Raw genomic sequence first — 743,945 nt, 5'->3', positions numbered from 1 at the left:
GCTTCGCTGTCCAGCACCAAGCGAACCGCGCGATCGCGGACCTCAGGGGAGAACTTGTTCGTCGTCTTGCTCATGGGGCTCCATCCTACTCAGGAGTGGGAGCCTCCGGCAGACCCGGAGCGGTTCAGGGTCCGCTTCCGCTTGCTGGAAGCGATGCATCACGATACCTTCATGCGTCTATGGGACGGCATCGTCCACGTTGTATCGACCAAGGTCGAGGAACGGAGCGGAAGGTCGTCGCCATGCCCACGCCTGCTCGTCGTCCAACTCCAGCAGGCCCCCGGGCGCGAGCGACGCAGGACCATCCGCAAGCCGTCCGCGACCACGGGCGGAGTGCGGCGAGCAAGATCTGCCTTGCATCGGCTCTGGTGCTCGGCGCCCTGGCCATGTTCAACAAGGCGATCCTCGCGCCTCGCGCCTTCGAGGCGATGCCGATCGACACGCGGTATATCTGGCTCGCCGGCCAGATGTGGCGAGATGGCCTGAACCCCTACGATCATGACGCTCTGAGCACCTTCGGCATCGCCCAGATGCCGGGAACGCCGACCATATTCGTCTGGAGCTATAGTCCACATTTCTGGCCGGTCGCTCGATTCCTCGCTGAGTTCGACCATGGGACGGCGCCGGTCGTCTGGGGTTTGATCTCGATGATCGCCGGACTGGCAGGAATGTGGGTCTGCGCGAAGCTGATGTTGAGCGTCAAAGGCGCCTGGGGCGGCGCGCTGGCGCCCGCGGCGGCGTTCTGCTTCGCGACCTCGCACTCGGCGTCCAGTTGCCTGTACATGGGACAGTTCGCCATGCCGTTGGCCTTGGGCGCGGGCCTCTTCGCCCTCGCGCTCGTCAGCGGCGCGCGCTGGATGATGATCGCGGCGCTGGTCCTCCTCACGCTCAAGGCGAATTTCGCGCTGCCGTTCCTTGCCGTCGCAGTCGTCCTGCCTGAATGGCGCCGCTGCCTGATGGCGGCGGGAGCGCTCGCTTTCGCGCTCGCGGCCCCCGCCCTGATCGCCTCCGGCCCGATCGAGACCATCGAGGGATTCCTGGATGGCGCATCGCGATATGGCGAGCATGCGACGAACAACCCGCGAGACATGACCGGCGCGATTCATCTGGCCGCGCGCCTCGGCGTCGAGAACCCGCAGATGCAGTTGCTGTCGCTGCCGTTCGTGGCCATGGCGCTCGCCGCGATCTGCGCCTGGAGCATCCGTCAGGCCGATCAGGGCGGAGCCGATCGCACTGCCTCGGGGCAGGCGTTGGGGGCCGCCACGATCGCCATCGCGTTGGGCGTGACGCCGCTGCACGCATACGATCTGGTCGCCTGGCCGCTCGTCCTGGTCATCGCTGCGTCAGCCATGACGACTTGGAGATCCATCGGCGAGCGTCGCCAGTTTCAAGGCGCAGGGTCGATCTTGATTGCGTCCGGATTGTTGATCTCGGGCTTCGTGTTGATCAGACCGAACATCGTCGCCGACGTTCTCTTCGGCGACGGCGCCACAGTTCGGGGAGCGAACTTGCTGGCGTCGCTGGCCCTCGCCGCGATGCTGACCGCGGCACTCGCGCAGCTGGTTCGGCTCCATGGTCGCCAAGGGAATCGTAGCGCAGCGGCCGCCTGAGGCTGGTCTGCATCATGCAGCGGGGGCGGCGGCGAGACGGGCGAGCGCGAAGAGAGGCGGTCCGGCGCCGAAGGCCGGGCGCGCGCAAGAAGAAAGGGGCCGCCTTTCGGCGGCCCCTTCCGTTCGGGGATCGGGTCGATGCGGCGGGTCAGCCGTCGATGTCGACCTCGGGCATGGCCTCCAGCTCCTCCTTGGTGCTGGCCACGTAGACCCGCACGTCGTCGGCGTCGGCGTCGGCGCGCATGAACTTCAGGTCGCCCATGCTCACCGCCACGCGATGCTCGCCCAGGCCCAGGAAGCCGCCCACGTCGATGATCGCCTCCTCGACCTTGCCGTCGGCGCTCAGCACCAGGTCGACCACCTCGCCGATGTCGTCGTTGCCCATGTCATAGACCGTGGCGCCCTCGACGGACTCGGCGGTCAGAACGTCGGCCTCGACCTGCTGGTAGCCGGCGGCGTCCATCTTGGTCAGGCGGCCGGCGTCGCCCGCGGGGGCGGCGGCGGTCTCCTGCTTGACCTCGGTCTGGGCCTCGTCGACCTCGGCGGCCATCTCGTCGGTCGCCTCGTCCACGGCCTGCGCGGTCTCGGTGGCGGCCTCGTCGATCGCCTCGCCGGTCGCCTCGGCGGCGTTCTCGATCTTGTCGCCGGCGGTCTCGGCGGCCTGGGCGGCGTCGTTCTTCAGCTCCTCGGCGCCCTGGGCGGCGTCGTTCATCGCGGCCTTGGTCTCGGCGCGGGCCTCGGACATCTCGTCCTTCGCCTCGGCCTTCATCTCCTTGGCCTCGCCCTTCAGCTCGGCGGCCGGCGGGGTCGTGGCGGCCATCGTGCCGGTGGTCGCGGCGTCGGTCCGGCGCATGTCCTCGTCGGCGTCGGGGTTGCGCTGGAACTCAGGCGCGTTCTCGAGGGCGGCGCGGTCGGTCTTCAGCACCAGGAACGGCTCGTCGTCGCCTTCCTCGGTCTGCCAGGCCAGCTCTTCCATGGTGATGGCCACGGTCTTGGCGCCCAGGCCCAGGAAGCCGCCCACGTCGACCAGAACGGCCTTCACGTCGCCGTCGCGGGTCATGATCACGTCCGAGACCTCGCCGATCGAGTCCCACTCGGGCTCGTTGGCCTCGGCCATCTCCTCGGCGCGCTCCTGCTTCGCCTCGGCGACCTCCTCGGACGCCTCCTGCTTGGCGTCGGCGACCTCCTCGGAGCCTTCCTTCTTGGCCTCGGCCATCTCCTCGGCGCTCTCGTCCTTCGCGTCGGCGACCTCCTCCGAGGCCTCCTGCTTCGCGTCGGCGACTTCCTCGGCGCCCTCGGACTTGGCCTCGGCGACCTCCTCCTTCTCGTCGGCGGCCATCCCGGCGTCGGCCGACTTGGCCTCCTTCACGTAGATGTCCTTGCCGATGAAGTCGGTCCCGAAGACGTCGCCCTTCTCGGCCTTGGCGATGTACACGCCGGTCTTGGCGCCGGCCTCGGCCTTGGCGTCGGTCTTGGTCTCCTGGGCCAGCACGGCGTAACCGGGGGCGGTCAGGGCGAGGGCCAGGGCGGTGGTCGTGACGAGCCGCATCATAGTCGGTTCTCCTCCGTATAAGCCGACGGATCGCGCCCCAGTCTTCGCCCCATCCCAGGGCGGCGAGCGGCCGTCGTCGTCGTGTCGTGAAGGGGAGGTTGGAGCGGTCGGCGCGACGGTCCACGCCGTCCAACAAATGATAACCGTTTCGCCGCAATTGCCACGATCGGCGGGCGCGCCTGCCGAAACCGATTCCACCAGTCGGCACGCGGGTTTCCCTGACGGAGCCGAAGCGGGCCGCCGCAATCCCTGCCATTTTCGTTTCGCGCCACGGGAGGCGGCGGCGCCAAGTGGAACGCGGCAAGCCCCTGTCAGATCAGACATATTCGGATGCATGGAGCGGCGGCGGACCGGATCGCCGCCGCCGTCCCCGCCGTCTCGCCCGGCCTTCGCCCCGCCCCGGGGCGCCCGGTCAGATCCGCGCGGCGAGCGCTCCGGCGTCCGTCCCCTCGGGCAGGGTTCCGGCCGTGCGGCCCCAGTCGCCGGCGAGGCGGGTGGCCAGGAACGGCTCCGCCGCCGGATCGCCCGTGCGCATCAGCTCGGAGGCCTGGAGCAGCAGCGCCAGCCGCTCCACCAGCCACCGCGCCTGCCCCTCCGACGGCTTCTCGAGCCCCGCGGCCGCGGCGGCCAGCGCCGCGTCGTAGCGCGCATCCTCCCCCCGGCGGGCCGAGAGCTCCGCGGTCAGCGCCTGCGCCGCCTCCGGCGCCCGGCCCAGGGTGCGCAGGACGTCGAGGCAGATGACGTTGCCCGACCCCTCCCAGATCGAGTTCAGCGGCGCCTCGCGATAGAGCATCGCCAAGGGCGCCTCCTCGACGTAGCCGACGCCGCCCATCGCCTCCATCGCCTCGTAGACCACGCCCACGCAGCGCTTGTTGGTCCAGTACTTGGCGATGGCGACCGCGATGCGGGCGAAGGCGCGGTCCTGGGCCGAGGTCCCGTCGAAGGCCCGCGCCACCCGCATCACCAGCGCCAGAGACCCGATCCAGTCCAGCGCCAGGTCGCCCAGCACCGCCTCCATCAGCGGCTGGTCGGCGAGGCGGCGCTGGAAGGCGGTGCGCCCGCGCGCCCACCACGCGGCCTCGTCCAGCGCCCGGCGCATGAAGCCCACCGGGGCGGTCGCCGCGTCCAGCCGGGTGTGATGCACCATCTCGATGATCGCGTTCACGCCGCGCCCGGGCTCGCCCACGATCTGGGCCCAGGCGCCGTGATACTCGATCTCGGAGGAGGCGTTGGCGTGGTTGCCCAGCTTGTCCTTCAGGCGCTGGAGCTGGATCGGGTTGCGCTCCCCCTCCGGGGTCCAGCGCGGGACCAGGAAGCAGGTCAGGCCGCCGCCCGCGTCCTCGGGCAGGTAGGCGAGCGTCAGGAAGGCGTCGGACATCGGGGCGGAGCAGAACCACTTGTGTCCCCAGAGCCGGAACGCCTCCCCTTCAGGAACGGCTCGGGTGGTGTTCGCCCGCACGTCCGAGCCGCCCTGCTTCTCGGTCATCGCCATGCCGATGGTGACGGCCGCCTTGTCGAGCCCGGGCATCGAGCGCCCGTCGTAGGCCGCCACCTTCGCCCTCGCCCCCCAGGTCGCGGCGAGCGCGGGGGAGCCCGCCTCGAGCGCCGGCACGGCCGCGTAGGTCATGGTCAGGGGACAGCAGACGCCGGGCTCCACCTGGCTCAGCAGGTAGACCATGGCGGCGTGGGCGGCGTGGCCCCCCGGCCGCCCGTCCCAGGCGCGGGCGGCGTAGCCGGCCTCGGCGCCGCGGGTCATCATCGCGTGATAGCCGGGATGGAAGCGCACCTCGTCCAGGCGCCGGCCGCCGCGGTCGAAGATCGCGAGCTCCGGCTTCACCCGCTGGGCGCGCTCGGCGTCGTCCAGCGCCTCGGGCGAGCCGATCTCGGCCGCGAAGGCCGCCAGGGCCGCGGCGTCCTCCGGCGCGGCTTCGGCGACCGCGGCCCGCAGGGGGGCGTCGGCGCCCCACAGGTCCAGACGCTCGCGGGGGAGGGGCTGGTTGAACACCTCGTGGGTGGCCAGATGGGTGCGCGGGGCGATGCTCATCGGATCCTCCTTCCGGGGTCCTCCCCCCGGTTTCCCTTCAGGGAAGCATGGCGCCCCGCGACGCGCGAGTCCCTCCGCCGCGTCAGCGTCCGCCCCGGCCGCCCCCGCCGCATCGCCCTTGCGGTCGTCGTTGTGCGGCGCAATGGTCCCGCGACCGAAACGGGAGGCTTCGAATGTCGCTGATTCTCTACGGGCGGATGCTTTCGCCCTTCGCGCGCCGCGTGGCGATCTGGTGCCGGCTGCAGGGCCGCGCGTACGAGAGCCGCCCCCTGATGGTGAACGGCCCCGACTTCGAGGAGCTGAAGAAGGTCAACCCGCTGGGCCGCGTCCCCGCGCTGGTGATCGACGGCGGCGAGGTGCTGATCGAGACCTCGGCGATCACCGACTGGCTGGACGACACCGCGCCCGACGGCCTTCGCCTGGTCCCCGCCACCGGCCCCGCGCGGCGCGAGGTCCTGCAGGGCGTCGCCTACGCGAACTCGGCCGTCGAGAAGGGCGTGAGCCTCGTCTACGACAAGAACCGCCGCCCGAAGGAGCTGCACTGGGGAGAGTGGATCGAGCGTCTGGAAGGCCAGATCACCGCCGCCCTGGCGGTGCTGGAGTCGAAGGCCCCGGCCGAGGGCTGGCTGGGCGGCGAGCGGCCCAACGCCGCCGACGTGACCTTCGTCATCGCCCATGACTTCATCATGGCGACCAACCCCTACCTGGTGGAGGGCAAGTTCCCCCGCCTCGCGGCGCTCTCGGCCATGGCGGCGGACGTGGAGGCCTTCAAGGCCACCGCGCCGGCCGCCTGAGGGGCGGGACGGTGGCGGGCCTTCCGGCGCCGGGCGTCGGCCTGGTCGAGCGCGGGGCCGACTGGCGGGCGATCCGCGCGGCCTTCCGCTGGCCGGACGAGGCGGTGCGGCCGGAGGCCCGCTTCAACATCCACGCCGCCACCGTCGGCAAATGGGCGAAGGCCGCGCCGGACCGCGTCGGCCTTCGCATCCTGCGCGACGACGGCGACTGGCGGGAGTGGACCTATGCCGAGCTGGAGCGCGCCTCGGCGCGCCTGGCGAACGCCTTCGTCGCCCGCGGCCTGAAGCGCGGCGACCGCTGCGGCCTGCTGCTGCCCCAGACGCAGGAGGCGCTGCTCACGCATCTCGCCTGCTACCGGATCGGGGCGGTGGTGGTGCCGCTGTTCACGCTGTTCGGCGAGGACGGCCTGCGCTTCCGCCTGGCCGACTCGGGCGCGAGCCACATCGTCACCGACGCCGCCAACCTGCCCAAGATCCTGGCCATTCGCGACGATCTCGGGGACCTGCAGACGATCTGGACGGTGGACCGCCCCGCCCATGGCGCCTGGGGCTTCTGGCAGGAGCTGGCCAAGGGCCGCGACCAGTTCGCGGATGCCGAGACCACCACCGAGGATCCGGCGTTCCTCAGCTACACCTCCGGCACCACCGGGCCGCCCAAGGGCGCGCTGCACGCCCAGCGCGTGCTGCTGGGCCACCTGCCGGGGTTCGAGACGCATCACGACTTCCTCCCCCAGGCCGGCGACGCCTTCTGGACGCCCGCAGACTGGGCCTGGATGGGGGGCCTGTGCGACGCGATGCTGCCCTCGCTCTTCCACGGCGTGCCGGTGCTGGCCCACCGCATGCCCAAGTTCGACCCCGAGCGGGCCTTCGACCTGCTGGCCCGCCACAACGTGCGCAACGCCTTCTTCCCGCCCACGGCCCTGAAGCTGATGCGCCAGGTGGACCGGCCGCGGGAGCGCTGGGACTTCTCCCTGCGCTCCGTCGGCTCCGGCGGCGAGGCGCTGGGCGAGAGCCTCCTCGAATGGGGCCGCGAGAACCTCGGCCTGACGATCAACGAGTTCTACGGCCAGACCGAGTGCAACCTGGTGCTGGGCAACTGTTCCTCCGTCTTCCCCCCGCGCCCCGGCTCCACCGGCCAGGCGACGCCGGGCTACGACGTGGCGGTGATCGACGCCGAGGGCAACGTGCTCCCCGACGGCGAGGTCGGCGAGATCGCGGTGAAGGTCCCCAACCCGGTGACCTTCCTCGGCTACTGGAACCGCCCCGAGAAGACCGCGGAGAAGTTCGTGACCGGCCCGGACGGGACCCGCTGGCTGCGCACCGGCGACGAGGGGCGCCGCGAGCCCGACGGCTTCTTCTTCTTCGCCTCGCGCACCGACGACGTGATCACCTCCTCGGGCTACCGCATCGGCCCCTCGGAGATCGAGGACTGCCTCTCGGGCCACCCGCAGGTCGCCATGGCCGCCGTCATCGGCCTGCCCGACCCCGTGCGAACCGAGGCCGTCACCGCCTACGTGGTCCTCAAGCCCGGCGAGACCGCGGGCCCCGACCTCCTCGCCGACCTCACCCTGCGCGTGCGCGAGCGCATCAGCCCCCACGTCGCCCCCCGCGCGGTGCATGTGGTGGACGAGCTGCCGATGACCGCCACCGGCAAGATCATGCGCCGAGAGGTGAAGCGGAAGGCGCTGGAGGGCTGAGCCGGCGACGGGAGACCGCCATGACCGACGACCCCAGAATCGAAGCTTTCTTCTCCGCCGAAGGCCCCTGGCGGGCGGAGCTTCGGGCCCTGCGCCAGCTGCTCCTGGCCGAGCCGCTGGACGAGGTCTTCAAGTGGCGCGGCCCCGTCTACACGGCCCAGGGCCGCAACGTCGCCACGCTCTGGGGCCTGAAGGAGGCCTGCACCCTCTCCTTCTTCAAGGGCGTGCTGCTGGACGACCCGCAGGGCTTGCTGGAGGCGCCCGGAGAGGCCAGCCGCTCGGTCCGCGTGGTCAAGCTGCGCAGCCTCGCGGAGATCGAGGCGAAGGCCGACGCGCTCGCCGCCCTGATCCGCCAGGCTATCGACGACGAGCGCGCCGGCCGTCGCGTCGACCTCCCCCCCGACGACTTCGACCTGCCCGAGGAACTGGCCGAGCGCCTCGCCGCCGACCCCGACCTCGCGGCGGCATGGGAGGCGCTGACCCCCGGCCGCCGCCGCGGCTGGGCGTTGCAGATCGGGCGGGCGAAGGCGTCGGCCACGCGCCTGCGCCGGCTGGAGGCGGCCGCGCCGCGGATCCTCGCCGGCAAGGGGATGCACGATCGCTGAGCGCGAGCGGCGCTCCCGCCCGTCCCGCCAACGCGAAACGCCCCGCCGGTCTCCCGGCGGGGCGTTTTCAGTTCCGGGCGAGGCCGGAAGGTCAGGCGGCGCGGGCGACCAGCATCTGGTCGACGCGCATCGCGGCGGCGTCCTCGTCGATGCGCTCGACGGCGGCCAGCTCGCGGGTCAGACGCTCGAGCGCGGCCTCGTAGAGCTGACGCTCGGAATAGGACTGCTCGGGCTGGTCCTCGGCGCGGTGCAGGTCGCGGACCACCTCGGCGATCGAGATCAGATCGCCCGAGTTGATCTTCTGCTCATACTCCTGCGCGCGGCGGGACCACATGGCGCGCTTCACCCGCGCGCGGCCCTTCAGCGTCTTCAGCGCCTGCTCGACGATGTCCGGCGAGGACAGGGAGCGCATGCCGACCGAATTCGCCTTCGCGGTGGGAACCCGGAGCGTCATCTTGTCCTTTTCGAACGTGATGACGAACAGCTCCAGCTTCATGCCGGCGACTTCCTGCTCTTCGATGCGCAGGATTCGCCCGACGCCATGCGCGGGATAGACGACATAGTCGTTCGGCCGGAACTCCGATTTCTTCGCGCCGGTCTTGGTCATCAGCCTTGGCCATCCTTGTTCTTGGGCGTCGCGCAGGGCCCCCGCGGCGACGAAGACCCTGCGCTCCGTTCCTTGAGGAACGGCGCCTGGGGCCTATGTCACGCTGAAGCCTTGAGTGCCCGCAGCCCTGGGCGGCTGCGCACGCGCGGACGATCCCGTGTCGTTTGTGAACGTAATATAGCACGAGAAAGGCCCGATTCCCAGAGGCGCCGCCCACGATCACATCATGGGCGCCTGAGAATCGCGCAATCCCGCCTTGCGTTCCGACCTTGGCGGGCCCCCTTAGGGGGCCCGGGGCTCAGTCGCCCTCGCCGGGGGCTTCGGAGAAATATTTCTCCAGCTTGCCGCCCTCGCCGTCGAACTTCTCGGCGTCCTCCGGCGGATCCCGCCGGGTGGTGATGTTGGGCCAGGCCTCGGAGAATTTCCGGTTGAACTCGACCCAGGTCTCCATGTCCGGCTCGGTGTCCGGCTTGATGGCCTCGGCCGGGCATTCAGGCTCGCACACGCCGCAGTCGATGCACTCGTCCGGATGGATGACGAGCATGTTCTCGCCCTCGTAGAAGCAATCCACGGGGCAGACCTCCACGCAGTCCGTGTACTTGCAGCGGATGCAGTTGTCGGTCACGACGTAGGTCATCGGCGGTCTCTCTCCGGTCCGGTCCGCGCCCCTGTTAGACCGCGATTCCCGACGGTGCAAGGCGTCCCGGTGAAATGCCGGATTGAACGTTTCGGGGGTGTCGAACTCCCGCCCCGACAGGACCCGCGGGAAGCTTGTGCGGGGCGCTCAGCCCTCGCCGTCGCGCAGCCGGTCCAGCGCCCGCCGTTCGGCCTTGGTGGGCCGCCCTGCGCCGCGCTCGCGCTCCGCCGCGGGGGCGGGGACGTCGGGATCGGGCTCGGCCGCCCGCGCCGCCGGCGGATCGAGATCGTCGTAGAGCGCCTGCGCCTCCGGCGCGGGGCCGCGGCGGGTTCCCAGGTCGAGGATGCGGATCACGCGGACGTGACGGCCCAGCACGAAGGTCAGCACGTCGCCGGGGCGCACCGCGGCGGCGGGCTTGGACGCGCGGGTCCCGTTCACCCGCACCCCGGATTCGGAGACCAGCTTCGCCGCCAGGCTGCGCGACTTCACGAAGCGCGCATGCCACAGCCACTTGTCGAGCCGCAGGCCGGCCGAGCCGGCGCCGGACGGGGACGGCGCGCCGCCCCCGTCCGCATCGGAGACCTCCGCCGCGGCGGCCGTCATCCGTCCCGGTTCTTCAGCGCCATCAGCGCGGCGAACGGGTTGTCGGGATCGACCTCGTTGCGACGGCGGTCGCGCGGCGGGCTCGAGGAGAACTCGCGCGGACGCTCCTCGCGCGGGCCGCCCTTGCCCTTGCCCTTCGGACCCTTGCCGCGGGGCTTGTCGTCCCCGTCGCGGCCGCGTCCGCCGCCGCCGCCCTTGCCGCGGCCGCCGCCCTTGTGCTCGCCGTCGCCGCGCGCCTGGCGCGGGCCGCCGCCGTCGCCCTGGCGCTCGCCGCCGCCCTGACGGCGCGGGCCGCGCCCGCCGCCGCGCGGACGCGGGGCCCAGGTGAAGACGTAGTAGGTCTGCAGCTCCGCCTCGCCGTCGGCCGGGGCCTCGGCGGCGTCCGCCTCGCCCTCCGACGGCGCGTCCGCGGCGGCCGGTTCGGACGCGGCCGGCGCCTCCGCGGCGGCCGGCTCGGGCGCGGCCTCGGCGGTTTCGGCGGCGGGTTCGTCCGCAGGCGCCTCGGCGGCCGGAGCCGCCTCGGCGGGGGGCCCGGCCGGGGCGACCTCGGCGCTCGCCTCGGGCGCCTCCGCCGCGGTCTCGGGCGCGGCGTCGGCGGAGGCGGCGCCGGCCACGGGCGCGTCGCCGGGCTCGGCCGCGGGCGCGGCGTCGGCGGCAGGCGCGTCGGTCGGGGCGGCCGCTTCCTCGGCGGGCGCGGGCGCGGCGGCCGGCTTGGCCTCGGGCACGGCGGCGGGCTTGGGCCGCTCGCCCTTCTCGGCCTTGTAGCCCAGGCCCTGCATCAGGTCGGCGAACTGCTCCAGCGTGCAGCCGGTGATCGACAGCATGTCCGCCGTCGCCTCGAAGCCGCCGCGCTGATCCTGGTTGCGGATCATGTCCGCCAGCCGCTCCAGCATGTCGATGCGAATCGCCCGCTCGCCCGCCAGGCGGTAGCCCGCCCGCGGCCAGAAGCCCGCCGGCGCCGGCTGCGCGGGGATCGTCACCAGCCCCGGGGGCGGCGGCGAAGGGATGTCGTCCAGCTCGTCCCACAGGCCCCACAGCACCAGCCGCAGGCGGGTGGGCGCGGGCTTCAGCAGGGCGGGCATGAAGATCGTGTGCTGGCCGAAGCGCACGCCGTGCTTGCGCAGCAGGGCGCGGCCGTCCTGGTCCAGCTCCTTCACGTCCTTGGCGATCTGCGGGCGCGGGATCACGCCCAGCGACTCGACCAGCTGGAAGGCGACGCCGCGCGCCAGCCCCTGCATGGTCTCGTCGTCGCGCATCTTCACCAGCGGCTCGAACAGCGCGGCGACGCGGCGGTTGATCCAGTGGGTCAGCCGACGCTCGACCTTCTGGCGCGCGTCGTCGCCGGCCATCTCGTCCACGAAGGGCACCACCGAGGGGCTCAGGTGGTCGGCGCCCTTGGCCAGACGCCCGACCGCCAGGTCGCCCCACATCAGGCCGCCCTGCTCGGTCACGTCCATCTCGGTGTCGGGCGCGTTGTAGAAGCGGTCCGCCCGGCGCGAGAACTCGGCCTGCAGCGCCTGGGTGGAGGCTGCGCGCAGGGTCTTCAGCTCATCCCCCTCCGCCGAGGGGTCGGGCGTGAACCGGAAGCCGTCGAGACGGCCCAGCACATGGCCCTCCGCCGTCACCTCGCCCTGTTCGTTCACCTCGGCCACCAGCCTCTCCTTTTGCTTCAACCGCCGCATCAGCACGGACGTGCGGCGGTCGACGAATCGTTTTGTCAGCGCCGCGTGCAGCGCGTCGGACAACCGGTCCTCGACGTCCCGCGCGGCGGCGCGCCATTCCTCCGGCGCCTCGACCCAGTCGCGCCTCTGCGCCACATAGGTCCAGGTGCGGATGAACGCGAGCCGCTTCGACAGCGCGTCGATGTCCCCGTCGGTCCGGTCCACCATGCGGATCCGGCCCGCCATCCAGTCGGAGGGTATAACGCCGCGCTCGGACAGGAGGAACCGGTAAATCCGCGACACCAGCGCCGCGTGCTCCCGTTCCGACACCTTGCGGAAATCGGGGATCTGGCAGACCTCCCACAGCCGGCGCACCTGCGGGCCGCCGCGGGCCATGGCGCGGATCTCCTCGTCCTCGGCCAGCGCCTTGAGGGTCTGGAGGTCGTCGGCCTCCCGCGCCTTCATCAGGCCGGGCTCGTTCGGGGCCATCTCGAGGCTGCCGATCAGCGCGTCGACCGAGCCGAAGGCGAGGCGCGCGTTGCGCCACATCAGCCGACGCACGGGGGCGAAGCGATGCTCCTCGATCGCCTCGATGATCTCGGCGTCCAGCGCCTCGGCCTCGCCGGTCACGCCGAAGGCTCCGTCGGACTTGTAGCGCCCCGCCCGGCCGGCGATCTGGGCGAGTTCGTGGGGGCGCAGCTCGCGGAAGCCGCGGCCGTCGAACTTGCGGGTGGAGGAGAAGTAGACGTTGTTGACGTCGAGGTTCAGCCCCATGCCGATGGCGTCGGTCGCCACCAGGTGCTCGACGTCGCCGTTCTGGTAGAGCTCGACCTGCGCGTTGCGGGTGCGCGGAGACAGCGCGCCCATCACCACCGCCACGCCCCCCTTCTGGCGGCGCATCAGCTCGGCGATCGCATAGACCGAGTCGACCGAGAAGCTGACCACGGCCGAGCGCGAGGGCATCCGGCTCAGCTTCTTGCCGCCCGTGTAGGAGAGCTTCGAGAACCGCTCCCGCCGCAGGAACTTCGCCCGCGGGATCAGCGCCCCGATGGCGCCGCGCATGGAATCGGAGCCCAGGAACAGCGTCTCGTGCAGGCCGCGGGCGTTCAGCAGGCGGTCGGTGAAGACATGGCCCCGCTCCGGGTCGGCGCAGAGCTGGATCTCGTCCACGGCGAGGAAATCGGCGCCGATCTCGGTCGGCATCGCCTCGACCGTGCACACCCAGTACTGGGCGCGGGGCGGGGCGATCTTCTCCTCGCCCGTCACCAGCGCCACGACCGAGGGGCCGCGCAGGGCCACGATCTTGTCGTAGACCTCGCGCGCCAGCAGGCGCAGCGGCAGGCCCATCACGCCCGTGCGATGCGCCAGCATCCGCTCGATCGCGTAGTGGGTCTTGCCGGTGTTGGTGGGGCCGAGAACCGCGGTCACCGTCCCGTCGCGCGGGTGGGCGGTGCGTTGGGTCGGGGCGGAGGCGTCGAGCACGCGTCGGGTCTCCGGGGGCGCGTCGGCCCCCATGAAGCCGGGGCCGGCGACGGTTTCGCGATCAATCCGGGCCAGTTCGACGCGGCGGGGGCCGCGCGTCAAGCCGCGTGCATGACGCGGCGCCCGGACGGGAGGGCGGATCGGGGCCGGCGGGGGGCTGGGGCCGACGCCTCAGATATCGCGTCCGTCGACCCTGTGGGCAAGGCGTTCGATCGCTTCTTCGACGTTCTCGAGATGCGGATTGACGCGCTGCGCCTCCCGGAACGCGGCCAGCGCGTCGGCTTCGCGGCCGATCTGCTCGAGGATCACGCCCAGGCCGGACAGGGCGCCGTAGTGCCGCGGCTCCAGCGCCAGGACGCGTTCGATGTCCGAGAGCGCCATGCCCAGGTCGCCATGGATGAAGAACGCGGTCGCCCGCATGTTCCAGCCCTCGGCGAACTCCGGATCGTGATCGGTGACGGCGGTGAAATGGTGCAGGGCCTTCACCACCTCGTCCCGCTCCAGCGCGATGCGCCCGCGGGTCAGGATAAGGTCCATGGTGTCGGAGCCCGAGCGCGCCCACAGGCGCTGGATCTCGGCCTCCATCTTCTCGGCCTGCACGTCGTCCACCAGCGGCAGGTCGGCGAAGAGCTGGTCGAGCCGCGCGGCCCGCCCCGCTTCGGTCGAGAGATCGGGCGCCGGCGCCTCGGACGCCGAGGCGTCGGCGGGGGGCGATTCGGGCCGCTGTTCGGGCGCGGGCCGGGCGCCGGGCGCCGGCAGCACGTCCTGCATCGTCTGCGCGTGCGCGGGCGAGACGTCCGTCAGCGCCCACAGGCCTGCGGACGCGACGGCGCCCATCGCGAGGGCCGAGGCCATCGCGCGAGGGGCCGCAAGGGAACGGTTTGACCTTCGCGTCATGCATGACACTTTAGCGCTCTCCGTGCGAAATGCGAAGCGCGGGCGGGGCGCAGACGCTCCGAAACGAGCCATCCTCGCCGCGATGTGATCGCGCGGCGGTCGAAACACGACCTCAGCCACCACCCGAAGGGGGAAACCAGATGAGCGAAACCATCTCCGCCGCCGCCGAGGAGCTGAAGAGCCGCCTCAACGGCCAGTCCATCGACGGCTCGGTCAAGTTCGACATCGAGGGCGTGGGCGCCCTGCGGGTCGAGGGCGACGAGGTCACCCAGGACGACTCCGACGCCGACTGCGTGATCTCGGCCGACGAGGACACCTTCCGCGGCCTGGTCTCGGGCGACCTGAGCCCGACCTCGGCCTTCATGTCCGGCCGCCTGAAGGTGGACGGCGACATGTCGAAGGCGATGGCGCTCAGCTCGCTGCTGGCCTGAGCCATGGGCCGCAGCGCGCAGGACGGCGCGGGGACCACGCAGGTCGAGGGCGCGGCGCCCTGGTTCGCGGACGCCGCGGGCCCTCCCGCGCCCGACGCCTGCGTCTGGCTGCGCGCGCCGCGCGGCCCCGGCGGCGCGCCCCGGCTGCGCGCCGCGCTGTGGCGCGCGCCCGGCGACGACGGCGCGGACCGCGGCCTCGTCCTGCTGTTCCCGGGGCGCACCGAGTATCTCGAGAAATACGCGGGCGTGGTGGCGCGGCTGCGCGCCCGCGGCTTCGCCGTCGCCTCGCTGGACTGGCGCGGCCAGGGCCTGTCGGACCGCGCCGTGCCCCGGCTGGGCCATGTCGGGCGCTTCGCCGAGTTCCAGGCCGACGTCCGCGCCCTGCTGGGCTGGCCCGAGGTCGCGGCCCATCCCGGCCCGCGCGTGCTGCTGTGCCATTCGATGGGCGGCTGCATCGGCCTGCGCGCGATCCATGACGGGGCGCTGACGGGCGAGCACGCGCCCGCGGCGGCGATCTTCTCGGCGCCGATGTGGGGCCTCAGCCTCGGGGGCGCCGCGCTCTTCGCCCGCCCGCTCGCCCGGCTCGCGGCCCGGCTGGGCTTCGCCCGGCGCGCCGCCCGGCCCGGGCCCGCGGACTCGACCTACGTCCTCGACGAACCTTTCAGAAACAACGTCCTGACCACCGACGAGCGTCACTGGGACCGCTTCGTCGCCCAGGCGAAGGCGCACCGCGAGCTCACGCTCGCCTCGCCGACCTTCGGCTGGGTCGACGCCGCCTTCGCCGAGACCGCGGCCCTGTCGCGCGCCGACCCCGCCGGCGTGCCGCGCCTGCTGCTGCTGGGCTCGGACGAGGCGGTGGTCGACCCCGAACCGATCCGCGCCCATGCCGCCCGCTCGCGCGGCGAGGCGACGCTGGCCGAGATCCGGCAAGGTCGTCACGAGACGTTGATGGAGGATCCCGACGGTCCCGTCGGCGCCCCCGTCTGGCAGGCGATCGACGATTTCCTGCACGCGCGCGGCCTCTGACCGCCGGGCCTGCGCGCAACCCTGCAAGGCCGCCCGCACCGCGGGGCCCGTCTCCGACAGGCGGCGCCCGCCGGGGCTTGCGCGCGACGACGGGCGGCGGCGACGTCGCGGCCGCACGATGCGCCGCAGCGACGCCTTTGACCCCGCCCTCGAATCCGATCTAAAGGGGAGCGACCCGGACCCGTCCACCCCAACGGACCGGCCGGGCCGGAACGAGGCGGAGAGCATCGACATGGCGGCACAGCGGAGCACGACGGCGCGGCGCGGCGGACGGACCACGTCTGGACGTCCTGGCGACGCGGGACGGAGGCTCCGGGCCCCGGCGATCGCCGCCACGCTGGCGGCCGCGCTGCCGGTCGGCGCGCTGACCGCGACGGTCTCGACCGCGGCCCTCCTGTCCATGGCCGCCCCCGCCGCGGCCCAGGACGCCGCCGTGGTGCCCCGCGTGAACCAGATCCTGGTCGAGGGGGCGCAGCGCGTCGACGACGCGACCATCAAGGCCTACATGACCGTGCAGGAGGGCGAGCCCGCCACCGCCGCGCAGATCAACGAATCCCTGCGCCGCCTGCTCGACACCGGCCTGTTCCAGGACGTCACCATCTCGCCGCTGGCCGACGGCCTGCTCGTGCAGGTGCGCGAGGCGCCCTACATCAACCTCGTCACCTTCGAGGGCAACGACGAGCTCGAGGACGACGTGCTGATGGGCTCGGTCGTCTCGGCCTCGCGCGCGGCCTTCTCCAAGGCCACCGCCGACCGCGACGCGCAGACCCTGCTCGACCTCTACCGCCGCGCCGGGCGCTACGGCGCCACCGTCGAGCCGGTGATCATCGAGCGCGACAACAACCGCGTGGACCTGGTGTTCGAGATCGACGAGGGCGAGCCCACCGGCATCCGCTCGATCGACTTCGTGGGCAACCAGGCCTTCTCCGACAGCCGCCTGCGCGGCGCCATCCAGACCCGCGAGAACGGCCTGCTGGCGTGGATCTTCTCCACCGGCACCTACGATCCCGACCGGATGGAGTACGACAAGGAGCTGCTGCGCCGGTACTACCTCGATCACGGCTACGCGGACTTCGAGGTGCTCTCGGCCACCGCCGAGCTCGCGGCCGACCGCGAGGACTTCCTGATCACCTTCACCGTGTCTGAAGGCGAGCAGTACACCTTCGGCGACCTCGGCCTCGACGTCCGCATCCCCGGCGTCGACCCCGAGAGCTTCACCGAGATCTTCCCGATGGAGCCGGGGGAGACCTACTCGATCTCCGACGTCGACAAGGCGATCGACAACCTGATCTTCCAGCTCGGCCAGCAGGGCTACGCCTTCGTCGACGTGCGCCCGCGCGCGGACAAGGACGTCGAGAACCGGGTGATCGGCGTGACGCTCGAGGTGGCCGAGGGCCCGCGCGTCTACGTCGAGCGCATCGACATCGAGGGCAACACCCGCACCCTCGACCGCGTCATCCGGCGCGAGTTCAACATGGCCGAGGGCGACGCCTACAACGCGCAGGAGATCCAGCAGGCCCGCGCCCGCCTGCGCGACCTGGGCTTCTTCGAGACGGTGAACGTGCGCGCCGAGCGCGGCTCCGCCGACGACCGCGCCGTGATCAAGACCGAGGTCGAGGAGCGGCTGACCGGCTCGATCTCCTTCGGCGTGGGCTTCTCCTCGGCCGACGGCCCGATCGGCGACCTCACCGTCTCCGAGCGCAACTTCCTGGGCCGCGGGCAGTTCGTCTCCGCCTCGCTGTCGATCTCGGGCGACACCCAGCAGGCCCGCCTGCTGTTCGAGGAGCCGCGCCTGCTCGACCGCGACCTGACCGGCGGCTTCGACGTGGGCTGGCTGCGCGACGACCGCACCGACTATTCGTCGTACAAGGAGACGCGCCTCCAGTTCCTGCCCTACCTGGAGTTCCCGGTGGGCGAGGATCAGCGGCTGCAGACCCGCCTCCGCCTGTCGCAGGACGAGATCCGCGACGTGCTGCGCTACGCCTCCCCCGCGATCAAGGCGGACGAGGGCGACGAGTTCTACATGGGCGTCGGCGCCACCTGGACGCTGGACAAGCGCAACGACCCGGTGGAGCCGTCGTCGGGCTACGTGGTCGAGCTGAGCGAGGACGTGACCGCGATGGGCGGCTCGACCGTGTTCAGCCGCTCCGTCGCCCGGGCGAAGGCCTACACCGGCTTCTTCGACGACGAGGTCATCGCCTCGATCGAGGCCGAGGCCGGCGCGATCTTCTCGGCCAACGGCGACGTCCGCGTGACCGACCGCTTCTTCCTGGGCGGCGACCGCTTCCGCGGCTTCGGCACCGCCGGCATCGGCCCGCGGGACGACTCGACCACCTCCTTCGTGCGCATCGACCCGGCCACGGGCAAGCCGCAGAAGCCGATCAAGCGCTTCAACTACACCCGCGACGACGCGCTGGGCGGCAACTACTACGCGGTCGTGCGCTCGGACCTCAGCTTCCCGCTGGGCCTGCCGGAGGAGTTCGGGATGTACGGCGGCGTCTTCGCCGACGTCGGCACCCTGTGGGGTCTGGACCAGACCACCTACAAGGACCGCGGCTCCCGCCCGCCGGTGACCATCGACGACTCGCTGTCGCTGCGCGCGGCGGTGGGCGCGGCGCTCTACGTCGACAGCGCCTTCGGTCCGCTGCGCTTCAACTTCGCCTACCCGCTGGCCTACGAGGACAGCGACAACCGCGAGTTCTTCCGCTTCACGGTCGGCACGCGGTTCTGATCGTGTCCGCGCGCCCGGCATCGCGGCGCGCGGCCGCCGCCCTCGCCCGGGCGGGCGCGGCGCTCATGCTGGTCTGCGCCCCCGCCGGGGCGCAGCAGCCCGAAGACGGCGCCGCCCCCGCGCAGGGCGAGGCCCCGGCGCCGCCCGTCGCGCCCGCCCCCAGCTTCACGCCCGGGGCGCCCGCCCAGACGGCGCCCTCGCCGACCTCTCCCTCCCAGACGACGCCTGCGCCGGTCGCCCCGCCGGCCGCCGGGCCCCTGCGACAGGCGCGCCCGGCGGTTCCGCGCAGCCCGATCCTGATCGTCAACCGGCAGGCCGTGCTCGAGAACTCCGCCGCCGCCCGCGCCCTGCAGGAGACCGAGCGCGAGACGCTGGAGCGCGTCACCGCCGAGCTCGAGCGCGTGAAGACCGAGCTGCAGGTCGAGGAGCAGGAGCTCACCCGCCTGAAGCCCACGCTTCCGCCCGAGCAGTTCGACGCCCGCGCCCGCGAGTTCGACCGCAAGGTGAAGGCCGAGCGCGCCGCCGGGCAGGAGCGTCGCGCCCTGTTCCAGAAGTTCACGCAGGAGGCCCGCCAGGCCCTCGCCTCGGCCCTGCCCCGCGTGCTCGAGGCCCTGCGCCGGGAGACCGGCGCCCTGGTCCTGCTGGACGCCAGCGCGCTCGCCGCCGCCGACCCCTCGCTCGACGTCACCGCGCTGGCGATCGAGCGCTACGACGCCGAGATGGGCGACGTCCGCTTCGACCCGCCCGGGGAGCTGATGCCGCGCTGACGCGGCCTGCCCCGGCCCGCGCGCCGCATTTCCGCCCCACTAATGAATGCCCCCTGAACCGAAACGGGGCGCCGCCCGCGCAGGCGGCGTCCGAGACCGCGCCGTCGGCCCCCGCGACTTGACCTCACGCACACGTCCTGCAATCAGGAGCGCCGAACGACGCAGCCAGGGCCACGACATGACCGAGACCCCTTCCGCAGACGCGCCGGCGACCGAGACCGCCGAGTCCGCTCCCGCGCAGGCCGAATACGGGTCCGCCGACATCTCCCGCATCCAGCGGATGATCCCGCATCGCTACCCCTTCCTCCTGGTCGACAAGGTCGAGCGGATGGTGAAGGGCGACAGCTGCGTCGGGATCAAGATGGTCACGATGAACGAGCCCCAGTTCACCGGCCACTTCCCCGGCGAGCCGATCATGCCCGGCGTCCTGATCGTCGAGGCCATGGCCCAGACCGCCGCCGTTCTGGTGGTCGACACGCTCGGCATGGAAGGCCAGGACCTGCTGGTCTACTTCATGACGCTCGACAAGTGCCGCTTCCGCAACCGCGTGGTCCCCGGCGACCGCATGGAGCTGCGGGTGAAGATCCTGCGCGGCCGCGGCCGGATCTGGAAGTTCTGGGGCGAGGCCTGGGTCGACGACAAGATCTGCGCCGAGGCCGACTTCTCGGCCATGATCGTGATGCCCGACCACAAATCCCGGCAGGGCTGACCATGGCCGTAGACCCCTCGGCCCGCATCCACCCCACCGCGATCGTCGAGGACGGGGCCGAGATCGGCGCCGACGTCGTCGTCGGCCCGTTCTGCACCGTGGGGCCCCGCGTCTCGCTGGCCGCGGGGGTTGAGCTGCGCTCCCACGTCGTGGTCGAGGGTCGCACCTCCATCGGCGCCGGCACCCGCGTCTGGCCCTTCGCCGTCCTCGGCGCCCAGCCGCAGGACCTGAAGTACGCCGGCGAGGACAGCCGCCTCGAGATCGGCGCGCGGAACATGATCCGCGAGCACGTGACCATGAACCTCGGCACCGAGGGCGGCGGCTACCTGACCAAGATCGGCGACGGTTGCCTGTTCATGGCCTCGACCCATGTCGGCCACGACTGCATCGTCGGCAACGGCGTGATCATCGCCAACAACGCCCCGCTGGGCGGCCACGTGATCGTCGAGGATCGCGCGATCATCGGCGGCAACGCGGCCGTGCACCAGCACTCCCGCATCGGCCGGGGCGCCATCGTCGGCGGCCTGACCGGCGTCGAGCGCGACGTGATCCCCTACGGCTCGGTCACCGGCGACCGCGCGCGGCTGGCGGGCCTGAACCTCGTCGGCCTGCGCCGCGCCAAGGCGGACCGGGCGCATATCACGGACCTGCGGGCCTGCGTCGACTTCATCTTCGACGCCTCGGCCGAGGGCGGCGTCGCCGCCCGCGCGCAGGAGGCCGCGACGCGCTGGACCACCCCGCTCGCCGCCGACGTCTGCCGCTTCATGCTGGCCGAGAGCTCCCGCCACTTCGTCACCCCGAGGGACTGAGCGGATGGCCGAGCCCGCAGGCGGTCCCGCGCCCGCGGGCGCGCCGGCTCCTGTCGGCGCGCTGGCCCTCGTGGCCGGCACGGGCGCCCTGCCCCGCCTGATCGCCGAGGACCGCCGCCGCCGCGGCCTGCCCCTGCTGGTGGTCCGGTTCGAGGGCACGCAGGCCCCCTGGGCCGACGGCATGGACGTCCTCGACCTCCCCTTCGAGAAGCCCGGCCGCCTGTTCAAGGCGATGCGCGCCAAGGGCGTCACGCAGATCTGCTTCGCCGGGGCGATGACCCGGCCGAAGCTCGATCCCCTGCGCCTCGACCTCAAGGGCGTCGCCCTGATCGCCAAGGCCTTGACCCTGCTGCGCAAGGGCGACGACGGCATGCTGCGCGGCTTCGCCTCGATCTTCGAGGATGAAGGGTTTCGGATGGTCGGCGCCCACGAACTCCTCCAGGGCCTGCTGGCGCCCGAAGGCGTGCTGGGCGCCCGCCAGCCCTCCGAGATCGACCGCGAGGACGCCGCCCGCGCCGCCTCCGTGGTCGCCGCGCTCGGCGCGGTCGACGTCGGCCAGGCCGCCGTGGTCGCCTCGGGCGTCTGCCTCGGTGTCGAGGCCATCGCCGGCACCGATGCGCTGCTCTCCGAAGTCGCCCGCGTCCCCGCCCGCCTGCGGGTCGGCGAAGGCAAGGGCGTGCTCTTCAAGGCCCCCAAGCCCGGCCAGGACTGGCGCCTGGACCTGCCCGCCATCGGCCCCGACACCGTGACCCGCGCCGCCGAGGCCGGCCTCTCCGGCATCGCCCTCTCCGCCGGCGGGGTGCTGGTGCTGGGCCTCGACGAGACCATCGCCGCCGCCGACGCCGCCGGCCTGTTCCTCTGGGGCCGCCCCGCCGAGCCGGCCCCATGACCTCCCGCCCCCTGCGCGTCTACCTGGTGGCGGGCGAGGCCTCCGGCGACCGCCTCGGCGCCCCCCTGATCCGCGCCCTGCGCGAGGAGCTGGGCGAGGGCGGCCTGGAAATCCGCGGCGTCGGCGGCGAGTTGATGGAAGCCGAGGGCCTCGCCTCCCTGTTCCCCTCCGACGAGCTCGCGGTGATGGGCCTGTTCGAGGTGCTCCCCCGCCTGCGCGCCATCCTCGCCCGCATGGACCAGACCGTGCAGGACCTGCTGGCCTGGAAGCCCGACGTGCTGCTGACCATCGACAGCCCCGGCTTCGGCCTGCGCGTGGCCCGCAGGGCCAAGGCCGCGACCCCCGCGCTGACCACGGTCCACTACGTCGCCCCCTCCGTCTGGGCCTGGCGCCCCGGCCGCGCCCGCAAGATGGCGACCTTCATCGACCACGTCCTCGCCCTGCTGCCGTTCGAGCCACCCTACATGACGGCCGAGGGCATGACCTGCGATTTCGTGGGCCACCCCGCCTCCCGCCTGCCCCGCCCCTCGCCCGAGGCGCAGGCCGCGCTGCGCGCCTCCATCGGCGCCGCCGACCGCCCGCTGGTCTGCGTCATGCCCGGCTCGCGCCGCGGCGAGGTCTCGCGCCTGGCGGGCCCGTTCGGCGAAACCCTCGCCCTGCTGAAGGCCCGCCACCCCGACCTCGCCGTGGTCCTCCCCGCGGCCGCCGGCGTGGCGGAGCTCGCCCGCGAGCTCTCCGCCGCCTGGCCGCTCGAGGCCCATGTCCTCGATCCCCGCGGCATGGACCCGGCCGAAGCCGAGGCCCGCAAGTTCGCCGCCATGGCCGCCTCCGACGCCGCGCTCGCCGCCTCCGGCACCGTGACGCTGGAGCTGGCGGCGATGGCCGTTCCCCAGGTGATCGGCTACCGCCTGAACCCGCTGACCGCCGCCATCGCCCGGCGCCTGCTGAAGATCGACACCGCCAACCTGGTGAACCTGCTCCTGAAGGAGCGCGCGGTCCCCGAGTTCATCCAGCACTTCCTGGTCCCCGCCGACGTCGCCGACGCCCTCGAGGCGCTTCTCGCCCCCGGCCCCGCCCGCGAGGCGCAGATCGCCGCCGCCGACCGGGCGCTGGCCTTGCTGGGGCGGGACGGAGAGCCCCCCTCCACCCGCGCCGCCCGCTCGGTCGTCGCCGCCGCCGCCCGCGGCCCGCGCCGCCGCTGACCGCCCGCCGCTCCGCAAGGCGCCCCCGCCTTCCGCTGCGCGGATCGCCCCCTGAACGGATTGTTTCTGACGCAGGCGTGAGTTGCCGCCCCGGCCCATCACCTTAGGTCTCCCGGCGACAGCGACGAGACCTAAGACAGGAGGCCGAGATGAGCCGCACCGACGATCCCACCGTCGCGGAGACCCGCAGCGAGGACGTCCCCGAGATGGTGAAGCCCGAGCTGAACGACCCGCAGAACCCCGCCGAGGTGGGCGGCGCGAACGCCGAGGCCACCGGCGTCTGGCGCGTTCTGCGCAACTCGCTCGGCCTGGCCGTGGCCGTGATGGTCGTGATCGCCATCGGCTACGCCGTGATGAGCTGAGCGCTCCCGAGCGCCGCCGCCGACCCCAGGGGCCTCCGCACGGAGGCCCCTTTTCTCATGCCGCCCGCCCCCCGTCCTCTCCCCCGGCCCACCCCAGGCGCCCCTCCGCCGCCCGCGGGGAGCGCCTGTTCTCCGGAGCCGTCCATCGCTGATGCCGTGAAGAGCGACTCGTCCGCCGGGGTCCAGGATCGCGAAGCGACCCCCGAAGGGGGCTTGTCCTTGACCCCGGCGGGCGAGTCGCTCAGGCATCTTCGGCGATGGACGGCTGCGGAGGACAGGCGCGGGCCTGTTCTTGGGTGAGCTCCGGAAGCGCCCTCCCCGCTCCCCCCTCGGCGCCGCGCCCGCCCTTCCTCCCCCGTTCCCCCACGCGCCCCCGCCCGCATCGCGCCGCGGGCGCGCGCTCCCCGCCGGCGCGCCGCCCGCCGCGGCGCCTCCTCCGGCCGGCGAAACGAAAAAGGCCTCCCCGAAGGGAGGCCTCGTTCGTCTCGTCCGTCCCGGTCCGGGCCGGGATCGGCGCCCTCAGCGGGCGTCGACGTCGGCGTAGTCGCGCTGGGTCGGGCCGGTGTAGAGCTGGCGGGGCCGGCCGATGCGGCCGCTCTCCTCCATCATCTCCTTCCACTGCGAGATCCAGCCCACGGTCCGCGACAGCGCAAAGATCGGGGTGAACATCGAGGTGGGGAAGCCCATCGCCTCGAGAATGATGCCGGAGTAGAAGTCGACGTTCGGGTACAGCTTCTTCTCGACGAAGTACTCGTCCTCGAGCGCGATCCGCTCCAGCTCCTTGGCGACGGCCAGCGTCTCGTTGTTCTCGATCCCCAGAAGGCCCAGCACCTCGTCGGCGCTCTCCTTCATCACCTTCGCGCGGGGGTCGAAGTTCTTGTAGACGCGGTGACCGAAGCCCATCAGGCGGAACGGATCGTCCTTGTCCTTGGCCTTCTTGATGTAGGTCGGGATCTGGTCGACCGTCCCGATCTCGCGCAGCATCTCCAGGCAGGCCTGGTTCGCGCCGCCGTGGGCGGGACCCCACAGGCAGGCGACGCCGGCCGCGATGCAGGCGAAGGGGTTGGCGCCCGAGGAGCCCGCCAGGCGCACCGTCGAGGTCGAGGCGTTCTGCTCGTGATCCGCGTGCAGGGTGAAGATCCGGTCCATGGCCTTGGCCAGGATCGGGTTCACCTCGTAGGTCTCGGCCGGGACCGAGAAGCACATGTGCAGGAAGTTCTCGGCGTAGGTCAGGTCGTTGCGCGGGTACACGAACGGCTGGCCGGCGGCGTACTTGAACGCCCAGGCGACGATGGTGGGCAGCTTGGCGATCAGGCGGATGGTCGCCACTTCGCGCTGCCAGGGATCGTTGATGTCGGTCGAGTCGTGGTAGAAGGCCGACATCGCCCCGACCACGCCGCAGACCACCGCCATCGGATGCGCATCCCGGCGGAAGCCGGAGTAGAAGTTGCGCATCTGCTCATGGAGCATGGTGTGCTTGGTGACGCGGGTCTCGAAGTCGTCCATCTGCGCCTTGGTCGGCAGCTCTCCGTAGAGCAGCAGGTAGCAGACCTCGAGGTAGTGGGACTTCTCGGCCAGCTGCTCGATCGGGTAGCCGCGATACAGCAGCTCGCCCTTCTCGCCGTCGATGAAGGTGATCTTCGATTCGCAGGACCCGGTAGAGGTGTAGCCCGGGTCGAAGGTGAACACGTCGGCCTTGGCGTAGAGCTTGCCGATGTCCACCACGTCGGGGCCCAGGGTGCCCGAGTAGACGGGGAACTCGTGCGTGGCGCCGTCGATGGTGAACGTGGCGGTCTTTCCGGTGTCCTTGGGCAAGATGCTCTCCCTTCGCTGGCGCGCGCTCGGCATCCGGCGCGGCGCTTGGGCCATCGGCGGTGCGGAACGGTTCCGCCCGTCCGTATTGTCGGCGGACCCGAGCGGCCCGCCGGTGTCAAACCGTCTCCGGGCTCAGAACCCGGTCGCGGCGTCGTCCAGTCGCGCGAGGCATTCGTCGCGCCCGAGCGTCTCCATAACATCGAAAACGCTGGGGGAAACCGCCCGTCCGGTGAGGGCGGCCCTCAACGGCTGAGCCACCTTTCCGAGCTTCAGGCCCTCTGTCTCGGCGAAATTCCTTGCCACGTCCTGAAGGGCGTCGCTGGACCAAGAGGTATTGTTCCGCAGATGCGAAGTCAATCGCGCCAGCATGGCCCGGGCGTCGTCGGACAGGAGCTTCTCGGCCTTCTCATCGAACTCGAGCGGCCGGTCGGCGAAAATGTAATAGGCGAGGTCGATCAATTCGTTGATCGTCTTGGCCCGCTCCTTCAAGCCGGGCATGGCCTCAAGAAACGCCGCCGCCTTTTCTGGGCTGGGGCGGGGTTTATGCTGCGCCGCAAGAAGCTCGTCCGCCGCCTGGGCCAAGCGGGAATCGGAGGCGGCGCGGATGTGCAGGCCGTTGATGTGCTCCATCTTGGCGAAGTCGATGCGCGCCGCGGCCTTGTTGATCTGGGGCAGATCGAACCAGGCGATCGCCTGCTCGGAGGTGAAGAACTCGTCGTCGCCATGCGCCCAGCCGAGCCGCGCGAGGTAATTGCGCAGCGCCTCGGGCAGATAGCCCATGTCGCGATAGGCCTCGATCCCCAGCGCGCCGTGGCGCTTCGACAGCTTCGCGCCGTCGGGGCCGTGGATCAGCGAGATATGGGCGAAGACCGGCACGTCCCAGCCCAGGCCCTTGTAGATCAGGCTCTGCCGGGCGGCGTTGGTCAGGTGATCGTCGCCGCGGATCACGTGGGTGACGCCCATGTCGTGGTCGTCGACCACCACCGCCAGCATGTAGACGGGCGTGCCGTCCGAGCGCAGCAGGATCAGGTCGTCCATCTGGGACGCCTTCCAGGTCACCCGGCCCTGCACCGCGTCGTCGACCGAGACCTCGCCCTCGCGCGGGGACTTCAGGCGGATCACGTGGGGCTGCGAAAGGTCCCCGTCGTCCCGGTCGCGCCAGGGCGACTGGAACAGCGGCGGCCGGCCCTCGGCCTTGGCCTGCTCGCGCGCGGCGTCGATCTCCTCCTTCGAGGACCAGCAGCGATAGGCGGCGCCGGCCTCGAGCAGCTTCAGCGCGCATTCGCGGTGGCGCTCGGCGCGCTCGAACTGGCTGATCGGCTCTCCGTCCCAGTCCAGGCCCAGCCAGCGCAGGCCGTCGATGATCGCCTGGGTGGCCTCGGGGGTCGAGCGCTCGCGGTCGGTGTCTTCGATGCGCAGCAGGAACGTGCCGTCCCGGCCGCGGGCGTAGAGCCAGTTGAACAGCGCGGTGCGCGCGCCGCCGATGTGCAGGAAGCCGGTGGGCGAGGGCGCGAATCGCGTCACCACGCGGCGGGCGGTCGGGCGGTCGGTGGCGTCAGAGGTCATGAGCCTTCACGAGTCGGGAGATTTTCGGGTCCGGCGTCGGGAGTCCCGCTGGCGCGCGGTGCGAATTCGGCTAAAGTGCGGCGCTGTTATGGCAATGCCCGATGTCCCGCACAACCCGTCCGTCGCGCATGAGCGATGGAGCGCGTCGTTCGCCCCCCGCGCGGCCGACGCCTGGCGTGCGCTGGCGGAGCGGGAGCGGAGGCGCGCGCCGCTGTGGGCGCCGGTGCTGCTGGGCCTGGGCATCTGGATCTATTTCTCCCTGACGCGCGAGCCCGACGCCTGGGCGGTGGCGGCCTGCGTGGCGCTGCCCGCGGCGCTGCTCGCGGCGCTGACCATGGGGCGGCGGGTCGTGGCCTCGGTCACGCTTCCGCCGATGGCGGTGTCGGCGCTGGTCGCCGCCTCGCTGGTCGCGGCGGGCTTCGCCGCCGCCGCGCTGCGGGCCGAGCATGTCACGGCCCCCGTGCTGGCCGAGCGGATCGACGCCACCGTGCAGGGCCGGGTGGCGGAGATCACCCGCTCCCACACCGACCGGCGGCGGGTGGAGCTGCGCGACCTGGTGATCTACGGCCTGTCGCCCGAGCGGACGCCCGAGCGGGTGCGCGTCACGCTCCTCGAAGGCGCCTTCGCCCGCAAGGTCAGCCTGGGCGAGCGGATCGAGGTCTTCGCCCAGCTCGGCCCGCCCGAGGGCCCGGTCGAGCCCGGCGGCTTCGACTTCCGCCGCCACGCCTGGTTCGAGAAGCTGGGCGGCATCGGCTTCGCCCGCGGCCCCCTGGTCGCCGCCCATCCCGAGGTGGCCGAGGCCGCCGCGCCCGAGCCCTGGTCCCTGCATTCGCTGAGCCTGGCGGTCGAGCGCTTCCGCGGCCGGCTGACCGACGGCATCCTCGCCGCCCTGCCGGGACGCGAGGGCGCCTTCGCCGCCGCCATCCTCACCGGCAGCCGGGAGGAGGTGCGCGGCGAGGAGATGCAGGCGCTGCGCGATTCGAACCTGGCGCACCTGCTGGCGATCTCGGGCCTGCACATGGGCCTGCTGGCGTCGATCGTGTTCTGGACGGCGCGGCTGCTGCTGGCGGCCTCGCCCTGGCTGGCCGTGCGCCTGCCCACCAAGAAGACCGCCGCCGCGATCGCGCTGGCGGCGGCGGCGGGATACCTCGCGGTCTCCGGCGCCTCGGTCGCCACGCAGCGGGCCTTCGTGATGGCGGCCGCGGCGCTGATCGCGATCATGCTCGACCGTCCCGCGATCAGCCTGCGGGCGCTGGCGGCGGCGGCGCTGGCGATCCTGGCCCTGCGGCCCGAGAGCCTGATGGACGCGGGCTTCCAGATGTCCTTCGCCGCCACCGCCGCCCTCGTCGCCGCGTGGGAGCTGGCGCGCGACCGGCGCTGGCTGCGCCCGACGCACCAGACCGGGCGCGGGCGCCGGCTGCTGCTGTGGGCGGCGGGGCTGCTGCTGACCTCCTTCGTGGCGGGGGCCGCGACCGCGCCCTTCGCGGCGGCGCATTTCAACCGCCTGACCGGCTGGGGCCTGCCGGCGAACCTGCTGGCCGCCCCGGTGATGGCCTTCTGGGTGGCGCCGATGGGGGCGCTGTCGGCGGCGCTGGCGCCGCTGGGGCTGCACCAGTGGCCGCTGACCGCGATGGGCTGGGGCGTGGGCCTGATCCTCGACATCGCGCAGTTCTTCGCGGGCCTGCCGGGCGCGGTGCGCCCCGTCTCCTCGCCGCCGCCGCTGGCGCTGCCGCTGCTGGCGCTGGGGGGGCTGTGGCTGGTGATCTGGGCCTCGCGCCTGCGGCTGCTGGGGCTGGGGGCGATGCTGGCCGCCGCGATCCTGTGGCTTCCCGGCGGGGAGCGGCCCGAGCTGCTGATCGCGCCCCGCGCCTCGGCGATGGGCGTGCTCGGCCCCCAGGGCCGCGCGGTCGACCGGGCCCGCGGCGCGGGCTACCCGATCTCGACCTGGCTCGCCAACGACGGCGATCCGGTCGAGCAGGCCGTGGCCGCCGGCCGTCCCGGCATCGACCGCCAGCCCCGCCGGGCGGAGGCGGTGCTCGACAACGGCTGGCGGGTGGTGCTGCTGGGCGGGCTGGTCGACGCCTCGACCCTGCACGCCGAATGCGCGCCGCGCACCGTGCTGGTGGCCTATGCCGCGCGCCCCGGCGCCGCCGCCCCCGGCCCCTGCGTGACGCTGGACGGGGCGGCGCTGCGGGGCCTCGGCGCCGTCTCGGTCGTCCCCGACGATCCGGGCGAGGGCGGGCCGGACGACGGCGGCGTGCGCATCCGCGGCGCCCTGACCGACGCGCGCCTGCGCCTGTGGGGCCGCGCCGAGCCGCAGCGGGACCTCGCGGACTGAGGCCACGGCGGCCCGGAAACCCGGGCCCCTCTCGCCCTCGCGATCCGGCCCGCTCTTGCCGCTGCGCCGCCCGCCGCATAGGGTGCGGCGGCGAAATCACGGGGCAGAAAAGGCGTGCGCAGCATGGCGATCAAATCGGTCGGCGTCATCGGGGCGGGGCAGATGGGCAACGGCATCGCCCACGTGTTCGCGCTGGCGGGCTACGACGTCTTCCTCAACGACATCGACGAGGCGCGCATCGACAAGGCCCTGGCCCTGATCGAGAAGAACATGGACCGCCAGATCGGCCGCGGCGCGATCTCGGAGGCGGAGAAGGCCGATGCGCTGGGCCGCATCGCCAAGACCACCGACCTGGTCCCCGTCGCCCAGTCCGACCTGGTGATCGAGGCCGCGACCGAGAACGAGAAGGTCAAGAACGCGATCTTCGCCTCGCTCGCGCCGCACCTGGGCGAGCAGACGATCCTGACCTCGAACACCTCCTCGATCTCGATCACCCGCCTCGCCTCGCTGACCGACCGGCCCGAGCGGTTCATGGGCTTCCACTTCATGAACCCCGTGCCGGTGATGGAGCTGGTGGAGCTGATCCGCGGCATCGCCACCGACCAGGCCACGTTCGAGGCGCTGAAGCAGGTGGTCGCCAGCCTCGGCAAGACCGCCGCCACCGCCGAGGACTTCCCCGCCTTCATCGTCAACCGCATCCTGCTGCCGATGATCAACGAGGCGGTCTACACGCTCTACGAGGGCGTCGGCACGGTCGAGAGCATCGACAAGGCCATGCGCCTGGGCGCGAACCACCCGATGGGCCCGCTGCAGCTGGCGGACTTCATCGGGCTGGACGTGTGCCTCGCGATCATGAACGTGCTCCACGACGGGCTGGCGGACACCAAGTACCGCCCCTGCCCGCTGATGGTGAAGTACGTCGAGGCCGGCTGGCTGGGCCGCAAGACCGGCCGCGGCTTCTACGACTATCGCGGCGACGTCCCCGTCCCCACGCGCTGAGCCGTCGATTTCGCAGATGCGGAATCGCGCGACCTCCGACCGAAGGCCGCCGTGCGCACGGCGGCCTTCGCGTTTTCGGCGATCCGGTTCGGCCGCGACGGGGCAACGGATTGGCCCGAAATGGCTTTCGTCGCCTGATGCAACCGGCCCCACGAAAAGTTCAGAGCGAATTCCGGAAACAATTGGTGCGGAAACGGGCGTCTTCTCTCCGAACCGGAGCGATGCGAGATATGCCGCAACGCAACCGAACCCCGGAGACACGACCATGCGCCTCCCCCGCACCGCCCTGGCCTTCGCCCCGGCTCTCGGCCTGGCCGCCACGCTCGCCGCCGCCCTGCCCGCCGTCGCCGAGCCCTACGTGATGGACCGCTCCCACGCCGCGGTGACCTTCTCGGTCGACCACGTCGGCTTCTCGGTCATCCAGGGCCGCTTCAACGAGTTCTCGGCCGACATCGACTACGACCCCGAGAACCTGACCGCCTCGACCGTCAGCTTCACCCTGCAGGCCGGCTCGATCGACACCGGCTGGGAGGCGCGCGACAACCACATCAAGTCGGGCGACATGCTCGACGTCGAGGAATACCCCGAGATCACCTTCGTCTCGAAGTCGGTGCAGATGATCTCCGACTCCGAGGCCAAGGTCGTCGGCGACGTCACCATCAAGGGCGTCACCAACGAGGAGACCTTCGACGTCACGCTCAACAAGACCGGCCCCTCGCCGCTGGATCCGGACGTGACCGTGGTGGGCTTCACCATCACCGGCGTGCTGGACCGCACCGCCTACGGCGTGGACTACTTCGCCCCGGCGGTCGCCGCGACCATGCCGGTGCGCATCGACCTCGAGGCCTCGCCCGCGAAGTGATCCGCGGCGCGCGCGCCTGACGGGCCCCGCGCGGGCCCGTCCCTCCACCACCGACGCCGCCCGCGGCCTGCGCGGGCGGCGCGCCCCCCTCCCCCCCGGCGTCGAGGACCAGGACATGCCGCTTCGCAACGCGCCCCGCGCCTGGGGCTGGCCGGCCCGCCTGCTGCACTGGCTGACCGCGGGCGTGATCCTGTTCCTGCTGGGGCTGGGCTTCTGGATGACCCAGGTGGTCACCGACATGTACGCCCAGTTCGACCTGATCCAGATCCACAAGAGCTGGGGCTTCGTGGCCTTCGCGCTGGCGCTGCTGCGGCTGGTCTGGCGCGCGACGCATCCCGCGCCGCCGCCCGTCCCCGGCGCTCCCGCCTGGCAGACCCTGGCGGCCGAGGGCGCGCACTGGGCGCTCTACGCCCTGATGATCGCGATGCCGCTGTCGGGCTGGCTGATGGCCTCGGCCTCCTCGCTGCAGGACAGCTACGGGATCAAGAACATGGTCTTCGGCCTGTTCGCCCTGCCCGACCCGTTCCAGCCCGGCGACCGGGCGCTGGAGAAGGTCTTCGGCGCGATCCACTTCTACTGCGCCTGGGCGATGATCGCGCTGCTGGTGGCCCATGCCGGCGCGGCCCTGAAGCACCATTTCGTCGACCGCGACGAGGTCCTGCGGCGGATGACCTGGCCCCGCCGGGGCTGAGCCCGCCCTCTCGCCCCTTCACGTCCGCGCGCCCCGCGCCGGTCCCCGCGATTTGGGGGCTGGACGCGGGGCCCGCGGTTGCGGAACCTGAGCCCCGCCGCCGCGCCAAGAGGGAGGATGCGCGCATGAGCCGTCTTACGGATCGCCTCCGCCGCGCCGCGCCGGGCCGCGCGCTGGCGGTGACCGCGGCGCTGGCCGCAGGCCTGCTCTGGGCCGGGCCCGCCGCCGCCTATCGCTGGCAGATGGACCGCTCCCACAGCCAGGTGAAGTTCGCGGTCGACCACCTGGGCTATTCGCTGGTCCACGGCTGGTTCCGCGAGTTCGACGCCGACATCGACCTCGACCCCGACGCGGTGGAGCGCGCCAGCGTGACCTTCCGCATCCGGGCCGAGAGCGTGGATACGAACTGGGAGGGGCGCGACCGCTACCTGCGCGGCCCCGACTTCCTCGACGCCGAGGCGCACCCCGTGATCAGCTTCGTGTCGAGCCGGGTGCGCCTGGTCTCGGCCGACGTGGCCGACATCACCGGCGAGCTGACCATCAACGGCGTCACCCGGACCGAGACGCTGCGCGCCCAGCTCAACAAGTACGGCCCCTCGGCGCTGGCGGGGGGCGAGCTGGTCGCGGGCTTCACCGTCACCGGAGAGATCGACCGCACCGCCTACGGCGTCAGCTTCGCCGCCCCCCATGTCGGCAAGACGGTCGAGATCCGGGTGGACATCGAGGCGAGCCCGCGGAACTGACGCCGCGCCGCGAGCCGCGGGCATGGCGAGGCGTCGCCCGCGGCGCCGGGCCCCGCGCTCAGCGGGAAGCGTCGAGGAAGCCCGGCGGCAGGCGCTCCAGGAACAGCGTCCCCAGCCGGTCGTCCACCCGGCGGCGGAAATGCCCGTCCGAGACGAAGGCGGTGGGATCGCGCGGGTCCGCGACCTCGACCGAGGCGACGACCGCCACGCCGGTCTCCTCGAGGGTCGGCGCGACCATGTCCACGAGGTCCCGCCGCCCGCGCTGGTCCTGGATCAGAACGACCACCGGGGTCTGCCCATCCTCGCGAGCGACGCGCGCGAACTCGGCGATCATCCGGCGCAGGATCTCGGCCACCGGGAACTCGCCCCCCTCCTCCACCGCCGCGATCTTGCGCCGCTCGATCGCGCCCTGCGCGAGGGAACGGCGCACCAGCCGGAAGAACGGCGAGACGTCGAGCGCGGGCGCGACGAACGCCTCGCGCGAATACAGGCGGTCGACCTCCGCGACCTGCGCCCGCCAGGCCGCGCCCTCCGCAGGATCGGCGAGGATCGCGAGCTCCTCCTCCGGCGTCTCCACCACCGGCTCGATCCGCACCAGGCCGTCGGCGGAATCGGGCAGGAAGATCGGGTAGGTGAAGGGGGCCGGCTGCTCGAAGGACCAGAAGCGGTTCGAGAACGAGGCCATGCCGTGAAGGCTCGAGGCCAGCACGCCGAGCACCGCCACGTCGCCGGCGCGGCGGTTGGCGCGGTCGTCGAGGAAGGCGGCGAAGGTGAAGTTCGGCGGCGCCCCGGGACCGGAGTGCATTTCCACCCGCAGCGCCGGCGCTTGGCGAGCCGCGGCGGAGACCACGTTGCCCACGAAGGACATGCCATAGACGCGCACCACGGGGGCCGAGGGATCCTCGGCCGCGAAGCTCTCGGCCGAGCGCGCGATCATCGACGCGCGCCAGGCGACGTCGAACAAATTCCCCGGCGCGTCGGGATGCTCGACCCAGGCGCGCAGCTTGCCCGGCACGCTGCGGCCGTATTCGAAGAAGCGCAGGATCGAGCCGCCCTTGCCCGACGCCTCCAGCGCCGAGAGGGCGCCGGCCACGCCCAGGTCCATGACCGCCAGCATCGCGGCCGTCATCGCCAGCATCTTCAGGGCTCGCCGAACCATTCCGCAGCCCTCCTCAGAACTGGAAGTAGATGAAGGCGCCCGAGGGCGTCGCGCCGCCGAAGGCGAGCAGGTAGATCATGCCGGCCCACAAGCCCGCCCGCAGCCAGGCGGGCCAGGGTTCGTAGAAGCGCACGCGCCCGGTCCACTCGGTCGCCACGTCCCAGGCGAAGACGAAGAGGATGCCCGCCAGCGCCCCCATCGGCGGCCGCGGCATCGCGGTGGCGAGCAGCCCCGCGGGATCCAGCGTGGCGAGGCGGGCGGTGAAGTCGACGATCTGGTCGAGAGAGTCGGCGCGGAACAGCAGCCACCCGTAGCAGACCACCTGGAAGAACAGCAGCGCCAGCACGATCCGCTTGAGCGTCGCGCCGAGGCCCGCGCCGGGCGCGCGCTCGCTCCCTCGCCCCGCGACCGCGCGGTGGGCGGACAGCAGCCCTCCCTGGTAGCCCCCCCACAGCACGAAGTTCCACGCCGCCCCGTGCCACAGCCCCCCCAGCAGCATCGTCGCCATCAGGTTGCGATAGGTCTTGAAGCGGGAGCCGCGGTTCCCCCCCAGCGAGATGTAGAGGTAGTCGCGCAGCCAGGTGGAGAGGCTGATGTGCCAGCGCCGCCAGAACTCCTGCGGGTTGGTCGAGAAATAGGGCTGGGCGAAGTTCAGCATCAGATCGAAGCCCAGCATCTTCGCCACGCCCCGCGCGATGTCGGTGTAGCCCGAGAAGTCGCAGTAGATCTGCACCGCGAAGAGCCAGGTCGCCAGCAGCACGTCCGCGCCCGAGGGATCGGGCGCCGCATAGATCGCATCGACCGAGCCCGCCACCCCGTCGGCCACCACCACCTTCTTGATCATCCCGATCAGGCACAGAACCGCCCCGCGGGAGAACTTGTCCCAGGTGATGCGGCGCGGCGCGGCGATCTCGGGCAGCAGGTGGGCGGCGCGCTCGATCGGGCCGGCGACGAGCTGGGGGAAGAAGGCCACGAACAGCGCGAAGTCCAGGAAATCGCGCGTCGGCTCCAGCTTCCGGCGGTAGACGTCGATCGTGTAGCTCAGCGTCTGGAAGGTGAAGAACGAGATCCCGACGGGCAGAATGATGTTCAGCGTGGCGGGATGGGCCGGCAGCCCGAGGTCCGCCATCAGGATCGTGAAGCTCTCGACGAAGAAGCCGAGGTACTTGAAGATCCCCAGCATCCCGAGGTTCAGCGTCAGCGAGACCATCAGCAGCAGGCGGCGCGCCGGCTCCGACCGCTCCGCCTGCATCCGCAGGGCGACGAGATAGTCGATCGCGGTCGACAGCAGGATCAGCCCCAGGAACCGCCAGTCCCACGCGCCGTAGAACACGTAGCTCGCCACCAGCAGCAGCCGGTTCTGCACCCGGTGCGGCGCGGCGACGTAAAGCGTGAAGACGACCGCGAAGAAGACCCAGAAGTGAAGTTCGCTGAAAAGCACAGGGTCCCCCGACCATGCGGGGGCGGCGCGTCCCCATGCGCCCCCGTTCGGCCTCTTGATCGCCGTCGAAGCCTCGCTGCGTCAAGGGGTTCCCGCCGGAGGAGCCTGGCGTCCTGTCGCCGCGCCGATCGCCGGGCGCCGCCGTTGCTTATGGGGCCTCCCGTCCCTAGGTTGCTGCGGAGCCGACGCCTCGATGAGCGGCGCGGACCGGCTTCAGTCGTCCGACGCGCGGGGCCCTGCGCCCAGCGCCCGGCACCCAGAACGGAGGCGATCCATGATGTTCCGCGGCCCGACGCCCGCACGCGCGCCCTCGAGCCCGGGCCCCCTCCGGCGCCTGTCCCGGGCCCTGCGCGGCGGGCTGGCGGGCGCCTGCGCCGCCGGCCTGCTGACCGCCGCCCCCGCCGGCGCCGCCGAGACGGCCCGCTTCCGCGTCGACGACACGGTCGTCAACGCCGACCTGCCCGCCTTCTCGGTGGTGCTGCACGGCCGCGGCGTTCCCAACGGCAGCCGCTTCATCAGCGACAGCTTCGAGCCCGCGATCCGCCGCTACCAGTTCGAGGCGACCGCCGACGCGCCCGACCGGGTGATCGCCCGCGCCGCCGACATCTCGCGATGGGATACGATGCGCGAGGGCGCCTTCAACGGCGCCGAGGTCGAGGTGCTGCGCATCGTCGACGGTGCCTTCCAGCGGATCCGCCTCGACCGGGTCGCCGCCGGCGGCCATCTCGCGAGCGGCTGGCAACCCTACTTCATGGGGCCACGGGAGGCGCTGCCCGCCGGCGCCCGGTCGGTCGATCTTGCATGGGAACCCTGGTACCGCCCGGACGCGGAGACTTGGTTCACCGTGCGCGCCGTCGGAAAATCGGGAGCGATGTCCCCGCCGGCGTCGGCGGTCTCGGCAATCTCTCCCAGGGGCGGCAAGCGCCAGGGCTGGGAGCGGCCCGACGACGAGGTGATCAAGCTCGAAGCGCCCGCGGGTGACGCAAAAGGCGCTGCGCCCGGCGCGCCCACGGGATTGAAAATCGTGCGCTCGGGCCCCCGTCAAGTGCTCAGCTGGTCGCCACCCGCGGACGGGAGCCAGGTAGCGGGCTATGTCGTGTTCCGCTCCGAGACGCCGCCCGAGCGGATGAACGGCTACGCGCTGGTGCTCGAAGACGGGGCAGACGCGGCGTCGATTCGCGCCGGCGATCTGGTGATTCTCCGCGCGACTTTCCCAGACGTGCGGCGCGAGACCTTCTCGACCCACCGCACCTGGAACGCCCAGAACTCGGAGCGCTTGCGCCCCAACGGCCTGAGAGACTGGCCCGGCGACCGGCCCGGCGTCGACTGGCGCCTGCGGCCCCACGTGGCCGGTTCTCCGGTCGAGGCGGGGGGCAGGTCCTATCTCGAACTCGACGTCAACGGCGTGCAGCCTGGCGAGTTCTACGCCGGCGGTGCAGGGGAGATCGGGAACGACTGGTTCCAGGTGCTTCGCCCAGGCGAGACATACCGCGTCGAATTCTGGGCGCGCAGCGAGACGCCCGGCCGCGCGGTGGTGCGCTTCGGCGGCGGCGGGCCCTACACCCGGGCGATCCGTCCGCAGATCGTCGAGACGACCCCGGACTGGAGGCGACTGTCGGTCGAGTTCACGCCCCCCGTCCCCACAGGCGACAAGAACAACCGGCTGCTGATCGAGTTCAACGGGCCCAACGTGTTCTCGATCGACAACCTGCGGGTCTATCGCGCCGACGCGCCTTACCTGGCCCTGCTGCCCGAGGACGAGGCTCGGCTGCGCGACGCGCATCTGTCGGCGATCCGCCTGCAGGCGACGTCGACCACGCGCGAGATGACCTACGACCTCGAACTGGTCACCAACCCCGCCGGCGCGGGCGGGGGCACCCAGGGCGCCAACACGCTGCCCCAGATGCTCGCGCTGGTCGACGGGCTGGGGGTGGATCCCTGGCTGACCTTCGAGCCGCACCTGTCGCAGGACGAGTGGCTCGGCCTGGTCGAATACCTCGCCGCCCCCGCCGACGCCGGCCCCTGGGCGCGCAAGCGCGCCGACCAGGGCCGCGCCGCGCCCTGGACCGACGCGTTCGACCGCATCTACATCGAGCTGGGCAACGAGACCTGGAACCGCATCTACCGCCCCTGGGTCTACGAGACGATGACCGACGCCGCGACCGGAGAGGTCTACGAGCGGGGCGAGGTCTACGGCCTGTTCTTCCAGCACGTGATCGACGAGATGCGCGCCAGCCCCTGGTGGCAGGCGGCGGGACTGGACGACAAGGTCAGGTTCGTGATCGGCGGGTGGGACATCAACTCCTACGGCCCCGACGCCGCCCGGCGTGCGCCGTCGGCCGACCTGATGACGGTCGGCGCATACATCATGGGGCTCGACGGCCGACAGGACCTGCCGTCAAGGACACCCGAGACCTTTTTGAGCGTGCTGAACTGGGTCACCCAGGCCTCCCTGCGCCATACCAGGCGACAGATCGACCTGATTCACGAGGTGGAGCGGGAGACGGGCCGCAAGATCGAGCTGGGCACCTACGAGGCCGGCCCCGGCTACGTGATGCGCGTGAACAAGAAGCGTCTGTCGCCCGAGGCCTGGCGCATCCAGGAATCGGTGATGAAGAGCCAGGCCGCCGGCACGGCCACGCTCGACAACTTCCTGATGCGCGCCGCGGCCGGCTACCGGATGCAGACCTATTTCCACTACGACACAGGCGGGCTCTGGGCCTCGCACGCCAACTGGCCGGAGGGGGGGCACGACTATCCGGGCTGGCGGCTGCTGCGCCTCTTCAACACCGAGGCGACGGGCGACATGCTGCAGGTCGACACGCTCTCGGTTCCCAGCGCCGACCTTCCCAAGCTCCGCCATTTCGACGCCGTGCCCGACGCGCCCCTGGCGGGCGTCTACGCCACCCGCCGGGGCGACCGGCTGAGCGTGTTCGTGCTGTCGCGCCGGATCCCCGGCGTGCCGGAGGCCGGAGACTCGGGCTGCATGCCGGTCGAGATCGACCTGCCGATCCGCTCGGCGAAGTCGCTGACCCTGCACCGCATGGCCGCCCCCTACGACGCCGAGAACTCGCTCGAGGAGCAGGTGAAGCTGGAGACGCTGAGCCTGACGCCGCCCGCCGACGCCTCGAAGCTGGTGGTCGACGAGACCACCGGCGGGCAGGCCTGCGGCCTGCCGCCGGCGGCGAGCTACCTCTACGTCTTCGACGGGGCCGGCTGACCGCCGGCCCTCGCCTCGCGACGCGGACCGCGCCTCAGGACGGAAGCGTGCCGGCCGCGACCGCGCCCGTCCCCTCGGTCGTCACGGTCCAGCCGGCGTAGTCGTCGTAGACCGTCGCCGAGCCGCCGTCGCCGACGAACAGGTCGGTGACCGCGTCCGGGTGGTGGGTGATCCCCGCCAGGTGCATCGTCATCGCGTGCGTGGCGCCCGACAGCCCCGCCATGATGTTGGCGGCGTCGTCGATCTGGAAGCCGCCCACCGTGCAGCCGCCCATCACCCGCACGCCGGCGCCGATGTCGTTCACCGTGCGCGAGGCGCCCTCGTAGACGGAGTTGATCGACAGCACCGCGGAGCCGTGCCCGGTCGAGGCGTTGTTGGCCGAGTTCGACCCGCACAGCCCGACCACGCAGCCGATCTCGACCCCCACGCCGCCGCCGTAGTCGCAGGCGTCGCCGGTGAAGCCGCCGCCGATCAGGCAGCCGACGTAGATCGTCGCGCCCCCGGCGAAGTCGGTGTTGTCCGCCCCACCGCCCGAGCAGATCACGCAGTCCTCGGCGACGAACGCGCTCGCCGCATCGCCGCCGAGCGTGACGCCCGCGAAGATGACGCCCCGGACGTAGATGGCGCTCGAGGCCAGCGTCACCGTGTGCGGGGTCGAGGAGACGAGGACGATGGTCGCGTCCTCCTCCCCGCGGATGTCGCGGCGATCGGAGGCGGCGATGTAGGCGAGGCTCGACCCCGTCCAGATCGCCGGCACGCCCGCATCCAGCGCCGCCTGGAAGATCGCGTTGCCCTGCCGGCGCAGGGCGACCTGGGGCCGCCCCAGCCGGGTCAGCGTCAGGTCGATCATGTTGGAGACCGAGCCGCTGGCGGGCGTCGCCTTCCACGCCCCGGCCCCCGCCACGCCCGAGCCGTCGGTCCAGGTCACGTCGGCCGAGCCCAGGAACGCCCCCACGATCACCTCGCCCGTTCCGATCAGGGTCAGGGTCTTGCCGGAGATCACGCCCAGGTTCTCGGGATAGCGGCCGGCAGCGATCTCGATCCGGGTCTCGGCCGCGCCGGCCTCGAGGATCGCCTTGCCGATGGTCGCGTAGGGCGCGCCGGAGGAGCCGTCGCCGGTCCCGTCGTCCCCGGCCGAGGCGCTGACGTGCAGCACGTTCGGCCCGGCATACGCGTAGGCCGCGGCGTCGTAGTCGGTCGAAAACTCGCCCGTCGCGGGCGTGTAGTAGGCCTTCACCGGGAAGATGTCGCCCGCGGGCGACCACTCCACCGACGCCGGGGTCGCGACGACCTCGACCGCGAAGGCGATCTCGGCGGCGCCGGAGGAGTTGCCGGCGCGGACCCGCCAGGTCCCGGCCGCGCCCGGGGCGGCCGGAGCGCTCCAGGCGATCGCGCCCGTGTCCGGGTCGATCGAGGCCCAGCCCGGCGCATCCAGGAGCGCGAAGACCAGGTTGGCGCCCGTGAAGACCGCGCCCGCGTCGATGACGCCCGAGGTCCCGGCCTGCAGGTCCTGGGCGGCCAGCGCGCCGGCGGCGGGCGTCGTGTCGGCGACGATGCTGCGCGCCCGCGAGGGGCCGAGGCTGACGACCTCGACCTCGACGCCCGCGCCCGGCTGGAAGGATCCGCCGGGGGCCTCGGTCCAGGCGTCGTCGGCGGCGCCGACGGGGCGCCAGAAATAGGTGAGGGCAGGAAGGGTGGCCATCAGTCTCGCGCCTCCGCCGTGATCGATCCGTCCGCGTTCGAAAGCCGCGGAGCCGGGGCCTGTCGGCCCTCGGCCAGGACGACGCCGTCGTCGTTGGTCAGCCGCGGCCCGCCGGGGCCGCGCCGCATCATCGCGCCCAGGCGCGCGAACAGGCCGCGGAACATGCGCGCGGCCTCAGACGACGATCAGGGCGTGAAGGCCCGAGGCGGTGGTGCCGGTGGCCAGCACCTGGCGCATGCCGCACAGGATCCAGCCGTTGTCGGCGGCCTCGACGTCGCGGGTGAAGCCGGCCTCGGAGACGAAGCTCACCCGGCCGCCGACCTCGACGTAGAGCCCCACGGCCACCTGCGGCAGGGGATCGGCGTCGCTGGGCGTGACGGGAAGGTAGTCGCGGGCCGGCCCCGACAGGGCGAGGACGCGGTCGTCGAAAGGATTCTGCATGGCGGACTCCCGGCGCCGTCCCGGTCGCGCCGGGAGGGGCGCAGACATGGCTCGGAACAGGAAGACGCGCGGGCGGACCCCGGACGAGGGGTCGGCCGCGCGCTCCGCCATCATGGGGGCGGTATGGTTTAGATCTCGTTTACGCCGACGTCGCGCAGACCGCCCGGCCCGTTCAGGACGTGCCCAGCGCCATCTCGCGGAACGTGTCGGAGCGCTCGATCAGCTCGTCGTAGGTCCCCGCGGCCGAGACCGCCCCGCGCTCCAGCAGGAAGATCCGGTCGCAGTTGCGCACCGTCGACAGCCGGTGGGCGACCATCACGATGGTCTTGCTGCCGCCCAGCCGCGCGACCGCGTCGATCACCGCGCGCTCGGTGATGTTGTCGAGCGCCGAGGTCGCCTCGTCCATGATCAGCACGTCGGGATCGTGGTAGAGCGCCCGCGCGATCCCCACCCGCTGCCGCTGGCCGCCGGAGAGACGCGCGCCGCGATCCCCCACGCGGGTCTCGTAGCCCTGCGGCAGCTCGTTCACGACGAAGTCGTGCAGCTCGGCCATGCGGGCGGCCCGCTCGACGGCGGCGTCGTCGATGTCCTCGGACTTCAGACCGAAGGCGATGTTCTCGCGCACCGTGGCGTCGATCAGGAAGATGTGCTGCGGCACATAGCCGATCGAGCGGCGCCAGGCCCGCAGCATGTCCTCGCCCTCGACCTTGCGGCCGTCGACCGTCAGCGCGCCGCCCCGCGGCGGCAGCAGGCCCAGCAGGATGTCCATCGCGGTCGACTTGCCCGCCCCGGTGCCGCCGACGATGCCGACGGTAGCGTGGGCGGGGATCTCGATGGTCAGCGCCTCCAGCGCCGTGCGCTCGGCGTTGGGATAGCTGTAGTCGACCGCCTCCAGCGCCAGACGCTCGCGCAGATGCAGCGGCTCGGGCGCGGGGCCCGAGGGCAGGCTGCGCGTCTCGGCCGACTTGATGTCGTCGTAGACCGAGTTCAGCGCGCTGGCGTTGAAGCGGATCTGCGACATCGACCGATAGACCAGCTGCATCGCCGGCAGCATCCGCGCGCCGGCGAGCGCGTAGATGCCGATCACCGGCAGGATCTGCGACAGATTCCCGTTCTCGGACACCATCAGCAGCAGCAGCACCAGGATCATGCCGCCGAAAGCCACGCCCTCCAGCAAATGGCGCGGCACCTCGGCCAGGATCCGACTGCTGGCCTGGGCTTTGGCGTAGATCATCGCCGGACGATCGAACCGGTCGAGCGCGCCCTGCTCCAGCCCCAGCACCTTGAGCTCCTTCGCGCCCATCATCGCGTCCTGGGTGAAGCGATAGCGCAGACCCTGGGACTCGAAGCGCCGCTCGCCCATCAGCGCGACCCGCTTGCGCACGCGGGAGAAGATCAGGACGTAGGCCCCGCCCACTACCGCAGCCATCAGCAGCGCCGCGAACGGGTTCACCAAGATCATCAACACGACCATCGCGGTCACGATCGAAGTGTTGGCCATCAGGTCTAGCGAGGGGTAGAGCACGCCGTTGACCATCTGCCCCACCTCGTTCAGCACCGCCTTTGTCAGATCGGCGCTGTGGCGGCCCAGGAACCACTCGTGCGGCTGGGACATGTAGCTGCGCAGGAGCCGCGTGGTGATCGAGAACTCGCGGTAGGAGCCGAACCGATATAGCGCCCAGGCGGTGAAGGCGCGGATGGCGATCGCGCCGGTGAAGATCACGAAGACCGCCAGGCCCATGACCAGGATGAAGCTGCGCGGCTCCTCGAAGCCCAGCAGCGCGTTCGCGCGGGCCAGCCAGGGGTTGGTCTCGATCAGGCCGGGCTCGGCCATCACCCCGATCAGCGGGAAGATCGCCGCGACGCCGGCCATGTTCGCGACGCCCATCAGGATCACCAGCACGACCAGCAGGCGGAAGCGTCGCCGCTCCCGCGCGTCGAGCAGGTACATCAGCTTGCGGAACACAGCCAGCATTCGTCGTCCAATCCCTCGTCGCCCCACGCCGGGCCGCTCCCCGCAGCGTCATACCGCGGATCCTTCAGGAAAATGAAGACGACGACGCGCCGCGACCCCGTTGCATTGCGACGCGGCCCTCCCGCCCCGCCCGGGGATCAGCCCGAAGCCGCCGGCCGCGCGAAGGACCGGGGCCTTGCCGCCGACGACGACAGCCGCGCCCGCAGCCAAGCCTGGGCGGGCCGCTCGAACCCGCGGAACGCCAGCCAGGACAGGCCGAAGACGACGACGAGGTATCCCGCCGCGAAGGCCGGCGACAGCACCGCCTCGAGCGGAACCGCCCCCGTCGCGGCCGTGAGCAGGAACAGCATCTGCAAGGGCGAATGCAGCAAGTAGCTGGCGTAGGTCAGGTCGCCCGCGCGGCTCGCCCCCGCCAGCAGGCGGAGCGCCGCGCCCCCCGGCGCGCGGCGGCGCAGGAGGGATTCGGCGAAAGCCAGCGCCAGAAGCCCCAGGCCGAAGGCTGGAAGCACGAGCAGCGTCAGCGGGATCCGCGCCGCCATGCCGGGCGCCGCCGCCTCCAGCGCCGCCCAGCCCGCGCCCCAGGCGAGCCCCCCCGCGAGGGCGAAAGCCGCGGAGCGCTCCACGCTCCAGGCCGCGCCCAGCCGCCACGCCCGATGCGCCGCGCAGCCCGCGAAAAAGTACACCCCGCACAACGCCGGCATCAGCCCGGTCGCGGCGAACAGAACGCCGAACCCCAGCCCGAAGGCCCCGATGCGCGGCAGCGAGGGCGCGCCCATGCGCAGGAACCCCAGGAACGCCCCGTAGGCCACGATCTCGGCCGAGACCGACCAGATCGGCCCGTTGAAGGACTGCGCCTCGGTGAACCAGTTCGACGCGAACAGCAGCTGCATCGCGAAATGGGCGAGGTCGTTGTTCTGGTAGATCTGCCAGCCCCCCGTCAACCGCATCGAAACTGCCTGGATCGCCGCCACGGCGAGCAGGGTCGCGAGATGCAGCGGATAGAGCCGCGAGACCCGGTTCACCGCATAGGCCCGCCCCGAGATCCGCCCCGCCCGGGCGCCGTAGGCGTGCAGCAGCACGAAGCCCGAGATCATCCAGAACAGCATCACCGCCAGCGAGCCGTGGCGCGTCAGGAGGCCCAGCGCCTCGAACCACTGCAGGGCCTTCAGGTCCGCGAGCGTCGCCTGGCTCTCGATCCCGTAGCCCCGGAAGAAGTTCTTGTAGTGAAAGACCACGATCGCGACGGCGGCCAGCGCGCGCAGCAGGTCGATAGACAGGATCTGCCCCTCGCCGTCCTCCGTCGCCGCCCGCCTTCGCATGGCCGCCTCCTCCGTCGCGCCCGCACTTGGCGTCCAGTGGAGTCCCGTCAACCTTTCCAAAAAGTTAACAAGAATCGCGCCCCTCCCCCGCGACGTCTGGCCCGCCCCCTGCATGCGCCGCCCCCGCTTCCGCGAAGGCCCCCGCGCGGCTATGGTGCGCCCGGCGCGCGGGATGGGGCCCGGGCGCCGAACCTGTGGGGGGGCATGGACCAGACCGCATCATCCGGGCGGGTCGCCGCGGTCGCCATCGGGCGCAACGAGGGCGCACGCCTGCTCGCGTGCCTCGATTCGCTCGCCAGGCAGGTTTCCCGCGTCGTCTACGTCGATTCCGGATCCACCGACGGCAGCCGTGAGGCCGCTGCAATGCGCGGCGCGATCGTCGAGACGCTGGACATGAGCCGTCCGTTCACCGCGGCTCGCGCCCGCAACGCCGGCGTCGCCCGCTTGCTGTCCGAGTGCGACGCCGTCGGCGAGCCGGCGCCCGAGTTCATCCAGTTCATCGACGGCGACTGCATTATGGACCCCGACTGGATCGCGACCGCGCGGGCTTTCATGATCGACCGTCCCGTCGCCGCCGTCGCCTGCGGCCGCTTGCGCGAGCGCTTCCCGGAGGCGTCCATCTACAATCGCATGTGCAATCGAGAGTGGGATACGCCCGTAGGCCTCGCGAAGGCCTGTGGAGGCATCGCCATGATGAGGCTTTCCGCGTTCGAGGCCGCCGGCGGCTTCGATCCCCGCCTGATCGCCGGCGAGGAACCGGAACTCTGTCTCCGGATGCGCACCGTTGGGTGGGAGATCCATCGCATCGACGCCGAAATGGCTCTTCATGACGCCGACATGCATCATTTCGGCCAATGGTGGACCCGGATGCGCCGCGCTGGCTATGCGTGGGCGGAAGGCGCGGCGATTCACGGCGCAACCCCGGAACGCTACAACGTCTCAGGCCTCATGCGGGCGGTGGTCTGGGGCATCGCGTTGCCGACCTTCGTGCTTGCAATGGCTGCGCTCATTCACCCGGCGTTCTTGGCGCTGGGGCTGGCGTGGCCGCTGCAGGTGGTGCGCCTCGCGCGCCGCGGCGGCTGGGGGCGCGACGCGTGGGAGACGGCAATCTTCTTCACCCTGGGGAAGTTCGCGGAGGCGCAAGGCGTGCTGCGCTACGTTTTCGCTCGACTGCTGCGCCGGCCCGCAACGATCATCGAATACAGAGCATCCAAGAAAGCCGGCGATGGACTGGAGGTTGCGCGGAAATAGCGCTTTGCGCCTCGTTCATCTCTCGATCATACAACGGGGCGTCGTGCGTGCGCCGCGCCCCCCGGACCACTGAACGCGGATACATCTGAATGTCGAATTCCCCCGCCAGCGCCAGCGCCGAGTCCCTGCGCATCGGCGTCGTCGGCCTGGGCAAGATGGGCCTGTCCCACTTCGCGCTCGTCAACGCCCATCCGCGGACCGAGACGGTGATCTGCGACGCGACCGGCTACCTGGTCGACACGCTGGGGCGCTACGTCTCGAACACGATCTACAAGGACTTCGACAAGATGCTGGCCGAGGGCGGGCTGGACGCGGTGGTCATCGCCACCCCCTCCCGCCTGCACGCGCCGATGGTGCGCAAGGCGCTCGACCGCGGCCTGCATGTCTTCTGCGAGAAGCCCTTCTGCCTCGACCCGGCCGACTCGCTGTCGCTGGCCGAGGCGGGCGAGGCCGCCAGCCTCGTCACCCAGGTCGGCTACCACTACCGCTACGTCGGCGCCTTCCAGGAGATGAAGCGCATCCTCGCCTCGGGCGCGCTCGGCCGCCCGACGCACGCGCTGGCCGAGGCCTACGGGCCGGTGGTCCTGCGCCCCAAGCGCTCCACCTGGCGGACCACGAAGGAGGAGGGCGGCGGCTGCCTCTACGACTACGCCGCCCACCCGCTGAACCTGCTGAACTGGCTGTTCGGACGGCCGACCTCGGTGACGGGCTGCGTGCTGAACTCGATCTTCTCGGCCGACACCGACGACGAGGTCTATGCCACGCTCGGCTTCGCCGACGGGGTCAGCGCCCAGCTCTCGGTCAACTGGTCGGACGAGTCGCACCGCAAGATGTCGACCTCGGTCACCATCTCCGGCACCAACGGCAAGCTCTTCGCCGACCGGCAGGAGTGCCGCCTGTTCCTGCGCGAGAAGCACCCCGCCCTGCCCGACTACGACGAGGGCTGGAACGTGCGCTACACCACCGACCTGACCCGGCAGAGCTGGTTCTACCTCCGCGGCGAGGAATACTCGAACCAGATCGACGATTTCGTGACCGCCTCGCTGGCCGGCGACGGCGCGCTGCGCGAGGTCGAGAACGACTTTCGCTCGGCCGCGGTGACCGACGAGACCATCGCCCGCATCCTGGCGGGCGGCGACGACCTGGCGGCGATCGCCGCCGCGCGCCCGCGGCCGGCGGCGAAGCGCGGCTGGCTGGCGCGCATGGGCATGGGGGGCTGAGGCGATGGAACGGCTGCTGTTCGGCGACAACCAGTTCTTCGGCATCAACCACATGTCGGAGGAGAAGGCCCGCGCCCAGCTGATGCGCTTCTCGGACCTCGACGCGATCATGAAGGTGCTCGAGGCCGCCTACGACGAGGGGCTGCGCGTCTTCATGTGCACCACCCACGACCGGGTGGCCGAGATCTGCGACCGGGTCCGCGCCGATCCTTCGCGGTGGGACGGGTTCCAGTTCTACCCCTGCATGCCCTACGCCCATAAGTATGCGAACGCCGTCACCGACCACGGCATGTGGGGCGCGGCGATGCACTTCATGCCCGACGACGGGGTGCTGAAGACGGCGCTGCGCGGCGGCGCCTCGCTGGCGCGCAAGGACATCGAGGGGGTTATGAAGATCCTCGTCGACGCCGAGATGAAGATGTTCGCGGGCCTCCCGACCCCGGTGATCTTCCTGCAGAACGTGGTGACCGACCTGCTGATGGGCATGGGCATGGCCCAGGCCTTCCGCATCTTCCACGACCACGTGGTGGAGCGCTACGGGGCCGAGCCCGCCTACATCACCATGAACATGCCGATGCTGCTGGACATGCTGGAGTCGGTGGGGATCGAGAACCCGATCATCTGCTCGAACATCAACAAGATCGGCTTCCGCACCTGCGGCGGCCTCGACCTCTACGAGAAGACCCTGCGCGAGCGGAAGCTGCGCGCCATCGCCATGTCCGTCTACGCCTCGGGCGCGATCCCGCCCGAGGAGGCGCTGGACTGGGTCTGCAACCTGCCCAACCTCGAGGCCATCGTCTTCGGCGCCTCGAGCCGCGGCAACATCCGCAACACCCGCGAGCTGGTCGAGCGGCGCTGGGGCCCGTCGACCTCGGCCTCCGCCGCCGCGGCCGCCGCAGAGTGACCTCGCCTCCGGCCGAGAGCCGATCCCGAGAGGAGCGACCCTTGACCTCGACCGCCGACACCGGCGCCGCCGTTCCCGCCCCCGCCGCGCCTGCGGCGGGCCGGATGGGCGACCGCCACCGCGTCGTGAAGCTGCTGAACGCCTACGTCCACGACGTGACCATGGACGAGGTGGTGCGCGAGTTCGACCGCGGCCTGCTGCTGACGCTGCATGTCGACATGATCATGAAGCTGCAGTCGGACCGCGAGTTCCACGCGATCCTCGACGAGTTCGACGTGATCACCTGCGACAGCCAGATCCTGTATTTCGCGACCAAGTTCCTCGGCACGCCGGTGCGCGAGCGGGTGTCCGGCTCGGACTTCTTTCCGCGCTACTACATGCACCACAAGGACGACCCCGACGTCCGCATCTTCATCTGCGGCGGACAGCCCGGCGTGGCGGAGATCGCGCGCGACAAGATCAACGCCAAGGTGGGCCGCGAGATCATCGTGGGCGTCGACGCGCCCTCGTTCGACTTCGACCGCGACCCGGCCGAGAGCGAGCGGATCATCAAGGCGGTCGAGGACTCGGGCGCCACGGTGCTGCTGGTGGGCCTGGGCGGCGGCCGGCAGGAGAAGTTCATCGTCGCCAACCGCCACCGCTTCACGAACATCCACACCTTCCTGCCCCTGGGCGGGACCATCGACTACGAGGCCGGCTCCTTCGTGCGTCCGCCCGCGTGGATCACCGAGTGGGGGTTCGAGTGGCTCTACCGCCTGGTGAAGGAGCCGCGGCAGCGCTGGCATCGCTACGTGGTGCACCAGCCGCCGGTGCTGTGGCACCTGCTGCGCCAGAAGCTGGGCCTCTACCGCGACCCGTTCGCGACGTCGGACAAGCCGTGACCATGGCCGGGGGTCCCCGCCATGGCTGATCGCGCGGATCGCCCGGAGAAGATCTTCGTGCTCGGCATGGGCGCGGTGAAGGGCGGCACCACGTGGCTGGCCAAGTACCTGCAAAGCTACCCGGAATTCCACAAGGGCGTGATGAAGGAGCCCCGGATCTGGGAGACGCGGACCCGGCCGGAGTTCGACGAATACACCATCCCCCTGTGGCAGGTGCGGGACCTGGGCCATGCCTTCCGCTGGACCTTCCGCACCTTCCCCTTCACCTATTTCTGGTTCCTCGACCGGGTCTTCCGCCGCCACCAGGTGCGCATCACCGCGGACCTGAGCCCCACCTACACCTCGCTCGACGCCGAGACGCTGCGCCGGATCCGCGACGGGTTCGCGCGGCGCGGCGTGACGGTGAAGCCGGTCCTGCTGATGCGCGACCCTGTGGAGCGGATCTGGAGCCAGGTGCGCATGGTCATGCGCCGCGGCGTTCCTGAGCGCTACATCCGCATCGACCTCGACGTCGAGGGCAACCTCCGCCACTTCCACCCCAGCGTGCAGTGCCGCCGGCTGACTGCCCCCCTCGGCCTGCCCTCCAAGGCGGAGCTGGCAAAGACCGCGGAAGCGTGCCGCGACGCGCACGATTCTTCCGCCGAGCGTTTCTCTGAGGCGCGAAGGTGGTGGTCTGGTCACCGCCTGTCGGCCCCGCCGACCGCGGCCAAGGGCTCCGCCTCCGCTTGAGGGAGGCGCGGGCGCCCGCCGCTGGATCGAACCACGGGCATGGGATATCGAGGGCGGAGCGCGGAGACCGCGCAGCCGCGACGACGGGAAGAAACGGCGGATGCCAAACCTCATCGCATATGGCGTTCTGCTCGGCTGGCCGGTCGTGGCCTACCTGCTGTTCACGCGCACCTCCCGCGCGGCGGCGGTGATCTGGACCATCCTCGTCGCCCACATGGTGCTGCCCAGCAACATGGAGGTCGACTTCCCCCTCCTGCCGGCCTTCGACCGCGACACGGTTCCGGCGATGGCCGCGCTCGCGCTGTGTCTTCTCGGCTTCGGCCTCGTGCGCAAGGGCCGCGGCAAGGTGGAGGGCGCAGAGAGCGAACGGCCCGGCTGGCTGCCGCAGTCCTGGCTGCTCCGGTTGCTCCTGTTCGTCATGGTCCTCAGCCCGCTCGTGACGGGTTACCTGAACAGCGACCCCCTTGCCTATGGCAGCGCCGACTGGGGTTTCCGGCGCCTCAAGGGCATGGAACTCTACGACGGCCTGTCCCTGACGCTCAGCCAGGCGATGCTGCTGCTGCCGCTGCTGCTGGGCCGCCGCCTGCTGGGCGATCCCAAGGCGTTGCGCCTCCTGCTGTGGTGCATGGTGGTCATCGGCCTCGTCTACACCCTGCCGATTTTGTTCGAGCTGCGGATGTCCCCGCAGCTGCATACTTGGATCTACGGCTACTATCCGCACGAAAGCTGGCAAAACGCCCGCTTCGGCGGCTGGCGTCCGCAGGTGTTTTTCCAGCATGGGCTCCGCCTGGCGGTCACGATGTCGGTGATCGTCGTCGCCGCCATGATGATCCCGCGGCTGATGCCGGCGGCGCGCAAGATGGTCTGGCGGCTGGGCGCGGCCTGGCTGACGACGATCTTCGTGCTCAGCAAGTCGACCGGCGCGATCCTGTTCGCCGCTGCGGCGGCGCCCTTCGCGATGTTTGCGACCAAGAGGCTGCAGATCCTGGTGGCGGCCGCAGTCTCGCTGCTGGTCTTCATCTACCCTGCGGCGCGAGGAATCGACCTGGTCCCCACCGAACGGCTGGTGTCCTTCGCCGAGACCATCTCTGCCGCGCGCGCCGAGTCGCTCTCCTTCCGCTTCAAGAACGAGGACCTACTTCTGGAGAAGGCGGCCGACCGCTCCGTCTTCGGCTGGGGCAGCTTCGGCCGCGGCCGGGTGTATGACGATGCAACCGGCCGAGATCTCGCCATCACCGACGGCATGTGGATCATCATCTTCGGCAGCCGCGGCTGGGCTGGATACCTGGCGACTTTCGGCCTGCTGACCCTGCCCGCCCTGATGCTGATGCGCCGGTGGCGCAGCGAGCACCTGGCGCTTGAGGGAACGGCCGTCGCGCTCGCCCTCAGCCTCAACCTGCTCGACCTGCTGCTGAACTCCGGCCTCACGTCGATGACCTGGCTGCTCGCGGGGGCCCTGATCGGTCATGCCGAGTGGATCGCGGAGAAGGACGCCAAGGGGAAGAAGGGGATGCCCGAGCCGGGCGCGCAGCGGCGCAGGCGCGGCCGTCCCGAAAGGGTCGGCCCGGTCCAGACCCCGCCCGAAGCCGAACCCGAACCCGCGCCCGCCCCGGTCCCCGCCTACGCCCGCGCCCCCGCCGAGCCGCCCGGCCCGAGGCGGCGCCCGGCGCCCGAGCCGCTCTCCCGCCCCTCGCGGCCGCGACGAGGCGCGGAGGGCGCGCCTACCGCGGTCGAGACCGCCGCCTCGGCCCCCTCCCAGGAGGGGCCGACGCGCCCCGGCCTCGGCGGCCGGCCGCAGCGCAACGGCTCTCGGCAGTTCACGACCCCCGATCCCTTCGCCGAACCGAAGCCGCGCGGCAAACGGTAAGCCGCGCCGGCGCCTGACCCGCGCGCACGACGCCGGGCTCCGCCGTCGCCGGCCGGCCCTTTTCCTTCTCGCGTGCGAAGAAAGCGCCCAGGTCTCAGCGCCCGCCGCGCGTCCACTCCGTCCCGCCGCGCCCGCCCAGGCGCACGGCGAGCGAGACGGCGGTGTAGACGGCGTAGCTGACCGGCGCGGACGCCAGAAGGCGCAGGTGGTCGGCGGGCGAGACGCCGGCCTTGCCCTCGTTCGCCTCCAGCTCCGGACGGAAGCCGCGCAGCTCGCGCAGGCCCGCGTCCTGGCGCCGCCGCACCCGCACCAGCGCGCCGAAGCCCTCGACCAGCGGCCAGGCGTAGCCGGCTGCGACCTCGACCCGCTCCTCGGGCGCGAAGAGCCAGCGCACGAAGGTGTCGTCGGCGATGATCGGCGGGAACTCCGCCCAGCGCGCGCGCCCCGCGGCGTTCACCGCGAAGAAGCCCGCGCCGGGGGCCGAGCCCGGGCGCATGAAGGGCAGCCGCGTCCACAGGTCGGCGTAGCGCCGGGTGACCCAGCTCCGCCCCCGCGCCACCTTCAGCGCGCCGGTGACGTAGAGCGGCCCGGGCCGCGCCAGCGCCGAGAGCACCGCGGCCAGCAGCTCCGGCTCCATCACCACGTCGGCGTCGAGATAGGCGCGCGCCGGCGCGCTCGCGGCCGCGTCGCCCAGGTTCAGCGCGCCGGCCTTGCCGCCCTGGGGGATGTCCAGCACCTCCAGCCGCCAGCCCCGCTCGGCGAAACGGGGGGCGAGCGCGCGCGCCCGCTCCACCGTCGCGTCGCGGCAGCCGTTGGCGGCCACCACCACCTCGATCGCGCCCGCGGGCACGTCGCGCTGGGCCAGCACGGCCTCGAGGCAGCGCCCGATATGGGCCTCCTCGTCGTTGGCGGGGATGATCACGCCCAGCGCGGGCGCCGCTTTGGGTTCCGTCATGGGGTCCTGACCGGCGTCGCGGAGCTTCCGCCTGCCTAGCCCTGCGGGCCCCTGCGGGCAAGCCGCCCGCCGCGCGCGGCGCCCGCCGCGACCAATCGTCCATGGCGCCCGCCGCGCCCTTCGGGCGATGTTCCGCCGCCGACGCCCCGGGGAAAGGGGCGCCGCGAGGGGAGACGCCAGGCTTGCACCGCATCGCCATCATCGGGCTGGGATTCGTCGCCGACCTCTACATGGGGTCGTTCGAGGCGCACCCCGACGTGACCCTCGTCGCCGTCTGCGATCGCGATCCGGCGCGCCGGCAGGCCTTCGCCGATCACTGGCGCGCCGCCCTGCCCGGCTGCTTCACCGCCGAGACGGAGGCGACCGCGGACCTTCCCGCCCTGCTGCGCCGGCTGCTGCCGGGCGACCTGGTCCTGAACCTGACCAATCCCGGCGAGCATCACGCCGTGACCCGCGCCTGTCTCGAGGCCGGCATGCACGTGTGGTCCGAGAAGCCGCTGGACATGACCCTGCCCCAGGCCCGGATCCTGCATTCGCTGGCGCAGGAGAAACGGCTGGTCCTCGCCTCGGCCCCCAGCTCGGTGCTCGGCGCGGCCGCGCAGACCCTGTTCGCCGCCCTTCGCGACGATGTTGCCGGGACCCCGCGGCTGGTCTACGCCGAGCTCGACGACGGCTTCATCCCCCAGGCGCCGACCGACGCCTGGCTCAGCGTCTCCGGCGCGCCCTGGCCGCGCGAGGACGAGTTCCGCGTGGGCTGCACGCTGGAGCATGCCGGCTACTGGCTCGCCTGGCTGATCGCCGCCTTCGGCCCGATCCGCACCGTCGTCGCCGCCTCCGCCGAGACGATCCCCGGCAAGCTGCCGGGCGGCGAGGCCGCGGCCCCCGACTTCTCGACCGGGATCCTGTTCTTCGAGAGCGGGGTGGTCGCGCGGCTGACCTGCTCGATCGTGGCGCGCCACGATCACCGCCTGCGGGTGATCTGCGACGGCGGCTCGCTGGAGCTCGACGCCGCCTGGGACAACGCCGCCCCGGTGCGCTTCCGCCGCCGCTTCCGGGTGCGCCGCCGGCTGGTCGAGCACCCCTTGCCGCGCCGCCTGCGCCTCGCCGGGCCCAGCCACCCGATGGTCTCGCCCAAGGGCGGCGCGCCGATGAACTTCGCCCTCGGCCCGCTCGAGGTGCTGGACGCCGTCGCCCAGGGTCGGCCCTGCCGCCTCGCCGGCGACTACGCCCTGCACCTGACCGAGGCGACGCTGGCCCTGCAGAACGCCGGCGAGACCACCGGGGCCTACGCCATGACCACCCGCTGCGCGCCGATGGACCCCATGCCCTGGGCGCGGCTGAAGTGACCCCCGCCGCGCGCCGCCCCGAGGGAGACCGCCGATGACCGCCGCCACCCTCTCCGCTCCGGCGCCGATTTCGGTCGGCATCCTGGGCACGGGCGCGATGGCCGCGACCATGGGCGCGGCGCTGGGGCTGTCGCCGGCCTTCGCGATATCGGCCGTCGGCTCGGCCTCCAGCCCCGAGCGGGCGCAGGCCCTCGCCGCCCGCCTGCCCGGCGCGCCGCGCGCCCTGACGCGCGAGGCGCTTCTGGCCGACGAGCGCATCCGGCTGGTCTACGTCGTCTCGGCCACCGCCGACCACGAGGCCGACGCGCTGGCCGCGCTGGCCGCCGGCAAGGACGTGCTGGTCGAGAAGCCGCTGGCCCTGTCGGCCGAGGGCGCAGCCCGCGTCGCCGAGGCCGCCCGCGCCGCCGGCCGCTTCTGCATGGAGGCGATGTGGACCCCGTTCCTGCCCGCCTGGCAGGCGCTGGAGGCCTCCGCCGTCTCGGGCGAGCTGGGGCGGCCCCGCCACCTCGCCTTCTCCTTCGGCTACCCGGTCGACCCCGCGCAGGCCCCGCGCCTGTTCGCGCCCGGCCCCGGCCAGGGCGTGCTGCTCGACCGGGCGGTCTACGGCGTCGCCTGCGCCCTGCGCCTGCTGGGCCCGGCCGAAGGCGTCCACGCCGACCTGCGGCGCGACCCGGCCACGGGCCTCGACGTCGAGGCGTTCCTCCAGATCCGCCACGCAGGCGGCGCGACCTCGCAGGTCGCCGCCTCGATGACCGCGCTGCTCTCCAACGCAGCGACCCTGGGGTGCGAGCGGGGCTCCCTGACCCTCGACCCGCCGACGCTGGGCGGCGAGAGCGTCTCGCGCATCGCCATGGCGCCCGGCGGGATCGGCGGCGGCGGCGGGCTGAAGGCGCGCCTGCGCCGCTCGCCCCTGCTGCGCCGCCTCCAGTCCATGCGCGGCGGCCCGGAGCGCAGCCGTCATCCCTGGGGCGCCGACCAGTACCTGCCGATGCTGACCCACGTGGCCGAGCGCCTGGCCGCCGGCGCGACGGAGAGCGACCGCCAGCCCCTCTCCGCCACGCAGGCCGTTCTGGCCCTGCTGGACGAGGCCGCCCGAGGATGAGGATCGGCTACCTGATGGCCACCTACCCGATGGTCTCGACGACCTTCATCGGGCGGGAGATCGAGGCGCTGGAGCGGCTGGGCTTCGCCGTCGACCGCTTCGCCGTGCGCCATTGGGAGGGGACGCTGGTCGACCCGCTCGACCTCGCCGAAGCGCAGCGCACCGACTACCTGCTGGACGACGGCGGCCCCCGCCTGCTGCTGGCGACGCTGGCCGAGGCGGCGACCCACCCCCGCGGGTTCCTGCGCGCCCTGGGCCTGTGGCGCAGGCTGCTCTCGGCCTCGGGCTTCGGCCTGGGCGGGCTGGTGCGCCACGCCGCCTACCTGATGGAGGCCGCGGCCCTGCGCCGTCGCCTGCGGCGCACGCCCGTCGCCCACCTGCACGCGCATTTCTCGACCAACACCGCCGCGGTGGCGATGCTGTGCCGGGCGCTGGGGGGGCCGGGCTACAGCTTCACCGTCCACGGCCCGGACGAGCTGTTCGACCCCGTCGGCGCCTCGCTGGGCCTGAAGATCGAGCATGCGGCCTTCGTCGCCTGCATCAGTCATTTCTGCCGCTCGCAATGCATGATCTTCGCGCCCGTCTCCGCCTGGGACCGGCTGCGCATCATCCACTGCGGCGTGCGCCCCGCGGGCTACGCCCCCGCCGGCGGCCCGCCCGCGCGGGTGGGCGGCAAGCGCATCCTCTACGTCGGGCGCCTGTCGCTCCTGAAGGGCGGGCTGGTGCTGGTCGAGGCGCTCTCCCGCCTCGTTGCCCGCCATCCCGACGCCGAGCTGGTGGTGATCGGCGACGGCGAGGCCCGCGCCCCCATGCAGGCCCGCGCCGAGGCGCTGGGCGTCGCCGGCGCCATCCGCTTCGAGGGCTTCCGCCGCCAGGACGAGGTGCGCGCGGCGCTGGCCGAGGCCGACCTCCTCACCCTGCCCAGCTTCGCCGAGGGCGTGCCCGTGGTGCTGATGGAGGCGATGGCCGCCGGCCTGCCGGTGGTCGCCACCCAGGTCGCCGGCGTGTCGGAGCTGGTGGCCGACGGACGCTCCGGCCGCGTCGTGCCGCCGGGCGACGCCGAGGCGCTGGCCGAGGCGCTCGACGCCCTCCTCTCCGATCCCGCCCTGCGCGCCCGCATGGGGGCCGAGGGGATCGCGACGGTCGCGGCGGACTTCGACCTCGACGCCGAGGCCGCCCGCCTCGCCACGCTGATCGCCGCCGCCGCGGCGGGCGAACCGCTGCCGCCCGCCCTGCGCCCCGATCCCCTGCCGGCCGCGCCCTAGCGGAAATACATGCGGTGCAGCCGGAAGCCGGCGTAGCCCATGATCAGCAGGAACGCCCCCAGCGCGATCGGCAGCGGCGCCGGGACGCCCAGCGTCCACAGGATGTCGCGCACCGGGATCACCGAGCCGTGGAAGGCGTAGATCGGCAGCGCCAGCCCGCCGATCACCATCAGCGCCTGGAAGCCCCCCCGCACCGGACGCGACAGCGTCGGCCAGCCCTGCACGCTGGTCATGAACAGGCCCAGCAGGCCGGCCGCGACCGAGGCGCAGAACACGACCTGGAGGTAGCTGTCGAAGAAGGGCGCGCCCCGGGTCTGGAAGGCCTCCGGCCCCCACACGTCCCAGCCCACCAGCACGCTCGACGCAACGCCGCCCAGCCCCCCCAGCGTCAACCGGCGGGCGGTGGCGCCCATGTCCTCGCGCCGAGACAGCCAGATGCCCAGCGCCAGCCCCAGGAAGGCCGAGCTCGCTACCCGCGGATAGGCGTAGCCGCCCCCCGCCAGCATCATCCGCGGCCAGTCCAGCAGGCTGTCGAGGTGGGGACCGGTCGCCGCCTCGAAGGCGAAGCGCGAGACGACCCACAGCGCCGCCGAGATCCCGATCGCCGTCGCGATCGGCGCCCGGACCCGCGACATCCCCTCCAGCCACAGGCCTGCCGTGGCCAGCGCCAGCACGTAGAAGGCCAGCACGTTGTAGAAGGCGATCGATACCTGGAGCTGCCCGATGGGCTTGCCCTCGGCCGCAAGCCGCCCGAGATGCGCCGCGGCCAGCACCAGAAGCCCCGCCATCACGACCCAGAGCGCCGAGCGCAGCCGGCGGCGCACCGCGGTGCGGTTCTCGCGGTAGCCCGGCAGCATGAAGAACCCCAGCCCCAGGCCGAAGACCGCCGCGAAACCGGGCGTGCCCATGCGATAGATCAGCGCCAGCAGCGACCCGGCCTGCTCCTCCAGCCCGAGGCGGGCGAACAGGCCCGGCCCCCAGTGGGAGACGAGGACGGTCAGCACCATCACGCCGCGCACCGCGTTGATCGACCAGCTTTCGATGGTGCGCATCGGCAGCGCCTGGACGCGGGGCGGCACCACGCCCTCCGCCGCGCCGCGGTCGGCCAGCCGGGCCACCTCGCGCAGCGGCCGCCCCTCCAGCGTCGCGCGCACCGCGGCGCGGGGGAAGCCGGCCGACTCCATGGTCAGGCCGATCTGCACCGCGCTCAGCGAATCCCCGCCGACGTCGTAGAAGCCGCTTTCGGGCCCGATCTCGGCCGGGCCGACCACGCGCCGCCAGCTCTCGGCGACCCGCGTCTCGCTTTCCGAGCCCAGCGCCGCGGACGGCGCCGCGGCCGCCGCCTGCGGCGCGGCGCCGACGGATGCGGCGCCGCGCTCGATGTATCTCTCCCGCAGAGCCTTGCGGCGGACCTTGCCGGTGTCGGTGAGCGGCAGCGCCTCGACCGTCATCACGCGCAACAGACCGCCTTGGGCGAGGCCCCGATCGCTCAGCGCCACGCGGGCGGCGGCCTCGACCAGCTCGGCCTTCGCGCCCAGCCCCTCGGTCAGCGCCAGCAGCACGGCGTCGCCGCGCACCGGGTCGGGGACCGCGGCCACGGCGAAGCGGCCGGGAAGGCCGACGAGGGCGCCGATCTCCGCCTCCAGGCTCTCGGCCGCCAGCTTGATCCCGGCGACGTTGATCTGGTCGTCGAGCCGGCCGAGGTAGCGCAGCAGCCCGTCGGGCCCGATCTCGCCCCGGTCCTTGGTGGTCAGCCAGCCGTCGGCGTCCACCAGCGGACGCACCCGCCCGTCCTCGCCCAGGATGCCGGTCGCGACGTGATCGCCGCGGATGCGGATCGCGCCCTCGGCGCCGATCGCGACCTGGACCGAGCCGGTCGGGGCGCCGACGCTCTCCAGCGCCTCGGGCGCCACGTCGTTGAGGATGAGGAAGGTGGTTCGCGACGCCTCGGTCAGCCCGTAGTGCTGCACGATCCGGGCGTTGGGGAACAGGCGCAGCATGGCGGCCTTCTCCTCGCCGCTCATCTGCTGGCTGCCGATCTCGATCCAGCGCACCGCCTCGCCGGCGGCGCCGATGGCCTCGGGCGCGGCCAGCACCATGCGCCACAGGCTGGGCACGGCGGAGATCGCGTTGATCTCGCCCGCCTCCAGCATCGCCCGGATCTCCGACGGGTCGAACCGCTCGGGCAGGTAGAACGCGCCGCCCGCCGCGCTGACCGCCCGCGCCCGCCCCAGCCCGAAGGAATAGGTGACCGGCACGCCGATGTATTCGCGGATCTCGTCCGTCACGCCCATCGCCGCGTTCAGCCGCGCCACCACGTCGGCGAGGTTGCGATGGCTCAGCACGATCGGCTTGGGCGTCCCCTCGGTCCCCGAGGTGAACACGATCTGCGCCGGCGCGTCCGAGACCTGCGGGACATGCGCGATGCGCCCCCAGCCCGAGACCTGCGCCGCCGGAACCTCCCGCGCCACCCGCAGCTGCGGATAGGCGCCCAGGTCGATGCCCGGGCGGGTGATCGAGAAGACGGTCCCCGAATCGTAGAGCGCGAAGGCCGCCTCGACGAAGGCGACCGAGTTCAGCCCCTCCAGCGAGACGATCTCCATCGCCTCGCCCCGCGGCGCGGCGTTCGGGTCGATCCCGTCGCCCGCCGGGGTCATGCGCAGGCCCCGCGGACGGCGCCGGTCACGCAGTTGATTTCAAAGCCCATCCGCCTGGCATCCCCCTCGAAGCGTTCCCCGACGCGTCGTGGGAGGAGCATAGACCAGCGCCTTCGGCCGCGAAAGAGAACCCAATGGACGATGAACGACGGAGGCGCCGCCCTCAGCCTCCCGCCGCGGTCATCTCCGCCAGGCGGCGCAGCACCGCCTCGGCCTCGGGCGCGTCCCACTCGGCGTCGCCCTGCACGCGGCCGATCTCGCGGCCCTGCGGGTCGAGGATCAGGGTCGTCGGCAGGCCCAGGATGCCCACCTCGCGGGGCAGCGCGTTGCGCTCGTCCGCATAGCCGGGCAGGTCGTAGAGCATGTTCTCCTTGAGGAAATCCTTGGCCTTCGCGCGCCCGCCGGACTGCACCGCCACCGTCACCACCTGCGCGCCGGAGCCCTCCAGCGCCGCCTGCAGGCGGTTGAGCGAGGGCATCTCCTTGCGGCAGGGCGGGCACCAGGTGGCCCACAGGTTCAGCACCGTCACCTTGCCCGCGAAGTCGGCCACCGTAGCCGTCGCGCCGTTGCCGTTCACGAACTCCGCCTCGATCGGGTCGCCCGGCTCCTCGCGAAGGGCGAGCTTGGTCATCGCGCCCGTGCGCATCCCCTCGATCTCGGCCCGCTGCTCGGGCGTCAGCCCGCCGCCCGCGGCCGCGGGGTTTGCAAAGATCGCGGCGGCGCCTATGACGAGCGCGACGAGACCGGCCAGGCGCATGGTTCTCTCTCCACCTGTGACACGCGAGGACGAGGTCCCCGGATGAGCGACGACAAACCGACCCCCACCGCCGCAGCGACGGGCGCCAACGCGATGTGGGGCGGGCGCTTCGCCTCGGGCCCCGACGCGATCATGGAGGCGATCAACGCCTCCATCGGCTTCGACCAGCGGCTGGCCGCCCAGGACGTCGCGGGGTCGCGCGCCCATGCGGCCATGCTGGCAGCCCAAGGGATTATCACGGAAGCCGACCGGGACCAGATCGACCAGGGCCTTCTCACGGTCTTGTCAGAGATCGAGGCCGGGACCTTCCGGTTCTCGACCGCGCTCGAGGACATCCACATGAACGTGGAGAACCGCCTGCGCGAGTTGATCGGCCCGGCGGCCGGGCGCCTGCACACCGCCCGCTCGCGCAACGACCAGGTGGCGCTCGACTTCCGCATGTGGGTCCGCGACCAGGTCGATGCCGCGATCTCGGGCCTCACCGCCCTGATCGAGGCGCTGGTCGGCCAGGCCGAGGCCGGCGCCGACCTGCCGATGCCCGGCTTCACCCACCTGCAGACCGCGCAGCCCGTCACCTGGGGCCATCACATGATGGCTTACGTGGAGATGTTCGCCCGCGACCGCTCCCGCTTCGCCGACGCGCGCAGGCGGATGAACGAATGCCCGCTGGGCGCCGCCGCGCTCGCCGGCACCGGCTTTCCGCTCGACCGGCACATGACGGCGAAGGCGCTGGGCTTCGACCGGCCGACGGCGAACTCGCTCGACACCGTGGCCGACCGCGACTTCGCGCTCGAGTTCCTGGCCGCCGCCTCGATCACCGGCACGCACCTCAGCCGCTTCGCCGAGGAGCTGGTGATCTGGTCCTCGGCCCAGTTCCGCTTCGTGCGCCTGTCGGACCGGTTCTCCACCGGCTCCTCGATCATGCCGCAGAAGCGCAACCCGGACGCCGCCGAGCTGGTCCGCGCCAAGGTCGGCCGGATCACCGGGGCCTTCGTGGGGCTGTCGACGGTGATGAAAGGCCTCGCCATGGCCTATTCCAAGGACATGCAGGAGGACAAGGAGCAGGCCTTCGACGCGGCCGACAGCCTCATGCTGGCGCTCGCGGCGATGGAGGGGATGGTGCGCGACATGCTCCCCCAGGCCGCCAACCTGCGCGCGGCCGCGGCCTCGGGCTTCTCCACCGCCACCGACCTCGCCGACTGGCTGGTGCGCGAGGCGGGCCTGCCCTTCCGCGACGCCCACCACGTCGTCGGCGCGCTGGTGAAGCTCGCCGAGGACACCGACCGCGACCTCCCCGACCTGACGCTCGAGGAGATGCAGGCCGTGAACCCCGCGATCACCGCCGGCGTCTTCGACGTGCTGACGGTCGAGGCCTCGGTCGCCTCGCGCACCTCCTATGGCGGCACCGCGCCGGCCAACGTCCGCGCCCAGGCCAAGGCCTGGCGCGAGCGGCTTGCCGCGGAGTGACATCGTATAAAATCCGTGACCTCCGCCCCCGTCCGGGACACAATCGTCTCGGGTGGGGGGACATCGCTGGGGAGTGATGGGATGCCATCTGCTGTTCCGCGGACGACGCTCCGCGACGACGGGCCGGGCCGGAGCCGGCCGGTGCTGTCGACGGTCCTGCTGACCGCCGCCCTCCTGCTGGCAGCCGCCGGCTGCGCCCGCAAGGGCGACCCCGTCCCGCCCGCCGACGCCCTGCGCAGCGACGCGCCGACCGTCGCCGCCCCGGGGGAGGTGACCGACCCGATCAACGGACTGGAGGACTGAGATGGGACGTCTCGGCATCCTGTGGCTGCTCCTGGCCGGCGCCGGAGCGGTCTTTCCCTGGCTCTACTTCAAGCAGTGGATCGACGAGCGCGGCCCCTCGCTGGCCGGTTTCGTCGAGGGCTGGACGGCCAACGCCGCCGCCGAGGGCATGCTGTGGGACCTCGCCGTCGCCGCGGTCACCCTGTCGCTGGCGATCCTGGCCCACGCGCTGGCGCGCCGCGACTGGATCAGCCTGCTGTGCCTGCCCGTCACCTGGGTGATCGGCGTGGGCGCGGGCCTGCCGCTGTTCCTGTGGTTCCTGACCCGCAAGCCCCGCACCATCGTGAAGGCCCGCGACGAGAAGTGGTGAGACGGCGGCGCCGGGCCGCCGGGGGCCGTCCCCCTGGGGTCCGGTCCTCTCGGCGGCCGGCCCGGTCTCAGCCTCCGGCCGCAGCCGCGACGCGCCGCTCGATCCGGGCCAGAAGCTCGACCGAGCTGTGCGGCTCCTCCACCCCCTCGACCAGGATCACGTCGCCGGCCGCGTTGCGCAGGCGCAAGGGCAGGATCGCCCGGTAGGCGGGCGAGTCGTACCAGGCCTGCGCGGCCTCCCTGTCCGGGAAGACGATCACCACCACGTCGCCGGGCCAGGCGCCCTCCAGCGTCCGCGGGACCGCGCCATGAACCAGGAAGCGCCCGCCGAAGGGCGCGAGCGTGGCGTCGATGCCGCGCAGGTAGTCGGCGATCTCCGGCCCGAAGGCGATCTCGCGCAGGTGGGCGATGGCGTAGCAGGGGGTGGGAGCGGTCATCGGCGGGCCTCCGGCTCGACGCCGCCCGTTCGGCGGCGATCCGAAGGCTGGCCCTGGACCCGAGTCGGGTCGATTACCCGCCGGGTCAAGCAAACGGCGCGGCGATCGCTCGCCGCGCCGGGATCAGGCGCAGGGACGGCGTCGGGCGCCTCAGGCGCTCAGCCCGCCCCGCATCGTCGGCACGTCCAGCGCGGCGAAGCCGTAGTGGCGCAGCCAGCGCAGGTCGCTGTCGAAGAAGGCGCGCAGGTCGGGGATGCCGTATTTCAGCATCGCGATCCGGTCGATGCCCATGCCGAAGGCGAAGCCCTGCCACTGCGAGGGGTCGATCCCGCCGTATTCCAGCACCTTGGGGTGCACCATGCCCGAGCCCAGCACCTCCAGCCAGCCGTCGCCCTCGCCGACCTTCAGCTGGCCGTCGACCCAGGAGCAGCGGATGTCGACCTCGGCCGAGGGCTCGGTGAACGGGAAGTGGGAGGCGCGGAAGCGCGTCTCCACCCCGTCGACCTCGAAGAAGGCGGCGAAGAATTCCTCCAGCACCCACTTCAGGTTCGCCATCGAGATGTCGCGGTCGATCGCCAGCCCCTCGACCTGGTGGAACATCGGCGTGTGGGTCTGGTCGTAGTCCGAGCGATAGACCCGCCCCGGCGCGATGATGCGCAGGGGCGGGCCCTCGGCCTGCATGGTGCGGATCTGCACGGGGGAGGTGTGGGTGCGCAGCACGTGGGGGTCGCGGTCGTCGCCGTCCGCCCGCGCCATGTAGAACGTGTCCATCTCGGCGCGCGCCGGATGGTGGCCGGGGATGTTCAGCGCGTCGAAGTTGTACCAGGCGGTCTCGACCTGCGGGCCCTCGGCCACGCCGAAGCCCATGTCGGCGAAGATCGCGGCGACCTCCTCGGTCACCTGGCTGACGGGATGGATGGTGCCGCGGCGCTGCGGGCGGGCCGACAGCGTCACGTCCAGCCACTCGGCGCGCAGCCGCTCGGCCAGCGCCGCGTCGGCCAGCGAGGCGCGCCGCGCCAGCAGGGCCGAGTTCAGCTCGTCCTTCAGGGCGTTCAGCGCGGGGCCGGCGGTCTGGCGCTGCTCGGGCGTCATCTTGCCCAGCTCGCGCATCTTCAGGCTGACCTCGCCCTTCTTGCCCAGCGCGCCGACGCGCACCTGCTCGAGCGCGGATTCGTCCGCGGCCTCGGCGATGCGGGCGAACCACTGGGCGCGCAGTCCCTCGAGCCCGGTCGCGTCGTCCTGTCCGTCCATGCCGTCCTCCGAACCGCGGCGCGCCGGCATCCGCGCCGGGGCGCGGGAGGCGGGCCGCTTCGCCTGGATATCCGTTGGCCGGGCGATAGCCAGCGCAGCGTCCGAAGGCAAGCGCCGCGACCGCGCGCCGGGCCGCCGCCCCGCCTCAGGCCCGCGCCGCCGGTCCCTCGACCACGTGGGTTGCAATGCAACGACCATTCATGTATAGTTCACCTACATCAAGGGCGGCTTAATTGAGTCGGCCGCCAGGACCGCTTCCGGATGGGGATCCGGGGGCGTCCAAACGGGTTGAACACGAATCGAGTCTGAACAAGGCGCGGCTGGGGAGCTTTGCGCCGCATCTGGGGTCATACATGTCGGTACAGGGGAACCGCCTTCGGGCGGCGGCCGCGCTTCTTTGCGCGGCCGTGGGTACGGTCGCGGGGTCGACCGCCGCCCACGCAGCGGGGATGGACGCATTGGACGCCATCCGCGAGTTCAACGTCATCGTTTTCCATGACATGAGCACCAATTCGGAGGTGGAAGGCCGCGGCTACATCGGCGGCAACCTCAAAGGCGGCTCGTCGAACTGGTTCATCAAGGGCGGCTCCGCGCCGGCCTCGCGCTACGACGCGCTGATCGTCGGCGGGAACGTCGCCAACAACGGCCAGACCGTGCAGGTCAACAACGGCGGCGGCGTCTACGTCGGCGGCAACTCGTCGGGCGTGAACCTGAACGGCACCGACGGCGCCGGCCGCTCCGGCCGCGCGGTGGTCGGGGGCAACGTCACCGGCGGCTCCTACGAGGGCGGCGAGATGCACGTGGGCGGCAACGTCTCAGGCGGCAACTGGAACTGGAACAACGGCGCCTACGACCTGCACGTCGGCGGCCGGATCAACGCCCAGGGGATCAACCTGCGCAACACCGACAAGGTCTATGTCGAGAGCCGCGGGAACATCTACAACGGCGGCCAGAACTGGACGGTGGTCGAGCAGCCCTATTCCGCCCCGTCGGTGGAGCTGCCCGTGAACCTGCCCGACCTGCTGACCGCCACCAGCGAGGAGCTGAGCGACCTCGCCGTCGCCTCGGGCGCCGGCGGGCCGGTCACCAATCCCAAGTACGCGCACGAGAGCGGGCTGAAGCCCTATTTCGCCGCCGACGGGGACAAGAAGGTCACCTACTTCAACGTCGACGCCTCCGACATCAAGGACTGGCAGCGCGAGATCGTCTTCGCGGCGCTCGACCCGGACCAGACCCTGGTGATCAACGTGCTGGGCAAGGGCAAGCTCGACCTGAACCTGACCGCGAAGGGCGACGACGGCGTGTCGAACTCGATCGCCAGCCAGATCGTGTGGAACTTCGCCGAGATCACCCAGCTCAACGTGGGCGCCACGCTGCTGGGCCAGGTGATCGCGCCCAACGCCTCGGTCAGCCTCACCGGCTCCCCGCTGGAGGGCTCGATCGTGGCCAAGAGCCTGACGGCCACCACCGAGGTGCACCTGGCCACCTTCACCGGCTCCTTCGCCCAGGGCGACGTGGTGGCGACCCCGGTCCCCGCCGCGCTGCCGCTGATGGCCGCCGGCCTCGGCGCGCTGGCCTTCGTGGCCCGCCGCCGGCGCGCGGCCTGAGCGGGGCGGCGGGACGGGCGCGCGAAGGCCGGGCGCTGGGGCCTCAGCCTTCGCGCCGCCCGCTCGCCGCGCGCTCGATGCGGCGGCGCAGCTCGGCCTGCGCCGCCGCGTCGATCGGAAACTTCCACACCAGCGCCACCGCCAGCAGCTTCAGCGCCACCGGCGCGCCGGCGTAGAGCAGCGCGAGCGTGGTCAGCGCGGCGTCCGAATTCGCCTCCGCCGCCGCGTCGAAGCCCACCGCGTCCAGCGCCAGGAAGGCCGCGCCCCCGGCCAGCGCCTGGGCGGCCTTGGTGGCCACCGACCAGACCGCGAAATAGGCGCCGGCCCGGCTCTCCCCGCCATCGGCCGCGTCGGCGTCGACCACGTCGGCCTGGATCGCGGGCGGCAGCGCCAGGTCGGCGCCCAGCGCCACCCCCGACAGCACGCACACGACCGCGAACAGCCAAAGGTCGCCGGGCCCCAGCAGCAGGGCGCAGGCGAAGACCGCGCAGGCCCACAGCATCGCCCCGCTCCAGACCCGGTGCTTGGCGCGCGATCGCGACAGGCGCGACCACAGCGGCATCCCCGCCACCGCCGCCAGGAAATACACCGCCAGCAGCGCGCCCGCCGCCTCGGGCGCCTGCAGGCGATGGCCCACGAAGAACAGGAACAACGAGGCCGGCAGCGCGTTCGCCGCCCCGTTCGCCAGCCACGCCGCCAGCAGCCGCAGGAACGGCCCGTTGCGCGCGGCCCGGCCCAGCGCCTCGCGCCAGGGCAGCCGGCGGATCGAGGGGTCGGGCGCCTCGGGCGTGACCCACAGCGCCCAGGCGAAGGCCGGCGGCAGCAGCACCGCCAGCAGGATCATCACATTGCGCAGCCCCTCGGCCGGCCCGTCGGCGGCGGCGTAGGCGACGGCCGCGCCCAGCATCCCCGCCACGCCCGCCGCCTCCCGCCAGGAGGCGACGCGCACGCGCCCGGCATAGTCGGGCGAAAGCTCCGCCCCCCAGGCGAGATACGGCGTCAGCGCCAGCGTCCAGGCGAGGGTCAGCGCCGCCAGCCAGATCCCCGCCCGCGCCGCCGAGGGCTCGTCCGGCGGCAGCAGCAGGAAGGCGGCCGAGACCAGCACCAGCGGCCCCGCCAGCGCCATCCACGGCCGCCGCCGCCCCCAGCGCCGGGCGATCCCGGCGGGCGTGCGGTCGGACATCACCCCGACCACCGGGTCCGAGATCCCGTCCAGCAGCCGCGCGGCCAGCATGAACAGGCCCAGCGCGCCGAGATCCGCGCCCAGCGCCGCATAGGCCGGCAGAACGTAGACGTAGACGGGGAAGTGCAGCGCCCCCAGCGGCGCCATCGGCGCCGCGTAGGCCGCGAGGATCCGGGCGGGAGGCCAGCTCATGCCGTCGCCTCCCCGCGCCGGGCGCGTCCGCTCAGGTCGGCGCGATCACCACGCGGTCCCAGGCGCGCCGCGCCAGCTCTCCCAGCAGGCCCGCGACCACGGCGGCGATCAAGGCGGGGATCAGCGCGGGCGAGGCGATCAGCGCCTCCCCCGTCTCCACGGCCTTGGTCAGCAGGTGGGCCACCAGCGCCTCGGCGGTGGAAAAATGGGTGAACTCGTAGGCCTTCAGCACCGCCCGCACGCCGGCCAGCACGCTGAACAGCACGCCTGCGATCGCCGCCGAGGCCAGCGAGGCGACCAGCGTCACCCACAGGCCGCGCCCCAGGTTCGTGCCGATGCCCTTCCACGCCGCGATCGCCCCCGACGCGGCCGCGGCGATGTAGACCCCGCCCGGGTCGTTCAGATCCGGATTCGGCTGGATGTGGAAATGCAGCGCCGTCAGCCCGAAGGCCCCGGCTGCGAACAACACCGAGGTGACGATGCGCGAGGTCGCGTAGCGATCGCGCGCGGAGAACGCTCCGCCCCCGGCCGAACCCGGCCCGTCCAGTCTGCTCACGCGCCCGTCTCCCGAGCTGCAGGTTACGCACTACGGGGACGATCATGACGTCGAGGGGGACCGCACGCAAGGTTCAGGCCCCTCTCATCAGGATGAACGCGACATTGACGCCGCGGGGACGGGCCGAGAACGGCGTGCCCGAGCCCTCCCCCGCCCGCAGCCGCCGCCCGCTCAGGCGGGCCGGCGCAGGGTCACCTGGGTGACGTCCGTGGTGCCCGCCATGAAGCAGGCCGCGCAGGAGGCGAGGTAGAAGTTCCACATCCGCCGGAAGCGGTCGTCGAAGCCCATCGGCGCGATCTCGTGCCAGGCGTCCTCGAAGCGGTCGCGCCAGCGGCGCAGCGTCTCGGAGTAACTGTCCCCGAACTCGATCGAGCCCACGGCCTCCAGCCCCGCGCGGCGCACCTGGTCCGACAGGGCCGAGGGGCTGGGCAGCATCCCGCCGGGGAAGATGTACTTCTGCACGAAGTCCACGCCCTTGCGGTAGCCGTCGAACAGACGGTCGTGGATGGTGATGATCTGCAGGCTGGCCCGCGCGTCCGGCTTCAGCCGGTCGTGCAGGGCGCCGAAATAGACCGGCCAGAACTTCTCGCCCACCGCCTCGAACATCTCGATCGAGGCGACGCCGTCGTAGGTCCCCCGCTCGTCGCGGTAGTCGCGGATCACCACGTCCACCTTGTCCGCGAGCCCGGCCTTGAAGATCCGCTCCTTGGCGAAGTCGTGCTGCGCCTGGGAGATGGTCAGCGCGGTCACGTTCAGCCCCCGCGTGCCGGCCGCGTATTCCGCGAAGCCGCCCCAGCCGCAGCCGATCTCCAGCACATGCCCGCCCTCGGGCGCGCCGATGGCGTCGCAGATGGCGGCGTACTTGTTGCGCTGGGCGGCCTCCAGGCTTTCCTGCGTGCCCGAGAACAGGGCCGAGGAGTAGGTCATGCTCTCGTCCAGCCAGCGCGAGTAGAACGGGTTCCCCAGGTCGTAGTGGGCGGCGATGTTGCGCTTCGAGCCGGACTTGGTGTTGCGGTTCATCCAGTGGCGCAGGCGCGCGATCATCCGCACCAGGCCCGCGCCCGCGAAGGGCCGCGCGATGACCTCGTTGTTCATCAGCGCCACGTCCAGCACCGCCTGAAGGTCCGGGCTGTCCCAGGCGCCGTCCATGTAGGCCTCGGCGAAGCCCATCTCCCCGTCGCGGATCAGCCGCGAGAAGACCGTGGCGTCGCGCACCAGCACCACGCCCTCCGGCCCCGGCCGGGTCCCCTGCGCCTTGAAGCTGCGGCCGTCGGGCAGCACGAAGGTCAGGCTCCCGGTCTCGATCCGTTCCACGACGTCGAAGACCGAGGCGAACCAGCGGGGCAGCCCCTGCTGCCCCCGGGTGGTGCTGAGTAGTTCGGTCATGCGGCGGCCTCCCTCCGATCATCCTGCCCCTCACGGAAAACGCTAGCGGGCGAGTCGCGGTTCGGCCAGCGCTTCCGTCGCCGGATTCGGCGCGGAATCGCCTTTCGGACCCCGATATCGGCGGAACGGAGCGCCTTTCAGCCACAGACGCAGGGCCTGCCAGTGAATCGCGGCCATCACCTGCATCGGCAGGAACGGCGCCCGCAGCGCCAGCCGCGCCAGCGCCGCGTCGCTCAGCGCGCGCCGTTCGCCGTTCTGGGTGGCGATCAGCAGATCGCCCTCGGCGTCGCCCTGCTTGATGCGCACGGCCAGCCTCTCGCCCGGCTCGGCCAGGTGGAAGCGGTAGACCTGGTCCATGCCGATGAAGGGCGAGACGAACATCTCCTTCACCTGGTCGTGGCGGCGCGGCCCCTCGCCCTCGGCCGACAGCACGTAGGGGATCTGGTCGCCGAAGGTGTTCTTCACCTCGTAGATCACGCTCTCCAGCCGGCCCTCGGCGTCCTCGCAGTAATAGACGGACAGCGGGTTGAAGACCCAGCCCAGGAACCGCGGCATCGCCAGCAGGCGGATCCGCGCCGGCCGGGGGCGGCCCGCCTCCGCCAGCCGCGCCTCGACCCAGGGCCGCAGCGGAGAGCCGTCGCGCGGCCCGTGATCCGCATCACTATGAGACAGCAGGTTGAAGCGGTTGACCGAGAACAGGCGCAGCGCCCGGCTCGTCTCGGCCAGCCGGTCCACGTCCAGCAGCAGGGTCCACAGCGCATAGCGGAAGCGATGCGCCTTCGGGCGCAGGCGCATGTGCATCACGTGCCCCGCGTAGGCGCAGCCCTGCTCGGGCGGGAGGGGGGCCGCCCGGCTCATTCCGCTGCCGTGGCGGCGAACTGGCCGGGGATCGGGGCGCCGACCTCGCGCGCCCACTCCGGCCGCCCGCCCAGCGCCGCGGCGGCGCGCAACCCGCTGCGCAGCCCGTCCTCGTGGAAGCCCCAGCCCAGCCAGGCCCCCGCGTGCCAGATGCCGCCGCGCCCCTGGATCGCGTCCATCTCCGACTGCGCCTCGAAGGCGGGGCCGTCGAACAGCGGATGGGCGTAGGAGAACTCGCCATGCACCGTCTCGGGGTCCGGCTCCACCGCCGGGTTCAGCGAGACGAACAGCGGCGCCTGCGCCGGCAGCCCCTGCAGCCGGTTCATCCAGTAGGAGACCTCGGCCGGCCGCCGCGCGTCCGCCTCCGCCCCCTGGCTGAGGAAGTTCCAAGACGACCACACCTTGCGCCGCCGCGGCATCAGGCGCGGGTCGGAGTGCAGGACGGCGCGGTTGTCCGAATAGCGGATCGCGCCCAGCAGCGCCCGCTCCCGCCCATCCGCGTCCTGCATCAGGCGCAGGGAGAGGTCGGCGTGGGTCGCGAGGATCGCCTGGTCGAACCGCCCCTCGGAGCCGTCGGAGAAGCGGATGCGCACTCCGTCGGGGCCCCGCGTCACCGCCTGCGCCCCGACGCCCAGCGTCGCCCGCGGCCCCAGCGCCTGCACCAGCCGGCGCACGTACTCGCGCGAGCCGCCGTCCACCGTGCGCCAGCGCTGCGCGGGGTCGAGGCCGGTCATCAGGTCGTGGTTGCGGAAGAAGGCCACGAAGCTGGAGGCGGGGAATTCCAGCATCTTCGCCGTCGAGGTCGACCAGATCGCGCCGCCCATCGGGGTCACGAAGCGGTCGCGGAAGGCGGCCGAATAGCCCCGCAGCGTCAGCCAGTCGCCCAGCGACAGCCCCTCGAGGTCGCCGCTCTCCAGCTCCTCGGCCGCCGAGCGGTTGAAGCGCAGGATCTCCAGCAGCATGCGGATGTGGCGGGGGTTGGCGCAGTTCAGCGGCTGGGCGAACAGCCGGGCGAGGTCGTCGCAGGCGTATTCGTAGGCGCCCCCCTTCAGGGAGAAGCCGAAGCTCATGTCCGACCACTTGGTCGGCACGTCCAGATGCTCGAACAGGGCCGTCAGGTTGGGATAGTTGCGCCGGTTGTAGACGATGAAGCCGGTGTCCACGGCGATGGGGCCCGGCAGGCCGAACCGCTCGCCCGGGACCTCGACCGTGTTGGCGTGGCCGCCGAAGCGCGCATCCTTCTCGAACAGGTGGACGTCGTGGCGCTCCGAAAGGGCGAGCGCCGCGCCCAGGCCCGAGATGCCGGCGCCGATGACCGCGATCTTCATTCGTTTCTCCGTCTTGCCGGCCGGAACCGGCCTGTTGGGGTCTCGCCGGCCCGGGGCCGGTCTGCATCTTCTCGACGGCCCGGGGCCGGTCGTCCTTGCAGCCGGGCGACGCTCAGGCCGCGTCGCGCCGGCTCTTCCAGTCCTGATAGGCGTCCAGAGCTTTCTGTCGGCCTTCCTTCAGGCCGACGATGGGCTTCGGATAGGGATCGTCGGGCGAAAGGCCCCACGACCGCGGCGCGGCCTCGAAGAAGGCCAGCGCATCCTCGTGCGGGGTCTTGCGCCCCTCCGCCAGGTAGCGGTCGCGATAGCGGGCGTCAGGGTCGAACTTCTCGGCCTGCGTCTCGGGGTTGAACACCCGGAAGTAGGGCGCGGCGTCGGGGCCGGAGCCCGCGACCCACTGCCAGCCCAGCGCGTTCGAGGCCGGGTCCCAGTCCACCAGCGTGTCGCGGAACCAGGCCTCGCCCACCCGCCAGTCCACCAGCAGGTGCTTGGTCAGGTAGCTCGCCGCGATCATGCGGAAGCGGTTGTGCATCCGCCCGGTGACGAACAGCTCGCGCATCGCGGCGTCCACCGCCTCGATCCCGGTGCGCCCGCGCCGCCAGGCCTCGGCGTCCTTGCAGTCCTTTCGCCAGGGGAAGTCGTTCCATTCGGGCCGCCAGTTGGCGGCCGTCAGCTCGGGCGTGTGGTACATCAGGTGGTAGGCGAACTCCCGCCACACCAGTTCCTGCAGGAACTTCTCGGCGGGCCTGGCCACCGCGCCCTGCCGGCGCGGCTGGGTGGCGGACCAGATCTGGCGGGGCGAGATCTCGCCCACCGCCAGGTGCTGCGAGAGGCCCGAGGTGCTTTCGCGGTCCGGGCGGTCGCGCTCCTCGGCGTAGGCGCGCAGGTCCTCCTCCAGGAAGGCGGCGAGGCGCTGCTGCGCGGCGCGCTCGCCGATCTCCACCCGCGCGGCCAGCACCGGGGCGCCGCTGCGCATGTCGGCGGCCATCGCCCAGTCGGAGAGGGCGTCGGAGTCCGGCCAGCGGTCGGGCGAGGGCCAGCGGGACGGGGCCCCGATCGGCTCGTGCACCACCCGCTCGTGCACCGCGCGCCAGTAGGGGGTGTAGACCTTGTAGGGCCCGCCCTGCCCGGTCTCGACCGTCCAGGGCTCGTGCAGGAGGGCGCCGTTGAAGCTCTCGACCGCGAGCCCGTCGTCCTTGAGGGCGGACTTGACGGCCGCGTCCCGCTCCCGCGCCTCGGCGTCGTAGAGGCGGTTCCACAGGACGGCCTTCGCGCCGGTCGCTTCGACCAACTCCCTCAGAACCGTCAGCGCCTCGCCCCGGCGGAGGATCAGACGCGCGCCCAGCGCCTCGAGATCGGCGGCGAGGGCGCGCAGCGACCCCTCGAGCCGCCAGCGATGGGCCGAGCCGGTCGCCTCGGCCACGGGGTCGAGGATCCAGACCGGGATCACCGGCCCGCCGCGTTCGAGGGCGGCATGAAGCGCCGGGTTGTCGGCCAGCCGCAGGTCGCGGCGGAGCCACAGCAGGGCGGGGGGGATGTCGGGCGCGTCTGTCATGTCCTGCAAAGATACGAATGCCGCGCCGTTCGGGTTCACCGCCCCGTCGGTTTCTGAGGAAACGAATCGTGAAGTCGTCCGACTGGACGGGCCGCGCGACGGCGCCATGCAGCCCGCCCGACCCCGCAGGGAAGCCGCGCGTCGGCCGTCGCGCGCGCCGGAACGCTCCGCCCGCGCGGCGCGGCGGGCGGGGCGCCGGCGGCGACGGGCGCGGGACGGCGGCCGGCGCGCCCGGCCGCCCGGGGGGCGATCAGGCGAAGTAATCGCGGATGATGCGGGCGTAGACCGCCTTCAGCTTCTCGATCTCCGCGACCGGGGCGCATTCGTCGGTCTGGTGCATGGTCAGCCCGGTCAGCCCGAACTCGGCCACCGGGCAATGGTCCTTCACGAAGCGCGCGTCCGAGGTGCCGCCGGAGGTCGAGAGCTCCGGCGTGGCGCCGGTCTCGGCCCGGATCGCGCTCGAGATCAGGTCCGAAAGCACGCCCGGCGGGGTCAGGAAGCTTTCGCCCGTCAGGCGCGTGGCGACCTGGAAGGTCACGCCCGAGGCGGCTTGGGCCTCGGCCGCCTCCGCCTCCAGCCAGGCCTTCAGCGAGGCGCCGGTGTGCAGGTCGTTGAAGCGGATGTTGACCACCGCCTTGGCCTCGCCGGGGATCACGTTGGCGGCGGGGTTGCCCGTCTCGATCGCCACGAGCGCCAGGGTGGAGGGCTGGAAGTGCTCCGAGCCCTGGTCGAGCTCGTGCGCGGCCAGCTTCGCGGCCAGCGCGGCGAGCGGGGGCAGCGGGTTCAGCGCCTTGTGGGGATAGGCGCTGTGGCCCTGGCGGCCGGTCGCGGTGATCGTGGCGGTGATCGCCCCGCGCCGGCCGATCTTGACCATGTCGCCGAAGCTCTCGCGGCTGGTGGGCTCGCCGACGAGGCAATGGTCGACCTTTTCGCCTTCGCGCTCCATCCACTCCAGGATCGCGGTGGTGCCGTCGGTGGAGGGGCCCTCCTCGTCCCCGGTGATCATCAGGGCGAGGGAGCCGCGCACGCCCTGCCGCGCGGCGTCCACCGCCGCGGCGGCGAAGGCCGCGACGCCCGATTTCATGTCGCAGGCGCCCCGGCCCCAGACCATGCCGTCCGCGATCTCACCCGAGAAGGGCGGCCGGGTCCAGCGGGCGGGGTCGCCGGTGGGGACCACGTCGGTATGGCCGTTGAAGCCCAGGCACGGCCCCTGCTCGCCGAAGCGGGCGTAGAGGTTGGGGGTGCCGTTGCGGTCGATCCGGGTGCAGCGGAAGCCGGCCCCGGAGAGCAGCTCCTCCAGCAGCACCAGGGCGCCGCCCTCCTCGGGCGTCACCGAGGGGCATTTGACCAGGGCGGAGGTCAGGGCGACGGGATCGACGGGATCGGACATGCGCAGGGGCTCCTGGGGGCGGTCGTCCGGCAGGGGAGCGCAGGCGGACGAAGTTGGCAAGGGCGGGCGGCCGGCGCGCGGCCTCAGTCGAGCACGGCCGGCCCGCGGTCCGCGCGGGCGGGCCGGGCGGCGCGCCGCGGCGCCCGCGGCGGCTTCGGCGGGGGCGCGATGGCGTCGAAGGGCAGGCCCAGCCGTTCTTCGGCTTTCAGCACCACCTGGGCGGCGGCGCGGGCGTCCTCCTCGGCGTCGTGGTGCAGGAAGTCGAGGGCCAGCGCCTTCTTCAGGTGGCCCAGGCCGTGGCCGCCGTTCCCCTTGAACTCGGGCCAGGCGGCGCGGGCGATGCGCACGCTGTCGAGCCAGAGCCACGCCGGCGCCTCCCGCCCCGCCAGGGCGCAGGCGGCGGCGACGGTGCGGCTGTCGAAGCCGGAGTGCTGGATCAGCGGCTGGCGGCCCAGCAGCGGCGCCAGCAGGTCGAGCGCGTCGGGGAACGCCGGCGCGCCCGCGACATGGGCGCGGCCGATGCCGTGCAGCCAGGTGTTGGTGAAGGCGACCCCCGCGCCGGGGTCCACGAAGGTCGACCAGCTCTCGATCCCGCCGTCATGGCGCACGCAGGCGAGGCCGATCTGGCAGATCGAGGAGACGGGGCCGCAGGCGGTCTCGACGTCCAGCGCCACGAAGCGATAGGCCGCGGCGGGCACGGGGCGTCGGGGCGCCTCGCCGGGGGGCGGGCGGCCGAACCGGTCGCGCAGGCTCAATGCAGCAGGGTCCCGGAGCGGGGGGAGAGGTCGTCGGGATCCTCGTCCTCCTCCGCGTCCGCCTCGACCCCGTCCTCGCGCGAGAGGTCGATCTGCACGGCGCGGGCGCCGGCGGATTCGAGCAGCGTCACCAGCTCCACCAGCGCCTCGGGGGGCGCGGTGCCGAAGTCGACGGTGACCCGGCCCGGCGACAGCTCGGCCGAATGCAGGCGCCCGGCGGGGAACGGCAGCTCCGTCTCCTCGGCCAGGTCGGCGGCGGCGCCGGGGGCCGAGGCCGCGTCGAACCAGCGGTGGAACCAGGCGGTCAGCGCGTCCTGCGGCGGCTCGCTCAGGTCGTGGTGCAGGTCCACGTCGTCCCAGCGCAGGCGGAAGACGTGAAGCACCGCCTCGCCGATGCGCTCGACGAAGGCGGGCGGGTCCTGGCCGGGCGGGACCTCCATGGCGAAGTCGAGCGAGGTCAGCTCCCCGTCCGGCTCCTTCAGCACCAGGTCGAAGCGGTAGACGTCGTCGAGAAGGTCGGAGCCGTCCATGGCCACGCCGAACTCCGAGACGCCCTCGACGTCGGAGGAGGCGGCGGCCTCGAGCATGGCGGAGAAGAAGGCGAGATAGGCCTCCCGCGCGGCGGCGGCCCGGACGGCGAGGGATGCGGTGCGGCTCATGTCGGCATCCTCCTGCGGGAAAAGACGCGGGGCAAGGGGGCGGGGCGCGCGAGGCCGGCGCGCCGGACGCCGCCGCCGGCCCGTTCAGTCGTAGAAGGGCTGGACCTGGGCGACGATCACGGCGTTCTCGGCGAGCGCGCGGGCCATCAGCTCGCGGTCGGTCTCGTCGATCTCCTCGCCGCGCTCCTCGCGCTCCTCGATGGTGCCCCAGCCGGTGACCTCGATGGGGGAGAGGTCGGCGGTCTTGAGGACGGCGACCGTCTCGCGCACCGCCTCGGGCTCGTCGACGCCCGAGGCGTAGCACATCAGGGCGGCGCCGGTGGCGTCCTCGGGCAGGCCGTCGCCCTCGGCGCGGCCGACCTCGACCAGCAGGGTGTAGACCTGCTGGGGGCGAGGGGCCTTGGCGGCCCCCTCCTTCGTCGGCTTGGTCATGGCGGCGGTCCTCGCTCGGGTGCGCTGGGACCGGCCGTATAGTCGATGGGCGCGGCGAGTCGAGCCCCGCCGGGGCTCAGGCGCCCCTGCGCCGGCGGCCGAGCGCGACGAGGCCGGCCAGCCCCGCGCCCAGCATCAGGACCGGCGCCGGCAGCGGAACGGGCGTGCCGGACGGTCCGAAGACGAACGTCTCGAAGGCGACGCCGCCGGGTCCGACCGACCCGACGTTGTCGTTGGGCGAGGTGAAGGTGTAGGTCTCGCCCTCGAGGAAGGTCAGCCCCGCGCCCAGGCTGTAGGGCCCCTCCGTCAGGCCGGAGAGCAGCGCCGTCTCCGACACGCCCGGCCCGGTCACCGAGAAGCCGACGTTGTTGCTCGCGTAGCTCAACGTGCCGCCGGTCCAGACGACCTCGGCGTCGAAGACCACCGTCCAGCTCATCCCCAGACCGCCGCTGCCCAGCAGGAGGCCCGCGCCGGCGTTGAAGAAGTCGTTCGTGCCGGCCTCGACGATCGGGTCGGCGAAGACGGCGCCGACGCCGTCGTAGATCCCGCCGGACACGGTCCGCGCGCAGACCGTCTGGGCGTCGCAGGCCGAGCCGGCGAAATCGAGCGTCGAAGGCCCGACGGAAAGGGCGGACGCAGGCACGGCCGCCGTCAGGGCCAGCGCCAGGCCGGCGGACAGGATGCGGAGGGAGAACACCGGGACACCTCGAGCTTCACGCATATGAACGAAGCGACCCTGCGCCGGTTCCGTCGCAGGGTCAATTCAGTTTCAGTTCATGACGTTACGGCGCCGTCGCGCACGACCGGCCGGCGGGGGCGCGCCCCCCTTCCGGCCGCGGTCGCCGGGCGATCAGTCGCGGAGCAGCTCGTTGATAGAGGTCTTCTTGCGGGTGCCCGCATCGACCTGCTTCACGATCACCGCGCAGTAGAGGTTCGGCCCCGGCGACCCGTCGCCCATCGGCTTGGAGGGCATCGAGCCCGCCACCACCACCGAGTACGGCGGCACCTCGCCCATGGTGACCTCGCCGGTGGCGCGGTTCACGATCTTGGTGGACTGGCCCAGGAACACGCCCATGCCCAGCACCGAGCCCTCGCGCACGATCACGCCCTCGACCACCTCGGAGCGGGCGCCGATGAAGCAGTTGTCCTCGATGATCGTGGGGGCCGCCTGCATCGGCTCCAGCACGCCGCCGATGCCGACGCCGCCCGACAGGTGCACGCCCTTGCCGATCTGCGCGCAGGAGCCGACGGTCGCCCAGGTGTCGACCATCGTGCCCTCGTCGACATAGGCGCCGAGGTTCACGAAGGAGGGCATCAGCACCACGCCCGGCGCGATGTAGGCCGAGCGGCGCACGACGCAGTTGGGCACCGCGCGGAAGCCCGCGGCCTTCCACTCCGCCGCGTCCCAGCCGTCGAACTTGGAGGGGACCTTGTCCCACCAGCCCGAACCGCCGGGGCCGCCCGAGATCGGGGCCATGTCGGTCAGCCGGAACGACAGCAGCACCGCCTTCTTCAGCCACTGGTTCACGACCCAGGTCCCGTCCGCGCCCTTCTCGGCCACGCGCGCGGTCCCGCCGTCGAGCAGGTTCAGCGCGCTTTCGATGGCGTCGCGCGTCTCGCCCTTGGTGGCGGAGCTGATGCCGTCGCGCGCGTCCCACGCGGCTTCGACGGCTTTCTCGAGGGAGGCGAGATCGGGGGCGGTCATGGATGTCTCCTGCCGGGCGTCGCGTCTTTCACGGCCGCAGGCTATAGAGGCGGGGACGGCGGGGCGCAATCGCTCCGCGCCCCTCACGACGCCGGCCCGCCGCCCCGCGCGGGGCCGCCCAGACCCCGGAGACCCCCTCCCCCGATGACCACGCCCCCGACCAAGGACGACCGCCACTCGATCTTCCGCTCCGCGCAGGAGGACATCGCCTCGGCCGAGCGGCAGCCGCTGACCCCGCAGTCGGCCTCGCCCGCCTACCGGCTGTCGTTCCGCGACCTCGACTTCCTCAAGCGCGAGGACCTGCGCCCGGTCCGCCTGCAGCTGGAGCTGCTGAAGGCCGAGCTGCTGATGACCGAGGCGGGGGTGGACTCGACCGTGGTCTTCTTCGGCGGCGCGCGTATCCCCAGCCCGGAGAACGCCGGGACCGCCCGCACGCCGCTGCTGGGGGAGCTGTCGAAATACTACGACGAGGCCCGCCGCTTCGCCGCGCGCTGCACCGAGGCCTCGATGGCCGCGGGCGGCCGGCGGCACGTGATCGTGACCGGCGGCGGCCCGGGCGTGATGGAGGCGGGCAACCGCGGGGCGGAGGAGGCGGGCGGCCGCTCCATCGGGCTCGGGATCGTGCTGCCGCACGAGAGCGCGCCGAACGAGTACGTGACCCCGGAGCTGAGCTTCAACTTCCACTACTTCGCCATCCGCAAGATGCACTTCCTGATGCGCGCGGAGGCGATCGCGGTGTTCCCGGGCGGCTTCGGCACGCTGGACGAGCTGTTCGAGGCGCTGACCCTGATCCAGACCAAGCGCATGGCGCCGGTCCCGATCCTGCTGTTCGGCGAAAGCTTCTGGCGCTCGATCATCGACTTCGAGGCGCTGGCGGCCTCGGGCACCATCGCCGACGCCGACCTGGAGCTGTTCCGTTTCGTGGAGACGGCGGAGGAGGCGTGGGAGGTTCTCTCGGGTCCCGTCGCCGAGGCCGAGGCGGAGGCCGCCGACGAGCGCGCCGCCGCCGCGAAGGCCGCCGACGAGCGGCGCTGAGCGTTCGGGATCTCCCCGGCCCGGCCGGGCGTGCGCCGCGGCGAGCGCCTGGTCGCGCAACGGCCGAGTTGGGGAAGGACCGAAGCTGCGACGACCCGTCCGCGCGCATTGGGGAAAGCGCGTTCGGGTCCCGACGACCTCCGAGAGAAGGAGATCGCCGGCAGGCGTCGCCGAAGGCCCGCATCGCGGAACCTGTCGGCCGGCGCCGTCCGGTGAAATTCCGGCCGACGCCGAGCCGCCTGACTCCGTTGGGGAACGGAGACGGGCGACGGACCCTGCCGTCCGGGCGGACCGGTTCGGCTGGGCCACGCCGCGCCTCCTTGGGGATGAAGGCGCGGCGATCTCTGCGGATCCCGCTCGCGTTCGGTTCGTCCGTGCAACCGTTCTCACGATCGCACCCGAAACGCCGAGCCGCGAGGCTGGATCCGGGTCAGGCGGCGCTTATGACGACCTTCTCGCGCCTGCGCCAGACCGGGACGGCATGGCGGTATGCGACGGCCCGACGCATAACCTGCCGAAGGTCGAATGTCTGCATGGGTATCAACCTTCCGGACCCCGCGTCCGTAGGCGCTCCACCCTGAATAAGGTTTGAACAAACCGACCGAGGGGGGCGTGGCGACCGGTCTCTCCCCAGCGGTCGAATCGCCCTCGCGGGGGCGGAACGGCCGTCCGTCCTGGGGAAGACGGACGGCCTGCGGCGACGCACGCGACGCCCTGGGGATCGCCGCAGAAGCGACGCGACGCACGCCTTCGGGCCGCGCGGAGAGAGGGACAGGCGCGGCCGCGTCCGTGATACCGACAAGGGCGCACGGGAAGGACGAAGCGGACCCGCGCCCGCCCCCGCAGCCGCAAATGCGGGAGCCGTCAGGAGCGTGCGGGTGCCGGCCCGGTTCGTGACGCGGAGATAGTTTACGCGAGCGTCATTCACAACCTTAGGGAAGGTGGATTTGATCGTTTGGTAAAGAATACCGGGAATGAGCGCAGCGCATGACGGCCCGGCGCCTCGCCCTCGCCCCGCAGCGCGCCCGATCCCGTCCGCGCGAGTCGGCGCCTTGGGCGCATTGCGGGATCGCCCTGCGAGGCCTACGTTGCAGCCGACCGACATTCGCCCGCACACGGACCCGGCCCCTGCGCCGCGCCCCGCGGACCGCGCCCAGCGATGCGAAGGGAGACCACATGACCGACGCGCATGCCGCCGCGGCCGGCCGAAGCGACGCCCCGCTGATCGACCCGTTCGCGCGGCCGATCTCCTACCTGCGCGTCTCGGTGACGGATCGCTGCGATCTCCGCTGCGTCTACTGCATGGCCGAGAACATGACCTTCCTGCCCAAGAAGGACCTGCTCTCGCTGGAGGAGCTCGAACGTCTGTGCGGCGCCTTCGTCGATCTCGGCGTGCGCAAGCTGCGCATCACCGGGGGCGAGCCGCTGGTGCGCCGGGACATCATGAAGTTCTTCGAGGCGATGGGCCGGCGCATCGGCTCGGGCCTCGACGAGCTGACGCTGACCACCAACGCCACCCAGCTGCGCCGCTTCGCCAGGCCCCTGGTGGACGCGGGCGTGCGCCGGGTGAACGTCAGCCTCGACACGCTCGACGAGGGCAAGTTCCGCGAGATCACCCGCTGGGGCCGCTTCGCCCAGGTGCTCGACGGGCTCGACGCGGCGCAGGAGGCGGGGCTGCACGTGAAGATCAACGCCGTGGCCCTGAAGGGCGTGAACGACGGCGAGATCCGCTCGATGACCCGCTGGGCGCACGCGCGCGGCATGGACATCACCTTCATCGAGGTGATGCCGATGGGCGACATCGGCGGCGAGGAGCGGCTGGACCAGTACATGCCCCTGACCGAGGTCCGGGCGGAGCTGGCGAAGGAATTCACCCTCTCGGACATCCCGCTGTCGACCGGCGGGCCCGCGCGCTACGTCCGCGCCGAGGAGACGGGCGGGCGCATCGGCTTCATCACGCCGCTGACCCACAACTTCTGCGAGAGCTGCAACCGGGTGCGGCTGACCTGCACCGGGCAGCTCTACATGTGCCTGGGCCAGGACGACGACGCCGACCTGCGCGAGGTGCTGCGCGCCCATCCCGACGACGCGCCCCTGCACCAGGCGATCCGCAACGCCATCGCGCGCAAGCCCAAGGGGCATGACTTCGACTATTCGCGCCGCGAGATCCACGGCGAGATGGGCCGCCACATGAGCGTCACCGGCGGCTGATCCCGCCGCGCCGCGCGCCCCTCGCGGGGATGCGCGGAATTCGTCCGGACCAATCCAAAGAGAAAGGGGCGGCCGCATCGCGCGGCCGCCCCTTTTCGGTTCCGGTCCCGGCCGACGCCGGGGGCCGGCTCACTTGTAGCCGGCGGCCTCGCGGGCCACGCCGCGCAGGCTCGAGCGGTGCAGCGACATGTCGGCCAGGGTGCGGTCGTCCAGCGCCTGCAGCTCGGCCAGGGTGCGGTGATACTCGCGCCAGCGGGCCAGGCGGAAGGCGCCGAGCTTGACGAAGCCGCGCAGGACGTCGGCCAGCGACGGGGTGGAGGCGGACGCCGCGGAGGAGGCGGCGACGGGGGCGTCTGCGGTCAGAGCCATGAGTGTTTTCCTTCTCGGTAGAGAGCGGCCCGAGGCCGCCGTCTTTCGAGATTGGAAGTTATAGAGATGAAAGGTCAGGACAACGGACGTTTCCGCAAGGCCGCCTTGTGCAACGCACATACCGCAATGCAACGCAGACGCCGCAGCGCAGCATACTAAGGTTTCAAAAAAATCTCTGGACGAACGGTCGTCGCGGCGCCATCTCAGAGGCGTCATGCTCCCAGCGCCGTTCCGTCACCCCGCCTACCGCCGCTACATCGCCGCCAACTTCTTCGGAATGAACGGAAGCTGGATGCTGCGCGTGGCCATCGCGTGGCTGGCCTGGGAGTTGACCGGATCCGCGGCGGTGACCGGCGTGGTCTCGTTCCTGACCTTCGCGCCCATCGTCTTCTCCGGCCCGTTCTTCGGCGTGATGGCCGACCGCATCGACCCCCGCAAGGGCATCGTCGCGGCGCAGGCGACCCAGTGCCTGTTCGGCGCGATCCTGTTCGCGCTGGCGCTGGCCGACGCGCTGTCGGCGCCGGTGCTGCTGGCCTCGGCCCTGGGCATGGGGCTCGCGGCCTCGGCCTACCATCCGTTCCGCATGGCGCTGCTGCCCCGGCTGGTGCCCCAGGAGGTGCTGGGCCAGGCGCTGGCGATCGGGGCGCTCAACTTCAACATCACCCGCATGATGGGCCCGGCGCTGGGCGGCTGGCTGATCCACGAATACGGCGCCGCGGGCGCGGTGGGCGTGGCGGCCTTCCTGTTCCTGCCCCAGGTGCTCGCCATCGCCTCGCTGGGCGCCTACCCGCCCGCGCAGGCCGAGCCCGACCCCGACGCGCGCCACGGCGTGCGCGGCGTGCTCGACCAGCTGGCCGAGGGCGCGCGCTACGCCATGGCCCACCCGATGGTGCGCGAGGCGGTGCTGATGAACGCCCTCTTCGCCGTCGCCGCGCGCGGCAGCCTCGAGCTGCTGCCGGTGGCGGCCGACGGGCTCTACGACCGCGGCGCGGGGGGCTTCGGCATCCTGACCGCCACCGCCGGCGCGGGCGCGGTGGTGGCCGCCGTCTACATGGCGCGCGGCGGGCAGACGGCCGAATCGCTGCGCAACCGCGCCCGCTTCGCCACCGCGCTGGGCCTGCTGGGCACCGCCCTGCTGGGGCTGGTGGGAAGCTGGCCCGCGGCGGTCGCCTGCGTGGCGCTGATCGGCGCCTGCGGGACCATGGTGGGCGTCGCGAACCAGACCCTCGCCCAGCTCTCGACGCCCGAGGGCAAGCGCGGGCGGGTGATGTCGCTGTGGCTGATCTCGGGCATCGGCGGCGCCTCGATCGGCTCGATCGGCATCGGCGGGCTGGCGGACCTGGTGGGGCTTCAGCACGCGCTGGTGATCACCGCCATCGCCATGGCCGCCCTGGCCCCGTTCGTCGCCTGGAACCTGCGCGGGCGCGAGGCGCCGGCGGAGGCCGCGGCCCCCGCGCCCAAGCCGCGCGCGGCGGGCGTGGGCGGCGGCGCCTCGGCGGCCCCGGCCGCGCCGGGCTGCGTCAAGCGCTGCGCGAACGCACCCAGTCGCGCCAGGCGGTGAACAGGCCGGCGGCGATCACGATCGTCGCCCCCACCGCCATCGGCCACTCCAGCGCCTCGCCGAAGATCAGGATTCCGACCGAGGTCGACAGCACGATCTGCACGTATTGCACCGGCTGGGTGACGACGGCGTCCGCCGCCTCGAGCGCCTTGATGAAGAAGAAGTGCCCGGCCGCCCCGGTCACGCACAGGATCCCCATCCAGATCCAGTCCACGGGCTCGAGCCAGGTCCAGTGCCAGATGCCTGCCGCCGTCGCCACGATCACCCCGCCGACGCCGGTGTAGAAGAAGCTGACCATGGCCGCGTCCTTGCGGCTGGCGAGCCGGGTCATCACGCCGTAGACGGCGATCCCGATGCTGGCCACCACCGCCAGCCAGATGTCGGAATCGAGCAGCCCCGGCCCCGGGCGCACAATGATCAGCACCCCGATGAATCCCACGCCGATGGCGGTCCAGCGCCGCCAGCCCACCGCTTCGCCCAGCACCGGGACCGAGAGGGCGGCGAGGATCAGCGGGTTGGCCGCGAACAGCGACATGGTCGCCGCCAGCCCCACCTTGGCGAAGGCGGTGATCGCCACCACCACCTGCGCCGCCAGCAGCCCGCCGCGCGCGAGCTGGAGCCAGATGTTGGCCGAGCTCGCCGCGCGCCGGATCCCCCCCGGCGCGTTCAGCGCGCGCACCACCACGAAGGCGGCGAAGGCCCAGTAGCGGATCATCACCACGAAGACCGGCGGATACTGCTCCGCCAGGTGCTTCGAGACGCCGTCCTGGGCCGCGAAGATCGTGACCGCGAGCAGCGCGAAGGCGAGGCCCCGGCGGGCGCTTTGGGGAACCATGAGATGTCCGATGAGGAAGAGGCGGGGGGCGTCGAGACGGCCGCATCGCACGACCATACGACGCCCTTACAAACCGAAGCCCGCCCTCCGCGTCAAGCGTGGCCCGAGGGCGCGCGCGCATGACGGCCATGCGAGTCGCGCCCGGGCGACGCCCCGGCGCCGGCGCCGGGCCTCAGGCCTTGGCTTCGTCGAGCAGCTCGGGCGGCAGGAAGGTGCGGTTCCAGGTCGGCGAGATCAGGATCTCGTTGATGCACACGTGCGCCGGGCTCTCGGCCACGAACTGCACCGCGCGGCCCAGGTCCTCGGACTGCAGCATCCGGGCGCGGACGGCCTCGGACGGCGGCACGGGGCGCTTCTCCATGATCGGGGTGTTCACCTCGCCCGGCATGATCACGCAGGAGCGGATGCCGTTCGCCGCCTCCTCCATGTTGATCGAGTGGCTGAGCGCAACCACCCCGTGCTTGGAGGCGTTGTAGGCCGGCCCGGTGATCTTCGAGGCGTGCCGCCCCGCCCAGGAGCTGACCATGATGATCAGCCCGCCGCCGGCCTCGCGCATCTGCGCCATCACCGGGATCGCGCAGTTCATCACGCCGGTCAGGTTCACGTCGACGACCATGCGGAAGTCCTCGGCCGTGATCTCGGACGAATGGCGCTTCGGCACGTTCAACCCGGCGTTGGCGACCAGGATGTCCACCGGCCCGAACTCCGCCTCGATCGAGCGGGCGGCGGCCGCGCAGGCGGCGGCGTCGGAAACGTCGAGCGGCGCGACCTCGGCCAGCCCGCCCGCGGCCTCGATGTCGGCCGCCACGCGGTCGAGCTCGGCCTGCCGGCGCCCGGTCAGCACCACCCGCGCGCCCGACTGCGCCAGCGCCTTGGCCGAGGCCTCGCCGATGCCCCCGCCCGCGCCCGTCACCCAGGCCGTCTTTCCATCCAGCGCGCCCATGTCGTCCCTCCGTCGATCTCGTGGTTTCGGGGCAGCCTAGACCTCCGCCTCGCCGGGCGCGAGGGGGCAAGCGCGGCGGGGCGCTGCGTCAGGCCCGCCGCCCTGCGCCGGGCGCATGGCCGCCACCCGCCGTTACCCCGGAAACCTTGATCCGGATCAAAGTGTTGGGACCTGCGACGCGCGAAGGGGGCGGAGACGGCGCGGTCCTGCGCCGACCCTTGACGCCCGGAGCTTCGAAATGGCCCGCAAGAACACGATCGCCGCCGCCCTCCTGGGCACGGCCGCCGCCCTCGCCCTCGCCGCGCCCGTCGCGGCCGAGCCCCTGCTGAACCTCTCGGGCGACGGCGACTGGCTGATCCGCGTCCGCGGCCTGGCCGTGATCCCGAACGAGGACCTCTCCGCCCAGGGCATCCCCGGCGCCGACGCCGAGGTCGAGAACGCCTACGTCCCCGAGCTCGACATCTCCTACTTCTTCACGCCCAACATCGCCGCCGAGCTGATCCTGGCGACGACCAACCACGACGTCTCGGGCCGCGGCGCGCTGGCGGGCGCGAACATCGGCTCGGTCTGGCTGCTGCCCCCGACCCTGACCCTGCAGTACCACGTCACCCAGCTCGAGGACTGGACCGGCTCCGAGTCGCTGGGCCGGCTGAAGCCCTACGTGGGCGCGGGCGTGAACTACACGATGTTCTACGACGCCGACCCGGGCCAGTTCGCCTCGATCGACTACGACAACGCCTTCGGCTTCGCGCTGCAGGCGGGCCTCGACTACGAGATCGCCGAGGGCGTCTACCTGAACGCGGACGTCAAATACATCTTCCTGAACACCGACTGGACGATCAACAAGAACTCCCCCGCGCCGATCCGCGGCTCGGTGGACGTGAACCCGCTGATCGTGGGCCTCGGCCTCGGCGTCCGGTTCTGAGCGCGCGCCGGGTCCGCCCGGCCGCCTCGCTAACCCAGCCCCGCCGCCCGGTCCGCCTCGGCCCGGGCGGCCTGCGTTCCGGGGGGCACGAACAGCCGGTTCCAGGTCGGCGAGACCAGGATCTCGTTCACGCAGACATGGGCCGGCTGCTCCAGCGCGAAGCGAACCGCGCGCGCCACGTCCGCGGGCTGGAGCATCCGCGACCGCATCCCCGGCGTGGGCGCGTCGTCCTTGGCGGCGAGAAGCGGGGTCGAGACCTCGCCCGGCATGATCGCGCAGGCGCGCACGCCGTTCGCCCCCTCCTCCATGTTCACCGTGTGGCAGAACCCCGCCACCGCCTGCTTCGAGGCGTTGTAGGCCGCCCCCGTGAAGGGCTGCACGTGCCGCCCCGCCCAGGAGCAGATCAGCGCCAGCGCCCCGCCGCCCCGCGCCCGCATCCCCGGCAGGACCGCGAGCGTGGCGTTGACGACGCCGTCGACGTTCACGTCCATCACCCGCGCCGCCTCGAGCGGATCGAGCTCGGCGAGCGTCCGGCGGCGGAGGTTGATCCCGGCGGCCGCGACCATCGCCTCGACCGGGCCCAGCGCGCCCTCCGCCGCCTCGACCGCGGCGCGGCAGGCCAGCGCGTCGGTCACGTCGAGCGGCAGGGCCAGCGCCTCGGCCCCCTCCGCGCGCAGCGCGGCGGCCCGGGCGTCGAGCGCGCCCGCGTCGCGGTCGCTCAGCGCCAGGCGCGCGCCGGCCGCGGCCAGGGCCTGCGCGCAGGCCGCGCCGATGCCGCTGGCGGCCCCCGTGATCCAGACCGTGCGTCCTGCAAGCGTCATCGCGCGTCCCTCCCGAGCCTTCGCGCGCAGTCTAGGCCGCCCGCGCGCGCCGAAGGTCCGGACATTTCGCCGCCCAGGCGGATGCACGCCTCGGTGGAGCCCCGCGCCCTCCGCGCAATTCGATTGTTTTCGCCCGGCAACGCTCCGATGCTGGCGGCGGAACCGAAGGAGGGTCCGATATGGGTAGCAAGTGGTTGATCCTGGGCGCCGCGCTGGGCCTGCTGGCCGCGCCCGGTCTCGCGGCGGCGGCGGAGCCCGACGTCGAGGCGGCCTTCGCGGCGATGGACGCGAACGGCGACGGCCAGCTGGACATCGACGAGTACGTGGCCGCGGTCGTGGGCCGCTTCGCGGAGCTGGACGCCGACGGCGACCGGATGCTGACCCTGGCCGAGGCCGGCGAGGTCCCCGCCGCGGCCTTCGCCGCCGCCGACCGCGACGGCGACGGCGCGCTCTCGCTGGGCGAGGCGGTGGGGGACCGGGTGGTCCGCTTCTTCGACGCCGACGCCTCGCACGACGGTCTGCTGACGCAGGCCGAGATCCACGCCTATCTCGAGGAGCTGAAGTCATGATCCGACCGACCCCGATCCGCGCCGCGGCGGTGGCCGCGCTGGGGGCGCTCGCGCTTGCGGGCTGCTCGAACGTTCCGATCGACAAGAAGACCCAGGGCCAGGTGCTGGGCGGCGTCACCGGCGCCGCGGTCGGCTCGCTCTTCGGCGGCGGCAGCGGCCGGATCGTGGCCACCGGCGCCGGCGCCGTGATCGGCACCATCGCGGGCGGCGAGCTGGCCGACGACCTCTGAGGCCCCCGGCGCCTGGAACGCCCCCCCGAAACGACGCGAGGCCCCCGATCGCTCGGAGGCCTCGTGCGCCATTCCCCTGGGGGGAATTTGGTGGGTGATGTAGGGCTCGAACCTACGACCCGCTGATTAAGAGTTCGCACGATCCAGTTATGCTGAGGCATATTCAGGTAAATCGTGGTCCGCGCCCCCTTCTATTCTTGACAATATAGCGCTCATCGAGAGCAACCGAAGGCAGTCCAGAACTATGCCGGTTCGGTGCTCGGCGCTGTGTTTGTTCGAGGAGGCGGCAGGATGGCCGTGACTAAACTTACCGAGGCCAAGATACGGGCCTTGCCGCTAGGCAGCGGGATCTGGAGAGACACCGAAGTCAAAGGCTTGATGGTCATCTGCCACAAGACGACCAAGTCCTATGCCTGCCAGGGCGACGTGCGACGGAACGGGCGGCATGTGCGCACCGTGAGGGTCAAGATCGACAGGACCGACAGGATCGGCCTGGCCGAGGCCAAGCGCAGAGCGAAGGCCATTATGTCCACCATCCAGTCGGGGGTGGACCCTGCGGCCAAGCCTGAGGAGACCGGCATCACGCTGGAGAAGGCGCTTGAAGCCCATATCGCCGAGCGGGACCTCTCTCCTGCTACGGTCAAGGGATATGGCTACCACCTCGACCACTACCTCGCCCGCTTCAGGAAACGGGCGGTGGCCGACATCTCGAGGAGCGAGTGCCGAGAGCTCTTCGAAACCCTCGAGCGCAAGCATGGCCGCACCACCGCCGCCTCAGTGATGAGGACGGTTCGGGCATCCATCAATACGGCGATGCGGCTGGACGAGAGCATCCAGGGCAATCCGGTCGAGGCCTTGCGCCTGCCGACCACGCCGAAAAGGCAGGTGGACGAATTGGACCTGGCGGCGTTCTGGTCCAGCACCGATGCTCTTTCGCCCGTCATGCGCGATCTTCAGCGGGCGTTCCTTCTGACAGGGGCCAGGCGATCCTCCTTGCTGAAAGCGCGTCGGGCCGACTTCGACCCTAACCGCCGCATCCTGACCTTTACCCATATGAAGACGGGCGGGTCGCTCATGTTTCCGACTGGACGCTGGCTATCGCAGGCGCTCGAAAACAGAATGCGGGAAGATGAGCCGCTGGCTTCGCTTTGGATATGGCCAAGCCCGTCCAGCGCCAGCGGCCACATCGAGGAGCCCAAACGCAGCGGCATCCCATCGCCTCACAGGCTTCGCCACGTCGCCAGATCCATGATGATCGCCGCAGGCGTCGGATACGCCGAGTCCGCCCTTCTACTCGGTCAACGCCTGCCAGGGGCGACGGGCGGCTATGTGCATCCGCAGATGCTCGTCGAGAGCCTCCGCCCTCACGCCCAGGCCTTCGAGGACCTGGTCCTGAAGGGAGCGGCGGTCACGTCCGCCTAGAGGGCGAAAATATGCGAAGGGGGTTGCAAACGTTAGTATCTTCCCCCTCGCACGCTTCGGTATACCTCAACACACCTCTGCATGCCTCGACGAACATTGACGACAATCACATGAAACACCGCTCTCTCGATCTCGCCTTCGGCGGCGAGTGGGCGGCTTACGACACTGAACGCAGGGGAACATCGTATGAAACCCTTATGCGGGATACTTGCATGTCTGTCGGAAACGGCTCTCTTGAGGGTGCCGAAACCTTCACATCCCCCTGGATGGACACCAACGCCGCCGCCTCTTACTTGACGCTCCGCCCCGCGACGATGAGGGTGTGGCGGAGCCAGGGGAAGGGCCCCAACTACAAACTCGTCGGCGGGCGCCTCGTGCGCTACCACCGAGACGACCTCGACGCCTTCGCGCGTGGGGAGGTCCAGCGATGAGGACCTCGGAGAAACCGCCCGCGGGGTCGCTGAACGACTGGCCCATCGACGACTGGAACGCCTGCGTCTACCTCATGAATAGGTCGGCGGAAATCCTGTCGCGCCACCCGCCGTTCAAAGACGAAGGCGATGCGAGGTTCGCGGTTCGCCAGAGTCTGGAAGACGCCGCCGAAGATGCGGGCCTAGGCAAGTATCACTGGCTGGTCGACAATATCCTCGCCAGCGTGTGGGGCATCTTCTACGTGCGCTCGGGGGACTACTACTCCGACGCCAAGGGGCTCCTGAACTCGAACCGGCCTCTAGATCTTGAGCACCTCGGCCCAGAGGTCTTCGAGTGGGCGCGTCGCATCGAGAGCGGTCGGGCGGAGAGCTGATCGAAACTCCTGCAGGTGAGCGAACAGGCCTCAGGCAGCCAGCGTCTTGCGCTCCGCTGCGCTCCGCTGCGCTTCGCTGGTCACCCGCAAGAGTCGAACTCGACATTCTGAAGAACGTCGGCGCGGTGGTCCAGCAACACCACCGCGCCGAATGACAGTTTGGACAACTGACCGCCCAACCCCTGCGCCTTGGAGCTAGGCGCCCAGAACCTACAGGGTCGAACATGGACTATGATAACGCGCCCGCTCGCGCAGAAAAACCAGCGAAACACGCTTGGCTCGACGCGCGGGAAGCCGCCGAATTCTGCGGCCTGACCGTCGCTACGATGGCCCAGTATCGCAGCCTTCGAAAGAAGGACCTCGAGTATGGCCCCGCGTTCGAGCGCGTCGAGGGCGCCATCTTCTACGCCCAGGCCGAGTGCGAGGCTTGGCTCCAGCGGCGGAGGGCGGGCAAATGATGTCCGTCGATACGTCGCAAATGCGCCCGCTGGCCGACGCCGGCTTTCCCCTGATCCCGCTTCACCCTTGGAACCGAACCAGCCGCGACAAGCAGGGGCGGGACAGAAAAGACGGAAAGCGTCCACGTGACAAAGACTGGGTTCGACGCTCCTATGTCGCGGACCAGGTCATGGCCGAAGCGGCGAAGACGGGGATCAACGTGGGGGTTCGGCTGGGCTCCGAGCACCTGGTCATCGACTACGATCCTCGCAATGATCCCAGCGGGACGGCCTTCGACGAGTTGATCCTCTGGACCGGCGCCGATCCTCGGCTTTGGCCCGCCGTTCGAACCGGCGGCGGCGGTCTCCATATCTACCTGACCAAGCCCGTCGAGGTCCTGTTGATCGACAGCCTGGAAGCCTTTCCGGGCGTCGAGTTCAAGACCAGGGGCAGGCAGGTCGTGGCCCCCGGATCGATCCATCCGGAGCAGGGCAGGCCGTATGAGTGGCTGAGGGTCGAAGGCGTGTGGGAGGCCGATCCCGACGACATCTTCCTGGGCCTGCCCGAGGCGCCGGAGGCCATCCTCGACGTCGCCCGCAGGCCCGAGCGGTCCGTCGGCGCCCCCGTCGATCCTGGCCACCATACGGCCGAAGAGCTGGCGGAGATGCTCGGCGCGTTGGAGCCTGGGAACTTCCAGGACCATGCGGCCTGGTTCACCCTCATGCAGGCCTGCCATCATGCCACCGCCGGCGAAGGCAGGACGGAGTTCGTGGAGTGGTCCACCGGCGACCCCAGGTATGCGGAAGACGCCTGGATCATCGGCCGCAGGTGGGACAGCCTGGACGCCTCCAGGGCGGACGGCGTGACCTATCGCACGCTGCACAAGGCGCTGCGCGACGCCGGCCGCGAGGACGCTATCCCCGGCATGACGGGGGACGCCGCGGACGACTTCGACGACGACCTCGAGGTCGACCTAGGCGCCGAGGCGCCGAAATCGCCCAAGGACCACATGGCCGAATGGGTCTTCGTGGCGGACGCTATGCGCTTCGTCCGTCGCGAGGATCTCAAACAGTTCAAGCCGGACCAGTGGAACTCGCTCTACGCCAGCCTGGACCCAGAGCACAACCTGGTGTCGCGGGTGTATAAGGGGAAGACGCCGGTCAGGCGTTTCGAGGCTATGGCCTACGTTCCCGCAGCCAAGGAGGTTCTGGGGAAATCTACCTACAACCTGTGGCGACCGTCTGGCGTGGCGTCCAGGGAGGGCGACGTCTCCGTCATGGAGGGGCACCTGGAATACCTCTTTCCCGATCCGGTCGAACGGGGCCACGTGCTGGACTTCATGCACTTCGTCTGCTGCCGTCCGGAGTTGAAGGTGATGTTCGCCCCGCTCATCCAGGGGCAGCAGGGCACGGGCAAGACGGCGCTCGGCGTCTTGCTGAAACGGATCATCGGCGCGGCCAACGTAGCCGAACCCAGCCCTGACGAGCTCCGTGAGAGGTGGACCAAGTGGCAGGAGGGCGCGTCCCTAGCCATCGTCGAGGAGCTGATGACGAACGGCCGCCTTGAACTGGCAAACAAGCTGAAGCCCGTCATCACCAACGAAACCCTGCGCATCGAAGACAAGGGGGCGCCGCTCTACTCGATCCCCAACCACCTGAACATGATGTGCTTCACCAACCACAAGAACGCCATGCGGCTTGAGGAAGGGGACAGGCGATGGCTGGTGATCTTCTCGCCCGCCGAACCTCGCGAGGCCTCCTACTACGAGAGGCTGTGGTCCTTCATCGAGAGCAAGGACGGCCCCGCCGCCTGGAAGCATCGGCTCGAAAGGCACGCGCCCAAACTGAACCCGAAGGGCCGCGCGCCGATGACGACCGCCAAGGCGGAGATGCGGGAAGCCTCGATGAACGAGGTGGAAAGCACAGTCGCAGAGTGGATGGCCTCGAGGACCGGCCCATTGCGGCACGACCTGTTCCGCTTCGAGGATGCATGGGCGGCGCTTCCCGCTTCGACCCGTCCGCACAAGTCCGCCCTGAAGCTCGCGCTCCAGGCCGCCGGATGCGAACGCCATACCAGGCAAACCAATCCCAGCCTGCCCGCGGTTATGCTCTGGTCCGTCCAGGATCACGACAAATGGAAGGAGGCGGGGGCGGCCGACAGAACGCGCGCCTGGATGGACATGCAGGGCATCGCAACCAAGGAAGAATTCGACCTCCTCAATTGAGGCGGAAGGGCCAAGACACCTAGGGCAGACGTGTCTTGCTACATGTCTTGCCATGGGGTCTTGGCATTTTTCTATTCATTTCATGACCTTATGTTGAATAATGCACCAAGACACCTAGAAGTAGTAGTTATATATAAATTGATCGTAAGCGCGTTGCCCCCTCAGGCATTTCGGTGCACAGCGTGGTTTCGGTGCACGGCGTCCGTATATGACTTAGAGCTAGATGTCTTAGGCGCCTAGGTGTCTTATTCTGACTAAAGCAATGAAATAAAAAGATAAAAGGCAAGTCGCCTAGCTTTTCCCCTTGGTGCATTAGAGACGCTTTGGCGTATTGCCCCTCGCTGAATTTCCCGCCAGTGCGCGCCTAGTCTTCACCCCTGCCTCGCGTCCCATCGACCTTTTTTTTCGGCGAGGCGTTACAGGGGGCGCAGGGGTTGCAGGGGCTACAGGGGCTTAATTGCTGGCTTACTAGGCGCCCGCATGACGGCAATCTGCTTCGCGCACGCGCATGGTCGCCGCGTCCGCCCTCTCAGTCCCCGCCGAACCTGGAGGCCCAGGGATCAAGGATCAGAGGGCGTCGCGCCCAGAAGTCCTTCATGGGCAATGGGTTATGCGCCGCCAGGCCTCGCGAGCACAGAGTTGGACACCGAGCGGAGGGTCGAGAAGGATGGGCGATAGTCACAACAGGGCGGCGGATCGGATCATCCCGCTTCCGGGCGACAGTCCCGCCATCCTGGCCGTCCCTGAGCGCGCCGACGAATTTCTGGCGCTGGTCCTAGATACTGGAGGGAACCTTTCGGACGCGTGCCGCAGGGCGGGCATGAGCAGAGTGGCCCTGTATCGGCACAGGGAGCGGGACCCCGAGTTCGGCCGGCGCCTCCAGCAGGCGCTCGCCTTCGCCTCGCAGGATCGGGCGACCCGGCTTGGCTTCAAGGTGGACCAGCATATCGAGATGCATCTCGACGGCGGGTGGGAATACAAGCGCGATGGCGACGGCAACTATGTCCTCGACGACGGCTTCGAGAGGATCAAGGTCAGCACCATCCCCCTGCGGGACCTGAACGGGACCCGGCGGGAAATGCGATCCGCTCTCGAGCCCCCTTCTTCGCCGGTCACCAACGTCGTCTCCATCAATTCGACGCCCCACGTGACGGAGCGGACCCATAAGGTCGTTCTCGTCGACCCTGATGGGAACCGCATCGATGCAGGCGGGGCGGAAGACGCCGAATGCGAGGAGCTGGACCATGGCTGACGTCTATGTCCAGTTCGTCGGCGCCGACGGGTGTTACAGGATGGCAGGGGTTCGCGTCAGATGCGCCCCGGGGAACGGCGTCGGATCGCTCAGGGATGAGGCCGAACGGGGAGTGGTCACACCCTTGGCGGAGGAGGGTGACAGGGAGATCGTGGCGGGGCTTGCCGGCCGAGATCTTCGCCCCTTCGTCGAGAAGCTCCCCGTGGCGAAGGCCATTCCGCGTTCCTGAGCGCGTCGTCCCGAAAGGCGTCGCCCGGGGCGATAGGGTGGCCCCTGGGGCCCGAGGCGCTCGAAGTCTGAGGAAGGCGCTACTCGGGCGCTCGAGCGTTCTTGGACGATCCTGGGCGCTTCATTCGACGGTCTACGCGGGCCGCCGCGACGCAATATGAGGCAGGCATGACACCGTCGCTAGAGGATAAACGCCGGCTTGAAGAGGTGCTGGCGACCAGCGCCACGAAACGCGAGGCCGCGGAACGGTTGGGCGTGACTCCCTCCTACGCTCGGGACAGGGCCGAGAAGGCGGGTTTGCTGGAGACCTGGCGGGGTCTTCCCTCAGGGCTCGCCTTCGCGGGCCCCTCTTGCGGCGGCCTGCCGACTGCCACCAAACGGCAGGCGGAAGCGGACGCCCTTATCGCCGAAGCTCTTCAGGACGCTCCGCTGGACCCTCTAGCCAGCCAGGCCTCAAGCATCGTGGGGCTGCTTCTGGCCGCCTACGCGATTACCGGCAGCATAGCCTTTCCTCGGGGCTGGGTGAGAGGAGTCATGCTGGCGTTCGAGCGCGAGGGCCTGAGGGTCCCCAGCGCCCACAGCGTGCGATGGTATAGGTCCAAGTTGAACGCCGACCCGCTCTTCTTCGCCAGCATCCCCAATGTCGACCTGCAACTCCTGGAAGACCTCGTTTCGAGGTAAGAAACAGGCGGGGCGGCGCGACCCGAGAACTTTGGATCAAGAGCTCAAGGCCTCCGTGGCCCAACGAAACAAGGCCCTTTGACCTTCCCCCATCGACTGAGCACCGAACCAGGCACCGTTTTTTGGCGCCGAGGCGGCAAGCGCTGGCTTACGAGCCGATTTCGGCGACGACATGCTCGTCAGGTATCGCCCGCATGCATGCGGGCGCGATGTGAAGAACGAGCAGCCGAGAGCAGACATGCCCGAGACCGAACAATCGCTGGCCGCCCGCGCCAAAGTCCTTGACGACGAGGTCGCCCGGCTGGATGGCGAGATCGCCGAGCGCGTGGCCGACGGCGAGGGCCAGAGCGAGCAGGTCGCCGAGATGCGGGCGAAACGCCGGCGCCTCCTCGGCGAGCATTCGGACCTGGGCGAAGCGCTGGCCGTCCTTCGGCGCCGGCGAGCGGACGAGGCCGAGAAGGCGCAGGAGCAGAACCGCCAGGAGGCGCTCGTCAGGATGCACGCGCAGGTGGACGAGTTCCTCGACGCATCCTCGGCGATCGACGAGGCCCTCGAAGCCTTGGAGGATGCCCACAACAGGCTGCACCTCGCGTCGCTGGACCTCTCGCGCTCCGCGCGGATGGCGGGCGAGAGCGACGGCGGTCGGCTCTCGAACGCCATCGGCCCCGCGATGCGCTGGGCCGCTTGGCATAGCGCGCCCGGCGCCAGCAAGGACATGCAGGTTCCGCGGGCCACCGGCGCCCGTCAGCGCCCCCTTCGCAAGAGCCTTGAGAATGTGATCCCCACGGTCGCGAAACGATGAAAGGGCAAGCCGTCATGCAGGACAAGTGGACCCACGGGCAGGCGACCAAGGAGCGGCGGATCATCGACGCGCTGGTCGAGCAGGCCGAAGAGCACGAGCGGAAGGGCTCCGAGCTTCGACGGGACATCGAGGGGCGCGCGGCGCGCCTGGAGCAGCTCAAGCCGGAAGGATGGGTGCGATGAGCGCGGCGGAACACCTGGCGATCCTGGAGGCCTTGGAGGACTCCGTCGCGAAGTCCACCAATCGCCTCCGCGACCTGCGCAAGCGCGCGGACGACCTGTATCAGGAGCGGGTCCAGGAACTGATGCAGGAGCACGGCTGCGACATGCACAAGGCGAACTACCTCGCGGCCACCGATCCGACCGCGAGCCGCGCCTATCAGATGTCGCTCGAGATCGCCGAGGACGAGATCGCGGAGACGCGGGCCGGCCTGGCCGCGGCCGCCCCTCTGCGCTGATCGCTCCCAGCAGCGTATTCGGGATAGGAGAGGGACCCCTCTTCCTGCTCGTTAGTCTGGTCCCGCTCCTACGCGCCCGCGATCAAACTTGAAGGATCGCGGGCGCCATTCTCATTTTAGCGCCGAGGCCGCTTTGCGCCTGGCCTCGACCTGAGAGATCACAGACAGCCCCCTGCGCTTCATGTTGGACCGATACCAGGCCACCGAAGCTAGGGACGTCTTGGCGTCTGGAAGGCGCCGCCTCACCTCCGTCAGGACCGCTTCGTTGGTGAGACCCTGGGCCAGCAGGCTCTCAGCCAACTCGCCAACGTTGCGGACCTCTCCCACGGCGCCATCGCCTAACACCGAGGCTCTGAGGCGATCCCGAATGACATCCGCCAGCGAACGACCGGCTTCCTCCGCTTCGAGCGCGAGGGCCTCGTAGAGATCGTCATCCAACGAAACGCTGAGCCTGTGCGATCGCCCCATAGTGGCCTCCAACATTTTTTGTGAGAACTGCACCACATGAGGATTGCCGTCCAGTCCAGTTATCTGAGAAAACCGCACCGCTCGCACCACTCGGTGCGGCTACAGGTGATTCTGAGGAAGGATGAGCAAGATGGAAAACTCGATCCCGAGCGCCCCCGCACCCACGGGCGACGCGCTTCAGGCCTTTGCGACGCTGGTGCGAGGGTTGGAGAACGCGTGCGATCAGGCGCGCCGTTCACTTGAAGATGGTTGCTGCGGGAGCCCGCAAAGGGGGCTCGCGAAGCCCGCAGAGCACGACACGATCCATTCATCGGCTCCGATCCCCGGGGCCTTTGACGGGACTTCGATCATGGCCAAGACCACCTATCTCGCCGTCGCCCCCGACGGCTCCCAACACACGCGCACGACCGACAGGGATTACACTCACGCCGTCCTGGTCGAGGGCCCGGATGGCTGGGGCGTCCTCGGCTTCTGCGGCCGGCTGGACCTCGCGCAGAAGAAGCAGGCCGAGCGCTCGGGGGCGATCATCGTCGAGGCGGTCCCCGCGAACTCCCGGGCGCTCGGCGCTTCGGCGCCTGACGCTGACGAGTCCGAGGTCGCCGAAAAGACCGAGCCTGCCAACGAACCGGCCGAGGGCGCTTCCGAAGCCGAGCCGACCGAACCGAAGCGGACCATCGGCCGGTTGGTTGAGGCGCTCCTGATGGACGAGACGCTGGATTATGCCGCCATCGTGGAGAGGGTGGTCGCTGAGTTCCCCGACGCCAAGACGACCGCCCGCTCGGTCGCCTCCGTCGCCGCGGTCCAGCGCAAGAAGGGCGTGGACATTCCCAAGCGGCGGAAGGCCAAGTCTCCGAGCTGAGCCCGCCCGCCGGCCCTTGCACCCAACTTATCCGCTGTGTAATTGCCCACAACGGATAAGTTGGGTAAGGTGGCGTATGGCGACGATTGGAATCACCCTGAACGAGAGAGATGCGCGCGAGGCCAGGGCGCGGGTCGCCCGGCTGTCGGAGGCGCTCCAATCGGAGCATGCGCTGGCTCCGGTCGTGGCCGGCCTGCCGCCCGAGGTCGTCTCTCAGGTCGCCGGGATGATGAAGGCGGAACGCGAGCGCCTGGTCGAGATGATCACGGCCTACGAGGAGGCCAAGGAGACCCAGCGGCCGACTGCCTTGAAGGCGCTGGTGAACCATGACTTGGGCCTGATGCTGATCGTCGCGAGGATCGCCAACGGGTTCTCTCAGAAGGAACTCGCGTGGCGCCTCGGCGTGAAGGAGCAGCAGGTCCAGCGGTGGGAAGCGGATCGCTATGGGGCGATCAGCCTGAAGAATTACCACCGCGTCGCCGCCCTCCTCGGTGTTCGCCCCTGGGCCGATCTTCCGGACAAACGAGAATTCCGCGGCCTAGACAAGGTGATCGACGGCGTCTCCAAAGCCGAGATCAAGAAGATCCTCAAGCATGGTCGCGACGCCGGCTGGTTCGGCGAAGACTTCAGCGAAGCTGAGCTCCGGAGGTATGTGGCGGAGAACCGGATCGACTACGGGAGCCCCGGCCTTCTCCGCACAGGGCTGAACGTCGTCGACCATACGGAAGACATCCTGCTCCACGCCTGGCGCGCCCGCGTCTCTGTGCGGGCTCGGGAACAGTTCTCGAGCATCGCCGAGTCGCATGATCCCTTCGAGCTGACTTGGCTGCCCGACCTCGTGCGCTTGAGCAGGGAGGCGAAGGGGCCTTTGAACGCGTCTGCGATGCTGGCGGAGAAGGGCGTCGTGCTCGTCGTCGAGCCTCAAATCCCTGGCCTGAGGATCGACGGCGCCGCCTTCATCGTCGAGGGCCGACCGGTGATCGGGTTGACCTTGAGAACCGATACGGTGGACAATTTCTGGTTCACGCTTCTCCATGAGATGGCGCACGTCACGCTGCATTTCTCGACGGGATTGGCCACCGGGTTTTTCGATCAAACGGATAGGGAAGTTTCCGTCGACGAGCAGGAAGAAGAAGCGAACCGCTTCGCCTCCAATCTGCTCATTCCTGAAGAACGCTGGCGCCGTTCGGCCGCCCGCATCGCCAAGTCGGCCAAAATCATAGAACGCTTCGCCGACGAACTAGGAATCCATCCGGCAATCGTTTTCGGGCGGATAAGAAAGGAGCGGGGCGATTGGACCCTGTTCTCCGACAAAATTGGGAGGAACACCGTGAAGAAACTGTTCGTGGGCGAAGTCCAGAAAGGAAAACGCGATGCTCCCCTACTACCCGACCCTGAGAGCTAAACCCGGCGAATTCACCGCCTGCGGTCACACCGCGGCCCGCTATCGAGTCCACATCAAGCCCCGGTTCGTCATCCCTCCGGCGACCGAGGCCGATCCGGAGAAGGGGCGGCCCCCGACCCTGGACGAGATCGCCCATATGATGGGCGAGCGGCTCGGCAAGAACTGGCCTCGTCACGATGCGTTCCTGGACCCGCAGTTCGTGGCCGAGACGCTCGGGGACGATGGGACCGAAAGGCTCTTCCGGGTGGCGACCGCCGTGAATCCCCTGCTGGTTCCGGTGCTCCGCCTTCCCGAGCTCCACAACCCCGTCAAGCGGCGGCTGCTGCGTCCCGGCGAGGTCAGGGCCGCCATCTATCTCGGCTTCGAAGACGCCGCCGATCCCGACGAAGTGCTCGAAGGCGTCCGCTCGCTCGGCCTCCAGCCTCAGGAGTGCGTCCTGTTCGTGGACTTCACCGAGACGGCGCTGGGCGAGGACGCGGCCCCGAGCATCGCGGAGATTTTCGACCGTCTCGACGAAGTGGGCCCCTGGAGCAAGATCGTCTATCAGGCCTCGGCCTATCCCGCGAAGCTCCCGGTCGGTCCCAACGAAAAGACGCTGATCGCCAGGCTGGAGTGGACCACCTTCCTGGCCGTGCTCCGTGAAACTGGGATCCAGCCGAATCGGCTCGCCTACGGCGACTTCGGCGCTGATAGCGGGCGCATGGTCTTCAAGACCGGCAAGGGCGGACGGCCGCGACCCCACCTGCGTTACACGGGCAGGACCCACACCCTGGTCGTTAGGGGAAGCGACGCGGGGAAATTCACCCCCACCATGCGCAAGGTGTGCCGGCAGATCATCGATAGCGAGGAGTTCGGAGGTCGGGGTTTCTCCTACGCCGACGACCGGATTTGGCGGAACGCCAAGGACCTCACCGACACCTGCGGCGACGCCACGGGGTGGCGCGAGCTCAATACCGCGCACCATCTGGCCAGGGTCATCAGGGACCTGGGCGAACTGTCCGGCATCTCTTTCGAGGACGACGAGGTGGCCGAATTCGCCGAACAGGGCACGCTCCTGTAAGCCGAACGGCTCGATTTCGCGCCAGAGCGGTGCTTATTCGGTGCTTGGTTGTCCGCTGGACCTCGGCGGCAGCGCCTAAGGCGCTGTTACGCTTAAGGTTTTTTGGTGGGTGATGTAGGGCTCGAACCTACGACCCGCTGATTAAGAGTCAGCTGCTCTACCAACTGAGCTAATCACCCGTCGGCGGGCGAGATAGCCGGCTGGCGCGGGCGATGCAAGAGGGGCGGGGCGGAAAAAACCGCTCCCTCCCCGCACGTCATGCATAACGGCTTCCCGCCGGGCGCCGGGGGCTCAGGGCCGGGCGCACATTCCGCCGTCGAGCGTGACCACCACGCCGGACGTGTAGCCCGAGCGGTCGGAGGCCAGGAACGCCATCAGGTCGGCCACCTCGCGCGGGTGCGCGGCGCGGCCCTGGGGGAGGGCGTCCATCTGCTCGCGCCAGCGGCTTTCGTCGCCGTAGGCGTCGAGCGCCCGGCGCTTCATCAGCGCGACGATCCGGTCGGTCTGCACCGGGCCGGGGTTGATCCCCACCACCCGCACGCCGTGGTAGAGGCTGCGCCCCCCCAGCGCCCGGGTGAAGGCCATCAGCGCCGCGTTCCCGGTCGAGCCGGTGATGTAGCCCGCGTCGAACCGCTCCCCCGCCGCGCCGATGTCGTTGACGATCACGCCGGCGCCGCGGGCCTGCATCTTCGCGTAGATCAGCCGGGTGAGGTTGATGAAGCCGAAGACCTTCAGCTCCCACGCGTGGCGCCAGGTCTCCTCGTCGATGGCGTCGAGCGATCCGCCGGGGATGTCGCCGGCGTTGTTGATCAGGATGTCGCAGTCCCCCGCCGACTCGGCCAGCGCGGCGAGCTGCTCGCGGTCGCGCAGGTCCGTGGGGTGGGCGGTCGCCTCGATCCCGTGCTTGGCGCGAAGCGAAGCGCAGAGCGACTCGAGCGCCTCGGCGTTGCGCGCGGCGAGGGCGAGATGCGCGCCCTCCTCGGCGAAGACCTCGGCGGCGGCGGCGCCGATGCCCTTCGACGCGCCGGTGATCAGCACGCGCTTGCCGCGCAGGTTCAGGTCCATGGACGTCCTCCCGATGGTGCGCCGCGCTGCGGCGGCCTCGGCGCATGGTGGCGCGGGGCGCGCGGCGGCGCCAGAGTCGGCGCGGAGCGGCCGCGGCCGGGGACCAAGAAATTTTCGCGCCCCTGTCCGTCCGCCCCTCCGCCGGACGTCATGGACGCATCGACGCCATCCAAGGGAGCGACCCCGATGCAGTATCTTCTGATGATCCATTCCGACGAGATCGCCTACGCCGCCCAGCCGCCCGCGGCGCTGGCAGCCTCCCGCGCGGCCTACATGGCCTATACCGAGGCCCTGCGCGGCGCCGGCGCGCTGGTCGCGGGCGAGCGCCTGCAGCCCACCGCCACGGCCGCCACGGTGCGGGTGGGGGAGGCGGGGACGCAGGTCCTCGACGGGCCCTACGCCGAGATGAAGGAGCAGTTCGGCGGCTACTACCTGATCGAGGCGCCCGACCTCGACGCCGCCATCGCCTGGGCCGCGAAGTGCCCGGGCGCGAGCCACGGCGCGATCGAGGTGCGCCCGCTGTTCCCCATGGCCGCCTGAGCGCGCGCGGACGGAGAATCCCCCATGCAGTACATGCTGATGATCTACCACGAGGAGGGCGGCTGGGACCGCCTGACCCCCGCCCAGCAGGCCGAGGGCATGGCCGCCTACCGCGCCTACGCCGAGGCGCTGACCGCCGCCGGCGCCCTGGTCGGGTCGGAGCGGCTGCAGCCGACCGCCACCGCCACCACCGTGCGGGTGGCCGACGGCGAGACCCGGGTGCTCGACGGTCCCTACGCCGAGACCAAGGAGCAGTTCGGCGGCTACTACATCGTCGAGGCCGCGGACCTGGACGCGGCGCTGGACTGGGCCGCCCGCTGCCCCGGCGCGCGCCACGGCGTGGTCGAGGTGCGCCCGCTGTGGACGATGGGCTGAGGCCCCGATGAGCGACCGCCCCGCGCCCGGGCCGACCGACGCCGCCGCCGCCGCGGCGGCCGAGGCCGCGGCGCGGGGCGGATACGGCAAGCTGGTGGCCTTCCTCGCCGCCCGCTCCGGCGACCTGGCGGGGGCGGAGGACGCGCTGGCCGACGCCTTCGCCTCGGCGCTCGCCGCCTGGCCCCGGACCGGCGTGCCGGAGAACCCCGAGGCCTGGCTGCTGACCGCCGCCCGTCGCCGCCTGATCGACGCGGCCCGCGCCCGGGCCCGGAGGTCCGAGGCAGCAACCCGCCTGCGCCCCCTGCTCGAGGGGCTGGAGGCCGCGGGCGACGGCGAGGCCCTGCCCGACCGGCGGCTCGCGCTGATGCTCGCCTGCGCGCATCCCGCGCTCGACCCCGCGCTGCACGCGCCCTTGATGCTTCAGACGGTGCTGGGGCTGGACGCGGCGATGATCGGGGGCGTGTTCCTCGTCTCCCCCGCGGCGATGTCCAAGCGGCTGTCGCGGGCCAAGGCCAAGATCCGCGACGCGGGCGTGCCCTTCGCCGAGCCGGGGGCCGAGGAGCTGCCTGCGCGCCTCGCGCCCGTGCTCGACGCCGTCTACGCGGCCTATGCCCAGGGCTGGAGCGATCCCCAGGGCGCCGATCCCGCGCGGCGGGAGCTGGCGGGGGAGGCGCTGTTCCTCGCCCGCCTTGTCGCGGGCCTCGCCCCCGCCTCGGCCGAGGCGCAGGGGCTGCTGGCGCTGATCCTGCACACGCTGGCCCGGCGGGAGGCGCGGCGCGACCCGCAGGGCCGCTACGCCCCGCTCGACGCCCAGGACCCGGCCCGCTGGAACGGGGCGATGATCGCGGAGGCCGAGGCGGTGCTGCGCCGGGCCGCGGGCCTGGGCGTCCTCGGGCGCTACCAGCTCGAGGCGGCCTTGCAGTCCGCCCATGCCGACCGCCGCCGCTACGGGCGCGACACGCGCGCGGAGACGGTGGCGCTCTACGACGCGCTGCTGGCAATGACCGGCTCCCCGGTGGTCGCCGCGAACCGGGCGATGGCGGTGGCGGAGCTGCGCGGCGCGCAGGAGGGGCTCGCCCTGCTTGAGGCCGCGGCGCAGGACCCGCGCCTCGCGGCCTACCAGCCCGCCTGGGCGGCGCGGGCGGAGCTTCTGGCGCGCCTCGGCCGGCGGGCGGAGGCGGCGGAGGCCTGCCAGCGGGCCGCCGGCCTCGCCGCCGACCCCGCGGTGCGCGCCTACCTGATGGAGAAGCTGGCGGCGCTGGAGGCCGGGGGCTGAAACGAAACCGGCGCGACGGAGGGGACCGTCGCGCCGGAGATCAGCCCCGCGGGGGCGAGGGGATCACTCCCACTCGATGGTGCCCGGAGGCTTGGAGGTGACGTCGTAGACCACCCGGTTCACGCCCTTCACCTCGCCGATGATCCGCGTCGCGGTCTCGCCCAGGAACTCGTGCGGGAACGGGTAGTAGTCGGCGGTCATGCCGTCGACCGAGGTCACCGCGCGCAGCGCCAGCACCGATTCGTAGGTGCGCCCGTCGCCCATCACGCCCACGGTCTGGACGGGGAGCAGCACGGCGAAGGCCTGCCAGATCTCGTCGTAGAGCCCGTGCTTGCGGATCTGGTCGAGGTAGATCGCGTCGGCCTTGCGCAGGGTGTCGAGCTTCTCGCGCGTCACCTCGCCCGGGCAGCGGATCGCGAGACCCGGGCCCGGGAACGGGTGACGGCCGATGAAGCTCTCGGGCAGGCCCAGCTCGCGGCCCAGCGCCCGGACCTCGTCCTTGAAGAGCTCGCGCAGCGGCTCGACCAGCTGCATCTTCATACGCTCGGGCAGGCCGCCGACGTTGTGGTGGCTCTTGATCGTGACCGAGGGGCCGCCGGAGAAGCTCACCGACTCGATCACGTCCGGGTAGAGGGTGCCCTGGGCGAGGAAGTCCGCGCCCCCGGCCTCGGCCGCGTGCTTGTCGAAGACGTCGATGAACAGGCGCCCGATGATCTTGCGCTTCCGCTCGGGGTCGGTGACGCCCGCGAGCTCGCCCAGGAACAGCTCGCTCTCGTCCGCGTGGACCAGGGGGATGTTGTAGTGGTCGCGGAACAGGGTCACGACTTCCTGCGCCTCGTTCAGGCGCATCATCCCGGTGTCGACGAAGACGCAGGTCAGCTGGTCGCCGATGGCCTCGTGGATCAGGACCGCGGCGACGGAGGAGTCCACGCCGCCCGACAGGCCGCAGATCACGTGCTTGTCGCCCACCTGGGCGCGGATCTTGGCGATCGCCTCGTCGCGGTAGGCGGCCATGGTCCAGTCGCCGGTCAGCCCGCAGACGTTGTGGGTGAAGTTGCGCAGGATCAGCTTGCCGTTCGGGGTGTGGTGCACCTCGGGGTGGAACTGGACCGCGTAGAAGCGGCGCGCATCGTCGGCGATGGCCGCGAAGGGGGCGCCGGGCGAGGTGGCGATGATCGAGAAGCCCTCGGGGATCTCGGCCACCGAGTCGCCGTGGGACATCCACACCTGCTCGGACGCGCCGACCTCGGCCAGCCCGTCGAACAGCGGGTGCTTGGCGCCGACGTTCAGGTAGGCGCGGCCGAACTCCCGCACGTCGTGCGGGGCGACCTTGCCGCCCAGCTGCTCGACCATGGTCTGCTGGCCGTAGCAGATGCCCAGGACGGGGACGCCCAGGGACCAGAGGGCCTCGGGGGCCCTCGGGGAGCCCGCGTCGAGAACGGAGGCGGGGCCCCCGGAAAGGATCACGCCCTTGGGCGCCAGCGCGGCGAGCTTGTCGCCGTCGAGCTGGTTGAAGGGGTGGATCTCGCAGTAGACCCCGCTCTCCCGCAGGCGGCGCGCGATGAGCTGCGTCACCTGGGAGCCGAAGTCCACGATCAGGATGAGGTCGTGCCGCGTGGTCGTCATGGCGCCCGATACGCGCGTGCGCGGATTGTGGCAAGGGCGCGCGAGGGCGCAGGGGCGGCGGGCGCGGGAGGCGCATGTCGCAGATGCGCGGATGCGCTTCGCATTCGTGACGCGATCGAAAGGACGCGGCCGCTAGGTTCCGCCCGAGACGATGCGCCCGGTCCGGGCGCCCCAGCCTATCGCGGAGGTCCTGCCATGGCGGACGGCGACGACGTGTTCTCCAACGGCTCCGAGCCCGTCGCGGCCTCCTCCGACGGCGCCGCGCGCGCCGGGCGCCGCGCCCGCGGCGGCGGCGGCGCCGCCCGCCGGGCCGAGCGCACCGCCCGCCGGGTGATCACGGCGCCGCGCATCTCCCGCGGGATTCCCGACTTCGAGGTGCTGAACGCCGAGGCCATCGAGATCATCGAGCGCAACGCCGAGACCGTGCTCGAGGAGATCGGCGTCGGCTTCGTCGACAACCCCGCGGCGCTGGCCCGCTGGCGCGAGGCCGGGGCCGACGTGCAGGGCGACCGGGTGCGCATCCCCCGCGGGCTTGCGCGCAAGCTCTGCGCCACCGCCCCCGCCACCTTCGAGCAGATCGCCCGCAACCCCGAGCGGGGCGTGATGATCGGCGGGCGCGACCTGGTGCTGGCCCCTGTCTACGGCCCCCCCTTCGTGCGCGACAGCGAGGGCGGGCGGCGCTACGCGACCATCGAGGACTTCCGCAACTTCGTGAAGCTGACCTACAGCTCGAAGTGGCTCCAGCACTCCGGCGGTACCGTGTGCGAGCCGACGGACGTCGCCGTCAACAAGCGCCATCTCGACATGCTGCTGGCGCACATGACGCTGTCGGACAAGCCCTTCATGGGCTCGGTGACGGAACCCTCCCGCGCCCGCGATTCGGTGGCGATGTGCGAGCTTCTGTTCGCGGCCGACGGCGGCCTGAACGACCGCACGGCGATGACCTCGCTGATCAACATCAACTCGCCCCTGAACTTCGACGCGACCATGATGGGCGCGCTGGAGGTCTACGCGGCCGCCAACCAGGCCTGCATCGTCTCGCCCTTCATCGTGGGCGGCGCGATGGCGCCGGTCTCGGTCGCGGGCACGCTGACCCAGGTGCTGGCCGAGGTGATGGCGGGCATCGCCTACGCCCAGCTGGTGCGCCCCGGCTCCCCGCAGCTCTTCGGGGCCTTCGTGACCTCGATCGACATGAACTCCGGCGCGCCGACCTTCGGCACGCCCGAGGCCTCGATGATCCTGTGGGGCGCGGGGCAGCTGGCGCGGCGGCTCGGCGTTCCGTTCCGCTCGGGCGGGGGGCTCTGCGGCTCGAAGCTGCCCGACGCGCAGGCGGCCTACGAGACGGCGAACACGCTCAACGCCGCCCTGCTGGGGGGCGTGAACTTCATGCTCCACGCCGCCGGCTGGCTGGAGGGGGGGCTGGTGAGCTCCTACGAGAAGTTCGTGATGGACGACGACCAGCTGGGCGCGCTGCACCAGGTGGCGAAGGGCATCGACATCTCCGAGGAGGCGCAGGCCATGGACGCGATCCGCGAGGTCGGTCCCGGCGGGCACTACCTCGGCTGCCAGCACACCCAGCGCAACTTCAAGACCGCGTTCTGGCGCTCGGACCTGCTGGACTACAAGCCCTACGAGACCTGGTCCGAGGAAGGCGCCCGCGACACCCAGCGCCTGGCCGAGGCGCGGGTGAAGAAGCTGCTGGGCGAGTACGAGGCCCCCGCGATGGACGAGGGCGTGCGCGAGTCGCTCGAGGACTACGTGACCCGCCGCAAGGCCTCGGAGCCCGACAGCTTCACCTGATCCGGCCCGAACCTGACGCCCGGCGCAGCCTCGCGCCGGGTCGCGCGGCTCAGGCCGGCGCCGCCCGCTCGGCCAGCAGGGCCGACAGCAGCAGCACGTGGCGGCGCACCGAGTACTCGGGCGCATGGGCGCGTCGGCGCGCCTCGCAGGCCTGCTCCAGCTCCTCCAGCTTCGCGATCACCGCCTTCGGGCCGCGGCCGGCGTCGAACCCGGGCGCGGCGGCGCGCAGGTGCGTCTCCCGACGATAAAGCCGGGCGCCGGCGCGGGCCGCGCGCCACAGCAGGCGGGGCCGGCGGGGCGCCTCGGCGCCCTGCGCCGCGGGCGTGGCGAGGACGGGCTCGAAACCGGCGGGGTCGGGAAGAACGGCGTGCTTCATTTTCGCCTCCGTGGGTGAACGTCGAGGCCGATCTTCACCCCGTCCGGAGGGGCGTTGCGCGAAAGCGCGCCCCTGCGCGCGGACCATCCACACCCCGCCTGCGGGACAAACCCTTGCCGGCAAAGGCGGAAGCGGATCCGTCCACAGCCGCTTAACGCCTTGTTCAAGAATCAACCATAGCGTGAATTAACGTAAAATCGTTCACCTGACGGAATCACCCCATGCCCGCCGCAGATCCGTTGCACAGGTGCCGCGACCTCGCCGCGACCCGGTTGCCCGCCCGGGGCGCGGCCCTGCGGGCCGAGGACGCGGCCGTCTACCTCGCCCATGTCGCCTGCGGGGAGCCGCTGCGCCGCATCGCGGCGGCCTCGGGGCGTCACCCCTCCACGATCCTTCGCGCCGTCCGGCGCGTCGAGCAGCGGCGCGACGATCCCCTGTTCGACGATCTCCTGTCCGAGATCGAATCCGTCGCCCGCGCCCCCGGCGTCCCCGCGCCGCTTGCCAAGGAGACCGCGTTGCCACAGATCCACCATCCCCCCGCCGACGGGCTCGCCGCCGCCGCCGCGCCCGCGCTGGCCCGGGGCCGGAGCGGCCGAGACGCCCCCGAGCCCGCCTCCCGCATCGACGAGGAGGCCGTCGACAAGGAGGCCCGCCGCATCCTGCGCCGCCTGTGCGAGCCGCGCGCCTTCCTGGCGCTGGCCCGCGGGGCGCAGGTCGCCTGCGTATTCCGCAAGTCCGAGGACGCGCTGGTCACGCTCGCCCGCACGCCGCTGGAGATGGCCCGCGCCTTCGCCGCGCGCGACTGGATCGGCTGCGTGCACAGCGGCTCCTCGATGGCGCGCTACGAGATCACCTCGGCCGGCCGCTCCTGGCTGCGGCGCACCCTGGGCGAGGACGGCGACCAGCGCCGCCGCCGGGCCGAGCAGCCCTCCCCCCCGCCGGGCCTGGCCGAGGCGCCCTCGGTCTTCGCCCGCCAGCACCAGCTCCCCGGCAGCCGCCGGGTGGTCGAGGACGGGACCGCGCGCGACCTGGTGGTGAACCTCGGCGAGACGCCGCTGGGCTGGCTGGCCCGGCGCCGGGGCCCGGACGGCAAGGCCTTCCTCACCCCTTCCGAGATCGCCGCGGGCGAGCGCCTGCGCGAGGATTTCGAACGCGCCCAGATGGGCCCGCGCATCACCCAGGACTGGCGGCGCTTCCTCACCCCGGGCGAGCCCGGCCGCGGCGGCGGAAGCGAGCCCTCGGAGGGGCCCGCGACCGCCCGGCGCAAGGTGGCCGAGGCGCTGGCCGCGCTCGGCCCCGGGCTCAACGACGCCGTGCTGCGCGCCTGCTGCTTCCTCGAGGGGCTGGAGGCGACGGAGCGGCGGATGGGCTGGGCCGCGCGCTCGGGCAAGGTGGTGCTCAAGATCGCGCTGTCGCGCCTGGCCGAGCACTACGGATTCGCCCCCGCCGCCGCCGAGGCGCAGGCGGGCGGGACCGGCCGGAGCCGTCGCGGCGCCGCCTGAGGCGCGCCGCCGCCCCCGATCCGGCGGACGCCGCGCCCGCGGCGTCCGCCTTTTTGCGTGCACGCCCCGCCGCTTGGCCCGCAACCGAGGGGCGAGACGCTGCGCCGCACCGTCGCGATACGCGATCCGGGCGCGCCGATGTTGCATTGCACAATCGGCTGCCGTAGGATCACCCCGCAATGCAGCAAAGCAAAGGGACCGAGGTTTCGCGATGATGGCGGACTACAAGCTCGGCGTTTCGATCCTGAAGCGCGAGGACGAGAGCCTGAAGGACTACCTTCTCAGCTTCTCGCCCTTCGCGCCCTTCTTCGGCGTGCCCTATCGCTTCACGGCGGCGACCGGCTTCGACCCCTTCGCCTTCGTGCCCAAGCCCGCGACGGCGGAGCCGACCCCGGCGCCGGCCCCCAAGGCCCGCAAGCCCAAGGCGGCCCAGCCGGTCGAGGACGCGGTCGAGGCCGCGACGGCCCCCGCGAAGGCGGCGGCCGAGGTCGCGGCCACGGCGGCCGAGACCACGGCCGAGATCGTCGCCACGGCGGTGGATACCGCCGCCGAGACGGCGACGGAGATGACCGAGGCGGCCGCCGACGGCGCGCCCGCCCTGCTCTACGCGACCGCGCCGGCCGCGGCCGACGACCTCAAGCAGATCAAGGGGATCGGCCCGAAGCTCGAGCGCGAGCTGAACGGCATGGGCCTCTACACCTTCGCCCAGATGGCCTCGCTGACCGAGGCGAACCTGGAGTGGGTCGATCAGAACCTGACCGCCTTCCGCGGCCGCTCGGTCCGCGACGACTGGGTGGGCCAGGCCAGCGCCCTGCTGGGCAGCTGAACCGAACGCCAGCGAACGCTGGGGGTGCCTTGAGATCGAAACGGGCCGCGGGGATGGGACCCCGCGGCCCGTTTCCGTTCCGCCTCGGAGGATTGATCGTCCCGCGCCCCGGGCGCCTGGCCCGGAACGCGTGTTCGCGGGCGCCTCAGCCCGCGGCGGCGACGATCCCGGCGAAATCGGCGGCCTTCAGGCTCGCGCCCCCGACCAGCCCGCCGTCGACGTCGGCCAGCCCGAAGATCTCGGCCGCGTTGCCCGGCTTCACCGAGCCGCCGTAGAGCAGGCGCATCCCGTCGGCCTCGGCGCCGAACCGCTCTTTCAGGCGGGCGCGCATGTGGGAGTGCATCTCGGCGATGTCGTCGTTCGACGGGGTGCGGCCGGTGCCGATGGCCCAGACCGGCTCGTAGGCGATCACGGTGTTCGCCGCCGTCGCGCCGTCGGGCAGCGAGCCCGCGAGCTGGCCGCCCACCACCGACAGCGCCTCGCCGGCGTCGCGCTGGGCCTCGGTCTCGCCCACGCAGACGATGGCGACCAGGTCCGCGGCCCAGGCGGCCTCGGTCTTGGCGCGCACGTCCGCGTCGCTCTCGCCATGGTCGGCGCGCCGCTCGGAATGGCCGAGGATCACGTAGGCCGCGCCGGCGTCCTTGAGCATCGCGGCCGAAACGTCGCCGGTGTGCGCGCCGCTCTCCTTCGCGTGGCAGTCCTGGCCGCCCACGGCCACGGCCGAGCCCGCGGCCCGCTGGGCCATCGGGGCCAGCAGCGTGGCGGGCGGGCAGATCAGCACGTCGCAGCCCGGGGTCGGGCACGCGGCGACGAGCGCGTCGATCTCGGCGAGCTGGGCGGCGAGCCCGTTCATCTTCCAGTTCCCGGCGGCGAGCTTGCGGCGGCCCATGACCTCTCCCGTTCGTGATGGATCCCAGTGCTCAGGGACCTAGCGCAGCCGGGGCCCATGAGAAAGGCCGCGCGGCGCCGCGGGCGGCGATGCAGGAGGGGGAAACGGAGACGGGGACGCCCGGACGTCGGGCCCGGGCTCAGCCCCGCTGGGCCGCGCGCGCGATGTCGAGCGAGCGGGAGGCCCACATGCAGGCCTCCTCCGGATCGTCGAGACCGTCCTCGGGGATGCGCCAGTAGCCCATGGTCCGGGCGGCGCCGTCGCGCGTGTAGGTGAAGGGGGTCGAGCCGCCGGCCCGCAGCGCGCTGGCCAGCACGCCCTCGGCCTTGAGATAGATCTCGTCGTCGCGCCCGATCAGCGCGAACATCACCCCGTCGCAGTAGATGCCGGCGCCGCCGAACATCGCCTTGACCGAAATCTCGCCGAGCTGGCCGAACATGTCGCTCGCCCAGTCGGCGAGGTCCGGATTGACGGCCATGTTCAGGCGTTCCCGAATTTCACCGACTCGCCGCAGCCGCAGCTCTCGGTCACGTTGGGGTTGTTGAACACGAAGCCCGATTCGAGCAGCGAGGTCCGGTAGTCGATCTCGGTCCCGAACAGGAACATCTGCGCCATCGGGGCGATCATCACCCGGGCGCCGTCCTGCTCGACCACCTCGTCGTTGGGCTCGGGCGCGGCGGCGAAGTCCATGGTGTATTCCATGCCCGCGCAGCCGCCCTTGCGCACGCCGATGCGCAGGCCCGCCGCGCCGTCGGAGGCCTTGGACATCAGCTTGCGCACATGCGCCGCCGCCGCGGGGGTCAGCGTCACGGGGGATTTGCCGGGAATGCCGAACATGGACGTCTCCTCGAACAACGCTTGGAATCTACCGGTCGCGGGACGTCGCCGCAAGGCGACGCGCCGACGCGCCGGCGGCCGTCATCGAAGCGTCATTGGACGCTCCGCCCGCCCGATGCATGTATGCGCGGCACGCCGCCGATGAAAGGGCCCCCATGCCGAGCGCCGATCCGACGCCGCCGCCCCGCCCGGACGGGACCCGGCCGCCCCCCGCCGCGCCGGAGGCCGGGGCGCGCCCGGAGACGCCCGCCGCCCCCCGCCCGGCCGGCTCCGCCGCCGAGGTCTTCGCGGCGTTCCTGCGCCTGGGCCTGACCAGCTTCGGCGGCCCCGTCGCCCACCTGGGCTATTTCCGCGAGGCGCTGGTGCGCCGCCGCGGCTGGGTGGACGAGGCCGCCTATGCCGAGCTCGTGGCGCTGTGCCAGTTCCTGCCCGGCCCGGCGTCGAGCCAGGTGGGCCTCGCGCTGGGGATGCTGCGCGCGGGCCTGCCGGGGGCGCTGGCGGCCTGGGCGGCCTTCACCCTGCCCTCGGCCCTGGCGCTGGCGGCCTTCGCGGCGGGCGTCGGGGCGCTGGATGCGGCGGGCGCCGGCTGGCTGGCGGGCGTGAAGGCCGCGGCCGTGGCGGTGGTGGCCCAGGCCGCGCTGGGGATGGGGCGCACGCTCGCCCCCGACCGGGCGCGCCAGGCGCTGGCGGCGGCGGCCGCGGCGCTGGCGCTGCTGGCGCCGGGCGTGGCGGGGCAGCTCGGCGCCATCGCGGTGGGGGCGCTCGCCGGTCTCGCGGCGGGCCGGGGCTGGGCCGCCCCCCCGGCGGAACCGGAGGCGGGCGCCCTCCCCGCCCCCCTGTCGCGCGCCGCCGGCGCCGCCTGCCTCGTCCTCGCGGCGCTCCTGCTGGCGCTGCTGCCGCTGGCGGCGGGGCTGGGCCCGCTCGCCGCCCATGCCGACGCCTTCTACCGCGCCGGCGCGCTGGTCTTCGGAGGCGGGCACGTCGTGCTGCCGCTGCTGGAGGCGGAGACGGTCGGGCGCGGCTGGCTGGACGCCGAGACCTTCGTGGCCGGCTACGGCGCGGCGCAGGCCGTGCCGGGGCCGCTCTTCGCCTTCGCCGCCTTCCTGGGCCAGGCCTCGGGCGGCGCGGGCGCCGCGGCGGTCAGCCTGGTCGCGATCTTCCTGCCGGGCGCGGTGCTGGCGATCGGCGTCCTGCCGTTCTGGGCCGGCCTGCGCGCCCGTCCCGGCGCCCGGGCGGCGCTGGCGGGGGTGAACGCGGCGGTGGTGGGGCTGCTGCTCGCCGCCCTCTACGACCCGGTCTTCGCCCGCGGCGCGGCCGAGCCCGCGGGCTTCGTCATCGCCCTCGCCGCCTGGCTGGCGCTGGGGCCGTGGCGGATCTCCCCGCCGCTGGTGGTGCTGGGCGCGGCCGGGCTGGGCCAGGCCGCCGGCTGGGCGGGGCTGCTGGGCTGAACGCGGCGCAGGCCCCCGGACACGCAGGCCCCCGGACACGCAGGCCCCCGGACACGAAGCGGGGGGCCGCGGCCCCCCCGATCGTCACATGAAGCCCAACTCCAGCTTGGCCTCGTCCGAGAGCATGTCCATGCCCCAGGGCGGGTCCCAGACGAGCTGGACGTTCACCGTCTTCACGCCGGCGATCGGCTCGACCGCGTCGGCGACCCAGCCCGGCATCTCGCCCGCCACCGGGCAGCCCGGCGCGGTCAGGGTCATGTCGATCTCGACGTTGTTCTCGTCGTCCACGGCGATCCGGTAGACCAGCCCGAGGTCGTAGATGTTCACCGGAATCTCGGGGTCGTAGACGGTGCGGATCCCCTCGACGATGGAATCATAGAGGGGATGCTCGGTCGTCGAAGGGCCGACGAGCGGCTCGCCCTCGACCGGCGGATCGCTTTGAAGGGTCATTGTCGGCGGCTCCATGAGGCTTGGGCCGCAACATAGGAAATCGGTTGCGGTCGGTAAAGGAGGGCGCGCAAGCGCGTGGCGCCGCGCGCCGAGCCGTGCGATCTTACGCAGCGGAAGTTCTCTCCGGAGGGCGGCAGGCCGGGTGCGCGAGGTCCCGGTCGGCGCGTCCCTGCGCGGCGGAGGAGGGTCCAGGGGAGAGGTCCCATGGCGGTGATCAGAACGACCGACAGCGTCGGCGCCGGCGTGCGCGAAACGGTGGCGGCGTCCGACGAGTTTTTCCTGTCCGAGGGGGCGACCGTCGCCTCGACCAACGACAACGCGATCGAGGCGGGGGGCATCTACGCCTCGATCTTCGTGGCGGGCGAGGTCTTCGCCGACCAGTACGCCGTCAACTTCGGAACCTGGAACACCGGCTCGCTGGCGGTGATGGAGGGCGGGCGGCTGTCCGGGGGCTTCGGCGGCGTCCGCTCGCTGGGAACCTACATCTCGGTCGTCAACGCCGGCCATATCCACGGCGAGTCGACCGGCCTGACCCACCAGACCGGCCAGGGATTCCGGCTGACGAACACCGGCCAGATCACCTCGAACACCAACGACGGCGTCGCGATCGACTCGGCCAACGCCCGGATCGACAACTACGGGACCATCGCCACCAGCTCGGTCGGCAACGCCACCGGCGGCGTGGACCTCTACGACCAGAGCGATTCCTCCTCGCTGCTGCAGCTGCGCAACCATGGCTCCATCTCGGCCGGCAGCGGCTTCGGCGTGCAGATGAGCGGCAGCGCCGCGACGCTGGTGATGAACACCGGGCTGATCGTGGGCCTGGTGCGGATCTACGACTCGGACGACCGGCTGCTGAATTCGGGGACCATCGAGGGGACCATCGACCTGCGCGACGGGTTCGACCTGCTGCGCAACAACGGCGGGTCGATCTTCGGCGACGTCTTCACCGGCGAGTCGGCGGACACGGTGCGCAACCGCGGCGGCGCGATCTGGGGCGACCTGGACCTGGGCGCGGGCAACGACGTCTACCGCGGCCAGGCCGACGGCGTGGTCGACGGGCTCGTCTCCGGCAAGGAGGGCAACGACACCCTGGTCGGCGGCGAGGGCGCGGACGATTTCGTGGGCGGCGACGGCTTCGACACCCTGCGCGGCAAGGGCGGCGACGACATCCTGCGCGGCGGCGCCGGCAAGGACACCATCGTGGGCGGCGGCGGCGACGACGAGATGACCGGCGGCTCGCTGTCGGACCTGTTCGTGATCGGCAAGAAGAGCGGCGACGACACGGTCACCGACTTCGAGAACGAGATCGACGTGGTGGACCTGACCCGCCTGTCGATCACCGGCGCCGGCAAGGTCGCCCAGGTCCAGGCGGCGGCGCACGACGTCGCCGGCGGCTCGATCATCGACCTCGACGCGCTGGGGGGCTCCGGCTCGCTGGAGCTGCAGGGGCTGTTCGTGGCCCAGTACGGGGGCGCCGAATTCATCTTCTGAGGGGCCGCGCCGAGGAGCGCGCGATGGCCGGACGCAACGGCCGTCTGCACGCGCGTCTGCACGGATCGTGCACGTCGCCCGCGGCCCCCACGTCTGGCCAGAATCCCCCTCCGGCGCTAAGAGGCGCCCTTCCGACGCCCCGGAGGACCCCATGGCCAGCGGCATCCGCTTCGACATCCACGCCCGCGACGGCCGCGCCCGCCGCGGCACGCTGACGACCCCGCGGGGCGAGATCCGCACCCCCGCCTTCATGCCCGTCGGCACCGCCGCCACGGTGAAGGCGATGCTGCCGTCGTCCGTGCGCGAGACGGGCGCGGACATCCTGCTGGGCAACACCTACCACCTGATGTTGCGCCCGGGCGCCGAGCGCATCCACAACCTGGGCGGCCTGCACCGGTTCATGGACTGGGAGCGGCCGATCCTGACCGACTCGGGCGGGTTCCAGGTGATGAGCCTGTCGGAGCTGCGCAAGCTGACCGAGGAAGGCGTGCGCTTCCGCTCCCATGTCGACGGGTCGGAGCACATGCTGACGCCCGAGCGCTCGATGGAGATCCAGCGCCTGCTGGGCTCGGACATCGTGATGTGCTTCGACGAATGCCCCGCCCTGCCCGCCGACCGCCCCCGCATCGAGGACTCCATGCGCATGTCGATGCGCTGGGCCCAGCGCTCGCGCGACGCCTTCGGCGACCGGCCGGGCCATGCCCTCTTCGGCATCCAGCAGGGCGGCCTGGAAGAGGACCTGCGCGGCGAGAGCGCCGAGGCGCTGGCCGGCATCGGTTTCGACGGCTACGCCATCGGCGGCCTCGCGGTCGGCGAGGGGCAGGAGGCGATGTTCGCCTGCCTCGACTACGCGCCCGGCCAGCTGCCCGACGACAAGCCCCGCTACCTGATGGGCGTCGGCAAGCCCGACGACATCGTGGGCGCCGTGCAACGCGGCGTGGACATGTTCGACTGCGTGCTGCCCTCGCGCTCCGGCCGCACGGGGCAGGCGCTGACCCGCTTCGGGGCGGTGAACCTGAAGAACGCCCGCCACCGCGACGACCCTCGGCCGCTGGACCCGGAGTGCGCCTGCCCCTGCTGCACGCGCTACTCGCGCGCCTACCTGCACCACGTGATGCGGGCGGGGGAGATCATCTCCTCGATGCTGCTGACCTGGCACAACCTCCACTACTACCAGGAGCTGATGCAGGGGCTGCGCGCCGCGGTCGAGGCCGGCGAGCTGGACGCCTTCGCCGCCGCCTTCCATGCGCGGCGCGCGGAAGGGGACGTGCCGCCGCTCTGATCCGGGGCGGAGCGCAAGGGGGCGGTCTACAGGCGCCCTGCGGGCGGGCTTGGCTGGGTCCGCGTTTGTTGGAACGCCGGGAAGGATCGGCGACCGGGGGAGCCTCCGGCGGGCTCCTGACTCACCCAAGAACAAAGCGCCCGCGCCTGTTCTCCGGAGCCGTCTCTCGCTGATGGATGCCTGAGCGACTCGGCCCCCGGGGTCAAGGACGAGCCGGCTTCGCCGGTCGCCTGCGGCGATCCTTGACCCCGGGGGCCGAGTCGCTCTTTACGGCATCCGCGAGAGACGGCTCCGGAGAACAGGCGCTCCCGGGGCGCGTGGGGCCGGGGGCGCCTGGGGCGGGCGGAGGGCGTCAGGCGGCGTCGCGGCCTTTCTCGAGCTCGGCGGTCTCCCAGGCGAGCATGGCGCGCTTGACGCCGAGGCCCCAGTGATAGCCGCCCAGCGCCCCGCCCTTGCGGAGCGCCCGATGGCAGGGGATCAGCCAGCTGACGGGGTTCTTGCCGACCGCGGTGCCCACCGCGCGGACGGCCCCGGGGTTGCCGATGGCGCGGGCGAGGTCCGAGTAGGTGGTCACGTGGCCGGGGGGGACGGCCAGAAGCGCCTCCCAGACCTTCAGCTGGAAGGGGGCGCCGATGACCTGGAGAGGGGCCTCGCCGCGGCGGCGGAAGGCGGCCTCGATCCAGGAGGCGAGCGCGGCTGGGTCCTCGACCAGCGTCGCGTTGGGCCAGCGGGCGGCCATGTCGGCGAAGGCGACCTCGCGGCCGACCTCGGCCGAGAAGGCGAGGCCGGTCAGGCCGCGGTCGCCGCCGAAGGCCAGCGCCTCGCCGAAGGGGCCCTCGAACCAGCCCCAGCGCAGGGTCAGGCCTTCGCCCCCGCGGGCGTATTCGCCGGGCGTCATCGCCTCCCACCGCACGAAGAGGTCGTGGAGGCGGCCCGGGGAGCTGAGACCGGTCGCGTAGGTCGCATCCAGCACCGTGTGCCGCTCCCGCAGCAGCGCCCGCGCGTGATCCAGCGTCAGCCATTGCAGGTAGCGCTTGGGGCTGACGCCCACCCAGCGGGTGAACAGCTTCTGGAAATGCGCGGGCGAGAGGCCCATGCGGGCGGCCAGCGCCTCGAGCGAGGGGTGGTCGGCGGCCTGGTCCTCGATCAGCTCGATGGCGGCGGCCATCAGGTCGTAGGTGAAGCGATCGGCGGAGTCGGGGCGCTCGAAGCGCTCGGCGGCGGTCTCGGGAGGGGTCTGGAGCGCGGCGGTCATGGGTCTCTCCTCGTCTGGGACCCAATCTACGCCGCGGGGCGGGCGCGACCCACCCGAATCCTGCGCGGGTTCAGGCGACGCGGGCGACCGCCCGGCGAAGATCGTCGGCGAAGCGGGCGGTCTCGTCCTCGCGCTGCATGGCGTCGGGGAGGCGCAGGATCCAGCTGGGGTGGACGGTGACCAGCAGGGGCGCGCCGTCGGCGGTCTCCTCGAACCCGCCGCGGCGTTTGAGGAGGGCGCGGCGGTCGCCGGTCAGGCTCTCCAGCGCCGTGCCGCCCATGGCGACGATCAGCTTCGGCGAGACGATCTCGCGCTCCAGGTCCAGCCACCAGCGGCAGGGGTGGATCTCGGCGCGGTCGGGGTTCTGGTGCAGGCGGCGCTTGCCGCGGGGCGTGAACTTGAAGTGCTTGACCGCGTTGGTGATGTACGCCCGCGAGCGGTCGAGGCCCGCCGCCTGCGCCGCCCGGTCGAAGAGCTGGCCGGCGGGACCGACGAAGGGGCGGCCGGTGAGGTCCTCGCGGTCGCCGGGCTGCTCGCCGACCAGCATCAGGGGGGCGTCGGGCGGGCCCTCGCCGGGGACGGGCTGGGTGGCGCTCTCCCACAGGGGGCAGCGGCGGCAGGTCTCGAGCGCCTGCGCGAGGGCGGGAAGGGTCGCGGGGCGGTCGGGGCCGGGGACGGGGTCTTCCGGCAGCGCGAGCCGCTCGCGGATGCGGGCGGCGCGGGCGGGGGCGAGGGTGGGGGCGGCCTCGGCCATCTCGCGGGCGCGGGCCTGGGCGCCGGCGATCATCTCGGGGATCAGGGCGGCCTCGGGCAGGTTGCGCCAGTATTTCTTCGGCATCTCGGCCTGCATCGCCTTGGGCTTCAGGCGGGCGGGGTTGAAGATCGAGCGGAAGTAGGTGCGCCACAGGTCCTCGGCCGCGTCCTGCGGCAGGTCGGGGCGCGGGGGCGGGTCGGCGAGGCGCAGCTGGCCCCCCTCGAAATGGGCGGCGAGGTCGGGGGTGAAGATCGACCAGTCCATGTCGCCGAAGCGTTTGGCGAAGAAGGGGGCGGTGGGCTCCAGCGTGTAGTGCGAGGGTTCGAACCAGGCGGCGAAGCGGCGGCGGGGGGCGGCGGGGTCGCCGATCTCCCGGAAGCGGACGAAGGCGGTCATCTTGTGGCGGTCGCGGCGGACCTCCTTGGCCATCTTTTCCAGGCGCGCGACGGCGGGGTCGCCGCGGTCGGACATCAGGCCCTTGTCGGTGCGCAGGCGGTGAAGGAGGGCGTAGAGGCGGGCGAAACGCTCGGGGTCCGCATGCCAGACGACCCAGTCGGCCAGCGCCACGAAGGAGCGGGGGACGGTCATGGGAGAGGCGGGCGTCGAGGGCGCAGCGGCGGGAGACGCGGCGGCGGGCGAGCCCGCGAACAGGTCCGCCTCGGCTTCGCCCCGGCTCCAGGTCACGGCTTCGGGCGGCACGTTCTCGGCCAGCAGGGCCCGGGCCTGAACACGCCACGCGGCGGCCGTGCCGATGCGGGGCAACGCGACGTGTCGGGGGCCGGCGGAGGTCATAGCAGGGAAAGCTGCTCGGGCGGGGGCGCGAAGCGGGCGCGCAGGTCGGCGGCGTCCGACAGCGCCCGGGGGCGCCAGTCGAGCAGCGCGATGAAGGGGCGCGCGTGCTTGAGGTTCGCGCCCATGCGCTTGAGGTCGTCCCAGCGAAGCGTGCGGTGGCGGCGGGTGGCGAGGATCCGCCCCACCGTCTTGGTCCCCAGGCCGGGCACCCGCAGCAGCGTCTCGCGCTCCGCCCGGTTCACGTCCACCGGGAACAGGTGGCGGTTGGCCAGCGCCCAGGCGAGCTTGGGGTCGACCTCGAGGTCCAGGTTGCCGCCGGGCGCGGCCGAGGCGATCTCGTCCACGTCGAAGCCGTAGAAGCGCATCAGCCAGTCGGCCTGGTAGAGGCGATGCTCCCGCATCAGCGGCGGGCGGATCAGCGGCAGGGCCTTGGAGGCGTCGGGGATCGGCGAGAAGGCCGAGTAGTACACCCGCTTCAGCCCGTAGCTGGAATAGAGCCGGGTCGAGGTCGTCAGGATGGTGGCGTCGGTCGCCGCGTCCGCGCCCACGATCATCTGGGTGGACTGGCCGGCGGGGGCGAATTTCGGGCCGCGGCGGCCGGTGTGGGTCTTCTCGGACTTCTCCTCCTTCGTGGCGCGGACATGGGCCATGGCGCGGCGGATCCGCTGGGGCGATTTCTCCGGCGCGTAGGCCTTCACCGAGGGGTCGGTGGGGAGCTCGACGTTGATCGAGAGGCGGTCGGCGAAGAGGCCGGCCTGCTCGACCAGCCCCGGGTCGGCGTCGGGGATGGTCTTGAGGTGGATGTAGCCGCGGAAGCCATGTTCTTCGCGCAGGGATCGAGCGATGCGGACCATGTCGGACATGGTCTCGTCCGGGCTGCGGATGATGCCGGACGAGAGGAACAGCCCCTCGATGTAGTTGCGGCGGTAGAACTCGAGGGTCAACGAGACGACCTCCTCGGGCGTGAAGCGGGCGCGGGCGACGTTGGAGCTGACCCGGTTCACGCAATAGGCGCAGTCGTACATGCAGAAGTTGGTCATCAGGATCTTGAGCAGGCTGATGCACCGCCCGTCCGGCGCATAGGCGTGGCAGATCCCCGAGCCGGTGACCGACCCGATCCCCTTCCCGTCCCGGCTGTCGCGCTTCGCCCCCCTGCTGGAGGCGCAGGAGGCGTCGTATTTCGCGGCGTCCGAGAGGATCGCGAGCTTCTGGTCGAGGGTCAGGCGAGTCATGATGTTCACAATATGTTCCCGCCCTGCCCCGCTGCAACGGGGACCGCGGCGAGAATGTGAAAACGCCCTTCAAAACCGCGCCGAAACCGCCCGGCGCGGCGGTGGGGCGCGCTTGCCCCCGGGGGCCGTGCGGGGCAAGGTGCGCGCCATGACCGCCGCGCAGCTTCCCTACGCCTCCATGAAGGAGATCTTCCGCCGCTTCCACGAGGAATGCGCGGAACCCAAGGGCGAGCTCGAGCACGTCAACGCCTTCACCCTGCTGGTCGCCGTGGCGCTGTCCGCACAGGCGACCGACAAGGGGGTGAACAAGGCCACCCGCGCCCTGTTCCAGATCGCCGACACGCCGCAGAAGATGCTGGCGCTGGGCGAGGACGGCCTGATCGAGCACATCAAGACCATCGGCCTGTTCCGCAACAAGGCCAAGAACGTGATGAAGCTGAGCCGGCGCCTGATCGAGGAGTTCGGGGGCGAGGTCCCCTCCTCCCGCGCGGCGCTGGAATCCCTGCCGGGCGTGGGGCGCAAGACCGCCAACGTGGTGCTGAACATGTGGTTCGGCCAGCCGGCGCAGGCGGTGGACACGCATATCTTCCGGGTCGGCAACCGCTCGGGCATCGCGCCGGGCAAGGACGTGACGGTGGTGGAGCGCGCCATCGAGGACAACGTCCCCGCCGAATACCAGCGCCACGCCCATCACTGGCTGATCCTGCACGGCCGCTACGTCTGCACGGCGCGCAAGCCGAACTGCCCGACCTGCCTGATCCGGGACCTGTGCGCCTGGGACGAGAAGATCCCCGACGCCGCCCTGCCCGGCGCCCCCGCGCCGCAGGCCGCCGCGACGGTGGCGAAGGCGCCGAAGAAACCCCGCGCGACGCGCGCGAAACCCACGCCCCCCGAGGAGACCGCATGAGCGAGAAACGCTTCGACGTCGTCGGCATCGGCAACGCCATGGTCGACGTGCTGGGCCGCGTCACCGACGCCTTCCTGGAAGAGAACGGCGTGGGCAAGGGCGTGATGACCCTGATCGACGCGGACCGCGCCATCGAGCTCTATTCCAAGATGGGCCCGGCGCAGGAGATCTCGGGCGGCTCGGCGGCGAACACCATCGCGGGGCTGGGGATGCTGGGCGCGAAGGCCGCCTACGTGGGCAAGATCAAGGACGACCAGCTGGGCGCGATCTTCGCCCATGACATCCGCTCGCTCGGCGTCGCCTTCGACACGCCGATGACCCCGCGCGACCGGCTCGACGAGGAGACCGGGCGCTGCATGGTGCTGGTCTCGCCCGACGGCGAGCGGTCGATGAACACCTACCTCGGCGTCTCGGCCGACCTCGGCCCCGACGACATCGACGAAGCCCTGATGGCCGACGCCAAGTGGATCTACCTCGAGGGCTACCGCTTCGACGGGATGGAGAGCCAGGAGGCCTTCCGCAAGGCCATCGCGGCGACCAAGGCGGCGGGGGGCAAGGTCTCGATCACCCTCTCCGACCCGTTCTGCATCGAGCGTCACCGCGACGCCTTCCGCAAGATGGTGATCGAGGAGGTGGACCTGCTGTTCGCCAACGAGCACGAGCTGGTCAGCCTCTACCAGACCTCGACGCTCGAAGACGCGATGGACGAGGCCCGCAAGGAGGTCGAGATCGTGGCCTGCACCGTGGGCCCGGCCGGCGCCTACGTGCTGAAGGGCGAGCGCACGGTCCATGCGCCGGCCGCGCCGATGAAGCGGGTGGACGCGACCGGGGCGGGGGACCTGTTCGCGGCGGGCTTCCTCTATGGCCTGACGCGCGACCGCAACCTGCTGACCTGCGGGACCATGGGCTGCGTCTGCGCGGGGGAGGTGATCTCCCACATCGGCGCGCGGCCGGAGGAGAACCTCAAGGAGCTGTTCGCCCGCTTCGGCCTCGCCTGAGGCCCAGCGCGGCGCCCAGCGCCCCCAGCGCCCCCGCCATCAGCCACAGCGCGGCGGGGGCGGGGACGGGCTCCGGCAGGGCGGCGTATTCGGGGGTCGAGAACACGCAGCCCCCGGCGTTCCCGGTGCACAGGTCGGTCACCGCCAGCCGGCCGCCGTAGGCCGAGAAGTTCATCACCAGCCTCAGCGAGCCCACCGCGCCCAGGTCCGCGGGCGCGCCGCCCGTCCCCGCCGCGAGGTCCGCGAAGGGCAGGTCGAGACGCACCGCCTGCGGCGGGGTCGACGCGTCGAGCACCGGCCCGATCGACGCCTGCACGAAGCCGCCCGAGAAGGCGCTCCCCGCGCCGTGGACCTGGGCGGTGAACAGCAGGCCCGCGGGTCCGACCGGGTCGACGATCCCGCCCCAGAGCAGGGTTCCGAACAGGATGAAGCGGTCCGCGGCGCCCGCGTCGGTCAGGTCCACGTCCAGCCCGCCGGAGGGACCCGGCGCGCCGTAGTCGCCGTAGTCGTAGGTCAGCGCGGCGATGTTCTGCACCGCGCGCGTGGGCGGCAGCGCCGTGGTGGCCAGCGTCGCCATCTCCAGCGCGCCGCCGGTCCAGCTGTTGATCGCGATGCCGCCGAGCGCGTAGCTCTCCACCTCCCGCTCGTTCGCCAGCGCGGATGGGTCGGACCAGACCGAGACGCCGGGGGGATCCCCGTCGATCAGGCGCGAGAATTCCTGCGCCGGCGTGCCGTCGAACCCGTCGATCCACACCGCCTGCGCCGCCCCCGGCGCCAGCAGCGCCGCGGCCAGCGCGCCGGCGAGACCGCCCCGCAGGCGCCGTGCTCCGCTCGTGCCCATGGTCATCGCGCCGTCCCCGTCAGCCGCGCCGCCCGCCGGGCGCCGCCGTCCCCCCGGCGCTCCGCATGAGAATATGAGCATGAATACTTCCCTTACGGCAAGCGCGCGACGCTCCCGCGACAGTTGCATTCCGGAGACGGGCGCCCGCCGCGCGAACGCGCGGCTTCCCTAAACGCCCGACTGCGGCGAAACTGACGGGAAATTCCGCTCCCCGGAACGGCGTCCAGAAGGGACAGAGTCATGACCCACCCCGAAGATCCCGCGCGCCAGCGGGTGATCACGCTCTCGGTCGACGTCTTCGTGACCATCGGCATCCTCGCGCTGTTCATGGCGCTCAGCTTCACGCTGATCGCGCCCTTCGCCTCGATCCTGATCTGGTCGGTGATCCTGGCGGTGGCGCTGGCCCCGGCCTTCGACTGGCTGAACGGCAAGATGGGCGGCCGGCGCGGGCGCACCGCCACCCTGTTCGCGCTGCTGGGGCTGGTGATCATCATCGGACCGACGATCCTGATCGTGAACTCGCTGATCGACTCGGTCGGGGAGGCGGTGGCCCACCTGAGCGACGGCACCCTGAACCTGCCGACCCCGCCCGAATCCGTGCGCGACTGGCCGCTGGTCGGCGCCCGCCTCTACGAGCTGTGGCAGCAGGCGAGCGTCGACCTGCTGGCCCTCTCGGCCCAGTACGCGCCCAAGCTGCGCGAGATCGCGGCCACGATGGCCGGCGCCGGCGCCGGGCTGATCCTGGGCGTGCTGCAGTTCGCGCTGTCGGTGATCTTCGCGGCGGTGTTCCTCGCCTGGGCCGCGCCGCTGGCCGAGGCGACGGGGCGCGTGGCGGGCCGCATCTCGGGCCGCGGGCGGGCGATGACGGCGATGGCCTCGAAGACCATCCAGAACGTCTCGCGCGGGGTGATCGGCGTGGCGATCCTGCAGGGCGGCCTCGCGGCCGTGGGGATCATCGTCGCCGGCCTGCCGCTGGGCGGCTTCCTGGCGGCGGCCGCGGTGATGGCCTGCGTGATCCAGATGCCGCCGCTGGTGATCATTCCGCTGATCATCCTGGACTGGTCGATCAACCCCACGATGCACGCGGCGATCTTCACCGCCTACATGATCCCGGTGCTGTTCCTCGACAACGTGCTGAAGCCCATCCTGATGGCCCGCGGGCTGACCACGCCGATGGTCGTCATCATGATCGGCGTGATCGGGGGCACCCTCTCGATGGGGCTGCTGGGCCTGTTCATCGGCCCGGTCATCCTGGCCCTGTTCTACGAGATGGTGACCACCTGGATCGCCTTCGAGGCGAAGGGCCTGGACCCGGCCACCGGCGAGCCGACGACGCCCCAGCCGGCGGAGTGAGCGCGTGAAGGTCGGCCTCGCGCCCGCGGCCGAGCGCTGGCGCTACCGCTTCCTGCTGGGGCTGGCGGTGGCGCTGCTGCTGCTGCAGCCGGTCCTGCAGGGCGGGGCGCTGGGCGAGGCGGCGCTGGCCGCCCTGCTCGCGGCCACGGTGGCGGCGACGGGGCTGGTCACCCGCTCGGCCAGCGTGGCGCGGCCGCTGAAGCTCGCCACCCCGCTGCTGTGGCTGGCGCTGCACCTGCTCGCGAAGCTGACCGGCGCGCCGCTGGTCGGGGGGCTCGCCTTCGCGGCCTCGCTGTGGCTGGTCGCGCAGACCGTGTGGCTGACGGTCGAGGCGCTGGTGCGCGAGCGCAAGGCCGACGGCGACGCGCTGGCCGGGGCGATCTTCGGCTATTTCATGCTGGCGCTGACCTGGTCGCATCTCTACGCCGCGGCCCTGCTGCTGGACCCGGGCGCGATCTCGGTTCCCGGCGACGCGCCGCTGGGCTCGGACCTGGTCTATTTCAGCCTGGTGACCGTCACCACGCTGGGCTACGGCGACGTGCTGCCGGTCTCCCCCCTCGCGCGGATCCTGGCGGCGACCGAGGCGGTGATCGGCGCGCTCTACATCGCGGTGCTGATCGGGCGGATCGTCTCCGACCTCAAGCCCGGGACGCCGCCGCCCGGCGACGCGTGACGCGCAGCGCGACGGGCGCCAGCAGGCTGACCGCGCACAGCGTGTAGCCGGCGCCGACCGCGGTCTGCCACAGCCGCTCGACCGCCGCGACGTCGTCGCCGCCCAGCGTGGGCGAAAGCGTCATGCCGTAGAGCGCGAGGAAGGTGACGAAGCCCGGCATCCACACCTGCATGTGCCGCGGCCCTTTCGAGAGCTGCCAGGCGAAGAACATCGAGATCGTCGCGACCACCGCCACCGACAGCGCCGCCTGCGGGTGGAGCTGCGCGATCCCGTTCGCCGCCATCGCCGCCACGCCCCCTGCCGCGGTCCCCGCCAGACGGGTCAGCGAATCGCGCAGCGAGGCCGCCACCCCCGGCTGGCGCAGCATCGAGGAGCAGGTGAACAGCACCGGCATCGCCGCCACGCCCCCGTCCGCCGTCAGCCACATGTGCAGGGGCAGCATCACCATCGTGGCGAGCGCCGCGCGGAAGGCGGGCGCGACCACCGGGTCGCCCGCCGTCTCGGCCGCGGCCTGGGCGGGGGTCTCCTCCCCCTCCGCCGGCTCGACCGGGGCGGCGGCGGGCGGCGGCGGCGGGGCCGGAAAGACGGCGAAGGCCACGTAGACCGTCGCGGCGCCCGCCAGGATCGACATCAGCAGCGACAGCGCGATCCCCGCCGCCGCCTCGGTCGAGGCGGCCGAGAGCGCGCCCACCACGATGGTCATGGTCAGCGCCATCGCCCCCAGCGGCCCGGTCTTCGGATGCATCGCCAGCGCGAAGCACCACAGGTAGAGCACCCCCATCCCCAGCGGATAGGCGCCGGGGATCGAGACGGTGAAGGATGCGATCACCCAGGCCACCAGCGACGAGACGGCCGCCGCCCCGAACAGCATCGCCAGCAGCTTCGCCCCCGGCGGCTGCGGCGACAGGGCCAGGAGCTGCAGGGCGATCATCGGCGCGAGGATCGGCAGGTCCGCGCCGCGCAGCGCCTCGACCGCCAGCGCGCCGGTCACCGCGAAGCCCAGCCGCAGCCCCCGCGCCCGCAGCCGCGCGGCGGCGTGGGGATCGGCGGGGGCGGCGGCCTCAGGAGACATAGGTCAGGAACGAGATCAGCCGGATCCGCGCCCAGGCGATCGCGTCCATGATCGCGTTGTCGCCGGCGTAGACGATCACCGCGGCCCGGCTGCCGAAGCGCGCCCCGCGGGGCAGCTGGTCCATCTCGAAGCTCAGGATCACCGGGAAGCGCTGCGGGTCGGTCAGCCAGCCCTGCGCGGTGGTGGACTTGGGCAGGCCCGTCGCCGGGTCCTCAGCCTCGCCGGCCACGCCCCAGCCGACCGAGCGCACGGTCGCCTTGAACACCCGCCCCGGCAGGGCGTCGAGCACCACCTCCGCCGCCTGCCCCTGCGCGAGCACGCCCAGGCTGTTCTCGCGCATCGCGGCGCGCAGCCAGATGTCCTCGGCCGAGATGAAGGTCATCGACGCGGCGCCCGCGGTCACCGTCTGGCCGACGGCGAGCGAGAGGTTCGTCACCACCCCGCGCCCCGGCGCGGTCATCGAGGTCCGCTCGAGGTTGTAGCGCGCCGTCTCCAGCGCCGCGAGCGCGTCCTGGACGGCGGGGTTGCTCTCGCCCTCGGGCCCCAGCTGCTCCTGCGCGCGGCGCAGGTCGGCGGCGGCGGCCTGGACGGCGGCCTCCGCCTGCTCGATGGCCGAAATCGCCTGGTCCTCCCGCGCCTTGGCGTAGACGCCCTTGCGCACCAGTTCCATCACGCGCTCGGTCTGGGCGCGGACGTTCTGGGCGTTGGCGCGGGCGCGCTCGAGCTGGGCCTGCGCGGCGTCGACGGCGGCGGTGTTGGCGCCCACCGACTGGCCGGCCTGCTCCAGCCGGGCCTGGGCCTGCTGGACGGCGATCTCGAAGGGCTCGGGGTCGATCACGAACAGCTCCTCGCCGGCCTCGACCACCTGGTTGTCGACCACGCCCACCCGGGCGACGTGGCCGGTGACCTCCGGCGCCACGCGCAGCACGAAGGCCTGCACCCGCGCGTCGCCCGAGAACGGCGTGGTCCGGTCGGCGGCGACGAAATAGACGAACAGCACCACCGCCACGCCCAGCGCCCACAGCGTGACCCGGCGCAGCCCCGCCAGCCCGTCGCGCTTCGCCGCGGCCTCCGGCCCGGCCCCGGCGCCGGTCTCGGCGGGCTCGTCGCTGGTCTGGGTCATGGCGGCGTCCTCCGGCGTTTCCTTTGCGGAATCCTAGCCGACGGCGCCGATCCGCGGAAAGCCTTTGCAGTCGTCGGCGGCGTGTCCGCAAGGCCCGAACCTGCGCCGGCCCGTTGACGCAAGGTCCGCGTTCATCCGCGGGTCACCTCGCCCCTGACAGAGGTGGCGGCACGGAGGATCCGCGATTGGCCATGATGGATTTCATGCTCGACGACCAGGTGCTGTCCGGCGCGGGCTTCGGCGGCGTGTTCGTCTACCTGCTGGCCTATGCGCTGCTGCAGGCGGGCGTGGTCCGCGGCAGCAGCTATTTCTACGCCGGCATGAACATCGCCGCCGCCAGCCTGGTGCTGGTCGGCCTGACGGTGGACTTCAACCCCTCCGCCGCGCTGATCCAGGTCTCCTTCATCGCCATCAGCCTGTTCGGCATGGCGCGCCTGGCGATCGATAGCCGGTCGATCCGATTCACGGAGGAGGAGCGGCGCCTGCTGGACGACGCCTTCCCCGACATGCCCCCGCGGCTCGCCCGCCGCCTGCTGAACGCCGGCGCCTGGCTGGAGATGCAGCGGGGCGAGCGGCTGACCGAGCAGGGCGCCCCGGTGCGCACGCTCTTCTGGATCTCCTCGGGCGAGGCGCTGGTGAACGCCGGCGGCGCGCTGGTGCGCATGGGCCCCGGCGGGCTGGTGGGGGAGATGCGGGTGCTGACCGCGGGCCCCGCCACCGCGACGGTCGAGCTCATCGCCCCCTCCCGCCTGTTCCTGATCCCCGGCGCCACGCTGCAGCGCATGACCCGCCGCGACGCCGACTTCCGCATCGCGCTCGAGACCGGCATGACCCGCGACATCGGCCGCAAGCTGGTGGAGGCGAACGCACGGCTCGCCGCCGCGCGCTGATCGCGGCCGCGCGTCGGATCAATGGAGCTGGGAGGGAGGTGGTACGCCCTACGGGACTCGAACCCGTGTTTCCGCCGTGAAAGGGCGGCGTCCTAGACCGCTAGACGAAGGGCGCTCCGGGGGCGTCTTTAAGGGGGGCGGATCGGGATGACAAGAGGGGGCGGCGACCGCAGGCGGGAGATTTGGCCGCGGGGGCGCGGAAGCCCCGGGCCCCGGTCCGGGCGAGGCTTCCGGGCGACGCGAAGTCAGCGCGCCAGGGCCGCGTCCTCGATCCGCAGGCGGGCGCGGCGGCGGCCGCCCCAGTCGTCGGTCTCCAGCCGTCCGGCCACGTGCAGCACGGCGCCCGCGCTCTCGACCAGGGCCGCGCGCAGGGGCGTGTCGGCCACCCGGAAGGCCACCGCGTCGACCGAGCCGCCGCCCCCCTCGAGCCGCATCCGCAGGTGCCCCTCGCCCATCGGCTTCACATAGCCCGCCCGCACCCCCGCCAGCGCGAAGCGCGGCGCGGGGGAGGAGGCGCCGAAGGGGCCCGCGGCCTCCAGCATCTCGACCAGGTCCGGGGTGGCGCCGCCGGGCGACAGCGCGCCGTCGAGGCGCAGGTCCTGCGCGCCGCCCTTGCCGGCGCCCTGGCGGGCGAGACGCTCGGCCAGGCGCGCCATCGCGGCCTCCAGCTTGTCGGCGCGCACCGTCAGGCCCGCGGCCATCTTGTGCCCGCCGCCCTTCACGATCAGCCCCTCGGCCGCCAGCGCCGCCACGTCGGCCCCGATGTCCACGCCCGGCACCGAGCGGCAGGAGCCGGAGCCCTGCGGCCCGTCGAGCGCGATCACCACCGCGGGGCGTTCGAACCGCTCCTTCAGGCGGGAGGCGACGATGCCGGCGACGCCGGGGTGCCAGCCCTCGCCCGCGGCCCAGACCAGCGGCCCCTCGGCGCCGCGTTCCTCGGCCTGCATCAGCGCGGCGTCGAGCACGCCGGCCTCGACCTCGCGCCGTTCGCGGTTGAGCTGCTCCAGCCGCTCGGCCAGGGCCTGCGCCTCGTGCAGGTCGTCGGTGGCCAGCAGCCGCGTCCCCAGCGAGGAGGCGCCGACCCGCCCCGCGGCGTTGATCCGGGGGCCGAGCACGTAGCCCAGGTGATAGGCGGTGGGCGAGGAGGTCAGCCGCGCCACGTCCGCCAGCGCGGCGAGGCCGGGCCGGTCGCGGCGCGCCATCACCCGCAGGCCCTGGCGCACCAGCGCCCGGTTCAGCCCGGTCAGGGGCGCCACGTCGGCGACGGTCGCCAGCGCCACCAGGTCCAGCAGGCCCATCAGGTCCGGCCCCGCCACGCCCTTCGCCCGCAGCGCGCGGTTGGTCGCGACCAGCAGCAGGAAGGCGACGCCGGCGGCGCACAGCGCCCCGTGCTCGCCGCTCTCGTCCTGGCGGTTGGGGTTCACCACGGCCAGCGCGGGGGGCAGCGTCTCGCCGCCCAGGTGGTGGTCGACCACCAGCACCTCGGCCCCCGCGGCGACCGCGGCGGCGATCGGCTCGTGCGCCAGGGTCCCGCAGTCGAGGCACAGGATCAGGCTGCAGTCCTTCGCCAGCGCCGTCATCGCGGGGACGTTAGGCCCGTAGCCCTCGGTCATCCGGTCGGGGATGTGGACCTTCGCCTCGATCCCCATGGCCCGCAGCCAGCGCAGGAGCAGCGCGCTCGACGCCGCGCCGTCCACGTCGTAGTCGCCGAAGAGGCCCACGGTCTCCCCGGCCTGCGCCGCGCGGGCCAGCCGGTCGGCGGCGAGGTCCATGTCCTTCAGGACCGAGGGGTCGGGCATCAGCTCGCGCAGGGTGGGGGCGAGGTAGGCGGCCGCGCCCTCGGGCGCGACGCCGCGCGCGGCCAGCACGCGGCCCACCATCTCGGGCGCGTCCAGGCGCTGGGCGATGGCCAGGCCCAGGCGTTCGATCTCGACGCCCGGCCCGACCCAGCGGCGGCCGAGGGCGGAGCGTTCCACGTTGAGAAAGGCGGTCATGGTCCGGAGGCATAGACCCGCCGCGCCCCGGAGGGAATCCCCCGCGCGACGCAGCCGGCGCGGCGCCGAGGCCACAGCGCCCGGCCGCGGCGCCCGACGGGCCGGAAAACGGATCGAACATGAACGTTCGATTAAGCATGATCCGCCGCCGAGGCGCCCCCGTGGACTGCGCCGGGACCAAGACGAGGATGCGGACGATGAGCTGGTTCGAAGACGCGACGCGCCGGTGGCGCCAGGGCCTTTCGAATCCCCGCCTGTGGGTGGTGTGCTTCCTGACGGCGGGCCTGTTCGCGGCGATCGGCCCGGCGGGCACCGCAGAGATCCTGGGCGCCCCCGGCCGCGTCGCCTTCTGGTCGGCGGCGATGGCCGGCGCCTGGGTGGCGACCACCTTCGCCCTGTGCCTGGCCGAGGCGCGGCTGGGCCCGCGGCCGCTGGTCACGCTGCTGGTCGGGGTGGCCCTCGCCACGCCCGCGCTGGCGCTGCTGCTGGCGCCGGCCCATGCCTCGATGCTGCAGCGGCCGTTCGGGCCGGGGGAGGCGGCGCTCGCAGCCCCCCTGTGCGCCCTGCTGGCGGCGGTGATCGTGGTGAAGACGCGCCTCGCGCTGGGCCAGCCGCTGGGCTTCGGCGCGGTGACCGGGGAGGGGGCGGCCCGCCCCGTCCCGGCCGCCGCCCCCGTCGCCGCGCAAGCTCCGGCCGAGGCCCTGCCGGCCGCCGCCTACGCCGGCCCCGAGACGCCCGGCCCCTCCGCCCCCGCCGCGCCTGCGCCCGCCGTGGAGGCCGCGCCGGAGCCGGCCGCGGCGCCGGTCGAGGGCCTTGCGGACGAGGACGTGATCGCCTTCGCGCCCGCCCCGCGTCGCGGCGCCCCGGCCCTCCTGCGCCGCCTGCCCCACCGCAAGCGCGGCGCCCTGCTGCGCCTGTCGATGAGCGACCACTACGTCGGCGTCGCCACCGAGCATGGCGAGGAGATGCTGCTGATGCGCCTGTCCGACGCCATCGCCGAGACCGCGCCGGAGGAGGGGCTGAAGGTCCACCGCTCGCACTGGGTGGCGCGGCGCGCCGTGCGCTCCGTCGAGCGGGAGGGCGACCGCGCCACCCTGGTCCTGACCAACGGCGAGCGCGTGCCCGTCAGCCGCACCCGGATGCGCGCCCTGCGCGACGCCGGCTGGCTGGACGACGACGCCCCGCGCTGGCTGGACCCCGCCATGCAGACCTCGGCCCCCGGCGGGCGCTGAGCCGCGCCCCTGGAAGCCCCCGCGATCTCCGCTTGCGGCCGGCCCTCGCCGGCCGTTCGCATGTCGGGCGGGGCCGGCCCGGGCGAGGCGCCGCCGCCCGGGCTTCCTGCACCCGAGCAGGCGCCCTTGCGATCCGCAGGAAAGGTTGATCCGCCTCAGGGCTGGACCCCGCTTGCGGCCGCCCGCCTCCCGGCCGCAGCGTTTCGACCGCCGCGCGTCCGGCCCGCTTTTCCGCGGCGCCGCCGGCGCCCGGCCGCGTCCCTGGCGCGAGTCATCCACCCGTCACTCGCGCTCCGTGATAGTCATGGTCTCCCGAAGCCCGCGACGAAGCGAACAGGGGTGGGAACTCATGGCCTATATGAAGCTTTCGGTCCTCGCGTCTCTGGCGATGCTCGCGCCTGCGGCCGCCTCGGCCCAGGAGATCGCCGACGTCATCTACAGCGGCGGTCCGATCCTCACGATCGACGACGCCGCGCCGCGGGCGGAGGCGGTGGCGATCAAGGACGGCCGCATCCTCGCCGTGGGCGCGCTGTCGGACGTCTCCGCCCATGCCGGCGAGGGGACCGAGCGCGTCGACCTCGCCGGGCGCGCCATGCTGCCGGGCTTCGTGGACAGCCACGGGCACGTGGCCATGGGCGGCCTGCAGGCGCTGTCGGCCAATCTCCTCGCCCCGCCCGACGGCGAGGTGACCGACATCGCCAGCCTGCAGGATGCGCTGCGGAGCTGGCTCGCGGCCAACGCCGAGGTGGTGGAGAAGGTGAAGGTCGTCGTCGGCTTCGGCTACGACAACGCCCAGCTCGCCGAGCTTCGCCATCCGACGCGCGAGGATCTGGACGCGGTCACCACCGACTACCCGGTCATCATCGTCCATCAGTCGGGCCATATCGGCGTGGCGAACACCAAGGCGCTCGAGGCCGCAGGCGTCGACGCGACGACCCAGGATCCGCCGGGCGGCGTCTATCGGCGCGACGCCGGCGGCGCGCCCAACGGCGTCGCCGAGGAATACGCCTTCTTCCCCCTGCTGGTGAAGAACCTGTCCGGTCTCGGCCCGGAGGGGCTGAAGACGTTCACGCGCGCGGGCGCGGAGCTGTGGGCCAGCTTCGGCTACACCACCGCGCAGGACGGCCGCTCCTCGGCGGATCTCGTCGAGGCGATCCGCTCCGTCGGCGCGGCCGGCGAACTGCCGATCGACGTCGTCTCCTTCCCCGACGTGCTCGAGGCGCGGGACTACATCGGCGACAACGTCTCCGGCGACTATGCCGATCGCGTCCGCGTCGGCGGCTGCAAGCTGACGATCGACGGCTCGCCCCAGGGCTTCACCGCCCTGCGCGACCGCCCCTACTTCGACCCCGTCGGCGACTATCCGGCGGGATACGCGGGCTACGCCGCGATCACCATGGAGCAGGTGCAGGACGCCGTGGACTGGTGCATCGGGAACGGCATCCAGATCCTCGTGCACGCCAACGGCGAAGGCGCGTCGGACATGCTGATCTCGGCCCTCGGCGCCGCGCGGGAGAAATTCCCCGACGCCGACACGCGCCCGACGCTGATCCACGGCCAGTTCCTGCGCGAGGACCAGGTGGACAGCTACAAGCGGCTGGGCGTGTTCCCCTCGCTGTTCCCGATGCACACGTTCTACTGGGGGGACTGGCACCGCGACCACACGGTCGGCCCGGTCAACGCCGACGACATCTCCCCCACCGGCTGGCTGGTGCAGCGGGGCATGAAGTTCGGCACGCACCACGATGCGCCGGTCGCGTTCCCCGACAGCATGCGCGTGCTGGACGCGACCGTGACCCGCCGCACCCGGTCGGGCGACATCCTCGGCCCCGACCAGCGCGTCGACGTGATGACCGCGCTCAAGGCGATGACGATCTGGCCCGCGTGGCAGCACCACGAGGAAGACCGCAAGGGCTCGATCGAGGTCGGCAAGATCGCGGATCTCGTGATCCTCTCGGACGACCCCACGGCGGTGGACCCGGAGACGCTCGACCAGATCGACGTGCTCGCCACCATCAAGGACGGCGCGGTGGTCTACGAGGCGACGGCCGACACGCGCCGGGGCGAGCTGGGAGAGCAGCCGTTCCTCGGCGATCCCGAGGGCGCGCACCGGATCCTGCACGCGATGCACCAGGGGTTCGGGATCGAGGGGCGCGGCGCGCCGGATCGGCTCCGCTGAGGTCTTGCGTCCGCATCGTCCCGCGCAGCGGAGGAGGGGGGACCGTCCCGAAAGATGAAAGCCGGGCGACAGGGTCGCCCGGCTTTGGGTCGCATCCATCCGCTACGCGATGCGACGCTCTGGGGTACGCTTAAGGACCTCCACGCACTCACGCACTCGGCAGCCGTCTCCCGAACGGCGGCCCTCCTGACTCGCGCCCGTTGCATACGCGGCGCATGCGGCACGCTACGGTTCACGTCCGCCGGGCCTCCGAGCCGCTTCCGGAGGTCGGCGGGCGATCCGGGCGCTCGACATCGCGCCCGGATCGCTCGCTTTCCGCCCCGGGGGTACGGGGCGGAGCGGAAGGATCGTCTCCCGCCGCGCAGCCATCCGACCCTGTCCGCATGCGGGTTGGAACCGGAAATGCGCGGACGGGCGAACGGATGCGCCAAGCCGCTGATCCGCCTCGCGAAACGCCATTCGCGGTTCGCAAACGGGGCGCCGGGGATCGCGAGCGACCGCCTCGCTTCGCGAACGGGAGAGGCGGGGCCAGCCCTCCCGTTCGCGATTTCGCGGCCCCCGGCCCTGCGGACGCGGGCCCGCGCCCGCCCGACTCGCCCGCGCTCGCCTTGCCCCGAAGGCCCCCTTCGGCTAGGAGGCGCCTGCGCCCCGCCGCCGGGGCCGCAGACCGGGTCCGAAAGACGACGGGATTCCCATGGCCAAGGACAAGAAACCGCGCCGGCCGAAGGCCGAAACTCCGCGCGGGTTCCGCGACTGGTTCGGCGCCGAGGTGCGCGAGCGCGGCGAGATGCTCGCCGCGATCACCGACGTCTACCATGCCCATGGGTTCGAGCCGCTGGAGTCCTCGGCCGTCGAGACGGTCGAGGCGCTGGGCAAGTTCCTTCCCGACGTGGACCGCCCCAACGAGGGCGTCTTCGCCTGGAACGACGAGGACGAGGGCTGGCTGGCGCTGCGCTACGACCTGACCGCGCCGCTGGCGCGCGTCTACGCCCAGCACCGTAACGACCTGCCCAACCCCTACCGCCGCTATGCGGTGGGCCCGGTGTGGCGCAACGAGAAGCCGGGGCCGGGCCGCTTCCGCCAGTTCTACCAGTGCGACGCCGACACGGTGGGCTCCGCCTCGCCGGCCGCCGACGCCGAGATCTGCGGGATGCTGGCCCAGGCGCTGGAGGCCGCGGGCATTCCCGCCGGCGATTACGTGATCCGGCTGAACAACCGGAAAGTGCTCAACGGGGTGATGGAGGCCGCGGGCGTCCTCGATCCCTCGGACCCCGAGAAGTTCGCGCATGAGCGCGGCATCGTCCTGCGCGCCATCGACAAGCTGGACCGCCTCGGCGACGCCGGCGTGCGGGCGCTGCTGGGCGAGGGGCGCAAGGATCCCTCGGGCGATTTCACCAAGGGCGCGGGCCTCTCGGCCGAGCAGGCCGAGATCGTGATGGGCTTCGTCTCGGCGAAGCGCGACACCGGCGCCGCCACCTGCGCGCGCCTGCGCGAGCTGGTCGGCGCCTCGGCCGCCGGCGCCGAGGGCGTGCAGGAGCTCGAGACCATCGCCGAGCTGCTGGACGCGGCGGGGCTGGGTTCCGACCGCGCGATCATCGACCCCTCGGTGGTCCGGGGCCTGGGCTACTACACGGGCCCGGTCTACGAGGCCGAGCTGACCTTCGAGATCCTCGACGAGAAGGGCCGCCCGCGCCAGTTCGGCTCGGTCGCCGGCGGCGGGCGCTACGACGACCTGGTGAAGCGCTTCACCGGCCAGGCGGTCCCCGCCACCGGCGTCTCGATCGGCGTCGACCGCCTTCTGGCCGCGCTGCGCGCCAAGGGCCGGATGGGGGGCGAGACCGCCGGCCCCGTCGTGGTGACCGCGATGGACAAGACCCAGATGGCCGCCTACCAGGCCATGGCCCGCGAGCTTCGCGCCGCGGGCCTGCGCGCCGAGGTGTTCCTCGGCGGCGGGAACATGGGCAAGCAGCTGAAATACGCCGACGCCCGCAACGCCCCCGTGGCGGTGATCGAGGGCGAGGACGAGCGCGCCCGCGGCGTGGTCCAGCTCAAGGACCTCGCGCTCGGCGCGCGCCTCGCCGCCGACATCGAGACGCACGAGGACTGGAAGGCCCAGCCCGCGCAGATGGAGGTCCCGCGCGACTTCCTGGTGCAGGGGGTGAAGGAGATCCTGGCCCGCGCCGGCGCCGGCTCGGGGACGGGCCGCGGCTGATGTCCGCCTCGCGCGCCTATCTCCCCGGCGGCCGCATCGGCGACGCGCTCGACCGGCTGGCCGCGGAGCTTTCGCGCATCGACGCGCTGTTCGCCGAGGCCGGGGCGCAGGCGGTGGAGCCCGCCACCCTCCAGCCCTCGGCCGAGCTGCTGACGCTTTATGGCGAGGACATCCGCGCCCGCGCCTTCGTCACCCAGGACCCTGTGGACGGCGAGCTGATGCTGCGCCCGGACTTCACCGTGCCGGTGCTGCGCCTGCACCTGCAGGGCGGGGTGAACCCGGCGCGCTACCGCTACGCCGGCCCGATCTGGCGGCGGCAGGAGCCGGGCTCGACCCGTCCCACCGAATACCTCCAGGCCGGGGTCGAGATCCTGGGCGACCCGGACGCAGTCTCGGCCGACGCCGAGGTCTTCGCCCTGATCCGCGACGCGCTGGGCGAAGCGGCGGCGGTGGCCCAGCCCCGCACCGGCGACCTCGCGATCATCTTCGCCGCCATCGCCGGCCTCCAGGCGCCCGAGCGCTGGAAGCAGGCCCTGCGCCGCCACGTCTGGCGCCCCGCCCGCTTCCGCCGCGTGCTGGAGGCCTACGGCGAGCGGCCCGAGCCCTCCCCCGCCCGCGCCGCCCTGATCGCGGCGGTCGAGCAGGGAGAGGACGCGCTGCGCGCCCATGTCCGCGCGCTGGGCCCGCTGCACGGCGCCCGCAGCTTCGACGACGTGCTGGCCCGCGCGCGGGAGCTCGCGGCCGACGCCCGCCTGCACCTGCCCCGCGCGCAGATCGACTGGCTGGAGGCGGTGCTCGCCGTCGCCGGCCCCTCGGCGCAGGCGCTGGAGCAGCTGCGCTTGCTGGACGAGGGCGGGGCGCTGTCGCCCGCGCTCGACCGGTTCGCCCGCCGGCTCGAGGCGCTCGAGACCCGCGGCGTGGACGCCGCCGCCCTGCCCTTCGACGCCTCCTTCGGGCGCGGGCTGGAGTACTACGACGGCTTCACCTTCGAATTCGCGGCGCCCGCCGGCGCCACGGCCGGCGCCCGCGTGCTGCCGCCGCTGGGCGGCGGCGGGCGCTACGACGCGCTGACCCAGCGGCTGGGCCACGCCGCCCTGCCCGCCGTCGGCGGCATCGTGCGACCCGAGGCGATGATCGCCGCCGCCGGACCTTCGGGAGGCGCGGCATGAGCCCCTCGTCCACGACCTCCGACCGCATCATCCTCGGCCTGCCCTCCAAGGGCCGGCTGATGGACAGCGCCCGCGCCTGGTTCGCCGACCGCGGCCTGCACGTGGTGCGCTCGGACTCCGACCGCGAATATGCGGGGCGGATCGAGGGGGTGGCCGGCGTCGACCTCGCCCTCCTGTCCGCCGGCGAGATCCCGCGGGAGCTGGCCGCCGGCCGTATCCACCTGGGCGTCACCGGCGAGGACATGGTGCGCGAGCGCATCCCCGACGCCGACGCCGCGGTGCGCCTGCTGACCCCGATGGGCTTCGGCCACGCCGACCTGATGATCGCCGTCCCCGACGCCTGGGCCGACGTCGAGACGATGGACGACCTCGACGCCGTGGCGGGGCGCCTGCGCGCGCAGCTCGGCCGGCCGCTGCGCATCGCCACCAAGTATCACCTGCTGGTGCGCCGCTTCCTGCGCGCCAACGGCGTCGCCGACTGCCTGCTGGTCGACAGCCAGGGCGCGACCGAGGGCGTGGTCCGCCAGGGCACGGCGGAGGCGATCGCCGACATCACCTCCTCGGGCGCGACGCTGACCGCCAACCGGCTGCGCCCGCTGTCCGACGGGGTGATCCTGCGCAGCCAGGCGCAGCTCTGCCTTTCCCTGGCGGCGCCTCGCTCCGCCGCCCAGGTCAAGACCCTCGACCTGCTGGCGGAAAGACTTGGCGTCCCTGCGCTTGCATCGGCCGTCACCCGCTAATAGCGTCACATTCCGGCCGCGCGATATGGGTGGCCGGCGCCCCTTGTCCGTTCGCCGGTTCCGCCGGGGAACGGTTCGTCTTCCGTGAGGTTCCCTACCGAATGCATGGTCTGCCGATCCTCCGTTCGACTCCGCAGCTTCGATCCCGCATCCGTTCCTGGCGCGCCTTCGGCGAAACGGTGGCCATCGTCCCCGTCGGCGGCGCCCTGCACGAGGGGCACCTGGCCCTGATCCGCGCCGCCCGCGGCGAGGCGGACCGCGTGCTGGCCGCCGTCGCGCGCTGGACGGACTCCATCGCCGCCGCCAAGGCGGCGGAGGACGACCCGGGCCTCGACGAGCTGGAGGTGGCCGAGCGGCTGGAGGAGGCCGGCGCCGACGCCGTGTATCTCCCCTCCGCCCACACCCTGTTCCCCCGCGGCGCGGTCACAGAGATCCAGCTCCGCGGCCTGACCGACGTGCTCTGCGGCGAGGATCGCTCGGACCGGTTCGAAGGCTTCGCGCTGGCGGCCACCCGCCTGCTCAGCCAGGCCCAGGCCGACGTCGCCCTGATCGGGGAGCGGGACTGGCAGCGCCTGGCGATCCTGCGCCGCCTGGTCCAGGACCTGGACCTGCCGACCGAGGTCCGCTCGGCCCCCACCGAGCGCGACGAGGACGGCGTGGCCTGGGCCGTCGGCGTCGACGAGCTGGAGGGCGAGGACCGCGCCGCCGCCGTGCGCCTGTGGCGGGAGCTGCGCCGCGCCGCGCAGGCCATCGACGCGGGCGCGGACCCCGACGCCGCGCTCGACGCCGCCGCCGACGCGCTGGCCGACGCGGGCGCCGAGGTCGAATACCTCGACCTGCGCGACGCCGAGACGCTGGCCGAGATCGAGGACCCGTCCGGCGACCGCCCCGCCCGCATCTTCGCGGCGATCACGCTGGGCGACCTGCGCCTGATCGACAACGTGGCCCTGGGCGAGAAGCGAAACCCGCTGGACGGCTGAGCCCCGGCGCGCCGTCCGCACGGGCGCCGCCCCCCCCCTCAGAGCGCCTCGAACGTCGCCAGTCTCGCGTGGCGGGCGCCGGCCTGGGCGGCGGCCTCGGCCAGCTCCGCCACGGCGTCGACGGGGGCCGAGCCGAAGTCGATGCGCAGGGCGATGCCGGCGGGCAGCGGCTCGGGGTCCGACATCGAGTGGACCACGCCCAGCAGGTCCTCGGCGTCCGGCGGTTCGGAGCCGGGCTGCGAGAACTCCAGGAACCAGCGGCGCAGGGGGGCGAGGTCGGGGACGCCGCCCTCGATCTCCATCGCCAGCATGGCGGATTCCCAGCGGAACGGCGTCACCATCAGCGACAGGCCCGGCGCCGCGATCAGCTCCAGCGGCGACAGGGTCGCGGCCAGCGCCCGCGGCAGCGCGGTGCGCACGACGGGGTGGGAGATTCGGCCGCTCTCCTCCGCCTCGAAATCGTGGCGCGAGGGCAGGTTCATCACCCCGTCGCGCCGCACCCGCCCGTCGTCGTCGCGCCGCCAGGGCTCGGGCGTCACCTCGGCGCCGGCGTCGATGGCCCGCGCCATGCGGCCCAGCAGGTCGGCCAGGTGCAGCTCCCGCAGCGGGGTCAGGACGGCGGTCAGGATCGGGTCCGCGGTGGTCATCGCACGCCGAGATCCGCGAGCGCGCGGGCGAGCTCGGGCGGCAGGTCCGCGGCGGCGGAGGCCGCGCCCCCCTCGAGGTCGCCCGGCGCCGCCTCGGGCGCCAGGTAGCGCCAGCCCTGGAAGGGGCGGCGGGGGGCGGCCTGGGTGCGCACGATCTCGGGGTCCAGCACCAGGGCGCAGCGGCGGATGCCGTCGCCGCCCTCGACCTCGCGCATCTCCTCGATGCGCTGGCGGGCGAGGATCACGCCCTTGATCACCCAGTAGAGGCTGCCGCCGGAGGAGGTGATCTCCGCCTCCCGCTTGGGCCACATGCGGGTGACGTGGACGGGGCGGGGATCGCGGCCCGTGGCCAGCGCCTCGGCGGCGCGGGCGCGCTGCCAGGTCTCCAGGTCCTCGACCGAGTCGGCGCCCACGCACAGCTTGACGATGTGCAGCTTCGGCACGGTTTCGCTGGGCAGGTCGTCGCGCAAGGCGTCTCTCCGGTCAGGGACGGATCGGGCCTCGCCCCCGCGCAGCGGCGCGGAGGCGTCCGGGTCTGCGGCGAGGGCCCGTGTCCGGGCCCCCGCGTCAGGAAGCGTAGCGCTGCAGCGGAGCGACGTCGAGCGCCCCGGACCGACGGTTGCGGATGGCGCGGGCGGCGGCCCGGGCCCCGGCGGCCGTGGTGTAGTAGGGGATCTTGCCGTAGAGCGAGACCGAGCGGATCTCGCGGCTGTCGGAGACCGACTGGCTGCCCTCGGTGGTGTTGATCACCAGCGCGACCTGCCCGTCCTTCAGCGCGTCGACGATGTTGGGACGGCCCTCGTAGACCTTCTTCACCGTCTCCACCGCGACCCCGTTCTCCCGCAGGAAAGCCGCGGTGCCGCCGGTGGCGAGAAGCTGGAAGCCCAGCTCCGCGAGCGTCTGCGCCGGCTCCAGGATCGCCTGCTTGTCGGCGTCGCGGACCGAGACGAAGACCCGGCCGCCGTCGGGCAGCAGGGTGCCCGCGCCGATCTGGGACTTCAGGAAGGCCCGGTCGAAGCTGACGTCGAGGCCCATGACCTCGCCGGTCGAGCGCATCTCCGGCCCCAGCAGCGTGTCGACGCCGGGGAAGCGGGCGAAGGGCAGCACCGCCTCCTTCACCGCGAAGCGCGGGATGTCGGGGGACTTCAGGTCGAAGGTCGGCAGCTTCTCGCCCGCCATGACCCGCGCGGCGATGGCCGCGATGGGCGAGCCGACGGCCTTGGCGACGAACGGCACCGTGCGCGAGGCGCGCGGGTTGACCTCGAGCACGTAGATCTCGCCGTCCTTGATCGCGAACTGGACGTTCATCAAGCCGACCACGTTCAGCCCCAGCGCCAGCGCCCTGGTCTGCGCCTTCAGCTCGTCGATCATCTCGCGCGACAGCGTGTAGGGCGGCAGCGAGCAGGCGGAGTCGCCGGAATGGACGCCCGCTTCCTCGATATGCTCCATCACGCCGGCGACATGCACCGTCTCGCCGTCGCACAGCGCGTCGACGTCCACCTCGACCGCGCCCGACAGGTAGCTGTCGATCAGGACGGGCGAGGAGCCCGAGACCACCACCGCCTCGCGGATGTAGCGGTTCAGGCCCTCGTCGTCGCGCACGATCTCCATCGCGCGCCCCCCCAGCACGTAGGAGGGGCGGATGACGACCGGGTAGCCGACCTCGTTGGCGATGCGCAGGGCGCTTTCGCCGGTGGTGGCGATGCCGTTGCGGGGCTGCTTCAGGCCCAGCTTGTTGAGCAGCTTCTGGAAGCGCTCGCGGTCCTCGGCCAGGTCGATCGCGTCGGGCGTGGTGCCCAGGATCGGGATGTCGTTGGCCTCGAGCGCGCGGGCCAGCTTCAGCGGCGTCTGGCCGCCGAACTGCACGATCACGCCGTGAAGCGTGCCGGCCTCCTGCTCCTTGAACAGGATCTCGAGCACCGACTCCTCGGTCAGCGGCTCGAAGTAGAGCCGGTCGGAGGTGTCGTAGTCGGTCGAGACCGTCTCCGGGTTGCAGTTGACCATGATGGTCTCGTAGCCCGCGTCGGTCAGCGCGAAGCAGGCGTGGCAGCAGCAGTAGTCGAACTCGATCCCCTGCCCGATCCGGTTCGGACCGCCGCCCAGGATCACGACCTTCTTGCGGTCGGTGGGGCGGGATTCGCACTCGACCCAGCCCATCGCGTCGGCTTCGTAGGTCGAATACATGTAGGGGGTCTGCGCCTCGAACTCGGCGGCGCAGGTGTCGATGCGCTTGAACACGGGCCGGATCGACATGGCGTGCCGGATGCGGCGCACCGCGTCCTCGGACATGTTGGCGAGCTTGCCGAGGCGGGCGTCGGAGAAGCCCATCATCTTCAGCGCGCGCAGGCCGGCGGGATCGCGGGGCAGGCCCTCGGCGATCAGCTTCGCCTCGGTCTCGATGATCTCGGCGATCCGCTCCAGGAACCACATGTCGTAGGCGGTGGCGGCGGCGATGTCGTCCAGCGACAGGCCCTCGCGCATCGCCTGGGCGATGACGCGGATCCGGTCCGGCGTGGCCTTCGACAGCGCGGCGATCACGGCGCGCTTGCGGTCCGGCTCGGCGGTCTTGTCGTCGACGCCGGGGATCTCGATCTCGTCGAAGCCGGTCAGGCCGGTCTCCATCGAGGCGAGCGCCTTCTGCACGGATTCGCCGAAGCTGCGGCCGATGGCCATGACCTCGCCCACCGACTTCATCGCGGTGGTCAGGTCGGGGGTCGAGCCGGGGAACTTCTCGAAGGCGAAGCGCGGGATCTTCGTCACGACATAGTCGATGGTCGGCTCGAAGCTCGCGGGTGTCACCTTGGTGATGTCGTTGTCGAGCTCGTCCAGCGTGTAGCCCACCGCCAGCTTCGCCGCGATCTTGGCGATCGGGAAGCCGGTGGCCTTGGAGGCCAGGGCGGAGGAACGCGAGACGCGCGGGTTCATCTCGATCACCACCATGCGGCCCGTCTCGGGCTGCAGGGCGAACTGGACGTTGGAGCCGCCGGTCTCCACCCCGATCTCGCGCAGGACCGCCAGCGAGGCGTTGCGCATCCGCTGGTATTCCTTGTCGGTCAGGGTCAGCGCCGGGGCCACGGTGATCGAGTCGCCGGTGTGGACGCCCATCGGGTCCACGTTCTCGATCGAGCAGATGATGATGCAGTTGTCCGCCTTGTCGCGGACCACCTCCATCTCGAACTCCTTCCAGCCGAGCAGCGACTCGTCGATCAGGATCTGGGAGACGGGGGAGGCGTCGAGGCCGGACTTGCAGATCCGCTCGTAGTCCTCGCGGTTGTAGGCGACGCCGCCGCCGGTGCCGCCCAGGGTGAAGGCGGGGCGGATGATGGCGGGCAGGCCGATCTGCGGCAGCGCCTCCATGCACTCCTCCATCGAGGAGGCGATGGTGGCGGCCGGGTTCTCGAGGCCGATGCGGTCCATCGCCTCGCGGAACAGCTTGCGGTCCTCGGCCATCTCGATGGCGGCGCGCTTCGCGCCGATCAGCTCGACGTTGTATTCGGCGAGCACGCCTGCGTCGTCGAGCGCCAGCGCGGCGTTCAGCGCGGTCTGGCCGCCCATCGTGGGCAGCAGCGCGTCGGGGCGCTCCTCGGCGATGATGCGGGTCAGGACCTCGGTCGTGATCGGCTCGATGTAGGTGGCGTCCGCCATCTCCGGGTCCGTCATGATCGTGGCCGGGTTCGAGTTCACCAGGATCACCCGGTAACCCTCTTCCCGCAGGGCCTTGCAGGCCTGGGCGCCGGAGTAGTCGAACTCGCACGCCTGCCCGATCACGATGGGCCCCGCGCCGATGATGAGGATCGAGGAGATGTCGTCGCGGCGGGGCATGTGGCGTTCCTCGGGCTCGTTCGCCGGCATCCCGCGCGGAGGTGCGCAGGTTTCGGCGTCAAACGGTCAGGTCGGCTGGGACCGCGCGGGTTATAGCGGAGCGCGCGAAGGACGCAAGGCGAGTCCGGACGGATCGGGAAGCTTTGCCGCGCCCGAGGCCCGCGCCGCGCGCATTCCCGCCCACAGCGCCCCCAGCGTGACCAGCGCCGCGAGGAAGGCGCAGACGATCACGCCCAGCGGGCCGGCCAGCGCCGGAAGGGCCGTCAGCAGCGCCTCGGCATGCAGGACGAGCGCGGCGACGGTCAGCGCCGCCACGGCCCGTCCGCCCGGCGCCCTCCGCAGCGACCAGGCCAGGGCGGGCAGGCACAGGAGGGGCGCGAGCAGGTAGGATTGCCACATCACCGGCCCGCAGATCGTCGCGGCCAGCAGGACCGCCAGCGCGCCGGCGCCCTCGACGCGGGCGGAGGCGTCGGCGTCCGCAGGCCCGGCGGGGCGGCACAGCGCGACGGTCATGGCCAGCATCGCCGCCAGCGCCCCCAGCGTCGCCGCCTGGATCCAGCCCGGCCGCGGCTGCACCGGCGGCGCGGCGGGACCGCTCAGCAGGTGCAGCACGATCTCCAGCCCGCCGTTGCCGGTGCTGACGAAGACGTTGCGCGACATCTGGCCCAACATCTCCAGCCACGCCTGGGTCTGCGCCAGCCCGCCCAGCGCGAGGTTCAGCGCGAACAGCGCCGCGCCGACCCCGGCGGCGGCGCCGAGCGCGCCCCAGCGCCGCCGCGCGATCCACCAGAGCCCCACCGCCGCGGGCGCGAGCTTGATCGAGGCCGCCAGCGCCAGCGCCCCGCCCGCCAGCAGCGCCGCGCCGCGCCCCCGCCCGCGGGCCGCGCGCTCGATCGCCAGCACCGTCAGCCCCGCCACGAGCATCTGCGGCTGGTTGTGCATCAGCGAGGTCGTCAGGGGCGCCAGCAGGGTCAGGCCCAGCAGCGCGACCGCCGCGACCGCGGCCGGCGGGGCCGCCGGGCGGAACAGCGAGATCGACAGCAGCGCCCCCGCCGCCAGCGCCGCGAGGTTCACGACCGCGCCCAGCAGCATGAACCCCGGCAGCCCCAGCGCGGTCGCCAGCGGCGCGCACAGATTCGCCCACAGCGGCGGATAGACGTAGGGAAAGATGCTCAGTCCGGGATCGAGCCCCTCGGCCGCGGCCAGCGCGGCCCAGGCCTCGGGCGGGCCGAGGTACATCTCGGCGGCGGGGAAGGCGTAGATCATCTCCGGCCGCCCCAGCGCCACGAAGCGCGCGGCGAGATGCAGGGAGGCGAAGTCGAGCTCCGCCGTCGGATCCGCCAGCCGCCCGGCCTGCGAGAGCAGCAGGGCCGCGACCCACAGCACCGCCAGCGCGACCGCGCCCGCCGGCCCCGAGGCCCGGCCGCGCCAGCCGCCCGCGGCGTTGGGCGATTTCCCCGACATGCCGATCCCCTTCCGCGGCCCGCGCCGCGCCCGCCCCGGGGCCGCCCGCCTCCCGGCGCGGGAGGCCCGCCCCGAAGCGGCGGCCCCCTGCGTCGCAGGCGGGGCCGTTGTACGCCACGCTTCAGCCGCTATGCTCGGGCAGACCAGACCCGCTTCAGACGGAAAGTTCAAGTTCATGGCCACCGAGGCGGATCCTGCCTTTCTCGAAACCGCCACCGTTTTCCTGGGCGCCGCCGTGCTGGCTGTGCCGATCTTCAAGCGCGCCGGGCTGGGCTCGGTCATCGGCTACCTCGCCGCGGGGGCGCTGATCGGCCCCTACGGGCTGGCGCTCGTCTCCGACGTGCAGACCGTGGTGGGCTTCGCCGAGTTCGGCGTTGTGCTGCTGCTGTTCGTCATCGGGCTCGAGCTTCGGCTGGGCCGCCTGTGGCGGATGCGGTACGAGATCTTCGGCCTGGGCCTGGCGCAGGTGGTGCTGACCGGGGCGCTGCTGTTCCCGCTGCTGCGCATGGTGGGCTTCGGCTGGCGCGGCGCGCTGGTGCTGGGCGGCGCGCTGGCGCTCAGTTCCACCGCCTTCGCCGTGCAGCTGCTGCGCGAACGGGGCGACCTGACCCGGCCTTACGGCGACCGCTCCTTCTCGATCCTGCTGTTCCAGGACCTGGCGATCGTGCCCCTGCTGGCGATGATCGCGATCCTCGCGCCCTTCGCCCGCGGCGACGCGCTCGACCCGCAGAACGCGCTGCTGGCGCTGGGCGCGGTGGCCGCGCTGATCGTGGTGGTGCGCTACGGCATGGGCCCGCTGCTGACCGTCATCGCCCGCTCCAAGGCCGACGAGGTGTTCACCGCCGCCGCCCTGCTGGTGGTCATCGGCTCGGCGCTGGCGATGCACGCGGTCGGCCTCTCGATGGCCATGGGCGCCTTCATCGCCGGCGTGCTGATGGCCGACACCGAGTTCCGCCACCAGCTCGAGACCGACATCGAGCCGTTCCGCGGCCTGCTGCTGGGCCTGTTCTTCATGGGCTTCGGCATGTCCGTGGACTGGAGCCTGGTGGCCGGCGCCTGGTGGGTGGTGCTGGGCGGCGCCTTCGGCCTCTTCGCGATCAAGGGACTGGCGCTCTACACCCTCGCCCGCATCGCGCGCTCGGACCAATTCGACGCCGTGCGCATCGCCGCGACCCTCGGCCAGGGCGGCGAGTTCGCCTTCGTGATGTTCTCGGCCGCCACCTCCAACCTGCTGATCGGGCGGGAGGAGGGCTCGATCCTCTCGGCCATCGTCACCCTCTCGATGGTCCTGACCCCCTTCGCCATCAAGCTCGCCGACCGCCAGCGTCCCAGGGAGGACGACGGCGAGGCCGACGGCCGCGCGCTGGAGGAGGCGGAGAACACCTCGATCCTCGTCGCGGGCTTCGGGCGCGTGGGCCAGGTGGTGGCGCGCGTGATGCGGATGCGCGGCTACGACGTGACGGTCATCGACAACTCCACCCGGCTGATCCGCATGGGCGCCTCGATGGGGGCGACGGTCTACTACGGCGACGCGCGGCGGCTGGACGTGCTGAAGATGGCGGGGGCGGCGCAGGCCGACATGATCTTCCTGTGCATCGACGACCGCGACGGCGCCAAGGCGGCGGTCGAGAAGATCCGCGCCGCCTTCCCCGAGGCCTTCATCCTCGCCGACACCTACGACCGTTTCTCGGAGGTCGAGCTGCGCGAGGCCGGCGCCCACGAGGTGGTGCGCGAGACCTTCGAGAGCGCGGTCGAGCTCGCCCGCCGCGGCCTGCACCGGATGGGCGACGGCGACGTGGCCGAGGACCTGATCGCCGAGTTCCGCCGCCGCGACGCCGAGCTCGCCCGCCTCCAGACCCAGTACGGCGTCCAGGAGGGGCTCCAGAAGCTGCGCGAGAAGTACACGCTCGATCAGCCGGGCTGAGCGGGCGGGGGCGGCGCATGTCGATGCGCCGCCCCCGTCCCGTCCGCCGTCACTCGCGCAGCAGCAGCAGCATCGCGACGATGGTCGCGGCGATGCCCGCCAGGATCGGCAGGTGGGGCCAGGTTCCGCCGAAGATCCCCTCCCACAGCACGATGAACGAGGGGACCAGGTAGCCGTAGGCCATCACCTTGCCCGCGGGCAGGCGCATGGCGGCGAACTGGAGCAGAAAGAAGGTCAGCGCCGTCGCCCCCAGCGCCAGGTAGACGATGGCCGCCCACACGATCGGCGGCAGCGCCCCCCAGTCGGTGGCGACCACCGCCCCGGTCGAGAGCGCCACGACCCAGATGATCCCGCAGGCCGCCAGCATCGTCCAGAACGAGAAGGCGAGCGCCGGCTCCCCCCGGTTCAGCCGGCGCACCAGGGGGGTGTAGAGCGCGTGGGCCGCGACGCCGACGAAGAAGATCGCCTCCCCCCGCTCGACGCGGAAGGCGAGCAGGCGCTCGAGGTCGGCGTCGAAGATCACCCACACGGCGCCCATCCCCCCCAGCGCCAGCGCCGCGGCCATGCGCGGCGGCGCGGCCTGGCGCAGGAGCAGCCATCCGAAGATCGCCGAGAGGATCGGGGTCAGGGTGAAGACCGCGCCGGTGGAGACGGGATCGGTGATCCGGAGCGCCACGAACATCAGGATGAAGTAGACCGCCAGCAGCCCCCCCAGCAGCGGATAGCGCCAGGGCGCCGCGAGCTGCGCCCGCCGCAGCCCCGGCCCCAGCATCGCCGCCCCCGCGAGCACGCCCGAGCCCAGCGCGAACCGCGCGGCGTTCAGCGCCTCGGGCGCGATGAGGGACGCGGCCCGCCCGCCCAGCGAGAAGCTGACGGAGATGACGAGGGCGAAAAGCAGCATGGCCAGGTGGCCGAGGCTGCGGTCACGGGCGGTGGCGGGCATGGGGGCTCCGGGTGGTGGGCCGGAGGGGTATGGGGGGCGGGGCGGGGCGGTGGCAAGGGGTGGGCGTGTGATAGACGCCTGCAACAAGCCTACCCAAAAACTCAATCGCGGAGTTCTTCAAGGCCTATCGCAGTGTAAGATTTACTTATTGTTCCATCCGGCTTTCGCATCGTGCCGATTTCAACATCCGCGCGAAAGCGACTTCCCAAGACAACCCCGTCATCGGACTCGATCTTCTCTAGGTAATCTTGACTTACTTGATGCCCAAAACGACCCGAGAGAATCTCCCTCGATCCGTCCTGCCGAAAATCGAAGGTTCTTTTGATTGGAGAGAGACCAACAAGGGATCCAATCCAGACGGCCTTGTCGATCTGAACTCTAGAGCTGGAAATTCGCCTGTATGCGCGCTCAATTCCGTACTGATCTATAATTAGCTGTCTGTCGGGCAGCTCGGCCTTCACGAATGCATCGCTCTTTCGGAGGTGCGAGAAAAATCTCGCGACCGATCTAAAGACACGCGGATTGATATCGTTGATTTCGATGAGGAAATCATCCTCACTTTCTTGGGAAAACTCTTCAAATAGTTCAATCGCCTCCTGCATTGCCTCTCGCACGGGCGTTCTAAAAGCACTCGACTGCCTTGCGCTCTTCTCTTCTAAGATAAACCCAAATGAGCCAGTCGCAACGCCAACAATGTTGAGGTCCACTAGGCTAGCGCCACGAATGGCACCTCGAGTGGCGAGTTCTTTTTCGCCTCCCGCCGCGAACAGCCTCGTGACTAGCCCTTGAAAATTGCCTAGTGCTTCAGCTGCAAATCTTGCATCGATTGCCCGCTCACGAGTAACGGGGGCTCCATCGAACAAGATCGCAATCTCGCCTACGTTCGCGTCTGACGCTTCAAGCCGTGTCAGTTCGGCTACAACATCATCTAGCCGCTCAGATAGGCTGAGCTCTGACACAACATCTCCAGTGTCTTTGGAAGCTGCAATCAAGCCCTCTAGCTCCCCTTTCTGTCGGCGCAGATATTGGAGCTCTGACAGATCAGACATCGAAGCATCTCCTGATCTCGCCCTCGATCATTCTAAACTCGGACGGCTGATCTGCTAGCGCAATTTCGACGATGCCCTTCTTGAAATGAGAAGTTCTCATGTCGGAGAACAGCCCAAACCAATATGTTGTGTTCTTGACGACGTGAGATGGTGGGAGGGTCAGGTCAATCGCGTATGTATCGCAATTGAAGCGCGGCTTCATATTTCTTGAGCTAAAGAAGTCGCGATGGATAAACTGCCTAAAGTCGGCGCTCCATTGATGGTCGTTGCCTTGGTAGCGCGTCGGTCGCTCAAACAAGGTGACTACGTCGATATCTCTAGGCGGACGCCCGCGAGTTCGCTCAACGTCTTCGATGAAGCTTCCGTCAAGCCATTGGGTCCCTGCAACGAAACCGCCTTCGAACAGGTGTTTGCGATAGCCATTGAGGCCATGCAGAAGCTTGGCGCGCTCCTTTGATGTGCAGAACTTTTCCACGATCTCGAACATCGAAGCTTGATACGGCGATCTTGAGGCCGGGTTGACCGCGTCCGACCCTCGAAAGATGGGTAGGGCTCCATGTGGCTCAAAATCAGGGATTGGCATGATGTTCTCAATCTCAAAGGTTGAAAATGTATTGCCGACCTTTCGCAGCGTTGTCCACTAAGAGTTTACAATGGTTGGGAAAGCGTCCCTCACTCCGCCGCCACCCGCGCCGGATTGTTCGGGTGCGTCGTCCAGTTCGCATACCCGTCCTCGACCACCTTGCCCGTCCGGGGATCCACCGTCCCGGGCGCGAGGCGCTCCATGGTGATGCAGTTCTCCACCGGGCAGACGTCGACGCACAGGTTGCAGGCGACGCACTCGTCGTCCTTCACCTCGAAGACCCGGCCCTCCTTCATCGCGATCGCCTGGTGGGAGGTGTCCTCGCAGGCGGCGTAGCAGCGGCCGCACTTGATGCAGGCGTCCTGGTCGATCCGCGCCTTGGTCACGTAGTTCAGGTTCAGGTACTGCCAGTCCGTCACGTTCGGCACCGCCCGGCCCTGGAAGGCGGAGGTCGAGGGGTGGCCGGCCTCGGACATCCAGCGCTCGAGGCCGGTGGCCATCTCGGTCACCACCCGGAAGCCGTAGGTCATCGCCGCGGTGCAGACCTGCACGTTGCCCGCGCCCAGCGCGATGAACTCGGCCGCGTCGCGCCAGGTGGTCACGCCGCCGATGGCCGAGATCGGGATGCCGGCGCACTCGGGGTCGCGGGCGATCTCGGCCACCATGTTCAGCGCGATGGGCTTCACCGCCGGCCCGCAGTAGCCCCCGTGGGAGCCCTTGCCGTCGATCGAGGGCTCGGGCGAGAACGTGTCGAGGTTCACCGAGGTGATCGAGCTGACCGTGTTGATCAGGCTGACCGCGTCCGCGCCCCCCTTCACCGCCGCGCGGGCGGGGTAGCGGATGTCGGTGATGTTGGGCGTCAGCTTCACGATCACCGGCATGCGGGTGGTCTGCTTGCACCAGCGGGTGATCTGCTCGATCAGGTCCGGGGCCTGGCCGACGGCCGAGCCCATGCCGCGTTCGGACATGCCGTGCGGGCAGCCGCAGTTGAGCTCGATCCCGTCGGCGCCGGTCGCCTCGACCAGCGGCAGGATCTCCTTCCAGGCGGATTCCTCGCAGGGGACCATCAGGGAGACGACGACGGCCCGGTCGGGGTAGTCGCGCTTCACCGCCTTGATCTCGTCGAGGTTCACCTGCAGGGGGCGGTCGGTGATCAGCTCGATGTTGTTGATCCCCAGCACCCGGCGGTCGGCGCCGTAGACGACGCCGTAGCGGGGGCCGTTCACGTTCACCACGTGGGGGTCGAGGCCCAGCGTCTTCCACACCACCCCGCCCCAGCCGGCCTCGAAGGCGCGGCGGACGTTGTATTCCTTGTCCGTCGGGGGGGCCGAGGCCAGCCAGAACGGGTTCGGCGACTTGATGCCCACGAAGTCGTTGCGCAGATCGGCCATGGTCTTGCTCCTCAACCTTGCTGGGGCGCCTGAATGCCGCGAAGTCGCTCTTGAGCCGCTTCGATCACCTCGGACGGAAAGCGATCGGCGTTCCGCAGCACCACCGACTCGAAGAGCAGCTCCGGGAGTCCGCGCTCGACGAGCATGTCGAAGCCGGCGCTCGGCTGCGGCTTCAGCGTCAGGTCGGCGCAGGTCTTCGCCTCGCCGTCCTTCGCGATCTTCTGGCGGGTGCGGGAGAGCAGGGTCGTTTTCCCGCGTTCCTCCCGAAGCATCTCTTCGAGCGCGAAGACCGACCTCCAGACATCGTGCTCGAGCGTGCCGGGCTCGGCGCTGGGCTGAATCTCGCACAAGCGTGAGAAGGCGGCCCGTTCAACCGCGGCCGAGCCATACGACTTGGCATTGGTCATCAGCGTCCTGAGACGCTCCGGATCGGTCAATCCGGGAATGGCGGCGAGCGCCCCCTGCTCGGCTTTGGACAACTCGCTCACGTCATCAAAGCCCGATGGATGCTCTCGGCCGCGTCGCGGCCCTGGGCGACGGCGGTCACGGTCAGATCCTCCCCGCCCGAGGCGCAGTCGCCCCCCGCCCAGACGCCGGGTCGGGAGCTGCGGCCCTCGGCGTCCACCTTGATCTTGCCGCCCTCGATCTCCAAGCCCGAAGGCGCGACGAGGGTCTGGCCGATGGCCTTCATCACCTGGTCGGCGGGGAGCGTGAAGGTCTCTCCCGTGCCGGCCAGGCCGTCGGGGCCGGTCTCGGTGTACTCGAACTCGATGGCCTCGGCCTCGCCTTCGCCGGTCACGCGCACGGGCCGGGCGTTGCAAATCACCCGGGCGCCGGCGGCGGCGGCGAGCTCGACCTCGAAATCCGAGGCCGCCATGGCGGCGCGGTCGCGGCGGTAGACGAGGGTCACCTGCTCGGCGCCCAGCTTGGCGGACTGGATGGCGGCGTCGGTGGCGGTCATGCCGCCGCCGATCACCACCACGTTGCGGCCCACCGCGACGTGGTCGTAGGCGGGCGCCTGGCGCAGGGCGGCGATCCAGTCGACGGCGTCGCGCACGCCGGGCAGATCCTCGCCCTCGGCGCGCAGGGCGTTCACGGCGGCGAGGCCGACGCCCAGGAACACCGCGTCGAAATCGGCGGCGAGCGCGTCGAGCTCCAGCCCCGCGCCCAGCCTGCCCTCGACGATCTCGATGCCGCCGATGCGCAGCAGCCAGTCGACCTCGGCCTGGGCGAAGCCGTCCACGGCCTTGTAGGCGGCGATGCCGTATTCGTTCAGCCCGCCGGGCTTGGGCCGCGCCTCGAAGACGGTGACGGCGTGGCCATGCATCGCCAGGCGGTGCGCGCAGGAGAGGCCCGCGGGACCGGCGCCGACCACCGCGACGCGCTTGCCGGTCTCGGGGGCGCGCGTGAAGGGATGCCCGTTCTCGGCCATCAGGGCGTCGGTGGCGTAGCGCTGCAGGCGGCCGATCTCGACCGGGTCGCCCTCGGCCGTCATGCGCACGCAGGCTTCCTCGCACAGCGTCTCGGTCGGGCAGACGCGGGCGCACATGCCGCCCAGGATGTTCTGGTCGAAGATGGTCTTCGCCGCCGACTTGGGATGGCCGCCCTGGATCTGGCGGATGAACATCGGGATGTCGATCTCGGTCGGGCAGGCGATGGTGCAGGGCGCGTCGTGGCAGAAATAGCAGCGGTCCGCGGCGACCAGCGCCTCGTGATCCGTCAGGCGGGGATGCAGGTCGGAGAAGTTGGCCGCCAGCTCGGCCGCCGGCAGGCGGGCGGGGGCGATTCCGGGGGCGCGGCGCGCGGACGTCATGGCTGGCGATCTCCCGAGGGTCTGGCTGGGGCGTGGGCTGGCCGGTCGGGAATCAGCCTGTGGCAGGTCCGAAAATTTATCAACTGGTAAATCGAGCCTCGCCGCCCCACGCGCTGCGAAACCCGCGCGCGAGGGCCGGAAACGACGACGCCCGGCCGCCTTTCGGCGACCGGGCGCGGTCGTAGCCCGTCGGGGAGGGAGGCGTCAGGCGGCCCGGCGGCGGGCGACGAAGGCCAGCGCGGCGAGGCCCGCCGCCGCCAGCGGCAGCGTGGCGGGAACCGGCACCGGCGCGGCGGTCAGCGTCATCGAGGCCGCCGCGGCGGTCGAGGACGCGTAGTCCACGAAGTAGTCGTCGCCGATGGCGTTCGAGACCAGCACCTGGAAGGTGGTCGAGCCGCAGCCCGAGGCGGCGCAGCCGAAGAAGTTCGTGCCCGAAATCATCGAGGGCGCGGGGAAGTCGAACAGCGACGCGGTGGCGCCCGACCCGGCGATCACCCCCTCGAACACCAGCGTATCCGCCTCGGTGATCGAGAAGGACGAGATCGACAGGCCCGAGAAGCTGATCAGCATGTCGACGACGTCGGTCTGGTCGAAGGTCTCGCCGGCGGCGGCGTCGATCTCCATGTAGCCGGTCCCGAGCAGGGACTGGTCGTCGCTGGCCGTCGCGCCGTTCACCCCGACTTCGCCCGACCAGTAGAAGTCGAACACGATCGTGGCCTGGGCGGCGAGGGGAGACAGCGCGAGGCCGGCCGCAAGGGCGAGCGACGCGAGAACGCGGGTGAGCATGAGGGGCGGCTCCTCAAGTGTGACGCAAGGGGGATCGGTCCGCGAATCGCAACCGACGCCCCGAAGGTTAACATGACGGAAAGGCGGCGTTCACATTGCAATCGAGTCGCGGGGCGACTCGCGCCCGGCGTTGACGGATCGGCGACGGATCTGGAACATTGCGCGAACAAGGAGCGTCCATGACCCAGCCCCCCGCCGACCTATCCGCCCCGCTCGCCGCGGACCCGCAGCCGGGCGTGCTGCTCGCCCGCGGCGTCTGCCGGCTGCTGATCGACCTCGGCTTCGCGCCGATCGCGGAATTCGTGCCGGCGCGCGGGCTGCGCGCCGACGTGTTCGCGGCGGGACCGAAGGGGGAGATGTGGATCGTCGAGTGCAAGTCGGGCCTGCCCGACTTCCGCTCCGACCGGAAATGGCCGGGCTATCTCGACTGGTGCGACCGGTTCTTCTTCGCGGTGGACGAGGCCTTCCCGGACGAGGTCCTGCCGCCCGACCAGGGCCTGATCCGCGCCGACGCCTTCGGGGCCGAGATTCTGCGCCACCCGGCCGAGCCGCGCACGCTGGCCCCCGCCCGGCGCAAGGCGCTGACCCTGCGGGCCGCGCGCGTCGCTTCGGTCCGGCTGCGCATGGCGCTGGATCCGGGCCTGCCGGCGTTGTCGGAGATCTGAAGCGCGCCCGGAGACGGCGGTCTCCGGCGTGCGAATCAGCGGCGCGGGCCGCGGCCGGCGCCGTCGGCGCGCCCGCCGCCCGGGCCGCGGCCCGGCTTGCGGCCGCCCGGGCCCTTGGCCGGACCGCCCGCCTTGGGCCGCCCGCCTCCGGAGCCGCCGCCGCGCTTCGAGGCGGCGCGGGCGCGCTCCGCGGCGCCCATCAGCTCCTCGGCGATCTCCTCGGCTTCCTCCGGCTCGAAGTCCAGCGGAAGCGAGAATCCCTCGCCCTCGACATAGATGCGCACCATGCCTTCGCTGGTCGGCCCGATCTGCAGGCTCGCGGCGACGTCGCTTTCGGAATCGATGCCCATGGGCCGGTCCTCGTCGGTTGGTTGGGAGGGCTGCTACTGCCGCAGGACGCGCGACGCAAGGGCGCGCACGTCCGCCCCATTCGTTCCGACCCTTGCATCCCGGCCGATCCGGCGCTATCGAGCGCCCCGCGTGCCGACGTAGCTCAGTTGGTTAGAGCACCAGATTGTGGATCTGGGGGTCCCCCGTTCGAGCCGGGGCGTCGGTACCATCTCCTCCTTCAATGACCAGCACGCCGGTCCGGGAGATCCCTGGAGGCCCCATCGGCCTCGGGATGCGCCGGACCTCGCGGAAATCGCCCCCCCCCGCGGACGGGCCGCGGCGTTCGGTCGATGGCATAGGCGTGGGATCGGGCGTCCGTGCGGGGCCGCGGCCGGCAGTCGCCGGAAGGCCGCTCTCGCGGACGCAGGAAAGGTCGCGCGGGCCCGTCGACGCCGGGCGGCGTCGGCGGGCGCGGCGGCGGGCGCTTACTCGGCGCCGTTGGGGTCGACGCTGACCAGGTAGGCGTAGATGTCCTCCATCCCGCTGGTCAGCTTGAAGGTCATCTTCCCCCGGGCCTTGTCGTCGCCGAGGTACTCGCGCAGGAACCCGGTCGCGTCCTGGACGTAGGAGGTGAAATGCGCCTCGTCCCAGACCAGGCCCTTCTCGCCCGCCTCCTTCATCGACGTGCTGTAGCCCTTGAAATCCTCGTAGGAGCCGGCCTGGCGGCCGATCACGCCGAAGAGGTTGGGCCCGACCTTGCCGCCGCGCTGGATCACGTCGCCGTCCGGCGAGACGATCTCGTGGCAGGCGCGGCATTTCAGGAAGATCTTCTCCCCCTTGGCCGCGTCGCCCGCGGCGAGCGCCGGCGCCGTGGCGGCGACCGAGGCAAGGATCGTGACCGCGAAGAACGTCTTCATGTCTTTCTTCCTCCCGTTTCGCTCGGACCCCGCCGCAGGCGGAGCCTTACGCGTTTCAACTATTTCGCTCCGACCCGGCGTCCACCGCGCGCGGCGGCCATGTTGCCGCAGCGGCAATGGCCCCGCGGATCGCGCGGTCGCGCGCCTCGAGGTCGGAGAGAATCGAGATGAGCCGCCCGGTCCGGTCCGCGCGCGCCAGGGGCGGGCGCGCCGCGGCGGCGACCAGGAAGGCGGTTTCGGGAAGCGGCGGATAGCGCAGGCCCGCGGCGCAGGGCGCGGCGACGTCGCCGCCGGCGCGCAGCAGCGCCTGGAACGCCAGCGCCGCCTTGCGGCCCTGGGAGGTGACGGCGCGGACGTGGAACCCGGTCGCGCCGCCGGCCTCCACCCGGGCGCCGATCTCGGCGTAGATCAGCCGCGCCGCCCAGATCCCCGGACGACAGGCGCCCGGAAGGCCGGCGATGCCCGGCTCGGCCCGGCGGTAGAGGCGTTCGGCCTCGCGCAGCAGCGCCGCGCGCACGGCCAGAACGCCGGGCGAGGGGGCGGGACGGGCGAGGAAGCGCTCGGGATCGACGCCCTCGGCGCGCAGGAGATCGAGCGGCAGGTAGAGACGGCCGGCGGCGGCGTCCTCGGCCACGTCGCGGGCGATGTTGGTCAGCTGCATGGCGACGCCCAGGTCGCAGGCGCGTGCCAGCACGTCGGCGTCGCGCACGCCCATCAGCACCGTCATCATCGCCCCGACCGAGCCCGCCACCCGCGCACCGTAGGCGCGCAGCTCCGACAGGTCGGCGCAGCGCCGGCCCTCGGCGTCCCAGGCGAGGCCCTCGACCAGCGCCTCGGGCAGCGCGCGGGGCAGGTCGAAGGCGCGCACCACCTCGGCGAAGCAGCGTTCGGTCGGATGATCCGCCGGCGCGCCGGCGTAGACCCGCGCCAGCCCCCGGCGCAGCCGCGCCACCGAGGCCGCGCGGTCCTCGGCCCCGCCGGTCGCGAGGTCCACCGCGTCGTCCGCCTGCCGGCAGAAGGCGTAGAGGGCCAGCGCCGGGTCGCGCACCGCGCCCGGCAGCAGCTTCGAGGCGGCGTGGAAGGAACGGGAGCCGGTGCGGATCGCGGCCCGGCAGGCGGCCATGTCGGCCGGATCCGGCGAGAAGCGGGACGGGCCGCGCCGCGGCCCCGGGCCGGTCAGCCGCGCCATTCGGCGGCCTCGGGCAGGCAGGAGTCGAGCGCCTCGGCCCCCGCCAGCACGCCGGGGATGCCGGCGCCCGGATGGGTTCCCGCGCCGACGAGGTAGAGGCCCCGCGCCTCCTCCGACACGCAGTGGGGGCGGAAGAAGGCGCTCTGCAGCAGCCGCGGCTCCAGCGAAAAGCCCGAGCCGTGGGGGGCGTTGTAGCGGTCGCGGAAGTCGAGCGGGGTCATCACGTGGCTGGCGGTCACCCGCTCGGCCAGGCCCGGCAGCGCCACGGCCTCCAGCCGGTCCTGCACGGCCTGCCGGTATTCCTCGGCGAACTCGGTCCAGTCGGCGCCGGGCTCGAAGGTCAGGTTGGGCACCGGCGACAGGGCGTAGAACGTGTCGCCGCCCTCGGGCGCGCAGGACGGATCGGTGACCGAGGGGCGATGCAGGTAGAGGCTCATCTCCCGCGCGATGGTCCCCTGGATGAAGATGTCGCGCACCAGATGCTCGTAGCGGCGGGCGCTGAGGATCGTGTGGTGGCCGATCTCGGGCCACAGGTCGCGGCTGTCGCGGGTCCCGAAATGCCACAGGAACAGGCCCATGGACCAGCGCGCGCGGCGCAAGCGCCCCTCGCTCCAGCGCGCTTTCGCGCGCCGGCGCAGCAGCTTGCCGTAGGTGTGGCCGGGATCGGCGTTGGAGACGACGAGATCCGCCTCGAACCCCTCGCCCGACGTCGCGATCACCCCCGTCGCGCGGCCGTCCTTCAGCGTGATCCGCTCCGCCTCGACCCCGTGGCGGAAGCGGACGCCCTGGCGCTCGGCGAGCCCCGCCATCGCCTTGGCCAGCGCGCCGGCGCCGCCCATCGTGTAGTGGACGCCCTGCGCCCGCTCGAGATGGGTGACCAGCGCGTACATCGAGGTGACGTTGAACGGGTCCCCGCCGATGAACAGCGGATGGAAGCTGAGCGCCATGCGCAGGCGCGGGTCGCGCACGTGGCGTGAAACCAGGTCATGGACCGAGCGGTCGGCCCGCAGTTCGGCGAAGCGCGGCAGGGCGGCGAGCAGTTCGCTCACCCGGTTCATCGGCCGGCGTCCGAGCTTGTCGAAGCCGAACTCGCACCGCTCGCGGCTGTCCTTGAGGAAGCGCTTCCAGCCGGCGAGGTCGTCGGGGAACAGGCGTTCGATCTCGGCCTGCGCGTCCTCGGCGCCGGCCCGGGCCTGGTAGACCGAGCCGTCGGCGAAGCGGATGCTGTAGAAGGGATCGAGCGCGACCAGTTCGCAGTCGTCCTCGAATTTCGCCCCCGCCCGCGCCCACAGCTCGTGCAGCAGGGAAGGCGCGGTGACGATGGTGGGGCCGAGGTCGAAGCGGTGGCCGTCCACCTCCATCGAGGTGGCCCGCCCGCCCGGCGCGTCGAGCTTGTCGAGCACCTCGACCCGGTAGCCCTTCGCCGCCAGCCGGATCGCCGCCGCGAGCCCTCCGAACCCGGCGCCTACGATCACCGCGCGGGGCGCGGACTCGTCGGGCTGGGTGGCGGGGGGCGGGTCCGCGGCCGGGATCTCGGCGATGTCAGGCTCTTGCGACATGCACCGACGCTAGCAGTGTCTATTTTGATTTACAATCACTCTGTCAGGCCGGACAATGCTGGCCATGGGCAGGTTTACCGGCGCGGGAACGGAAGCGTCTGTAAACATTGACTGACAGATCCGTCCGCGAGAAGGAGCCGTCCCATCGCCGTCGCCAGCCTCAGCCTGTTTCGATTCGGCTCGCCCGCCGCGCGGGCCTGGGTCTTCGCGCAGATGGGTCTCGCGCGGCCGTCGCTGGCCCGCGCGCCGGGGATCGGTTTCCGCAAGCTGCTGGGCTCGGGCGTGGGCGAGGGGTTCACCCCTCGGCCCAACTGGTCCGTCTGGGCGATCCTGGCCGAGTGGCCGGACGCCGAGCGCGCCCGCGCCGCCACCGCGCGGGACGCGCCCTTCGCCGCCTGGCGCGCGCGGGCGGAGGAGAGCTTCAGCCTGGTCCTCGCCCCCCTCTCGCGCCGGGGCCGCTGGTCGGGGGCCGCGCCCTTCGATCCGGCGCAGGCGCCCCCCGCCCCGCCCGGCCCCATCGCCGCGCTGACCCGCGCCACGCTGCGCCCGCGCGGGCTGCTGCGCTTCTGGGGGCGGGAGCCCGCGATCAGCGCCGCCATCGGCGCCAATCCCGACGTGCTGTTCAAGATCGGCCTGGGCGAGACGCCCTGGCTGCAGCAGGTCACCTTCTCGGTCTGGCCCGACGCGGCCGCGATGGACCGTTTCGCCCGCGGCGGCGGCCCCCATGCCGGGGCCATCGCCGCCGCCCGCCGCAACGGCTGGTTCGCCGAGGAGCTCTACGCCCGTTTCGCGGTCGTCTCCCGCTCCGGGACCTGGCAGGGGCGCGATCCCCTGGCAGGACGCCTCGCAGGCGCGACCGCCGACGCCGTCCCCGATCAAGGAGAGGCCGCATGACCCAGCCGTTCCCGTTTTCCGCCATCGTCGGACAGGCGGCGATGAAACGCGCGCTGGTGCTGGCCGCGGTCGATCCCTCGATCGGCGGGGTCCTGGCGCTGGGCGACCGGGGGGCGGGCAAGTCCACCGCCGTGCGCGCGCTCGCCGCCCTGCTGCCCCCGATCCAGTCGCCCGAGGGCTGCGCCTACACCTGCGACGGCGCGGCGCCCTGCCCCGCCTGCGGGAGCGCGCCGCGCAGGACCCGGGCCCGCCCCACCCCGGTGATCGACCTGCCGCTGGGCGCGACCGAGGACCGGGTGACCGGCGCGCTCGACATCGAGCGGGCGCTGAGCCACGGCGAGAAGGTGTTCGAACCCGGCCTGCTGGCCCGCGCCCACCGCGGATTCCTGTATATCGACGAGGTGAACCTGCTGGAGGATCATCTCGTGGACCTGCTGCTCGACGTCGCCGCCTCGGGCGAGAACGTGGTGGAGCGCGACGGCCTCTCCGTCCGCCACCCCGCGCGCTTCGTGCTGGTGGGCTCGGGCAATCCCGAGGAGGGGGAGCTGCGCCCGCAGCTCCTCGACCGCTTCGGCCTGGCGGTGGAGGTGACCTCCCCGCGCGAGCTGTCGGAGCGGGTGCAGGTGATCCGCCGCCGCGACGCCTACGACCGGGACCGCGCCGGCTTCGTCGCCGCCTGGCGCGGGGCCGACGGCAAGCTGCGCCGCCGGATCCTCGCGGCGCGGGAGCGGCTGGAGACGGTGGAGACGCCCGACGCGGTGCTCGAGGACGTGGCGCGCCTGTGCCTGGCGCTGGGCGCCGACGGGCTGCGCGGGGAGCTGGCGCTGATGCGCGCCGCCCGGGCGCTCGCCGCCTTCGAGGGGGAGGCGACCGTGACCCGCGCCCACCTGCGCGAGATGGCGCCCGAGACGCTGGGCCACCGCCTGCGCCGCGATCCGCTGGACGAGACCGGCGCCGCCGCCCGCGTGCGCCGCGGGATCGAGGAGACGGTCCCCGCATGACCGGGATGCCGCCCCGCGACGCCCCGCGCGGCGATCCCCCCCGCCCCGCCGCCCGCGGCTGGGAGGATGCGCTCGCCGCCGCGGCCCTGCTCGCCCTCGACCCCGCCGGCCTGGGCGGCGCCGTGATCCGCGCGGGCGCGGGCCCGGCGCGCGACCGCTGGCTGGAGGAGCTGCGCCGCCTGACGCCCGAGCGGCGCTGGCTGCGCCTGCCGCCCCAGAGCGAGCCGGAGCGGCTGACCGGCGGCCTCGACCTCTCCGCCACCCTGCAGGCCGGCGCCCCGCGGCGGCGCGCGGGGCTGCTGGAGGGGGATGCGCCGCTGACCCTGGTGCTGCCCATGGCCGAACGGCTGACCCCGTCCCTGACCGCCCCCATCGCCGCCGCGCTCGACGCGGGCCGCCCCCTGCTGGTGGTGGCGCTGGACGAGGGGGAGCGGGACGCGCAGGGCGAGGGTGAGGCCGCGCCCGAGGCGCTCGTCGAACGGCTGGGGCTGCGCCTCGACCTCGACGGCCTGTCGCTCGCCGACACCCGGGCGCGCGGCCCGGACCCCGCCGCCGTCGCCCTCGCCCGGCGTCGCCTGGCGGGGATCGCGGAGGCCGAGGACTTGATCGAGGCGCTGACCGGCGCCGCCGCCGCGCTGGGCGAGCCGTCGCTCCGCGCGCCGCTCTTCGCGCTGCGCGCCGCGCGGGCCGCCGCCACGCTCGACGGCGCGACCGAGGTGACGCCCGAGGCCGTGGCCCTCGCCGCCCGGCTGACCCTCGCCCCCCGCGCCCGCCGCCTGCCCTCGCCCGAGGAGGCCGCGCCCCCGGACCAGAGGCCCGACGACGCCCCCCCGTCGTCCGAGACCCCGTCCGCGGACAGACCTGAAGCTCAGGAGCCCTCCCCCGCCTCGACGCCCCAGGACACGGTGGTGGAGGCGGTGCGCGCCGCCCTGCCGGCCGGGGCGCTGGAGCGACTCGCCGCCGCCGCGCCCGCCCGACGGGCCGAGGGCGACGGCGCGGGACGGGAGCGCGCGGGCGCCGCCCGCGGCCGCCGCGCCGGCGTCCGCCCGGCGCGGGCCCGCGCCGGCGTGCGGCTGGACCTGGTCGCCACCCTGCGCGCCGCCGCCCCCTGGCAGGGCCTGCGCCGGCGCGAGGCCGGGACCGGCGCGCCGGCGGTGATCGTGCGCCCCTCCGACCTGCGTGAGGCGATACGCAAGGGCCGCGGGGAGCGGCTGGCGATCTTCCTCGTCGACGCCTCCGGCTCCGCCGCCATGGCCCGGCTGGCCGAGGCCAAGGGCGCCGTCGAGCATCTGCTGGCCCGCGCCTACGCCGCGCGCGACGTGGTGGCCCTGGTCGCCTTCCGCGGGACCGAGGCGCAGGTGCTGCTGCCGCCGACCCGGGCGCTCGCCCGCGCCCGCCGGGCGCTGACCGCGCTGCCGGGCGGCGGGGGCACGCCGCTCGCCGCCGGCCTCGTCGCGGCGCGGGAGCTGGCGGAGGCCGCGCGCAGGCGCGGCGCCACGCCCTGCCTCGCGCTGCTGACCGACGCGCGCGCCAACGTGGCGCTGGACGGGACCGCCGACCGCGCCCGCGCCGCCGAGGACGTGGCCCGCATCGCCGCCCAGATCCGGGCCGAGGGGCTTGCCGCGCTGGTCGTCGACACCGCCCTGCGCCCGGGCCCGCAGTCCGCGGAGCTCGCGGCCCGGCTCGGCGCCGGGCATCTCGCCCTGCCCCGGGCCGAGGCCGGCGCGATCGGCGCCGCGGTCTCCGCCCGCATGCAGGCCGGGGCTCGCCCCTGATGCGCTGGGAGCGCGAGGGCGCCGACTGGCCCCACCGCGAGGCGAGCCGCTTCGTGCGCACCCCCGGCCACCGCTGGCATGTCCAGCAGCTGGGCGAGGGGCCGGGCCTGCTGCTGCTGCACGGGACCGGCGCCTCGACCCACAGCTGGCGGGACCTCGCGCCACGGCTGGCCCGGGACCATGCGGTGTGGATGCTCGACCTGCCCGGCCACGGCTTCACCGACGTCGTCTCGCCCGCCCGCTGCGCCCTGCCCGCGATGGCCGAGGATATCGAGACCCTGCTGGCGACGCTCGACGTCGACCCCGCGGCGGTGATCGGCCATTCCGCCGGGGCCGCCGTGGCGCTGCGCATGGCGCTCGACCGGCCTCGGCCGGTGATCGGGCTGAACGCGGCGCTGCGGGCGTTCCACGGGCCGCTCTCGGGCCTCGCCATGGCCGCCGCCCGGGCGGTGTCGCTGACCCCGCTGGTGCCCTTCGCCTTCTCCCGCATGGCCGCGGCGCCAGGGCTGGCGCGGACGCTCCTGGGCTCCACCGGCAGTCGGCTGGATGCGCGCGGCGAGGCGCTCTATCGCCGGCTCCTGTCCGATTCCGGCCACGCCGCCGGGGCGCTGGCGATGATGGCGCGCTGGGAGCTCGACCCGCTGATCGCCCGCCTGCCCGAGATCCGCGCCCCCGTCGCGCTGCTGGCGGGGGGCCGCGACGTCATGGTCCCGCCCGAGGTCAGCCGAGAGGCCGCCGCCCGCATGGGCGCGGCCTTCGAGCTGATCCCCGACCTCGGCCACCTGATGCACGAGGAGGCGCCGGAGCGCCTGGACGAGGCGATCCGCAGGCACCTGGAACGCTTTCAGGCGGCGGCGCCCGAGGCGGTCACGCCGCCGGGATGAGCCGGTCGGCCGCGTCGCGCAGGTAGATCCTGAGCCAGGGCGTGAAGCGCGCAGTCTCGGCCGCGATCTCCTCGCGCAGTTCGGCGCGGTCGATCCATCGGGTCTCCCACACCTCGCGCGGGTCCGGGGCGAGGGCCAGGGTCTCGGGGTCCGCCTCGGCGGCGAAGAGCGAGACGACCTCGTGCTCGATCAGCCCGTTGTCGAGCTCGGCGCGGTATTCGATGCGGCCTCGCGGAACCAGCGGCAGGCCCTCGATCCCCAGCTCCTCTACCAGGCGGCGGCGGGCGCAGGCCTCGGCCGGCTCGTCCCAGGCGGGATGGGTGCAGCAGGCGTTCGCCCACAGGCCGGGGGTGTGATACTTGCCCGCCGCGCGCCGCTGCAGCAGCGTGCGGCTGCCGGCGTTCACGAATACCGAGACGGCCGGGTGCCGCAGCCCCAGCCGGTGCACCTCCAGCTTGTCCACCGGGGTCAGGCAGCCGTTGCGCCAGGCGGGGATCGGGCCGCTCATGACGCGGCCGGGATCAGGCGCGCCAGGTGGGCGATGTTCTTGGCAATGATGCGCAGATGCGCCGCCGGCCGGGCGCGCACGAGCCGCTTGTTCATATAGGCCTCGAAGGTCAGGCGCTGCACGTCGACGTCGCGGCAGAGGGAGACGAACCGCTCCCGCCGCTCGTCGGAACGATACCACGTGTCCTGCATCATGCGCAGCACCCTGAAGACGGTGCGATGCTCGCGCATGAAGAGCTTGCGCGCCAGCCGCAGGTCCCGCGCCCGGCCGGAGGCGAGCGTCGCCTCCGCCGCCTGGGCCGCGCAGCGCCCGCCGACCATGGCGTAGTAGATCCCCTCGCCCGAGGAGGGGGCGACCACGCCCGCCGCGTCGCCGGCCAGCACCACGTCGCGCCCGTTGTCCCAGCGCGGCAGGGGTTTGAGGGGGATCGGCGCGCCCTCCCGCCGCAGCGTCTCGCAGCCGGCGAGGCCGGCCTCGGCCCGCAGGGCGGCGGTGGCGGCCTTCAGGTCGACGCCGCGCACCCCGGTTCCCATGCCCACGCTCGCCTGCCCGCCATGGGGGAACACCCAGCCGTAGAAGTCGGGAGAGATGCGGCCGTCGTAGATCACGTCGCAGCGGCCGGGATCGTAGGCGCCCTCCGTCGCCGGGGCGGCGATCACCTCGTGATAGGCGATCACGTAGGGGATCGCGTCGCCGCCCGGAACCTCCTGGCGCGCCACGTCCGAGCGGGCGCCGTCGGCGCCGACGGCGAGGCGGGCGGAGGTCTCGCGCTCCCCGTTCGCGTCGCGCCACAGGACCTTGAGGCCGGTCTCGTCCCGCTCCAGCCGCCGGAAGGCGCCGCGCAGGCGCACGGCGCCGGCGGCCTCGGCGCGGGTGCGCAGGAATTCGTCGAAGGGACCGCGGTCGACCATGCCGACGAAGCCGTTCTCGATGGGAATGTCGACCCGCGCGCCGGAGGGCGAGATCATCCGGGCGGTGGAGACGCGGGCCACCACCTGGTCGTCGGGGATCGCGAAGTCGCGCAAGAGCCGCGGGGGCACGGCGCCGCCGCAGGGCTTGATGCGCCCGCCGCGGTCGAGCAGCGCCACCCGGCGGCCGGCGCGGGCCAGGTCCTCGGCCGCGACGGCGCCGGCGGGGCCGCCGCCGATCACCACCACGTCGAAGTCCGGTCGGTCGAGCGGGGCGTCGGGCATGTCGCGGGGCATGGTCACTCTCCGGGGACGAGGGGGGCGGGAACGGGCGCGGGGCGCGCCTGCGCGACCGCCGCCATGGCGAGCCGCGCGGCGACCAGGAACAGGGCGGCTTCGAGGAGGAAGACGAGGCCGTAGGCCGAGGGCGTCGGCAGCGCGAGGCGCGCGAGGTCGACCAGCGCCGCGCCGGCGAAGCCGCCGACGCCCGCGGCCACGGCCTGCGCCGCGCCCCAGACGCCCATGCGCGCCCCGTCGCGGCCCTGCCGCCCCTCGCCGACGAGCTGCATCATCGAGCCGATGGCCGAGACCGCGAAGACCCCGTTGGCGAAGCCCAGCGCCACGACCGCGGGTGCCAGCGGCGCGCCGGGCCCCTGCGCGCCCATCGCCGCCACCGCGATCAGCGCCGCGGCGGAGGCGAGGCAGCCCCCGACCGTCCACAGCCTGAGCGAGCCCAGCCGGAAGCCGCTGACCGCGATCCCGACGGTGACCATGCCGGCGAAGACGCCCCCGTTCTGCATCCCCGCCAACGTGGTGGAGCGCCCGGGGGAGAAGCCGAAGACATGGCCGGCGTAGGGCTCGAGGATCAGCTCCTGCATGAAGTAGGCGACCATCGAGACGAAGACGAAGATGGTGAAGCGACGGGCCGGCGGCTCGGCCCAGATCTGGCGCAGCACCAGGGGGAGGGAGGGGCGCGCCTGGGCCGGATCGGGCCTCGCGGGCGCGCGCTCGAGCCCCCGTACCGCGAGGGCGGAGAGGAGGAAGGCCGCCGAGGTCGCGACCGCGACCACCGTGACCAGCCGGGCGTGGGAATAGGGCTCCAGCATCGCGCCGACGCCGCCGGCGGTCAGGGCGATGCCGGCGATCATCATCAGCCAGGTGATCGTCGCCGCCGCCGCCCGGCGCTGCGGCGCGACGGCCGAGGCGAGCAGCGCCAGCATCGAGGTGCCCGCGGCGCCCGCGCCCGCCCCGATCAGGGCGAAGGCCAGCGCGGCGAGGACCACGCCGGGCCCGGTCGACCAGGCCATCAGCGCCACCGCCAGCGCCGCCAGCGTCCCGCCCGCGGCCAGCGCCGCCATGCCCCGCAGGATCCACGGCGTGCGCCGCCCGCCCGCGTCGGACCGCCGGCCCCACTCGGGACGGGAGAGCTGCACGGCATAGTGCAGCCCCACCAGCAGCCCCGGCAGGGCGGCGGGCAGCGCGAGCTCCACCGCCATCACCCGGTTCAGCGTCGAGGTGGTCAGCACCACGACCGAGCCGATGGCCATCTGCACGAGGCCGAGCCGAACGATTCCAAGCCAGCCGAGGGTCATCGCGCCTCTCCGTTTCCGCGGACCCGGGCCTCAGCCCAGGCCCAGCCCCAGGGCGGCGGCCATCATGCCCAGCACGTAGGGCCCGACGCCGGCGCCGTTGAACCAGGGCGCCCGGCCGCGCGGGTCGCCCAGCATCCGGCGCATGGCGAAGGCCTGCACGACCAGCGCCAGCGCCACCGCCGCGGCCGACCAGGTCAGGCCCCAGGCGAGCAGCAGGCCCGCCACGACGACCTGCGGCGCGGCCATCGTCAGGCACAGCACCCGCGCCGCCCGCTCCGGCCCCAGCACCACCGGAAGGGAGCGGATGCCGAGCGCCCGGTCCCCCTCGATCGCCTTGAAATCGTTGATGGTCATGATCCCGTGCGCGCCCAGCGCATAGAGCAGGGCGACGCTCACCACTCGCCCGTCCGGCGCCGCCGCGGCCATCACCGCGGCGCCCGTGAACCAGGGCAGCCCCTCGTAGCAGAGCCCCACCAGCCCCGGCCCCCAGATGCCGGAGCGCTTCAGTCGGATCGGCTCCAGCGAATAGGCCCAGGCGCCGAGCACGGCCAGCGCCACGCCGCCGAAGCCCCAGGGGCCCAGCAGCCAGCCCAGCGCCAGCGCCAGCCCGCTCATCGCGACCGCGAGGGCCAGCGCCCAGGCGGGCGGCACGCGGCCCGAGGGGATCGGGCGCCCCGGCTCGTTGATCGCGTCGACGTGCCGGTCGCACCAGTCGTTCGCCGCCTGGCTCATCCCGCAGACCACGGGCCCCGCCAGCGCCGCGCCCAGCAGCAGCTCCGGCCAGCGCTCGCCCAGGGGCACGCCGGAGGAGACGACGCCGCACAGGTAGGCCCACATCGGCGGGAACCAGGTGACGGGCTTCAGCAGCTCCAGCATCGCGGAGGGCTGGGGGAGGCGACGAGGCTGTAAGGTTTGAGTTGCAGACATACTGTCAACTATACATGACAGTCGCCCACCTCAAAGCGGATTCTCGCCCCGCCGCTTTCGCCTGCCGCGCGCGCACGCCTTCGCACGCCAGGGCCTCGCCCCGGCGCGATCCCCGCGACGGCCGCCCGGCTCAGGCGTCGTCGCTGCGTCCGATGAGATTGTACTTGCGCAGCTTCACGTAGAGGCTCTGGCGCGAGAGGCCCAGCATCTCCGCCGCCGCGGCGCGGTTGTTGTTGGTCAGCTGCACCGCGGTCTCGATGCACATGCGCTCGACCACGTCGGCGGTGGCGGCCACCAGCTCCTTCAGGGGGGCCGAGCCGACGAGGTCGATGACGTTCTGCATCGCCTCCCCGTCGACCGAGGGTCCCGGCTCCCGCGCGCCAACGTGGCGGGAGAGATCCCGGATCACGAAGGCGAAGGCCAGCGGCTCCCGCCCCGAGAGGTGGGTGGTGGAGATGTCGACCGAGACCACCGCGCCGAAGCGGGTGCGCAGGCGGGTGCCGAAGCCCGACAGGCGCCCGGTGCGCATCGCCTGCTCGGTCATCACCGAGAGGTCGACGGCCGGGCGCTCCAGGAAATCGGCGAAGGACATGCCGCGCAGCTCGCGCGGGACGGCCACGTCGACGAGGTTCAGGAACGCCTCGTTCGCCGTCTCGATCCGCCCGGTCGCGTCGGTCAGCACGATGGCGTCGCCGCCCTTGTGGAACAGGTCGGCGAGCGCCGTGCCGAATTCCGAGGACACGCCCCCCGGCGCCTCTTCGGGGAACAGGCGGCACAGCAGCAGCGCCTCGCCCCCCGCCCGGAACAGCTGGGCGTCGACGGTCAGCGCGCGGAAGCCGCGGCGGCTGCGCACCGCCACGCTCTGCGGCTCGCCGGTCTCGACGGCGCGGTTGGCGGCGACGGCGAAGGCGTCGCGGCTGCGGTCCTCGAACTCGCTCGACAGCGCCGCGCCGTTCAGCCCGCCGCCGGAGACGCCCAGCAGCCGCTCGGCCGCGGGGTTGAGGTCGCGCACGCGCCCGCTCTCGGCCTCGACCAGGACCAGCGCCTCGCGCGAGGTCTCCAGCAGGACGCGGTAGCGGGTCTCGTATTCGCGGAATCGCTCGTAGTCCTGCTCCAGCGCCAGCTGCGCGCGCACCAGCTTGCGCTGCAGCTCGGCCATCGGACGCAGGTCGCGGCCCACCAGCAGGAAGCGCTGGTCGATGCGGAAGGCGATGTAGCGCATCGGCAGCTCGAGCGAGCCGTCGATGTGGTTGAGCTCGCGCGCCCGGCGCGGCCCGCCCGCGGCGGCCTCCGCCAACAGCTTGTCGAGCTTGGGGCGGCTCTCTTCCGTCAGCAGCGCTTCGAGGGGGCGGTCGCGCCAGTGCGACAGCTCGATCCGCTCCACCGCCCGGGTGTCCGCTCCGAGAAGGGCGCTGAGGACCCGCCGCTCGTCGTCGAGCACGAGCACCACGTCGCCAGCCGCGGAGAGCGCCATCGCGACGAGCTCGGATGGGAGGTCCGCAAGCGTGCGGAGGTCGCGCGAGGGCGATCCTGTGTGGCTCACGTACTCTTCTTCCATCCGAAAGGGCGGTATCTCGCCTTTCGGCAAGACTCTACCGATATGACATCGCAGCGCCCGCCTTTTCAAGTCGGCGCAGCGCTGACTTAATGTCCGATGCAAGACCGTCGGCGCCAATGGCCTCGGCGGCTTGCGGCTCGATCTCGACGATGGGTCCTCCCAGGATGATGGGGACGGAGGGCGCGACCACCCCCCGAAGACGTTCGACGGCGGTGGCCAGCGGGCTCAGCAGCCGGCGCGATCCGCAGGAGATTCCGACCAGCGCGAAAGGCCGCGCCTCCGCGGCCGAGACCAGCTCGTCCTCGGTCGAGCCGATCATCAGGTCGACCACGTAGCCTTCCTTGCGGAAGCGGCTGGCAGCGATGAAGGCGCCCAGCGTGTGCTCCTCCTCGCTCGGCACCCACAGCAGGACCGAGGCGGGGCGCTCGCCCGCGGCGGCGGGCTTGCTCTCGGCAGGCGGTTCGTTGGAGCGGGCGGTCTCCTCCAGCCGCGCGACGCCCAGCGCCACGTCGGTGAAGCCGATCTCGTCCTCCATCCATAACTCGCCCAGACGGCGAGCCGCGGCGGGGATCAGGCGGTTGAAGACCTCGCCCCCGTTCATGCCGAAGGCGCGGAAGCGGGACAGGACCCGGTGGCGCTGGCGATCGTCGTCCTGGATCAGGGCGATGCACAGCTCCTCGACGGTGGGGGCGTCGGCGGCGTATCCGCCGCGCGCGCGGCCGCTGCGCCCGACGGGCGTGCGGGGCGCATAGCGCCGGGCGAGCTCGGCGATGGCCGTCGCCGCCAGCGCGCGCGCGGCCCGCGCGGCGTTGATCGACTCCAGTTCCTTCGCAAGCTCCGCCTCGAATTTCGCGACCGATCTTTTCAGACCCGCCTCTGAGCGGACGTCGTCGGCGCCGGGGTCGGACCCGTCGTCCGCCGATGCGCCTTTCGTCAGTTTGCGGCCCATGGGACCCTCCCTGGCGCCCACCCACATCAGCGGCGATTCGCCGCGCGTCTTGCCGCGCTTGGGGGTGACGCATCTTCCAAAGCTTCGGCGAGTCGGCCAAGCGCTGTCAACAAATATTGACGACCATTTAACGCATCCTTGCCGTCAGAAACTTTATCCAGGGTAAAAACGCGCGATTAGCGCAATGAATCCCGAATGAAAGCGGATTCACGAAGGTTTCAAGCGTCAATTTTGCCCGTCATGTGTAAATTGAAATTGACACTCTGAGCGCCCGACCCCTACGCTTCGGCGACCTGCACCGCCTCGCAAGGAGATCCCGGTGGTCGCCTCGATCCAACGCTCCCGCGACATGACGCCTCCCCGGCCGCTCTATACGGCCGAGCAGCGGGCGCGTCGCGACGCGACCGTGTGGACGAAGGTCCAGGGGGTGCTGGCGATCGCCCAGTTCGCGGTGTTCCTGGTCTCCCTCTCCCTTGTGCTGCGCTGGACCCTGACGGGCGAGGGCTACGAGGCCGCGACCGTCTCGGTCGTCCTCAAGACCCTGACCCTCGCCGCGATCATGATCACCGGCTCGATCTGGGAGAAGGTGGTTTTCGGCCGCTGGCTGCTGGCCCCCGCCTTCTTCTGGGAGGACATGGTCAGCTTCGTCGTGATCGCCCTGCACGCGGCCTATGTCTCGGCGCTGCTGGGCGGCTGGCTGGCCCCGCAGGGACTGATCGCGCTGGCGCTGGTGGCCTACGCCGCCTATGCGCTGAACGCCGCCCAGTTCGTGCTCAAGTTGCGCGCCGCCCGCCTGCAGGGCGCGGCCTCCGGCCCGGGGGCCCTGGCATGAACCGCCCCCTCACGCCCCCGGCCGCCCCCGGCTGCTCCGACGCCCCGATCCTGCGCGAGCGCGGGCAGCGGGAGGTGTTCTGCGGCCTGACCTCGATCATCTGGCTGCACCGCCGGATGCAGGACGCGTTCTTCCTGGTGGTCGGCAGCCGCACCTGCGCCCACCTCCTCCAGTCCGCCGCCGGCGTGATGATCTTCGCCGAGCCCCGCTTCGGCACCGCGATCATGGAGGAGAAGGACCTCGCCGGCCTCGCCGACGCGAACGAGGAGCTGGACCGCGAGGTCGCTCGCCTGCTGGCGCGTCGCCCCGACATCCGCCGCCTGTTCCTGGTCGGCTCCTGCCCCTCGGAGGTCATCAAGCTGGACCTGAGCCGGGCGGCCGAGCGCCTCAGCGTGGCCCACGCGCCGCATGTCGAGGTGCTGAACTTCTCCGGCTCCGGCATCGAGACGACGTTCACCGAGGGCGAGGACGCCTGCCTCGCCGCCATGGTCCCGGCCCTGCCGGAGACGGACGAGACGCAACTCCTGATCGCCGGCGCCCTGCCCGACGTGGTCGAGGACCAGGCCCTGCGCCTGTTCTCGGAGATGGGCGTGGACGCGGTGCGCAGCCTGCCCGCCCGTCGCGCGGCCGAGGCCCCGGGCGTGGGCCCGAACACGCTGGTGCTGCTCGCCCAACCCTTCCTCGGCGCCACCGCCGCCGCGCTGGAGGCGCGCGGCGCCACGGTCCTGCGCGCGCCCTTCCCCTTCGGCGAGGAGGGCACGACCGCCTGGCTCGCCGCCGCGGCAGAGGCGCTGGACGTCTCCGCCGCCCGCTTCGCCGCCGCCACCGACGCCCCCCGCGCCCGGGCCCGCGCCGCCGTCGCCCGGGTGTCGGAGACCCTGCGCGGCCGCTCCCTGTTCCTGTTCCCCGACAGCCAGCTCGAGATCCCGCTGGCCCGGTTCCTCGCCCGCGAATGCGGGATGGTCCCGCTGGAGGTCGCCGCGCCCTACATCCACACGTCTCTGATGGCGCCCGAGCTGGCCCTGCTGCCGGCCGGCCCCGTCATCGCCGAAGGACAAGACGTCGATCTCCAGCTCGACCGCGCCCGCGCCGTCCGCCCCGACCTGACGGTCTGCGGCCTCGGCCTCGCTAATCCGCTGGAGGCGGAGGGGCTGGCGACCAAGTGGGCGATCGAGCTCGTGTTCTCGCCCATCCACCTCTACGAGCAGGCCGGCGACCTGGCGGAGCTCTTCGCCCGCCCCCTGCGCCGCCGCGCGATCCTGGGGGCCAAGGCGCCGGAGGCGGCGTCATGAAGCTCTCGCTCTGGACCTACGAGGGCCCGCCGCATGTCGGCGCGATGCGCATCGCCACGGGGATGGAGGGGCTGCACTACGTCCTCCACGCCCCCCAGGGCGACACCTACGCGGACCTGCTGTTCACCATGATCGAGCGGCGCGGCGCCCGCCCGCCGGTGACCTACACCACCTTCCAGGCGCAGGACCTCGGGGCCGACACCTCGACCCTCTTCAAGGACGCCTGCCTCGCGGCCTACGAGCGCTTCCGCCCCGAGGCGATGATCGTCGGCGCCTCCTGCACCGCCGAGCTGATCCAGGACGACCCCGGCGGCCTCGCCGAGGCGCTGGGCCTGCCGATCCCGGTCGTGGCGCTGGAGCTTCCCTCCTACCAGCGCAAGGAGACCTGGGGCGCGTCCGAGACCTTCTACCAGCTGGTCCGCCGCCTCGCCGTCCACCGTCCGCGCAGCGAGCGGCCGAGCTGCAACCTGCTGGGCCCGACCGCGCTGGGCTTTCGCCACCGCGACGACGTGGTCGAGATCACCCGCCTGCTGGAATCGATGGGCATCGCCGTCAACGTCGTGGCGCCGCTGGGCGCGCGCCCCTCGGACCTCGCGCGGCTGGGGGAGGCCTGGTTCAACGTCCCCCTCTACCCCGAGATCGCCGAGACCGCCTGCCGGTGGCTCGCGCGCGAGCTCGACCAGCCGATGACCACCACGCCCCCCTACGGCGCGGGCGCCACGCGGGAGTTCCTGGCCGAGGCCGCGGCGCTCGCCCGCGTGCCGGCCGCCTGGTCGGAGGACGGGCTGCGCCAGCCCTGGTGGGCGGCCTCGGTCGACAGCACCTACCTGACCGGCAAGCGGGTCTTCATCTTCGGCGAGGGGAACCGCGCCGTCTCCGCCGCCCGGGTGGCGGTCGAGGAGATGGGCTTCGAGCTCGTGGGCCTGGGCTGCTGGAACCGCGAGGCCGCCCGCGAGGTCCGCGCCTGCGCCCGCCGCCACGGGATCGAGCCGACCGTCTCCGACGACTATCTCGAGGTCGAGGCCGCGATCGCGGCGGCGGGGCCCGAGCTGATCCTCGGCGGCCAGATGGAGCGCCACGTCGCCAAGCGCCTGGGCATCCCCTGCGCGGTGATCTCCTCGCCCTTCCACGTGCAGGACCACCCGGCCCGCTTCTCCCCCCAGATGGGGTTCGAGGGGGCCAACGTCCTTTTCGACACCTGGATCCACCCGCTGGTGATGGGGCTCGAAGAGCACCTGCTGACCATGTTCCGGGATGATTTCGAGTTCCACGACGCCGCCGGGCCCTCCCACCTGGCGACGCATGGCGGTCCGCAATCCCCGGCGGACCGTGGCGCGGATCGCGTGTCCGCGCCCGCCGGGCCGGCCGCGGCCGGCCCGGCAGCAGGCGTCGGCTGGACCGCGGACGCCGAGCGGGAGCTGCGCAAGGTCCCCTTCTTCGTCCGCGCCAAGGCGCGCCGCAACACCGAGGCCTACGCGGCCGAGCGCGGGCTGGCCGCGATCGGCGTCGAGACGCTCTACGAGGCGAAGGCCCATCATGCCCGCTGACGCCCCGCCGATCCGCATCGCGCTCGTCACCATGGACCGGCATGTCGCCGGCCCCGCCGCGCGCGCCTCGGCCCGGCTGCGCCGCACCGCGCCCGGCCTGCGGCTGAGCGTGCACGCCGCCGCCGAATGGGCCGAGCGGCCCGAGACGCTGGCCGCCGCGAAGGCCGCCGTCGCGCAGGCCGACATCGTCATCGCCAACATGCTGTTCATCGACGAGCACGTGCAGGCGATCCTCCCGTCGCTGGAGGCGCGGCGCGACCAGTGCGACGCGATGATCTGCCTGCTGTCGGCGGGGGAGGTCGTGCGGCTGACCCGGATGGGCAAGCTCGACATGGCGAAGCCCGCCAGCGGGCTGACGGCGATGCTCAAGCGCCTGCGCGGCGCCTCGGCCGGCAAGAACCAGAGCGGCGCGCGCCAGATGGAGATGCTGCGCCGCCTGCCCCGCCTGCTGCGCTGGATCCCCGGCAAGGCGCAGGACCTGCGGGCCTATTTCCTGTCCATGCAATACTGGCTGGCGGGCTCGGACGAGAACGTGGCCGCGATGATCGGCTTCGTCGCCGCCCGCTACGCCCGCGGCCCCCGGGCCGAGGCCGCCGCCGCCCTGCCGGCGCCCGAGCCCGTCGCCTACCCCGAGACCGGCCTCTACCACCCCCGCCTCAAGGGCCGGGTGACCGAGGATCTCTCGGCCCTGCCCGCGCCTGACAAGCCCCGGGGAACGGTCGGGCTGATCCTGATGCGGGCCTATGTGCTCGCCGGCGACACCGCGCACTACGACGCCGTCATCGCGGCGCTGGAGGCCCGCGGCCTGAGGGTGATCCCCGCCTTCGCCTGCGGGCTGGACGGGCGCCCCGCCATCGACGCCTTCTTCCGCGGCCAGAAGGGTCCGCGGATCGACGCGCTGCTGTCGCTGACGGGCTTCTCGCTGGTGGGCGGGCCCGCCTACAACGACGGGGCGGCGGCCGAGGAGGCGCTCGCCGCCCTCGACGTGCCCTATGTCGCCGCCCACGCCGTGGAGTTCCAGACGCTGGACGCCTGGGCCGCGGGGCCGGGCCTGGGGCCGGTGGAGTCCACCATCCTCGTGGCCCTGCCCGAGCTCGACGGCGCCACGGGTCCGATGGTCTTCGGGGGCCGCGGGCTGGAGACGACCGCCGGCGGCATGGACGCCATCGGCGAGAACGCGATGCGCGCCGCGCCCGAGCGGGTGAACCGCCTCGCCGACCGCGTCGCCCGCCTCGCCGCGCTGCGCCGCTCCCGCACGGCTGAGCGCAAGGCGGCGATCGTCCTCTACGGCTTCCCGCCCAACGCCGGCGCGGTCGGCACGGCGGCGCATCTCTCGGTGTTCGAGAGCCTGCACAACGTCCTGCAGTCGATGAAGGCCGAGGGCTGGACGGTGGACCCGCCCGCCAGCGTCGAGGCGCTGCGCGAGGCGGTGCTCTCGGGCGGCGAGATCTACGGCCAGCCCGCCTCGATCCTCGCGCGTCTTTCGGCCGACGAGCTGGTCTCGCGCGAGCCGCACCTGCGCGAGATCGAGGCGCAGTGGGGCCCCGCCCCCGGCCGGCTGCAAAGCGACGGCGCCGGCGTGTTCGTTCTGGGCGCGCGCTTCGGCAACGTCGCGGTCTGCATCCAGCCGGCGCTGGGCTACGAAGGCGACCCGATGCGGCTGCTGTTCGAGAAGGGCTTCGCCCCGACCCACGCCTTCGCCGCCTTCTACCGCTGGATCCGCGAGGATTTCGGGGCCGACGTGGCGCTGCATTTCGGGATGCACGGCGCGCTGGAGTTCATGCCCGGCAAGCAGTGCGGCCTGGGCCCGGACTGCTGGCCCGACCGGCTGATCGGCGACCTGCCCAACGTCTATCTCTACGCCTCCAACAACCCCTCCGAAGGGACGCTGGCCAAGCGCCGCTCGGCCGCGACGCTGGTCACCCACCTGACGCCCCCGCTGGGGCGCGCGGGCCTCTACAAGGGCCTGGCCGAGCTGAAGGCGACGCTGGAGCGCTGGCGCGAGGGGGCGCAGGACGCGGCCGAGCGCGCCGAGCTCGCCCGCCTCCTCCAGACCCAGGCCGCCGCCCTCGACCTCTGCGCCGAGGACCCCGCCTGGAGCGAGCCCGAGCGCGACGCCTCCGCCCTCTGGCGGGACCTGCTGGAGATGGAGCGCGCGCTGATCCCCGACGGCCTGCACGTCGTCGGCCGCCCGCCCTCGCCCGAGGCCCGCGCCGGGATGCTGGCGGCGATGGCCGAGGCGGCCGAAGAGACCTCCGACCCCGAGACCCTCGCCACCGTCGAGCGTCTGCTGGGCGAGGATCACGAGACCCCCGCCCTGATGCGCGCGCTGGGCGGCCGCTTCGTGCGGCCGGCGCCGGGCGGGGACCTTCTGCGCAGCCCGCAGGTGCTGCCGACCGGGCGCAACATGCACGCCTTCGACCCGTTCCGCATGCCCACCGCCTTCGCGCTGCGCGAGGGCGCCCGCCAGGCCGACCGGCTGATCGCCCGCCACGTGGCAGACCACGGGACGCCGCCGCGCTCGGTCGCGCTGGTGCTGTGGGGCTCGGACAACATCAAGTCCGACGGCGGGCCCATCGGCCAGGCGCTGGCGCTGATGGGCGCGGCGCCCCGCGTCGACAGCTACGGGCGCAACTGCGGCGCCCGGCTGATCCCGCTCGAGGAGCTGGGCCGCCCGCGCATCGACGTGCTGATGACCCTCTCGGGCGTGTTCCGCGACCTGCTGCCGATCCAGACAAGGATGCTGGCCGAGGCCGCCTGGCTCGCCGCCTCCGCCGACGAACCCGAAGAGGCGAACGCCGTGCGCGCCCACGCGCTGGCCTACGCCGCCCGGATGGGCTGCGATCTGGAGACGGCGGCGCTGAGGGTGTTCTCGAACGCCGAGGGCGCCTACGGGGCCAACGTCAACCTGATGGTCGGCTCGGGCGGCTGGAACGACGAGGACGAGCTCGCCGACGCCTTCCAGTCCCGCAAGGGCTTCGCCTATGGCCGCGACGGGCGCGCCGCCGCCCAGCCCGCGGTGATGCAGGCGGCGCTGGCGGACGTGGAGTTGGCCTACCAGAACCTCGAGAGCGTCGAGCTCGGCGTCACCACCGTCGACCACTACTTCGACACGCTGGGCGGGGTCGGGCGCGCGGTGCGCCGGGCGCGCGGGGCGGAGACCCCGGTCTACATCGGCGACTCCACCACCGGGACCGGCAAGGTCCGCTCGCTCAGCGAGCAGGTGGCGCTGGAGACGCGGACCCGCGCCCTGAACCCCCGCTGGTACGAGCCCCTGCTCAAGCACGGCCACGAGGGCGTGCGCCAGATCGAGGCGCAGGTCACCAACACGCTGGGCTGGTCCGCCACCACCGGCCAGGTCGCCCCCTGGGTCTACCAGCGCCTGACCGAGACCTTCGTGCTGGACGAAGCCATGCGCCGCCGCCTGTCGGAGCTGAACCCGACCGCCGCCGCCCGCATGTCGAGCCGACTGCTGGAGGCGCAGGAACGCGCCTACTGGTCCCCCGACCCCGAAACCCTCGACGCCCTGCGCCACGGCGCGGAGGAGCTGGAAGACCGGCTCGAAGGCGTCGGGGTCGCCGCAGAATGAGGAGCCCGCGATGAGCCCGCTCGACCGCACCCCCCCGAGCCTGCGCCCCAGCAGTTTAAACGGGGACGGGGAAGGCTCCGTCCAGGTGCATCCCGACGCCGCCCTGAAGATCGAAGGCGCGAAGGTCTTCGCCGTCTACGGCAAGGGCGGCATCGGCAAGTCCACGACCTCGTCGAACCTCTCGGCCGCCTTCTCCAAGCTCGGCCGGCGGGTGCTGCAGATCGGCTGCGATCCCAAGCACGACTCGACCTTCACCCTGACCAAGAGCCTGGTCCCCACGGTGATCGACACCCTCAAGGAGGTCGACTTCCACGCCGAGGAGCTGCGCCCCGAGGATTTCGTCCACATCGGCTGGAACGGCGTGATGTGCGTCGAGGCCGGCGGCCCTCCCGCCGGCACCGGCTGCGGCGGCTACGTGGTGGGGCAGACGGTGAAGCTTCTGAAGCAGCACCACCTGCTCGAGGACACCGACGTGGTGATCTTCGACGTGCTGGGCGATGTCGTCTGCGGGGGCTTCGCCGCGCCGCTGATGCACGCCGACCGGGCGGTGGTGGTGACCGCGAACGACTTCGACTCGATCTACGCCATGAACCGCATCCTCGCGGCGGTGGAGGCGAAGTCGAAGAACTACCCCGTGCGGCTCGCGGGCTGCATCGCCAACCGCTCGAAGGACACCGACGAGGTCGACCGCTACTGCTCGACCGTCGGCTTCAAGCGGCTGGCGCATTTCCCCGACCTCGACGCCATCCGCCGCTCCCGCCTGAAGAAGTGCACGCTCTTCGAGATGGAGGGCGAGGACGTGGCGCTGGTGCAGGCCGAGTACATCCGGCTCGCCGAGTCGCTCTGGGCCGGAACCGATCCCCTGGCGCCCAAGCCCCTGGAGGATCGCGAGATCTTCGAATTGCTGGGGTTCGACTGATGGACGCCGCCTGGACCGAGACCCGCGACCGCCTGGCCGCCTATTTCGACCGCACCGCCTTCGAGGCCTGGGCGAAGCTCACCTCGGACGCGCCGGTCAGCCGGATCCGCGCCACGGTGCGCGCGGGCCGCGGGCGGATGCGCGCGGCCCTGCTGGCGGCGCTGCCGGCCGATCTCTCGGGGCGCCGGGTGCTCGACGCCGGCTGCGGGGTCGGGCAGCTCTCGCTCGAGGCGGCGCTGCGGGGCGCGCAGGTTCTGGGCGTCGACATCTCCGACAACCTGCTCTCGATCGCGCGGGGCCATGCGGCCGAGGCCGAGATCGAGGACGTCGCCTTCGTCGCCGGCGACATGCGCGACCCCGCCCATGGGCGCTTCGACCATGTCGTCGCCATGGACAGCCTGATCCACTACCGCTGCGCGGAGATCGTGGATGCGCTGGCCGCGCTCGCGCCGCGCACCGCGCGCTCGATCGTCTTCACCGTCGCCCCGCGCACGCCGCTGCTGAGCCTCATGCACGCCGCCGGCAAGGCCTTCCCGCGCGCCGACCGCGCCCCGGCCATCGTGCCGGTGAGCGCCCGGGCGCTCGCCCGCGCCGTCGCCGCCCGGCCGGAGCTGGCGGGCTGGAGCCTGCGCATCGGGCCGCGGATCTCGACCGGCTTCTACATCTCCCAGGCGATGGAGCTGCGGCGATGATCCGACGCCTGCTCTCCCGGACCCGGACCCGCAAGGCGGCGGCGGCCGAGCCGCATCCGCTGACCAAGTTCGGCCTCAGCCTGCTGCCCTTCGCCGACGCGGCCTCGGACGGGCTGCCGCTGAAGCGGCTGCTGCGGCTGTCGCTGTTCCAGGTCTCGGTAGGCATGGCGACGGTGATCCTTCTGGGCGCGCTGAACCGGGTGATGATCGTGGAGCTCGGCGTCGCGGCCTCGCTGGTCGCCGCCATGGCGGCGCTGCCGGTGCTGATCGCGCCGTTCCGGGCGCTGCTGGGCTTCCGCTCGGACACGTTCCGCTCGGCGCTGGGGTGGAAGCGCATTCCCTACCTGTGGTTCGGCTCGCTGTGGCAATTCGGCGGGCTCGCGATCATGCCCTTCGCGCTGCTGATCCTGTCGGGCGACAAGACCTGGGGGCCGGACTGGGCGGGCCATGTGGGCGCCGCGGCGGCCTTCGCGATGACCGGCGTGGGCCTGCACATGACCCAGACCGCGGGCCTCGCGCTCGCCGCCGACCAGGCGGACGAGGAGACGCGGCCCCGGGTGGTGGCGCTCCTCTACGTGATGCTGCTGGCGGGCATGGCGGTCTCGGCGCTGGTGCTGGGCTGGCTGCTGCGCGACTTCTCGGCCCTGCGGCTGATCCAGGTGGTGCAGGGGGCGGCGGTCGTCACCCTGGCGCTGAACGTCGTGGCCCTGTGGAAGCAGGAGGTCCTGCGCCCCATGGGCCGGGCCGAGCGCGAGGCGCCGCGCCCCCGCTTCGCCGACGCCTGGCGGGATTTCGCCGCCGGCGGCCAGGCGGGGCGGCTGCTGGCGGTCACCGCGCTCGGCGCCTGCGCCTTCTCGATGCAGGACATCCTGCTGGAACCCTATGGCGGCGAGGTGCTGGGCCTCTCCGTCTCCGCCACCACCACGCTGACCGCGCTCTGGGCGCTGGGGGCGCTGGCGGGCTTCGGCCTCGCCTCGCGCTGGCTGGGCGGGCGGCTGGGGGCCTGCGGGGTCGCGGCGCGGGGCGCCGCGGTCGGCATCCTCGCCTTCTGCTGCGTGATCTTCGCCGAGCCCGCGGGCCTCGACGCGCTGTTCTTCGCCGGCGCCGGCCTGATCGGCCTGGGCCTGGGCCTGTTCTCGGTCGCCACCCTGACCGAGGCGATGGCGATGGCCGCCGAGGGCGGCGCGGGCCTCGCGCTGGGCGCCTGGGGCGCCGCGCAGGCCACCGCCGCGGGCCTCGGCATCGCGCTGGGCGGCGTGATCCACGACCTGATCGGCGAGGCCGCCCTGTCCGGCGCGCTGGGCGAGGCGCTGACCACGCCCGCCACCGGCTACGCCGCCGTCTACAACCTCGAGATCGTGCTGCTGTTCGTCACCCTCATCGCCCTGGGTCCGCTCGCCGGACGGCGCCGCGGCGCCCGGCCCCCGACCCGCATGGGCCTCGCGGAGTTCCCGACGTGACCTCCGCCCCCTTCCGTTCCCAACCGCGCCGCAAGGAGACCTCGACATGACCGAGACCATCATCGGAACCGTGGATCTCGCCCTCGTGGCGCTCTACGCCTTCTGGATCTTCTTCGCCGCCCTGATCTGGTACCTGCAGCGCGAGAACATGCGCGAGGGCTACCCGCTGGTCGACGAAAGCGGCGCCCCCGCCGCCAACCAGGGCCCGTTCCCGGTGCCCTCGCCCAAGACCTTCCGCCTGCCCTTCGGCCGCGGCGAGGTCTCGGTCCCCGGCGACAACGGCGACAAGCGCGAGTTCGCGATGGGGCGGGAGTTCGAGTTCTCGGGCTACCCCTACGAGCCGACCGGCGATCCGCTGGCCGACGGCGTCGGCCCGGCCGCCTGGGCCGAGCGGCGCGACGTGCCCGAGCTCGACGGCCACGGCCTGCCCAAGATCGTGCCGATGCGCATGTGCGAGGGCTTCGCGGTGGCCGCCGGGCGCGACCCGCGCGGCCTGCCGGTGCTCTCGGGCGACGGGATCGAGGTGGGCCACGTCTCCGACGTCTGGGTCGACCGGCCCGAGCAGCTGGCCCGCTACCTGGAGATCGAGCTCTCGGGCGGAAACGGCCGGCGCCTGCTGCCGATGCCGCTCGCGCGGGTGCGCAAGGCGGGGGTGAAGATCCACGCCCTCTACGCCGCGCAGATCCCCGGCGTGCCGCAGACGAAGACCGACGCCGAGATCACCCTGCTCGAGGAGGACAAGATCTCCGCCTACTGGTGCGGCGGCAAGCTCTACGCCGACCCCGCCCGTCTCGAACCGCAGATCTGAGGGGGCGCGCGACATGACCCATGACGACTACCACGTCGAACCGATCCGCGGCCTTCCGGGCGTCCCGCCCGAGGGCGAACGGATCCTGTGGCAGGGCGCGCCCGACTGGCGGGCCCTGGCGCTGGAGGCGATGGGCCTGCGCTGGGTCATGGCCTATTTCGCCGCCCTGGCGGTGTGGCGGGTCGCGATCGACCTCGACCGCGACCCGGTGACCGGCCTGCAGGGCGCGGCCCTGTTCCTGGTGCTGGGGATCGCGGCCTGCGCGATCCTGGCGGGGATCGCCTGGGTGCTGGCCAAGGCGACCGTCTACACGATCACCACCCGGCGGGTGGCGATGCGCATCGGCGCCGCGCTGACCGTGACGCTGAACCTGCCCTATCGCTGGATCGGCGCGGTGGACCTGAAGCGCGGCCCCCTGGGGACCGGCGACCTGTCGCTGGCCCTGACCGGGTCGGACCGGATCTCCTACTTCGTCTGCTGGCCGCACGTGCGCCCCTGGCACATGCGCCGCACCCAGCCGACGCTGCGCTGCATCCCCCAGCCCGAGACCGTGGCCCGCCTCCTCGCCGAGGCCGCCGAGGCCCGGCTGGAGGAGCAGGCCTTCGAGGCGGCCGGCGCCCGCGCCCCCGCCGCCCTGGCCGCGGAATAGGAGCGCCCGCCATGCACGCCGCCCCCGCCCTGCACAGCGACGCCCGCGATCGGATCCCCAAGGGCCTGCTGCGCGCCATCGGCCTGATGGTGCTGCTGAGCCTGGTCATCGCCTCCTACGCGCGGCTGACCGGGGCCACGCCCGCGGCCACCCCGCCGGAGTCCCCGGTGGTGGCCGCGCGCGACATCGTCATCCTCTCGCAGCCCGACGGGGCGGCCCGCGTGCTCGACGGCGACGGCGCCCTGATCCTGGAGCGCGGCGCCGGCCAGGCCGGCTTCATCGCCGGCGTCGGGCGCGCCATGAACCGGGTGCGCACCGTCGACGGCGCCCCCGCGCTCGCCCCCGCCCGGCTGACGCTGCACGCCGACGGCAGCCTGCGCCTGATCGACCCCCAGACCGGCTGGCGGGTCGAGCTCAAAGCCTTCGGCAAGGACAACGAGGCCGCCTTCGCCGCCCTCCTGCCTCCGCCCGGCTCCGCCCAGACCAAGGGAGACCTGCAATGAGACTGCTGTCCAAACGACGCGAGACGGTGCCCTGCACGGTCGAGGTCTCGCACCGCTTCGAAAGCCTCCACGCCCATGTCCGCTTCAACGACGGCTCGGTCGTGCATCCCGGCGACGAGGTCATCGTCCACGGCGCCCCGGTCATGGCCCGCTGGGGCGAGGTGATCCGCGAGGACCGCCAGGCCACCATCACCCGCGCCAGCCTCGCCGAACGCCTGTGGACCCGCGCCACCGGCGACCTGGAGTTCATGGAACTGTGCGAGTTCAGCTTTTCCGAGGAGATCCGGCTATGAACGCCCGGCCCGAGTTCCATCCCGACAGCCCCGAGGCCGTCGCGGCCGGCATCGACGCCCGCGGCGCGCCGATCCCCGAGGGCTTCGACACCCAGGCGATGGCCACCGAGACCACGCTCCTGAACCCGCGCTTCTACACCACCGATTTCGACGAGATGGACCGCATCGACGTCTCCCCGGTGCGCGAGGAGTGGGACGCGCTGCTGGCCGAGATGAAGGCCGATCCGAACAAGCGCCACTTCAAGAAGACCGCCGACTGGGACGCGGTCGACTTCGAGGGCATGGAGCCGGAGCTGCGCAAGGAGCTGATCGACTTCCTCGTCTCCTCGCTGACCGCCGAGTTCTCGGGCTGCGTCCTGTACAAGGAGATGAAGCGGCGCGGGTCGAACCCCGACATCTGCGAGCTCTTCTCCTACATGTCGCGGGACGAGGCGCGCCACGCGGGCTTCATCAACGACGCGCTGCGCGAGGCCAACGTGGCGGTGAACCTGGGCTTCCTGACCCGGTCGAAGAAGTACACCTACTTCCGCCCGAAGTTCATCTACTACGCCACCTATCTCAGCGAGAAGATCGGCTACGCCCGCTACATCACCATCTTCCGCCACCTCGAGCGGCACCCCGAGAAGCGCTTCCACCCGATCTTCAAGTGGTTCGAGCAGTGGTGCAACGACGAGTTCCGCCACGGCGAGGCCTTCGCGCTCCTGATGCGCACCGACCCCAAGCTGACCTCGGGGGTCAACAAGCTCTGGATCCGGTTCTTCCTGGTGGCCGTCTTCGCCACCATGCATGTGCGCGACCACGCCCGGCCCGCCTTCCACGAGGCGCTGGGCGTCGACATCGACTGGTACGACGACCAGGTGTTCCGCCTGACGTCGGAGATCTCGCGGCAGGTGTTCCCGCTGGAGCTCGACCTCGACAATCCGCGCTGGCAGGCGGGGCTGACCCGGATGCGCGGGATCTTCGAGGATCTCGACGCCGCGCGGAAGCGGGGCGGGATCGGCGGCCGGATCGCGCGGGGCTGGCACTCCGCCCGCGCCGCCGCGACCTTCGCCGGCCTCTACCTGATCCCGGTCAAGCGCAACGCCCCGCCCGTCTCCAGCCGGCTCGAGCCGGCGTGGTGAGCGGCGCGGCGGAACGGGAGGCGGCGCGATGACGAGCGGATGGGCGGCGGCGGGCTTCGCGCTCTTCACCTGGTGGTTCTCCACCGGCCTGATCCTGCTGGTCGTCAACCGGGCCGAGCGGGGGCGCAGCGGAGCCCCCGCCCGGGCGGCGCTGTTCTCGCTGCCGGTGCTCGCGCTCGGCGCGGCGGGGGTGTTCCTCAGCCGCGACGACGGCTCCGCCGCCGGCGCCTACCACGCGTTCCTCTCGGCCATCGCCATCTGGGGCTGGATCGAGCTCGCCTTCCTCACCGGCGTCCTCACCGGCCCGGTGCTGCGCCCCTGCCCCGAGGACGTGCCGGAGTGGGAGCGCTTCGTGCGCGCCTGGGGCGTGATCGCCTATTCCGAGATGAGCCTCGTCGCCGCCCTCGCCGCCCTCTGGCTGCATCTCGAGGGCGCGGCCAACCCGGTCGCCTTCTGGACCTTCGCCACCCTCTTCGGCGCGCGGCTGACCGCGAAGCTGAACCTCTGGCTCGGCGTGCCGCACGTGCATGCCGAGATGCTGCCCCGACGCCTGTCGCATGTGGCGAGCCATTTTCGCATCCGCCGCCCCACCCCGTTCTTCGCCGTCTCGGTCACCCTGCTGACGCTGGCGGCGGGCGGCTGGATCTGGACGGCGGCCACGGCCGAGGCCCCGGTCGCCGCCGTCGGCGCGGCGCTCGTCGCCGCCCTCACCGCGCTGGCGCTCGTCGAGCACTGGCTGATGGTCGTTCCCATTCCCGATGGCGTCCTGTGGCGCTGGACCGAAGCCAGAGGCGCCCGCAAACCCGCGCCTTGAAGCCCCGAAAGGACCCGACATGGACCAGAAAACCCGGTTCGACTCCGCCTTTTCAGCGCAGCTCGACGCCTTGCGGGCCGAGGGCAACTACCGCTGGTTCGCCAACCTGGAACGCCATGCGGGCGACTTCCCCCGCGCCACCCGCCGCCATGAGGGCGGGCGCGACCATGTCACGGTCTGGTGCTCGAACGACTATCTCGGGATGGGCCAGAACCCGGCGGTGGCCGAGGCGATGAAGGCCGCGATCGACAGCTGCGGCGCGGGCGCCGGCGGCACCCGCAACATCTCGGGCACCAACGTCCACCACGTGGAGCTGGAGCGCGAGCTCGCCGACCTCCACGGCAAGGAGGCGGCGCTGCTGTTCACCTCCGGCTACGTCTCGAACTGGGCGACGCTGTCCACGCTGGGCGCCCGCCTGCCGGGCTGCGTGATCCTGTCGGATGCGCTGAACCACGCCTCGATGATCGAGGGCGTGCGCCATTCCCGCGCCGAGAAGCGGATCTGGAAGCACAACGACCTCGCCGACCTCGAGCGGCAGCTCGCCTCCGTCGAGCCCGGCCGCCCCAAGCTGATCGCCTTCGAGAGCGTCTATTCGATGGACGGCGACATCGCCCCGATCAAGGAGATCTGCGACCTCGCCGACCGCTACGGCGCGATGACCTACCTCGACGAGGTGCATGCCGTCGGCCTCTACGGCCCCCGCGGCGGGGGCGTGGCCGAGCGCGAGGGGCTGATGGACCGCATCACCATCATCGAGGGCACGCTGGGCAAGGCGTTCGGGGTGGTCGGCGGCTACATCGCGGCCTCGGCGGCGGTGTGCGATTTCGTGCGCAGCTTCGCCTCGGGCTTCATCTTCACCACCTCGCTGCCGCCGGCGGTGGCGGCGGGCGCCTGCGTCTCGATCCGCCACCTGAAGGAAAGCGACGCCGAGCGGCTGGCCCAGCGCCGAGCGGTGGCTATGCTGCGCGCGCGGCTGGACCGGCTGGGGATCCCGCACCTGCCCAACCCCTCCCACATCGTGCCGGTGATGGTGAAGGACCCGGTGAAGTGCAAGCTGCTCTCGGACATCCTGCTCGACGAGCACGGGATCTACGTGCAGCCGATCAACTACCCCACCGTGCCCAAGGGGACGGAGCGGCTGCGCTTCACGCCCTCGCCCCTGCACACCGAGGCCGACATCGACCGGCTCGCCTCCGCCCTCCACGGACTGTGGAGCCAGTGCGCGCTGGCCCGCGCCGCGGCCTGAGCGCGATCGCGCCCTCCCCGCGCGACGCGCCCCGGGCCTGCCCCGGGGCGGCCCGGTTGCGGCGGCTCCGCTTCTCTCCGCCGCTTCCGCCCAGGCCAGGGCGGCCCCCCCGCAGAACGAACCAGCGCCGCGTCCGGCCTCCCGGACGCGGCGCTGTTTTTCGCGCGGCGATGTCGTCAGGCGGTGGCCACCTCCATCGCCGCGTCCACGCCCAGCGCGGCGAGGGCGCCGGTGGCGATGTCGTCGGCGGTAAGCCCCGCCTCGGCGTACATCCGCTCGGGCGAGTCCTGGTCGATGAAGCGGTCGGGCAGCGTCAGGGTGCGGATGCACAGGCCGCGGTCCAGCGCGCCCTCGGCCGCCAGCAGGTGCAGGACATGGGCGCCGAAGCCGCCGGCGGCGCCTTCCTCGACCGTGATCAGGGCGGCGTGGTCGCGGGCAAGGCGCAGGATCAGCTCCCGGTCCAGGGGCTTGGCGAAGCGCGCGTCGGCGACGGTGCAGGTCAGGCCGCGGGCCTCCAGCGCCTGCGCCGCGGCCAGGCACTCGCCCAGCCGGCCGCCGAGCGACAGCAGCGCCACCGCCGAGCCCTCGCGCAGCACGCGCCCGCGGCCGATCTCGAGCGGCTCGGGAACCTCGGGGATCGCGACGCCCGTGCCGTTCCCGCGCGGATAGCGGAAGGCGATGGGACCGGAGTCGTGGACCGCGGCCGTGGCGACCATGCGCGCCAGCTCCGCCTCGTCGGCCGCGGCCATCACCGTGAAGTTGGGCAGCGTGCACAGGTAGGCGAGGTCGAAGGACCCCGCGTGCGTCGCCCCGTCCGCCCCCACCAGCCCCGCGCGGTCGAGCGCGAAGCGCACGGGCAGGTTCTGCAGCGCCACGTCGTGGACCACCTGGTCGTAGGCGCGTTGCAGGAAGGTCGAGTAGATCGCGCAGAACGGCTTCATCCCCGCCGCCGCCAGCCCGGCGGCGAAGGTCACCGCGTGCTGCTCGGCGATGCCGACGTCGAAGGCGCGCTCGGGGAACCGGGCCATGAGCTTGGAGATCCCGCTCCCCTCGGCCATCGCGGCGGTGATGCCCACCACCTTGGGGTCGGCGGCGGCGGCGCGGGTCAGCTGCTCGCCGAAGACGGCGGTGTAGCTGGGGGCGGCGGGCTTGCCCTTGGCCTGCTCGCCGCTGACCACGTCGAATTTGGTGACGCCGTGATACTTGTCCGCGCTCGACTCGGCGGGGGCGTAGCCCTTGCCCTTCACGGTCAGGCAGTGGATCAGCACCGGCCCGTCGGCCCGCGCCCGCGCCGTGCGCATCACCCGCAGGAGCTGGCCCATGTCATGCCCGTCGATCGGCCCGACGTAGGAGAAGCCCAGCTCCTCGAACAGCGTCCCGCCCAGCGCCGCGCCGCGCACCAGGTCGCGGGCGCGCCGGGCGCCCTCGCGCGCCGGGCCCGGCAGCAGGGCGGCGGCGCCCTCGGCCATCGCCTTCAGGTCGTGCAGGGGACCGGCGGCGTAGATGCGGGAGAGGTATTCGGAGAGCGCGCCGACGGGCGGCGAGATCGACATCTCGTTGTCGTTGAGGATCACGAAGAGGCGCTTGCCCAGCGCGCCGGCGTTGTTCATCGCCTCCCACGCCATACCGGCGCTCATCGCGCCGTCGCCGATCACCGCCACCACGTCGCCCACGCCCGGGGCCCCCAGGTCGCGGGCGGCCGCGAAGCCGAGGCCCGCGGAGATCGAGGTGGAGCTATGCGCGGCGCCGAACGGGTCGTAGTCGCTCTCGGCCCGCTTGGTGAAGCCGGACAGGCCGCCGCCCTGGCGCAGGGTGCGGATGCGGTCGCGCCGGCCGGTCAGGATCTTGTGCGGATAGCACTGGTGCCCGACGTCCCAGATGATCTTGTCGCGCGGCGCGTCGAAGACCGCGTGCAGCGCCACCGACAGCTCCACCACCCCCAATCCCGACCCCAGATGCCCCCCGGTGACCGACACGGCGGAGATCGTCTCCGCCCGCAGTTCGTCGGCCAGGCGCGTCAGCTCGGCGTCGCTCAGGGCCGAGAGGTCCGCGGGCCAGGGCGCGCGGTCCAGGTGCGGGGTGTGCGGGCGATGCGGCGGGGGGGTGGAGGTCATGGTCGCGCTCCCTTGCGATGCGTCGCGCGGGAGCGGGGTCCCGACGGGGCGGCGCGGGGCGGATGAGGGGGACGGGGAGGGCGGCCTGCGCCGCCCTCCCGCCGTCGTCGTCGGGCCGTCAGTCGTAGACCGGCTCGGCCGAGACCAGCTCGGGCCAGTCGCCGAGCATGCTCTGCCCCAGCAGGGGCTTGGTCGCGCCCTGGTGGCAGGTCAGGCAGTAGACCTTGGGCGCGTCGCCGAGCGGGCCGAGGCGATGCTCGGGCAGCAGCTCTGCGAGCGGGGCGACCCAGCTCTGGTTCACGTCCTGGACCATCGAGATGCCCATGGTGGCGGTGGTCCACTGGGGCGTCAGCTGGGTCGGGTCGTTCACCGCGCGGGTGTTGTGGCAGAAGGTGCAGTTCACGCCCAGGCTCTGGGTGAAATGCATCATCAGCGCGTAGGTCCGCTCGGTCTCCTTCATGCCGGGCAGGCCTGCGTTGTCGACCCGCGGCGCCTGGTCGTTGACCGCCACCAGCTCCCCGTCGAGGAGATAGGCCTCGATCGCGTTCGCCGGCAGCGAGGTGTAGTTGGTCAGCGACATCCCGCGGTTCTGGAAGGCGGCCGTGGGGCCCACCGTCTCGTTCACCGGCGGCAGCTTGGTCCACAGGTAGGGCGGCACGTTGTTGCCGCGGTGGCAGGTGTAGCAGGTGACGCCGGTCGGGGCGGTGTGGACCTCCCAGTCCTGGTTCAGCGCCCAGGTCATCTCGATCATCCGCCGGGCGACGGTCTTGGTGTAGACGTCGTCCGAGGCGAAGCCGTCCTCGGCGTGGCAGTAGGCGCAGCCCTCCTCGGGGGCCACCCACTCGGTGATGCCGGCCATCACGCGGTTGAAGTTGTCGACCGTGAGGTGACCCAGCACCTGCACGTTCTCATAGGCCTCGCCGGCGAGCATCGCGCCTTCCTCGACCGGCCAGGGCGCGTCCGAAGGCGGCAGGATGTTCACCGCCTCCAGCGCCATCAGCTTGCCGGGCGCGTCGATCTTGACCATGCCCGTGCCGCGGGGGCCGGTCTGCACCGCCTCCTTCTCCAGCGGGTTGCCCAGGATGACGATCGCCGCCGCGACGAACACCGCGCCGCCGAGGATCCCCGCGGGGAGCGCCGTCTTGACCAGGTCGAAGGGGCGCTTGCGGTTCCACTCGTCGAACCAGCGGAACTTGCCTGAGGGTCCGAACATCGCTCTCACTCCCCGCCGGTCGTGTAGGCTTCATAGCCGTAGGCGCCGTCGTAGGCCGGGGCGAAGTGGTGCTCCACCGCCCAGAGATACCAGTTGTCGACGACGGTGCCGGTCAGGAGGATGCCGATGCCGCCGGTGATCGGCGTCAGAACGGCGAACCACCAGGCCCAGCGGTGAATCCCCTCCATCGTGGCGTTGAAGCCCATGGTCCAGCGCCAGAACAGGGCCGCGCGCTCCGAGGCGGTGCCGCGGTCCACGATCTGCTCCAGCTCCCGGTCGCCGCCCAGGCGGGTGACGGCCAGGATCGTGGCGCCGTGCATCGCGAACAGCAGCACCGAGCCGTAGAGGAACACGATCGAGAGGCAGTGGAAGGGGTTGTAGTAGAGGTTCCCGTAGCGAAGCGAGAACGCCGTGGTCCAGTCGAGGTGCGGGAAGATCCCGTAGGGCACCGCCTCGGACCAGGTTCCCATCAGGATCGGGCGGAACAGGTTCAGCACCAGCATCAGCCAGATCGCCGCCGCGAAGGCCCAGGCCACGTGCGTGCCCATGCCCAGCGCCACCGCCCGAAGGTAGGAGCGCACCCACCACGCCATCACCGAGACGAGGATGAAGAACGAGGACAGGAACCACCAGCCTCCGTCGCGCATCGGGGGGATGCGCAGGCCGTTCTCGGGCCCCGGCGGCTCGAGCGCCAGCCAGAAGCCCTGGCGGAAGAACTCGGGGATCGACCAGCCGACCTGGGCCAGCATGTTGAAGCCGATGATGTTCAGCGACAGGATCCCGGTGGCGAGCGAGATCACCCCGAACCAGCCCAGGTGGATGGGCCCGAGCTGGGCGTTGCCGATCCAGCCCAAAAGGTTCGAGAAGGTGGTTCCCTCGCTGCGCTCGTGTTCGGCGCCGCCGCCGGCGAGGCCCATCTCGGCGGGACCTCGCACCTGGAACTGCGTGAAGACGTTCTGATACTCGGCCATCGCTCAAACCCCTCCCTGGCCAGGCCAGATCGGCAGATCGAGCCACCAGTTCCACCACTCGGGCCAGCCGCGGGTCCACAGCGGGCCGGAGATGATGATGCAGACCGCGCTCCAGAAGGCGGCGTTCAGGGCCAGCAGCAGGCCCAGGCGGTGGATGCCCAGCGTGCCGACCGAGTAGCCGATGAAGTCGCGGAAGTAGGTGTCCTCATGATCCGGCGTGCGGATCTCCTCGCCCTTCTGCGGGTTGACCGCCGACAGGATCAGCGAGCCGTGAAGGGACAGCGCGAAGGTGGTGGTGAAGAAGAAGGTCACCGCCAGCATGTGCGCCGGATTGTAGTGGAAGTGCAGGTACTGGTAGCCGACGTTCGACACCCAGTCCAAATGGCTGAAGATCCCGTAGGGGAACCCGTGTCCCCATGCGCCCAGCAGCAGCGGGCGGAAGATCACCAGCGTGACGTAGGCCAGGATCGCGAAGCTGAAGGCGATCGGCACGTGGTAGCCGATGCCGAGCTTGCGGCAGATCTCGACCTCGCGCAGGGCCCAGCTGACGAAGGCGGCCGTGGCGCACATCGTGATCACCTGCCACAGCCCGCCCTCGGCCAGCGGCGCGAGGCCCAGGCCGTACGACAGGTCGGGCGGGGCGATGGAGATCGTCCAGGGATTGAACGTGCCCTGCAGGGCCGCCCCCCAGAAGATTAGGATCGTGCCCAGGGCGGCGAAGAACGCCGTGGTGACGCCGAAGAACCCGACGTAGAACGGCCCGATCCAGAAGTCGAACAGATCGCCGCCGACGAGCGTGCCGCCCTTGACGCGATACTTCTTCTCGAAATTCAGCAAGGCCATGTCCAGTCCCTCGCGTCATGCCGCCGACGCGCGCCGGCGGAGCCTAAGCTGCAGGCGGGGCGGACCCCGCCCGCATTGGTGTCTCGTCCGGGACCGCATCGCGCGGTCCCGGACCTGTCACTCCTGTTGGGAGACCCCGTACTTCTCGGCCGAGACTTCGAACCAGTTGTACCGGTCCGTCGAAAGCAGCACGAGATGGATCATCACCGCGAGCAGGAAGAGAAAGACCCCCTGCACCACGAAGACGCGCCTCGGATCGAAGATCAGCCAGATCTTGTAGAACTTGCTCATGATCTTCTCTCCTAGAGCCAGGGACGCCAGATGAGGACCAGCAGGTGCGCGATTACTGCGACCGCCGTGAACAGCATGAAGCCGCTCATGTAGACGGAGTGAAGTTCCTGGGCCTGATCATCCGTCAGCCCCGTGAACGACACGTCCTTGTCTTCAGTCATATCGATCCTCCGGAAGCACCGACTGTTACCGCGAGACTCTCGCGGCCGAGCATCGACCGAAGGTCGCCCTCGATCGACGATTCCGCTCCGCCGAAGCGGCCCGGAATGGAGCGACGTCCTCTCAGACGTCGAAGATGGCCGGCGTGATCTCCCGCGCGCGCACCTGCGCGCGACGGAGGGGACCGGGGCCGGAAAGGTCGCCGTGCGCGACGGCCGCCAGGCTGCGCAGGGCCGCGCCGGGCAGGCTGATCGCGAAGATCAGGCTGAAGTAGACGCCGTATTCGACGGACGGCGAATGCCCGCGCCGCATCGGCTTGAGATCGCTGGTATAGTCGGTCATGCGGACGCCCTCCCTTGGCGTGTCGTCTCCGCCGGCTGCGCGGCGGCGCCGGTCCGGGCGCGCGCGGCGCCCGCTCCGGGTTCGAGATCCGCGACGTCGTCGCGGTCCACGCGGCCCTCGCCGCGGGCGAGCGCGGCGCGCTCGGCCGCGTCGCGCAGGGTCCGCGCGGCGGAAATGCGGGTCAGCACCGGGTGCGCCGCGACCATCTCGTCGAGCAGCGCCTGCGCCTCGGCCGACCAGGGCAGGTCGCGGCGCAGCGTGGCGGGCGTCGCCTCGGCCGCGTCCATGTCCGCGCCCAGCGGCAGGATGTGGAACAGCGCGTCGAACAGCGCGTTGCACGTCTCCTGCAGGATCCAGACCGCGCCGGCGTAGCCCATGTAGGGGGTGCCGGTGGCGCGCCGGATGGCGGCGCCGGGGAAGCTGGCGGCGATGAAGGCGGGCTTGGGCCCGTGTCCTGCCCCGGCCTCGGCCAGGTACATCTTCTCGTTGACCGAGCCGAAGACGACCAGCGGGCGCCGCGCGCGGATCATGCCGCGGATCGCCTCCGAGTCCGTCTTCTTGCCGGCGAGGCGCGCCACCGCGAACTCGCACGGCAGGCCCAGGTCGGTCTCCAGATACCGCCGCACGCCGCGGGCGTAGGTCTCGTTCGCGGCGATGGCGAAGCTCGCGGTCGCGAAGAAATCCTGGGTGACCGAGCGCCAGAGGTCCCACACGGGCTTCAGCGTGGAGTGCTTCTCGCGGGCGATGAAGGGCTCGGGGTCGAGGTCCAGCAGCTCGCCCAGCTTGCGCAGGAAGAGGGTGGTGCTCTCGAGCCCGATGGGCGCCTGGAGGTACGGGCGCTCCAGCGCCTCGGCCAGGCCGCGGCCGAACTCGCGATACATCACGACGTTGACCTCGGCGTCGACCAGGCGCGAGAGCTCGCCGACATGGGCGCCCAGCGGCATCACCATGTTGACCTGCGCGCCGATCCCCTCGACCAGCCGCCGGATCTCGGCGAGGTCGGAGGCCATGTTCCACACGCCGTACATCGGCCCGAGGATGTTGACCTTCGGCGCGCCGTCCCGGGGCTTGGCCTTGGGCAGGCGGCCCTTGGTGGTGCCGAATTCGTGGAAGGCCCAGGTCATGGCGCGGTCGGCGGCCTGCCACTGGTCCTCGTCGATGGTGCGCGGAAGAAAGCGCTGGATCGAGGTGCCCTGCGGGGTGACGCCGCCCCCGATCATCTCGGCGATCGAGCCGGTGGCGACCACCGCCGGCAGGGCGGGGTCCAGCGTCTCCCACGCGCGCCGCATGGCGCCTTCGGTGCCGTCGCGGCCCAGCTCCTCTTCCCCGAGGCCGGTGACCACGATGGGAAGTTCATGCGGGGGCAGCGCGTCGGTGTAGTGCAGCACCGAGGTCACCGGCAGGTTCTCGCAGCCCACCGGGCCGTCGATCACCACCTGCAGCCCCTTCAGGGCGCAGAAGGCATAGACCGCGCCCCAGTATCCTCCGGCCCTGTCATGATCCTGGATGAGCATCAGATCATCTCCGCGGCCTTCGCCGCCTTGGCCTTGCGCTCGAGCTTCTTGAGGTTGCGGGCGCGGAATTCGGGCTGGAGGTTCGGCTCGCCCTCCCAGATGCCCGCCGTATCGCCGGTCCCGACGCCCTCGAAGAAGCCGCGCATCCGCGCCATCCGATCCCGGCCCGAGATCGCCGCCGAGACGACCTGCGCCAGAGACCCCGCGCCGGCCGGCCCCATCAGCGGGCGCGCGGAAATGAGGTTGGTGAAGTAGAGCGCTGGCACGCCCAGCTGCTTGGCCTTCTGCACCACCGGCGTCGTGCCGATGGCGAGATCCGGGCGGATCGCCTCCATCGCCGCGCAGTCGTCTTCCAGCGAGGCGCGGAACACGACCTTGGCGCCATGGGCCTCCAGCCACTCCCGGTCCGCATCGGACCACGGCGTGCGGGGGCAGGCGGTCCCGACGTAGGGGACCTTCGCGCCGCTCTCGATCAGCAGGCGGGCGACGAGCAGTTCGGAACCCTCGTAGCCCGAGAGCGTGATGGTCCCATCGATCCGATGGGCCGCGAGCGCCCCGGCGATGGCGCCGTCCATGGCGTTCTGCGCCGCGGAGATCTGCGCCGCCGGAACCCCAAGCGCCTCGCCCACCGCGGCCAGCCAGGCGGCGGTCCCGTCGCGGCCTACGGGGGCGGAGCCGATCACCGGGCGGCCGGCGGCCTGAAGCTCACGGATCGAGGCGGTGTAGAAGGGGTGGATGGCGGCCGCCGCCGCGCCGTCGAGGGCGGCGTAGAGCTCGCGCCACTCCCGGCAGGGCACGACCGGCCCGGCGGCGAGGCCCATGGGGGCCAGCATCGCGCCGATGGTCATCGGGTCGGCGGGGAACATCTCGCCCAGCAGGGTGATCGTCGGCCGGTCGCCGCGCCCGCCGGCGGGGGCCTGGACGGGGCCGGCCTGAACCTCGCGCCGGGCGTAGGCCAGCATCGCGCCGGCCAGGATGTCCTTCGCCTCGGCATGGGTCGGCACGCCGAAGCCCGGCACGTCGATGCCCACGATCCGCACCCCGTCGATCTGGTCGGGCAGCAGCCGGAGCGGCACGCCGGAGGCGGAGGGGACGCAGAGGTTGGTCACCACGATCGCGTCGTAGCGGTCGGGATCGGCCAGCTCGTGGACCGCCTCGCGGATGTCCTCGAAGAGCTTGCCGGTCACCAGGCTCTCGGAATTGAAGGGCACGTAGCCGACCGAGCGGCGGGCGCCGTAGAAGTGGCTGACGAAGGTCAGCCCGTAGACGCAGCAGGCCGAGCCCGAGAGGATCGTCGCCGTGCGCCGCATCCGCAGGCCGACGCGCAGGGACCCGAAGGCGGGGCACATGCTCTGCGGCTTGTCGTGGGGGCCGGTCGGATAGTCGGCCGCGTAGCGCTCCAGCAGCTCGGCGGCGCCGTTCTCGGCGGCCTGGGCCCGCAGGTCGCCCGAGGCGCAGGAGACGCCCTCCTGCCCCAGATGCAGGGGCGTCTCGACCGCGGCCTCGGGCGTGGCGGAGCCGTCGGCCGGCAGATGCGCGCGGCCGTCGGCGTCGAAGCGGATGGGGCCCGGGCCGGTCATGACGCGGCCGCGGCGTAGGGGCAGCGGGCGGCCTCGGCCGGCGCGCGGGGCGCGGCCTCGGGCCGGGGGCGGCGGGCGGCCGGGGGCGTCCAGGCGTCGGACAGGCCGTCCAGCCGGCGCTCGATGGCGGCGAGGGCGTCGAGATCAAGCATCGTCGTAGACCACTTCGAGGGACTCGCGCACCACGCCCAGCTTGCCGCGCATGTCTTCCTGCGTGGCGGGGACGAGGACGAAGTCGCCGCCGGTGTCCTTGGAGTCGAACAGGCCCAGCAGCCCGTCCTGGGTCAGCGGCGCCGGCTTCTGCGGGGGCGCGAGGCCCACCTGCTCGGCGAGCTGGCCGAAGAGCTCGCCCCACCGGCTCTGCGAGGTGCCGACGATCTGGTAGTTGGCGGACTTCTTGCGCAGGTCGTCGTCGGCGGGGATCGAGGCCAGCACCGGGATGCCGACCGCGGCGGCGAAGGCCGCGGCCTCGCCCGATCCGTCGTCCTTGTTGACCACCATGCCGGCCACGCCGACGTTGCCGCCCAGCTTGCGGAAGTATTCCACCGCCGAGCAGACGTTGTTCGCCACGTAGAGGGACTGCAGGTCGTTCGAGCCGACCACGATCACCTTCTGGCACATGTCCCGCGCGATCGGCAGGCCGAAGCCGCCGCAGACCACGTCGCCCAGGAAGTCGAGCAGCACGTAGTCGAAATCCCAGTCGTGGAAGCCCAGCTTCTCCAGCGTCTCGAAGCCGTGGATGATGCCGCGCCCGCCGCAGCCGCGGCCGACCTCGGGCCCGCCCAGCTCCATCGCGAAGACGCCGCCGCGCTTGAAGCAGACGTCGGATACGGTGACCTCCTCGCCCGCCAGGCGCTTGCGGGTGGAGGTCTCGATGATCGTGGGGCAGGCCTTGCCGCCGAACAGCAGCGAGGTGGTGTCGGACTTGGGATCGCAGCCGATCAGCAGCACCCGCTTGCCCTGCTCGGCCATCATGTGGCTGAGGTTCGCGAGCGTGAAGGACTTGCCGATGCCGCCCTTGCCGTAGATCGCGATGATCTGGGTCTTGGAGGTCGCCTCCCCCACCGGGATCTCGTCCAGCGGCGCGTGCGCCTCCTCCCGCAGGGCCCGGTCGGCCTCGGCGATCGAGCCCTGGGGGCCGCGCTTGAGGTCGGGGATTTCAAAGGTGCGGGTCATGCGTTCGCCTCCCAATCGAGGATCATCTTCAGGCAGGCCGGATCGCCGAAGGCCTCGGCGTAGGCGGCCGGGGCGTCCGCCGCCGGGCGGCGGTGCGAGATCAGGCCGTCGAGCGACAGGCGCCCGCTTTCGGTCAGCAGGCGGACGGCGAGCATGTCGTCGGGGGTCCACTCGGCGGCGACGCGCAGGCGGACCTCCTTCATGAAGGCGGGCGCGAAGGCGAAGGAGACGCGGCCCGGGTAGAAGCCGGCCAGCACCACCTCGCCACCCTTCGCCACCCGTCCGATCAGGGCGTCGAGCAGGTCGGCGTCGCCGCTGGCGTCGTAGACGGCGCGGTAGTCGCGGCGGGGATCGTCCTGGGGGTCGAGCACCGGGTAGTCCTGCGCGCCCTCGCGCCGGGCCGGGGCCGTCTCCCACACCGTGGGGGCGGGGGCGCCGGCGGCGAGCGTCAGGCGGGCCAGAAGCCGGCCGACGACGCCATGGCCGACGATCAGGTCGGGGGGCGTGCAGCGCAGGCCCGCCATCGCGTGGCGTGCGGTGGCGGCGAGCGCCAGGATCGCGGCCTCGGGGCGGGGGCCCTGCTCCAGCGGAACCAGGCGGGAGCCGGCGGTGACCAGGGTGCTGGCGGCGCCGCCGAAGAGGCCGCGCAGCTCGCCGAAGCAGCTCGCGCCCGGCACGAACACCGCCTCGCCGACCCGGCGGCCGCTGTCGGCGCCGGCCTCGACCACTTCGCCCACCGCCTCGTAGCCGGGGACCAGCGGGTAGCCCATGCCCGGGAAGGCCGGCATGCCGCCGGTCCAGAACAGCTTTTCGGTGCCCGAGGAGATGCCCGACCAGCGGATCGCGATCACGGCGTCGCTCGGCCCCGGCGCGCTCAGCTCGACCGTTTCGAGGCTGAGGCGTCCCGGCTGGGACATGACGGCTGCGCGCGTCTCCATGATCGGATCACCCTTTCCGCCCTCGTCTGGCGGAGGGCTCGTCGCCCTGCTTGAGGGCATGTGTCAGACTAAGTGGACACATAAATATGTCAATCAAAATTGTCGCACCCGGCCAAAACTGTAAGAAATTATTGACGCTTCAACGGGGCTTGCGCGCCGTCATCACCGTCGCCGCGAAGGACCGCGCGCGGCGCGCCAGGCGCACCGAGTCGAACCCCGCCTCGGCCAGCAGGCGACCGTGTTCCGCGGGCTCCCGCGGGGCGCCGGAGGTCATCGCGAGGGTGTAGAAGCCGAAGTAGGCGTCGCCGACCCGGTCGGGCCGCGGACCGCCCGCCATCGGCTCGGCCACGATCACCCGCCCGCCCGGGGGCAGCGCCGCGAAGACGCGGGCGAGAATCACCCTCGCGGCCGGGGCGTCGTGGTCGTAGAGCACGCGCACCAGGCTCGCCGCGTCGGCGCCCTGCGGCAGGGGCGCGGCCAGCATGTCGCCGCCCCGCGCCTCCAGCCGGGCGCCGAGGCCGGCGCGGGCGAAGCGCGCCTCGGCCTGGGCGGCCACGGGCGGCAGGTCGACCAGCGTCCCGCGCAGCCGCGGCAGGCGCCGGGCCGCCGTCTCGAGAAAGGTTCCGTCGCCCCCGCCCACGTCCATCAGCCGCCGCACGCCGCGCAGCACGCCGGCGCGCAGCACCTCCTCGGCCACCATCGCCTGGGAGGCGGCCATCAGGCGGGAATAGCGCGCCGCCTCCTCGGCCGAGGGCGCGCCGCCGCGGACATAGGACCAGTAGCGCGCGAGCTCCGGCGCCCGCTCCCCGCGCAGCAGGGCCAGCGGATCGGCGAGGTCGGCGTAGAACAGGCGGTGGTGGCGCACCATCTCCCGCACCCCCGGCGCGCCCAGCGCCGCGGCGCCCAGCGGACCGAGCGAGACCGCCTCGCCCCGCAGCTCCAGCAGGCGCAGGGCGGCGGCGGCGCGGCACAGGCGCGCCATGGCCTCCGGCGGCAGGCCGGCCTGCGAGGCGACGACGGAGAGGGGTTTCGGGCCGTCACGCAGACGCTCGAACAGCTCCAGCTCCACGCAGGCGGCGAGCGTCTGGGAATAGACGAAGCCCGCGGTCAGATCGAACAGCGCCCGCGCCTCCCGCCGGGCCAGCGGCCGGGTCAGGGGGAAGCGGTCCGCCCAGCGCTGGAAGCGCGGCGAGGCGATCAGCGCGTCGCGCCGCCGCCGCCAGGCCGCGAGAAGGGAGCGGGGGGCGGCCGCGTCCGGGGGATCGGTCAGGGCGGCCATGCCGGTCAGGCGGCGGCCTCGGCGAGGCCCGAGGGCGTCAGCCGCCGCGCCTGCATCCGCACGATCTCGCGCAGCGCGCCCGCGCCGCGGCAGTCGGGAATCGCGGCCACCGCCTCCTCGAGGATCTCGGACAGCCGCCGGGCCGCGCCGGCGACGCCCAGTTCCGCCACCGCGCTGGGCCGGGCCAGCGCCTGGTCCTGGCCGGCGGGCTTGCCCAGCTCCTCCTCGGTCAGCAGCGCGTCGCGCAGGTCGTCGGCGACCTGGTAGGCCGCGCCGATGCGCGCGCCCATCGCCTCCCACCGATCGGGATCGGCCCCGGCCGAGAGCGCGCCCAGCCGGGTCGCGGCCACGAACAGCGCCCCGGTCTTGGCCTGGTGATAGGCGGCGACGTCGACCGAGGGCTCGCTCTCCCAGGCCTGGCCCGCGCAGATGCCGAAGGGCGCGCCGGAGAAGCGCGCCAGCGTCGCCACCATGCCCCCCAGCCGGCCGGAGCGGTCGGCGGCGGGGGCGGAGGCGGCGCAGCCGTCGGCCAGCGCCTCGAAGGCCGCGACGATCAGGGCGTCGCCGGCCAGCAGGGCGATCGGCTCGCCGAAGGCCGCGTGGACCGAGGCGCGCCCCCGGCGCAGGTCGGCGCCGTCGAAACAGGGAAGGTCGTCGTGGGCGAGGCTGGCGCAGTGGATCAGCTCCACCGCCGCCGCCGCCGCGTCGGCGAGCGCCGGCGCGTCGTCCCCGCAGGCCGCCGCCACCGCGAGGCAGAGCTGCGGGCGCACCCGCGCGCCGCCGGGAAACACCGCGTGGTCGAGGGCGTCGGCCAGCCGGGGCGGGGCCGCGCCCTCGCGCCGGCGCCGCATCACGCCCCGCAGGGCGGCTTCGATCCTGGCGGCTGCGTCCATCTGGGCTCTCCCGGGCTGGTCCGTCCCGGCGCGCGGCCCCGGAGGCGGCGCGCAGGCGGCGGAGATGCGGCGGACGAGGACGCCGCCATATGTAAATCAAACTGGACAATCGGTCGCAGACTGTCAAGTATTCCAGACATCATGCCAATTTCGTCTGACAGCAGGGCGGTGGTGATCGGCGCGGGCTTCGGCGGCCTCGCGGCGGCCGCGCGCCTGGCCCATGCCGGGCTGCGGGTGACGATCGTCGAGGCCGCCGCGGCCCCCGGCGGCAAGGCGCGCGCCCTGCCCGGCCCCGGCGGCCCGGTCGACGCGGGCCCCACCGTGCTGACCCTGCGCCGGGTCTTCGACGAGCTGTTCCACGACCTCGGCGACGACCTCGACCGCCGCATCCGCCTCACGCCCGCCCGCATCCTCGCCCGGCACGGGTGGGAGGACGGCGCCCGCCTCGACCTCCACGCCGACCCGGCCGACTCCGAGGCCGCGGTGGAGGCCTTCGCCGGCCCCCGCGCGGCCGCCGAGTTCGCCGCCTTCTCCGCCCGCTGCCGGCGCCTGTTCGAGGCGCTCGAGCGCCCTTTCATGCGCGCCCAGCGCCCCACGCCCCTGTCGGTGGCCGGCGCGCTCGCGCCCTCGGCGCTGCGGCTCTTGCGCGACATGGCGCCGGGGCGCAGCCTCGCCTCGGCGCTCGAGGGCGCCTTCTCCGATCCCCGGCTGCGCCAGCTGTTCGGCCGCTACGCGACCTATGTGGGCGGCTCCCCCTTCCAGACCCCCGCGATGCTGATGCTGGTCTGGCATGCCGAGGCCTCGGGCGTCTGGCGGGCGGAGGGGGGGATGCATGCGCTGGCCGCAGCCGTGGCCGACCTGGCCCAGCGCGCGGGCGCCGAGCTTCGCTGCGGGCAGCCCGCCGCCCGCATCGAGACCCACCGCGGCCGCGTCAGCGCCGTGACGCTCGAGAGCGGCGAGCGTCTGCCCGCCGAGGTGGTCGTCTTCAACGGCGACCTGGAGGCGCTGGCCCGCGGCCTGCTGGGCCCGCTGCCCGGGCCGCCCCGCCGCCTGGCCGCGCGCCGCTCCCTCTCCGCCGACGTCTGGGCCTTCACGGCGCGGGCGGAGGGGTTCCCCCTGATCCATCACAACGTCCTCTTCGGCCCCTCCTCCGCCGCCGAGTTCGAGCCCATCGCCCGCGGCCGACGGCCCGAGGCGCCGACCCTCTACATCTGCGCGCAGGACCGCGGCGACGCCGCCGAGCCGCCGCCGGGGCCGGAGCGGTTCGAGATCATCCTCAACGCCCCCCCGACCGACCCCGCCGCCGCGCCCGACCCACAGGAGCCCGAACGATGCCTCGCCACCCTGAGCCGCCGGCTGGAGACCTGGAACCTCAGCCTCTGGCCGATGCCGGAGCGCGCCGCGCTGACCCCGCCGTCGGGCTTCGCGCGGCGCTTTCCGGGGAGCGACGGGGCGATCTACGGGGACTCGCCCCACGGGGCGACGGCGGCGTTCCGCCGGCCCACGGCGCGGACCCGGCTGCCGGGGCTCTACCTGGCGGGGGGCGGGACGCATCCGGGGCCCGGGGCGCCGATGGCGACCCTGTCCGGCGGGCTGGCGGCCCAGGCGGCGATCTCGGACCTCGCTTCGACGCCGAGGTTCCGCCCGGCGGCTACGCCTGGTGGTATCTCGACGCCATCGATGCGGACGCGCGGCGCGCCGTCTCGGTGATCTTCTTCATCGGCTCGGTGTTCTCGCCCTGGTACGCCTGGGCGGGGCGGCGCGATCCGCTCGACCATTGCTGCGTGAACGTCCTGCTCTCGGGCCCCGGCGGCCGCTGGACGATGACCGAGCGCGGGGCGGGCGAGGTCGAGCGCGGCGCCCGCCGCCTGCGCATCGGGCGCAGTTCGCTGGAGTGGGACGGGGAGACCCTGACCGCCCGGCTCGACGAGCGCGCCTTCCCCCATCTCGACCGGGTGCGGGGCGAGATCGCGATCCGCCCCGCGGCGCTGAGCGAGGTGGAGGTGCGCCTCGACCCCGAAGGCCGCCACCTGTGGCGCCCCTATGCGCCCCGCGCGCAGGCCCGGGTCGCCTTCCCCCGGCGGGGCTACGACTGGTCGGGCGAGGGCTATTTCGACGCCAACGCCGGCTCTCGCCCGCTGGAGGCGGATTTCCGCCGCTGGCACTGGAGCTGCCTGCACGGGCCGGACCGCTCGACCTGCCTCTACGAGGTGGAGCGGCGCGACGGCGGGGCGCTGTCGCTCGCGCTCGGCTTCGACGACCAGGGCCGGGCGAGCCGGCAGGCGCCGCCGCCGCAAGCGCCCCTGCCCAAGGGCTTCTGGCGGGTGGCGCGCGAGACGCGGGCCGACGCCGGCGCGCCGCCGCGCACCCTGCGCACGCTGCTCGACGCGCCGTTCTACGTGCGATCCGCGATCCGCACCCGGATCGACGGTCAGGAGGGGCTCGCGATGCACGAATCGCTCGACCTCGACCGGTTCGCCCATCCGCTGGTGAAGGCCGCGCTCGCCTTCCGCATCCCGCGCCGCCAGGGCCGCCCGGCGGCGGCGAAGACCGCGGTTTCCGACGGTCCGGCGCCGCGGAGATGATGCGGAGCCCCCGGAAGAAATCTTTGCTTCAACAGAGGTTAATCGCGCTCTAACATATTGGGACGCGCGTTCGAGCAGGTGGGGCCCGCACGCAGCGATTTGAAATGACGGCCGCGGGCGGTGCGCGCCCGGACGGCCGACTCATATGCGCGAGGGGGGGCCCCTGTGTCCGTTTCATCCTGGAATTTCCGTGCCGCGGGGCGCGGCTCTCTGCTGCTGGCCTGCTCCGGCTTCGCGATCTGCGCGGGCCTCGGGGCGCAGGCGGCGAACCTGAAATCCTGCCAGACGCCCAGCTCGACCGGCGACGTCTCCTGCACCATCGACGCGGGCGAGGCGGTCGACGGCGCCCATGTGGACTTCACCGGCGCCGACTCGTCCGACGAGGACGACCGCGGCGCCTCGGGCGGCACCTACACGCTGACCAACAAGGCCGACATCACCGTCGGCGGGACCCAGAACGACATCCTGTTCCTGCGGCTGAACGGCGGCCGGGGCTACGACAACTCCGGCGGCGACGGCTCGCGCGGGGGGGACGGCGGCACCGTCACCCTCGACAACCAGGGTGACATCGCCCTGCAGGGCACAGCGGGCTCCGGCGGCTCGGGCGGCGACGACGGCTCCCTGCCCGGCGTGGGCGACGACGAGGGCCGGGTGACGGCGATCTACCTGGGCGGCTACGGCGGCGCGGGCGGCGACGCCGAGGACGGCGTGGGCGGCGGCGACGGCGGCGACGGCGGCATCGCGGGCGAAGGCGCGCTGACCAACTCGGGCGACGTGACGCTGTGGATGGACCTGCCCTGGGGGGGCGCGGCGATCTACGCGGCCATGGTCTCGGGCGCGGGCGGCAGCCAGGACGACACCGCCGGCGACCAGGACGGCGGCACCGCGGGCGACGGGCGCACGCTGACCGTCGACAACTCCGGCTCGGTGAGGGTGACCGCGGACTCCGCCTCGAAGTTCGTCTGGGGGATCGCGGCGGAATCCATCGGCGGAACGGGCGGCAACTGGAACGGCAACGGCGGCCAGGGCGGCGCGATCACGCTGACCCACACCGGCGACGTCACGGTCACGGCGGAAGGCTCGGACCTGACGCTCGGGGTGCGCGGCATCTACCTCGCCTCGGTGGGCGGGCCGGGCTCGATCCAGGGCTCGTCCGACGCCTCCGACGACGGCGGGCGCGGCGAGGAGGGCCTGCCGCTGACCGCCACCATCTCCGGCGACGTGACCGTCACCTCGCATTCGCTGACGGCGCCGGACGATTCCTTCGTGGCGACGGCGACGCCCGAGGACGACATCACGACCGTGGGCGCGCTCCAGCAGTCGGGCGGCGTGGTGCTCTATTCCCGCGGCGGCGACGGCGGGGCCGGGCCGCAGGCGGTGGGCAGCTCCGACCGCGCGGGCGGCGCCGGCGGCGGCGGCAGCTCGCTCGACCAGGGCGTCAACGGGACCACGACGCTGCTCCTCAACAACGCCGCGCAGGTGACGACCGTCGGCGACTGGCTGCCCGGCGTCGCGGTGCTCAGCGTCGGCGGCGTGGGCGGCATCGGGCGCGAGGATTCCTCGGGCGCGAACGGCGGCTACGGCGGCAACGTCACGGTGCAGATGTACGACGGCGCCGGCATCTCGACCGACGGCGACCGCTCCGCGGGGCTCGTGCTGCGCTCGGTCGGCGGGCCCGGCGGCGACTTCCAGCCCTCGAGCGGCTTCGTCGACTTCACCCCGGCGCTGGCCGGCACCGGCGGGGCCGGCGGCGCGGTCCTGCTGCAGCTCGGCATCTACTTCGAGAACGACGGCTCGAGCGGCGACGTGACCGGGCCCGTCTCGATCGCCACCACCGGCACGGACTCGAGCGGCGTGGTGCTGCAGAGCATCGGCTCCGCCGGCGGCAAGACCGGCGACAGCTTCCAGCTCCTGGGCCAGGAGGGCGATTCCACCGGCTACGGCGGCGCGGGCGGCCGGGTCGGGGGCAACTTCCAGGCCACCATCGCCACCCAGCAGGACGGCTCCCGCGGGATGCTGCTCCAGTCCATCGGCGGCGACGCCGGCGAGGCGGGCGAGGAGAGCGGCCTGTACGTGGTCGGCGGCGCCGGCGGCAGCGGCGGAAACGGCGGCGAGGTCTGGGGCGTGTTCCTGACCGACATCGCCACGCAGGGCGACTCGGCCGCCGCGATCCAGGCGCAGTCCATCGGCGGCGGCGGCGGCACGGCCGAGGCCGTGGGCGGCGTCAACGTGGTGGGCGGCCAGGGCGGCTCCGGCGGCTCCGGCGACACGGTCGACCTGTCGATCGAGACCGGGACGCTGACCACCGCGGGCGAATTCTCCTACGGCGTGCTGGCGCAGTCGGTGGGCGGCGGCGGCGGCGACGGCGGCGCGAGCTTCGATCTGTCGGTCGGCGTTCCGCCCTCGGGCGTCGGCGGCAACGGCGGCGTGGGCGGCGGCGGCGGCGCGGTGACCTTGAACAACGTCGGCCTCGGCGGCGCCTTCATCCCCGGCGCGCCCCTGCCGGTGGTGGTCACCGGGGGCGACAACGCCCACGGCGTGATCGCCCAGTCGATCGGCGGCGGCGGCGGCGCGGGCGGAAACGCGGACGGCGGCGGCGCCTCGATCGACTCGATGCAGATCGCGGGCGGCGCGCAGTCGGGCGGCAACGGCGGCGCCACGACCATCGATTTCATCGGCGGCTGGGTGACCACCACCGGCAGCCACGCCATCGGCCTCCTGTCGCAGTCGGTGGGCGGGGGCGGCGGCTCCGGCGGCTCGGCCTTCTCCTTCGACGCGAGCCTGGGCTTCGCGCTCTCGGTCGGCGTCGGGGGCGCGGGCGGAAACGGCGGCAAGGGCGGCGCGGCCGCGGTCGACCTCGCCGACATGACCGTGGCGACCGGCTCCGCGTCGGGCACCGACGCCCACGGCGTCGTGGTGCAGTCGGTGGGCGGCGGCGGCGGCGTCGGCGGCTCGTCCGTCTCCAAGGCCATCGCGCGCAGCGTCTCGATCCCCGACACCGACGTCTCGGTCGGCTTCTCGGCCGCGGCGGCGATCGGGGGCAAGGGCGGCTCCGGCGGCGACGGCGGGACCGCGACGGCGCAGCTGAGCGGGACCGCCATCGCCACCCAGGGCGACGGGGCCATGGGCCTGGTCGCGCAGTCGGTCGGCGGCGGCGGCGGCATGGGCGGCAGCGCCTCCTCGACCGCGGGCGTGACGGGGGACGAGGCCTCGATCACCGCAACCGTCAGCGCCGCGCTGGGCGCGGCCGGCGGCTCGGGCGGCTACGGCGGCACGGTCAGCGTCGATCTCGACGGGAGCAGCTCGATCGAGACGCATGGCGACCACGCGGCCGCGATCCTCGCCCAGTCCATCGGCGGCGGCGGCGGCGCGGGCGGCATCGGCTCGGCCTCGGTCTCGCAGACCGGGGACGGCTATTCCTTCACCGGCACGATCGGCCTGGGCGCGTCGGGCGGCCAGGGGCAGCAGGGCGGCGCGGTCGACGTCGCGCTGGCGCAAGGCTCGCGCATCGTCACCCACGGCTCCGGCTCCCGCGGGCTGCTGGCGCAGTCGGTGGGCGGCGGCGGCGGGGCCAGCCAGGGCGGAACCATCGGCGTCGCGGCCAGCGGCGGCGAGGACGGCTCCTCCGGCTCGCTCGACGTCTCGGTCGGGCAGACGGGGGCCAGCGGCAGCGGCGGCAAGGCGCTGACCACGAGCACCAAGGGCTCCATCGTCACCTACGGCGACGACGCCGACGGGGCGCTGATCCAGTCGATCGGCGGCGGCGGCGGCGTGGGCGGCTCGCTGGGCGACGACGCCGGCACGGACGAGAACGGCCAGGGCTTCGGCGGCGGCGACGCGGATACGGACTATACCTTCGCCGTAACGCTGGGCGGCACCGGCGGCACGTCCGGCAACGGCGGCTCGGTCACCCACACCCACGGCTCGGGCGGCGCCATCGTCACCTCGGGCGACCTCGCCGACGGGCTGGTGCTGCAGTCCATCGGCGGCGCCGGCGGCGTCGGCGGCTCGGCGCTGGCCGAGGGCAGCGAGGCCTCGGCCGACGTCGACCTGCGGGTCGGCGGCAAGGGCGGCGACGGCGGCGTCGGCGGCGCGGTCACGCTGACCATGGACGGCAACGGCGGCGGCGGCATCGACACCGCGGGCGAGATCGCCCACGCCGTCGTCCTGCAGTCCATCGGCGGCGGCGGCGGCCAGGGCGGCGACGGCTCGCGCCGCTCGCACGGGACGATCCACCTGGGCGGCAACGGCAACGGCGCCAGCAGCAACGCCGAGACGGGCGGCGCCGTGACCCTGAACGGCTACCACAACCTCTCGACCCGGGGGGCGGACTCCTACGGCGTCATCGCCCAGTCCATCGGCGGCGGCGGCGGCATCGCCAGCGTCGGCAACGGCCTGACCCAGAACGGCGAGATGGCCCACGGCATCGTCGCCGGCGGCGCCCAGGGCAGCAACGCCTCGATGAACGGCGGCGCGGTGAACGTCGACTTCGGCTCCGTCCTGACCACCCAGGGCGTGCGGGCCCACGGCATCGTGGCCCAGTCCATCGGCGGCGGCGGCGGCATCGTCATCGCCCGCGGGCACCAGAACGTCTCCTCGATCGAGGTCGGCGGCGGCTACGGCGACGGCCAGACCGTGACCGTCGACTTCTCCAGCGGCAGCCTGACCACGGCGGGCGGCGGCTCCCACGGGATCGTGGCGCAGTCCATCGGCGGCGGCGGCGGCCTGCTGGGCGACCCGGGGTTCGAGGACCTCGACCTGACGCCCGATACCGGCGACGTGGTCGACCGGCCGGCGGGCCACGGCTCCGGCGCCCGGGTCAGCGTGACCAGCCACGGCCGGATCTCCACCTCCGGCCGCGGCGCCCACGGCATCGTGGCGCAGTCCATCGGCGGCGGCGGGGGCCTGGGCGGCAGCCTGAAGGGCGCCTGGGCCGGCTCGACCTCGGCCGCGGGGGAGGGCGCGGGCTCGGCCTCCACGGTGACCGTCACGGTGGACGCCGCGATCTCCGCCACGGGCGACGACGCGATGGGCGTGCTGGCGCAGAGCAGCGGGCCGGACGAGAACGGCGACGTCTCGGTCATCGTCAACGCCGCGGTCTCGGGCGGCGTCGGCAGCCAGGGCGCGGGCGTGACCATCGCGGGCGGGCGCAAGTCCGGCAACCAGCTGGTGGTGAACGACGGCGGCTCGGTCTCCGCGCTGGGCGGGGTGGCGGTGCGCTACCAGGGCGACACCAACGACGACTACTCGGGCCTGACCATCTCCACCGCCAGCCTGGGACGGATCGACGGCAGCATCGTCGCGACATACGCCGACGGCGCGACCATCGGCAGCGTGCCGAGCCAGGGCACGGCCGCGTCCGTCGCCTCCGCCGCGACCGCGGCGCGGGCGGCTGCGGCGGCGGCGCCCGCGCCGGTGCGGGTCGTCAACCGGGGCGAGCTGACCGGCGCCTCGGTCTACAACGCCGACGTGATCAACCGCGGCCTGCTGGTGATCGGCGACCGCCTGACGCGCGAGGACCTGTTCGTCTCCGGCTCCTTCACCCAGGCCCGCCGGGGCGAGACGGTGGCCGCCGTCCACTTCCTCAAGGGCGACTCCGACGTCCTGCACGTGGCCGGCGACGCGACGCTGGGCGGGCGCCTGACGCTGGAGCCGCAGTCGGTGATCGGCGGCGTCGAGCTCGAGATCCTGCGGGTCTCCGGCACGGTGACGGGGATGTTCGACGAGGTGGTCTCGGGCCTCGTGGTCTACGACCAGCGGATGACCTCCCGCGGCGGTCTGCGGATCACCGCGACGGGGCAGAACTTCGACGACGCCTCGCTGGGCCTGACCCCGGCCCAGTCCCGCGTCGCCCGCTACCTGGGCGAGGTGTTCGAGAGCGGCGACGCCGGCTACGCGGCCTTTTTCGGCGACCTGGAGGGCGAATACTCCGCCGGCCGCTACCCCGACGCGCTCACCCGGCTGTCGCCCGGCGCCTCGCTGGCCGCGGCGGCGGCGAGCTTCGAGCTCGCCCAGGCCCGCTTCGCCCCGCTGTTCGACTGCGACCGCGCCGCGGGGGCGCTGACGGGCGAGACGGGCTGCCTGCAGATGCTGGGCGCCCTGCGCACGCTCGACCAGGGCGGAACCGGGGCCGCGGCGGGCTGGGACGGCTCGCTGTGGGGGGTCGGCTTCGCGGGCTCCACGGCGCTGTCGGAGGACCTGAGCCTGGGCGGCGCCCTGGGCTGGGACTCCTCCAGCTTCGACGGCGACTTCGGCGCGTCGAGCGAGGGCGACACGATCTACGCCGCCCTCTCGGCCACGCAGAACTTCGGCCAGCTCTCGCTGACCGCGGCGGCGCAGGCCAGCTACGGCTGGTTCGACGTGGCGCGCGTCGCCGGGGCCACGCCCCCGGGTTCGCGCGTCGGCGGCGAGCACGACCTGCTGACCCTCGCCGCCCGCGGCCGCGCCGCCTGGACGGTGGAGCGGGCCAACTGGTGGTTCAGCCCGATGGTCGACCTCGACCTGATCTGGACCGCGGCCGGCGGCTATTCCGAGACGGGGGCGGGCAAGGCCTCGCTCGTCGTCTCGGACAGCGACGAGGCGGCGGCGATCGCCACCCCGGCGGTGGAGTTCGGCGGCCGCTTCGACCTGGGCGAGGGCTTCGGCCTGGGAACCTGGGTGCGGGCGGGGGCGAGCGTGTCGACGCTCGACTCCTTCTCGACCCAGGCGCGCTTCGGTCGGGCGATGCCCTCGATCGGCGGCTTCAAGGCCGACGTGGCCGTGGCCGACGTGGTCGGGCGCCTGGGCGCGGGCCTGACGGTCTACGGCGGCGAGACGGTGGAGGTCGACGTGCGCTACGACGGCGCCTTCGGCCGGGGCCTGTCGAGCCACGCGGGCGGCCTGACCGCGCGCATCCGCTTCTGAGCGGCGCCCCCCGCCCCGGTCCGCCGGGGCGGGGACGCCCGCCGCCGGCCCGACCCGGCCAGGCTCACCGGATGGCGAAGCGGCGCCTGTATTCGCCGGCGCTCACCCCGCAGACCGAGCGGAAGAGCCGGCTGAAGGCCGAGGCGTCGGCGTAGCCGACGGCCCAGCAGAACTCGCTCACCGGCATCGTGGTGCGTTCCAGCAGACCCCGCGCCTTCTCGCCGGAGCGCGGGCCCGGCGCGACCCCGTCTTCCACATCCGCCACGTCGCGGGCTCGGCGGACGCGCCCTTCGTCCGCCCCGGCTCCGCGGGCAGCGAGATCCACGCGGGCGTGCGCCCCGCCCCCGGCGAGGCGGTCGTCGTGAAGCGCCGCCCCAACGCCTTCGTCGGCGCCGAGCTGGAGACGGCGCTGCGCGCGGCGGGCGTCGCGCACGTGATGCTGTGCGGCGCGATGAGCCAGATGTGCGTGGACGCCACCGCCCGCGCGGCGGTCGACATGGGCTTCGCCCTCACCGTGGTCGGCGACGCCTGCGCCGCCGCATCGGTCGTGCACGGCGGCGTGTCCGCGCCCTCCGACCAGGTCCACGCGGCGATCATGGCGCCCCTCAGCGCGAGCTACGGCAGGGTCGTCGCGACCGACGACGTCGAGGGCGGCCGCGCCGCCTGAGGCGCGCGGACCGCCCCCACCGCAGGAACCGGGCTGCGCCGCCGCGGGCGGGCGCCCATCCTTGCTCAAAGATCGCCGGAGGCCCCGAGATGACGACGACCATAGCCGCCCTGCTCGCCTTCCTGTTCCCGCTGGCCTACAGCCCGGGGCCGGGGAACATGTTCTTCGCGGCCAACGGCGCCCGCTTCGGGATGCGCGCGACCCTGCGGGCCAATCTCGGCTATCACGTCGCCACCTGGATCGTGGCGACGGCGATCGGCTTCGGGGCGATGGCCGCCTTCACGACGCATCCCGGCGCGTTCCAGGCGCTGAAGCTGGTCGGGAGCCTCTACGTGCTTTGGCTGGCCTGGACGCTGTTCCGCAGCGGCGGACAGGACGCGGCGGCCGAGGCGGCGCCCGCCGGCTTCGGCGCCGGCGTCCTGCTGCTGCTGTTCAATCCGAAGGCCTACGTCATCATGGCGTTGATGTTCACGCAGTTCGCCGCGCAGGCGCAGGGCGCCGACGCATGGCGCCTCGTCCTGGTCATCGCCACGGTCTTCACCCTGAACAACCTGGTGGCGTTCCTGGCCTGGACCGCGGCCGGCGACCGGCTGGCCAGGCGGTTCCGCGAGGACCGGAGCGCGCGGCGGATCAACCGGAGCTTCGGCGCGGTCCTCGCGGCCGTCGCCGTCTGGATGGCCTTCGCCTGAGCGCCCTGACGTCGCCCATGCGTCGCGAGGCCCCGCGAGCCGCAGGACACCCCCCGAAAGAAAAAGCGCGCCCCGGGCGGGAGACCGGGACGCGCAGGTGCGAGGCCTGAGGAGGAGACGCCTCGCGATCCGGCTTATTCGGGGTGCAGCACCTCGACGATGCCTTGGATGAAGGCGGCGATCTTGGTGATCTGCGCCTCGTCCAGCTTGTCCTCGAAGTTCGGCATCCCGCCCTGGATCATCGCCCCGCCCAGCACCAGATCGGGCAGGTTCTCGATCAGGCCGGGGTCGGCGTAGCCCAGGTTGGGGACGTTGCCGCTCTTGCCCAGGCCCGGCGTGCCGTGACAGGTCGCGCACATCGCGACGTAGAGGCCCTGGCCCTCGGCCATGTCGGCGGAGTCGTAGGCGACGCCCCGCAGCAGGGTCAGCTCGCGCTCGGGGACCGCGAACTCGGGCATCGGCGCGTCGCCGCCCAGCTTGAAGGTGAACACGGTGCCCGGTCCGATCTTGTCGGTATGCCGGCCCTGCACGCCGTAGGCGCCGCCCCAGCCGGCGGCGATGGTGACGTACTGCACCCCGTCCTTCGACCAGGTCATCGGGGCCGCGATCACGCCCACGCCCAGCGTGGTCGACCACAGCTCGTCCCCCGTCTTCGCATCATAGGCCACGAAGCGCCCGTCCGAGGTGCCCTGGAACACCAGGTTGCCCGCCGTCGCCAGCGTGCCGCCGTTCCACGGATAGAGATACTCCTTCCGCCAGGCCTCCTGCTGTTTCTCGGGGTCCCAGGCGATCAGCATCCCGCGGGCCTGGCCGTTGGGCGCCACCGCGTTGAGGTAGTAGCCCAGGTTCCAGCCGCCGCCCGCGCCGTAGGAGTTGGGCGAGGCCTCGTTGAACTTGCGCTCGGTGTCCGGCATCAGCGTCAGCGGCACGCCCTGGGCGGGGATGTAGACCAGCCCGGTCTCGGGGCTGTAGCTCATCGGGTGCCAGTTGTGGGCGCCGTAGGCCGAGGGGGTGACCTCCACCGCCTGCCCCGGTCCAGGACGCGCGCCCACCAGCTCCACCGGGCGGCCGTTCTCGTCGTAGTGGCTCGCCCAGCTGGTGTAGGCGAAGGGCTCGGCCGAGAGGTATTCGCCCGTCTCCCGGTCGATGACGAAGAAGAACCCGTTCTTGGGCGCCTGCATCAGGACCTTGCGGGTCGCCCCCTCCCACGCGATGTCCGCCAGCATGATGTGCTGGGTCGAGGTGTAGTCCCAGGTGTCGCCGGGGGTGTTCTGGTAGTGCCAGCGATACTCGCCCGTGGTCGCGTCCAGCGCCACGATCGAGGCCAGGAACAGGTTGTCCCCGCCCTTGGGCGAGCGCACGTCGCGGTTCCAGGGCGCGCCGTTGCCGACCCCGATGTAGAGGAGGTTCAGCTCCGGATCGAAGGCCATGGCGTCCCAAACGGTGCCGCCGCCGCCCATCTTCCAGTACTCGGCCGAGGGGTCCCAGGTCTCGGCGGCCTTCTCCATGGCCGCGTTCTCGTAGGGCTTCTCGGGGTCGCCGGGCACGGTGAACCAGCGCCAGGCCTCCTCGCCCGTCTCGGCGTCGTAGGCGGTGACGTAGCCGCGCGCGCCGTATTCGGCGCCGCCGTTGCCGATGATCACCCGGCCGTTCACCACGCGGGGCGCGCCGGTTATCGTGTAGGCGAAGTCGTGGTTCCAGACCGTGTCGACCTTCCACAGCCCCTCGCCGGTGGCCGCGTCGATCGCGTGCAGCACGCCGTCGTAGGCGCCCACGAAGACCTTGCCCTTCCAGATCGCCACGCCGCGGTTCACCACGTCGCAGCAGCCCTTGTAGCCGATGGCGGGATCGACCTGCGGGTCGTAGACCCACAGCTCCTCGCCCGTCACGGCGTCGAGCGCATGGACCACCGACCACGAGGCGGTGACGTACATGATCCCGTCCACCACGATCGGCGTCGCCTCGACGCCCCGGCGGGACTGCATGTCATGCGACCAGGCGAGGCCCAGCTCGCCGACGTTGGCGTCGGTGACGCCGGTCAGCTTCGAGAAGCGCTGCTCCTCGTAGCCCAGCCCGTAATTGAGCCAGTTCTCCGTGCCGCCATGGGCGTTCGCGGCGATCGCCTCGCCGTCCACGCCGGCGGTGGCGGCGCGGATCGCCTCGGGCGTCGGCGCCTGCGCCTGCGCCGTCCCTGCAAGAACGAGCGCCGCCAGCGCGCCCGCGACTGAATATCGTTTCATGATTTCCTCCCGGTCGGTTGTCCGACATGTCGTTGCGGATCCGCCGCCCCCGACCCGTGGCGGCGGCGGAGCCGGGGTCAGGCCTTCAACGCGGCCATGACTTTCTCGGCGGTGATCGGCAGGGAGCGCACGCGCGCCCCCGTCGCCCGCGCCACGGCGTTGCCGATGGCGGGCGCGACCGCGGTCACGCCCGGCTCGCCGCAGCCGGTGGGATAGGCGCCCGAGTCGAGCACGGCGACCTCGATCTGCGGCATGTCCCACATCCGCAGGGGCGTCAGGCCGTCGAAATTGTCGGCCTGGATCGCCCCGTTCTCGAAGCCCACGTCCTCGTGCAGCGCGATGGACAGGCCCCACAGCGCCGCGCCGATCAGCTGCGCGCGCACGCCCCCGGGGTTCACCGCGGTGCCCACGTCGGTGGCCAGCGTCAGCCTCTTCACCGTGACGGTCCCGTCCGACGCATCGACCGAGACCTCCGCCGCGCAGGCGGTCCAGGAGGCCGAGGCCCGCTCCTGCGCCGAGACGCAGGCGAGGCCCACGGCCGTGCCCTCCGGGCGCGGCTCGGCGTAGCCCGAGGCGTCGGCCACGTGCTGGAGGACCCGCGCCAGCCGCTTCGCGCCGCCCGCGGTCACGCCCTCGCCCGCGTTCTTGCCGGCGCCGTCCAGCAGGCGCAGGCGCAGGGCGAGCGGATCCTCGCCCAGCTCGGCCGCGATCTCGTCGAGGAAGCTCTCCCCCGCCCAGAACTGCCAGCCCGGCCCGACCGAGCGCAGGTGGCCCGGCGGCATCGCGGCCTGCGCCACCGTGTTCAACGACAGCAGCGCCCGCTGGTTGGGCATCGTGTACCAGTGGTCCGCCCCGTTGATCGCGAAGGCGTCGAGCTTCTTCTCAGGGTCGCCGCTCAGGTCCGGCGTCAGGAAGGCCGGGGCCTGGCGGGCCGAGGCCCAGGCCGAGGCGGAGCTGTTCTTCCAGGCGACGACCTGCCCGTCCTTCAGCCCCGCCGTCAGCCGCACCGTGGCCGAGGGACGGGTGAAGTCGCACAGCGTGTCGACCTCGCGCGAGTAGATCAGCTTCACCGGCCGATCCAGCGCGCGGGCCGTGTGGCAGGCCATCACCACGTAGTCCGCGTCCAGCCGCCGCCCGAAGCCGCCGCCCAGCAGGCACTGGCGGAAGACGATCTTCTCGGGCGCCACGCCCAGCGCCCCGACCAGGCCCGTCATCAGGGTCTGGAACTGGTTGCCCGCGTGGATGTGGTAGACCCCGTCCCTGATCTCGACGGTGGCGTTCATCGGCTCCAGCGGCGCGTGGACGTTGACGCCGGTGGTGTAGTCGGCGGTCAGGGTCGTGGTCGCCTCGGCCAGCCCCGCCTCCACGTCGCCGTCATCGACGAAGAGGCGCGTGTCCTCCTCCGTCTCGATCAGGCGCAGGCTCTCGGCATGGACGTCCGCGAGCGAGACGGCGGCGTTGGGGCCCGCGTCGTAGTCGATATTCAGCGCCTTCGCGGCCCGGCTGGCGGCCCAGTAGGTCTCGGCCACCGCCATCACCCAGCCGGTCTGCACGCCCAGCGGATCCTCGACCACCACGTGCTTCACGTAGCCGGGGACCTTGGCGGCCTCGGTCTCGTCCACCCCCGTCACCTTGGCGCCGTAGCGCACCGGGGGCGGGGCGGGCGTGGCCACCACCATGTTCGGCAGCTTGACGTCGATGCCGTAGACGCCGGTCCCGTCGGTCTTGGACGGCACGTCGAGCTGGGCGACCTCGGTCCCCACGATCCGACGCTCCGAGGCGGGCTTGAGCTGGATCGCCGCCATCTCCTCCTTCGAGAAGCTGCGCGGCGAGCCGCCCGAGGCCGCGAGCTCCCCGTAGGTGATGCTCTTGCCGTTGCCCGAGATCACGCCGTCCCTGGCGGAGTAATCCTCCGGCTTGCCGCCCAGCGTCTCGGCGGCCATCTCGATCAGCGCCATGCGCCCCGCGGCGCCGGCGCGGCTGAGCGCGTCGAAGGTCCAGTTCACCGACCAGGAGCCGCCGGTCAGGATCAGCCCGTGGCGCGGATCGAAGCCGACGTAGCTGAGGTCGACGTTCTCCCAGCCGCAGTCCAGCTCCTCGGCCACCGACTGGGCGAGCGCGGTGCCCACGTGCTGGCCCATCTCGGCCTTGGCGATGTGGATGGTCACCCGCCCGTCGGCGTGGATGTCGAAGAACAGGCTGGGCGAGATCATCCCGCCCTCGGTCGAGGCGGCGGCGCGGCCGGCGCCCCCGACCGTCCCGGCGACGGCGTAGCCCATGGTCAGCGCGGCGCCCGCGGCGCCGGTCCGCACCAGGAAGCCCCGGCGGGTGATGGGATTGCGATGGTAGGTCATGCGCGCATCCCCCTCAGCCGACCGCGGTCTCGATGGCCGCGACGATGCGGTCGTAGGTCATGCAGCGGCACAGGTTGCCGCCCATGTGGTTCACGATCTCCTCGCGCGAGGGCTTCGGGTTCGCGGCGAGCAGCGCCGCCGCCTGCATGATCTGGCCCGACTGGCAGTAGCCGCACTGGGGAACCTGGCGCTCCACCCACGCGACCTGCAGGGGATGGCGGCCCTCGGGGTCCAGCCCCTCGATCGTGGTGACCTCGGCGCCCTCGGCGGCCGAGACCGGCGTCTGGCAGGCGCGCACGGCCGTGCCGTCCAGGTGCACCGTGCAGGCCCCGCACAGGCCCTTGCCGCAGCCGAACTTGGTGCCCGTCAGGCCCAGCGTCTCCCGGATCGCCCACAGCAGGGGCATGTCTTCGGGCACGTCGAGCTCGTGCCTCTCGCCGTTGATCGTCAGCTTCATGGTCGTCTCCCTGTCGGCGCGGACGTCTTGTTTGCGCCTGGCCGGGCCGCCGCGGCGCCGCGGACGCCGTCGGGCGTGCGGAGGCCGCTCGGGAACATGAAGGACGGGGCGGGCCGCGCCGGGGAGGCGCTCCCGCCGAGCCTGGCGGGCCGGCTGGGCGATCGTTCCTGCGCGAAAAGGTTGCGCGCAATGTCGCAGGGGGTCTTGGCCGATCGCGCCAGCCGGATGGGACTCCGACGACAAGCGCCCGCGGCGGGAACCGCGGGCGCAGGGGTGTTCGGGACGGGGCCGCGCCGGGTCTAGGCCGGGACCGTGCCCTCGCCGCGCGCGAAGGCCAGCGGCGTGCAGCCGTGCATCCGCCGGAAGGCGCGGTTGAAGTGGGAGAGGTCGTTGAACCCCGCCGCATAGGCGATTTCCGCCACCCGCGGCCGGGCGCCCCCGGCCCCGCCCGCGCGCAGCGCCGCGCGCACCCGGTCCATGCGCCGCGACATCAGCTCGTGCGAGAAGCTGGTGCCCCGGCTGGACAGGTCGCGCTGCACCTGCCGCTCGGACAGGCCCGCCTGCGCCGCGAGCGCGGAGAGCGAGAACTCGGGATCCGTCGCGCCGCGCTCGATCTCGAGGACCAGCGCCGTCGCCCGGTCGCGCGTCAGGTCCATGCGGTCGAGGGCGGGGGGCCCCGGCTCGCGGCGGAAGGCGAGGCGGGCGAGCTCCAGCAGGAAGCCGCGCTCGGTCTCGTCCTCCATCCGCTCGCGGTCGACGAAGCCCATGGCGGCGATCAGGGCGCGGCCGCGGACGTCGCCGGCGCGGCGCGCCTCGCCGATGGCGACGGCCTCGGGCGCCTCGCGCAGCAGCGCCTCGCGCGGGACATGCAGCGTGGTCATCTCCGAGCCGCCGGGATCGTAGCGCACCGCGATGGGCCGGCGCGAATCCAGCAGCGCGCAGTCGCCCGGCGCCAGCCGGCACACGCGCCCGTCGTGCTCGAACTCCAGCCAGCCCTCGAGCTGGCGCACCAGGTAGAGGCAGTCGACGTCGTCGCGCCGGATGCAGGCCCGGTCGCGGGCGACGAGGGGGTAGTTGGTGAAGATGCGGCTCATCTCCATGCCGCCCAGGAGCAGCTTGCCGAAGCCGGCGCGCCGGCGCCCGGCGTCCGGTCCGGGGTCGACGTCGAAGTTGCCGCAGAAGTCGCGCAGGGTCGCGCGCCAGGCCTCGAACTCGAGGTCAGCGTCCATCATCCGGCATCCTCCCAAACGCCGCGCCGGGTTGATCCCGGTCGTTTGCGTGCAGGGCGCCGGACCGCTCGCGGCCCGTCGTCGACGCCCCGCGTCCACCCGCGAGGATAGCCGAGGGGGTCGTATCGGTAAACTTTCGCGTGCGCCCGCCGCGCGGCGGGCGCCTCGCCCGGCCGGGAGAGGCGGCGGAGGCGCGGCCCCGGGCGGGCCGCGCCGATCAGCGCGCGCCCGAGGCCGCCTTGGCCGGTTTCGCCGCCGGGGCGGCGGGGCCGGTCCCGGGCAGGTCGATGTTGATCTCGAGCGTCGAGAAGTCGTCGCCCCGCTCGATGCGGATGTCGACGGCCTCCTTGCCCACCTTCATGTGGCGCTGGATCACCTCGATGATCTCGCGCTGGATCATCGGCAGCACGTCGGGGCTGGCGCGGCCGCCCCGCTCGTGCGCCAGCAGGATCGACAGCCGGTCCTTCGCGGTCTCGGCGGTCGTATCCTTGGGCGGGCGTCTGAAGAAGCCGAACATGCTCATGCCGTCCGGCCCAGGAGACGCTGGAACAGGCCGCGGCGCTCGCCGGGCTGCACCTTCATCTCGATCTGCTCGCCCACCAGGCGCGAGACGGCGTCCGTGTAGGCCTTCGCCGCAGGGGTCTTCTCGTCGAAGGTCACCGGCGTGCCGATGTTGGAGGCCTTCAGCACCGCCGGGCTCTCGGGGATGATGCCCAGCAGCGGGATCGAGAGGATCTCCTCGATGTCCTCGATCTTCATCATCTCGCCGCGCTCGACGCGGCCCTGGTCGAAGCGGGTCAGCAGCAGGTGCGGCTTCACCCCGCCCTCGCCCTGCTCGGCCCGGCGGGTCTTGCTCGCCAGCAGGCCGATCACCCGGTCGGAGTCGCGCACCGAGGAGACCTCGGGGTTGGTGACCACGATCGCCTCGTCGGCGAAATACATCGCCAGGTAGGCGCCGCGCTCGATCCCCGCGGGGCTGTCGCAGAGGATGTAGTCGAACTCCTCCGACAGCTCGTTGAGCACCGTCTCGACGCCGTCGCGGGTCAGCGCGTCCTTGTCCCGGGTCTGGGAGGCGGCGAGGATCGACAGGTTCTCCAGCCGCCGGTCGGTGATCAGCGCCTGCTTCAGCCGGGCCTCGCCCTGGATGACGTTGATGAAGTCGAAGACGACCCGACGCTCGCATCCCATGATGACGTCGAGGTTGCGCAGGCCCACGTCGAAGTCGATGACGACGGTCTTGTGACCGCGCATCGCGAGTCCTGCGCCGATGGCGGCGGTCGAGGTCGTCTTGCCGACCCCGCCCTTGCCGGAGGTCACGACGATGATCTTTGCCACGCTGGTTCTCTCTCCTGCTTGGGTCACTGGCCGCCGGGCTCGGCGGGCGGGCTCACTTGAGCGTCACGATCCGAAGCGCGTCGTCTTCCAGGAAGGCCTGCACCGGCTGCTGGACGTAGCCGTCGCCGATCTCCTCCCGCGTCTTGTAGAGGCCGGCGATGGCGATCAGCTCGGCCTCGAGGCTCTGGCAGAAGATCCGGGCCGAGGCGTCGCCGTGCACGCCCGCCAGCGCCCGGCCGCGCAGGCGGCCGTACACGTGGACGTTGCCATGGGCGATGATCTCGGCGCCCGAGCTGACCGAGCCGACCACGATCACGTCCCCCCGCTCGGCGTAGATCCGCTGGCCCGAGCGCACGGGCTCGGTCACCAGCACCGTGCCGGGGCCGGGGTCGACGGGCTCGGGGTCCGGCTCGGGCGACGCCTCGACGGGGGCGGGCTTGCGCGGCAGGGCCGCGTCGCGCCCCGCCGGCAGGTTCGCGAGCCCCGCGCGGGAGGCCGCGGCGCCCTGCGCCTCGGTCGCGTTCTGCACGGCGAAGGGGTTCAGGCCGCGGGCGCGCAGGTCGCGCAGCAGCGCCACGAACGGCCCGTCGGCGTCCAGCCCCTCGGCCTGGGCCAGGTCCAGCACCAGCGGCGCGTCCGAGAAGAAGCCGGGCGACTGCCGCAGCAGGTCGTCCAGCGCCGAAAGATAGGCCAGGCCGGGGGGACCCCCGACCGGCAGCGCCACCGCGGTGAGGAACCTGCCACGCACCTGGAGACGCTTCGACGCGAGGGATGCCACCTCGGCGCCGGTCTGCGCATTTTGCGACCGCACGATCGAACCTGCTCTACTGCTCCGGCATCCTGTTTCGGACGCTCTTGGGCGAAGCTCTAGCCCGTCCGCCGCCGCTCCGCCACCCTTGCCGCGGAACGACCGCCCCGAGGGCCGGAATGTCCGTCCGCCGCATGGGCCGGACCGCCGGGCGATGCCGCGCGCATGGCCGGCGCGCCGCAGCGGAAGCCGGAGCCTCGCCCCATCAAGCCCCCGCAAACATGGCGAAAGTTCGGAGCGGGGCTGAACGCCGAATGAGCGAGCGGGATGACGTTGCGGCGCCTGCCGACCGATGCGCCCGCGGCGCGCCGCCGCCCCGAGCGGCCCCGACGCCCGTCCCGTTCAGGCCTCCCCGGGCCCGACCGCGGGCCTCCCGCCGCCGGCGGACCGCGCGAGGCCCCGGGTCGGGCCCGGGGCGCCCCTCAGTCGCGCCCCCGCCCTTCCGCTCGCCCCTTCGGCGGCGCCAGCCAGTCGGCGAAGACGCGGGCCTCGGCCGAGGCGCGGGGGTGGACGGTCAGCACGAAGGCGTGGGGGGAGGGGATCGCCTCGGGCGTCAGGGCCTGGAGGTCGCCGCGCGCCAGCAGATCGCCCACCAGCCCGTCCCAGCCCAGCACGGCGCCCGCCCCGTCGCGGGCGAGCTGCAGGGCGATCATGTAGTTGTCCACCGCCACCCGCCGCCCCCGCGGCGCGGGCCGGCCCAGCGCCGCGAACCAGTCGGCCCAGCCGGTCCAGTCCGCCCCCTCGGACTGGAGGTGGATCAGCGGCGCGTCCAGCAGGTCGTCGATCCCCCGGATCCCGTGCCGCGCGGCGTAGTCCGGCGCGCCCAGCGCCAGGATCCGGTCGCGGAACAGCTCCCGCGCCTCGCCCTCGCCCCGCGGGGGGCCGTAGCGGATGCTCAGGTCGGGCCGCCCGCCCGGCGGCTCGGCGTCGGTGACGTTCTGGGAGACCACGATCTCCGGCCGGCTCCGCCAGAAGGCGGTGATCTGGGGGGTCAGCCAGAAGGCGCTGACCGCGGTGGTCGCCTGCACCACCACCTCCCCCGCCTCGCCGCGGCCGCGAAGCTCCTGCACCGCGTCCGACATGCCCGCGAAGCCGCGCTGGAGGGCCACGAACAGGAAGGCGCCCGCCTCGGTCAGCTCCACGCCCCGGTGCTGGCGCAGGAAGACGGCGCGGCCCAGCTCCGCCTCCAGCGCCCGGATCTGGTGGCTGACGGCGGCGGGGGTCACGTTCAGCTCGGCGGCCGCCTCCTTGAAGCTGAGGCGACGCGCCGCGGCCTCGAACACCACCAGCGAGGTCATCGAGGGCAGGTCGTAGGGCCGGGCCACGTCGCGTTCCTCCCTTGCGGCGCCGCAATCGGGACAGGTGAATTCATCTCGCCCGAGATGAAAATTTCTGCCGTTGCAGGCTTCGGGTTTCAAGCCCAACCGATCAGATCAGATAACCTCGCCAGCCGGAGCCAGCCCGATGACCGCCGCCCTCTCCGACCTGCTCGCCCGCCGTCGGCCCGGCCACGCGCTGGAGCGTCCGTTCTACACCGATCCCGATATCTTCGCCCAGGACCTGTCCCTGATCTGGGAGCGGGAATGGCTGTTCGCCCTGCCCGCCTGCCTGCTCGACAAGACCGGCGCCTACCACCGCCTGAAGGTCGGCCCCTGGGACGTGATCGTGGTGAAGGGCGCGGACGGCGAGATCCGGGCCTTCCACAACTCCTGCCGCCACCGCGGCTCGATCCTGTGCAAGGCGCAGACCGGCAAGGTCGCCAAGCTGGTCTGCCCCTACCACCAGTGGACCTACGAGCTCGACGGCCGCCTGCTGTGGGCGCGCGACATGGGGCCGGAGTTCGACGCCTCGAAGCACGGGCTGCGCCCGGTGCACGCGCGCCAGGCCGCGGGGCTGGTGTTCCTCTGCCTCGCCGAGACCCCGCCGGACTTCGAGGCCTTCGCCGCGATGGCCGAGCCCTACCTCGCCGTCCACGACCTGGGCCGCGCCAAGGTCGCCCACAGCTCGACCATCGTCGAGAAGGGCAACTGGAAGCTGGTGTGGGAGAACAACCGCGAGTGCTACCACTGCTCGGGCTCGCACCCGGCGCTGTGCCGCTCCTTCCCGCTGGATCCGGAGGTGGCGGGGGTGAACCCCGACGGATCGATCTCGCCCCGCCTGCAGGCCCATTTCGACCGCTGCGAGGCCGCCGGCGCCCCCGCCCGCTTCCGGATCTCGGACGACGGGCAGTATCGCCTCGCGCGGATGCCGCTGAACGCCTCCGCCGTCAGCTACACGATGGACGGCAAGCCCGGCGTGCGCCGCCCGCTGGGGCGCGTGGCGCTGCCCGACGCGGGCTCGCTGCTGTGCTTCCACTATCCGACTCTGTGGAGCCACTTCCTCCCCGACCACTCCCTGACCTTCCGGGTCACCCCGATCTCGCCCACCGAGACGGAGGTCACCACCTGGTGGCTGGTGGACAAGGACGCGGTCGAGGGCGTGGACTACGACCTGCCCCGCCTGACCGAGGTCTGGATCGCCACCAACGATGAGGACCGCGAGATCGTCGAGATGAACGCGGCCGGCATCAACTCCCCCGCCTACACCCCCGGCCCCTACAGCCCGGCCGAGGAATCGGGCGTGATCCAGTTCGTCGACTGGTACGCGCAGACGCTGGAGCGCGCGCTCGGCCCCCGCGCCGTCGCGGCGGAGTGAGCGCGATGAACGCTCGCGCTCAGCCCGCCCTCGCCTTCTGGACCGACGCAGAGCCGCTGGAATGCGTCGCCCGCCTGCCCGAGGCGCGCGACGTGGTCACCTTCACCTTCCAGGCCCCGTCCGGCGCGCTCTTCGCCTTCCGCCCCGGCCAGTTCCTGACGCTGGAGCTGCCGGTTGCGGGCGGGCCGCTGCACCGGACCTACACGATCTCCTCCTCCCCCTCGCGCCCCACCTCCCTGACGGTGACGGTGAAGGCGCAGGAGGGCTCGCTCGGCACCCGCTGGATGCTGGAGAACCTGCACCCCGGCATGCGGCTGCGCGCCGCCGGCCCCGCCGGCCGGTTCTCGTTCTTCGAGACGCAGGCGAAGAAGCACCTCTTCATCTCGGCGGGCTCGGGCGTCACGCCGATGATGTCGATGATCACCCACATGTACGACGGCGGGCGCGACCCCGACGTGGTGCTGATCAACTGCGCGCGCCGCCCCTCGGAGATCATCTTCCGCGAGCGGCTGGAGCACATCGCCTCCCGCATCACCGGCATCGAGCTCGCCTGGGTGGTCGAGGAGGCGGACCCCTACCGCCCCTGGACCGGCTACAGGGGCCGCTTCAACCAGCTGATCCTGGGCCTCGCCGCCCCCGACTACCTGGAGCGCGAGGTCTACTGCTGCGGCCCCGAGCCCTTCATGACCGGCGTGCGCGAGGCGCTGGCGGGGCTGGGCTTCGACATGGCCCGCTACCACCAGGAAAGTTTTACAGCTCCCCTGCCCGAGACCGGCGACATTCCCGACGACGTGACCCCCGACGAGGCGGTGGCCGCGCAGATCGAGTTCGCGGCCTCGGGCGTCGTCCACGCCTGCGCCCAGACCGACACGGTCCTGGCGGCGGCGCGGGCGGCGGGGCTGAACATCGCCTCGGGCTGCACCTTCGGCGTCTGCGGCACCTGCAAGATCCGCAAGACCGCCGGCGAGGTGCACATGGTCCACAACGGCGGCATCACCGAGGAGGACGTCGAGGAGGGCTGGATCCTCGCCTGCTGCTCCCACCCCATCGGCCATGTCACGGTGGACGTCTGACGCGCCGTCCGCCGCCGGGCGCGCCGCCGGTTTCGCCGCCGGTCTCGCCGCTGGGCGCGCCGGACCCTGAAAGACCGATCGAGAGGCCGAGATGACCCAGGATCCGCTGCTCCAGCCCTACCGGCTCAAGCACCTGACGCTGAAGAACCGGCTGATGATCTCCAGCCACGAACCCGCCTATGCCGAGGACGGGATGCCCAAGGCGCGATACCGCGCCTATCACGTCGAACGGGCGCGGGCGGGGCTGGGGCTGACGATGACCGCGGGCTCGGCCTCGGTCTCGCGCGACAGCCCGCCGGTGTTCAACAACATCCTCGCCTGGAAGGACGAGGTCGTGGGCTGGATGCGCGAGCTGGCCGACGAATGCCACGACCACGGCTGCGCGGTGATGATCCAGCTCACCCACCTCGGCCGCCGCACCCGCTGGGACAAGGGCGACTGGCTGCCGTCGGTCTCGGCGGGACCGGAGCGCGAGCCCGCCCACCGCGCCGTGCCCAAGACCGCCGAGGACTGGGACGTCGCGCGCATCGTGCGCGACTACGCCGACGCGGCGGAGCGGATGCAGGCCGCGGGCCTCGACGGCATCGAGCTCGAGGCCTACGGCCACCTGATGGACCAGTTCTGGTCGCCTCTGACCAACGCGCTGGAGCCGCCCTGGGGCGGCCCCGACCTGACCGACCGCATGCGCTTCGCCCTGACGGTGCTGGAGGCGATCCGCACGCGCGTGGGCCCCGACTTCCTGGTCGGCGTGCGCTATTCGGGCGACGAGATGACCGCGGGCGGCTTCGGCAAGGCCGAGGGGCTGGAGATCTCGCGCCGCCTGAAGGCGAGCGGCCTGGTCGACTTCCTCAACGTCGTGCGCGGCCATATCGACACCGACGCAGGGCTCACCGACGTGATCCCGGTGCAGGGGATGGCGAGCGCGCCGCATCTCGACTTCGCGGGCGAGATCCGGGCGGCCACCGACTTCCCCACCTTCCACGCCGCCAAGATCCAGGACGTGGCCACCGCCCGCCACGCCATCGCCTCGGGCAAGCTGGACGTGGTGGGCATGACCCGCGCCCACATGGCCGACCCGCACCTGGTCGCCAAGATCCTGCGGGGGGAGGAGGAGCGGATCCGCCCCTGCGTCGGCGCCAACTACTGCCTCGACCGGATCTACCAGGGGGGCATGGCGCTGTGCCTGCACAACCCCTCCACCGGGCGGGAGCTGGAGCAGCCCCACGCGCTGGAGCCCGCCGCCGCGCCCCGGCGCGTGACCATCATCGGCGCCGGCCCCGCGGGGCTCGAGGCCGCGCGCGTCGCCGCCGCCCGGGGCCACGCGGTGACGGTGCACGAGGCCGCGCCCCTGCCCGGCGGCCAGGTCCGCCTGACCGCCCGCACCCCGCGGCGGCGCGAGATGCTCAACCTGGTCGACTGGCGCATGGCCGAGGCCGAGCGCGCCGGCGCCGTCTTCCGCTTCAACAGCCTCGCCGACGAGGCGGTGGCGCTCGAGGGCGACCCCGACGTGGTGATCGTCGCCACCGGCGGCCTGCCCCACCTGGGCGACCTGAACGAGGGGGAGGAGCTGGTCGTCTCCGCCTGGGACATCCTCTCGGGCGACGCGGCGCCGGGGCGCGAGGCGCTGATCTTCGACGACGCCGGCGACTATCCCGCCCTGCAGGCGGCCGAGGCGCTGGCCGCCGCCGGCGCGCGGGTCGAGGTGGTGACCCGCGACCGCACCATCGCCGCCGAGGTCATGGCCATGTCCCTGACCCCCGCCCTGCGCCTACTCCAGGAGAAGGACGTGACCTTCACCCCGTCCTGGCGCCTCGCGGGCGTCCGGCGCGACGGCAACGCCCTGCTCGCCACGCTGGGCAGCGACTACGGCCCCGCGACGCGGGAGCGGCGGGTGGACCAGGTGGTGGTCAACCACGGCACGCGGCCGCTGGACGAGCTCTATTTCGCGCTGCGCCCGCTGTCCTCGAACCTCGGCGAGGTGGACTACGCGGCGCTGATCGAGCGGCGCCCCCAGGCGGTGCGCACCCACCCCGAGGGCGCCTTCCAGCTGTTCCGCATCGGCGACGCGGTCGCCGCGCGCAACACCCACGCCGCGATCTACGACGCCCTGCGCCTGGCCCGGACGCTGTAGGCGACCGGGCCGCGCGGCGCCTCAGTTCGGGGCCAACCCCAGGTTCGCCCGGAACCGGGTCTTGAGATAGGGCGCGTCGCGCGAGGGGAGGGAGCGGGGCGGCATCGCGGTCGAGATCTTCACCACGAAGAACCGCGGCCCCCCGGCCGGCGCCTTCAGGCGGGCGGCCAGCGCCTCGACCTCCTCCAGCGTGCGCGCGGTTCCCGTCTCGGCGAAGCCCGCGGCGGCGGCCATGGCGGCGAGGTCCACGCCCCGGCCGGTATGGCTGGGCTGGGCGCCCGTCTCGCCATACTGCTCGTTGTCGAGCACCACGACCGCCAGGTTCTCCGGCCCCGCCGCCCCGATGGTGGCGAGCGAGCCGAGCGCCATCAACTGCTCCCCGTCGCCGGTGATCGCCAGCACCCGTCGGCCGGGCTGCGCCTGCGCCACGCCCAGCGCCACGATGGCCGCGCCGCCCATCGCGCCCCACAGGTAGAAGTTGCCCGGATCGTCGCCGGCGGCGTGAAGATCCCAGGTCGGAGACCCCAGTCCGCTGACCACCAGCGCCCCGTCCCGATCCGCGAGAAGGGCCGTGACGGCGGCCCGCCGCTCCACCCCGCTCACCATTTCTTCGCCCCCAGCAGGCGCTGGCCCAGCAGGACCGCGATGCGCTGGTCGCCGCCGTAAGCCATCTGCGCGGCTTGGGCGACGGTCTCGACGACGTCCCCGGCGGTCTCGGCGCGCAGGACCGTGACGCCCATCGCCTCCAGCACCGTCTGCGTGGCGCGGCTCATCGGCACCTGCCAGGGATTGAACTCCCCCCACTCGCCCCGCATCGTCACCAGCATCAGCAGCGGCATGCGCGCCTGCTCTGGCAGGGACAGCATGTTGATGCAGTTGCCGACCCCCGAGCTCTGCATCAGCACCACCGAGCGCAACCCGCCCAGCCACGCCCCGCAGGCCAGCGCCACGCCCTCCTCCTCGGTCGAGAGCATCACGGTCTGCACGTCGTCGTCGGCGTGGAAGCGGCGGATCAGCTCGGCATGGCCGGCGTCGGGGACGTAGGAGGCGTGGCGGACGCCCGCCTCCTTCAGCACCCGGTGCAGGCCCGCGGGCCAGTCGGCGGTCGTCTGCGCCGAGACGGGGATGGCTTGGTTCAAGGCGGCTCTCCCGATGCGCCCGCCTCGTGCACCCGGGGGGCGTTCCGGGGGCGAGCCTAGCGCGACGGCCGGGCGCCGCGCCAGCCCGCATCCGGCCGGCCGGTCGACAAGGGGGCTCGACATCCGCCCGCCGACCGGTCCAATTTCGGCGGCCATTCTCCTCCGCCGCAGGCCTCCGCCGGCGACGCCCCCCTCTCCGATGCTCGACGCCGCGGGCGCCGCGCCTCCCAACCTGGAGCCCTGACCGATGAACGGCGCCGATCTTCTCTGCGACACGCTGCTGGCGAACGACGTGGACGTGTGTTTCTCGAACCCCGGCACGTCGGAGATGCACTTCGTCGCCGCCCTCGACCGCAAGCCGCAGCTGCGCTGCGTGCTGGGCCTGTTCGAGGGCGTGGTGACCGGCGCCGCCGACGGCTACGCGCGCATGGCGAACAAGCCGGCGGTGACGCTGCTGCACACCGGCCCGGGCCTGGCGAACGCGCTGGCCAACATGCACAACGCCCGCCGCGCGCGCACGCCGATGATCAACGTGCCGGGCGACCATGCCTCGTGGCACCTCGAGGCCGACGCGCCGCTGACCTCGGACATCGACGGGCTGGCCTGGCCGATGTCGCACTGGGTGGGCCGCGCCACCTCGCCCGAGGACGTGGGGCCGAAGACCGAGGAAGCCTGGACCCAGGCGATGGCGACCCGCGGGCCGGTGACGCTGATCCTGCCGGCGGATTCGGCCTGGGGCGAGGTCGAGGCGCGCACGCCGTCGAAGCTGCCGATGCCGGTGCCGCCGGCCATCGACGAGGGCCCCGTGGCCGCCGCCGCCGCGGCGCTGAAGTCGGGCAAGCGCTGCGCGCTGTTCCTGCAGCACCGGGCGCTTCGCGAGGGCGCGCTGGAGTGGGCGGGGCGCATCGCGCTGGCGACCGGCGCCGACCTCTTCCACCCGCAGTCCGACCGCGCCCAGCGCGGCGCGGGCCGGGTGGCGGCGCGGATGACCCCCTACAACGTCGACATGGCGATCCAGGCGCTGGCCCATGTCGAGGTCGCGATCTGCATCGGCGCGAAGAAGCCGGTGGTGTTCTTCGGCTATCCCGGCAAGCCCTCCTCCCCCCTGCCCGACGAGGCGGAGGTGATCCAGGTCGCCGAGCACGAGCATGACCTCGAGGACGCGCTGCGCCAGCTGGCCGAGGCCATCGGGCTGACCGCGAAGTCGCCCTTCAAGGCCAACGCCTTCGTGCAGAACGAGATCGCCGAGCCGACCGGGACCCTGACGCCGGCCACCATCGCCGCCGCCGTGGCCCGCCGCCTGCCCGAGAACGCCATCATCGTCGAGGAGTCGGTGACCTCGGCCGGCCCGCTGGCCGCCCTGTCGCCGGGCCTGCACCCGCACGACCACCTGCCCCTGACCGGCGGCGCCATCGGCGAAGGAATCCCGCTCGCCGTCGGCGCCGGCGTCGCCTGCCCGGACCGCAAGATCGTGGCCATGCAGGCCGACGGCTCGGGCATGTACACGGTGCAGGGCCTGTGGACCCAGGCGCGCGAGGAGCTGGACGTGGTCACCATCGTCTACGCCAACCGCGCCTACGCGATCCTGCAGGGCGAGATGCGCAACGTCGGCGTCAACGACTTCGGCGAGAACGCCAAGCGGATGCTGGACCTCGACCGCCCGGACCTCGACTGGGTGCTGATGGCCAAGGGCATGGGCGTCGACGCCGGCCGCGCCGAGACGATCGAGGAGTTCACCAAGCTCCTCGACCACGCGATGAAGACCAAGGGCCCGTTCCTGATCGAGGCGCGGATCTGACGCCGGGCGCCCCGGGCTCGCCCCGGGGCGCGCCTCCGTCGTCGGGGGCGCACGCCTCCGGCCTCGGGGACCGGTCCCAGGTCAGCCCAGGAAGACCCGCCCCGCGGGATAGCGCACCCGCGGGGGGACGCGCGTGGCCAGGAAGAAGCCCAGCGTCAGCGGGCCGACCCGGCCCACGAACATCAGGAAGACGATCACCGACCGCTCGAAGCCGGTCAGCTCCCCCGTCACGCCGCGCGACAGGCCCACGGTGCCGAAGGCCGAGACCGCCTCGAAGGCCATGTCCACGAAATCCCCGTCGTGGCTGACCGCCAGCACGAAGGTCGCGGCCATCACCGTCAGCACGCTGACCATGGCGAGCGCCAGCACCTTCATCACCTCCTCCACCCCCAGCGAGCGGCCGTAGGCGTGCAGCGTCTCCCGCCTGCGGAAGAAGGCGACGGTGGCGAGGATCAGGACGATGAAGGTGGTGACCTTGATGCCGCCCGCGGTCGAGGTGGAGCCGCCCCCGATGATCATCAGCGACATGAACATCAGCGAGGTCGAATCGTGCATCGCCCCGATGTCGACCGTGTTGAACCCCGCCGTCCGGGTGGTGGCCGACTGGAACCAGCTCGCCAGCAGCTTGGCGTGCAGCGGAAGCGGGCCCAGCGTGCCGGGGTTGTTCCACTCCAGCACCGCGAAGGCGAAGGTCCCCCAGACCAGCAGCGCGCCCGAGCCCGCGAGCGTCAGCCGCGCATGCAGGGACATCTTCCCCCAGGGCCGCCGCTCCAGCACCTCGTGCACCACCAGGTAGCCGACGCCCCCCACGATGAAGAGCGCGGGCACCACCAGGTTCACGATCGGATGGCCCGCATAACGCACAAGGCTGTCGGGATAGAGCGAGAAGCCCGCGTTGTTGAAGGCGGAGACGGAGTGGAAGACCGCCGTCCACAGCCCCTTCGCCACCCCCTCGGCCGGCACGAACACCAGCGCCAGCACCGCCGCCCCCGCCAGCTCGGCCACCACCACCACCCGCAGGATCAGGCGCACGAGGCGAAAGAGCTCCGAGATCGAGGTCTGGTTGAGGTCCTCGCGCAGGAACGCGCGGGAGCTGAGCCCCATCGGCTTGCCCAGCATCGTCAGCACCAGCGCCGCGAAGGTCATCAGCCCCAGGCCGCCCAGCTGGATCAGCACCGCGATCACCGCCTGCCCGAAGCCGGTGAAGCCCGAGCCGGTGTCCACCACCGCCAGCCCCGTCACCGTCACCGCCGAGGCGGAGGTGAACAGCGCGTCCCCCCAGTCGATCGGCTCGGGCGTCGCCACGGGCAGCTTCAGCAGCAGCGTGCCCAGGATCACCAGCGCGCCGTAGAGAAGCGCGAGCGTCGCCGGCGGCGTCAGCGCGACGCGGCGGCGGAAAAGCGCGATGCCGGGCATGGATCGGGGCGCTCCGGCGGGCTCAGAGCACGTCGCCGAACTGGCGGAAATCGTCCCGCCGGCCCAGCAGCAGGATCTTGTCCTCGGCCTTGAGCACCGTGTCGGGCGAGGTGCAGGGCACGAACTCGGTCCCCCGCATCAGCCCCAGCGCCCGCAGCTCGGGGTACTCGGCGAGCTTCAGCTTCTCCAGCGGCCAGCCGTCCATCTTCTCGGGCGCGACGTATTCGACGACGTGGAAGCCGTTGCCCAGGCTGACGTAGTCGCGCACCTGCGGATTGCGCAGCACCTGGGCCGCGTGGCGGCCGATCTCCTGCTCGGGCAGGACCACGCGGTCGGCGCCGATCTTCACCAGAATGCGGTGGTGGGTCTTGGTCTTGGCCTTCACCCAGACCCGTTTCACCCCCAGCAGGCGGGCGTTCATGGTGGCCAGGATGCTGGCCTCCAGATCCTCGCCGATGCCGATCACCACCGTGCCGTAGGAGCCGACGCCCGCCTCGCGCAGCGCGTCCTCGTCCCGGGCGTCGGCGATCACCGCCTCGGCCACCTCGTCCGCCAGGCGGGCGACGTGGCGCTCATGCCGGTCGATGCCCAGCACGTGCTCGCCCGCGCGGGCGAGCTCGAGCGCCACGGTGCTCCCGAAGGTTCCCAGTCCGATGATGGCGAAACCGCCGCCGCGCGCCATGTCCCGCTCCCGCGTCCGTCGCGTCCAGACCGGAGAAGGGTAGACGGCGCGGCCGTCCGGTCAACGGCGACGCCGCGACACCGCCCGTCCGGCGCCGGCGTCAGGCGCTGCGGAAGCGCGGCCGGTCCCGCTCTCCGACGTCCAGCAGCCGCCCCTCGCGCAGCAGCCGGTTCACGTGGGCCAGCGTCTCCGAGAAGGCGAAGGAGAACATGTGCTCGTCCATCTGGCGGGTGAACAGGATCGGGGTGATCTCGGCGCAGGACAGCTCCCGCTCCCGGCAGGCGTTCAGGACGATGTCGCAGCGCTCGTCGTGGTGGGCGATCAGCTCGCCGATGCGCTGGTGCAGGTGGGTGATCGGCAGGTCGTGGCCCGGCAAGGTCAGCGTCCCGTCGGGGATCGCGGCGCGCAGCGAGGCGAGGCTGTCGAGGTAGCGGCCCAGCGGGTCGCCCTCGGGCTGGATCGAGTGGACCGAGATGTTGGGCGTGATCCGCCCCAGCACCTGGTCGGCGGCGATGAAGAAGTTCTCGTCCTCGCAATGGAGCATCGCCTGGTTCCAGGAATGCCCGCCGCCGGTGTGGACCGCGAAGGTGCGGCCGCCGATCTCGAACGGCTCCCGCGGCTCCAGCGCGTGGAAGGAGGACGGCAGGCCGGTGATCATCTCGAGGTACATGTGCCCGCGGCCGGTGACGGCGGCGGCGGCGCTCTCGGTCATGCCGTGGTTCTGGTAGAAGATCATGTGGCTCTTGCCGTGCACCGCGTCGTGGCCGGTGCTCAGGTAGCGGCCCATGAAATACTCGGTGTCGGTCATGTGGACCGGGATGTCGAACTTCTCCGCCAGCCACCCGGCCGAGCCCATGTGGTCGGGGTGGTGGTGGGTCAGGATCAGGCGGGTCAGGGGACGGCCCTTCAGGGGGCCGGCGAACAGCGCCTCCCAGACCTCGCGGGTCAGGTCGTCGCCGATGCCGGTGTCGACCGCCGCCCAGCCGGCGCCGTCCTCGATCAGGTAGACGTTCACGTGGTTCAGCGCGAAGGGCAGCTTGAAGCGCAGCCACAGCACGCCGGGCGCGACCTCCAGCGTCTCGCCGGGCTTGGGCGCCTCCGGGAACGGGTGCGCGGCCGTGGGCTGGGCGCGGTGGTCCTTGGGCATCGAGGTCTCCCCTTGGTCGATCCTGTTCGGCGCGGCGCGGTCGCTCGAAACCGCCAGCCTGCGCGCGGCGTCCTGATTCGGACGAGTCATACCATGCCGTAAGCCCGGCTGATGAAGTTGTCGACCGGCCGAACGGTCAGCAAATCGACGCTGGGGGGAGAGGCCCCGGCTCGGGCCCGGGGCTTGGGCCGGGGCTCGGACCGGGGCTCGGGCCGCGCGCGCCCGGCGTCCGGCTCAGCTCCGGCGGCGGCGGGCGAAGGCGATCGACATGCCGGCCCAGACCACCGCGAGGCTGAACCAGGTGATCGCGTATTCCAGGTGGTCGTTGACGATGTTGACGCTCAGCGGCCAGGCGACGGGCCGCTCGCCGGGATTGCCCTCGGCCACCACCAGGATCGGCTCGGCCTCCAGCGCCTGCGCCATCGCGGGCAGGTCACGGGCGAACCACAGGTTCTTCTCCCGGTCCGGGTCGGGGGTGAAGCCGTCGACCTCCTGCGGCCACAGCAGCGCGCCGGTCACCTCCAGCGGGCCGGGGAGGTCGCGGGCCTCGGTCTTCTCCGCCTCGGGGATGAAGCCGCGGTCGACCAGGATGCGCCGCCCGCCCTCGGTCTCGAAGGGCGCGATCACCCGGAAGCCGGGGCCGTAGGGCGCGCGGGAGGTCAGGACGTGGATCTCGCCGGGGGCGTAGGATCCCTCGACCGCGACCCGCAGGTATTCGTCCGACGCCTCCTCCGGCGCCTCCGGCAGGGCCACGGGCGCCATCTCCAGACGCGCCTCCAGCTCGGCGATCAGCCCCTCCTTCCAGGCCAGGCGCTGGAGCTGCCAGGTCCCCAGGGCGCAGAGGATCGCGACCCCGCCGATCCCGACGACGAGGGAGAAGACCAGGCGGGCGCGGGGGGTGCGGGACATGGGAGCTCCGGTCAGGACCAGCGTGCAGGGGAGGGCGGCCCGGGGGCGAGGGGCCCCGGAAACGCGGAAGGGGCGGCCTTTCGGGCCGCCCCTTGGCAGTGCGTTGCGCGTCGCGAGGGGCGAGGCGGCGCGGGGCTCAGGCGCCCCAGATGTAGACGGCCGCGAACAGGAACAGCCAGACCACGTCGACGAAGTGCCAGTACCAGGCCGCCGCCTCGTAGCCGATGTGCTTCTCGGCGGTGAAGTGGCCGGCGAAGGCGCGCAGCATGCACACGGCCAGGAAGATGGTGCCGATGATCACGTGCAGGCCGTGGAAGCCGGTCGCCATGAAGAAGGTGCCGCCGTAGACGTTCCCCGAGAAGGAGAAGGTCGCGTGGCTGTACTCGTAGGCCTGGCAGATCGTGAACAGCACGCCCAGGACCACCGCGCCGATCAGCGCCTGGCCCATGGTCTTGCGGTCGTTGTCATGGGCGATCGCGTGGTGCGCCCAGGTGGCGAAGCAGCCCGACAGCAGCAGGATCAGCGTGTTCAGCAGGGGCAGGTGCCAGGGGTCGAAGGTCTCGATGCCCACCGGCGGCCAGGCGCCCGGGATCGTCTCGGTGCCGTCGATCTCGTAGGCCGGGTAGAGCGCGTGCTTGAAGAAGGTCCAGAACCACGCCGAGAAGAACATCACCTCGGAGATGATGAACATGATCACGCCGTAGCGCAGGCCCAGCTGCACGACCGGGGTGTGGTCGCCGGCGCGGCTCTCGACGATGACGTCCTTCCACCAGGCGTACATCACGTAGAGCACGCCCAGGAAGCCGATCGCGAAGATCGCCGGGGTGCCGTCATGCATCCACAGGACGCCGCCGAACAGCATGATGAACGCCGAGACGGCGCCCAGCAGCGGCCAGGGGCTCGGCGCCAGGATATGGTAGTCGTGGTTCTTCTCGTGGGCCATCGCGTGTCTCCCCTCGGAAAGTCGGTCCCGGCGCGCGCCGTCCTGCTCGTCGTCAGTTGACGTCCTGCGCAGGCTTCGGAAGGACGGCCGAGGCGTCGGTCGCCTCGGTGGTCCTGTCCTCGTCCTGGACGTCGGTTTCGTGGAACGTATAGCTCAGCGTGATCGTGTGCACGTACTTCGCCTCGCGATCCTCGACGATCTCCGGGTCCACGTAGAACGTGACCGGCATCATCTTGGTCTCGCCCGGCTGCAGCACCTGGTAGGTGAAGCAGAAGCAGTCGATCTTGGTGAAGTAGTAGCCGGCCGAGAACGGCGCGACGTTGTAGGAGGCCTGGCCCGCGATCGGCCGGTCGGAGGTGTTGGTCGCCTTGTAGAAGGCGAGCCCCGTCTCCCCGATCTTGATCTCCATCTCGCGGGTCTCGGGCTTGAAGTCCCAGGCGAAGCCGCGCTCGACGTTGGCGTCGAAGCGGACCTTGATGGTCTGCTCCAGCACCCCGTGCTCGTTGGCGGCGGCGACGTTGGTCTCGCCCCCGTAGCCGGTCACCCGGCAGAACCAGGAGTAGAAGGGCACGGCCGCGACGGTCAGCGAGGCCATCACCCCCAGCAGCGCCAGGCAGCGAAGCGCGGTGCGCGCCTGCGGCTCCAGCCCTTTCCACCAGCGGCCCATCTCAGAACCCCTGCAGCGCGTCGACCTGGCCGCCGGCGAGCTTCGCGATGGTCACCGCGAAGACCAGCAGCACGAAGGCCAGCAGCACCCCGCCCAGCGCGAAGTTGCGCCCGCGGCGGCGGCGGTGGAGCTCATGTTCTTCCTTGGGGATCATCGGCTTTCCTCTTTTCCCCTCGCTCAGAACAGATGCATGGCGGCGGCGTAGTCGCCGAAGGCGGCCCGCAGCGCGGCCTCGCCCAGCAGCGCGGCGAAGGACCAGAACAGGAAGTGCAGCGAGAGGCGGAAGAACCGCTTCTCGGCCGCGAACTTGTCGGCCTTGGCCTGCGCCTCGTCCCTCCGGCGGAGCCGCCAGGCCCCCGCCGCGAAGCGCGCGTTGAAGTAGAGCGCCACCGCCAGGTAGAGCGGCCCGCCCACGACCGTGAAGGCCGGGGCGATCGCCACGGGGGCGAGCAGCAGCGCGTAGATCAGGATCTGCCGGCGGGTCTCGGCGTCGCCGGCCACGTTGGGCAGCATCGGCACGTCGGCCTTCTCGTAGTCCGTCTCCGCGAACAGGGCGAGGGCCCAGAAGTGCGGCGGGGTCCACATGAAGATCAGGCCGACCATCAGCAGCGGCGCCACGTCGACCGAGCCGGTCGCGGCGGCCCAGCCGACCAGCGGCGGCAGCGCGCCGGCCAGCCCGCCGATGACGATGTTCTGCGGCGTCGAGCGCTTCAGCCACATCGAGTAGACGACGACGTAGAAGAAGATGGTGAAGGCCAGCAGTCCGCCCGCGAGCGGGTTGGCGAACACGGCCAGCATCATCACCGACAGCACCGCCAGCGCCAGGCCGAAGGCCAGCGCCTCGCCCGGGGCCATGCGGCCGTCGGGGATCGGGCGGCCGGCGGTGCGGCGCATCTTGGCGTCGATGTCCGCGTCCCACCACATGTTCAGCGCGCCCGAGGCGCCGGCCCCGGCCGCGATGCACAGGATCGCGGCGAAGCCGATCACCGGGTTCACGTGGACGGGGGCGCACAGCATGGCGGCCAGGGCGGTGAAGATCGACAGCGACATCACGCGCGGCTTCAGAAGCAGCACGTAGTCGCGGACCGACGGCTCCTTCGGCGCGCCGGCGACGGGATCGGTCCCTCGGCGGGGCGTGTCGATGATCGAGGCGTCGGTCATGGAACGGCGTCGGCTTCCTGGCTCTCGCACCCCGCGCGGTCGGCGCTGCGGCGGCGGTGGCGTCGGTCAAATCGGCGGGGGGCGCGGCCGTCGGAGGGGCGCCGGCCCCGGCTCGGGCCCCCGGGCGTCCGCCCGGCGGGCCGCGCCGCGATCCGGCGATCCGGTCCGCGACGAAGCGGGCGGGCGGAGCGCGCGGCTCCGCCCGCCGGTCCGGTCACTCGGTCAGCGAGGCGACCGAGACGTTGCGCTCGACGCCGGCGAACTTGGCCTGGGCGTCGGCCAGCCAGGCGTCGTACTCCTCGGGGGAGACGGCCTTGACCGAGATCGGCATGTAGGCGTGGTCCTTGCCGCACAGCTCAGAGCACTGGCCGTAGTAGATGCCGGGCTCGTCGACCTGGAACCAGATCTCGTTCAGACGGCCGGGGATGCCGTCCATCTTCACGCCGAAGGCGGGGATGGTCCAGGAGTGGATCACGTCCGCGGCGGTCACCTGCATGCGCACGACCTTGCCCACCGGCACGACCACCCAGTTGTTGGTCTGCAGGCGGTAGTTCTCGCGCGTCACGCCGGCGGCCTCGAGCTCGTCGCCCACGTTGGCCTTCGCGGTCTCGTAGTCCTTGTAGCCGTAGCCGACCATCATCGCGTCGAAGGCGAAGTCGGCCTCGCCGTTCGGATCCGGATAGTCGTAGGACCAGTACCACTGGTTGCCGGTCGCCTTGATCGTCAGGTCCGCCTCGGGGATCGTCACCTGCTTGGACAGCAGCTGCAGCGAGGGGATGGCGATCGCCACCAGGATCACGATCGGCACCACGGTCCACACCACCTCGACCAGCGAGTTGTGGGTGAAGGTCGCGGGCTTGGGGTTGGCCTTCTCATTGAAGCGGAACACCACGTAGGCCATCAGCGCGGTGACGAACAGCACGATCACCGTGATGATGACCAGCAGGAAGCCGTCCAGCCAGTGCAGGTCGGAGGCCAGCTCCGTCGCCGCATGCTGGAAGCCGGTGCCGCCGTCGTGCGGAATGCCGATGATGGTGGCGGAGTCCTGCGCGAAAGCCGCGGGCGCGGCGACCGCGGCGGTCAGGCCGCCCGCCAGCCCGGACAGGATCGACGCCATCTTGCCAGCTCGCATGTCCGATCTTCCCCCTTGTTCTTCGGCGGCCGGGAAAGGCCGCTCCGGCGATCGCCGGTTCCTTGGCACGGCGAGGGCGGCATACGCCAGACCCATCGCCTCGGGCTAGTGAATTTCGCCGCGGAAACGATCATATGCGAGACGGTTGAGCAATGCGGCGCATTGCGCCACGTGTATGTCAGCCCTGCGCCGTTTCCCCTGAAACCGGCCGCATATCCCCGCGAAGGAGCCCCCATGACCCGGTCCAGCGACCCGTTCCGCCCGTTCGAGACCGCGCTCGACGAAGCGGAGGCGCTCGCCATCCTGCGCGAGGCTGTCGCAGGCGCCGACGACGGCGAGCTCTATCTCGAGCGTCGCCGATCCGAGGCGCTGGCCTTCGACGACGGCCGCCTGCGCACCGCCAGTTACGACGCGGGCGAGGGATTCGGCCTGCGCGCCGTCTGCGGCGAGGCCGCCGGCTACGCCCATTCGACCGAACTGTCCTCCGCCGCCCTGAAGCGCGCGGCGCAGACCACCCGCCTCGCCGCCCGCGACGGCGGCGGCACGGGCCCGGCCGCGCCCCCGCAGGCCACCAACCGCCGCCTCTATTCCGACGACGACCCGCTCGAGGGCCCCGACTTCCAGTCCCGGGTCACCTTGCTCTCGGAGCTCGACGCCTACGCCCGCGCGAAGGAGCCCAAGGTCGCCCAGGTCACCGTCAGCCTCGCCTGCTCGATGCAGGAGATCGAGATCCTGCGCCCCGAGGGGACCCGCGTGACCGACGCGCGTCCCCTGGTGCGCATGAACGTCTCGGTGATCTGCGAATCGGGCGGGCGGCGCGAATCCGGCTCCGCCGGCGGCGGCGGGCGCTTCGGGGTCGAGGCGGTGATGGACCCCGGCCACGGCAGACGCCTGGTCGACGAGGCGATCCGCCAGGCGCTGGTCAACCTCGAGGCCGAGGACGCCCCCGCCGGAGTGATGGACGTGGCGCTGTCCTCCGGCTGGCCCGGCATCCTGCTGCACGAGGCGGTGGGCCACGGGCTGGAGGGCGACTTCAACAGGAAGAAGACCTCCGCCTTCGCCGGGCTGATGGGCGAGATGATCGCGGCCCCCGGCGTGACCGTGGTGGACGACGGGACCATCCCCGACCGCCGCGGCTCGATCACCGTGGACGACGAGGGCACGCCCTCGGCCCGCAACGTGCTGATCGAGGACGGCCGCCTGGTCGGCTACATGCAGGACCGCCAGAACGCCCGGCTGATGGGCGTCGACCCCACCGGCAACGGCCGGCGGCAGAGCTACGCCCACCCGCCGATGCCGCGGATGACCAACACCATCATGCTGGGCGGCACGGCCTCCCCCGAGGACGTGGTCGCGGGCGTCGAGGACGGCATCCACGCGGTCGCCTTCGGCGGCGGCCAGGTGGACATCACCAACGGCAAGTTCGTCTTCTCCTGCACCGAGGCCTACCGGGTGAAGAACGGAAAGGTCCTGCACCCGGTGAAGGGCGCGACCCTGATCGGCGACGGCGCGACGGCGCTGAAGAAGATCCGCGCCGTCGGCTCGGACATGGCGCTCGATCCGGGCATGGGCATGTGCGGCAAGGCGGGCCAGTGGGTGCCGGTGGGGGTGGGCCAGCCGACGCTGCTGATCGGCGGGCTGACCGTCGGGGGCGCCAAGGCGGGCTGAGGCCCGCCCGCCGCCCCCTTCTCCCTCCCCCGCCGCGCGCGGGGGAGCGGCGCCATTTCTCCGGCGCGATTCACCTCATGGCGCTCTTCCGCCGCATTCATCTTCCTGCTAAGCCTTCCCCAACGGCCGGACATCGCTGAACTATCCGTTCTCCGGCATGGGCATGAGCGTGGGGAAGACGGATGGCCAGGGTCAAGGTTCGCTACGAGAGCGGCTTCAAGATCTCGCTGGGCGAGTTCATGGAGGAGCTCGGCAACATCCTGTCGGAAGGCGACGCGAGCCAGCGCGGCTCGACCGGCGTCGTCATCAAGTACGACAACACCGTCACGACCCTCTCCGGGACGGGCATCAACATCAACGGTTCGGGCGCCGGCACGATCGACACCTGGAAGACCGCGGTGAACGGCAAGCTGGCCGTGACGATCTCGAACTGCGACTTCTCGGTGAAGTCCCTGATCAGCGCCATCAAGGGCGAGGATTCGGGCACGGACGTCTTCGCCTTCGAGAAGTACTTCCTGAAGAACTTCTCCTGGGACTACCAGGGCACCAACGCCAACGACGTCGCCAAGCCCGGACAGAAGACCTCGGACGGCTACCCGATCGACTTCGAGGGCAATGACAAGTTCGACCTGCGCGGCGGCGCGGACAAGGTCGGCGGCGGCCAGGGCAACGACAAGATGAAGGGCGGGGACGGCAACGACCAGCTCTGGGGCGAAGAGGGCAAGGACAAGCTCTACGGCCAGGCCGGCCGCGACCTGCTGTGGGGCGGCGACGCGAACGACCTGCTCGACGGCGGCGCGGCGAACGACACGCTGTGGGGCGGCGGCGGCGGCGACAAGTTCCGCTTCGTGAAGACCTTCGGCGACGACGTGGTGAAGGACTTCGGCGCCGGCGACGTGCTCGACCTGCGCAAGACCGGGGCGCCGGGCGCCTTCGCCCAGCTGATGAAGTCCGCCTCGGACGTGGACGCCGGCGTGCTGATCGACCTCAAGGGCGGCTCGATCCTGCTGGCGGGCCTGGACAAGGCCGACCTCGACGCCTCCGACGTCCTGCTGTGATCCGGCGGCGCGGGGGCCCCGGCCCTCGCGCGCTCCTCGCGCCCGCCCCCTCTGGCGAGGCGCGCCCGCCCGGCCTAACCTGCCGACGCCGGACCGACGGCGAAGGAGACGACAGGGCGTGACCATGACCCCTCCCATCCCGGGCCCCCGGCCCTGACCGCCCCCGCGCCCCACGCCGCGCCGCGCCCCGGCGCGCCCGATCTCGCGCCCGAGCCGGCGTCCGCGGGCGACGCCTCGCTCCTGCCCGGCCGCGCCGAGGCCGCGGCGGCGCAGGGCGGCCCCGCGCCCGCCCGCCCCTCCGCCCGGGTCGAGGCCGCGCCCGCGGCCGGCCCCGCGATCCTCGCCCCAGCGTCGGACCCGCAGGAGACGCCCGCCGCCCCCCGCCCGGGCCCGCGCCGCCGGGCGCGGCCCCGCGCCTTCGCGCCGGGCGTGATCCCGGGGCTGCTCTTCGCCGCAATCTTCCCCTTCGCGCCGCTGGGGATGCTGGCCGGCGCCCTCTACGCCGTCGCGAACCCGCCGCTGATGGGGCTGACCGGAATCGGGCGCTGGGACGTGCACCTCGCCTTCTCCGCCATGGGGACGGCGGTCTCGCTCTGGGTCGTGCTGGGTCCGACGCTGGCGGCGGCGAGCCTTCTGGCCCGCCTCGCCGGCCTGCGCTCGGCCCTCGCGGTCGGGCCGACGGCGTGGCTGGTGGTCTTCGTGGGGCTCAGCCTCTACGCGGGCGGCGGCGCGGCGGGCGGGCTCGGCGCCCCCGGCGCTGCGAGCGAGGTGGTCAACTGGGCGATGATCCTGGTCGTGCCCAGCCTGCTGGGCGCGGCCTGGACGGTCGCCTGCGTCGCCTTCGCCCAGCGCCTGCGGCTGCGCGTCGAGCGGCGCGGGCTGGAACCCGGCGCGAACGACGCCTAGTCTCGCCTCGGAACGAGCAGCGGAGGGGCCGATGGCGAAGCTGGGTCTGGACTGGTGGCCGATGGATGCGCGCCGCCCGGTGTTGCGCCTCGTGGCGGGGCTGGCGATCGCGCCGGTGGCGATCGGCGCGCTGTCGGCGGCCATCGCCTGGCTGGTGGCCGGCATGGCCCTGCCCGACCGCGCCGCGGTGAACCAGGCGGCCGCGACCGCCGCGCTGGCCGCGCTGTCGGCCTTCGTGGTCTTCTCGCTGACCTTCGGCCTGCTGGCGGTGCTGGGCCTGTGGCTCGCCCGCCGGCGCACCGCGCTCGCCTTCGCGCTGGCGGGGCTGGTCGCGGGCGTGCTCTTCGCCCTCGTCTCCGGCCTGATCCTCGGCGTCCCCCTCAGCCTCGCCCAGCCGCTGATCCTGGGCGGGATGGGCGCGGCGAGCCTGCTGCTCGTGCGCTGGATCTCGGGCGTGCGGGAGCGTCCGGCCGACGGCTGAGCCGCCGAAGGAGCGAGGCCGCGCCGCAGGGGGCGGCCGCCTCAGTAGCTGTATTCTCCGTAGACCTTCGAGAGATCGCCGCCCCATGCGCCGTGGTAGCGCGCCAGAAGCTCGTCGGCGGGCGTCATGCCCGTCTCGACCGTCTCGCGCAGGGCGTCGAGGAAGTGGGTCTCGTCGGGGATCAGGCCGCCGGCGCCGGGGCGCGCGCGGGCCTTGAGACCGGCCTCGGAGATCGACAGCACCTCCCGCGCCAGGTCCTGCATCGAGCGGCCGCGGATCTCCGCCTCCAGCCCGCGCTTGGCGGCGTCGCGGCGCAGGGCCTCGCGCTCCTCGGCCGTCCAGTCCTTAGCGAGGTCCCAGGCGGCGTCCAGCGCCGGGGCGTCGTAGAGCAGCCCCACCCAGAAGGCCGGCAGGGCGCAGATCCGCCGCCACGGGCCGCCGTCGGCGCCGCGCATCTCGATGAACTTCTTGATGCGCGCCTCGGGGAAGGCGGTGGTCAGGTGGTCGGCCCAGTCCGACAGGGTCGGCGTCTCGCCCGGCAGGGCGGGCAGCCGGCCCTCCATGAAGTCCCGGAAGCTCTGGCCGAGGGCGTCGATGTACTTGCCGTCGCGGTAGACGAAGTACATCGGCACGTCGAGCGCGTAGTCCACCCAGCGCTCGAACCCCATGCCGTCCTCGAAGACGAAGGGCAGCATGCCGGTGCGGTCGGGATCGAGGTCCTGCCAGATGCGCGAGCGCCAGGACTTCTGGCCGTTGATCTTGCCTTCGAAGAAGGGGGAGTTGGCGAAGAGCGCGGTGGCCACCGGCTGCAGCGCCAGCCCCACGCGCAGCTTCTTGACCATGTCGGCCTCGGACCCGAAGTCCAGGTTCACCTGGATGGTGCAGGTCCGGTACATCATCTGCGTGCCCCAGGGGCCGATCGACTGCATGTAGCCGGTCATCAGCCGATAGCGCCCCTTGGGCATCATCGGCATGTCCTCGTGGCGCCATTCCGGGGCCGCGCCCAGGCCGATGAAGCCGGCGCCGATCTCGTCGGCGATCTCCTTCACCTCGGCCAGGTGCCGGTTCGACTCGTCGCAGGTCTGGTGCAGCGTCTCCAGCGGCGCGCCCGAAAGCTCGAGCTGCCCGCCCGGCTCCAGGCTGACGTTGGCGCCGTCCTTGGTCAGGCCGATCAGGTGGCCCGATTCCTCGATCGGGTCCCAGCCGAAGCGGTCGCGCAGGCCTTCGAGCATGGCGCGGACCGAGGCGGGGGAGCCGCCCGCCGGCGCCTCGTAGGGCAGCGGCTTGTGGCTGCCGCGCAGGTAGCCGAACTTCTCGTGCTCGGTCCCGATGCGCCACTGGTCCGCGGGCTTGCAGCCGGCGGCGAGGTATTCGGCCAGCTGTTCGCGCCGCTCGATCGGGCCGCCGCCGCTCTGAGGTATCGACATGCCCGCTCCCGGCGTCTTCTTCGCCGCGCGAAGTGGCGGCCACGGGCAGACTTAGAAGGGGCCGCGGGACGGGGCAACCCCGTTCTGGACCGTCAAATGAGGCTGCGCGCGTGGACCGAGCGTCGCCAGATCGGGCGCACCCCCAGCCCGTCGTGCTCGAAGGCCTTCGAGGCGCGCATCACCGAGAAGCCCGGCAGCACCGACAGCGCCTCGGGGATCTGGTCCGCGCCGCGGGCGCGCACGGCGATCACCACCGGCAGGCCGTCCATCGGGCGCAGCCGCCAGGCGAGGCCGGCGTTGCGCTTCAGCAGCACCGCCTCGACCGTCCACAGCTCCTCGACGCGGACCACGCCGCCCCAGAGCTGCTCGTGCCCCTCGGGCGCGAGATAGGTGATGCGGCCCTCGGCGACCTCGACCACGCCGGGACCGTCCGAGTCGCCCTTCATCCGCGCTCGGCTGAAGGCGACCACGGCCCAGGCGGCGGCGGGCAGGCCCAGCGCCGCGAGGCCCCAGCCGAGCCATCCGCCCTGCAACGCGGCCCGCAGGCCGACGCTCAGCAGCGCCACCGCCAGCGTGGCGGCGATCAGGGTCTCGGCCCAGCGGCCCAACGCCTGCATGGCTCCTTCCCCCTCTCCGCCGGGAAATGCGCTCGTCCCGTCGCTCATGCCGTCGCCCCCTCGGTCCCGTTCCAGTCCCCCAGCGCAGCCTGCCATATCGTCAGCGCCGAAGCCGCCGCGGTATCCGCGCGCAGGATGCGCGGTCCGAGCGACACGGGCGTGACGTAAGGGGCGGCGCGCAGGCGCTCGGATTCCGCCTCGTCGAAGCCCCCCTCGGGGCCGATCAGAACCGCCCAGGGGCCGGCGTCCGCACCCGGCGCGGGCGCATGGGCGGCCAGCGCCTGCGTGATCGGGGGCGCGTCGCGCCGCTCGTCGCAGAACAGCAGCCGGCGGGCGGGGTCCCAGGCGTCGAGCACGCGGTCCAGCCGCTCGGCCTCCATCAGCTCGGGCACCGAGAGGAAGCCGCACTGCTCCGCCGCCTCGACCATGTGGGCCTGCAGGCGGTCGGGGCGCAGGCGCTCGGCGTTGGTGCGGCGGGTGAAGACGGGGCGCAGGGCGGCGCAGCCCAGCTCGCAGGCCTTCTCGACGATGAAGTCGGTGCGCGCCTTCTTCACCGGGGCGAACAGCAGCCACAGGTCGCGGGGGCGGGTCTGCGGGCGGGTCCGCTCGACGCAGGTCAGCGCGCCGCCCTTGCGGCTCGCCTCGCTCACCTCGGCGCGCCATTCGCCGTCGCGGCCGTTGAAGACGAGCAGCGTATCGCCCGGGGTCAGGCGCATCACGTTGAACAGGTAATGGGCCTGCTCCCGCGAGGGTTCCAGCACCGCGCCCGGCGACAGTTCGCCCGTCACGCAGAGCCTGACCTTCGCCGCCTTTTCTGCCATAAGCCCCCGCATGAATGCGCCACGCTCCGAAACCCCGCCTTGGGATAACCCGCCCGCGCCGGATGGTCGAGTTGCCGATTCCACCGATCGCAACTGGGTCGACCGCTTCGCGCCCGAGTGGAGCCGCCCCTTCCTGCGCCTGAGCCGGGCCGACCGGCCGGCGGGGACCTGGCTGCTGCTGATCCCCTGCTGGTGGAGCCTGGCGCTCGCGGTCGCGGCCGATCCCGCCGGGGGGCGTCCGGAAGACCTTTGGATCGCTGGGGTCTGCGCGGTGGGCGCGTTCCTGATGCGCGGCGCGGGGTGCACCTGGAACGACATCACCGACCGCGACATCGACGGCGGCGTGGCGCGCACCCGCTCGCGTCCGCTGCCCTCGGGCCGCGTCACCGTGAAGCAGGCCGTGGCGTGGATGGTTATACAGGCGTTCATCGCCTTCTTCCTGCTGCTGACGCTGCACCCGGCGGCGATTCTCCTCGGCGTCGTCTCGCTGGCGCCGGTGTGCATCTACCCGTTCATGAAGCGCGTGACCTGGTGGCCGCAGGTGTTTCTGGGCCTGGCCTTCAACTGGGGCGCGCTGCTGGCGTGGACGGCGCACACCGGCTCGCTCGGCTGGCCGCCGGTGCTGCTCTACCTCGCCGGCATCGCCTGGACGCTGTTCTACGACACGATCTACGCCTGCTGCGACCAGGAGGACGACGCGCTGATCGGGGTGAAGTCGACCGCGCGCCTGTTCGCCGAATCCACCGGACGCTGGCTGTTCGGCTTCCTCGTCGCCGCGGTGCTGCTGGCGCTGTCGGCCGCGGTTCTGGCGACGGCCTGGTCGGGGGCGGCGACGATGGTCGCGGCGATCCTGGGCGTCTGGGCCTTCGCGCTGCGCCTGCACTGGCAGCTGCGCCGCTTCGACCGCACCGACGGCGCGGTCTGCCTGCGGCTGTTCCGCGACAACCGCAACGCGGGCCTGCTGATGGCCGCGGGCTTCGCCGTCGCGGCCCTGCTCTAGCCGGCGCCTCAACCTTCCCTTCACCCTTGCGAAACCGGGCGTAAAGCCGCCCCGGTGCAGGGTCCCCCCCGGAGCAAGCCGAGGGGGTTGGGATCGTGGCATCCGCGAACGCGTTCGCCCAGTACATGGTCGAGCTGATCAACCGTTTCCGCCTGGACCCGGGCGGGGAGTTCGACCGCATCGTCCAGAACCGGGCCACGACCACGGCGCACGACGCCGACGTCACGGTCGCGCTGCGCTGGTTCGGCACCGACCTGCGCGCGCTGGAGACGGAGCTGGCCGCCCTCTCCGCCGCCCAGCCGCTGGCCTGGAACGGCCGGCTCGCCCAGGCCGCCGCCCGGCATTCCTCCCTGCTCGACCGGGCCGACGTGCAGTCCCACCAGGTGACCTCGCTGGGCGAGGCGCCGCTGGGGGAGCGGATCCGCGACGCGGGCTATTACGGCTCCCGCGTCGGCGAGAACGTCTTCTCCTACGCCGAATCCGCCCGCCACGCGCATGAGGCCTTCGTGGTCGACTGGGGCCCCGACGCCGACGGGATGCAGGCCGGGCGCGGCCACCGGGTGAACCTCGCCTATGCCGGCTTCGCCGAGGTGGGGATCGGCGTGGTGAAGCAGGACGACGCCTCGGCCTCCACCGGCCCCTGGATCGTCACCCAGAACTTCGGCGCCCGCCCCGACGCCGGCCCCGTGCTGACCGGCGCGGCCTGGCGGGACAAGGACGGCGACGGCCTGTTCTCGATGGGCGAGGGGATCAAGGGCCTGCGCGTCGCCGCCGAGGGCCGGGGCAAGACCGCCTCCGCCCCCGCCGGCGGCTGGTCGCTGGAGGTCGGCGAGGGCCGGGCCGACCTCACCCTCTCGGGCGCCGCGGCGAAGGGCCGGATCGTCGCCGAGGTGCAGGTGGGGCGGGAGAACGCGAAGCTCGACCTGATCGACCGCAAGATCCTCGCCACCAGCGCCGACCTCGACCTGAAGAAGGGCGCGGCCGCGGTGATCGCGCTCGGGACCGGCGACGTCGACCTCTCGGGCAAGGGCGGGCGCGACCGGCTGGAGGGCAACGCCGGGCGCAACGTCCTGGACGGCGAGGGCGGGACCGACCGGCTCTCCGGCGGCGGCGGACGCGACCTGATCGAGGGCGGCAAGGGCGACGACCTGCTGCGCGGCGGCGGCGGGGCCGACACGTTCCTGTTCCATGCCCGCGACGGCCACGACCGCATCCTCGACTGGGGCAAGGGCGACGCCGTCGCGCTGGGCGGCGGGCTGGCGCGGGCGGACGTGACGATCTCCGCCCACGACGGCGACGCCGTCCTCGCCTTCGCGGGGACCGAGGTGGTGGTGGAGGACGCCGCCGGGCGCATCGACCTCGCCGACCTGCTGCTGGCCTGACGGCCCCCGCTAACGCAGAACGGCCGCCCGGGCGTCCCGGGCGGCCGTTCTCGCGCCGTCGGGCGCCGGCGCCGCTCAGGCGACCAGCAGGTCGTCCAGCTGCGGGATCGGGGCCAGCGGGTCGGCCGCGTCGAAGATCGTGTCGTAGCCCATGTCCTCGAGCGCGGCGACGGTGGTGGCGGAGATGTAGTTGTCCGCGTTCACGTAGCCGGTCATGATCTCCTTGCGGAACAGCATCTCGTCCCAGTGGACGCCCGCCGTGCCCGCGCCGCCGTCCATCTCCACCGGCACGCCCTGGCCGGCGTAGGGATCGACGCCCGAGGGGCCCGGATACTCCGCCTGCCAGGCGAGGGTGGCGTTGGCGCCGTTGAAGCGCGTCTCGCCGTTCACCGTGGACAGCAGGCCCAGGTCGTCCCACTGCGGGCCGAAGCCCAGCACGTGCATCATCTCGTGGAAGGCCACGTCGTCGGCGGTGCCGTCGGTCATCAGGCGCGCGATGTCGGCCGAATCGAACCGGACCGTGCCGGCCCAGGGCAGGTCGTTCGCGCGCACGCCGCTCAACGCCGCGCGGGCGATGGTGCCGTAGGAGCCGTCGATCGAGCCGATCGACAGGGTGATGCGCACGTCGTCGATGACGCTGTAGTCGGCGATGTCGCCGGTAACCAGGGTCGAGATCATCTCCGCGGCCAGCAGCATCGCGGACTGCTGCTCGACGGTCCAGGTCCCGTTGAAGATCAGCTCGACGTTGAAGTCGCCGGTCACGCCCAGGTCGCCTTTGCCCGAGACGTAGACGTCGTAGAGCCCGTCGGCGCCGGCGGTGTTGTAGGGCCCGTCGCCGGTCCCGGGGTCGGTCCCCGGGTCGGTGGGATCGGTGGGATCGGTCGGGTCCGTGGGGTCGGTCGGATCGGTCGTGCCGCCGCCGTTGCCCTTGCCGCCGCCCTTGCCCTTGGCCGAGGCGCCGTCGGTGGTCGTGCCCCCATCGGTCGTGCCGCCGTCGGTGGTCCCGCCGTCGGTCGTGCCGCCGCCCTTCTTCCCGCCCCGGGCGCTGAAGAACTCGGTGGAATCGAGATCGTCGGGATCGAAGTCGATCCCGTGCTTGTCGAGCATCTTCTCGATTTTCTTGAGGAGCTTGTCGTGCTTCCCCTGCTCGGCCCAGCGGTCGAGCTTGCGCTCCTGCCGGTCGGTCAGGACGTCGAGCACATCATCCGGCAGCCCATCGGTCCAGGCCGCCGGGAACACGCGGTTACGCATCTATCTTCTCCATCCCACACGGGATACGCGAGTCACGGACGCGACTAGAGCGTGCGCGAGGCCTGACGTCAATATGAACTAGGGTTTCATGTTGGTTAACAACGGCAACGACCGCGCGTCGCCGTCGCCGTCCTCAGCGCCCGATCGCCTTCAGCCGCGCCGCCCGCAGGCGGGCGAAATCGTCGCCGGCGTGGTAGCTCGACCGGGTCAGGGGCGTGGCCGAGACCATCAGGAAGCCCTTGCCCCAGGCCGCCCGCTCGTAGGCGGCGAAGGCCTCCGGCGTGACGAACTCGGCCACCGCGTGGTGCTTGGGGGTGGGCTGCAGGTACTGGCCCACGGTCAGGAAATCCACGTCGGCCGATCGCATGTCGTCCATCACCTGGTGGACCGCCGCCCGTTCCTCGCCGAGCCCCACCATGATGCCGGACTTGGTGAAGATGGTCGGGTCCAGCTCCTTCACCCGCTGCAGCAGGCGCAGGGAGTGGAAGTAGCGCGCGCCGGGACGGACCTCCGGATACAGGCCGGGAACCGTCTCGAGGTTGTGGTTGAAGACGTCGGGGCGCGCCTCGACCACCATCTCCAGCGCCGAAGGGGCGCATTTCAGGAAATCGGGGGTCAGGATCTCGATCGTCGTGTCGGGCGCCTTGCGGCGAAGCGCGCGGATGGTGCGGGCGAAGTGCTCGGCGCCGCCGTCCTCGAGGTCGTCGCGGTCCACGGACGTGATCACCACGTGGCTCAGGCCCAGCTTCGCCACGGCGTCGGCGACGCGGGCGGGCTCGAACGCGTCCAGCGCCTCGGGGCGGCCGGTGGCGACGTTGCAGAAGGTGCAGCCGCGGGTGCAGATCTCGCCCATGATCATCATCGTGGCGTGGCCCTGCGACCAGCACTCCCCGACGTTGGGGCAGCCCGCCTCCTCGCACACGGTGGCGAGGCGATGCTCCTTCACGATCCGCCGGGTCTGCTCGTAACCCTCGCCGCCGGGGGCCTTCACCCGGATCCAGGCCGGCTTGCGCAGGATCGGCGCGTCGGCGCGGCCCTGCTTCTCGGGGTGCCGCTGGGCGCGGTCCTTGAGGTCGCGCGGGCGCACCAGGCGCGGCGCGGGGGCGGCGGAGGGATCGGCGGGGGTGGTGTCGGCAGCCATGGCGGGCCTCCCTTGCTTGCCGTCGTTTAGGACGGAATCGCCCGCCGTGCAAACGGGGCGCGCAGGGGACGGGCGCGCGACGGCGACGCAGGGGAAGGCCCAGCCGCCTCGCCCCCGTCCTGCGCCCCACGGCGCGGGCGCAGGCGCGCCTCAGCTCGTCAGGAAGGCCGGCTCGACGCCCGTCTCCAGCCGCACGGCCGAGAGCACGCCGGAGTAGTAGGCGCCCGTGTCCACCGCGATGCGCCCGCCGGCGTGGCCGGCCTCGTCCACCACGTAGTGGCCGTAGACCACCCACAGCCCGTCCTTGCGCGGGATCGAGAAGAAGCGCGAGACGCCCCAGGTCATCGTCCGGTCGGACTGAAGCTCGGGCGGCGCCTCGGGGTCGGCGCCGGCATGGGCGAAGAGGACCTTGCCGAAGCGCGCCCAGGCGGGCAGCTCGCGCACCATCGCCAGGTCCTCGGCCGCGGCCTCGGCGAAGCGGGCGGCGACCTCGACCAGGGCCTCGCCCTCGGTGGTGGGGGCGACGCCGCCGATCTCGTAGCTCGCCAGGGTCTGCAGGCCGCCGTTGCGCAGCCAGCGCGCGCCGGCCTCGGCCGGGGCGTCGACGAAGGCGACCATCATCTCCTCATGGTTGCCGCGCAGGGCCACCACCTCGGCCGGGCCGTTCGCCCAGCCGCCGCGGGTCACGATCCCGCGCAGGCGCGCCAGAACCTGGGCCGACTGCTCGCCCCGGTCGACGTAGTCGCCCATGGTCACCAGGCGCCACGCCTCGTAGCCGCGGTCCTTCGCGTCCTGGTTGATCCGGCCCAGAAGCCGTTCCAGCAGGTCGGCGCGCCCGTGCATGTCGCCGATCGCATAGGTCGGCATGTCGATCTCGAGCGGGGCGTCGAAGCCCTGGCCGCCCTTCTTCTTCGCCTCGCCCGACGGCGGAGCGCCGTCGCCGCCGCCGCCGCCCATCAGGCGCTTGAGGAATCCGATCATCCGTCCCCCCGGGTCGGTCGCCGCGCGGCCCTTCGGACGGTCGCGCGGCGGCTTCGTTCACTCGGCCGCGACCTTCGCGGCGTTCAGCCAGGACCAGACCCGCTGCGGGGTCAGCGGCATGTCCACGTGGGACACGCCCGCGGCCGAGACCGCGTCCAGCGCCGCGTTGGTCACCGCGGCCAGCGCGCCGACGGTGCCGGCCTCGCCGCAGCCCTTCATGCCGATCGCGTTCGCGGTCGAGGGCGTGCCCTCGTGGAAGAACGGCATGTCCGGCACCTCGTAGGCGCGCGGCAGGGAGTAGTCCATGAAGGTCGCGGTCAGCAACTGCCCGCTTTCATCGTACACCACCTGCTCGTTGATCGCCTGGCCCACGCCCTGCACCACGCCCCCGTGCACCTGGCCGATGGCCAGCACCGGGTTCATCAGCAGGCCGAAGTCGTCGACGACGGTGTACTTCACCACCGCCAGCTTGCCGGTGTCGGGATCGACCTCGACCTCGCAGATATGGCAGCCGTTGGGGAAGGAGCGGCCGGGCACCGTGTTCTCGGTCTCGTGCACCAGCATCGCCGGATCGCCCAGCGAGCGGGCCTTGGCCCCCAGCGTCTCCAGCGTGACCTCGCGGTCGGTGCCGGCGACGCGGAAGGCGCCGTCCTCGAACACCAGGTCCCCGCCCGAGACCTCCAGCTCCTCCTCCGCCATGGGGCGGAACTTCTCGATCATCTCGTCGGAGGCGGCGTTGATCGCGTTGCCCTGCATGGTGACCGAGCGCGAGCCGCCGGTGCCGCCACCGGTCTTGATCAGGTCGCTGTCGCCCTGGATCACCCGGATCCGGTCGTAGGGCAGGCCGGTGCGCTCATGCAGGATCTGGGCGTAGACCGTCTCGTGCCCCTGCCCGTTGGACTGGGTGCCGACATAGAGGTTGTAGCCCCCGTCCTCGGCGAACTCGATCTTGGCGGTCTCGTTCTGGGCGCCGAGGATCGACTCGATGTAGGTGGCCAGCCCCCGGCCCCGCAGCAGGCCCTTCTTGGCGCTCTCGGCGCGGCGCGCCTCGAACCCGTCCCAGTCGGCCTCGGCGAGGCAGCGGGTCATCACCCGGTCGAAGTCGCCCACGTCGTAGACCTGGCCGACCAGCGTCGTGTAGGGGAACTTGTCCTTGGGGATGAAGCTCTTGCGGCGGACTTCCGCCGGCGACATCCCGAACTGGCGGGCGGCGGCGTCCATCAGCCGCTCGATCTGGTAGATCGCCTCCGGCCGGCCGGCGCCGCGGTAGGAATCCACCGGGCAGGTGTTGGTGTAGACGCCCTTCACCTCGTAGAGGCCGACCTGCACGTCGTAGACGCCCGGCAGCACGTTCTTGGCGACCTCGGAGGGGATGTACTGCCCGAAGGGCGAGTTGTAGGCGCCCAGGCCCGCGGTGACGCTGAAGTGGATCGCGGTCAGCTTGTGGTCGGCGTCGAAGGCGCCGCGGGCGATCGTGACGTGATCGCGGCCCATCGCGTCGGTCATCATCGACTCGGAACGGTCCGCCATCCAGCGCGCCGGGCGCCCCAGCTCCTTGGCGGCCAGCGCCACCACGAAATGCTCGGGGTAGTTGAAGGCCTTCATCCCGAAGCCGCCGCCGACGTCGGGGTTGGTGATGCGCACCTGCTCGGGCGCGAGGCCGATCTTCTTCGACATCTCCCGCTTCAGGCCCCACACGCCCTGGCCGTTGGTCGAGACGTGCAGCTTGCTCCCGTCCCACTCGGCCCAGGCGCCGCGGGTCTCCATCGGGTTGGCGATGACGCGGTTGTTGACCAGCGGCAGCTCGACGACATGGGCGGCCTCCGCGAAGGCCGTCTTCGTGGCGTCCTCGTCGCCGAAGGCCCAGTCGAAGGCGAGGTTGCCCGGCGCCACGTCGGGATGCACCTCGGGCTGCTCGCGGGCGAGCGCCGTGTCGAAGGCGGCGGGCAGCTCCTCGAAGTCCAGCTCGATCAGCTCGGCGGCGTCGCGGGCCTGGGCCTGGGTCTCGGCCACCACGGCGGCGATGGCCTCGCCGACATAGGCGACCTTGTCGGCCGCCAGGATCGGACGCACCGGGGCCGCCCCGGTCGAGCCGTCGCGGTTCTTCACCACGCCCGCGTCCATGGAATTGCGCAGCTTGCCCTCGAGGTCGGCGGCGGTGAACACCGCCAGCACGCCCTCGGCCTCGCGCGCGGCCGAGGCGTCGACCTTCGTCAGCCGCGCGTGCGCCACCGGCGCGCGCAGGAAATGCACCCAGGCCGCGTTCTCTGGCGCGGTGTCGTCGACATAGCGCCCGCCGCCGGTCAACAGGCGCAGGTCCTCCTTGCGGACGAGTGGCTGGGCGACGCCGAACTTCACCATGTCGATCATCCCTTGCTGGTCCGCGCCCCGTTTTCGGCGCGGACCGGGGGGCGTCCGCGCCCGGAGGCGGATAATTCCTTCGCGCCCGACCCTAGCCCTGCGGGGCGGGAAGTCCATATGAAGGCGGGCCGGAATTGGCCGGCCCGCGGCGGCGCGCCCTGCGCCCCCGCCTCTTCGAGGTCCCCTCCGCCCCGCCGCCGACGCTCCGACCGCGCCCCGCGCGCGGCGGTCCCGGCGCCGCCGCCCGGGGGATCGACCCTCGGCGCGCGCCGGAACGCGGGCGCCTCTCGGCCGGCGATGGTATGGTTCCGGCCCCCGGGAGGAACGAATCACAATGAATACAACCGACGATCGAATCGCCGAGACGTTGCTCGAACTCGCCCGCAGCCCGGAGGCCGTTTCCGGCTTCTGCCCCTCCGAGGCCGCCCGCCGCCTGGCCCCCGACGACTGGCGCCCCCTGGTGGACCGCGTGCGCATGGTGGCGAGCCGCCTGCAGCGCGACGGCCTGATTTCCGTGACCCAGAGCGGCAAGGCCGTCGACGCCCTCTCCGCCCAGGGCCCCATCCGCCTCAGCCGCCCCCTGCACTGAGCCGCCCCCCCTCTTCCGCGGCGCCGCCCCCCGCCGGACGGCGCCCGCCCCCCCCCGGCCAGCCACCCACCCCTTCCAAACAGCCCCCGCACCGATCCGGCCGCCCCTCCAGGCGCCCGGTCGCGACGCCTGCGTCCCGCGCGCAGCGCCTGTTCTCCGGAGCCGTCCGTCGCTGATGCCGTGAAGAGCGACTCGTCGGGAGGGGTCCAGGATCGCGAAGCGACCCCGCCCTTGGGCGGGGCTTGTCCTTGACCCCTCCCGACGAGTCGCTCAGGCATCTTCAGCGACGGACGGCTGCGGAGGACAGGCGCGGGCCCTGTTCTTTGGTGAGTCAGGAAGCGGCCTTCCCCCTCGCCGACGACGCTCCGCCGGGCCCCTCTCGCTCCGGCCCGCGGCGCGCCCAAGCCCGCCCGCAGGGCGCCTCCGTCCCCGCTCCCCCCAACGCGAAAGCGCCGCGCATTTCTGCGCGGCGCTTCCCTGTCTCGTCCGTCCGCGGGAACCGCGGATCAGCCCAGCTTGGCCAGCAGCGCGTCCAGCGAGGCCTTGGCGTCGCCGTAGAACATCCGCGTGTTGTCCTTGAAGAACAGCGGGTTCTCGATGCCCGAGTAGCCGGTGCCCTGCCCGCGCTTGGACACGAACACCTGCTTGGCCTTCCACACCTCCAGCACCGGCATCCCGGCGATGGGGGAGTTGGGGTCGTCCTGGGCGGCGGGGTTCACGATGTCGTTCGCCCCGATGATGATGACCACGTCGGTCTCGGGGAAGTCCTCGTTGATCTCGTCCATCTCCAGGACGATGTCGTAGGGGACCTTGGCCTCGGCCAGCAGCACGTTCATGTGCCCCGGCAGACGCCCCGCGACGGGGTGGATGGCGAAGCGGAACTCCTTGCCCGCCGCGCGCATCTTGCGCGTCAGCTCCGAGACCGCCTGCTGGGCCTGCGCCACCGCCATGCCGTAGCCGGGCACGACGATGATGCTGTCGGCCTCCTCCAGCGCCGCGGCCACGCCGTCGGCGTCGATGGCGACCATCTCGCCCTCGACCTCCATCGCCGGGCCCGAGGAGCCGCCGAAGCCGCCCAGGATCACCGAGACGAAGTGCCGGTTCATGGCCTTGCACATGATGTACGACAGGATCGCGCCCGAGGAGCCGACCAGCGCGCCGACCACGATCAGCAGATCGTTGCCGAGGCTGAAGCCGATCGCCGCCGCCGCCCAGCCCGAGTACGAGTTGAGCATCGACACGACCACCGGCATGTCGGCGCCGCCGATGCCCATGATCAGGTGGTAGCCGATGAACAGCGCCATCACGGTCATCAGCAGCAGCGGCAGCAGCCCGCCGGAGTTGAAGTACCAGATCAGCGACAGCACCGAGATCGCGGCGGCCGAGGCGTTCAGCACATGCCCGCCCGGCAGCTTCTTCGCCGCCGACGTGACCTTGCCGGCGAGCTTGCCGTAGGCGATGACCGAGCCGGTGAAGGTGATCGCGCCGATGAACACGCCCAGGAACAGCTCGACGCGCAGGATCGCGATCTCCACCGCGTCCTTCTTGGCGAGCAGGGCCGCGAAACCCTCGAGCCCCACGCGCGCCGCGTCGTCCATGGCCATGACCCGGCCGAGCTCGACATGGGCGTTGTAGCCCACGAACACCGCGGCGAGGCCGACGAGGCTGTGCATGGCCGCGACCAGCTGGGGCATCTCGGTCATCTGCACGCGCTTGGCGACGAAGAAGCCGATGATGCCGCCGGCCGCGATCAGGATGACCGACAACAGCCAGAGGCCCGAGCCCGGGCCCACCAGCGTGGCGGCCACGGCCAGCGCCATGCCGGCGATGCCGTACCAGACCGCGCGCTTGGCCTTCTCCTGGTTCGAGAGGCCGCCCAGCGACAGGATGAAGAGAACCGCCGCGACCACGTAGGCCGCGGTCGAGAATCCGTAGTCCATGTCCTCGCCCTCCTTACGATTTCTGGAACATGGCGAGCATGCGCCGGGTGACGAGGAAGCCGCCGAAGATGTTGATGCCGGCCATGAAGACCGACAGCGCGGCGAGCACGATCACGATCGTCGAGTTCGAGCCGATCTGCATCAGCGCGCCCAGGATGATGATCGACGAGATCGCGTTCGTGACCGCCATCAGCGGCGTGTGCAGCGAATGCGCCACGCCCCAGATCACCTGGAAGCCCACGAAGACCGACAGCACGAAGACGATGAAGTGCTGCATGAAGCTCGCCGGCGCGACGAGGCCCACGGCCAGCAGCAGCACGGCGCCCACGACCAGCAGGGTCACCTGGCTCTTGGTCTGCTTCTTGAAGGCGGCGATCTCGGCGGCCTTCTTCTCCTCGGGGGTCGGCTCCTTCACCTTCTCCTTCGGCTTGGCGGCCGCGATGGCCTTCACCTTGGGGGGCGGCGGCGGGAAGGTGATCTCGCCCTCGTGACACACGGTCGAGCCGCGGATCACGTCGTCCTCCATGTTCACGACCGGCTTGCCGTCCTTCTCGGGCGTCAGGTCGGCCATCATGTGGGCGATGTTGGTGCCGTAGAGGTTCGAGGACTGGGTCGCCATCCGGCTCGGCAGGTCGGTGTAGCCGATGATGGTGACGCCGTTCTCGGTGACGATCTTGTCGTCGGGCACGGTCAGGTCGCAGTTGCCGCCGCGCTCGGCGGCGAGGTCGACGATCACCGAGCCGTTCTTCATCGCGAGGACCATGTCCTCGGTCCACAGCTTCGGCGCGGGCCGGCCGGGGATCAGCGCCGTGGTGATGACGATGTCGACCTCGGGCGCCTGGGCGCGGAACAGCTCCAGCTGCTTCTCGCGGAACTCAGGCGAGGAGGGGGCCGCGTAGCCGCCGGTGCCCGAGCCGTCCTGCGTGTCCTCGAAGTCGAGGAACAGGAACTCCGCGCCCATCGACTCGATCTGCTCGGCCACCTCGGGGCGCACGTCGAAGGCGCGCACGACGGCGCCCATCGCCTGGGCCGCGCCGATGGCCGCCAGGCCCGCGACGCCTGCCCCGACGACCAGGATCTTCGCCGGCGGCACCTTGCCCGCGGCGGTGACCTGGCCGGTGAAGAAGCGGCCGAAGTTGTTCGCCGCCTCGACCACCGCGCGATAGCCGCCGATGTTGGCCATGGACGACAGCGCGTCCATCTTCTGCGCGCGGCTGATGCGCGGGACCATGTCCATCGCCAGGACGGTCATCTTCTTGGCGTTCAGCGCCGCCAGAAGCTCCTCGTTCTGGGCGGGCCAGATGAAAGAGATCAGCGTCTTGCCCTCGGGGGCCGCCTCGACCTCTTCCGTGGACGGCGCGCGCACCTTCACGATGACGTCGGCCTGGCTCCACAGGTCGGCGGCGGTGTCGACCACCGTCACGCCGGCCTCGGCATAGGCCTCGTCCTTGAAGCTCGCGGCTTCGCCCGCTCCGCTCTGCACCAGGCAATCGTAGCCCAGCTTCTGCAGGCGCTTCGCGCTCTCTGGCGTCAGGGCGACCCTCTTTTCGCCCTCGAAGATCTCAGCTGGGGCGCCGATCCTCATGCGTCCCTCCTCCATGTTCTCCTTCGGACGCGACGGCGCCCGGAAGGGGAACAGACCTTCCGGGCGCCGCTTTGTCCACCGTCGGTTTGGCCTAGACGCGCGAAACAGGCAAGACGTCCAGACCCCCAATTGCGCAACAATATTGCGCGGCCGTTCGCCGCGGCGCGTCACGAGGGGCGGAGCGGCGGGAGTCGTCGCTCCCGACCGATCCATCCTCACGTCGGATATGCATCCTCAGGCGTCGGTGTCGAGCCGCGAAAGGCTCGACGTCGCCCGCCCGGGCCTGTATCATGGCGGAAATGCGGCGTGACGTTCGGATTCCTTAACAAACGCGCCGCCGTCATCGACCTGTCGCCGAGCGCGGGCATCATTGCCGACGCCCGCCCTCGACCCGGACCGATCCGCACATCCCGCGGACGCCTCGCTCCCCGCCTTCCCCACGCAGGCGGCCGGAGCGCCCGCATCGGCGTCCGACCCCATCGATGGAGCTTCGTCATGACCCTCACGGCCGTGATTTTCGACGTAGACGGCACCCTCGCCGAAACCGAGGAGCTGCACCGCGCCGCCTTCAACGCCGCCTTCGCCGAGGCGGGCCTCGACTGGACCTGGGACCGCGAGAAATACGACGAGCTGCTGGCGGTGGAGGGCGGCCTCGCCCGCATGCGCCACTACGCCGAGATCCACCGCCCCCGCGACCTGGCCAACATGGAGCATGCCGGCGACTTCGAGCGCGTGCACGAGCGCAAGTCCGAGCTGTTCCTGTCGATGATGGAGGAGGGCGCCGCCCTGCGCCCCGGCGTCGCCCGCCTGATCGAGGACGTGCGCTCGTCGGGCCTCAAGCTCGCCGCCTGCACCACCTCCTCGCGCGAGACCTTCGAGGCGCTGATCCTCAACGCCTTCGGCTTCGAGGCGCTGGAGTGGTTCGCCGCCGTCGTCACCCGCGAGGACGTCGAGGCGGTGAAGCCCGACCCCGCGCCCTACGCGCTGGCGATCAAGCGCCTCGGCGTGCCGCCCCAGACCGCGGTCGCGATCGAGGACAGCGCCCGCGGCGTCGCCTCGGCCGGCGGCGCGGGCCTGGCGGTGCTGGCGGCCCCCGGCCTCTACACCCGCGACGAGGACTTCTCGGGCGCCTTCCTCGTGGTCTCCGACCTCGGCGAGCCGCAGGCGCCGTTCGAGATCCTGGCCGGCGACCCGGGCCCCTTCTCCTGCGTCACGGCCGAGGCGCTGCGCGACTGGCACGGCCGCCAGTGCGGCGGCGAGGGCGCGGTGGCCTGACCGGCGGCCTCGGCCCCCGCCCCGGCGGGACAGGTCCGTCCCGACCGACGTCCGCATGATCCTCCCCCCGGCGGCGGCCTCGCTCCGCCGCCGTCGAATCAGCCCCGCCGCGCGGCCTCCCGGTCGCGGCGGGCGCCCCTCCCGGCCACGCTGCACCGCAGCGAATTTACCGCCGGCAGGTTGCGGCGCCGAAAGCGCGGACCATTTCGCCATCCATCGGGCGGAAAGGACCGCTTCGGCGCGCTCCAGGGCTTGCCTTGCGCACGCAAACGTCATTTACGCCGCACCAGCCGCCCCCTACGGTTGGCGGCGAAGGGTCCTTTGCGCATTCAGGAACCCAAGGGAGGACAGGACATGCGCTTTCTCAAGATCACCGCCGCCGTCGCGGCGGCCATGATGATGACGTCCGCCGCCGCGCAGGCCGCCTGCGACGACGGCGAGATCGTCATCAAGTTCAGCCACGTCACCAACACCGACAAGCATCCCAAGGGGATCGCCGCGTCGCTGCTGGCCGACCGGGTGAACGAGGAGATGAACGGCAAGGCCTGCATGGAGGTCTACGGCAACTCCTCGCTCTACAACGACGACCAGGTGCTGGAGGCGATGCTGAACGGCGACGTCCAGCTCGCCGCGCCGTCGCTGTCGAAGTTCGAGACCTTCACCAAGAAGTTCCGCATCTTCGACCTGCCGTTCATGTTCAAGAACATCGACGCGGTCGACGCCTTCCAGGCCTCCGAGACCGGCCAGGGCCTGCTGGACTCCATGCAGCGCCGCGGCCTGCAGGGCCTGTCCTACTGGCACAACGGCATGAAGCAGATCTCGGCCAACAAGCCGCTGCTGCTGCCCTCCGACGCCAAGGGCCTGAAGTTCCGCGTGCAGCCCTCCGAGGTGCTGAAGGCGCAGTTCGCGGCGCTCGAGGCCAACCCGCAGGCGATGGCCTTCTCCGAGGTCTACGGCGCCCTGCAGACCGGCGTCGTCGACGGGCAGGAGAACACCTGGTCCAACATCTACGGCCAGAAGTTCTTCGAGGTGCAGGACGGCACCACCGAGACCAACCACGGCGTCATCGACTACCTGGTGGTGACCTCGGTCGACTGGCTCGACGGGCTCGACGCCGACGTGCGCGACCAGTTCCTCACGATCCTCGACGAGGTGACGGCCGCCCGCAACGGCGAGTCCTTCAAGGTCAACGAGGAAGCCAAGCAGTCGATCATCGACGCCGGCGGCGTGGTGCGCGAGCTGACGCCCGAGCAGCGCCAGGCCTGGGTCGACGCGATGAAGCCCGTGTGGGCCGAGTTCGAAGGCGACGTGGGGGCCGAGAACATCGAGGCCGCCCAGCAGATCAACGCGTCCATGTAATCGAGGCCGGACGCCGCCCGCCCCGCCCGCCGGGGCGGGCGGCGAACCGACCCGCACGACGACGACGCGCCCCTCCCGCCGGCCTGGCCGCCGGGAGGGCGCGGACCGGCGCCGGAGGTCCTCTGGGAGGAGAGGCCCCCGGCGCGCAACGGTTCCGGCGGCCGGCTCGCGCGCTCCAGCCCGGGGCGCGACGCCCCCGTCGGCAGGGGGGGAGGCCCCGATGCATCACAAGGCCCGCACGCCCGCGGGGCGCGCGATCAACGCCGTCGAAGAGACGCTGATCGCCGCCATCCTGGGCGCCATGACGCTGATCACGTTCGCCAACGTGGTCGCGCGCTACGTCTTCAACTCCAACATCCTGTGGGCGCTCGAGGTCACCTCGTTCCTGTTCGCCTGGCTGGTGCTGCTGGGCGCGAGCTACTGCGTGAAGGTCACCGCGCACCTGGGCGTGGACGCGGTGCTCAACATCGTCTCGCCCGGCGTGCGCCGGGCGCTGTCGATCGTCGCCGCGCTCATCTGCCTGGCCTTCGCGCTGCTGCTGCTGAAGGGCGCCTGGGACTTCTGGGCCCCCTACGGCGAGATGAACGCGACCTCGGGGCGCTGGTTCCCCACGGGCTTCGCCAACTCCCGCGGGCAGGGCTGGTACGAGATGAACGACGTGCCCATGCCCGCCTTCCTCAACGAGACCTTCGCCGCCTGGTTCAACGAGGGCGAGGCCTACGAGAAGATGCCCCGGCTGATCCCCTACGTGATCCTGCCCCTGTCGATGCTGCTGCTGGTGCTGCGCTTCGCCCAGGCCCTGTGGGAGCTGCTCTCGGGCGAGCGCGCCTCGCTGATCGCCTCCCACGAGGCGGAGGAGGCGGTCGAGGACGCCCGCTCCCACCACGCCATCCCCGAGCCCGGGGCCCGGGACCCGCTGCACCACCACGACCCCGCGCACCGCGGCCCGAAGGAGCGCTGAGACCATGGAAGTCGCGATCCTTTTCGCCGTCGTCATCGGCCTGCTGCTGATCGGCGTCCCCATCGCGGTGGCGCTGGGCGTCTCCTCGACCCTGTTCCTGCTGGCGCTGTCGGACAGCTCGCTGGGGTCCATCGCCCAGACGCTCTACAACGCCATGGCCGGGCACTACACGCTGCTCGCCATCCCCTTCTTCGTGCTGGCCTCGACCTTCATGTCGACGGGCGGGGTGGCGAGCCGGATCATCCGCTTCTCCATCGCCTGCGTGGGCCAGTTCCGGGGCGGCCTCGCGATCGCCGGCGTCTTCGCCTGCATGCTGTTCGCGGCGCTCTCGGGCTCGTCCCCGGCGACGGTGGTCGCCATCGGCGGCATCGTCATCGCGGGCATGCAGCAGGTCGGCTATTCCAAGAGCTTCGCGGCCGGCGTGATCTGCAACGCCGGCACGCTGGGCATCCTGATCCCGCCCTCCATCGTGATGGTGGTCTACGCCTCGGCCACCGACGTCTCGGTCGGGCGCATGTTCCTCGCGGGCGTGATCCCGGGCCTGATCGCGGGCCTGATGCTGATGATCGGCATCTACGTCGCCGCGCGGGTGAAGAACCTGCCGAAGGGCGACTGGAAGGGCTGGGGCGAGGTGATCGCCTCGGGCATGGACGCCGGCTGGGGCCTGTTCCTGATCGTGATCATCCTGGGCGGCATCTACGGCGGCGTGTTCACCCCGACCGAGGCCGCGGCGGTCGCCGCCGTCTACGCCTTCCTGATCGCGAACTTCGTCTACCGCGACATGGGCCCGCTGAAGGACGCGGGCGCGGGGCGCCCGGTGTCGTTCCTGCGCAAGCCCTGGAGCCTGCTGACGGTCTGGGTCCACCCCGACACGCGCGACGCGCTGTTCGAGGGCGGCAAGCTGACGGTGACGCTGTTGTTCATCATCGCCAACGCCCTGATCCTCAAGCACGTTCTGACGGACGAGCAGATCCCCCAGGCGATCGCGAACTCGATGCTCGACGCGGGCTTCGGCCCGATCATGTTCCTGATCATCGTGAACGTGATACTGCTGATCGGCGGCCAGTTCATGGAGCCGTCGGGCCTGATCATCATCGTGGCGCCGCTGGTTTTCCCGATCGCGATCAGCCTCGGGATCGATCCGATCCACCTGGGCATCATCATGGTGGTGAACATGGAGATCGGGATGATCACGCCGCCCGTGGGCCTGAACCTGTTCGTGACCTCGGGCGTGGCGGGAATGCCGATGTGGGACGTGGTGAAGGCGGCGCTGCCCTGGCTGGGCATCCTCTTCATCTTCCTGATCATGGTGACCTACATCCCGCCGATGTCGACCTTCCTGCCCACCTACTTCATGGGCCCGGAGATCATCACCAAGTAGGCCGCCGCCCCGACGCGCGACGCCTGCAACGAGAAGGGCGCGACGGTCCCCCCGTCGCGCCCTTTTTCCGTCCCGCGCCGCCTCCCTGCACGCAGGCGCCGCGTCCCCCCTCGCGCCCGTGGCCGCCGCCCCGCCCGCGGCGCGCCCCCAGGCCTGCGCCGGCCGCGCGCGTCTCTCCGCCGGCCGGCCTTGCGCCAGGCGCCGCCCGCCCCACGCGCCGCGGGGAGCGCCTGTTCTCCGGAGCCGTCTCTCGCGGATGCCGAAAAGAGCGACTCGTCCTCCCCCATCCAGGATCGCGAAGCGACCCGCGCTTGCGCGGGCTTGTCCTTGACGGGGTAGGGCGAGTCGCTCAGGCATCCATCAGCGAGAGACGGGTCCGGAGAACTGGCGCGGGGCGTCTTGTTCTTGGGTGAGTCAGGAGCGCGCCGGAGGTTCCCGCCCTGCCCAGATCCGGGCGCGACGAAAGCCTCGGGCCCAAGCCCGCCCGCAGGGCGCCTGCAGACCGCCCCGGCGCCGCAGGCGCCGGGATCAGACCTCGCCCACCAGGATCTCCCGCTTGCCGACCTTGTTGGCCGGGGTGACCACGCCCTGCTCCTCCATCTGCTCCACCAGGCGCGCGGCGCGCTGGTAGCCGATGGCGAGCTTGCGCTGGATGTAGGAGGTCGAGCACTTGCGGTCGCGCGCCACGATCGCCACCGCGCGGTCGTAGAGGTCGGCCTCGGAGTCGTCGCCCGCGCCCAGGCCCAGCACCGCGTCGATGTCGGCCGCGGCCTCCTCGTCGGGGCCGTCGGTGACGCCGCCGATGTAGTCGGGCTCGCCCTGGGCCTTGAGGTGCATCACCACCTCCTCGACCTCCTCGTCCGAGACGAAGGGCCCGTGCACGCGCGTCACCCGCCCGCCGCCGGCCATGTAGAGCATGTCGCCCATGCCCAGCAGCTGCTCGGCGCCCTGCTCGCCCAGGATGGTCCGCGAGTCGATCTTGGACGTCACCTGGAACGAGATGCGGGTGGGGAAGTTCGCCTTGATGGTGCCGGTGATGACGTCGACCGAGGGGCGCTGCGTGGCCATGATCAGGTGGATGCCCGAGGCGCGGGCCATCTGGGCCAGGCGCTGGATGCAGGCCTCGATCTCCTTGCCCGCGACCATCATCAGGTCGGCCATCTCGTCGACCACGACGACGATGAAGGGCAGCTCCTCGGGCTCGAACTCCTGGGTCTCGATGATCGGCTCGCCGGTGTCGGGGTCGAAGCCGGTCTGGACCGAGCGGGTGAAGGCCTCGCCGCGGGACTGGGCGTCGCGGACGCGCTGGTTGTAGCCCTCGATGTTGCGCACGCCCATGCGCGACATCTTGCGGTAGCGGTCCTCCATCTCGGCGACCGTCCACTTCAGGGCCACCACCGCCTTCTTGGGGTCCGTCACCACCGGGGACAGCAGGTGCGGGATGCCGTCGTAGACGCTGAGCTCCAGCATCTTGGGGTCGATCATGATCATCCGGCACTCCTTCGGCGACAGCCGGTAGAGGAGCGACAGGATCATCACGTTGATCGCCACCGACTTGCCCGAGCCGGTGGTGCCCGCGATCAGCAGGTGAGGCATCCGCGCGAGGTTCGCCACCATCGGCGCGCCGGCGATGTCCTTGCCCAGCGCGATCAGCAGCTTCTCCTTGGCGTCGCCGAAGGACTTCGCGGCGAACAGCTCGCGCAGCAGCACCTTCTCGCGCACCTCGTTGGGCAGCTCGATGCCGATGATCGAGCGGCCGGGCACGGTCGAGACGCGGGCGGCGAGCGCCGACATCGACCGCGCGATGTCGTCGGCGAGCCCGATCACGCGCGAGGCCTTCAGGCCCGGCGCCGGCTCCAGCTCGTACATGGTCACCACGGGGCCGGGGGAGACCTTCACGATCTCGCCGCGGATGCCGTAGTCGTCCAGCACCGCCTCGAGCATGCGGGCGTTCTCCTCCAGCGCCTCGGTCGAGTGCTGGGGGCGCGCGATCTCGCGCGGGTTCTGCAGCAGCGAGAGCGGCGGGCAGGACCAGGCCGCGTCCTCCGAGAGGTCGTCGAACTCGAACTTCGGCTGCTGCTCCGCCTCCGCCCGGCGGCTGACCGGCACCTTCTTCAGCGGCGCGGCGACTTCCGCGCGCGGCTGGGGAACCGGGATCGGCGCGGGCGCGCGCGGGGCGGGGGCCGCGACCGGCGCCTCGTAGGCGTCCTCGTCGTCGTAGAGGATCTCGTCCTCGTCCAGCTCCGGCTCGCGGCGCGACATGGCGGCGGGCTCGATGCGCTTGGCGGCCGAGCGGATGCGGTCCAGCACGCTGGGCTCGCGCGGGCCGGCGCCCCGCTCCACCGGCTCGTCGTCGAGCGCCGAGCCCAGGCGCGGGCGGCGGCGGCGCGCGGTGAGGGGGGGCTCGTCCTCGACCTCCTCCTCGTCGTCGTCTTCGTCGTCATAGGCCTGCGCCGGCTCCCGACGCGCGGCGCCGTAGGGCTCGGGCGGGGCCACGCGGGCCGAGCGCGGGCGCGAGACCCGCCGCGCGGCGCCGCCCAGCACCAGCCCCACCAGCCCCAGCGAGGTGCGCGAGGCCCAGGCGAGGCCCGAGACCAGCCAGCGCAGGATCTCGGCCGCCTCGGCCGTGTCCATGCCCAGCGCGAGGCCCCCCAGCAGCACGGTCGCGACCAGCAGCCCGGCCGAGAGGATCGGCAGCGACAGCTCCAGCCCCCAGGGCATGTAGGCGACCAGCGTGCGGTCGGCGCCGTCGCCGATCAGCCCGCCCAGCCCGTAGGGATGCGGCCAGCTCTCGGGCGGCACATGGGCCGACAGGCAGGCCGCCGCGGCCAGGATCGCCACCGGCGCCACCAGCAGGCGCGACCAGGCCCGCCACTCGCCCTCATGCGTCACCAGCCGCCAGCCCCAGACGCCGGGCAGCAGCACCAGCGACCAGGCGGCGAGGCCCAGCGTGCGCATCAGCGGATCGGCGAGATAGGCGCCCGGCAGGCCCAGCCAGTTCGACGGCGCCCCGTCCGAGGCGTTGAAGAAACTGGGATCGTTGGGGTCGTAGCTGGCCAGCATCCCCGCCGCCACGACCGCCAGGATCGCCAGCGCCAGGCCCGCGAACTCGGTGAAGCGGCGGCCGATCACCTCGGACCAGCTTTCCGGCAGGAAGGCGTCGCGGCCGCCGAAGTCGTCGTCGAGGTCGGAACGGGAGAAGAACGCCATCGGTCTGCCTGTCTTTCCTGTTGTCTTGGCCTGTCGTCAGGGCCGCGCGCCCGGCCGGTCGACGGCGCGCCGGCCCTGCCTCAGCCCAGCGTGTCGCGGATCAGGGTCAGCCCGCGCTCGACGTCGTCCACGGATTCCACCAGCGCCGCCCGGATGTAGGCGTCGCCCGGATCGCCGCCCCCCAGCCATTCCGGCGAGGGGCGCGAGAGATAGGCGCCCGGCAGCACCCGCACCCCGGTCTTCTTCCACAGGTGCAGCGTCGCCGCCTCGCCGTTCCCCCACTTCGAGGAGACGTCGATCCACAGGAAGAACCCGGCCTCGGGCGGGCGGTAGCCCTCCATGTTCCCCAGGATGCGGTCCGCCAGCCGGTATTTCTCGTGGTACAGGGCGCGCGAGGCGTCGACATGCGCCTCGTCCCGCCACACCGCGGCCGAGGCCATCTGGATCGGCCCCGGGATCGGCGCGCCGGTGTAGGCCCGCAGCTTGCGCATCGCCGCGATCGCCTTCGGCCCGCCCGCGCAGAAGCCCGAGCGGATGCCCGGCAGGTTCGAGCGCTTGGAGAGCGAGTGGAACACCATCACCCGCTCGGGGTCCGCGCCCATCTCCTGCGCCGCCTGCAGGGCCGAGGGGGGCGGCGTCTCGCGCCAGATCTCGGAATAGCACTCGTCGGCGAAGACGTAGAAGTCGTGCTTCTCGGCCAGCGCGATCAGCCGCTTCCAGCGCCCGAGGTCCGCGACCACCCCCTGCGGGTTGGCGGGCGAGCACAGGTAGACCGCCGCCGTGCGCGCCAGCAGCGCCTCGTCCAGGTTTTCGAAGTCCGGCAGGAAGCCGCTCTCGGGCGTGGCGGGGACGTAGATCGGCTCCGCCCCCGCGGTCAGGGCTGCGACGGCGTAGCACTGGTAGAACGGGTTGGGGATCAGCACCGCCGGCCGCTCGCCGTTCTTCTTCTCGGGCACCAGCGCGAGGCAGGCCGCGAACAGCCCCTCGCGCGTGCCGTTCAGCGGGAAGACATGGCGCTCGGGGTCGGCGCGATCCTCGGCGATGCCGAAGCGGCTGCGCAGCCAGCCCGCGATCGCCTCGCGCAGCTCGGGATAGCCCTCGTTCGGCGGGTATCGGCCGTAGAGGTCGTGGTGGCGCGCCAGCTCCTCGCCCAAGAAGGGCGGCAGCGGGTGGCGGGGCTCGCCCAGCGACATGGGAAGCAGGGGACCGCCCGCCGGCGTCCCCTCCAACAGGGCCCGGAGCCGCGGAAACGCGTACTCCGGCAGGTCCGAGAATCGCTCGGGCTGCTGCATCTTGCCTGGCCTCATTCCGACGGGGCCGTCATTTGGCGCGGCCCTCGTTTCGCGAAAAGATACCTTGGGCAGGGGGATGCGTCCAGTTTTGCATACAGGGCATGAACCCCGGCGCGCCCCCTGTGGCCGAGCGGACCCGGCAGGCCCCGCCGCCGGAGGTCCCGGTCCTGACCTGGCGGGCCTGGGTCCAAGACCACGCCCGGGTCGCGCCCAGCCCCTTCGTCCGCCGCGCGCCGCAGGGCGAACCGCCCGGCCTCCTCCCGCGCCGCGCCTGAGCCGCCCCCATCCGCGCGCGCAGAGGCATCCCTGCCCCGGGCGCCCCGCTCCCGACCGGCCTCCGGCGCCCCTCCGCGCCCTGCGAACCCGGCCGCGTCGCGCCCGCGCGGTCCCCTTGAAACCCCGGCCCGCCGCCCGAGATCGTGACACGACCCATTGCAGACCCGGAGTTTTCGATGTCCCACGACGCCGCCCCGGAGCCGACCCCGCATTCGGGCCCGCACTCGGGCGCCGACGCGTCCGGGTCCGGCCCGATCTCCACCGTCCTCGACCGCCTCGACGAGGCCGCGACGCACGACCGCCCCTCCGCCGGCGAGATCGTCGAGGCCGTGGGCCGCCAGTCCCACGTCACCCTGCTGCTGGTGCCCGCGCTGGTGGTGATGACGCCGCTGTCGGGGATCCCGCTGCTGTCCTCGGTCTGCGGCCTGATCATCGCGCTGGTCAGCCTCGCGGGGCTGCTGGGGCGCGACCGGATCTGGCTGCCGGGCTTCGTGACGCGCCGCCGGGTGGACGGCGACCGGCTGGGCGAGGCGGTTGCCTGGCTGCGCAAGCCCGTCGGCTGGATCGAGCGGCACACCCGCCGCCGCCTGCCCCGCCTGGTCAGCCCGCCCGCCGACCGGGCGATCCTGCTGCTGTGCCTGCTGTGCGGCCTTGCCATGCCGGCGCTGGAGCTGGTGCCCTTCACCTCCTCCGTCCTCGGCGGCGCGGTGGCCCTGCTGGCGATCTCGCTGATCGTGCGCGACGGCCTGTTCGCGAGCCTCGCCTTCGCCGTGATCGCCCTGGTCCTGGCCGCCCCCGTCCTGTTCTTCACCTCCGGCGGCGCCTGACCGCGCCTCCCGGCGCTCCCCCGCCCCCTCCAGGCGCCCCCTGCGCGACGTCCGCAGGCCCGCGCGAAGCGCCTGTTCTTCGGAGCCGTCCGTCGCTGATGCCGTAAAGAGCGACTCGCCCGCCGGGGTCCAGGATCGCGAAGCGACCCCGCCTCTTGGCGGGGCTTGTCCTTGACCCCGGCGGGCGAGTCGCTCAGGCATCTTCAGCGACGGACGGCTTCGAAGGACAGGCGCGGCCCTGTTCTTTGGTGAGCTCCCGAAGCGGCCTTCCCCCCTCCGCCTGATACCCTCCCCTGGCCATCCCGCACGCCCGCCCGCCACGGCTCCAAGCCCGCCCGCAGGGCGCCTCCTCTCCGCGTCCTGCGCAAAGCAAAGGGGCCGCGCGATGCGCGACCCCTTCGGACGATCCGGTCCGGTCCGGCGAAGATCAGTTCTTCGCGTAGAACTCGACGACCAGGTTCGGCTCCATCTGCACCGGGTACGGCACGTCGCCCAGCGAGGGGACGCGCACGAAGGTGGCGGTCATCTTGGAGTGGTCGACCTCGAGGTAATCGGGCACGTCGCGCTCCGAGCTCTCGGCGGCGACCATCACGATCTCGAGCTGGCGGGACTTCTCCTTGACCGCGATCACGTCGCCCTCCTTCACGCGGTAGGAGGGGATGTTCACGCGGCGCCCGTTCACGGTCACGTGGCCGTGGTTCACGAACTGGCGGGCGGCGAAGATGGTCGGCACGAACTTGGCGCGGTAGACCACCGCGTCCAGGCGCTGCTCCAGCAGGCCGATCAGAAGATCGCCGGTGTCGCCGCGCAGACGCTCGGCCTCGGCGTAGATGCGGCGGAACTGCTTCTCGGTGATGTCGCCGTAGTAGCCCTTCAGCTTCTGCTTGGCGCGCAGCTGCACGCCGAAGTCCGAGAGCTTGCCCTTGCGGCGCTGGCCGTGCTGGCCGGGGCCGTACTCGCGGCGGTTCACCGGGGACTTCGGACGCCCCCAGATGTTCTCGCCCATGCGGCGGTCGATCTTGTATTTCGCGGACGTGCGCTTGGTCATCGCCGTCTCTCCTCTGACAGGTCTCGCATCGCGCGCCCTCCTCTGCGCCTCCCCCCGGGGGGAGGGCCGACAGGCCGGCCTGCGGACAGGACGGACCTCGAGCGGCGGTCCCGCGGGCTTCCGCGAGGACCCGCGCCTTTTACGCCCGCGGGGCGGGGAGTCAACCGCCGCCGGCCACGCGGACCCGCGGCGGCGCGCCCCGCCCGCCTCCTGACATGGATCAAGGCGGGGGCGGGCCGTTTCGCCGACCCTCCGCCGCGACCCGCACCGGGGGACGCGCCCGGTCCGGTCCCGCGGCGCCGCGGCCCGCCCGCGCGCCGACCACCGAGGGGAGCCGCCCATGGCGATCAAGAACATCCTGGTCAGCTGGACCGGCCAGCCGGGGGGCGAGGACGCGCTGCACGTGGCCTCGCTGATGGCGCGCAAGCACGACGCCCACCTGACCGGCCTGCTGGCCCACGGCGTCAGCCGCACCGCCGCGGCGCTCGGCGTCTGGGCGAGCGCCGGCGCCGCCGAGCCGATGCGCGAGGCCGAGCGCGAGCGCCGCGCCCACATCGCCGCCGCCTTCCACGAACTGACCCGCGAGCTCGAGCGCGAGCGCCCCGGCAAGGTCCACTACCTCGAGATCGGCGAGGAGCCCGACGACGGCCTGATCGAGGCGGCGCGCGTCTTCGACATCGTGGTCGCCGGGCGCGACCCGGGCGACGACGACGCCGCGCACCTCACGCCCCATCCCGACGTCGTCGCCCTGCGCGCCGGCCGCCCGGTGCTGATCGTGCCGCCCGGCTACCGGACCGACCGGCTGGTCGACCGCGCGATCCTCGCCTGGGACGGCGGCAAGGCCGCGGCCCGGGCCTTGGCCGACGCGATGGCGATCCTCGAGACGCACGCCCATGTCTCGGTGGTCACGGTCGGCGAGCCCTCGGCCGCGCACGGGCGCGACGGCTCGGACGTGGTGGCCCATCTCGCCCGCCACGGCATCCAGACCGACCTGCGCCGGGCCGAGCGCGGCCCCGGCGGCGTCGCCGCCGCCCTGCGCGCGGCGCTGGCCGAGCACCGCTCGGGCCTGCTGGTGATGGGCGCCTACGAGCATTCGCGCCTCGCCGAGGAGATTGTGGGCGGCGTCACCCGCCGGATCCTGGCCGAGCTCGACGTGCCGGTGCTGATGGCGCACTGAACCGCCGCCGCCGGCCGGGCGGCGGGCCGCATCCGGGGCGCGCGCGCGAGACATCCCCCGCGCCGCCCCCCGCGCCGGCCGGTCTTCCGGCCGAGGGAGGCGCGGCGCGGCCCGCCCCGCCGGAGGAGCGGCGAGGGCGCGGCGCCGGGGTGCAAATCCCCCGGCGCCGCCCCGCAGTCCCGGCCCCGGCGGTGCAGCGCCGGGACCGGGCGCCGCAGGCGACCCCGCGCGATCCCGCTTGCCGACCGCGCCCCTGCGCGCGCAGCATCCGCAGGCATTCCTCTCCGGGCCCATCAGCCCGCGTTCCCGTCTCCGCCCCCGCATCCCCCGCCGGGCGGCCGCATTTCCCGGGGAACCGCTTGCTCGACCGCGACCAGACCCTGCGCCTGCTTTCCGCCCTCGTGCGGGCCGAGAGCCCCGATCCCCCCGGCGACGAGACCCGCGTCTGCGCCGTGCTGGCGGCCGAGCTCCAGGCCCTGGGCTTCGCGCCGCAGATCGAGGAGTTCGCCCCCGGCCGCTTCAACCTGCTGGTCCGGCTGCGCGGCGACGGCTCGCGCCCCGGGCTGGTCCTCTCGGCGCACATGGACACGCTGCCGCCCGGCGACGGCGCCTGGGCGCGGGATCCCTTCTCGGGCCACGACGACGGCGCGCGGATCCACGGGCGGGGGACCGCGGACATGAAGGGCGGGCTCGCGGCGCTGATCTCGGCCCTCCACGATCTCGCGCAGGCCGACCGCGCGGGCGCGGCCCGCGGCGGCCCCCGCCTGCGGGGCGACGTGATGCTGGCCGTGACGGGGGGCGAGAGCTCGAACTGCCTCGGCGCGCGGCGGCTGGCCGAGATCCGCGCCCTCGACGGCTTCGGCGCGCTGCTGGTGGCCGAGCCGACCTCGCTCGACCTCGTCGTCGCCACCACCTCGGCGCTGTGGCTGGCGGTCACCGCCCACGGGCGGGCGGGCCACGGCTCCGGCGGGGCGGCGGGCGACGCCGCGGGCGGCGCGAACGCGATCGCGGCGATGCTCGCGGCCCTGCCCGACCTGCCGGGCCTGCTGCCGGCGGAGACGCACCCGCTGCTGGGCGGCGCCTCGCTGAGCGTGGGGCGGATCGCGGGCGGCGCGGCGATCAACCTCGCCGCCGACCGCTGCCGGGCGGAGCTCGACCTGCGCCTGCCCCCCGCCGCGGACCCCGACGCGCTGGAGACCGCGATCCGCGCCCATCTCGGCCCCGGCTTCACGGTCGAGCGGCTGGACTTCAAGCCGGGGGTCGAGAGCCCGGCCCACGCGCCGCTCGCCGCCGCGGTCCTCGCCGCGGCCGAGGCCGAGCGGGGCCGCCCGCTCACGCCGCGCGGGGCGCGCTACTTCACCGACGCCTGCGTGCTGGCCCCGGCCTTCGGGCTGGAGACGGCGACGCTGGGCCCCGGCGCGCTGGGCGCCTCGGGCGCGCTGGACGAGAGCGTTTCGAGCGCCGACGTGCTCGCCGCCGCCCGCATCCACGCCGCCGCCGCCCGCGCCCTGCTGCTGGCCTGAGCGCCGCCCCGCGTTCGTGCCGCGCCGCCCCCGCGCGCCCCTCGTTCGCGCCGCGCGGCCACTGCGCGCGCCTCTCCTTTGCCGCGTCCCGCCCCGGCCTGCGCCGACGCGGGCCCCGGGCGGCCATCGCCCCGCGGCGCCCCGCCGGTTCCGCGCCGCGGGCGGGCGGGCGGCCACGGGCGGGCGCGTCGCGCGGCGCGCTTCCGGTCCAAGCGGGGCGCCGCCGCGTCTTCTCGGCGCGGGGCCGGCCCCCGGAAACGCTGGCACGCCCTGGCGAAACCCGTCATTCTGGCGGATGGGCGCGGCGATGCGCGCCCTTCGCCCTCCGCCCCCGGGGGGCGTAAGGCTCAACCCCGCCGGCGACCGCCTCGAACCGAGGGGCGCGCCGGCCTCGACGAAACGCCGACCCGCCCGATCCGGGCCCGACCCAGCCGGGCCCGACCGACCCGAGCCCAGAGCCCGACCGCACAAGACGGAGCGCCCGCCCCGACCGCCAGCCGAGCCAGACCGCCCCGCGCCTTCCTCCGGCCCCGCCCCCTCGGGCGGCCCGGTCCCGGCGCCGCCGGCCCGGACCCGACCGACCGTCCCCGCGCCCGCCCACGCCCACCCGAGACCCGCCGCCCGAACCGAACCGCCGCCCTCCTCATGTCCGCCGCCCGCCGACCCCTGACCCAGACCGCACCCGGAGCCCTCACGCGTTGATCGACGTCCTGCTCGCCCACGGACCGGCCCTGATCACCCTCGCGGTGCTCGTGGCCATGTTCACGCTGTTCTGCCTCGAACGGTTCTCCCCCGAGGTCGTCGCCATCGGCGGCGTCGCGGTCCTGATGGCGACCGGGGTGCTGGAGCCGGACGTCATGCTCGGCGCCTTCTCCAACGCGGCGCCGATCACCATCGGGGCGATGTTCATCCTCTCGGGCGCGCTGGTGCGCACCGGCGCGCTCGACGCGTTCACCCGCCTCGCGCTCGCCTGGGCCGAGGGGCGCCCCGCCCTCACGCTGGGCGCCTTCGCGCTGTTCACGCTGACCGCCTCTGCCTTCATGAACAACACGCCGGTGGTGGTGGTGCTGATCCCCATCGCCATCCGGCTGGCGCAGAAGGTGGGCACCACCGGCTCGCGCCTGCTGATCCCGCTCAGCTACCTCGCCATCCTCGGCGGCCTGTGCACCCTGATCGGCACCTCCACCAACCTGCTGGTCGACGGCGTCGCCCGGCAGGCGGGGATGGAGCCCTTCTCGATGTTCGAGGTCACGCCCCTGGGCATCGCGGTGGCCGCCGCGGGCCTTTTGTACCTGCGCGTCGCCGCCCCCCGCCTGCTGCCCGAGCGCCAGGCGATCACCGACTTCCTGGGCGAGCGCAAGCGCCTGTCCTTCATGACCGAGGTCGCGGTCCCCCCCGGCTCCCCCGTCATCGGGCAGGAAGTGCTGAAGGTCGAGCTGTTCCGCCGCCAGGGCATGCGGGTGATCGACGTCCTGCGCGGCGACGAATCGCTCCGCCGCAACATGGCCGGCGTGGTCCTGCAGGAGGGCGACCGCGTCGTCCTGCGCACCGGCGTGAACGAGCTGCTGGGCCTGCGCGAGACGCGCGCCCTGCACATGGTCGACCGGATCTCGGAGAAGAAGACCGTGACGGTCGAGGCGCTGATCGGCCCCGACTGCCGCCTCGTCGGCCGCCGCCTGGGCGAGCTGCGCCTGCGCCGCCGCTACGGCGTCTACCCGCTGGCCGTGCACCGCCGCTCCCAGAACCTCGGCCGCCAGCTCGACGACATCTTCGTGCGGATCGGCGACACCCTGCTGCTCGAGGGCGACCCCGACGACATCAAGCGCCTGGCCGAGGACGTGCGCCTGGTCGACATCGCGACGCCCACCGAGCGGCCCTACCGCCGCGACCGCGCCTGGATCGTGATCTCGGTGCTGGCGGCCGTGGTGATCCTCTCGGCCATCGAGGTCGTGCCCATCGTGGCCGCCGCCACCATCGGCGTCGCCGTGGTCCTCTTCACCCGCTGCATCGACGCCGACGAGGCGTTCCAGTCGGTGGAGGGGCGCCTGCTGGCGCTGATCTTCGCCATGCTGGGCATCGGGGCCGCGCTGGAAAGCTCGGGCGCCGTGCGGCTCGTGGTCGACGCCATCGCGCCGGTGCTGATGAAGGTGGATCCGCGGGTCGCGCTGTGGCTGCTGTTCCTGATCTGCTCGGCGCTGACCGAGCTCGTGTCGAACAACGCCGTCGCGGTGGTGATGACCCCCATCGCGATCACGCTCGCCCACACGCTGGGCGTCGACCCGCGCGCCTTCGTGGTGGCGGTGATGATCGCGGCCTCCGCCAGCTTCGCCACCCCCATCGGCTACCAGACCAACACGCTGGTCTACGGCCCGGGCGGCTACAAGTTCACCGACTTCGTGAAGATCGGCCTGGGGCTGAACCTGCTGGTGGGCGTGGTCGCCTGCCTGCTGATCCCGCTGATCTGGCCGCTGTGAGGCGGATATGCAGACTCTGATCGTCCTTCTCGGCCTCGCCCTGCTGGCGGTCCTCACCGCCTGGGGCTGGACCGTGCGCGCCATGGTCCGCCGGATCGAGCGCGCCCATCCCGTCTACGCCGAGGAGCTGCGGATGCGGGCGGCGCGCAAGCCCGCCCGCATGGCCATCGCCTCGGAGCTGCAGAAGGCCCTGCGCGAGGACGAGGCCCTGCCCGCCGACCCGCACCTGCGGGTGCGCGCCGCGACAGAGCATCGCCTGCGCCTGGCGCTGATCTTCCTCGCCCCCGCCTTCCTGCTGGCCCTGTTCCTGGTCTGAGCGCCGCGCCGTCCCGCAGGCCCGGCCGTCGCCCGGCGGGACGCAGGCGCCGCGGCGACCCTCGCCCCCGGCCCGGCCGCCCGCCCGCGGCGCGCGGCGGGCGGAGGCGCCGGGCCTTCCCGTCCCTTGCCCCGGCCGTCGCCTTCGCCTAAGACGACGGCCCATCGGGACATCGGAAAACCGCGCGAGAGGCTCGTCATGGCCGGCCATTCCAAATGGGCCAACATCCAGCACCGCAAGGGGCGCCAGGACGCGGCGCGCTCCAAGCTCTTCTCCAAGCTCGCCAAGGAAATCACCGTGGCGGCGAAGATGGGCGACCCGGACCCCGACAAGAACCCCCGGCTGCGGCTGGCGGTGCGCGAGGCCCGCTCCCAGTCGGTGCCCAAGGACGTCATCACCCGCGCGATCAACAAGGCCTCCGGCGGCGACGCCGAGACCTATGAGGAGATCCGCTACGAGGGCTACGCCCCCGGCGGCGTCGCGGTGGTGGTCGAGGCGCTGACCGACAACCGCAACCGCACCGCCTCCAACGTGCGCTCGACCTTCTCCAAGCACGGCGGCAACCTGGGCGAGACCGGCTCGGTCCAGTTCATGTTCGACCGCATGGGCCAGGTGATCTACCCCGCCTCCGCCGGCGACGCCGACGCGATCATGGAGGCCGCCATCGAGGCCGGCGCCGAGGACGTGGAATCCGACGAGGAGACCCACGTGATCTGGTGCGCCGCCGAGGACCTCAACGAGGTCTCGACCGCGCTGGAGGAGTCGCTGGGCGAGGCCGAGACCGCCAAGCTCGTCTGGAAGCCGAACATCACCAACGACCTCGACCTCGAGGCCGCCGAGAAGGTGATGAGGCTGATCAACGCGCTCGAGGACGACGACGACGTGCAGAACGTCACCGCCAACTTCGAAATGTCGGACGAGGTGATGGAGGCGCTGGCCGGCTGATCCGCCGCCCGTGTCGACCGACCTGCAGAAGGCCCCGGGTTCCCGCCCGGGGCCTTCGCGCATCCGGGCGCGCCGCTACCTGGTCATCCGTCCGCCGGACATCGTCGCCGGGTCGATCGCCATCAGGTCCAGGAGCCCCGAGGGCGCGAAACCCAGCCCCGCGCACAGCCGCGCGGACTCGACGTTGTCCGAGCGGATGCCGGTTCCGAAATGGCGGACGCCGTGCCGCTCGGCCATCGCCATCAGCACCAGCGCGCCCAGCGTCTTCGCGATCCCCCGACCCCGCCAGGCCTCGGCCGTGGACAGCATCCCCCACATCGCGAAGCCGGGATCGCCGTCCCGCGCCCGCTGCTCCAACACCGAGGCGGCGAGCCCCACCGCCTCCCCCTCCGCCGTCGCGGCGAAGAGGCAGACCGCCGGCCCCATCGCCCCGCCGAGAAAGGCCGAGGCCGGCAGCAGCACCCCGCAGGACGCGGTCAGCGCGTCGATCCGGTCGAAGTCCGCGGCGCTCATCTCCTCCGTCGCCTCCCGCACGACCAGCCCTTCGGGCAGCGCACGCCGCGCGAGAACCTCCGCCACGTCGGCCATCGATCCCGCGTCCCGTCGCCAGTGGTCGTAGACGTCGGTGACCAGTCCCGCGGCCTCTATCGCGGCGGCGCGGGCCTGCTTCACCTCCGGCGTCAGGCGCGGCGCCGGGCAGACGCCCTGCAGCCGCGCCATCGCGATCTGGAGGTCGACGTCCTCCGCCCCGTTCCCCACCACCGCCACCGCGCGCCCGTGGTGCGCGAACCGCGGATCCCCCGCGACGACCTGCCAGAGAAGCTCCGCCCGACGCTCCAGCGCCTGCTGCTCGGGGGACCCGAAATATCTGGTCGACAAGGCCATGCCTGACCCTTGCATGAACGCGACGCAGCGTCACCCAAGAATGCCGCGCGCCCGACGGACCGATGCCGGGCGACGATCCTGCCGCAGGCGCCGCGCCCCTAAGCGCGCCTGATCACATCGGAAAGCATTTCTTTACCGGACGGTCACATTCCTGAGGGGGCCGTGGGACGAGGCTTGCCAAGCGCTCACGCCGGTCGGATCAAGGGCGGGCGAGAGGCCGGGCAACGGCCTCCGCGACCAGGCCGCGTCGTCGTCCGGCAGGGGCGGGCGCGGGTCGAGCAAAGGGGAAACGCTCATGAACGCGCCTCAGGCGATCGGCCACGCGGAACCCTCCTTCCGCCAGTCCGTCGAGCTGATGTTCAACCGCGCCGCGTCGCTGATGAACCTCTCGCCCGGGCTGGAGGAGAAGATCCGGGTCTGCAACGCCACCTACATCGTGCGCTTCGGCGTCCGCCTGCGGGGCGGCATCCGCACCTTCACCGGCTACCGCGCCGTCCATTCCGAGCACATGGAGCCCGTGAAGGGCGGCATCCGCTACGCCATGTCCGTCGACCAGGACGAGGTCGAGGCGCTGGCCGCCCTGATGACCTACAAGTGCGCCCTGGTGGAGGCCCCCTTCGGCGGCGCCAAGGGCGGCCTGTGCATCGACCCGCGCGAGTGGACCGAGGAGGAGCTGGAGCGCATCACCCGCCGCTTCGCCTACGAGCTGATCAAGCGCGACCTCATCAACCCCTCCCAGAACGTGCCCGCCCCCGACATGGGCACCTCGGAGCGGGAGATGGCCTGGATCGCCGACCAGTACCGGCGCATGGCCACCACCGACATCAACGCCCGCGCCTGCGTCACCGGCAAGCCGCTGACGCAGGGCGGCATCGCCGGGCGCACCGAGGCCACCGGCCGCGGCCTCCAGTTCGGCCTGCGGGAGTTCTTCCGCCATCCCGACGACGCCGCCGCCGCGGGGCTGGTGGGCGACCTGCACGGCAAGCGCATCATCGTCCAGGGCCTGGGCAACGTCGGCTACCACGCCGCCAAGTTCATGTCCGAGGAGGACGGCGCCCGCATCGTCGCCGTGGTCGAGCACGACGGCGCGATCCTCGACCCCGACGGCGTCGACATCGAGGCGCTGAAGGCCCACCTCAACCAGCACGGCGGCGTGCGCGGCTACGAGCAGGGGGAGTTCCGGGCCGACGCCATGTCCGCCCTCGAGGAGCCCTGCGACATCCTCATCCCCGCCGCGCTGGAAGGCGCGATCCACTCGGGCAACGCCCACCGCATCCGCGCGCCCCTGATCGTCGAGGCCGCCAACGGCCCCGTCACCGCCGCGGCCGACGCGCATTTGCGCGACCGCGGCGTGGTGATCATCCCCGACCTCTACGCCAACGCCGGCGGCGTCACCGTCTCCTATTTCGAGTGGGTCAAGAACCTCAGCCACATCCGCTTCGGCCGGATGGAGCGACGGCGGGAGGAGGCGCGCCACCAGCTGCTGGTCGACGAGCTCGACCGGCTGGGGGGCGGCGCGCCGGGCGAGGGGCTGTCGGCCGGGTTCCGCCAGAACTACCTGCGCGGCGCGACCGAGCTGGAGCTGGTGCGCTCCGGCCTCGACGACACCATGCGCGAGAGCTACCAGGCGATGCGGGAGGTCTGGCGCAGCCGCGCCGACGTGCCCGACCTGCGCACCGCGGCCTACCTGGTGGCCATCGACCGGGTGGCGGACAGCTACCGCGCCATGGGGCTCTGAGACGCCGCGCGCGGCGCGCCTCAGCGGCGGCCCAGCGTGGTCCCGCCCCGCGGCGCGAAGGAGAAGATCACGGTCGCCATCGTCACGATGGCGGCCAGCAGGCCCAGCCCGATCAGCATCGCCCGGCGGTCCAGCGCGTCGGCCTCGATCTCGACCGCGCCGGCGGCGGGCAGCGCGCCATCGTCGATCACCTGCGCCTTGATCGAGGGGTCCAGCGCCGCCGCCCCCGAGGCCAGCAGCAGCCCGCCCGCGCGGATCGGATCGTCGCGCCGGTGCAGCGCGTCGCGCAGCGGGTCCTCGGCGTCGGCGAAGATCCGCGCGATCACGCTCTCCTCGGGCTGCGCGCTCGGCGCCGGCGCCGCGGGCGTGCGTTGCAGCAGCCGGCGCGGGCGGGACATGGGGGCCGGCGCGACGCCCTGCGCCTGCGTCTCGATCGCCCGCTCGGCCAGCGGATCCTCGACCCGCAGGGAGGCGGCCGTGGCCGGCGGCGCGGCATCGAGCGAGCGGCGCGCCGCTTCCGAGAGGATCGAGGCCCCGCCCGCGTCCCGCTCATCCTCCAGCAGCAGCTCCGCCCGGGGCCGGGCCGCCGCGGGCGTCGCCTGCGGATCCATCACCGAGGCGCCCCCGGAGACCGCCAGCGGGGCCGGCGCGGGCGCGCCCTCAGGGTCCCCGGTCGCGAAGAAGCTGTCGAGCGCGCCGATCTTCTCGGCCTGCGCGGAATCGGGAAGGATCGGGAGCGAGAGCAGGGCCAGCGCCGCGGCCGGCAGGATCGTGGCGACGCGGGGCGCCGCGCGCCGCATCCGGGCTGGTCTCGACCGCCGCATCGCTCCCTCCTCGCCGTCATCGGGCGCTGCACGCAGGTGCAGCAACCCTTTCGGATAGAAAGGTTAACACGACTCGCGCGTGACGAAAGCAGCGACCTGTCGTCTCGCCGCGACGCGCGCCCGGGCGTAGCCCCCGCGCATCGGTCCCGCGGCGTCGGCGTCGGCGTCGGCGTCGGGGGCCGGCCCTCAGGCCAGCCCGCGCTTGCCCATCTCGAGGAACTTGCGCCGGCGCGCCGCGCGGCGGTCGTCGGGCGACAGGCGGTCGAGCTCCTCCAGCATCTCGCCGATCGCCTGGCCGACCCGCTGCAGGGTCAGGCCGCGGTCGCGCTGGGCGCCGCCCACGGGCTCGGGGATGATCCGGTCGCAGACGCCCAGCTTGTGCAGGTCCTGGGCGGTCAGGCGCAGGGCCTCGGCGGCCTCGCGCATCTTCTCGGAGTTCTTCCACAGGATCGAGGCGCAGCCCTCGGGCGAGATCACCGAGTAGACCGAGTGCTCCAGCATCGCCACGCGGTCGGCCGTGGCGAAGGCCACCGCCCCGCCCGAGCCGCCCTCGCCGATGATGACCGAGATCAGGGGCGTCTTGATCGTCAGGCACATCTCGGTCGAGCGCGCGATGGCCTCGGCCTGGCCGCGCTCCTCCGCGCCCTTGCCGGGATAGGCGCCGGCGGTGTCGACCAGCGTGATGACCGGCAGGCCGAAGCGGTCGGCCAGCTCCATCAGCCGGGCGCCCTTGCGGTAGCCCTCGGGCCGCGCCATGCCGAAGTTGCGGTCGAGGCGCGACTGCGTGTCGTGCCCGCGCTCATGCCCGAAGACCACCACCGGACGGTCGCGGAAACGGGCGAGCCCGCCCACCACGGCCCGGTCCTCGGCGAAGGCCCGGTCGCCGGCGAGCGGCGTGTATTCCGTGAACAGCGCCCCGATGTAGTCGAGCGCATGGGGCCGCAGCGGGTGCCGCGCCACCTGGCATTTCCGCCAGGGCGTCAGGCCCTTGTAGAGGTCGCCGAGCATGGTGCGCGCCCGCTCGTCCAGCGACCGGGCCTCCTTCTCGACGTCCATCTCCGGGTCCTGCCGGGCGAGAGCGCGCAGCTCCTCGGCCTTGCCTTCGATCTCGGCGAGCGACTTTTCGAAGTCGAGATAGGTCTGCATCGGCTCCCAAAGCTCCGTCCCGTGGGCTCCACCCCGCGCGGGTCGGGCGGGATTTAGGGCGCAAGGGGGGGTGGAGGCAAGGCGCCGCGGGGAATCCCGTCGCGGACGGGCGCCGCGCGGCGCCCTCTCGGACCCCGCCTCAGTTCAGCGGCGCCGGCGGCTTGCGCGGCCGGAACAGCCCGCGCGAGGCGTCGTCGTAGACCGTCCCCGGCCCGGCCGAGGCCGCGCCGTCGAGCGCCACGCCCGGCCGCGTCTCGACCGGCGCGGGGACGCTGCGGATCGGGTCGTCGTCGTCGCCGCCGTCGAGCGTCAGCGCCTCGACCGGCGGCGCGACCGACAGCGGAACCGGTTCGCTCGCCCGAAGCTGCTGCTGCTGCACGCTCAACGCCCGCGCGGCGCCCCGCGCGTCATAGCCCTGGCAGCACGGCTTCACCCCCGGCTGGCGCGCGACGCTGGGCAGGTTCGGCTGGTAGAGCTGCGCCATCGCCGGCCCTGCCGCGAGGGCGATGACCAGCGCGCAGCCGAACGCCCGCCACCGGCGGCGCGGCGGGCGCGGGGACGTCGAGGGGCGTCGAGGATCGCTCATCCGCGGATCCTGCCCGCGGATTGGGGCGAGGGCGGGGCGAAGCGCCCGCGCCGCCCTCGCGTCTGCGTGAGGGTCAGGCGGCCGCTCAGCGCAGCACCGGCCGGCCGTCCACGCCCTCGACCACCGTCGGCCCCGGGGCGCCGATCAGCGCCCCGGTGCGGGCGTCCACGCTCGCGCCGGTGTCCACGCTCGCGCCCGTGTCGAGCACGGTCGAGCCCGAGACCCTGCCCGGCAGCATCGTGGCCCGCTTCGCCGGCCCCGTCTCCTGGCCCAGCGCCGCCGCGTCCGCGGGGTCCGAGGCGCCCATCCGCTCCTTGATCGCCTCCCGGTCGCGCGCCTGCTGGAGCTGCTTGGCATAGCGCGCCTCGGCCGACGGGTCCTGCAGCGCCTCGATCTCGGGCTTCGAATCCACCGCGATCTCGGGGCGCGGGCTGTTGAAGCGGTCGCGCGTCTCGGCCGGCAGGCGGCCGTAGCTGGGCGCGGTCTGCACGCGGGTGTCGGTCTGCATCAGGGTGCGGGCGTCGACGGTCCCCGCCTCGGCCATGCGCTGGGCGCCGGACTGGGCATGCTCCACCGGCTGGGCGCGCGAGGGATCGTGCGCGGCGGGATAGACGGTCTCCGCCGAGGCGGCGCCGACCCCGACGACCGCGGCGCAGGCGGCGGCGAGGATCGCGCGGGAAATCAGGCTCTGGGTCATCTCGGTCTCCTTCGTCGTTCGGACGATCGCGTCTTCGAACGAGGAGATCGGCGCCCCCCAAGGCGGAACGGCGCCCTTGAGCCGGCGGAACCGCGTCGATCCGCAGGGCGGGCGGCGCATCCGCAAACCGCCCCCGCGCCCCGGAAACCGCCCCCGAAGGACGGCGCCCCCGAAGAACGGCGCCCCGGTCAGGCCGAGAGCGCCACCACCGCCGGCGCATCCAGCGCGGCGACCTCGACGTTGCTTTCGGGCGAGGCGCGGTCGACCACCAGGAAATCCTGCGCGGCCAGCGTCAGCAGCGGGAAGTGCCAGGCCCCCGCCGCGTACTGCGCCCCCTGGTCGCCGCGCGCCAGGAACGCCCGCAGCGGCGCGCCCGGCGCCTCGGCGCAGACCGCGAGCCAGGGGCGCCCGCCCAGCGGCATGAAGGCCTGGGTGCCGAACGGGTGCCGCTCCAGCATGTCGACGACCAGCGGGCGCGGGCGGCCGCGGAAGATCGACAGGATCGGCGCGCCCCCCTCCACCGCCACCTCGGCCAGCGCATGGAAGCGGGTGGTGTAGCCCGCGTTGATGCCCATGGCCGAGGCGGGGTCCGCCTCGATCACCTGGCCGAAGGGGGCGAAGGCCGCGGGCGTCAGCGGCTCGGGCGCCAGCGACAGGATCTCGCCCGCGCTCAAGACCGCCGCCCGAAGATCCGCAGGCGGGAGATGCCGCCGTCGGGGTGGATGTTGAGCTTCACGTGGGTGATCGGGCCCAGCGTCTCGAGCTGCTCCTTGCCGAAGACGTGGATCTTGTCGGCCTCCAGCTTCTGCTCGGCCATCAGGCGCGGCCAGAACATCGACTGGGTGACGACCGACGAATCCGTCCCCCACCCGACGTCCGCGGCCTGGATGGAGGCGCGGTCGGGGTAGTTGCCCTTGAAGTGGGCGGTGTCGATCTCGATCCGCTCCACCACGCCCGCGGCGCCGAGCTGGACGATGATCCAGTCGTAGCCCGGCTCGCGCCGCCGCCGCGTCTCCCAGCCGTCGCCCATGTTGCGGCCCCGCCCCTCGGACAGGATCGCCCAGACGTCGCCGTAGTGCGCGTCGTTCCAGCCCAGCACGCGGCCGCCGTTGCGCAGCGCCGACAGCTCCACGATCCCCTCGCGGTCCGACCCCTCCCAGCTCGGCGCGGGGGAGCCGTAGACCCGCAGGCGCGCCACGCCGCCGTCGGGATAGATGTTCAGCCGCACCCAGTTGAACAGGCCCGCGTCCTTCGTCTCGACGAAATGGTGCTGCGACGGGCCCAGCGTGACCGAGGGGACGATCTCGACCCACTCGGCGTCCTCGCCCGGCGCCTGCTCGGAATAGGTCGCCCAGACCGAGGCGGCGCGGGGGTAGTTGCCGGTGAAGAACGAGGTGTCGATGTCCACCCCGTGGATCGCGCCCTTGCCGCCCAGGCGCACCACGCACCAGTCGTGGCCCGAGTCGCGTCGCCGCCGGCTTTCCCAGCCGTCCATCCACTTGCCGTTCTCGTCGAAATCGGCGGGGCGGAACACGGCCGGCGCGTCCTGCAGCATCCGGCCCATCGCGGCGAAGAAGTCGTTGGAGCAGGCCACCGCCTCGGCGCCCAGGCGCGGCGAGGCGAGGTTGATCTTGTTCGCGGCCCACTCGGGCAGGTCGGGAAGCGGGGCGACGATCTCTTCGGCCATGGGATCTCCGGCGGGCGAGCGGGAAGGGCCGGGCGCCGCACGAGGAAGTCCGGGCGTCCGGGCAGGGTCCATCCCGTTTAGCTCCGAAACCGCGCGCCGCAAAGGCGCCGCCGAACGGATCGGGCGCCGCCAGACGGAAAGCGCCGGAGGACGGACCACGGCCGCACGGCCGGCCGAAGGCGCCGCGCGAAAAAATCCGCGCGCCATGTCACGATCCCCGCGCGCCGGACGTCATGACCGCGACGAAACCGGAAAGGAGCCCGTCATGACCCCGAGATCGAGCTGGCACGCCGACAGCCCCCTGGCGCTGGAGGCCGCCCGCGCCCTGGGCGAGGCGCTGAACCGCAGCGCCCTCGACCCCCGCCTGGGCGAGCTGATCAAGATCCGCGTCAGCCAGCTCAACGGCTGCGCCTGGTGCCTGCACATGCATGTCCTCGACGCGACCCGGATGGGCGAGAGCGACCTGCGCCTGCACATGCTGGCCGGCTGGCGCGAGTCCCCCCTCTTCGACGAGGCCGAGCGCGCCGCCCTCGCCTGGGCCGAGAGCCTCACGCGCCTGGGCCCCGACGCCGCCCCGGACCCTGAGTGGGAGGCGCTGCGCCGCTGGTTCTCCCCCGCCGAGATCGCGGAACTGACCTTCTTGGTGGGGGCGATGAACCTCTACAACCGCCTCAACGTGGCCTATCGCACCCCGCATCCCGCCTCCGCCGCCGAGATCGCGGCGAACCGCCCGGCCGACCGCCGCCCGCGGGACGCGGCCGCATGAGCCGGCGCCCCCGTCCCCCGTCCCCGCCCGCGGACGGATCCTCGGGGGAGGGGGCGCCGCGCCCGCCCGGCGCCGTCGCGGACCCCGCGGCGGCGATCTTCCTGGCCGAGCGGCCGCGCCTCGTGTCGCTCGCCTACCGCATGCTCGGCTCGGTCGCCGAGGCCGAGGACGCGGTGCAGGACGCCTGGCTGCGCTGGCGGCGCGCCCCCGGCGGGCCCGACGGGCCGGCGGGCGAGGCGGTGGAGAACCCCGCCGGCTGGCTGACCCGCACCGTCACGCGCCTGTGCCTCGACCGCCTGCGCGCGGCCCGGCGGCGGCGGGAGAGCTACGTGGGCGACTGGCTCCCCGAACCCGTCGCCCAGGACGCCGGCCCCGCCGCCGCGGCGGAGGCGGCCGAGGAGATCTCCTTCGCGCTGATGCTGGCGCTCGAGCGGCTCTCCCCGCTGGAGCGGGCGGCCTTCCTGCTGCACGACGTCTTCGGCCTGCCCTTCGCCGAGGTCGCCGCCGCCCTGGGGCGGGAGGAGGCCGCCTGCCGCCAGCTCGCCGCCCGCGGCCGGGCCCATGCGCGCGAGACCCGCCCCCGCTTCGCCGTCGACCCGGACGAGGGCGCGCGCATCGCCGCCGCCTTCTTCGAGGCCGCCGGCTCCGGCGACGCCGCCGCCCTGACCCGCCTGCTGGCCGACCAGGCGGTGCTGCGCAGCGACGGCGGCGGCCGGGCGCGCGCGGCCCTCAACCCGATCCTGGGGGCCGAGCGCATCGCCCGCTTCTTCGCCGGCATCGCCCGCAAGCCCGGCGGCCCGGCCTTCCCCTGGTCCCGGCCAGTGCGCCTGAACGGCCTGCCGGGCCAGCTCTCGCTCGCCCGCGACGGCATGCTCCAGACCGTCGCGATCGAGCTCCAGGGCCCCCGGATCGCCGCGGTCTACATCACCCGCAACCCCGACAAGCTGCGCCACCTCCTGCCCCTGGTCCCGCCCGAGCTGCGCCCCCGCCCGCCCGCCTGATCCCCCCGCCGCCCGCCCGCTTTCGCGCCCGCGGCGAGGAATGCTGCGCCGCGGGGTGTTTTTCCGTGTCGGTTTCCCGCTATCATCGTCGCAAACGGATCTGGCGGACACGGAAGGACGACGCATGGCGCTGCTCACCACGGCCGAGGAGATTTCGGACATCGCCTTCGGCTTCATGGGATCGAAGGCCCTGTTCGCCGCGCTTCACTACGGGGTGTTCACCCATCTCGCCGCCGGCCCCCAGACCGCCGAGCAGGTCGGCGAGGCCTCGGGCCTGCCGGCCGAGCGCGCCCGCACCTTGCTCACCGCCCTCGCCTCCCTGGGGCTGGTCTCGGTCGAGGACGGGACCTTCGCCAACGCCCCCGCCGCCGAGGCCTTCCTCGTCCAGGGCGCGAAATACGACTTCGGCGACTACCTGCGCCTGCAGGTGGACCGGCAGATGTACTCCCTGCTCGACCAGATCGAGCCGGCGCTGAACAACACCCTCCCCGACGAGGCGACCGCCTCCTACGCCCAGTGGTTCGAGGACCCGGAGGAGGCGCGCCTCTACTCCGAATCCCAGCACGCGGGCTCGCTCGGCCCGGCGCGCGGCCTCGCCAAGCTGGTGGACCTCTCCGACGCCAAGTCCTTCCTGGACGTGGGCGGCGGCACCGGCGCCTTCGCCATCACGCTCTGCCAGGCCTTCCCCGCGCTCCAGGCCACCGTGGTCGACTTCCCCAACGTCGCGAAGCTGGGCCGCGCCTATGTCGAGGACGCGGGCCTGTCGGGCCGCATCCGCTACGTCGAAGGCAACGCGCTCGAGACCGAGTGGCCGGTCGGCCAGGACGCGATCCTGATGAGCTACCTCTTCTCCGGCGTGCCCGGAGAGCGTCACGGCGACCTGATCGCGCGGGCCTACGACACGCTGACCCCCGGCGGCGCCTTCATGCTGCACGACTTCGTGGTGGAGGCCGAGCGCACGGGCCCCAAGCTCGCCGCCCTCTGGCAGCTCCAGCACACCGCCTTCACCCCCGAGGCCCGCTCGCTCGACGACGCCTGGCTCGCCGAGGCCCTCGCCGAGGCGGGGTTCGAGGACGTCTCGGTCCGCCCGATGATCCCCGGCATGACCATGCTCGCCATGGGCCGCCGCCCGCGCTGACGCCGACCCGCTCGGGGGCCGCGTCCCCCGCGCCCGGAACGCAACGCGCGTATGCACGGGCGTCTGCACGGATCGTGCACGCGCCCCGGGCCCCCGCTCGGCCCCCCGGGCGGGGCCGAGGCGCGAATCGCCCGTCCCTGCCGGCGGCTGAAACGATCCGTTCACCACGCTATGCGCCGGGCGCATGGCTCGCGCCGGCGATCCGGTCGCTTCCCGCGGCGGGCGTCGCAACGCTTTCACGGCCCGGTCATTAACATTTCATAATGAAGACCTTACGGCACGTCGTCCCGCCGCGCCCCTTTACGGGGCGTCCGGGCGACCCGACATTTTTCTCCCGACGCAACCTGTCGGAGAGATCCCTCATGGCCGCAAACCTGGTCCTCGCCGTCACCCTCGCGGCGGCCGTCCTGCTCGGCGCGCTCCTGCTGCGCGCCTTCGTCGACCGAGACTTCGCCTTCTGGCCCTCGCCCAAGGGCTCCCGCCATCACGCCGTCGCCTTCGGCCTGTTCCGCGCCTTCTGCGGCGGCACGGTGCTCTACGCGCTGCTCGACTGGGGCTCGCTGGGCTGGGAGCACTGGAGCCGCATCGCCCTGGGCGCGCCGCTGATGCTGGGCGCCTTCGCCGTGACCCTGCGCGGCTACGCCTTCCTGGGGCTCGACAACACCTACTGCGCCCAGGACGGGCTGGTGACGGGCGGCATCTACGCCTATTCGCGCAACCCGCAATACGTCAGCTCGGTGCTCGCCACCGTGGGGCTGGCGCTGTTCGCGGGATCCTGGGGGACGTTCTTCCTCGCCGGGGCGCTGTTCGGCCTCTACCTGCTGTTCGCGCTGAACGAGGAGCGGTGGCTGCACGCCTCCTACGGCGAGCGCTTCGCCCAGTACATGCGCGAGGCGCCCCGCTTCCTCGACGCCCGCAGCTTCCGCCGGGCGCGCGAGGCGCTGGCGGCCTGAGCCGCCGCGCCCTCCCCGCTCCGCGCACGAAACGGGGCGCGCCGATGCCGGCGCGCCCCTCTTGATCCCCCCAGTTCTGGTCGACGCTCAGGCGTCGGCCGGCGCCAGGATCGTCATGCCGACCTCCTGCGCCACGGCGATCACCTTGGCCACGTCCGGCGGCCCGTCCATCGGCGCCGGGGCGACGGTGTCGTCGGGAACCGGGCGGCCGACCTCGGTGAAGAAGCGGTCATGCATCAGGCCGGGGGCGTTGAGGATCAGCACCCGGGCCGGCGTTTCGCCCTTCGCCGCGAAGGCGTGCGGCGCGCCGTCGGGGATGCGCACGTGATCGCCGGCGCGGGCCAGGATCGTCTCGCCGTTCACCATGAACTCGATCTCGCCCTCCAGCACATGGAAGGCCTCGGTCTCGCCGGCGTGGTGGTTGGGCGGAGCGCCGAGGCCCGGCGGCACCACCGCCTCGACCAGGCAGTACTTGCCCTGCACATCCTCCGGGAAGGCGTGGAATTTCATCAGGATGCCCAGGGTCTCATAGGTCCGGGGACGGGGGGGCGTGGTCATTGCCGAAGCTCCGCTTGCCGATTCCGCTCTTGGGAGATAATAAGACACAAGTCTCATCATGAGACAAGCGTCTCATTTTCTCGAACCCCGAGAGGCCCGCCCGATGACCCTCCCTTCCCAGACCGGCGCCGCGCCCGCCCGCTCCGCCCAGAAGGCGCGCACCCGCCAGGCCCTGCTGGCCGCGGCGCGCGGCCTGATCGCGCGGGGGGAGGAGGTGACGGTGACCGCCGCGGCGGCCGAGGCCGGGATCTCCAAGGCCACCGCCTACCGCTACTTCTCCGACCCCGCGGCGCTGGTGGTGGAGTGCGGGCTCGACATCGACGTCGCGCCCTACGAGGCGGTGGTGGCCGGCGCCGCGGACCTGCGCGCCCGGCTGGAGGCGATCAGCCTCTACTTCTTCGACCTCGCCTGCGACCGGGAGGCGGAGTTCCGCCAGCTGCTGGCCCGCACGCTGGACGACTCGCTCGCCTCCCCCGGCGGCCGCGCCCGCCGCGGGGCGCGCCGGGTGACGATGTACGAGCGCGCGCTGGCCGAGGACGGCGCCGTCCCCCCCGCCGAGCGCGCCGCGCTGGTGCGCGAGCTCTCCGCCGCCACCGGGGCCGAGGTGATGATCGCGCTCTTCGACGTGGTCGGGGCGGGGCGCGAGGAGGCGCGCGAGGCCGTGGCCGGCATCGCCGCCGCGATCTGCGACCGCCGCCTGCCGAAGGGCTGAGGCCGCCCTCCCGCCCGGAAAAACGATTCGCCGCCCGGATTCGCCGCCGCAGAGGCGACTCGGCGCGGCTCGGACCGGCGCGCTGCGCGTCGAGGACGGCCCTCGGCCTCGACGGGGAGCTCCCCCGCAGGCCGCCTGCCGGCCGCCCGGAGGGCCGCGGCGGCGCCCTCCGCCGCGCGCCGGGACCGGCCGCGGAGCCTCCCGCAAAGCGAAAGGAGCGGCGATCGTGGGGATCGCCGCTCCTTTGATGTCCAGGGGCTCCATCGACCGTTGTCTGGGGCGCCGGGGGTGTGGCCGCTTGCGTGGGGCCAGTCCAGGCCGTCCAGGCCGGAGACGCCGTCGGTCGGGAAAAACCCTTTGCGATCAGGCCGCGGCCTTCTCGTCCTCGTCCTCGTCCCGCTCGCCGCGCAGGGCGACCGAGGTGCGGATGCCCTTCTCGACGAAGGCCATCAGGCCCTTCACCGAGCGCTCGTTCGGCTCGATGCCGGCGCAGGACAGGACCTCGCGGCCGTCCTTCGAGCGCGCCCAGCGGGCGATCGACTCGACGCCGGTCCCGGACTTGCGCTGCTCCATCACGGCGTCGTCGAGCGCGGCGAGCACGACGGCGGAGAACAGCTTCCGGGCGCGGGCGCCCTGATCGTTGGTGTAAGAGCTCATGTCGGCAGCGTCGAACATCGCGCCGGTTCCTCCTGAGGGGTGTTAAGGAAAGTTGGCCGGTACATAGTCCGTCGCATTTCCTTCAAGCTAGGAGCGGAAACGCATGGCAGCCATGCGTCTGGCGCATACCTGGCAAAGCTCCGCTTGCTCCGAGCCCCCCTGGCGGTCATTCTCGCACCACGCGTCACCCAGGCGGAGCCCCCCCAGCAAATGACTGCGATTCAAGCCGAATCCGCCCCCACCGCCGCCCGCGCCCGGTGGGCCTGGATGCTGTTCGATTGGGCCGCGCAACCGTATCACACTCTCATCATCACTTTCATATTCGCGCCCTTTTTCACGTCCGCCGTCGCTCCCGATCCCGTGATCGGACAGGAAATGTGGGGTTGGGCGGCCTCGGCGGGCGGTCTGGCCATCGCCCTGACCGCCCCGATCCTGGGCGCGATCGCCGACGCGACGGGGCCGCGGAAGCCCTGGATCGCGGGATTCTCGGTCTGCTACGCGCTCGGATCGGCGCTGCTGTGGTTCTCGGCGCCCGGCGTGGCGGACCCGGTGCTGGTGCTCGGCTTCTTCGTGCTGGGGCTGATCGGGGTCGAGTATGCGACCGTCTTCACCAACGCCATGCTCCCCGACCTCGCCCCGCGCGAGGAGGTGGGGCGCCTGTCGGGCAACGGCTGGGCGCTGGGCTACGTGGGGGGCGTCGTCAGCCTCGCCGTCATGCTGCTGCTGCTGGCCGAGAACGACCGGGGCGTCACCCTCCTGGGAACTCCGCCGGCCTTCGGGCTCGACCCCGAGACGCGCGAGGGGACCCGCGCCGTGGGGCCGCTGACCGCCCTGTGGTACGTGGTCTTCGTCGCGCCCCTGTTCCTGTGGGTCCCCGACGCGCCGCGCCGCGGCGGACGGGCGGGCGCGCTGAAGCGCGGGCTGGCCGAGCTGAAGGCCGACCTCAAGGCGCTGCCCGGGCGGCGGAGCCTGTCGTGGTTCCTCGGCGCCTCGATGATCTATCGCGACGCGCTGAACGGCTTCTACGTCTTCGGCGGCGTCTATGCGGCGGGCGTGCTGGGCTGGTCGATCGTGCAGATCGGGGTGTTCGGCATCCTCGCCGCGGTGGTGGGCGCGCTGGGCGCATGGCTGGGCGGACGCGCGGACCACGCCCGCGGGCCCAAGCCGGTGGTGATCGCCTGCCTGCTGCTGCTGATCGTCTTCTCGACGCTCGGCGTCTCGGCCAGCCGCGAGGCGGTGCTGTTCGTGCTGCCGGTGGAGGCGGGCTCTTCCCTGCCGGACATCCTGTTCTACATCGCCGGCGCAGGGGTCGGCGGCGCGGGAGGCGCGCTCCAGGCCTCGTCGCGCACGCTGCTGGTGCGCCAGGCGGAGGCGGGTCGGATGACCGCGGCCTTCGGCCTCTACGCGCTGGCCGGCAAGGCGACCGCGTTCCTCGCGCCGCTCGCCGTCGCGCTCGCCACCGGCCTGTTCGAGAGCCAGCAGGCCGGCGTCGCGCCGGTGGTCGTGCTGTTCGTCCTGGGCCTTGCGATGCTGGCCCCCGTCGACCCGGAAGGTGAGAGATGACCGCCCCCCGACGCCCCTCCCTGCGCCGCCTCGCGCGCCCCGCCCTTGCGGCCGCGCTGGCCGCCGTCATGCTGCCCGCGGCCCCGGCGCAGGCGGTCCCGCTGGCCAAGACCCTGTTCGGCGCGGAATCCCGCGGCTCCGACCAGTCGCCCGCGCCGATCGGCTCCTATGCCGAGGGCTGCCTCGCCGGCGCCGTGCCCCTGCCCGTCTCCGGCCCGGGGTGGGAGACGGTGCGCCTGTCGCGCAACCGCTACTGGGCGCATCCCGAGGGGTTCAGCTTCCTCACGCGCCTGGGCGCCGCGGCGAAGGCCGCCGGCTGGCCGGGCGTGCTGGTGGGCGACGTCAGCCAGCCCCGGGGCGGGCCGATGGTGGACGGACATTCCTCCCACCAGGTGGGGCTCGACCTCGACATCTTCCTCAAGCCGGCCCCTGCCGGGGGCATGAGCGACTCGGCGCGCGAGGGCGCGGGCTCCGTCTCGGTGGTCACGCGCGACAAGCGGGGGGTGACGGCGGACTGGACCCCCACCCACCTCCAGGTGCTGCGGGCGGCGGCCGAGGATCCCGCGGTGGCGCGCATCTTCGTCAACGCCGCGATCAAGGCCGAGCTCTGCCGCTCGGCCCCCGCGCCGCGGGACTGGCTGCGCAAGGTGCGGCCCTGGTGGGGGCATGACGCGCATTTCCACGTGCGCCTCGCCTGCCCCGCCGGCGCGGCGAGCTGCGAGAACCAGGCCCCGCCGCCGCCGGGCGACGGCTGCGACGCCTCGCTGGACTGGTGGTTCTCGGACGAGGCGCTGAACCCGCCGCCGCCCAAGGGGCCGGTGGTGCGCAAGCGGGACGTGATGACCATGGCCGACCTGCCCCCCGCCTGCCAGGGCGTGCTGAATGCGGACTGAGCCGGGCCGGCCGACCCGCGCCCGCCTCCTGCGCGCCGTCGCGCCGGCGCTGGCGCTGGCGCTGGCAGCCTGCGGCCCGCCGCCGGCGCCCGCGGGCGAGGCGGCGCCGCCCGCCCCCCTCCTCCTCCAGGCCCAGCCGTTCCCCGCCGCCCTTCCCGCCGGCGCCCGCCTGCGCCTGCTGTCGGCGATCGAGCTGCGCGGCGACCGCGCCGACTTCGGCGGCCTGTCGGCGCTGGAGGTCGACCCCCGGGGGGAGCGCTTCGTCGCCCTCACCGACCAGGGCGTCTGGGTCGAGGGCCGCATCCGCCGCGCCGGCGGCCGCCTGTCGGAGGCGAGCGAGGCGACCTTCGCCCCGATGCTTTCCGGCGACGTCCGCCCGCCCCTGCGGATGCGCGACTCCGAGGGGCTCGCGATCCTCTCCCCCGACCTCGACGGCCCCCGCTACGTCGGCTTCGAGCGGCGCAAGCGCGTGGAGCGGATGGAGGGGCCGGGGGCCGAGGGCGCGATCGTCGCCGAGCCCCGCGAATGGCTGATCCCCACCCCCAACGCCGGCCCCGAGGCGCTGGCCGTCGCCCCCGACGGCCGGGTGCTGGCGGTGATGGAGACGCCCTTCTCCGCCGGCGCCGACTTCACCGCCGCCTGGATCGACCCGCGCGACGCGGGCTCGGGCGCCTACGCCGAGACGACCGTCCCGCGGCTGCTGGACATGGAGGCGACCGGCGCGGACTTCGACGACCGGGGGCGGCTGTGGCTGCTGATGCGGCGATTCTCGAAGCTCGGCGGCTTCTCCTTCGCCATCGCCCGCTTCCGGCCCGAGGGCGACGGCTTCGCGGACGGCGAGGTGATGCTGGAGATGCCCGCCGGCCCCGGCTCCGACAACGCCGAGGGGATCGCCGCCTGGACCGATCCGCTGGGCCGCACCCGGCTGCTGGTGGTCACCGACGACAACCTCAACCTCCTGCAGCGCACGGTTCTTTACGAGTTCGAGGTTCCGCCGGACGACTGACCCGACGCGGCGCGACGGAAGCGGTGGACGTCCGGGCCCAAATCCCCCCATTGAGTCCGTTTCAGAGATAATTGTTCATGAACGCCTGACGCGGTGCTACCCTGACCGTCGCGCGCCGCATGGGGTCCGGCCTTCGCCGGGGGCCGCGCGCGACATTGATGGTGGGGAGGATTTCGCGATGCGTTGGTTCATCGTGGCCCCGGCGCTCGCCGGGGCGGTTCTTTCGACGGCGCCCACGGGCGCGCAGGCCTACATGGTCGACCGGGTGGTGCTGAAGGTCGTGGACGGGTCGTCCTCGGTGATCGACGCGCACCTGGGCTGGGCGAACGCCGGCGGCTTCAACGAGGGCGTCGCGGGCGCCGCCTCGCTGACCCAGTCGACCCACGACTACAAGGATTCCTGGGTCGACGACGCCACGAACTGGGCGAGCGTGACCGAGGTCCGCACCGCCTTCTACAACGCCGCCGGCGTCGAGCTCGCCTACATCGCCTTCGACCCGACGGGCGAGACCCGCGTGAGCTTCTTCAGCGCCGCCAACGTTCTGTCGAGCTCCTGGACCGACCTGACCTCGGTCGCGCACAACTACTTCTCGGTGGCCGGCGACAGCGGGCTCGACCGTCACTGGTTCGTCGAGACCCAGTACGGCGGCTGCGCCAACGACACCGGCCACATGGCGGTGCTCGACTATCGCGCGAGCCCCGTCTGCGGGTGGGAGACGACGGCCAACGCCGCGATCGGCGACACGAGCCGCGGCCTGGTCTACGCCGCCTCGAGCGAGGACCAGAACTGGACCAGCGGCCAGGTGGGCTACGCCGACGTCTTCGCGGTGACGGTGACCTACGACAACGGCCTGCCGGCGCCCGAGGTTCCGCTCCCCGCCCCGGCGTTGCTGCTGGCCGGCGGGCTGGCCGCGCTGGGCGCCGCCGCCGGACGCCGCCGCGCCTGAGGCGCCGGCCCCGCCGATCCACGCCCCGGGGCCCTGCGCGGGCCCCGGCCGCGTTTCGGGAGCCGCATCGGGGACGCGCCCTCAGCCGTCGGACGGCGGCGCCGAGAGGGTGAGGGTCCCCGCATCGTCGGACAGGTCCGCGATGCCCAGCGGCGAGCGCGGGCGCGCGATGCGGTTGCGGGTGACCCAGACCAGCCGCTCCTCCGCCCGGGTGATCGCCACGTAGGCGAGGCGCTTCCACAGCGGCAGCCCGGCCTCCGCCCGCCCCGCCCGCCAGGCGGCGTAGAGGTCGGGGGCGTAGACCTGCACCGTCTGCCACTGGCTGCCCTGCGCCTTGTGGATCGTCGCCGCCGCCCCGTGCAGGAAGGCCGCGCCCATGGTGGCGGCGGTGGGGATGAACGGCTCCTCCTGGTCGGGAAGCTCGATCTGGATGATCGCGGCCACGTTGACCTTCGGCTCCTCCGCCCCCAGCACGTGGATGCGCGCGAAGCCCGGCTTGCGGCCCGGGCCGAGGTAGATGCACTGCGCGCCCTTCACCAGCCCGCGCGCCTCGAGGTCGATGCGCTTGCGGCGGTGCTTCATCGGCAGTTCGACCCCGTCGCAGATCAGCGGCTCGCCCGGCAGCAGCTCGGTCTCCGGGGCGCCGTGGACCTGCCGGAAGGCGTGGATCAGGCGGATGCGGGTGGCGTTGCGCCAGACCAGCATCGGCGAGCGGGCCATCAGCTCGGCGTCCGCCCGCTCCCCCAGCACCACGCGCTCGTCCTTGCGGGCGGCCTGCTCGACCATCGTCTCGAAGTCGGGGAAGTCGATCTGCGGATCGGCGAGCGCGTGGGCGAGGTCGAGGATCGGGTTGTCGGCCGCCTGCCGGTGGATGCGGCTCAGCTCGAAGATCCGCCCCTCGGGCAGCTTGTCGAAGACCATCGCGCCGGACTGGCCGACGGGGGCGAGCTGCGCCGGGTCGCCGAAGAGGACGATCAGCCGGAACAGGGCCTTGAGGTCCTCCATCTGCCGGTCGTCGATCATCGAGGCCTCGTCGACCAGCGCGATGTCGAGCGGATCGTCCCGCCGGGTCCAGCCCTTGATGAAGTCCGAGCCGCGCAGCCCCATCGCCGCCAGCGCCCCGGGAATCGAGCCGTGGGACTTGTAGGCGGCCTCGGCGCGGGCGAGCTGCTCCTCGGAGATGGTTTCGGATTCGGGCCGGTCCGCCTCGCCCGCCAGCCACTGGGCGATGCGCTCGTACTCTGGGTCGTAGACGGGCGTGTAGACGATGCGGTGGATGGTGGTCGCCGGCACGCCGAGGTTGCGCAGCACCGAGGCCGCCTTGTTGGTGGGCGACAGCACCGCGAAGGTGCGCTTGTCGCGCTTCTTGCGGTTCTCCCACTCGGAGGAGACCGCCTCGACCCCCGCCGCCTCCAGCTCCTTGACCAGCGAGGCGAGCAGGCGGGTCTTGCCCGAGCCCGCCTTGCCCAGCACCGCCAGCACCTCCGCCGCGCGGGCGTCGTCGTCGTCCAGCGGCTCGCAGGAGGCGGCGTCGAGGTCCACGCCCAGCGCCTCCAGCCGCTCGGCCACGGTGGCGCGGGCGGCGGCCTGGTCCTCGGAGAACTCCATGCGGGCGACGCCGGCGTCCATGCGGGCCTCTGCGGTCGGCTACGGGCGGGGACGGGCGGCGGGCCGCGGTCCGAGGGCCTTCCTAGCCCGTCCCGCCCCCCGAGGGAATCCCGACGGGCCGTCCGCAAGCGCCCGGGCGCGCTTGGAAACCGCGGGGCGAGGCGCCAAGGTCCTCATCTCCCGTTCATTTTGAAAGCGCCCGATTCGATGATCTCCCCGTTCCGCGTCCGCCCCTCGGCGGCCCGCCGCCTCGCGCTCGCCCTGCTTCCCGCCGCCCTGCTCGCCGCCTGCGGCGGCGCCGTGGCCAGCCGCACCCCGGTCGACCGTGTGCCGCTGGACGCCGAGAGCTTCGCCTTCCGGGGCGTCGGCTACCGCACGGGCGCCGAGCCCGGCATGGTCGGCATCCTCGCCAAGCTGGAGGAGCGCGACGGCCGCACGGTCCTGTGCGGCGCCTACATGGAGAAGGGCGACTTCCAGCTGCTCGACTTCGACATCCTCGCCGAGGTGCTGGGCCGGACCGAGATCTATGTCGGCGAGGTCCGCCTGCTGTCGGACATCGACGGCTTCGCGGGCCCCCTGCCCTGGGGCGAGAACGTCGGCCGCGAGGCGAACTGCCTGCCGACGGACCTGCCCTGGACGCCGGCCTACGCGGACCCCGAGCGCCTGCGGATCGAGTTCCCCGAGAAGATCATCCGCAAGGGCTGAACCGGGCGCGACGGCGCGGGGCGGGGCGGGGCGGGGCCTCTCGTGCCCGCGCCGGCGCTCAGCCCTCCTGCCGGCCGTCGCCGGAGGCGAGCGCTTCCTGGACCAGCGCGCGGTCGTCGGGATCGCGCAGACCCTCGGCCGCGCGGGCGACGCGGGCGATCAGGCGCTCGGCCGCGTCGCGGTCCTCGGGCGCGGTCGCGGCCTCGCGCAGGGCGCACAGGCCGCGGGCCGCGGTCTCCAGCACCTGGGCGTGGTCGCGGCCGGCCTCGATGACCGGGTGGATCAGCCGCGGCGCCAGCCAGGCCGCGCCGCAGCCCGGCGCCGCCACGATCGCCTCGCCGCCCGGCTCCCGCCGCAGGCGGGAGGGGGCGCCCAGCGCCGCGAGGCGCAGGCACCCCTCCAGGATCCGGTCGAGGCAGGCCATCGCGGTGAACGGGTCGTTGAGCGAGGGCGACAGCGCGCGCATCGCGATCTCGGCCAGGGCGTCGCCCTCGAAATCCGCGACGCCGGTGCGCCGCCGGCGCGGGGTCAGCGCCAGGCGTGCGCGCAGCGCGTCCTCGACCCCGCCGGCGCCGTCGGCATGGTGCATCCCCAGCGCCAGCGCCAGCGGCGCGCCCGGCAGCAGGTGGTCGTTCTCCCGCGCCAGCAGCGCGAGGCGCAGGCCGTGGCCCCGCGCCCAGTCCGCCAGCCCGTCGAGATCGACCGAGGCGAGGTATCCCGCCGTCGCCGCGGGGATCGCCCGCCCCTCGGCCCGGGCCAGCGCCTCGAGCTCCACGGCCTCGCGGTGCTCGGCGGCGTCGGCGCGCGGCGCCTTGTCCTGCGCGACCGCCGCGACGAACATGTCCCCCACCCGCGCCACGGTGGCGTCGGCGCGGATCGCCTCGGACATCCGGGTCGCGAACAGGACCACCGCCACCAGCGTCAGCGAGCCCAGCACCGAGGCGATCAGCACCGCGGTCAGCGAGGACGCGCCCCCCGGATCCCCCTGGGTCAGCACCAGCAGGCCCGACAGCGCCGCGAAGAAGGCCGACAGGCTCAGCCCCAGCAGCGCCTGGGTGACGTTGGCCTGCAGCCAGAAGTCGATGATCCGCGGCCCGATCTGCTGGGAGGTCAGGGTCAGGGCCACGAAGCTGAGCGAGAAGACGATCGAGATGACCGTGACCATGCCGCCCGCGATCATCGTCAGCAGGTCGCGGGCCGCATCGGCGTCGTAGCCGCTTTCCAGCTCCTGCACCTTCCTCGCGAAGTCGTCGAAGCCCAGCAGCGTCAGCCCGGCCGACGGCTCGAGCCCCATCAGAAGCGCCGGCAGCACCAGCGCCTGGCTGATCGCCAGCATCGCCAGGGGCACGAACCACAGGCTTTCCAGCGCGGCCGTCAGCAGTCCCTTCAGCCGCGTGGTCATCGCCGGCTCTCCTTATCCGCGGTCCGGCAGGGCGCCGGGGGCGTCCTGCGGGTCCGGCCCCGCCGCCTCGGGGGCGGGCGGCCAGTCCTCGCCGCGCATCTCCTCGATGCGCGAGGCGGTGCGCTCGAATTCGAAGGCGCCGGGGCCTTCCTCGTAGAGCGTCTCAGGCTCTGCGGCGGCGGAGACGTAGAGCTTGGTCTTCGCCTCGTAGAGCGCGTCGATCAGGGTGACGAAGCGCTTGGCCTCGTTGTTGCGGGCGCGCGACAGGCGCGGCACGTCCTCGATCATCACCACCTTCACCGCCTCGGCCAGCGCCAGGTAGTCGGCGGGGCCGAGCGGGCGGGTGCACAGGTCCGCGAAGCTCGCGCGCAGGGCGCCGGGCTTGCCGCGCTGGAAGGTCTCCTTCCGGCCGGGGAACTCCAGCGTCAGGGGGCGTTCGGGCGCGTCGCCCTGCTCGGCCCACAGGCGGTCCATCTCGGCCGTCGTCTCCGGGCCCAGCGGCGAGAGATAGCGCACGTCGCCCCGGGTGCGGTCCTGGCGGTGGTCGGCGGCGCCGTCCAGGTGGTGGACGTCCAGCTTCTCCTTCAGCATCTCGATGAAAGGCACGAAGATCGCGCGGTTCAGCCCGTCCTTGTAGAGGTCGTCGGGGTGGCGGTTCGAGGTGGTGACGATCACCACGCCGCGGGCGAACAGCCCCTCGAACAGGCGGCCCACGATCATCGCGTCGGCGATGTCGGTGATCTGCATCTCGTCGAAGCAGAGCAGCGTGGCCGAGTCGGCGATGGCCTGGGCGACGGGCTGGATCGGGTCGGTCTCGTGCCGCTCGCGCGCCTTCTTGATGCCCGCGTGGACCTCCTGCATGAAGGCGTGGAAGTGGACGCGGCGCTTCGGCGCGATCGGGGCGATGTCGCAGAACAGGTCCATCAGCATGGACTTGCCGCGCCCCACGCCCCCGTAGATGTAGAGCCCGCCCAGCGTCTCCTGCCGGTTCTTCTCGCGTCCCCAGCCGAACCAGCCGCGGGCGACCTTCTTGCCCGCCTGCGGGTCGTAGTTCTTCAGCCGGTCGTGGAGGAGCTGCAGCTGCTCCGCCGCCTGGGCCTGGGCCGGGTCCGCCTTCAGGGTCCCCGCCTTGACCAGGGCGCGGTAGCGGGAGAGGGGCGTCTCGGCGGAGGAGGTCATCGGCAGGCGAGGTCCGGGATCGGGGGCGGGGACGGGCGGAAGGGCCGCGAGGACCCGCCCCCGTGAAAAGGCGCGGGCGGCGGCGATGTCAACCGCCGGCGCGCTTTGCAGGGGGCGGGTGGGCGTCCTCGGGGGCGTCGAGCCCCCTCGGCCGCGCGGCGGCTGCGCGCCGTCGGCCCGGGGCGGGCGGAGGCGCGCGACGCGCGAGGGAGGCGGCTCGGCCGCCCCTCGCAGGACCGGGCGCAAGGTCCGCCACGGATCACCGGCGGCCCCTCCGCGGACCGGCCTCGGCGGCCTGCGGCTCGGGCCCTTGCGAGCGGGCGGCGGGCGCCCTCCAGGATCTGTCATGCGGCGGAAAGATGGGGGGCATCACGAAAAACCATCGCGCGTTCCGAAAGGGAACCTTGCCTTCCGCCCGGCGAAGGGCTCTGTTGGCCGCGACCGGACGGGGCGCTCCCCGTCCGCCTCCCTTCCCGGACCCCCCGCCGGACCTTGCCGCCATGACCCTTCCCCGCTGGTTCATCGAAGGCCACGCCATCGTCTCCCCCGAGGGGATGATCGCGGACGCCGACGGCCTGTTCCCGCCGCGGCTGGGGGACGAGGCCGACTGGGCCCTGTTCCAGGCCGCGCTCGACGCCTGCGTGGCCACCGTGCTCGCCCGCGCCAGCCACGAGGCGACGCCCAACCGCGCCGACCGCCTGCGGGTGGTGATGAGCCGCGGGGCCCAGGGCCTGGTCCGGCGCGCGGACGCCTGGTGGTGGAACCCCGCCGACGTGCTCCCGGCCGCGATGCTGGCCGAGGTGGCCCCGGACGGCGGGCGCATCGGCGTGCCCGGCGGGCGCGCGGCCTTCGACCAGTTCCTGCGCCCCGCCCCCGGCCAGCCCGGCTTCGACGCCTTCCACCTGGCGACCAACCCCGACTGCCCGCTGCCCGGCGGCCGGCCCGTGTTCTCGGGCCTCGCCCCCGGCCGCGGGCCCGAGGCGCTGCTGGCCGAGGCCGGGCTGGTCCCCGGCGACGTGCAGATCCTGAACCCCGACCGCGGCGTCTCGCTGCGCGTCTGGCGACGGGCGGAGGCGCCGGACGCCGCCGCGCCCTCGCCCGCCCCCCGCTGAAGGAGCCGACGGATGTCCGCGATCTCTTCCCCCCCGTCGCCCGAGCGGTCGGCCGAGCGGCTGTTCACCCCGATGCTGATCTCGGGCGCGGTGATCCTCGCGCTCGGCTTCGGGGTGCGCGCCGCCTTCGGCCTGTTCCAGATCCCAATCGAGTCCACCTTCGGCTGGCCGCGGGCGGAATACAGCCTCGCCATCGCGCTGCAGAACCTCGCCTGGGGCGCCGCCCAGCCCGCCTTCGCCGCGATGTCCGAGAAGTTCGGGACCCGGCGGACGCTGGCGCTGGGCATGGCGATCTACGCCGTGGGCCTGCTGGGCTCGGCCTGGGCGACGACGCCCGAGGGGCACCAGCTTCTCAACATCCTGATCGGCTTCGGCATCGCGGGCTCCGGCCTCGGCGTCATCCTGGGCGCGGTGGGGCGCGAGGCGTCGGACGCCAACCGCTCCCTCGCGCTGGGCATCGTCACCTCGGCGGCCTCGGTGGGGCAGCTGATCCTGCCGCCGATCCTGGGGATGCTGCTGACCGAGATGGCGTGGGAGGACGTGTTCCTGATCTGCGTGGCGATCCTGGGCGGCGCCGCCCTGCTGCTGCCGCTGACCACCGGCGCGCCCGCCCCCGCGGTTCCCGGCGCCCCGGCGGCCGGCGGCTCGCTCGGCCAGGCGGTGAAGCGGGCGATGACCGACCCGTCCTTCATCCTGATCTTCCTGGGCTTCTTCTCCTGCGGCTACCAGCTGGGCTTCATCACCGCCCACTTCCCCGCCTTCATCACCGAGGCCTGCGCGGCCGTGGATCCCGCCGGCCTGCTCGCCTCGGTCGGCATCTCCTCGACCGCGGCGCTGGGGGGATGGGCGCTGGCGCTGATCGGGGCGGCCAATATCGGCGGCACGCTGCTGGCCGGGCGGCTGGGGGGCAAGTTCCCCAAGCGCTGGCTGCTGACGGTGATCTACCTCGCCCGCGCCGCGGTGTGCGCCGCCTTCATCGTGATCCCGATGACGCCCGCCACGGTGCTGTTCTTCTCGGTCGCCATGGGCTCGCTGTGGCTGGCCACCGTGCCGCTGACCGCGGGCCTCGTCGGCTTCATCCACGGGATGCGCTACATGGGCACGCTCTACGGGATCGTGTTCTTCTCCCACCAGGTCGGGGGGTTCCTCGGCGTGTGGCTGGGCGGGGCCCTGCACGACCGCTTCGGCGACTACGAGGCGGTGTGGTGGATCGGCGTGGCGATCTCGCTCTTCTCCGCCGCCGTGCACATCCCGGTGCGCGAGAAGCCGCTGCCCGCCCTGGGGGCCGCGGCCTGAGATCGGCCCTCGATGCGGGCGCGATCGGGGGCCCTTGCCCCGGTCGCCCCTCGCGTGTATATGCCCCTCGACATAGCGGCGTCGCTGGCCTCCTCGGAAGCCTTCGACGACCGGACCGAAAGGGCGGGCCGCTGAGGCCCGCCTTTTTCATTTCTGGAGCGACCGCATGACCGATCGCGACATCACCGGACTGGTGGCGAAAGCCCCCCTCGACCAGCGCATCGCCCAGATCGTGCGTCCCACCGTGGAAGGCATGGGCTTCGAGCTGGTGCGCCTGCGCTTCATGGGCGGCGCCAAGCGCGCGACCCTGCAGATCATGGCCGAGAAGCCCGACGGCACCATGGAGGTCGACGACTGCGCCGACCTCTCGCGCGCCGTCTCGGCCGCGCTCGACGTCGAAGACCCCGTGGAGGGCGCCTACGCGCTCGAGGTCTCGTCGCCCGGCATCGACCGCCCCCTGACGCGCCTGAAGGACTTCGAGCGCTTCGCGGGCTGGGAGTGCAAGCTCGAAACCAACGAGCTGATCGACGGCCGCAAGCGCTTCAAGGGCGAGCTGGAGGGGGTCGAGGACGACGAGGTCCTGATCCGCATCCCCGAGGGCGTGATCGGCCTGAAGTTCGACTGGATCGCCGACGCCAAGCTGGTGCTGAGCGACGCGCTGATCTCCGAATCGCTGAAGGCCCGCAAGGCCGCCGGTACCGCCCTGCCCGACATGGACGAAAGTCTGTACGACGAAATCGAGGACGCCTCCGACGACGACGCGGACGGCGACGACGAGGAGGATGACGATGGTCAGCGCCAACAGGCTTGAGCTGCTGCAGATCGCCGACGCGGTCGCCCGCGAGAAGCTGATCGATCCCGTCCTGGTGATCGAGGCGATGGAGGACAGCCTCGCGAAGGCCGCCCGCTCGCGCTACGGCGCCGAGTACGACATCCGCGCCGAGATCGACCGCAAGACCGGCGAGCTGCGCATGTCCCGCGCCCGCGAGGTCGTCGAGGAGGTGGAGAACCACTTCACCGAGATCGCGCTCAGCGAAGCCCGCGCCATGAACCCCGAGGCCGAGCCCGGCGACTTCATCGCCGAGCCGCTGCCGACGCTGGAGTTCGGCCGCATCGCCGCGCAGACCGCCAAGCAGGTGATCGTGCAGAAGGTCCGCGAGGCCGAGCGCGAGCGCCAGTACGACGAGTTCAAGGACCGCGTCGGCACCATCATCAACGGCGTGGTGAAGCGGGTCGAATATGGCAACGTCATCGTGGACCTCGGCCGGGGCGAGGGCGTGATCCGTCGCGACCAGCTGATCCCGCGCGAGATGTACCGCAACGGCGACCGCATCCGCGCCTTCATCCGCGACGTCCGCGCCGAGACCCGCGGCCCGCAGATCTTCCTCTCGCGCACCGCGCCCGAGTTCATGTCCGAGCTCTTCAAGATGGAAGTGCCCGAGATCTACGACGGGGTGATCGAGGTGAAGGCGGTCGCCCGCGACCCCGGCTCGCGCGCCAAGATCGGCGTGATCTCGCACGACAGCTCCATCGACCCCGTCGGCGCCTGCGTCGGCATGCGCGGCTCCCGCGTGCAGGCCGTCGTCTCCGAGCTCTCGGGCGAGAAGATCGACATCATCCCGTGGTCCGAGGATCCGGCGACCTTCATCGTGAACGCCCTGCAGCCCGCCGAGGTCGCCAAGGTCGTGCTCGACGAGGACGCGCGCCGCATCGAGGTGGTGGTGCCCGACGAGCAGCTCTCGCTCGCCATCGGCCGCCGCGGCCAGAACGTGCGCCTCGCCTCGCAGCTCACCGGCTGGGACATCGACATCCTGACGGAGGAGGAGGAATCCGCCCGCCGGCAGGCCGAGTTCGCCGAGCGCACGAACCTGTTCATGGAGACCATGAACGTCGACGAGTTCGTGGCCCAGCTGCTCGTCTCCGAGGGCTTCACCACCCTCGAGGAGGTCGCCTACGTCGAGCTCGACGAGCTGCTCTCGATCGAGGGCGTCGACGAGGACACCGCCGAGGAGCTGCAGGCCCGCGCCCGCGAAAGCCTCGAGGAGCTCAACCAGCAGGCGCTGGAGAAGGCCCGCGAGCTGGGCGTCCAGGACGACCTGGTTGAATTCGAGGGCCTCACGCCCCAGATGATCCTGGCGCTGGCGCAGGACGGCGTCCTCTCGCTCGAGGACTTCGCCACCTGCGCCGACTGGGAGCTTGCGGGCGGCTGGACGGTCGTCGACGGCAAGCGCCAGAAGGACGACGGCGTGCTGGAGCCCTTCGACGTCAGCCTCGAGGAAGCGCAGGCCATGGTCATGCGCGCCCGACTCGGCCTCGGCTGGGTCTCCGAGGAGGACATCGCCGCCGCCGCCGAAGAGGACGGCGAGGCCGAGGAGGAGGCCCAGGCCTGATCGGCGCGGCTCCGGGACGGAGGGCGCGATCATGACCCGAGGCGGAAGGCGCAAGGACCGGGAGACCGGTCCCGAGCGCCGCTGCATCGTGAAGGGCGAGAGCGGCTCGACCGAAGGGTTGATCCGCTTCGTCGTGGGGCCCGAAGGCGAGATCGTCCCCGATCTCGCCGAACGGCTTCCCGGCCGCGGCATCTGGCTCAGCTCGGACGCCGACTCGCTGCGCACGGCGATCAAGAAGCGCGCGTTCTCGCGCGCGGCCCGCGCGCAGGTGGGCGTTCCCGAGGGGCTGGAGACGCTCCTCGAATCGTTGCTTGCGCGCCGCGCCGTCGATTCGCTTGGCCTCGCCAGGAAGGCGGGGCTTGCGGTGACGGGGTTCGAGAAGGTAAAGGCTCGCCTCAAGCAAGGACCCACGGCCGCGCTTCTGCATGCGCGCGACGGGTCCGAACAGGGTCTGGGCAAGCTTCGCCCGATGACCCGAGGCGCTCCAGTCGTGAATGTCCTTTCCAGCGAAGAACTGGGATTGGCCTTCGGGCGGGACTATGTGATACACGCCGCGCTTGACGCCGGCGGAGCTGCCGACCGTTTCCTTCGGGACGCGGCGCGGCTGGCGGGCTTCCGGCCCACGGCGCTGGACGCCGGTCCCCAGGACGGGGCCGGACCCGGCGACGGGCCGAAGCCGGGACCAGCCGGGAGCGGGGGTGCGGATCGCCGAGACGGCGAAGATCTTGCCGGGACGACTGATTCCCCGGCGGAGGATCGCCGGGATCCAGACCCCGAGGCGGGGCCGGACCGATCCGGCGCCGCGGACTGACGAGGAGGGCTCCACCGACCGGCGGGGCCCTGATGGCCGTGGAGGGGTCCCGGACCCGTCCGCGAAACGCGCGGGGCCCAGGGGGTCCCGGACCGGCGATGGGGCTGGCGCGAAGGCGAACAGGACGTTGATGGACGACAGAATGGACGGCAACGACAAATCCGGCGGCATGAAGACCCGATCGCGTCCCGGCGGCGAAGGCCCCGGGCGTGTCCGGCAGAGCTTCAGCCACGGCCGGACGAAGTCGGTCGTGGTGGAGACCAAGCGCAGCAAGAAGCTGATGAAGCCGGGCGAGGGCGCACCTGCCGCTCCCGCCCCCGCTTCGCCGGCCTCTTCCGGCGCGTCGGCGCCCCGGCCCTCCGTGGCTCCGGGCCCGCGCGGCGTCGCCGCGCGTCCCGCCGGCGCCGGCGTGCGCCCGACCGGCGGAGCGGAAGCGCCCGCCGCGGCCGCGGCCCAGCGGGCCGCCGGCGCAGGCGCGGATTCCAAGCCCCAGCGCCGCCAGGGCAAGGGCAACGTGCTCAAGAGCCTGTCGCCCGAGGAATACGAGCGCCGCAAGAAGGCGCTCGAGGCCGCCAAGCAGAACGAAGGCGCCCGTCGCGCCAAGGAAGAAGCCGAGGCCAAGGAACGCGAGGCCGAGCGCCAGCGCCTTCTGAAAGAGAAGGAAGAGCGCGAGCGCAAGGAGGCCGAGGAGCAGATCCGCCGCGAGCGTGAGGAGGCCGAGCGCCTCGCCGCCGAGGAGGAGGCCCGCAAGAAGGCCGAGGCCGACAAGAAGGAGCGCGAGCGCGCCAAGGCGGAGCGTGAAGCCGCCCGCATCGCCGCGCCCGATCCGGCCTCCGCCCCGCCCGCCGAGGGCGAGGGCAAGGACCGTCCGATGCGGGGCGTCCCCCCGCGTCGCGCGGCCCCTGCCGACGACAAGAAGCCCGGCCGCGGCCGCGGCGGCGACGAGCGTCGCCGCTCCGGCAAGCTGACGATCTCTTCGGCGACCTCGGGCGACGAGGGCGGGCGCCAGCGCTCGCTCGCCGCCATGCGCCGCAAGCAGGAGCGTCAGAAGCGCCAGATGGGCGGCCGCGGCGTCGAGCGGGAGAAGGTGACCCGCGACGTCAACGTGCCCGACGCCATCACGGTGCAGGAGCTCGCCAACCGCATGGCCGAGCGGGCCGCCGACGTGGTCAAGATGCTGTTCAAGTCGGGCATGATGGTCACCATCAACGACACGCTCGACGCGGACACCGCGACCCTCGTGGTCGAGGAATTCGGCCACAACGTCGTGCGCGTCTCCGATTCGGACGTGGAGCAGGCGATCGACACCGTCGAGGACGCCGAGGGCGATCTGCAGCCGCGCGCTCCGGTCGTGACCATCATGGGCCACGTCGACCACGGCAAGACCTCGCTGCTCGACGCGCTGCGCAAGACCAACGTGGTGCAGGGCGAGGCCGGCGGCATCACCCAGCACATCGGCGCCTACCAGATCACGACGGACTCCGGCGCGCCGGTGACCTTCCTCGACACGCCGGGCCACGCGGCCTTCACCTCGATGCGCGCCCGCGGCGCGCAGGTGACGGACATCGTGATCCTGGTCGTCGCGGCCGACGACGCGGTGATGCCCCAGACGATCGAGGCGATCCACCACGCGAAGGCGGCGAACGTGCCGATCATCGTGGCGATCAACAAGTGCGACAAGCCGGACGCGAACCCCCAGAAGGTGCGCACCGACCTGCTGCAGCATGAGATCGTGGTCGAGGAGATGTCCGGCGACGTGCAGGACGTCGAGGTCTCGGCCAAGACCGGCAAGGGGCTCGACACCCTGCTCGAGGCGATCGCCCTGCAGGCCGAGATCCTCGAGCTGAAGGCCAACCCCGAGCGGCAGGCCGAAGGCGCGGTGATCGAGGCGAAGCTGGACACCGGCCGCGGCCCCGTGGCCACCGTGCTGGTCCAGCGCGGCACCCTGAAGCGCGGCGACATCTTCGTGGTCGGCGAGCAGTGGGGCCGCGTGCGCGCCCTGATCAACGACCAGGGCGAGCGCGTGGACGAGGCCGGCCCGTCGGTTCCCGTCGAGGTCCTGGGTCTCCAGGGCACCCCCGCGGCCGGCGACGTGCTGAACGTGGTCGAGTCCGAGGGCAAGGCCCGCGAGATCGCCGACTACCGCCAGCGTCAGGCCCGCGACAAGCAGGCCGCCGCCGGCGCCCGCGGCACGCTCGATCAGCTGCTGGCCCAGGTGAAGGCCGACGCCAACGTCGCTGAGCTGCCGGTGCTGGTGAAGGCCGACGTGCAGGGCTCCGCCGAGGCGATCGTCCAGGCGCTGGAGAAGATCGGCAACGAGGACGTCCGCGTCCGCGTCGTCCACTCCGGCGTCGGCGCGATCACCGAGACCGACGTGGGCCTGGCCGAGGCGTCGAACATGCCGGTGATCGGCTTCAACGTCCGCGCCAACGCGCCGGCCCGCGAAGCCGCCAACCAGAAGGGCGTGGAGATCCGCTACTACTCGGTGATCTACGACCTCGTGGACGACGTGAAGCTGGCCGCCCAGGGTCTTCTCAAGCCGGAGGTCCGCGAGACCTTCATCGGCTATGCGAAGATCAAGGAGGTCTTCAAGGTCACCGGCGTGGGCAAGGTCGCGGGTTGCGAGGTCACCGAGGGCGTGGCGCGCAAGTCGGCGGGCGTCCGCCTGCTGCGCGACGACGTGGTGATCCACGAGGGCACGCTGAAGACCCTGAAGCGCTTCAAGGACGAGGTGAACGAGGTTCGCTCCGGCCAGGAATGCGGCATGGCCTTCCAGAACTACGAGGACATCCGCGAAGGCGACGTCATCGAGATCTTCACCACCCAGGAGGTGGAGCGCACCCTCTAAGGGTCTGCGCCGGATCGGAAAACCGCAGCGGCCGGGGCGAAAGCCCCGGCCGTTTCGCGTTCGCCCCCCAGCCTGCGGTCTTCACCCCCTGTAAACCCTGTCCGACGCAGGGTCCGCGCATTCCTTCCCCCCATTTCGGGAGAGCGCCGCGCATGACCATCCGGGCCCGCATTCTGCGTCTGACCCCCGCCGCCGTGGCGATCCTGGCCGCGATCGCCGTGACCGTCGTCGCGGCGTCCCTGTTCGAAGGCGCCGCGCGGGAGCGTCAGGCCCAGGCCCAGGCCCGCGAACATGCCGCCGACGCGGCGCGGATCGGGTTTCTCGGCGCGGCCGAGGCGACCCAGCGCTTCGCCGCCGCCCCCTCCGACGCGATCGAGGCGGAGTACCGCGCCGAAATGGGCCGCGCCGAGGCGGCGTTGGCCCGCCTCGCCGGAGCGGGACCCGCGCCCGAGCTCGCCGCCCTCTCCGCGGCCGTTGCCCGGCACCGGGATCTCTTCGACAGGCTGGTCGAGGTCGAGCGGGCGCTCGGCTACGACGAGACCCAGGGCCTGGAAGGCGCCCTGCGCGCCTCGGTCCACGCCGTCGAGACCCGGCTGGACGAGATCGGCTCGGCCGAGCTCGCCGCCAAGATGCTGATGATGCGCCGGCACGAGAAGGACTTCATGATGCGCGGCGGCGCCAAATACGTCGAGCGGCTCGACGCGCGGATCGAGGAGTTCGCGGCCTTCCCCGAAGCGCTGTTCCCCTCCCCCGCCGCGCGGGAGGAGATCCTGGCCCTGCTCGCCGCCTACCAGGCCGACTTCCACCGCTTCGCCGAGATGCGCACCCGATTCTCCGGCCTGAAGGACGAGATGGCCCAGACCCTCGCCGCGGCGGCCCCGCCCTTCCAGACGCTGGCGGCGTCCGCCCGCGCCGAGGCTTCGGCGGCGGACGAGGCGGCGGGCTTCGCCTCCACCGCGCGCATGACCGGGGTCGGGATCGCGATCGTGCTGGGCGTCGCCGCGATGACCGTGATGACCCGCCGCATCGCCGCCGCCGTCAGCCGCCCCCTGGCCGAGACCGCCTCGGCGCTCTCCGACGTCGCCGACGGCCGGCACGCCGACATGCGCGGGCGCGACTGCCCCGACGAGATCGGCGACATCGCCCGCGCCTTCGAGCGCCTGCAGGAACGCCTGCGCCGGGAAGGCGAGGCGCGCGAGGCCGAGCTGCGCGAGAGCGCCGAGCGCGACGCCCGCCGCACGCAGGCGGAGGCCGAGGCCGCCCGCGCCGCCCAGGCCCGCACCCGCCGGGTGATCGAGGCCATCGGCGCGGCGCTCGACCAGCTCGCCGCGGGCAATCTCGCGACCCGCATGGGCGCGGAGGTCGACGGCGAATTCGCCGCCCTGCGCGAGGCCTTCGACGACACGCTGCTGCGCCTCTCCGACCTCGTGCGCCGCATCCAGTCGGCCAGCGCCGCGATCGTCTCGGCGACCGACGGGTTCTCCTCGGCCTCCCGCGACCTCGGCGAGCGGACCGCCCGGCAGGCCGCCTCGCTCGAGGAGACGGCGGCGACGGTCGAGGAGATCTCGGCCACCATCCGCACCTCCGCCGACAGCGCGCGCCACGCCGACGCCGGCGTGCGCGAGGCCGCCCAGCGCGCCGACCGCGGCGGCGTGGTGGTGCGCGACGCGGTCGAGGCGATGAGCCGGATCGAGGACAGCGCCGGCCGGATCTCGGCGATCAACTCGGTGATCGATTCGATCGCCTTCCAGACCAACCTCCTGGCGCTGAACGCCGCCGTCGAGGCCGCCCGCGCGGGCGAGGCCGGCAAGGGCTTCGCCGTCGTCGCCTCCGAGGTGCGCACGCTGGCCCAGCGCAGCGCCGCGGCCGCGCGCGACATCTCGGCCCTGATCGGGGAGAGCGCGGGCCACGTCGACCAGGGCGCCCGCCTGGTGCGCGAGACCGGCGCCGCGCTGGCCGAGATCGAGCAGTCGATCTCCACCATCGTCTCCGACATCGCCGGCATCTCCTCGGCGGGGGCGGAGCAGGCGACGGCGGTGGGCGAGATCGGGACGACGATCAGCGCGCTCGACGACGCCACCCAGCGCAACGCTCAAATGGCCGAGGACGGCGCCGCGCGCGCCACGGCGCTGGCCGACGAGGCCCGGGCCCTCAACGCCCTGGTCGACGCCTTCTCGGTCGACGCCCCCGCCCGCCGCGCCGCCTGACGCCCCCGGGCCGGCGGCTCCCCTGGGCCGGGCCGGGGCCCCCGGAGGCCCCTCGCCTCGCCCCCGGTCAGGCGACCGTCGGGCGCGGCCGCCTCCCGGGCCCAGGACAGCGCCGCGCCTTCGAACCGGAGGCCGCGCGAGGGGGCCCGATGAGGGGGGCGCCGCCGCCGGCAAGGCCGGCTCGACCCGCGCCGCCGCCGCTCGGCAGGGCCGGCTCGGCCCACCGCCGCTCGACGAGGCCGGCCGACCCGGCCCCGCGGCCTCCCGGCACGGCCGGTTCAGCCCTTCGCCGCCCCGCCCTCCTCCAGCCAGCGCCGCGCCTGCGGGTCCGGGATCAGCTCGGCCAGACGCTCGGCGTAGCGGGGCAGCGCCGTCTCGGGGACGACCTCGCGCCAGCGCCCGGCGCCCCCCTTGGCGAAGAATCCGGCGTCGTCGTGCCAGAAGCCCGTGCCGGGCTCGGGCACGTAGCGATGGGCCTCGGCGCGCATCGTGTCGAAGGCGGTGGCCTGCACGATCGCGTCGATCAGCGCGGGCGAGGCCTCGACCCCGATCGCCCCGGCCAGCGCCTGCACCGCGCCGCGGTGGTCGGCGACCATGTCGGCGTAGTGCATCACCCGCAGGTCGGGCAGGCGCCCCGACAGCGCCGTCTCGCGGTAGTGGCGCGCGACCGTCGCCAGCGTGTCCTCGTCGTAGGCGCAGAGGTCGGCCGGATCCTCGAGATAGCCCGCCAGCGCCTCGTCCAGCGGCCTGCGCATGCGGTGGAAGGCCCCCGCCGTCGCCCGGTTAGCCACGTGGCTGCGCAGCGACACGAAGACGTCCAGCGGGTGGCGGTAGACCGCGATCACCGTCACCCCCTCCCACGCCGGGAAGCCGTCGGCGGGGGTGTGGGTCTTCACCACCCGCCGCCCCTCCTGCGCGGCGAGGTTGGCGCGCACCGTCTCCGCCTCGCCCAGCACCGAGTCGACCCAGGGGCTGACCACGCCGATCCGCTCGCCGAGGTCGGCGCGCCCCGCCAGCAGCATCGCCACCATGGTCTGCGTCCAGGTGGTCCCGCATTTCGGCGGCGTGCAGACCAGCACGTCGCCGCGCCGCGGGGTCCAGGTGGACCAGCGCTCGGGGCAGGTGACGTCGCCGCGGTAGGTCGCGACGGCGGGGGCGAGCTCGGTCGCCTCGGTCATCATCTCGATCTCCCCTCTCTCGGGGCCGCGCGTCGGCGGCGCCCCGATTCCGCCACGAAGATCGGCCCAACGTCACGCCCGACGCAACGGAATCCGCCATGGGAGGCGCGCAGGAGATGTCGGGCGAGGTCACGGTGCTGGTCGGCGCCACCAAGGGCGCGTTCCTGATGACCGCGGACGCCGGGCGGGACGGCTGGCGCATCCGCGGCCCGTTCTGCGACGGCTGGCCGATCAACCACATGCTGGGCGACCCCGCCACCGGCCGCCTGTGGGCCGTGGGCGGGGGCGAGTGGACGGGCGCGGGCGTCTGGCGCTCGACCGACGGGGGCGAGAGCTGGACCCTCAGCCTGCTCGCCAACGGGCAGATGGACGAGTTCCTCGCGCAGAACGCCGATATGCGGGCCTACATGGGCCGCGAGCCGTCCCCGCCCGCCCCCTTCACCGGCGAGATCGACGCGCTGTGGTCGATCGCGCGGGCGGCCGACGGCACGCTCTACGTCGGGGCCAAGCCCGCGATGCTCTACGTCAGCCGCGACGACGGCGAGACCTGGGAGCGGGTGCAGGGCCTGGCCGACCACCCCTCCCGCGACGGGTGGGAGCCGGGGGGCGCGGGCCTGACCCTGCACACCATCGTCACGGACCCAAGCGATCCCGCGAAGCTGTGGCTCGGCATCTCCGCGGCCGGCGTCTTCGCGACCGAGGACGCGGGCCGGACGTGGGAGCGACGCAACCGCCTGGCCAACGACGCCCCGGCCCCCGCGCACGACCCCGGCCACGATCACGGCCACGACCACCCCGGCGAGGACCCGCGCGAGGTCGGCCACTGCGTGCACAACATGGTCCGCGCCCCGGGGCCGGAGGGCGACCTGCTCTACCAGCAGAACCACCACGGAGTGTTCCGCTCCCACGACGGCGGGCGCAGCTGGCGGGAGATTTCGGGCGGCCTGCCCTCGACCTTCGGCTTCCCGGTGGCGGTGCACCCGCGCGATCCGCTGACCCTGTGGACCCTGCCCCTGAACGGCGACACGCTCGGCCGCTTCCCGCCCGAGGCGGCGGCGGCGGTCTGGCGCTCCCGCGATGGCGGCGAGGGCTGGCAGGCGCTGCGCGAGGGGCTGCCGCAGGCGGCCTGCTACTTCACCGTGCTGCGCCAGGCGATGGCGGTGGACCGCAGCGAGCCGGTCGGGGTGTATTTCGGCACCAACAGCGGCTCGATCTTCGTCTCGCGCGACGAGGGCGAGACCTGGGAGGAGCCCGCCCGCCACCTGCCCACGGTCCTGTGCGTCGAGGTGATGGCGCATCCCTGAGCGTCGGGCCCGCCATCCGTCGTGACCCCGCGCCCCCGGCTTGCTAGACCGGGGCCGGCCCCGCCCGCCCCGCGCGCGGGGCCCGCGACGGAGGCGCCGATGACCACGACATCCCAGACCCTGACGCTGGCCGGCTTCGCCGCCGCCCTCGCCGCCCGCGCCGAGGGGCGCGCGCGCCTGCTGGTCGCGCTGGTCGGCCCGCCGGGCGCGGGCAAGTCCACGGCCTCCGAGGCGCTGGCGACCCTGCTGACCACGCGCCACGCCCTTCCCGCCCAGGTCGCCCCCATGGACGGCTTCCACTACGACGACGGCGTGCTGCGCGAGCGCGGCCTGCTGCCGATGAAGGGCGCGCCCGAGACCTTCGACGTCGGCGGCCTCGCCGCCCTGCTCGACCGCCTGCGCGCGGGCGGAGAGGTCGCGGCCCCCCTGTTCGACCGCACGCTCGAGATCTCGCGCGCGGGCGCCCGGATCATCGCCCCGCAGACGCGGGTGGTGGTGGTCGAGGGGAACTGGCTGCTGCTGAACCAGGCCCCGTGGGATGCGCTCGCGCCGCGCTTCGACGTCACGGCGATGCTCGCCTGCGATCTCGACACCCTGCGCGCGCGCCTGACCCGGCGCTGGCGGGACCTCGACTTCACGCCCGAGGCGCTGGCCCGCAAGCTCGACGAGGTGGACCTGCCCAACGCCCGCCGGATGCTCGAGAACAGCCGCCCGGCGGAGTTCATCGTGGACGGAACCGACCCCGCCGCCCTCTGACCGTTGCGCGCGGCGCCCTTCGGCGTTATGACGCGGCCCTCTTTCCGCAGGAGATTGCCATGCATCGCTCCCGGCACGGCGAAGGCCGCGGCCCCTCCCAGCGCCAGTTGAAGGTCGGCGAGCTCGTGCGCCGGGCCGTCTCCGACGTGCTGATGCGCGGCGACCTGCACGACCCCGACCTCGAGCGCTTCTCGATCACCGTCTCCGAGGCCCGCATGTCCCCCGACCTGCGCCACGCGGAGATCTTCGTGATGCCGCTGGGCGGCGCCGGCGCGGACGAGGTGGTGGCCCTGCTCGACCGCAACCGGCAGGAGCTGCGCCGCGCGGTGACCCGCGAGGTGAAGCTGAAGTTCTCTCCCGACCTGCGCTTCCGCCTCGACCGCAGCTTCGACCGCATGGACGAGACGCGCCGCCTGCTCGCCGACGACCGGGTGAAGCGCGATCTCGACGCGGACGAGGAGGACGACGCGGACCTCGACGACGTCGAGGACGGGGCCCGCGACGAGGACGACGGCCGCGGGGAGGCCCGCTGAGCCATGGGCCGGCGCAAGAACGGCCGCGACGTCCACGGCTGGCTGATCATCGACAAGCCGCTGAACGTCGGCTCGACCGAGGTGGTCTCCAAGGCCCGCTGGGCGCTTCAGGCGAAGAAGGCGGGCCATGCCGGCACGCTCGACCCGCTGGCGACCGGCGTGCTGGCGGTGGCCTTCGGCGAGGCGACCAAGACCGTGCCCTTCGTCACCGACGGGCTGAAGGGCTATCGCTTCACCGTCCGCCTCGGCCAGCGCACCACCACCGACGACCGCGAGGGGCCGGTGGTCGAAAGCTCCGACGCCCGCCCCACCGACGACGAGATCCGCGCCGCCCTGGTCCCGTTCCGCGGCGACATCCAGCAGGTGCCGCCCCAGTTCTCCGCCGTGAAGGTGGACGGGGAGCGCGCCTACGACATCGCCCGCGACGGCGAGACGATGGAGCTCGCCGCCCGCCCCCTGCACGTGGCGAAGCTGGAGCTGGTCGCCCGCCCCGATCCCGACCATGCCGAGCTGGAGATGATCTGCGGCAAGGGCGGCTACGTCCGCTCCATCGCCCGCGATCTCGGCGAGGCGCTGGGCTGCCACGGCCACGTCGCGGCCCTGCGCCGCACCTTCGCCGGCCCCTTCCGGGTCGAGGACGCGAAGATCGCCTTCGAGGATCTCGATCGCCTGCGCGAGGCGCCCGAGACCGCGCCGCTGGCGCCGCTCGAGCTCGGCCTCGCCGACCTGCCCGAGGTGCGGGTGAGCGAACAGGCCGTCGCCGACCTGCGCCAGGGCCGTCTCGGCGCCGCCACCCACGCGCCGGACGGCATCGCCTGGGGCGATCCCTGCTGGGCCTCCCGCGGGGGCGAGGCCATCGCGGTGGGCGTTTGGGAAGGCGGCCGGGTCAAACCCAATCGCGTCTTCGTGCGCGAGGGCTGACGCCGTCGACGCCCGCCCCACCGTGCCCGCGCGCTAGCGTTTTACCGGCGGCAGGCAAGGCTCTCACGCGAATTTTAAGTCAGTGATCCCAATGGCTTGGGGCTCCGTAACCACTTTCCGAGACGCCGATGAGGGCGTCGTTGGCAAGAGAGAGGAGCCCCCCATGCTTCGCACCATCCCCCTCGCCCGCACTTCCATCGCCCTGGCCGCCGCCGCGCTGGCCGGCGGGATCGCCACCGCCGCCTGGGCGGACAACCACGCCGCGAAGAAGACCATCGTCGAGATCGCCGTGGAGAACGGGAACTTCACCACCCTCGTCGCCGCCGTGAAGGAGGCGGGCCTGGTCGAGACCCTCTCCGGCGAGGGTCCGTTCACCGTCTTCGCCCCCACCGACGCCGCCTTCGAGGCCCTGCCCGAGGGCGCGCTCGACCAGCTCCTCGCCGATCCCGAGGCGCTGAAGGAGGTGCTGACCTACCACGTGATCCCCGCGAAGGTGATGTCCACGGACCTGTCCGACGGCATGACCGCGACCACGGTCTCGGGCGACGACGTGACCATCACCATCGACGGCGACGCGGTGATGGTGGACGGCGCGACCGTGTCGACCGCCGACATCGAGGCGTCGAACGGCGTGATCCACGTCATCGACGCCGTGATCCTGCCCGCGTCGTAAGGCAGGTCCCCAGGCGCCGCCCGCCGTCCCCCTCCTCCGTGGCGCGGGCGGCGCCGCCCCCCCCCGCGGGCCTCAGCCCAGCAGGCCCGTCGCGCCGTCGATCGCGAGCTTGGTCCCGGTCAGCGTCAGCAGCACGTAGAGCACGCGGAAATACCACCGCTCCGGCACGTGGGTGTGGGCCCAGACCCCGGCGAGGAAGCCCAGCACCGCCAGCGGCGCGAGGACCAGCGCCGCCATCGGCTGGCCCTGGTCGAACAAGCCCACCGCCCAGTAGGGCCCCAGCTTCACCAGGTTCACCCACCAGAACAGGATCACCGTGGTGGCCTGGTAATGCGTCTTCTCCAGACCCCGCCCCAGCAGGTAGATCGCCGCCGGCGGCCCGCCGGCGTGGCTCGCGAAGCTGGTGAAGCCGCAGACCGCCCCCCAGAAGCCGCCCCGCGCGCCGGAATAGGGCCGCCCGCCGCCGCCCGCCATCCAGCCCCGCGCGCGGGCGAGCTGGAAGGCCACGAAGCCCAGCGCGATCAGGCCGATCATCAGGCGCAGCCCGTCGGTTGGAATCAGGCTCACGAAGATCGCGCCAAGGGCGATCCCGGGCACCGCGCCGGCCATCAGGGCGCGCGCGTCGGGCCAGCTCCAGCGCCGCCAGTAGGCGCGCAGCCCGGTCAGGTCCATCACGCACAGCAGCGGCAGCATCACCCCCACCGCCACCTCCGGCGGCAGGGCCAGCGCCATGATCGGGGTCGCGGCGAAGCCCGCCCCGCCCCCGAATCCGCCTTTCGAGATCCCCGCCACCAGCACCGCCGGCGCCGCGGCGGCCAGGAAAAGGGGATCGAACGGATCGAGGATCATGGGGGTCCTTCCGGTTGAAACCGCTGAAACGGGGCGGGAAATCCGGGCGCCGCGGGGGCGCGGGGGCCGCCCGCCCCGCAAACGCGCCCGTTCGCGCTTGCGGCAGGACGCGGAACGGAGTAGCCCCGAGCCCCGGATGGAACCATTCGCGGGAGAGATCGCAAGATGTCCAGACCCAAGATCGCCCTGATCGGCGCCGGCCAGATCGGCGGCACCCTCGCCCACCTCGTCGGGCTGAAGGAACTGGGGGACGTCGTCCTCTTCGACATCGCCGAGGGCACGCCGCAGGGCAAGGCGCTCGACATCGCCGAGAGCTCGCCGGTCGACGGCTTCGACAGCGCCATGACGGGCGCCAACGACTACTCGGCGATCGCCGGGGCCGACGTGTGCATCGTCACCGCCGGCGTGCCGCGCAAGCCGGGCATGTCGCGCGACGACCTGCTGGGCATCAACCTCAAGGTCATGAAGGCCGTGGGCGAGGGCATCGCCGCCAACGCGCCGAACGCCTTCGTCATCTGCATCACCAACCCGCTCGACGCGATGGTCTGGGCGCTGCAGAAGTTCTCGGGCCTGCCCAAGGAGAAGGTCGTCGGCATGGCCGGCGTGCTCGACTCCGCGCGCTTCCGCTACTTCCTGGCCGAGGAGTTCGGGGTGTCCGTGAAGGACGTCACCGCCTTCGTGCTGGGCGGCCACGGCGACACCATGGTCCCGCTGACCCGCTACTCCACCGTCGCCGGCATCCCGCTGCCGGACCTGGTGAAGATGGGCTGGACCACGCAGGAGAAGCTGGACGCCATCGTGCAGCGCACCCGCGACGGCGGCGCCGAGATCGTGGGCCTGCTGAAGACCGGCTCCGCCTTCTACGCGCCCGCCGCGTCGGCCATCGCCATGGCCGAGAGCTACCTCAAGGACCAGAAGCGCGTCCTGCCCTGCGCCGCGAACGTGGACGGCGCCTACGGGCTCGACGACATGTACGTGGGCGTGCCCACGGTGATCGGCGCCAAGGGCATCGAGAAGATCGTGGAGATCGAGCTCGACAAGTCCGAGAAGGCGATGCTCGACAAGTCGATCGAGGCCGTGAAGGGCCTGGTCGAGGCCTGCAAGGGCATCGACGGCTCGCTCGCCTGATCGCCTGGGCGCGACGCAATCGACGCCCCCGCCCGGGAGACCGGGCGGGGGCGTTCGCGTTTCACGGGCGCATTGCTTCCGCACAGCCCGCGCGACATGATCGTCTTCATGATCGATTTCAAAGCCGCGCCTTTGCGCTCCTGTTTTTCACCGCCCATTCCCCAGATCGCCGAGGCGGCGGAGCTGCTGTCCCGTGCCGCAGACGCCCATCTCGCCGGCGACGCCGCCGAGGCCGAGCGCCTGATCCGTGCCGCCGACATGCCTCCTATCGCGGCCTGGACGAGATCGATCTTCGGCAAGGTGAATCCCGACCTGCACGCTTTCCGCCAGACGGCAGACGCGCCCCCGCTCGTGGCGAAGGCCGACCGCCCGCGCCCCCGGATGCCGGGCGTCGCGATCAAGAAGGCGATCGAGGCGCGCGATGGGCTGCGTTGCCGCTTCTGCGGCATGCCGGTCATCCGTCCCCAAGTGCGCGCCCGCCTCCACGCGCTCTACCCCGACGCCGCCCGCTGGGGCCCGCGCGACAGGGAACAGCATGCCGCGCTGCAGTGCATGTGGCTCCAGTACGACCACGTCCTGCCCAACAGCCGCGGCGGCGACAGTTCGCCCGAGAACGTCGTGGTGACCTGCGCGCCGTGCAATTTCGGCCGCGGGAACTGGACCGTCGCCGAAGTCGGGATCGCGGACCCCCGGGACCGCGCCCCTGGGCCGGTGGAAGGCTGGGACGGGCTGGACCGGCTGCTTGAGGCCGCGCCGCATCCGGTCGCGCGAGAGGCGGCCCGCGCTCCGGACGAGACGCCGGCCCGGGAGCCAGAGTTCGATTCCGGCCTGGCCGACGCGCTGGACGAGTTCGAAGAGGCGCTCGCCGACCGCGGCGCTTGGGTCGACGTCTCGCCCCGCCGGGCGCGGATCTACCGGTGGCGCGCGCCGGGCGGCCAGACCTTCACCCTGGGCGCCGCCTGCGCGGACGGAACGTTCGAAACCTATCTCGTCGGCTGGCCGGCCGAAACGTCGGGCCCGCTGCCTCTCGCCCATGCGTTCCTGCGGCTGCTGGCGGGAGCCTTGGGCGGCGCGGTGCGGGAGACGCCGACCGGCCATCAGTGGCACGTCCGCGGCCCCGACGGCGCGCAACCGAGGCTGACGCTCGTGCTGGAACGATCCGACGCCTGCCTGAGCGTCATCGACGCCTATCTTGCCGCGCTCGCTGGAGCCGTGAACCGGACCTGAGCGCCCCGCGCGCTTGCCACCCGCCCCCCCTTGCGCTACCCGAAGGCATCCGTACGAGGAGCCGAAGCCGATGGACAAGTTCACCAAACTCGAGGGCGTCGCCGCGCCGCTGCCGATCGTCAATGTCGACACCGACATGATCATCCCCAAGCAGTACCTTAAGACCATCAAGCGCACCGGCCTCGGCAAGGGTCTCTTCGACGAGATGCGCTACGACGCCGACGGGAACGAGAACCCGGACTTCGTGCTCAACAAGCCGGCCTATCGCAACGCCCAGATCCTGGTCGCGGGCGAGAACTTCGGCTGCGGCTCCTCGCGCGAACATGCGCCCTGGGCCCTGCTCGACTTCGGCATCCGCTGCGTGATCGCGCCCAGCTTCGCCGACATCTTCTTCAACAACTGCTTCAAGAACGGCATCCTGCCGATCGTTCTGCCGCAGGAAGAGGTCGACAAGCTGATGGACGACGCCGAGCGCGGGTCCAACGCGGTGCTGACCGTCGACCTCGAGAATCAGACCATCCACGGCCCCGACGGCGGAGAGATCGCCTTCGAGGTGGACCCGTTCCGCAAGCGCTGCCTGCTCGAGGGTCTCGACGACATCGGCCTGACCATGGAGAAGGCGTCGGCCATCGACGACTTCGAGGCGCGCGCGCGCGCGACCCAGCCCTGGCTCTCCGCCGCCGGCTGAGGCGGCGCCTGACGCGCCTGGGGCAGGCGGGCGGGCTTTCCTGGCCCCGCCTGACCCAGGGACAGGTGCGCGACGCCGCCCTCCGCGCCATCCTGGTGACCCTGGTCGCCGCCCTGCCCGCCCTGGCGCTCGCCGGCGGGCCGGGGGGCGAGCAATCGCGCACCGCGGGCCTGCTGCTGGCCGCCGCCGCCGGCCTCTACGTGCTGGTCGAGTACGGCGCCCGCACCCCGGCCCTGATCGACTTCCGCTTCGCCCCGCCGATCAACCGCCTGCGCTTCGCGCTGGCAGCGCTGACCTTGGTCGCGACCACCGCCTGCGTGGCCTTCGCGGGCCAGCCGGGGCCGCTGGGGGCCACCTTCGCGCGCTTCGGCGCGGCGATGGACTTCGCCTTCAGCCCGGTGCGCATGGCGGCGGACATCTTCACCCGCGCCTCGGCACCCGCGCCCGACCCGTCGGTCGAATACGCCGCCGCCACCGCCTTCTGCGTGGCGCTGACCTGCGCGGTCGCCTTCGGCGCGGCGATCTGGTTCGGCCCCTGGCCGCGGCTGAGCGAGCGGCTGAACCTGCTGGTGAACCTGCCCACCTCCGACATCGAGGACGACGGCCGCGGCGCCCGGCGGCTGACGCTGATGGGCGCGCAGGTGCTGGCCACCGCCGCCGGCTCGCTGTTCGCGATGCTGGTGGTGGGCGGCTTCGCCGTGGCGCTGCTGTCCCCGGACCTCGAGATCTCGCCGCTGGCGCTGGTCTGGTCGGCGACGATCTGGGCGGGCGCGCCCGGCACGATGGTCCTGCGGGGCGTGGCGCTGCTGAAGCTCGCGCAGCGCCTGCGCCGGGACGGGGACCTGGGCGGACGTCGGCCGTGAGGCGCAATCCATGAGACGCCGCGCGGCCCGCCTGCGCCCGGCGCTCGCCGGCGCGCTGGCCCTCGCGGCGGCGGCGCTGGCCGCTCCGGCCCCCGCGCAGGACTGGCCGCCCCCGCCCGCCGAGGGCTCGGTCCGCGTGGCGACCTGGAACGTCTCGCTGTCGCGGGCGGGGGCGGGCCTCGCCTGGAAGGCCGTCGCCGAGGTCCACGACCAGGCCCGCGACGTGGCCCGGGTGATCCGCGCCGTGCGCCCCGACGTGCTGCTGGTGCAGGAGCTGGACCACGACGCCGAGGGCCGCGCCCTCGCCGCGCTCGCCGACCTGCTGGCGCAGGCGGGGCCGGAGGGCGCGCCGGGTCTCGACTATCCCTACCGCTTCGCCGCCCCCTCCAACACCGGCGTGCCCAGCGGGCTCGACCTCGACGGCGACGGCGAGGTCTCGGGCCCCGGCGACGCCTGGGGCTGGGGCCGCTTCGCCGGCCAGTACGGCATGGCCGTGCTCTCGCGCCTGCCGCTCGACGTCGAGGGCGCGCGCAGCTTCCGCCTGCTGCCCTGGGCCGCGATGCCGGGGAACCTGCTGCCCGCCGATCACTACGACCCCGGGACGGCGGCGCGCCTGCGCCTGTCCTCCAAGTCGCACTGGGACCTGGCCGCCACCCTGCCCGACGGGCGGCGGCTGCACCTGCTCGCCAGCCACCCCACGCCCCCGGTCTTCGACGGGCCCGAGGATCGCAACGGCCGCCGGAACCATGACGAGATCCGCTTCTGGGCCGACTATCTCTCGGGCGAGGGCTGGATGGTCGACGACGCCGGCCGCGCCGGCGCGCTGCCGCCTGAGGCCTCGGCCGTGGTGCTGGGCGACCTGAACGCGGACCCGGCGGACGGCGACGGACGGCGGCAGGGCATCCGCGCCCTCCTCTCCCACCCCCGCCTGCAGGACCCGCGCCCCGCCAGCCCCGGCGCGGCCGCGGCCGCCCGCGCGCAGGGCGGCGCGAACGACGGCCAGGCGGGGGACCCCGCGCTCGACACCGCCGACTGGCGCGACGAGCGGGGGCCGGGGAACCTGCGGGTGGATTTCGTGCTGCCGACCCGCGATCTCGAGGTCACGGGCGCCGGCGTGTTCTGGCCCGCCCCCGACGATCCGCGCGCGGCCTGGGTGGCCGGGGGACGGCGGCCCGCCACCTCGGATCACCGGCTGGTCTGGGTGGACCTGCGCTGAGGCGCAGGGCGCCGCCCGCCAGGGCCCGGCGCCGCGCCTTCGGGGCGGGTCTCGAGAGGCCCCGGGCCAGGCCCGGGGCGCCTCGCGCCCGCGCTCCCCTCAGCGCCGCTTGATCTTCTTCAGCGCGGCCGAGAAGGCCATGCAGGGCTTGCCGTTCGCGGTCAGGATCCCGCGCACAAACACCAGGCTGCCGCCGGCGCGGGTGACCTCGCCGCGGGCCTCGACCACGTCGCCCTCGTTCGCCGCGCCCAGGAACTCGGAGTTGAAGGTCGCCGTCACCGCGCCGGCGGCGTCGCGCAGATCCTCCTGCGCGAAATGGAACAGGGCGTGGTCGGCGAAGGTCATCAGCACGCCGCCATGCACCACGCCCAGCCCGTTGAGGTGGCGCTTGTCGACCTTGAAGGCGCACTCGATGGTGCCGTCGGGCAGGCGGCGGGAGTAGAACGGGCCGCAGTGGTTCCACTCGAACGTGTCGCGCGGCAGGATCTTCCAGCCGGCGAACTCCCCCTCGGTGATGGTCTGGAGACCCGGCCGATCCGTCGGCTTCGCCTGCTCCGCGCTCATCGGCGCACCTCCCGTGTCGTTGTCGCTTGCCAGTCGGCAGGTAGACCTAAAACGATCGGGAAGGCCAGAGGGGCCGCGACCGCTAGGGCCGGCCCGGAGGCGCGCTCACTCCGCGTCCCGCCCCCGCCGCTCGCCCCCGCCCGTGGCGAGGTCGCCCAGCGCGCGGGCCACCAGGTTGCGGGCCTTGGGCGCGGGCAGGGCCGCGAAGGGCAGCGGGCGGCAGACCTCGATCGCCGCGACCCCGACGCGCGCGGTCAGGGCGCCGTTCACCAGCCCCTCGCCGAAGCGACGCGAGAGCTTCGCGAGGATCCCGCCGCCCAGCACCGGGCCCAGCAGGTCGTCGCCGGCCGCGACCGCGCCGGTGGCGACCAGATGCGCGGCGACGGCGCGGAACAGCCGCCAGGCGCCCAGCGCCCCGCCGCGCCCGCCGTAGATCTCGGCGATGCGGCGGATCATGCGCAGGTTCAGCGACAGCGCCGCCAGCACGTCCGCCGCGGGGATCGGCACCAGCGCCGTGGCGGTGGCGACCTGGCGGGCGGTCTTCTCGGCCACGCGCCGCGCCTCCTGGTCCAGCGGCGTCAGCCACTCCCGCTCCGCGAGCGTCAGCAGGCCCTCGGCGTCGATCATCTCGGCGCGCCGCTCCCGCACCCGCTGGGAGGCCCACTCCAGGTCCTTGCGCGGAGCGTAGAGGCGGGCGAGCCGGTCGACCGCCCCCGCCGCCCGGTCGCGGTCGGCCTCGCGCAGGGCGCGCTCGGCCTCGGTCCGCGCGGCGTCGATGCGGCCCAGGCGGATCAGCGCCCAGGTCTCGCGCCCCAGCAGCACCAGCAGCGCGCCCAGCGCCACCGCGCCCAGCACCGCGGCGGCGAGGCCCACGGCCGGGTTCGTCTCGATCAGCCCGCGCACCCAGTCGAAGGCGGCGACCGTGACGAAGACGCCCAGGAACCCGCCAGCCGAGGCGAGGAAGATCGCGAAGGGCCCCGTCCGCCCCTTCGCCGCGGCGATCGAGGTGGCGCGCGTCATCGCCTGCCCCTCGGCCGGGGCGTCCCAGGGGGGCGTCTCCTCGGGCGGGGGCGGAGGCGCGGCAAGCGCGGGGTCGTCGTCCTCGATCAGCACGGGCGCGCGGCGGGGGAGGGGCTTGGTCTCGTCGGTCACAGCTTGTCTCCCAGCAGGAACTGGGCGGCCCGGTCCAGCCGCACGTGGGGCGGGCCGTCGCCGGGCTTCAGGCTCAGCTTCGGGGGCGAGAAGGTCATGGCGCGGAAGCCGCCCTCCAGCCAGCCCCGCTCGGGGTCGTGGCCGGCCTCGGTCCCGTGGCGCGCGGCCTCGAGCACGGCCGACGGGCTCTCGGGCAGGTCGCCGGGGAAGAGCGCCGCCTCCCGCCCCGTCTCCGCCAGCCGCCCGCGCACGCAGGGCAGCGCCCGGCCGTCGCGCATCACCTCCTGCTCGGCGGTGGCGCGGATCGCGGCGATGGCCATGGCGCGGGTCTTGGCGCCCCTGAACGAGGCGCGGTCCTCCGCCTCCCGCAGCAGGGCGCGCAGGATCGCGGTCAGGCGGTCGTGCTGGGTGTGGTGGATGTGGTCGGCCTTGGTGGCCGCGAACAGGATCCGGTCGATCCGCCGCCCCAGCAGCGGCGCGAGCCACGAGCGCTCCCCCGGGCGGAACGCCTCCAGGATCTTGGGAAGCGCGCGGCGCAGGTCCTCGACCGCCGCGGGACCGGAGTCGAGGGCGCTGAGCAGGTCCACCAGCACCACCTGCCGGTCCAGCTTCGCGAAATGGTCGCGGAAGAACGGGCGCACCACGGCGCGCTTGTAGGCCTCGAACCGCCGGTCGAGCTCCGCCCGCAGGCCCTTGCGCGGCCCCGGCGGCAGCGGCGCGAAGGCGAGCGCGGGCGAGCCCTCCAGCTCTCCCGGCATCAGGAACCGCCCGGGCGCGAGGCCCGAGAGCCCCGCCTCCCGGCAGGCGCCGAGATAGGCGGTGAAGGCGGCGGCGAGCGCGCGGGCGTCGGCCTCCTCGAACGGCTTGCCCTCGAGGTCGTGGGCGAGGCGCAGCCAGTCCTCGGCGAGCGGCCCGCGGGCGGGCTCCTGCGCCTCGGCGATGGCGCGGGCGGACCACTCGGCGAAGGACTGGGACATCAGCGGCAGGTCCAGCAGCCACTCGCCCGGGTAGTCGGTGATGTCGAGATGCAGCGCGCCGGGCCCCGTCAGCCCCCCCAGAAGCCCGCCGGGACGGGTGCGGAAGCTGAGCCGCAGGGTCGAGACGTTGCGCGTCGAGCTCGGCCAGCGCGGCTCGGGCCCCAGCAGGGCGGCGCGGTGATCCTCGTAGGCGAAGCGCGGGGTCTCGCGGTCCGGGCCGGGGCGCAGGGCGGCGGCGAGGATCCGCCCCTCGGCCTGCGCGTCGAGATGCAGCATCCGCCCGCGGTCGAGCAGGTTCGCCACCAGCGAGGTGATGAACACGGTCTTGCCGGCGCGCGACAGGCCCGTCACGCCCAGCCGCAGCGTCGGCTCGGTCAGGCCGCTCAACCCCTCCTGCGCGTCCTCGACCCAGCGCGAAAGATCGTCGGCGATGTCGAAGATGCCCAAGAAACCGGTCCCTCCCCTTGCTCGGAGCACGATATAGGGCGGATCGGCCGGCCTAGGGAGGGGGGGCCTCGCCGAGGCGGGGCTCGTCTCGGGGGGCGCTGCGCGCAGGCGCCCGGATGGGCGGGGGTCCGCAGGCGCTCCTGACTCACCCAAGAACAAAGCGCCCGCGCCTGTTCTCCGGATCCGTCTCTCGCTGTTGATGCCTGAGCGACTCGGCCCCCGGGGTCAAGGACAAGCCCCGCTTCGCGGGGTCGCTGCGCGATCCTTGACCCCGGGGGCCGAGTCGCTCTGATCGGCATCAGCGAGAGACGGCTCCGGAGAACAGGCGCTGCCGGGGGGCGCGGGGGGCCGGCGGGCGCTTGCGTCGACCGGGGGCGCGGGGCATGAGGCGGCATGCCCCGTTACAAGCTCACCGTGGAATACGACGGCGCCCCCTTCGCGGGGTGGCAGCGCCAGGCGGACCAGCCCTCGGTCCAGCAGGCGATCGAGGAGGCGTTGCGCCGGCTCGAGGCCGACGCGCCGGGCATCGGCGGGGCCGGGCGCACCGACGCGGGCGTCCACGCCACCGGGCAGGTCTGCCATTGCGACATGAGCAAGGACTGGGAGCCGTTCCGCCTGTCCGAGGCGCTGAACTGGCACCTCAAGCCCGCCCCCGTCGCCATCGTCGCCGCCGAGCGGGCCGCCGACGACTTCCACGCCCGCTTCGACGCGATCGAGCGGCGCTACACCTATCGCGTCGCGATCCGCCGGGCGCCGCTGACGCTGTCGAAGGGCCAGGCTTGGCGGGTTCCGGGGCCGCTCGACCTCGACGCGATGCGCGAGGCGGCGGCGCGGCTGGTGGGGCGGCACGACTTCACCACCTTCCGCTCCACCCTGTGCCAGGCGAAATCGCCGGTGAAGACGCTGGACGTGCTGGACGTGGAGCGGACCGAGGAGGGCGTCGCCTTCCACCTGCGCGCGCGCAGCTTCCTGCACAACCAGGTGCGCTCCCTGGTGGGCACGCTGGAGCGGGTGGGCGCGGGCGCCTGGACGCCCGACCGGGTGGAGGCCGCGCTCGAGGCCCGCGACCGCGCCGCCTGCGGGCCGGTGGCGCCGCCCGACGGGCTCTACCTGACCCACGTGATCTACCCGGAGGGGTGATCCCGCCTCAGGGCAGCAGGGGCGCCAGCTTCGGCCAGGCCTCGGCGTCGGCCACCGACTTGTCGCGGCAGAACGGGTTGCAGAAGCCGATGGCGCGCCCGTCGATCTCGGCCAGCGAGTCCGCCGCCACCGGGCGGCCGGAGTAGGGGCAGGCCTCGTTGACCGGGGTCCGGCCCTCGTCGGGACGAATCGCGCGGGCGGGTCGGGGGGCGGGTCCGAATCGCCGGGCCTCGGGCAGATCGAATTCGTACTCATCGATCCGCCTTTTTTCGGCCACGCCCATCGCCCGCCAGCGCCGGAACGGCCCCCAGGCATAGAGCGCCTCCTGCAGGCGGGCGGTGACCTCGGATTCGCCGAGGCCATAGGTCACGAAGCGCGCGATCACAGGGGCGAACATCACGTCGGCCGCGCAGGGCCGGGCGCCGAACAGCCACGGCCCCTCGCCCCCGAACCGCTCGGCGGCCCAGGTCCACAGATCCTCGATCCGCGCCACGTCCTCGAGCACCTCGACCGAGGGCTCGAACCCGACGTAGCGCCGCGCGAGATTCATCGGGCAGGCGGCGCGCAGGGCCCCGAAGCCCGCGTGCATCTCGTTCGCGAGCGAGCGGGCGGCGCCGCGCGCCACCGGGTCGGCGGGCCACAGCCCGGCCTCGGGCCAGCGCTGCGCAAGTTCCTCGATTATCGCCGAACTTTCCCAGACCAGCGCCCCGTCGTCGAAGCGCATCGCCGGCACGGTCAGGGCCGGGCGGTTGTCCTCGCATAGCCTCGCGAAGGCCTCCGAGCCCTTGGGGGCCGAGCGCACGGCGCAGGGCGCGCCGGTCAGCTCCACCGCCAGCCAGGCGCGCAGGGACCAGCTCGAATAGGTCCGCTCGATGATCGACAATTCCATGGGCGTTCTCCGCAAGACGCGCCGGAGAATGCCCTGCCTTCGGGCGCGCGGAAACCGCGTTCGCGGGCCCCGCCAGGACCGCCTGCGTGAAATACAGGAAAACTCAGGGCAATTCCCGCTCGACAGGGCCCGGCGTCGGCGCGACCCTTCCGCCGAGGGCCGCCTTGCGGGCGATTCCCCATGTGTGGCGAGACCGGGTGATCCAACGCCACAGGGCCGCCGTAAACACCTGCGACGACTCATTGGGTCAAACGCCGGACCGCGTCGAACTGCCGGCGGATCAACAGGAGATGAACATGGCTCTCGATGGGAAGAATTCGAGCGCACTCACCCAGACCGCGATGAGCGCGGAACTTCTCGACGCCGAAACCGAGCTCGAGCTCGCCCGCCGGTGGCGCAACGACGGCGACGAGGCGGCTCTTCACCGCCTGGTCACCGCCTACATGCGCCTGGCCGTCTCGATGGCCTCCAAGTATCGCCGCTACGGCGCCCCGATGGCCGACCTCACCCAGGAAGCCGGCGTGGGCCTGATGAAGGCGGCCGAGAAGTTCGACCCCGACCGCGGCGTCCGCTTCTCGACCTACGCGGTTTGGTGGATCAAGGCCTCGATCCAGGACTACGTGATGCGAAACTGGTCGATGGTGCGCACCGGCTCCACCTCCTCGCAGAAGTCGCTGTTCTTCAACATGCGCCGCGTCCGCGCCCGCCTCGAGCGGGAGTCGGAGGCCACCGGCGACCACATGACCGGCGACGAGATCCGCCGCCGCATCGCCGAGGACCTGGGCGCGCCGCTGCGCGACGTCGAGATGATGGAGGGCCGGCTGGCCGGCTCCGACTTCTCGCTCAACGCCCAGCAGGCCGGCGACGAGGGCCGCGAGTGGCTGGAGACGCTGGAGGACGACGCCCCGAACCCCGAGGCGACCGTCGGCCGGGATCGCGACCTCGCCGCCGCCCGCACCTGGATCGCGGACGCGATGACGGCCCTGACCGACCGCGAGAAGATGATCATCGTCGCCCGCAAGATCGACGACGAGCCCGAGACGCTCGAGAGCCTGGGCGGCAAGCTCGGCCTGTCGAAGGAGCGGGTGCGCCAGCTGGAATCCCAGGCCCTGCGCAAGATGCGCCGCCGCCTGGAGGACACGCTGGGCGAGGCCCCCAAGGAGCTGGCCGCCGAGTTCTGAGGCGGCCGCCCCCCGCCCGATCCGGGCCCCGATCCGGGCGACGGGAAAGTTCGAACGACCGCGGATATGCCGTCCGCGGTCGTCGCTTTTTCAGGGGGAAGGATTTTCGCAGACGGTCATTGGGCCGGGCCGGGGTCGGTTGCGCGTGATCGGCAGGACCGGCCTGCGCGGCGTCGCTCCAGGCGAGCCCCGCGAGGAGACCCCGCAGCCAGCCCCCTGCCCCGCGCGGCGGGCGCGCTCATGCCGCCAGCCGCGCCGGGTCCAGCAGCGACATCCGCTTGCCCGGCAGCAGATCGTATGGCGCGCCCCAGCCCGGCAGCGCCCGGATCCGGTCCAGCCAGGCCGCGATCGCCGGATGGCTGGCGGGCCAGTCGAAGCCATGCTCCTCGGCCGCGTGGATCAGGTAGCCGCAGGCCGAGACGTCGGCGATCGTCGGCCGCGGCAGGGCGAGGAACGGGCTCGCCTGCAGCCTCGCCTCCAGCACCCCCAGCACGTCTCGCAGCCGCTTGCCCAGGAAGCGCAGGTCGGCCGGGTCCGGCGCCTCGACGAAGGCGCGCAGGTAGCGGTAGGGGGCGAGGTATCCCGTCAGCTTGTGATTGTCCCAGAACAGCCAGCGCAGGATCTCGAACCGCTCCTCCTCCGTCTCCGGGCCGTACTGGCCGAAGCGGTCGGCCAGGCGCAGCAGGATCGGCGCGGTCTGGGTCAGCCTGCGACCGTCCTCCTCCAGCACCGGGATCTCGCCCATCTCGTTCACCGCCGCGCGCCATTCCGGCGTGCGGGTGACGCCGGCGGCGAAGTCGGTCCACACCGGCTCGAACCGCTCGCCGCACAGGGACAGCATCAGCGCAAGCTTGTAGCTGTTGCCGGATTCAGGGAAGTGATGGAGGCGATAGCGCGGCGTCATGGGCCTCTCCCGTCGCGGCGCGCGATCCGGGAATGGAACGAGCGACTCGTGTGACAGAACATTTGTTCTACGGCTATGCCCGACCGCCCCTCCGGTCAAGCCCGACGGGGCCGGCATGACCCTGCCGGAGGACCCCGTGCTGGAGGCCGCCCTGCGCGTGATCGGGCGCCGCGGGCTCGAAGCCCTCACCCACCGCGCGGCGGCGGCCGAGGCCGGCGTCTCGCTGGGCGCCGTCACCCACCGCCACCGGCGGCGCGACGACCTCGCGCGCGCCGCGCTCGACTTCGCGGTGGCGCGGGAGACGGCGCGCGCCGACGCCTTCGCCCTGCGCCTGCAGTCGCAGGCCTTCGACCTCGCCGCCTGGAGCGCCGCCGTCGCCGCCTGGTACGCGCGCGAGATGGAGGAGCGCGCGGAGGTTCACGCCGCCTGCTGCGAGGCGCTGCTCGCCGCCGGCCGCGACCCCCGCCTGCGCCCGACGCTGGAGCGCTGGATCGCCGCCTGGCGCCGCGCCCCGGCCCTGGCCCTGCGCGCCGCCGGCGACCCGGAGCCCGAGGCCGGCGCCGCCGTGCTGGTCGACGCGGTGCTGGGCGCGGTGATGCGCCAGCTCGCCGTCCCCGACCCCGACTTCGAACCGCGCCTCCGGGCGACGCTGACCCGCCTCTGCGCCGCGCGGGCGGAGCCCGCCGGCCCTCCTGCCGATTGACCCGCGTTCAGCTGTGAAATAAATCACCCGGGCAATCGTGATTGTAGAACCCCTTCCCTTCCAGGGTGCGATGCGCCATGTGGAGCGCTGTCCCGCGTCCGCCTGCCCGATGGCGAGGCGCGGCGTCGGCTGATAGGACGAGGCGGACCGGAGGAAGAGCGGGATGCGTGCGATGCAGCAGGAGATCCAGGGCGGCGAGACCGCGGCGGAGTTCGAGTGCCCCGCCTCCGCCTTCGCGGAAAAGGTGCTGTCGGTGAAGCATTACACCGACCGCCTGTTCAAGTTCCGCCTGTCGCGGCCCCCGAGCTTCCGCTTCCGCTCGGGCGAGTTCGTGATGATCGGCCTGCCGGGCGAAAAGCCCGTGTGGCGCGCCTATTCCATCGCCTCGCCCAGCTGGGACGAGGAGCTGGAGTTCTACTCGATCAAGGTCCCCGACGGGCCCCTGACCTCCCAGCTCCAGAAGATCCAGGTCGGCGACACCGTGTGGTTCCGCAAGAAGCCGACCGGCACGCTGGTGCTCGACGCGCTGGTTCCGGGCAAGCGGCTGTGGATGTTCTCGACCGGCACCGGCATCGCGCCCTTCGCCTCGGTCATCCGCGACCCCGAGACCTATGAGAAGTTCGAGGACGTGATCCTCCTGCACACCTGCCGCGACGCCGCCGAGCTGACCTACGGCCAGGAGCTGGTCGAGGCCACGAAGGGCGACGAGCTGGTGGGCGAGGAAGCCTCGAAGAAGCTGCGCCTGTTCTCGTCCACCACCCGCGAGACGACGGACGTGATGGGCCGCCAGACCGACCTGATGGCCTCGGGCAAGCTGTTCGAGATGCTGGGAGTCCCCCCGATCAGCCCCGAGACCGACCGCGGCATGATCTGCGGCTCGATGGCGATGCTCAAGGACACCAAGGCCGCGCTCGAGGGCTACGGCCTCGAGGAGGGCGCCAACAACCGCCCCGCCCAGTTCGTGGTCGAGCGCGCCTTCGTCGGCTGACGCTCCCTCCATGATGACGAGAGCCCCGGGCGCGCGCCCGGGGCTTTTTCATGCGCGCCCGGGACGCGCGCGCGCCCCGGGCTCGACCCGGGGCCTCGCGCCGCCCGCGCTCAGCGCGCCATGGCGTGGTAGGCCTCGTTCGGGCGCATATCCACGGCGCTCGCCATGCGGTTCGACATGTTGAAGAACCCCGCGGTCGCCGCGATGTCCCAGATGTCGGCGTCGGAGAACCCGGCCTCCCGCAGCGCCTCGCGGTCCGCCTCGACGATGCGGTGGCTCTCGGTCGTCATCTTCTCGGCGAAGGTCAGCATCGCGACCTGGCGGGGCGGCAGGTCCGCCGCGCGCCAGTTCATCACCAGCGCCTCCCCCAGCTTCGGATCGCCCGACAGCTGCCGCACCGCCGCGCCATGGGCGGTCAGGCAGTAGAAGCAGCGGTTCACGGCGCTGACCGCGACCGCGATCATCTCCCGCTCCAGCTTCGACAGGCCCGAGGGCGCCAGCATCAGGTCGTTGTACATGCCCGAGAAGGCGCGCAGCTTCTCCGGCGAAAAGGCGTAGGCCGCGAGCACGTTGGGGACCATCCCCAGCTTCTCCTCGCAGACGGCGAAGTACTTCGCCACGTCCTCGGGCAGCGGATCGACCGGCGGCAGGTTCAGCGCCGTCGGCTGCGGCGCGCCCGCCGCCTTCGCCGTCGTCTTCTTCGCCCCGGCCTTGCCCGCGGCCTTCGCCTTCTTCCCCGCCGCCTTGCCGGCGGCGTCCTTCGCGCTCTTCGCCATCCTCGATCCTCCCGTTCGGGGGACCGGGACGGCCCCCGTCATTTCGCCTGACGGTAGTGGTAGCGCGCGACGGTTTCCATGCCCGCGCCTTCGTAGAGCGCGCGCGCGGGCGCGTTCGCCTCGGTCACCGCCAGCGCCAGCCAGCGGGCGTCGTTCTCCAGCGCGAAGCGGGCCGCGCCCACCAGCGCCCCGCGCCCCGCCCCCTGCCGGCGGGAGCCGGCGCGCACCTCGACCGCGTGCAGCATCGCCACGTCGCCGTCGGCCGCGACATGGGCCACCGCCGTCACCCGGTCGTCCGAGCGGACCATGATCTGGCTGTGCGGCCCCTTGCAGCGGGCCATTACCGCGCGCCGCTCGGGCCCGATGCCGCCGGCGGTCCAGATCTCGTTCAGCAGCGCCAGCCGCACGCCCACCTGGACCGCGCGCACATGCTTGCCCAGCTCCAGTTCCGCCAGCGCCGCCGCCTCGCCGATCATCAGCACGGTGGGGTCCACGACCGCCCAGCCCGCCGCCTCCAGCTTCGCGTCCAGCGCGGCGGCCGAGCCCGGGACCTGCACCAGCGGCGTCTCGCCCCGCGCGCGCATCGCCGCCGCGACGGCCTCGACGTCGTCCGAGCCGGTGGAGATCGCCGCCGACACCCGCTTGCCCCCGCCCGCGCCGTCGCGCAGCCGCCAGCCCGGCAGGCTCGTCTCGTCCACCGAGGCCGGCGGCCAGGTCGCCTCCAGCGCCTGCATCAGGCGGGTTTCGTCGGGCTTGCTCATGGGATCCTCCTGGCCGCTCTGGTGGGCGGACCGCCCGCGAGGGCGGCGCCGCCGCTGGACCTCATGCCACGCCCGCGCGAGAGTTTCAGGAAAATTCCGCTCCCCGGCGCCGGAGGCCCCCGATGTCCGACCTGATCCTGGAACTCGACGGCTACCGGCGCGGGCGCAACTGGATCCGCCAGAGCTTCGACAGCCTCGACCTGACCCTCGAGATCGAGGCGATCCGCGAGGGGTTCGAGACCCTCGAGCTGCGCTTCACGTGGGTGCTGGAGCACGGCTTCCGCCAGGGCTGGCAGTTCGAGACCCACCCCAAGGCGACCAGCGAGCGCATCGTGCGCTCCGACTGGTCCGCCTTCGCCAACCCCGCGATCGCCGAGCGCTGGGCCACCTTCGGCCCGATGAGCCTCTACGAGATGCACCTGGTCGACATCGGCTCGTTCCGGGCGGTCTGCGCGAAGCTGGACTGGACCTGGCGCTGACCCGCGTCCTGCCCGCGCCCCGGCCCGGTCGGCGCGAGGGCGGGCGGGTGGGGAGCGTCGGCCGGGGCGGGGCGCGGGCAGGGCGCGCGCCGGCCTCAGCTGTGCTGCTTCAGCAGCCGCTGCTTGTCGCGGTTCCAGTCGCGCTGCTTCTGGGTCTCGCGCTTGTCGACGGTCTTCTTGCCCTTGGCGATGCCGAGCTTCAGCTTCGCGATGCCGCGGTCGTTGAAATACATCCGCAGCGGCACGATGGTCATGCCGCCCCGGCGCGTCTCGTTCCACAGCTTCGACAATTCGCGCTTGCTGACCAGCAGCTTGCGCCGGCGCCGCTCCTCATGGCCGAACTTGTCGGCCTGGCCGTAGGGGGCGATGTAGCAGTTGATCAGCCACAGCTCGCCGTCCTCGACCGAGGCGTAGCTCTCGGCGATGTTGGCCTGCGCGTGGCGCAGCGCCTTCACCTCCGAGCCCTGCAGCACGATCCCCGCCTCGAGGTCCTCCTCGATGGCATAGTCGAAGCGCGCGCGGCGGTTCTCCGCGATCAGCTTCGAGTTGGGATCGGACTTCGGGGCCATGACCTCTTACCTAGGGCGTGCGGCCCCCTTTTGCAGGGGGCCGACTTGTCGTGAAGGGCTCGCAGAGCCCCGGTTGCAGGCTCAGATCAGCCCGGCATGCTCCATCGCCGCCTTCACCTCGGCGCGCGTCGCCTCGGTGGGGGAGACCATCGGCAGGCGCACGTCCTCCTCGCAGATCCCCAGCAGCGACATCGCGTACTTGGGGCAGCAGGGGTTCGGCTCGCGGAACAGCGCGATGTGCAGCGGCATCAGCCGGTCCTGGATCTCCAGGGCCTTGGCGTAGTCGCCCGCCAGCGTCGCCTCCTGGAACTCGGCGCACAGCTTCGGCGCCACGTTCGCGGTGACCGAGATGCAGCCGACCCCGCCCTGGGCGTTGAAGCCCAGCGCCGTGCCGTCCTCGCCCGAGAGCTGGATGAAGTCCTTGCCGCAGCTCAGCCGCTGCTTGGACACCCGCGCCAGGTCGCCGGTCGCGTCCTTCACGCCCACGATCCGCGGCAGCTTCGCCAGCTCCCCCATCGTCTCGGGCAGCATGTCCACCACCGAGCGCGGCGGGATGTTGTAGATCACGATCGGCAGCTTGCAGGCGTCGTGCAGCGCGGTGAAATGCGCGATCAGGCCCCGCTGCGAGGGCTTGTTGTAGTAGGGCGTGACCACGAGCACCGCGTCCGCGCCCACGCTCTCGGCGTGCTCGCAGAAGTCGACGGCCTCGTCGGTGTTGTTCGACCCCGCGCCCGCGATCACGGGAACCCGGCCGGCGGCGGTCTCGATCACGATCGAGATCACGCGGCGGTGCTCCTCATGGGTCAGCGTGGGCGACTCGCCGGTGGTGCCGCAGGGGACCAGCCCGTGCGAGCCCTCGGCGATCTGCCACTCGACCAGTTTTTTGAGCGCGGCCTCATCCACCTGGCCGTTCTTGAACGGCGTCACGAGGGCGGTGATGGACCCCTTGAACATGTCGCGCTCCTGTATCGAGTCGTGCCCGCCGCTTTGGGTTTGGCGGCGGAAAGCATGCGAAGCCCGACAGCCGACTCGCGCGCATCGCAAGCCGGTTCGGGCGGGCCGGGACACTATGCGCGCGAACGACGCCCGGCAAGCGCGCGCGGACGGGTTTCCGGCGGGATCCACGCCGCTGAGGCCCCCGCGCCCCGCAAACAGGCGCCGCGGACCCGTCTTCGGCCCCCCGCCCCCCCTCCGCGGAAGGGCTGGCGCGGCCGCCGCGACGCGGGCATCTTCGCCGGATCGCCCCGCCGGCGGCCCCGCCGGCCGATCCGCGGGACGCCCCGCCGAGGAGATCCGCCGATGCGCGCCATCCGCCCCGCCGTCCTGCGCCCCGCCCTCCTCCGGCTCGCCCTCCTCTGCGCGCTGGCGCTCGTCGCCGCCGCGTCCGCCCGCGCCGCCGACCCGTCCTTCGACTGCGCCAAGGCCGAGCACGAGATCGAGACGCTGATCTGCAGCGACGACCGCCTCGCCGCGCTGGATCGCGAGATCGCGCGCCTCTACGCGCTGGCCCGCAGCGGCCCGCACATGGACGCGGCCCGCGCGAAGCAGCTCGCCGCCTATCAGCGCGGCTGGATCAAGGGCCGCAACGACTGCTGGAAGGCCGGCCCCGACGACGAGGCCAGGGCCGCTTGCGCCGCGGACGAGTCGATGATCCGCATCCTCGAGCTGCGCCAGGGCTATTTCGACGCCCGCCAGAACGACGACGCCGGCATCTCCGGCGGCCCGCTGGCGGTGGCCTGCGAGGGCTGGGACGTCGGCGTCGGCTTCGCCTGGGCCGTGACCGACCCCGGCCTGGCGGTGATCCAGTGGATGGACGCGACCGTGGCGCTGGAGCAGGCGATCGCCGCCTCGGGCGTGCGCTACGTCGCCAGCACCTACGACGGCGACTACGAACTGTGGACCAAGGGGATGGACGCGATGCTGACCCTCCCGGGCCGCGAGACGATGACCTGCAAGCTCGAGGAGATCGGCTGATGCCCATCGCCCTGCGGCTGGCCACCGAGGCCGACCGCCCCGCCCTGACCGAGCTGATGCGCCGCGCCATCGACGCGCTGCAGACCGGCTTTCTGACGCCCCAGCAGGTCGCCGCCAGCCACGCCATCATGGGCATGGACCCCGAGCTGATCGCCGACGGCACCTATTTCGTGGCCGAGGAAGACGGCGTCCCCCTGGGCTGCGGCGGCTGGAGCCGGCGGCGCACGATGTTCGGCGGCCACCACACCGCGGGGCGCGACTCCGGCCTGCTCGACCCCGCGGCCGAGCCCGCCCGCGTGCGCGCCATGTACACCGACCCCGCCGCCGCCCGCCGCGGGGTCGGCCGCGCCATCCTCCAGGCCGCCGAGACCGCCGCCGCGGCCGAGGGGTTCCTGCGCGGCGAGCTGGTCGCCACCCTCGCCGGCGCCCCCCTCTACCGCTCCGCCGGCTGGGAGGAGATCGAGCGGTTCGAGGCCGAGACCCCCGACGGCGTCTCCGTCCCCGTGATCCGCATGGGCAAGGCGCTGGGATAGGGCCGGGCGCGGGGCGCGGGCCCGCCGCCCGAACGGCGGGCCCGGCCTCCCGGCCCCGACCCTCCGCCGCGCCGCGGGGCCCTTCCGGCGCGCGGAACATTCCGCTAACTTCTCCGCCATGACGCTCGCCCCTCCCCGCCCCTCCTCGCCGCCCGGCCCCGCCCCGGCCGCCCCCTCCGGCGCGCTGAGCGCGACCCTGGCGGGGGAGACGCTGGAGGCCCGCCCCTCGGGCGCGCTGTGGTGGCCCGCGCGGCGGCTTCTGACCGTCTCCGACCTGCACCTGGGCAAGTCCGAGCGCATCGCCCGCCGCGGCGGCGCCCTGCTGCCCCCCTACGAGACGCAGGACACCCTCGACCGCCTGGCCGAGGAGATCGCGGCGCTGGCGCCCGCCACGATGGTCTGCCTCGGCGACAGCTTCGACGACCTCGCCAGCGCCGCCCTGCCCGAGGCGGAGGCGACGCGCCTCGCCGCGATGATGGCCGGCCGGCGCTGGATCTGGATCGAGGGCAACCACGATCCCGGCCCCGTGCCGCTGGGCGGGGAGCACCTGGCCGAGCTGCGCGAGGGCCCGCTGGTCTTCCGCCACGAGGCTCATCTTGACGTAGCGGAACCCGGCGAGATCTCCGGCCACTACCACCCCAAGGCGCGGCTTCGGGGCGGCGCGCGGCGCTGCTTCGTGCTGTCCCCGCCGCGGCTGATCCTGCCGGCCTTCGGGCGCTACACCGGCGGCCTCGACGTCGGCTCCGAGGCGCTGCGCCGGGTCGCGCCGCGGGGCCTGGCGCTGCTGGCGGGCGCGCGCGTGGTCGCGGCGCCCCTGGACCGCCTGCGGGGTTGAGAGCCGTCCGCAGGCCCTTGCCCGCCCGCCCCGTCTCCCCTCATCTGGCCGCGCAAGGCGATTTTCAGGAGACGAGACGATGACCGGGCCGGCCCCGCGCAACCCCGACTGGCGGCGACATATCGAGGAGGTCTTCGCCTCCAACGCGATGATGCGCCATCTCGAGATCTCGCTGGACGAGATGTCGCCCGGCGCGGTCTCGGTCCGCGCGCCGATCACCGCCAACGTCACCCAGCACCACGGCTACGCCCACGCGGGGCTCGCCTTCACCATGGGCGACAACGCGCAGGGGATGGCGGCCTACAGCCTGATCGAGCCGGGCCAGGGGATCGTGACCATCGAGATGAAGATCAACCTCCTCGCCCCCGCCGTCGGAGAGGCCCTGGTCGCCCGCGGCTTCGTCGAGCGCGCCGGCCGCCGGGTGATCGTCACCCGCGCCGAGGTGGTGGCGCTGAAGGACGGAACGGAGAAGACCGTGGCCCTGATGCTGGGCTCCATGGCCGTGGTCTGAGGCGCGCCCCGGCGCGGACCCGGCCTCTCGCCATGCGCGAGTTGACAGATGTCAACTCTCCCAATCTTCCGCCCTCCGCCCCGAAGGCCCCCGGCGTCGAAAACGCCGCCGGGGAGGAACCGGGCCCGTAGGCGCCCTGCGGGCGGGCTTGGGCCCGCCGCCGGCGGCGCGCCCGGAAAGCGGAAGGGGGAGACGCCGGGGCGAACCCGGGCCGCGCCCGGCGTCCTGCTCCGGCGTCAGGACTTGCGGTCGGCCGGCGGGTCGGTGCGGGGGTGGTCGTCGTCCTGGAACAGGATGCGCGCGGCGTCCCCCTCCAGGTCCCGGTACTGGCCCCGTTTCAGCGACCACAGAAAGGCCGCGAGGCCCAGCCCCCCCAGCACCAGCGAGGCGGGGATGGTGGCGAGCAGGATGGTCATGCGGAGCCTCCCTGGACGGAACCGGCCGCGAGGCCGGGGGCGGATCCGGCCGCGAGGCCGGGGGCGGGAACGGGGGCGGCGGCGGGCGCGGCGGCGGGCGCGGCGCCCACGGCCTCGGCCGCGCGGCCGGCGCGGCGCATGCGCAGGGCGTTGAGCGTCACCACGATCGAGGAGCCCGACATCGCCAGAGCCGCGATCAGCGGCGTGACGAAGCCCAACGCCGCCAGCGGCACCGCGCAGGCGTTGTAGAGGGCGGCGAAGGCGAAGTTCTCGAACACCCGCCGCTTGGCCGCCCGGGCGACGTCGAGCGCCACGACGACCGGCGCGAGGCGCGAGCCCGCCAGCGCCATCCCCGCCGCCGCCCGGCTGACGTCGGCGGCGGAGGCGGGGGAGATCGAGGCGGCGGCGGCAGCGAGCGCCGGCGCGTCGTTGATGCCGTCGCCGACCATCAGGACGGTGCGGCCCTCGGCGGCCAGCCCCTCGAGCAGGGCGACCTTGTCGGCGGGGGTGGCGCCGGCGCGCCAGTCGGCGATGCCGGCGGCGGAGGCGGCGGAGGCCACGGCGGCCTCGGCGTCGCCGGAGATCAGTTTTATTTCGAGACCGCGCGCCTTCAGGGCGGCGATCGTGGCGGCGGCGTCGGCGCGCAGCGGATCCTCGAAGCCGAAGCGGACCGGGGCGTCCTCGCCCAGCCGCAGCCAGACGGCGGAGCCGTCGGAGGCGGCGGCTTCGGCCCCGCACCAGTCGGCGCGGCCGAGGCGGGCGGGGCGGCCGCCGATCTCGCCCTCGACGCCGCAGCCGGGAACCTCCTTCAGCGACCGGGCCGGCGCGGCGGACAGGCCGCGCGCCTCGGCGGCGGCGGCGAGCGCCCTGGAGAACGGGTGGCGGGAGACCTGGGCGAGGGCGCGGGCGGCGGACCAGGCCTCGGGCGCCTCGGGCGCCTCGACCAGCGTCGGCTCGCCGGTGGTGAGCGTGCCGGTCTTGTCGAAGACGGCCACGTCCACGTCGGCCAGCCTCTCGAGCGCCGCGCCGTCCTTGAGGAAGACGCCGGCCCGGAACAGGCGGCCGCCCGCGGCCGCGTGGACCGCGGGGGCGGCGAGGCCGAGCGCGCAGGGGCAGGTGATGATCAGGACGGCGGCGGCGATCAGCACCGCCTCGCGCAGGTCGGCGCCGGCGAAGAGCCAGGCCGCGAAGGTCAGCGCCGCGGCGAGATGCACCACCGGCACGTAGATCTTGGCCGCCCGCAGCGCCCAGTCGACGTAGCGGGTCCGCGCGCCCTCGGCCGCCTGGATCATGCGGGCGATGCCGGCGAGCGCGGTGTCGTCGCCCGTCGCCGTCGCCTCGACCAGAAGGGGGGCGGAGAGGTTCAGGACGCCGGCGTGCACCTCGGCCCCGACGGCGGCGGGCTCGGGCCGGCTCTCGCCCGTGATCATCGAGCGGTCGAGGTCGGAGGCGCCCTCGATCACACGCCCGTCGGCGGAGGCGCGCTCGCCGGCCGCGACCTCGATCAGGTCGCCGGGGCGCAGGTCCTCGACGGCGACGACGCGGCGCACGCCGCCCTCGCTCACCACGGTGGCGGAATGGGCCTGCAGGCCGCCCAGTTCGGCGGCGGCGAGGCGGGCGTGGCGGCGCGCGCCATGGTCCAGCACCCGGCCCAGCAGCAGGAAGAAGCACAGCGACACGGCCGCGTCGAAATAGGCGTGCGCCCCGCCGTCGGCGACCTCGACCAGGCTGACGCCGCCGGCGAGGATCAGGGCCAGCGAGATCGGCACGTCCATGTTCACATGCCCATGGCGCAGCACGCCCAGCGCCGAGCGGAAGAAGGGCACGCCGGCGAAGGCGGTGGCGGGCAGCGCGATCAGGGCCGAGACCCAGTGCAGCAGGTCCCGCGTCGCGTCCGTGGCCCCGGACCAGACCGAGACCGACAGCAGCATCACGTTCATCATCGCGAAGCCCGCGACCGCGAGGCGCGCGAGCAGGTCGCGCCCCTCGCCGTCCCGCTCGGCGTCGCGCATGGCGCGGCTGTCGAAGGGGCGGGCGGGATAGCCGATGCGCGCCAGCGCCTCGACCACGTCCTCGGGCTCGGCGGCCGCGGGGTCGAAGGTGGCGGAGACCCGGCGCAGGGAGAGGTTCACGCGGGCGGAGCGGACGCCCGGCGTCTTCGGCAGCACCTCCTCGATCCGCTGGATGCAGGCGGCGCAGTGGACGCCGGGGACCAGCAGGTCCACCCGCTTCAGCCCGTCCTCGGCCTCCGTCACGAAGCGCGCGAGCCCCCCGGTGCGCGCGAAGGTGGCCGCGGCCCCGGTGGGGCAGCAGGCGCCGGGCGTCGACCACTCCGGCTGGCCGGGGGCCGCGCCTGCGACGCCGGAGGCGGCGTCGCCCGGAAGGGGCTCGGCGAGGGTCACTCGGTCTTCCCCTCCGCGGCCCCGACGGCTCCGGGGGCGGCGTGTTCGGGCGAGACGTAGATCTCGTCGGTGATGTGGTAGCGGTCCTCGCCGCGCAGGGCGGTGATCTCCACCCGCCACATGCCGGCGCCGAGCGGGACGGGCACGCCGTAGGCGCCCGGCAGGCCGGGCTCGGGCGCGAGCTTCAGCTCCTGGTCGAGCTGCAGGGTCGCGGGGCGTCCGACGATGGCCGAGACCTCGAGCCCGTCCAGCGGCCCGCCCGCCTTCTCGGCCACGCGCACCACCAGCAGGCCGGCGTCGTAGTCGGAGGCGAAGCGCCAGCCCAGCGCCCGCTCGGCCTTCAGCTCGGCGTCGAAAAGCTGGGCCTCGGCATAGGCGTTCTTGGAGACGAGGCCGGGGAAGCCGCCGACCGCCAGCGTCGCCATGGTGACGTTGACCGCGATGATCACGCCGAAGAAGGCCACCGCGATCAGCAGCACCTTGCGGCCGGTGAGAGGGCGGCCGCCCTTCGCGGGGGTGGGGTCGGGAGAGGTCACGCTCATCGCTCCGCTCTGTCCTTGCGATCGTCGTCTTAGCACGGAACCGGCGCCCCTGTCGGGGGCGCCGGGAAAGGGTCGGCCGGGATCAGGGGCCCCAGTCCTCGACCTTGGGGGCGAGGAAGAAGCTGTCCACCGCCGCGCGCTCGCGCGTCTGCTGGTCCTCGATCCAGATCTCGACCTCGGCGCGCTCGGTCGGGCGAGCGAAGGGGAGGGTGGTCAGGAACAGGCGCATGGTGCGCAGCTTGTCGGCCTCCACCTCGAACTCCAGCCAGTCGAGGCCCTGGATGTCGGCCTCCAGCGGCAGGTCGGAGCGGAAGGAAAGGCGGAAGGTGTGCGGCTCCTGGTTCTGGTTGGCGACCTTGATGGTGTAGCCGTTGCGGATCGTGCCGTTCGACAGGACCACGTAGGTCGGGTTGCGGTCGCGCGCGACGTTGAGGTCGATCGAGTCGCGCATGAAGAGCGAGACCACGATGGCCATGCCGATGCCGGCCCACATCACGAAATAGAGGATCGTGCGCGGGCGCAGGATGCGCTTGATCAGCGGGATGGGCTGGGCGCCCTGCGTCTCGATCGCCTCGTCCTGGAGGGTGACGTAGTCGATCAGGCCGCGGGGCTTGCCGACCTTGTCCATCACGTCGTCGCAGGCGTCGATGCACAGCGCGCAGGTGATGCAGGCCAGCTGCTGGCCGTCGCGGATGTCGATGCCCATCGGGCAGACCGCCACGCAGGCGTTGCAGTCGATGCAGTCGCCCAGGCCCGCGTCGGCGTTCTTCTTGCGATGCTTGCCGCGCGGCTCGCCCCGCCAGTGGCGGTAGCCCACGGTGATGGTCTTGTCGTCCATCATCGCGGCCTGGATGCGGGGCCAGGGGCACATGTAGATGCACACCTGCTCGCGCATGAAGCCGCCGAAGACGAAGGTGGTGGCGGTCAGCACCCCGATCGAGGCGTAGGCCACGAAGGGCGCGTCGCCGGTGAAGATCTGGCCCAGCAGGGTGGGGGCGTCGGCGAAGTAGAACACCCAGGCGCCGCCGGTGGCGACGGCGATCAGCAGCCAGACCAGCCACTTGGTCGCGCGCAGCCGGGCCTTGCGGGCGTCCCACTTCTGCTGGTGCAGGCGGACGCGGGCGTTGCGGTCGCCCTCGATCCAGCGCTCGACGGTGATGAAGAGGTCGGTCCACACGGTCTGCGGGCAGGTGTAGCCGCACCACACGCGCCCGAGCGCCGAGGTGAACAGGAACAGCCCCAGGCCCGCCATGATCAGCAGGCCCGCGACGTAGATGAACTGCTGGGGCCAGATCTCGATCCAGAAGAAGAAGAACCGGCGGTTGGCGAGGTCCACCAGCACCGCCTGGTCGGGCATCGCGGGGCCGCGGTCCCAGCGGATCCAGGGGGTCAGGTAGTAGATCGCCAGGGTCACGCCCATGATCCACCACTTCAGCGTCCGGAACGTGCCCTTCACGCGCCGCGGGAAGATCGGGATGCGGGCGGCGTAGAGAGACTGGCCCTGGTTGGAGTCCTGGATGCTCATCTTTCGCCTCGAAACGATTTCGTCGGAGCCCTCATGCGCCCCCGGCGGCGGGCGAACCTTGACGCAGGTCAACGCCGGATGCGGCGTCCTGTCCGCGGACGCGACGTCGGCCCGAAATATCACGGAACGGTGATGCGTTCGGGCGGCGGGGCCGCCGCGGCCGGCGCGGCGGCGGGGTCGATTCCCGCATGGCTTGCGGGCGGTCAGCCGGAAGTTTAGCCGCGCAACCGTCTGGAACAAGACGGCCCGGCGCCGCAAGCGGAGCCGGGCCGGGCCATTTTCCGGGCCGATACGCGCCCGGTCGCCATGCCTGGGGACATGGCCTGGACGGTTCACGCAGCGGCCGTCCAGTCGCCGCAAGGGTTTGATGCCCGAATGCGGGGCGAGTCGCCTTGACCCACGTCAAAGGAGGCGTCGGGCGAGGCGCGCGGGGATCACGACGGATCGACGGAACGTGATGCGCCGGGCCCGGCGCCGGAGGGCTTCGGCGCCGTCGGCGAGGGGGAGGCGGGGGCCGCGAAAGACGAAGGGGCCCGCCGCGGTGGTCCGCGCCGGGCCCCTATGGAAATCGCTGGCCGAGCCGATACGCGCTCGGGGAGCCACGCTGGGGTCGTGGTCGAGATCAGATACGCAAAGGGATCCCTCGCTCCCGACGCTGGGGTCGTCGCCGCGTTTCCCCGATTCCTTAATGTCACAAAGCGGGACAGAGCAAAATAGTTTTACCGCCTAACGAACCCGAATCCGCGCGCCCGTATCCAGTATAAAATCTGCAACTTTTCGTTTTTTACACGCCGACTATTGACGGGCGCGTCACCTGCCCTACGCGAACGCAAGAACGCCCGGCCGAGGTCGGCCGGGCGTTCCGCGTCGTTTACGTCAACCGCGCAAGACGCGCCCCGGGACGGGGCGGCGCCGGCGCGGCGTTCACTCTTCCGCGGCCACGCCGCCGCCCAGGCCGTGGACGTAGATCGAGACCTGCTTGACCTCCGCCTCGGACAGGCGGCCCAGCCAGTTCGGCATCACGCCGAAGCGGGCGTTGTGCACCGTCTCGGAGATCGCCGCCCGGTCCCCGCCGTAGAGCCAGATGGCGTCGGCGAGGTTGGGCGCGCCCAGGTCCTGGATGCCCCGGCCGTCGTCGCCGTGGCAGGAGGCGCAGTTGTCCGCGAAGACGGTCGCGCCTTCCTCGGCCAGGGCCGCGTCGGCGTCCGAGTGGCTGAGGCCGTAGACGTATTCCACCACCTGCGCGATCTGCTCGTCCTCCAGCAGGCCGTCGCGGCCGAAGGCGGGCATCTCGGAGTAGCGGGTCTCGGGGTCGGCCTCCCAGCGGATCCCGTGGGAGACGGTCTGCACGATCGCCTCCCGCGTGCCGCCCCACAGCCAGTCGTCGTCGTTGAGGTTGGGATAGCCCACCCCCCCCGCCGCGCCCGAGCCGTGGCACTGCGCGCACCAGGTCTTGAACAGGGCCGAGCCGCCGGCGGTCGCGAACTGCAGCAGCTCGGGATCCTGGGCGATCGCCTCGACGTCCATGGCCGCGATCTTGTCCACGTAGACCGACTGCGCGTCGCGCGCCTCGGAGATGTCGGCCATCACGTTCTGGCGCGAGGAATAGCCCAGCACGCCCCCGGTCGCCGAGGAGATCAGCGGCCAGGCCGGGAAGGCGATGGTGTAGAGCAGCGCCCACACCACCGTCGCGTAGAACGTGTAGAGCCACCAGCGCGGCATCGGGTTGTCGAGTTCCTTGATGCCGTCCCACTCGTGTCCGGTGGTGGCGACGCCCGAGAGCTCGTCGACCTCTTTCTTGTCGTGGTCCGCCATGTCAGCGCCCCCCATCCGTATGGGAGCCCGTGCCCGGGCCCGAGGCCGGCGCGGCGTCGTAGTCGTCGCGCAGCGGGATCTTCGAGATGTCGCGATGCAGCTTCCGGGAGCCGGGGCGCAGCGCGAACAGCACGCAGCCGATGAAGAAGCTCATCATCAGCAGCAGCCACCAGCTGTCGGCGAAGTGCCGAAGGAAGGTGTAGGTGTCTTCCATGTCTGCCTCCCCTCGCTCAGCGGCTGGTTTCGACTTCGTAGGTCGAGAAGTCGACCATCGTGCCCAGCACCTGCAGATAGGCGATCAGGGCGTCGAGCTCGGTGATCTCGGCCCGGCCGTCGAAGTTGCGGATGTTGGCGCCCGGATAGGCCTCGAGCAGCGCGTCGTAGCGGTCGCTGTCGGGGTTCACCTGGGCCACCACGTCCGCCTTGGCGAACTGCACGTTCTCCTCGGTGTAGGGGACGCCGACCATGATCTGCGCCTCGAGGTGGTCGCCCACATGCTCGAAGTCCAGCGGCGTCTCGGCCAGGTGCGGATAGGCGGGCATGATCGATTCAGGCACCACCGAGCGGGGGTTGTGCATGTGGTCGATATGCCAGGCGTCCGAATAGCGGCCGCCCACGCGCGCCAGGTCCGGCCCGGTGCGCTTGGAGCCCCACTGGAACGGGTGGTCGTACATCGACTCCGCCGCCAGCGAGAAATGGCCGTAGCGCTCCACCTCGTCGCGCATCGGGCGGATCATCTGGGAGTGGCACACGTAGCACCCCTCCCGGATGTAGATGTCGCGTCCCTTCAGCTCGAGCGGGGTGTAGGGGCGCACCCCTTCCACCTTCTCGATCGTGTTCTGCAGGTAGAACAGGGGCGCGATCTCCACCAGGCCGCCGATGGCCACCACGATCAGCGAGCTGACCAGCAGCAGCGTCGCGTTCTTCTCCAGGATCGCGTGCTTGTTGATCAGCTTGCGCTCCGGGGCGATGGCCTCCGGCGCGCCGGAGGTCTTGGGGTTGTCGGGGGCGGTGTCGGTCTTGTGTTCGTCGCTCATGACGCCCTCCTCACTCGGCCGGGACCGCGGCGGGAGCGGGCTCTTTCCGCTCGCCGCGCGTCGCGGTCATCCACAGGTTCCAGCACATGATGATCGCGCCCGTCAGGAACATCAGGCCGCCCAGCGCGCGGATGATGTAGTAGGGGTGCAGCACCTCGACCGTGTCGGCGAAGCTGTTCACCAGGAAACCCAGCGCGTCGTACTCGCGCCACATCAGGCCCTGCGTGATGCCCGACACCCACATGGACGCGGCGTAGAGCACGATGCCCAGGGTCGCGAGCCAGAAGTGCCAGTTCACCGCCGGCAGGCTGTAGAGCTCCTTCTTGTTCCACAGGCGCGGAACCAGGAAGTAGAGCGCCCCGAAGGTGATCATGCCGTTCCAGCCCAGCGCGCCGGAGTGGACGTGGCCGATGGTCCAGTCGGTGTAGTGGCTCAGCGAGTTGACGGCCTTGATGGACATCATCGGCCCCTCGAAGGTCGACATGCCGTAGAAGCCCACCGAGATCGTCAGCATCCGCAGCACCGGGTCGGTGCGCAGCTTGTCCCAGGCGCCCGAGAGCGTCATCAGGCCGTTGATCATGCCGCCCCAGGAGGGCATCCACAGCATGATCGAGAACACCATGCCCAGGGTCTGCGCCCAGTCGGGCAGCGCGGTGTAGTGCAGGTGGTGGGGGCCCGCCCAGATGTACAGGAAGATCAGCGCCCAGAAGTGGATGATCGACAGCTTGTACGAGTAGACGGGACGTTCGGCCTGCTTGGGGATGAAGTAGTACATCATGCCCAGGAAGCCGGCGGTCAGGAAGAAGCCCACGGCGTTATGGCCGTACCACCACTGGGTCAGCGCGTCCTGCACGCCCGAGAAGGCCGAGTAGGAGACCGAGCCGAAGACCGACACCGGGATCGCCAGGTTGTTGACGACGTGCAGCATCGCGATGGTCACGATGAACGCCAGGAAGAACCAGTTGGCGACGTAGATGTGCGGCTCTTTCCGCTTGATCAGCGTGCCGAGGAAGACCGCCAGGTAGGCGACCCAGACGACCGTGATCAGGATGTCCACGTACCAGGTCGGCTCGGCGTATTCCTTGCCCTGGGTGCCGCCCAGAACGTAGCCCGAGGCGGCCAGGACGATGACCGTCTGCCAGCCCCAGAACACGAACCAGGACAGCCCGCCGCCCCACAGCCGCGTCGCGCAGGTGCGCTGCACGATGTAGAACGAGGTGCAGATCAGCGCGTTGCCGCCGAAGGCGAAGATCACGCCGGAGGTGTGCAGGGGACGCAGGCGGCCGAAGGTGGTCCAGGGCAGGTCCAGGTTCAGCGCCGGGAAGGCGAGCTGAAGGGCGATGACCACGCCCACCAGGAAGCCGACGATGCCCCAGCCGGCCGTGGCGATCACGCCGGCCCGGATCACGTCGTCCATGTACTCGGATTCGGTCTCGGCGGCGGCCGGCTTGGGCTCGCCCACGCCGCGGAGGATCCACAGGAACATCCCCGCGGAGACCACGAGGACGATCAGCGCGTTCACCTGGTAGGCCAGGTCGCGCGCGAAGCTCGCCGCGACGAGCGCCAGGATGGCGATCACGGCGAGCGCGAGAAGTTTGAGTGTCGAGGCCAATGTCCCCTCCTTCGCCGTGCTTTGCGACGGCCTTCCGGACGGCGCCCCGATCCGGGGCTCCGCATGGATGGTCTCTTCGGCGAAGGGCCCCTCCCTGCGCCTTGATCCATATCAACGCCGTTCAGGGCGGCATGGATTGCAGGGCGCAATCGTCGCCACCGGCAATTGTTTCAGTGCCGGGATGATACACCGGGGCGCGTTCAACGCACTGTAAAACTTGCGCCATTCGCACCGATCGCGGCGGCGGAGCCCGCCGCGGCGGGCGACGCGGGGTTCATGGTGCGGCGCACAAGCCGCGCGGCGCGCCGCCGCAGAGCGCGGGCGGACGGCCTCCGGCGGGGGCGGGAGGGGCGAGACAGGGGATGGACGGGATCGAGTCGACCTCGCCCCGGGCGCGCCGGGGCGGTCGGCTCAGACGGCCGCGAGCTCTCCGCCGGCGGCGTCCTCGAGCGCTTCCCAGCTCGGGATCAGCAGGTGGCGGGCGTCGATCAGCTCGATCACGCCGGCCTTCTTCAGCGCGCCGATCTGGCGGCTGACGGTCTCGATGGTCAGGCCCAGGAAGTCGGCCATGTCCTCGCGCGTCAGCGGCAGCTCGATCAGGATGCCGTCCATCGGGCGCCGGCGCTCCAGCCGCAGGGCGCGCTGGGCGGCCATGACGATGAAGGAGCACAGTTTCTCCTGCGCCGACTTGCGGCCCAGGAGCACCATCCACTCGCGGGCCGAGTCGAGCTCGTCCAGCGTCATCTCCAGCAGGCGCTGCTCCAGCGCGGGGGTGTCGCGCAGGGTGGCCTCGAACTGGGGGCGGTTGAAGGTGCAGACCCGCATGTCGGTGACGGCGACGTAGTCGAAGGGCGAGACCGGGCTGAACGGCCGCCCCACCAGGTCGCCGGGGAACAGCAGCCCCACCACCTGGCGCCGGCCATCCGCGAGGATGCGCGACATCGAGGCGACGCCCTCGACCACGGTGCCCATGAAGGGCGCGCGCTCGCCCATCTCCAGCAGGCGCTCGCCGGGCTTGGCGGTCCGGTAAGTCTTGATGCTGGAGAGGAATTCCAGTTCCGGCGCTGAACAGTCGGCACACACGGCATGCTGACGGATCGCGCAGTCGAGGCAATGGCCTCGGGCGCGGATGTCAGGCGCCCCCGTAGTCGCCGCGTGCAGGATCGCTTTCATGGTTCAACAGGTTCCGCCGATTCCGGGGCCGCGTCAACGGGATCTGGCTCCCCTTCTAAATTAACCGCAATTTTTTTGAATGCGACGGCCGCCCGCAGGCCGGGCGCCGCGCTTTCGCCGCAGCGCAGCGTCAAACTTTCGCGTGCAACCGGGCGTTGGGGATTGCTATCAATCGCGTTGGGATGTGTTGGGCGTGATGCGGACGTCGCGGATGGGTCGGGGGATCCAGCGCCGCGGCGAAGCGAAAGGTGGACGTGGTGGACGACTTTCCGGGGAAGCGACAGGACGACAAGCGCGAGCTGCCCGAGAGGCTGCGCCAGGCCGTGAACGAACCGCCGGGCCAGCCCAAGGACGACGAGGTCGACCTCCTGGGCCTGGTCTCGACGATCTGGCAGCGCAAGTGGATCGTCGCGGCCTTCGGCTTCGGCTTCGCGATCCTGGCCATCGCGCTCGCCTACTCGCTGACGCCCCGCTACACCGCCACCTCGATCGTCATGCTCGACCGCGCGGAGTCGAACATCATCGACGTCGAGGCGGTGACCACCGGCCTCGGCCAGGACTACTACACGATCCTCGCCCAGAAGCAGGTCCTCCAGTCGCGCTCGCTGGCCGAGCGCGTGGTGGAGTCGATGCAGCTCGAGAACGAGGTCTACTTCAACCCGCTCCTCGAGGAGGAGGAGGATCCCAGCCTGGTGGCCGAGATCCTGTTCGGCGGCATCAACCTGCTGAAGACCACCATCCGCGGCGCCGTCACCGAGGACGAAGACGGCCCCACCCTCCGCGACGAGCTGGGCGAGAACTACTGGGTCCGCCAGGTCGCCGTCGACACGCTGCTGGGCTCGCTTGCGGTGGACTCGGTGTCCGACACCTACGTCTACTCGCTGTCGGTGACGACCGAGAACCCGGTGCTGTCCACCAAGATCGCCAACAAGATGGCGGAGCTCTACATCACCGACCAGCTCGAGACGAAGTTCGAGGCCACCCAGGCCGCGACCGAGTGGCTGTCGGACCGCGTCGCCCAGCTCAAGGTCGAGGTGGAGGACGCCGAGGCGGCGGTGGAGGCCTACAACTCCTCGACCGCGCTGATCTCCGAGGCGGCGCTGGCCCAGATGAACCGCCAGCTCAAGGAGCTGCGCGAGCGTCGCGCCGATCTCGAGCGTCAGCAGGTCTCCGGCGGGGGCCGCCAGAACGACCTCAGGGCGCTGCTGGAGGCGGGCGACTACGCCGGCTTCGCCGCCGCCGTGGACGTGCCGCGCCTGACCAGCCTGGCCCAGAACATCGAAGAGGCGACGGGCGAGACCCGCGTCGCCCTGGAGGAGACCTTCCAGTCGCTCGCCGGGCGCATGGTCGACCAGGCCGGCGTCGAGGAGGACCGCACCGACAGCCAGCTCGCGGGCATCAACGCCTCGATCGCCGGGCTGGAGACGCAGCTCGAGAGCCAGACCCAGGACCTGGTGCAGCTGCGCCAGCTGCAGCGCGAGGCCGAGGCGAGCCGCCGCATCTACGAGCAGTTCCTGCGCCGCCTGAACGAGACCTCGGTCCAGGAGGGCACCCAGCAGGCCGACGCCCGCGTGCTGTCCGAGGCCGTGGTGCCGCTGCTGCCGAGCTATCCCAACAAGACCCAGATCGTGCTGGTCGCCGGCTTCCTGGGCGGCGTCTTCGGCATCGCCTACGTCCTGCTGATCGAGCAGCTCAACAAGAGCTTCCGCTCCTCGGACGAGCTGGAGAAGGCCACCGGCCTGCCGGTCATGGGCCAGATCCCCGTCGCCCCGGTGCGCCTGCGCCGCGGCCTGCTGGACTACGCGGTCGAACGGCCATCCTCGGGACTGGTCGAGGCGATCCGAAACCTGCGCACGGGCGTGATGCTGGCCAACATCGACCGGCGGCCCGAGATGATCATGCTCACCTCGACCCTGCCGAAGGAGGGCAAGACCACCTGCTCGCTGCTGCTGGCGCAGAACGCGGCAGGGCTGGGCAAGAAGGTGCTGCTGATCGAGTGCGACCTGCGTCGCCGGACCTTCCGCACCTACTTCCCGGGCGCGCCGAAGCTGGGGATGATGTCGATCCTGTCGGGCGACAAGACTTGGGACGAGGTCGTCTACCACGACGAGCGGACCGGCCTCGACGTCATCATGGGCGAGGAGACCAAGGTCAACGCGGCCGACGTCTTCCACTCCCAGCGGTTCCAGGAGTTCCTGGCCGAGGCGCGCCGGCGCTACGACTTCGTGGTGATCGACACGCCGCCGGTGATGGCGGTGCCCGACAGCCGCGTGATCGCGCCGATGGTGGACGCGGTGATCTACTGCGTGCGCTGGAACTCGACCCACAAGGACCTGGTGCGGGCGGGCCTGGCGCAGTTCAGCCAGATCAAGGTCAGCGTCTCGGGCCTCGCCCTCACGCAGATCAACCTCAAGAAGATGGCCCGCTACGGCTACGGCGGCTACAACTACTACTACTACAAGTCGTCCAACCGGTATTACCTCAACTGAGGACCGGCGCCGGCCGGCCGACCGGAACGGGCCCCGTCGCGCCGCGGCGGGGCCCTTTTCATGCGCGGGAGCAACGGGATGCAGGGACGCATCGCCATCGTCGGCTACGGCTCGCTGATCTGGGATCTCGAGATCCTGGCGCCCTGGGTCGAGGGGCCGTGGCGCATGGGCGAGGGGCCGGCGATGCCGCTGGAGTTCTCGCGCGTGTCGCCCAAGCGGCGCATGGGGCTGGTGGTCTGCGTGGACCCAGGCCAGGGCGCCCCCTGCCCCAGCCACGCCATCGCCTCGCGCCGGAGCGACGTGGACGCCGCGCGCGCGGACCTCGCCGCGCGGGAGCGGGCGCCGCTGGCGCGCATCGGCTGGGTCTGCCTGCGCTCGGGCCGGGGGGAGGGGCGGATCGCGGGCGGGGTCCGGGACTGGGCCGCGGCGATGGGGCTGGCGGGCGCCGTGTGGACCGAGCTCGACCCCAACTTCGAGGACCACGCCGGCGTCCCCTTCGGCTTCGAGGCCGGGGAGGCCTGGCTGCTGGGCCTGGCGGGGGCGGATCGCGACGAGGCGGTGCGCTACATCGCCAACGCCCCCCCGGCCACCGACACGCCCTTCCGCCGGCGCCTGGCCGAACGGCCCTGGTGGCGGGCGGAGGTCGCGCGAGTCGCCACGCTCGACGCCGCCGCGGGCGCGCCCTGGGCGACGGGCTGAGGGGGGCGCGGGGGCATCAGGCCGGGACCGACAGATCCTCGACCAGGAGGGCCGCGACGCCCAGCAGGATCAGCCCGGCCATCGCGAGGTTGAACAGGCGCAGCCGCAGGCCCTGGCCCAGGAAGCGGCCCATCACCGCCCCAAAGGCCGCCCAGGCGTGGGTCGAGAGCAGCCCCGACAGCGCGAAGACCCCGGCCGCGACCAGCGCGTGCCGCACGGGCGAGGCGCCCTCGACGAAGGGGGCGGCGATCCCGACGGCCATCACCCAGGCCTTGGGGTTCACCCACTGGAAGGCCGCCGCCTGCAGGAAGCTCCACGGCCGACGGCCGTCCGGCTCGGCCGAGACCTGGGCGGGCGCCGGGCGGGCGGAGGCGATCTTCCAGGCGAGCCAGGCCATCAGCGCGGCGCCGCCCCAGCGCAGGACCTCGCGCAGGATCTCGCTTTGCTGGAAGGCCTGGCCGAGGCCCAGCGCCACGCAGAACACCATCAGCGGAAAGCCCAGCGCCACGCCGCGCGCGTGGGGCAGCGTCGCCCGCAGGCCGAAGCGCGCGCCCGAGGCCGAGAGCAGCGCGTTGTTGGGCCCCGGCGTGAAGCTCGCCGCGAAGGCCAGCGCGGCCAGCGCCGCCAAGTTCTCGATCCCGATCGCCGTTGCGGTCCCGTCCATGCGCCGCGCCTCCCGCCGCCTGTTGCGTCAGCCTTGCTGACCCGGTTCTCCCCGCAACCTCCCCTGCGCACGCGCCGGGATCAAGCCACGGTTCGTGATGGAGCCCATCACCCGAGGCCGATCCGGCAGCGGAAACGGCGGAGCGCCGAGGCGCATCCGCGAGGACCGGGGGGAGAAGACGGAGGCGGCGCGCGGCGGTGGAGAGCGGGCGGGACGGCGGCCGAAGATCGCCGGCGGCAGGCGCCGCGGAAGACGGTTCCGGGGAATGGAGGTCGTCGGCGGGGCCGCGCCCGGCGGCGGCGGGGCGCAGGGCGGGCCGGTCGGCTCGCCCGGAGGGCGACGGCGGCGGGGGCCTCGACGGCCCCCGTCGGCGCCACGCGCGCCGCCCGCAGGCCGGCGGCGTCAGGCGTCGAGCATCTCGCCCTTGGTGGCGCGGAAGTCGGAGCGGACCCACTGATCCTCGAGCGCGGCCAGCCGCTTGCCCAGCGCCGGGCCCGGCTTCATGCCGCGGGCGACCAGGTCCTGCGCCTGGACCGGGAAGGTCGCCGTGGCGCCGCGGGCGACGTCGCGGGTCAGCGTGCGCGGCGGGGGGCAGCCGGTGGCGGCGGCGCGCAGCAGGGCCGCGTCGCGGGCCGCCTCCGCCCCGTGGCGATAGGCGAGCTGGGCGACCGGCGCGTCGCTTTCCATCGCGCGGCGCGTCGCCTCCAGCGCGCGCAGGTCGGCGCGCGACAGGCGCAGGAGGTCGACCGCCTCCTGCGGGTCCACGCCCATCGCCAGCAGCCGGCGCTTCCAGTCGGGCAGCGGGGCGGCGCGCGCCTCGATCGCGGCCAGCGGCGCGATCGCCTGGGCGTCGGCGCCGGGCAGCACCCGCCCCAGCACCCCGCAGGCCGCCATCGCGCACAGCGCCGGGCCCGGATCCTCGGCCCCCAGCAGCTTGCGCATCTCGGCGCCGATGCGCTCCTTCGCCAGGGTCTCGACGCCGTCGGCCTCGGCGGCGCAGGCGGCGAGCCCGTCCTCGTCGATCCCGCGCCAGGCGTCGCCGTAGAGCGCGTGGAAGCGGAAGAAGCGCAGGATGCGCAGGTAGTCCTCGCGGATCCGCGCCACCGGGTCGCCGATGAAGCGCACCCGGCGCAGGCCGATGTCCCGGAGCCCCGTTCCCAGCGGGTCGGTCACCACCCCCTCGGCGTCGGCGTAGAGCGCGTTCATGGTGAAGTCGCGCCGGCTCGCGTCCTCGGTCAGGTCGGCGCCGAAGGCGACCGTCGCGTGGCGGCCGTGGGTCTCGACGTCGCGCCGGAAGGAGGTGATCTCGTAGCCGCGGTTCGCGAGCACCGCGGTCACGGTGCCATGCTCGATGCCGGTGGGGACGGTGCGGATGCCGGCCTCGGTCAGCAGGCGGCGCACCTCCTCGGGGGGGGCGTCGGTCGCCATGTCGAGGTCGCCGACCGGCCGGCCCATAAGCGCGTCGCGCACGCAGCCGCCCACGAACAGCGCCTTGGCGCCGCCGGCGGCGAGCGCGCCCAGCACCTCGCGCGCCGCGCGGTCGTCGAGCCAGGCGCCCTCCACCCGCGGGGGCGGCGCCGCCTCGGCGTCCGGGCGCGCCGGGCGCAGGGTTCCGTCGCCGTTCTCGGTCACGCCGGACGGCCCGTCGGCCCGCGAGTCGCCGCTGCGGTCACCCGTCATCTCCTCGCCCCGTCACCGTCCAGTCTCGTCACCGTCTCGTCTCGTCGCCGATCGACAGGGACGCGATCCGCTCGGACAGGCCCACCAGCATGCGGGCCGTGGCGCCCCAGATGTAGCGCCCCTGCCACGGCATTGCATAGAAGAACCGGCGCTCGCCCTGGTGCAGGCGGCTCTCGCGCAGCTGGTTGGCGGGGTTCATCAGAAAGTCGAGCGGGGGCTCGAACACCTCCGCCACCTCGCCGGGATCGGGGCGGGCGACGAAGCTGGCGGGAACGAAGCCCACGAAGGGGGTCACGGCGAAGCCGGTGACGGTCTCGTGCCCGTCGATCTCGCCCACCACGTCGACGTGGTCGGGGTTGAGCCCGATCTCCTCGTCCGCCTCCCGCAGGGCGGCGTGGAGGAGCGAGTCGTCGCCCGCCTCCAGCCCGCCGCCGGGGAAGGCCACCTGGCCCGCGTGCTTGCGCAGGTGGTCGGCGCGCCGGGTCAGGATCACCCGCAGCCCCGCGCCGTCGCCGCGATCGACCAGCGCGCAGAGCACGCCCGCCTGGCGCAGCGGCGCGGCCGGCGCGTCGGGGCGCAGGACGTGGGGGTTGAGATCGAAGTCCGAGCTCGCGCCCCGCCGCCCGCGCAGGACCGCCTCCCGCACCAGGTCGGGAGAGATCGGCGCGGCAGGCCGGGATCCGGAGACGGGGGAGGCATCGGAGGGCATGCGTATGGAATTGGGGCGAAACGCGGGCCGAGGCAAGAGCGCATGCGTCCCCGCCCCCGCCCCGAGGCCGCCCCGGGGCCGCCGTCATGGCCCCGCCGCGGCGCCCCCGCAGGGACGCCGCCGGCCCGCGGGCCCGGACGAACGACCGGCGCGCCCCGTCGCCGACGCGCCGGGAAGGAGGCTCGCGCCCGCTTCCCAACGCCTGTTCCACGGCGGACGGACTGCGCCGCGGCCCGCCGAAGGAGGCCCCGCATTCCCGGCGCGCCGGGGAGGGCGGGCGGGAGGCGCGCCGGGGATGCGGGGCCGGGCGCGCGGCCTGCCGGCCTGCGCCCTCAGGTCCGTGCCCCCGGCCTTCGTCTCGCCGGCCTCAGGCCCCGGCCTGGTCCTTCTCGCCCTGAGCGCGGGCCTGGGAGAGGGTCTGCACCGGGGTCAGCGCCTCGGGGTCCACCACCAGCTCGATCAGGTAGGGGACCGGGCTCGCCATGGCGCGGGCGAGCGCGGGGGCGAACTGCTCGGTGCGGGTCACCTGCTCGCCCTCGCCGCCGTAGGCCTTGGCCAGCATCACGAAGTCCGGGTTCACCAGGTCCGTGGCGATGGTGCGGCCGGGGTGGCGACGCTCCTGGTGCATGCGGATGGTGCCGAACATGCCGTTGTTCACGACCAGCGAGATCAGCTTCGCGCCGTACTGCTTGGCCGTCGCCAGCTCCTGCGCGGTCATCAGGAAGCAGCCGTCGCCGCCCATCGCGATCACGGTCTTGCCCGGCTGGGTGATCGCCGCCGACACCGCCGCCGGCACCCCGTAGCCCATCGAGCCTGAGGTGGGCGCGAGCTGGGTGCCGTGCTTGCGCAGGCTGCGGAACTTGTGCAGCCAGATCGTGTAGTTGCCCGCGCCGTTGGAGATGATCGCATCCTCGGGCAGGGTCCGGTTCAGCTCCGCCATCACCGCCCCCATGTCGAGGTCGAAGGGGCTGGCGGGGGGGACCGAGAACGCCTCGAACGCCTGGCGCAGCGTCGCCACGCCCGGGGTCTGCGCGCCCCGCGCCGGAAGGGCGGCGGCGGCCTCGAGGAAGGCGGCGGAGCGGCAGGCGAAGCTCAGGTCGGGGCTGTAGACGGCGCCAAGCTCCTCCGGCCCCGGGTGAACCTGGATCAGTTTCTGCTTCAGGACCGGGATCGAGAACAGCTCGTAGCCCTGGGAGGCGATCTCGCCCAGGCGCGAGCCGAGGTTCAGGACCAGGTCGCACTCCTCCCGGATCCACTTCAGCAGGGCGGGGTTCGCGCCGATGCCGAGCGTGCCGCAGAAGTTGGGATGGGCGTTGTCCATGTAGTCCTGGCGGCGGAAGGCGGTGACCACCGGCAGGCCCTGCTTCTCGGCGAAAGCCGCCGCGGCGTCCGCCGTCGCCTGGTTCCAGCCGGGGCCGCCGATGACCATCAGCGGGGCCTTCGCGGCGGCGAGCATCTCGCCGGCCTTCGCGATCTCGGCGGCGGAGGGGGCGGCGGAGGGCGGGGTCCAGGGCTTCAGGTCATGGACGCGCGCCTCCTCCGACAGCGTCTCCTCGGGCAGGGCCAGCACCACGGGGCCGGGGCGGCCGGACATGGCGACGGCCCAGGCGCGGCCGATGAACTCGGGGATGCGGTCCGCGCTCTCGATCTGGGCGACCCACTTGGCCATGGGGCCGAACATCTGGCGGTAGTCGATCTCCTGGAACGCCTCGCGGCCGAAGTGCTCGCGGCTGACCTGGCCGACGAACAGGATCATCGGGGTCGAGTCCTGGAAGCCGGTGTGCAGCCCGTTGCAGCCGTTGGTGGCGCCGGGGCCGCGGGTGACGGCGGCGATGCCGGGCTTGCCGGTCAGCTTGGCGTGGGCCTCGGCCATGTTGGTCGCCCCGCCCTCGTGCCGGCAGGACACGGTGCGGATCGCGTTGGCGTGGTCGTGCAGGCCGTCCAGCAGGCCCAGGAAGCTCTCGCCCGGCACGCAGAACACGGTGTCCGCGCCCAGGATCGCCAGCTGGTCGGCCAGGATCTTGCCCCCGTGGCGCAGCGGCGGCAGGTCGGGGGCGGCGGGGGCGGCGGCGTCGGTCATGAAGGCTCTCCGGGAGGTATGGCGCGCCCTGCTTAACGCGCCCGCGGACGCCCGGCAAACGCCGCCGACGACGCGGCCCCGCAGGCGGTCCGGGAGGCGGCCTGAGAGACGGTCCAGCCCCCTGACGTCGTGTCACGTGAGCGTCACGCCGAATCGGATCAAGTGCCCGCATTGGCGTTGAAGGCCGGAAACCAGCGTTGCGTCATCCGGCGATGTGCATGCGTTCGGGGCTCGCTTAAGCCCGCGTTCCAGGCGTTCGGCCTTGCGTGTTCGCGTGCCTGACTTCGGCGGCGGAATCTCCCCAGGTTCCGCCGTTCGACGCGTCGCGTGGCGTGGGCAAGCCGGAGATGGCCCTCGCGCAGGGTGCGCCGAGGCGCCATCATCGGCCGATGACCCGACCTGTCCTGACCTTCTGGTTCGAGTTCGCCTCGACCTACACCCATCTCGCCGTGCAGCGGGCCGAGGCGCTGGCCGAGGCCCGCGGCGTGGCGCTGGCGTGGACGCCGATCCTGCTGGGCCCGATCTTCGCGGCCCAGGGGTGGACCACCTCGCCCTTCAACCAGCTTCCGGTGAAGGGCGCGAACATGTGGCGCGACATGGAGCGCCAGGCCGCGAAGCTGGGCCTGCCCCCGGTCGTGCGCCCCGAGCCGTTCCCGCAGAACAGCCTGCTGGCCGCCCGCGTCGCCACCGCGCTGCCGCCCGAGGCGCGCCCGGGCTTCGCGCGGGAGGTGTTCCTGGCGGAATTCGCCCGCGGCGAGACGATCTCGGACCCGCAGGTCGTCTCGGCCGCGCTCGCGGCCTGCGGCCTGCCGGCCGAGGAGACGCTCGCCCGCGCCGCGGACCCCGAGACCAAGGCCGCCCTGCGCGCCGCGACCGAGGCCGCCCAGGCCGCCGGCGTCTTCGGTGCCCCCAGCTTCACCACCCCTGACGGGGAGCTGTTCTGGGGCAACGACCGGCTGGAGGATGCGCTGGACTGGGCGGTGGAGCGCGCCTGAGCGGAGAGGGGGCCGGAGGCGCCGCCGCTCGACCCCGTCTTCGCAAACGTCCGCCCCGCAGCCGCCCCGGGCTCGACCCGGCGCCTCTTGCGGGCCGGGCCGCCGCGTCCGCCCGGCAGGGGATAGGCCCCGGGTCGGGCCCGGGGCGCGCCCTGTGGCCGGGGGCGCGCGAACGCCCCCGCCGTCGCGCTCAGTGGCGGAAGTGGCGCATGCCGGTGAAGACCATCGCCAGGCCCGCCTCGTCGGCCGCGGCGATCACCTCGGCGTCGCGCATCGAGCCGCCGGGCTGGATCACCGCCGTCGCCCCGGCCGAGGCCGCGGCCAGCAGGCCGTCGGCGAAGGGGAAGAACGCGTCGGAGGCGACGACCGAGCCCTTGGCCGGGCTCTCGGGCAGGCCCATCACGCGGGCCATCTCCTCGGCCTTGCGCGCGGCGATGCCGGCGGAGTCCACCCGGCTCATCTGCCCCGCGCCCACGCCCACCGTCGCCCCGTCGCGGGCGTAGACGATGGCGTTCGACTTCACGTGCTTGGCGACCTTCCAGGCGAACAGCAGGTCCGCCATCTCCGAGGGCGTGGGCTTGCGCCTGGTGGCGACCGTCAGGGCCGAGGGGTCCAGCTTGCCCGCGTCGCGGTCCTGCACCAGGAAGCCGCCCGCCACCTGCCGGAAGCTCAGCGTCGGCTCGGCCACGTCGGGCAGGCCGCCGGTGGTCAGCAGGCGCAGGTTCTTCTTGGCGGCGAAGATCGCCTCGGCCTCGGGGGTGACCGAGGGGGCGATGACGACCTCGGTGAAGATCTTGGCGATCTCGGCCGCGGTCTCGGCGTCGAGCTCCATGTTCAGGGCGACGATGCCGCCGAAGGCGGAGGTGGAGTCGCAGGCCAGCGCCCGGGCCCAGGCCTCGACCGGGCTCGCGCCCTGGGCCACGCCGCAGGGGTTCGCGTGCTTGACGATCACGCAGGCGGGGCCGTCGGCGGGGTCGAACTCGGCCACGCACTCGAAGGCCGCGTCGGTGTCGTTGATGTTGTTCCAGCTCAGCTCCTTGCCCTGGAGCTGCTTCGCCGTCGCCACGCCCGGGCGGTTCGAGCCGGTGGTGTAGAAGGCGGCCGTCTGGTGCGGGTTCTCGCCGTAGCGGAGCGTCTGGGCCAGCGTGCCCGCGAAGGCGCGGCGGCGCGGCGCGGTCTCGCCGGCATGGGCGGCCATCCAGGTCGAGACGGCGGCGTCGTAGGCGCCGGTGCGCGCATAGGCCGTGGCGGCGAGGCGCGTGCGCAGGGCCTGGGTGGTGCCGCCCTCGGCGATCGCCTCCAGCACGGGGGCGTAATCCTCGGGGTCCGTCACCACGGCCACGAAGGCGTGGTTCTTGGCGGCGGCGCGGATCATCGCGGGGCCGCCGATGTCGATGTTCTCGATGCAGTCCTCGGGCCCGGCGCCGGCGGCGACGGTCGCCTCGAACGGGTAGAGGTTCACCACCAGCAGGTCGATCGGCAGGATCCCGTGCGCGTCCATCGAGGCCACGTGGCCCGCGTCGTCGCGCAGGGCCAGAAGGCCGCCGTGAACCTTGGGATGCAGGGTCTTCACCCGGCCGTCCATCATCTCGGGGAAGCCGGTCAGCTCGCTCACGTCGCGCACCGGCAGGCCCGCGTCGCGGATCGCCTTCGCGGTGCCGCCGGTGGAGACCAGCTCGGTCCCCGCCGCGTGCAGGGCGCTGGCGAGATCGACCAGCCCGGACTTGTCCGAGACGGACAGCAGGGCGCGGCGGACGGGAAGGCGGGCGTCGGTCATGGCGGGGCTCCGGCGGATGCGGGCGGCAGGGACGGCGCAGGACGGCTGGGCGCTGCGTCAGGCGGCGCGGTCTTAGCGAAGTCCCCGCGCCAAGGCCAGCGAACGCGAGGTCGCGCGGGCCTAGGCCCCGACCAGCGCGACCAGCGCCCCGCCGAGCGCGAGGATGAAGACCCAGGCCGCCGCCCCCAGCGCCAGCGGCCGCAGGCCCATGGCGCGCAGCCGGCCCAGCCGCGTCTCGAGCCCCATCGCTGCAAGCGCCAGCGTCAGCAGGAAGCCCGCCCCCTGCCCGACGGCGGCCGAGAGGCCCGGCGGTATCGCGACCGCGGAGTTCACCCCCGCCGCCGCCACGAAGCCCAGCACGAACCAGGGCATCGGCGCGCGCGCCCCGCCCGCGCGGTCCCCCCGCCGGGCGGCGAGCGCCCCCAGCGCCAGCACCAGCGGCGCCAGCATCATCACGCGGGCGAGCTTGGCGACCGTGCCGGCTTGACCCGCCGCCTCGCCCCCCGCGAAGGCGGCGCCGACGGCCTGGGCGACCTCGTGCACCGTGGCCCCGACCCACAGGCCGAATTCGGCCCCCGCGAAACCGAGCGGCCCCGCCAGCAGGGGCGTCAGCAGCATCGCGGCGGTGCCGAACACCGTCACGCAGGCGATGGCGTAGGCCACGTCCTCGTCCCGCGCGCGGGTCACGGCGTTGACCGCGAGGATCGCCGAGGCGCCGCAGACCGAGGTGCCCGCCGCGATCAGCTCCGCCAGCCGCGGCTCGACCCCCAGCGCCCGCCCGGCGGCCTTGGTGAACAGGAACGTCGCCGCCAGCGTCGCCGCCACCGCCCCCAGGGCCGGGACGCCCAGCGCGGCGAGGTCGCCCAGCGTCAGGCGGAAGCCCAGCAGCACGATCCCCGCCCGCAGCACCGGGCGCATCGCGAAGGCGAGGCCGGGGGAGGCGCCCTCGGGCAGCCCGATCCCGTTGCGGATCGCGATCCCGGCGGCCATGGCCAGCGCCATCGGGCTCAGCGCCGCGATCCCGCTCAGGCCCTGCGCCGCCGTCGCCGCCGCCGCCAGCAGCGCCGCCAGCCCCAGCCCCGGCAGCAGGCCGAGCCAGCAATGGGAGGGGCGGGACGGGACGGAGCGGGTCGGGGCGCGGAACATGACATGGCCTCGGTCGGGAGCGTCGCCCCCAATGTCGGGCGCCGCCTCCGCCCAGTCCAACCGATTGAACTTGGCGAACCGATCGATTTCCTCGATGATATGCCATGACCCTCGAGCAGCTTCGCATCTTCCTCGCGGTGGCCGAGCGCGGGCACATGACCCGGGCGGCGCAGGCGCTGAGCCTCACGCAATCCGCCGTCTCCGCCGCCGTCGCCGCGCTGGAAAGCCGGCACCGCGTGCGCCTCTTCGACCGGGTCGGGCGCGGCATCGCGCTGACCGAGGAGGGGCGCGCCTTCGTCGACGCCGCCCGCGCCACGCTCGCCCAGGCCGAGGCGGCGGAGCTCTTGCTCGAGGACTTCTCCCGCCTCGCCCGGGGCCGCCTGCGCCTGCGCGCCAGCCAGACCGTCGCCGGCCGCTGGCTGCCCCCGCGGCTCGTCGCCCTGCATGAGCGTCACCCGGGCGTGGAGATCGAGCTGACGGTGGGCAACACCGCCGAGGCCGCCCGCGCGGTGGCCGAGGGCGCCGCCGACCTGGGCTTCGTCGAGGGCGCCCTGCCCGCCTCCGACCTGCGCCGGCAGGTGGTGGCGCGCGACGAGCTGGCGCTGGCGATGCCGCTGGGCCACCCCGGCCTGCGCCTCCCCCGCCCGGGTCCCGACGACTACCGCGCCTGGACCTGGATCCTGCGGGAGGACGGCTCGGGCACCCGCTCGGAGTTCGAGGCGCACCTGGCGACGATGGGGCTGCGGATCGCGGACCTGACCCGCTCGCTGACGCTGCCCTCGAACGAGGCGGTCGCGGCGGCGGTGGCGGCGGGGGGCTCGGTCGCGATGCTCTCGCGCCGCGCGGCGGGGCCGGCGCCCGAGGCCCAGGGCCTGGTCATGCGGCGGGTGGACTGGGCCCCGCCGCCCCATCGCCCTTTCGCCGTGATCTCCGACCCCCGCCGCCGACGCACCCGGGCGGTCGAGGCGATGCTGGCGGTGATCGAGGAGATGCGGGGCGAGGACGACGGCCCCGAAGCCTGACGCCGGCCGGCGTGGCCCGGGCCCGGCCCGCGGGCGTCAGAGGCGCTGGAACCCCCAGGCGACGCGGGCGGCCTCGCCGGTGGCGCGGGCGGGGACGGCGATCTGGCGGGCGGCGCGGGGCTCGGGCTCTCCGGCCTCGAAGAACACGCTGTCGCGCAGCACCGGGGCGGCCCCCGTGACCACGAAGCGCCAGCGCGACTCGGGCAGGGTCAGGATCACCACCTCGCCGTCCAGCTCCGCCTCCACGTCCGGGTGCAGGTGGAAATGCAGCGCGAAGGGCAGGCCCGCGGCGCCGTGGTTGCGCAGCACCTTGGCGAGGCGCGCGGCCGCCTTGGGATCGGGCGGCTCCAGCAGGTCCTCGCCGCGGAAGTCGCGCCCGTCGGGCGACAGGAACAGCCGCCGGCGGTGGGAGAGGCCGTGGCTCGCGGCATAGCCGTCGTGCACGCCCAGGAACCAGGCGCCGTCGAGGTCCTGCGTCGTCTCCGCCTCGACCGACTTCGGCCCCTCGACGAAGGGATGCGGCCCCGGCCCGCGGGCGGAGGAGGAGATGCGCGAGGAGGAGACCCCCTCGATCGACAGCGCCGACTGGGCGGCGGTGGCGCGGCAGGCGGCGGCCCAGTCGCCCTCGGCCTGCTCGGCCGGGCCGCAGTTGACCACCAGCCGCCCCCCGCCGACCGCCATCTCGAAGGCGAGCGTCGAGGCGTGGGCGTGCCGCCCCGGCGGGGGGGCGGCGGCGTCGATCGCCACCGTCACCCGGCCCGCGGCGAGGCGCACGAAGCCCATGGCGCGGTCCCGCGGCGGCGGGGCCTTGCGCGGATGGGCGAGCGACAGCGCGTGATCGAGCCGCCCCGGCGCCCCCGGCCCGCCGCCATGGAACCGCGGCAGGCCGCCGTCGCGCATGCGCAGCGCCCGCAGGGCGGACTGGGCGCGGAACACCGCGTCGGAATGGGCGCGCTCCGGCTCGATCCCCGCCTCGCGCAGGCGGCGCGCGCAGACCGCGAGCAGGATCAGCGCCTCGCACAGCCGCTCGGGGTTGCGGGAGGCGAGGCCCCCGTCCGCGTCCACCGCCAGCCCCGCGGCGGCGCCCAGCCGGCGGGCGGCCGCGGCGCGCCCCGCGTCGGAGGCGTCGGTCGCCAGCACCGCGTGCAGCAGCCCGGTGGCGGCGCGCAGCCGCGCCAGCCCCTCGGGCGCCTGGTCGAGGCCCTTGCGCAGGCGCTTCGCATGCACCGCGAGCGATTTCAGGAACCGGCGGGTGAGATCGTCCGAGGCGCCGTCGAGCACGAATTCCGCCCGCTCCAGCCAGTGCATCGCGCGCTGGCCCGCGACCTCGGGCGACCAGCCGGCGGCCTCGCCGCCCTGGCCCTCGCCATGCTGGGCGATCCAGCCGAACACCCAGGACTGCGCGATGCGCCGCGCCTCCCGCGTGCCCAGCGCGGCGAGATCGTCGAGCCACGAGAACCCGTGCAGCGCGTCGGCGAAGGCGCGGGACGGCGGCGAGATGCGCCAGGGCCCCAGGGCCTTGGCCTGCACCTCCTGGCCGGCGAAGCGGAAGGTTCCCGCCATCAGACGACGGGCGGCGGCGGCGTCGCCGATCCACAGGGGCTCGGCCCTGAAGGCCAGCTCCCGCGGGGCGCGCGGTCCGAAACCGAGGCTATCCAGCAGTCCGCTCACGTCGTCTATCGTCGCCCTTCACGCTTGAACAGCACGAAGACCGCGACGAGCCCTGCCCGCGCGGTCCCTGCCCCTGACGCGGCGCAACATGGCCCGCGCGGAACGGCGTGTCACGACTCGTTGAGGAAACCTGCGGCGAAAAACCCGTCCAAACCCCCGGACTGTGGCCAGAAATCCGGTCGCGTGCGCAGGAACCCCTCGGCCGAGACCCATTCGGCCGGCACGCCCAGCGCCTGCGGGTCCGCCGGCAGCACGCGGGCGGAGGGGGTGCGGGCCAGGAAGGCGGCGGCGCGAAGCTCCCCTTCCTCGGGCAGCAGCGAGCAGGTGGCGAAGACCATCCGCCCCCCGGGCGCGAGCCAGCCCCAGGCGCGGTCCAGGAGCCGGTCCTGCAGGGCGCTCAGCGCGCCGACGTCGAGGTCGCCGTCGCGCAGGTGGGGCATGTCTGGATGCCGGCGCCCGGTGCCCGTGGCCGAACAGGGCGCATCCAGCAGGATCGCGTCGAAGGGCGCGTCGGGCGTCCACTCCAGCGCGTCGGCGGCGATGGTCTCGGCCGTCAGGCCCATGCGGGAAAGGTTCTCCCGCAGCCGCGCGAGGCGGGGCTCGGAGATGTCGAGCGCGGTGACCACGGCCCCGGCGGCGGCGAGCTGCATCGTCTTGCCGCCGGGCGCGGCGCACAGGTCCAGCACCCGCAGGCCCGCGACGTCGCCGAGCATCCGCGCCGGCAGCGCGGCGGCGGCGTCCTGCACCCACCACTCGCCGGCCTCGAACCCCGGCAGGGCGCTGATCTGCGCCCGGCCGCGCAGGCGGATCGAGCCGGTGGGCAGCAGGTCGCCGCCCAGCCGCTCGGCCAGCGCCTCGGCGGCGGCGGGATCGCGCGGGGTCAGGTCGGCGGTGGGGGTGCGCAGGTGGGCGGCGGCGATGCCGCGCACGGCCGCGGCGCCCCAGGCCGAGGACAGGCGCCCGCGCATCCAGCCGGGCATGCCGTCGCGCTCGGGGTCGCGGGCGGCCCAGAGGGGGGCGCCCTCCTCGACCACGCGGCGGGCGACGGCGTTGACGAGGCCGGTCAGCCGCTCGCCCCCCTTGCGGGAGCGGACGGCCGCCACCGCGCCGTCGGCCACCGCATGGGCGGCCTCGTGCAGGTGCAGAAGCTCGACGGTCGCGAGGCGCAGGGCGTCCTGCGCGGCGGGGGGCGGGGTCCGGCGCAGGAAGCGGGCCAGCACCGCGTCGGCCTGCCCCAGCCGGCGCAGCGTCTCCGAGGCGCGGTGCAGGGCGCGGGCGCGCATCGCGGGCGGCAGCTCCGGCGCCTCGGCCACCAGGTCGGGCAGCGCCCGGCGGTCGCGCAGCACGCCCGACAGCAGGCGCAGCGCCTCGACGCGTTCGGCATGGGGCCGCTCGGCGGCCGAGCGCGTGTCGGGCGCGGCGCGCTCGGCGGGCGGGCGCGCCTCGGCCTCGGCGGATTTCGGACGCGGGCCGCCCTTGCCGCCGGGGCGGCGGGGCGCGGGACGGTCGCCGGAACGACGGGGGCGGGTCGGGGCGCTCACCGGGTCAACGCCAGGGGCCGGAGCGGCCGCCCGAGCGCGGGATGCGCGTGGGGGCGGCGCGGACCGGGCCGTCGCGGCGGGCGGGATCTTCGGCGCCGGCGTCCACCGTCTCCTCCTCCATATGCAGGGGATCCCAGCCGGAGGGGGCGGCGCGATGGGCGGCGGGGCGGCCCATCTCGCGCGCCAGCGCCTCCAGCGCGGCGATCCGGTTCTCGGTCGCGGGGTGGGTCGAGAACAGGTTGTCCGCGCCCCGGCCCGCCAGCGGGTTGACGATGAACATGTGCGCGGTCGCGGGATCGCGCTCGGCGCTCTCCATCGGGCGGGCGTGGCCGCCGCCGGCGATCCGGCGCAGGGCCGAGGCCAGCGCCAGCGGATCGCCGCAGATCTGCGCCCCGGCGCGGTCGGCCGCGTATTCGCGGGTGCGCGAGATGGTCATCTGGATCAGCATCGCCGCGAAGGGCGCGAACAGCGCCGCGGCGATCACCCCGATCAGCCCCAGCGGATTGCGGTCGTCCCGCGCGCCGCCGCCGAAGAACAGGCCGAACTGCGCCAGCATCGAGATCGCGCCCGCCACCGTGCCGGCGATGGTCATGATCAGCGTGTCGCGGTTGCGGATATGGGCGAGCTCATGGGCGATCACGCCGGCCAGCTCCTCCCGGCTCAGGCTGCGCATCAGGCCGGTGGTCACGGCCACCGCCGCGTTCTCGGGGTTGCGGCCGGTGGCGAAGGCGTTGGGCTGGTCGGTCTCGATCACGCAGACCTTCGGCATCGGCAGGCCCGCGTTCCTGGCCAGCCGCGCCACCATCGCGTGCAGCTCGGGCGCCGAGGCGGCGTCCACCTCCCGCGCGCGGTGGGCGCGCAGGGCCAGCTTGTCCGAGTTCCAGTAGGCGAAGACGTTGGTGGCGATCGCCACGACCAGGGCGATCATCATCCCCGAGGCGCCGCCCAGCATCCACCCCACGCCCATGAACAGGGCGGTGAGGAAGGCCAGCAGCATCGCCGTCTTGACGTAGTTCATGGCTTCGCGTCCGCGCTCCGATGAGGTCGGGGGCCGCCCCCGGGGTTTGCGGCCGGCGTCCAGCCGGACTATGTCCGGGGGGACGCGGCGCCGGGGCCGCGGGCGGCTCGGAGGAAAGATATATGGCGGACGGGACCGACGAGAAAGAGGCGCGTCTTCGCGCCGCCGCCGAACGCGCCCTGGCCGAGGCCGAGGCCCGCCGCAAGGCCGAGGCCGAGCGCCCCCCCCTGCCGCCCGAGCTGGGCGGGCGCGACGGCCCCGAGCCCACCCGCTTCGGCGACTGGGAGAAGAAGGGCATCGTCTCCGACTTCTGAGCCCCCGACTTCTTGGCCCCTGCCCCCCGCGCCGTCGCCCGCGCCGGACGCGGGCGGAGAGCCCCGGAGGGCGAGTCGCCCCGTTCCCCACGCCGCGCGTCGCGAATCGCCCCCACGGCATCTTTCCGCGCTACCCGCGTATCGCCGCCGGACCCTGCGTCGCCGCGTGATGCAGCCTGCATTCACGCGGCCGGCTTTTGTCTCGAAATTGGCGTCAATTTCCTCTGAAACGATAAGCTGACCACGGAAAAACGTTTGACCCAGGTCAAGGCGAAACCGTCGGCGGGCGCCTATGGTCCTTCACGAGAACCGAACAAGAGGGACGCGACCCATGCTCCTCCAGGCCTTTCTGCCGTTCCGGATCGCGCGGCTCGCCGCGCGGACCTCCGCCGCCATCAGCCAGGTCTACGCCGACGCCCACGGGCTCAGTCGGGACGAGTGGCGCGTGCTCGCGGCGACCGGCGAGGCCGAGGCGCAGCCGACGCGCGCCATCGCCGAACAGACCGGCCTCGACAAGGTCGCCATCTCCCGCGCCGCCTCGGCGCTGGAGGACCGCAACCTGATCCGCCGGACCGAGGACCGCACCGACCGCCGCATCAAGATCCTGCGCCTGACCGAGGAAGGCGCCGCCGCCCTGCGCGAGATCGAGCGTCAGGTGCGCGACCGGGAGGCCTACCTGCTCGCGGCGCTGACGCCCGAGGAGCACGCCGCGCTGGAGAGCGCGATCGAGAAGCTTTGCGCCCGCGCGGAGTCCCTCACCCGCGACCGAGAGGAGGCCGCCGAGGAGTCCGCCCCCTTTCGCCCGGAGCGCTTCCGGCTCCTGAACCGCCGCCGCGCCGCGCCGCTCTACGCGGCGGAGTGACCGCGGGACGACGACCGCCGGATCCGTCCGGCGCATGAGACGCCGCCGAAGGCCGCCGGGGGGCGGGCCGACGGATGGCCGGGGCGCGCGACAGGCACCTGTCGCGCGCCTTTTTCGTTCAGGGGCGGCGGGGGGCCGGACACGCGGCCCGCGTCAGACCAGGTCCTTGGGCGTGGCGAAGCGGGCGAAGACACCCTGGCCCCAGAAGGTCTCGGCCCAGGGGCGGGGCAGGTCGATCACCGCCACCGCGCCGGTGGGGAACTTCTCGAAGGCGCGGGCCAGCCCCTCGGGCGGGCGGCCGCCGTGCAGGCGGCGCAGGAGGGCGCTGGTTCCGGGCTCGTGGCCCAGCATCAGCACCACCTCGGCCTCGCCCCCTTCCTCCTGCAGCACGCCCAGCGCGGTGTCGGGGTCGGCCATGTAGAGGTCGGGCACGATGCGGCTGCGGGCCGGCGGCTCGAACCCCGCCGCGGCGCAGGCGCGCCGCCAGGTCTCGCGCGTGCGCAGGGCGGGGGACAGCAGCACGAGATCGGGGCGCAGCCCCTCCTCGGCCAGGAAGCCGCCCATCAGCGTCGCGGCCAGCCGCCCGCGACGGGCCAGCGGCCGGTCGAGGTCCGGCAGGTCGGGGTCGTCCCAGGCGGACTTGGCGTGGCGGAACAGCACCAGGCGGGGCATCGGTCATCCTTCTCGGCGGAGCGGACGGCGCGGGACGAGAGCGCGCCGCGGCGCGGCGCGGCGCGGCGCGGGCGCGTTTCTGGCGCCCGGCGCCGGCGCTGTCCACCGCCGATGCGAGCCGACGGGCGCCGCGCCGCAGCCCCGGCCGCGCGGTCTCTGAATGCAGGCCCTGAACCCAGGTCCCGGCGGCAGGTTCCCGCGGCACGACCCGAACGCAGATCCCGGCGTCAGGTCCCGGCATCAGGTCCCGGCACGGGCGCGATCCGGGCGCGGGCGCCGCCGCCGCGGGGCCTCGCGCCCTCCGCCGTGCGGTTCAGCCCCCCGGCCCTGCGCCGCTCTCCACCGCCGCACGCTCCGCCCGTCGGGCGCGCAGGAAGGCGGCCATGTGGAAGGCCGCCCGCTCCGGCGGATGGGCCGCCGCCCGCCCCACCGGGCAGGCGTGGCGGGCGAGGCAGCCCCCTTCCCGGCAGGGCGCGCCCTGCGGCGTCTCGAGATGCGCGGCGCAGGCGGGCACGTCGTAGCGGGGGCCCTGCGGCGTCTCGGCGAAGGCGTCGACCGGGCAGGCGCGCAGGCAGGGGGCCGGGCAGGCCCCGCAGGGGTTCGGCCCGCGCGCGGGCGGCGGGGGCGCGCCCTCCACCGCCTCGAACAGCAGCGCCGCCCGCCAGGAGACCCAGAGCCCCCGGCACGCATGCAGCAGCGGCCCGAGGCGGGAGGGCCAGACCGGCTCCGCCCGCAGCGCCCAGGCCGGGAAGGGCGCGTAGGGCGGCCCGTCGCTGGGCAGCACGGCGCGGGCGCCGAAGCGCGCGGCCAGCGCCCCCGCCACCCGCGCCGACCAGCGGTCGAGCGGATCGGGGCCCCCGTCCTGCGCCTCGGGCGCGGCGCGGAACCGCGCCCAGGCCTCGGCGTCCGCCGCCAGCAGCGCGCCGAAGCGGGCCCGCGGGGCGCCGGGCGCGCCCTCGTCCCCGGCCAGGGCGAAGGGGGCCGCGCGCAGGCCCTCCCCGGCTGCGGCGCTCGCGATCGCCTCCCAGCGCGGCGGGGTCACGGCGTGCGCCGGAAGGGCAGCGCGAGGCTCCATCCCAGCCGGGCGGGGGCGGCGTCCTGATGCTCGGAAAGCCCCAGCGTCAGCCCCGCCTCCCCGCCCCGCGGCTCGGCGGAATAGAGGCCCGAGAGCCGGTCCCACCAGCTGACCGAGAAGCCGAAGTTGGTGTCGTGCTCCTCGCGGATCACCGAGTGGTGGATGCGGTGCATCTCCGGCGTCACCAGCACCCGGCGCAGCCGCCGCTCCCACGCCGCGGGCAGGGCGACGTTGGCGTGGTTGAACATCGCGCAGCCGTTCAGCAGGACCTCGAAGACCAGCACCGACCAGGCCGGCGCCCCCAGCGCGTAGACCAGCGCCACCTTCAGCAGCATCGACAGCGTCGCCTCCAGCGGGTGGAAGCGCAGCGCGGTGGTGACGTCGACGTCGCGGTCGGCGTGGTGGACCTTGTGCAGGCGCCACAGCAGGGGGACGCGGTGGAAGGCCACGTGCTGCCCCCAGATGGCGAGGTCGAGGACCACGAGGCAGACCGCCCCCGCCAGCCACCCCGGCGCCCCAAGCCCGTTGAACAGCCCCCAGCCCTGCGCCGAGGCGTCCACCGCCGCCCCCACCGCCGCCGCGGGGAACAGCAGCCGGATCACCAGCATGTCGAGGATCGCCACCGCCCAGTTGGTGACCCAGCGCCGGGCTTTCGGCAGCGCCCCCGGGCGCGCGGCCGCGAAGGCCTCCCACCCCGCCATGACGAGGAAGATGCCCAGGAACAGGCCGAGACGGACGAGGACCTCGAAGCTCATGCCCCTGCATCGCCGCGCCGGGCGCGCGCGTCAATCGCCGCCGCGCGGGGCTGGCGGGAGCGTGAGGGGTGGAGGGCCGAGGGGGAGGAGGGCGCCCGGCGGAGAGGCGGAGAGGCGGAGAGGCGGAGAGGCGGAGAGGCGGAGAGGCGGAGAGGCGGAGAGGCGGAGAGGCGGAGAGGCGGAGAGGCGGAGAGGCGGAGAGGCGGAGAGGCGGAGAGGCGGAGAGCACGACGCCGCCCCCTCCCGTGCAACCCCATTCGCCGTGGAGATCGGGAAGAATCTCGGCAAGCCGAGAGGAGCGGGCGGCAAGGCGCCCTGCGGGCGGGCTTGGCTGCGTCGCGCCGGTCGAGACGTCGCTCCCCGATCTCCACCGCTCTGCGCCGCCGCCGGCGCGTGGGAGAGCGAAGAGCTTTCGCCCCGCCGGCTATGCGCCCGTCGCATCATGGCGGCGGTCGGACCGCCCTCGCCGGGCGCGCCGCCCACCGGCCGAGCGGCGCCCGACGGTCGAGGCGCCCCGACGTCTCCCGCCGGGACCGGCCCGCCTCCCTCGCCCGGCTTCTCGCGGCAGGCTCGGTCGGGGCGAGGCCGCGCGTCGTCGCGGCGACGGCCGAACGCAGCCCTCGCGGGACGCCTCTGTGGGGGCGGATCGGGCGCCGCCCGCGCCGGGCGTCCGACTTTCCGGCTCCGCTCCGGCCTCTCCGGTCGGCCCGTTCGCGGGCGCCCGGGCGGGCCGCCTCGTGCGCGCAGCGCGCGACAGGGCCGTGCGGGCGCGCCGTCCTCGGGCGCCCTGCCCTCAGGCGAAGGTCAGGGAGACGCGGCGGTTGCGCTTGCCCTTCTTCTCGATCTTGCCGATGCGCAGGGGGCCGATCTCGCCGGTGAAGCGGACGTGGGTGCCGCCGCAGGGCTGCAGGTCCACCGTCGCCTCGGGCGTGCCGATCCGCACCAGGCGCACCTGGCCCGAGCCCATCGGGGGCTTCACCGCCATGGTCTTCACCAGGCCCGGGTTCGCCTCGAGCTCGGCGTCGGTGATCCACTCGTCGCTCACCGGGTGGTTCGCCTCGACCAGGGCGTTCAGCTTCGCCTCGAGCGCGTCCTTGTCCTCCGGCGCCTCGGGCATGTCGAAGTCGAGCCGGCCCTTCTCCGCCCCGATCTGGCCGCCGGTCACCGGCAGCGGGATCACCACCGAAAGGAGGTGCAGGGCGGTGTGCATGCGCATGTGCGCGCGCCGGCGGTCCTCGTCGAGGCGCTGGAGCACCTGGGTCCCGACCTCGGGCGGCGTCTCGCCCTCCGCCAGGACCAGCACGCAGCCGCCCTCGCCCTTGCGCGCGTCCGCCACCCGGATCTCGCGGCCCGCGGCCTCGAGCACGCCCGTGTCCCCGGGCTGGCCGCCGCCGGCGGGGTAGAACAGGGGCCGGTCGAGCGTCACGCCCCCCTCGGCGTCCACCGCCACCACGCGGGCGGGACCTTCGAACATGTAGGGATACCCCTGCCACAACGGCAGCTGGCTGCGGTCGGGCGTCTCGGCGCTCATGCCCATCTCTCCGGTTCTCCTGCGGGACTGGCGGGCAGACTAGCGGCCTCCGTCGCCGTCGCCACCCCCTCCGTCTCCGCCCTCGCCCAGGCCGGCGACGCCGGGCCCCTCGGGACCCCGGGTCGCGGCCGGCGGGCCGGCGGCGCGGCGGCGCGGGGCGGAGCTCGGCGCGGGGGCGGCGGCGGGCGGGGGCGTCGCCGCGCCGGCGTCCTCGGCGATCGCCAGCCCCTCGCCCGCCAGGCCCGCGCGCAGGGCGGCGGCCAGGCGCTCGGGCTCGCGCAGGGTGACGATGTTCTGGGAATAGGGGATCTCGATCCCGGCCTCGCGATAGCGGCGGTCGATCTCGAAGAACAGGTCGGTCTGCACGTCGAAGATCTGGTTCACGTCGCGCAGGATCACGCGCAGCTCCAGCTCGATCGCCGCGGGGCCGAAGCCGGTCATCAGCACCATCGGCGCGGGGTAGCGCAGCACCCGCCGGTCCCGCCGCGCGATGTCGAGCAGCAGCTTCTGCACCCCCTTCAGGTCGGTCCCGTAGGCCACCGGCGCCTTCAGGATCAGCCGCCCCACCGCGTTGTTGTGGGTGTAGTTCACCACCCGGCCCGAGATCAGCTCGGAGTTCGGGACGATCAGCGCGGTCTTGTCGAAGGTCTCGATCTCGGTGGCGCGCACCGCCACGCGCTTGACCACGCCATGGGTGCCGCCGACCAGGATCCAGTCGCCCACCTTCACCGGCCGCTCGATCATCAGGATGATGCCCGAGATGAAGTTCGAGGCGATCGCCTGCAGGCCGAAGCCGATGCCCACCGACAGCGCGCCGAAGACGATGGCGATGTTCGACAGGTCGATCCCCGCCGCCGCGATCCCCACCAGCGCCGCGGCGGTGATGCCGGTCCAGCCCAGCCCGGTGGTGATCGCCGAGCGCGCGCCCGCGTCCAGCCGCGTGTTGGGCAGGACCGAGCTCGCCAGGATCCCCTGCAGCAGCCTTGTCAGCGCGTAGCCGAAGGCGAAGACCAGGGCGAAGGTGAAGAACACCATCGGCGTCAGCCGGGCGCCGCCGATGTCGACGCCCTCGCTCGCCAGGCGCCAGACCTCGACGATGTCGGAGGTGCGCGCGCCCCAGGTCAGGGCCAGGACCGGAAGGCTCGCCAGCACGATGACGAAGCCGACCAGCACCGTCAGCAGCCGCAGGCCGCCGGCGTCGGCGGTGCGCCGCTCCAGCGCCGCCTCCACCCCCTCGCGGGCCAGCGAGAACAGGATCAGCCCGGCGCCGACGATGCCGACCGTGACGACCGTGGGGTAGAACAGCCGTTGCGAGGCGGCGTAGTAGCCCGCCGCCGCCAGCCCCACGGCCACCAGCGCCACGGTGCGCATGGCGAAGGCGCCCAGCGTCTCCAGCCGGCGGCCGACCGAGGCGGCGGACTGCAGGCTCTCGGCCAGCGGGTCGTCGTCGGGGGGCGGCGCGTCGTCGGCGTCGTCCGCATCGGGCGCGCCGCCGTCCGGCGCCGCGTCGGGCGCCGGGCCGGGATGCAGCGAGGCCGCCAGCCGCCACAGCGCCGCCGCGCCCAGCGCCAGCACCAGCAGGTTGCCCACCGCCAGCGTCCCGGGCGAGAGGTCCAGCTGCTCGCCCGCCAGCACCACCACCTGGTGCAGGCCCAGCGCGCCCGCCAGCAGGTTCGAGCGCGACAGCGCCCGCGTCGCGGCGGCGTCGTCCAGCGAGGAGAGGCGCAGCGCCGGCGTGTTGGGCGAGAACCAGCACCCCGCGATGGCATGACCGATAGCCAGCGTCGCCAGCCCGGCGGCGATGTGGTCGGCCACCAGCTCGCCGTCGGCGCCCAGGATCTGGAGCTGGCCCAGCGCGCCGCGGATCAGCGCGATCGCCAGCACCGGCGCCACCAGCCGCGCCAGCAGCGCCACCGCCGCGGCCAGCGCCCGCTGGCCGCGGGTGGAGCCCAGGCCGATGCGCCGGCGCACCACCACGAAGCCGCGCCAGACGCCCCACAGGAGCCCCAGGCCCAGCGCCGCCAGCGCTAGCGCGCTGGGCGCGAAGCTGTCGCCGCCGGCGCGGGCGCGGTCGGCGGCGTTGGCCAGCGTCTCGCCCGCGATGGCGCGCACGGTGGCCTGCGCCTCGTCCAGCGCCGGCAGCCAGGCGGCGGGGACCAGCGGGCTCGGGCCCAGGGTCAGCAGCTCCTCGACCTGGCGGTTTCGGATCAGCTCGTCGATCTCGCGCACCAGCGCGTCGGCGCGGGCGTTGGCGAGGTCGGCCCGCTTGGCCCGGGATTCGAGCGCGTCGACGCGCATCTGCAGCTCGCGCCGGATGCTGGCGAGGTTCTGGCTGCGGGAGGCCGCATCGGCCTCGGCCGCCGCCTCGGCCTCCGCGGCGGCCTTCGCCGCCTCGGCCTCGCCCTCGGGCGGGGCCTCGGCCTGGGCGTCGCCCGGGGGCGTCGCGGCGTCGCCGCCTGCCTCGGCGGGGGGCTCCTGCGCGGCCTCGTCCCCGGTCAGGGCCTTGAGCTGGGCGGCGAGCGGCTGGGCCGCGGCGCGCAGCCGCTCGGCCAGCGCGCCGGCGGCGGCGCGGTGCTGCACCAGCTCGGCGCGCATCGCCTCGAACCGGGGCGTGGTCGCCTCCCCGGCGGCGAGCGCGGCCTCGGCCTGCTGGGCGCTCTGGTCCCAGGCGTCGAGGCGCTGGTCGATGGCGGCCTGGTCGGCCTCCACCGCCTGCGGCGTGGTCGCGGCGCTCCCGCGGGAGGCGTGGTGCGGGGTGAAATGCGGGCCGGCGGGGCTTTCGGTCAGCTCCTCAGCCGCCTCGGCCGCATCCTGGGCGAGCTCGACCGGGGCCGGGCTCTGCGCCTGCGCCGGGTCGGGCCGCAGCGCGAGAAGCGCGGCGGCCGTCACGATAACCGCCGCCGTCAGCACGACGGCGGCGAGCGACGCCTTCACGGGACCGCCCTCGCCTTGCCGGCGGAGGCGGTCGGGGCGGGTCGGCGCGCCGGCCCGCGGCACGGTCAGGCGTCTTCGGCGAAGACTTCGGGCAGGGCCGGGGCGGGCCGCTCCAGGAAGGCCGGGGTCGGCAGCCCCTTCTCCCGCAGGAACGCGGGGTTGAAGATCTTGGTCGCGTAGCGGGTGCCGTAGTCGCACAGGATCGTCACGATCGTGTGGCCCGGCCCCATCTCCTTCGCCATGCGGATCGCGCCGGCGACGTTGATGCCCGAGGAGCCGCCCAGGCACAGGCCCTCATGCTCCAGCAGGTCGAAGATCACCGGAAGCGCCTCGGCGTCGGGGATGTTGTAGGGCATGTCCACCGACAGCCCCTCCAGGTTGGCGGTGATCCGGCCCTGGCCGATGCCCTCGGTGATCGAGGAGCCCTCGGCCTTCAGCTCGCCATGCTTGTAGTAGTGGTAGAGCGCCGCGCCGTCGGGATCGGCCAGACCGATCTTCACGCCGCGCTTGCGCTCGCGCAGGGCCTGGGCGGTGCCCGCCAGCGTGCCGCCGGAGCCCACGGCGCAGATGAAGCCGTCCACCTTTCCGCCGGTCTGCTCGAAGATCTCGGGGCCGGTGGTCTCGATATGGGCCTGGCGGTTGGCGACGTTGTCGAACTGGTTGGCCCAGATCGCCCCGTGCGGTTCGGTCTTGGCCAGCGCCTCGGCGAGGCGGCCGGAGTAGCGCACGTAGTTGTTGGGGTTGCGGTAGGGGGCCGCGGGAACCTCGACCAGCTCGGCGCCGGCCAGGCGGATCATGTCCTTCTTCTCCTGAGACTGGGTCTCGGGAATGACGATGACCGAGCGGAAGCCCATCGAGGCGCCGACCAGCGCCAGCCCGATGCCGGTGTTGCCCGCGGTGCCCTCGACGATCGTGCCGCCGGGCTCCAGCAGGCCGCGCTTCACGGCGTCCTGGATGATGAACAGCGCGGCGCGGTCCTTGACCGACTGGCCGGGGTTGAGGAACTCGGCCTTGCCCAGGATCTCGCAGCCGGTGGCCTCCGAGGCGCGGTTCAGCCGGATCAGCGGCGTGTTCCCGACGGCGGCCGCCAGGTCCTTGCGAATGGTCATCTCGCGCTCCTTCCTCCGCGGGCGCCGCCGGGGCGGCCCGGCCCTGCGCCTTCGGACTTAGACGCGAGGGCGAGCGCGCGCAAGCCGCGCCCCCCGAATTTGACGAGGGATCGCGGGGAACGAATTATTTCACAGGATGAGACGTGGTTTACGGGCGACCCGCCCCTCACCCCCATTCCGCCCTCAGCCGCGCCCGGTGACGGGCCAGCCACAGCAGGGAGATCACCGCGGGCGACGAGTTCACCTCGCCCGCGTCCACCGCCGCCATCGCCGCGTCGAAGTCGAGCACGGCAGAGATCACGTCCTCGGCCTCCTCCTCCAGCCCGCCGGCGCCGCCGGCCGCGCTCAGGTCCGCCTCGCCGACGAAGGAGGTCACGAACTCCGCCAGCGTGCCGGGGGAGGTGTAGTAGCCGCCCGCCTTCTCGATCCGGCCGAGCGTCACCCCGGCCTCCTCCAGTGCCTCGCGCCGCGCGGCCTCCTCGGGGTCCTCGACGGCGTCGAGGCGGCCGGCGATCACTTCCCACGGCCAGGGGCGGGCGTCGCCGCGGGCGTGCGGGCCGGCGCGCCACTGGGTCGCCAGCAGCACCCGGTCGGCCTTCGCGTCGTAGGGCAGAACCGTCGCCGCGTCGCCCGAGGCCCAGACCGCCCGCCGCACCACCGGCGACCGCCCGCCGTCCGAGGTGGGGAAGGAGACGAAATGCTCCTCCACCCCGAAGAACGAGGCGTAGGGGCGATCCAGCCGCTCGGTCCGCACCGCCTCGCGGCGGAAGTCCACGCCGGGGAAGGCGGCCGAGGGGGCGCGGCCGGCGCGGGCGCGGGCGGCGGCGCGGGCCTTCAGGCCGGGCCACAGGGTCAGGTCCGACCAGTCCACCCCGGCCTCGTAAAGCGCCATGATCTCGCGGGCGCATTCGATCAGCAGGTCGCGCTCGGCCCCGGTCCAGTCTTCGAACCGCCAGGGGCCGTCGGGGGTGGTGGGGCCCTTGGGGAAGCAGACCAGCGCCTCGCGCAGCGCGCCGTCGTCGGCGCGCACCGGCAGGGGGCGCAGCTCGTATTCCTCGTCGTCCTCGAAGAAGGCGACGCGCGCGACCTCGGCCTCGCTCAGGCCGCAGGCGAGCGCGCCCTCGGCCTCGGCGCCCTCCAGCGGGACCACGCAGGGAAAGTTCTCGCCCGCCACCTGGCGCACCGCGTGGCCGGGCAGACGGGCCGGGCGCAGCGGGACCTCGCCGAACGGGCGGCCCAGGACCACCGCGGCCAGTTCCGGATCGCGCAGCGACCCGTAGAAGAACACCGACTTGCCGGCCATCGCCGTCCTCCGTCCCTGCGCCGCGCCGGCCGTCCGGCGCGGGGCGATCGCCTCCACCCTGCGCGTCCGGCTTCCATGAAGCGGGATGCGCGGGAAATGATGCGGCGCGGTGAACCGATCCGCGGAGGCGCACGTATCACAGGGGAAGACGGAATGCAGGCCGCGGCGGACGCGGAGCGGGCTCCTGTCGCAGGCCCGGGCCTTCACGCGAAGGTCAGGCCATGGCAGGAAACCGCTTCGGACCGGAGCGGAAGCTGCGGCGCCGGCGCGTCCCGACCCCCGGGGCGACGGCGCGGACTAGAGGATTTGGCGACGCGGCCGCGCCCCTGGAACGCGCCGCGCTGACGGACGATGCGATGATGCGAAGCCTGCCTGACGAAGCGCTTCTGGCGGAATACGCCGCCGGCTCCCTGCCGGCGGGCCTGTCGCTGCTGGTCGCCTCTCAGCTCACCTTCAACCCCGAGGGCCGCCGCCGCGTGGCGGAGCTGGAGCGGCTGGGCGGCGCCCTGCTGGCCTCCGATCCCGCCGGCGCGGCCGAGGCCGCGGCCGCCCCCTCGCTCGAGGCGATGCTGGCCCGGCTCGACCGTGAAGGCCCGCGGGCGGAGGGCGCCAGGCCCGCCGCGGTGCCCCCGCCTGCGGACCCGGGCAACCCCTTCCCCGCCCCCCTGCGCGCCGTGCTGTCCCAGAGCGGGGTCGAGACCCCGCAGGACGTCGCCTGGAAGCGCCTGCTTCCCGGCCTCGCCGAGCACATCATCGAGGGCGTCGGCGACGAGCACGAGGAGGTCTCGCTGCTGCGGGCCCGCCCGGGCGCCCCGATCTTCGCCCACACCCACACCGGGGTCGAGACGACGCTGGTGCTGTGCGGGCTGATGGAGGATCGCGGCCGCACGCTGGGCCGCGGCGACGTGGCGATCGCCACGGATCACGACGATCACCGCCCCCGCATCGTCGGGGACGAAACCTGCATCTGCCTGGTGGTGATGACCGGCGAGATGCGTTTCACGGGTCGCCTGTCGCGGGTGCTGAACTACCTGTCCTGACGCTCCGCCCGCCCCGGCGCCCTTCCGAACGGAGGTCACCATGACCCGCCGACCCCTCCCGTGCGCCCCCCGGCGCGCGCCGACCGCCTGCGCCTTGTCGGCGCCCGACGCCCTCGCCCTCGCCGCGCCCGCCGAGGCCGCGATCGACCGCCGCGCCCTGCTGGCCGGGGGCCTCGCGACCGGCGCCGCGCTGGCCCTCGCCCGCCCGCTGCGCGCGGCCGAGAGCGCCTCGCGCCGCTTCGAGGTGCTGCGCGACGGCGCCTCGATCGGCGAGCAGACCACCACCGTCGCCCGCGCCGGCGAGGCGCTGGACGTGACCGTGCGGGTGCGCATCCTGGTCAAGGTCCTGGGCATCGGCGCCTACCGCTACGAGCTCGACAGCCAGGAGCGGTGGGAGGGCGGCCGCCTGGTCGCGCTCGACGGCCAGACCAACGACGACGGCGAGCGGCAGGTGGCCCGCGTGCGGCGCGAGGGGGGGCGGCTCGTCTCCTCCGGCGACTGGAGCGGGGAGCTGCCCGACGACGTCGCCACCACCACCTACTGGACCCCGGCCTTCCTGCAGCGCTCCACCTGGATCAGCACCCAGACCGGGCGGCCGCTGTCGGTGGCGGCCGCGCAGGCGGGGGCGGCGGAGATCCCCGGCCCCTCGGGTCCCCTGCCCGTGCGGCGCTGGCAGGTGTCGGGCGACATCGACCTGACGCTGTTCTACGACGACCGGGGCGAGTGGATGGGCAGCGCCTTCGACGCGGGCGGCGAGACGGCGCGGTTCCGCGCGCTGAGCGCGGCCCCGGCGCTGGCGCCCCTGTGGCCCTCGGCGTGAGGGCGCGATGAGCAACGTCTTCGACCAGGTGATGCGGCCGCAGGACGGGGTCGCGTGGATCACCGGCGCCTCGGGCGGCATCGGGCGGGCGCTGACGCTGGAGCTCGCCTCCCGCGGCTGGACGGTGCATGCCACCGCCCGCTCGGCCGAGAAGCTCGAGGCGCTGGCGGTCGTCGCGGGGCCGGGCCGGGTGATCCCGACGCCGGGGGACGTGACCGACCCCGAGGCGATGGCCCGCATCGTGGCGGAGATCGAGGCCGAGGGCCCGCTGGCGCTGGCGGTGCTGAACGCGGGCGTCTACCTGCCGATGCGCGCGCAGGAGTTCGACGCGGCCAAGGCCCGCAAGACCTTCGACGTGAACCTGGGCGGGGTGGTCAACGCGCTGGATCCGGCGATGAAGGCGATGATCGCGCGCGGCTCGGGGCACGTGGCGATCACCGCCTCGGTCGCGGGCTACGGCGGCCTGCCCCAGGCCGCGGCCTACTCGGCCACCAAGGCCGGGCTGATCGCGATGGCCGAGAGCCTGGCGCTGGACCTCATGGACCTCGGGGTGCGGATCTCGGTCATCAACCCCGGCTTCGTCGAGACCGAGGCGACCGCGGTCAACGCCTTCGAGATGCCGTTCCTGATGCAGCCGCAGGAGGCCGCGCAGCGGATCGCCGACGGGCTCGCCCGCCCGGGGTTCGAGATCGCCTTCCCCCGCCGCTTCACCTGGTTCCTGAGGCTGCTGAACCGCCTGCCCAACCAGCTCTATTTCAGGGCCTGGCGCCGCCTGACCGCCTGAGGGCCCGCTCGCCGCCCGCGCCGGAGGCGCCGCGTCGGGCCTTCCGCCCCTGCCCCGCGCGCGCCCGCGGCGCAGGGCGGGCGTCGCGCCGATGGCGACGGTCGCCAGCCGGCGCCCGGCCCGCCACGCGCCGCGGGCGGACCCGTCGCACGGGCGCGACGGCCGACGCGGCGCCTGCGCGGCGGGCCGGGCGGCCGCCCTCGGGCGGGGCGCGCGGCTGGGTTCAGTGGTCGGGGCGGTTCTTCTCGAAGGCGGCCTGCTTGTCGGGGCCGGCCTCGGTCTGGTGCCGGGCGCGCCACTCGTCGTAGGGCATGCCGTAGACGATCTCGCGGCCCTCGTCCTTCGACATCTCCAGCCCCCGCTCGGCGGCGGCCTCCTGGTACCAGCGGCTCAGGCAGTTTCGGCAGAAGCCGGCCAGGTTCATCAGGTCGATGTTCTGCACGTCCGTCCGCTCGCGCAGGTGATCGCGCAGGCGGCGGAAGGCGGCGGCCTCAAGCTCGGTGCGGGTGGCGTCGTCCATGGGATCCTCCATCCTCCGCGCGCGGGCCCCTGCGTCAGGGGCGGCGGCGCGGCCTCGACCCCCGATCTAGGCGCCCGCGCGCATCCGGTCCAGCGCCTGCTCGAGGATCGGGGCCAGGCGCTCGGCCCAGATCGCCTCGCCCTGCGCATCCGCGATCAGGTCGTTGCGCACCTCGATCAGGGCGTTGGGCAGGCCGCGGCAGGTGCCGTGGGTCCACATGCAGTCGCCCGAGAGCGCGCCGGTGTAGGGCTCGTTGTCGCCGATCACCAGGTCGGGCTCCTCGCGCAGGATCTCCATCAGCGGGATCGGCAGGCGCCCGTCGCGGTCCCACAGCACGCCCACGTGCCAGGGCCGGGGCGGGCGGCCGCGAAACTGCGGCGTGAACGAGTGCATCGAGATCAGCGCCGGGCGCACGCCCTGCGCCTCGGCCGCGTCGATCCGCGACCGGATCGCCTGGTGGTAGGGCCGGTGCCAGGCGTCGAGCCGCGCCTCGGTCTCGGCCGCGTCCACGCCCCGGTTCGCCGGGATCACCGAGCCGTCGTTGAGCTTCATGATCAGCGTCGGGTCGTCCTCGCCCCGGTTGGGGTCGATCACCAGCCGCGAGAAGGTCGACAGCACCGCCGGAACCCCCAGCCGCGCCGCCAGCCGCAGCGTCAGCCCCCGCGCGCCCACGTCGTAGGCGATGTGGCGGGCCATGTCCTCGGGCGGCAGGCCCAGGTCGCCCCCGTTCACCTCCGCCGGCACCGCGTTGGAGGCGTGGTCGCACAGCAGCAGCACCGAGGGATCGCCGTCGGGATTGACCAGCTCGAAGGCGGGCATGGAGGGCATGGGAACTCCGGTCCGGGGGAACGCCCGCGAGCATAGGCGCCCCGCCGCGGCTGGCAAGGGAAGCGCCGTCGCCCCCCTTGACCCGGCCGGGCGCGAGGCGTTCCCTCCCCCCCGAACCGGAGGCTTGCCATGACCGACCCCGATCCCCAGGACCCCGCCGCTTCCCGCCCCCGCTACGAGGACGAGACGGCCGAGCGCCTGGTCGCCCCCGCCGCCCTGCGCAACGCCGGCCCCATCGCCGGGATGCTGAAGGACGTCCTCGCCGGGGAGCGCGGCCCCCTGCTCGAGATTGGCTCCGGCCCCGGCCAGCACGCGGTCGCGGGGGCCGAGGCCCTGCCCGCGATGACCTGGATCCCGTCGGACCCCGATCCCCTGCACATCCGCTCGATCCGCGCCTGGCGCGAGCATGAGGGCCTGCCCAACCTCGCCGAGCCCATCCGCCTCGACGCGACCGAGGACTGGCCCGCCGCGCTCGCCCTCACCCACGGGCCGCTGCAGGCGGTGTTCTGCGCCAACGTGATCCATATCGCGCCGTGGCGGGTGGCCGAGGGCCTGTTCGCCGGCGCCGCCAGGGCGCTTGGCGAGGGCGGGCGCGCGATCCTCTACGGCCCGTTCCTGCTGGCCGAGGGCACCGCCCCCTCCAACCTCGCCTTCCACCGCACCTTGCAGGAGCGCGACCCCGCCTGGGGCGTGCGCCCGCTGGCGGACGTGGTGGCGCTGGCCGCCCTGCACGGGATGACGCTGGAGACGCGGATCGAGATGCCCGCCAACAACCTCGCCCTCGTCTTCCGCCGCTGACCCCTGGCGCTGGGGCGGCGCACAGGGCGAGGCGACCGCAGCGCGAGGCGGCCCCGGCGCGAGCCGCGCACAGGGCGGGGCGGCCGCAGCGCGAGGCGGCCCCGGCGCGAGGCGGCGCACAGGGCGAGGCGGCCCCGGGCGAGAGGGCGCCCCGGGCTCGACCCGGGGCCTCTCCCCGCCGGCCGGACGCGCCCGCCTCCGGCCCTCCTCGCGCCCTTTCGCCGGATGCCCAAGCCCGCCCGCAGGGCGCCTCCGTCCCCGCCTCCCCGCTCCGCGCCGTTCGCATGGGCTTGGCGCCGCGCGCGGGCGGGCGTAGCCTCCGCTCCATGACCGAGAGATCCTGGCACGACATGGGCGGCCTGCCCGCGGGGGAGATCGACCCCTCCCAGCACGACTTCGCCCTTTGGGAGAAGCGCGTCGACGCGTTGATGGTGCTCGCCACCTCCAACGGCATGTTCACCGTCGACGGCCTGCGCCGCGTGCTGGAGGACATGGGCCCCGAATCCTTCGAGACCATGACCTACTACGAGCGCTGGATCGAATCGGTGACCCGCAACCTCGTCGAGGCCGGCGCCTTCACGCCGACCGAGCTGGCGGCCAAGCTGGCCGAGGTGAAGGCCCGCGGAACCACCTACGGCGAGGCCTCGCTGGGGGCGTCCCCGGAGACGTCCGATGCCTGAGCGGGTCCGGGTCAAGGACTGGCGGCCCAAGGGCTTCCACCTGCGCACGCCCTGGTACCTGCGCGGCAAGACCGGCGTGATCGAGCGGCGCCTGGGCGAGTTCGGCAACCCCGAGCAGCTCGCCTACGGCCTGCCCGCCGAGAAGAAGCCCCTGCTGCGGGTGCGCTTCACCATGCGCGAGCTCTGGGGCGACGCCGCCGAGCGCCCCGACGACACGCTCGACGCCGAGATCTACGCCCACTGGCTGGAGCCGGTCGCGGACGCGGAGACGACCGATGCCCCATGACCACCACGACCACGATCACCCCCACCACAGCCACGAGGGGATGAGCCCCTCCGGCCACCCCTACCGCGCCGACCAGGACGCCCCCCTCACCGAGGCGCAGGCGCTGGAGATCGCGGTGCGCGAGCTGCTGGTCGAGAAGGGGATCTTCACCGAGGCCCAGATCGCCGAGGCCATCGCCAAGATGGACGCCCGCTCCCCCGCCATGGGCGCGAAGGTGGTGGCGCGCGCCTGGGTGGACCCGGAGTACAAGGCCCGCCTGCTCGCCGACGGCTCCGCCGCCTCGCGCGAGCTCGGCGCCGACATCGACGCGCTGAAGCTGGTGGTGGTCGAGAACGACGCGGCCACCCACAACGTCATCGTCTGCACGCTGTGCTCGTGCTACCCGCGCACCCTGCTGGGCCTGCCGCCGGACTGGTACAAGCAGCGCGCCTACCGCTCCCGCGTGGTGATCGAGCCGCGCCGGGTGCTGTCGGAGTTCGGCCTCGACCTGCCCGACGAGGTGGCGGTGCGGGTCCACGACTCCACCGCCGACATGCGCTACCTGGTGCTCCCCGCCCGCCCCGCCGGGACCGAGGGCTGGTCCGAGGAGCGGCTGGCCGCGCTGGTCGATCGCGACTGCATGATCGGCGTGGCCGTGCCGCGCCTGCCGGACGGCCCCGGCGCGGGCGCCGCCGCGCGATGACCCGCCCTCGGACGCCCCTGCCCCGACGGCTCCCGATCCGGACGCCGCCCGCAAGATGACCGCTTCCGCAGGCTCGGGAGCCGATGCGCCCGGCTCCGAGCTGCGCGGCATCCTCCTCTACATCGGCGCGCTCGTCTTCTTCTCCACCATGGACGTGGTGGCCAAGTGGCTGGTCGAGCGTCACGACCCGGTGATGGTCGTCTGGGCGCGCTACGCCAGCCAGGCCTTCTGGACGGTGGTGCTGCTGGCCCCGCGCATGGGCCGGGTGATCCGCACCTCCCAGCCGGGGCTGCAGGTGATCCGCGCGGTGATGCCCTTCGGCGCCACCATGTGCTTCTTCACCGCCCTGCAGACCATGCAGATCGCCGAGGCGGTGGCGATCTTCGAGGTCGCCCCCCTGTTCATGACCATCCTCGCCTTCTTCCTGCTGAAGGAGAAGGTCGGCCCCCGCCGCTGGACCGGGGTCGCGATCGGCTTCGTGGGCGCGATGATCATCATCCGCCCCGGCACGGACGTGTTCACGCCGGCGATGATCCTGCCGCTGGCCTCGGCCTTCTGCTACGCCTCCTACGCCATCGCCACCCGCTGGATGGGCCAGTCCGAAAGCCCGTGGACCGCGTTCTTCTACACCGCCATGGGCGGCGCCCTGCTGGCGAGCCTGGTGGTCCCCTTCCACTGGTCCACGCCCTCGTGGCAGGACGGGATCGTGATGGGCCTGTTCGGCGTGATCGGAGGGTGCGGACACATGCTGATGATCCTGGCGCTGCGCCGCGCCTCGGCCTCGACCATCGCGCCGATCAGCTACCTGGGCCTGGTGTTCTCGGCGATCTGGGGCCTGGTCGTCTTCGGCCAGTTCCCCGACGGCTGGACGGTGGTGGGCGCGGTCGTGGTCGTCGGCGCCGGCCTCTACGTGTGGTGGCGCGAGCGGGTGCGCGCCGGGCAGGCGTCATGAGCCGGGCGGCGGGCCGTCCGCGCTCCTGGCCCCGCCGGATCCTCGACCGGATCGAGATGGCGGGCGCGCGGCTGCTGCAGGCGACGTCGCTCGCTCTGCCGGGCGAGGGCTGGGCGCAGGCCGCGGGCCGGGTCGTCGGGCCGCTGTGGCCGGGGCTGGTGAAGCGGGTCGCCGCGAACCTCGCGCTGGTGCGCCCCGGGGCCGACCGCGCCGAGGCCCGCCGCCTGACCGCCGAGGTCTGCGGCCACTTCGCCCGCGCGGCGGCGGAATACCTCGACCTCGAGCGCATCGCCGCCGACCCCGACCGCGTGGCGATCGAGGACGCCGCCCCCCTGCGCGCCGCCCTCGCCTCGGGCCGCGGCGTGGTGCTGGTCACCGCCCATTTCGGCAACTGGGAATCGATCCGCCTCGCGGTGCGGCGCGCCTCGGCGGAGCTGGAGGCGGGGCCGGACGGGACGCCCGGCGCCGGACGCGACTGCGCGCTGATCTACCGGGCCTTCAACAATCCGCTGTTCGACGCCTGGTCGCAGAAGATGATCGCCCATGCCGGGACGCCGGTGCTGCACAAGGGGCGGGACGGGACCCGGACGCTGCTGCGCCACGTGGCGCGCAAGGGCGTGGCGCTGATCCTGGTCGACCAGCGCCAGACCGGCTCGCCCCTGATCCCCTTCCTGGGCCATGAGGCGGAGACGGCGCTGGCCGCCGCCGAGCTCGCCCTGCGCTTCGACGCCGCCCTGATCCCCGCCCGCGGCCTGCGCCTGCCCGACGGCCGCTTCTCGGTGCTGTTCGAGCCGGAGATCCCCCGCTCCGACGCCGAGACGATGATGGCCGAGGTCAACGCGCGCCTCGGCGCCTGGGTCGAGCGCTGGCCCGAGCAGTGGTTCTGGCTGCACCGCCGCTGGAAGACCCGTCCGCGGGGCGAGCGCATCCGCGCCGCCCGCGGGGAGACCGGCTGAGGGCCTCGCGCCCTGGGCAAGGCGATCCGCCCCGTCCGCGACGCGCCCTGCCTCCGCCTTCCCCGACCTTCGCCCTCGCGGCGCACGCCGCACGTCGGCCCTCCTGTTCTGCGAAACACCTCGGCGAGGCGCCTGTCCGACCCGACGCGACGGCGGGACCCGGCCGCGAAGGCGGCGGCGCCCTGCGGGGCTCGGCGCGAAGATCGGCCCTCGCGCGCCCTGAGCGGACGGCCGCGCCCTTGAAAACAAACGGTCTACAGGCGCCCTGCGGGCGGGCTTGGCTGCGTCGCGCCCCGGTCGCGCGTCGCGCCCGGGCGCCGGCGCTCAGCGCTCCAGGCGGGCGGCGGCCAGCACTGGACCGACGTAGCCCTGCTGGAGGATCACCGCGACGCCCGCCCCCGGCGCGTCGCCCGAGGGGGCCGGGGCCGCGTAGACCGCCTCGCCCGAGCCGTCCCAGCGGCCGAGCTTCATCCAGCTGCGCGCCACGTTGCGGTAGGCGACCTCGCGGCCCGCGTTCTCGCCCTTGGGGATCATGATCGGCTCGGGGTTGTGGAAGGTCACGAACCACAGGACCCCCGCCGGCGCGTCGGCGACCAGCGGCCGGACGCGGACCTCCAGCCCCTCGCCCAGCTCGCGGATGCGGATCTCGGCCGGGCGCGGGCGGCCGGCGGCCGCGGCCACCGCCGCCAGCACCTTGTCGCGATGAGAGCCGACCATGCGCGCGTCGCCCTGCACGATCATCTGCGGCGTGTAGACCGAGCGCGCGCCCGCCGCCTCGCCATAGGCCACCTGGCGCTTGGTGAAGGCGGGCATCGCGAAGGCGTCCTTCCAGCCCAGGTAGTCCCAGTAGTCGACATGCAGCGACAGGGCGAGCACGTCAGGCCGGGCGGCGAGCTCGGCCAGCAGCTCGTCCGCCGGCGGGCAGGAGGAGCAGCCCTGCGAGGTGAACAGCTCCACCACCGTCAGCGGCGCGGCGGCGTCCGCGTCCTGCGCCGGCGCCATGCCCGGCGCCGCGATCAGCCCGGCCAGCGCCAGCCCGCCGAAGGCCGCCGCGAGCGCGCGCGGCGCCCGCAGGACCCGGCCCACGCCTCCGCGGAGGGCGGCGACGAGGCGGACGGGACGGGGGGGACGGGCGCGCATGCGGAACCTCCGGTGGGACACGGACGTGACCGTAGCCCTGCCGGTGGAGAGCGGCGAGTCAAGCCTGCGAGAGGGCCCGCGACCGCCGCGGGGCGGTTCGGCAGGAGGAGCGGGCGCCGCCCCGGTCCCGCCGCTCGGCCGGAGGCCCGCATGCCCGCGCGGCCCGAACGACGCGCCGCCCCGCCTTCAGTCGCCGCGCAGCCCGCCCGCGGTCGCCCGCCCCGAAGCGGCGGGCGCGCCTGGAACAACGGCCAGCTTCATCGCCGCAGGACGGGGTCGAGGGCGTCGGAGCGTCGCCGACATGCGCTTCGCCGCACCCTCACGCGTCGCGGATCCGACGCGCGCGCCCTGCCCTGATCTGGCGCTCGATATGAAGAACACGCGCTCCGAACAGCGGCCGGCTTCGTCGCCACAAGGCGAAAACGAGGACGTCGGGACGATGGCCCGCGGTCGACGAATTGCGCCACCTCGCAGAGCGGCCCCGTCGCGCGCGTCTCGCCGGATCGTCGCGCTGGCGCTGCCCGGTCCTCAAGCTCGAGACGGAGACGGAATTGGCTCCGCGCCGTTCGTCACGTCGACGTTCGAGGGGGACGTGCCGCCCGCCCGGTGCAGGCGCATCCAAGCCGGTCGAGCCTCCCGCCTTCACCGGGCATCGCCGTCGCGAGGCTGATGGAAGCGCCCGAAGCCCGGACGCTCCCTCGACGATGCCTCCGCGACGATGCCGTGGCCGACGCGCGGTCGATGCGCCGCCGCGCTTGTCTTCGGCCTCGGTCGCCGGCCGGATTCTCTGCGCGGACCTCGGGACCGAAGGCGCCGCCGCGACGTCTCCGGCCGCGGCGCGGGTGCGCCGGGCGGGCGCGAAGGATCCCGCCGGGCGCCTTGGGGAGCCGCCGGCGCGGCGTCAGTGCAGCACGATTTCGTGGTTTCGGTATCGCACCTCGCGCGCGCCCAGCAGGCGGGCGTGTGACAGGCGGACGGAGTGGAGGGGGCCGTCCAGTTCTCGCGTCCAGAACTCGAGGAAATTCCTCAGGCGCGGGAAGTCCGGGGCGAGGTCGTAGTCCTGCCAGAGGTAGCTCTGCAGCACGGACCGCGCGTCGGGCATGCGGTAGTAGATCTCGGCGGTGGCGAGCGACCAGCCCTCGAGCTGGCGGCGGAAGTCGGGATCGACCTGTGGGGTCATGGCGTCTCCTGCGTCGGCGTCTCCTTCAATGACTTGCGCCGGGGCTCCGGCGTGCGTCGCGGCACGGGCCCGGAGGGGGCGGTGTCGTCATCCTGTCATCGACCGCGGCGCGCGATCCAGAAAATTATGTTCCGCAACGAACCTGTTCGCGTCCTCGACGCACCTGCCGGCCCGCGCCGGGACCGCCGCCGCCCCTACGGTCGGCGAGCGGCGCGAGCCAGCGCCTGCTCCCGATCTCGCCGCCGCGCTTCGAGGGCGTCAGGACGATGCGCCCGGAGGCACGCGTCGGGTCGGCCTGTCGCCAACAGGCCGCGCGCCTCGCCAGGTCTTCCGCCGCGCGATCCCGCCTAGGACGCTCGAGCACGGTCGCACCTCGCCGGAACGACCGACCCAGGCTAGCGCCGGCGCCGGTCAGGCGGCGCGGCGATCGGCGCGGGTCTCGAACACGAAGCGGCCGACCAGGTCGGAAAGCTCGGCGATCTCGCCGCGCAGCTGGCGCACGGCGGAGGCGGCGCGCTCGGCGGCGGCGGCGTTCTCCTGCGTGGCGCCGTCGAGCTGGCTGACCGCGGCGTTGACCTCCGAGACGCCCTGCGACTGCTCCCGCCCCGCGGTGGCGATGGCGCCGATCACCCGGGCGAGGTCGTCGATCCCGCCGGTGATCTGGCCCAGCGATTCGCCCGTCCGCTGCACCAGGCGCACGCCCTCGCCGACGTGCTCGGCGCTTTCCTGGATCAGGCCGGCGATGTCCTTGGCGGCGTCGGAGCTGCGCTGGGCGAGGGTGCGCACCTCGGCCGCGACGACGGCGAAGCCCTTGCCGGCCTCCCCCGCCCGCGCGGCCTCGACCGCGGCGTTCAGGGCCAGCAGGTTGGTCTGGAAGGCGATCGCGTCGATCACCGAGATGATGTCCGAGATCCGCGAGGAGCTCTCCTCGATCCGGCCCACGGCGGCGACGGCTTCGCGGGCCGCGCCCTCGCCCGTGGCGGTGCGGCGGGTGATCTCGGAGGCGAGCTGCTCCGCCTCCCCCAGCCGCTCGGCGGAGCTGGCGACGGTCGAGGAGATCTCCTCCATCGTGGCGGCGGTCTCCTCCAGCGAGGCGGCCTGGCTCTCGGCCCGGCCGGCCACCGCGTCGGCGCTGCGCTCGATGTCGTCGGAGGCGTCGCGCGCCCGGCCGACCGCCGAGGTGATGCCCGAGGCGAGCTCCGCCAGCTGCGCCGAGGTCTGGCGCAGGCCCGTCTGCAGGCGGCCGAAGCGGCCCACGCGCGCCGTCTCCCGCGCGGCGGTCAGGTCGCCGCGGGCCAGCGCGTCGAGCCGGGTCTCGAGCTCGTCGAAGACCTGGCCGAGCTCTTCGTAGAGGCGGTTCAGCCCGTCGGCGAGGCGGCTCAGCACCGGCTCCTCGATCCGTTCGGAGATGCGGCCGGAGAAGTCGCCCTTCACGCCCTGGCCGACCATTTCGCCGAACAGGCGGTCCATCATCGCGGCGGTGCGCTCGCGCCGCGCGGCGGCGTCGGCCTCGACCCGCTGACGCTCCTCCTGCGCGGCGCGGGCGGCGTCGGCCTCCTGCCGGGCGAGGGCCTGGTCGCGCCGGGCCGCGGCGTCGAGGCGGATCTGCTCCTGCCCGATCACCGCCAGCAGCGCGGCTTCCAGCACCACGATCCAGGCGTGCAGCAGGGTGCGGCCCAGGTCGGCGCCGCCGGGATAGAGCAGCGCGGGCATGGCGAAGGTCAGCGTCAGGTGATGGACCGCGATGGCGGCGACGGCGACCAGCAGCGCGGTCAGGTCGGTCAACGCGCCCACGAAGGCGAGGACCGCGAAGAAGTACATGTGGGTGTCGACCTGCCAGGGGTGACCGGCGAAGCCGCCCGAGAACAGCGCGCACTGGCCGATCAGCGCCACGGCGACCGCCACGCGGCCGGCGCGCGGATCGGCGCGCATGACGCCCTCCGTCAGCAGGCAGAGCAGGACCGACAGGCCCGCGACCCACAGGACCGGGCCGCCGATCGTGAGCATGATCGCCGCCATCACCGGCGGGTGCATCCAGTTGAACCAGCCCAGCGCCCGCGCGGTGCGGCGACGGCTTTCGGCGAGCCCCCCCTCGGCGCCGAGGAAGGGCATCGGGAACGGGGCGCCGCCGGAGGCGGCCGCGGCTGTGGATCGGGTCATCCGGCGGCTCCGCAGAACTGGGCGAGGCGGCGGCCGTCGAGGACGAACCACGCCCCCGCGGCCAGCAGCCTCTGAGGAAAGTCGGGGCCGGCGCCCGTCGCGAGCGCGGCCATCGGCGCGCGGATCGGGGAGACCTCCCGCCCCTGCGCGCGCAGGACGAGCGCGTCGACGTCGACCCAGGGCGGCGCGACGGCGAGCACCGGCGCGCCGGGCGTCCGCGGATCGGCCGCGCCCACAAGGGCGGCGGTCGGCCCGCCCAGCCCCGCGATCAGCCCCAGCGCCAGCAGCCCCGCCCGGGCGGCGGCGCGGGCGCGCGGCGAGACGGGCGGCTCGCCCCCGGGATCGAGGGGCGCGACGGCGGCGGGCCGTCCGCGAAGCGGATCGGAAGAGGGGGCGACTCGGGGCATCGTCACGTCCGGTTCGGTTTCGCCCCGTCTTCGCCGCGGCAGGTGAAGAAGGCCCTAACGCGGCGGCGAAACCGACCCTCCCGCGTCCGCCCCCAAGCCGGAGGCGGCCCCGCCCGAACCCGCGACGGCGACGGGGACGCAGGGCGGGGCGGCCGGCGCCGCGCAGCGGCGGCGCCGGGGCGCCCACGTCCCCCCCCCGGAACGCGAGAAGGGCCGCCCCCTTGCGGAGGCGGCCCCTCTCAGGCCGTCAGGCGGATCGGATCAGGCCGCGCGGGCCAGGTTGCGCAGCACGTAGTGCAGCACGCCGCCGTTCTCGACGTATTCGATCTCGACCTCGGTATCGATCCGGCACAGCAGATCGACGTCCACGGTCGTGCCGTCCGCCTTGGTGATCTTCGCCGTCACCGTCTGGCGCGGCTTCACCGAGGTCAGGCCGGGGATCGACACCGTCTCCTCGCCGGTCAGGCCCAGGCTCTCGCGGGTCTGGCCGCCGGTGAACTCGAACGGGATCACGCCCATGCCGACCAGGTTCGAGCGGTGGATGCGCTCGAAGCTCTCGGCGATGACCGCCTTCACGCCCAGCAGGGCCGTGCCCTTCGCCGCCCAGTCGCGCGACGAGCCGGTGCCGTACTCCTTGCCCGCGATGACCACGAGCGGCACGCCCTTCTCCTCCCACGCCATCGCGGCGTCGTAGATCGAGGTCGTCTCGCCGTCGGGGCCCTTGGTGTAGCCGCCCTCGACGCCCGGAACCATCTCGTTGCGGATGCGGATGTTGGCGAAGGTGCCGCGCATCATGACCTCATGGTTCCCGCGGCGCGAGCCGTAGGAGTTGAAGTCGCGCACCGGAACCTGGTGGTCGAGCAGGTACTTGCCCGCCGGGTGGTCCGACTTGAACGAGCCCGCGGGCGAGATGTGGTCGGTGGTCACCGAGTCGCCGAGCACCGCGAGGATCTTGGCCCCCTCGATGTCCTCGATCTTGCCGGGCTCCATCCCCATGCCCTTGAAGTAGGGCGGGTTCTGCACGTAGGTCGAGGCGGCCGGCCAGGTGTAGGTCTCGCCCTCCGCGGTCTCGATCTCCTGCCACTTCTCGTCGCCCTTGAAGACGTCGGCATACTTGGACTGGAAGGCCGAGCGGGTGACGGTCTTCTCCACCAAGTCGGCGATCTCCTTGGCGGTCGGCCAGATGTCCTTGAGGAACACCTCCTTGCCGTCCTTGGAGACCCCGATCGGGTCCTTGGTGATGTCGATGTTCATGTCGCCGGCGATGGCGTAGGCCACGACCAGCGGCGGCGAGGCCAGGTAGTTCGCCCGCACGTCGGGGTTCACGCGGCCCTCGAAGTTGCGGTTGCCCGACAGCACCGAGGCGACCACCAGGTCGGCGTCGTTCACCGCCTTGGAGATCTTCTCCGGCAGCGGGCCCGAGTTGCCGATGCAGGTGGTGCAGCCGTAGCCGACCAGGTTGAAGCCCAGCGCGTCCAGGTCGTCCTGCACGCCCGCGGCCTCGAGATACTCGGTCACCACCTGGGAGCCCGGCGCCAGCGAGGTCTTCACCCACGGCTTGCGGGTCAGGCCCAGGGCGTTGGCCTTCTGCGCCACCAGCCCGGCCCCGATCATCACGTAGGGGTTCGAGGTGTTGGTGCACGACGTGATCGCGGCGATCACGACGGAGCCGTCGTGGATCTCGAAGTCCTCGCCCTCGACCTTGGCCCAGTTGTCGGCGCCGCCGGGACGGCCGGGCACGTGGTCGGGCTTGGGCTGGCCGCCCTCGGCCGCCCAGCGCTCCTTCTCCTCGTCGGAGGCCTTGGAGGCGCGGTACTCCTTGGAGACCTTGTCGAACTCCGGCGCGGCCTGGCTCAGCGGCACCCGGTCCTGGGGACGCTTCGGACCGGCGAGCGAGGGCTCGACCGTCGACAGGTCCAGCTCGAGGGTCGAGGTGTAGACCGGGTCGTAGTTCTCGTCGCGCCAGAAGCCGTTGGCCTTGGCGTACTGCTCGACCAGCTTGATGCGGCTCTCGTCGCGGCCGGAGACCTGCAGGTAGCGCAGGGTCTCGTCGTCGATCGGGAAGAAGCCGCAGGTCGCGCCGTACTCGGGCGCCATGTTGGCGATGGTGGCGCGGTCGGCGAGCGGCAGGTGCTCGAGGCCCGAGCCGTAGAACTCGACGAACTTGTTCACCACGCCGTGCTTGCGCAGCATCTGGGTGACGGTCAGCACCAGGTCGGTGGCGGTGACGCCTTCCTTGATCGCGCCGGTCAGCTTGAAGCCCACGACCTCGGGGATCAGCATCGACACGGGCTGGCCCAGCATCGCGGCCTCGGCCTCGATGCCGCCCACGCCCCAGCCGAGCACGGCGAGGCCGTTGACCATGGTGGTGTGGCTGTCGGTGCCGACCAGCGTGTCCGGGTAGGCCACTTCCTTGCCGGCCTGGTCCTTGTCGGTCCAGACGGTCTGGGCGAGGTACTCGAGGTTCACCTGGTGGCAGATGCCGGTCCCCGGCGGCACGACGCGGAAGTTGTCGAACGCGCCCTGGCCCCACTTGAGGAACTCGTAGCGCTCGCCGTTGCGCTCGTACTCGCGGTCAACGTTCATCTGGAAGGCGCGGGCGTTGCCGAACTCGTCGACCATCACCGAGTGGTCGATGACCAGGTCGACCGGGTTCAGCGGGTTGATCGCGTCGGCCTTGCCGCCCAGCGCGACCACGGCGTCGCGCATCGCGGCGAGGTCCACGACCGCGGGCACGCCGGTGAAGTCCTGCATCAGCACGCGGGCGGGACGGTAGGCGATCTCGCGCGGGTTCTTGCCGCCCTTCTCCGCCCACTCGGCGAAGGCCTTGATGTCGTCGACCGAGACGGTCTTGCCGTCCTCGAACCGCAGCATGTTCTCGAGCACCACCTTCAGCGCGGCGGGCAGCTTCGAGAAGTCGCCGAGGCCCGCCTCGGTGGCGGCGGGGATCGAGTAGTAGGCGATGGTCTGGCCGTCGACCTCGAGTTCGCGGCGGGCGCCCGCGGTGTCCTGTCCGACGATGATCGGCACGTTCGTCTCCTTTGACGCGGGCTGCGCGCGAAGACGTGTCCCTCGGCGGGCGGCATGGGGCCCGCAGGGCGCACGGTCGCTCGCAGCCGGGGCCTGGCAATCCGGCTTGGTGGAGACTCCTTACGCGCTTTCCCGCTGCATTGCAACGTCTGTATGCAATTGTATGCGAATGGCGGCGACGGCGCCCGCGCCCCGCCGCCGGGCGCCCCCCGCAGGGGCCGGAGCGGCCCGTCGCGCCCGCTGCGCGGACGCATCCGCCCCGCCCGGCCGTCCCCGTCGGGGCGGCGCCGCGCGCCTGGCCGAAGGCCCTGAAGGAAACATCCGCCGCTCCGCGAGACCCCGTCCGCCGGGCGGCCGGCGACTCGCCCCGGGCGCGGGGCGAAAGGCCCGTCGGAGGCGCCGCGACGGGGGCGCAGGGCGGGCCTGTCGCGACCGCGCAGCGGGCGCGCTGGGCCGCCCGCGCGCCGCCTCAGGCGGTCCGCCTCAGCATATCCGGGCTCAGCACATCCGGGCGCCGAGCGGCACCTCCTTGTCGGGGGCGATCAGCACCACGCCGGTCTCGTCGTAGGCGCCCAGCACCAGAACTTCGGAGCGCATCGGCCCGATCTGGCGCGCGGGGAAGTTCACCACGCCCATCACCATCCGCCCGACCAGGCTCTCGGGCGTGTAGTGCACGGTGAGCTGGGCCGAGCTCTTGCGCTCCCCGATCTCGGGGCCGAAGTCGACCCACAGCTTGATCGCGGGCTTGAGCGCCTCGGGGAAGGGCTCGGCGCGCACCACGCGGCCGGCGCGGATGTCGACCTTTAGGAAGTCGTCGAATCCGATCTCGGGGGCGAGGGGGTCTGGCTGGCTCGACATGGGCTCCTCCGGCGGCGGCTCCGCTCTGCGCCCGTCGTTGTGGCAGGCGGGGCCGTGGGGCTCAAGCCTCCGGCCCGCCGCGAGCGGGCGCCCCCCGGACGCAAAAAGGCCGCCCGCAGGGAGGTGCGGGCGGCCAGGATGCGGAGGGCGTCTCAGGGAGGGACGGACGCCGTCCGGCGAATGGTCTCGCGGGCGCGGGGCCCGCGGGCGATCAGGCCTTGGTGGCCGACATCGCCTTCAGCTCCTCGATCGACGCCTCGATGCGGGCGCGGAGGATCTCGAAAGCGTCGGTGTTGGCCTTCTGGGCGGTCTCGGCCAGCTCGTTGAGCGAGGCGAGGGCCTTCTCGTAGCCGGCCTTCATCAGCTCGACCTGGCGCTGGGCGCCCTCGGCCGACAGCTGGTCCATCTTCATCTCGGAGGCCTGGAGCTGCAGCGAGCCCATGGTCTCCTCGAACAGCGCGACCTGGCGCTTGAAGATCTCCTGGTAGCCGGCGGCGGCGGCCTTGTTGGCCTCGACCAGGGCTTCCATGTTCTTCTGCTGAACGGCCGACAGGGCCTGCAGGTCGATCATCGGCATGCGCGCCGTCTCGAAGAACTTGGTGAAGTCCGGGGTCTTGAACATCTCGGACATCTTCTCGGCATCGAAGCCATAGAACTTGTCGAACATCGGGGTCGCTCCTTCGCGGTTTCCTGCGCGTCTGGGCGCTGTCATCGCGCCCCTTGCATGACCCCCATATGGTGCAGCGCACAAAACAAGTCAAGGTTGTTGTGCACTGCACAAAGGGACCCGCGCAGGGCGTTCTCCGGCCCGGCGACGCGATTTTCCCGCCCCGCAGGCCCCCCGCGACGCCGCCTGACGCGCCCCTCGCGCTCTGGTTAATCAATAACTTCCCCAAGGTCACGCCGACCCGACGTCGCGCCCGCCCCGCCCCCGCGGGCCGGCGGGCGAGGCCGTCTCGCCCACGGATGCGCCCAGGCGCCGCAGGGGAAACGATGCGGCGCGTGGACGGCGGTGCGGAATCGGTGAGCCGGCCGCGACTCGCCCGAACGAGTCGCCCAGCCGACTCGCCCCGTCCCCTCAGCCCGCCAGTTCGCGCGAGCGGGCGGCGGCGGCGGCGACGGCGCGGGTGGCGAGCTCGGTCAGCCCCTCGCCCTCGGCCATCAGCACCGAGAGCGCCGCGGCGGTGGTGCCCCCCGGCGAGGTGACGTTGACGCGAAGCTGCGCCGGGCTCTCGGGCGAGAGGCGCGCCAGCTCCCCCGCGCCCTGCACGGTCACCCGCGCGAGGCGCGCCGCCAGCTCCTGCGGCAGGCCCGCGGCGACGCCCGCGGCCTCCATCGCCTCGATCAGGTGAAAGACGTAGGCGGGGCCCGAGCCCGACAGGGCCGTCACCGCATCCATCTGCGATTCGTCCTCCAGCCGCACCGTCTCGCCCACCGCGGCCAGCAGCGTCTCGGCCGCCGCCATCTGCGCCTCCGAGACCTTGGCGTTGCCGATCAGCGCGGTGATCCCGCGCCCCACGGCGGCCGGCGTGTTGGGCATGGCGCGCACGATCGCCGCGTCCTCGCCGAACAGTTTCTCGAAGGCGGAAATGGGCGTGCCGGCGGCGATGGAGACGTAGAGCGCGCCCCCCGCGGCCAGGCCCGCCACCTTCGGCGCGGCCTCGCCCATCATCTGCGGCTTCACCGCCAGGATGCAGACGTCGGCCTCTCCCAGGCTTTCGGGGTTCAGCTTCAGCCCCTCGCCCGCCAGCGCCTTCAGCCGGTCCGAGGGGTTGGGGTCGATCACCGTGACCGAGGCCGGCGGCAGGCCCGAGGCCAGCCACCCCTCCAGCATCGCGCCCCCCATCTTGCCGCAGCCCAGCAGGGTGACCCCGCGGGGCGCGAGGGCGGTCAGGTCGGCGGTCGGCTTGGTCATGTCGGTCTCCCTCTCCGGCCGGGGCGCCCGGCCGGAAAGGTCGGTCGGCGGGGTCCGGTCAGGCGCGACCGTAGTTTCCGCTGATCGCGATTTCCAGTGCGTCCCCGGCCTCGGCCCCGCCCCAGCACACCAGCTGGAAGGCGGGATAGAACCGCTCCGAGTTCTCGATGGCCGCGCGCATCATCGCGTCGACCTGCCCGCCGGTGGCGCAGCCGCCGCCGGCCATCACCAGGCCGTAGCGGTAGACCATCAGCTTGTGCTCCGGCCACAGGCTGAAGGCGCCGCCCCACAGCTGGTCGTTCGCCTTGTCGAGCAGCTTGTAGAGCTCGGGCAGGCGGTCCGCCGGCGGGTCCATGTCGAAGGTCGACACCAGCCGCAGCATGTCGTCGTAGCCCGACCAGGCGAGGCTGACCGAATAGGTCCGCCAGGCGCCCTCGACGGCCATGGCGATCTGGTCATGCCCGACGCGGTCGAATTCCCAGTCGCGACGCTCGGCAAGCGTCTCGACCAGGTCGATCGGGTGCAGGTCTTCGGTGGAAAGATCGTGCTCGAGCGCGTCCATGCCTCCGGCCCCTCCGTTGTTAGAGCCCCTGCGAGGTGGCCCCCGCTAGGGGCTGAGAGGATGCGTCGTTATTGGGAGCCTGAGCGGCGTCCCTACGAAATATGGTGGAGCAATCGATTCCGCGGCGCCACACATTTTTTAGGAAATGGCGGTCAATTTCGCCGCGGCAAGTCGGAGCCGGCGGCGGGCGTCGCGCGGCGGCTGAACCGCGCCCGCCAGCTCGCCGGCGGGGCGCCGACGGCGCGGCGGAAGGCGGCGCGGAACGTCTCGGGCGAGGCGTAGCCGCAGCGCGCGGCGATCTCCTCCAGGCTCAGGTCCGTCGCCTCCAGCAGGTCGCGGGCGCGGGCCGCGCGCTCGCCCGCCAGCCAGTCGCGCGGGCTCAGCCCCGCGCCGTCGCGGAAGCGGCGCAGGAAGGTGCGTTCGGACATCGCCGCCTCCCGCGCCAGGTCGCCGACCGAGATCGGGCGGCCCAGGTTCTCCCGCGCCCAGTCCATCGCGCGGGCCACGCCGCGGCCGGGGCGCACGGGCACCGGGGCCGGCACGTACTGCGCCTGCCCGCCCTGCCGGTGCGGCGGCGCCACCAGCCGCCGGGCGACGGCGTTGGCGACCTCGCCCCCGTGGTCGCGCCGCACCAGGTGCAGGCAGGCGTCGATCCCGGCCGAGGAGCCGGCGGACGAGATGATCTCCCCCTCGTCGACGTAGAGCACGTCCTCCTGCGCGATCACCTGCGGATGCAGGCGGCGCAGCACCGGCAGGTGGCGCCAGTGGGTGGTGGCGCGCCGCCCGTCCAGCAGCCCCGCCGCCGCCAGGATGAAGACGCCGGAGCAGATCGAGACCAGCCGCGCCCCCCGGGCATGGGCGGCGCGGATCGCGTCGAGCAGCGCCTCGGGCGGCCGCTCCTCCCGGTCCCGCCAGCCGGGCAGGACGATGGTCCGCGCGCGGGCGAGGACCGAGAGGTCGCCGTCCGCCTCCACCGTGATTCCGCCCGTGGCGCGCACCCGAGGCCCGTCGGCCGAGGCGACGGCGAAGGAGTACCAGGGGAAGTCGAACTCCGGCCGGTCGAGCGCGAAGACCTCGACCGCAACGCCGAACTCGAAGGTGCACAGGCCGTCGTAGACGAGGACGGCGACGAGGTCGTCGGGATCCAGGGGCATTGGCGGATTCTGCCCGAACCCTGGCGGTTCCGCCAGTTCCCTCTGCGCCCCGCGCAGGGCATATCCCCTCGAGACCCGCCGCGATCCGCGGCCCGGACAGCCGCAAGGAGCCCGCCATGAGCCACCCCGCCGCCCCCGCTCCCTCGGCGGTCGCCGCCGTTCCCGCCGCCCCCTCCGACCGGGCGCTGGCGCATTTCGAGGCGATGCTGGCCTTCGAGACCGACTGCTGGGACGTCCACGCCTCCCATGCCGCGGGCGCGCGGGACTTCGTGCTGCTCGACGTGCGCGGCCCCGAGCTCTTCGCCCGCGGCCACGTGCCCGGCGCGCTGAACCTGCCCCACGGCAAGATCACCGAGCGGCGCATGGCCGAGTGGCCGGACGGCACGCTGTTCGTCGTCTATTGCGCGGGCCCCCACTGCAACGGCGCGGACAAGGCGGCGGTGCGCCTGGCGCGGCTGGGGCGGCCGGTGAAGCGGATGATCGGCGGGGTCGCGGGCTGGCTGGACGAGGGCTTCGCGCTCGTCAACTGATGCGCGGTTGGGCTGCGACGTGGAACTGAAACCCGCACGCGCAGCATGAAAACCGGTCTGCTTCATTCGCGCGCAAACGTGAATCGCGAATCCGTGCCCCATTTCCGCCTCAGTTTGACCCGAAGGGAAACTTGCGTCGACGGGCGCCTAGGGGGGCTCTCGTCACGCGGCGCACCGGCCGGCAGCGGAAACCGCGCCGCCGGGCGTCGGGCGATCGCCGGCGCGGCCTCTTTTGGGGTGGGCGCCCCGGATCTGATCGCAGGTCCGCCTCTCTTCGACGGCTGGGGAGTCTGGAAGAGAGGCGGACCACCCATCTTCCTCGCACGAGGCGAAACGCAAGCGGGCGGCCTGGTCTCCAGGCCGCCCGTCGCGTTTTTCCGGTCGAAACCCGGCCTCAGGCGGCCTGCGGCGCGCCCCGCACGATGCGGCCGTCCACGATGTGGATCCCGCACTCGGTCTTGTCCGACCCGCGCCAGCGCCCGGCCCGCGGATCCTCGCCCGGGCGCACCTTGGTGGTGCAGGGGGCGCAGCCCAGCGAGGGGAAGCCCTCGGCCACCATCGGGTGACGCGGCAGCTCGTGGGCGTCCATGTACTCGCCGATGCGCTTGGCGTCCCAGTCGGCCAGCGGGTTCAGCTTGATGCGGCCCGCGGCGTCCACCTCGAACAGCTCCAGGTTGGCGCGGTCGGCGGTCTGGAACCGCTTGCGGCCGGTCACCCAGGCCTGGAACGGGGCCAGCGCCCGCTCCAGCGGCCGGGTCTTGCGCAGGTCGCAGCAGGCGTCGGCGTCCGGGCCGTGCAGCGTGCCCTCGGGGTCCTCGGCCTTCACCTCGGCCACCTCGGGACGCACCAGGCGCACGCCGGTCAGGCCCAGGTGCTCGGCCAGGTTCTGCTGGTAGGCGAGCGTCGCCGGAAACAGCATGCCGGTCTCGAGGAACAGCACCGGCAGGGACTTGTCGACCTGGCTGACCATGTGCAGCAGCGCCGCCGACTCCGCCCCGAAGGAGCTGACCAGGGCGAGCCCGCCCGGGAACTCCTTGTGGGCGGCCGCCCACAGCACGTCCTGCGCCTCGGCCCCGCGGTACTTGGCGTTCAGCCGCGCGGCCATCTGCTCGGGCGTCTCCGCCGCGCCGCCTTCGCGCTTGCGCGCCTCGCCCCGCGCCGCCCGGCGCGCCTCGAAGATCGAGACGGCGCCGCGGCGCAGGCCCGACTGGTAGGTCAGCGAGACGGAATCCCGCGCCTCCGCCCAGTCTTCCTCGGGCTGGCGGGCGGCCATCGCCTCGGGGATCTCGATCGTGTCGAAGCCCACCGCCAGCAGCATCGGGTACTGGTCGGCGATCACCGGGCCCGAGGCGCGCAGCTCGCCCCGGAAGCCGAAGCCCCTGAGCCGCCGCGCGATCGAGAAGCCCCGGCCGTCCGCGAACGAGGGGAAGGCGACCGAGACCAGGCTCAGCCGCGGCAGGAAATTGCCCAGCGTCCGGGCGTCGGTGTCGTTGGACACGTGCACGCCCACCGCGCCGGCGGCCTCGGGGAAGCCCTCCTCGCGCAGACGCTCGAGCGGGACGATGACTTTCGCGCCCCGGGGCGCCACCTGGCCGTCGGAAAGGCGGACCCACAGGTCCGGCGTCAGGCCGTTCGCATCACGCAGCGGCATAGATCGCCTCCTTGAAAGCCGGCATTCCGGCGCGGCGGTAGGTCTGGAGGAACGTCTCCCCCGGCTCGCGGATCTCGAGATACCGATCCACCAGCTTCTCGATCACGTCCGGCACCTCCTCGAAGGCGAAGCCCGGACCCGTGCGCGTCCCGATGGCCGCGTCCTCGCCGGGCGCGCCGCCCAGCGTGATCTGGTAGGATTCCACCCCCGCCTTATCGAGACCCAGGATCCCGATATGGCCCACGTGGTGGTGGCCGCAGGCGTTGATGCAGCCCGAGATCTTGATGGCCAGCGGCCCGATCTCGCGCTGGCGGTCCTCGTCGGCGAAGCGCTCCGAGATCGCCTGCGCCACGGGGATCGACCGCGCCGTCGCCAGCGCGCAGTAGTCGAGGCCCGGGCAAGCGATGATGTCGGTCACCAGCCCGAGGTTCGCCGCGTGCAGCCCCTGCGTCTTCAGCAGGTTGTAGAGGGACGGCAGCTCGTCCTTCTTCACATGCGCCAGCACCACGTTCTGTTCGTGGGTGATGCGCAGCTCGCCGAGCGAGAAGCGGTCGGCGGCGTCGGCCATCACCCGCATCTGCTCGGCCGTCGCGTCGCCCGGGGCGCCGCCGATCGGCTTGAGCGAGATCACGACCGAGGCGTAGCCCGCCGCCTTGTGCGGGTGGGTGTTGGTCTCGGCCCAGCGCGCGAAGGCGGGGTCGAGCTTCTTGGCGGCCTCGAGGCGCTTGGACTCCTCGGGCAGCGTCTCCCAAGCCGGCGCCGCGAAATAGGCGGCGATGCGGTCGATCTCCTCCTGGTCGGGGGCGATCACCTCGCGGTCCATGCGGGCGAACTCTTCCTCGACCTCTTTCGCATAGGCCTCGGCGCCCATCTCGTGGACCAGGATCTTGATGCGGGCCTTGTACTTGTTGTCCCGGCGGCCGTGCAGGTTGTAGACGCGCAGCGCCGCCTCCAGCCAGGGCAGGAGGTCCCGGCGGGGGAGGAAGTCGCGGATCACCGGCGCGATCATGGGCGTGCGGCCCTGGCCGCCGCCGACGAACATGCGGTAGCCGACCTCGCCCGCCGCGTTCTTCACGATCTGGATGCCGATGTCGTGCACGCGGATGGCCGCGCGGTCGGTCTCGGCGCCCGTGACGGCGATCTTGAACTTGCGGCCCAGGAAGGTGAATTCCGGGTGCAGGGTCGACCACTGGCGAATGAGCTCGCAGGTCGGGCGCGGATCCTCGATCTCGTCCGCGGCGGCGCCGGCGAACGGGTCCGAGGTGGTGTTGCGGATGCAGTTGCCCGAGGTCTGGATGGCGTGCATCTCGACGTCCGCCAGGTGCTGGAGGATGTCGGGCACGTCGGCCAGCTTCGGCCAGTTGTACTGGATGTTCTGCCGGGTGGTGAAATGCCCGTAGCCGCGGTCATAGCGCTCGGCGATCATCGCCAGCGCGCGCATCTGGTCGGCCGACAGCGTGCCGTAGGGGATCGCGACCCGCAGCATGTAGGCGTGAAGCTGCAGGTAAAGGCCGTTCATCAGGCGCAGGGGACGGAACTCGTCCTCCTTCAGCGCGCCGGACAGGCGGCGCGCCACCTGGCCCCGGAACTGGGCCACGCGCTCGTTCACGATCTGCGCGTCGAATTCGTCGTAACGGTACATTCCGCGTCTCCGCTGGACGTCGCGGGCCGCGCGCACGCCCTCGGGGGCGCCGCGGCCGGCTCGTCATGTCGGACGTCAGGGGGGCGTCGGGCCTCAGGCGGCCCGCTCGCGCGCCCCCGCGCCCACGAGATAGTCGAAGGTCGGTTCGGCGTCCGCGCGGATCGCCTCGCGCCGGGAGCCGGGGCGGATCCCCTCGCCGGTCAGCTCCACCTCGCTCAGGTAGGGCCCAACCACCTGGCTCTCGAAGAACGGAGCCGCGGCGAGGGTCTCGAACATTCGCGCCTCCGCGTCGGAACGGGCCGGACAGGCCTCTGCGAAGCGCGGGGACCAGCCGGCGCCGGTCCACCACACGGCCTCGCCGCCTTCGAGCGCGTTCGCGGTCAGAACCACGGGCTTGAATGTCTTGGCCATGAGGGAATCCCCGTGACGGAGGTTTCGTTGATCAGGAAGGTAAGGGGGCCTGCTGTGTAATGCAATAATTCACACGGTAGTCCGCTTACACGCTTTATTTCACACCACAGAAAAGTTTTATTGCGCTGCATCACGCCCGGAGATGGACGTCGCGCCCCGCACGGGTATATCGCCGGGGAGGGCAGAGACAGGTGGGAGCGGGGCATGACGCGCAAGCTTTTCGGAACCGACGGCGTGCGCGGGCGCGCCAACGTCTACCCGATGACCGCCGAGGTGGCGCTGAAGCTGGGCCAGGCCGCCGGCCGCCGCTTTCGCCGCGGCCCCCACCGCCACCGCGTCGTCATCGGCAAGGACACGCGCCTGTCGGGCTACATGCTCGAACAGGCGATGACCGCGGGGTTCCTCTCGGTCGGCGTCGACGTGTTCCTGCTGGGGCCGATCCCCACGCCGGGCGTCGGGATGCTGACCAAGAGCCTGCGCGCGGATGCGGGCGTGATGATCTCCGCCTCCCACAACCCGTTCGAGGACAACGGCATCAAGCTGTTCGGTCCCGACGGCTTCAAGCTGTCGGACGAGCAGGAGGCCGAGATCGAGGCGATGGTCGAGGCCGAGCCGATGCTCGAGGACGCCGAGAGCCTGGGCCGCGCCAAGCGCATCGACGACGGCCTGGGCCGCTACATCGAGGCCGCCAAGGCGACCTTCCCCCGCGACCTGCGCCTCGACGGGCTCAAGGTGGTGGTGGACTGCGCCAACGGCGCCGCCTACCGCACCGCGCCCACGGTGCTGTGGGAGCTGGGGGCCGAGGTGATCTCGGTCGGCGTCAGCCCCAACGGCAAGAACATCAACGACCGCGTCGGCTCCACCGCGCCGATGACCTGCCGCGAGACGGTGCTGGCCCACGGCGCGGACCTCGGCCTCGCGCTCGACGGCGACGCCGACCGCATCATCGTCGTGGACGAGCGGGGCGAGGTCGTCGACGGCGACCAGATCATGTGCCTGATCGCCGAGCGCTGGATGCGCGACGGCCACCTCAAGGGCGACGCGCTGGTGGCCACGGTGATGTCCAACCTCGGGCTCGAGCGTCGGCTGGCGACCCAGGGCGTGAAGCTGATCCGCACCCAGGTCGGCGACCGCTACGTGGTCGAGGAGATGCGCCGCCGCGGCTGCAACCTGGGCGGCGAGCAGTCGGGGCACATCGTGATGTCCGACCACGCCACCACCGGCGACGGCTTGCTGGCAGGCCTGCAGGTGCTCGCGGCGCTGGTCGAGGACGGCTCCCGCGCGTCGGAGGCCTGCGCCCGCTTCAAGCCCCTGCCCCAGATCCTCAAGAACGTGCGCTTCGCCGCAGGCCAGGCCCCGCTCGAGGACCCCGCCGTCCACGCCGCCATCGCCGAGGGGGAGCGCCGCCTCGAAGGCGCGGGCCGCGTGCTGATCCGCAAGTCAGGCACCGAGCCGCTGATCCGCGTGATGGCCGAGGGCGAGGACGCCGTGCTGGTCGAGGCGGTGGTCGACGACATCTGCGGCGCCGTCTCCGCCGCCGCCAAGGCCGCCTGAGCGACCCCCGCCGGCACGTCGCCTCCGGCGCGCCGCCCGCCCGCCTGCCGAAGCGGCCAGCCGCCGGCGGAGGCGCCGCATCGACCCGCGCGCCCCTGCGTCCGGTCGGTCCCGCGGCGCAGGGCAAGCCGCGCGCCTACGGCTGGCGGGCGCCTGAACCCCGATCGCCGCGCCGCCCGCGCGCCCCGGGCCCGCGTCCCCCACGCGCCCCGCCCGCCCCGCGCCGCGGGCGGGCCCGATCCCGCGGGCGCGACGGCCGACGCGGCGCCGCCGCGGGGCGGGCGCGTCGAAAAATCCCGCCGGAATCGCCCGAATCCCGCCGATTCCCCCCGACCTTCCGTCGCGGACGTCTTGCCGCCGCCCCTGCCGGTGGTAACTTCCCGGCAAGTTCGCAGAACGCGCGGGCCCGGCGTCGGATGGGAGTCTCCGCCCCGGTCTCGCGAACTCGACGTCTAGGGAGGATGCCATGCTCGGAGCGATGCAGGACTGGCCGCTGCGCGTCTCGACGCTGATCGACCACGCCGCCAAATACCACGGGAACCGCCCCATCGTCGGCCGCTCGGCCGAGGGGCCCTTCGTCGAGACCACCTGGGCCGGCGTCCACGCCGCCGCCAAGAAGGTGGCCCAGGCGCTGAACCACATGGGCTACGGCTCGGGCGACGCCATCGGCGTCATGGCCTGGAACACGCCCCGGCACATGGAGGTCTGGTACGGCGTCTCCGGCTGCGGCGCGATCCTGCACACGCTGAACCCGCGCCTTTTCTCCGAGCAGCTCGACTACATCATCAACCACGCCGGCGACCGCGTGGTGATGGTCGAGCCCGACCTGGTGAAGGTGCTCGAGCCGCTCGTGCCCCAGCTGCGCACCGTCGAGAAATGGGTGGTCCTGACCGAGCGGGCGAACATGCCCCAGACCACGCTCCCCGACGCCATCGCCTATGACGAGCTGCTGGCCATGGCCGACGGCGATTACGAGTGGGCGACGGGCGACGAGAACGACCCCTGCGGCCTGTGCTATACCTCCGGCACCACGGGCAATCCGAAGGGCGTGCTCTACTCGCACCGCTCCAACGTGCTGCACGCGCTCTACGCCTCCACCCCCGACTGCATCCCTCTCAGCTCCAACGACGTGGTGATGCCGGTGGTGCCGCTGTTCCACGCCAACGGCTGGGGCCTGGCCTACACCTGCGCGCTGAACGGCGCGGCGATGGTGATGCCCGGCCGCGACATGACGGCGCCAGGCCTCTACGAGATGCTGGAGAAGGGCGTCACGCTGACCGCCGCCGTTCCCACCATCTGGCTGGGGATGCTGCAGCACCTGCGCCAGAACAAGCTGAAGTTCTCGACCCTCAGCCGGGTGGTGATCGGCGGCTCGTCGTGCCCCCGCGCGGTGATCGAGGCCTTCCAGCTCGACTACGGCGCCCAGGTGATCCACGCCTGGGGCATGACCGAGACCTCGCCGCTGGGCTCGGTCTGCTCCTTCAAGCCCGAGGTCGCCTCGCTGGGCGCGGCCGAGAAGCTGGACGTGCAGACCACCGTCGGCCACCCGCCCTACGGCGTCGACCTGCGCATCACCGACGACGACGGCGAGGAGCTGCCCTGGGACGGCAAGCACCAGGGCAAGCTCTGGGTCCGCGGCCCCGGCGTGGTGCGGCGCTACCACCGCATGGAGAAGGACGCCGCCGAGCCCGACACCCAGTGGTTCGACACCGGCGACGTCGCCACCATGGACCCCAACGCCTACGTGCGGATCACCGACCGCTCGAAGGACGTGATCAAGTCGGGCGGCGAGTGGATCAGCTCCATCGACCTCGAGAACGCCGCCGTGGCCCACCCGCAGGTGGCCGAGGCTGCGGCCATCGGCGTGCCTCACCCCAAGTGGGACGAGCGGCCGGTGCTGTGCATCGTCGGCGTGAACGGCGCGAAGCCGCCGAAGGAGGAGATCCTCGAGCTCGTCGGCAAGCACTTCGCCAAGTGGCAGGTGCCCGACGACGTGATCTACATGGACGAGCTGCCCCACACCGCCACCGGCAAGATCTCGAAGCTGGAGCTGCGCAAGAAGCTCAACGGCCTGGGATACGTCCACCCCGAAGCCGCCTGAGCGGCGCATCGGATCGCATCGCGGGCCGGCCCTTCGCGGGGCCGGCCCGTCGCGTTCCGGACCCGTCCGAATCGGCCGGCCCGCGCCGCCGTCCCGGTCCCCACGCCGGCCGTCGCCGCGCAAGCGCCTGATCCCGCGGCAGGATCCGCGCCGCCGCGGCCCGCAGCCGGCCGCCCGGCCCCGGGCCGCGCGCGAGTTCATCCCTGCGTCATCCCGTGATACGATGGGGCGTTGCGTATCCCTCGGGCGGAACCCTGCGTATGCCCCGCAAGCGCGTGAGACAGGACAAGGAGTCGATCGTCGACCTGTTCGGCGACGTGGTGCAGGACCGCGACTCCTATCTCTACTCCATCGCCGAGGACGAGGACGCCCTGCGCCTGGCGCGCGAGCCGGCCCCGAAGCCCGCCCCCGCCAACGCCAACGACCCCGAGACCGCGCCCGAGCCGCCCGCGGCCCCCGCCCCGCGCCCGATCAGCCCGCTGGGCCGCCGCGGCCGCCCCCGGCCCGCGCCGACGCCCGCGCCCGCAGCCGACGGCGAGGCCTACGTCGCCCGCGCCCCCGGCGCCGCCCCCCAGTCCGCCCGCCATGTCGAGCGGATGCACCGCGCCCGCCTGGCCCGCGCCCGGTCCGAGCGGACCCCCGACGCCCTCGCCCGCGACGCCTGGCCGGAGCTCCAGGACGACCGCGGCCTGTGGTCGGCGGTCACCATCGTCCACGGCGCGCTGTCGGTGCTCAGCCTCGGGCTCTACCGTCCCTGGATGAAGACCGAGGCCCGCCGCGTGCTGTGGAGCCATGTCGAGGCCGACGGCGAGCGGCTGGAATACCTCGGCACCGGCGCGCAGCTGTTCCGCGGGCTGATGCTCGCCCTGATCCTGCTGGGCGGGGTGATCGCGGCGGCCTGGATGGCGGCCGCGGCCCTGGGCCTGATGTCGGTCGAGCTGGTCTCGGGCGCGCTGGAGCGTTCGCAGCTCGACCTCGACCACCCCGCCGCCGCGGCGCTGCCGCTGCTGACGGCGATGGCCGCGCCCGCGGGCCTCGCCCTGCTGCTGCTTGCGCCGCTGGCCCCGCTCGCCGCCTTCCGGGCGCGGCGCTACCGCCTGTCGCGCACCCGCTGGCGGGGCGTGCGCTTCGGCATGGACGGGTCGGGCTGGGCGGTGACCGGGCTAGGCCTGCTGTGGACCCCGCTGGTGATCGCCTCGGCCGGCCTGCTGTGGCCCGTCTGGCGCTGGCTGCGGGAGGCGCGGATGACCCGCGCCATGCGCTGGGGGAGCGAGCCCTTCCGCTTCGAGGGCGGCCCCCTGCCCCTGCTCCTGCACTGGCTGCCGGCCTGGGGCTTCTTCGCGGGCCTCGTCGCGCTGGTCGCCGTCCCCGGGGCGCGGGCGGCCGTGGGGCTGGGCGACCTGCCGGCCACGGTCGCGCGCCTCGGCCCGCTGGCGCTGATCGCCATCGCGCTCCTGCTGATCATGACGGCCTCGATGCTGCTGGCGAACTACCGCGCCGCCGAGGTCCGCCTGACCACCGCCGCCCGTCGCCTGGGCGGCGCGCGGGCCGAGTGCCGCTTCTCGGTCTGGCACCTGGTCGATTCCTACATGGCCGTCAGCCGCAAGAACCTCTGGCCCGGGATCCTGGTCTGGATCCTGATCGCCGCCGTCGCCGCGATCCCGATGATCGGCGCCGTGGGGGCCGAGCTCGAGAACCCCGACGCCGGCGGCATCGTCGAGGGTCTGAGCGACCAGCTCTCGGAGCGGCTCTTCGGCGGCTTCCATTCCTGGCGCGCCCAAGGCCTGGTGCTGATGGCCATCGTGATCGACTATTTCCTGTCGGCCGTCTTCGCGCTGTGGCTGTGGACCTACGTCTACCAGCGTCGGCGGACCGAGCATCTGCTGGCCTCGATCACCCTGCGCGACGTCCACACGCTCGACGCCGTGCGCGGCCGCGCCCGCGGCCGGGGCATCGAGGCCGAGGGGATGGAGGACGCGCTGGATCTGTTCGGTTTCTAGCGATTCCGCGCGACCGGGGCGGGAGACATCGCGCCCCGGATCGGCTAGAAGATGCGCGGGCGCGGGGGCCGGGCCGAAAGGACGCGGCCGCATGAAACGAACGCCAGTCACCCCCCAGGACGGCGTCGCCGCCCTGCCGTGGAGCCAGGGCGAACTGGTCGAGGGCGCCGCGCGGCGCCTGCGCATCGCCGGCCAGGGCGAGCTGTGGGAGGATCCCGACGACCCGCTCGGCCTCGGCGTCGGCTGTCCCGGCGACATGGGCCGCCAGCTCGAGGCGGCGCTCGCCAACGTCGACGCGGTGCTCTCGGCCGCGGGCATGGCGCGGCGCGACCTCGTGCGGGTCCGCCTGCTGACCACCGACATGCGCGCCCTGCTGGACGAGCTCGCCCTCTACGCCGAGTGGATCGAGGCCGCGGGCGTCCGCCCCCCGACCACGCTGGTCGGCGCCGCCGCCCTGATCCATCCCGACCTGGTGGTGATGATCGAGGCCGAGGCGGAGGCCTGAGCCCCCGCCGCGACCGCCGGCGCCCGCCGCCGGCCCCCCTCTGCGCGTCCTCAGAACCGGATCGTGGCGCGCAGGCTGCCGCCGTGGCTGGCGTAGCCGTCGGCGAAGCCGCCCGCATAGCCCAGGTCCACGTCGAAGCGGTCGGAGCCGACCAGCGTCACGCCGGCCGAGATCCGACCCACCACGTCGGCCACGCCCACCGCGTTGTCGAAGCCGCCGCCCGCCGCCCCGGCCGCGGCGAAGCGCGCCGAGGTCGAGTAGGAATCGAGCGTCGACAGGCTCGCCCCCACCCGCGCCCAGGCCTTCAGCGTCAGCGCGTCGGTCAGCGGCGTCCAGGTCCCGACCTCCAGCGAGGGCGTCGCGACCAGCGCCGTCTCCGACCCGCCGGAGACCCGCAGCGCGGTCAGGGCCGGCCCGTTCTCGGTGTAGCCGCCGGCGCCCGAGTGGATCACGTCGAGGTCCAGCGCCGGGGTCAGCCAGCCCTGGTGGAACGACATCGTCCAGGCCCCGCGCAGGCGGGCCGCGACGCTCCACACGTCGGTCTCGGCGTCCGCCCGGCCGGTGGTCAGCAGCCCGTCGGGATTGCGGCGCAGGTCATGCTGGCCCCAGCTTCCCGACAGCGCCCCGGTCAGCGTGAACGGCCCCATCGCGTGGGTCAGCGACAGGCCCGCGAAGGCGGTGTCGCCGCGGGTCGAGCTCAGCCCCGTCTGGGATTCGAGGGACGAGCCCTCGTAGCCCAGCGCGCCGCCGGCGAACCAGCCGTCCGCCACCGGCGCCTGGCCCGCCACGCCGATCCGCCACACGTTCCCCTCGTAGCCGAAGGTCCCGTCGTCGCCGGTCTGCTGGTCGAGGCGCGTGACCCCGCCCAGCCAGCGCAGGCAGGTCCCCTGCGCGGCGGGGTCCAGCGCCTCGCCGCAGCCCATCAGGTCGTCCAGCCGGTCGTGGGCCAGCGCGAAGTTCGCCGCCGGCGCCGCCAGCGTCGCCCCGGGCGCGAGCCCCGTCAGCCCCGAGGCGTAGGCCCCCGATCCCTGCCCGGCCAGCTGCTCGAGCGCCCCGAAGAAGGCCGCGTGGGTCCCCGTGTCGGCCATGAACAGGTCCTCGAGATACCCCGCGACCCGCCCCTGCTGGGCGTTCAGGCCGAAGCCGGGCTGGTCGAAGTTCGCCCCCGTCACCTGGATGCTCAGCGCGCCGTTGCGCACCTCGGTCCCGAGCTCGAACAGGGTGCCCAGCACCGTGTCGAAGTTCCCCGACATGCCCCGGTCGGCCTGGATCAGGGTGATCGCGCGGGAGGGCGCGAGCGTGATCGGGTCGATCTCCAGCGTGCCGTCCAGCAGGGCCGAGCCGTTCACGTGCAGCAGGTCGCCCTCGCCCTTCTCGAAGTCGAGCGCCGCGACGATCCGGCCGCTGTCGGTCTGCACGAAGTCGCCCGCGATGCGCACCCGCTCGGCGCTGCCGTCGTCGCCGGGGATCAGCGTGCCCCGGTTCTCGACGTCGGCGAGGTAGCGCCGCGCCCCGACCAGCGTGCCCTTGGGCATGTTCACCAGCTGCACCACCGCGCGCCGGTTCCGCGGCGCCGCCGCGGAGATCGCGCTCAGCGTGCCGGTCGGAAGCGAGCCCGAGAAGGCCGGCGTGTAGGGCGAGCCGTCGAGCGCATAGCCCAGCACGTCGCCCTCGATCACGCCGCTGTTCTCGATCCCCACGCCCTGGGCGCCGCCGAAGACGCTCTGATATTCGATCGCGACGCCGGAGACGGCCGAGACATGCGCCCCCGCCTTGAGGTTGATCAGGTTGTCGTCGATCGCGCCGATCCCGTAGGCGCCGCCGGCCATGAAGATGCCCACGCCCTCGCCGTCGCCGCCCTGAACCGTGCCCTCCAGGGTCAGGTAGATCCCGTTGGCGTCCTGGCTGCCGATGCTGTGGGCGAAGATGCCCATGGAATCCATGCCCGTCGCGCGGATCGTGGCCCCGTCGAACTGCATCAGCGTGATCGCGCCGCTGTCGCTCAGCACCGCGGTGCGGGCGTCCGCGAAGGAGCCCGCCACGCTGCGCGACCCGTCGCCGATCAGCCCGCCGCCCGAACCGACGGACTGCGCGATCACCCCGTACGCGTGGTCGCCCGTGGTGGTCACCGGTCCCTCCAGCGTCAGCGACACCGCGCGGCCGTTGCCGCCGTTGTTGGCGATGGCGGCGGTTCCGTCGTAGGTCGCGAACTCCAGCCCGCCGGCGCCGAAGTCGCCGATGATGCCGCCGCCGCCGCCGATGGACTGCGCCACGATCCCGTGCGCCCCGGCGCCCGAGGTCTCGACCGAGACGTTGAGGCCGGTGAACACGTTCACCGAGCCGCCGTTCCCCTTCGCGCCGCCGATGTTGGTCGAGCCCAGGCCCTGGCCCGCGCCGACCGACAGGATCCCGCCGCCGCCGCCGATCGACTGGGCCACGATGCCGATCGAGCGGTCGCCGCCGGTGACGATCCGGGCGTAGCCGAGCGAGACGTCGACCGAGCCCGCGTTGGCGTTGGTCACGTTCCCCCCGCCCAGCGAGGCGTCGACGCCCCCCTGCGCGCCCCGCACCCGGGCGACGCCCCCGCCCGCGCCGATGGACTGGGCCACAATCGCGTGCGCGTCGGCGCCCGCGGTCGAGATCAGGTTGAAGTCCGCGTCGGTCGAGTTGGGGATCGGCGCCAGCGAGACGGTGTTGCCCACCCCGCCCGCGCCGCCCGTCGCCCCCAGCGAGACGGAGCCCGAGGCGCCCGAGGTGGCGTCGTCCACCAGCCCGCCGCCGCCGCCGATCGACTGCAGCAGCAGGCCGTAGGCGTAGTCGCCGGTGGTGACGACCGTGGCGTTGGGCGCGTCGATGCCGCCCTGCCCGCCGATCAGCGTCACCGGCGAGCCGTCGCCCTCGGTGCCGTTCTGCGCGCCCACGACGATGTCGAGCCCGCGCGACTGGTCGCCCCGGGGCGCGAGGTCGATGCCGCCGCCGCCGGAGCCGATCGACTGGGCGAGCACCCCGTCCGCGCCGTGGCCCGCGGTCTGGATCGCGCCCGAGAGGTTCACCTCGACCGAGCCGCCATGGCCGCCGCCGTTGCGCGCGCCCAGCCGGGTGACCACCGCCTTCACCGGCCCGCCGATGTCGTCGGAGACCGAGGTGTACTGCCCCCCGCCGCCGCCGACCGACTGGGCGACGATGCCGCGGGCGAAGCGGCCCTGGGTGACGATGCGCGCGTAGGCGTCCGCATCCCCCAGCAGCTGCGCCGAGACGTCGCCGCCCACCGCGCGCGAGCCGCCGGTCGCGCCCACGTAGACGCCCAGCGCCCCGCCGTCGCCGCCGGTCTGGGCCAGCGCGCCGGTGACGAAGCCGCCGCCCGCGCCGATGGACTGCACAGCCAGCCCATGCGCGCCCTGCGCCGTGGTCGCGAAGCTGGATCCGCTGTAGAGCTTCACGGTCGCGTCGCCGCCGTCGGCGGTGTCGTCGTCATTGTCGACGAAGCCGGTTCCGCCCATCGTCAGGCCGGTGATCCCGTCGACCGAGGCGACGCCGCCGCCCCCACCCACCGACTGAACCAGCGCCCCCGCGGCGCCGGCGCCGGAGGTGGTGATCGTAAGCGACCCCTCCAGCGTCGCGCCCAGCCCGTGGCCCGCCGCCGCCGAGGAGCCGCCCAGCGACACGTCGACGTCATGCTGCACGTCCACGTCGTCGGCGTCCTCGGTCACGGCCGAGCTGCCGATCCCCCCGATGCCGCCGCCGCCGCCCAGCGACTGCACGATGATGCCGTGCGCGTGCCGCCCCATCGTGGCGACGGTCAGCCGCCGGGTCTCGTCGCCCGGCGAGGCCGAGACGATGTCGCCGCCGTGGCCCGAGACGCCGTTCTGCCCGTCCACGCTCAGGAAGCTGGGAACGTCGTCGCACATCTGCTCGGGCGTCTGGTCCTCGCCGGGGATCTCGGGCGCGAGGAACCCGCCGCCGAGGTTGATCTTGCCGCAGGCGAGCCGCGCGCCGCTGCCACCCACGCCGCCGCCGCCGCCCAGCGACTGCAGCACCAGCCCGTGGGCCGCGAAGCCCTGGGTCCACAGCTGGCCGCCGCTGAAATTGTAGTCGATGTCGCCGCCCTCGCCGCCGACGCCGCCGTAACCGCCCATCGACATCAGCAGGCGCAGCTTGGAGACCGAGGTCTGCACGTTGCCCGCGCCCCCCGCGCCGCCGCCGCCGGCGATGGACTGCACCACCACGCCCTCGGCGAAGTCGCCATGGGTGGTCACCTGCCCCGAGAGGTTCAGGCCGGTGATGTCGCCGCCGTCCTGCCCCGAGCCCCCGCGCCCGCCCAGCGAGGCGCGCAGGTCGAACGGCGAGTTCAGGTCGGACTTCAGGTCCTTGATCTCCTGGATGATGCCGGTGTTGTCGGCGCCGGCGCCCCCGACCGAGCCGCCCAGGCCGCCGCCGCCGCCGATCGACTGCGCCAGGAACCCGTCGGCGTCGGCGCCGAAGGTGAAGAAGCGCCCCGTGACGTCGAGCAGGGTCAGGTCCCCGCCCTTGCCGCCCGCGCCGCCCTGAAGGCCCATCTTCAGGGTCGCCGTGCTCTTGAGCGCGCTCACGCTCAGCCCCGCGGTCACCCCCTGCGAGGTGCCGCCGCCGCCGCCGATCGACTGCACCAGAACGGCCCGCGCGCCCTCGCCGTAGGTGGCGATGTTGGCGTTGCCGTCCATGCCGAACGAGACGGTCCCGCCGTCGCCGCCCTGGCCGCCGAAGCCGCCGATGCCGAAGTTCATCGACACGCCGGGCCCCGCGTCCCAGTTGCGCGACGAGGCCGTGCCGCTGGCCGCATTGCCGCCGCCGCCGCCGATCGACTGCGCCACCACGCCGTTCGAGAAATCGCCCGCCGTGGTCAGCGCCGTGCCCTGGCGCAGCGCGACCGAGACCGTCCCCGCCGGCTGCGCGTTGCCGCCCAGGCCGCCCAGCGCCATGTTCATGTTGGCCGTGATCGTGTCCTTGCCGAGCCCGATCACCGAGCCCGCGGCCGAGCCCGTGCCGCCCGAGCCGCCGCCGCCCGAGATCGACTGCGCCATCACCGCGTTGGCGCTCAGCCCATGGGTCTCGACGCCGACCTTGTCGAGGGTCACGGTCACGTCGCCGCCCCGCCCCCCGTCGCCGCCGGTGCCGCCGGCGGAGAAGTCCGCCTCCATCCCCACGGGGACCGAGTCCGTGGGCACCGCGATGGCGATCGAGCGGCCGGCCGAGCCGCCGCCGACGCCCCCGCCGCCGCCCACCGACTGCGCGAAGATGCCATGCCCGTCGGAGACGGCCTCGTTCACCGTCCACACCTTCCAGTCGGTCGCGTCCGCCGGCAGGCCCGTCACGATCAGCGAGGTGTCGAGCGTGAGGTCGACCCGCCCGCCGTCGCCGCCCGGCCCGCCGGAGCCGCCGACCTGCGCCGACAGCGCCAGCCCGAGGTCCGCGTCGAGGCCCGAGGCCATGCCCCCGATGCCGCCGCCGCCGCCCACCGACTGCGCGATGACGCCCGAGGCGTGCCCGCCCGAGGTCCAGATCTTCGCGCCGTCGAGCTGGGCGGTCACGTTTCCGCCGTCGCCGCCGCCCGCCTTGCCGCCGGCCATCTGGAAGTCGCCCAGGCCGATGTCCGCGCCGGTGGCGTCGCCGCCGGTGCCGCCGCCGCCGCCGACCGAATGGGCGATGATCGCGTGCGCGTTCTCGCCGTAGGTGTGCAGCTCGACCGAGTAGTTGCCGCTGTCGGGCGCCTCGGTGGTCAGCTCGACGTTGCCGCCGTCGCCGCCGTCGCCGCCCGCGCCGCCGATGCCCACCGCCGGCAGGCCCAGCGACAGGTCGATGACCGAGCCGCCGTGGCCGCCGCCGCCGCCCACCGACTGCGCCACCACGCCGAAGGCATGGTCGCCCTGGGTGCTGAGGTCGGAGTCCTGGAACAGGTCCACCTCGACGAAGCCGCCGTTGCCGCCGCCGCCGCCCTGGCCGCCCACCGCGGCCACGCCCTCGGTCGAGCCGCCGTTGCCGCCGCCGCCGCCGATCGACTGCGCGAGGATGCCCAGCGCCGCCTCGCCGGTGGTGTCGATGGTGCCGTTGCTCTGCACCGTGACGGTGTTGGCCGAGCCGCCCTCGCCGCCGCTGCCGGCGACCGCGATCAGGTCGCCCTCGGCCACGTCGCCGGGATCGACGTCGCCGCCCCCGCCGCCGATCGACTGGCCCAGGATGCCCACCGCGAAGGAGCCCGCGGTGGCGATCCGGCTGCCGTTGATGATCAGGACCGAGCCGCCCGCGCCGCCGCCGCCGCCGTTGCCCACGGTCGAGCCCACGATGACGAAGCTGCCGGTGGCGCCGCCGCCCGCGGCGCCGAAGCTCAGCCCGTGCAGGCCGTGCGCCTGGCTGCCCTGGGTGGAGATCAGCCCGTCGTCATGGGCGATCCCGTCCGCGTCCGGGTCGTCGCCGGCGAGGATGGTGACCGTGCCGCCGTCGCCGCCGTCGCCGGCGGTGGGGTTGTAGGAATCGATGATCCCGTCGCCGTCCTCGTCCTGGCCGCCGCCCACGCCGCCCTCGGACTTGGCCTGGATGCCAACCGCCTTCAGCCCGTCGGTGGTGATCTGCTGGCCGTTCCAGGTCTGCACGTGGGCGTCGCCGCCGAAGCCGCCGTCGCCGGCGTCGGCCTGGGCGCGGCCGTTGCCGCCGTCGCCGCCGCGCGCGAAGGCGCCGATGCCCACCGCCCGGTCGCCCACGACCGTGATCGCCTCGCCATGCGCCTTCACCGAGACCTGCGCGTCCGAGCCGCCGCCCACGCCCCCGGGCGAGCCGTCGGAGCCGTCCGGCGAGGGCGAGTTCCCGCCCCGCCCGCCGGCCGAATAGGCCACGATCCCGCCCGAGCGGTTGGCGTCGTTCGAGTAGGGCTGCAGCCCCGTGGCCGTGACGTCGATGCGCCCGGTCGAGTCCACCTCGATCGCCCCCGGCGCGCCGCCCAGCCCGCCCGCGTCGGAGTTGTCGTCCGACTGCGCCCCGGCGCCCGAGCGGTTGAAGACCGAGATGCCGGCGATGCCGTTCACCATCTCGTTCGAGCCGGTGTTGGTCCCGGTGACCGAGATCGCGCCGGTATGGGTGACGGTGGTCTTGGCGGTCACCGCGCCGGCGCCGGCCTCGGCGCCCCCGGCGCCGGCGAAGTTCTCGACCCGGATGCCGTTGATCGTGTTGGGGCCCGAGCCGTTCAGGGTGATCGTGCCGGCGTTGGTGACGGTCACCGTGTTGGTGACGCCCCCGCCGCCGCCCATGTCGTCCTGCCCGCCGTCGCCCGCGCCGCCGTTCTCATGGCCGCCGTCGCCGCCCGCGCTGGTGGCGAGGATCCCGATGCCGCCGTAGGGGAAGGCCCGCTCGATGGTGATGGCGCCGTCGTTGACGATCTCCACCACCCCGCCCTGGCCGCCCAGCCCGCCGTCCCCGCTGGACCCGCCCGAGCCGTTCGCATCGCCCCCCGCGCCGCCCACGCCCGCGACGTTGATGCCCGTCAGCAGGCCCTGGCGGTCGAACAGGCCCGGCCAGCCGCCTCCTTCCAGCCCCAGGGCGTTGGCGTTGGGGTCCGCGTCCCGGTCGACGGTCAGGTCGCCGTGGTTGGTGACGCTGATCTGGCCGCCATAGCCCCCGACGCCCGCCTTGTAGCGCCCCGACCCGCTCTGGGTGACGGTGTTCGACCCCTTGGCCCCCGTGCCGACCAGCGTCACCGCGCCGTTGAGCGTGGCCTCGATGTCGTCGTCGTTGGTGTAGGTCTGGTTCTCCGCCGCCTGGCCGGCGGTCGAGCCGGCCTCGTAGAACACCACGCTGTCGGCGAGCGCCGGCGCGCTCAGCGCCAGGGCGGAGGAGGTGGCGAGGAGGAGGAGCGTGGCGCGCACGCGCGGCCGCGCGATCGGGGCGAGCGCCCCGTCGATCCGATCGGTGGTCATTTCGAAACCGGTCCCTGAGCACAATCAACGCGTCGACCCCCCCACCGGCGCCGATCGTTCCCCGACGCTAGCGTGAACCCAGAATCGTCTCAATAAATAACCGTTCAGGTTCGCCGACCCCCGCTGCGCCGGCGCGCGCCTCCCTCCGCCCAGGCGGACCCCGGTTTTCCGCTTGCCTGAAAGGCGATTCCCCGTCGCGCGCGATCGGCGCGCGCGACGGGGCGCGGCGCCGCCGACCCGACGTGGCGGCGCCCTTTTCACCTGATGAGACCGCGATCCCGTTCGCGCGTCGCGCCGGCCTGCCGGCCGCTCAGCCCAGCGCCTCGGCCAGGAAGTCCTCCGACAGCATCATGCCGCGCATCAGCGCCGCGCGCGGGGCGACGGTCGACAGGTCGATGTGCTCGTCCTCGGCATGGGCCCCGCCCCCGCCGCAGCCCAGCCCGTCGAGCACCGGCGTCCCCATCGCCGCCGCGAGGTTCCCGTCCGAAACCCCGCCGCGGGAGATCTCGGCCAGCGGCATTCCCAGAGATTCCGACAGCCGCCGCGTCGCCTCGAACAGGCGCGCCACCGCCGCCGTGCGCTCGTAGGGCGGGCGGTTCACGCCGCCCGAGACCTCCAGCCGCACGTCCGGACCGAAGGCCGTGCGCGCCAGCATCCCCGCCGCCTCGGCCTCCGCCTCGGCCGTGGTCACGGCGCGCATGTCGACCAGCGCCTCCGCCTCCGCCGGCACCACGTTGGGCCGGGTGCCGCCCGCGACGACGCCCACGTTGAAGGTCAGCCCCCGCTCGCGGTCCGTCCGCCCCTCGATGTCGATGATCTGCCGCGCGATCTCGTGGATCGCCGAGCGGCCGTCGAACAGGTTCCCCCCCGCGTGCGCCGCGCGGCCGTGGGCGCGCAGCACGAACCGCCCCCAGCCCTTGCGCGCGGTCACCACCGCGATGTCCGGCCCGAAGGAGGGCTCGGGGATCAGCACCATCGCGGACTCCGCCGCCAGCCGCTCGATCAATGCGCGCGAGGCGTCGGAGCCGATCTCCTCGTCCCCCGTCAGCAGCACCTGCAGCGGGCGGGGCGGCACGATCCCCTCGGCCGCGATCCGGCGCAGCGTCTCGGCCGCGAGGCAGGAGCCCGCCTTCATGTCGAAGATCCCCGGCCCGAACAGCCGCTCCCCCTCCTGCACGATCGGCCGGCGGGCCAGCGTGCCCACCGCCCAGACCGTGTCCACGTGGCCCATCGTGGTGATCGCCGGCCCCTCGCAGCCCTCGGGCGCGTAGCGCAGCAGCAGCTGGCCGCCCCGCTCGGTCGCGGGAAAGCGCGTGCGCTCCACCGGCAGGCCCTCGAAGGCGGCCTCCACCTTGTCCAGCAGCGCGTCGATCAGGTCCGGGCGCTCGGACGGGGTCTCGATCTCCACCCACTCCCGGATCAGGGCGACGAGGGGGGCGGCGTCGATCTGCTCGGGTCGCAGCAGGGTCATGAGGCGATGTCCTGTCGGTAAGGCGTGGGATCGAGGACGAGCCCGTCCTCCAGGTCGCGGGCCAGCGCCGCGGGGTCGCGGGTCTTCGGGTCCCCCCAGCCGCCGCCGCCCGGCAGCCGCAGCTCCACCAGGTCGCCGGGCCTGAGCTCGAAGGTTCCATAGCCCGGCAGCGCCAGCGCCTCGCCGTCCCGCGTCACGGTCAGCGAGGCCAGCTTGCCGTCGAGCCCCCCCTCCCGCCCCCGCGGCGGCAGCACGAAGCGGTCGGAGTAGATCGAGAGCGAGACGTCCTCGGCCAGGATCCGGTAGCGGCGATAGATGCCCATGCCGCCGATGAAGCGGCCGGCGCCGAAGCTCTCGGGGATCAGGCCGGTCGCCTCCATACGCAGGTGGGGCGCGACCTGCTCGATCGCCTCCACCGGGGTCAGGCGGCAGGTCGAGAGGACATGGTCGGTGGCGTGGATCGCGTCGTAGCCCTTCGCCGCCCCCCAGCCGCCGCCCACGATGTCGAGATGCAGGTCGAACCCGCCCGGCCGCCGCCGCGCCAGGAAGAAGCCGGTCGTGGCGTTCATCCCCTGCGCCGGGATCCGCTCGGGCACGGCCTTGCCCAGCGCGTCGTGCACCGCGTCCAGCGCCCGGCAGGCGGCGGTCGCCCGCGCGCGTACCGGAAGGCCGGGGTTGGGATGCAGCAGCGAGCCCTCCGGCAGGTGCACCGTGACGGGGCGGTTGCAGCCGTCGTTCGCCGGCATCTCGAGGTCGCCCAGCGCCGAGCGCAGGGCGGTCACCGCCGCGGCCATCGAGGAGGCGAAGGTCGAGTTGAACATCGAGCGCGCCTCGGGCGCCGAGCCGGCGAAGTCGATCTCCGCCTCGTCGCCCGCGATCCGCACGCGCGCCCTGATGCAGACGGGCGGGGAGCCGGGGGCGGAGCCGTCGGAATCGAGCCACGCCTGCCCCGTCCACTCCCCGTCCGGCAGCGCCGCGATGCCGGCGCGCATCCGCCGCTCGGAATAGTCGAGGGTTTCGCGCATCGCGGCGCGCACGGCCTCGGGTCCGAACCGCTCCGCCATTTCGCGCACCCGGCGGGCGCCGACGTGGTTGGCGGCGAACTGGGCGTCCATGTCGCCGCGCCCGATGGTGGGCGTGCGGATGTTGGCGAAGATCAGCCGCTCGACCATGCCGCCGTGCCAGTCGCGGGCGACGTCGATCAGCAAGGGCGGGATCACCAGCCCCTCGCCGATCAGGTCGCGCGCGCCCGAGTTCACCCCCGGCGCGCCGCCGCCGATATCGAGGTGATGGGCGGTCGAGCCCGCCCAGCCCAGCAGCTCCCCCCGATGCAGGATCGGGGTGAAGACGATCACGTCGTTCAGGTGCTGGCCGCCGGAGTAGGGGTCGTTGAGGATGACCGCCTGCCCCTCCTGCGGGTCCGACAGGTCCAGCTGCTCCGCCGCCGCGGCGAAGGAGTGGTTGAGGGCGGCGGTCTGCAGCGGGATCATCTCCGCCTGCGCCACCACCTGCCCCTGCGCGTCCAGCAGGGCGCAGGAGCAATCCCGCGCCTCCCGCACCACCGCCGAGAAGGCGGAGCGCACGAGGTTCGCCCCCATCTCGTCGGCCGCGGCCTGCAGCCCGCGGGCGAGGATCATCAGGCGGGCGGGGGAAAGCGTCTCGGTCATGCCGTCCGCTCCAGCAGCAGGTCGCCGGTCGGCAGGCAGCGCGCCCGCCAGCCGGGAGGGACGAGGGTGGTGGAGGAAGGCTCCTCCAGCACCGCCGGCCCCTCGATCTCCGCGCCCGGCGCCAGCGCCTCGCGCGCGAGGAAGGTCGTGTCCAGCCGCCGGCCCGCGATGGTCGCGGTGCGCGTCTCGGCCGCCGGCCCCTCGCCCGAGGGGAGCGGCGGGCGGACCTCGCCGGTGGAGGGTCGGCGCACGGTGATGCGCCAGCCCGTGCTCTCGACCGAGAGGTCCGCGCGCGCATAGCCGTAGCGCCGACGGTGCAGGCCCTCGAACGCCTCGCGCAGGGCGGCGGCGCCCATCGGGGCGGGCGGCGTGCGCACCGTCAGCTCGAAGGCCTGCCCGGCATAGCGCAGGTCCACCCCCAGCTCGACCTCGCAGGCGTCGGGGTCGAGCCCGCCCTCCTCCGCCATCCGCCGCGCCCGCGCGACCAGCGCAGCCACCCGGTCGGCGTCGAGCGTCGTCTCGCCCAGCGGCCCCAGCTCGCTCTGCGCCGCGTCGAGCGTGATGTCCGCGATCAGCAGCCCGAAGGCCGAGGCGAGGCCGGGCGACCAGGGCACCAGCACCCGCGTCATCCCCAGCTCTTCCGCGACCGAGGCCGCATGCAGCGGCCCGCCGCCGCCGTAGGCCACCAGCGCGAAGCCCTGCGGGTCGATCCCCCGCGCGGTCGAGACCAGCCGCACCGCGCCGGCCATCGCGCCGTTCACGATGCCCAGCGCCATGTCGGCGGCGGCGTCCGCCGGCCCCATCTCCAGCTCCGCCAGCGCCTGCCGCGCGAGGTCGTCGCGCAGCGCCATCCTGCCCCCGAAGAACCGCGCCGGCCGCAGCACGCCCGCGATCACCTGCGCGTCGGTCACCGTGGGCCGCGTCCCGCCGCGGCCGTAGCAGGCGGGTCCCGGATCGGCCCCCGCGCTGTCCGGGCCGACGGCGAGGAAGCCCCCCGGATCGACCGAGACGATCGAGCCGCCCCCCGCCCCGATGGTCGCCATGTCCAGCGCCGCGACCCGCACCGGCAGCCCGTCGATCTTCATCTCCGGCGTCACCGCCGGCGTCAGGTCCGGGGCCAGCGCCACGTCGGTCGATGTGCCGCCCATGTCCAGCGTGATCACGTCGCGCAACCCGTTGCGTTCGGCGAACCACATCGCGGCGCGCATCCCCGCGGCAGGGCCCGACAGCAGCATCCGCACCGCGTTGGCGCCGGCCATCGCCGCGGGCATCGCGCCCCCGTTCGACTGCATGATCTGCAGAACGCCCTTGCGGCCGCGGGCCTTCAGCCCCTCGTCCAGGCGGCGCACGTAGCCCTCCACCACCGGGCCCACGAAGGCGTTCACGGTGGTGGTCAGGGTGCGCTCGTACTCCCGGAACTCCGGGCTGACCTCGTGGGAGACCGACAGCGCGATCGCCGGCGCCCGCTCCCGGATCAGGGCGGCCAGCGCCTGCTCGTGCGCCGGGTTGCGCCAGGCGTGCAGGAAGCAGATCGCCAGCCCCTCGGCCCCCGCCTCGATCAGGCGGCGCGCCGCCTCCCAGCCGGCCTCGAGGTCCAGCGGGACGAGGATCTCGCCGTCGGCGGAGATGCGCTCGGGCACCTCGGCGATCATTGCGCGGCGGATCGGCGGCGCGGGGTGGCGGAAGCGCATGTCGAAGATGTCGTGGTCCCGGTCCGCCCGGCCCATGATGGCGACGTCCCGGAACCCCGCCGTGGTCAGCAGCCCCGCCTTCGCCCCCCGCCGGGTCAGCAGGGCGTTGGTGGCGACGGTGGAGCCATGGGTCAGCCGCGCCGCCGCCGCCAGGTCCGCCCCCGCCTCGTCCAGCACCCGCAGCACCGCCTCCTGCGGGGCCGGCGGGGTCGAGGGGGTCTTGCCCGTGGTCAGCGTCCCGTCGGGGGCGGCCATCACCAGGTCGGTGAAGGTGCCGCCGATCTCGACGCCGATCCGGTCGGGAGAGGTCATCGCAGCACGCCCTTGCGCGGCGCATAGGCCCGGGGCGCGTGCGACAGCCGCATCTCCACCAGGTCCTGCGCCAGCGACAGGGCGCAGGCGGCCGGGTCCAGCATCGGGATCGGCGCGCTCAGCGTCGGCGCCACCCCGAACAGCGCCATGCAGCCCAGCACGCAGGCGTCGGCCCCGTCCTCCTCGGCCGCGGCCGCCGCCGCCTCCTCCAGCAGCGCGCGGGAGCGGTCGAGGTCGTCGCGCAACTCCAGCACCGGCACGCCGATGGAGCGGATCGAGGCGAGCCGCGAACCCAGCCCCAGCCCCTCGATCTGCGCGCGCACCGCGCCCGGGTTGCCCAGCGGCATCAGCCAGGAGAAGCGGTTCCCCAGCATCGCGGCCATGTGGCAGGCGGCCATCATCGGGCCGACCACGGGCAGGGGCGACAGCTCCCGGCAGGCGGTCACGCCGGGGTCGTTCGCGCACCAGGGGATCAGCGCATCCGCCCCCTGCGCGGCCAGCACCGGCAGGGCGCGCGCGACGTTCACGGCCGCCCACTCCCGCTCATGCTCGGACTCGATGCTGTCCGGCCCCTCGGGGTTGCGGCGCATCAGGATCTCGGTCCCCGGCCGGGCGATGGACTCGAGGTAGTCCCGCCGCGCCGCCACGGCGGCGTCGGGAAGGGTGGCGTTGGGGACGGAGACCGCGATCTTCATGCCGCGCCCCCCGGGGTCAGCACGATGCGGGTGGCCACCGCCGCCTCCACCGCCGCGTCGGAATAGAGGAACGGGACGTATTCGCCCCGCGACCACGGCTCGGACAAGTCGCGGTAGTGCGGCGAGTCCGGGTTCCCCGACTGCCCCGGCGCGTTGATGCAGACCGAGGCGTCCCAGTTCCCCACGTCCAGCACGAAGCGGACCGAGGCGCCGTTCGTCACCCGGAAATCCGTCCCCCGGTAGGCCGCGTGCATCACCGTGGTGCCCGAGCCGGGCTTGGCCAGCGGCCCGATGTCGAGCAAGGGATCCAGCCGCGACAGCGCATGGGGGAACATCGCGTGGTGCAGGTCGCCCCAGGCCCAGGCGTCCTCGTCCGCGCCGTAGGCCGCGACCAGGTCGGCATGCGCCTCGGCCAGCGTGCGCGCCAGCAGCGCGTCGCGGGCGGCCTCGGGGTCGGGGCCGAAGCCCGCGTCGGGGTTCTCCAGCCGGGTGACGATCCCCTCCACGTCGCCGGGGGCGAACAGCGCGGGCGGCACGTTGGGCGCGGTCAGGGCGAAGAGCGCGGGCTTCAGGCGCTTGGTGAACCACCATTCGCACAGCAGGGCCGGGGCCGAGTCCACCGGCTCCGACCCGTCCCAGCCCGCCAGCAGGTCCCGCCCCGGCACGTCCGCGGGCAGCCCCGCGACCAGCGCCGCCAAGCGCAGGCCGGGCAGCGAGATCACGTCCGTCTGCAGCGCCTGGGAGGAGGCGACCGAGTGCCCCTCCCCCTCCGACAGCACCGCGTCGATGCGCAGGGCGCGGCCCTTCTCCAGCCACTCGTAGCCGATGCGGGTCTCGTCCTGGTCGAAGTCCGCAGGCAGGTTCCACTCGTTGGCGCTGTGCAGGAAACCCTTCTCCGGGTTCGCCACGAAGGGCAGAGCGGACTGCGGGTGGAACCCGTCCCACTCGTTCGTCCCGTCGCCCTTCGCCGGCAGCAGCCCGGTCCAGTTGCGCCGCACCGGCGCCATGCCCGCGGGCTGCCAGGCGAGGTTCCCCTCCACGTCCGCCCACAGGTGGTTCAGCGAGGGCGTGGCGAAGCGCTTCAGCCCCTCGCGGAAGGCCTCGGGGCTTTTGGCGCGCATGGTGGTCAGGCCGCCGAAATAGGCGCAGGCGCCCGGCTCGAACCAGACCGAGCGCAGGGCGAACAGCCGCCCGCGGGCCGCGTCGCGCAGCAGCACCGGCCCGTGGACCGTCCAGCTCAGCGTATGGGTCTGGGAGGCGTGGCCCCGGATCTCGAAGACCTCGTCCGCCGTCTCGATCCCGGTCCAGCCGTCGGGGCCGCGATAGCGCTCGCCGTCCAGGTCGTAGACGTAGACGTCCTCCTGGTCGGTCCCGAAGATCGTCTGGGTGAAGGCCCCGTGCCCGTTGTGGCCCATCGAGATGCCCGGCATCGAGGGTTCGCCCGCCCCGATCACGTCCAGCCCCGGCGCCGTCAGGTGCACCAGGTAGCGCAGCGAGGGCAGCCCGTGGGCGCGATGCGGATCGCCGGCCATGATCGGGCGGCCCGTCTCGGTCCGATGCGCCGCGATCGCCCAGTTGTTCGAGCCGGTCCAGGCCTGGTCCGCGATCACGCCCGCCAGGTCGTCGACCTTGCGCCAGCGGCCCGCCTGCTCCAGCGGGCAGTCCATCCGTGCCTCGGGGAAGGTGACCGGCGCGGTGGCGAGGCGGAAGAGGTCCAGAGCCTCCAGCGGGATCTCGTCCAGCGGCGCCGCGGCCTCTCCGGCGTCCACCGGCGGCTCGAGGTTCTTGCGCATCAGGTCGGCGGCGGGATCGGCCTTGGCCAGCACCTGGGCGCGCAGGATCTCGGACAGGGCGTTGCGGGTCAGGGCGTGAGTGCGGATGCGCACCACGTCCTCGGGCGCCCATGTCTCGGGCCGCGTTTCGGTCAGCGCGAACTCCGGCGGCAGCGGCGCCTCGCCGGCCTCGATCGCGTCGATCCAGGCGTTGATCCCCTCGGCGAAGCGGGTGCAGATCGCCTGCGCGTCCTCGCCGTAGGCGGCCCACTCGGCCTCCATCGAGCCGCGGTAGAGGAACGCCCGCGCGGCCTTGTCCTGCTCCAGGTAGCCGGACCCGAAGCTCGCGGCCAGACGCCCCAGCCCCCGCTTGCGCCCCAGGTCGATCTGCCAGAGCCGGTCGCGCGCGGCGTTCACGCCCTGGGCGAAGAACAGGTCCTCCAGGCTCTCGGCCTTGATATGGGGGATGCCCCAGCGGTCGACGCGGATCTCGGCCCGCGCGGCCAGGCCGGACAGGGCGTGCTGGACGCTCATGACGCCTCCTCGCAGGTTTCTGTCTGGACAATGCTAGGGACAGACATGGTGGTATGCAATACGAATGAATTGATTTAGCCTGAGACTCGCGCCGCCTGGCGCGCCCCCCGCGGCCGCGCCCAGGACGAGCCCAAGACGGAGGATCCGACGAATGAAGCACGACAAGAGCGTCGCCTGGCCCGGAGGCGCGAAATGCGCCGTCATGCTGACTTTCGACTTCGACGCCGAAACCCTGTGGACCGGCCGCGACGAGCGCAACCGCCAGCGCCCCGGCGTGCTCTCGCAGGGCCGCTACGGCGCCACCACCGGCGTGCCCAAGATCCTGGAGCTGCTGTCGGAGGAGGAGGTCCCCGCCACCTTCTTCGTCCCCGGCTGGACCGTCGAGAATCATACGGACAAAGTGGAGATGATCCTCAAGGAGGGTCACGAGGTCGGCCACCACTCCTATTCCCACAAGTGGGTCTCCGACGATCCCGCCGCCGAGGCCGAGGAGTTCGAGAAGGGTCTCGCCTCGCTGGAGATCGTGGGCGTGAAGCCAAAGGGCTTCCGCTCGCCGGCCGGCGAGGTCTCGGCCGGGCTGCTGGCGACGCAGGCCAAGCACGGGCTGCTCTACGACACCTCGCTGATGGACGACATCAACCCTTACCGGCACATCCTGCCCGACGGCTCCAGGGGGCCGATCGAGCTGCCCTGGCACTGGTCGCTGGATGACGCGCCCTTCGCGCTGTTCTCGATCGCCTCGCCACGGCCGCTGTTCACCAACTCCCACATCCTCGAGGTGTGGAAGGAGGAGTTCCGCGAGATCTACCGCTGGGGCGGCCTGTTCGACCTGGTGATGCATCCGCAGGTCACCGGGCGTCCGTCGCGCATCGCCCTGCTGCGGGAAATGATCGCCTTCATCCGCACCTTCCCCGACGTGTGGTTCGCCACCGGCGCCGACGTGGCCGAGGCCTGGGCGAAGCTGGAGGCCGAGGGCAAGGTCTGATCCGGCCCGCCCCCGCCTGAAACGCGCGGGGGCGGCGGGGACCCCTCCCCGCCGCCCCCCTCGCGCCCCGGTCCCCAGTCCCGGGGACGCGAGACGTCAGCCGTGAAGCGCCGTCGCCGCGGCCACCGCCAGCGGCGCGAAACGGGCGCGGAAGCGCTCGGGCTCCCACTCCGCCAGCGAGCCGGCGATGTGGATCGCCCCCACCGGCCGCCCGTCGGGCCCCCGCACCGCCGCGGCCAGCGCCACCTCCCCCAGCAGCGCCTGCTCGACGGCCAGCGAATGGCCGTCGCGCCGCGCCTCCTCCACCGCCTCGCGGATCGCGTCCGGGTCGGTCAGCGTGCGCGGCGTCAGCGGCGTCAGGGTCGAGCGGGCGAGGATGTCGTCCACCTCGTCCTCGGCCAGCATCGCGAGGCACGCCCGCCCGCCGGAGGTCGCGAAGGTCGGCTGCCGCCGCCCGGCGAGCGTCGCGTAGAACGTCTCCCGCTTCGACTGCAGGCGGATCGCGTACATGATCGACAGGTTGTCGTGGTCGGCGTCGAACAGCGAGAAGTCGATCCGCTCGTCCGCCTCCTTGCGCAGGTCGATCAGCACCGGCGTCGCCCGCTCGATCAGCGCGTTGGAGCGCAGGTAGTCGAAGCCCCGGTCCAGCAGCCGCCGGCCCAGCGCCAGGCTGCCGTTGGGCGCCTGCTCCAGGTAGCCCCGCGCCAGCAGGGTCTGGCCGATGCGCTGGGCGGCGGACTTGTTGATGCCCGCGGCGCGCGCGATCTCGGTCAGCGACATCGGCCGGGGCGAGGCGGCGTAGGCCTCGATCACGTCGATGGCGCGGCTGACCGACTGCAGGAACAGGCGCTCGTCGACGGGGGGAAAGCGGGAAGCCTGGTTCATGGAAATCCTGAAAGTCGAGGCCGCGCGAGGCGGACGCAGGCGCCTGGAAAGCATCGCGCCGGGACGACGTCGGCCCGGGCGCGCGCCCGGGCCGGGGGAAGGGGCTGCACGCCCCGGGCCGCTCAGGCCCCGGCGGGGGCGTCCGCCGGCACGCCCAGGTAGGCGGCGATCACGGCGGGATCGTTGACGACCTCGGTCGGCGTGCCCTCGGCCAGGCGCTTGCCGGCGTCGATCACCAGGATCCGGTCGCAGATCGAGGTCACGGCCTTCATGTCGTGCTCGACCAGCCAGACGGTGGCGCCGGCCTCGCGCACGTTGCGCAGGCACTGCACCATCTCCTCGGTCTCGAACGGGTTCAGGCCGGCGCAGGGCTCGTCGGCCAGCAGCAGGTCGGGGCCCGTGGCCACCGCGCGCGCGATCTCCAGCTTGCGCAGCTCGCCCACCGTCAGCGCGTCGGCGCGGCGGGAGGCGAGGTCCGAGATCCCCGCGATCTCCATCGCCCGGTCGGCCACGCGGGAGGTGTCGCCCCGGTCCGGCCGCCCGAACAGGGCGCCCACGCCCACGTTCTCGCGCACCGTCAGGGCCGGGAAGGGCTTCGAGATCTGGAAGGCCCGCGCCATGCCGAACTGGTTGCGCTTGTAGATCGGCATCCCGGCGAGGTCGCGGCCCTTGAACAGGATCTTGCCCTCGGACAGCGGGTGATAGCCGGTGATCAGGTTGAACAGCGTCGACTTGCCGGCGCCGTTGGGCCCGATCAGCCCGTAGATCGCGCCCTTGGGGATGGCGAAGTCGACGTGGTCGGTGGCGGTCAGCCCGCGGAAGCGCTTGGTGACGCCGACGCCTTCGAGGATGATCTCTGTCATGCGCGGGCCTCCTTCTTGGCGCGGCGCTTCCAGGGCAGCGTGGCGCCGGCCCGCAGGATGCCGCCCGGCATCAGCAGGATCACCGCCACCACCAGCGCGCCGGTCAGCATCAGGTGGATGTCCAGGAAGTCCGACAGCAGCACGTTGGTCAGGAACAGCAGCACCGCCGCCCCGATCACCGGCCCGAACAGGGTGCCGATGCCGCCGATCAGGCAGAACACGATCATGTTCAGCGAGAAGTCGAGGCGGAACACCGAGTAGGTGGTGAAATACCCCAGCGAGTAGCCGTAGACCGCCCCCAGCACGCCCACCAGCGTCGCCGACAGCACGAAGGCCGCGATCTTGTAGCGCTCGGTCGCCACGCCCAGCATCTGGGCGGTGTCCTCGTCCTCGCGGATCGCCAGCAGCGCGTAGCCGAACTTGGAGCGTTTGACGGCCCAGGAGATCACCAGGCACAGCCCCAGCAGGAAGGCGAAGGCGTAGTAGTAGAACCGCTCCGGCGCCATGCCCGAGGGGACGGGCGAGGGCAGGAACAGCCCCACGCCCCCCTGGAAGACCGAGAGGTTGTTGGCGAGCTCCGCCACCACCTGGCTGACGCCCAGCATGGCGATGGCGAAGTAGGTGCCCCGTAGCCTCAGCAGCGGATAGGCGATCACCAGCGCGAACAGGCCCGAGACGAGCGCGCCCGCCAGCACCGGCAGGATCATCCCCCAGGGCCCCGCGGCCTGGCCGAAGATCAGCCCGAAATGCGCGGCCGCGAAGGCGCCCATGCCGATCGAGACGGTGTGCCCGAAGCTCCAGTACCCGGCGTAGCCGCCCAGGATGTTCCAGGCCACCGCCGTGGCGGCGGCGAAGAAGAAGAACTGCAGGACGCGGATGTGGAACGGGCCCAGCGCCTGGGGCAGCAGGGCGACGACCACCGCCGCCGCGACCGCGAGGAGGAGGGCGAGGGGGCGGCTCATCGGGATTCTCCGTAGGCGTTGCCCAGAATGCCCTGCGGGCGGGCGAGCAGCATGATCACCAGGACCAGGAACATCATCGCCTGGGTCAGCGCGGGGCCGACGTAGGTGGCGGTGTAGGCGTTGATCAGACCCAGCACGAGGCCGCCGACCAGCGCGCCGGCCGGCGAGCCGATGCCCCCCAGCACCACCACGATGAAGGCGTTCAGCGTCCAGGCCACCTCGGAGGAGGCCGAGAACGGCTGCACGATGCCGATGATCGCGCCCGAGGCGCCGGCGAGCGCGGCCGAGACCCCGAAGGTCAGCCCGTGGATGCGCTTCACGTTCAGCCCCGACAGGGCCGCGGCCAGCGGCTGCTGGGCGACGGCGCGCATCGCGCGGCCGAAATGGGTGCGCGCCAGCATCAGGGTCAGGCTCAGCAGGATCAGCATCGAGGCGCCCAGCGCCGCCAGCCGCACCATGTCCACCCGCACCACGCCGATCGAGACGCTGTCGAAGCTGTAGGACGGCGTGATGGTCTGCACGTCCGGCCCGAACCACAGCTGGAGCAGGTTGCGGAACACCATCGCCATGCCGAAGGTCACCACCAGCGACGCCTCGACCGAGGCGCGCGAGATCGCCCAGTGGATCACCGTGCGCTGGTAGGCGTAGCCCACCATGAACAGGATCGCGCCGATGGGCACGATCCCCAGCAGGGGGTCGACGCCGGCGGCGTCGAACAGGATCATCGCCAGGTAGGCGCCGGCCACGACGAAGATGCCGTGGGTCAGGTTCACGATGCCGATCACGCCGAAGATCAGCGAGAAGCCGATCGCGGCGAGCGAGTAGATCCCGCCCAGCACCAGGCCGTTGATCGTGGTCTGCAGGAAGAGGCTCACGGGGTCTCTTTCGTCTCGGGCCCGCGGCGGGCCGGGGTCAGGTCCGGGGTCGGCGCAGGGGTCGGGTCAGGCGGCGCGAGACGGGCGGCGGGGGGAGGCTCCCTCCGCCGCCCGCGGCTCGGATCAGCCGCGCTCGGACCAGGCCGGGGCGGGGTAGATCGGCTCGCCGGTGGCGGCGCCCTTCGGCGAGATGATCGCCATCTCGTGCTCGCCCTGGCGCTGCATCAGCATCGGCCCCAGCAGGGACGGGTCGCCGTCGCCCTCGGGGGTGAACTTGATGCGGCCGTAGAAGCACTCGAAGTCGATCGCGGCCAGCGCGTCGCGCACCGCGTCCAGCTCCAGCGTCCCCGCCTGCTTCGCCGCCTCGAGGTAGGTCACGATGCACGAGGCGCCCGAGGCCATGTGATAGGCCAGCGGCCGGTCGAAGTTCGCCGCGTAGTAGTCCGCGAAGCCCTGGGCCGAACCGAACCACTCGCCCTTGTAGGGGGCCGAGGCGTCCCAGTAGGCCTGCGTCACCGCGCCGACCGCGTACTTGCCCAGCGCCTTGCCGTAGGCCTCGGTCTGCGGCCCGAGGGTCTGGTAGAGCATCTTCACGTTGGTGTCGGTGGACACCATCTGGCGCGCGATCAGGATCGAGGTCTGGTCATGCGTGGTGCACACCAGCACGTCGGGGTTCGAGTCGCGGATCGTGGTCAGCACGTTGGTGACGTCGGCGACCTCGGCCGGCAGGTCGATGAAGTCGAGCACCTTCATCCCCTGCGCCTCGATCTCCTTCTTGGCGCCGTCGGCCTGGAACTTGGAGAACGGGTCGTTGGTGTAGATGATCGACACGGTCTCGACCGCCGGATCCATCTCCTTGAACATGTTCACGGAGGAGACGAACTGGCGCGAGGCGCGCGGGAAGATCCCGAAGACGCGCTTGCGCCCCTGGGTGAAGATCTGGTCCGAGCCGCCGCCCGCCTGCACCATCAGCCGGCCCGCGGCCTCGGTGATCGAGCAGGTCGGCAGCACGATGCCCGACCCGAAGGAGCCCAGGAAGAAGCCCACGCCCTCGTCCACCTGCCGCTGGATCAGCGTCGCGGCGCGCGAGGGGTCGGAGGCGTCGTCGAACAGGCTCAGCTCGACCTGGTGGGTCTCGCCGCCGATCTCGACGCCGCCCATCTCCTCGTTCACGAACTTCACGGCCGCCTCGTAGCCGCGCAGCACGTTCAGCCCGGTCTCGGCCGCCTTGCCCGTCATCGGGATCGAGCCGCCGAAGGTGATGGTCTTGGCCTGGGCCCGCGCCACGAGCGGGGCGCCGAGGGCGGTGGTCGCGGCGAGGGCCGCGCCGGCCTTGAGCAGCGTGCGTCTATGCATGGTCGCCTCCTTGCTGGGTCCGCTCCGCCGTCCTGTCGGCGGCGGATGCGTCGATCCGGGGATCGGTTGCTCCGGCCGGCCCGCGAGGGGTCGCCCGGGTCGAGCGGGCGCCGTCAGGCGACGCCGAGATAGGCCGCCTTCACGGCGGGATCGTTCAGCAGCTCCTTGCCGCCGCCCTCGCGCGCCACCCGCCCCTTCTCGAGGACGTAGGCGTGGTCGGCGATGGCCAGCGTCTGGTGGAGGTTCTGCTCGACGATCAGGATGGTGATGCCCTGCGCGTTCAGGTCCCCGATCAGCTTGAAGATCGTCGAGACCAGGATCGGCGACAGCCCCAGCGAGGGCTCGTCCAGGATCAGCAGGCGCGGGTTGGTCATCAGCCCCCGCCCGATCGCCAGCATCTGCTGCTCCCCGCCCGAGAGCGAGCCGGCATGCTGGGCGCGCCGTTCCTTCAGCCGCGGGAACAGGGCGTAGACCTTGTCGAGATTGGCCGAGACGTCGGCGCGGGCGCGCTGCACGCGGCCGGCGATCAGCAGGTTCTCGTGCACCGTCAGCTGCTGGAACACCAGCCGCCCCTCGGGCACCAGCGCCAGGCCCCGCTCCACCGTCTCGTGGGCGGGCAGGTCGGTCACGTCCTCGCCGTCGAAGACGATCTTGCCGGCGCGGGGCTTCAGGGTTCCCGCCACGCACTGCACCGAGGTGGTCTTGCCCGCCCCGTTGCCGCCGATCAGCGCGACGATGCGCCCGGCGGGGGCGGAGAAGGCGCAGTCCTGAACCGCGTGCACCCCGCCGTAGTCGTAGGCGAGGCCGGACACGTCCAGCAGCGGCGTGCCGGCGGCGGCATGGGCTTGAGCGGCGGAGGTCATCGGCGGGGATCGGCCTCGTATTGTTCTGCGATGCTATCGACTTGAAATAAGTTAACCTTCGTCCGGACCTTTCTGTCAAGCGATACCGCCGCCCCCGCGGCCGCTCGGAGCGTTTTCACGCGTCCCCAGTCGGTTCCGCGGTCCCCGCGCGCGCCTCGGCCCCCGGACTTTCCCCGGACAAGGACCGGCGCCGCCGCCGATTCGCGCCGACGCCAAGCCCGCGCGCGGACGCAAGACGACGCCCCGCGCCGGTCCGGCGCGGGGCGTCGTTTCGCCCGACAAGGAGAAGCCGGCGCGGCGGGTCTCGCCGCGCCCGATCCGAGGCGACCCGGCCTCAGGCCTCCATCGCCTGGTCCTCGCGCGCGGCCAGGTAATCGCGCAGCAGCTCACGCTTGAGGATCTTGTTCACCCCGCTCATCGGCATCGTCTCGCGGAACGCGACGCTGCGGGGGATCTTGTAGCCGGCGATGCGGGTGCGGCAGTGGGCGATGATCTCGGCCTCGGTCAGGCGCGCGCCGCGGTCGAGCACCACCACCCCGTGCACCGCCTCGCCCCACTTGGGATGGGGCACGCCGATGGCGGCGGCCATGTTCACGCCCGGCAGCGACAGCATCGCCGCCTCGACCTCCGAGGCGTAGACGTTCTCCCCGCCCGAGATGATCATGTCCTTCAGCCGGTCGATCACGTAGACGAAGCCGTCCTCGTCCATCCAGCCCACGTCGCCGGTGTGCATCCAGCCGCCGCGCAAGGCCTCGGCCGTCTGCTCGGGCCGGTTCCAGTAACCGGCCATCACCAGCGGGCCGCGGGCGACGATCTCGCCCCGCTCGCCCGGCGGCAGGGTCCGGCCGTCGGGGTCGTGGATCGCGACGTCGCACGACAGCACCGACTGCCCGGCCGAGCGCCAGCGCCCCGCCTCCCGATGCTCCGGCCGGTTCCACTTCGAGGGCAGGATGGTGATGCAGGCGGTCAGCTCGGTCATGCCGTAGGCGTGGTGGATGCGGATCCCCTCGAACCGCTCCAGGATCTCGTCCAGCAGCGCCGGCGCCATCGGCGCGGCCCCGTAGATCAGCTGCCGCAGCGTGCGCAGGTCGGTCGTGCCCACCGAGGGGTGGTCGAGCAGCATCCGGAACATCGAGGGCACGAAGTTCGCCAGCGTCACGCCGTGCGCCTCGATCGCGGCCAGCGCCTCGCCGGCGTCGAAGCGGGGCAGCACCACCACGCAGCCCCCCACCACGAAGGCAGGGATCAGCGCGCAGGTCGCCGCCACGTGGAACAGCGGCGACGAGCACAGCGAGACCGTGTCCTCGGTCATCTCCATCATCGTGGCGTAGCTGAAGGCCATGAACCACAGGTTGGCGTGGGTGTGCATCACCCCCTTGGGCGTGCCCGAGGTGCCGCCGGTGTAGAAGATCCCCGCCAGGTCCTGCATGCCCACGTCCGCGGGCGGGATCCGCGGCGCGGCGGCGAGGCGCGCCTCGTAGTCGGCCAGCTCCGCCGGCCCCGGCCCGTCGCCCGCGCGCAGCACCTCGCGCAGGCCCGCGACGCCCTCGGCCAGCCGCCGCGCGACCGGCAGATACGCGTCGTCGGCCAGCAGCACCGAGGCGCCGGCGTCCTCCAGGATCGCCGCCAGCTCAGGCTCCGCCAGGCGGTGGTTCAGCGGCACGATCACCGCCCCCAGCCAGGCGCAGGCGTAGATCAGCTCGACATAGCGGTGCGAGTTGTCCGCGAGGATCGAGACCCGGTCCCCCCGGCCCACCCCCATCCCCTGCAGCGCGCCGGCGAGGCCCGAAACCCGGTCCTCGACCTGCGGCCACAGGTAGGCGTGCGGCCCATGCACCAGGCCCAACGCGCCGCTGCGGCAGCGGGCGTTGCGGCGGATCATCTGCACCAGGCTCATGACGCGGTCTCCTCGCGACGGGACGGAATGGTCGGGGCGTCCGCCCCTCCCGGCGGCGCGTGGTCCGGGTCCAGCTCCCGGACCAGCCGCGCCAGGTGGTCGTCGGCGGTTCCCATCATCGCGCCCTGCACGCAGATGCGCTTGAAGCAGCCCCCGACCTCGCAGTCCTCGGTCAGGCCCATGCCGCCGTGAAGCTGGATCGCCTGCGCCCCCACGAAGAAGGCCGAGCGGTCGACGCGCGCCTTCATCCGCGACATCGCCCGCGCCCGCGCCGCCGGGTCGACGCCGCCCAGGGCCTCGATCCCGTGCTCCAGCATCGCGCGGGCGCGCTGGATCTCGACCAGCATCTCCGCCAGCCGGTGCTGGATCGCCTGGAAGCGGATCAGCGCCTGCCCGAACTGCCGCCGCTGCGCCACGTGGTCCCGCGCCAGCCAGAAGGCCCGGTCCATCGCCCCCAGCGCGTCGGCGCAGGCGTCCACCAGCGCGTGATCGATCGCGAGGGCGAGCGCCCCCGCCGCCCCCTCCACCCGCTCCAGCGCCGGGGCGTCCTCGAAGACCGCCTCCGCCGCCGCCCGGTCGTCGAGCGTGCGGCAGGCGTGCAGTCGCGCCGCCTCGGGCGCGACGAGGAACAGGCCTTCGCCCCCGTCCTCCAGCCGCGCGGGAACCGCCAGCAGGTCCGCCTCCGGCGCCCCCAGGGCCGCGCGGACCCGCCCGCTCAGCCGCCAGCCGTCCCCCGTCCGCCGGGCGGAGACCGAGGCCGCCCCTCCCGGCGCGTCATGGACCAGCACCGGCAGCAGCTCCCCCGCCACCACCGCCTCCAGCCGCGCCGCCTGCCCCGCGGGGTCGAGGAACGCGAGCGCCCGCGCCGCCGCCACGACCGGGCCCAGCGGCTCGCCCAGCAGCGCCCGGCCCACGGCCTCGGCGATCTCCGCGCTCTCGCGCGCGCCGCCGCCGAAGCCGCCCGCCGCCTCCGGCAGGCCGGCCCCCAGCCAGCCCTGCGCCGCCAGCGTCGGCCACAGCCCCTCGCGCGCCGGAACCCCCGCCCGCACGCGCCGCGCCTCCCGCGAGCCGTGGCGGGCCAGCACCCCGTCGAGACTGTCCCTCAGCAGCCCCAGGTCCCCCTCCGCCGGAGGCCGGGCCGCGCCCGCGTCCGCCCCCTCGATCGCCTTCGCGATGATCCCCTTCTGCACCTCCGACGAGCCGCCGTAGATCGTGGCCGCCCTTCGGAACAGGCTTTCGGCCGCCGCCCCGCGTCCCGCCTCCGGCCCCGGCTCCGCCATCGGCGCCGCGGGATCGCCCAGGTCGTGGAAGATCGCCCCGTAGGGCCCCAGCGCCTCGCGCGAGAAGCGCTGGGCGGCCTGCATCAGCTCCGTCCCCTGCAGCTTCAGGACCGAGGGCGTGGGCAGCCCCGGCGCCCCGCGGCCGTCGAGCTCCATCTCCACCCCGACCCGCAGGGCGGCGAGGTCCATCTCCAGCTCCGCCAGCCGCGCCCGGCGCAGGGGATCGGCCAGCAGGGGCCGCCCGTCCGGGCCCGGCCCCTCGAGAATCGCGCGCAGGCGGGCGATCTCGCGGGCGTTGCGCGGCGCCTCGGCGGTGCGCACCCGCTCCCCGGCCAGCAGGTGCTTGGCGCAGGTCCAGCCGCCGCCCTCCTCGCCCAGCCGGTCTTCGACCGGCACCCGCACGCCGTCGAAGAACACCTCGCACAGCGAATGTCCGCCGTCGATCAGCGGGATCGGGCGCACCGTCACGCCCGGAAGATCCAGCGGAAACAGCAGCATCGTGATCCCCTGCTGCGGCCGCCCCTCGGTCGAGGTCCGCACCAGGCAGAAGATCCGGTCGCAATAATAGGCGTCCGAGGTCCAGATCTTCTGCCCCGTCACCACGTAGTGGTCGCCGTCCCGCACCGCCCGCGTGGACAGCGAGGCGAGGTCCGAGCCCGACCCCGGCTCCGAGAAGCCCTGCGCCCACAGCTCCCGCCCCTCGCGGATCGCGGGCAGGTATTTCGCCTTCTGCGCCTCGGTCCCGAAGGCGGCGATCAGCGGCCCCGCGAGGTCGACCGTCTGGATGTGGAGCGAGGGCGCGCCGGCCCGGAAGCTCTCCTCCTCCAGCACCTGCAGTTGCCGCGCGGTCCAGCCGGCGCCGCCATGCTCCTTCGGCCAGCCGGGGGCGGACCAGCCGCGGCGGGCGAGGATCCGGGCCCAGCCCAGGTAGTCCTCGCGCCCCGGATGCACCGCCACGCGGTTGCGGGCGGCCATCTCGGGGGGGATGTTGTCGGCGATGAACCGCGCGACCTCCGCGCGGAAGGCCGCCTCGTCCCGGGGCGCCTCGTCCCGGGCGGCCTCGCCCGCGGCCTGGGCCATGCTCTGGGCCATGGGTCGTCTCCTCCTGTCGGCGCGGGGCGCGTCGGGGCGCCCCGTCTTCCTGTTGCGCCGGCCCGCCGCGATCCGCGGGGGGCCGGCGATCTCCTCGCCCGCGCCCGGCGCCCTCAGGCCGCGTCCGCCCGGCGCCGTGCGAACTCCACCACCTGCGCGCCGACCAGCCGGAGCTGGCCTTCGATCTCGGCGTCGGTGCATCGCCCCTCGGCGTCGAACAGGCCCGACCGCCCCTGCACGCAGGCCCCGTAGGGCGTCGGCCAGCCGCGCAGCGAGTGCACGACCGAGCGCAGCGCCACCATCGTCGTCGCCCCAGCCTGCCCGCCGTAGGCGGTGGCGATCAGCCCCACCGCGACCCCGTCGATGTAGGGGCGGGGATCCGAGGCGGTCTCCTGCAGGTGGTCGAGCGCGTTCTTCACCAGCCCGGAGACCGAGCCGTGGTAGGCCGGGCTCGCGATCACCAGCCCGTCGGCCTCGCGCACCGCGGCGACCAGCGCCTCGGCCTCCCGGCAGGGGCCGCCGGCGCCGTAGTGCGGCAGCGCCGCCAGCCAGGCGCCGTCGGCCATGCGCACCTCTCCGCCGGCGTCCGCCGCGCCCTGCAGGGCGATGCGCAGGGCCTTCTCGGTGCTCGATCCCGGCTGCGTGGCGCCGCCGATGCCGAGGATTCGGGTCATGTCGCAGGTCTCCGCTCGCTTGGGGGACAGGAATTCACGGCGCGCCGCGACCGCGTTCGGGGCAGGGAGGCCCCCCGAGCGCGGCGCGCCGATCCCGGGTCGACGCTCAGAGCCCGTAGCTCGTCGCGTCGATCCGGGAATGCAGTTCGCGCCAGTAGACCTCGGCCAGCGCCTCGCGGTCGTCCGCGCCCTCGACCAGCGGGATCCAGCGGGCCATCAGGGCGCGCAGACGCTCCACCACCTGGGCGCCGTCCTCGTAGCCGAAGCGCTCGGCGTAGCTGGCGACGATGGCGTCGAGGTCCTGGCGCAGGTAGGCGCGGGAGGCCTCGCTCAGCGCGGGCGTGGCGTCATGCACCGCGATCCCCGCCTCGCGCGCCGCGGCGAGGCTCGTCTCCGCCTCGTCGTGGTAGCGCGAGAACAGCCCGGCCGAGATGTCGGCCGCCCCGCGCAGCACCGCCGCGCGGCCGGCGTCGTCCAGCCCCCGCCAGGCGTCGAGGTTCATGGACGCGGCCGCGGCCATGAACACGCCCCCCGGAACGGTGGTGGTCACGTCCGTCGCGACCTCGGCCAGGCCGAACCCCTTCAGCTCCGCCGCCGACATCGAGGTGCAGTCGACCACGCCCTGGTTCAGCGCCTCGAATACCTCGTTGCCGGGGATCGAGACGGCCGAGGCGCCCATGCCCGACACCCAGCGCGACCAGAACGCCCCGCCCGCGCGGATCCGAAGGCCCGCGAGATCCGCCTGCGTCTCGACCGGCTTGGTGCAGATCAGCGTGTTGCGCGTGCCCGAGGAGGCGGCGAGGAAGATCTGGTTCTGGGCCGCGAACTCCTCCCGGCAGGTCTCGCATTCGGTCAGGATGTATTCCGACATCGCCCCGATCAGCGCCTTCGAGCCGGTCAGCGGGTCCGGCGCCTCCAGCTCGCCCAGCGCCACCAGCTCCATCACGAAGTTGGTGCGCGGCAGCTCCGACAGGAAATAGGGGGTCGCGATCAGGGTCAGGTCGCCGATGCCGTCGCGCACGCCCGACAGCGCCTCGGCGAAGCTGAGCAGGTTCATCGGGTAGACCTTGGCGTCGAGCTTGCCGTCGGTGCGCGCGGCCAGGTCCTCGGCGAAGGCCTGGTAGGTGCGGTCGCCGGCGGTGCCGGGCGGGTAGCCCACGGCGACCTTCAGCGTCTCCGCGCCCGCGGGCGCGGCGGGGATCAGCGCCGCCGGGGCGGCGACGGCCAGCGTCGCGCCGAGCGCGGCCGCGGACAGGAACAGGCGGGTCATGGGCATCTCCTCCCGGGGGGGCCGGGCGCTTCGCGGCGCCCGTTCGTTCTTTCGTTGGGTCGTTCGGAGGGGCGCGCCGCCCCGTCGCGCGGGGGCGGCGCGGCCCGGTTCACATGCCGTAGTCGGCGGGATCGACGCGGGAATGGACCTCGCGCCACAGCACCTCGGCCATCGCCTCGGCGCCGTCGACGTCCTGGACCAGGGGCACCCAGCGGTCGAAGAGCTGGGTCAGCCGCTCGAAGATCTCGGGCGCGTTCGCGACGCCGCGGTTGTCGCGGTAGTTGGCGACGATGGCCTGCAGGTCCTCCTGGAGGTAGGCCTCCGACTTCTCCTCCAGCGACGGCTCGGCCGCGCGGATCTCGCCGCCCAGCGACAGCGCCTTCTCGACCCCGGCCTTGTCGCCCTCGCGGAAGCTCCAGTAGAGTTCGGCCGACAGGTCCGCCGCCGCGTGCAGCATCGCGCGCCGCTGGTCGTCGGTCAGGCCCTGCCACGCCTGCAGGTTCACGTTGGCGAGGTCGGAGTAGGACCCGCCGCCGGGGAAAGAGGTGTTGATGTAGGGCGCGGCCTCGGCCAGCCCGAACTCGATCAGCGCGTAGGGGGCGTTGGTGGTGCACTCCAGGACGCCCTGGCTCAGCGCCTCGAACTCCTCGTTGCCGCTCATCGTCACCGGGGTGGCGCCCATGGCCTTGGCCCAGCGCGCATAGAACGCCCCGCCCGCCCGGATCCGCACGCCCTCGAGCTGCTCGGCCGTGTAGACGGGCTTGGCGCACAGCAGGTTGTAGCGCGACGAGGTGCCTGCGTTCAGCGCCACCTGGTTGTGGGCCATCGCCTCCTGCTCGCAGGCGTCGCACTCCAGCAGCATGTACTCGTTGATCGCCCCGATCAGGGCCATCGCGCCGACGTCCTTGTCCTCGGCCCGCACCTCGCCCAGGCCCACCAGCTCATGCAGGAAGTTGGTCACCGGCAGCTCGGAGGGGAAATAGGGGCTCGGCACCAGCGCCACGTCCGCGATCCCGTCCCGCAGCCCCGGCAGGCTTTCCTTGAAGCTCAGCAGGTTGAGCGGATAGACCTTCCCCGTCAGCGACCCGCCGGAGTATTCGTCGAGGTGCTGCACGAAGCTCTGGTAGAGCTGGTCGCCCCGCCCCCCCGGCGGAAACCCGATCGAGACGCGCAGCGTGTCGGCGGCCGCGGCCGGCAGCGCCGCCAGCGCCAGCGCCCCCGCGACGGCGAGCCGTATGCCCGGCGAAGTCGTTCTCAGCATGTCGTTCTCCTCCCGATTGGCGGGCGGGGCCTTCCCCGTCCCGGTTTTGGCCGCCCCTCGAGGGGGGCGCCCTGTTGGCGGCCCCGCGCGGGGCCGCGTTTCAGTCCACCGGCCGGCGGGCCGCGATGCTCAGGCCGTAGCCCTCCAGCGCCGCCGGCTTCACCTCCGACGAGGTCAGCAGCTCCAGCCGCCGCGCCCCCAGCTCCCGCAGGATCTGCGCCCCCACGCCGTAGTCGCGCAGCGCCTCGCTGCGCGCCGCCTCCCGCCCCAGCCCGCGGATCCGGTCCGAGATCCAGGTCGGGCTCGAGGCATGGACGAACACCAGCGCCGCCGGCCCGTCGTGGGCCGCGATGGCCCGCATCGCGCGCCCCACGTAGTCCTCGCGCGCCTCGGCATGGCTCAACAGATCCGCGGCCAGGTCGATCTGATGCATCCGCGCCAGCACCGGCCGCTCGGGGTCCTCCCCCACCGGGCCGCGGGTCAGCGCCACATGCTCCGACCCGTCCAGCCGGTGGCGGAACACGTGCAGCGTGAAATCCTCGCCGTGGCGCGAGGCGAAGGGCCCCCGGTGCACCCGCTCCAGGTGCCGCTCGGTCCGCCGGCGGAAGGCGATCAGGTCCGCGATCGCCCCGATCTTCAGCCCGTGCCGCGCGGCGAAGACCCGAAGCTGCGGCAGCCGCGCCATCGAGCCGTCGTCGTTCATGATCTCGCAGATCACCCCCGCCGGGGCCCGCCCGGCCAGGCGCGCGATGTCCACCGCCGCCTCGGTATGCCCCGCGCGCACCAGCACGCCGCCGTCCCGCGCGATCAGCGGGAACACGTGCCCCGGCGAGGCGAGGTCCCCGGGCCGCGCCCCCGGCGCGATGGCAGCCGCCACCGTGCGCGCCCGGTCCGCCGCCGAGATCCCCGTGGTCACGCCCGAGCGCGCCTCGATCGACACGGTGAAGGCCGTCTCCCGCCCGCCCCGGTTGGTCTGGGGCTGCGGCGCGAGGCCCAGCGCCTCGACCCGCGCCCGCTCCAGCGCCAGGCAGATCAGCCCGCGCGCGTGCAGCGCCATGAAGGTGATCGCGGCCGGGTCCGCGGCGTCGGCGGGGATCACCACGTCGCCCTCGTTCTCCCGGTCCTCGGCGTCGACCAGGATGAAGGGGCGCCCGGCGCGCGCCTCGGCGACGATCTCCTCGATGGGGCTCAGCCCGGCAGTTGCGGGGGCCTGAGGCGGCGCGAGCACGGTCATGGGCGAAGTCCTTCCTGCGTCGCGACGCCTATTACGGCTGTCGCACGCTGTTCACATCTTGAACTCACGGATGCGTTATTAATTCCGAAGTGAAAACTTCGGCGCTTTATTGATCGGGACGCATTGAGCCGGGCCGCCGGATCGGTCATTGTGGACCCGGACCGATTCATCGCCCCCCCTGGACCGGAGCGCTCGTGACCCGCACCCGAACCCGAAGACTGACCAAGGACGACTGGTTCCGCGAAGGGCAGAGCCTTCTGATGCGCGAGGGCATCGCCGGCATGCGCCTGGCCAAGCTGGTGAAGCGGCTGGGGATCTCGACCGGCAGCTTCTACCACCACTTCACCGACATGGACGATTACCTCGGCCAGCTCGCCGACCACTACTCGTCCGACCAGGTGCGCCGGCTGGCCGAGCAGGTGGCCCGCGACTTCGACGATCCCGTCGAGCAGATCCGCACGCTGGCCGCCGACTCCATCGTCTCGGGCCTGTTCGATCTCGACCGGGCCATGCGGGTCTGGGCGGCCTCCGATCCCCGCGCCGCCAAGGCGCTGCTGGACGCCGAGAAGGTGGTGCTCGACTTCGTCTCCGCCGCGTTCGAGCGCCTGGGCTTCGCGCCCGCCGACGCGCGCCTGCGGGCGCAGATCCTGCTGTCCGCGAACCTCGCCCAGCTGGTCACGCTGGCCGACGGGCGCGAGCTCGGCTTCCGCAGCCGGGTGCTGGATTTCCTGACCGAGGCGCCCGCCCGCGTCCCCGCCCCCGCGGCCGCCGACGAGAAGACCGCCCGCGAGGCCCTCAGCCGCCGGCGCGACGGGGAGCTCGCCCGCGTGGGGCAGGCGGCGCTCGACAAGGCCCGCGACGAGGCGCAGGCCCCCGTCGCCGCCCGCGACCGCGGCGAGATCGACGACTGATCCCCGGCCGACCGAGACCCGACGAGACTGAACGCCGCCGGCGCCGTCGATGACGGCCGCGGGAGCGATCGCGGTCGCCGGCGTGGTCACGGGCTTGCGGCGCGCCGCGGGCGCGCACGGATCGGATCGGTGGAAGCGCATCCTAGGAGCCTCCGGGGAGGAACGACGGTCGGGACCCTTTCTGACGCTACGTCAGTCAGGGCATGCGGCAGGCCCGCGGGCGGGCCATGCGGCGAGGCGTTCGAGCGAGGGGCCAGGTCGGGCCGCCGGGTCCCTGCGGCGGCCGCGCGGGCCGCCGCAGGAACCGGCGTCCGGCCGGGCCTCAGTCGGCGCCCGCGGCTTCCAGCGCCGCGGCGCGCGCGCCCTCGATGTCGAAGAGCCGGTTCATCATGAACCGCTGCGCCGCCAGGCCGCCGCCCGCCTGCAGCGTGGTGACGAACCACCAGCCGCCGTAGGCGTCCGCCGTCAGGTCGCGGATCAGGTTGTTGACCCGCATCCGCTTCTCGACGTCGACGTCGTCGCGCGTGTGCAGGTACTTGCGGATGTATTCGCCCGCCTCCGGATGGCGCAGGTCCGCCTCCAGCGGCTGGGTCAGCACCAGCCCGCCGCCCACGTCGTGCAGATGCTTCATCATCTCGTGAAAATTCGAGGCGAGGTAATACTTGGCCGCGTTGATCCCGAGGTTGTTGGGATAGACCATCCCGGTCTCGGTGCTCTCGTAGTGACGGCAGGCGCTGTCGAGCGCCATGCGGATCATCTCGTAGTAGCAGATCAGCTCCGACAGCGCGGTCTGCACGGCCGGGGTCTTCTCCTTGCCCTGCATCTCGGCGACCAGGTGGGCGAGGCCCACGTAGAGCTCGCCGTTGCGCACCGCCTCGACGACGCCGCCCGCGCGCTCCCACAGGCCCAGCGACTGGGCGAGGCGGGAGGCGAGCTTCACCTCGCCCGCCAGGAAGATGCGGTCGTTGGGGATGAACACGTCGTCGAAGATCACGAAGCCTTCGGGCATCGAATGGTGGGCCGAGGCCGGGTAGTCGAACGGGTTCAGCTCGGCGGGGGCGAAGGAGCGGTTGATGATCTTCACGCCGGGCGTGTTGACCGGGATCGAGAAGCTGACCGCGTAGTCCTCCTCGCCCTCGCGCATGCCCTTGGTGGGCATCACCACCAGCTCGTGCACCAGCGCGGCCGCGGTGATGTGCAGCTTGGCGCCGCGGACCACGATGCCGTCGGGCCGGCGCTCGACGATGCGGACGTAGAGGTCGGGGTCGTCCTGCTCATGGGCGCGGCGGGTGCGGTCGCCCTTGGGGTCGGTGATCACCTCGGCGCCGCGCAGGTCGTTGTCGCGGCAGTGGCGGTAGATGCGCTCGATGTTCTCGGCGTATTCCGGCTTCACCTTGGCGAGGTCGTCCTTGATCGCCTGCAGCGCCATGAACACGCCGGAGACGAGCGTGCCGATCGAGGTGCGCTTCATCATCTCGACCCGCGTGTGCAGGTCCTGCTCCGAGCGCGGGATCTGGAAGATCCGGTGCGCCTCGTCGCCCTCGTCGGTGGTGTAGCGGCGCAGGTCGCCGAAGCGGTTGTCGTCGTACTCGTAATCCGCCGCCACCAGCGCCATCGGCACCTTGAAGCGCGGATGCGTGGTGACGTTCTCGATCTTCTCCCCGTCCCAGAACACGACCCGTCCGTCGTTGAGACTGTCCACATACTGCTGCGGCGTCATCAGACCCATCGCCTGTCTCCTCCCATGCCCGGCGCCGTCCCGCGCCTCGTCGGGCGACTCAATAACATATGTTATGTTAGGCTTCCAGAGAGTCGTTGGCGCCGGGGTCGCGGAGGCGGGGGGCGGGGGTGTAGGGTGGGGGCAGCCCAGGGGCGAGGTGTGGAGCGCCGGGGCGGGGAGGGAGCGCGGGCGCGGGGGCGCCTGGCCAGGAGAAGAAGACGATGCGGATCGGAAGTCCCAAGGAAATCAAGACGCAGGAGCATCGGGTCGGCCTCACGCCGATGGCGGTGCGGGAGGCTGCAGGGCATGGGCACGAGGTGCTGATCGAGGCCGGCGCCGGGCGTGGCGCGGGCTTCGACGACGACGCCTATCGCGCCGCCGGCGCCGAGGTGGTCGACACGGCCGAGGAGGTTTTCGCCCGCGCCGACATGGTCGTGAAGGTGAAGGAGCCCCAGGCCGAGGAGCGCGCCCGCCTGCGCGAGGGGCAGGTGCTGTTCACCTACCTCCACCTCGCCCCCGACCGCCCGCAGACCGACGAACTGCTGGCGAGCGGCGCCACCGCCATCGCCTACGAGACGGTGACCGACGCCTCCGGGGGCCTGCCGCTGCTGGCCCCGATGTCGGAGGTCGCCGGCCGCCTCGCCCCGCAGGTCGGCGCCTGGGCCCTGCAGAAGGAGCAGGGCGGGCGCGGCACGCTTCTGGCGGGCGTGCCCGGCGTGGGCGCGGCCGAGGTGGTGGTGATCGGCGGCGGCGTGGTGGGGACCAACGCGGCGCGGATCGCCCACGGGATGGGGGCGCGGGTCTCGGTGCTCGACCGCTCGATCCCGCGGCTGCGATACCTCGACGAGGTCTACGGCGGCGCGTTCGAGACCCGCTACGCCAGCCGCGCCGCGACCGAGGAGCTGGTGGCCGAGGCCGACCTGGTGATCGGCGCGGTGCTGGTGCCCGGCGCCGCCGCGCCCAAGCTGGTGACGCGCGCGCAGCTGTCGGAGATGAAGCCGGGCGCGGCGATCGTGGACGTGGCCATCGACCAGGGCGGCTGCTTCGAGACCTCGCGCCCCACCACCCATGACGACCCGGTCTACACGGTGGACGGGATCGTCCATTACTGCGTGGCCAACATGCCGGGCGCGGTGGCGCGCACCTCGACCATCGCGCTGGGCAACGCCACCCTGCCCTTCGTGATGGCGCTGGCCGACAAGGGCTGGCGCAAGGCGCTGGAGGACGACGCCCACCTGCTGGCGGGGCTGAACGTCCATGCCGGCAAGCTGACCTGCTACCCGGTGGGCGAGGCCCAGGGCCGCGACGTGCTGTCGGCGAAGCTGGCGCTGAAGCTCTGAGGGCGACGGCCCCGGCGCGCGCGTCGGGGCCGAGGCCCGTTCTTTCGGGGGCGCGCCTTCTAGAAGGGCCCGGATCCGGGCCCGCGCCCGCTCATGGCGACAGGGCGCGCGCCCTGTCGTCGGGGGCGGCGGGGGCGCGTCGCGTTGCGCGCATGCGGCGGTCGAGGACCGAGCGGGCGACGGCGAAGCGCTCGTCGAGGGTCGCGCAGGCGCCGAGGCGGGCGACGCAGGCCCGCAGCGCCGGCAGATCGTCGAGCGGCCCGTGCCGCCGGCGCGCCGCCAGCGCGGCGAGGTGCAGGTCCGGGCGCAGGTGGCGGGCCAGCATCACGTCGAGCGGATGCAGGGACGAATCCGCCGCGTCCCGCCCCGCCAGCCGCGCCGCGACGTTCGCGGCCATGCCCGCGGGCGCCCGCCCGACCGGGCGCAGGGAGGCGCGCACCACCGCATCCGCCGGCCGCGCCACCCGCAGGCCGGCGGCGCGCAGACGGTCCACCAGATCGCGATCCTCGTTCGACTCGCGCCGGCGGAAGCCGCCGACCTGCCGGTAGGCCGCGGCCCGCACGCCCAGGTTGGCGCCGCCGGCGAGGTTCAGGCCCCCGGCCCGCCCGGCCGGATCCATCAGCGCCTCGAACGCGAGCGAGAGGCCGAGGTATCGCTCCTCCCGCCGCTGCCGGCGGCGATAGTCGGGGGGCAGTCCGCGCGCCTCGTCCGGGAAGGTCTCGATGCGGCCCGCGGCCACGTCGGCCCCGGCGAGCGCGGCGCGCATCCGGTCGATCCAGTCCGGCGCGGCGGCGGCGTCGGCGTCGGTGGTCAGCAGCGCCTCGGCCTGCGGGCACAGGCGCGCGGCGAGCGCGAAGCCGAAGCGGCGGGCCGCGCCGACGCCGCCGCGGGGCAGGCGCCGCTCCGCCACCGCCAGCGGCAGCCCCTCGCGCCGGGCGAGCGCGAGGGCGCGGGCGGCGGTGTCGTCGCTTGTGTTGTTCACCGCCACGATCACCGCGGCGGCGGAAAGCTGGGGGGCGAGCGCCGCCAGGCAGCGCCCGATCAGCTCCGCCTCGTCGCGGGCCGGCACGATCACCGCGGTCTCCGCCGCGTCGAGCCGGGCGGGATCGCAGGCGAGATCGACGCCGGCCGGCAGGGGCCGGCGGGCGCGGGGCGTCACTGGACGGCGCCGGCGGCCAGGTCGAGCCGGTAGCCGTCGGCGTCGCCGTCCCCCACAGGCAGGCGGCGGAAGCTGCGGCGCGAGGCATGGGTGAACAGCGCCAGCGCCGCCTCCCCCTCCAGCGCGTTGCCGCTGGCGCCGAGCCAGGTGCAGCACAGGATGTCCGCCTGCGGCCAGCGCCGATCGATCTGCGCGGCGAGATCGGCGATCTCGGGCGCGTCGAGGAAATAGAGCACTTCCGAGAGCAGGATCAGGTCGTGCTCGGCGTCCCCGGGGCCGGCGGGCAGCTCCGCGGGGACGAACAGCCGCTCGAACCGGGCCGAGGGGGCGGCGCGGCGGGCGGCCTCGAGCGCGGCCTCCACCGCGTCGACGCCCAGGTAGGCGTCGCAGCGGGGCGCGATGCGGCGCGCCAGCTCCCCGTTGCCGCAGCCGATTTCGAGCGCCGAGGCGTAGCGGGCGCGCGGCAGGGCGCGGGCCACGGCGCCGAGGCGCGCGTGCTCGTAGGGGCTGGAGCGGAAGCCCCAGGGGTCGTCTCCGTCGGCGTAGATCGCCTCGAGGTGCGCAAGCGAAACGTGCATCAGCGGGGCTCCCTTTCGAAGAAGATCTCGGGGCCGGTCTCGAACATCTCGACGAAGGCCGGCGCCATCTCGAAGGCCTGGGGCGCGTCGGAAATGACCTCCCCCAGCTGGCTGCGGTGACAGCGGATCGCGGCGCGCTTGGCCGCGCGCCAGGGTCCGGGGTCGAAGCGGTGCTCGCGCACGCGGCCGAGGCGGGCGCGGAAGGCGGGATCGTGCCAGCGCGACCAGACCGGGTAGCTGAACAGGCGCAGTCCGGTCATGCGGGCGGCGGCCCGGGCGACGGAGGCGGCGACCTCGTGGTCGCAGTGGGGGTCGGTCTCGCACGGGGCGAAGAGGCTGCGGGCGCGGGTGCGCCGGATCGCCTCGATCACCGCGGCGAGCGTGGGGCCGAGGTTGGCGATCTCGTCGGTGCGCGCGTCGGGCAGGCCCAGCCAGGTGAGGTCCTGCGCCGAGCCGCCGAGGCGTTCGAGGGCGCATTCCAGTTCCCGCCTGCGCAGGGCGGAGAGCGCCTCGCGCGGCCAGGTGGGGGAGCCGACGTGGGAGGCGCCGCCGTCGGTGAGGCAGATCACGTGGGCGCCGGGGCCGGCGAAGGCGGCGGCGAGCAGCGCCCCGCAGGCGAGCGACTCGTCGTCCGGGTGCGGGGCGAGGACCAGCGCCGGGTGGCCGCGCAGCAGCCCCTCGAGGGTCGAGGCGACGACCGGGGGCGGCGGCACGGGGCCGTCCGGGGGCTCGGCGAGCGGGTCGGGGAAGAGGTCGGGGCGGTCAAGCATCGAACCAGTCCTCGACCGTGCGGCTCTCGACGAAGAGGTCGCGGCCCACGCGCAGGGTCATCGCGTCCCGCGCCGCCTGGCGCAGGTAGCAGGCGAGGTCGCGGGCCATGCGCCCGACGGGGTCGTCGAGGGCGAACATGCCCAGCCCGACGGAGCGTTCGACGGCGGCGATCGCGTCCTGGCCGAGCTCCTCCATCAGCAGGCGGCAGGAGATCGAGAGGGTGGCGGCGCGCTCCGGCTCGGCCCGCCCGAGGGGGCCCTCGGCGACCTCGGCGGCGCGGGCGACGGCGGCGTCGGCGGCCAGCGCCCGGATGCCCAGCGGCGCGAGGCGCAGGAGCTGGGCGTCGGCCGAGAGGTGGCCGCGGCGGGCGAGGGCGGTCCGGGCGCGCTCGAGCAGGCCGATCACCCCGCCCAGGGTGACGGAGGCGATGCGCCAGGTGCCGCCGATGAACTGCGGCTCGGCGGTGTAGACGCCGGGGGCGCCCAGGAGCTCTCCGGGAAGGCCGGTGCAGTCGAAGCCGCCGGAGCAGCTGTCGGCCATGCCCGAGACGTCCCACTCCTCGGGCCGGTGGCGGCGCATGTCGGAGGCGTCGACGATCACCAGCTGGGCGCCCTCGCCGTCGGGGCGGCGGGCGGCGACGATGGCGCGGGCGGCCATGCCGAGGCCGGAAGCGAAGCGCTTGGCGCCGTCCAGGGTCTCGCCGTTCCAGGAGACGGGGTCGGGGCCGTCGGCGGCCCAGACGCCGTAGAGCGCGCCCTCGCGCATCGCGGCCTTCGCCTCGGAAAGCTGGGCGGGGGCGCCGTGGGCGCGGATCAGGCGGTGGGCGTTGGCGTGACCCTCCAGCAGCCGCCCGGCCGAGAGGTCGCGCGCCGCCACCTGGCGCAGGGCGGCGTGCAGCGCCTCGGGGGTGGCCCAGCTCTCGGGGGCGAGCCACGCGCCGTCCCGCAGCTCGACGAGGATCGAGGCGCATCGGTCGACGCGGATCGACGGCAGGGGCAGGACGTGACGCATGGGGGCCTCGCGGTTGGAACTCCGCCTGAAATCGGGGGTCGCTCGTGGTCAGAATACGGCGCGAAGCCGACTTGCAAACGGCGGCGACGCGGGGCCGCCGGACGCAGGACCCTGAGGCGAAAGAATTTTCGAGCCGGTCGCGCGCCGGCAGGACAGGGGCGCGACGGGCCGGTTTCACCGGCCATTTCAAGATGTTGCAGCGCCCGGAGCAGGGCGGCCCGCCGGCTCTGGATCGCCGGCCCGCAGGGTGGGCGGGCGCCGCAGGACGGTATCCGGGACCAACAAATGTTAAGGGCGACTTGTCAATTCGGGGGGCTCGCTAGGTCGATGCCGGAGCGCCGGACGCCTCGATCCTCGAGGATGCCGCCGGTTTTCCGGACAAGGATATTGGTCATGAAGGACCCCGAGCAGACCCGCGGCCCCGGCGGCGAGACTCACCAGACCGCCGACGGGGATCGCCCTGCGATGACCACCCAGGTCGGGATGCCGATCTCGGACGATCAGAACAGCCTGAAGGCGGGCTCGCGCGGGCCGCACCTGCTGGAGGACCAGGTCTTCCGGGAGAAGCTGTTCCACTTCGACCACGAGCGCATCCCCGAGCGGGTGGTCCACGCCCGCGGCTACGGCGCCCACGGCACGTTCGAGCTGACCGAGAGCCTGGCCGAGTACACCTCGGCCGACCTCTTCCAGCGGCCGGGCGAGAAGACCGAGGTCTTCGTGCGCTTCTCGACCGTGGCGGGGGCCAAGGGCTCTCCGGATCTCGCGCGGGACGTGCGGGGCTTCGCGGTGAAGTTCTACACGCAGCAGGGCAACTGGGACCTGGTGGGCAACAACATCCCGGTGTTCTTCATCCAGGACGCGATGAAGTTCCCCGACCTGATTCACGCCGCCAAGGCCGAGCCCGACCGCGGCTTCCCCCAGGCGCAGACGGCGCACGACAACTTCTGGGACTTCATCTCGCTGATGCCCGAAGCGATGCACATGGTCATGTGGATCATGTCGGACCGGACCATTCCCCGCTCCTTCCGCTTCATGGAGGGGTTCGGCGTGCACACCTTCCGGCTGGTGAACGCCGAGGGGCAGGCGCATTTCGTCAAGTTCCACTGGAAGCCGAAGCTGGGCGTGCAGTCGGTGCTGTGGGACGAGGCGGTGAAGATCAACGGGGCCGATCCCGACTATCACCGCCGCGACCTGTGGGAGGCGATCCAGTCCGGCGACTTCCCCCAGTGGGAGCTGGGGATGCAGATCTTCGACGAGGATTTCGCCGACCGCTTCGCCTTCGACGTGCTCGACGCCACCAAGCTGATCCCGGAGGAGGAGGTCCCCGTGCGCACCGTCGGCGTGATGACGCTGGACCGGATGCCCGAGAACTTCTTCCTGGAGACCGAGCAGGTCGCCTTCCAGACCGGCAACCTGGTGCCGGGGATCGACCATTCCAACGACCCGCTGCTGCAGGGGCGCAACTTCTCGTATCTCGACACCCAGCTGAAGCGGCTGGGCGGGCCGAACTTCAACCACATCCCGATCAACGCGCCCCGCTGCCCCTTCGCCAACCTCCAGCAGGACGGGCACATGGCGATGAAGAACCCCGTGGGGCGCGCCAACTACGAGCCCAACAGCCACGGCGAGGGCCCGCGCGAGGACCCCGAGCGGGGCTTCCGCTCCCACGAGGAGCGGACCGGCGGGCCGAAGCGGCGGATCCGGGCCGAGAGCTTCGCCGACCACTACAGCCAGGCGCGCCAGTTCTACCGCAGCCAGACCCCGATCGAGCAGGACCACATCGCCGACGCGCTCGTCTTCGAGCTGTCGAAATGCGAGATCCCGCGGATCCGGGAGCGGATGCTGTCGCACCTGCGGGTGATCGACGAGGACCTCGCCCAGGCGGTGGCCGAGGGGCTGGGCCTCGATGAGATGCCCGACCCGGCCGAGCCCGCGAAGCCGGTGGTGGAGACGAAGCGCTCGACCGCGCTGTCGATCCTGGCCAACCCGCCGCGGACCTTCCGGGGCCGCAAGCTGGGCGTGCTGATGACCGACGGGATCGAGCGCGGGATGCTCGACGCGCTGACTGCGGCCGCCGAGGCGGCGGGGGCGAAGATCGAGCGCGTGGCGATGACCGTGGGCGGCGCGACCCTGGCGGACGGGGAGAAGGTCCCCGCCCACGAGAAGATCGACGGCGCCCCGTCGGCCCGATACGACGCGGTGGCGGTGCTGGCCAGCGAGGCGGGGGCGCGCACGCTCCTGAAATCCTACGACGCGCGCACCTTCCTGGCCGACGCCTGCGCCCACGGCAAGTTCGTGGCCCTGACGCCGGCCGCCCGCGAGCTGTGGTTCGAGGCGGTGGCGCAGGAGCCCGACGACGGGGTGCTGACGCTGGACGACGAGGACGACGCGGTCCGGTTTCTCGAGGCCTGCGCGAAGCTGCGGTTCTGGGACCGACTGGGCTGACGCGCGGCGGCGGCGGCGGCGGCGGAGCGGCAGCTCAGTCGTCGCCGTCCGTTCCGTCCCAGGGAAGATACAGGTAGCCCGGATCGAACCGGCCGATGCGCACCGCCTCGGCCTGGTCGAGGATCTGCACCTCGCCGTCGCGCACCACGCAGATGCCGGCCTCGCGCAGCTCCCGCAACGTGCGGTTCACGTGGACGCCCGAGAGGCCGCAGGCCTCGGCGAGCTGGCTCTGGATCAGGGGCAGGGCGAAGCGGCCGTCCTTGCTGCGCCCGCACAGCTCCATGCGCAGCTGCATCTCGCAGAGGAAGTTGGCCATCCCGGCGAGCGCGCGGAGCTGGCCGATGCGGAAGGTCCAGTGGCGGTGGATCGAGGCGTCGATCATGGTCAGCGCCCACAGGGCGCCGGCGTCGGCGGCGCCGCGCTCGACGATGCTCAACAGCGCCTCGTGCGGGAACAGCGCCAGCCGCGCAGGCGTGACCGCGACGACGTCGTGGTCGAGCCGGCCCAGCGGCAGGCCGTGCAGGTCGACGAAATCGCCGGGAACCTGGAGGGCGACCATCTGCGCCTCGCGCACGCCGTCGGTGGCGTTGCGCGCCATCAGCCCGTCGAGGAGCAGGGCGCTGCGGTCGAGGGGCTCGCCGGCGCGGGTCAGCACGGTTCCGGCCGGAACCTCGACGACGCCGCTGCAGGCGGCCTTCAGGCGCCGCCACAGCGCCGGCGTCAATCTGCGCGCCATGCCGGTATGGTCGCTCGCCCGCATCTCGCCCCCCTTGTCGGCCTGAGGCCCGCTCGCCCGGGTCCCGTCGAGCGGGGAAGATACTCTGGGCGGGGCCGACGTCCAGTGCGGGGAGGTCACCCGGCGCGCCCGGCGAGGGCGGCGCGCAGGCGCCCGGCGGCGGCGCGGCCGAGGGGCAGCGGCTCGACCAGGCCGTCGAGCGTGGCGAGGGTGAGGTTGCGGTCGCGGGAGGCGAGGCGGCGCACCCGGTCGAGATTGACGATGGTCGAGCGGCCCAGCCGCGCGAAGGGGGGCGCGGGGAGGCGCTCCTCGAAATGGCTCAGGGTGCGCAGGATCAGGAGGGAGGGCTCGCCGGCCAGGTGGACGCGGGTGAAGTCCCCCTCAGCGGTCAGCGCGGCGATGGCGGAGGGGGGGACCAGGGCGGTGCGGCCGGGGGTGGCCAGCTCGATGGGCGCGGCCTCGGGACGGGGGGCGGGGCGCAGGCGGCGCAGGGCCTGCTCCAGCCGGTCGGGATCGACGGGCTTGAGGATGTAGTCCGCCGCCTCCACCGCGAAGGCGTCCACCGCCCGGTCCGCGTGGGAGGTGACGAAGACCACGCGCGGGGCGGGGGAGAGGCGGGCGAGGAGTTCGAACCCGTCGCCGACGTCGAGCTCGACGTCGAGGAAGGCGACGTCGGGGCGCAGCGTCTCGATCGCGCGCAGCCCCTCGGCCAGTGTGTCGGCGGCGCCCACGATCTCGACGTCGGGGGCGGCGGCCAGCAGGCGGGCGAGCGCCCGGATCGCCCGGGGCTCGTCGTCGACGATCACGACCCGGAGCGTGGCGCGCCCTCCAGTTCCAGCATCACGCGCACGCGCTCGCCCTCCTGCGCCAGCGACAGGGCGTGGCGGCCGGGGTAGTGCAGCGCGAGGCGGCGGCGGACGTTGGCCAGACCGATGCCGGTGCGGCTGCCGGCCGGGGCGGCGTCGGCGAGGCGGCCGGGGTTGCGGATCTCGATCGCGAGCCCGTCGTCGCGCGCGCGGATGCGCACGTCGACCGAGCGGCGCCCGGCCCGGCGGCCATGCTCGACCGCGTTCTCGACCAGCGGCTGGAGGAGGAAGGAGGCGACCTCGCGCCGGAGCGCGGCGGCGTCGACGTCGAGCGAGGCCTCGAACCGCGCCCCGAAGCGGGAGCGCTGGACGGCGAGATAGGCCTCGAGCGCGTCGATCTCCTCGTCCAGCGGCACCACCAGGCGCTCGATCCCGGCCAGCGAGCGGCGCAGGAAGATCGACAGGTCCTGGATCATCGCGCGGGCGGCGGCGGGATCCTCCTGGATCTCCTCGGCCACGCCGTTGAGCGCGTTGAGCAGGAAGTGGGGGTCGAGCTGGAGGCGCAGGCGCTGGAGCTCGGCCTCGCGCGCCTCGGCCTCGGCGCGGGCGGCGCGGCGACGCTCGGCCCGGCGGGCGCGCTCGGCCGTGGTCCAGAAGCAGGCGAGGCCCCAGCACACGAAGAGGACGAAATAGTAGAAGGCGACAGAGAGATAGGGCGGCTGGAGCAGGCCCTCGGGCGAGGGCGCGCCGAGGGGGCCGCGCACCAGTTCGTTGACCGCCGTCGCGGTCGATCCGGCGACGGCGGAAAGCAGCAGGATCCAGCCCAGCGCCGGAAGCGTCAGTCCCTCGGACACGTCGAGCCGGCGGTAGACGGCCGCCAGCAGGTAGGCGAGCGCGGCGACCACCGGGACGGCGGCGCAGGTCAGCAGCAGGGCCGCGACGACGTCCTGGACCACGAACAGCCGCACCGTCGCGTCGAACATCGCGAAGACCGCCCAGCCCGCCGCCGTGACCCGCGAGGCCGAGCGCGGATCGCGGAAGGGAAGGGGCGTCGGGTCCGCCGCGGGATGCGCCGTGGAAACGATGGGGACGATCTCCGTGGCCGGGAGGGAGCCGGGCGTCGCCCGACTCGAATACAGGCGCCGCGGCGGCCGGACAAGCGCGGGGCCCCGCCCCTCCGCGCCCGCGCGGGCGCCCGCTTGACCGAGGATTCCGCCCGCTTCGCCGATCTCCGCCGCCGCCCCTCTGGATCGGCGCGCGAGAGGGGGCGATGTCGTGACGGCAAGGTCGTGGAGGGGCGGATCGCGGGAGGCGGGACGCCCGATCCCGGCCTCGCCGCGCAGGGCGCGCGCCGGAGGAGGACGGCAGGGCGATGGACGAGACGGGCGGGCGGATCTTCGAGGTCAGGCAGGGCGCGGGCGACGTGATCGGCTTCGATCCGGCGCGCGACAAGCTCGATCTCGGCGACGTCTCCGTCCACAATTTCATCGTCGTCGACACCGCCGCGGGCGTCGGCTTCCTGAACCCCTGGTCGGGCGAGACCACGCTGGTCCGGGGCGTATCGCTGGGCCAGCTGACCGTCGACAGCTTCCTTCCCGTGATCAACGACCACCTGCGCCAGTGCCTGGCCGGCGCGCTGGCCTGGGCGCACGGGGTCGAGGCGGAGCCGGGCGTCGTCCACGCCCGCTCGCACGAGCCGGGACGCATCGACCGGGTCGCCTTCGACCCGGCGACCGACCTGGTGGACTTCCGCCACTACGGTTCGCGCGAACAGATTTCCATGACGGACGGGGCCGAGGGCGTGGTGATCGCCAACGCCGGCACGGGTCAGGCGCTGATCCTGCTGGACGTGACGGTCGACCAGCTCTCGGCCTCCCATTTCCTGTTCTACTCCGCCCAGGTGCGCGAGGACCGCGTGCACCAGCAGCTCGGCCTGGGGGACGTGCCAGCGGCGCAGGTGGTCGACCAGGGGATGCCGGTTCCCGGCACGCTCGACTGGCCGACGGCCGCGGGCCCGGGCGATCCGCCGCCGGGGGCCGCGGGCGTGACCTACGCGCTGGAGTGGCGCTGGGGCGAGCACGTGGCGCTCGACTTCGATCCGGCCGTGGACCGGCTGGATTTCGGCTGGTTCAAGGCCCACGAGTTCGCCGTCGAGGAGGTGGACGGCGCCGTCGTCGTCTCGATCGTCGGCAACCAGCAGAGCTACACCCTGACCGGCGTGCCGCTGTCGGCGCTGGAGATGGGGGCCATCGTGGCCCGCGATCCCTCGGCGCGCGAGGCCTGGCAGGCCGTGCTCGACGACGCGGAACCGGAGCCCGAGCCTGAACCGGAGCCCGAGCCGGAACCCGAGCCCGTCGACGAACCGCCCGAGCTGCGGATCGGCAACGCGAAGGTCGAGGAAGGCGACGCGGGCTGGAGCGTCGCGAAGCTGAAAGTGCGCCTGTCCGAGGCCTCGGACGCGCCGGTCACGCTCGACTGGGCCACCCGCGACCGCTCGGCGCGCGCGGGGGAGGACTACCTCGCCCGCTCCGGCACGCTGACCTTCGAGGCGGGCGAGACCGTGAAGACCCTGCGCCTGAAGGTGCGCGGCGACGAGATCGAGGAAGGCGACGAGGCCTTCGTCGTGAAGCTGACGGGCGTCGCAGGGGCCCGCGTGGCGGACGGCGTCGGTCGGGTGAAGATCCTGGACGACGACGCGGCGCCGCCGCCTCCGCCGCCTCCCTCCGAGGGCGAGGTCGCCTATGCGGTGCGCGACGCCTGGGCGGGGGGCTTCGTCGCCGAGATGACCGTCGAGGCGGGGGCGTCCGGGCTGGACGGCTGGACCGTCTCCTTCGACGCGGGCTTCGAGATCGCGAACCTGTGGAACGCGCGGATCCTGTCGCACGAGGGGTCCCGCTACGTCCTGGGGAACATGGATTACAACGCCGAGGTCGCCGCGGGGGCGGCCGTCGGCTTCGGCTTCCAGGCGTCGGGGGAGGGCTCCGACCTCTCCGGCCTGGACCTCAACGGCGCGGTCCCACCTACCGCGTCGCCGGCGATTTCGGTCGTCGGGGCCGAGGCGGTCGAGGGAGGGGCGCTCGTCTTCGACGTCTCGCTCTCGTCCGCCGCGGCCGAAACCGTGACGGTCCGCTACGCGACCGAGGACGGGACCGCGCAGGCCGGCGACGACTACGTCGCGGCCGCCGGAACGCTGAGCTTCGCGCCGGGGGAGACGCGCGCGCAGGTGCGCGTCGAGACCCTGGACGACGACGCGGCGGAGCCCGTCGAGACCCTCGCCCTCGCCCTCGACGCGCCGGCAGGCGCGACGCTGGGCGTCTCCCGGGCGCAGGGCGCGATCGTGGACGACGATCCCGCGCCCCTCCCGGGGATCGGCATCGGCGACGCCGAGGCGGTCGAAGGCGACGGCCTGGGGGCGTCGCCGGGCTGGTTCTCCACGTCGGGGAACCAGGTCGTCGATGCCGACGGAACCCCGGTGCGCATCGCCGGCGTGAACTGGTTCGGGTTCGAGAGCCCCACCATGGCCCCGCACGGGCTGTGGACGCGGGGCTACGCCGAGATGATGGACCAGATGAAGGCGGAGGGGTTCAACACCATCCGCCTGCCCTTCTCCTCCGAGATGCTGCACACCAGCGCCGCGCCCAACGGGATCGACTTTTCGAAGAACCCGGACCTGGCGGGGCTGAGCGCGGTGGAGATCCTCGACGTCATCGTGGACTACGCGGGCGAGATCGGGATGCGGATCATCCTGGACCACCACCGCTCGACCGCGGGGGCGGGGACCTCGGGCAACGGGCTGTGGTTCGGCGAGGGCGGCTTCACCGAGGCGGGGTGGATCGCGGACTGGCGGATGCTGGCGGCGCGCTATGCCGACGATCCGACGGTGATCGGCGCCGACCTGCACAACGAACCCCACGGCGGGACCTGGGGCGGCGGGGGCGCGCGGGACTGGGCCCGCGCCGCCGAGGCCGCCGGCGACGCCATCGGCGAGGTCAATCCCAACTGGCTGATCCTGGTCGAGGGGGTGGGCGCCTACGGGGGCGATCCCTACTGGTGGGGGGGCGCGCTGCAGGGGGTGCGCGACCGGCCCATCGACCTCGCGGTCGAGAACAAGCTGGTCTACTCGCCCCACGACTACCCCAACTCGATCCACGCGCAGCCCTGGTTCCAGGGCGAGGATTTCGCCGACGGTCTGCCGGAGGTGTTCCGCGAGGCCTGGGGCTTCATCTTCGAAGAGGAGATCGCCCCGGTGATGCTGGGCGAGTTCGGGACCCGGCTGCAGGACCCGAAGGACGCGCCCTGGCTGGCGGCGCTGACGGCCTATCTCCAGGGCGACTTCGACGGCGACGGGACCTCGGAGCTGGGCGCCGGAGAGGAGGGGATCGGCTGGACCTGGTGGTCGTGGAACCCCAACTCCGGCGACACGGGCGGCATCCTCGCCGACGACTGGCGCACGGTGCTGGAGGAGAAGATGGCCTGGCTGGAGCCGATGCGCTTCGACTTCGCCGAGGACGGCGGCGGGGGCGCGGCGGTGTTCGAGGTCTCGCTGAGCGCGCCGGCGCAGGAGGCGGTCTCGGTCGACTGGCGCACCGCGCCGGGCACGGCGGGGGCGGATGACTTCGCCCAGGCCTCGGGCACGCTGGTCTTCGCCCCGGGCGAGCGGACGCGGGAGATCCGGGTCGAGATCCTGGGAGACGACCGACCGGAGGCGGACGAGCGTTTCGCCGTCCTGCTCTCGAACCCCCGCGGGGCGGAGATCCTGGACGGCGAGGGCCGCGGCCTGATCCTGGACGACGACGGCGCGGGGGCGGCGGGGCTGCTGCTCGCCTGAGCGGCCCCCTGCCCGCGCCCCGGCGGCCCCGCGGGCGCGCGGAGCGAAAGCGGCCGCGTCTCCGCCGTCGGGCGCCGGCGCTACTCGACCACCTTCTTCACGAACTGCGACTTCAGGCCGATCTGGCCGACGCCGGGGATCCGGCAGTCGATGTCGTGGTCGCCGTCGACCAGGCGGATGCCGCGGACCTTGGTCCCGACCTTCACCACCGTGGACGACCCCTTCAGCTTCAGGTCCTTGATCACCGTCACCGTGTCGCCGTCGGCCAGCACGTTGCCGACGCTGTCGCGCACCTGGGCGGCGTCGGTGTCGGCGGATGCCGAGGCCGCGGCGGCGGCGGGCGACCACTCATGCCCGCATTCGGGGCAGCACAGCAGGGCGTCCATCTCGTAGGCGAGGACGGATCCGCATTCCGGGCAGGGCGGCAGGGCGTCGGTCATGGGCGGCTTTCCGTTCTCTGGGTCGGGCGGTCCGCCCGGTAGGGCGCGGCGCGCAGGCGGCGCGATCCGAGGCCTGCGCGGGGCGGCTTCGTCCGGTAGGTTTCAGGATATCATCAGTGATACTTGAAATATGATAATCGGTCTGCTTGAATTCAGCAATCGTCCTTCAAGAGCGACTCATGATCACCGCTTCGCAGATGCGCGCCGCCCGGGCGCTGCTGGGCATCGACCAGAAGACCCTGGCCGACCTCTCCGGCCTGTCCGTGCCCACGATCCGGCGCATGGAGGCGAGCGAGGGCAACGTCCGCGGCGTCGTCGACAGCCTCGTGAAGGTCGTCGACGCGCTGGACCGGGCCGGGATCGAGCTGATCGGCGAAGGCGCGACCAGCCGCTCGGGCGGACGGGGCGTCCGCCTGAAGGCCCCTCCGACCGACCCCTGACCCTTCCGACCCGCGACGGCGACCGCCGACGACCTGCCGACGATCCCGCCGCTTCCTTGACCAAGGCGCGGCCCCAGATGACAGACCTTGCAGCCGGCCGGAGCGCCGCTCCGACCTTCGCCGAGCTCTACACCCCCAAGATCCTGACCGTGCTGCGCGAGGGCTACGGCCTGGCGCAGCTGCGCGCCGACGCCGTGGCGGGGCTGACGGTGGCCATCGTCGCCCTGCCCCTGTCGATGGCCATCGCCATCGCCTCGGGCGCGACCCCGGCGCAGGGGCTCTACACCGCCATCGCGGGCGGGTTCATGGTCTCGCTTCTGGGGGGCTCGCGCTTCCAGATCGGGGGGCCGGCGGGGGCGTTCATCGTGCTGGTGGCCGCGACGGTGGCCGAGCACGGCATGGACGGGCTGATCCTGGCGACGTTCCTGTCGGGCCTGATGCTGGCCGCGGTGGGCTGGCTGCGGCTGGGAACCTTCATCAAGTTCATCCCCTTCCCCGTCACCGTGGGCTTCACCGCCGGCATCGCCGTGATCATCTTCGCGAGCCAGGTGAAGGAGCTGTTCGGCCTGACGCTGGCGAACGAGCCCGGCGCGCTGCTGGAGAAGGCGCCGGCGCTGTGGGCCGCGCGGGACACGCTGACGCCCGCGGCGCCGGCGCTGGCGCTGGCGACGGTGGGCGTGATCCTGGGGCTGAGGCGCTGGCGGCCGCGCTGGCCGGGGATGCTGATCGCGGTGTGCCTGGCCGCGGCGGCGACGGCGCTGCTGGACCTGCCGGTCGCGACCATCGGCACCAAGTTCGGCGGCATCCCCTCGACCCTGCCGGCGCCGCATCTGCCCACGCTGTCCTGGGACAAGGTCGTCGACGTGCTGCCGGCCGCGGTCTCCTTCACCCTGCTGGGGGCGATCGAGTCACTGCTGTCGGCGGTGGTGGCCGACGGGATGACCGGGCGGCGGCACCGCTCGAACTGCGAGCTGGTGGCGCAGGGGGCGGCCAACGTCGCCTCCTCCCTGTTCGGCGGGTTCTGCGTGACCGGCACCATCGCGCGCACGGCGACCAACGTGCGCTCGGGCGCGCACGGGCCGGTGGCGGGGATGCTGCACGCGGCCTTCCTGATGCTGTTCATCCTGGTCGCCGCGCCGCTGGCCGCCTGGATCCCGCTGGCGGCGCTGGCCGGGGTGCTGGCGGTGGTGGCCTGGAACATGGTCGAGCGGCCGGCCATCGCGGCGCTGCTGCGCTCGGGCTGGGGGGAGGCGACGGTGCTGGGCGCGACCTTCCTGCTGACCGTCTTCCGCGACCTGACCGAGGCCATCGTGGTGGGCTTCGCGCTGGGCTCGGTCCTGTTCATCCGTCGGATGAGCCGGGCGACGGCGGTGGCCCTGCACACGCCGCTGGTCGGGCAGGACGAGGCCGACGGCGCCCGTCCGCGCGAGAGCTACGACGAAGGCGCGGCCTCCGACCCCGAGGTGGTGGTCTACCGGATCACCGGGGCGCTGTTCTTCGGGGCGGCGGCCTCGATCGGGTCGGTGCTGGACCGCATCCAGGACGGGCGGCGGACGCTGATCCTGGACCTCTCGGCCGCGCCGTTCCTGGATTCGACGGGGGCCAACATGCTCGAGGGCCTGGCGCACGGGGCGCGCAAGCGCGGGACCGCGCTGTGGATCGCGGGCGCGAGCGAGGAGATCCGCGCCATGCTGGCCGCTCACGGGCTGCAGGCGCCGCTGGTCCGGCAGGCGGCCACCGTGGAGGAGGCGCTGGCAGGCTCGCGGAGCGGTGGGGTCGTCGACGGCTGAAGGGGCGTCTGCGGGCGGTGGCCGCGCGGGGGATTGGAGTGTCGTCGCCGCGTGCGTCATCTCCCCAGACTGAGCGCACGCGGCGGCGACACGCATGATGCGATGAACACCCCAATGCCCGCGTCATGCTCGAGCCGGGCGAAATCCCCAATCGCCTCCGGCTCTGATCATTGGATACGATTTTTCGAATGCGGACGCCAGCGAAACTCCGCCGGATTATCGTTATTCCCCCGGGTCAATACTCGCCAATAGCGCACATATGCGAATTCAATCTCGCGCCAGGCGACAGTTGTTCATGGAAACTGGAATCGCGGGGCCGAAGCGGTCTTCGGCCCCGCGGCGAGTCGGGCGGTCGCGGCGCCTCGCGGCGGTCTCAGGCGGCGAGCGCGGGCGCCTGCGGGTTGGACCAGCTCCCGTCGGGCAGGCGGCGGGCGGCGACGCGGCCCTCCTCCAGCGCGAAAAGGTGCAGCCAGCCGTTGTCGAACAGCGCCTGCACGGAGGGGTGGCGGGAGAGGACCGCCGAGATCGCCTCGCGCGGCGCCTCGATCAGGACCGAGAGGCGCAGGGCCTCGTGGGCCGGCGCCTCGCCGTCGTGGATCGCCTGCCGGGGCAGGCCCGCGCGCAGGCGGCCGCCGTTGCCCTCGACCACGCCGATGCCGCCGACGACGTTGTGGATCAGCTTGTTGCCGCTGCCGAAGGCCTCGGGCGCGACGGTCGAGCCGTAGTATTGCAGGCTGATCCAGCTCGCCACCACCACCGGGGCGGTCAGGATCAGCTCCAGCGTCGCGAAGCCCTCGTCCGCCCGCCAGTCGTAGCTGTGCAGGAAGGCCCGGCCGCCGAGGTCGACGCCGGAGGTCGCCGCGCGCGGGGCGGCGATGAAGGCCGAGCAGCCGGCGAGGCCCCATTCCGGGCGCACCTGCGCCCAGTCCCAGGCGCGCGCGGCGACGGTCGCCGCGGTCGCGCCCGGCAGGCGCGCCGCCCGCTCGGCCCGCGCGAGGGCGCCGGCGGCCCGGAGCCAGGCCTGCGCCTGCGCCAACTCCTCCGCCCGGTCGGCGGGGACGGCGTCGGGGTGGAGCGTGATCTCGTCCGTGGTGGTGTCGTGGAGGCCCGCGACGAAGATCACCTCGTCGTCGAGCGCGATCCCCTGCCCGGCGAGGCCCGCGCGGGTCTCGGGGTCGTTGAGCAGGCCCGCGAGCAGGCGAGCGGAGACGTCGCCGGCGTGGCCGCCGCAGGCGCCGCAGTGATAGGCGCTTTCATGCGGGTTGTTCGCGACGGTGGCGCCGTGACCCAGCAGCAGGACCAGCCGGCCGAAGCCCTCGGTCAGGCTCATCGCGCGCAGGACCCTGGCGGCGAGCTCGGCCTTGGCCTCCGCCGACAGGCTCTCGGAGAAGCGTGGGGCGGGGGCGGGGGCCGGCCGGCTCCGCTTCAGGCCCAGCGCCTGCGCGGCGAGCTTCGCGCCGTAGAGCGGGCCCGCCGCCTCGACGAAGGCGAAGGAGGAGACGGCGGCCTGCCGGAACCGGCCCCAGGCGCGGGCGGCGCGGGCCCCGATGCGCGCCGCCTGCTCCTCCGCCTCCCCGAGCTGGGCGGTCGAGTGCAGGGCGGGCTTAAGCAGGACGGGCAGCCGCGCCTCGGGCACGTCGGAGGCGTGGGGCGCATGGACCAGCGGCAGGCCGAAGAAGCCCGCGAAGCCCAGGGTCTCGACGCCCGGATCCTGCGCCTCGAGCGCCCGGCGGAACACCTCCGAGCGGACGTCGATGCAGAAGGCGGCCTGCAGCGCGGGCCGATCCTTCGGGGCGGCCGGACCGTCGAGCGCGTCGGCGAGCCGGCGCTGCGCCGCCCGCTCGGCGGCGTCCTGCAGGATCGCGTCGGTCACCTGATCGGCCGTGGGGATCACGGGGGCGGCGTGGGCGGCGACCACCTCCTGCCAGCGGTCGGCGAGCGCGGGGTGGGCGTCGAGCAGCGCCTCCTCCCACACCAGCCGGATCGCCAGCAGGTCGGCCAGCGTCGCGTCGGTCCCGCCGTCGAGCTCCGCCTGCCACAGCAGCCAGCGCGCGTGCTGGGCCCAGCCGCCGAGGTCCATCAGCAGCCGGTGGAAGGCGGTCTCGGCCGCGGGCTCGCTCAGGCCCAGCCGCTCGGCCGCGCGCAGGATCGCCCGCTCGGCGGTGTCGGGGGCCGAGGCGACGTGCCGGCAGAAGCCGGGCAGGCCGGCGATCTCGGGCGTCAGGTCCCGCGTGGCCCACGAGCGCCAGGCGGCGAAGGCGGGCCGGCCGGGGGCGGGGGCCCACAGGGCCTGGCCCCGGTCGAAATGCCCCGCGGCCCACAGGCCCACGGTCTTCTCGATCACCGCGGGCCAGTCCACGCCGTCCGCCTGCGCGGCGAGGTCGGCGACCGTCGGCAGCGCCTGCGGCGCGGGCGAGGGGGCGCGGGCGGCGGCCTTCAGCGCGGCCGCGTGGCGGGGCCTCAGCGGTGAGGCGCAGGCGGCCAGCGCCGCGTCCAGGTCCTCGGGCGCGATGCGGCCGGCCGCGATCTCGGCGGCGTACTCGGCCCGCGGCCGCGTGACGGCGACCCCGGCGACCCGGACGAGCCGCGCGGCGGCGGTCGCCAGGTCCTCGCCCGACTGGCCGAGGAAGGGGTTCACCGCGACGGTGGCGTCCAGCGGGAAGGCGGGCGGGATGGCGCGGGCCGCGCGCTCGGCCGCGGAAAGGAGGCCGGAGACCCGCGCGGGCTCGATCCGGATGGCGTTCATGAACATGGGACGTCCTTTCCGATCAGCTGGACTTCGCGGCCCGGAACCCGCCGATCAGGCGGTCGAGCAGCGCGTTGAGGTAGAGGCCGTTGGCGAGGTGGACCCGGACGCCGGCGGCGGCGGGGTGGCGGCTCCACAGCGGGAACATCGTCTGGGCGAAGGCGACCAGGCCGAAGGAGAGCACAGCGACGGTCAGCAGCGCCCACTCCAGCGGGCCGGGCGCGGGAGCCGCGGGCAGGACCCCGCCCCAGAGCGCGCCGGCGAGCAGCTGGAAGCCGAAGTAGCCCGCCGCCGCGGCCAGCGAGGCCTGGGCGGTGCGCCGGGTCAGCGCCGCGGGCGCGGCGTCGGCCAGGCCCTGGGCCACCAGATAGGCGACGCCGAAGATCAGCATCGTGCCCAGCGCCACCGCCTGCGCGGGCTTCGGCCCGAAGAGCAGCCCGAAGGCCGCCGCCATGCCGGCGTAGAGGATCAGCGCCAGCGCGAAGGCCTTCAGCGCCGCGCCGACGCCGGGCGCCGCGACCGGCCCCGGCCGGCGCAGCCCCGCCACCGCCTGCACCGCCCCGCCCGAGGACAGGAACGCATGCGCCTTGTAGAGCGAGTGCGCGACCACGTGCAGGAGCGCCAGCGCCCACAGCCCCAGGCCGCACTGCAGCAGCATGAAGCCCATCTGCGCGACCGTCGACCAGGCGAGCGCCGTCTTCACCGCGCTCTGCGTCAGCATCACCACCGCGCCGAAGAGAGCCGTGAACCCGCCGACGGCGACGAGGGCGGCCATGGCCCCGGGGCTCGCCTGCACCAGGTCGGCGGTGCGGATCAGCAGCACACCGCCCGCGTTGACGATGCCGGCGTGCAGGAGGGCGGAGACGGGGGTCGGCGCCTCCATCACCTCGGTCAGCCAGCCGTGCACGGGGAAGGCCGCGGTCTTCAGGGCGGCCGCCAGGACCAGCAGGGCGACGGCCGCGTGGCCCGGCCAGGACAGGCCCGCGCCCGCCGCCTCGGCCAGGGCGCCGAGGTCGTCGGTCCCGTAGGCCGCGGCGAGGACGGCGGCCGCGAGGATCAGCGCCCCGTCGCCCGCATGCCAGACCAGCGAGAACTTGGCGGCCGAGCGCCGGGCGGCCGCCCGGCCGGGATAGTGCAGCAGCAGCCGCCGCAGACCCAGGCCGACGGCGACGAAGGCCGCGATCAGCACCCCGAAGGAGCCCGCCTGCACCAGGACCAGCACCGCGGCGAGCGTGGCGAGCATCGCGGCGTGAAAGCGGACCGCCCCCGGCTCTCCGTCCAGGTAGCTGCGGGCGTAGCGCATCACCACCGCGCCCACGAAGGCCACCAGAAGCGTCATCGTCGCCGAGACCGGATCGCGGACCAGCGCCGGGGCGAAGGGCCCCTCGCCCAGCGCCGGCCGGGCGGGGCCGGAGGTCAGCAGCAGCGCGAGCTCGGCGACGGCCAGCGCCAGCGCCGCCGCCGCCGCGCCCTCGGCCAGGCGCGCGGCGCGTCGCGGCGGCCCGCCCGCGCCCAGCGCCAGGGCGGCGGCGGCGAGCAGGAGGACGGCGGGGGCCAGCAGGCCCGGGGTCAGGATCGACGACATGGCAGGCTCCTCGAACGTGGTGGGCGAGGGATAGCCGCTGGCCGTCTTTCATAAAATGACATATAATATGGGTTAACGTTCTACTGGATCGAACGATGGCGACGCTGAACCTGCATCACCTGCGCCTGTTCCGGGCGGTGGCGCGCGACGGCGCCCTGACGGGGGCCGCGCGGACGCTGAACCTGTCGCCGTCGGCGCTGTCGACCCAGCTGCGGGCGCTGGAGGCGTCGCTGGGCCACGACCTGTTCGAGCGGCGGGGCCGGGGCCTCGTGTTGACCGAGGCGGGGCGCATCGCCCTTGACCATGCCGAGGCGATCTTCCGCACGGCCGAGGATCTGACCGCCACCCTGCGCCAGGTCGGCGCCGCGCGACGGGCGCTGCGGGTGGGGGCGCTGGCGACCCTGTCGCGCAACTTCCAGCTGGCGTTCCTCGCGCCCATCATCGGGCGCGGCGACGTCGAGGTGGTGCTGCGCTCGGGCCTGCAGCCCGACCTGCTGCGCGCGCTGCAGGGGCTGGCGCTGGACGTGGTGCTGACCAACCTGGTGCCCGCCCGCGACGCGGCCAGCCCCTACCTGGTGCACGAGTTGTCGGAGCAGCCGGTCAGCCTGGTCGGCCCGCCGGAGCTCGCCGGGCGCCCGCTGGCGGAGCTCCTGGCGGAGGAGCCGCTGATCCTGCCGACCCCGGAATCGGCGCTGCGCGCCTCGTTCGACGCGCTGATCGGCCGGCTGGGCCTCGCGCCGCGCATCGCGGCCGAGGCCGACGACATGGCGATGCTGCGCCTCCTGGCGCGCGAGCATGCGGGGCTGGCCGTGATCCCTCCCATCGTGGTGCGAGATGAGCTGGCGGCGGGCGTGCTGTGCGAGCTGGCGCGCCTCGAGGGCATCTCCGAGGGCTTCTACGCCGTGACCCTGCAGCGCCGCTTCCCCAACCCCCTGGTGGCCGAGGTCCTGGACGCCGCCCGCGCCGCCGCGGGCTGAGGCGCACGACGAAGACCGGCCGCGGACCACATCCGCGCGCACGAGGCCGCGCGAACGGAGCGGCAGGACGAGGATGCTGTGGAGAAGGTCGACCTGGCGGGTTTCGATGCGCGAACCTGTGGGGAACGTGCGGCGAAACCCGCCGGGGTCATGGTCGGAGTGAGTGGATTCGAACCACCGGCCCCTGCCTCCCGAAGACAGTGCTCTACCAGGCTGAGCTACACTCCGGACCGAGCGGCGGGGACTCGCGTCCTCGCCGCGGCGTGGGAACTAGCAGGGCGCCGGGCGGGGCGCAAGGCGTTTCCTTGGTCGCAGGTGGCCCGTCGCGCCTCAGGCGGCGACGAGGCCGCGCGGGGCCTTGCCGCAGCCCCTCCGCACCGCTAGGTTCCGCGGCGCTTTGGGGCGTCGCCAAGTGGTAAGGCAGCGGTTTTTGGTACCGCCATTCGCAGGTTCGAATCCTGCCGCCCCAGCCACCCAGCCTAATCCATTATTTTTCAATAACTTAGGCGCGCTCCACCCTAAGCGGTCGCGACACTCACTCGTATCAGTGGGATGGCTAGACGTTAGCCGGGGGCCAGACTGAATGAACAAGAACGACGCAGCGCCTCTTGAGCCGACTCGGTAGCACCACACCTCGCACTTCAACCGGGTGTTGAAGTCATTTCCTCGCCCACCGACGCTCTCGGCGGACTTCGGCAAAGTCGCGACCCGCTGGCAGGCAGGGGGCCCGCGCAGGGACCCCGACGGAACAGAGCTAGCGGCGCTTGCTCTCGCAGGTCTTGCTGCAGGCGGCCCTGATCGCCCTGCATGCTGACACGAGCAAGGTAGGAGCTGGGATGGGTTCGCTGGAGCACGACGAGGTATTGCGCGACAGGAAGCAACCGTAACTGGCGTCCCCCAGGTGCAACATTGCGTTGCACTTGCGGCGCTCATCGAACGCACGTCGTAAGTTGTCGACCAGGTCACCACCGAGCGCGAGACCTACGAGCGCGACGACTTCAAGTTCCCCCCGCCAGCTCCCGTAGCTCCCGCAAGAGCAGACTAATCGACAGAATCGACCCGGGAGTTGGCGGGGGGGATGGCTGGTGGGGAAGTTCCGCCGACCGTATGACCATGAGAGCCTGGCACCCTTTCCACGGGTGCAGCGGGCGGCGATCCGAGTCTCCCGCTTGTAGCTCCGCCATCCTGACCCTCTCGGGTCAATCGCGGTTGAGGCCTTGGGCCTCGCTCCTGCCGGAAGCGCATGCATCGACCGCCGACAGGCTGAAGGTTGAGCGTCGCTCAGAGCCTTCATCCTTTCCAAGCTGTTCGCGCAGAGCGCCAGGGCTTGACGCTGTTCGGCTTGGCCGCCTCATAGCGCCGGCCATGTTCCCGGTATCGCCGTTTTGATCTGGGCTTGGCGCGCGGGTTGGAACGCCCGCGAGGTCGGCGAGAGCCGACTTGGGCGAAGCAAGAACGAGACGCGAACATTTCAATGGCTGGCCCATCACGCCGTCGAGCAGCGTAGCTAGCGCTCAAGCGCCCTATCAGTCTCCGCCTCATCGCTCAGCGGAGGGTGCGTTGTCGGCACTCCCAACTCAGCAACGACCATTTCCAGCACCTCGGGCATATACTCGGCGAGGACGAGGCGGGTGAACGCGACCGGGTCCGCTCCACAGGCACGCGCAAGCGCCGGGGCCCGGTCTATCGGCACCTTCATGTCGCCGGTCTTCATCATCGAGATGACATTGCGTTGGCCGAAGCCGACCTCCAGCGCGATAGCCTTCCCTCGTGAACGATGAGCCACTGAGAGCGCCCCCAGAACCCCATCAACGCCCGCCAGCCCAAAAAGAACCCGAAAGCGAGAGTCGGGGCTTTAGCCCCCCTTCCAGTCGCTCTGGGAGGCCTCCATGGCCGCGCAGACGGAGGGAAAGGCCGCGCCGCGAAGATCCAATGCCTTGCCCGCCGACCCGCCGGCGCCGCTTCCAGACCAAACGCTACTCGGCGACCTTCTTGACGAACTGCGACTTCAGGCCGATCTGGCCGAAGCCCGGAATCCTGCAGTCGATGTCATGGTCGCCGTCGACGAGGCGGATGCCGCGGACTTTCGTGCCGACCTTCACCACCGACGACGACCCCTTCCTTGATCACGGTGACCGTGTCCCCGTCCGCCAGGACGTTGCCGACGCTGTCGCGCACCTCCTGCGCGTCTGCGGCTGCGGCGGCCGCCTCCGGCGACCACTCGTGCCCGCACTCGGGGCACGAGAGCAGGGCGCCCATCTCGTAGGTGAAGGTGGATCCGCATTCCGGACAGGGCGGCAGGGCGTCGGTCATGGTCGTCCTTCAGTTCGGTGGAGCGGGCGCGTTGTCGCCTGGAACATGATCGAGAAGCCGGCGATCGGGGTGCGGCTTCGCTTGGCTTGACGTTGCCGGCGCCATCGCGCCGTCGATGTTCTCGCCATCGCCCCCGCCGCCGGACAGGCGGCCGCCTTCTCTGCTTCTAGGTCACCTTCAGCCAGGTCATCATTCCCGACTCCGCGTGAGAGAGCATGTGGCAGTGGAACAGCCAGTCGCCGGGATTGTCGGCGGCGAAGGCGATCTCGCGCGTCTCGCCTCGCTGGAGCAGGGTGGTGTCGCGGAGGGGGCCGAGGGTTCCGTCGGCCGCGATCTCGCGGAAGTGCATGCCGTGCAGGTGCATCGCGTGCGGGAAGGCCGTGTCGTTGCGGATCGAGAGACGCACCGGCTCGCCGCGCGCCAGCTCGGCCAGCGGCGTCGGCGTCATGCCGACCGTGCCATTGAACGCCCAGAACTGGTTCGCCTCGACCATCTGCCCGAAGCTCCGCCGGCGACCGTCGAGGATCGCGGCGTCGAGGCGGCCCATCGCGCCGCCGCTCATCTCCAGGCGCAAAGGGCGGGCCTCGGCGAGGCGGGGCGGCGCCATCCCGGGGTTCGGCGGCAGGGCGACGGGCGCGTCCCGGCGCGCGCGGGAGGCGACGCCGACGACCGGGAAGCGCGACTGCGAAAAGCCCTCGCCGCGCTCGACGCGGACCAGATGGGCGTCCTCGCCCGGCTCGGCGACGACGTCGACGATGAGGTCCGCGCGCTGGCCGGGGCCGAGCAGGAGGGTCTCGGCGACCGGGGCGGGAGCCTCGAGCGGCATGCCGTCGAGGGCGACGATCCGCCCCTCCAGCCCGAGCAGCGCCAGCTGGAAGATGCGGGCGTTGGCGGCGTTGACCAGGCGCAGGCGCAGACGCTGGTGGCGGCGCACCTCGATCGCATGGTCGTGGCGCCCATTGGTCGCGATCAGGTTGCCGAGCCGACCGGCGTGGCTGCGGCTGTGGCGGGAAAGGAAGTCGGCGTCGATCTGGCCTGACTGGGGATCCAGAAGCCAGTCGTCGAGGACCAGGACCTCGTCGCGGTCCGCCTCGGGGGCCTCGGCCTCCTCGACGACTAGGGCGCCGTAGAGGCCGCGCGCCACCTGCTCGGCCGAGCGGTTGTGCGCGTGATACCAGTAGGTTCCCGCGTCCGGCGCGACGAAGTCGTAGTCGAACGTGCCGCCCGGGGCGACGGGGTCCTGGGTCAGGCCGGCGACGCCGTCCATGGCGTTGTCGATCCGCAGCCCATGCCAGTGGACCGAGGTCGGCTGCGGCAGGTCGTTGATCAGCCGTCGCGTCACGCGCCCGCCCTGCGCGACCCGGATGACCGGGCCCGGCAGGGCGCCGTCATAGCCCCAGATCCGCGTCGCAGGGTAGGCGGGCGGGGCGAGCTGGACCTCCGCCTCGCGGGCGGTCAGCGCCGCGGGCGAGGCGCTCTGCGCGGCGAGCGGGCGGCCGAAGGCTAGCGCCACGCCGGCCGCGCCGCCGAGGGCGAGCAGGTCTCGCCGCGATGGAAGCGTCATCTTGCGTCCCTTCTGATCACCGCGCGGTCCAGGTCCTTGCTGGGAGCTCCTTGCCGCGCATGCCGGCCGCCGGCGTCGGGGTCGTGCCACGCGGCCGCCTGGCCCCTTTCGATGGTCCGGATCGGCGTGCGGGTCCAGCCTGTGCCCGCCGATCCAGCGGCTCTACTCAGCCGGCTTCGCCTCGGCGCCTGCGGTCGGTCCGCCGGGATGCATGGAGGCGCGCATCTCCTGCGGGGTGACGCCGCCGTCGTGGTCGGCGTCGACGGCGCGGAACATCCGGGCGTGGATCTCCTGCATCTCTGCGAGGGAGATGGATCCGTTCCCGTCCGCGTCGGCGATTGCGAACATCATGCGCATCATCATCGGCGGCGGACCCATCCGGCCGCCCCGCGGGCCCTGGCCATCGTCCATCATGCCCATCATCATCGACCCGTCGCCGCCCCCCATGGCGGGGCAGTCGGCCATCGGGCCATCGCCGCCCATCATCCGCCTGGGCTGCATGCCGCCGCCGCCCTGCATCTGTCCGTGCTGCATTCCGCCGGCCTGCCGCGCGGGCGGGGTCATCATCCCGCCGCCCTGGGTCTGCGCGACGGCGCCCAGCGCGCCGGCTGTGGTCAGGATGATCGCGAGGGCGGATGTCTGGAGGGGTCTCATGGGTCTTCTCCCAATCTTCGATTCGGGATCTGGCGACCGTTGCGGCCGTCGGCGCGGCTGTAACACCCGCCTTTATGTTTTGTCGCTCAAGTTCTCGCGATCCTCCAGAGTTGAAACCGTCTCATCTTTGATTTGGCCAAGCGTCTCAAAATATTATAACCGAAACAATATAGACGACAAACAGTTGCGGGCCGGCGCATGAGGAGGCGACGACGCCCCGCCCCTCCGGTGGCGCCGGAGCTGCGAAAGGTCGCCACGCCGGTGTCTTCTGGTCTCCGCTAAAATACTCTTGACCTTCCACCAGGGGGAACCTCTATCTCCCGCGTCGTGTCCGTCGTCGCCCGCCTCTTCCTCGTTCTGTCGATCGTCGTCGCGCTCTGCGCGGGCGGCCTGTCGGGCGCATCTGCGCATGACGCTGCGGCCAGAGCGACGACGGCCGAGCGGATGGCTCACGCGGGTCATCACATGACCCCCGAGAGCGGCGTTTGCGATATGTCGATCGCCCATTGCGCGACGGCGTTGCCGCCTGGTCAGACCGGTCAACGCTTCGAACCGGCGCCCTGTCCGATCCGACATCCGTCCGCATCGACCGAGCTGGCGGAGCTCGCAAACCCCGACCTCGAGACGCCGCCTCCGCGAAGCTGAACGGCCGAACGCCCTTCCCTGGGCTTTCGCCACCGACCTTCAGCTTCAACGAGGACACTATGCTGAAATCCAACCTGCTGCGCCTTGCGGCGGCAGCCGTCGTGGCGACTCCCGTCGCCGCCTTCGCCTCCGGATCGCATGGCGACGGCCACGGCGCCTCGCCGACCGGCCTGCCGGGCAAGGCCTCGGCCGCCTCGCGCACGATCGAGGTGACCCTCCACGACAACTACTACGAGCCCGAGACGATCGAGGTGAAGGCGGGCGAGACCGTCCGCTTCCGGATCAGGAACGCGGGCGAGTTCGTGCACGAGTTCAACATCGGCACGGCCGAGATGCATGCCTCGCATCAGGACGAGATGATGATGATGATGCAGCACGGCGTGCTGACGCCAGATCACGTCGACATGGCGGCCGCGAAGGCGATGCAGGCCTCGATGGGCCACGGGATGCACGACGATCCCAACAGCGTGCTGCTGGAGCCGGGCAAGTCCGGCGAGATCGTGTGGACCTTCCCCAAGGACGCCGACGGGGCGATCGAGTTCGCCTGCAACGTGCCGGGACACTACCAGTCCGGCATGGTCGGCTCGGTCGCGATCGACCACTGACGTGACGACGGACCGACGCGCCCCCGCGGCGCGTCGGTCCCCACGCCCCCAACATCAGGAAACCGACCATGACGCCATCTGGTCTGGCGCGCACGCTCGCGCTGGCGACGGCCGCCCTGGCCCCGTTCGCCGCCCTTGCCGGGACCTACGACATCACCGTCGATCCGGTCCGCATCGAAACCGCCGACTTCACCAAGTCCGGCATCGGCTACAACGGCTCGCAGATCCCCACCGTCCTCCGCTTCAGGGAAGGCGAGGATGTGACGATCCGGGTGACCAACAACCTGTCCGAGGACACCTCGATCCATTGGCACGGGCTGATCCTGCCGTTCGAGGAGGACGGCGTGCCCGGCATCAGCTTCCCCGGCATCAAGCCGGGCGAGACCTTCACCTACCGCTTTCTTATCGTGCAGAGCGGGACCTACTGGTTCCATTCGCATTCCGGCTTCCAGGAGCCGGACGGCGCCTACGGGGCGATCGTGATCGAGCCCACGGCGCGCGAACCCTACCGCTATGACCGCGACTACGTGGTGCAGTTCACCGACAAGCATCCCCACTCCGGGGACCGGGTGTTCCGCAACCTGAAGCTCTCGGCCGACTACTACAACCGCCAGCAGCGCACCCTGTTCGACATGCTGTCCGACGCCGGCGACAAGGGCCTGGGCGCGGCGCTGGCCGACCGCGCGGCCTGGGGCGACATGCGCATGATGCCCACCGACGTCGAGGACGTGCAGGGCTTCGCGCCGATGATCAACGGGCGGGACGCCGAGGGGAACTGGAACGGCCTGTTCAAGCCGGGCGAGCGGGTGCGGCTGCGGCTCATCAACAGCTCGGCGATGACCTATTTCGACGTGCGCATCCCGGGGCTGAAGATGACCGTGGTCGCCGCCGATGGCAACGACGTGCTGCCGGTGGTGGTGGACGAGCTGCGCCTGGGCGTGGCCGAGACCTATGACGTGATCGTGCGCCCGACCGAGGACCGCGCCTACTCGGTGCTGGGCGAATCCATGGGCCGCACCGCCATGGCCCGCGGCACGCTGGCTCCGCGCGAGGGCATGGCGGCCGAGATCCCCGACCTGCGTCCCGCCCCGCGCCTGACCATGGCCGACATGGGTATGATGGAGGGCATGGATCACGGCGCCATGGGCCATGGGGACATGGGCCAGGGCGGCGCGAGCCACTTGATGCCGGACGGCTCCTCGATGCCCGGCGACGCCAATGCGGCGATGGCCGGCGACGGGCACGTCATGCGCGACGGGTCGACCATGGCGGGCGACGCACACGCCGGGATGGCGGGCGGCGGCCACATGATGCCCGACGGCTCGCGGATGGAGGGGATGAACCACGGCTCCATGTCCGGCATGGACCCCTCCGGCATGGCCGGCGGCGACCCCTTCTACGCGCCCGGCAGCGGGCTGACGCCCGAGGCCGCGGACGGCGGCAAGTTCCTGTCCTATGCCGACCTGAAGGCCCGCGCCCCGCTCTATCCCGACCGGGAGGCGACGCGGGAGATCGAGCTGCGCCTGACCGGCAACATGGAACGCTACATCTGGTCGATCAATGGCGTGAAATACGAGGACGCCGAGCCGATCCGCCTGCGCATGGGCGAGCGGGTGCGCTTCAAGTTCGTCAACGAGACGATGATGACCCATCCCATGCACCTGCACGGCATGTGGACCATCCTCGACACCGGTTCGGGCGCGCGCGACCCGATCAAGCACACGGTCAGCGTGGCGCCGGGCACGACGCTCTACACCGAAACCGAGGTCGACGCGCCGGGCCAGTGGGCCTTCCACTGCCACCTCTCCTACCACATGGCCGGCGGCATGTTCCGCAAGGTGATCGTCGAGGGCGCGCCGACGCAGGCGATGAACATGCCCGCCGCGGATCACGGCGCCCAGCCACCCGCTGCCGACGGCCACTCCCATGCGCATGACGAGGGCTGAGACCATGCACGCGACCCGCATCTTTCCCGCCCTCGCGCTTATCGCCGCGGCCGGGCCGGCGCTGGCCGAACCGGCGATCTGGGGCCTCCAGGTCGAGCAGCTGGAATACCGCTTCGGCGAGGACGAGGACGTCCTCGCCTGGGACTTCGACGCCGTGGCGGGAACCGACGAGCTCCGCTTCGTGTGGCGCTCGGAGGCCGAGCTGCTGACCGGCCCGGGGACCTTCGAGACGCTGGAGAACCAGGCCCGCGTCCAGGTCCCGATTTCGCCCTTCTTCGACGCCGTGGGGGGCGTCATGGTCTCGACCCCCGAGGGGCTGGACCGGGTCTACGGCGTCGTCGGCGTCCATGGCCTCGCCCGACAGTGGTTCGAGGTGGACGCCGACCTGTTCGTCTCGGACAAGCCCTTCGCCCGGTTCGAAGTGGACTACGAGGCGTTGATCACCAACCGACTGATCCTGACGCCGAGCGTCGAGGTCTCGGTGCCGCTGGTCGACGACCGGGCCATCGACGCCGGCGCCTTCGGGCCGAAGCTCGAGGCCGGGCTGCGACTGAGCTACGACGTCGTGGACCGCCTGGTCTCGCCCTATGCGGGGGTGCACTACGAGCGGTATTTCGGCGACAGCGCGGACCTGCGCCGGGCCTCCGGCGAGGCGACGGACGCGGTCTATTTCGTGGTGGGGACGAAGATCCTCTTCTGATCCGTCGTCCCGAAGACGGACGCCCTCGGCGAGACCCGGGGGCGTCTCCCCGCCGGATTCGTCCGGCCGGGGCGGACGCGCAGACCGGGCCAAACGCCGATGGACGCGACTTTCCTCTTTCAGATCCCCCATGACCTGATGCATGCGATCGCCCACGCGGTCGGCCATGAGATCACCGCGGACGCGCCTGCCTGGGTGCATCCGGTCTTCCACCTGACGCTGGTCTGGGCCCCGATCGCGCTGGCTGCGCTCGCGCTGTGGCGGCTGGTCTCGGCGCTGCGCGCCCGCGGACGTCCCGCCGGCGCCGCGCCGCCGCCTGTCCCTGGATTCGAGCCGGGCGTCTACGCCTTCGTGCTGCGCTGGACCCGGGCGGAGCTGCCGCTGCTGCTGGGCCTCAGCCTCGCGGCGCTGCCGGTGCTCTACGCCGCGCTGGAGCTGCCCAAGCTGATCGTGAACCGGGCCATCGACGCCGAGGGCTTCCCGCTGACCGCGGGCCCATGGAGCTTCGACCAACTCGAGTTCCTGTTCCTGCTCTGCGCGCTCTACCTCCTCGCGGTGATGACGAGCGGGGCGCTGAAATTCGCGATCAACGTGGCGAAGGGACGGATGGGCGAGCGCGTGCTGCGCCGCCTGCGCCTTACGATCTACCGCCGCTGGCGCGCCGGCGCGGGCGGCCCGAGGCGCGGCGAGACCATCCCCCTGATCGCCCAGGAGGTCGAGCCGATCGGCGGTTTCGCGGCCGAGGCCATCGTGTTGCCGGTGTTCCAGGGCGGGACCTTCCTGACCATCCTCGCCTTCATGTTCATGCAGGACCCGGTGCTGGGCGCGGCCGCCGTCTCGCTGCTGCCCGTCCAGCTGGTGGTGATCCCCCGCCTTCAGCGGCGGGTGAACCGGCTGGCCCGCGCCCGGGTCGCCGAGATGCGGACCCTGGGCGGCGAGCTCGCCGGTCAGTCGCTGCGGCCGGAGGCCCGCCTCGGTCTCGCCCCGCGCGAGGGCCTGGCCGACGTCTGCGGCGGCTTCCGGCGCATCGAGTCGATCCGGCGGAACCTGCAACGCGAGAAGTTCTTCATGAAGTCGGTCAGCAACTTCCTCGCCTCGCTGACGCCCTTCTTCTTCTACGCCATCGGCGGCTGGCTGGTGATCGAGGGCCGGCTGACCCTGGGCGCGCTGGTGGCGGTGCTGGCGGCCTACAAGGATTTCTCCGCGCCGCTTCGCGAACTGCTGCGCCACTACCAGGCGGTCGAGGACGTGCGGGTGCGCTACCAGGAGCTGCTGGCCCATCTCGCCCCGGCCCGGATCGCGCCGGCCTCGGCGTTGTCGCCGGTGGAGTGGTCGCCGGCGTCGGGGGCGCCATGTTTGATGGAAGCGCCATGACTTGCGGGCATCGCAACCTCCTGCGGAGGCGACGCGGGACCGCCGACGCCGCCTCGCCCTTCCGCCGGCCTTCGCCCAGGAGCGGCGTCGCGCCGGGCGCGCGACGCGAACCAGACCAGAGATACGACGACAGGAGGCCCCGTCATGAATCATGACGTCCGCGAAAAACGCATCACGCTGCTGGGCGGCGCGTCGATGGGAACCGGGGTGATGATCGGCGCGGGCATCTTCGCCCTGACCGGCCAGATCGCCGAGCTGGCCGGCCCCGCCTTTCCGTGGGCCTTTCTGGCCGGGGCGGTGGTCACCTCCTTCAGCGCCTACGCCTACGCCTGCATGACCCGGGTCTGGCCGTCCTCGGGCGGGATCGCGATGATTCTCCAGAAGGCCTGGGGCGTGGGCGGCGTCGCCGCCGGCGCCTCGATGCTGATGGCCCTCTCGATGATCATCGCGCAAAGCCTGGTGGCCCGGACCTTCGGGACCTATGCGCTAAGACCCTTCGACCTGGGGTCCGACCACTGGCTGGCCCCCGTCCTCGGCGTGGGTCTGATCGGCTTCGCCTTCCTGGTGAACCGCTCGGGATCGAAGTCGGTGGGGCGCGCCTCGCTGGTGATGGCCGCGATCAAGATCGGCGGCATCGCGGTGTTCGGCGCGGCCGCCCTGTGGGCCGCCGGCGCGCCCGAGGCGTCCTCGGCCCCGCAGGGCTCCGCCGCGGGCTTCCTTGCGGCCGTGGCGCTGGCGGTGATGGCCTTCAAGGGCTTCACCACCATCACCAACAGCGGCGGCGAGATGGTCTCGCCCGAGCGCAACGTGGCGCGCGTCATCGCGATCTCGATCGTGGTCTGCACGGCGACCTATCTGCTGGTCGCCTGGGCGGTCGCCCGCGGCCTGACCTTCGAACAGATCGTGGAGGCGCGGGACTATGCGCTGGCCCGCGCGGCCGAGCCGACGCTGGGCCCCTGGGGGTTCCGGCTGACGGTGGCGCTGGCGCTTGTCGCCACCGCCTCGGGCGTGCTGGCGAGCCTCTTCGCGGTGTCGCGGATGCTGACCATGCTGACCGAGATGAAGATGATCCCCCACAGCCACTTCGGCATGTCGGGGCCGATCCAGCGCCACCTGCTGGTCTATGTGGCGGTGCTGGCGGCGGTGGCCACGGTCCTGTTCGACCTGGGCCGCATCGCCTCGCTGGGCGTGTTCCTCTACCTGACGATGGACGTGATCGTGCAGGTCGGCATCCTGCGACGGCTGCGCGCCCGGGTCGGAGCGCGAGGCTGGATCCTGTGTACGGCGATCGGGCTGGACCTCGTCGTGCTGGCCGCCTTCGGCCGCGCCAAGCTGCTCGAGGATCCCTGGATCGTCGCCATCGCGGCCGGGCTGATCCTAGTCGTCTTCGTGCTGGAGCGCGCCTGGGTCGGAAACTGGGTGAGCGCGCCGCAGGCCGACGAGCCGGGCGGGCATCACCATCACCCTTCGACTTGAAGCGTCCTCTCGCCCTGCGCCCGGGACGTGTCGGGAGGGTCTTGCGCCCCCTTGACCTTCCAGTCGCTGGAACGCCTACATCAGGGGCCGAGATGATCCCCCGAGCGCGGAGCGCCCCCATGGCCCCCCCTGATTCCCCGGCGAAAGCCGCCCCTTCCCACGGTCGCCACGGCCATGACCACGGCCAGGCAGGTCCGGTCGTCCGCGACCCGGTCTGCGGCATGACCGTCGACCCGGAGGCCGGCAAGCCTACCGCCGAGCATGACGGCCACGTCTTCCACTTCTGCTCCGAGGGCTGTCGCGGCAAGTTCGTCGCCGCGCCCGGCGACTACCTGACCGCCTGGGACCCTGTCTGCGGCATGGACGTAGACCGCTCCACCGCCGCCCACATGACGAAGCATGAGGGCGAGCGGCACTACTTCTGCTCCTCCGGCTGCCAGGCGAAGTTCGAGGCCGAGCCGGAGCGATACCTCGGCGACCGCCCTGCGCCCGAGCCGATGCCGGCGGGCACGCAATACACCTGCCCGATGCACCCCGAGATCGTGCAGGACCATCCCGGCGACTGCCCCAAATGCGGCATGGCGCTGGAGCCCATGACCCCCTCGGCCGAAGCCGGGCCGAACCCCGAATACGTCGACTTCCGCCGCCGCCTCGCGATCACGGCGCCCCTGGCGGCCGCGATCTTCATCCTCGAGATGGGCGCCCATCTGGGCCTGCCCTTCGCCGACTGGATCGGCCATCGCGCCTTCGGCTGGGTGCAGTTCGCCCTGGCCACGCCCGTGGTCTGGATCTGCCGGCCGTTCTTCAAGCGGGGCTGGGCGTCGATCGTCAACCGCAGCCCCAATATGTGGACCCTGATCTCGCTGGGGACGGGGGCGGCCTATGTCTTCTCGGTCGTCTCGCTGCTCGCCCCCGGCGTGTTCCCCGAGGCGATGCGCGACTCCATGGGCATGGCCCCGGTCTACTTCGAAGCGGCCGCGGTGATCCTGGTCCTGGTCCTCGTCGGCCAGGTGATGGAACTGGCCGCGCGCGAGCGGACCGGCGACGCGATCCGCGCCCTGATGGACCTCGCCCCCAAGACCGCCCGCCGCGTGACCGGCGAGACGGAGGAGGACGTGCCCCTCGACGCCCTGCGCAGCGGGGACGTTTTGCGCGTGCGCCCCGGCGAAAGCGTGCCGGTGGACGGCGAGGTGATCGAGGGCCGCTCCTCGGTCGACGAGAGCATGATCACCGGCGAGCCGGTGCCGGTCGAGAAGACCGAGGGCGAGCCCGTCACCGGCGGAACCCTCAACAAGAGCGGCACGTTCCTGATGCGCGCGGGGAACGTCGGCGCCGACACCACGCTGAACCGCATCGTCGAGATGGTGGCGAAGGCCCAGCGGTCCCGCGCGCCGATCCAGGCGGCGGCCGACCGGGTGGCGGGGTATTTCGTGCCGGCGGTGGTCGGGGTGGCGCTGCTCGCCTTCGCGGCCTGGGTCGCGCTGGGTCCGTCCCCCGCGGTCTCCTACGCGTTCGTGGCCGCGGTCTCGGTCCTGATCATCGCCTGCCCCTGCGCGCTGGGCCTCGCGACTCCGATGTCGATCATGGTCGCCACCGGCCGCGGCGCCCAGGCCGGCGTCCTGATCCGCGACGCCGAGGCGCTGGAGCGGCTGGCCGGCGTGGACGTGCTCATCGTGGACAAGACCGGCACCCTGACCGAGGGCAAGCCGACGCTGACCGACGCCGAACCTGCCGACGGCATGGCCGAAACCGAGCTCCTGTCCCTCGCCGCCGCGCTGGAGCGCGGCTCCGAACACCCGCTGGCCGAGGCGATCGTCGCCGGCGCCGAGGCGCGCGGGGCCGAACGCCTGGACGCGACGGACTTCGAGGCGGTGACCGGCAAGGGCGTGACCGGGACCGTCGCAGGCCGCGCCGTCGCGCTGGGCAACGCCGCGCTGATGAGCGACCTGGGCGTCGACCCCGGCCCGCTCGCCGCCCGCGCCCGCGCGCTGCAGGAGCAGGGCCGAACCGCGATGTTCGTCGCCGCCGACGGCCGCCCCGCCGGCCTCGTCGCGGTCGCCGACCGGATCAAGGAGACGACGCCCGCCGCGATCCGCGCCCTGCACGCCTCCGGCCTGCGCATCGTCATGGCCACCGGCGACGCCGAGGCCACGGCCCGCGCCGTCGCGAAGGAGCTCGACATCGACGAGGTCCACGCCGAGGTCTCTCCCGAGGACAAGCACGCTCTGGTCGAGCGCCTGCATGGCGAGGGCCTGTCCGTCGCCATGGCCGGCGATGGCGTCAACGACGCCCCCGCGCTGGCCGCCGCCGACGTCGGCATCGCCATGGGCACGGGCGCCGATGTCGCGGTCGAAAGCGCGGGCGTGACGCTGGTGAAAGGCGACCTGAACGGCGTGGTCCGCGCGCGCCGCCTGGCCGAGGCGACCATGCGCAACATCCGCCAGAACCTGTTCTTCGCCTTCATCTACAACGCGGCCGGCGTCCCCTTGGCCGCGGGCGTTCTCTACCCAATCTTCGGCCTTCTGCTGTCCCCCGTGGTGGCCGCGGCGGCGATGAGCCTGTCCTCCGTCTCGGTGATCGGCAACGCGCTCAGGCTGCGGGCGTCTCGTCTGGGCGGAGGCCGCTAGCTTGGGCTGCTTTCGGAGGTCTGGCTGAGCTGCACTGCGTCATGGCGCAACTGCCTTTCGAACGGCATGCACGAGGCTTGAGATTTGCGGGCGAGAGTTCGGTCGTGGCCGATTGGTTTCGGCTTCATGCGTTCTCCACGTGTTCATCGTCATCCGTATGAGAAGCGTTCGCCTGACCGAACTCGACCGACAGCATCTCCCAAACTTCAGGCATATACTCCTGGACGACCAGGCGCGTGAAAGCGGCCGGGTCCGCCCCACAGGCGCGGGCGAGCGCCGAGGCCCTATCGATCGGAACTTTCATGTCGCCGGTCTTCATCATCGAGATGACGTTCCGGCGGTCCAGGCCGACCTCCAACGCGATGGCCTTCTGGGTTTTGCCGCTGTCCTCGAGCATCGCGGCGAAGGTCGCCTGGACGGACTTGGGGGCGGAGGTCGTCATGGCTGACTCCAACTGTCGATCTCGTTGAAGCCAATATAGCCGAATATTATTTTTCCTTGCGGGTCAGAGTCTTGCTTCGCCGTGGCAGTGGGCGTCGCTGGATGTCGCCCGGTGCGCAGCTGTTCGCGACGACGCGCCAGCAGCCGCCATCGAAGCGCTCGCCATGCGGACCTCCGGTTCTCCATACGGAGACCGGTCACCTGGGCCGGGCTTTTTCGGCGGCAGAGCATCCACTGGAGCACGTCCATCTTCTAGGACTTCGCGTCCCCGGACCATACGCTGGACAAACATCAGCCCGGCCATGCACCGGCAACACCGTGGCGGGGCGCTCCCGGTCCTTCTCTTGGCACCGCCTTGGGCTGACGGTGCAGGCCGCGGTCGGTATACGGACCCGATCATAGCCTTTACCTTTCGCGCGCCGACGAAATCAAACCACGGATTGCACAGGCGGCAGAGCGAGCGGCCCGGCAAGGCCTTCCTTCGATCTTGCCGCTGAATGTTCGGACTGGACGCGCGTCAAGCGAGTGCATCGCCCCGCAAAGGAAGGGGCCCCTGAGAGCGCCCGTGAGCGTCGCAAGCGCATGGCCGCCGGTGTAAGTAAGGCCGGAAACTGGAAGGTGGGGCCGTAGCACCCCTCCCAGACGCTCTGAGGCACCACGAGCGCGCGCACTTGAGGGAGGTGGCTTCGTTTCGAAAATCTACCACCTTATCCACGGACCCGCCAGCGCCGCATCCGGCCTAATCGCTATTCGGCGACCTCCTTGACGAACTGCGACTTCAGGTCGATTGGGCCGAAGCCCGGGGTCTTGCAGTCGACATCGTGGTCGCCATCCACGAGACGGATGCCGCGGAACTTCGTGCCGATCTTCACCACCGACGACGATCCCTTCACCTTCAGATCCCTGATCAAGGTGACCGTGTCCCCGTCCGCCAGGACGTTGCCGAGGCTGTCGCGCACCTCCTGGGCGTCTGCGGCTGCCGCCGCAGCCGGGGACCACTCATGCCCGCACTCGGGGCACGAGAGCAGAGCGTCCGTCTCGTAGGTGTAGGTGGATCCGCACTCGGGACAGGGCAGCAAGGCATCGGCCATGAGTGACCTGCGTTCGGGCTGGGGCGAGTCGGCGGCGCTGGGGGCTTACCCTCCTCTAGAGGATCTTCCGCGACCTGAGCGAGGCCACCGCCGCGGGCTTCGCGCTGGCTCCGGTCCTCTTGATCCGGCGGATGAGCCGGGCGCACGCGGTCGCATCCCACACGCCCGCAATCGGCTAGGACGAGGCGGACGGCGCGCATCCGCGGGGCGCCTACGAAGAGCACGCGGGGCCGAGTCTCGAGGTCGTGGTCTATCGCATCATGGGGGCGCTGTTCTTCGGCGCGGCGTCGCGGCCGGCTCGCAAGATGTCCCCTTGGCCCAACGTGGTGGAGTTCCAGATATAGCCCTGTGCTCTCCCTTGATGCACCTGCACGCGCAGACGGTTTCGGATAGAAACGGACTACGGGAGACCAGCCTCAGGCGAACTCGCATCGCCCCGCTGCCGCCCTTCGCAGCTGTTGAGAAGGCCTTCGGCTTGCGCGTTTCACTTCAGCGGAACTCCAGGTCCGCGAAGGCGCAGACGATGCGAGAGCAATCGACATCGCTCGGCCGTGGGAGGCCTGCGTGAGCTATAGCAGGCCGGCTCGTCGTCGCGGCGAATGCGGCCGGTGTCGGCCGACCCGGGGCGGCGGTCTCCGCTCGTCTCGAACGGGTCTTCCGGGAGGCGTCGAGGCGTATCGTGACGATACGGAAATTTCATCGTCGGCTCCCGCCGGTCATGATATCCGTTTCACTCTCTTGCAGCTTGTGGTCGCTCGCTCTTAACGCGATCGGGTGACGAAGCCGACGTGAAGGAGGCTGGACATGACCTTCAGGATCCTCGCGACCGCCGCCGTCGCCGCGCTCTCGGCAGGGCCGCTCGCGGCGCAGGTGACGACCGACGCGGGCACCATCGACCCGGCGAAGATCGAGCGGTTCTTCGACCAGCCCGGCTACTCTCCGTACGCCGGGCGCAGCTTCCCCACCCGGCCTCTGTGGGGCGAGCAGCACCTGCACACCTCCTGGTCGGCCGACGCCTTCGGCGGCGGCACGCGCGTGGGTCCCGACGACGCGCTGCGCTATGCGAAGGGCGAGGAGATCACCTCCTCGACCGGCCAGCCCGTGCGCCTCTCGCGCCCCTACGACTGGATGGTGGTCGCCGACCACTCCGACGCGCTGGGGGTGGTCGCCAACGTCTACGAGGGCGATCCGGCCCTGCTGGCGGAACCGGTGCTGAAGCGCTGGCACGACGGCATGCGCCAGGGCGGCGCCGCCGCCACGGCGGTGGTGATGGAGATGATCACCATGCAGGGCGAGGGAACCCTGCCCAAGCAGATGACCGACAACGACACCCAGTTCGACATGTGGCGCAGGATGACCGAGATCGTCGAGAGCCACGATCAGCCCGGCATCTTCTCGGCCATGATCGGCTACGAGTGGAGCTCGAACTACGGCGGCGGCAACAACCTGCACCGCAACGTGATCTACCGGGGCGGCAAGGCCGTGGCCGACCGCGTCCGCCCCCTGACCACCTTCGACACCGAGCTGCCGAACGAACTGTGGGACTGGATGGCCGCCTTCGAGGAGCAGACCGGCTCCCGCGTGCTGGCGGTTCCGCACAACGGCAACCTGTCGAACGGCCTGATGTTCGCCACCGAGACGCCGTACGGAAAGCCGATCGACGCGGAATGGGCCGCCATGCGCGCCCGGTTCGAGCCGCTCTACGAGGTGACGCAGTCCAAGGGCACCTCGGAGCAGCACCCCTCGCTCGCGCCCCAGGACGAGTTCGCGGACTTCGAGATCTGGGACAAGGGCAACCTCAACGTCGTGCCCAAGGAACCGGGCATGATCCAGTACGAGTACGCCCGCGAGGCGCTGAAGCGCGGCCTGAAGCTGGAGGGGGAGCTGGGGACGAACCCGTTCAAGTTCGGCCTGCTCGGCTCCACCGACGACCACACCGGCATCTCCTCGGCGGAGGAGAACAACTTCTTCGGCAAGTTCCCCGCCTCGGAGCCGGGGCCGGAGCGGTCGACCGGCAACGCCTTCGACTTCGACGGGCGCACGGTGAAGGACTGGCAGCTCGGCGCCTCGGGCCTGACCGCGGTCTGGGCGCAGGAGAACACGCGCGCCTCGATCTGGGACGCGATGAAGCGCCGGGAGGTCTACGGGACCACCGGGCCGCGGATCTTCGTGCGCTTCTTCGGCGGCTGGGACTTCGCGGCCGAGGACGCGCTGGGCCGTACGCCCGCCACCGTCGGCTACGCCAAGGGCGTGCCCATGGGCGCCGACCTCTTCCCCGCGCCCGAGGGGGCGGGCGCGCCCACGTTCCTCGTGGCGGCGCTGAAGGACCCGTTCTCGGGCAATCTCGACCGCATCCAGATCGTGAAGGGCTGGGTCGACGCCGACGGCGCGATGCAGGAGAAGGTCTTCGACGTGGTCTGGGCCGGCGACCGCACGCCCGGCGACGACGGCAAGCTGCCCCCGGTGGGCGACACGGTGGACGTAGCCAACGCCACCTGGACCAACTCCATCGGCGCCTCGGAGCTGGTGACGGTCTGGACCGACCCGGAGTTCGACCCCGCCCTGAAGGCCTTCTACTACGCCCGCGTGCTGGAGATCCCGACGCCTCGCTGGACCGCCTACGACGCGGCCTGGTTCGCGGACGCGGACTTCGGCCCCGAGGTCGCGATGAAGGTGATCGAGCGGGCCTACACCTCGCCGATCTGGTATGGGCCGCCGTCTTGAGCGGCCCCTCCGGGGACGGCGAGCGGGGATGACGGCGCGACGGATCCTCGGCTCGCCGCTGGTGCATTTCTTCGCCGTCGGCGGCCTGATCTTCGCGCTGAACGCCTGGCTCGCCGATCCTGCTCCCGAAGTGCCCGACCCCGACCGGCTGGTCCTGACGGCCGCCGACGCGGCGCGCCTCGCCGAGCGGTTCGAGCGGACGTGGGGGCGCCCTGCGACCGAGGCCGAGCTCGAGGGCCTGATGCGCGACTGGGCCGTCGAGGAGGCGATGGTGCGCGAGGCGCTGGCCCTCGGACTCGACCGCGGCGACGAGATGATCCGCAACCGCCTGCGCCACAAGGTGAGCTTCTTGGCCGAGGCGCCGGCGGCCTCGGCCGAACCCGACGACGCGACGCTGGCGGCCTTCGTCGAGGCCCATCCCGAGCGCTACGCATCCCCCGGCTGGATCGGCTTCGCCCAGGCCTCGCTGCCCCCCGACGCGGGCCCGGCGGAGACGGCGCAGGTCCTCGCCCGGCTGGAGGCCGGGACCGATCCCGCCGACTTCGGCGGCGCCCGCCTGCTGCCCACGGAGGTCGAGCGGATGCCCGCGCCGGTCGTCGAACGCGTCTTCGGCGAAGGCTTCGTCGAGGCGCTGGCCGAGCTCCCGCCCGGGCGCTGGTCCGGTCCCGTGCGCAGCGCCTACGGCCTGCACCTGGTGCGGCTCGACGGCCGCGGCGCCGCCGCCCCGCGTCCGCTGGAGGAGGTGCGCGAGCGGGCGCTGGCCGACTGGCGGGCGCAGGAGGCGCGCCGCGCCCGCGACGCCTTCGCCGAGGCGCTGCTGGGGCGCTACACGCTGGACCTGCCCGCCGCCGCCGAGGTGCTCGACCGATGAGGGCCGCCCGGCTGCTGGCGTCGCTGGGCCTGCTGCTCTCGGCGCTGCTCCCCGTCGCCGCCGCCGGCCACGCGCTGGACCCGGCCTACCTGGAGCTGTCGGAACTCGGCGACGGCCGCTGGCGGGTCAGCCTGCGCATCCCGGACGTCGCCGGCCGCCCGATGCCGCTGCGCGCCCGCCTGCCCGAGGGCTGCTCGGGCGATGCGCCCGCGCCGGGCTTCGACGGTCGGGGCTGGTCCTCGGCCTGGCTGGCGCTCTGCCCCGAAGGCCTGACGGGCGGCGAGATCGGCGTCGACGGCCTGGCGCAGACCCGCACCGACGCGCTGGTCCGCTGGCAGCCCGCGGGGGCCGAGGCGCACACTCACCGCCTGACGCCCGACGCCCCCGCCTTCGTCGTGCCCACGGCCCCCGGCGTGGCGGGGATCGTCGCCAGCTACGTCTCGCTGGGCGTCTCTCATATACTTGAGGGGATCGACCACCTGCTGTTCGTGCTGGCCCTGGTGCTGCTGGTCCGCGGTCGCCGCAGGCTGCTCTGGACCATCACCGCCTTCACGCTGGCCCACAGCCTGACGCTGGCGGCGGCGACGCTCGGCTGGCTGTCGCTGCCATCGGCCCCGGTCGAGGCGGTGATCGCCCTCTCGATCGTGTTCCTCGCCTGGGAGCTGACCCTCCCGCCCGAGCGCCGAGATCCGCTGGCCGAGCGCGCCCCCGCCCTGATCGCCTTCGGCTTCGGCCTGGTGCACGGCCTCGGCTTCGCCGGCGCGCTGGGCGAGATCGGCCTCCCCCCCGGCGACATCCCGCTGGCGCTCTTCGCCTTCAACCTCGGGGTCGAGCTCGGTCAGCTGCTCTTCGTCGGCGCGGTCCTGGCGCTCGCCTGGGCCGCCGCGACAGCGGCCCCGATCCTGCGCGCCCGATCCGCGAGCCTGTCCCGCGCCGCCGGCTACGGCATCGGCGGCGTCGCGGCCTTCTGGGTGATCGAGCGGGTCGCAGCGTTCTGATCCGATCGACGCTGCGCTTCGTCCGATCCTGAGCGCCATCGGTCTGCGGATCACAAGGTCGGCACGGCGCCGCGACGCGAAGCCTTTGTCGACCTTCGGCCCGACCGTGCAGAATCAACGATCTCCGTCCGTTCGCGGTTGAGGGCCCGGTCCGGCCGTTCGCCGGGTTCGTTAGCGATTCGGTGCGGCTTCCCTCGAACCGGTCCTCCTTGCCCAGAATAGCACGGCAAGAAGGTTAAGAGGACAGCGTCTCCAATCGACAGATGGCCCATGGGGGCGCCCGTGAGCCCCGCCAGCTCGCCCCGCAGTCTCACCACCAGAAAATCATCCCCGGGGGCTTCAGACCCCCTTCCCGACGCCCTGGGGGCGCGTCGAGTTAGGCCGATCGGAGATTCACACCGCGGGGGCGACCCGAACACATCGCTATGGGTAGCGCCGCTCCAAAATCCACATCAACTTGCCATTGGCGTCGCCATCCAGATGCCGTGTCAATTGCGTTGGAAATGCCGGCCACTTGGGCACCGCTCTATTCAGCCAGTCGCGGTTTCGGCGAAGCGGCCCCCGCCCCCCCCGGAGCTCCGGACGCTCGTTCCGGATTTCGGGACACAACTGCATCGGCTGACGCGGAGACCTCCGGTAACTGTCTAATTTTAAGAGCAGTTCTTCTGATACAGGCATCGCCGTCAGCGTAACGAGGATCAGTCGGTCCGGGCCGCGACCGGCCCCGATCCCGGCGGCAAGGCGTTCTCGTAGACCACGTCGATGGGGATGATCTGCAGGCGGAGGGCGACTTGTTCACCCAGCGCTTCGGAGACAAGCGTGCGAAAGGTCTCTGTCGACTGCTTCGCCTTGTGAAGATTGCTTCTGAGCCCGAGCAGGACGACCGAAATTTCGAGGCGCCCTTCCACCCGCTCGCCCCGAACTTGCCAGATGTAGCTGTCGTCGCTCACGATGTCCGAGTGGCGCTTGATCGCCTCGACGTAGAGCCGCTTGACCAGGTCCTCGACGAAAATGATCTCCAGCCGCCGATCCAGCCGCTCCACCACGAAGACCGAGGCGAAGAGCAGCGCGGCGGCCACCGCCACCGGCTTGCGCCAGTGGCCGTATCCCTGCAGGCCGAACACCAGCATCGCCGCCACCACGATCCCGATGAAGTTGGTGCCGAAGAGCAGGAACGCGCCCGCCGCCATGTCGTTGCCGTTCCCCTGGTGATGGACATCCGACATAGCGATCGCCGCCGACGACACCGCGCCGTCGCCGAGCGCGAGCCCGATGCCGACAACTGACAGCGGCGGCACGAGCGCCACCGCTATGGCGACGCCCGCGATGGAGTTGGCGATGCCGACCCGCGCGTGGGCGAAGCCAGCCGCTGCGCCGGAGCAGAGCGCGACCAGCATGTCGAGCGTCGAGGGTGCGGTGCGCGCCAGGATCTCGGAGCCCACCACCTGCAGGTCGATCGCCCGCGCGCAGACGAATGCGATGCCGATCACGAACAGGATGCCGGTCGCGATGGAGATCAATGAGTTCAACGCCAGCCGGTTCGCGCCCATGATCGCCGCGAAAGAAAAGCCGACGATGGGCGACATCAGGGGCGCTACGATCATCGCCCCAATGATTGCCGGCGCGCTGTTGCCCAACAGGCCGAACGAGGCGATTGCGGTGGCCATGCCGAGCATGAAGTAGAAGTTCAGGCTGGGACGCGAAGATTCTTCGATCTGCTCGAAGAGGATGTCGCTGCTCTTGGCGGCGTCTCCGCGGCTCTCTCCCAAGAGATCGAGCAGTCGGGTGCGGACGCTCCTCGGCTTCACGCGATCCTGCATCGCCGCGCTCTCCGGCGACGTCCGCGCTGACCGCCAGTGCGGCTCGTCGTCAATGGCTCTTATAAGGCATTCCCCACTCGGCCTGCCTCGCACGAGGCTACCGTGGCGATAGACGGCTTTCCAAGCGATTCCTGTTACGTCCTGGTCCGAGCTTAGGCTTATCCGCGCCGGACGGGCTGCTTATCCACGTCTCCAGGCGCCGGGAGCATCGCGCCGGGTGCCATCAGTCACGCGTGCTCTGCGACCGGGGCCGCGCCGGACGGCCCTGATAGGGACGCCGACCATTCTGAAGTTGTTTCGATAGGCGGCCCACGCAGGCCGTTGATCAGGCCGAGCACGCCGGCAAGGATCTTGGGCGGCAACGCCGCCTCGACGACCTGGAAGACAGCGTCGCGGGCGAGGCGCGCCAACCGGGCGCCGGCGCCCTTCAAGGGCATGATCGCCTAGACCTTCGATGGTTCGATCCAGGACTATCCGCAGCCGGTGCCGCCGCCCTAGAGCGCGCCCAACGTGCTGGTGGTGCTGATCGACGACCTCGGCTTCGGACAGCCCGGGGCCTTCGGCGGCCCCGTCCCCACGCCGGCCATGGACGCGCTGGCGGCCGAGGGGCTGCGCTGCACCCGCTTCCACACCACAGCCATCCGCTCGCCCGCCCGCGCGGCCCTGCTGACCGGGCTCAACACGACCAGAGCGGCTTCGGAACCATCACCGAGCTCTCCACCGGCTACTCGGGATACAACTCGATCTGGCCCCGCTCCTCGGCCACCATCGCCGAGATCCACGAGGACCACGCCTGCTCCACCGCCGCCTTCGGCACGTGGCGCAACACGCCGGACTGGGAGGCCTCGCCTACGGAGCCGTTCGACCGCTGGCCTGCCGCCCTCGGCTTCGAATACTGGTTCGGCCTCCAGGTCGACGAGACCAGCCAGTGGTTCCCGCAACTGTTCCGGAACACCACGCCGGTCGAGCCGGCGACGGGTCCCACGGAGGGCTGCAACCTCGACGTTGACCTGGTGACGAGGCCATCGGCTGGATCGACCGGCAGAACTCGATCACGCCGGACAAGCCGTTCTTCGTCTGCTTCGCGCCGGGCACCGTGCATGCGCCGCTGCATGTCCGCGAGGACTGGAGCGAGACCTTCGCCGGCCAGTTCGACCAGGGCTGGGACAAGGTTCGTGAGGAGACGCTGGCCCGCCAGAAGGCGATGGGCCTGGTCCCGGAAAACGCCGACCTCACGCCCCGGCCCGACGAGATCGAGGCCTGGGAGGCGCTGGACGCAGACGCGCAGCACCTGTTCGAGAGACACCAGGAGGTCTTCGCCGGCTTCCTCGCCCAGACCGACCACGAGATCGGGAGGCTGATCGCCAACGTCCGCGCGATGCCCGAGGCCGCGAACACCCTGATCATCCCGATCGCCGGCGACGACGGCCCCAGCGCAAGGGCAGCGTCACCGACACCCTAAACAACATGATGACCCAGAACGGCCTGCCCGACCCGGTCGAGGCGCAGCTGCCGGGCCCTCGGTCGCGGCGGCGGCGTTCAGCCTGCTCGCCGAGTTCCAGACGACCGACGGCGGGGTGGGACTGGGCCTGATCGGCGACGAGAGGGAGTACGTCTTCTTCGGCAGCGTGCGCGGCGACCTGCTGCGCGGCCGCGACGGCGGCGACGCGATCCACGGCGGTCCCGGCGACGAGGTGCTGGCTGGCGGCTTGGGCGGAGACCTCGTGCGTGGCGGAGACGACGAGGACCTGCTGGACGACGAGGACCTGCTGGACGGCGAGGCCGGCAACGACGCGCTGCGCCGCCATAGGCCAGCGCCTCGCGCGCTCGTCCCTGAAGACCGCCCATGACGCCTACGATCATTTCCTGATCCAGCTGTTCCTCGAAGGCGAGACCCGCGTCCGCGTCGGCGGCCGGGATGTCGTCGCACGACCTGGAGATCTGTGGGTGGTGGACATGCTCGAGCCGATGGCGGCCGACAACTCAACCCTCTCGAGTCTGTCGCTGGTGGTGCCGCGCAGCCTGGTCGAGGGCGGCCTGCGCGATCCGGGAGCTCATCATCAGAGGATGATCCGCGGCGGCGCGCCGACGGCCCAGATCTTCGCGTCGTATCTCCGCACACTGGCGGCCGGAATGGGTGACCTGCCCTCGGCCGAGGCAGAGCAGCTGGCCCCTGCCACCCTTCGCTTGACCGAGGCGCTGCTCAACGCCGGCCCGGGCGAGCCACGAGCCGAGGTCGAACCCAGCGCGGCGGAGCAAGCGCTGCTGTTCGCAGCCCGCCGGTTGATCGAGGACCGGCTCGCCGATCCCGACCCGGGGGCCCCGAGATACTGATCACGGCCCTGGGCCTATCGCGGGCGCGGCTCTACCGTGTGTTCGCGCCGGTGGGGGCGTCGCCTCTTACATCCGGGCGCGACGGCTGAAACGCAGCCTCGCGGACCTGTTGAACCCGCGGATGGCGGGCCGCCCCATCTACGACATCGCCCACGCCTGGAACTTCACCTCCGAAAGCGACTATTCCCGCGCCTTCCGTCGACGGTTCGGCATGTCCCCGCGCGAGGCGCGGCAGGCGAGCCGCTTCCCTCCCGACGACGGCGAGGCGGCCCATGAGCGCTGGCTGGCGGAACTGGGCCGCTGAGCGTCGCGCGCGGACGCCGGGCCTGCGGTCTAGGCCAGGGCAGTCGGGGCGCCGGCGCATGAGTCGCCCGATTGGTCTGGTTCCACGCCTCCCGCGAGGCGTGAAGGTGTTCGTCTCGCCGTCATAGCGAATTTCACCTGATTGACGTTGCGTCCCGTCCACCCTCCAGTGGGCGGGCGGACGCGGTCGCCCCGAGGCGGGTCGCCGGCCGCGGGGGGCTCCGGCATGGGCTGGCACATCGTATCCGAGACCCGGATCAACCCGGGCGAGGCGACCCGGCTGGGCGTCGTCTCCCTCACCGACGGAAGCCTCGCGGTCGGGGTGCTGGCGAACACCTACGTCGCCGGGCTGGGCCTGCTGGCCAACGGTCCCTCGCATCTCTCCGGCCTGCGCATCGACGTCGGGGGCGCCGTCTCGCGCCCCTTCACGGTGGATTCCACCGTCGCCCGCGGCTTCGACGGCTTCGGCCTCTCGGCCGGGCCCGACCGAACCTTCGCCTACTCCTGGACCGACATCGCCACCGGCACGAACGGCCCCTCCAACGCGCTTGGGCGCAAGTTCGTGGGCGCGGCGCTGCCCACCGGCCCGGTGCTGGGCGCCACCGGCCTGCTGGCGGGGGCCGAGACCCAGACCGACCTCGCCGTGCTCTCCAACCGGATGAGCGCCCTGGTCTGGACCGAGCGCACCCTCGCCTCCGGCGATTTCTTCGGAAACTCGATCCGGGGGCAGCTGTTCACCAATTCCGGCCTCGCCTCGGGGTCGGTGTTCCAGGTCAACCGCTCGACCCGCGGCGACCAGGCCCACGCCGACGTCACCGCGCTGAGCAACGGGCGCTTCGTCGTCTCGTGGCAGGACGGCGGCCTCTACCGGGCGCAGATCTTCGCCTCCGACCCCTTCGGCGCCGGCGTGACGCGGGTGGGGCTCGAGATCACCCTGGGCGACGACGCGCCCACGATCACGGCGCGCTCCGACGGCGGCTTCACGGTGCGCACGCTGGACGATGCCGGCCGCCTGTTCGCCACCGCCTACTCGTCCAAGGGCGCCCCCACGGGCAAGCCGACCCTGGTCCCCGAGCGCTCGGGCATAGACCTCGGTGACGGGCGCAAGGCGGTGATCGCCGAAGCGGGGCCGAACACGCAGCTGACCGTCACCGACGCAATGGGCGAGGCCAGCGGCGCCCCGATCTTCGGCGGCGCCGACCCCGCCGCGGGCAGCTTCCGCTTCGCCATCCCCTTTGGCGACGGGCTGATGGCCATGTTCCGCCAGACCGCCACCCGCGAGGGCCTGCTGCTGACCCCCGTCTCCACCGTCACCGTGACCATCGTCGACCTCACCCGCTACGACGGAGGCGCGGGGAGCGAGCAGGTGCTGGGCGGCGCCCGCGACGACCGGCTCGACGGCGGCGACGGCGACGACGTGATCGAGGGGCGCGAGGGGAACGACAGCCTGACCGGCGGCGGCGGCAAGGACGTGCTTTCGGGCGGCGAGGGGAACGACCGTCTCGACGGCGGGCCCGGCTTCGACCGGCTGGACGGCGGCCCGGGCGACGACGTGCTGGTCCATGCCGGCGACGGCGACGTGCTGGACGGGGGCGGGGGCGACGACCTGCTGCTGCTGGTCCGCCCGCCGGTGATCGCCGCGCCGCAGAACGCGGCCTCGGCCCGGGCCGCAGCGCCCCCGGTCTCCGCGCCCACCCTCGCCCGCGGCGGCCCGGGCGAGGACGTGGTCGTGGTGCTCGGCGCCCGTGACGCCCTGCGCGACCTCTCCTCCGTCGCCTTCCATTCGGTCGAGGGCCTGCGCGTCTCCGGAACCGGGCGCGGCGGCACGACCGAGGTGCGGCTCGACGCCGGGCAGTTCGGCCCGGGCGGCCTCGCCCCGGCCTTCTCCCTGACCGGCCTCGACGCCCCTCACGCGCGCGAGATGCTGCGCGTGGCCCTCGCCTCCGGCGACCCGTTCGAGATGCGCGGCTGGAGCTTCGCCGACTGGGGCGGCCAGCGCGAGCGGATCGTGCTTGTCGGCACGGCCGGGGCGGACCGCGTCGTCGCCTCCGCCTGGAACGACCTGGTGCGCGGCCGGGGCGGCGACGACCGCCTGCACGGGGCCGGGCGCGACGACGCCCTTCTGGGAGGCGAGGGCGACGACCTCCTGGTCGGGGGCCGCGGCGCGGACCGCCTGCTGGGCGGCCCCGGCGCCGACGTCTTCGTGCTGCGCGACGCCGCCGACAGCGGCCTGCGCGACGCCGCCGACCGGATCGAGGACTTCCGCCCCGGCCTCGACCACCTCGACCTCTCGGCCCTGCCGGGCGCCGGCCGCTTCATCGGGTCAGAGGCTTTCCACGGCCGCCCCGGAGAAGTCCGCGCCCATCACGGCCGGGTGCAGGGCGACCTCGACGGCGACGGCGCAGCCGACTGGTCGCTCGACCTCGGCCCCGCCGCCGCCCGTCTCTCGGAGGCGGATTTCGACTTCGGCTGAACCCCTCGGGAGTGCCGTCCGGGGAAGGGGGCGCCCCTGTGGGTAGAGGCAGGAGCTCCAGCCTGACCGATCGGCGCCGCCTCACAGACCTTGAAGTCCGCATGTCGACCGCCGGCAACTGGGCGCGGAAACCCGGGGCGGCGGTCTCATGCGCCGCGCAGAGCCGCGGTTCCGCGGATTCGTCGGCTGGATGCTGCGGGGCAGGCGGGTTGTGAGGCCTGGGACGGGAGGGCGGCGAGGCCGGGGCGCTCCCGATCCTTTCTTCTCCAAGCGGCCCGCCCGGCGCTTGCAACAGGACGTCCGCCATCAGCTTGTTGATCGAGATGTCGTCGACGGTCACCACCGCGCCGTCGTCCAGGGTGAAGACGGCATTGCCGTTCTTTGCTCTGGCCAGCGCTCTAGGCTCGTCCTCGTCGGCGAAGCCGTAGGCGCTGAAGTCCAGCAGATCGACGCCCTTCTAGAATTCGTGCACCCGGTCGCAGCCCTCGACGGGCTCGAAGACGAAGACGTCCCGTTCGCCGGCGCCGAACAACTGGTCCACGCCTCGCCCGCCGTTCAGCAGATCCTCGCCGGCGCCGCCGCGCAGAACGTCGTTGGCGTCGCCGCCGTGGAGCGCGTCGTCCCCGCCGCCGCCCGCCAGCACGTCCTCGTCGCCTTCGCCGAGCATCTCGTCGTCGCGCCCCGGCCGCTCAGCACGTCCGCGTCCAGCCCGCCGGCGAAGAGGTCGTTGCCCGAGGACCCGGTCAGCTGGTCGGTGCCGTCGTCACCGACCACCGTGCCGTCCACCCAGCCGCCCTAACTGCCCACATAGACTGGCGAGCCCCCGAGAGCGGATCGAGCTGGAATGTTCGTGGACGGTGGCGCTGGCGGCCATCGCGATCGACGGGCCCGAGCGGGGCCAGACGGTCGGCGACGTGACGCTGACCACGGGAGCGGGCGGCAGCCGGCCCAGGGCGGAGTGGGGCCGGACGGTGTTGCAGCGCCGCCGCCAGGCCTCGATCAGGATCTCGGCCTCCTTCAGCGGATGGAAGATCTCCCCCTCGAGCAACTCGTCCCGGAGCTTCGAATTGAAGCGCTCGACATAGCCGTTCTCCCACGGGCTCCCGAGTTCGATGAAGGCGGTGTCGACGCCCAGGTTTCCCCAGCCGCTCGCGCACGGCCGGGACTGCGAACTCCGGGCCGTCGTCAGAGCGGATGTGCGACGGCGTCCCCCGCGCCAGCATGAGCTCGGCCAGCGCCTCGAGCACGTCCGAGGCGTTCAGCCTGCGCTTCGCCACGATCGCCAGCGCCTCGCGGGCGAACGCGTCGACGACGCGAGACGCATGCGGCGCGTCCGCCCGTCCTGCGTGCGGCGCCCCACGAAGTCGCAGGCCCGGACGTGGTTCGCCCGCTCCGGCCGAAGGCGGATGCAGGACCCGTCGTTCAGCCGGAGCCGGCCCTTCCTCGGCTGCTTCCTCGGCGCTTTCAGCCCCTCCCGCCGCCAGATCCGCTCGACCCGCTTGGCGTTCCCCGCCCAACCTGCCTGACGCGGCAGAGCGGCGACCCGCCGGCAGCCGCAGCGCCCGCAGCGCGTCGCCAGCGCGACGATCGCCGCCGTCAGCCGCTCCTCGTCCTCGGCCGTGTGCAGAACCCGGCGCTGGGTCGATCGCGACTGGCCCGGGACCCGGCAGGCGCGGCGCTCGGAGACGCCGAGCGTCGTGCCGACCTCCCGGACCGTCTCGCGGCGGCGGGCGGGGCTGATCGCTTTCCCCGCAGGCCCTCCTGAAGAATGAGTTCGTCGAGCGTCAGGTCCGAGCCCGCCCGGCGCAGCCTGAGGTTCTCCTGCTCCAGCTCCTTCAGCCGCTTCACCTGGTCGAGCTTCAACCCGCCGTATTCGGTCCGCCCGCGGTGGCAGGTGACCTCGCCGTCGCCGAACCCGCGGATCGCTTCGGCCAGCGGAACGCCCTGCGCCGCCGCAACGTCGATCTGCCGCAGCTGCGCGACGATCTCCTCGGGCTTGCGCTTCTTCCTCGGCATGGATCCGCCTCGTCGGCTCAGCCGACGGTACGAGCGGATCCGTTTCAGGGGGGAGGGCCGGGCGCGTCAGGCCGGACGTAGCCTGCCGCCGCCGAGGTGCAGGGCGATCTCGACCGCCGCCAGGACCAGCATCGAGAGGCCGACCAGCGGGAAGAACACGCCCGCGAGCGCGGCCATGACCAGCACGCCACGCACGATGCGCCAGTCGCGCGGGGCCTCGGGCGCGCCGAGCGCGCCGGACGGGCGCCGCTTCCACCACATCACCGGGGCGGAGACGCACAGCGCGACCATCGCGAGGCAGGCGAGCAGCAGCGCGACCTGGTTCGCCAGCCCCCACTCCTGCCCCATGTGGACGCTGATCCCCCACTCGGCCCAGCGGCCCAGCGTGCCGAGGTCGGCCAGGCCCGCGTCGAACAGCACCTCGCCCGTGTACTGGTCGAGGTGGATGATCCGCTCGTAGGTGATGTCGTCGGGATAGACCGAGGCGGTGAACACCCCCTCCGGCCCCTGCGGCATCGACACGGCGTAGCCCGGCGCGATGCCCAGCGCCTCGACCCGCGCGACCACGGCGTCGAGCGCCTGGGGCGCGCCGCCCGCCGCGGGGTCGGAGACGGGAAGCGGCTGCTTCTCGAGGATCCAGGGCGCGCGGTCCACCGCCTCGGCCGTCGGCACGGTGGAGACCGGGGTCTTCGACCAGTAGCCGTCCGGCATCCCGAGCCCCAGCGCATACGAGTACTCGTAGAACTTGCCGTCCCAGACGCCGGACCACGGCAGGCCGGTCATCGCGAGGAAGACGATGAAGACCGAGGTGTAGATCCCGGTCACCGCGTGCAGGTCGCGCCACCACGGCCGCCCGCGGGCGGCCCGGATCGACAGGGTCCCCACCGCATTGCCGCGGGGCCACCACAGGTAGATGCCGGAGGCGACCAGCAGCACCATCCAGCCCGCCGCCAGCTCGATCAGCCGGTTGCCGAGCCAGCCGACGTATTCGAGCGAGTGCAGCTTGCGCACGACGAACATCCCCGGGCTTCCGGCGGCGCCGCTCTCCCACCGGGTTCCGAGGACCTCGGCGGTGTAGGGATCGACGTAGACGGTGGTCTTCAGCCCGTCGGCGCCGCGGACGTCGACCTCGGCGCTGCGGTCGGGGGAGGCGGGGGGCGTGTAGGCCGTGACCTCGCCCGGTCGGGCCTCGAGCGCGGCGGCGACCAGGCGGGAGGGCGCCAGCCGCTCGCCCTGCGCCTCGACCACGCGCAGCGGGCGATAGGCGGCGTCGTTGATCTCGTCCTTGAACAGGTAGACGGCGCCGGTGAGCGCCAGGACGAGGACGAAGGGCAGGACCAGCAGGCCCGCGATGAAGTGCCAGCGCCACACGGCGCGGTACAGCGCGGCGGACGCCGCCCTGGGGGTGGGGGTGTTCATGATCTCGTTCCGATAGGGTCCGCCGGGAGGGCGGAGGCCAGCAATCCCGGGCGAGGCCTTCGCCCGGGCGACACGTCGCGGCGTTCGGCGCGAAGGCCGTCAGGCGCGGACGGGCGGGCCCCTGGGGGAACGGGACAGGTCGCGGTCGCGCGCGCCGCGCAGCAGATGCGCGAGGGCGGGACGCGTGCGGAACGCCTCGATGGGCAGGATGCGGCCCGCCCAGGCGACCTCGGGCGCCTTGGGCAAGCCATGGCAGAAGGGGCACTGGTGATCGGCGGAGGTCGCCGGCGCTTCGATCCCGCAGAGATCGCCGTGGACGTAGGCTTCGAGCTGCAGGTAGGCCGCATGCGCCGGATCGTGCGCCTCGGGCGTCATCAGCCGCGCCGAGACGACGCTCGTCACGGCGAGAAGCGCCGCGAGAAGCGCGACCAGGATGCGGTTTGCCGACGACGGGCGCATCGCCGTGGCTTACTGCGGAACCGACGCGGGGAACAGGCCGCCGTTGCGCGCGCCTAGGAGGCGCCCGCCGCCCGCGCCATTTCCCGCGCCAGCGCCAGGAAGGCGCGCAGCCCGGCGGAGGGGTTCCGGCGGCCGGGGTGGTAGAGGCGCAGGCCCGGCAGCGGCGGGGTCCAGTCCTCGAGCACGCGGACCAGGCGGCCGGCGGCGATCTCTTCGGCCGCCTCGAATTCGTGGACATAGCCGAAGCCCACGCCGGCCAGGGCGGCGCGGCGGGCGAGTCCGGCCTCGTCCACCGTCAGCGGACCCTGCACCTCCAGCGCCAGGCTCTCGCCCGCCTTCTCGAAGGCCCAGCGGTAGAGGGCGCCGTTGGGCAGACGCACCCGGATGCAGGGATGGCCCAGCAGGTCCTGGGGGATGCGCGGCGGCGTGCGGCCGGCGAGGAAGGACGGCGAGGCGACCACCGCGTGACGCAGGGGCCGGCCGAGAGGCGTGGCGATCATCTCCGCCGGCACGAAATCGGCGGCGCGGACGCCCAGGTCGAAGCCCTCGGCCACGATGTCGACCAGCCGGCCCTCGGTCACGATGTCCACGTGCATCTGCGGGTGGCGGCGCAGGAACTCCAGCACCAGCGGGTCGAGCATCTGCCGCGCCGCGCCGGGGGCGCTGTTGATGCGCAGCACGCCGGAGGGGGCGGAGGCCTGCTCGCGCGCCGCCTCCATCGCCTCGCGCAGCGCCTCCAGCGCCGGGGCGGCGCTGGCGACGAGGGCGCGGCCCGCCTCGGTCGGGGCGACGGAGCGGGTGGTGCGGTTGAACAGGCGCACGCCCAGCCGCCCCTCGAGCCGCGCGACGGCGTGGCTGAGCGCGGTGGTGGACATGTCGAGATCGACGGCGGCGGCGCGGAAGCTGCCGCGACGGGCGACGGCGATCACCGCGTCGAGCTCGGCGAAGCCCTTCATAATCCCGATTCCTTCATCACCGCATGGCGCATCGTCCAGCTTATCAGGATGGCGGCGCGGGGCCAACTTGTCCGGGGAAGCCGGCGGCCCTTCGCCGGCGCCCGCAAGGACAGGAGACGCCGTCATGAGCCTCGACCTTCCCGCCCCGCCCCTTCCCGCGGCCGTCTCCGCCTTCTTCGCCGCGGATGCGGCGCGCGACGCCGAGGCGCTCGCCCGCAGCTTTTCGCCCGACGGCGAGGTGAGGGACGAGGGCGCGATCCATGTCGGGCGCGAGGCGATCCGCGCCTGGTGGCAGGGCGCCCATGACCGGTATCGCTTCCGCAACGCGCCGCTGGACGCGGCCGAGGAGGGCGGCCGCCTGCGGGTGCGCGTCCGGGTGACCGGCGACTTCCCCGGCGCCCCCGCCGTGCTGCGCTTCGCCTTCGAGACCGGCGCGGCCGGCATCCGCCGGCTGGAGATCGGGGCATGAGCGGCTTTCTCGACCTCTCGGGCCAGCGCGCGCTGATCACCTCCGGCACCCGCGGGGCGGGAGCGGCGACCGTCGCGCTGTTCCGCGAGCTGGGGGTGCAGGTGCTGACCACCGCCCGCAGCCGCCCCGACGACCTGCCCGTGGACCTGTTCGTCGCGGCCGACCTGACCACGCCGGAGGGCTGCGCGACCGTCGCCGAAGCGGTCCGCGAGCGCCTCGGCGGGGTCGACGCGCTGGTGCACGTGCTGGGCGGCAGCGCCTCCCCCGCCGGCGGCTTCGCGGCGCTGGGGGAGGCGGAGTGGGCGCAGGAGCTGGCGATGAACCTGCTGCCGGCGGTGCGGCTCGACCGGGCGCTGGTTCCGGGGATGCTGGCGCAGGGCTCGGGCGTGGTGATCCACGTCTCCTCGATCCAGGCGCGCCTGCCTTTGCCCGAGGCGACCACCGCCTACGCGGCGGCCAAGGCCGCCCTCTCGACCTACTCCAAGGCCCTGTCGAAGGAGTCCGCGCCGCGCGGCGTGCGGGTGGTCAGGGTCGCGCCGGGCTGGATCGACACCGAGGCCTCGGTCGCGCTCGCCGACCGGCTGGCGGCCGAGGCGGGCACGGACCGCGAGGGCGGCCGGCGGATCGTCATGGAGGCGCTCGGCGGCATCCCGCTGGGCCGCCCCGCGACGCCCGGCGAGGTCGCGAACCTGATCGCCTTCCTCGCCTCCCCCCGCGCCGGCGCGATCACCGGGACCGAGGTGGTGATCGACGGCGGGACCGTGCCCACCGTCTGAATGTCGCCCGGGCGGCGCCGCATCGCGTCGCCCGGGCTGGGACGCCGGCGTCGGAGCGCCCGGGAGATCAGGCCGCGCATCGTATCGGAGAGGCCGGACGCAATACGGAGATCCGGGCCGAGGCCGGCGCGCAACCCTCGAATCCAAGGCGGAGCGAAGCGCCGGAGCGAGCTCGGCGGCGGCGATTCGGTTTCGTGCAGGAACCTTCGGCGGACCGCGGCGCGCATTCTCGCGCAGCGCGGACTCCGACGCCGGCCAAGCCGGGAAGGGCCGGCGTGGATTCTGGTATGCCATTCCATTTCATATGCTTGCCAAACCAATTCACCTCGATAAACGTAACGTGAACCGCGTCCCGATGTCTGGTGGGAGATGGCGCACGCGGCGGCTCGGCGGGGTCCGTCGGGTGGATTGGGTGCTTGGGGAAGCCGTCATGTCCTTTCAGATCATCGACACGCGCGCCGTCGGCGCGCGTCCGCGGCTGCGCGCCGTGCTGCTCGGGTCCTGCTGCGCCGCGGCGCTGGGGATGAGCGGGGCGCTCGTCGCGACGCGGGCCGCCGCGCAGCTGGCCGATTGCCCGCCGGGGCGGGTGGGGCCCGAATCCTGCACCATTCCCGCGGACGCCGGCGTCGCCGGCGCGCAGGTCCTGTTCACCGGTCCGAACGCGACCGGCGACGACGACCAGGACGCCGATCCAGCGGGCTCCTACACCCTGACCAACTACAACACGCTGGGCTGGATCCCGGACCGCGGGCAGTTCGCAGGCCTGGCCGTGCGGCTGCGCGGCGGACAGGGGGCGGACGACAAGGACGACGCGGGCGCGAGCGGCGCGGGCGGCGAGATCACCCTCGACAACCAGTCGAGCATCTCGGTGAGAGACCTGAACTTCGCGGCCCATGGCGGCGACGATTCCGCCGCCGGCCTGTGGGACCGCGGCGGCCTGGTCTTCGGCCTCTACGCCGCCTCGGTCGGCGGCGAGGGACGCGACGCGCGCGACCAGACCTTCGGCGGCGGCGACGGGGGCGACGGGGGCGACGGGGGCACGGTCGACGTCACCAACGCCGGGAGGATCGACTTCGAGCCGGCCTCGGCCGCGCAGGCCTTCGGGACGCCGCGGGTCGGGGCGGTGGCGATCCTCGCCTCCAGCACCTCCGGCTCGGGCGGCGAGCGCGACACCACCGACGGCGAGCCCCGGGGCGGCAGCGCCGGCGACGCCGGCCAGGTGACGGTGACCAACACCGGAAGCATCCGGATGTGCGACGTCCTCTCGCTCGACTGCAAGGTCGGCCCGGATCCGCTGAGCGATCTCGCGGCCGGCATCTATGCGCAGAGCGCCAGCGGCCACGGCGCCGATCCCACCTCCTCGGGCGGCGACGCCGGCGCGGTGTCCGTCGACAGCGTGGGCGACATCCTGCTGCGCACCTATGTCGACAGGACCGGCCACGCCTACGGAATCTTCGCGGCGAGCCAGGCGGGCTACGCCGGCATCACCTCCAAGTCGATCGGCGTGGACGGCGGCGACGGCGGCGACTCGGGCCGGGTCGACGTTGCTCATGACGGGCGCATCGAGCTGCGCACCCGCGACTCCGCCCCGGCCGCGACGCCCGAGGACGAGGTGATCGACCGCGCCTGCCTGGAAGGCGCGGTCTGCCAGGTCGAGGCGATCCCCTATTTCATCTACCAGTCCGCCGGCATCCTGGCCGCCACCTACGGCGCGGCCGGGGGCGCGTCGAAGGACGGGATCTCGCGGGCCGACGGCGGCCAGGGCGGCGACGCGGGCATAGACCCGGAGACCGGGGCCCTGGGGACCTCGCGCATCAAGCTCGCCGACGGGGCCCAGGTCGACGTCGCCGGCAACAACATCATGGGCGTGGCGCTCTACGCCCAGGGGGCGCTGGGGGGGCTCGGCAACTCCACCAACTCCAACGGCGGGCGCGGCGGCGACACGGGCGACCTGAAGGTCGTGCTGGGCTCGGGCGCCTCGATCGTCACCCAGGGGGCGAACTCGGCGGGGGTGATGATCCACGCCAAGGGCGGCTCGGGCGGCGGCGTGCGCACGCCGGGCGGGCTGGTCGACTTCCACGGCTCGGAGGCGGGTCGCGGCGGCAATGCCGGCGACGTGACCCTGGTCCTGCCGACGGGCGAGGACGGCGTCGCGCCGGTGATCTCGACCCAGTACGGCCGTTCGATCGGCATCGTGATGCAGTCGCTGGCGGGGGGCGGCGGGTCGGCCGACTCGGAGTATTCGCTGTTCAGCGCCGGCGAGACCAAGGGCGGCAACAGCGGGACCGCGGGCAAGGTCAGCGCCGCGGGCCGCTTCGACGTGCGCACCGACGGCTACGGCTCCCACGGGCTGCTGATGCAGTCGATCGCGGGCGGCGGCGGGTCGCTGACCACCGACGGCGCCGGGGTCACCGCGGACACGGACGAGGGCGTGGTGGTGGCCGGCGCCGGCGGCGACGGCACCCCGGGCGGGGAGGTCGTGCTCGAGAGCGACGGCGGCCGCATCCTGACCAGGGCCGACGCCTCGGCGGGCGCGGTGCTGCAGTCCATCGGCGGCGGCGGCGGCGACGTGATCGACGTGGGCGGGGCGGCGGGCGTCGCCACCGTCGGCGGCCAGGGCGGCGGCGGCGGCGCGGGCGGCGCGGTGACCGCGACGCTCCACTCCGGAACCAACATCCAGACCCGGGGCAAGTATTCCTTCGGCCTGCTGGCGCATTCCATCGGCGGCGGCGGCGGCAACGGCGGCGACGTGTTCGCCATCGCCTCCCGCGTGCCCAACGTGGCAGTGGGCGGCGACGGCGGAACGACCGGCGACGGCGGCAAGGTGACGCTCGAGGTCGAGGCGGGCGACGAGGGCCTGCGCAACAGCATCTTCACCCAGGGCGACAACGCCCATGGCGCGCTGGTGCAGTCGATCGGCGGCGGCGGCGGCACCGGGGGCGACGCGCGCTCGCTCTCCTTCGGGGTCTTCGCGCTGACCTCGGTGGCCATCGCCGGCGGCGGCTCGACCGGGGGCGAGGGCGGCGAGGTCGACATCACGGCCGAGGCGCTGGACGTGACCACCTGGGGCAGCCACGCCCGCGGCCTGGTCGCGCATTCCATCGGGCGCGGGGGCGGCGCCGGCGGCGCGGCCACCTCCACCGACGTCAGCGTGGGCTTCGGCAGCGCGGTGGCGGTCGGCGGCAAGGGCGGCGAAGGCGGCGACGCCGGGGAGGTGAAGATCAGCCTCGACGACGTCTCCATCGCCACGGGCGGCGACGCGCTGAAGGACGGGGTGTCGAACAACCACGGCCTGGTGGCGCAGTCGGTGGGCGGGGGCGGCGGCCTCGGCGGCTCGGCCGACGCGCTGGCCTATGCGATCGACCTGCCGATCCCGGCCTTCGACCTGCAGGTCGCCATCGCCGGCGCGGCGGCGGTCGGCGGCAAGGGCGGCAAGGGCGGCGAGGGCAAGGCGGTCTCGCTCGACCTCACGGACGTGAGCATCGCCACGCGGGGCGACGGCGGCCACGGGATCCTGGCCCAGTCCGTCGGCGGCGGCGGCGGCGACGGGGGCGACGGCTCCTCGATGGCGGCGGCCTCGCTGTTCATCGACCGGCTGAAGGAGGCGATCCCGGGCGAGGAGGAGCCGAACGTCAAGTCGCTGAAGGTCAACACCTCCGTCTCGATCTCGATGGGCGGCAACGGCGGCGCCGGCGGCACCGGCGGCGACGTCGACCTGAGCCTGGAAGGCGCGACGGCGATCGAGACCTGGGGTCCGAACTCGAACGCGATCCTGGCGCAGAGCATCGCCAAGGGCGGCGGCAACGGCGGCGTCGCGGGCGCGGGCACCAAGAAGTTCGGCGAAGGCGTCGGCGTGAAGATGGCGATCAACATCGGCGGCTACGGCGGCGACGGCGCCAGCGACGCCGGGCGCATGACGGCCGACCTGGGCGCCGAGACCTACCTGCGCACCCATGGCGAGGGCGCGCGCGGGATGGTGATGCACGGCGTGGGCGGCGGCGGCGGCGCCTCGCAGACCGCGTCGGTCTCGTTCACCTCGAAGCTGACGGACGCGGTGCTGCAGAAGCTGAACGGCAAGCTCAAGGCGCCCCGCCTGACGGTGGGCGTGGGCATGACCGGCGGCGGCGGCGGCGAAGGCGGACGCATCGCCGAGGCGAACCTGGCCGGCGTGATCGAGACCTTCGGCGCCGACGGCGACGGCGTGCTGCTGCAGAGCGTCGGCGGCGGCGGCGGCCTGGGCGGAAACTTCGGCGGCGGCGGCGCCGAGGAGGACGGCGAGAAGAACGTGATCGACTTCGGCCTCGAGCTGCAGGAGATCAAGGAGCAGATCGAGCGGCCCTGGGCGCTGAACGTCAACGTGGGCGGCCGCGGCGGCGAGGGCGGCGCAGGCGGCGACTTCGCGGTGGCGGCCACCGAGGTGGAGTCCGGCGACGCGACGCGCTTCATGATGCCCACGCTCGACGGCGCGGTGGTCACCCATGGCGACTACGCCGACGGCGTGGTGCTGCAGTCCATCGGCGGCGGCGGCGGCGTGGGCGGGGGCGCGGTGCCCCACGACTCCATCGGCTTCCTCGACCTGTCCCTGCGCATCGGCGGCACCGGCGGCGCGGGCGGCAAGGGCGGCCAGGTCGGCTTCCGCCTGGGCGAGGACGCCGAGGTGCTGACCTACGGCGACCGCGCGCATGGCGTGTTGCTGCAGTCCATCGGCGGCGGCGGCGGCATGGGCGGCAGCGCCTCCCGCCTGGTCGGCAACCTCGGGATCGACGCCGAGACCGAGGCCCCCGAGGAGGACGGCGAGCCCCAGACCAACGAGGACGCGGCGTTCGAGGAGCTCGACGTCGCCTCGCTCTACGACCGCGGCGACGAGGCGCTGCCTGCGGCGGCCGTGCGCCTGGGCATCGGCGGCTCCGGCGAGGGCGGCGAGGGCGCGAACGCCGCCCGCGCCGAGGCGAACGGCGAGGGCGGGCGCATCACCACCAACGGCGCCGCGGCCTTCGGCCTGACGGTGCAGTCGGTGGGCGGCGGCGGCGGCATGGGCGGCATCGGCACGGCGCCGCTGACCGCGGCCGAGCTGTCGCTGAAGCATCTCGACGTCGACGACCGCACGATCTTCGTCGACAACTTCAACGCCCTGTTCCGGGGCGCGCATCTCGACTTCATCGCCGGCGGCGACGGCGGGCGCGGCGGGAACGGCGGCGAGGCCGCGGCGCAGGGCGCCTTCCGCATCGTCACCAACGGCGTGCGCAGCCCGGGCCTGATCGTGCAGTCGGTCGGCGGCGGCGGCGGCGTCTCGGGCATCGAGGGCGCGCGCCTGCTGCGTCACGGCGCCGACGGCGGCCAGGGCGACGCGGGCCCGGTCGCGGCGCGGCTCGAGCACGGCACCAAGATCAACGCCAACGGCTACGCCTCCCCCGGCGTGATCGTGCAGTCGGTGGCGGGCGGCGGCGGCACCACGATGTCGACGCTCGCCTACGGCTCGGCCCTGCGCCGCTACGATCCCGAGAACGCGGAGCAGGCCGCGCTGGACCTGCTGTTCGAGCTGACGCTGGGCTCGGGCGTCGAGACCTACGGGGCCGGGCACGCGGGCGGCGCGACGATGCATCTCGTGGACGACGTCACCACCCGCGGCGACGCCGGCTATGCGGCGATCGTGCAGTCGGTCGGCGTCGGCGGCGGCGTGGTCGTGCTGACCCCGGCCGAGATCGACCGGGCGCAGACCACCTCGCTCTCCTCCGGCGTGGTGACGATGGGCTCGGCCTCCGGCTGCCTGCCGAACATCCCCTGCGGCGGCGCCGACCGGTTCGACGTCTCCCTGGACGACGGCTCCTTCATCACCACGCTGGGCGTGGGGGCGCGGGGGATCGTGGCGCAGAGCGTGCAGGCCGGCGGCGGCGTCGCCAACGGCTTCGAGCTGCTGGAGCGCGCGAGCGCGGGCGAGTCCACCACGGTCACCCGCGAGATCTCGATCCTGGGCGCCAACGTCTCGCCCGACGAGGTCCCCGAGGCCGCGAGCTTCGTGGCCGACGGCGACATCCAGACCTACGGCGCCGACGCCGACGCGGTGGTGGTGCAGGCGATCGGCGGCGGGGGCGGCGTGATCGGCTCCGCCGGCGGCGCGTCCTGGACGCTCGACGAGGCGAACGGCAAGAAGATCCCGCCGCAGCCGGCGGCCAACACGCCCGACCCGAACGCCTACAAGATGCGCATCGACCTCGGCCAGTCCTCGCCCGAGATCGGGATGCAGAACCTGCATGTCGTGACCGAGCTGGGCGGCTGGATCCGCACCTGGGGCGACCATGCCGAGGCGGCGATCGTGCAGTCGATCTCCGGCGGCGGCGGGGTCGCGGGGCTGAGCCACGATCCGACCTCGGACTCCATGGCCTCGGTCTCGATCCGGGTCGGCGCCTCGGGCGCGACCTCGGCCGGGGCGGCGGACCGCCAGAAGGTCCAGGGCGTGGACCAGACCGCGGCGGCCGGGGGGCTGGACGTGACGCTCTCGGGCAGCACGTTCTTCACCAATGGCTGGGGCGCCAACGGCGCGGTGATCCAGGAGATCCAGGGCGGCGGCGGCATCGCGGCCGTCGGCTCGACGACCGTGCGCGCAACCACCGGTTCCGGCCGGACCGGCCTGCTGGTCGGCGGCGACTACGGCGGGACCTTCGGGTCCGCGGCGCTGAGCGCCACGATGGGCGACGACGCGCTGATCCAGACCGGCGGCGACGGCGCGATCGGCCTGCTGGTGCAGAACGTGGTGGGCGGCGGCGGCGTCGGGGCGCTGGGAACCTCGCAGCCGCTCGCGGTCTCGAACCGCGAGGGGGTGGTCGAGATGCGTCTCGGCGGCTCCAACGGCACCGGCCAGGCGAACCGCAACGGCGACGCGATCGCCGATCCGGGCGACCTGACCCTCGACATCGGCGAGGCGACCCTGGTCACCGGCGGCGCCGGGTCGACCGCGGCGCTGGTGCAGTCGGTGGGCGGCGGCGGGGGGCTGGCGCTGACGCCGGCCCCGTGGCTGTCGCGCGTCACGCTGGGCGCCTCGGGCGGCGGCAGCTCCTACGGGGGCGCGGTCGCGGTCGAGATGGGCGTGGACCCGGCCGGGGCCACGCGGGTGCAGACCGCGGGCGACGCCGCGCGCGGCGTGGTGGTGCAGTCGATCTCGGGCGGTGGCGGCCAGGCCTCGGCGCCTAACGGCCGCGACGGCTGGAGCGGCGGCGTCCTGCCCGTGCAGCTGGGCGCGACCGGCGCCACCGGCGGCTGGAACGCCGACGTGGCGATGACCTTCGGCGGCGGGATCGCCACCTCGGGCGACTACGCCGACGGGCTGGTGGTGCAGTCCATCGCCGGCGGCGGCGGCCTCGCCGACATCGGCGACGGCGCAGGCGCCGGGCCGCGCGCGTCGCTGACCCTGGGCCAGACCCAGGGCGGCGGCCGGGCCGGCAAGGCGTCGCTGACCCACACCGGGCGCGGCGTGGGCGGCGGCTCGATCGACACCGAGGGCGCGGGCGCCTACGGGGTGCTGGTGCAGTCGATCGGCGGCGGCGGCGGGGCGGCGAGCTTCGGCCACTCCGCCGACGGCGCGGTCCTGACCCTGGGCGCGACCAGCGCCGGCGACGACGACCGCGGCGCGGGCAAGGCGCAGATCCTGCGGGAATACGCCGGCGAAGGTCCCACCGGGGCCGAGACCAGCTCCCTCGCCCGGGTGGTCACCCGGGGCGACGACGCCCACGCGCTGGCGGCGCAGTCCATCGCGGGCGGCGGCGGCGTGGCGCGGATCGGCGGCGCGCAGAAGAACGTGACGCTGCAGCTGGGCGGCCGGGGCGGCGAGGGCGCCGACCGGGCCGACGACGTGAACGTCGGCTTCTACGGTCGGCTCGTGACCGTCGGCGACCGGGCCATCGGCATCGTCGCCCAGTCGATCTCGGGCGGCGGGGGCATCGCCTCGGCCGGCTCGGGGAGCGTCTCGGAGGTGCGGCTCGGCGGGCTCGAGGGCTACCGCGGCACGGCGGGCGCGGGCTCGGTCGACGTCACGCTCGGCGGTCCGCAGGGCTGCTCGCTGACTGCGCTCGACACCTGCGCGACCACCTATGGCGAGGGCGCCCACGGCATCGTGGCCCAGTCCATCGCCGGCGGCGGCGGCATCGGCGGCGACGTCTCGCTCGCCGACGGGCTGACCCTGATCTACAGCCGGTCGGTCGGCTACGCCCCCAGCACCATCGAGCAGATGAACGGCGAGGGCGACGCCGGCTATGTCGGCGTCAACGTGGACCGGCCCCTGGTCACCTACGGCGACGGCGCCTACGGCGTCATCGCCCAGTCGCTGGGCGGCGGCGGGGGCCTGGGCGGCGACGCCCAGGGCCCCTTCGCCGGGCTGAACACCAACGGCGACGTCGGCCGCGGCGGCGCGATCGACTTCATCATGCAGCCCGAGGCGGCGGTGATCGCCAACGGCCGCAACAGCACCGCGGTGTTCCTGCAGAGCCTGGGCGCCGCCAACGGCCGGGGGATGCAGGACGTCTGGATCGACGCCTTCATCAACGGCTACGTGCAGGGCGGCTCGGGCCCCTCGGCCTACGGCCTGCTGATGCATGGGGGCGGGGCGGAGAACGCGATCACCGTCTTCCAGGGCGCAACGATCACGGCGCTGTCGGGCGAGGCGATCCGCTACATCACCCGAAACGACCCCTACGACTCGCATCTCTCGATCCGCAACGCGGGCGTCATCGACGGAAACGTCTCCTTCAAGAAGGGACGGGTCGAGGGCGGGGTCGACGGCTCTGCCTTCGGTCCGCGGGGCGTCAGGACGCCGGGCGGGGCGGCGGCGTCCCTCGCCGCGGGGCCCGAGGTTCTGGCGGTCCGGCCGGCGCCGCCGCCGGCGATCACCCTGGTCAACCGCCGCGGCGGCGTGCTGCGGGGGGCCGAGCGCTACGACGCCGACGTGCTGAACCGCGGCCTGCTGGTCGCGGGGGATCCCGGGGACCATGCCGATCTCGTCATCGCCGGCGATTTCGAGCAGGGGTCGAGCGGGACGCTGGCGGTCGACGCCGAGCCCCTGAAGGGCCGGGGCGACGTGATCCGCGTGGCGGGCGACGCGACGCTCGACGGGGCGCTCAGCCTCGCGCCGCGGGCCCTGATCGGGGGCGCGGAGCACCGGGTGATGGAGGTCGGAGGCGACATCTTTGGCGCCTTCGACCGGCTGGGCGGCGCGATCTTCCGCTTCGAGCAGCGCATCGAGAACGGGGGCGTGACGCTCCGCGCGACGGGGGTCGAGCTCGCCTCGGGCCTCGGCGGGCAGGAGGCCGAGGCCGCCCGCTACCTCGAGCGGCTGTTCCTGACCGGGGACCGCGACTTCGCCCGCCTGTTCGGCAAGCTGGAGCTGGCGGCGCAGGGCGGGGCGCTGGGCTCGGCCCTGTCGGGCGCCACGCTGGGCGCCACGATGGCGGGCGAGGCCGCGACCTTCGAGCTGACCCGCGACCGCTTCGACACCCTGCTCGGCTGCGGAGAGACCGGCGGGCGCAGCGTCGACTGGGAGACCGGGGGCCTGGGCGGCTACCTGACCCTGCTGGGCTCGGGCCGCCACCTGGACCAGGACGCCAGCGGGGCCGCGGCCGGCTACGAGGGCGACGCCTGGACCGCGGGCTTCGCGACGACGCTGGAGGTCGCGCCGGGCTGGCTGGTCTCGGGCGCCCTCGGGTGGGAGACGCTGAACCTCGCCCGCCAGGGCGGCGGCGGCTCGGTCGAGGGGACCACCGGCTTCCTCGGCGCCGCGGTGACCCGGGAGAGGGGGGCGCTGTCGCTGAGCGGCGCCGCCACGGCGGGGTGGTCGGAGTTCGACTCCCGCCGCTTCGCCGGGCCGCTCGCGCCGGGCCAGGCGCGGTCGGAGCACGGGGCGCTCAGCCTCGGGCTGCGGGCGCGGGCGGCCTGGACGCAGGCGCTGGAGGGGGGCGCGTGGCTGAAGCCCTCGCTCGACCTCGACCTGATCCACGTCTCCTCGCAGGGCTTCACCGAGACCGGCGCGGGGCGGCAGGCGCTGCGCGTCTCGGACGCCGCCGCCACGGCCTTCGTCGTGACCCCCTCGCTGGAGGCGGGCCTGCGGCGGGAGCTGGGCGAGAGCGGCGGCGATCCGCTGGGCCTGCGGGCCTGGGCGCGGGCGGGGGTCAGCTTCTCGACCCTCGACTCCTACGACGCCGACGTCCGCTTCGCCCGCGACGCCACCGGCATCGCCGGCTTCGCCAACGGCGCGGCGCAGGCGCAGGCGGTGGGTCGCCTCGGCCTCGGGGTCGCGCTGGAGGTCGGGGACCGCGCCGACGTGGGCGTCAGCTACGAGGGCGCGGCGGGCGACGGCTACGCCGGCCAAGCCGGCCGGCTGAGCGTGAACGTCCGCTTCTGACCTTCGGACCCGCCCGGGCGATCCCGGGCGGGTCCCTTCGTCTCGATCCGCCGCCGTCCTCGCAGGGCGGCGGCGGCGCTCAGCGCCGGGTCTTGCGGCCGCCGCGGAACGGGGGCAGGTCGCCGGCCATCAGGCAGCCGACGGGATCGATGAAGTCCTCGATCTCCGCCAGGCCGAAGCGCTCGATCTGGGCGGTCACGGTCGCGGCCGACTTGTAGCTCGACGGCAGCTCCGACACGTCGACCCCGCCTGCGTGGAAGCGGATGTCGAGGCCCTGCGTCTCGGCCGCCAGCAACGCCTCGGCCGTGCGCCCCGCCATCCGCCGACGATGCTCGGAGCGCGAGAAGTTGCGCCCGGCGCCGTGCGGGCTGAAGCCCAGGCCCCGGCCGTCGTCGCGCCCGCGGACCACCAGCACCGGCTCCGCCATGTTCAGCGGGATCAGCGTGCGCCCCGTGGCGTCGGCGGCGTAGCCGTCCCAGGCCGGCGTCGCCCCCTTGCCGTGCAGGTAGAGCCCGTTCCGCCGGAAGACGAAGTTGTGCTCGTTCCAGTACCGCTCCCCCGGCTCGGCCCGCACCGCCTCGACCACCGCCTGGTGGAGGGCGTTGTGGTTGGCCTTGGTCCACTTGCGGATCAGCTGCAACGCCTCCCAGTAGGCCTCGCCCTCCGGCGTGTCCGCCGGGATCCAGGCGTTCTGCTTCGCCGTGCCGGGCGAGAGCCGCTTGCGGAACCGCTCGGCCACGCTCATCCCGTGCTTGTAGAGCAGCGCCCCCGGCCCGCGGGAGCCGTGGTGGGTGACCATCGCCGTGCGCCCCGTGGCGCGGGAGCGGCCGACGAACAGGAAGTGGTTCCCGTCGCCCTGCGTGCCCATGTGCGCCTGCGCCGTCTCGATCGCCTTGGGGTGGTCGAGGAACGGGTTCGCCCGGAACGCGTCCAGCAGCTTCAGCGAGACGGTGAAGCGCCGCCCCTGCGGCCGTCCGCCGGGCCCGAAATGGGTGATCGCCTGGGCTGCGTCCAGCACCGCCGCCGGGTCCGCGTGACCGAGGTCGGTCAGCATCAGCGAGCAGCAGATGTCGGCCGAGTGCATGCCCGGATGGATCGCGTTGCGCGCCGCGGCCACGCCGCCCACGGGGATCGTGCCGACCGGCCCCGCGGGGCAGGCGTCGGGCATCACCGCGCCGGCCTCGAGGGTGGGGGTGCGCATCAGCTCGACCATCGTCTCGCGGACCTTGGCGAGGTTGTCCATCTCGTCCGGGTCGCACGGCTCCAGCAGCTCGTGGAAGGGGAGCGCGCCGGGGGCGCGGGGCTCGATCTTCACGGGGGGCGTGGGCTTCTCGGCCTCCAGCGCGGCGCGCAGGGCCTCGGCGTCGAGCCCCTCGGCCTGCAGGCTCTCGGCCCTGGCAAGCAGCATCGGGAACTGCGGGCCGGGGCGGTGGCCCCAGGCCTTCAGGTCCTCTCCGGTGATGGGGCCGGCGATCGGGGCGGCCGTCGAGACGGTCATCTTTCCATTCCTTTGCGTTCAAATCAGCGGCCGGAAGGCCGGGAGGACAAGAGGGTGCGGGACTCTCCCGCCCCGAAACGGGGCGTAGCCGGGCTCGAACCGGCAGCCGGCGGACCGGCGTCCAATGTAGTCCCGCAGGCATTCCTCCCGGCGGTCGAAAAGGCCTCGGCGACGAGGGTGCTGGAACCGCTGCTCTACCGTTGAGCTACGCGCAGGCCCCGGTCGGGACCGGGGGCCGTCGCGGCGGGATTCGAACCCGCAACCCGCGAGGTGATGACTGTAGTTCCAGCGGCATTCGCCGAGGCCGTCTCCGTGTCGTCCGAATGCGCCCGGGCGGGCGCGCCGCCCGGGCTGGTCTCAGAGCGCGATGGCCTCGATCTCGGCCATCCAGCGGTCGGGGTGCATCTCGCCCCGGGCGAAGCGTCCGATCTGGTCGAACACCGCGTCGGAGAAGCCGCCGACGTTCAGCACCCCCTCGACCTCCGCCGCCTGCGTCGTCCCGTAGGGGGCGATGTCGATGCAGACGAGCTTCGCCGAGGGATGGCGGGCGCGCAGCGCCAGCCATTCGGTCATCGTCGCCGTGCCGCGCCCGGCGTGGGCGGCGTCGATCCAGGACTGGTTGTCCGAGATCATCACCACCAGGTCCGGCCGCGCCCCGCGGGCGTTCAGCGCCCGCAGCGGGGCCGAGCAATCGGTGCCGCCGCCCGCGATCTCCGCCAGCCGCCGCGCGTTGCTGGCGACCGTGTCCCGCGGCTCCAGCCGGATCGGGCGGAGCGCCCGGGCGAAGGGCAGAACCTCGGCCCGCGGATTGCGCCGCAGGATCGCCGCCGCGACCAGGCCCGCCAAGTCCACGTGGCGCATCGCCGAGGTCGCGCCCTTGCGCACCCCCGTCACCGACCCGAGCATCGAGGCCGAGACGTCGGGGCAGACCACGACCGCGCCCTCCAGCGCAGGCGCCCGGCGGACGGCGTGATCCATCGCGAGGTGCAGCGCCTCGACGATCTCGCCCGGCATCCGCGGATCGACATGGCCGATCGCGGCGAGCAGTTGGTAGGGCAGGGCCCCCGCCGCCTCGATCCGCTCGGGGTCTGAGAGGCGGGCGGCGACGGCCGCGACCGTCTCCGGATCCTCGAAGGCGCCGTGGCGCAGCAGCATGTTCAGCCCCTGGCGCAGCATCTGCCAGGAACCGTTCCGCGCGATCCCGGCCCACTGCGCCTGCGTCAGCGGCGCCTGGGTCAGCATCTGGAACGGCACCTCCGGCAGCGGCCCGGTCCAGGCCTGCGGCCCGGCCTCCTGGAAGGCGATCCAGTCGCGCACCGCCTGCGGCAGGCGCGCGGCCTCGCACGGGCGGCCCAGGATCCAGGCGAACAGCGCCTCCCGCTCCCGGCTGTCGGGCTTGGGGTGGACCATGCGGATCACGTCCTTCAGCGAGGGCGAGGTCCCGATCGCGGCCTCCAGCAGGGCGCGGTCGGAGGCCGAGGTCAGCCACCCCGCCACCATCGCCTTGGGGGCCGAGCCCAGCGACTTCCGCCCGGTGCGCCCCGAGCGGAGGATCTGCACGAACGTGCGCAGCATCCGCCCGTTGGCGACCACCCGCCCGAAGACCGCGCGGAACAGCGCCGGATCGCGGGAGGCCAGCACCGCCAGCAGCACCGCGGGCATGTCCTTCATCCGCCCGACCCGGCGCGCGTGGATCGCCGTGCGGGCCAGGAACGCGGGCTCCACGGCTCCAGCCAGCGACAGCACGCGGTCGAGCTGCATCTCGGGCTTGGCGTAGTAGGCGCCCCCGAAGCTGCCGGTCACGGCCATCTGGGCCAGGGCGTGGGGCGCGGCGTAGGAATAGGCCGGCGTCCCGTGGGCGGTCGTGGCGTCCGCCTTCGGGGACAGCCGGCCTCTGGTCGAGGCAAACACGGATCTGTTCGCCATTTCTCTCTCGTCCTTCTGTTGACGGGGAGAGGTGTCGCATGGGGCGGCGGGGCGACCGAGGAAAATCGGGAATCCGAACATGCTGTTGATTTTTAGACGGATTTCGCAGCGTTGCCGATTCGACGGCGCGCGATTACGATCCGGAGAGATAGGGATTTATCGAATGGGATAAGGCGTCATGCGCAACGTGGTCCTCGGGTTCCTCGGCACGCAGCTCGACGCCGGCAAGAAGCGGCGCTGGCGCCCGACGCCGAGCCTGATCGCGCAGGAGGGGTTCGAGGTCGACCGCATCGAACTGCTGCACGACCACCGCCACAACCGCCTCGCCGTGCAGGTGAAGGCCGAGATCGAGGCGGCCTCCCCCGAGACCGAGGTTCTGCTCCAGCGTCTCGACCTCGCCGATCCCTGGGACTTCCAGGAGGTCTACGGGAAGCTGTTCGACTTCGCGCGCGGCTACGGCTTCGACGAGGATCGGGAGAGCTATTTCGTCCACCTCACCACCGGCACCCATGTCGCCCAGATCTGCTGGTTCCTGCTGACCGAGAGCCGGCACGTCCCCGCCCGCCTGATCCAGACCTCGCCCCCGCGCGCGACCGAGACCGAGGGCTCGATGGCCGTGATCGACCTCGACCTCAGCCGCTACGACGCACTCCAGCAACGGTTCGACCTGCTGGCGCGGGAGCATTCCGACCAGCTCAAGGGCGGGATCGAGACGCGCGACCCCGCCTTCAACCTGCTGATCGACCGCATCGAGCTGGCCGCCACCGGCTCCGACGCGCCGATCCTGCTGCTGGGGGAGACGGGGACGGGCAAGTCCGAGCTCGCCCGGCGGATCTACGAGCTGAAGCGGGAGCGGCGGCGCGTGAAGGGGAAGTTCGTGCAGATCAACTGCGCGACCCTGTCGGAGGCGACGGCGCTTTCGACCCTGTTCGGCCAGCGCCGCGGGCAGGGCGGCGCGCAGGCCGGCGAGCGCAACGGCCTGCTGCGCGAGGCGAACGGCGGGGTGCTTTTCCTCGACGAGATCGACGAGCTGGGCCCGCGGGAGCAGGCGGTGCTGCTGCACGCGATCGAGACGGGGAGCTTCTATCCGCTGGGCGCCGACCAGCCCGCGACCAGCCGCTTCCATGTCATCGCGGGGGCGAACCGCGACCTCGCCTCGCTGGTGGCCGAGGGCCGGTTCCGACCGGACCTGCTCGCGCGGCTGGACCTGTGGCGCTTCACCCTGCCGCCGCTGCGGGACCGCCGCGACGACATCGAGCCGAACCTCGCCTTCGAGCTTGCGCGGGTCGAGCGGGCGCTGGGCGCGCGCGTGGGCTTCAACGCCGATGCGCGGGCCACGTTCCTGCGCTTCGCCCGCGATCCCGGCACGCCCTGGCCGGGGAACTTCCGGGACTTCGGCGCCTCGGTCCTGCGGCTGTCGACGCTGGCCCCGCGGGGCCGAGTCACCCGCGCGCTGGTCGAGGAGGAGATCGCCCGCCTCCGCGCGACCTGGGCCCGCGCCGCGCCGGATGCGGACCTGCGCCTGCTGGCGGATGTGCTGGGCGAGGCGGCGGCGGAGATCGACCCGTTCGACCGTGTGCAGCTCGCCGAGGTGATCCGCGCCTGCCGCGGCGCGCCCAGCCTGAGCGAGGCCGGCCGGCGGCTGTTCGCGGCCTCCCGCGCGCGGCGCAGCTCGACCAACGATGCGGATCGGCTGCGCAAGTACCTCGCGCGGCATGGGCTGGACTGGGACGCGGTCGCGGGCTGACCGCCGCCGAAGCGGGCCTGCGGCGCGCTCTTCCGATCCACCGGGGACCGTCGGCGGCCTCCGCCGCTCGCCTCCCCGCCGCCGACCGGCGGCAGGGGCAAAGGCTTTGACGTCGCGGCGGGGCAATGACCTAATGTCATAACAACATAATGATTCGGTCGACGCCACGACCGTACGCTCCAAGGGAGGAGACGATGACTCTGACGAGAACGCTGGCCGGCGCCCTGGCGCTGGCCTGGGCCGGGCTGACCGCCGCGGGCCCCGCGCAGGCCGAGGACATCGTGGTCACCCACTACGGGTCGCTGATGTACGGCGCGCCCTACGCCATCGCGATGGAGAAGGGGTATTTCGAGGAGGCCGGCGTCGACGTGACCGGCATCCTCACCTCGAAGGGCGGCGGCACCTCGGTGCGCAACATGATGGCCGGCGAAACGCCCTTCGCCGAAGTCGCCCTGCCCGCCGCCGTCTCGGCGATCAAGGAGGGCTTCCCGATCCGCATCGTGATGATGGGAACCTCGGGCAGCTCGGCCCACCTGGTCACCCGCAACGGCGAGAAGCTGGAGAACGTCGAGGACCTGAAGGGCAAGCGGCTGGTCTACTCGCGGCCCAAGTCGGTGTCCGAGGCGATCTTCCTGGGCATCGTCGACAACGCCGGCCTGACGCCGGACGACGTGAAGATGGTGGCCATCGGCGGCTTCTCGGCCGGGCTGACGGCGCTGGAGCAGAACGAGATCGACGTGGCGATCATCCCCGAGCCGATCTTCGCCAAGAAGGCGGCGGAGGGCACGGCCTACCAGAAGCTGCCCTGGATGAACGCGCTGGTGCCCTACTCGGCCTCGACCGTGGGGATCGTCACCGAGGACATGCTCGCCAAGCGTCCCGACGACATCCGCGCCATCATCGCGGCCCGCGCCAAGGGCGTGCAGTTCATCTACGACCACCCCGAGGAGGCGGCGCAGCTGATCGCCAAGGCCTACGGGATGGAGCCGGAGATCGTGGCCGCGGCCATATCCAACATCCGCGGCATGACCGATCACTGGTGGAAGCCGGGCGCCTTCGACTACGAGGCGATGGACGGCATGGCCAAGATGATGGCCGCCGTCGACCTGGTGGAGCTGCCCTTGGACTGGAGCGGCTACGTCGACGAGAGCTTCGTCGACGGAAAGGCGATCCAGTGAGCGTCACGGCCCTGGCCGACGTCGCCCCGCCCCCGCCGCAGGCGGGGGCGACGGCGGCGGCGCACGCCCGGCTGCGCGGGGTGACGCGGGTCTATGCCGGCCGCTCCGGCGGGCCGGACGTTCATGCGCTGGGCCCGATCGACCTGGATCTGCGCCAGGGCGAGTTCTTCTCGGTCGTGGGCCCCTCGGGCTGCGGGAAGTCCACGCTGCTGGACGTGCTCGCCGGCCTCTCGCCCCCCACAGAGGGGACGGTGGAGTTCGAGGGCGCGCGCATCGCGGGCCGGGTGCCCGACGGGGTGGGCGTGGTGTTCCAGGAGGACGCCTCCTTCCCCTGGCTGTCGGTCGAGGACAATGTCGCCTTCGGCCTGCGCCGCGAGGGGGTCGAGGCGGGAGAGGTCCGGCGGCGGGTGGATTTCGCGCTGGGCTTCATGGGCCTGCGCGACTTCCGCCGCGCCTATCCCAGCCAGCTGTCGGGCGGCATGCGCCAGCGCGTGTGCATCGCGCGCACCCTGGTGATGCAGCCCCGCCTGATCCTGCTGGACGAGCCCTTCGGCGCGCTGGACCAGCAGACCCGCCTGCTGATGGGCGACGAGCTGCTGCGCCTGTGGCGCGAGACCGGCGCGACGGTGATGCTGATCACCCATGCGCTGGACGAGGCGAACCTGCTGTCGGACCGCATCGGCGTGATGTCCGCCCGCCCCGGCCGCTTCATCGAGGTGGTCGAGACCGGCTGGGACCGGGAGCGGGATTCGAGCCTCGCCGAGCGGGCGGAGTTCGGCGCCGTCACCTCGCGCCTGTGGACGCTCCTGCGCGGCGAGTCCCTGCGCGCGCTGGGCCAGGGCGCGCAGGCGCCGGCGGGGTTCGCGCGATGACCCCGGCCGCGATCCTGCGCACGGTGGTGCTGGCGGGCGCGGTCGGCGGGCTGGAGCTCGCCTGCCGGACGGGCGCGATCCCGCCGACGATGGTGGTCGCGCCCTCGGCCATGGTCGCGGGCGCGGTGGAGGCGCTGGGCGACGCCGAGTTCTGGCGCCACTTCGGCGTCACCGTCGAGGCGGTGGCGATCGCCATGGTCGTGGCGATCGTGGGCGGGTTCTGCACGGGCTTCGCGCTGACCCGCGTGCCGCCGCTGCGCCGGGCGGTGTCGCCGTTCCTCGCCTCCTACTACTCGATCCCGCACATCGCCTTCTATCCGCTGCTGATCGTGATCTTCGGGCTGGGGCGCACGCCGCTGATCGTGCTGGCGACGCTGTTCGCGATGGTGGCGATGATCCTCGCCACCATGGCGGGGCTGGACCGGGTGCCCTCTGTCCTGGCGCGCACGGCGCGGGTCCACCGCCTGTCGCTCGTCGAGGAGATCTGGCGCGTGCGCCTGCCCGCGGCCGCGCCGCACATCCTGTCGGGGCTGAAGCTGGCGGTGGCCTATTCCTTCATCGGCGTGATCGCCGGAGAGTTCATCATGTCGACCGAGGGCATCGGGCACGAGATCGCCTACGCCTACGACAACTTCAACAACCGGCGCATGTACGCGCTGATCCTGATCGTGCTGGCGCTGGTGACGACCTTCAACATGACCGTCTTCGCCTGGGAGCGCCGGATGCTGAAACGGAGGGGCCTGTGAGCGCCGTCGCCGAACCCCCAGCGCCGGCGGGGGAGCGCCCCGGGCGCGCGCTGCTCGTCGCCCTGCGAGGGCCCGCGCTGGTGACCGTCGCGATCCTCGTCCTGTGGCAGCTGGCGCATGAGTTGGCCGGCGACGTGGCGATCACCGCGCCGGCGCCGACGCTGGCGCACCTGGTCGAGATGGTCGGCCAGGCCCGCTTCCTGCCGCATCTCGCCGAAACCGCGATGGCCTTCGGCCAGGCGCTGCTGATCGCCTGGATGGGCGGCGTGCTGATCGGGCTGGGGCTCGGCGGCAGCCGGCTGGCGGGGGAGGCGGCGGAGCCGGTGCTGGTCACGCTCTATTCCATCCCCAAGGTCACGCTCTACCCGGTGATCCTGCTGCTGTTCGGGCTGGGGATGCAGGCCAAGGTGGCCTTCGGCGCCTTCCACGGGATCATCCCCGTGGCGCTGTTCACCCTGAACGCGGTGCGCAACATCCCCGCGGTGCAGATCCGCACCGCCCGCGCCCTGCGGCTGAGCCCCGCCCAGCGGGCCCGCCACGTGCTGCTGCCCGCCGCCCTGCCGGAGGTCTTCGCGGGCCTGCGGCTGGGCTTCTCGCTGACCCTGCTCGGCTCGATGCTGGGGGAGCTCTTCGCCTCCCAGCGGGGGCTGGGCTTCCTGCTGATGAAGGCGATCGACCTGCATGACGTCGAGACGATCCTGGCCGTGGCGGTGCTGATCTCGGTCTTCGCGGTGGCGGCCAACATGGGGCTGCTGGCGATCGACCGGCGCCTGCGCCGGGGCGCCGCCCCCGCGGGGACGGGCGCATGAGCGAGGACGACGGCGCCTTCGCGCTGGACCGGGGCCTGGGGGCGCCGCTGCACCACCAGCTCTACCTGGTGCTGGCCGACGCCATCGCCTCGGGCCGCTACGCCGAGGGCGACGCCCTGCCCACCGAGGAGCGGCTGACCGAGCTTTACGGCGTGTCGCGGATCACCGTTCGGCGGGCGATGTCCTCGCTCCACGAACAGGGGATGATCGAGCGCGGCGCCGGCCGGCGCACCCGGGTGCGGGGCCTGGGCTATCCGCTGAACGCCTCGGGCGGCTCGATCGTGGACAACATCATCGCCATGGGCGCCGAGACCGTCGCGAAGGTGCTGGAGTTCGACTACGTCGAGGCCCGCGGCTTCGCCCGCGAGCGGCTGTGGCGCGGGGCCGAGGCGCCGGTGCAGCGCGCGGTGCGCCTGCGCTCCCAGGACGGGGCGCCGTTCGGCATCCTGACCTCCTGGGTGCCCGAGGCGCTGGGGCGGACCTGGACCGAGACCGAACTGGGCGAGCAGCCCCTGCACGCCCTCCTCAAGCGCGCGGGCGCGGAGGTGACGGCGACCCGCCAGCTCGTCTCCGCGGCGCTGGCCGATCCGCTGGCCGCCTCGCGGCTGGGGGTGCCGGTGGGGGCGGCGCTGATCGACCTGCGCTGCCTGATGATCGCCCGCGACGGGCGGGCGGTCGAATACCTCGAGATGCTGGCCCCGCCCGACCGGATGCGCCTGCGCTACGACCTGGGGATGGACACGCTGGAGGGGTCGATGACCCCGGCGGGGTCCGTCCGCCCTCCGAAGGAGCGAAACCCATGACCCACGCCGCGAATTTCCGCGCCCTGCTGGCGAAGGACGAGATGATCGTCGCCCCCGGGGCGATCGACGGCATCACCGGCCGCATGGTGGCGGCGGCGGGCTTCCCGGCGGTCTACATGACCGGGGCCGGCACCTCGATGGCGCTGGGATACCCGGACTACGGGCTGATCACGATGACCGAGATGGTCGCCAACGCCCGGCGGATCGTCGACGCCTCGGACCTGCCGCTGATCTCGGACGCGGACACCGGCTACGGCAACGAGCTGAACGTCTGGCGCACCGTGCAGGAGTTCGAGCGCGCCGGCGTCGCCGCGATCCATATCGAGGACCAGGCCTTCCCCAAGAAATGCGGCCACCTCGACGACAAGGAGCTGGCGAGCCGCGAGGATTTCGCCGCCAAGATCCGCGCCGCCGCCGCCGCCCGCCGCTCGGAGGAGTTCACCATCATCGCGCGCACCGACGCCCGCGGCCCGGCCGGGTTCGAGGAGGCGATCGCGCGCGGCAACCTCGCCCGGCAGGCCGGCGCCGACCTGATCTTCGTCGAGGCCCCCCAGTCGATGGAGGAGGTGGCCGAGATCCCGCGGCGCATCGACGGCCCCTGCCTTCTGAACATGGTCCGCGGCGGCAAGAGCCCCGACGTCTCGATCAAGGACGCGCAGGCGATGGGCTTCGCCGTCTCGATCGTGCCGGGCCTGCTGCTGCGCGGCATCTTCGAGAGCTGCGACCGCCTGCTGCGGGACCTGGCGGAGGACCGCTTCCCGCCCAACCGCTCCTCGCCCGGGGCGCTGTTCGCGCGCTTCGACGCGGCCGAGTGGGACGCGCGCCGCACCGCCTTCCGCGACCCCGCCGACGGGGCCGAGCGCACCGCGGCCGAATAAGGCCCCCCGGGCGGGCCGCCGCGGCCCCCCCGGTTCCCATGAGAACGGGCGCGCAGACGCCCCTCGGGAGGAAGACGATGACCGCCCCGCGAACCCTGCTGGACCGGATCTGGGACAGCCACGCCGTGGTCGAGCGAGACGACGGCTACACGCTGCTCTACATCGACCGGCACCTGATGCACGACGGCTCGGGCGGCTGCTTCGCCAAGCTGCACGAGAAGGGGCTGCCGCTGCGGCGGCCCGACCGCTCCTTCGGGACGCCCGACCATTTCGTGGCCTCGGCCGGCGGCGCCGCCGCGGCCCTGGTCGAGCCGCTGCGCCGGCGGGCGCTGTCGCAGATGACCGCCAACGCCGATCGGCACGGCTTCACCCTGTTCGACCTGGGCGACCCGCGGCAGGGGATCGCCCATGTCGTGGGGCCCGAGCAGGGCGTGACCCAGCCCGGGCTGACCATGGTCTGCGGGGACAGCCACACCTCGACCCACGGCGCGCTGGGGGCGCTGGCCTTCGGCGTGGGGCAGTCGGAGGTGGCGCACGTGATGGCGACGCAGTGCCTGTGGCAGCGCCGCCCGAAGGCGATGCGCGTGACCTTCGACGGCCGCGCGGCCGACGGGGTGACCGCCAAGGACCTGGCGCTGGCGATGATCGCGGCCATCGGGGCGGGCGGCGGCGCGGGCCACGTGATCGAGTACGCGGGCCAGGCGGTGCGCGAGCTCTCGATCGAGGGCCGGCTGACGCTGTGCAACATGTCGATCGAGGCCGGCGCCCGCGCCGGCATGGTCGCCCCGGACGAGACGACCTTCGCCTATCTGCGCGGCCGCCCCTTCGCCCCGCAGGGCGACGACTGGGACCTGGCCGAGGCGCACTGGCGCGGCCTCGCCTCCGACCCGGACGCCGTATTCGACCGCGAGGCGCGGATCGACGCCGCCTCCCTCCCCCCCATGGTGACCTGGGGCGTCAGCCCCGAGGACGCGAGCCCGGTGGACGGGCGCGTGCCCGACCCCGCCGCCGCCCCCACCGCCGCGGCGCGCGAGGGGATGGCGCGCACGCTCGACTACATGGGCCTGACTCCCGGCGCCCCGATCGAGGGGATCGAGGTGGACCGCGTCTTCATCGGCTCCTGCACCAACAGCCGCATCGAGGACCTGCGCGAGGCCGCCCGCGTGGTCCGCGGCCGCAAGGCGGCGCGGCCGGCCTGGGTGGTGCCCGGCTCGGGCCTGGTGAAGGCGCAGGCGGAGGCCGAGGGGCTGGACGTCGTGTTCCGCGACGCGGGCTTCGAGTGGCGCGAGCCGGGCTGCTCGATGTGCGTGGGCATGAACGGCGACGTCGGCCGGCCGGGGGAACGCGTCGCCTCGACCACCAACCGCAATTTCCAGGGGCGGCAGGGGCCGGGGGTGCGCACGCACCTGGTCAGCCCCGCCATGGCGGCGGCCGCGGCGGTCGAGGGCCGCTTCGCCGACGTCCGCCGGATGCTGGGCTGAGGAGACCGGGGATGGAGCCCTTCACGACCCTGCGCGCCCGGGCGCTGCCGCTGCCGCTGGCCAACGTCGACACCGACCAGATCATCCCGGCCCGCTTCCTCGCCCGCCCGCGGGCCGAGCAGGTGGAGGCCTGCTTTCACGACCTGCGGCTGGACGCGCAGGGGCGGCCGAAGCCGGACTTCCCGATGAACGACCCCGCCCGCGCGGGCGCCCGCATCCTGGTGGCGGGGCGCAACTTCGGCTGCGGCTCGTCGCGCGAGTCGGCGGTCACCACGCTGATCGACAACGGCTTCCGCGCCTTCGTGGCCCCCAGCTTCGGGGACATCTTCTTCAACAACTGCTTCCAGAACGGCGCCCTGCCCGTGCGCCTGCCCGCGGAGCGGATCGAGGCGCTGCTGGCCCTGCTGGCCGCGGACCCGGAGGCGGAGATCGCCATCGACCTGCACCGGGGCGAGATCGCCGGCCCCGACGGCGTGGTAGACCGGTTCGAGGTGGACGGCTTCCGCCGCGACTGCCTGCTGCGCGGGGTCGACGTCATCGACCTGACCCTCGGCCACGGCCCGGAGATCGCCGCCTTCGAGGCGCGCCAGGCGCAGGAGCGGCGCTGGCTGGACCGGCTTCCCGCCTGAGCGGGCGGCGCTCGGCCAGGCGCGGCCGGATCTAGGCGCCGCCGGCCGAGACCGCGGCGGCGAGCCTCGGGTCGCCCAGGAAGGCCGACAGGGGCAGGTCGATGCGCAGCGAGGGGCTTTCGCGCAGGGCCTGCACGCCGGTCCGGATGACGCGCATCTTCCAGCTTTCCCGCCGCGTCGGCGCGGGCTTCGCGAAGGCGCGGCAGGTCAGTAGGGCGAGCGCGCCGCCCCCCGCCGGATCGCGGACCGAGGCGTAGCGGATCGCCTCCACCCCCGCCTCGCGCGCGGCGTCGGCCAGCGCCTGGCAGGCGGCGTAGTCGACCGGGTCGGTCCACAGCGCCGCGTCGGCGGCGAGCGCGCCCGTGCGCAGGTCGAGGCTCGCCTCGGTCGCGGCGGGGACGGCGAAGGCGGTGAAATCGGCGGGCGCGTCGGGCAGGGGAGAGGCCGGGCTCTCCACCACGAAGAACAGCAGGCGGTAGAAGGCCATCTCGGCCATCGCCGTCTCCGGGCGGTCGGCGGCGTAGAACACCCCCGGCGTGCGGCCGGCCCGGCGGAAGCGGGAGCCGTGGGGATAGCTCTTGTAGCGGAACGGGGTGGCGAGCAGGTAGTCGAGCCCCTCGCACTCGGGCGGGACGGGGGGCTTGGTCTCCTCCAGCAGGGCTTCCAGCGCCGCCTGCTCGGCCAGCGTGTCGACCAGCTTCAGGGTCGAGACGACGTGCTGCGCCTCGACCATCCGCCAGGCGGTCGCCCTCAGCGGGCGCGCCTCAGATCGGAGCGCGTCGGGCGTCCAGGTAGTCGACGACATCCACCAGCCCCGCGACGGTCAGGATGCGCTCGATCGGCGGTGCGCCGAGCGCGAGGTTCTCGGCCCGCAGCCAGGCGCGGGCGGCCGCCTCGTCCCCGCCGGCGATGGCGTCGAGGGAGCGGAACAGGCGCACGAAGAGGGCCGCGAGCTCGAAGGACTTCTGGTCCCGCTCCAGCCGCGCCGCGCCGGACTTCAGGCGCGAGACGGTGGAGGGCGAGACGCCGATCACCCGCGCGAGCTGGTCGTGGGTGACGCCCAGCCGGGCCGCCGCGCGCAGCACGGCCTTGGCGAGCACCGCGCCGGGATCGGGCGCAGGCGAGACGGCGTCTTGCAGCAGGGTCATCGGACCCTCCTCCGGCATCGGGGCGGCGGCCGCCCGCGGCGACCGCCTTTCACGTGACGTAGTATAGCGATTTTCTTGCAGATGACAAGAATACCGCCGGCGCGTCAGGTCCCGGTGAAGGCCGGCGCGCGCTTTTCGACGAAAGCGGCCGCGGCTTCGCGGTGATCGTGCGTCTGGGACGACAGCGTGTGATTGCGCGCCTCCTCGTCGAAGCATTCCGAGAGGGAGCCGCCGGCCTCCGCCGCCGCGATGTTCCGCTTCACCCGCCCGTAGGTCAGGGTCGGGCCGGCGGCGAGGCGGGCGGCGAGCGCGGTCGCCTCCTCCATCACCGACGCCGCGGGGACGGCGCGGGTGACCAGGCCCATGGCAGCGGCCTCGACGCCCGAGAGCACGGGCGAGAGCAGGTAGAGCTCCCGCGCACGGGCGGCGCCCAGCAGGTGGGTGAGGAAATAGGTGCCGCCGTAGTCGCCCGAGAGGCCCACCTTGGCGAAGGCGGTGGTGATCTTGGCGTCGTCGGCGCAGATGCGGAAGTCGCAGGCCAGCGCCAGCGACAGGCCCGCGCCGGCGGCGGCGCCCTCGATCGCGGCGATGGTCGGCTTCTCCATCTCATGCAGGTAGCGCGAGGCGTTCATGCGGTCGCGCAGCGCGTTCATCCGCTCGCCCAGGGGAGCGTCGCGGCCGGCGCCCTCGTTCATCGCCTTCACGTCCCCGCCCACGCAGAAGGCGCCGCCGGACCCGGTCAGCAGCACGGCGCGGACCTCCGGGTCCATCGCGGCGGCGGCGGTGGCGTCGCGCAGGGCGAGGGTGAGGTCGGGGTTCAGGGCGTTCTTCCGCTCGGGGCGGTTCATGGTCAGGACGAGCAGGCCGTCCTTCAGCTCGCGCTTGAGCACGTCGGTCATCGGATCCTCCCGGGGCTTCGGCGCCTCGCTCGGGCGCCTGTCGCTTCGGGGGACATTGGTGGCACGGACTTGCCGGCCGGTCGATGACTTTCCGCACGGGCTCTCGAGCGCGGGGGTCGGCGCCGAGGGGGCGTCGAACCCCCTCGTCGCCGTTCGCCGCACAGCGGCGAAGGCGCCCGGCCGGGCAGGGACGGCGCAGAGGCCTGCCCGCCGACGGACGGACCTGTCGGACCGACGCCGGGGCGCGCTGCGATCGGCGGCCCGCCGATCCCGGTCCCGCGGACCGCGCCGTCGGAACCGCGTTCAAAGATCCTGGCGGATGATGTCGGTGACCAGGACGTCATGGGCGACCGGGCCCAGCACGCTCTGCGCCGCTTCGAGCAGGGCGCCGCGCAGGTCGGCCATCACCGGCGCCGCGGTGAAGGCGCCGTTGAACGCGCCGGACTGGGCGTGGCGGAACAGCACCTGCAGGAAACGGTCGCGCAGCTTGGGCTCGCGTTCGTAGACGACGGAGGTCTGGCCCGCGTCGACCTCGACCGAGAGGGTGAGGATCAGCAGGGAGGTCACCTCCTCATGTTCGACGATGGGGGCGATGAACTGGCGTTCGAGCTTGGCGTATTCGCGTTTCAGATCCGGGTCGTAGGGGGGCGGGGGCCCGTCGGGGTGGGCCTTCGCCACGGCGTCGCCATGGCCCCCTCCGTGCGCCTCGGCCTCCGCCCCGCCATGGCTCTCCGCGGAGGTCCCGGCAGGGTCCGCGGCGGCGGCCTCCTCCTCCGGCGGCGGGGGGCGCATCATCTGGCCGGCGAAGAGACCGCCGCCGAGGCCGACCAGCGCGAGGATCAGGGGGATCAGCATCTTCATCGGAGGGCTCCGCGCTCAGAACGGCATCACCACGTCCAGCACCTGCTGGCCGTAGCGGGGCTGCTGCACGTCGTAGATCTGGCCGCGGCCGCCGTAGGCGATGCGGGCCTCGGCCATCTTGTCGTAGGTGATCTCGTTGCGTCGGGAGATGTCCTCGGGGCGCACGATGCCGGCGACCTGCAGGTCGCGCAGCTCGTAGTTCACGCGCACCTCCTGGTTGCCGGCGACGACGAGATGGCCGTTGGGCAGCTGGTCGACCACGGTGACGGCGATGCGCAGCGTGATCTGCTCGTTCCGCGTGACCTTGCCGTCGCCCGAGGACGACGAGGAGGAGCCGATCCCCGCCGCCGGGTCGGTCGACACCCCGAAGGCGTTGTCGACCAGCGACGGCAGCCCCACCAGCGCGCTGACCGACACGTCCTCGGACGCGGATCGGTTGCGCTCGGACTGGTTGGAGATGTTGGCGGAATCGTCGATCTCGATCACCACGGTCAGGATGTCGCCCACCGATTGCGCGCGTCGGTCGCCGAAGAGCGAATCCGGGCCTGAACGCCACAGCGAGGCGACCGCGTAGTTGGGCGGCGGCGTGCGCTCCGGCGGGGTCGCGATGGCGCGGCGCTGGGGGGTGACCGGCGGCGGCGGGCGCACGGCGGCGCCGGGCGCGGTGAACTCCGGCTCCTTGCCGACGTTCTTCAGCCGGTCGGAGCAGGCCGTCAGCAGCAGCAGCGCGCCCAGCGCCAGGACGAGGGCGGGCAGGCGGGATGGGAACAGGGTCATGGCCCGACCTCCACGGTTCCGTCCTCGGCGATGCGGCCGACGACGGTCTGGCGGGACGAGAGGTTCACGACGCGGATGCGCTCGCCGACGGCGCCGCGGTCCATCGCCCGCCCCTCGGCGGTGATCAGCAGGGCGCCGCGCTGATAGCGCATCAGAACCAATGCGTTGCGCTCGACCAGGGCGGGGGGGCCGATGTCCTCGGCCCGGATCGGGCGGCCGGCGTAGAGCGCGACGCGGGTCTCCATCCCCACGGCCTCGGCCGGGTCCGCGAGGCCGTCGCCGAAGGGGCTGGGGCGCAGCGCGACGTCGGCCTCGGTCAGGATCGTGCGGCTGGGGATGGGCCGCGTGGCGACCACCGCCGGCCCGCCGCCGCCCGCGACGGCGCCGGAAGGCGCCCAGCCGGGCGGCCCCCAGCTCGCCCCGCTCTGCGCCGCGGCGGGCGCGGCCAGACCGGCGAGAAGCGCCACGCAGAGAGCGGCGCGCAGGCGAAGCAAGCGCCCGCCCGGCGCGAGGACGGAGAGGAGGTGCAGCAGGACCACGGTCAGCGCACCTGCGCGGTGGCGGCCATCATCTGGTCGACGGCGGTGATCACCTTCGCGTTCAGCTCGTAGCCGCGCTGCGCCTCGATCAGGCGGGTGATCTCGCGCACCGGGTCGACGGCGCTGTCCTCGAGATAGCCGGCGCGGAAGATGCCGCGGCCGTCCACGCCCGCGTCGCCCGCCTGGGCGGGCCCCGAGGCCTCGGTCTCCAGGTAGAGGTTGCCGCCGATCGCCTCGAGCCCCTTCTGGTTGATGAAGGAGACGAGGTTCAGCCGGTCCAGCAGCTGGCCCCCGACCTGGTTGTCGAAATAGGCGTAGACCTCGCCCTCGGCGTTGATCGAGACCGAGCGGGCGTCGGCGGGAATGGTGATCTCGGGCGCAACGGGGAAGCCGTCGGAGGTGACGATCAGCCCGTCGCCGTTGCGCTTCAGCGACCCGTCGCGGGTGTAGGCCGAGGTTCCGTTGGGCAGGATCACCTCGAGATAGCCCGCCCCCTCGATCGCGACGTCGAGCTCCCCCTCGGTCCGACGCAGCGAGCCCTGCTCGACGTCCATCGACACGGCCGCGGTGCGCACGCCCAGGCCCAGCTGCACGCCCGCCGGCAGCACCGTGCCGTCGGAGGCGTTGACGGTGCCCGCGCGCTGGGCCTGCTGGTAGTGCAGGTCCGCGAACTCCGCCCGGCGGGGGTTGTAGGCGGTGGTCGACATGTTGGCGAGGTTGTTGGAGATGACCTCGACCCGGAGCTGCTGGGCTTCCATGCCCGTGGCGGCGATCTTCAACGCGCGCATGGCAGGCGTCTCCTGGACTGGGGGATGGGGCGGGGCTTCGGCCGGGGCGCCGGGGCGGGCGGCGGACGGGCGGGCGCGCCGCGCCAGGTCGGTCGCCTTCGACGCGGACGGCCGCGATGGGGAACAGCGCCCGCGGCGGGGCGCGCGGACGGCGGCGCGGCGAGGCCGGAGGCGGGCCCGGCGATCATGACTGGCCGCCGAGCTGGCGGACGGCGGCGCGGATACGCTCGTCCTCGCGTTCCAGCATCGCCTGGCCCAGCTCGTAGGCGCGCTGCACCTCGATCATGCGGGCGAGTTCGACGACGGGCTGGACGTTTCCAGTCTCGACGAAGCCCTGGAAGACGACGCCGTCGGCGGGCTCCAGCGGCTGGTCGGCGCGGAACATCACGCCGCCCTCGCGGATCAGCCGATCGGGCTCGGGCACGGTGACGACGGCGAGGCGGCCCTGAACCGCCCCGTCGACCGAGACCGTGCCGTCCGTGGCGATCACGACCTCGTCGCCCTCGGGCACGAACAGCGCGGCGCCGCCCGCGTCGAGCACCGGATAACCGTCGTAGGTGACCAGCGCGCCGGCCGCGTCGCGGGCGAAGGCGCCGTCGCGGGTCAGGGTGGGGCCCTGCGGCGTCTGCACCATGAAGAAGCCGTCGCCCTCGATCGCCACGTCGAGCGCGCCGCCCGTCCGCTCCATCGCGCCCTGGGCGAAGTCGGTGCGACGCACCCGCGCCTCGGTCATCGAGAGGGAGGGGGCGCCGTCGGGAAGAGGTTCGATCATCTCGGCGAAGACCACCCCCTCGCGCCGATAGCCGGTGATGGAGAGGTTGGCGATGTTGTTGGCGACGACCTGCATCTCCTTGAGCAGGCCGGACTGGCGGCTGAGGGCCAGGTAGATCGGGTTGTCCATCCGGGGTTCTCCTCGGGGGTCGTCTCGGGCGGAGCGCGGCGCGCGGATCGCGCGGCGGGATGCTGGCGTCGGGGGCGGGGTCAGACCCCGTTCAGGGCCTCCTCTATGCGGGCGCGGGCGGCCTCGGAGGCCTCGATCAGGCGGCGGGCGGCGGCGAGCGAAGGGGGCTCCGCGACCTCCGGCGGGCTCAGGAACAGGGCTTCCCGGGCGGCGGTCTCGACCGCGGGGTCGGGGGTCGCCTCGGCGGCCTGACCGGATCCCGCGGCGCCGTCGAGCGCGCGCGCGATGACGTCGCCGGGATCGGCCGGCGGCTCCCCCGCCATCCAAGCGGCGAGCAGGCGGCGCGGGTCCTCTCCCGGAAGGCGCGCGGCGTCGGACCAGATCGCGGCCCGCCAGGCCAAGCGGGCCCGCTCGATCGAACCTTCCGGGAGCGTCGCGGCGACCTCGGCGAAGGCCTCCGCGTCGCGGCCCAGCGCCAGGAGCGCCCGCGCGCGAAGGCGGGAGGCGTCGTCGCCCGCCAGCCCGTCCAGGCGCTTGAGCGCATCCAGCGGCAGGTCCAGCGCGACCTCTGCGGCGGCGGCCGCGAGACGCGCCTCGGCCCCTCCACGCTGGAGCGCCGGCGCCAGGAGGTCGATCCCGACGTTGGCGAGCCCGATGCCGGTCATCTCCCGCGCCACGCGGATGCGGGCGGGGTCGAAGACCTCCGGGTCGCGGATCAGGTCGCGGTGGCGCATGATCGCCGCGGCATAGGCGTATTCGCCCACGTCCGCGGCGCGGGCGCGTTCGAGGATCGCGCGCAGCGCCGCCTCGAGATCGTCCGCCCGGGCGCCGCCGGCGAAGAGCTCGGTCTCGATCACCTCCAGCGCCTCGCCCAGCTGGTCGCGGCCGGCGCGCCCCAGGATCTCGGCCACCAGCAGGCGACGGCCGAGCTCGGTCCCCTGATGTTCGAAGGCCTTGAGCGCGATATCCTCGACCAGGTCCTGGGGGAGGGTGTCGCGGCGGCCGAGCAGACTGTCGGCCAGCGCCAGCATCGCCTCCGCCGCCTCCGGTCCCTCGGTGCGGGAGACGTCGCGCAGCAGCGTCTCGCCACGCTCGACCTCCCCGCGCGCGAGCGCGAGGCGGCCCAGCGCCAGCCGCCAGGGGGCGCCGTGATCGCCGGGGGCCCGGTCGAGACGCAGCCGCGCGGCGTCCGCGAAGTCGAGCTCGCCCAGCGAGGTCAGTTCCTCGACGAGCGGCGGGCCGACGCGACGGCGCAGGCGGACCGGCAGCTCCGCGAAGGCGTCGAGCACCGACTCGCGCCAGGCCGGGTCTTGAAGGGCGGCGGCGTCGGGCGTCATGCCGGCGGCGAGCCGCCACATGCCGGCGCGGCCCGGGCAGTCCGCCCCCTGGGCCAGCGGCCCGTCGGCCGCGGGCGGCTCGTCGTCCATGAGGTGGGCGAGATCGCGCAGCAGGGCGGCCTCCCGCACCTCGGGCACGAACTCGGCGAGAGTCTGGCGGGCCTCCGCGCCGAACCCGTAGCCGACCTGGAGCCAGGCGAGATCCAGCGCCGCGCGGGGATCGGGGCGGTCGAACTCCTTCATCAGGGTCATGCGCAGCTCGCCCATGCGGTCGTAGAATTCGGCGGAGCGGCGCCACGGCTCGGGGTCCAGCAAGGCGTCGTCCGGGCAGGTCAGGGCGCGACGCGGGATCGGCTTGCGGTCGCGATCCCAGACCGTGCGTGCGTCGAGCTGCACCTCGGGGTCGGGCCCGGGAGGCGTGGCGGCGGTCTGCGCCTGATCCTCGGCCGCGTGCGGCGCGTCTGCGCCGGCGCCGGGCGCATGGGGATCGCGCGCGGCATGCGGATCGGGCGCGGCCGGGTCAGCAGACGCGTGGCCGTCGTCGCGGGCCTCGCGCGGGTCGTCGGGGCCGCCGGGATCGCGGAACTGCACCAGGCCCTGGTCGGCGGCGCGGGCGAGCTGTTCGAGCAACCGGCGCTGCGCTTCGGAGATGGCGACGGCCTCGGACGACGCCGACTCTTGCGGCGTGGGGGATTCGGCGGCGGGCGGCGTCGCCGCGGACTCCACGGCCTGCGGTTGCCCGGTCGGGCCGTTCGACGCAGGCGTCAGCACGCTGCCGGAGGTGGCGGGCGGCGGTTCCGGGCGGTGGATGGCGAGCGCGTCCATCGCCGACGAGGCGTGCGCGCCGCCCCCGCCGCCGCCGGATGCAGGCGTGGAGGAACCGCCGTCTTCGCCCTGCTGCGGGTTCGGCTGACCGTCGGGGGCGCCGGCGTCGATCTGCTGCACCTGAGCGGCCTCGGTCTCCTCGGGTTGGGCGCGGATGTCCATGACCAGCATGCCGGGACGAAATTCATAGGCCTCCGCCACGCAGGCGCAGGACATCGACAGGATCAGCCGGGTGCCGTCCCGGCCCCGCTCGCTCCGGGCGCTGGTGACGCGGGAGACGCGGCGCTGGGGGAAGATCTGCTCGGTCTCGAACAGCAGCTCCCGGTCGGGGAAGAGGACCGTGACCAGGCGGCCGTTGCGCTCCACCGACCATTCCGCCAGCTGGGGCACGTCGAGCGCGATGCGGCTGAACTCGGCATGTTCTCCGGCGCGCAGACGGATCTGCTGCTGAGCGGACGCGAGCGTCGGCAGCGCGATCAGCGCCGCGACGAGCCAGATCAGCAGGCGGCCTGGCGTCGCGACGTGGATCGGGCGGGCCGTCGGCCCGCCGTCGGTCCCCGCGATCTCGTCCTTGCTTGGCATCATGCGGCCTTCGCCTCGCGCAGGGCTTCGGAGAGGTCGGAGAAGCTGGGCCGCAGGCTGCGCGGCGTGTTCTGCCGGCCGACCTCGACGCAGATGTCGGGAGAGTGGTTGTGCAGGGCGGCCACCAGAACCTCCCGGATCAGGAGGTAGAAGGTGTGGTCCTCCTCGATCACGCCCTTCACCCGGGCGGCGAAGGGGCCGACGAAGCCGTAGGCGAGGAACACGCCCAGGAAGGTGCCGACCAGCGCGCCGCCGATCATGCCGCCCAGGACCGAGGGCGGCTGGTCGATGGCCGCCATCGTCTTGATCACGCCCAGCACCGCCGCGACGATGCCCAGCGCCGGCAGGCCGTCGGCCATGTTCTGCAGCGCATGCGAGGAGTGCAGGGCGATGTGCTTGCGGTTCTCGAGCTGCTTCTCGAGCACCTCCTCGACCTGGTGGGGATCGTCGTAGTTCATCGAGCTGGCGCGCAGCGTGTCGCAGATCAGGTCAACCGCGCCGGCGTCCGACTGGATCTTGGGGTAGCGGGAGAACACCGCCGATTCCTGCGGGTTCTCGACATGCCCCTCGAGGTCCATGGGATTCGCGCGGCCGATGCGGATCAGCTCGAACAAGAGGCACAGCAGGTCGCGGTAGTCCTGCGGCTTCCACTTGGCGCCCTTGAAGACCTTCCCGACGTCGGCCAGCGCGTGCTTGACCGTGTGCAGGTCGTTCGACAGCAGGAAGGCGCCCACGGCCGCGCCGCCGATCATCATCATTTCGAACGGCAGGGAATGCAGGATGATCCCCATCTTGCCGCCAGCGGCTACGTAGCCGCCGAAGACCATGGCGAAGGTGACTGCAATTCCGACGAATCCGAACATTCCGCTTCCCCGTTCCTCACGCTTCGGACGAAAGCCCCGCTCGGGACCCGTCCGACCCGGGGCGGAAGGTGCGCCGGCGAGGTTAAGAAAGCGCTGAAACCGGGGGAGAGAGGCCAAACGCGCCGGAGGCGAAAACCGACAATCCGAGGCAACACAAGGCGCGGCGCGCTGGCGGGCGGGCGTGCGCCGACGGCGTTCTGGAGAACCGTTCCCCGTACTGCGGCGAAGCGAGAAATCTCTCTGAGGCCAGACCATTGAGGGCCGCCTCCACGGGACCGCGGCGACCACACCGCGCGATACGCGGCGCCGCGCGCGGGAACGAGCCGCCGGACGCGCCCCGACCGCTCGAGGCCGCCGCGACGGGTCACTCGCGCGGGGCGCGGGCGTTGCGGCCGGCGATGACGGCGGAGATGGCGTAGGCCCGCTCGGCGCTCATCCCCCCCATGATCTTCGCGGCGGTGTCCTTGCGCATCCGCGCCAGGAACCCGGCGGCGAAGGTCACGTCCATCGATTCGAAGATCCGGGCGGCGTTCTTCGGGTTCATGTTCTCGTAGACGGCGGTCAGGCGCTCGATGTCCTGCTCGGCGGCCTCGTCGGCGACGGCGAGGGTGGCGGCCAGACGCTCCTCGGCGGTGCGCAGGGCCTCGAGCTGCTCCTTGTACTTGGCCTCGGCGACCTGGAGCAGGCGCTCGCGATCCGCGATCTCGGCCGCGCGGGCGTCGAGCTGGTCCTCGCGCTGCTTCAACGCCGCCAGCAGGCCCGAGGGATCGGAGTCGGAGCATTCCGCGGCCGCCCGGGTCGTCGTCTCGGCGCCGGCGAGCGTGACCGCGGCCTCCTTCGCCAGGGCCCCTTCGGGGTCGACGAGGCGCAGACCGGCGGAGCCGACGAAGCAGATCGCCAGCAACAGGAGCGCGCCCGGCGCCCGCCCGGCGACGCGCCCGCGGGAGGCTGGCGCGGAAGACGCGGATGCGCTGCGCGGAGGCCGGGCGGCGGGCCGGGCGAGCGCGGCGGCGCCCTTCGCCGGTCCGGCGGCGCCGCCGGCGCCGGGAACGAGCCGCCGGAGAATCGGGCCGAGGTCGATCATTCGCCGCTCTCCCTCGCCAGGGCCTGGATCGCGGCGCGCAGGCTGGCGGCGCCGTCGGCGGCGTCGCCCAGGCCTCTGCCCCGCGCGGGGCGCGCGGACGGGGCCGTGCGCTCGATCCGCTCGGCCGGCTCGCTGTCGTCGTCCGGGTCGGGATCGGCCGGGTCGACCTCGATGCGGAACAGGCGGCGCGTGGGCGGCGAGGCAGGGGGCTCGTCCTCGGGTTCGCCGGCGTCGTCGGAGCGGTCCGGGTCGAGATCGTCGTCGTCGGGGAGCTCGGCCGGCGCCAGGTGCGCCTCTGCGTCGGGGGCCTCGGCCCGCGCGGCGATCGCGTCGGCCTCCTCGTCGGGATCCGCGTTCCGCGCCGCGGCCGCGCCGCCCACGACCTGGGGGCGCGGCCGGGGGGAGAAGGCGGCGGCCTGACGCGCCTCCCGGCGCACGGCGACGTTGGCGGGGATCGCGCCGCCGTCCTTGTCGTGGATCGCGGCCAGCAGCAGCTCCAGCCGGCCGGCGGCCATCTCGGCGCGCGCGGTGCGTTCGGCCAGGGTCCGGGTCGATTCGCCGGCCGCGGCCTTGGCGGCGCGCAGGGCCACGCGCAGCTCCTCGGTCTGGGCGGCCATGGCGGCGACCGCCTGGCCCACGCCCCCGTCGAGCCGGCGCAGGCTGCGGATCCGCCCGGCCAGGACATGGCAGTAGATCGCCGCGGTCAGCGCGGCCGCGATCAGCAGTCCGTCCGCGATCAGGCCCATCCGCTTCTCCTTCCGGTTCGTCGCGCCGCGCGAGGCGGCGGGAGGTTGCGCCCGGCCCCGGTCATTGCAGCACGAATTCGGTGATCAGCAGGTCGCGCACGGCATCCTCGCCGGCGACGATGCGGATCCGGCGCAGCAGGTGCGCGCGCATCCGGGTCATCGCGGCCGGACGCTCGACATCCGCCTCGTCCAGCGCCTGCATGTACGAGTTGATCACGTCCTTCACCCGCGGCATCAGCTTGGCCACCTCCTCCTCCCGGCCCGGCTCGATCTCGAGCGTGGCGGATAGGCGCAGGTGGCGGCTGCGCGCCGAGGGGCCGAGCGTGACCATCATCTGCGGGATCTCGACGAAGGCGACCGCGACCGAGTCGCCGGCATGTTCGGGCGGCTCCTCATGCGCCTCCTCGGCCGCGTCGCCGCCGCCGAAGGGCAGGTTCAGCATGCCCGAGAAGGTCGCGAAGAAGCCGCCCCCGCCCAGCAGCAGCATGGCGAGCAGCCCGATCAGCAGCCCCTTCTTGCCCTTCTTCCGGGGCGGGGCGTCATCGACGTCGACGTCGGCGGCTTCGGCCATCGTTCGATCCCGTTTCCAGCGCCGGGCGGCGCGGCCGGGCGCGCCGGCGCGGCGCCGGGTCGTTGCACGTTCTGCGGTCGGCCGTCCCCGGGGGACCGGAGCGGCGCGAGCCATGAGGTAACCCTCAGGGGCTAACCGAATCTTAAGTGCGGGATTGGCATTGGAGGCGGGCGGCCCAGAACGGTCCGCCCCTCGCCTGTGAACCGGCGCGGGCACCTGCCGAGAGGATCAGCGTGGACCGCTTGTCGTCCCTGTGGAACGGGCTGGACGCCCGGCGCCGGACCGTGGCGCTTCTCGCCGCCGCCGCGGCGATGCTGGCCGTCTGGGGCCTGGCGCGGATGGCGGCCGAGCCGTCGCTCAGCCTGCTCTACGCCGGGCTCGACCCCGCCGCGGCCGGGGAGGTCATCGCGGCGCTCGAGGCGCGCGGCGTGCCTTACGAGGCGCGGGGCGATTCGATCTGGGCGCCCGAGGGCCAGCGCGACGCCCTGCGCATGGCGCTGGCGGCCGACGGGCTGCCCCAGGCGGGCGCGCAGGGCTACGAGCTGCTGGACGGGCTGTCGGGCTTCGGCACGACCGCGCAGATGTTCGACGCCGCCTACTGGCGCGCGAAGGAGGGGGAGCTGGCGCGCACCATCCTCGCCCTGCCCTCGGTGCGCCAGGCGCGCGTGCATATCGCCAACCCCCCGCGGCGACCGTTCGAGGAGGCGCCCAAGCCCTCGGCCTCGGTCTCCGTGTCGGTGGGGACCGGCGCGCTGGGCGAGGCGCAGGCGAAGGCGATCCGGCACCTGATCTCCTCCGCCGTGCCCGGCCTGACCGCCGCCCATGTGACGGTGATCGACGCCGAGAACGGCGCCGTCCTGACCGAGGACGGCGGGCCCGATTCCCCCCAGGCGGTCGAGGATCGCGCCGCCCGCCTGAAGGCCAACGTCGAGCGTCTGCTGGAGGCCCGCGTGGGCCGCGGCGCCGCGGTCGTCGAAGTGATGGTCGACGCCGACATGAACTCCGAGACGGTGACCGAGCGCGTGCTCGACCCGCAGGGCCGCGTCGCCATCCACACCGACACGCAGGAGACCTCGGAGCAGTCGCAGGGCGGCGAGGCGGGGGGCGTCACCGTCGCCTCGAACCTGCCCGACGGCGGCCAGCAGGGGGCCGGCGGCGCCTCCTCCAACTCCAACGAAACGCGCGAGCGGGTGAACTACGAGGTCTCGGAAGTGCTGCGCGAGCGCATCCGTCGCCCCGGCGAGGTCCGCAAGATCTCGGTCGCGGTGCTGGTCGACGGCGTGCGCACCGTCAACGACGCGGGCGAGGTCGAGTGGGCCCCCCGCCCCGAGGCCGAGCTTCAGGCGCTGCGGGAGCTGGTCGAATCCGCGGTCGGCTTCGACCCCGCGCGCGGCGACGTGGTCACCCTGCGCACGCTGGAATTCACCGCCCCCGCGGACCTGGGAACCTCGGCCACCGCCTCGGGCGCGGCGGCTTTCCTGGCCGCCAACGCGATGACGCTGATCCAGCTGGGCGCGCTGAGCCTGGTGGCGCTGCTGCTGGGCCTGTTCGTGCTGCGCCCGATGATGACCCGCCGGATCGAGGACGCGCAGACGCTGGAGCTCGACGCCCTGCCCGACGGGACCTCGGCGGACGCCCAGGCCGCGGCGGCGCTGGCGCTGGCCGGCGAGGTGATCGATCCGGGCCAGATCGCCGCTGACCGGCTGCGCGCCCTGCGCGACCTCACCGGCGACCGGAAGGACGATGCGGCGGCGCTGCTGGGCCTGTGGCTCGAGCAGGGCGAAACGGTTCGTGAGACGGCGGCATGACCATGCTCACCTGGGAAAGCTTCGAGGACGACGAGAATACGCTGGTCAGCGCGCCCCCCGCGCGCAAGGCGGACGCGGGGCCGGCCGGCAAGGGCTCCGGCCGCAAGCCGGCGCCGGCGAAGGCCGCTCCGAAAGCCGCCGAAGCGCCGGAGCCCCCGACGCCCGCCCCCGAGCCGCCGGGCGAATCGATCGAGACGCTGCTCGCCCGCGCCCGCGGAGAGGGACGGGCGGCGGGGTTCGAGGAAGGCGTCGCCCATGCCGAGGCCCAGGGCCAGGCGGCGCTGCGCGTGATCCTCTCGGACCTCGCCGAACAGCTCGCCGACGCGCTCCACGCCCGCGTGGAGCGGGAGCAGGCCGTCGACCGCGCCGCGCGCGACCTGGCCGAGGCGTTGCTGGCGGGCGTCGCCCCCGCCTTCGCCCGCCAGGGCCTGGCGGCGGAAGTCGCCGCGGCGGTGAGCGAGGCGCTGCGCGCCAGCCGCGCCACCGCCGATCCCGCGCCCCTGCGGGTGCGCGTCGGACCGGCCCAGGTCAAGACCGTGCAGGCCGCGCTCGCCGAGGGCGGACTCGCCGCCGAGGTCGAGGGCGACCCGGAGCTCGGCGAGCTCTCCGCCCGCCTCGAATGGGCGGACGGCGAGGACCGCATCGACCTCGACTCCGCGCTGGCCGCGGCCCGCGCCGCGCTCGACCGCCACCTGCCCCCCCCGGAAAGGAGAGCCGCCCATGGCTGAGGATCTCGATGACGACGCCCAGGTTCCCGTCCGCGCCCCGGCGCCCGAGAGCGGCAAGGGCAAGCGCGGCTCGGCCGTGCTGGGCGTGCCGATCGAGGTGGTGATCTCGGTCGGCCGCGCCCGCCCGCTGGTCTCCGACCTGGTGAACCTGCGCCGCGATTCCGTGCTGCCCCTCGACAGCCGCATCGACGACCCGGTCGAGATCCTGATCGGCGACCGGCTGATCGCGCGCGGCGAACTGCAGGAGATGGACGACGACAGCGGCCGCCTGGCCGTCCGCCTGACCGAAGTCGCCGACCTGTCCCAAGGCGTCTGACCCCTTGGTCGCGGCGCTCGCGATAGACGGCTCCGGCCGGCGCCCCGGCGCGCGCCCGCGCGGAGGCGCGGCGCACGGGCATGCGCCCCGCGCAGGGCGCGCGACGACCGGCGTCTGCCTCGTCGCGCTGGTCCTCGCCGTGCTGCTGGCGCCGGCCGCCGCCGTCGCGCAGGAGCTGACGCTGGACCTCGGCGGGCAGGAGAGCCTGACCCTGCGCGCGATCCAGCTGTTCGTGATCGTCACGCTGCTGAGCCTGGCGCCCGCGCTCGCCGTCACCGTCACCTGCTTTCCGTTCATGGTCACGGTGCTGTCGATCCTGCGCTCCGCCATCGGCCTTCAGCAGTCGCCGCCCAACATGCTGATCGTCAGCCTGGCGCTGTTCCTGAGCTGGTTCGTGATGGCCCCGGTCTTCGACGCCGCCTGGGCAGCAGGCGTGCGCCCGCTGCTCGACGACGAGATCGGGATCGAGGAGGCGGCGCCCCGCGTCCTCGCTCCGTTCCGCGAGTTCATGGCCGCCCGCGTCGACCCCGACGCGCTCGACGCGCTGGCCGCCGCCGTGCCCGCCGCGCCGCCCGTCGAACCGCCGCTGCCGGAGGAGACGGCGCCCGAGGCCGGAGCCGGAGCCGGCGAGGCGCCCGTCGCCGCGACGGCCGAAACCCGCCTGCTGATCCCCGCCTTCCTGCTGTCGGAGGTGCAGCGCGCCTTCGAGATCGGCTTCCTCGTCTACCTGCCGTTCCTGCTGATCGACCTGGTGGTGGCCTCGGTGCTGATGTCGATGGGCATGATGATGGTGCCGCCGGCGGTGGTCTCGCTGCCCTTCAAGCTCGCCTTCTTCGTCGCCGCCGACGGCTGGTCGCTGCTGGCCGGCGCCCTGGTGCGGGGCTACGCGACATGAGCCCGCCGGCCGACGCCCTCGTCCCCGTGCAGAACCAGCTGCCCGCCGCCGGCCAGCCCACCGGGCAGGCGCAGCCCAGCGCCCCGACCCAGCAGCTGACCCCGGCGCAGAAGGCCGCCATCGTCATCGTCGCGCTGGGGCCGGAGGCGGCGACCGAGGTGCTGCGCTCGCTCGGCGAGACCAACATCCGCCGCTTCGCCACCGCCGTCGCCAAGCTCAAGGGCGTCCCGCACGAGACGGTGGACGCGGTGGTGGCCGAGTTCCTGGGCGCGCTGGGCGACGAGCTGTCGGTGCGCGGCGGCATCGACGAGGCGCGCCGCTTCCTCGGACAGATCCTGGACGAGGATCAGCTTGCCCGGGTGCTGGAGGAGATCGACGCCCGCGCCACCCGCTCGATCTGGCTGCGCCTGGCCGACGCCTCGGACGCGGCGCTGTCGAACTGGCTCTCGGCCGAGCATCCGCAGGTCGCCTGCCTGGTGCTCGCGAAGCTGCGCGCCGACCAGGCCGCCCGCCTGCTGGAACGGTTCGAGCCCGCCTTCGCCCATGACGTGGTGCTGCGCATGGCCCGCGTGCCCACGCCCGACAACGCCGGGCTGGAGATCCTGAAATCCGCGATCGAGCACGATTTCGTCTCGGCGATCGAGCGCACGCAGGGCGCCGCCAAGCCGGCGGAGCTGATCGCGAGCCTGATGAACCACGTCTCCGCCTCAGCGCGGGAGACCTTCCTGGGCCAGATGGAGCAGGACGATCCCAAGCTCGCCCAGGAGGTGCAGCGGGTGATGTTCACCTTCGCCGACGTCGCCAGCCGCGTGAACCCGCGCGACGTCGCCAAGGTGATCCGCGGGGTGGACGAGCCGATCCTGATGGCCGCCCTCAAGCTCGCGCAGGCGCAGGAGAATCCGTCCGCCGAGTTCATCCTGGGCAACATCGCCAAGCGCCTGTCCGACCGCATGCGCGAGGACCTCGACGGCATGCCGGACGTCCGCCAGAAGGAGGGCGAGGCCGCGCAGGCCGAACTGGTCAACGCCATCCAGACCCTCGCGCGCCGGGGCGAGATCAAGCTGATCGAGATCGACCTGGGCGACGACTGATCCCACCTCCGGCGCCCCCCGCCGCCGAAAAGCCGGTCGCCGCGCCGGCGCGCCGGGGTGGGCGGGCGGGAGGCGCGCCGGCGCGGCGACCGGCAGGCGGGCGGACGGTTACGGCGCCGCTTGCGCGCCGCGCAGGGCCCGGGCGCCGCGGCCCCAAGCTGGGACTGCGGGCAGGAGTAGGGCTGACCGGCGGACCCCGCCGGGGCGCTGCGGCGACGCTCCGTCGCAGTTTCCGCGGCGGCGGCGCGGCAACGGCCCGCTGGCGCGAGGCCCGGCAGGCGCCATATGCGGACAAGAGCGCGACCGCGTCTCACCGCGGCCCGCCCCCAGCACCCGGACCGCGAGGCGCCGAATGTCGCATACCCGTCGCACCGTCCTCGGCTCCGCCGCCGCCCTCGGAACGCTCGCCGCCGCCGGCATCCCGCCGGCCCGCGCCCAGGGCGAGCGCGTCCCCTTCTCCTGGGAGCAGCTGGTCAGACGCGCCGAACGCGCGGCGGGCGAGGGCTGGCGCGCCCCCTACCGGCCGATGCCCGAGGTGACGGCGGCCATCGACTACCAGCGCTGGGGCGAGATCCGCTTCCGCACCGACCGCGCCCCCTTCCAGGAGGGCTACCCGGCGACCTTCTTCCACCTGGGCCAGTACTTCCAGAGCTCGGTGCGCATGCACACGGTCGCCGACGGGCTGGCGCAGGAATTCGTCTACGACCCGGGCCTGTTCGACATGCCCGCCGACAACCCCGCGCGGAAGCTGCCCGCCGACAGCGGCTTCGCGGGCTTCCGCTTCCAGGAATGGCACGGGGCCGAGGACTGGCCCAGCCAGGACTGGCTGGCGTTCCTCGGCGCCTCCTACCTGCGGGCCATCGGCGCCTCGGGCCAGTACGGGCTGTCTGCGCGCGGCGTGGCCATCGACCCGGCCCTGCCCGACCGGGCCGAGGAGTTCCCGGACTTCACCGAGTTCTGGATCGAGCAGGGCGAGGGGCCGGACGCGCCCTGCGTGGTGCATGCGCGGCTCGACGGGCCCTCGGTCTCGGGCGCCTATCGCTTCAAGGCCCTGCGCGGGATCGACCGCAGCCGCGGCGTGATCATCGAGGTGGACGCGAACCTGTTCCTGCGCCGCGACGTCGAGCGGCTGGGCCTGACGCCGCTGACCTCGATGTTCTGGTACGGCGAATACGGGCGCGAGCGGCCCTTCGACTGGCGCCCCGAGGTGCACGATTCCGACGGGCTGGCGCTGTGGACCTCCTCGGGGGAGCGGCTGTGGCGGCCGCTGAACAACCCCGCCTACACCCAGGTCTCGGCCTTCCTGGACGAGAACCCCCGCGGCTTCGGCCTGCTGCAGCGCGACCGCAGCTTCGACCACTACCGCGACGGCGTCTTCTACGACCGCCGCCCCAGCCTGTGGATCGAGCCGCTGACGCCGTTCGGGCGCGGCTCGGTGCAGCTGCTGGAGATCCCGACCAACGACGAGATCCACGACAACATCGGCGTGTTCTGGGTGCCCGAGGCGCCGGCGCGGGCGGGCAACGCCTATCGCCTGCGCTACCGGATGCACTGGCTGGACGGGGAGCCCTACCCGGCCGAGAACATCGCCCAGACCGTCGCCACCCGCTTCGGGCGCGGCGGCCAGCCCGGCCATGCGCGTCCCGAGGGGGTGTGGAAGGCGGCGGTCGAGTTCGACCGGCCCGAGGTGATGCGAAAGATCCCCTACGGCGTGATGCCCGAGGTGGTCGCCTCGACCTCCGCCGGGCGGATCGCGCGGACGATGGTCGAGCCGGTGCCCGGCGGCAACGTCTGGCGCGCCTTCTTCGACCTGGAGCTGGACGACCCCACGCAGACCGCGGAGCTGCGCCTCTACCTCGCCCTGAACGGCGAGCCGCTGACCGAAACCTGGACCTACCGCTTCGAGCGGGGGAGCCTGGTGCAGGGGATCTGAGGGCCGGCCGGCGGCGGGATCAGTCGTCCAGCCGCCGCGCCTCCTCGACCAGCAGGATCGGGATGCCGTCGCGGATCGGGTAGGCGAGCCGCGCCTGGCGGGAGATCAGCTCCTGCGCCTCGCGGTCGTAGTCCAGCGCGGACTGGGTGGCGGGGCAGACCAGCGCCTCGAGCATCCGCCGATCCACCGCCAGCCGTTGCGAGCCGCCGGCGGCCGGAACCGCGCCGGGCGTGGGCAGGGGCGTGACGTCGGCCCCCGGAGCGGGAGCGCGGCCGGCGCCGTCCGGATCCTCGTCGGCGCTCACCGCGGCAGGCTCATTGCAGGGTGGTCCCGTCCTCGCCGCCCGAGGCGATGGCGAACTGCATGAGGGCGGCCAGCGTCTCCCGCCGCGTGGCGAGGGTCGGCGCCTCCAGCAGGGCCTGCTTCTCCTCGACCTCGAAGGGGCAGAGCATGGAGAGCGAGTTGATCAGCATCTCCGCGTCCGCCTCGCGCAGCGTGTCCCAGTCGGAGCTGAGCTGCGCCACCGAGAAGAACTTGCCCAGGGTCTTGAGGAAGCGCTCGCGGTTGAAGCCGGGATCGTTCTCGGCCCCGCCCAGGTCGCGGCGGAAGTCGGTCCAGTCGGCGCGGACCTTGCGGTAGGGGTGGAACCCCTCGACCTCGCCGCGGTTGCGGAACCGGCAGACGCCGGCCAGCGTGATCAGGTAGCGCCCGTCCTCGGCCTCGGAGAAGGCGATGACCCGGCCGGCGCAGCCGATGGCGTGCAGGCGCGGCTCCTCGCCGTCGTCGGCCTCGAACGGCTGGATCATGCCGATCAGCCGGTGGTCCGAGCGCAGCACCTCGTCCATCATGGCGAGGTACCGCGGTTCGAAGATGTTCAGCGGCAACCGGCCGCGCGGAAGCAGCAGCGCCCCCGGAAGGGGGAACACCGGCACCGTCTCCGGAAGGTCGGCAAGGCTGAACCGTCTGCCCATATCCCCTCAGGCGAAGATCATCGAGGCGAGACGCCGCCGGCCCTTTCCGACCAGCGGATCCTTCGGCCCCAGGCTTTCGAACAGCTGGGTGAGCTGCGCCTTGGCGGCGCCCTCGTTCCACTCGCGGTCGCGGCGGAACAGCTCCAGCAGTTCGTTGATGGCGGCTTCGTGCTCGCGCGAGGCGATCAGCGCCTGCGCCAGCTCGAGCCGGGCTTCGTGGTCGTTGGGATCGGTCTCGAGCCGGGCGCGCAGCGCCGCGGTCTCGCCGGCCCCGGCGCCGCCCTCGGACATCCGCGCGAGCTCGAGCTGGGCGCGGGCGTGGGCGATGGCGGCGTCCTCGGTCTTGGCCGGGTGGACGCGGGTCAGCGCGGCCTCGGCCTCGTCCAGGCGGCCCAGCGCCACGAAGGCGCGGGCGAGCCCGCCGATGGCGGGCAGATTCTCAGGGTCTTCCTCGAGAATGGCGGCGAAGACCTGCACGGCGTCCTCCGCCTGGCCCTGCTCGAGCATCTCCTCGGCGGCGGCCACGGCGTCGGCGAGCGTCTCGCCCCCCGCCATGCCGATCAGCTTGTCGATGAAGGCCTTCAGCTCCGAGGGCGGCACCGCGCCCATGAAGCCGTCGACGGGCTGGCCGTCGACGAAGGCGTAGACCGTGGGGATCGACTGCACGCGCAGCTGGCCCGCGATCATCTGGTTCTCGTCCACGTTCACCTTCACCAGGCGAACCTTGCCGCCGGCGGCGGTCACCGCGGCCTCCAGCGCCGGCGTCAGCTGCCGGCAGGGCCCGCACCACGGGGCCCAGAAGTCGACGATGACCGGGACCTGACGCGACGCCTCGACGACGTCGGTCATGAAGGTCGCTTCGGTCACGTCCTTGATCAGGTCGCCCCCCGCGGGGGCCGCGGCCTGTCCCTGGCCCAGTTCCAGCATCGCTCGGGTCCCTCCGTCGCTCCGGCGGACGCCCCGCCGGATGTCGACCCCTAAGTAGAGGCCGCGCGCCCAGGCCGCAACCGAACGACGGCCCGGCGCAGCAGCGATCTCGACCGGCAAGGTGGGGCCCGATGCGCGGAGGGCAAGGCCGGATTGCGCGCTGATCGCGACGGCTTGAGCGGATCGCGACGTTAAGGTTTCGCCCGGACGCGGGCGTCGCGCCTCCGCCGCCGGGCCGCAAGAAAGGGTTTCAGATGAAACAGATCGCTTTCCGCTATGCCACGCCTCTGATCACGGGTCTTTTCGTCGTGTCGCTGGTTTCGGGCCTGGCCTTGTACTTCGGCGTCGCCCGTCCGGCCTTCCACGAGATGCACGAGATACTGAGCCTGGTGCTGATCGCGCCCTTCGCGCTGCACCTGTGGCGCAACTGGCGCCAGTTCGGCGCGTACTTCCGCAAGACCCCGATGGCGGTGGCGCTGGCCCTGTCCCTCGTGGCCGCGGCGGCCTTCGCCTGGCCCTCGCTGACCGGGGCCGGCCCGGCCGGGCGCGGCGGCCCGCCGCAGGTCGCGGTGGCGCAGATGATGAGCGCGCAGCCCCTGTCGGCGGTGGCGCCCGCGCTGGGCCTCGCCCCGCAGGAGGCGGCGGCGCGGCTGCAGGCCGCGGGCTTCGCGCCGACGCAGGACGCCTCGATCGCCGAGATGGCGCAGGCGGCGGGCCGGTCGACCAACGCGGCGCTGGCGGCGCTGGCCGGGCGCTGAGGGCGCGCGGCCGGGGGCCTCAGCCCTCGGCCGCGGCGCGGGCCTGCGCCTCGAGCGCGTCGAAATCGACGTCGACGGGGGCGTGGCCCGTTGCCTCGAAGAAGCGGCGCAGGTCGGCGGTGGCGATGGCCACCGTCGCCTCGTTGTGCAGCGGATGCACGTTCAGCACCTCGGCCGCCATCATCTGGCTGTCGAGGGCGAGCCGCAGCTCCCGCCCCACGTCGTTGATCAGGCCCAGCGAGGTCACCGCCCCCGGCCGCACCCCCAGCAGGCGGCCCATGTCGTCGGGAGAGCCGAAGCTGAAGCGCTTGGCGCCCAGCGTCTTGGCCAGGTCTGGGATGCGGATGGCGCGGTCCTCCTCGCACACCGCCAGCCAGAAGCCGCCCTTCTTCTCCTTCAGGAACAGGTTCTTGCAGTGGGCGCCGGGCATCGCGCCGCGCAGCTCCCGGCTTTCCTCGACGGTGCGCAGGGGCGGGTGGGCGTGGCGGACGTAACCGATGCCGAGCGCGTCCAGCCGGGCGAGCAGCGCGGCCTCGGCGGCGAACGGGTCGGCGACGGCGTCGCAGGGCAGGGCGGTCATGGGCGGCTCCGGCGCGGCGGAAGGAATGAGGCGCGAGGGTCGCCTGCGTTCAAGCGCGCCGGGCGGCGGGGGTCAAGCCGCGGCCTGACGTTCAGGTCCGCACTTGGGTCCGGCGCGGGACCGGCCTAGGGTGACCCCGACGCATCAGGACGCCGAAGGAGACCTCCATGTCCGAGCCTGCCGAGACCGATCACTGGCGCCTGAACGGCATCCGCATCGTGAAGGCAGGGGAGCTGGACGCGAACACCGCGCAGACCCCCGGCATGAACCGCGCCGCGGCGATCACCCACGCCACGGCGGGGGCGCAGAAGATCTGGGCGGGCACCGTCTCGATCCACCCCGACGCCAAGACCGGCGCGCATCACCACGGCCACCTCGAGTCGGTGATCTACGTGGTCCGCGGGCGGGCGCGGATGCGCTGGGGCGACAAGCTGCAGTACGTGGCCGAGGCCGAGGCGGGCGACTTCATCTACGTCCCCCCCTACGTGCCGCACCAGGAGATCAACGCCGCCGACGACCAGAGCCTGGAGTGCGTGCTGGTGCGCTCGGACCAGGAGCCGGTGGTGGTGAACCTCGACATCGACCCGGTCGAGAACCCCGAGCCGGTGCGCTGGATCGACCCCAACCACCCGGCGTGAGCCTGCGGACATGAAAGCGGCCGCCGGGGGGCGTCCCCGGCGGCCGTTTCTTTTGCGGCCGGCCTGGCGCGGGAGGCCCCGGATCAGGTCCGGGGCGCCTCTGGCCCTCAGCGGCGGGCCATCTTCGACAGGCGCGGCAGCATGGCGGAGAAGTCGAGGCCCTTGCCGTCCTCGCCCACGAACGCCTCGTAGAGCTCCATCGCGCGCGAGCCCATCGGGGTGGGCGCGCCGACCGAATCCGCGGCCTGCTGGGAGAGCTTGAGGTCCTTGAGCATCAACTCGGCCGCGAAGCCGGGCTTGTAGTCGTTGTCGGCCGGGCTCTGCGGACCCACGCCCGGGGCGGGGCAGTAGGCGTTCATCGACCAGCAGTAGCCCGAGGAGGTCGAGACCACGTCGAACACCGACTGGCGCGACAGGCCCAGCTTGTCGGCGAGGTTGAACGCCTCGCACACGCCGATCATCGAGATGCCGAGGATCATGTTGTTGCAGATCTTCGCGGCCTGGCCGGCGCCGCCCTCGCCGCAGTGCACGGCCTTCTGGCCCATGATGTCGAAGAGCGGCTTCGCCGCCTCGAACGAGGCCTCGGAGCCGCCGGCCATGAAGGTCAGCGTGCCGGCGGCCGCGCCGCCGATGCCGCCGGAGACCGGGGCGTCGACCGACAGGAGGCCCGCCTCGGCGGCGAGGTCGTGGGCGGCGCGGGCGCTGTCCACGTCGACGGTCGAGCAGTCGATGAAGACGGCCCCCTTGCGCATGGCCGGGATCACCTCGGCCGCGACGGTGCGCAGGATGTCGCCGTTGGGCAGCATGGTGATGACGGCGTCCTTGCCGGCGGCGGCCTCGGCCCCCGAGGCGGCGGTCGCCACGCCCTCGGCCGTGGCGCCGGCCACGTCGAAGCCCGTCACCTCATGACCCGCCTTGGCGAGGTTGGCGGCCATGGGGGCGCCCATGTTGCCCAGCCCGATGAAACCGATCTTCATGTCGTCTCCTCCCGTGTCGTGCGTCGCGGTCCGGTCAGCCGGCCGTGAAGGGGGCCTGGGTGAAGGGCGCGCGCGCCTCCCACCCGGCCCGGTAATGCTCCAGCGCCGGGCGGGCGTCGGCGTCGAACACCCCCGGCCATTTCTCGATCAGGTAGGTGGAGGCGCAGACGGCGGCGAGATCGGCGCGGTCCGGCTCCCCCGAGGTCGAGCGGCGGTCCGCCCAGCGCTCCAGCCAGTCGAGGCCGGAGTTCATCTGCTTCTCCAGCCGCAGGATCTGCTCGCGGTCCTGGAGCTGCGCGGGCCTGCGGTTCTCGGCCGACCGCGCCACCGCCTTGTCGGCGAGGCCGATGGCCAGGCCCTCGGCCTCCAGCATCGCGAAGCGGGCGGCGGCGCCCTCGGGCGTCAGCTTCGGGCCGCCGAGGCCCGAGGCCGGATCCTCGATCCACTCGATGATCGCGCGGCTGTCGGACAGGATCCGCCCGTCGTCGAGCTGCAGCACCGGGGCCCGGCCCAGCGGGTTGGCGCGCATCACCGCCTCGAAGTCGCCGAAGACCGACAGCGCGGCGCGGTCGAAGGCGACCCCGTGGACATGCAGCGCCAGCGCCACCCGCCGGGCGAAGGGGGAATCGTAGAGCCCCGTGAGGATCATGCGATCAGGCCTTCTTTCCGTGCGGCCACTCGTTCTCGCCGAGCGACGACAGCATGAACATCGCCCGGTCCGGCCACACGTCCTCCAGCCGGGGCGAGGCCCACTGGGGGTTGCGGTCCTTGTCGACGATCTGGGCGCGCACGCCCTCGTTCAGCTCCCCGAACTCCTGGGAGCGGTAGGTGAAGCGGTATTCCTCGGCCAGCGCCTCCTCGATCGTGTCCATCTCGCGGGCGTTGCGCACCGCGATCAGGGTCGAGCCGACCGAGAGCGGGCAGGCCCGCAGGATCGCCTTCGCCGCCGCCTGGGCCCAGTCCTCGGAGGAGGCCTGGAGGTCCTCGACGATGGCCATGGGGGTGGAGTTGTCGAAGATCTCGTCCACGCCGGACTGGATCGAGGCGAGGAAGGGCGCGACCTCGGGCGCCTCGGCCGACATCGGGTCCTTCTTGAACTGGCCGATGACCAGGACGTCGCCGGTCTTGCACAGCTCGGCCTTCAGGGCGGCGTGGTCGGCGGAGGGCACGAAAAAGTCGGCGAAGCCCGCGAAGATCGCGTCCGCCACCCCGATGCGGGTGCCGGTCAGGCCCAGGAACTCGCCGGTGCGGCCGGGGGCGCGCGACAGGATGAAGGTGCCGCCGACGTCGGGCAGCAGGCCGATCCCCGTCTCGGGCATCGCCAGCAGCGTCTTCTCGGAGAAGCAGCGATGCGAGCAGTTCGAGGCGATGCCCACGCCGCCGCCCATCACGATGCCGTCCACGAAGGACACGACCGGCTTGGGATAGTTCCGCAGCAGGGCGTTCATGCGGTACTCGTCCGACCAGAAGCCGCGCGAGTAGGCGAAATCGCCCTGGCTGCCGTGATCCCACATCTTGCGGATGTCGCCGCCGGCGCCGAAGGCGCGGCCCTCGCAGGCGTCGATCACCACCAGGTCGATGGCGGGGTCGTTCTTCCACTCGTTCAGAGCGGCCTCCAGCGCCAGCGACATGTCCCAGCTCAGCGCGTTCAGCGCCTTGGGACGGTTCATGGTGATGCGGCCGGCGCGGCCTTCGGTGGTCACGATCAAATCGGTCATGTCGTCTCCCTTCGCTCCTGCGTCCCGGTGCGGCGTCAGCCGCGCTCGGCCAGCAGGGCGCGCGCCGTGATCAGGCGCATGATCTCGTTGGTGCCCTCGAGGATCTGGTGCACGCGCAGGTCGCGCACGATCTTCTCGATCCCGTAGTCGGCCAGGTAGCCGTAGCCGCCGTGCAGCTGCAGCGACTGGTTGGCGACCTCGAAGGCGGTGTCGGTCACGAAGCGCTTGGCCATGGCGCAGAACTTGGTGGCGTCGGGCGCGCCCTGGTCGAGCTTCCAGGCGGCCTGGCGCAGGAAGGTGCGCGCGGCCTGAAGCTCGATCTCCATGTCGGCGAGGCGGAACTGGAGGGCCTGGAACTGGTCGAGCGTCTGGCCGAAGGCCTTGCGCTCGCCCATGTAGTCGGCGGCCTTGGTCAGCGCGGCCTGGGCCCCGCCCAGCGCCGAGGCGGAGATGTTCAGACGCCCGCCGTCGAGGCCGTTCATGGCGTAGACGAAGCCGCGCCCCTCCTCGCCCAGCAGGTTCTTCGCAGGGACATGACAGCCGTCGAACTGGACCTGGGCGGTCGGCTGGGCCTTCCAGCCCATCTTCTTCTCCTGCGCGCCGAAGCTCAGCCCCTCGGCGCCGTCCTCGACCAGCAGGCAGGAGATGCCCTTGGGCCCCGCGTCCCCGGTCCGGCACATCACCAGGTAGACGTCCGAGAAGCCGCCGCCCGAGATGAAGGCCTTGTTGCCGGTCAGGGCGTAGCCCTCGTCGGTCTTCTCGGCCTTGGTCTTCAGCGAGGCGGCGTCGGAGCCGGAGCCCGGCTCGGTCAGGCAGTAGCTCGCCACCTTCTCGAAGCTGGCGAGTTGGGGGATCCACTCCGCGCGCATCTCGTCGGAGGCGAAGGTGTCGATCATCTTCGCGCACATGTTGTGGATCGAGATGAAGGCCGCGACCGAGGGGCAGGCCTGGGCCAGCGCCTCGAAGATCAGCGTGGCGTCGAGGCGCGAGAGCTCGGAGCCGCCGTGCTCCTCCGAGCAGTAGATCGCGCCGAGGCCGAGCGCGCCGACCTCGGTCAGCAGGTCGCGGGGGATCGTGCCGGCCTCTTCCCACTCGGCCGCATGGGGGGCGATGCGGTCCTGCCCGAAGGACAGGGCCATGTCGTAGAGCGCCTGGCTCTCCTCGCTGAGCGCGAAATCCATTGGTCCTCCTCCCGCCGGGCGGTTCCTTGCGGCCGGGGTCGCGGGGCGGCTAGGGTCCGCCGGATCGCAACGGGCGCAGGGGGCGCGGCATGTTCTCGTTTCTCGGCCGGCTCGAGACGCCGGTGAAATTCGCGCTGGTGGGCGCGCTGGGCGGCTTCCTGGCCAACCTTCTCATGATCCTGGCGGGCTTCCCGCCGCCCGAGCCGCTGGCCACCATCGTGGGCCTGGGCGTGGGCGGGTTCGTGGGCGGGCTGTTCCACCAGAGACGGAAGGGCGGCTGAGCCGCCCTTCCCCATCGCGTCGCGGGCGCGCCGCTCAGGCCATCGTCGGAATGACGAACTCGGCGCCTTCCTTGACGCCCGACGGCCAGCGCGAGGTGACCGTCTTGGTGCGGGTGTAGAAGCGGAACGCGTCCGGGCCGTGCTGGTTCAGGTCGCCGAACACCGACTTCTTCCAGCCGCCGAAGGTGTGGTAGGCGAGCGGCACCGGGATCGGCACGTTCACGCCGACCATGCCCACGTTGATGCGGTTCACGAAGTCCCGCGCCGCGTCGCCGTCGCGGGTGAACATCGCGACGCCGTTGCCGTACTCGTGGTCCATGGCGAGGCTCAGCGCCTCCTCGTAGGTCTTCGCGCGCACGGTCGAGAGGACCGGGCCGAAGATCTCCTCCTTGTAGATCGACATGTCCTTGGTGACGTTGTCGAACAGGCACGGACCCACGAAGAAGCCGTTCTCATAGCCCTGCATCTTGAAGCCGCGGCCGTCGACGACGAGGTTCGCGCCTTCCTTCACGCCCTGGTCCACCAGGCCGAGGATCTTGTCGCGGGCCGCCGCGGTCACCACCGGGCCGTAGTCCACGTCGTCGCCGGCGGTGTAGGGGCCGACCTTGAGCGCCTCGATCTTGGGGATCAGCTTCTCGATCAGCAGGTCGGCGGTCTTGTCGCCCACCGGCACCGCGACCGAGATCGCCATGCAGCGCTCGCCCGCCGCGCCGTAGCCCGCGCCCACCAGCGCGTCGGCGGCCTGGTCGAGGTCCGCGTCGGGCATGATGATCATGTGGTTCTTGGCGCCGCCGAAGCACTGCACGCGCTTTCCGGCGGCGGTGCCGCGCGAATAGACGTAATGCGCGATGGCGGTGGAGCCGACGAAGCCCACGGCGCCGATGTCCTCATGGTCGAGGATCGCGTCCACCGCGACCTTGTCGCCGTTGATCACCTGCAGGATGCCGTCGGGCAGACCCGCCTCCTTCATCAGCTCGGCGAGCATGAGGGGGACGGAGGGGTCGCGCTCGGACGGCTTCAGGATGAAAGCGTTGCCGGCCGCGATCGCCGGGCAGAACTTCCACATCGGGATCATGGCGGGGAAGTTGAACGGGGTGATGCCCGCCGCGACGCCCACCGGCTGGCGCATCGAGTAGATGTCGATGCCCGGGCCCGCGCCGTCGGTGAACTCGCCCTTCAGCAGGTGCGGCGCGCCGATGCAGAACTCGGCCACTTCCAGGCCTCGGATCACGTCGCCCTTCGCGTCGGGGAAGGTCTTGCCATGCTCGCGCGACAGGGCCTCGGCCAGCTTGTCCATGTCCCGGTGCAGCAGCTGCACGAAGGCCATCAGCACGCGGGCGCGGCGCTGCGGATTGACCGCGGCCCAGGCGGGCTGGGCGGCCTTGGCGGACTGCACCGCGGCGTCGATCTCCTCGACGGTGGCCAGCGGCGTCTTGGCCTGAACCTCGCCGGTGGCGGGGTTGTAGACGTCGGCGAAGCGGCCGGAGGTTCCCTTGACGTGCTTGCCGTCGATCCAGTGGGTGAGCTCGGTGACCATGCGTGTATCCTCCCGCGCCTGGTTGGCGTTCCCGGCCTGCGCGGCCGGTCGTCTCGATAGTCGGGCGCCACCCTCCACGAATTTTCGCGGCAAGCAATGGGAGAATCTCCACTTTGGATGTGCATTCCTGCACAATGCCGGAATGAACTGGGATGACATGCGCTTTTTCCTGCAGGTGGCCCGCACCGGGCGCCTGACCGAGGCCGCCCGCGCGCTGGGGGTGGACCACGCCACCGTCTCGCGCCGGGTGGGGGCGCTTGAGCGGGCGCTGTCGGCGCGACTGTTCGACCGCTCCCCCCGCGGCTACGCGCTGACCGAGGCGGGGCGCGCCCTGCTGCCGACGGCCGAAGCGATGGAGAGCGCCTCGATGCTCGCCGCCGCCGAGGTGGGGGGGCGGCAGGACGAGCTTTCGGGCGCCGTGCGCATCGGCATGCCGGAAGGGGCGGCGAGCCATCTCGCCCCCCAGGCGGCGGCGGACCTGGTCGAGACCTATCCGCGGCTCGAGATCCAGATCGTCGCCCTGCCGCGGACCTTCTCGCTCAGCCAGCGCGAGGCGGACTTCGCCATCGTCGTCACGCCCCCCGCCGCGGGCCGGCTGCGGATCCGCAAGATCGCGGACTATCCCTTGCAGCTCTACGGCGCGGCGAGCCTGCTGGGCGACCGCCCCCCCCGCTCGGCCGAGGAGCTGAAGCGCTGGCGGCTGGTGGGCTACGTGCCCGACCTGATCTTCGACAAGGGCCTCGACTACCTGACCGAGATCCCGGGCGCGCCGACGCCGCGGGTCGCCTCGACCTCGCTGCTGGTGCAGCTCGAGATGGTGGCGGCGGGCGCAGGGCTGGGGATGCTGCCCGAGTTCATGGCCCGCCGGCGCCCGGGCCTGGTCCCGGTGCTGCCCGAGCTGACGCGGATCACCCGCGCCTACTGGCTGGTGATGCACCAGGACACCGCCGATCTCGCCCGCATCCGCCGGGTCGCGCGGGCCTTCGCCGACGCGATGCGCGCACGGCTCTAGCCGGCGCGCCCGGTCTTGCCTCCCGCCCTACCGCCGTGGTCAGAGGGCGGGCCGACGCAGGATGAGGAGATGGCGCGATGCAGGTCTGGATCTATCTTCTGATCGCGATCACCGGCGAGGTGTTCGGCACCACTTTCCTCAAGGCCTCGGACGGGTTCACGAAACTGGGCCCGACGGTGCTGGTGGTGATCGGCTACGCCGTCGCCTTCTTCTTCCTGTCGCTGACCCTGAAGACGATTCCCACCGGCATCGCCTACGCGATCTGGTCGGGCGTGGGCACGGTGATGATCACGCTGGTGGGCTGGGTGTTCATGGGCCAGCGGCTGGATGCGCCGGCGCTGATCGGCATCGGCCTGATCATCGCGGGCGTGGTGGTGATGAACCTGTTCTCCGGCTCGGTGAAGCACTGAGGCCGGTCAGCCGGGCCCCAGCAGCCACGGCCAGATCACGGTCGGCGCGGCCTCGGCCGCCAGCGCCGCCGCGATCGCGGCGCGCGCCCAGCGGCCCTCGAAGCGCCGCCACAGGACCACGGCCAGCGCCAGGCACATCGTCCCCTCGACCAGCGCCACGGTTCCGCCGTGGCGGGCGGGGTTCCAGTAGCTGATCGGGGAGCGGAACACCCACTCGACCAGCGGCCAGAAATGCGGGCGCGCGTCGGAGTGGTGAAGCGGCAGGTCGAAGGCGAGGTGCAGCAGCGCCGCCCCGGCGAGGACGGCCAGCGCCGGGCGCCCCAGCCAGAGCGCCGCCGCCCCCAGCGCGGCCCAGAGCGGGATCGAGTTGTCGATCCGGAACACCGCCTGCCAGAGGGGGGAGCCGTAGTCCTGCCCGAAGATCCGGGGCAGGTCGTGGCCCTGCACGAAGCGCGCCCAGGCCACCAGGACGAAGAGCCCGAGATCGGGCGCGAGCCCGCCCGCCAGCGCCGCGAGGTTGCGCCGCCGCGTCGCCGCGCCCGCCGGCCCGGGCGCGGCGGGCCGCGCGAAGGCGGCGGCGGCGAAGATCAGGTGCGCGGGCGTGTTCACCCGTCCTGTTTCGCCGCTTCCGGCCGGCGGCTCAACCCGAGATTGCGCAGGCCCGTTCCGCAGGAACGAACGCCGCCCGAAGGGCGGCGCGCGGGGAGGTCGACCGCGAGGCGCCTGAGATCAAACGAGCGGTCCGCCCCGCAGGGGCGCGCGCCGACCGCAGGTCGGCGCCTGGCGGCCTCACAGCCCGAGGACGTCGTTCATCGTGTACTGGCCGGGCTTCTTCTCCTGCCCCCAGACGCCGGCGGTCATCGCCCCGCGCGCGAACAGCATCCGGTCGGTGGCGATGTGCTTGAGGATCAGCCGCTCGCCGGCGTTGGCGAAGATCACCTCGTGCTCGCCCACCACGTCGCCGCCGCGCAGGGCCGCGAAACCGATGGCCCCGTCCTTGCGCGCCCCGGTCTGGCCGTGGCGGCCGGAGTCCATCACCTCGGCGAGGTTGGAATCGTGCCCCTTCGCCGCCGCCTCGCCCAGCATCAGCGCGGTGCCCGAGGGGGCGTCGACCTTGTGGCGGTGGTGCATCTCGACGATCTCGACGTCCCAGCCGGGGCCGAGCGCCTTGGCGACCTTCTCGGTCATCACGCACAGCAGGTTCACCCCGAGCGAGAAGTTGCCCGCCCGCACCTGGACCGAGTGGCGGGCCGCCGCCTCGAGCTTCGCGAGGTGCGCGTCCTCGAACCCGGTGGTGCCGATCACGTGCACGCAGCGCGCCTGGGCTGCGAGCGCGGCATGGGCGACCGAGGCCGCGGGCGAGGTGAAGTCGAACACGGCGCGGGAGCGGGCGAAGGCCTCCAGCGGATCCTCCTCGACCACCACGCCCAGCTCGGCGCCGCCCAGGCACTTGCCCAGGTCATGGCCGATCCAGCCGTGGCCCGGGCGCTCGGTGGCGCCGGTCAGGTGGATCTCGGGATGCTCCTTCACCGCCTCGACCAGCATCCGGCCCATGCGGCCGGAGACTCCGGTGACGGTCGCGGGAATGGTCATGGCGGCGCTCCTTCAGGCCAGGGTCGGGCCGAGGCAGCCCGGCGCAGCGGCATAGCACCGCCGCCCGCGGCGCGGCAACGGCGCCGGGCGCTTCTGCGGGGCGAGGCCCGGCGCCTTCATCTCCGCCCGCCGCGCCACGGCGCTGGACGTGGCGGACCAACCCGATGAATATGCAGGCGTCGGGACCCCGCCGTCGCCGCGCCCTGGCCCCACCGGGCCGCGCGGCGAAGAACGAGAGCGGGGCCGGACGCAGACATAGCCTCCGACCGGGAGAGACGAATGAAACGCTTCCTCCTCGGCGCCGCGACGGCCGCCCTGATGGCCGGCCCCGCGTTCGCCGCGCAGACGCACGTGAACCTCGGCGTCGCGCTGGAGCCGCCGAACCTCGATCCGACCGCCGGCGCCGCCGCGGCCATCGACGAGATCGTCTACCAGAACGTCCTGCAGGGCCTGACCCGCATCGACAGGGACGGGCAGGTCCAGCCCTCGCTGGCGAAGTCCTGGGACATCTCCGAGGACGGGCTGGTCTACACCTTCCACCTGGTCGAGGGCGCGAAGTACCACGACGGGGCGGACTTCACCGCCGACGACGTGAAGTTCTCCTACGAGCGCGCCATGGGCCCCGACAGCCAGAACGCCCAGAAGGGCCTGTTCGAGCCGATCGAGAGCATCGAGGTGGTCGATCCCGCCACGGTGAAGATCACCCTCAAGCGCCCCACCGGCAACTTCCCCTACAAGATGGGGTGGGGCGACGCGGTGATCGTGGACGAGGCCTCGGCCGCGAACAACGCCACCAACCCGATCGGCACCGGGCCCTTCAAGTTCAAGGAGTGGGCCAAGGGCTCCTCGGTGACGCTGGAGAAGAACCCGGACTACTGGGGCGATCCGGTGGCGCTGGACTCGGCGACGATCAAGTTCATCTCCGACCCGACCGCGGCGCTGGCCGCGCTGATGGCGGGCGACGTGGACGCGTTCCCGAACTGGCCCTCGCCCGAGACGCTGCCCCAGATCGAGGCCGACCCGCGCTTCACCGTGGTCCGCGGCTCGACCGAGGGCGAGACGATCCTGTCGACCAACAACGGCAAGGAGCCCTTCAACAACCTGAAGGTTCGCCAGGCGATCGCCCACGCGCTGGACCGGCAGGCGATCATCGACGGGGCCATGTTCGGCTCGGGCGAGCCGATCTACACCCACTATCCGCCCTCCGGACCGGCCTTCGTGGACCTGTCGGGCCTCTACCCGCATGACCTCGAGAAGGCCAAGGCCCTGCTGGCGGAGGCGGGCTACCCCGACGGGTTCTCGGCGACGCTGAAGCTGCCGCCCCCGGTCTACGCCCGCCGCGGCGGCGAGATCGTGGCCGCGCAGCTGGCCGAGGCCGGCATCAAGCTGGAGATCATCCCCGTCGAGTGGGCCCAGTGGCTGGACCAGGTCTACAAGGGCAAGGACTACGACCTGACGATCGTGGCCCACACCGAGCCCGACGACCTGCAGATCTACACCCGCGACAACTACTACTTCAATTACGAGGGGACCGAGGTCCGCGAGCTGATGAAGCAGCTGGCGTCCGAGGCCGATCCCGACAAGCGGATCGAGATCACCAAGGCGGTCGAGACCAAGATCGCCGAGGACGCGGTCAACGGCTTCCTGTTCCAGCTCGGCAAGACCGTGGTCGCCAAGAAGGGCCTCGAGGGCCTGTGGCAGAACCAGCCGACCCAGGCGAACGACCTGCGGGACGTGCGCTGGGTTGAGTGACCCAAAAGGACGGAGGCGAGCGGCGCTCGCCTCCGGACAAACTTGGATAGTGTCGCTTAGAGTTCAGCGAGGATGCCGCCGCGCATAGCGCGGTCCCCTTTGCGGTACTGAGGCCGCGGGCCGCTGAACTCGTTCTCAAGCATCTCGATCGACCGAGCTCGATCCAGACGCATGAGCTTCCAGCCCACGCACTCTGCCGACTCCGAGGCGCCGTCGACCTGATAGGCTCGTAGAAGTAGGTCACCGTTGGCGGAGAAGCCCAGTGCATGAGGCTCAAGGAGCCTCAAGCCTGGCGGATAATCCATTTGGATCAAGCGACGACCAAGGATTGCATCGCGAAGCGTATGCATTTGCGTACTCCGTTGCGTACGCCCAGCCGGTTGACAAACGAGTCCCCGAGAATCATCGTCGGATATACACACAGACCGTTCTCGCGCCCGGCTGAAGCAAGGTTGAGCGCGAACTGCGGAACTGGACGCCGCCGGACCGTTGCAGGGTCTCGGCGGCGTTTTGATTCCGCCACGTCAATAATCAGGATTCCCGTTAGCCATTGTGGCGTCAACCCCAAGCTAACGCCAAAACGTGTGCCGAAGCCCAGATTTAGGCAACGCCCAACCCGTCAGCCCCTGATCTTGCGCAGGTAGACGTAGAGCGCGCCTTCGCCGCCGTGGTTGCGGTGGGCGGGGTAGATGCCGACGATCAGGTGGGCGAGCGGGGCCTGGCCCAGCCACAGGGGCACGGCGTGGCGCAGGACGCCGGTGCGCTCGGGCATGAAGGGGGCGTCCTCGACCGGCTTGCGGCCGCCCTTGCCCGTCACCACCAGCACGCAGCGCAGGCCCTGGGCGCGGGTCGAGCGGATGAAGCTCGACAGCGCCGCGTGGGCGCGGTCGGCGGTCATCCCGTGCAGGTCCAGCCGCGCCTCGGGCGGACGACGGCCGCGGCGCAGCCGCTCAGCCGTGCGCCGGTCGAGCCCCGCGGCCGGGTCGAACGTGTCGAGCGCGGGGGGATGGTAGGTCGCCATGGTCTGCGGACGCGGCCGGCCGGTCGGGCGCAGCGTGGTGCGGCCCGGCGGTGGCGCGGAGGGGACGAGCTCAGGTCCGGGCGGAGGCGCGCCGCGGCCCTCGGAGGGATCGGGAGCGGACGGGCGGGCGTTGCCGGCGTCGAGCGCGGCGGGCGCGGTCTCCGTCGGCAGGTCGCCGGGGGCGGGGTCGCGCCCCTCAAGCGGGGTCGCGTCGCGCATGGCCGCGCGCCAAAGGGCGCGGTCGGCCTCGCTCAGGCGCGGGCCGCGGCGACGGCGGGAGGCCATGCCGGGGCCCTCGTGCAGACCCTCAGCCGCCGGTGGCGGTGAGGATCCAGTTCGGGTCGTTGGACCCCATCTTGCGGGTGAAGGTCCACAGGTCCACCTGGCGGCGGATCTCGTTCGGGTCGCCCTCGACCACCTGGTGCTCGGCGTTGCGCACGACCGAGACCAGCTCGCCCACGAAGCGGACCTCGATGTCGGCCTCGCCGTCGTCTTCGGAGAACATGGCCGAGAAGATCCGCGCCTCCTTCACGCCGACGAAGCGGGCCTCGACGGTCAGCCCCTCGGTCTCGCGCTGCTTGATGGCGGCGGCGAAGCTCTGGAACACCTCCTCCGACAGCAGGGGGCGGAGGGACCGGGTGTCGCCCGTCTCGAAGGACATCAGGATCATCTCGTAGGCGCGCTTGGCGCCGTCGACGAACTCCGAGGGGCGGAAGCCGGGCTCGGCGCGGGCCATGCGGCGAAGGGCCTCGCCGGTCTCGCCGTCGACGTCGGCGACGCGGGCGATGTCGGCGTCGATGGCCGCCTCGGCGTTGGCGGTGCCCTCGATCACCTCGAATCCGCTCTTGCGGCGGGCGGGGGCCGGCGCGGGCTCGGGGCGCTCGCCGGGCGTGCGCTCGTAGCCGGTGCGCGTTCCCAGCACGCTCTTCAACCGCCACAGGACGAAGATCGCGATGGCGGCGAGGATGATCAGCTGGGTCATGTCGTCCATCTCGGGCATCTTCATGCAGGCGCCGTCCCCCGGAGATCGGTTCCGGAGGCCGGCAGGCGTGGCGGGGTCGCTTCCGCCTGCCTATGTAAGGTGAGCGACGGCCCCTGTCCAACGGGCAGACGCCTGCGACCCTGCCGCGCAATGCGCGCGGCGGGCGCCGGCGCCTGGTCGGCCCGTTGGACAGGGGCCGCGCATGACCGACGCCGCCGGAGATCCGGCCCGGACCCCGACCCAGATCTCGACGGAGGAGAGCCGCCGACATGCCCCTGTTCATCCTGCTCGCGGTGGTGCCGATCATCGAGATCGCCCTGTTCATCCAGGTGGGCGGGGCCATCGGCCTGTGGCCGACGCTGGCCACGGTGATCGGCACCGCGCTGCTGGGCAGCTGGCTGCTGCGCAAGCAGGGCCGGGGCGCGATGATGCGCCTGCAGCAAAGCCTTTCCGAGGGCGGCGACCCCACCGGCCCCATCGCGCATGGGGCGATGATCCTGGTGGCGGGCATCCTGCTGCTGACGCCGGGCTTCTTCACCGACGCCTGCGGCGTGCTGCTGCTGATGCCCCCCGTGCGCGAGGCGCTGATCCGCTGGGGGGCCGCCCGCCTCGCGGCAGGGGTGCGCAGCGGACGGGTGGTGATGACCAGCCGCTCGGGCGGCTTCGGCGCCGGCCCCGGCGGGGCCGATCCCTTCGGTCCGCGCGGCGGCGCGGGCGGGCGGCCCCATCCCGGCGCCCGCGGAGATGTGATCGACGGAGAGTACGAGCCGGCCGAGGACGACGCCTCCGACCGCCCTGGCGAGCGTCGCGGCCCGCCCCCCGCGGGCGGCAGCGGCTGGACGCGCGAGCCCTGAGGCCGCGACGCGACCGGGCCACGTTGCGGCCCGGACGCCTGCATGCTAGCGCTTCGGCCCTGATCATTTCTCGCCCGTCCGACCCACGGAACACCCGGAGCCCGCGCCAATGGCCGACGCCCAGACCCCGCCGCAGCAGCCGCAGACGCCGCCGCAGGTCCAGATCCTGTCCCAGTACGTGAAGGACCTGTCGTTCGAGAACGTCGCCGCCCAGGCCGGCGGCCTGCCCGAGGACAAGCCCGAGATCCAGGTCTCGGTGAATCTCGACGCCAAGCCGCGCGGCGAGGATCGCTACGAGGTCGCGCTGAAGCTCTCGGCCACCTCGAAGGCGGGCGAGAAGACGGTGTTCATCGCCGAGCTGGACTACGCCGGCCTGTTCCTGATCAAGAACGTGCCGCAGGAGCATCTGCACCCGCTGCTGCTGATCGAGTGCCCGCGCCAGCTGTTCCCCTTCGCGCGCCGCATCGTGGCCGACGTGACCCGCGACGGCGGCTACCCGCCGCTGATGCTGGACATGGTCGACTTCGTCAGCATCTACCGCCAGGAAGTCGCGCGCCGTCAGGCCGCCCAGGGCGGCCAGCCCGTCGGCACCGCCTGAGCGCGGACTGAAGCGATCGTGAAGAGGGCGGCGCGCCGCCCTTTTCGCCGCGCCCGGCCTCGGTCCGGGCGAGCGCGTGCGCGAGGGCCTTTCATCGCCGCGCAACGCTCCATAAAGCGAATCGTGCCAGCTTCCGGGTCCGAGATCAGACCAGACCTACGGAACGCGCGTGATCCGCATCCTCTCCTGCGTCCAGGACGCCCATGACCTGCGCCTGGTGGGCCTCGCCGCGCTGACGGCGCTGATCGGCTCGATGATTTCCGCGCGCCTGTTCCGCATGGTCCCGCGGGAGCGGGGACCCCGCGCGCTGTGGTTCGTGGTGCAATCCGCGATCGTCGGCGGGGCCACGGTCTGGACCACCCATTTCGTCGCCATGCTGGGCTTCGATCCCGGCGTCCCCCACGGCTACGATCCGACGCTGACCGTGCTGTCGCTGGCGGTCGCCGTGGGCGGCGTGCTGCTGGGCCAGGTCCTGGCGCGGCTCGCCCACGGGTCGGTCGCGGCCGAGCTCGGCGGGGCGCTGACGGGCGCGGGGATCGTGGCGATGCACTACCTCGGCATGGCCTCGATGCGGATCGACGCGACGCTGAGCTGGGACCGCGACCTGGTGATCGCCTCCGCCCTCGCGGGGCCGCTGCTGGGCGCGGCGGCGGCCAACCGCTTCGCCCGGCCGATGTCGCGACTGTGCTGGTGCGGGGGCGGGGTCGTCTTCATGCTGGCGATCTGCGCCACGCATTTCATCGCCATGGGCGCGCTGACCGTGATCCCGCTGGGCGACGCGCCGCCCGAGGGGGTGGCGACGATCCCGGACGCGATCCTCGCGGGGATGGTCTTCGCGGTCACCGCCGCGATCCTGCTGACCGGCGCGAGCAGCTACATGATCGACGAGGCCGGGCGCCGCGAACATGGCGAGCGGATGAGCCACGCGGCCCTGCACGACGCGCTGACCGGCCTGCCCAACCGCGCCAGCCTGCGCCGCTCGCTCGACCGGCTGCTGCGCGCCGGCGCGTCGCGGGAGGCCGGGATCGCGGTGGTGGTCGTCGATCTCGACCGCTTCAAGCCGATCAACGACGTGCACGGGCTCGACGCCGGCGACCACCTGCTGCGGATCCTGGCGGAGCGCGCCTCGGCCGGGCTGAAGCCCGGGGAGATCCTGGCGCGCGCCGGCGCGGACGAGTTCGTGGCCCTCAAGGTCGGCGCGGCGAAGCCCGAGGCGATGGCGTTCGCCCGCCGGTTGCACCAGGCGATGACGGGGGAGGTCGACTGGATCGGCGCCCAGCTCTCGGTCGAGGCCAGCCTGGGCGTGGCGCTCGCCCCCCAGCATGGCGCCGACGTCGAGTCGCTGCTGGGCCGCGCCGACCTTGCGATGCACCGCGCCAAGACCGCGGGGGAGGAGCGGATCCTCGTCTACGACGCGCGCATGGACGAGGCGAGCCGCGGCCGGGCGGCCCTGACGATGGAGCTTCGCAGCGCGCTGGAGACCGAGCAGCTGGAGCTGTTCTTCCAGCCGCAGAACGACAACGCCACCCGCCGGATCGTAGGATTCGAGGCGCTGCTGCGCTGGCGCCACCCGGTGCGCGGCCTGGTTCCGCCGGACGAGTTCGTGCCGCTGGCCGAGGCGACCGGCTTGATCGCCGAGATCGGCGACTGGGCGCTGCGGCGCGCCTGCCGGGTGGCGGCGGGTTGGCCGGCCTCGATCCACATCGCGGTCAACGTGGCGCCGCGCCAGCTCGCCCGTCCCGACTTCGCCGAGACGGTGCTCGACGCGCTGCTCGCCAGCGGGCTCGACGCCGGACGGCTGGAGCTGGAGATCACCGAGGCGAGCCTGATCGACGACCATGCCCGCGCCGGGCGGGTGATCGCTTCGCTCAAGCGGGCGGGGGTGCGCATCGCGATGGACGATTACGGGACCGGCTACGCCTCGCTCGCCACGCTGAAGGCGTTCCCCTTCGACAAGATCAAGATCGACCGCAGCTTCGTGCACAACCTGCCGGAGGATCGCCAGGCCGCGGCCATCGTCCGCTCGACCCTGATCCTGGGCGAGGCGCTCGGCATCCCGGTGCTGGCCGAGGGGGTGGAGACCGAGGCGCAGCTCGCCTTCCTGCGGCAGGAGGGGTGCGCGGCGAGCCAGGGCTGGCTGTTCGGCCGCCCCGCCGACCAGGCCGCGACCGAGGCGTTGATCCGCGCGCAGGAAGGCGTCGCGATCCCCCACGCCGCGGCCGGGTGACGGGACAGGTCGCCGGTCAGCCGCCGGACAGTTTCGTCCACAGGGCGGCGTCGCCCATCTCGGCCACGAAGGCGGCGTGGGCGCTCGCCTCCGCCTCGGTCAGCCGGGGGCGCAGGGGACGCGGGCGCGGCGGGGGCGTGTAGCCCGCGCCGGTCGCCGCCGCGTTGGCGCCGGAGCCGCCCGAGGCCGTCGCCAGCCCGAAATCCGGCTGCCGGCCGCCGATCAGCTCGAGATAGACCTCGGCCAGAAGCTCGGAGTCGAGCAGCGCCCCGTGCTTCTCGCGGCCCGAGTTGTCGATCCCGAAGCGGCGGCACAGCGCGTCGAGCGTGTTGGGCGAGCCGGGATAGCGCTTGCGCGCGATGGCCAGCGTGTCGATGGCGCGATCCATCGGCAGGGGCGGGCGCTTCAGCCAGCCGAGCTCGGCGTTGATGAAGCGCATGTCGAATTCGGCGTTGTGGATCACCAGCTTGGCGTCGCCGAGGAACTCCAGGAACGCGTCGACCACCCGGTCGAAGGTGGGGTATTTCGACAGGAAGTCCTGCGACAGGCCGTGGACGTTGAACGCCTCGATCGGCACGTCGCGCTCGGGGTTGATGTACTGGTGATAGAAGCGGCCGGTGGGCACGTGGTTGAACAGCTCCACCGCGCCCAGCTCGACCAGGCGGTGACCTTCCTTCGGCTCGAAACCGGTGGTCTCGGTGTCCATCACCAGCTCGCGCATGGCTCAGCTCTCCCGGATCTTGGCCAGCGCCGCCTTCACCTGGGCCCGGGCGGCGTCCAGCCCTTGCGAGGTGTCCACGATATAGTCCGCCTGGGCGCGCTTCTCGGCATCCGGCGTCTGCTTGGCGAGGATCGTCTCGAACGTCGCCTCGGTCATGCCGGGACGTTCCAGCACCCGCGCCCGCTGCACCTCGGCGGGGGCGGTGACCACCACGACCGCGTCGAAGCGCTTCTGGCCGCCGGTCTCGAACAGCAGGGGGATGTCGCAGAGCGCGAGGTCGTGGCCCTCGGCCCGCGCCTGCTTGAGGAATTCCTCGCGGTCCACCCCGACGAGCGGGTGGGCGATCTTCTCGAGCTTGGGGATCAGCGTGGGGTCGGCGGTGACGGCGGCGCGCAGGGCGGCGCGGTCGACGTGCATCTCCTCGCCGGCGCCGGCGATCACGTGGGGCAGCAGCTCGGCGATCATCGGCGCCGCGGCGCCGCCGGGGCCGTAGACGCGCGCGACCGCGGCGTCGGCGTCCCAGACCGGCACGCCCTCGTCGGCGAACATCTTGGCCGTGGTGCTCTTGCCCATGCCAATGGAGCCGGTGAGCGCGATCAGTTTCATAATCTCAGTCCGCCAGAACGGCCGCGCGCAGGTCCGCGTCGACCTCGGGCGCGACGCCGAACCAGGCCTCGAAGCCCGGGCGGCCTTGATGAAGCAGCATCCCGATCCCGTCGACCCAGCGCATCCGGCGGCTCTGCGCCTCTTCCAGCAGGGGGGTCATCAGGGGGGAATAGACGATGTCGTTCACGAGCGCGGTCTTGGGCGCGCGCTTCAGCGAGATCTGCAGCGGCGGCTGGCCGGTCATGCCCAGCGAGGTGGTGTTGACCACGGTCGCCACGCCGTCCAGCGCGTCCTCGATATGCAGCCAGTCGACCACCTTCACCCGGCCGCCGAACTGGTCGGCCAGGAAGTCGGCGCGCGAGCGGGTGCGGTTGGCGAGCCGGATCTCCGGCGCCCCGTCCGAGAGCAGGGCCGAGATCACCGCCCGCGCGGCGCCGCCCGCGCCCAGCACCAGCGCCGGCCCCTCGGAGGCGCGCCAGCCCGGCGCCCCGGCGCGCAGGTTCTCGAGGAACCCGTAGCCGTCGGTGTTGTCGGCGTAGACCGAGCCGTCCTCGCGGAAGGTGATCGTGTTCGCGGCCCCGATCAGGGCGGCGCGGTCCGAGACCTTGGTCGCCAGCCGAAGCACCGCCTCCTTGTGGGGGATGGTGACGTTCACGCCACGGAATCCCAGCAGCGGCAGGGCCTTGAACGCGGCCTCGAAGTCGCGCGGCTCGACGCCGAGGGTGATGTAGTCGCCCTCGATCCCGTAGCGGCCGAGCCAGTGGCGGTGCAGCCGCGGCGAGCGCGAATGCGCGATCGGCCAGCCCAGAACGCCTGCGAGGGGCAGTCGGTTCGCACTCATTCGATCAGCCGCCCCCTCGCGCGCAGGAACCCCAGGACCTCCAGCAAGGGCAGGCCCCGAACCGTGAAGTGATCGCCGTCGACGCGGGCGAAGAGCTGGGCGCCCAGTCCCTCAAGGTGATAGCCGCCGACCGTGGTCATGACGGTATCGCCCAGCCGATCCAGGTAGTCATCCACGAACCGTTCGGAAAATGCACGCATCGACATGCGTGCGGTCCCGACATGACGGAAGATCGGCGCGCCGTCCAGCGCGATGACGGCGGCGGAGTGCAGGTGATGCACGCGGCCCCGCAACGTCATCAGCTGTTCGCGCGCCTCGGCCCGGTCACGGGGTTTGTCGAACGAAAGATCCCCGGCCACCAGGGTCTGGTCCGCGCCCAGCACCAGCGCGCCGGGCAGGCGGGCAGAGATCTTCTTCGCCTTGATCTCGGCCAGCGCGTCGGCGAGGTCGCGCGCGCTCGCGCCCTCGGCGCGGAAGGCGGCCTTGATCTCCTCCTCGTCGACGCGGGCGGGCATGACCTCGATGGCGACGCCCGCGGCGCGCAGCATCTCGGCGCGCGCCGGACTGGCGGAGGCGAGGACGATGGGGTCGGTCATGCGGAGGAGTCTTCCCGGGCGCGCAGGATGGCGAGGATCGACGCGGCCGTCTCCTCGATCGAGCGGCGCGTGACGTCGATCACCGGCAGGCCCAGCCGGTCGAAGAGAAGGCGGGCCTGGCTGACCTCCTCGCGCACGCGCTCGGGGTCGGCGTAGGCGGCGGAGTTCATGCCGGGGGCGGCGCCGATCGCCTCCAGCCGCTGGCCGCGCACCTGCACGAGACGGGAGGGGGAGGCGATCAGGCCCACGGCGGGGATGCCGCGGGCGATGGCCTCCTCGAGCCCCTTGGGCAGCTTGGCGCCGGGCACCAGCGGCACGTTCGCCGCCTTCACCCCGCGCACCGCGAGATAGAGGCAGGTGGGCGTCTTCGAGGTGCGCGAGACCCCCACCAGGATCACGTCGGCGCGTTGCAGCCGGTCGCTGGTGGCGCCGTCGTCATGGGCCATGGCGTAGTCGATGGCCGAGACGCGGTCGAAATAGCTGAGGTCGACGTCATGCTGGCGGCCGGGGCGCTTCTTGCCCCGCGCGGCCCCGATATAGTCGGTCAGGGCGCGGAAGAACGGGTCCAGCAGGGCCACGGCCGGCACGCCGATGCGCTCGCACCCCGCGCGCAGGTGTTCGGCCAGCTTCTCGTCGAGGAGGGTGTAGGCGACCAGCCCCGGCTCGGCCTGGATCGAGTCCAGCGCCTGGTCGATCTCGCGGCGGGAGCGGGCGAAGACGTGGATGCGGCGGGTCAGTTCGAGGCCCTCGAACTGGCTGATCACGGCGCCGGCCGCGGCCGACACCGTCTCTCCCGTCGAATCCGACAGAAGGTGCAAAACGTGACGAGCCGACCGCTGCGTCACCGCGGACCGCCCCTCCCCAGTTGTTCGTCCGTTCAGGTGTTGGCCGCACTCTACGGAGGGGGTCGGTTGGGGATAAGAGGGGATGACGGGGATAACCGGCTCGGATCGGGGGTTGTGGCGCCGACGCCTCAGAAGAGCGTGGGAAACAGGGCGTTCCATCCTCCTGTGGAATTCCGGGAAGCGGTTTTCCCCCGCGCCTGTGGATAACTTCGACGTTTTCCCCGGCGACGAGAACGTCCGAGAACGGAGCGGATTCATCGCTGGAAGACAGGCTTTCAACCGATTGATTTTGCTGCGTTAAAATATGGCGGATTTGTGAAGAATTGCCCGAAACCGTTTTTCGCCGCGTCGCGCGCCTGTGGACGACCGTGGATTAAGTTGTGGATTCCCTCGCGCTTTGCGGTGATCCCCGTTATCCACCGCCCAACAGACAACCACATCCTATCTACCCTTCTTCCTGGTTCGAGGTTCCATGAGCTCACAGGCGAAACCGCTGCTCCGCGCGCTGGCCGGCGAGACCCTTCGGGTCCCGCCCGTCTGGCTCATGCGTCAGGCTGGCCGCTACCTGCCCGAATACCGCGCCACGCGGGAGAAGGCGGGCTCGTTCCTGGACCTGTGCTACACGCCCGAGCTCGCCGCCGAGGTCACGCTGCAGCCGATCCGGCGCTTCGGCTTCGACGCGGCGATCCTCTTCGCCGACATCCTGCTCGTGCCGCAGGGCCTCGGCGTGGATCTCACCTTCGTTCAGGGCGAGGGACCGCGGCTGTCAACGGTGACGACGGCCGCCGACGTCGCCGCCCTGCGCCCCGCCGAGGCGATCCATGACACGGTCGGGCCCGTCTATGAGACGGTGAAGATCCTTTCAGAAGCGCTCCCCCCCGAGGTCGCGCTGATCGGCTTCGCCGGGGCCCCGTGGACCGTGGCGACCTACATGGTCGCCGGGCGCGGCACGCCGAGCCAGGAACCCGCCCGTCGGATGATGCTGGAGCAGCCCGAGGCGTTCTTCGCCCTGCTCGACCGCATCACCGAGGCGACGATCGAGTACCTCGCCCGCCAGGTCGAGGCCGGCGCCGAGGCCGTGAAGCTCTTCGACTCCTGGGCCGGATCGCTCAGCGCGCTCGATTTCGAGCGGGCGTGCCTGGAACCGAACCGTCGAATCACGGCAGAGTTGAAATCGCGGTTCCCGGGTCTACCCGTGATCGCGTTTCCGCGCGGCGCGGGCGCCTGGCTCGAGGATTTCGCGGACGCCTGCGGCGCGGATTGCGTCGCGATCGACCAGCATGTGCCCGCCCGCTGGGCTGCGGAGCGTCTCCAGCCCAAAGTCTGCGTGCAGGGGAACCTGGACCCGCTGCTGATGGTCGCCGGCGGCCAGCCCCTGCGTGACGCCGCCCGGCGAATCCGCGACGACCTCTCCGGCGGACCTCACGTGTTCAACCTGGGCCACGGCATCACGCCGGACGCGGACCCGGAGAACGTGCACGTGCTGCTGGATGCAATCAGGGGTTGACGGATGCTTGACTGGATCATCGTCAACTATGCCTGGTGGAAAGCTTTCCACGTTATTTCCGTCATGGCGTGGATGGCGGCTTTGCTCTACCTGCCAAGACTTTACGTGTATCACGCCGAGAGCGCTCCACAGGGTTCCCCACAGGCCGCGACCTTCGAGGTGATGGAGCGCAAGTTGCTCCGCGGGATCATGAATCCCGCCATGATCTCCTCCTGGTTGTTCGGGTTGCTGACCCTGACCGCCCTGGGCATGGACACGCTGGCGACCGCGGGCTGGCTTCATGTGAAGCTGGCTCTTGTGGTGCTGATGACGATCTACCACATGCTGTGCGCGCGCTGGCGGCGAGAGATGGCCGAGAACCCCTCCCGCCGCTCCGGCCGCTTCTTCCGAATGGTGAACGAGATTCCGGCCGTGCTAATGGTCGGCATCGTCATCATGGCGATCGTCGAGCCCTTCTGAAGGCCGAGCGGTCCGCGGCCGCCCGAGCGGCGGCCGCGCCAAAAACGTCCTTTCCTGCGAAGGTCGTTTGACATTTCACGTCGGTTGCGCGTATGACGCTGCAACCGTGGCGCGCGTTCAGCGCGCCCGCACCTTCCCCCTATCCCGCCGGCACCCACTCCTTTGTTCGATCAGCGGGCTACCACAGGCGCCAGATGGATATCTCAGAACTGAAGCTCGCCGAGCTCAAGGCGAAGTCGCCGACCGCATTGCTCACGTTCGCGGAGGACCTGGAGGTGGAGGGGGCTTCGACCCTCCGGCGCCAGGACATGATGTTCGCCATCCTCAAGGAGCTGGCGGACCGCGACGTGGAGATCTCGGGCGACGGCGTTCTCGAGGTGCTCCAGGACGGCTTCGGATTTCTGCGCAGCCCGGAGGCCAACTACCTTCCCGGCCCCGACGACATCTACGTCTCGCCCAACCAGATCCGGAAGTTCGCCCTGCGCACGGGCGACACGGTCGAGGGGCTGATCCGCGCCCCCAAGGAAGGCGAGCGCTACTTCGCCCTGGTGAAGGTCAACAAGCTCAACTTCGACGATCCGGAGAATGCGCGCCATAAGGTTCACTTCGACAACCTGACGCCGCTCTACCCCGACCAGCGCCTGAAGCTGGAGCTCGACGACCCCACCATCAAGGACAAGACGGCCCGGGTGATCGACCTGGTGGCCCCCATCGGCAAGGGCCAGCGCTGCCTGATCGTGGCGCCGCCGCGCACGGGCAAGACCGTGATCCTTCAGAACATCGCCAACTCGATCGAGAAGAACCACCCCGAGGTCTACCTGATCGTGCTGCTCATCGACGAGCGGCCGGAGGAGGTCACGGACATGCAGCGCTCGGTGCAGGGCGAGGTCGTCGCCTCGACCTTCGACGAGCCTGCGACGCGCCATGTGGCCGTGTCCGAAATGGTGATCGAGAAGGCCAAGCGCCTGACCGAACATGGCCGCGACGTGGTGATCCTGCTCGACTCGATCACCCGCCTGGGCCGCGCCTACAACACCGTGGTCCCCTCCTCGGGCAAGGTGCTGACCGGCGGCGTCGATGCGAACGCCTTGCAGCGCCCCAAGCGCTTCTTCGGCGCCGCGCGCAACATCGAGGAAGGCGGCTCCCTGACCATCATCGCCACCGCTCTGATCGACACCGGCAGCCGCATGGACGAGGTGATCTTCGAGGAGTTCAAGGGCACCGGCAACTCGGAGATCGTGCTCGACCGCAAGGTCTCCGACAAGCGCGTGTACCCGGCCATCGACATCCTCAAGTCCGGTACCCGCAAGGAAGATCTGCTGGTCGAGAAGTCGGAGCTGGCGAAGGTCTTCGTCCTGCGCCGCATCCTCAACCCGATGGGGCCGGCCGACGCGATCGAGTTCCTGCTGGGCAAGCTGAAGCAGACCAAGTCGAACTCCGAGTTCTTCGACTCGATGAACGCCTGACGGGGGCTCATGCCCCCTGTCGCCCTCTCCCGAGACACGATCTTCGCCCCGGCCACAGGCCGGGCGCGCTCCGCTATCGCGGTGATCCGCGTGTCCGGTCCACAGGCCGACGCCGCCCTCGCGGCGCTGGCCGGACCCCTCCCCGAGCCTCGCCGCGCCACGCTCCGCGACCTGACGGTCGCGGGGGAGGTGATCGACAGCGCCCTGGTGATCCGCTTCGCCGCCGGCGCGTCCTTCACCGGCGAAGCCTCCTTCGAGATCCAGTGTCACGGGGGCCCGGCGGTCGTCTCCGCCCTGCTCGCGGCGCTGTCGTCGCTGCCCGGACTTCGGCTGGCCGAGCCCGGCGAGTTCACGCGTCGCGCGCTTGAAGCCGGCCGGATCGACCTGCTGGAGGCGGAGGGGCTCGCCGATCTCGTCGGCGCGGAGACGGAAGCCCAACGTCGACAGGCCCTGCGCGCCATGCGCGGAGCCTTGGGAGACTCCGCCTCCGCCTGGCGCGCACGCTTGATCCGGGCCCGCGCGCTGGTCGAAGCCGTGATGGATTTCGCCGACGAAGAGGTGCCTGAGGACGTGACCCCCGAGGTCGCCGCCCTGACCCGCTCGGTCCAGGACGAGATCGCGACGGCCCTTGCCGGCGCCGCCGCGGCCGAGCGCATCCGCGACGGCTTCGAGGTGGCCCTGATCGGCGCCCCGAACGCCGGAAAGTCCACGTTGCTCAACGCGCTGGCCCGTCGCGACGCCGCGCTGACCTCCGAGATCGCCGGCACGACCCGCGACGTGATCGAGGTTCATATGGATCTCGCCGGCCTGCCGGTCACCCTGCTGGACACCGCCGGTCTGCGCGAGGCGACCGATCCGGTCGAGGCCATGGGCGTCGCCCGCGCCCGCCGCCGCGCCGAGGATGCCGACCTGCGGGTGTATCTCCAGGCGCCGGGCGGAGAGCCGCCGCCTCCGGGCCTGCTGCAGGAGGACGATCTTCTCGTCGCCAGCAAATCCGACCTGGCCGAACCCGGTGGGCAGGAAGCTCTGGCCATCTCCGCGGCCACCGGCGCCGGCGTCGATGCGCTGGCTGAAGCTGTCGGCGCGCGCCTCGCGGCGCGCGCGGCGGGCGCCTCGGCCGTGGTCCGCGCGCGACATCGGCATGCGCTGGAGACGGGCCTTGGTCATCTCGAGGCCGCGCAGATGCATCTTCTCAAGGGAGAATCCGCACTCGATCTCGCCGCCGAGGAGCTTCGCCTGGCGACGCGGGCGCTGGAGGTTCTGGTCGGTCGGGTTGATGCCGAGCGGATTCTAGACGATATCTTCGCGGAATTCTGCCTGGGGAAGTGACTCCGCCGGGCCAGCCCATCGCTGGGGAGCGTTTCACGTGAAACACCGCTACGACGTCATCGTGATCGGCGGCGGCCACGCCGGCGCCGAAGCTGCCGATGTCGCGGCCCGCGCCGGCGCGCGCACGGCGCTCGTCACCCACGACCTCGCGCGTCTCGGCGAGATGTCCTGCAACCCGGCGATCGGCGGGTTGGGAAAGGGTCATCTCGTTCGGGAGATCGACGCGCTCGATGGCGTCATGGGTCGCGCCGCCGACCGCGCAGGCATCCAGTTCCGGCTGCTGAACCGTCGCAAGGGTCCCGCCGTGCAGGGTCCGCGCGCCCAGTGCGACCGTCGCCTGTATCGCCAGGCCGTGCGCCAGGCGCTCGAAAGCCGTGAGGGCCTCGACCTGATCGCGGGCGAGGTCGTGGATCTGATCGTCTCCGGGGAGCGGATCGGCGGGGTGCGGCTGGCGGATGGAAGCGAGTTGACCGCCGCGGCGGTTGTTCTGACCACCGGCACCTTCCTGCGCGGGGTGATCCATATCGGGGATCGGCGGATCGAAGGCGGACGGATGGGCGACAAGGCCTCGGTCCGGCTCGCGGCCCGGATCGACGACTTCGCCCTGCCCCTCGGTCGACTGAAGACCGGCACGCCGCCCAGGCTGGACGGCCGCACCATCGACTGGTCGCAGCTGGAGGAGCAGCCCGGCGACGAGACGCCCGAGCTGTTCTCCTTCCTCTCCCGCAAGCCGGAGGCGCCCCAGGTCCCGTGCCACATCACCCGCACGACCGAGCGGACGCACGAGATCATCCGCGCCAACCTCTCCCGCTCCGCGATGTACGGCGGGCATATCGAAGGCGTGGGCCCGCGGTATTGCCCCTCCATCGAGGACAAGGTGGTACGCTTCGCGGAGAAGACCTCGCACCAGGTTTTCCTCGAGCCGGAGGGAATCAACGACCCCACCATCTACCCGAACGGCATCTCGACCTCGTTGCCGGAGGAGGTGCAGCACGCCTATGTGCGCTCGATTCCGGGTCTGGAGCGGGTCGAAATCCTCCAGCCCGGCTATGCGATCGAGTACGACTACGTCGATCCACGAGCGCTGGCGGCGACGCTGGCTGTGAAAGGCGTCGACGGTCTGTACCTGGCCGGGCAGATCAACGGGACGACGGGTTACGAGGAAGCGGGGGCTCAGGGCCTCGTGGCGGGTCTGAATGCCGCGCGGGCTGCGTTGGGGGAGGATCTGGTCACGTTCGACCGCGCCGAGGGCTACCTGGGCGTGATGATCGACGACCTGGTGACTCGCGGCGTAGCCGAGCCTTACCGCATGTTCACGTCGCGGGCGGAGTATCGGCTCACCCTGCGTGCCGACAACGCCGATCAGCGGCTGACTCCGAAAGGCGCGTCCATCGGTTGCGTCGGCGAGGCGCGGCGCGAAGCGTTCGAGCGGAAGCTCGAGGCGCTGGAAGCTGCGCGGTCGCTGGGAACGTCCCTCGACCTCACCCCGACGGAGGCGCGGGCGCATGGCATCGTCGTGTCTCAGGACGGTCAGCGACGCTCGGCGCTGGAGCTTCTGGTGCATGGCGACGAGACCCTGCATGGCCTCGCGCGCATCTGGCCGGAGCTGGCCGAGATCCCGGCTGACATCGCGCGTCAGGTCGAAACCGATGCGCGTTATGCCCGCTATGAGGAGCGGCAGGCGCGCGACATCGCGGAGCTGCGGCGGGAGGAGGCGCAGACGCTGCCCGAAACGCTCGATTTCGGGGCGATTGCGGGCTTATCGAACGAACTTCGTACCAAGCTGGAGCGGATCCGTCCCACGACGCTAGGCCAGGCCGGTCGCATCGAGGGGATGACCCCCGCGGCGCTGACGCTTCTGCTGATCCATGCACGTCGGTTGGATCGGCAAAGCGACATGGTGGCCGGGGCATGAAGGACGCGGAGACGGCGCTCGCGCCCTACGGTGTTTCACGTGAAACACGGGAGCGGCTGGAGGTTCTCGCGGCCTTGCTGGCCAAGTGGAACCCCAAGATCAATCTCGTCGCCCGGGGCACGGTCGAGAAGGTGTGGACCCGGCATATCGCCGACTCGGCGCAGCTCTATGCGCTGGCGCCGCAGGATGCGCGAACCTGGGTCGATCTCGGCTCGGGCGGAGGCTTCCCGGGGCTGGTCATCGGCGCGATGGCGGCGGAGAAGAACCCCGGGCTGCAGCTCTCGTTGGTCGAGAGCGACGTGCGGAAATGCGCCTTTCTCAGCACCGCCGCGGGGGAGATGGGGCTGAAGATCAAGGTGGCGACCAAGCGGATCGAAGCCCTGGAGCCGGGGCCGAGGGACGTCGTCTCGGCCCGTGCGCTCGCATCCCTGACCCGTCTGCTGGATTTCGCCGAGCCGCTGGTCGGTCCGGGCACGATTTGCCTGTTTCCCAAGGGCGCAGGCGCCGCTGAAGAATTGACCGAGGCGGCTGCGGCTTGGCATATTCGTCACCGCGCTCACCCCTCCAGGACGGACCCTGACGCCGTCATTCTGGAGATACAGGAGTTCTCGCGTGGCCCCCTCCACCGGACCTGACGGCGCTCGCCGCCGCATCCTCGCCGTCGCCAACCAGAAGGGCGGCGTCGGCAAGACCACCACCACCATCAACCTCGCCGCCGCGCTGGCCGAGCAGGGCCGGCGCGTGCTGATCGTCGATCTCGACCCGCAGGGCAACGCCTCGACCGGGCTCGGGATCGAGGCGTCGCGGCGGACCCGGAATTCCTACGATCTGCTGGTGGCCCAGGCCGATCCCCGCTCTCTGGTGCAGTCGACGGCGCAGGCGGGGCTGGGGATCATCCCTGCCCAGGGCGACCTGTCCTCGGCCGACGTCGAGCTGGTGGCCGATCCCGGCCGCGCCCGGCGGCTGCAGAAGTCGCTGCGGGATCCGAAGCTGCTGGAGGACTGGGACTACATCGTCATCGACTGCCCGCCCTCGCTGAGCCTGCTGACGGTGAATGCGATGGCCGCGGCGGACGCGGTGCTCGTGCCGCTTCAGTGTGAGTTCTTCGCGATGGAGGGGCTGAGCCAGCTGCTGACGACGATCAAGGAGATCCGGCGCGGGCTGAACCCCGGACTCGCGATCGAGGGCGTGATCCTGACCATGTACGACCGGCGCAACAACCTCTCGGACCTGGTGGCGCGGGACGTGCGCGCGAACCTGGGCGACGTGGTCTATCGCACCGTGATCCCGCGCAACGTCCGCCTGAGCGAGGCGCCGAGCTTCGCGATGCCGGCAACGGTCTATGACTCGAATTCCACCGGCAGTCTCGCCTATCGTGCCCTCGCACGGGAGCTGCTGGAGCGTGGCGCCCGGGCTGCGGCTTGAAGCAAGCCGTTGACGATAAAGGAAAAACCATGAAGCGACAGCAGGGTAGAGGTCTCGGGCGCGGCCTGTCCGCGCTGATGGGCGACCTGGAGGAGACCGAGACCGCCGAGGGCGGCGCCAAGGCGGCCGCCGAGGCCATCGCCATCGACCTGATCCGGCCCAACCCCGACCAGCCCCGCCGCCGCTTCGGCGAGGAGGAGATCGAGGAGCTCGCCGCCTCGATCCGCGAGCATGGCGTGATCCAGCCGCTGATCCTGCGCCCGCATCCCTCGGGCGAGGGGTTCGAGATCGTGGCCGGGGAGCGTCGCTGGCGCGCCGCCCAGCGCGCCCAGCTTCATGAGCTGCCCGCGGTGGTGCGCGAGCTGGACGACGCCACGGTGCTCGAATTCGCGATCGTCGAGAACATCCAGCGCTCGGACCTGACCCCGGTCGAGGAGGCGCGCGGCTATTCCCGCCTGATCGAGGAGTTCAACCATACGCAGGAGCGGCTGGGCGCGCTGGTGGGCAAGTCCCGCAGCCATATCGCCAACGCCCTGCGGCTGCTGACCCTGCCGATCTCTGTGCTCAAGCACCTGGAGGAGGGGCGGTTGAGCGCCGGGCACGCGCGCGCGCTGGTGGTGGCCGACGATCCCGCGGCGCTGGCCGAGCAGGTGATCCGCCGCGGCCTGTCGGTGCGCGAGACCGAGGCGCTGGTGCGCAACGCGAAGGCGGCGGGCGAGGTGCGCAAAGCCCCCGCCGCGCCGCGCAAGGATGCGGACACCGTGGCGCTGGAGGCGGACCTGTCCGCGAACCTCGGCATGAAGGTGCGTATCGAGCACAAGGGCGAGAAGGGCGGAGAGCTTCGGATCGCCTATGCCGACCTCGATCAGCTCGACAAGATCTGCCAGGCGATCACCCGCTGACGGCGGCGAAGCGACCTGCAGACGAACGCCCCGGAGCCCCCCTCCGGGGCGTTCGCGCTTTCGGGGTCAGCGCAGGGTGCTGAGGCGGACGACCAGGCGTTCGACCAGGGCGCGTTCCGGGATCTCGTTGGTCGCGCGAAGGGAGAGCTCGGTGTCGAGGATGTGCTCCAGCGCCCGCTCCAGCGCCATGCCCTTCCATTGCCGGACGGCCCGGGCCAGCGCGTCGCGGCGCGGGCCGAAGATCGGGGGGCGCATGCGGCCGAGGGCGGCTTCCGGGCCGTCGGGGGCGGCGGCGAGGGCGTGGAGCTGGCGGAAGGCCCGCCCCAGGGCCATGGCGACGCCGCCCGGGCCTCCGCCCTTCCCGGCCACCCGGGCGTAGGCGGCCAGCGCCTCGGCCGGGCGCCGGGCCACGGTGGCGTCGGCCACGGCGTCGGCGTCGCCCTCCACGGCCGCGGGAAGCAGGGCCAGCACCTCCGAGGCCTCCAGCGGCGCGGGCGTGTTGATCGCGTAGAGGGCGAGGGTGGAGATCACGCCGCGCACCTCCGCCGCCTCGGCGATGGCGGCGAAGGCGACCAGCGCGTCCAGGGCGGGGGGCGACAGGGGCGGATTGCCGGCGTCCGACAGCAGGCTCGCCACGCCCTCCGCGTCCAGCGCCCGGGGATAGACGGCGAGCGAGGCGAGGTTCGGCGCATCCTCGAACAGCTTGCGCAGCTTCGAGCGGGCGTTGAGGCGGCCGGCGGTGACGATCAGGCGGCCGGTGTCCGGGGTCAGCCCTTCGCAGGCGATGCGCATCGCCTCGGCCGAGCCGTCGGCGGCGCCGTCGATCAGCACCACGGGCAGGCCGCCGAACAGGCCGCCGGCGCGCACCGAGTCGGTCAGCGAAGCGGGGTCGCGCCGCGCCTCGTCGGCGGTCATGCGGGTGATCTCGGCGCCCTCGCCTGCGGCCTTCAGGAAGGCCTGGGAGAGGCGCAGGCGCAGCTGGTCGACCTCCAGCGCGTCGTCGCCGAAGATCAGGACGCCCGCCGCCTTGGGATCCGGCCGGTCGGCGAAGGCGCGGACGCGGGCGGCGGGGACCTTCATCCGATCAGCCCTCGCGGGCCTCGAGCTCGGCGACGATGCGGGTCCAGATCCGCTCGCCCAGCTCCTTGGCCACGCGGGTTTCCGAGTCGCGGCGCGCCTGGCGGGTGGCGAACAGCGAGGCGGTGGCGGAATAGGCCGTCATGCCCTCGGACACGCCCTCGATGGGGCGGAAGCCGGCGGGGCCGGTCAGCGCCCAGCGGGAGGTGCCGGTGATCACGTAGCGGGTGATCGAGCTGTCGGGGGTGATCGCGAGGCCGGAGTCGGTCATCACCAGGTCCGCGGTCAGCAGGTAGTCCGGCGCCGGGCCGGGGCGGCCCAGGCGGCTTTCCAGCGCCTCGCGCAGGGCGAAGCCCAGCCGGCCCTCGGGAACCGACAGGGCCACGGCGCCGCGTAGGCCGCGCTGCTCGGACCCCGCCTTCAGCGCCGGCTTGAAGCCGCAGGCGGAAAGCGCGACGGCCGCGCCGCCGACGAGGCCGGCGCGCAGGAGGGCGCGGCGATCAGGCGACCACATTCACGATCCGCCCGGGCACTACGATGACCTTGCGGGGGCCGTTCTCGCCGAGGTGCTTGCGCACCGACTCCTCGGCCAGCGCCATGGCCTCGATCGACTCCTTGCTGGCGTCCTTGGCGACGCGGATCTCGGCCCGGCGCTTTCCGTTGACCTGCACCGGCATCAGCACGGTGTCGTCCACCAGCAGCGCGGGGTCGGCCACGGGCCAGGGCGCGCCGGTCAGCAGGCCGGTCTCGCCCAGCGAGGCCCAGAGCTCCTCAGCGAAGTGGGGGACGAAGGGCGACATCAGGCGGGCGAGGATCCCGTAGGCCTCGCGCAGGGCCAGGGGCATGTCGGGCGCGTCGCCGGCCTTGGCCAGCGCGCCGACCAGCTCGTACAGGCGGGCGATCGACTTGTTGAAGGCGAAGCCCTCGATATCGTCGGAGACGCCCTGTACGGCCCGGTGAGCGGCCTGGCGGATCGCCAGCGCCTCCGGGGTCCATTCGGCCGGCTCGGCCGTCCCGGGGGCCGCCAGGGCGGCCTCCGAGCGAAGGCGCCAGACGCGCTGCAGGAAGCGGGAGGCGGCCTCGGCCCCGGCGGCGGTCCATTCGACGTCCCGCTCCGGCGGGCTGTCGGACATGATGAACCAGCGCGCGGTGTCGGCGCCGTATTTCTCGAAGACGTCGTCGGGAGCGACCACGTTCTTCTTGGACTTCGACATCTTGATCGAGGGGCCGACCGTCACCGGCTGGCCGTCCAGCGTGACCATGCCGCCGTCGCCGGCCTTGATCTCGTCCGGGCTCAGCCACTTGCCGTCGGGGCCCTGGTAGGTCTCGTGACAGACCATGCCCTGGGTGAAGAGCGCGGTGAACGGCTCGATCGCGCTCTCGGGCAGGTGGCCGGTCTTGGCCATCGCGCGGGCGAAGAAGCGGGAATAGAGCAGGTGCAGGATCGCGTGCTCGACGCCGCCGATGTACTGGTCGACGTTCATCCAGTAGCTGGCGGCTTCCAGGTCCGTCGGCGTGGTCGCGCGGGGCGCGGTGAAGCGGGCGAAGTACCACGACGAGTCGACGAACGTGTCCATCGTGTCCGTCTCGCGCTTGGCCGGGCCGCCGCACACGGGGCAGGCGACGTCGCGCCAGGTCGGGTGCCGGTCGAGCGGGTTGCCGGGCTTCGAGATGTCCACGTCGTCGGGAAGGCGAACCGGCAGATTCTCCTTCTTTTCCGGGACGGTGCCGCATTTATCGCAATGAACCACGGGGATCGGGCAGCCCCAGTAGCGCTGGCGGCTGACGCCCCAGTCGCGCAGGCGGTAGTTCACCTTGCGCTCGCCTTGGCCCTTCTCCTCCATCCGCCGGCCGACCTCGGCCTTGGCGTCCTCGATGGACAGGCCGTCGAGGAAGTCGGAGTTGATGATCCGGCCCGCGCCCAGGTAGGGCTCGTCCGCCACCGAGAAGGTCGCGGGATCGGCGTCCGAGGGGGCGACGACGGGGATGATGTCGAGGCCGTACTTGGTCGCGAAGTCGTGGTCGCGCTGGTCATGGCCGGCGCAGCCGAAGATCGCGCCGGTGCCGTAGTCCATCAGGATGAAGTTCGCGATCCAGACCGGCAGCTTGCGGCCGTCGAACGGGTGGTCGACGGTGATGCCGGTGTCGCGGCCGAGCTTCGGCGCCTTCTGGATCTCCTCCTCCGAGGTGCCGCCGCGGCGGCACTCGTCGCAGAAGGCCGCGATCTCGGGGTCGGACTCGGCCAGCTTGCGCGCCAGGGGGTGGTCGGCGGCGATGGCGCAGAAGCCCGCGCCGAAGATCGTGTCGGGGCGCGTGGTGTAGACCTCCAGCGCCTCGAAGCCCTCAGGCGCGCCGTTGGTCTTCCAGCGGAACTGGAGACCTTCGGAGCGGCCGATCCAGTTGCGCTGCATGGTGCGCACCTTCTCGGGCCACTGGTCGAGCCCGTCGATGGCCGCCAGCAGGTCGTCCGAGAAGGCGGTGATCTTGAAGAACCACTGGGTGAGCTCGCGCCGCTCGACCACGGCGCCCGAGCGCCAGCCGCGGCCGTTCTCGACCTGCTCGTTCGCGAGCACGGTCATGTCGACCGGATCCCAGTTCACCACCGACTTGCGGCGATAGACCAGGCCCGCCTCGAGGAAGTCGAGGAACAGGGACTGCTGCTGGGCGTAGTACTCGGGATCGCAGGTCGCGAACTCCCGCGTCCAGTCGAGCGACAGGCCCATGGGGGCCAGCTGCTCCTTCATCGTGGCGATGTTGGCGTAGGTCCACTCGCCGGGGTGGATGCCCCGCTCCATCGCCGCGTTCTCGGCGGGCATGCCGAAGGCGTCCCAGCCCATCGGATGCAGCACGTTGAAACCCTTGGCCATCTTGTAGCGCGCCACCACGTCGCCCATGACGTAGTTGCGCACGTGGCCCATGTGGATCTTCCCCGACGGGTAGGGGAACATCTCCAGCACGTAGTACTTGGGCTTGCTGTGATCGACCTTCGCGCGGAACAGGTCGGCCTCGGCCCAGGCCTTGCGCCATTTCGCTTCGGCCGCGCTGTGATCGTAACGCGTCATTCTCGTCCCCGGCGAAGAAGTCTTCGCGCGCCGGACGGCCCCGGGGCCGCGGCGCGCAAACGGTCGCGATCCGTCTAGGGCGCCGGGGCGGGGTTTTCAATGCGCCCCGCCGGCCGGACGGGGCGCGGGGAGGCGATCAGCTCGCCTCCTCGTTCAGGGCCGCGACGCGCAGCTGGCGCGCCCGGGTCAGGATCGCGTCCTCGATCCGGCGCGGCGTGGCGTCCGAGACCTCGGCCGCCGTCCAGACGCCGTCCTTGCCCTGCAGCTCGCGATAGACCGCGACGCGCAGCGAGCCGGCCTCCAGCTTCGGGCTGTCGATGTAGACGGTGACCTTGAACCGCTCCTGCGGAGTGGCGGCGTTGGTGGACCAGTCGGTGACGATGACGCCCGAGAACGGGTCGGTCGAGGTCAGCGGCAGGAACTCGAGCGTGTCGAGCGAGGCGCGCCACAGGTAGGCGTTCACCGGGATCGCCCCGCCCTGCAGCGCGTCGCTGTTGGGATCGGAGCGGAAGATGTCCATCACCGAGCCCTCGGGCTTGGTGCGGAAGTTCTGGGAATCGACGGGGTCGACGGGCTCGGCCGGGGGCTTCGCGTTCTCGCAGGCGGCCAGAAGCGCGGCCGCGGCGACCACCGAAAGGATTCGGGCGCTGGATTTCATGCGTTGTCGGCCTTGGACCTGATTCATCCGCCGCCGGGGCGGCGTTCTTGATCGTGTGAAACGGCGCCCGACGGGGCCGTCCTGCTCGGCGCCAATCTGTAAACGCTGGAGGGAGACGATGCAAAGCGAATGCAGATACGCGCGCGGGGGGAGTCTTCCAGGGGTCTGCTTCGCCTCAAGGCCGAGGCGCAAGCCCTTGGTCCGCCGAGGGCCGCCGACCTTGTGGCCCAATTGCTACAACCCTACCGGTTGGGACATGGGGCCCGGCCAAGTCGATTGACCGGATGGGTGGCTTAGGGTGAAACGCGAGCAGGGTTCATCGGGTTCGCGCCGGTGGGCCGGACAACGACCTGTTCCACTGAGAGCTCAACTGCGAGGGACACCATGAAGAAGACGCTCTTCGCGACGACCGTGCTGGCTGCCGGCCTCGTCGTCACGCCGCTTCTGGCGGCCGAGGCGCCCAAGGCGACCGTCCGCGGCTACGTCAACGCCGGCATGTACTACGGCGACCTGGCCGGCACCGCCGGCGACTTCGGCGTCGAGCATGACTCGGAAATCCACTTCCGTTGGTCCGGCTCCTCCGACAACGGCCTGACCTTCAAGGGCGAAGTCGAGATGGAAGGCTTCACCAACGCCGACCAGATCGACGAGTACTGGACTTCGGTCTCGGGCTCCTTCGGTGACTTCCGCATCGGTGCGGACGACACCGCGGCCGAGTACATGGAGCTGGGCATCATCTACGCGCCCTACGCCAAGGTCTGCTACTACGACTGCTTCAACTACACCGGCGCCGCCAACGGGACCGACTCCAACGGCGACGACCTGGGCATCTACTACATCACCCCGGCGATCTCCGGCTTCACCGCCGCGATCTCCTTCCAGCCCGAGGGCAACACCGATGGCCTGCCCGGCCACGGCCCGACCCCGGCGTTCAAGCGCAACAACGCTTCGGGCATCGACGACGTCCTGTCGATCGGCGCTCAGTGGATGGGTGAGTTCTCCGGCGTGTCGCTCGGCATCTCGGGCGGCTACCAGACCTCGGACACCGACACCCTGGCGCCGACCAACGCTGATCCGGACACCTGGAACACCGGCGGCTACATCGGCTACGCGGGCTTCACCCTGGCGGCCTTCTACGAGGACAACGCCGGCATCGGCGGCTTCGGCACCGGCGGCTACGACGTGGCCGTGGGCGTGTCCTACGAGACCGGCCCCTGGACGTTCGCGGGCGGCTGGGCCGGCGTGTTCGACACCAAGGCTGGCGGCGCTTCGGACTCCGACACCTTCGCTGGCTGGGTGACCTACGCGATCGCCCCCGGCGTGACCGGCACCCTGGCCGTCGAGTACTCCGAGTTCGACGCCGGCCCCGTCGACGACAACCTGATCGCCGGCGCCTACATGTCGGTCTCCTTCTGATCGACGGCGTCAGCCATCTGAAATCTGGAAAGAGCGGGCTTCGGCCCGCTCTTTTCTTTTGCGCCGCCGCGGCCTACCCATTCCCCGGACCACGACGGAGGACGGCATGAGCCTGGACAGCGTGAAACGCCAGCTCGCGGAGGCCGAGGCGAAGGCCGGCCGCGACCCCGGATCGGTCACCCTGGTGGCGGTCTCGAAGGTCCAGCCCGAGGACCGCGTGCAGGCCGTGATCGACGCCGGACAGCGCATCTTCGGCGAGAACCGCGTGCAGGAGGCCGAGACCCGCTGGGGCCCGCGCCGCGACCTGCCAGGTCTCGAGCTCCACCTGATCGGCCCGCTGCAGACCAACAAGGTCAACAAGGCCTTCGAGCTGTTCGACGTGATCCAGTCCGTCGACCGCTCCAAGCTCGCCCGCAAGATCGCCGACGCCGCCCAGGCCGCCGGCCATTGCCCGCGCCTGTTCGTGCAGGTGAACACCGGCGAGGAGCCGCAGAAGGCGGGAATCGCCCCCGGCGAGACCGATGCGTTCCTCGCCGACTGCCGGGCCATGGACCTCTCGATCGAGGGGCTGATGTGCATCCCGCCGGTCGAGGAATCGCCGGCCATGCATTTCGCGCTGCTGGCCAAGTTGGCCGAGCGCAACGGGCTCGCGGGCCTCTCGATGGGGATGAGCTCGGATTTCGAGACGGCGGTCGAGTTCGGCGCGACCCATGTGCGCGTCGGCTCCGCCATCTTCGGCGAGCGGGACTACGGCTGAGGCCGCCTCCTCAGCGCACGATCAGCCGGCTGCGGGGCGTCCAGCGCGCGAGGATCCAGGCGAGATCCTGCGCCCGGAAGGCCACGCAGCCTGCGGTCCACTTTCGCGGCCGCTTCCAGACATGCAGGAAGATCGCGCTTCCGGCGCCCGCCACCGGCGGCCGCCGGTTGAAATCGGTGATGGCGACGAGGTCGTAAAGGCGATCCGCGCGCCGCAGCCGCTCGGCGCTGTGGCAATGGGGCCACGGGACGCGGCGATTGTACAACGGGTCCGCCGGGTCGTCGGACCAGCCCTGCGCGGGGCCGATGGGCTGCACGGGCAGCGGCCCGGCGGGACGCACGCGACGATCCGCCCGCCACAGGACCGATTCCAGCCGGTGAACGCCCAGCGGGGTGATGCCGTCGCCCTCGCCGCGCTTGCGCCCCACGCCGCCGAAGCCCACCGCGCAGGGGAACCGCCGGCCGAGGAACCGCGCCTCCCACCGTGTGACCACCAGGTCGCCGGGTCGCGGCAGCGGGGGCCGCGGCCGGACCGCCGCCCCGTCGCTCACAGCAGATGGCCGCTCTTGGTGGCCTTGGTGGCGAGGTAGTTCGCGTTCAGGGGATTCTCCCCGACCTTCAGCGGCACCCGCTCGGTCACCTGCAGGCCGGAATTCGACATCATGCCGATCTTGCGGGGGTTGTTGGTCAGCAGCCGCACGGAGCGGAAGCCCAGCCGGCGCAGGATCGTGGCGCCGATGCGGAAGTCGCGCTCGTCGTCCTCGAATCCCAGGCGGTGGTTGGCCTCGACCGTGTCGAAGCCCTGATCCTGGAGCGAATAGGCCCGCATCTTGTTGGCGAGCCCGATGCCGCGCCCCTCCTGGTTGAGGTAGAGCAGGACGCCGGCTCCTTCCTCCGCCATCGCCGCCAGCGCCGCGCGAAGCTGCGGGCCGCAATCGCATTTCAGCGACCCCAGCACGTCGCCGGTGAAGCAGGCCGAATGCAGCCGCGCCAGCACCGGCTCGGAGCGTTTGGGCGCCCCGATCTCGATCGCATAATGCTCCTCCGACCCGTCCTCGGGCCGGAACACGTGGACGCGGGAGGTCTGAGAGACTTCCAGCGGCACCCGCGCGGCGGAGACGGGGCGCATCCCGATCGCCTCGGCCTCGGCCGCCAGCAGCGCGTCGGTATCGAGGATCGAGAGGCCGTTCTCCCGCGCCAGCGCCTCGGCCGCGGCGCGCGAGGGCAGGGCGGCGACGAGGGCGGCGGGCAGAAGCTGCGCCTGCTTCACCAGCCGCACCGCGGCGCGATGCAGGCCGGCGTCGCCGTCGCGCCGGGTCTGGTAGGGGCCCTTCAGGGGCGACTCGAGGTCCTTGGCGGGATCGGCGGTGGCGCGGATCCGGCCCAGGTCGAAATCCGGGGTCAGGATGATGCGCGCGACGTCGCCGTCGTAGGCGCGCGCCTTCAGCGTCTGCGCCCGGCGCGAGGTGATCACCAGGTCGGTGGGGCCCACGCCGCGGAAATCCTCCAGCCGTTCGGCGGTGAGGGATTCGGCCGCCCCCGCCAGCACGCCCGCCTGCCCGCGCACCAGGACCACGGCCGCGCCGATGCGCAGCTCGGCCCGGATGCGGGCGGCGTTCTCCCAGAGGCTCAGCTTCAGGCCCATCGACGGCTCCGGCGCAGCGCGGCCCGCGCATGCGGCCCGTGTGGCCCGAGAGATAGGGCGCCCGACGGAAAATTGAAACAAAGGGCCGGACGCGGTGACGTGTCCGTGAGAAACGTTTCGTCCCTCTCGCCCTCGCTCCGCCCGGTTCGCATTTGCGCGAGGAGCCCGGAGCGGACGGGCGCTTCTGGAGGACCAAGGCCCATGCCGACGCTGAAGCGGATTCTGCTGGTGGACGACGATCCCGACCTGCGCGACGCGCTGGCCGACCAGCTGGTGCTGACCGAGGACTACGACGTGTTCGAGGCCGACACCGGCGCCGACGGGATCGAGCGCGCCAAGGCCGACCCGCACGACCTGGTGATCCTCGACGTCGGCCTGCCCGACATGGACGGGCGCGAGGTCTGCCGCCTGATGCGCAAGCAGGGCGTGAAGTGCCCGATCATCATGCTGACCGGCCACGCCACCGACGCGGACACGATCCTGGGCCTCGACGCGGGCGCCAACGACTACATCCCCAAGCCCTTCAAGTTCCCCGTGCTCCTGGCCCGCATCCGCGCCCAGCTGCGCCAGCACGAACAGTCGGAGGACGCGGTCTTCGCCGTCGGGCCCTACACGTTCAAGCCCGCGATGAAGATGCTGATCGACGAGGCCGAGAAGAAGATCCGCCTGACCGAGAAAGAGACCAACATCCTGAAGTTCCTGTACCGCGCGAACGACGCGGTCGTGGCGCGGGATACGCTTCTGCACGAGGTCTGGGGCTACAACGCGGGCGTGACGACTCACACGCTCGAGACGCACATCTATCGACTTCGACAGAAGATCGAACCGAACCCCTCCGAAGCGCGCCTGCTGGTCACGGAATCGGGAGGCTACCGCCTGGTGATCTAGGCGCGTCTTGAACACGGCCCGAGGCTCCCCACCTAACCGGTAACCTTGGAGGCCGCATCGCTTCGCAGCGATCGCCGTCACCCCTCGCGGCGGAGGTCTCGGAACAAGGTGGCGCCCGGTGGAACCCCTCCCGCCGGGCGCTCGCATTTTCAGGGTCAGGCTTCGGGTTGCAGCGCGGCGGCGAGACGCGCATGTTGCGCTTCCGTTCTCCCGCGCGCCGGAGCCGCCCATGCCTTTCACGATCTGCACCTGGAACATCAACTCCGTCCGCCTGCGCGCGCCCATCGTGCGCCGCCTGCTGGAGGAGGAGGCCCCGGACGTCCTGTGCCTGCAGGAGACGAAGTGCCCGGCCGCCAAGTTCCCGCTGGAGACCTTCGCCGAGCTGGGGTGGGAGCATCTCGCCGTGCGCGGGGACAAGGGCTACAACGGCGTCGCGATCCTCTCGCGCCTGCCGCTGGAGCCGGTCGAGCACCAGGATTTCTGCCTGAAGGGCGACGCCCGCCACGTGACGGCGAAGCTGCCGGACGGGACCCAGATCCACAACCTCTACGTCCCCGCAGGCGGCGACGAACCGGACGTTGAGACGAACCCCAAGTTCCAGCACAAGCTTGATTTCGTGGATGAAATGGCGGCCTGTTTCCGCGATCACGCAGGCCCGGCGGTGCTGGTGGGCGACCTCAACATCGCGCCGCGCGAAGACGACGTGTGGAACCACAAGCAGCTTCTGAAGATCGTCTCGCACACCCCGGTGGAGACCGAGAAGCTCAACGCCGCGCAGGCCGCGGGCGGCTGGGTCGACGCCGTGCGCCAGGTGATCCCGGAGGGGCTGCTCTATTCCTGGTGGAGCTACCGCGCCAAGGACTGGGACGCCGCCGACAAGGGCCGCCGGCTGGACCACGTGTGGACCACCCCCGACCTGCCCGTCCACGGCGCGCGCATCCTGCGCGAGGCCCGCGGCTGGCAGCAGCCCTCGGACCACGCGCCGGTCTTCGTCACGCTGGGATGAGGCCGTGAGGCGAGCGGTCCCGGGCCAGGCCCGGGGCCGCTCCGCTCAGGTCAGCGGGGATCGCACTCCACCCGCGCGGGCAGGAACTTGTGCACCGGGATCTCGACCCCGCGGCGCACTTCCGACAGCGCGATGGTGGTCTGCGCGCCCTCGGCGTCGGTGATGATCCACTGCCGCAGCTCCAACGGGTTGTCGTTGAAGATCAGGGTGATGGAGCCCGAGCCCGGATCGTCCGGGTTCTGCGCGGTGACGCGCATCTGGCCGGGGCGGTTGTCCACGTCGGTCACCGCGCCGTTGGCGCGGAGGTCCACGTTCTCCTGCAGCAGCAGGTTCAGGGGCGTCGAGGACAGGGGCGCGGTCTGCTTGGTGCAGTCGCGCATGTCGAACACCACCACCCAGGTCCCGTCGGACATCACCAGCGCCGGGTTGGGGGGCGTGTATTCGAACCGGATCCGGCCCGGGCGCTGGATGAAGAACTTGCCGTCCGAGGTCTCGCCGTTCGGAGAGATCTGCACGAACGTCCCCTCGGCGGTCTTCAGGGCGTTGAGATAGGTGGAGATTCGCGCCAGGTCGCGCCCGCTCTGCGCCTGCGCGTCGGACGCGAACAGGGCGGCGGCGGAAAGCGCGAGGGCGGCGAAGAGGGCGATCGGGCGTCGGGTCATGTCGTCCTGATAAACCGTTTCGGGCGCGCCGCCAAACGCGGCGTGGGCCGGGGGGCGAGCGGCGGGGCGGCGCAGGATCCGAAGTAGGCGCCGATCAGGGCGATTCCACGGCCCCCGAGGGAACAATCGCGGCGCCGGATCGAGAGCGGAGAGGCGGTCCCTGCGCCCCGGCCTGCGGAACGCGGGCCAAGGGCGGGAGGCCCCGGGTCGAGCCCGGGGCGCCCGTGGGGCCGGCCCTGCGCCCCGCCCCGGACGGGGGAGCGCAGAGCCGAGGGCTCAGGCCGCGGCCTTGGCGGCGGGGTCGAAGCGGCCGTAGAAGGTCTCGCCCTTCTGCGCCATCTCGCGCAGCAGCGCGGGGGTGGTGAAGCGGGGGCCGAACTTCTCGGTCAGGGCGTCGGTGATCTCGACCGCCTTGCCGGCGCCGAGGATGTCCAGCCACGACAGCGGCCCGCCCGACCAGGGCATGAAGCCCCAGCCCAGGATCGCGCCCACGTCGCCCTCGCGGATGTCCATCAGCACGCCGTCCTCGAGCGCGCGGACCGCCTCCAGCACCTGCGCGAAGGCCAGGCGGTGCTGCACCTCGGTCACGTCGGGCTGCTCCTCGGCCAGCGGGTACTTGGCGGCGAGGCCGTCCCAGATCCCCTGCCGCTTGCCCTTGTCGTCGTAGGCGTAGAAGCCGGCGTTCGCCTTCCGGCCAAGGCGGCCCTCGGCGACCATCCAGTCGATCAGGGGGTCGGCCGGGTTCTCGGGGTAGGCGTCGCCCAGCGCGGCCTTGGTGGCCTTGGCGATCTTCTGGCCGAGGTCGAGCGCCGTCTCGTCCACCAGCTGCAGCGGGCCCAGCGGCATGCCGAGCTGCTTGGCGGCGTTCTCGATCAGCGCGGGGTTGATGCCCTCGGTCACCATCCGCGTCCCCTCGTTGATGTAGGGGATGATGCAGCGGTTGGCGTAGAAGAACCGGGCGTCGTTGACCACGATCGGCGTCTTGCGGATCTGGCGCACGAAGTCGAGCGCCTTGGCCACCGCCTCGTCGCCGGTCTTCTTCCCCTTGATGATCTCGACCAGCATCATCTTGTGGACCGGCGAGAAGAAGTGGATGCCGATGAAGCGCTCGGGGTCCTTGTAGTTCTCGGCCAGGTCGGTGATCGGCAGGGTCGAGGTGTTGGAGGCGAAGATCGCGTCGGGGCCCAGGGCCTCCTGCGCGGCCTTCGTCACGGTCGCCTTCACGCCCGGATCCTCGAACACCGCCTCGACCACCAGGTCGCAGCCCTTCAGGTCGGCGTAATCCGAGGTGGCGGAGACGAGGCCGAGGATGCCGGCCTTCTTGTCCTCGGTGATGCGCTTCTTCTTCAGGGACTCGTCCAGCAGGCCGGTGATGAAGCCCACGCCCTTGGCGGCAGCCTCCGCGTCGCGGTCGAGGAGCACGACCTCGATCCCCGCCATGGCCGAGACGTAGCCGATGCCCGCGCCCATGAAGCCGCCGCCGCCCAGGATGCCGACCTTCTTCACCCGCATGTCGGGCACGCCCGCGGGGCGCACGGCGCCCTTCTCGAGCGCTTCCTTGTTGAGGAAGAGGGAGCGGATCATGGCGCCGGAGGACGGGTTCATCAGGATGTTGGTGAACCAGCGGGCCTCGATGCGCAGCGCGGTGTCGAAGTCGACCATCGCGCCCTCATAGATCGCGGCGAGCAGCGCCTTCGGGGCCGGGTAGGCGCCCTGCGTCTTACCGTTGATCATCGCCGAGGCGCCCACGAAGGTCTCGAACCCCTGGGGCGAGTAGGGCGCGCCGCCGGGCATCTTCCAGCCCTTGGCGTCCCACGGCTTCACGATGTCGGCGTCCTTGGCGGACAGGACCCAGGCCTTGGCGGCGGCCTGCAGTTCGTCGGCGGGGACGATCTCGTCCACCAGGCCTGCGGCCTTCACCTTGGCGGGGGCCATCATCTTGCCTTCCAGCAGGAAGGGGGCCGAGGCCATGGCGCCCAGCATCCGGCTGACGCGGGTGGCCCCGCCGGCGCCGGGGAAGATGCCGACCATGATCTCCGGCAGCCCGATCTTGGCCTTGGGATTGTCGGCGACGAAGCGGCGGTGGCAGGCGAGGCCCAGTTCCAGCCCGATGCCGGCGGCCGTGCCCGGGCAGGCCCAGGCGACGGGCTTGCCGCCCTTGTTGGTCTTGGGGTCCATGCCCGCCCGCTCCAGCTTGCGGAGCAGGGCGTGCATCTGCATCACGCCCTCGAACAGCCCCTTGGCGGGGTCGTCGCCCGCCGACGCCTTCATCCCGGCGAGGATGTTGAGGTCCATGCCGCCGGCGAAGTCGGCCTTGGCGGAGGTCAGGACGATGCCCTTCACGGCCTCGTCGCCCAGCGCCTTGTCGATGCAGGCGTCCAGCTGCTCGAGCCCCTCGAGCGTCATCACGTTCATCGAGCGGCCCGGCAGGTCCCAGGCGATGGTGGCGACGCCGTCGGCGTCGACGGAGTAGTGGAAGATCTCGGTCATGGTCAGTCTCCCTCGCGGGGGGGAACAGGGGTTCCGTCGCGCGTCTCGTAGCGGCCGCCGGCCGCGTCGTTGCGGAACACAAGGTCCACGTCGGAATAGAAGCAGTCGCGCTCGGGGCGCGAGCCGACGACGATGAAGACGCCGTCGGCCTGGCTGCGGTTCAGGATGTGGTGGCCGTTCTCGTCGCCGGCGGGCCAGCCGATGCAGTCGCCGGGGCGCAGGGGCTGCTCGCCCGCGTCGTCGACCAGGATCAGCTCGCCCTCCAGGACGATGGCGAACTCGTCCTCGTCCGGGTGCCAGTGGCGCAGCGAGGAGGTCGCGCCCGGCGCCAGACGGACGCGGGAGACGCCGAAGCGGGTCAACCCCGCCGCGTCCCCCAGCGCCTGGAACCAGCGCTCGCCCATCGCGGTCGCATGCGGCTCGGGATAGTCCGAACCGGTGACCGCCGGCACCCGGGAGAGGTCGAGTTTGGGCATCAGACCCGCTCGATGATCGTCGCGGCGCCCATGCCGGAGGCGACGCAGAGGGTGGCGAGCGCCGTGCCCTTGCCGGTCCGCTCCAGCTCGTCCAGCGCGGTGCCGATGATCATCGCGCCAGTCGCGCCCAGCGGGTGGCCCAGCGCGATGGCGCCGCCGTTGACGTTGACCTTCGAGTGGTCGACGTCGAAGGCCTGCATGAAGCGCAGCACGACCGAGGCGAAGGCCTCGTTCACCTCGAAGAGGTCGATGTCCGAGATCGACATGCCCGAGGCCTTCAGCGCCTTCTCGGTCGCCGGAACCGGGCCGGTGAGCATGATGGTGGGGTCCGAGCCGACCTTCACCGCCGTGCGGATCTTGGCGCGCGGCTTCAGCCCCAGCTTCTCGCCCGCCTCTTTCGAGCCGATCAGCACGGCCGTCGCGCCGTCCACGATGCCCGAGGAGTTGCCGGCGTGGTGGACGTGGTCGATGCGCTCCAGCTCGGGGTATTTCAGCTTCGCCACGTTGTCGAAGCCGGGCATCATCGTGCCCATCGCCTCGAAGGCCGCGCGCAGGGCGCCCAGCGACTGCATGTCGGTGCCGGGGCGGGGGTATTCGTCCTTCTCGAGGATCGGCAGGCCGTTCTGGTCGCGGACCGTCATCACCGACTTGTCGAAGCGCCCCTCGGCCATCGCCTGGGCGGCGCGCTTCTGGGACTCGACCGCGTAGGCGTCGACGTCGTCGCGCGAGAAGCCGTACTTCGTCGCGATGATATCCGCGCCGATGCCCTGGGGCACGAAGTAGGACTTCATCGCCAGCGTCGGGTCGGCCGCGATGGCCGCGCCGTCGGAGCCCATGGGCACGCGGGACATCATCTCGACCCCGCCGGCGACGTAGAGGTCGCCCGCGCCGCCCTTCACCTGGTTGGCGGCGAGGTTCACCGCCTCCATGCCCGAGGCGCAGAAGCGGTTGATGGCGAGGCCCGGAACCCGCTCGTCCCAGCCCGCGTAGAGGACCGCGGAGCGGGCGAGGCAGGCGCCCTGCTCCATCACCTGGGTGACGTTGCCCCAGATCACGTCCTCGACCAGCGAGGTGTCGAGATCGTTGCGGCGCTTGAGCTCGTTGAGCGTCTCGGCCGAGAGGCGCACGGACGTCACCTCGTGGAGCGAGCCGTCCTTGCGGCCCTTGCCCCGGGGGGTGCGCACGGCGTCGTAGATGTAGGCTTCGGTCATCGTCGGGTCCTTTCAGGCGGCGGCGCCGCTTTCAGGGGGGATGAGGCGCGCCCGGCCGCGCGGGCCGGGCGCGGGAGCTCAGCCCTTGGTGGGCATCAGCTCGTATGGGGGAACGAAGCCGGGAAGGGCCGCGAGCCGGTCCTTCCAGGCGGCGATCGCCGGGTAGTCGGCGAAATCGAAGGGCACCTCGTCGCCGTAGTAGCAGTAGCCGGCGATCGACAGGTCCGCGATCGTGGGACGGTCGAGCGCCACCCACTCGCGCCCCTGCATGTGCGATTCCAGGGTCTTGAGCGCGTTCTTCATGCGCATGTCCATGAAGGCCATGGCGCCGGGATCGCGCTTCTCCTCCGGCACGAAGTTCGCGAAGAACCGGTAGGGGGCGAACATCGAGGTGAAGGAGTAGTTGTCCCACATCACCCACTTCCAGATCTCGCGACGCTCCTCCTCGGAGGACCAGCCGAACTGGCCGATCTGCCCGACGAGGTAGTCGAGGATCACCGCGGACTGGGCGATGGTGACGTCGCCATGCTCGAGGATCGGCACCTGCGCCTGGTCGTTCTTCGACGTGTAGGCGGCGTCCTTGTGCTCGCCCTTGAAGAAGTTGATCCACACCGGTTCCCACTCGGTCCCCGAGAGGGCGAGGTAGAGGGCGGGCTTGTAGGCGTTGCCGGACTGGCCGAAGCAGGTGAGCTTGTAGGCGGGCATCTGCGAAATTTCCTTCCTGAGGGGGGCATGCGCCCCCGGTTGATCCGGGGGTCGCGCGGAACGCGCGGAGCCGGGCGAAGCCCGGCTCGGGCGTCACCTTAGAGGGACCGCGAGATCAGCTCCTTCATGATTTCGTTGGTGCCGCCGTAGATCCGCTGCACCCGGGCGTCCTGCCACATCTCGGCGATGGGATATTCCATCATGTAGCCGTAGCCGCCGAAGACCTGCTGGCAGGCGTCGATCACCTTCCCCTGCAGGTCGGTCAGCCAGTATTTCTGCATCGCCGCCGCCTCGACCGTGAGCGCGCCGTTCAGGTGCGCCACGGTGCAGGCGTCGAAGAAGGCGCGGGCGACGACCGCGTCCGTCTTGCACTCGGCCAGCTTGTGGGCGAGCGCCTGGTTCTTGATGATCGGGCGGCCGAAGGCCTCGCGCTCCTTGGCGTAGGCGACGGCGAGCTCCACCGCGCCCTCGATGGCGCCGATGGCGGTGGCGCCGATCGACAGACGCTCCTGCGGGAGCTGCTCCATCATCTGGTAGAAGCCGCGGCCCTCCTGCCCGCCGAGCAGGTTCTCGGGCGGCACGGACACGTCGTCGAAGAACAGCTCCGAGGTGTCGGCGGCGTGCATCCCTGCCTTGTCGAGGTTGCGGCCGCGGCGGAAGCCCTCGGCGCCCTCCGTCTCCACCACGATCAGCGAGACGCCCTTGGCGCCCTGGGTCACGTCGGTCTTGCAGGCCAGCAGGATCAGGTCGGCGTGCTGGCCGTTGGTGATGAAGGTCTTGGAGCCGTTGATCTTGTAGCCGTTCCCGTCCTTGTCGGCGCGGGTGCGGATGCGCTGGAGGTCCGAGCCGGTGCCCGGTTCGGTCATGCCGATGGCCGCCACCATCTCGCCGGTCGCCATCTTGGGCAGCCACTTCGCCTTCTGCTCCTCGGACCCGTAGGTGAGGATGTAGTGGGCGACGATGGCGGAATGCACGCCGATGCCCCAGCTCGCGAAATTGCGCTTCGCGGCGACCATGTGGATCACCGCCTCATGCCCGAAGTCGCCGCCGGCGCCGCCGTATTCCTCGGGGATCGAGGCGAGCAGCAGGCCGGCCTCGCCGGCCTCGTTCCAGGCCGCGCGGTCGATCATCCCCTGCTCGCGCCAGCGGGCGAGGTTGGGGGTCCACCGGTCGGCGGCGAAACGCTCGGTCATGTCCTCGAGCATCTCGTGCTCTTCGGTCATCCAGGCGGATTTCAGCATGGGGGCGGTCATTCGGGTCTCCCTAATCGTCCCGCAGGTTCGTTGCCGACCGGCCGTCAGGCCCGGGTCGGGGCGCGGGGATGCTTGGCCGGGGGGCGCTCGGCGTCAAGCGCCCCCCGGCGGGAGATCAGAAGGCCTCGGCGGCGAGGTCCATCACCGGCTCGGGGCCGGACTGGATGCGGGCGAGGTTCAGGCTCGTCTCCGGCAGCAGGCGGCTCATGTAGTAGCGGCCGGTGCGGATCTTGTTGCGGTAGAAGTCCTCGTCCGAGGTCCCGGCCGCCAGAGCGTCATGCGCGGCCTTGGCCATCTGCGCCCAGGCGAAGCCGAGGCAGACGTGGCCGAACAGGTGCATGAAGTCGGTCGAGCCGGCCAGCGCCGCGTTGGGGTTCTTCATGCCGTTCTGCATGAAGTACATCGCCGCCGCCTGAAGGTCCTTCGACGCCGCCTTCAGCGGATCGAGGAAGTCCTTCTTCAGCTCCTCATTGCCTTCCTCGGCCTTGCAGAAGGTCTTCACCATCTCGAAGAAGGCCATGGCGGGCTTGCCGCCGCCGGCGGCGAGCTTGCGGCCCACGAGGTCCAGCGCCTGCACGCCGTTCGCGCCCTCGTAGATCATGGCGATGCGGGCGTCGCGCACGAACTGCGACATGCCCCATTCCTCGATGTAGCCATGCCCGCCGTAGACCTGCTGGGCCTGGGTGGCGCAGGCGTAGCCCTTGTCGGTAAGGAAGCCCTTCACCACCGGGGTCAGCAGCGACACCAGCCCCTCGGCGTCCGCGTCGCCCGCGCGGTGCGACCGGTCGATCAGGTTGGCGGCCCACAGGACGAACATCCGGCCGCCCTCGACGAAGGCCTTCTGGTCCATCAGCATCCGGCGCACGTCGGGGTGCACGATGATCGGGTCGGCCGCCTTCTCGGGCGCCGCGGCGCCGGTGACGGCGCGGCCCTGGATGCGGTCCTGGGCGTATTCGACGGCGTTCTGGTAGGCGACGACGGCCTGGCTGAGGCCCTGGAGGCCGACGCCGATGCGCGCCTCGTTCATCATCGTGAACATCGCGCGCAGGCCCTTGTGCGCCTCGCCCACGAGGAAGCCCTTGGCCTCGTCGTAGTTCATCACGCAGGTGGCGTTGCCGTGGATGCCCATCTTCTCTTCGAGGTTCCCGCAGGCGACGCCGTTGCGCGCGCCCAGCGTGCCGTCCTCGTTGACCAGGAACTTGGGCACGATGAAGAGGGAGATGCCCTTCACGCCCTCGGGGCCCCCGGGGATCTTGGCCAGCACCAGGTGGACGATGTTGTCGGCCATGTCGTGCTCGCCGGCCGAGATGAAGATCTTCTGGCCGGAGATCTTGTAGGACCCGTCGTCCTGCGGCTCGGCCTTGGTGCGCAGCAGGCCGAGGTCGGTGCCGCAATGCGGCTCGGTCAGGTTCATGGTGCCGGTCCACTCGCCGGTCACCATCTTGGGCAGGTAGGTCGCCTTCTGCTCGTCCGAGCCGTGGGCGTGGATGGCCGAATAGGCGCCGTGGGTCAGGCCCGGATACATCATCAGCGCCATGTTGGCGGCGCAGTGCATCTCGCCGACCGCGGTGGCGATCACGTAGGGCATGCCCTGGCCGCCGAACTCCGGATCGCAGTCGAGGCCGGTCCAGCCCCCCTCGCGCAGCGTGTCGAAGGCCGCCTTGAAGCCCTCGGGCGTGCGTACGACGCCGTTCTCGAGCGTGCAGCCCTCCCGGTCGCCGGAGAGGTTCAGCGGCGCGAGCACGTCGCGCGCGATCTTTCCGGCTTCCTCGAGGATCGCGGCGGTGAAGTCGCGGTCGAGCTCGGAATAGCCCTCGACCGGCTGGTCCTGCACCTTCAGCGTCTCATGCAGCACGAATTCCATGTCGCGAAGCGGCGGCGTGTAGGTGGGCATTCGTTCGTCCTCCCAATGCGCGTGCGGAGCGCCTGCGATGCGCTCTCGCGTCCGAAAACCATATAGGGCCGGGTGGGGCCCGTCGCCGAGAGATATGGGGGAAGTTGACGTGCACGTAAAGGGGCGTCGTGGCGTCAGGGGGTGCGACCCACGCGCGCCGGCGCGGCCCGCGCGCAGGCCCGGCTGGCCGGCCCGGCGCGTTCCGGGCAAGGGGGCGGAGGTCTATTTTCCGGCGGGCTTGAGCGTGGCGGCGACCAGCGCGTTGGCATGCCCGTGGCCCAGCCCGTGCTCCTGCTTGAGCCAGGCGACGAGCTCCATGTGCTTCATCCCCGAGCGGGCGCGGATCATCTCCTGCCACTCGGCGACGGGACGGCCGTACTTCGCCTCGATCGACGGGAAATAGGAGGCGGGGCCCTTGATCTTCTCGGTCAAGACGTCTCCCGGCTTTGTCGATGACTCCGAAGCGAACCGCTTCGAGGCGTGCCGGGCATCGTCATGCCTCGACGCCGCGCAGGCAAGCGGCTTCGCGGCGCCGTCCCCGGGCGCGGTCGGGAGCGCGCAGACGAAAAAGGCCCGGGGGCGACGCCCCCGGGCCTGAACTCGTACCCGTCGTTGAGCGGCTTTACTCGGCGGCTTCGCGCGCGCCGTGCTGGGCCAGGTAGTGGCGGGACTTCTCCATCTCGGCCTCGAGATCGGAGATCGCCAGGTCCAGCTCGGCCCGCTGCTCCTTCATCGCGGCGAGACGGATCTCGGCGCGCTCGTAGGTGCGGGCGACCTGGGTCACGCGCTGGTCGCCGATGTAGTACAGGTCCAGCAGCTCACGGATCTCGTCGAGCGAGAAGCCGAAGCGCTTGCCCTGAAGGATCAGCTTCAGGCGGCCCTTGTCGCGCTTCGTGAACAGGCGCTTCTGGCCCTCGCGTTTGGGCTGAAGCAGCTCCTTGTACTCGTAGAAGCGCAGGGTGCGAGGCGTGACGCCGAACTCGGCGCACATCTCGGATATCGTGGTGTAGGTTTCTTCGGTCACTTCTTCTCTCCACTCGACGCGATCCGCCCCGGCACGGGCGGACGCTGAAGCCTTGACGGGCTCGAGTTGACGCCGACGTAATAAGGCTGCCAATCGTTTGCAAGGCGACCAGGCGACGCCGCGTCGGGGCGCCGCAGCGGCGCCATTTACCCCTGCATTGGCTCGGGATAGATCGTTACGCCTTGTTGCGATGCCACCGCGACGCGCGCAACCGCCGCACCCCAGCGGCGCCCACCGGGGGAGGGCCTGTCCAAGTGACGGAAAGACCAGACGTTTCCGGCATGTCCGAGGAGCAAAAGCTCGAACTCGGCCGTCATTTCATGTCCCAGGTGCGCTGGAACGCCGAACTGGGCATCACGCTCGAGGAGATCGAGCCCGCGAAAGCCACCCTGCGGCTGCCCTATGATTCCCGCTGGGTGGGAGACCCCTCCACCGGCGTGCTGCATGGCGGCGTGATCACGGCGCTGCTCGACGCCTGCGGGGGCGCCGCGGTGATGTCCCATCCCACCGGGGCGATCGCGACGGCGACCATCAGCCTGCGGATCGACTACATGCGCGGCGCCGAGCCCGGGCGCGACGTGGTCGCGACGGCCGAGTGCCACCGCGCCACCCGCCACGTGGCCTTCGTGCGGGTCGAGGCCCATGACGGCGCCCGCAAGGAGCCCGTCGCCACCGCCACGGGCAGCTTCACCATCGAGCGGCCCCGCCCCAAGCGCGGGCCGAAGAAGGAGGGCGCGTGATGGCGGCCAAGCGCGAGCCGGCCCACGTGGTCGAGGCGCGCCGCGACGCGGCGCTGGCGGGGCTGAGCCATGCGGTCCCCTTCGTCAACGAGCTGGGCGTCGGCTTCGAGCGGCTGGGCGACGAGCTGACCGCGAGGCTGACCTACCAGGAGAAGCTGATCGGCAACCCGGTCCTGGGCGCCCTGCACGGCGGCGCCACGGGCGCCTTCCTCGAGATCACCGCCCAGGTCACCCTGGGCTGGACCCGCGTGTGGGAGATGATGGAGGCCGGCGGCGAGCCGGCCGAGGCCATCGCCCGCGGCGAATACCCGACCCTGCCCAAGACCATCGACTTCAGTCTGGACTACATGCGCGCCGGCGGCGCCCGCGACAGCTATGCGCGCGCCACGATCCGGCGGGCGGGGCGGCGCTACGCCTCCGTCTCGGTCGAGGCCTGGCAGGAGGAGCGCTCGCGCCCCTTCATCTCCGCCGTGGGCCATTTCCTGATGCCGGAGGACTGAGTGGCCGACGCCTCCGCCGCGCATTCGGGGGAGGCGCCGCCGCCGCTGACCCACCGACGGGTCCTGCGCATCGCGATCCCGATCATGATCTCGAACGCCACCGTGCCGATCCTGGGCGCGGTGGACACGGGCGTGGTCGGCCAGCTGGGCCTGCCCCAGCCGATCGGGGCGGTGGGCATGGGGGCGATCATCCTCGCCTTCGTCTACTGGATCTTCGGCTTCCTGCGGATGGGCACCACCGGGCTCGTCGCCCAGGCCCGCGGGGCGGGCGACGAGGCCGAGACCGGCGCGATCCTGATGCGCGCGCTGATGATCGCGGGCGCGGCGGGGCTGGCCTTCATCGCCCTGCAGGTCCCGCTGTTCTGGTTCGCCTTCCAGATGTCGCCCGCCTCGGCCGAGGTGGAGACGCTGGCGCGCGAATACCTCGCGATCCGGGTCTGGGGCGCGCCCTTCGCCATCGGGGTCTTCGCCCTGAACGGCTGGCTGATCGCGATGGAGCGGACGCGAGGGGTGATGACCCTCCAGCTCGCGATGAACGCGGTCAACGTGGTGCTCGACCTGTGGTTCGTCCTCGGCCTCGGCTGGGGGGTCGAGGGCGTGGCCGTCGCCACGCTGATCGCCGAGGTCACCGGCGCCGCGCTGGGCCTGTGGCTGTGCCGCGAGGCCTTCGGCGGCGACCAGTGGAAGGATGTCGCGCGGGTCTTCGACCCCGCCCGCCTGAAGCGCATGGCGCAGGTGAACGGGGACATCCTGCTGCGCTCCCTGATGCTGCAGTTCGGCTTCGCCTTCTTCATGTTCCGCTCGGCCGACCATGGCGACGTGCCGCTGGCGGCGAACCAGGTGCTGATGCAGTTCCTGGAGATCTCGGCCTTCGCGCTCGACGGCTTCGCCTTCGCGGCCGAGGCGCTGGTGGGCGCGGCCTTCGGCGGGCGCAGGCCGGGGGAGCTTCGGCGCGCCTCGATCATGAGCTCGGCCTGGGGCCTGGGCTGCGTGGCGGCGCTGGCGGCGGTGTTCCTGCTCGCGGGCGGGGCGATCATCGACCTGATGACCACCTCCGAGGAGGTCCGCGCCGCCGCCCGCGCCTTCCTGCCGTGGTGCGCGCTGGCGCCGGTGGTGGGGCTGCCGGCCTTCATGCTGGACGGGATCTTCATCGGGGCCACCCGCTCGCGCGACATGCGCAACGCCATGGCCTGGTCGCTGGCGGTCTACCTGGCGGCCTGGTGGGTGCTGACGTCGCTGCTGGGCGCGCACGGGCTGTGGGCGGCGCTGATGGTCTTCTTCGTGGCCCGCGGCGTGACCCTGTTCCTGCGTTATCCGGCGCTGGAACGCGCGGCGGCGGGGGCGCGCGCGACGCATTGAATTGCGGCCTGCGGGGAGGCGAGGCCTCGCCCTCCCGCCTTCCTGCGCAAGATTGTTGCGCAAGCGACGATGCTGCGGCGCAAAAGTTCCGCGGGGCTTGGACAAGGGCGCGCGGCTGCGCTAGGACCGGCCGGCAGTTCAGTCAGCCGACGCCGCCAGGGACCCGCCCATGCCCGCCTATCGCTCCCGCACCACCACTCACGGCCGCAACATGGCCGGCGCCCGCGGCCTGTGGCGCGCCACCGGCATGAAGGACGACGATTTCGGCAAGCCGATCATCGCCATCGTCAACTCCTTCACCCAGTTCGTGCCGGGCCACGTGCACCTGAAGGACCTGGGCCAGCTCGTCGCGCGCGAGGTCGAGGCCGCGGGCGGGGTCGCCAAGGAGTTCAACACCATCGCCGTGGACGACGGCATCGCCATGGGCCACGACGGGATGCTCTATTCCCTGCCCTCGCGCGAGCTGATCGCCGACAGCGTGGAATACATGGTCAACGCGCATTGCGCGGACGCCATGGTCTGCATCTCGAATTGCGACAAGATCACCCCCGGCATGCTGATGGCCGCGCTGCGCCTGAACATCCCGGTCGTCTTCGTCTCCGGCGGCCCGATGGAGGCCGGCAAGGTCGTGCTGAACGGCAAGACCCAGGCGCTGGACCTCGTCGACGCGATGGTGGCGGCGGCGGACGACAGCGTCTCCGAGGAGGACGTGAAGGTGATCGAGCGGTCGGCCTGCCCGACCTGCGGCTCCTGCTCGGGCATGTTCACCGCCAACTCGATGAACTGCCTGACCGAGGCGCTGGGGCTGTCGCTGCCGGGCAACGGCTCGACGCTCGCGACCCATGCCGACCGCAAGCGGCTGTTCGTCGAGGCGGGGCATCTGATCGTGGACCTCGCCAAGCGCTACTACGAGGGCGACGACGCGGCGGTGCTGCCGCGCTCCATCGCCTCCTTCGCGGCGTTCGAGAACGCGATGACGCTCGACATCGCCATGGGCGGCTCGACCAACACGGTGCTGCACCTGCTGGCCGCGGCGCATGAGGGCGAGGTGGACTTCACCATGGCCGACATCGACCGGCTGTCGCGCCGGGTTCCGGTGCTGTGCAAGGTCGCGCCCGCCAAGAACGACGTCCACATGGAGGACGTGCACCGCGCCGGCGGCATCATGGCGATCCTGGGCGAGCTGGAGAAGGCGGGGCTGATCGACGCCTCCTCGCCCACCATTCACTCCGCCACCATGAAGGATGCGCTCGAGCGCTGGGACGTCGCGCGCACCAGGTCCGAGGCGGTGCACGACTTCTATCGCGCGGCGCCCGGCGGCGTGCCCACGCAGACCGCCTTCAGCCAGGACCGGCGCTGGGACGACGTGGACCTCGACCGCGAGGGCGGGGTGATCCGCGACGCGGAGCACGCCTTCTCGAAGGACGGCGGGCTCGCGGTGCTCTACGGCAACCTCGCCGAGGACGGCTGCATCGTGAAGACCGCGGGCGTGGACGAGAGCATCCTGAAGTTCTCGGGCCCCGCGCGGATCTTCGAGAGCCAGGACGACGCGGTCTCGGCGATCCTCACCAACAAGGTGCACCCCGGCGACGTGGTGCTGATCCGCTACGAGGGGCCGCGCGGCGGGCCGGGGATGCAGGAGATGCTGTATCCGACCTCCTACCTGAAATCGAAGGGCCTGGGCAAAGCCTGCGCGCTGGTCACCGACGGGCGGTTTTCGGGCGGCTCCTCGGGGCTCTCGATCGGGCATGTCAGCCCGGAGGCGGCCGAGGGCGGGACCATCGGGCTGGTCGAGGAGGGCGATCTGATCGAGATCGACATCCCCGAGCGCTCGATCCGCCTCGCCGTCGAGGACGCGGTGCTGGCCGAGCGGCGCGCAGCCAAGGAGGCCTCGGGCTGGACCCCGGCGAAGCCGCGCAAGCGCAAGGTCACGACGGCGCTGAAGGCCTATGCCGCGCTGACCACCTCGGCCGCGCAGGGCGCCGTGCGCAAGCTGTAAGGGCCGCGGCCGGACGGGACTCGCCGGGGCTGCGCCCCCGGCGTCGCCCGCCCGGCCGCCCCCATGCCGGGCGCGTGATCGCGAGGGGCGGTTGACTCCGGGTCGCTCATCCTTGAGCACGAAGGCGAACGCATTCCCCCCGCGTCCCCCCTTCAGGAGGTTCCGATGTCGAACCTGACCGCCGCCGGCCGCGCCGCCATCGGCGACCTTTCGCGACGCTACGGACTGTCGGAAGCCGCCGTCGAGCACATGGCCCGCGCCGTCGCCAACGGCGGCGGGACCATGGCGCAGTTCAACGTGCCGGAGCTGGGCGGCTCGGGCCAGTGGATGGCCGGCGGCATGACCATGGTCGGTGACATGTTCAACCATGGCCTGCAGAACACCGTGCAGAACCTGTGCGGGGAGCTGTCGGGCGGCATGGCCTTCACCCCTTACTTCGAGCAGCCGCAGGCCTTCGGCGGCGGCTCGGCGGGGTGGTGGCCGGACTGGCTGGGCCAGCCCGCCTCGAGCGGCGGCCAGAACCAGGCGCGCTACGCCTATTTCCCGCAGGCGCGACGGCTGGCCTTCGATTTCGGCGACGGGCGTCCGGTGGTGCTGCTCGACACCGGCGACCATCATATCGGCGGCTTCAGCCAGCAGCAGTCGGGGCCGGGCGATCCGTTCATGGGCGTCTCGGTCTCCAGCCAGTACGGGCAGTTCGCGCTGTCGACCTTCCCGCTGGCCGAGGGAAGCGGCTCGGCGCAGCCCGCGCCGCAGCCGGCCTGGGAGCCGCCGGCGCGGAGCTTCGAGCCGGCGCCCGCCTACCGGCCCGAGCCTGCGCCGAGCCAGTCGGCCGGGCCCTCGCAGGGCGCGGTGGACGACATCCTCGACACCATCGGGCGCCTCGCGAAGCTGCGCGACGCGGGCGCGCTGTCCGAGGACGAGTTCGCGGCCAAGAAGGCGGAGCTTTTGGCGCGGCTCTGACGCGCCCTGCGTCCGGCGGCGGTTGCGCGGCGCGGGCGGCGGCGGTAGCTCTGAGACGTCCGGCGCCGGCCCGTTCACGCGGGCGGGATAATCGGGAACACGGTGCGACTCCGTGACGTGCCCAACGCTGTGAGGTGGACCGGGCGGCAGATGCCACTGGCCTTCGGGCTGGGAAGGCGCCGTTCCGGGACGAAGCCGAGTCAGAAGACCGGCCGGACGACACAGGTCCCCGACGCGCGGACGGCGGCGGGGTCGTCGGCTTCGCGGACAGGGGATATGTCATGCAGCCAACCGAACCCGGTCCCGCCGGGCCGTTCGACGCGTCCGAGCGCGACGCCGTCTACCGCGCGATCCATGAGCGGCGTGACGTCCGCGGCCAGTTCCTGCCCGATCCGATCGACCCCGCCGCCCTGCGCCGGGTGCTGGAGGCGGCCCATGCCGCGCCCTCGGTCGGGCTGTCGCAGCCGTGGAACTTCATCCTGGTGCAGGCCCCGGAAACCAAGGCGAGGGTCCGGCGCGCCTTCGAGCGGGCGAACGCCGAGGCCGAGGCGCGGTTCGAGGGCGAGCGCCGCCGCCTCTATTCCGCGTTGAAGCTGCAGGGGATCGACGAGGCGCCCCTGAACCTTCTGGTCACCTGCGACCGCTCGCGCGGGGGGCCGGTGGTGCTGGGGCGCACGCACCAGCTTGACACCGACCTCTATTCCACCGTCTGCGCGGTTCAGAACCTGTGGCTCGCCGCACGGGCCGAGGGGATCGGCGTCGGCTGGGTCTCGATCTTCCACGAGGCCGACCTGCGCGAGATTTTCGAGTTGCCCGACCGGGTGGTCCCCGTCGCCTACCTGTGCCTGGGCCAGGTGCGGGAGCTCTACGACCGGCCGGAACTGGCGGCGAAGGGCTGGGCGCGGCAGCGGGACCTGGACGAGATGATCTTCGCGGACCGCTGGGGGGCGAAGATCTGAGGCGAGAGGGGGCCGCCCGCGGGGCGGCCCCTGTGCCCTCAGGCCGCCTCGGCGCTTTCGGCGGCGACCAGGTCGACGATGTCGGTCATGATCTTGTTCAGCTCGAAGTCCTTGGGCGTGTAGACCCGGGCCACGCCGTAGGCGCGCAGCTCGGTGGCGTCGCTCTCGGGGATGATCCCGCCGACCACCAGGGGGACGTCGTCGAGGCCGGAGGCCTTCATCCGGTCGACCACCTCCTTCACCAGCGGCAGGTGCGAGCCGGAGAGGATCGAGAGGCCGACGACGTGGGCGGATTCCTCGAGCGCCGCGTTGACGATCTGGGCGGGGGTCAGGCGGATGCCCTCGTAGACCACCTCCATCCCGCAGTCGCGGGCGCGCACGGCGATCTGCTCGGCGCCGTTGGAGTGGCCGTCGAGGCCCGGCTTGCCCACCAGGAACTTCAGGCGGCGGCCCATGCGGGAGGAGACCGCCTCGACCGCCTCGCGCACCGTCTCGAGGCCCTGTACGTTGTCGGCGGCGGACTTCGCGACGCCGGTGGGGGCGCGGTACTCGCCGAAGACCTCGCGCATGGCGGCGCCCCACTCGCCGGTCGTGACGCCGGCCTTCGCGGCGGCGATCGAGGGGGGCATGATGTTGCGGCCCTCGGAGGCGGCGGCCTTCAGGTCCGCAAGCGCCGCATCGACGGCGGCCTGGTCGCGGCCCTCGCGCCAGGCCTTCAGGGCGTCGACCTGGGCGGCCTCGACACCGTGGTCCACCACCAGAATGCCGCCGTCGGCGGAGACGAGGGGGGACGGCTCGGTCGAGGTGAACTTGTTGACGCCGACCACGACGGTCTCGCCGGCCTCGATGGCGCGCAGGCGGGCGGAGTTCGCCTCCACCAGCTGCGCCTTCATGTAGTCGATGGCCTGCACGGCGCCGCCCATGTCGTCGATCTTGGCGAGCTCGGCGCGGGCCAGCTCCTTCAGCTCGTCGACCTTGCGCTGCACGGCGGGGTTGCCGTCGAAGAGGTCGTCGTATTCCAGCAGGTCGGTCTCATAGGCCAGGATCTGCTGCATGCGCAGGGACCACTGCTGGTCCCAGGGGCGGGGTAGGCCGAGCGCCTCGTTCCAGGCCGGCAGCTGCACGGCGCGGGCGCGGGCCTTCTTGGAGAGCGTGACCGCCAGCATCTCGAGCAGGATGCGGTAGACGTTGTTCTCGGGCTGCTGCTCGGTCAGGCCCAGCGAGTTCACCTGCACGCCGTAGCGGAAGCGGCGGAACTTCTCCTCCTCCACCCCGTAGCGCTCGGCGCAGATCTCGTCCCACAGGTCGGTGAACGCGCGCATCTTGCAGATCTCGGCGACGAACTTGATGCCGGCGTTGACGAAGAAGCTGATGCGGCCGACGACCTTGGGGAAATCCTCGTCCGAAACGGCGCCCTGCGCCTTCACCGTGTCCAGCACCGCGATGCCGGTGGCGAGCGCATAGGCCAGCTCCTGCGCCGGCGTCGCGCCGGCCTCCTGCAGGTGGTAGCTGCACACGTTCATCGGGTTCCACTTGGGAACCTCGCGGTAGGTGTAGGCGGCGATGTCGCCGATCAGCCGCAGGCTGGGCGCGGGCGGGAACACGTAGGTGCCGCGCGAGAGGTATTCCTTGATGATGTCGTTCTGCACCGTGCCCTGGAGCTTGGAGACGTCGGCCCCCTGCTCCTCGGCCACGGCGATGTAGAGCGCCAGCAGCCAGGCGGCGGTGGCGTTGATCGTCATCGAGGTGTTCATCTGCTCGAGCGGGATGGCGTCGAACAGGGCGCGCATGTCGCCGATATGGCTGACCGGAACGCCGACCTTGCCGACCTCGCCGCGGGCCAGCGCATGGTCGCTGTCGTAGCCGGTCTGGGTCGGCAGGTCGAAGGCGACCGAGAGGCCGGTCTGCCCCTTCGCCAGGTTCGAGCGGTAGAGCGCGTTGGACGCCGCGGCGGTGGAATGGCCCGCGTAGGTGCGGAAGATCCAGGGGCGATCCTTGGCGGTCATGTCGGGCCTCCGAGACTGGGCGATTCCGGGCATTCTGCTGCGCTGCCGCGCAAATGTCATGCGACATGAAATTGCGCAAGGGGTGGCAGGCCTGAAACATTATGGCGCGTCATTTCGCGTCGTCGAGGCCACGCCGGGCGCCCGGGCGGACGAATCTGTCGGCTGGCAAGGAGAATGACCTCAAAGGCTTCGCCCCGGTGACGCGCGCGTCCGTCCGCCCCGAATTCCGTCGCCAAACCCCCTCGAAACGCGCAGAATGATGCACTGCACACCAACGTCGCATTGCGGGGGTTGCGCAGACGCGCGAGCAATGTCATGCATCGCCGCGGCCCAAAATCCGCAACAATCTTGCGCGACCGTTTTTCGCGCCCCGCTCGCCACGCGCCAAGGAGACCGCACATGGCCCCGCTCGACGCCCCCGAGACGATCACCGATTACGAGGCCCCCGTTAAGGACCTCTACGAAGTGGGGGAGATCCCGCCGCTCGGGCACGTGCCCGCGAAGATGTACGCCTGGGCGATCCGGCGCGAGCGTCACGGGAACCCCAACACCGCCATGCAGTGCGAGGTGGTCGAGACGCCGAAGCTCGACTCCAACGAGGTGCTGATCTTCGTGATGGCCGCGGGCGTCAACTACAACGGCGTCTGGGCCTCGCTGGGCACCCCGATCTCGCCCTTCGACGTCCACAAGGCGGACTTCCACGTCGCCGGCTCGGACGCCTCGGGCATCGTCTGGGCGGTCGGGGACAAGGTGAAGCGCTGGAAGGTCGGCGACCAGGTCGTGGTGCATTGCAACCAGGACGACGGCGACGACGAGGAGTGCAACGGCGGCGATCCGATGTTCTCGCCCACCCAGCGCATCTGGGGCTACGAGACGCCGGACGGCTCCTTCGCCCAGTTCTGCCGGGTGCAGTCGCAGCAGCTGATGGCGCGGCCCCAGCACCTGACCTGGGAGGAGTCGGCCTGCTACACGCTGACGCTCGCCACCGCCTACCGGATGCTGTTCGGCCACCGTCCGCACATCCTCAAGCCCGGCGACAACGTGCTGGTCTGGGGCGCCTCGGGCGGCCTGGGGTCCTACGCGATCCAGCTGATCAACACCGCCGGCGCCAACGCCATCGGCGTGATCTCGGATGAGAGCAAGCGGCAGTTCGTGCTGGACCTGGGCGCCAAGGGCGTTCTGAACCGCAAGGACTTCAACTGCTGGGGCCAGATGCCGACCGTGAACTCGGACGAGTACAAGGCCTGGTTCAAGGAGGTCCGCAAGTTCGGCGCGGCGATCTGGGAGATCACCGGCAAGGGCAACAACGTCGACATGGTGTTCGAGCACCCCGGCGAGAGCACCTTCCCGGCTTCGGTCTTCGTGGTGAAGCGCGGCGGCATGGTCGTGATCTGCGCCGGCACCACCGGCTACAACCTGACCATGGACGCCCGCTACCTGTGGATGCACCAGAAGCGCGTCCAGGGCTCGCACTTCGCGAACCTCAAGCAGGCCTCGGCGGCGAACAAGCTGATGCTCGAGCGTCGTCTCGACCCCTGCATGTCCGAGGTCTTCTCCTGGGACGAGATCCCCGAGGCGCACATGAAGATGCTGCGCAACGAGCACAAGCCGGGGAACATGTCCGTGCTGGTCAGCGCCAAGACCACCGGCCTGCGGACCTTCGAGGACGCGCTGGAGGCCTCGCGCGGCTGAGCCCGCCCGCGGGCCCCGCGCCCGCGCCCCGACCCGAGCCTTCGCGCCCGGCGGACCTGGTCCGCCGGGCGTTTCCGTTTCAGGGGTCAGGCGACGTTGATCCTGCGGATCGTTGCCGAATCACGTGCGTGTTCGTGCGGCGGGCGAGTCGCTGGACAGGGTCCTCGGAGGGGCGTTCAGGGCCCTCCGAAGCGCGATTCGGCGGGCGATTCACGTTCATACTGTGTTCACATTTAATGAAATCAACCACTTGCAAATCCACCCCCCACCATTTCGGGGGAATTTCGGTTTCGCCCGGATCGCCTAGAAAGGGCGACATGGCGCAACCATGAAGAAGGGTTCGAACCTAACAAGAACTGCGTGCCAGGTCCGGACTGCATACCGCGACCGGCAAGGGGCGGACGGGGGCACCCCACCCCGTCAGGATGGACGCCGGGATTCCCCAGCCGGCGAAGGAACGAAGGGCTTTCCCCAGAGCCCCGTATTCCGCTCCATCGGGCCCTGGCGGCGACCGTCAACCCCATGACGGGACCGTCGCCGGCCGGCGCGCGCGACCGGATCATCCATCTGCGGCCGGGACGCGTCCTGCGTGGCGTCTCCTGCCGGACCTGCGGGGGGCTCCTGACCCCGCATATGCGTTGTTGGTTCCGGCAACCTGTCGACGCGTTCCGGCCGCCTTTCATCCCTGCCGGGGGCGAATCGCCCTACGGCGCGCGAGTCAGCCCGTCGCGCTCAGATGCCATGGCGTCGAGCGAATGGCGAAGCTATGCTCGGGCGTACGCCACTCTCCGGCGCTCCGAAGCCCGAAATCGCCGACTCCGCGGATGACAGACCGAATAAAATCCATCATCGAGGGCCTTCCGGAGTTCCGGAAAGTTGAGGACATCCGGCTTTTCGCCGATCTTGTCCGAGACGTCTACGACGTCGATCACGTCGTGTATGTGGTCGTCTCTTTCGGGGGAGGCGCCACGTTCGGGGACTACCAGTTCGCTGAAATCACCTACCGGGCGGACTGGTCGCAGCGATACCTGGAGGAGAACTACAAGGAAGCGGACCCCACGGTCGTCGGAGCTGTGCAGAGCTTCACGCCGCTTGACTGGAAGCGGCTCGACTGGAGCCCCAAGAAACGCCGGAAGCTGATCCTCGAAGCGGTGGATGCCGGCGTTGGAAACCAGGGGTACACGGTTCCCGTGAGGGGACCGAACGGGCAGTTCGCCGTCCTGACCATCAACAAAACGTGCACCGATCGCGTCTGGGAACGGTACATCGCCGAGACCGCGAGCGACTGGCTGTTGGTAGCGAACTTCATGCACCAGAAGGTGCTTGAAATCTTTGACGTTCGTAACGAACAGGAATTCGCCGCGTTGTCGCCAAGGGAAAGGGACGCCCTGGCGATGATCTCGTCCGGCATGAGCCGTAATCAGATCGCGGAGAACCTAAAGATATCTGAAAACACCCTGAGGGTTTATTTAGACAGTGCCAGGAACAAGCTTGGCGGTCTGAACATGCCCCATGCTGTCGCAATTGCAGTAAGAACTGGCATCATCAATATTTGATGCTTTCATAGAAATCGCAAAATTGGTTCATCGGCTATTCATGTAGCCGATGCCAGATCATGGGCACTGTCTTTCCCAAGGAGGATCCCCCCATGATCCGCTTCGTCTACGCTCACGAACTGCACAAGTATCCGTCTCTCGTTGATGAGATGTTCCGCGATCGCACGACCCAGTTTAGGGATCGTATGAAGTGGGACGTCTCCGTTGACGAAAACGGTTGGGAGCGCGACCAGTACGATACGCTGGCGCCCCTCTACATCATCTATGAGCGCGAGGATGGCAGCCACGCCGGGTCCGGCCGGCTGATGCCCACCACCGGCCGCACGATGATCGGCGAGCACTTCTCGCACCTCACCGACGGCGTCGTGATCCAGTCGCCCACCATCTGGGAGATCACGCGGTTGTGCATCTCGCCGAGCGTGAAATCCCGCCGCGAAGCGATGAAGGTGACGAGCTCGCTGCTGCTCGCCGGCATCGACATCGGCCTGCGCTTCGGCCTGGAGTTCTACGTGGGCGTCTTCGACGAGCCGATGCTGCGCGTCTACAAGGGCCTGGACTTCGTGCCCGACGTGATGGGCAAGTCCGGCGAGGACCGTCGGGCGATCTGCGCGGGCCTGTGGCCCTGCACCGAGGAGGTTCGCGACAACATGGCCCGCAAGGTCGAGGAGCACGAGCAGATCGCCGAGGCGGCCCAGGTCGTGGAGTTCGCCATCGGCGCCTGATCCGGACCCCTCCCTGAAAGACAGTCCCCCCGGTCCGCGACGGCATGCGCCCGCGGGCCGGGGCGGGAACCGAACGCGCCGGCCCGCCCCCCCTTCGGGCCCTGGCGGCGACGGACCCCCCGGACCCGCTCTTTCCCCTGGATCGACCCGCGTCATCCCCAGGCGCGACTGATCCCGACCGGCCGACGCGGAGACCCCTGCCCGCGACGGATCCGACCGCAGGCGACGCGATCGCGCGCCGCCCTGTCCCCCTCACCGGCTCCGGCGTTCCCCTTGCGCCGGACCGGGCGCACCGGGCCTCGGCAGCCTCCCCTTCGGCGCCGCCCGGCAATGAAACGTCAATTGATTGAGTGAATGGATCGTCGATTCCGGCGGGACCCCGCCGGCGCGCCGCGCGCCGGACCCGTCGCCCTGCGATCTTCCCTCTCCGGCCTCTCCAGGGGCCGGGGCGCGCCCGAACCCCGCCGTGTCCCCGGCGGATCGGGCGACTGTCCGGCGGCCGTTCCGCACGTTTCGGCTTCCGGACGCAGCCGTCGCCGTCTCCGCCCTGCACGGCGGATCCTGGCGGCGGTCGGTCCCCGCGCAAGCCGCCCTGCACGGCGGTCTGCGCGGCGACCGCGCAGCGGGGCCGCTCCTGCACGAGCGGTCCCGTCGGCGCACCCTCCGGCCCCGGACGCCGTCGGCGAACGGGCAGGAGAATCACTCGCCAGGCCAACGCCTTGCCGCCTGTCACCTCGCCAGATCCGTGGAGAGGGAATTGGCGACTGCCGCAGCCCCCGCCGCCCGGGCACTCTAGTCTCGCCGCCTCCTCGGAGCCTGTCGGGGGACTGGCGGGGCGGCGCCGAGCGGGGATCTGGGCAAGGGAACGACGATGGCTGAGGACTGGATCATCGATGTGCTGGCGGACCTGAGGCAGTACGCGATTCGGAACTACCACATGCGGCTCGCCGAGCAGCTGGACGACGCGATTCTCGTCGCGGCGACCGAGCTGAGGGCGGCTGATTCGGCGCTGGAAAGCGGTCTCCAGCCCCCGAAACGCCGCTCGGAGGCCCCGATTCCCTTGTTCGGAGCCCTCTCAGGCCCCGCCGACGAAAAAATTTTCGGCCCGGCCTGACCCTCCGGCGGGCGGGCAGGCCCGCCGGGGGCGCCGCGCGCTTTACTTGCGCGGCGCCCTGAATACTTCGGTCGCGCGGCGGCCGCCCCCCTGCGCCCGGACCCGGGCGCGGGGCGGTTTTGCGTGATGACTTGCAATTTGGAGTTGTGTCCAGCCCCGCCTGCGCTACCCTGACGTCAGGAGACGAAGGCGGCGGGGTTGGCCGCGCTTCCGGGTCCGCACTGGAGGGGCGACGGCCGCGCCTGCCCGCGCGACGTGGCGCCGACGCCGCGCGCCATGGGAAGCCGGCCCGACGAGGGCGGCGTTCCATTCATGACGGACAGGCTTCAAGAAATCGTCGAGCGGACGATGGCGATGACCTCGCAGCCCGATCTCGCGGCGCTGCTGCGGGCGGTGCGGCGGGCCTACGATCTCGACAACTGCATCTACTACGCGCTGAACCTCGGGGGACCGCGGGGCGGCGACGAGTTCGGCGCGATGACCTATCCCGAGGCCTGGCACCAGCGCTACGAGGAGGTGCGATATCGCGACCTCGACCCGGTGGTGACGGCCTCGCTGGGCGGCTTCGCGCCGATCGACTGGAAGGACCTGGATTGGTCCGGCCGCCCGGTGCGCCGCCTGTTGTCGGAGGCGCATGAGTTCCGCGTCGGCAACCACGGCTACACCGTCCCGATCCACGGCCCCAACGGCCAGTTCGCGATGTTCAGCGTTTCCAAGCAATGCGCCGAGCGGCGCTGGACCCTGCTGCTGGCCGAGGCCGCGCAGGAGTGGCTGATCATCGCCCACCACGTCCACCGCCAGGCGCTGGAGATGACCGGCGCGGTCGAGCGTCAGCCGCCGCCGCCGCTGTCCCCGCGGGAGCGCGACGCGCTGGCGCTGATGGCGGCCGGACGTTCCCGCGCGCAGGTGGCGCACCGGCTGAAGATCTCGGAAAGCACGCTGCGGGTCTATCTCGACAGCGCCCGCCACAAGCTGGGGGGGCTGAACGCGGTGCATGCCGTGGCGCTGGCGGTGAAGAGCGGGGCGGTTAAGATCTAGTGAATACTTGAGCAGCGCGCGCTGCCCAAATCATTTAACCGCTCATTATCCAAATTGTTCTTAATACTGGCGGCATCCCCGACAAGGAGCGCCGTCATGATCCGTTTCATCTACGGAAGGGACCTCGTGTCCGCCCCCCTGCTGTCCGACACCATGTTCCGCGACCGGGCGGGACAGTTCCGCTCCCGCCTCGATTGGGCGGTGAGCGTGGATTCCGCGGGCCGCGAGCGCGATCAATACGATGGAGACCGCGCGCTTTACTGCATCTACGAGCTGCCCGACGGCACCCATGGCGGCTCCGGCCGGCTGATGCCGACCACCGAGCCGACCATGCTCAACGACCACTTCTCGCACCTGGCGGGGGGCGAGATCGTCTCGCCGCTGGTGTGGGAGAGCACGCGCTTCTGCGTCTCGCCCCGGCTGACGGGCGGCGCGGCGGCGGCCTCGCGCATCTCGACCGCGCTGATGCTGGCGGGCTGCGAGGTGGCGCTGCGCTTCGGGCTGAGCCATTTCGCGGCGGTCTTCGACGCGCCCATGCGCCGGATCTACCGCGCCACCGGCTGGCCGCCGGAGATCCTGGCCGAGCAGGGCAAGGGCCGGCGCAAGCTGTGCCTGGGGCTGTGGGAGGTCTCGCCGGCCGCGCGTCAGGCGATCCTCGACAAGGCGCCGAAGGGGCTGGCGCTGGGGCCGATCCCCTCGCCGCTGCCGGGCGCCGGGGTGGCGCCGATGGCGACGGGGCGGCCGGCGCAGGCGGCCTGAACGCCCGGCGGGCCGGCGGGACGACGCGCCGCCGCGACGCGGGCGGGCCGGCGCGCTAGTCTCCGCGCCATGGCTCATTCCCACGGACATCCGCATTCCCACGGCCAGGGTCACGCCCACGGGCATGCCCATGGCCATCTGCACGGCGGCGACGGCCGGATCGGCTGGGCGGCGGCGGTGAACATCGGGCTGACGGTCGTGCAGATCGTCGCCGGCGTGCTGTCGGGCAGCCTGATGCTGATCGCCGACGCCCTGCACAACCTGTCGGACGCGATGTCCCTGCTGATCGCCTGGGCGGCGCGGCGCATCGCGCGCCGACCGGCCGACGACCGGATGACCTTCGGCTACGCCCGGGCCGAGGTGGTGGCCGCGCTGATCAACTTCACCACGCTGGTGATCGTGGGCCTCTACCTCGCGTGGGAGGCGATCGCCCGCCTGTTCGACCCCCAGCCGATCGAGGGCTGGACGGTGGTGATCGTGGCGGGCGTGGCGCTGGTGATCGACGTGATCACGGCGGCGCTGGTCTATGCGCAGGCCAAGGACAGCCTGAACATGCGCGCGGCCTTCCTGCACAACCTCGCGGACGCCGGCGCCTCGGTCGCGGTGATCCTGGGCGGGATCGTCGTCATCGTCTGGGACTGGCGGCTGGCCGATCCGCTGCTGACGCTGCTGATCTCGGCCTGGGTGATCCGTCATGCGCTGGTCGAGATGGGCGAGACGGTGCGCATCCTGATGAACGCCGCCCCCGAGGCGCCGACGGCGGAGGAGGCGCGCGACACGCTGGCGGGGCTGGAGGCGGTGACGAGCGTCCACCACCTGCACCTGTGGCGCCTGGACGAGCGGCGCCTGTCGCTCGAGGCGCACCTGGTCAGCCTCGCCGAGACCCCCGCCGCCCTCGCCGACCTGCGCCGCGCCGCCCGCGCCGCGCTGAGCGAGCGGCACGGGATCGAGCACGCGACGCTCGAGATCGAGCATGTGGACGATGCCTGCGAGGCCCGGGAAGGCGGGGCGCCGTCGGCGCAGGGGCGCCCGGCTGTGTGATCACTGTGCGCCCGGCAGGCCGGCACGTCGTACTCACGGATCGTCGGGGGCAGGTAGGCGCGCGCAATTCGTCATGTGATCACAGGATGCGCGCCGACTTCGCGAGATCCCGGGTCAAGCCTGGGGCACGGCGCTACGGGCGGGATTTCAGCCATATAATCAGCCGGATGGCTCAGCCGCGGGCGGGCTCGGTGCGGCCGCGGCGGTCGGAGCGCAGGGCGGCGTAGAGGACGTGGCTGCGCCAGCGGCCGTTGATCTGCAGATAGCTCTGCGCCACGCCCTCGTACTTGAACCCGCAGCGCTCCAGCAGCGCGCGGGAGGGGGCGTTCTCGGGCAGGCAGGCGGCCTCGATGCGGCTGAGGTCGAGCGCGCCGAAGGCGTGGTCGCGGGTGGCCGCCAGCGCCTCGGACATGTAGCCGCGACGGGCGAAGGGGGCGCCGATCCAGTAGCCCACGGTGCCCGCCTGGGCCGGGCCGCGGCGGATGTTGTCGAGCGTGATGGCGCCGACCAGCGTGCCCGCGGGCAGATCGTCGGCGCCGTTGGCGAAGATGAACAGCGGCGCCCCGCGCCCGTCTTCGATCATCCGCTTCGCCCAGACCACGCGGTTGCGGAAGGCGCTGCGGGTCAGGTGGTCGCGCGCCCAGATCGGCTCCCATTCCTTCAGGAACGGCTCGCTCTCCCGACGCAGGCGCGCCCAGGGGATCTGGTCGTCCATCGACGGCGGCCGCAGCACGAGGCGCGGCGTGATCAGCCGAAGCGCCGGTCGCCGCCGCAGGAGCACCGCCCCGTCACCCCGCGAGACGGGCGAGCAGCGCGTCGGGGTCGGGCGTGTCCGCCACGGGCCCGTAGAGCGCCAGCGCCAGCTTGCCCGAACCCGCCATCCGCGCGGCCGCGTCGCGGGCGGCGGCGGCGTCGACGGCCTCGATCCGGGCGACCGTCTCCTCCTGCGGCCAGACGCGGTCCCAGATCAGCAGGGAGCGGGCCAGCCGCTCGCACCGCCCGAAGGGGCTCTCGAGGCCCATCAGCAGCCCGGCCTTCAGCTGGGCGCGGGCGCGGGCCGTCTCCTCCTCGGTGGTCTCGGAGGCGGCGCGGTGGAGCTCGTCCATCACCAGCTCCGACAGGCCCTTGATCTCGCCCGCGCCGGTGCCGGCGTAGATGGTCATCAGCCCGGTGTCCTCGTGGGCCGAGGCCTGGGCGAAGATGGTGTAGCACAGGCCGCGCTTCTCCCGCGCCTCTTGGAACAGGCGGGAGGACATGCCCCCGCCCAGCAGCACCGACAGCACCTGGCCGGAGTAGAGGTCGTCGGCGTTCCAGCCCGGCGCCTCGAGCCCCAGGGCGAAATGGGCCTGCTCGAGGTCCTTCACGAAGCGCTTCTCGCCGCCCAGGAAGCGGGCGGGCTCGGCCGGGGCGAGGTCGCGGCGCTGGAGGTGGCCGAACAGCCGCTCCGCCTGGCGGACGATGGCGTCGTGGTCGACGTCGCCGGCGGCGGCGATGATCATCCGCTCGGGCGCATAGCAGCGCTCGACGAAGCCGCGCAGGCTCGCCTCGCCGATGCCCTTCACGTGATGGCTCTCGCCCAGGATCGGACGGCCGAAAGCCTGCCCGGGGTAGGCGGTCTCCTGCAGCCAGTCGAAGATGATGTCGTCGGGCGTGTCGAGCGCCTGGCCGATCTCCTGCAGGATCACGCCGCGCTCGAGCTCGATGTCCTCGGCGGCGAAGCGGGGCCGGGTGAGGATGTCGGCCAGCAGATCGAGGCCAAGCGGCACGTCCTCGCCCAGCACGCGGGCGTAGTAGGCGGTCGCCTCGCGGGAGGTGTAGGCGTTCAGGTAGCCGCCCACGTCCTCGATCGCCACCGCGATGTCGAGGGCCGAGCGGGTGTCGGTGCCCTTGAAGGCCATGTGCTCGAGGAAATGGGCGACGCCGGTCTCCTGCGCGGATTCGTGGCGTCCGCCCACCCCGATCCACACCCCCAGCGCGGCGGAGGCGAGGCCCTCCATCCGCTCGGTGGCGATGCGCAGGCCGTTGGGCAGCGTGTCGATCTTCAGGGTCGAGCCGGCTCGGCTCATCGGCGGGCCTCCCGGCGCAGATGCGCCTGCAGTGCGGCAAGGTCGTTGGGCAGGACGGTCACCCGCTCCCGCGCCAGTTCGATATGGGCGAGGCGCGCGGGCAGGACCGGGCGCACGCCGCAGGCCTGGCCGACGGCGTCGGGGAACTTGGCGGCGTGGGCGGTGCCCAGCACCACCATCGGCGTGGCGGCGTTCCCGCGCACGTCGGCGGCGGCCTTCACGCCCACGGCGGTGTGCGGGTCGATCACCTGGCCCGTCACCTCGCGGATCGCGGCGATGGTGGCGCGGGTCTCGTCTTCGGTGGCCATGCCGCTGTCGAACTCCTCGCGAAGGCGCGAAAGCGCCTGGTCGGGCAGCGCGAAGCCGCCCTGCTGGCGCAGCGATTCCATGAGGTTGATCACGGCCTGCCCGTCGCGGTCCAGCAGTTCGAACAGCAATCTCTCGAAATTCGAGGAGATCTGGATGTCCATGCTGGGGGAGATGGTGGGCGTCACCCCCTCCTTCACGTGCATGCCGGTGGCGACGGTGCGGTGGAGGATGTCGTTGCGGTTGGTGGCGATCACCAGCCGGTCGATCGGCAGGCCCATGCGCCTCGCCACGTGGCCGGCGAAGATGTCGCCGAAGTTGCCCGTGGGGACCGAGAAGCTGACCGGACGGTGCGGCGCGCCGAGCGCCACGGCCGAGGTGAAGTAGTAGACGACCTGCGCCAGCACCCGCGCCCAGTTGATCGAGTTGACGGCCGCGAGGCTCATCTCGTCGCGGAAGGCGTGGTCGTTGAACATCGCCTTGACCATCGCCTGGCAGTCGTCGAAGTCGCCCTCGACCGCGATGGCGTGGACGTTCGCCTCGCTCGGCGTGGTCATCTGCCGGCGCTGGATCTCGGAGACCCGGCCGTGGGGGTAGAGGATGAAGACGTCGACGGCGTCGAGCCCGCGGAACGCCTCGATCGCGGCCGAGCCGGTGTCGCCCGAGGTCGCGCCCACGATGGTCACCCGCTGGCCGCGCTTGCCCAGCACCAGCTCGAACAGCTGGCCGATGAGCTGCATGGCGAAGTCCTTGAACGCCAGCGTGGGGCCGTGGTGCAGCTCCAGGATCCAGTCGTTCTCGCCGATCTGCACCAGCGGCGCGCGGGCGGCGTGGGCGAAGGAGGCGTAGGCGCGCTCGATCGCGCCGTAGAGCTCGCCGTCGCTCAGCGCGTCGCCCACGAAGGGGCGCATGACGGTGAAGGCGGTCCGCTCGTAGCCGATGCCGGCGAGATCGGCGATCTCCTCGGTCGGGATCTGGGGCATGGTCTCGGGCACGTAGAGCCCGCCGTCGCGGGCCAGGCCCGCCAGCAAGGCGTCGTCGAAGCCCAGGATCGGGGCCTGGCCGCGGGTGCTGACGTATCTCACAGGTGGGGTCCCTCGCTGCGCGCCCTGCCTGAATCGGCGCTCCGCCCTAGCGCATGGAGGGCCGGGAAACAACGTGGCGCAGGGGAATCGGGCGCGGTGCGGGGCGGTTTGGGCGCCGCGGGCGGCTTTCCGGCCCCTTGCCCGGGGCGCGCCCGCGGCCCTAGGTAGGACGACGCGCGACCCGGGGGGGCGAACGGACACGGCGGAGAGCATGGCCGACAGCCACGACGACGAGCACCGGATCGAAGACGCCCCCGCGGCGATGGACGACGCCCCGACCGAGGCGCCGTCCCCGCCCCGCGCGGTCCCGAGCGGCGGGATCTCGGCCCGCGGCGCCTGGACGGCGTTCGGGCTGGGGCTCGCGGGGCTGGCGGTGCTGATCGGGCCAGGCGCCTGGGTGGCGGCGGGCCAGGCGCAGGCGCTGGCCGGCGCCCGCGCCAACGCCGCGCTGTCGGCCGCCGGCGCCGACTGGGCCTGGGCCAGCGCCGACGGCCTGGTGCTGCGGCTCGAGGGCCGCTTCCCCGAGGAGGCCGCCCGCCAGGCCGCCCTGACCGCCATCGCCCACGCCGCCCCCACCGCGCGGGTCGAGGACCTGGCCGAGCCGGCGGAGCGCGCCTCGGACGTGGGCCCCCTGCCGGGCCGCGGTCCGCGGGCGGCCTCCGGCGCGCCGGTGCTGCTGGCCGCGGCCGGCGACGTGCCCTCCGCGGCGCCGGCCCAGGCGGTCGAGGCCGGCAAGGCCGCCCCCGGCGACGCGCCGTCCGCCCCCGATCCCGCCAAGCTCGCCCCCGCCGAGCCCGAGGCGCCGGACGTGCCGCTGACGCTGGCGCGCGACGGCGACGGGATCACCGTGGCGGGCGCCGTGCATCCCGACCTGCTCGACGCGCTGCGCGAGGCGCTGGCCGAGCTGCCCGACGCGCCGGAGCTGCAGGACGCCACCCTCCCCTCCACCCGGCCGCCCTCGGACGCGGACCTGGCGCTCGCCCGCGCCGCGGTGCGGGCGCTGGCGCGGCTCGCCTCGGCGCGGGCCGAGATCGCGCCGGGCGTCCTGTCCCTGTCGGGCGCGCCGCGGACGGAGGCCGGCGGCGCCGCGGCCGAGGAAAGCCCCGAGGCGGTCGAGCGCGCGCTGCGTGCCGAGGCCCCCGCCGACGCGACCCTGCTGCTCGACATCTCCCGCCCGCCGCCCGCCTTCAGCCCCTTCCGCTTCGTGCTGGCGCTGGGCCCGGACGGGCCGACCCTGCTGGGCTGCGACCTGCGCGACGTGGCCGAGCGGGCCGCGGTGCTGGCCGCGGTGGCCGCGCTGCCGGGCCCGGAGGGGCGCGGCGACCTGGTCTGCCGGATCGGCGTCGGCGCCCCTTCCGACCGCTGGGGCGCCGCGGTGGCGGCGGGGATCGAGGCGCTGGGCCGGCTCGGCTCGGGCCGGTTCGAGCTGATCGACTCCGACGCCCGCCTCGTCGCCGCGCCGCAGACCCCGCCCTATTTCTTCGGCCGCGCCGCCCGGGCCCTGGCCGAACGGCTGCCCGACGACTTCGTCCTGCATCTCTCGCCGCCGCCCCCCGCCGCCTGGCGCCCCGGCCCCTCGGAGACCGAGGAGGGCGAGCCTGCGCCCCCGCGCTGGTTCTCCGTCGCGCTGGGCGCGGAAGGCGTGACGCTGCTGGGCGCGGCCCCGGACGAGGCCTCGCGCGCCGCGGTGGCCGCCTTCGCCCGCGCCCGCTTCGGCGCCGCGGCGGTCGAGGATCGCCTGGAGCTGACCGAGGCCGCCCCGCCCCCCGCCTGGCGGCGCGCCGCGCTGGCGGGCGTGGACGTGATGCGCACGCTGGAGCTCGGGTCGCTGGCCTTCGACGGGGAGGCGGCGACGGTCCACGGCATCTCGACCCGCCCCCTCGCCGCGCGGGAGGCCGCCGAGGCCGCCGCCAAGTTCGCCGACATCGGCGTGCCCGCGCGGGTGGAGGTGACGGTGAACCTGCCCGCGCTCGCCGCGAAGCTGCCGCTGCCGCCCTCGTCGTGCATCGCCGCGTTGCAGGAAGAGGTGGACGCCCACCCGATCCAGTTCGATCCCGGCGCCGCCCGCGTGGCGAAGGAGAGCCTGCCCACGCTCGACAGCCTGGCCGGGGTGCTGGCGCGCTGCGACGGGCTGACGGTCGAGATCGGCGGCCACACCGACAGCCAGGGCCGCGAGTCCACCAACCAGGCCCTGTCCCGCGCCCGGGCCGAGGCGGTGCTGGAGGGGCTGTTCGCCCGCGGCGTCTCGCTCTCGCGCATGGTGGCGCGCGGCTACGGCGAAAGCCGGCCGATCGCCGACAACGGCACCGAGGAGGGGCGCGCCCTGAACCGGCGCATCGCCTTCCAGGACGCGGCGCTGGCCGATCCGCCGGACGAGGGCGAGGAGGGATGACGCGCCTCGAGCTGGCGCTGGCGCTGGGCGCCGCCATGGCCCTGTCGGCGGCGCTGGGCTGGGCGCTGCATGCGCTCTGGGCCCGGCTCGTCCGCCGCCCGGACGCGGCCGAGGCCCGGCAGCAGGAGCTGATGCGCCAGCTCGCCGACGCCGAGGAGGCCCGCGACGCGCTCGTCGCCGAAGCCGCCGCCGAGCGCGACGCCCTGCACGGGCGGTTGGAGGAGGTCGAGACCGAGCTGACCCGCGCCCTGCACGAGCGAGAGGCGGAGCTGGAGGCGGCGATGGACACCATCGGCTCGCTCCGCCGGGAGATCGAGGCGCTGCGCGGCGCCGGCTGAGACCGAGAACCGTGCCGCGCTGCAACGCGGCGCCCGCTTGCCCCGTCCGTCATCCCCGCGGTATGCCGAAACATCGCAACAGATCGCAGGGTGCAGCATGGCGGACGCGGACGGGGTGCGCGCGGGATACGGGGTGACGGGTGGACCGGAGCCCACCGACGAGATGCCCACCGAGGTCCTGCCCGAGGGCTGCCATACCGTCGTCCTCGGCGTCGGCGACCTGAACGGCATCCTGCGCGGCAAGCGGGTGACGGCGGAGCACTGGCGCTCGGTCCGCCGGCGGGGCATCTCGCTCGACAACACCTTCTTCGCGATGGACGTGGGCAGCCTGCTGGTGCCCAACGACTATTCCGCGGCCGACAGCGGCTATCCCGACCTCAACATCCTGCCCCGCGGCCCCCTGCGCCCGATCCCGTGGGAGGACGGCGTGTGGATGTGCCTGGGCCGCGCGCAGGAGAAGGACGGCTCGCCGATCCCGCTCGACCCGCGCAAGCCCCTGCTGGAGGCGGTCGAGAAGGCGCGCTCGATGGGGCTCGAGCCCCGGGCGGCGGGGGAGCTGGAGTTCTACCTCCTCGACCCCGCCACCGGCCGCCCGCGGGAGGAGCGGCCCGAGTGCTACGGCCTCGCCCGCGCCGCCGAGCTGGAGCCGATCCTGGGCCCCGTGCGCCGCAACCTCGCGGCCATGGGCGTGCCGGTGGAGCAGTCGAACCCCGAGTTCTCCGCCGGCCAGGTCGAGGTGAACCTGCGCCACGCCCCCACGCTGGAGGCCGCCGACCACACCCTGCTGCTGCGCGGCATGATCAAGCAGATGGTCCGCCCCATGGGCCTGATCGCGAGCTTCATGGCCAAGCCCTTCCATGACCGCTCGGGCAACGGCTTCCACGTGCATCACTCGCTGTGGCGCGACGGGCGCAACGCCTTCGCGAAGGACGGCGGCCTTTCGGACGAGGGGCGGTGGTTCCTGGGCGGGCTTCAGGCGGCGATGCGAGAATCGAGCCTCGTGGGCTCGGCCCATCCCAACGCCTACCGCCGCCGGAAGCTCTATTCCTACGCGCCGATCTCGGCCTCCTGGGGCGTGGACAACCGCACCGTGGCGCTGCGCGTGATCGACGGGGAGGACGCGCAGGACGACCCGATCGTGCGCATCGAGAGCCGCGAGGCCGCGGCCGACTGCAACCCCTACCTGCTGATGGCCGTGCAGCTCGCCGCCGGGCTGAAGGGCATCGAGCAGGAGATCGAGCCGACCCGCCCCACCGAGGGCGACGCCTACGCCGCCGACAACCGCCGCCGCCTGCCCACCGACATCCACGAGGCGATCGACGCCGCCCGCGCCTCGGCCTTCCTCGAGGAGGCGCTGGGGCCGATGCTGGTCGACCTGCTGATCCGCAACGCCGAGCGGGAGATCGAGATCGTCGAGCGGGAGGTGACCCGCGCCGAGCTCGACCGCTATCTCGAGGTGATGTGAGGCGGCGCGGCCCGGCGGCGTCGCCGGCCGCCGCCGCGCCTCAACCTGAAGAATTTTAGATTTACGAATCTTCAACCGGGAACCGCTCGCGGGTAAGGAGTCTCGAACGGAAACGATCCATGCGGATCGCTCCGGAGCGGGGCCGGGGGCTGGCGGGAGATTCGGAATGCGGTGCTTGATCGTCGAGGACGACAGATCGCTCGCGGAGCTGGTGCGCCTCGAGATCGCGGATCATCACGTCGAGGGGGTGTGCACCCACTCGATCGCCGCGGCGCTGGGCCTGATGCGGGCGCAGCCGCCAGACGCGCTGGTGATCGACCTGGGCCTGCCGGACGGCAGCGGGCTCGAACTCGCCGCCGCGGCGCGGGAGCTCTGTCCCCGCGCGCCGGCGCTGGTCTTCACCGGCTCCGACGACACGGACGCGCTGGCCATCTTCCGTCGCCACGCCAACGTGCGCGCGGTGGTGGCCAAGCGGCTGGCGGACGGGGACGACGTCGGCGCGCTGGCGCGAAGCGTGGTGACGATGATGCGCGAGGGGCGGGACGGGACCGCCCGGACGGGCGCCGACGGGCGCTGCTACGCCTCGCCCCTCGATCCCGCCCGCGGCCTGTCCGAGGAGGCGGCGGCCAACCGCTCCCCCGACGACAAGCGCGCCATGATCGCCGCCCTGCGCCGCGCGGCCGAGCGGTCCGAGCAGGGCCGCGGCGAGATCAGATCGCTTCGCCCCGAAGCATCCGGGGAAGATCGCCCGACACGCCCGCCGCTTCGCGCATGAAGGCGCGCCGGGCCGGTCGCAGGGCCGTGGCCAGCCGGACGCCCGCGTCGCGGATCAGCCTCAGGCCCGGATCGTCGTTCGAGAACAGGCGGTTGACCGCGTCCATCCCCAGCGCCAGCGAGACGCCGTCGAAGCGCCGCCAGCGCTGGTAGCGCTCCAGCACCGTCAGGACGCCGATGTCCTCGCCCCGCCGCTTCGCCTCGGCCAGCACCTCGGCCAGCGCGGCGGCGTCGCGAAGGCCCAGGTTCAGGCCCTGCCCCGCGATCGGATGCACCGCGTGGGCGGCGTCGCCGACCAGCGCCAGGCGCGGCGCGACCCAGGCCTGCGCCACCGACAGCTTCAGCGGATACATCCAGCGCCTGCCCGCCAGCGTCACCGCGCCCAGCGCGCCGCCCATGCGCGCCTCGACCTCGGCGCGATACTCGGCGTCGGGCAGGGCGTGGATGCGCTGCGCCTCGGCCGTGCGCTCGGTCCACACGAGGGAGGAGCGCCGCCCCCCCGGCAGCGGCAGCACCGCGAAAGGCCCGCCGGGCAGGAAGCGCTGCCGGGCGACGCCGCCGTGGTCGCGCTCATGCTCGACCGCGCTCACGAGGCCGGTCTGGTCGTAGCCCCAGCCCGTGCGCAGGATCCCCGCTGCCCGGGCGAGGCGGCTGTCGCGCCCGTCGCAGGCGATCAGCACCGGGGCGCGCAGGACCTCGCCGGTGGACAGCTCCGCCTCGGCCCCGACGTCGTCGCGACGGGTGGCGAGGACGGTCGCGGGCGCGTGCAGGGCGATCAGCGGATGCGCCATCGCGGCCTGGAGCAGGGCCGGGCGCAGCACGCGATCCTCGACGATCTGGGCCGCGGGCCCCTCGTCGATCTCGTCATGGTCGAAATGCGCCAGCGCCGCCGCGGCCCGGTCGCCGGGCCGCGCGTCCTCGAGCACGACCTGCGCGACGGGCTGCACATGGGGCGCGATCGCCTCCCACACGCCGGCCACCTGCAGGAAGCGGCGCGAGGCGAGCCCGAGGTTGTAGGCGCGCCCGTCGAAATCGGGGCGCATCCGCTCGTCGGGCTCGGCGGCGTCGATCAGCGCCACGCGAAGCCCCGCCTGGGCGAGCGCCAGGGCCGCGGCCGGCCCGTTCAGCCCGCCGCCTACGATCAGCGCGTCGGCATCCTGTGTCATGGGCTCCTGTTTCCTCCTCGGGCGCGGCGTTGTCCATGCATTGCCGCGTCGCGGGGCGGGGGCTACCGTGCGGCCGGAACGCGCGGGTCGCCCGCGTCTGATCTGTACGCGCGACGACGCGGAACGGACCAATGCGCGCGGCGCCGCGCGACACGATCGGGAGGGATGGGCATGAGCGAGACCTGGCGGAGCATGACGGCGGCGGACCTGGGCCGCGGCATCGGCGCGGGAGAGATCGACCCGGTGGACCTGGCCGAGACCTTCCTCGCCGCCATCGACGCCCACCCGATGCGCGACCGCGTCTACCAGCTGACCACCCCCGTCCGCGCCCGGGCCGAGGCCGAGGCCGCCTCGAAGCGCGCCAAAGCCGGCTGCCGCCGCCACCTGCTCGACGGCGTGCCGATCTCCTGGAAGGACCTCTACGACGCGGTCGGAGAGCCCACCCGCGCCGGCACCGCCCTGCTGGAGGGCGAGCCGCCGGCGACCGCCGACGCGCTGTGCCTGGCGCGCGGCACGGCCGCGGGGCTGGTGTGCCTGGGCAAGACCCACATGACCGAGATCGCCTTCTCCGGCCTGGGCGTGAACCCGGTGACGGCGACCTCGCCCAACCCCAACGATCCCGACTGGGCGCCCGGCGGCTCCTCCTCCGGCGCGGCGGCCTCGGTCACGCAGGGGCTGGCGGCGGCGGGCATCGGCTCGGACACCGGCGGCTCGGTCCGCATCCCCTCGGCCTGGCAGAACATTACCGGGCTGAAGACCACCCTGGGGCTGATCCCGGTGGACGGCTCGAAGGCGCTGGCGGCGGGGTTCGACACGGTCGGCCCGCTCTGCCGCTCGGTCGAGGACGCGGCGCTGCTGACCTCGATCATGGCCGGGATCCCCGCGCCGGACCTCAGCCGCGCCTCGCTGAAGGGCAAGCGGATCCTGGTCGACCGCGCCACCATGTACGACGGCGCCGACCCTGAGCCGGTGGCCGCCTTCGAGGCCGGGATCGCCAAGCTCGAGGCCGCGGGCGCCGAGATCACCTGGGCCGACGCGCCCGAGTTCGCCGAGATCCTGACCGTCGCCGCCCCCCTGATCGTCGCCGAGGCCTGGGCCGAGTGGGGCGAGCGCATCGAGGCGATGGGCGAGCGCATGTTCCGCCAGATCCGCATGCGGACCGAGCCGGGGCGCGACGTCTCCTCGGCCGCCTATCTGCGGGCGCAGGCGAAGATGATGCAGGTGCGCGCGGCCTGGGGCGCGCGGGCCGCGGGCTTCGACGCGGCGGCGATGCCGACCGCCCCGATCCTGCCGCCCTCGGTCAAGCGGCTGCTGTCGGACGACGAATACTACAAGCGCATCAACCTGATGGCCCTGCGCAACACCCGCATCGGCAACCTGCTCGGCCTCAGCTCCCTGACCCTGCCTCTGCCCGAGCCGGGCTGCGGCCTGATGCTGTTCGGCAAGCCCTTCGGCGAGTGGGAGCTGTGCCGCCTGGGCGCGGCCGCCGAGGCGGCGCTGGGCTGAAGGACCGGCTGCGGGAGCGGACCCGGCGTCCGCTCCCGCGCGCCCGACCCTCGAGAAGGCGGACCCGGCCGATGCGCGTCGTCGAGCTTCGACATGACTATCCGGTCTCGCCCGACCGGCTCTGGGCCATGGTCACGGACTACGAGGCGCTGGCCGAGTCCGTCGCCGGCCTGATCGCCTTCGAGGGCCTGCCCGAAGGGCAGGTCCGGCCGGGCCAGGTGGTGGAGGTGCAGACCTCGCTGTTCGGCCGCCTGCCGCCCCGCCCCTACCGCATGGAGGTGATCGAGCACGACGCCGGGGCGCGGCGCCTTCGCTCCCGCGAGCACGGCATGGGCGTGCGGCGGTGGGAGCATGAGATGGCCGTCGAGCCGATCCCCGGCGGCGCCCGGCTGAACGAGCGGGTGGAGATCGACGCCGGGCTGGCCACCCCGCTCTTCGCCGCCTGGGCGCGTTTCATGTACCGCGCCCGCCACGCCCCGCGGCTGCGGATGCTGGAGGCGGGGCGGTTCTGAGGGCGCGTCACGCGGGCTTGGGGAACTTCGCCTCCCAGTGGCGCGCGATCTCCAGCCGGGTCGCCACCCAGATCTCGGGGTTCGCCGTCACCTCGTCGAGGAACCGCTTCAGCGCCGCCGCCCGGCCGGGCTTGCCCAGCAGCCGGCAATGGATGCCCACGGTGAACATCTTCGGCGCCCCGGCGCGGCCCTCCTCCAGCAGGATCTCGACGGAGTTCGAGAGATACTCGTGGAAGGCCGAGGGGCTGCCCCAGCCCTGCGAGGAGATGAAGCGCGCGTCGTTGGCGTCGAGCGTGTAGGGCACCATCAGCTGCCAGCCCGAGGCCGCCTTGTGCCAGTAGGGCAGGTCGTCGGCATAGCTGTCGGCGCAGTAGGCGAAGCCGCCCTCCTCGGCCACCAGGTCGACCGTGTGCATCGAGCAGCGCCCGGTGTACCAGCCATAGGGCCGCTCGCCGGTGACCTCGGTGTGCAGGCGGATCGCCTCGTCCAGGTGCGCCTTCTCCTCGGCCCGGGAGAAATCCTTGTACTCGATCCAGCGCAGCCCGTGGGAGGCGATCTCCCACCCCGCCGCCTGCATCGCCGCGACCGCGCCCGGGTTGCGCGCCAGCGCCATCGAGACGCCGTAGACGGTGACCGGCAGCTTGCGCTCGGTGAACAGGCGATGCAGCCGCCAGAACCCGGCGCGCGAGCCGTATTCGTACATCGTCTCCATGTTCCAGTGACGCTGGCCGGGCCAGTTGGTCGCCGCCGTCACCTCGGAGAGGAACGCCTCCGACTGCCCGTCGCCGTGCAGCAGGCAGTTCTCGCCGCCCTCCTCGTAGTTGATCACGAAATTGACCGCGAGCTTCGCGCCCCCCGGCCATTCCGGATCGGGCGGCGTCGGGCCATAGCCGATCAGGTCGCGGGGATAGTCGGGATCGTACATGGTCGCCTCCGGGGATCGTTCGCGCCCGATCATGGCGCGCCCCGCCCGCCCTTGGGAAGCGGCGCGGCAGCGCAGGCGCCCGCCCCGTCCCGGCGCCCCGGCGCGCCCTCCCGGCCCTCGCGAAGCGCCTGTTCCCCGGAGCCGTCTCTCGCTGATGCCGTCAAGAGCGACTCGGCGGGAGGGGTCCAAGATCGCGCAGCGACCCCCGAAGAGGGCTTGTCCTTGACCCCTCCCTCCGAGTCGCTCAGGCATCACCAGCGAGAGACGGATCCGGGGAGCAGGCGCGGGCCTTGTTCCCGGGTGAGTCGGGAGCGGCCTTCCGCGCGCAGCGCCCCCCGAGACGAGCCCCGCCTCGGCGAGGCCCCGCCCGCGGACCCGATCAGGCCGCCTCGGCCTCCGGGTCCGCCAGCCGCAGCAGGATCGCCCCTTCCGCCACCTGCGCCCCCTCGGCGCAGAGCAGCTCCGCCACCTCCCCGTCGCGAGGCGCGGTCAGGCGGTGCTCCATCTTCATGGCTTCCATGACGATCAGGGTCTGGCCCTCGGTCACCCGGTCGCCGGGCGCGGCGGAGACGACCTTCACCAGCCCCGGCATCGGCGCCGCCACCGCGTCGCCGGAACCGCCGGCCTCGTTCGCCGCGGCGATCGGGTCGGGCAGGGTCCAGGCCGTGGCCTCGCCGTCGAGGATCACCGTGGCCTTGCCGCCGTGGCGCACCAGCGCCGCCGGCCGGGCCGGGCCGTCCTCGCCCACCCGCACGCGCAGCCCCTCGCCCAAGGCGGTCAGGGTCAGGGGCATGTCGCCCGCCTCCGTCGCGAAGGCGAAGCGGCCGGGGGCGAGGATCGAGAGGACCACGCGGGTCTCGCCCTCGGGCCCCTCCAGCGTCACGGTCCGGCGCTCCGGCTCCCACAGGCGCCAGCCGTCGCCGGCGGCGAAGGCGGCGGCCGATGCGGGCGCCGGCGCGTCGAGACCCAGCGAGGCGATGGCCGCCAGCGCCGCGGCCTCCGGCGGAACCGGCGCGGGGGCGGTCAGCGCCTCCAGCTCCCGGTCGATCAGGCCGGTGTCCATCTCGCCCGCCGCGAACCCCTCATGGGCCAGCAGGGCGCGCAGGAAGGCGAGGTTGGTGGTCAGCCCCGCGATCTCCGAGGCCGCCAGCGCCGCGCGCAGCCGGGTCAGCGCCTCGGCGCGCGTGGCGCCCTTCGCGATCACCTTGGCGATCATCGGATCGTAATGCGGGGTCACCTCGTCCCCCTCGCGCACGCCCGAGTCGATGCGCGCCACGTCCTCGGGCAGGCGCAGGCGCGCGAGGCGGCCGATCTGGGGAAGGAAGCCCCGGGGCGCGTCCTCGGCGTAGAGCCGCGCCTCCATCGCCGCGCCCTGGATCTTAAGGTCCTCCTGGCGCAGCGGCAGGGGATCGCCGGCCGCGACGCGCAGCTGCCATTCCACCAGGTCCAGCCCGGTGATCGCCTCGGTCACCGGATGCTCGACCTGGAGGCGCGTGTTCATTTCCATGAACCAGATGCGGTCGGCCCGCAGCCCGTCGGAGGCGTCGGCGATGAACTCGATGGTGCCGGCGCCGCGGTAGTCGACGGCGCGGGCGGCGCGCACGGCGGCCGCGCCGATCTCGGCCCGGGTCTCCTCGGACATGCCGGGGGCGGGCGCCTCCTCGATCACCTTCTGGTGGCGGCGCTGGAGGGAGCAGTCCCGCTCGAACAGGTGCACCGCGTTCCCGTGGGCGTCGCCGAAGACCTGCACCTCGATATGACGGGGGCAGGTGACGTATTTCTCGATCAGGCAGGCGGGATCGCCGAAGGCCGAGGCGGCCTCGCGCTGGGCGCCCTGAAGGGCCTCGGCGAAGTCCTGCGCTCGGTCGACCCGGCGCATGCCCTTGCCGCCGCCGCCTGCGCGCGCCTTGATCAGGACGGGATAGCCGATCTCCTCCGCGCAGCCGGCGAGGAAGGCCGGGTCCTGGTTGTCGCCGTGGTAGCCCGGAACGACGGGGACGCCGGCCTTCTCCATCAACGCCTTGGCCGCGTCCTTCAGGCCCATGGCGCGGATCGAGGCGGCCGACGGGCCGATGAAGACCAGTCCCGCGGCCTCCACCGCCTCGGCGAAGTCGGGGTTTTCGGAGAGGAACCCGTAGCCGGGGTGGATCGCCTGCGCGCCGGTGGCCTTCGCGGCCGCCAGGATGCGGTCGCCGCGCAGGTAGCTTTCGCCCACGGGCGCGGCCCCGATGCGCACGGCCTCGTCGGCCTCGGCGACGTGGAGCGCATTCGCGTCGGCGTCGGAGAAGACGGCGACGGTGCGCACGCCCATGCGCCGGGCGGTGCGGATCACCCGGCAGGCGATCTCTCCGCGGTTGGCGATCAGGATCTTCGCGAACATGGCCTCGTCCTCCCGGTTCCGGCCTCCCGCCGGGGGCCGTCTGGCGCGGCCCGCCGAAAGGTATCGCCGGGCGCGCGGCACGGTGCAAGGCCGCCGCCCGGACGAGGGCGCCCGCCCCGCCCCTCAGGGCAGGCGACGGCCGCGGATCGGGTAGTCCTTCTCCCGCACGAACGCGATGCCGTTCAGCAGGGCCGCGAGGTCGGGCCGCGCGAAGGGCGCGTTGGAGAGGTCGAGGATCTGCACCGCCCCGTCGCCGTTGACCACGAAGACGGCGGGCTCGGGGAACGGCCGGTCCGTCTCCTGCGGGGAGCGGGGGTCGGAGACGTAGAGCCCCAGCGCCTGCATCTGCTCGAGGCTCAGGTCGTAGCCCACGGGGAAGGTCACCCCGGTCTCGTCGACGAAGGCGCGGGCCTTGGGCTCGGGGTCGCCGGAGACGGCGGCGAGGGCGACGCCGATCTCCTCCGCCCGCGCCGCCAGCTCCTGCAGGCCGGCGAGATAGCGGTGGCAGAGCGGGCAATGCTTGCCGCGGTAGACGACCAGCAGTCGCCAGTCGCCGGCGCGTTCGGGCTTGCCGAGCGCCAGCTCCCCGCCGCCGAGCTTCGGCACGGAGATGTCGGGGAAGGGGGCGCCGGGATGCGGCGGCCGGGGGGCGGAGGTCATCAGGGGGTCTCCCGTGGGATCGGACCGGCGCGGACGCGCCGCCGCGATGGAGCATCGGCCCGGACCGCGCCGCGCGCAACCGGCGGCGCCGGGGACGTGAGGCGGCGTGCGCAGCCCGACGCCGTCTCACGGGTGCAATCAGCCATTCGCATCGCGGACCGGGAGGTCGTGAACGGCGACGCGACCCACGGAGCGATCGGCGGACCCCGGCGGTCGCCGCCAGCTCACCGGGCGCCTCAGGCCCTGAGCGCGGCCGTGCGGGCGAGAACGGCTTCGGTCTCGGCGATCAGCCGCTCGAGGATCTCGGCGGCGGGGGGGAGGTCGTGGAGGAGGCCGGTCGCCTCGCCGACGATGGGGTTGGCGCGGGTCGCGTCGCCGGCCGCGGCGGCCTGGCCCCAGGTCTCGGCCTCCGCCGGGGCGACGGCCTTCAGGCCCGCAAGGTCGTCGTGCCAGCGGTCGGTGAAGGCGTTCCTCATCACCCGGATGTCGAAGCGCGCGGGCCAGTCCTTGCCGCGCACCACGTCGACCGTCTTGGTGCGCAGGGTATCGTCGCCGGTGGCGGCGAGGGCGGCCTGCTTCAGGCCCGGGGCGGCGAGGCTTTCCTCGGACGCCCAGAAGCGGGTGCCGATCACCGCGCCGTCCGCGCCCAGCGACAGCGCCGCGGCGAGGCCCCGGCCGTCCGCGATCCCGCCGGCGGCGCAGAGCAGCACCTCGGGCGCGCGGGCGGCGAGGAGGTCGGCGACCTCCGGAACCAGGGTCATCGTGGCCCGCCGCTCGCCATGGCCGCCGGCCTCGGCGCCCTGGGCCACCAGCATCGCCGCGCCCGCGTCGAGCGCGGCCTTCGCGTCCGCCAGCGTCTGCACCTGGCAGATCAGCGGCACGCCGGCGGCGTGGATCTGCGGGGCGAAGAGCGCGGGATCGCCGAAGGAGAGGAACAGCGCCCGCGGCGCACGGGCGAGGGCGATCTCCAGCGCCTGCGGGTTCTGCGCGAGGCTCCAGGTGATGAAGCCGCAGCCCACGCCCTCGTTCCCGGCCTCGGCGTATTCGCGCGCGGTCCATTCGGGGTCGGCGTAGCCGCCGCCGATCATGCCCAGGCCCCCTGCGCGGGAGACGGCGGCGGCCAGCCGGCCGCCCGCGGCCAGCGCCATGGGGGCGGAGACGACCGGGTGGCGGAGGCCGAACGCCTCGGTCAGGCGGGTGCGGAGCATCGCGCCCTCCCCTGCGATCACATGCGGAAGACGCCGAGGCGCGGAGCCTCGGGGATCGGGGCGTTCAGCGCCGCGGACAGCGACAGGGCCAGCGTCCGGCGGGTCTGGCGGGGGTCGACGATCCCGTCGTCCCACAGGCGGGCGGAGGCGTAGAGCGCGTGGCTCTGGCGGTCGAACTGCTCGAGCGTGGGGCGCTTGAACTCCGCCTCCTCCTCGGCCGACCAGGTCCCGCCCTTGCGCTCGATCCCCTCGCGCCGGACGGTGGCGAGCACGCCGGCGGCCTGCTCTCCGCCCATCACGCAGATGCGCGAGGACGGCCAGCTCCACATGAAGCGGGGCGAGTAGGCGCGCCCGCACATGCCGTAGTTGCCGGCGCCGAAGCTGCCGCCCACGATCATCGTCACCTTCGGGACCTGCGTGGTCGAGACCGCGGTCACCAGCTTGGCGCCGTGGCGGGCGATGCCCTCGGCCTCGTATTTCTGGCCGACCATGAAGCCGGTGATGTTCTGCAGGAACACCAGCGGGATGCGGCGCTGGGAGCAGAGCTCGACGAAATGCGCGCCCTTGGCGGCGGAGTCCGAGAACAGGATGCCGTTGTTGGCCACGATGCCGACCGGGATCCCCTCGAGATGCGCGAAGCCGGTGACCAGCGAGGTTCCGAAGCGCGCCTTGAACTCGTCGAAGCGCGAGCCGTCGACCACCCGCGCGATCAGCTCGCGCACGTCCCAGGGCCGCTTCCAGTCGGTGGGCACGACATCGAGGATCTCCTCGGGGTCGTAGGCGGGCGGCTCGGGCGTGCGCAGCTCGACGGTCGGATGCTTGGGGCGGTTGAGGTTCGCCACGATCCGCCGGGCGAGGGCCAGCGCGTGGGCGTCGCTCTCGGCCAGGTGGTCGGCCACGCCCGACAGGCGCGTGTGCAGGTCGCCGCCGCCCAGCTCCTCGGCGGTGACGACCTCGCCGGTGGCGGCCTTCACCAGCGGGGGGCCTGCGAGGAAGATCGTCCCCTGCTCGCGCACGATGATGGTTTCGTCCGACATCGCGGGGACGTAGGCGCCGCCCGCGGTGCAGGAGCCGAGCACGGCGGCGATCTGGGGGATGCCCTTCGCGCTCATGTTGGCCTGGTTGTAGAAGATGCGGCCGAAGTGGTCGCGGTCGGGGAACACCTCGTCCTGCTGGGGCAGGTTCGCGCCGCCCGAGTCGACCAGGTAGACGCAGGGCAGGTTGTTCTGCTCGGCGATCTCCTGGGCGCGCAGGTGCTTCTTGACCGTCATCGGGTAGTAGGTGCCGCCCTTCACGGTGGCGTCGTTGCACACCACCATGACCTCGCGCCCCTCGACCCGGCCGACGCCGGTGATGATGCCGGCGCAGGGCGAGGCGCCGTCGTACATCTCGTGCGCCGCCGTCATCCCGACCTCGAGGAACGGGGCGCCGGGGTCCAGCAGGCCCGACACGCGGTCGCGCGGCAGCATCTTGCCGCGGCTTTCGTGACGCTTGCGGGCGACGTCGCCGCCGCCCGCGATGGCCGCCTGCGCGGCCGATTTCACCAGGTCGATCGCCGCTTCATGCGCGGCGCGGTTCGCCTTCGCCTCTTCCGAGGCCGGGGAGAGTGCGGAGGCGAGAACCGTCATTCAGCTATCCAATCCGGTCTGGGCGCGCAGCTGGATGGCGCGGCGCGCGAGCGTGCGCATCTCGCAGTCGGCGCGCGAGACGTCGCGGTAGGTGGACCGGCCCCACAGGGCGGCGGCATAGCCGCACTCGGCCTCGGCGAAGGATTCCCACGACCGCTGCGCCTGGCGCAGGGCGTCGGCCGAGGCCGACTGGCGGTCGTCGCGGGCGTCGAGCGTGACGGCGGCGGCCAGCAGGTCGGGCCACCATTCGTCCATCGCCACCTGCCAGGCGGCGTGCTCGCGCTTCAGGCAGGCGGTCTCGTGCTTCTCCTGCGCCAGCGCGTCGTCGCCCGAGGGGCCGGCGTCGGTGCAGGGCAGGGCGATCAGGCCCAGGCAAATCGATTCGGCCCGGGCGGTGCCGGACTTCAGGTTCGTCTCGACGCACTGGGTCAGGAAGCGGGCGTCATCCAGCTCGTCCGCCGCGGCGGGCGCCGGAGCGGACCACGTGGTCAGCGCCGCCAGGGCGGCGACGGTGATCGACAGGAGGTGAAGCGGCGCTCGGGTCATGGCGGGCTCCTTTGTGACGCGGCGCGGGCGAGGCGCCAAGGGGGACGCGGAACAGGTTTTTGCGGAGCGGCGGCGAGGGATCGACGCCGATGGGGCGGCAAGATGGCGGCCTCCGCGACGCCGCCGGCCCCGAAGGCTCAGGGCGGGGCGCGCAGCCACTGGCGGAAGTCCAGCACCCGCCCGGCCGTCTGCTCGAGCTGGCAGGACGCGCCGTAAAGCGTTCGGATCGTGCCGCTTCCGCCCATGGCGTAGGCGTGCAGGCATTCGGCGTCGCGAAAGGCGATCCAGGCGCGCTGGGCGTCCAGAAGCGCCTGCGCGCGGGAGGGGAGGCCCATCTCCTGCGGCGATTCGATGGCGTCGGCCTGCTCGGCCGCGGCTTTCACCCGGGGCCACATCGCGTTGAGAATCGCGTCCCAGGCCTCGGTCTCGGCGCCGAGGCAGGCGCTCATCCCCCGGGTGGTCTGGCCCTCGGGACGGTTCATGCAGACGGTCGACGCCGCGCCGATGCACGTTTCGTCGGTTTCGCGAACGAGGGAGGGGGCGAGGCAGCCCTCGATCCGGGCGCGCATCTCGGCCACGGACGGCGCTTCGTCCTGCGCCAGGGCGGGCGCAGGAATCGCCAGGCAGGCGACGAGGATGGCGACGGGGTACGCGGTCGCGCGGGGCATGGCGGCCCTTCCGTTAATATACATGACCACCATGCCCCAGAGTCATCGTCTACGCAATGGAAACGGCGCCGGGGGTCAGAGCCCCATCCACATGCGCAGCGGCATCCAGATCGCCATCGCCATCATCATCAGGTTCTCGGTCAGCGAGACGAACCCCAGCGGCACGTTCGAGCCGCCGCCCACGCAGGCGCATTTCAGCTCCCGCCGGTCGACGTAGACCGCCTTGAACACCGAGACCGCGCCGATGGTCCCGATCACCAGCGCCGCAGGCGCCGACAGCCAGGTCAGCGCGCCGGCCAGCATCAGCACGCCGGCCCCGGTCTCGACCCAGGGGTAGATGTAGCCGTAGCGCACCCAGCGCCGGGCCAGCAGGTCGTAGTTGAGGAACATGGTCGAGAAGGACTCGACGTCCTGCAGCTTCTGCACGCCCAGGAAGCACATGGCGACGGCCACGAAGCGCTCCAGCGTGCGGATCGGGTCGGCGGCGAGGTCGCCCATCGCCCAGCCCACCGCCAGCGCCATCAGCGCCGAGACCGCGAAGATCGCGATCACGGGCCGGTAGGTGGTGTCGTCCTCGTCCGGCAGCGGGTCGCCGAAATGGGCGCGCAGGTCGGAATAGCCGCCGATCCGCTCGCCGCCGATGAAGGTCTGCGGCGTGGTCTTCACGCCGTGCTTCTCCATGAAGGCGTCCACCTCGGCGCGGGTGGTCAGGTGGTGGTCCTCGACCTCGTAGCCCTTCCGCTCCAGCAGGTCCTTGGACTTCAGGCCGAAGGGGCAGAGGTGGTCGGGCATCACCATGCGGTGGAGGACGGCGCGTTTCGCCGTTCCGGGTCGGGTCTCGTCGAAGGGCATGTCGGCTCCTCTCGCGGCGTGTCGCGAGGGCGCGGCGGAGCGCGGGGAGCCTGCCGGTCCGGCCGGTTCGCATGCGCCGCGGCGCGCCCCCTTCCACCCGTCGAGTTAGGTCGCCGCACGCAGGCTTCGACCCCCGCGCGCAACCTTCCCCCTGCTGGAGCGTCGGTGCGCCGCGCCCCCGCCAGGCGGAGGCGAGGCCCCGCCCGGACGCCTCAGGCGGTGGCCTTCAGCAGCTCCCGCCCGCACAGCATCCGCCGGATCTCGGAGGTGCCGGCCCCGATCTCCATCAGCTTGGCGTCCCGGAAGATCCGCGCCACCGGGCTGTCGGAGAGGTAGCCGGCCCCGCCGAAGGCCTGCACCGCCTGCACCGCCTGCTGCATCGCGACCTCGGAGCAGTAGAGCACGCAGGCGGCCGCATCCTGGCGGGTGACCTCGCCCCGGTCGCAGGCCGCGGCGACGGCGTAGAGGTAGGCGCGGGCGGTGTTCATCGCCGTGTACATGTCCGCCAGCTTCGCCTGCATCAGCTGGTTCTCGCCGATCGGCCTGCCGAACTGCTGGCGCTCGTGGAGGTAGGGGACCACCTCGTCCAGCATCGCGTGCATCAGCCCGGTGCCGATGCCCGACAGCACCACGCGCTCGTAATCCAGCCCGGACATCAGCACGTTGACGCCCTTGCCCTCCTCGCGCAGCACGTTCTCGAAGGGGACCTCGACGTCCTCGAAGATCAGCTCGCCGGTGTTGGAGCCGCGCATACCGAGCTTGTCGAAATGCGGGGAGGTCGAGAAGCCGGTCATCTCCTTCTCGATCAGGAACGCCGTCATCCCGCGGGCGCCGGCGTCGGGGTCGGTCTTGGCGTAGACCACCAGCACGTCGGCGTCCGGGCCGTTGGTGATCCAGTATTTCGTCCCGTTCAGCACGTAGCGGTCGTTCTTCTTCACCGCCCGCAGCTTCATCGACACGACGTCCGAGCCCGCCGTCGCCTCCGACATCGCCAGCGCGCCGACATGCTCGCCCGAGACCAGCTTGGGCAGGTATTTTTCCTTCTGCTCCTGCGATCCGTTGAGCTTGATCTGGTTGACGCAGAGGTTCGAGTGCGCCCCGTAGCTGAGGCTGACCGAGGCGGAGGCGCGGGCCACCTCCTCGACCGCGATGCAATGGGCGAGGTAGCCCATGCCCAGGCCCCCGAACTCCTCCGGCACGGTGATGCCCAGCAGGCCGAGGTCGCCCATTTCCTTCCACAGGTGCATGGGGAAGGCGTTCGAGGCGTCGATCTCCCCGGCGATCGGCTTCACCCGCTCCTGCGCCCAGCGATGCGCGGCGTCGCGGATCGCCTCGATGTCCTCGCCGAGCGGGAACTTGAGGGTGGCGTGGAACATGGCGCGTCCTCCCTTGGCCGGTTCCGGGGCGGCGCGAGGGATCCGCGCGACGCTCCCGGCGCCAAGTGGTAGCCGACGGGCCGGCCCGCGCAAGGGGACGCGCGGTCCCGGCGCTTCTCCGCCGGGCGAGGCGCGGGCCGCGGGGCCGCTCTCGCCCCGCTCGCCCGACCCGGGCGGGGCCGTCCCCGAACGCGAAACGGGCCCCGGAAGCGATCCGGGGCCCGTGGCGGCGGCGGGACGCGGCCCGCCGGACGGGGCCTGACCTCAGCTGCCGTTGCGCAGCAGGGTGATCTGCACCCGGCGGTTGCGCGGATCGTCGAGGGCGGCGTTCGGCGCCGGCTCGGTGTCGGCCTTGCCGGTGACGCGGGCCATGCGCGCGACCTCGACCCCGGCTTCCCCCAGCGCCCGGCGGGTGACCTGGGCGCGGTCGGTCGACAGCTCCCAGTTGCCGTAGGGAGCGTCGGCGGCGAAGGGGCTGGCGTCGGTGTGGCCGGTGATCGCGATGCGGTTGGTCACCAGGCGCGCCACCCCGCCCACCATCTCCAGCAGAGCCGTCATCTGCGGCGTCGGCTCGGCCGAGCCCGAGCGGAACAGCGGCTTGCCGTCCACGTCGAACAGCTCGATCACCAGCCCCTCGTCGGTGACGCGGGTCTTGATGTGCTGCAGCAGCTCGTCGGCGGCCTCGCTCTCGCCGGTCATGCCGCGGAACAGGTTGTCGAGCTCGGTCAGCTCCTGGGCCGAGCCCTCGTCGCCCTTGCGGCTCAGGGTGCCGGTGTCGCCCTTCGACTGCTCGTTCTGCATCGGGTTCTGGGCCGAGGCGCCCGTGCCGTTCTGGGACATCGTGCTCTCGGAGAACATCGAATCACCCCCGAAGGCGCCGGTGCCGCCGCCCGAGATCTTGGCGATCGGCACGCGGGGGTCGAAATATTCCGCCAGGCCCGCGCGTTGCTCCTCGGTCGTGGCGTTCAGCAGCCACATCAGCAGGAAGAACGCCATCATCGCGGTCACGAAATCCGCGTAGGCCACCTTCCACGCGCCGCCGTGGTGGCCGTCGCCGCCCACCACCTTCTTGCGCTTCACGATCATCGCAGCGTCGGCCATGGCCTCGCTCCCTTGCATCCGGTTTCATCCACCCGAGGACCGGGATACGCCCGCCGCCTTGCGCTGTGGTTTCGGAACTAGGTTGCTCGAAAGTAACAAGGTTTCCGGATTGCGAACGCCGCGGGAACCGCGCGTTCGCCCACCTTGCCAACCGATGAAGGCCGCCGCGCCCCGCGGGTCGCGCGCGCGCGATCCGCAGGAAGGGCGCGCCGCGCGCAGAACCCGCGCAAGGGCCCGCCTCTCCGACCCGCCGGCGGCGTTCACTCGTTTCTAACCTCTGCCGCCGACTTTCCGCGCCGACGGTCCCTTCGGGCCGAAGCTGAAGCACGGAGATTCGGGCGAATGGACGCCGCCGCAGAAAGCGCGATCCGCCGAAAGGTGGCCGGCAACCGGGTCGGCCGCGCGCCCTTCCGCGGAATCGAGGAGATCGGGGAGAATTTCGCCAAGCTGCTGGACGAACGTCTGCGCGGCCTGATGCGGACCCTGACCTCGGCCATCGTCATCGACTGCGAGGTGCGGAAGCTCTCCGGCGTGCTGGAGGAGATCCCGGTCCCCGCGATGATCGCGGTGATCGACGTGAAGGGCTCGCAGAACTCCGCGCTGATGAACGTGGGGATGGACCTGATCTACCACATCGTCGACCTGCGCATGGGCGGCGATCCGGCGGCGGCGCCGATGCCCGTCGCGCGCTCCGTCACCGCCATCGACTGCGCCCTGTGCGAGGAGTTCATCCGCCTGGCGCTGGAGGCGTTCGAGGCGGCGCTGCGGGTCAACCTGGGCCCCGGCATCCGCTCGGCCATGAAGCTCGATCACTTCGAGCAGCACGTCACCATGGTGCGCATCGCGCCCGAACATTCCGACGTGCTGGTGCTGAGGCTCAGCCTCGACATGGGCGAGGCCGCCCGCTCGGGCGAGTTCGACCTGGTGCTGCCGCTGGCGGTGCTCGACTCCTACCGCGCCGCCGCGCCCGGCAAGCAGGCCGACAACCGGCAGCGCTCCGACATCTGGTCCCGCCACATGGCCCGCGCCGCCTCGGACGCGCCGGTGCGGCTGCGCGCGGTCCTGCATCGCCAGAAGCTGCGCCTCGCGGAGCTGGAGGAGCTGGAGGTCGGGATGCTGCTGCCGATCCCGCGCGAATCGCGCGAGGCGGTGGAGCTCCTGGTCGAGGGCGACCCCGAGGCCGCGACCCTGGCGCTGGGCCGCCTGGGCGCCATCGACGGCGGCAAGGCGGTGAAGCTGGTCGACGGGCCCGACGCGGGCCTGATCGAGGGCCTCGAGAGGATGATGGCGATGTCGGAGGGCAAGGCATGACCGCGCCCGTCCGCCCTGCATCGTCGACCCGACCGCCGGCCGCCTGCGCGGCCTCGATCTCGTTCGTGGGAAGGAGCGACAGATGACGGCGAAACGCACGTCCCGCGGCAAGGCCGCCCCCGGCGACGCGCCGGAGACGGACGCCGGACCGGAGCTGGAGGCGGCGCCCCCGCCCCCCGAGGCGGAGCCCGACAGGGCGTCGGAGACGGATCCCATGGACGAACCCCTCGTCGCCTCGCCCGACGCGGAGGATGAGGCGGAGCCCGATGCGCTGGAGGCGTCCGCCGAGGCCGCCGATCCCGAGCTCGCCGAGGAGGCGCCTGCGGACGAGGCGCTGGAAGACGCCGACCCCGCCGCGCTCGCCGCCGACGATCCGGGGGGCGACGCGGACCCGGACCTCGACGGCGCGCCGGAAGAGGTCGCGGAGAACGGCGAAGAGGCCCCCGCCGACGCGCCCGCCGGCGACGGCGATCCCATCCGCCTCCACCGTCGCGCCCGTCACGACGAGACCGAGGAGCTCCTGGCCTGGCTGCGCGCCGCGCCGGCCGGGGCGCCGCTGACCCTGGACGCCTCGGAGGTCGAAAACCCCTCGACCCCGTACATCCTGGCCATCGTCGCCGCCGCCCGCGTCCGGGCGGAGGCCGGCGCCCCCGCCGTCGTGACAAGCCCGTCCCCGGCCTTCGTGGACGCGTTTTCGGACCTCGGGCTCTTCGGAGACCTGATGAAGATGGAGATCCGCGCATGAGCCGCATTCTCGCCGTGGACGACACCCGTGCGCTGCTGAACATGCTCAAGGCCTGTCTCGAGCGGGGCGGCCACGAGGTGTTCACCGCCAAGGACGGGGTCGAGGCGCTCGACAAGCTGCGCGAGCATCGGCCCGATCTGGTGATAACCGATCTGAACATGCCCAAGATGAACGGCCTCGAGTTCATCGCCGCCGCACGGCGCGAACCCGAGGGCCGCAGCCTGCCGATCCTGCTGCTGACCACCGAGACGGCGCAGGAGCTCAAGGACCGCGCCCGCGAGGTGAAGGCCACCGGCTGGCTGACCAAGCCCTTCGACCCCGACCAGATCCTGGGCCTCGTGGCTCGGCTGGCCTGACGGCCGGCGCAGGGAGATCCAGATGGACGATTCCGAAGACTATCTCGCGCTGTTCTTCACCGAATGCGGCGAGCTGCTGGGCGATCTGCAGGAGCAGCTCGACCGGCTGATGGACGGGGACCGCGACCCCGAGCTGGTGAACGCGGCCTTCCGGGCCGTGCACTCGGTCAAGGGCGGCGCCGCCGCCTTCGGCTTCGACGCGCTGATCGGCTTCGCCCATGTCTTCGAGACGGTGATGGACGGCCTGCGCTCGGGCCGGCTGGCGCTGAACTCGGAGGTCGTGAACCTCCTGATGCGCGCCGGCGACATCATGGAGGTCCTGATCGAGCAGGCCCGCGACGGCGCCCAGGTCGACGAGGGCGCCGTGGCCCGCGTGCGCCAGGAGCTCGAGGAGATGACCGGCCGCTCCTCCGCCGAGGAGACCGAGGACGACGCCCCCGTGGCGGCGGCCGCCCCCGCCCCTGTCGAACCCGAGCCGGCCGAGCTCGAGCCGCGCGAGGTCACCGTCTCCATCCGCCTGCACGACGACTTCGTCAACGCCGGCCACGATCCCCTGCGCATGATCCGCGCGGCGCGCGAGTTCGACCTGGTCGCCGCCGAGCCCTTCGGCGATCTCCCCCCGCTGGAGGAGCTGACCTCCGAGGGCTGTCCGCTGGGCTGGCGCCTGCGCTTCGAAACCGACCGGCCCACCGCCGAACTGCGCGACTTCTTCCTCGTCTACGAACATATCGCCGAGCTGGCGTTCGAGGATCCCTGGATCGACAACCCGCCCGCGACCGCTCCCGCCGCCGGCGCGGGACCCGAGGCGGCGCCGGCGGCCGCGGCCCCCGCCGCGCCCGAACCCGACGCGCCCGCCCCCGCGGCCGCGGCGCCGTCGGCGCCCTCGGGCGGCGGCGAGGGCAAGGAGGGGGGTCGTCACGGCCCCTCGAAGACCCTGCGCGTGGAGCTGACCCGCATCGACCGCCTGGTGAACCTCGTCGGCGAGATCGTGATCACCCAGGCCGTGCTGGCCCAGAAGCTGAGCGAGACCGACGCCCACACCGCGCTGGAGGTCGGCCACTCGGTCGAGGCGATGAGCCGTCAGACCCGCGAGCTCCAGGAATCGGTCATGGCGATCCGCGCCCAGCCGGTGAAGTCGGTGTTCTCCCGCATGCCGCGCGTGGTGCGCGACCTGGCCGAGAAGCTCGACAAGGAGGCGCGGCTGGTGCTGGCCGGCGAGCATACCGAGGTCGACACCACCGTTATCGAGGAGCTCGCCGAACCCCTCACCCACATGCTGCGCAACTCGATGGACCACGGGCTCGAGGGCCCCGACGAGCGCGAGCAGCTGGGCAAGCCCCGCACCGGCACGATCCGCCTCGCCGCCGAACACCGTGGCGAGCGGGTGATCATCATCGTCGAGGACGACGGCCGCGGCGTGAACCGCGAGCGGGTGATGGAGAAGGCCATCGAGAACGGCCTGATCGGCCCCGAGGACAACCTCCCCCCCGAGGAGATCGACCAGCTGATCTTCCACCCCGGCTTCTCGACCGCCAAGGAGATCAGCTCGGTCTCCGGGCGCGGGGTCGGGATGGACGTGGTGAAGAAGAAGATCCAGGCGCTGGGCGGCCGCATCCACATGCGCTCCGACCCCGGCAAGGGCACGCGCTTCCAGATCACCCTGCCGCTGACCCTGGCGGTGCTGGACGGGATGACCGTCTGCGTGGGCGACGAACGTTTCATCCTGCCGCTCAGCTCGGTGGTCGAGGCGCTTCGGATCGAGGGCGAGCGGGTCGAGATGCTGCCCGACCGCTCCCAGGTCCTCGCCCGCCGCGGCGAGTACCTGCGCCTGATCAGCCTGCGCGACACGCTCGGCATCGGCCTCGGCGAGAAGCGCGAGGAGATGGCGATCGTGGTCGACACCGAGACGCGGGGTCTCGTCGCCCTGCTCGTCGACGAGCTGATCGGCCAGCGGCAGGTGGTTCTCAAGAGCCTCGAGGCGAACTTCCAGCGGGTCGAGGGCGTCTCCGGCGCCACGATCCTGGGCGACGGACGGGTGGCGCTGATCCTCGACGTCCCGTCGCTCGTGTCCATGGGCGGGCTCGCGCGGGCCCCGATGCAGGAGACCTTCCATTGAGCGACGCGATGCAGACCCAGACCGACGCCGCCCCCGCCATCAACGGCCTGGGCGCTCCGGCTCCCTCCGCCGCCGGCGCCCCCGCGGCGGGGGGCCGGCTGAAGCAGTACGTGACCTTCCTGGTGGGCGATCGCGCCTACGGGGTCGACATCGTGCTGGTGCGCGAGATCAAGCAGTGGACCCCGACGACGGCCCTGCCCAACCAGCCCCACTACATGCGCGGCGTGCTGAACCTGCGCGGCACCATCGTGCCGGTGCATGACCTGCGCGCCCGCTTCGGCGGCGCCCTGACCGAGGCGACCGAGACCCATGTCGTGGTCATCGTCTGGATCGGCGAGCAGACCGTGGGCGTCCTCGTCGACGCGGTCAGCGACATCATCAGCGTCGCCTTCGACGACATCCGGCCGGTGCCGCCCTCTGAGGCGGACCTCGACCAGTCGGCGATCAACGGCCTGGTGAACGCCGAGTCCGGAATGGTCGCGCTGCTGGACCTCAAGTCGCTGTTCGGCGCGGTCCGCGGGGTTGCCTGACGCGGCCCCCTCCCGCCGGGCGGGGAGGGAAGGCGACGGTTCGCGCGCCGATCGGCGGCGCGCAGGAAGGACGTGCGTCGACGCCGGTCGACGTCGGGACGAGTCGATCTACGGCCGCAAGCACGGCGAACGGAGAGCCGGATGACCACCAGCCAGAAGACCCGGGCCCGAAGCGGCCTCTCGATCGGGATCAAGCTGACCCTCGCGGCCGGAGGCGCCGCGCTGCTCACCGGTCTGGCCGTGGGTGCCGTGGATCTGGCCCGCTCGGACCGCGAGCTGCGCAACGAGTCGGTGCGGGACGTGACCGACGCCGCCCAGCTCGCCGCTCAGCGCATCGAATCCTACATCCAGCAGGTCGAGCGCGACCTCGGCTTCCTGCGCCGGTCGGAACTGGGAACCGACGATTTCGAGGATTTTCTCGGCCCTTGGGCGACCGACGGCAAGGCGGTCACGCGTCTCTACCGCGAGGAGTCCCCCCTGCCCGCCGGCCGACGGGCCGAGCTCGACGACGCCGGCGACGGGTCCGACTGGTCCGACGCGCATTCGCGCCACCATCGCACCTACCGCGGCTTTCAGGAGCAACGCGGCTACCACGACCTGTTCCTGATCTCGACCGAAGGCGAGGTGATCTATTCGGTCGCGAAGGAGGCCAATTTCGGGGAGAACCTGCTGACGGGACGCTTCAAGGACTCGGGCCTGGCGGAGGTGTTCCGGAAGGCCCGCGGCCTGAAGCCGGGCGAGACGGCGATCGTCGACCTCGCCGGCTATGCGCCGAGCGGCGGCGCGCCGGCGGCCTTCGTCGCGACCCCGGCCGTGGCGCCGGATGGGCGGGTTCTGGGCGTGATGGCGCTGCAGCTGCCGTCGGACGAGTTCGCCTTTATCCTCTCGACCGTCAGCCTGAGCGAAGACACCGCCCTGTTCATCGCCGGCGGCGACGGCCTGCTGCGGTCCGACCTGCCGCAGACCCCGCAGGACGACATTCTTGCAACGCGCGTCGATCTTCCGGCCGCCGCCCTCGAGGCCTCGACCGAGCACCCGGGCGTGTTCGGCGAGGAAGCCACCATCAGCGTCCACCCGATCGAGATCGCGGGTCTCGACTGGGTCGCCGTGGCCGAGGAGCCGACGCGCATCATCGCGGCCGCCCGCATGTCGCAGATGCAGGCCTCGGCCCTCGCCTCGCTGCCGGCGCTCCTGCTGGCGCTCGGCCTGGGCTGGCTGGTGGCGCGCAGCTTCGCCGCGCCGGTGCGGCGGATGACCGAGTCGGTGAGCGAACTCCTGGCGGGACGCGCGGTCGATGTTCCGGGCGCGGGACGAACCGACGAGCTCGGCGATCTCGCGCGCTCGCTCTCCGAGATCCACGGCGCCTCCGTCGCCGCCCGCCGGATCGCGACGGCGCTGACCGCGTCGTCCGAGATGGTGATGATCCTCGACACGGACCTGCGCGTCGTCTTCGCCAACGCGGCGATGGAAGAGGGCTTCGGCCGGATCCGCCGCGCGATGCCCGGCGTTCCCGCGGGCGCGACCTCGATCGTGGGGCTGGAGGCGCGGATGCTCCACGCCGATCCCTCGGTGTTCCTGAAACCCGACCGCGCGGGCGCGCCGCTCCTGCAGTACGACGACCGTCTCTACGGCCTCGTGATCGTGGAGATGCGCGACGACGCCGGCGCCTTGATCGGCCGGGCGGTGACCTGGCGCGACCGGTCGAGCGCGCTGGTGGTCGAGCGGCAGGTGAACGAGGTGCTGGAGGCGGTCGCCAAGGGCGACTTCTCCAAGAAGCTGGACGAGGATTCCGACGACCGCTTCGCGCGCCTCGTCGCCCGCTCGATCAACAAGATGGGCGCCCTGTCGGGCGGCTTCTTCGCCGAGCTCGAGCGGATGGTCGAAGCGTTGACCTCCGGCCGCCTGTCGCATCGCATGACCGAAGGCCACGACGGCCGCTTCGGCGAAGCGGCGGCGAACCTGAACCAGGCCGTGGCCCGCCTCGCGGAGACGATCGCCGACATCGCGCGATCGGCCGACGGGATGCGGGAGACGGCGGACAGCATCTCCACGGGCGCCTCCGACCTGAGCTCGCGCACCGAGAGCCAGGCCTCCTCGCTCGAGGAGACGGCCGCGACGATGGAGGAAATGGCGGCCAACGTGAAGACCACGGCCGACAATGCCGACGCCGCCGAGTCGCTGGCGCGCGACGCCGCCACGCGCGCGGAAGCGGGCCGCGGGGTGATGTCGAACGCGGTCTCCGCGATGAGCCGGATCGAGGAGAGCTCGGCCAAGATATCGGACATCATCTCGGTGATCGATTCGATCGCCTTCCAGACCAACCTTCTGGCCCTGAACGCGGCGGTCGAGGCCGCGCGCGCGGGCGAGGCCGGCAAGGGCTTCGCGGTGGTCGCCGCCGAGGTCCGCACCCTCGCCCAACGCTCCAGCCAGGCGGCGAAGGACATCTCGGCGCTGATCGAGGCGTCCTCCAGCCATGTCGGCGAAGGGGTGCGCCTGGTGCAGTCCACCGGCAGCGCGCTGGAGGAGATCGCCGAAGGCATCGCCCGCACCGCCGCCACGATCGAGGACATCTCGTCGGCGGTGCGCGAGCAGAGCTCCGGCGTGCAGGAGACCAGCCAGGCGGTCAGCCACATGGACGACGCCACCCAGCGCAACTCCGCCATGGCCGAGGAGAGCGCGGCCGCCGCCCGACGGCTCCAGAACGAGGCGCGCTGGCTCATCGAGCGGGTCGGGTTCTTCCAGACCAGAGAGACGCAGACGGCGCGGACGGTCGCGACGCAGGCCCACGCCGTCGGCGGCGGCGGCGGCGCGACCGCGCCGCGCCCGACCACGTCCCGCCCCGCGACGCCCGCTCGGCCGACCGCCACGGCCTCCGCACGTCCCGCGCCCGCACGTCCCGCCTCCGCGCCCGCCTCGTCGGCCAAGCCCGCGCCAAAGGCGCCTGCGCCCGCGCCGCGTCCGTCGACTCCGGCGCCCGGCGCCGCCCGCCCGGCGCCCGTCCGGCCCGCCACGCCGAAACCTGCCGCCGCCCCCGCGGCGGCTGCTCCCAAAGCGCCTGCCCCCAAACCCCCCGCGTCGAAGCCGGCCGCGATCAAGCCTGAACCCAAGCCCGCAACCCGTCCGTCGCCGGCCCCCGCGTCAGCCGCAGAGGACGATCAGGATTGGTCGGAGTTCTGAGACGATGAACCGCGCGCTTCAAACCGGCTCTGCGGCGTCGCCGCCGCGCTCGGCCCCACCGTCCGCTGCAAGCCGCGGCGAGGATCCGGCGACCTACGGCGGCGAGTTCGTGATGTCGGACGCCGAGTTCAACCGTATCACCGCCAAGGTCTTCGAGATCGCCGGCATCGTCCTGAAGGACCACAAGCGTCAGATGGTCTACACGCGGCTGTCCCGGCGTCTGCGGGCCACGGGCCTGACCTCCTTCGGCCAGTACATGGACCTGATCGACCGGCCGGAGGGCGCGGGCGAGCTGGTGCAGTTCACCAACGCGGTGACTACCAACCTCACCTCCTTCTTCCGGGAAGGACATCACTTCACCCACCTGCGCGAGCATGTGCTGGAGCCGCTGGCGAAATCGGGCAAGACGCGGCTGCGGGTCTGGTCGGCTGGCTGCTCGACGGGGGAGGAGCCTTATTCGATCGCCCTGACCGCCCGCGCCGCGGCGCGCAGCATGGCCAGCGTCGACTTCCGCATCCTGGCCACCGACCTCGACACCAACGTGCTGGCGACCGGCAAGGCCGGCGTCTACCCGGAGGCGCGGGCGGCCGACATCCCGGCCGAGCTGCGATCGGGCGCGCTCGCGAAAAGCGGAGACCGGGTGGAATTCTCCAGCCAGGTCCGGGCGATGATCGCCTTCCGCAAGCTGAATCTGCTGCATCCCTGGCCGTTTCGCGGCCCTTTCGACGCGATCTTCTGCCGGAACGTGCTGATCTACTTCGACGCAGAGACCAAGGCCGGCCTCGTGCGCCGCTTCGCCGAGGCGCTGACCGACGACGGCATCCTCTACCTGGGCCATTCCGAGTCGCTCCTGGGCGAGCATCCGCTGCTGCGCTCGGAAGGGCGCACGATCTACAGGAGGCGTCGATGAGCTCGCTGAACGGGCGCGCCGCCGCCCCCTATTTCGACCCCAAGATCGGCGCGCAGGCGATTTCGGTCCTGCCCGGGCACCACGCGGTGACCGATCTCGCGGAAACGGCGGTGACCACGCTTCTCGGATCCTGCGTCGCGGCCTGCATCCGCGACGTCGACAAGGGCATCGGGGGGCTCAACCACTTCCTGCTGCCGGGCGAGGACCGTACCGACGGCGCCCGGTCGTCCCGCTACGGCGTCCATGCGATGGAGGTCCTGATCAACGACATCCTCAAGCGCGGCGGCCGCAAGGACCGGATGGAGGCGAAGGTCTTCGGCGGCGCGAACGTCATCGACGTGAGCTCGAAGGATACGGTGGGCGCCCGCAACGCCCAGTTCGTGAAGGATTATCTGCGCATGGAAGGGATACGCCTCGCCGCTTCCGACTGCGGGGGGGAGCGGGCGCGGCGGGTCTATTTCTTCCCGTCGACCGGCCGCGCCTCCGTCCTGCGGCTGCCCGCCTCCGAAACCCGCGTCATGCGCCGGTCCGAGAGCCAGCTGGCCCAGCAGGCGAAGAAAGCGCCCGCCGCCGGCGGCGTGGAGCTGTTCTGATGTCGGGTCAGGATGCCGTCCCCCGCGCCCCGGGAGGACGCGTGCGCGCCGTGGTCGTGGACGACAGCCGGTTGATGCGCGGGATCATCAAGTCCGCGCTCGAGGCGGAGGGCGACGTCGAGACGGTCGGCCTCGCCGGCAACGTCGCCGAGGGCCGTCGCCTGATCAAGGAGACGGACCCCGACGTCGTCACCCTCGACGTCGAGATGCCGGGCATGAACGGCCTGGAGTTCCTAGAGAAAATCATGACCTTGCGTCCGACCCCGGTGGTCATGGTCTCCACCTTGACCGCCGCGGGCGCCGACGCGACGCTGGCGGCCCTGTCGATCGGGGCCGTGGACGTCGTGCGCAAGCCCAATGGCCCCGACCCGATGGGCGCCTTCGGGCGGGAACTGCGCGAGAAGGTGCGCATGGCCGCCCGCGCCCAGGTTCGGCGGGCGGGCGTCGCACGCTCCGCCGTCCCCGACGGGCCGCCGCCTCCCTCCCCCCCCGCGCTCGATTCCCGGCGAGGGCAGGACAGGCCGCACGCCTCGCCGGTCCGGACCCGCATCGATGCGAGGGAACCGCCCCCGATTCATGCCGCTGCGGCTGACCCCGCGCCTCCGCCGACGACCGAGCCGACGGCCGGCGGGGCCTGGCGGCGAGGCCTGGTGGCCATCGGCTCGTCGACCGGCGGCGTCGGCGCCATCGCCGAACTGCTCGACGGCCTTCCGCCGGACCTGCCGCCGGTCGTGATCACCCAGCACATGCCCGAAGGATACACGGCCCGCTTCGCCCGTCGATTGCGGGAGAAATACGGCCGCGACGTCGACGAAGCGCGGGACGGCGAGGCCTTGCGACCCGGCATGGTGCGCATCGCCCCAGGGGCCCGCCACATGGAGGTTCAATCTTCCTCCGGCCGGCTAGTCACGCGCCTCGGCGGATCCGAGACGGTGTCCGGCCATTGCCCCTCGGTGGACGTGTTGTTCGGTTCGGTCGCCCGCGCGGCCGGCCCGTCCGCGGTCGGGGTGATCCTGACCGGAATGGGCCGCGACGGCGCGGCCGGCCTGCGGGCCATGCGCGCCGCCGGCGCCGCCACCCTGGGGCAGGCCGAACGCACCTGCGTCGTCTACGGCATGCCCCGCGCCGCCCGCGAGCTCGGCGCGGTCGAGGAAGAGCACGACCTTGACCGTCTCGCCGCCCGCATCTGCGATTTCGCCCGAACCGCGCCGTCCCGGCGCGCCGCCCTCGGAAGCTGAGGAGAGCCCGAATGCCCGCAGCCAAGTCCCTGAAGGTGCTGGTCGTGGACGACCAGCAGACCATGCGCGGCCTCGCCCGCCAGTGTCTCAAGCGCCTCGGCGTCGTCGACGTGACGCTCGCCGCCGCCGGCGACCAGGCGCTGGAGGCGATGATGGCCAAGAAATTCGACGTGGTGATCTCGGATCTCAACATGCCCGGCCTTTCGGGCGTGGAGCTGGCCCGCAAGATCAAGGAGCATCCGGTGTTCAAATCGATCCCGGTGTTCCTGGCCACGTCCGACGCGTATCGCGACCAGGCGGTGGAGGGAACGGTGGACCACTTCGTCGCCAAGCCGTTCTCGGTCGCGGACATGCGCACCGCGATCGAGACCCACCTCGGCGCGCTGACCTGAGGTCGGGAGGCCGCATCCGGCCTCGCGTTGCCAACAGCGCCGTCCTCGCTTCAGGGACGTCGCCGCCGTCGCCCTCGCCAACCGCTCCCGGTCCCAGCCCGGAGCGGTCTTCGCGGCCGCCTGCACGCCCGGCGGCGGGGCGTCGGTTCGGGATTTTGCCGCGTCGGCGAGCGCATCGCGGCCGCGCCGAGAGAGACGGGCGGTTCGCCGCCGTCGCGACCGAAGCCTCCCGGCGAGTTCCCTAGAATGCCTGCGATCCGGTCTCGCCGGATTCACTTCCCGGAAACTCTCCCTGCGCATTTTCGGCCCCGGCGATCCCGCGGAGACGGCCGCGCCCTCCGCGCCTCGGCGGGCGGCCACGGGTGGGATCGGACCATCGCCGGGCCCCGGCCCGGTCCGCTTGTGGACCCTGACCGCAGAACGTGGCGCCGGCCTCGCCGGACGTCCGCCCAGAAGGACTGACGATGACGATCTCCTCCTCGCTCAACGCCTCCGTCGCAGGCCTGAACGTGAACGCCTCCCGGCTCGCGGCCATCTCGGACAACATCGCGAACGCGGGCACCTACGGCTACAAGCGCGCGCAGACCGAATTCTCGTCGCTGGTGGTCGCGTCGGGCAACGGCAAGTACTCGGCGGGCGGCGTCACCTCGACGACCACCCGCGCCATCTCGGCCGAGGGGTCGATCGTCTCGACCGAGAATTCGCTCGACATGGCCGTGGTCGGCCGCGGCATGTTGCCGGTGACCCCGATCGACGAGATCGACGCCGCCTCGCCCGAGCTGCGCCTCAAGCCCACCGACAGCTTCACACCCGATCAGAACGGGGTGCTGATCTCCTCCTCCGGCTTCGCCCTGCTCGGCTGGCCCCTCGACCAGAACGAGGAGCCGATCACCCAGCTGCGCGATTCGACCACGGGGCTGGAGCCGGTGTCGGTCGCCGCCTCCCGCTTCGTCGCCAACGCCACGACCTTCATGGAGTTCGGCATCAACCTGTCGGCGGAGGACACGCGCGCCGGCGCCTCCGGCGACCCGCTGTCGGTGCCGATCGAGTATTTCGACAATTTCGGCGCGTCGGAGACCCTGACCGCCACCTTCACCCCCACCGTGCCCGCCTCAGGCGCCTCGAACGAGTGGACCCTGACGCTGGAGGACAGCGCTACCGCCGCCGCCTCGAACCCGGTGGCGGAGTTCACGCTGACCTTCGACGACACCCGCGGCCTGGGCGGCGCGCTGCTGGACGTGACCGTGGTCTCGGGCGCGACCTACGACACCGCCACGGGCCTCGCGTCGATCAGCGTGGACGGCGGTCCGATGGACATCCAGCTGGGGCCGTACGGCGCCAATTCGTCCCTCACCCAGCTGTCGGCGGAGTTCGCGCCCTCCTCGATCACCAAGAACGGCAACCGCGCCGGGATCCTGACCTCGATCGAGGTCGACGCCGACGGCTTCCTGGTGGGCATCTACGACACCGGCCTCAGCCGCAAGCTGTTCCAGATTCCGGTGGTCGACGTGCCGAACCCGGACGGGCTGGCGGTGAAGGACGGGCAGACCTTCACGGTCACCCCCCAGTCCGGCGCCTTCTACCTGTGGGATTCGGGCTCCGGCCCGGCCGGCATCCTGACCGGCTATGCGCTGGAGGGGTCGACGACCGACATCGCGGCCGAGCTGACCACCCTGATCGAGACCCAGCGCGCCTATTCGTCCAACGCCAAGGTCGTCCAGACCGTGGACGAGATGCTGCAGGAAACCACCAACATCAAGCGATGACGCCCGGCCCGGCCGCGCCGCGCGCACGGCCGGGCTCCCCCCACCCTGACCTGACCGGACGCCAAGATGAGCATCGGAGTCGCCCTTTCCAACGCCCTCAGCGGCCTCACCGCCTCCTCCAAGCGGGCGGAGGTGATCTCCGACAACGTGGCCAATGCGCTGACGCCGGGCTATGCGCGGCGATCGCTGCAGGTCTCGGCCGCCTCCCGGGCGGGCGACGGGCGCGGGGTGCAGATGCACGAGGTGACCCGCGCGACCGACCCGCGGGCCACGTTCGAACGCCGGTCCGCGCAGTCGGATCTCGGCCGCGACCAGACCCTCGCGCGTGCGCAGTCGGTGCTGAGCGAGGCCATCGGAACGGCCGACCAGGTCGGCTCGCTCTCCTCGCGCGCAGTGGCGCTGGAAGATGCGATCGCCCGCCTGGCCGAGACGCCGGAGGCGCCGTCGCTCCAGCAGGGCGCGGTCTCGACGGCCAAGGACCTGGCGCAGGCATTGAACGTCGCCTCCTCCGACGTGCAGTCGACCCGGATGGACGCGGAGACGGCGATCACGCGCATGGTCGAGCAGATCAACGACTCGCTCGCCCGCATCGACGCGCTGAACGAGGACATCGCCACCGCCACCATCGGCGGCGACTCGACCGCCGCGCTGGATGGGGCGCGGGGCGAGGAGATCGACCGCCTCGCGGAGCTGATCCCGGTGCGCACCGCCCGTCGCGACAACGGCGTGGTGGCGATCTACGCCCCCGGCGGCGCGGCGTTGCTGGAGGGGCGGCCGGCTCTGCTGGAGTTCGACGCCAAGAGCCTGATCACCGCGGACATGACCCTGGCCTCCGGCGGCCTCAACGCCCTGATCCTGGACGGAGAGCCGATCGCCGCGGGAACCGGCGCCGGCCCGCTGGACGGCGCCGCCCTGGGCGCCCAGTTCGCGATCCGCGACGTCGAGGCGCCCGAGGCGCAGGCCCAGCTCGACGCCATCGCCGAAGATCTGATCCTGCGGTTCGAGGATCCGGCCGTCGACCCCACGCTCGCTGCCGGCGATCCCGGCCTGTTCACCGACGAGGGCGGCGCCTTCGACCCGCTCGACGTCGTCGGTCTCGCCGCGCGGCTGGAGGTCAACGCGGCCGTCGATCCCGATCGCGGGGGCGCCGCCTGGCGGATGCGCGACGGTCTCAACGCCGCGGCGGAGGGGCCGGCGGGCCTCGACACCCTGCCCCGCGCCCATCTCGACGCGCTGCGCGAGGCGCTGCCGACGCCGGCCACCTCCGGCGTCAGCGGCGCCCGCAGCTTCTCGGATCTGGTGGATTCCGTGGCCTCCCTGCGCGCCCGGGCCGCCGCCGACGCCGAGGCCGCGGCGGCCTTCGCAGACGGTCGCTACGCCGTGAAGGCCGAGGCCGAGGCCGCCTCGACCGGCGTCGACGGCGACCGGGAGATGTCGGACCTGCTGCTGGTCGAGCAGGCCTACGCCGCCAACGCCAGGGTGCTGCAGGTCGTCGACGGCCTGCTGCGCCGCCTGCTGGACATCTGAGATCGATACGGATGCGCGGCCTCGCCGCGGCCGCGCTCACCTGGGGAGACGAGGCATGATCACGGGACCGTTGCCCGACCTGGCCGCCACGCTGCGCCTTCAGCGCGACGCAGGCGCGGTGCGCGCGTCGCTCGAGCGCGCGGGACGGGAACTGAGCACGGGCAAGAAAGAAGACCTGTTCGCCGCGTCCGGCGGCGATCCGCGCCGCCTGCTGGCGATCGAAGGCTCGCAGGCCCGCGCCGCGCGCGAGGCCGAAACCGTGGTTCTGGCGCAGGGACGCCTGAGCCTGACGCAATCCGTCATGGGGGGCCTCCAGGGCCTCGCCGACGGCCTGGGGCCGGAACTGGCGGCGGCGGTGGCGCGGGGCGACATGAACTCCGCCCGCATCCATGCCGCGGGCGCCGAGGACGCCTTCCGAAACGCCGTCCAGAACCTGAACACCACCTATGCGGGGCGCACCCTGTTCTCGGGGGCGGCGGTCGACACGCCGGCCCTGGACGATCCCGACCTGATCTTCGCCGACGTCGCGGCGGTGGTCGCCGGCGCGGCCGACGCCGCGGACGCGATCGCCCAGGTCGAGACCTATTTCGACGTCGGCGGCGGCTTCGACGCCCGCTTCCTCGGCGCGGTCGAAGACGCTCCGCGCGCCGGCATCGACTCGGGCGATTCCGTCGACATCTCACGCCGCGCCGACGATCCTGAGGTGCGCGAGCTGCTGCGCGGCCTGGCCATCGCGGCCGTGACCGTGGATTCCGCCTATGCCGGTCCTGCGGATGCGCAGGGCGCCCTGTTCGAGGAGGCGGCCGCGGTCACCATGTCGGCGCGGGAGTCGCTGGTGCAGTCCCGCGCCCTGCTGGGCCTGTCCGAGCAGGCGCTCGAGGACGCCTCGGTTCGCATCGCGGCGCGCAAGGACACGCTGGACCTCGCCTGGAATCATGCCGTCTCGCGCGATCCCTATGATGCGGCGGCCGAATTCCAGGCCATCGAGCAGCAGCTGCAGCGCGTCTTCCTCGTCACCTCGCGCCTCTCGCAGCTGAGCCTGACGGACTTCCTGAGGTGACGTTTCCGCATCGGGCGAACGGATAGCGACGATGATCGGTCGAGCGACGACGCAGAAGGCGACGACGCGATACGAAGGGAAATCGGGACGGCTTTGGCGGGCGCTTGCAGCCGCGCTCGCGCTGTTTGCCCTGACGCTGTCCCTGATCGCGCCCGACCCCGCCTCGGCGGACGGCGGCCCCAAGGCCGGGAACGATTTCGCCGGCGGCGGCGGCGCCCCGGGCGGCGGAGCGGCCCCGCTGGCGTTGGGCGTGATGGAGGCTGCCCCCGACGCGCTGCGCGTGCGCCTGAAGGACCTGGTGGAGTTCGACGGCGTGCGCGGCAACGACCTGGTCGGCTACGGCCTGGTGGTCGGCCTGAACGGCACCGGCGACGGGCTGCGCAACGCGCCCTTTACCGAAGACGCGCTGACCAACCTGCTGGAACGCCTGGGTGTGAACATCACCGGCGAGCAGTTCCGGCCCAACAACGTGGCCGCCGTGCTCGTCACCGGCGTGCTGCCGCCCTTCGCCCGCGCGGGCAGCCAGATCGACGTCACCGTCTCGGCGATCGGCGACGCCGACAGTCTGCAGGGCGGCACCCTGATCATGACCCCGCTGAACGCCGCGGACGGAGAGATCTACGCCGTCGCGCAGGGCTCGGTCCTCGCCGGCGGCGTGGTCGCCCAGGGCGCCGCCGAGACCGTGACCCAGGGCGTCCCGACCGCGGGCGTGATCCCCAACGGCGCCCGCGTCGAGCGGGAGATCGCCTTCGCCTTCGACGCCCTGCGCACCCTGCGCCTGGCGCTGCGGGAGCCGGATTTCACCACCGCCGCCCGCATCTCGGCCCGCATCAACGAGGCCGCGGGCCGCCCCATCGCCCGGATGATGGATGCCGGCACCGTGCAGCTCGACCTGCCGCGCGCCGGCATGGCGCCCGCCCAGCTGATGTCGGCGCTGGAGAATCTCGAGGTCGCGCCGGCCCGCCGCGCCCGGGTCGTCGTCGACCAGCGTTCGGGCACGATCGTTCTGGGCGACGACGTCCGGGTCAGCCGCGTGGCGATCAGCCAGGGCAACCTGACCCTGCGCATCCGCGAGACGCCGATCGTCTCGCAGCCCAACCCCTTCGCGCCCCGCGGCGCCGAGACGATCGTGGTCCCGCGCACCGACGCCGCCATCCAGGAGGATCCCGGCACGCCCCTGGCGGTCGTCGGCAACGAGGTCACGCTCTCCCAGCTGGTGGAGGGTCTGAACGCGCTCGGCGTCACGCCGCGCGACCTGATGGAGATCCTGAAGACGGTGAAGGCGGCCGGGGCCCTGCATGCGGAGTTCATCGTGCAATAGGCGCGCGACAGGCCGAAGGGCGGCGATGCGTTCGCGCCTGCGGAGACGGTCGCCCGCAAACACGGCGCCTCGCCCCGAACGACTGCGGCCCGACGTCCTCCCAGGCGACGAAGTCGTAGGACGAAGGATGCAAAGGGCGGAGATCGACATGTGCCGCTGCGCGAACACCCAAGCCTACAGCGCTGCCCGGAGACCAGGCTCAAGCGCGGCCGGCGAGCCAGGCGGAAGATTGCGGAGGGCGTCGCGCCTGCATCGCCGACGCGATCATCTCAAATGCAGGATGGATGGCCCGTCCACCCCTCCGGCAGCCCCAGCGCCCATGTGCCGACGAGCCGAAGATCTCGCCTCCCATTCCCGCGCATCGCCAGCCGCCGCGCTCGACTTGCCGAGCACCCCCGCCCGCGCCAGTTTCCCCGCATGTCCAGCGCGACCGACCTGCTCGAGCTTCGCCCCGAGGGGCTCTACTGTCCCCCCGCCGGCGTCTACATCGACCCCCACCGCCCCGTCGGGCGCGCGGTCGTCACCCATGGCCATGGCGATCACTGCCGCCCAGGCTCGCGCGCGCTGCTGGCGACGCCGCAGACGCTCGCCATCGCCGCCGCCCGCTACGGGCGCGACGCCTTCGCCCGCACCCAGGCGCTCGTCCCCGGCGAGCCGCTGACGCTCGGCGAGGCCACGATCCGACTGGTCCCCGCGGGCCATGTCCTCGGCTCGGCCCAGGTGGTGATCGAGGCGAAGGGCGCCCGCGCCGTCGTCTCGGGCGACTACAAGCGCGCGCCCGACCCCACCTGCGCCCCGTTCGAGCCGGTGGAGTGCGACCTCTTCGTCACCGAGGCGACCTTCGGCCTGCCCGTCTTCCGCCACCCGCCCGTGGGGGAGGAGATCGCCCGCCTGCTCGCCTCGGTCGCCGCCCACCCGCAGCGCTGCCACGCCATCGGCGCCTATGCGCTCGGCAAGGCCCAGCGGCTGATCGCCGAGCTTCGCGCCGCCGGCTGGGATCGCCCGATTTACCTGCACGGCGCGCTGGTCGGCCTGTGCACGGTCTACGAGCGGGAGGGCGTGCCGCTGGGTCCGCTGGAGCAGGTCGGCTCCCAGGGCAAGGCGCTGGCGGGCGAGATCGTTCTCGCCCCGCCCGGCGCCCTGAACGACCGCTGGGCCCGCCGCCTCCCCGACCCGGTGATCTGCGCGGCGTCAGGCTGGATGCGGGTGCGCCAGCGCGCCCGGCAGCGGGGGGTCGAGCTGCCGCTGGTGATCTCCGACCACGCCGACTGGGACGAGCTGACGGCCACGATCCTCGAGACCCGCGCCCAGACCGTCTGGGTCACCCACGGGGCCGAGGAGGCGCTGTGCCACTGGTGCGGTCAGCGCGGCATCGACGCCCGCCCCCTCGCCCTCGTCGGGCGAGGCGAGGAGGAGGCGATGTAGATGCGCCGCTTCGCCCAGCTTCTCGAGGCGCTGGTCCTCAGCCCGCGCCGCACCGCCAAGCTGCAGCTTCTGCAGGACTATTTCCGCACCACCCCCGATCCCGACCGCGGCTGGGCGCTGGCGGCGCTGGCGGGGGGGCTGGAGCTGCCGAACCTGACGGCCTCGGTGATCCGGGGCGTGGCCGAGGCGCGGGTCGACCCGGCGCTGTTCCGCCTGTCCTACGACTTCGTCGGCGACCTGGCCGAGACCACGGCCCTGATCTGGCCCGATCCGCTCGGGCCGCCGGGCCCGCCGCCGGGCCTCGACGAGGTGGTGCGCACGCTCCAGGCGGCGACCCGCAGCGACCGTCCGGGGATCCTGGCGGCGCTCTTCGACCGGCTCGATTCCTCGGCCCGCTTCGCGCTGATCAAGCTCTGCACCGGGGGAATGCGGGTGGGCGTCTCGGCCCGCCTCGCCCGCACGGCACTGGCCGAGGGCTTCGGCCGGCCGCTGGAGCGGATCGAGGAGCTGTGGTTCGTCCTCTCCCCGCCCTATGCCGACCTGTTCCGATGGCTGGAAGGCGGGCCGGAGCCCGACGCCGACCTCTCGCTCGCCTTCCGCCCGATGATGCTCGCCAACCCCGTCGAGGACGCGCGGCTGGAGACGCTGGTCCCCGCCGACCATGCCGCCGAGATCAAGTGGGACGGCATCCGCGTGCAGGCCGTCGCGACCGAAAGCGGCCGGCGCCTCTATTCGCGCACTGGCGAGGACCTGGGCCCGGCCTTCCCCGACCTGCTCGACGCGATGGACTGGCGCGGATGCGTGGACGGGGAGCTGCTGGTGGTGGTCGACGGCCAGGTCCGCCCCTTCGCCGACCTGCAGACGCGGCTGGGCCGCAAGCGGGTGACCGCGAAGATGCTGGCCGAGCTGCCGGCCCATATCCGCGCCTACGACCTGCTGCACGACGGCGAGGCCGACCTGCGCCCCCTGCCCTACGACGAGCGCCGCGCGCGGCTCGAGGCCTGGCGCGCCGCCCATGCGCCGGCCCGGCTGGACGTCTCCGCCGAGGTGCCCTTCGCCGACTGGCAGGAGCTGGCCGCGATCCGCGCCGCCCAGCGGGAGGAGGGCGAGGAGGGGCTGATGCTCAAGCGCCGCGACGCGCCCTACCTGGGCGGGCGGCCCATCGGCCCGTGGTGGAAGTGGAAGCGCGATCCGCTGACCGCGGACTGCGTGCTGATGTACGCCCAGCGCGGGCACGGCAAACGGTCGTCGTTCTATTCCGACTACACCTTCGGCGCCTGGGAGGAGACCGAGGACGGCCCCCGCCTCGCCCCCGTCGGCAAGGCCTATTCCGGCTTCACCGACGAGGAGCTGGTGGAGCTCGACCGCTGGGTGCGCGCCAACATGACCGAGCGCTTCGGCCCGGTGCGCGCGGTGAAGCCGGGGCTGGTGCTGGAGGTGGCCTTCGACGCGCTCCAGGCCTCGGCCCGCCACCGCTCGGGCATCGCGATGCGCTTCCCGCGGATCAAGCGCATCCGCTGGGACAAGCCGATCGAGGAGGCCGACCGGCTGGCGACCCTGCGCGCCATGCTGCCGGGGTGAGCGGGCGTCCGGGAGCGGCCCGGGGCCTCGATCGGCCCCGAGAGCCATTTGACGTAGCGGGCGCCGCGCCTTGCGCGCTTCAGCCCCCGCAACTGAACCCTGAGTGAACGTCCGCTGCGTCGCACCTTGTCGAGCCAGTTGGACTTCCGCTAGCGTTCCCCCAACTTGAAGAGAATTCACCACGGGGCCTTGCAAGCCCAACTCACGGAGCGGGACCAGCGTGACGCGATGCACCCTGCATCCGGGAGCCGGGCGGCGCAGGCCCCCTGCGCCCGGATCCGTCGACGCGGGACGATCCGACGTCCCGTCGCCGCAACGGCATCGAGCGGGGCGCGCATGAGCGGGTCCGTCGCGCTGCCGCTCTTCGACTGGCCCGAACTGCGCGAGGCGACCGACGGCTTCTGGTTCGCCTTTCATCAACGCCTGACGCAGGCGGGGTTCGCGCCGCCGGCCGAGCTCGACCGCGCCCGTCCGGGGGCGGAGAGCTGGGCCGACCCGCAGCTGCTGTTCTCCCAGGCCGATGCGCACGCCCATGTCGCCGGCGCCGCGGCGGCCACCCGGCTGATCTGCGCGCCCTCCTACGAGGCGGAGGGCTGCGGCGGCGGCAAGGTCGCGGCGGTGTTCCTGGCGCGCCGGGGCGCGGTGGCGCGCGGCGGCGCGGCGGGGATCTCTGAGCTCGCCGGGGCGCGGTTCGCGGTGGGGGCCGACAGCCTGTGCGGCCTGCCCGCGCTGGTCGACGCCCTGGGCGCCGCGGCGGTGGGCGAGGTGGAGGCCTGCGCCAGCCCGCGCGACGCGCTCGCGGCGCTGGCCGAGGGGCGGGTCGACGGCGCCTCGGTCGACGCGCTGACCTGGGCGCTGGCGCAGGAGCACGATCCGGCCGCCGCCGAGCTCGCCCCCGTGGGCTGGTCCGACCCGTTGCCGGCGCCGCCCTTCGTGACCTCGGCCCTGACCGAGACCGGGGCCCGCGCCCGCCTGCGCGCGGCCCTGGTCGAGACGCTGGTCGACCCCGCGACCGAGCCGCAGCGCCGGGCGCTGAAGCTCGCGCGCATCGTGGCCTTCGGCGACCCCGACTACGACGCGGCCCGCCGTCTCGCCGCGCTCGCCCGCGACGCGGGCTGATCGCGCGCCCCCGTCCGTCGCCGTTCAGGCCACGGACCGTCTCCAATCCGGCGCTGGGCGCGCCTCCCTGGCCGCCCTAGGTTATGATCGGCGAACAATCACGGGAGGCGCGGCATGAAACGGCTGGTCGAAGGCGAGTGGACGACGGCGGAGCTGACCGGCGGCGACGGGTCCTTCCAGCGCTCGGAGTCGAGCTTCCGCAACTGGGTCACCGCCGACGGCGCGCCCGGCCCCTCGGGCGAGGGCGGCTTCAAGGCCGAGAGCGGGCGCTACCACCTCTACGTCTCGCTGGCCTGCCCCTGGGCGCATCGCACCCTGATCCTGCGCGAGGCGAAGGGGCTGGCGGAGCATATCGGCGTCTCGGTCGTGCATCCCGACATGCTCGACGACGGCTGGACCTTCGACGAGAGCTTTCCCGGCGCCACCGGCGACACGCTGATGGGCAAGCGCTTCCTGCGCGAGATCTACCTCGAGGCCGACCCCGGGGCGACCACCCGCGTCACCGTCCCGGTGCTGTGGGACAAGGAACGCGGCACGATCGTCTCGAACGAGAGCGCCGAGATCATCCGCATGTTCGACCAGGCCTTCGACGCGGTCGCCGGCCCCTCGGAGCGGCTGTGGCCCGAGGACCTGCGCGAGGCGATCGAGCCGGTGAACGCGCGGATCTACGACACGCTGAACAACGGCGTCTACAAGGCCGGCTTCGCCACAACCCAGGAAGCCTACGAGGCCGCGGTGCGCCCGCTGTTCGAGACGATGGACTGGCTGGAGGCGCGGCTCGGCCGCTCGCGCTGGCTGATGGGGGACCGGCTGACCGAGGCGGACTGGCGGCTCTACACCACGCTGGCGCGGTTCGACGCGGTCTATTTCGGGCACTTCAAGTGCAACATCCGCCGGCTGTGCGACATGCCGGCGCTGTGGGCCTATGCGCGGGAGCTCTACCAGCGGCCGGAGGCGCGCAGCACCACCGATTTCGCCCACATCAAGCGCCACTACCACTACAGCCACGAGTCGATTAACCCCCACCGCATCGTGCCGCTGGGCCCCGAGCTGGACTGGGACGCCCCCCATGGACGGGAGCGCCTGGCCGCCGCCTGAGCGGGCGCCGCGTCGACCGTCGCGCCCCTGCCGCGGGTCCGCCCGCGGCGCGCGGCGGGCGGGGGCGCATGGGGGCGCCGTCTGGGGCCGCGGAGGGCGCGCCGTCGACGCAGCCCGGCTTTCGCCGCGGGCGGGCGCGCGCTAGGTCTGGGGGATGTGCGGACGCTTCGCCCTGACCACGCCCCAGACCTCGGTGCTCGAGACCTTCGCGGCCGAGCCCTCGGCCCGCCTGTCCGAGCGGCTGGGCAACCTCGGCCCCCGCTGGAACGTCTGCCCCACCACCGACATCCCCGTGGTGCTGAGCCATGAGGGCGCGCGCCTGCTGGCGCCGCTGCGCTGGGGCTTCATCCCGCGCTGGTACAAGACGCCCTCGGGCGGGCCGCTGCTGATCAACGCCCGTTCCGAGACGATCGCCGAGAAGCCCGCCTTCCGCGAGGCCTGTCGGGAGCGGCGCTGCCTGATCCCGGCCGACGGCTTCTACGAATGGACCAAGGTCGGGGAGCGGCGGCAGCCGCACTGGATCCGCCCGGCGGCGGGGCCGGCCGAGGGCTCGCTCTTCGCCTTCGCCGGCGTCTGGCAGACCTGGAAGAACCCCGAGGACGGCCAGACCCTGGCCGCCTGCGCCATCGTCACCACGGGCGCGGGGCCCGACCTGGCGGAGCTGCACCACCGCGAGCCGGTGGTGATCGCGCCCGAAGACATGGCCCTGTGGCTGGGGGAGGCGGGCCGCGGCGCCGCGACCCTGATGAAGCCCGCGCCCGAGGGTTTCTGGGCCCACCACACCGTCGCGCCGCGGGTGAACGGCATCAAGGACGACGATCCCGAGCTGATCGCGCCCTGGGAGCCGGAGACCGGGGCGCCCGGGACCGCCTGACCCCGCCGCAGGCGAGATCCGGCCGAAGGCCGGCTCCCGTCCGCTCCGCCGAAGGCGAAAACCGGCCGAAGGCCGGCCTGCCGACGCCGCCGGACGGCGCACCCGATTCCGGAAGATCCGAAACGGCCCCGGGCCTCAGCCCTCGCGCCCCCAGCGGGCGGCGGCGGCGTCGTCGCTCTCGCGGGCGTCGACCCACCGGGCGCCGTCGGGGGTGGTCTCCTTCTTCCAGAAGGGGGCCTTGGTCTTCAGCCAGTCCATCAGAAACTCGGCCGCCTCGAAGGCCGCCTGCCGGTGAGGGGAGGCGGTGGCGACCAGCACGATCCGGTCGGCGGGCAGCAGCGGCCCGTAGCGGTGGATCACCACAGCGCCCTGCAGGGGCCACCGCGCCAGCGCCTGCTCGGCGATCTCGGTCAGCGCCTTCTCGGTCATGCCGGGATAGTGCTCGAGCTCCATGGCCGACACCGGCACGTCGCCGCCGCGGTCGCGCACCAGGCCGGTGAAGGTCACCAGCGCGCCCACGTCGGCGCGGCCCTCGGTCAGGCGGGCGCATTCGGCGGCGAGGTCGAAGTCCGCCTCCTGGACCGAGACGTGCAGTACGGGCGCGGGCGCGTCGGCCATCTCAGCCCCCGGTCACCGGGGGGAAGAAGGCGACCTCGCGCGCGTCGCCCAGGGGCGCGTCCAGCTCGGCCGCCTCCTGGTCCACGGCGACGCGCACGGCCTTGAGGTCGGCGAAGGCCAGCGCATGTCCCTCGGACCGGGCGCTCAGCTCCGCGATCAGGGCGGCGACGTCGGGGGCGGAGGTCTCGACCTCCTCCCGTCCGGCGCCGATCCGCTCGCGCAGCCAGGCGAAGTAGAGAACGCGCATCAGCTTTCTCCCCGCATCGCCGAGCTGGCGAGGCCGCGGCGGAAATAGTCCCAGCCGGTCACCACCGTCAGCGCGGCGGCCAGCCAGATCAGGGCGAGGCCGGCGTAGCGCATCGGCTCGCCCCAGGGCTCCAGGAACAGGGCGCCGATGGCCACCATCTGCACCGTGGTCTTCCACTTGGCGAGCCTGGTCACCGGGATCGTCACGCGGCCGGCCAGATGCTCCCGCAGGCCCGAGACGGCGGTCTCGCGCAGGAAAATCGCGGCGGCGGGGATGATCAGCCAGGGGTCCACCCCCGCCAGCATCATCAGCACCGCCAGCGCGATGGTCACCATCGCCTTGTCGGCGATCGGGTCCAGCATGCGGCCGAACTCGGTCTGCTGGTTCCAGCGGCGGGCGAGCCAGCCGTCGAAGAAGTCGGTCAGCGAGGCACCCATGAACAGGGTCACCGCCACGGCGTCCGCCGCGGGGCGGGGCGCCACCACGTAGACGAGGGCCACCGCCGGCGCCGCGAGAAGGCGCAGCAGGGTGAGCAGGTTGGGGACGGTCAACGGCATGGGGCTCTTTCCGACGGGCGGAGCGCGCAGTCAAGCGGCGCGAAGGTCGGGCGAGGTCGGGGCGGAGCGGTTCGAGCCTCCTGAAACCCCGGAGGCGCGCCGACGGCGTCCCCGCCGCCGAGCCTCGGGTCGGTCGCGCGCGGGAAATCAGACGGCGGCGCCCCCATCGCAGCGGGGGCGCCGCGGATCAGGTCGTCGCGGTCACAGGCCGCGGCGGCGGCGGCGTCCGCGGCCGGGACCGCGCAGGGTGCGCCCGATCTCGGACGCGTCGCGGAAGGCCGAGGCCGCCATCATCGCGATCTCGAGGTCGCGCTCGTATTTCGACATCGGGCCGAGGCCGGGCTCGATCCCCGCGCCCGGATGGCCGAGGCCTGCGGCGGCGCCGGGGGGCACGCCCGCCGCCCCCTCGGCCACGCCCTGCGCCTCGGCCGCGGCCACGATGGGCGCGACGGCGGCGGCGGGCACGGTGGGCGAGGACAGGCGCCAGCCGTTGGCGGCGAAGATCACGATGGCGACGAGGGCGTAGACCCCGCCGGCGATCGCGAGCGCCGGGACCCAGCCGTAGAGGGCGGCGAGCCAGATCAGCCCCGCGATGGTCAGGCAGGTGCAGGCGCCCGCCGCGAAGAAGGCGAAGGCCAGCGGCGGCGTGGCCGTGGCCACGACCGAGGCCGCGCCCACGCTGGCCGCGCGCCCGACCTCGAGGGTCAGCTGGTCGCCCAGCTGGCCGATCATGCCGCGGGGCGTGCCCGGTCCGGGTGCTCGCCTCATCGTCTCCCCCTCATCGCCGTTCGGTCATCGACCGCGCCTCGATCCGGCCTGCGCGCGCTCAGCGGCGCGCGGTCAGGAAGCCGAAGACCAGGCCCAGGGCCGCGGCGCCGGCGACCGCGGTCAGCGGGCGTTCGCGCACGTAGTTCTGGGCGATTTCGATGTCCTGCTCGGCCTCCATGCGGGCGCGGCGGGCGGCGCGGCGGCCGCGGGCCTTCGCCTCGCGCGTCACGCCGTTCACGCGGCCCTTGGCGTCCTCGACCTCCATGCGGGCGACGTCGCCCATGGTCTCGGTGATCTTCGACAGGTCGGCGCGCAGCGCATCGATCTGCTTCGAGAGCTCCGCGTACTTGTCGTCGGTGCTGGCGGTGGCCATGGCACGGGTCTCCTCGGTTGGTCGCGCCGATGCGACGGCGCACGATTCCACGCCATGAAATGTAAGCGGGCGGCGGGGAAACTCCACCGCCGCCCGCAAATGGTCACGGTTGCGTCGGCCGCATGTCGGGCCGGGGGCCGGGGCGGCCGACGCCGCCGGATCAGAGGCGCTCGACGGCGATGGCGATGCCCTGGCCGCCGCCGATGCACATGGTGATCAGGCCGTACTTCCCGCCGATGCGCTCCAGCTCGTAGAGGCACTTCACGGTGATGATCGCGCCGGTGGCGCCGACGGGGTGGCCCAGCGCGATGGCGCCGCCGTTGGGGTTCACCTTGGCGGGGTCGAGGCCGAGGCCCTTGTTCACCGCGCAGGCCTGGGCGGCGAAGGCCTCGTTCGACTCGATCACGTCGAAGTCGGCGGCGGTCAGGCCGGTGCGCTCCAGCAGCTGCTGGACGGCGGGGACCGGGCCGATGCCCATCACCTCGGGGCGCACGCCAGCGTGGGCGTAGCCCAGGATGCGGGCGCGGGGCTTCAGGCCGGCGCGCGCCGCGGCCTCGCCGTCGGCCAGCACCAGCGCGGCCGCGCCGTCGTTGATCCCCGAGGCGTTGCCGGCCGTCACCGAACCGTCCTTCTTGAACACCGGCTTCAGCCCGGCCAGCGCCTCGGCCGAGGTCATGCGCGGATGCTCGTCGGTGGCGAAGGCGACCATGTCGCGGCCCTTCTTCACCTCGATCGGCACGATCTGCTCGTCGAAGTAGCCGGCCTCGATGGCGGCCTTGGCGCGCTTCTGCGACTCGAGCGCGAAGGCGTCCATCTCGTCGCGGGAGATCTGGTGCTCGGCCGCCACGTTCTCGGCGGTGATGCCCATGTGGCCGTGGCCGAACGGGTCGTTCAGGGCACCGACCATCATGTCGATGCCCTTGATGTCGCCCATCTTCTGGCCGAAGCGGGCGGCGGGCAGGATGTACGGCCCGCGCGACATCGCCTCGGCGCCGCCGGCGAGCGCATAGTCCGCGTCGCCCAGCAGGATCGACTGCGCGGCCGAGACGATGGCCTGGGCGCCGGAGCCGCACAGGCGGTTCACGTTCATCGCGGGCGTCGAGTCGGGGATGCCCGCGCCGATCGCCGAGACGCGGCTGAGGTACATGTCCTTCGGCTCGGTGTTGATCACGTGGCCGTAGGCGACGTGGCCGATCTGCGCGGGATCGACGCCGGCGCGCTCCATCGCCGTCTTGGCGACCTGGGCGCCCGTCTCGGTCGGGGGCGTGCCGGCCAGCGAGCCGCCGAAGGTGCCGATGGCGGTGCGGGCGCCGGAGAGGATCACGATCTCCTTGGGCAGCGCGTCTCTGGGCATGGCTATGGTCTCTCCCGTCATGTTTGCTTTCGGACGGCGCCGGGGCCGCCCCTTCGGCGGCGCACCATACGCCCGTCGCGGGGCTTGTCCAATCTCGTCTTGACCGCCCGGTCAGCAACCGCGGTCAGGGGACCCGGTCAGGCGGCGGCCCGGGCGGGGTCCGCGGCGACCGGGGGCCAGGGGCGCAGCTTCTCGGCGGCGGCCCAGGCGGCGATGGGCTCGGGCAGGGGCGCGCGCCAGCCGGGCTCGGTTCGGTCGGCCAGCAGCTTCGGCGGCGGCTGGATGCCCGAGGCGTCGAACAGCGCCATGCGCGCCACCAGCCCGTGGGCGGGGACCCCGTTGGCGTGAAGCACGTGGTCGACGTAGATGAAGCGCTCGTCGATCCCCACCACGGTGGCGTGCAGCTCGATGAGGTCCCACAGGCGCACGCGCTTGCGGTAGGTGACGGCCGAGCCGGCCACCGCGATGCCCAGCCCGTGCCGCTTCATCAGCGCGGAGATCCCGCAGCGGCGCAGCACCGCCATGCGCGACATGTCGAACAGCGTCAGCGAGCGGCCGTTGTTCAGCTCCCAGGCCGGGTCGAGGTCCTGCGGCCAGCAGCGGGTGCGCGTCACATGCGTCTCGCCCGGCGCCAGCGGCGGCAGGCTGTTGGCGCGGCGGATTTCGCGGGCCACGCGGAAGAAGGGATACATGGAGCGGCTCCGGCGCTGCATACTCTCGAGTATGTCAACCTAACGGCCGGAGCGCCTGCGCAGCAAGGGGGCGCGGGCCGGGACGCCGCGCGGACGTCCCGGCCCGGGGTCTCAGAGCCCCTCGAACAGCGGGGTCGACAGGTAGCGCTCGGCGAAGCTGGGCAGGATCACCACGATGCGCTTGCCGGCCATGTCCTCGCGCTCGGCGATCTCTAGCGCGGCCGCGACCGCGGCGCCCGAGGAGATGCCGCCCGGGATGCCCTCGACCGCGGCCAGCTTGCGGGCCGTCTCGAAGGCGGTCTCGTTGCCGATGGTCAGGACCTCGTCGATCAGGGCGCGGTCGAGGTTGCCGGGCACGAAGCCCGCGCCGATGCCCTGGATCTTGTGGGGGCCCGGCTCGCCGCCCGACAGGATCGGGCTGTCCTCGGGCTCCACCGCCACGATCTTCACGTGCGGCGCGCGGTGCTTCAGCACCCGGCCGACGCCGGTCAGGGTGCCGCCGGTACCCACGCCCGCGATGAACACGTCGAGCTGGCCGTCGGTGTCGGCCCAGATCTCCTCGGCGGTCGTCGCCTCGTGGATCGCGGGGTTGGCGGTGTTCTCGAACTGCTGGGGGATCACGGCGTCGCCGATCTCGGCGGCCAGCTCCTCGGCCCGCTCGATGGCGCCGCGCATGCCGCGGGCGGGGTCGGTCAGCTCCAGCTTGGCGCCCAGCAGGGCCAGCATCTTGCGCCGCTCGATCGACATGCTCTCGGGCATGCACAGGATCAGCTTGTAGCCCCGCGCCGCGCAGGCGAAGGCCAGCGCGATGCCGGTGTTGCCAGAGGTCGGCTCGATCACCGTGGTGTCGTGGTTGAGCTTGCCGGTCCGCTCCAGGCTGTCGATCATCGCGACGCCGATGCGGTCCTTCACCGAGCCGATCGGGTTGAAGAATTCCAGCTTGGCGAGGATCTCGGCCTTCAGGTCCCGCTCGACGCCGAGCCGCGACAGGCGCACCAGCGGGGTGGAGCCGATGGTCTGCGTGACGTCGTCGTAGATCCGGCCGCGCGGCGGGGTGAACCGCCCCGGGTTCGGCTCGTGGCTGGGCTCGGGGACGGCGGCGGCGTGTCTGTCGGCGGTCATGCGGGGTCCTCCCTCGCTGGGGTCGGCGCCTGTCGGTCCGGCGGGGGGGCCGGTCCGCGGCGCGGTTGGCATCTATATACGAAGTCGGGAGGGCTGCGGCGAGTCGGCGCGCCGCCCGACGCAAAATCCTGACTCAGATGGTGAAGTCGGGCCGGGTCTCGTCGGCGCGGGGCACGCGCAGGCGCTGGGCCTCGCGGCACAGGTCCTCCATCGTCACGCGGTCGAGCCGCTCCAGCAGGTCGCGCTGCATCTCCTCCCACACCGGCGAGACGACGGCGACGCCCAGGTCGCTGGCGGGGCCGGCGTCGCCGTCCTCGGCGTCCAGCGTCGAGACCACGCGCACCACGTCGCCCACGGTGATCCGGCGACGTTCGCGCGCCAGGGTGTAGCCGCCGCGGGGGCCGCGCACGCCCTTCAGCACGCCCGCGCGCACCAGCGCCTGCATCACCTGCTCGAGGTAGCGCTGCGGGATGCCCTGGCGCTCGGTCACGTCGCGGGCCTGCACCGGGTCGGGGCGGGCGTTGTAGGCGATGTCGGCCACCGCCTCGATGGCCAGCAGGGTCTTGCGGGTCAGCTTCAGCATCAGCGCGAGGTCCTTTCGCCGACGCCGGTGGAGCCGAAGCCCCCGGCGCCTCGGGCGGTTTCGTCCAGCGTCTCGACCTCGCGCCACAGGCCGCGGGTCACGGGGGCGATCACCATCTGGGCGATGCGGTCGCCGTGGGCGATCCCGACCGGCTCGGCGCCCAGGTTCACCAGGATCACCCCGACCTCGCCGCGATAGTCGCTGTCGACGGTGCCCGGCGCGTTGGCGACCGTCAGCCCCTTCTTCAGCGCGAGGCCGGAGCGGGGGCGCACCTGCGCCTCATACCCTTCGGGCAGCGCGATCGAGAGGCCGGTGGGCACCAGCGCCCGGGCGCCGGGGGCGAGCACGATCTCCCCTCGGTCGGGCAGGCAGGCGCGCAGGTCCATGCCGGCCGCGCCCGTCGTCTCGTAGGCCGGCAGGGGCAGGGCGGGGTCGTGGTGGGGCAGGCGGGCGAGCGCGATCTCGATCTCCATCACGCGGCCCCCCGGTCCTGCGCCCCGTCGGGGCCGGCGAAGTGGTCGGCGATGCGGCGGGCGAGGCGCCGGGCCGTCTCGGTCTTGGTCAGGCGCGGCCAGGGCTCGGCGCCCTCGCCGGTGATCAGGATCACCGCGTTCTCCGTTCCGCCCATGATGCCGGTGGCGGGCGAGACGTCGTTCGCCACGATCCAGTCGCAGCCCTTGCGCAGGCGCTTGGCGGAGGCGTGGGCGACCACGTCGTCGGTCTCGGCCGCGAAGCCGACGACGAGGCCGGGGCGCCCCTCGGTCCAGCGGGAGACGGTCTTGAGGATGTCGGGGTTCTCGGCGAACTCCAGCGCCGGGGCCGGCGCGCCGGCCTGCTTCTTGATCTTGGAGGTCGAGGCCGAGGCCACCCGCCAGTCGGCCACCGCGGCGGCGAAGACGGCGGCGTCGGCGGCGGCGCCCTGCGGGGGAAGCGCGGCCTCGACGGCGGCGAGCATCTCGCGCGCGCTCTCGACCTCGACGATCTGCACGCCCTTGGGGCGGGGGGCGTCGGCGGGGCCGGTGACGAAGGTCACCGCGGCGCCCAGGTCGCGCAGCGCGTTCGCCAGCGCCGTGCCCTGCGCGCCGGAGGAGCGGTTGGCGATGTAGCGCACCGGGTCGATGGGCTCGTGCGTCGGGCCGGAGGTGACCAGGATGCGCCGCCCGGCCAGCGGCCCGCCGCCCAGCGCGGCCGCGGCGGCGTCGACGATGGCCGGCGGCTCGGACATGCGGCCGGGGCCGTACTCGCCGCAGGCCATGTCGCCCTCGTCCGGGCCCACCACCAGCACGCCGTCGCGCTCCAGGGTCTTGAGATTCCGCTGCGTCGCCGGATGCTCCCACATCCGCACGTTCATGGCGGGCGCGATCAGCACCCGCTTGTCGGTCGCCATCAGCAGGGTCGAGGCGAGGTCGTCGGCGTGCCCGTTCGCCATCTTCGCCATCAGGTCGGCGGTCGCGGGGGCCACCACCACCAGGTCGGCGGAGCGGGAGAGCTGGATGTGCCCCATCTCCGCCTCGTCCGTCAGGTCGAAGAGCTCCCGGTAGACCTTGGCGCCGGAGACGGAGCCGAGCGCCAGGGGCGCCACGAACTCCTCCGCCGCGCGGGTCATCACGCAGGTGACGGCGGCGCCGCGCTTGCGGAACTGGCGCACCAGCTCCGGCGTCTTGTAGGCGGCGATCCCGCCGCCGATCACCAGCAGGATGCGCTTTGCGTGCAGCATGTCGGCTCCACCCGGATGCAGGACATTCCCCGAGCGCGAAGCGTAGTTATCCGGCATCCCCGCTGCAAGATGGGGGATCGGCCATTTTCACGGGCGAAGCTAGTCGGCGACCTGGTCCGGCCGGGCGTCGCGGGCGAACAGCGCATAGACCGTCAGGCCGATCAGCAGCGTCGCGGCATACCACAGGAACACCCGGTGATAGCCCTCGACGAAGTCCCCGACCGAGAGCGGCGCGTCCGAGATCGCGCCGGTCGCGAACTGCCCCAGCGCGGTGCCCAGCATCCCGGTGACGTTGATCAGCGTCACGCCTCGCCCGGTCAGGCGCAGGGGCACGAAGCTGCGCCAGTGTGCGATCAGCACCGCGTAGGTGGCCCCGAAGAAGCCGCAGGCGGTCATCAGCGCCACCGCCGTCCAGGCCCCCGGCGTCCCGAAGGCCAGCCAGGCGACGCAGACGAAGCCGGCGATGTTGGCGCTCAGGATCAGCGGCTTGCGCGTGCCGAACACGCGGTCGAGCGGGGCGTAGACGAAGTTGCCGGTCATCATCGCCACCGCGATGCACAGCGTCGCCATGCCGATGGCCGCCGCGTCGAAGCCGTGGATGTCCGACAGGTACGGCCCCGCCCACAGCCCCCGGATGCCCCCCGCCACCGCGTAGTTGGTCAGCGCCAGCGGCAGCATCGCCAGCAGCAGCGGCATGCGCAGCAGCTCCAGGAACCCGCGGAAGCCCGCGTCCTTCGCCCCGGGCTCGACCGGCAGGGGCGGCGGGTCGCGCAGCACGGTGTAGGCGACGAGGCCGCACACCAGGCCCGTGCCGGCGAGGAACAGCATCATCTCGCGCCAGCCGAAGGCCTCGACCGCCAGCGCGAAGGGCGCGGCGCCCAGGATGTTGCCCAAGCCCCCCACCCCGATCATCAGGCCCGAGAGCGTGGCGAAGCGCGCCGGCGGGTAGCGGCGGGCGAAGAGGAACATGCCGCTCATCAGGATCGGCGCGCAGCCGATGCCGATCATCGCCACCCCTGCCGTCAGCCCCCCCGCGGTCGTGGCCTGGGAGAACACCAGCGCCCCCACGAAGGCCGGCCCGCACAGGAACGTGCCCACCACGCGGCGCGGCCCGAACTTGTCCAGCAGCACCCCCGTGGGCAGCTGCGCCAGCGAGAAGAACAGGTACCACGAGCCCGCGGCGTGCGAGAGCTCGGCCGCCGTCACGCCCAGGTCGGCGGTCAGCGCCGGCGCCAGCACCGCCATGAACGTGCGGTAGAACTGGCTGAGGATGTAGATCACCATCAATGCGGCGAGATCCATGGAGGTCCTCCCAGACCCGTTTTTTCTTGTCGTCCAGGTCCCCCGGCGCCGGTCGTCTGAAGCGACCTGCATGCGGCGCCGGGGAGGGCCGGCGCCTCAGGGCTTGGCGTCTCGGCTGAACAGGTAGACCGCGGTCGCCACGGCCATCGCGGCGGCGTAGAGCATGAAGACCTGCGCGTAGGCGTCGGCCGGGGGCGCGCCGGCGGCGCGGGCGGCCTCGACCACCTCGCCGGTGATCGGCTGGGCGAGGCCGACGCCCGCCATCACGAAGAAATTCATCATCGTCACCGTCCGCCCCACCAGCCGCAGCGGCGCGAGGCCCCGGGCGTGGGCCATGACGATGGTGTAGGTGGCGGAGATGAAGCCGATGGCGGCCAGCAGCACGGTGGCCAGCTGCGCCGAGCCGTCCGCCCACAGCCCCAGCGCCAGGCACAGGCCCGCCGCGGCCAGGTTGCCCGGCGCCACGATCCACTTGCGGGTGCCGAAGATCCGGTCCAGCGGGCCGTAGCAGAAGGCGCCCAGCGACATGGCGATGGCCATCCACAGCACGGCGCGGCCGACCTCGACCGGGGGCAGGGCGAAGACCTCCGAGAGGTACGGGCCCGCCCACAGGCCGCGGATGCCCGCCGCGGGCGCATAGTTCACGATCGCCATGGGGATCAGCGCCCAGAACACCGGCATCCGCAGCAGCTCGAAATACTCGAGGAAGCCGCGGTCGCGGCCCTCGCCCGCCGCGGGATCGACCCGCACCGGGTCCTTCACCAGCACCAGCGAGGCGACCGCCGACAGCGCCGAGACGGCGGCGAAGCCCCCCATCGCCGCGCGCCAGCCCACCGCCTCGATCAGGACGGCGAAGGGCTCGGTGCCCGCGATGTTGCCCAGCGTGCCGATGCCCACGGTGCAGGAGGTGAGGAAGGCGAAGCGCGCCATGTCGAACTCGCGCGCGTAGATGTAGAACAGCGCCATCAGCGCGGGCGCGCAGCCGGCCCCGATCAGGGTCATGGCGACGGTGATCATCACGGGCCCCTGGGCCAGCGCGAAGATCGCCGAGCCCCCCGCCGCGCAGATTCCGAACAGCAGCCCCGCGGTCCGGCGCGGCCCCAGCCGGTCGAGCCCCACGCCCACCGGGATCTGCATCAGCGCGAAGGCCAGGAACCAGGCGCCCGAGGCGCGGCCCAGGTCGGCGGCGTCGAGCCCCAGGTCGGCGGTCAGGTAAGGCGCGAGAACGGCCAGGCAGGCCCGGTAGAACTGGCTGAACACATAGCCGAGCCCCAGCGCGAGAATGCCGGGCATGGACGAGGACCTCCGAGGAAGACGCGCCGCGCGGACGGTGCGGACGCGGAAAGTTCGGCGACCTTATCGGCGGCCCGGGGCCTCGTCCATGGGGGCGTGCGCCCCGTTCCGGCCGTTGCGCGGGCAAGGCCTTGCCGGCCGGTCTTCGCGCCCGCGACGCCCGGGCGGCGGGCGAAACGCCTCCCCAGGCGCCCTGAAGCCCCTTGCCGCGGGTCGAAACCCGCCATTGACGCGGACGCCGGGCCGAGCGTAGCGCTTTTCATCCCTTGTCCTGCGAGGCCTCCGATGAACCTGCCCCTGACCAACATGCAGACGCGCGACGTCGAGGCGTTGCTGCACCCCTACACGAACGCGACCCAGCACCGTCAGGTGGGCGCCCATGTGATCGAGCGCGGCCAGGGGATCTACGTCTACGACGAGCACGGCCGCCAGTTCATCGAGGGCATGGCCGGCCTGTGGTGCGCGGGCCTGGGCTTCGGCGACAAGGAGCTCGCCGACGCGGTGGCCGAGCAGGTGCACAAGCTGCCCTACTACCACCTGTTCGCCGGCCGCTCGCACGAGCCCGCCATCGAGCTGGCCGAGCGGATCAAGGAGCTCGCCCCCGGCATGGCCCGGGTGATCTTCCAGTCGTCGGGCTCGGAGGCGAACGACACCCAGGTGAAGCTCGCCTGGTACTACAACAACGCGCTGGGCCGGCCGGAGAAGAAGAAGATCATCTCCCGCCGCAAGGGCTACCACGGGGTGACCATCGCCTCGGCCTCGATGACCGGGCTGCCCTACAACCACATCGACTGGGACCTGCCCCTCGACCGGTTCCTGACCACCGGCACGCCCCACCACTGGCGCGAGGCCGAGCTGGGCGAAACCGAGCAGGAGTTCTCCGCCCGCCTCGCCCATGAGCTCGAGGAGCTGATCGAGCGCGAGGGCCCCGAGACCGTCGCCGCCTTCATCGCCGAGCCGGTGATGGGCGCGGGCGGCGTGATCCTCCCGCCCGAGGGTTATTTCGAGGCGATCCGCCCGATCCTGACCAAGTACGACGTGCTGATGATCTCGGACGAGGTCATCAACGGCTTCGGCCGCACCGGCGAGTGGTTCGGCGCCGACACCTACAACGTGAACCCGACCTCGATGTCGCTCGCCAAGCAGCTGACCGGGGGCTACGCGCCGCTGTCGGCCGTCGCGCTGTGCCGCGAGCAGGCCGAGGTGATCGAGGCGCACACCGGCAAGATCGGCACGCTGGGCCACGGCTTCACCTACGGCGGCCACCCGGTGGGCTGCGCGGCGGGCGTCGCCGCGCTGAAGATCTACAAGGAGCGCCGGATCGTCGATCACGTGCGCAAGGTCTCGCCGAAGTTCGTGGGGCGCCTGAAGTCCTTCGCCGATCACCCGCTGGTGGGCGAGGCGCGCGGCGTGGGCCTGATCGGCGCGCTGGAGCTGTCGCCCGACACGTCGGGCAAGAAGATGTTCGAGCGTCCCGGCGCCGTGGGCGCGCGCCTGATGGGCGAGCTGGCGGGCCACGGCGTGATCCTGCGCGCCATGGGCGACTCGCTGGGCTTCTGCCCGCCGATGATCATCACCGAGGAGGAGATCGACGCCCTGTTCGCCCCGATGGAGCAGGCGCTCGACGCCACCCATGCCTGGGCGAAGTCGGAAGGGCTGGTCTGACCGGCTGAAACGCGAAACGGGCCCCGACTGATGTCGCGGCCCGTTTTCGGGGTCGACGCCCGCGGGGGACGTCCTGGTCGTTTCGCTCTGAAATGGGGAGGGGTGGCCGTAGGCGGCAGACTTGGCCACCCCCAGTCACTTCACCCTTCTAACGCCACTCGAGTCATGAGCCACCTAGTACGCTACTCCCGGCGCCACCCGACGCCGGCTACCCGTTTAGGAATCCTTAACGCTGCCCCAATGTCAATGACAGGATGAACGAACGCGTGATCGTTAATGAGATCTTCAAGATCCTGCGCCCGTCCGAATGCGCGGAACTTGCGCAAGCCCTTGTTTTCAATGGCTCTGAACATGACGTGAGAGACGGGTTCATTCATCTGTCCACCGCGGCGCAGGCACCGGGCACCGCCGCCAAGCACTTCGCCGGGGACGGCGATTTGTGGCTTCTGTGCACCGAATCGCCCCTCCTGGGAGAATCGCTTCACTGGGAGGAAAGCCGCGGCGGGGCGCTGTTCCCCCACCTCTACCGCCCCCTGACGTTGCGTGACGTGGCCTGGATCCGGCCCCTGCCGCTGGGTCCGGACGGGCGGCATCTGTTCCCCGCCGACATCGCCTGGGGGCCCGTGGACGCATGAGGCTCGCCGTCGCCGCCGAGCGCGCGGGCCTCGCCCTGCTGCGCAGCCTCGACCCCGAGGACGCCCACCGCCGCGCGCTCCAGGCGCTGAACCTGCGCCATGCGCTGGGGCTGTCGCCGGGGGGGCCGGTCGCCTCGCCCGCGCTGACGCGGCGGGTGTGGAACCTGACCTTCCCCAACCCCGTCGGCGTCGCCGCCGGCTTCGACAAGAACGCCGAGGCGGTGGCCGCCACGCTCGCCTCCGGCCCCGGCTTCCTCGAGATCGGGGGCGTCGCGCCGCGGCCCCAGCCCGGCAACCCGCGCCCGCGCCTGTTCCGCCTGACCGAGGACCGGGGCGTGATCAACCGCTTCGGCTTCAACACCGACGGGATGGAGGCGGTGGCCGCGCGGCTGGAGGCGACGCGCGCCAGGGCCCCGCTGCCCGCGCCGCTGGGCCTGAACCTGGGCGCCAACAAGGACAGCGAGGACAAGGTCGCCGACTACGTCGCCGTGCTGGGCCGGTTCGCGGGGCTCGTCGACTTCTTCGTGGTCAACGTCTCCTCCCCCAACACCGAGCGCCTGCGCGACCTGCAGGGGCGCGAGGCGCTGGCCGCCGCCCTCGCCCGCAGCCTCGAGGCGCGGGAGGCGAAGGCCCCCGGCGCGCCGCTGCTGGTCAAGATCGCCCCCGACCTGAGCGAGGCGGAGCTGTCGGACGTGGCCGAGGTCTGCCTCGCGCAGGGCATCGACGGGATCGTGGCCACCAACACCACGCTCGCGCGCGAGGGGCTGAGGAGCCCGCACAGGGGCGAGACCGGCGGCCTCTCCGGCCAGCCCCTGTTCGAACGCTCGACCGAGGTGCTGGCGACCCTCTCGCGCCTGACCGGGGGCGCGCTGCCGCTGGTGGGGGTGGGGGGCGTCGCCTCGGTCGCGCAGGCGCGGGCGAAGCTCGCCGCGGGCGCCTCCCTGGTGCAGATGTATTCGGGCCTCGTCTACGGGGGCCTCGCGCTGGCGGGCGAGATCGCGCGCGGGCTGGAGGACGCGCCGGAGATTCGCGGCCGGACGGGCTGAGCGGGCGGGTCCAGATGCTCCGGGGGGCGGAATCCGGCCCCCGGAGCGGGGGATTCCGCGACGCGGGCGCCGAATCCGCTTCGCATCGGGGTCGGCGCCCGCGGCAGGGCGACGCTGCACAGGGCCGCAGGCGCGTATCGCGTGGCGGGAGTTCACGAAATATCAATGACTTCGTCCCTTGATCGGGTCGCCTGTCACGATATTGCGCGCCTCAACCCCCTGTGCTAGCTAGCCCTCGGTTCGAGAGAGGGGGCGGACGACATCCGCTTGGAAGTCGCCCCGCGCCGGCTTTTGGCATGTCCAGCCGAATTCGGAAGGGGACCCGTGGCAGTATCAGCAACGCTCACCACCGGCATCGCGGGACGCTACGCGACCGCACTGCTGGAACTCGCCGAGGAGCAGGGCGCCCTCGACCAGGTCGAGTCGGATCTCAAGGCGGTCCGTCAGGCGCTGAACGACAGCGAGGACCTGCGCACCGCGGTGACCAGCCCGCTGTACAAGCGTGACGAGCTGTCCGCCGCCATGGCCGCCGTCGCCGACGCCATCGGCGTCTCGGCGCTCACCAAGAACATCATCGGGCTGATGGCGCAGAAGCGCCGTCTCTTCGCGCTCGGCGACGTCTGCGACGCCTACGTGGCGCGGATGGCCGAACGGCGTGGGGAGCTGACCGCCGACGTGAAGGTCGCGGCGCCCCTGAGCGACGAACAGCGCGCGGCCCTGGCCGACGCGCTCAAGGCGGCCTTCGGCCGCGACGTGAATCTGGACGAGACGGTCGATGAAAGCCTCATCGGCGGTCTTGTCGTAAAGGTCGGGTCCAAGCTGATCGACACCTCGATCCGCTCGAAACTCGCCGCCCTGCAGAACGCCATGAGAGAGGTCGGGTGATGAGCATCCAGGCAGCCGAGATTTCTGCTATCCTCAAGGAGCAGATCAAGAACTTCGGTCAGGAAGCGGAAGTCTCCGAGGTCGGCACGGTGCTGTCCGTCGGCGACGGCATCGCCCGCATCTACGGCCTCGATTCCGTGCAGATGGGCGAGCTCGTCGAGTTCCCCGGCGGCCTGATGGGCATGGCGCTGAACCTCGAGGCCGACTCGGTGGGCGCCGTGATCTTCGGCGACGACCGCGGCATCCGCGAAGGCGACACCGTCAAGCGCACCGGCTCGATCGTCGACGTGCCCGCGGGCAAGGCCCTGCTGGGCCGCGTCGTGGACGCGCTGGGCAACCCGCTGGACGGCAAGGGCGCCGTGGACTCGTCCGAGCGTCGCCGCGCCGACGTGAAGGCCCCCGGCATCATCCCCCGCAAGTCGGTGCATGAGCCGATGGCGACCGGCCTGAAGGCGATCGACGCCCTGATCCCGATCGGCCGCGGCCAGCGCGAGCTGATCATCGGCGACCGCCAGACCGGCAAGACCGCCGTGGCGCTCGACGCGATCCTGAACCAGAAGAGCTACAACGAGGCCGCCGGCGACGACGAGTCCAAGAAGCTCTACTGCATCTACTGCGCCGTCGGCCAGAAGCGCTCGACCGTCGCCCAGCTCGTGAAGAAGCTGGAAGAGACGGGCGCCATGGACTACTCGGTGATCGTGGCGGCCACCGCCTCGGACCCGGCGCCGATGCAGTACCTGGCCCCCTACGCGGCCTGCGCCATCGCGGAGTACTTCCGCGACAACGGCATGCACGCCCTGATCATCTACGATGACCTGTCCAAGCAGGCCGTCGCCTACCGCCAGATGTCGCTGCTGCTGCGCCGTCCGCCGGGGCGCGAGGCCTACCCGGGCGACGTGTTCTACCTCCACTCCCGCCTGCTCGAGCGGGCTGCGAAGATGAACGAGGATCACGGCGCCGGCTCCATGACCGCCCTGCCGGTCATCGAGACCCAGGCGGGCGACGTGTCGGCCTACATCCCGACCAACGTGATCTCGATCACCGACGGCCAGATCTTCCTCGAGACCGAGCTCTTCTTCCAGGGCATCCGTCCCGCCGTGAACACCGGTCTGTCGGTGTCGCGCGTCGGCTCGGCCGCCCAGACGAAGGCGATGAAGTCGGTCGCGGGCTCGATCAAGCTGGAGCTGGCGCAGTACCGCGAGATGGCGGCCTTCGCGCAGTTCGGCTCGGACCTCGACGCCTCGACCCAGAAGCTGCTGAACCGCGGCGCGCGTCTGACCGAGCTGCTCAAGCAGCCGCAGTACTCGCCGCTGACCAACGCCGAGCAGGTGGTGGTGATCTACGCCGGCACCCAGGGCTACCTGGACAAGATCCCGGTCAACCAGGTCACCAAGTTCGAGCGCGGTCTGCTGGCGCACCTGCGGTCCTCGTGCAAGGACCTGCTGGACGACATCGAGACCAACGACCGCAAGGTCGACGGCGATCTGGCGGCGAAGATCAAGTCGGCGATCGAGGACTTCTCGAAGGGCTTCTCCTGAGGCCCCGGCCTCAGGGATAGGGATCTGATATGCCCAGCCTCAAGGACCTAAAGAACCGGATCAACTCGGTCAAATCGACCCGGAAGATCACCAAGGCCATGCAGATGGTCGCGGCGGCCAAGCTCCGCCGCGCCCAGGAGGCGGCCGAGGCCGGCCGCCCCTACGCGGAACGGCTGAACGCGGTTCTCGGCAAGCTGTCGTCGGGGGCCAACCCCGACACGGCGCCGAAGCTGCTGGCCGGCACCGGATCGGAGCAGGTCCACCTGCTGATCGTGGCGACCGCCGAGCGCGGGCTGTGCGGGGGCTTCAACAGCACCATCGTGCGGCTGGCGCGGCTGCGGATCCGCGAGCTGCAGGCCGAGGGCAAGACGGTCAAGATCCTGACCATCGGCCGCAAGGGTCGCGACCAGCTGCGTCGCGACTACGCCGACCTGTTCGTGAAGCACGTGGACCTGTCGGCCCTGAAACGGGTCGACTACGCCACCGCTCAGGGGATCGCCACCGACGTCCTGGCCATGTTCGAGGCCGGCGAATTCGATGTGGCCACGCTGTTCTTCAACAAGTTCCAGTCGGTGATCGCGCAGATCCCGACGGCGCAGCAGCTGATCCCCGCGAAGTTCGAGACCGAAGAGCCCGATCCCGTCGAGGACGGCACGCCGGTCCCGTATGAGTACGAGCCCGAAGAGGACGCCATCCTCGCGGACCTGCTGCCCCGCGCCATCGCCACGCAGATCTTCACCGGTCTGCTTGAGAACGCGGCCTCCGAGCAGGGCGCGCGCATGTCCGCCATGGACAACGCGACGCGAAACGCCGGCGACCTGATCGACAAGCTGACGCTGGAGTACAACCGCTCCCGCCAGGCCGCGATCACCAAGGAGCTCATCGAGATCATCTCGGGCGCGGAAGCGCTTTAAGGGACGGAGACCCCCATGCCCACCGGAAAAATCACCCAGGTCATCGGCGCGGTCGTGGACGTCGCCTTCGACGGCCATCTGCCTGCGATCCTCAACGCGCTCGAGACCGAGAACAACGGCGTCCGCCTCGTTCTGGAAGTCGCCCAGCATCTGGGCGAGTCCTCCGTGCGCACCATCGCCATGGACTCGACCGAGGGTCTGACCCGCGGCCAGGCCGTGACCGACACCGGCGGCCCGATCTCGGTGCCCGTCGGCGACGGCACGCTGGGCCGCATCCTGAACGTCATCGGCGAGCCGATCGACGAGAAGGGCCCGGTCGACGCCTCCGAGACCCGCGCCATCCACCAGCAGGCCCCCTCCTTCGCCGAGCAGTCGACGGAGTCGGAGATCCTGGTCACCGGCATCAAGGTCATCGACCTGCTGGCCCCCTACTCGAAGGGCGGCAAGATCGGCCTCTTCGGCGGCGCGGGCGTCGGAAAGACCGTGCTCATCCAGGAGCTGATCAACAACATCGCGAAGGTGCACTCGGGCTACTCCGTGTTCGCCGGCGTGGGCGAGCGCACCCGTGAGGGCAACGACCTCTATCACGAGTTCATCGAGTCCGGCGTCATCAACATCGACGACCTGGTGAAGTCGAAGGTGGCGCTGGTCTACGGCCAGATGAACGAGCCGCCGGGCGCCCGCGCGCGCGTCGCGCTGACCGGCCTGACCCTGGCCGAGCAGTTCCGCGACCAGTCCGGCACCGACGTGCTGTTCTTCGTGGACAACATCTTCCGCTTCACGCAGGCGGGCTCCGAGGTGTCGGCGCTTCTGGGCCGCATCCCCTCGGCGGTGGGCTACCAGCCGACGCTGGCCACCGACATGGGCGCCCTGCAGGAGCGCATCACCTCGACCAAGAACGGCTCGATCACCTCGGTGCAGGCGATCTACGTGCCGGCGGACGACCTGACCGACCCCGCGCCGGCCACGTCCTTCGCCCACCTCGACGCCACGACCGTTCTGTCGCGCGCCATCTCCGAGCTGGGCATCTACCCGGCCGTGGATCCGCTCGACTCCACCTCGCGCATCCTCGACCCCGCCGTGGTCGGCGAGGAGCACTACCAGGTGGCCCGCATGGTCCAGGAGACGCTGCAGCGCTACAAGGCCCTGCAGGACATCATCGCGATCCTCGGCATGGACGAGCTGTCGGAAGAGGACAAGCTGACCGTGCAGCGGGCGCGCAAGATCCAGCGCTTCCTGTCCCAGCCCTTCGACGTGGCCGAGGTCTTCACCGGCTCGCCGGGCGTGCAGGTTCCGCTCGAGGACACGATCTCCTCGTTCAAGCGGGTCTGCGAGGGCGAGTTCGACCACCTGCCGGAGGCCGCCTTCTACATGGTCGGCGGCATCGACGAGGTCGTCGCGAAGGCCGAGAAGCTGGCCGCCGCGGCCTGAGTTAGGAGCGCCCGATGGCCAAGCTTGCCTACGATCTCGTCTCGCCGGAGCGCAAGCTTGCCTCCGGCGAGGCCGACGCGATCCAGATCCCGGGCGCCGAGGGCGACCTCACGGCGATGCCCGAGCATGCGCCCTTCCTCACCCCCCTGCGCCCCGGCGTGGTGACGGTGCGGGACGGCGGCTCGGAAACCGCCTACGTGGTCACCGGCGGCTTCGCCGAGATCTCTCCGGCCGGCGCCGCGGTGCTGGCCGAGGAGGCGGTGAAGAAGGACGAGGTCTCGGCCGAGTGGTTCGCCGCCAAGATCGCCGAGGCCGAGAAGGCCCACGAGATCGCCTCGGGCCAGGGCAAGACCATCGCCGCCCTGCGCCTGAACGACATGAAGTTCCTGGCCTCGACCCTCGGCTTCTGAGCCGACGGCCGACCCGGACCGAAAAGGCCCCGCGCGAGCGCTCGCGCGGGGCCTTTTTCGTTGGAGCGTGCGGATTGCCGGGGCGCGCGCAGGCGCATTGAAATGCGCCCTACGGGGCCCGGTAGGGCGCATTTCAATGCGCCATCCACCGTCGACCATCCGCCGCCCGCTTCAATCCGGCCGCGGCGCCCGCCCGGTCAGCGAGGCGCGCTCCGACAGCTCGATCCAGTTGCCGTCGGGATCGCGCAGGAAGCTGTAGCGCACCGTGCCCAGCGTGCGGGGCGGCTGCGCCACCTCGGCGCCGCGCCGCTCCGTCAGCGCCGTTACGGCGTCGCAGTCCGCGATCTGCACGGTCATGTAGCGCAGGCCGATGGCGAAGCGGTCGCCGCGGGCGGGGGCGGGCCCCTCGGCCGCCTCGATCACGTTCTCGCCCAGGCGGAAGGCGGCGGCGGGGCCCGGCTCGGGCGCGAGGCCCAGCTGCTCCCCGTAGAAGGCGCGGAAGGCGTCGAGGTCGGCGGTCCCCACGTGCAGCCGCAGGCTCGTCGGCGCGTCGGGCACGAGGGCGACGGCCAGCCCATCGGGGCTGGTCAGCGTCGCCGCCCGCGCCGCGGCCAGCGTCAGGCCGACGTAGCCGCCGGGCGCCGCGGCCTCCAGCGGCGCGCGGGAATGGTTGACCTTGATGATCGAGGCGCCCTGCCGCCAGCGGTGCTGATGCAGGCCCCCGCCCAGCTTGGCGAGGTGGTCGTAGGCGAGCCCGATCTCCTCGCCCCAGAAATCCTGGTGCGCCTCCAGCCGGTTGGTGGCCATGCCGACGTCGAAGGCCGGCTTCACGAACTCGATCGCGCTCATCTCTCTCCCCCCTTTGCTTCGGTGGGAGCATCGCCCAGCGGGCGCCGCCTGTCACGCCGGCGGCTTGCCCACCGCGGGGATCTCCCACGGCCGGTCCGAGGGCGGGCTGGGCGGGGCCAGAGGATCCGGCCCGTAGTCGTTCGCCCCCGACGTGCCCTTCAGCACGAACCACACCAGCAGCACGATCGAGCCGATCAGCGGGATCAGCCACAGCCACCACCACCAGCCGCTGCGGTTCCCGTCATGCAGGCGGCGCACGGCGACCGATATGCCGGGCAGCAGGGTGACCAGGCTCCAGGCGCTGGTCAGCGGCCCGACCCCGCTCTCGAGGTTCACCATCCCGGGCAGCAGCCGCACCTCGATGAAGCCCAGCAGCCAGGAGATCACCACGACGAACAGCGCGAACCACCACAGCTCCGAGCGCGGCGCCCGGCCCGAGAAGGTGACGTACTTGCGAAAGCAGGTGGAAATCGACTGGTCGAAGGTCATCGCGAAATCGGCTCCGGGGCGCGGGGGTCGGCTCGGCCCGCATCATGGCCCGCGCCGCCGCCCAGCGCCATGGCGATGCGCCGGAGGCGGGGGGGGGGGGCGTCCTCGGGGGCGTCGAACCCCCTCGCCCGCCCGCCGGCCGAGGGGCCGGCGGACGCCGCGTCGTCGTCGGCGCCGGTTGCGTCGGCCGTCCGCGGGCGGCAGGGTCGGGCCCGCCGAGCCGCAGGAGACCCCCCGATGACGACGCCCCCGCGCGTGACGCTGCATGGCTACCAGCACTCGATCTATTCCTGGGCCGTGCGCCTGGCGCTGTCCGAGAAGGGCGTGGACTGGGACTGGGCCGAGGTCGACCCGTTCGCGGAGCCCGAGCGCGCGGCCCGCCGCCACCCCTTCGCCAAGGTGCCGGTGCTGGTCCACGGCGCCTTCTCGGTGTTCGAGACGGTCGCGATCCTGCAATACGTGGACGAGGCCTTCGACGGCCCCGCCCTGCAGCCCACCGAGCCGCAGGCCCGCGCCCGGATGCGGCAGGTGCAGGCCATCGCCGACGCCTACGCCTACTGGCCGATGGTGCGCCTGCTCTACGCCCAGCGCGTGTTCCGCCCCCGCCACGGCGAGGAGGTCGACCGCGCGATCGCCCGCGACGGCCTCTCGCAGTCGCGGCCGGTGCTCGACGCGCTCGAGGCGCTGACGGGCGAGGGCCCCTACTTCGGGGGCGAGACGCCGACGCTCGCCGACCTGCACCTCGCGCCCATCGTGGCGGCCTTCGCCGAGGCGCCCGAGGGCGGCGCCCTGCTCGCCGGCCGCCGCCGCCTGAAGGCCTGGCTCGCCGCAATGCAGGCCCGCCCCGCCTTCGTCGCCACGCGGCCATGGTGACGCGCCCGCCCGTCCCTGCCGGAGATCCGCCCGATGATCGTCGTCCGCCGCGCCACCCCCGATGACGGGCCGGCCATGGCCGCCGTCCTGAACCCGATCATCCTGCGCGGCGGCTCCACCGCCTACGAGGAGGAGCTGGCGCCCGCCTACCTCGCCGGCAAGGCGACCAAGCCCGCCTTCGCCCACGTGGCCCTGGACGAGACCGGCCGCGTGATCGGCTTCCAGTGGATCGAGCCCGACGCCCGGGACCCCGCGCTCGCCATCATCGCGAGCTTCGTGGCGCTGGACGCGGCGCAGGGGGGCGTCGGCTCGGCCCTGTTCCCGCACACCAGGGCCGAGGCGACCCGGCGCGGATATCGCGAGATCGACGCGACGATCCGGGCCGACAACGCCGGCGGCCTCGCCTACTACGCGCGGCAGGGGTTCGTGGATTTCGAGGTCCACAGGGCCGTGCCGTTGAAGGACGGCACGCCGGTCGACCGGATCTCGAAGCGGCTGGCGCTGCGGGGGGCCTGAGCCGACCCGGCGTCCGTCTCGCTCAGGCGAACAGAGAGTCGAACTCGGCCAGCACCTTGCGATAGGTGGCGCGCTTGAACGGCACGATCCGCTCCAGCACCTCGTCGTGCGGGGACCAGGCCCAGCGCGAGAATTCGGGGTGCTCGGTCTCGATGTTCACGTCGGCGTCGGTGCCGTGGAAGCGGAAGGCGAACCACTTCTGGGTCTGGCCGCGGTAACGGCCCTTCCACAGCTTCGGCACCAGCGTCGCGGGCAGGTCGTAGGGGATCCACTCCCGGCTCTCGGCCAGCAGGGTGACCTTGTCGCGGGTGATCCCGGTCTCTTCCCACAGTTCGCGAAGCGCCGCCTCCAGCGGCGCCTCGCCCTCGTCCACGCCGCCCTGCGGCATCTGCCAGGCGTCGGAGCGGAAATCCAGCCGCTGGCCGACGAAGATCTCGCCGGCCCGGTTCAGGATCACCAGCCCCACGCAGGGCCGGTACGGCAGCGCGGCGATCTCCGCCTCGGAGAGCTCTCTCCTCGCCTCCTTCGCCACGCCGCCCCCCGTCATTCGCTCGAGGCCGGCGGGGTCGCCTGCATGGCGCCCATGCCGTAGACCGACAGGCCCGTCAGCACGTCGAGCGCATAGGCGAGCTGCAGATCCTCCTGGCGGAGCTTGGCGGTCGCCTCGTGGCGGGCGCGCTCCTCCTCGATCTGCTTGCGCTCGTCCTCGCTCAGCGCGTTGGTCAGGCTGCCGCGCAGGTCGGCTTCCGAGCGCATGCGGGGCGGAACCTCGTTCTCGTCCACCGCGAGCTTGGCCTGTTCGATCAGGATGTCGGGCTCGATGCCCAGCGCCTGGATCGAGCGGCCGGACGGCGTGTAGTAGCGCGCCGTGGTCAGCCGGATCGCGCCCTTGCCCGACAGCGGCATGATCGTCTGGACCGAGCCCTTGCCGAAGGACTTGGCGCCCACGACGATGGCCCGGTGATGATCCTGCAGCGCGCCGGCCACGATCTCGGAGGCCGAGGCCGAGCCGCCGTTGATCAGCACCACGATGGGCTTGCCGCCCGTCAGGTCGCCCGGCTCGGCGTTGTAGCGGTCCATGTCCTTGGGATCGCGGCCGCGGGTCGAGACGATCTCGCCCGACTCGAGGAACGCGTCGGACACCGCCACCGCCTGGTTCAGCAGGCCGCCGGGGTTGTTGCGCAGGTCGAGCACGTAGCCCTTCACATTGTCCGCGCCGCCCAGATCCTCCTGGATCTTCTCGATCGCGGATTTCATGTTGTCGTAGGTCTGCTCGGTGAACTGGGTCAGCCGGATCACGCCCACGTCGCCCTCGGCCCGGCCCTTGGCCGCCGCGATCTTGATGTTCGCGCGCGTCAAGGTGACCTCGATCGGGTCCTCCTCGCCCTCGCGCACGATGGTGATGTGGATGTCCGAGCCGACCGGCCCGCGCATCTTGTCCACCGCATCCGCAAGGGTCAGGCCCAGCACCGACTCGCCGTCGATATGGGTGATGAAGTCGTTCGCCTGCAGGCCGGCCTCGGCCGCGGGCGTGTCGTCGATGGGGGAGACGACCTTCACGAACCCGTTCTCCATGGTGACCTCGATCCCGAGGCCCCCGAACTCGCCGCGCGTCTGCACCTTCATGTCGTCGAAGGCCGAGGGCGGCATGTAGCTCGAGTGCGGATCGAGGGACGTCAGCATCCCGTTGATCGCGCTCTCGATCAGCTGTTTCTCGTCCACCTTCTCGACATAGGCGGTCCGAACGCGCTCGAATATGTCGCCGAACAGGTCGAGGTATTCGTAGGTGGTGCGCGCGTCGTTCTCCTGCGCGCTGAGCGGCGCGACGAGCGGCGCGGTCAGCAGGGCGCCCGCGACGGCTCCCCCCAGCGCGGCGACGGCGATTTTTCTCATGGCGTCTCTGACTCTCCTTTTGGGAGCGCGAACCACAGGGCGGGGTCCACGGGGATACCAGCCTCCCTCGTCTCCACATAGAGCATTGCAGCGGAAAACGCCGCCGGGGGAAAGGGCGCGGCCGAGAGAATTTCCTCGGACGCGGGGTCGATGACGCGCAAGTGACCGAGCGGCGCCCCCTCGGGAACGATCTCGCCCTCCCGCACCGCCAGGCTTTCGAGCCCGGCGAGAATCACCAGCCGCCCCGGCGCGGTTTCCAGCGCGACCGCCTGTTTCCGCCCGCCGATCGGGCCAGCGTAGCGCACCGAGGCGAGGGCGGGGGCGCGGGGCGAGGCCCATTCGGGAACCGCCAGCTCGACCCCGGTCGAGGCCTGGCCCAGCGCGTCGCGGGTTCCGAAGGGCGTGACGATCCGTCCCGGCGCCGGCGCGGGCCAGGCGCCCGGCAGGGCCGGCCGCGCGGGCGGGGGATCGAGCGGATCGGCCACCGGCCCGACCGCCTGGAAATCGTCGAGCGCGGCGCGCAGGCCCCTCAGCCCGGCGCGCAGCGCCCCCACGCCGCCGGGCGCGAGCACGCCTTCGCGCGCGTTGCGCAGATCCAGCGCCGCGCCCCGGGCGCGGGCCCAGGCCTCGCGCCGTCGGACGTCGGCGGCCTGCGCCTCGGCCAGGCGGGCGCGCTCCTCGACGGCGGCATGGGCCTGGGCGGGGCCCATCGCGGCTGCAAGCCAGGCGCCGCGGGCCGCGGCCAGCGGTCCGGCCGGCTGCGCGGCCTGGGCCGCCAGCGGCGCGCGGGCCAGCGCCGCGAGCCGCGCCACCGCCGCCTGTCCCGAATCGTGGGCCGTCCGCGCGCGCAGCTCCAGCGTCGCGATCAGCCGCCAGGACTGGCGGAGCGCCTCGCGCATCGCGGCCAGGGTCGCTTCGCCCGCCGCGCCGGCGCGGGTGGCGGCGGCGCGGCGGGCGGCGTCGTCCTCGGCGCCCGCCAGCGCCAGGTCGGCGGCCTGCAGCGCCTCGCGCGCCTCCGTCGCCAGCGCCTCGGCCGAGGAGGCGCCGGGCAGCACCCCCGCCGCGGGCGCCTGCGCCGACGTCGTCTGCGCGCGCGCCGGCCCCGGCGCCGCCGGAGGCGCCGCGAGCGCCGCGATCAGCAGCGCCGGCAGGGCCCGCGCCCGCCGCATCAGGCGTTCGCGCGCACGATCAGGGAGCGGCCGGTCATCTCCTCGGGCTGGGAGAGGCGCATCAGCTCCAGCAGGGTGGGGGCGAGGTCGCCCAGCACCCCGTCCTCGCGCAGGCGCGCGCCCTCGGGCCCGCCCACCAGGATCACCGGCACCGGGTTCAGCGTGTGGGCGGTGTGGGGGCCGCCGGTCTCGGGGTCGATCATCGTCTCGCAGTTGCCGTGGTCGGCGGTGACGATCATCGCCCCGCCCACGGTCTCCAGCGCCTTGATCGCCTTGCCCAGGCCCGCGTCCACCGCCTCGACCGCCGCGATGGCGGCGCCCAGGTCGCCGGTGTGGCCCACCATGTCCGGGTTGGCGAAGTTGCACACGATCAGGTCGTGCTTGCCGCGCCGGATGGCTTCCACCAGCCGGTGGGTCACCTCGGGCTCCGCCATCTCGGGCTGCTGGTCGTAGGTCTTCACGTAGGGCGAGGGCGCCATGTGGCGGTCCTCGGCGGGGTTCGCGACCTCCTCGCCGCCGTTGAGGAAGAAGGTGACGTGAGGGTATTTCTCGGTCTCAGCGAGGCGCATCTGCGCCTTGCCCTTCTTGGCCACCCACTCGCCCAGCGTGTTCACGATCTCCTCGGGCGGGAACATCGCCGGCATGAACTTTGCGTGCTCGGAGGAATATTCGACCATCCCCGCCACGGCCGAGAACTTCGGCGCCTCGCCCCGGTCGAACCCGTCGAACTCCGGCGCCGCGAGGGCCGAGAGGATCTCCCGCGCCCGGTCGGCGCGGAAGTTGATGAAGAGGAGGCCGTCGCCCTCCTTCATCCCCGCGTAGTCGCCGATCACGTGGGGCGAGACGAACTCGTCCGTCTCCCCCGCCGCATGCCCCGCCTCGGCGGCGGCGACCGCGCTGTCGGCCTTGTCGCCCTTGGCGAGCACCATCAGCTCGTAGGCCGCCGCGACCCGGTCCCAGCGGTTGTCCCGGTCCATGGCGAAGAAGCGCCCGACGACGGTGGCGATCGAGACGCCCTCGACGCCTTCGATGTCGTCCTCCAGCGTCTGCAGGTAGCCCGGCGCCGACTTCGGCGGCGTGTCGCGCCCGTCGAGATAGGCGTGCAGCTTCACCTTCAGCCCGGCCCCGGCGAGGACCTTCGCCGCCTCCGCCATGTGCCGCTGGTGCGAGTGCACCCCGCCGGGCGAGACAAGCCCCGCCACATGCGCGGTCCCGCCCGCGGCCTGCACCTTTTTGATGAAGCCCTGCAGGACCTCGTTCTTCGCGAAGGACCCGTCCTCGATGGCCCGGTCGATCTTGGGCAGGTCCATCCACACGACGCGGCCGGCGCCGATGTTGGTGTGCCCGACCTCGGAGTTGCCCATCTGCCCCTCCGGCAGCCCCACGGCATTGCCGCAGGCCTTCAGCGTGGCGTTGGGCAGCCCCGTCATCAGGGCGTCGAAGGTGGGGGTGTTCGCCTGGGCGACCGCGTTGCCCTCGGTCTCCGCCCGCAGGCCCCAGCCGTCGAGGATCACCAGCACGACGGGCTTCGGAGGTTGGCTCATCTCGGTCGTCTCCTGCGGTCTTCGGGGGCCTGCCCCCTACCTAGGCCTCCGCGCCCCGCGACGGAACGCGACGCGGGGTCCGTCCCGCGCTCCGGTCGCCGCCGGCGCCTCGGCGCGACGCCCACGGCCCTCGCGAAGCGCCTGTTCTCCGGAGCCGTCTCTCGCGGATGCCGGAAAGAGCGACTCGGCCCGCGGGGTCAAGGATCGCGGAGCGACCGGCGAAGTCGGCTTGTCCTTGACCCCGCGGGCCGAGTCGCTCAGGCATCCATCAGCGAGAGACGGCTCCGGAGAACAGGCGCGGGCTTGTTCTTTGGTGAGTCAGGAGCCCGCCGGAGGCTCCCGCCCTCCCCCCTCCAGGCGCACCGCCCGCCGCAGGCCCAAGCCCGCCCGCAGGGCGCCTCCGTCCCCGGTTCCCCGCCCCCTACCGGTGGCGGAACTTCGCCTGGTCCGAGAGCACGCCCTCGTGCTCCGCCCGCCCGTCCTCGACCAGCCCCAGCAGCACCGAGAAGACGTTGCGCGCCGCCGCCCCGATCAGGGCGGGATCGACGTCGGTGTAGATCCCCCGCGCCAGCTCCAGCGGGTCCTTGCCGGGCATGCCGGGCGAGGGCAGCGCCGCCAGCACCTGCCGCACCCGGCTTTCGCGGTGGGCGATCAGGTGGGCGATCATCGCCTCGGGGTCCTCGATCGGGTGGCCGTGGCCGGCGTGGAACACCCGGTGGCCGCGGCCCTGCAGCTTGCGCAGGCTCGCCATGTAGGCCGCCATGTCCCCGTCGGGGGGCGAGACGATCGAGGTCGCCCAGCCCATCACGTGATCGCCCGACAGCACGAGGCCCGGCGCCATCCCTTCGGCCTCCACCTCGAAGGCGAGGTGGTTCGAGATGTGCCCCGGCGTGTGGATCGCGGTCAGCGCCCAGCCCGCGCCCTCCAGCCGCTCCCCGTCCGCGAGCGTGCGGTCGGGCTGGAAGCTCCGGTCCCCGCCCTCGCCCCCGCCCAGCTTCGCGCCCGAGGCGGCCAGCGCCTGCATCCGCTCGGACATGCCCGCGCCATGGGGACCGAAGGCCCAGGTCTGCGCCCCGGTGCGCGCCTTAAGCGCGGGAACGCCGGGAGAATGGTCGATGTGCGTGTGAGTGAGGACGATGTGCGAGACGCGCTCCCCCGGCTCCAGCGCCGCGAGGGTCGCCTCGAGATGGCCGGGATGCTCGGGACCGGGGTCGACGACCGCCACCTCGCCCCGGCCGACGATATAGGTGCGGGTGCCGGTGAAGGTCATGGGCGAGGGATTGGGGCAGGTGACCCGGCGCAGGCCGGGCTCGAGCGCGACCAGCGGGCCGGCGTGGCCGAGCTCGGCGTCCGGGCGGCGGTCGAACGGGTCGGCGGTGGTGGGGCCTGCGCTCATCGGGGGGACTCCTCCATCGGGCGCGGCGGGGGGCGGAAAGGCGCGGCCGGGCCCGTGTCCTGCGGGGCCGTCTCCGCGGCGCCCGTCGCATCCGGGCCCATTGCGTCCGGGCCTCGTCGCGCGCACCCTGTCGCGCATGGCCAAGGCTTACAAGAAATACCTGCCGCGCAGCCTGTTCGGCCGCGCGCTGCTGATCCTGCTGGCGCCCATCGTGCTGCTGCAGCTGGTGGTGGCGGGCCTGTTCATCCAGAACCATTACGCCGGCGTCACCCAGCAGATGGCGGGATCGGTGGCGCTGGAGCTGATCTACGCCGTCAACGCGGTCGAGAGCGCGCCCGACGTCGAGGGCGCCCGGATCCGGCTGGAGAACATCGCCCGCCCCCTGGGCATGACGCTGGCGCTCGATCCCGGGGCGACGGTCTCCGAGAAGAACGCGCAGCTCTTCTACGACGTCTCCGGCAACGCGCTGGCCGAGCGTCTGCGCGCCGAGATCGCGCGCCCCATCGCCATCGACCTGGTGCGCTACAACCGCGACGTCGAGGTGAAGATCCAGACCGAAAAGGGCGTGATCCGCGCCCTGATCCCGCGCAAGCGCACCATCGCCTCGAACCCCCACATCCTGCTGGTCTGGATGGTGGCCACCGCCTTCCTGCTGGCGGTGGTGGCGGTCCTGTTCCTGCGCAACCAGGTGAAGCCGATCCGCCAGCTCGCCAACGCCGCCGAGGGCTTCGGACGCGGCCGCGTGGTCCCCTTCCGCCCCGCCGGCGCCGAGGAGGTGCGCCGCGCCGGCGCCGCCTTCCTCGACATGCGCCGCCGGGTCGAGCGGGCGATGGAGCAGCGCACCAACATGCTCTACGGCGTCAGCCACGACCTGCGCACGCCCCTGACCCGGATGCGGCTGGCGGTCGAGATGCTCGACGACAGCCCCGACCGCGACGACCTCGCCAAGGACATCCACGAGATGGAGCGGATGCTGGGCGAGTTCCTCGACTTCGCCCGCGGCGGCGCCGGGGAGACCGCGTCGGAGGCCGATCCGCTGGAACTGCTGGAGGCCGCCGCCGCCGACGCCCGCCGCGCCGGCGCCGACGTGCGCGTGTCCCTGGCCGAGGACTCGCGCCCGCCCGAGCCGGTGACCCTGCGGGCGGGCGCGATCTCCCGCGCGCTGGGGAACCTGCTGTCGAACGCGGCCCGCTACGGCGACCACGTCGAGGCGCGGATGCGGCTGGGGCGGCTGTTCGTGGAATGGTCGGTCGAGGACGACGGACCCGGCATCCCCGAGGACAAGCGGGAGACGGCGCTGAGGCCCTTCTCGCGCCTCGACGAGAGCCGCAACCAGAACGAGGGCGGCGGCGTGGGGCTGGGCCTCGCCATCGCGCTCGACATCGCGCGGGCGCACGGCGGGGCGCTGACGCTGGAAAGCTCCGAGACGCTGGGGGGGCTGCGCGTGGTCCTGCGGATCCCGCGCTGACGGGGAGGGGGGGCCTCCGAGGCGGGGCTCGTCGGCTGGCCGCTGCGCGGGGGCGCGCTTGGGCGCGCCCGGAAGGTCGCTTCGGGAGCTCACCAAAGAACAGGGCCGCGCCTGTCCTTCGCAGCCGTCCGTCGCTGAAGATGCCTGAGCGACTCGCCCGCCGGGGTCAAGGACAAGCCCCGCGCAGGCGCGGGGTCGCTTCGCGATCCCTGACCCCGGCGGGCGAGTCGCTCTTTACGGCATCAGCGACGGACGGCTCCGAAGAACAGGCGCTTCGCGCGGGCCTGCGGGCGTTGCGCCGGGGCGCGTGGGGCGGGCGTTGCGCGGGGGGGCGTCGCAGCGGGGGGCGCGTGGCGCTGGGTTGCGGGAGGCGCCGCGGCTTCGCGCCTTGCGCGGGGGGGCGGGGGCGGGCGATGCTCCGCCGGCCCCGGACCGCGGGGGACCACCAGGGGGGAGAACCCGATGGCCATCGCCACCTGCGTCTTCGACGCCTACGGCACCCTGTTCGACGTCGCGGCCGCCGCGAGGCGGCTGGCCGAGCGGCCGGGACACGAGGATTTCGCCGCCAAGTGGCCGCGCATCGCCGAGCTGTGGCGCCTCAAGCAGCTGCAATACTCCTGGCTGCGCGCCACCGCCGGGGTGCACACCGATTTCTGGCAGGTCACCCAGGACGGGCTCGACTTCGCCATCGAGGCGGTGGGCGGCGTGGCGGAGGGGGAGCGGCAGGCGCTGCTCGACCTCTACTTCGCGCTCGAGGCCTATCCGGAGGTTCCCGACATGTTGCGCGCCCTGAAGGCGGCGGGGAGGGAGACGGCGATCCTGTCCAACGGCTCGCCCGCCATGCTGGAGGGGGCGGCCGCCTCGGCCGGGATCCGCGATCTGCTGGACGAGATGCTCTCGGTCGAGAGCGTGGGCGTCTTCAAGCCCGCGCGCGAGGTCTACGACCTGGTCGGCCACGCCTTCGGGCGCACCCCGCGGGAGGTGCTGTTCGTCTCCTCCAACGGCTGGGACGCCGCCGCCGCCGCGGGCTACGGCTTCCGCTGCGTCTGGGTGAACCGGGCCGGAGACCCCATGGACCGCCTGCCCTGGAAGCCCCACAAGGTGGCCTCCGACCTGACCGGGATCCCGGAACTCGCCGCCAACTGGTGAAGGCCTCCTCATGGTGAAGATCAACTCCTTCGACGCCCCCGACGGCACCCGCCTGGGCTTCATCGACGAGGGGCCGCGCGACGCGGGCCCGCCGCTGCTGTGCCTGCCGGGGCTGACCCGCAACCACGCCGATTTCGACGCCGTGGCCGCGCGCCTGTCGCCGACGCGCCGGGTGATCCGGCTGGACGCCCGGGGGCGGGGCGTCTCGGACTTCGCCGATCCCGACACCTACGACCTGCCGACCGAGACCGCCGACGCGATCGCCTTGCTGGACCACCTGAAGATCGAGCGGGCGGCGTTCCTGGGAACCTCCCGCGGGGGGATGGTCACGATGCTGGCGGCCGTCACGGCGCCGGAGCGGATCGCGGCGGCGATCCTCAACGACATCGGGCCCGAGATCGACCAGGCCGGGCTCGACCGCATCAAGGCCTACGTGGGCAAGCCGCCCCAGGCGCGCTCGCTGGAGGAGCTGGCCCAGGCGATGCAGGCCGACGGGCGCGCCGGCGCGCCGACCCTGACCGCCGAGGACTGGCTGCGCATCGCCCAGGCGGTGGCCGAGGAGACGCCCGACGGCGTCGCCTTCAAGTACGACCTGCGCCTGGGCGAGGCGCTGGCCGCCCAGGGCGCGGCGCTGGAGAAGCGCATCGCCAAGGGGGAGCCCGCGCCCGACCTGTGGCCCCTGTTCCAGGCGCTGGCGCAGCGCCCGGTGCTGGTGCTGCGGGGCGCGAACTCGGACATCCTGTCGGCCGAGACGGCGGAGCGGATGGCCGCGGTCTCGCCCAACGTCACGCTGGTCACGGTGCCCGACCGCGCCCACGTCCCCCTGCTGGACGAACCCGAATGCGTCGAGGCGATCGACGCGCTGCTGGCCCGCGCCGGCTGATCCCCCCGACCTGATACGCCCGACCTGATATCCCTGGCCTGTTCCCTGAGGAGCCTCCCTTGGTCGACATCTCCGACATCCGGGCCGCCGCCGAGCGGCTCGCCCCCGTCGTGCGCCGCACGCCGCTGCTGGAAAGCCCGTTCCTCAATGAACTCGCCGGCCGCCGGGTGCTGGTGAAGGCCGAGTGCCTGCAGCACACCGGCAGCTTCAAGTTCCGCGGCGCCTGGTCGGCGATCTCGGCGCTGGCGCCTGAGGTGAGGGCGAAGGGGGTCTTCGCCTATTCCTCCGGCAACCATGCGCAGGGGGTCGCCTACGCCGCGAAGCTGCACGGGATCCCCGCGGTGATCCTGATGCCGGCGGACGCGCCGAAGCTGAAGCTCGCCAACACCGCCGCCTACGGGGCGGAGGTGATCACCTACGACCGCTATACCGAAAGCCGGGAGGAGATCGGCGCCCGCCTCGCCGAAGAGCGGGGCCTGACCCTGATCCGCCCCTATGACGAGCCGATGGTGATCGCGGGCCAGGGCACCGCGGGGCTGGAGCTGGCCGCGCAGGCGGCCGAGGCCGGGGTGCGCGAGGCCGACGTGCTGGTCTGCACCGGCGGCGGCGGGCTTTCGAGCGGCGTGGCGCTGGCGCTGGCGGCCGAGGCGCCCGGCCTGCGCGTGCGCCCGGCCGAGCCCGAGGACTGGAACGACTGGCAGGTCTCCCTGCGGAGCGGAGAAAGAACGCCTGCGGCGGGAGGTCGCGCCTCGCTCTGCGATGCGATCGTGACGCCTGCGCCGGGCGAGATCACCTGGCCGATCCTGTCGGCTCTGGCGGGGCCCGGCATTTCGGTTTCCGATCAAGACTGTCTCAACGCGATGGCGCAAGCCTTTGAGCGGCTGAAGATCGTGGTTGAGCCCGGCGGCGCCGCGGCGCTGGCCGGGGCGCTCTACCGCGCGGACGAGATCGAGGGCGACGCGGTGCTGGTCCTGGCCACCGGCGGCAACGTCGACCGGGGGGTGTTCGCGCGGGCCCTGGGGGTGGCGGCGGGATAATATCACGCTCGTGTCACGCCGAATCGTTCATCAGGGGTGAACGGAACGCAGTGAGCGTGTGTGGCACTCGCAGCGTGATCGGGGGCCTCGCGTCTTTCCATGGGGAAGACAGTCTGGAATGGCGCGGGGCCCGGGTCATGCAGCGGCGCCGGGTCCGTCTCCGCTTCGCTTCCGGAAGCGGGGGGAGACGGATCCGGCGGTTCCGCCGGTTATGGGGATCGGCGGAAACGAGACGGGGCGCGGCCTTTGGGGGGCTGCGCCCCTGATCATTTTTTTGGCGCGGCTGCAAAGGCTTGCCGGCCACGCGCCGTTGCGGCGGCGAGGTCCGCCTCCGGCTCTCGCGCCGCTGCCCTGCGAAGAGGCATCATCCAGCATCGGGCCTGCGGGTTCGGCATGGGCGCAAGGCCGTCCGCCGAATCTCCCTCCGACTCGGGGGGCGCAACCGATCCGGCGCGATCTGAACCGCTCCGGCGGCGTTCAGAGGCTTGCAGCGACGCTGAACGAAGGGCGGCGCGGCGGGAAACGGTGCGGCGGTCGCGGATCGTGGGCCACGCCCCGCTGCCCGCGGCGCACATTGCCCTTCGGCGGCTCCGGGGGCATCTGCAAGGAGGGCGGAGGCCGAAGGAGAGGCGCGATGACCGACCGATACCACGACCTGCTGTTCACCCCGGCGGTCCGCGCCGCGCAGGCGCAGGTCAACGGGCGGGCCTTCTCGCCGCCGCCGGGCGAGGGGCCGGACGCGCTGGGCCAGGACGAGGCCGCCTTCATCGCCTCGCGCGAGAGCTTCTACATGGCCAGCGTCTCGGCTTCGGGCTGGCCCTACGTGCAGCACCGGGGCGGCCCGCCGGGCTTCATCCAGGCGCTGGATCCGCGGCGGCTGGCCTTCGTGGACCTGAAGGGCAACCGGCAGCTGATCACGCTGGGCAACCTGGCGGGCGAGGACCGCGTGGCCCTGTTCTTCATGGACTACGCCCGCCAGGGCCGCCTGAAGCTGCTGGCGCGCGCCCGCCCCACGCCGCTGGAGTCGGAGCCGGAGCTCGCCGCCGCGCTCGCGCCGGGCCCCCTGCGCGAGAAGGCCCAGCGGCTGATGATCCTCGAGGTCGAGGCCTTCGACTGGAACTGCAACCAGCACATCACGCCCCGCTTCACCCAGGCGGAGCTGGCCCCCACGCTCCGCCGCCTCCAGTCCCGGATCGAGGAGCTGGAGGGGCGGCTGGCGGCGCTGGGCGAGACACCCTAGGCGCGGCGCCGGCGCCCCGGGCCCGCCCCGGGGTCTCGGCCGTTCGCGCAACGGTCGCGGGACCGACGCGCCCGAACCGCCCCTGCCGCGACCGGGGGCAGGAGGCCCCGGGTCGAGCCCGGGGCGCCCCCGGGGCGAAAGGCGGCGCGCGAATCTCTGGGCCGGCTCAGCCGTCGACGCGCAGGCGGGCGTTGGTCGGATCGTGGGGCGAGTCCTCGACCACCTCGGCGTCGTACTGGTCGCCCATGATCAGGACCTTGAGCTTCGTGCCCGGCTCGGCCAGCTCCGGCTTCACGTAGGCGAGGCCGATGCGGCGCTGCAGGGCCACCGACCAGCCGCCCGAGGTCAGGCGACCGATGACCTTGCCGTCGGAGTAGAGCGCCTCGCGCCCCCAGGGGTCGGCGGCCAGCGCGCCCTCGGGCCCGTCCATCAGCACGGTGACGCATTTGGCGCGAATGCCGAGCGCCTCCATCGCCGCCTTGCCCTTGAAGTCCTTGGTCATGTCGACGAAGCGGTCGAGACCGGATTCCAGCGGCGAGGCGTCCCGGCCGAGGTCGGAGCCGAAGGCGCGGTAGCTCTTCTCCTGCCGCATCCAATTCTGGGCGCGGGCGCCGAAGAAGCCCATCCCGTGCGGCTCGCCGGCCTTCACCAGCGCGTCGAACAGGTGGTTCTGCATCTCGATCGGGTGGTGCAGCTCATAGCCGAGCTCGCCGGTGTAGGCGACGCGGATCGCCATGGTGGGGACCATGCCGAGGTCGATCTGGCGCATCGAGAGCCAGGGGAAGCGCTTGTTCGACAGCGCCGTGGCGGGGTCGGCGTCGACGATCAGGGCGCGCAGCACCTCGCGCGACTTCGGCCCGGCGATGGCGAAGACGCCCCACTGGGTGGTGATGTCCTGCACCTCGATCCAGCCGAGTTCGTCGCGCTTCGCCGCGGCCTCCTTCTCGAAGAAGTCGAAGTCGTAGGCCTGCGCGGCGCCGGCGGTGACCACGTAGAAGTCGTCCTCGGCCAGGCGCACGATGGTCGCCTCGGTCCGCACGGTGCCGGCGTCGGTCAGCGCGTAGGTCAGGTTGATGCGCCCGACCTTGGGCAGCTTGTTGCAGGTCAGCCAGTCGAGGAAGGCCGCCGCCCCCGGACCCTTGATCCGGGTCTTGGCGAAGGCCGAGGCGTCGTAGAGGCCGACGCCCTCGCGCACCATCTTGGCTTCGGCCTCGGCGTATTCCCACCAGCCGCCGCGCCGGAAGCTGCGCGCGCCGTGATCGTCGAAGCCCTGCGGGGCGAAGTAGTTGGGCCGCTCGAACCCGTTCACCTGCCCGAACTGGGCGCCGGCCGCCTTCATCCGCTCGTAGCAGGGCGAGGTGCGCAGGGGGCGGGCCGCCTCGCGCTCCTCGTCGGGGTGGTGGAGGATGAAGACGTGCTCGTAGCACTCCTCGTTCTTCGTCGCCGCGTACTCGCGGTTCACCCACTTGCCGTAGCGGCGGGGGTCGAGCGACCACATGTCGATCTCGGCCTCGCCCTCGGTCATCAGCTGCGCGAGGTAGTGGCCGGTGCCGCCGGCGGCGGTGATGCCGAAGGAGAAGCCTTCCGCGAACCAGAAGTTCGGCACGCCGGGCGCGGGGCCGACCAGCGGGTTGCCGTCGGGCGTGTAGCAGATCGGGCCGTTGAAATCGTCCTTCAGGCCCACCGATTCCGAGGACGGAATGCGGTGGATCATGGACATGTACTCTTCCTCGATCCGCTCGAGGTCGAGCTTCAGGAGGTCGGCGCGGAAGGTCTCGGGCACGCCGAACTTGGCCCAGGCCGGCGCGTTGCGCTCATAGGGGCCCAGGATCCAGCCGCCGCGCTCCTCGCGCACGTACCACTTGGCGTCGGCGTCGCGCAGGACGGGATGCTCAGGCGCGGTCTTGCGGTAATCGACCAGGGCGGGGTCGGGCTCGGTCACGATGTACTGGTGCTCGACCGGCATCGCGGGGATGTAGCAGCCGATCATCGCGGCGGTGCGCTGGGCGTGGTTGCCGGTGGCGGTGACCACGTGCTCGCAGCGGATCTCGGAGGTCTCGCCGTTGGGGACGAGGTTGCCGCCCTTCTCGGTCATGTGGGCGACCTTGACGATCCACTCGCCGTTGCGACGCTCGAACCCGTCGACCTGGACCTTGCGGATGATCGTGGCGCCGTGCTGGCGGGCGCCCTTGGCCATGGCCTGGGTCACGTCGGCGGGGTTGATGTAGCCGTCGCCGGGATGAAGGATCGCGCCCTTCAGGTCGTCGGCGCGCACCAGCGGCCAGCGGTCGGCGATCTGCTTCGGCGTCATCCACTCGACCTCGACGCCCACGGTCTCGGCGGTGGAGGCGTAGAGGCGGTATTCGTCCATCCGCGCGTCGGTCTGGGCCATGCGCAGGTTGCCGACCACGGCGAAGCCCGCGTTCAGGCCCGTCTCGGCCTCCAGCCCCTTGTAGAAATCGACCGAGTACTTGTGGATGTGCGAGGTGGCGTAGCTCATGTTGAACAGCGGCAGCAGGCCGGCCGCGTGCCAGGTGGAGCCCGAGGTCAGCTCGTCCCGCTCCAGCAGGATCGTGTCCCAGCCCGCCTTCGCCAGGTGGTAGGCGATCGAAACCCCGACCGCGCCGCCGCCGACAACAACCGCCCGCGCCTGCGTCTTCATGCCTGGGATCTCCTCGCGCCCGGTCTGCATTCGCGCCCACCTGTAGCGGTCCCGGCGGGCCTGCGTCTGCGAAGGGGCGACGCAAGCCGGTCGGATCGCGACCCGTTCCGGTCGGGGAAGCGGTCTTCGCGACTCGGGATCGGACGTCCGGGCGCTGGCGCGGGCCGGCCGGCGGCCGTAGGGTCAGCCCGCGCCGGATCGGATGCGCGCGCCCGGGGGGATTTCAGAATGGACATGATCTGCACGACCGAGGACGCCGACGGCGTCTCCCGCTTCGAGGAGCGCGCCATCGCCCTCACGCCCGGCGACTTCGCGCCCCCCGCGCCGTCGATGCCGATCTCGGCCTCCGAGCCCGTTTCGGCCCTGCTGCACCTGGTGCTGCCGGCCGGCTGGACCGGCGCCCGCCACCCCACGCCGCGGCGGCAGATGGGCTACCTGCTGAAGGGCCGCGTGCGGGTCGAGACCGGCGACGGCGAGAGCCGGGAGTTCGGCGCCGGCGCGATCTGGCGGATGGAGGACACCGCCGGCTCGGGCCACCGCACCACCGTGCTGGGGGACGAGGACGTGCACATGGCCATCGTCCAGTTCTGACGCGCCCGGTTCCACGCGGCCCGGCGCGCGCGTCGCCCGCCCCGAGGCCCCGGGCCGACGGCGCCGCGCCGGCCCTGCGCCGCGGGCGCGCGGCCGGGCCCGGGCGCGCGGGTCGACGCGGCGCCTTCCTCCCTTGGCCGATCTTGCGGCATCGTGAGCGGCGGGGCGCCAAGGCCGCATTGCCCGCGGGCGTCGGAACGGATAACGAAAACCGCATGTCGATCTGGCCGAAATCCATCTGGGACTTCGCCAACCCCGCCCGCTTCATGCGGCTGAGCGGGGTTCTGCTGCCCTGGGTCTCCGTCGCCGCCGCCGCGGCGCTGATCTCCGGGCTGGTCTGGGGCTTCTTCTTCACCCCGGACGACTACCAGCAGGGCTCGACCGTCAAGATCATCTACATCCACGTCCCCGCGGCGACGCTGGCGATCAACGTCTACGCCTTCATGGGGATCATGAGCCTGATCTGGCTGATCCGCCGCCACCACGTCTCGGCGCTCGCCGCCAAGGCGGCCGCGCCCATCGGCGCGGGCATGACGCTCGCCGCCATCGTCACCGGCGCGCTCTGGGGCCAGCCGATGTGGGGCACCTGGTGGGCCTGGGATCCGCGGCTGACCGCCTTCCTGATCATGCTGTTCTTCTACGCCGGCTACATCGCGCTGTGGGCCGCGATCGAGGATCCCGACGCCGCCGCCGACCTGACCGCGGTGCTGTGCCTGGTGGGCTCGGTCTTCGCGATCGTGTCGCGCTACGCGGTGATCTTCTGGGCGCAGGGCCTGCACCAGGGCGCCTCGCTGTCGCTGGACCGGGAGACCAACGTCGCCGACGTGTTCTGGCGGCCGCTGGTGCTCAGCCTCGTCGGGTTCTTCCTGATGTTCCTCGCCCTCTTGCTGCTGCGCGTGCGGACCGAGATCCGCCTGCGCCGCGCCCGCGCGATCCGCCTCGCCGCCGGCGAAGGGCCCGCCCCCTCCGAGGAGGCCGCCTGATGCCCGCGCTCGGCGAGTACGCGCCCTACATCCTGGGCTCCTACCTCGGCACGCTGGCCATCGTGGCGGCTCTGGTGGGGGCCTCGATCCGCGCCTCCCGTCGCGCCCGCCGCGAGCTGGAGCGGCTGGAGGCCCGCCACCCCCGCCGCAGGAGCGCGCCATGACCGATCCCGCGCCGAAGCGCTCGCGCCTCTGGGCGCTGATCCCGCTGGTCGCCTTCCTGGCGCTGGCGGGCCTGTCCTGGTCCATGCTGGGCCGCGACCAGGACGCGCTGCCCTCCGCCCTGATCGAGAAGACGGTCCCCAAGACGGACCTCGCGAGCCTCCGCCCCGGCGAGCCGCGGCTGACGACCGAGCTGCTGAAGCGGCCCGGCGTGAAGCTGGTGAACATCTGGGCCAGCTGGTGCGGCCCCTGCCGGGTCGAGCATCCGGAGCTGATGAAGCTGCAGGCGATGGGCGTCGAGATCGACTCGATCAACTACAAGGACGACCGCGACGCGGCGCTGGGCTTCCTGCGGGAGCTGGGCGACCCCTTCGCCCATGTCGGCGCCGACACCACCGGCCGCGCGGGGATCGAGTGGGGCGTCTACGGCGTGCCCGAGACCTTCGTCGTCGATGGCGAGGGGCGCATCGTCTACAAGCACGTCGGCCCGATCCAGAACCACGACCTCGAGCGCAAGATCCTGCCCGCCCTGCGCGAGGCCGGCTGGGCCCCGACCGAGGGCTGACGCCCGGCGCGGCGGCCCCGCGGCCGCCGGCAGGCGAAGTCTAAATCCATCCTGCGAAATCCCGGTCCCGCGCCTCGTTGCGCCCGCCCCCGGCGTCACGCAACGATCACGGCCGACGGTGAGGACTGTCGCCATTGAAGGGCGCGGCCCTCCGGCCGCCATGCAACGAGGGAGCCCCCCATGGTCCAGCGCGTCGCCATCGTCCTCAAGGCCGCCGGCCCGGTCGATTTCTCGCCCGGGGGGCTCTCGATCCTCGACGTGTCGGGCCAGCCCACCGGCTCGCCCTCGCTCGGGATCGCGCCGGGCGCGCTGATCTGGAACGGCGGCGGGCGCACCACCAGCTTCCTGGGCGAGGATTTCCCGCCCCCGCCCAAGGACTTCGCGGGGGACCTGCCGCCGGAGTGGTACACGGCCGCCTTCGCCTCCTCCCCCGACAGCTTCTCGGTGGGCTGGAAGGGGACCGGAAACGCCGTCACCTGGACCTTCAAGAACGAGACCGCGCCCTCGGTCGACGACCTGCTGGGCGCCTCGACCCGCGCGCTGTTCGCGGGCCGGCAGGAGGTGGTGATCCTGCAGAAGGGCGGCGACGGCTTCGCGGACGTGACGCTCGACGTGGGCGGCGGCGGCGACCGGGTGGTCGGCTCGGGCGGCGACGACCGCTTCTTCGGCGGCAAGGGCGACGACGAGCTGTCGGGCGGCGGCGGGCGCGACCGGATCAAAGGCGGCGCCGGCGACGATCACCTGCGCGGCGACCAGCACCCCGGCGCGAAGATGCAGGGCAAGGCCGCCGACGACAAGCTGTGGGGCGGCGGCGGCGACGACGCGCTCGAGGGCGCCGGCGGGCGCGACTGGCTGATCGGCGGCTCCGGCGACGACATGCTGTTCGGCGGGGGCGGCAAGGACGTGATGATCGGCCAGGGCGGCCGGGACGAGCTGCGCGGCGGCGGCGGCGGCGACTCGCTGATCTCGTCGCTGGGGCGCAACGACCTGTGGGGCGGCGCCGGCGACGACAAGTTCTTCATGTCCGACGTCGCGGGGACTGGGAAGACCGTGATTCACGACTTCGGGCGCGGCGACAAGATCGGCTTCGACCGCGACGTCTACTACGAGACCGCCGACGACTTCCGCGACTTCGCCCAGCAGACCCGCAAGGGCGTGCTGTTCGAGACCGAGACCGGCCGGGTGCTGCTGAAGGGCGTGGTGGTGGACGAGATCCTCGACAACCAGATCACCGCGGTCGACGACGGCACGATCCCGTTCTTCTGAGAGCGCGCGGCTAAGCCGGAGCGCAGGGGCCGGCCGCCTTCGCCGGCCCGCAGGGGCCTCTGGCCGCCGCGTCGGGCGGAGGCCTCAGGCGTCTCCGCCGGCGCCGCCGTCCGTCCCGTGCTTCTTGATCAGCCCGAACTGGGAGATCACGAACAGGAAGGTGATGGCGGGGGAGGCGAAGGTCTTGAAGGTGACCCAGAACTCCTCGGTCTGGGTGCGCCAGACGACCTCGTTCACCACGGCCATGAACAGGAAGAACAGGGCCCAGCGCTTGGTCAGGATCATCCAGCCCGCGTCGCTCAACGGCATCGCGCCGCCGATCAGGTCCTTGAGGTAGCTGCGTCCGCGCAGCACCCCCCAGCCCAGCGCGCCGGCGAACAGCACGTTGATGATGGTCGGCTTCATCTTGATGAAGGTGGCGTCCTTCAGCCACAGCGTCAGGCCGCCGAAGACCACGACCACCACCGCCGTCACCACCGCCATGCGCGGCACGTCGCGGCTGAGCCACCACGACACGCCCAGCGCGCCGAGAATGGTGGGAATGAACACCGCGGTGGCCGTGAAGATGTCCGTGCGCTGGTAGATCACGAAGAACAGGACCAGCGGCCCGAACTCGAGCGCGGCCTTGACCAGGGGGTTCAGCGGCTTCGGCTGTATGTCCATGGATACGATCTAGCGGTTTGGAAAGGCGAGGTGAAGGCGGGGGACGGAGGTTTCCGGGCCGAGGCTCGGCATTTCACGCCGCGGGCGTGCGTATCGCGTCATCATGCCCCGCCTGCGCGGTGACCGATACGCGCCGCGGGGCGAGGCCGCCCCGTTCGGCGGAGAATCACCGGCCGGCCGGATGGCGCGGCGTCCGGGCCCGCGCGCGGCGGACCCGGGATGCGGAGGCGGCCCCCGCTCAGCGACGGCGCGAGCGCAGCAGGCCGACGACGTCGTAGACCTCGTCGATGATCGGGGCGGCGATGGCGTCGGCCTTCTCGGCGCCCTTCGCCAGCACCTGGTCGATATGGGCGGGGTCGGCGCTCAGCTCGCGCATCCGGCCGGCGATCGGGGCCAGGCTCTCGACCGCCAGTTCGGCGAGCGCGGGCTTGAACTCCGAGAACGGCTTGCCCGCCCACTCGCCCACCACCTGCTCGGCGGTGCGGTTCGACAGCGCCGCCATGATGCCCACGAGGTTCTTCGCCTCCGGCCGCTCGGCCAGGCCCTCGAGCGTCTCGGGCAGGGGCTCGGGGTCGGTGCGGGCCTTGCGGATCTTCTGGGCGATGGCGTCGGCGTCGTCGGTCAGGTTGATGCGGCTCATGTCGGACGCATCCGACTTCGACATCTTCTTGGAGCCGTCGCGCAGCGACATCACGCGGGTCGCCACGCCCTCGATCAGCGGCTCGGTCAGCGGGAAGAAACCGGGCTGGCCGTAGTCGAGGTTGAACTTGGTGGCGATGTCGCGGGTCAGCTCGAGGTGCTGCTTCTGGTCCTCGCCCACCGGCACGTGGGTCGCGCGGTAGGCCAGGATGTCGGCGGCCATCAGGACAGGGTAGGCGTAGAGGCCGACCGAGGCCGCCTCGCGGTTCTTGCCCGCCTTCTCCTTGAACTGGGTCATCCGGTTCATCCAGCCCACGCGCGCCACGCAGTTGAAGATCCAGGCCAGCTCGGCATGGGCCGGCACCTGGGACTGGTTGAACAGGATGGATTTCTCGGGGTCGAGGCCGCAGGCGATGAAGGCGCAGGCCAGCTCCCGGGTCGCGCGCTTCAGCTCGGCGGGGTCCGGGTTGATGGTCAGCGCGTGCATGTCGACCATGCAGTAGATCGTCTCGCCGCCCAGTTCGGCGGCCTCGTCCTGCATCTCGACGAAGCGCTTCACGGCGCCGAGGTAATTGCCCAGGTGCAGGTTGCCGGTGGGCTGAACGCCCGAGAACACGCGGCGCGGGTGAACGCGGCCTTCGGTCTCGGCGCCCTGCGCCTCTTGCGTCGGGTTCATATCTGCTGTCCTCCTGCGGCGGCGCGGGCCTTATGCGGCCGGCGACGGGAAAGGGTCAAGACGCCCGGGCGGGCGCGTGCGTCGCGCAGGTTCGCCGCGCCGCCCGAGTGAAGAGGTCAGATGTTCCAGTTTCCCCCGTTGCCGCCGGTCCTGCAGATCCACCGGCAGGTGGCCTTCGCCTTCGCCGCGGTCTTCATCGTGATCGAGCTGGTCTTCCAGCTCTCCGATTTCGGGCTGCTGGCGCCGAACCTGCGCTTCGAGGGCTACGCCCTGTTCTCGTTCTTCGATCCCTGGTTCGACCGGCTGCTGGCGGGCCAGCCCACGCCGCCCCGGCTGTGGTGGAGCTTCCTGAGCTACGCCTTCCTGCACGGGGGGATGGCGCACCTGGCGATGAACACCGCCGCCTTCCTGGGGCTGAGCCTGCTGGTGCTCAGGATCTTCGGCGTGCCGCTTTACCTTGCGTTCTTCGTGGCGACGGCGGTGGGCGGCTCGCTCGGCTACGGGCTCTTGTCCCATGCGGACGCGCCGATGGTGGGCGCCTCGGGCGTGGTGTTCGGGCTGATCGGGGTGCTGAAATACGCCGAGTTCGCTTTCATCACCCGCCGGCCGGGCAGCGGCTCGATGCGGGCCTTCCTGGGCTCGATCGGGGCGCTGGTGCTGATCAACGTGATCCTGGCGGTGGCGATGGGCGGGATGCTCGCCTGGCAGACCCACCTGGGCGGCTTCCTCGCCGGCTGGGTCGCGGCCTGGATCGTGGTGCCCAAGGCCTGAGGGCGCGCGGCCCGGGGCGGTCCCGGGCCCGGCGAGGCCGGGCGCCGGCCCCCGCGGCCTCAGCGTTTTCCGCCCCGGCGCATGGCGGCCTTCAGGTCGCCCACGACCACGCCCTTCAGCCCGATCGCCGCGGCCGCGTAGACCACGATCCCACCGACCACCAGCACGGCGAGCGCGAGGTAGCGCAGGCCCGGCGCCTCCAGCCAGGGGGCCAGCCCCTCGGCCAGGCCCCAGCAGGCGAGACCCATCAGGACCGAGGCGACGAGGATCCGCGGCGCGCGCTTGCGCAGGCGGGCGTCGGGGCGGGCCTCCTCGCCGAAGCGCAGGCGGGCGCCGCGCCACAGCAGGAAGAAGTTCGCCCAGGCCGCCAGCGTGGTCGCCAGCGCCGCCGATGCGAAGCCGATCACCGGCGCGAGGCCGATGGCGAAGGCCGCGTTCACCCCCAGCCCGACCAGGGCGTAGCGGAACGGCGTCTGCGTGTCCTCGCGCGCGAAGAACATCGGCTGGGCGATCTTCTGCAGCACGAAGGCCGGCAGGCCCGCGCCGTAGATCGCGACCGCCAGCGCGGTGGCCGCGACGTCCTCGGCCTCGAACGCGCCGCGCCCGAAGAGGACCGAGGCGAGCGGCCACGGCACCGCCACCAGCGCGGCGGTGGCGGGCAGGGTCAGGGCGAGCGCGAATTCGGTCGAGCGGCCCATCGCCTCGCGCGCGCCGGTCTCGTCGCCCGCGGACAGGCGGCGCGAGAGCTCGGGCAGCAGCACCACGCCGATCGCCACCCCGATCACCCCCAGCGGAAGCTGGTAGAGGCGGTCGGCGTAGTAGAGCCAGGCCACCGCCCCGTCGAAGAACGAGGCGACCTGCCGGCCCACCACCAGGTTGATCTGCATGACCCCGCCGGCGAGGGCGGCGGGAAAGGCGATGATCGCCAGCCGCTTCACCTCGGGGGTCAGGCGGGGCAGGCGCAGGCGCAGGGGCATCCCGGCGCGCGCCGCGGCGCGCCAGACGAGCGCCAGCTGCGCCACCCCCGCCAGCGCCGCGCCCCAGGAGGCGCAGAGCCCCTCGGCGTAGCCCGGCGGGTCGTTCGGGCCCTCCAGCCCCTCCAGCCAGCCGGCCTGGGCGCCGAACATGGCGCCGATCAGGATCACGTTCAGCAGCGTCGGCGCGGCGGCGGCGGCGGCGAAGCGGCCGACCGAGTTCAGCACGCCCGAGAACAGCGCCGCCAGCGAGATGAACAGGATGTAGGGGAAGGTGATGCGCCCGTATTCGACCGTCAGGTCGAAGCGCTGGTCCTCGGCGAAGCCGGAGGCGAGGGCGAAGACCAGGAACGGCATCGTCACCTGCGCGAGCGCCGTGACCAGCAGCAGCGCCGTGGTCAGGGCGGCCATCGCCTGCTCGGCGAAGTCCCGCGCGGCCTGCGCGCCCTCGCTCTCGTAGCGGCGGGCGAACATGGGGATGAAGGCGGTGTTGAAGGCGCCCTCGGCGAAGAAGCGCCGGAACAGGTTGGGCAGGGTGAAGGCGGCCACGAAGGCCTCGGCCGCGGGGCCGGCGCCGAGCGCCGCGGCGATCATCACGTCGCGCACCAGGCCCAGGATGCGGCTCGCCATCGTCCAGCCGCCCACGGTCGCGAAGCTGCGCATCAGGCGGGAGGCGGGGCGCTTCGCGCCCGCCGGGGCCGCGGGCCGGCCTTCGGCCGGGTCCGCGCCTTCGGCGCCGGGCGCGGTCGAGGCGGCGGAGCCGGGAGCGGACTCGGCGACGGACTCGGGGGCGGAGGACGCCGCCTTGGCGGCGTCCTCGTCGCGCGGATCGGTCATGGATCAGCCTTCGCCGTCGTCGGGCGCGGCGGCCTCGATGGCGGCGCGCAGACGGGTTTCGATGGTCTTCATCTTGCTCGCCGAGGTGATCTTCAGACCGAACAGGTCCTTGACGTAGAACACGTCCACCGCCTGCTCGCCGTAGGTCGCGATGATCGCGGAGTGGATCGAGATGTTGGCCGAGGCCAGCGCCCGCGTCAGGTCGTAGAGCAGCCCCACGCGGTCGCGGGTGTCGACCTCGATCACCGTGTAGATGTCGGACGAGTGGTTGTCGAAGGTCACGTGGGTCGCGACCTTGAACTTGCTCTCGCGCTTCTTGACCTTGCGCTTGGGCTTCAGCGCCTCGCGCGCCACCACCTCGCCCATCAGGGAGCGGCGGACCATGGTGCGCAGGCGATCCAGCCGCGCCGTCTCGTAGGTCGAGCCGTCGCCGTCCTGGATCCAGAACACCGAATGCGCGTAGCCGTCCGAGGTGGTGGTGATCCGCGCGTCCTTCACGTCCGCGCCCGCCAGCGCCAGCGCCCCGGCGAGGCGCGAGAACAGGCCCGGGTGGTCGGCCAGGTGGAAGCAGACGCGGGTGGCGTCGCGGCTCTCGTCCTGGGTGAAGTCGGCGCCGATGGCGGAGTCGTCCGAGCCGCACTCCCGTGCCAGGCGCGCGAAGATGCGCTGGGTCTCGGTGGTCGTGGACAGGAAGAACGGGGCGTAGTGGCGGTCGATCTCCGCCTCGATCTCGGCCTCGGTCCAGCCGTCCTCGACCAGCGCCGCGCGCAGCGCCTCCTGCGCCTCGCGCAGGCGGTCGACGCCCGAGATGCCCCCCGCGCCCCCGGTCAGCGCCTCGCGCGTGCGGCGGTGCAGGGTGCGCAGCAGCTGCGCCTTCCAGTTGTTCCACACGCCCGGGCCGACGGCCATGATATCGCAGGCCGTCAGCACCAGCAGCAGGTTCAGGCGGGAGGGGGTGCGAACCTCGTCCGCGAAGGCGCGCACGGTCACGGGATCGGAGATGTCGCGCTTCTGCGCCACGTCCGACATCAGCAGGTGATGGCGGATCAGCCAGCAGACGGTGTCGGTCTGCGCGTCATCGAGGCCGAGCCTCGGGCAGACCTCCCGCGCGATCTCCTCTCCGACCTCGGAGTGGTCGCGCTCCTGCCCCTTGCCGATGTCGTGCAGCAGCAGGGCCACGTAGAGCGAGGTGCGGTCCACCCCCTGTTCCAGGATGCCCGAGGCGACGGGCAGATCCTCGATCAGCTTGCCCCGCTCGATCCCGTTGAGGATCGAGACGGCGCGGATCGTGTGCTCGTCGACCGTGTAGTGATGATACATGTTGAACTGCATCATCGCGTGGATGCGGCCCCAGGCGGGGATGAAGGCGCCCAGCACGCCCAGCTCGTTCATCCGGCGCAGCGCCCGCTCCGGGTCGCCGCTGTCCACCAGCATGTGCAGGAAGATGCGGTTGGCGATCGGGTTCGCGCGCATCTCGTCGTCGATCAGGTCGAGGTTGGCCGCGATCATCCGCATGGCGTTGGGATGGATCAGCGCGCCGGTCCGCAGCCCCTCGTCGAAGATGCGCAGGATGTTGAGCGGATCGTCCACGATCACGCTCTCGTCCGGCATGGTGATGCGCCCGTCCAGAAGCTCGAACGGCCCGGTCGAGAAGCGCCCCCCCGCCCCGCGGAAGGCGCGCACGATGCCGCCCAGGCTGGGCCGCTTCTTGACGTGGCGCGCCTCCAGCGCGGCCAGGAACACGCGGGTCAGCTCCCCCACCGCGGTGGCGTGCTGGAAATAGCGCTGCATGAAGCGTTCGACCGCCGACTGGCCGGGGCGGTCCTCGAAGGTCAGGCGGCGGGCCACCTCGACCTGCATGTCGAAGCTCAGCTGCTCGTTCGCGCGGCCCGAGAGGTAGTGGAGGTGGCAGCGCACCGTCCACAGGAAGGCCTCGGCCTCGGAGAAGACCGCGACCTCGTCGGGGGAGAACACGCCCTTCTCCACCAGGTCCGAGGGCGAGCGGGCGTGGTAGAGGTACTTGGCGATCCACCAAAGGGTCTGCAGGTCGCGCAGGCCGCCCTTGCCCTCCTTCACGTTCGGCTCGACCACGTAGCGGGAGCCGCCGTGCCGCTGGTGGCGGGTGGCGCGCTCGTCCAGCTTCGCCTCCACGAACTCCGGCCCGGTGCGGGAGAAGAGTTCGTCCCACAGCCGGTCCTGCAGGTCGTCGGCCAGCTGGCGGTCGCCGGAGATGAAGCGCTGCTCCAGCAGGGCGGTGCGGATGGTGATGTCGGACTTGCCCAGGCGCAGGCAGTCGTCGGCGGTGCGGGTCGAGTGGCCGACCTTCATCCGCAGGTCCCACAGCAGGTAGAGGACGGATTCCACGAGGGACTCGACCCAGGGCGTCTGCTTCCAGTGGGTCAGGAACAGGAGGTCGACGTCCGAGTAGGGCGCCATCTCGAAGCGGCCGTAGCCGCCGACCGCCATCACCGCCAGCCGCTCGCCCGAGGTGGGGTTGGGGTTGGGGTGCAGCCAGCGCAGCCCGACCTCCAGCGCCAGGCGCACGACCTCGTCGGTCAGCCAGGCGATCGAGCGGGAGGCCGAGGCGCCCGACCAGGGATGGGCCTCCAGCGCCTCGCGGATCGCGTCGTGGCCGGCGTCGAGCGCCTCGCGCAGCGGCTCCGCGCAGGCGGCGCGGATCCCGTCGCGGCCGAGCCCCTCGGCCTGGGCCGCGGCGGCGACCTCGCTCAGCCGGACGAGAACCGCCGCCGGATCCAGGATCTCGGCGGCGGGACGGACCAGAAGGCCCCCCGCCCCGTCGCCCTCGTCCTCCGGCGAAGGCGGCGCCATGCGGACGCGCGTGGCGCCGCGGGCGGCCGCCGCCCTGGGGACGGCTGCGGGCTGAGGGGCGGGTTTTCTTGGGGCCATGATCTCTCGTCAGGAACCGGGCGCGGAAGGCATCGTCGCGGGTCCCACCACCTGCGGGCCGGACGCCGTCGGCGTCAACACGGCGAGAGCGCGCATGTTGCCGCCGTCCCGGGTCAGCTTCCACGGGCCGCCCAGGCCGCGGAACCCGCCGGGATCGGTGATCTCCTCGACGCCGAAGGGCCGGTCGTCGCCCGAGGCGCGCCCGGCGCGCATCATCTGCGCGGCGGCGGCGACGGCGTCGTAGCCCAGCCAGGCGAAGCGGCCCGGCGCCCGGCCGTAGGCGGCCTGGAAGCGCGCGGAGAAGTCCGCCATCGCCTGCGGGTCGAGCCCGGCGTAGAGCGCGTTCGACAGCGAGCTGTCCTTCTGCAGCTCGCGGTCGGCCATGCCGCCCAGGCCCAGCAGCGGGGCGCGGGTGCCGATCGAGTGATAGCGCATGAACGAGGCCGCGGCCTGCAGGCCCTGGCCTTCGTCGACCAGCAGCACGGTGGTGGCGCCGGAGCCGTCGAAGGCGGCCTTGTAGGCCTCCGAGGTGCTCTGGATGCCTTCGAAGCTGCGCGGGTAGGGCATGATCGGGCTCAGCGCGACGCCATGGCGGCCGGCGGCCTCCTCGGCGGCGGAGCGGGCGACGCGGCCCAGGGGCGACTCGGGGTAGTAGAGGCCGACGCCCGTCCAGCCCTTGTCCGCCGCGTGCGACAGGATCCGGTCCGCCTCGGAGGAGGCGAGCAGCCCCGCGACCCAGACGTTGCCGCCCCCCGCCGAGGGGGTGTTGGAGAAGGCCAGCACGTTCAGCCCGGCCGGGGCCACGGCCTCGCCCACCGCGTCGGCGTTGGCGCCGTAGAGCGGGCCGAGCACCAGCGCGTCGCCCGCGGCGGCTGCGGCCCGCGCGGCCGTGGCGGCGGTGGCGGCGTCGCCGGCGGTGTCGCGGACGTCGAGCGCGATCGCCTCGGCCGCGCCCTCGGCGAGGGCGAGGCGGGCGGCGGCCTCGATGTCGCGCGCGGCCGCCGCGGCGCCTCCGTCGGGCGCGGTCAGGGGCAGCAGCAGCGCCACGCGGGCGGGGCCCGAAAGGGTGACCTGCCCGCCCGCGCCCGGCTGCGGCCCGGAGGGCGCCTGGGCGGTCTGCGAGGGCGCGCGGGGCGCCGAGGCGCCGCGGTCGGAGTTCGAGCTGCAGGCGGCCAGCGCCGCGGCGGCGGTCAGCACGAAGGCCCTCGCCAGCGTCGCGCCGGCGCGGCCCGGCCGTCGCGCGGGGGCCTCGACCCGGGTCCGCCCGCGCGCATCCTTTGCGCGTCCTGCGTTGTGCTCGCGAAGCGCCTCGCCCATGTTCACCTCCTGCAATGGTCCGTTCGTCGGTGCGCCGCACGGGCGGCGGCCCGAGCGTCTGCGAGGAACTATGAGCGCGAACACGGGCGCAAGAAAGGCGAAGCTTCGGCGACGGGAGGACGTCGCGTCCGAAACCCCGGACGCCGGCGCCGGGGCCGTCGCCGAGGCTCCGGGCGGCGCTTCGACCGGCCGGCAGGGGGGCGCGACGGACGCCGGGCGCGGGCCGCTTCCGCCCGGTCTGCACCTCGTGGCCACGCCCATCGGAAACGCCGCCGACATAACCCTGCGCGCGCTCGACGTGCTCTCGCGCGCCGACGCGCTGGCGGCCGAGGACACCCGCAGCCTGCGCCGGCTGATGGAGATCCACGGCGTGCCGCTGCGGGGGCGGCCGCTGCTGGCCTACCACGACCGCAACGGCGACGCGGCGCGCCCTGCGATTCTTTCGCGGCTGGAAGCGGGCGAAAGCGTGGCGCTGGTCTCGGACGCGGGCACCCCGCTGATCGCGGATCCCGGCTACAAGCTGGCGCGCGACGCCGCGCGCGCGGGGCTGCCGGTGACGGCGGCGCCGGGGGCGAGCTCGGTGCTCGCCGCCCTCAGCCTCGCGGGCCTGCCCACGGACCGGTTCCTGTTCGCGGGCTTCCCCCCGCCCCGCAGCTCCGCCCGCCGCAGCTTCCTGGCCGAGCTCGCGCCGATCGCGGCCACGCTGGTGTTCCTCGAAAGCCCCCGCCGCGCGGCGGCCGCCCTGGCCGACATGGCCGAGGTCCTGGGCGCCGACCGCGAGGCCGCCCTGTGCCGGGAGCTGACCAAGCGCTTCGAGGAGGTGCGCCGCGCGCCGCTGAGCGAGCTTGCCGCCGCCCTGGCCGCGGAGGACGACCCCCGCGGCGAGGTGGTGCTGGTGATCGGCCCGCCGACCGCCTCCGCCCGCCCGGACGCCGAGGCGCTCGACGCCCTGATCGACGCGGCGCTCGAGACAGGCAGCCTGAAGGACGCGGTGCGCGAGGTGCAGGCCGCCACCGGCCTGCCCCGCAAGGAGGTCTACGCCCGGGCGCTGGAGCGGTCGCGCTAACCTTTCGGAAACCCTGCACGCGCTAAATCCGGGCCCAGCCGACGGAGACGCGCCATGAACCCGATTCCCGCCCTGCCCGCCGAAGACGCCTCCCACCGCCGTCGCCTGCGCGGCCGCACCGCCGGCCACATCGGCCGGTCGGCGGAGGAGCGGACGCTCAGGCGCTATCTCGCGGGGGGCTGGCGGCTCGCCGCGCGCAACTGGCGCGCCGGCCGCGTCCACGGCAACGGGGAGCTCGACCTGGTGCTGGTGCGCGACGGAACCTACGCCTTCGTCGAGGTGAAGTCGCGCCGCACGCTGCTGGAGGCCGGCGAAGCCGTGCGCCCCGCGCAGGTGCGCCGGCTGGAGATGGCGGCGCTGCATTTCCTCGACCGCGCCGGCGCCGCGGGCGCGGACATGCGCTTCGATCTCGCCGCCTTCGACCGGCACGGCCGCATGGAGATCGTCGAGAACGCCTTCTTCTGACCGGCCGCGCCCGCACTTTCTGCACCGGATCTTCCCGCGGCCGCCGCTCGCGCGAAAGCGATGGGCGCCGCCCCGTCCGATCGCCGGGGGCGCTTGACGCGGTCCGGAGCCGGGGCGACTGTCCCGCCCGCGCGACCCTCCGCGCGCCGGCCGGGAGACATTGGGCATGAGCCTTTCCGTGGCGATCCAGATGGATCCGATCCAGAACGTCGACATCGACGCGGACACCACCTTCCGCATGGCGGAGGAGGCGCAGGCCCGCGGCCACGAGCTTTTCTTCTACACCCCCGACCGTCTCGCCTGGGACGAGGGCCGGGTGACCGCCACCGGCTGGCCCCTGAAGGTGCGCCGCGAGCGTGGGAATCACTTCGAGCTGGGCGAGGCGCGCACCGTCGACCTCTCCACCCTCGACGTGGTCCTGCTCCGCCAGGATCCGCCCTTCGACATGTCCTACGTCACCAACACCCACATGCTCGAGCGGCTGAAGGGCTCGGCGCTGGTGATCAACGACCCGTTCTGGGTGCGCAACTGCCCCGAGAAGCTGCTGGTCCTCGACTTCGCCGACCTCTCGCCCGCCACGATGATCGCCCGCAGCCTCTCCGACCTGCGCGCCTTCAAGGAGCGGCACGGCGAGATCATCCTCAAGCCGCTCTACGGCAACGGCGGCGCGGGGGTGTTCCGCCTGCCGCAGTCGGACCGCAACCTCGCCTCGCTGCACGAGCTGTTCTGCGGCATCAACCGCGAGCCGCTGATCGCCCAGGCCTTCCTGCCGGCGGTCGAGAAGGGCGACAAGCGCGTGATCCTGATCGAGGGCGAGGCCGTCGGCGTGATCAACCGCGTGCCCCAGAAGGGCGAGACCCGCTCGAACATGCACGTCGGCGGCCGGGCGGAGAAATGCGCGCTCGACGACGCCGACCTCGAGATCGCCCGCCGCATCGGCCCGACCCTGCGCGAGCGGGGGCAGCTCTTCGTGGGCATCGACGTGATCGGCGGCAAGCTGACCGAGATCAACGTCACCTCCCCCACCGGCATGCAGGAGCTGGAGCGCTTCGACGGCGTCAACATCGCCGCGAAGTTCTGGGAGGCCGTCGAGGCCCGGCGCGCCGCCCAGACGCGCTGACGCCTCCGGGTTCCGGGCGCCCGGGCCCCGACCGTCGGCGCCCCAGCGACGGGGCCCGGCGAGAAGACCCGGTGGCCCGCCCCGGCCATCGGGCGCCCCTGCGGGGCGCCCGGCGCGGCGGAGCCGCGCCCGCGGCCTCGCTCTTCATCTTTCCGCCGTCCCCTTAACGCGCCCTTAACCACGCGCGCGCTGCCATGGCCGCCTTTCCCAAGGGGCGGAGCGGACCATGGTTTCCAGGTGCTACAGCGTGGCCTTCCAGGGCGTCGAGGCCTGCGAGATCGACGTGCAGTGCCAGCTCTCGGCCGGCACGCCCAGCTTCCAGATCGTCGGCCTGCCCGACAAGGCGGTGGCGGAATCGCGCGAACGGGTCCGCGCCGCCCTGACCGCGATGGGCGTGGCGATGCCCAGCAAGCGCGTGGTCATCAACCTCGCCCCCGCCGACATGCCCAAGGAAGGCGCGCATTTCGACCTGCCCATCGCCGTCGCCCTGCTGGCGGAGATGCAGATGATCCCCCCCGAGGAGGCCGCAGAGACCCTGGCCATGGGCGAGCTCGGCCTCGACGGCCGCATCGCCTCGGTCCCCGGCGTGCTGCCCGCGGCGGTGCAGGCGGCGGCCTCGGGCAAGACCCTGGTCTGCCCCCATGCCGACGGGCCCGAGGCGGCGATCGTCGACGCGGCCTCGATCGCGGCGCCCGAAAGCCTGGTGGCGCTGGTCAACCACATGACCGGCCGCCAGGCCCTGCCGCGACCGCAGGCCGCCGACCCGCGCGAGGACATGGCGACCCTCGACGACCTGCGCGAGGTGAAGGGCCAGGAGAAGGCGCGCCGCGCGCTCGAGATCGCGGCGGCCGGCGGGCACAACCTGCTGCTGATCGGCCCGCCCGGCGTGGGCAAGTCGATGCTCGCCAAGTGCCTGCCCGGGATCCTGCCGCCGATGTCGGCGCAGGAGGCGCTGGAGGTCAGCATGGTCCGCTCCGTCGCCCATGCCTTCGCCGACGCGGGCCTGGGCCGGGCGCGGCCCTTCGTGGACCCGCACCACTCCGCCTCCGCCGCCGCGCTGACCGGCGGCGGGCGCAAGGCGGGGCCGGGGGAGATCAGCCTCGCCCACAACGGGGTGCTGTTCCTCGACGAGATCGCGGAGTTCGAGGGGCGGGTGCTGGACCAGCTCCGCCAGCCGCTGGAGTCGGGCACGATCACCGTCAGCCGCGCCGCGGCGCATGTGCGCTATCCCTGCCGGGTGCAGCTGGTCGCGGCGATGAACCCCTGCCGCTGCGGGAACCTGGCGCTGCCGGGCAAGGCCTGCTCGCGCGCGCCGAAATGCGGCGCGGACTACCAGGCGAAGCTCTCGGGCCCGCTGCTCGACCGCATCGACCTGGTGGTGGAGACGCCCGCCACCCCCGCCGCCGAGCTGCACCGCCTTCCGAACGGCGAACCGAGCGCCGCGGTCGCCGAGCGCGTCGCCCGCGCCCGCCGCACCCAGGCCGAGCGCTACGAGCGCCTGGGCGCGGCCGTGCGCCTGAACGCGCAGGCGGAGGGCTCGGTGCTGGAGGCCGCGGCCGAGATGGACGCCGAGGCGCAGGAGCTGCTGGGCCGCGCGGCGGAGAAGCTGCAGCTGTCTGCCCGGGCCCATTCCCGCGCCATCCGCATCGCGCGAACCATCGCGGACCTGGAGGCGACGGCGCAGGTCCGCCGCCCGCACGTGGCCGAGGCGGTCAGTTATCGTCGGGCGTTGGCGGCGGCCTGAAACCGGGCCTCCCGATCCGGCCGCGCCGCCGGCGCCGGGGATCCGGCCGGGCGCCCGGCCCGAGCCGCCCGCTCCCGGTCGGCGGCCTCCCGCCCACCCTCCCCCGGCCGCCGACCGGGAGCGGGCGGCGGGCCGCGCGTCGGATCTGTCCGGGACGAGCGTCGCGGCCCGCCGCCGCCCCGCCGCCGTTCGCCGCCGCGCCCCCGCCCGGCGCGCCGGGGTGGGCGGGCGGGAGGCGTGCCGGGCGGGGGCGCGGCCTTCGCGCCGCCCCCCTCCGGCGGCTCTTCCGCCCCCCGCGGCCCCCATGCTATCGCCGTTCCCATGGCGAGCAGAGCGCAGGCGACCGACGCACCGAACCGCACCGCGGACCCCTCGGCGGGGGCCGCGGTGACGCCGATGATGGCCCAGTATCTCGAGATAAAGGGCCGCCATCCCGACAGCCTGCTGTTCTACCGCATGGGCGACTTCTACGAGCTGTTCTTCGAGGACGCCGTGCAGGCCGCCGCCGCCCTCGACATCGCCCTGACCAAGCGCGGCAAGCACCTGGGCGAAGACATCTCGATGTGCGGCGTGCCCGCCCACAGCCATGAAGGCTACCTCGCCCAGCTGATCCGCAAGGGCTTCCGGGTCGCCGTCTGCGAGCAGCTGGAAGACCCGGCCGAAGCGAAGAAGCGCGGCTACAAGGCGGTGGTGAAGCGCGACGTGGTGCGCCTCGTCACCCCCGGCACGCTGACCGAGGAGGCGCTGCTGGATGCGCGCCGCCACAACCACCTCGCGGCCTATGCCGAGATCCGCGGGGAGGGGGCGCTCGCCTGGCTCGACGTCTCCACCGGCGATTTCAACGTGGCCGCCTGCCCGCGCACGGCGCTGGGCCCGATGCTGGCGCGTCTCGCCCCCTCCGAGGTTCTGATCCCCGAGAGCGCCGACGACGACCGCGCGCTGGAGGCCCAGGTGGCCGAGACCGGCGCCGCCGCCACCCCCGTCTCTCGCGCCGCCTGGGACAGCGAGGGCGCCCGCCAGCGGCTGGAAAGACTGTTCGGAGTCAAGGCCCTGGACGCGTTCGGCGGTTTCTCCCGCGCGCAGCTCTCGGCCATGGGCGCGGCCATCGCCTATGTCGAGCTGACCCAGCGCGGCCAGCTTCCCCTGGTGAAACCCCCGGTGCAGGAGCCCGCCGGCGGCGCCATGCGCATCGACGCGGCCACCCGGCGGAACCTGGAGCTGACGCGCGCCATGTCGGGGGGGCGCGAGGGCTCGCTGCTGGCCGCCGTCGACCGCACCGTCACCGCCGCCGGCGCGCGCCTGCTGGAGACGCGGCTGTCGGCCCCCTCCACCGACCGGGCCGAGATCGCGGCCCGGCTCGACGCCGTGCAGGCGCTGGTCGAGGATCGCCGGCTGGCGCAGGACCTGCGCGACGCCCTGCGCCAGGCGCCGGAGATGGAGCGCGCGCTGACCCGCCTCGCGCTCGGCCGCGGCGGCCCGCGGGACCTGGGCGCGATCCGCGACGCGCTCGCCCAGGCCGCGCGCCTGGCCGAGCGGCTGGGGCAGGAGGATCTGCCCGAGCGCCTGCAGCTCGCCCGCCAGGGGCTGGAGGGGCACGAGGACCTGCAAATGGCGCTCGAGGACGCGCTGGTCGCCGAGCCCCCGTTCCTGATCCGCGACGGCGGCGCCATCGCGCCCGGCGCGGACGAGGAGCTGGACGAGGCGCGCGAGCTTCGCGACAAGGGCCGCGGCGTGATCGCCTCGCTGCAGGCGAAATACGCCGAGCAGGCCGGCGTCAACGCCCTGAAGATCAAGCACAACAACGTGCTGGGCTACTTCATCGAAGTCTCCGCCGCCCATGCCGACAAGCTGCTGAAGCCGCCCCATTCGGAGCATTTCATCCACCGCCAGACCATGGCCGGCGCGGTGCGCTTCACCACGGTCGAGCTCTCTGACCTCGAGGCGCGGATCCTCAACGCCGGCTCGCGCGCGCTGGAGGCGGAGAAGCGGATCTTCGAGGCGTTGCGCGAGCAGGCGCTGGCCGAGGCGCCTGCGCTCGCCGCCGCCGCCCGGGCGCTGGCCGAGCTCGACCTCGCCGCCGGCTTCGCCGAGATCGCGGTGGAGCTCGACTGGACCCGCCCGCAGGTGGAGCCCGGGCGCGCCTTCGTCATCGAGGGCGGGCGTCATCCGGTGGTCGAGCAGGCCCTGCGACGACAAGGCGAGAGCTTCGTCCCGAACGACTGCGACCTGAGCGCCGACGCGACGGGCGACGCCCCCGCGCTGCCGGTCTGGCTGCTGACCGGTCCCAACATGGCGGGCAAGTCGACCTACCTGCGCCAGAACGCGCTGATCGCGGCGCTGGCGCAGGCCGGGGCCTACGTGCCGGCCGCCCGCGCGCGCATCGGCGTGGTCGATCAGCTCTTCTCCCGCGTGGGCGCCGCGGACGACCTGGCGCGGGGCCGATCCACCTTCATGGTCGAGATGGTGGAGACCGCCGCGATCCTGAACCAGGCCGGTCCCGGCGCCCTGGTGATCCTCGACGAGATCGGGCGCGGGACGGCCACCTACGACGGCCTCTCGATCGCCTGGGCGACGCTCGAACACCTGCATGACGCGAACCGCTGCCGGACGCTGTTCGCCACGCATTATCATGAGCTTACGGCGCTCGCGGACCGGCTGAAGGGGCTGCGCTGCGCGACCATGGCGGTGCGCGAGTGGCAGGGCGACGTGATCTTCCTGCACGAGGTCCGGCCGGGCGCCGCGGACCGGTCCTACGGCGTTCAGGTCGCGCGCCTCGCAGGCCTGCCGCCGACGGTCATCGAGCGGGCGCGCGAGGTGCTCGACGCGCTCGAGGAAGGCGACCGGCAGGGGGGCGGCAAGGCCCGCGCGCTGGTCGACGACCTGCCCCTGTTCTCGGCCGCGCCGCCGCCCCGTCCGAAGCCGGTGGAGGCCGCGCCCTCGGCCGTCGAGGCGCGCCTCGCCCAGGCCGCGCCGGACGAGATGACCCCCCGGGAGGCTTTGGATCTTGTTTACGAACTCGCGGCGATGCTGCGTCGCGGCGAGGCGCCGGGCTGAGGCCTGAGCTCCCGGTTCCGGCGCGCGGCGGGTCGCGCGGCGGGTTGACATCCCCACGCCGCACGGTGTTGTGGGGGCGTCGCGAACGACGATCACGAGTGACAACAGCGGAGGGCGTTTCGTGAAGAAAGATGAACTGGTGACCGCGCTGGCCGAGGCGAGCGGCGAGACCAAGGCGGCTGTGACCGCGGTGCTCGGCGCCCTGAACGGCGTCTCCGAGTCCGCGCTCAAGGACGGGAAGTCGGTGACCCTGCCCGGCATCGGCAAGCTGGAAGCGGTCGAGAAGCCGGCGCGCGAAGTGCGCAATCCTCAGACCGGCGAGAAGAAGATGGCCGAGGCGCACACCGCGCCGAAGTTCAAGTTCTCGACCACCTTCAAGTCCGCGATCCGGGGCTGACCCCGGATCGACCGGCGGGCGGGTCCTCGGCCAGGGTGGGGGCCGGGACCGTTTCCGCCGGGGACGAGCGGCCGGCCGGCGCCGAGGCGGCGCCCTCCGTCTCCCGCGAGGAAGCGGAGGCCGCAGCCGGCGCCTCGGGCCTCGTCCACAGGAACAGGGCCACGCAGGCGAGCGCCGTCGCCTGCATCCCCACCGCCCACCAGGCGACCCCCAGCGACAGCGTGATGATCAGCGCCGCGGCCATGACGACCGACGCGGTCCACTTGGCCCGCCGGCGCACGACGCCGTGCGCCTGCCAGTCGACGATCGGCGGCCCCAGCCAGTCATGCTCGACCAGCCAGCGATGGGCGCGGTCCGAGGATCGCGCGAAGCACCAGGCGGCCACGAGCAGGAACACCGTTCCCGGCAGGCCGGGAAGGATCAGCCCGGCGACGCCGAGCCCGACGCACAAGACGCCGAGGGAGAACCAGAAGATCTTCACCCGCCCCGATGTAGGGCGCCGCCGCCCCGCGGGCGAGAGGCGAACGCATCCGATTGCGCGGATCGCGGCCTGGAGCCTACGCCGCGCGTCCGCGACGCCTCATCCGCAGCGCCCCGCGGGCGCGAGGCTCACTCCGCCGCCGGCCAGCGGAAGCTGGCGGCGTTCTTCGCGTCGCCGCCGCCGTGCACGTGGCCGATGAAGGCGCCCAGGTCCTCGGCGGGCTCCTCGATCGGGAAGGCGACCTGGGCGCGGCCGGGCGTGGGGCAGTCGCCGCCCTTGCCGTCGCGGCGCAGGGTGAAGGAGGTCTGCGGCGGCAGGCTGCGGGTGGCGACCGGCGACCAGAACACGGCGTAGGTGCTCGCCTCGCAGGCGGTGCGGTAGGCGACCTCGACCACCGCCTCGGGCCCGCCGATGCTCTCGCGCGTGGCGACCGAGAGGATCTGCACGTCGTCCCACTCTGCCGGCGCGGGATCGGTGCGGAAGTCCGCCCAGGCCGGCGGCTCGCTGGAGACCGCCTGCGGCTCGGGTCCGGCGCAGGCGGCCAGCAGCAGCGCGGCGCAGGTCAGGGAAAGGGGGGCGTGGCGGGTCATGGCGGGCTCCGTTCCGGCGAGGCCCCGCCAGCAAACGCCTCCCCGGCCCGGATGGCGAGCGCTGCGTGAAGGCCGCGTTCACGTCGCCCGCCACCCGTCGCGCGAATGCGACGGTTCGGGCCATTTTTCCGGCTTGACCGGATCGCGGCCCGGGCGTATCGGGGCTGCGGGCAAGTCGCCGGGTAAGGGCGAGCGGCGGCGGGCTCAGCGACCTCGCCCTGACGTTGGAGCGCGTCCCATGACGTTCCCCGCGAAGCCGCAGGCGCTGCCTGCGCGTCCCGAATTCTCCTCCGGTCCCTGTCCGAAGCGCCCCGGGTGGTCGCTGGAAGCCGTCGCCGCCAAGGCGTGGCTGGGCCGGTCGCACCGCGCCGCCGGTCCCAAGGCGCAGCTCAAGCAGGTGATCGACCTGACCGCCGAGCTGCTGGGCGTGCCCGCGGGATTCAAGGTGGGCATCGTCCCCGCCTCCGACACCGGCGCCTTCGAGATGGCGATGTGGTCGATGCTGGGCGCCAAGCCCGTCGACATCCTGGCGTGGGAGTCGTTCGGCGCCGGCTGGGCCACCGACGCCACCAAGCAGCTCAAGCTCGACGACTGCCGCGTGATCACCGCCGAATACGGCGAGCTGCCGGACTTCGCGCAGGTGCGCGCCGGCACGGCCGACGTGCTGTTCACCCAGAACGGCACCACCTCGGGCGCCAAGCTCCCGAACCTCGACTGGATCCCCGCGGAGCGCGAGGGGCTGGTGTTCTCCGACGCCACCTCGGCCGCCTTCGCGCAGCCGCTGGACTGGGCCAAGATCGACGTCCTGACCTTCTCCTGGCAGAAGGTGATGGGCGGCGAGGGCGCGCACGGCGTGCTGGTGCTCAGCCCCCGCGCCGTCGAGCGGCTGGAGAGCTTCACGCCCCCGCGCCCCCTGCCCAAGATCTTCCGCATGACCAAGGGCGGCAAGCTGATCGAGGGCATCTTCAAGGGCGAGACGATCAACACGCCCTCGATGCTCTGCGTCGCCGACGCGCTGGATGCGCTGGAGTGGTTCAAGGAGATCGGCGGGGCCGAGGCCGTGCAGGCCCGCGCCAACGCCAACTTCGGCGCGCTGCAGGCCTGGGTCGACGCCACCGCCTGGGTCGAGAACCTGGTCGCGGCGCCCGAGGCCCGCTCCAACACCTCGGTCTGCCTGAAGGTGGTGGACCCGCAGGTCGCCGCGCTGGACGACGCCGGGCAGAAGGCCTTCGTCAAGAAGATGGTCACGCTGCTGGAGGGCGAGGGCGCCGCCCTCGACATCAACGGCTACCGGGACGCTCCCGCGGGCCTGCGGATCTGGTGCGGCGCGACGGTCGACACGGCCGACGTCGAGGCGCTGCTCCCCTGGCTCGACTGGGCCTTCGCCGCCGCGAAGTCGGAGATGGCCGCGGCCTGACCTCCTGAAAGGAGACATCCGATGGCCGAAGCGCGCATCGACGCGCCGTTCGGGCCGGTGACCCTGTCGTCGCCGGTCGGAGCGGTGGGACCGATCGGTCCCGCCCACCCCGAGCTGCCCGAGGGGCTCTCGGTCGACGCCTGCGTGACGGGCGAGATCGAGATCGCCTTCGGCGCGGGGGAGGTGATCGAGCTCGTCTTCGCCGCCGAACTGGAGCGCAGCGCCCGCTGCACGACCGACGACGGCGAGTTCTTCGCCGCCTGGCTGGTCGAGACCAAGGGCGTGGCGGGCTGCTTCGGCTTCCGCGACGTGGACTGGCTGCAGCACAAGCACGACGTCGAGATGGTCTCCTTCGCGAACTCGAAGGCGGGCACCACGCTCCGCCTTCGCTCCCCGCGCACGCAGGTCGTCCGCATCCCCTTCGGGGCCGCCTGGACGACCGGACCTGACATGGACGCAGGCACGACCGCCGCCGCGCTGGCCGTCGACCGCGCCCTTCCCACCTGAGGACCCAGCACATGCCCAAGGTTCTGATTTCCGACGCCCTTTCGGACGCCGCCGTCCAGATCTTCCGCGACAACGGAGTCGAGGTCGACTTCCAGCCCGCGCTGGGCAAGGACCCCGCGAAGCTCGCCGAGATCATCGGCAATTACGACGGTCTGGCGATCCGCTCGGCCACCAAGGCGACCGCCGAGCTGCTGGCCAAGGCCGACAACCTGAAGGTCATCGGCCGCGCCGGCATCGGCGTCGACAACGTCGACATTCCCGCGGCCTCGGCCAAGGGCATCGTGGTGATGAACACGCCCTTCGGCAACTCGATCACCACCGCCGAGCATGCGATCGCGATGATGTTCGCCTGCGCCCGCCAGATCCCCGAAGCCGACGCCTCGACCCGCGCCGGCAAGTGGGAGAAGTCGAAGTTCATGGGCGTCGAGATCACCGGCAAGACGCTGGGCATCCTCGGCTGCGGCAACATCGGCTCGGTCGTCGCCTCGCGCGCCATCGGCCTGAAGATGAAGGTCATCGCCTTCGACCCGTTCCTGAGCCATGAGCGCGCGCAGGAGCTGGGGGTCGAGAAATACGACGACCTCGACGCGCTGCTGGCGCGGGCCGACTTCGTCACCCTGCACATGCCCAAGACCCCGCAGACCGCGAACATCCTGTCGGCCGAGCGCATCGCCAAGATGAAGCCCGGCGCGCGGCTTGTGAACTGCGCCCGCGGCGGCCTGGTGGACGAGGCCGCAGTGGCCGAGGCGCTGAAGTCCGGCGCCCTCGCCGGCGCCGCCTTCGACGTCTTCGGCGAGGAGCCGGCCAAGGAGAACGTGCTGTTCTCGGCCCCCAACTGCGTGTGCACCCCGCATCTCGGCGCCTCGACCTCCGAGGCGCAGGAGAACGTGGCCCTGCAGGTCGCCGAGCAGATGTCGGACTACCTGGTGAAGGGCGCGATCTCGAACGCGCTGAACGCCCCGTCGGTGACCGCCGAAGAGGCGCCGCTGCTCAAGCCCTGGATCGCCGTGTGCGAGGCCCTGGGCGGCTTCGCGGGCCAGGTGACCGAGAACGCGATCACCTCGCTCGAGATCGAGTACGTGGGCCGCGTCGGCCAGCTCAACCTCAAGCCCCTGACCGCGACCCTGGTCGCCTGCCTGATGAAGCCGCTGGTCGGCGAGGGCGGCGTGAACATGGTCTCGGCCCCGGTGGTGGCGCGCGAGCGCGGCATCAAGATCGCCGAGACCCGCAAGGACGCGCAGGGCGCCTACGGCTCCTACGTGCGCCTGGTGGTGACGACCGAGAAGCAGACCCGTTCGGTCGCGGGCACCGTGTTCTCGGACAACAAGCCCCGGATCATCCAGATCAAGGGCATCGACCTCGAGGCCGATCCGCAGCCCTTCATGCTCTACACCACCAACAACGACCAGCCGGGCTACATCGGCGCGCTGGGCGCGAAGCTGGGCGAGCTGGGCATCAACATCGCGACCTTCGCGCTGGGCCGGTCCGACAAGGGCGGCGAGGCGATCGCGCTGCTGGGCGTGGACGAGCAGGTGACCCCCGACATGGTCGCCCAGATCATGGCCCTGCCGCAGGTGACCCAGGCCAAGGCCCTGAAATTCTGAGGACTTGCCCCCGGCCGTGGCCTTCGGGCCACGGCTCGTATTCCGCCCTCTAAATTTCCGCAGCGTTAACGACGAAGCCGGTTTCCGTCTCGGCATCTCGTGCTAGGACACGGTGCGCAGTTTCGGCGGGGGGTCCTCGGGCCCCCTTCCGTATCCAAGGGGATGACTGCGGCGCGTCGGGCCCGCTTTCATCCGCCCGGCCGCCGCGCAGAAAAGGACGGTCGGGCACATGGGCAAGGGCAAGGGCAAGAAGCAGGCGGTGATCAAGCTGTTCGAGGGCGTGAGCCTGGCGGACCTGGTCAATGACGGCCTGGTCCAGGGCGATCTGCGCACGAAGGACATCTCCAAGAAGTCCCTGCTCCTGCGCAGCGAGACGGTCGACGGGCTGGAGCTCGAGCTGTCCGGCGCGAAGATCAAGTACAACGCCAAGCAGGACAAGTTCGTCGGCGGCAAGATCACCGACCTCGAGTTCACCTTCGACGGCCGCACCATCGCGACCTTCTCCGGTGTGAAGATCCCGGTGACCAAGCTCGAGAAGGCGGTCGAGAAGGCCGCCGACGGCAAGTGGAAGCTGCTCGACAAGCTGTTCAACGCCACGGCCATCAAGGTCGAGGGCTCCGACGGCGACGACGACGTCTTCGGCTCCAAGCACGCCGACAAGCTGTTCGGCGGCGCCGGCGCGGACGTTCTGACCGGCGACAAGGGCAAGGACCTGATCGACGGCGGCGACGGCCTCGAGGACCGGGTCGACTACATGCGCGAGGGCGGCAAGAAGGGCGTCGACGTCAACCTGACCACCGGCAAGGCCAAGGACACCTACGGGAACCAGGACACCCTCGCGAACATCGAGGAGGTGATCGGCACCCGCAAGGACGACCGGATCATCGGGAACGACGCCGAGAACTACTTCATCCTCGACAAGGGCGACGACTACGTCGACGGCAAGGGCTCGGGCTTCAACCAGGTCGGCTACCACTGGGAGACGGGCGGGAACGGCATCGTCGTCGACCTCGCCGCCGGCACCGCGACCGACACCTACGGCGACACCGACACGCTGGTGAACATCAACGTCATCCGCGGCTCGGAGTGGGACGACGTGATCGAGGGCTCGGACGCGAACGAGGTGTTCCGCGGCCTGCGCGGCGACGACTCGATGGACGGCCGCGGCGGCGTGGACGAGGTGCGCTACGACCGCGACGTCGTCTACGGCGGGACCTCGGGCGTCTACGTGAACCTCGCCGACGGGACCGCGACCGACGGCTTCGGCGACACCGACACGCTCGCCAACATCGAGAACGTCCGCGGCACCAACTTCGACGACATGATCATCGGCGACGCCGGCGACAACCGCCTGCGCGGCTACGGCGACGACGACATGTTCGTCGGCGGCGCCGGCGATGACGAGATCGACGGCGGCGTCGACTCCTGGGACGAGTACGACATGGTCGACTACCGCGCGGAAGGCGGCGGCGGCGGTGTGAACGTCAACCTCGCCACGGGCGTCGCCACCGACACCTTCGGCGACACCGACACGTTGATCTCGATCGAGGAGGTCCGCGGCACCGACCAGGACGACGTCATGGTCGGCAACGCCTACGACAACTGGTTCGAGCTCGGGGCCGGCGACGACTCGGTCGACGGCGGCGCGGGCGCCTTCGACCAGGTCGCCTACCACTCCGAGACCGGCGGCGCGGGCGTCTCGGTCGACCTGGCCCTGGGCACGGCGACCGACACCTACGGCGACACCGACACGATCGCGAACATCGAGGGGGTTCGCGGCTCCCGCTGGGACGACACGATCCTGGGCGACGACGCCGACAACACCTATCGCGGCCTGGCGGGCGACGACACGCTCGACGGCCGCGGCGGCGAGGACGAGGTGCGCTATGACCGCGACGCCGGCTCCGGCGGCACGGCGGGGGTGACGGTGAACCTGGCGCTGGGCACGGCCACCGACGGGTTCGGCGACACGGACACGCTGATCTCGATCGAGAACGTGCGCGGGTCCGACTTCGCCGACACCATCATCGGCGACGCCGGCGCGAACCGGATCGAGGGGCTGGGCGGCGACGACATCCTGACCGGCGGCGCCGGCGCCGACCTGTTCCGCATCCGCTCGGCCGATCTGGGGACCGACACGATCACCGACTTCGACCAGGGCGTGGACAAGATCCGGCTCGACTTCGTCTCCGACTTCTCGGAGCTCACGATCGTCGAGAACGCCGATCACGCCATGGTCTTCGGGCCGGACGGCTTCTCCCTGCGGATCGAGGGCGACTCCTTCGCGCTGAGCGCGACCGACTTCGGCCTCTGAGCTTCCGGGGCCGGCGCAGCGCCCCTGCGCCGGCCTCGCCGCGGCCCGCCTCTCCGGGCGGGGCGTCGCCCCGCGGGCGCCCCGGCCCCGAGCCGGGGCCTCTCGCGCCGGCGTTCGGGCCCCGGGCGCCCGGTCAGGCCTGCGCGGCCAGGTCCGGCGCCTCCGTCTCCCGCCCGCCGGCGGGGACATGCTCCACCGGCTGGGGACCCGGCATCTCCGCGCCCTCGGGCGTGACCCCCAGCGCCTCGAACCGCCGGGCGGCCGGAAGCACCCGCGATTGCAGAGAGCCGACGGCGCGGTTGTAGCGCTCGACGGCCTGCCTGAGCCCTCTGCCCACGCCGTCCATGTGCGTTCCGAACGTGTTGAGCCGGTCGTAGAGCTCGCGCGCCTGGTCGGCGACCTCGCGGGCGTTCTTCGCCAGCACCTCCTGCTGCCAGCCGTAGGCGATGGATTTCACCAGCGCGATCAGGGTGGTGGGGGAGCAGACCAGCACCCGCGCAGCCAGCGCCGTCTCGAAGATCTCGGGGTCCTGCTCCATGGCCGCCGAGTAGAAGGCCTCGCCCGGTACGAACAGCACCACGAAGTCCGGCGTCTCGGGCAGGGCGTTCCAGTAGTCCTTGGCGCCGAGCTGGCGGACATGGGTCTTCAGCTGCCGGGCATGGTTGGCCAGCGCCTCGGCCTGGGCGGCGGGCTCGGTCGCCTCCAGCGCCGTGAGGTAGGCGTCGAGCGGGGTCTTGGCGTCGACCACCACCGACTTGCCCCCGGGCAGGCGGACCAGCGCGTCGGGACGGCGGCGGCCGTCCTCGGTGTCGAAGCTGCGTTCCGTGAGAAAATCGACATGCTCCATCATGCCGGCCATCTCGAACACCTGGCGCAGCTGGTATTCCCCCCAGCGGCCGCGGGTCTTGGGGGCGCGCAGGGCCTGCACCAGGCGCCCGGTCTCGGAGGTCAGGCGGGCCTGGCCCTCGGTCAGCGCCTGCACCTGGGTGCGGATGGCGCCGTAGGCGTCGTGGCGGGCTTTCTCGATCTCGCCCACCGCGGTCTCGAACTTGCCGAGGTTCTCGCGGATCGGGGCCAGCAGGCCCTCGATCGCCTTCTGCCGCCGCTCCAGGTCCTCGTCGGCGGTCTGCTTGTGCTGGGCGAAGCGCTCCGACACCAGGCCGAGGAAGCTCTCGGCGTTCTTGCCCAGCGCGTCGGCGGCCAGCGCCGCGAACTTCTGCTGAACCTCGCCTTCCATCCGGCGCAGCTCCTCGACCCTTGCGCCGTGCTGGCGGCGCTCGGTCTCCAGCGCCGACTTCAGCTCGGCGCGCGCCTCGGCGGCCTCTGACAGGCGCTCGCGCAGGGCGCGGATCTCGGCCTCGGCGGCGTCGAGCCGGCCGGCGCGGGCCTCGGAGACGGCCAGGTCTCGGTCCAGCGCGGCGGCGTCCTCGCGCGCCTCGACCAGCGCGCCCTCGGCCCGCTCGGCGCGCCGGCGCAGCGGCCGGAGGGAGGCGAGCCACAGCCCCCCCGCGCCCGCCGCCAGCCCCAGCGCGAGGGCCAGCCCGAGGTGCGACTCGTCCAGCGGTCCGCCCGCCCAGGCCTGCAGCGAGGCGAGAAGCTGCGATCCAGCGTTCACCGCGTCCTCCATCATGTTGCGGTCTCTCCGCTTTTTCCTACCACATGATGAAGCCGATACGCGCCGCGCGCAATGCCCGTGCCCGCGACGAAACCGGGGATGGGAACCGCGGTCGCGATGCGCTAGAACCGCGCCCGTTTGCGATCCCGGAACCAGGAGCAGCCGTCATGGCCAATGTCGTCGTCGTCGGCGCCCAGTGGGGCGACGAAGGGAAGGGAAAACTCGTCGACTGGCTCAGCGAGCGAGCCGACGTGATCGTCCGTTTCCAGGGCGGCCATAACGCCGGCCACACGCTGGTGATCGACGGGGTGACCTACAAGCTGTCGCTGCTGCCGTCAGGCATCGTGCGCGAGGGCAAGCTGTCGGTCATCGGCAACGGCGTGGTCCTGGACCCCTGGGCCCTCGTCTCCGAGATCGAGAAGCTGCGCGGCCAGGGCGTGACGGTGGACCCGTCGAACTTGATGGTCGCCGAGAACGCGCCGCTGATCCTGCCCGTCCACGGCGAGCTGGACCGCGCGCGCGAGGCGCAGAACTCCACCGCCAAGATCGGCACCACCGGCCGCGGCATCGGCCCGGCCTACGAGGACAAGGTGGGCCGTCGCGCCATCCGCGTCGCCGACCTCGCCGACGAGGCGACGCTCGAGGCGCGTCTCGACCGCCTGCTGACCCACCACGACGCCCTGCGCCGCGGCCTGGGCCTGCCCGAGATTGACCGCGCCGCGCTGACCGCGCAACTGCACGAGATCGCCGCTCAAATCCTCCCATACGCGCAGCCGGTCTGGAAGATCCTGGCGGAGCGTCGCGCCAAGGGCGACCGGATCCTGTTCGAGGGCGCACAGGGCGCGCTGCTGGACATCGACTTCGGCACCTATCCCTACGTGACCAGCTCGAACACGCTGGCCGGCATGGCGGCCACCGGCTCGGGCATGGGCCCGTCGGCGGTGAACTACGTGCTGGGCATCGTAAAGGCCTACACCACCCGCGTGGGCGAGGGCCCGTTCCCGACCGAGCTGGAGGACGAGGACGGCCAGCGCCTGGGCGAGCGGGGCCGCGAGTTCGGCACCGTCACCGGGCGCAAGCGCCGCTGCGGCTGGTTCGACGCGGCCCTGGTGCGCCAGACCTGCACCACCTCGGGCGTCTCGGGCATCGCGCTGACCAAGCTCGACGTGCTCGACGGGTTCGCGACGCTGAAGATCTGCACGGGCTACAGGCTGGACGGGAAGGTCATCGACCACCTGCCCATCGCCTCGGAGCAGCAGCGCCGCTGCGAGCCGATCTACGAGGAGATGGAGGGCTGGTCGGATTCCACCGCCGGCGCCCGCTCCTGGGCCGATCTGCCCGCCGCCGCGGTGAAATACGTGCGCCGGGTCGAGGAGCTGATCGGCTGCCCGGTCGCGCTGCTGTCGACCAGCCCCGAGCGGGACGACACGATCCTCGTCACCGACCCGTTCGCGGACCGCTGAGGCCGGCATGGCGCTCAGCTACAAGGCTCGTCGGCGCTGGTCGCTGTTCCTGCTGCTGGTGTGGCTGCCGCTGTTCGTGGTGGTTGCGGTCACCGTGACCGGCCTGTTCGAGCGGCCGCCGATCTGGCTCGAGGTGGCGATCTACGCCGGCCTCGGGCTGATCTGGGCGCTCCCGTTCCGCGCGGTCTTCCGCGGCGTGGGACGGGAGGATCCGGAGGCCGGCGCCGAAGATGCGCCGGATTCGTCTGCTGAGATGACCTCGGACCGGAAGAATCGGGCGGAGTGATTCGCCGCGGGCCGCGAAGGTGAATGCCTTCGCGGACGCAGCATCTCGTCGCATTCTCGCCGCAATTCTCCATGAGCCTGCGACGGTCGCCCGTTTTGGGGGGGTGAGGTTCCGGACTTCCGCGGGTGTGTGTGGGATGTGCCGATCAAGCGTCTGCAGACGTGCTGCATTCGCGAGATAAGCTGGGGGTGATGCGACCGCCCGGAACCTCGCTTCGAGGTTGGGGGACCTCGAATTGATGAGATCGTGCCACATACCACGGGTTTGGCAAGTGTTAATCGTTGCTGAACACGGATCGTTTCCGGATGCGGCACGGCGGCGTCAATCGGCACGATGAACGGTTGTGGCGTGAAAGTGATGCAATCCTCGGCGGCGCTGGCGATTGTTGTCTGAACAAGAAATGAATGAAGAAATCTGATTGTGCAGGCGTTCATATTCGGTTAAATTTCTTGGAGATACGTAGGCGAAACCTCTGTCGCGACTAACACGAAATTCAGTTGGCAATTCGCGTTCAGCTTGATGATAATCTCCGGCGTGCGTGTGCGTGTACGCCGGAGCGTGAAGACCGGAGGTGGAGATGCGTGTTCTCTTGGTGGAAGATGAGGCGGTGCTGGCCGGACAGGTTCAGCGAGCGCTGGAGAGCGAGGGGCGCGTCGTAGACGTCGCCCGCGACGGCGAGGAGGGCAGCTTCCTCGGGTCGACCGAGCCCTATGACGCGATCGTCCTCGATCTGGGTCTGCCGAAGAAGGACGGGAACGCCGTGCTTCGCGACTGGCGCGAGGGCGGCATCAAGGCTCCGGTCCTGGTGCTGACCGCGCGCGACTCCTGGCGCGACAAGGTCGCCGGCCTGGACTCGGGCGCCGACGACTACCTCACCAAGCCTTTCCAGATGGATGAGCTGCTGGCGCGCCTGCGCGCCCTGATCCGCCGCTCCTCCGGCCAGCCCAACCCGGTCTTCAAGCAGGGCGGGCTGGAGTTCGACACCCGTTCGGGCCGCGTGACGGTCGACGGCCAGCAGGTGCAGCTGACGGCGCAGGAGACGAACGTGCTGGGCTACCTGATCCTGAACAAGGATCGCGTGGTCTCGCGCACCGAGCTCTCCGAGCACGTCTACGGCTACGACACCGAGCGCGACTCGAACACCATCGAGGTCTTCATCGGTCGCCTTCGCAAGAAGCTGGGCCAGAAGATCATCGTCACGATCCGCGGCCGCGGGTACCAGTTCGACGGAAGTTGATCCTTGGGGGCGCTGTCGCTCCGCGCGCGCGCGGTTCTGGGCGGCGCCCTCTGGATCCTCTTCGCTCTGAGCGTCAGCGGCTGGTTGCTGCTGACCGCATTCGACGGGATCGCGGAGCGCGCCTTCCAGCGTAATCTCTCCGCCCAGCTCGACCAGCTCGAAACCCTGATCCTCACCGGAGCGCTGGAGCGCGACGCCGCCCAGACGCGGCTTGCCAATCCGCGCTACCTGCAGATGGGGTCGGGCTACTACTGGCAGGTCGAGCTGCCGGACGGCCGGGTCGTCCGCTCGCCCTCTCTCGGGGGCGAGGTGCTTCCGCATACCGATCTGATGCTGGGGGAGCAGAGCTTCTTCGCCCGCGCCCCGGAAGGCTTCCGCATCCTGGTGATGGTGCGCGCCGTCGCCCCGCAGGGCGGCGGGCCGGTGTTCCGCGTCTACGCGGCCGAGGCGGTGGTGCGCCTGAGCCTCGACAAGCTGGAGTTCCGCCGCTCGCTGTTCTCGGCCCTGATCGGGCTGGGCGGCGCGCTGGCGCTGGCGGCCGCGGCGATGACCGGCATGGCCCTGCGCCCGCTGGTGGGCCTGCGCGCGGCCTTCGGCGACTACCGCGAGGGGATCACCGACCGGATCGAGGGGCGCTACCCCTCCGACATCGAGCCGCTGGTCGAGGACCTCAACGACCTGCTGGAGCGCAACGCCAAGATCATCGGCGCCGCCCGCCGGCAGGCCGCGGACCTCGCGCACGCGCTGAAGACCCCGGCCGCGATCATCCGCAACGAGATCGACGCCATGGACCGCCCGCAGCCCGAGATCCGCGACGCGCTGAACCGGATCGACGCGCTGATGGTGCGCTACACCGCCCGCGCCCGGCTGGCCGGCGCCAACGCCCCCGGCGCCTCGGCCGAGGTCGGCCCCCTGCTGGGCGGGCTCGCCCGGGTGATGGAGCGGGTGCACGCCGACAAGTGCATCGACCTCGACCTCGACGTGCCTCCCGGGCTGCGGGCGAAGGCCGAGGGCGAAGACCTCGAGGAGCTCGCCGGCAACCTGATCGACAACGCCTTCAAGTGGGCCAAGGGCGCGGTGCGCGTCTCCGCCAGCCGGGAGAAGGGGGTGGTCGAGATCCTGGTGGAGGACGACGGCCCCGGCATCGCGCCCGAGAACCGCGCCACGGCGCTGCGCGAGGGCGGGCGCCTGGACGAGGCGGTTCCGGGGACGGGCCTGGGCCTCGCGATCTGCGCCGACATCGTCGAGGCCTACGACGGCACGCTCAGCCTCGAGGACTCGGACCTCGGCGGCCTGCGCGCGCGGGTGCGCCTGCCGATCGCGCGGACCGAGGAGAAGTCGGAAGCCTGAGCGCCGCGCCTCGGGCGCTGCGCCGCCTCAGGCGGCGGCGCGGTGCAGGTCGGCCGGGCGGTGGTTGGTGACCGAGGCGAGATGCGCCACCGGCCCCACCGGATGCGCCCCGACCTCGACCGCGGGCAGGGCCGGCTCGTCGCGCAGCAGCACGTCCACGTCGAATTTCTGGCGGATCATGCCGTCGTCGACCACCGAGCGCGCGCCCAGCTTGCGGCCGAGGCCGCGCATGGCGCCGTTCTCCGGCAGGGTCAGCGCCTCGAGCACATGGACCCCGCGCAGGCGCGCCCAGCGCGCCGCGGCGACCATCATCGCCGGGGCCAGGCCCGCGCCGCGCCAGTCGGTCTCGACCGACAGGGCGACCTCGGCCCAGGCGCCGATGCGGGCGATCTCGATCATCCCGCGCACCGGCTCGCCCGGCTCGAACGAGCAGGCGATCAGGCCCGCCGGATAGCCTGCGGCCACGTTCTCGGCCTGCCGGCGCAGCGTCGGCTCGCGCACCGCGCCGCAGAACCGCAGCGACCGGTCGCCGGCCGACAGGCGCAGCAGATGCTCATAGATCCGGTCCACGTCCTCGGGCCCGGCTCTCCGCAACGCCTGCAGGGGAGGGACGTCCCCCGGGGTCTTGTGCAGCGCAACATGTTCCATGAGGAACAGATGGGGCGCCGCGGCCGAAAAGGCCATCGCAGAAGCCATGCGCCCCGCGAAACTCCGGCGCCCGGAACTTAAGGTAAACTGCGCCGAAGCGGGAAAACCGCCCCAATACGGCCCGAAAGGTCCCGGTTTCGGCGCCACGGCGCCCCGAAACGGGATCGGGGCCGAGTCGCGGGGTCAGAGGACGAAGGCCACCACCAGCACCCAGGCCGACAATGCTGCGCCGCAAACCAGGGCGTAGGCGCCGTTCCACACCAGCCCCACCCGGCGGGCCGTCGTGCCGCTGAAGGCCGCGAGCATCAGCGTCGAGGCGGTGTAGGGCGACGACGCGCCCGAGACCGCCCAGCCGGCGGTGAAGGCGCAGACCACCGCCTCGGGGCTGACGCCCATCACCTCGGGCGCCGGCAGCAGCGGCGCCAGCAGCGAGGCCGCGAGGATCGGGTTCATGCCGATCTGCCCCGCCAGCGGCATCAGCCACAAGGCGGCCAGCAACAGCGCCCAGGTCGGCGCCTGCTCGAGGTGCAGGCCCGCGCCGCGCACGATCGGGTCCAGCAGGCCCGCGCCCACCGCCCCGATGAAGCCCGCCATCATCAGCAGCACGATCTCGGCCCGGTAGCCCGGCAGGTCGCGCACCGCATAGCCCCCGGCGCGCGCGCCCAGGTGCGCCCATCGCCGCCGGGGGGCCTGCAGGAACACCCAGGCGGCCGAGACCAGCGGCGCCCAGACCATCACCACGCCCACGATGGTGACGCCCGTGGTCAGGTGCAGCGCCGCCGCGCCCCCGCCGATCACCGCCAGCAGGATCACCAGCGGCATCACCCGTCCCCAGCCGCCCGGCTCCGCCTCGGCCCGCGCCGGCGCGGGGGCCGAGAGCCGGGGCTTGAAGATCGTGTCCATCGCCCAGCCGATCAGCGCCAGCGCAAGGCCCGAGACCAGCGTGTAGGGCAGCACCCCCGTCCAGCTCGCCCCCGGCACCAGCGCCGTGGTGATGGCGATGGCGAAGCTCAGCGGCGACCAAGGCAGCATCGCGATCAGCCCGCGGGAGGAGGCGAGCAGCATCCGCTTCTGCCGCACCGCCCGGATCTCGGGGTTCGGCTCCGACTTGCCCGAGGCGATTGCGAGCGAGCCCAGCAGCGCGATGGAGCCGTAGTTCAGCACCGTCCCGAACAGCGCGCCCCCCAGCGTCAGCGCCGCATAGCGCTGCCCCGGCGGGCGGGAGGCGAGGAACAGCCCGCAGTCGGTGATCGAGGGCGAGGTCTCGGCCGCGTGGCGCAGGGTGGCCAGCGCCGCGAAGAAGGCGGCGATGAAGGCCGCGCGCAGCAGCCCCTCGGCCACCAGATCCATCCCGCCCGGCTGGGTCAGCACCGCGATCAGCGACAGCGCCGCCCCGATCGCCACGAACACCCGCGGCTGACGCGAGGCGCGCGCGGCCAGCAGCGCGGCGATGGCGGCGGCGCAGGCGTATTCCAGCGGCTGCACCCAAGTCCCGGCCCCCCAGCGCCCCAGCGCGACGAGGACGAGATCGAGGGTCAGCAGGATGCCGGCGGCGCGGTCGAGACGGGAGGAGGAGAACAAGAGGCTTTCCGGCTGGAGTCCGGGCGCGGCCGCGTCGTCGCGTCCGCAAGGGGGGCGGGTCCGGGCCGCCCGCGACGACGGCCCGCCCCCCGGCATACGCCCGGACGCCCGCGAGGTGAAGGCCGTCCCGCCGGCGGCGCCCGCCCGCTCGCCCGCGCCGGGGGGAGCGACGGCGGGATCGGACCGTCGGGGAGATGCGAAGCGGCGGGGGCCCGGACCGGGTGGGCGGACGCCGCTCCCGGCCCGGGCGGGGTCCGGCCCCTCGTGTCGACGAAGGGCCGGTCCCGGGTTGTCCGACCCTGACGCGGAACGGACCGGGCCAGTTGCGCACGGCCAGGCCTCGACCGTCGCCGCGCCGGCTCGCGTCCTCGCCCGCCGGGGGCCGGGCTTCTCCCGTGTCCGGGCGCTCGGATCGCTGGACGGCTTCGCCCCGCGCGGTCTATGACGCTGGGGCGGACGCCCTTCTGCGGCGCCGCCCGGGCCTCGCCCGGCCAGCCTTCCGCGCCGCCCCGGCGCGCCCGGTCCGGAGCCCTCCATGTCCCGTTCGCCCGCGCCCTCCGGCGCTTCCGGCGCCGACGCCTCCGGCTTCGTGCTCGACGGGCGCGCCTCCTGGATCCGGCTGGGGATCAGCCTGCTGGCCGCCGCGGTGGGCGGGGCGGCGATGTGGTCCTTCGTGGTGCTGCTGCCCGCGATGGAGGCCGAGTTCGGGGTCGAGCGCGGCGAGGCCTCGCTCGCCTATTCCGCCACCATGATCGGCTTCGCGCTGGGCAGCCTGGCGGTGGGGCGCTCGGTCGACCGCTTCGGCATCGGGCCGGCCATGGGGCTCTCGGCGATCCTGGCGGCGGCGGCCTACGCGGCCTCGGCCGTGGCGCCCAGCTTCGCGATGCTGGCGGGGCTCCAGTTCCTGCTGGGCATCGGCGGCGCGGCCACCTTCGGGCCGCTGGTCGCCGACATCTCTCTGTGGTTCGGGCGCCGGCGCGGGTTCGCGGTCGCGGTCACCGCGGGGGGCAACTACCTGGCGGGGGTCGTGTGGCCCCTGATCCTCGCCCCCATCGTCGAGCTGCACGGCTGGCGCGAGGCGAGCTGGGTGATGGCCGCCGCCATGCTGCTCCTGCTCGGCCCGCTCAGCCTGCTGCTGCGCCGCCGCGTGCCCGCCGACGCCGAGGGCGAGGCCGCCGCCGCCGCGCAGGCCGCGCGCCGCTCGGCCGGGTTCTCGCCGGGCGGGCTGCAGGCGCTGCTGTGCGTGGCGGGGATCGCCTGCTGCCTGGCGATGGCCACGCCCCAGATCCACGTGGTCGCGATGTGCGTAGACCTCGGCTACGGGCCCACCGCGGGCGCCGGGATGCTGTCGCTGATGCTGGCGGGGGGGATCGTCTCGCGCCTCGCCTCCGGCGTCATCGCGGACCGGATCGGGGGGGCGCCGACGCTGCTGATCGGCTCCATCGGGCAGATGATCTCTCTGGCGCTCTACCTGCCGTTCGACGGGCTCGTGCCGCTCTACATCGTCAGCCTAATCTTCGGGCTCAGCCAAGGGGGCGTGATCCCCGCCTACGCCATCATCGTGCGCGAGATGCTGCCCGCGCGCGAGGCGGGCGCCCGCGTCGGCCTGGTGATCATGGCCACGATCTTCGGCATGGCCGCGGGCGGCTGGATGGCCGGCTGGATCCACGACCTCAGCGGCTCCTACAAGATGTCCTTCCTCAACGGGATCGCCTGGAACGCGGTGAACATCGCGCTGATCTCGTTCCTGATCCTGCGGTCGAACCGCTTCCGGCCGCAGCCCGTCGCGGCCTGAGACGGCTGCTCAAGCAAGGGGCGCGGCCTGAGGCGGCCGCGCAGGCAGGGGGTGCGGCCTGGGGCGGCCGCGCAAGCAGCGGGCCGGCCTGGGGCGGCCGCGCCTCAGCGCCCGATCCGGGCCTTGAGCTCTCGCGCCAGCCAGAAGCGGCCCTCGAGCCACGGCGACAGCTCCAGCACCCGGCCGCCGCGGAAGGCGATCAGGGCGGTGCGGTCGTCCTCGGTCACCCCGGTCACGTCCTTCAGCGCCAGCGCGTAGCGCGGGCCCAGCAGGTTGCGCGAGGCGATGCGGTCCCAGGTGACGGTCACCCGCTCCGACAGCTGCACCGCCCGCCGGCCCGCCACCCCGACCAGCCCCAGGAACAGGAGCCAGTGCCAGAAGGTCGGGCCCACGCCCTCGCCCGCAGACATCCGCTCGAACAGGGACCGGCCCACCAGCGCGGCGACGGCGGCCAGCGCCATCAGCCACCACCAGGCCGAGGGCGCGGCCGACAGGATCACCGCCGTGCCCTCGCGCAGCGGCTCGTCCCAAGCCTTGCGCTGGTCGGCGCGGAAGCGGGCCCGCGCGCCGAGATTGCGCCAGACCAGGAAGACCAGGAACAGGAACAGGGCGACGAGGGCGAGGCGGATGATCATTCAGGTGGGCTCCGCGGCGGAGGGATCGGGCGTGCGCTTGATATAGGAAGCGGGGAGGGCGTTGTCGCGCCTTCCCGGGCAGGATGGCGCTCTGGGGCGAGGGGGGCCTCCGAGGCGGGGCTCGTCGGCTGGCCGCTGCGCGGGGGCGCTTGCGCGCCCGGAAGGACGCTTCGGGAGCTCACCAAAGAACAGGCGCTTCGCGCGGGCCTGCGGGCGTCGCGCAAGGCGCGCCCGGGCCTGCGCGCGCGGGTCAGGCGGGGCGGGGGACGGCGGCGCGAAGGGCGCGCAGGAAGGCGGAGACCTCGGCGGGGAGGGGGCCGCGCTCGAAGGCGGCGAGGGCGGCGCGGGTCCAGCCCTCGGGCGGGTCGAGGGCGAGGGAGAGCGCGGCCCGGCGCGCGGCCTGCTCGGGCGTCAGCGGCAGGCGGGCGGCGGCGTCGAGAAGCTGGGAGAGCTCGCGCGCCCGGCGCAGGGCGCGGAACGCCTCCATCATCGGGGCGAGCAGCGCGGGATCCTCGCGCCAGCTGCGCCCGGCGAAGACCTGCTGCACCACCCGCTGGCCCGCGCCCAGGCAGTCGTAGCGCACGCAGCCGCCGAAGCCCTCCGCCTCCAGCCGCGGGTGGATCCGGCAGGCGTGGCCCGAGAGGTGGCGGCAGGGCTCCCCCGCCGGCTTGTCGAAGGCGAAGAGCGGCGAGCGGTCGAAGGCCAGCGCCACGCAGCATAGCGCCGCGCAGGCGCCGCAGTCGGGCGCATAGGGATCCGCCGGGCCGGCCGCCCGGTCGCCGAGCTCCGCGTCGCGTCGCGCCTGCATCCCGGCCCTCCCCCTGCCGAACCGACGCCCGTGCCGGGCCGCGCGCGCGGGGCGGCCCGGGAGGGCGAATGCGAAAGGGCCGGCCCGAAGGCCGGCCCCGATCCACCCATCGCCCGCCCGCGGCCTCCGGTCAACCGGGGCCGCGGCGCGGCGCGCGCGGGCGTCACTTCTTCGAGATGCGGTCGTCCACGTGGGGCGCGTAGGGGGCGTTCGCCGCCAGGTACTCCGCCACCACGTCGGCCAGGTCCGGGCCGAAATCGTAGGCGTTCTCGCCCTTCTCGGCGAACACCTTGTAGCCGTCGCCGCCCGAGCGCATGTAGTTGTTCGACACCACCCCGTAGGTCTTGGCGGGATCGAGCGGCGCGCCCGCCACCTCGACCGAGACGATGCGCGAGCCGGCCGGCTGCGCCGGATCCCACACGAACTTCATCCCCGAGATCTGCGGGAAGCGCCCGGCGCCTTCCTCGACCTGGCTGACGCCGTTCTCCAGCGCCTCGACGATGCCGGCGCCGGTCAGCTGGAAGGTGGCGAGCGTGTTCTGGAACGGCAGCACCGTCAGCACCTCGCCCATGGTCACCTCGCCGGCGTCGATCGAGGCGCGCAGCCCGCCGCCGTTGGCGATGGCCACGTCGATGCCCTGGTCCTTCACCCGGTCGAGCATCGCGTCGGCGACCAGCACGCCCATCTCGCAGACCTCGGCGCGGCAGACCGCGCGGTCGCCGCCGATGGGCTGGTCGGTGGAGGCGACCACCTTCTCGCGGATCTGCTGGAGGGGCTCGGCCAGCTCCTCGATGCGGCCCTTCACCTGGGCGTCCTCGGCGACCGAGGCGTCCATCAGCAGGGGCTCGCCGGCGGTGGCGTCGGTCAGCTTGCCCTCGTCGTCGAAGACGGCCTCGAGCTTGCCCAGGTACTTGCCGTAGGCATAGGCCGAGAGCACCGCGGTGCGGCCCCCGTCCGGACCGTCGACCCAGGTGGGATAGGGCCCCTCGGCCTTCTCGTTGACGTTCGACAGCAGCGTGTTGGTGTGGCCGCCGACGATGATGTCGACGCCCGCGACCTCGGCCGCCACCCGCTTGTCGACGCCGTAGCCCGAGTGCGAGAGCACGATGATCTTGTTCACGCCCTCGGCGGTCAGTTTTTCAACTTCGGCGCGGACGGCTTCGACGGGATCGCCGAAGGTGATGTTCTTGCCGGGCGAGGCGAGCTCGGCCGTGTCCTGCGGGGTCAGGCCGATCAGGCCGATCTTTTCGCCGTTCTTCTCCACCACGGTGGATTTCTTCAGCACGTCGGCGAGTTGCGGCTCCTGCGAGACGTCGGCGTTGGACATCAGCACGGGGAAGTCGACGGCGTCCATGAAGCCGCGCAGCACCTCGGGGCCGTCGTCGAATTCGTGGTTGCCCACGGTCATCGCGTCGTAGCCGAGGGCGTTCATCATCTCGGCCGCGGCCTTGCCCTTGTAGTAGGTGTAGAAGAGCGTGCCCTGGAACTGGTCGCCGCCGTCGAGCAGGATCGGGTTCGACGAGGCCGCCTTCTCCGCCGCCACGGCGGTGGCGAGCCGGGCCGAGCCGCCGAAGCACTTGCCCTCGTCGTTGTCCGCCGCCGAGCAGCCGGAATCGTATTTCGAGATCGGCTCGAACCGGGCGTGGAAATCGTTGGTGTGCAGAACGGTGAGCGCGTAATCGGCCGAGGCGGCGGCCGGCGCCAGCAGTGCGAGCGCGGCCACGGCGGACCTGAGCAGGCCGGCGGAGGTGCGGGGGGTCATCGGTCGCTCCATGTCGGTTGGGTGACGCTCAGGTGAGCGGGTTTCGGCGCGCCGCGCAAGGGGGATGCGGGGCGGGAGCATGGAACGGGCGGGGATTCCGAGCGATGGAACGTAGGGCGCATTTCAATGCGCCGTCCGCGGGCCCGCCTCCTGCGCCTCGGGTCGAGGTGGGGATGGCGCATTGAAATGCGCCCTACGTTCGCCGGTCTCCAAGGGCGTTTCGGTGGGCAAGCCGGCCCAACGCCCGCGGTCGCGCAGGTAGGAGGAGAACGGCCAGTCCTCCGGGCGCTCGACGTAGCCATGGCGGACGGGATTGAACCAGCAGTAGCCGACATGGGCCGCGTGATCCCGCGGATCGCGGATCATGTGCTCCCAGTAGCGGCGCTGCCAGATGCCGCGCTCGCCCGGACGGCGGGGGCCGGAGCCGGGTTCGTCCGGCAGGGCGCGCGAGAATGCCGAGCGGATTCGCCGCCAGCGCGTCGGAAAGTCGGCGTCGCCCTCGGGCAACGACCACACGGCATGCAGGTGATCGGGGAGCACGACCCAGGCGTCGATGCGGAACGGCTGCGCGCGCATCGTGTCCCGCACAGCGGCGCGCAGCGTGTCGACCTCGCGCACCAGCAGATCCGAGCGTCGGTCGCGCAGGGTCACGGTGAAGAAGTAGGTCGCGCCCGGCGCGAACATGCGACGATAGTCCGGCATCCCCCGAGGGTGCGGAGCCGAGGATTAAGAGATCGTGTAGGGCGCATTTCAATGCGCCGTGGTGTGCGGGGCGGGGGTGGATGGCGCATTGAAATGCGCCCTACGCTTGCTGCCTAGCCTCGCTAGTTTCGACGAGTGTTAAGGTATTTGAGCTGGAAGTATCGAGACAATCTGTCTTTTAGCGCGGGGTTTGTAGAGATTAGTTCGCAGAGTTCGGAAAGGCTAAACCAAGCCCCCTGTTTTCCAGCGATATTGGCGCCGATAACAAAGCGAGAGATATTAATTGTGTCGACTTCAACTTTGCGAAACGCCTCCTTGCTGTGGTTGATCGTCTCGATCCCGACTCGTAGGACCCGGTTCTCAATCCGAAGCGATACAGCGATCAGGGTTCCCGTGTTGATAGGTGACTGTCTAGGTGTGCAAGATAGTTCGACAGGCTCTTGGCGGCTTCCGCCAATTTGAAGGTGAGCAGTTATGCTTCCGATTTGATCATGGCTTACCCGCAGGGCTTCGTTTTGGTGATCATCTTCCACTGAAAAAATAACGTTTTCCGGACGTTTGGTTGGATAACAGTGAAGTGCGCAGATCACCATGAACTCGGATCCGTCGAAGTTCATCCCGTCGGAGTGCATCCAGTGTTGGGGTTCGAATTCAAGTGTGCCAGATTCGACATTGTAGTGAGCAATAAAGTAAGCATAGTCAGGCAGTGGATTGCATGCAGACGCAACTTTCGCAGTCGCCGCAGCGGTAGTTTGCGAGATTATCCAAGCTCCGATCTGGAGGGCCCGCAGGAAGCTCTCGTCAGATAACAGTTTGGAGTTCTCTCGCATGAATTTAGTATCGAAATGCACTCCGCCGAATTTATTCGCCAGGAGATCAATTATATCGCGGGTCGTAAGGCGAGTTTTTCCGCGGAAAATTACCGTAGTGCCTAAGAATTTTCCGAGCGAAAGTGGTTCGCCGTCGTCGGCTCCATAGATGTGATTTTTCGCATCGACCTCTGCCCCGAGAAGTGTCCAGCCATTTCCGGCATCAATCATTCTATCTGGGGCAAAGCGAAAGTACACTCGCTCTCTTGCCGACTTATTCGCCAGAGACAAGAGGTTTTCTAAAAGTACTCGGCGCAGGGCAAGTGATACCGCTGCAAGTTTTTTCGCCTCAATTGGGGGCGAAAGGCGACGCAGCGTCTGGTGATCGAAGTAAAATGAAAGCTCTGGGTCAATCATCCATCCATCTTCAGCGCATTGATGAACGCCTCCTGAGGGATGTCAACCTTCCCGAACTGGCGCATCTTCTTCTTGCCGGCCTTCTGCTTCTCCAGCAGCTTCCGCTTGCGGGTCACGTCGCCGCCGTAGCACTTGGCCGTCACGTCCTTGCGCATCGCCCGGATCGTCTCGCGGGCGATCACGCGGCCGCCGATGGCCGCCTGGATCGGGACCTTGAACATGTGCGGGGGGATCAGCTCCTTGAGCTTCTCGCACATCGCGCGGCCCCGCATCTCCGCCCGGTCGCGGTGAACCATGGTCGAGAGGGCGTCCACCGGCTCGTCGTTCACCAGGATCTGCATCTTCACCAGGTTCTCGGCCCGGTAGCCCTCGATCTGATAGTCGAAGCTGGCGTAGCCCTTGGTCACCGACTTCAGGCGGTCGTAGAAGTCGAAGACCACCTCGTTCAGCGGCAGGTCGTAGACCACCATCGCGCGGGAGCCGGCGTAGGTCAGGTCGCGCTGCTGGCCGCGACGCTCCTCGCACAGCTTCAGGACCGAGCCGAGGTACTCGTCCGGGACCAGGATCGTGGCCTTGATCCAGGGCTCCTCGATCGCCTCGACATGGGTCAGGTCGGGCATGTCGGCGGGGTTGTGCAGCTCGCGCACCGTGCCGTCGCGCATCTGCAGGCGGTAGACCACCGAGGGGGCGGTGGTCACCAGGTCGATGTCGTACTCGCGCTCCAGCCGGTCGCGGATCACCTCGAGGTGCAGCAGGCCCAGGAACCCGCAGCGGAAGCCGAAGCCGAGCGCGGCCGAGGTCTCCATCTCGTAGGAGAAGGAGGCGTCGTTCAGCGCCAGCTTCTCGATCGCCTCGCGCATGTCCTCGAAGTCGGCGGCGTCCACCGGGAACAGGCCGCAGAAGACCACGGGGATCGAGGGCTTGAAGCCCGGCAGCATCTGCGCGCAGGGGCGCTTCTCATGGGTGATGGTGTCGCCCACGCGGGTGTCGCGCACCTGCTTGATCGAGGCGGTGAGGAAGCCCAGCTCCCCCGGCCCCAGCTCCGGCCAGTCCTTCATGACGGGCGAGAACACGCCCACCCGGTCGACCTGGTAGTCGGCCTTGGTGGACATCATGCGGATCTTGTCGCCCTTCTTCAGGACGCCGTCGCGGATGCGCACCAGCACCACGACGCCGAGGTAGGCGTCGTACCACGAATCGACCAGCATCGCCTTCAGCGGCGCGTCGCGGTCGCCGGTGGGGGCGGGCAGGCGTTTGACGATCGCCTCCAGCACCTCGGGGATGCCGAGGCCGGACTTGGCCGAGATCAGCACCGCCTCGGAGGCGTCGATGCCGATCACGTCCTCGATCTGCTCCTTCACCCGGTCCGGCTCGGCGGCGGGGAGGTCGATCTTGTTGAGGACGGGCACGATCTCGTGGTTCGCGTCGATGGCCTGGTAGACGTTGGCCAGCGTCTGCGCCTCGACCCCCTGGGAGGCGTCGACCACCAGCAGCGACCCCTCGACCGCGCGCATGGAGCGGGAGACCTCGTAGGCGAAGTCGACGTGGCCGGGAGTGTCGATCAGGTTCAGGACGTAGTCGTTCCCGTCGGCGGCCGTGTAGTTCAGGCGCACGGTCTGCGCCTTGATGGTGATGCCGCGCTCGCGCTCGAGCTCCATCGAGTCGAGGACCTGCTCCTTCATCTCACGGTCCGTCAGCCCGCCGGTGATCTGGATCAGCCGGTCGGCGAGGGTGGATTTGCCGTGGTCGATGTGAGCCACGATGGAGAAGTTGCGGATGCGCGAAAGGTCGGTCATGAGGCGCCATTTGCGGCGACTTCGCACGCGCGTCAAGCGGGCGTGGCGTAGCGGGCCGGAACCCGCGCGAGGGCGTCGCGCACGATCATCACGTGGAACGGCAGGATCGCGGCCAGGTAGAGCCGCCCCAGCGCGTTGTTGCGATGCACGAGGGTGGCGAGGCGCAACTCCTGCGGGGCGTCGGCCGGGCGGATGACGGACAGGCGGAAGTCGAGGTGACGGTCGTCGGCGCCCAGCAGCAGCTCGGTCTCGCGCCCCGGCGCCGCGTCCCCGGGGACGACCGCGAGGATCGGGAAGAAGCCGACGCCCGCGCCCGGGCGCGGGCGGTCCGGGTCGAACGCGGGCAGGCGGGCGGCCAGCGCCTGCGTCCCGTGCAGGCCGAAGGGTCGGACCGCCGCGTCGCGCAGCGCCGTCAGCCCCCGCGCCCAGCCCGGCGGCGACGCCAGCGCAGCCTGCGCCAGCCGGCCCAGCGGCGCCTCGGCCAGCGCCTCGGGCAGGCGCACGGCGAAGCCGTCGAGGAAATCGCCCGGGCGGCGCAGGCCCTGGAGCAGGCTCTCGGGCGCGAGCGGGGCGGCGCGGACCTGCATGGGAAGCCTCCTGTTCAGGGACCGACAGCATGGCGCCGACGGAGGCGCACGACGATTCGGCGAAGGTATCGACCGGTCGGCCGGCATGATTTAATCTCGCGATTAACACTCGCCGCCCGGCGCGGACGGATGACCTTTCGGGAGGACCCATGAGCTTCGATTCCAACGCCCCCATGAGCTTCGACGACGTGATCAACGGCCGTCGCTCGATCCGCGGCTTCCTCGACAAGCCGGTCCCGCGGGAGCTGGTCGAGGAGGTGATCGCGCTCGCCAACCGGGCGCCCAGCTCGATGAACACCCAGCCCTGGCACCTGCACGTCCTGACCGGCGAGCCGCTGGAGCGCGTGCGCCGCGGCAACACCGAGCGGATGCTCGCCGGCCACCCCGTCACCCGCGAGATCCAGGACCACGGCAAGTACGAGGGCGTGCACCGCGACCGCCAGGTCGAGATCGCCATCCAGCTGTTCGAGGCGATGAACATCGAGCGCCACGACAAGGAGAAGCGCCAGGACTGGGTGCTGCGCGGCTTCCGCCAGTTCGACGCGCCCGTCTCGATCGTGGTCTGCTACGACCGCGACCTCGAGCCCGGCGGCACCATCGCCCATTTCGACCTCGGCGCGGTGACCTTCGGCCTGGTGCTGGCGGCGTGGAGCCGGGGCCTGGGCTGCGTGATCAACGGCCAGGGCATCATGCAGAGCCCGGTGGTCCGCGAGGTGGCCCAGATCCCAGAGGACCAGGTGATCCTGACCTGCGTGGCGCTGGGCTGGCCGGACGAGACCTTCCCCGCCAACGCCGTCGTCTCCCGCCGCCGCCCGGCCTCGGAAGTGGCGCGCTTCGTGGGCTGGGAGGAGCCGGCCGAGACCGCCTGAGCGCGATTCGCCGAGCCGCGGCTTGATCGGGGTCAAGGCGCGGCGCGAGCGGGCGCGCGAGGGTCGCCTCCGACGCAGGCGCGCGGCCCCCGGGGGCGCGCCGCCCTCTCCCCGATCGCGCCGGCCTGCGGGCCGGCGCGGCCGACAGGCAAGGAACCGCGCCATGGCCTTCGACGCCGACCGCATCGCGCTGCTGCGCGAGCAGCTCCACACCCTGCGCCGGGAGGCGCCCGAGGCGCCGTCGGACTTCTACCACCGGCTCTTCGAGCTCTCGCCCGAGATGCGCCCGATGTTCCGCGACCAGGACATCGGCGAGCAGGGCACCCAGTTCATGGCCGCCCTCGGCCTGCTGGTGGAGCGCCTGGCCCACCCCGAGGAGATGCGCCGGGAGCTCGCCGAACTGGGCCGCGGCCATGCCGCCTACGGCGTGAAGCCCACCTATTTCGAACCGATGCGCGAGGCGCTGATCGAGACCCTGCGCCTGCACCTGGGCGAGGCGTTCGACGCCGAGTCCGAGGACGCCTGGCGCGCGCTCTACGACCGGGCCGCGGCCGAGATGATCGCCGCGCGGTTCTGAGCGCGCGCGCCGGCCGCCCGTCCCCGCCCGACCCGACGTCCTGTCGCCGCACGCCCCGCGCGGCGCTGGATTCCCATCGCCCCCGCCGCTAGACCGTTCACGGCGCTCGTTCATCCGGGCGGCGCCGTCGCAGGCGAGAAGGGGAAACGGCATGGACGTCGAGGCGCTGGAGATACCGGACGTCAGGATTCTCCGGCCCAGGAAGTTCGGCGACCACCGCGGCTTCTTCTCGGAGACCTACAACAAGCAGGCGCTGGCGGAGGCGGGGATCGACCTCGACTTCGTGCAGGACAACCACTCGCTCTCGGGCGAGGTCGGCACCCTGCGCGGCCTGCACTTCCAGACCCCGCCCTTCGGCCAGGACAAGCTGGTGCGCGTGGTGCGCGGCGCGATCCTCGACGTGGCGGTGGACCTCCGGAAGGGCTCGCCGACCTACGGCAAGCACGTGGCGGCCGAGATCTCGGCCGAGGCCTGGAACCAGATCCTGGTGCCGATCGGCTTCGCCCACGGCTTCATCACCCTGACGCCGGACGTCGAGGTGATCTACAAGGTCACGAATTATTACGCCCCCGCCCACGACAAGGGGCTGCTGTGGTCGGATCCGGCGCTGGGCATCGACTGGCCGCTGCCGCCGGGCGGTCCGATCCTGTCGGACAAGGACAAGGTCCAGCCCACGCTGGCCGAAATCGACGCCCCGTTCTGACGGGGACCCCGCCGCGGCGCCGTGGGGAGCGCCGGCCGGCGACGCGTGCAACGAATTCTGGGGATGATGCAGCGATGACGCATGTTCTGGTGACCGGCGCGGGGGGCTACATCGGCACCACGCTCGTTCCGATGCTGCTCGAGGCCGGGCATACCGTCCGCGCCGTGGACCGCTTCTTCTTCGGGCGCGAGCTGCTGCCGCCGCAGCCGGGCCTCGAGATCGTGATCGAGGACACCCGCGTCCTGCCCGAGCATCTGCTCGAAGGCATCGACGCCGTGATCGACCTGGTGGCGATCTCGAACGACCCCTCGGGGGAGCTGTTCCAGAACGCCACCATGCAGATCAACCGCGACAGCCGGGTGCGCACCGCCGAACTGGCCAAGAAGGCCGGCGTGAAGCGCTACGTGCTGCCCTCCTCCTGCTCGATCTACGGCTTCCAGGAGCCGGGCGTGATCGCGACCGAGGAGACGCCGACCAACCCGCTGACCACCTACGCCCGGGCCAACGAGATGGCCGAGCAGGCGATCCTGCCGCTGAACGGCGACGGCTTCACCGCGGTGGTGCTGCGCCAGGCGACCGTCTACGGCCTGTCCCCGCGGATGCGCTTCGACCTCGCGATCAACGGCATGACCTACGGCGCGTGGAAGACCGGCAAGCTGCCGCTGATGCGCGACGGCTCCCAGTGGCGGCCGATGGTGCATGTGCGCGACACCGCCTCGGCGCAGATCTTCATGCTCGACGCCCCGGCCGAGACGGTCGGCGGCCAGATCTTCAACGTCGGGTCCGAGGAGAACAACTACCAGCTGGGCCCGCTGGGCGAGCTGGTCGCCTCCTACGTGCCGCGCGACGTGACGATCGAGTGGTACGGCGACGCGGACGTCCGCTCCTACCGCGTCGGCTTCGAGAAGATCGAGAGCCTGGGCTGGAAGGCGCAGCGCACCGCCAAGGACGGCGTGATCGAGATCTGCGCGGCGCTGGAATCGGGCGCGCTGGACAAGACCACGCAGACCATCACGCTCGACTGGTACAAGACGCTCGCCGACTGGCACCGCCGCATCAAGGAGGTCGAGCTCCACGGCGGGATCATCGAGATATGAAGGTCCTCCTGCTGGGCCCGAACGGCCAGCTGGGCCATGACCTTCAGGCGGCCCACGCCGCCGCGCCGGGGGGGATCGAGCTGATCCCTTTCGGCCGCGACAAGCTGGACGTCTCGGCCCCCGCGGGGATCGCCGAGACGCTGGCCGGGGTCGAGTTCGACGCGCTGGTCAACTGCACCTCCTATCACAAGACCGACGAGGTCGAGGACGCAGGGACCCTGGCGATGGCGGTCAACGCCCACGCGCCCCAGCAGATGGCGAAGGTCTGCGCCGACCGCGGCGCGCGGTTCCTGCACGTCTCGACCGACTACGTCTTCGGCGGCGACCGTGCGCGGAGCACGCCGCTGCCCGAGGACGCGCCCACCGCCCCGGTGAACGTCTACGGCGCCTCCAAGGCCTTCGGCGAGACGCTGGCCACGCTGGCGGGCCAGCCCACGATCCTGCGCGTCGCCTCCCTCTACGGCGTGGCGGGGGCGAGCGGGAAGGGCGGCAACTTCGTCGAGACGATGATCCGCTTCGGCCGCGAGCGCGGGGCGCTGAAGGTGGTCGACGACCAGCGGATGTCGCCCACGGCCACCGCCGACATCGCCGCCGTGATCCTGCGGATGCTGAGCGAGGGCGCCGAGCCGGGCCTGTGGCACGTCGCCGGCGGCGGCGAGGCCACCTGGTTCGAGTTCGCCTGCGAGATCGTCCGCCAGGCGGGCGTGAAGGCCGAGATGACCCCCTGCACCTCCGCCGAATTCCCCACCCGCGCCCTGCGCCCGGGCTACTCGGTGCTGGACACGTCCAAGCTGGCGGCGGCCTTCGCGCCGATGCCTGACTGGCGAGACAGCCTCGCGCGATACCTGCGGGCCAAGGGCCACGTTGCCTGAGCTGGGCTCCCGCCCGCGTTCCGCGGGCGAGACGGAGAGGAGGCGCCCTGCGGGCGGGCTTGGGCCCGCGGCTGGGGGCGCGCCCGGATGGGGGAGGGCGGGAGCCTCCGGCGGGCTCCTGACTCACCAAAGAACAGGGGCCGCGCCTGTCCTTCGGATCCGTCTCTCGCTGAAGATGCCTGAGCGAGTCGCCGGGAGGGGTCAAGGACAAGCCCCGCGCAGTGCGCGGGGTCGCTTCGCGATCCTGGACCCCTCCCGGCGACTCGCTCTTCACGGCATCAGCGAGAGACGGCTCCGAAGAACAGGCGCTTCGCGCGGACCTGCGGATGTGGCGCCGGGGCGCCTGGTTGGGCCGAGGGCGGGTGCGCGGGTCAGGCGCGGGGGTGGGCCTTCTCATAGATCTCCATCAGGCGGGCCTCGTCCAGGCCGGTGTAGACCTGCGTGGTGCTGAGCGAGGCGTGGCCCAGGAGCTCTTGGATCGCGCGTAGGTCGCCGCCGGCCTTCAGGAGGTGGGTGGCGAAGCTGTGGCGCAGCGCGTGCGGGGTGGCGGTCGCGGGCAGGCCCAGCCGGGCGCGGGCGTCGGCCATGCGCAGCTGGATGATCCGGGGGGAGAGGGGGCCGCCGCGGGCGCCCAGGAACAGGGCGCCGTCGCCGGCGGTCTCGGGATACGGGACGGTCTCCAGGTACCAGTCCACCGCGGCGCGGGCCGCGGGCAGGACCGGGACCAGGCGCTCCTTCCCGCCCTTGCCGCGGATGCGCAGGACCTCGGGCAGGGGGGCGTCGGCGCGGCGCAGGGACAACGCCTCGGAGATGCGCAGGCCGCAGCCGTAGAGCAGCGTCAGCACCGCGGCGTCGCGCGCGGCGATCCAGTCGGGGGCGTCGGCGGCCTCGGCGTCCGCGATCAGCGCGCGCGCGCCGTCCTCGGAGACCGGGCGCGGCAGGCGGGCGGGCGCCCTGGGGCCGCGGGCGGCCAGCACCGCGGGCGCCTCGATCCCCTCGGCGTCGCCCAGCCAGCGGAAGAAGCCCCGCACCGCCGACAGCGCCCGGCGCAGCGATCGGGAGGAGAGGCCGCGCCCCCGCTCCCGCGCCATCCAGGCGCGCAGCTCGCCCTGGCCGGTCGCGGCCAGCGAGGCGGGCGTCAGCGGGCCGCCGTGGTGGTCGCGCAGGAAGCCTAGGAAGCCCGCCACGTCATGGCGATAGGCCTCGATCGTGGCGGGGGCGGCGCCGCGCACGGCGCCGGCCTGGTCCAGCCAGCGGACCAGCAGGGCCGCGGCGGGGTCGAGGGGGAGGGCGCTCAGCCCTTCGCCCACGGCCGCAGGGCGCGCGCCACCACCGCGCCCAGAAACTCCAGCAGGTCGCCGGCCTGGTCGGGGCCGAAGCGCTCGGCGTCCCGGGCGCCGAAGGCCAGCAGGCCCGGCGCGGCGTCGCCCGCGAACTCCAGCCGCACCAGCGCCTCGGAGCCCATGGCGACCCCCTCGGGACCGTAGAGCCGGGCGCAGTCCGGATCCGTGGCGCGCAGCACCACCGGGCGGAACGGCCCGTCCTCGTCCGCGCCCATGTAGCGGGCGACCCCGCCCACCCCCAGCGCGGTCAGCGGCGGCTGCGGCGGGTCGCCGGCGCCCTCGCGCTCGATCCCCACGCGCACCAGGTCCACGCCCAGGATCGGCGGCATCACCCGCGACAGCACGTGCAGCACGCCCTCGAGGTCGTCGGGCTCCAGCACCGCCAGCGCGGCGCGGTGGATCGACTCGGTCACCGCGAGGTTGTCGTAGGCCGCGGCGACGACCGAGCGGTGCGTCTCCTCCAGCCGGCCGAGGCGATTCTCCAGCCGGTCGACCAGCGCGCCGCGCAGGTCCACCACCTGCCGCCCCGCGCCGGTCTGATCGGCATGGGCGCGGAGGAGGGCCTGCACCATCGCCTCGTCGTCGAGCACGGCCTCGGGCGCGGCGAGCACCGCGGCGCGCAGCGCCTCGACGTCCGGCGCGCCCGCGGCGGGCTCCGACGCGGCGGGGCGGTGGGCCTTGCCCTCCTCCCCCGACATCAGATCGACTGCCCGGTCTTGGCCCAGTCGGCCATGAAGCCGTCGAGGCCCTTGTCGGTCAGCGGATGCTGGGCCAGCAGCTTCAGGACGTTCGGCGGCATCGTGCCCACGTCGGCGCCGATCAGGGCGGCCTGCTTCACGTGGTTCACGGTGCGGATCGACGCGGCCAGGATCTCGGTCTCGTAGCCGTAGTTGTCGTAGATCTGCCGGATCTCGGCGATCAGCTCCATGCCGTCGAGGTTGATGTCGTCCAGCCGGCCGATGAAGGGGGAGATGAAGGTCGCCCCCGCCTTGGCCGCCAGCAGCGCCTGGTTGGCCGAGAAGCACAGCGTGACGTTGACCATCTTGCCTTCGTCCGTCAGGACCTTGCAGGCCTTCAGCCCGTCCCACGTGAGGGGAACCTTGACCGCGATGTTCTCGGCGATCTTGGCCAGCTTGCGGCCCTGCTCGATCATCTCGTCGGCCTTCAGCGCCGTCACCTCGGCGCTGACCGGGCCCTCGACGATGTCGCAGATCTCTTTCGTGACCTCGAGGATGTCGCGGCCCGACTTGGCGATCAGGGAGGGGTTGGTGGTGACCCCGTCCACGAGGCCGCTGTCGGCGAGCTCGCGGATCGCGTCCACCTCGGCCGTATCGACGAAGAATTTCATGAGTTCGCGCCTGATTCCGTCCCGGGTTCCCGTCGCCTGTCACCCCCGGCCCGGGCCCGGGGGGCGGGCTTGGGCGGACCATACTCCAGACGCGGGGGAGAGGCCACGCGCCCGGGCGCAACGTCGCAGCCCCCCGTGGGGGGGCGTTGCATGACGGACTCAGGCGGTCCGCGCACCGGCGACCTGTTCGGCGACGGCGTCCCCGACGGCCCCGCGCCCGAGGGCGGCTGGCCCGAGGGCACGCCGGTCGCGGTGCTGGTCCCGATCCCGGTCGACCGCACGCTCGACTATCTCGCGCCCCCGGGGGGCTGCGCGCCGGGCGACTGGCTGGAGGTCGAGATCGGCCCCCGCGCCATGGTGGCGCTGTGCTGGGGCGAGGGCTCGGGCGAGGTCGCGCGCGGCAAGCTGCGCCCCGCGCTGCGCCGGCTGGACCTGCCGCCGGTGACCGGGGAGATGCGGGCGTTCCTCGAGAAGGCCGCCGACTACACGCTGACCGACTTCGGGATGATGGCGCGCCTCGCCTCCCGCGCGCCGGGGCTGCGGGAGGCGCCGGGCGCCCGCCGCGCCCTGCGCCGGGGGGGCGAGCCGCCGGCCCGCCTCACCCCCGCCCGCGAGAAGGTCCTGGAGCTGGTCGAGGCGGAACCCGACCGCCTGTGGCTGCCCATGGAGCTCGCGCGCGAGGCCGGCGTCTCCTCCGCCGTGCTGAAGGGCCTGGAGAACGCCGGCGCGCTCGAATCGGTCGAGGTGCCGCGGGACCGGCCCTATGCGCCGCTCGACCCCTCCGCCCCGCGCCGCCCCCTCTCCGACGCTCAGGCCGAGGGGGCGGAGGCGTTGCGCGGCAAGGTGGCAGCGGCATGCGAGGCGGGGCGATTCTCGGCGACGCTGCTGCACGGCGTCACCGGCTCGGGCAAGACCGAGGTCTATCTCGAGGCGGTGGCCGAGTGCCTCTCGCGCGGCCGCCAGGCGCTGGTGCTGCTGCCCGAGATCGCGCTGACCTCGGCCTTCCTCGCCCGCTTCCGCGAGCGTTTCGGCGCGCCCCCGGCCGAATGGCACTCGGCGGCGCCCGAGATCGAGCGGCGGCGCTGCTGGCGCGCGGCGGCCTCGGGCGAGGCGCAGGTGGTCGTCGGCGCCCGCTCGGCCCTGTTCCTGCCCTTCGCCGACCTCGGCCTGATCGTCGTGGATGAGGAGCACGACGGCGCCTACAAGCAGGAGGACGGCGCGCTTTACCACGCCCGCGACATGGCGGTGCTGCGCGGCTCGCTGGGGCGGGCGGCGGTGGTGCTGGCCTCGGCGACCCCCTCGCTGGAGACCTGGGTGAACGCGCGGGCCGGGCGCTATGACCGGGTGGACCTGCCCGAACGCTTCGGCCCCGCCGTCCTGCCCGAGATCAAGGCGCTCGACCTGCGCGACTGCGCGCCGGAGACGGGGCGCTGGATCTCGGAGCCGCTGGCGGCCGCGGTGGCGGAACGCCTGCAGCGGGGGGAGCAGTCGCTCCTCTTCCTCAATCGCCGCGGCTATGCGCCCCTGACCATGTGCCGGGCCTGCGGCGACCCGGTGATGTGCCCCCATTGCGACGCTTGGCTGGTCGAGCATCGCAGGCGCGGCCGCATGGTCTGCCACCAGTGCGGGCACGAGGCGCCGATCCCCTCCGCCTGCCCCACCTGCAAGCGGGAGGACAAGCTGGCCCTGATCGGCCCGGGCGTGGAGCGACTGGCCGAGGAGGCGCAGGAGCGGTTCCCCGACGCCCGCATCGCCATCCTCAGCTCCGACATGGCCGAGAGCGCGGGCGCCGTGAAGGCCCGCGTCGAGGCCATCGCCAACGGCGAGGCGGACCTGGTGATCGGCACCCAGCTCGTCGCCAAGGGCCACAACTTCCCGCTGCTGACGCTGGTGGGGGTGATCGACGCCGACCTCGGCCTGCGCGGCGGCGACCTGCGGGCGGGGGAGCGGACCTTCCAGCTGCTGCGCCAGGTCGCGGGGCGCGCCGGGCGCGCCGACCGCCCCGGCGAGGCGCTGCTCCAGACCTACGCCCCCGAGCATCCCGCCATCGAGGCGCTGCTGTCCGGCGACGAGGAGACCTTCCTCGAGACCGAGGCCGTCGCCCGGCGCGAGGCCGGCGCGCCCCCCTTCGGCCGCTACGCCGCCGCCATCGTCTCGGGCCCGCACGAGGATCGCGTCTGGCGCACGGCCGAGGCGCTGGCGCGCGAGCACGCCCGCCTCGCCCCCGCCCATGCCGAGCTGCTGGGCCCCGCCCCCTCGCCGATCTACCGGGTGCGGGGGCGGTTCCGGGTGCGCCTGCTGGTGAAGGCCCCGCGCGGCCCGGCCCTGCAGCCCGCCCTGCGCGCCTGGCGCGCCGCCGTGCGCCCCGAACCGCAGGTGACGGTGCGCATCGACGTGGACCCGCAGAGCTTCCTCTGACGCGCCCGCAGGGGGGACGGACCGACGTCCGCGCCGCCGCCGCGGCCACCCGCGGCGCAGAAAAGCTACGGCCGCCTTATTGCCTTTCGCCCCCTGCTGCGCCATGTTGCACTGCAACCCGCGGCTGTCTTGCCGCCCGGTCAGGTGCTCCCGAATGTCTTTCTGCGACGCGTCCTCCGAGACGATCCCTTCCGCCACGTCCCGTCGGCCCGAATTCCCGCGCGTCGCGCTGCTGGCGCTGGGCGGGGCCTATTTCGTGCTGGGCTGCGCCTCCCTCGGCGCGGTGGGCATGGTCGAGGAGATCCAGGCGGGCCTGGGCGTCTCCGCCGCCGCGGTGGCGAGCCTGGTGACCGTCTTCTCCGTCGTCTACGCCCTGACCGCCCCCGCCGCCCAGGCCGTCGCCGGCCACCTGCGCCGCCGCGCCGCCATCGCCGGCGGGCTGACCGCCATCGCGGCGGGCTGCGTGATCTCGGCCGCCGCGCCCTCCTACCCCGTGCTCGTCGCCGCCCGCCTGCTGATGGGCCTGGGCGCCGCGATGACCGGACCGTTCCTGACCGCCGCCGCCGCCACCCTGGTCGCGCCCGAGGACCGGGCCCGCGCGCTGGCGCTGGTGTTCGGCGGCGTCACCGCCTCCTCCGTCCTGGGCGTGCCGCTCGCCTCCTTCCTCGCGCAGACGATGGGCTGGCGCTGGGCCTGGGGGGCGCTGGCGCTGGCCGCGGTGATCTGCGCGGTGATCGTGTGGCAGCTGCTGCCGCGGGCCAACAAGGGCGCGCGCGCCTCCATCGCCACGCTGACGGCGGTGCTGCGCAACCGGCCGCTGGCGATGACGGTGGCGGCCTGCGGCGCCTCGGTGGTCGGCATGTTCTCGACCTACGCCCTGATCGCGGTGTGGCTGTCCGAGGTCGGCGGCATCCAGGCCTCGATGATCCCGCCGATGCTGTTCATGTTCGGCGTCGGCGGCATCGCGGGCAACGCGCTCGCCGCCAGCGCGGTCGGCGCCTTCGGCGCCCGCGGCGCCGCGCTCGCCTCGATGATCGCGAGCCTCTTCGTGATGGTCATGCTCCCCTTCGCCGCAGGCTGGCCGGGCTGGGCGATGATCGCGCTGATGACCGTCTGGGCCGGCGCCGGCATGATGATCATGGTCCCGGTGCAGAGCCTGCTGGTCGCCCTCGACCCCGAGCGGGCGCCGCTGTCGCTGGCGCTCAACAGCTCGGCCGTCTACCTCGGCATGGCCGTGGGCGCGACGGTGGCCGGCGCGGTCTACGAGGCCGTGGGCCCCGAGATCCTGCCCTTCGGCTCCGCCGGCATGATGCTGGTCGCCATCGCCCTGCTGGCCTTCTCGGCCGGCCGCGTCGTCGGGCGCGATTGACCGGGCGCCCCCGCGCGGGCTTGGGTGGCGGCCCCGCCGCCCCTTCGTCCCGCCCGGAGGCTCCATGATCCCGACCCGCGCGCCCTACCGCCGGCCCGCCCGATGACCGCCCCGCGCCTGATCTGCGACCTCGACGGCACGCTCGCCGACAGCGCCCCCAGCCTCTGCGCGGCGGGCAACCGGCTGCTGGCCTCGCTGGGCCGCCCGCCGGTGACGGTCGAGACCTACAAGGGCTTCGTCGGCCGCGGCCAGCGCGTGCAGGTCGAGCGGCTGCTGACCCACTCGGGCGGCGTGCCCGGCGGCGACGTCACGCCGTTCCTCGCCGCCTTCCGCGAAAGCTACGACCCGCTCGAGGCCTCCACCCCCTATCCCGGCGCCGTCGAGGCGCTGGCGAGCCTCGCGGCCGAGGGTTGGCGCCTCGCGGTCTGCACCCAGAAGCCCGTCGCCAAGGCCCGCCGCCTGCTGGAGGGCCTGGGCTTCGCGGTCGAGCACATCGTGGGCGGCGACAGCGTGCGCGGCCCCGACGGGCAGGAGGTGCTGAAGCCCGACCCCCGCGTGATCGCCGCCGCGCTCGCGCCGCTGGGCGAGGGCCCCGCGGCCTATGTCGGCGACAGCGAGACCGACGCCGAGACCGCGCACGCCGCGGGCCTGCCGTTCCTGCTCCACCTCGACGGCTACCGCCACGGCCCGGCCGAGGCGCTGGACCCCGCCGCGTCCTTCGCCGATTTCGCCGAACTGCCCGCGCTCGCCCGCCGCGTCGTCGGGCTGGGCTGACGCGCGGCGCGCGCGGCCCCCAACCGACCGGCCGACCGGCCGGGCCGATTGCGCGCCCGCGGGGGCCCGCCTAATCTGGCGGAGTCCCACGCGAAAGGCCCTCCGCATGATCCAGACCCTCGCCCTCGCCGGCCTCTCGGCCCGCGCCGAGATCCGCGTCGACCGCTGGGGCCTGCCCCACATCAAGGCCGGGAGCCTCGAGGACCTGTTCTTCGCGCAGGGCGCCAACGCCGCCCGCGACCGGCTCTGGCAGATCGACCTCTGGCGCAAGCGCGGGCTGGGGCGGCTGGCGGCGTCCTTCGGGCCCGGCTTCCTCGAGCAGGACAAGGCCGCCCGCGCCTTCCTCTACCGCGGCGACATGGCCCCGGAATGGGCCGCCTACGGCCCTGACGCCGAGATGATCTGCACCCGCTTCGCCGCCGGCATCAACGCCTGGATCGACGCGATCGAGGCGGGCGACGCCCCCCTCCCCCCCGAATTCGCGATGACCGGCACGACGCCCGAGCGTTTCGCGCCGGAGGACCTGGTCCGCATCCGCTCCCACGCCCTGACGCGCAATGCGCTCTCGGAGGTGATCCGCGCCCAGGTGCTGGCGAAGGCCGGGGCGGAGACCGACCTCCTGCGCCGCAACCTCGAACCCCCGGTCGAGGCCGGCGAGCCGCCGATCCCCCATGCGGAGGTCCCGCTGGAGGCGCTGGATTTCTTCCGCCTCGCCACCGCCCCCGTCACCTTCCCGGCCGAGCGCATGACCTGCCCTCTGGAGCAGGCCGGCAAGTGGCGCAAGGTCGACGAGCTGGAGGGGGTGGTGGCCGACGCCGCCTGGACCGGGTCGAACAACTGGGCCGTCTCGGGCCTGCGCACCGCCACCGGCCGGCCGATCCTGGCGGGCGATCCGCACCGGGCCCACGGCCTGCCGTCGCTGCGCTACCTCGTCCACCTCACCGCGCCGGGGCTGGACGTGATCGGGGCGGGAGAGCCCTCGATGCCCGGCATCTGCATGGGCCACAACGGGCAGGGCGCCTTCGCCCTGACCATCTTCGGCACGGACCAGGAGGACGTCTACGTCTACGACCTGGACGAGGCCGGCCGCTACCGCGGCCCCGACGGCTGGGCGCAGGTCGAGCGGGCGGAGGAGGTCTTCGAGATCGCCGGCCACGCGCCCCAGACCCACGCCCTCGAATTCACCTGCCACGGCCCCGTCCTGCTGCGCGACCGCGGCCGCCTCTTCGCCCTGCGCTCGGTGTGGTTCGAGCCGGGCTCGGCCGCCTATTTCGGCGGGCTCTCGACCATGCGCGCCCGCTCGGTCGACGAATTCCGCGAGGCGCTGAGGCGCTTCGGCGCCCCCTCGCTGAACCACGTCTGGGCGGACGTGGAGGGCGACATCTGCTGGCAGCCCGCCGGCATCGTCCCCGTGCGCCGGAACTGGACCGGCCTGCTGCCCGCGAAGGGCGACGGCACGAACGAGTGGGAGGGGTTCCATCCCCTCGAAGCCCTGCCGCACGCGGTGAACCCCGCGCGGGGCTTCGTCCACTCCGCCAACGAGTTCAACCTGCCCGAGGGCTACGACCAGACCGAGACCCAGATCGGCTTCGAGTGGCTGGAGAGCACCCGCGCCGACCGCATCGCCGCCGTGCTCTCGGCCGACCCGGCGCACACGGTGGCCGCGAGCCAGGCGCTGCAGACCGACGTCGTCTCCCTGCCCACCCGGCGCATCCTGGCGCTGGTCGCGGGACTGCCGGCGGGCACGCCGGGGCGGTCGCTGCTGGCGGACTGGGACGGCGCATACCGGGCGGATTCCGCCGCGGCCCTGCTGATGGGCTGGTGGTGGACGCGCCGGCTGAAGGCCGCGCTCTTCGCCCGGCTCGCGCCGCAGGTCCCCGCCGTGCTCTTCGCCCCCGGCGACGTCGAGGGCATCGTGCAGGCGCTCGAATCCCCCGACGCCCGCTTCGGCCCCGACCCCGTCGTCGCCCGCGACGCCCTGATGGCCGAGACCCTGGCCCAGGCCCATGCCGACGTGGCCGAGCGCTTCGGCGCCGACGAGGCCGCCTGGCGCTGGGGCGACCTCCACCAAGGGCATTTCGAGCATCCGCTGTCCGCCCGCGACGCCGCGCTCGACATCGGCCCCCTGCCGATGGGGGGCGACTACACGACGGTGATGATGGCGGCCTATCGCGGAACCGACTTCGGGGTGATCGCCGGCGCCTCGGTCCGCTTCGTGGTGGACGTGGGCGACTGGGACGCCTCGGTCTGCATCAACGCGCCGGGGCAGTCCGGCGACCCGGCCTCCCCCCACTACCGCGACCTGGCCCCCCTGTGGGCGAAGGGCGACTACGTGCCCTTCCTCTACACCGACGCGGCGGTCGAGGCGGCGGTGGACTTCCGGGTGACCCTGACGCCGGGCTGAGGGCGCGGCGCCCGGGGCGCCGAGCGCTTCAGCCGACGGCGGCCTCCCGTCGGGCCAGCGCGGCCTCGAGGTCCGGCGTCGCCGCCAGAAGTTCGCGCGTGTAGGGGTGCTGGGGGTCGGAGAAGACGGCTTCGGTCTCGCCCGCCTCCACGATCCTGCCCTTGCGCATCACCATCACCCGGTCGGTGATCGCGCGCACCACGTGCAGGTCGTGGCTGATGAACAGGTAGGAGACGTCGAGCGTCTCCGACAGCTCCGCCAGCAGGTCCAGGATCCGCGCGCGGACCGAGACGTCGAGCGCCGAGACCGCCTCGTCCAGCACCACCAGCTTCGGCTCGGTGATCAGCGCGCGGGCGATGGCGATGCGCTGGCGCTGGCCGCCCGAGAACTCGTGCGGATACTTGTCGGCGTCGGCGGCCTTCAGGCCCACGCGCTCCAGCAGCGCCTCGACCCGGCGGCGACGCTCGGCGCGCGGGGGCTTGGGGTCGACCAGGTGGAAGGGCTCGGCCACCAGGTCGGCGACCTTCCAGCGGGGATCGAAGCTGCCGTAGGGGTCCTGGAACACCACCTGCACGTCGCGCCGCGCCTCGGAGGGGGCGGAGGGGCCGAAGGGGCGGCCGACCAGCGCGATCTCGCCGGACTGCACGCCCTCGAGCCCCAGGATCGCGCGGCTCAGGGTGGACTTGCCGCAGCCGCTCTCCCCCACCAGGCCGACGTTCTCGCCGGCGCGAATGCTCAGGTCCACGCCGTCGACGGCGCGGAACAGGCGGCGCGCCTCGAAGATGCGCTTGCGGGGCAGGCGGTAGTCGCGCACCACCCCGCGCACGCCGAGAACCTCCGCCCCCGGCGGGCGCGCGTGGCGGGCGGGGCGGTGGGTCGAGGCCGCGAACAGCGCCTTGGTGTAGGGATGCGACATGGCGCGGAACAGGGGCGCGGTCTCCCCGGCCTCGACCACCTCGCCGTCCTTCATGATCGCGATGCGGTCGGCCATGTCGGCCACCACGGCGAGGTCGTGGGTGATCATCATCAGCCCCGCCCCGTCCTCCTTCGCCAGCCGCTTCAGCAGGTCGAGGATCACCGCCTGCGTGGTGACGTCGAGCGCGGTGGTCGGCTCGTCGGCGATCAGCAGGCGCGGGCGCAGGGCGACGGCCATGGCGATCACCACCCGCTGGCGCTGCCCGCCCGACAGGTCGTGGGGGTAGCGGTCCAGCGGGAACTGCTCCGCCGGCAGGCCGGCGCGGGCCAGCGCCTCGACGGCGGCGGCGCGGGGATCGCGGGCCTCGCCATGGATGCGGATCACCTCGGCCACCTGCTCGCCGATGGTCTTCAGCGGGTTCAGCGCGGTCATCGGCTCCTGGAAGACCATGCCGATGCGCGCCCCGCGCATGTGGCACATCTCCCGCTCCCCGAAGGCCGAGATCAGCTCCCCGTCCAGGCGGATCGCGCCCGAGGTCGCGGCCTGCCCCGGCAGCAGCCGCATCACCGACAGCGCGGTCATCGACTTGCCCGAGCCGCTCTCCCCCACCAGGCCCAGGCACTCCCCCGGCTCGATGCGCAGGGAGACGTCCTTCAGGATCGGCACGCCGCCGATCTCGAGGTTCAGACGCTCGATCTCCAGCAGGCTCATCGCGCGCGCCTCAGCTTGGGGTCCAGCCAGTCGCGCAGCCCGTCGCCCATCAGGTTCAGCCCCAGCACCGTCAGCACGATGGCGAGGCCGGGGAAGATCGCGAACCACGGCGCGACGTAGATCATCGTCTGCGCGTCCGACAGCATCCGCCCCCAGGAGGGCAGCGGCGGCTGCGCGCCCAGCCCCAGGTAGCTCAGCCCCGCCTCGGCGAGGATGGCCAGCGAGAACTGGATCGTCGCCTGCACGATCAGCAGGTTGAGGATGTTGGGCAGGATGTGCTCGGCCGAGATCCGCGCCAGCCCCTTGCCCGAGGTGCGCGCCGCCAGGATGTACTCCCGCGTCCACAGGCTGAGCGCGGCCCCGCGGGCGAGCCGCGCGAAGACCGGCACGTTGAAGATGCCGATGGCCAGGATCGCGTTCACCGCCCCCGGCCCCAGCGTCGCCGTAAACAGGATCGCCAGCAGCAGGGCGGGGAAGGCGAAGACCAGGTCGTTGAAGCGCATGATCAGCTCGTCGTACCACGCGCCCCGCCGCGCGGCGGCGAGCAGCCCCAGCGGCACCCCGAAGACCGCGCCGATGCCCACGGCCACCAGCGCCACCGCGATCGAGGTGCGCGCGCCCACCATCACCATCGAGAAGATGTCCCGCCCGAAATGGTCGGTCCCGAACCAGTACTCGGCCCCCGGCGGCTTCAGCCGGGCGGCGACGGCCATCTTCTCGACGTCGAAGGGGGTCCAGACGTAGCTGATCAGGGCGGCGGCGATGAACAGCGACGACAGGATCGCGCCCACCACCAGCGAGGCCGAGACCCTCATCGCCGCCCCTCCCGCAGGCGGGGGTCGACGATGGCGTAGGCCATGTCCACCAGCAGCGTGACGATGACCACCGCGAAGACCATCAGCACGATCACCGACTTCACCACGATCAGGTCCCGCTGGGCGACGCCCTGGAACACCAGCCGGCCGAGGCCGGGCAGGAAGAACACGTTCTCGATGATGATCGCCCCGGTGATCAGGAAGCTGAACTGCATGCCGATGATGGTCAGCACCGGGATCAGCGCGTTGCGCAGCGCGTGCCGGCGCAGGGCCTGCGCGCGGGTCAGCCCCTTGGCGCGCGCGGTGCGCACGTAGTCCTCGTTCATCGCGTCGAGCAGGGACGAGCGCATGATCCGCGTCAGGATCGCCGCCTGCGGCAGGGCCAGCGCGATGGCCGGCAGGGTCAGCGACTTCATCGCCGCCCAGAAGCCCGCGTCCCACCCCGGGAAGCCGCCCGCCTGGAACATCTGCAGCATCGAGGCGAACAGGATCACCAGCAGCATCGCGAACCAGAAGTTCGGCACCGCGATGCCGATCTGGGTGATGCCCATGATGGTGATGTCGGCGGGCGAGTTCCGCCGCGCCGCCGCCGCGATGCCCGCCGGAATGGCGATCAGCGTCGACAGGGTCAGCGCGTAGATCGTCAGCGGCAGGGTCACCACCAGCCGCTCGAGCACCAGCTCGGTCACCGGGGTCTTGTAGGTGTAGGAGGTGCCGAAATCGCCGCGCAGCATGTCGCCCATCCAGGCGAAATAGCGCTCGACCACCGGGGCGTTCAGGCCCAGCTGCTCGCGCAGCGCCTCCACCGCGGCGGGGTCGGCGTTCATGCCCATCATGGTCAGCGCCGGATCGCCGGGGACGACCTCCAGCAGCAGGAAGATCGCGACCGTGGCGGCGAGGAGCGTCAGCGCGAGCGTGAAGGCGCGCTGCAGGAGAAAGGCTGTCATTCGGCGAGATCGTCGAAGGCGCGGGCGTAGGAGAGCTCACCCTCGCCGCGCAGCGCGCCGGGCGTCAATTCCAGCGCCATCAGGAAGGGCCCCGCGAAGGGCGTGGCGTATCCGCGCGCCTTCTCGGGGGAGAAGCCGAAGCGGGTGTAATAGGGCGGATCGCCCAGCACGAAGACGGCCGAGGCGCCGCGCGTGCGCGCCTCCTCCAGCCCCCGGCGGATCAGGGCGCCGCCGATGCCGTTTCCGTGGAGGTCCGGGCGCACCGAGATCGGGGCGAGGCCCAGCGCCCCCTGCGGCGCGCGCATCGGCGAGAACATCACGTGGCCCGCGATGCGCCCGTCGACCTCGGCCACCAGGGCGATGGCGGCGTCCCCCTCCTCGTGCAGGCGGGTGACCAGGCGGGCCTCGTCCTCGCGTCCGAAGGCGGCCTCGACCACGCGGCGCACGGCGTCGTGGTCGGCCTCGGTCTCGTGGCGCAGGCGCATGGCGGGTCTCCCGGTCGGCGGCGCGTGAGCGGCCTCGGGGCGCGAGAATGGCAGGGAAATCCGGGCGCGTCGATGCGGGCGGAGGAGGATGCGCGCGGCGCGACGCGATGTCTTCGTCTCAGGCAGGGGGAGGGCCGCGCCGACGCCCCGCCCCGGCCTCGGCTCCCGCCCGCCCACCCCGGCCGAGACCGGAGCGGGGCGCCGGCGCGGCCGGGCGCGACGGGCGGCCGGGGATCGGCGGCCGCTCAGCGCGCCGAGACGTGGGTCGAGGTGAGGTCGAGCAGCACCTTGCCGTCGGGCCCCGAGACCAGCGTGCGCACGGTCGACACCCGCCGGCCCTTCTTCACCCAGGTCGCCTCGCCCATCAGCACGCCGTCGTTGCGGTTCGACAGAAGCTGCGCGTTCAGCGTCACCGCCACGGGGAAGGAGGCCATGCCCGCCTCGACCTCGCCGTCGCCGAAGACGTGGCGGGTGGCGATCACGTCGGCGAACCAGATCAGCGCGCCGGCGTGCACGGTGCCGAACGGGTTGAGGATGCCGGGCTGCACCGGCATCTCGCCCAGGGTCCGCGCGTCCGAGATCGAGGTGACCGTGAAGTCGATCGTTCCGTGCAGGGCGTAGGCTTCCGTCATCGGGCGCTCCTCCTCCGTCGCCGGGCGGCGGTCGAGCCGCGGCCGGGGCGAGCCTCGGGCGCCGCGGGGCGGCTGTCCACCCGGATCGCGCGGCCGGCGCCGGCCGGAAAGACGAACGCCCCGCCGCGGCCTGCGGCGGGGCGTCCGGACCCTCGGACGGGGCGGGCGTCAGGCGTGGATCGCGCCGTCGCCGCAGGCCAGCGCCGCCTCGCGCACCGCCTCGGAGAAGGTGGGGTGCGCGTGGCAGGTGCGGGCGAGATCCTCGGCCGCGGCGCCGAACTCCATCGCCACGCAGACCTCGTGGATCAGGTCGCCGGCGGCCGGGCCCATGATGTGGCAGCCCAGGATCCGGTCGGTCTCCTTGTCCGCGAGGATCTTCACGAAGCCGTCGGCCACCAGGTTCGCCTTGGCGCGGCCGTTGCCCATGAAGGGGAACTTGCCGACCTTGTAGGCGCGGCCCTCTTCCTTCAGCTGCTCCTCGGTCTTGCCGACGGCGGCGACCTCGGGGGAGGTGTAGATGACCGAGGGGATCACGTCGTAGTTCACATGCCCCGCCTGGCCGGCGATGATCTCGGCCACCGCGCCGCCCTCGTCCTCGGCCTTGTGGGCGAGCATCGGGCCGGCGATCACGTCGCCGATGGCGTAGCAGCCGTCGAGCCGGGTCTTGAAGTGCTCGTCCACCACGATGCGCCCGCGGTTGTCGAGCTCGATCCCCATGTCGTCGAGCCCCAGGCCCTCGGTGTAGGGCTTGCGGCCGGTGGCGACGAGGACGACGTCGCACTCCATCGTCTTCTCTTGGTCGTTCTTGCGCAGCTTGTAGGTGACGGTCAGGCGCTCGCCCTTCTCGACCGACTGCACCGCGGCGCCGAGGGTGAAGTCGATGCCCTGCTTCTTCAGCGTGCGCTGGAAGGTCTTGCAGATCTCGCCGTCCATGCCGGGG

Annotated in this window: 647 protein-coding genes, 6 tRNA genes, 5 pseudogenes and 1 riboswitch (1 of these 659 running past the window's edge); of the genes and pseudogenes, 323 read left to right on the top strand and 335 right to left on the bottom strand. The window is 72.6% G+C overall.

The window, feature by feature from the left end:
• The first annotated feature begins 386 nt into the window (after positions 1-386).
• A complete protein-coding gene (locus P2H44_RS03770) occupies positions 387-1,610 on the top strand; it encodes a glycosyltransferase 87 family protein (RefSeq protein ID WP_275762077.1) in 1,224 nt (407 codons plus the stop codon).
• A 148-nt stretch (positions 1,611-1,758) separates the two neighbouring features.
• On the opposite strand, the gene P2H44_RS03765 is transcribed toward P2H44_RS03770, so the two are convergent.
• Both P2H44_RS03765 and P2H44_RS03760 read right to left on the bottom strand, forming a co-directional pair.
• Positions 1,759-3,162 (bottom strand): PRC-barrel domain-containing protein, encoded by a 1,404-nt coding sequence (locus tag P2H44_RS03765; RefSeq protein WP_275762076.1) that lies wholly within the window; start codon positions 3,160-3,162, stop codon positions 1,759-1,761.
• A 412-nt stretch (positions 3,163-3,574) separates the two neighbouring features.
• Positions 3,575-5,206 (bottom strand): acyl-CoA dehydrogenase family protein, encoded by a 1,632-nt coding sequence (locus P2H44_RS03760; RefSeq protein WP_275762075.1) that lies wholly within the window; start codon positions 5,204-5,206, stop codon positions 3,575-3,577.
• A gap of 173 nt (positions 5,207-5,379) precedes the next feature.
• Between P2H44_RS03760 and P2H44_RS03755 the strand changes: the two genes are divergently transcribed.
• The 3 genes from P2H44_RS03755 to P2H44_RS03745 are packed head-to-tail and all read left to right on the top strand — an operon-like array spanning position 5,380 to position 8,302.
• On the top strand, positions 5,380-6,000 hold the full coding sequence (locus tag P2H44_RS03755) for a glutathione S-transferase family protein (RefSeq protein ID WP_275762074.1): 621 nt from the start codon (positions 5,380-5,382) through the stop codon (positions 5,998-6,000).
• An 11-nt stretch (positions 6,001-6,011) separates the two neighbouring features.
• Positions 6,012-7,697 carry an AMP-binding protein gene (locus P2H44_RS03750; protein ID WP_275762073.1) on the top strand — a complete coding sequence of 562 codons (1,686 nt, stop codon included), beginning with the start codon at positions 6,012-6,014 and terminating at the stop codon, positions 7,695-7,697.
• A gap of 20 nt (positions 7,698-7,717) precedes the next feature.
• On the top strand, positions 7,718-8,302 hold the full coding sequence (locus P2H44_RS03745) for a YdeI/OmpD-associated family protein (RefSeq protein WP_275762072.1): 585 nt from the start codon (positions 7,718-7,720) through the stop codon (positions 8,300-8,302).
• Positions 8,303-8,393: 91 nt separating this feature from the next.
• Here the strand turns inward: P2H44_RS03745 and P2H44_RS03740 are convergent, their stop codons facing one another.
• The 5 genes from P2H44_RS03740 to P2H44_RS03720 all read right to left on the bottom strand — a co-directional run bounded on the left by P2H44_RS03740 (position 8,394) and on the right by P2H44_RS03720 (position 14,147).
• Positions 8,394-8,909 (bottom strand): CarD family transcriptional regulator, encoded by a 516-nt coding sequence (locus tag P2H44_RS03740; protein ID WP_092861164.1) that lies wholly within the window; start codon positions 8,907-8,909, stop codon positions 8,394-8,396.
• Positions 8,910-9,207: 298 nt separating this feature from the next.
• Positions 9,208-9,546, bottom strand: coding sequence for a ferredoxin FdxA (fdxA, locus tag P2H44_RS03735; protein ID WP_275762071.1), 339 nt, complete (start codon positions 9,544-9,546; stop codon positions 9,208-9,210).
• Between the two features lie 147 nt (positions 9,547-9,693).
• Entirely contained in the window at positions 9,694-10,149 is a 456-nt protein-coding gene (locus tag P2H44_RS03730) for an RNA-binding S4 domain-containing protein (protein WP_275762070.1), read from the bottom strand.
• A complete protein-coding gene (locus P2H44_RS03725) occupies positions 10,146-13,292 on the bottom strand; it encodes a helicase-related protein (RefSeq protein WP_275762069.1) in 3,147 nt (1,048 codons plus the stop codon). Before P2H44_RS03725 ends, P2H44_RS03730 begins: the two co-directional genes overlap by 4 nt.
• 171 nt (positions 13,293-13,463) lie before the next feature.
• A complete protein-coding gene (locus P2H44_RS03720; protein WP_275762068.1) occupies positions 13,464-14,147 on the bottom strand; it encodes a tetratricopeptide repeat protein in 684 nt (227 codons plus the stop codon).
• Positions 14,148-14,329: 182 nt separating this feature from the next.
• Between P2H44_RS03720 and P2H44_RS03715 the strand changes: the two genes are divergently transcribed.
• From P2H44_RS03715 to P2H44_RS03675, 9 genes are all read left to right on the top strand, one after another.
• On the top strand, positions 14,330-14,620 hold the full coding sequence (locus tag P2H44_RS03715) for an SCP2 sterol-binding domain-containing protein (RefSeq protein WP_275762067.1): 291 nt from the start codon (positions 14,330-14,332) through the stop codon (positions 14,618-14,620).
• Positions 14,621-14,623: 3 nt separating this feature from the next.
• Positions 14,624-15,646 carry an alpha/beta fold hydrolase gene (locus P2H44_RS03710; protein ID WP_275762066.1) on the top strand — a complete coding sequence of 341 codons (1,023 nt, stop codon included), beginning with the start codon at positions 14,624-14,626 and terminating at the stop codon, positions 15,644-15,646.
• A 232-nt stretch (positions 15,647-15,878) separates the two neighbouring features.
• Positions 15,879-18,377, top strand: coding sequence for an outer membrane protein assembly factor BamA (gene bamA, locus P2H44_RS03705; RefSeq protein ID WP_275762065.1), 2,499 nt, complete (start codon positions 15,879-15,881; stop codon positions 18,375-18,377).
• A gap of 65 nt (positions 18,378-18,442) precedes the next feature.
• Positions 18,443-19,144 carry an OmpH family outer membrane protein gene (locus P2H44_RS03700; RefSeq protein WP_275762064.1) on the top strand — a complete coding sequence of 234 codons (702 nt, stop codon included), beginning with the start codon at positions 18,443-18,445 and terminating at the stop codon, positions 19,142-19,144.
• A 178-nt stretch (positions 19,145-19,322) separates the two neighbouring features.
• Positions 19,323-19,853: a 3-hydroxyacyl-ACP dehydratase FabZ gene (fabZ, locus tag P2H44_RS03695; RefSeq protein ID WP_275762063.1), complete on the top strand. Its 531-nt coding sequence runs from the start codon at positions 19,323-19,325 to the stop codon at positions 19,851-19,853.
• Between the two features lie 2 nt (positions 19,854-19,855).
• A complete protein-coding gene (gene lpxA / locus P2H44_RS03690) occupies positions 19,856-20,662 on the top strand; it encodes an acyl-ACP--UDP-N-acetylglucosamine O-acyltransferase (RefSeq protein WP_275762061.1) in 807 nt (268 codons plus the stop codon).
• 4 nt (positions 20,663-20,666) lie between these two features.
• Positions 20,667-21,551, top strand: a complete 885-nt coding sequence (locus P2H44_RS03685) for an LpxI family protein (protein ID WP_275762060.1) — start codon at positions 20,667-20,669, stop codon at positions 21,549-21,551.
• An 11-nt stretch (positions 21,552-21,562) separates the two neighbouring features.
• Entirely contained in the window at positions 21,563-22,753 is a 1,191-nt protein-coding gene (lpxB, locus tag P2H44_RS03680) for a lipid-A-disaccharide synthase (protein ID WP_275762107.1), read from the top strand.
• A 149-nt stretch (positions 22,754-22,902) separates the two neighbouring features.
• On the top strand, positions 22,903-23,115 hold the full coding sequence (locus tag P2H44_RS03675; RefSeq protein WP_275762059.1) for a hypothetical protein: 213 nt from the start codon (positions 22,903-22,905) through the stop codon (positions 23,113-23,115).
• A gap of 519 nt (positions 23,116-23,634) precedes the next feature.
• Here the strand turns inward: P2H44_RS03675 and gltA are convergent.
• On the bottom strand, positions 23,635-24,930 hold the full coding sequence (gene gltA, locus P2H44_RS03670; RefSeq protein WP_462976253.1) for a citrate synthase: 1,296 nt from the start codon (positions 24,928-24,930) through the stop codon (positions 23,635-23,637).
• A gap of 132 nt (positions 24,931-25,062) precedes the next feature.
• Entirely contained in the window at positions 25,063-26,496 is a 1,434-nt protein-coding gene (gene gltX / locus P2H44_RS03665) for a glutamate--tRNA ligase (RefSeq protein WP_275762057.1), read from the bottom strand.
• A gap of 94 nt (positions 26,497-26,590) precedes the next feature.
• Between gltX and P2H44_RS03660 the strand changes: the two genes are divergently transcribed.
• The 5 genes from P2H44_RS03660 to P2H44_RS03640 all read left to right on the top strand — a co-directional run bounded on the left by P2H44_RS03660 (position 26,591) and on the right by P2H44_RS03640 (position 32,129).
• Positions 26,591-28,834, top strand: coding sequence for a ComEC/Rec2 family competence protein (locus P2H44_RS03660; RefSeq protein WP_275762056.1), 2,244 nt, complete (start codon positions 26,591-26,593; stop codon positions 28,832-28,834).
• A gap of 123 nt (positions 28,835-28,957) precedes the next feature.
• Complete coding sequence (locus P2H44_RS03655; protein ID WP_275762055.1) at positions 28,958-29,833, top strand: 3-hydroxybutyryl-CoA dehydrogenase; 876 nt, start codon at positions 28,958-28,960, stop codon at positions 29,831-29,833.
• Between the two features lie 265 nt (positions 29,834-30,098).
• On the top strand, positions 30,099-30,695 hold the full coding sequence (locus P2H44_RS03650; RefSeq protein ID WP_275762054.1) for a YceI family protein: 597 nt from the start codon (positions 30,099-30,101) through the stop codon (positions 30,693-30,695).
• Positions 30,696-30,810: 115 nt separating this feature from the next.
• The gene (locus tag P2H44_RS03645; RefSeq protein WP_275762053.1) at positions 30,811-31,386 is read left to right on the top strand and encodes a cytochrome b; all 576 of its coding nucleotides are present in this window, start codon (positions 30,811-30,813) and stop codon (positions 31,384-31,386) included.
• Positions 31,387-31,511: 125 nt separating this feature from the next.
• Complete coding sequence (locus tag P2H44_RS03640) at positions 31,512-32,129, top strand: YceI family protein (RefSeq protein WP_275762052.1); 618 nt, start codon at positions 31,512-31,514, stop codon at positions 32,127-32,129.
• A gap of 58 nt (positions 32,130-32,187) precedes the next feature.
• Here P2H44_RS03640 and P2H44_RS03635 read toward each other — a convergent pair whose 3' ends face one another.
• Both P2H44_RS03635 and P2H44_RS03630 read right to left on the bottom strand, forming a co-directional pair.
• Positions 32,188-33,288, bottom strand: coding sequence for a hypothetical protein (locus tag P2H44_RS03635; RefSeq protein WP_275762051.1), 1,101 nt, complete (start codon positions 33,286-33,288; stop codon positions 32,188-32,190).
• Between the two features lie 13 nt (positions 33,289-33,301).
• On the bottom strand, positions 33,302-34,729 hold the full coding sequence (locus P2H44_RS03630) for an MBOAT family O-acyltransferase (RefSeq protein ID WP_275762050.1): 1,428 nt from the start codon (positions 34,727-34,729) through the stop codon (positions 33,302-33,304).
• A 274-nt stretch (positions 34,730-35,003) separates the two neighbouring features.
• Here P2H44_RS03630 and P2H44_RS03625 point away from each other — a divergent pair, with 274 nt between their 5' ends.
• The gene (locus tag P2H44_RS03625) at positions 35,004-37,949 is read left to right on the top strand and encodes a carbohydrate binding domain-containing protein (protein WP_275762049.1); all 2,946 of its coding nucleotides are present in this window, start codon (positions 35,004-35,006) and stop codon (positions 37,947-37,949) included.
• A gap of 34 nt (positions 37,950-37,983) precedes the next feature.
• Here P2H44_RS03625 and P2H44_RS03620 read toward each other — a convergent pair whose 3' ends face one another.
• The 4 genes from P2H44_RS03620 to P2H44_RS03605 form a co-directional block, all read right to left on the bottom strand.
• Positions 37,984-39,651: a DUF1565 domain-containing protein gene (locus P2H44_RS03620; RefSeq protein WP_275762048.1), complete on the bottom strand. Its 1,668-nt coding sequence runs from the start codon at positions 39,649-39,651 to the stop codon at positions 37,984-37,986.
• Positions 39,652-39,825: 174 nt separating this feature from the next.
• Positions 39,826-40,092 carry a spike base protein, RCAP_Rcc01079 family gene (locus P2H44_RS03615; protein WP_275762047.1) on the bottom strand — a complete coding sequence of 89 codons (267 nt, stop codon included), beginning with the start codon at positions 40,090-40,092 and terminating at the stop codon, positions 39,826-39,828.
• Between the two features lie 172 nt (positions 40,093-40,264).
• Positions 40,265-42,067: an ABC transporter ATP-binding protein gene (locus P2H44_RS03610; protein WP_275762046.1), complete on the bottom strand. Its 1,803-nt coding sequence runs from the start codon at positions 42,065-42,067 to the stop codon at positions 40,265-40,267.
• Positions 42,068-42,204: 137 nt separating this feature from the next.
• Positions 42,205-43,386, bottom strand: a complete 1,182-nt coding sequence (locus P2H44_RS03605; RefSeq protein ID WP_275762045.1) for an acyltransferase family protein — start codon at positions 43,384-43,386, stop codon at positions 42,205-42,207.
• Positions 43,387-43,590: 204 nt separating this feature from the next.
• Between P2H44_RS03605 and P2H44_RS03600 the strand changes: the two genes are divergently transcribed.
• The 6 genes from P2H44_RS03600 (at position 43,591) to P2H44_RS03575 (ending at position 50,238) form a co-directional block, all read left to right on the top strand.
• A complete protein-coding gene (locus tag P2H44_RS03600) occupies positions 43,591-44,637 on the top strand; it encodes a glycosyltransferase family 2 protein (protein ID WP_275762044.1) in 1,047 nt (348 codons plus the stop codon).
• Positions 44,638-44,726: 89 nt separating this feature from the next.
• On the top strand, positions 44,727-45,857 hold the full coding sequence (locus P2H44_RS03595) for a Gfo/Idh/MocA family protein (protein WP_275762043.1): 1,131 nt from the start codon (positions 44,727-44,729) through the stop codon (positions 45,855-45,857).
• Between the two features lie 4 nt (positions 45,858-45,861).
• A complete protein-coding gene (locus P2H44_RS03590; RefSeq protein ID WP_275762042.1) occupies positions 45,862-46,761 on the top strand; it encodes a hypothetical protein in 900 nt (299 codons plus the stop codon).
• Between the two features lie 41 nt (positions 46,762-46,802).
• Positions 46,803-47,642 carry a WecB/TagA/CpsF family glycosyltransferase gene (locus P2H44_RS03585; RefSeq protein ID WP_275762041.1) on the top strand — a complete coding sequence of 280 codons (840 nt, stop codon included), beginning with the start codon at positions 46,803-46,805 and terminating at the stop codon, positions 47,640-47,642.
• Positions 47,643-47,663: 21 nt separating this feature from the next.
• Complete coding sequence (locus tag P2H44_RS03580) at positions 47,664-48,371, top strand: hypothetical protein (protein WP_275762040.1); 708 nt, start codon at positions 47,664-47,666, stop codon at positions 48,369-48,371.
• Positions 48,372-48,471: 100 nt separating this feature from the next.
• A complete protein-coding gene (locus P2H44_RS03575) occupies positions 48,472-50,238 on the top strand; it encodes a hypothetical protein (protein ID WP_275762039.1) in 1,767 nt (588 codons plus the stop codon).
• 94 nt (positions 50,239-50,332) lie between these two features.
• Here the strand turns inward: P2H44_RS03575 and P2H44_RS03570 are convergent, their stop codons facing one another.
• On the bottom strand, positions 50,333-51,193 hold the full coding sequence (locus tag P2H44_RS03570) for a glycosyltransferase family 2 protein (protein WP_275762038.1): 861 nt from the start codon (positions 51,191-51,193) through the stop codon (positions 50,333-50,335).
• Positions 51,194-51,375: 182 nt separating this feature from the next.
• On the opposite strand from P2H44_RS03570, the gene P2H44_RS03565 reads away from it, so the two are divergent.
• The 3 genes from P2H44_RS03565 to P2H44_RS03555 are packed head-to-tail and all read left to right on the top strand — an operon-like array spanning position 51,376 to position 54,906.
• Complete coding sequence (locus P2H44_RS03565; protein WP_275762037.1) at positions 51,376-52,539, top strand: Gfo/Idh/MocA family protein; 1,164 nt, start codon at positions 51,376-51,378, stop codon at positions 52,537-52,539.
• A gap of 34 nt (positions 52,540-52,573) precedes the next feature.
• A complete protein-coding gene (locus P2H44_RS03560; RefSeq protein ID WP_275762036.1) occupies positions 52,574-53,641 on the top strand; it encodes a Gfo/Idh/MocA family protein in 1,068 nt (355 codons plus the stop codon).
• Entirely contained in the window at positions 53,638-54,906 is a 1,269-nt protein-coding gene (locus P2H44_RS03555; RefSeq protein WP_275762035.1) for a glycosyltransferase, read from the top strand. The genes P2H44_RS03560 and P2H44_RS03555 overlap by 4 nt, the downstream gene beginning before the upstream one ends.
• Here P2H44_RS03555 and P2H44_RS03550 read toward each other — a convergent pair.
• Both P2H44_RS03550 and P2H44_RS03545 read right to left on the bottom strand, forming a co-directional pair.
• Positions 54,903-57,563: an AMP-binding protein gene (locus P2H44_RS03550; protein WP_275762034.1), complete on the bottom strand. Its 2,661-nt coding sequence runs from the start codon at positions 57,561-57,563 to the stop codon at positions 54,903-54,905. The two genes, P2H44_RS03555 and P2H44_RS03550, sit on opposite strands and share 4 nt — an antisense overlap.
• Positions 57,564-57,726: 163 nt before the next feature.
• Positions 57,727-58,320, bottom strand: coding sequence for a TlpA family protein disulfide reductase (locus P2H44_RS03545; RefSeq protein WP_275762033.1), 594 nt, complete (start codon positions 58,318-58,320; stop codon positions 57,727-57,729).
• A 42-nt stretch (positions 58,321-58,362) separates the two neighbouring features.
• Between P2H44_RS03545 and argH the strand changes: the two genes are divergently transcribed.
• The 3 genes from argH to P2H44_RS03530 all read left to right on the top strand — a co-directional run bounded on the left by argH (position 58,363) and on the right by P2H44_RS03530 (position 60,439).
• A complete protein-coding gene (gene argH / locus P2H44_RS03540) occupies positions 58,363-59,787 on the top strand; it encodes an argininosuccinate lyase (protein WP_275762032.1) in 1,425 nt (474 codons plus the stop codon).
• A gap of 141 nt (positions 59,788-59,928) precedes the next feature.
• Complete coding sequence (locus P2H44_RS03535; RefSeq protein ID WP_275762031.1) at positions 59,929-60,090, top strand: hypothetical protein; 162 nt, start codon at positions 59,929-59,931, stop codon at positions 60,088-60,090.
• A gap of 1 nt (position 60,091) precedes the next feature.
• Positions 60,092-60,439: a DUF2834 domain-containing protein gene (locus P2H44_RS03530; RefSeq protein WP_275762030.1), complete on the top strand. Its 348-nt coding sequence runs from the start codon at positions 60,092-60,094 to the stop codon at positions 60,437-60,439.
• Positions 60,440-60,506: 67 nt separating this feature from the next.
• On the opposite strand, the gene P2H44_RS03525 is transcribed toward P2H44_RS03530, so the two are convergent.
• Together P2H44_RS03525 and pheS are read right to left on the bottom strand one after the other, a co-directional pair.
• Positions 60,507-60,875 (bottom strand): DUF1330 domain-containing protein, encoded by a 369-nt coding sequence (locus P2H44_RS03525; RefSeq protein ID WP_275762029.1) that lies wholly within the window; start codon positions 60,873-60,875, stop codon positions 60,507-60,509.
• A gap of 150 nt (positions 60,876-61,025) precedes the next feature.
• Entirely contained in the window at positions 61,026-62,126 is a 1,101-nt protein-coding gene (gene pheS, locus P2H44_RS03520; RefSeq protein WP_275762028.1) for a phenylalanine--tRNA ligase subunit alpha, read from the bottom strand.
• Between the two features lie 458 nt (positions 62,127-62,584).
• On the opposite strand from pheS, the gene P2H44_RS03515 reads away from it, so the two are divergent.
• On the top strand, positions 62,585-63,733 hold the full coding sequence (locus tag P2H44_RS03515; RefSeq protein WP_275762027.1) for a collagen-binding domain-containing protein: 1,149 nt from the start codon (positions 62,585-62,587) through the stop codon (positions 63,731-63,733).
• Between the two features lie 43 nt (positions 63,734-63,776).
• On the opposite strand, the gene P2H44_RS03510 is transcribed toward P2H44_RS03515, so the two are convergent.
• From P2H44_RS03510 to dapD, 12 genes are all read right to left on the bottom strand, one after another.
• Positions 63,777-65,108: an MFS transporter gene (locus tag P2H44_RS03510; RefSeq protein ID WP_275762026.1), complete on the bottom strand. Its 1,332-nt coding sequence runs from the start codon at positions 65,106-65,108 to the stop codon at positions 63,777-63,779.
• Positions 65,109-65,139: 31 nt separating this feature from the next.
• Positions 65,140-65,664 carry a hypothetical protein gene (locus P2H44_RS03505; RefSeq protein ID WP_275762025.1) on the bottom strand — a complete coding sequence of 175 codons (525 nt, stop codon included), beginning with the start codon at positions 65,662-65,664 and terminating at the stop codon, positions 65,140-65,142.
• A gap of 171 nt (positions 65,665-65,835) precedes the next feature.
• Positions 65,836-67,050, bottom strand: a complete 1,215-nt coding sequence (locus tag P2H44_RS03500) for an SAM-dependent methyltransferase (protein WP_275762024.1) — start codon at positions 67,048-67,050, stop codon at positions 65,836-65,838.
• A gap of 42 nt (positions 67,051-67,092) precedes the next feature.
• Positions 67,093-67,908, bottom strand: a complete 816-nt coding sequence (locus tag P2H44_RS03495) for a DUF1365 domain-containing protein (protein WP_275762023.1) — start codon at positions 67,906-67,908, stop codon at positions 67,093-67,095.
• Entirely contained in the window at positions 67,905-69,236 is a 1,332-nt protein-coding gene (locus P2H44_RS03490; protein WP_275762022.1) for an NAD(P)/FAD-dependent oxidoreductase, read from the bottom strand. The genes P2H44_RS03495 and P2H44_RS03490 overlap by 4 nt, the downstream gene beginning before the upstream one ends.
• Before the next feature lie 112 nt (positions 69,237-69,348).
• Entirely contained in the window at positions 69,349-70,791 is a 1,443-nt protein-coding gene (locus tag P2H44_RS03485; protein WP_275762021.1) for a cryptochrome/photolyase family protein, read from the bottom strand.
• 250 nt (positions 70,792-71,041) lie between these two features.
• Positions 71,042-72,181 carry a succinyl-diaminopimelate desuccinylase gene (gene dapE, locus P2H44_RS03480; RefSeq protein WP_275762020.1) on the bottom strand — a complete coding sequence of 380 codons (1,140 nt, stop codon included), beginning with the start codon at positions 72,179-72,181 and terminating at the stop codon, positions 71,042-71,044.
• 83 nt (positions 72,182-72,264) lie between these two features.
• Positions 72,265-72,936 carry an exonuclease domain-containing protein gene (locus tag P2H44_RS03475; RefSeq protein ID WP_275762019.1) on the bottom strand — a complete coding sequence of 224 codons (672 nt, stop codon included), beginning with the start codon at positions 72,934-72,936 and terminating at the stop codon, positions 72,265-72,267.
• Positions 72,933-73,595, bottom strand: a complete 663-nt coding sequence (locus P2H44_RS03470; RefSeq protein ID WP_275762018.1) for a hypothetical protein — start codon at positions 73,593-73,595, stop codon at positions 72,933-72,935. The genes P2H44_RS03475 and P2H44_RS03470 overlap by 4 nt, the downstream gene beginning before the upstream one ends.
• Positions 73,596-73,679: 84 nt before the next feature.
• Positions 73,680-74,027 carry a hypothetical protein gene (locus tag P2H44_RS03465; protein ID WP_275762017.1) on the bottom strand — a complete coding sequence of 116 codons (348 nt, stop codon included), beginning with the start codon at positions 74,025-74,027 and terminating at the stop codon, positions 73,680-73,682.
• A gap of 76 nt (positions 74,028-74,103) precedes the next feature.
• Positions 74,104-74,724 carry a VPLPA-CTERM sorting domain-containing protein gene (locus tag P2H44_RS03460; RefSeq protein WP_275762016.1) on the bottom strand — a complete coding sequence of 207 codons (621 nt, stop codon included), beginning with the start codon at positions 74,722-74,724 and terminating at the stop codon, positions 74,104-74,106.
• Between the two features lie 153 nt (positions 74,725-74,877).
• Positions 74,878-75,732 carry a 2,3,4,5-tetrahydropyridine-2,6-dicarboxylate N-succinyltransferase gene (dapD, locus tag P2H44_RS03455; RefSeq protein ID WP_275762015.1) on the bottom strand — a complete coding sequence of 285 codons (855 nt, stop codon included), beginning with the start codon at positions 75,730-75,732 and terminating at the stop codon, positions 74,878-74,880.
• A gap of 144 nt (positions 75,733-75,876) precedes the next feature.
• Between dapD and P2H44_RS03450 the strand changes: the two genes are divergently transcribed.
• Positions 75,877-76,767 carry an LOG family protein gene (locus P2H44_RS03450; RefSeq protein ID WP_275762014.1) on the top strand — a complete coding sequence of 297 codons (891 nt, stop codon included), beginning with the start codon at positions 75,877-75,879 and terminating at the stop codon, positions 76,765-76,767.
• 1,176 nt (positions 76,768-77,943) lie between these two features.
• Complete coding sequence (gene moaA / locus P2H44_RS03445) at positions 77,944-78,978, top strand: GTP 3',8-cyclase MoaA (protein ID WP_275762013.1); 1,035 nt, start codon at positions 77,944-77,946, stop codon at positions 78,976-78,978.
• 129 nt (positions 78,979-79,107) lie between these two features.
• Here the strand turns inward: moaA and P2H44_RS03440 are convergent, their stop codons facing one another.
• Positions 79,108-79,347, bottom strand: a complete 240-nt coding sequence (locus P2H44_RS03440) for a DUF1127 domain-containing protein (protein ID WP_275762012.1) — start codon at positions 79,345-79,347, stop codon at positions 79,108-79,110.
• Positions 79,348-79,561: 214 nt separating this feature from the next.
• Between P2H44_RS03440 and P2H44_RS03435 the strand changes: the two genes are divergently transcribed.
• Positions 79,562-80,908, top strand: coding sequence for an MFS transporter (locus P2H44_RS03435; protein WP_275762011.1), 1,347 nt, complete (start codon positions 79,562-79,564; stop codon positions 80,906-80,908).
• On the opposite strand, the gene P2H44_RS03430 is transcribed toward P2H44_RS03435, so the two are convergent.
• Both P2H44_RS03430 and P2H44_RS03425 read right to left on the bottom strand, forming a co-directional pair.
• Positions 80,868-81,743: a DMT family transporter gene (locus tag P2H44_RS03430; RefSeq protein WP_275762010.1), complete on the bottom strand. Its 876-nt coding sequence runs from the start codon at positions 81,741-81,743 to the stop codon at positions 80,868-80,870. The two genes, P2H44_RS03435 and P2H44_RS03430, sit on opposite strands and share 41 nt — an antisense overlap.
• A 172-nt stretch (positions 81,744-81,915) precedes the next feature.
• Positions 81,916-82,686, bottom strand: coding sequence for an SDR family oxidoreductase (locus P2H44_RS03425; RefSeq protein ID WP_275762009.1), 771 nt, complete (start codon positions 82,684-82,686; stop codon positions 81,916-81,918).
• Between the two features lie 238 nt (positions 82,687-82,924).
• Between P2H44_RS03425 and P2H44_RS03420 the strand changes: the two genes are divergently transcribed.
• Positions 82,925-83,611, top strand: coding sequence for an OmpW/AlkL family protein (locus P2H44_RS03420; RefSeq protein ID WP_275762008.1), 687 nt, complete (start codon positions 82,925-82,927; stop codon positions 83,609-83,611).
• Positions 83,612-83,640: 29 nt separating this feature from the next.
• Here P2H44_RS03420 and P2H44_RS03415 read toward each other — a convergent pair whose 3' ends face one another.
• A complete protein-coding gene (locus P2H44_RS03415; RefSeq protein WP_275762007.1) occupies positions 83,641-84,432 on the bottom strand; it encodes an SDR family oxidoreductase in 792 nt (263 codons plus the stop codon).
• A 179-nt stretch (positions 84,433-84,611) separates the two neighbouring features.
• On the opposite strand from P2H44_RS03415, the gene P2H44_RS03410 reads away from it, so the two are divergent.
• The 13 genes from P2H44_RS03410 (at position 84,612) to P2H44_RS03350 (ending at position 93,540) form a co-directional block, all read left to right on the top strand.
• Positions 84,612-85,001: an EF-hand domain-containing protein gene (locus P2H44_RS03410; protein ID WP_275762006.1), complete on the top strand. Its 390-nt coding sequence runs from the start codon at positions 84,612-84,614 to the stop codon at positions 84,999-85,001.
• Positions 84,998-85,231, top strand: coding sequence for a glycine zipper 2TM domain-containing protein (locus tag P2H44_RS03405; protein ID WP_275762005.1), 234 nt, complete (start codon positions 84,998-85,000; stop codon positions 85,229-85,231). Before P2H44_RS03410 ends, P2H44_RS03405 begins: the two co-directional genes overlap by 4 nt.
• Before the next feature lie 291 nt (positions 85,232-85,522).
• Positions 85,523-86,653, top strand: coding sequence for a tyrosine-type recombinase/integrase (locus P2H44_RS03400; RefSeq protein WP_275762004.1), 1,131 nt, complete (start codon positions 85,523-85,525; stop codon positions 86,651-86,653).
• An 11-nt stretch (positions 86,654-86,664) separates the two neighbouring features.
• Positions 86,665-87,084, top strand: coding sequence for a helix-turn-helix domain-containing protein (locus tag P2H44_RS25485; RefSeq protein ID WP_345798971.1), 420 nt, complete (start codon positions 86,665-86,667; stop codon positions 87,082-87,084).
• A complete protein-coding gene (locus P2H44_RS03390; RefSeq protein ID WP_275762003.1) occupies positions 87,081-87,458 on the top strand; it encodes a hypothetical protein in 378 nt (125 codons plus the stop codon). The genes P2H44_RS25485 and P2H44_RS03390 overlap by 4 nt, the downstream gene beginning before the upstream one ends.
• A gap of 224 nt (positions 87,459-87,682) precedes the next feature.
• Complete coding sequence (locus tag P2H44_RS03385; RefSeq protein WP_275762002.1) at positions 87,683-87,916, top strand: MerR family transcriptional regulator; 234 nt, start codon at positions 87,683-87,685, stop codon at positions 87,914-87,916.
• Positions 87,913-90,120 (top strand): bifunctional DNA primase/polymerase, encoded by a 2,208-nt coding sequence (locus P2H44_RS03380; protein WP_275762001.1) that lies wholly within the window; start codon positions 87,913-87,915, stop codon positions 90,118-90,120. Before P2H44_RS03385 ends, P2H44_RS03380 begins: the two co-directional genes overlap by 4 nt.
• A gap of 667 nt (positions 90,121-90,787) precedes the next feature.
• Complete coding sequence (locus P2H44_RS03375) at positions 90,788-91,372, top strand: hypothetical protein (RefSeq protein ID WP_275762000.1); 585 nt, start codon at positions 90,788-90,790, stop codon at positions 91,370-91,372.
• On the top strand, positions 91,365-91,601 hold the full coding sequence (locus P2H44_RS03370) for a hypothetical protein (protein WP_275761999.1): 237 nt from the start codon (positions 91,365-91,367) through the stop codon (positions 91,599-91,601). The genes P2H44_RS03375 and P2H44_RS03370 overlap by 8 nt, the downstream gene beginning before the upstream one ends.
• Before the next feature lie 167 nt (positions 91,602-91,768).
• Positions 91,769-92,281, top strand: a complete 513-nt coding sequence (locus P2H44_RS03365; protein ID WP_275761998.1) for a hypothetical protein — start codon at positions 91,769-91,771, stop codon at positions 92,279-92,281.
• Positions 92,282-92,519: 238 nt separating this feature from the next.
• Complete coding sequence (locus P2H44_RS03360; protein ID WP_275761997.1) at positions 92,520-93,083, top strand: hypothetical protein; 564 nt, start codon at positions 92,520-92,522, stop codon at positions 93,081-93,083.
• Positions 93,084-93,097: 14 nt separating this feature from the next.
• Entirely contained in the window at positions 93,098-93,265 is a 168-nt protein-coding gene (locus tag P2H44_RS03355) for a hypothetical protein (protein WP_275761996.1), read from the top strand.
• Positions 93,262-93,540 (top strand): hypothetical protein, encoded by a 279-nt coding sequence (locus P2H44_RS03350; RefSeq protein ID WP_275761995.1) that lies wholly within the window; start codon positions 93,262-93,264, stop codon positions 93,538-93,540. The genes P2H44_RS03355 and P2H44_RS03350 overlap by 4 nt, the downstream gene beginning before the upstream one ends.
• 111 nt (positions 93,541-93,651) lie before the next feature.
• On the opposite strand, the gene P2H44_RS03345 is transcribed toward P2H44_RS03350, so the two are convergent.
• On the bottom strand, positions 93,652-94,008 hold the full coding sequence (locus tag P2H44_RS03345; RefSeq protein WP_275761994.1) for a ribbon-helix-helix protein, CopG family: 357 nt from the start codon (positions 94,006-94,008) through the stop codon (positions 93,652-93,654).
• A 121-nt stretch (positions 94,009-94,129) separates the two neighbouring features.
• Here P2H44_RS03345 and P2H44_RS03340 point away from each other — a divergent pair, with 121 nt between their 5' ends.
• The 3 genes from P2H44_RS03340 to P2H44_RS03330 all read left to right on the top strand — a co-directional run bounded on the left by P2H44_RS03340 (position 94,130) and on the right by P2H44_RS03330 (position 97,332).
• On the top strand, positions 94,130-94,867 hold the full coding sequence (locus P2H44_RS03340) for a hypothetical protein (protein ID WP_275761992.1): 738 nt from the start codon (positions 94,130-94,132) through the stop codon (positions 94,865-94,867).
• A 76-nt stretch (positions 94,868-94,943) separates the two neighbouring features.
• Entirely contained in the window at positions 94,944-96,272 is a 1,329-nt protein-coding gene (locus tag P2H44_RS03335) for an XRE family transcriptional regulator (RefSeq protein ID WP_275761991.1), read from the top strand.
• Positions 96,241-97,332, top strand: a complete 1,092-nt coding sequence (locus tag P2H44_RS03330) for a beta family protein (protein WP_275761990.1) — start codon at positions 96,241-96,243, stop codon at positions 97,330-97,332. The genes P2H44_RS03335 and P2H44_RS03330 overlap by 32 nt, the downstream gene beginning before the upstream one ends.
• Before the next feature lie 103 nt (positions 97,333-97,435).
• Here the strand turns inward: P2H44_RS03330 and P2H44_RS03325 are convergent.
• A tRNA-Lys gene (locus P2H44_RS03325) sits at positions 97,436-97,511 on the bottom strand.
• 112 nt (positions 97,512-97,623) lie between these two features.
• A complete protein-coding gene (locus P2H44_RS03320; protein WP_275761989.1) occupies positions 97,624-98,397 on the bottom strand; it encodes an SDR family oxidoreductase in 774 nt (257 codons plus the stop codon).
• A gap of 186 nt (positions 98,398-98,583) precedes the next feature.
• On the opposite strand from P2H44_RS03320, the gene P2H44_RS03315 reads away from it, so the two are divergent.
• The 3 genes from P2H44_RS03315 to P2H44_RS03305 are packed head-to-tail and all read left to right on the top strand — an operon-like array spanning position 98,584 to position 100,588.
• The gene (locus P2H44_RS03315; RefSeq protein ID WP_275761988.1) at positions 98,584-98,937 is read left to right on the top strand and encodes a YciI family protein; all 354 of its coding nucleotides are present in this window, start codon (positions 98,584-98,586) and stop codon (positions 98,935-98,937) included.
• A gap of 24 nt (positions 98,938-98,961) precedes the next feature.
• Positions 98,962-99,312: a YciI family protein gene (locus P2H44_RS03310; protein WP_275761987.1), complete on the top strand. Its 351-nt coding sequence runs from the start codon at positions 98,962-98,964 to the stop codon at positions 99,310-99,312.
• Positions 99,313-99,319: 7 nt separating this feature from the next.
• Entirely contained in the window at positions 99,320-100,588 is a 1,269-nt protein-coding gene (locus P2H44_RS03305) for an RNA polymerase sigma factor (RefSeq protein WP_275761986.1), read from the top strand.
• Positions 100,589-100,651: 63 nt separating this feature from the next.
• On the opposite strand, the gene guaA is transcribed toward P2H44_RS03305, so the two are convergent.
• Entirely contained in the window at positions 100,652-102,214 is a 1,563-nt protein-coding gene (guaA, locus tag P2H44_RS03300) for a glutamine-hydrolyzing GMP synthase (protein WP_275761985.1), read from the bottom strand.
• A 195-nt stretch (positions 102,215-102,409) separates the two neighbouring features.
• Between guaA and P2H44_RS03295 the strand changes: the two genes are divergently transcribed.
• Positions 102,410-104,014 (top strand): trimethylamine methyltransferase family protein, encoded by a 1,605-nt coding sequence (locus tag P2H44_RS03295; protein WP_275761984.1) that lies wholly within the window; start codon positions 102,410-102,412, stop codon positions 104,012-104,014.
• A 49-nt stretch (positions 104,015-104,063) separates the two neighbouring features.
• Here P2H44_RS03295 and P2H44_RS03290 read toward each other — a convergent pair whose 3' ends face one another.
• Positions 104,064-104,390 carry a DUF6477 family protein gene (locus P2H44_RS03290; protein WP_275761983.1) on the bottom strand — a complete coding sequence of 109 codons (327 nt, stop codon included), beginning with the start codon at positions 104,388-104,390 and terminating at the stop codon, positions 104,064-104,066.
• Between the two features lie 221 nt (positions 104,391-104,611).
• Here P2H44_RS03290 and P2H44_RS03285 point away from each other — a divergent pair, with 221 nt between their 5' ends.
• Positions 104,612-105,892 carry a DUF6456 domain-containing protein gene (locus tag P2H44_RS03285; protein ID WP_275761982.1) on the top strand — a complete coding sequence of 427 codons (1,281 nt, stop codon included), beginning with the start codon at positions 104,612-104,614 and terminating at the stop codon, positions 105,890-105,892.
• A gap of 211 nt (positions 105,893-106,103) precedes the next feature.
• Positions 106,104-106,718 carry a hypothetical protein gene (locus P2H44_RS03280; RefSeq protein WP_275761981.1) on the top strand — a complete coding sequence of 205 codons (615 nt, stop codon included), beginning with the start codon at positions 106,104-106,106 and terminating at the stop codon, positions 106,716-106,718.
• Positions 106,719-106,863: 145 nt separating this feature from the next.
• Here P2H44_RS03280 and tpiA read toward each other — a convergent pair whose 3' ends face one another.
• The 3 genes from tpiA to P2H44_RS03265 all read right to left on the bottom strand — a co-directional run bounded on the left by tpiA (position 106,864) and on the right by P2H44_RS03265 (position 108,444).
• Positions 106,864-107,607, bottom strand: coding sequence for a triose-phosphate isomerase (gene tpiA, locus P2H44_RS03275; protein WP_275761980.1), 744 nt, complete (start codon positions 107,605-107,607; stop codon positions 106,864-106,866).
• A gap of 139 nt (positions 107,608-107,746) precedes the next feature.
• A complete protein-coding gene (locus tag P2H44_RS03270) occupies positions 107,747-108,085 on the bottom strand; it encodes a TfoX/Sxy family protein (RefSeq protein ID WP_275761979.1) in 339 nt (112 codons plus the stop codon).
• Between the two features lie 2 nt (positions 108,086-108,087).
• Positions 108,088-108,444 (bottom strand): HesB/IscA family protein, encoded by a 357-nt coding sequence (locus tag P2H44_RS03265; protein ID WP_275761978.1) that lies wholly within the window; start codon positions 108,442-108,444, stop codon positions 108,088-108,090.
• 155 nt (positions 108,445-108,599) lie between these two features.
• Here P2H44_RS03265 and chrA point away from each other — a divergent pair, with 155 nt between their 5' ends.
• Positions 108,600-109,892 carry a chromate efflux transporter gene (chrA, locus tag P2H44_RS03260; RefSeq protein WP_275761977.1) on the top strand — a complete coding sequence of 431 codons (1,293 nt, stop codon included), beginning with the start codon at positions 108,600-108,602 and terminating at the stop codon, positions 109,890-109,892.
• An 84-nt stretch (positions 109,893-109,976) separates the two neighbouring features.
• Here the strand turns inward: chrA and P2H44_RS03255 are convergent, their stop codons facing one another.
• Positions 109,977-110,342 (bottom strand): SUF system Fe-S cluster assembly protein, encoded by a 366-nt coding sequence (locus tag P2H44_RS03255; RefSeq protein WP_275761976.1) that lies wholly within the window; start codon positions 110,340-110,342, stop codon positions 109,977-109,979.
• A gap of 204 nt (positions 110,343-110,546) precedes the next feature.
• Between P2H44_RS03255 and P2H44_RS03250 the strand changes: the two genes are divergently transcribed.
• Positions 110,547-111,836 carry a calcium-binding protein gene (locus P2H44_RS03250; protein WP_275761975.1) on the top strand — a complete coding sequence of 430 codons (1,290 nt, stop codon included), beginning with the start codon at positions 110,547-110,549 and terminating at the stop codon, positions 111,834-111,836.
• Positions 111,837-111,987: 151 nt separating this feature from the next.
• Positions 111,988-113,118 (top strand): tRNA guanosine(34) transglycosylase Tgt, encoded by a 1,131-nt coding sequence (tgt, locus tag P2H44_RS03245; protein WP_275761974.1) that lies wholly within the window; start codon positions 111,988-111,990, stop codon positions 113,116-113,118.
• Positions 113,119-113,470: 352 nt separating this feature from the next.
• Here the strand turns inward: tgt and P2H44_RS03240 are convergent, their stop codons facing one another.
• The 3 genes from P2H44_RS03240 to P2H44_RS03230 form a co-directional block, all read right to left on the bottom strand.
• Positions 113,471-114,373, bottom strand: a complete 903-nt coding sequence (locus tag P2H44_RS03240) for a methylated-DNA--[protein]-cysteine S-methyltransferase (protein ID WP_462976252.1) — start codon at positions 114,371-114,373, stop codon at positions 113,471-113,473.
• Positions 114,374-114,443: 70 nt separating this feature from the next.
• Complete coding sequence (locus P2H44_RS03235) at positions 114,444-115,919, bottom strand: UdgX family uracil-DNA binding protein (RefSeq protein WP_275761973.1); 1,476 nt, start codon at positions 115,917-115,919, stop codon at positions 114,444-114,446.
• On the bottom strand, positions 115,916-117,151 hold the full coding sequence (locus P2H44_RS03230) for a putative DNA modification/repair radical SAM protein (protein ID WP_275762104.1): 1,236 nt from the start codon (positions 117,149-117,151) through the stop codon (positions 115,916-115,918). Before P2H44_RS03230 ends, P2H44_RS03235 begins: the two co-directional genes overlap by 4 nt.
• A gap of 148 nt (positions 117,152-117,299) precedes the next feature.
• Here P2H44_RS03230 and nth point away from each other — a divergent pair.
• Together nth and P2H44_RS03220 are read left to right on the top strand one after the other, a co-directional pair.
• A pseudogene (gene nth / locus P2H44_RS03225) lies at positions 117,300-117,938 on the top strand (endonuclease III); the annotation flags it as partial.
• 116 nt (positions 117,939-118,054) lie between these two features.
• On the top strand, positions 118,055-119,056 hold the full coding sequence (locus P2H44_RS03220; protein WP_275761971.1) for an adenosine kinase: 1,002 nt from the start codon (positions 118,055-118,057) through the stop codon (positions 119,054-119,056).
• Here P2H44_RS03220 and P2H44_RS03215 read toward each other — a convergent pair.
• The gene (locus tag P2H44_RS03215; RefSeq protein ID WP_275761970.1) at positions 119,022-119,903 is read right to left on the bottom strand and encodes a hypothetical protein; all 882 of its coding nucleotides are present in this window, start codon (positions 119,901-119,903) and stop codon (positions 119,022-119,024) included. The two genes, P2H44_RS03220 and P2H44_RS03215, sit on opposite strands and share 35 nt — an antisense overlap.
• A gap of 234 nt (positions 119,904-120,137) precedes the next feature.
• On the opposite strand from P2H44_RS03215, the gene P2H44_RS03210 reads away from it, so the two are divergent.
• Together P2H44_RS03210 and P2H44_RS03205 are read left to right on the top strand one after the other, a co-directional pair.
• On the top strand, positions 120,138-121,250 hold the full coding sequence (locus P2H44_RS03210) for an AI-2E family transporter (RefSeq protein ID WP_275761969.1): 1,113 nt from the start codon (positions 120,138-120,140) through the stop codon (positions 121,248-121,250).
• Positions 121,251-121,254: 4 nt separating this feature from the next.
• Positions 121,255-121,923 carry a potassium channel family protein gene (locus tag P2H44_RS03205; protein ID WP_275761968.1) on the top strand — a complete coding sequence of 223 codons (669 nt, stop codon included), beginning with the start codon at positions 121,255-121,257 and terminating at the stop codon, positions 121,921-121,923.
• Here the strand turns inward: P2H44_RS03205 and P2H44_RS03200 are convergent.
• Both P2H44_RS03200 and P2H44_RS03195 read right to left on the bottom strand, forming a co-directional pair.
• Positions 121,889-122,995 (bottom strand): FUSC family protein, encoded by a 1,107-nt coding sequence (locus P2H44_RS03200; protein ID WP_275761967.1) that lies wholly within the window; start codon positions 122,993-122,995, stop codon positions 121,889-121,891. The two genes, P2H44_RS03205 and P2H44_RS03200, sit on opposite strands and share 35 nt — an antisense overlap.
• Positions 122,985-124,118, bottom strand: a complete 1,134-nt coding sequence (locus tag P2H44_RS03195) for an HlyD family secretion protein (RefSeq protein ID WP_275761966.1) — start codon at positions 124,116-124,118, stop codon at positions 122,985-122,987. Before P2H44_RS03195 ends, P2H44_RS03200 begins: the two co-directional genes overlap by 11 nt.
• A gap of 191 nt (positions 124,119-124,309) precedes the next feature.
• Between P2H44_RS03195 and P2H44_RS03190 the strand changes: the two genes are divergently transcribed.
• Positions 124,310-125,008: a Crp/Fnr family transcriptional regulator gene (locus tag P2H44_RS03190; protein ID WP_275762103.1), complete on the top strand. Its 699-nt coding sequence runs from the start codon at positions 124,310-124,312 to the stop codon at positions 125,006-125,008.
• A 39-nt stretch (positions 125,009-125,047) separates the two neighbouring features.
• Here the strand turns inward: P2H44_RS03190 and P2H44_RS03185 are convergent.
• Both P2H44_RS03185 and recJ read right to left on the bottom strand, forming a co-directional pair.
• Positions 125,048-125,123, bottom strand: a tRNA-Glu gene (locus tag P2H44_RS03185).
• 130 nt (positions 125,124-125,253) lie between these two features.
• A complete protein-coding gene (gene recJ, locus P2H44_RS03180) occupies positions 125,254-127,002 on the bottom strand; it encodes a single-stranded-DNA-specific exonuclease RecJ (RefSeq protein WP_275761965.1) in 1,749 nt (582 codons plus the stop codon).
• Positions 127,003-127,199: 197 nt separating this feature from the next.
• Here recJ and P2H44_RS03175 point away from each other — a divergent pair, with 197 nt between their 5' ends.
• From P2H44_RS03175 to P2H44_RS03150, 6 genes are all read left to right on the top strand, one after another.
• Entirely contained in the window at positions 127,200-128,234 is a 1,035-nt protein-coding gene (locus P2H44_RS03175) for a LytTR family DNA-binding domain-containing protein (RefSeq protein ID WP_275761964.1), read from the top strand.
• Between the two features lie 358 nt (positions 128,235-128,592).
• On the top strand, positions 128,593-130,413 hold the full coding sequence (locus P2H44_RS03170; RefSeq protein ID WP_275761963.1) for an amidohydrolase: 1,821 nt from the start codon (positions 128,593-128,595) through the stop codon (positions 130,411-130,413).
• A 694-nt stretch (positions 130,414-131,107) separates the two neighbouring features.
• Positions 131,108-132,625, top strand: a complete 1,518-nt coding sequence (gene hisS / locus P2H44_RS03165; RefSeq protein WP_275761962.1) for a histidine--tRNA ligase — start codon at positions 131,108-131,110, stop codon at positions 132,623-132,625.
• Complete coding sequence (locus P2H44_RS03160) at positions 132,625-133,794, top strand: ATP phosphoribosyltransferase regulatory subunit (protein WP_275761961.1); 1,170 nt, start codon at positions 132,625-132,627, stop codon at positions 133,792-133,794. The genes hisS and P2H44_RS03160 overlap by 1 nt, the downstream gene beginning before the upstream one ends.
• Positions 133,791-134,534 carry an ATP phosphoribosyltransferase gene (gene hisG, locus P2H44_RS03155; protein WP_275761960.1) on the top strand — a complete coding sequence of 248 codons (744 nt, stop codon included), beginning with the start codon at positions 133,791-133,793 and terminating at the stop codon, positions 134,532-134,534. The genes P2H44_RS03160 and hisG overlap by 4 nt, the downstream gene beginning before the upstream one ends.
• 101 nt (positions 134,535-134,635) lie before the next feature.
• The gene (locus tag P2H44_RS03150; RefSeq protein ID WP_275761959.1) at positions 134,636-135,514 is read left to right on the top strand and encodes a pantoate--beta-alanine ligase; all 879 of its coding nucleotides are present in this window, start codon (positions 134,636-134,638) and stop codon (positions 135,512-135,514) included.
• Positions 135,515-135,552: 38 nt separating this feature from the next.
• Here P2H44_RS03150 and P2H44_RS03145 read toward each other — a convergent pair whose 3' ends face one another.
• The 4 genes from P2H44_RS03145 to P2H44_RS03130 form a co-directional block, all read right to left on the bottom strand.
• Positions 135,553-136,161, bottom strand: coding sequence for a hypothetical protein (locus P2H44_RS03145; RefSeq protein WP_275761958.1), 609 nt, complete (start codon positions 136,159-136,161; stop codon positions 135,553-135,555).
• Positions 136,158-136,631, bottom strand: a complete 474-nt coding sequence (locus tag P2H44_RS03140) for a DUF1489 family protein (protein WP_275761957.1) — start codon at positions 136,629-136,631, stop codon at positions 136,158-136,160. The genes P2H44_RS03145 and P2H44_RS03140 overlap by 4 nt, the downstream gene beginning before the upstream one ends.
• 97 nt (positions 136,632-136,728) lie before the next feature.
• The gene (gene carB, locus P2H44_RS03135; RefSeq protein ID WP_275761956.1) at positions 136,729-139,983 is read right to left on the bottom strand and encodes a carbamoyl-phosphate synthase large subunit; all 3,255 of its coding nucleotides are present in this window, start codon (positions 139,981-139,983) and stop codon (positions 136,729-136,731) included.
• A 90-nt stretch (positions 139,984-140,073) separates the two neighbouring features.
• Positions 140,074-141,447: a glycosyltransferase 87 family protein gene (locus P2H44_RS03130; protein ID WP_275761955.1), complete on the bottom strand. Its 1,374-nt coding sequence runs from the start codon at positions 141,445-141,447 to the stop codon at positions 140,074-140,076.
• A 175-nt stretch (positions 141,448-141,622) separates the two neighbouring features.
• Between P2H44_RS03130 and P2H44_RS03125 the strand changes: the two genes are divergently transcribed.
• Positions 141,623-143,371, top strand: coding sequence for a monovalent cation:proton antiporter-2 (CPA2) family protein (locus P2H44_RS03125; protein ID WP_275761954.1), 1,749 nt, complete (start codon positions 141,623-141,625; stop codon positions 143,369-143,371).
• A gap of 49 nt (positions 143,372-143,420) precedes the next feature.
• On the opposite strand, the gene P2H44_RS03120 is transcribed toward P2H44_RS03125, so the two are convergent.
• From P2H44_RS03120 to P2H44_RS03090, 7 genes are all read right to left on the bottom strand, one after another.
• Positions 143,421-144,314: a DMT family transporter gene (locus P2H44_RS03120; protein WP_275761953.1), complete on the bottom strand. Its 894-nt coding sequence runs from the start codon at positions 144,312-144,314 to the stop codon at positions 143,421-143,423.
• Positions 144,315-144,415: 101 nt separating this feature from the next.
• On the bottom strand, positions 144,416-145,363 hold the full coding sequence (locus P2H44_RS03115; RefSeq protein WP_275761952.1) for a BTB/POZ domain-containing protein: 948 nt from the start codon (positions 145,361-145,363) through the stop codon (positions 144,416-144,418).
• Positions 145,356-145,946, bottom strand: a complete 591-nt coding sequence (locus P2H44_RS03110; RefSeq protein WP_462976251.1) for a DUF6932 family protein — start codon at positions 145,944-145,946, stop codon at positions 145,356-145,358. Before P2H44_RS03110 ends, P2H44_RS03115 begins: the two co-directional genes overlap by 8 nt.
• Positions 145,947-146,035: 89 nt before the next feature.
• Entirely contained in the window at positions 146,036-147,337 is a 1,302-nt protein-coding gene (preA, locus tag P2H44_RS03105) for an NAD-dependent dihydropyrimidine dehydrogenase subunit PreA (protein WP_275761950.1), read from the bottom strand.
• Between the two features lie 11 nt (positions 147,338-147,348).
• Positions 147,349-147,825: a hypothetical protein gene (locus tag P2H44_RS03100; RefSeq protein WP_275761949.1), complete on the bottom strand. Its 477-nt coding sequence runs from the start codon at positions 147,823-147,825 to the stop codon at positions 147,349-147,351.
• Entirely contained in the window at positions 147,822-149,150 is a 1,329-nt protein-coding gene (locus tag P2H44_RS03095) for an NAD(P)-dependent oxidoreductase (RefSeq protein ID WP_275761948.1), read from the bottom strand. The genes P2H44_RS03100 and P2H44_RS03095 overlap by 4 nt, the downstream gene beginning before the upstream one ends.
• Positions 149,151-149,354: 204 nt before the next feature.
• On the bottom strand, positions 149,355-149,936 hold the full coding sequence (locus P2H44_RS03090) for a PEP-CTERM sorting domain-containing protein (protein WP_275761947.1): 582 nt from the start codon (positions 149,934-149,936) through the stop codon (positions 149,355-149,357).
• Between the two features lie 179 nt (positions 149,937-150,115).
• Here P2H44_RS03090 and P2H44_RS03085 point away from each other — a divergent pair, with 179 nt between their 5' ends.
• The gene (locus P2H44_RS03085; protein ID WP_275761946.1) at positions 150,116-150,601 is read left to right on the top strand and encodes an MmcB family DNA repair protein; all 486 of its coding nucleotides are present in this window, start codon (positions 150,116-150,118) and stop codon (positions 150,599-150,601) included.
• 35 nt (positions 150,602-150,636) lie between these two features.
• Here the strand turns inward: P2H44_RS03085 and P2H44_RS25540 are convergent, their stop codons facing one another.
• Complete coding sequence (locus P2H44_RS25540; protein WP_275761945.1) at positions 150,637-150,951, bottom strand: DUF6324 family protein; 315 nt, start codon at positions 150,949-150,951, stop codon at positions 150,637-150,639.
• 132 nt (positions 150,952-151,083) lie between these two features.
• Between P2H44_RS25540 and P2H44_RS03075 the strand changes: the two genes are divergently transcribed.
• Positions 151,084-151,160: transfer RNA gene (locus P2H44_RS03075), tRNA-His, on the top strand.
• Positions 151,161-151,416: 256 nt separating this feature from the next.
• Here the strand turns inward: P2H44_RS03075 and P2H44_RS03070 are convergent.
• The 3 genes from P2H44_RS03070 to crtI are packed head-to-tail and all read right to left on the bottom strand — an operon-like array spanning position 151,417 to position 154,596.
• Entirely contained in the window at positions 151,417-151,848 is a 432-nt protein-coding gene (locus tag P2H44_RS03070; RefSeq protein ID WP_275761944.1) for a c-type cytochrome, read from the bottom strand.
• Positions 151,849-151,903: 55 nt separating this feature from the next.
• A complete protein-coding gene (locus tag P2H44_RS03065) occupies positions 151,904-153,037 on the bottom strand; it encodes a phytoene/squalene synthase family protein (protein WP_275761943.1) in 1,134 nt (377 codons plus the stop codon).
• Positions 153,025-154,596 carry a phytoene desaturase family protein gene (gene crtI, locus P2H44_RS03060; protein ID WP_275761942.1) on the bottom strand — a complete coding sequence of 524 codons (1,572 nt, stop codon included), beginning with the start codon at positions 154,594-154,596 and terminating at the stop codon, positions 153,025-153,027. The genes P2H44_RS03065 and crtI overlap by 13 nt, the downstream gene beginning before the upstream one ends.
• A gap of 111 nt (positions 154,597-154,707) precedes the next feature.
• Here crtI and crtA point away from each other — a divergent pair, with 111 nt between their 5' ends.
• The 4 genes from crtA to bchO are packed head-to-tail and all read left to right on the top strand — an operon-like array spanning position 154,708 to position 159,150.
• A complete protein-coding gene (gene crtA / locus P2H44_RS03055; protein WP_345798975.1) occupies positions 154,708-155,490 on the top strand; it encodes a spheroidene monooxygenase in 783 nt (260 codons plus the stop codon).
• Positions 155,487-156,491 carry a magnesium chelatase ATPase subunit I gene (gene bchI, locus P2H44_RS03050; RefSeq protein WP_275761939.1) on the top strand — a complete coding sequence of 335 codons (1,005 nt, stop codon included), beginning with the start codon at positions 155,487-155,489 and terminating at the stop codon, positions 156,489-156,491. The genes crtA and bchI overlap by 4 nt, the downstream gene beginning before the upstream one ends.
• Positions 156,488-158,266: a magnesium chelatase subunit D gene (locus P2H44_RS03045; RefSeq protein WP_275761938.1), complete on the top strand. Its 1,779-nt coding sequence runs from the start codon at positions 156,488-156,490 to the stop codon at positions 158,264-158,266. The genes bchI and P2H44_RS03045 overlap by 4 nt, the downstream gene beginning before the upstream one ends.
• Positions 158,266-159,150 (top strand): alpha/beta fold hydrolase BchO, encoded by an 885-nt coding sequence (gene bchO / locus P2H44_RS03040; RefSeq protein ID WP_275761937.1) that lies wholly within the window; start codon positions 158,266-158,268, stop codon positions 159,148-159,150. Before P2H44_RS03045 ends, bchO begins: the two co-directional genes overlap by 1 nt.
• On the opposite strand, the gene idi is transcribed toward bchO, so the two are convergent.
• The 6 genes from idi to P2H44_RS03010 all read right to left on the bottom strand — a co-directional run bounded on the left by idi (position 159,134) and on the right by P2H44_RS03010 (position 165,592).
• Positions 159,134-159,658: an isopentenyl-diphosphate delta-isomerase gene (idi, locus tag P2H44_RS03035; RefSeq protein ID WP_275761936.1), complete on the bottom strand. Its 525-nt coding sequence runs from the start codon at positions 159,656-159,658 to the stop codon at positions 159,134-159,136. The two genes, bchO and idi, sit on opposite strands and share 17 nt — an antisense overlap.
• Positions 159,655-160,863, bottom strand: coding sequence for a geranylgeranyl diphosphate reductase (locus P2H44_RS03030; RefSeq protein ID WP_275761935.1), 1,209 nt, complete (start codon positions 160,861-160,863; stop codon positions 159,655-159,657). The genes idi and P2H44_RS03030 overlap by 4 nt, the downstream gene beginning before the upstream one ends.
• Positions 160,864-160,865: 2 nt before the next feature.
• Positions 160,866-162,158, bottom strand: coding sequence for a BCD family MFS transporter (locus P2H44_RS03025; RefSeq protein ID WP_275761934.1), 1,293 nt, complete (start codon positions 162,156-162,158; stop codon positions 160,866-160,868).
• A gap of 30 nt (positions 162,159-162,188) precedes the next feature.
• A complete protein-coding gene (gene chlG, locus P2H44_RS03020) occupies positions 162,189-163,085 on the bottom strand; it encodes a chlorophyll synthase ChlG (protein WP_275761933.1) in 897 nt (298 codons plus the stop codon).
• A 130-nt stretch (positions 163,086-163,215) separates the two neighbouring features.
• On the bottom strand, positions 163,216-164,628 hold the full coding sequence (ppsR, locus tag P2H44_RS03015) for a transcriptional regulator PpsR (protein WP_275761932.1): 1,413 nt from the start codon (positions 164,626-164,628) through the stop codon (positions 163,216-163,218).
• A gap of 49 nt (positions 164,629-164,677) precedes the next feature.
• Positions 164,678-165,592 carry a cobalamin B12-binding domain-containing protein gene (locus P2H44_RS03010; protein ID WP_275761931.1) on the bottom strand — a complete coding sequence of 305 codons (915 nt, stop codon included), beginning with the start codon at positions 165,590-165,592 and terminating at the stop codon, positions 164,678-164,680.
• Positions 165,593-165,941: 349 nt separating this feature from the next.
• Here P2H44_RS03010 and bchF point away from each other — a divergent pair, with 349 nt between their 5' ends.
• From bchF to hemA, 14 genes are read left to right on the top strand one after another with little or no spacing between them, the layout of a single operon-like run.
• Complete coding sequence (gene bchF / locus P2H44_RS03005) at positions 165,942-166,424, top strand: 2-vinyl bacteriochlorophyllide hydratase (protein ID WP_275762102.1); 483 nt, start codon at positions 165,942-165,944, stop codon at positions 166,422-166,424.
• Positions 166,421-167,716: a ferredoxin:protochlorophyllide reductase (ATP-dependent) subunit N gene (locus tag P2H44_RS03000; RefSeq protein ID WP_275761930.1), complete on the top strand. Its 1,296-nt coding sequence runs from the start codon at positions 166,421-166,423 to the stop codon at positions 167,714-167,716. The genes bchF and P2H44_RS03000 overlap by 4 nt, the downstream gene beginning before the upstream one ends.
• Positions 167,713-169,263 (top strand): ferredoxin:protochlorophyllide reductase (ATP-dependent) subunit B, encoded by a 1,551-nt coding sequence (gene bchB / locus P2H44_RS02995; protein WP_275761929.1) that lies wholly within the window; start codon positions 167,713-167,715, stop codon positions 169,261-169,263. The genes P2H44_RS03000 and bchB overlap by 4 nt, the downstream gene beginning before the upstream one ends.
• Positions 169,253-172,852 (top strand): magnesium chelatase subunit H, encoded by a 3,600-nt coding sequence (locus tag P2H44_RS02990; RefSeq protein ID WP_275761928.1) that lies wholly within the window; start codon positions 169,253-169,255, stop codon positions 172,850-172,852. Before bchB ends, P2H44_RS02990 begins: the two co-directional genes overlap by 11 nt.
• 10 nt (positions 172,853-172,862) lie before the next feature.
• Positions 172,863-173,771, top strand: coding sequence for a ferredoxin:protochlorophyllide reductase (ATP-dependent) iron-sulfur ATP-binding protein (gene bchL / locus P2H44_RS02985; protein WP_275761927.1), 909 nt, complete (start codon positions 172,863-172,865; stop codon positions 173,769-173,771).
• Positions 173,771-174,463, top strand: coding sequence for a magnesium protoporphyrin IX methyltransferase (gene bchM, locus P2H44_RS02980; RefSeq protein WP_275761926.1), 693 nt, complete (start codon positions 173,771-173,773; stop codon positions 174,461-174,463). Before bchL ends, bchM begins: the two co-directional genes overlap by 1 nt.
• Positions 174,460-175,923 (top strand): MFS transporter, encoded by a 1,464-nt coding sequence (locus P2H44_RS02975; protein WP_275761925.1) that lies wholly within the window; start codon positions 174,460-174,462, stop codon positions 175,921-175,923. Before bchM ends, P2H44_RS02975 begins: the two co-directional genes overlap by 4 nt.
• 46 nt (positions 175,924-175,969) lie before the next feature.
• A complete protein-coding gene (gene puhA / locus P2H44_RS02970; RefSeq protein ID WP_275761924.1) occupies positions 175,970-176,731 on the top strand; it encodes a photosynthetic reaction center subunit H in 762 nt (253 codons plus the stop codon).
• A gap of 13 nt (positions 176,732-176,744) precedes the next feature.
• On the top strand, positions 176,745-177,380 hold the full coding sequence (puhB, locus tag P2H44_RS02965; RefSeq protein WP_275761923.1) for a photosynthetic complex putative assembly protein PuhB: 636 nt from the start codon (positions 176,745-176,747) through the stop codon (positions 177,378-177,380).
• 11 nt (positions 177,381-177,391) lie between these two features.
• Positions 177,392-177,883 (top strand): photosynthetic complex assembly protein PuhC, encoded by a 492-nt coding sequence (puhC, locus tag P2H44_RS02960; protein ID WP_275761922.1) that lies wholly within the window; start codon positions 177,392-177,394, stop codon positions 177,881-177,883.
• Complete coding sequence (locus P2H44_RS02955; protein ID WP_275761921.1) at positions 177,880-178,176, top strand: hypothetical protein; 297 nt, start codon at positions 177,880-177,882, stop codon at positions 178,174-178,176. Before puhC ends, P2H44_RS02955 begins: the two co-directional genes overlap by 4 nt.
• Entirely contained in the window at positions 178,173-179,297 is a 1,125-nt protein-coding gene (gene acsF / locus P2H44_RS02950; protein WP_275761920.1) for a magnesium-protoporphyrin IX monomethyl ester (oxidative) cyclase, read from the top strand. Before P2H44_RS02955 ends, acsF begins: the two co-directional genes overlap by 4 nt.
• Positions 179,298-179,325: 28 nt before the next feature.
• On the top strand, positions 179,326-180,111 hold the full coding sequence (puhE, locus tag P2H44_RS02945) for a putative photosynthetic complex assembly protein PuhE (protein ID WP_275761919.1): 786 nt from the start codon (positions 179,326-179,328) through the stop codon (positions 180,109-180,111).
• Positions 180,112-180,130: 19 nt separating this feature from the next.
• The gene (gene hemA / locus P2H44_RS02940; RefSeq protein ID WP_275761918.1) at positions 180,131-181,357 is read left to right on the top strand and encodes a 5-aminolevulinate synthase; all 1,227 of its coding nucleotides are present in this window, start codon (positions 180,131-180,133) and stop codon (positions 181,355-181,357) included.
• A 176-nt stretch (positions 181,358-181,533) separates the two neighbouring features.
• Here hemA and dxs read toward each other — a convergent pair whose 3' ends face one another.
• The 14 genes from dxs to P2H44_RS02870 all read right to left on the bottom strand — a co-directional run bounded on the left by dxs (position 181,534) and on the right by P2H44_RS02870 (position 194,670).
• Positions 181,534-183,471 carry a 1-deoxy-D-xylulose-5-phosphate synthase gene (gene dxs / locus P2H44_RS02935; protein WP_275761917.1) on the bottom strand — a complete coding sequence of 646 codons (1,938 nt, stop codon included), beginning with the start codon at positions 183,469-183,471 and terminating at the stop codon, positions 181,534-181,536.
• A gap of 118 nt (positions 183,472-183,589) precedes the next feature.
• On the bottom strand, positions 183,590-184,684 hold the full coding sequence (gene pufC / locus P2H44_RS02930) for a photosynthetic reaction center cytochrome PufC (protein ID WP_275761916.1): 1,095 nt from the start codon (positions 184,682-184,684) through the stop codon (positions 183,590-183,592).
• A gap of 5 nt (positions 184,685-184,689) precedes the next feature.
• A complete protein-coding gene (gene pufM / locus P2H44_RS02925; protein WP_275761915.1) occupies positions 184,690-185,655 on the bottom strand; it encodes a photosynthetic reaction center subunit M in 966 nt (321 codons plus the stop codon).
• A gap of 3 nt (positions 185,656-185,658) precedes the next feature.
• Positions 185,659-186,498, bottom strand: a complete 840-nt coding sequence (pufL, locus tag P2H44_RS02920; protein ID WP_275761914.1) for a photosynthetic reaction center subunit L — start codon at positions 186,496-186,498, stop codon at positions 185,659-185,661.
• Positions 186,499-186,615: 117 nt separating this feature from the next.
• The gene (gene pufA / locus P2H44_RS02915; protein ID WP_275761913.1) at positions 186,616-186,789 is read right to left on the bottom strand and encodes a light-harvesting antenna LH1, alpha subunit; all 174 of its coding nucleotides are present in this window, start codon (positions 186,787-186,789) and stop codon (positions 186,616-186,618) included.
• 11 nt (positions 186,790-186,800) lie between these two features.
• Positions 186,801-186,950 carry a light-harvesting antenna LH1, beta subunit gene (pufB, locus tag P2H44_RS02910; protein ID WP_092857895.1) on the bottom strand — a complete coding sequence of 50 codons (150 nt, stop codon included), beginning with the start codon at positions 186,948-186,950 and terminating at the stop codon, positions 186,801-186,803.
• A 121-nt stretch (positions 186,951-187,071) separates the two neighbouring features.
• Positions 187,072-187,290: a cytochrome PufQ gene (gene pufQ, locus P2H44_RS02905; RefSeq protein WP_275761912.1), complete on the bottom strand. Its 219-nt coding sequence runs from the start codon at positions 187,288-187,290 to the stop codon at positions 187,072-187,074.
• A complete protein-coding gene (gene bchZ, locus P2H44_RS02900) occupies positions 187,287-188,804 on the bottom strand; it encodes a chlorophyllide a reductase subunit Z (protein ID WP_275761911.1) in 1,518 nt (505 codons plus the stop codon). Before bchZ ends, pufQ begins: the two co-directional genes overlap by 4 nt.
• Positions 188,804-190,384, bottom strand: a complete 1,581-nt coding sequence (bchY, locus tag P2H44_RS02895; protein WP_275761910.1) for a chlorophyllide a reductase subunit Y — start codon at positions 190,382-190,384, stop codon at positions 188,804-188,806. The genes bchZ and bchY overlap by 1 nt, the downstream gene beginning before the upstream one ends.
• Complete coding sequence (locus P2H44_RS02890) at positions 190,381-190,536, bottom strand: hypothetical protein (protein ID WP_275761909.1); 156 nt, start codon at positions 190,534-190,536, stop codon at positions 190,381-190,383. The genes bchY and P2H44_RS02890 overlap by 4 nt, the downstream gene beginning before the upstream one ends.
• The gene (locus P2H44_RS02885; protein WP_275761908.1) at positions 190,529-191,560 is read right to left on the bottom strand and encodes a chlorophyllide a reductase iron protein subunit X; all 1,032 of its coding nucleotides are present in this window, start codon (positions 191,558-191,560) and stop codon (positions 190,529-190,531) included. The genes P2H44_RS02890 and P2H44_RS02885 overlap by 8 nt, the downstream gene beginning before the upstream one ends.
• Entirely contained in the window at positions 191,557-192,498 is a 942-nt protein-coding gene (gene bchC, locus P2H44_RS02880; RefSeq protein WP_275761907.1) for a chlorophyll synthesis pathway protein BchC, read from the bottom strand. The genes P2H44_RS02885 and bchC overlap by 4 nt, the downstream gene beginning before the upstream one ends.
• Positions 192,499-192,637: 139 nt before the next feature.
• Positions 192,638-193,777 (bottom strand): methyltransferase, encoded by a 1,140-nt coding sequence (locus P2H44_RS02875; RefSeq protein WP_275761906.1) that lies wholly within the window; start codon positions 193,775-193,777, stop codon positions 192,638-192,640.
• A 5-nt stretch (positions 193,778-193,782) separates the two neighbouring features.
• Positions 193,783-194,670 carry a polyprenyl synthetase family protein gene (locus P2H44_RS02870; protein ID WP_275761905.1) on the bottom strand — a complete coding sequence of 296 codons (888 nt, stop codon included), beginning with the start codon at positions 194,668-194,670 and terminating at the stop codon, positions 193,783-193,785.
• A gap of 141 nt (positions 194,671-194,811) precedes the next feature.
• Here P2H44_RS02870 and crtD point away from each other — a divergent pair, with 141 nt between their 5' ends.
• From crtD to P2H44_RS02855, 3 genes are all read left to right on the top strand, one after another.
• Positions 194,812-196,380, top strand: coding sequence for a 1-hydroxycarotenoid 3,4-desaturase CrtD (gene crtD / locus P2H44_RS02865; protein WP_275761904.1), 1,569 nt, complete (start codon positions 194,812-194,814; stop codon positions 196,378-196,380).
• A complete protein-coding gene (locus tag P2H44_RS02860; RefSeq protein WP_275761903.1) occupies positions 196,377-197,255 on the top strand; it encodes a carotenoid 1,2-hydratase in 879 nt (292 codons plus the stop codon). Before crtD ends, P2H44_RS02860 begins: the two co-directional genes overlap by 4 nt.
• Before the next feature lie 165 nt (positions 197,256-197,420).
• Positions 197,421-204,158: an autotransporter outer membrane beta-barrel domain-containing protein gene (locus P2H44_RS02855; RefSeq protein WP_275761902.1), complete on the top strand. Its 6,738-nt coding sequence runs from the start codon at positions 197,421-197,423 to the stop codon at positions 204,156-204,158.
• Positions 204,159-204,222: 64 nt separating this feature from the next.
• Here the strand turns inward: P2H44_RS02855 and P2H44_RS02850 are convergent, their stop codons facing one another.
• Entirely contained in the window at positions 204,223-204,414 is a 192-nt protein-coding gene (locus P2H44_RS02850; RefSeq protein ID WP_275762101.1) for a helix-turn-helix domain-containing protein, read from the bottom strand.
• On the opposite strand from P2H44_RS02850, the pseudogene P2H44_RS02845 reads away from it, so the two are divergent.
• A pseudogene (locus P2H44_RS02845) lies at positions 204,388-204,825 on the top strand (isochorismatase family protein); the annotation flags it as partial. The gene P2H44_RS02850 and the pseudogene P2H44_RS02845 sit on opposite strands and share 27 nt — an antisense overlap.
• A gap of 89 nt (positions 204,826-204,914) precedes the next feature.
• The gene (locus P2H44_RS02840; RefSeq protein ID WP_275761901.1) at positions 204,915-205,514 is read left to right on the top strand and encodes a LysE family translocator; all 600 of its coding nucleotides are present in this window, start codon (positions 204,915-204,917) and stop codon (positions 205,512-205,514) included.
• A gap of 134 nt (positions 205,515-205,648) precedes the next feature.
• On the opposite strand, the gene P2H44_RS02835 is transcribed toward P2H44_RS02840, so the two are convergent.
• The 8 genes from P2H44_RS02835 to P2H44_RS02800 all read right to left on the bottom strand — a co-directional run bounded on the left by P2H44_RS02835 (position 205,649) and on the right by P2H44_RS02800 (position 215,262).
• Complete coding sequence (locus P2H44_RS02835) at positions 205,649-207,754, bottom strand: PQQ-dependent dehydrogenase, methanol/ethanol family (RefSeq protein ID WP_275761900.1); 2,106 nt, start codon at positions 207,752-207,754, stop codon at positions 205,649-205,651.
• A 77-nt stretch (positions 207,755-207,831) separates the two neighbouring features.
• Complete coding sequence (locus P2H44_RS02830) at positions 207,832-210,108, bottom strand: xanthine dehydrogenase family protein molybdopterin-binding subunit (protein ID WP_275761899.1); 2,277 nt, start codon at positions 210,106-210,108, stop codon at positions 207,832-207,834.
• A gap of 13 nt (positions 210,109-210,121) precedes the next feature.
• Positions 210,122-210,565 carry a (2Fe-2S)-binding protein gene (locus P2H44_RS02825; RefSeq protein WP_275761898.1) on the bottom strand — a complete coding sequence of 148 codons (444 nt, stop codon included), beginning with the start codon at positions 210,563-210,565 and terminating at the stop codon, positions 210,122-210,124.
• Between the two features lie 299 nt (positions 210,566-210,864).
• Positions 210,865-211,797 carry a helix-turn-helix domain-containing protein gene (locus tag P2H44_RS02820; protein WP_275761897.1) on the bottom strand — a complete coding sequence of 311 codons (933 nt, stop codon included), beginning with the start codon at positions 211,795-211,797 and terminating at the stop codon, positions 210,865-210,867.
• A 214-nt stretch (positions 211,798-212,011) separates the two neighbouring features.
• Complete coding sequence (gene minE, locus P2H44_RS02815) at positions 212,012-212,311, bottom strand: cell division topological specificity factor MinE (RefSeq protein WP_275761896.1); 300 nt, start codon at positions 212,309-212,311, stop codon at positions 212,012-212,014.
• Between the two features lie 2 nt (positions 212,312-212,313).
• A complete protein-coding gene (gene minD, locus P2H44_RS02810) occupies positions 212,314-213,129 on the bottom strand; it encodes a septum site-determining protein MinD (protein ID WP_275761895.1) in 816 nt (271 codons plus the stop codon).
• A 52-nt stretch (positions 213,130-213,181) separates the two neighbouring features.
• Positions 213,182-213,877, bottom strand: a complete 696-nt coding sequence (minC, locus tag P2H44_RS02805) for a septum site-determining protein MinC (RefSeq protein ID WP_275761894.1) — start codon at positions 213,875-213,877, stop codon at positions 213,182-213,184.
• A 482-nt stretch (positions 213,878-214,359) separates the two neighbouring features.
• The gene (locus P2H44_RS02800; protein WP_275761893.1) at positions 214,360-215,262 is read right to left on the bottom strand and encodes a LysR substrate-binding domain-containing protein; all 903 of its coding nucleotides are present in this window, start codon (positions 215,260-215,262) and stop codon (positions 214,360-214,362) included.
• A 139-nt stretch (positions 215,263-215,401) separates the two neighbouring features.
• Between P2H44_RS02800 and P2H44_RS02795 the strand changes: the two genes are divergently transcribed.
• From P2H44_RS02795 to P2H44_RS02785, 3 genes are all read left to right on the top strand, one after another.
• Positions 215,402-216,631 (top strand): aromatic ring-hydroxylating oxygenase subunit alpha, encoded by a 1,230-nt coding sequence (locus tag P2H44_RS02795; RefSeq protein WP_275761892.1) that lies wholly within the window; start codon positions 215,402-215,404, stop codon positions 216,629-216,631.
• 5 nt (positions 216,632-216,636) lie between these two features.
• Positions 216,637-217,704: an FAD-binding oxidoreductase gene (locus P2H44_RS02790; protein ID WP_275761891.1), complete on the top strand. Its 1,068-nt coding sequence runs from the start codon at positions 216,637-216,639 to the stop codon at positions 217,702-217,704.
• A 91-nt stretch (positions 217,705-217,795) separates the two neighbouring features.
• Positions 217,796-219,835, top strand: coding sequence for an oxidoreductase (locus P2H44_RS02785; protein ID WP_275761890.1), 2,040 nt, complete (start codon positions 217,796-217,798; stop codon positions 219,833-219,835).
• A 21-nt stretch (positions 219,836-219,856) separates the two neighbouring features.
• Here P2H44_RS02785 and P2H44_RS02780 read toward each other — a convergent pair whose 3' ends face one another.
• Positions 219,857-220,441, bottom strand: a complete 585-nt coding sequence (locus P2H44_RS02780; protein WP_275761889.1) for a thiamine pyrophosphate-dependent enzyme — start codon at positions 220,439-220,441, stop codon at positions 219,857-219,859.
• Positions 220,435-220,974, bottom strand: a complete 540-nt coding sequence (locus P2H44_RS02775; protein WP_275761888.1) for a thiamine pyrophosphate-binding protein — start codon at positions 220,972-220,974, stop codon at positions 220,435-220,437. The genes P2H44_RS02780 and P2H44_RS02775 overlap by 7 nt, the downstream gene beginning before the upstream one ends.
• A gap of 247 nt (positions 220,975-221,221) precedes the next feature.
• Here P2H44_RS02775 and P2H44_RS02770 point away from each other — a divergent pair, with 247 nt between their 5' ends.
• Positions 221,222-222,772, top strand: a complete 1,551-nt coding sequence (locus P2H44_RS02770) for an acetolactate synthase large subunit (RefSeq protein ID WP_275761887.1) — start codon at positions 221,222-221,224, stop codon at positions 222,770-222,772.
• A gap of 81 nt (positions 222,773-222,853) precedes the next feature.
• Here the strand turns inward: P2H44_RS02770 and P2H44_RS02765 are convergent, their stop codons facing one another.
• From P2H44_RS02765 to coxB, 9 genes are all read right to left on the bottom strand, one after another.
• Positions 222,854-224,188, bottom strand: a complete 1,335-nt coding sequence (locus tag P2H44_RS02765) for a TrkH family potassium uptake protein (RefSeq protein WP_275761886.1) — start codon at positions 224,186-224,188, stop codon at positions 222,854-222,856.
• A gap of 22 nt (positions 224,189-224,210) precedes the next feature.
• A complete protein-coding gene (locus P2H44_RS02760) occupies positions 224,211-224,870 on the bottom strand; it encodes a potassium channel family protein (protein ID WP_275761885.1) in 660 nt (219 codons plus the stop codon).
• Positions 224,871-224,970: 100 nt separating this feature from the next.
• Positions 224,971-226,017 (bottom strand): MBL fold metallo-hydrolase, encoded by a 1,047-nt coding sequence (locus tag P2H44_RS02755; protein ID WP_275761884.1) that lies wholly within the window; start codon positions 226,015-226,017, stop codon positions 224,971-224,973.
• A 234-nt stretch (positions 226,018-226,251) separates the two neighbouring features.
• Positions 226,252-226,926 (bottom strand): SURF1 family protein, encoded by a 675-nt coding sequence (locus tag P2H44_RS02750; protein ID WP_275761883.1) that lies wholly within the window; start codon positions 226,924-226,926, stop codon positions 226,252-226,254.
• A 136-nt stretch (positions 226,927-227,062) separates the two neighbouring features.
• Positions 227,063-227,869 (bottom strand): cytochrome c oxidase subunit 3, encoded by an 807-nt coding sequence (locus tag P2H44_RS02745; RefSeq protein WP_275761882.1) that lies wholly within the window; start codon positions 227,867-227,869, stop codon positions 227,063-227,065.
• A 52-nt stretch (positions 227,870-227,921) separates the two neighbouring features.
• Entirely contained in the window at positions 227,922-228,536 is a 615-nt protein-coding gene (locus P2H44_RS02740; protein ID WP_275761881.1) for a cytochrome c oxidase assembly protein, read from the bottom strand.
• A gap of 1 nt (position 228,537) precedes the next feature.
• Positions 228,538-228,690 (bottom strand): hypothetical protein, encoded by a 153-nt coding sequence (locus P2H44_RS02735; protein WP_275761880.1) that lies wholly within the window; start codon positions 228,688-228,690, stop codon positions 228,538-228,540.
• A 23-nt stretch (positions 228,691-228,713) separates the two neighbouring features.
• Positions 228,714-229,697, bottom strand: coding sequence for a heme o synthase (locus P2H44_RS02730; RefSeq protein WP_275761879.1), 984 nt, complete (start codon positions 229,695-229,697; stop codon positions 228,714-228,716).
• Between the two features lie 214 nt (positions 229,698-229,911).
• Entirely contained in the window at positions 229,912-230,829 is a 918-nt protein-coding gene (gene coxB, locus P2H44_RS02725) for a cytochrome c oxidase subunit II (protein ID WP_275761878.1), read from the bottom strand.
• Between the two features lie 234 nt (positions 230,830-231,063).
• Here coxB and tldD point away from each other — a divergent pair, with 234 nt between their 5' ends.
• From tldD to P2H44_RS02705, 4 genes are all read left to right on the top strand, one after another.
• Entirely contained in the window at positions 231,064-232,497 is a 1,434-nt protein-coding gene (gene tldD, locus P2H44_RS02720) for a metalloprotease TldD (protein WP_275761877.1), read from the top strand.
• 182 nt (positions 232,498-232,679) lie between these two features.
• Positions 232,680-233,555, top strand: a complete 876-nt coding sequence (locus tag P2H44_RS02715) for a calcium-binding protein (RefSeq protein ID WP_275761876.1) — start codon at positions 232,680-232,682, stop codon at positions 233,553-233,555.
• A 429-nt stretch (positions 233,556-233,984) separates the two neighbouring features.
• Positions 233,985-234,461, top strand: coding sequence for a hypothetical protein (locus tag P2H44_RS02710; RefSeq protein ID WP_275761875.1), 477 nt, complete (start codon positions 233,985-233,987; stop codon positions 234,459-234,461).
• Positions 234,462-234,492: 31 nt separating this feature from the next.
• Positions 234,493-234,942 (top strand): hypothetical protein, encoded by a 450-nt coding sequence (locus P2H44_RS02705; protein ID WP_275761874.1) that lies wholly within the window; start codon positions 234,493-234,495, stop codon positions 234,940-234,942.
• A 41-nt stretch (positions 234,943-234,983) separates the two neighbouring features.
• On the opposite strand, the gene P2H44_RS02700 is transcribed toward P2H44_RS02705, so the two are convergent.
• The 3 genes from P2H44_RS02700 to P2H44_RS02690 form a co-directional block, all read right to left on the bottom strand.
• The gene (locus P2H44_RS02700; protein ID WP_275761873.1) at positions 234,984-236,369 is read right to left on the bottom strand and encodes a glutamate--cysteine ligase; all 1,386 of its coding nucleotides are present in this window, start codon (positions 236,367-236,369) and stop codon (positions 234,984-234,986) included.
• A 92-nt stretch (positions 236,370-236,461) separates the two neighbouring features.
• Positions 236,462-236,986: a hypothetical protein gene (locus P2H44_RS02695; protein WP_275761872.1), complete on the bottom strand. Its 525-nt coding sequence runs from the start codon at positions 236,984-236,986 to the stop codon at positions 236,462-236,464.
• Between the two features lie 44 nt (positions 236,987-237,030).
• Positions 237,031-237,807 (bottom strand): 16S rRNA (uracil(1498)-N(3))-methyltransferase, encoded by a 777-nt coding sequence (locus P2H44_RS02690; protein WP_275762099.1) that lies wholly within the window; start codon positions 237,805-237,807, stop codon positions 237,031-237,033.
• Positions 237,808-237,817: 10 nt separating this feature from the next.
• Between P2H44_RS02690 and ubiA the strand changes: the two genes are divergently transcribed.
• Positions 237,818-238,807 carry a 4-hydroxybenzoate octaprenyltransferase gene (gene ubiA / locus P2H44_RS02685; protein WP_275761871.1) on the top strand — a complete coding sequence of 330 codons (990 nt, stop codon included), beginning with the start codon at positions 237,818-237,820 and terminating at the stop codon, positions 238,805-238,807.
• A gap of 95 nt (positions 238,808-238,902) precedes the next feature.
• On the top strand, positions 238,903-240,189 hold the full coding sequence (locus tag P2H44_RS02680; protein WP_275761870.1) for a CAP domain-containing protein: 1,287 nt from the start codon (positions 238,903-238,905) through the stop codon (positions 240,187-240,189).
• A gap of 75 nt (positions 240,190-240,264) precedes the next feature.
• Here P2H44_RS02680 and P2H44_RS02675 read toward each other — a convergent pair whose 3' ends face one another.
• The 4 genes from P2H44_RS02675 to P2H44_RS02660 form a co-directional block, all read right to left on the bottom strand.
• On the bottom strand, positions 240,265-241,440 hold the full coding sequence (locus P2H44_RS02675; protein WP_275761869.1) for a leishmanolysin-related zinc metalloendopeptidase: 1,176 nt from the start codon (positions 241,438-241,440) through the stop codon (positions 240,265-240,267).
• A gap of 133 nt (positions 241,441-241,573) precedes the next feature.
• On the bottom strand, positions 241,574-242,581 hold the full coding sequence (gene lipA / locus P2H44_RS02670; RefSeq protein WP_462976250.1) for a lipoyl synthase: 1,008 nt from the start codon (positions 242,579-242,581) through the stop codon (positions 241,574-241,576).
• Positions 242,582-242,731: 150 nt separating this feature from the next.
• On the bottom strand, positions 242,732-243,562 hold the full coding sequence (locus P2H44_RS02665; protein ID WP_275761868.1) for a metallophosphoesterase: 831 nt from the start codon (positions 243,560-243,562) through the stop codon (positions 242,732-242,734).
• 57 nt (positions 243,563-243,619) lie between these two features.
• Entirely contained in the window at positions 243,620-245,923 is a 2,304-nt protein-coding gene (locus P2H44_RS02660) for a xanthine dehydrogenase family protein molybdopterin-binding subunit (protein WP_275762097.1), read from the bottom strand.
• Positions 245,924-246,257: 334 nt separating this feature from the next.
• Between P2H44_RS02660 and P2H44_RS02655 the strand changes: the two genes are divergently transcribed.
• Entirely contained in the window at positions 246,258-246,512 is a 255-nt protein-coding gene (locus P2H44_RS02655; protein WP_275761867.1) for a DUF3253 domain-containing protein, read from the top strand.
• Between the two features lie 506 nt (positions 246,513-247,018).
• Here P2H44_RS02655 and P2H44_RS02650 read toward each other — a convergent pair.
• Together P2H44_RS02650 and P2H44_RS02645 are read right to left on the bottom strand one after the other, a co-directional pair.
• Positions 247,019-248,452: an NAD(P)(+) transhydrogenase (Re/Si-specific) subunit beta gene (locus P2H44_RS02650; protein WP_275761866.1), complete on the bottom strand. Its 1,434-nt coding sequence runs from the start codon at positions 248,450-248,452 to the stop codon at positions 247,019-247,021.
• 13 nt (positions 248,453-248,465) lie between these two features.
• A complete protein-coding gene (locus P2H44_RS02645) occupies positions 248,466-250,037 on the bottom strand; it encodes a Re/Si-specific NAD(P)(+) transhydrogenase subunit alpha (RefSeq protein ID WP_275761864.1) in 1,572 nt (523 codons plus the stop codon).
• 495 nt (positions 250,038-250,532) lie between these two features.
• On the opposite strand from P2H44_RS02645, the gene P2H44_RS02640 reads away from it, so the two are divergent.
• The 4 genes from P2H44_RS02640 to P2H44_RS02625 all read left to right on the top strand — a co-directional run bounded on the left by P2H44_RS02640 (position 250,533) and on the right by P2H44_RS02625 (position 255,013).
• Positions 250,533-251,312 carry an HAD-IA family hydrolase gene (locus P2H44_RS02640; RefSeq protein WP_275761863.1) on the top strand — a complete coding sequence of 260 codons (780 nt, stop codon included), beginning with the start codon at positions 250,533-250,535 and terminating at the stop codon, positions 251,310-251,312.
• A gap of 354 nt (positions 251,313-251,666) precedes the next feature.
• Entirely contained in the window at positions 251,667-252,671 is a 1,005-nt protein-coding gene (locus P2H44_RS02635) for a DctP family TRAP transporter solute-binding subunit (protein WP_275761862.1), read from the top strand.
• Between the two features lie 220 nt (positions 252,672-252,891).
• Entirely contained in the window at positions 252,892-253,632 is a 741-nt protein-coding gene (locus tag P2H44_RS02630) for a TRAP transporter small permease (protein WP_275761861.1), read from the top strand.
• Between the two features lie 4 nt (positions 253,633-253,636).
• Positions 253,637-255,013, top strand: coding sequence for a TRAP transporter large permease (locus P2H44_RS02625; protein ID WP_275761860.1), 1,377 nt, complete (start codon positions 253,637-253,639; stop codon positions 255,011-255,013).
• A 528-nt stretch (positions 255,014-255,541) separates the two neighbouring features.
• Here the strand turns inward: P2H44_RS02625 and P2H44_RS02620 are convergent.
• Entirely contained in the window at positions 255,542-258,223 is a 2,682-nt protein-coding gene (locus tag P2H44_RS02620; RefSeq protein ID WP_275761859.1) for a DNA translocase FtsK, read from the bottom strand.
• Positions 258,224-258,303: 80 nt separating this feature from the next.
• Entirely contained in the window at positions 258,304-259,515 is a 1,212-nt protein-coding gene (locus P2H44_RS02615) for an aminotransferase class I/II-fold pyridoxal phosphate-dependent enzyme (RefSeq protein WP_275761858.1), read from the bottom strand.
• A 452-nt stretch (positions 259,516-259,967) separates the two neighbouring features.
• On the opposite strand from P2H44_RS02615, the gene P2H44_RS02610 reads away from it, so the two are divergent.
• A complete protein-coding gene (locus P2H44_RS02610) occupies positions 259,968-260,618 on the top strand; it encodes an exopolysaccharide biosynthesis protein (protein WP_275761857.1) in 651 nt (216 codons plus the stop codon).
• 427 nt (positions 260,619-261,045) lie between these two features.
• On the opposite strand, the gene rpsD is transcribed toward P2H44_RS02610, so the two are convergent.
• A complete protein-coding gene (rpsD, locus tag P2H44_RS02605; protein WP_275761856.1) occupies positions 261,046-261,666 on the bottom strand; it encodes a 30S ribosomal protein S4 in 621 nt (206 codons plus the stop codon).
• A 340-nt stretch (positions 261,667-262,006) separates the two neighbouring features.
• Here rpsD and P2H44_RS02600 point away from each other — a divergent pair, with 340 nt between their 5' ends.
• From P2H44_RS02600 to P2H44_RS02580, 5 genes are all read left to right on the top strand, one after another.
• Positions 262,007-262,843, top strand: a complete 837-nt coding sequence (locus P2H44_RS02600; RefSeq protein WP_275761855.1) for a universal stress protein — start codon at positions 262,007-262,009, stop codon at positions 262,841-262,843.
• A gap of 359 nt (positions 262,844-263,202) precedes the next feature.
• Positions 263,203-264,366, top strand: coding sequence for a M20 family metallopeptidase (locus tag P2H44_RS02595; RefSeq protein ID WP_275761854.1), 1,164 nt, complete (start codon positions 263,203-263,205; stop codon positions 264,364-264,366).
• Between the two features lie 758 nt (positions 264,367-265,124).
• Positions 265,125-266,840, top strand: coding sequence for an SLC13 family permease (locus tag P2H44_RS02590; protein WP_275762096.1), 1,716 nt, complete (start codon positions 265,125-265,127; stop codon positions 266,838-266,840).
• A 7-nt stretch (positions 266,841-266,847) separates the two neighbouring features.
• Positions 266,848-267,156, top strand: coding sequence for a hypothetical protein (locus P2H44_RS02585; RefSeq protein WP_275761853.1), 309 nt, complete (start codon positions 266,848-266,850; stop codon positions 267,154-267,156).
• Between the two features lie 198 nt (positions 267,157-267,354).
• The gene (locus P2H44_RS02580; RefSeq protein ID WP_275761852.1) at positions 267,355-268,101 is read left to right on the top strand and encodes a YebC/PmpR family DNA-binding transcriptional regulator; all 747 of its coding nucleotides are present in this window, start codon (positions 267,355-267,357) and stop codon (positions 268,099-268,101) included.
• A gap of 75 nt (positions 268,102-268,176) precedes the next feature.
• Here the strand turns inward: P2H44_RS02580 and P2H44_RS02575 are convergent, their stop codons facing one another.
• On the bottom strand, positions 268,177-268,986 hold the full coding sequence (locus tag P2H44_RS02575; RefSeq protein WP_275761851.1) for a GNAT family N-acetyltransferase: 810 nt from the start codon (positions 268,984-268,986) through the stop codon (positions 268,177-268,179).
• Between the two features lie 295 nt (positions 268,987-269,281).
• Here P2H44_RS02575 and P2H44_RS02570 point away from each other — a divergent pair, with 295 nt between their 5' ends.
• Complete coding sequence (locus P2H44_RS02570; RefSeq protein WP_275761850.1) at positions 269,282-270,724, top strand: Glu/Leu/Phe/Val family dehydrogenase; 1,443 nt, start codon at positions 269,282-269,284, stop codon at positions 270,722-270,724.
• A 20-nt stretch (positions 270,725-270,744) separates the two neighbouring features.
• Here P2H44_RS02570 and P2H44_RS02565 read toward each other — a convergent pair whose 3' ends face one another.
• From P2H44_RS02565 to alc, 6 genes are all read right to left on the bottom strand, one after another.
• Complete coding sequence (locus P2H44_RS02565; RefSeq protein WP_275761849.1) at positions 270,745-271,548, bottom strand: hypothetical protein; 804 nt, start codon at positions 271,546-271,548, stop codon at positions 270,745-270,747.
• A gap of 186 nt (positions 271,549-271,734) precedes the next feature.
• Positions 271,735-272,694 carry an acetyl-CoA carboxylase carboxyltransferase subunit alpha gene (locus P2H44_RS02560; RefSeq protein WP_275761848.1) on the bottom strand — a complete coding sequence of 320 codons (960 nt, stop codon included), beginning with the start codon at positions 272,692-272,694 and terminating at the stop codon, positions 271,735-271,737.
• Between the two features lie 139 nt (positions 272,695-272,833).
• Positions 272,834-273,280: a hypothetical protein gene (locus P2H44_RS02555; protein ID WP_275761847.1), complete on the bottom strand. Its 447-nt coding sequence runs from the start codon at positions 273,278-273,280 to the stop codon at positions 272,834-272,836.
• A gap of 85 nt (positions 273,281-273,365) precedes the next feature.
• Entirely contained in the window at positions 273,366-273,977 is a 612-nt protein-coding gene (locus tag P2H44_RS02550) for a hypothetical protein (protein ID WP_275761846.1), read from the bottom strand.
• Between the two features lie 188 nt (positions 273,978-274,165).
• Positions 274,166-274,651: an ureidoglycolate lyase gene (locus tag P2H44_RS02545; RefSeq protein ID WP_275761845.1), complete on the bottom strand. Its 486-nt coding sequence runs from the start codon at positions 274,649-274,651 to the stop codon at positions 274,166-274,168.
• On the bottom strand, positions 274,648-275,664 hold the full coding sequence (alc, locus tag P2H44_RS02540; protein ID WP_275761844.1) for an allantoicase: 1,017 nt from the start codon (positions 275,662-275,664) through the stop codon (positions 274,648-274,650). The genes P2H44_RS02545 and alc overlap by 4 nt, the downstream gene beginning before the upstream one ends.
• Before the next feature lie 265 nt (positions 275,665-275,929).
• On the opposite strand from alc, the gene P2H44_RS02535 reads away from it, so the two are divergent.
• The 4 genes from P2H44_RS02535 to P2H44_RS02520 all read left to right on the top strand — a co-directional run bounded on the left by P2H44_RS02535 (position 275,930) and on the right by P2H44_RS02520 (position 279,522).
• On the top strand, positions 275,930-276,430 hold the full coding sequence (locus tag P2H44_RS02535; protein ID WP_275761843.1) for a carboxymuconolactone decarboxylase family protein: 501 nt from the start codon (positions 275,930-275,932) through the stop codon (positions 276,428-276,430).
• A complete protein-coding gene (locus tag P2H44_RS02530) occupies positions 276,427-277,431 on the top strand; it encodes a sigma-70 family RNA polymerase sigma factor (protein ID WP_275761842.1) in 1,005 nt (334 codons plus the stop codon). Before P2H44_RS02535 ends, P2H44_RS02530 begins: the two co-directional genes overlap by 4 nt.
• 124 nt (positions 277,432-277,555) lie before the next feature.
• Positions 277,556-278,569 (top strand): methyltransferase, encoded by a 1,014-nt coding sequence (locus tag P2H44_RS02525; protein WP_275761841.1) that lies wholly within the window; start codon positions 277,556-277,558, stop codon positions 278,567-278,569.
• Between the two features lie 362 nt (positions 278,570-278,931).
• Positions 278,932-279,522, top strand: coding sequence for a methyltransferase family protein (locus P2H44_RS02520; protein WP_275761840.1), 591 nt, complete (start codon positions 278,932-278,934; stop codon positions 279,520-279,522).
• A gap of 87 nt (positions 279,523-279,609) precedes the next feature.
• On the opposite strand, the gene P2H44_RS02515 is transcribed toward P2H44_RS02520, so the two are convergent.
• A complete protein-coding gene (locus tag P2H44_RS02515; protein ID WP_275761839.1) occupies positions 279,610-280,080 on the bottom strand; it encodes a cupin domain-containing protein in 471 nt (156 codons plus the stop codon).
• Positions 280,081-280,183: 103 nt separating this feature from the next.
• Here P2H44_RS02515 and P2H44_RS02510 point away from each other — a divergent pair, with 103 nt between their 5' ends.
• Entirely contained in the window at positions 280,184-280,792 is a 609-nt protein-coding gene (locus P2H44_RS02510) for a TetR family transcriptional regulator (protein ID WP_275761838.1), read from the top strand.
• A 363-nt stretch (positions 280,793-281,155) separates the two neighbouring features.
• Here P2H44_RS02510 and P2H44_RS02505 read toward each other — a convergent pair whose 3' ends face one another.
• Positions 281,156-281,467 (bottom strand): DUF6280 family protein, encoded by a 312-nt coding sequence (locus P2H44_RS02505; RefSeq protein WP_092863517.1) that lies wholly within the window; start codon positions 281,465-281,467, stop codon positions 281,156-281,158.
• 192 nt (positions 281,468-281,659) lie between these two features.
• Here P2H44_RS02505 and P2H44_RS02500 point away from each other — a divergent pair, with 192 nt between their 5' ends.
• The 4 genes from P2H44_RS02500 to P2H44_RS02485 all read left to right on the top strand — a co-directional run bounded on the left by P2H44_RS02500 (position 281,660) and on the right by P2H44_RS02485 (position 285,857).
• On the top strand, positions 281,660-283,012 hold the full coding sequence (locus tag P2H44_RS02500; protein WP_462976249.1) for an MFS transporter: 1,353 nt from the start codon (positions 281,660-281,662) through the stop codon (positions 283,010-283,012).
• The gene (gene mepA, locus P2H44_RS02495; RefSeq protein ID WP_275761836.1) at positions 283,009-283,905 is read left to right on the top strand and encodes a penicillin-insensitive murein endopeptidase; all 897 of its coding nucleotides are present in this window, start codon (positions 283,009-283,011) and stop codon (positions 283,903-283,905) included. Before P2H44_RS02500 ends, mepA begins: the two co-directional genes overlap by 4 nt.
• Positions 283,895-284,911 carry an esterase-like activity of phytase family protein gene (locus P2H44_RS02490; RefSeq protein ID WP_275761835.1) on the top strand — a complete coding sequence of 339 codons (1,017 nt, stop codon included), beginning with the start codon at positions 283,895-283,897 and terminating at the stop codon, positions 284,909-284,911. The genes mepA and P2H44_RS02490 overlap by 11 nt, the downstream gene beginning before the upstream one ends.
• Positions 284,912-285,089: 178 nt before the next feature.
• A complete protein-coding gene (locus P2H44_RS02485) occupies positions 285,090-285,857 on the top strand; it encodes a hypothetical protein (RefSeq protein WP_275761834.1) in 768 nt (255 codons plus the stop codon).
• Between the two features lie 81 nt (positions 285,858-285,938).
• Here the strand turns inward: P2H44_RS02485 and P2H44_RS02480 are convergent, their stop codons facing one another.
• Complete coding sequence (locus tag P2H44_RS02480; protein WP_275761833.1) at positions 285,939-287,486, bottom strand: ATP-dependent DNA helicase; 1,548 nt, start codon at positions 287,484-287,486, stop codon at positions 285,939-285,941.
• Between the two features lie 186 nt (positions 287,487-287,672).
• Here P2H44_RS02480 and P2H44_RS02475 point away from each other — a divergent pair, with 186 nt between their 5' ends.
• Positions 287,673-288,170: a hypothetical protein gene (locus P2H44_RS02475; protein WP_275761832.1), complete on the top strand. Its 498-nt coding sequence runs from the start codon at positions 287,673-287,675 to the stop codon at positions 288,168-288,170.
• 58 nt (positions 288,171-288,228) lie between these two features.
• Here P2H44_RS02475 and P2H44_RS02470 read toward each other — a convergent pair whose 3' ends face one another.
• Both P2H44_RS02470 and zapE read right to left on the bottom strand, forming a co-directional pair.
• Positions 288,229-289,572 (bottom strand): DUF2254 domain-containing protein, encoded by a 1,344-nt coding sequence (locus tag P2H44_RS02470; protein WP_275761831.1) that lies wholly within the window; start codon positions 289,570-289,572, stop codon positions 288,229-288,231.
• A gap of 12 nt (positions 289,573-289,584) precedes the next feature.
• Positions 289,585-290,751, bottom strand: coding sequence for a cell division protein ZapE (gene zapE / locus P2H44_RS02465; protein WP_275761830.1), 1,167 nt, complete (start codon positions 290,749-290,751; stop codon positions 289,585-289,587).
• Positions 290,752-291,251: 500 nt separating this feature from the next.
• Here zapE and P2H44_RS02460 point away from each other — a divergent pair, with 500 nt between their 5' ends.
• The 7 genes from P2H44_RS02460 (at position 291,252) to P2H44_RS02430 (ending at position 301,415) form a co-directional block, all read left to right on the top strand.
• Positions 291,252-291,863 carry a hypothetical protein gene (locus tag P2H44_RS02460; RefSeq protein ID WP_275761829.1) on the top strand — a complete coding sequence of 204 codons (612 nt, stop codon included), beginning with the start codon at positions 291,252-291,254 and terminating at the stop codon, positions 291,861-291,863.
• Positions 291,864-291,875: 12 nt separating this feature from the next.
• Complete coding sequence (locus tag P2H44_RS02455; protein ID WP_275761828.1) at positions 291,876-293,159, top strand: MFS transporter; 1,284 nt, start codon at positions 291,876-291,878, stop codon at positions 293,157-293,159.
• A 166-nt stretch (positions 293,160-293,325) separates the two neighbouring features.
• Positions 293,326-293,970 carry a ribosome maturation factor RimP gene (gene rimP / locus P2H44_RS02450; RefSeq protein WP_275761827.1) on the top strand — a complete coding sequence of 215 codons (645 nt, stop codon included), beginning with the start codon at positions 293,326-293,328 and terminating at the stop codon, positions 293,968-293,970.
• Positions 293,942-295,549, top strand: a complete 1,608-nt coding sequence (gene nusA / locus P2H44_RS02445) for a transcription termination factor NusA (RefSeq protein ID WP_275761826.1) — start codon at positions 293,942-293,944, stop codon at positions 295,547-295,549. Before rimP ends, nusA begins: the two co-directional genes overlap by 29 nt.
• A gap of 31 nt (positions 295,550-295,580) precedes the next feature.
• Positions 295,581-296,360, top strand: coding sequence for an RNA-binding protein (locus tag P2H44_RS02440; protein WP_345798969.1), 780 nt, complete (start codon positions 295,581-295,583; stop codon positions 296,358-296,360).
• Positions 296,361-296,502: 142 nt separating this feature from the next.
• Positions 296,503-299,208 (top strand): translation initiation factor IF-2, encoded by a 2,706-nt coding sequence (gene infB / locus P2H44_RS02435; RefSeq protein WP_462976248.1) that lies wholly within the window; start codon positions 296,503-296,505, stop codon positions 299,206-299,208.
• A 152-nt stretch (positions 299,209-299,360) separates the two neighbouring features.
• Positions 299,361-301,415: a methyl-accepting chemotaxis protein gene (locus tag P2H44_RS02430; protein ID WP_275761824.1), complete on the top strand. Its 2,055-nt coding sequence runs from the start codon at positions 299,361-299,363 to the stop codon at positions 301,413-301,415.
• Between the two features lie 278 nt (positions 301,416-301,693).
• On the opposite strand, the gene P2H44_RS02425 is transcribed toward P2H44_RS02430, so the two are convergent.
• Entirely contained in the window at positions 301,694-302,596 is a 903-nt protein-coding gene (locus tag P2H44_RS02425; protein WP_275761823.1) for a sulfotransferase domain-containing protein, read from the bottom strand.
• 95 nt (positions 302,597-302,691) lie between these two features.
• On the opposite strand from P2H44_RS02425, the gene P2H44_RS02420 reads away from it, so the two are divergent.
• The 5 genes from P2H44_RS02420 (at position 302,692) to P2H44_RS02400 (ending at position 306,780) form a co-directional block, all read left to right on the top strand.
• Positions 302,692-303,897 (top strand): WD40/YVTN/BNR-like repeat-containing protein, encoded by a 1,206-nt coding sequence (locus tag P2H44_RS02420; protein WP_275761822.1) that lies wholly within the window; start codon positions 302,692-302,694, stop codon positions 303,895-303,897.
• A 99-nt stretch (positions 303,898-303,996) separates the two neighbouring features.
• A complete protein-coding gene (locus P2H44_RS02415) occupies positions 303,997-304,653 on the top strand; it encodes an AAA family ATPase (RefSeq protein ID WP_275761821.1) in 657 nt (218 codons plus the stop codon).
• A 59-nt stretch (positions 304,654-304,712) separates the two neighbouring features.
• Positions 304,713-305,186, top strand: coding sequence for a 30S ribosome-binding factor RbfA (gene rbfA, locus P2H44_RS02410; RefSeq protein WP_275761820.1), 474 nt, complete (start codon positions 304,713-304,715; stop codon positions 305,184-305,186).
• Between the two features lie 3 nt (positions 305,187-305,189).
• Complete coding sequence (gene truB, locus P2H44_RS02405; RefSeq protein WP_275761819.1) at positions 305,190-306,107, top strand: tRNA pseudouridine(55) synthase TruB; 918 nt, start codon at positions 305,190-305,192, stop codon at positions 306,105-306,107.
• 163 nt (positions 306,108-306,270) lie between these two features.
• Positions 306,271-306,780 carry a fasciclin domain-containing protein gene (locus P2H44_RS02400; protein WP_275761818.1) on the top strand — a complete coding sequence of 170 codons (510 nt, stop codon included), beginning with the start codon at positions 306,271-306,273 and terminating at the stop codon, positions 306,778-306,780.
• 72 nt (positions 306,781-306,852) lie between these two features.
• Here the strand turns inward: P2H44_RS02400 and P2H44_RS02395 are convergent, their stop codons facing one another.
• Positions 306,853-307,629 (bottom strand): sulfite exporter TauE/SafE family protein, encoded by a 777-nt coding sequence (locus P2H44_RS02395; protein WP_275761817.1) that lies wholly within the window; start codon positions 307,627-307,629, stop codon positions 306,853-306,855.
• Between the two features lie 165 nt (positions 307,630-307,794).
• On the opposite strand from P2H44_RS02395, the gene mdh reads away from it, so the two are divergent.
• From mdh to P2H44_RS02370, 5 genes are all read left to right on the top strand, one after another.
• On the top strand, positions 307,795-308,757 hold the full coding sequence (gene mdh, locus P2H44_RS02390; protein WP_275761816.1) for a malate dehydrogenase: 963 nt from the start codon (positions 307,795-307,797) through the stop codon (positions 308,755-308,757).
• Positions 308,758-308,865: 108 nt separating this feature from the next.
• Complete coding sequence (locus P2H44_RS02385) at positions 308,866-309,984, top strand: HNH endonuclease (RefSeq protein WP_275761815.1); 1,119 nt, start codon at positions 308,866-308,868, stop codon at positions 309,982-309,984.
• A gap of 70 nt (positions 309,985-310,054) precedes the next feature.
• A complete protein-coding gene (leuD, locus tag P2H44_RS02380) occupies positions 310,055-310,672 on the top strand; it encodes a 3-isopropylmalate dehydratase small subunit (RefSeq protein WP_275761814.1) in 618 nt (205 codons plus the stop codon).
• Between the two features lie 65 nt (positions 310,673-310,737).
• The gene (locus P2H44_RS02375) at positions 310,738-311,535 is read left to right on the top strand and encodes a hypothetical protein (RefSeq protein WP_275761813.1); all 798 of its coding nucleotides are present in this window, start codon (positions 310,738-310,740) and stop codon (positions 311,533-311,535) included.
• A 10-nt stretch (positions 311,536-311,545) separates the two neighbouring features.
• Positions 311,546-312,751 (top strand): endonuclease/exonuclease/phosphatase family protein, encoded by a 1,206-nt coding sequence (locus tag P2H44_RS02370; RefSeq protein WP_275761812.1) that lies wholly within the window; start codon positions 311,546-311,548, stop codon positions 312,749-312,751.
• Between the two features lie 99 nt (positions 312,752-312,850).
• Here P2H44_RS02370 and P2H44_RS02365 read toward each other — a convergent pair whose 3' ends face one another.
• From P2H44_RS02365 to P2H44_RS02355, 3 genes are all read right to left on the bottom strand, one after another.
• Complete coding sequence (locus P2H44_RS02365; RefSeq protein WP_275761811.1) at positions 312,851-313,315, bottom strand: PaaI family thioesterase; 465 nt, start codon at positions 313,313-313,315, stop codon at positions 312,851-312,853.
• A 105-nt stretch (positions 313,316-313,420) separates the two neighbouring features.
• Positions 313,421-314,467, bottom strand: a complete 1,047-nt coding sequence (locus tag P2H44_RS02360; protein WP_275761810.1) for a YcjF family protein — start codon at positions 314,465-314,467, stop codon at positions 313,421-313,423.
• Entirely contained in the window at positions 314,464-315,891 is a 1,428-nt protein-coding gene (locus P2H44_RS02355) for a YcjX family GTP-binding protein (RefSeq protein ID WP_275761809.1), read from the bottom strand. The genes P2H44_RS02360 and P2H44_RS02355 overlap by 4 nt, the downstream gene beginning before the upstream one ends.
• Positions 315,892-316,284: 393 nt before the next feature.
• Between P2H44_RS02355 and truA the strand changes: the two genes are divergently transcribed.
• Positions 316,285-317,031 carry a tRNA pseudouridine(38-40) synthase TruA gene (gene truA / locus P2H44_RS02350; protein WP_275761808.1) on the top strand — a complete coding sequence of 249 codons (747 nt, stop codon included), beginning with the start codon at positions 316,285-316,287 and terminating at the stop codon, positions 317,029-317,031.
• A gap of 7 nt (positions 317,032-317,038) precedes the next feature.
• Here truA and P2H44_RS02345 read toward each other — a convergent pair whose 3' ends face one another.
• Positions 317,039-317,920: a glutathione S-transferase gene (locus P2H44_RS02345; protein ID WP_275761807.1), complete on the bottom strand. Its 882-nt coding sequence runs from the start codon at positions 317,918-317,920 to the stop codon at positions 317,039-317,041.
• A gap of 296 nt (positions 317,921-318,216) precedes the next feature.
• On the opposite strand from P2H44_RS02345, the gene P2H44_RS02340 reads away from it, so the two are divergent.
• Complete coding sequence (locus tag P2H44_RS02340; RefSeq protein WP_275761806.1) at positions 318,217-319,101, top strand: RNA polymerase factor sigma-32; 885 nt, start codon at positions 318,217-318,219, stop codon at positions 319,099-319,101.
• A gap of 238 nt (positions 319,102-319,339) precedes the next feature.
• Here the strand turns inward: P2H44_RS02340 and P2H44_RS02335 are convergent, their stop codons facing one another.
• Positions 319,340-320,005 (bottom strand): glutathione S-transferase family protein, encoded by a 666-nt coding sequence (locus P2H44_RS02335; protein WP_275761805.1) that lies wholly within the window; start codon positions 320,003-320,005, stop codon positions 319,340-319,342.
• A 115-nt stretch (positions 320,006-320,120) separates the two neighbouring features.
• On the opposite strand from P2H44_RS02335, the gene P2H44_RS02330 reads away from it, so the two are divergent.
• A complete protein-coding gene (locus tag P2H44_RS02330; RefSeq protein ID WP_275761804.1) occupies positions 320,121-320,708 on the top strand; it encodes a TetR/AcrR family transcriptional regulator in 588 nt (195 codons plus the stop codon).
• Positions 320,709-320,880: 172 nt separating this feature from the next.
• Positions 320,881-321,696 (top strand): ferredoxin--NADP reductase, encoded by an 816-nt coding sequence (locus tag P2H44_RS02325; RefSeq protein WP_275762094.1) that lies wholly within the window; start codon positions 320,881-320,883, stop codon positions 321,694-321,696.
• Positions 321,697-321,806: 110 nt separating this feature from the next.
• Here the strand turns inward: P2H44_RS02325 and P2H44_RS02320 are convergent, their stop codons facing one another.
• Positions 321,807-322,472 carry a peroxidase-related enzyme gene (locus P2H44_RS02320; protein ID WP_275761803.1) on the bottom strand — a complete coding sequence of 222 codons (666 nt, stop codon included), beginning with the start codon at positions 322,470-322,472 and terminating at the stop codon, positions 321,807-321,809.
• Positions 322,473-322,510: 38 nt separating this feature from the next.
• Positions 322,511-323,233, bottom strand: a complete 723-nt coding sequence (locus P2H44_RS02315) for a GNAT family N-acetyltransferase (protein ID WP_275761802.1) — start codon at positions 323,231-323,233, stop codon at positions 322,511-322,513.
• A gap of 122 nt (positions 323,234-323,355) precedes the next feature.
• On the opposite strand from P2H44_RS02315, the gene P2H44_RS02310 reads away from it, so the two are divergent.
• Positions 323,356-323,712 (top strand): hypothetical protein, encoded by a 357-nt coding sequence (locus P2H44_RS02310; protein ID WP_275761801.1) that lies wholly within the window; start codon positions 323,356-323,358, stop codon positions 323,710-323,712.
• A 95-nt stretch (positions 323,713-323,807) separates the two neighbouring features.
• Here the strand turns inward: P2H44_RS02310 and smpB are convergent, their stop codons facing one another.
• Entirely contained in the window at positions 323,808-324,281 is a 474-nt protein-coding gene (smpB, locus tag P2H44_RS02305) for an SsrA-binding protein SmpB (protein WP_275761800.1), read from the bottom strand.
• Positions 324,282-324,362: 81 nt separating this feature from the next.
• The gene (gene dapA, locus P2H44_RS02300) at positions 324,363-325,235 is read right to left on the bottom strand and encodes a 4-hydroxy-tetrahydrodipicolinate synthase (RefSeq protein WP_275761799.1); all 873 of its coding nucleotides are present in this window, start codon (positions 325,233-325,235) and stop codon (positions 324,363-324,365) included.
• A 345-nt stretch (positions 325,236-325,580) separates the two neighbouring features.
• Between dapA and P2H44_RS02295 the strand changes: the two genes are divergently transcribed.
• The 4 genes from P2H44_RS02295 to P2H44_RS02280 all read left to right on the top strand — a co-directional run bounded on the left by P2H44_RS02295 (position 325,581) and on the right by P2H44_RS02280 (position 328,134).
• On the top strand, positions 325,581-326,255 hold the full coding sequence (locus tag P2H44_RS02295; RefSeq protein WP_275761798.1) for an MliC family protein: 675 nt from the start codon (positions 325,581-325,583) through the stop codon (positions 326,253-326,255).
• Entirely contained in the window at positions 326,255-326,788 is a 534-nt protein-coding gene (locus P2H44_RS02290) for a GNAT family N-acetyltransferase (RefSeq protein ID WP_275761796.1), read from the top strand. The genes P2H44_RS02295 and P2H44_RS02290 overlap by 1 nt, the downstream gene beginning before the upstream one ends.
• A gap of 118 nt (positions 326,789-326,906) precedes the next feature.
• Positions 326,907-327,623 carry a ligase-associated DNA damage response endonuclease PdeM gene (gene pdeM / locus P2H44_RS02285; RefSeq protein WP_275761795.1) on the top strand — a complete coding sequence of 239 codons (717 nt, stop codon included), beginning with the start codon at positions 326,907-326,909 and terminating at the stop codon, positions 327,621-327,623.
• A 79-nt stretch (positions 327,624-327,702) separates the two neighbouring features.
• Complete coding sequence (locus P2H44_RS02280) at positions 327,703-328,134, top strand: PaaI family thioesterase (RefSeq protein WP_275761794.1); 432 nt, start codon at positions 327,703-327,705, stop codon at positions 328,132-328,134.
• A 236-nt stretch (positions 328,135-328,370) separates the two neighbouring features.
• Here the strand turns inward: P2H44_RS02280 and ccoS are convergent, their stop codons facing one another.
• The 9 genes from ccoS to P2H44_RS02235 all read right to left on the bottom strand — a co-directional run bounded on the left by ccoS (position 328,371) and on the right by P2H44_RS02235 (position 338,656).
• On the bottom strand, positions 328,371-328,550 hold the full coding sequence (gene ccoS, locus P2H44_RS02275; RefSeq protein WP_275761793.1) for a cbb3-type cytochrome oxidase assembly protein CcoS: 180 nt from the start codon (positions 328,548-328,550) through the stop codon (positions 328,371-328,373).
• On the bottom strand, positions 328,547-330,952 hold the full coding sequence (locus tag P2H44_RS02270) for a heavy metal translocating P-type ATPase (protein WP_275761792.1): 2,406 nt from the start codon (positions 330,950-330,952) through the stop codon (positions 328,547-328,549). The genes ccoS and P2H44_RS02270 overlap by 4 nt, the downstream gene beginning before the upstream one ends.
• Positions 330,949-331,494: a FixH family protein gene (locus P2H44_RS02265; protein WP_275761791.1), complete on the bottom strand. Its 546-nt coding sequence runs from the start codon at positions 331,492-331,494 to the stop codon at positions 330,949-330,951. Before P2H44_RS02265 ends, P2H44_RS02270 begins: the two co-directional genes overlap by 4 nt.
• Positions 331,495-331,576: 82 nt before the next feature.
• Positions 331,577-333,019 carry a cytochrome c oxidase accessory protein CcoG gene (ccoG, locus tag P2H44_RS02260; protein ID WP_275761790.1) on the bottom strand — a complete coding sequence of 481 codons (1,443 nt, stop codon included), beginning with the start codon at positions 333,017-333,019 and terminating at the stop codon, positions 331,577-331,579.
• 924 nt (positions 333,020-333,943) lie between these two features.
• Positions 333,944-334,834 (bottom strand): cytochrome-c oxidase, cbb3-type subunit III, encoded by an 891-nt coding sequence (ccoP, locus tag P2H44_RS02255; protein ID WP_275761789.1) that lies wholly within the window; start codon positions 334,832-334,834, stop codon positions 333,944-333,946.
• A 1-nt stretch (position 334,835) separates the two neighbouring features.
• Positions 334,836-335,048, bottom strand: coding sequence for a cbb3-type cytochrome c oxidase subunit 3 (locus P2H44_RS02250; protein WP_275761788.1), 213 nt, complete (start codon positions 335,046-335,048; stop codon positions 334,836-334,838).
• A gap of 16 nt (positions 335,049-335,064) precedes the next feature.
• Positions 335,065-335,871 carry a cytochrome-c oxidase, cbb3-type subunit II gene (ccoO, locus tag P2H44_RS02245; RefSeq protein ID WP_275761787.1) on the bottom strand — a complete coding sequence of 269 codons (807 nt, stop codon included), beginning with the start codon at positions 335,869-335,871 and terminating at the stop codon, positions 335,065-335,067.
• Positions 335,872-335,881: 10 nt separating this feature from the next.
• The gene (gene ccoN, locus P2H44_RS02240; protein WP_275761786.1) at positions 335,882-337,483 is read right to left on the bottom strand and encodes a cytochrome-c oxidase, cbb3-type subunit I; all 1,602 of its coding nucleotides are present in this window, start codon (positions 337,481-337,483) and stop codon (positions 335,882-335,884) included.
• Between the two features lie 411 nt (positions 337,484-337,894).
• Complete coding sequence (locus P2H44_RS02235) at positions 337,895-338,656, bottom strand: Crp/Fnr family transcriptional regulator (protein WP_275761785.1); 762 nt, start codon at positions 338,654-338,656, stop codon at positions 337,895-337,897.
• 248 nt (positions 338,657-338,904) lie between these two features.
• Here P2H44_RS02235 and P2H44_RS02230 point away from each other — a divergent pair, with 248 nt between their 5' ends.
• On the top strand, positions 338,905-341,145 hold the full coding sequence (locus P2H44_RS02230) for a GumC family protein (protein WP_275761784.1): 2,241 nt from the start codon (positions 338,905-338,907) through the stop codon (positions 341,143-341,145).
• A 78-nt stretch (positions 341,146-341,223) separates the two neighbouring features.
• A complete protein-coding gene (locus tag P2H44_RS02225; protein WP_275761783.1) occupies positions 341,224-341,844 on the top strand; it encodes a hypothetical protein in 621 nt (206 codons plus the stop codon).
• Positions 341,845-341,860: 16 nt separating this feature from the next.
• On the opposite strand, the gene P2H44_RS02220 is transcribed toward P2H44_RS02225, so the two are convergent.
• The 4 genes from P2H44_RS02220 to P2H44_RS02205 all read right to left on the bottom strand — a co-directional run bounded on the left by P2H44_RS02220 (position 341,861) and on the right by P2H44_RS02205 (position 346,977).
• Positions 341,861-342,508 (bottom strand): LysE family translocator, encoded by a 648-nt coding sequence (locus P2H44_RS02220; RefSeq protein WP_275761782.1) that lies wholly within the window; start codon positions 342,506-342,508, stop codon positions 341,861-341,863.
• A gap of 402 nt (positions 342,509-342,910) precedes the next feature.
• A complete protein-coding gene (locus tag P2H44_RS02215; RefSeq protein ID WP_275761781.1) occupies positions 342,911-344,188 on the bottom strand; it encodes a CCA tRNA nucleotidyltransferase in 1,278 nt (425 codons plus the stop codon).
• Between the two features lie 28 nt (positions 344,189-344,216).
• Positions 344,217-344,897 carry a CoA pyrophosphatase gene (locus P2H44_RS02210; RefSeq protein WP_275761780.1) on the bottom strand — a complete coding sequence of 227 codons (681 nt, stop codon included), beginning with the start codon at positions 344,895-344,897 and terminating at the stop codon, positions 344,217-344,219.
• Between the two features lie 367 nt (positions 344,898-345,264).
• Positions 345,265-346,977 (bottom strand): thiamine pyrophosphate-binding protein, encoded by a 1,713-nt coding sequence (locus tag P2H44_RS02205; protein ID WP_275761779.1) that lies wholly within the window; start codon positions 346,975-346,977, stop codon positions 345,265-345,267.
• 389 nt (positions 346,978-347,366) lie between these two features.
• On the opposite strand from P2H44_RS02205, the gene P2H44_RS02200 reads away from it, so the two are divergent.
• The gene (locus tag P2H44_RS02200; protein WP_275761778.1) at positions 347,367-347,972 is read left to right on the top strand and encodes a 2-hydroxychromene-2-carboxylate isomerase; all 606 of its coding nucleotides are present in this window, start codon (positions 347,367-347,369) and stop codon (positions 347,970-347,972) included.
• A gap of 190 nt (positions 347,973-348,162) precedes the next feature.
• On the opposite strand, the gene purH is transcribed toward P2H44_RS02200, so the two are convergent.
• Together purH and P2H44_RS02190 are read right to left on the bottom strand one after the other, a co-directional pair.
• Complete coding sequence (gene purH / locus P2H44_RS02195; protein WP_275761777.1) at positions 348,163-349,749, bottom strand: bifunctional phosphoribosylaminoimidazolecarboxamide formyltransferase/IMP cyclohydrolase; 1,587 nt, start codon at positions 349,747-349,749, stop codon at positions 348,163-348,165.
• A gap of 120 nt (positions 349,750-349,869) precedes the next feature.
• The gene (locus P2H44_RS02190; protein WP_275761776.1) at positions 349,870-350,895 is read right to left on the bottom strand and encodes a YeiH family protein; all 1,026 of its coding nucleotides are present in this window, start codon (positions 350,893-350,895) and stop codon (positions 349,870-349,872) included.
• A gap of 104 nt (positions 350,896-350,999) precedes the next feature.
• Here P2H44_RS02190 and P2H44_RS02185 point away from each other — a divergent pair, with 104 nt between their 5' ends.
• Complete coding sequence (locus P2H44_RS02185) at positions 351,000-351,917, top strand: LysR substrate-binding domain-containing protein (RefSeq protein ID WP_275761775.1); 918 nt, start codon at positions 351,000-351,002, stop codon at positions 351,915-351,917.
• 36 nt (positions 351,918-351,953) lie between these two features.
• Here the strand turns inward: P2H44_RS02185 and P2H44_RS02180 are convergent, their stop codons facing one another.
• The 3 genes from P2H44_RS02180 to htpX all read right to left on the bottom strand — a co-directional run bounded on the left by P2H44_RS02180 (position 351,954) and on the right by htpX (position 356,147).
• The gene (locus P2H44_RS02180) at positions 351,954-353,588 is read right to left on the bottom strand and encodes a heparinase II/III family protein (RefSeq protein WP_275761774.1); all 1,635 of its coding nucleotides are present in this window, start codon (positions 353,586-353,588) and stop codon (positions 351,954-351,956) included.
• 110 nt (positions 353,589-353,698) lie between these two features.
• Positions 353,699-355,129, bottom strand: coding sequence for an RsmB/NOP family class I SAM-dependent RNA methyltransferase (locus tag P2H44_RS02175; RefSeq protein ID WP_275761773.1), 1,431 nt, complete (start codon positions 355,127-355,129; stop codon positions 353,699-353,701).
• A 4-nt stretch (positions 355,130-355,133) separates the two neighbouring features.
• Positions 355,134-356,147, bottom strand: a complete 1,014-nt coding sequence (htpX, locus tag P2H44_RS02170) for a zinc metalloprotease HtpX (RefSeq protein WP_275761772.1) — start codon at positions 356,145-356,147, stop codon at positions 355,134-355,136.
• Positions 356,148-356,269: 122 nt separating this feature from the next.
• On the opposite strand from htpX, the gene P2H44_RS02165 reads away from it, so the two are divergent.
• Entirely contained in the window at positions 356,270-356,461 is a 192-nt protein-coding gene (locus P2H44_RS02165) for a DUF1674 domain-containing protein (RefSeq protein WP_275761771.1), read from the top strand.
• 331 nt (positions 356,462-356,792) lie between these two features.
• Positions 356,793-357,323 (top strand): MarR family winged helix-turn-helix transcriptional regulator, encoded by a 531-nt coding sequence (locus P2H44_RS02160; RefSeq protein WP_275761770.1) that lies wholly within the window; start codon positions 356,793-356,795, stop codon positions 357,321-357,323.
• Positions 357,324-357,476: 153 nt separating this feature from the next.
• On the opposite strand, the gene P2H44_RS02155 is transcribed toward P2H44_RS02160, so the two are convergent.
• The 7 genes from P2H44_RS02155 to P2H44_RS02125 form a co-directional block, all read right to left on the bottom strand.
• Positions 357,477-357,995, bottom strand: coding sequence for a SixA phosphatase family protein (locus P2H44_RS02155; protein WP_275761769.1), 519 nt, complete (start codon positions 357,993-357,995; stop codon positions 357,477-357,479).
• A gap of 313 nt (positions 357,996-358,308) precedes the next feature.
• Positions 358,309-359,037, bottom strand: coding sequence for a ferredoxin (locus P2H44_RS02150; RefSeq protein WP_275761768.1), 729 nt, complete (start codon positions 359,035-359,037; stop codon positions 358,309-358,311).
• Positions 359,034-359,825 carry a sterol desaturase family protein gene (locus P2H44_RS02145; RefSeq protein WP_275761767.1) on the bottom strand — a complete coding sequence of 264 codons (792 nt, stop codon included), beginning with the start codon at positions 359,823-359,825 and terminating at the stop codon, positions 359,034-359,036. Before P2H44_RS02145 ends, P2H44_RS02150 begins: the two co-directional genes overlap by 4 nt.
• A gap of 793 nt (positions 359,826-360,618) precedes the next feature.
• Entirely contained in the window at positions 360,619-361,356 is a 738-nt protein-coding gene (locus P2H44_RS02140; protein ID WP_462976247.1) for an alanyl-tRNA editing protein, read from the bottom strand.
• A 39-nt stretch (positions 361,357-361,395) separates the two neighbouring features.
• A complete protein-coding gene (locus P2H44_RS02135) occupies positions 361,396-364,290 on the bottom strand; it encodes a DUF3772 domain-containing protein (protein ID WP_275761766.1) in 2,895 nt (964 codons plus the stop codon).
• 65 nt (positions 364,291-364,355) lie between these two features.
• Positions 364,356-365,399: a cysteine synthase A gene (locus P2H44_RS02130; RefSeq protein ID WP_275761765.1), complete on the bottom strand. Its 1,044-nt coding sequence runs from the start codon at positions 365,397-365,399 to the stop codon at positions 364,356-364,358.
• A 166-nt stretch (positions 365,400-365,565) separates the two neighbouring features.
• A complete protein-coding gene (locus P2H44_RS02125) occupies positions 365,566-366,702 on the bottom strand; it encodes an NUDIX domain-containing protein (protein ID WP_275761764.1) in 1,137 nt (378 codons plus the stop codon).
• 356 nt (positions 366,703-367,058) lie between these two features.
• Here P2H44_RS02125 and P2H44_RS02120 point away from each other — a divergent pair, with 356 nt between their 5' ends.
• From P2H44_RS02120 to P2H44_RS02110, 3 genes are read left to right on the top strand one after another with little or no spacing between them, the layout of a single operon-like run.
• Complete coding sequence (locus tag P2H44_RS02120; RefSeq protein WP_275761763.1) at positions 367,059-367,742, top strand: ChrR family anti-sigma-E factor; 684 nt, start codon at positions 367,059-367,061, stop codon at positions 367,740-367,742.
• A gap of 40 nt (positions 367,743-367,782) precedes the next feature.
• The gene (locus P2H44_RS02115; RefSeq protein ID WP_275761762.1) at positions 367,783-368,562 is read left to right on the top strand and encodes a DUF6134 family protein; all 780 of its coding nucleotides are present in this window, start codon (positions 367,783-367,785) and stop codon (positions 368,560-368,562) included.
• A 7-nt stretch (positions 368,563-368,569) separates the two neighbouring features.
• Positions 368,570-369,346 carry an SDR family NAD(P)-dependent oxidoreductase gene (locus tag P2H44_RS02110; RefSeq protein WP_275761761.1) on the top strand — a complete coding sequence of 259 codons (777 nt, stop codon included), beginning with the start codon at positions 368,570-368,572 and terminating at the stop codon, positions 369,344-369,346.
• Positions 369,347-369,569: 223 nt separating this feature from the next.
• Here the strand turns inward: P2H44_RS02110 and P2H44_RS02105 are convergent, their stop codons facing one another.
• On the bottom strand, positions 369,570-369,866 hold the full coding sequence (locus P2H44_RS02105; RefSeq protein WP_275761760.1) for a DUF1244 domain-containing protein: 297 nt from the start codon (positions 369,864-369,866) through the stop codon (positions 369,570-369,572).
• 66 nt (positions 369,867-369,932) lie between these two features.
• Entirely contained in the window at positions 369,933-370,685 is a 753-nt protein-coding gene (locus tag P2H44_RS02100; RefSeq protein WP_275762092.1) for an N-formylglutamate amidohydrolase, read from the bottom strand.
• A gap of 138 nt (positions 370,686-370,823) precedes the next feature.
• Between P2H44_RS02100 and P2H44_RS02095 the strand changes: the two genes are divergently transcribed.
• The 6 genes from P2H44_RS02095 (at position 370,824) to P2H44_RS02070 (ending at position 375,048) form a co-directional block, all read left to right on the top strand.
• Positions 370,824-371,492, top strand: a complete 669-nt coding sequence (locus P2H44_RS02095; RefSeq protein WP_275761759.1) for a DUF938 domain-containing protein — start codon at positions 370,824-370,826, stop codon at positions 371,490-371,492.
• Positions 371,493-371,818: 326 nt separating this feature from the next.
• Complete coding sequence (locus tag P2H44_RS02090) at positions 371,819-372,172, top strand: SH3-like domain-containing protein (protein WP_275761758.1); 354 nt, start codon at positions 371,819-371,821, stop codon at positions 372,170-372,172.
• Positions 372,165-372,458: an SH3-like domain-containing protein gene (locus P2H44_RS02085; protein ID WP_275761757.1), complete on the top strand. Its 294-nt coding sequence runs from the start codon at positions 372,165-372,167 to the stop codon at positions 372,456-372,458. Before P2H44_RS02090 ends, P2H44_RS02085 begins: the two co-directional genes overlap by 8 nt.
• Positions 372,448-373,140 (top strand): nitrile hydratase subunit alpha, encoded by a 693-nt coding sequence (gene nthA, locus P2H44_RS02080; RefSeq protein ID WP_275761756.1) that lies wholly within the window; start codon positions 372,448-372,450, stop codon positions 373,138-373,140. The genes P2H44_RS02085 and nthA overlap by 11 nt, the downstream gene beginning before the upstream one ends.
• A 55-nt stretch (positions 373,141-373,195) precedes the next feature.
• Entirely contained in the window at positions 373,196-374,092 is an 897-nt protein-coding gene (locus P2H44_RS02075) for a DMT family transporter (protein ID WP_275761755.1), read from the top strand.
• Positions 374,089-375,048 carry a lysophospholipid acyltransferase family protein gene (locus P2H44_RS02070; protein WP_275761754.1) on the top strand — a complete coding sequence of 320 codons (960 nt, stop codon included), beginning with the start codon at positions 374,089-374,091 and terminating at the stop codon, positions 375,046-375,048. The genes P2H44_RS02075 and P2H44_RS02070 overlap by 4 nt, the downstream gene beginning before the upstream one ends.
• A 324-nt stretch (positions 375,049-375,372) precedes the next feature.
• Here P2H44_RS02070 and P2H44_RS02065 read toward each other — a convergent pair whose 3' ends face one another.
• The 10 genes from P2H44_RS02065 to ftrA form a co-directional block, all read right to left on the bottom strand.
• Complete coding sequence (locus P2H44_RS02065) at positions 375,373-376,188, bottom strand: DUF1223 domain-containing protein (RefSeq protein ID WP_275761753.1); 816 nt, start codon at positions 376,186-376,188, stop codon at positions 375,373-375,375.
• A gap of 901 nt (positions 376,189-377,089) precedes the next feature.
• Entirely contained in the window at positions 377,090-377,368 is a 279-nt protein-coding gene (locus tag P2H44_RS02060; RefSeq protein WP_275761752.1) for an usg protein, read from the bottom strand.
• 411 nt (positions 377,369-377,779) lie between these two features.
• Complete coding sequence (locus P2H44_RS02055; protein WP_275761751.1) at positions 377,780-379,528, bottom strand: methyl-accepting chemotaxis protein; 1,749 nt, start codon at positions 379,526-379,528, stop codon at positions 377,780-377,782.
• Entirely contained in the window at positions 379,525-379,935 is a 411-nt protein-coding gene (locus tag P2H44_RS02050) for a hypothetical protein (protein ID WP_275761750.1), read from the bottom strand. Before P2H44_RS02050 ends, P2H44_RS02055 begins: the two co-directional genes overlap by 4 nt.
• A 261-nt stretch (positions 379,936-380,196) precedes the next feature.
• Positions 380,197-382,965, bottom strand: a complete 2,769-nt coding sequence (gene acnA / locus P2H44_RS02045) for an aconitate hydratase AcnA (protein ID WP_275761749.1) — start codon at positions 382,963-382,965, stop codon at positions 380,197-380,199.
• Positions 382,966-383,463: 498 nt separating this feature from the next.
• Positions 383,464-383,823, bottom strand: a complete 360-nt coding sequence (locus P2H44_RS02040) for a tRNA-binding protein (RefSeq protein ID WP_275761748.1) — start codon at positions 383,821-383,823, stop codon at positions 383,464-383,466.
• A 211-nt stretch (positions 383,824-384,034) separates the two neighbouring features.
• Complete coding sequence (gene phaP / locus P2H44_RS02035) at positions 384,035-384,490, bottom strand: TIGR01841 family phasin (RefSeq protein ID WP_275761747.1); 456 nt, start codon at positions 384,488-384,490, stop codon at positions 384,035-384,037.
• Positions 384,491-384,901: 411 nt separating this feature from the next.
• A complete protein-coding gene (gene proC / locus P2H44_RS02030) occupies positions 384,902-385,738 on the bottom strand; it encodes a pyrroline-5-carboxylate reductase (protein WP_275761746.1) in 837 nt (278 codons plus the stop codon).
• 58 nt (positions 385,739-385,796) lie between these two features.
• Positions 385,797-386,300 carry a type III secretion system chaperone family protein gene (locus P2H44_RS02025; protein ID WP_275761745.1) on the bottom strand — a complete coding sequence of 168 codons (504 nt, stop codon included), beginning with the start codon at positions 386,298-386,300 and terminating at the stop codon, positions 385,797-385,799.
• A gap of 152 nt (positions 386,301-386,452) precedes the next feature.
• Positions 386,453-387,454 (bottom strand): transcriptional regulator FtrA, encoded by a 1,002-nt coding sequence (gene ftrA / locus P2H44_RS02020; RefSeq protein ID WP_275761744.1) that lies wholly within the window; start codon positions 387,452-387,454, stop codon positions 386,453-386,455.
• Between the two features lie 116 nt (positions 387,455-387,570).
• Here ftrA and P2H44_RS02015 point away from each other — a divergent pair, with 116 nt between their 5' ends.
• Positions 387,571-387,984: a rhodanese-like domain-containing protein gene (locus P2H44_RS02015; protein ID WP_275761742.1), complete on the top strand. Its 414-nt coding sequence runs from the start codon at positions 387,571-387,573 to the stop codon at positions 387,982-387,984.
• A gap of 394 nt (positions 387,985-388,378) precedes the next feature.
• Here P2H44_RS02015 and P2H44_RS25535 read toward each other — a convergent pair whose 3' ends face one another.
• The 3 genes from P2H44_RS25535 to P2H44_RS01995 all read right to left on the bottom strand — a co-directional run bounded on the left by P2H44_RS25535 (position 388,379) and on the right by P2H44_RS01995 (position 391,688).
• On the bottom strand, positions 388,379-389,635 hold the full coding sequence (locus tag P2H44_RS25535; RefSeq protein ID WP_462976246.1) for a phosphoadenylyl-sulfate reductase: 1,257 nt from the start codon (positions 389,633-389,635) through the stop codon (positions 388,379-388,381).
• A complete protein-coding gene (locus P2H44_RS02000; protein WP_275761741.1) occupies positions 389,622-391,277 on the bottom strand; it encodes a nitrite/sulfite reductase in 1,656 nt (551 codons plus the stop codon). The genes P2H44_RS25535 and P2H44_RS02000 overlap by 14 nt, the downstream gene beginning before the upstream one ends.
• A 93-nt stretch (positions 391,278-391,370) precedes the next feature.
• Entirely contained in the window at positions 391,371-391,688 is a 318-nt protein-coding gene (locus P2H44_RS01995) for a DUF2849 domain-containing protein (RefSeq protein ID WP_275761740.1), read from the bottom strand.
• Positions 391,689-391,892: 204 nt separating this feature from the next.
• Here P2H44_RS01995 and glmM point away from each other — a divergent pair, with 204 nt between their 5' ends.
• The 4 genes from glmM to P2H44_RS01975 all read left to right on the top strand — a co-directional run bounded on the left by glmM (position 391,893) and on the right by P2H44_RS01975 (position 397,848).
• On the top strand, positions 391,893-393,242 hold the full coding sequence (glmM, locus tag P2H44_RS01990) for a phosphoglucosamine mutase (RefSeq protein WP_275761739.1): 1,350 nt from the start codon (positions 391,893-391,895) through the stop codon (positions 393,240-393,242).
• Between the two features lie 466 nt (positions 393,243-393,708).
• Positions 393,709-395,343, top strand: coding sequence for a long-chain-fatty-acid--CoA ligase (locus P2H44_RS01985; protein ID WP_275761738.1), 1,635 nt, complete (start codon positions 393,709-393,711; stop codon positions 395,341-395,343).
• 260 nt (positions 395,344-395,603) lie between these two features.
• A complete protein-coding gene (locus tag P2H44_RS01980) occupies positions 395,604-397,343 on the top strand; it encodes a DUF898 family protein (RefSeq protein ID WP_275761737.1) in 1,740 nt (579 codons plus the stop codon).
• A 91-nt stretch (positions 397,344-397,434) separates the two neighbouring features.
• Positions 397,435-397,848 carry a RidA family protein gene (locus P2H44_RS01975; RefSeq protein ID WP_275761736.1) on the top strand — a complete coding sequence of 138 codons (414 nt, stop codon included), beginning with the start codon at positions 397,435-397,437 and terminating at the stop codon, positions 397,846-397,848.
• A 50-nt stretch (positions 397,849-397,898) separates the two neighbouring features.
• Here P2H44_RS01975 and P2H44_RS01970 read toward each other — a convergent pair whose 3' ends face one another.
• From P2H44_RS01970 to P2H44_RS01945, 6 genes are all read right to left on the bottom strand, one after another.
• The gene (locus P2H44_RS01970) at positions 397,899-405,791 is read right to left on the bottom strand and encodes an autotransporter outer membrane beta-barrel domain-containing protein (protein WP_275761735.1); all 7,893 of its coding nucleotides are present in this window, start codon (positions 405,789-405,791) and stop codon (positions 397,899-397,901) included.
• A 310-nt stretch (positions 405,792-406,101) separates the two neighbouring features.
• Positions 406,102-407,262 (bottom strand): M20 family metallopeptidase, encoded by a 1,161-nt coding sequence (locus P2H44_RS01965; RefSeq protein WP_275761734.1) that lies wholly within the window; start codon positions 407,260-407,262, stop codon positions 406,102-406,104.
• Positions 407,259-408,929, bottom strand: a complete 1,671-nt coding sequence (locus P2H44_RS01960) for a hydantoinase B/oxoprolinase family protein (RefSeq protein ID WP_275761733.1) — start codon at positions 408,927-408,929, stop codon at positions 407,259-407,261. Before P2H44_RS01960 ends, P2H44_RS01965 begins: the two co-directional genes overlap by 4 nt.
• Complete coding sequence (locus tag P2H44_RS01955) at positions 408,926-410,932, bottom strand: hydantoinase/oxoprolinase family protein (protein ID WP_275761732.1); 2,007 nt, start codon at positions 410,930-410,932, stop codon at positions 408,926-408,928. The genes P2H44_RS01960 and P2H44_RS01955 overlap by 4 nt, the downstream gene beginning before the upstream one ends.
• The gene (locus P2H44_RS01950; protein WP_275761731.1) at positions 410,929-411,627 is read right to left on the bottom strand and encodes an aspartate/glutamate racemase family protein; all 699 of its coding nucleotides are present in this window, start codon (positions 411,625-411,627) and stop codon (positions 410,929-410,931) included. The genes P2H44_RS01955 and P2H44_RS01950 overlap by 4 nt, the downstream gene beginning before the upstream one ends.
• On the bottom strand, positions 411,624-413,933 hold the full coding sequence (locus P2H44_RS01945; RefSeq protein WP_275761730.1) for a penicillin acylase family protein: 2,310 nt from the start codon (positions 413,931-413,933) through the stop codon (positions 411,624-411,626). Before P2H44_RS01945 ends, P2H44_RS01950 begins: the two co-directional genes overlap by 4 nt.
• Positions 413,934-414,084: 151 nt before the next feature.
• On the opposite strand from P2H44_RS01945, the gene P2H44_RS01940 reads away from it, so the two are divergent.
• On the top strand, positions 414,085-414,918 hold the full coding sequence (locus P2H44_RS01940; RefSeq protein WP_275761729.1) for a polysaccharide deacetylase family protein: 834 nt from the start codon (positions 414,085-414,087) through the stop codon (positions 414,916-414,918).
• 96 nt (positions 414,919-415,014) lie between these two features.
• Here P2H44_RS01940 and P2H44_RS01935 read toward each other — a convergent pair whose 3' ends face one another.
• The 12 genes from P2H44_RS01935 to ribB form a co-directional block, all read right to left on the bottom strand.
• The gene (locus P2H44_RS01935) at positions 415,015-415,803 is read right to left on the bottom strand and encodes an IclR family transcriptional regulator (protein ID WP_275761728.1); all 789 of its coding nucleotides are present in this window, start codon (positions 415,801-415,803) and stop codon (positions 415,015-415,017) included.
• Positions 415,804-415,925: 122 nt separating this feature from the next.
• Entirely contained in the window at positions 415,926-416,666 is a 741-nt protein-coding gene (locus P2H44_RS01930) for an ABC transporter ATP-binding protein (RefSeq protein WP_275761727.1), read from the bottom strand.
• Positions 416,663-417,628 (bottom strand): branched-chain amino acid ABC transporter permease, encoded by a 966-nt coding sequence (locus P2H44_RS01925; RefSeq protein WP_275761726.1) that lies wholly within the window; start codon positions 417,626-417,628, stop codon positions 416,663-416,665. The genes P2H44_RS01930 and P2H44_RS01925 overlap by 4 nt, the downstream gene beginning before the upstream one ends.
• Entirely contained in the window at positions 417,625-418,503 is an 879-nt protein-coding gene (locus tag P2H44_RS01920; protein WP_275761724.1) for a branched-chain amino acid ABC transporter permease, read from the bottom strand. The genes P2H44_RS01925 and P2H44_RS01920 overlap by 4 nt, the downstream gene beginning before the upstream one ends.
• A 123-nt stretch (positions 418,504-418,626) precedes the next feature.
• Entirely contained in the window at positions 418,627-419,859 is a 1,233-nt protein-coding gene (locus P2H44_RS01915; protein ID WP_275761723.1) for an amino acid ABC transporter substrate-binding protein, read from the bottom strand.
• A gap of 113 nt (positions 419,860-419,972) precedes the next feature.
• Positions 419,973-420,722, bottom strand: a complete 750-nt coding sequence (locus P2H44_RS01910) for an ABC transporter ATP-binding protein (protein WP_275761722.1) — start codon at positions 420,720-420,722, stop codon at positions 419,973-419,975.
• A gap of 334 nt (positions 420,723-421,056) precedes the next feature.
• Positions 421,057-422,619 (bottom strand): class I adenylate-forming enzyme family protein, encoded by a 1,563-nt coding sequence (locus P2H44_RS01905; RefSeq protein WP_275761721.1) that lies wholly within the window; start codon positions 422,617-422,619, stop codon positions 421,057-421,059.
• The gene (locus tag P2H44_RS01900) at positions 422,616-424,991 is read right to left on the bottom strand and encodes an acyl-CoA dehydrogenase family protein (RefSeq protein WP_275761720.1); all 2,376 of its coding nucleotides are present in this window, start codon (positions 424,989-424,991) and stop codon (positions 422,616-422,618) included. The genes P2H44_RS01905 and P2H44_RS01900 overlap by 4 nt, the downstream gene beginning before the upstream one ends.
• 113 nt (positions 424,992-425,104) lie before the next feature.
• Positions 425,105-425,665: an NADPH-dependent FMN reductase gene (locus tag P2H44_RS01895; protein WP_275761719.1), complete on the bottom strand. Its 561-nt coding sequence runs from the start codon at positions 425,663-425,665 to the stop codon at positions 425,105-425,107.
• 106 nt (positions 425,666-425,771) lie between these two features.
• Positions 425,772-426,935 (bottom strand): C4-dicarboxylate TRAP transporter substrate-binding protein, encoded by a 1,164-nt coding sequence (locus tag P2H44_RS01890; RefSeq protein ID WP_275761718.1) that lies wholly within the window; start codon positions 426,933-426,935, stop codon positions 425,772-425,774.
• Positions 426,936-427,044: 109 nt separating this feature from the next.
• Complete coding sequence (locus tag P2H44_RS01885; RefSeq protein ID WP_275761717.1) at positions 427,045-428,196, bottom strand: C4-dicarboxylate TRAP transporter substrate-binding protein; 1,152 nt, start codon at positions 428,194-428,196, stop codon at positions 427,045-427,047.
• A gap of 100 nt (positions 428,197-428,296) precedes the next feature.
• Positions 428,297-429,430 (bottom strand): 3,4-dihydroxy-2-butanone-4-phosphate synthase, encoded by a 1,134-nt coding sequence (gene ribB, locus P2H44_RS01880; protein ID WP_275761716.1) that lies wholly within the window; start codon positions 429,428-429,430, stop codon positions 428,297-428,299.
• 194 nt (positions 429,431-429,624) lie between these two features.
• Here ribB and P2H44_RS01875 point away from each other — a divergent pair, with 194 nt between their 5' ends.
• Positions 429,625-430,341 (top strand): TetR/AcrR family transcriptional regulator, encoded by a 717-nt coding sequence (locus tag P2H44_RS01875; RefSeq protein ID WP_275761715.1) that lies wholly within the window; start codon positions 429,625-429,627, stop codon positions 430,339-430,341.
• 322 nt (positions 430,342-430,663) lie between these two features.
• Here the strand turns inward: P2H44_RS01875 and P2H44_RS01870 are convergent, their stop codons facing one another.
• Entirely contained in the window at positions 430,664-432,070 is a 1,407-nt protein-coding gene (locus tag P2H44_RS01870; protein WP_275761714.1) for a 4-hydroxyphenylacetate 3-hydroxylase N-terminal domain-containing protein, read from the bottom strand.
• A gap of 212 nt (positions 432,071-432,282) precedes the next feature.
• Between P2H44_RS01870 and ald the strand changes: the two genes are divergently transcribed.
• Positions 432,283-433,401 carry an alanine dehydrogenase gene (ald, locus tag P2H44_RS01865; RefSeq protein ID WP_275761713.1) on the top strand — a complete coding sequence of 373 codons (1,119 nt, stop codon included), beginning with the start codon at positions 432,283-432,285 and terminating at the stop codon, positions 433,399-433,401.
• Positions 433,402-433,492: 91 nt separating this feature from the next.
• Here the strand turns inward: ald and P2H44_RS01860 are convergent, their stop codons facing one another.
• From P2H44_RS01860 to P2H44_RS01845, 4 genes are read right to left on the bottom strand one after another with little or no spacing between them, the layout of a single operon-like run.
• Positions 433,493-434,560: a glycosyltransferase family 2 protein gene (locus P2H44_RS01860; protein ID WP_275761712.1), complete on the bottom strand. Its 1,068-nt coding sequence runs from the start codon at positions 434,558-434,560 to the stop codon at positions 433,493-433,495.
• Positions 434,557-435,138: an SAM-dependent methyltransferase gene (locus tag P2H44_RS01855; protein WP_275761711.1), complete on the bottom strand. Its 582-nt coding sequence runs from the start codon at positions 435,136-435,138 to the stop codon at positions 434,557-434,559. Before P2H44_RS01855 ends, P2H44_RS01860 begins: the two co-directional genes overlap by 4 nt.
• Positions 435,138-435,908 (bottom strand): PIG-L deacetylase family protein, encoded by a 771-nt coding sequence (locus tag P2H44_RS01850; RefSeq protein ID WP_275761709.1) that lies wholly within the window; start codon positions 435,906-435,908, stop codon positions 435,138-435,140. Before P2H44_RS01850 ends, P2H44_RS01855 begins: the two co-directional genes overlap by 1 nt.
• Entirely contained in the window at positions 435,901-436,920 is a 1,020-nt protein-coding gene (locus P2H44_RS01845; RefSeq protein WP_275761708.1) for an acyl-CoA dehydrogenase, read from the bottom strand. Before P2H44_RS01845 ends, P2H44_RS01850 begins: the two co-directional genes overlap by 8 nt.
• Before the next feature lie 393 nt (positions 436,921-437,313).
• On the opposite strand from P2H44_RS01845, the gene P2H44_RS01840 reads away from it, so the two are divergent.
• Entirely contained in the window at positions 437,314-439,365 is a 2,052-nt protein-coding gene (locus P2H44_RS01840; protein ID WP_275761707.1) for a catalase, read from the top strand.
• Between the two features lie 34 nt (positions 439,366-439,399).
• Here P2H44_RS01840 and P2H44_RS01835 read toward each other — a convergent pair whose 3' ends face one another.
• The 3 genes from P2H44_RS01835 to P2H44_RS01825 all read right to left on the bottom strand — a co-directional run bounded on the left by P2H44_RS01835 (position 439,400) and on the right by P2H44_RS01825 (position 441,890).
• Positions 439,400-440,125, bottom strand: a complete 726-nt coding sequence (locus P2H44_RS01835) for a Crp/Fnr family transcriptional regulator (RefSeq protein WP_275761706.1) — start codon at positions 440,123-440,125, stop codon at positions 439,400-439,402.
• A 92-nt stretch (positions 440,126-440,217) separates the two neighbouring features.
• A complete protein-coding gene (locus P2H44_RS01830) occupies positions 440,218-440,907 on the bottom strand; it encodes a LytR/AlgR family response regulator transcription factor (RefSeq protein ID WP_275761705.1) in 690 nt (229 codons plus the stop codon).
• Positions 440,904-441,890, bottom strand: coding sequence for a sensor histidine kinase (locus P2H44_RS01825; protein WP_275761704.1), 987 nt, complete (start codon positions 441,888-441,890; stop codon positions 440,904-440,906). The genes P2H44_RS01830 and P2H44_RS01825 overlap by 4 nt, the downstream gene beginning before the upstream one ends.
• Positions 441,891-442,279: 389 nt before the next feature.
• Between P2H44_RS01825 and P2H44_RS01820 the strand changes: the two genes are divergently transcribed.
• Complete coding sequence (locus P2H44_RS01820; RefSeq protein WP_275761702.1) at positions 442,280-445,735, top strand: Calx-beta domain-containing protein; 3,456 nt, start codon at positions 442,280-442,282, stop codon at positions 445,733-445,735.
• A gap of 80 nt (positions 445,736-445,815) precedes the next feature.
• Here the strand turns inward: P2H44_RS01820 and P2H44_RS01815 are convergent, their stop codons facing one another.
• On the bottom strand, positions 445,816-446,175 hold the full coding sequence (locus tag P2H44_RS01815) for a zinc ribbon domain-containing protein YjdM (protein WP_275761701.1): 360 nt from the start codon (positions 446,173-446,175) through the stop codon (positions 445,816-445,818).
• A 179-nt stretch (positions 446,176-446,354) separates the two neighbouring features.
• On the opposite strand from P2H44_RS01815, the gene P2H44_RS01810 reads away from it, so the two are divergent.
• Both P2H44_RS01810 and P2H44_RS01805 read left to right on the top strand, forming a co-directional pair.
• Entirely contained in the window at positions 446,355-446,615 is a 261-nt protein-coding gene (locus P2H44_RS01810; protein WP_275761700.1) for a helix-turn-helix domain-containing protein, read from the top strand.
• A gap of 77 nt (positions 446,616-446,692) precedes the next feature.
• Positions 446,693-448,405, top strand: a complete 1,713-nt coding sequence (locus P2H44_RS01805; protein ID WP_275761699.1) for a SulP family inorganic anion transporter — start codon at positions 446,693-446,695, stop codon at positions 448,403-448,405.
• A 373-nt stretch (positions 448,406-448,778) separates the two neighbouring features.
• Here the strand turns inward: P2H44_RS01805 and P2H44_RS01800 are convergent, their stop codons facing one another.
• A complete protein-coding gene (locus tag P2H44_RS01800) occupies positions 448,779-451,151 on the bottom strand; it encodes a YbcC family protein (RefSeq protein ID WP_345798974.1) in 2,373 nt (790 codons plus the stop codon).
• 22 nt (positions 451,152-451,173) lie between these two features.
• The gene (locus tag P2H44_RS01795; protein ID WP_275761698.1) at positions 451,174-452,736 is read right to left on the bottom strand and encodes a proton-conducting transporter transmembrane domain-containing protein; all 1,563 of its coding nucleotides are present in this window, start codon (positions 452,734-452,736) and stop codon (positions 451,174-451,176) included.
• Between the two features lie 95 nt (positions 452,737-452,831).
• On the opposite strand from P2H44_RS01795, the gene P2H44_RS01790 reads away from it, so the two are divergent.
• Positions 452,832-453,713 carry a LysR family transcriptional regulator gene (locus P2H44_RS01790; protein ID WP_275761697.1) on the top strand — a complete coding sequence of 294 codons (882 nt, stop codon included), beginning with the start codon at positions 452,832-452,834 and terminating at the stop codon, positions 453,711-453,713.
• Positions 453,714-453,864: 151 nt separating this feature from the next.
• Here the strand turns inward: P2H44_RS01790 and P2H44_RS01785 are convergent.
• Positions 453,865-453,941 (bottom strand) — tRNA-Pro (locus P2H44_RS01785).
• Positions 453,942-454,111: 170 nt separating this feature from the next.
• On the opposite strand from P2H44_RS01785, the gene P2H44_RS01780 reads away from it, so the two are divergent.
• Positions 454,112-454,186 (top strand) — tRNA-Gln (locus P2H44_RS01780).
• Between the two features lie 1,503 nt (positions 454,187-455,689).
• Here the strand turns inward: P2H44_RS01780 and P2H44_RS01775 are convergent.
• The 3 genes and pseudogenes from P2H44_RS01775 to P2H44_RS01765 all read right to left on the bottom strand — a co-directional run bounded on the left by P2H44_RS01775 (position 455,690) and on the right by P2H44_RS01765 (position 458,244).
• Positions 455,690-456,026, bottom strand: a pseudogene (locus tag P2H44_RS01775) (zinc ribbon domain-containing protein YjdM).
• Positions 456,027-456,192: 166 nt separating this feature from the next.
• Positions 456,193-457,590 (bottom strand): multicopper oxidase family protein, encoded by a 1,398-nt coding sequence (locus P2H44_RS01770; RefSeq protein WP_275761696.1) that lies wholly within the window; start codon positions 457,588-457,590, stop codon positions 456,193-456,195.
• 162 nt (positions 457,591-457,752) lie between these two features.
• Positions 457,753-458,244, bottom strand: a complete 492-nt coding sequence (locus P2H44_RS01765) for an EF-hand domain-containing protein (RefSeq protein WP_275761695.1) — start codon at positions 458,242-458,244, stop codon at positions 457,753-457,755.
• 704 nt (positions 458,245-458,948) lie between these two features.
• Here P2H44_RS01765 and P2H44_RS01760 point away from each other — a divergent pair.
• From P2H44_RS01760 to P2H44_RS01735, 6 genes are all read left to right on the top strand, one after another.
• The gene (locus P2H44_RS01760) at positions 458,949-459,494 is read left to right on the top strand and encodes a cupredoxin domain-containing protein (RefSeq protein WP_275761694.1); all 546 of its coding nucleotides are present in this window, start codon (positions 458,949-458,951) and stop codon (positions 459,492-459,494) included.
• A gap of 68 nt (positions 459,495-459,562) precedes the next feature.
• Positions 459,563-461,440 carry a copper resistance system multicopper oxidase gene (locus P2H44_RS01755; protein ID WP_275761693.1) on the top strand — a complete coding sequence of 626 codons (1,878 nt, stop codon included), beginning with the start codon at positions 459,563-459,565 and terminating at the stop codon, positions 461,438-461,440.
• A gap of 4 nt (positions 461,441-461,444) precedes the next feature.
• Positions 461,445-462,140: a copper resistance protein B gene (locus tag P2H44_RS01750; protein WP_275761692.1), complete on the top strand. Its 696-nt coding sequence runs from the start codon at positions 461,445-461,447 to the stop codon at positions 462,138-462,140.
• Between the two features lie 99 nt (positions 462,141-462,239).
• The gene (locus P2H44_RS01745) at positions 462,240-463,514 is read left to right on the top strand and encodes an ABC transporter ATP-binding protein (RefSeq protein ID WP_275761691.1); all 1,275 of its coding nucleotides are present in this window, start codon (positions 462,240-462,242) and stop codon (positions 463,512-463,514) included.
• 144 nt (positions 463,515-463,658) lie between these two features.
• A complete protein-coding gene (locus tag P2H44_RS01740; protein ID WP_275761690.1) occupies positions 463,659-464,990 on the top strand; it encodes an APC family permease in 1,332 nt (443 codons plus the stop codon).
• 119 nt (positions 464,991-465,109) lie between these two features.
• Entirely contained in the window at positions 465,110-467,617 is a 2,508-nt protein-coding gene (locus P2H44_RS01735) for a heavy metal translocating P-type ATPase (protein WP_275761689.1), read from the top strand.
• Between the two features lie 124 nt (positions 467,618-467,741).
• Here P2H44_RS01735 and P2H44_RS01730 read toward each other — a convergent pair whose 3' ends face one another.
• A complete protein-coding gene (locus tag P2H44_RS01730; RefSeq protein ID WP_275761688.1) occupies positions 467,742-468,059 on the bottom strand; it encodes a helix-turn-helix domain-containing protein in 318 nt (105 codons plus the stop codon).
• 745 nt (positions 468,060-468,804) lie between these two features.
• Entirely contained in the window at positions 468,805-469,149 is a 345-nt protein-coding gene (locus P2H44_RS01725; protein WP_275761687.1) for a zinc ribbon domain-containing protein YjdM, read from the bottom strand.
• A gap of 804 nt (positions 469,150-469,953) precedes the next feature.
• Here P2H44_RS01725 and P2H44_RS01720 point away from each other — a divergent pair.
• Genes P2H44_RS01720 through P2H44_RS01710 form a run of 3 tightly spaced genes read left to right on the top strand, consistent with a single transcriptional unit; the run spans position 469,954 to position 473,742 of the window.
• Positions 469,954-471,873, top strand: a complete 1,920-nt coding sequence (locus P2H44_RS01720) for a DUF3604 domain-containing protein (protein ID WP_275761686.1) — start codon at positions 469,954-469,956, stop codon at positions 471,871-471,873.
• A gap of 28 nt (positions 471,874-471,901) precedes the next feature.
• Positions 471,902-472,744 (top strand): peptidylprolyl isomerase, encoded by an 843-nt coding sequence (locus P2H44_RS01715; protein WP_275761685.1) that lies wholly within the window; start codon positions 471,902-471,904, stop codon positions 472,742-472,744.
• A complete protein-coding gene (locus P2H44_RS01710; protein WP_275761684.1) occupies positions 472,741-473,742 on the top strand; it encodes a HupE/UreJ family protein in 1,002 nt (333 codons plus the stop codon). The genes P2H44_RS01715 and P2H44_RS01710 overlap by 4 nt, the downstream gene beginning before the upstream one ends.
• Before the next feature lie 698 nt (positions 473,743-474,440).
• Here the strand turns inward: P2H44_RS01710 and P2H44_RS01705 are convergent.
• Positions 474,441-475,562, bottom strand: coding sequence for a DUF389 domain-containing protein (locus P2H44_RS01705; RefSeq protein WP_275761683.1), 1,122 nt, complete (start codon positions 475,560-475,562; stop codon positions 474,441-474,443).
• A gap of 510 nt (positions 475,563-476,072) precedes the next feature.
• Here P2H44_RS01705 and P2H44_RS25530 point away from each other — a divergent pair.
• A pseudogene (locus P2H44_RS25530) lies at positions 476,073-476,249 on the top strand (sulfatase-like hydrolase/transferase); the annotation flags it as partial.
• Between the two features lie 37 nt (positions 476,250-476,286).
• Here the strand turns inward: P2H44_RS25530 and P2H44_RS01700 are convergent.
• Positions 476,287-476,547 carry a hypothetical protein gene (locus P2H44_RS01700; protein WP_275761682.1) on the bottom strand — a complete coding sequence of 87 codons (261 nt, stop codon included), beginning with the start codon at positions 476,545-476,547 and terminating at the stop codon, positions 476,287-476,289.
• Between the two features lie 39 nt (positions 476,548-476,586).
• Here P2H44_RS01700 and P2H44_RS01695 point away from each other — a divergent pair, with 39 nt between their 5' ends.
• The 6 genes from P2H44_RS01695 (at position 476,587) to P2H44_RS01670 (ending at position 481,471) form a co-directional block, all read left to right on the top strand.
• Entirely contained in the window at positions 476,587-477,024 is a 438-nt protein-coding gene (locus P2H44_RS01695; protein WP_345798973.1) for a sulfatase-like hydrolase/transferase, read from the top strand.
• 115 nt (positions 477,025-477,139) lie between these two features.
• Positions 477,140-477,412 (top strand): hypothetical protein, encoded by a 273-nt coding sequence (locus tag P2H44_RS01690; RefSeq protein ID WP_275761681.1) that lies wholly within the window; start codon positions 477,140-477,142, stop codon positions 477,410-477,412.
• Positions 477,369-477,896, top strand: coding sequence for an AraC-like ligand-binding domain-containing protein (locus P2H44_RS01685; protein WP_275762089.1), 528 nt, complete (start codon positions 477,369-477,371; stop codon positions 477,894-477,896). The genes P2H44_RS01690 and P2H44_RS01685 overlap by 44 nt, the downstream gene beginning before the upstream one ends.
• A complete protein-coding gene (locus P2H44_RS01680; RefSeq protein ID WP_345798972.1) occupies positions 477,868-478,200 on the top strand; it encodes a helix-turn-helix domain-containing protein in 333 nt (110 codons plus the stop codon). Before P2H44_RS01685 ends, P2H44_RS01680 begins: the two co-directional genes overlap by 29 nt.
• Positions 478,201-478,425: 225 nt before the next feature.
• Positions 478,426-480,672, top strand: a complete 2,247-nt coding sequence (locus tag P2H44_RS01675) for a calcium-binding protein (RefSeq protein WP_275761680.1) — start codon at positions 478,426-478,428, stop codon at positions 480,670-480,672.
• Between the two features lie 286 nt (positions 480,673-480,958).
• Positions 480,959-481,471, top strand: coding sequence for a hypothetical protein (locus tag P2H44_RS01670; RefSeq protein ID WP_275762108.1), 513 nt, complete (start codon positions 480,959-480,961; stop codon positions 481,469-481,471).
• Between the two features lie 54 nt (positions 481,472-481,525).
• Here P2H44_RS01670 and P2H44_RS01665 read toward each other — a convergent pair.
• The 4 genes and pseudogenes from P2H44_RS01665 to P2H44_RS01650 all read right to left on the bottom strand — a co-directional run.
• Positions 481,526-482,688: pseudogene (locus P2H44_RS01665) on the bottom strand (IS3 family transposase); the annotation flags it as partial.
• 66 nt (positions 482,689-482,754) lie between these two features.
• Positions 482,755-484,107, bottom strand: coding sequence for a PepSY-associated TM helix domain-containing protein (locus P2H44_RS01660; RefSeq protein WP_275761679.1), 1,353 nt, complete (start codon positions 484,105-484,107; stop codon positions 482,755-482,757).
• Positions 484,108-484,206: 99 nt separating this feature from the next.
• Positions 484,207-484,566: a hypothetical protein gene (locus P2H44_RS01655; protein ID WP_275761678.1), complete on the bottom strand. Its 360-nt coding sequence runs from the start codon at positions 484,564-484,566 to the stop codon at positions 484,207-484,209.
• A gap of 53 nt (positions 484,567-484,619) precedes the next feature.
• Entirely contained in the window at positions 484,620-485,525 is a 906-nt protein-coding gene (locus P2H44_RS01650) for a LysR substrate-binding domain-containing protein (RefSeq protein WP_462976255.1), read from the bottom strand.
• 121 nt (positions 485,526-485,646) lie between these two features.
• On the opposite strand from P2H44_RS01650, the gene P2H44_RS01645 reads away from it, so the two are divergent.
• From P2H44_RS01645 to P2H44_RS01635, 3 genes are all read left to right on the top strand, one after another.
• Positions 485,647-485,991 carry a nuclear transport factor 2 family protein gene (locus P2H44_RS01645; RefSeq protein ID WP_275761676.1) on the top strand — a complete coding sequence of 115 codons (345 nt, stop codon included), beginning with the start codon at positions 485,647-485,649 and terminating at the stop codon, positions 485,989-485,991.
• Positions 485,988-486,767: an SDR family oxidoreductase gene (locus P2H44_RS01640; RefSeq protein WP_275761674.1), complete on the top strand. Its 780-nt coding sequence runs from the start codon at positions 485,988-485,990 to the stop codon at positions 486,765-486,767. Before P2H44_RS01645 ends, P2H44_RS01640 begins: the two co-directional genes overlap by 4 nt.
• Before the next feature lie 430 nt (positions 486,768-487,197).
• Positions 487,198-497,154, top strand: a complete 9,957-nt coding sequence (locus tag P2H44_RS01635; RefSeq protein ID WP_275761673.1) for an autotransporter outer membrane beta-barrel domain-containing protein — start codon at positions 487,198-487,200, stop codon at positions 497,152-497,154.
• A 79-nt stretch (positions 497,155-497,233) separates the two neighbouring features.
• Here P2H44_RS01635 and P2H44_RS01630 read toward each other — a convergent pair whose 3' ends face one another.
• The 3 genes from P2H44_RS01630 to P2H44_RS01620 all read right to left on the bottom strand — a co-directional run bounded on the left by P2H44_RS01630 (position 497,234) and on the right by P2H44_RS01620 (position 500,578).
• Positions 497,234-498,652 carry an RtcB family protein gene (locus P2H44_RS01630; RefSeq protein WP_275761672.1) on the bottom strand — a complete coding sequence of 473 codons (1,419 nt, stop codon included), beginning with the start codon at positions 498,650-498,652 and terminating at the stop codon, positions 497,234-497,236.
• A gap of 78 nt (positions 498,653-498,730) precedes the next feature.
• A tRNA-OTHER gene (locus P2H44_RS01625) sits at positions 498,731-498,872 on the bottom strand.
• Between the two features lie 137 nt (positions 498,873-499,009).
• On the bottom strand, positions 499,010-500,578 hold the full coding sequence (locus tag P2H44_RS01620) for a vWA domain-containing protein (protein ID WP_275761670.1): 1,569 nt from the start codon (positions 500,576-500,578) through the stop codon (positions 499,010-499,012).
• A 178-nt stretch (positions 500,579-500,756) separates the two neighbouring features.
• Here P2H44_RS01620 and rtcR point away from each other — a divergent pair, with 178 nt between their 5' ends.
• From rtcR to leuD (P2H44_RS01575), 9 genes are all read left to right on the top strand, one after another.
• On the top strand, positions 500,757-502,325 hold the full coding sequence (gene rtcR, locus P2H44_RS01615) for an RNA repair transcriptional activator RtcR (protein WP_275761669.1): 1,569 nt from the start codon (positions 500,757-500,759) through the stop codon (positions 502,323-502,325).
• Between the two features lie 194 nt (positions 502,326-502,519).
• Positions 502,520-503,503 carry an ABC transporter substrate-binding protein gene (locus tag P2H44_RS01610; RefSeq protein WP_275761668.1) on the top strand — a complete coding sequence of 328 codons (984 nt, stop codon included), beginning with the start codon at positions 502,520-502,522 and terminating at the stop codon, positions 503,501-503,503.
• Positions 503,500-504,375, top strand: coding sequence for an ABC transporter ATP-binding protein (locus P2H44_RS01605; protein WP_275761667.1), 876 nt, complete (start codon positions 503,500-503,502; stop codon positions 504,373-504,375). Before P2H44_RS01610 ends, P2H44_RS01605 begins: the two co-directional genes overlap by 4 nt.
• Positions 504,372-505,121 carry an ABC transporter permease gene (locus P2H44_RS01600; RefSeq protein WP_275761665.1) on the top strand — a complete coding sequence of 250 codons (750 nt, stop codon included), beginning with the start codon at positions 504,372-504,374 and terminating at the stop codon, positions 505,119-505,121. The genes P2H44_RS01605 and P2H44_RS01600 overlap by 4 nt, the downstream gene beginning before the upstream one ends.
• On the top strand, positions 505,118-505,930 hold the full coding sequence (locus P2H44_RS01595) for an ABC transporter permease (protein ID WP_275761664.1): 813 nt from the start codon (positions 505,118-505,120) through the stop codon (positions 505,928-505,930). The genes P2H44_RS01600 and P2H44_RS01595 overlap by 4 nt, the downstream gene beginning before the upstream one ends.
• Positions 505,927-506,733 (top strand): GntR family transcriptional regulator, encoded by an 807-nt coding sequence (locus P2H44_RS01590; protein ID WP_275761663.1) that lies wholly within the window; start codon positions 505,927-505,929, stop codon positions 506,731-506,733. Before P2H44_RS01595 ends, P2H44_RS01590 begins: the two co-directional genes overlap by 4 nt.
• Complete coding sequence (locus tag P2H44_RS01585) at positions 506,730-507,611, top strand: isocitrate lyase/PEP mutase family protein (RefSeq protein ID WP_275761662.1); 882 nt, start codon at positions 506,730-506,732, stop codon at positions 507,609-507,611. Before P2H44_RS01590 ends, P2H44_RS01585 begins: the two co-directional genes overlap by 4 nt.
• A gap of 77 nt (positions 507,612-507,688) precedes the next feature.
• On the top strand, positions 507,689-509,092 hold the full coding sequence (gene leuC, locus P2H44_RS01580; RefSeq protein ID WP_275761661.1) for a 3-isopropylmalate dehydratase large subunit: 1,404 nt from the start codon (positions 507,689-507,691) through the stop codon (positions 509,090-509,092).
• Positions 509,093-509,103: 11 nt separating this feature from the next.
• Complete coding sequence (leuD, locus tag P2H44_RS01575; RefSeq protein WP_275761659.1) at positions 509,104-509,721, top strand: 3-isopropylmalate dehydratase small subunit; 618 nt, start codon at positions 509,104-509,106, stop codon at positions 509,719-509,721.
• Between the two features lie 31 nt (positions 509,722-509,752).
• Here the strand turns inward: leuD (P2H44_RS01575) and P2H44_RS01570 are convergent, their stop codons facing one another.
• From P2H44_RS01570 to P2H44_RS01510, 13 genes are all read right to left on the bottom strand, one after another.
• Positions 509,753-510,526 (bottom strand): RES family NAD+ phosphorylase, encoded by a 774-nt coding sequence (locus P2H44_RS01570; RefSeq protein ID WP_275761658.1) that lies wholly within the window; start codon positions 510,524-510,526, stop codon positions 509,753-509,755.
• Entirely contained in the window at positions 510,486-510,869 is a 384-nt protein-coding gene (locus P2H44_RS01565; RefSeq protein WP_275761657.1) for an antitoxin Xre-like helix-turn-helix domain-containing protein, read from the bottom strand. The genes P2H44_RS01570 and P2H44_RS01565 overlap by 41 nt, the downstream gene beginning before the upstream one ends.
• A 104-nt stretch (positions 510,870-510,973) precedes the next feature.
• A complete protein-coding gene (locus P2H44_RS01560; RefSeq protein WP_275761656.1) occupies positions 510,974-511,768 on the bottom strand; it encodes an enoyl-CoA hydratase-related protein in 795 nt (264 codons plus the stop codon).
• A 303-nt stretch (positions 511,769-512,071) separates the two neighbouring features.
• Positions 512,072-512,629 (bottom strand): flagellar basal body-associated FliL family protein, encoded by a 558-nt coding sequence (locus tag P2H44_RS01555; protein WP_275761655.1) that lies wholly within the window; start codon positions 512,627-512,629, stop codon positions 512,072-512,074.
• A 15-nt stretch (positions 512,630-512,644) separates the two neighbouring features.
• Complete coding sequence (gene flgH, locus P2H44_RS01550; RefSeq protein WP_275761654.1) at positions 512,645-513,406, bottom strand: flagellar basal body L-ring protein FlgH; 762 nt, start codon at positions 513,404-513,406, stop codon at positions 512,645-512,647.
• A complete protein-coding gene (flgA, locus tag P2H44_RS01545) occupies positions 513,403-513,945 on the bottom strand; it encodes a flagellar basal body P-ring formation chaperone FlgA (RefSeq protein WP_345798968.1) in 543 nt (180 codons plus the stop codon). Before flgA ends, flgH begins: the two co-directional genes overlap by 4 nt.
• Positions 513,946-513,947: 2 nt before the next feature.
• A complete protein-coding gene (flgG, locus tag P2H44_RS01540) occupies positions 513,948-514,733 on the bottom strand; it encodes a flagellar basal-body rod protein FlgG (RefSeq protein WP_275761653.1) in 786 nt (261 codons plus the stop codon).
• Between the two features lie 184 nt (positions 514,734-514,917).
• Complete coding sequence (locus P2H44_RS01535) at positions 514,918-515,634, bottom strand: flagellar hook-basal body complex protein (RefSeq protein ID WP_275761652.1); 717 nt, start codon at positions 515,632-515,634, stop codon at positions 514,918-514,920.
• A gap of 80 nt (positions 515,635-515,714) precedes the next feature.
• Positions 515,715-518,381, bottom strand: coding sequence for a hypothetical protein (locus P2H44_RS01530; RefSeq protein ID WP_275761651.1), 2,667 nt, complete (start codon positions 518,379-518,381; stop codon positions 515,715-515,717).
• Positions 518,378-519,241 (bottom strand): flagellar motor stator protein MotA, encoded by an 864-nt coding sequence (gene motA, locus P2H44_RS01525; RefSeq protein WP_275761650.1) that lies wholly within the window; start codon positions 519,239-519,241, stop codon positions 518,378-518,380. The genes P2H44_RS01530 and motA overlap by 4 nt, the downstream gene beginning before the upstream one ends.
• Positions 519,242-519,605: 364 nt before the next feature.
• Positions 519,606-520,145, bottom strand: a complete 540-nt coding sequence (locus P2H44_RS01520) for a MotE family protein (RefSeq protein ID WP_275761649.1) — start codon at positions 520,143-520,145, stop codon at positions 519,606-519,608.
• A gap of 176 nt (positions 520,146-520,321) precedes the next feature.
• On the bottom strand, positions 520,322-521,071 hold the full coding sequence (locus tag P2H44_RS01515; protein WP_275761648.1) for a hypothetical protein: 750 nt from the start codon (positions 521,069-521,071) through the stop codon (positions 520,322-520,324).
• A gap of 61 nt (positions 521,072-521,132) precedes the next feature.
• On the bottom strand, positions 521,133-521,642 hold the full coding sequence (locus tag P2H44_RS01510; protein ID WP_275761647.1) for a flagellar basal body-associated FliL family protein: 510 nt from the start codon (positions 521,640-521,642) through the stop codon (positions 521,133-521,135).
• A 233-nt stretch (positions 521,643-521,875) separates the two neighbouring features.
• Between P2H44_RS01510 and fliF the strand changes: the two genes are divergently transcribed.
• The 6 genes from fliF (at position 521,876) to P2H44_RS01480 (ending at position 528,413) form a co-directional block, all read left to right on the top strand.
• Positions 521,876-523,450, top strand: coding sequence for a flagellar basal-body MS-ring/collar protein FliF (gene fliF, locus P2H44_RS01505; RefSeq protein WP_275761646.1), 1,575 nt, complete (start codon positions 521,876-521,878; stop codon positions 523,448-523,450).
• Positions 523,447-524,178: a FliH/SctL family protein gene (locus P2H44_RS01500; RefSeq protein WP_275761645.1), complete on the top strand. Its 732-nt coding sequence runs from the start codon at positions 523,447-523,449 to the stop codon at positions 524,176-524,178. Before fliF ends, P2H44_RS01500 begins: the two co-directional genes overlap by 4 nt.
• On the top strand, positions 524,171-524,494 hold the full coding sequence (locus P2H44_RS01495) for a FliM/FliN family flagellar motor switch protein (protein ID WP_275761644.1): 324 nt from the start codon (positions 524,171-524,173) through the stop codon (positions 524,492-524,494). Before P2H44_RS01500 ends, P2H44_RS01495 begins: the two co-directional genes overlap by 8 nt.
• A gap of 139 nt (positions 524,495-524,633) precedes the next feature.
• Positions 524,634-525,389, top strand: a complete 756-nt coding sequence (locus P2H44_RS01490) for a flagellar type III secretion system pore protein FliP (RefSeq protein WP_275761643.1) — start codon at positions 524,634-524,636, stop codon at positions 525,387-525,389.
• Complete coding sequence (locus tag P2H44_RS01485) at positions 525,386-526,480, top strand: flagellar motor switch protein FliG (RefSeq protein WP_275761642.1); 1,095 nt, start codon at positions 525,386-525,388, stop codon at positions 526,478-526,480. Before P2H44_RS01490 ends, P2H44_RS01485 begins: the two co-directional genes overlap by 4 nt.
• 352 nt (positions 526,481-526,832) lie before the next feature.
• Entirely contained in the window at positions 526,833-528,413 is a 1,581-nt protein-coding gene (locus tag P2H44_RS01480; RefSeq protein WP_275761641.1) for an OpgD/OpgG family glucan biosynthesis protein, read from the top strand.
• Between the two features lie 19 nt (positions 528,414-528,432).
• Here P2H44_RS01480 and P2H44_RS01475 read toward each other — a convergent pair whose 3' ends face one another.
• The 3 genes from P2H44_RS01475 to trxA form a co-directional block, all read right to left on the bottom strand.
• Positions 528,433-528,588, bottom strand: coding sequence for a Trm112 family protein (locus tag P2H44_RS01475; protein ID WP_275762086.1), 156 nt, complete (start codon positions 528,586-528,588; stop codon positions 528,433-528,435).
• 139 nt (positions 528,589-528,727) lie between these two features.
• On the bottom strand, positions 528,728-529,384 hold the full coding sequence (locus P2H44_RS01470; RefSeq protein ID WP_275761640.1) for an LON peptidase substrate-binding domain-containing protein: 657 nt from the start codon (positions 529,382-529,384) through the stop codon (positions 528,728-528,730).
• Between the two features lie 6 nt (positions 529,385-529,390).
• Positions 529,391-530,311, bottom strand: coding sequence for a thioredoxin (gene trxA, locus P2H44_RS01465; RefSeq protein WP_275761639.1), 921 nt, complete (start codon positions 530,309-530,311; stop codon positions 529,391-529,393).
• Between the two features lie 254 nt (positions 530,312-530,565).
• Between trxA and P2H44_RS01460 the strand changes: the two genes are divergently transcribed.
• Positions 530,566-531,069, top strand: coding sequence for a DUF4405 domain-containing protein (locus P2H44_RS01460; RefSeq protein ID WP_275761638.1), 504 nt, complete (start codon positions 530,566-530,568; stop codon positions 531,067-531,069).
• 19 nt (positions 531,070-531,088) lie between these two features.
• Here P2H44_RS01460 and P2H44_RS01455 read toward each other — a convergent pair whose 3' ends face one another.
• Complete coding sequence (locus P2H44_RS01455) at positions 531,089-531,649, bottom strand: prolyl-tRNA synthetase associated domain-containing protein (protein WP_275761637.1); 561 nt, start codon at positions 531,647-531,649, stop codon at positions 531,089-531,091.
• Between the two features lie 167 nt (positions 531,650-531,816).
• Between P2H44_RS01455 and P2H44_RS01450 the strand changes: the two genes are divergently transcribed.
• Complete coding sequence (locus tag P2H44_RS01450) at positions 531,817-532,287, top strand: cupin domain-containing protein (protein WP_275761636.1); 471 nt, start codon at positions 531,817-531,819, stop codon at positions 532,285-532,287.
• A 107-nt stretch (positions 532,288-532,394) separates the two neighbouring features.
• Here P2H44_RS01450 and mmsB read toward each other — a convergent pair whose 3' ends face one another.
• From mmsB to P2H44_RS01430, 4 genes are read right to left on the bottom strand one after another with little or no spacing between them, the layout of a single operon-like run.
• A complete protein-coding gene (gene mmsB, locus P2H44_RS01445) occupies positions 532,395-533,264 on the bottom strand; it encodes a 3-hydroxyisobutyrate dehydrogenase (RefSeq protein ID WP_275761635.1) in 870 nt (289 codons plus the stop codon).
• A gap of 34 nt (positions 533,265-533,298) precedes the next feature.
• On the bottom strand, positions 533,299-533,913 hold the full coding sequence (locus tag P2H44_RS01440; protein WP_275761634.1) for a glutathione S-transferase N-terminal domain-containing protein: 615 nt from the start codon (positions 533,911-533,913) through the stop codon (positions 533,299-533,301).
• Positions 533,914-533,917: 4 nt separating this feature from the next.
• Entirely contained in the window at positions 533,918-534,982 is a 1,065-nt protein-coding gene (locus P2H44_RS01435) for an enoyl-CoA hydratase/isomerase family protein (protein WP_275761633.1), read from the bottom strand.
• A gap of 35 nt (positions 534,983-535,017) precedes the next feature.
• The gene (locus P2H44_RS01430; RefSeq protein WP_275761632.1) at positions 535,018-536,163 is read right to left on the bottom strand and encodes an acyl-CoA dehydrogenase family protein; all 1,146 of its coding nucleotides are present in this window, start codon (positions 536,161-536,163) and stop codon (positions 535,018-535,020) included.
• Between the two features lie 89 nt (positions 536,164-536,252).
• On the opposite strand from P2H44_RS01430, the gene P2H44_RS01425 reads away from it, so the two are divergent.
• Positions 536,253-536,444, top strand: a complete 192-nt coding sequence (locus P2H44_RS01425; RefSeq protein WP_275761631.1) for a hypothetical protein — start codon at positions 536,253-536,255, stop codon at positions 536,442-536,444.
• Positions 536,445-536,478: 34 nt separating this feature from the next.
• Here the strand turns inward: P2H44_RS01425 and P2H44_RS01420 are convergent, their stop codons facing one another.
• On the bottom strand, positions 536,479-537,981 hold the full coding sequence (locus P2H44_RS01420; RefSeq protein WP_275761630.1) for a CoA-acylating methylmalonate-semialdehyde dehydrogenase: 1,503 nt from the start codon (positions 537,979-537,981) through the stop codon (positions 536,479-536,481).
• A 142-nt stretch (positions 537,982-538,123) separates the two neighbouring features.
• Here P2H44_RS01420 and P2H44_RS01415 point away from each other — a divergent pair, with 142 nt between their 5' ends.
• Both P2H44_RS01415 and P2H44_RS01410 read left to right on the top strand, forming a co-directional pair.
• Positions 538,124-538,993 (top strand): LysR family transcriptional regulator, encoded by an 870-nt coding sequence (locus P2H44_RS01415; RefSeq protein ID WP_275761629.1) that lies wholly within the window; start codon positions 538,124-538,126, stop codon positions 538,991-538,993.
• A 77-nt stretch (positions 538,994-539,070) separates the two neighbouring features.
• On the top strand, positions 539,071-539,403 hold the full coding sequence (locus P2H44_RS01410) for a DMT family transporter (RefSeq protein WP_275761628.1): 333 nt from the start codon (positions 539,071-539,073) through the stop codon (positions 539,401-539,403).
• Positions 539,404-539,409: 6 nt separating this feature from the next.
• Here the strand turns inward: P2H44_RS01410 and P2H44_RS01405 are convergent, their stop codons facing one another.
• Positions 539,410-540,012, bottom strand: a complete 603-nt coding sequence (locus P2H44_RS01405) for a cobalamin biosynthesis protein CobQ (RefSeq protein ID WP_275761627.1) — start codon at positions 540,010-540,012, stop codon at positions 539,410-539,412.
• Between the two features lie 180 nt (positions 540,013-540,192).
• On the bottom strand, positions 540,193-540,996 hold the full coding sequence (dapB, locus tag P2H44_RS01400) for a 4-hydroxy-tetrahydrodipicolinate reductase (protein WP_275761626.1): 804 nt from the start codon (positions 540,994-540,996) through the stop codon (positions 540,193-540,195).
• 279 nt (positions 540,997-541,275) lie between these two features.
• On the opposite strand from dapB, the gene P2H44_RS01395 reads away from it, so the two are divergent.
• Positions 541,276-542,748 carry an ABC transporter substrate-binding protein gene (locus P2H44_RS01395; RefSeq protein ID WP_275761625.1) on the top strand — a complete coding sequence of 491 codons (1,473 nt, stop codon included), beginning with the start codon at positions 541,276-541,278 and terminating at the stop codon, positions 542,746-542,748.
• 619 nt (positions 542,749-543,367) lie between these two features.
• Here P2H44_RS01395 and P2H44_RS01390 read toward each other — a convergent pair.
• Positions 543,368-544,054, bottom strand: coding sequence for a Smr/MutS family protein (locus tag P2H44_RS01390; RefSeq protein ID WP_275761624.1), 687 nt, complete (start codon positions 544,052-544,054; stop codon positions 543,368-543,370).
• A gap of 22 nt (positions 544,055-544,076) precedes the next feature.
• The gene (locus P2H44_RS01385) at positions 544,077-544,775 is read right to left on the bottom strand and encodes a Tim44/TimA family putative adaptor protein (protein WP_275761623.1); all 699 of its coding nucleotides are present in this window, start codon (positions 544,773-544,775) and stop codon (positions 544,077-544,079) included.
• Positions 544,776-545,020: 245 nt separating this feature from the next.
• Between P2H44_RS01385 and P2H44_RS01380 the strand changes: the two genes are divergently transcribed.
• The 3 genes from P2H44_RS01380 to P2H44_RS01370 all read left to right on the top strand — a co-directional run bounded on the left by P2H44_RS01380 (position 545,021) and on the right by P2H44_RS01370 (position 548,430).
• Positions 545,021-545,605 (top strand): FxsA family protein, encoded by a 585-nt coding sequence (locus P2H44_RS01380; RefSeq protein WP_275761622.1) that lies wholly within the window; start codon positions 545,021-545,023, stop codon positions 545,603-545,605.
• A 109-nt stretch (positions 545,606-545,714) separates the two neighbouring features.
• Positions 545,715-546,203 carry a protein-export chaperone SecB gene (gene secB / locus P2H44_RS01375; RefSeq protein WP_275761621.1) on the top strand — a complete coding sequence of 163 codons (489 nt, stop codon included), beginning with the start codon at positions 545,715-545,717 and terminating at the stop codon, positions 546,201-546,203.
• Between the two features lie 169 nt (positions 546,204-546,372).
• Positions 546,373-548,430, top strand: a complete 2,058-nt coding sequence (locus tag P2H44_RS01370; protein ID WP_275761620.1) for a putative bifunctional diguanylate cyclase/phosphodiesterase — start codon at positions 546,373-546,375, stop codon at positions 548,428-548,430.
• A gap of 16 nt (positions 548,431-548,446) precedes the next feature.
• On the opposite strand, the gene dnaQ is transcribed toward P2H44_RS01370, so the two are convergent.
• From dnaQ to P2H44_RS01345, 5 genes are read right to left on the bottom strand one after another with little or no spacing between them, the layout of a single operon-like run.
• Complete coding sequence (dnaQ, locus tag P2H44_RS01365) at positions 548,447-549,151, bottom strand: DNA polymerase III subunit epsilon (protein ID WP_275761619.1); 705 nt, start codon at positions 549,149-549,151, stop codon at positions 548,447-548,449.
• 3 nt (positions 549,152-549,154) lie between these two features.
• Positions 549,155-549,757, bottom strand: a complete 603-nt coding sequence (coaE, locus tag P2H44_RS01360; protein ID WP_275761618.1) for a dephospho-CoA kinase — start codon at positions 549,755-549,757, stop codon at positions 549,155-549,157.
• A gap of 4 nt (positions 549,758-549,761) precedes the next feature.
• Positions 549,762-550,598 carry a shikimate dehydrogenase gene (locus P2H44_RS01355; RefSeq protein ID WP_275761617.1) on the bottom strand — a complete coding sequence of 279 codons (837 nt, stop codon included), beginning with the start codon at positions 550,596-550,598 and terminating at the stop codon, positions 549,762-549,764.
• The gene (locus tag P2H44_RS01350) at positions 550,595-551,194 is read right to left on the bottom strand and encodes a Maf family protein (RefSeq protein ID WP_275761616.1); all 600 of its coding nucleotides are present in this window, start codon (positions 551,192-551,194) and stop codon (positions 550,595-550,597) included. The genes P2H44_RS01355 and P2H44_RS01350 overlap by 4 nt, the downstream gene beginning before the upstream one ends.
• Positions 551,191-552,198, bottom strand: coding sequence for a pyruvate, water dikinase regulatory protein (locus tag P2H44_RS01345; protein ID WP_275761615.1), 1,008 nt, complete (start codon positions 552,196-552,198; stop codon positions 551,191-551,193). Before P2H44_RS01345 ends, P2H44_RS01350 begins: the two co-directional genes overlap by 4 nt.
• Positions 552,199-552,511: 313 nt before the next feature.
• On the opposite strand from P2H44_RS01345, the gene hemE reads away from it, so the two are divergent.
• The 8 genes from hemE to P2H44_RS01305 all read left to right on the top strand — a co-directional run bounded on the left by hemE (position 552,512) and on the right by P2H44_RS01305 (position 561,042).
• A complete protein-coding gene (hemE, locus tag P2H44_RS01340) occupies positions 552,512-553,546 on the top strand; it encodes a uroporphyrinogen decarboxylase (RefSeq protein WP_275761614.1) in 1,035 nt (344 codons plus the stop codon).
• A 3-nt stretch (positions 553,547-553,549) separates the two neighbouring features.
• Positions 553,550-554,005, top strand: coding sequence for a protoporphyrinogen oxidase HemJ (hemJ, locus tag P2H44_RS01335; protein WP_275761613.1), 456 nt, complete (start codon positions 553,550-553,552; stop codon positions 554,003-554,005).
• Positions 554,006-554,199: 194 nt separating this feature from the next.
• Positions 554,200-555,471, top strand: a complete 1,272-nt coding sequence (rho, locus tag P2H44_RS01330) for a transcription termination factor Rho (RefSeq protein ID WP_275761612.1) — start codon at positions 554,200-554,202, stop codon at positions 555,469-555,471.
• 9 nt (positions 555,472-555,480) lie between these two features.
• Positions 555,481-556,800: a tRNA uridine-5-carboxymethylaminomethyl(34) synthesis GTPase MnmE gene (gene mnmE, locus P2H44_RS01325; protein WP_275761611.1), complete on the top strand. Its 1,320-nt coding sequence runs from the start codon at positions 555,481-555,483 to the stop codon at positions 556,798-556,800.
• 37 nt (positions 556,801-556,837) lie between these two features.
• A complete protein-coding gene (gene mnmG, locus P2H44_RS01320) occupies positions 556,838-558,715 on the top strand; it encodes a tRNA uridine-5-carboxymethylaminomethyl(34) synthesis enzyme MnmG (RefSeq protein WP_275761610.1) in 1,878 nt (625 codons plus the stop codon).
• Positions 558,712-559,350 (top strand): 16S rRNA (guanine(527)-N(7))-methyltransferase RsmG, encoded by a 639-nt coding sequence (gene rsmG / locus P2H44_RS01315; RefSeq protein WP_275761609.1) that lies wholly within the window; start codon positions 558,712-558,714, stop codon positions 559,348-559,350. The genes mnmG and rsmG overlap by 4 nt, the downstream gene beginning before the upstream one ends.
• Positions 559,328-560,140, top strand: coding sequence for a ParA family protein (locus P2H44_RS01310; protein WP_275761608.1), 813 nt, complete (start codon positions 559,328-559,330; stop codon positions 560,138-560,140). The genes rsmG and P2H44_RS01310 overlap by 23 nt, the downstream gene beginning before the upstream one ends.
• 29 nt (positions 560,141-560,169) lie before the next feature.
• The gene (locus tag P2H44_RS01305; RefSeq protein ID WP_275761607.1) at positions 560,170-561,042 is read left to right on the top strand and encodes a ParB/RepB/Spo0J family partition protein; all 873 of its coding nucleotides are present in this window, start codon (positions 560,170-560,172) and stop codon (positions 561,040-561,042) included.
• Between the two features lie 66 nt (positions 561,043-561,108).
• Here the strand turns inward: P2H44_RS01305 and P2H44_RS01300 are convergent, their stop codons facing one another.
• The 4 genes from P2H44_RS01300 to P2H44_RS01285 form a co-directional block, all read right to left on the bottom strand.
• Positions 561,109-562,122 carry a DNA polymerase III subunit delta gene (locus P2H44_RS01300; RefSeq protein ID WP_275761606.1) on the bottom strand — a complete coding sequence of 338 codons (1,014 nt, stop codon included), beginning with the start codon at positions 562,120-562,122 and terminating at the stop codon, positions 561,109-561,111.
• A 4-nt stretch (positions 562,123-562,126) separates the two neighbouring features.
• Positions 562,127-562,633, bottom strand: coding sequence for an LPS assembly lipoprotein LptE (gene lptE / locus P2H44_RS01295; protein WP_275761605.1), 507 nt, complete (start codon positions 562,631-562,633; stop codon positions 562,127-562,129).
• Positions 562,620-565,181 (bottom strand): leucine--tRNA ligase, encoded by a 2,562-nt coding sequence (gene leuS, locus P2H44_RS01290; RefSeq protein ID WP_275761604.1) that lies wholly within the window; start codon positions 565,179-565,181, stop codon positions 562,620-562,622. The genes lptE and leuS overlap by 14 nt, the downstream gene beginning before the upstream one ends.
• Positions 565,182-565,317: 136 nt before the next feature.
• The gene (locus tag P2H44_RS01285) at positions 565,318-565,839 is read right to left on the bottom strand and encodes a DUF3576 domain-containing protein (protein ID WP_275761603.1); all 522 of its coding nucleotides are present in this window, start codon (positions 565,837-565,839) and stop codon (positions 565,318-565,320) included.
• A gap of 384 nt (positions 565,840-566,223) precedes the next feature.
• Between P2H44_RS01285 and P2H44_RS01280 the strand changes: the two genes are divergently transcribed.
• Both P2H44_RS01280 and P2H44_RS01275 read left to right on the top strand, forming a co-directional pair.
• The gene (locus P2H44_RS01280) at positions 566,224-567,255 is read left to right on the top strand and encodes a porin (protein ID WP_275761602.1); all 1,032 of its coding nucleotides are present in this window, start codon (positions 566,224-566,226) and stop codon (positions 567,253-567,255) included.
• Between the two features lie 106 nt (positions 567,256-567,361).
• Positions 567,362-568,012 carry a YggS family pyridoxal phosphate-dependent enzyme gene (locus tag P2H44_RS01275; protein ID WP_275761601.1) on the top strand — a complete coding sequence of 217 codons (651 nt, stop codon included), beginning with the start codon at positions 567,362-567,364 and terminating at the stop codon, positions 568,010-568,012.
• 10 nt (positions 568,013-568,022) lie between these two features.
• Here P2H44_RS01275 and P2H44_RS01270 read toward each other — a convergent pair whose 3' ends face one another.
• Together P2H44_RS01270 and ribA are read right to left on the bottom strand one after the other, a co-directional pair.
• Complete coding sequence (locus P2H44_RS01270) at positions 568,023-568,508, bottom strand: L,D-transpeptidase family protein (protein ID WP_275762085.1); 486 nt, start codon at positions 568,506-568,508, stop codon at positions 568,023-568,025.
• A gap of 50 nt (positions 568,509-568,558) precedes the next feature.
• Positions 568,559-569,656, bottom strand: coding sequence for a GTP cyclohydrolase II (ribA, locus tag P2H44_RS01265; RefSeq protein WP_275761600.1), 1,098 nt, complete (start codon positions 569,654-569,656; stop codon positions 568,559-568,561).
• A gap of 201 nt (positions 569,657-569,857) precedes the next feature.
• On the opposite strand from ribA, the gene P2H44_RS01260 reads away from it, so the two are divergent.
• On the top strand, positions 569,858-570,544 hold the full coding sequence (locus P2H44_RS01260; protein WP_275761599.1) for a response regulator transcription factor: 687 nt from the start codon (positions 569,858-569,860) through the stop codon (positions 570,542-570,544).
• Between the two features lie 229 nt (positions 570,545-570,773).
• A complete protein-coding gene (locus P2H44_RS01255; RefSeq protein WP_275761598.1) occupies positions 570,774-571,550 on the top strand; it encodes an exodeoxyribonuclease III in 777 nt (258 codons plus the stop codon).
• Between the two features lie 50 nt (positions 571,551-571,600).
• Here the strand turns inward: P2H44_RS01255 and P2H44_RS01250 are convergent, their stop codons facing one another.
• From P2H44_RS01250 to P2H44_RS01210, 9 genes are all read right to left on the bottom strand, one after another.
• Positions 571,601-572,212, bottom strand: coding sequence for a LolA family protein (locus P2H44_RS01250; RefSeq protein WP_275761597.1), 612 nt, complete (start codon positions 572,210-572,212; stop codon positions 571,601-571,603).
• Between the two features lie 276 nt (positions 572,213-572,488).
• Positions 572,489-574,702, bottom strand: a complete 2,214-nt coding sequence (locus P2H44_RS01245) for a 3-hydroxyacyl-CoA dehydrogenase NAD-binding domain-containing protein (protein WP_275761596.1) — start codon at positions 574,700-574,702, stop codon at positions 572,489-572,491.
• Between the two features lie 2 nt (positions 574,703-574,704).
• On the bottom strand, positions 574,705-575,178 hold the full coding sequence (locus P2H44_RS01240; RefSeq protein ID WP_275761595.1) for a cupin domain-containing protein: 474 nt from the start codon (positions 575,176-575,178) through the stop codon (positions 574,705-574,707).
• Positions 575,178-576,389 (bottom strand): acetyl-CoA C-acetyltransferase, encoded by a 1,212-nt coding sequence (locus P2H44_RS01235; RefSeq protein WP_275761594.1) that lies wholly within the window; start codon positions 576,387-576,389, stop codon positions 575,178-575,180. Before P2H44_RS01235 ends, P2H44_RS01240 begins: the two co-directional genes overlap by 1 nt.
• A gap of 78 nt (positions 576,390-576,467) precedes the next feature.
• Positions 576,468-577,094, bottom strand: coding sequence for a glutathione S-transferase family protein (locus P2H44_RS01230; RefSeq protein ID WP_275761593.1), 627 nt, complete (start codon positions 577,092-577,094; stop codon positions 576,468-576,470).
• Positions 577,095-577,192: 98 nt separating this feature from the next.
• On the bottom strand, positions 577,193-578,347 hold the full coding sequence (locus P2H44_RS01225; protein WP_275761592.1) for an acyl-CoA dehydrogenase family protein: 1,155 nt from the start codon (positions 578,345-578,347) through the stop codon (positions 577,193-577,195).
• A gap of 115 nt (positions 578,348-578,462) precedes the next feature.
• Entirely contained in the window at positions 578,463-580,241 is a 1,779-nt protein-coding gene (locus tag P2H44_RS01220; RefSeq protein ID WP_275761591.1) for an acyl-CoA dehydrogenase C-terminal domain-containing protein, read from the bottom strand.
• 222 nt (positions 580,242-580,463) lie between these two features.
• Complete coding sequence (locus P2H44_RS01215; protein WP_275761590.1) at positions 580,464-580,673, bottom strand: DUF4287 domain-containing protein; 210 nt, start codon at positions 580,671-580,673, stop codon at positions 580,464-580,466.
• A gap of 190 nt (positions 580,674-580,863) precedes the next feature.
• Positions 580,864-581,265 (bottom strand): MerR family transcriptional regulator, encoded by a 402-nt coding sequence (locus tag P2H44_RS01210; protein ID WP_275761589.1) that lies wholly within the window; start codon positions 581,263-581,265, stop codon positions 580,864-580,866.
• A 281-nt stretch (positions 581,266-581,546) separates the two neighbouring features.
• Here P2H44_RS01210 and P2H44_RS01205 point away from each other — a divergent pair, with 281 nt between their 5' ends.
• From P2H44_RS01205 to bluB, 6 genes are all read left to right on the top strand, one after another.
• The gene (locus P2H44_RS01205; protein ID WP_275761588.1) at positions 581,547-582,005 is read left to right on the top strand and encodes a PaaI family thioesterase; all 459 of its coding nucleotides are present in this window, start codon (positions 581,547-581,549) and stop codon (positions 582,003-582,005) included.
• Entirely contained in the window at positions 582,005-582,505 is a 501-nt protein-coding gene (locus tag P2H44_RS01200; RefSeq protein WP_345798967.1) for a PaaI family thioesterase, read from the top strand. Before P2H44_RS01205 ends, P2H44_RS01200 begins: the two co-directional genes overlap by 1 nt.
• 84 nt (positions 582,506-582,589) lie before the next feature.
• A complete protein-coding gene (locus P2H44_RS01195; RefSeq protein ID WP_275762084.1) occupies positions 582,590-583,864 on the top strand; it encodes an MATE family efflux transporter in 1,275 nt (424 codons plus the stop codon).
• Positions 583,865-584,033: 169 nt separating this feature from the next.
• Positions 584,034-585,863, top strand: coding sequence for a dihydroxy-acid dehydratase (ilvD, locus tag P2H44_RS01190; protein ID WP_275761586.1), 1,830 nt, complete (start codon positions 584,034-584,036; stop codon positions 585,861-585,863).
• Positions 585,864-586,028: 165 nt separating this feature from the next.
• Positions 586,029-586,826, top strand: coding sequence for an SHOCT domain-containing protein (locus P2H44_RS01185; RefSeq protein WP_275761585.1), 798 nt, complete (start codon positions 586,029-586,031; stop codon positions 586,824-586,826).
• 43 nt (positions 586,827-586,869) lie between these two features.
• Positions 586,870-587,057: riboswitch (cobalamin riboswitch) on the top strand.
• A gap of 50 nt (positions 587,058-587,107) precedes the next feature.
• Positions 587,108-587,785, top strand: a complete 678-nt coding sequence (gene bluB, locus P2H44_RS01180; protein ID WP_275761584.1) for a 5,6-dimethylbenzimidazole synthase — start codon at positions 587,108-587,110, stop codon at positions 587,783-587,785.
• Positions 587,786-587,823: 38 nt separating this feature from the next.
• On the opposite strand, the gene P2H44_RS01175 is transcribed toward bluB, so the two are convergent.
• A complete protein-coding gene (locus tag P2H44_RS01175) occupies positions 587,824-589,791 on the bottom strand; it encodes a protein meaA (protein WP_275761583.1) in 1,968 nt (655 codons plus the stop codon).
• A 399-nt stretch (positions 589,792-590,190) separates the two neighbouring features.
• On the opposite strand from P2H44_RS01175, the gene ccrA reads away from it, so the two are divergent.
• The 7 genes from ccrA to P2H44_RS01140 all read left to right on the top strand — a co-directional run bounded on the left by ccrA (position 590,191) and on the right by P2H44_RS01140 (position 597,713).
• Positions 590,191-591,483, top strand: a complete 1,293-nt coding sequence (gene ccrA / locus P2H44_RS01170; RefSeq protein ID WP_275761582.1) for a crotonyl-CoA carboxylase/reductase — start codon at positions 590,191-590,193, stop codon at positions 591,481-591,483.
• 824 nt (positions 591,484-592,307) lie between these two features.
• Positions 592,308-593,039, top strand: coding sequence for a helix-turn-helix transcriptional regulator (locus P2H44_RS01165; RefSeq protein ID WP_092859660.1), 732 nt, complete (start codon positions 592,308-592,310; stop codon positions 593,037-593,039).
• Between the two features lie 59 nt (positions 593,040-593,098).
• Complete coding sequence (locus tag P2H44_RS01160) at positions 593,099-593,761, top strand: acyl-homoserine-lactone synthase (protein WP_275761581.1); 663 nt, start codon at positions 593,099-593,101, stop codon at positions 593,759-593,761.
• A gap of 871 nt (positions 593,762-594,632) precedes the next feature.
• Positions 594,633-594,875, top strand: coding sequence for a hypothetical protein (locus P2H44_RS01155; RefSeq protein WP_275761580.1), 243 nt, complete (start codon positions 594,633-594,635; stop codon positions 594,873-594,875).
• A 354-nt stretch (positions 594,876-595,229) separates the two neighbouring features.
• Positions 595,230-595,913: a helix-turn-helix transcriptional regulator gene (locus tag P2H44_RS01150; protein WP_275761579.1), complete on the top strand. Its 684-nt coding sequence runs from the start codon at positions 595,230-595,232 to the stop codon at positions 595,911-595,913.
• 96 nt (positions 595,914-596,009) lie between these two features.
• Complete coding sequence (locus P2H44_RS01145; protein ID WP_275761578.1) at positions 596,010-596,672, top strand: acyl-homoserine-lactone synthase; 663 nt, start codon at positions 596,010-596,012, stop codon at positions 596,670-596,672.
• A 69-nt stretch (positions 596,673-596,741) separates the two neighbouring features.
• Positions 596,742-597,713, top strand: coding sequence for a cation diffusion facilitator family transporter (locus P2H44_RS01140; protein ID WP_275761577.1), 972 nt, complete (start codon positions 596,742-596,744; stop codon positions 597,711-597,713).
• Positions 597,714-597,885: 172 nt separating this feature from the next.
• Here the strand turns inward: P2H44_RS01140 and P2H44_RS01135 are convergent, their stop codons facing one another.
• The 3 genes from P2H44_RS01135 to thrC are packed head-to-tail and all read right to left on the bottom strand — an operon-like array spanning position 597,886 to position 601,170.
• Positions 597,886-598,494 (bottom strand): GNAT family N-acetyltransferase, encoded by a 609-nt coding sequence (locus P2H44_RS01135; protein ID WP_275761576.1) that lies wholly within the window; start codon positions 598,492-598,494, stop codon positions 597,886-597,888.
• Positions 598,495-598,501: 7 nt separating this feature from the next.
• Complete coding sequence (locus P2H44_RS01130) at positions 598,502-599,779, bottom strand: M16 family metallopeptidase (RefSeq protein WP_275761575.1); 1,278 nt, start codon at positions 599,777-599,779, stop codon at positions 598,502-598,504.
• Positions 599,776-601,170 carry a threonine synthase gene (thrC, locus tag P2H44_RS01125; protein ID WP_275761574.1) on the bottom strand — a complete coding sequence of 465 codons (1,395 nt, stop codon included), beginning with the start codon at positions 601,168-601,170 and terminating at the stop codon, positions 599,776-599,778. Before thrC ends, P2H44_RS01130 begins: the two co-directional genes overlap by 4 nt.
• A 211-nt stretch (positions 601,171-601,381) precedes the next feature.
• On the opposite strand from thrC, the gene P2H44_RS01120 reads away from it, so the two are divergent.
• From P2H44_RS01120 to P2H44_RS01105, 4 genes are all read left to right on the top strand, one after another.
• Positions 601,382-603,562 (top strand): OmpA family protein, encoded by a 2,181-nt coding sequence (locus P2H44_RS01120; RefSeq protein ID WP_275761573.1) that lies wholly within the window; start codon positions 601,382-601,384, stop codon positions 603,560-603,562.
• Entirely contained in the window at positions 603,559-603,900 is a 342-nt protein-coding gene (locus P2H44_RS01115; protein WP_275761572.1) for a hypothetical protein, read from the top strand. Before P2H44_RS01120 ends, P2H44_RS01115 begins: the two co-directional genes overlap by 4 nt.
• A gap of 97 nt (positions 603,901-603,997) precedes the next feature.
• Positions 603,998-605,365 (top strand): glutamine synthetase family protein, encoded by a 1,368-nt coding sequence (locus P2H44_RS01110; protein ID WP_275761571.1) that lies wholly within the window; start codon positions 603,998-604,000, stop codon positions 605,363-605,365.
• 166 nt (positions 605,366-605,531) lie between these two features.
• A complete protein-coding gene (locus P2H44_RS01105; protein WP_275761570.1) occupies positions 605,532-606,140 on the top strand; it encodes a response regulator in 609 nt (202 codons plus the stop codon).
• Here P2H44_RS01105 and P2H44_RS01100 read toward each other — a convergent pair.
• Positions 606,076-607,305 (bottom strand): FAD-dependent monooxygenase, encoded by a 1,230-nt coding sequence (locus tag P2H44_RS01100; RefSeq protein WP_275761569.1) that lies wholly within the window; start codon positions 607,303-607,305, stop codon positions 606,076-606,078. The genes P2H44_RS01105 and P2H44_RS01100 overlap by 65 nt on opposite strands.
• Before the next feature lie 171 nt (positions 607,306-607,476).
• Here P2H44_RS01100 and P2H44_RS01095 point away from each other — a divergent pair, with 171 nt between their 5' ends.
• Both P2H44_RS01095 and P2H44_RS01090 read left to right on the top strand, forming a co-directional pair.
• On the top strand, positions 607,477-608,811 hold the full coding sequence (locus P2H44_RS01095) for an amidase (RefSeq protein ID WP_275761568.1): 1,335 nt from the start codon (positions 607,477-607,479) through the stop codon (positions 608,809-608,811).
• Between the two features lie 71 nt (positions 608,812-608,882).
• On the top strand, positions 608,883-609,323 hold the full coding sequence (locus P2H44_RS01090; RefSeq protein ID WP_275761567.1) for an SRPBCC family protein: 441 nt from the start codon (positions 608,883-608,885) through the stop codon (positions 609,321-609,323).
• A gap of 7 nt (positions 609,324-609,330) precedes the next feature.
• Here the strand turns inward: P2H44_RS01090 and puuE are convergent, their stop codons facing one another.
• From puuE to P2H44_RS01040, 10 genes are all read right to left on the bottom strand, one after another.
• On the bottom strand, positions 609,331-610,248 hold the full coding sequence (gene puuE / locus P2H44_RS01085) for an allantoinase PuuE (RefSeq protein WP_462976245.1): 918 nt from the start codon (positions 610,246-610,248) through the stop codon (positions 609,331-609,333).
• Positions 610,249-610,627: 379 nt separating this feature from the next.
• Positions 610,628-612,628, bottom strand: coding sequence for an acetyl-CoA carboxylase biotin carboxylase subunit (locus P2H44_RS01080; protein ID WP_275761565.1), 2,001 nt, complete (start codon positions 612,626-612,628; stop codon positions 610,628-610,630).
• A gap of 123 nt (positions 612,629-612,751) precedes the next feature.
• Positions 612,752-613,288, bottom strand: coding sequence for a peroxiredoxin-like family protein (locus P2H44_RS01075; RefSeq protein ID WP_275761563.1), 537 nt, complete (start codon positions 613,286-613,288; stop codon positions 612,752-612,754).
• Between the two features lie 236 nt (positions 613,289-613,524).
• Positions 613,525-614,496, bottom strand: coding sequence for an NAD(P)H-dependent flavin oxidoreductase (locus tag P2H44_RS01070; RefSeq protein WP_275761562.1), 972 nt, complete (start codon positions 614,494-614,496; stop codon positions 613,525-613,527).
• Between the two features lie 17 nt (positions 614,497-614,513).
• Positions 614,514-616,124, bottom strand: coding sequence for a carboxyl transferase domain-containing protein (locus P2H44_RS01065; RefSeq protein WP_275761561.1), 1,611 nt, complete (start codon positions 616,122-616,124; stop codon positions 614,514-614,516).
• Entirely contained in the window at positions 616,125-616,670 is a 546-nt protein-coding gene (locus tag P2H44_RS01060) for a lysozyme inhibitor LprI family protein (RefSeq protein WP_275761560.1), read from the bottom strand.
• A 137-nt stretch (positions 616,671-616,807) separates the two neighbouring features.
• Complete coding sequence (locus P2H44_RS01055) at positions 616,808-617,338, bottom strand: lysozyme inhibitor LprI family protein (RefSeq protein WP_275761559.1); 531 nt, start codon at positions 617,336-617,338, stop codon at positions 616,808-616,810.
• A 75-nt stretch (positions 617,339-617,413) separates the two neighbouring features.
• Positions 617,414-618,190 (bottom strand): glutaredoxin family protein, encoded by a 777-nt coding sequence (locus P2H44_RS01050; protein WP_275761558.1) that lies wholly within the window; start codon positions 618,188-618,190, stop codon positions 617,414-617,416.
• A 212-nt stretch (positions 618,191-618,402) separates the two neighbouring features.
• A complete protein-coding gene (locus P2H44_RS01045) occupies positions 618,403-619,566 on the bottom strand; it encodes an isovaleryl-CoA dehydrogenase (RefSeq protein WP_275761557.1) in 1,164 nt (387 codons plus the stop codon).
• A gap of 264 nt (positions 619,567-619,830) precedes the next feature.
• Positions 619,831-620,667, bottom strand: a complete 837-nt coding sequence (locus tag P2H44_RS01040) for a flagellar motor protein MotB (RefSeq protein WP_275761556.1) — start codon at positions 620,665-620,667, stop codon at positions 619,831-619,833.
• A 342-nt stretch (positions 620,668-621,009) separates the two neighbouring features.
• Here P2H44_RS01040 and P2H44_RS01035 point away from each other — a divergent pair, with 342 nt between their 5' ends.
• The 19 genes from P2H44_RS01035 (at position 621,010) to P2H44_RS00945 (ending at position 643,806) form a co-directional block, all read left to right on the top strand.
• Positions 621,010-621,978 (top strand): FliM/FliN family flagellar motor switch protein, encoded by a 969-nt coding sequence (locus tag P2H44_RS01035; protein WP_275761555.1) that lies wholly within the window; start codon positions 621,010-621,012, stop codon positions 621,976-621,978.
• 82 nt (positions 621,979-622,060) lie between these two features.
• Positions 622,061-622,723, top strand: a complete 663-nt coding sequence (locus P2H44_RS01030; protein ID WP_275761554.1) for an STAS domain-containing protein — start codon at positions 622,061-622,063, stop codon at positions 622,721-622,723.
• A complete protein-coding gene (locus P2H44_RS01025; protein WP_092859631.1) occupies positions 622,720-623,079 on the top strand; it encodes a response regulator in 360 nt (119 codons plus the stop codon). The genes P2H44_RS01030 and P2H44_RS01025 overlap by 4 nt, the downstream gene beginning before the upstream one ends.
• Before the next feature lie 22 nt (positions 623,080-623,101).
• Positions 623,102-625,195, top strand: a complete 2,094-nt coding sequence (locus P2H44_RS01020; protein WP_275761552.1) for a chemotaxis protein CheA — start codon at positions 623,102-623,104, stop codon at positions 625,193-625,195.
• Positions 625,192-625,725, top strand: coding sequence for a chemotaxis protein CheW (locus P2H44_RS01015; protein WP_275761551.1), 534 nt, complete (start codon positions 625,192-625,194; stop codon positions 625,723-625,725). Before P2H44_RS01020 ends, P2H44_RS01015 begins: the two co-directional genes overlap by 4 nt.
• 141 nt (positions 625,726-625,866) lie before the next feature.
• Complete coding sequence (locus P2H44_RS01010) at positions 625,867-628,902, top strand: methyl-accepting chemotaxis protein (protein ID WP_275761550.1); 3,036 nt, start codon at positions 625,867-625,869, stop codon at positions 628,900-628,902.
• Between the two features lie 112 nt (positions 628,903-629,014).
• The gene (locus P2H44_RS01005; protein WP_275761549.1) at positions 629,015-629,812 is read left to right on the top strand and encodes a CheR family methyltransferase; all 798 of its coding nucleotides are present in this window, start codon (positions 629,015-629,017) and stop codon (positions 629,810-629,812) included.
• Positions 629,809-630,405 (top strand): chemotaxis protein CheD, encoded by a 597-nt coding sequence (locus P2H44_RS01000; RefSeq protein WP_275761548.1) that lies wholly within the window; start codon positions 629,809-629,811, stop codon positions 630,403-630,405. Before P2H44_RS01005 ends, P2H44_RS01000 begins: the two co-directional genes overlap by 4 nt.
• Complete coding sequence (gene cheB / locus P2H44_RS00995) at positions 630,405-631,643, top strand: chemotaxis-specific protein-glutamate methyltransferase CheB (RefSeq protein WP_275761547.1); 1,239 nt, start codon at positions 630,405-630,407, stop codon at positions 631,641-631,643. Before P2H44_RS01000 ends, cheB begins: the two co-directional genes overlap by 1 nt.
• 11 nt (positions 631,644-631,654) lie before the next feature.
• Positions 631,655-632,035 (top strand): response regulator, encoded by a 381-nt coding sequence (locus P2H44_RS00990; protein WP_092859637.1) that lies wholly within the window; start codon positions 631,655-631,657, stop codon positions 632,033-632,035.
• A gap of 464 nt (positions 632,036-632,499) precedes the next feature.
• Positions 632,500-633,801, top strand: a complete 1,302-nt coding sequence (locus P2H44_RS00985; RefSeq protein ID WP_275761546.1) for a flagellar hook protein FlgE — start codon at positions 632,500-632,502, stop codon at positions 633,799-633,801.
• Between the two features lie 66 nt (positions 633,802-633,867).
• Entirely contained in the window at positions 633,868-635,328 is a 1,461-nt protein-coding gene (gene flgK, locus P2H44_RS00980) for a flagellar hook-associated protein FlgK (protein ID WP_275761545.1), read from the top strand.
• 55 nt (positions 635,329-635,383) lie between these two features.
• Positions 635,384-636,388 (top strand): flagellin, encoded by a 1,005-nt coding sequence (locus P2H44_RS00975; protein WP_275761544.1) that lies wholly within the window; start codon positions 635,384-635,386, stop codon positions 636,386-636,388.
• 253 nt (positions 636,389-636,641) lie between these two features.
• Entirely contained in the window at positions 636,642-637,709 is a 1,068-nt protein-coding gene (locus tag P2H44_RS00970; RefSeq protein ID WP_275762083.1) for a flagellar basal body P-ring protein FlgI, read from the top strand.
• A gap of 417 nt (positions 637,710-638,126) precedes the next feature.
• Positions 638,127-639,134 (top strand): ligase-associated DNA damage response exonuclease, encoded by a 1,008-nt coding sequence (locus P2H44_RS00965; RefSeq protein WP_275761543.1) that lies wholly within the window; start codon positions 638,127-638,129, stop codon positions 639,132-639,134.
• The gene (locus tag P2H44_RS00960) at positions 639,135-640,715 is read left to right on the top strand and encodes a cisplatin damage response ATP-dependent DNA ligase (RefSeq protein ID WP_275761542.1); all 1,581 of its coding nucleotides are present in this window, start codon (positions 639,135-639,137) and stop codon (positions 640,713-640,715) included.
• 336 nt (positions 640,716-641,051) lie between these two features.
• Positions 641,052-641,834 (top strand): PhnD/SsuA/transferrin family substrate-binding protein, encoded by a 783-nt coding sequence (locus tag P2H44_RS00955; RefSeq protein WP_275761541.1) that lies wholly within the window; start codon positions 641,052-641,054, stop codon positions 641,832-641,834.
• Between the two features lie 114 nt (positions 641,835-641,948).
• Positions 641,949-642,932, top strand: a complete 984-nt coding sequence (locus P2H44_RS00950) for a glutathione S-transferase family protein (protein WP_275761540.1) — start codon at positions 641,949-641,951, stop codon at positions 642,930-642,932.
• A 154-nt stretch (positions 642,933-643,086) separates the two neighbouring features.
• Positions 643,087-643,806 (top strand): SOS response-associated peptidase, encoded by a 720-nt coding sequence (locus tag P2H44_RS00945; protein WP_275761539.1) that lies wholly within the window; start codon positions 643,087-643,089, stop codon positions 643,804-643,806.
• A gap of 135 nt (positions 643,807-643,941) precedes the next feature.
• Here P2H44_RS00945 and moaE read toward each other — a convergent pair whose 3' ends face one another.
• From moaE to P2H44_RS00880, 13 genes are all read right to left on the bottom strand, one after another.
• Positions 643,942-644,424 (bottom strand): molybdopterin synthase catalytic subunit MoaE, encoded by a 483-nt coding sequence (gene moaE, locus P2H44_RS00940; protein WP_275761537.1) that lies wholly within the window; start codon positions 644,422-644,424, stop codon positions 643,942-643,944.
• A 1-nt stretch (position 644,425) separates the two neighbouring features.
• A complete protein-coding gene (gene moaD / locus P2H44_RS00935; protein ID WP_275761536.1) occupies positions 644,426-644,671 on the bottom strand; it encodes a molybdopterin converting factor subunit 1 in 246 nt (81 codons plus the stop codon).
• On the bottom strand, positions 644,671-645,228 hold the full coding sequence (gene pgsA, locus P2H44_RS00930; protein ID WP_275761535.1) for a CDP-diacylglycerol--glycerol-3-phosphate 3-phosphatidyltransferase: 558 nt from the start codon (positions 645,226-645,228) through the stop codon (positions 644,671-644,673). The genes moaD and pgsA overlap by 1 nt, the downstream gene beginning before the upstream one ends.
• Before the next feature lie 201 nt (positions 645,229-645,429).
• On the bottom strand, positions 645,430-645,996 hold the full coding sequence (locus P2H44_RS00925) for a hypothetical protein (protein WP_275761534.1): 567 nt from the start codon (positions 645,994-645,996) through the stop codon (positions 645,430-645,432).
• A gap of 58 nt (positions 645,997-646,054) precedes the next feature.
• A complete protein-coding gene (locus P2H44_RS00920) occupies positions 646,055-646,369 on the bottom strand; it encodes a glycine zipper domain-containing protein (RefSeq protein WP_275761533.1) in 315 nt (104 codons plus the stop codon).
• 160 nt (positions 646,370-646,529) lie between these two features.
• Positions 646,530-647,723, bottom strand: a complete 1,194-nt coding sequence (locus tag P2H44_RS00915) for an acetyl-CoA C-acyltransferase family protein (protein ID WP_275761532.1) — start codon at positions 647,721-647,723, stop codon at positions 646,530-646,532.
• A 137-nt stretch (positions 647,724-647,860) separates the two neighbouring features.
• Positions 647,861-648,415 (bottom strand): acyl-CoA thioesterase, encoded by a 555-nt coding sequence (locus P2H44_RS00910; RefSeq protein WP_275761531.1) that lies wholly within the window; start codon positions 648,413-648,415, stop codon positions 647,861-647,863.
• Between the two features lie 111 nt (positions 648,416-648,526).
• Entirely contained in the window at positions 648,527-649,537 is a 1,011-nt protein-coding gene (cysK, locus tag P2H44_RS00905; RefSeq protein WP_275761530.1) for a cysteine synthase A, read from the bottom strand.
• 133 nt (positions 649,538-649,670) lie between these two features.
• Positions 649,671-650,120 carry an RrF2 family transcriptional regulator gene (locus tag P2H44_RS00900; RefSeq protein WP_275761529.1) on the bottom strand — a complete coding sequence of 150 codons (450 nt, stop codon included), beginning with the start codon at positions 650,118-650,120 and terminating at the stop codon, positions 649,671-649,673.
• The gene (gene dut / locus P2H44_RS00895; RefSeq protein ID WP_275761528.1) at positions 650,120-650,593 is read right to left on the bottom strand and encodes a dUTP diphosphatase; all 474 of its coding nucleotides are present in this window, start codon (positions 650,591-650,593) and stop codon (positions 650,120-650,122) included. The genes P2H44_RS00900 and dut overlap by 1 nt, the downstream gene beginning before the upstream one ends.
• The gene (gene coaBC, locus P2H44_RS00890; protein WP_275761527.1) at positions 650,593-651,837 is read right to left on the bottom strand and encodes a bifunctional phosphopantothenoylcysteine decarboxylase/phosphopantothenate--cysteine ligase CoaBC; all 1,245 of its coding nucleotides are present in this window, start codon (positions 651,835-651,837) and stop codon (positions 650,593-650,595) included. The genes dut and coaBC overlap by 1 nt, the downstream gene beginning before the upstream one ends.
• Positions 651,838-651,936: 99 nt before the next feature.
• A complete protein-coding gene (locus P2H44_RS00885) occupies positions 651,937-653,139 on the bottom strand; it encodes an MFS transporter (protein ID WP_275761526.1) in 1,203 nt (400 codons plus the stop codon).
• A gap of 96 nt (positions 653,140-653,235) precedes the next feature.
• Positions 653,236-654,432: an MFS transporter gene (locus P2H44_RS00880; RefSeq protein ID WP_275761525.1), complete on the bottom strand. Its 1,197-nt coding sequence runs from the start codon at positions 654,430-654,432 to the stop codon at positions 653,236-653,238.
• A gap of 285 nt (positions 654,433-654,717) precedes the next feature.
• On the opposite strand from P2H44_RS00880, the gene P2H44_RS00875 reads away from it, so the two are divergent.
• The 8 genes from P2H44_RS00875 (at position 654,718) to atpC (ending at position 662,956) form a co-directional block, all read left to right on the top strand.
• The gene (locus tag P2H44_RS00875) at positions 654,718-656,097 is read left to right on the top strand and encodes an aminotransferase (RefSeq protein ID WP_275761524.1); all 1,380 of its coding nucleotides are present in this window, start codon (positions 654,718-654,720) and stop codon (positions 656,095-656,097) included.
• Between the two features lie 254 nt (positions 656,098-656,351).
• Complete coding sequence (locus P2H44_RS00870) at positions 656,352-656,732, top strand: DUF952 domain-containing protein (RefSeq protein ID WP_275761523.1); 381 nt, start codon at positions 656,352-656,354, stop codon at positions 656,730-656,732.
• On the top strand, positions 656,729-657,778 hold the full coding sequence (locus P2H44_RS00865) for a quinone-dependent dihydroorotate dehydrogenase (RefSeq protein WP_275761522.1): 1,050 nt from the start codon (positions 656,729-656,731) through the stop codon (positions 657,776-657,778). The genes P2H44_RS00870 and P2H44_RS00865 overlap by 4 nt, the downstream gene beginning before the upstream one ends.
• A gap of 324 nt (positions 657,779-658,102) precedes the next feature.
• Positions 658,103-658,663, top strand: a complete 561-nt coding sequence (locus P2H44_RS00860) for a F0F1 ATP synthase subunit delta (protein ID WP_275761521.1) — start codon at positions 658,103-658,105, stop codon at positions 658,661-658,663.
• Positions 658,663-660,201, top strand: coding sequence for a F0F1 ATP synthase subunit alpha (gene atpA / locus P2H44_RS00855; RefSeq protein ID WP_275761520.1), 1,539 nt, complete (start codon positions 658,663-658,665; stop codon positions 660,199-660,201). Before P2H44_RS00860 ends, atpA begins: the two co-directional genes overlap by 1 nt.
• Positions 660,202-660,230: 29 nt before the next feature.
• A complete protein-coding gene (locus P2H44_RS00850) occupies positions 660,231-661,115 on the top strand; it encodes a F0F1 ATP synthase subunit gamma (RefSeq protein WP_275761519.1) in 885 nt (294 codons plus the stop codon).
• Positions 661,116-661,130: 15 nt separating this feature from the next.
• Entirely contained in the window at positions 661,131-662,546 is a 1,416-nt protein-coding gene (atpD, locus tag P2H44_RS00845) for a F0F1 ATP synthase subunit beta (RefSeq protein WP_275761518.1), read from the top strand.
• 14 nt (positions 662,547-662,560) lie between these two features.
• Positions 662,561-662,956 carry an ATP synthase F1 subunit epsilon gene (gene atpC / locus P2H44_RS00840; protein ID WP_275761517.1) on the top strand — a complete coding sequence of 132 codons (396 nt, stop codon included), beginning with the start codon at positions 662,561-662,563 and terminating at the stop codon, positions 662,954-662,956.
• Positions 662,957-663,127: 171 nt separating this feature from the next.
• Here atpC and P2H44_RS00835 read toward each other — a convergent pair whose 3' ends face one another.
• Together P2H44_RS00835 and P2H44_RS00830 are read right to left on the bottom strand one after the other, a co-directional pair.
• Entirely contained in the window at positions 663,128-663,805 is a 678-nt protein-coding gene (locus P2H44_RS00835; protein WP_275761516.1) for a VOC family protein, read from the bottom strand.
• Positions 663,806-663,856: 51 nt separating this feature from the next.
• Complete coding sequence (locus P2H44_RS00830) at positions 663,857-664,294, bottom strand: DUF805 domain-containing protein (protein ID WP_275761515.1); 438 nt, start codon at positions 664,292-664,294, stop codon at positions 663,857-663,859.
• 237 nt (positions 664,295-664,531) lie between these two features.
• Here P2H44_RS00830 and P2H44_RS00825 point away from each other — a divergent pair, with 237 nt between their 5' ends.
• Complete coding sequence (locus P2H44_RS00825; protein ID WP_275761514.1) at positions 664,532-665,167, top strand: glutathione S-transferase family protein; 636 nt, start codon at positions 664,532-664,534, stop codon at positions 665,165-665,167.
• A 33-nt stretch (positions 665,168-665,200) separates the two neighbouring features.
• Positions 665,201-665,683 carry a GNAT family N-acetyltransferase gene (locus P2H44_RS00820; protein WP_275761513.1) on the top strand — a complete coding sequence of 161 codons (483 nt, stop codon included), beginning with the start codon at positions 665,201-665,203 and terminating at the stop codon, positions 665,681-665,683.
• Between the two features lie 22 nt (positions 665,684-665,705).
• Here the strand turns inward: P2H44_RS00820 and P2H44_RS00815 are convergent, their stop codons facing one another.
• From P2H44_RS00815 to P2H44_RS00795, 5 genes are all read right to left on the bottom strand, one after another.
• Positions 665,706-666,215: an RNA pyrophosphohydrolase gene (locus P2H44_RS00815; RefSeq protein ID WP_275761512.1), complete on the bottom strand. Its 510-nt coding sequence runs from the start codon at positions 666,213-666,215 to the stop codon at positions 665,706-665,708.
• 11 nt (positions 666,216-666,226) lie between these two features.
• A complete protein-coding gene (locus P2H44_RS00810; protein ID WP_275761511.1) occupies positions 666,227-667,576 on the bottom strand; it encodes a S41 family peptidase in 1,350 nt (449 codons plus the stop codon).
• The gene (locus P2H44_RS00805) at positions 667,573-668,745 is read right to left on the bottom strand and encodes a murein hydrolase activator EnvC family protein (protein ID WP_275761510.1); all 1,173 of its coding nucleotides are present in this window, start codon (positions 668,743-668,745) and stop codon (positions 667,573-667,575) included. The genes P2H44_RS00810 and P2H44_RS00805 overlap by 4 nt, the downstream gene beginning before the upstream one ends.
• Positions 668,745-670,289, bottom strand: a complete 1,545-nt coding sequence (gene gpmI / locus P2H44_RS00800; RefSeq protein WP_275761509.1) for a 2,3-bisphosphoglycerate-independent phosphoglycerate mutase — start codon at positions 670,287-670,289, stop codon at positions 668,745-668,747. The genes P2H44_RS00805 and gpmI overlap by 1 nt, the downstream gene beginning before the upstream one ends.
• A 421-nt stretch (positions 670,290-670,710) precedes the next feature.
• Positions 670,711-671,685, bottom strand: a complete 975-nt coding sequence (locus P2H44_RS00795; RefSeq protein WP_275761508.1) for an MBL fold metallo-hydrolase — start codon at positions 671,683-671,685, stop codon at positions 670,711-670,713.
• A gap of 136 nt (positions 671,686-671,821) precedes the next feature.
• Here P2H44_RS00795 and P2H44_RS00790 point away from each other — a divergent pair, with 136 nt between their 5' ends.
• The 5 genes from P2H44_RS00790 to P2H44_RS00770 all read left to right on the top strand — a co-directional run bounded on the left by P2H44_RS00790 (position 671,822) and on the right by P2H44_RS00770 (position 677,462).
• The gene (locus tag P2H44_RS00790; protein WP_275761507.1) at positions 671,822-673,153 is read left to right on the top strand and encodes an ATP-binding protein; all 1,332 of its coding nucleotides are present in this window, start codon (positions 671,822-671,824) and stop codon (positions 673,151-673,153) included.
• Positions 673,154-673,615: 462 nt separating this feature from the next.
• Positions 673,616-674,302, top strand: a complete 687-nt coding sequence (locus P2H44_RS00785) for a haloacid dehalogenase type II (protein ID WP_275761506.1) — start codon at positions 673,616-673,618, stop codon at positions 674,300-674,302.
• A gap of 10 nt (positions 674,303-674,312) precedes the next feature.
• Complete coding sequence (locus P2H44_RS00780) at positions 674,313-675,185, top strand: alpha/beta fold hydrolase (RefSeq protein ID WP_275761505.1); 873 nt, start codon at positions 674,313-674,315, stop codon at positions 675,183-675,185.
• A 59-nt stretch (positions 675,186-675,244) separates the two neighbouring features.
• Entirely contained in the window at positions 675,245-676,222 is a 978-nt protein-coding gene (locus P2H44_RS00775) for a threonine ammonia-lyase (protein ID WP_275761504.1), read from the top strand.
• A gap of 634 nt (positions 676,223-676,856) precedes the next feature.
• On the top strand, positions 676,857-677,462 hold the full coding sequence (locus P2H44_RS00770; protein WP_275761503.1) for a pyridoxamine 5'-phosphate oxidase family protein: 606 nt from the start codon (positions 676,857-676,859) through the stop codon (positions 677,460-677,462).
• Positions 677,463-677,628: 166 nt separating this feature from the next.
• On the opposite strand, the gene P2H44_RS00765 is transcribed toward P2H44_RS00770, so the two are convergent.
• Entirely contained in the window at positions 677,629-680,124 is a 2,496-nt protein-coding gene (locus tag P2H44_RS00765) for a GcvT family protein (RefSeq protein ID WP_275761502.1), read from the bottom strand.
• Positions 680,125-680,352: 228 nt separating this feature from the next.
• Between P2H44_RS00765 and P2H44_RS00760 the strand changes: the two genes are divergently transcribed.
• From P2H44_RS00760 to P2H44_RS00740, 5 genes are all read left to right on the top strand, one after another.
• Positions 680,353-680,715 carry a cupin domain-containing protein gene (locus P2H44_RS00760; RefSeq protein ID WP_275761501.1) on the top strand — a complete coding sequence of 121 codons (363 nt, stop codon included), beginning with the start codon at positions 680,353-680,355 and terminating at the stop codon, positions 680,713-680,715.
• Positions 680,716-680,930: 215 nt separating this feature from the next.
• A complete protein-coding gene (gene ccmC, locus P2H44_RS00755; RefSeq protein WP_275761500.1) occupies positions 680,931-681,698 on the top strand; it encodes a heme ABC transporter permease CcmC in 768 nt (255 codons plus the stop codon).
• Complete coding sequence (ccmD, locus tag P2H44_RS00750; RefSeq protein ID WP_275761499.1) at positions 681,698-681,862, top strand: heme exporter protein CcmD; 165 nt, start codon at positions 681,698-681,700, stop codon at positions 681,860-681,862. Before ccmC ends, ccmD begins: the two co-directional genes overlap by 1 nt.
• Positions 681,859-682,425: a DsbE family thiol:disulfide interchange protein gene (locus P2H44_RS00745; RefSeq protein WP_275761498.1), complete on the top strand. Its 567-nt coding sequence runs from the start codon at positions 681,859-681,861 to the stop codon at positions 682,423-682,425. The genes ccmD and P2H44_RS00745 overlap by 4 nt, the downstream gene beginning before the upstream one ends.
• Positions 682,426-682,605: 180 nt before the next feature.
• A complete protein-coding gene (locus tag P2H44_RS00740) occupies positions 682,606-683,691 on the top strand; it encodes a calcium-binding protein (RefSeq protein WP_275761497.1) in 1,086 nt (361 codons plus the stop codon).
• Between the two features lie 84 nt (positions 683,692-683,775).
• Here P2H44_RS00740 and P2H44_RS00735 read toward each other — a convergent pair whose 3' ends face one another.
• Together P2H44_RS00735 and trpS are read right to left on the bottom strand one after the other, a co-directional pair.
• On the bottom strand, positions 683,776-684,354 hold the full coding sequence (locus P2H44_RS00735; RefSeq protein ID WP_275761496.1) for a septation protein A: 579 nt from the start codon (positions 684,352-684,354) through the stop codon (positions 683,776-683,778).
• Between the two features lie 238 nt (positions 684,355-684,592).
• Complete coding sequence (gene trpS / locus P2H44_RS00730) at positions 684,593-685,669, bottom strand: tryptophan--tRNA ligase (protein ID WP_275761495.1); 1,077 nt, start codon at positions 685,667-685,669, stop codon at positions 684,593-684,595.
• 120 nt (positions 685,670-685,789) lie between these two features.
• On the opposite strand from trpS, the gene P2H44_RS00725 reads away from it, so the two are divergent.
• Entirely contained in the window at positions 685,790-686,440 is a 651-nt protein-coding gene (locus tag P2H44_RS00725) for a rhomboid family intramembrane serine protease (RefSeq protein ID WP_275761494.1), read from the top strand.
• Positions 686,441-686,499: 59 nt separating this feature from the next.
• On the opposite strand, the gene murJ is transcribed toward P2H44_RS00725, so the two are convergent.
• From murJ to P2H44_RS00710, 3 genes are all read right to left on the bottom strand, one after another.
• Positions 686,500-688,077 carry a murein biosynthesis integral membrane protein MurJ gene (murJ, locus tag P2H44_RS00720; protein WP_275762082.1) on the bottom strand — a complete coding sequence of 526 codons (1,578 nt, stop codon included), beginning with the start codon at positions 688,075-688,077 and terminating at the stop codon, positions 686,500-686,502.
• Between the two features lie 177 nt (positions 688,078-688,254).
• Positions 688,255-691,080: a [protein-PII] uridylyltransferase gene (locus tag P2H44_RS00715; RefSeq protein WP_275761493.1), complete on the bottom strand. Its 2,826-nt coding sequence runs from the start codon at positions 691,078-691,080 to the stop codon at positions 688,255-688,257.
• A gap of 87 nt (positions 691,081-691,167) precedes the next feature.
• The gene (locus P2H44_RS00710) at positions 691,168-692,475 is read right to left on the bottom strand and encodes a type 1 periplasmic-binding domain-containing protein (RefSeq protein ID WP_275761492.1); all 1,308 of its coding nucleotides are present in this window, start codon (positions 692,473-692,475) and stop codon (positions 691,168-691,170) included.
• A 247-nt stretch (positions 692,476-692,722) separates the two neighbouring features.
• Between P2H44_RS00710 and rsmI the strand changes: the two genes are divergently transcribed.
• The 6 genes from rsmI to P2H44_RS00680 all read left to right on the top strand — a co-directional run bounded on the left by rsmI (position 692,723) and on the right by P2H44_RS00680 (position 700,321).
• A complete protein-coding gene (rsmI, locus tag P2H44_RS00705) occupies positions 692,723-693,541 on the top strand; it encodes a 16S rRNA (cytidine(1402)-2'-O)-methyltransferase (protein ID WP_275761491.1) in 819 nt (272 codons plus the stop codon).
• Positions 693,542-693,595: 54 nt separating this feature from the next.
• Complete coding sequence (locus P2H44_RS00700; protein WP_275761490.1) at positions 693,596-694,006, top strand: YraN family protein; 411 nt, start codon at positions 693,596-693,598, stop codon at positions 694,004-694,006.
• 166 nt (positions 694,007-694,172) lie between these two features.
• Positions 694,173-695,126: a glutathione synthase gene (gshB, locus tag P2H44_RS00695; protein WP_275761489.1), complete on the top strand. Its 954-nt coding sequence runs from the start codon at positions 694,173-694,175 to the stop codon at positions 695,124-695,126.
• Positions 695,127-695,352: 226 nt separating this feature from the next.
• Entirely contained in the window at positions 695,353-696,870 is a 1,518-nt protein-coding gene (locus P2H44_RS00690; RefSeq protein ID WP_275761488.1) for a YifB family Mg chelatase-like AAA ATPase, read from the top strand.
• A 396-nt stretch (positions 696,871-697,266) separates the two neighbouring features.
• Positions 697,267-699,924, top strand: a complete 2,658-nt coding sequence (mutS, locus tag P2H44_RS00685) for a DNA mismatch repair protein MutS (RefSeq protein ID WP_275762081.1) — start codon at positions 697,267-697,269, stop codon at positions 699,922-699,924.
• 121 nt (positions 699,925-700,045) lie between these two features.
• Positions 700,046-700,321, top strand: coding sequence for an HU family DNA-binding protein (locus P2H44_RS00680; RefSeq protein WP_275761487.1), 276 nt, complete (start codon positions 700,046-700,048; stop codon positions 700,319-700,321).
• Here P2H44_RS00680 and P2H44_RS00675 read toward each other — a convergent pair.
• Positions 700,299-700,802 carry a YbaN family protein gene (locus tag P2H44_RS00675; protein WP_275761486.1) on the bottom strand — a complete coding sequence of 168 codons (504 nt, stop codon included), beginning with the start codon at positions 700,800-700,802 and terminating at the stop codon, positions 700,299-700,301. The genes P2H44_RS00680 and P2H44_RS00675 overlap by 23 nt on opposite strands.
• Positions 700,803-700,930: 128 nt before the next feature.
• Positions 700,931-701,392, bottom strand: coding sequence for a hypothetical protein (locus P2H44_RS00670; RefSeq protein ID WP_275761485.1), 462 nt, complete (start codon positions 701,390-701,392; stop codon positions 700,931-700,933).
• Between the two features lie 238 nt (positions 701,393-701,630).
• On the opposite strand from P2H44_RS00670, the gene P2H44_RS00665 reads away from it, so the two are divergent.
• From P2H44_RS00665 to P2H44_RS00650, 4 genes are all read left to right on the top strand, one after another.
• On the top strand, positions 701,631-702,809 hold the full coding sequence (locus P2H44_RS00665) for a phosphoserine transaminase (RefSeq protein ID WP_275761484.1): 1,179 nt from the start codon (positions 701,631-701,633) through the stop codon (positions 702,807-702,809).
• Positions 702,810-702,830: 21 nt separating this feature from the next.
• Positions 702,831-703,316: a hypothetical protein gene (locus P2H44_RS00660; protein WP_275761483.1), complete on the top strand. Its 486-nt coding sequence runs from the start codon at positions 702,831-702,833 to the stop codon at positions 703,314-703,316.
• Positions 703,317-703,327: 11 nt separating this feature from the next.
• Positions 703,328-704,920, top strand: a complete 1,593-nt coding sequence (gene serA, locus P2H44_RS00655) for a phosphoglycerate dehydrogenase (protein ID WP_275761482.1) — start codon at positions 703,328-703,330, stop codon at positions 704,918-704,920.
• 229 nt (positions 704,921-705,149) lie between these two features.
• The gene (locus tag P2H44_RS00650; RefSeq protein WP_275761481.1) at positions 705,150-707,234 is read left to right on the top strand and encodes a calcium-binding protein; all 2,085 of its coding nucleotides are present in this window, start codon (positions 705,150-705,152) and stop codon (positions 707,232-707,234) included.
• Between the two features lie 133 nt (positions 707,235-707,367).
• On the opposite strand, the gene P2H44_RS00645 is transcribed toward P2H44_RS00650, so the two are convergent.
• Positions 707,368-708,864, bottom strand: a complete 1,497-nt coding sequence (locus P2H44_RS00645; RefSeq protein WP_275761480.1) for a DNA recombination protein RmuC — start codon at positions 708,862-708,864, stop codon at positions 707,368-707,370.
• Positions 708,865-709,016: 152 nt separating this feature from the next.
• On the opposite strand from P2H44_RS00645, the gene P2H44_RS00640 reads away from it, so the two are divergent.
• The 4 genes from P2H44_RS00640 (at position 709,017) to P2H44_RS00625 (ending at position 713,185) form a co-directional block, all read left to right on the top strand.
• Positions 709,017-710,312 (top strand): adenylosuccinate synthase, encoded by a 1,296-nt coding sequence (locus P2H44_RS00640; RefSeq protein WP_275761479.1) that lies wholly within the window; start codon positions 709,017-709,019, stop codon positions 710,310-710,312.
• 7 nt (positions 710,313-710,319) lie between these two features.
• A complete protein-coding gene (locus tag P2H44_RS00635; RefSeq protein WP_275761478.1) occupies positions 710,320-710,598 on the top strand; it encodes a DUF2842 domain-containing protein in 279 nt (92 codons plus the stop codon).
• Positions 710,599-711,175: 577 nt separating this feature from the next.
• Positions 711,176-711,835, top strand: coding sequence for a response regulator transcription factor (locus P2H44_RS00630; protein WP_092859563.1), 660 nt, complete (start codon positions 711,176-711,178; stop codon positions 711,833-711,835).
• Between the two features lie 84 nt (positions 711,836-711,919).
• Positions 711,920-713,185 carry a sensor histidine kinase gene (locus P2H44_RS00625; RefSeq protein WP_275761477.1) on the top strand — a complete coding sequence of 422 codons (1,266 nt, stop codon included), beginning with the start codon at positions 711,920-711,922 and terminating at the stop codon, positions 713,183-713,185.
• Between the two features lie 27 nt (positions 713,186-713,212).
• On the opposite strand, the gene P2H44_RS00620 is transcribed toward P2H44_RS00625, so the two are convergent.
• Together P2H44_RS00620 and P2H44_RS00615 are read right to left on the bottom strand one after the other, a co-directional pair.
• Positions 713,213-713,833 (bottom strand): GNAT family N-acetyltransferase, encoded by a 621-nt coding sequence (locus P2H44_RS00620; RefSeq protein ID WP_275762079.1) that lies wholly within the window; start codon positions 713,831-713,833, stop codon positions 713,213-713,215.
• 183 nt (positions 713,834-714,016) lie between these two features.
• A complete protein-coding gene (locus P2H44_RS00615; protein WP_275761476.1) occupies positions 714,017-715,414 on the bottom strand; it encodes a hypothetical protein in 1,398 nt (465 codons plus the stop codon).
• Between the two features lie 535 nt (positions 715,415-715,949).
• Between P2H44_RS00615 and P2H44_RS00610 the strand changes: the two genes are divergently transcribed.
• Entirely contained in the window at positions 715,950-717,209 is a 1,260-nt protein-coding gene (locus tag P2H44_RS00610; protein WP_275761475.1) for an MFS transporter, read from the top strand.
• Positions 717,210-717,313: 104 nt separating this feature from the next.
• On the opposite strand, the gene P2H44_RS00605 is transcribed toward P2H44_RS00610, so the two are convergent.
• The 7 genes from P2H44_RS00605 to P2H44_RS00575 form a co-directional block, all read right to left on the bottom strand.
• Positions 717,314-717,844, bottom strand: coding sequence for a hypothetical protein (locus tag P2H44_RS00605; RefSeq protein ID WP_275761473.1), 531 nt, complete (start codon positions 717,842-717,844; stop codon positions 717,314-717,316).
• Between the two features lie 250 nt (positions 717,845-718,094).
• Positions 718,095-718,652: a hypothetical protein gene (locus P2H44_RS00600; RefSeq protein WP_275761472.1), complete on the bottom strand. Its 558-nt coding sequence runs from the start codon at positions 718,650-718,652 to the stop codon at positions 718,095-718,097.
• A gap of 163 nt (positions 718,653-718,815) precedes the next feature.
• Positions 718,816-720,414 carry a bifunctional metallophosphatase/5'-nucleotidase gene (locus P2H44_RS00595; RefSeq protein WP_275761471.1) on the bottom strand — a complete coding sequence of 533 codons (1,599 nt, stop codon included), beginning with the start codon at positions 720,412-720,414 and terminating at the stop codon, positions 718,816-718,818.
• Positions 720,415-720,537: 123 nt separating this feature from the next.
• Positions 720,538-721,098, bottom strand: a complete 561-nt coding sequence (locus tag P2H44_RS00590; RefSeq protein ID WP_275761470.1) for an REP-associated tyrosine transposase — start codon at positions 721,096-721,098, stop codon at positions 720,538-720,540.
• Positions 721,099-721,238: 140 nt separating this feature from the next.
• Positions 721,239-722,342: a hypothetical protein gene (locus P2H44_RS00585; protein ID WP_275761469.1), complete on the bottom strand. Its 1,104-nt coding sequence runs from the start codon at positions 722,340-722,342 to the stop codon at positions 721,239-721,241.
• Entirely contained in the window at positions 722,339-724,138 is a 1,800-nt protein-coding gene (gene lepA, locus P2H44_RS00580) for a translation elongation factor 4 (RefSeq protein ID WP_275761468.1), read from the bottom strand. The genes P2H44_RS00585 and lepA overlap by 4 nt, the downstream gene beginning before the upstream one ends.
• A gap of 32 nt (positions 724,139-724,170) precedes the next feature.
• On the bottom strand, positions 724,171-724,725 hold the full coding sequence (locus P2H44_RS00575) for a DUF2867 domain-containing protein (protein WP_275761467.1): 555 nt from the start codon (positions 724,723-724,725) through the stop codon (positions 724,171-724,173).
• A gap of 149 nt (positions 724,726-724,874) precedes the next feature.
• Between P2H44_RS00575 and P2H44_RS00570 the strand changes: the two genes are divergently transcribed.
• The 5 genes from P2H44_RS00570 (at position 724,875) to rfbD (ending at position 728,843) form a co-directional block, all read left to right on the top strand.
• Positions 724,875-725,594 (top strand): nitroreductase, encoded by a 720-nt coding sequence (locus tag P2H44_RS00570; RefSeq protein WP_275761466.1) that lies wholly within the window; start codon positions 724,875-724,877, stop codon positions 725,592-725,594.
• A 163-nt stretch (positions 725,595-725,757) separates the two neighbouring features.
• Entirely contained in the window at positions 725,758-726,171 is a 414-nt protein-coding gene (locus tag P2H44_RS00565) for a globin domain-containing protein (RefSeq protein ID WP_275761465.1), read from the top strand.
• Positions 726,172-726,322: 151 nt separating this feature from the next.
• Positions 726,323-726,874, top strand: coding sequence for a dTDP-4-dehydrorhamnose 3,5-epimerase (gene rfbC / locus P2H44_RS00560; protein WP_275761464.1), 552 nt, complete (start codon positions 726,323-726,325; stop codon positions 726,872-726,874).
• Between the two features lie 74 nt (positions 726,875-726,948).
• Entirely contained in the window at positions 726,949-727,971 is a 1,023-nt protein-coding gene (locus P2H44_RS00555; RefSeq protein ID WP_275761463.1) for an NAD-dependent epimerase/dehydratase family protein, read from the top strand.
• A complete protein-coding gene (rfbD, locus tag P2H44_RS00550) occupies positions 727,968-728,843 on the top strand; it encodes a dTDP-4-dehydrorhamnose reductase (RefSeq protein WP_275761462.1) in 876 nt (291 codons plus the stop codon). Before P2H44_RS00555 ends, rfbD begins: the two co-directional genes overlap by 4 nt.
• Positions 728,844-729,214: 371 nt before the next feature.
• On the opposite strand, the gene P2H44_RS00545 is transcribed toward rfbD, so the two are convergent.
• Genes P2H44_RS00545 through fsa form a run of 3 tightly spaced genes read right to left on the bottom strand, consistent with a single transcriptional unit; the run spans position 729,215 to position 731,534 of the window.
• The gene (locus tag P2H44_RS00545) at positions 729,215-730,153 is read right to left on the bottom strand and encodes a tyrosine recombinase XerC (protein WP_275761461.1); all 939 of its coding nucleotides are present in this window, start codon (positions 730,151-730,153) and stop codon (positions 729,215-729,217) included.
• Positions 730,138-730,884, bottom strand: a complete 747-nt coding sequence (locus P2H44_RS00540; protein ID WP_275761460.1) for a DUF484 family protein — start codon at positions 730,882-730,884, stop codon at positions 730,138-730,140. Before P2H44_RS00540 ends, P2H44_RS00545 begins: the two co-directional genes overlap by 16 nt.
• Positions 730,884-731,534 (bottom strand): fructose-6-phosphate aldolase, encoded by a 651-nt coding sequence (fsa, locus tag P2H44_RS00535; protein ID WP_275761459.1) that lies wholly within the window; start codon positions 731,532-731,534, stop codon positions 730,884-730,886. Before fsa ends, P2H44_RS00540 begins: the two co-directional genes overlap by 1 nt.
• Before the next feature lie 150 nt (positions 731,535-731,684).
• Here fsa and P2H44_RS00530 point away from each other — a divergent pair, with 150 nt between their 5' ends.
• The 4 genes from P2H44_RS00530 to P2H44_RS00515 all read left to right on the top strand — a co-directional run bounded on the left by P2H44_RS00530 (position 731,685) and on the right by P2H44_RS00515 (position 738,499).
• Entirely contained in the window at positions 731,685-733,952 is a 2,268-nt protein-coding gene (locus P2H44_RS00530) for a primosomal protein N' (RefSeq protein WP_275761458.1), read from the top strand.
• Between the two features lie 154 nt (positions 733,953-734,106).
• Positions 734,107-735,321 (top strand): MFS transporter, encoded by a 1,215-nt coding sequence (locus P2H44_RS00525; protein ID WP_275761457.1) that lies wholly within the window; start codon positions 734,107-734,109, stop codon positions 735,319-735,321.
• Between the two features lie 102 nt (positions 735,322-735,423).
• Complete coding sequence (locus P2H44_RS00520; RefSeq protein WP_275761456.1) at positions 735,424-736,095, top strand: HAD hydrolase-like protein; 672 nt, start codon at positions 735,424-735,426, stop codon at positions 736,093-736,095.
• A gap of 106 nt (positions 736,096-736,201) precedes the next feature.
• A complete protein-coding gene (locus P2H44_RS00515) occupies positions 736,202-738,499 on the top strand; it encodes a penicillin acylase family protein (RefSeq protein WP_275761455.1) in 2,298 nt (765 codons plus the stop codon).
• Positions 738,500-738,527: 28 nt separating this feature from the next.
• Here the strand turns inward: P2H44_RS00515 and P2H44_RS00510 are convergent, their stop codons facing one another.
• The 6 genes from P2H44_RS00510 to lpdA all read right to left on the bottom strand — a co-directional run.
• Complete coding sequence (locus P2H44_RS00510) at positions 738,528-740,126, bottom strand: ABC transporter ATP-binding protein (RefSeq protein ID WP_275761454.1); 1,599 nt, start codon at positions 740,124-740,126, stop codon at positions 738,528-738,530.
• Positions 740,123-740,941: an ABC transporter permease gene (locus P2H44_RS00505; protein WP_275761453.1), complete on the bottom strand. Its 819-nt coding sequence runs from the start codon at positions 740,939-740,941 to the stop codon at positions 740,123-740,125. Before P2H44_RS00505 ends, P2H44_RS00510 begins: the two co-directional genes overlap by 4 nt.
• Positions 740,938-741,888 (bottom strand): ABC transporter permease, encoded by a 951-nt coding sequence (locus P2H44_RS00500; RefSeq protein ID WP_275761452.1) that lies wholly within the window; start codon positions 741,886-741,888, stop codon positions 740,938-740,940. Before P2H44_RS00500 ends, P2H44_RS00505 begins: the two co-directional genes overlap by 4 nt.
• Positions 741,885-742,373, bottom strand: a complete 489-nt coding sequence (locus tag P2H44_RS00495) for a GNAT family N-acetyltransferase (protein ID WP_275761451.1) — start codon at positions 742,371-742,373, stop codon at positions 741,885-741,887. Before P2H44_RS00495 ends, P2H44_RS00500 begins: the two co-directional genes overlap by 4 nt.
• Before the next feature lie 245 nt (positions 742,374-742,618).
• A complete protein-coding gene (locus tag P2H44_RS00490) occupies positions 742,619-743,005 on the bottom strand; it encodes a PaaI family thioesterase (RefSeq protein ID WP_275761450.1) in 387 nt (128 codons plus the stop codon).
• 168 nt (positions 743,006-743,173) lie between these two features.
• Positions 743,174-743,945 carry the 3' portion of a dihydrolipoyl dehydrogenase gene (lpdA, locus tag P2H44_RS00485; protein WP_275761449.1) on the bottom strand. Its footprint extends 629 nt past the window's final position, so the window shows 772 of its 1,401 coding nt (coding positions 630-1,401); the start codon falls outside the window, past its right edge — the gene reads right to left on this strand; it ends in the stop codon at positions 743,174-743,176.

The organism is Albimonas marina (assembly GCF_029223255.1).
Classification (GTDB): Bacteria; Pseudomonadota; Alphaproteobacteria; order Rhodobacterales; family Rhodobacteraceae; genus Albimonas.
This window is presented reverse-complemented; position numbering and strand designations above follow the sequence as displayed.

Coding starts and splice junctions, on each gene's coding strand:
- P2H44_RS02155 (WP_275761769.1), bottom strand. CDS start 357,995: ATGCCCCGCCTGGTGCTGTTCCGCCACGCCAAGTCCGCCTGGGACGAC.
- chlG (WP_275761933.1), bottom strand. CDS start 163,085: ATGTCTGCAACTCAAACCTTACAGCCTCGTCGCCTCCCCCAGCCCTCC.
- P2H44_RS01480 (WP_275761641.1), top strand. CDS start 526,833: ATGTCGCATACCCGTCGCACCGTCCTCGGCTCCGCCGCCGCCCTCGGA.
- P2H44_RS00885 (WP_275761526.1), bottom strand. CDS start 653,139: ATGGATCTCGCCGCATTGATGGTGATCTACATCCTCAGCCAGTTCTAC.
- P2H44_RS02280 (WP_275761794.1), top strand. CDS start 327,703: ATGACCGGGCCGGCCCCGCGCAACCCCGACTGGCGGCGACATATCGAG.
- P2H44_RS00605 (WP_275761473.1), bottom strand. CDS start 717,844: ATGATCATCCGCCTCGCCCTCGTCGCCCTGTTCCTGTTCCTGGTCTTC.
- P2H44_RS02505 (WP_092863517.1), bottom strand. CDS start 281,467: ATGTTCGACGCTGCCGACATGAGCTCTTACACCAACGATCAGGGCGCC.
- P2H44_RS03210 (WP_275761969.1), top strand. CDS start 120,138: ATGACCCACCCCGAAGATCCCGCGCGCCAGCGGGTGATCACGCTCTCG.
- P2H44_RS02485 (WP_275761834.1), top strand. CDS start 285,090: ATGCGTTGGTTCATCGTGGCCCCGGCGCTCGCCGGGGCGGTTCTTTCG.
- P2H44_RS00570 (WP_275761466.1), top strand. CDS start 724,875: ATGAGCTTCGATTCCAACGCCCCCATGAGCTTCGACGACGTGATCAAC.
- P2H44_RS03400 (WP_275762004.1), top strand. CDS start 85,523: ATGGCCGTGACTAAACTTACCGAGGCCAAGATACGGGCCTTGCCGCTA.
- pheS (WP_275762028.1), bottom strand. CDS start 62,126: ATGGACGGACAGGACGACGCGACCGGGCTCGAGGGACTGCGCGCCCAG.
- P2H44_RS01070 (WP_275761562.1), bottom strand. CDS start 614,496: ATGCTCCGCACCCGCCTGACCGAGGCGTTCGGCCTCCGCCACCCGGTC.
- P2H44_RS01415 (WP_275761629.1), top strand. CDS start 538,124: ATGAACTGGGATGACATGCGCTTTTTCCTGCAGGTGGCCCGCACCGGG.
- P2H44_RS03755 (WP_275762074.1), top strand. CDS start 5,380: ATGTCGCTGATTCTCTACGGGCGGATGCTTTCGCCCTTCGCGCGCCGC.
- P2H44_RS02085 (WP_275761757.1), top strand. CDS start 372,165: ATGCCTGAGCGGGTCCGGGTCAAGGACTGGCGGCCCAAGGGCTTCCAC.
- P2H44_RS02790 (WP_275761891.1), top strand. CDS start 216,637: ATGAACGCTCGCGCTCAGCCCGCCCTCGCCTTCTGGACCGACGCAGAG.
- P2H44_RS01970 (WP_275761735.1), bottom strand. CDS start 405,791: ATGACCACCGATCGGATCGACGGGGCGCTCGCCCCGATCGCGCGGCCG.
- P2H44_RS02075 (WP_275761755.1), top strand. CDS start 373,196: ATGACCGCTTCCGCAGGCTCGGGAGCCGATGCGCCCGGCTCCGAGCTG.
- P2H44_RS00690 (WP_275761488.1), top strand. CDS start 695,353: ATGGTTTCCAGGTGCTACAGCGTGGCCTTCCAGGGCGTCGAGGCCTGC.
- P2H44_RS01050 (WP_275761558.1), bottom strand. CDS start 618,190: ATGCCCTTCGACGAGACCCGACCCGGAACGGCGAAACGCGCCGTCCTC.
- P2H44_RS02060 (WP_275761752.1), bottom strand. CDS start 377,368: ATGACCCCACAGGTCGATCCCGACTTCCGCCGCCAGCTCGAGGGCTGG.
- leuD (WP_275761814.1), top strand. CDS start 310,055: ATGGACAAGTTCACCAAACTCGAGGGCGTCGCCGCGCCGCTGCCGATC.
- secB (WP_275761621.1), top strand. CDS start 545,715: ATGGCCGACGCCCAGACCCCGCCGCAGCAGCCGCAGACGCCGCCGCAG.
- flgK (WP_275761545.1), top strand. CDS start 633,868: ATGAGCATCGGAGTCGCCCTTTCCAACGCCCTCAGCGGCCTCACCGCC.
- rsmG (WP_275761609.1), top strand. CDS start 558,712: ATGAAGGACGCGGAGACGGCGCTCGCGCCCTACGGTGTTTCACGTGAA.
- P2H44_RS02650 (WP_275761866.1), bottom strand. CDS start 248,452: ATGGACTACGGATTCTCGACCGCGGCCTACGTGGTCGCGGCGGTTCTC.
- hisG (WP_275761960.1), top strand. CDS start 133,791: ATGAGCCCCTCGTCCACGACCTCCGACCGCATCATCCTCGGCCTGCCC.
- P2H44_RS00540 (WP_275761460.1), bottom strand. CDS start 730,884: ATGTCGGGGGAGGAGGGCAAGGCCCACCGCCCCGCCGCGTCGGAGCCC.
- P2H44_RS01455 (WP_275761637.1), bottom strand. CDS start 531,649: ATGACCGCCCTGCCCTGCGACGCCGTCGCCGACCCGTTCGCCGCCGAG.
- P2H44_RS01955 (WP_275761732.1), bottom strand. CDS start 410,932: ATGACCTCTCCCGACCGGATCGGCGTCGAGATCGGCGGCACCTTCACC.
- P2H44_RS02840 (WP_275761901.1), top strand. CDS start 204,915: ATGACGACGACCATAGCCGCCCTGCTCGCCTTCCTGTTCCCGCTGGCC.
- P2H44_RS02615 (WP_275761858.1), bottom strand. CDS start 259,515: ATGCAGCAGCCCGAGCGATTCTCGGACCTGCCGGAGTACGCGTTTCCG.
- P2H44_RS02165 (WP_275761771.1), top strand. CDS start 356,270: ATGGCGGACGGGACCGACGAGAAAGAGGCGCGTCTTCGCGCCGCCGCC.
- crtD (WP_275761904.1), top strand. CDS start 194,812: ATGCCAATTTCGTCTGACAGCAGGGCGGTGGTGATCGGCGCGGGCTTC.
- P2H44_RS03590 (WP_275762042.1), top strand. CDS start 45,862: ATGGAACGGCTGCTGTTCGGCGACAACCAGTTCTTCGGCATCAACCAC.
- P2H44_RS00590 (WP_275761470.1), bottom strand. CDS start 721,098: ATGTTCGCGCCGGGCGCGACCTACTTCTTCACCGTGACCCTGCGCGAC.
- puhE (WP_275761919.1), top strand. CDS start 179,326: ATGACGAGCGGATGGGCGGCGGCGGGCTTCGCGCTCTTCACCTGGTGG.
- P2H44_RS02600 (WP_275761855.1), top strand. CDS start 262,007: ATGGCGATCAAGAACATCCTGGTCAGCTGGACCGGCCAGCCGGGGGGC.
- P2H44_RS01840 (WP_275761707.1), top strand. CDS start 437,314: ATGAAGGACCCCGAGCAGACCCGCGGCCCCGGCGGCGAGACTCACCAG.
- P2H44_RS01145 (WP_275761578.1), top strand. CDS start 596,010: ATGATCCGTTTCATCTACGGAAGGGACCTCGTGTCCGCCCCCCTGCTG.
- P2H44_RS02500 (WP_462976249.1), top strand. CDS start 281,660: ATGACTGCGATTCAAGCCGAATCCGCCCCCACCGCCGCCCGCGCCCGG.
- P2H44_RS01000 (WP_275761548.1), top strand. CDS start 629,809: ATGAGCTCGCTGAACGGGCGCGCCGCCGCCCCCTATTTCGACCCCAAG.
- P2H44_RS01790 (WP_275761697.1), top strand. CDS start 452,832: ATGGCGACGCTGAACCTGCATCACCTGCGCCTGTTCCGGGCGGTGGCG.
- P2H44_RS00620 (WP_275762079.1), bottom strand. CDS start 713,833: ATGGAACATGTTGCGCTGCACAAGACCCCGGGGGACGTCCCTCCCCTG.
- bchO (WP_275761937.1), top strand. CDS start 158,266: ATGCGCTGGGAGCGCGAGGGCGCCGACTGGCCCCACCGCGAGGCGAGC.
- hemJ (WP_275761613.1), top strand. CDS start 553,550: ATGCTTGACTGGATCATCGTCAACTATGCCTGGTGGAAAGCTTTCCAC.
- P2H44_RS03510 (WP_275762026.1), bottom strand. CDS start 65,108: ATGAGCTGGCCTCCCGCCCGGATCCTCGCGGCCTACGCGGCGCCGATG.
- P2H44_RS03070 (WP_275761944.1), bottom strand. CDS start 151,848: ATGAAGACGTTCTTCGCGGTCACGATCCTTGCCTCGGTCGCCGCCACG.
- tgt (WP_275761974.1), top strand. CDS start 111,988: ATGGCCAGCGGCATCCGCTTCGACATCCACGCCCGCGACGGCCGCGCC.
- P2H44_RS02070 (WP_275761754.1), top strand. CDS start 374,089: ATGAGCCGGGCGGCGGGCCGTCCGCGCTCCTGGCCCCGCCGGATCCTC.
- P2H44_RS01995 (WP_275761740.1), bottom strand. CDS start 391,688: ATGGCCAAGACATTCAAGCCCGTGGTTCTGACCGCGAACGCGCTCGAA.
- pgsA (WP_275761535.1), bottom strand. CDS start 645,228: ATGCCGTTGACCGTCCCCAACCTGCTCACCCTGCTGCGCCTTCTCGCG.
- P2H44_RS03650 (WP_275762054.1), top strand. CDS start 30,099: ATGCGCCTCCCCCGCACCGCCCTGGCCTTCGCCCCGGCTCTCGGCCTG.
- P2H44_RS02265 (WP_275761791.1), bottom strand. CDS start 331,494: ATGAGCGTGACCTCTCCCGACCCCACCCCCGCGAAGGGCGGCCGCCCT.
- P2H44_RS02145 (WP_275761767.1), bottom strand. CDS start 359,825: ATGAGCTTCGAGGTCCTCGTCCGTCTCGGCCTGTTCCTGGGCATCTTC.
- P2H44_RS00790 (WP_275761507.1), top strand. CDS start 671,822: ATGGCCAAGGCTTACAAGAAATACCTGCCGCGCAGCCTGTTCGGCCGC.
- P2H44_RS01205 (WP_275761588.1), top strand. CDS start 581,547: ATGTCCGAGGAGCAAAAGCTCGAACTCGGCCGTCATTTCATGTCCCAG.
- P2H44_RS00805 (WP_275761510.1), bottom strand. CDS start 668,745: ATGCGGCGGGCGCGGGCCCTGCCGGCGCTGCTGATCGCGGCGCTCGCG.
- P2H44_RS03045 (WP_275761938.1), top strand. CDS start 156,488: ATGACCGGGATGCCGCCCCGCGACGCCCCGCGCGGCGATCCCCCCCGC.
- P2H44_RS02125 (WP_275761764.1), bottom strand. CDS start 366,702: ATGGCCGGCAAGTCGGTGTTCTTCTACGGGTCGCTGCGCGATCCGGAA.
- leuC (WP_275761661.1), top strand. CDS start 507,689: ATGACCGCCCCGCGAACCCTGCTGGACCGGATCTGGGACAGCCACGCC.
- P2H44_RS03435 (WP_275762011.1), top strand. CDS start 79,562: ATGCTCCCAGCGCCGTTCCGTCACCCCGCCTACCGCCGCTACATCGCC.
- P2H44_RS02345 (WP_275761807.1), bottom strand. CDS start 317,920: ATGGAATTGTCGATCATCGAGCGGACCTATTCGAGCTGGTCCCTGCGC.
- P2H44_RS01940 (WP_275761729.1), top strand. CDS start 414,085: ATGAAGCACGACAAGAGCGTCGCCTGGCCCGGAGGCGCGAAATGCGCC.
- P2H44_RS02530 (WP_275761842.1), top strand. CDS start 276,427: ATGAGCCGGCGCCCCCGTCCCCCGTCCCCGCCCGCGGACGGATCCTCG.
- mdh (WP_275761816.1), top strand. CDS start 307,795: ATGTCCAGACCCAAGATCGCCCTGATCGGCGCCGGCCAGATCGGCGGC.
- P2H44_RS03530 (WP_275762030.1), top strand. CDS start 60,092: ATGGGACGTCTCGGCATCCTGTGGCTGCTCCTGGCCGGCGCCGGAGCG.
- P2H44_RS03065 (WP_275761943.1), bottom strand. CDS start 153,037: ATGGCGCGGCTGACCGGCCCGGGGCCGCGGCGCGGCCCGTCCCGCTTC.
- P2H44_RS02365 (WP_275761811.1), bottom strand. CDS start 313,315: ATGAGCGCGGAGCAGGCGAAGCCGACGGATCGGCCGGGTCTCCAGACC.
- mnmE (WP_275761611.1), top strand. CDS start 555,481: ATGCCCCCTGTCGCCCTCTCCCGAGACACGATCTTCGCCCCGGCCACA.
- P2H44_RS01140 (WP_275761577.1), top strand. CDS start 596,742: ATGGCTCATTCCCACGGACATCCGCATTCCCACGGCCAGGGTCACGCC.
- P2H44_RS02420 (WP_275761822.1), top strand. CDS start 302,692: ATGGGAGGCGCGCAGGAGATGTCGGGCGAGGTCACGGTGCTGGTCGGC.
- P2H44_RS01965 (WP_275761734.1), bottom strand. CDS start 407,262: ATGACCCTGCTGCGACCCGAGCAGATCGACGCCGCCCCCCTCGTCGCC.
- P2H44_RS03415 (WP_275762007.1), bottom strand. CDS start 84,432: ATGACGCTTGCAGGACGCACGGTCTGGATCACGGGGGCCGCCAGCGGC.
- P2H44_RS00990 (WP_092859637.1), top strand. CDS start 631,655: ATGCCCGCAGCCAAGTCCCTGAAGGTGCTGGTCGTGGACGACCAGCAG.
- P2H44_RS02295 (WP_275761798.1), top strand. CDS start 325,581: ATGCGCGCCATCCGCCCCGCCGTCCTGCGCCCCGCCCTCCTCCGGCTC.
- P2H44_RS03765 (WP_275762076.1), bottom strand. CDS start 3,162: ATGATGCGGCTCGTCACGACCACCGCCCTGGCCCTCGCCCTGACCGCC.
- glmM (WP_275761739.1), top strand. CDS start 391,893: ATGACGCGCAAGCTTTTCGGAACCGACGGCGTGCGCGGGCGCGCCAAC.
- P2H44_RS00745 (WP_275761498.1), top strand. CDS start 681,859: ATGACCGATCCCGCGCCGAAGCGCTCGCGCCTCTGGGCGCTGATCCCG.
- P2H44_RS03255 (WP_275761976.1), bottom strand. CDS start 110,342: ATGACCCTTCAAAGCGATCCGCCGGTCGAGGGCGAGCCGCTCGTCGGC.
- lepA (WP_275761468.1), bottom strand. CDS start 724,138: ATGACCGACCTTTCGCGCATCCGCAACTTCTCCATCGTGGCTCACATC.
- lpxA (WP_275762061.1), top strand. CDS start 19,856: ATGGCCGTAGACCCCTCGGCCCGCATCCACCCCACCGCGATCGTCGAG.
- P2H44_RS03265 (WP_275761978.1), bottom strand. CDS start 108,444: ATGTTCGGCATTCCCGGCAAATCCCCCGTGACGCTGACCCCCGCGGCG.
- P2H44_RS03125 (WP_275761954.1), top strand. CDS start 141,623: ATGGCCACCGAGGCGGATCCTGCCTTTCTCGAAACCGCCACCGTTTTC.
- gpmI (WP_275761509.1), bottom strand. CDS start 670,289: ATGAGCCAACCTCCGAAGCCCGTCGTGCTGGTGATCCTCGACGGCTGG.
- P2H44_RS02320 (WP_275761803.1), bottom strand. CDS start 322,472: ATGGCGAAGAGCGCGAAGGACGCCGCCGGCAAGGCGGCGGGGAAGAAG.
- P2H44_RS01510 (WP_275761647.1), bottom strand. CDS start 521,642: ATGGCCGAAGCCGCCGACGTCGACGTCGATGACGCCCCGCCCCGGAAG.
- P2H44_RS02740 (WP_275761881.1), bottom strand. CDS start 228,536: ATGGGCCGCTGGTGGAAAGGGCTGGAGCCGCAGGCGCGCACCGCGCTT.
- P2H44_RS03720 (WP_275762068.1), bottom strand. CDS start 14,147: ATGGCCTCGGCCCTCGCGATGGGCGCCGTCGCGTCCGCAGGCCTGTGG.
- P2H44_RS03740 (WP_092861164.1), bottom strand. CDS start 8,909: ATGACCAAGACCGGCGCGAAGAAATCGGAGTTCCGGCCGAACGACTAT.
- ccmC (WP_275761500.1), top strand. CDS start 680,931: ATGTCGATCTGGCCGAAATCCATCTGGGACTTCGCCAACCCCGCCCGC.
- P2H44_RS00495 (WP_275761451.1), bottom strand. CDS start 742,373: ATGCGCCTGCGCCACGAGACCGAGGCCGACCACGACGCCGTGCGCCGC.
- dut (WP_275761528.1), bottom strand. CDS start 650,593: ATGGAGATCGAGATCGCGCTCGCCCGCCTGCCCCACCACGACCCCGCC.
- P2H44_RS01795 (WP_275761698.1), bottom strand. CDS start 452,736: ATGTCGTCGATCCTGACCCCGGGCCTGCTGGCCCCCGCCGTCCTCCTG.
- P2H44_RS02455 (WP_275761828.1), top strand. CDS start 291,876: ATGTCCGCGATCTCTTCCCCCCCGTCGCCCGAGCGGTCGGCCGAGCGG.
- P2H44_RS01935 (WP_275761728.1), bottom strand. CDS start 415,803: ATGAACCAGGCTTCCCGCTTTCCCCCCGTCGACGAGCGCCTGTTCCTG.
- pufB (WP_092857895.1), bottom strand. CDS start 186,950: ATGACTGAAGACAAGGACGTGTCGTTCACGGGGCTGACGGATGATCAG.
- P2H44_RS03320 (WP_275761989.1), bottom strand. CDS start 98,397: ATGGACCTGAACCTGCGCGGCAAGCGCGTGCTGATCACCGGCGCGTCG.
- puhA (WP_275761924.1), top strand. CDS start 175,970: ATGACCGAGACCATCATCGGAACCGTGGATCTCGCCCTCGTGGCGCTC.
- hemA (WP_275761918.1), top strand. CDS start 180,131: ATGGACCAGAAAACCCGGTTCGACTCCGCCTTTTCAGCGCAGCTCGAC.
- P2H44_RS03745 (WP_275762072.1), top strand. CDS start 7,718: ATGACCGACGACCCCAGAATCGAAGCTTTCTTCTCCGCCGAAGGCCCC.
- P2H44_RS01130 (WP_275761575.1), bottom strand. CDS start 599,779: ATGAGCCGAGCCGGCTCGACCCTGAAGATCGACACGCTGCCCAACGGC.
- P2H44_RS03130 (WP_275761955.1), bottom strand. CDS start 141,447: ATGTCGGGGAAATCGCCCAACGCCGCGGGCGGCTGGCGCGGCCGGGCC.
- proC (WP_275761746.1), bottom strand. CDS start 385,738: ATGACCAAGCCGACCGCCGACCTGACCGCCCTCGCGCCCCGCGGGGTC.
- P2H44_RS01390 (WP_275761624.1), bottom strand. CDS start 544,054: ATGGCCTCCCGCCGTCGCCGCGGCCCGCGCCTGAGCGAGGCCGACCGC.
- P2H44_RS03175 (WP_275761964.1), top strand. CDS start 127,200: ATGAGCTGGTTCGAAGACGCGACGCGCCGGTGGCGCCAGGGCCTTTCG.
- P2H44_RS03195 (WP_275761966.1), bottom strand. CDS start 124,118: ATGACCCAGACCAGCGACGAGCCCGCCGAGACCGGCGCCGGGGCCGGG.
- rtcR (WP_275761669.1), top strand. CDS start 500,757: ATGCGCAACGTGGTCCTCGGGTTCCTCGGCACGCAGCTCGACGCCGGC.
- P2H44_RS01385 (WP_275761623.1), bottom strand. CDS start 544,775: ATGAAGATGCCCGAGATGGACGACATGACCCAGCTGATCATCCTCGCC.
- P2H44_RS03570 (WP_275762038.1), bottom strand. CDS start 51,193: ATGACGGAACCCAAAGCGGCGCCCGCGCTGGGCGTGATCATCCCCGCC.
- nthA (WP_275761756.1), top strand. CDS start 372,448: ATGCCCCATGACCACCACGACCACGATCACCCCCACCACAGCCACGAG.
- P2H44_RS02440 (WP_345798969.1), top strand. CDS start 295,581: ATGACCCGAGGCGGAAGGCGCAAGGACCGGGAGACCGGTCCCGAGCGC.
- P2H44_RS03715 (WP_275762067.1), top strand. CDS start 14,330: ATGAGCGAAACCATCTCCGCCGCCGCCGAGGAGCTGAAGAGCCGCCTC.
- P2H44_RS00710 (WP_275761492.1), bottom strand. CDS start 692,475: ATGGGCGAGGCGCTTCGCGAGCACAACGCAGGACGCGCAAAGGATGCG.
- P2H44_RS02575 (WP_275761851.1), bottom strand. CDS start 268,986: ATGGCCTTGTCGACCAGATATTTCGGGTCCCCCGAGCAGCAGGCGCTG.
- P2H44_RS02660 (WP_275762097.1), bottom strand. CDS start 245,923: ATGGTGAAGTTCGGCGTCGCCCAGCCACTCGTCCGCAAGGAGGACCTG.
- minE (WP_275761896.1), bottom strand. CDS start 212,311: ATGTTCGGCTTCTTCAGACGCCCGCCCAAGGATACGACCGCCGAGACC.
- P2H44_RS00665 (WP_275761484.1), top strand. CDS start 701,631: ATGACGTTCCCCGCGAAGCCGCAGGCGCTGCCTGCGCGTCCCGAATTC.
- P2H44_RS02780 (WP_275761889.1), bottom strand. CDS start 220,441: ATGGTGAGCGGGGTGGAGCGGCGGGCCGCCGTCACGGCCCTTCTCGCG.
- P2H44_RS01815 (WP_275761701.1), bottom strand. CDS start 446,175: ATGACCGACGCCCTGCCGCCCTGCCCGGAATGCGGATCCGTCCTCGCC.
- P2H44_RS00785 (WP_275761506.1), top strand. CDS start 673,616: ATGGCCATCGCCACCTGCGTCTTCGACGCCTACGGCACCCTGTTCGAC.
- P2H44_RS01380 (WP_275761622.1), top strand. CDS start 545,021: ATGCCCCTGTTCATCCTGCTCGCGGTGGTGCCGATCATCGAGATCGCC.
- P2H44_RS03425 (WP_275762009.1), bottom strand. CDS start 82,686: ATGGGCGCGCTGGATGGAAAGACGGCCTGGGTGACGGGCGCGGGCGGG.
- ccoO (WP_275761787.1), bottom strand. CDS start 335,871: ATGAGCGACGAACACAAGACCGACACCGCCCCCGACAACCCCAAGACC.
- P2H44_RS02160 (WP_275761770.1), top strand. CDS start 356,793: ATGCTCCTCCAGGCCTTTCTGCCGTTCCGGATCGCGCGGCTCGCCGCG.
- P2H44_RS02370 (WP_275761812.1), top strand. CDS start 311,546: ATGAGACGCCGCGCGGCCCGCCTGCGCCCGGCGCTCGCCGGCGCGCTG.
- P2H44_RS01760 (WP_275761694.1), top strand. CDS start 458,949: ATGCTGAAATCCAACCTGCTGCGCCTTGCGGCGGCAGCCGTCGTGGCG.
- P2H44_RS00600 (WP_275761472.1), bottom strand. CDS start 718,652: ATGCAGGCGCGACGCGACGCGGAGCTCGGCGACCGGGCGGCCGGCCCG.
- P2H44_RS03150 (WP_275761959.1), top strand. CDS start 134,636: ATGCATGGTCTGCCGATCCTCCGTTCGACTCCGCAGCTTCGATCCCGC.
- P2H44_RS02715 (WP_275761876.1), top strand. CDS start 232,680: ATGGCCAGGGTCAAGGTTCGCTACGAGAGCGGCTTCAAGATCTCGCTG.
- P2H44_RS03555 (WP_275762035.1), top strand. CDS start 53,638: ATGAGGATCGGCTACCTGATGGCCACCTACCCGATGGTCTCGACGACC.
- P2H44_RS01675 (WP_275761680.1), top strand. CDS start 478,426: ATGGGCTGGCACATCGTATCCGAGACCCGGATCAACCCGGGCGAGGCG.
- P2H44_RS03025 (WP_275761934.1), bottom strand. CDS start 162,158: ATGACCCTCGGCTGGCTTGGAATCGTTCGGCTCGGCCTCGTGCAGATG.
- P2H44_RS02745 (WP_275761882.1), bottom strand. CDS start 227,869: ATGGCCCACGAGAAGAACCACGACTACCATATCCTGGCGCCGAGCCCC.
- infB (WP_462976248.1), top strand. CDS start 296,503: ATGGACGGCAACGACAAATCCGGCGGCATGAAGACCCGATCGCGTCCC.
- P2H44_RS00635 (WP_275761478.1), top strand. CDS start 710,320: ATGGCGCTCAGCTACAAGGCTCGTCGGCGCTGGTCGCTGTTCCTGCTG.
- pufQ (WP_275761912.1), bottom strand. CDS start 187,290: ATGACCGACTATACCAGCGATCTCAAGCCGATGCGGCGCGGGCATTCG.
- lipA (WP_462976250.1), bottom strand. CDS start 242,581: ATGGCTGCCGACACCACCCCCGCCGATCCCTCCGCCGCCCCCGCGCCG.
- P2H44_RS03675 (WP_275762059.1), top strand. CDS start 22,903: ATGAGCCGCACCGACGATCCCACCGTCGCGGAGACCCGCAGCGAGGAC.
- P2H44_RS00645 (WP_275761480.1), bottom strand. CDS start 708,864: ATGATGGAGGACGCGGTGAACGCTGGATCGCAGCTTCTCGCCTCGCTG.
- P2H44_RS02770 (WP_275761887.1), top strand. CDS start 221,222: ATGAACGGCGCCGATCTTCTCTGCGACACGCTGCTGGCGAACGACGTG.
- P2H44_RS03385 (WP_275762002.1), top strand. CDS start 87,683: ATGGACTATGATAACGCGCCCGCTCGCGCAGAAAAACCAGCGAAACAC.
- P2H44_RS02335 (WP_275761805.1), bottom strand. CDS start 320,005: ATGACGCCGCGCTATCGCCTCCATCACTTCCCTGAATCCGGCAACAGC.
- P2H44_RS01450 (WP_275761636.1), top strand. CDS start 531,817: ATGTCCGAGCCTGCCGAGACCGATCACTGGCGCCTGAACGGCATCCGC.
- P2H44_RS01110 (WP_275761571.1), top strand. CDS start 603,998: ATGGCGGACGCGGACGGGGTGCGCGCGGGATACGGGGTGACGGGTGGA.
- P2H44_RS03355 (WP_275761996.1), top strand. CDS start 93,098: ATGCAGGACAAGTGGACCCACGGGCAGGCGACCAAGGAGCGGCGGATC.
- dapA (WP_275761799.1), bottom strand. CDS start 325,235: ATGTTCAAGGGGTCCATCACCGCCCTCGTGACGCCGTTCAAGAACGGC.
- P2H44_RS02325 (WP_275762094.1), top strand. CDS start 320,881: ATGCAGCAGGAGATCCAGGGCGGCGAGACCGCGGCGGAGTTCGAGTGC.
- P2H44_RS00850 (WP_275761519.1), top strand. CDS start 660,231: ATGCCCAGCCTCAAGGACCTAAAGAACCGGATCAACTCGGTCAAATCG.
- P2H44_RS02555 (WP_275761847.1), bottom strand. CDS start 273,280: ATGAGCGATCCTCGACGCCCCTCGACGTCCCCGCGCCCGCCGCGCCGC.
- P2H44_RS02525 (WP_275761841.1), top strand. CDS start 277,556: ATGGCGCTGCTCACCACGGCCGAGGAGATTTCGGACATCGCCTTCGGC.
- P2H44_RS02015 (WP_275761742.1), top strand. CDS start 387,571: ATGAGCCACCCCGCCGCCCCCGCTCCCTCGGCGGTCGCCGCCGTTCCC.
- rpsD (WP_275761856.1), bottom strand. CDS start 261,666: ATGACCAAGCGCACGTCCGCGAAATACAAGATCGACCGCCGCATGGGC.
- P2H44_RS00515 (WP_275761455.1), top strand. CDS start 736,202: ATGATCCAGACCCTCGCCCTCGCCGGCCTCTCGGCCCGCGCCGAGATC.
- P2H44_RS01960 (WP_275761733.1), bottom strand. CDS start 408,929: ATGACCGAGACGCTTTCCCCCGCCCGCCTGATGATCCTCGCCCGCGGG.
- P2H44_RS01770 (WP_275761696.1), bottom strand. CDS start 457,590: ATGACGCTTCCATCGCGGCGAGACCTGCTCGCCCTCGGCGGCGCGGCC.
- P2H44_RS00520 (WP_275761456.1), top strand. CDS start 735,424: ATGACCGCCCCGCGCCTGATCTGCGACCTCGACGGCACGCTCGCCGAC.
- P2H44_RS02830 (WP_275761899.1), bottom strand. CDS start 210,108: ATGACCTACCATCGCAATCCCATCACCCGCCGGGGCTTCCTGGTGCGG.
- P2H44_RS01030 (WP_275761554.1), top strand. CDS start 622,061: ATGACGGCGAAACGCACGTCCCGCGGCAAGGCCGCCCCCGGCGACGCG.
- P2H44_RS01950 (WP_275761731.1), bottom strand. CDS start 411,627: ATGAAGATCGCGGTCTCCGTCCCCAACGCCACCCTTCCCGACGCCGCC.
- P2H44_RS02185 (WP_275761775.1), top strand. CDS start 351,000: ATGACCCTCGAGCAGCTTCGCATCTTCCTCGCGGTGGCCGAGCGCGGG.
- P2H44_RS03495 (WP_275762023.1), bottom strand. CDS start 67,908: ATGAGCCGGGCGGCCCCCCTCCCGCCCGAGCAGGGCTGCGCCTACGCG.
- P2H44_RS02330 (WP_275761804.1), top strand. CDS start 320,121: ATGACCCTGCCGGAGGACCCCGTGCTGGAGGCCGCCCTGCGCGTGATC.
- ccrA (WP_275761582.1), top strand. CDS start 590,191: ATGGCCCCGCTCGACGCCCCCGAGACGATCACCGATTACGAGGCCCCC.
- P2H44_RS02645 (WP_275761864.1), bottom strand. CDS start 250,037: ATGAGGATCGGCGCCCCAGCTGAGATCTTCGAGGGCGAAAAGAGGGTC.
- P2H44_RS03730 (WP_275762070.1), bottom strand. CDS start 10,149: ATGACGGCCGCCGCGGCGGAGGTCTCCGATGCGGACGGGGGCGGCGCG.
- P2H44_RS03170 (WP_275761963.1), top strand. CDS start 128,593: ATGAAGCTTTCGGTCCTCGCGTCTCTGGCGATGCTCGCGCCTGCGGCC.
- htpX (WP_275761772.1), bottom strand. CDS start 356,147: ATGAACTACGTCAAGACGGCGATGCTGCTGGCCTTCCTCACCGCCCTG.
- P2H44_RS03370 (WP_275761999.1), top strand. CDS start 91,365: ATGGCTGACGTCTATGTCCAGTTCGTCGGCGCCGACGGGTGTTACAGG.
- P2H44_RS01025 (WP_092859631.1), top strand. CDS start 622,720: ATGAGCCGCATTCTCGCCGTGGACGACACCCGTGCGCTGCTGAACATG.
- P2H44_RS03615 (WP_275762047.1), bottom strand. CDS start 40,092: ATGCAGAATCCTTTCGACGACCGCGTCCTCGCCCTGTCGGGGCCGGCC.
- P2H44_RS01855 (WP_275761711.1), bottom strand. CDS start 435,138: ATGCACGTTTCGCTTGCGCACCTCGAGGCGATCTACGCCGACGGAGAC.
- P2H44_RS01745 (WP_275761691.1), top strand. CDS start 462,240: ATGGACGCGACTTTCCTCTTTCAGATCCCCCATGACCTGATGCATGCG.
- P2H44_RS01810 (WP_275761700.1), top strand. CDS start 446,355: ATGATCACCGCTTCGCAGATGCGCGCCGCCCGGGCGCTGCTGGGCATC.
- tpiA (WP_275761980.1), bottom strand. CDS start 107,607: ATGGGCCGCCGCAAGCTCGCCGCCGGGAACTGGAAGATGAACGGGCTC.
- atpA (WP_275761520.1), top strand. CDS start 658,663: ATGAGCATCCAGGCAGCCGAGATTTCTGCTATCCTCAAGGAGCAGATC.
- P2H44_RS01430 (WP_275761632.1), bottom strand. CDS start 536,163: ATGGATTTCGCGCTCAGCGAGGAGAGCCAGGCGCTCTACGACATGGCC.
- P2H44_RS01040 (WP_275761556.1), bottom strand. CDS start 620,667: ATGGCCGACGCTGCGATGATCGTGAAGCGCAAGAAGGTGGTGGGCGGC.
- bchL (WP_275761927.1), top strand. CDS start 172,863: ATGAGCCCGCTCGACCGCACCCCCCCGAGCCTGCGCCCCAGCAGTTTA.
- P2H44_RS03595 (WP_275762043.1), top strand. CDS start 44,727: ATGTCGAATTCCCCCGCCAGCGCCAGCGCCGAGTCCCTGCGCATCGGC.
- smpB (WP_275761800.1), bottom strand. CDS start 324,281: ATGGCCCCGAAGTCCGATCCCAACTCGAAGCTGATCGCGGAGAACCGC.
- murJ (WP_275762082.1), bottom strand. CDS start 688,077: ATGCGCAGCTTCGCGACCGTGGGCGGCTGGACGATGGCGAGCCGCATC.
- puhC (WP_275761922.1), top strand. CDS start 177,392: ATGCACGCCGCCCCCGCCCTGCACAGCGACGCCCGCGATCGGATCCCC.
- P2H44_RS01825 (WP_275761704.1), bottom strand. CDS start 441,890: ATGTTCGACGCGACGGTGCGGCTGTTCGTGGTCCAGGACGTCGTCGCG.
- P2H44_RS03335 (WP_275761991.1), top strand. CDS start 94,944: ATGGCGACGATTGGAATCACCCTGAACGAGAGAGATGCGCGCGAGGCC.
- P2H44_RS03700 (WP_275762064.1), top strand. CDS start 18,443: ATGCTGGTCTGCGCCCCCGCCGGGGCGCAGCAGCCCGAAGACGGCGCC.
- P2H44_RS00875 (WP_275761524.1), top strand. CDS start 654,718: ATGAACCTGCCCCTGACCAACATGCAGACGCGCGACGTCGAGGCGTTG.
- P2H44_RS03405 (WP_275762005.1), top strand. CDS start 84,998: ATGATCCGACCGACCCCGATCCGCGCCGCGGCGGTGGCCGCGCTGGGG.
- moaA (WP_275762013.1), top strand. CDS start 77,944: ATGACCGACGCGCATGCCGCCGCGGCCGGCCGAAGCGACGCCCCGCTG.
- P2H44_RS01590 (WP_275761663.1), top strand. CDS start 505,927: ATGAGCGAGGACGACGGCGCCTTCGCGCTGGACCGGGGCCTGGGGGCG.
- P2H44_RS01175 (WP_275761583.1), bottom strand. CDS start 589,791: ATGACCGCCAAGGATCGCCCCTGGATCTTCCGCACCTACGCGGGCCAT.
- P2H44_RS00880 (WP_275761525.1), bottom strand. CDS start 654,432: ATGCCCGGCATTCTCGCGCTGGGGCTCGGCTATGTGTTCAGCCAGTTC.
- ubiA (WP_275761871.1), top strand. CDS start 237,818: ATGAATGCGCCACGCTCCGAAACCCCGCCTTGGGATAACCCGCCCGCG.
- P2H44_RS00820 (WP_275761513.1), top strand. CDS start 665,201: ATGATCGTCGTCCGCCGCGCCACCCCCGATGACGGGCCGGCCATGGCC.
- P2H44_RS02055 (WP_275761751.1), bottom strand. CDS start 379,528: ATGACCCGATCCACAGCCGCGGCCGCCTCCGGCGGCGCCCCGTTCCCG.
- P2H44_RS00585 (WP_275761469.1), bottom strand. CDS start 722,342: ATGATTGACCCAGAGCTTTCATTTTACTTCGATCACCAGACGCTGCGT.
- P2H44_RS02115 (WP_275761762.1), top strand. CDS start 367,783: ATGACCCGCCGACCCCTCCCGTGCGCCCCCCGGCGCGCGCCGACCGCC.
- P2H44_RS03485 (WP_275762021.1), bottom strand. CDS start 70,791: ATGACAGACGCGCCCGACATCCCCCCCGCCCTGCTGTGGCTCCGCCGC.
- P2H44_RS01635 (WP_275761673.1), top strand. CDS start 487,198: ATGTCCTTTCAGATCATCGACACGCGCGCCGTCGGCGCGCGTCCGCGG.
- P2H44_RS00795 (WP_275761508.1), bottom strand. CDS start 671,685: ATGAGCGCAGGCCCCACCACCGCCGACCCGTTCGACCGCCGCCCGGAC.
- P2H44_RS01890 (WP_275761718.1), bottom strand. CDS start 426,935: ATGACCCGCCTGTTCCTGTCCGCGGCCGCGCTCGGCGCGACGCTGGCC.
- bamA (WP_275762065.1), top strand. CDS start 15,879: ATGGCGGCACAGCGGAGCACGACGGCGCGGCGCGGCGGACGGACCACG.
- zapE (WP_275761830.1), bottom strand. CDS start 290,751: ATGACCTCCTCCGCCGAGACGCCCCTCTCCCGCTACCGCGCCCTGGTC.
- P2H44_RS02250 (WP_275761788.1), bottom strand. CDS start 335,048: ATGGAAGACACCTACACCTTCCTTCGGCACTTCGCCGACAGCTGGTGG.
- idi (WP_275761936.1), bottom strand. CDS start 159,658: ATGAGCGGCCCGATCCCCGCCTGGCGCAACGGCTGCCTGACCCCGGTG.
- P2H44_RS03310 (WP_275761987.1), top strand. CDS start 98,962: ATGCAGTACATGCTGATGATCTACCACGAGGAGGGCGGCTGGGACCGC.
- P2H44_RS02705 (WP_275761874.1), top strand. CDS start 234,493: ATGGCGAAGCTGGGTCTGGACTGGTGGCCGATGGATGCGCGCCGCCCG.
- P2H44_RS03390 (WP_275762003.1), top strand. CDS start 87,081: ATGAGGACCTCGGAGAAACCGCCCGCGGGGTCGCTGAACGACTGGCCC.
- P2H44_RS01420 (WP_275761630.1), bottom strand. CDS start 537,981: ATGGTCACCGAGCTCACCCACTGGATCGACGGCAAGCACGTCAAGGGA.
- P2H44_RS03280 (WP_275761981.1), top strand. CDS start 106,104: ATGATGGCGGACTACAAGCTCGGCGTTTCGATCCTGAAGCGCGAGGAC.
- chrA (WP_275761977.1), top strand. CDS start 108,600: ATGCCGAGCGCCGATCCGACGCCGCCGCCCCGCCCGGACGGGACCCGG.
- P2H44_RS01755 (WP_275761693.1), top strand. CDS start 459,563: ATGACGCCATCTGGTCTGGCGCGCACGCTCGCGCTGGCGACGGCCGCC.
- leuD (WP_275761659.1), top strand. CDS start 509,104: ATGGAGCCCTTCACGACCCTGCGCGCCCGGGCGCTGCCGCTGCCGCTG.
- P2H44_RS02520 (WP_275761840.1), top strand. CDS start 278,932: ATGGCCGCAAACCTGGTCCTCGCCGTCACCCTCGCGGCGGCCGTCCTG.
- cheB (WP_275761547.1), top strand. CDS start 630,405: ATGTCGGGTCAGGATGCCGTCCCCCGCGCCCCGGGAGGACGCGTGCGC.
- P2H44_RS03085 (WP_275761946.1), top strand. CDS start 150,116: ATGACCCAGCCCCCCGCCGACCTATCCGCCCCGCTCGCCGCGGACCCG.
- P2H44_RS01235 (WP_275761594.1), bottom strand. CDS start 576,389: ATGACCGAAGCCTACATCTACGACGCCGTGCGCACCCCCCGGGGCAAG.
- P2H44_RS02425 (WP_275761823.1), bottom strand. CDS start 302,596: ATGATGACCGAGGCGACCGAGCTCGCCCCCGCCGTCGCGACCTACCGC.
- P2H44_RS01045 (WP_275761557.1), bottom strand. CDS start 619,566: ATGTTCCACGCCACCCTCAAGTTCCCGCTCGGCGAGGACATCGAGGCG.
- P2H44_RS00985 (WP_275761546.1), top strand. CDS start 632,500: ATGACGATCTCCTCCTCGCTCAACGCCTCCGTCGCAGGCCTGAACGTG.
- P2H44_RS01225 (WP_275761592.1), bottom strand. CDS start 578,347: ATGACCGCCCCCATGCTGAAATCCGCCTGGATGACCGAAGAGCACGAG.
- P2H44_RS03410 (WP_275762006.1), top strand. CDS start 84,612: ATGGGTAGCAAGTGGTTGATCCTGGGCGCCGCGCTGGGCCTGCTGGCC.
- bchC (WP_275761907.1), bottom strand. CDS start 192,498: ATGGAGACGCGCGCAGCCGTCATGTCCCAGCCGGGACGCCTCAGCCTC.
- pufC (WP_275761916.1), bottom strand. CDS start 184,684: ATGTTCGGACCCTCAGGCAAGTTCCGCTGGTTCGACGAGTGGAACCGC.
- P2H44_RS01090 (WP_275761567.1), top strand. CDS start 608,883: ATGCGCGTCGTCGAGCTTCGACATGACTATCCGGTCTCGCCCGACCGG.
- P2H44_RS02515 (WP_275761839.1), bottom strand. CDS start 280,080: ATGACCACGCCCCCCCGTCCCCGGACCTATGAGACCCTGGGCATCCTG.
- P2H44_RS03450 (WP_275762014.1), top strand. CDS start 75,877: ATGACCACGCCCCCGACCAAGGACGACCGCCACTCGATCTTCCGCTCC.
- P2H44_RS02040 (WP_275761748.1), bottom strand. CDS start 383,823: ATGTCGAGCCAGCCAGACCCCCTCGCCCCCGAGATCGGATTCGACGAC.
- P2H44_RS01220 (WP_275761591.1), bottom strand. CDS start 580,241: ATGCCCACCTACACGCCGCCGCTTCGCGACATGGAATTCGTGCTGCAT.
- P2H44_RS02100 (WP_275762092.1), bottom strand. CDS start 370,685: ATGCCCGCCTTCGAGCTGGTCAATCCCGACGGCGATCCCTCGGTGCTG.
- P2H44_RS00610 (WP_275761475.1), top strand. CDS start 715,950: ATGTCCCGTTCGCCCGCGCCCTCCGGCGCTTCCGGCGCCGACGCCTCC.
- P2H44_RS03190 (WP_275762103.1), top strand. CDS start 124,310: ATGATGGATTTCATGCTCGACGACCAGGTGCTGTCCGGCGCGGGCTTC.
- P2H44_RS01820 (WP_275761702.1), top strand. CDS start 442,280: ATGGACGAGACGGGCGGGCGGATCTTCGAGGTCAGGCAGGGCGCGGGC.
- P2H44_RS03145 (WP_275761958.1), bottom strand. CDS start 136,161: ATGACCACCGCGGACCCGATCCTGACCGCCGTCCTGACCCCGCTGCGG.
- leuS (WP_275761604.1), bottom strand. CDS start 565,181: ATGACGCGTTACGATCACAGCGCGGCCGAAGCGAAATGGCGCAAGGCC.
- P2H44_RS01395 (WP_275761625.1), top strand. CDS start 541,276: ATGAAACGCTTCCTCCTCGGCGCCGCGACGGCCGCCCTGATGGCCGGC.
- P2H44_RS02220 (WP_275761782.1), bottom strand. CDS start 342,508: ATGGACGGGACCGCAACGGCGATCGGGATCGAGAACTTGGCGGCGCTG.
- rfbC (WP_275761464.1), top strand. CDS start 726,323: ATGGACGTCGAGGCGCTGGAGATACCGGACGTCAGGATTCTCCGGCCC.
- preA (WP_275761950.1), bottom strand. CDS start 147,337: ATGGCCGATCTGCGCAACGACTTCGTGGGCATCAAGTCGCCGAACCCG.
- P2H44_RS01975 (WP_275761736.1), top strand. CDS start 397,435: ATGAAACGAACGCCAGTCACCCCCCAGGACGGCGTCGCCGCCCTGCCG.
- P2H44_RS01945 (WP_275761730.1), bottom strand. CDS start 413,933: ATGAGCGTCCAGCACGCCCTGTCCGGCCTGGCCGCGCGGGCCGAGATC.
- recJ (WP_275761965.1), bottom strand. CDS start 127,002: ATGACCGCCTTTCTCAACGTGGAACGCTCCGCCCTCGGCCGCCGCTGG.
- pdeM (WP_275761795.1), top strand. CDS start 326,907: ATGACGCTCGCCCCTCCCCGCCCCTCCTCGCCGCCCGGCCCCGCCCCG.
- P2H44_RS01645 (WP_275761676.1), top strand. CDS start 485,647: ATGAGCCTCGACCTTCCCGCCCCGCCCCTTCCCGCGGCCGTCTCCGCC.
- pufL (WP_275761914.1), bottom strand. CDS start 186,498: ATGGCCTTGCTGAATTTCGAGAAGAAGTATCGCGTCAAGGGCGGCACG.
- P2H44_RS02760 (WP_275761885.1), bottom strand. CDS start 224,870: ATGGCGCGCGGCGGCGGTTTCGCCATCATCGGACTGGGAACCTTCGGG.
- P2H44_RS03440 (WP_275762012.1), bottom strand. CDS start 79,347: ATGGCTCTGACCGCAGACGCCCCCGTCGCCGCCTCCTCCGCGGCGTCC.
- P2H44_RS01610 (WP_275761668.1), top strand. CDS start 502,520: ATGACTCTGACGAGAACGCTGGCCGGCGCCCTGGCGCTGGCCTGGGCC.
- P2H44_RS01280 (WP_275761602.1), top strand. CDS start 566,224: ATGAAGAAGACGCTCTTCGCGACGACCGTGCTGGCTGCCGGCCTCGTC.
- P2H44_RS00670 (WP_275761485.1), bottom strand. CDS start 701,392: ATGACCCGCCACGCCCCCCTTTCCCTGACCTGCGCCGCGCTGCTGCTG.
- P2H44_RS03315 (WP_275761988.1), top strand. CDS start 98,584: ATGCAGTATCTTCTGATGATCCATTCCGACGAGATCGCCTACGCCGCC.
- bchM (WP_275761926.1), top strand. CDS start 173,771: ATGGACGCCGCCTGGACCGAGACCCGCGACCGCCTGGCCGCCTATTTC.
- P2H44_RS01925 (WP_275761726.1), bottom strand. CDS start 417,628: ATGAGCCGCCCCCTCGCCCTCCTCCTCGCGGTCGCGGCGGCGGTGGTC.
- P2H44_RS02415 (WP_275761821.1), top strand. CDS start 303,997: ATGACCACGACATCCCAGACCCTGACGCTGGCCGGCTTCGCCGCCGCC.
- P2H44_RS01495 (WP_275761644.1), top strand. CDS start 524,171: ATGGCTGAGGATCTCGATGACGACGCCCAGGTTCCCGTCCGCGCCCCG.
- P2H44_RS02235 (WP_275761785.1), bottom strand. CDS start 338,656: ATGAAAGCGATCCTGCACGCGGCGACTACGGGGGCGCCTGACATCCGC.
- P2H44_RS01345 (WP_275761615.1), bottom strand. CDS start 552,198: ATGGAACGCCCTGTTTCCCACGCTCTTCTGAGGCGTCGGCGCCACAAC.
- P2H44_RS03215 (WP_275761970.1), bottom strand. CDS start 119,903: ATGACCATGGGCACGAGCGGAGCACGGCGCCTGCGGGGCGGTCTCGCC.
- P2H44_RS02625 (WP_275761860.1), top strand. CDS start 253,637: ATGGAAGTCGCGATCCTTTTCGCCGTCGTCATCGGCCTGCTGCTGATC.
- P2H44_RS03235 (WP_275761973.1), bottom strand. CDS start 115,919: ATGACCTCCGCCGGCCCCCGACACGTCGCGTTGCCCCGCATCGGCACG.
- P2H44_RS02210 (WP_275761780.1), bottom strand. CDS start 344,897: ATGCCCTCCGATGCCTCCCCCGTCTCCGGATCCCGGCCTGCCGCGCCG.
- P2H44_RS03550 (WP_275762034.1), bottom strand. CDS start 57,563: ATGACCCCGGCGGGCGACGGGATCGACCCGAACGCCGCGCCGCGGGGC.
- P2H44_RS03620 (WP_275762048.1), bottom strand. CDS start 39,651: ATGGCCACCCTTCCTGCCCTCACCTATTTCTGGCGCCCCGTCGGCGCC.
- P2H44_RS02755 (WP_275761884.1), bottom strand. CDS start 226,017: ATGCCCAAGGACCACCGCGCCCAGCCCACGGCCGCGCACCCGTTCCCG.
- P2H44_RS03360 (WP_275761997.1), top strand. CDS start 92,520: ATGCCCGAGACCGAACAATCGCTGGCCGCCCGCGCCAAAGTCCTTGAC.
- P2H44_RS02120 (WP_275761763.1), top strand. CDS start 367,059: ATGATGCGAAGCCTGCCTGACGAAGCGCTTCTGGCGGAATACGCCGCC.
- P2H44_RS01985 (WP_275761738.1), top strand. CDS start 393,709: ATGCTCGGAGCGATGCAGGACTGGCCGCTGCGCGTCTCGACGCTGATC.
- crtI (WP_275761942.1), bottom strand. CDS start 154,596: ATGTCGCAAGAGCCTGACATCGCCGAGATCCCGGCCGCGGACCCGCCC.
- puuE (WP_462976245.1), bottom strand. CDS start 610,248: ATGTACGATCCCGACTATCCCCGCGACCTGATCGGCTATGGCCCGACG.
- P2H44_RS02735 (WP_275761880.1), bottom strand. CDS start 228,690: ATGATCCCCAAGGAAGAACATGAGCTCCACCGCCGCCGCCGCGGGCGC.
- P2H44_RS02675 (WP_275761869.1), bottom strand. CDS start 241,440: ATGCGTAACCGCGTGTTCCCGGCGGCCTGGACCGATGGGCTGCCGGAT.
- P2H44_RS01715 (WP_275761685.1), top strand. CDS start 471,902: ATGACGGCGCGACGGATCCTCGGCTCGCCGCTGGTGCATTTCTTCGCC.
- P2H44_RS01740 (WP_275761690.1), top strand. CDS start 463,659: ATGAATCATGACGTCCGCGAAAAACGCATCACGCTGCTGGGCGGCGCG.
- bchI (WP_275761939.1), top strand. CDS start 155,487: ATGACCCAGCCGTTCCCGTTTTCCGCCATCGTCGGACAGGCGGCGATG.
- P2H44_RS02765 (WP_275761886.1), bottom strand. CDS start 224,188: ATGCCCGGCATCGCGCTTTTCCGCCGCCGCGTCGCGCTGACGCCGCCG.
- P2H44_RS01845 (WP_275761708.1), bottom strand. CDS start 436,920: ATGCGTCACGTCCTGCCCCTGCCGTCGATCCGCGTCGACCGATGCGCC.
- P2H44_RS01240 (WP_275761595.1), bottom strand. CDS start 575,178: ATGCCCAAACTCGACCTCTCCCGGGTGCCGGCGGTCACCGGTTCGGAC.
- P2H44_RS01020 (WP_275761552.1), top strand. CDS start 623,102: ATGGACGATTCCGAAGACTATCTCGCGCTGTTCTTCACCGAATGCGGC.
- P2H44_RS01535 (WP_275761652.1), bottom strand. CDS start 515,634: ATGGACAACCCGATCTACCTGGCCCTCAGCCGCCAGTCCGGCCTGCTC.
- P2H44_RS01555 (WP_275761655.1), bottom strand. CDS start 512,629: ATGAAGATGCTGATCCCCCTGATCCTCGCGCTGGTCGGCCTCGGCGGC.
- P2H44_RS02975 (WP_275761925.1), top strand. CDS start 174,460: ATGATCCGACGCCTGCTCTCCCGGACCCGGACCCGCAAGGCGGCGGCG.
- P2H44_RS00950 (WP_275761540.1), top strand. CDS start 641,949: ATGAAACGGCTGGTCGAAGGCGAGTGGACGACGGCGGAGCTGACCGGC.
- P2H44_RS02590 (WP_275762096.1), top strand. CDS start 265,125: ATGTTCACGCTGTTCTGCCTCGAACGGTTCTCCCCCGAGGTCGTCGCC.
- P2H44_RS02885 (WP_275761908.1), bottom strand. CDS start 191,560: ATGACCCGCACCTTTGAAATCCCCGACCTCAAGCGCGGCCCCCAGGGC.
- bluB (WP_275761584.1), top strand. CDS start 587,108: ATGCAGCCAACCGAACCCGGTCCCGCCGGGCCGTTCGACGCGTCCGAG.
- flgH (WP_275761654.1), bottom strand. CDS start 513,406: ATGACCCTGTTCCCATCCCGCCTGCCCGCCCTCGTCCTGGCGCTGGGC.
- acsF (WP_275761920.1), top strand. CDS start 178,173: ATGAACGCCCGGCCCGAGTTCCATCCCGACAGCCCCGAGGCCGTCGCG.
- P2H44_RS02475 (WP_275761832.1), top strand. CDS start 287,673: ATGATCTCCCCGTTCCGCGTCCGCCCCTCGGCGGCCCGCCGCCTCGCG.
- P2H44_RS02835 (WP_275761900.1), bottom strand. CDS start 207,754: ATGAAACGATATTCAGTCGCGGGCGCGCTGGCGGCGCTCGTTCTTGCA.
- P2H44_RS03350 (WP_275761995.1), top strand. CDS start 93,262: ATGAGCGCGGCGGAACACCTGGCGATCCTGGAGGCCTTGGAGGACTCC.
- motA (WP_275761650.1), bottom strand. CDS start 519,241: ATGTTCGGATTCGTCGGAATTGCAGTCACCTTCGCCATGGTCTTCGGC.
- bchF (WP_275762102.1), top strand. CDS start 165,942: ATGACGCCTCCCCGGCCGCTCTATACGGCCGAGCAGCGGGCGCGTCGC.
- P2H44_RS03345 (WP_275761994.1), bottom strand. CDS start 94,008: ATGGGGCGATCGCACAGGCTCAGCGTTTCGTTGGATGACGATCTCTAC.
- P2H44_RS01165 (WP_092859660.1), top strand. CDS start 592,308: ATGACAGACCGAATAAAATCCATCATCGAGGGCCTTCCGGAGTTCCGG.
- P2H44_RS02870 (WP_275761905.1), bottom strand. CDS start 194,670: ATGGACGCAGCCGCCAGGATCGAAGCCGCCCTGCGGGGCGTGATGCGG.
- P2H44_RS01425 (WP_275761631.1), top strand. CDS start 536,253: ATGTTCTCGTTTCTCGGCCGGCTCGAGACGCCGGTGAAATTCGCGCTG.
- P2H44_RS01200 (WP_345798967.1), top strand. CDS start 582,005: ATGGCGGCCAAGCGCGAGCCGGCCCACGTGGTCGAGGCGCGCCGCGAC.
- P2H44_RS03600 (WP_275762044.1), top strand. CDS start 43,591: ATGGACCAGACCGCATCATCCGGGCGGGTCGCCGCGGTCGCCATCGGG.
- P2H44_RS01570 (WP_275761658.1), bottom strand. CDS start 510,526: ATGTCGTCGACTACCTGGACGCCCGACGCGCTCCGATCTGAGGCGCGC.
- P2H44_RS00505 (WP_275761453.1), bottom strand. CDS start 740,941: ATGAGGGTCTCGGCCTCGCTGGTGGTGGGCGCGATCCTGTCGTCGCTG.
- ccoS (WP_275761793.1), bottom strand. CDS start 328,550: ATGACCATCCTGCTCGCCACCATCCCCGCCTCGCTGGTGCTGGGGGGG.
- P2H44_RS02480 (WP_275761833.1), bottom strand. CDS start 287,486: ATGGACGCCGGCGTCGCCCGCATGGAGTTCTCCGAGGACCAGGCCGCC.
- P2H44_RS00830 (WP_275761515.1), bottom strand. CDS start 664,294: ATGACCTTCGACCAGTCGATTTCCACCTGCTTTCGCAAGTACGTCACC.
- bchY (WP_275761910.1), bottom strand. CDS start 190,384: ATGACCGGCCCGGGCCCCATCCGCTTCGACGCCGACGGCCGCGCGCAT.
- P2H44_RS03240 (WP_462976252.1), bottom strand. CDS start 114,373: ATGACCGCCGCGCTCCAGACCCCTCCCGAGACCGCCGCCGAGCGCTTC.
- P2H44_RS02205 (WP_275761779.1), bottom strand. CDS start 346,977: ATGACCGACGCCGCCGCCCCCGCCGCCCCCGACCTGCCGCCGCTGCGC.
- P2H44_RS02560 (WP_275761848.1), bottom strand. CDS start 272,694: ATGCAGACCTATCTCGACTTCGAAAAGTCGCTCGCCGAGATCGAAGGC.
- fsa (WP_275761459.1), bottom strand. CDS start 731,534: ATGAAATTCTTCGTCGATACGGCCGAGGTGGACGCGATCCGCGAGCTC.
- argH (WP_275762032.1), top strand. CDS start 58,363: ATGAGCGACGACAAACCGACCCCCACCGCCGCAGCGACGGGCGCCAAC.
- tldD (WP_275761877.1), top strand. CDS start 231,064: ATGACCCGGTCCAGCGACCCGTTCCGCCCGTTCGAGACCGCGCTCGAC.
- P2H44_RS00510 (WP_275761454.1), bottom strand. CDS start 740,126: ATGAGCCTGCTGGAGATCGAGCGTCTGAACCTCGAGATCGGCGGCGTG.
- P2H44_RS01255 (WP_275761598.1), top strand. CDS start 570,774: ATGCCTTTCACGATCTGCACCTGGAACATCAACTCCGTCCGCCTGCGC.
- mmsB (WP_275761635.1), bottom strand. CDS start 533,264: ATGAAGATCGGTTTCATCGGGCTGGGCAACATGGGCGCCCCCATGGCC.
- P2H44_RS03580 (WP_275762040.1), top strand. CDS start 47,664: ATGGCTGATCGCGCGGATCGCCCGGAGAAGATCTTCGTGCTCGGCATG.
- P2H44_RS02190 (WP_275761776.1), bottom strand. CDS start 350,895: ATGTTCCGCGCCCCGACCCGCTCCGTCCCGTCCCGCCCCTCCCATTGC.
- P2H44_RS03340 (WP_275761992.1), top strand. CDS start 94,130: ATGAGCAAGATGGAAAACTCGATCCCGAGCGCCCCCGCACCCACGGGC.
- P2H44_RS01115 (WP_275761572.1), top strand. CDS start 603,559: ATGACGCGCCTCGAGCTGGCGCTGGCGCTGGGCGCCGCCATGGCCCTG.
- rfbD (WP_275761462.1), top strand. CDS start 727,968: ATGAAGGTCCTCCTGCTGGGCCCGAACGGCCAGCTGGGCCATGACCTT.
- P2H44_RS01750 (WP_275761692.1), top strand. CDS start 461,445: ATGCACGCGACCCGCATCTTTCCCGCCCTCGCGCTTATCGCCGCGGCC.
- P2H44_RS00945 (WP_275761539.1), top strand. CDS start 643,087: ATGTGCGGACGCTTCGCCCTGACCACGCCCCAGACCTCGGTGCTCGAG.
- P2H44_RS00650 (WP_275761481.1), top strand. CDS start 705,150: ATGGGCAAGGGCAAGGGCAAGAAGCAGGCGGTGATCAAGCTGTTCGAG.
- P2H44_RS03760 (WP_275762075.1), bottom strand. CDS start 5,206: ATGAGCATCGCCCCGCGCACCCATCTGGCCACCCACGAGGTGTTCAAC.
- P2H44_RS01905 (WP_275761721.1), bottom strand. CDS start 422,619: ATGAGCCTGGTGCAGATGATCCGCCGCAACGCCCGCTGCCGCAGCGGC.
- P2H44_RS02140 (WP_462976247.1), bottom strand. CDS start 361,356: ATGAGCGCCGAGACGCCCGACCGCAGCCAGCTGCCGTTGTGGCAGGGG.
- P2H44_RS00500 (WP_275761452.1), bottom strand. CDS start 741,888: ATGACAGCCTTTCTCCTGCAGCGCGCCTTCACGCTCGCGCTGACGCTC.
- P2H44_RS01260 (WP_275761599.1), top strand. CDS start 569,858: ATGCCGACGCTGAAGCGGATTCTGCTGGTGGACGACGATCCCGACCTG.
- P2H44_RS03490 (WP_275762022.1), bottom strand. CDS start 69,236: ATGAAGATCGCGGTCATCGGCGCCGGCATCTCGGGCCTGGGCGCGGCG.
- dapD (WP_275762015.1), bottom strand. CDS start 75,732: ATGACCGCCCCCGATCTCGCCTCCCTCGAGAAAGCCGTCGAAGCCGCG.
- pufM (WP_275761915.1), bottom strand. CDS start 185,655: ATGGCCGAGTATCAGAACGTCTTCACGCAGTTCCAGGTGCGAGGTCCC.
- gshB (WP_275761489.1), top strand. CDS start 694,173: ATGAGCCTTTCCGTGGCGATCCAGATGGATCCGATCCAGAACGTCGAC.
- mutS (WP_275762081.1), top strand. CDS start 697,267: ATGATGGCCCAGTATCTCGAGATAAAGGGCCGCCATCCCGACAGCCTG.
- P2H44_RS01075 (WP_275761563.1), bottom strand. CDS start 613,288: ATGACCTCCGCCCCCCGGCCGCCGCATCCCGGCGCCCCCTTCCCCGAC.
- P2H44_RS02460 (WP_275761829.1), top strand. CDS start 291,252: ATGACCCTTCCCCGCTGGTTCATCGAAGGCCACGCCATCGTCTCCCCC.
- P2H44_RS02610 (WP_275761857.1), top strand. CDS start 259,968: ATGTCCCACGACGCCGCCCCGGAGCCGACCCCGCATTCGGGCCCGCAC.
- trpS (WP_275761495.1), bottom strand. CDS start 685,669: ATGAACCCGACGCAAGAGGCGCAGGGCGCCGAGACCGAAGGCCGCGTT.
- P2H44_RS03770 (WP_275762077.1), top strand. CDS start 387: ATGTTCAACAAGGCGATCCTCGCGCCTCGCGCCTTCGAGGCGATGCCG.
- P2H44_RS01850 (WP_275761709.1), bottom strand. CDS start 435,908: ATGCTTGACCGCCCCGACCTCTTCCCCGACCCGCTCGCCGAGCCCCCG.
- P2H44_RS01910 (WP_275761722.1), bottom strand. CDS start 420,722: ATGACCTCCGCCGCTCAAGCCCATGCCGCCGCCGGCACGCCGCTGCTG.
- P2H44_RS03500 (WP_275762024.1), bottom strand. CDS start 67,050: ATGACCGAACTACTCAGCACCACCCGGGGGCAGCAGGGGCTGCCCCGC.
- rimP (WP_275761827.1), top strand. CDS start 293,326: ATGACCGATCGCGACATCACCGGACTGGTGGCGAAAGCCCCCCTCGAC.
- dxs (WP_275761917.1), bottom strand. CDS start 183,471: ATGACCTCCACCCCCCCGCCGCATCGCCCGCACACCCCGCACCTGGAC.
- P2H44_RS01475 (WP_275762086.1), bottom strand. CDS start 528,588: ATGCTCGAGGCGCTGGTCTGCCCCGCCACCCAGTCCGCGCTGGACTAC.
- P2H44_RS03200 (WP_275761967.1), bottom strand. CDS start 122,995: ATGTCTCCTGAGGCCGCCGCCCCCGCCGATCCCCACGCCGCCGCGCGG.
- rbfA (WP_275761820.1), top strand. CDS start 304,713: ATGCATCGCTCCCGGCACGGCGAAGGCCGCGGCCCCTCCCAGCGCCAG.
- lptE (WP_275761605.1), bottom strand. CDS start 562,633: ATGTGGTCGCCTGATCGCCGCGCCCTCCTGCGCGCCGGCCTCGTCGGC.
- P2H44_RS03575 (WP_275762039.1), top strand. CDS start 48,472: ATGCCAAACCTCATCGCATATGGCGTTCTGCTCGGCTGGCCGGTCGTG.
- P2H44_RS00870 (WP_275761523.1), top strand. CDS start 656,352: ATGAACGAACGCGTGATCGTTAATGAGATCTTCAAGATCCTGCGCCCG.
- P2H44_RS03640 (WP_275762052.1), top strand. CDS start 31,512: ATGAGCCGTCTTACGGATCGCCTCCGCCGCGCCGCGCCGGGCCGCGCG.
- P2H44_RS02700 (WP_275761873.1), bottom strand. CDS start 236,369: ATGTCGATACCTCAGAGCGGCGGCGGCCCGATCGAGCGGCGCGAACAG.
- P2H44_RS00825 (WP_275761514.1), top strand. CDS start 664,532: ATGACGACGCCCCCGCGCGTGACGCTGCATGGCTACCAGCACTCGATC.
- P2H44_RS00735 (WP_275761496.1), bottom strand. CDS start 684,354: ATGGACATACAGCCGAAGCCGCTGAACCCCCTGGTCAAGGCCGCGCTC.
- P2H44_RS02470 (WP_275761831.1), bottom strand. CDS start 289,572: ATGACCACGCGGCTGAAGGGACTGCTGACGGCCGCGCTGGAAAGCCTG.
- P2H44_RS02630 (WP_275761861.1), top strand. CDS start 252,892: ATGCATCACAAGGCCCGCACGCCCGCGGGGCGCGCGATCAACGCCGTC.
- P2H44_RS02620 (WP_275761859.1), bottom strand. CDS start 258,223: ATGGCGTTCTTCTCCCGTTCCGACCTCGACGACGACTTCGGCGGCCGC.
- P2H44_RS01725 (WP_275761687.1), bottom strand. CDS start 469,149: ATGGCCGATGCCTTGCTGCCCTGTCCCGAGTGCGGATCCACCTACACC.
- P2H44_RS03295 (WP_275761984.1), top strand. CDS start 102,410: ATGGCGGACGGCGACGACGTGTTCTCCAACGGCTCCGAGCCCGTCGCG.
- P2H44_RS02585 (WP_275761853.1), top strand. CDS start 266,848: ATGCAGACTCTGATCGTCCTTCTCGGCCTCGCCCTGCTGGCGGTCCTC.
- coaBC (WP_275761527.1), bottom strand. CDS start 651,837: ATGCTGCACGCAAAGCGCATCCTGCTGGTGATCGGCGGCGGGATCGCC.
- P2H44_RS01915 (WP_275761723.1), bottom strand. CDS start 419,859: ATGCATAGACGCACGCTGCTCAAGGCCGGCGCGGCCCTCGCCGCGACC.
- P2H44_RS01010 (WP_275761550.1), top strand. CDS start 625,867: ATGACCACCAGCCAGAAGACCCGGGCCCGAAGCGGCCTCTCGATCGGG.
- purH (WP_275761777.1), bottom strand. CDS start 349,749: ATGACCGACGCCCGCCTTCCCGTCCGCCGCGCCCTGCTGTCCGTCTCG.
- ribB (WP_275761716.1), bottom strand. CDS start 429,430: ATGACCGTGCTCGCGCCGCCTCAGGCCCCCGCAACTGCCGGGCTGAGC.
- P2H44_RS03710 (WP_275762066.1), top strand. CDS start 14,624: ATGGGCCGCAGCGCGCAGGACGGCGCGGGGACCACGCAGGTCGAGGGC.
- P2H44_RS01630 (WP_275761672.1), bottom strand. CDS start 498,652: ATGACCGTCTCGACGGCCGCCCCGATCGCCGGCCCCATCACCGGAGAG.
- P2H44_RS02665 (WP_275761868.1), bottom strand. CDS start 243,562: ATGATCGGATTCCTCAAGCGCCTGATGGGCGGCGGCGGCGGCGACGGC.
- serA (WP_275761482.1), top strand. CDS start 703,328: ATGCCCAAGGTTCTGATTTCCGACGCCCTTTCGGACGCCGCCGTCCAG.
- P2H44_RS00770 (WP_275761503.1), top strand. CDS start 676,857: ATGACCGACCGATACCACGACCTGCTGTTCACCCCGGCGGTCCGCGCC.
- P2H44_RS03375 (WP_275762000.1), top strand. CDS start 90,788: ATGGGCGATAGTCACAACAGGGCGGCGGATCGGATCATCCCGCTTCCG.
- P2H44_RS01065 (WP_275761561.1), bottom strand. CDS start 616,124: ATGACGGTTCTCGCCTCCGCACTCTCCCCGGCCTCGGAAGAGGCGAAG.
- P2H44_RS01100 (WP_275761569.1), bottom strand. CDS start 607,305: ATGACACAGGATGCCGACGCGCTGATCGTAGGCGGCGGGCTGAACGGG.
- P2H44_RS02820 (WP_275761897.1), bottom strand. CDS start 211,797: ATGATGGACGCTGACCTCGAGTTCGAGGCCTGGCGCGCGACCCTGCGC.
- P2H44_RS00740 (WP_275761497.1), top strand. CDS start 682,606: ATGGTCCAGCGCGTCGCCATCGTCCTCAAGGCCGCCGGCCCGGTCGAT.
- P2H44_RS00955 (WP_275761541.1), top strand. CDS start 641,052: ATGAGCGGGTCCGTCGCGCTGCCGCTCTTCGACTGGCCCGAACTGCGC.
- P2H44_RS02395 (WP_275761817.1), bottom strand. CDS start 307,629: ATGATCCTCGATCCGTTCGATCCCCTTTTCCTGGCCGCCGCGGCGCCG.
- ccmD (WP_275761499.1), top strand. CDS start 681,698: ATGCCCGCGCTCGGCGAGTACGCGCCCTACATCCTGGGCTCCTACCTC.
- P2H44_RS00920 (WP_275761533.1), bottom strand. CDS start 646,369: ATGGCCACCGCCAGCACCGACGACAAGTACGCGGAGCTCTCGAAGCAG.
- P2H44_RS01120 (WP_275761573.1), top strand. CDS start 601,382: ATGGCCGACAGCCACGACGACGAGCACCGGATCGAAGACGCCCCCGCG.
- atpC (WP_275761517.1), top strand. CDS start 662,561: ATGGCCAAGCTTGCCTACGATCTCGTCTCGCCGGAGCGCAAGCTTGCC.
- P2H44_RS02385 (WP_275761815.1), top strand. CDS start 308,866: ATGATCGATTTCAAAGCCGCGCCTTTGCGCTCCTGTTTTTCACCGCCC.
- P2H44_RS01705 (WP_275761683.1), bottom strand. CDS start 475,562: ATGCAGGATCGCGTGAAGCCGAGGAGCGTCCGCACCCGACTGCTCGAT.
- P2H44_RS01080 (WP_275761565.1), bottom strand. CDS start 612,628: ATGTTCGCGAAGATCCTGATCGCCAACCGCGGAGAGATCGCCTGCCGG.
- P2H44_RS01585 (WP_275761662.1), top strand. CDS start 506,730: ATGACCCACGCCGCGAATTTCCGCGCCCTGCTGGCGAAGGACGAGATG.
- P2H44_RS02430 (WP_275761824.1), top strand. CDS start 299,361: ATGACCATCCGGGCCCGCATTCTGCGTCTGACCCCCGCCGCCGTGGCG.
- hisS (WP_275761962.1), top strand. CDS start 131,108: ATGGCCAAGGACAAGAAACCGCGCCGGCCGAAGGCCGAAACTCCGCGC.
- P2H44_RS03470 (WP_275762018.1), bottom strand. CDS start 73,595: ATGAGCCGCACCGCATCCCTCGCCGTCCGGGCCGCCGCCGCGCGGGAG.
- P2H44_RS01185 (WP_275761585.1), top strand. CDS start 586,029: ATGTCGAACCTGACCGCCGCCGGCCGCGCCGCCATCGGCGACCTTTCG.
- P2H44_RS03230 (WP_275762104.1), bottom strand. CDS start 117,151: ATGACTCGCCTGACCCTCGACCAGAAGCTCGCGATCCTCTCGGACGCC.
- P2H44_RS01230 (WP_275761593.1), bottom strand. CDS start 577,094: ATGCCCGCCTACAAGCTCACCTGCTTCGGCCAGTCCGGCAACGCCTAC.
- P2H44_RS01500 (WP_275761645.1), top strand. CDS start 523,447: ATGACCATGCTCACCTGGGAAAGCTTCGAGGACGACGAGAATACGCTG.
- P2H44_RS01980 (WP_275761737.1), top strand. CDS start 395,604: ATGCCCCGCAAGCGCGTGAGACAGGACAAGGAGTCGATCGTCGACCTG.
- P2H44_RS00915 (WP_275761532.1), bottom strand. CDS start 647,723: ATGCCCAGAGACGCGCTGCCCAAGGAGATCGTGATCCTCTCCGGCGCC.
- hemE (WP_275761614.1), top strand. CDS start 552,512: ATGAGCTCACAGGCGAAACCGCTGCTCCGCGCGCTGGCCGGCGAGACC.
- P2H44_RS01105 (WP_275761570.1), top strand. CDS start 605,532: ATGCGGTGCTTGATCGTCGAGGACGACAGATCGCTCGCGGAGCTGGTG.
- pufA (WP_275761913.1), bottom strand. CDS start 186,789: ATGAGCAAGTTCTACAAGATCTGGCTGATCTTCGATCCGAGGCGCGTC.
- P2H44_RS02730 (WP_275761879.1), bottom strand. CDS start 229,697: ATGACCGACGCCTCGATCATCGACACGCCCCGCCGAGGGACCGATCCC.
- P2H44_RS00960 (WP_275761542.1), top strand. CDS start 639,135: ATGCGCCGCTTCGCCCAGCTTCTCGAGGCGCTGGTCCTCAGCCCGCGC.
- P2H44_RS02955 (WP_275761921.1), top strand. CDS start 177,880: ATGAGACTGCTGTCCAAACGACGCGAGACGGTGCCCTGCACGGTCGAG.
- mepA (WP_275761836.1), top strand. CDS start 283,009: ATGACCGCCCCCCGACGCCCCTCCCTGCGCCGCCTCGCGCGCCCCGCC.
- P2H44_RS03545 (WP_275762033.1), bottom strand. CDS start 58,320: ATGCGCCTGGCCGGTCTCGTCGCGCTCGTCATAGGCGCCGCCGCGATC.
- cysK (WP_275761530.1), bottom strand. CDS start 649,537: ATGACCGCCGACAGACACGCCGCCGCCGTCCCCGAGCCCAGCCACGAG.
- P2H44_RS02635 (WP_275761862.1), top strand. CDS start 251,667: ATGCGCTTTCTCAAGATCACCGCCGCCGTCGCGGCGGCCATGATGATG.
- ald (WP_275761713.1), top strand. CDS start 432,283: ATGCGGATCGGAAGTCCCAAGGAAATCAAGACGCAGGAGCATCGGGTC.
- P2H44_RS00555 (WP_275761463.1), top strand. CDS start 726,949: ATGACGCATGTTCTGGTGACCGGCGCGGGGGGCTACATCGGCACCACG.
- P2H44_RS01195 (WP_275762084.1), top strand. CDS start 582,590: ATGATCTCGAACGCCACCGTGCCGATCCTGGGCGCGGTGGACACGGGC.
- P2H44_RS02400 (WP_275761818.1), top strand. CDS start 306,271: ATGCTTCGCACCATCCCCCTCGCCCGCACTTCCATCGCCCTGGCCGCC.
- P2H44_RS02990 (WP_275761928.1), top strand. CDS start 169,253: ATGCCCGCTGACGCCCCGCCGATCCGCATCGCGCTCGTCACCATGGAC.
- P2H44_RS03635 (WP_275762051.1), bottom strand. CDS start 33,288: ATGGTTCGGCGAGCCCTGAAGATGCTGGCGATGACGGCCGCGATGCTG.
- ftrA (WP_275761744.1), bottom strand. CDS start 387,454: ATGCCCCTGGATCCCGACGACCTCGTCGCCGTCCTCGTCTACGACGGC.
- moaE (WP_275761537.1), bottom strand. CDS start 644,424: ATGGCCGACGCGCCCGCGCCCGTACTGCACGTCTCGGTCCAGGAGGCG.
- P2H44_RS03110 (WP_462976251.1), bottom strand. CDS start 145,946: ATGCCAATCCCTGATTTTGAGCCACATGGAGCCCTACCCATCTTTCGA.
- P2H44_RS01640 (WP_275761674.1), top strand. CDS start 485,988: ATGAGCGGCTTTCTCGACCTCTCGGGCCAGCGCGCGCTGATCACCTCC.
- ribA (WP_275761600.1), bottom strand. CDS start 569,656: ATGGGCCTGAAGCTGAGCCTCTGGGAGAACGCCGCCCGCATCCGGGCC.
- P2H44_RS00925 (WP_275761534.1), bottom strand. CDS start 645,996: ATGAGGCGAGCACCCGGACCGGGCACGCCCCGCGGCATGATCGGCCAG.
- P2H44_RS02890 (WP_275761909.1), bottom strand. CDS start 190,536: ATGCTTGATCTCGACGCCCTCGCCGCCATCGAGCGCCGGCTGGACGGC.
- P2H44_RS00565 (WP_275761465.1), top strand. CDS start 725,758: ATGGCCTTCGACGCCGACCGCATCGCGCTGCTGCGCGAGCAGCTCCAC.
- flgG (WP_275761653.1), bottom strand. CDS start 514,733: ATGCGCGCGTTGAAGATCGCCGCCACGGGCATGGAAGCCCAGCAGCTC.
- P2H44_RS01160 (WP_275761581.1), top strand. CDS start 593,099: ATGGGCACTGTCTTTCCCAAGGAGGATCCCCCCATGATCCGCTTCGTC.
- dapB (WP_275761626.1), bottom strand. CDS start 540,996: ATGACCATTCCCGCGACCGTCACCGGAGTCTCCGGCCGCATGGGCCGG.
- P2H44_RS03465 (WP_275762017.1), bottom strand. CDS start 74,027: ATGACCAAGCCGACGAAGGAGGGGGCCGCCAAGGCCCCTCGCCCCCAG.
- P2H44_RS02200 (WP_275761778.1), top strand. CDS start 347,367: ATGACCCGACCTGTCCTGACCTTCTGGTTCGAGTTCGCCTCGACCTAC.
- P2H44_RS02110 (WP_275761761.1), top strand. CDS start 368,570: ATGAGCAACGTCTTCGACCAGGTGATGCGGCCGCAGGACGGGGTCGCG.
- trxA (WP_275761639.1), bottom strand. CDS start 530,311: ATGCTGGAACTGGGCCAGGGACAGGCCGCGGCCCCCGCGGGGGGCGAC.
- P2H44_RS01660 (WP_275761679.1), bottom strand. CDS start 484,107: ATGAACACCCCCACCCCCAGGGCGGCGTCCGCCGCGCTGTACCGCGCC.
- P2H44_RS03285 (WP_275761982.1), top strand. CDS start 104,612: ATGCCCGCCGCAGATCCGTTGCACAGGTGCCGCGACCTCGCCGCGACC.
- P2H44_RS01155 (WP_275761580.1), top strand. CDS start 594,633: ATGGCTGAGGACTGGATCATCGATGTGCTGGCGGACCTGAGGCAGTAC.
- P2H44_RS02695 (WP_275761872.1), bottom strand. CDS start 236,986: ATGCAGGCGTTGGGCCGCTGGGCCGAGACCCTGATCGCCGCCACGCTG.
- P2H44_RS01805 (WP_275761699.1), top strand. CDS start 446,693: ATGACAGACCTTGCAGCCGGCCGGAGCGCCGCTCCGACCTTCGCCGAG.
- P2H44_RS02655 (WP_275761867.1), top strand. CDS start 246,258: ATGAATACAACCGACGATCGAATCGCCGAGACGTTGCTCGAACTCGCC.
- P2H44_RS03625 (WP_275762049.1), top strand. CDS start 35,004: ATGATGTTCCGCGGCCCGACGCCCGCACGCGCGCCCTCGAGCCCGGGC.
- P2H44_RS01835 (WP_275761706.1), bottom strand. CDS start 440,125: ATGCGGGCGAGCGACCATACCGGCATGGCGCGCAGATTGACGCCGGCG.
- P2H44_RS01870 (WP_275761714.1), bottom strand. CDS start 432,070: ATGGGTCTGATGACGCCGCAGCAGTATGTGGACAGTCTCAACGACGGA.
- P2H44_RS01305 (WP_275761607.1), top strand. CDS start 560,170: ATGAAGCGACAGCAGGGTAGAGGTCTCGGGCGCGGCCTGTCCGCGCTG.
- P2H44_RS03160 (WP_275761961.1), top strand. CDS start 132,625: ATGTCCGCCTCGCGCGCCTATCTCCCCGGCGGCCGCATCGGCGACGCG.
- P2H44_RS03305 (WP_275761986.1), top strand. CDS start 99,320: ATGAGCGACCGCCCCGCGCCCGGGCCGACCGACGCCGCCGCCGCCGCG.
- P2H44_RS03115 (WP_275761952.1), bottom strand. CDS start 145,363: ATGTCTGATCTGTCAGAGCTCCAATATCTGCGCCGACAGAAAGGGGAG.
- P2H44_RS00910 (WP_275761531.1), bottom strand. CDS start 648,415: ATGTATCCCTTCTTCCGCGTGGCCCGCGAAATCCGCCGCGCCAACAGC.
- P2H44_RS02690 (WP_275762099.1), bottom strand. CDS start 237,807: ATGGCAGAAAAGGCGGCGAAGGTCAGGCTCTGCGTGACGGGCGAACTG.
- P2H44_RS02565 (WP_275761849.1), bottom strand. CDS start 271,548: ATGCGGCGGTCGAGACCAGCCCGGATGCGGCGCGCGGCGCCCCGCGTC.
- P2H44_RS00965 (WP_275761543.1), top strand. CDS start 638,127: ATGTCCAGCGCGACCGACCTGCTCGAGCTTCGCCCCGAGGGGCTCTAC.
- P2H44_RS01275 (WP_275761601.1), top strand. CDS start 567,362: ATGAGCCTGGACAGCGTGAAACGCCAGCTCGCGGAGGCCGAGGCGAAG.
- bchZ (WP_275761911.1), bottom strand. CDS start 188,804: ATGCTCATCCAGGATCATGACAGGGCCGGAGGATACTGGGGCGCGGTC.
- P2H44_RS02490 (WP_275761835.1), top strand. CDS start 283,895: ATGCGGACTGAGCCGGGCCGGCCGACCCGCGCCCGCCTCCTGCGCGCC.
- P2H44_RS00760 (WP_275761501.1), top strand. CDS start 680,353: ATGGACATGATCTGCACGACCGAGGACGCCGACGGCGTCTCCCGCTTC.
- P2H44_RS03645 (WP_275762053.1), top strand. CDS start 30,811: ATGCCGCTTCGCAACGCGCCCCGCGCCTGGGGCTGGCCGGCCCGCCTG.
- P2H44_RS02025 (WP_275761745.1), bottom strand. CDS start 386,300: ATGGACGCGCTCGAGCACGATCTTTCCACCGAAGACCTGCACCCGATC.
- P2H44_RS01285 (WP_275761603.1), bottom strand. CDS start 565,839: ATGAAATCCAGCGCCCGAATCCTTTCGGTGGTCGCCGCGGCCGCGCTT.
- P2H44_RS02000 (WP_275761741.1), bottom strand. CDS start 391,277: ATGTACCGTTACGACGAATTCGACGCGCAGATCGTGAACGAGCGCGTG.
- P2H44_RS01440 (WP_275761634.1), bottom strand. CDS start 533,913: ATGATCCTCACGGGGCTCTACGATTCCCCCTTCGCCCGGCGGGTGGCG.
- truA (WP_275761808.1), top strand. CDS start 316,285: ATGCCCCGTTACAAGCTCACCGTGGAATACGACGGCGCCCCCTTCGCG.
- carB (WP_275761956.1), bottom strand. CDS start 139,983: ATGCCCCGCCGCGACGACATCTCCTCGATCCTCATCATCGGCGCGGGG.
- P2H44_RS01895 (WP_275761719.1), bottom strand. CDS start 425,665: ATGACCCGAATCCTCGGCATCGGCGGCGCCACGCAGCCGGGATCGAGC.
- P2H44_RS01565 (WP_275761657.1), bottom strand. CDS start 510,869: ATGACCCTGCTGCAAGACGCCGTCTCGCCTGCGCCCGATCCCGGCGCG.
- ilvD (WP_275761586.1), top strand. CDS start 584,034: ATGCCCGCCTATCGCTCCCGCACCACCACTCACGGCCGCAACATGGCC.
- P2H44_RS00525 (WP_275761457.1), top strand. CDS start 734,107: ATGTCTTTCTGCGACGCGTCCTCCGAGACGATCCCTTCCGCCACGTCC.
- P2H44_RS01655 (WP_275761678.1), bottom strand. CDS start 484,566: ATGCGCCCGTCGTCGGCAAACCGCATCCTGGTCGCGCTTCTCGCGGCG.
- P2H44_RS00975 (WP_275761544.1), top strand. CDS start 635,384: ATGATCACGGGACCGTTGCCCGACCTGGCCGCCACGCTGCGCCTTCAG.
- P2H44_RS25535 (WP_462976246.1), bottom strand. CDS start 389,635: ATGCCGCTGCGTGATGCGAACGGCCTGACGCCGGACCTGTGGGTCCGC.
- dapE (WP_275762020.1), bottom strand. CDS start 72,181: ATGTCCGATCCCGTCGATCCCGTCGCCCTGACCTCCGCCCTGGTCAAA.
- P2H44_RS01005 (WP_275761549.1), top strand. CDS start 629,015: ATGTCGGACGCCGAGTTCAACCGTATCACCGCCAAGGTCTTCGAGATC.
- P2H44_RS03685 (WP_275762060.1), top strand. CDS start 20,667: ATGGCCGAGCCCGCAGGCGGTCCCGCGCCCGCGGGCGCGCCGGCTCCT.
- P2H44_RS03560 (WP_275762036.1), top strand. CDS start 52,574: ATGACCGCCGCCACCCTCTCCGCTCCGGCGCCGATTTCGGTCGGCATC.
- P2H44_RS01350 (WP_275761616.1), bottom strand. CDS start 551,194: ATGACCGACCCCATCGTCCTCGCCTCCGCCAGTCCGGCGCGCGCCGAG.
- P2H44_RS01250 (WP_275761597.1), bottom strand. CDS start 572,212: ATGACCCGACGCCCGATCGCCCTCTTCGCCGCCCTCGCGCTTTCCGCC.
- P2H44_RS00970 (WP_275762083.1), top strand. CDS start 636,642: ATGGAGGCTGCCCCCGACGCGCTGCGCGTGCGCCTGAAGGACCTGGTG.
- P2H44_RS02105 (WP_275761760.1), bottom strand. CDS start 369,866: ATGGACGACGCCACCCGCACCGAGCTTGAGGCCGCCGCCTTCCGCCGC.
- P2H44_RS03330 (WP_275761990.1), top strand. CDS start 96,241: ATGCTCCCCTACTACCCGACCCTGAGAGCTAAACCCGGCGAATTCACC.
- P2H44_RS01470 (WP_275761640.1), bottom strand. CDS start 529,384: ATGGGCAGACGGTTCAGCCTTGCCGACCTTCCGGAGACGGTGCCGGTG.
- dnaQ (WP_275761619.1), bottom strand. CDS start 549,151: ATGCGCGAGCTGGTGATGGACACCGAGACCACCGGTTTCGAGCCGAAG.
- P2H44_RS01735 (WP_275761689.1), top strand. CDS start 465,110: ATGGCCCCCCCTGATTCCCCGGCGAAAGCCGCCCCTTCCCACGGTCGC.
- gltX (WP_275762057.1), bottom strand. CDS start 26,496: ATGACCTCTGACGCCACCGACCGCCCGACCGCCCGCCGCGTGGTGACG.
- coxB (WP_275761878.1), bottom strand. CDS start 230,829: ATGCGAGCTGGCAAGATGGCGTCGATCCTGTCCGGGCTGGCGGGCGGC.
- P2H44_RS03220 (WP_275761971.1), top strand. CDS start 118,055: ATGAGCGAGAAACGCTTCGACGTCGTCGGCATCGGCAACGCCATGGTC.
- P2H44_RS02535 (WP_275761843.1), top strand. CDS start 275,930: ATGACCCCGAGATCGAGCTGGCACGCCGACAGCCCCCTGGCGCTGGAG.
- P2H44_RS02640 (WP_275761863.1), top strand. CDS start 250,533: ATGACCCTCACGGCCGTGATTTTCGACGTAGACGGCACCCTCGCCGAA.
- P2H44_RS01765 (WP_275761695.1), bottom strand. CDS start 458,244: ATGAGACCCCTCCAGACATCCGCCCTCGCGATCATCCTGACCACAGCC.
- P2H44_RS25485 (WP_345798971.1), top strand. CDS start 86,665: ATGCGAAGGGGGTTGCAAACGTTAGTATCTTCCCCCTCGCACGCTTCG.
- P2H44_RS01710 (WP_275761684.1), top strand. CDS start 472,741: ATGAGGGCCGCCCGGCTGCTGGCGTCGCTGGGCCTGCTGCTCTCGGCG.
- P2H44_RS02225 (WP_275761783.1), top strand. CDS start 341,224: ATGCAGGGACGCATCGCCATCGTCGGCTACGGCTCGCTGATCTGGGAT.
- P2H44_RS02315 (WP_275761802.1), bottom strand. CDS start 323,233: ATGAGCAAGCCCGACGAAACCCGCCTGATGCAGGCGCTGGAGGCGACC.
- P2H44_RS01515 (WP_275761648.1), bottom strand. CDS start 521,071: ATGGGCCTGATCGCGGACGGACTGCTGATCGCGGCCGCGCTGACCGCG.
- P2H44_RS03270 (WP_275761979.1), bottom strand. CDS start 108,085: ATGGCCGTCAATCCGGACCTCGCCGACTGGGCGAGCGACATGTTCGGC.
- P2H44_RS00900 (WP_275761529.1), bottom strand. CDS start 650,120: ATGCTGAAGCTGACCCGCAAGACCCTGCTGGCCATCGAGGCGGTGGCC.
- fabZ (WP_275762063.1), top strand. CDS start 19,323: ATGACCGAGACCCCTTCCGCAGACGCGCCGGCGACCGAGACCGCCGAG.
- P2H44_RS03365 (WP_275761998.1), top strand. CDS start 91,769: ATGACACCGTCGCTAGAGGATAAACGCCGGCTTGAAGAGGTGCTGGCG.
- P2H44_RS00780 (WP_275761505.1), top strand. CDS start 674,313: ATGGTGAAGATCAACTCCTTCGACGCCCCCGACGGCACCCGCCTGGGC.
- ccoG (WP_275761790.1), bottom strand. CDS start 333,019: ATGAGCATCCAGGACTCCAACCAGGGCCAGTCTCTCTACGCCGCCCGC.
- atpD (WP_275761518.1), top strand. CDS start 661,131: ATGCCCACCGGAAAAATCACCCAGGTCATCGGCGCGGTCGTGGACGTC.
- P2H44_RS03010 (WP_275761931.1), bottom strand. CDS start 165,592: ATGGGCCGCAAACTGACGAAAGGCGCATCGGCGGACGACGGGTCCGAC.
- fdxA (WP_275762071.1), bottom strand. CDS start 9,546: ATGACCTACGTCGTGACCGACAACTGCATCCGCTGCAAGTACACGGAC.
- P2H44_RS02050 (WP_275761750.1), bottom strand. CDS start 379,935: ATGCCCCGAGTCGCCCCCTCTTCCGATCCGCTTCGCGGACGGCCCGCC.
- P2H44_RS03290 (WP_275761983.1), bottom strand. CDS start 104,390: ATGAAGCACGCCGTTCTTCCCGACCCCGCCGGTTTCGAGCCCGTCCTC.
- P2H44_RS03655 (WP_275762055.1), top strand. CDS start 28,958: ATGGCGATCAAATCGGTCGGCGTCATCGGGGCGGGGCAGATGGGCAAC.
- P2H44_RS01930 (WP_275761727.1), bottom strand. CDS start 416,666: ATGACAGAGATCATCCTCGAAGGCGTCGGCGTCACCAAGCGCTTCCGC.
- P2H44_RS00530 (WP_275761458.1), top strand. CDS start 731,685: ATGACGGACTCAGGCGGTCCGCGCACCGGCGACCTGTTCGGCGACGGC.
- P2H44_RS01600 (WP_275761665.1), top strand. CDS start 504,372: ATGACCCCGGCCGCGATCCTGCGCACGGTGGTGCTGGCGGGCGCGGTC.
- P2H44_RS01410 (WP_275761628.1), top strand. CDS start 539,071: ATGCAGGTCTGGATCTATCTTCTGATCGCGATCACCGGCGAGGTGTTC.
- P2H44_RS01560 (WP_275761656.1), bottom strand. CDS start 511,768: ATGACCGACGTGCTCAAGCGCGAGCTGAAGGACGGCCTGCTCGTCCTG.
- P2H44_RS01720 (WP_275761686.1), top strand. CDS start 469,954: ATGACCTTCAGGATCCTCGCGACCGCCGCCGTCGCCGCGCTCTCGGCA.
- P2H44_RS01730 (WP_275761688.1), bottom strand. CDS start 468,059: ATGACGACCTCCGCCCCCAAGTCCGTCCAGGCGACCTTCGCCGCGATG.
- P2H44_RS03380 (WP_275762001.1), top strand. CDS start 87,913: ATGATGTCCGTCGATACGTCGCAAATGCGCCCGCTGGCCGACGCCGGC.
- P2H44_RS02340 (WP_275761806.1), top strand. CDS start 318,217: ATGGCTCTCGATGGGAAGAATTCGAGCGCACTCACCCAGACCGCGATG.
- alc (WP_275761844.1), bottom strand. CDS start 275,664: ATGGCCGAAGAGATCGTCGCCCCGCTTCCCGACCTGCCCGAGTGGGCC.
- P2H44_RS00835 (WP_275761516.1), bottom strand. CDS start 663,805: ATGAGCGCGATCGAGTTCGTGAAGCCGGCCTTCGACGTCGGCATGGCC.
- coaE (WP_275761618.1), bottom strand. CDS start 549,757: ATGAAACTGATCGCGCTCACCGGCTCCATTGGCATGGGCAAGAGCACC.
- P2H44_RS01460 (WP_275761638.1), top strand. CDS start 530,566: ATGAAACAGATCGCTTTCCGCTATGCCACGCCTCTGATCACGGGTCTT.
- P2H44_RS25540 (WP_275761945.1), bottom strand. CDS start 150,951: ATGGGCATCGATTCCGAAAGCGACGTCGCCGCGAGCCTGCAGATCGGG.
- P2H44_RS03525 (WP_275762029.1), bottom strand. CDS start 60,875: ATGACCGCTCCCACCCCCTGCTACGCCATCGCCCACCTGCGCGAGATC.
- ccoP (WP_275761789.1), bottom strand. CDS start 334,834: ATGGCGGACCACGACAAGAAAGAGGTCGACGAGCTCTCGGGCGTCGCC.
- P2H44_RS01435 (WP_275761633.1), bottom strand. CDS start 534,982: ATGACCGATTTGATCGTGACCACCGAAGGCCGCGCCGGCCGCATCACC.
- P2H44_RS02095 (WP_275761759.1), top strand. CDS start 370,824: ATGACCGACCCCGATCCCCAGGACCCCGCCGCTTCCCGCCCCCGCTAC.
- P2H44_RS03660 (WP_275762056.1), top strand. CDS start 26,591: ATGCCCGATGTCCCGCACAACCCGTCCGTCGCGCATGAGCGATGGAGC.
- truB (WP_275761819.1), top strand. CDS start 305,190: ATGGGCCGGCGCAAGAACGGCCGCGACGTCCACGGCTGGCTGATCATC.
- P2H44_RS01300 (WP_275761606.1), bottom strand. CDS start 562,122: ATGAAGGTCCCCGCCGCCCGCGTCCGCGCCTTCGCCGACCGGCCGGAT.
- P2H44_RS00490 (WP_275761450.1), bottom strand. CDS start 743,005: ATGACGGAAGCCTACGCCCTGCACGGAACGATCGACTTCACGGTCACC.
- P2H44_RS02580 (WP_275761852.1), top strand. CDS start 267,355: ATGGCCGGCCATTCCAAATGGGCCAACATCCAGCACCGCAAGGGGCGC.
- P2H44_RS00640 (WP_275761479.1), top strand. CDS start 709,017: ATGGCCAATGTCGTCGTCGTCGGCGCCCAGTGGGGCGACGAAGGGAAG.
- P2H44_RS01035 (WP_275761555.1), top strand. CDS start 621,010: ATGGACGCCGCCGCAGAAAGCGCGATCCGCCGAAAGGTGGCCGGCAAC.
- P2H44_RS02570 (WP_275761850.1), top strand. CDS start 269,282: ATGAACGCGCCTCAGGCGATCGGCCACGCGGAACCCTCCTTCCGCCAG.
- nusA (WP_275761826.1), top strand. CDS start 293,942: ATGACGATGGTCAGCGCCAACAGGCTTGAGCTGCTGCAGATCGCCGAC.
- P2H44_RS01150 (WP_275761579.1), top strand. CDS start 595,230: ATGACCTCGCAGCCCGATCTCGCGGCGCTGCTGCGGGCGGTGCGGCGG.
- P2H44_RS01355 (WP_275761617.1), bottom strand. CDS start 550,598: ATGAGTGCGAACCGACTGCCCCTCGCAGGCGTTCTGGGCTGGCCGATC.
- guaA (WP_275761985.1), bottom strand. CDS start 102,214: ATGACGACCACGCGGCACGACCTCATCCTGATCGTGGACTTCGGCTCC.
- moaD (WP_275761536.1), bottom strand. CDS start 644,671: ATGCGCGTTCTCTACTTCGCCTGGCTGCGCGAGCGGATCGGCGCCGGA.
- P2H44_RS02130 (WP_275761765.1), bottom strand. CDS start 365,399: ATGACCATTCGCAAGGACCTGGCGGCCGCCGTCGGGAACACGCCGCTG.
- P2H44_RS00715 (WP_275761493.1), bottom strand. CDS start 691,080: ATGGCGCCGCCTTCGCCGGAGGACGAGGGCGACGGGGCGGGGGGCCTT.
- P2H44_RS03030 (WP_275761935.1), bottom strand. CDS start 160,863: ATGCCCCGCGACATGCCCGACGCCCCGCTCGACCGACCGGACTTCGAC.
- P2H44_RS03605 (WP_275762045.1), bottom strand. CDS start 43,386: ATGCGAAGGCGGGCGGCGACGGAGGACGGCGAGGGGCAGATCCTGTCT.
- P2H44_RS02290 (WP_275761796.1), top strand. CDS start 326,255: ATGCCCATCGCCCTGCGGCTGGCCACCGAGGCCGACCGCCCCGCCCTG.
- P2H44_RS02510 (WP_275761838.1), top strand. CDS start 280,184: ATGACCCTCCCTTCCCAGACCGGCGCCGCGCCCGCCCGCTCCGCCCAG.
- P2H44_RS02750 (WP_275761883.1), bottom strand. CDS start 226,926: ATGTCCCGCACCCCCCGCGCCCGCCTGGTCTTCTCCCTCGTCGTCGGG.
- P2H44_RS02310 (WP_275761801.1), top strand. CDS start 323,356: ATGTCCGACCTGATCCTGGAACTCGACGGCTACCGGCGCGGGCGCAAC.
- P2H44_RS00660 (WP_275761483.1), top strand. CDS start 702,831: ATGGCCGAAGCGCGCATCGACGCGCCGTTCGGGCCGGTGACCCTGTCG.
- P2H44_RS02795 (WP_275761892.1), top strand. CDS start 215,402: ATGACCGCCGCCCTCTCCGACCTGCTCGCCCGCCGTCGGCCCGGCCAC.
- P2H44_RS00575 (WP_275761467.1), bottom strand. CDS start 724,725: ATGCAGGTCCGCGCCGCCCCGCTCGCGCCCGAGAGCCTGCTCCAGGGC.
- P2H44_RS01620 (WP_275761670.1), bottom strand. CDS start 500,578: ATGGCGAACAGATCCGTGTTTGCCTCGACCAGAGGCCGGCTGTCCCCG.
- P2H44_RS00810 (WP_275761511.1), bottom strand. CDS start 667,576: ATGAGAAAAATCGCCGTCGCCGCGCTGGGGGGAGCCGTCGCGGGCGCC.
- P2H44_RS01060 (WP_275761560.1), bottom strand. CDS start 616,670: ATGACCCGAGCGCCGCTTCACCTCCTGTCGATCACCGTCGCCGCCCTG.
- P2H44_RS03610 (WP_275762046.1), bottom strand. CDS start 42,067: ATGCTGGCTGTGTTCCGCAAGCTGATGTACCTGCTCGACGCGCGGGAG.
- P2H44_RS03095 (WP_275761948.1), bottom strand. CDS start 149,150: ATGACGTCCGCGCGCCGCGCCCCCGGAATCGCCCCCGCCCGCCTGCCG.
- P2H44_RS02825 (WP_275761898.1), bottom strand. CDS start 210,565: ATGAAGCTGACGATCAACGGCGAGAGGCACGAGCTCGACGTGCCCGAA.
- P2H44_RS01055 (WP_275761559.1), bottom strand. CDS start 617,338: ATGCCCCGCGCGACCGCGTACCCCGTCGCCATCCTCGTCGCCTGCCTG.
- P2H44_RS00725 (WP_275761494.1), top strand. CDS start 685,790: ATGTTCCAGTTTCCCCCGTTGCCGCCGGTCCTGCAGATCCACCGGCAG.
- phaP (WP_275761747.1), bottom strand. CDS start 384,490: ATGTTCGACAAGTTCTATGGCTTCGATGCCGAGAAGATGTCCGAGATG.
- P2H44_RS02785 (WP_275761890.1), top strand. CDS start 217,796: ATGACCCAGGATCCGCTGCTCCAGCCCTACCGGCTCAAGCACCTGACG.
- P2H44_RS02875 (WP_275761906.1), bottom strand. CDS start 193,777: ATGGCCGCCCTGACCGATCCCCCGGACGCGGCCGCCCCCCGCTCCCTT.
- P2H44_RS02550 (WP_275761846.1), bottom strand. CDS start 273,977: ATGACCCAGAGCCTGATTTCCCGCGCGATCCTCGCCGCCGCCTGCGCC.
- P2H44_RS01885 (WP_275761717.1), bottom strand. CDS start 428,196: ATGCTGAGAACGACTTCGCCGGGCATACGGCTCGCCGTCGCGGGGGCG.
- P2H44_RS03000 (WP_275761930.1), top strand. CDS start 166,421: ATGAACCGCCCCCTCACGCCCCCGGCCGCCCCCGGCTGCTCCGACGCC.
- P2H44_RS00630 (WP_092859563.1), top strand. CDS start 711,176: ATGCGTGTTCTCTTGGTGGAAGATGAGGCGGTGCTGGCCGGACAGGTT.
- P2H44_RS01900 (WP_275761720.1), bottom strand. CDS start 424,991: ATGGCCCAGAGCATGGCCCAGGCCGCGGGCGAGGCCGCCCGGGACGAG.
- P2H44_RS02090 (WP_275761758.1), top strand. CDS start 371,819: ATGACCGAGAGATCCTGGCACGACATGGGCGGCCTGCCCGCGGGGGAG.
- P2H44_RS00865 (WP_275761522.1), top strand. CDS start 656,729: ATGAGGCTCGCCGTCGCCGCCGAGCGCGCGGGCCTCGCCCTGCTGCGC.
- P2H44_RS01800 (WP_345798974.1), bottom strand. CDS start 451,151: ATGAACGCCATCCGGATCGAGCCCGCGCGGGTCTCCGGCCTCCTTTCC.
- P2H44_RS01095 (WP_275761568.1), top strand. CDS start 607,477: ATGAGCGAGACCTGGCGGAGCATGACGGCGGCGGACCTGGGCCGCGGC.
- P2H44_RS00700 (WP_275761490.1), top strand. CDS start 693,596: ATGAACCCGATTCCCGCCCTGCCCGCCGAAGACGCCTCCCACCGCCGT.
- P2H44_RS01245 (WP_275761596.1), bottom strand. CDS start 574,702: ATGACCGAGATCTTCCACTACTCCGTCGACGCCGACGGCGTCGCCACC.
- puhB (WP_275761923.1), top strand. CDS start 176,745: ATGACCCATGACGACTACCACGTCGAACCGATCCGCGGCCTTCCGGGC.
- P2H44_RS00595 (WP_275761471.1), bottom strand. CDS start 720,414: ATGACCCCCCGCACCTCCGCCGGCCTGCTCAGGTCCGCCGTGGCCGCG.
- P2H44_RS01530 (WP_275761651.1), bottom strand. CDS start 518,381: ATGATGCCAAGCAAGGACGAGATCGCGGGGACCGACGGCGGGCCGACG.
- P2H44_RS03430 (WP_275762010.1), bottom strand. CDS start 81,743: ATGGTTCCCCAAAGCGCCCGCCGGGGCCTCGCCTTCGCGCTGCTCGCG.
- P2H44_RS01485 (WP_275761642.1), top strand. CDS start 525,386: ATGAGCCCGCCGGCCGACGCCCTCGTCCCCGTGCAGAACCAGCTGCCC.
- P2H44_RS03120 (WP_275761953.1), bottom strand. CDS start 144,314: ATGCCCGCCACCGCCCGTGACCGCAGCCTCGGCCACCTGGCCATGCTG.
- P2H44_RS03420 (WP_275762008.1), top strand. CDS start 82,925: ATGGCCCGCAAGAACACGATCGCCGCCGCCCTCCTGGGCACGGCCGCC.
- bchB (WP_275761929.1), top strand. CDS start 167,713: ATGAAGCTCTCGCTCTGGACCTACGAGGGCCCGCCGCATGTCGGCGCG.
- P2H44_RS00765 (WP_275761502.1), bottom strand. CDS start 680,124: ATGAAGACGCAGGCGCGGGCGGTTGTTGTCGGCGGCGGCGCGGTCGGG.
- P2H44_RS02065 (WP_275761753.1), bottom strand. CDS start 376,188: ATGCGCGCCCGTCCCCCCCGTCCCGTCCGCCTCGTCGCCGCCCTCCGC.
- P2H44_RS03090 (WP_275761947.1), bottom strand. CDS start 149,936: ATGCTCACCCGCGTTCTCGCGTCGCTCGCCCTTGCGGCCGGCCTCGCG.
- P2H44_RS03250 (WP_275761975.1), top strand. CDS start 110,547: ATGGCGGTGATCAGAACGACCGACAGCGTCGGCGCCGGCGTGCGCGAA.
- rho (WP_275761612.1), top strand. CDS start 554,200: ATGGATATCTCAGAACTGAAGCTCGCCGAGCTCAAGGCGAAGTCGCCG.
- P2H44_RS02215 (WP_275761781.1), bottom strand. CDS start 344,188: ATGACGGGTGACCGCAGCGGCGACTCGCGGGCCGACGGGCCGTCCGGC.